We start from the raw sequence: 912874 nt of genomic DNA, 5'->3' as shown, positions 1-912874 counted from the left end.
TCCGCGACGCGGTTCTCCATCGGGGTTCCGGTGAGGAACAGCACGCGGTCGCAGGTTCCCGTCCAGGCGGCGAGCGACCTGGCGCGGCGGGTGTCGGGGTTCTTGACGTAGTGCGCCTCGTCCACGACGAGCATCCCGGGCCCGTCGCCGTCCGGCGCGGGCAGGGTGTGCAGCAGGTCGAAGGTGGTCAGGGCGACGCCGCCGCGCTCGCGCCACTCGGCGTACGCGTCCTGCCGGTCCGGGCCGTGCACGGGCACCGGCCGCAGGGTGCTGCGGGAGCGGATCTCCCGCGTCCAGTTGATCAGCACGCTCGCCGGGCACACCACCAGGAAGTGGGTGTGCCCCTCGGCCGCGAGGTGGGCGAGCGCGGCGATGGCCTGGACCGTCTTGCCCAGGCCCATCTCGTCGCCGAGGACGACGCGGCGCTGGGCGAGGGCGAAGCGGGCGCCGAAGGACTGGTAGCCGCGCAGGGAGACCCGGCGGTGGGTGTCGTCGAGCGGCTGGGCGCGGACCCGCTCGGCCACCTCCGAGGGCAGGAAGCCCTCGGCGGCCGCCTCGTCCGTACGGTGGGCGGAGACCTCGGCGAGCTGGCTGTAGTACTCCGCGGAGCGCAGCTCGAAGTCGACCCAGGCCTCGATCTCGGAGGCCGGTCCGCGCAGCAGGTCGGTCGAGGCCTGCGCCAGTTCCAGCCCGGTGCCCGCCGACTCCGCCTCGGCCGCCAGCGCGGACAGCCGGGTCGTCGCGGCGAGGGCGGCCTCCCTGCGGGACCGGCCGGCGAGTGCCAGACGGAGCCGGCCGGTGGCGGGGCGGGCGGCGGGCAGCAACTCGGCGAGTTCGCGGTCCAGTCGCCCGGCGGTGTCGACGGCCCTGCGCAGTTCCGGTCCGGCCTCGACGAGCCGGTGCAGGGCGACGACCAGGGCGGTGGTGCGGGGTTCGGGGCGGTCGACGTCGATGCGGACGGAGACGGTCTCCGCGACGGCCGCCGCGATCTGGTGGGCGGCGGCGAGGGCCTGGTCGGCGGTCTGGGCGCCGACCCCGGGGAGCCGGCGCAGTTCGTGCCGGCTCGCCTCGTGCACCGCCCGCACCGTCGTGAACCCGGCCGCCTCCACGGCCGCCAGCCGCAGCCTGCCCTCGGTGGCGTCCTTCAGCCGGGCCACCGGGATGGACTCCAGTTCGCGGGCGACCAGTTCGTCCTTCAGCGGCGCCAGGGCGGAGCGCACCGCCTCCAGAGCGCGGGCGTGATCGTCGAGTACGGCACGCGCCGCTTCGTACAGCCGCGTGCTCCGCTCGCAGACCTCCCTGGCCCGCCGCCCCACGGGCGCCGCCGGCTCCTCCCCCACGCCCACCGCGCCACCCCTCCCGCTCCGCCCGTCCCAGATGCCCACATCCTCGCACCGGTTTCCGACGACGAAGGCGGCCCGGGAGGCCAGGGGAGCCCGGGCCGTGCGATCAACTCCGGGGCGGCGCAAGGGAGGTCCTGCCGACCACGGCGACCACGGCGATCTCGACGACGCCGCCGGTGAGGACACCGTCCGCCTAGACCTCCCGGAGGCCGGGCCGCCCGGCCTCCGCCTCAAGTGCGTCGAGCGGGCGGCTCGGATCGTCCGGCCCGAGCGGTCCCTTGGCGGACACCGGGAGCTTCACCGCCATGCCAACGCCCCGGCGTCGAGGTCCGATCCGCCGCGGGCCCCGAGGCAGATCAGGCCCTCGCCGCCCCAACACCGTTATAGACAAGCCCACTTGGACAAGTCCCGCCCGGAGATCGCGGAGCACCTGCCGGTGTTGCGGGGAGCGCACGGCCTCCCCGCCGGCCAGGCGTGCGCGCCTGCGGACGGGTGAAATCTGACCCGTTGTCAGCTGTGCGGGGCATGGATGGAGGGCCGACCCCAACACGGCCGAGTCGGTGGAGACGACGCGCCGGAGGCGAGTGATGAACGAAGAAGCGGAAAAGACGGGTGCCCGCGTCCACAGGACGCCGGTCCTGATCGTCGGCGGTTCCCTGGTCGGTCTGTCGACGTCTGTGTTCCTCGGACGGCTGGGGGTGGAGCACACGCTGGTCGAGCGGCACGCCGGCACCTCGATCCACCCGCGCGGCCGCGGCAACAACGTCCGCACGATGGAGCTGTTCCGGGTGGCCGGCGTCGAGCCGGCGATCCACCGGGCGGCGGAGACCCTGGCCGGCAACCACGGCATCCTGCAGACACCGACGCTGGTCGGCGACGCGGGCGAGTGGCTGTTCCGGCAGATCGACCCGGGCGGCGGCCTGGCCCGGTTCAGCCCCAGCGGCTGGTGCCTGTGCAGCCAGAACGACCTGGAGCCGGTCCTGCTGGAGCACGCCCGGCGGCTGGGCGGCGATCTGCGGTTCGCCACCGAGATGATGTCCTTCGACGCAGGTCCGGACGGCGTGACCGCCGTGGTCAAGAGCCGCGAGACCGGCGAGCACACGACCTTCCACGCCGACTATCTCGTCGCCGCCGACGGCCCGCGCAGTCCGGTCCGCGAACAGCTCGGCATCGGCCAGAGCGGCCCGGGCGACCTGTTCCACAACGTCAGCGTCACCTTCCGCTCCCGTCGGCTGGCCGAGGTGGTGGGCGAGCGCCGCTTCATCGTCTGCTACCTGACCAGCCCGGAGGCGGACGGGGCGCTGCTGCCGGTGGACAACGTCGAGAACTGGGTCTTCCACGCGCCCTGGCACCCCGAACACGGCGAATCCCTCGAGGAGTTCACCGACGAGCGGTGCGTCGACCACATCCGGCGCGCCGTCGGCGTGGCGGACCTGGACGTGGAGATCACCGGGCGGGCGCCCTGGCACGCCGCCCAGCGCGTCGCCCGCAGCTACCGCTCGGGCCGCGTCTTCCTCGCCGGCGACTCGGCCCACGAGATGTCCCCCACCGGCGCGTTCGGCTCCAACACCGGCATCCAGGACGCGCACAACCTCGCGTGGAAGCTGGCCGCGGTGCTCGGCGGCTGGGCGGGCGAGGGGCTGCTGGAGACGTACGACGCCGAGCGGCGGCCGGTGGCGGAGGCGACCAGCGCCCGGGCCGCCGCGCGGTCGGCCGAGCACAGCCACCCCGGTTTCGCGCCGCCGCCCGGAGCGGGCGCCGGCGGCCCCCAGCGGGGCATCCTGAACGTGGCCCTCGGCTACCGCTATCCGCAGGGCGCCGTCGTCGGCACCGAGCCCGCCTCCCCGGTCGTCCCGGAGGGCCTCGTCCTGACGGGTGAACCCGGCAGCCGCGCCCCGCACATGTGGCTGCGTCACCACGACGAGCGGATCTCCACCCTCGACCTGTACGAGAAGTCCCTGGTCCTGCTGAGCGGGGCCGGCGCACCGGGCGGCTGGCACGAGGCGGCCGTACGGCTCGCCGCGCAGACGCCCGCCCCCCTCGTGTCGTACCGCGTGGGCACCGGGCCCGACGCCGAGCTGGTGCCCGAGGAGGGCACGGACTGGGCGCAGTGCCACGGCACGGAGCACGGGGGCGCCGTACTGGTCCGACCCGACGGGTTCGTGGCCTGGCGCTCGGCGGGCCCGGTGGACGACGCCGAGTCGACGCTGCGTCATGTCCTGACGGCGGTGACGGCACTGACCTGAGCTCGGGGCAGAAAGGGCCGGCCGGGCGGCGCGACACCGCCCGGCCGGCCCATGCCGTTCACCCGCGTGATCGTCTTGAGTGGTGGACGAGCGCCACCGCGCTGACGGTGGTTCACGTCGGGGCCGGGTCACCTCAGCTGACACCACGCCAGCTGCCCAAGGCCACGACGGAAGGAAATCCACCTATGCGCTCTGCTCGCATGCTCCTGGCCACCGCGGCGGCCTCGGCCGTCCTGGCGATCACCGCCCCCGGCGCCCACGCGGCCGACGGGGGCTGGAGTCCGGACAGCTCGTCGTCCTCCTCCACCGGCAAGGAGCACAACTCGTCCTCCTCCACCGGCAAGGAGCACGACTCCTCCTCCTGGAGCAAGGAACACGACAAGGACGGCAGCCACGACGGACCGCATGGTGGCATGCACACGGGTGGCGGGGCGCTGACCGCCGTGAAGGGCGACAACTGGGGCGGCGGCTCCTCCGACCCCCGGTTCGACCCGGACACCTACCGCGACCACGGCGGCGGCTCGTCGAGCGGCTCCGGCGACTCCAACGGCTGGCGCGGTGAGCACGACAAGCCGCACGGGGGCATGCACACCGGTGGCGGCGCGCTCGCCACGCCGACGGTGACCGCGGGCGGCCTGGCCGTCCTGGGTCTCGCCGGGGCCGGCCTCTTCGCGGCGCGGCGGAGGAAGACCGTCGCGACCCTGGCCTGAGCCATGCCGGACGCGATAGCGGCCCGGGCCGCCACACGCGCCCCCGTGGCGGCCCGGCCGCTCCCACCCCCGTCCCGTCCGCTCGACTGCCGTGTCCGAGTGAGGTGTTCTTCCCGATGGCAGCCCCTTCCTCTCCTCCCTCCGGCGACGACCCGGCCCCCGCCGCGAGCTCGCGCACGAGCCCCGTGATGATCTGGGCCGCGGCCGGGCTGCTCCTGGCCATCGCCCTGCTCACGGGCCACGACCCCGCGCCCGGCACCTCCCGCGCACCGCGCGCGGACCAGGCCGCCGTATCGGCCCCACCCGCCCGGGCGGCTCCCTCGGGGAGTTCGGCGGGACCGCATCTGCCCTGGTCGAGGCCGGTGCGTCTGCTCATCCCGAAGATCGGCGTGGACGCGCCCTTCACCGACCTGTCCATCGGCGCGACCGGGCAGCTCCAGCCGCCGCCGGCCGCCGACACCAACCTCGTCGGCTGGTACGCCGACGGCGCCGCGCCCGGGGAGACGGGCACGGCGGTGATCGCGGGGCACGTCGACACCAAGACGTCGGCCGCCGTCTTCGCCGACCTGAGCGAACTGCGCAAGGACGACGTCTTCTCCGTGGAGCGCGCCGACGGCCGTACCGCCACCTTCCGGGTCGACGACGCGGGGACCTTCTCCAAGGCGGACTTCCCCAGCGACCGCGTCTACGGCGACACCCCGCGGGCCGAGGCACGCCTCATCACCTGTGCGGGCGACTACGACCGAACGGTGCGTGACTACACCGACAACCTGGTCGTCTTCGCGCACCTGGTGTGAGCCACGGTCACCCGCGTAGTTCACGCGAGTCGCGCGCCGCACAGGACGGGCACAGGATCGAGAACGCCGAGAAGCAATCCCTCGAGAAGGAGATGTGCGCAGGATGACCACCACGTCCGAACGTGCCCCCCAGGCATCGCCCCGCGTGTCCCAGTCCGTGTTCGACGGCTCCCGCCTGCGGGTCGTGCTGCTCGTGGACGTCTACGACGGCGCCCAGCAGCAGTTCCTGGAGGCCTACGAGCAGCTGTGCCACCAGGTCGCCTCCGTCCCCGGACACGTCAGCGACCAGCTGTGCCAGTCCATCGAGAACCCCTCCCAGTGGCTGATCACCAGCGAGTGGGAGAGCGCCCCGCCGTTCCTCGCCTGGGTCAACAGCGAGGAGCACGTGCGGATGGTGGAGCCGCTGCACAGCTGCGTGCGGGACACGCGGTCGCTGCGCTTCCACGTCGTCCGCGAGACCGGCGGACCCGCCGCGGACGACGAGCGCCGGCTGCAGAGCATGCCCCGCATCGGCGACGGTGTGATCCGGCACGCGCTCACCTTCACCGTCAAGCCGGGCAGCGAGGCGCAGGTCAAGAAGATCCTCGCCGACTACGCCTCCCCCGAGCCCCGGGTCGACGACAACACCCGGCTGTGCCGTACGTCCCTGTTCATGCACGGCAACCGGGTGGTGCGGGCCGTCGAGGTCAAGGGCGACCTGCTCGCCGCGCTGCGTCACGTCGCCCGCCAGCCCGAGGTCCGCGCCGTGGAGGAGGCCATCAACCCCTATCTGGAGCAGGACCGGGATCTCGACGACCCCGAGTCGGCCCGGATGTTCTTCACCCGTGCGGCCCTGCCCGCCGTGCACCACGTGACGGCGGAGGCGCGGAACACGCCCGTCGAGCGGCACGCCCTGTACTACCCGGCCCGTCCGGGACACGGGATGCGGCTGGCCGAGGTGCTCGCCCGGCAGGACGCGACGGCGGCGGACGACCCGCACGGCCCGGTCGTGCGCAGCACGATCTTCCAGAGGGACGACATCGTTGTCCGGCTGATCGACGTCCGCGGCGCGCTCGACACCGCAGTCCCCGCGCCGTTCCTCGGCCTGTCCGACCCCGGGCAGGTGACCGAGCTGACCACGTTCCCGGACGGCGACCCGGCGCGTGTGCTCGAGGCCGCGCGCATGGACCTCGTCACCGACCGCCGTTCGCCCGACGCCTGACCCGTCGGCCGCGACGGCCAGTCCCCCACCCGCCCGTGCAGCGCATGATCGGAGCACTGTCGTGACCACTTCCCGTCCCAGAATCGTGGCTCTGAGCGAGATCGAGCCCAACACCCGGCGTGGCGGCGATCTGCGCGCCCTGCTCACCCCCGCCACGGTCGGCTCGACCAGCGGTTTCATGGGTGTGGCCATCGTGCAGCCCGGCGACCGCATCGGTGAGCACTACCACCCGTACTCCGAGGAGTTCGTGTACGTCCTGTGCGGGCAGCTGGAGGTGGACCTCGACGGCGAGGCCCACCCGCTGCAGCCCGAGCAGGGACTGATGATCCCCGCCCACATGCGCCACCGCTTCCGCAACGTGGGCAACGTCGAGGCCCGTCTCGTCTTCCACCTCGGCCCGCTGGCGCCGACCCCGCCGCTCGGGCACGTGGACACCGAGGAGACGGACTCCGCCCCGGTGGCCGGACGAGATCGGGTCGCGTCATGAGCCGGCGTGTCGCGGTCACCGGCATAGGCATCGTCGCACCCGGCGGCATCGGCGTACCGGCGTTCTGGAACCAGCTGGCCGAGGGGCGCACCGCGACCCGGGGCATCACGTTCTTCGACCCGTCCGGGCTGCGGTCGCGGATCGCCGCCGAGTGCGACTTCGAGCCCGGCGCGTACGGGCTGGACCCCGAGCAGGTCGCGCGCTGCGACCGCTACATCCAGTTCGCCCTGGTGGCGGGCGAGGAGGCGGTGCGGGACGCGGGTCTCGACCTCGGCCGGGAGGATCCCTGGCGGGTCGGGGTGTCGCTCGGTACCGCGGTCGGCGGCACCACCCGGCTGGAGCACGACTACGTCCTGGTCAGCCACCGCGGTCAGCGCTGGGACGTCGACCACCAGGAGGCCGGCCCGCACCTGCAGCGCGCGTTCGCGCCGAGCACTCTCGCCGCGACGGTGGCGGAACGGTTCGGCGCGGGCGGGCCGGTGCAGACGGTCTCCACGGGCTGCACCTCCGGCCTGGACGCGGTGGGCTACGCCTTCCACACCATCGAGGAGGGCCGGGCCGACATCTGCATAGCCGGCGCCTCGGACTCGCCGATCTCCCCGATCACCATGGCGTGCTTCGACGCGATCAAGGCCACCTCCCCCAACAACGACGACCCGGCCCACGCCTCCCGCCCCTTCGACGCCGAGCGCAACGGCTTCGTCATGGGCGAGGGCGGCGCCGTACTCGTCCTGGAGGAGCTGGAGCACGCGCGAGCCCGAGGGGCGCACGTGTACTGCGAGCTCAGCGGCTACGCCACCTTCGGCAACGCCTACCACATGACCGGTCTGACCACCGAGGGACTGGAGATGGCCCGCGCCATCGAGGACGCCCTCGACCACGCCCGGCTCGATCCGACGGCGATCGACTACGTCAACGCGCACGGGTCGGGCACCCAGCAGAACGACCGGCACGAGACGGCGGCGGTCAAGCGGGCGCTGGGCCCGCACGCCTACGACACCCCGATGAGCTCCATCAAGTCCATGGTGGGCCACTCCCTGGGCGCGATCGGCGCGATAGAGGTCGTCGCCTGCGTGCTGGCCCTGGCCCACCAGGTCGTACCGCCCACCGCGAACTACGAGACCCCGGACCCCGAGTGCGACCTGGACTACGTCCCGCGCACGGCCCGCGAACGCCGGCTGGACAGCGTGCTGTCCGTGGGCAGCGGGTTCGGGGGCTTCCAGTCCGCGGTGGTCCTGTCCCGGTCGAGGGAGCCAAGACGATGAGCGAACCGTATCCACGGCGTGCCGCCGTCACCGGAATCGGCGTGGTCGCGCCCAACGGCGACGGCACGGACGCCTTCTGGAAGTCCACCGAGGCGGGTCTCAGCGTCCTCGGCCGGGTCACCCGCGAGGGCTGTGAGCACCTGCCGCTGCGGGTGGCCGGTGAGATCCGGGACTTCGAGGCCACCACGGCGGTCGAGGAGCGGTATCTCGTGCAGACCGACCGCTTCACGCACTTCGCGCTGGCCGCCGCCGACCGGGCGCTGGACGACGCCGGGCTCGGCCGGGCCGACACCGACGAGGCCCCGTTCTCGGTCGGCGTGGTCACCGCGGCCGGTTCCGGCGGCGGCGAGTTCGGCCAGCGGGAACTGCAGCAACTGTGGGGCAAGGGCAGCCGGTTCGTCGGCCCGTACCAGTCGATCGCCTGGTTCTACGCCGCCAGCACAGGCCAGATCTCCATCCGCCGCGGCTTCAAGGGCCCCTGCGGTGTGGTCGCCTCCGACGAGGCGGGCGGCCTGGACGCCCTGGCGCACGCGGCACGCGCGGTGCGCCGTGGCACCGACGTGCTGGTGGCAGGCTCCACGGAAGCGCCGCTCGCCCCCTACTCGGTGGTGTGCCAGCTCGGTTATCCGGAGCTGAGCACCGAGGAGGACCCGACCCGCGCCTACCGCCCCTTCACCTCCGCGGCCTGCGGGTTCGTGCCCGCCGAGGGCGGCGCGATGCTGGTGGTGGAGGACGAAAGGGCGGCCCGCGAGCGCGGTGCCGAGGTGCGGGCCCGGATCGCCGGGCACGCGGCGACGTTCACCGGGGCCGGCCGCTGGGAGCGGTCGCGGGAGGGGCTCGCGCACGCCATCCGCGGCGCCCTGGCCGAGGCCCGCTGCGCGCCGGAGGAGATCGACGTGGTCTTCGCCGACGCCCTGGGCGTGCCCGAGGCCGACCGGGCCGAGGCCCTGGCGATCGCCGACGTGTTCGGCGCGCACGGGCGGCGGGTGCCGGTCACCGCGCCCAAGACCGGGATCGGCCGGGGTTACGGGGCCGCGCCCGTGCTGGACGTCGCGGCGGCGGTGCTGGCGATGCGCCACGGCGTCATCCCGCCCACCCCGAACGTCTTCGACGTCTGCCACGACCTCGACCTCGTGACCGGCACGGCCCGCGCCGCCGAGCCACGCACGGCGCTGGTCCTCAGCCGAGGGCTCATGGGGTCGAACTCGGCGCTCGTGCTGCGGCACGGCGCCGCCTGAGAAACCGTCACAACAGCGAAGGAGAACCACCGCATGAGTGACCGCATCACCGTGGAAGAACTGTCCGAGCTGATGAAGAAGGCAGCCGGCGTCACCGTCGCACCCGAGGAGCTGCAGCGGGGCTACGACTCCGGCTTCGACACCTTCGGCATCGACTCGCTCGGGCTGCTGGGCATCGTCGGCGAGCTGGAGAACCGCTACGGCACGCCGATGCCGCCGGACGCCGAGCGCAGCAAGACGCCCCGGCAGTTCCTCGACCAGGTCAACGGCGCCCTGCCGGCGGGGGCGTGACATGACCGGACACACCGAGAACGAGATCACCATCGCCGCGCCGCTGGACCTGGTGTGGGACATGACGAACGACGTGGCCGGCTGGCCGCGGCTGTTCAGCGAGTACGCCTCCGCCGAGATCCTCTCCCGGGAGGGGAACAAGGTCACCTTCCGGCTGACCATGCACCCCGACGACAACGGCAAGGTGTGGAGCTGGGTCTCGGAACGCGAGGCGGACCGCGACACACTCACGGTCCGGGCCCGCCGGGTCGAGACGGGGCCCTTCGACCACATGAACATCGTGTGGCGGTACGAGGAGGTCCCGCAGGGCGTGCGGATGGTCTGGACGCAGGACTTCGCGATGAAGCCCGAGGCGCCGGTCGACGACGACTGGATGACCGACAACATCAACCGCAACTCCAAGGTGCAACTGGCGCTGATCCGCGACCGCATCGAGAAGACGGCGGCCGAGCAGGGCCTCACGCCCGGCCTGACCGACTGACCCGGACGGAGAACCTCCCATGCACCAGGCGCTGATCGTCGCCCGGATGGCCCCGGGCTCGGCTCCGGACATCGCCAAGATCTTCGCGGAGTCCGACCGGGGCGAGCTGCCCCACCTCGTAGGAGTCGTCCGGCGCAGCCTGTTCCAGTTCGGCGACGTGTACATGCATCTCGTGGAGTCCGAGCGCGATCCCGGACCCGCCATCGCCAAGGTCGTCGACCACCCGGAGTTCCGGGACGTCAGCGAACGTCTCGCCTCGTACGTCAGCGCGTACGACCCCGAGACCTGGCGCTCCCCCAAGGACGCCATGGCCCAGCGCTTCTACCTCTGGGAGCGCGACCCGGCCGGCTGACCACGCACACACACCGGTCGCCGGACCCGCGGCGCTGCGGGTCCGGCGACCGGTGTGTGTGGGCCCGGTCAGCCCGGGACGTGGCAGTCGAAGGCGTGCAGGTAGGGGTTGACGGGGCTGATGTCGTCGATGACCAGCCCGGCCGCGGTGATCCGGTTCACCATGCTCTCGGTGGTGTGCTTCGCCCCACCGACGTTGAGCAGCAGCAACAGGTCCATGGCGGTGCTGAACCGCATGGAGGGCGTGTCGTCGACCAGGTTCTCGATGACCACGACCCTGGCCCCGGGCCCGCCGGCCTCGCGGACGTTGCGCAGGAGACGGGTCGTGCTCTCGTCGTCCCACTCCAGGATGTTCTTGATGATGTACGTGTCGGCCTTGACCGGCACCGACACCCGGCAGTCGCCGCCCAGGATCTGCACCCGCTCCGCGAGCGCACCGCCCTCCCGAAGCCGGGTGTCGGCGTTCTCCACCACCTGCGGCAGGTCGAGCAGGGTCCCCCGCATCGACGGGTACTTCTCCAGCAGGCTCGCCACGACGTGCCCCTGGCCGCCCCCGAGGTCGGCCACCGACGAACTCCCGGACAGATCGAGGAGTTCGGCGACCTCCTTCGCGGACTGCACGCTGGAGGTGGTCATGGCGCGGTTGAAGACGTCCGCGGACTCGGGCGCGTCCTCGTTGAGGTACTGGAAGAACTCCTTGCCGTACAGGTCCTGGACGACGTTGCGTCCGCTGCGCACGGCCTCGTCCAGCTTCGGCCATGCGTCCCAGGTCCACGGCTCGGTGCACCACAGGGCGATGGCGCGCAGGCTGTGCGGGTCGTCCTCGCGCAGCAGCCGGGAGACGTCGGTGTGCGCGAACGTCCCGTCGGGCCGCTCGGCGAAGACGCCGTAGCAGGAAAGGGCCCGCAACAGCCGCCGCAGCGGCCCGGCTTCGGTCTTCACCGCGGCGGCGAGGTCCTCGGCGGCCATCGGGTCCTCGCCGAGGGCGTCGGCGACGCCGAGCCGTGCCGCGGCGCGCAGGGCGGCGGCGCAGGCCGCCCCGAAGACGAGTTCCCGCAGCCGCATCGAGGGCGGTGGGGCGGTCCGGGCGGTCGTCATGCGCCGCCCTCCTTCCTGGAGTCGGTCGGGACGGCGGTCAGCACAGGCCCGCGGGCCGGGACGCCCGGCAGTTGTTGCCCTCGAAGGTGTTGCCCTTGCCGGGGTCGCCGTTGACGAGGTCGGCCGGGGCGTTGCCCTGGAGCACGTTGTCCTTGATGCGGTTGTTGTCGCTGGTGGCGCCCACCAGGCTCTTGAACAGCACGATGCCGCCCGACAGCGGCGAGTCGCCGGCGTTCTCGCGGATCGTGTTGTGGGTGACGAGGGTGCTCTCGGCGCCGGTCAGGACGATGCCGGAGCCCTGGAGTGCGGGCAGCCGAGCCGTCTTGGGGCACGACTTGTTGTTGCGCACGACGCGGTTGTCGCGGACGGTCAGGTCACCGGCCTTGGGCGTGTTCTCGTCGCCGACGATCATCACGCCCGCGCAGTTGCCGGTGAGGTGGTTGCCGGCGACGGAGAGGTCGCGCAGGCGGCGGACGGTGATGCCGATCCGGTTGCCCTGCAGGCGGTTGTGCTCCACACGGGTGCCGTGGGTGTCCGCGGCGCCCGCCTCCCGGGTGATGGTGTTGGCGAGGAAGAGGCCCGCGTCGCCGTTGTCCCGGGCGGTGTTGGAGCGGATCACGCTGCGCACCGAACCCTCCTGGGCGATGCCCCACACGGCGTTCTTCACCGCGGTCACGTTCCGCACGGTCAGGCGGTCGGTGGCCATGGCGAAGACGCCGCTGTGGCCGAAGCCGGTGACCGTCAGGTCGGCCACGGTGACGCCCTGGAGGTCGTGACCCTTGGCACCGATCACGCAGATGCCGTTGCCGCGGGACGCGCAGGCGCCCGTCTTGTCGGTGCCCGGTTCGACGACCGTCTCACGGCCCGTGCCGCGCAGGGTCAGGTGAGGCGTCGTCACCTTGACGCTCTCGTGGTAGGTGCCGGGGGTCACCAGCACGGTGTCCCCGGGGGCGGCGGCGTCCACCGCCTTCTGGATGGACTGGCCGGGGAAGACCAGGTGGATACTGGGTACGGAGTCCGGCGGGGCGGCGCCGAGGCCCGCTCCGAGGATCGCTGCGGTGCACGCCAGATACGCGATGCGACATTTAGTCATATTCCACACGTTATGACCGGATGGCTCGCGGGCGGGTGCGATGGGCCATCCGGAGGCGTGTCACGCGCGCCGCGACCGCGGCCGCACCGATCCGTGCGGATTCAGGTCCCGCAGGCCGGGCAGTCGGCGCGTCGCTCCGAGCCCTGCGCGATCGCCTCGCCGGGCACCATGAGGTTGAGGCCGAACCGGCAGCCGGGCTCGACCGGCGGTATCCCGCACAGCAGCATGATCGCCGCATGGGCCAGCAGACCGCCGGACAGGCTCGCGGTCACGGCGTTGACCGGGTTCCACGGCATCCGGGGCGAGGCGGTCTCCTCGTCCTGGCCGGGCGCGAGACGCAGGTCGCGGCGCTCGATCTCGGCGCTGCGCAGACACTCCCAGCAGGCGCCCCGGCCGGGCGCGAACACTCCGACGCTCACGAGCGGCCCGCGATAGCCGGCCTCGGCCCACGGGGTGCCGGAGGCGAGGCAGACCTGATTGGCCCAGCGCCGGATCACGGGCGGGCGGTCGGCGGCCAGGAGGAGCAGGTCGTAGCGCGGACCGCCGCCGGTCAGGAGGTCCTCGAGGTCCGACGGGCCGCGCACCTCTCCGCGCTCCCCCGTGACCGTCGTGTCGGAGTTCAGGGCGCGCAGTGCCGTCAGCGCCGCGTCGAGCTTGGGTGTGCCCAGGTCGGCTTCGCGGAAGAGGGTCTGGCGGTTGAGGTTGGACAGTTCGACGACGTCCGGCTCGACGCAGTGCAGCAGCCCCACTCCGGAGGCCACCAGGTCCCGGGCGGCGGCCGAACCGGTGCCGCCGAGGCCGACCAGCAGGACGCGGGAGCGGCGCAGTCTGAGCTGCGGCTCCCAGGCGCTCGTCCTGGGCGACAGGTCCATCCAGCGCAACAGGGTCATGCCCCGGCCATAGCGCTCCCGTTCCCGCTCCGACAGCTCCGCCGGCGGCGCGGCACCGGCGTCCTCCACGTATCCGGCCGTGGTCAGGTCCGTCATCGCCTGGGTGATGTCCGGTTCCGGCAGCCGCAGTTGCGGATGGCGGCGGGCGACCTCGGCGACGACGTCCGCGGCGCTGCGCGTGCCGTCCATGGCCTCGACCAGCGTCCACACCCAGCCGTCGGGATCCTTGACCTCGGCGCCGACGCCGTGGACGACGCTCCCGATCCGCACGTTGCCGTCGACGGTCCGGTAGGCCCGGTGCTCCGGCTTGATCCGGGGCCGCCGCATCGCGTGCACGGTCATCTTCACGCCAATCTCGTCAGCCCCAACTCGACTGCGGGCAACGAACATTGACAACAATCGTCCGACTGACCAACTCTGGCAAGAGCACGTCGGACCACCGCAGGCCACAGCCATCGTCAGGAGGACACGGCATGCCGAACAAGATCGAGATCCGCCCGCTGGACAAGAAGGAGACCACCGGCGAGTCCGGTGGCAACGGCGGCGCCTGAGCGGACGCGGACGATGGACCGTTCCGAGACGGTCGTGGACCGTTACCCGACGGTCGAGGAAGTCACCGATGCGGCGCGGCGGTTGGTGTCCCGGTTCCCCGGTGCCGCCGGCCGGCTGCGTCGGATCGGCACGTCCCGTGCGGGCCGCCCGATGACGATGCTGTCCCTGGGACGCGGGCCGCGTCATGTCCTGGTCGTGGCCGGGCCGCACCCGGACGAGCCGGTGGGACCCGCCACCGCCCTCGCGCTGGCGGAGTGTCTGGCACGCGGCGACCGGCCGTGCGCGGCGACCGACCTCTCCCTCGTCACCTGGGACATCGTCCTGTGCCTGGACCCGGACGGCGCCGCGCTGAGCCGGGAGGTCCAGGAGGCGACGACCGGCCCGGACCACACCCTGGCCGGCTACTACCGCGCCGCCTACCGCCCGGTCGCGGCGGAACAGCCCGAGTGGGCGCCGATCGAGGCGCGTCGGCTCCCCGAGAGCGCCGCGCTGTTCGCGGTGATCGACGAACTGCGTCCCGTGCTCCAGTGCTCCCTGCACAGCGTCGAAGCGGGCGGCAGCTGGGTGCAGTTGACCCGGGACCTGCCCGAACTCGCCACGCCCTTCCAGGCATCGGCCGCGCAGCTCGGCATCCCCGTCCAGCTCGGCACGTTCGACGCCCTGTACTGGGAGAACCCGAGCCCCGGGATCCACGTCCTGCCTCCGCCGGACAGCACCGCCCGGCTGGCGGCCGGCTCCGAGAACATCGGGCTGTCCACCTGGTGCGCGCCCCAGCGCCACGGGGGTCTCACCGCGATCGTCGAAGTACCCATGTGGGCGAGCGATCTCGCCGACGACGCCTCGCCCCACCCGGAGGCCGCCGCCGCGCTGCGCGACCTGGCCGGCCTGCTCCGGGACGGCGGCCGGCAGGTGACCGCCGTCCTCGACAAGGCACGGGCCTTCCTGCCCCCGCCCGAGGAGAGCGGGCCCCGCCGGGTGCTGGAGTGGATGGCCGGCGGCCTCTACGACCTGGTCGCCGAGTCCTGGCAGCCCCTGGCCCGGCAGGCTGCCGAGGTCACGCGGCCCGCGCTGAGCAGGGCCCAGGTCTCGGCCCTCGACATCGTGGCCCGGCGGCAGCCGCTGCGGGCGGCGGGCCTCCTGCTGCGCCTGCTGAGGACGGCGGACGACCCGGCCGCCCCCGGCCTCCACCACGACCTGGACGAACTCTTCACCACCTGGTGCGCGGACTTCGAGAAGTCCCTGTGCCTGCGCTGGGTCCCCGTCCACCACCAGGTCGCCCACCAGACCCGCACGGTACTGGCGGCAGCCGAGGCCGCCCTGGGGAAACCGGCTGGCCCGCCCCGCCGATGATCCCGCGGCCCGGCCCCCGTCGCGGTCAGACGTTGAAGCGGAACTCCACCACGTCGCCGTCCTGCATGACGTAGTCCTTGCCCTCCATGCGGGCCTTGCCCTTGGCGCGGGCCTCGGCGACCGAGCCGGTCTCCACCAGGTCGGCGAAGGAGATGACCTCCGCCTTGATGAAGCCCTTCTGGAAGTCGGTGTGGATGACTCCGGCGGCCTCGGGGGCGGTGGCGCCCTTCTTGATCGTCCAGGCGCGGGATTCCTTGGGGCCGGCCGTGAGGTAGGTCTGCAGGCCGAGGGTGTTGAAGCCGACGCGGGCGAGGGTGGCGAGGCCGGGCTCCTCGGCGCCGACGGACTCCAGCAGCTCCAGGGCGTCGGCCTCGTCGAGCTCGGCGAGGTCCGCCTCCAGCTTGGCGTTGAGGAAGATCGCCTCGGCGGGGGCGACCAGGGCGCGCTGCTCGTTCTTGAAGTCGTCGTCGACCAGTTCGTCCTCGTCGACGTTGAAGACGTACAGGAAGGGCTTCGTCGTCAGCAGGTGGAGGTCGTGCAGGGGCTCCGCGCGCTCGCTGCCCTGGACGATGCCGTGCGCGAAGAGCGTGTCTCCCTTCTCCAGGATCTCCTTGGCCTCCTCGACGGCCTTCACCTTCGGCGCGACGTCCTTCTTGATCCGCGACTCCTTCTGCAGGCGCGGCAGGACCTTCTCGATGGTCTGCAGGTCGGCGAGGATCAGCTCGGTGTTGATCGTCTCGATGTCGTCCTTCGGCGAGACCTTGCCGTCGACGTGCACGACGTTCTCGTCCTTGAAGGCGCGGATGACCTGGCAGATCGCGTCGGACTCGCGGATGTTCGCGAGGAACTTGTTGCCCAGGCCCTCGCCCTCGCTCGCGCCGCGCACGATGCCCGCGATGTCGACGAAGTCGACGGTCGCCGGGAGGATGCGCTGCGAGGAGAAGATTTCCGCCAGTTTCGTCAGCCGGGCGTCGGGGACGCCGACCACGCCCACGTTCGGTTCGATCGTGGCGAACGGGTAGTTGGCCGCGAGCACGTCGTTCTTGGTCAGGGCGTTGAACAGGGTCGACTTGCCGACATTCGGCAGACCGACGATTCCGATCGTGAGCGACACGTTGCGACTTCCCGTACGTGAGAGGAGAGGACTGGAGGGGCTGGGCCGATCCACCAGTCTACGGCGTGCCGCACCACGCCCCGGCGACGGATCGAACGCATGGCCAAGGTCTTTCCTCCGGCGTGTCCCAGGAGCGATTCGACACATAAACAGACCTAAGTTGGTCGGGTGGAGCAACACAGGACGCGACCCCCGCACGACGGAACGCGACGAGGCACGCCCCCGCTGCCCCCGCAGGCGGCCCGCCGCGGCGCCGCGGGCGGTGGTGCGCGGCCTGCGCCGCATCCCGCGCAGAAACGCCCGGCCCCCCGCCCCGCGGGCGCCAGGCAGCCCACCGCTTCGCTGGCCGAGAGGGTGCGGCGTATGCCCAACCCACGGCTGACCGGGCTGGGCGGCGGCCTGTTCTGCGGGGCCGTGATGTTCGTCCTCGGCTGCCTCGACGACCTGCTCCTCGGCGGCTCGCCGACGGTGTACGGCGTGCTGTTCCTGCCGGTGTGCGTGCTGACGGCGGCCTGGGTGCGCAAGGGCGACCTGGTGACCGCCCCCGTCGTGGTGCCGATCGCCTTCGCGGTCGGTCTGCTGCCCGTCGCCGACAGCAGCGGCGGGGTGCTGGGCCGGCTGATGGGCCTGGTGACGGCGCTCGCGACCCAGGCGGGATGGCTGTACGGGGGGACGCTGATCGCCGGAGTGATCGCGACCGTGCGCAAGGCCGCCCTGATGCGCCGTCAGACCGTCCGGCGCCGGAGCGACCCGCCCCGCTGACCGGCGCCCGCCGACCGGCGGCGGCCCTGCCAGGGTGGCTAGTGGGGCTCCGTGACCGCCCGCATCGCCGCGCCCACGATGCCCGCGTTGTTCTGCAGCTGCGCCGGGACGACCTCCGCCTTGATGCCCTCGATGAAGTGCAGGAACTTCGCGGACTTGCGGCTGACGCCGCCGCCGATGATGAACAGGTCCGGCGAGAAGAGCATCTCGACGTGGGCGAGGTACTTCTGGACCCGGCGCGCCCAGTGCTCCCAGGTCAGGTCCTCGTCGTCCTTGGCCTTGCTGGAGGCGCGCTTCTCCGCGTCGTGGCCGTGCAGCTCCAGGTGGCCCAGTTCGGTGTTGGGGACGAGGACGCCGTCGACGAACAGCGCGCTGCCGATGCCCGTGCCGAAGGTGAGCAGGATGACGGTGCCCCTGCGGTCCTTGCCGGCGCCGAAGTGCATCTCGGCGACGCCCGCCGCGTCCGCGTCGTTGACCACCGTCACCGGCAGCCCGCCCAGGCGTTCGCCGAACAACGCCCGCGCGTCCGTGTCGATCCAGCTCTTGTCGACATTGGCGGCCGTGCGGATGGTGGAGCCGTCCGTCACCACGCCCGGGAAGGTCAGACCGACCGGGCCGGTCCAGCCGAAGTGCTCGACGACCTGCTTGACCCCGTCGGCCACGCCGTCGGGCGTCGCCGGGACGGGAGTGAGCACTTTGTGGCGCGCCTCGGCCAGGTCGCCCCTGTCGAGATCCACAGGGGCGCCCTTGATCCCGGAACCGCCGATGTCCACACCGAAGATCTGCATGGCTCTACGTTACGACGAACGACTGACAGTCACTCGGCCGAGGTGCCCGTACGCTCGGCGATCAGGGCCGCGGCCTCCTCGCGCAGATCGCGGCGCAGCTCCTTGGGCAGCGAGAAGGTGATGGACTCCTCGGCGGCCTTGACGATCTCCACGTCCTCGAAGCCGCGCTGCGACAGCCACTCCAGGACCTGCTCGACGAGGACCTCGGGGACGGAGGCGCCGGAGGTGACACCGACCGTGCTCACGCCCTCCAGCCAGGCCTCGTCGATCTCGTCGGCGAAGTCCACCAGGTAGGCATCGCGCGCGCCGGCGAGCTTGGCGACCTCGACCAGGCGCTTGGAGTTGGAGGAGTTGCGGGAGCCGACCACGATCACCAGGTCCGCCTCGGCGCCCATCTGCTTCACCGCGAGCTGGCGGTTCTGGGTGGCGTAGCAGATGTCGTCGCTGGGCGGGGAGATCAGCTGTGGGAACTTCTCCTTCAGCGCGTCGACGGTCTCCATGGTCTCGTCGACGGACAGCGTGGTCTGGGAGAGCCACACGACCTTGGAGGGGTCGCGGACCTCGACCTTGGCGACGTCGCCGGGGCCGTCGACCAGGGTGATGTGGTCGGGGGCCTCGCCGGAGGTGCCGATGACCTCCTCGTGGCCCTCGTGCCCGATCAGGAGGATGTCGTAGTCCTCGCCCGCGAAGCGGACGGCTTCCTTGTGGACCTTGGTGACCAGAGGGCAGGTCGCGTCGATGGTGGCGAGCCGGCCGCGCTCGGCCTCCTCGTGGACGACGGGGGCGACGCCGTGCGCGGAGAACATCACGATGTTCCCCTCCGGGACCTCCTCGGTCCGCTCGACGAAGATCGCGCCCTTCTTCTCCAGCGTCTGCACGACGTACTTGTTGTGGACGATCTCGTGGCGGACGTAGATCGGAGCCCCGTACTGCTCGAGGGCTTTCTCGACGGCGATCACGGCGCGGTCCACACCCGCGCAGTAGCCACGGGGGGCGGCGAGCAGGACACGGCGGCCAGGCGAAGCAGTCATGCGTCCATCGTAGGGCTGGTTCGCGGTGCGCCGGGCCGGCGGTCCGGTGATCTGGTGGCGGCATGTGCTGCTCCCGGTGCTGGGGCGGCGATCACGGTCGCGGTGATCGTGGAGGCGTCGGGGGCGGCGCAGGTGGTGGGGGCGGTGTGGCCGGCGGCCGGGCTCGTGGTGCTGGTGGCGCGGCGCGGGCGCAGGACCGGGGTGGCACCGGCCGGCCGACCCTGACCTGCGTTGTCGGTGCGGGCCGTTACGCTCGCGGCATGGCTCTGCACACGTCCGCCGAAACGCCCGTGCCCGTCGGTGAGGTCTCGCGGCTCATCGGCGGGTGGATCGACCGGCTGGGGCCGGTCTGGGTCGAGGGGCAGATCACGCAGCTGTCGCGGCGGCCCGGCGCCGGGGTGGTGTTCCTGACACTGCGTGATCCGTCGTACGACATCTCGATCAGCGTGACCTGTTACCGGCAGGTGTTCGACGGCGTCGCCGACGTGGTCAGCGAGGGCGCGCGGGTCGTCGTGCAGGCCAAGCCGGAGTGGTACGCCCCGCGCGGCCAGCTCTCCCTGCGCGCCACCGAGATAAGGCCCGTCGGCGTGGGTGAACTGCTCGCGCGGCTGGAGCGGCTGAAGAAGGCGCTGGCCGCCGAGGGGCTGTTCGCGGCGGAGCGCAAGAAGCGGCTGCCCTTTCTGCCGCAGCTGATCGGCCTGGTGTGCGGGCGGGCCTCGGCGGCGGAGCGGGACGTGCTGGAGAACGCCCGGCACCGCTGGCCCGCGGTCCGTTTCGAGGTGCGCAACGTCGCCGTGCAGGGCGTGCACGCCGTGCCGCAGGTCGTGCAGGCCGTCAAGGAGCTCGACGAGCTGTCCGACGTGGACGTGATCATCGTCGCCCGAGGGGGTGGCAGCGTGGAGGACCTGCTGCCGTTCTCCGACGAGCAGTTGGTGCGGGCCGTCGCGCAGTGCCGTACGCCCGTGGTGTCGGCCATCGGGCACGAGCCCGACAACCCGCTCCTCGATTTCGTCGCCGACCTGCGTGCCTCCACCCCGACCGACGCCGCCAAGAAGGTGGTCCCGGACGTGGGCGAGGAGTACGAGCGGGTGCGGTTGCTGCGGGACCGGGCCCGGCGGTGTGCGCAGGCCCTGGTGGAGCGGGAGGAGCGCGGCCTCGCGCACGCCCTCGCCCGGCCCGCGATACAGGATCCGCACCGCATGGTCGACGAGCGGGCCGACCAGGTGGCCTCGCTGGTGGAGCGCTCGCGGCGGACGCTGGGCCATCTCCTGGACCGCGCCGACTCCGAGCTCACGCACACGCACGCGCGCGTGGTGGCCCTCTCCCCCGCCGCCACGCTCAAGCGCGGGTACGCGGTGCTGCAGAAGGCCGACGGGCATGTGGTGCGGGATCCGGGTGAGGTCGCGGCGGACGAGACGCTGCGGGCCCGGGTCAGTGAGGGCGAGTTCGTCGTCCGAGTCGACACATAGGGTGGGTGGATGACCAGCAAGGTGGCGGAAGAGGCGCTCGGGTACGAGCAGGCGCGGGACGAACTGATCGAGGTCGTACGGCGGCTGGAGGCGGGCGGCACGACGCTGGAGGAGTCGCTGGCCCTCTGGGAGCGCGGCGAGGAGCTGGCCAAGGTGTGCCGGCGCTGGCTGGACGGGGCGCGCGCCCGCCTGGACGCCGCTCTGGCCGAGGAGGAAGAGGCGGACGCGGACCAGGCCGGGGAGGACGGCGAGTAGGGACGCGAGCCCTCCTGGAGCGGGGACGCGAGCCCTTACGGAGCGGATCACGCTGTGAAGCGGATCACCACACCTTCACATTAGTTGAAACTTGAACCTCCCTGGCGTACCTTCGGTGTCGTCAGCCGATCCGGACCGCGGTCCGGTACGGATCGCACGTCGCCCCCGAGGAAGATCCCGCATGTCTCTCGTTCTCGACCCCGCCGCCCAGGACCTGCTGTTCCGTGAGGCCCGCACCGCGAACACCTTCACCGACGAGCCGGTGACCGACGAGCAGGTGCAGGCGATCTACGACCTGGTGAAGTACGGGCCGACCTCCATGAACCAGTCGCCGCTGCGGGTCACCCTGGTCCGCTCCGCCGAGGCCCGCGAGCGCCTGGTGCAGCACCTGGCCGAGGGCAACCGGAAGAAGACCGCCGCCGCCCCGCTGGTCGCGATCCTCTCCGCGGACAACGAGTTCCACGAGGAGCTGCCGCAGCTCTTCCCGCACTTCCCGCAGGCCAAGGACCTCTTCGCCGGCAGCCGCGAGGCCCGCGAGAAGAACGCCACGCTGAACGCCGCCCTGCAGGCCGCCTACTTCATCATCGGCGTCCGTGCCGCCGGTCTGGCCGCCGGCCCGATGACCGGTCTCGACTTCGAGGGCGTCCGCAAGGAGTTCCTGGACGACGACCACACCCCGCTGATGGTGGTCAACATCGGCAAGCCGGGTGAGGACGCCTGGTTCCCGCGCTCCCCTCGCCTGGACTACGAGCAGGTCGTCACCACGGTCTGAGCCCCGCATGCGAGGAGGCCCCCGGCGTCACCGCCGGGGGCCTCCTCGTCGTAGGCGCGCGTCCCGCTCAGGACATCTTCAGCGCCCGCACCATCTCGGTGAGCTGTCCCAGGGAGCCGGTGCCCGCGACCACCGTGGTCGAGCCCTTGCCGGGCAGCACGAGGGCGTCGTAGCGGCCGCCGGTGTAGCGCGTCCAGGTCCTGCCGTCGATGTCCTGGGTGGACTTGGTCGCCCTGCCGCCCTGGGTGGCCTGGCCGATGAACTCCGACGGCTTCTGAGTCGACTGCTCGATCTGCACGTACTGACCGTCGGGGGCGTGGAAGCCGAGGTGCCAGGCGTCGTTGTTCGCGCCGTCGAAGCGGACGGACGTCGCCTTCCAGCTCTTGGGCAGGCCCTCGGGCGCGGCCACCGGGTAGGCCGCGGCGCGGCGTGCCGTGAGCAGCTCGACGCGGTAGTCGACCCGCTTGATGTCGGGAGCCGAGTCGTCATGGGGGATGAAGACGTAGATGAGCGCCGCCGCGATCCCGATGAGGCCCAGGGAGAGAATCATGTCCCGGACCGTCTTCTGCCTGCCGTTCGAACCTGCCACGCCCTCTATCGTCGCAGGTGCCCGGTGCGCTCATCCGTGGGGTCCCCTGCTCATTTTGTCGGACTGACGATAGAGTCGAGGGTCGAACCCTCATCCGGCCGTCGTCGTATCAGAAAGGTGCGCTCCGATGACCGAGCATCATCACTTGCCGTCCGAGCTCGAAGTTCCCAGCGAAGCCCCCGACCGCAACCTCGCCCTGGAGCTCGTCCGGGTGACCGAAGCCGCCGCGATGGCCGCGGGCCGCTGGGTCGGGCGGGGCGACAAGAACGGCGCCGACGGCGCCGCCGTGCGCGCCATGCGGACCCTCGTCTCCACCGTGTCGATGAACGGCGTGGTCGTCATCGGCGAGGGCGAGAAGGACGAGGCGCCGATGCTCTTCAACGGCGAGCACGTCGGTGACGGGACCGGCCCCGAGTGCGACATCGCCGTCGACCCGATCGACGGGACCACGCTGACGGCCAAGGGCATGCCGAACGCGATCGCCGTGCTGGCGGCCGCGGACCGCGGGTCGATGTTCGACCCGTCCGCCGTCTTCTACATGGACAAGCTGGTCACCGGGCCCGAGGCGGCGGACTTCGTCGACATCGACGCGCCCGTGTCGGTGAACATCCGCCGGGTGGCCAAGGCCAAGCGGTCCACCCCGGAGGACGTGACCGTGGTGATCCTCGACCGGCCGCGGCACGAGGGGATCATCAAGGAGATCCGGGAGGCCGGCGCGCGGATCAAGCTGATCTCCGACGGCGACGTCGCCGGGTCGATCTACGCGCTGCGCGAGGGCACCGGCGTCGACATGCTGCTGGGCATCGGCGGCACGCCCGAGGGGATCATCTCGGCCTGCGCCGTGAAGTGCCTCGGCGGCACGATCCAGGGCAAGTTGTGGCCGAAGGACGACGAGGAGCGGGCGCGGGCGATCGACGCCGGGCACGACCTGGACCGCGTGCTGATGACCGACGACCTGGTGGCCGGGGAGAACGTGTTCTTCGTCGCCACCGGGATCACCGACGGCGAGCTGCTGCGGGGTGTGCGCTACCGCTCGGAGACCGCGACGACCGACTCGATCGTGATGCGCTCGAAGTCGGGGACGGTCCGGCGAATCGCCTCCGACCACCGGCTGAGCAAGCTGCGCGCCTACAGCGCGATCGACTTCGACCGCGCCAAGTAGCCCGGTCCGGCCGGGAACCGGCCGCCGAGCCGAGAAGTGGGCGCCCCCTGGTGCGGCAGGGGGCGCCCACTTCTCGTTCGTACGGCTTCTATCCGGCCGCGGCTATTCGGCCCTGCGCTCGCGCCGTCTTCTTCAGCTCCATCTCGCGGCGACGCCGCCTGGCGAGGACCACCCGGCGTTCGGCGGCCGTGAGGCCGCCCCAGACGCCGTAGGTCTCGGGTTGCAGCAGGGCATGCTCGCGGCACTCGACCATCACCGGACAGCGGGCGCACACGCGCTTGGCCGCCTCCTCCCGCGACAGGCGTGCCGCCGTGGGCTCCTTGGACGGGGCGAAGAACAGGCCGGCCTCGTCCCGCCGGCACACCGCCTCGGTGTGCCAAGGGGAGTCCTGGTCCCGGACTGGCACTGGCACCCGCTGGGCCGGAACGGCAGCTACCTGCAGGGACGAATGCGGCGGTTGCAGCACGGTCTACTCCTGACGACGGCTTCGCGAGCGAGCGACGATGCAGCAAGCCCTACCCGCTGTGCGCGCGCCTATGCACTGAGTTCCGGACCGCCGGATCGGGCGTGCTCCCGCGGGGTGCGCGACCGCGGCCGCCGGTGGACCGCTTCCCTCGCGGAGCGGTCGGATTCACAACCGTCAACGGTCGAGGTATCTGCGCACATTCTTGTCCACCTTGCGCTGAACGCGATCGAGAATGTCCGCGACGAACCTGCCGCGCTTCGGTCTGGCCTCGACGCTGCCCAGCACGGCCCAGCCGTCGACGTAGACCACGGGGGCGTTGTCGTCGTCCGCGTCCAGCGTGGCCACCTCGAAGCTGCCGAGCACCCCGCCGCCGGTGCCGCGCAGCGAGACGTTCTCCGGGACGTGGACCTCGACACTGCCGAAGACCGCGATCGCCTTGACCACGACCTGCTGGTACTCGAACAGCGCCTCGCTGAGGTCGATCTCCACGCTCCCGAAGACCGCGTACGCGTGGATACGGCGTCCGGCGCGCCGGCGCCCCCTGCGCACGGCGCTGCTGAGCACCGCCACCACATGGTCGTCCGGGTCGATCGGGACGCTGCCCGCCGGGGGCCGGTCGGGGGCGGCGGCGAACGGGGGAGCCGCGCGCCGGCCATGGGCGGCCGGCAGGTCCCGGACGAAGCCCTCCAGCTCCCCCACCGTCTTGGCGGCGAGCACGCCCTCCACCCGCTCGGCGTGCTCGTCGGCGCTCAGGCGGCCTTCGGCGAGGGCCTCGCGCAGGATGTCGGCGACACGGTCGCGCTCGGCGTCGGAGGCGCGCAGGCCGGCCGCCGCGGACGTCGGTTCGGTGTGCTTCTGAAGGTCCACGGTGGCAGCGTAGCGAAACGCGATAGATCGCGACTACCCCCAACTGAGGACAACCTCACAAGCCCGGTGTCCGGGGCAGGTTCTACGCTGGTGGGCGCCCGCCAGCGTCGGCGGGCAGCCGTCTGTCGAGTGAGGAATGGGCTGCGATGCCTGAGTTCGCGTACACCGATCTGCTCCCCATGGGAGAGGACACCACCCCCTACCGGCTGGTGACCTCCGAGGGTGTCTCCACCTTCGAGGCCGACGGGCGGACGTTCCTCAAGGTGGAGCCCGAGGCGCTGCGCAAGCTCGCCGAGGAGGCCGTCCACGACATCCAGCACTATCTGCGGCCCGCGCACCTCGCCCAGCTGCGGCGCATCATCGACGACCCCGAGGCGTCCGGCAACGACAAGTTCGTCGCCCTGGACCTGCTGAAGAACGCCAACATCGCCGCCGCCGGCGTGCTCCCCATGTGTCAGGACACCGGCACGGCGATCGTGATGGGCAAGCGCGGCCAGAACGTGCTCACCCAGGGCGGCGACGAGGCGGCCCTCTCGCGCGGCATCTACGACGCCTACAAGAACCTGAACCTGCGCTACTCGCAGATGGCCCCGCTGACCATGTGGGACGAGAAGAACACCGGTTCCAACCTCCCGGCCCAGATCGAGCTGTACGCCACCGACGGCGGCGCCTACAAGTTCCTGTTCATGGCCAAGGGCGGCGGCTCGGCCAACAAGTCGTTCCTGTACCAGGAGACGAAGGCCGTACTGAACGAGTCCTCCATGATGAAGTTCCTGGAGGAGAAGATCCGTTCGCTGGGCACGGCCGCCTGCCCGCCGTACCACCTGGCGATCGTCGTCGGCGGCACGAGCGCCGAGTACGCGCTGAAGACCGCCAAGTACGCCTCCGCGCACTACCTGGACGAGATCCCGGCCGAGGGCTCCGAGCTCGGGCACGGCTTCCGGGACAAGGAGCTGGAGCAGAAGGTCTTCGAGCTGACCCAGCGCATCGGGATCGGCGCGCAGTTCGGCGGCAAGTACTTCTGCCACGACGTGCGCGTGGTGCGCCTGCCGCGGCACGGCGCCTCCTGCCCCGTCGCGATCGCCGTCTCCTGCTCGGCCGACCGCCAGGCGCTCGCGAAGATCACCCCCGAGGGCGTCTTCCTGGAGCAGCTGGAGACGGACCCGGCGCGCTTCCTGCCGGAGACCACCGACGAGCACCTGGACGAGTCCGACGTCGTGCGGATCGATCTGAACCAGCCGATGGACGACATCCTCGCCGAGCTCACCAAGTACCCGGTGAAGACGCGCCTCTCCCTCACCGGCCCGCTGGTGGTGGCCCGCGACATCGCGCACGCCAAGATCAAGGAGCGGCTGGACGCGGGCGAGGAGATGCCGCAGTACCTCAAGGACCACCCGGTGTACTACGCGGGCCCGGCGAAGACCCCCGAGGGGTACGCCTCCGGTTCCTTCGGCCCGACCACGGCCGGCCGCATGGACTCCTACGTCGAGCAGTTCCAGGCGGCGGGCGGCTCCAAGGTCATGCTCGCCAAGGGCAACCGCAGCAAGCAGGTCACCGAGGCGTGCAACGCGCACGGCGGCTTCTACCTGGGCTCCATCGGCGGTCCGGCCGCCCGTCTGGCCCAGGACTGCATCAAGAAGGTCGAGGTCGTCGAGTACGAGGAGCTCGGCATGGAGGCGGTCTGGAAGATCGAGGTCGAGGACTTCCCGGCGTTCGTCGTCGTGGACGACAAGGGCAACGACTTCTTCCAGGACCCGGCCCCGGCGCCGACGTTCACGTCGATCCCGGTGCGCGGGCCCGGGCTGGCGTAGCGCCTGTGGTGCGGCGGGGGACGGTTCAGGACCGGACGCCGTACGGCGGAAGGCGGTGACGGTTCGCCTCCGCGGGGAACAGTGGTCCCGTCGGGGGCGCTGTGAGACGTGGAGGTGATCGTCGATGACCGACGAGCAGGAACAGAGCGGGACCGGATTCCGGATCGAGCACGACTCCATGGGTGAGGTGCGCGTCCCGGCGGACGCCAAGTGGCGGGCGCAGACCCAGCGGGCGGTGGAGAACTTCCCCATCTCCGGCCAGCGCATCGAGCGCGCCCACATCGAGGCGCTCGCCCGCGTCAAGGGCGCGGCGGCGAAGGTGAACGGGCGGCTCGGGGTGCTCGACAAGGACGTCGCGGAGGCGATCCAGGAGGCGGCCGAGGAGGTCGCCCGGGGCGAGTGGGACGCGCACTTCCCGATCGACGTCTTCCAGACCGGTTCCGGCACCTCCTCGAACATGAACACCAACGAGGTCATCGCCACGCTCGCGACCGAGCGGCTCGGCCGGGACGTCCACCCCAACGACCACGTCAACGCCTCGCAGTCCTCCAACGACGTCTTCCCCTCCTCCATCCACATCGCCGCCACCGCCGCCGTGACCCGCGACCTGGTCCCGGCCCTGGAGCACCTCGCCGGCTCGCTGGAGCGCAAGGCCGAGGAGTTCGCCGACGTCGTGAAGTCGGGGCGCACGCACCTGATGGACGCCACGCCCGTCACGCTCGGCCAGGAGTTCGGCGGCTACGCGGCCCAGATCCGCTATGGCGTGGAGCGGCTGCACGCCTCCCTCCCGCGCCTCGCCGAGCTGCCCCTGGGCGGCACGGCCGTCGGCACCGGCATCAACACGCCGCCCGGGTTCTCGGCGGCCGTCATCGAGGAGGTCGCCCGCGTCACCGGGCTGCCGCTGACCGAAGCCCGCGACCACTTCGAGGCGCAGGGCGCGCGCGACGGGATCGTGGAGACCAGCGGGCAGCTGCGGACCATCGCGGTCGGGCTGACGAAGATCGCCAACGACCTGCGCTGGATGTCCTCCGGCCCGCGCACCGGACTCGCCGAGATCACCCTGCCCGACCTCCAGCCCGGCTCGTCGATCATGCCGGGCAAGGTCAACCCGGTCATCCCCGAGGCGGTCCTCATGGTCGCCGCCCAGGTCATCGGCAACGACGCCACCGTCGCCACCGCCGGAGCGGCCGGCAACTTCGAGCTCAACGTCATGCTGCCGGTGATCGCCAAGAACGTCCTGGAGTCGATCCGGCTGCTCGCCAACGTCTCCCGGCTGCTCGCCGACCGCACCGTGGACGGCGTCACCGCGAACCGGGAGCGGGCCCGCGAGTACGCCGAGTCCTCGCCGTCGGTCGTCACCCCGCTCAACAAGTACATCGGGTACGAGGAGGCCGCCAAGGTCGCCAAGAAGGCGCTGGCCGAGCGCAGGACGATCCGCCAGGTCGTCCTGGAGGGCGGCTACGTGGAGCGGGGGGATCTGACCGAACAGCAGCTCGACGAGGCGCTGGATGTCCTGCGTATGACGCGCCCGTAACCGATCGCCGCACCCGGCGAGAACCGTGACGCGGACCGCAGCGTCGTATGCCCCGGGCACCTAATATCTGTGCATGGCAGAGGGCGGAGCGGTGAGAGCGGAAGCGGCAGCGGGCACGTCGGCGGATTTCTGGGCGCCCGGGAGCCAGATCCTGTGGCGGTACCGGGAGAACGCCGGCGAGCGTTTCCACATCGCGCGCCCCGTCACCGTCGTCCGCGACGACGCCGAACTGCTCGCCGTGTGGCTGGCGCCCGGCACCGAGTGCGTCAAGCCGGTCCTGGCCGACGGCACGCCCGTGCACGTCGAGCCGCTGCGGACGCGCTACACCAAGCCGCGGACCGTGCAGTACGACCGCTGGTTCGGCACCGGCGTGCTGAAGCTGGCCCGGCCGGGCGAGCCCTGGTCGGTGTGGCTGTTCTGGGAGCCGGGCTGGCGGTTCAAGAACTGGTACGTGAACCTCGAGACGCCGCGTGCCCGTTGGCACGGCGGTGTGGACTCCGAGGACCACTTCCTCGACATCTCGGTCCACCCGGACCGCAGTTGGCACTGGCGCGACGAGGACGAGTTCGCGCAGGCCCGGCGGGACGGGCTGATGGACGAGCCGGCGGCCGAGCGGGTGCGGGAGGCGGGCGAGGCCGCGGTGGAGGTGATCCGCGCCTGGGGGCCGCCGTTCAGCGAGGGCTGGCAGCACTGGCGCCCGGATCCGTCCTGGGCTGTACCTTCTTTGCCGGAGGACTGGGACCGTACCCCCGCGCACGTGTCCTCATGAGACCCTTGATGCGCCCCCGGTCCACAACCGTAGGATCGTCCTCCGCAACTTGATATCAAGGACCGGTGCACAGCACCGTCGTTGAGGGGTGGTGGCCGGGTGACGGGTGGGTGTGCACCAGCAACTCCCGGAGCATGCGCCGGGCTTGACCGAACGTCACCGAGGGGCGGCAGGACGTGAGCGAGGGGTACGAGGGCAACGCCGGCACGGACCGTCATCGGTTCGCCGGTGGCACAGGAACAGCCTCTGACCACGCGGGAATTCCGTTCCGGGGACACGTATTCCGGGTATCGGGATTCCTGCGGGACCAACTGCGCGCACGACGTGCAGCCCCGGACGGACGGATTCGACACGCGTGACGGAGTACCCCATCTCCTTCGAGCGCCCTGGCGCCGACCCCGCGGACCCCCGCGGGGCGGTTCTGCACACCCCGACGCAGGTGCCGGACGCGCCCTCGGCCGCCTTAGCCGCGCAGGCGCGCGCCGGAGAGACACCCACGACACCGAGTACGGCCACACCGTGCGGCAAGGGAAAGGAGCCGGCCTCGTCTGCCGACACCACGGGCCCGGGCCCCGAGCACTCCCAGCCTTCCGCCGCGGAGCCCGACACGCACCGTCCGCGCCCCGTGCCCGAGTCCGTCCCGGACAGCCGGCAGGACCGGCCGCAGAGCGGCGGCCCGGAGCGCCGCAAGGGCCAGGGACTGGCGCCCGGCCAGCCCACACCCATGCGCCGGGACGGCGACCGGCTGCGCTTCGTCGGGGCCGCGACGCGCCGGATCGCCCGCGGCATCGACCTCGACGAGATCGTCATGGGGCTGTGCCGGGCGACCGTACCGACGTTCTCGGACGCGATCCTGGTCTATCTGCGCGACCCGCTGCCCGTCGGGGACGAGCGGCCCACCGGCCCGCTGGTGCTGCGGCTGCGCCGCACCGACCGCATCCCGGCCGAGCGGGACACCGAGGGCGCCGGCTTCTCGCCCGCGCTCCAGCCGGAACCCGCCGAGCTCACCGAACTCGACTCGCTCGGCGCCGAGCTGTGCGAGGTGCGGCCGGGCAGCGCGCTCGCCGAGGTGCTGCGCGGGGTCCGCCCGGTCTTCACGGACGCGCCCGCGGCCCACGCCGCCCTGCCCGAACTGCTCGGAGAGGGCGGGGAGGTTTTGGTGCCCGGCGGCCAGCGCTCGATCCTCGCCCCGCTGCGCGGCCGGCGCCGGGTGATCGGCGCCGCGCTGTTCCTGCGGCGGCCGGAGCGCCTGGCCTTCGAGGCCGACGACCTGCTGGTCGCCGCCCAGCTGGCCACGCACAGCGCGCTGGGCATCGACAAGGCGGTGCTGTACGGCCGGGAGGCGTACATCGCCGACGAGCTGCAGCGCACCATGCTCCCCGAGCACCTGCCGCGGCCCACCGGCGTGCGGCTGGCCTCCCGCTACCTCCCGGCCGCCGAGACGGCACGGGTCGGCGGCGACTGGTACGACGCGATCCCGCTGCCGGGCAGCCGGGTGGCGCTGGTGGTGGGCGACGTCATGGGGCACTCCATGACCTCGGCGGCCATCATGGGCCAGCTGCGCACGACGGCCCAGACGCTCGCCGGCCTGGACCTGCCGCCGCAGGAGGTGCTGCACCACCTCGACGAGCAGGCGCAGCGGCTGGGCACGGACCGCATGGCGACCTGCCTCTACGCCGTCTACGACCCCGTCTCGCACCGCATCACCATCGCCAACGCGGGCCATCCGCCGCCGGTGCTGCTGCACCTGGGCGGGCGGGCCGAGGTACTGCGGGTGCCGCCGGGCGCGCCGATCGGCGTCGGCGGCGTCGACTTCGAGGCCGTGGAGCTGGACGCGCCCGCCGGCGCGACCCTGCTGCTGTACACCGACGGTCTGGTGGAGTCCCGGCTGCGGGACGTGTGGACCGGGATAGAGCAGCTGCGGGAGAAACTGGCCGCGACCGCGCAGCTGACGGGACCGGACCATCCGCCGCCGCTGGAGGCGCTGTGCGACGAGGTCCTGGACATGCTCGGGCCGGGCGACCGGGACGACGACATCGCGCTGCTCGCGGCCCGCTTCGACGGGATCGCGCCCAGTGACGTCGCGTACTGGTTCCTGGAGCCTGAGGACGCGGCGCCCGGGCGGGCGCGGCGGCTCGCACGCCGGGCCCTGTCCCGGTGGGGGCTTGAGGAGCTCACCGACTCCGTCGAGCTGCTGGTCAGCGAGGTCGTCACCAACGCGGTGCGCTACGCCTCGCGGCCGGTGACGCTGCGGCTGCTGCGCACCGACGTGCTGCGGTGCGAGGTGGGCGACGACGTGCCCCAGCTGCCGCGGCTCCGGCAGGCCCGGGCGACGGACGAGGGCGGACGCGGTCTGTACCTCGTCAACCGGCTGGCCCGGCGGTGGGGGGCGACCCGGCTGAGCACCGGCAAGGTCGTGTGGTTCGAGCTGAGCAAGACCGCGCAGTAGACGGCCGGAGGACCGAACGCGAAGGGGGCCCGGCGTATGCCGGGCGCCCTTTCGCTCGCGCCGCTACGGCTGGGCGTTGGGATTGAGCGGATTGTCGATGTTCCCGTTGCCGTTGGTCGGCGTCCCCGTCGGGGTCTGCGTCGGGGTCTGGGTGGGCGTCTGCGTCGGCGTCTGGGTCGGCGTCCGCGAGGGGGTCTGCGACGGCGACTGCGACGTCGGCGCCTGACTCGACGGGGTCTGCGACGGCGTCTGGGTCGGCGACTGCGAGACCGTCGGCGTGTACGTCGGCTGGACCGCCGCGCCCTGCTGGGTCTCCAGGTCGAACTTCAGGCCCGTCTGGGAGACGCCGAACATGTAGGCCGCCCAGATCTGCGCCGGGAAGCCACCGCCGTTGACGCGCGGGTAGCCGCCCGCCTTGTACATCGAGACCTGAGCCCCGTTCTTCTTGGACTCGCCGAACAGGCCCACCGAGGTGACCAGGTCGGGCGTGTATCCGGTGAACCAGGCCGAGCGGTTCTCGTCGGAGGTGCCGGTCTTGCCGGCGACCTTGCGGCCGTCGCGCTGGGCGTTGTCCCTGACCGAGATCTTGGCCGTACCGTCGTCGACCACGCCGGTCAGCACGGAGGTGACCGAGTCGGCGGCCTCGCGATCGATGACCTGGCCGCCGATCGGGTTCGGCAGTTCGACCGTGCGCTTGCTGTTCTCGACGGACTTGATGATGGACGGGGTGACCTTCTTGCCGTGGTTGTCGAGGGTCGCGTAGACGCCGGCCATCTGCAGCGGGCTGGCGCCCATCGTGCCGAGGGTCTGCGCGGGTACGGCCCTGAGGTCGGCGGTGTCCATGCCCAGCTGGCTCGCCACCTTGAGCACCTTGTCCATGCCCACGTCGACGCCCATCTGCGCGAAGACGGAGTTGACGGAGTAGTTCATCGCCGTCTGGACGGTGATGGGGCCGTAGTCCTGGTCGTCCTCGTTCTGCGGGGCGAAGCCGACCTTGACGCCGTTGTCCACGACCGGGCGCTTGCTGGTGCCGTCGTACATGGTGTTGGCGGTGATCGGCTTGCCGGTCTGGGTCTGGGCGCCCTCGTCGAAGGCGGCCGCGAGGATGACCGGCTTGAAGGTCGAGGCCGGCTGGTAGTCCACGCGGGTCGCGTTGTTGCGGTAGTGCTGGTAGTAGCTCTTGCCGCCGTACATGGCGACGACCGCGCCCGTCTTGGGGTTCACCGACACCGCGCCGGCCTGGACGTCGGCGTCCACCGAGCGCTTCTTCGGATCGAGCTTGCTGGTCAGCTGGGACTTGGCGGCCTTCTCCAGCGCGACCTGCTTCTTCTTGTCGATGTTGAGCGTGATGGTCCAGCCGCCCGCGTCCACGAGATTCAGGGCGTCGTTGACGTTGTCGGCGCTGCCCTGCGCGACCAGCTGCTTGGCGAGCTGGTTGTTGGCGGCGTTCACCAGGTAGCCGGTCTGGCCGTCCATGCCGGGCGCGGCCTTGGGCGCCTTGGGGGTCGGGAACGTCATCTTGTCCCGCTCGGCCTTGTCCAGCCAGCCCTGTCCGACCATGTTGTCGAGGACGTAGTTCCAGCGCGCCTTCACCAGGCGCCGGCCGGTGTCGGAGGCGATCGCCCAGTCGTACTGGTTCGGCGCCTGCAGCAGGGCGGCGAGATAGGCGCCCTGCCTGACCGAGAGCTTCTCGGCGTCGACGCGGTAGTAGGCCTGCGCGGCGGCCTGGATGCCGTAGGCGCCGCGGCCGTAGTAGCTGGTGTTGATGTAGCCGGCGAGGATGTAGTCCTTGGACTTCTCCCGGTCCAGCTTCAGCGAGATGACCAGTTCCTTCAGCTTGCGCGTGACGGTCTGGTTCTGGGTGAGGTAGTAGTTCTTGACGTACTGCTGGGTGATCGTCGAACCACCCTGCGCGCCCTTGCCGGACAGGGTGTTGAGCAGACCGCGGGCGGTGCCCTTGAGGTCGATGCCGTTGTCCTTGTAGAACGTCTTGTTCTCGGCGGCGACGAAGGTCTTCTGGACGCCCTTGGGCACCTTGGACAGCGGCACGATCTCGCGGTTGCGCTTGCCGTCACGGGTGAGGAGCGAACCGTCGCTGTACTTGTAGACGTTGCTCTGCAGCGTCGCGTCGGCGTTGCCCTCGGGAATGCCGATCATCATGTACAGCACGATGAAGGCGCCCATGCCGAGCAGGCAGACGCCGAGGAAGCCGCCGACGATCTTCTTCCAGGTGAAGAGCCGGCGTATGAAGCTCTTGCCGTCCTTGCCCTTGCCCGCACCGCTTCGGGCCGCCTTGCCCTGGGCGGCGCGCCGAGCCGCGGCGCGGCCGCCCTCGACCGGGCCGCCCTCGACCGTGCCCGCCGACGCCGATCCGGCCGACGCCGTGCCGGCCGGGCGGGTGGGCGCCGCCGTACCGGACGAGCGCGTAGGGGGCGCCGCGCGGCGGCCACCGCGCTGTCGCGCTCTTCTCTCTTCCGCTCGTCCCATGAGTCCGTTCCGCTCCGCTTCGTTCATGTGTGCTCATGTGTCACACAGGTTCGCCGCACAGGTCAGCTCAGAAAGCTAACACCGGGACATGTGCCAAAGGTCCGTCGTTCCCGCCTTTTACGGACGTGACAATCAGCACCCGCCCCACCGGAACCGACGGATTCGAACGGCCGAGGGTTGCCCGACCTGGGGAAGCGATACCACCTCGACACCTGGGGCCCTTGTTGCAGAACCATGACAATCGGCCGCCACCTGGGCTCTCGCACAGCGCGCCATGATCTACACACCGTGCGTATACACGAGGCGTATACACCCCGTGTACAGTCCTTGGCATGTCCATCGGTCACACCCTTTTGGGACTCCTGGAGTCCGGGCCCCGCCATGGTTACGACCTCAAGCGGGCCTTCGACGAGAAGTTCGGTCACGACCGGCCGCTGCACTACGGCCAGGTCTACTCGACGATGTCCCGGCTGCTGAAGAACGGCCTCGTCGAGGTCGACGGCATCGAGCCGGGCGGCGGCCCCGAGCGCAAGCGGTACGCCATCACCGACGCCGGGATCACCGACGTCGAGCGGTGGCTCGCGACGCCGGAGGCGCCGGAGCCGTATCTGCAGTCGACGCTCTACACCAAGGTCGTCCTCGCGCTGCTCACGCACCGCGACGCGGCCGACATCCTCGACACCCAGCGCGCCGAGCACCTGCGCCTGATGCGGATCCTCACGGACCGCAAGCGCAGAGGCGACCTCGCCGACCAGCTCATCTGCGACCACGCCCTGTTCCACCTCGAGGCCGACCTGCGGTGGCTGGAACTCACCGCCGCGCGCCTCGACAAGCTCGCCGAGGCGGTGACCAAGTGACTCCCGACGGTTCCCTGCTGGTGGCCGACAACCTGCACAAGGCGTACGGCCCGACCGTCGCCCTCGACGGCGCCGAGTTCTCCATCCACCCGGGCGAGGTCGTCGCCGTCATGGGCCCCTCCGGGTCCGGCAAGTCGACGCTGCTGCACTGCCTCGCCGGGATCGTGACGCCCGACTCGGGGTCGATCCTCTACAACGGGCGCGAGATGGCGACCATGAACGACGCCGAGCGCAGCGCGCTGCGGCGCTCGGAGTTCGGGTTCGTCTTCCAGTTCGGCCAGCTCGTGCCCGAGCTGACCTGCGTCGAGAACGTCGCGTTGCCGCTGAGGCTCAACGGCACCTCCCGCAAGGAGGCCGAGCGTGCCGCGCTCACCTGGATGGAGCGGCTGGAGGTCGACGACCTCGGCAAGAAGCGGCCCGGCGAGGTATCGGGCGGTCAGGGGCAGCGGGTCGCGGTGGCCCGGGCGCTGGTGACCGATCCCCGGGTGCTGTTCGCCGACGAGCCCACGGGCGCGCTCGACTCGCTCAACGGCGAGCGCGTGATGGAGTTGCTCACGGACGCCGCGCGGACCACGAACGCGGCCGTGGTGCTGGTCACGCACGAGGCGCGGGTGGCCGCGTACTCGGACCGCGAGATCGTCGTACGGGACGGCAAGTCCCGGGACATGGAGCGGGTCGTATGACGTTGCGGGGGTGGGCCAAGGACTTGGCCATGGGGGTGCGGTTCGCCTTCGCGGGCGGCCGCGAGGGCTGGGTACGGGCCCTGCTGACGGCCGTCGGTGTGGGGCTGGGCGTGGCCCTGCTGCTGCTGACGACCGCCATTCCCAGTGCGTTGTCCGCGCGTGACCGGCGCGGCAGCGACCGGGACGACTTCACGTACAGCGGGAAGGTGCTGTCGAAGGCCGACGACACGGTGATCGTCGCCCAGACCGACACCACCTTCCGCAGCGACGACGTCCGCGGCCGGCTGCTGCAGCCCGAGGGCGCGAAGGCGCCGCTGCCGCCCGGCGTGGGGACGTTCCCCGCGAAGGGCGACATGGTGGTCTCGCCCGCGCTGAAGAAGCTGCTGGAGTCCGGCTCGGGCAAGCTGCTGCGCGAGCGCCTGCCGTACCGGATCAGCGGCACGATCGGGCACGCCGGGCTGATCGGGCCCGCCGAGCTCGCCTACTACGCGGGCGCCACCGGGCTGGAGCACCAGCTGTCCAGCGGGTACGTCGAGCGCCTCGACTACTTCGGGCCGTCCCCGAATCACCAGCCGGACGGGCTGGACCCGGTCCTGATCCTGCTCATCATGATCATCTTCGTGGTGCTGCTGCTGCCGGTCGGTGTGTTCATCGCGGCGGCCGTGCGCTTCGGCGGCGAGCGCCGGGACCGGCGGCTCGCTGCCCTGCGGCTGGTCGGCGCGGACGGCCGGATGGCCCGCCGGATCGCGGGCGGCGAGGCCCTCGCCGGGGCGCTGCTGGGGCTCGTCCTGGGCAGCGTGTTCTTCCTGATCGGGCGGCAGTCGGCGGGTCTGCTGGTGGTGCGGGACATCAGCGTCTTCCCCAGCGACCTCAACCCCTCGCCCGCGCTCGTCGCCCTGGTCGCCGTCGCCGTACCGGCCGCGGCCGTCCTGGTGACACTGTTCGCGCTGCGCGGGGTCGTCATCGAACCGCTCGGCGTGGTCCGTACGGCGAAGCCGCCGCGCCGCCGGCTGTGGTGGCGGCTGCTGCTGCCGCTGGGCGGCCTGGCCCTGCTGTACCCGATGGTCGGCAAGGGCAACGCCAACGGGAACTTCAACGAGTGGATGGTGATCAGCGGCACCGTGCTGCTGCTGGTCGGCGTCACCGCGCTGCTGCCGTGGCTCGTCGAGGCCGTGGTGGCCCGGCTGGACCCGGGCGCCGTCTCCTGGCAACTGGCCGTGCGCCGCCTGCAGTTGAGCAGCGGCTCGGCGGCCCGCATGGTCAACGGCATCGCCGTCGCGGTGGCCGGGGCGATCGCGCTGCAGATGCTGTTCGCCGGCGTCGAGCACGACTACGTCAAGTCCACCCGGGCCGATCTGAACCGGGCCCAGATGGAGATCTCCCTGCGCGGTGACATCCCGCTGTCCGAGGCCGGCCGGCGGCTGGCCGGGACCGAGGGGGTGCGTCACGCGTCGGCGCTGGCGCTGGGCTCGGCCGAGGACGGGCCGAAGAACCCGGAGAACTCGGTGGAGGTGGCCGTCGGCTCCTGCAAGGAGCTCGGCCAGGTGGCACGGCTGTCCTCGTGCCGGGACGGCGACATGTTCCGGATCGTCGGCGCCCACTACGACGAGACGTCGCCGAAGCTGCTCCGGGCGGGCAAAACCCTGTATTTCGACCGGGACTACGGCGGGTCGGGCAGCCACCCGGTCGCCTGGAAGGTGCCCGCCGGTCTGAAGACGGCGGGGCCGCGACCGGACCCGACCGGCTACGAGCGCGGCGGTCTGCTCGTCACGCCCAAGGCACTGCCCGCGGCCGCCACGGCCGGCTTCACGCGGAAGGTGTACGTCTCGCTGGACCCGTCGGTGTCCGACGCCCGCGAGTACGCGCGCAACGCCGCCGCGGCCATGGACCCGATGGCGGATGTGTACACGCTGACCTCGGGCAAGGTGAACCTGCAGTTCCGCTCCATCCGCACGGGCCTGTTCGTCGGCGCCACCTGCGTCCTGGTGCTGATCGGGGCGAGCCTGCTCGTCTCCCAGCTGGAGCAGTTGCGGGAGCGCAAGAAGCTGCTGTCGGCGCTGGTCGCCTTCGGCACCCGGCGCCGCACGCTGAGCCTGTCGGTGCTGTGGCAGACGGCGATCCCGATCGCGCTGGGGCTGCTGCTGGCGTCGGCCGTCGGGCTGACGCTGGGCGCGGTGCTGCTGCGGATGACCGGCGAGACCGTGCGGGTGGACTGGGCGAGCGTGCTCTCCATGACGGGCATCGGCGCCGCGGTGGTCCTCGTCGTGACGGTGCTCAGCCTGCCGCCGCTGCTGCGGCTGATGCGCCCGGACGGTCTGCGCACCGAGTAGCGGGGCGCGCACCGTCGGCCCCTCCCCCGCGCCGGGGAGGGGCCCGGCCCGTTCACAGGCTGTGCTGCCCCACCACCCGTCGTACCTGAGCGAACAGCATGCCGACGTTGACGGACTTGCGGCACACGACGACCGCCACGACGTCCTGCTGCTGGCTCATCCTCACGAACAGGTGGGTGACGTTGTCACTGTTGACGAGGACCTCCTGGAAGAAGTGGCTCTCGTCGCCGCTCTGCCCCCGGCGTTCCTTCCACAGGTCCTCGATCATCAGGACGGTACGGCCCTGGAACAGGTCGAGCGTCGCGCCCGCCAGCAGGTCCAGGACCTCCGGAGGGTGATTGTCGACCGTCTCGTACGCCAGCAGCATGCCGGTGGCCATGTCGACGACACCCGACGCGACACAGTCGGGGGCCTCCGTGCGCAGGGATTTGACCAGGCTCATCACCTGGTCCGAGAAACCGGCGTTCATACGCTTCGTCGCCATCCTTTCAGACTCCTTCTGCTGTCCTGCTCATGAGGATCGAACCGATCCGGTCCAGGGCGGGCTGGGTCGCCAGATGGAGCCGGTCGACGTCCATGCCCTCGTCACCGAGGACGATCATGAGAGCCGTGTCGCCCACCGCGTAGAAGGCCGCGCAGCCGTGGCTTCCGTACGTCACGGTCTGGCGCAGGGCGCCGCGGGCGGTCGCCTGGGCGGTACGGCGGGCCAGGCCCAGGCCGGCCGCGGCGAGCGCGGCGAGACCTTCCGGGTCGATCGAGTCGGCGGTGTCGGCCGCGATGAGCAGACCGTCGGCCGCCGCGACCGCGGTGTCGGTGATGCCGGTCACCTGCTCCCGCAGACCGCGCATCTCGAGCGCCAGGGCTTCGTGATCCATGTACTCAACTCCCGTGTGTTTCCTGGGTATCTGTTCATCTCGTGGTGCCGTTGCGAAGCCGGAAGAAGCCGCCCGGCCTGCGGCGGGGCAGGTCCGCCGGGCCGGCCGGTTCGGGCGGGGGCGGTGCGGGGACCGGAGGTGTGCGGTGCCGTACGCCCTCGGGCGGGGTGCGCACCGGGATGGGAGCGGGCCGCGGGGGGCAGGTCAGCAGTCCCTCGGCGAGCATGCGGGCGAGTTCGACGGTGACGGTGTAGACACCGCGTCCGGTGCGGAAGGCGAGGTCGCGGGCGGTACGGCGGCCGTCGGCGTGGGCGATGACGTCCCGCCGCAGCTCGGTGAGCGGGCCCTCGAACCCCATGACGGGCAGCGGCCGCTCACGGTCCGGGTGGACGGGGTACGGCAGGGTGGCCAGGGCGGCGAGCTTGCGGCTCGCCTCCTCCAGCAGCCGGACGGAGGACTCGCCGACCGGCACCGGGGCGGGCGGTTCCAGACCGGCGGGGCCGCTCTCGCAGCCGTCGATCCGTCCGGCGATGACCGCGAACACCGCGTCCTGCAGCGCCATCGCGCACACCACCCGCAGCTGGGCGGCGCCCGTGTAGCCGTGCGCGATCAGCCCGGTGACCGGCCAGCGCGCGCCGCCGGCCTCGCGGACCAGCGCCGCCCACTGCTCGCCGGTCACCCGTCCGGAGCGCAGCAGCAGGGCCTCGGGTCCCGGGGCGCCGGGGGTCTCGACGGCGATGACGAGTCCGTTGCGCAGATGGAAGGTTCCGCCGGGTACCCCGGACACCCGCAGCTCTCCGGTCAGCCCCTCGCGCCCGCACGCGGCCAGGGACCGCGCCAGCAGGTCGTAGCCCGACATCACGCTCCTCGCCCGCCGCAGCCTTCTCGCACATACGCCTGACGCGTAGCGCTGAGGGGGGAAGATTTATCAGCCGGAGCGCATATTCCGGACGGAGATTTCCGACCTGTCGCTCGATGGCGGAAGTTGGGCCGAGGGGTCGCGCAATTGGCTGTGTTCGGCGCTCATTTGACCGAACGGGAAGGGGATTTCGAGCAGGTCGGCGGTCAGGCCCCGGTCTTGTCGTGAGCGTCGCCGGGGGCCGCGTCCGCGGACCCCGCTTCGGCCTCGACGGCCTCGACGGCCTCGTCACCGGGCGCCGGACGGGCCGGGGGCCCGGCGGCGTCCTCCGGTTCCGTGTCGTCGTCGGCCTCCCCCGCCGAGTAGGCCCGCAGATAGCCGACCACGGTGTTCGTGACCGCCACCAGCGGTACGGCCACCACGGCGCCGCCGATGCCCGCCACCATGCCGCCGGCCGCGACGGTGAGGACCACCGCGAGGGGGTGGACGCGCACCGCGCGGCCGAGGATGAAGGGCTGCAGGATGTGGCCCTCGATCTGCTGCACGGCGAGGACCACGGCCAGGGTCATCACCGCGGTGAAGACGCCCTGGGTGACCAGGGCGACGACCACCGCCAGCGCGCCGGAGGCCACCGCGCCGACCAGGGGGATGAAGGAGAACAGGAAGATGAAGACGGCCAGCGGGACGGCCATGGGGACATCGAGGAAGTAGATGCCGAGGCCGATGAAGACGGCGTCGATGAGGGCGACGAGGACCGTGCCGCGGACGTAGGCGGTCAGTGTGCGCCAGGCCCGGGGGCCCGCGCCGGCGACGCCTGGGCGGGCGGCGGCGGGGACCAGCTTCAGGAACCACTCCCAGATGCGGCGGCCGTCGTAGAGCAGGAAGAGCGTGGAGAAGAACGTCAGCAGGATGCCGGTGAGGGCCTCGACGACGACCTGGACGCCTTCCAGGCCCGCCGAGGTGATCTGGTCGGTGTTGGCGCCGACCGCGTCCCTGAGGTTCTTGGCGATCTGGTTGATCTGCTTCTCGGTGACGTGGAAGGGGCTCTTCAGCAGCCAGTTGCGCAGATCGTCGATGCCGTTCTGGATCTGGTCGGAGAGCGTGTCGATGTTCTCCATGACCTGCCAGGTCACGAACCAGCCCAGGAGTCCTATGACGATGAAGCCGAGGATCGCGGTGAGGGCGGTGGCGGGGCCGCGCGGGACGCCGTAGCCCTTCAGGCGGGCCACGGTGGGCTGCAGCAGCGCGGTGATGAGCAGAGCCACGACGAACGCGAAGACGACGAGCTGTACGGCGCTGATGACGCGCATCAGCACCCAGACCGTGCCCGCGAGCACCAGCAGCCGCCAGCCGGCCTCGGCGGCGACGCGCACGCCCCAGGGCACGGCCTGGGCGGGGTCGGGGCGGACCGGGACGACGACGGCGGTCTGCTGCACCTCGTCGGCCACGGGCTCCGTCGCGAGCACCGCCGGCCGCAGCGGCCGCGGGCGGTGCGGCGGCCCGATCTCGGACTCCTCCCGCTCCACCTCCGCGCGGCGTTCGTCCAACCGCTCGCCGACCTCCGTCAGCCCGGCGCCGAGCCGGCCGAGCCACCCTGGCACTCGCGACATGATCCGTCCTCTTCCCCCGCGTACCCGGGTGCTGGCCACCACTCCCCCCTGGAGTCGTTCGCGTCCGACCGTACAGGGCGAAAGCCCCTCCCCCTAGGACGGGGAGGGGCTGCGCGGGGTTGAGAGGAGAGGCGGTGAACCTCGCCGGCTCAGTACCAGTGGTTGGCGACCCAGAAGGACTGCGCCTCGCACGGGCTGCCGTAGCGGCTGTTCATGTAGTTCAGGCCCCACTTGATCTGGGTGGCCGGGTTGGTCTGCCAGTCCGAGCCCGCCGTGGAGTACTTCGAGGCGGGCAGTGCCTGGAAGAGACCGTAGGCTCCGGAGGAGGCGTTGACCGCGTGGTAGTTCCAGCTGGACTCGTGGTCCACGATGTAGCTGAAGCACTGGAACTGGTTGCCCGGGACCATCTGCCGGGCCATCGCCTGGATCTCGGCGACCGTGTACGAGCTCTGGACCGGGAAGTCGGCGCTGCTGCGGCTGGCGGCCTGCTTCGCCTCGGTGCGCTGCTTGGCCTCCTTGGCGGCCTTCTCCGCTGCCGCCTTCTTGGCGATGGCGGTGTCGGCGGCGGCCTTGCGGGCGGCGGCCTCGGCGTCCTTCTTGGCGCTCGCGTCGGCCTGGATGGCCTGCGCGTCGGCCTGCTGCGTCAGGGACGCGGTCTGCACCTGGGCCTGCTGACCCGTCGGTATGTCCGCGAGCAGCGTGGTGTCGGCGGCCGTCGGCTCGGCGTCGTTGTTCTGCGCGACGCTGCCCGAGGCAACTCCGACGACGCTTCCGACAGCGGTGACCGCGGTGGCCGAGGCCACTGCGAATCCCCGGACCGAAATCCGGCTCACACGGTTTCCTTCCAGCATCGCCCGCTTCGGTGACCCTGGCGGACGCAATCGTGCCCCTGGCGCTGGCCTCCCAACTACGGGGTCACGGGAGACACGGGCCCGGTGGGCAACTCCCGCTCGGGGAGCGCCGCTTGGTGCTCGGGCGGCATACGACGACGCTATGGAGTTGGCTGTGGTGCTTCTGTGGTGCCGTACCGCTGGGGGTACAGGTGTGTCGTATGCGGGGCCTGACAGGAATGAGACTCTGCCGTACGGGGACGCCGGGTGGCAATTCTGAGTTGCGTGTGAAAGCTCACATGCCGTTTACCCCAGGGGATTTCACGGAACGGCCCAACGCGAAGGCGCCGCCCCGCTAGGCTCTCGGCCTTTGCGGGACGGCGCCAACTGGTGCCGAATCGGTCAGATTTGAACATCCTCCAGCATTTCGGTCACCAGGGCCGCGATCTGGGACCGCTCGGACCTCGTCAGGGTCACGTGCGCGAAGAGCGGATGCCCCTTCAGCTTCTCCACGACGGCGACGACACCGTCGTAGCGCCCGACGCGCAGGTTGTCCCGCTGTGCCACGTCATGGGTGAGAACCACCCGTGAATTGGCGCCGATTCGGGACAGAACGGTCAGCAGGACGTTCCGTTCCAGCGACTGCGCCTCGTCCACGATCACGAACGCGTCGTGCAGCGAGCGTCCGCGGATGTGGGTGAGCGGCAGGACCTCCAGCATCCCGCGGGAGGTGACCTCCTCGATGACCTCGCGGCTGGTGACCGCGGACAGGGTGTCGAAGACCGCCTGCGCCCAGGGGCTCATCTTCTCGGCCTCGGAGCCCGGCAGATAGCCGAGTTCCTGCCCGCCCACCGCGTACAGCGGACGGAAGACCATCACCTTCTGGTGCTGGCGGCGCTCCAGGACCGCTTCGAGGCCCGCGCACAGCGCGAGCGCCGACTTGCCGGTGCCGGCCCGGCCGCCCATGGACACGATCCCGACGTCCGGGTCGAGGAGCAGGTCGAGCGCGATCCGCTGCTCGGCGCTGCGGCCCTTGATGCCGAACGCCTCCCGGTCGCCGCGCACCAGGCGGACGTTGCCCTCGGCCGTGACCCTGCCGAGCGCCTTGCCGCGCTCGGAGTGGATGGTCAGACCGGTGTGCACGGGCAGGTCGGACACCTCGGGGACGTAGGCGTACCCTTCCTCGAAGAGGGTGTCCACCTGCTCGGCCGGCAGGGTCAGGTCGGACATTCCGGTCCAGCCGGAGGAGTCCGTGATGGCGAGTTCGGCACGGTACTCCTCGGCGAGGAGACCGACGGAGGACGCCTTGATCCTGAGCGGCAGGTCCTTCGACACGACGGTGACGTCGAACCCCTCGGCCTGCAGGTTGCGGGCCACCGCGAGGATGCGGGAGTCGTTGTCCCCCAGGCGGTAGCCGGTCGGCAGAACGCTGGGGTCCGAGTGGTTGAGCTCGACACGGACGGTCCCGCCGAGTTCCCCGATCGGAATGGGGGCGTCGAGGCGGCCGTACTTCACCCGGTAGTCGTCGAGCAGGCGCAGGGCCTGCCGGGCGAAGTAGCCGAGTTCGGGATGGTGCCGCTTCGCCTCCAGCTCCGTGACCACCACGATGGGGAGCACGACCTCGTGCTCCTCGAAGCGGGTCAGGGCGTTCGGGTCGGCCAGCAGGACGCTGGTGTCGAGAACATAGGTGCGCCGGTCTGGCTTGTGGCGCTTTGTGCTGGTCACCACGGAAGGACGTACCCCCTCGGATGAGGTCGGGGAGCGACGGAGTGGAGCTGGACCGGTCGACGGCCGCGATGCACGGGCCGAGAACCGGCCCTCCGCCTTGTCTTCCGTGCTGGAACCGCACGGTCGGGCTGGTGCAAAGGGCCTCCCGGGCGGACGGCCCCGTGCCGTCCGCTGAGATCCGACACCCGTGGTTCGGGCATCGACCTGACTGGCTTATGCCCTCGAACACGCGCCACCATGCCGACCGTCACGACGGCGCCCCGGTGAACTCCTTGTTACTTCCGCCCCGATGTGGGTACGGCGGTCAGCCTCCGTAGCGCCGGTGTCGCGCCGCGTAGTCGCGCAGGGCCCGCAGGAAGTCGACCTTGCGGAAGGCCGGCCAGAAGACCTCGCAGAAGTAGTACTCGGAGTGCGCCGTCTGCCACAGCATGAAGCCGGACAGCCGCTGCTCGCCGCTGGTGCGGATGACGAGGTCGGGGTCGGGCTGGGCGCCGGTGTAGAGGTGGCGGCCGATCATGTCGATGTCGACGGCCTCGGCGAGGTCCTCCAGCGCGGTGCCCTTCTCATGGGCGTCGAGGAGCATCGAGCGCACGGCGTCCGCGATCTCCTGGCGGCCGCCGTAGCCGATGGCCACGTTGACGAGTATCCCGTCGACGTGCGCGGTGGTCTCCTCGGCCTCCTTGAGCGTCGTCTGCATGTTCGACGGCAGCAGGTCGGGGGTGCCCACGTGGTGCACGCGCCAGCGGCCGTCGGCGGCGAGGGTGCGCACGACGTCCTCGATGATGCCGAGCAGCGGGCCGAGTTCCTCCTGCGGGCGGTCGAAGTTGTCCGTCGACAGCAGCCACAGGGTGACGACCTCGACGTCCGTCTCGCTGCACCAGCCGAGGAACTCCTCGATCTTCTCCGCGCCGGCGCGGTGGCCGTGCACGGTGGTGGAGCCCGAGGCCTTCGCCCAGCGCCGGTTGCCGTCCATGATGACGCCGATGTGCTTGGGCACCTGAGCGTGGTCCAGGTGGCCTTCCACCCGGCGCGCATACAGCCTGACCAGCAGGCCGCGCAGCTTGTCGCGCAGGTTCACGTGATTGTCAGCCCCTCAGATGCGATCGGACGGCGCGCGGCCCGGGCGTGCGGCGGGCGCTCCCTGTCCAAATGGCGGTCCCCGGCGGCGAAAGCCTACCCCCGCCGCACCGCCACTCTCCCAAGGGTGGCGGGGGAACACAAAAAAACGGGCCGGTCCGTGGGGGGGAGACGGACCGGCCCGAGGGGGGGTTTCCACCATAACCCTTCGTAAGTGATGCTGCGTGCATCGGCGTGCCACAACTACTCTCCGGAATCGAACGGCGACGCGGCGGTGGTCGTGAAGGGCCGTTCCCGGGGGCTTCCCATGGCTGAAACACAGCCGATGTACAGGCATTTCACGGTGTGAGCGGCGAGATCCGGGAGGTTCGGCGGGCCGGTGCGGCCGTTCGGCGGAATCTCGCCGGGGTCGCCCGGGCGGGTGACGCGGGCCGCGAACCCCTGCTTGACGGCGGTGCGAGCCGCGGCCGGATGGAAAAGGGCACCGCGCAGCCCCCTCCACTGCGCGGTGCTGCCCGCGCAGCTTTGCTGACGCGAATTACCTTGGTCTGAACTTACGTGACGCCTGGGGCCGGATGCGACTCGCGGGCATAACAATGTGGAAACCGGGGCCGATGGGCCGGGCGTGTCGGGGCCGGCGAACCGCCGCCGACGGCGGACAGGAGCTGTCCGCGAAGCCTGCCGGGGGTAGCCGCGCTGTCCGGGAACCCTGCCCGGGGTAGCCGCCCGTACCGGCACTTCCCGGCCAATCCCGCCGAAGCGGGCATCCGGGGGGCAGCTAACGGTGCGGCTTGCGGATGTCGAAGAGGTGGCGGGTGCTGTGGGCGACGAAAGGGCCCTCGCTCTCGATCTCCTCGTGCAGGGACCGCAGACGGTCCTCGTACGCCTCGACCGTGAAGCCGGGGACCATCCACACCACCTTGCGCAGGAAGTGGACGACGGCCGCGATGTCGTGGAACTCGATCCGCAGCCGCTCGGCGCGCAGGTCGACGACCTCCAGTCCCGCGGCCTCGGCGCCCGCGCGTTCGCGCTCGGGGTCGCGACCCAAGCCCTGATCCGCCGGGAGCGGACCGAGGAAGCGGTCGACGAGTTCGAAGACGCTGCGGGGTCCGACGTGCTGGGCGAAGTACGTGCCGCCGGGCCGCAGGACGCGGGCGATCTCCGTCCAGTGCGGGGTCACCGGGTGCCGGCTGCTGACCAGGTCGAAGGCGCCGTCCGCGAAGGGGAGCGGCGCGTCCTCGTGCGCGGCGACGACCACGGTGCCGCGCGGGCGGAGCAGTTCGGTGGCCTTGGCGACGTTCGGCGGCCAGCCCTCGGTCGCGGCACTGAGCACCGGCGTGCCGGCGGCCCGCCCCAGCGCGAAGTCGAGCACCTCTCCTCCCCCGGTCTGGATGTCCAGCGCGGCGGTGGCGAGGGCGAGCCGGCCGGCCAGCGACACGGCGTATCCCCACGAGGGCCGCTCCTCCGTGGCCCGTCCCCGGAACCAGGAGAAGTCCCAGCCGTCGGTGGGCACGGCGGCGCCCTCGGCGACGAGGGCTTCGAAGGAACGGGGGGCGTCGTGGGGGGCCATGAGGTGATCCTGACAGGACCGCGGCGACGGGCGCGCGCGATTTTCCGGTCGGCCGCCCCTTGCCTCAGCCCGTGCCGTCCGGCGGGCCCAGATGCGGTCGCAGCAGGTCGTACGGCTGCTGCGCACTCCCTGCGTCGAGGAGGCCGTCGACGGTGGCGAGGCAGTGGCGGGCGGTGCGGGCGGCGGCGTCGTCGAGGTCCTCGGGGGTGCGCCGGACTGCCCACAGCCGCATCAGCACAGTGCCGAACGCGGCGAGGGGGCCGGCGGCGGGGCCCTCCCGGCGGGCCCAACGTGCGGCGATCAGGCCGCCGACGGAGGGGACGTCCTCGATGCCGTGCCAGAGCGGGTCGGGGGCGGCGTACACGACGTGCCGGACGTGGCTGTGCACCAGGGCGCCGCTGCACAGCAGGCACGGTTCGAGCGTGGTGTGCAGACGGTGGCCGTCCCAGCGCCGGCCGGACGGCAGTTGCGCGAGGGCGTTGATCTCGGCATGGGCGAGGGCGGTGCCCGCGAGCTGACCGGGCGGGGCCTGCGTCTCCTGGGCGCGGTTGCGGCCGGCGGCGACGACCCGGCCGTCGGCGTCGTACAGGACGGCGCCGACGGGCCTGCTGCCCGCCCTGAACGCCTCCCAGGCGAGTTCGAAGGGGAGCCGCCAGAGGGCGGGTATCGGGTCGCCGGCCCCGGTGCGGCCGCCGTTCACCGGACGAGGGGCCCGACCTCCTGTGCGGCGAACCGCACGAAACCCTCCGGGTCGGGTTCGTCGCCCGTCGGCTGGAGGATCACCCGGTCGGCTCCCGCCTCCGCGAGCCGTCGGACGGCCTTCGCGACGGTGTCGGCGTCTCCGGCGACGCCGACACCCGGGGCGGACTCCAGGCCCTCGGCGGCGAGTTCGGCGCGCAGCCGGGAGACGGCGTCGGGGCCGGTGGCGGTGAGGAGGTAGACGACGATCTCGTGGGGATCGGCGGTGCGTCCGGCCGACTCCCGGCCCTCGTCGACGAGCCGGCGTGCCGCCCGTACCCCGTCGGCGTCGGTCGACGCGGTCAGGACGGTGCCGTCGGCGGCCTCCCCGGCCAGCCGCAGCGACCGCGGGCCGGTGGCGCCGGCCAGGACGGGGGCGGGGGTGGCGGGCGGCCAGTCGAGGGCCACGTCGTCGAGCCGGACGTAGCGTCCGGCGGTGGTCAGCCGCTCTCCGCCGAGCAGGGCGCGCAGGGCGAGCAGGTGCTCGCGCAGCAGGGTGACCGGTGACTCGACCCGCGCCCCGACCTGCCCCATCCAGTCCTGCACACCGTGTCCGACGGCGACGATCGGGCGGCCGGGGAACATGCGGTGCAGCGCCGCGGTCTCCATGGCGGTGACGGCGACGTTGCGCAGCGGCACCGGCAGGAGACCGACCCCGACCTTCAGCCGCTCGGTCCAGGCGAGGGCGGCGGCTGCCGTCGAGATGCCGCCCTCCCGGAAGCAGTCCTCCCACAGCCAGAGCTCCTCGAGCCCGCTGCGGTCGGCGAGCTCGGCGACGGCGCGCAGCCGCTCGGGCGGGAGTTGGGGCCGGAACACGGCGCCGAGTCCAGTCATGCCCCTCTTCCTACCCGGCCGGGAGGAACCGGACAACTTCTTTACGCGTCGCCGGTGTTGTCGTCCCGCCTGTAGTGCAGCAGGACGACCCCGCTGCCGAAGACGTGGCTCTCGACGAGCTGGAGCGAGGCGGCGATGTCGGCCTCCGGGAAGAGCCGCCTGCCCCGGCCGACGACGGCGGGATGGATGTACACGCGGTACTCGTCGACGAGCCCCAGCCGCAGGAACTCGGCGCCGAGTTCGGCCCCGCCGACCCACAGGTCGCCCTCCGTACGCTCCTTGAGCGCCCGGACCTCCTCGGGCACGACCTCCCGGAGCAGGGTGGCGTTCCAGTCGGCCTTCTCCAGGGTCCGCGAGTACACGATCTTGGGGATGTCCCGCCAGATACCGGCGAACTCGGCGGTGGCCGGGGAGGCGTCGGGGTCGGCGTCGGCGGTGGGCCAGTGGGCGGCCATGAGCTCGTAGACGCGGCGGCCCTCGATCAGGGCGCCCAGTCCCCTGACCGTGTCGTTGAAGTGCCGGGCGAGCTCCTCGTCCGCCCGGCTCCAGCTGATGTCGTGGTCGGGGCCCTCCATGTAGCCGTCGAGGGAGACGGACATCATCAGGACGATCTTTCCCATGGTCCTCTTCTTTCCCGAGCGCGGGGCGGATACCTTCGGTTCGCGCGGTGGGCGGCACCGCCGGGAGGTCCTGAGTATGGCGCGGCGATGGCGGGACGGACGGGGCGAACTCGTCGTGCGTCCGGAGGACGGGGAGACCGCCGTGTCCGTGCCGCTGGAGATCGCCGCCTCGTACCGGGCGCGCACCAGAGGGCTGCTGGGGCGGGACGGCGTCGACGGCGCGATCCTGCTCTCTCCCGCGAACAGCGTGCACACCTTCCGCATGCGCTTTTCCATCGACGTCGCCTACCTCGACCGCGGCCTCAGGGTCGTCGCCGTGCGCACCATGCGGCCGGGCCGCCTCGGGCTGCCCCGGCCGCGCTCCCGGCACGTCCTGGAGGCCGAGGCCGGGGCGATGGCGGCGTGGGGGCTGCGGGTGGGTGAGCGGGTGGAGGTCCGTGTCTAGGGCCTGGTCCCGACGCGGGGGCCTGCGCCGAGTGCCGCGGTCAGGGACTTCCAGGACCGGTACCGCTTGAACGGGATCTCGAAGACCTTGGAGAACAGCCACGCGCCGGCCACCGAGACGGGCAGCGCCACGGCGAGCGTGAAGAGGAACGTGGGCAGGCCGGGCGCCACGAAGTGCGGGGCCACCCGGCGGATCACCGCCAGGACGATCGGCAGATGGATGAGGTAGAGGCTGTAGGAGAAGCCGCCCAGGCTCTCGACGGGCCGCGTGGTCAGCAGCCGCACCAGGACGGCGGGCCTGCCGGTGGCGACCCCGGCGAGCAGCAGCGTCATGGCGGGGGCGATGGCCAGATCCACCCAGAAGTAGTGGTTCACCGTCCACACCGAGCCCTTCACGGCGCCCAGCACCAGCACGGGCAGCGCGGCCAGGGCGGCGAGCCGGCCCCAGGGCAGGCGCCGTACCCGCTCGGAGGCGGCGACCACTCCCGCGCCCGCCATGCCGGCGACGAACACGGGGGCGAGATGGGGAGCGAGCCAGTTGTCGCCCTCGACGGGGGACGCGCCGGGCGCCAGCAGGCCGCCCGCGATCACCGGGAGCGCCACACAGGCGACCAGGACCACCACGTTCGTACGCCGCCTGACGTACAGGAAGACCAGGAAGAGCAGATACAGCTCGGCCTCCACCCCGATCGACCAGAAGGCGCCGTTCGGTGTCGGGGCGGTGAACACGTCCTGCGCGACGAGACCGTAGACCAGGACCGTCGCGGCGGTGGGCGGCCCGAAGTGCGAGGCCGGAACGACGAACCAGGAGATCGCCAGGCTCAGGACCAGCGCGGCCCAGTACGGGGGCAGGATGCGCCAGGCGCGCCGGCGCAGGAACTCGGCGGCACCGCCCGAGCGCCAGCCGTGACGCGCCGGGGAGATCGCCAGGGAGAAGCCCGACAGCACCAGGAAGAAGACGACGGCGACCCGCCCGAACATCAGCCCGTCCAGCCAGGCGGGCGCGGAACTGTCGGGGTAGCCCGGGAAGGTGTACAGCCAGCAGTGGAACAGGACGACGTACAGCGCCGCCAGGCCGCGCAGGCCGTCCAGGCCCCGCACCTGCCGGGGGGCGGGTGCCTCGCTCGTCCGTTCCGTCCGTACGACGGCGCTGCCGACCGGCGGACTCGCATCAACTGAAATCGCTCGGACCCTTCTCTGGGCGCACAGGCCTGCCACGGACCGTCGGTGACTGGTACGTGACGGCCGGCCGAGCGGTTCAACGGGCGCCCGTCAGTTCCCGCCGCGCGGGAACGACACCTCCACGCGGCGGTTCTTCCGCCGTCCCTCCTCGGTGGCGTTCGAGGCGATCGGGTAGTCCTCGGAGTAGCCGCGGACCTCGAAGGTGACGCCGGGGTCGTTCAGCTCCTGGGCGAGGACGTCCTGTACGGCGTTCGCGCGCTGCCTCGACAGGACGAGACCGTGGGCGTAGCTGCCGAGGTCGTCGGTGAAGCCGAAGACGCGGACGTGCGTCGCGTTCTGCTTCTTGATCTCGTCGGCGATCGTCGCGATACGGGACTTGGCCTCGCCGTTGAGCTTGGCGCTGTCCTTGCTGAACAGGACCTCCGCCTGCAGGGCGAACGTCACGGACGTGTTGGTGTCCGAGCGGCGTTCGTCGCCGTTCTCGTCCTCCACGACCGACTTGATGTCCAGGACCTTGGGGGCGGCGAGGGTGGCGCCCTCGGGCAGCTTCAGATCGGGGTCGTTCGGGTCGACCTCGACCGGCGCGGAGGCGGAGGGCTCGGTGCCCGGGGGCACGCTGGGACTGCCGTCGGCGTGCGCCGGCACGGCACCGACGAGGTGGGTCGCCACGATGAGGGTGGCGGCCGTGAGGAGCAGGGGGAGGCGGGGCGCGGTCACTTGGGGCCTCACCCGGAGATCTCGATGTCAGCGGGTGCGAACATCGGCAGCTGGAACGACACCTGCGTCGTGTCAGCGGGCGGTGCGGGGAACTGCATGAACACCGGCACCGTTTCGCCCGACTTGACGGAAGTGATGCCTGTCGTGGTCAGGGGGCGGCCGTCCGTGTCCCGCAGGACGTAGTAGCGCTTCTTGCCCTTGGAATCCACGAGTGTGGCTCCGCCCAGCGACCGGCCGTTCTTGATGATCTCGGTCTCGTTGCCGCTCAACTGGGCCGGAAGAGTGAGGGTCTTACCGCTGTCGTTCTTCAAGTCACCGCTGACCGTGACGAACCCACCGGAGTCCCTCTTCGCGGAGGTGACCTGAAGGAGCAGGCCGTCCGGCCCTTTGAGCTCGGCCAGCGGCGCGTCGGACTGCCCTTCCTGAGCACTCGGGTCGGATCCACGGGCCGTGGAGGCGGACGCCGACGCCTCTGGCTTCTTGTCGCCGCCACCACTGCCGCAGCCGGCCACACCGACAGCCAGTCCGGCCGCGACGGTCAACGCGACCATCCCCCTGCGGGCCTTCTTGGTGAACCGAATGCTCATGACTGCGTTTCCTTGTCTCGTCGTTCGCTTGTCACTCGGCCAGGTGGACGTCGAACAGGTCCTGGGGTTCCGGCAGATCGGTGAGGTCCTTGGGATCCAGGTCCCACTTCTTGTTGCCCTCGCAGGTGAGCTGCGGCAGCGTGTCGCCTCCGGTGTCACCGGCGGCCGGAGGGACGAACGAGCACAGCGCTTTGATGACGGCGGTCGCGGATGCCTTGGAGTGCTTGTCCGCGACACCGGGGACGATGGAGTCCCCGACGCGCTTTTTGGTCGTGACCTCGACCGTGTAGGTGAGGAGTTCCGGCCGTTGGCATTCCGCACCGCTCAGCGCCGCGTCGTTCTGCTCGGCGAGTTGCGCGGCACGCGCGCACGCCTGGTCGTCCGGCAGTTTGCCGTCGAAGAGGTCCTGCCACTTGGTCGGGTCCAGTACGTCCGTCACCCACTGGCCCGCGAGTTCGTCCCTGGTGTGCTGCGCCGCCGCGAGCGCCGCCGCGTCGGCCGCCGTCTGGGCACCGTTCCGGTTCACCGCGGGCCTGGCCGACCGCGACGTAGGCGAACGCGAGAAAGAGCAGGCCCGCCACCACAGTGATGTAAATGGGGAAGGCCTGCCCTGCGTCGTCGCGTCTACGCAGCCGCATCAGCCACCGGTGACCTCGGTGATCTTGTCGGTGATCGCATTGAAGATCGTCTGCCCGATGTCCGTACCAGTGATCGCCAGCACGATCGCCACGACCACCGCGATGATGCCCAGGTACTCCACGGCCGTCTGGCCCTTGTCGTTGCGGGCGGTGCGAGCCTGCAGGTACGCGACGGTGGTGTTGATCCAGCTGCTCATGGTGCTCCCCTCCGGGTTCGCTTCCGATCCCGGAACCGTACGACGCCGTCCCTCGCCGCCCCGAGGGTCCCAGGACCCAATTGCGGGCCCAAACACGCCTGCGTCGCCTCATGGCGCCTCACCCCGTCCCTCGCGTGCCGAGCCACGTGGCCGTGGCCTCGGAGCGGTTGGTGCTGTGGAGTTTGGCGAAGATGCGGTTGATGTGGTTCTTGACGGTCTTCTCGCTGATGAAGCAAGTGGCGGCGATCTGCTGGTTGTTCATGCCGGACGCGATGAGGTCCATGATCTCCGCCTCCCTCGTACTCAGTCGAGACCGTGACTCCGACTGTGCCATATCTGGTTGCACTTGCGAAAGTGTTTGTGAAGAAACTACGGGGGACTTGACAGTTGGAGGCGAAGGGGAGTGTGCAATCGCACTTCGCAGGACGTCGGCGGCCGTTGCCGTGAAGTGCGCACGGCCCTCCCTGACGTCCCGTATCGCCGCGACCAGCCGGTCGGCCGTGAACTCGCCGTGAACCAGGTAGCCGGCCGCCCCGCGGCGCAGGGCCTCCTGGACGATCTCCGACTCACTGCTGTACGTCAGCATCAGCACCGGCGCGATCGGCACCAGGTAGGGCAGGACCGACAGGCCGTCCATGCCGGGCATGCGGACGTCGAGGAGGACGACGTCCGGGCGGCAGCGGCGGGCCGCCTCGTAGGCCTCGCGGCCGTCGGCGGCCTCGGCGGCGACGGTGATGTCCTCGCGCCCGGAGAGCAGGGCGGTCAGGCCCGCGCGGACGACGAGGTTGTCGTCGGCGACCACGACGCTCAGGGGCGGGGGCGGCTGGGCCGCGGGCAGGGCGGGAAGGTCCGGCATCGGCGGCCTCCTCTCGTCGGCGTGGGGGGTCGGCGTGACGCTCATGCGCTCTGCGCGGTCAGGGCCGTGAGCGGCAGCTCCAGGCGGACCTCGGTGCCCCGCGCGTGGTCCCCGCGGCCGACGCTGATCCGGGCGCCCACCGACGCCGCCCGCTCCACCATGCCGACCAGGCCGAAGTGGCCCGCGCGGCGCAGTTGTTCGAGGCTGGTGCCGGGGGGCAGGCCGTCGCCGTCGTCGTACACGCTGATGCACAGCAGGCCCTCGCGCACGCCGCCGCTGACGTCGACCCGGGTGGGGGCCGCGTGGCGGTGGGCGTTCTCCATGGCCTCGTCGGCGATGGTGAGGAGCTGGCGGGCTACTGCGGGCGGGACCGGGGGCACGGTGTCGTCGCCGGTGGGGCGGCAGGCGGCGGACAGTCCGGTGCGGGTGGCGAAGTCGCGGGTGCGGGAGGCGAGTTCGGCCAGTACGTCGGTGCCGTGGCCGGGGTCGTTCACGCGCCGCAGGTCGGTGAGGAGTTCGCGGCTCTCGGCGGCGGCGCGGCGGGCGGCGCGGGCGACGAGTTCCGCCTGCTGCCGGAGCCGGGCCGGATCGGTGCCGTCCCGGCCCGCCGAGGCCGCGAGGCCGTCCGCGGCGAGGGCCACTCCGTGCAGGGTCTTGGCCACCGAGTCGTGCATCTCCCGTGCGAGGCGGGCGCGTTCGGCGCCGACCGCCTCGGTGGCGGCGAGGCGGGCCTGGACCTCGGTGAGGGCCTGGGTCGCCGTGCCGAAGCGGAGCATCAGGCCGCGCAGTGACGAGCCGACCGCGCCGGCGATGACGCACAGGCCGGGCAGGAGCAGGGACTCGGCGAGGGCGGCGTGCAGGTCGTGCCTGGTGGCGTGGACCAGCAGGAGGATGAGGGACTGCAGGGACGCGAAGCACGCCGCTCCCCGCCAGCTGTAGACGATCCCCGCCAGCAGCGGCGTGCAGACGCTGACGTACGCGAGTGTGGTGTCCGGGCCCGCCGAGATCAGCAGCAGCGAACCGAGGAGGGTGTCGACCGCCAGCAGGGAGGGGTGGCGCAGGAGCAGGGGGCCGAAGCGCTCCCAGTCCCGGTACAGGACGTAGGAGCCCATGAAGGTGACCACGACGGCGGCACCGACCAGGCGGACGGGCATGCCGGGGGCTGCGTTGACGAGGGCGGCCGGGGCGGCCAGGGCGATCATGGCCAGGCGGAAGGCGAAGACCTGGCGGCACATGGCCTGCAGGGCGTTGACCTGGAGGGAGAGGGCGGGGGGTCGCGGGGCGTCCTCGGCGGGCGCGGGCGTCGGCGATGCGATCCTCGCCGGCTGACGCGGTACCGCCGGCAGCGGTGCCGGGGTCCGGGTCAGGACCCAGCCGGAGGGCAGCGCGGGCGGCAGCGCGGGCACCGGGGCGTCGGGGGCGCCGGTGCGCGCGCGGTCCGCGACAACCGTGCCCGCCGGCTGGGCGGTGATCCTGCTCCGCGCCGTCCGCGGGCGGCGCCACGGCGGGCCGCCGCGTTCCTTCGTCATCGCCATCTCGTCGCCCTCCCCTGCCTACTTGCCCGTGAGCGTGCCGAAGTCGGTGCCGGAGCCGAGCAGCAGTCCCGCGCCGAGCAGGAGCAGAGTGGCCGGGACCATGAAGGTGGTGATCATCAGCGTGGCCCGCGGGACGGCCCGCGCGGCCTTGCGGCGGGCGTTCTGGGCGTCCGTGCGGCGCATGTCCTTGGCCAGCGAGACGAGGGTGTCCACGATCGGGGCGCCCAGCTCCTCGCCCTGCTGCAGTGCCGTCACGAACATGGCCACCTGCTCGGAGTCGTTGCGGCGCCGAAGTTCCGCGAAGGCCTGGCGGCGGCTCATGCCGAGGTCCATCTGGCGCAGGGTGATGCGCAGTTCGTCGGCCCAGGGGCCCTCGTAGCGGGTCGCCACCCGGTCCAGGGCCTGCCGGAAGCCGAGCCCGGCGCTCACCACGACGGCCAGCACGTCCAGGAAGTCGGGAAGGGTGCGCTCGATGACGTCCTTGCGGTGGCGGATCGCCACCCAGATGCCGACCTCGGTCCAGAACGCGCCGAACGCCAGCAGCAGCAGCGCGACGAGGTACTGGCCTCGCAGCAGGAACACCAGGAAGCCGACGGCGCCGAGGAAGCCGTAGACCGCGCGCCGGGCCGCGTAGCGGTCGATGGTCAGACCGCCCGGGTTGCCCGCGAGGTCGATCTTGCGGCGGTACTTGGCGACCAGGCCGGGGCCCATCAGCCGCAGGACCGCGGGGGCGTAACGCATGCCCATGCGGTCGATGAGGGAGTCGACCGCTCCGGTGCGGGTGGCGCCGACCTCCAGGGCCAGGAGCAGGTCGCCGGGGAGTTTCGCCTCCGCCCGGTACATGCGGATGCCGGCGAAGACGCCCCAGACGGCGAGGCCCATCGCGAGCGCGAGCAGCAGTGCCATGTCACCTACCCCCTTGTCTCAGACGTCGATCCGCGACATGCGCCGGATGAGCACGAACCCGACGGCGTACATGGCGAAGGCGATGATCACGCAGGCCTGGCCGACGGGCGAGCCGGTCATGCGGTCCAGGGCACCGTCCTTGACCCCGTTCATCAGGAAAAGGGAGCCCACGCCCATCACGGGGACGGCATACGCCGTCATGTTGACCTGGGAGAGCTGGGTGCGGATCTCGCGCCGGGTCTCCTTGCGCTCCTCCAGCGTCTCGGTGAGGTTGCGCAGCGCGCCGACGACCTGTCCGCCCGCCCGGTTGGACAGCACCAGCGTGGTGACGAGGACGACCAGTTCGCGGGAGGGCAGCCGGTCCGCGAGGTCCCCCAGCGCCTCGTCGAGGGACTGCCCGATCGCCAGCTGGTTGGCGACCTTCTCCAGTTCCTCTCCGGCCGGCGCCTCCAGTTCCTCGGCCGCCATGCTGATCGCGGTGCGCAGTGCCAGGCCGGCCTGTGTGGCGTTGGCCAGGATGCGGGCCAGTTCGGGGAGTTGGTTGATGAACTTCTCGATGCGTTTCTGGCGCTGCCAGGTGAGGAACTGCCAGGCCGCCCAGACGCCGAGCAGGCCGGCGATCGGGCCGAAGAAGGGGGCGAGGGATGCCTGGCCGATCAGCCACAGGGCGGCGACCGTGGCGAGCATGTAGGCGAAGAACTCGCCCGGGGTGACGTCGAGTCCGGTCGCGGCGAGCTTCAGTTCCAGTTTCCGGCCGAGCCGGGTGCGGCGCAGCCGGCGGTCCAGGGTGCGGAAGCGGCGGGGGCGGCCAATGGCAGGTATCTGCCCGGTGTGCGTCAGCCGTTCGACGAGCGCGGCCCGCTCGGCGCGTCCGGTGGCGTACGCGTGCAGGCCCATGACGGCCAGGACGCAGGTCAGCAGCGTGATGCCGGTGGTGAGGGCGACGAGGTCTTGCAGATCCATGGGGGGCGGCACCTACCTGGCTTCTCGGGTGGCTAGCTGGTCCGCGGACCGGGCGACGCCGAAGGCCTGGGGGACGGCCTGGTTCGCCATGTAGAGGCGGTCCGCGCTGCGGCGGGTGAGGGGGTAGTGCTCGAAGGCGCCGTGGATCCGGCCGTCCGGCGCCATGGGTTGGGCGTTGAAGCGGGCCACGGTGGCCAGCCGGTACGGCTCCCCGCCGTGGCTGTCGAGCAGGGCGACCTCGGTGACGCGGCGGGCGCCGTCGGCGAAGCGGGTGAGCTGGATGATGACGTCGACGGCGCTGTTGATCTGGTCGTGCAGGGCGACGAAGGGGACCTCGACGTCGGACATGGACGCCAGGGTCTGCAGGCGCATCAGGGCGTCCTCGGCGCTGTTGGCGTGAACGGTGGCGAGGGAGCCGTCGTGGCCGGTGGACATGGCCTGGAGCATGTCGAGGGACTCGCCGCCGCGGACCTCGCCGACGACGATGCGGTCGGGGCGCATCCGCAGGGAGTTGCGGACCAGGTCGCGGATGCTGATCTGGCCCTTGCCCTCGACGTTCGGCGGGCGGGACTCCAGGCGGATCACGTGCGACTGCTGGAGCTGGAGCTCGGCGGAGTCCTCGATGGTGATGATGCGCTCGCCCTCCGGGATCAGCCCGGACAGGGCGTTGAGCAGGGTCGTCTTGCCGGTGCCGGTGGCGCCGGAGACGATGACGTTGAACTTGGCCCGTACCAGGCCCGCGAGCAGGAACAGGATGTGCTCGTCGAGCGAGCCGAAGCTCACCATCTCCTGGAGCGTGAAGGAGCGCGGGAAGCGGCGGATGGTGAGGGTGGCGCCGGTCAGCGACAGCGGCGGGATGATGACGTTGACGCGCTCGCCGGAGGGGAGGCGTGCGTCGACCATGGGGTTCGACTCGTCCACGCGCCGGTTGACCGTGGAGACGATCCGCTCGATGGTCTGCATGAGCTGGTCGTGGGAGGCGAAGCGGAGCGGCAACTGCTCGACGCGGCCGCCGCGTTCGACGAAGATCGCGTCGGGGCCGTTGACCATGATCTCGGTGATCGACGCGTCCTCGAGGAGGGGTTCGAGGATGCCGAGGCCGAGTGCCTCGTCGACCACCCGGCGGATAAGCTGGGAGCGTTCGACCGTCGACAGCACCGGGCCCTCGCGGCTGATGATGTGCCCGAGGACGCGCTCCAGGCGGGCCCGGCGCTCGGCCGCGGCGAGCGAGGACATCTCCGCGAGGTCGATCTCCTCCAGGAGCTTGGCCCGGTAGGAGGCGACCAGGTGCGCGTCCTCGCCCCGGTGGCCGTTCTCCTCGGGGGAGTTGATGCGTGCCCGCAGGCTCATGGGTCGGTGCTCCTCGCTGTGCCCGGGTGTATCAGTGGTCGAGCGGCATGACGGCGGTCTTGCTGGCTTCGTAGCGGCCCAGTCCGGGGAACAGAACGGGGATCGTGACGTGCGAGGTGACCTGGACCTCGGTCCCCAGGTCCGCGGTGTCGCACGTGGCGTCCAGGCTGACGGCCTGGGCGCAGGCCGCGCCCGCCGCCTGCTGGAGGGAGGCCGCCCGAGCCCCCGCCCTGGCCGCGGTCCCCGCCTGCTGGGCGGCGTACGCGATCAGTCCCAGCTGCACCCCGGCGAGTGCGACGAGCAGCAGGACGGGCAGGAAACCCAGGTACTCGATGGCCACTTGGCCGGCGTCACGGCGTCTGCGGTGGTACGACATCTCACTCCTTCACCTCCTCCACCGCGCCGGCGTGTCCGTACACGGTGAGGGGGAAGGAGATCGACCCCGGGAAGAGGACGGGGACCCTGATCGCCACGTCCGCGGTCACGAATCCGGAGCCGCCGCACTGCTTCACCGTGGCCGCTCCCCTCCATGCCCCCGACAGATCCTTCAGCGCCGCCTGCTCACAGGTGGCGAACCGCGCGTCCCGGGGTGCGGCCGTTCCCGCCCGCACGCCCTCGTCGGCAGCATTCCCCGCGAGCGAGTAGGCGTACCCCACCAGCACGAACTGCCACACCAGCACCAGCGTCAGAATGATCAGCGGTGTCATGCCGAGGAACTCGATGGTCACCTGTCCCCGGTCGCCGCGCCGCCTCCTCATGGCCCCAGCTCCCTGCGCCGCCGGAAACTCACCGACCCCCGGTCGCCCCTAAGACGGCCACCGCCCCGGTGCGCCCCTTCCGTCGCCCTCATCAGGCCCAGCTCCCCCGCGAGACCCCAGAGGGCCTGCTTGACGGCCCCCTTGTTGTCCAGTTCGTGGATGCGGCCGGCGTCCACCGCCGCCTGCAGTTCCTTGAAGTTGGCCGGGACCACGGTCGCCGCGACCGCCGTGCCGGTGATCTTCTGGATGAGCGGCGGCTGGATCTCGGAGGCCCGCGCGTGCCGGTTGACGACGACCGTCGTCTCCTCCGCCTTGCGGATCTGAAGCCGGTCCCACATGCGCACCGTCCGCTTGGCGCCGCGCACCGCGACCACGTCGGGCGTGGTGACGAGCAGGGCCAGGTCGGCCATCTCCACGGCCGCGGCGCCGGCCCCGCTCAACTGGGCCCCGCAGTCGACGACCACGACCTCGTAGCGGGACCTGAGGGCACTGACGATCTGCCGGGCCGCGCGGTCCGTCATCTCCTCGCCGCGCTCCCCCTCCCCCGGCGCGAGCAGCAGCGACACCCCGGTGTCGTGCCGGAAGACCGCGTCCGCGAGGACGCGCGGCGAGATGTCGCTGATCGCGGCCAGGTCGACCACCGACCGCCGGAACTGCACGTCCAGGTAGGAGGCGATGTCGCCGGTCTGCAGGTCCATGTCCACCAGGACGGTGGCGCGCCCCGACGCCTGTGCGGCCAGGGCGAGCTGGATGGCGGTGAGGGTCGCACCGACGCCGCCCTTGGCCCCGCTCACCGTCACGACGGTCCCGCCGACGCCGGTGAACACGTCGCCTCCGGCGCCCAGATGGCGCCGTACGCCCACCGACCACTGGGCGACGGCCTGCACACGGCTCGCCAGCTCCTCGTAGCTGAGGGGCAGGGCGACCAGGCCGCGGGCGCCGTAGTCCATGGCGGCCTGGAAGAGGCCGGGGCTCGCGTCCGTGGTGACGAGGATGACCCCGACCGCCGGGAAGCGCAGGGCCACCTCGCGGATGAGTTCCAGGGCCGGGACCGGGCCGATGCGCTCGTGGACCACCACGACCTCGGGCAGTTCGTCGACCGACTCGGCGGCCAGCCGGGCGAGGGTGTCGACGAGCTGGGTGGAGTCGACGACCGGGGCGACCGGTTCGGCGTCCGGGAGCTGGCTGAGCAGGGTCGTGAGGGAACGGACCGCGTCCGCGTCACCGACGGCCGGGAGGATCCTGGTGGGCATGCGGGCTCACTTGTCCTTCGCGAGTTCGTACGTGCGGTCCTTGTCCGGGACCGTCGTGCCGCCGCCCGGTGCGACCAGTGCGAGCCGGACCCGCTGGGCGAACGACTCGGCGTAGGTGATGCGCTGCGCGTCGAGGGTGGAGAGGGCGAAGGTGATGGGGACGGTGTCGGTCGGCTGGTTCTTGCCGGCCTCCGCGGGGTCGAGCGCCTTGATCTGACCGACGTTGAGGACCTTCGCGTTCGTGACGATGATCTTGGACTCGGCGGGGTCGCCCTGCCGCTGGCCCGCGAAGGTGGCGTAGACGTTGACCGTCGAACCGGGCGTGATCTGGCCTGCCACCCCGGTCGCCGCGTCGATCATGATGGCGACCTCCTGCTGCCCGGGCTGCAGGGCCGGCTGGTCGACGATCATGTCGGTCTGCAGCAGGGAGCCCGGCTTCAGCGTGGTGACAGCGATCTTGCCCCGGACGTCACCGATATGGGTGACCGCGTTGTCCGACAGCCAGCGCTTGGGCATCGAGATCTTCTCGAACTGGTCCGCGCTCAGCTGGGTGTACGGCTCTATCTTGGCCTTGACCTGGTACGCCGTGACCTCGGGCCCGACCTTGGACTTCACGTCGCCGATGACCGACAGGACGCCGGCGAACGCGCCGAGGGCGCAGACGATCGACAGGACCAGCAGGAGCACGCCGCGGCGCTGACGGGAGTTCATGAACCGTACAACCTCATTGGGGGATATCGGTCGAGCGGATGGGGGGTGTGCGAGCGGTGCGCGGGACGGTGGGCGGCGGCCTCAGGAGCCTCTCCCGGCGGGGAGCTGCCGGGGGCCGTCCGGGGGTGGTGGCGGGGTGGCGGAGCAGAACACGCAGCGGTCGCCGATCACGTCGATGCCGCACCAGTGGCAGACGCCCTGCCGGACGGAGGTGACCAGCTGGTAGAGGACCGAGAGGTCGGGCAGGTAGGCGGCGAACTCGACCAGCTTGCTCGTGCCCCACCAGGCCGCGGACTCGGTCGGCGCCGAAATCTCCCGCAGACCCTGGGCGTTCCACTGCTTGGCCAGGGTGGCGGTGACCCAGTCCGACTGCAGCTGCCCCTTGGCGACCAGCATCCGGGTGCCGAACTCCGGTCCGGGCAGGGCGGCTCCGGGCCCGAGCTTGACCAGCCGCGGCTCGGGGTGGGCCAGTACGGCGAACTGACTGCCCGGCACCCAGGACTTCGCGTGCGACTTCAGGCCGACCGGGACGCGGTCCAGCCGGGCGACGGAGCCGAGCAGCGCGCCCGCGTGGATGTAGTGGGTCAGCAGGCGGCCCGCGGAGGCGAGGACGCCCGGGCTGAGGTCGCAGGAGGCGAGCTGGCGCAACTGGCGGGCCAGGACCGCGAGTCCGAGCGGGGGCAGATCGGGCCGGAACAGGGCGATCCGGTCGCTCTCCAGCAGGGAGCGGATCGTGCGCAGCCGTTGTTCGACTCCGGCGGGGGCCGCCTTGGAGCACACGACGACGAGATGGCCGTACTGGTCGATCAAAGCCTGGACGGCCGCCAGCGCCTGGTCGAGAGGCTGACGGTCCAGGTCCGGCAGGACGACTGCGGGCAGGGTCCGTTCGTCCTGCGGCGGCAGCGCCATGTCGGCACTGGTCACGGCAACGGCTGTTGGCACGCGCAGCTCCCCGTGTTGCGCCGTCGGCACACCGGGATTACTCCGGCGCACCGAAATGACTTCACTGCGTGACTACGTCAGCACTGTAACCACGGGCTTGTGACCGGAGAACAGCGTTTGTGCAGCTGATGTGGAACTGCCGCCTCACAAGGTGCGCCAAAACGGGGCACCTTGTGCATCTCGCCGATCCCGAACCGACCCCGGCCCCCGATCGCCGCATTTGGTCTGGACCTCTTGACAGACGTATTGGTCTGGACCAACTTATTGTCATGTCCCCACAGAGACGATCAGCACGGTTCTGGTCAGGAGCCGTCACCGCCGCCCTCGCCCTCACGTTCCTGGGCACGGGCCAGGCGTCCGCCGCGGACGTCAACAACGCCCAGAACGCCGGCTTCGAGTCGGGTCTGGGCGACTGGACCTGTTCCGCGAGCAGCGGGACGACGGTCTCCTCCCCCGTCCACAGCGGCTCGGCCGCCCTGAAGGCGACACCGGCCGGGCAGGACGACGCCCGGTGCGGCCAGACGGTGGCCGTCCGGCCGGGCTCCACGTACACCCTGAGCGCCTGGGTGCAGGGCGGGTACGCCTTCCTCGGCGTCACCGGCACCGGCACCACCGACGTCTCCACCTGGACCCCGGACTCGTCCTCCTGGAAGCAGCTGTCGACGAGCTTCACCACCGGGGCGTCGACGACCTCCGTGACGGTCTACACCCACGGCTGGTACGGCCAGGCCGCCTACTACGCCGACGACGTCTCGGTCTACGGCCCCGACGGCGGCGGGGGCAGCGGCGGCGGGGGCCCGACGGTCCCGGCCGCGCCGGGCGGCCTCGCGGTCTCCGGCACGACGTCCTCGTCGGTGTCGCTGGCCTGGAACACCGTGTCCGGCGCGACCGGCTACACCGTCTACCGGGACGGCACCAAGGTCACGGCCGTGACGGGGACCTCGGCGACCGTGACCGGCCTGGCCGCCGCCACCTCGTACTCCTTCCAGGTCACGGCGACGAACGCGGCCGGCGAGTCGGCGAAGTCCGGGGCGGTCACCGGGACGACGGCGACCTCCGGCGGGGGCGGCGGGGGCGGCGGCACGCTGTCCAAGCACGCCGTCACCGGGTATTGGCAGAACTTCAACAACGGGGCGACGGTCCAGAAGATCTCCGACGTCTCCTCCCAGTACGACATCATCGCCGTGGCGTTCGCGGACGCGACGACGACACCGGGCGCGGTGACCTTCACCCTCGACTCGGCGGGGCTCGGCGGCTACACCGTCGACCAGTTCAAGGCGGACATCAAGGCCAAGCAGGCCGCCGGGAAGAAGGTGATCGTCTCGGTCGGCGGCCAGAACGGCACGGTGTCGGTGAGCGACTCGGCATCCGCCGCGAACTTCGCGAACTCGGTCTACTCGCTGATGCAGACCTACGGCTTCGACGGCGTCGACATCGACCTGGAGAACGGCCTCAACGCCACCTACATGTCCCAGGCGCTGCGGGCCCTGTCGGCGAAGGCCGGCTCGTCCCTGATCATCACCATGGCCCCGCAGACCATCGACATGCAGTCGACCTCGGGCTCCTACTTCCAGACCGCGCTGAACATCAAGGACATCCTGACGGTCGTCAACATGCAGTACTACAACAGCGGTTCGATGCTGGGCTGCGACGGCAAGGTGTACGCGCAGGGCTCGGTGGACTTCCTGACCGCCCTGGCCTGCATCCAGCTGGAGGGCGGCCTCGCCCCGTCCCAGGTGGGCCTCGGCCTGCCGGCCTCCACGAGCGCGGCGGGCAGCGGGTACGTGTCGCCGACCGTGGTGAACAACGCCCTGGACTGTCTGGCCAAGGGCACCAACTGCGGTTCCTTCAAGCCCTCGAAGACCTACCCCGGCCTTCGGGGCGCGATGACCTGGTCGACGAACTGGGACGCCTCGGCCAGCGGTTCGTGGTCCGCTTCGGTGGGAGCGCATGTGCACGCGCTGCCGTAGCCGAGGAAAGATGAAACATTTCCCGGGGCCCACCGCATCAATGAAGTGAGAACGGCGCCGGCGGACAGGGGGAACGGGCATGAGACAGGCACGCGCGGACGAGTACGCGGAGTTCGCGGCGGCGCGGGCCGGGCATCTCTACCGTTCCGCCTGTCTGCTCACCGCCGGTGACACGCATCTCGCCGAGGACCTCGTGCAGGAGACCCTCGGCCGGCTGTACGTCCGCTGGGGACGCGTGTCGCGGGTCGGCAACCCCGCCGGATACGCGCAGACCGTTCTCGCGCGTACGTTCCTCGCCCATCAGCGCCGGCGCAGCGCTTCCGAGCGTGCCACCGACGTGCTGCCCGACCGGGCGCACGACGGCACCGGGGACACACCGCTGCGGCTGACCCTGCTGGAGGCGCTCTCCCGACTGCCCGCGAAGGACCGGGCGGTCGTCGTCCTGCGCTACTGGGAGGACCGCTCCATCGCGGAGACCGCCGACGCCCTGCACGTCAGCTCGGCCGCCGTGCGCACGCGTTGTGTCCGCGCGCTCGGGCGGCTGCGCGGGCTGCTGGGCGAGGAGCTCGGCGAGTACGCGCGCCCCTGACCGTCCCCTCTCACCTCACTTCGCGAAACGGTGGTTCCGTCATGCCCGACGTCGAACAGCACAGCGACCCGTTCGAGGAACAGCTCTCCGCCGACCTGCGCCGCGCCGGCGCCGGGTTCGACGCCGACCGGGCCGCGCTCGTCGCCGCGGGAGCGGTGCGCGGACGGCGCCGGCTGCTCAGGCGGCGGGCCGCCGTCGTGAGCGGGGCGGCCTCCCTGGCGCTCGCCGGCCTGGGCGGGGCCCTGCTGCTGCCGGGCGGCGACGGCAAGGCGCCGCGGGAGGAGACCTCCGTGGGCACCTCCGGCCGCTCCGCCACCGCGGCCCCTCCGGCCGTCTCCGGCGACGCGCTGATCCGCGCCCTGGAGAAGCTGCTGCCCGCGGGGAAGTTGAGCAAGACGGAGGCGCGCGGCACGGACGAGGAGCCGGGGCCGTACGTGAGCGGCGTGTACGACGACGGCAAGGGCGCGGCGGCGATCGCCGTGATCCTGGGGCGCGTCCAGCCGGGCAGCGACCGGGCGCGGCAGATCACCGAGTGCCCGGGCAAGGTGTTCGTGCACTACGACGCCTGCGGCACGACCCGGCTGCCGGACGGCTCGGTGGTGATGGTCATGCAGGGGTACGAGTATCCGGACCGCCGGGTGGACACCAAGCTGTGGAGCGCCGAGCTGGTCACGCCCGAGGGCCGGCACGTCGGCATCATGGAGTGGAACGCGGCGGCCGAGAAGGACGCGCCGGTCACCCGGCCCGAACCGCCCCTGTCACCCGCCCGGTTGAGGCAGCTCGCGGCGGCGCGCGTCTGGCGGGACGCCGTCGACGCGATGCCCGAGGACCCCGGCCGGCCCACCGGGGAGCCGACTCCCACCGCCACCCGGCCCGCCGTGGCGGTCGCCCCGACCCTCAGGAGCCTGCTGCCGAAGGGGCGGTTCACGGTGTCGGCGTCCAGCGGCGACGACACCGGCTTCGGCTATCTCGTCGTCGACGACGGCAAGGGCAAGTGCCTCGTCCAGGTCAACGTCCAGGACGGCATGTCGGACGTCGCCGGCGACCTGTTCGGCTCCGGTTCCGAGACGCTGCCGGACGGGACGAGGGTCGCCGTGCACCAGGGGCCCAGTGAGAAGGGCGGCTCGGGTGCCGTGATGTGGACCGTCGACACCCTGCGGAGCGACGGCAGGCGGGTGGTGATCAGCGAGCTCAACTCCGGCGCCCCGCACGACGCGGCGACGCGCACCACCCCCGCGCTGACGATCGCGCGGCTCCGGACGATCGCCCTGAGCCCGAAGTGGTGGCAGTAGCCCCGGCGGCCGGTGGGCAGCAGCCAAACCCGGGCAGGTGACGGCCGCCCGGGGGCAGCGCGAGCCCCCGGGCGGCCGGACCGAGCGGCACGGCCGTCGCCGACCACAGCCGTCCGCCCCGTACGTGCCGAGTTCCCACCACACGGTCCGAGACCGCCCGGCCCGGTCGGGGTGACCGGACGTGCTCTCCCGTGGAAACGGACCTCACTGTCCTCCGGGTCCGGCATCCATGCACGCGCCGCTCACCCGGCCGGGTACAACTTCGCGCGAGGGGAGGGCGGCAGGAAGGGCCGCGCGTACACTGCGCGGCCCCTGGCGGAAGAGTTCACGGCGGACGCGGTGCCCCGCGACCGTCAGTCGGCGTCCTCGGGGGCCTCGGCGTCGGTTCCCTTGTCGTCCTCGTCCTCGAAGTAGGCGTCGAGGACGGCGTCCAACCGGGCCTCCCACTCACTGAAGCGGGACCGGGACGGCGCCTCGATCTCGATGGGGTACCAGCGGCGCTCGGGAGTGTGCACCGTGATGGTGAACCGCTTGCCGAAGCGGGGGGACTCCGTCTCGACGGCGCCGATCTCGTCCCAGCGGAACTCGCACTCCTGGTCGTCGAGGGCCAGGCGTACGCCCCTGTGGTCGGCGACGATTCTGGCGCGGCGGTCGGAGGCCTCGAAGACGGGTCCCTCGGGGGCCTGTTCCTCGTCGCCGTCCGTCGCGGGCTCCTCGACGGCGTCCTTCGCCTCGGCCCCGGCGGCGGCCTCGGTCTCCGCCTCCGCGGCATCGGCCTCGGCGACTTCGGGCCCGGTGTCCTCCGGTTCTCCGGTCGCGGGCGAGGCGAGCCCGGGGATGAAGGCCGGGTCGAATCCGGCACCCGTGACGGGCTCGCCCTTCAGGGGCTGGCTGCTCGAACCTATGCGCTGCTCCACAGCGGGCAGTATGGTCGACGATCCTGTGCCGGACACAGCCGGCCCCAACTTCGTTATCAGACGCCTACATGCGGCTCACACGAACACACTGACCCCAGCGGCCACCGCGAACCCCGCCACCGACAGCACCGATTCCAGCACCGTCCAGGACTTCAGCGTGTCCCGCTCGCTGATGCCGAAGTACTTCGCCACCATCCAGAAGCCGCCGTCGTTGACGTGCGAGGCGAAGATGGAGCCCGCCGAGATGGCCATGATGACCAGGGCGACGAAGCTCTGGGAGTGGTGGCCCCCGGCGAGGAGCGGGGCGACGATGCCGGCCGTCGTGACGATGGCGACCGTGGCCGAGCCCTGGGCCACCCGCAGCACCACCGAGATCAGGTAGGACAGGACGATCACGGGCAGGCCGACGTCGTTGAAGGTGTCGGAGAGGGCCTGGGCGACCCCGCTGGCCTTGAGGACGGCGCCGAAGACGCCGCCCGCGCCGACGACCAGGAGGATGTTGCCGACCGGCTTGAGCGAGGCGGTGGAGACGGTCTCCAGGGACCGGCGGGACCAGCCGCGGCGGATGCCGAGAAGGTAGTAGGCGAGGAGCAGGGCGATCGTCAGGGCGACGAAGGGGTGCCCGAAGAACTCGATCACCGAGCGGCCGGTGGAGGGGTCGAGGGCGATCGAGGAGAAGGTCGCGGCCAGGATGAGGATCAGCGGGGTGCCGATGATGCCCAGCACCGTGCCCAGCGGGACCGGCTTCTCCGCCGGCTCGACGCCCGACGCCCGCTGCTCCTCGAGGACGGCCTGCCGGGCCTCGGCGGCCGCCTCCACCATGTCCTGCGGTACGGCGACGAAGACGCGGTTGCCGATCCACGCGGAGTACGCCCACGCGGCGAGCACGGCGGGGATGCCGCAGACGACGCCCATGAGGATGACCCACCCGAGGTCGACGTGGAGCAGACCGGCCGCGGCCACCGGGCCGGGGTGCGGAGGCAGGAAGGCGTGGGTCATCGACAGGCCGGCGAGCAGGGGCAGGCAGTAGAGCAGGATCGACTTGCCGGTGGGGGTCCCCCCGGGACGGAGCTCGTCGGAGTCTTGGGGGAGCTTGGCCGCCGCGTACACGATGGGCGCGAGGACGAAGATGCCGACGTCGAAGAAGACGGGGATGCCGAAGATCAGGCCGGTGAGGCCCATGGCGAGCGGGGCCCGCTTCTCGCCGAACAGGTTCAGCAGCCGGGAGGCGAGCGCCTCCGCGCCGCCACTGACCTCCAGGATCGCGCCCAGCATCGTGCCGAGGCCGATGATGATCGCGACGTGCCCGAGGATGCCGCCCATGCCGGACTCGATCGTGGAGACGGCGTCCGACCGCTGGACCGTGCCGAAGAGTTCGGTGACGGACAGGCCGGCGAGCAGGCCGACGGCTATGGAGACGGCCAGCAGCGCCACGAACGGCTGCAGTCTGACCTTGATGATGAGGAAGAGGAGCAGGGCGATACCGAGGGCGGCGACCGTGAGCAGACCGGCCGTGCCGTCGACGAGGAGGAGGAGACCGCCGGTGTGGGGCGGGGTCTCGGGGGCGGCCGCGGCGAGCGAAGGGGGCATTCGGGGGTCCTCTGGGGTAAGTACATACAGCTTTCGGGCAGGGGAGGTCGCGGCACGGCACCGGGTGCGGTGCCATGCCGTGTGGGCCGTGCGGGAGGTGAGGGAGCGTCAGCCGAGGACGGCGAGCGCGTCGATCTCGATGAGGAGGCCGGCGGGCAGACCGACGTAGACCGTCGTGCGCGCGGCGGGCGGCTGGGTGAGGCCCTGCTCCTCGAAGTAGGCGTTGTAGAGGTCGTTCATCTCGGCGAAGTGGTCGACGTCGGTGAGGTAGACGCGGATCATCATCACGTCGTCCCAGCTCGCGCCGCCCTCCTGAAGGATCGCCTTGACGTTGGCGAGGGTCTGGAGGGTCTGCTCGCGCAGGGTGGGGCCTGCGGGCGTGGGCGGCTTGCCCTCCTCGGCCGGCAGGAAGCCGACCTGGCCCGCGACCTGGAGGATGTTGCCCTTGTGCACGCCGTGGGAGAACTTGGCGGGCGGGGTGGTGTGGGTGCTGGGGGTGAGGGCGGTCTTGTCCGTCATGCGGGGTCCTTTGCTGTGGTTCTGCCCGAGTACTCGCCGCTGATCGCGTCGGCCGTGCGGCGCACCAGCGGGAGCAGGGTGAGGAGTTCGTCGGCGGTGACGACGACGTTCGGCGCGGACACCGACATCGCGGCGACGACCCGGCCGTCGGCGCCGCGGACGGGGGCCGCGACGCAGTTGATGGACTCCTCGTGGCCGCCGAGGTCGGTGGCCCAGCCCTGTTCGCGCACCTTCTCCAACTCCCGCAGGAAGGCGGCGGGGTTGGGGGTGGAACGGGACGTGTACATGGGGTAGTCCAGCTGGTCGGCGAGGGCCCGCCGCTCGGCCTCGGGAAGGTCGGCGAGGAGAAGCTTGGCGACGGCCGCGACGGTGATGGCGACGGGCTTGCCGATCCGCGAGTACATCCGCACCGGGTAGCGGCTCTCCACCTTGTCGATGTAGAGCACCTCGTCCTCCTCGTACACGGCGAGGTGGACGGTGTGCCCGCACTGTTCGTTGAGGCGTACGAGGTGGGGGTGGGCGATCTCGCGGATGTCGAGGTTCTCCATCGCCTCCTGGGCGAGGGCGATGAGGCGGGCGCCGAGGCGGTAGCGCTGGTCGGACTGGCGGTAGACCATGCCGTGCTCGTGCAGCGTGCGCAGGAGCCTCAGGGCCGTGGACTTGTGCACGCCGAGGCGGTCGGCGACCTGGCCGAGGTCGGCGGGGCCCTCGGCGAGCAGCGGCAGGATGCTGAGCGCGCGGTCGACGGTCTGGCTCATGGGGTGCGTACCTCCTCCGGGGCCTTGCCGGCTTGCGTCCAGCCGGGGCCGAGTCGAAGTCTCTCCCAGGTGCCGTCGTCGAGGGCGGCGAGGTGGTCGGCGTGTGCGCGGGCGGGGGGCGGCGCGAGGTCGCCGGGCACGGTGAGGGCGGCGGCGGCCCACAGGTGACCGTGCCGCAGACGGTCGCGGACGGGCAGCTCCCGGAGTGTCGCGGAGAGGAACCCGGCCGCGAAGGCGTCCCCGGCACCGGTGGTGGCCACGACGTCCACGGCGAGCGCGGGGACGAAGGTGTGGGCTTGCTGCTGCTGGGCGGGGGGCGTGATCGCCTGCCCGCGCCGGCGGGGTGCCGCCGCGCCCGCCCGTGCCGCCCCAGCGGCACGACTGCCCGCGGCTCGACTGCCCGACGACACGAAGGCGGTGGCGCCCCTCGCCCCCTGCTTCACCACCAGCACACCCGGCTCGGGCAGTACCGCCCGGATCCGGGAGGGGCCGCCCGTGACCCCCCACGCCTCCTCCGCCTCGTCCTCCCCGACGAAGACGAGGTCGGCTCCCCGTGCCAGTTCCAGCAGCACCGCGGGGCCGTCGGTGTCCGGCCACAGCCCCGCCCGGTGGTTGACGTCGAAGGAGACGAGGGGCCGGCCCGGCGCGGGCGCCGTCAGCGCGCGTACCAGTTCCAGGCAGCCGGGCGACAGCGCGGCCGTGATCCCCGACAGGTGCAGCACGCGTCCCGCCCGTACCGCCGCCGGGTCCACCGTGTCCGCGGTCATGGCCGAGGCGGCCGACCCGGCACGGTAGTAGGCGACCTCGTGCGCGTCCGTCGACCGGTCGCCCGCCGTACGGAAGTACACCCCCGTGGGGCGTGAGGGGTCCCGTCCCACCGAGGAGACGTCGACCCCGAACGCGCCGATCGTCTCCACGAGGTGGTCCCCGAACCCGTCCGCGCCGACCCGGCTGACCCAGCGCACCGCGTGGCCGGCGGCGGCCAGTCCGCATGCCACGTTCGACTCGGCCCCGCCGATCCCCCGCTCGAACGACGGAACGTCGGCGAGGCGGCCCGGGCGGGTGGGCAGGAAGGTGACCATGGACTCGCCGAGCGCGACGACGTCCACGACGTCGGGGGCGTTGCGGGGTCCGTCGGCGGTCACGATCGTCGTAGCTCCCAGGCGAGATGCGGGTGACGGCTTTTCGTTGACCCGGCGTTGGCCGAGATGTTAGACAGCAGTGAGCGACATACGCAACGAGCATTGCAGTGAATGCAACGCACCTGATCAGGGAGGCTGTATGGCCCGCGACACCGGTTCCGAAGCGCTCGCCCGCCTCGCGGAGGAACGCGTCGACCACCGTTTCAAGGGCCTCCCCCCGGACGCCGACGGCCTGACGGTCGGTGAGCTCGCCGCCCAGCGCCGCAACCTGTTCACCGGCGGCTTCACCACGCCCGTCCTCGCGCTGTCCGCCGAGCGCCTGGAGCACAACCTGGCCCTCATGGAGACGTACGCCGTCCGGCACGGCCTGGCGTTCGCCCCGCACGGCAAGACCTCCATGGCGCCCCGGCTGTTCCGGCAGCAGATCGACCGGGGGGCGTGGGGCATCACCCTCGCCGTGCCCCACCAGGTGCGGGTGGCACGGGAGTTCGGCGTCCAGCGGGTCTTCCTCGCCAACGAGCTCGTCGACCCGGCCGCGCTGCGGTGGATCTCCGCCGAGCTCGACGCCGACCCCGGCTTCCGGCTCGTCTGCTACGTCGACTCGGTGCGCGGCGTCGAGCTGATGGACGCGGCCCTCGCCGGGGCGCGGCGCCCCGTCGACGTCGTCGTCGAGCTCGCCGCCGGGGAGGGCGCCCGGACCGGCGTCCGTGACGAGGCCGAGTGCGCGGCCGTCGCGGACGCGGTCGCCGGCACCCGCACGCTCCGGCTCGTCGGCGTCGCCGGGTACGAGGGCGAGGTGCCGCGGGCCGATCCGGAGCGGGTGCACGCCTGGCTGCGGCGGCTGGTCGCGCTCGCCGTCGCCTTCGACGAGGCGGGACGGTTCGCGGGGCTGGACGAGATCGTCGTCAGCGCGGGCGGCAGCGCCTGGTTCGACGCGGTGGCCGACGTCTTCGCGCGGATCCCCGAACTGTCGGCGCCCGTACTGAAGTTGCTGCGTTCCGGCGCCTACGTCTCGCACGACGACGGCCACTACCGCAAGCTCACGCCGTTCAACCGGGTCCCGGAGGAGGGGGCCCTGGAGCCGGCGTTCCGCCTGTGGGCGCAGGTGGTCTCCCGTCCCTCGGCCGAGCAGGCCTTCGTCAACGCGGGCAAGCGGGACGCGGCCCACGACCTCGACCTGCCGTTCGCCCAGGTCGTGCGGCGGGACAGGACCGAGCGCCCGGCCACCGGCGTCTCGGTGACCGCCCTGTCCGACCAGCACGCGTGGCTGCGGACCACCGACGAGGCGGACCTGGAGGTCGGAGACTGGGTGGGGATGGGGCTGTCCCATCCGTGCACGTCCTTCGACAAGTGGCAGCTCATCCCGCTGGCCGAGGCGGACGGCACGGTCGTCGACTACATCCGTACGTTCTTCTAGAGGGAGCCTGCCATGGAAGAGCTCGTCATCCGGGACGCCGACGTCGTGGACGGCAGCGGCGATCCGTCGTACCGCGCGGACGTGGTGATCGACGGTGGCAGGATCGTCTCGATCGTGAAGGAGGCCGCGGCGGCCGGCTGCCAGCGGCCCGAGGCGCGCCGGGAGCTGGACGCCGAAGGGCTCGTGCTGTCCCCCGGCTTCATCGACATGCACGCCCACAGCGATCTCGCCCTGCTGCGCGACCCGGACCACAGCGCGAAGGCCGCGCAGGGGGTCACCTTGGAGGTCCTGGGCCAGGACGGGCTGTCGTACGCGCCGGTCGACGACCGGACCCTCGCCGAGGTCCGCCGGACGATCACCGGCTGGAACGGCTCGGGCGACGACATCGACTTCGACTGGCGGTCGGTCGGCGAGTACCTGGACCGCCTCGACCGGGGCATCGCGGTGAACGCGGCCTATCTGATCCCCCAGGGGACCGTGCGGATGCTCGCCGTCGGCTGGGAGGACCGCGAGGCCACGCCCCGGGAGCTGGACCGGATGCGGCAACTGGTCGCCGAGGGCATGGAGCAGGGCGCGGTCGGCATGTCCTCGGGCCTGACCTACACGCCCGGCATGTACGCCAAGGACGCCGAACTGACCGAGCTGTGCCGGGTGGTGGCGTCCTACGACGGCTACTACTGCCCCCACCACCGCTCGTACGGGGCGGGCGCCCTGGAGGCGTACGCGGAGATGGTGGACCTGACCCGGGAGGCCGGCTGCTCCCTCCACCTCGCCCACGCCACCATGAACTTCGGCGTGAACGAGAGCCGGGCGCCCGAGCTGCTGGCGCTGCTGGACGACGCGCTGGCGTCCGGCGCGGACATCACGCTGGACACCTACCCCTACACCCCCGGCTGCACGACCCTGGCGGCGATGCTGCCGAGCTGGGCGAACGAGGGCGGTCCGGAGGCGGTCCTCAAGCGCCTGGCGGACGACGACACCGCCGAGCGCGTCCGGCACCACATGGAGGCCGTGGGTTCGGACGGCTGCCACGGCGTGCCCATCGACTGGGACACCATCGAGATCTCCGGGGTGAGCGAGCCGGAGCTGGCCGGTTTCGTGGGCCGCAGCGTGCGGGAGTCGGCGGAGCTGCGGGGCGAGAGCCCGTGGGCGACCGCCCGGCACCTGCTGCTGCGCGACCGGCTGGGCTCGACGATCCTGCAGCACGTCGGCCACGAGGAGAACGTGCGCACGATCATGCGGCACCCGGTCCACACCGGCGGCTCGGACGGCATCCTGCAGGGCAGCAAGCCCCATCCGCGCGCCTTCGGCACCTTCCCCCGTTATCTCGGCCACTACGTCCGTGAGTTGGGCGTGCTGTCGCTGGAGGAGTGCGTCGCCCACCTCACCTCGCGTCCGGCGGCGCGGCTGCGGCTGGCGGACCGGGGCCTGGTCCGCGAGGGGTACCGCGCCGACCTGGTCCTGTTCGACCCGGAGACGGTGGCGGCGGGGGCGACGTACGAGAATCCGCGGACGCTGCCGACGGGCATTCCGTACGTCTTCGTCGACGGCCGCTTCGTGATCGAGGACGGGCGGCGGACGGACGTGCTGGCGGGGCGGGCGGTCCGTCGCAGTCCCGTACGACGGAACGCCACCCGCGGCTGAGCTACGGCTTGGGCAGGGTGCAGCCGCTCGCGCTCAGGTTCAGCTTGTTGCCCGTGGTGAAGCAGGCCGGGATCTGATAGGTCTCCTCGGCGTAGTTGATGCCCTGGCGGACGGTGACGTTGCCGCTCTCGTCGACCTCGCACGGGTTGTTCTCCGTGCAGCGCTCGCCGTCCTCGTTGCCGGTGTTGTTGACGGCGACGACCTTGCCGGTGGCGTTGTCGATCACCGGCGAGCCGGAGGTGCCGCCGATGGTCTGGCAGGCGGAGGTGTAGCGGACCGAGTCCTTCCAGGTCCAGTCGCCCTCCTTGATGCGGTAGACGAAGCCGTCGATGTTGCAGGCGTAGGTCCGCTTCCAGTAGCCGGAGACGACCGTGATCGCGGTGCCGGCCGTGGGGTGCGTGTCCTGCAGCGTCAGCGGGCTGATGCCGTACGAGCTCTTGATCGCTGAGTACGTGGTCGTCAGCCGGTAGATGGTGACGTCCGTGTCGGTCATCGTCGAGTAGACGACCTGGTTGGCCCGGAGCGTGGCGATACGGCTGCCGGAGGAGTTCAGCAGGCCGAAGGAGCGGCTGGAGGACTGGCCGGTGATGACCTCGCCGGGCGACGGGAAGCCGGTCTCCAGGCAGTGGCCGTTGGTCATGACCAGCGCCGGGTCGGTGTCCGCGGAGTTGGGGAAGCGGATGACCGAGCCGGAGCAGTTGCTGAGCGAGACGGTGCCGGCGAAGTTGACGGCCCGCAGGGTGGGTGCGGCGCTGTCCTTCACGGGCGCCGCGACCGCGGGTGCCGCGCCGGCCCCGGCGAGTACCAGGGCGGTGACGACGGCGCCGAGAGGCTTCTTCATGTGGGGGTCCCCTCTTACGACTTGGGCGACCGGAGGTCTTCCGGTCGCCCGCGTATTTGTCATGGGCATTGTGAGGGGAGAGGAGTGGCGGGGCAAGGAGTCGTTTCAGGACCGCGGCGGGGGGAGGCTTTGCGCCACCGACCGATTACCGGGGCCGCTTGCCGTGACCGGGATTGTTGCCGGAGTTGCCGGGCGCGTAGGTCGTCTGGACGGGATCGGACCCGGACGTGGTGGCGGGGGCGGAGGGCTGCGGAGAGGCCGTGGCGGCGGCCGTCGGGCTCGCGGCCGGGGTCGTGTCCCCGGGCGTCGCGGCGTCCTTCGCGGGCGTCGCGGAGGCCGGCGCGCCGGACGACGCGGGTGCGTCGCCGCTCGCGGCGGACTCCTCCTGGCCGGTGGGCGCGGGCAGGTCGGTGGCCGACGGCCCCGGGTGCGTCTCCTTCCCGCCGGTCCCGCCCGCGGAGGCCCCCGAGAAGGAGAACCCGGCGATCACGGCGGCGACCGACACGGCCCCCACCGCGCCCGCGACCGCGGCCCGCGGCGAACCCCAGCGGCTGGGCCTGCGCCGGGCACGGTGGCCGGGGGCGGTGCGCGGCCGGGGTCGGTCGGCGTCCGGCACCACGGCGGGCAGCCGGGCCGTCTCGTCGTAGGCGTTCTGCCAGCCGTGCGCGGCGGCGGGGTCGGCGTACTCCTCGTAGGAGGGCGCCGGCTGCTGTTGCGGGTGGTACACGCTCGGCGGGTCCTGCGCACCACCGTCCAGCGGGTGGCGGGTGACGCTCGTCCCCTGCGCCCCGTTCTCGTACTCGGCTGGCCTCGACATGGCCGCGCATTGTAGAGACGGGTGGGGTCGACGAGACAGCTACCGGCGATAACAGCACAAACCACGCGTCTCACGTGTCGGAAAACACGGCCCGAAAGGCGTTACCGGGCCGTAAGCTCCCTGACATGCAGGTGATCCAGTCGACGAAGCTCGCCAACGTCTGTTACGAGATCCGCGGTCCGGTGCTCGAGGAGGCGATGCGGCTGGAGGCGGCCGGGCACCGCATCCTCAAGCTGAACACCGGCAACCCGGCGGCGTTCGGCTTCGAGTGCCCGCCGGAGATCCTGGAGGACGTCCTCAGGAACGTCTCCTCCGCGCACGGCTACGGCGACGCGAAGGGCCTGCTGGCCGCGCGCCGGGCGGTCGTCATGCACAACCAGACCCTCGGCATCGAGACCGACGTCGAGCACGTCTTCATCGGCAACGGCGTCTCCGAGCTGATCGTGATGGCGATGCAGGGGCTGCTGGACGACGGCGACGAGGTCCTCGTACCGGCCCCCGACTACCCGCTGTGGACGGCCGCCGTGTCGCTGTCGGGCGGCACCGCCGTGCACTACCGCTGCGACGAGCAGTCCGACTGGATGCCCGATCTCGCCGACGTCGAGCGCAAGGTCACCGACCGCACCAAGGCGATCGTCATCATCAACCCCAACAACCCGACGGGGGCCGTCTACGACGAGGCGGTCATCAAGGGGCTCACCGACATCGCCCGCCGCAACAACCTGCTGGTCTGCTCCGACGAGATCTACGACAAGATCCTCTACGACGGCGCCACCCACACCCCGACGGCCGCGGTCGCCCCGGACCTGCTGACCCTGACCTTCAACGGCATGTCGAAGGCCTACCGGGTGGCTGGGTACCGGGTCGGCTGGATGTCGATCTCCGGGCCGCGCGCCCACGCCGACTCCTACATCGAGGGCCTGACGATCCTCGCGAACATGCGGCTGTGCGCGAACATGCCGGGTCAGCACGGCGTGGTCGCCGCGCTCAGCGGCCGGCAGTCCATCAACGACCTGGTGCTGCCGGGCGGCCGGCTGAAGGAGCAGATGGACACCGCGTACGAGCTGCTCACGCAGATCCCGGGGGTGAGCTGCGTACGGCCCAAGGGCGCCCTGTACCTGTTCCCGCGGCTCGACCCTAAGGTGTTCAAGATCAAGGACGACCGGCGGATGGTGCTGGACCTGCTGCGCAACGAGAAGATCATGGTCGTGCAGGGGACCGGCTTCAACTGGCCCGAGCACGATCACTTCCGGGTCGTGACCCTGCCGACGGTCACGGACCTGCGGGACGCCATGGGCCGCATCGGACGCTTCCTGGACGGCTACGGCCAGCCGTAAACCTCCACCGCCCCTGATCTTTGCAGTTCACTCAACTTTAGACGGAATCTAAGCTAGGATGGCTTCCTGACAGCACAGGAGGCCATCCATGTACGAACCGATCCGCACCAAGTCGGTCCACAGCACGATGGCCGGCACGACCTCCGACTTCCCTCACCGCTCCCGCGAGGAGGAGCTGGACATCCAGCTCGCCGGCCATCTCGGGGCCCTGCTGACCGTGACGGACGAGCTGCGGGCGGTGGCCCCCTCCCCCGGCCTCGACGAGGCGGCGGAGCGGCTCGCCCGGCAGGTGGCCCGGCTGCGCGGCGGGGTGACACCGACCCGTCTGACATCCGCGCCGGCCGACGCCGACGCCACGGCCCTGCACGAGCGGGCCCACGCCCTCGCCGGCCGCGCCCTGGTCGTGGCGGCCTCCCGCGCCGACACGGCGGCGGCGATCCTCGCCGCCGAGCAGATGGACGTCCACGCTGCCGCGCTGGAGCCGTGCGAGCTGGCGTCCACCTGAGCCCCCCTTCCCCGCGGGGCTCTCTCTGACGGCCCCGGTCCGCGTGCACCCGCAGCGACGCGCGGACCGGGTGCCATGCACTGCGTCGGCTTGAGGTGGGGCGCCTTGTCGCCGGGGGGCTGTCGTGCGAGGGCGGCTGAGGGTTCGTCGTGGCCTGTCGCGCAGTTCCCCGCGCCCCTTTGGGGCGCGTTGCAGGGCCGGGGCCCGTATGTCACGCCCGCGGGCCCCTACTGGCCGGTGGTGGTCGCCGGTCTGTACGGCGCCGGCGCCCTGATCGCCCCACCGGAACGCCCGCCCCAGCCGGACTTCCCGCCGCCGTCGGCCCAACTTGAGGAACTGCGGACCGACTTCGGGAAGCTGGGGGCCTACCTGGCGGAGGCCGACCTGCCCCCGGCCGCCGCGGGCCGCCTCACCGAACTGACGGACCTGCTGACCGCCCTGCTGGACCCGGGCCGGCCGTCCGAACTCCCCACCCACGACCCGGAGGGCGTGCACACCCTGTCCCGGACGGTACGGCAGGACATCCCCGAGGCGGTCGACAGCTACGTACGCACCCGCTGGTGGACCCGCCTGACCCCGGGCTCCGACCCCCCGGAACACCACCTGGAGCGACAGCTCACGCTGCTGCGGGAGGAGTTCTTTTGGGGGCGCGGGGAACTGCGCGACCAGCCACAGACGCCCGCAGACGACAACGGCGAAGGCCCGCCCCCTTCCTCCCGTCGGGGCGGACGGAAGGAGAAGGACGGGCCCGAGCCACACACGCCATTGTGCGCGGCCTCGCCGTACAACACCGCGGCCGGCCGTGACGATCACTGGTCAGGGCACATCCCAGCCGGCCGCGGAGTCTTTCCGGGAGCGGACGTCACCCGAGGCGCTGCACCAGCGCCCGGTACTCGTCCCACAGCTCCTTCGGCGTGTGGTCACCGAACGTGTTGAGGTGCTCGGGAACCAGGGAGGCCTCCTCCCGCCACACGTCCTTGTCGACGGTGAGCAGGAAGTCCAGGTCTGACTCGGACAGTTCGAGGCCCTTGGTGTCGAGGGCGCCCTTGGCGGGCAGGACGCCGATCGGCGTCTCCACACCCTCGGCCTTGCCGTCCAGCCGCTCCACGATCCACTTCAGGACGCGGCTGTTCTCGCCGAAGCCCGGCCAGACGAACTTGCCCTGGTCGTTCTTGCGGAACCAGTTGACGTAGTAGATCTTCGGCAGCTTGGACTGGTCCTTGCCCTTGGCCACGTCGATCCAGTGACCCATGTAGTCGCCCATGTTGTAGCCGCAGAAGGGCAGCATGGCGAACGGGTCGCGGCGCAGCTCGCCGACCTTGCCCTCGGCGGCCGCGGTCTTCTCGGAGGCGACGTTGGCGCCGAGGAAGACGCCGTGGTTCCAGTCGAAGGACTCCGTGACCAGCGGCACCGCGGAGGCGCGGCGGCCGCCGAAGAGGATCGCCGAGATCGGCACGCCCTTGGGGTCCTCCCACTCCGGCGCGATGATCGGGCACTGCGAGGCGGGCACGGTGAAGCGGGCGTTGGGGTGGGCGGCCGGGGTGTCGGACTCCGGCGTCCAGTCGTTGCCCTTCCAGTCCGTGAGGTGGGCCGGAGTCTCCTCCGTCATGCCCTCCCACCAGATGTCGTTGTCGTCGGTGAGGGCGACGTTGGTGAAGACCGAGTTGCCCCACAGCGTCTTCATCGCGTTGGCGTTGGTGTGCTCACCGGTGCCGGGCGCGACGCCGAAGAAGCCGGCCTCGGGGTTGATGGCGTAGAGCCGGCCGTCCTCGCCGAACCGCATCCAGGCGATGTCGTCGCCGATCGTCTCGACCGTCCAGCCGGAGACCGTGGGCTCCAGCATGGCGAGGTTGGTCTTGCCGCAGGCCGACGGGAAGGCCGCCGCCACGTACTTGGACTCGCCGGTCGGCGGGGTGAGCTTGAGGATCAGCATGTGCTCGGCCAGCCAGCCCTCGTCGCGTGCCATGACGGACGCGATGCGCAGGGCGTAGCACTTCTTGCCGAGCAGGGCGTTGCCGCCGTAGCCGGAGCCGTAGGACCAGATCTCGCGGCTCTCCGGGAAGTGCGAGATGTACTTGGTGGAGTTGCACGGCCACGGCACGTCGGCCTCGCCCTCGGCCAGCGGGGCGCCCAGGGTGTGCACGGCCTTGACGAAGAAGCCGTCGGAGCCGAGCTCGTCGAGGACCGGCTGTCCCATGCGGGTCATGGTGCGCATGGAGACCGCGACGTAGGCGGAGTCGGTGATCTCGACGCCGATCGCGGAGAGGTCGGAGCCGAGCGGGCCCATGCAGAACGGGACGACGTACATCGTCCGGCCCCTCATCGAGCCGCGGAAGATGCCCTTCTCGCCCTGGAAGATCTCCCGCATCTCCGCGGGGGCCTTCCAGTGGTTGGTCGGGCCCGCGTCCTTCTCCTGCTCGGAGCAGATGAAGGTGCGGTCCTCGACCCGGGCGACGTCGCTCGGGTCGGAGGCGGCGTAGTAGGAGTTCGGGCGCTTGATCGGGTCGAGCTTCTTGAAGGTGCCCTTCGCGACGAGCTCCTCGCACAGGCGCTCGTACTCGGCCTCGGATCCGTCGCACCAGACCACGTTGTCCGGCTGGGTCAGTTCCGCGATCTCGTTGACCCACGAGATCAGTTCCTGGTGGTTGGTGGGGATCACGGTGGGAGCCGCGATGTCGCGCGCCACGATTGCTCCTAAATGAGGGATTTGTGATTGTGGAGGCCCCGTGGGGGCTGCGACCCGGATGCTGCACGACTGGATCTTCAGCGCTCATCCGGTGCCGACCGCACTCATTTGATGATCCGAGTCGAGTGCCCATATGTCCAGAGGCCCTCACAAGTGAGCGGAGTGGGGATCGTCACGCACAAGGGTGTTTCCACGCGTGATTTTGCGTGCACGTTGAGTTCACCTGAAGCTTCTTTTGCCGGACGCCCGCGCACCCACCAGTCATGAGCCGCACACCCACCGGCGGCCATGAGAGGATGGCCACTCTTCATCGCTTCTCGGCCCGCGCTGATCCCTAACTTACGGTTCCGTAGGTACGATGCAGGGCATGACTGCGCCCGTCCCCGACGCCGCCAAGAACACGCCGGCCGCCGGCCGCCGTCCAGAGGCGAACTCGATCCCGCACCAGCTCAAGCAACACGCCCAGCAGATCACCGACCCCCTCAAGCCGAAGCTGCGCGGCTGGCTGCACCTCGGCATGTTCCCGGCCGCCCTGGTCGCCGGCCTGGTGCTCACCGCCCTCGCCGACTCACCCCGCGGCCGCATCGCCTGCGGCATCTACGCCCTGACGGCCTGCCTGCTGTTCGGCGTGAGCGCCCTGTACCACCGCGGCAACTGGAGCCCGCGCATGGACGGCATCCTGCGCAGGCTCGATCACGCCAACATCTTTTTGATCATCGCGGGCACCTACACCCCCCTGACGATGCTGCTCCTGGACGGGGCGAAGGGGCAGTGGCTGCTGTGGGGCATCTGGGGCGCGGCGCTCGCGGGCATCGCCTTCCGGGTGTTCTGGGTGGGCGCCCCGCGCTGGCTCTACACCCCCTGCTACATCGCGATGGGCTGGGCCGCCGTCTTCTTCCTGCCCGACTTCATGCGCACCGGCGGCATCGCGGTCCTGGTCCTCGTGATCGTGGGCGGCCTGCTCTACAGCGCCGGGGGCGTCATCTACGGCATCAAGCGGCCGAACCCCTCCCCGCGCTGGTTCGGCTTCCACGAGGTGTTCCACTCCCTGACGCTCGCGGCGTTCGTCGTCCACTACATCGGCATCTCGCTGGTGGCCTACACGCACACGTAGCCCCTCACGACCCCGCAGGGCCACGGCTTCCCCGCCGTGGCCCTTTTTTGCATGCCGATTCCGATTGACAGCCACCCTATTTTGAAAGCTACTCTCATTTCATGGTTACTGTCACTCCGGATCCACGGCGCTGGTGGGCCCTCGCGGCCCTGGTCGCGAGCATGCTCACGCTCGGCTTCGACATGACGATCCTCAACGTCGCGCTGCCGACCATGGCCGCCGACCTCGGCGCCACCACCGGCCAGCAGCAGTGGATGGCCGACTCCTACATCGTGGTCTTCGCCGCCCTGATGCTCCCCGCGGGCCTGCTCGGCGACCGCTTCGGCCGCCGGCGCATGCTCATCGCCGGGCTCGGGATCTTCCTGACCGGTTCGCTCGTGGGCGCCCTGGCCGCGGACGTGAACTGGGTCGTCGCCGCCCGGGCGGTCATGGGCGTCGGCGCGGCACTCGTCACCCCCCTCGCGCTGTCCGTCCTGCCCTCGCTGTTCGCCGCGGACGAGCGCACCAAGGCCGTCAGCATCATCTCGACCGCCTCCGCGCTCGGCCTGCCGCTCGGCCCGATCATCGGCGGCTGGCTGCTGAACCACTACTGGTGGGGCTCGGTCTTCCTGATCAACGTCCCGATGGCCGCGATCGGCATCGCCGCCTGCGTCTTCCTGCTGCCCGAGACCAGCGACCCCGCCTCCCCGAAGGTCGACACCGTCTCCACGGCGTGCACCGCGCTCGGCCTCGGCGCCCTCGTCTACGCCATCATCGAGGCTCCCGACCGCGGCTGGGGCGACCCCCTGGTCCTCGCCCTGTTCGCCGCGTCCGCCGCCCTGCTCACCGCGCTGGTGCTGCGCGAGCGCCGGTCCGCGCGGCCCATGCTGGACATGACGCTGCTCGGCCACCGCGGCTTCCTGCTCAACACCGTCGCCGCGACCCTGGTGATGTTCGTCCTGTCCGGCCTGCTGTTCGTGCTGCCGCAGTACCTCCAGGCCGTGCGCGGCAACGACGCCCTGGGCACCGGCGTCCGGCTGCTGCCGATGATCGGCGGTCTGACGGTCGCCGCGAAGGGGGCGCCGGCCGCCGCCCAGCGGTTCGGTGCGCGGGCCACGGTGAGCGCGGGCCTGGTCGTGCTGGCGTTCGCCGCGTTCCTCGGCAGCCGTACGACCGTCCACTCCGGCTACGGCTTCACCGCGCTGTGGCTGTCGGTCACCGGGGTCGGCTTCGGCTTCGCGCTGGTGCCTGCCATGTCCGGGGCGCTCGCCACGCTGCCCAGGGACCGGGCGGGCAGCGGCTCGGGCCTGCTGATGACCCTGCGTCAGGTCGGCGGCGCCATCGGCATCGCCCTGCTCGGCAGCCTGCTCTCCGGCGCCTTCCGCAACCGGCTGGACGTCGCCGGGCTTCCCGCCGGGACCGCGGACACCGCCCGCGACTCCGTCGTCGCGGCCCACATCGTCGCCGTCAGGGCGCACTCGCCCCGGCTCGCCGCGTCCGCGGACGGCGCCTACCTGCACGGCATGGGCATGGTGCTGCTGGTGTGCGGCTGCGCCGCCCTCGTGTCGGCCCTGCTGGCCGCCGCGTTCCTGCCGAACGCACCCGTCGCCGGGAAGGAACCGCAGGACGCCCCGCCGATGGCCGGCGCCGTGGCGGATGCCGGACAATGACGTCCATGACGGCCGCACGCTCCCCCCTCTCCCCCGCCGACCGCCCCCCGCTCGGCCTGCGCGAACGCAAGAAGATCAAGACCCGTGAGGCGATCCGTGCGGCGACCTACGCGCTGATCGGGGAGCAGGGGTACGACGCCACGACGATCGAGCAGATCGCCGAGCGCGCCGAGGTGTCGCCGTCGACCGTCTTCCGGTACTTCCCCACCAAGGAGGACATCGTCCTCACGGACGAGTACGACCCGCTGATGCTGGAGGAACTGCGCGCGCGGCCCGCGGACGAGACGTGGATGGACTCCGTGCGGTACGTGATGCACCGGGCCATGGACGTGATGACGGAGGAGGACCCCGACGTGGTGCGCACCCGGGCGCACCTGTCGGCGCAGGTCCCCGCGGTCCGGGCCCGGATGATCGAGTCCATGTCGGAGACCGGACGCCTGCTGCGCCGGGCCATCGCGGAGCGCTCCGGCCTGCCCGCCGACTCCCTGGAGGTCCGCGTCTGCGCGATGTCCCTGGTCGGCGGGCTGATGGAGGCCAACATGTGCTGGGCGGAGAACGGCTTCCGGGACGACCTGCGCGACCTCGTGGACCGCGCCCTGGACGTCCTGGAACACGGCCTCCCCACGGAAAACCGCTGAGCCCCTCGTTCCCGCCCGTGACATCCTGACCGGGTGAACGGTCCCGAGATCCACGTCGAGTTCGCCCCCGAACTGGCCCTGTTCGTCCAGCGCCGGCCGCACCGGACCCTCGTCACCGACGGCGTGTCCTCCCTGGGACACGCCGTGGAGTCGGCCGGCGTCCCGCTCACCGAGGTCGGCACGCTGCGGGTCGACGGCCGGGAGGTCCCGGCGTCCTACGTGCCCGCCGCCGGCGACCGTGTGCAGGTGGGGACCGTCGAACGCCCCCAGCGGGTGCCCGGGGCTCCCCTGCGTTTCCTCCTCGACGTCCACCTCGGCACCCTCGCCCGCCGGCTGCGCCTGCTCGGCGTGGACACGGCCTACGAGTCGACGGACATCGGCGACCCGGCGCTCGCCACCCTCTCGGCCGCCGAGAAGCGGGTCATGCTCAGCCGCGACCGGGGCCTGCTGCGCCGCCGCGAACTGTGGTCCGGCGCCTACGTCTACAGCACCAGCCCCGAGGACCAACTCCGCGACGTGCTGGAACGGTTCCGGCCCGAGCTGCGGCCCTGGACCCGCTGCACCGCGTGCAACGGACTGCTGAAGGAGGCCACCAAGGAGGAGGTCGCGGACCAGTTGCGCGGCGGCACCCAGCGCTCGTACGACGTCTTCGCCCAGTGCCGGGACTGCGGCCGCGCGTACTGGAAGGGCGCGCACCACGAGCAGCTGGTGGCCATCGTGGAGCGCGCCCTGGCGGAGTTCGCGAGCTAACCGCTGCTCAGTCGTTCAGGGCCGTGCGCAGTCGCTCCGGGTCGGTGGTCGGGGCGTCGCAGGTGAAGTTGCGGCAGACGTACGCCGTTGGCCGGCCGTCGCTCAGGGGCCGGTCGGCGAGCAGGGGGAACTCATCGCTGTCCGGGGTCCCCACGGCCACGACCGCACCGGGGGCGGTGCCCAGAAGCGCCGTACGGTGCAGGGTCCTGGTGCCGCCGTCGTCGAGGCCCGGACCGACGATCGCGACCTCCCGCGGCCCGTCGAGCAGCGCCTCGGCGACCGCGAGCCCCCAGCCGATGAACCGCGGCACCCGCGGACCCAGCGCCTTGACGACCCCCAACGCCCTTTCGGCGGCGGTGCGATGGGGCTCGGAGCCGGTGTGGGCGGCATAGCCGAGCAGGGCGCCCGCGGCGGCCGTCCAGCCGGACGGCACGGCGTTGTCGGTCGGGTCCTGCGGCCGGCGGATCAGCCGCTCGGCGTCCGCGGCGGTGTCGTAGAGCGCACCCGACTCGGCGTCGGCGAAGCGGGCCAGGACGTGGTCGAGCAGAAACCCGGCGAACTCCAGCCAGACGCCCTCGCCGGTGACGGACGCCAGCGCCAGGAAGCCCTCGGCGACGTCGGCGTAGTCCTCCAGTACGCCCGCGTTGGCGCCGGCCCGGCCGTCCTTGCTGGTGCGGGAGAGGCGGGCGTGCTCGTCGAGATGCAGCCGGACGAGGAGGTCGGCCGCCGTGACGGCCGCGTCGACGAGGTCGGGGCGGTCGAAGTAGGCGCCGGTCTCGGCGAGGGCGGCGATCGCCAGGCCGTTCCAGGCGGCGACGACCTTGTCGTCCCGGCCGGGAGCGGGCCGCTCGGCGCGCGCGGCGAGCAGGCGCTCACGGACGGAGGCGATCCTCTCGGCGTCGACCAGGCCGTCGCTCTGCGGCAGTTGCAGCACCGACTGACCGTGCTCGAAGGTGCCCTCCTCGGTCACGCCGAAGTACTGGGCGGCGAGTTCGGCGTCGTCGTCCCCGAGGACGTCGCGCAGCTGCCGGGGCGTCCACACGTAGTACGCGCCCTCGACGTGCTTCCCGGTGCCGTCGTCGCTGTCGGCGTCCAGCGCGGAGGCGAACCCGCCCTGCTCGGTGCGCAGTTCGCGCACCATGAAGTCGGCCGTCTCCAGCGCCACGCGCCGGGCGAGCTCGGAGCCCGTGGCCCGCCACAGGTGCGCGTAGACGCGGCACAGCAGCGCGTTGTCGTAGAGCATCTTCTCGAAGTGCGGCACGATCCAGTCGCGGTCGACGGAGTAGCGGGCGAAGCCGCCGCCGAGCTGGTCGTAGATCCCGCCGCGGGCCATGCGTTCGCAGGTGTCGGCGGCCATCTGCAGGGCGCCCTCGGCACCGGTGCGGGCGTGGTGGCGCAGCAGGAACTCGACCACCATGGACGGCGGGAACTTGGGGGCGCCGCCGAAGCCGGCGCGCTGCGCGTCGTACTCGCGGGTGAGCCCGAGCAGGGCCTGCGCGAGCTCCTCCTCGCCGGGGGCCTCGGGGCCGCCGTAGGAGATCTCGCGGCCTGCGAGGTCCCGCACGATCTTGCCGGCGACCTCCGCGACCTCCTCGCGCCGGTCGGCCCAGGCGCCGCGCACGCCCTCCAGGACCTGCCGGAAGGAGGGCATGCCGTGGCGGGGGGCGGGCGGGAAGTAGGTGCCGAAGTAGAACGGTTCGGCGTCCGGGGTGAGGAAGACGGTCATGGGCCAGCCGCCCTGGCCGGTGGCCGCCTGGACGGCCTCCATGTAGACGGCGTCGACGTCGGGGCGCTCCTCGCGGTCGACCTTGACGCTGACGAAGTGCTCGTTGAGGAAGTCGGCGGTGGCCCGGTCCTCGAAGGACTCGTGGGCCATCACGTGGCACCAGTGGCAGCTGGAGTAACCGACGCTCAGCAGAACGGGCTTGTTCGCCTTGCGGGCCTCCTCGAAGGCCTCGGCCGACCAGGGCCACCAGTCGACGGGGTTGTCGGCGTGCTGGAGCAGGTACGGGGACGTCTCATGGGCCAGTCGGTTCACTCCTCCACTCTCCCACGGGCTCGGTCACGGCGTAGAAACGCATGTTGACCGGGCGCGCCCCCTCGGGGGCGGTCTCGCGCGGGTGGCCGTAGCGGTCCAGCAGGGCGCGGTACTCGCGCAGGAACGCGAGGAGTTCGTCCTTGGTGAGCCAGGTGCCGTGGCGCTGCACATGGGCCCAGCCGTCCGGGCCGCGGTACTCCTCGTGGGCGCGGCGGAAGAGCTGGGTGTCGACGTCGATCTTCAGCAGGGCGAGGTGCCGGGCGGCCTCGAACTCCTCCTGCGTCATGGTCGCCGGGTCGGGCGTGGTGTGGCTGAACGGCAGCAGCCGCCACCACCGCTCCCGGCCGCCGGACTTCTCCGGGATCTCCTCGACGAGCCGCTGCTCGGCGAGTTTGCGCAGGTGGTAGCTGGTCGTCCCGGAACTCTCGCCCAGCTCGCGGGCGAGCACGGTGGAGTTCGCCTCGCCGTGCCGGCCGAGGTAGTCGAGGATGCGGCGGCGCAGGGGGTTGCCGAGGGACTTGTACAGCGCCGTGCGCTCCAGGCTGGTCATGCCGGTGCGCCCGGAATGGGTGGTCCCGGTGTGCCCGGAGCCGGTCGTCTCGGTCGTGCCGTCGCTCATGCGGTCACGGTAACCCTGAGCAACCCTGATCCGACCCTGAGGTCCGCCGATTTTCTTTGCAGAATTTTCTCTGCGTTCTAGCGTGAGGGGGTGGGAACGGAATGGGGGAAGAGCGTGAAGAAGCAGTCGTACGAGAAGCAGCTGGCGGGGTGGACCCTGCTGCTGTTGGGCATGGCGGTCGGCGTGGTGGCCGTCGCCGTGAAGCGGTGGACGCTGGTCTTCCTGAGCGCGGCCGCCGTCCTGCTGGTGCCGTGGGCGGTCGTGCTGGGCCTGACCCTGCCGGCCGACACCGAGGTACGGCACTGGTCGCCGGCCTGGATCGGCCTGGACGTGCTGATGGCCGCGGGCTGCGCGGCGACGGCCCTGCTGGGCCTGCGCCGCCACCCCGCCGCCCGGCTCACGGCCTCGGCCACGGCGGCCGTCGCCGTCCTGGACGCCTGGTTCGACATCACCACCGCGCAGGCGGGCTCCGGCCTCGCCCAGGCCCTGGCCTGCGCGGTGGGCGAGGCGGCGCTGGCCTGCGTCTGCGTGTACCTGGCGGTGACGGACCGCCGCTCCCGGGCCTGAGGGGCGGTCATCCGCGGTGATCGCGGCCCTCTGTCGCTCGCGCCCCTGGCGAAGGACACTCATAGGCACAGGAGTTGCCGCCGGAGGGGGAAGCGACATGCGGGACGCCCATCGGGCGGAGGCCGAGCGGCTGTTGGCCCGGGCCGTGGAGGAGGAGGTGCGGCGCTCCGGCGGCCGCACCGACGGGGGCGTCCTGCTGTCGCGGGCGCGCGGAGCCCTCGACGCGATGGCGGAGACGGCCGCCGAGGAGTACGCGGCCTACACCCGCGCGCTGGACGAGGCGGACGCCGGACGCCTCACCTTCGCCCAGCGGTACGCGCGCGAAGGGGCCGGAACTCCCCTGCTGGTGGCGGCCGTCGCCGCGCTCGCGGCCACCGTCGCCGACCTCGCCTTCGGCACCGGCGCCGGCACCGCGGTCGGGGCGGGCGCGACCGTCGGGGTCGTGGCCGCCGCGACGACGGTCGTCAAGGTCGCCGGTTCCCATCTGCCCGACGCACACCACCACGCCGGTGCCGCCCACCAGCCGGGCGGCGCCGAGCAGCTGCGCCTGCAATGGCTGACGGCACTGGAGGTGCGCGGCATCCGCCCCTTCCTCGACCAGCAGCGGGTGCTGGCCGCCTCGACGGGGCCGAAGCAGAGCGGCCCGCGGCTGAAGGGCGCGGACAAGAGCGCCGCGGCCCGCGGGCGGACCGTGCTGCAGCAGTCGTTCGGCCAGCTCCCCTCCCCCGAGGGCACGTTCTCCGGCCGGCGGCAGGAGATGGCCCGGATCAGGCAGTGGGTGCAGGCATCCCGCGCGAGCACGGAGACCCGCCCGACGGTCGTCGTGCTGCACGGCGCCCCCGGCAGCGGGCGCACGGCCCTCGCCGTGCGCGCCGCGCACGACCTCAAGGACTACTTCCGCGGCGCCTGCGTCGTCGACCTGCGCGGCGGCAGCCCGGAGGAGACCCCGCTGTCCACCCGGGACGCCCTGCTCCACCTCCTCAACCGCCTCGGCGCACCCCGCGAACAGCTGCTGTTCCGCGAGCGGTCCTCGCCCGACCAGCAGGTCAAGCGGCTGAGCGAGCTGTACCACCAGCACCTCAAGGGGCTTCCCGTCACGATCGTCCTGGACGACGCCTCCGACCCCGAGCAGGTCCGCGCGCTGGTCCCCGAACGCTCCGACAGCCTGGTGCTGGTCACCACCCGCAAGCCCCTCGCCCTGCCCTCCGGCCTCCAGGCGTGGGCGCACGAGCTGCCGGTCGAGGCCCTGGACGCGGCGGGCGCCGAGGAACTCCTGGACGCCGCGGCCCAGGAGAGGACCGAGCCCTACGACGCCCAGTCCGCCGAGCGGATCCGGGAGTTGTGCGGCGGCCTGCCGCTGGCCCTGCGTATCGCCGGCTCGTCGCTGGGCCCGCGCTCCCCGCGCCGGCTGGCCACGGACCTCGGCGCGTACGGCCCGGTCGAGCCGACGGAGCGCGCCCTGTGGCTGCGCTACACCGACCAGTCCGACACGGCCCGCCGGCTGCTGCGCCGCCTCGCCCTGGCCGGCCGGGCCTCGCTCGGCGCTGCGGCCGCCGCCGCCCTCCTGGCCACCGACGAGACCGAGGCGAGCCGCCAACTGGCCGCGCTGTCCCGTGCGGGCCTGATCGACCACGTCCGCGGCAGCCGCTACCGCCTGCACGACCTGGTGCGGGCCTTCGCCCAGGCCCGGCTGCTCGACGAGGAGGAACCGGCCGAGCGCACGGCGGCGCAGGAACGGCTGATCGTCAACTACGCCGAGCTCGCGGACTCCGTGCTGCGCCTGGTCGACGGCAACATGTCGACCCGCTCGGACCGCTTCGGCCCGCACGGCTTCACCTCGCTGGAGGAGGCACTGCGCTGGCTGGACGACGAGTCGAGCTTCATCACCTCCACGCTGCGGCACGCGGAGGGCGTGAACCAGGCGGCGGTCCTCAACCTGCTCGGCGCCCTGTGCGACTACTGCCTGCTGCGCGGCGACCTGTACCGCCTGGGCGAGATCAGCGAGCTGGCGCAGGCCGTCGACCAGGGCCTGCTGGTCCGCTCGGTGCAGTGGCGCACGGGCATCGCGGCCCGTCAGCTCGGCGAACTGGACAAGGCGCGCACCACCCTGTCGTCCGTCGTCGACCTCTACCTGGAGGCGCATCACGACGCGGGCGCCGCCCGCGCCCTGTGCTCCCTCGGCATCACCCTCCACCACCAGGGCCACTTGACCGAGGCGGCGGCCAAGCTCCGCGAGGCCCTGGACCTGCAGTCCGCGCCCGAACTGGCCACGGACCGCGCCTGGACGATGCACGCCCTGGCGGCGGTGGAGCGCGACCGCGGCCGGGTCGCCGAGGCCCTGGACCTGCTCACCCGCTCCCTGGTCGGGCACCGCGAGGGCGAGTCGGTGCACGGCGAGGCCTGGGCACACTTCCAGCTCGGCCAGCTGAGCCTGCGCATGGGCGACGTCCCGCGCGCGGAGTCGGAACTGCGCGCGGCCCTCGACCGCTACGGCCGCACCCGCGACGCCCGTGGCGAGGCCTGGGCCCTGACCCAGCTCGCCCGCGCCCGCCTGGTCGCCGGCGACCCCTCGCCGGCCGTGGACGGCCTGCGCCAGGCGGCCGCCCGCCACCGCGAGAACGAGGACGCGCGCGGCGAGGCCTGGACGGTCTACTACCTGGGCCAGGCGCTGGAGGAGACGGGCAACCTCGATCTGGCCGTCCGCGAACTGGAACGCTCCCGCACGATGTTCTCCCGGATGCGGGACGTCTACGGCCTGGCCTGCGCGCGCCACCACTCGGCGCGCGTCACCCGCGACCAGCGGGCCGCGCAGACCGGTTCGCTGCGCAACTCCGGCTTCGCCAGACAGCTCCTGGTCGACGCCCGTGCCGACTTCCAGCGCATCGGCGTCGCCCACGGCGAGGCCTGGACCTGCCTGGAACTGGCGGTCGTCGACGCGGGCAACGCCCGTACGCCCCAGGCACTGGCCCTGTGCGACGAGGCCATCGACCTGTTCGCGTCCTACGGCGACCTGCGCGGGGAGGACTGGGCCCGCTTCCTGCGCTGCACCCTGCTGCCCTACGGCGCTGCCGGCGGCGTCGAGATCGGCACCGCGGTCGCCCAGGAGGAGCTCGCCCAGCTCTCCCGCGCGAGCCATCCTCTGCGGGACGAGAAGCTGGGCGACTGCATCGAGGCCTACCGGCTCCTGCTGGAGCGGGGCGTCGATCTGGACACGGGCTGGCAGGCCTGGCGCCTGGGCATGGTGCCCGGCCGGCACGCGCGGGAGGTGATGGGCGTGCCGGTGGCCGTGCGGCAGGACTGACGTCCGTCAGCCCCGCCACCGTCGGCGGGTCAGGCCGCGGAGCCCTTGCCGGACGCCTTCGTGGAGGCCTTCTCCTCGGAGTCCGCGGGCTCCTCGAACTTCACCTTGCCCATGTGCTTGTTCATGGACTTCATCAGCCCCCACACCGCCAGGGCCATCACCGCGAAGACGATGAAACCGAGGACGCCGGGGGTGACCTTGTTCTCGTCCACCTCCTTGGCGAGGGGGACGAGGTGCGTCACTGCCAGGCTCACGCTTGCGCTCATGTCAGGCATTGTCGCGGATGCCCGCGAAGAGGTCGTCCTCGGGGAGGGAGGTGTCCACGAGCGACTTCGCCAGCTCGTACTCCTCCGTCGGCCAGACCTCCTTCTGGATCTCCATCGGGACCTTGAACCAGCCGCCGTCGGGGTCGATCTGCGTGGCGTGCGCGATCAGGGCCTTGTCGCGGATCTCGAAGAAGTCGGCGCACGGAACGTGCGTGGTCAGCGTGCGCTCGACCCGCTCGAACTCCTTCCAGCGCTTGAGCCAGTCCCCGTAGGGCGACTCCAGGCCGCGGTCCAGCAGCGCGTTGTGCAGCGCCTCGGTGCGCGGGCGGTTGAAGCCCTGGTTGTAGTACAGCTTCCGCGGCTGGTACGCCGGGCCGAACTCGGCCTCCGGGTACTTCTCGGTGTCCGCCGCGCCCTCGAACGCCACCATCGAGATCTTGTGGGTCATGATGTGGTCGGGGTGCGGGTAGCCGCCGTTCTCGTCGTAGGTGGTGATCACCTGCGGACGGAAGGAGCGGATCTGCTTCACCAGCTCGCCCGCCGCCTTGTCGACGTCCTCCAGGGCGAAGCAGCCCTCGGGCAGCGGCGGCAGCGGGTCGCCCTCCGGCAGGCCGGAGTCGACGAAGCCGAGCCACTCCTGCTTGACGCCGAGGATCTCGCGGGCCCTCGTCCATCTCCTTCTTGCGTACCTCGTGGATGTGCTCCTCGATGTACTTGTCGCCCTGCAGCTTCGGATTGAGGATGGAACCGCGCTCCCCACCGGTGCAGGTCACGACCAGCACGTCCACCCCCTCGGACACGTACTTCGCCATGGTGGCCGCGCCCTTGCTCGACTCGTCGTCGGGGTGGGCGTGCACGGCCATCAGTCGCAGCTGGTCAGTCAAGACTCAATCCTCGTAAGTCGGCGCCCCGGTGTCTTGGGGGCAATTCAGCAGGTGCCGTCCCGAAGGGACGTCCTTGAGGGGCGGTGGTCGGGCGGCGGGCGGCAGGCTTCTATAGTGACCGAATCGGGGGGCGAATAATTCCGGGGTCCTGCTCCGAAGGCCCCCGACCGAGAGGACGATCATGGGTACGGCGAGCACTCAGCTGCCCGAGGGCCGCTACGGCCGCTCCTCGGACGCGCGTGCCGACCACAAGCTCAAGATCGCCGGTGCCGTCCTCGGGACCCTGCTGCTCGTCCTGGTCGGCTACTTCGCCTACCACTACGTCGGCCAGAACAAGATCAGCGGCGAGGTGATCACGTTCGAGCCGCACAAGAGCGCCGTCTCGGTGCACCTGGAGGTCCGCAAGGACGCCGGCGCCTCCGGCTACTGCACGGTCCGCTCCCAGGCCGCGGACGGCTCCGAGGTGGGCCGGGCCGACTTCCGGTTCGACGGCAGCGCCACCCGGATCGACAAGGTCGTCACGCTCCGTACGACGGCTCCGGGCACCACGGCCGAGCTCCTGGGCTGTCACGCCGACTGACATCACCCGGATGCATTGCGGCTGACCTGCGTCGACGTAATTCTGATGGCTTATGTCCTCCCTCTTCGGCCACTGAATTGTTAGGCTCGTGGTTTCGCCCTTCCGTGAAGGAACATTCTTCTGGGTAGGGCGATGCTTTGTATTCCCAGTACCTACGAGGAGCACCTGTGACCCAGACCAGCGAGAACGTCACCTGGCTGACCCAGGAGGCGTACAACCAGCTCAAGGCCGAGCTGGAGTACCTGTCTGGTCCCGCGCGCACGGAGATCGCCGCCAAGATCGCGGCCGCGCGCGAGGAGGGCGACCTGCGTGAGAACGGCGGGTACCACGCGGCCAAGGAAGAGCAGGGCAAGCAGGAGCTCCGTGTGCGCCAGCTGACCCAGCTCCTGGAGAACGCCAAGGTCGGCGAGGCCCCGGAGTCGGCGGACGGCGCCGTCGCGCCCGGCATGGTCGTGACCATCGCCTTCGACGGCGACGAGGACGACACGATGACCTTCCTGCTCGCCTCGCGCGAGTACGCGAGCGCCGACGTCGAGACCTACTCGCCGCAGTCCCCGCTCGGCTCCGGCGTGATCGGCCACAAGGTCGGCGAGGACGCGGAGTACGAACTGCCGAACGGCAAGAAGGCCTCCGTGAAGATCCTCAAGGCCGCGCCCTACAACGGCTGATCCGACGGTCATCGGGCCGCTCGCGGCCCCCCTGCCCTCCACCCGCCCCCGGCGTCCTCACGGCGCCGGGGGCGTCGTCGTCTCCGCACCGCGCGGCGGTCGGTCGCCGCACGGTGCGCGCGGGCCGCTCAGGCCGTCGCCGAGCGGTACTTGCGTACCGCGAGGGTCCGGAAGACGACGATGATCAGGGCCGAGTAGATCAGCGAGGCCCACACCGGGTGCTGCATCGGCCAGGCTCCGGACTGCGACTGGCCGGGGTTGGCGAACAGCACCCGGCAGGCTTGCACGGTGGCGCTGAAGGGGTTCCACTCGGCGATGTGGCGCAGCCACGGGGTCATGTGACTGGTGTCCACGAAGGCGTTGGAGATGAACGTCACCGGGAACAGCCAGATCAGTCCGCTGGAGGTGGCGGCCTCGGGGGTGCGCACCGACATGCCGATCAGGGCACCGATCCAGGTGAACGCGTAGCCGAGCAGGAGCAGCAGGCCGAAGGCGGCGAGGACCTTGGCGGCGTTGGTGGGGCCGTTCGACCCGACCCGCCAGCCGACCAGGAGCGCGACCACGGCGAGCACGACCAGGGTCAGCGCCGTCTGGACGAGGTCGGCGAGCGTGCGCCCGGTCAGCACCGCGCCGCGTGCCATGGGCAGGGAGCGGAAGCGGTCGATGAGCCCCTTGTGCATGTCGTCGGCGATGCCGGCGCCGGAGCTGGCGGTGGCGAACGTGACGGTCTGCGCGAAGATGCCGGCCATCAGGAAGTTCTTGTAGTCGGTGGCGCTGGTGCTGCCGCCGATCTGCATGGAGCCGCCGAAGACGTAGGTGAACAGCACCACGAACATGATGGGCTGGATGAGCCCGTAGATGATCATTTCGGGGATCCGGGACATGCGGATCAGGTTCCGCTTGGCGACGACCATGGAGTCCCGGACGGACTGGCTGACGGGGTTCCCGGTCGGCGCGACCCTGAGGGCGTCGGTCACGGCGCTCACTTGGCGGCCTCCTTCTTCTGCTTGCGGTCCTTGGCGGGGGCGTCCGCCGTCGCGTCGGTCTCCTCCGGTTTCGCCTCGGCCACGTGGCCCGTCAGGGAGAGGAAGACGTCGTCGAGGGTCGGGCGGCGCAGGCCGATGTCGTCCATCTCGATGCCGCGGACGTCCAGTTCACGGATGATCTCGGCCAGCAGCTTGGCGCCGCCGGTGACGGAGACGGTGAGCTTGCGGGTGTGCTCCTCGACGGTGACGTCGCCCTTGCCGAAGCCGCCGAGGACCTCGCGGGCGGTGGGGATGTGCTCGCGCTCGTGCACCACGACCTCGACGCGCTCGCCGCCGGTGCGGGCCTTGAGCTGGTCGGAGGTGCCGCGGGCGATGACGCGGCCGTGGTCGACGACCGCGATGTCGTGGGCGAGGTGGTCGGCCTCTTCCAGGTACTGCGTGGTCAGCAGCAGGGTCGTACCGCCGGAGACGAGCTGTTTGATGACCTCCCACAGCATCTGGCGGTTGCGGGGGTCGAGGCCGGTCGTCGGTTCGTCCATGAACATCACGGGCGGGGAGACGACCAGGGCGGCGGCGAGGTCGAGCCGGCGGCGCATGCCGCCCGAGTACGTCTTGGCGGTGCGGTCGGCGGCGTCCGTGAGGTCGAATTGGGCCAGCAGCTCGTCGGCCCGGGCCTTCGCGGCCTTGGCCCTCATCTGGTAGAGCTGGCCGACCATCTGCAGGTTCTCCCGGCCGGTCAGGTACTCGTCGACGGCGGCGAACTGGCCGGACAGGCCGATCGAGCGGCGCACCTCGTTCGGGTGCTTGAGCACGTCGAGGCCCGCGACGACGGCCCTGCCGCTATCCGGTTGCAGCAGGGTGGTCAGACAGCGGACAGTGGTCGTCTTGCCCGCGCCGTTCGGCCCGAGCAGACCCAGGACGGTGCCCTCGGGGACATCGAGGTCGACGCCGTCCAGAGCCCTTACGTCACCGAAGGTCTTCACCAGGCCTTCGGCATAGATGGCGCCTGGCATATGAGTCTCCACGTCGTCGGGGATTCTTCGGAAAGCCTAGATTTGTGCGCTTCGCTCCGCCCGACGGATGCCGGACGGACGAGGGAGCAGCTACGAGACACACCATAACGCGATGTATCGCGTGTCTCAACGGATTTTCCCGAACGGGTGACGAAGAGCTCCTGAGCTGGGGTTTTTCCGGTGCGGCGGTGCGCATCCCGGCGCGTCAGTCGATGATCGTGTAGCCCGCCTCGCGCAGGGCGCGGCCGACCTCGGCGCAGTGCTCCGGCCCCTTCGTCTCCAGGTGCAGCTCGACCTCCGCCTCCGTGAGCCCGAGCCGTGGGTCGGTCCGTACGTGGCTCACATCGAGGACGTTAGCGTCGACCACTGACAACACCCCGAGAATCGTCGCGAGCGCCCCCGGCCGGTCCGTCAGCCGCAGTCGTACGGCCAGGTAGCGGCCCTGCGCGGCCATGCCGTGCCGCAGCACGCGCTGCAGCAGCACCGGGTCGACGTTGCCGCCGGACAGCACCGCCACGACCGGCCCCTCGAAGGCGCGCGGATCGCTCAGCAGCGCCGCGACCGGGCTCGCGCCGGCCGGCTCGACGACCATCTTGGCCCGCTCCAGGCACAGCAGCAGCGCGGCGGCCAGCGCGTCCTCGGTGACCGTGCGGACCTCGTCGACCAGTTCCTCGATGATCCCGAACGGCACGTCACCGGGCCGCCCGACCCTGATGCCGTCGGCCATCGTCGCCGGATGCTCGATCGACATCGGGTGCCCGGCCGCGAGCGAGGGCGGGTACGCCGCCGCGCCCTCCGCCTGCACACCGACGATTCGCACGTCCGGCCGCAGGCTCTTCACGGCGACCGCGACACCCGCCGTAAGGCCGCCGCCGCCGATGCCGACGACGATCGTCCGCACCTGCGGGCACTGCTCCAGGATCTCCAGGCCGAGCGTGCCCTGCCCCGCGATGATGTCGGGATGGTCGAAGGGGTGGATGAACACCGCGCCCGTCTCGGCCGCGTACGCCTGGGCGGCCGCCAGCGTCTCGTCCACCACCTGCCCGTGCAGGCGCACCTCGGCGCCGTACTCGCGCGTCGCGCTGATCTTCGGCAGCGGGGCGCCCTTCGGCATGAACACCGTCGCCCGCACCCCGAGCAGCGACGACGCCAGGGCCACGCCCTGCGCGTGGTTGCCGGCGCTCGCCGCGACGACCCCGGCGGCCCGCTGCTCCGGCAGCAGCCCGGCGATACGGACGTACGCGCCGCGCAGCTTGAACGAGCCCGTCCGCTGGAGGTTCTCGCACTTCAGGTGCACCGGCGCGCCGACCAGCTGGGACAGGTGCCTGCTGCCCTCCATCGCCGTCATCCGCGCTACGCCCGAGAGCATCTTCTGGGCGCCACGTACGTCGTCCAGGGTGACGGACCGCAAGGAGTCAGCCGTGCTGTAGCTCATGACTCAAGCATCGCAGTTCACAGGCGCGCGCGACCGGTGTGACCAACGTCCGAGACTGGTTTGCGCAGCGCCGGTACGGCCCGCCTCCCGGCCGCGTACTCTGTCCCCCATTCACAGACCACCTTCATGAAGCGAGCCTCCGGCCATGCCCACAACACCTGAAATGTCGATGGACATGACGACCGTCGGTGACACCGGTCTCCTCGACACGCTGCAGCACGAGGTGGCGGTCTTCGCCCGTCGTGCCGAACAGACCCGGCTCGGCGGGGTCGGGCAGGTGCGCAACTCCATGGATCGCGCCGCATACCTGCTGCTCAACCGCCTCGACAAGGAGGGCCCCATGGGCGTCAAGGCGCTCGCGGCCAGCATGGGCATCGACTCCTCGACGGTCACCCGGCAGGTGGCTCCGCTCGTCGACACCGGTCTGGTCAAGCGCACGTCGCACCCCGAGGACGGGCGCGCGGTGGTGCTCCAGCTGTCCCCGCGCGGGCAGTCACGGCTGGAGGAAGTGCGCTCGTCGAGGCGCCAGTTGATGGCCGAGCTGACACATGACTGGGCGCCGGAGGAGCGCGAGACGTTCTGCACGCTCCTCACGCGCTTCAACACCGCCCTCTCCGCCCGGATGACCGTGCAGGGGGTACCGGGTCCGGAGGCTTCGCAGCCCTCCTAGGCGCCGCGGGCGACGCAGCGGCGGGCGTGCCTCACGCACACTCCCTCGGCCCCTCCCGCACGCATGGGTGGCGCGCGGCTCTTGACCGAAAGGCCGCCCCTGGCCTCATATGAGATCGGGCCCCCGTCGCACACGGTTCCGCATGCCGTACGCGGCCGGGTCCCGGTCCCACAGGGGCGCGTCAGGGCGGGAGGCGCGGTGCGACAACGGCAGGTGTCCCAAGGTGCCCGCCGGGCCCGGGAGTTCGAGGCGTTCGTCGCGGGCGCGGCGGGGCGGCTGCTGCACGCCGCGACGCTGCTCACGGCGGAACTGCCGGAGGACAACCCGCGGGCGCGGCGGCTGCTGACACACGCCCTCGCGCACACGTACGCGTGCTGGGACCGGCTGCGCGGCGAGGACCCGTACGACCGCGCCCGCCAGTGTCTCGCCACCCGCTTCGCGCGTGCCGCGTGGCACCAGTACGGCGGCTTCGGCCGGAGCCGGCCGCACCCCGACAGCGCCCTGGCCGGGCTGGCACCGCAGGAACGCCTGATCCTGGTGCTCAGGCTGTACGAGGGGGTCGCCGAGGAGCAGACGGCGGCGCTGCTCGGTCTCCCCGTCGACCGCGTGCGCTCCATCTGCGACCGCGCGACGACGTCGCTGCTGCATCCGGCACCCGGCAGGCCCGCGCCGGTCATCGGCGCGAAGGTGGCGCCGTCATGAGGCGCGGGCGTTCGTGCGTGACGACGGCCCGTTTCAGGAGGCTGCGGGTGCGGATCCGGGAGGTGCGGCGTGAATCGGCCCGAGCGTGAGGCCACCGTGCGTCGGCTCATGGAGCGGGAACCGCCACCCGTGCCGCCCGAGCTGTACGCCGACGTCATGCGGCGCGGCGCCCGGATGCTGCGCCGCAGGAGGATCGTCCGGCGTCTGATGTGGCTGCTGCTGTGCGCCGCCACGGTGGCGTTCGTGGTGTGGGCGCTGACGGCCCGCCCGTGGGTGGAGCCGCCCTCGCAGACGACTCCCCCGTACACGGGCTGGTGAGCGGGCGGTCAGCCGAGCGCCTGCTGCAGGTCCTCCAGGAGGTCGTCGACGTTCTCGATGCCCACGGAGAGCCGCACGAGATCGGCGGGCACCTCCAGGAGCGAGCCGGCCGTGGACGCGTGCGTCATCCGCCCGGGGTGCTCGATCAGCGATTCGACGCCGCCCAGGGACTCGCCGAGCGTGAAGATCTTGGCGCGGTTGCAGACCTCGACGGCCGCCTCCTCCCCGCCCTCGACCTGGAACGACACCATGCCGCCGAAGGCCCGCATCTGCTTGGCGGCGACCTCGTGACCGGGGTGGTCCTCCAGGCCCGGGTAGAGCACACGCGTCACGCGCGCGTGCCGGGTGAGCAGCTCGGCGACCTTGGTGGCGTTCTCGCTGTGCCGGTCCATGCGCACCGACAGCGTCTTGGTGCCGCGCAGCACCAGCCAGGAGTCGAAGGGCCCGGCGACCGCGCCCATCGCGTTCTGGTGGTAGGCGAGCTCCTCGCCGAGCGTCTCGTCGGAGACGACCAGGGCGCCGCCGACCACGTCCGAGTGGCCGCCCATGTACTTGGTCAGGGAGTGCACGACGACGTCCGCGCCGAGCGACAGCGGCTGCTGCAGGTACGGCGTGGCGAAGGTGTTGTCCACGACGAGCCTCGCGCCCGCGTCCCGGGCGACCTGGGCGACGGCGGCGATGTCGGTGATGCCGAGCAGCGGGTTGGAGGGGGTCTCCACCCACACGGCCTTGGTCTTGGGGGTGATGGCCGCCCGTACGGCGGACGGGTCGCTCGTGTCGGCCACCGACCACTCCACGCCCCACCGGGAGACGACCTTGGCGAAGAGACGGAACGTGCCGCCGTACGCGTCGTTGGGGATGACCACGTGGTCACCGGGGCTGAGCAGCGTACGCAACAGGCAGTCCTCGGCCGCCAGTCCGGACGCGAACGCGAGACCGCGGCGGCCGCCCTCGAGGGCCGCGAGGTTCTCCTCCAGAGCGCTCCTGGTGGGGTTGGCGCTGCGGCTGTACTCGTAGCCGCCGCGCAGACCGCCGACGCCGTCCTGCTTGTAGGTCGAGACCTGGTAGATCGGCGGGACGACGGCGCCGGTGAGGGGATCGGCGGTGTTGCCCGCGTGGATCGCGAGGGTCTCGAAGTGCTGACTGATATGCCTGTCGCTCATGGGGACCGAGCGTAGTGCGCTCGCGGGACGGGTGCCGGACGACGAGGCTCGGGAGGCGGGACCGGCGGGTTTTCCCTCGGTGGCCGAGGCGCTTCGGCCGGACGGCCGCCGTGGCGGTCCGGAATGCCGTGGCGTCGGGTTGTCCACAGGTCGGCGGACCGGTTCGCCAATTGTCCGAGGCGTCTGGAACGCTTGAGGCATGGAGATTCTCTGGGTCCTGGTCGCGGTCGCCATGCTGGGCTTCGTGCTGCTTCCGGTCATGCGGCGCCGGCGGGGCATGATCGAGCAGGTCCCGGCCGGCCACCCGGACGCCGCGGACCCCGCGGACTACGGCTTCGTGCGCGAGGAGGAGCTGGACGTCCGCATGCCGGGCCCCGACCACGACCTGCTGGACGTGCTGGACCTGGTGCAGCGCACGCAGGACTACCGGGCGGCCTCCCAGCTGCTCGCGGGCACCGAGGCGGAGGGCGAGCTGCGCTGGCAGCGTGTGCAGGCCTTCGCGGGCGCCGCGTCGCTGGAGCTGAAAGAGCGGCCGGGCGGGGTCGGCGAGCTGCCGGGCGGCCAGTGGCTGCGGGTGTGGCGAACCGAGCAGCCGAAGGACGCCGGCGGTGCCGCCGTGCACGCCGAGTTCCTGGTGCAGCAGGCGTGGCGGACGTCGACGCCGGGCACGGACGACTTCCGGATCATCATGGAGGAGGCGTCGGCGGCCTGCGGGGACGCGGCGCTGCTCGCCCCCGGCGACCCGGTCCCGTACATCGTCGAGCTGTCGGTGGCCCGCGGACTCGGCTACTCCGAGCCGGAGTTCGATCAGCTGTGGCTGAAGATCCTGGACCGCGCCCCGTCCCACATGGGCGCGCACCTGGCGGCCCTGCACTACTGGTGCGAGAAGTGGCACGGCTCGCGCGAGCAGGCGTACGCCTTCGCCGAGGCCGCGGCCGCCCGCGCCCCGCGCGGTTCCCTCCTCGCCGCCATGCCGCTCTTCGCGGTCTTCGAGCACCTGCCCGAGGTGAACCTGGTCCGCGGCTTCTACCAGAGCGAGGTCGTGACCAAGGCGATCCACGGCGCCCTGCACGCGGTCCACTCGGCCCGCCCCGACGACCCCATGCTGGCGCACGTACGGCACCTGCTGGTCTTCTTCCTCGTGCGCGCCGAGCGCTGGGGCGAGGCGATGAACCAGCTCATACACATCGACGGACACGTCGGGGCCCTGCCCTGGACCCTGTCCGCCGACCCCGCCGCCGAGTTCGCGGTGTACCGCGCGCTGGCGGTCGCGGGCTACGAGGCGAACGGCGGCAGCCCGGCGACGCTGCCGCACTGACCGGCCGCGGCGGAATGCCGCCCCGGCACGGCATGTTGACGGCAGCGAACCCCCGGCCCCTCGCTTGGAGACCGCATGTTCCTGTACAGCCGTTCACCGCACCTCCCCACCCCCGAGCAGGCTCTCCAGGGGCGCCCGAAGCCGATCTTCACGGTCCACGACCGGCACACCGTCCTCGGCACCCCGCTCCTGGGCCCCTACCCCGAGGGCCTGGAGGTCGCCGACTTCGCCCTGGGCTGTTTCTGGGGCGCGGAGCGCACGTTCTGGCAGCTTCCGGCCGGGGTGTGGACCACCCTGGTCGGCTACCAGGGCGGCTACACGGAGCACCCCACCTACGAGGAGGTCTGCTCCGGCCTGACCGGCCACACGGAGATGGTCCGCGTGGTCTTCGACCCCGAGGTCATCTCGTACGAACGCCTCCTGAAGACCTTCTGGGAGTCCCACGACCCGACCCAGGGCTTCCGCCAGGGCAACGACGTGGGCACCCAGTACCGCTCGGCGATCCACACCCACACCCCCGAACAGGCCCGGGCCGCCGAGGCCTCCCGCGCGGCCTACCAACGCGTCCTGACCGGCGCGGGCCACGGCACGATCACGACGGAGATCCTGCCGGCGCAGGACCGCCCGTTCTATCCGGCGGAGGGGTACCACCAGCAGTACCTTTCAGGCAGCAAAAACCCGGATGGGTACTGCGGGTTGGGTGGGACGGGGGTCAAGCTGAGTGACCCGTCCGAGACGAACCGGGGAGCGTCGTGCCCGACGGGCATTGCTCCTGCTGGGGAGTAGGCGAGACACTCAACCAATCCTCTGGCAGGGCTGTTGAGGGCGGGCCGGCATGGGCGAACCGTGGAGTGCGATCGGTGCTCTGAGCGGGGCCGGCGCTTTGGCCGTCACCGTCGCAACGTGGTGGTCCCAACACCGGCGAACGCTCAAAGGCGACCGAGAGGCAATAGCGCGTGACGCCAGGGCGGCACCAGGCCAGGCAGAACCTTCTGCGGCCCCGCGAGCCGGACCTTCGCGTGCCCGCCCGGCGTGAGATCTTGCGCGGGCACTTGCCCGCCCTCACATACTGGCCGTACCGCCACCGGTGAGGCCAGGAGCCAGCTCCGGGAACCAGAAGACAGCGACGGCCAGGGCGATCGAGGCGATCCCCACGACACGGGCCACCAGACGGCCGGCCGGAGCCAGCTTCTCAGTGGTGATCACGGCGGTCAGAGCCACCATGGCCCACAGGTTCATCACGCCGAACGCCGCGAACAGCACCATCAGCGACCAACAGCAGCCCAGGCAGAAGACCCCGTGGTGGGCTCCCGCGCGCAGATCGCGTGAGGGCCCCGAGTACGAGGCGTAGCGCAGCATCAGCGCGATTGGCGATCGGCACCTCGCCAAGCAGCGGTCTTTGAGGGGCGTGAGCTGGTAGACACCGTTGACCGCGAACACCGTCGCGGCCACTGCGGTCCCTGCCGACGGGGGGAGGCTCTCCACTCGGCCCAGGCCGGCGGCCAGCCCGTACGCCGGCAGCCCGACCGCGGCCCAGACAAGCAGGTAGGCGAGCGTGAAAACGACCATGCGCGGCGCTCGGTGCACGGTGATGGTGCGTGCGTACAGCGCTCCGACGGGCGCTGTGGCGGGCAGCATCATCGCAGCCATCATCAGCGTCCACACGGTCAGGAAAGCGGGCAGGCCCAGGCCCATGGTGCCCGGCATCGCCTCCATGCCGCCCCAGCGTGTCACCACCCAGACCCAGGCGGCAGCCGCCACGACCAGCAGTAGTCCGGCAGGACCGGCCCCGTGGCGGAGGGTGACCGGCCGACCGGTCACGCGGACCACGTGAAGGGCGCCGAGTGCCCGTTGCCGCCGGAGAAGTCCCAGGACCGGCCGTATACGCCGTCACCCGTCGCCCGGGTGGACCGGGCAATGGTCAGCGTGCTGTTCGCCGGGTGGAACATGCCGGTCAAGCGCATGACCGGACCGTCCTCCCCGTACTGAGGGGCAACCTGTTCCTCGATCTCGATGTCGATGGTGTCGCCCACCCGCGCGGCGTGGCGGCGGCCGTCGTCGCGGTAGTCAATGGGAACGCGCTCCATCCCGAGGACCTCGCCGATGAGCGGGGTGAGCGCCGCCATCGGCCCGCCGGCCTGGCCGGAGAAGACCTTGCCCAACACTTCCGCCTGGCCGTCGTCAGCCGAAGCATCGAGGTACAGCGCCACCTGCCAGCCGCCGTCGGCCATCACGCGGGGCGCGTCGATGAAAACGGCGACGCTGCGGTCGGAGACATCCACGCCGTCCACGCTCCCGCTGTCCACGTGGAAGGCCAAGGTCACCTGGCAGCGCTCGTGGTCGGCCGGTGCGGTGAGGCCCGAAGTGGTGCAGGGGCACACCACGTTGCAGTTGCAGCTCTCCAGATATGTGCCGTTCAGATTCCAGGACATGGCTCTACCTCCCCTTCACAGGGTCCGCGCCATCCCGGTGCAGCTCTTCTCCAGGCTATTCCCGGCAACACCCCTCCCGCAGATCGGCCGGCAACCAGCTCACCGTCCTGACACCTGCTCGTGGGGGCGACCGTGGCGGCCCGGGCCGACTCACCGTCGCTCTCACAGTCGAGACGCCGAAGATCTCCGAACCGGCAACCAGCACGGTGCTGCGGCAACTGCTGTCGTCACAGTGAACCGCCGCCGAAAATCAGTGGCCGCCTCAACCGGCCCACCGCACGGTGTACGCCAGGGAAAAACCACAACGCAGGATCCGCGCGGCCCACTCGGAATCCACGATCACCGTGTACCAGGCGTACTCCGCGGAAATCGGCCTGCCGGCCGTCCACGACGGCCGTCTTCCCGCCGCCTGGAAGCGGACCGGATGACCTGAGTCATCAAGCCGCTTTCATAGACCTGTGCTGCCACTGCCCCATGGTGTTGCCGGCCGTTGTGGCTGGACTGCCGGTCAGGGACTCAGGTGGGCCAGGAGCTCTTCGCCGGCGGGGTATTCCTTCTCTTGGGGGAGCAGCCGGGTAGCTGAGTCCAGTTCGCCGTCTCTGACGAGTGCGTGGATCTCGTGGGCGACTGGAGTCACGTCGCTGATGGACACGATCCACTCGTCCGCGTAACGAGATGATGCCTCGCCCGAGAGCCCTAGTTGCAGCGAGCGGTGCGGCAGGGGACGCAGGTGCAGATCGCGTTCTGGATCCCACTGGACGCGGGCCGGTGCGCGCTTGAGGTCGCTCTGCCAGGCATTGCGATCAGGGTGCAGTCCGCGGACATAACTCGACAGGCAGGCATGGCGCAGCGCCCAGTCGAAGCCGTCGCGAGTGATCTCGACGGAGAGGACGGTCTCCTGACCCTCCTTCGCGCCCCAGCCGGACCGGTACATCATCCACATGAAACTGGGCTTGATCCATGTCATGCGGCCAGGCTTCCACGCAGCGGGAAAACGGCCGTCCTGGATGGCGGGTAGTCCGATCTCAGGGGAGTACGCCTGGTAGACGGTGATCGTGGACGGCGTGTGGAGCGCGCGAATCCTGCGGAGTCGTTCTTCCATGGCGTACAGCGTGGGCTCGGCCGGCTCAGGGGACCACCGATTTTCGACCCGTTGCTCGACGTGACGGAGCACGTCGGCAGCGGACGGCAGGCAGTCGCCCCTGCGGGACAAGTAGCGTCCGGCACATGGAGCGACGTCTCAGCGATGCCGTACTCGAGTGGGCTGGCCCGGTCCTGCGGGTGGAAACTCCAGCCTCACGGGGCCGGGGTAGAAGGCCGCGCTGTCCCAGCCCGCCATCTCCTCGCCGAACAGATAGCGGTACAACCACTCGGCAAAGGTCATGGGGTGACCGACCTGAAGCCGCCATCTCCCACCCTCTCAATGAGGGTCTTCCCAGGTCAGCCAGCCCGAGAGGAAGCACACCCGAAACCATTGGCGCTGACGCGACGGGGATGCGAGGCTGCCGTCCCAAGGCACCGATGAAGAAGGCCCAGATGACGCACGACGAGGCACTCAAGCAGCTCAGCCACCTTGCGCGCGAGAGGGCATTCGGGAGGCATGTCGGATCCGACCGCCTCATTCAGGCCGGGCTGGACGCCCTGATCGCCGACGTCGAGAGCCCTTCACTCGCCATGCTGGCAGGACTCCTTCGCAGCGAGGAGCCCGAAGCGCCCGAGCTCTTCGACCAGGTGCTGGAGGAACTGGGGCTCACCTTTCACCCGCCAGCCGACTCCCGGGCCGCGAAGTGGGCGATGGCCCACTGGATCGCCGGCCAGATCGCGGACGGCTCGCTCGACCCGGCCACCGGGACACACCTCATCTGGGCAGACATCGCTTACGACCTCGGATATCCAGAGAGCCTGCAATCTCTCGTTTCCTGCGCGATCAATCTGGACGACTGGGAGGAGAGCTGGGGCATCTCTCGCGAAGAGCTCAGCCGGGAAGCAGTCGAGGCTGCCAACCAGTTCCTGAGCAAAAGTCCCAGGCACGACGACCAACACTGACCCGCAGGTCACGCGGGGTCGACCGTCACTTCAAAGGATCCGCACCCCCTGTGACGGTGCCCTGCGACGTGCCCGGGGGCTGGCGTAGGTAGTGGCGGGGCAAGGCGCACGAATCCCTGTTCAGCGCGTCGACGACCACGACGCCGACGAGTTGCTTGACGGCCCCCTGCGCGTTCTTCGCCACGCCATCAGCACAGGCCAGGGCGCGGCCGACCACGTCCGCTGGTGCTGAGGGAGCAAGCAGCCTGGAGCCGGCTGGCGTCGGAACGCACTCCCGGTCAGATCTGCGTCACCTGAGCCAAATTGCTTTGTGAGCACTGTTTGATATAGATCATCAAGCAGTGCTCACAGGCCTCAACCCCGCTGCTGGTGCAGCCTGGTGGGCATGATGGACCGAGTGGCAATCGGCAGGTTTGTGAGAGAGTTTCATCGTGATCCACTATCTGCGGTTCTTCTTCGAGGCCGGCGTGGACACCCCGCTGTGGCCGGAGGACATGTGCAGCCCATACGGCTATCCCTGTGATCTGGCGCGCCTGCCGATCAGTCCGGACACGGGCCGAGCTGGCCAGGCTGAGCGAGCGGTATCAGTCGTCGATCGACTGGGCCTATCCGCCGGATCCGTCACCGCGGTCCGATGAGGAACTCCAACAGTTCAAGCAGCGGGCGCATGCCGCATTGGAGGTCCTGCGCCGCGAGTTGGGTGCTGGGTGGATCGTCCGCGACGAGAGCTTGCTGTGAGAGGCGGTACGGTCCGCGGAGAGCAGGCCTCCCCTTGTGAGAGCAATTCCCACGGCCTGCGTAGGCAAGGAGTGAGGGCATGAGCGGGGGATGGTCCGCGCTGGTGGTCGCCATCGTGGGGGTTGGTGGCACGCTCGGCGCAGCACTCCTGACCCAGAGTCGAGCCGACCGGACGAAACGGATGGAACTGGAAGCGGCGCACGCTCAGAGACGCGAGGAGCGCGAGCACGCCGAGGAGCTTCGGCAAGCAGAGCGCGCAGAGCAGAAGGCGGAGGCTCTCGTCGTGCTGCTCCGTTCCTGCTACATAGCGCTGAATACGGCCTCACGGCAGTACATGACCGCCCAGGTCAACCTCCTGCACGCGCTGCGGAGGGACACCGGTGTCCACCTATGCCTAGAGCAACTCGAAGCCAGTCGCATCGCTCAACGTGACAGCTATGCAGAGGCCGAGATGCTGGTGCCTGACGACGTGCTCGCGGCAGCCACAGATGCTGGTCACCGCCTGAACACGGGCTATGGACTGCTAAAGCGCGCAGCCACGACCACGCCGTACGATCACGAGGATCTGAGCGCCTTCGCGGCAGGAGTGGACGAGTCGTGGAGCCAACTGGCTGTCATGCAGCAGCAGATGCGACAGGCCCTCGGCATCGAGAGCGGCATGAACGGCGACGATGCCGACTAAGTCGTCCACTCGGTGAACAGAAACTTGAGCCGAGTCAATCGGTGAAGCGCGAGGCCGAACAGTGGGCTGTGAGCCGTGCGGTTCACAGCCGGCCATGGATGAAAGGATCTGTGAGCAAGGCTTGACATGGGTCATCAACCGCATTCACAAACTCCAGACCATTGCCGTAGCTACGAGCAGCCATCTGTCTCTCTGGACACGCAGGCCGCTCTGAACCCCGCTTGTCGGCACCAAGTAGCGTCGCTCGCGTGGAGTTTCAGCTCAATCATGCGCCTGAGGGGCTGACGAAGTGGGCCCGACACTTTGTCCTCGCCCACGGCATCAAGGTCGACGTACCGCGTGTGAGCCGGCACAGGGAGCAATACCTTGCGCTCGGGATCCCTTCTGCGGAGATTGACCGGGCGACTGCGTATCAGGAGCGTTGGGGTGGGCTCGTACTGCCTCCCGCTCCCCACTACGACGGTGGGCCCAAGTACCTGGACACCGATGTTCCGGAAGGCTCACAGGCTGAAGGGTGGTGGTTCGAAGCGGGGCCACAGCGGACCGCGGTTCCTTACTCTTTCATGATCGGACCTGAGGGTGAGTTCGGCATATATGGCGATCGATGGACGCCTCTGCACCAGACCGTCGAAGGGTGGGGGGAGTCCGTCGCACTGGCGCACCATGCATCGACATGGGCGAAGCAGATCACCAGAACGGGTGTCTCTTGCCCGGTCGGTGTGGCCAGAGCCGAAAGCTGACGTCAAGGGCGGCTTTCGGAACGTACGCCCGCAGAGTGCGTGAGGAGCCTGCGACACGGCCGCTCTGCGGTTTCCGCGCTGGCCGAGTTCGGCGCCCCCTTCTCGATTGGGGGTGATCGCCGCCGTGGCGAATCGACGGGCGGCGTTCCAGCGCATGGCCTACCCCGACGAGACGCTCTCCCCCGACATCGAGGTACGCCGGCTATGGCCCGTCGCGCTGCCCTGTGGGCGGCCACGGGGATATGGCTCATCGTCATAGATGGTCCGTGAGCGTGGCTTCACGTGTCCGTCAAGCCGCATTGGCAACCTCTTAGCTCTCCTCAGGTGACTCTTCCTGTACAGGTGCGCCATGACCGATGGTCATGGACCAACGCACGGCCGAGGGTGCTTCGACCGAGGCGACGCCGTTTCGATCTGCCCCTGTCAGGTCAACCTGGTTGAAGTTGGTGCTGTTCTTGTCGGCGACGCATGGCTGTGAGAAGGAGACGTGTACGGAACGCACGACAACCTTGATCTTCCCTTCGCCCTGGCAGCTCACTGCCACGATGAGGGCGTCGCCTTTCTTGCCCTTCCTGTAGGCGATGCTGGCATTCCCGCTGGTCATTCCCTGTCGGCCGGCGAGAGTCTCGTCGGCGTCCAGCTCCGGCGGCTTCAGCACGAAGGGTCGTGCGGTGTTCGGTGCGGCGGTTGCCGTTGCCGGGCTGGGCGAGGGGGATCGCGGAGGCTGCTGAGCCTGCCTGGTGTCCGAATGGTCTGATGTGCACGCGGCGACGGGGAAGGCCATCGCAGCGCACAGGAAGCTAATTCCTGCTGCACGGGTGCGGCGAGGCATATCGGTCCTTCCAGAGGCGGCATGCAAAGGGTGGGTGTGGATTGCCGCCCTTGCAGTTCTTCGGGACATGCGGGCAACTGATGCGATCATGTCAGTGCTGGGGATGGGCTATCGGCTTCCTCGCATTTCCTGAGGAAGACCTGAGGTTCACCTACATCCATGAGCATCGTCGGCGCAGGCGAGAAGTTCCGGGGTGTCCTGTCCTGTGGGCGTGGCCGGGGCGAACGGCTGATCCAGTGACCGACGCCGAGAGGCTCAGACGTCTGCTCGCCGCTCTCGGCGCCGAGGATCCGGAAGGCTGGGCCGAGTCGGAGGTCGAGGGGAACCTTCCTCAACTGGCCCGGTACCGGCTCCTGCGTGCTCTGTCCCAGGACATCGAGGGCTGGGACGCCGCCGCGGTCAACCCCCTTCGTGACGGAATGAAGGCGGAGGGAGCCCGCCTCACCGATCCCGTGGCGGAGACAACGCGGATCGCCCGCGCCGTCGCCCGGGAGACCGTGTTCAGCGTCCTGTACCGACTTGCGGACCCGAACAGCGACGACCTGCCCACAGGGCTCCGGCAGCAGATGCCCGGCTGGGTCCTCATAGAGACAACACCCGCTGGTGAGCCGACACATCGGGTGCTGGACGCCTTGTACGAGGACCTCGACACCATGGGCTCCCCGGCCGCGGCGCCCGGCGACAGGACCGTCGCGGAGGGCTGGATCCGGGAGGCCAACCTCCGCGCCTTCTGCGAGTCGCTGGCGGCAGAGGTGGCCTACGACTTCGACGACAGCGACTGGCTGGCCATCGACACCGCACTGCCCCACACCGACGACGAGCAACCACGCTCGGCCTGGTACACACACCCCCTCGTCGGGCGCACCCGCGTGGACCTCCACATCGCCCGATCCGTGGGCGGCGGCGAGGTGTCGGTGAGCGTCCAGGGAACGGTGGACAGCCGCTCCCGCATCCGCGTCGAACTGCTCGTCGACGTCATGGCGCGCTATGCGATCACACCCGGTTGAGCTTCCAGCGACACCGCACCGCTCAGCTTCCGGCGGCGGTGGCGGTGGCTGCCGCCGAAAATCAGTGGCCGCCCGAACCCGCCGCCCTCACGCGGTACGCCACGGAAGAACCGCAACACAGGATTCGCGCGGCCCACTCGGAGTCCACGATCACCGTCTACCAGGCGTACTCCCCGGAAATCGGTCTGCCGGCCGCACGCGACGGGCGGTTTCCCGCCGGGTGGAAGCGGGACAGGATGACGTGGGTCATCAAGCCGCGCCGGCGCCCTCGCGTCGCGGCTGCACGCCGGCGGGAACGGGAAGGCGGACACGCCCACCGGTGAGCGGCACGGGTGGGCGTGCTCGCATGTCACCGGCTTGCTGTGCCGAGCAGGCGTCCATCGGTCGGGCCTGCGTTGTTGCCTACGGGGTCTGCGTCTCGGCCCCAAATCCACGGCACAAGCTGGAGGACGCCGAACGCCACCTCGATGCAAAGGAACACCCACAGGAGCCGCGACACACCGTGGGCCAGTGCGTAGGCCTGCCACGTCGCGAACAGGGCGCGCGCGATGCCGTCGAACAGCCCGTGCTCCGGTAGCGGCCTGACGATGCGCAGCACGGCCCAGACGACCACCACCGAGCCCATCAGATTGGCGAACAGGATCTGCCACGGGTCGAGTTCGGGCAGAGCGCCGAGCCCGAGTGCCTTGCCGCACGACGACAGCGCGTCGTGTACCAGGGCGTAGGTCCACGGAGTTGCGAATCCGGCTGTGACGGCCAGGTCGTACCAAGCGCTCGCGCGTACGACGCGAAGGTAGGCGGGACGCGCGGGGGTGCGAAGACGGCTCACGGTGAGGCTCCTGCTGGTCTCGTGGCAGCGACGCCTCACGCTAAACAGTGGAGTACGCTCCAAGGTCAAGCCCGACATCCGACGGAGGGGCATGCGCATCGGTGAGCTTGCCGTGCAGGCAGGCATGACCAGAGACACGATCCGCTTCTACGAGAAGGTCGGGCTTGTCTCAGGTCCGCGTCTGCCCAACGGGTATCGCGACTTCCCGCCGGAGACGGTGGCCTGGCTGCAGTACATCCGCACGGCGCAGGCACTTGGATTCTCCCTGGCGGAGATCGGACGGACCGGCGAGAGACTGCGCGAAGCGCCGGACACCGCGGCGGCGCTGTCCACGCTCTTCGAGGAGAAGATTCAGGTCATCGATGCCCGTATCGCCGAACTGACCACGCTGCGGGCCGACCTGGCCGCGCGCGTCGGCACCGGATGTCCCCTGCGGGCGGCCGACCGGTCTGCCGAAGCCGAAGTCGTGAGCGATCCCGATCCCACCGGTGTGCGTCGACCGACCGAGTAGTCGACCGAACGGGTTTACCGATCGCCACGGGCATGCACGGGAGTGAACGAGAGTGCCGATACGCCCGGTGGCCTGCCAGGACGCACTCCGCGAGAAAGGTCTGTGAGGGCGGCTTGACATGGATCAAGCCGTCGTTCCTGTGGATGATGTACCGGTGTGGCGAGGGCGCGGACGTCTACGTCATCACGGCGGCCTGGTCCTGGGAGCCGGACGGAGCCGAACTCCCGCCACAGCGGCGCGAGGTGCACCCCGAAGGCGGCCGTCGGACGACGCTGGTCCACGACGACGATCCCGACCCCGAACTCCACAGCTCCACGCATCTCTACGCCGACCTCCGGCCGTGGCGTCCCGGCACGGTCGACGCCGTTCTCCGCGAGGTCGCGGACGACGTACTCAGCGGAGTGATCATCACCGACAGCGGTCTCAGCCGTCTGCACCTGCCCTACGACGGCGGCGCGGACGTCATCGCCGCAGGCCCCGAGGACCGCGACCGGCTGCGCGGCGGTCACCGTGCCTGGCTGCCCCGCAACCCGGCCGGACTGTGACCACAGCGGGGTGACGTCTCACCTCGCTCCCCCACGTCACACTGCGGGCCGTCCCAGCCCTCTTGTCGGCAGACACGTCTGCAGAAGGAGAGATCCAGTGAACATCGTCATCTTCGGGGCGAACGGACCGACCGGGCGCCTGGCCGTCGAGCAGGCGCGGGCGGAAGGGCACGCGGTCACCGCCGTCACGCGCGCCCCCGAGGCGTTTCCGGTGAGGGGCCCGCGCGTGCGCGTGGTCGGGGCCGATGTGCTTGATCCCGGCGCGGTCGACCGTGCGGTGGCCGGGCAGGACGCCGTGATCTCGGCTCTCGGAGTTCCGTACGGCCGAGGCCCCGTCACCGTGTACTCCGTCGGCGTCGGCCACATCGCCCGCGCCATGGCCGGGCACGGCGTCCGGCGCTTCGTCGGCGTGACCTCGACCGTGCTCTTCGGTACGGCGGCGCCCGGCGAGGGTTTCCTGTTCCGCAAGGTGCTGGAGCCGTCCGTCGTGCGTTTCATGGGGCGCACCGTGTACGACGACATGCGGCGCATGGAGGAGATCGTCCGCGGGACCGACCTCGACTGGACGGTCGTCCGTCCCGGCGGTCTGTTCGACAGGGACGGAGTCAGCGACTACCAAGTCGGCACGGAACGCCTTCCCGGCCGGTACACCGCCCGGGCCGATCTCGCGCACGAGTTGCTGCGGCAGGCCGTCGAGGACCGGCATGTGCGCGCCTTCGTCGACGTACGGACGACGCAGGAGACCCCGAGCTTCCTGGATCTTCTGCGCAAGGAGGCGTTCAGCGGCGAGCGCGGGAGGAAGAAGGAGCGCGTTCGTGGGTGACGGCTGCTCGGTCTGGGCACCCCCCGCAGGCGCCGCGCCCCCTGTGAGAGGGTCCGGTGTGGTCCACTACCTGCGTTTCTTCTTCGAGGCCGGCGTCGACACTCCCTTGTGGCCGGAGGACATGGCCAGTCCGTACGGCTACCCCTGTGATCTCGCGCGCCTCCCGATCAGCCCGGAGACGCGGGACGAGCTGGCCGGGTTGAGCGAGTGGTACCAGTCGTCGATCGACTGGGACTACCCGCCGAATCCGTCACCGTGGTCCGACGAGGAGTCCCGGCGGTTCGAGCAGCAGGCTCTCGCCGCGTTGGACGTGCTGCGTCGCGAGCTGGGGGAGGGCTTTGTCGTGCGCGACGAGAGCCTGCTCTGAGAACCGTGCCGATCGGGCGGTCGTCAGCTCGGGTTCTGGTTGCGGCGGCGGCGCACGAGGACGAGCGTGCCCGCGCCCGCGACCATCGCCGCGGCCGCCGCGCCCGCGATCGGCAGCGCCGGTGAACCGGTCGCTGCCAGGTTGCCGTCAGGCGGCGTCGTACCGTCGTCGGAGGGCGTCGACGACCCGCCCGTCGCTCCGGCCGAGCCACCGGTCGAGCCGCTGGTCGACCCACCGGTCGAGCCGCTGGTGGGGCCGGCCGTCGGGCTGTCGGTCGGGCCGCTCGGAGTGCCGGTCGGGTCCCCGCCCGTGACGTCGAGCGTGATGTCGGCCTTGTCGTTGGTCTTGTCGGGGTCGAACGGCCGCCGCTCGGTGCTCAGCGCCACCGATCCCTTGGCGTGCCGCACTCGCTTGTCGATCCTCAGCTGGAAGGTGTAGTTCTCGTGGCCGCCCTCGTTGTAGGCCGGCTGACGCATGCCGCAGGAGTAGACGTGCCCGTCGGCCCTGCAGAAGGAGGCGACCTTGACGACCGACGTCCCGGCGGGCGGGGTGACCACGACTTTCACGGTCGTGGACATGACCCAGGCGGGCCCGGCGTTGGTGAACTGCAGCTTCATCGGCACCGTTTCGCCGATGCTCCCCTGCAACGCGGCGCCCGTGACCTGGAAGTCGGCCGTGTTGACGGTGGTGACCGGCACGTCGACGATGCGCTTGGACCCCGCGGTGCCGGTGTGGGTCTCGGCCAGTTTCACCGCAGGTGCGGTTCCCGGGACCGGGGCCTCGCCGTTCTCGTCCGGTGACGGGGCGTTCCAGTCGACCTCCACGCGCAGCTGGTCGTCGAGCGCGCGGTCCAGTGCCTTGACGCGGAGCGGCGTCTCGGGGGTGTAGAGGACACCGGGCTGCACCGAACGGTCGTACTCGCAGACCGCGGTCCACCGCTCGGGCATCTCGTCGTACGACCTGACGTGCTGGGTCCAGCAGTTGGAGGGGACCTCCGCGAAGTCGAGGCCCCGGGTGACGCCGTAGGTGATCCACACCTTCGCGGCGGTGGCGGTGCCCTTGTTCGCGACGACGGCCGGCACGTCGAAGGTGCCTCCCGGCTTCAGCCCGGCGACCGGCTTGACACCGCTGACGACCAGGTCGGGCTCGGCGTCGTCGGCGAACGCGGCGGGAGCCGCGGCCAGCGCGATCAGGCCCGCGGCGCCGAGGGCGGCGACAGCGGCACGGGAAGCGCGCGCGGCACGGGAGGCGCGGCGGTCGGATCGGGGCATCGGCATGGAGGACCTCTGTGAGGAGTACGGGCGAACGGAGGGTGTTCTCCCGGGAAACATCGCGTCGGTCCCTAGACTCCTGCCGGCCCCGAACAGTTGCACGCCCGGGCGTCGGGGTGTGAAGAGAGTGGTACGGCACGGGTGTTGTCCCCCGTGGGAGCTACGTGCAGGTGTCCACCGTGAGGTGACGATTCCCGCGGCGCGGATCCATAGCGTCTTCAGCAGCCGCGGCGCTCCGGTCGCGGGTGCGGAAGAGGAGTCGTCATGAAACTGGTGTGGCAGGTACTGGCCGTGGTGGCGGTCGGCGCGGTCGGCGGTCAGGCGGTCACCGCGGTGCAGGACAACGCGTGGCTGTCACTGCTGCTGGGCGGTCTGACGGCCGTGCTGTCGGTGGTCGTCTACCGGTGGGTCGTGGGTCGCACCGAGGGGCGTCCGGTGACGGAGCTGGCCCGGGAGGGCGCGCGGGGGTCGCTGTTCCGGGGGACGATCGTCGGCGTCGCGATATTCGGGTGCGTCATCGCGAACATCGCGTTCCTCGGGGACTACGACGTCCACGGCTTCGGCTCGCTGACGGGAGCGATCGGACTGGTCGGCTTCATGGCCGCCGCCGCCGTGACGGAGGAGCTGATGTTCCGCGGTCTGCTCTTCCGGCTGGTGGAGCGGCGACTGGGCACGTACGCGGCACTGGCACTGTCCAGCGTGCTGTTCGGCGCGATGCATCTGTTCAACGAGCACGCCACCCTGCTGGGTGCCGTCGCCATCGCGATCGAGGCCGGCGGGATGCTCGGCGCCGCGTACGTCGCCACGCGCAGCCTGTGGCTGCCGATCGGCCTGCACTTCGGCTGGAACTTCGCGGAGTCCGGCATCTTCGGCACCGAGGTCTCCGGCAACGGCGCCACGCACGGCCTGCTGGACGCCTCGACGTCGGGCTCGACCCTGATCACGGGCGGTGAGTTCGGCCCGGAGGCCAGTCTGTACTCGATGCTGTTCGGCGTGCTGGTGACGATCGTCTTCCTGCGGCTGGCCCGCCGGCGCGGCCACCTGGTACCCCGGCGGCGGGCCGAGCGCGTCGACGCCCTGGCTACACTCGCCCGGTGATGACCCCACAGCAGGCCGGCCAGGTGTGGCGCCGGCTGGACGTCACGGTACGGGACCTCCCGCTCGGACTGCTGTTCCTCCTCGGCTCGTTCCTGCCGGCGCTGCACGGCAACGGCACGGTGATCGGTGGGGTGCCGACCCGGCCCACGGACGCCCTGGCCGTCGTGGCGATCCTGCTGGAATGCCTTCCGCTCGTCGGGCGCCGGCGTTGGCCGGCCGTCACCGTCGCCCTGGTGACGTGCGGATTCGCCGTCGACCAGCTGCGCGGCTACCACGCGTTCGCGACGACCGCGCTGCCCGTCGCGCTGCTGAGCGCGGGGTCCCATCTGGAACGGCACCGGCGGACCTGCGTACTCGTCCTCTCCGCGGCGTACGTGCCGCTGGCGGTGGCGCTCTCCCGGCTCGGCACGGGCGAGTCGCCGGAGGAGTTCGTGACGTTCTACCTGGCGCTGGCCCTGGCGTGGGGCGCCGGGGCGTGGCTGCGCTCCACCCGGGCCGCCGAGGCGGACCGCCGGCGGCGCGTCGCCGAGGACACCCGCACCGCCGAACGCACCCGTATCGCGCGGGAGTTGCACGACGTGGTGACCCACCACGTGACGGCGATGGTGGTACAGGCGGAGGCGGCGCGCTATCTGACCGCCGCGCCCGACCGGCTCGACCAGGCGCTGACCGCCGTCACGGACACCGGGCGGCGGGCCATCACCGACCTGCGGCACCTGCTCGACCTGCTCAACCCCGACCACGGCACCGGGACGACGGCGGACGCGGCCGAGCCCAGGACACCGCCGGTCGGCCGGCTGCTGACCCTCGTGGAGCAGACGCGCCGGGCCGGTCAGCCGGTGGAGTTCACCGAGGAGGGCACACCGGCCGAGTCGACCGGCAGCGCCGACCTGGTGGCCTACCGGGTGGTGCAGGAGTCCCTGACGAACGCCCTCAAGTACGCCCACGGCAGCCGGACTTCGGTCCAGGTGCGGCACGGGGAACGGGAGATCACCGTGGAGGTCAGCACGGACGGCTCCGGCTCGGGGACCGCCTCCCCCGGTGGCAGCGGGCGGGGCCTGGCGGGCCTGCGCGAGCGGGTCGGCATCCTGGGCGGCGACTTCAGCGCGGACCGGAGTGCGGGCGGCGGCTTCGTCGTACGGGCCCGGATACCTGCGGGGAGCACGGCGTGACCGTACCGATCCGGGTGCTGGTCTGCGACGACCAGATGCTGATCCGCACCGGCCTGGTGACGATCATCGACGCCCAGCCCGACCTGGAGGTCGCGGGCGAGTGCGGGGACGGGCGGGCCGCGGTCGAACTCGCCGACCGGCTGCGCCCGGACGTCGTGGTGATGGACATCCGCATGCCGGTGCTCGACGGCCTGGAGGCCACCCGTCTGCTGGCCGGCGCCGGGGTGCCGCATCCCGTGAAGGTGCTCGTGGTGACCACGTTCAACCTCGACGAGTACGTCTACGAGGCGCTGCGCGCCGGGGCGAGCGGGTTCCTGCTGAAGGACGCGCCGCCGGACCGGCTGCTGCACGGCATCCGGACCGTCGCCTCGGGCGCGGCACTGCTGGACCCCGAGGTGACGCGCCAGCTCGTGGGCCGGTACGCCGGCCGGATCCGGCCCGCCGGGGGCGGCGCGCCGCAGGACCTCCCGCTGACCCCCCGTGAGCTGGAGGTCCTGCGCCTCATCGCGGACGGGCTGTCCAACAGCGAGATCGCCGCGGCGCTCGTGATCAGCCAGGAGACCGTCAAGACGTTCGTGTCGCGCATCCTCGGCAAACTCCAGCTCCGCGACCGCGTCCAGGCCGTCGTCTACGCCTACCGCCACGGCCTGGTCACCTGAGGCACGGCGACCGTCCGGTACGGCGGCCCGGGCGCCGGAAACCTGCTTCTTTTGCCCCTTTCGGCCCACTGCCGGCCCGGCCCGGATGCCCTCCGCTCCCCGAGGCGCTTGGCTTGTCGTCGGCGGCACCGGGAAGGACGGGAGGTCGATGATGGCAGTCACGGGAATGCCGAGGGGCCACGCGCTGGCCGCGCCGGTGGACCTGAACGGGACCGGGCACTACGTGCACTGGGGCGTGATCCAGCTCTCGGTCGCGAACCTCGTGGTCATCGGTGTGATGGTGGTCGTCTTCGTCCTCGCCCTGCTGCTGCCGTTCCCCGGCGGCCGCAGATGACCGCGCCGCACGAGCCGGCCTCGCGCGGCTGGACGGGAGCGGTACGGCGGCGCGCGGTCGCGGCCCTGCCGCCGGACAAGCTGCTGCCGGACACGCAGCCCGCCTACATGGCCTCGTGGATCTACGTCTTCGGCGCCCTCACCCTGGGCTCGCTGGTCGTGGTGCTGGTCACCGGCGGGGTACTCGCGCTGAAGGGCCCGGCGTGGTGGCACGTCTCGGACACCGGGAAGTACGTGAACAGCCTCCACCTGTGGAGCGTGGAGCTGTTCATGTTCTTCATGGTCATCCACCTGTGGGGCAAGTTCTTCATGGCCGCCTGGCGCGGCCGGCGGGCCCTGACCTGGATCACGGGCGTGGTGTGCTTCCTCACCTCCATCGGCACCGCCTTCACCGGCTACCTCGTGCAGCAGAACTTCGACTCCCAGTGGATCGCCGGGCAGGCCAAGGACGGCCTCAACTCGGTCGGTATCGGCGCCTTCTTCAACGTGCTGGACTTCGGGCAGATGCTCATGTGGCACATCGTGCTGCTGCCGTTCGTCCTCGGTCTGCTCACGGCCTGGCACGTCCTGCTGGTACGGCTGCGGGGGATCGTGCCGCCGATCGGGGCGGCCGACCCGGCGCACGGTGCGCCGGCCGCGTCCGCGCCCCTGCCCGCCGAGGGGGAGGCGCCGTGACGCGCCGCCGACGGGAGAGGGCCGCGGTGCCGGACCCGGCCGCCTTCCCCACCCGGTCGTACGACCTGGTCAAGGAGTTCACGATCGCCCTGGTCGTGGTCGCGCTCCTGACCGCCGCCCTGGCCGCCGTCTTCTCCTCGCCCGACGACCGGCCGGTGACCCTGGCCTCCTGGTCGCGGGCGGACGGCGCGGACTTCACGGCGACGGCGGCCGCCGAACTCGGCGGCACCAGCGGGACGGCCGAGTACGGGCCGCCGTACAACCACACGCCCGGCGCGGCGCAGAAACTCGGGCCGCTCGGGCTGCAGAGCGCCGCCGGGGTCCGCATCCCGGTCGACACCGCCGAGGACTTCGTCCTGCGGCCGCTCGCCAACGCACCCGAGCCGCCCGGCGTCCGCGCCGCGCTCACCGTCTGGGCCGCGGCTCCGGCCGCACGGCGACAGGCGTGGACCAACGCCTACTCCGACGCGCTGGCCAAGGCCCCCGGCGGCGATCCCGCCAAGGTCGCGGGCGGCGGCTTCGGCCCGGTCCCGGTCCTCGTCGCGCGGCTTCTCGAACTGGCCAGATCGGGGGCCCTGGACGGGCAGTTGCAGGCGGAGGGGAAGTTCTACGCCACCGACTACACCCGCCCCCTGCTGTTCCTCTCCGACGGCTCCTACCTGGAGACCCTCGCCCGCGCCCAACACCTGGGCGGGGACCAGTGGGGAATGATGAACGAGACGGGCGACTACCCGGGCCAGGCCTGGCTGTGGCTCTACACGTTCTGGTACCAGATCGAGCCGTTCAAGTCGTCCGGCAACGCCGACGCCCTCATCTGGGGTCTGATGGCCCTGCTCAGCCTGGGCCTGATGCTGGTCCCCTTCATCCCCGGAGTGCGCTCGATCCCCCGCTGGACCCGCGTGCACCGTCTGATCTGGCGCTCGTACCACCGCACCGCCGATCGGCCCGACGGCCGTGACAATTCGCTTGGGTGAACCCCGGGAAGCGGGGATCATGACCGCGTGAAGAAGTGGACCGCGCGCAGGGCCCCGACCGAGAGGCCGGACCTCGAGCCGACGCTCTCCGCCTATCAGCGGGAGATGCGGGACCGGCTTCTGGCCGCCCCCGTGCTGCCGGCGCCCGAACCCTGGCGGCGCATCCCCTGCGCGGCGGTCGGCGGGCTTCTCGGCATCGGGTTCGCCTCGCACCCCGGCACCGGCCATGACCTGGTGATGGTCGTCTCGCACGACGGCCACGGTCTCTTCGACGCCGTCACCGGAGAGAGGATCGCCCGCGAGCGCGATCCCGACCCCGAGGACAGCACCCCGGACACGGCGGCCGATCTGTCCTGCCCCGGGCTGGGCCCCGTCGCCGGGACCAGGGTGCACATCGCGGGGCTCTTCGGAGGAGGACTGCACACCACCACCGCGGACGGCTGGACCCTCGAGGTCGTCGTCCCCGCCTGGCCCCACGAACGGGTCCTGCTCTCCGTCGACGGCGGACTGCCGCACAGCGGGCCGCACGGCGAGCGCTGGTGGCACCTCTTCCACTCCAGCCACTCAGAACTCAGGGCGGCGGGCTTCTCACCCTCCGGGCAGACCCTCGCCGTGGCGACGAGCAGTGACGTCTCCCTGTGGACCCGGGCCGTGCCGTCGGCTAATTCGGTTGCCCGGCGCGGGGCCATGCGGGGTAATGCCTTGCATGGCTGACATCGAGGGCTCGTACGACGACCTGTTCACCGCCGTCCCCCGGGCGCTGGCCGAGTTGCTGGACGGCGGGGACGTCGGCGGCTCGGTGGCGGTGTTCGTGGACGGGGAGCCCGTCGTGGACGTGTGGGGCGGGTTCGCGGACGCCGGCCGTACGGTGCCCTGGCAGCGGGACACGCTCGTCGGCGTCTACTCCGTGACCAAGACGATGACGGCGCTGTGCGCGCTGATCCTGGCCGACCGCGGCGAGCTCGACCTGGACGCGCCCGTGGCCCGCTACTGGCCGGAGTTCGCCGCGCTCGGCAAGGAGAAGGTGCTGGTACGGCATCTGCTGGCGCACACCGCGGGGCTGCCCGACTGGGACGGCCCGGTGGAGGAGCTGTACGACTGGGCGTCCGCCACTGCACGGCTCGCCGCGTCGGCCCCGCGGTGGGAGCCGGGCACCGCGGCCGGGTACCACTCACTCACCCAGGGGTTCCTCGTCGGCGAGGTGGTGCGGCGGATCAGCGGGCGCAGTGTGGGCGAGTTCTTCGCCGAGGAGGTGGCCGGGCCGCTGGGCGCCGACTTCCACCTGGGCCTGGGCGCCGAGCACGACGGACGCCTCGCGCTCACCGTCCCGCCGCCGGGGCGGGACGAGGACTACACGGCGAGCGCGCCGGGCAACGAGGCCGCCCCCGGGACCGCCCTGCGGGTCCGCGACGGCAACAGCGTGGCCTGGCGGCGCGCGCTGATCCCCGCGGCCGGCGGCTTCGGCAACGCCCGTTCGGTCGCCCTCGTGCAGTCGGTGACGGCCTGCGGGGGAAGCGTGGGCGGGGTGCGGCTGCTGTCGGAGGCCGGCTGCGCGCGGGCCCGGGAGGAGCAGTTCAGCGGGGACGACCTGCGGCTGGGGATGCCGGTGCGCTGGGGGCTGGGCTACGGGCTGTTCGGCAGTACGTACGGGTGGGGCGGCTGGGGCGGCTCGCTCGTCATGATCGAGCCCGAGGCGCGGATGGTGGTCGCGTACGTCACCAACCAGATGCGCGAACCGGCCGCCGACCACCGGGGGCTGGAGCTCGTCATGTCCGCGTACGACGGGCTGACGGGTCTGCGGGGTTGAGACCGGGTTCCCGTCCTCACCGCGGTGAGGACGGGAACGGGCACCGCGGTCAGATCGTCGACGCGTCGATCACGAAGCGGTAGCGGACGTCGCTGGAGAGCACCCGCTCGTACGCCTCGTTGATCTGGTCGGCGCCGATCAGCTCGATCTCGGCGCCGAAGCCGTGCTCGGCACAGAAGTCCAGCATCTCCTGGGTCTCGCGGATGCCGCCGATGCCGGAACCGGCGAGGGTCTTGCGGCCGCCGATCACCGAGAACAGGTTGAGCTTGACGGGCTCCTCGGGCGCGCCGACGTTCACGAAGGCGCCGTCCGTGCGCAGCAGCGACAGGTAGGCGTCCAGGTCCAGCGGGGCGGAGACCGTGGAGAGGATCAGGTCGAAGGTGCCCTTGAGGTCCTTGAAGGTGTTCTCGTCGCTGGTCGCGTAGTAGTGGTCGGCGCCCAGCTTGAGGCCGTCCTCCTTCTTGCGCAGGGACTGCGAGAGCACCGTGACCTCGGCGCCCAGCGCGTGCGCGATCTTGACGCCCATGTGGCCGAGGCCGCCCATGCCGAGGATCGCGACCTTCTTGCCGGGGCCGGCGTTCCAGTGGCGCAGCGGGGAGTACGTGGTGATGCCGGCGCACAGCAGCGGGGCGGCCACGTCCAGGGACAGGGCGTCGGGGATGCGGACGACGTAGTTCTCGTCGACGACGATCTTCTCGGAGTAGCCGCCGTAGGTGGGCTCGCCGTCCTTGCCGACGGCGTTGTACGTGCCGACGCCGCCGCCGGTGCAGTACTGCTCCAGGCCGGCCTTGCAGTTGTCGCACTCGCGGCAGGAGTCGACCAGGCAGCCGACGCCCACGCGGTCGCCGACGGCGAACTTGGTGACGCCGGGGCCGACCTCGGAGACGATGCCCGCGATCTCGTGGCCGGGGACCATCGGGAAGATCGCCTCGCCCCAGCCCTCGCGGGCCTGGTGGATGTCGGAGTGGCAGATGCCGGCGAACTTGATGTCGATCAGGACGTCGAACTCGCGGACGTCGCGGCGCTCGATGGTGGTGCGCTCCAGGGGAGCCTTGGCGGCGGGTGCGGCGTACGCGGCAACGGTGGTCATGCCGAAATCTCCTCGGGGGGTCCGTGCCCGGCTGCCTTCTGTCCGACGTTCCGGCTGTCGGTCCGTCCGGGCACGCAGTCCAGCGTGCCCCGAAGATCGGGCTTCACCCAGGCCACGCCTTTGCGTACGTCCGCTGTGCCTACCACTGGCGGGGTCAGGCTGGTGAGCGTACGACCATGCATCCTTGACGTATGGACGACTACCCCGACGACGCCGTACCGGAGCCCGCGGGCGTGACCGGCGGGGCCCTCGACCGGCGCGCCGAGCTCAGCGAGTTCCTGCGGACCCGGCGGGCCCGGCTGAAGCCGGAGGACGTGGGGCTGCCGGACTTCGGACGGCACCGGCGGGTGCCGGGGCTCCGGCGCGAGGAGCTGGCCCAGTTGGCGGGTGTGTCGGTGGCGTACTACACCCGGCTGGAACAGGGCAACGGGCGCAACGTCTCGGCGGAGGTCCTCGACGCCATCGCCCGGGCGCTGCGGCTGTCCGACGCCGAGCACTCCCACCTCACCCACCTCGCGAAGCCGAAGCAGCACAAGAAGAAGCCCCCCGCGCGGACGCAGGCGGTCCGCGGGTCGCTGCGGCAGCTGCTGGACACCCTGGACGGGGTGCCGGCGTACGTCTCGGGGCGCTACTCGGACATCCTCGCCTGGAACCGGATGGCCGCCGCCCTGTTCGGCGACTGGGGCGAGCTGCCGGTGCAGGAGCGCAACTGGGCGCGCCTGGTCTTCCTCAACCCGGCCTATCGCGAGCTGTTCGTGGAGTGGGAGCAGAAGGCGTCCGACATCGTCAGCTTCCTGCGCATGGAGGCGGGCTGCTTCCCGGACGACCCGCGGCTGTCGGCGCTGGTCGGCGAGCTGTCCGTGAAGAGCGAGGAGTTCCGGCGGCTGTGGGCGACGCACGACGTGAAGGAGAAGGGGCACGGCCTCAAGCACCTGCACCATCCGCTGGTGGGCGATCTGACCCTCAACTTCGAGTCGTTCCGCCCGGCCGACGACGACGGACAGGCCCTGATCACGTACCACGCCGAACCGGGCTCCCCCTCGGCGGAGGCACTGCGCCTGCTGGCCAGCTGGGGCGCCGACGCGACCCGGGCGGGCAAGGGATCGGCGGCGCCCAAGCGGTGACCGGTCCCGCCCACGCCGGACGCGGGTGACGCAGGTCATTGCCCCCGGTACGGCGGCATCACGCCCCAGCCCCACTTCGGCACCGGCTGCTGCGCCGGGGGTGTGGCGTCCGCGGCGGAGAAGTGCACCGCGAGCCGGGTGCCCCACTCGACGTAGGCCAGGAACGCCGAGCGGAACTCGGCGTCCGAGGGCAGGCCCGCGTCGTCCGCCGCGTCCTGGATCAGGTTCACCCAGCGCCGCCGCTGCGGCTCGGTGATGTGCTTGCCGACGTGCCTGGCGACCATGTGGCCGTGGCCGCCCAGATTGAGGGAGTAGGCGGGCGGGCCCCCGAAGACCTCGCCGAGCCAGAGGGCGACGTGTTCGGCGTGGTCGGGGGGCAGGTCGGCGAAGAGCGGCGCGAGGAGGTCGTCCTTGAGCACCTTGTCGTAGAAGACCGAGGTCAGGCGGGAGAAGGCGGGGGCGCCGCCCGCCCACTCGTACGGCGTCGGCAGCGACGAGCCCGTGCCCCGTACCGCCGTCGGCTTGTAGTGGCGCATCTCCTCGATGTTCTCCACGTACGGGCGGATCTCGGCGAGGAAGGGCGGGAACAGCTCCGAGTCCCGGAAGCCCTCCATGTGGTCCCGCGTCGAGGTCCACACGATGCGCAGGATGTAGTGCTCGAAGTCGTCCTCGCAGCGGGAGAGTTCGTAGTCGACGCAACTCGGGGCGGCCGCCAGTTCGGCCGCGGCCCGGGTGTAGGCGGCGAGGAACTCCGCCGAGCGGTCTTCCGGGATGCGGTAGCGGATGTACTCGACGGTCTGTGTGGTCATGCCCCCACCGAAACACGAACGCCCGCCGGAGGCGGTACCTCCGGCGGGCGTTCGCTGTCGGCTCACTGGTTGAGGGCTCGGTCACCTGCCGTAGTAGGCGTCGTAGATCGTCACCGACGACTTGTTGTTCTTCTTGTCGGTGATGTTCGCCCGGAAGGAGACGGACGCGCCCTTGGCGGGGTTCTTCACCTTGATCTTGCCGCCGGCCACGGAGACCTTCTTCCAGGTCTTGCCGGAGTCGTAGGACACGTAGACCGTCAGCGACTTGAGGTTGCGGCCCTTGGCCGCGCCCTCGACCGCCACCGGGACGGTGACCGTCTTGCCGGGCTCGACCTTGTTGTCCAGGCCGGTGACCGCCTTGAAGCGGGCGGTGGAGGCGGCCAGCGTGGCCACGTCGTCGGCGGCCGGCTTCTTGGAGCGGAAGGTGAAGCTGGCGTCGACGCGGGTGGAGGCACCCGCGACGCCGGCGGCGCGCCGGACCGACGTGGTCAGCTTGTAGTCGGCCTGCCCGGCCGGGACCGTGAAGTCCTTGTTGCCGAAGAGCGGGTCGTCGTTCGAGCCGATCTTGGTGCCGTTGCGGTACAGGGTGGTCTTCACCGAGGTGAAGTCAGAGGAACCGGCGTGGCCCGCCCCGTCGGTGAACAGCGGCACGAAGCCGTAGATGCTGTCGCCGTAGCGGAAGAGCCCGAAGTCGGCGCTCAGGTGCGGGCCGAAGACCGCGGTGTTGAAGGTCTTCGTGTACTTCTGGCCGGCCTTGAACAGCTGCGCGGGGCCGAGTGTGTAGTACGCCTCCGGGATCGGCAGGCCGTCCGCGTCGTGGCCCTTGTACTGCTCGAAGTCGAACGACCACTTGACCTTGTCGACGGTCGAGACGTACATCGTGCGGGTGCCCGGCAGCGTCTGCTCGACGGGGCCGGCGATGACCACGTCGCCGGGAAGCTCGCCCATCGGGGTGAGCGCGCCGGTCTTGCCGGGGGCGCCCGAGCCGAGGTTGTTCTTCACCGTGGCGAACTCGGAGGCCTTGAAGTGGCGGACCTTGTCACCGGTGATCTTCTTGACCTTGGCGGTGGTGGCCGCGTCGTACTCGGCGTCCGCGCCCTTGGTCCACTGACCGCTCCAGGTCTGCTGCAGGCCCGGGACCTCGCCGCCGAGGGGCGCCATGCGCACGTCGGCGAAGGACTGCAGACCGAGGCCCAGGCCGATGCCCGCGGCGTCGTAGTAGTAGTCGATCACAGCGAGCTGCTGCTTGGCTCCCGCGTCCGGGACGGTGATGTCGGCCGCCTTGGTCCTGCGGGCGTCGATCGTCACCGAGGTGTCCTTGGTGACGTTCAGGCTCGGCTGGACCAGCCAGTCGACGCCGCCCTCGAACGTCACGAAGTCCTTCGCGATCCAGGCGTCCAGCAGGTACTTGCCCTTGGGCACGCGCATCGTGGTGGTACCGGAGGCGTCGACGCTCACCTGGTAGCCGCGGCCCTCGGCGAGACCCGAGTAGCCGAACAGGACGGTGTTGTAGTCACCGGTGGGCTTTCCGTCCCGCCCGATGTGCTTGATCTTCACGTCGTACGACTCGACCTCGCGCTGTACGGCCGCGGCCGTACGGACGCTCTGGCCGCCGCCGCTCGCCGTCACGTACGCGGAGTACGCGCCGTCGAGCGTGCCGCCCAGCTTGGTGTTGACGGTGACGCCGACCGACGCCTTGCCGCCCGCGGGCACGGTGACCTTGGTCGCGCCGAGCTTGAAGAAGCCCGCGGGGGCCGCCTGGCCCTTGGGGTTCGTCGCGGTGACCGCGAGGCTCAGCGTGACGTCCTTGGTGCCGAGGTTGCGGTAGGTCAGCTCCTTGGTGACCGGCTTGTCGTCGGTGTGCGGCCACTGCTGCACACCGAAGCTGACCGACACCGGGTCGGCGATCACGGACTGGGTGATGGCCCTGTCGACCGCGATACGGCCCGAACCCTGCTGGAACGGCGTGTACTTGCCGCCCTTCGCGGAGCCGGTCAGCGCGCCCTTGAGCTCGCTGAACCTCCAGTCCGGGTGCTCCTGCTTGAGGATCGCCGCCGCGCCCGCGACGTGCGGGGTCGCCATCGACGTACCGGAGAGGGTCAGGTAGCCGGGCGGGTTCTCGCCGATCTCCTGGTCGATGACGCTGCCCTTGGCGGCTGCGGCGGTGATGTCCACGCCGGGGGCGGTGACGTCGGGCTTGAGGGCGCCGTCGACGGTCGGGCCGGTGGAGGAGAAGTCGGCCAGCTTGTCCTTGCCGTCGACCGCGCCGACGGTGAGGGCGTCCGCGGCGCTGCCGGGCGAACCGACCGACTCGGGGCCGGAGTTGCCCGCGGCGATCGCGAAGAGGATGCCCTTCTCCTCGGACAGCTTGTTGACCTCGGCCTCGAGCGGGTCGATACCGGGGGTGTCCTGGCCGCCGAGGCTGAGGTTGACGACGTCGGCGCCCTGCTCGGCCGCCCACTCCATGCCGGCGAGGATGCCGGAGTCGTCGCCGCCTCCCTCGTCGTCGAGGACCTTGCCGTTGAGGATCTTGGCGTCGGGGGCGACGCCCTTGTACTTGCCGTTCGACTTGGCGCCGGTGCCGGCCGCGATCGAGGCGACGTGCGTGCCGTGCCCGAAGTGGTCGGTGGCGTCGGCCGCGGCGGAGAAGTTCTTGGACGCGATGACCTGGGTCTTCAGGTCCGGGTGGGTGGCGTCGACACCGGTGTCCAGGACGGCGATCTTGACGCCCTTGCCGGTGTAGCCCTTCGCCCACGCCTTGGGGGCGCCGATCTGCGGCACGGACTTGTCGAGGCTGGCCCTGCGGGTGCCGTCGAGCCAGACGTGCGCGATGCCGGAGGCCGCCTTGCCGCCGTCGGTGACGGCGTCCCACAGCTCGGGCGTCTCCTTCTGCGGAGTCTGCACGGCGTCGGCGTTGAGGGACCGCAGGGTGCGCCGCAGGGTTCCCGCGTCCCGTACGTCGGCCTTGGCGGCCGTGGCCGTGCCTTGGTAGCCGACGATGACCTTCAGGCCCTTGGCCTGGGACTTGCGGGTCGCGGACTTGCCGAGTTCGGTGATGTCGAACAGCCGCTGGTCGACCTTGCCGGCCGCGACCAGCCGGACCGCGTCCGCCGGGACGACGAGCGTGTGCCCGGCCTCCTTGCGGATCTGGACGGGAATGTGCTCGCGCCCCTTGGCCCGCTCCAGGCCGACGACGCGGCCCTTGGAGTCGACCAGGACGCGGTCGCCGGTGATCAGGGTGATGCGGTGCTTGGACGTGAGCTGAGTCCGCGGGGCGGTCGAGGGCCGCTCCGTCTTCGCCGACGCCGGGCTGGTCATTCCCGCCGCCAGGGCCACCGCGGCGGCCGTGGCGACGGTGGCCGCGCATGCTCTTTTCACTTGTCTGCGCAAGTCTCCCCCTGGAGATGAGGTTCCGGGCGAATTCCCCGTTCACCCGGTCGGGGGTGGTCTCGTACGCCTGCGCGCACCCCCCGGGACACGGAGTATGCCGGGGGGTGATCTGCCACCTCAATAGGTGAGAGAAAGGTGAGAGAGAGCCGTGGCGACTGTTACGCGGCGGGCCCAACTCCGTTACTCAGTCGTCGAGTTACGCTCCTGCGTTCTCCTTGACAGTGAGCTTCCCCTTGCGGATCGTCGCCACGCGCGGGGCCTTCCGCGCGATCGCGGAGTCATGGGTGACCATGATGAAGGTCAGCCCGAACTCCTTCCACATGTGCTCCAGTACGTCCATGATCTCGTCGCGCATCGACTCGTCGAGGTTGCCGGTGGGTTCGTCGGCGAGGAGCACCTTCGGCTGCTTGACCAACGCGCGGGCGATGGCGACGCGCTGCTGCTGTCCCCCGGACATCTCGGAGGGCAGGTGCCCGAGCCGCTCGCCGAGCCCGACCGACCGCAGCGCCTCGGCGGCCCTCTCGCGCCGGTCCCTCACCTTCACCCCGAGCGGTACGAGGGCGGTCTCGACGTTCTCCTGGGCGGTGAGGGTCGGGATCAGGTTGAAGCTCTGGAAGACGAAGCCGATGTTCTCGCTGCGGACCTTGGTCAGCCGGGCCTCGGAGAGCTTGGCCAGGTCGGTGCCGTCGAGGCTGACCTCGCCCGCGGTCGGCCGGTCCAGTCCGCCGAGCATCTGCAGCAGCGTGGACTTGCCGCCGCCGGTGGGACCTTGGATGACCAGCCGGTCCCCGTCGGCGATGGAGAGGTCCACACCGTCGAGGGCGTCGACGGTGTCCTTGCCCCGGGTGTAGCGCTTGGTGACGTTTCTGAGTTCGTACATGGGGGCTCCTGAGAGGGAGGAGGGTCGGTGAGGCGCGTGTGGTGGTGCGCTACTCGACGCGGCGCAGTGCGTCCGCCGGGCGCAGCCGGGATGCGCGCCAGCCGCCGAAGGCGCCCGCGATCAGGCCGCCGGCCACCGCGAGGGCCACCGCCAGCACGATGGTCGTCACGCTCACCGGCGCGGTGAGGGCGACCTCCAGGGTCTTCGCGGCCTGCCGTCCGGGCCCGCCGAAGCCCCCGCCGGGACCCCCGCCACCGGGGCCGCCCGCGTTCCCGCCGCCCCCGCCCAGCTGGGCCTGCAGCGTGGGGCTCACGGACGTCACGACGTAGGCGCCGGCCAGTCCGAGCGCGATGCCCAGCGCACCGCCCAGCAGCCCGTTGACCATGGCCTCGCCGACCACCTGCCGGGTCACCCGGCCCGACTTCCAGCCCAGCGCCTTGAGCGTGCCGAACTCCCGCACCCGGCGCGAGACGGCCGAGGAGGTCAGCAGACCGGCGACCAGGAAGGCGGCGACCAGCACGGCGATCGACAGCCACTTGCCGACGTTCGTGGCGAGGGAGGACGCCGTGGACAGGGAGCCGGAGACGGTCTTGGCGAGGTCCGTCGACGTCGTGACGGTCGTGCCGGAGACGTTCTTCTGGATGGCCGACTTCACGGAGTCGATCCGCTGGGAGTCGGCCGCCTTGACGTAGATCGTGGTGACCTTGTCCTTCTCACCGGCCAGCGTCTGCGCCTGCTGCAGCGGGATGTACAGGTTGGCCGCCGCGTCACCGCTGTCCGCGGTCGCGATACCGATGATCTTGTACTTGACGCTCTTGACGGTGACGGTCGAACCGACCTTGTACTTCTTCTCCTTGGCGTACGCCGAGTCGGCGATCACGACCTTGGCGTCGGTCTCCGTCGTCTTGAAGGTCCGGCCGCTGGTGATCTTCGAGGAGGTCAGCGGGCCGAGGCCGGTGCGGGTGACGTCGGTGCCGTAGACCGTGTACTGGTTGAGGCTGAAGTCGGCGCCGCCGCCGCGCACTTCACCCTGCGGCTGGCCGCTCGCGCCGCCGTTGCCGCCCGGGAAGCGCTGACCGGCGCCGGAGTTCTGGTTCTGCTGGAACTGGCCGCGGGTGAACTGCCCGCTGACCTTGACCACGTTGAGGCTCAGGCCGCCCACCGCGGACGAGACGCCCCTCTGCCCGGCGACCTTGCCAACCGTCGAGGAGGCCAGGGTGGTGAAGCCCTGCACCCGGACCCGGTCGCTGCTCTGGGTGGAGTCGTCGTCGCCCCGTGCGTCGAACTGGAAGCGCGGCTGCTGCGAGCCGCTCGCGGCCGGGGTCGCCGCCTTGGTGACCGTCATGTCCGTACCGAGGCCGTAGAGCGACTGGAGGACCTTGTCCTGCGCCTTCCCCATGCCGTTGGACACGGAGTTGACCACGATGACCAGCGCGATGCCCAGCGCGAGGCCGGAGGCGACGACGAGGGCCGCCTTTCTGCGGCGGCGCAGTTCGCGCCTCAGGTAGGTGAAGAACATGCGCCGCAAGCTAGGGACGGCGCGTGATGACTGGATAAGGCAGCCATAAGAGCTGCATGAGAAGGCTGTGACAGGGCCCGGAAACACCGATGCCGCCCCTGGGGGCGGCATCGGAAGGCTGTGCGTGGCCTGTGGGTCGGACGGCCTGTGGGTCAGACGGCCGAACCGGCCTTCCAGTCCGCCCAGCTGAGGTTCCAGCCGTTGAGGCCGTTGTCCGGCTGCACCGTCTTGTCGCCGGTGTTGGAGACGACCACGACGTCACCGACGATCGAGTGGCTGTACATCCAGTAGGCCGCGGTGTTCGGGTCGTTGGCGCCCTTGGTGTCGGACAGGCCGACGCAGCCGTGGCTGGTGTTCACCGAGCCGAAGATGGACTTCGCGCCCCAGTAGTTGCCGTGCAGGAAGGTGCCGGAGTTGGTGAGCCGGATGGCGTGCGGCACGTCCTTGATGTCGTACTCACCCTTGCCGTCGTCGTCGGTGAAGCCCACGGTCGCGCCGTTCATGCGCGTCTCCTTGAACTTCTCGGACATCACCATGATGCCGTTGTAGGTCTTGTTCTGCGGCGAACCGGCCGAGATCGGGATGGTCTTGACGACCTTTCCGTCCTCGGTGACCTTCATCTGCTTCGTCTTGGCGTCGACGTAGGAGATCTGGTTGCGGCCGATGTGGAAGGTGACCGTCTTCTGCTGCACGCCGTAGACGCCCTGGGCGCCCTCGACGCCGTCGAGCGCGAGCTTCAGCGTGACGGTGGAGTTCTCCTTCCAGTAGGTCTCGGGGCGGAAGTCGAGGCGGTTGGCCCCGAACCAGTGCCCGACGACCTCTTGGCCGCTGCTGGAGCTGACCGTGATGCCCTTCTGGACGGCGGCCTTGTTGGTGATGGCCTTGTCGAAGTTGATCGACACCGGCATGCCCACGCCGACGGTCGAGCCGCCCTCCGGCGTGAAGTTGCCTATGAAGCTGTTGGACGGGGAGACCGTGGTGAAGGAGGCGTTCTCGTGCGCCTCCAGGCCCTTGGCGTCCTTCGCGGTGGCCGCCACCTTGTAGGTGGTCGAGCGCTCCAGCTGGCCGTTGGGCTTCCAGCTGGTCTTGTCGGCGGACAGGGTGCCGGGGACCGCGGTGCCGTTCGCCGTCGTCATCGCCACGTCGGTGAGCGTGCCCTTGCTGACCGTGACGGCGGCGGAGTTGTTGATGGAGGCGTTGTCCGAGCCGTCCTTCGGTGTGATCTTGATGTCGGCCTCGGAGGTCTTCTTGGCGGCGGCCTCGTCGGCCTTGGCCTGCGAGGTGTCCTTGCTCTTGCCGCCGGAGGCGTCGTCGCCGCCGCCGGAACAGGCAGAGAGCACCAGAACCCCGCCGAGCAGTGCGGACGCGACCGTCAGGCCCCTGCGCCGCTTACTGTTCGTCATCACACGCTTCTCCATCGTTGCCGATTTTCCCCAGAACCCCGAGAGTCCCCGTCGACGAGCCGCTGAATCAGAACTTCAGCCGTCAACGAACATCAACGCTACGACCGGTCGCCCCCGTTCCCCATGCCTGAGACATGTGGGGCACACCACGTCCAGCGGGGCGGGACGACGAAACCCCGGACGACACTCGGCCGACCGGGGTCCCCTGCGCCCGGGCCGTTCAGCCGACGCCGTCCTCCTCGTCGTCTTCGTCCACATCATCCTCGTCGAGGTCCCAGTCCGGCGAATCGGGGTCGTAGTCGATGGCCTCGCTGGACCAGGAGGCCTGCGCGAGCTCCACCCCGGGCACGGCGTTGACCAGGTCGAACGGATCGACGAGATACGCGAGCGCCTCCGCGGTGTCTTCCGTCACAGCGCCCTCGGCGTGCGCGCGTTCGTCGTCCGGCATCTCGCTCTCACCGGCGATCCGCTGCAACGCGGCCTTGGTGACGCCCTCGGCGTCTCCGATCTCGAGGACGAGTTCCACCCGAAGGCGGACAAAACGTGATGTCTCTTCAGTGCTCATGGCGCGAGCGTACGACTCAAACCTCCCGTGACTTTCCCGTGACCCGCGCCTTTCACTAACATCGCTCCACACGGCCAATTCGCCAGCGCCACAAGGGGATCGATATTCCGTGTCATCCGCTCGCCGTCCGTTGCTGACCGCCACCGCCGCAGGCACCCTGCTGGCGGCCCTGTGGTTCGTCCCGTCCGCCAACGCGACCCAGGCCGGCCCGGACAGAACACAGACCGAGACGGTCACGACGACGCAGGCCAGGGCCACGTCGCAGCTCGGCGAGAGCGAGGCCGTCACCGTCGCGGACGACACCCAGCTCGCCGACACCGGCAGCATCGACACCACCCCGTACGTCGTCGGCGGGACGTTCTTCCTCACGCTGGGTGCCGGCTTCGTCGTCTACTCGGTCCGCCGGGAACGCCTCGGCTTTTAACTCACTTGACTCTTCCTTGGCGTGGACTTCATAGTCCGGATCATGAAGAGATCATCGGGCGTGCGCAGGGCCGCCACGGTCACCGTGAGCGCGCTGTCGCTCGCCCTTGTCACCGGTTGCGGCGGGAGCTCCGGCTCGGCCTCCTCGGACGCCGAGGGTTCCTCGTCCACCGCCGCCGCGAAGGCGTACACCGCGACCGAGCTGCGCAAGCTCCTCGTGACCGAGGCGGACCTCGACGGATACGACGTCAAGTCCGCGAGCGCGGGCGGGAAGTTCGCCGCGTCCAAGGACGAGGTGACGGTCAACGACGCCGAGTGCGCGCCCCTGGCCTACGTCCTGACCGGTTTCGCGCCGGGCGACGACGAGAACGCCTACGTCAACCGCATGGTGACGGAGAAGAGCGAGAAGCCCTCCTCCACGAGCACCTCCGACGAGAGCCTGGAGGAACTGGAGAAGAGCCTCAAGGACATCATGGGCTCGACGATGACGATCGTCTCGCTCTCCTCCTACGACGGCGACGGGGCCGCACGGACCATGAAGTCCGTGTCGAACGCGGTCGCCGGCTGCGCGGGCGGGTTCACCATCGCCGCCAAGGGCCAGGACACGCAGAAGTTCACCAAGGTCGTCGGGGAGAAGTCCTCCGGGACCGGCGAGCGGTCGGTGGCGTTCGAGGTGACCGGCAGGGTCGAGGGCGACACGCAGACCGTGCACGGCGAGGTCGTGCGGCACGGGTCCACGATCGCCACGTACTACTCGATCAGCCTGGCCGCGCTGGCCGGCGAGAAGAGCGAGTACGCGATCCCCACCGAGGTGATCAAGGCTCAGGCGGCCAAGCTCAAGTGACGGACCGGGGCCCCGCCGAGGCGGGGCCCCCGCCGCTCACTGCAGCGGCCCGGTGACCGTCTCCACCGCGGCCACCAGCTTGCCGTCCCGTACGAAGGCGTCCGCCGCGGCCAGGTCGGGCGCGAGGAACCGGTCCGGGCCGGGACCGGCGACCCCCGCGACCCGCGCGGCGTCGATGGCGGCCCGCGAGGCGGGGGCGGGGGTCAGCCCGTCCCGGAGCTCGATGGCGCGGGTGGCGGCGTACAGCTCGATCGCGACGACGCGCGCGAGGTTGCCGACGGCGGTGCGCAGCTTGCGCGCGGCCGACCAGCCCATGGAGACGTGGTCCTCCTGCATCGCGGAGGACGGGATGGAGTCGGCGGAGGCCGGTACGGCCAGCCGCTTCATCTCGCTCACCAGGGCGGCCTGCGTGTACTGGGCGATCATGAGCCCGGAGTCGACGCCGGGGTCGTCGGCCAGGAACGGCGGCAGGCCGTGGCTGCGGTTCTTGTCCAGCAGCCGGTCGGTGCGGCGCTCGGCGATGGAGGCCAGATCCGCGGCGGCGATGGCGAGGAAGTCCAGGACGTAGGCGACCGGGGCGCCGTGGAAGTTGCCGTTGGACTCGACCCGGCCGTCGGGCAGGACGACGGGGTTGTCGACGGCGGAGGCCAGCTCCCGGTCGGCGACGAGCCGGGCGTGCGCCATGGTGTCGCGTCCGGCACCGGCGACCTGGGGGGCACAGCGCACCGAGTAGGCGTCCTGGACGCGCGGGGCGTCGTCCTGGTGATGCCCGGTCAGGCCCGAACCCTTCAGCACCGCGAGCATGTTGGCGGCGCTGGCGCCCTGCCCGGGATGCGGGCGGATGGCGTGCAGTTCGGGGGCGAGGACCTTGTCGGTGCCGAGGAGCGCCTCCAGCGAGAGGGCGGCGGTGATGTCGGCCGACTTGTAGAGCATGTCGAGGTCGGCGAGGGCCATGACCAGCATGCCGAGCATGCCGTCGGTGCCGTTGAGGAGGGCGAGGCCCTCCTTCTCGCGCAGCTCGACGGGCGCGATCCCGTGCTCGGCGAGCAGTTCGCCGGCGGGCCGGACCGCGCCGTCGGGGCCCTCGGCCTCCCCCTCACCCATCAGCGTGAGGGCGCAGTGCGACAGCGGCGCCAGGTCGCCGGAGCAGCCGAGCGAGCCGTACTCGTGGACGACGGGCGTGATGCCGGCGTTGAGCACGTCGGCCATGGTCTGCGCGACCTCCGGCCGCACGCCGGTGTGCCCCGAGCAGACGGTCTTCAGCCGCAGGAACATCAGCGCCCGTACGACCTCCCGCTCGACCCTCGGCCCCAGGCCGGCGGCGTGCGAGCGGACGATGTTGCGCTGCAACTGGGCCCGCAGCTCCCGGCTGATGTGCCGGGTCGCCAGGGCGCCGAAGCCGGTGCTGACGCCGTAGACGGGATCGGGCTTGGCCGCCAGCGCGTCCACGATCTCCCGGGCGGCGGCGAGCGCCGCGACCGCCTCCGCCGACAGCTCGATCCGGGCACCGCCGCGCGCAACGGCGAGAACGTCGGACGCGGTCACCCCGGACGTCCCCACCACCACAGTGTGCATATCCATATTCAGGAGCGTACGCAGTGAAGACGAGGATGTCACTACTGGGTGGCCGGTACGACCCTTACCGGAAGTGCGGCACCCCCGGCGCTCAGGGCCGGCGCCCCCGGAACCGGCGCCGCTCGGCGGGAAGGGCCGGCGAAGGCTCGTCCGCGAGCCGTACGACCGGGTCGTCGGGCCCCTCCCGGCCGGCCACCACCGGCTGCATCGCGCGCAGCGCCTTCGCGCGGTACTGCGCGGCGTCCGCGAGGCGGAACAGGCGGCGGGCCGAGCGGACGGGACCGATCGGGTCCTGCGTGGAGGCGACCCCGCAGGCCACCCCCTCCCCCAGCTCCAGCTCGGCGGCGCGGCGGCACAGTTCGTCGGCGGCCTTGACCACCTCGTCGGCGGACGGCCCGACCGCCAGCAGGCAGAACTCGTCACCGCCGAGCCGCGCGGCGAGCGCGCCCGGCAGCATGGCGCCACACAGGGAGAGGACGGAACCGAAGCGTTCGAGGAGGCGGTCGCCGACGGCGTGCCCCCGGGTGTCGTTGACCCGCTTGAGCCCGTTGAGATCGCAGACCACGAGACTGACCACGGTCCCGTCCGCGCGGTGCCGCTCCACGGCCTCGTCCAGCCGCCCGTCGACGGCACGGCGGTTGGCGAGGCCGGTGAGGGCGTCGGTGTAGGCGAGCCGCCGTACCTCCTCCAGCCGCTCCGCCTGGGCGATCCCGGCGGCGACGACGGCGGCCAGCACGGTGGCGAAGTCCGCGTCGGCCCGCTCGAAGACCGGCACCCCGGCGCGCCGGGCGACATACAGCTCGCCCCACGCCCGCCCGTTCAGCACGATCGGCGCGACCACGCAGCAGCCCCGCCCCCTGCGGCGCAGCGCGGCGACCCGCTGGTGGACGTACCCGGGGCGGCGTCCGGCCGCGGGGCCCTCCGCCGTCTCCACCCACGCGTTGGGCTCGCCGCCCCCGGCCCACCGCTCGTGCAGGAACTCGGTGATCTCGGGGAACTGGTGCACCGGATACGACTCGTCCTCCGGGAACTCGTCCTCCTCCGGGGCCCGCTCCCCCACGTTGACGAGGACCTTCAGCCGCCCCAGCTCCCGCTCCCACACCGACAGCGCGGCGAAGCTGCCGCCCAGCGCCCGGCACGCCCCGGTGGCCGCCGCACGCCACGCACCGCGCGCACCGTGGGCCGCGGCCATGCCCTGCGCCAACGCGACGACGGCTACGAGCCGCTTGTCCTCACCCATTAATCCAGGTTAGGGAGGTTTAGAGGGTTTCGTGCCGTGGGCGCGGCGGGAGGGTGACCGGCCCGCCGTGGACCCGCCCCGAGCCCGCCCTCACTCCCCGGGCCACTGCGGCTTCCGCTTCTCGTTGAACGCCGCCACGCCCTCCGCCCGGTCCCCGGAGAAGGCCACCGAGCGCCACGCCGCGTCCTCGACCTCCAGGCCGGCCCGCAGATCCAGGCCGTGGCCGAGGCGCAGGGCACGCTTGGCGGCACGCAGGCCGACGGGCGAGTTCGCGGCGATGCGGGTGGCCAGCGCGAGCGCCTCCTGCGTGTCCCGCCCCTCCTCCACCAGCTGGTCCACGAGCCCCAGCTCCGCCGCCTCCGCCGCCTCCAGGCGCCGCGCCGTGAAGATGAGCTCGGCGGCCCGCGCGGCACCCACCCGGCGCGGCAGCAGTTGCGTGCCGCCGCCGCCGGGGATGACTCCCACCGAGACCTCCGGCAGCCCCACCACCGCCGTACGATCGGCCACGATCAGGTCGCACGACAGGGCGAGCTCGAACCCGCCGCCGAGGGCGAAGCCGTGCACGGCGGCGATGGTCGGCACGGGCAACTCGAGTACGCCGGTGTAGGCGGCGCGCGCGACGGGCCGCTGGCGCACCAGGTCGGCGTCGGTGAAGGAGTTGCGCTCCTTCAGGTCGGCGCCGACGCAGAAGGCGCGCTCGTGCGTGGAGGTCACCACGACGACCCGCACGTCCCGGTCGGCCCCCAGCACGGCGCACGCCGCCGCGACGGAGCGGGCCATCTCGGTCGACACGGCGTTCATGGCCTTCGGCCGGTCGAGGGCGAGCTCCGCGACATGCCCCTCGCCGTGCCGCCGTACGGCGACGAACTCCCCGAACCGCTCCTCGCTCATGACACCCTCCGGTTAACGCGGGTTAACAGTGTTCGGCCCGATCATCGCAGGAGGCACGCGGCGGGGGAAAGAGCGGACGCCGGCCGCCGGGCGCTCGTTCCCGCGAACCCGTCCCGAGACCCCGTTCGAGTGACATCCCGCCCAACTCCCCTCCCACCCCGCAGGAGAGCGCATATCGTGCGTCCGCCACGGCGCACAGGGGGCGCGAGCGCATCGGGGAGGGACCGGGATGACGAAGACGACGCAGACGCCGACGAGGCCGGAGACCGCGCGAGCGGCGAACGGCGAGGCCGCACCCCACCCTCCCGACCGCACCGACGACCGTCCGGCCGCACCGCTCACCGACCCCGAACCTGCCGCCCCGTCCGACGCCGGCCGGCCCGTCGTGGCGTCCGACCGCGGCGGACCTGCCATCCCATCCGACGCCGGTCGACCAGCCGCCCCGCCCGACGGCCGTCGGCCCATCGCCCCACCCGCCAGCGGCGGACCTGTCGCCCGGTCCGACGGCGACCGACCTGGCGACCCGTCCGACACCGATCGGTCCATCGCCCCGCCCGACCGCGGCGGACCTGCCACCCCGCCCGACGCCGGCCGACCAGCCGCCCCGCCCGACGGCCGTCGGCCCGTCGTGACGTCCGTCCGGGCCGGAAACGGGGCGCCAGCGGGCACCGGAGATGCCGCCGTATCACCGGCCCCCGCCGGAAACCGGACCCGGGACGCGGGGCGCGCGGGTGCCGCCGTATCACCGGCCCCCGCAGGAGACCGGACCCGGGAGGCGGCGTGCGCGGGTGCCGCCGTATCACCCGCCCTCGCCGGAGACCAGACCCGGGACGCGGGGCGCGCGGGTGCCGCCGTATCACCGGCCCCCGCAGGAGACCGGACCCGGGACGCGGCGTGCGCGGGTGCGGCCGTATCACCGGCCCTCGCCGGAGACCAGACCCAGGGCGCCACGTCCGCAGGCGTCCGTGTCCAGGACGTGCCGCTCGTCCTCCCCCGCACCCGGCTCTTCGGTGCCCGGGTGCGTGGGCGGCATCGGCGGCGCCGTCCCCGGAAGGTGCTGTTCGCCGTCGGCGGGCTGGCTCTGGCCGCCGGAGCGCTGAGCCTGGTCCGTATGGTCCCCGGGCCCGGCAGCGGGGTGCCCGGGACCACCGAGGCGGAGCCCCGCGAGGACCCCGGCGGCGGGGTGAGCGACGGAGCGACGAACGCGGCGGCCACCGTCCCGGCCGGCCCCGGCGTCAGCCCGTCGGCGGCCTCGGTCATGGGCGGCGTGAGCGCCACCCCGACGGCGAGCCCGACCCACGCCTCCGGGCCGGCCACGCGCGCGGCGACACCGGCACCCGAAGCCTCCACGGCCCCCGGCGCCCCGGACATGACCACCATCCCCGAGGCCCCCAACACGCCCGCCCCCTCGACGGCGGTGCCTCGCCCGCCCGCGACCACGCAGCCGGCCCCGCACCCGGGCCACGGCACGTCACCGTCGTCCCCCGCCCCGCAGCCGGGCGAGCCCGGTCTGTGCGTGCCGGTGGTCGGTCTGTGCGTGGGCCCGCTCGGGCACTGACGAGGGCGCTACGGCTCCTGCGTCCGCCGGGTGAGCAGCCACGGCTCGACCACGCCGAGCCCGCGCACGGGGCGCTGCCACATCGGCTGGAGCCCGAAGCGGAAGACCGGCGGCTCCTCGCCCTCCTTCTCCGCCGCGGCCGCGGCCTCGGCCGCCTCCGCCTCGGAGGCCGGCGCCTCCGCGGTGCGGATCAGCTCCTCGGCGAAGGCGCTGTCGACCAGCACGGCGTCCCGGGGAGCTATCGAGGTCAGCCGGGAGGCCAGGTTCACCGTCGTACCGAACACATCACCCATACGGGTGGTGACGGTGCCGAAGGCGATGCCCACCCGCAGCTCCGGCATCGTCTCGTCGTTCGCCATCGTCTCGATGAGGCGCAGCGCGATCTCCGCGGCCACCCCGGCGTCGTCCGCCGAGTACAGCACCTCGTCGCCGAGCGTCTTGACCAGCCGACCGCCGTGTGCGGCCACCAGGTCGGCGGCCGTCGTCTCGAAGGCCTCGACGAGCTCGCCGAGCTCCTCCTCCTCCATCCGGCGGGTGAGTCGGGTGAAGCCGACCAGGTCGGCGAAACCGACGGCCAGGCGCCGGTCGACCATCTCCTCGTCGTCGGCCGCCTGCACCACCCGGCCCGCCGAGGCGGCGAGCTGGCGGCGCCAGACGTAGACGAGGAACTCCTCCAGCTCGGGCAGCAGCAGCTCGACGATCGGGTACGTCACCTCGGTGCGGGTCATGCCCGGCTCCGGCGGCTCGGTCAGGCCCTCCAGGAAGGAGTCGATCTGCCACTCGGCGAGGCGGGCCGTGGTCTGCCCGGTGGACCGGGCCACCTGCACCGCCATCGCCTCGCTCAGCAGGCCCGCCTCGACCAGACCGGACAGCCGGCGCAGCGCCAGGACGTCGGCCTCGGTCAGCGCCTTGGCCTGCCCGATGTCCGCGAAGCCCATGGCCCGCCAGAAGCGGGTCGCCAGCTCCACCGACACGCCGGCGCTCCGGGCAGCCTGGAAGGGGGTGTAGCGCCGCTCGGCGCCGAGGATCAGGTGCTCCAGACGCAGGGCGAGCGGGTCCTCGCCGGGGTCGGCGGCGTCCGCGCCCTCGCCAGAGCCGGTGTCGTCGACGGTCACGCCTGCTGCCCTTCCGATCTGCCGCGGTCACGTATCGACCGGCCTCAACTGTACGGCAGGTGTGCGCTAGCTCACTCCGTGGGCGCCGAGAACGGACGACCCGCGGGAAAACACGCTCACGCCGGCCGCAGGTGCACGATGTCTCCCGCGCCCACCGGTTCCTGAACGCCCTCCTCCGTGGCGATCACCAGCCTTCCGTCGCCGTCCACCGCGACCGCCTCGCCCACGATCGACCGGTCGCCCGGCAGCTCCGCCCGCACCGTCCGTCCCAGCGTCGCGCAGCCCGCCGCGTACGTCTCCTGCAGACCGCTCTCGGCCGGATCGCCGCCGGCCTCCCGCCACCGCCGGTACCACTCCTCCAGTGCCCGCAGCACCGCCCGCAGCAGGGGGTCGCGGTCGGTGCTCACCGCACCGGCGAGGGCCACGGAGCCCGCCGTGGGGACGGGGAGCTCGTTCTCGCGCAGGGTGACGTTGATGCCGACCCCGACGACCACCCCGTGGTCCCCGGCCCGCTCCGCGAGGATGCCGCCGGCCTTGCGTTCCTCGCCGCCGATGGAGACCAGCAGGTCGTTCGGCCACTTGAGTGCCGTGTCCACCCCGGCCGCACGCGCCAGCCCGGTCGCCACCGCGACCCCGGTGAGCAGCGGCAGCCACCCCCAGCGGGCCACCGGCACCTCGCTCGGCGCGAGCAGCACGGAGAAGAAGAGCCCGGAGCGCGCCGGCGCCGTCCACTGCCGGTCCAGACGACCCCGCCCGGCGGTCTGCTCCTCGGCGACCAGGACCCAGCCCTCGCCCGCCTTGCCGGCCTCGGCCCGGGCGACGAGGTCGGAGTTGGTGGAGCCGGTGCGCTGCACCACCTCCACCTCGCGCCACAGCCCGCCCTCCCGCACCAGTCCGCGCCGCAGCGCGACGGAGTTGAGGGGCGGCCGGTCCAGATCGGACCAACGGCTGTCGTCTGATGCATCTCGCGGCGTCATGCAAGCCACCCTAGGTGTGTGAAACGCCGCACTGCTGATTCGTAGGGGCACCACTACTCTACGGATGAGTAACCGTCCCCCCTTTTGAGCAGGCAGGGAGCCGCGATCCCGATGTCCGAGCCGGAAGAGATCGACATCCACACCACCGCGGGCAAACTCGCGGATCTTCAGCGCCGCATCGAGGAAGCGACGCACGCCGGCTCCGAGCGCGCCGTCGAGAAGCAGCACGCCAAGGGCAAGTTGACGGCCCGTGAGCGCATCGAGCTGCTGCTCGACGAGGGTTCCTTCGTCGAGCTCGACGAGTTCGCCCGGCACCGCTCCACCAACTTCGGCCTCGACAAGAACCGTCCGTACGGCGACGGCGTCGTCACCGGCTACGGCACGGTCGACGGCCGCCCCGTCGCGGTGTTCTCGCAGGACTTCACCGTCTTCGGCGGTGCGCTCGGCGAGGTCTACGGCCAGAAGATCGTCAAGGTCATGGACTTCGCGCTGAAGACCGGCTGCCCGGTCATCGGCATCAACGACTCCGGCGGCGCCCGCATCCAGGAGGGTGTGGCCTCGCTCGGGGCCTACGGTGAGATCTTCCGCCGCAACACCCACGCCTCCGGCGTGATCCCGCAGATCAGCCTGGTCGTCGGCCCGTGCGCGGGCGGCGCGGTCTACTCCCCGGCGATCACCGACTTCACGGTGATGGTCGACCAGACCTCGCACATGTTCATCACCGGTCCGGACGTCATCAAGACGGTCACCGGCGAAGACGTCGGCTTCGAGGAGCTCGGCGGCGCCCGCACCCACAACTCGACCTCCGGCGTGGCCCACCACATGGCCGGGGACGAGAAGGACGCCATCGAGTACATCAAGCAGCTGCTGTCGTACCTGCCGTCCAACAACCTCTCCGAGGCCCCGGTCTACCCGGAGGAGGCCGACCTCACGGTCACCGACGAGGACCGCGAGCTCGACACCCTCGTCCCGGACAGCGCCAACCAGCCGTACGACATCAAGACGGTGATCGAACACGTCCTGGACGACGCGGAGTTCTTCGAGACCCAGCCGCTGTTCGCGCCGAACATCGTCACCGGCTACGGGCGCGTGGAGGGCCACCCGGTCGGCATCGTCGCCAACCAGCCGATGCAGTTCGCCGGCTGTCTGGACATCAAGGCGTCCGAGAAGGCGGCCCGCTTCGTGCGCACCTGCGACGCCTTCAACATCCCGGTGCTGACCTTCGTCGACGTGCCCGGCTTCCTGCCGGGCGTGGACCAGGAGCACGACGGCATCATCCGCCGCGGCGCCAAGCTGATCTACGCCTACGCCGAGGCCACGGTCCCGCTGATCACGGTCATCACCCGCAAGGCCTTCGGCGGCGCCTACGACGTCATGGGCTCCAAGCACCTGGGCGCCGACCTCAACCTGGCCTGGCCCACCGCCCAGATCGCGGTCATGGGCGCCCAGGGCGCGGTCAACATCCTGCACCGGCGCACCATCGCCGAGGCGGATGACGTCGAGGCCACCCGGGCCCAGCTGATCCAGGAGTACGAGGACGCCCTCCTCAACCCCTACGTCGCGGCCGAGCGCGGCTACGTCGACGCCGTGATCATGCCGTCCGACACCCGCCACCACGTCGTCCGCGGCCTGCGCCAGCTGCGCAGCAAGCGCGAGTCGCTGCCGCCCAAGAAGCACGGCAACATCCCCCTGTAAGGAGTCGCTGTGAACATCAAGGTCGTACGGGGCAACCCGACCCCGGAGGAGCTGGCCGCCGCCCTGGCGGTGGTCAGGGCCCGCGCGGCAGCGGCGTCCGCCGTGACCCCGGATGCCGCGCAGCCCCGCGACTCCTGGTCCGACCCGTCCCGCATCGCCACCCACCGCCTCCCCCAGCCCGGGCCCACGGCCTGGACCCGCACCTACTGGCCGGGCTAGCCGGACCGCCCTTCAAGGGGCGCGGGGAACCGCGCACAGGAGGACAAGCCCAGGGCGCCAACTTGAGTACCCGTACTCAGGCGCCCACCCCACCCCCGGCCCCACGCTGGTGGCATGCTGTGGTCGGACCCTGAGAACGAACCCCCCGAGGAACTGCGCGACATGCAGGACATGTTGCGCAGACTCGGGGTTCTCATGGCCCTCGCCATGGTCCTGGCGATGATCGTGATCGGCCTGAGGTGAACGCGGGCACCCGCGTCGATACCCTGGCACCATGACCGATCAGCCCCGCCGCCGCCTCATCCTCGCCTCCCAGTCCCCCGCCCGGCTGGGCCTGCTGCGCCAGGCCGGCATGGACCCCGAGGTCATCGTGAGCGGCGTGGACGAGGATGCCGTCAGCGCGCCCACCCCCGCCGAGCTGGCCCTCGCCCTGGCCGAGGCCAAGGCCTCCGTCGTCGCCGCCCGCCCGGACGCCCACGGTGCCGTGGTGATCGGTTGCGACTCGGTCCTGGACCTGGACGGCGAGGCGCTGGGCAAGCCGGCGGACGCGGAGGAGGCCACGGCGCGCTGGAAGGCGATGCGCGGCCGAGCCGGCACGCTCCAGACCGGCCACTGCGTCTACGACACCTCGACCGGCCGCTACGCCTCCGGCACGGCCTCCACGGTGGTCCGCTTCGGCGACCCCAGCGACGAGGAGATCGCCGCGTACGTCGCCTCCGGAGAACCCCTCTACGTCGCCGGGGCGTTCACCCTGGACGGCCGCAGCGCGCCGTTCATCGACGGCATCGACGGCGACCACGGCAACGTGATCGGCCTGAGCCTGCCCCTCGTCCGCAGGCTGCTGGCGCAACTGGGCGTGGGCATCACGGAGTTGTGGGCGCCGGCGGAGGGGTGACGGGAGCGCCCGCGCCGTCGTCGCCGCCTTCGGGGCCCGGCGCCTGCGCGGGCGGGGCCGTGTCGGCGGGTTCGGCCGGACGGTCGTAGGTCATCAGCAGCAGCACGATCAGCGCCAGGACGACCACCATGAAGGTGAACGCCGGCCAGCCCACCAGCCCCCACGCGAACGCGCCCAGCAGGGCGTGCACGACGGCCGCGCTGATCAGCAGCACCCGGCCGAAGCCGGCGGGGGGACGGTTGCGTACGGCCACCAGCAGGGCCACCAGGCCGCACAGGGCGAAGTAGAGGCCGAAGAGGACGCCGCCGATCTTCGACGACAGGGACATCGTGTCCGGGTCGAGTCCGGCGAGCGACATGTCCTGGCGGTCGACGACGACCCCCAGGAACCAGTTGAGCGCCGCGACGCCGAGCGCCTCGGCGAAGAGCACGACCGCCACGACCCACGCCACCGGTCTGCGCACCACCGAGCCACCCCTCCACGTCCGTTCGATACATCGCGAACGCTACTAACGGGTAAACCGCGGGACAAGGGTTCGGCGAGCGGCAAAGAATCATTGGGCCATTCGTAGGGACTCGACAAAGAAACTGAGTGGCCCGCAGCACGCTCTCACAGAGACCTTGACCACATGGGAGGGCTAGGGTTGCGGGCAGGAGTCCTGCACACCAGGGTGCGACAAGGGATTTCGCGGGTCGAGTCAGCCTCGAATCACGCTCCGTGTGGGCAAGCTCACCATTGGGGACGGGTCGAAGTGCCTCGTCGGCTGTCCCTAAACTCGGCTTGTTTCAAGGAGGGAGCCTCAATCGTGCGCAAGGTGCTCATCGCCAACCGTGGCGAAATCGCTGTCCGCGTTGCCCGGGCCTGTCGGGACGCCGGCATCGCGAGCGTGGCCGTCTACGCCGACCCCGACCGGGACGCTCTGCATGTCCGCGCCGCGGATGAGGCGTTCGCCCTGGGCGGTGACACCCCGGCCACCAGCTACCTGGTGATCGACAAGATCCTGAACGCGGCGCGCGAGTCGGGCGCCGACGCCATCCACCCGGGCTACGGCTTCCTCTCCGAGAACGCCGACTTCGCCCAGGCCGTTCTGGACGCCGGGCTGATCTGGATCGGCCCGCCGCCGCAGGCGATCCGCGACCTCGGTGACAAGGTCGCCGCCCGGCACATCGCGCAGCGCGCCGGCGCCCCGCTGGTGGCCGGCACCCCCGACCCGGTTTCGGGCGCCGACGAGGTCGTCGCGTTCGCCGAGGAGAACGGGCTGCCCATCGCGATCAAGGCCGCCTTCGGTGGTGGCGGCCGCGGCCTGAAGGTCGCCCGCACCCTCGAAGAGGTCCCCGAGCTGTACGACTCCGCGGTGCGCGAGGCGGTCGCCGCCTTCGGCCGCGGCGAGTGCTTCGTGGAGCGCTACCTCGACCGTCCCCGGCACGTGGAGACCCAGTGCCTGGCGGACAAGCACGGCAACGTGGTCGTCGTCTCCACCCGTGACTGCTCGCTGCAGCGCCGCCACCAGAAGCTGGTCGAGGAGGCCCCGGCGCCGTTCCTGTCCGAGGAGCAGGTCGCCGAGCTGTACCGCGCCTCGAAGGCCATCCTGAAGGAGGCCCACTACGAGGGCGCCGGCACCTGCGAGTTCCTCGTCGGCCAGGACGGCACGATCTCCTTCCTGGAGGTCAACACCCGCCTCCAGGTCGAGCACCCGGTCACCGAGGAGGTCGCTGGCATCGACCTGGTCCGCGAGATGTTCCGCATCGCCGACGGCGAGGAACTCGGCTACGACGACCCGGAGCTGCGCGGCCACTCCTTCGAGTTCCGCATCAACGGCGAGGACCCGGGCCGCAACTTCCTGCCCGCCCCCGGCACCGTCACCACCTTCGCCGCCCCCACGGGCCCGGGCGTCCGCCTGGACGCGGGCGTCGAGTCCGGCAGCGTGATCGGCCCGGCCTGGGACTCCCTGCTGGCCAAGCTGATCGTCACCGGCCGCACCCGCAAGGAGGCCCTGGAGCGCGCCGCCCGCGCCCTGGAGGAGTTCCAGGTGGAGGGCATGGCCACGGCCATCCCCTTCCACCGCGCGGTCGTCACCGACCCGGCCTTCGCCCCCGAGCTGACCGGCTCCGACGAGCCGTTCACGGTCCACACCCGCTGGATCGAGACCGAGTTCGTCAACGAGATCAAGCCCTTCGCCGCCCCGGCCGACGCCGAGGCGGAGGATGACGAGAGCCGTGAGACGGTCGTCGTCGAGGTCGGCGGCAAGCGCCTGGAGGTCTCCCTGCCGGCGTCCCTGGGCATGTCCCTGGCCCGCACCGGCCTGGCCGCGGGCGCCAAGCCCAAGCGCCGCGCCGCCAAGAAGTCCGGCCCCGTCGCCTCCGGCGACACCCTGGCCTCCCCGATGCAGGGCACCATCGTCAAGGTCGCCGTGGAGGAGGGCCAGGAGGTCAAGGAGGGCGACCTGGTCGTCGTCCTGGAGGCCATGAAGATGGAACAGCCGCTCAACGCCCACAAGTCCGGCACCATCAAGGGCATGAGCCTGGAGGTCGGCGCCTCCATCAGCTCCGGCGCCGCGATCTGCGAGATCAAGGACTGACCCGCACGACACGCGGGCGAGGCGCCCGGCGGACCGCGACAGTCGGCCCGCCGGGCGTTTCGCGTTCACCCGGCCACAGAACGAAGGTGCCGCCCACGTCCGGTCGACGCAGGCCGCTCGTCCGTCCTCGATGGCATGCTGGGGGCGAACGGGAGCGCCATAGGGAGTAGGTGGGAGTGATGGCGGAAGGCGCCGGGAGCCGGGAGGCCACGGTGACGACGGCGCCGGGACGCATCCTGCGCGCCGACGCCCGCCGCAACCGCGAACGGCTCCTGACCGAGGCGCGCTCGGTCTTCGCCGCCCACGGCACGGACGCGTCCCTCGAGGACGTGGCCCGGCGCGCGGGGGTCGGCATCGGCACCCTCTACCGTCACTTCCCCAACCGGCACGCCCTGTTGAGCGCGGTCTTCGAGGACGCGGTGGGCGACCTGCTGTCCCGCTCCCGCGAACTGCTGGGCGCTCCCGAGCCCTGCGCGGCGCTGGTGACCTGGCTGCGCGAGATCATCGCCCAGGCCGGCGAGTACCGCGGGCTGGCCCGTGCCCTGATGTCGGTGACGTCCGATCACACCTCGGCCCTGGCCCGGTGCAGCGACCCGATCAGACACGCGGGCGCCGCACTGCTGACCCGGGCCCAGCAGGCGGGCCGGGTCCGCGAGGACGTGGCGGTGGGCGACCTGCTGCAGCTGACGAACGCGATCGCGCTGGCGGCGGAGGAGGCGCCGGGCGACCCGGAACTGGCGGACCGCCTGCTCCAGTTGACGCTGAGAGGCCTGAAGCCGGGCTGACCGTGCGAACCCTTCGCACGCGCCCCGGCCGGCACAAGCCCCTTGACCCGAGGGGTCTCTAACGCCGCCGCATGTCGGCGACCCGCGCCCGCTCGCTGCCCGGCGTCGGCTCACCGAGGACGGCGGCGCTGCGCAGCCCCGCTCCCGCCCCGGGTACCGCCCCGCGCCGGGGCCCCGGAAGGGCGACGTCCCGGCGAGCCTGGCGCGGGGGGACGGAATCACCGCCCACGGAGTTCCCGGACGCCCCCGCGACGGCGATCTGCACACCCTGGTCGGCCAGCGCCTGCAACTCCGTGGCCGCCCGGTCGTCGTGCGCCGGCGGCTCGTCGGTCACCAGGCGTGTGATCACGTCCGTGGGCACGGTCTGGAACATGGTGTCCGTACCGAGCTTGGTGTGGTCGGCGAGCACGACGACCTCGGCGGCGGCCTGGACGAGCGCCCGGTCCACGGAGGCCGACAGCATGTTGGAGGTGGACAGCCCCCGCTCGGCCGTGAGGCCGCTGCCGGACAGGAAGGCCCGCGAGACCCGCAGTCCCTGGAGGGACTGCTCGGCCCCGCTGCCGACGAGCGCGTAGTTGGAGCCACGCAGCGTGCCGCCGGTCATCACGACCTCGACCCGGTTGGCATGGGCCAGGGCCTGGGCCACCAGCAGCGAGTTGGTGACGACGGTCAGACCGGGCACCCGGGCGAGCCGGCGGGCCAGCTCCTGGGTGGTCGTACCGGCCCCCACCACGATGGCCTCGCCCTCTTCGACGAAGCCCGCGGCGAGGTCGGCGATGGCCGTCTTCTCGGCGGTCGCGAGATGTGATTTCTGCGGAAAGCCGGACTCCCGCGTGAATCCGCCCGGCAGTACCGCACCGCCGTGCCGGCGGTCGAGGAGTCCTTCTGCCTCCAGTGCGCGCACGTCCCGCCGTACGGTCACTTCGGAGGTCTGGACGACGCGGGCGAGCTCACGGAGCGACACGGCCCCGTTCGCTCGCACCATTTCGAGGATCAATTGGCGACGTTCTGCAGCGAACACGAAACTGACAGTAATGCCAACGACCGTCTGGTTTCAGCTGTTTGCGCCGAATAGCAGAAGTTGTTCGCACGTCAGGACGGAAAGTGGTATAGGACCTATCCACCCCACCTATGCCGCACGCATGCGCGACAACTCCCCGTGACCAGCGGGGAATCCGTTCCGGCCGTCAGACGTCCCCGCCCGTCTTGCGGGTGTGGAGCTGCCGTGCGACCTCCGCGATCGACCCCGAAAGACTCGGATAGACGGTGAACGCGTTCGCGATCTGTTCGACCGTCAGATTGTTGTCGACGGCGATCGAAATCGGATGGATCAGTTCCGAGGCGCGCGGGGCGACCACGACACCACCCACCACGATGCCGGTGCCCGGCCGGCAGAAGAGCTTCACGAAGCCGTCCCGGATGCCCTGCATCTTGGCGCGCGGGTTGCGCAGCAGCGGCAGCTTCACCACGCGGGCGTCGATCTTCCCGGCGTCCACGTCCGCCTGGGTGTACCCGACGGTGGCGATCTCGGGGTCGGTGAACACGTTCGACGACACGGTCTTCAGATTCAGCGGAGCGACCGCGTCACCCAGGAAGTGGTACATGGCGATACGTCCCTGCATGGCGGCCACCGAGGCGAGCGCGAAGACGCCCGTGACGTCACCGGCGGCGTACACACCGGGAGCCGTTGTCCTGGACACCTTGTCGGTCCAGATGTGCCCGGACTCCCGCACCCGGACCCCGGCCTCCTCCAGCCCCAGCCCGGCGCTGTTGGGGATGGCGCCGACGGCCATCAGGCAGTGCGACCCGGTGATGACCCGCCCGTCGGCCAGCGTGACCTCGACCCGGTCGCCGACCCGCTTGGCGGCGGCGGCCCGCGAGCGGGCCATGACGTTCATGCCGCGGCGCCGGAAGACGTCCTCGAGCACGGCGGCCGCGTCCGGGTCCTCGCCCGGCAGCACCCGGTCGCGCGACGAGACGAGCGTGACCTTCGACCCCAGCGCCTGATAGGCGCCGGCGAACTCGGCACCGGTCACACCCGAGCCGACCACGATGAGCTCCTCGGGCAGCTCGTCGAGGTCGTAGACCTGGGTCCAGTTCAGGATGCGCTCGCCGTCGGGCTGGGCGTCGGGCACCTCGCGCGGATGCCCACCGGTCGCGATCAGCACGGCATCCGCGGTCAGCGTCTCCTCGCTCCCGTCGGCGGTCGAGACGACGACCTTGCGCGACCCGTCGAGGGCCTGCATGCCCTCCAGCCGCCCCCGCCCGCGCATGACGCGGGCGCCCGCACGCGTCACGGACGCGGTGATGTCGTGCGACTGCGCCAGCGCGAGCCGCTTCACACGGCGGTTGACCTTGCCCAGATCGACACCCACCACCCGGGCGGCCTGCTCCAGGGGCGGAGTGTCGTCGGCGACGATGATCCCCAGCTCTTCGTACGAAGAATCGAAGGTGGTCATCACCTCGGCCGTGGCGATGAGCGTCTTCGACGGCACGCAGTCGGTCAGCACCGACGCCCCGCCCAGACCGTCGCAGTCGACGACGGTCACCTCCGCACCGAGCTGAGCGGCCACCAGGGCCGCTTCGTATCCGCCGGGTCCGCCACCGATGATCACGATCCGAGTCACGTACCCCATTGTCCCGTACTCCACGAGGTGCCACTGCCCGGGGCCGCGGCAATGGCTCGGCAAGAGACCCCTGATACGCGTGAGCCCCCTGTTCGCCCTGCCGTACCCTCTCCCCATGTCGCTCTACGCCGCGTACGCCGGCAACCTCGACGCGCGGCTGATGACCCGCCGCGCCCCGCACTCGCCGATGCGCGCCACGGGCTGGCTCAACGGCTGGCGGCTGACCTTCGGGGGCGAGCACATGGGCTGGGAGGGAGCGCTGGCGACCCTCGCGGAGGACCCCCTCTCCCAGGTGTTCGTCGCCCTCTACGACATCGCCCCGCCGGACGAGGAGTCGATGGACCGCTGGGAGGGCGTGGCCCTGGGCATCTACCGCCGCGCCCGGGTGCGGGTCCACACCCTGGAGGGCGAGGAGCAGGCCTGGCTCTACGTCCTCAACGGCTACGAGGGCGGCCTGCCCTCGGCCCGCTACCTCGGCGAGATCGCGGACGCGGCGGAATCGGCGGGCGCCCCCCACGACTACGTGATGGAACTACGCAAACGCCCCTGCTGACCGACCACCCCCACTTGGTTGGAAACGACAAGACAACGATCGCAACCCCGTCAGCTCTGTCATCTACGCGCGTAGGCCCGAACCGGCTACCCTCGACCGCGTGAACGCATCTCTTCTTCCGGACGACATCCAGGGCGACCCCCACGCCGCCGCCGACGCCGCCGCCGCGCGCCTGCGCGAACTGACCGGCGCCGAGACCCACGACGTCGCCCTCGTGATGGGCTCCGGCTGGGCACCGGCCGTGGACGCCCTCGGCGCCCCCGAGGCCGAGTTCCAGGTCACCGAGCTGCCCGGCTTCCCGCCCCCGGTGGTCGAGGGCCACGGCGGCAAGGTCCGCTCGTACAAGATCGGCGACAAGCGGGCCCTGGTCTTCCTGGGCCGCACCCACTACTACGAGGGCCGCGGCGTGGCCGCCGTAGCCCACGGCGTGCGCACCGCCGTAGCAGCCGGCAGCAAGACGGTGGTCCTCACCAACGGCTGCGGCGGCCTGCGCGAGGGCATGCGTCCCGGCCAGCCGGTCCTGATCAGCGACCACATCAACCTCACGGCCACCTCCCCCATCATCGGGGCGAACTTCGTCGACCTCACCGATCTCTACTCCCCCCGCCTGCGCGCCCTGTGCAAGGAGATCGACCCCACCCTCGAAGAGGGCGTCTACGCGCAGTTCCCCGGCCCGCACTACGAGACGCCGGCCGAGATCCGCATGGCCCGCGTCATCGGCGCCGACCTGGTGGGCATGTCCACGGTCCTGGAGGCGATCGCGGCACGCGAGGCGGGTGCCGAGGTTCTCGGCATCTCCCTGGTCACCAACCTCGCCGCCGGCATGACGGGCGAGCCCCTCAACCACGAGGAGGTCCTCCAGGCGGGCCGGGACAGCGCCACCCGCATGGGCTCGCTGCTGGCCCAGGTCCTCAACCGCCTCTAGACCGCGAACGGCGAGAAGGGGCCGGGACGGGGGGTGTCCGCCCGCAGCGACGGGCGTCAGAAAGCGGCACAGACCAAACACCGGCACCGCCCGTCCGGGGACGGACACCCCCCGTCCCGGCCCCGACCCCCCACCGCACCGCAGGCGCGACGCGCACCCCGCCTCACCCGCACAGGCGCCGCAGGCACCCGCACCACCCACAACGAGAGGCTGACCGACCGTGCACGACGACCTCATCGCCCGGGCTCAGACCTGGCTCGCCGAGGACCCCGACCCGGACACCCGCGCCGAACTCTCGAAGCTCATCGAGGCCGGCGACCTGACAGAACTCGCCGACCGCTTCAGCGGCACCCTCCAGTTCGGCACGGCGGGCCTGCGCGGTGAGCTCGGCGCCGGCCCCAACCGCATGAACCGCTCGGTCGTCATCCGCGCCGCCGCGGGCCTGGCCGCCCACCTCAAGGCGACCGGCCACACGAACGGCCTGGTGGTCATCGGCTACGACGCCCGCCACAAGTCGGCCGACTTCGCCCGCGACACCGCGGCGGTCATGACCGGCGCGGGCCTCAAGGCAGCGGTCCTACCCCGCCCCCTCCCCACCCCGGTCCTCGCGTTCGCCATACGGCATCTCGGCGCGGTCGCGGGCGTGGAGGTCACGGCCAGCCACAACCCGCCCCGCGACAACGGCTACAAGGTCTACCTCGGCGACGGCTCCCAGATCGTGCCCCCCGCGGACGCGGAGATCGCGGCGCAGATCCAGGCGATCACCTCGCTCCACGACGTCCCTCGCCCCGAAACGGGCTGGCAGACCCTGGGCGAAGGGGTCCTGGACGCCTACCTCGCCCGCACGGACGCGGTCCTGTCGCCGACCTCCCCCCGCACGGCCCGCACGGTCTACACGGCGATGCACGGCGTTGGCAAGGCCACCCTCCTCGCGGCCTTCGCCCGAGCGGGCTTCCCGGAGCCGGCCCTGGTGGCCGAGCAGGCGGACCCCGACCCGGACTTCCCCACGGTCGCCTTCCCCAACCCGGAAGAGCCCGGCGCGATGGACCTGGCCTTCGCCAAGGCCCGCGAGACCTCCCCCGACCTGATCATCGCCAACGACCCCGACGCGGACCGCTGCGCGGTCGCCGTCAAGCAGGGTGCCGACTGGCGCATGCTCCGGGGCGACGAGGTCGGCGCCCTCCTGGCCGCCCACCTGGTGGCCCGCGGGGCGCAGGGCACGTTCGCGGAGTCGATCGTCTCCTCGTCCCTCCTCGGCCGCATCGCCGAGAAGGCGAACCTCCCCTACGAGGAGACGCTCACCGGGTTCAAGTGGATCGCCCGCGTCGACGGCCTGCGCTACGGCTACGAGGAGGCCCTCGGCTACTGCGTGGACCCCGAGGGCGTCCGCGACAAGGACGGCATCACCGCGGCCCTGCTGATCACCGAGCTGGCGTCGACGCTCAAGGAGGAGAACCGCACCCTCCTGGACCTCCTCGACGACCTGGCGGTGGACCACGGTCTGCACGCCACCGACCAGCTGTCGGTCCGCGTACAGGACCTCACGATCATCGCCCGGGCGATGGAACGGCTCCGCGAGAACCCGCCCACCACGCTGGCGGGCCTGCGGGTCACCCAGGCGGAGGACCTCACCCGGGGCACCGACAAGCTGCCTCCCACCGACGGCCTGCGCTACACGCTGGAGGGCGCCCGGGTCATCGTCCGCCCGAGCGGCACGGAGCCGAAGCTGAAGTGCTACCTGGAGGTGGTGATCCCCGTGGAAACGCACAAGGACCTCCCCGAGGCGCACGCCAGGGCGAACGAGGTCCTGGCGGCCCTCAAGCAGGACCTGTCGACCGCGGCCGGCATCTGAGGGAACGGGCGCCCGAAAGGGCGCCCGCACCCGCTCACCCCGTGGCCAGCAGAATCACCAGCAACAGTGCCCCGGCGAGCGCGGGCCCGGCGACCTCGTAGGCCCAGCGCACGGACACCTCCCCCTGCGCGGCCTGCTTGGCACCCCGGTCCTCGAGCATCTCGCGCAGGTCGTCCATGACCCGGTCGGCCTGGGCACGGGTGGGCCCGCTCGGAACGGCACCGCCGAAGGAACCCAGCCCGCCCGGCCCACCGCGGCGACCGCCCCCGCTCGCCCCGGCGGCCCGGTCGGCGGCGTTGCGGGCCTCCTGCCGGGCCGCCCTCTTGCGGGCGCGCAGCGAGACGGGGACGGCCCACAGCTGGTACTTGGTGCCGGCCTTGGAGACGACCTCGTTGGAGTAACCGGACCTGAGCGCGCCGACCTCGCCCCAGGGCAGCACGATCAGCCGGAACGGATTGCGGATGCGCAGCCGTTCGTCGTTGACCTGGACGGCGGGGCGGATGGTGAAGGCGACGATCAGCGGGACGACGAGGATCATCGCGGCCAGCGCCAGCCAGGGCGTACGGCCGTGACCGGCGACGATCGCGTCGATGCCGAGCCAGGCGGTGATGGCGAGCAGCAGGACGCCTCCGGCGATGCCTGCGGAGGAACGGTGGACGCGGTCCTTGGCCGTGGCCGGCGTCGAGGGCTCGGGGGTCGTCATGAGGGCGATTGTGCCTCACGCGCTTTCACGCCACCCCGCCCACCCAAGCCCAGCCCACACAGCGAACCCCCGCCCCGCACCCACCCCGACAAAGCGAGCCCCGCAAACCACCCCCCACCCCCCCCACCTCCCCAGACCAACCTCCCGGGGTGTACAGCCGCTACGCGCGTAGATATGCTCGTCTGGTGACCATGCCCACCACTGCACCCAACGCAGCTCACGCACTCGCCGACGTCACCGCGTCCGACGGCACGCTGCGCCGCTTCCTCCACGGGCTGCCCGGCGTCGACGCGGTCGGTCTGGAGGCGCGCGCCGCCTCCCTCGGCACCCGTTCCATCAAGACGACCGCGAAGGCGTACGCCATCGACCTCGCCATCTCGATGGTCGACCTGACGACGCTGGAAGGCGCGGACACCCCGGGCAAGGTCCGGGCGCTCGGCGCCAAGGCGGTCCACCCCGACCCGACCGACCGGACGACCCCGTCGACGGCGGCCGTCTGCGTCTATCCCGACATGGTGGCCACCGCGAAGGCGGCCGTAGCCGGCTCGTCCGTGAAGGTCGCCTCGGTGGCCACCGCGTTCCCGGCGGGCCGCGCGCCGCTGACGGTGAAGCTGGCGGACGTGCGCGAGGCGGTCGCCGCGGGCGCCGACGAGATCGACATGGTCATCGACCGCGGGGCGTTCCTCGCCGGTCACTTCATGAAGGTGTACGACGAGATCGTCGCCGTACGGGAGGCCTGCGGCACGGAGGCCCGGCTCAAGGTCATCTTCGAGACGGGCGAGCTGTCGACGTACGACAACATCCGCCGGGCGAGCTGGCTCGGCATGCTGGCCGGCGCCGACTTCATCAAGACCTCCACCGGCAAGGTCGCCGTCAACGCCACCCCCGCCAACACCCTGCTGATGCTGGAGGCGGTGCGCGACTTCCGTGCGCAGACCGGCATCCAGGTCGGCGTGAAGCCGGCCGGCGGCATTCGCACCTCCAAGGACGCCATCAAGTTCCTCGTCCTGGTCAACGAGACCGCGGGCGAGGACTGGCTGGACAACCACTGGTTCCGCTTCGGCGCCTCCTCGCTCCTGAACGACCTGCTGATGCAGCGTCAGAAGCTGGCCACCGGCCGCTACTCCGGCCCCGACTACGTGACGGTGGACTGATCACCATGGCATCGGCATTCGCATACGCACCCGCACCCGAGTCCCGCACGGTCGTCGACATCGCGCCCTCCTACGGGCTGTTCATCGACGGCGAGTTCACAGAGGCGGCCGACGGCAAGGTCTTCAAGACCGTCAGCCCCGCCACCGAGGAGGTCCTCTCCGAGATCGCCCAGGCGGGCGAGGCGGATGTCGACCGCGCCGTCGCGGCCGCTCGCAAGGCCTTCGAGAAGTGGTCGGCGCTGCCGGGCTCCGAGCGCGCCAAGTACCTGTTCCGGATCGCGCGGATCATCCAGGAACGCAGCCGCGAGCTGGCGGTCCTGGAGACCCTGGACAACGGCAAGCCGATCAAGGAGACCCGCGACGCCGACCTCCCCCTGGTCGCGGCGCACTTCTTCTACTACGCGGGCTGGGCGGACAAGCTGGAGCACGCCGGCTTCGGCGCGAACCCGCGCCCGCTGGGCGTGGCGGGCCAGGTCATCCCCTGGAACTTCCCCCTCCTGATGCTGGCGTGGAAGATCGCCCCGGCGCTGGCGACGGGCAACACGGTCGTGCTGAAGCCCGCCGAGACGACCCCCCTGTCCGCGCTCTTCTTCGCGGACATCTGCCGCCAGGCGGGCCTGCCCAAGGGCGTCGTCAACATCCTTCCCGGGTACGGCGGCACGGGCGCCGCGCTCGTCGCGCACCCGGACGTGAACAAGGTCGCCTTCACCGGCTCCACGGCCGTCGGCAAGGAGATCGCGCGGACGGTCGCGGGCACCCGCAAGAAGCTCACTCTCGAACTGGGCGGCAAGGGCGCCAACATCGTCTTCGACGACGCCCCGATCGACCAGGCCGTCGAGGGCATCGTCAACGGCATCTTCTTCAACCAGGGCCAGGTCTGCTGCGCGGGCTCCCGCCTCCTGGTCCAGGAGTCGATCCACGACGAACTCCTCGACTCCCTCAAGCGCCGCCTGTCCACGCTCCGCCTCGGCGACCCGCTGGACAAGAACACCGACATCGGCGCGATCAACTCCGAGGAGCAGCTGGCCCGTATCACCCGGCTGGTCGAGCAGGGCGAGGCGGAGGGCGCCGAGCGCTGGTCGCCGGCCTGCGAGATCCCGTCCGCCGGCTACTGGTTCGCCCCGACGCTCTTCACGAACGTCACGCAGGCGCACACCGTGGCCCGCGACGAGATCTTCGGCCCGGTCCTGTCGGTCCTCACCTTCCGCACCCCGGACGAGGCGGTCGCCAAGGCGAACAACACGCCGTACGGCCTGTCGGCGGGCATCTGGACCGAGAAGGGTTCCCGGATCCTCGCGGTGGCGAACAAGCTGCGCGCGGGCGTCGTCTGGTCCAACACGTTCAACAAGTTCGACCCGACCTCGCCGTTCGGCGGTTACAAGGAGTCGGGCTTCGGCCGCGAGGGCGGCCGCCACGGCCTGGAGGCGTACCTCGATGTCTGAGCGACTTTCTGTCTTCAAGACCTACAAGCTGTACGTCGGCGGGAAGTTCCCGCGTTCCGAGAGCGGCCGGGTGTACGAGGTGACGGACTCCAAGGGCAAGTGGCTGGCGAACGCACCCCTTTCCTCCCGCAAGGACGCCCGTGACGCGGTGGTCGCCGCCCGCAAGGCGTTCGGCGGCTGGTCCGGCGCCACCGCGTACAACCGCGGCCAGGTCCTCTACCGCGTCGCCGAGATGCTGGAGGGCCGCCGGACGCAGTTCGTGCACGAGGTCGCCGACGCGGAGGGCCTGTCGAAGTCCAAGGCCGCCGAACAGGTGGACGCGACCATCGACCGCTGGGTCTGGTACGCGGGCTGGACGGACAAGATCGCTCAGGTGGTCGGGGGCGGGAACCCGGTCGCGGGCCCGTTCTTCAACCTGTCCTCGCCCGAGCCGACGGGTGTGGTGGCCGTCCTGGCCCCGCAGGAGTCGTCGTTCCTCGGCCTGGTCTCGGTGCTCGCCCCGGTGATCGCGACCGGCAACACGGCGGTCGTGGTGGCGTCCGAGAAGTCCCCGCTGCCCGCCCTGTCGCTCGCCGAGGTCCTGGCCACCTCGGACGTCCCCGGCGGCGTGGTCAACGTCCTGTCGGGCCGTACGGCGGAGATCGCCACCCCCCTGGCGTCCCACCAGGACGTCAACGCGATCGACCTCGCGGGCGCGGACGACGTGCTGGCGAAGGAGCTGGAGATCGCGGCGGCGGACAACCTCAAGCGCGTACTGCGTCCACAGCCTATGGACAACTGGTCGGACACCCCGGGCATCGACCGTATGACGGCGTTCCTGGAGACGAAGACGGTGTGGCACCCGACGGGTTCACTGGGCGCGTCGGGCTCGTCCTACTGACCGCCGGCCCTCCACAAGCCGAGAGCCGCGTCTCCCCTCCGTCCGGGGGAGGCGCGGCTCTCCGTCGCACCGGGACTCAGTGGCTCGTCAGGCCGGCGGCCTGGCCGAGCACCGGGATGCTGCCGATCGACGGGGCCTGGGCGACGGGCCCGGTCAGCGTCCGGCTGTCCAGGGCCTTGAAGTCGGCGAGCTGGGTGCCCACGCCGTTGTCGAGGGGGTCGGCGCCGGTACCGGCGAGCGGGTTGGGCTTGAGGCCGGCGACGGGGCCGGTGACGTAGCCGACGGAGCCGGTGAGGACCTGGACCCCGGACTGCGGGTCGATCTTGCCGAGGCTGGTAGGACGGGTGTGCAACACGTCCACGAGGGGCTCGGTGTCGGCGGCGGAGGCCGTCGCGGCACCCGCGCCGAGCGCCACGCCCGCCGTCGCGAGGGCGACCAGGGCGCGTTGGACGGTCGGGGTGGAGGACGACGTGTGTCGTGACATTGCTGGTGCCACCTTCTGGTGCGCGGGGTAATCGGGTCGACACGAAGGGTAGTTGAGGTGTGACGCGCGATCCAATGCCGACCCGCGGGGTCGGCAGGGCGTACGGAATGCGTCAAACTGGTGTCCCGTGAGCATCCATCTCCCCACCTCCGCCCGTGTCGTGCTGCTCTGCGGCCCCTCGGGCTCGGGCAAGTCCCTCGTCGCCGCCCGCTCGGGCCTTCCCGTGCTGCGCCTGGACGACTTCTACAAGGAGGGCGACGACCCGACGCTGCCGCTGGTGGCGGGGAGCTCCGACATCGACTGGGACCATCCGGACTCCTGGGACACGGAGGCGGCGGTGGCGGCGATAGCCGACCTGTGCCGCACGGGCCGTACGAAGATCCCCGTCTACGACCTGTCCCTGTCCGCGCGCACCGGCGAGGAGGCCGTGGAGATCGGGCGCACCCCGCTGTTCGTGGCGGAGGGCGTCTTCGCCGCCGAGATCATCGACCGGTGCCGGCGGGAGGGGCTGCTCGCGGACGCGCTGTGCCTGAGCCGGGGCCCGGTGCGCACCTTCCGCCGCCGTTTCGTGCGGGATCTCAAGGAGGGCCGCAAGTCCGTGCCGTTCCTGCTGCGCCGCGGCTGGCGCCTGATGCGCCAGGAACGCGGGATCGTCTCCCGTCAGACCACGCTGGGCGCGCATCCCTGCGACCGCGACGAGGCGCTGACCCGGCTGGCCACCGCCGCGGTGACCCGCCACCCGACGTCGACGCCGACGGCCTGAACCGGCACGTTCGCCGGACATGCGCGAAGGCGGGCGCCCCGCGGCTGCGGGCACACACGAAAGCGGGACTGGACGGACCCCCCGGCCCTCCAGTCCCGCTCCCCCCGTTCCCCCGTGTCTCCCCCGTGGGTTCTCCCCCGTGACCCCCGTAGGTCCCCCGTGACCCCCGTCGGTCCCCCCGTGTTACCGCTCCCCCGTCACTTGCTCCCCCCAGCCCTCAGGCGACCAGCTCCCCGAAGGCGTCCTCCTCGTCACGGCCGAAGCTGAGGACCTCGTCCTCGCGCAGCCGGCGGAGCGACCGCCAGATGCTCGACTTCACCGTGCCGACACTGATGTCGAGGATCTCCGCGATCTCCGGGTCGGTGCGGCCCTCGTAGTAGCGCAGGACCAGCATCGTGCGCTGGAGTTCGGGCAGCCGGGCGAGCGCCTGCCACAGGACCGCGCGCAGTTCGGTGCCGCGCATCGCGTCCGTGTCGCCGGGCGTCTCCGGCAGCTCCTCGGTCGGGTACTCGTTCAGCTTGCGGCGGCGCCACGCGCTGATGTGCAGGTTCGTCATGGTGCGGCGCAGGTAGCCCCCGACCGCGGCCTTGTCGCTGATCCGGTCCCACGCCTTGTACGTCGAGAACAGCGCGCTCTGCAGCAGGTCCTCGGCCTCGAAGCGGTCACCGGTCAGGTGGTAGGCGGTGGCGTACAGGGAGGCGCGGCGCTCCTGGACGTAGGCGGTGAACTCCGCCTCCGACAGCGAACGACGCTCCCCCGAGCCCTCCCCGTACGCGCTTCCCCCGTGCGTTTCCCCCGTGAAACCGTCAACCACCGTCATGTAGGCGGTGTGCTGACGCCCGGCGCCGCGAGCGCACCCCCGCCCGCTCACGGCGCCGGACTTCTCGGAACCCCGGCCCCCGTTCACGTCGTGCAGGCGCGTGACCACTGCGCTGGTGCTCATGCCGTGCAGCGTGTTCATCTCGCGCCCCCCGTCGTGGACTTCCGGTGTTCTGCTTGCTCAGGCGGTGCTTCCTTGCCTGTGCCGAAAAGCTTGCCCCCGCACCTTCATGGCCGTGTCCGCCGACTGTCACAGACCTGTCACAGGGGCCGGTCGCAGGGAAGACACGGCAAGGTCACAGAGAGAAGCGGTAGGCGCATGCATCGTTCCAGGTGTCGTACCGGACCCCCTCCATGGGCCAGAATGACCCCCGTGCCTTCCCTGTTGCTGATCGAGGACGACGACGCCATCCGAACGGCCCTGGAGCTCTCACTGACGCGCCAGGGTCACCGGGTGGCCACCGCTGCCACCGGTGAGGACGGCCTGAAGCTGCTGCGCGAGCAGCGGCCGGACCTGATCGTGCTGGACGTGATGCTGCCCGGCATCGACGGTTTCGAGGTGTGCCGGCGCATCCGGCGCACCGACCAGCTGCCGATCATCCTGCTGACCGCGCGCAGCGACGACATCGACGTGGTGGTCGGCCTGGAGTCCGGCGCCGACGACTATGTCGTCAAACCGGTCCAGGGCCGGGTGCTGGACGCCCGGATCCGGGCCGTGCTGCGGCGCGGCGAGCGGGAGGCGAGCGACTCGGCGACGTTCGGCAGCCTCGTGATCGACCGTGCCGCGATGACGGTCACGAAGAACGGCGAGGACCTGCAGCTGACCCCGACGGAGCTGAGGCTGCTGCTGGAGCTGAGCCGGCGGCCGGGGCAGGCGCTGTCCCGGCAGCAGTTGCTGCGCCTGGTCTGGGAGCACGACTACCTCGGTGACTCCCGGCTGGTGGACGCCTGCGTGCAGCGTCTGCGCGCCAAGGTCGAGGACGTGCCGTCGTCCCCGACGCTGATCCGTACCGTGCGCGGCGTGGGCTACCGGCTGGACTCGCCTCAGTGACCGAAGCGCAAGGGGGGGTTCGCGGCTGGGCCGCGACTCGCAAGGGACATCTGTCACGGCTGCGGTTCACCAGTCTGCGGCTGCGCCTGGTCGTCGTGTTCGGGCTGGTCGCGCTCACCGCGGCCGTCTCCGCGTCGGGAATCGCGTACTGGCTCAACCGCGAGGCCGTGCTGACGCGTACCCAGGACGCCGTGCTCGGCGACTTCAAGCAGGCGATGCAGAACCGGGCGGGCACTCTGCTCCCGCATCCCACGCAGGACGAACTGCAGCGCACGGCGGGCCAGATGGCCAACAGCAGCCAGCGCTTCAGCGTGCTGCTCGTCGCCCGGGACGCCGACGGCAAGACGGTGTACGGCAGTTCGGGCGCCCTGGACGGCTTCTCGCTGCGGGACGTGCCCGCGTCGCTGCGGGCGGCCGTGAACAAGCGGCAGAAGGTCGACTCCGGCAACAAGTACGCCTACCACCTGTACTGGCAGCGGGTCACCGACCACGGCACGCCGTATCTGGTGGCCGGCACGAAGGTGATCGACGGCGGGGTGACCGGCTACATGCTGAAGTCGCTGGAGCCGGAGGCCAAGGACCTCAACTCGCTGGCCTGGTCGCTGGGCATCGCCACCGGCCTCGCGCTGGTCGGCTCGGCGCTGCTCGCGCAGGCCGCCGCGTCGACGGTGCTCAAGCCCGTGCAGCGGCTGGGGGTCGCCGCGCGCCGGCTCGGCGAGGGCAGGCTGGACACCCGGCTCAGGGTGTCGGGCACGGACGAACTCGCGGATCTGTCACGGACGTTCAACGACGCGGCCGAGGCGCTGGAGAAACGGGTCGACGACATGGCCGCGCGGGACGAGGCGTCCCGGCGGTTCGTCGCCGACATGAGCCATGAACTGCGTACCCCGCTCACCGCGATCACCGCCGTGACGGAGATCCTGGAGGAGGAGCTGGAGGCGGAGTCGGGGTCCATAGACCCGATGATCGAGCCCGCCGTACGGCTCGTCGTCAGCGAGACCCGGCGGCTCAACGACCTCGTCGAGAACCTGATGGAGGTCACCCGCTTCGACGCGGGCACGGCGAAGCTGGTCCTGGACGACGTCGACGTCGCCGACCAGATCACCGCCTGCATCGACGCCCGCGCCTGGCTGGACGCCGTCGACCTGGACGCGGAGCGCGGCATCCACGCCCGTCTGGACCCGCGCCGCCTGGACGTGATCCTCGCCAACCTCATCGGCAACGCGCTCAAGCACGGCGGCTCGCCGGTACGGGTCTCGGTGCGTGCCTCGCACGCGAAGGACGGCGAGGGCGCCGAGGTCGTGATCGCCGTGCGCGACCACGGACCCGGCATCCCGGAGGACGTCCTGCCGCACGTCTTCGACCGCTTCTACAAGGCCAGCGCCTCCCGCCCGCGCTCCGACGGCAGTGGACTCGGCCTGTCCATCGCCATGGAGAACGCCCACATCCACGGCGGCACGATCACCGCCGCGAACTCGCCCGAGGGCGGAGCGGTCTTCACCCTGCGCCTGCCGCGCGACGTGTCGGCCCTGACGGAGGACGCCGACGGCGAGGCCGAGAAGGGGGACGCGTGAGGGACGTACGACGCCGGCCGAAGGCGTGGCTCCTGCCCGCGCTGCCCGTCCTCGCCGCGCTGCTCGCCGGCTGCGGCATCCGCTCCACCCAGGTCCCGACCGACTTCGGCGCCGCCCCCTCGCAGGTCACCTGTTCCCTGGCCCAGCCGGACGTCTCGGCGCAGGCCTCGCGGGGACTGCCCGTGCAGATGTTCCTGCTGTGCGGCTCGTCGCTGGTGGCCGTCGACCGGACGGTGCGCGTGCCGGACGGCACGGCGGACTCGCAGCGGCGCGTCCTGGTGGCGCAGGGGCTGCTCGACCAGTTGGCGGCGACGCCGTCGGCCGTCGAGAAGGAGGCCGGTTACACCACGGCCGTGCGCGGTGGCATGACGGTCGGCGGCCCGCGTGCCGGCGACCCCGACGACGCGCTGCGGCTGAGCACCGCGCCGGCCGACCTGACCTCGTACGCCCTCGCACAGGTCGTGTGCACCTTCTCCGACTCGGCGGCGGCCGAGGGCGACGGCTCGGTGATCCTCGGCGGCCCCGGGCGCGGGCCGCTGCGCCGCTACGAGTGCACGGACGAGGTCCGCTCCCGCCCGGGCAGCGAGCAACCGCCGTCGAGTCAGGTCACGGGCGGCTGAACCGCCCCTGAACCCCGGGTGTGGCACAGGCCTCACAGGGGTACGTCGGGGCGAGGCGGAACCGATCCCGCCGGACGGCGCGTCTTGGGCAGCGTGCAGCGTCAAGGCTCCATCGGCGGCAGCGCCGCGATCCGCATCCGTGTGACAGGGGGTGTCCTCCTCGTCGCGCACCTCGCGTTCGTCGCCTGGCTGACGCTGCGGCCGCTGGACGTGCCCTGGGTGACGCCGCCGAACGTGCGCCCGCTCGCCGGCATCCGGGCCGACCTGCTGCTGGGCTGGCAGGTGGCGGCCCGCCGGATCGCCGAGGGCCTGGCCCTGCTCGCCCCGCTGGGCGTGCTGCTTCCGGCGGCCCACGGCAGACTGCACTCCTCGCCGCTCGGCTCCCTGGTCCGCACGACCGCCGCCGGCGCCCTGGTCTCGCTCGGCATCCTGCTGCTGCAGACAGGGGTCCCGGGCCGCGTCCCGGACGTCGACTCCCTGCTCCTCAACACGCTCGGCGTGGCCCTGGCCCACCTCGCCGTCGTCCCGGCCGCCCGCGTGCGGCTGCGTCGCAGGTCGGAGCGGGACGACCGGGCCGCCGTCCACCAGGAGGAGGCGGCTCAGGGTCGGACCCCGACGTTTCCCAGGGTCGGGATCGCACCGTAGAGCGACGCTTCGCCCCCCTTCGTACCCGTAGCGTGGAAGGCAGATGAGGAAGCCGCCAAGGGCCTCCTCCACCGACGCTCACGAAGGAGCCGCAGATGTCCGCCCTCGTCCGCCCCACCCATGGCCGCATGATCGGCGGAGTGTGCGCCGGTCTGGCTCGGCGCTTCGGTACCTCCGCGACCACGATGCGGGTGATCTTCCTGGTGTCGTGCCTGCTGCCGGGCCCTCAGTTCCTGCTCTACATAGCCCTGTGGATCCTGTTGCCCTCGGAGGACAAGGCGGCCCGCACCGCCTGGTGACACCGTCCGCGCGTACGCCGATGGGGCGCACCCCGTGTCCAGGGGGCGCGCCCCATCGGCGCGTACGGGGGTCAGCCCAGCGGGAGGCCGTTCACCGGCAGGCCGTGCGTGGGCGCGTGCGTGGACAGGCCCTGGACCGGCAGACCGCCGAGCAGACCGGCGACGGGGCCGGTCGGACCGTGGGCGAGCATCTGCGCCGCGACCGGCTGCACGGCGGTCAGACCGGCCTCGGCCGCGTCCTTGCCGTGAGTCGCCGTGTCACCGGCACCCGGCACCGCGTGGGAGAGGTTCTCCGCCGGGAGCGTCTTGGTGACGTTGTCCAGCGCCCCGGTGGCGTTCGGGAGCCCCGGGGCCGCGGTCGCGGCACCCGCGCCCGCGGCGGCGAAGGCGGCACCCAGGGCGGCGACACCGAGGGTCTTGACGGCAGACTGCTTCATGGAATGCGTCCTCGAAATGGGGTTACGGGGATGTGAGCGGTCCCCGACCGTAAACACGCGGACGCTGCCGCCGCAAACATCGAAATGCGGACGGATTGTGAATGGCCGTCCGCATTTCGCTCCCCCGAAATCGCCAGTTCAGCCCTTCGACTCCACAGAACCGCTGGTGGATGCGGTCTGCTGGAACAGCCATTCGGACTTCAGCTCCGCATATCCGGGCTTGACGACGTCATTGATCATGGCCAGTCGTTCATCGAAAGGAATGAACGCTGATTTCATCGCATTGACGGAGAACCACTGCATGTCGTCGAGCGTGTAACCGAACGCGTCGACAAGGTGCTCGAATTCCCGGCTCATGCTGGTGCCGGACATCAGCCGGTTGTCCGTGTTCACGGTGGCCCGGAAGTGCAGCCGCCGCAGCAGCCCGATGGGGTGCTCGGCGTACGAGGAGGCGGCGCCCGTCTGCAGGTTGGAGCTGGGGCACAGCTCCAGCGGGATGCGCTTGTCCCGGACGTAGGAGGCGAGCCGTCCGAGCTCGACCGAGCCGTCGGCCCGCACCTGGATGTCGTCGATGATGCGCACCCCGTGCCCCAGCCGGTCGGCGCCGCACCACTGCAGGGCCTGCCAGATGGAGGGCAACCCGAAGGCCTCGCCGGCGTGGATGGTGAAGTGGTTGTTCTCGCGCTTGAGGTACTCGAAGGCGTCGAGGTGCCGGGTGGGCGGGTAGCCCGCCTCGGCGCCCGCGATGTCGAAGCCGACGACGCCCAGGTCCCGGAAGCGGTTGGCGAGTTCGGCGATCTCCAGGGCGCGGGCGGCGTGCCGCATGGCGGTGAGCAGGGCGCCGACGCGGATGCGGTGGCCGTTCTGCCGGGCGATCCGCTCGCCCTCCCGGAAGCCCTCGTTGACCGCCTCGACGACCTCTTCGAGGCTCAGTCCGCCCTCGAGGTGCTGCTCCGGCGCGTACCGCACCTCCGCGTAGACGACGCCGTCCTCGGCGAGGTCCTCGGCGCACTCGCGCGCGACCCGGACGAGGGCGTCGCGGGTCTGCATGACGCCGACCGTGTGGGAGAACGTCTCCAGGTACCGCTCCAGCGAACCGGAGTCGGCCGCCTCGCGGAACCAGAGGCCGAGCTTGCCGGGGTCGGTCTCGGGGAGGCGTGTGTAGCCCGTGCTGTGGGCGAGTTCGACGATCGTCCCCGGGCGGAGGCCGCCGTCGAGGTGGTCGTGCAGCAGAACCTTCGGCGCCCGGCGGATCTGGTCCGGCGTCGGGGTGTTCGACATGGTCTGGCTCGTCATTTCCGCACTCTACCTCCTACGCGCGTAGACGGCGCGGTGTACAACTTCGTCGATACGTAACGGTGACCGCACCGACGGGTCATGTACACCCTCGCTTCTGACACTGTTCTGTCATGGCACACCAAGCGACGCCGGTACGAACGGCCCGGCTGGGGAGGGCGATCGGTCCGGAGCCGACGGCGGTGAGCGCAGTGGTTCTGCTGCTCCCCGGCGGCGACGAGGAGTCCGACCGCAGACCGTCCCCCGTGCTGGCGGCCGCCTCCGTGCGGGCACTGGGCCGCAGGCTGGCCCGCGCCGGCCGGGAGGACGGGCTGGTCACGCATGTCGTCCACTACCGCTACAAGGGCTGGAACGGCAGCGAGGCCCATCTGGCACAGGACGCGTCCTGGGGCGTGGAGGAGGTCGTACGGCGCTACGGGGACGTCCCCGTCTGTCTCGTCGGCTTCGACATGGGCGGCCGGGCGGCACTGCGCGCGGGCGGGCACGAGGCCGTCAACTCCGTGGTGGCGATCGCGCCCTGGCTGCCGGAGGAGGACGTGGCGGCGTCCCCTGAACCGGTGAAGCAGCTGGTGGGCCGGCGGGTGCTGATCGTGCACGGCACGAACGACGAACGGACCGATCCGGAGCTGTCGTTCCGGCTGGCGGCCCGGGCGAAGAAGGCGAACCGGGAGGTGTGCCGGTTCGAAGTGCACGCCGACGGCCACGGGTTGCACCAGTACCGGCGTGAAGTGCACGCGCTCACCCAGGACTTCGTGATGGGGGCGCTGTTCGGGAAGACGCTGTCGAGGCCGGTCGAGGACGCGCTGGCGGCTCCGCCTCCGCTGGGCCTGCGGATGCCGCTGGCCGCCGGGTTCGGCAAGTCGCTGCGCCGCTGACCGGCGGCTCACGGCAGCAGACTTCCCCTGCGCGAGAGCAGGAACTTCTTGAAGGCGGCCACGGGGGGCGTGTCCGGGTGGCCGTCGAGCCAGGCCACGCCGATCTCCCTGGCCGCCCGGGGGGCCGTGACCGTCAGCTCGACGACGCCCGGGCGGGGGAAGGCCGGCGGCGGGAGGAGGGCCACGCCCAGACCCGCGGCCACCAGGCCCCGTAGCGTCTCCGCCTCCTCGCCCTCGAAGGCGACACGGGGCTTGAAGCCCGCCTCCTGGCACAGGTCGTCCGTGATGCGGCGCAGGCCGTAGCCGGGTTCCAGGGTGACGAAGGCCTCCTCGGCGGCCTCCGCCAGACGGACGCGCCGGCGCGCGGCCAGCCGGTGGTCGAGGGGGACGACCAGGCGGAGTTTCTGCTCGTCCAGGCGGCGGGCGACGAGGTCGGGGGCGTCGGGGACCGGGGAGGTGAGGCAGAGGTCGAGCTCCCCCGCGCGCAGTTTCTCCAGCATGGCCTCGCCGTAGTTCTGCACCAGGCTGAAGCGGACCCGGGGGTGGTCGAGGCGGAAGGCCTGGATGAGGGCGGGGACGGTCTCCGCGCCCATCGTGTGCAGGAAGCCGAAGGCGACCTTGCCGGAGGCGGGGTCGGCGTCGGCGCGGACCTCGTCGGCGGCGCGCTCGATCTCGGTGAGGGCGCGTTCGACGTGGGTGAGGAAGGTGCGGCCGGCCGGGGTGAGGGAGACCGTGCGGCCGCGGCGGGCGAACAGCTCGACGCCCAGGTCCTGCTCCAGGCGCGCCATGGCGCGGGACAGGGTGGACTGGGGCACCTGGAGTTCCTGCGCGGCTCGGGTGACGTGCTCGGTGCGGGCCACACCGGCGAAGTGGGCGAGACGCGGAGCGAGCAACATCGTCATGTCTTCTGTGTCACTGGTCGGTGACAGGCGGGGCTGTGAGCTCGGGTCATGCACCATGGGAACGATTATGGCGATTCCATGCATTGGACGGATGAGCGGGGGCGTACGTAGCTTCGAGGCATGTCTCCCGCCAGTACCGGGGCGTCCAGCGTCATGGGCGCCGTCACGGCCGTTTCCGCCTCCGAACCCGACTCCCGTATGGCCCCGGGCGGCCCGGGGTATCGCCGGATGAGCTTCGCGCTCTTCCTCGCGGGGGTCGCGACCTTCGCGCTGCTGTACTCCACGCAGGCCCTGCTGCCGCTGATCTCCGGCGAGTTCGGGGTGGCGGCGAGCGAGGCGAGCTGGACGGTCGCGGCGGCCACCGGCGGGCTGGCGCTGTTCGTGCTGCCGATGAGCGCGCTGTCGGAGCGGTTCGGCCGCCGGACGGTGATGACCGCCTCGCTGGCGGTGGCGGTGTCGGTGGGACTCCTGGTGCCGTTCGCGCCCTCGCTGGGCGTGCTGGTGGTGCTGCGGGCCCTGCAGGGCGCCGCACTGGCGGGTCTGCCCGCTTCGGCGACGGCCTATCTCGCCGAGGAGGTCCGGCCCAAGGCGCTGGTCACGGCGATCGGGCTGTTCGTGGCGGGCAACAGCGTCGGCGGGATGAGCGGCCGGGTCATCACCGGATGGGTCGCGCAGGTGTGGGGCTGGCGGGTGGCCGTCGGTGTCATCGGGGTGATCGCGGTGGCCTGCGCGGTGGCGTTCCGGCTGCTGCTGCCCGAGCCGCGGCACTTCGCGACCGGTTCGCTGCGGCCGCGGGTCCTGGCCCGGACGGTCCGTGACCACCTGGCCGACCCGCTGCTGCGCCGGCTGTACGCGATCGGCGCGCTGTTCATGACGGTGTTCGGCGGGGTGTACACGGTGATCGGCTACCGCCTGACCGAGGCGCCCTTCTCCCTCCCCCAGGGCATCGTCGGCTCGATCTTCCTCGTCTACCTGGTGGGCACGGTGTCCGCGTCCACGGCCGGCCGGCTGGTGGGCCGCCTGGGCCGGCGCGGGGCGCTGTATCTCGCGGGCGGTACGACGGCGGGCGGGCTGCTGCTGACGCTGGCCGGCTCCCTGGTGCCGGTCCTGCTGGGTCTGGTGCTGATCACGGCCGGGTTCTTCGCGGGCCACGCGGTGGCCTCGTCGGCGGTCAGCAAGACGGCCACGACCGGCCGGGCGCAGGCCTCGGCCCTGTACCAGTCGGCGTACTACATCGGCTCCAGCGCGGGCAGCACGGTCGGCGCGACGGCCTTCCACTCCGGCGGCTGGGCCGGGACGGTGGCCGTCGGGCTGCTGGCGGTGCTGGGCGTCGTGACGATCACGGTGCTCGGATCGCGCGCGGCACGGGTCGCGACGCGGCAGCCGGTCACCGCGCACTGAGCCCCGCCCGCAGCACCCTGGCGTGAAGCTGCGACACCGCGCCGACCTGCGCCTTCGGCCGCTCCGGGCGCCATTGTCAGTGCCCTGCGCTAGCTTCGGACGTGCTGGGTGCGAAGACGCGCGACGGGAATGCCACAGGGGTGGGTGGACATGAGCGACGGTACGGCGACGACGACCGCGGATCTGGACGTCAGGCTGGAGAAGCACCGCGTCGAACTGACCGGGTACTGCTACCGCATGCTCGGCTCCTCCTTCGAGGCCGAGGACGCGGTGCAGGACACGATGGTCCGCGCCTGGCGCAGCTACGAGAAGTTCGAGGGCCGCTCCAGCCTGCGCTCGTGGCTGTACCGCATCGCGACGAACGTCTGCCTGGACATGCTGACCGCCGGCAACAAGCGCGCCAGGCCGATGGACCTCAGCGAGTCCACCCCGCTCGCCCAGGCCGCCCTGTCCCCCCGCCCCGACAACACCTGGCTCGAGCCGATGCCGGACAACCGCGTGCTGCCCACGACGGACGATCCGGCGGAGGCGGCCGTCGCCAAGGAGTCCGTGCGGCTCGCCTTCATGGCCGCCCTGCAGCAGCTGCCGGCCAAGCAGCGCGCGGTGCTCATCCTGCGCGAGGTGCTGGCCTGGAGGGCGAGCGAGGTCGCCGAGCTGCTGGAGACGTCGGTGGCATCGGTCAACAGCGCGCTGCAGCGGGCCCGGGCCACGCTGGCCGAGCGCGAGAAGGCCGACAAGGCGGCCGGGGCTGCCGTGTCCGACCCGCTGGACGAGGAGCAGCAGAAGCTGCTGGAGCGCTATGTCGCCGCCTTCGAGGGGTACGACATGACGGCTCTGACGGCCCTGCTGCACGAGGACGCCGTCATGACGATGCCGCCGTTCGACCTGTGGCTGACGGGCCACGACGACATCACCGGCTTCATGACGACCCTGGGCTCCGCCTGCGAGGGCTCCCGGCTGGTGCCGGTGCAGGTCAACGGGCTGCCGGGGTTCGCCCAGTACAAGCCGGACCCGGAGGCGGGCGGCTGGGCGCCGTGGGCGGTGCAGGTGCTGGAGATCTCAGAGGGCCGGCTCACCGGGTTCCACTTCTTCCTCGACACCAAGCGGTGGTTCCCGCTCTTCGACCTGCCCCTCCACCTCGAAGCCGAGCCCGGCCAGAGCGAGCAGGGCGCGTAGGGAGGGCGCCGGGTCGCGCAGCCGGATCCGTCCCCCGGCCCGCCGGGCGGCGAGCTGCAGCCGCGCCAGCAGGTCGACGGCGCCGAGACCCGGTGGCCCGATCCCGGCGACGTCGATCACGACGACGCCGGCGTTCGTGGACGCCAGCAGCGCCCGCACGTCGTCGCACAGCCCCGCCGCCTCGTCACGGGTGACGGGGCCGGGCAGCACCAGCAGAGCAGGCTTCATGGCGTTCACGAGCGGTAGACCGGGCGGGCGGGCGGAACTCATCGCGGCGGACCGCCTACGAGGCGTGTCCGCCGTTCGGGATCACATTGACCCGCCGCCCCGCTGCCCCAGAGGGTTGGGTGTATGCCGCACCGATCAGCGCCGCCCCGGAGACCCGACGGCCCTCTTCCCGCCGAGGACCTTGTGAAGGAGCCGCCGTGCAGGGCGTGTTGACGGGCTTCGCGGTGATCGCGGTCGTCATCGGCGTCGGGTACGTCATCGGACGCGGCGGCCTCCTCGGCGAGCACGGCCGCGAGGTCCTGACGAAGCTGGCCTTCCACGTGGCGTCCCCGGCGCTGCTGTTCACCACGCTCGCCCGCGCCGACCTCTCGGTGATCTTCTCCAGCCGGCTGCTGGTGACGGCCATGAGCACGGCAGCGGCGGCGGGCGTGTTCGTCGCGGTGGGCGCCGCGCGGGACTGGGGCGTGGGCCGCACGACGATCGGCGCCCTGTGCTCCAGTTACGTCAACTCCGGCAACCTCGGCATCCCGATCGCGGTGTACGTCCTGGGCGACGCCTCACTGGTCGCGCCGGTCCTGCTCTTCCAGCTCATCGGGGTCACCCCGGTCGCCCTGACGATCCTCGACCTGTCCGGCAAGGGCGAGAAGGGCCCGCTGTGGCTGCGGCTGCTGACGCCGCTGCGCAATCCGATCGCGGTGGGCTCGCTGGCCGGGGTGGCGGTGTCGGCGCTCGGGGTGCGGGTCCCGGCCCCCGTCATGGACCCGCTGACCCTGATCGGCAACATGTCGGTCCCGGCGGTGCTGCTGGCCTTCGGCATCTCCCTGTGCGGCAGCACGATGCCGGGGCGGGGCGCCGACCGGGGGGCGGTGTTCCTGTCCGTGGCCCTCAAGTCGGTGGGCCAGCCGACGGTGGCCTGGGCGCTGGCGACCGGCGTCTTCGGCCTCCGGGGCCATCAACTCCTCGACGTGGTGGTGACGTCGGCCCTCCCGGCCGCCCAGAACCTGTACACGTACGCGAGCCGGTACCGGGTGGCGGAGGGGCTGGCGCGGGACTCGATCCTGCTGTCCACGGTGCTGTCGGTGCCGGTGCTGGTGGTGGTGGCGGCGCTGTTGGGGTGACGCTCTCACTTCAGCGGGAAGATGCCGGTGTCCAGGACCAGCTTGAACGGTGCGGGCAGCATCAGCTCCTCGCCGTATTCCACCGAAGCGAGGACTCGGTAGGTGCCGCTCTGCGGTTCTCCGTGGAACGTCGCCGTGGGACGCCCCGACTGCCAGGCGTCCGGCAGGAGGTACCGATCCCAGCATGCCGAACGGGACCGGTGGGGGTCCACCGGTCCCGTTCATCCGAAAGGCAAACTCCCCTGTTCAGGCGATGCGTTCCAGCACCACCGGCGACGCCGAGAAGTCCGTACCCGCCGCCCCGATGTCGTAGGAACCCTCCACCGCCTGCAGCGCGTACTCGAAGCGTTCGGGGGTGTCCGTGTGGAGGGTCAGCAGGGGCTGGCCCTCCGTGACCGTGTCGCCCGGCTTGGCGTGCATCTCGACGCCCGCGCCCGCCTGCACCGGGTCCTCCTTGCGGGCCCGGCCCGCGCCCAGGCGCCAGGCGGCGACGCCGATGCCGTAGGCGTCGAGGCGGGTGAGGACGCCGGTCGACGGGGCCTTGATCACGTGCTGCTCCTTGGACGTGGGCAGCGCCGCGTCCGGGTCGCCGCCCTGGGCCGCGATCATCCGGCGCCAGACGTCCATCGCGGAGCCGTCGGCCAGGGCCTTCGCCGGGTCGGCGTCGCGGACGCCGGCCGCGTCCAGCATCTCGCGGGCCAGGGCGATCGTCAGTTCCACGACGTCCGCCGGACCGCCGCCCGCCAGGACCTCGACCGACTCGCGGACCTCCAGCGCGTTGCCCGCGGTCAGGCCGAGCGGGGTGGACATGTCGGTGAGGAGGGCGACCGTCCTCACGCCGTGGTCGGTGCCGAGGCCCACCATGGTGGACGCCAGCTCGCGGGCGTCCTCGATGGTCTTCATGAACGCGCCGGTGCCGACCTTCACGTCCAGGACCAGGGAGCCGGTGCCCTCCGCGATCTTCTTCGACATGATCGAGGAGGCGATCAGCGGGATCGCCTCGACCGTGCCGGTGACGTCCCGCAGGGCGTAGAGCTTCTTGTCCGCGGGGGCCAGGCCGTCGCCCGCCGCGCAGATCACCGCGCCGGTGGTGTCGAGGACGTGCAGCATCTCCTCGTTGGACAGCAGCGCGCGCCAGCCCGGGATCGACTCCAGCTTGTCCAGGGTGCCGCCGGTGTGGCCGAGGCCCCGGCCCGACAGCTGCGGAACGGCGGCGCCGCACGCGGCGACCAGGGGGGCCAGCGGCAGCGTGATCTTGTCGCCGACGCCGCCCGTGGAGTGCTTGTCGGCCGTCGGGCGGGACAGGGACGAGAAGTCCATGCGCTCGCCGGAGGCGATCATCGCGGCCGTCCAGCGGGCGATCTCGCGGCGGTTCATGCCGTTGAGGAGGATGGCCATGGCGAGCGCGGACATCTGCTCGTCGGCGACCTCCCCGCGGGTGTACGCGTCGATGACCCAGTCGATCTGCTCGTCGCTGAGCTCACCGCGGTCCCGCTTGGTGCGGATGACGGAGATGGCGTCCATGGCCATGGCGTGGGGTCCTTCCGTGGTTCAGGAAGTGTGCGGCCCCTTCGAGAGTCGACTCGAAGGGGCCGTACGGGAGTTACTTGGTGAGATGGCCGGGGCCGAAGGCCTGGGGCAACATCTCGGAGAGCGGGAGGATTCCCGCCGGGGTCTCGAGGAGCAGGTCGGGGCCCCCGAACTCGTACAGCAGCTGGCGGCAGCGGCCGCACGGGACCAGGATCTCGCCCCGGCCGTCCACGCACGTGAAGTGCGTCAGCCGGCCGCCGCCGGTGCGCTGAAGCTGCGAGACCAGCCCGCACTCGGCGCACAGTCCCAGGCCGTAGGAGGCGTTCTCCACGTTGCAGCCGGAGACCGTGCGGCCGTCGTCGACCAGGGCGGCGACGCCGACCGAGTAACCCGAATAGGGGGCGTACGCCTGGGTCATGGCCTCGCGGGCCAGCTCGCGCAGCGCCTCCCAGTCGACCTCTGCCGGCCGGGTCACTTGCCCTGGCCCTTGCGGTAGCGCATGCCGTCGGCCTTGGGCATCCTCAGGCGCTGCGCGGACAGCGACAGCACGAGGAGGGTGACGACGTACGGGGTGGCGCCCACGAAGTCGCTCGGGACCTCGTCGGTGACCAGGTACCACAGCAGGACGAGCGCGCCCACGAAGAGGCTGATGCCGCCCTGCCAGTGGGCCTTCTTGTACATCTTCCAGCCGGCCATCGCCACGAGCAGCACGACCAGCAGGAGCAGCAGGGCGTGCACCGTCTGGCCGCCGTTGCGCAGCTGCAGCGCGTCGGAGTAGCCGAACAGGCCGGCGCCCATGGCGAGGCCGCCGGGCCGCCAGTTGCCGAAGATCATGGCGGCGAGACCGATGTAACCGCGGCCGCCGGTCTGGCCCTCCAGGTAGATGTGCGAGGTGACCAGGGCGAGGAACGCGCCGCCTAGGCCGGCCAGACCGCCGGAGACGGCGACGGCCACGTACTTGTACTTGTAGACGTTGACGCCGAGGGACTCCGCCGCGATCGGGTTCTCGCCGCAGGAGCGCAGGCGCAGGCCGAACGGGGTGCGCCACAGCAGCCACCAGCTGGCGACGAACAGCACGAAGGCCAGAATGGTGATCACCGACAGGTTGGTGACCAGGCCGCCGAGGATGCCCGCGAGGTCGGAGATCAGGAACCAGTGGTGGTTCTCGATCGAGGACAGGGCGTCGGACACGCCCGGGATGTCGAAGTTGGGCAGCGAGTCCACCGGCGGGGACTGCTTGGGGTTGCCGCCCGCGTCGGCCGCCTTGCCGTCGGAGAAGAACAGCTTGGCGAGGTACTGGGTGGTGCCGAGCGCCAGGAGGTTGATGGCGACACCGGAGACGATGTGGTCGACGCCGAAGGTGACGGTCGCGACCGCGTGGACGAGGCCGCCCAGGACGCCGAAGCCGACGCCGCACAGCAGGCCGAGCCAGGGGTTGGACTGCCAGCCGATCCAGCCGGCGCCGAAGGTGCCGAGGATCATCATGCCCTCGAGGCCGATGTTGACCACGCCGGAGCGCTCGGACCACAGGCCCGCGAGACCGGCGAGCCCGATCGGCACGGCAAGGCTGAGCGCGGCGCTGACCTGGCCGTCGGAGGTGAGCTGGTTGGCGCCGGTGATGGCGCGGACCGCGGCCACGAGGAGCAGTGCGCCCGCGACGATCATGAGGATCTGGCCGAGCGGGCGGCCCGACCGGGTGCCCGCGCTGTCGGCCTTGGGGGCCGCGGGCGGCGGCGTGTCGGTCATCGTGGCAGTCATCACGCCACCTCCTGCTTCTGGGTCGGGGCGGCGGCCTGCGCGGCGAGCTCGGCGCCGACCCGCTGCTGCTGGCGCCTGAGGCCGTAGCGCCGTACGACCTCGTAGGCGATGACGACGCACAGGACGATGACGCCCTGGATGACGCCGAGGATTTCCTTGTCGTAGCCCTGGAACTCCAGGTGGTTGGTGGTGCGCTCCAGGAAGCCCCACAGCAGGGCGCCGAGCGCGATGCCGATCGGGTTGTTGCGGCCGAGCAGGGCGATGGCGATGCCGGTGAAGCCGATGCCCGTCGGGAAGTCGTTGCTGAACTGGTGGCTGTCGTTGAGCAGGGTCGGCATGCCGATCAGGCCGGCGATGGCGCCGGAGATGAGCATGCTGGTGGCGACCATCTTCTTGACGGACACACCGCTCGCGGCGGCCGCGCTCTCGGACTGGCCGACGGTGCGCAGGTCGAAGCCGAAGCGGGTGCGGCCGAGCACGAACCAGTACGCGACGCCGACGGCCACGGCGATGAAGATGAAGCCCCACAGCTCGCCGGCCGCGCCGGTGTTGATCTGGAAGAAGTACGCGTCCTTCGCCAGCGGCTTGGTGGAGACGACCGTGCCGCCGCTCTGCAGTTCGGCGAGCTTCCCGGGCTGCAGCAGGTAGGCGATGATCGCGGTGGCGATCGCGTTGAGCATGATCGTCGAGATGACCTCGCTGACGCCGCGGGTCACCTTCAGCACGCCGGCGATGCCCGCCCAGACGGCGCCCGTGGCCATGGCGCACAGGATGATCAGGATGATCGAGAGCCAGCCGGGCGTGGTCAGCGCGCCGCCGAGGACGGCGGCGAAGAACGCGGCGATGCGGTACTGGCCGTCGACACCGATGTTGAACAGGTTCATCCGGAAGCCGATGGCCACCGCGACACCCGCCAGGTAGTACGTCGTCGCCTTGTTGAGGATGTAGACCTGGCTGTCGCTGGCGGTGCCGTAGGTCAGCATGTCGCTGAAGGCGGCGCCGGGGTTCTTGCCGGTGGCGAGGATCACCAGGGTGGTGACGACGATCGCGGCGACGATCGCCAGCAGCGGGGCCGCGATGCCGAGGAGCAGCCGCTCCTTGTCGATGCGTTGGGTCAGCTTGTTCATCGGGCGTCGTCCTCTGTGTGCTCCAGGTGGCCGGTGGCCGCACCCGTCATGGCGGAGCCCAGCTCCTCGGGGGTGATGGTGGCGGGGTCGGCGTCGGCGACCAGCCGGCCGCGGTACATCACCCGCAGGGTGTCGGACAGGCCGATGAGCTCGTCCAGGTCGGCGGAGATCAGCAGCACGGCCAGGCCCTCGCGGCGGGCCTCGCGGATGTGGTCCCAGATCGCGGCCTGCGCGCCGACGTCCACGCCCCGGGTGGGGTGGGCGGCGATCAGCAGCTTGGGCGCGTGGCTCATCTCGCGGCCGACGATCAGCTTCTGCTGGTTGCCGCCGGAGAGGGAGGCGGCGGTGACGTCGATGCCGGGGGTGCGGACGTCGTACGCCTCGATGATGCGCTCGGTGTCGCTGCGGGCGGCCTTGATGTCGAGGAGCTGGCCGCGGGAGTTGGGCCGCTCGGTGACGTGGCCGAGGATGCGGTTCTCCCACAGCGGGGCCTCGAGGAGCAGGCCGTGGCGGTGGCGGTCCTCGGGGATGTAGCCGACGCCGGCCTCGCGGCGGTGGCGGGTGGGCACGTGGGAGATGTCGGTGCCGCCGAGGGCGATGGTGCCCGCGTTCAGCGCGCGGATGCCCATGATGGCCTCGACCAGCTCGGACTGGCCGTTGCCCTCCACGCCGGCGATGCCGAGGACCTCGCCCTTGTGGATGGTGAAGGAGATGTCGTCGAGGATGATGCGCTCGACGCCGTCGAGGTCGGTCTGGGCCAGACGCAGGCCCTCGACCTTGAGTAGCTCGAGGTCGGTGACCGTGGACTCCTCGGTCTCCGGGGTGGGCAGTTCACTGCCGACCATCAGCTCGGCGAGCTGCTTCGTCGTGGTGCCTTCCGGCTGCACCGTGCCGACGGTGGTGCCGCGGCGGATGACGGTGATCTCGTCGGCCACGGACAGGACTTCACCCAGCTTGTGGGAGATGAAGATGACGGTGAGGCCCTCGGCCTTGAGCTCGCGCAGGTTGTCGAAGAGGGCTTCGACCTCCTGCGGGACCAGGACGGCGGTGGGCTCGTCGAGGATGAGGGTCTTCGCGCCGCGGTAGAGGACCTTGAGGATCTCCACGCGCTGGCGGTCGGCGACGCCGAGCTCCTCCAGCAGCACGTCCGGGCGGACGTTCAGCCCGTACGCGTCCGAGATCTCCTTGATCTTCGCGCGGGCCTTGGCGCCGATGCCGTACAGCTTCTCCGCGCCGAGGACCACGTTCTCCAGGACGGTGAGGTTGTCGGCGAGCATGAAGTGCTGGTGGACCATGCCGATGCCGCGGGCGATGGCGTCGGCGGGGTTGTGGAAGACGACCGTCTCGCCGTTCACGGTGATGGTGCCCTCGTCGGCCTGCTGCATGCCGTAGAGGATCTTCATCAGGGTGGACTTTCCGGCGCCGTTCTCACCGCACAGGGCGTGGACGGTTCCGGTGCGGACGGTGATGTCGATGTCCTTGTTGGCGACGACGCCGGGGAATCGCTTGGTGATGCCGCGCAGTTCGACGGCAGCGGGAGGGCTGGACGCGTTGATGGCGCACTCTCCTCGGGGAAAGGGGCTGCGTAGGAGGGGGCAGGCGTCGGCGACGCTAGCGCGGCAACTCCGCGCTACACGCGTAGAGTTGACACATTGTTATGGCTCGGCGAGGGGGTTGACAAGGGCCCCTTCGCCGAGCCGGGGGTCAGGCGGGAACCGTCAGGTCAGCTGGTCTTGACCTTGACGGTGCCGTCGACGATCTTCTTCTTGGCAGCGTCCAGCTGGGACTTGATGTCGTCGATGTAGCCACCGCTGGTGGCCAGGCCGACACCGCCCTTGGCGAGGGAGTAGACCTGGTTGCCCGTCAGGGGCTTGCCGTCGTGCACGGACTTGATGAAGTCGTACACGCCGACGTCGACGTTCTTGACCATGGAGGTCAGGATCGAGGTCTTGTACGCGGCCAGACCCGGGATGTTGTACTGGTCCGAGTCCACGCCGATGGCCCAGGCGCCCTTGACGCCGTGGACGGCCTCGATCGCGCCGTTGCCGGAGGAGCCGGCGGCGGTGTAGATCACGTCGGCGCCGTTGTCGAGCATGCCGGACGCGGCCCTCCTTGCCCTTGTCGGGGCTGGAGAAGCCGGACAGGTCCGAACCGTGGGTCAGGTACTGGACGTCGACCTTCGCCTTGGCGTTGGTGTCCTTGACGCCCTGGACGTAACCGGCGGCGAACTTCTTGATCAGCGGGGTGTCGACGCCGCCGATGAAGCCCACGTGGTTCTTCTTGGTCTTCAGCGCCGCGGCGACACCGGCGAGGTAGGAACCCTGCTCCTCGGTGAAGGTGATGCTGTCGACGTTCTTGGCGGTCGCGACCGAGTCGATCAGACCGAAGCTGACCTTCGGGTACTTCGCGGCGACCTTGTCCACCGACGTGGCGTAGGAGAAGCCGACGGCGACGATCGGGTTGTAGCCCGCGTCCGCCAGGTCGGTCAGCCGCTGCTCACGGTCGGCCTCGGTGTCGGAGTTCTTCGCGGTCAGCTCCTTGATGGAACCGCCGAACTCCTTCTCGGCCTTGTCGGCACCGCGCGCGGCGGAGTCGTTGAAGGAGCGGTCACCACGGCCGCCGACGTCGTACGCGAGGCCGATCTTGATGCCCTTGCCGCCGCCGCCGGAGGACGAGGACGAGCTGCTGTTGTCGGAGGAGGTGCTGCCACAGGCTGTGGCAGTCAGTGCGAGAGCTGCGGTCGCGATACACGCAGCGGAAAGCTTTGCTACCCGGCGCACGGGAAGGCTCCTTCACCTGACCTGAGCGCCTCGTCGGCGCTTGATGTGAGCACCATGCCAGTGCTCGGGCCCGGACGCCCCTGCGGCGTCGGCTTCGCGGCATCGTAACGCGCGTAGATGTCAGAAAAACACCCCTTCCTAAGCCGTTATCGATTCGAGGCAAACAGCGCCTGAACTCGGGGTCTGCGGACCTCACACGCCCCGGTTTCGATGTGCGCACGATTGGCTTACAACCGTGTTGCGCCGGAAGGCCGAACGGCCCTCCGAGGAGGGCCGTTCGGGGAAGTTCAGCTCACTGGGCCGCGTCCAGCAGGGCCGCCGCGGTGAACAGCTCGACGCCCACCGTGATCGCCGACTCGTCGACGTCGAAGTCGCCCTGGTGCAGGTCACGGACCGTGCGCTCGCCGGGCGGGCGGACGCCGAGGCGGGCCATGGCGCCGGGGACGTGCTCCAGGTACCAGGAGAAGTCCTCGCCGCCCAGGCTCTGCTCGGTGCCCTCGACGGACAGAACGCCGCGGCGGGCGGTCTGGGCGTCGCGCAGCAGCTCGGTGACGTCCGGGTCGTTGACGACGGGCGGGACGCCGCGGACGTAGTTGATCTCCGACTTGGCGCCGTGCAGGTTGGCGACCTCGTCGATGGCGGCGACGACGAGGTCCGGGGCCTGCCGCCAGGTGTCCAGGTCGAGGCAGCGCACGGTGCCGGAGAGCTCGGCGTGCTGCGGGATGACGTTCGGGGCGTGCCCGGACTCGATACGGCCCCAGGTCACGGCCAGTCCGCTGCGGCTGTCCACGCGCCGGCCGACCAGCGCGGGCACGTCGGTGGCGACGCGGGCGGCGGCGGTGACCAGGTCGGTGGTCAGGTGGGGGCGGGCGGTGTGACCGCCGGGGCCGTCGAGCGCGACCTCCAGCCGGTCGCAGGCGGAGGTGATGGCGCCCTCCCGCAGGCCGATCCGCCCGGCGTCGACCCGGGGGTCGCAGTGCACGGCGAGGATCCGGCCCACCCCGTCCAGGACGCCGTACTCGATGGCGTCGGCGGCGCCGCCGGGCAGCACCTCCTCGGCCGGCTGGAACAGCAGCCGCACCGGTCGCGGCAGCTTGCCCTGGCGGTGCAGGTCCGCCATGACGAGGCCGGCGCCGAGCACCACGGTGGTGTGCACGTCGTGCCCGCAGGCGTGCGCCCGGTCGGGCACGGTGGAGCGGTAGGCGCACTCGCTCTTGGTGTCCGGGATGGGCAGCGCGTCGATGTCGGCGCGCAGGGCGAGCATGGGCCGGCCGCCGTCCCACTCCCCGATGTCACAGACCAGCCCGGTCCCCCCGGCGAGCACCCGGGGCTTCAGGCCCGCCCGCTCCAGCCGCTCCTTGATCGCCGCGGTGGTGCGGAACTCCTGGTTGCCGAGCTCCGGGTGCATGTGCAGGTCGCGGCGGAAGGCGACGAGTTCGGCACGCAGCGCCTCGGGGAGCGTGCCGGGCAGGGCTTCGCCGGGCAGATCGTTTTCGGACTCCGGTGACATCAGTTGCTTCACCCTCTGCAGGGTAGGACGCCGAGGGGGCCGACCGCCCTCGATCTACAAAACTTCAGCCCGTCAGGCGAAGAAAATCGGCCGCTCGACGCATGGGTGGGAGTGGAGATGGGTAGACCTGTCTTTTCTCTACGGATACCACGCTCCGCCCCGCGCCGGTGGTTCTGTTTCATCTTTCGGACCGTGCGGCACGGCCGCCGCCCCACCGGCAGACTGCCCGGGGCCGCTGGTGGGGCGATGGAGTTCCAGGGGGTGTCGCCGGATCCTTCCGGCGGTTTCACCCGGCGGTCCCACGAGCCCGAGTAGGGTCCGCCCCGTGACTTCCCAGATGACGGGTACCCCGGATTTCCTGCGTGCCACGCAGACGTCGTACGACGCGATCGCCCGCCCGTACACCGAGCGGTTCGCCGACTGGCTGGGCGACAAGCCGCTGGACAGAGCGCTGGTGGCGTCCTTCGCGGAGCTGGTGCGGGCGAACGGCGCGGCGCCCGTCGCCGACGTCGGCAGCGGCCCGGGGCATGTCACCGCGCGGCTGCACGCGCTCGGCCTCGCGGTGTTCGGGGTGGACCTCTCGCCCCGGATGGTGGCGCTGGCCCGCGAGGCACATCCCGGGCTGCGCTTCCACGTGGGGTCGATGACCTCGCTGGACCTGCCGGACGCGACCCTGGGCGGGGTGCTCGCCCTCTACTCGATCATCCACGTGCCGGACGAGCACCTGCCGGCGGCCTTCGCCGAGTTCCACCGCGTCCTGGTGCCCGGCGGGCACGTCCTGCTTGGCTTCCAGAGCGGCGAGGAGGACGACCGTATGCGGCTGACGGAGCGGTTCGGGCAGGAGATATCGCTCGACTACCACTTCCGGGCGCCGGACGGCGTGGCGGAACTGCTGGTCAAGGCCGGGCTGCGGGTGGAGGCACGGGTGCTGCGCGAGCCGCTGGAGGAGGAGAAGCGACCGCGGGCGTACCTGCTGGCGCGGAAGGCCGGCTGAGCGCGGGCTCGTGGCCTGCCGGCCCGGAGGATCGGCTGAGCGCGGGCTAACGGCCTGGCGGCCCGGAGATTCGGCCGAGCGCGGGCTCGTGGCCTGCCGGCCCGGAGACTCCGCCGAGCACGGGCCCACGGCCTCCCAACCCGGAGGGTCAGCCGAGCGCGGGCCCACGGCCTGGCGGCCCGGAGATTCGGCCGAGCGCGGGCTCGTGGCCTACCGGCCCGAAGAGTCGGCCGAGCGCGGGCCCACGACCTCCCAACCCGAAGAGTCAGCCGAGCACGGGCCCACGGCCTCCCGACCCGAAGAGTCAGCCGAGCACGGGCCCACGGCCTCCCAACCCGGAGACTCGGCCGAGCACGGGCCCACGGCCTCCCGACCCGAAGAGTCAGCCGAGCACGGGCCCACGGCCTCCCAACCCGAAGAGTCAGCCGAGCACGGGCCCACGGCCTCCCTGCCCGGAGCGTCAGCGAGCGGGGGCTCGCGGCCCGCCGGCACGAAAAGTCAGCCGAGCGGCGGCCTACGGCCTCCCGGCCCGAAGAGTCGGCTGAGCACGGGCCCACGGCCTCCCGGCCCGGAGAGTCAGCCTAGCGCGGTCACGGTCTGGAGGCGGGTTACGTCGCGGGCGGTGCCGGTCACGCCTGACAGGAAGCCCTGGGCTCGGGGGGAGGCGTGCTCGGTGAGCCAGGCGGGGTCGATGTCGCAGACTGCGACGCGGACCTCGGTGCCGGCCAGGGCCAGGGGAAGAGTGTGGACGACGGTCGAGGGAAAACTGAGGATCGTACGGCCGATCGGGCCACGCCGGGCGATCAGCTCCAGCGGGAGGTCGGGCCGGACTATCTCCAGGCCCGTCTCGACCGCGAGCCGGTGCAGCTTCTCGGTGCTCTCGCGGCGGTGGGCGAAGTAGCGGGTGGCGCCGTGGGCCTTGGCCAGGGTGCGGACGGCGTCCAGGTAGCGCCCGTCGTCGACGACGCCGGTCTCCACCAGCGAGGTGCCCACCATGTCGGCGCCCTTGGTGATCCGGGGCGGGCCGAAGCGGAAGCGGGTCCAGGCGAAGTCGTGGGCGTGGACGGTGACGCCGGCCGGGGTCTCGTCCATCGGCATGGAGGAGAAGATCTCCACCTGGCGCCCGGCGGTGGGGGTGAGGCGGCGCCGGGCCCGGGCGGAGACCGGCGCGAAGACCAGGTCCCGGGCGCCGGGGCGGCCGCCCTTGCGGTGCCAGCGCACGAGCCGCTCGCCGCGGGCCAGCTGGGCGACGAACTCCATGGTCGCCGTGCCGTCGTCGACGACGACCAGATGACGGGCCCGGGTGATGGTCAGCAGGAGCTGTACGTAGCGGGAGAACGGGTCGCCCAGGACGACCCGTCGGGCGCGGCGCAGCAGGCCGGTCAGGCCGCCGACGGTCTGGAAGGGGGCCGCGGGGCCGCCCCGGGCCTCCTCCCAGCGGACGGTGTGGCCCTCCTCGCGGGCGAGTTCGGCCATGCGGCGCAGCTGGCCGCGGGTCATCGGGTCGGTCGGGGCCAGGACGACGAGGGCGAGTTCCGCGTCGGGCGCGTGGGCGTGCGCCCACTCCAGCACGTTCAGGAGCTGTACCGGACTCTCGACGAACGCGAGGGTGTGGGGGCCGGTCTTCCCGGCGCGGGGGCTCATCGACGACGACCGTCCCGTCGTAGGGCGCTGATGAGGCGCTGGACGTCAGAGGGCGCGGGCGCGGGGCGCGCGCGGACGCTGCGAGTCCGAGCGCTCCCGTTAGGGGCGCCCGGACTCGGTGTGCTCGGAACTCAGACGGCGACCGGCTCGCCCGCCGCCGCGGCGATCTCCGCCTCGGCGACCACGCCGGCGACGCGGCGCAGCTTCTTCATCGGGCCGAGCTCGGAGTCGTAGACCTTCTTGACGCCGTCGCCGAGGGAGGACTCGATGACGCGGATGTCGCGGACGAGGCGCTCCAGGCCCTGCGGCTCGACGGAGGCGGCCTGGTCGGAGCCCCACATCGCGCGGTCGAGGGTGATGTGGCGCTCGACGAAGACGGCGCCGAGGGCGACCGCGGCCAGCGTGGTCTGCAGGCCGGTCTCGTGGCCGGAGTAGCCGATCGGGACGTTCGGGAACTCCTTCTCCAGCGTGTTGATGACGCGGAGGTTGAGCTCGTCGGCCTTCGCCGGGTACGTCGAGGTGGCGTGGCACATCAGGATGTTGTCGCTGCCGAGGACCTCGACGGCGTGGCGGATCTGCTTCGGCGTCGACATGCCGGTGGAGAGGATGACGGAGCGGCCGGTGGAGCGCAGGGCGCGCAGCAGCTCGTCGTCGGTCAGGGAGGCGGAGGCCACCTTGTGGGCGGGGACGTCGAACTTCTCCAGGAAGGCGACGGCCTCGGTGTCCCACGGGGAAGCGAACCAGTCGATCCCCTTCTCCTTGCAGTACTCGTCGATCTGGCGGTACTCGTCCTCGCCGAACTCCACGCGGTGGCGGTAGTCGATGTAGGTCATCCGGCCCCAGGGGGTGTCGCGCTCGATGTCCCACTGGTCGCGCGGGGTGCAGATCTCGGGGGTGCGCTTCTGGAACTTCACGGCGTCGCAGCCGGCCGCGGCGGCGACGTCGATCAGCTTGAAGGCGTTCTCCAGCTCGCCGTTGTGGTTGATGCCGATCTCGCCGCAGATGTAGACCGGGCGGCCGGGGCCGACCTCGCGGGAACCGAACTGGCGCAGGCGGGAGTAGGTGCTCATGGCAGTGAACTTTCCTTACTTGTCGAGGGAGTCGAGAGAGGGGCCGAGGATCCAGCTGGCGATCTCTCGGATCGCGCCGTCGCCACCGGGGACGGTGGTGACCGCACGGGCGGCGCCGCGTACCACGTCGTGGGCGCTCGCGACCGCCACGGGCCAGCCCACGAGGGCGAAGCACGGGAGGTCGTTGACGTCGTTGCCGACGTAGAGCACGCGCTCGGGCGCGATGCCCTGCTCCTCGCACCACTGCTTGAGTGCGAGGTCCTTCCGGTCGATGCCGTGCAGGACCGGGATCTTGAGCTTCCGGGCCCGGGCGGCGACGACCGGGTTCTGCTCCGTGGAGAGGATCAGCATGCCCAGGCCGCTCTTGCGCAGCGCGGCGATGCCGAGCCCGTCCCCGCGGTGCACGGAGACGAACTCCCTTCCATCGGCGTCGATCAGCACCCGGTCGTCGGTCTGGGTGCCGTCGAAGTCCAGTACGACCGCGTCGATGTCGTCGGCGGTCGGCAGCGAACCGGGGCGGTCCGCGTCGAAGAGGGGGGCCAGCGCGCGGGCGCGGGCGAGGTCGTGCGGGTCGTCGATCTCCAGCACGCGGGCGGGGTCGGTGCGCACCATCTCGGTGCGGCCGAAGAAGCGGTGCTGGTGCTTGCGGAAGCCGGCCGCGTGCATGGCGTAGGCGGCGCCGGTCTCCAGCAGGTCCTGCGGGCGGTCCTGGCGGCGCGGGCGGTAGGACTTGTCGTGGTTGACGCCGAAGCCGCCGCCGGTGGCCGCGTCGGCCTCGGTGACGGTGCCGGGGGCGATCTCGTCCTCGGCGTCGCGCCAGATGAAGCCGTGGAAGGGGGCGACGGTAACGGCCGTGTCCGCGCCGTTCTCCGCGACCGCGCCGGCCACCCCGTCGATGTCCTCGCGGGCGATGAACGGGCTGGTGCACTGCACGAGCAGCACCACGTCGACGGCCGCTCCGTGCAGGGCCTCGTGGGCGTCCATGGCGTGCAGGACGGCGGCCTCGGAGGTGGCGGTGTCCCCGGCGATGGCCGCGGGGCGCAGCACGACCTCGGCGCCGGCCTCGCGGGCCGCTGCGGCGATGGCGTGGTCGTCGGTGGAGACGACGACGTCGGTCACCAGACGGGTCGCCCGGCACTCGCGCACGGCCCGCGACACCAGCGGCACACCGCCGACGGGGGCGAGGTTCTTCGCGGGCACACCCTTGGAGCCGCCGCGCGCGGGGATCACCGCGAGCACCCGGCGCACCGAAGCGCCTTGGCCCGATTGCGGATTGGACATGGGCTGAACTCCTTGAGCAGGGTTCGCTGAGATGTGGAGGGCGGCGGAGCCGCCCTGTAGGGGCGCGGGGAACTGCGCGATCAACCCCGACGGAGCCGCACCCGCAAGACGGCCGGAGTCGATGCTCACAACTCCCCCATCCGCCGGATGACCGGCGCCACCCGCTGCACCCCGTGCCGATAGGCCCCCCGCGCGGCCCGCCGCACGATCTGCCGGACCGGGCCGGGCTCCTTGTCGTGGGCGGGAGCCCCGGGCAGCGGAGCACCGTCGGGGCCGAGGTGGTGGCGGGCGAGGATCCCGGGCAGGTAACCGGGGGCGGTCGTCGGCGTGTAGTACGGGGCGAGTGGCCCCAACCCGCCCGGCTTCGCCAGGAGTTCGGCGATGCGTTCGCGCGCCGCGTCGAAGGCGGTGGCGTACGTGCCGTCCGCGGCGACGCCCTGCCGGGCCACCCACTCCTCGTCCGGCACCGGCCGGTGCCCGGCGTCGAGCTGGTCCCAGGAGGCGAGGCAGCCGGAGCCGACGAAGTGGTGGTTGCCGAGCACCTCGCGGATGCCGAGGTCGGTCAGGACGACCGTCGGGATGCGCCGGTGCAGGGACTCCAGGGCGGCCGTCGAGCTGATGGTGACCAGCAGGTCGGTGCGGTCCAGGACCTCGCCCATGTTCCCGTACACGAGGCGGAAGTTGGCCGGCGGTTCGAGCCGCTGGACCAGCTTCTGGTACGGCAACTCCTCGATGTGCGTGGTGTGTTCGCCCGGCCGGGAGCGCAGCTTGAGCAGTACCTCGCGCTCGGGGTGCAGCCGGGCGTGCCGGATCAGCCGGTCGAGGAGGTGGACGCGGTCCCTGCGGTTGTCCGGGACGGACGGCTGGACCGCGAACACCACGGTGTAAGGGTCGTGTTCGCCGGTGTAGGTCTCGCCGCCCAGGAACGGCAGTGCCACCTCGGTCACCGACGAGGCGTCGGCGCCGACCCCCTCGTACACGGCCCGGAAACGCTCCGCGTCCTGGCGGGAGTTGGCGAGGACGAGGTCCGCGCCGTGCCGCAGCAGCAGGCCGTCGGCGAGCTTCTCGTAGACTACGCCCACATACCCGGTGACGACCACGGGACGCGAAGGGCGGCCTTCCCAGGCCTGCTTGAGGCCGTGCAGCATCGCCTGCACGCCGCCGCCCACGAGGGCGAGGACGAGGACGTCGTACTCCTCCTCCGCCATGGCGCGCAGGAACTCGACGGACGTGACCTCCCGGAGGGAGTCGGCCGTGACGCCGACCTCCGCCAGCTGGCGCGCGGTCGGGGTGGCCCGCCCGCGCAGCAGGAAACCGCTCAGCTCGAAGCCGACTTGCGCGTCCTCGCGCTCGGCGGCTTCCATGGACGGGCCCGGGGCGATACGGGCCGCGGTCAACGCACCCCATTTCCAGCGGGTGTCGGAGTCCGCGAGCACGGCGATTCGCGTGGGCTTCGAGGTACTTGATGGCACGTCGAAGACGCTAGGAAGCAATTCCTAGGTATGCGCCAACCTCATCTGGCCAGAAAGTTAACAACATCCCGCCGAGAGCCGAACTGGCCCGCGGATTCGCCCGAAGTACAGGCGGTGCACCGATCCGACACATCGAGTTCACCCAGTGTAAAGACACCGGAAAGTTGACCTGTCGGGCCGACTCCTAGGCTTCCGGACGTGCCCAAGCTTTCCGTGATCGTGCCGTTCTACAACGTGCAGCAATACGCCCCCGACACCCTGAGAAGCCTGCGTTTGAACGCCCGGCCGGATTTCGAGTTCGTACTGGTCGACGACCATTCGAAGGACGAAACTCCGGCCATTCTCGAGCGGGCGGCCGAGGAGCTTTCCGAGGTCGCGCAGGTGCGTTATATCCGCCATGAGAAGAACGGTGGTCTTGCCACCGCCCGCAACACCGGACTGGACGCCGCCCAGGGCGAGTACCTCACGTTCCTGGACGGCGACGACTGGCTGGCACCCGGCTACTTCAGCCGACTGGTGTCCGCGATAGAGGAGTTGGGCTGCGACTTCGTGCGCACCGACCATGTGCAGGCGACCGCCCGCGCGCGGTCGATCAGCCGGGTCCCGATCGGACGCCGCTGGGAGGTGTTCGACCCGCGCGAGGCGATCCTGCCGGCCGACCGCTCCACGTCGGTGGACTACGCCTTCGCCTGGGCGGGCGCCTACCACCGCCGGCTGCTCGACAAGGGCCTGCTGCACTTCACGGACGGGCTGCGCACCGCCGAGGACCGGCCCTGGATCTGGAAACTGCACCGCGAGGCCGAGTCGTTCGCCGTGGTGAGCCTGCTCGGCGTGTTCTACCGGCGCGGGGTCGCCTCCTCGCTGACCCAGATCGGCGACGTCCGCCAGCTGGACTTCATCCGCGCCTTCGACCAGGTCATCGAGGAGACGCGGCAGGACCCGGACGCCGACCGGCTGCTGCCGAAGGCCGTGCGCACCTACTGCGCGATCATCGCCCACCACGTCTCGGACGAGGAGAAGTGGGAGCCGTCGGTGTACCGGCAGCTGCGGGCGAGGAGCGCGGCCGCCATCCAGCGCCTGCCGCAGGACATGCTCGGCGACGTGCTCGAGACGATGGACATGCACCGCTCCTCCAAGTTGCGGCGGCTGCGGCGCCGGATCACGACAGCGAAGGCGGCTGCCTGATGCCCCGTACCACCCGTATCTACTGCGTCTCGACGCTCTACGGCGCCGCCACCCTGGCCGCCGCGATCGACTCCGACTGCTTCGACGACGAGGACCGCAGCCTGCTGCTGGTCTTCAACAACTCGGCGACCCCGGAGACGACGCCGCCGGTCGACGAGATGCCGGGCTTCGAGCCGCTGCGCGCGCACTTCGACGAGGTGCTGTCCTGGAACGAGGCCATCAGCCCCTTCCACCCCGGCGCCTGGGTGCCCCGCGCGGACGACGTGCCGCTCTTCGAGCGCTATCTGCGCCTGCTGTGGGGCCTCGGCGACGACCGGGTGGAGCTGGTGCTGGAGTCCATCCAGGTCGCCCCGGCCCTGACGGTGGCCCAGCTGTTCACCGACGCCCCGGTGCACGTGTACGCCGACGGTCTGATGAGCTACGGCCCCACCCGCAACAAGATCGACCCGCTGGTCGGCACGCGGGTGCGCCGACTGCTCCACCTGGACCTGGTGCCGGGCCTCACCCCGCGCCTGCTGACCGAGTTCGACGTGCCCGCGGAGGTCGTGCCGACCGAGGCGTTCCTGAAGGTGCTGGGCGAACTCACCGCGTCCGTCACGGACCTGCCGGTGCCGCCCGGCGAATCGGCGCTGCTGCTGGGCCAGTACCTGTCCGCGCTGGGCATCCTCTCCCCCGAGGAGGAGGAGGACCTGCACGTGCGGATGATGCGCGGGGCGGTCGAGCGCGGGCACCGGGCGATCGTCTTCAAGCCGCACCCCACCGCGCCGGCCCGCTACAGCCGTGCCCTGGAGGCCGAGGCCGCGCAGCTGGGCGTCGACCTCACCGTCCTCGACGTGCCCGTCCTCGCCGAGGTGCTGTTCGAGAAGGCCCCGCCCGCCCTGGTCGTCGGCTGCTTCTCCACGGCGCTGTTCACGGCGTCCGCGTTCTACGGTCTGACGGTCGCCCGCGTGGGCACCGAGATGCTGCTGGACCGTCTCACGCCGTTCCAGAACAGCAACCGGGTGCCGGTCGTGCTGGCCGACGCGCTGATTCCGGACCTGGAGGGGCGCAAGGGCGAGGCGCCGGTCGACGCGGGCAGCCTGGACGGTCTGCTCGACGCGCTCAGCTACACCATGCAGTCGCAGATCCACCCGAGCCTGCGGCCGCGGGCGGAACGGTACCTCTCCCAGCACCTGACCCCGCGGACGAAGCGGTACTTCCGGCGGCGGCGGCTCACCTCGCTGGGTCTGCCGGGCGGGATTCCGGAGCGCCTCGCCTTCATCCCGCGCAACTCCACGGCGCGGCGGGTGGTGCGGCGGGCACGGGCGCTGAAGAAGGCCGTGGGGCGCTGAGCACTCCGGTGCTTCGAGGGCACGCCACGATGGCAGTCGTTCGGGTGCGGCGCCATCGTGGCCGGTCGCGCGGTTCCCCGCGCCCCTAGGGGGCGCGCCGAGCGTGCCGGCTCTCGACTCCGGCGACGATCAGGGCCAGGCCCTCCTCGAAATGGCGGTCGTAGTCCTCGAAGATCTCCGTGCCCGCCGCGGCCGACAGCGGGAAGTCGGCCAGCAGCCGGGCCCGTTCGCCGACGTCGTAGCCCTCGCGGCGCTCGCCGGGAAGCGGCCGCACGCCCTGTTCCTCGGTGACGAAGCCGATGGTGTACGCGTACGCCGTCGCGGTGGCCCGCACGGCCTCGGAGAGGCCGAACCCCGCGGCCGTGAAGAGGCGCAGGTTCTCCTCCATCTCGCGGGCGTGGTCGGTGCCGGTGAAGCGTGAGCCGCTGTACACCTTCGCCCCGTCCCGGTAGCCGAGCAGCGCGGCACGCAGGCCGCGGTTGGCCTTCAGCATGCGCTCCTGCCAGGTGTCGCCCGGATCGAGGGCGGTGTCGGCGACCATCCGGCGGTACATCAGCGTCGCCATCTCGTCGAGCAGGGCCTGCTTGTCCTTGAAGTGCCAGTACAGGGCGGGCGCCTTGACGTCGAGCTCCTTGGCGATGGCCCGCAGGGACAGGCCCTCCAGGCCGACCTCGTTCAGCAGTCGCAGGGCGGTGTCGGCGACCCGCTCGCGGTCGAGGGGCGCGCGTTTCTCCGTACTCACACTTGACAGCTTAACAGCGTTAAGGGCACGCTCGTGCCCGACGGCACTTAACAGCGTTAAGGAGATGGCTGATGCGGACGACGGACGTGGTGATCGTGGGCGCGGGCCCGACCGGGCTCGCGCTCGGTGTGGACCTCGCGCGCCGGGGCGTGGACGCGCTGGTCGTGGAGAAGGCGGACGGGCTCTTCCCGGGCTCGCGCGGCAAGGGCCTCCAGCCGCGCACGATGGAGGTCCTGGAGGACCTGGGGGTGCTGGAGGCGATCCTCGTGGCCGGCGGCCCCTACCCGGTGGGCATGATCTGGCGCGACGGCGAACGGGTCGGCGAGCACAGGATGTTCGACCCGCAGGAGGTGCAGGAGGCCACCGCGGACTCGGCGTTCACCCAGCCGTGGATGGTGCCGCAGTGGCGGACGCAGGAGATCCTGTTCGCGCGGCTGGAGGAGCTGGGCGGCCGGGTGGAGTTCGGCCGGGAGGCCGTCGGCCTCGACCAGGACGAGGACGGCTTGACCGTGCGCTTCGCCGCCGGCCCGGAGGTGCGCGCCCGGTACGCGGTCGCCGCCGACGGCGGCCGCTCGGCCGTCCGGCGGGCGCTCGGCGTGGAGATGACCGGCGAGACGGTCGACCCGAACCCGGCCCTCGTCGCGGACGTCACCGTCAGCGGTCTGGACCGCGACCACTGGCACATGTTCCCGCCGGCCGGGGACGGCGACGACGGCTTCCTGGCGATCTGCCCGCTCGCGGGCACCGAGGAGTTCCAGCTGGCCGCCCGGCTCCCGGAGGGGACGGCGGTCGACGTCTCCGTGGAAGGCGTCCGCAAGGTCGCCGCCGCCCGCTCGCACCTCGCGCCCGAGGACATCACCGAGGTGCACTGGGCCTCGGACTTCCGCCCCAGGATGGCCCTTGCGGACCGCTTCCGGCAGGGCAGGGTCTTCCTCGCCGGGGACGCGGCCCACGTCCACACCCCCGCCGGCGGCCAGGGCCTGAACACCAGCGTCCAGGACGCCTACAACCTCGGCTGGAAGCTGGGCGCGGTGCTCGCCGGGAGCGCCCCGGCCGCCCTGCTCGACACCTACGAGGAGGAACGGCGCCCGATCGCGGCGGACATGCTGGGGCTCACGGCCGGCGTCCACCGCGGCGAGGTGCGGCGCGGCGCCGCGACGGTCCAACTGGGCCTGGGCTACCGGGAGTCGAGCCTCGCGCAGGACACGCGCCCGGCCGGGACCCCGCTGCGGGCGGGCGACCGCGCGCCGGACGGGACGCTGGACGGCCTGCGGCTGCACGACGCGTTCCGCGGACCGCACTGGACGCTGGTCGCGGTGGGGGTGGCGGCGCCGGAGGTGCCGGAGGCCGTACGGGTGGCCGCGGGCGGGGAGCAGCCGTCGTACGGCAGGGGCCTGTTCCTGGTGCGGCCGGACGGGTACGTCGGCTGGGCGGGCGACACGGCGGCCGGACTGGCCGGCTACCTCGCCCGCGTCGGCCTGTGAGGCGTCACGCGCTCGCCAGCGACAGCTTCACCGCGAAACCGAGGAACAGCATCCCCGCCGCCGAGGTGGCCGTCGCCGACAGGCGCTTGCGGCGGCGGAAGGCGGCGGCGAGCCGCGTGCCGCCGAATATCAGCGCGGTGAGGTACAGGAAGCTGGCGACCTGCGCGAAGGCGCCGAGGACGACGAAGGACAGCGCCGGATAGGCGTACCCGGGGTCGACGAACTGCACGAAGAAGGCGACGAAGAACAGGATCGCCTTGGGGTTGAAGAGGCTGACGACCAGGGCGCGGCGGTAGGGCCGCTCGTCGGTGACGGCCGGCTCGTCCTCCTGCGGCACGGGCGACCTGCGCGTGCGCCACATCCCCCACGCGGCCCGCATCATGCCGACCGCGAGCCACGTCAGATAGCCGGCACCGGCGTACTTCACGATGCCGAACAGCAGGGCGTTGGCCTGCAGCAGCGAGGCCACCCCGGCGGCGGACAGGGTCATCAGCACGGTGTCCCCGCACCACACGCCCGCCGCGGCGGTGTACCCGGCGCGCACCCCGCGCCGGGCGGCGACGGACAGCACGTACAGCGAGTTGGGACCGGGCAGCAGGACGATCAGGACGAGACCGGCCAGGTAGGTGGGGAGATCGATGACACCGAACATGGGAAGGAGTGTCGCACGCGGGTCCGACCCTCAGAACGCGTCGCTGGGGACGTACGTCCCCCACACCTCGCGCAGCGCGTTGCAGACCTCGCCGACGGTGGCGCGGGCCTTCAGGGCGTCCTTCATCGGGTACAGGACGTTGTCCTCGCCCTCGGCGGCCTTCTTCAGGGCCGCGAGCGCGGTGTCCACCGCCTGCTGGTCGCGCTCGGCGCGCAGCTTCGCCAGCCGTTCGGCCTGCTGCGCCTCGATCGCCGGGTCGACGCGGAGGGGCTCGTACGGCTCCTCCGCGTCGAGCTGGAAGCGGTTGACGCCGACGACCACCCGCTCGCCGGAGTCGGTCTCCTGGGCGATGCGGTAGGCGCTGCGCTCGATCTCGGACTTCTGGAAGCCGTGCTCGATGGCGGAGACCGCGCCGCCGAGGTCCTCGACCTTCCGCATCAGCTCGACGGCCGCGGCCTCGACGTCGTCCGTCATCTTCTCGATGACGTAGGACCCGGCGAAGGGGTCGACCGTCGCGGTCACGTCCGTCTCGTACGCCAGGACCTGCTGGGTGCGCAGCGCCAGGCGGGCGGACTTGTCCGTCGGCAGGGCGATCGCCTCGTCGAAGGAGTTGGTGTGCAGCGACTGCGTACCGCCGAGCACGGCGGCCAGGCCCTGCACCGCGACGCGGACCAGGTTGACCTCCGGCTGCTGGGCCGTCAGCTGCACCCCCGCCGTCTGCGTGTGGAAGCGCAGCATCAGCGACTTGGGGTTCTTCGCGCCGAACTCCTCGCGCATGACCCGGGCCCAGATGCGCCGGGCCGCACGGAACTTGGCGACCTCCTCGAGGATGGTCGTCCGAGCGACGAAGAAGAAGGACAGACGCGGGGCGAAGTCGTCGACGTCCATCCCGGCCGCGACCGCCGTACGGACGTACTCGATGCCGTCCGCGAGCGTGAAGGCGATCTCCTGTGCGGGGGACGCGCCCGCCTCCGCCATGTGGTAGCCGGAGATCGAGATCGTGTTCCACTTGGGGATCTCGGCCTTGCAGTACTTGAAGATGTCGGCGATCAGCCGCAGCGAGGGCTTCGGCGGGAAGATGTACGTGCCGCGCGCGATGTACTCCTTGAGCACGTCGTTCTGGATCGTGCCGGTCAGCTTGTCGGCCGGCACGCCCTGCTCCTCCGCGACCAGTTGGTACAGGAGCAGCAGCAGCGACGCGGGCGCGTTGATCGTCATCGACGTCGAGACCTTGTCCAGCGGGATCCCGCCGAACAGCACCCGCATGTCGTCGACCGAGTCGATCGCCACGCCCACCTTGCCGACCTCGCCGTGCGCGATCGGCGCGTCGGAGTCGTGGCCCATCTGGGTGGGCAGGTCGAAGGCGACCGACAGACCCATCGTGCCGTTGGCGATCAGCTGCTTGTAGCGGGCGTTGGACTCCGTCGCCGTGCCGAAGCCCGCGTACTGGCGCATGGTCCAGGGGCGGCCGGTGTACATCGAGGGATACACGCCGCGCGTGAACGGGAAGCCGCCGGGCTCCCCCAGCTTCTCGGCGGGGTCCCAGCCCTCCAGGCTCTGAGGCCCGTAGACCGGCTCGATGGGCAGTCCGGACTCCGACTCGCGCGCCATGGTGTGATGCCTCCCGCTGTTACTCGCCAGTACCGGACCGACCCTCCTGCGGACTGTAGCGGGGCGCGTGCGACCGGTGGAGGGGGGTTCCCTGGGACCTTACTCACAGCCTCCGTGCGGTCCCGGTCACAACAATGCCGCGCCGTTCGCGACCCGTCACCCGCGGGCAGCATCTCAGGTGACATACGGGCTCGACAGTGAGACGGGCGGGGGTCGTGTTGCGTACTACGGGCATGGGGAGATCGGCGGCCGCGGTGGCGGCGCTCGCGGCCCTGGTGGCCGTCGGCTGCACCGTGCAGGGCAAGGACGGCAAGGTGCACTCGCCGGTGCACATCGAACTGCCCGGCAGCACCGCCCCCTCGGTGAGGACCGACGACAAGCCGACCACGGCGGCTCCGTCCCGGGCGGGGGCCGGTGTCCTGTGGTCCCGCGGCGACTCGGGGAACGGCGTCCGCGAGCTCCAGGCGCGGCTGCGACAGGCCGACTGGCTCTTCGACGGGCCGACCGGGCAGTACGACGATCTCACCGAGGCCGCGGTCAAGGGCTTCCAGGGCAAGCGCGGGCTGCCGAAGACCGGCGAGACCGACACCGTCACCTGGCAGCGGCTGAAGAAGATGACGCACGAGCCGGGCACATGGGAGCTGTACCTGATGGGCGGCCAGCCCGCCGGGCCGCCCGACCCGCGCTGCCTGACCGGGCGGGTGCTGTGCATCGACAAGACGACCCGCACCCTGCGCTGGATGATCGACGGACGCACGGTGTCGGAGATGTCGGTCCGCTTCGGCGCCGTCGGCACGCCCACCCGCGAGGGCGTCTTCCACGTGTACTGGAAGTCGCGCCACCACTTCTCGACGCTGTACGACTCCCCGATGCCCTACGCGATGTTCTTCAGCGGCGGCCAGGCGGTGCACTTCTCGTACGACTTCGCGGCCCGCGGTTACGCGGGCGGCTCGCACGGCTGTGTCAACGTCCGGGACGAGGCGGCGATCGCGAGCCTGTACGCGCAGGTGAGGGACGGCGACAAGGTCGTCGTGCACCGGTGAGCGGAAGATGTGCGGGGCGCGGGCGGGACCGGGGGAACGTGTCCCGCCCGCGCCGAGTTGCACGAGCCGTGGGTACGGGGGGAACCCCGGCTCTGTGCGACGGCCGATGACCAGTCGGCTCACTCAGTACTGCGACGAGGGGGCCGAAAACGTTACTGGCCGGCGGAAGAAAAATCTTCGACGCGCGAAACCGCAGCTCAGAGCTGGTCCGACAGGTTCAGGGCGGTGTACGTCGGCTCCGGTGAGGGCGCCTGCGTCGTGAGCGGACGTCCGGGCAGGGCGGGGCCGGCGGAGGTGTCGCCGCCCTTCCGGCCGCCGCCGTGGCCCTTGCCGCCGGGGGCTATGTGAGCGTCGTCGTCACCGCCCTGGCCGCCGCCGTTCTGGTTGCCCCGGCCGCCGCCCTGCCCCTCGCCCTTGCCTTTGCCCGAGCCGCCCTTGCCGTTGCCGTTGCCCTTGCCGTTGCCCTTGCTCTTGCCGCTGCCGTGGTCGCCGCCGTCGTCCTTGCCGCCGCCTTGGCCCTTGCCGCCGCCGGCCGCGCCCGGGGTACCGGCCAGGACGTTCCTGCAGTACTTCAGGACACGGTCGGGCGTGTAGCCGCCGGCCGCGTTCTCCAGGGCCTGCCTGCGCTCACCGCTCAGGTCCTTGCCGCGCAGCGCGTCGCGGCAGGCAGAGGGGGCCTGCCGCCGCCACCAGGCGCCGTCCCCGGCGCCGGGCGTGGCCGACGGCCGGTCGCCGGGCGTCTTCCCGGGGGTGGTCGGGCCGGTGCCGCCGGTCGAGCCGTCCGGCGAGGGCCTGCCCGGCAGACCGTGCGGTGACGGCGAGACGAGGGGGCTCTGGGACGCGGGGGCCGTGACCGAGCCGGCGGGGCGGGGGGCGCCGCCGAACGGCGTCGGCAGGGCTCCGCTTGTCACCGCGTACGCGACTCCGCCGACCATGCCGGAGGCCAGTACGGCCGTCAGGGCGAAGCGGGCGGACCGGCCCCGGCGGGCACGCCGGCCGTCCGGGGCGCGTCCGCCGATGCGGACGAGCCCGGCGTCGGAGACATGGGCGCCGGCGCGGTGGCCGGCGCCGGACCGCGCGGCGGGCGCTTCCTCGCGCGCCGCCCGGAACGCGGCCAGCGCGGCGGCCTCGCCCGGGAGTTCCGCGCTGGTCGGCGGGGGTTCGGCGGTGAGTGCCTCAAGGGTCTTCGCGAGCCGTTCGGCCTGGTCACGGGCGGCGGCGTCGACAGTTTCCGGTGACTCGCCGCGCAGCAGAGCCTCCGCTGTCGCACGGTCCAGCCACGTGTACTGCTCGTCGGCCATCACAAGTCCTTCTGCGTCCGCGCGCGCATATGCGTCACACTCGCGGACGTCACCGCGCGGCCGCGCGGTTCTCTCTGGGGTGGCATTCCGTCGAGGCCGCCGGCCGATTCCGGATCCTGTCCGAGCAGCTCGGCCAGTCGTTTCAGTCCGCGGTGCGCCGCCGTGCGCACGGCCCCCGGGCGCTTGCCGAGGGTCTCGGCCGCGGTCTTGGCGTCGAGCCCGACGACCACGCGCAGCACGACGGCCTCGGCCTGGTCCTGCGGCAGCCGGGCGATCAGGGAGAGGGTCTGGCCGGTGGACAGGGCCTCCATGGCCTCGCCCGCGGTGTCGGACTCGGCGGGCTTGCCGGTCAGTTCCGTCTCGTCGCCGCCGATGGCGGGGCGGCGGCCGCGCATGCGTATGTGGTCCAGCGCGCGGTTGCGGGCTATGCGGGCCGCCCAGCCGCGGAAGCGGTCCGCGTCCCCGGTGAACCGGTCCAGGTCACGGGCGATCTGCAGCCAGGCCTCGGAGGCGACGTCCTCCGCGTCCGGATCGCCGACGAGGGTGCGGACGTACCCGAGCAGGCGTGGGTGCACGGTTCGGTACACAGTCCGGAACGCGGTCTCGTCCCCGTCCTGTGCCGCAAGCACCGCGGCGGTCAGCTCCGCGTCGTCCCCCAGCACCCGTTTGTTCCTCAGTCGAAGGGTCGGCCGTCGGTCACGGCGTCCGGGCCGCCGCCGACGGGCGGTCGTCCGACATCCGCGTCCGGCGCGAAAGGCACGTTACGACCTGAAACCGCTGCTCGTCCATGTCCGTACAAGGTGCAACCACCTTGTGATGCGGCGGAACGCACGCGGGGTGTGACAGAAACCGCACTCATGGCGCTGTAGGGAGTACGGGCCGCGCGGCCCGACCGCGCGACGGCCGGGGCCTCTCCTGTGGGGGGTGGCGGCCCCGGCCGTTGCTTCGGTGCCGGGCCCGACGCCGATGAGCCGGGCGGGGCCCCGGACTCCGGGCCGGTGAGGCTACTTGTTCTTCGCGGCGTTGCCGTCGCCCGCCGCGTCCCCCGCGCCCCCGGAGCTGCCGGCGTTGCCCGAGCCCCCGGCGTTGCCGGAGTTCTGCGCGTTGCCCGCGGCCGTCTTCTGCGGGGTCTTCGGCGTCCTGGTCCGGTCGGCCTTGCCGGTGTCCGGCCGCAGCCGCTCGGCGCAGTACGCGCCGACGTTCCGCTCGCCGCCCGCGTCCGCGATCAGCCGCTTCCAGGCGGTCGAGGCCAGTGCCTTGCCGTTGCCGTCCGCGTTCTCGTAGGCCCGGCAGTGGGCGTCGATGTCCTTCGCCGTCTCGGGGTGGTGCGAGGCGCCGGCCGCGCCGGGCGTCGTGGAGCCGTCGGCCGGGGTGGCCGCGGGCGCGTCCGTGCCGGCGGCGGGCACGCCCTGGCGCCGGCCGTCATGGTGGGCGTGGGAGGAGCCGACGGTTCCGATCGCCGCGTAGGCGGCACCGCTGAGGGTGAGACCGCCCAGGATCAGGGCGAGGGTCGCCTTCAGGGAGCGGCGGGTGCGCCGCTGCGCGCCGGGCCGCCAGTCGTCCCGGCGCCGGGTCCGCGCCTGGTGCGCGCCGGCGTCGCGGGCGGCCCGGAACGCGGCCACGGCGCGCTGCTCCGCCTCGGTGTCGAGGGCGCCGGAGCGCATGGCGCCGACGAGCAGCGACTCCAGCCGCGGGCCGCCGGCCCACTCCTGGGAGCCCGGCACCGCCTCGCCCGGGTGCACGCGCCGACGGCCGTGCCCACTGCCGTCGCCCTGCCGTTCACCCATGTCCGTATCCATCCGTGTCCGACGCCCCGCTGCTGTCCGGCAGCCGGCGGTCGTCGTCCGTCCCGCTGCCCTCGGCGGCCGCGCCGCCCTCCGTGCCCCGGCTCGTGCCGACGCCCACGCCGTTGTTGACGTGTCCGCCTCCGCCGCCGTTCATTTCGACTCACCCAGCGTCCGGGGGTCGTCATTCGTCACACCTGTGCCGCCCAGCCGGGTGGCCAGGCGTTTGAGGCCCCGGTGCGCGGCGGTGCGCACGGCGCCCGGCCGCTTGCCGAGCACGCGGGCTGCGGCGGGCCCGTCGAGGCCGACGACGACGCGCAGCAGCACGGCCTCCGCCTGGTCCCGGGGCAGGCTGCGGACCAGTTCCAGGGCGTGCTCGGTGGAGAGCGCCTCCAGGGCCTGGTCGTGGGTGGTGTGGCGGCCGGGCAGCTCCAGTACGTCCTGTTCCAGCGCGGAGGACCGCGGCCGCACCTTCTGCCGGCGCAGGTGGTCCAGGGCCCGGTGCCGGGCGATGGTCGCCGTCCAGCCGCGGAAGCCCTGGCCGTCGCCCTGGAACCTGCCGAGGTCCCGGGCGATCTCCAGCCAGGCGTCGGAGGCCACGTCCTCGGCGTCGTCGCCGACGATCCCGCGGAGGTAGCCGAGCAGTCCGGGCTGCACGATCCGGTACGCGACCGCGAACGCGGCCTCGTCGCCTTCCTGGGCCCGCGCGACGGCCGCGCCCAGCTCCGCGTCGTACGCCTGTACGCGGCGGGGTTCCCGTCCCTGGCCCAACAACTGTCCTCGTTCGTACGAGTGCGAAGGGGGCCCTTGCGGGCCCGGCCGTGCGCCACCTCCGTCCGTGCGCACGCCTTCACGGTCCTCAGCGCCACGCGTCACGGAAGTGTCACAGCAGATCGGTCGTCCCGGGCGTGTCGGACCCGGCGCGGGCTCGTCGGTCAGGCGGCGACCCGCCGTGCACGGCCGTGCAGTCTCAGGTAGAAGAGCTGGAGCGATTCCTCGGGGGCGCCCGTCTCGAAGCGGTTGCGGACCTTGCCGAGCGGGTTCCAGACCCGCCCGTCCGGCATGCGCACCGCCACCGGCTGGCCGAAGCAGGTCCGCTGGGAGGCGTCGCAGTCCACCCAGACCGCGCCGGCGCGCCGGACGAGCACCTCGCCGGCGTAGGCGCCGAGGGCGACCAGCGTGCCCCGGGCCCGGTCCGGGTCGGCGCCGCCTTTGCGCAGGCCGTCGACCATGAAGTCGACGACCCGCAGGCTGCGCTCGGAGTAGTCCAGCGGCAGCCGGTTGCGCGCGGTGACGTGGGCGACGAAGGCGGCCGCACGGGCCCGCATCTCCTCGGCGCGCGGTTCGCCCGCGCGGTCTTCCGCCATGAGCCGGTTCCCCCTCCAGATCGACGCTCCCGGCTCATCCAGCGGCCGGCGCGTCAGGAACATCACGCGGTTCGGGGGTGTCGATCGCCACACAAAAAAATCGCGGGCGCGTACAACCTTTTCACTGGGTGACGTTTGGCCAAAGTCCCGCGCTGGGTCAGTGTCCGCCTGCGGTGACAGGCGCGACAGCCGTGAACCTTCTCTAGGGGTGGGGTAGTTGAGTCCTCGTAATGCGCGCGCCTACAGACCGCTGAGCATGCGGCGACGGGCCTGGCTGACGCTCGGGGCCGTGGTGCTGGGCGGGGCGGGCGTGGTGACGTACGCCGTCGCCAGCCCGTCCTCCGGCGACGGGATCGGACAGGCCAAGCGGCCGGTGCGGGTCTACGACCTCGCGCTGCGCAGCGGCGCGGACGGCGGGCGCGAGCTGCCGCGGACGGGCACGAAGCCGTTCTCGATGCTCGGCGTCTCCTGGCAGGGCGCGGGCGCGCGGCTGCGCGGCGCGGCCCAGGTGCGCACGCACAGCGTGGAGACCGGTGAGTGGACCGGCTGGCGGCCCCTGGAGGCGGACGTCGACCCGCTGGAGGACCCGCGGGCGCGGGCCGCCGCGCGCGGCGCCTCCGAGCCGCTGTGGGTCGGTCCGTCCGACGGCGTGCAGGTCCGGGTCGTCCGCAAGGACGGCACCGCCGGCCCGGCCCTGCCCAGGGACCTGCGGGTCAGCCTGGTCGACCCGGGTGTGGCGACGGCCGCCGAGCAGCGGGCCGAGCCGGCCGCGTACGTGGCGGAGGCGAGCCCGACCGACAGCACGTCACCGACGGACACCGCGTCGCCGACCGACAGCGCCTCACCGACCGATTCGGCGACACCCACCGATTCCGCGTCCCCGAGCGACTCCGCCTCGGCGTCGGCTTCCGCCTCGGTCTCCGCCGGTCCGTCGGCCACGACGCCCACCGCTCCCCCGTCGACCGTGCCGGAGCCGCCGATCGTCTCGCGGGCCGGCTGGGGCGCCGACGAGTCGCTGAGCCCGCAGCCGTCGGAGTACAACGCCGACGTGAAGGCCGTGTTCGTGCACCACACCGACGGCACGAACGACTACTCGTGCGCCGACTCGGCGGCCATCGTGCGCGGCATCTACGCGTATCACACGCAGACCAACGGCTGGAACGACATCGGCTACAACTTCCTGGTCGACAAGTGCGGCACGGTCTTCGAGGGCCGCAAGGGCGGCGTGGACCTGCCGGTGCTCGGCGCGCACACCTACGGCTGGAACCGCGAGGCGGCCGGTATCGCCGTCCTCGGCGACTACACGACCACCGGCGCCTCGAACGCGGCCCTGGCCTCGATCGCCCGTGTCGCGGCCTGGAAGCTCGGCCAGTACCACGCCGACCCGGCGACGACCGTGCAGCTGAAGGCGGGCGCGACCCAGACGAACTACTCCGGTGCCGGCTTCACCGCGGGCACCTCCTACACCTTCAACCGGGTCTCCGGTCACCGCGACGGATACAACACCCAGTGCCCCGGCAGCTCCCTCTACGCCCAGCTGCCGACCGTCCGCGCCTGGGCGGCGGGACCGGTGCAGGGCCTGAAGGTCACCTCGGTCTCCGGCGCGGGCCTGTCGGGCTCGACGTACTACACCAAGGGCGCGATCACCGTGAAGTGGTCGACGACCACGCCCGGTTCGCTGATCTCGCGGTTCGAGCTGCTGGTGGACGGCAAGGTCGCCGCCACCGCCTCCGGCACGGCCGGCTCGGCGGCCGCCACCCTCGCGTCCGGCACCCACACCGTCGCCGTACGGGCCGTGCACCAGTCCGGGAAGACGGTGACGACCGGCGCGCTGAACTTCGCCACCGACACCACCGCGCCGTCCTTCACCACCACGCCGAAGATCTCCCTGCGGACCGGCACGGTGAACACCACCGCGGTCCCGGTCACCCTCGGCTGGAAGGCCACCGACGGCCAGGCCCTGAAGTCGGTCAGCCTGCTCTCCCCGACGACGGCCGCCTTCGGCCCGACCACGACCAGCTCCAGCCGCACCGCCAAGTCCGGCACCGCATCGACCTGGTCGATGAAGGCGTACGACTACGCGGGCAACACCCGCACCTCCTCGCCGTCCTACACTCCGGTGATCCTCCAGGAGACCTCGGCGACCAAGTCCGGCAGCTGGACGGCCCGTTCGTCGACCAGCTACCTGGGCGGGAAGTCGTACTCCAGCGGCTCCAAGGGCGCGAGCCTGAGCTGGACGTTCACCGGCCGCTCGGCGTCCTGGGTGGTCTCCCGGGCATCGAGCTCCGGGCAGGCGTACGTGTACGTCGACGGCGTGAAGGTCACCACGGTCGACCTGAAGTCGTCGACGACTCTGTACCGCCAGGCCATCTGGACGAAGACCTGGTCGTCGAGCGCCCAGCACACCGTGAAGATCGTGGTGGTCGGTACCAGTGGCCGCCCGACGGTCACGACGGACGGCCTGGTCTACGTCAAGTAGCCGTGTCCACCGGTTCGGGCGTCCGCTCCTGCGCACTCTGCGGGGTGGGCGCCCGGTCCGCGTTCACGAGCACGGTCGCCTCCGCCTGCAGCGCCCGCCGGTTCGCCCCCGGCCCCACGTGCGCCGTGAGACAGCGGGCGGTCACGCTCGCGGCGATCGTGTTCAGCAGCGCCGTACCGATCGAACCGCCCACCTGCTGAGCGGTGTTGAAGGTCGCCGAGGCGGCGCCGGAGTCGCGCGGGGCGACGCTGCCGGTGGCCTGCGACACGGACGTCATCATGCCCATGCCCCTGCCGAGGCCGAGCATCAGCATCGCGGGCAGCACGTGCGGGGCGCATGCCGGCTCGGTGCCCACCTGTGCGGTGATCGCCGGCGCGCCGGCCGCCGGCAGCAGCCCCGGGACCATCAGCGTGCGCGGCGGGACCCGGTTCAGCAGCCGGGCCGCGACCTGGGTGCTCCGCGCCGCACCGCTTTGGGAACGCTCACGTCTCTTATTGCGGCGATTTCGCCGCCGTCGCCTCCCGGCACAGCAACCGCAGGGACCCGTCGCCGTGGAAGCAGCGGCGCGCCTCGTCGATGGGGTCCCAGAACCGGCCGTCCGGGGTCCGGATCCAGTGATCGCCGCCGCTTGCCCACCACTCGGCGCCGGCCTGCCGGACGACGACCTCGCCGGCGTAGGCCCCGAAGCCGCGCAGCGCCTTCTCCACGGCGGCGTACGGCGGGCCCTCCCGGCGTATCTCCTCGATCATCCGGTCGACGCGCCACAGGCTCTGTGCCGAGTAGTCGAGGCGCAGCCGCGCCCCCTCCCGCATCGCCGCCACGGTGTCCGCCGCCCACCGGACGGGCTTCGTCGCCGCGTTCGGCCTGGTCTCCTGGAAGGTAGTCACACAGACAGGAGCGGGCACGAGGTGTCCTGCGTCACTGCGCATCGCAGGATCCCGCGAGACTGGCGCAGGACCGCCCCACCTCCGCCGCACAACGGCCACACACCCGCCCCACCTGGGAGGTTTGTCCGGGAGTGACGTCTGGGCGGCCGTTTGCGCTCCACTGACTGATGAGCATGTACTTCCATCTGCGTGCGGTGCCGCCCCCGGCACTGCGCAACAGCGCGAACTGGATGCGACGGCTGTTCGAGGACGACTGGAACGCCGTACGCGAACGCATCGGCCGGCACCGGGAGGAGGTGCTGGACAGGAGCTACCTGGACCACGACCTCCTCTACGCCGGCGCCCCGGTGGTCCTGGGCGGCAGACCGGTGAACCACCCCGTCCCCGACAATCCCCCGTTCCTCATGCTGACGGCCGCCCAGGTGGGCCGGGTCGCCGCGTTCCTGACCTCGGCCGACTTCGAGGAGCTGTGGCAGCCGGCCCGCGAGGAGCTCCTGCCGGAGCACCTCGACGGCGACCTGGAGGACGAACTCCACACGGTCTTCGCGGCGACGCACCGCGACCTGACGGCGTTCTACAGCCGGACCGCGGCGTACGGCGACGCGGTGGTGAAGTGCCTGCTGTGCTGACCCGGCGCTACCGCTGGCGCGCCCTCCGCGACACGACCGCCCGCAGCACCCGCCGCCCCTCGACGGACACCTCCAGCGCACGCCGCAGCCCGGCCGCGCCGTGCCCGGCGAGGACCTCGAGCACGGTCACCTGCCGCCGCAGCTCCGCGGCGACCAGCGGCGACATGCCCTCGGTACGCCCCTCACGCCGGGCGTCGACGGAGTCCTGCTCGTCCTCCATCGGATCGAGCAGCCGGTGTATCTGCAGCGCGGCGACGGAACACGCGTCGGCCCACACCCGCGCCTCCGCGGCCGACGGGTCGACCGGCGCGGCGGCCAGCATCCGGCGGGCCAGCAGCGCCGCCTCGTCCTCCGGGGAGCCGGCGTACTCCTCGGCCCCCGCGAGCTTGCCGCGCACCTGTTCCAGCAGCTCACCCCAGTCGGCGGCGTCCCCGGCGTCCGAAAGGCTCGCCCACAGCGGGCGCAGCACCTCGTCGTCGCCGCCCAGCAGCGGCACGCACCGGTCCAAACAAGCCAACCCACTGGCGGCCAGTCCGCGCTCGTCGGCCTGAGCGATCAACTCCACCAGGCTCATCCACGCCTCCCTCTGCGGGCCCCCTGCAGGTCTCGCACGGCTTCACCGGGCCCCTTCCTTAACGGAGCCCGCACTTCCCCTTACTGCGTGCGACGGCTCGGGAGTGTCACAGCGGCACCACGCCCAGGCGGTCGAGCAAGCGGAAGAAGAGGTTTTCGGCCAGGGGGTCCCCCCGCTCGAGCGAAGTAGAGAACGGGGGAGGCTCGGGGTCGGCGGTGAGCACCTCGGCCAGCGCCGCGGCGTCGGCGTCGCGGTCCGCCTCCGCGGCCCAGGCGACGGCCCGCTCCGCCGCGTCACGCGGGTCCAGGAAGTAGTCCTCCAGCGTGAGCCCCTCCTGCCCGCCGAGGTATCCGGCCATGGCGGCCCGGGCCAGACACGTCGTCCACGCCCCGCTCTCGGGCGCGGCCGCCTCGACGACCACGCAGTCGCTGTTCATGACGTACCCGAACAGGGCGGGGGCGCCGGTCTGCGCGGCGAGGACGTTCATGTTCCCCACCTCGCCGCCCCCGCCCGGACACTCCCAGACCTGCCAGCCGCCGGGTGCCTCGGCCCGCAGCTCCATGCCCTCCTGGACGCCGGCCAGCGCGTCGAACTCGGCGAGCGGCCGTTCGCCGCGCCCCACGACGTAGTACCCCCAGTAGCCCATGTCCCGCCCCCACGACATCTCGGCTTCGGCTCGCGCCGAATACACCACAGTCGTACTGCCGTTCGCAGCCGTATGGGACAAAAAGGCCGCCGTGGGCCGGGGATCAGCCCAGCCGGCCGGCGAGCGCCTTGAACTGCGCCCAGGACAGCGCGGGCCGGCGCGGGTCCCACAGCTTCTGCACGGTGGCCCGCAGCGGCATCCGGATCCCGGCCGCGACCTGGCCTTGCGTCTGCGAGCCCGACAGGTCGCACCACACGGCGAAGCTGCCGCCGAGGATCTGCGCGTCGTATCGGGCCGGCACGGACACCGTGCCCCGGACGACCAGCGGCGTCCACTGCTCGTAGATCCGCTGCCCGGTCGGGTAGACGAAGTTGTTGGGCTGCCCGAGGACGTAGTAGAGGAACTCGTCGTTGTAGTTGACGAGCTTGCGCCCCGCGGCCAGATAGGCCACCGGCTGCCGCGCGCCGTACTCCTTGCCGGTCCAGTACCCGACCCGCAGGTCCTTGGCGGGCTGCACCGAGCTGGCGGCGAGGAAGCCGTCGTTCCAGGCCCGCATGGTCCTGCCGTGGGCCCGCACGGTGGCGGCGCGGTCGTTGAGCCACCCGGTCGTCAGGTCGGAGACCGTCCCGCCGGACCCGTACTTCTGCCGCGCCGCCGCGGCCAGCTGCGGATAGGAGGCCCTGCGGGTTCGCCACCACCAGCGCCTGGTACTCGTCGCCGCCCAGGTTCCACTGCCCGCCCGGGAAGAGGCCGGCGTACTCGTTCAGCAGGTCGTCGACGATCTTGGCGGCGGCCGGCTTGGAGATGTCGACGGCACCGCGCGTCGCGACCCCGCTCGCGTTGCGCAGCTGCAGGTCGGGGTGGGCGGCGATGACGGCACCCAGATGGCCGGGCGAGTCGATCTCGGGGACGACCGTGATGTGCCGGCTCTGCGCGAGCGCGACGATCCGCTTGACCTCGGCCCTGGTCAGATGCTGCTGCGAGACGACCTCGGGGTGGGTGTCGGACGCGATACGGAAGCCCTGGTCGTCGGAGAAGTGCAGCCCGAGCTCGTTGAACTTCAGGTCCCCCAGCTCCCGGACCCGGTCCTCGATCCATCCGGCGGTGAAATTCTTGCGGGCGATGTCGAGCATGAAACCGCGCACGGGCTTGGCCGGCTGGTCCTTCACGACCCCCTCGGGCGCCGTGCCCCCGTCGTGCACCTCCTGCTTCAGCGTCCGGGTGCCGTAGAAGACCCCCGCGTCCGTGGGCCCGCTGATGCTCACCGTCCCGCCGCGCACGGTCATCGTGTACGACTCCGGGTTCGCGCCCGCGCCGCCGTTCACCGCCAGCCGCAGGTCCCCGGCCTTCACGTCCTTCTTCGCACCGGCGTACGTCAGCCCCAGCTCGGAGGCGATCAGCCGGCCCTCGTCGGCCAGCCTCGCGTCGGCGATCACCACCCGCTCACCGCGCGCCGGACGCCAGCCCGGCCCGTGGGCGGCGGTGTGGGAGCGGACGGCGGGAATGGTGCGGGGCGCCTGCGAGAGCGGGTACGACCGGGTCGGGCTCGGCGTCGGGCTGGCCCCGCGCCCAGCGCTCGCCGTACCGTCCGAGGTGCCGCTGGAGGAGCTCGTCTGCTCCTGCGCCGACCCGCCGCCGTCGCCCCCGGAGGCCCACAGCCCCAGGCCCACACCGGCGCCGACCGTCACGGCCACGGCCGCACCGACCACGATCCCCGTCTTCACATTCCTCGCCGGATGCCGGCGCCTGTGCTGACTCACCACGCCAACCTAAGACCCTCGGACGGCCGTATGCGTCCACCACGCGTTCCGAACCTCTCCCCTGAGGGTGAAATTCGGGCATCCGTCGGACACATCACGAGCGTCCTCGATACCGTGACACAACATCCCTCACAGCTTCCCCTGTCGAAACACACGTGACGCCCACACACCTTCCAGGCCGACCGGCCCTACCGACACTGCCCGCTGTCCTCGACGCCTTCAACTCGGCCCCCGTCGAGGAGGTCCACAAACTCCTCCTGGACTGCCTGCGCAGCCACCGCTGGGCGGACCGCCTCTCGGTCCACCGCCCCTATCCGGACGTGGCGTCCCTGCTGGCCGCGTCGGACGAGGCCGCGTACGACCTGGCACCGGGCGATCTGGCGGAGGCGCTGGCCGCGGAGTCGCTGCCGACACTGCCGGACGGGGCGTACTCGGCCGCCCACATGGCGATGAGCGCCGCCCACGCCGCATACGAGTCCAAATTCGGACACGCGTTCGTGATCTGCCTGGACGGTGTGCCCCCGACCGAGGCCTTGGACCACGTCCTCGAAGGGATCCGGTCACGTTTGACGAACGATCCGGAGGACGAGCGGGTGGTGGCCGCGGAGGAACTCCGCGGCCTCGCGAAGGAACGGCTCCGCGACCTGCTCAGGGGCGCGGGGAGCGGCGCGACCAGCGCCCACGCGCCCGCACCCGGCAGATAACGGGACACCCCGCCCCAGAAGCCCCGGCGCTCACCCATCCGCGTGCCACTTTGATCACACCGGTAGGCCCGGCGTAAGCGCCGCAAGGAACCGTCGTTAGGATGCTGGGGGCCGGTGGACCGTACCCGGCCGGGCCCGACCGACAGGCAAAGCCGGCGCGGCCCCAATCCCCGCTCCCGGAGGGACTTCCGTGCCGGCTGGAACGCTGTACCGCGGCCGGGAAGGAATGTGGTCCTGGGTGGCTCACCGAGTCACCGGCGTCCTCATCTTCTTCTTCCTGTTCGTTCACGTGCTGGACACCGCTCTCGTCCGTGTGTCTCCCGAGGCCTACGACAAGGTCGTGGCCACGTACAAGACCCCGATCGTCGCCGCGCTGGAGTACGGCCTCGTCGCCGCCATCCTCTTCCACGCGCTCAACGGCCTGCGCGTCATCGCCGTCGACTTCTGGTCGAAGGGCCCGCGCTACCAGAAGCAGATGCTCTGGTCCGTCGTGGGCGTCTGGGTCGTGCTGATGATCGGGGCGATCTACCCCGTCCTCGGCCACGCCGCTCGTGAACTCTTCGGGAGCTGACACCCATGGCCACCACCGAATCCACCCCTTCCGGCGTCGGCCCCGTGGAGGGCGAGTCCCTCTACAACGTCGACAACCCGGCACCCCTCATCGAGGCCCCGCGCAAGCGCACCAAGAAGTCCCCGAAGTCCACCCGGGGCAACTTCGAGATGTACGGCTGGCTGTTCATGCGCCTGTCCGGCATCGTGCTGGTCGTCCTGGTCCTGGGCCACCTGCTGATCCAGCTCGTACTGGACGGCGGCGTGTCGAAGATCGGCTTCGCCTTCGTGGCCGGCCGCTGGGCCTCGCCGTTCTGGCAGGTCTGGGACCTGCTGATGCTCTGGCTCGCGATGCTGCACGGCGCGAACGGCCTGCGTACCGTCATCAACGACTACGCGGAGCGCGCGAACACCCGGCTGTGGCTGAAGGGCCTGCTCTACACCGCCACGGTGTTCACCATCCTGCTGGGCACGCTGGTGATCTTCACCTTCGACCCGAACATCCGCTAGGCACGGGGCTGCGAGAATCATGAAGATCCACAAGTACGACACCGTCATCGTCGGCGCCGGTGGCGCGGGCATGCGCGCGGCCATCGAGTCCACCAAGCGCAGCCGCACCGCCGTGCTGACCAAGCTCTACCCCACCCGCTCCCACACGGGCGCCGCGCAGGGCGGCATGGCCGCCGCGCTGGCGAACGTGGAGGAGGACAACTGGGAGTGGCACACCTTCGACACGGTCAAGGGCGGTGACTACCTGGTCGACCAGGACGCCGCCGAGATCCTGGCGAAGGAGGCCATCGACTCCGTCCTCGACCTGGAGAAGATGGGCCTGCCGTTCAACCGCACCCCGAACGGCACGATCGACCAGCGCCGCTTCGGCGGGCACTCCCGCAACCACGGCGAGGCCCCGGTCCGCCGGTCCTGCTACGCCGCGGACCGCACCGGCCACATGATCCTCCAGACGCTGTACCAGAACTGCGTCAAGGAGGGCGTGGAGTTCTTCAACGAGTTCTACGTCCTGGACCAGCTGATCACCGAGGTCGACGGCGTCCGGCGCTCGGCCGGTGTCATCGCGTACGAGCTGGCGACCGGCGAGATCCACGTCTTCCAGGCGAAGGCCGTGATCTACGCGTCCGGCGGCTGCGGCAAGTTCTTCAAGGTGACGTCCAACGCGCACACGCTGACCGGTGACGGCCAGGCCGCGGTGTACCGGCGCGGGCTGCCGCTGGAGGACATGGAGTTCTTCCAGTTCCACCCGACCGGCATCTGGCGCATGGGCATCCTGCTGACGGAGGGCGCCCGTGGTGAGGGCGGCATCCTGCGCAACAAGGACGGCGAGCGCTTCATGGAGAAGTACGCGCCGGTCATGAAGGACCTCGCCTCCCGTGACGTCGTCTCGCGCTCCATCTACACGGAGATCCGCGAGGGCCGCGGCTGCGGTCCCGAGGGCGACCACGTCTACCTCGACCTCACGCACCTCCCGCCGGAGCAGCTGGACGCCAAGCTGCCCGACATCACGGAGTTCGCGCGCACCTACCTCGGCATCGAGCCCTACACGGACCCCATCCCGATCCAGCCGACCGCGCACTATGCGATGGGCGGCATCCCGACGAACGTCGAGGGTGAGGTCCTGGCGGACAACACCACCGTCGTCCCGGGTCTGTACGCGGCCGGCGAGGTCGCCTGTGTGTCCGTGCACGGCGCCAACCGCCTGGGCACGAACTCGCTGCTGGACATCAACGTCTTCGGCCGCCGGGCCGGCATCGCCGCGGCGGAGTACAGCCAGAAGGCCGACTTCGTCGAGCTCCCCGAGAACCCGGCGCAGCTGGTGATCGACCAGGTCGAGAGGCTGCGTTCCTCGACGGGCACCGAGCGGGTGTCCGTGCTCCGCAGGGAGCTGCAGGAGACCATGGACGCCAACGTCATGGTGTTCCGCACCGAGCAGACGATCAAGACGGCCGTCGAGAAGATCGCCGAGCTGCGCGAGCGCTACAAGAACGTCGCGATCCAGGACAAGGGCCGGCGGTTCAACACCGACCTGCTGGAGGCCATCGAGCTGGGCAACCTGCTCGACCTGGCCGAGGTCATGGCCGTCTCCGCGCTGGCCCGCAAGGAGTCCCGCGGCGGTCACTACCGCGAGGACTACCCCAACCGCGACGACGTCAACTTCATGCGCCACACCATGGCGTACCGCGAGGTGGGCGACGACGGCACCGAGTCCATCCGTCTCGACTACAAGCCGGTCGTCCAGACCCGCTACCAGCCGATGGAGCGTAAGTACTGATGGCAACCCCGACCCTGGAGAAGGCGGACGCGGCAGGAGCGCCCGAGCCCGGTTTCGCCGACTCCCCGTACATCACGGTCACCTTCCGCATCCGCCGCTTCAACTCCGAGGTCTCGGCCGAGGCGGTCTGGGAAGACTTCCAGCTGGAGATCGACCCGAAGGAGCGCGTCCTCGACGGCCTCCACAAGATCAAGTGGGAGCTGGACGGCACGCTGACCTTCCGCCGCTCCTGCGCCCACGGCATCTGCGGCTCGGACGCGATGAGGATCAACGGCAAGAACCGTCTTGCCTGCAAGACCCTCATCAAGGACATCAACCCCGAGAAGCCGATCACGGTCGAGCCCATCAAGGGCCTGACGGTCCTGAAGGACCTCGTGGTCGACATGGAGCCGTTCTTCCAGGCGTACCGGGACGTCATGCCCTTCCTCATCACGAAGGACACGAACGAGCCCACGCGCGAGCGGCTGCAGACGGCCGAGGACCGCGAGCGCTTCGACGACACCACCAAGTGCATCCTGTGCGCCGCGTGCACGTCGTCCTGCCCGGTCTTCTGGAACGACGGCCAGTACTTCGGCCCGGCCGCCATCGTCAACGCGCACCGCTTCATCTTCGACTCGCGTGACGAGGCGGGCGAGCAGCGCCTGGAGATCCTCAACGACCGCGACGGCGTGTGGCGCTGCCGCACGACCTTCAACTGCACGGACGCCTGCCCGCGCGGCATCGAGGTCACGAAGGCGATCCAGGAGGTCAAGCGAGCGCTGATCACGCGCCGCTTCTGACTTCCGGTCCCCGCGTCAGGGCCCTGTTTCCACCACTTCGGAAACAGGGCCCTCGCGCGTTCTGGCTGATTGACGCTCCTCCGGAGGGGAACGCTCCGGCGACTCGGTGATCAAGTGGCGGCTGTCGTGGGCCTGCTGGCAAGATGGTGCGCCGGCCGGGCCGTCCGACAGGGCACGGCCGGGGGACGGGGGACGAGCGCATGACCGAGCCGAATCCGTATCAGGGTGGAGCGGGCGAGTGGGGACCGGGCAAGCCGCCCGCGCAGCCCCCGACGACGCCCCCGCCGGGGTACGGCTACCCCGACTCCGCACCCGGTTACGGCTATCCGCAGCAGCCCGCGACGCCGGCGTACGGCTATCCCGCGCAACCTCCCACTCCGCCCTACGGCCACCCGCAGCAGCCGGGTGCGCCGGCCCCGACGGGTGGCGCGCCGCTGGTCGCCATCGGTGACATCACGGTGATGGGCGATCAGATCATCACGCCCGCCGGCACCATGCCGCTGCGCGGCGCGGTGTGGAACGCCACCGACATGTCGCACACCGAGGAGAAGATCCCGACGGTCGCCATCGTGCTCGCGATCATCTTCTTCATCTTCTGTCTGCTCGGCCTGTTCTTCCTTCTGATGAAGGAGAAGAGGACGACCGGCTTCATCCAGGTCACCGTGACCAGCGCGGGCCGGCACCACTCGACGATGATCCCGGCCCAAGGCCCGCACACGTTCCCCGCGGTCATGGGGCAGATCAACTACGCCCGTTCGCTGAGCAGCATGTGATCCTCACAGCTGACTCAGGATCGTCGGGTCCGTGATCTTGAGGTCGTCGGCCAGCATCAGTGCCTTGCTGAGGATCACTCCCAGCATGCGGTCGCCCTCGACGTCGACGGCCAGCTCCGCCGGCTCGCCGTCGGCGGCCCGCTGCCCGACCAGGTCCTTGTACCGCTGGATCTCCCCCACCGTCATCCCCCCACCAGCGGTACCAGCTTGAGAAACGTGACCTCGGTGCCGGGCGCGAGCTCGATCTGCTCGTCCGGCTCGGTGACCTGGCGGTCGCCGACCAGCACCAGGAAGCCGTTACCGGCGAAGGCCCTCAGCGCCAGCTCGGTCTGTGCTTCGGGGTCTATGCGCCGCGGGGTGCGCAGCGCGTACCCGTTCAGCACCCGCTCGGTGTCCTTGGGCTGCACCAGCCCCTGGAACACGCCGGGCGTGCGCGTGTTGTACTCGGCGACCTCCTGGAAGACCCGGCGCCGGATCAGCTCACGCACGGTGAGCCGCTCCTCGGCGACCTCCAGCCGCCGGCCGGCTCCCCGCTCCCCCGCGGTCGTCTCGTCGACGAACGTCACGATTGCCATGCCGACGACGGTACGGGCCGCCACTGACAATCACGGATTCCGGGCGGATCGGCACCTATTGTGACGTTATGTCAGATGACGAGTCCTACGAACTGCTCGGGTTCGACAACGTCCTGCTGCCGGTCGGCGACCTCGGTGGGGCGGTCGACTTCTACGAGCGCGCGGGGTTCGCGGTGGGGTTCCGGTTCGACGAGGCCCGGATCGCCCTGCTGAAGGTCGGGGGCGAGACGCCCGGGATCCTGCTGCGCCAGGAGGAGGGGCTGGGGCACCGGCCGCCGCCGTGGGCGTCCCCGCGGCTGTGGATCGAGGTGCCGGACGCGCGGGCGGCGGCGCGCGCCCTCGCCGGGGCGGGCATCGCGCCCCTGGACGAGCCGTCCTCGGTGGCCACCGGCTGGACGGTGGAGATCGCCGATCCGTGGGGGAACGTCATCGGCTTCACGGACTACACGAAGCGGCCGGAGCTGGGCCGCAGGACCTGATCCGAAGGCCACCTCGGCATCCCTGTTGAACACGTTCAAAAAGAGGTCTACAGTCCACCCCTGTCAGCGTTTTTGAACGCGTTCAAGAAGGGGTGGGGCATGGACCGTACGGTCATCGCCTACGTCATCTACCTGCTGGTCAGCGTCGCGCTCACCATCTGGGTGGCCCGCACGCTCAGCCGCAACGGGCGGATCTTCCTCGCCGACGTACTGCACGGCAACGAGCAGCTCGCCGACGCCGTGAACCACCTCCTGGTGGTCGGCTTCTACCTCGTCAACCTCGGCTTCGTCGCCCTCTACCTCAGCAGCGACCAGACCATCGAGGACACCCGGGGGATCTTCGAGGCCCTGTCGACCAAGCTGGGCGTGGTGCTGCTGGTGCTCGGCGTGATGCACCTGGGCAACGTCTACGTCCTCAACAAGATCCGGCGGCGCGGAGTCATGGAGCGCGAGCAGATGCCGCCGGTCGGCCCGCAGGACTGGGTCGCCCCCCAGGCCGGGGCGTGAGCGGCACCTCGGCGGGCCGGGTCCCGGTCCGCCGGCTGACCGTCCTGTACGACGCCGACTGCTCGCTGTGCACGTACCTGCGGGACTGGCTGAACCGGCAGCCGCAGCTCGTGCCGCTGGAGCTCGTGCCCGCGAACTCGGACAGGGCCCGGCGGCACTTTCCCGGCCTGGACCACCGGGCCACCCTCGACGACATCACCGTCGTGGGCGACGCCGGGCAGGTCTACCGGGGCGCCGCAGCCTGGATCGTCACCCTGTGGGCGCTGCGCGAGCACCGGCCCCTCGCGCACCGGCTCAGCACCCCGGCGGGCGCGCCGTTCGCCAAGGGGGCGGCCCTGGCGGCGGCGAAGTGGCGGGGCTCGCAGCGGGGGCGGAGCCCCGAGCGGTGGGGCGGGCAGGCGTACGGGCGGACGGACGGCTGGTCCTACGACCCGGCGCACGGCTGGACCCACACCGCCCCGGGCTGCGCCGACGGCACCTGCCCCACCCCGTAGGCTCTCGTCCGTGCCTGCGAAGAACGACAGCCCCGACGAGGGCACCGCACCGACCACCAAGTCCGAGCAGACCCGCGCGCTGATCCTGGAGACGGCCATGCGGCTCTTCCAGGAGCGCGGCTACGACAAGACGACGATGCGGGCCATCGCCCAGGAGGGCCGGCGTCTCCGTGGGCAACGCGTACTACTACTTCGCCGGCAAGGAGCACCTGATCCAGGGCTTCTACGACCGCCTCGCCGCCGAGCACCGGCTGGCGATCCGGGAGGTCCTGGACCGGGAGACCGAACTGGAGGCGCGGCTCGCGGGCGTGCTGAAGCTGTGGCTGGACATCGCGACGCCGTACCACGAGTTCGCCGTCCAGTTCTTCAAGAACGCCGCCGACCCGGACAGCCCGCTCAGCCCGTTCTCCCCGGAGTCGGAGCACGCGCGCGAGGAGGCGATCTCCGTGCACCGGGAGGTGCTCGCGGGGGCGACGAAGACGAAGGTCCCCGAGGAACTGCGGGACGTCCTGCCCGAGTTGATGTGGCTGTCCCAGATGGGACTCGTCCTGTACTGGATCTTCGACCGGACCGAGGGCCGGCAGCGCAGCTACCGGCTGGCGGAACGGGGGGCCCGGCTGACGGCCCGGGGCGTGTCGTTGGCCCGCTTCCGGGTGCTGCGCCCGCTGGTGCGGGAGGTGCACGAGCTGTTCACGGACTTCCTGCCGGGGATGACCAAGGTGCTGCCCACCCCCGGCAAGTCCGGTTCCTAGCGCGGTCAGTTGACCGCGTCCACCTCGCCCTCGGCGAGCTCCACGTCGTACACCAGCGGGCCGCCCTCGACCACGACCTGCCGCGCCCGCGTGCCGTACGGTTCGGCCGTGACCGTCAGCAGGTAGGTCGCCGGGCCCGGTACGGACAGGATGTAGGAGCCGTCCGCGAGCGACCGCACGCGGTCCAGCTGGCGGCCGCCCTTCGACAGCAGTGTCACGGAGGCGCCGTCCACCGGCTCGCCGTCGGCGGTGCGGACGAAGCCGTGGACCGCCGAGGCCGGCCCGTCCGGGCCCACCGCCTCCGCCTCGTCCTTCGGCTCGACCGCCAGATGCGGCAGCCGCTTGTCCAGCCAGGCGGGCAGCCACCAGTTGGAGTTGCCCAGCAGGTGCATCGCGGCCGGCACCAGCGCCGTCCGCAGGACGAAGGCGTCGAGGGCGACCGCCGCCGCCAGGCCCACGCCCGCCATCGCCGCGCCCGAGTCACCGCTCAGGACGAAGGCGAGGAACACGCAGACCATGATCAGGGCGGCGGAGTTGATGACACGGCTGGTCTCCGCCAGGCCCACGCGCACGGCGCGCGCGTTGTCCCTGGTGTGCACCCACTCCTCGTGCATGCGGCTCACCAGGAACACCTGGTAGTCCATGGACAGGCCGAAGAGCAGGGACAGCATGATGACCGGCAGGAAGGCGTTGATCGGGCCCTCCTTGCCGAGGTTCAGCAGGTCCAGGCCCCAGCCCCACTGGAAGATCGCGACCAGGACGCCGAAGGAGGCCGCCGCGGCGATCAGGTTCATCAGGGCCGCCGTCAGCGGCACGACCAGGGAGCGGAAGGCGACCAGCAGGAGCAGGAAGCCCAGGCCGATGATGGTCGCGACGAACAGCGGCAGGCGGTCGCCGGTCACGGCCGCGAAGTCCTTCGAGACGGCCGTCACCCCACCCACGTGGGCCTGGGCCCCGGCGCGCGGGATCACCTGGTCGCGCAGGGTGTCGATGAGGTCGTCGGTCTGCTTGGACTGCGGGGACGTCGTCGGCACGACCTGGATCACGGTCACGCCCTTCGCGGGCGGCAGCGCGGCCGCCCGCGCCACGCCGGGGGTCGCCCGGATGTCCTTGACCAGTGTGGTCGCGTCGCCGCCGACGGTGACCACCTGCAGCGGCCCGTTGAAGCCGGGGCCGAAGCCCTCGGCCAGCAGGTCGTAGGCCTTCCTGGTGGTCGTCGACGCCTGGTCGTTGCCCTGGTCGGTGGCGCCCAGGCGGAGCGAGAGGACGGGGACGGCGAGGACGGCCATGACGATCAGGGCGAGCGCGGCGATCCTGCGGGGCCGCTTCTGGACGTTCGCCGACCAGCGGGCGGCGAACCCGCTCGCGTGCTCCGTCTCGGGGCCGTCGGCGGCGAGGCGGCGGCGCTGGCGGCGGCTGAGGACGCGCGGGCCGAGGAAGCCGAGCAGGGCCGGCAGGAGGGTCGTGGCGGCCAGCACGCTCAGCACGACCGTCAGCGAGGTGCCGATGACCACGCCGTCCAGGAAGCGCAGCCGGGTGACGAGCATGCCGGCGAGCGCGATGCACACCGTGCCGCCCGCGAACAGCACCGCGCGCCCCGAGGTGTTGAGGGCCGTGACGGCCGATTCCTCGGGGTCCATGCCGCGCAGGATGCCGCGCCGGTGCCGGGTGACGATGAACAACGCGTAGTCGATGCCGACGCCGAGGCCGATCAGGGAGGCCAGCAGCGGGGCGATGTCGGGGATGTCGGTGCTGTGGCTGAGCAGCTGGGTGGAGAACAGGCCCATGCCGACGCCGAAGACGGCGATGGCGATGGGCAGCAGCATCGCGAACAGCGAGCCGAAGGCCAGGAACAGCACGACGGCCGCCGCGACGATGCCAACCATCTCCGACAGGCCCTGGGGCGGCTCCTGGACGCGCTGGATGGCCTGGCCGCCCAGCTCCACGTGCAGACCGCTCGTCCGCGCCGCCTGCGCGGTGTCGAGGACGTTCTGCACGAGGTCCTTGGGCACCTCGTTCGCCCGCTTGGCGAAGGTCAGCTGCGCGTAGGCGATGGTGCCGTCGCGGCTGATCTGGGCCGCGCCCCGGGGGCCGGCGTACGGGCTGGTGACCGCGCCGACGCCGGGCATCTGCGCGATCTTGTCGAGGGCGGGCCGGACGCGGTCCTGGACCGCCTTGTCCCGCACCGAACCCCGGTCGACCTTCCACACCACGGTGTCGGTGTCGCCCGAGGTGTTCGGGAAGGCCTTCTCCATCAGGTCGTACGCGCTCTTGGAGTCCGTGTCCGGGAGGGAGAAGACGTTCGCGTAGTTCGTCCCCGCCGTCGAGGCCGAGAAGCCCAGCCCGAACAGCGCCCCCACCCACAGCAACAGGACCACCAGCCGGTGCCGGTAGCACCACCGTGCCAATGCCGCCACGATCAAAGCTCCTTCGTCGTCATCCGGTCGTCGGTCGGTCCCCCAGGTCCTGGGCAACAGGATCGGGACCTCCACGCGCGCGTGGTGGGAATCGGCCATGACTCTCAAGGAATTCCAAAGTCGGTTCAGGCCCCGGCCGTCAGTGGCCCGCCCGATACTGGGGGCATGACGACGGCTCCAGGCACCGTGCTGGTGGTGGAGGACGAACCGAGCATCGCGGACGTCCTCGCCATCGCCCTGCGCTACCACCGCTTCGAGGTGATGGTCGCGGGCACCGTCCGCGAGGCCCTCGCGCTCGCCGAGCGCACCCGGCCGGACGCGGCGCTGCTCGACGTCATGCTCCCGGACGGGGACGGGCGCGCGCTGGGCCGCGAACTGCGCGACCGGCAGCCGGACCTGGCCCTCGTCTTCCTCACCGCGCGCGACTCGCCCGCCGAGATCGTCGGCGCCCTCGGCTTCGGTGACGACTACATCACCAAGCCGTTCAACATCGACGAGGTCGTCGCCCGGATCACGGCGGTGCTGCGCCGCACCCGGCCGGCCGACGTGCTGCCGCAGCGGCCCCCGCTGCGCTACGGCGACCTGGAGCTGGACGAGACGACGTACAGCGTCCACCGCGCGGGCCGCAGCGTCGAGCTCACCCCCACCGAGTACGCGCTGCTGCGCTTCCTGGTGCGCAACGGCGGCCGGATCGTGCCCAAGGAGCAACTGCTGCGGCACGTCTGGCAGTACGAGCACACCCCGCCCGAGTCGACCGTGGTGGAGACCTACATCAGCTATCTGCGCCGCAAACTGGACGCCCTGGGGCCACCGGTGATCACCACACGGCGCGGCGTGGGATACGGGCTGGCATGAGGTGCCGCTGGCTGAACTGCGAGCGCGGCCTGCACTCGCTGCGCGCCAAGCTCACGCTGACCAACGTCGCGCTGCTCGCCCTGGGCATCGTCGCGGCGACCGCCGTCAGCCTGATGGGCATGCGGTACTACCTGCTGGACCAGGTCGACACCGAGCTGACCAAGACCCGTGACTCGCTGGGCGGTTCGCAGCTGACCCTGCGGCAGATCGACTCGCTGAGCGTGCTGGGCTTCGTCCACGACCGGCTCGCCCCGCAGCAGACCGACGAGCGCGCGGCCCCGGACACGATCTACGCCGCCGTCGACGCCGACGGCCACGTCGCCAGCCTCCTCGGCTTCAAGCCCACCGAGGCACAGCGCGGTCTGAGCCGGGCTGTCGGCGACCCGCACGCCCTGATGCGGCACACCCGGCCGCAGGACGTCAGCGTGCACGGCGCGCTGTACCGCGTCACGGCCACCCAGCTGCCCGACGGCACCTACATCCTGCTGGCCAGCTCCACCGACGCCCTGCACCGGGGCATGCTGAAGGCCCTCAAGCTCGATCTGACCATCGGCACCCTGCTGCTCGCCCTATTGGCCTGTCTGACGCTGTTCAGCGTGCGACGGCGGATGCGGCCGCTGGAGGACATGGTGGAGACGTCGTCGGCCATCGCCGAGGGCGACCTGACCCGGCGTGTGCCCTCCAGCCACCACCCCACCCAGGAGGTGGAGCAGCTGCGGCTGGCCCTGAACTCCATGTTGCACCAGGTGGAGTCGGCGTACCGCACCCGGGAGGACAGCGCGGCCCAGCTGCGCCGTTTCGTCGCCGACGCCTCGCACGAACTGCGCACCCCGCTGTCGGCGATACGCGGCTATCTGCAGCTGTACGACAAGGGGATGCTCAGCGATCCGGACGAGCGCAAGCGGGCCTGGGAGCGGGTGCTGGCCGAGACCGACCGCATGGGGCGCCTGGTGGACGAACTGCTCACGCTGGCCCGCCTGGACCAGCAACCCGAACTGCGCTTCCGCAACGTCGACGTCAGCCGTCTGGTGCGGGACGCCGCCCAGGACCTGCGCGCGCAGCAGCCGGACCGGCCGGTCGAGGTGGCCGCCGGCGGCTCGCTCCTGGTGCGCGCCGACGAGTCGGGGCTCCGGCAGGTGCTGGGCAACCTGGTGGGCAACGTCCGCACGCACACACCGGCCGAGGTGCCGGTGCGGCTGGGGGTGGAGCGGGAGGACGGCGTCGTACGGCTGTGTGTCGCGGACGAGGGGCCGGGGCTGTGCGCCGAGGACGCGGCGCGGGTCTTCGACCGGTTCTTCCGGGCCGGCGGGGGCGCGGGCAGCGGTCTGGGGCTGGCCATCGTGCAGGGGGTCGTTCAGGCCCACGGCGGTGAGGTGGCGGTGCGCACGGCGCCCGGGGAGGGCCTCGCGGTCACGGTCACGCTGCCGGCGCGTGCGGCCGCCGCGACGACGTAGCCGTCGGGTCACGTCGTACGGCGTTCAGGTCGCCGCGAGGACGAGCGCCCACACGGTCTTGCCGTGGTGGCCGCGGCTCCACACGCCCCAGGCCGCCGCGAGGTTCTCCACCAGGCGCAGTCCGCGGCCGGACTCCTCCGACTCCCCCACCAGCCGTGATCGGGGCTCCTGCCGCCCCTCGTCGGAGACCTCGATGAGGCACGAGCCGTCGGCGAGCGCGGTCACCGCGACCTCGAACTCCCGCTCCTGGAGCGGGCCGTGGCGGACGACGTTGGTCGCCAGTTCGGACACCAGCAGGACGGTGTCCGTCAGGGCCCGGTCGTCCGGCCCGTGCCCCCAGTCGGTCAGGTGGTCCCGCACCCGGCGCCGGGCGAGGCCGACGGAGGCCGGGTGCCGGGGCAGCCGGAAGGAGTTGCGTCTGGACACATCCGCTCCTCACCCCACGCACACCTCCGTCACATGGTTCCGCGTGGGGTGAGTACCCGGTGTCGGCCCCGTGGATGTCCGTGGGGCGGCATCGGGTCAGATCCAGTTCAGGCTCCACAGCCGGTAGACGCCGGTGCCGTCGTCCAGGTACTGGCTGCCGCCGACGTCCTCGCTGCTGAGGACGTACTCCTTGCCCTGCCACAGCGGGATCACCGGCACGTCGTGGGCGATGTCCTGCTGGAGCGTGCGCAGGTCGGAGGTGGCGTCGCCGCGGTCGGCGTACTGCTGGCTGGTCCGGATGAGGTGGTCGACGGCGTTGTTGCTGTAGCCGGTGTTCATGGTGGCGCCGGTGCCGACGAGCGTGGCGCCGAAGGTGTCCGCGTCGGGGTAGTCGGCGACCCATCCGACGGCGTAGGCGTCGAGCTTGCCGGTGGCCCACCGCTTCTGGAAGGCGGTCCACTCGTAGCCCTTGAGGGTCACCTTGAACAGGCCGCTCGCCTCCAGCTGCCGCTTGAGGTCCTCGGCCTCGGCAGTCGCCGAGCCACTGTTCTTCCCGTAGCCGTAGGTGAAGCGGACCGGCAGCGTCACGCCGGCCTCGGTGAGCAGGGCCCTGGCCCGCTGGGCGTTCTGCGTGGGGTAGGCGTCGAAGAACGACGTGGTGTGGCCCGTCAGGCCGGTCGGGATGAGCGAGTACAGCGGATCGACGGTCCCCTTGTAGACGGTGGCGGCGAGCTGCTCGCGGTTGATCAGCCAGGCCATCGCCCGGCGGACCCGCACATCGTGCAAGGGCGAGGCGGCGCGGGTGTTGAGGTAGAGGTTGCGGGTCTCGGAGCTGTCGGACTCCGAGAGGCGCTGATGGGGGTCGCTGGCCGACAGTCCGGACAGCACCTGGGGCGGCAGCTGACGGCTGGCCACGTCGACCTGCTTCGCCTTCCACGCGGTGTTCAGGGCGTCCGCGTCGGTGTAGTAGCGCAGTTCGACGGGGCGGCCGGTCTTGTCGACGGCGCCCTTGTAGGAGCTGTTGGGCGAGAGCACCGCCCTCTTGCCCTTCGTGTACGCCGTCAGCTCGTACGGGCCGGTTCCGTCGACACCGCCGTCGGTGCGCAGGCTCTTCGCCGGGTACTTCTCCCGGTCGACGATCGCGCCGGCTCCGGTGGCGACCTTGAACGGGAACGTGGCGTCGGGCGAGGACAGCCGGAAGGTGACGGTCGAGCCCCTCGCGTCGACCGACCTGAGGGTGCTCAGGAGGGACGCCGGGCCGACGTCCGACTTGATCGCCTTGACGCGGTCGAAGGAGTACTTGACGTCCTCGGCGGTCATCGCGCGCCCGCTGGGGAAGGTGAGTCCCCTGCGCAGCGTGCAGCGGTACGTCTTCAGGTCGCTGCCGACGAAGGCGCAGCTCCGGGCCGCGTCCGGGACGGGTGCGGCGCCGCCCGCCTCGAAGGTCAGCAGCGATTGGAAGACGTTGCTGAACAACGCCCAGGACCCGGCGTCGTAAGCGCCCGCCGGGTCGAGCGACGTGACGGAGTCCGTCGTGCCGACCGTGATCGTCTTTCCGTTGTCGTCCTGCGACGGCAGCAACTGCCAGCCGCCGATCCCCACGCCCGCCAGAACGAGCAGCGTCGCGAGTACCCGCATGCGAACCGAACGCATCGGTTGGCCCTCCCCAAGGCCCGAAGGCCCCCCAAAAAAACACATATGCCACCCCCTAGTGGCGCGGCTCACCTAATCACACGGGTTCGAGCTCGGGGAAGAGCCGTCAGGGGAGTTGGGAAAGACGTTACTGCCAGGGGTTTCGGCCGTATTTCACAGCGCCCGCACAGGGGGTTCGGCGGACGGGTGCGCTCCCGTGCCCGGCACGGGAGCGCTCGCTCACGCGCGCGTGGCGGCCAGTTCGATCACGGTGATGTCGGACGGGGCGCCCACGCGCGTGGGCGGGCCCCAGGCACCGGCGCCCCGGCTGACGTAGAGCTGGGTGTCGCCGTAGCGTGCCAGGCCCGCGACGGTGGGGTTCGCGGCCGCCGCGAGGAAGTTGCCGGGCCAGAGCTGGCCGCCGTGGGTGTGGCCGGACAGCTGGAGGTCGACGTGGTGCCTGACGGCCTCGTGGATCTGGACGGGCTGGTGGGCGAGGAGCACACAGGCGCGGGCCGTGTCCCGGTCGCCGAGCGCCCTGCCGAAGTCGGGGCCCTGTCCCTCGCTCTCGCCCGCGATGTCGTTGACACCGGCCAGGTCGAAGTACGGCAGTTCGGTGCGGGCGTTCTCCAGGGGGTGCAGCCCGAGCCGCCGCACCTCCTCGACCCACTGCTCGGCGCCCGAGAAGTACTCGTGGTTGCCGGTGACGAAGTAGGAGGGCGCCCGCAGCTGCCGCAGGGGGGCCGCGGCCGGTCCCAGGTTCTTGACGCTGCCGTCGACGAGGTCGCCGACGACCGCGACGATGTCGGGCTGGGTGGAGTTGATCGTGTCGACGACCTTCTGCGCGAAGTCCCGGCCCAGCACCGGCCCCAGGTGGATGTCGCTGACCACGGCGATGCGGTATCCGTGCGCCGCGCGCGGCAGCTTGGCCAGCGGCACGGTGACCCGCTTGACGCGCGGCCCGCGCAGCACCCCGTAGGTGCCGTAGCCGACGGTCCCCACGGCGGCCGTGGCGGCGGCGCCGGCCAGGACCCGGGAGACGAAGAGACGGCGTGAGGGACCGGGGGCGGCGGGGGCGGGGGCGTCTTCGGGCACCGCGCCGGGGTGTGCGGGCTCGGGCGCGCGATCCGACGCACGCGCCCCCTCGGCCGCCGGCGCCCGTGTCGCGGCGACTCCCGCCGGCACCGGCTCGGCGTCCGTCGGCGCGACGGCCGACGTGCGCGCCCGCCTCTCAAGGAACCGCCGCAGCAGCGGTCGTACGACCTCGCCCGCCACCACCGCCAGCAGCAGGTAGACGGACAGCGCCAGCCACAGGAAGCCCGGCCAGGCCAGGACCTGCTGCAGCCAGAACGGCGCTCCGGCGCGCTCGGCGACGAGCGCGCCGACGGCCAGCGCCCAGCCGCCCGCGATCAGCGCCGCGCCCGCCCGGCGCGCGGGGCCCGCGCTCCGCGTGGTGTCGCGGAACAGCCGGCGCCACAGGTACCAGTTGGCTCCCACCAGGACGCCGAGCGCGAGCAGCGCGAAGACGATGATCACCGTGCCGTGTACCCCGCAGTCTGTCGTGCCGGTCCTGCCGGTCCGGCGGCGTTCGTCCCGTTATGAAGTGCGGCGCAATGCGCGCAGTCCACGCAACCCGATGCCGCCGATGACCGTCCCCAATACGAAGGAGACGACGGCGAGCGTCAGATGCACCCAGAAGTAGGCCGTCGGGTGACCGTCGTCGAACGCGAGCCCGCTGCCGTCCTTGATGAGATTTTTCACGAAAGTGACCCAGATGACCCAACTCCACACTCCGAAGGCGAGCAGGAACCAGGAGACAGGGCGGCTGAGCTTCATGCGTTCAGTATCGCCGCCGCCACTCCGGCCGCGCGCCCGGGGTGGGGCGGGCGGCGGGACATCGCGCCCGGTGCCCTGTACTTTTCCGTCCGTGCCCGCACCCCCGAAGACCGCCAGGCGATTCCTGCTGGTCACCTCCGCCGCCCTGTCGTCGCTCGCGCTGACCGCGCCCGTCGCCCTCGCGGCCCCCAGCCCCTCCACGAGTCCTTCGGCCAGTCCCCCGGCCGGCATGTCGTCCGTGGGCGGCGCCCGGCTCGGCCGGCCCGGCACACAGGTCGATCTGGGCAGCGGCGCGCCCGTGCTCCCCAAGGACATCAGCGCGCGCTCGTGGATCGTCGCGGACGCCGAGTCCGGCGAGGTCCTCGCCGCCCACAACGCGCACTGGCGGCTGCCTCCGGCGTCCACGATGAAGATGCTGTTCGCGGACACGCTGCTGCCGAAGTTCCCGCGCGACGAGAAGCACAAGGTGGTGCCCGCCGACCTGGCGGGGATGGGCGCCGGCTCCAGCCTCGTCGGGATAAAGGAGGGCGAGACCTACACGGTCCACGACCTGTGGCTCGGGGTCTTCCTGCGCTCCGGCAACGACGCCGTGCACGTGCTGTCGGCGATGAACGACGGCGTCGGCAACACCGTCGAGGAGATGAACGAGCACGCCCAGGAGCTCCAGGCCCTGGACACGCACGTGGTCACGCCCGACGGCTACGACGCCCCCCGGCAGGTCTCCTCGGCGTACGACCTGACGCTGTTCGCCCGCTCCGGGCTGCAGAAGAAGGACTTCCGCGAATACTGCTCGACGGTGCGGGCGCAGTTCCCGGGCGAGACGAAGAAGAACAAGAAGGGCAAGACGGTCCGGACGCCCTTCGAGATCCAGAACACCAACCGGCTGCTGGCCGGTGACACCGACATCTCCGTCTACCAGGGCATCGCGGGCGTGAAGAACGGCAACACCACCAACGCCGGCGCGACCTTCACGGGGGTCGCCGAGCGCGACGGCAGGGTGCTGCTGGTGACGGTCATGCACCCCGAGAAGCAGGAGCACAACGAGGTCTACAAGGAGACCGCCAAGCTCTTCGACTGGGGCTTCGCGGCGGCCGGGAAGGCCCGCTCCGTGGGGGAGCTGGTGCCGCCGAGGAGCGCGGCCCGGGCGAGCGCCCAGCCGGGCGCCAACGCCTCCGCCGGGCAGGCGGGCGGCGCCGGGAGCAACGTCTCGGCCACGCCGGCGGCGAAGGCGGCCGGGCACACCGGTGGCGGCATGGGGACCGCGTTCGCGCTGGCCGGCGGGGCGCTGGCGCTGCTCGCGGCCGCCGCGTTCCTGGTCAACCGCCGCTGGCCGCTGCCGGATCTGGTACGTCGCCGCTCTCGCCCCTGACCTTGCGCACGATCCCCGCCCGCTCTTCCCGCTCCTCCTCGCGCACTTCCTGCTCCTGGCTCTGCGTCGCCGTCCAGGCGGCGCAGAACAGGACCAGCTTCGAGGTGAAGTTGATCCACAGCAGCAGGGCGACGGGGACTCCGAAGGCGCCGTACATGCTCTTGGCGGCCACGCCCTGCATGTAGCCGCTCAGCAGGGCCTTCAGCAGTTCGAAGCCGACCGCGCCGGTCAGTGCCGCGACGGTCAGGCGGCGGCGCGGCGGTTCGACGCCGGGCAGCAGCGTCAGGACGTACAGGAGCAGCAGGAAGTCGGCGAAGACGGCGACGGCGAACGCGGCGACGTACAGCAGGATGCCGCCCCAGCCGCCCTTCTCCAGCCCGATCTGCCGGGTGATCCAGCCGACCATCGCGGAGGCGACGGTGGAGGCGGCGAGGGTGACCAGGACGGCGCCGCCGAGGCCCACGAGGATGCCGAGGTCCTTGGCCTTGCGCAGGAGGAAGTTCTCCTCCTCGTCGGGCTTCTCCCACACCGCGCGCAGGCATTCACGCGTCGAGCCGGCCCAGCCGATGCCGGTGAACAGCAGGGCGGCGCCGGCGATGAGGCCGATGGCGCCGGCGTTCTGGACCAGGCCGTTGATGTCGAGCTGGTCGGAGATCCCGGGCACCTGCTCGGCGATCTTGTGCTGCAGATCCGTCTGCTGTGTCTCGCTGAGCGTGGCCGCGGCGATCACGGCGGCCACGGTGAGCAGCGGGAACAGCGCGACGAAACTCGTGAACGTCATCGCGGCGGCCAGCCGGGCCCACTTCACCCGGTCCAGACGCTCGAACGACCGCCACGCGTGTGTGGCCGTCAGGCGCGCCACCAGCGGCCCGACGACGGGGAGCTTCTTCAGCCAGTCCATGATCCGACTCTGCCCTCCCTCGGGGAGACCAATGTGCTTCTACCCCCGAAAGACGCCTTGGTAGCGATGCCGGTGGCCGCGCGGCGGTCGGCTACCAGTTCGCCACCGCCAGCCCGTACATCGCCAGCCAGACCAGGCCGATGACGGCGAGGGCGCGGTCGCGCAGCACGACGTCCTCGGGCTCCCCGGCGGCGCCGCGGTCGGCGAAGACGGCGTACCGCAGGACGGCGAGGACGAAGGCGACCATGGAGAGCTGGCGCCAGGGCAGCACGCTCGTGTGCGGGAGGCCGCCCTCCTCCAGGGCCCACATGCAGTAGCCGAGGACGGCGACGCCCGCGGCCAGCTGCCAGACGAAGCGCAGGTAGCCGGTGGTGTACTCGGTGAGCAGCGCGCGCGTGGCGCCCGCTTTCCCGGCCATCTGGACGGCTTCGGAGTAGCGCTTGGCCGCCACCATGAACAGGGCGCCGAAGCCGGTGGTGATCAGAAACCAGCGGGACAGCGGGATGCCGAGCGCGAGGCCGCCGGACACCGCCCGCATCAGGAAGCCGGTGGTGACGACCACGAGGTCCACGACGAGGACGCGCTTGAGGCTGACGCAGTACGCCAGTTGCATGCCGAGGTAGGCCGTCAGCAGTGCCGCGACGGCCGGTGAGACCAGCCAGGCCGCGGCGACCGGCGCGAGCACGCCGAGGACGGCTCCGGCGGCGTAGGCGAGCGGCACGGGGACCTGGCCGGCCGCCACCGGGCGGTGGCGCTTGGCGGGGTGGGCGCGGTCGGCGTCGGCGTCCCGGGCGTCGTTGACGAGGTAGACGGCGGCGGCGCAGGCCGTGAACAGGACGAAGACGGCCGCGAGGCGGGGGATCGCGGGGCGGGTGAAGAGCTCGCCGGCGGCCGCGGGGGCGGCGACGACCAGGAGGTTCTTGACCCACTGCTTGGGGCGTGCGGTTCTCAGCAGGCCGACGAGGACGGTGGCGGGGGTGCGCTGCGGGGGTGGTGCGGGGGTGTGCTCGGGCGTGCGCTGTTCGAGAAGCGCCGTCTCCAGGGAGCGCGCGTCGTTCGTGAGAGGCGCTGTCTCAGTCATGCGTGCCCCCTCCCACCCAGCGCGCGCCCAGGCGCGCCGTGAGCGCCCCGAGGGCCGCGCCCGCCACCACGTCCGAGGGATGGTGCACGCCGACGACCAGCCGGGACAGGCACATCGCGACGGCGAGCGGCGGTACGGCGTACGCGCCGAGAGCGCCGTAGACCAGGGCCGCGGTCGCGGCGGAGGTCGCGTGGGAGCTGGGGAAGGAGTGCGGGCCGAAGGTGGGCGCGAGATGGTCGACATGCGCCGGTCGCGGGCGTCGCACCACCCCTTTCACGCCCATGCTGACGAGGTGCGCTCCCCCGGTGAGCGCCGCGCCACGCAACCAGGCGCCGCGCCGCGCGCCGTCCACGGCGGCCCCGACGAGGCCCGTCGCGAGCCACAGCGCCCCGTGCTCGCCGGCCCGGGAGAGGGCGCGCGCGACACAGGCGACGCGCGCGTCGGCGCCGTACGCGCGGCAGGCGGAGAGGATTCGGTGGTCCAGGAGGTCCATGAGGACTCACTGTTCACGCCGACCCCGCCGGAATTACGGACATATTCAATGACATCCCATTAATCACCCATTTCGGGGAGGAGGTTGATGTTCCTTGACTCCGCGCCCATACCGGGGCGATACGGTCACCCGCATGTCTGCCAGCACCGCACCGGTCACCACCACCGTCACCGGATGGGGGCGCACCGCTCCCACCGCGGCCCGTCTGATCCGTCCCCGGACGTACGAGGAGGCCGCCGCCGCCGTCCGGGAGTGCGGGGCCCGCGGGGGCATCCCGAGAGGGCTGGGACGCGCCTACGGCGACGCGGCGCAGAACGCCGGCGGGGCGGTGTTCGACATGACGGGCCTGGACCGGATCCACGCGATCGACGCCGACGACGGCACCGTGCTGTGCGGCGCGGGCGTGTCCCTGCACCGCCTGATGGAGGTGCTGCTGCCGCTGGGCTGGTTCGTCCCGGTGACGCCCGGCACCCGGCAGGTGACGGTCGGCGGCGCGATCGGGGCGGACATCCACGGCAAGAACCACCACGTGTCCGGCAGCTTCTCCCGGCACGTCCTGTCGTTCGAACTCCTCACCGCCGACGGCGAGATCCGCACGGTGGGCCGCGGCACCCCGCTGTTCGACGCGACCGCGGGCGGCATGGGGCTGACCGGCGTGATCCTCACCGCCACCCTCGGCCTGCTGCCCGTCGAGACCTCCCTGATGTCGGTCGACACCGAGCGCGCGAGCGACCTGGACGACCTGATGGCCCGGCTGGCGGGCACCGACCACCACTACCGGTACTCGGTCGCCTGGATCGACCTGTTGGCCCGCGGCGCCGCCACCGGCCGGGCGGTCCTGACCCGCGGCGACCACGCTCCCCTGGACGCGCTGCAGGCACGCGCGCGTGCGAGGGCCCTGGAGTTCCGCACCCCCCGCTTCCCGGCCGCGCCGGCCTTCCTGCCCGAGGGCCTGCTCAGCCGTACCACCGTGGGCCTGTTCAACGAGTTCTGGTACCGCAAGGCGCCCCGCGCGCGTACCGGAGAGCTGCAACGGATCTCCTCGTTCTTCCACCCCCTGGACGGCGTCCCGCACTGGAACCGCGTCTACGGCCGCGGCGGCTTCGTGCAGTACCAGTTCGTCGTCGGGCACGGCCAGGAGGACACCCTGCGCCGGATCGTGCGCCGGATCGCCGACCGGCGCTGCCCCTCCTTCCTGGCGGTCCTCAAGCGGTTCGGCGAGGCCGACCCGGGCTGGCTCTCCTTCCCGCTGCCGGGCTGGACGCTGGCCCTCGACATCCCCGCCGGCCTGCCCGGTCTCGGCGCGTTCCTGGACGGTCTCGACGAGGAGGTCGCGGCGGCCGGGGGGCGCGTCTACCTCGCCAAGGACTCCCGTCTGCGTCCCGAACTGCTCGCCGCGATGTACCCGCGCCTCGACGACTTCCGGGCGCTGCGCGCGCGGGTCGACCCGCGCGGGGTGTTCGTGTCGGACCTGTCCCGCCGTCTCGCCCTCTAGGAGCTGCTGTCGTGAAGGACGCCTTCGGTCTGCCCCAGTCCCTGCTCGTCCTCGGCGGAACGTCCGAGATCGCGCTCGCCACCGCCCGCCGGCTGATCGCGCGCCGCACGCGCGCGGTGTGGCTCGCCGGGCGCCCCTCCCCCGCCCTGGAGACGGCGGCCGCCGAACTGCGCGCCCTGGGGCCCGAGGTGCACACCGTCGCCTTCGACGCGCTCGACCCCGACGCGCACGAGGAGGTGCTCGGCAAGGTCTTCACGGAGGGCGACGTCGACATGGTGCTGCTCGCGTTCGGCGTCCTCGGCGACCAGGCCGGCGACGAGCGCGAACCGGCCGCTGCGGTGCGGGTCGTGCAGACCAACTACACGGGCGCGGTCTCGGCGGGACTGGTCGCCGCCCGCGCGCTGCAGGCCCAGGGGCACGGCTCGCTGGTGGTGCTGTCGTCCGTGGCCGGCGAGCGGGCCCGCCGCAGCAACTTCATCTACGGCTCCAGCAAGGCCGGCCTGGACGCCTTCGCCCAGGGGCTGGGCGACGCGCTGCACGGCACCGGCGTGCACGTCATGGTCGTACGCCCCGGGTTCGTCCGGTCCAAGATGACCGCGGGACTGCCCGAGACCCCGCTCGCGACGACGCCGGAGGCCGTGGCGACGGCCGTCGAACTCGGCCTGCGGCGGCGCTCGGAGACGGTGTGGGTGCCGGGCGCGCTCCGCGTGGTGATGTCGGCCCTCCGGCACGTCCCGCGCGGTCTGTTCCGGCGGCTGGCCCTCTGACGGCCGGCGGCGGCCGTCAGCGGCTGCCGATGGTGCCGCGTTCGACGTGACCGGCCTGCGGCGGTACGACCGTGCCGCCGAAGGCGAAATCCCGCAGCTTGCGCCACACACCGTCCGCGCCCTGCTCGTACAGGGCGAAGCCGGTGCACGGCCAGTCGGCCTCGTAGTCGGCGAGTTCCTCGAAGGCGCGGTCCATCGCCTCGTCGTCGATGCCGTGGGCGACCGTGACGTGCGGGTGGTACGGGAACTGCAGTTCGCGCGGCACGGGGCCGGAGGCGTCCCGGACCTGCTTCTGCAGCCAGGTGCACGCCTCGGCGCCCTCGGCCACCCGGACGTAGACCACCGGGGACAGCGGCCGGAAGGTGCCGGTGCCCGACAGGCGCATCGGGAACGGGCGGCCGCTCGCGGCGACCTCGGCCAGATGCGCCTCCACGGCCGCCAGGTCGGCGCCGTCGATCTCCGTCGGCGGCAGCAGGGTGACATGCGTGGGGATGCCGTGAGCAGCGGCGTCGCCGAAGCCCGCGCGCAGCTGCTGGAGCTTGCTGCCGTGTGGCTCCGGGACCGCGATCGACACTCCGATCGTTACGGTCCCCACGTCGTCTCCTGTCGTCGTGACGGGTCGGTCTGTCGGCCGTCGGCTATCGACTGTACGGCCACGGCCGTGCCGCGGGCAGGCGCAACCGTAGTGATGTGCAGCGCTCTGCCCGGTGGTACGTGCGTTCGGCGGTGTACGTCAGTGCTTGGCGGGCAGGAAGCCCACCCTGTCGTACGCCTGGGCGAGGGTCTCGGCGGCGACGGCGCGCGCCTTCTCCGCGCCCTTGGCGAGGATCGAGTCCAGCGTCTCCGGGTCGTCCAGGTACTGCTGGGTGCGCTCCCGGAAGGGCGTGACGAACTCGACCATGACCTCGGCGAGGTCGGTCTTGAGCGCGCCGTACATCTTGCCCTCGTACTCGGCCTCCAGCTCGGCGATCGTCTTGCCGGTGAGGGTGGAGTAGATCGTGAGCAGGTTGCTGACGCCCGGCTTGTTCTCCGCGTCGTAGCGGATGACGGTGTCGGTGTCGGTGACGGCGCTCTTGACCTTCTTGGCGGTGGCCTTGGGGTCGTCGAGGAGGTTGATGAGGCCCTTGGGCGTGGACGCCGACTTGCTCATCTTGATCGACGGGTCCTGCAGATCGTAGATCTTCGCCGTCTCCTTGAGGATGTACGGCTTCGGGATCGTGAAGGTCTCGCCGAAGCGGCCGTTGAAGCGCGTGGCGAGGTCGCGGGTCAGCTCGACGTGCTGGCGCTGGTCCTCGCCGACCGGGACCTCGTGGGCCTGGTAGAGCAGGATGTCGGCGACCTGGAGGATCGGATACGTGAACAGGCCGACGCTGGCCCGGTCGGCGCCCTGCTTGGCGGACTTGTCCTTGAACTGCGTCATGCGGGAGGCCTCGCCGAAGCCGGCGAGGCAGTTCATGACCCAGGCCAGCTGGGCGTGCTCGGGCACGTGGCTCTGCACGAAGAGCGTGCAGCGCTCCGGGTCGAGGCCGGCCGCGAGGAGCTGGGCGGCGGCGAGCCGGGTGTTGGCCCGCAGCTCCGCCGGGTCCTGCGGGATCGTGATCGCGTGCAGGTCGACGACCATGTAGAACGCGTCGTGGCTCTCCTGCAGGGCCACCCACTGGCGGACGGCGCCGAGGTAGTTGCCGAGGTGGAACGAGCCGGCGGTGGGCTGGATTCCGGAGAGCACGCGAGGTCGGTCAGAGGCCATGTTCACCATTCTCTCAGGTTCGAGGACCCGATCCGGAACCGGCCGGAAACAGGTGGGAGCCGATCTGTGCCCGGCGGTGTAACAAGGTGGGGGACGGACGGCGGAGCAGCGAGGGGGCGGCCGATGCGACGGCTGGGGGGACGGACGGGGGCCGGGTGCGGGGCCCTCGTGTCGACGGTGGCGGTGTTCGCGGTGTGCGGCGCCCCGGCGGCTCACGCGGACGGCGAGCGGGACGTCCCGGACGTGGCGATGGTCGTCGCGGGCGGTACGGGGCGGACGACCGTGCTGCGGTCCGGCGAGGCGGCCTTCGCGTGTCTGCGGCGGCTGCTGGCGCCGACGTACACGGGCACGGAGCGGGTGCCGGAGGACTGGACCGAGGGGCGCTATCCGCCGGTGCACTTCACCGTGGTCTGGGGGCTGAGCGGCGTCGGGGGCTGGCCGCAGACCGACCGGGCGCCCGGCGGTGACGTGGCCGTGGAGCGGCAGGACCAGCTGGTCGTGGCGGCCGACGGCACGCCCTGGATCCGCAGCGATCCCGCGCCCGAGGTCCGCGACGACGACATCCGCTGGCACCGGGCGCCGCGTTCGGTGTTCGTGGAGCTGGAGCGGGAGAAGGTGCTGAGCGGGCTGGGGGACGCGGGAAGCAGCGCCGGGGGGAGCACGGGCATCGGGAGCACGGGCGCCGGGAGCACGGGCGCCAGGAGTACGGGCGCGGGGAACAGTGTCCGGTGGGCGCTCTCCGGGCTGGGTGCCGGGCTCGTGGCCGGCGTCGGCGGCACGCTGCTGATGCGCCGCGCGGCGGCCCGGCACGGGGCCGGACCGCCGCGGGACGAACCACGACAGGAACTGATCGACCTCTGACGGCCGCGGGGGCGTCAGCCGAGGTCGATCTCCGGGTACAGCGGGAAGCCGGCCACCAGGTCCGTCGCCCGCTGGGCGATCTCCTCGGACACCTTCGCGTCGAGGACGTGGGAGGCCTTGGAGGGGGCGCCCGACTTGGTGGTGCCCGGCTCGGCGGTGGTCAGGACGCGGTCGATCAGGCCCGCGACCTCGTCCATCTCGGCCGTGCCCAGACCGCGGGTGGTCAGGGCGGGGGTACCGACGCGGATGCCGGAGGTGTACCAGGCGCCGTTCGGGTCGGCGGGGATCGCGTTGCGGTTGGTGACGATGCCGGAATCGAGGAGCGCGGCCTCGGCCTGGCGGCCGGTGAGGCCGTAGGAGGTGGCGACGTCGATCAGGTTCAGGTGGTTGTCGGTGCCGCCGGTCACCAGGGTCGCGCCGCGGCGCATCAGCCCCTCGGCCAGCGCGCGGGAGTTGTCGACGATGCGCTGGGCGTAGTCCTGGAAGGCGGGCTGCCGGGCCTCGGCGAGCGCGACCGCCTTCGCGGCCATGACGTGCGGGAGCGGGCCGCCCAGCACCATCGGGCAGCCGCGGTCGACCTGGTCCTTGAGGGAGTCGTCGCACAGGACCATGCCGCCGCGCGGGCCGCGCAGCGACTTGTGGGTGGTGGTGGTGACGATCTGGGCGTGCGGGACCGGGTCGAAGTCGCCGGTGAGGACCTTGCCGGCGACGAGGCCCGCGAAGTGCGCCATGTCGACCATGAGCGTCGCGCCGACCTCGTCGGCGATCTCGCGCATGATCCGGAAGTTCACCAGGCGGGGGTAGGCCGAGTAGCCCGCGACGATGATCAGCGGCTTGAACTCGCGGGCGGACGTCCGCAGCGCCTCGTAGTCGATCAGGCCGGTGGCCGGGTCGGTGCCGTAGGAGCGCTGGTCGAACATCTTGCCGGAGATGTTCGGGCGGAAGCCGTGGGTGAGGTGGCCGCCGGCGTCCAGGGACATGCCGAGCATGCGCTGGTTGCCGAAGGCCTGGCGCAGCTCGGCCCAGTCGGCCTCGGAGAGGTCGTTGATCTGGCGGACGCCGGTCTTCTCCAGGAAGGGCGCCTCGACGCGGTCGGCGAGGACGGCCCAGAAGGCGACCAGGTTGGCGTCGATGCCGGAGTGCGGCTGGACGTAGGCGTGGCGGGCGCCGAACAGCGCCTTGGCGTGCTCGGCGGCCAGCGACTCGACCGTGTCGACGTTGCGGCAGCCGGCGTAGAAGCGGCGGCCGACGGTGCCCTCGGCGTACTTGTCGCTGAACCAGTTGCCCATCGCCAGGAGGGTCGCCGGGGAGGCGTAGTTCTCGGAGGCGATCAGCTTGAGCATCTCGCGCTGGTCGGCGACCTCCTGGCCGATGGCGTCGGCGACGCGCGGCTCGACGGCTCGGATCACGTCGAGGGCGGCGCGGAAGGCGGTGGACTCGGTGGAGAGGGAGTCGGCTGACATGAGGGACCTCCGGACGTCGGCTTTCAGCGTTCACGGTACGGCCCAGGCGCACGGCACTCGCTGACTCAGGCCGCTCCCCGATGGTCGGTCCCATCCCAGCGCGCCAGTCACGGCCCACCGATCACCCTACCGGGGATGCCGTAAGGGGCAGGGAGCCGTCCATCATGCGAGCGGTGGGGTCAGAGGATCACGTGGGGCAGGAAGCGGGCGTACTCGTCGGTGATCAGGCCGGACGACTCGCGGATGCCGAGGCCCGCCGACTCGTCCTCGACGACCCAGGCGCCGAGGACGACGTGGTGTCCGTCGAAGGCGGGCAGCGGGGCCAGCTCCTGGTAGCAGCAGGGCTCCTCGCGGGGCACCGGCTCGCTGCCGGGCTCGTGGATCGTGACTCCGGCGCCCTCGCGGCCCAGCAGCGGTTTGGCGACCCAGCCGGTCGTCGTCAGCTCGCGCGGGCCGTCGAGGTGCGCGGCGAGCAGGTTGGGGTGGTCCGGGTACAGCTCCCACAGGATCGCCAGCAGCGCCTTGTTGCTCAGCAGCATCTTCCAGGCGGGCTCGATCCACAGCGTCGAGCCCGTGCCGCCGCCGTTGTCGAGGGTGTCCAGGACGTGCCCGGCGAAGGCGTCGGTGGTCAGCCATTCCCACGGGTAGAGCTTGAAGCAGCTGCGGATGAAACGGAGCCGGTTGTCGACGAAGCGGCCGGAGAAGGAGTCCCAGCCGATCTCCTCCATCGAGATCCAGTCGGTGTCCAGGCCCGCCTGCTCGGCGGTCTCCTTGAGGTAGGCGACCGTCATCAGGTCCTCGCCGAGTTCGTCGTCCGAGGAGTGCGCGAAGTGCAGGGGGCTGCCGGGCGGCAGGAGCGGGGCCTGCCGCTTCCAGGCGGCGACGAGGCGTTCGTGCAGGGAGTTCCACTGGTCGGCGCCCGGGAAGCGCTCCTCCATCCAGAACCACTGCGGGGAGGCGGCCTCGACCAGGGAGGTGGGGGTGTCGGCGTTGTACTCCAGCAGCTTCGCCGGGCCCGTGCCGTCGTAGCGCAGGTCGAAACGGCCGTAGAGGGAGGGGAGTTCGGCGCGGCGCCGCCAGGCCTCGGTGACCGCCTCGGCCACGCGGGGGTCGGTGATGCCCAGTTCGGGCAGGCGCCCCTCGGCGACGATGTGCCCGGCCGCGGCGAGGCACATGCGGTGGAGTTCCTCGACGGTCTCCTCCAGGGCCTCGACCTCGCCGAGGGTGAAGGAGTAGTAGGCGCTCTCGTCCCAGTAGGGGCGCAGGGAGCCGTCGGGGTGGCGGGTGAGGGGGTAGATCAGGCCCTGTTCCTCGACGGTCCGCCGCCAGTCCGGGCGGGGGGTGATGGTGTGTCGGCGCATGGGTGCCCTCAGCCGCCGGAGCTTCCCTTGCCGCCGCCGAAGCCACCGCGGGAGACGCCGTGGCCGCCCGAACCGCCGGAGGACTTGCGGGGCTTGGTGAAGGAACCGCCGTCGACCCAGCCGCCCTTCTTGGTGCCCTCGTAGTACCAGGCGCCGTTGACGGAGGACTTGCCGGAGGCGCAGTTCTTGTCGGCGACGACCTTGTAGCCCTTGGCCAGTCGGTTGCTGTCGCGGTCCACGCAGCGCTTGTCCGGATCGGAGGAGCACGCGGTGAGGGCGGCGGCGAGCAGGCCCATCCCGCCGAGGACGACCGTGCCCGAGCGTAGTGTCCGGCGTGCGTCCGCCATGTTCGTCTCCCCGTTGACGTGCCCGTGTGAAGGTCCTGGTGATGTTCCTTCGGCGCACAGCCTAAAGACAGGTAAGAGCGCTCGACGAGCCCTCCCCGTTGTGGTAGCCCTCGCCTACAGTCGCTTTGTGATCTTTGGGATGGTGTGCGCCCTGGGGGCGGCGGTCTGCTTCGGTACGGCCACGGTGTTGCAGGCGGTGGCCGCGCGGGAGGCGACCGGGGGTGGCGGCGGAGAGGCGGCGCTGCTGCTGCGGGCGTTGCGGCAGTGGCGGTATCTGGCCGGCCTGGCGCTGGACGGGCTGGGCTTCCTGCTGCAGATCGCGGCCCTGCGGTCCATCCCCATCTACGCGGTCGCGGCGGCCCTCGCGTCGAGCCTGGCGGTGACGGGCGTGGTCGCGGCCAAGCTGCTGCACGTGCGGCTGAGCAGGCTGGAGTGGGGCGCGGTCGCGACGGTGTGCGCCGGGCTGGCGATGCTGGGCCTGGCCTCGGGCACGGAGGGCGACCGTCAGGGCTCCATGGCCCTGAAGTGGGCGATGCTCGGGATCGCGGTGGTGGTGCTGGCGCTCGGGCTGGTGGGCGGACGGTGGTCGGGGCGCGGGCGGGATCTGGTGCTGGGACTGGGTGCCGGATTCGGCTTCGGGGTGGTCGAGGTCTCGGTGCGGCTGATCGACTCGCTCGCACCACTGGATCTCCTCGCCAATCCGGCGACGTACGCCCTGCTGATCGGCGGGGGCGCCGCCTTCCTGCTGCTGACGTCCGCGCTGCAGCGCGGTTCGGTGACCACGACCACCGCCGGAATGGTCATCGGCGAGACGATCTGGCCGGCGGCGGTGGGCGTGGTGTGGCTCGGCGACCGCACCCGGGACGGACTGACCTGGCTGGCGGTGCTGGGATTCGCCGTGGCGGTGGCGGCGGCGCTGGCACTGGCCCGGTTCGGGGAGGCGCCGGCGGAGACGGCGTGAGCCCGTCGGCCGTCTGAACGAGGCGTGGGGCTCACCCGTACTGGAGGGCGCGCGGCAGGAATCATCGGCCTGGGCGCGGACCGAGGGAGGTGAGGGGATGAAGACCCTGCTCATCGACCGTCACGACGCATACCCCTACAACCTGTTCCAGCTGATCGCCGAGGTCAACGGCGAGGAACCGGTCGTGGTCCCGGACGACGCCGGCGAGGCGGTTCCCGATCTCGCCGTTTGTCTGGCGGAGTTCGACAACGTCGTGGTGTCGCCGGGACCCTGGCACCCGGCCGGACCGGGCGGCGCCGGGTTCGGCGCCGCCGTGCTCGCCGGGTCGGTGGTCCCCGTGCTCGGCGTCTGTCTGGAGCTTCCGGGCAGCGCGCCCGGGGAGCGGGGCGGGGTGGCGCCGGTGCCCCGGCCCCGGCCCGGGCAGCTGTCCAGGGTCAGGCACGACGGACGGGACCTGTTCCAGGGACTCCCGCAGGACTTCACCGCCGTCCGTCACCCCTCCCCTGCGGTGCGGGAGCCGCTCCCGGAGACGCTCGAGGCCACCGCGTGGTCCGAGGACGGTGAGCCGATGGGACTACGGCACCGCGGTCGGCCCCTGTGGGCGGTGCAGTTCCGCCCGGACTCGGTGCTCACCGAGTACGGCCACCGGATCCTGGTCAACTTCCGCAATCTGACGGCGGTACGGGCGCGCAGGCCGCGGACGAAGAACACCGCGGTCACCCCGGCCGCGGCGGCGATCCCCACCGCCTCGCCGACCGTGGTGCGCCCCCGCCGGGCGATGCCCGCCTTCCGGCTGCACAGCCGCCGGATCGCCGGGGCGGTGGACACGGAGGCCGCGTTCACGCGGATGTACGGGGCGTCGCGGCGGGCCTTCTGGCTGGACAGCGCGCTCGTCGAGGAGGGGCTGTCGCGGTTCTCGTTCCTCGGGGACGACAGCGGTCCGCTCGCGGAGTTCGTGCGCTACGACGTCGACACCGGCCGGTGCGAGATCGAGCGGGCCGGGCGGCCGACCCGGAAGGTCACGGCGAGCGTCTTCGACTATCTGAAACGGCAGTTGACCAGCCGCCGGGTGGACGCGGCCGGGCTGCCGTTCGACTTCACCGCGGGCTATGTCGGCTACTTCGGCCACGAGGCGAAGGCCGACTGCGGCTCGGTGAACCGGCACTCCTCGGAACTGCCGGACGCCTGCTGGCTGTTCGCCGACCGGCTGATCGCCGTGGACCACCTCAAGCGGTTCACCTACGCGGTCTGCCTCGCCGAGGACACCCCGCAGGCCGCGCGGGAGGCGGAGGACTGGCTGGAGGGCGCGCTGGCCCAGCTGAGCTTCGTCGTCACCGACACCGGACGGCCGCCGCGGCACGCGCCGGCGGCGCCCGGGCCCGACCTCGGTGCCGCGGAGCCGTGGCTGGTGCGGGACCGGGCGAGGTACCTCGCCGACGTCGAGGACTGCCGGCGCGCGGTGCGGGCCGGGACGGGTCACGGGATCCGCCTGGCCGACACGGTCCGCTTACCCGCGCCGCCCGACGCCTACGACTTCCACCGGGTGCTGCGCCGGGTCGACCCCGCCCCCTACGGCGCGTTCCTGCGCTTCGGGGACGTCGACGTGGCCGGCTCGTCGCCGGAGCGGTTCCTGCGGATCACCCGGGACGGGGTGGCCGAGGCCCGGCCCGTCGAGGGCATCGCGCCGCGCGGCGACGGGCCCGCGGAGGACGCGGCGCTGCGGGACGCGCCGGCCGCGGACGCCGCGACGCGGGCCGGGCACCTGACGACCGTGGACCTGCTCCGCAACGACCTGGGCCGGGTGTGCCGTACCGGGTCGGTGCGGGTGACCCGGTTGATGGCCACCGAGACGTACGCGTCCGTGCACCAGCTGGTCTCCACCGTGGAGGGGCGGCTGAAGGACGGCACGGACGCGGTGGACTGCGTGCGGGCCTGCTTCCCCGGCGGGTCGGCGACCGGGGCTCCGAAGCAGCGCGCGACGGAGGTCGCCGAGGCGCTGGAGACCGAGGCCCGCGGGGTCCACTCCGGGGCGCTCGGCTACCTGGGGTGCGGCGGGGGTGCCGATCTCGGCATCGCCGAGCGCACCGCCGTGTTCGCCGGCGGGCTGCTGCACCTCGGCGCCGGCAGCACGATCGTCCTCGACTCCGACCCGGTCGCCGCGTACGACGAGATGCTGCTGAAGACGGCGGCCCCGATGCGGGCCCTGCGCGAGCACACCGTGGAGCGGATACGGGAGCAGCGCGCGAAGAGCGCGGTGCGCCAGGGCCGCGCGGGCGGCGGGGAGGATGCGCGCCGGTGACCGGTCAGGGCTCCGGCAGGTCCGGGAGCGCGGAGCACAGGGCGTCCAGGGCTCCCGACCAGGCGTGGTCGGGCGGGGTCCCGTAGCCCACGACGAGGGCGTCGCGCTGTTCGACGGCCGCCGCCGGATGACGGTAGCGGCGCAGCCCGTGCAGGGCGAGGCCCTGCCAGTCCGCCGCGCGCAGCGTCGCCCGCTCGGTGCCGGGCGGCAGGCCGAGCACCAGGTGCAGGCCGGCCGCGATGCCGGTGGCGTGGACGTGCGGGGCGCGGCGGGCGACCGCCGCCACCAGGGCGTCGCGGCGGCGCCGGTAGCGCAGCCGGGCGGCGCGCACATGGCGGTCGTAGGCGCCGGAGACGAGGAACTCGGCGAGGGTCAGCTGGTCCAGGGCCCCGCAGGTGTCGATGTGCCCCTTCGCCCGCGCCGCCTCCCGTGCGAGGCCCGGCGGCAGCACCAGCCAGGCCAGTCGCAGGCCGGGGGCGAGGGACTTGCTGGCCGTGCCCGCGTAGACGACGTGGTCGGGGTCGAGGCCCTGCAGGGCCCCGACGGGCTGGCGGTCGTAGCGGAACTCGCCGTCGTAGTCGTCCTCGACGACCACGCCGCCGGTGCGGCGCGCCCAGTCGACGACGGCCGCCCTCCGGTCGCGGTGCAGGGTGCCGCCCATCGGGAACTGGTGGGCGGGGGTGAGCAGCACGGCCGACTCGTCGGTCAACTCCCCCGGATCGGTGCCCCGTCGGTCGAAGGGCAGCGGCACGGTCCGCAGGCCGGCGTCCGCGAGCAGGTCCCAGTGCGCGAGGAGGCCGTAGGACTCCACGGCGATCGTGCTCGCCCCGCGGGCCCGCAGCACCGCGCCGAGGACGCGCAGGCCGTGCGAGATGCCGGCGCAGACCAGGATGCGTTCGGGGTCGGCGCGGACGCCCCGGGCGCGGGCCAGGTAGCCGGCGAGGGCGGTGCGCAGTTCGACGCGGCCGCGGGGGTCGCCGTAGCCGAGTGCCGTGTTCGGTGCCGTGGCGAGGGCGCGGCGGGCCGCCCTGAGCCACTGCGCGCGGGGGAAGGAGCCGAGGTCGGGGGTGCCGGGGACGAGGCTGTGGGCGGGGCCGGAGCGGGGGCGGGGACCGGGTGCGGCATCGGCGGGCGGTACGACCGTCCGCTCGGCGACGCGGGTGCCCGAGCCCTGCCGCGCGGTCAGCCAGCCCTCCGCGACCAGATCGGTGTAGGCCTCGGCGACCGTGTTGCGGGCGATGCCCAGGTCGGCGGCGAGGGCGCGGGAGGAGGGCAGCCGGGTGCCGGGGGCCAGCCGGCCGGTGCGGACGGCCTCGCGCAGGGCGTCGGTCAGACCCCGGCGCACCCCTGTTCCGGTCGGTTCCAGGTGGAGGTCCACGCCCAGAGTGGCCCAAGGTTTCGGCATGGAAATGGACCACACTCCTGGGCTGCCTCGCTCCTAGGGTCGAGGGCATGACCACATACGAGGACACCGCTACCTGTGCGCCCGAACACATCCCGCGGCTGAACTGGGCCGCTCTCGCCCCGGACGTCTTCAAGGCCATGCTCCGGCTGGACGCGGCGGCCCGGCAGGGCCTGGACGCGCGGCTGCTGGAACTGGTGAAGATCCGCGCCTCGCAGATCAACCACTGCGCCCGCTGCCTCGACATGCACACCAAGGACGCGCTGGCCGCCGGGGAGAGCGTCGAGCGGATCATCCAGCTCAGCGCGTGGGAGGAGTCCGCGCACTTCTACACCGAGAAGGAACTCGCGGCGCTGGAACTGACGGAGGCGGTGACCGTCCTGACGGACGGCTTCGTGCCCGACGCGGTGTACGAGAGGGCGGCCAAGCACTTCGAGGAGGCGGAACTGGCCCAGTTGATCGCCGCGATCGCGGTGATCAACGCCTGGAACCGGTTCGGCGTCGCCTGCCGGGGCGAGGTCGGCCACTACGAACCGGGGCAGTACAAGTGACCGCCAGGACAGAGCTGTTGGACCCGGCGGTGGGCAGGGCCCTGTCGGCGCTGAGTGCCGCCGCGAAGAAGGGCCTCGGCGACCCTGCCCTGGCCGAGCTGGTCGTCGTCCGGGCCTCGCAGCTCAACCACTGCGCCTTCTGCCTGGACATGCACCTCGCCCTCGCCCGCCGGCACGGCGTGCCGGAGCGGCAGCTGGACCTGCTGGCCGCCTGGGAGGAGGCCGGGGACGAGGTCTTCGACGACCGGGAGCGGGCCGCGCTCGCGCTGACCGAGGCGGTGACCGTGCTGACTGGGGGCACCTCCCAGGCTTTCGGCTCAGGGGGAGGCTTCGTGCCCGACGAGGTCTACGACGCCGCCGCCCGGCACTTCGACCAGGCAGCGCTCGCCCATCTCGTCGCGCTGGTCGTCGCCATCAACAACTGGAACCGGGTGATGGTCGCCCGCCGGATCCCGCCGGGGGGATACACGCCGTGAGCAAGGTGGAAGCGTTCCGCGCGCTGCACAGAAGCCGTCTGCCGGGCGACCCGCTGGTCCTGCCCGGACCGTGGGACGCGGTCAGCGCGCGCGTCTTCGAGGAGGCCGGTTTCCCGGCGCTCGCCACGCCCAGCGCCGGGGTCGCCGCGTCGCTCGGGTACGCGGACGGGGCCACGCCGGCCGACGAGATGTTCGCCGCGGTGGCGCGCGTCTGCCGGGCCGTGGACGTGCCGGTGTCGGCAGACGTCGAGGGCGGGTACGGGCTGGCGCCCAAGGAGCTGGTGGAGCGGCTGCTGGAAGCGGGGGCCGTGGGCTGCAACCTGGAGGACTCCACCGGGGGCGTCCTGAAGGACCCGCACGAGCACGCGGAGTGGCTGGCCGGGGTCCGGCACGCGGCCGGCGACCGGCTGTTCGTCAACGCGCGCGTCGACGTCTTCGTCCACGGCGACGGCGATCCCGAACGGGCCATCGAGCGGGCCGCGTTGTACGTCGCCGCGGGCGCCGACTGCGTCTATCCGATCGGCGCCCCGGCGAACGTACTGCCGCTGCTGCGGTCCGGGATCCAGGGCCCGATCAACGTGTACAGCAAGCTGGAGGGCGGCCCCACGCCCACCGAGCTCGGTGAACTGGGGGCCACCCGCGTCACGTTCGGGCCGACGCTCCAGCGCTGGGCGGCACTGGCTCTGCAGGGGGTGACGGACGAGCTGAGGAAGCGGATGTGACCGGGGACGGCCGTGCTTCCCGGATCAGGACAGCCATGCCTTCCAGGTGGAGGCGTGGGCGTCCACCCACTTCTTCGCCGCCTGCTCGGGCGACAGCTTCTGGTCGGCGATCATCAGGGAGACCTCGTTCTGGTCCTCGGTCGTCCACGTGAACTTCTTCAGGAACGCCGCCGCCTTGCCACCGTCCTTCGCGAAGCCGGCGTTGAGGTACTTCTGCAGCGGGGTGTGCGGGTAGGCGCAGGCGACCTTCGCCGGGTCCGCGTCGCAGCCCTCCTTGTACGGCGGCAGCTTGACCTCGGTCATCGGCACCTTCTTGAACAGCCACTGGGGTGCGTACCAGTACGACAGGAAGGGCTTCTTCTCCTTGGCGAACTGTTTCATCTGCGTGATCTGCGCCGCCTCGGAACCGGCGAAGACCACCTGGTAGTTCAGCTTCAGGTTCTTCACCAGCGCCTTGTCGTTGGTGACGTAGGACGGGGAGCCGTCCATCAGCTGGCCCTTGCCGCCGCTCTCCGCGGTGCGGAACAGCGACGCGTACTTGTTCAGGTTCTTCCAGTTCGTGATGTCGGGGTGCTGCTTGACCAGGTAGGTCGGCACGTACCAGCCGATGTGGCCGGTCACGCCGAGGCCGCCGGCGCGGGTGATCGTCTTCTTGTCGGTGACGTACCGCTTCTCCTGGTCGGGGTGGCCCCAGTCCTCCAAAATCGCGTCGACGCGGCCCTGGCTGAGCGCGTCCCAGGCGGGCACCTCGTCGACCTGGACGGTGTCGACGCGGTAGCCCAGCTTGTGCTCCAGCAGGTACTGGGCGACGGCCACGTTGGCCTGCGCGCCGACCCAGGACTGCACGGACAGGGTCACGCTCTTGGTGCCCCCGGCGTTGGCGAAGGGGGACGCCTGCTTGGTCATGTCGGCGGCGCCGCAGCCGGTCAGCAGCGCCAGCGAGGCGACCGCGGCGGTCGCGGTGATACGGACGCGCATGTCAGGCTCCCTTCTTCGCGCGGCGTTCGGTGGGCTGGGTCACCCGGTCGAGCATCAGCCCCAGGCAGACGATCGCCGCGCCCGCCACCAGACCGGTCGCCAGGTCGCCCTGGGCGAGGCCGAAGACGACGTCGTAGCCGAGCGCGCCTCCGCCGACCAGGCCGCCGATGATGACGACGGCGAGGACGAGGACCACGCCCTGGTTGACGGCGAGCAGCAACGCGGGCCGGGCGAGCGGCAGCTGGACCTGGCGCAGCTGCTGGGCGGGGGTCGCGCCCAGCGAGCGGGCCGACTCCAGGGCCGCCGGGTCGACCTGCCGCAGCCCCTGTGTGGTGATGCGGACGACGGCGGGCAGCGCGTAGACGACGGCCGCCGCGACGGCGGGCGCGCGGCCCACGCCGAACAGGGCCACGACGGGGATGAGGTACACGAACTGCGGCATGGTCTGGAACACGTCCAGGACCGGCCTGAGCAGCCGCTCGAAGCGGTCGCTGCGGGCCGCCGCGATACCGGTGGCGAAGCCCAGCACGAGGGTGACGGCGACGGCCGCCAGCACCTGGGAGAGCGTGTCCAGGGACGGCTTCCACACGCCCAGGACGCCGATCGCGGCCATGGCTAGGACGGCGGTCAGGGCGGTGCGCCAGGTGCCGATCAGCCAGGCCAGGGCGGCCACCACGAGCAGCACCGACCACCAGGGCAGCCACTGCAGGCCGCCGCGGATCGGGTCGAGGACCCAGGTGGTGAAGTGGCCCGCCCAGTCGGCGGTGCCGCCGACGACGGGCACGCCCGAGTAGAGGTGCGCGGTCATCCAGTCGACGGCCCGGTTCACCGGCTCGGCGATGTTCAGCGTCCAGGAGGCGGGCCAGTCGAGGCGGCCCGCGAGACGTCCGGCGAGCGCCACGGCGACGGCGGCGGCCGCGTACAGCCGGCCGCGGCCGGTGTTCTGGTGCTCCTCGCCCGCGTTTTCGCCGGCCGCGCAGGTGACGCGGTCCAGGACGACGGCCAGCAGCACGATCGGGATGCCGGCGGCGAGCGCCGCGCCGACGTCTACGGAGGCCAGCGCCTGGTAGACGCGGTCACCGAGGCCGGCGGCGCCGATGACGGACGCGATGACCGCCATGGACAGGGCCATCATGATCGTCTGGTTGAGGCCGAGGAGGAGCTCCTTGCGTGCCAGCGGCAGGCGGGCGGTCAGCAGCCGCTGGCGGCCGGTGGCGCCGAGCGAGTCGACGGCCTCGAGGACCTCCTTGTCCGCGCCGCGCAGGCCGAGGGAGGTGAGGCGGGCCATCGGCGGGGCGGCGTAGACGACGGTGGCGAGCACCGCCGCGGGCACGCCGATGCCGAAGACCAGCACGACGGGCAGCAGGTAGGCGAAGGCGGGCAGGACCTGCATGGTGTCCAGGACCGGGCGCAGGGCGCGGTCGAGGCGGTCGGAGAGTCCGGCGCCCAGGCCCAGCAGCACGCCGACGAGCACCGACGCGAGGACGGCCACCACCATCAGGGCGAGCGTCTGCATCGTCGGGACCCACATGCCGAGCAGGCCACAGGCGAGGAACGCCGCCGCGGAGCCGAGGGCCAGCTTCACGCCGGCGACCCGCCAGGCCACGAGGGCGCCGATCGCGGTGACGCCGGCCCAGCCCGCGGCCAGCAGGACCAGGTAGACGGCGCGTACGGAGACGACGACCGCGTTGCTGACGTAGCCGAAGCCGTAGAGGAACAGCGGGTGGCTGTCGCGGTTGTCGATGATCCAGTCGCTGACGTGGGTCAGCGGCTTGGAGAGGTCGACGGTGAGGGCGGCCGGCCAACTGCCGCTGGCCCAGCGCGCGTCGGCGAGCGGTACGAGGACCGCCGCGGCCAGCGCCAGGAGCAGCAGTTTGTGCACGGCCCGGTGTTTGAGGACGCCCGGCACGGCAACCCGGGGCGCGGACGTGGTCAGGGTCGCCATCACGCCGCCTCCTTCTGCGGCTCCGTTCCGGCGACGACACCGAGGAGCCTTTCGTGATCGACGACACCGACGCAGCGGCCGTCGTCGACGACGCACGCCGGCTTGCCACTGCGGGCGACGACCTTGATGGCGTCGGCGACGAGCTCGCCGGGCGCCAGGGCCTCCGGGTGCTCGGCGCCGCCGCAGCCGCCGGGCCGCATGGCGGTGCGCACGGTCATGACCTGTTCGCGGGAGACGTCCCGGACGAACTCGCGGACGTAGTCGTCGGCGGGGCTGCCCACGATCTCCTCGGGGGTGCCGAGCTGCACCACGCGGCCGTCGCGCATCAGGGCGATGCGGTCGCCGAGCTTGAGGGCCTCGCTCAGGTCGTGGGTGATGAAGACCATCGTGCGGCCCTCCTCGCGGTGCAGGCGGATCACCTCCTCCTGCATGTCCCGCCGGATGAGCGGGTCGAGGGCGCTGAACGGCTCGTCGAACAGCAGGACTTCGGGATCGACGGCGAGCGCGCGGGCCAGGCCGACGCGCTGGCGCTGACCGCCGGAGAGCTGGCCGGGGCGGCGCTGCTCCATGCCCTCGAGACCGACCTTGGTGACGACCTCGGCGGCGCGCTGACGGCGCTCGGCCTTGCCGACGCCCTGGATCTCCAGGCCGTACGCCACGTTGTCGATGACCGTGCGGTGCGGCAGCAGGCCGAAGTGCTGGAAGACCATCGCGGCCCGGTGGCGGCGCAGTTCGCGCAGCCGGGACCGGTCCATGGCGCGGACGTCCTCGCCGTCGATGGCGATGGTGCCGGCCGTCGGCTCGATGAGCCGGGTCAGGCAGCGCACCAGGGTGGACTTGCCGGAGCCCGACAGGCCCATGACCACGAAGACCTCGCCCTTGCGCACGTCGAAGGAGACGTCGCGGACGGCGGCCGTGCAGCCGGTGCGGGCACGCAGCTCGGCGGGGTCGAGGGCGGTCAGTTCGGGGTCGTCCGGAATCCGGTCGGCCTTCGGGCCGAAGACCTTCCACAGCCCGTCGACGGAGAAGACGGGCTCCGACACGGTCGTGTCCGTACTCGTCGTGTCCAGGGTCGTACTCATCACGCACCACCTCCGATCAAATCGACGGCCCTCTCCCCGACCATGAGGACCCCGATCATCGGGTTCACCGCGGTCATCGTCGGGAAGACCGAGGCGTCCGCGATACGGATGCCGTCCAGGCCTCGAATCCTCAACTCCGGGTCCACCACGGCCAGTTCGTCGTCGGCCGCGCCCATCTTGCAGGTGCCCGCCGGGTGGTAGACGGTGTGCGCGACCTTGCGGGCGTACTCGCTCAGTTCCTCGTCGCCGGTGATGTGCGGGCCGGGCGCCACCTCGCGGCGGAGCCAGCCGGCCAGCGGCTCGGTGGCCGCTATCTCGCGGGCGACGCGGATGCCGTCGACGAGGGTGCGGGCGTCGTAGTCGTCCTCGTCGGTGAAGTACCGGAAGTCCAGGGCGGGCTTGACCGACGGGTCCGCGCTCGTCAGGTACAGCCGGCCGCGGCTCTTCGGCTTGGGGATGTTCGGGGTCATCGACACGCCGAACTCGGGCTTCTCGTAGCCCAGTCGCTCCGGGTTGTCGGTGAAGGGGACCTGGTAGAAGTGGAACATCAGGTCCGGGCCCGCGTGGCCGGGGTCGCGGCGCACGAACAGTCCGGCGTCGCTGTCCATCGCGGAGTTCTCCGGGATCGGGCCGTCGGTCTCCCAGACGATCACCGACTCGGGGTGGTCGAGGAGGTTCTCGCCGACGCCCGGCAGGTCGTGCACGACGGGGATGCCGAGTGCCTGGAGGTCCTCGCGGGGGCCGATGCCGGAGTGCAGGAGCAGGCGCGGGGAGTCCACGGCCCCGGCGCACAGCACGACCTCGCGGCGGGCCCGTATCAGCAGCTCCTCGCCGTCCTTGGTGCGCACGTGCACGCCCTCGGCGCGGGTGCCGTCCAGCTCCAGCCGGTGCGCCCAGGTCTCCAGGAGGATCGTCAGGTTGGGGCGCTCGTCCATCACGGGGTGCAGATACGCCACCGACGCGGACGACCGCTTGTTGTTCTCGGGGTGGTAGGCGAGGTCGAAGAAGCCGACGCCGTCGTCGAAGGGCTTGGTGTTGAAGCCCTCGATCCGGGGGACGCCGAGCGCCTTCTGCGCCGCGTCGACGAAGTCGCGGGCGATGGCGTTGCGGTCCTTCTCGTCGACCGGGACGATGTTGTTCCTCAGCCGCGCGTAGTACGCCTCCATCTGCACCGGGCCCCAGCCCTTGGCGCCGGCCTGCTCCCACTCCTCCCAGTCGGAGGGCAGCGGCTTGAAGGCGATGAGCGTGTTGTGGGACGAGCAGCCGCCGAGGACGCGGGCCCGGCTGTGCCGGATGTGCGAGTTGCCGCGCGGCTGCTCGGTGGTCGGGTAGTCGTAGTCGAGTTCGCCTCCGAGCAGGCCCATCCAGCGGCGCAGCGTCAGCACGTCCTCGCGGCCGACGTCGCTCGGGCCGCCCTCGATGACGGCGACGGTGACGTCGGGGTTCTCGGTGAGGCGGGAGGCGATGACGGAGCCCGCCGTACCGCCGCCGATGACGACGTAGTCGTAGGTGTGGTGGTTCTCGGGCATGGGGGTGACTCCAGGTGGGGGCCAGGGGTGGTTCGGGTGCGGGGGCGCGGGCCGGTGTCAGCCCGCGAACCAGCGCACCGGCTTCGGCGCCAGGTTCTGGTAGACGTGCTTGGTCTCGCGGTACTCGGCGAGGCCGGCCGGGCCGAGTTCGCGGCCCACTCCGCTCTTGCCGAAGCCGCCCCACTCCGCCTGGGGGAGGTAGGGGTGGAAGTCGTTGATCCAGACGGTGCCGTGGCGCAGCCGGCCGGCGACCCGGCGGGCGCGTCCGGCGTCGGCGGTCCAGACGGCGCCGGCGAGTCCGTACTCGGTGTCGTTGGCGAGGGCGACGGCCTCGTCCTCGGTGCGGAAGGTCTCCACGGTCAGCACCGGCCCGAAGACCTCCTCGCGCACGACCCGCATCTCGCGGTGGCACTGGTCGAGGACGGTCGGCTCGTAGAAGTAGCCGCCGGCGGGGCGGGCCGGGGTCGGCTCGGGGCGCTTGCCGCCGGTCCGCAGCACGGCGCCCTCCGCGAGCGCGGAGGCGACGTAGTCCTCGACCTTGGCGCGCTGCTGCTCGGAGACGAGCGGCCCGCACTCGACGCCGTCCTCGGTGCCGCGGCCGAGGCGGATCTTCGCGGCGCGGCGGGCGAGTTCGGCGACGAAGCGCTCGCGCAGCGACTCCTCGACGATCAGCCGGCCGCCCGCGGAGCAGACCTGGCCGCTGTGGATGAAGGCGGCGTTGAGGGCCTGGTCGACGGCGGTGTCGAAGCCCTCCTCGGTCGCGCAGGCGTCGGCGAAGACGACGTTGGGGTTCTTGCCGCCGAGTTCGAGGGCGACCTTCTTGACGGTGGGCGCGGCGGCCTGGGCGACCTTGGTGCCGCTGACCAGTCCGCCGGTGAAGGACACCAGGTCGACGTCGGGGTGCTCGGCGAGCCGGGCGCCGACCGAGTGGCCGGGGCCGGTGACGACGCCGGCGACACCGGCGGGCAGGCCGGCCTCGGCGAGCAGGTCGATGAGGGCGACCGTGGTGAGGGGGGTGATCTCGCTCGGCTTCACGACGAAGGTGTTGCCGGCCGCGAGCGCCGGGGCGATCTTCCAACTCGCCTGGAGGAGCGGGTAGTTCCAGGGCGTGATCAGCGCACAGACCCCGACGGGCTCGTGAACGACGACGCTGTGGACGTCGGCCGAGCCCGCGTCGACGACGCGGCCCGGCGCCTCGGCGGCGACCAGGTCGGCGAAGTAGCGGAAGGCGTCGGCGACACAGTCGATGTCGATGCGGCCCTCCTCCACGGTCTTGCCGGCGTCGCGGCTCTCCAGCCGGCCGAGGCGTTCGCGGTCGCGTATCAGCAGGTCGGCGACGCGGCGCAGCACGGCGGCGCGGCCGGCGGCGGAGGTGCGCGGCCACTCGCCGTCGTCGAAGGCCCGGCGGGCGGCCGCGACCGCCAGGTCCGTGTCCTTCTCGTCGCCCTCCGCGACCAGAGCGAAGGCCTGGCCGTCGGCGGGGTCGAGGATCTCGCGCGTGGCGCCGGAGACGGCTTCCCGCCACTCTCCTGCCACGTGGATGGTCGCCTGCGCGTCGAGCTCCAGGGCTTCTGCTCGGTCCGACATGATCGGTATTGCCTTCCGTTGCTGTCCAGATCCCGTGAGTCACACGGATGTCACTCACCGGGACCGTGAGCACATGCCCCCCGGCCGTCGTTGCATGCGCAATCCATGGCCGAAAGTGCGCTGTGTCACTGAAGATGCGGGCGAAGGGGACGAAACGCCCGCCGGAAGGTGATCTGAACCACGAAGGCGGCCGGTGCCACCGGCCCTCCCGGACCGCGGGAGGGCCGCGAGGGCCGGACTAGTCGATGCCGGGGTCCGCGCCGCAGGTGGTGTACGGCGGACAGAACCAGTCCAACGCCGTGGTGAGGTAGGTGAGTTCGTCGTCGCGGCCGTCGGAGTCGGGGCCGTAGGAGGCGATCGCGTAGATGTTGCCGTCGGCGGCGACGAAGCGCTCGTCGTAGACGTGCCAGGTGCCGAGGTCGGGCTCACCGGAGAGGGAGTCCGCCACGTACTCCAGGCGCGATCCGGTGAACTCGCCGTCGTCGAGGCGCTGCAGGTCGAGCTTCTCGAAGCCGGACGGCTTGCGGGTCCGGTCGGACAGGTAGAGCTGGAAGGAGGCGTCCGGGGACTCCTCCTGGACCTGGTAGACCTGCAGCCGGTGTTCCTTGTCGGCGCTGCGGTAGTTGACGACCGCGATGCCGTACTGCGACGCGACGGTGCTGCGCTTCCAGCCCTTGGGCACGGCGATCCGGAAGCCCTCGGCGTCGTCGCGCAGTTCGTACCCGTCGGGCGGCACGGAGGCGGAGGGCGAGGCCGAGGGTGACGCCGTGCCTTCGGCGTACGGCGACGCGGACTGCTCCGGCGAGGAGACCGGCGCCGACGACGACCCGGCCGCGACCGGCCGCTTCCCGTCGTCGCCGCCCTTGTCGACGACCAGCGTCAGCACCAGGCTCACGGCGACACCGACGGCGGCCGCCCCCACGACGACGGACCACACGAGCCGTCGGCTCAGCCCACCGGAGGGGGCGGGCGCGGGCACCGGGTCGACGGGGGGCCAGGCGGCCCCGCTGGACCACTCGGGGACGGACCACGGGGCGGGGGCGACGGGCGGCGCGGAGACACCGGCACCGGTCGGCTGCTGGCCGGGGCCGCCGGCCGGCTGAGCCGGGGGCCAGACCCCACCCTCCGTACCGGCCGGCTGGACCGGGGGCCAGACCCCACCCTCCGTACCGGCCGGCTGAGGCTGCGCCGCCGGGCTGCCTCCCCCGCCGTCCACGACGGTGTTGCCGGCGCCCGCCGGACCGTGCCAGACGCTCTCGCCGCCGGCGACGGGCCAGCCGCCCGGCCCCGCGGCGGGCGGAGACGGCGCGGTTCCGCCGTCCTTGCCGCCCGCGGAGGACCCGGCATCCGCCGCCCCCGCGGCCGCCCCTCCAGCCACGCCCGCGGCCACGCCGCCCTCGTCCGCGTCGGACGTCGTCTCACCGCCCGCCTCCGGGCCGGGCACCGTCGGCGCGACCGGCGGCCGTCCCGGTGGCGGCGACGTCGGCTGGGTCGTCGAGGGGCTCTCCGCGTCGCCGTCCTCCCAGCGCTGGGTGTCCTCGTTCCAGTACCTCGGTCCCCCGCTCATGACCGCCGTTCCCCTCCCCGGCCCCGCCGTCCCCCGTTCACCATGTCCGCCTCACATCCCCAGCAGCCCGGCCAGCGCGCCGGCCGAGGCGAGGAAAGTGACCAGGGCCTGCGAGTCGGACAGCAGCTCGCGCAGGCGTTCGCGGCGGGTCCGGCCCGCCTGGCCGGTGCTGGTGATCTCCGACTCCGTCTCGGCGAGGGCCTCGTCGAGGGTGGCCGTCTGGTCGGTGCCGCGCACCCGTTCGGCGAGGTCGGCCCGCAGGTCCCGGACCGCCGCGAGGAGTTGTTCCGTCGCCTCGTCGAGTTGCGGAGCGGCGCCGGCGCCGTGCTGATGGTGGCTCTCGGCACGCGCGTGGCTGCCGACCGCGAAGGTGTTGTTGCCCGAGATGTTCCCGAAGTTGACGCTCGGCTCGTTACCGGCCATTGCTGTCGGCTCCCTTCTGCTGCGGCGTCACGCCGCCCGAGACGGTGGAGGAGGCGGACGCGTGACTGCCGACCGCGAGGGTGTTGTTGCCCGAGATGTTGCCGATGTTCACGTCGCCGTTGCTGATGTTGACGACCTTCTGGACGAACTCGCCGGTCTCGTAACCGGATTCGGCGAGCGCGGCCCGTACCCCGTTCGCCACCCGGTCCTGCACGCTCCGCAGGTAGCGGACCACGTCCATCTCCTGGAAGAGCGATCCGGCCGGCGCCGAGCCCAGCTCGCGCACCGACACCGCCGGGCCGTCCGGCAGCGCGCCCGCGTAGCCGCCGGTCAGCAGCCGCCAGAGGTAGACCGCGCCCCGGCCGAGCTGGCCCAGCGAGCGGCCCGCCGACCCGGGCACCAGGACGAGCGCCCCGGCCGCCTTGCCCAGCGCGCTGTTGTGCCGGAACCGGTGCGCCGTACGGTCGGCGTCCTTGAAGTCGGCGCGCACCGGCGTCAGCACGTGCGGCGCGATCTCCAGCATGAGCATCCGGCCCTGCGTGTGGATGCGCACGAACACCGTGACGACCAGCTCCTCCTCCCAGCCGCCGACCCGGATGCGCAGGAAGTGCCGCCGCTTCTCGGCGCCCTCCTCCACGGCCCGGGCCCGGTGCTCGTCGAAGGCCTGCGGGGTGTACGGCGCCTGGTCACGGGTGAGCAGTCCCTCGACGGGCAGGAACACGCACTCGTCGATCTCCAGCCAGCGCAGCCGGTCGCGGACCCCGGGGCCCGCGTACGCGGACGGGACGCGCAGCTGCTCGAGCAGCGGGCGGATCCGCTCCAGGATCGTGCGGTTGCTCAGCGGCAGCTGCTCCTCGTGCTCCTCGTCCGCCCGCAGTTCCACGGCCAGCACCCAGGTGTCGTACGCCGCTCCGGCCCCGCAGAACGGGCGCGCCTCGTGGTACATGACCAGCGGCGCGTGCTGCTCCAGCCGGATGCGCTGCTTCAGCCGCTGGAAGCGCGGGTTGTCGGCCTGCTCGGCGGGGTCGCCGGCTGCGTCCGGGAAGCGCTGCGGGGACAGCTCGGCGGCCAGGGCGCGGCTGAACTGGTTGCGCTGGGCGTACACGCACCAGCCGATGGCCGCGAGGATCCCGAGCGTGAGCCATGCCTGCCAGGGCTTGAGCGTGTCGACGATGTGGGCCGGCGAGAAGGTGTCGGTGAAGCTCGACGAGTCGGAGTAACCGTAGTCGGAGCCGTAGTCGGAGCCGTAGGAGCCGTACGAGCCGGAGGAGGAACCGTCGTCGGAGCCGCCGAACGCGGCGAGGACGGTCAGGGCCAGCACACCGGCGAAGGCGAGACGGCCCCACCAGCGCAGCAGGAAGGCGGCGAGACGGCGGTAGCGCGAGGGCTGCTCGCTGCGGCCCCTGATCCACGGCGCGAGGGCGAGCAGCACGCTCGGCCAGAGGAAGAACACCAGCAGGCGGCCGCCGGCGGCGGTGCCGACCACCCACAGGCCGATGATCGCCCCGGCCCACAGCAGCTCGTGGCGCCGGGCGCGCAGGGCGTGGGCGAGGACGCGGGCGGCGTCGAAGCCGAGCGAGGGCGCCACGATCCGCTGCTCGTTGAGGTGCAGCTCCTCGATGACGCGGTCGCGGTAACCGGAATCCAGATAGGTGCCCGCGCACAGCAGCCGGGTCGCCTCGCTGGCGTGCGGTGGGGTGGGTGGTGCCGGCGAGGCCGCCGTGGGCGTCGTCGGCTGTGGTTGCTGCGGCACGTGCGCGGTGCTCACGCTGTTCCCCCGATGCGTGGAATGACCGTTGTCAGACGTTCAGTTGACAAACCCTCAGCATAGGGGGGCGGGTGGGGCGGCGAAACCGGAATGTCGAGGGATGGACGACGCAGAGTTCTTTGACTAAAGTCAAAGGATGAGGCCAGGACGCACGGAGCGGTTGCCGTCGGAGCGGGTGCCGTCGCGGCAGGTGCCTTCGGAGCAGGTCGCGGCTCTGCGCCGGTTCAACCGGTACTTCACCCGCCGTATCGGCGCGCTGGACGACCACTACCTCGGCCAGGACCGCCCGCTCGGCGAGGCCCGGCTGCTGTTCGAGATCGCCGGGACGCCGGGCGGCGTGTCCCTGCGGGAGCTCAGGGGCCGGCTCGGTCTGGACGCGGGGTATCTGAGCCGGATGACCAAGGCGCTCCAGACCCAGGGCATGGTCCGGATCAGCGTCGACCCGCAGGACAACCGGCTGCGCACGATCGAGCCGACGGACGCGGGGCGGCTGGAGGTCACGGAGCAGAACCGCCGGGCCGACGCCCTCGCGGCCGGACTGCTGGACACCCTCACCCCCGTCCAGCGCGACCGGCTGGTGGAGTCCATGGCCACCGCGCAGCGCCTGCTGCGCCTGGCCTCGATCACCGTCGACCTCGTCGACGGCGCCTGCCCGGACGCCCGCGCCTGCCTCGACGCCTACGCGGCCGACATCGACGCGCGCTTCCCGGAGGGCTTCGACCCCTCCGACCTGGTGCGGCCGAAGGAGGTGTCCGGGACGGCGGGCGCGTTCTTCGTGGCGTACGAGGAGGGGCGGGCGGTGGGCTGCGGGGCGCTGCGCACCCTGGAGCCGGGCGTGGGCGAGATCAAGCACGTGTGGGTGCACCCGCGGGCCCGCCGCCTCGGCCTCGCCCGCCGGATCCTCGCCGCCCTGGAGGGCGAGGCGGCGGCCCGCGGCCACAGGGTCGTACGCCTCGACACGCACGCGAGCCTCACCGAGGCGCAGGCGATGTACCGGGCGGCGGGCTACCGCGAGATCCCGGCCTACGTCGACCACGTCTACGCCAGCCACTGGTTCGAGAAGCGGCTACGACCCCGCTGACGGGCCCTGCCCCGCGCCCGGCCGGACGGCCACCGGGCCAGCACCTCCCGCAGGGTCCGCCGCAGCCACGCGTGCGCGGGCGGTCGTCACGTGCCACCGCGGACACCCGGGCCCGTCCCACACCACGGCCTCGTCCGCCGCCGCCAGGGAACCCGTCGGCTGGCTAGGCGCACTCCGTGCCCGTCGGGCAGAAGTAGCGCACCGCCATCCGCAGCGGTTCCCGCACCCGCTCGGGGTCCAGGCCCGCGGGACCGCTGGCGCGGATCGCGTACAGGGTGCCGTCGGGGGCCGCGAAACGGTGGTCGATGACCTGGCGGGCGCCCTTGTCCGCGTCGGTGTAGCGGTACGACAGCTCGGCCCAGGTGTCGCCGTGGTCGCGCTCGACGACCTGGTAGCCGGGCTGCGCGGCGAAGCCGTAGCCGGGGTCGGTCTCGGCGAGCGTGAGCGACGCGTACGGCGTGGACTCGGTGACCTGGAAGATCTGCAACTGTCGGCCGTCGGCGGGGGCGTCGTAGTAGACGATCGGCGCGAGCTTGCCCTGCTTCTCGCGGCGGGACCAGCCCTGGGGGACGTCGATCGAGTAGCCGACGGGGTCCTGCGCGCGGCGGTAGCCGGCGGAGGGGGAGTTCAGCGGCGAGGCCGGCGGAGTCGTGGCCGGGGTGGCCGGCGGGGTGCTCGGCGGACGCGAGGCGGAGGGCGTGGGGGCCGAGGAGGTGGAGCTGACGCTCACGGGACCCGCGCCGGTGTCCGTCCGGTGCTCGCGCACCAGGTACCAGGTCCCGGCGCCGGTGCCCGCGCCGACCGCGACGATCAGGGCGATGACCCCGACGATCCGGCCGGCACGGTGCCGGGGAGCCGGGGCGGGGACGGGGGGCAGGGTGTACGGCGGTGTGGGGTGCCCGGAGTACGGCGGTGCCGGGGGCGCGGGACCCACCGGGTCCGGCGGGGGCGGCACCCAGGGCGGCGGGAGCGTCCCGCCCGTCTGGGTCTCCGCCGAGGCCCACGGGGGCACGCCTCCCGCCCCGCCGTCGGCCCAGGCCGCCTGGCCTCTCTCCTCGCTCGGCTCGCGCTCCGCCCCGGAACCGGAGCTGCGTCCGTCCCATCCGTTCATGCCGACGTCCCCCGAATCACCCCATTGAGCAACGCTTTAGACGGTAGCGGCGAAAACGGCCACGGGCCCCGTTTCGGAAAGAACCGGAACGGGGCCCGTGCAGGGTCGTGACGAATCCGTGAAGCCGGGCGGCCGGTGGTCCCGGCTACCTCGGCGGTCTCAGATGAGGCCGAGGCCGCGGACCGCCTCGCGCTCCTCCTCGAGCTCCTTGACGGAGGCGTCGATGCGGGCGCGGGAGAAGTCGTTGATGTCCAGGCCCTGGACGATCTCGTACGTGCCGTCCTTGGTGGTGACCGGGAAGGAGGAGATCAGGCCCTCCGGGACGCCGTAGGAGCCGTCCGAGGGGATGCCCATGGAGGTCCAGTCGCCGTCGGCGGTGCCGTTGACCCACGTGTGGACGTGGTCGATGGCGGCGTTGGCGGCCGACGCGGCGGAGGAGGCGCCGCGGGCCTCGATGATGGCCGCGCCGCGCTTGGCGACGGTCGGAATGAACTCCTCGGCCAGCCACTTCTCGTCGCCCACGACCTCGGCGGCGTTCTTGCCGGCGACCGTGGCGTGGAAGATGTCCGGGTACTGGGTGGCGGAGTGGTTGCCCCAGATCGTCAGGCGCTTGATGTCGGCGACCGTCGAGCCCGTCTTCTTCGCGAGCTGGGTCAGCGCGCGGTTGTGGTCCAGGCGGGTCATCGCGGTGAAGCGCTCGGCCGGTACGTCCGGGGCGGCGGCCTGCGCGATGAGCGCGTTGGTGTTGGCCGGGTTGCCGACGACGAGGACCTTGATGTCGTCCGCGGCGTGGTCGTTGATGGCCTTGCCCTGGGGCTTGAAGATGCCGCCGTTGGCCTCGAGGAGGTCACCGCGCTCCATGCCCTTGGTACGGGGGCGGGCGCCGACGAGCAGGGCGACGTTGGTGCCGTCGAAGGCGACGTTCGGGTCGTCGGTGATGTCGATGCCCTGGAGGAGGGGGAAGGCGCAGTCGTCGAGCTCCATCGCCGTGCCCTCGGCGGCCTTGAGCGCGGGGGTGATCTCGAGGAGGCGGAGCTTGACCGGCACGTCCGCGCCGAGCAGCTGGCCGGAGGCGATGCGGAAGAGGAGGGCGTAACCGATCTGGCCGGCCGCGCCGGTGACGGTGACGTTCACGGGAGTGCGGGTCATGGCGTTCTCCGTAGGACAGCTGGCGGTGGTGTCGTCCGGGTGGGACGTACAGATGATCGATCTCTTGGTATCAAGAGAGATCCACCGGTCAGGCTATCGCGCATCCGGGATCCCGGACGGCCGGGTCCATGTGGCCCAGCCCACAGAGTGAACCCGCCCGAAAGAAATCCGGGACGGCACGCATGGGCGCCCCCATCCTGGGCACGCGAACCGTACCCCCACGGGAGTCCGGCACTGTCGGTACCCCCCAACGGCGGCCGCTTCCGTCTCACCTCTCCCGGACGGGCGGCCGCCCCCTTTGTGCCCGGGTACCTAGGGCGTGCACCCCTTGAGGCCGGACGACAGCGTGGCGCATGCCTTCGCCTCGCCCGCGTCCTTCACCGCGACCATCGGCGTGTACGCGATGGTGTCCCCCGCCTGCGTGATGCTGTCGCTCTCCTTGGCCTTGCCCGCGGTCACCTGGACGGCGTCGCCGGGCGCGGCGGCGGTGATACGGCCCCACGCGGCACCGCAGATCTTGCTGTAGCGGACCTCGACGGTGGTCGTGCCGACCGTCGCGGTCTTGGCGGTGGTCACGGCGGCGACGTCCTTGGTGCAGCCCATCGCCTCCGCGTCCTTGCCGGTGCAGGAGGCGCCGGCACACTCCACTCCGGCCGGGAGGTCGACGGAGCTGACCGAGGGCGACGGCGAGGCGTGCCCGCCCGCGCTCTTCTTTCCGCCGTCGTCGGTCAGGTAGAACACGGCCGCCATCACGACGAGGACGCCGACGACGCCCGCGAGGAACATCGTCAGCCGCCGCCTGCCGACGCCCACGGAGGCGCTGTCCGGGCCGCCGGGCCGCTGGCCCTGCGGGGCGTCGCCGAAGACACCCGGCGGCTGCGGCGTGGCGGCGGAGGCCGCGGGCTCGGGCGCGGAGGACGGCGCGGCCGAGGCCGGTGGGGTCGAAGCCGGTGTCGGCGGGGCCGGCTGCTGCGGGCGCCCGCCCGCCGGCGAGGGGCCCTGATAACCGGCCACCTTCCAGGAGTTGGCGCCGGACGATCCGCCCGGGGCGCCGTCCGGCTCCCGCGTCTCCGGCTCCCGGGAATCCTGCTTCCGGGTACCCGGCTCCGGCTCCCGTGTGTCCGGCGACGTCGTCGGCTGCGGGGGCACCGTCGGTGCCACGCCCGCCGGTCCCGCGATCCCCGGCGTCGCCGTCGCGCTGCCGGACCTGCGGGCCGTCTTGCCGCCCTTGACGTTCGCCGGAGGCGGCCCGAACTCACTGAGCGCGGCGCGCGCCTGGGAGATGCGGATGGCCTCCATCGTCATGTCGTGGCGCATCTCCGACTTGCTCCAGGCGCGTTCGGCGAGCTCCCACATGGTCGTCAGATGGACCGGGTTGGTGCCCGTCACCTCGGCCAGCGCCACGATGGCGCCCTTGGGCGCGAGCAGCCGGCCGTTCAGGTACCGCTCCCAGGACGTCTTGCTGTAGCCCGTACGGTCGGCCACCGACGCGATGCTCAGGCCGCTGCGGTCCACGAGCCGCCGCAGCTGGCTCGCGAACTCCCTGACCTGCGGATCGAGTTCGTCCGGCAAGGCCCTCCAACGAGGCATTGCTTCCCCCCTCTTCCCCCCGTTTGGTGCTTTCTTTCCTACCTCGCGCGTGCCAGGCACGGGCCAGGTCCCCGTCCCTGGCTACCCACCGGAGTGCGCCCCACCAGGGTCTCAGTTCCCAGGGCGGGGGCGCACGGGTGCGCCCCCGGTGGGACTCGTCACGCTAGCTCCCTCGTCGAACAACCCTGTGTCAAATCCGCGAACTCGTCGATACATCGACACCGCAGCCACACACGGACAACCTCACCCGTCACGGACTTTTCCCCCCGGTCCACCGGCGACTCACCCGAGCGCGACGGCGCCGACGACCGCCGTCAGCAGCATGAGGAGGAGCAGCACGACGGCGTACAGCAGCAGCCGCCCGCCCGGTCCGCGCCCCTGCCCGCCCTCCTCCGGCGCGTCCCACCAGGGCAGGGTCGGATCGTCCTCGTAGCCGCCGCTCTCCTCGCTCCCGGCGGGCTTCGCGGGCCGGGGCCAGGCCCGGACGGCGAGTTCCCAGCGCACCCCGAACCGCTCGGCCTCCGTGCCGTCGAGCCCGGCGATCCGGCACAGGGCAGCGACGGCCTGCCGGGGCGGCGGCTGGGTGGCGTTGAGGTAGCGGTGCCAGGAGGACTTGCTGTACGCGGTACGGGCGCCGAGCGCGACGAGGCTGAGCCCCGTCGTGTCCTTCAGGAGCCGCAACTGCTCCACGAAGTGCCGCACCTCGGGCGGCAGATCGTCCGGCAGCGGCTGCCAGCCGCCCATCGCCCACCTCCACGGCGTCCTCGTCCTGGTCGTCTGAGCAGGTGACGAAGCCGGCCCGCCGATGGTTCCCGCGTCGCGGAACGGTCACTTCCGTGCCACAGCGTGCGGACAGCCGTTGAACAGGGACTTCGCCCTCCGCAAGGGTGGTCGTGGCGACGGCCCGTCCTTGTCCCGGGGGAGGGGACGGGCCGTCGTCGTCGCGTCAAACGCGGTCAGCCGCTGCTCACCGTGAAGTGCAGGGTGTCCTTCAGGAACGGGATCTGCAGCCACGGGTGGGGCTGCACCATCATCGCCAGCAGCACGATCGCGAGACCGAGCACGCCGTAGGTGACGATGTCGGTGAAGCGGGAGCGCACGGCGAGCATGCCGACGTCGGGCAGGACCCAGCGCAGCAGGGCGCCGGCCACCAGGGCGACCCCGATCAGCAGCGTGCCGACCCGGAAGAGGTCCAGCGCGGTCAGCAGCAGGCCGACGGCGACCAGGCCGAGGACGGCGAGGATCGGCCACTGCCGGGCGGGCGCCGGGGCGTCGCCCGGGGCGGCCCGGCCGCCGCCCTCGGGGCGCGCGGTGTCCCGGGTGAACAGCGGGAAGCGGCGCGTCACCCGGCGCGGCACGCCCTGCGCGTCGGGCGCGCTGATGGCGTCCCGGACGGTCTCCTCGGCCTGCTCCTCGGGGTGCCCGACCTCGTGCCCGGGGTCCGTGCCCGGGCCCGTGCGGTCGGAACGCTCCCGGCGCCGGAGGTCCACCGCCGGGCGCTCGGCACCGGCCACGCCGGTACCGGTGTCGCCGGTCCTGGTACCGGTGTCGCCCGCGCCGCCCTCGGGGCGCCTCGCCTCAGCCGACACTGCGCTCCGCCGCCTCGACCACGTTGACGAGCAGCTGGGCGCGGGTCATCGGGCCGACGCCGCCGGGGTTCGGCGAGATCCAGCCGGCCACCTCGGCGACCCCGGGGTGGACGTCACCGACGATCTTGCCCTCGGCGCTGCGCGAGACGCCGACGTCGAGGACGGCCGCGCCCGGCTTGACGTCCTCGGGCCGGATCAGGTGGGCGGAACCGGCGGCGGCGATGATGATGTCGGCCTGCTTCAGGTGCGCCGAGAGGTCGCGGGTGCCGGTGTGGCACTGGGTGACGGTGGCGTTCTCGCTGCGCCGGGTCAGCAGCAGCGGCATCGGGCGGCCGATGGTGACACCGCGGCCGACGACCACGACCTCGGCGCCCTTGATCTCCACGCCATAGCGGCGCAGCAGGGTGAGGACGCCGTTGGGGGTGCAGGGCAGCGGCGCCGGCTCGTTGAGCACCAGCCGGCCGAGGTTCATCGGGTGCAGGCCGTCGGCGTCCTTGTCCGGGTCCATCAGTTCCAGGATGCGGTTCTCGTCGATGCCCTTGGGCAGCGGCAGCTGGACGATGTAACCGGTGCACGCCGGGTCCTCGTTGAGCTCCCGGACGACCGCCTCGATCTCCTCCTGCGTGGCCGTGGCGGGCAGTTCGCGCTGGATGGAGGCGATGCCCACCTCGGCGCAGTCGCGGTGCTTGCCCGCGACGTACTTCTGGGAGCCGGGGTCGTCCCCGACGAGGATCGTGCCGAGGCCGGGCGTGACGCCCTTCTCCTTCAGCGCCGCCACGCGGGCGGTCAGATCGGACTTGATCGCGGCTGCGGTGGCCTTGCCATCGAGAATCTGGGCGGTCATGGCCCCATCCTCGCGGATGACCGCCCCCCGGTTCCAATCCGGGTCCCGCCCGAGCACCCGTCCATGATCAGCCACATTGCACTTGCACAACACATGCGAAATGCCACTGGACAAGCCAGTCAGGGGTGAAGAACGATGAACGGCGCAGTATCGCGGTTCGTGTTCGGGGGGCAAACCGCTCACATCGTGTTATTCCTCCGCGCAATCCGCATCGTCCCCGCTTGTGCAACGGAGGAAAACCGGCCATGAGTTTCGGCTCGCCCAACAATCCCTACGGTCAGCAGCCGCAGAACCCGCAGCAGCCGCCCCAGGGCTACGGCTACCCGCAGCAGCCCCCCGCCGGCCAGCCGGGCCAGCCCGGATACGGCTACCCGCAGCAGCCCCCGCAGGGCGTCCCGCCGCAGCAGGGCTACGGCTATCCGCAGCAGCCGGGCGGCTACCCGCAGCAGCCCGGTTACCCGCAGGGCGGCGGCTACCCCGGTGGCTACCCGGGCGGCCCGATGCCCAACGTCGCCTCGATGGGCCGCCGCTTCGGCGCCCGTGTCATCGACTGGCTGATCCTCGGCGCCGTCTACTCCGTGCTCAGCTTCGCCGGCATCGCGGGCGCCATGAACTCGGTCAACGACTGCGACCCGAACTCCGCCGACTACAGCACCTGCGTCGACAACGCCGGCTCCGACTTCGCGGGCAAGTTCTTCGTGGTGTTCGGCGCCCTCGCGGTCCTCGGCCTGCTCTACGAGTGGATGATGATCGGCCTGCTCGGCGCCACGCTGGGCAAGATGGCCGTCGGCGTCCGCGTGGTGAAGGCCGACACCGGCCAGAAGCCCGGCCTGGGCTCGTCGTTCATCCGCTACATCATCATCGCCGTCGGCGGTTTCCTCTGCGGCATCGGCCAGCTCCTGGTCTTCCTGTCCCCGTTCTGGGACAAGTCGGGCCGCCAGCAGGGCTGGCACGACAAGGCGGCGAGCACGATGGTCATCCAGAACTGAGACCACCCGCCCGCGACGCGAGACGCGGCCTCCGGCCTCCTCGGGGAGGGCCGGAGGCCGCGTTCGCGTGCGGGGTCAGTGGAAGAAGTGGCGGGTCCCCGTGAAGTACATCGTCACGCCTGCCTTCTTCGCTGCCTCCACGACCAGTTCGTCGCGGACCGAGCCGCCGGGCTGGACGACGGCCTTGACGCCGGCCGCGGTGAGGATCTCCAGGCCGTCGGGGAAGGGGAAGAACGCGTCCGAGGCGGCGTAGGAGCCGCGGGCGCGGTCCTCGCCGGCCCGCTCGACGGCGAGCTTGGCGGAGTCGACGCGGTTGACCTGGCCCATGCCGACGCCGACCGAGGCGCCGTCCTTGGCGAGCAGGATGGCGTTGGACTTGACGGCGCGGCAGGCCTTCCAGGCGAAGGCGAGCTCGGCGAGCTCGTCCGCGGACAGCGCCTCGCCGGTCGCCAGCGTCCAGTTGGCCGGGTCGTCGCCGTCGGCCTGGAGGCGGTCGGTGACCTGCAGGAGCGCGCCGCCGTCGATCGGCTTGACCTCGACCGGGTACTCGGGGCGGCCCGGAGCCTTCAGGACGCGGATGTTCTTCTTCTTGGCGAGGGCCTCCAGCGCGCCGTCCTCGTAGTCGGGCGCGACGATGACCTCGGTGAAGATCTCGGCGACCTGCTCGGCCATCTCCTTCGACACCGGCCGGTTGACGGCGATGACGCCGCCGAACGCCGACAGCGGGTCACAGGCGTGCGCCTTGCGGTGCGCCTCGGCGACGTCCGAACCGACGGCGATGCCACAGGGGTTGGCGTGCTTGATGATCGCGACGCACGGCTCGTCGTGGTCGTACGCGGCACGGCGGGCGGCGTCCGTGTCCGTGTAGTTGTTGTACGACATCTCCTTGCCGTGCAACTGCTCGGCCTCGGCCAGGCCGCCCGTGCCGGAGGTGTAGAGGGCGGCCGGCTGGTGCGGGTTCTCGCCGTAGCGCAGGGTGTGGGCGCGGTCCAGGCTGGTGGCGATGAACTCGGGGAACTGCGAGCCGTCCTCGGCGGGCGCGTAGGAGGACGCGAACCAGGAGGAGACGGCGATGTCGTACTCGGCCGTGTGCCGGAAGGCCTCCGCCGCCAGACGCTTGCGGCTGGCGAGGTCGAAGCCGCCGTCGGCGACGGCACCCAGGACGTCGGCGTACCGGTCGGGGCTGGTGACGACCGCGACGGACGGGTGGTTCTTGGCGGCGGCGCGGACCATCGAGGGGCCGCCGATGTCGATCTGCTCGACGCACTCGTCCGGGGTGGCGCCGGAGGCGACGGTCTCCCGGAAGGGGTAGAGGTTGACGACGACCAGGTCGAACGGCTCCACGCCCAGCTCGGCGAGCTGCTCGCGGTGGCTCTCCAGGCGCAGGTCCGCGAGGATGCCCGCGTGCACCCGGGGGTGCAGCGTCTTGACCCGGCCGTCCAGGCACTCGGGGAACCCGGTCAGCTCCTCGACCTTGGTGACGGGGACACCGGCGGCGGCGATACGGCCGGCCGTGGACCCGGTGGAGACGAGCTCGACGCCCGCCTCGTGCAGGCCGCGCGCGAGGTCTTCGAGGCCCGTCTTGTCGTAGACGCTGACGAGCGCCCGGCGGATCGGCCGCTTACTGGTCCCGGCGGTGGCGGTCACTGGATAACTACCTTTCGTCCCTCAATGCGATGGCCGTTGCGGGCGAGGCGCCCCACGACCTCGACGAGCAGCCTTCGCTCGACTTCCTTGATGCGCTCGTGCAGAGCGCTCTCGTCGTCCTCGTCCCGGACCTCCACCACGCCCTGCGCGATGATCGGGCCGGTGTCGACGCCGTCGTCGACGAAGTGGACGGTGCAGCCGGTGACCTTGGCGCCGTACGCGAGCGCGTCCCGCACACCGTGGGCTCCGGGAAAACTGGGCAGCAGGGCGGGGTGCGTGTTGACGAACCGGCCGCCGAAACGGGCCAGGAACTCCTTGCCGACGATCTTCATGAACCCGGCGGAGACGACGAGGTCCGGCTCGTAAGCGGCCACGGCCTCGGCGAGGGCGGCGTCCCACTCGTCCCGCGTGTCGTAGTCCTTGACCCTGCGCACGAAGGTGGGCAGCCCGGCCCGCTCGGCGCGCGCGAGCCCCTCGATGCCGTCGCGGTCCGCGCCGACGGCCACGACGGCCGCCCCGTAGGCCTCGGTCCCGCCGGCCTCGATCTCGTCGAGGAGCGCCTGCAGGTTGGTGCCGGATCCGGAGACCAGCACGACGAGGCGCTTGACCACGGGCTTGGCGGCCACGGTGGGGCCCTTTCTCGGGGGAACGTTCTTCGGCGGCCGGACCGCCGTACGCGATGACGTGGCGCTTTGTACATTCGTACGAATGCTTCGCGCTCCCGGATACGGGGAAGTCTACGAAGCGGCCGACCGTCAGCAACGATACCGGCACACGGGGCGGCCCCCACGGGACGGGGGCGTGGCCGGAAGGTAGCGTCTGGGAGGAGTCGGTTCGGGAACGCGCCCGCCGTGCGGCGCGTTGACCGTGTGACGGCTCCCGCAGGACCAGCCGTACCCAGCCCGTTCGCCAGGTTCACGAACACGTTCACCAAGGGGAAGACGCTCTCTTGATGTCGGACCGCAGTCTGCGACTCCTCACGCTCCCCCCGCTCCCGGCCCCGGGAGGGGAGCGCGGCGCCGCGCTGCTGCGTGAGCGCCCGGCCTCACCGCCCGACGCACCGTCGGACCGCAAGGACGACGAGTCGGGCGGCACCCAGGACGACAACCCCTTCGCCCCGCCGCCGGAGGGCACGCCGGACCGGCCGTGGCAGCCGCGCCGCCCTGCGAGCGGCGAGGACGGCGAGGACTCCGGGGACCACTCCCCCTGGGGCAGCCAGTGGAGCGACCGCCAGCCGGGCCGCTCCTCGGGCGGTTTCGGCGAGCGCCCCGGCGGCCCGGCCCCCGGCCCCGAGGGTTCCGGTGGCGGTCCCGCGCCCGGCGGCACGGGCATGCGCTGGGACCCGACCGACCCGGTGCAGCGCCGCGCCCGCTACTCCCTCCTGTGCGGCATGTGGGCCTTCTTCTTCGCGCTCTTCAGCTGGCCGTACGTGTCCCTGCTGCTCGGCGCGCTCGCCCTGTACTGGGGCGGCAGCGCGCTGCGCGCCAAGACCCGCCCCGGCGACAACAACAACGCCCCGACCTCCGACGCCGGTTACCGCCCGCAGACGACGGCGGCGGTGAGCGGCCTGGTGACCGCCTCGCTGGCCATCGCCCTGGTGGCCGCGACGTTCACGGCCCAGCTGGTCTACCGCGACTACTACACCTGCACGAACGACGCCCTCACTAACCAGGCCAAGCAGTCCTGCAGCCACCTGCTGCCGAAGGAGCTGCGGGGACTCCTGGGCACGAACGGCTAGCCAGGCCCCGGTCCCCCGGTCCCGTCAGGGCCGACGGGGTTCCTCCGGGTCGTCCTCGTCGGGCCACCACGCCGACTGCGGCGGCTGCGACGGCTGTGGCGGCTGTGGCGACTGAGGCGGTTCGGGCGGCAGCGGCGACCGGGGCGGTTCGGGCGGCAGCAGGTCGTACGGCTCGAAGGACGTGTCGCGCTGCGCGAGCAGCGGGCGGTAGACGTCGTCGTCCTGGTCGTAGCCCTCGCCGTACGGCACGAGCGGGGTGCCGGTGGCCGCGCCGGTCCCGCCTCCCCCGGCCTCGGCCGCCCTCTGGAAACCGAGCCAGGCCCCTGCGGCGTGCCACGGCCTGGAGAACCAGCGCTCGTCTCGCGCCGCCCGCGTCGTCGGCTTGACGGGCCGCTCGATCCGCTCTCTTCTCTCCCGGCGTCCCCAGGCCCGCAGCCCCAGCGCCGTCGGCACCGACAACGCCGCGATCCACAGGAACGCCGCGCCGGCCGCCTGCCACCACACCGGCCCGAACCGGGAGAGCGTCGCGACCCCGAGCCGGCCGCCGGCGAGTGCGCCGAGCACGGCGACCCCGGCCGCGCAGAACAGCGCCGCCAGCCCGGCGACACCAGCGGTCCTGCCCCGCGACCACCCTTCCGTCCCCGCACCACCGCCCGCCGCCGGCCCGGCGACACCGGCGGTCCTGCCCCGCGACCACCCTTCCGTCCCCGCACCACCGCCCGCCGCCGGCTCCGCCCGCCCCACCAGCCATCCGGCCGTCACCCCGGCCGTCACCGGCACCACCGCCGCGGTCCAGTTCGCCCACCCCCCGGCACCCGCCTCCGGCACGGCCGCCAGCAGCGGGAACGGCGGCAGCAGCGACGCCGGCGCCGACGACAGGGGGTTCACCAGGTGACCGGCGCCGAGCGCGAATCCGGGGCCCAACGCGTACGACGCCCCCCACACCGCCGCGTTCGGCACCAGTACCGCGCACAGCAGCAGGACCGTGAACCTCCCCGACCACCCGTCCGTCAGGTGCAGGAAGGACGCGCGGGCCGCAGCGCCGTGCCACCCGAGGGACGCCCCCACCAGCAGGGCCCCGCCGCCGGCCAGCACCGCCGCCCCGGCCCCCGCGGCCCGCGCGGCCACGCCCAGCCGGACACGTCCCTCGGCCACCAGCAGCAGTCGCCGCGGGCCCGCGGGCAGCAGCACCAGCACTCCGTCCAGCGCCTCGCGCGGACGCCCGTACGCCGTCCACACCCCCAGGCCCGCCGCCCCCATGACGAGCAGCGGCGGGCAGACGGCCGTCCACACCCAGTCGGGCCGCAGCTCGCCGCCGGACGCGTACACGGCGGCGGCCGCGCCGACGCCGAGGTAGCCGAGCACGACACCCGCCCACGCCGCCGTGCCCGACGTCCCCGGCGCCTCCTCCTCGCCGCCGTCGACCGCGTCCCGCGCCGCCCGGTGCACCAGCCACACCGGGACGAGGAGCAGCAGCAGCGGCGTCACGCCCACGGGCGCGGGGGTGCCGGAGAGCGTGTCGGTGCGGACGAGTTCGGCGCCGTGCGCCAGCAGCCACAGCGCCGCCGCGACATGCAGCGCGCCGCCGGGCCCGCTGTCGGGGTAGGGCGAACTGATCCACAGCATCGTCACGAGCATGGCGAGCGATCCGAGCCCCAGCCCGGCGGCCACGGCGCCCCCCAGAAGACTGGCGGCCAGCCCGGGCGATCGGTCGCGCAGACGGACGAGCAGGGACGACAGGGGCGGTCGGCGAGCGGTCATCTGGATCACGACCGTCATGCTCCCAACGACACGCGCTTTTCCGTCGCAACAGGCGAACCACCGAAGTGTCGCTCAATATATGTTTATGTACTTTTCCGTGCGAAAGGGCCGTCCGTGACGCAGCCTCAGGAACCGGAGACGACCGCGCCGCTGACGCCCGCTCAGGCCTTCGACGCGCTGTACGCGTTCTGCGCCCCCGCCCTCGTACGGCAGACCTATCTGCTCACCGGCCGCCGCGAGCTCGCCCGCGAGTCGGTCGAGCGAGCCTTCCAACTCGCCTGGCAGCACTGGCCCGAGGTGGCCCGGGACCGGGACCCGGCGGGGTGGGTGCGCGCGGCGGCGTACGACTGCGCCCTCTCCCCCTGGCACCGCTTCCACCCCCGCTACCGCCACCCGGAGGCACCACCGGCCGACCCGTCCGACCGCATCCTGCTCTCCGCGCTCCTCGAACTCCCGCCGCCGTACCGCCGCACGCTCCTGCTGTACGACGGTGTGGGCCTGGACCTGCCCGAGACGGCGGCGGAGACGGAGGCCAGCACCCCGGCCGCGGCCGGCCGCCTGCTGCACGCCCGCGAGGTCGTCGCGGCACGCCTTCCGGACCTGGCCGATCCGCCCGAACTGCAGCGCCGCCTCGCCGCGCTGGCCGCCACGGAGCGGCTGCGCGCGACGAAGCCGCCGCGGGTGCGCACGGGCGGCGAACGGCGGACCCGGTTCTGGACGCGTGCCGCCATCGCCTTCACCGTCACCCTGATCGGGACGACCGCGTTCGCCCTGTGGACCGCTCCCACGCACTACGAGCCGCTGGTGGCCAAGGGACGTCCGGTCCAGGGGCTGCCGCCGCGGGTGTCGCTGGGCGCGCTGTCGGACGAGGAGGCGGAGCTCCGGCAGATGCTGCGCGACCAGATGGCGAACGGACCGGAGAGGCTGGTCCCCCTGGGGCGTTGACCGCGCCGCCGTGGCGTCCGTACAGGCCCGTACACGCCCGTGGGCCCGCCCCCCGAGCAGGGGGCGGGCCCACGGGCGTGCGGTGGGGTGCCTCAGCCGGCGAGGATCTCGCGCGCCAGCTTGGCGGTCTCGGTCGGGGTCTTGCCGACCTTGACGCCCGCGGCCTCGAGGGCCTCCTTCTTGGCGGCGGCCGTGCCGGAGGAGCCGGAGACGATGGCGCCCGCGTGGCCCATGGTCTTGCCCTCGGGCGCGGTGAAGCCCGCGACGTAGCCGACGACCGGCTTGGTCACGTTCTCCTTGATGAAGGCCGCAGCCCGCTCCTCGGCGTCGCCGCCGATCTCACCGATCATCACGATCAGGTCGGTGTCGGGGTCGGCCTCGAACGCGGCGAGCGCGTCGATGTGCGTGGTGCCGATGATCGGGTCGCCACCGATGCCGACGGCGGAGGAGAAGCCGATGTCCCGCAGCTCGTACATCATCTGGTACGTCAGGGTGCCGGACTTCGAGACCAGGCCGATGCGGCCCGGCTTGGTGATGTCGCCCGGGATGATGCCGGCGTTCGACTGACCGGGGGTGATCAGACCCGGGCAGTTGGGGCCGATGATCCGGGTCTTGTTGCCCTTGGACCCGGCGTACGCGTAGAACGCGGCCGAGTCGTGCACGGCGATGCCCTCGGTGATGACGACCGCGAGCGGGATCTCGGCGTCGATCGCCTCGACGACGGCGGCCTTGGCGAAGGCCGGCGGCACGAAGAGGACGGACACGTTCGCGCCCGTCTTCTCCATCGCCTCGGCGACCGTGCCGAAGACCGGGATATCGGTGCCGTCGAAGTCGACGGACGTGCCGGCCTTGCGCGGGTTCACGCCACCGACGATGTTCGTGCCGTCGGCCAGCATGAGCTTGGTGTGCTTCATGCCCGTGGCACCGGTCATGCCCTGGACGATGACCTTGGAGTCCTTGTTGAGGAAGATAGCCATGGCTGTGTTCCCTCGTCCTTACTTCGCAGCCGCGAGCTCGGCGGCCTTGTCGGCCGCGCCGTCCATGGTGTCGACGCGCTGCACCAGGGGGTGGTTGGCGTCGGTGAGGATCTTGCGACCCAGCTCGGCGTTGTTGCCGTCGAGACGGACGACGAGCGGCTTGGAGACGTCCTCGCCGCGGTCCTCCAGGAGCTTCAGGGCCTGCACGATGCCGTTGGCGACCTCGTCGCAGGCGGTGATGCCGCCGAAGACGTTGACGAAGACGGACTTGACGTCCGGGTCGCCGAGGATGATCTCGAGACCGTTGGCCATGACCTGCGCGGAGGCGCCGCCGCCGATGTCGAGGAAGTTGGCGGGCTTGACGCCGCCGTGGGCCTCACCGGCGTACGCGACGACGTCCAGGGTGCTCATGACGAGACCCGCGCCGTTGCCGATGATGCCGACCTCGCCGTCGAGCTTGACGTAGTTGAGGTTCTTCTCCTTGGCGGCGGCCTCGAGCGGGTTGGCCGCCTCCTTGTCGTGGAGGGCCTCGTGCTCCGGCTGGCGGAACTCGGCGTTCTCGTCCAGGGAGACCTTGCCGTCGAGGGCGATGACCTCGCCGGAGGCGACCTTCGCGAGCGGGTTGACCTCGACCAGGAGGGCGTCCTCCTTGATGAAGGTGTCCCACAGCTTGACGAGGACGTTGACGACCTTGTCGGCGACCTCGGCCGGGAACTTGGCGGCCGCGACGATCTCGCGGGCCTTCTCCTCGGTCACGCCCTCGTTGGCGTCGATCGGCGTCTTGGCGACGGCCTCCGGACGGGTGGCCGCCACCTCCTCGATCTCCACGCCGCCCTCGACGGAGGCGATGGAGAGGAAGGTGCGGTTGGCACGGTCGAGGAGGAAGGAGACGTAGTACTCCTCCACGATCTCGGGAGCGGTCTCGGCGATCATCACCTTGTGGACCGTGTGGCCCTTGATGTCCATGCCGAGAATGTCCGTCGCGCGGGCGACGGCCTCGTCGGGGGTGGCGGCGAGCTTCACGCCACCGGCCTTGCCGCGGCCGCCGACCTTCACCTGGGCCTTGACGACAGACTTGCCACCGAGGCGCTCGGTGGCTGCGCGGGCCGCCTCAGGCGTGTCGATGACTTCACCGGCCAGCACCGGTACATCGTGCTTGGCGAAGAGGTCCCTCGCCTGGTACTCGAACAGGTCCACGCGCTTCCGTCCCTATCAGTGATCTCGCGGTTCGTTGGATGCGTGGGCGTGCCGCGAAGGGCAACGTGACGTCCGCTTGGGTCACAGGGGAAGCGCACACGGTGTCCGAGCGCGCGGCATGTCCGTCTCGCAGGTTATCGCTGCTTGCTGGAGGCCCCTAAATCGAGGGTCACACCTGAGCGGTGATACCTGTCACATGATGCCGCACTCACTGGCACGGCGTGCCGCATGTGAGGCGACGGCGTCCTTCGGGTGCGGGGGTGACGTGCCGGATGTGAGGGGCGGCGGGCGGGCGGGGAGAGGCCGGGGAGGAGGCGGGGAGCAACCGGGGAGAGATCGCGGAAAGGGCTCTGAGCAGCCGGGAATCGGCCACAGTGGGGCCGAGGACGAGGCGGGGCCCCACCGGGCTGGGGTTGGCCCGGTGAGGCCCCTGGTACGGCCCCGAGGTCGCTCGAAAGCGCCGTGTCACGGGGCCCGGCCGGGCGGTCCCCACCCCAATGGGGACCGCCCGGCCCGTCCCGCGAGGCGTCGGGCGGACCGGCCGACGGATTTCGGCCGTCCGGGTCCCTCGTCCTCACGGAACCGGTCGTTCGCCGCGCGGTGTCCACACCCGGCCGCCACGCGCATCCGGCGGATGCGCGCACGGGGTGCCGCCGTCGCGGCGTTCGGGCGGTCGTCCTGGGACGCCGCCCGCGGAAGGGTCAGATGCTGTACGGGCGGGCCTGGGGCACGTCCGCCGCGGCGTGGAGGTGGCCCGGGGTGACCGCCTCGGCGACGTCCCGGACGCCGGTGACGGCATGCCCGGCGAGCGGGCCACCGGTGGCCTCGACCGTGCCGGTGAGGTCCTGGGCGAACGGCGCGGCCCGGCCCGTGACACCGTCGGCGAAGGAACCGGCTCCGCCGGCGACCCCGCCCACGAACGGCACGGCCTCGTCCGCGACGCCTTGCGCCAGTCCGGTCGCGCTGCCCGTGACGGGCCGGACGAGGCCGACGACGGGCTGGGCCGCCCGGGTGACGTCCTGCGCGAAGGGGCCGACCCGGCCGCTAACGCCGTACGCCAGATCGGTCGCGCTGCCCGTGACGGGCCGGACGAGGCCGACGACGGGCTGGGCCGCCCGGGTGACGTCCTGCGCGAAGGGGCCGACCCGGCCACCGACGCCGTACGCCAGATCGGTCGCGTCGCCGGTGACGCCCTGCGCGAGCGGCGGCACGTCCGCGACGACCCCGCCGGCGAAGCCGTGGACGTCCCCGGTCACGCCGTACGCCAGACCGCCCGCGTCCCCGACGGCCTGCCCCGCCACGGGCAGCACCCCGTGCACGGCGGTGCCCGCCACGGGCGGCAGCACGGAGCCGACGCCCTCGCCCGCGACCTCCGCGACGAGCCCGGAGGCGTAGGGCGGCACGTCCGCGACGACACCGCCCGCGACGGGCACCAACCCGCCGACGGCCTGCACGGCGACCGGCACGACGCCCGTCACCGCGTGTCCGGCGACCGGTACGACGCCCCTCACCGCGTGTCCGGCGACCGGCGGGACGGCGGACACGGCCGTCTCGTCGGCCACCGGAGTGATCGTGCCGGGCACGCCGGTGGCGGCACGGCCCGCGCCCGCGACGGTGTGCCGCGCCTTCGTCCGTACGACGCCGTCGACGCCGTCCGCCTGCGAACGGGACGCCGTCCGCACCCCCTGCAGCTTCGTCTGCGCCGCGGCGAGCGCCTCCTCGACCTCCGGCGCGAAGACGGAGAGCGGTCCGAAGAGGTAGTCGATGCCGTCCTGAGGGGCGTGGGCCGGGTCGGAGGCGGTGGCGCCGGCGACGGTGGCGGTGGCGGCGGCCTTGTCCGTGGTGGGCCGCGCCTTCGCCTGGGCGGCCCTGGCGCCCTGGATGGCCGCGGCGCCCTTGATCCTGCCGGGCTGGGAGGTCGGGGCCGTCGCCTTCGGTGGGGTGGAGGCGGCGCCGGTGGCGGTCTTCTCGGCGCCGGCCACGGGGCCGGCCGCGTCCTGCGTCGTGGAGGTGGCCGTGGTCGCGGTGCCGGTGACGGCCGAGACGGTGTCCTGCACGCCGGTCACGACCCCGTCGACGGTGCCCGTGACCGTGTCGGGGACGGTGCCGGTCAGGGTGCCGAGGGTGTTCTGGGTGTCCGGGGTGGTGTCGGAGACGGACAGCGAGGAGGACGGCAGCTCGTCCGCGCTGGCGACGGCGGAACCGAGCGCCCACGCGCCGGTCACACCGGCGGCTATGACGATCGAGCGACGGATGTTCTTGTTCATGCGTGCGTCAGATCCTTCGGATCCATGGAAGCGCCGAGGCATTGAGGGCTTCGGGCTTCGAAAGGCAGGGGGACATCGCCGGGGCGTCGTCCGGAACTCGGAAGGTGTCCGGACGGTCCGGCGGACCTGTTCCGCCCCGCACCGCGGAACCGCGGGCAGGCGGAAGGAACCGCCCTAGGCGGGGGAAACCGGGATGTCCCGGTGCCCGTCCCGGGTCGCGTCGCCGTGCGCACGGGCGGCGACGCCGGACAGCGTGCGCTGGGGCGCGCGATGGCCGAGGGCGACGGCCTGCGCGTCACCGTGCCTCGGCGTGCCGCTGTCGACGGCGGACCGGTTGCTGAGCACGCCGGTCGGGTCACCGCCGGGGGCCTGCGGGACCGGGGCGTAGCCGGCACCGTCGGCAGTCCGTCGGCCGTCGGCCCGCGCGCGGGCGTGAGCGGTGCCGCCGACCTCGTCGAACCGCGGGCCGTACGTCGCGCCACGCGCCGCCGAACGCCTCTCGCCGGAAGCATCACCTGCGACCGCCGCGTGCCCCGGGCCGTCCGGCTGGGTCACCGGCGCGGGCGCGGGCAGGGTCTGCCCGGGAACGGAGGGCAGACCCGGCAGACCCGGCAGGGACGGCGTGCCCGGCAACTCCGGCACCGAGGGCAGGGGCGGCAACTGCGGCAGCCCCGTGATCGGCGCGGTCGCCTCGGCCAGTCCGCCCGTCACCGTCACGACCAGGTCGCCGACCGGCCGCAGAACCGTGTCGTCCACGGACTGCACGACGTCGCCGACCACAGACCCGAGCACCGGAACGACCCCAGCGGCGCCGTGAGCGGGCGTGGTGCCGCCCGCGGGAGTACCGGAACCGGCGCGGTCGGCCTCGGCGCGGTCGGCCTCAGCGGAAGGCGCCGGCCTGGGCTTGGGCCTCGGTCGCGGCTGGGCGGAGTCGGACTGCTCGGGCCGCGCGGAGTCGCCCGGGCGATCGTGCCCGGCCGGGGCATGCGGCTGAGGCCTGCCCGGGGTACCGGCCTCGAGCCGTCCCGGGGCCGCCGTGAGGGCGTCGACGAGCGCGGTCGGGGCGGTCACGAGCCGCCCGACCACCGGCCCCGGTGCCGACGACGACGTCCCCGGCACCTCGTCCGCCGCGTGCGCCTGCTCCCCGCAGAGGAACCCGAGCGCGAACAGCCCTCCGACCAGCACCATCACCTGCAGCGCACGCCGACCGGCCGCGGAGCGCATCACGCGCAGAGCGGCGGCGGGCAGGGCTGTCGGCCAGGTCAAGAGGGAAAGCCTCTCGTGCGGCGGAACGGTGCGGACCAACTCCGCGCGGCGGGGCCGTGGAGAGCCATGAAGCGGCCCGACGCCGTGCGGACGAGCGGAGCGCATCGCACCGCTGATGAGGCGTCGATACTTGCACGGCCCTCCCGAGGTAGCGCAAGCCCCCTGTTACCGATGGGTAGTCATGTCCGTTTTGCTGGCCGAAGTCGGACGACGACTGGTCGACAAATCGTCATCGAGCCGACCTGCCTGACGGCTCCTCAGGCGGTGTCCGGTATCGGCAGCGGCCGCTTCTCGATCGCCGCCGCCATCACCTCCGGGAAGAGGTCGGGCGTGCAGGCGAACGCCGGCGCCCCCAGCGCGGCGAGCGCGGCCGCGTGTTCACGGTCGTACGCCGGAGCCCCCTCGTCGGAGAGCGCGAGCAGCGCGACGAACTGCACGCCGGACGCCTTCATCGCGGCGACCCGCTTGAGCATCTCGTCGCGGATGCCGCCCTCGTAGAGGTCACTGATCAGGACGACGACCGTGTCGGCGGGCCGGGTGATCTGCGACTGGCAGTAGGCGAGCGCCCGGTTGATGTCCGTACCGCCGCCCAGCTGGGTGCCGAAAAGGACGTCGACCGGGTCGTCGAGCTGGTCGGTGAGGTCGACGACCGCCGTGTCGAAGACGACGAGTCGCGTGGAGATCGTCCGCATCGAGGCGAGCACCGCCCCGAACACCGAGGCGTACACCACCGACGCCGCCATGGATCCCGATTGATCGATACAGAGCACGACCTCCTTCTTCGTGGACCGGGACGCCCGCCCGTATCCGATGAGCCGCTCGGGCACGACGGTCCGGTACTCGGGCAGGTAGTGCTTGAGGTTGGCCGCGATGGTGCGGTTCCAGTCGATGTCATGATGGCGCGGCCGGCTGATCCGGGCACTGCGGTCCAGGGCGCCGGTGAGCGTGGCCCGGGTGCGGGTGGCGAGCCGCTTCTCCAGGTCCTCGACGACCTTGCGCACGACCGCCCGCGCCGTCTCCTTCGTCGTCTCCGGCATCGCCTTGTTGAGCGAGAGCAGCGTGCCGACGAGGTGCACGTCGGCCTCCACCGCCTCCAGCATCTCCGGCTCCAGCAGCAGCGTGGCCAGTCCCAGCCGGTCGATGGCGTCGCGCTGCATGACCTGGACGACGGAGGAGGGGAAGTAGGTCCGGATGTCGCCGAGCCACCGCGCCACGGACGGCGCCGAGGCGCCGAGCCCCGCGGAGCGGTCCCGACCCCGCTGCCCCTGCCGGTCCGCCTTCCCGTACAGCGAGGTCAGCGCCCCGTCCATCGCGGCGTCCCGGCCGGACAGCGCGCATCCGGTGCCGTCGGCCGCGTCGCCTCCGAGGACCAGCCGCCAGCGCCGCAGCCGCTCCTGCGCCGGGTCCATCGCCGCGGGCGTCATCGTCTCGGCCGCCCTCGCCTCGGCCGTCATCGCCGCACCCCCGTACGGTCCCTTTCCCACAGCGGGACGACGGCGATGGCGCCCGTGGGACGGTGCTGCGTCCCGCCGCCGTCCCCGGTCCCCGCGGCGGCCGTCCCTGCGGCGCCCTCTCGGGTCTTCCCCGGTCGGTCGTTCGTCATCCCGTCACCCCCGCCAGATCGTTCTCGACGTTCTGTTCCGCCTCTTCCGCACGTTGCGGACCGTCCTCCGGCCCACCGAGCCCCAGCAGCAGCCGCACCACCGGGACCACGGCGTCGGCGCGGTCGCTCTCGAGCTCGGCCGCGAAGCCGGGCAGCCCGGCACCGGCCGCCGCGGCGCTCGCCCGCTGCCCCGGCCCCCGCCGCACGAGTTCGCCGAGCGTGCGCCGCACTCCGGGCTCGTAGGCCGAGAACGTCCGCCGCAGCAGCGGCAGGACGTCCGTGAACGCCTCCGTCGGCACCCCGGTCAGCCAGGCGTCGACCAACTCGAGCAGCCGCTCGTCGTGCAGCAGGAGCATCCCGCCGCCCGAACCGCCGCCGACGAAGCCCTCGATCCAGGCCGCGGCGTCGCCCGGAGGTGTTCCCGGCGACAGCACGAGCCCCATGAGCCTGGCCGCCTCGTCCTGGGCCAACTCGCCGTCGTCCAGCAGCAGTCGGACCGCCCGCCCGCGGATCACGCCGGGCACGGTGTCGCGCTCGGACAGCACGTGCAGGACCGACTGCCACCGAGCACGAAGGTCACGGTGCGTCCCGGGACCGTCGGCCGGGGACGCGGGCGCGTCGGCGAGAAGGGCCACCGCCCCCTGCACCGCGTCCACATGGCACCGCATCTCCTCGGCCGCGTCCGCGTCCAGGGCCGCGCACGCCGGGGGCAGGCCGACGAAGACCCGCTCGGCGAGCCCGGCCGCGACCTCGGCCAGCGCCCTGGTGTCGGTGCCGCGCACGTCGCCGTAGCGCAGGGAGCGGACCAGTGCCGGCAGGGCCTGGGCAAGGTGGCCGACGTCCGCGTCGAGCGCGGCCCGGTCGGCGAGGACCCGCATCACCACGGGCAGCGCCTCCGGCAGTTCGGCCAGCAGGCAACGCTCGGCGAGAGCGGTGACCTCGGCGAGGCCCTGGGCGGCGACCGCGTCCGCCTCCGCCCTGGCCGTCGCGGCGGCGAGCACCGTCGTACCCCACACCCCCGCCTCCGCCACCCGCACCGCCAGTTCGGGCTCCCAGCGCAGCCGCCAGGTCTCCCGGAACGTCCCCGTGCTCCCCCGGGAGGCCACCGGCTCGCCCCAGGCGACGCCCAGCAACCGCAGGCGGTGCAGCAGCGTGCTGCGGCCGGCGTCGGTCTCCTTGCGCAGGTCCAGCTCCAACTCCCGCTCCAGCGCCTCCGGTTTGAGCCGCAACCGGCGCTGGGTGCGGTCCAGGTCCCGCTGCAACGGCACCGCGGGCGCCGACCGTGGCACCTCGCCCAGCACGTCTCCGACGACCAGTCGGTCGTGCACCAGCGCCAGCGGCACGTCCGAGCCCTCGCACATCACCGCGCGCACGGCGTCGGTCGTCTCGCCGAGCCCCGGCAGCGGGCGGCCCCTCATCGCGGCGAGCGTCTCGGCCAGCCGCACCGCCTCGATGACGTGCGCGGAGGAGACGATCCGGTCCTCCTCGCGCAGCAGTCCGGCGACCTTGGTCATCCACCGTTCCACCGGCCGGTCCGGCGCGCCGAACAGATGCCCGTACCAGCCCGGCGAGTGGATTCCCGCGCCGTAGCCGCTGGCCCGGGACAGCCGCCGGTGCGTCCACGGCACCCACGTCATGTCCGCCTTCACCTTGGGCAGGCCCTTCAGCAGCGCCCGGTCGACGGTGACGGCAGTCCTCCGCCGCAGCGCGGGCACGTGCCAGGCACCGCACACGACGGCCACCCTGTCCCCGAACTCCCGTTGCGCCGCCCGTATCTGGAGCCGCATGTACGCCTCGCGCACGAGGTCCCGGCCATGGCCTCCGTCGCCGTACGTCTCGCGCAGCGCCCCCATCGCCTCCTCGAGCACCCTGAACGGCGCGAAGGGGTCCCCCTCGCCGCTCCCCCGGTGCTCCACGACGTCCTCCCACCACCGCTCGGGATCGTCGTACCCGGCGGCTTCGGCGAGCACCGCTAGGGGGTCGACACGGATGTCCTCGTGCGAGGAGCTCGCGCCGCCCGGGGAGTCACCGGCCTCCTCACCGTCGCCCTCGCCCGCCTCCCGCCCGCTGCCGTCGGCTTCCGGGGCCCCGCTGCCGTGGCCCCCCGCCTCCGGGGACCCGTCGCCCTCCTCCCCCACGGCTTGGTCGGTCTCGTCCCGCCCCCAGGCCAGCGTGTGCGTCGCCGGCAGGTCGATGAAACGGGCCGGTACCTCGTGCTCCAGCGCCCAGCGGATCGCGACCCACTCCGGGGAGAACTCGGCGAGCGGCCAGAAGGCCGAGCGGCCGGGCTCGTCCACGGCGTGGGCGAGCAGGGCGACCGGCGGCCGCATGTCCTCCTCGCCGGCCAGCGCGATCAGCGCGTCGGCCTCGGGCGGTCCCTCGATCAGCACGGTCTCGGGCCGGGCCGCGTCCAGCGCCGCCCGCACGGCGCGTGCCGAACCGGGCCCGTGATGCCGCACGCCGAGCAGCAGCGGCCCGCCCCCGACAGCCCCGCCCCCGTCCCTCTCAAGTCCCGCCACACCGTCCCCCTCGTCCTCGCGACCGCCGCCCGCCTACGCGGGGCACCTTCCCCGCAGCGCCCCGTCCTCGGCTCTTTCCGCCGCCCCCGCGCTCCCCCTCCCTCACGCGCTCACCTCTCGGCAGGCCCGGTAGAAGTCCGTCCAGCCGTCGCGTTCGCGGACGACCGCCTCCAGGTACTCCCGCCAGATGACGCGGTCGGCCGCGGGGTCGCGGACGACGGCGCCGAGGATGCCCGCGGCGACGTCGCCGGCCCGCAGAACGCCGTCGCCGAAGTGGGCCGCCAGGGCCAGGCCGCTGGTGACGACGGAGATCGCCTCGGCGGTCGACAGAGTGCCACTCGGGGACTTGACCTTGGTCCGGCCGTCGGAGGTGACGCCGTCGCGCAGTTCGCGGAAGACCGTCACCACGCGGCGGATCTCGTCGACGCCGTCCGGCACCGCCGGCAGGTCGAGGGAGCGGCCGATCTGGTCGACGCGCCGCGAGACGATGTCGACCTCGGCCTCGACGCTCTCCGGCAGCGGCAGCACCACCGTGTTGAAGCGGCGGCGCAGGGCGCTGGAGAGGTCGTTGACGCCGCGGTCGCGGTCGTTGGCCGTGGCGATCAGGTTGAAGCCGCGGACCGCCTGCACCTCCTGCCCCAGCTCCGGTATGGGCAGCGTCTTCTCGGACAGGATGGTGATGAGGGTGTCCTGCACGTCGGCCGGGATGCGGGTCAGCTCCTCCACCCGCGCCGTCATCCCCTCCGCCATGGCCCGCATGACCGGGCTGGGTACCAGGGCGTCCCGGCTCGGGCCGTTCGCCAGCAGCTGCGCGTAGTTCCAGCCGTAGCGGATCGCCTCCTCCGGCGTGCCCGCCGTGCCCTGCACGAGCAGCGTCGAGTCGCCGCTGACCGCGGCCGCGAGGTGTTCCGACACCCAGGTCTTGGCCGTGCCGGGCACGCCCAGCAGGAGCAGGGCGCGGTCGGTGGCGAGCGTGGTGACGGCCACCTCGACGATGCGGCGCGGGCCCACGTACTTCGGTGTGATCACCGTTCCGTCCGGCAGGGTGCCGCCGAGGAGGTACGTCGCCACCGCCCACGGCGACAGCTTCCAGCGGGCCGGGCGCGGACGGTCGTCCTGCGCGGCCAGCGCGGCGAGTTCGGCGGCGAAGGCGTCCTCGGCATGCGGCCGCAACGCCTCTGCCGGCTCCTTCACCCGTGCTTCGGCTACATCGACGGCGGTCGGTTCCACGGACACAGACATGGCTGAGGCCCCCTCCAGCTCGGCCGGTTCGGATCTGCCACCAACCGTGCACCACGCCACTGACAATCCGTTCCGACCTGCGCAAACGCTCTCGCCGGGCCGATTGTCAGTGGGGGGATCTACCGTCGAGGACATGACTCAGCAGGGGGTGCGCTGGAGCGCGGACCAGGTGCTGGCGCTGGCGCCTGACGCCGCGTCACGCAAAGCGGGGAGCAAACTCGGTGCGGCGGGGCCGTGGTCCGGGACGGGCAGCTGTGACGAGGGGACGGTGTGGGGGCTGTGCAAGGGCAGTGGCAGCAAGCCGTATCAGACGGTCGTCGACCTCGCGGACGCGGCGGGCCCGGCGTACAAGTGCAGTTGCCCGAGCCGCAAGTTCCCGTGCAAGCACGCGCTCGGGCTGTTGCTGCTGTGGGCCGAGGACGGGGCGGTGCCCGCCGGGCGGGCGCCGGACTGGGCGCTGCAGTGGATAGAGGGCAGAAGGCAGCGCGCCGAGCAGAAGCGGGAGGCGGGGGCCGACGGTTCGGCGTCGGGGGGCGCTGATCCGGAGGCGGCGCGGCGCCGGGCGGACCGCCGGGCCGAGCGGGTCACCGCGGGGGCGACCGAGCTGGAGCAGCGCCTGGCGGACCTGCTGCGCGGCGGCCTGGCAAGCGCGGAGCAGGCGGGATACGGGCTGTGGGAGGAGACCGCGGCCCGCATGGTGGACGCGCAGGCTCCCGGACTGGCCGCGCGGGTGCGGGAGTTGGGGGTGATCCCGGCGTCCGGGCCGGGCTGGCCGGTGCGCCTGCTGGAGGAGTGCGCGCTGCTGCACCTCCTGGACCAGGGCTGGCTGGGGCGGGAGCAGCTGCCGGAGGGGCTGGCGGCGACGGTCCGGTCCCGCGTCGGCCTGCCGGGCTCCGCGGACGGGCCGCCGCTGCGTGACCGCTGGCTGGTCCTCGCGCAGTACGACACGGCGGACGCCCGCCTGACCACCCGCCGGATCTGGCTCCACGGCGCCGACTCGGAGCGCACGGTCCTGCTGCTGTCGTACGGCGCCGCGGGCCGGGCGCCGGAGCTCGCGCTGCCGGTGGGGCTGGTCCTGGACGCGGAGGTGTCGGCCTATCCGGGTACCGGGCAGCTGCGGGCGGCGCTCGGCGAGCAGTTCGCGCCGCCGGCGCCGGCGGGGGCACGGCCGCGAGGAGTGACGACGTCGCAGGCCGCCGCCCGCTACGGCACGGCACTGCGGGACGACCCCTGGCTGGAGTCCGTCCCGGTGACCCTGGACCGGGTCGTCCCGACGCCGGACGGCGACTCCTGGCAGCTGGCGGACGCCGACGGGGACGCGGCTCTGCCGCTCACCCCCGCCGCCAGGTCCCGCCCGGGCCTGTGGCGCCTGGTCGCCCTCTCGGGCGGCGCCCCCGTGACGGTCTTCGGCGAGTGCGGCCACCGCGGCTTCACCCCGCTGACGGCGTGGCCCGAGACGGCGGGCGAGGCGGTATCGCTGTGCTGAACCACCCGACCGGCCGAGGGCGCCGCACCACACGAAGGCGGACGACACGCGGGTCACCCGTTCCGCGTATCAAGCCTCATCAAGGTCGACCCACCCGTCGCAGCCCCGTCACCAGCACCGGGGCCGGGCCCCGCACAGGCCCACGGCCCCCACAACCCCCGGAAGGCCATCTCGTCACCTGCGGCCCACAGTGATCAGTGACCCCTTTCTTATCGACTTTACGCATTTGTCCGGCCCGACGGGACACCCGGTTCCCGTGAGTCGTCAACGACTCCCGGGCGCCTCACGGAGAGGAAGCGCATGACGATCAGGACATCCACAGCTGTGGATACTCCCTCGCCGGGCGCCTGGGAGGAGCTCGTGACGGTGGCGCTGCTCGGCACCGAGCGGCGGACGCCGCCGGGGGGCGCGGCGGGGCGCGAGGCGCCGGTGGCGCTGCTGGACGCGGCGGCCGTGCAGACCCTGCGGCGGCGGGCCGGGCTGCGGCCCGCCCGCGCCGCCGCGCGGCCGGAGCCGGCCGCCGAGGACCCGCGCCCCCCACTCCCCGCGGCGGCGGCACGCCGACTGGCCCTGCTGCTCACGGACCGCCCCGGAACGGGCGGCGGCCGCAGAGGCACCGCTCCGGACCTGATGGAGCTGCTGCCCCAGTGGCTGGCGGCGGCGAACGCCCGCGGCTTCGCCCCACCGCCCGAGATGCTGCCCGCGCTGCTGGACGCGGCCCGGGGGCGTACGGATCTGCGCCCGGCGGCGCTGGCGTTCGCCGGGCCGCGCGCGATGTGGCTCGCCCGACTCAACCCGGACTGGCGGTTCGCCCTGCGTGCCGCGCCCGGCGGAGGCACGGCGCTGCCGCGGCTGGAGGACGAGGAGCGGACCCGGCGGCTGTGGCAGGAGGGCCTGTTCGCGGAACGCGTCGCCCTGCTGTCCGCGCTGCGCGCCCGGGAGCCCGCGGCCGCGCGGGAGTTGCTGGCGACGACCTGGCCGACGGAGCGGGCCGAGGACCGCCTGATGTTCCTCGACTCGCTGCGCACGGGCCTCGGCCCGCGGGACGAGCCCTTCCTGGAGCAGGCGCTGGCCGATCGCAGCCGCAATGTCAGGGCGACGGCCGCCGAGTTGCTCTCGGCGCTGCCCGACTCGGCCCTCGCGGCCCGGATGGCGGTACGGGCCGGGGCCTGCGTCGCCGTCGATCACACCGGGGTCGCCCCGGCGATCGTCGTCGAAGCGCCGCACGAGTGCGACGCGGGCATGGAGCGGGACGGAGTCGTGGCGAAGGCTCCGGCCGGGCGGGGTGAACGATCGTGGTGGTTGGGGCAGTTGGTCGAGGCGGCGCCGCTCGCGGTCTGGTCCGGCCGGCTCGGCGGGCGGACGCCCGCCGAGATCGTGGCCCTGCCGGTGACGGACGACTGGCAGGGCGAACTGCACGCCACGTGGTGCCGGGCCGCCGTACGGCAGCGGGATCCCGCGTGGGCGCGGGCCCTGCTCGGTGTCCCCTCGGCCCCGGAGGCGGGCGGGCCGGGGGCGGTGTCCCTCGCCGAGCGCGCCAAGCTGCTCGGCACACTGGCCGCCGGCGAACGGGCCGAGTGGGTGGCCGGGTTCATAGCGGCGCACGGACTGTCCGAGGCGTTCCAGCTGCTCGGGGTGTGCGCGGTGCCCTGGTCCGCGCCGCTCGGGCGGGCGGTGGTCGACGCCCTCAACATCGCACGTGACGCGGGGAGTTACCCATGGAGCTTCAGCGGAGTGATGGGCCTGGCCGAGCGCTGCCTCGACCCCGCCGAGGCGAGCCGCCTCGACGGCCTGCTGGCGGTCCCGGCCGAGACGGAGGACTCGTCGCCGGGCGCGGGCGGCTACTGGGCGGAGGCGTTCCAGCGCCTGGGCACGACCCTGCGCCTGCGCGCGGCGATGGCGCAGGAGCTGGGGGCGTAGGAGCCGGGGGCGCAGGGCGGCACGCCCTCAGGGCCGGCCACCCCCGGCCACCCGCAGTTCGGGACGGGGGGCTACGCCTCCGCCGGCTGCCTGACGTTGGCGCGCACCCAGTCCACGATCGACTGGGTCGTCGCCCCGGGGGTGAAGATCTCCGCGACGCCCTTCTCCTTCAGCGGGGCGATGTCCGCCTCGGGGATGATCCCGCCGCCGAAGACGAGGATGTCCTCCGCCTCCCGCTCCTTGAGCAGGTCGATCACCGCCGCGAAGAGCGTGTTGTGGGCGCCCGAGAGGATGGACAGCCCGATCGCGTCGGCGTCCTCCTGGATCGCGGTGTCGACGATCTGCTCGGGCGTCTGGTGGAGCCCGGTGTAGATGACCTCCATACCGGCGTCGCGCAGTGCCCGCGCGATCACCTTGGCCCCTCGATCGTGGCCGTCGAGCCCCGGCTTGGCCACCACCACGCGGATCGGACCGGCTGCCACACCCATCACTGCCTCCATGAAGCGACTGCATTCATCCCTACCGACGAGTACTGCCGTACCCACATCGGGCGGGGAAGTGAACGAACGTTATCGCCAGCATCCCGCAACCGGCCGTTTCACGGTGCGGACCGAGGGGGAAATCACACGGTGGGACACGTTCGCAGCGCACCGTTCCGAGTCTTTGCGGCACAAGGGCCGCAGCGGGAGCAGGCGCAACGGGAGCCGCGACGAGGTCGCCGCACCACCGTGCCGCGGGCCGCGCGCCGCGGAGGTGCGGTGCGTCGGTGCTGCCCGGAAGGCATCGCCGACACCGTCGCCGCGACATCCCACGAGGGCACACGGGGGTCGGAGCCGTCCTCCTGCGTGTCGACAGGAGGTCGGCCATGAAGGTCACCAGGGCAGTGCAGCCCTTTTTTCCGTTCTGCCAGCGGCTGCTCCCCGTCAGACTGGCGGGACTCTCCGTGGCCCTGCTGAAGGCGACCGCCCTGGAACTCGCGATCCTCGCGGGTCACCTCCTCCTCTATCCCTCGGGCATCACCCAGGAGCGCCGCGTACCGGTACCGCTCCCCTCGCCCGACGGCGCCGCGCAACTGCCGACCGAGGCCAGGCCTCCGGTCGTGCTCCTGCACGGCTTCATCGACAACCGCTCGGTCTTCGTGCTGCTGCGCCGCAGCCTCGCCCAGCACGGCAGGCAACAGGTCGAGTCGCTCAACTACTCGCCGCTGACCTGCGACATCCGTAGCGCGGCCGAGCTGCTCGGCCGGCACATAGAGGAGATATGCGAGCGCACCGGCAGCAGCCAGGTCGACGTGGTCGGGCACAGCCTCGGCGGGTTGATCGCCCGGTACTACGTGCAGCGGCTCGGCGGCGACCTCCGGGTCCGCACGCTGGTCACGCTGGGCACGCCGCACTCCGGCACCAGCGTGGTGCCGCTGGCGAACGCGCACCCGATCGTGCGGCAGATGCGCCCCGGCTCGGAGCTGATCGAGGAACTGAAGCGGCCCGCGCCGGGCTGCCGTACGCATTTCATCAGTTTCTGGAGCGATCTGGACCACCTGATGGACCCGCTGGAGACGGCCTGCATCGACCACCCCGACCTGATGGCGCAGAACGTGCAGGTGAGCGGGATCGGGCATCTCGCCCTGCCGGTGCACCCCGCCGTGGCCACCGGGATACGCCAGGCCCTCGACGCCGACCGGACGGGAGCCGAAGCAGCCGCCCGCTCTGGGGGCCTGACAGTGGCCTGAGAGCCCGCTGACGACTCACCGACATCGAACGCATATCGAACACAAGGCCAAAGCCGCGCCCGCACTCCCCCGAAAGACGGCCGAATGCCCGTTTCCCGCGCGCCCGAAACCAGTTGAAGATTGTCGCGCCCGCATACCGCCGGGTACAGTCGCCGCACTGCTCTGGCAGCCCCTGTTGTCGAGGCGAAAGAGAAGTTGGTGAACGACCGTCACCCGTCGGGGACCATGACCACCCCGGCTCCGGCTTCCGACGCCGCCTCCGCGCCCTACGCGTCGTACGGCACCCAGGAAGCCCAGTACGGCGACTTCACCACGTACAGCGGTTACGACGCGAGCGGTTTTCCCACCGGCGCGCACGCGACGACGACGTTCGCCGCGGACCCCCTCTTCGGCAACCTCCCCGGCGACACCACCGGCTCGTACGACACGGGTCACTGGCCCACCGGCGACCACCAGGCCCCGCACCACGACGCGTACCCGGCCCAGCACGCCCCCTATGGCACCGGCGCCTACGAGACGACCGCCTGGACCGGCGAGTACCAGCAACTCTCCGCCATCCCGCCGCAGAACACCGGGAACGACACCTCCGGCCACTGGGACGCGAGCGCCTGGCTCCAACCGGACCAGGCCGCCGCCGCCAACGACCAGACCCAGCACTGGGGGTGGGGCACCCAGGCCTTCGACACGGGCGCCTACGACGCCACGCAGTGGAACTCCGACGGCGAGGCACCCGCGGCAGGCGAACCGTTCGACCGGCAGGCCACGGCGGTCTTCGAGCAGGTCGAGCACGGCGGGTACGAGGACCACCCGCAGGACGGCTACGAAGAGCACCAGCAGGACGGCTACGAGGAACACCCGCACGACGGCTACGAGGAACAGCCGCACTCGGACGGCGAGTTGTTGACCGCCACGGGCGAGCTGCCCGCCGTGACGCCCCTCCTGGACGACCAGGAAGAGTCGACGCCCGCCCCGGCGTCGCGCGCCGCCGCCCGCAACGCCTCCCGCTCCCGCCGCCGTACGCCCCCCAAGCGCTCGGCGCTGCTGACCATCGCCGTCCCCTCGGCCTGCGTGATGGGGGTCGCGGGCATCGCGGCGGCCTCCGTCGGCACCTTCTCCTCCGACGACGGCTCGACGACCGCCTCGGCCGCGCAGGCGGTGAAACCGGCCGCCGCCAACAACAAACTGGACTCCCAGCTCGAGAGCCTGTCCGCGGGCGCCGACGACTTCGCGGACCGGGCGAGCCGGACGCAGGAGCGCATCGACCTCAAGGCCCAGCAGGAGGCCGAGAAGAAGAAGGCGGCGGCGGAGGCGGCCCGCAAGGAGCGGCTGCGCCCCAAGTACGCCCTGCCGGTCGCCCAGCGGGGGCTCAGCGCCTACTTCGGGCAGGCCGGCATCAACTGGATGTCCGTGCACACCGGCATCGACTTCCCCGTCTCCTACGGCACGACGGTGATGGCCGCGACCGACGGCACCGTCCGCACGCAGTGGAACAGCGCCTACGGCAACATGCTGATCCTGACCGCGAAGGACGGCACGGAGACGTGGTACTGCCACCTCTCCTCCTACCGCGTCCCCTCCGGTACGACGGTGAAGGCCGGGCAGCCGATCGCGTACTCCGGCAACTCGGGCAACTCCACCGGCCCGCACCTGCACTTCGAGGTGCACCCCGCGGGCGGTGCGGCCATAGACCCGCTGCCGTGGCTGCGCAGCCACGGCCTCGACCCGACGTAGGCGTCCCCGACCGCCGTACGAGCCCCCGCTCCCGAGGAGCAGCGGGGGCCGTTTCGTGTCAGAGCTTCTCGACCGGCGCGTACCGCAGCAGCAGCCGCTTGGGCTTGGTGTCGCCGAAGTCGATCGTCGCCTCCGCGTTCCCGCCGGTGCCCTTGACCGCGACGACGGTGCCGAGCCCGAACTGGTCGTGCGTGACGCGGTCGCCGACGGCCAGGGAGACCACCGGCTTCTCGGACGTCCGCCGCGTGGCGAAGCCGGACGCGCCCGACGCCGAGGAGCGCGAGCGGGAGGACGACAGGGAGGCGGCCACCCCGGACGCGGGCCCGGAGGAGACGGGGGACGTGGCGCCCGTGCGCTTCCAGTCGACGTGGTGGGCCGGGATCTCCTCCAGGAAGCGGGAGGGCGGGTTGTACGACGGCTGGCCCCAGGCGCTGCGCAGGGAGGAGCGGGTCAGGTACAGCCGTTCCCGCGCGCGCGTGATGCCGACGTAGGCGAGCCGCCGCTCCTCCTCCAGCTCCTTGGTCTGGCCGAGGGCGCGCATGTGCGGGAAGACGCCGTCCTCCATGCCGGTGAGGAAGACCACCGGGAACTCCAGGCCCTTGGCGGTGTGCAGGGTCATCAGCGTGATGACGCCGGAGCCGTCCTCGTCCTCGTCCGGGATCTGGTCGGAGTCGGCGACCAGGGCCACCCGCTCCAGGAAGTCGGCCAGTCCCGCGGTGGTCTCGCCCTCCGCGGTCTCCTGCTCGAACTCCAGTGCCACGGCCGCGAGTTCCTGGAGGTTCTCGATCCGGGTCTCGTCCTGCGGATCGGTCGAGGCCTGCAACTCGGCGAGATAGCCGGTCCGTTCGAGCACCGCCTCCAGGACGGTCGCGGGGCCCGCGCCGGAGTCGACGATCGTACGGAGGTCCTCCATCAGCGTGTTGAACTTCTTCACGGCGTTGGTGGACCGGGCGGCCATGCCGTACGCCTCGTCGACGCGGCGCAGGGCCTGCGGGAAGCTGATCTTCTCGCGCTGGGAGAGGGCGTCGATCATCGCCTCGGCGCGCTCGCCGATGCCCCGCTTGGGGACGTTGAGGATGCGGCGCAGCGGCACCGAGTCCTCGGGGTTGGCGAGGACCCGGAGGTAGGCCAGGACGTCCCGGACCTCCTTGCGCTCGTAGAAGCGGACGCCGCCGACGACCTTGTAGGGCAGGCCGACGCGGATGAAGACCTCTTCGAAGACACGGGACTGGGCGTTGGTGCGGTAGAAGACGGCGACGTCGCCGGCCTTCGCGTCGCCCGCGTCGGTGAGGCGGTCTATCTCGTCGGCGACGAACTGCGCCTCGTCGTGCTCGGTGTCGGCGACGTAGCCGGTGATGCGCGCGCCCGCGCCGGCGTTGGTCCACAGGTTCTTCGGGCGGCGGGACTCGTTGCGCTCGATGACCGCGTTGGCTGCGGACAGGATCGTCTGGGTGGAGCGGTAGTTCTGCTCCAGCAGGATCGTCGTCGCGTCCGGGTAGTCCTCCTCGAACTGGAGGATGTTGCGGATCGTCGCGCCGCGGAAGGCGTAGATCGACTGGTCGGCGTCACCGACGACGCACAGTTCGGCGGGCGGGAGGTCGTGTTCGTTCGGCGGGACGTCCTCGTCGTGCGCGCCGGTGCCCACGAGCTCGCGCACCAGCGCGTACTGGGCGTGGTTGGTGTCCTGGTACTCATCGACCAGGACGTGCCGGAAGCGGCGGCGGTAGTGCTCGGCGACGTCCGGGAAGGCGCGCAGCAGGTTGACCGTCGTCATGATCAGGTCGTCGAAGTCGAGGGCGTTGGCCTCGCGCAGCCGCGACTGGTACATGGCGTAGGCCTGGGCGAGGGTCTTCTCGAAGCCGTCGGTGGCCTGGGCGGCGAAGTCCTCCTCGTCGATCAGCTCGTTCTTCAGGTTGCTGATCTTGGCGCTGAAGGACTTGGGCGGATAGCGCTTGGGGTCGAGCTCCAGGTCCCGGCAGACCAGGGCCATCAGGCGCTTGGAGTCGGCGGCGTCGTAGATCGAGAACGAGGACGTGAAGCCGAGCTTCTTGCTCTCGCGGCGCAGGATGCGCACACACGCGCTGTGGAAGGTCATCACCCACATCGCGTTCGCGCGCGGCCCGACGAGCTGCTCGACGCGCTCCTTCATCTCGCCGGCGGCCTTGTTGGTGAAGGTGATCGCGAGGATCTGGCCGGGGTGCACGTTCCGCGAGCCGAGGAGGTGGGCGATGCGGTGGGTGAGCACACGGGTCTTGCCGGAGCCGGCGCCGGCCACGATGAGCAGGGGCGTGCCGGCGTGCACGACGGCCGCACGCTGGTTCTCGTTCAGCCCGTCGAGGAGCGCGGCCGGGTCGATCGCCGGGCGCGGGGCGCCGTCGCGGTAGTGGGAGTCCCGGTCCGGCGGCGCGTCGAAGTTCCCGCCGAACAGATCGTCCGGAACCGGCTCCGGCGTGTGATCGTCCTCGGGCGGCGGCGGGGGCTCCTCGTGGCCGCGGGGGGCCTGGAGGTCCGCCAGGAAGCTGTCGTCAAAGAGGCTGCTCATCGCTCTCCGAGTCTAGGGGGCCCCACTGACAGCCCGCCGCCGCCCTGAGAACATCGCCGGATCCGATCGCGCCGCGCACCCTGCGCACACTTTTGTCACCGTCCGTGAGCAGCGGCGGAAGGTTGACCGAAGGTCACGAAAATGTATCGGGCATATCGAACATCGTCCTTCACAGGGGCCACACGAGTTGGCTACCGTTCCGCGCAGGCCATACGACCCCCACCGGCGAACGTCGCCGGGCCGCGTGGCCTCCGCCGAGTCCGGGGCGCCGCCGCGCCGTCCGGAGCCGGGGACCCAACCGACCTTGGGGTGAATCGGCCCGACCCCCCTGCGGGGAGCGGACCGTAGGGCAACCCTTCCGAACCACCCGCCCGAACCCGACAGCTAACTCGGTAGGCGGAATATGGAAGGAGTCGCCTCCCTTGGCGTCGCACCGCAAGTCGCGCCCCGCGGGAACGCGCGTAGCAGGCATACGCACCCCCGCTCTCGCCACGGCCGCCCTCACCTCCGTGGCACTGCTGTCCCAGACGGCCACCGCAGCACCCTCCGCCGACGGCAAGCCCAGCCTCGAGGAGGTCGAGAAGAAGGTCGACGACCTCTACCGCCAGGCCGAGTCGGCCACCGAGAAGTACAACGCGGCCAAGGAGAAGACGACCAAGCAGCGCAAGCAGGTCGACACCCTCCTCGACGACGTCGCCCAGCGCGCCCAGAAGCTCAACCAGGAGCGCGAACAGCTCGGTTCCTTCGCCGCCGCCCAGTACCGCACCGGTGCCGCCGCACCCGACACGGCGACCTTCCTGCTCGCCGACTCCCCGCAGGACTACTTCGACCAGGCGCAGCTGATGGGCCGGCTGACCTCACGTCAGAAGAGCGCGGTCGACGACTACTTCGCCGAGCAGTCGGCGACGATGAAGAAGCGCGAGGAGGCCTCGCGGAGCCTGGAGTCGCTCACCCGGACGCAGAGCGACCTGCAGACCGCCAAGTCCACGGTGCAGCGCAAGCTCAGCTCCGCGCGCGAGCTGCTGTCGAAGCTGACGGCCGAGGAGAAGGCACGGCTCGCCGAGATCGAGAAGCAGAAGCAGGAGGAGGCCGCCCGCAAGGCCGCCGAGCTGGCCAAGCAGCAGGCGGCCGCGCAGGCCGAGGCGGCGGCCGCCACCCAGGACAGCGGCTCCACGTCCACCTCCGGCACCGGCACGGGTACCGGCACCAGCACCTCGGACTCCACGTACGCCACCAAGGCGGCGAAGGCGATCGCCTTCGCCCGCGCGCAGATCGGCAAGCCGTACGTCTGGGGCGCCACCGGCCCCGGCTCCTACGACTGCTCCGGCCTCACCCAGGCCGCCTGGAAGGCCGCCGGCGTCACGCTCCCGCGCACCACCTACGACCAGGTGAACACCGGCACCACCGTCTCCCTCACCGACGCCCAGCCCGGCGACCTGATCTTCTTCTACGACGACATCAGCCACGTCGGCATCTACATCGGCAACGGCATGATGATCCACGCCCCGAAGCCGGGCGCGTACGTCCGCGAGGAGTCGATCTACTACGGCGGCGAGTCCATCATCCACAGCGTGGTGCGGCCGGCCTGAGCCGGGCCGCTCCGACGCGGGGCCTGGGCGCGGGCGCACGGCAGCCGCCGTGCGCCCGCGTCAGGTCCACAGGACCGCGATGAAGATGTTCGTCGTGGTGAGCGCGCCCACCAGGCCGAACATGCTCTTGTCGACCGTCTCCTCGTCCCGCTTCACATAGACCAGGCCGAGGATCACGATCAGCAGGGCCAGCTTGATGCCGATCTTGATGTTGTTGACGTGATGGTCGTCGGCCTGGTTGAGGCCGACCAGGATCGCGCCGGTGACCAGCATGGTCAGCGCCCCGTGCAGCATGCCGGGGACGAAGCGGGCCGTGCCCTGCCCCATCGCCTTCATCTGGGTGAGGAAGCCGCCGAGGAGTGCGGCGATGCCGACGATGTGCAGGCCGACGAAGAGATGGATGAGTACGTCCATGAGGCCGGAGCTTAGACAGCGGTGTCCGGGGCCTTCGACACCGGCCCTCCCCCGCCGGTCGATCTCGCATATATGCGCCATAGCACCGCGGCGGCCGGAGCCACCCGAAAACCGTCACATCGGTCAGCGCACCGTGTGAACCCGACGGCGCAGGGCCAGGATCGCGGTCGGATGCGGTCACCCGTCGCCTCACTCACGGCACTTCCGCACAATGCGTTACCGGACCGACACAGCCGGGTTTAGCGTCCTTCCCCAGGTGACCGGCTCCCCACCGCCGCCCGGGCCAGGGGCGGCAGTCGGCCACCACCGCCGAGAAGGTCCGGCGGCGGCCCGCTTCCCCTGTGCGGCCCGCCGCCGGACGCGTAAGCCGCCCCGCAGGGGGTGGTCGTACGAAAGGACGTGCAGTCCAGGTGGCAGCGCATCGCAAGCCCGGTCGGAGATCAGCACTGGGCGGCAGCACCGCCCGTACGGCCTTCACCATCGCCCTGGCGGGCGCCGCGACCGCGACGGCCTTCGAGGGGACCGGACAGGCCGCACCCCAGCTGACTCCGGCGCAGGTCAAGGCGAAGGTGGACCGGCTCTACCTGGAGGCGGAGACCGCCACCCAGAAGTACGACGGCGCCAAGGAGAAGGCGCGGGCCGCCGAACACCGTCTGTCGACCCTGCGGGACGAGGCGGCGCGCAAGACGGAAAAGCTCAACTCGGCGCGGGACGCGCTGGGTTCGATCGCCGCGGCGCAGTACCGGGGCGGCGGCCTTGACCCGGCGCTGCAGCTCGTCCTCTCCAGCGATCCGAACCGGTACCTGGACGACGCCGAGTTCGTCGACCGGGTCGGCACCCGGCAGGCGGCGGCCGTCGCGGGCGTACGCCAACAGCTGCGGGACATCGAGCAGTTGCGCGGGACCGCCCGCGTCGAACTGACCTCGCTGAAGGCACGGCAGGCCGAACTGGCGCGGCAGAAGAAGACGATCACCGGGAAGCTCGACGCGGCACGTCGGCTGCTGTCCGGCCTGTCCTCCGAGGAGCGCGCCCGGCTCGGCCTGGACGGCGGCGGTACGAGCCGCGCCTCCCGGTCGGGAACGGACGGACGCGTCGGCCTCCAGGCGCCCGGCTCGGCCACGGCCCAGGCACCCGACTCCCGTGCCGCGGCGGCCGTCCAGTACGCCTACTCCAAGCTCGGCAGCCCGTACGTGTGGGGGGCCACCGGCCCCGACGCCTTCGACTGCTCGGGCCTCATCCAGTCCGCGTACCGCTCCGCGGGCGTCTCGCTGCCCCGCACGACGTACGCGCAGATCGACGCCGGCCGGCGCGTCTCGCGTTCCGAACTGCTCCCGGGCGACCTGGTGTTCTTCTACTCGGGCATCAGCCACGTCGGCATCTACATCGGCAACGGGCAGATGATCCACGCCCCGAACCCCTCGGCTCCGGTGCGGATCGCGCCGATCGACGAGATGCCTTTCGCGGGCGCGACACGGGTGGTGTGAGCCTCAGACCAGCCGCCGGGCCGTCGCCCACCGGGTCAGCTCGTGCCGGTTCGACAGCTGCAACTTCCTGAGCACCGCCGAGACATGGGACTCGACCGTCTTCACCGAGATGAACAGCTGCTTGGCGATCTCCTTGTAGGCGTACCCGCGGGCGATCAGCCGCAGCACCTCGCGCTCGCGCTGGGTGAGACGGTCCAGGTCCTCGTCGACCGGCGGGGCGTCGGTGGAGGCGAAGGCGTCCAGGACGAAGCCGGCCAGCCGCGGGGAGAACACGGCGTCCCCCTCCTGGACCCGGAAGACGGAGTTGACGAGGTCGGTGCCGGTGATCGTCTTGGTGACGTAGCCGCGGGCGCCGCCGCGGATCACGCCGATCACGTCCTCCGCCGCGTCCGACACGGACAGCGCGAGGAAGCGCACCGGCCGCTCGGCGTCGGCCATCAACGGGGCGCAGCGGCGCAGCACTTCGACGCCGCCGCCGCCCGGGAGGTGGACGTCGAGGAGGACGACCTCGGGGCGGGTCGCGGTGATGACCGTGACCGCCTGGTCGACGTCCGCGGCCTCGCCGACGACCTCCACGCCGGTCTCGTCGGTCCGGCCGATCTCGGCCTGGACGCCGGTACGGAACATGCGGTGGTCGTCGACGAGGACCACGCGCACGTGCCGCTCGCCGGCGCTCCCGCCGGTCGGTTCCACGGGCTCGTTCGCCTCGGTCGGATCGCTCATGACGTCTTCTCCGCCCTCTCCATCTCCAGCTCGACCTCCGTGCCGCCGTCGGGCACCGCGCGCAGCCGCGCCGTGCCGCCGTTGCGCTCCATGCGGCCGATGATCGATTCTCTGACGCCCATGCGGTCGGCGGGTATCGAGTCGAGGTCGAAGCCGGGACCGCGGTCCCGCACCGACACGAACACCGTCTTGCCCTCCACTTCGGCGTAGACCTGCACCGCGCCTCCCTCGCCACCGTACTTGGCGGCGTTGACCATCGCCTCGCGCGCGGCCTGCATCTGCGCCGCGATCCTCTCGTCGAGCGGGCAGTCGCCGACGACGACGACCTCGATGGGCACGCCGTGCTTGTCCTCGACCTCGGCGGCGTTGCGCCGGACCGCGTCGGCGAGATCGGCGGGCTCGTCGGCCTCGTCCTTGCCGGTGCCCTCCGGTTTGTACAGCCAGGTGCGCAGGTCGCGTTCCTGGGCGCGGGCCAGACGGCGCACTTCGCCGGCGTTCTCCGCGTTGCGCTGGATCAGGGTCAGGGTGTGCAGCACGGAGTCGTGGACATGGGCGGCGACCTCGGCGCGCTCCTGGGCGCGGATGCGCATCAGGCGTTCCTCGGACAGGTCCTGCGTCATGCGCACGAGGTAGGGCCCGGCCAGGAGCGTGATCCCGACCAGCACCGCCAGGGCGGCCTGCAGGACGGAGCCGAGGTGGGCGGCGGAGCCCTGGAGGACGAAGATGCCGGAGACACCGGCGGTGACGAGAAGGACGCCGCCCGCGGCGCGCAGCAGGGTGAGCGTGCGGCGGCGGCGGCCGACCTCGACCCAGCGGGCCCGCCGGGCGTTGTCCGCCTGGCGCCACACCAGGGCGACGCCCGCGCCGACGAGGACGGCGGGCCACAGATACGCCTTGACGCCCCCGCTCAGCTTGACGTTGCCCACGAAGACCAGGGCCAGCACGACCATGAGGAGCAGCGCGACGATCTGGCCCCGGTCCGGTTTGCGGGCCACGAGCCGCCGGCGGCCGTCGGGCGAGGTCTCGGTGCTGACGAGCGCCGGGGGCTTCTGCCCGCCGACTCCGCCGACGCCGAGCGGTACGAAGAACCAGAACGCGGCGTACAGCAGCGCGCCGAGGCCGTCCGCCATGAACAGGCCCACGAAGACCAGCCGGACCCAGATGACGGGCAGTCCGAGATGCCCGGCGAGCCCCCGCGCCACACCACCCAGCCAGCGTCCGTCGCTGCTGCGGTAGAGCTTGCGCGGCGGCCGCGGTTCGACGAGGGGCGCTGCAGCGGCTTCCGGCATGCCACCGATCCTCACACGACGGCGCGACGGGGACATCAGGGTCGGCCCCCGAGACTCCCCTGATCTTCGGCGGCGCGGCCCTTCGAGCGCTTTCCGCAGCCGGCTCAGGGGCGATATCAGGGTCGGTCCAGGGTCGTCCCGACTCCCGCCGGGGCGGCCCGCCCGTCACCATGGAGCCATGACAGATCACGAGCGCGCCGCGACGGGTCCGGGACCCGGCTCCGGCCCGCGCCCCTCCCCGGGCGCCGGGCCGCAGGATGCCGCGCCCGCCGCGCACGCCCCGACCGCCACCGGCCCGGAACCCGGCGCGGACCCCGGCGCCGTGGCGGACGCGGGGGCCCCGTTCCGGCGCGACCGGCGGTACAAGATGCTCGCCGGAGTGTGCTCCGGGCTCGGGCGGCAGTGCGACATGGACCCGGTGATCTTCCGGATCACCCTCGTCGTGCTCTCCGCGACCGGCGGCATCGGCCTGATCTTCTACGGCTTCGTCTGGCTCCTCGTCCCGTTCGAGGACGACGAGGAGAACGAGGTCCGCAAGCTGCTCACCGGCCGCGTCGACGGGCAGGCGCTGACCGCGGTGCTGTTCGCGCTGGTCGGCTGCGGGGTGTTCCTGACGATGCTGAGGAACGGCGGGGTGCTGGCCTTCGCCGTCGTCCTCTCCCTGTTGCTGGCGGGTGCCGGCTACTGGTCGCGCGGGCGCGGCGCCCCCGACCCGGACCCGCTGGCCGCGCAGGCCGTCGCCGACGCCCCGCCGGAGGCCCAGGCGCCGCCCGTCCCCGCCTCCTACCCCTCCTGGTGGCGCGACCCCATCGTCAAGGACGGCACCCATGTCGGCGGCACCGGCTACCTGTGGGGTCCGACGGATTCACGCGACCGGGACATCGCCGACATCGGCCTCGGCCCCTCCTGGACCGACCGCGGGGACCTCCGCACGCAGCGCGTCCCCACGCCGAGGCCGCGCGGCCCCCGCTGGATCGGCGGCTGGATCTTCCTGCTCGCTCTCCTCGCGGGCGGCCTTGGCACCGCCGCCACCTGGCACGACCACGCGCTCGGCACCAGCCTGCAGACCGGACTCGCCTGGGCGCTCGTCGTCTTCGGCCTCGGCATAGCGGTCAGCGCCTTCCTGGGGCGCACGGGAGCGGGATCGGTCTTCCTGGCCGTCGTCACGGCGGCGCTGCTCGCCTCGTCGGCCGCCCTGCCCAAGGACATCGGCACGCACTGGACGCGCACCACCTGGCAGCCGGCCGCCGTGGCGGACGTGCGCGAGGGTTACGAGCTCGGCAGCGGTGTCGGCACTCTGGACCTGAGCCGGCTGCGGCCGGCGAAGGGGCAGACGGTGACCACGCGGGCCGAGGTCGGGGCGGGCCGGCTGCGGGTGATCGTGCCGGAGGACGTCACCGTGAGGCTGACGATCGACGTGGGCGTGGGCGACATCCAGTTGCCGGGAGACAGAAAGCAGGACGTGGACGTGCAGCCGGGCAAGCACAAGGACGTGACCCTGACACCGGCCGAGGGCGGCGGGAACGCCGGCACCCTCGACCTCGACCTCCAGGTCGGCCTCGGGCAGGCGGAGGTGAGCCGTGCTGCGTCATGAGTTCCAGCCCGGCAGGCTGGTCGCCGGCTGCTTCCTCGCCCTCGCGGGCGTCGTCTACGCCGGGGACGCGGGCGGGGCGTGGGAGACGCCGTGGTTCGCGGTGATCCCGCTCGTCGTGGGCGGGCTGTTCCTCGCCGGCGTGGTGGGGCTGATCGGTCGGGGCGTACGCCGGCGGCGGGCGGTCCCGGCCGGCGGGGAGAGGGCGCCGGTGGGCCCGGGGGCGGAGCCGCCGCAGTAGCGCGGATCGCGCCGCCGCGCCCTAGTAGCCCGCGGTCCGCCTCCGTCGCCGGGTGCGGAGGGCTGCGTCCAGGGAGAACATGGGGGCGCCCGCGAGGACGAGCGGGAGCCAGGCCATCAGGTAGGCGAGGTCGTTGCCGTAGTAGTACGGGTCGTTGGCCCAGCTCACGGTCATCCACAGGCTGAAGGAGATCAGCGCGCCGCCGAGCGCCGCTAGGCGGGCCAGCAGGCCGATCAGGGTGCCGATGCCGACGGCCAGCTCACCGAGGGCGATGGCGTAGCCGAAGCCGACGGGGTTCTTCAGGGCCAGGTCCACCATGGCCGGGATGGCAGAGGAGTCGCGGACTGAACGCATCGTCTCGCCGATGGAACCGGCACCGGAGGACTTCATGAAGGCGCTGTTCGTGAGCTTGTCGAGCCCGGCGTAGATGAAGGTGACGCCGAGGAAGACGCGCAGAGGGAGGAGTGCGTAGCGGGCGAGGTTGTCCCGCACGCCGCGTTCGTCGTCGAGGTGGGGGGTGTACGTGTCCGTGCGCATGCCGTGAGTCATCGCTGTCGCCTCTCGCCCGTCGGGCCGGGACCCCTTGACAGACGATACGTACGCAGGACCGAGGCCGCTCAAACTGTTCGAGGAGTTTTCCGTCCAGGCCCCGACGAGTCGGCCGAAGCGGTCACTTCGGTGTCGCTCGCCTCATTGCTTTCAGTCCGTCACATCGATCGCATACCGGTTCGTCTCCACCCCGGCCGCCGTGACCACCTGCACCTCGACCCGGCCGGGTTCGACATCGGCCGGGACCGGCACCGTGAGCACGGCGTCGGTGGGGTTGCTGAAGCCGCCGGTGACCGGGACGAGGGGGACGTGCACGTTCACCGCGCCGATGCGCACGACCATCCGGGACAGCCGGTCGGCGCCCTGCGCGCCCGGCGGGACGAAGCCCGCGCCGCGGATCTCGATGTCGTCGCCGGTGCGGATCGGGCCGTCGAGGTCGCCGGCCTCCCTGGCGCGCACCACGGAGAGGATCACCGGGCGGCCGCCCTCCGCGTACTTGCCGGCCACGTAGGTCGCGGCCGACACCAGCACCACGACGGCCAGGCCCCACGGCAGGCCGGGCAGCTGGTCGGGGCGGCGGGCCAGCCGGACCGCCGAGAACAGCAGGGCGACGGCGCTGATCGCGACGTACTGGATGTCGGCGAAGGTGCCGCGTCCGGCGTCGTCGGTCAGCAGGTCGGCCGCCCGCGGCCGGTCCGCCCGTACCTTCTGCAGCCGCTGACCGAGGACCCGCAGCCCGACCACGCGCCGGACCAGGACCGCGATGGCGCACACCACGGCGAGGACGGTCACCACGCCCGCGCCGCGGGCGAGCGCGAGGCCGGAGAGGAGGGCGTCGCGCTCGGCATGGCCCGAGGCGGCGGCGAGGCGGGCCGCCAGCACGAGCACGGCGTAGGCGACGAAGAGCACCCAGGCCGCCGCCACGGTGCGCGAGGTGGACAGGCGGTTGTCCTCGCCGATGACCGGGGCCAGGGCGCCGCCGCGGGCCCGGTGGAACCATGACGCGGCCGTGAGCGCGGCCGCCACGAGCAGGGCCGCCAGGAGTCCGGCGGTGCGTGCGGAGGTCCAGCCCGCGCCGATCGCCGTCAGCGCCTGCACCAGGAGCAGCGCCGTCACCAGCGCCCATACGGTGACGGTGGTGTACCGCCACAGGCGGGCCAGCCACGCCTCGCCGTCGGCGCGGCCCCGTTCGGCGACGAGTTCCGCGGACTGGGTGAGTTCCTCCGAGACCCATTGGCGGGAGGCCTGGGCGGAGTGGGCCACGGCGGCGGGCACGCCCTGTCCGGCGGCGAACCCGTCGCGCAGGAGCAGGAACTCGGCGACCGCCCGCCGGTGCCCCTCGCGCGCCCCGTGCGGGCAGTCCCCGCAGGCGCAGCCGCCCGCGTGCGCCCCACCGGGCGCGGCCGTCTGCGCGCCCCCTCTCGCCTCCTGCACCGCCACGCCCGACGCCCGCATTCCGCACGACCCATCGCCTGTCGACCGGCGCGCCTGCCCAGCAGTCGTCCGCCGCCCCGCAACTCCCCTGTGATGACAGCGAATTGTGCCCTACCGCGGTGGGTCCGTGTCCGCCAGGTCCGGTCAGCACGGGTGAAGCGGAGGCCGTCGTGTTGACCCGGCTGCGAGAATTTCCCTATGGCCGAGATCATCCAGCGGGACGGGACCTGGGCCTTCGACGGCACCACGGTGCGGATCACGCCGGGCCTGCACCGCTCCGTGCCGCTGTTCCGGCAGACGTACGGCGAGGTCTCCGTGCCCCTCGAGGCGATCGCGGGCGTGGTCTTCGAGCCGGAACGCAAGCGGGGGCGGCTGCGGATGCGGCTGCGTGAGGGCGCCGATCCGCTGCTGCAGGCGACGGGCGGACGGCTGCCGGACCCGGCCGACCCCTACCGGCTGGTGGTGGACGCCGACCGGGCCGGGGTCGCGGAGTACGTCGCCGAGGAGATCCGCCGGGCGCTGCTGCTGGACCAGATCCCCAAGGAGCCGACCGGGACGTATCTGCTGCCGGGTCCACCGGTCCCGGTCTCGGTCCGCTCCTCCGACGGGACGGTCTCGTTCGACGGCACCCAGGTGCGCATCGACTGGGCCGACACCTCGGACCGGGTCAAGCGGGCGACGGGGCCGCGGATCATCGCCGTCGGCGACCTGGTGCAGGTCGAGTGGCTGCCCAACTCCGGTTACGAGGACGGGTTCCTGCGGTTCGTGACGCGGGAGACGGTGTTCTCCAAACTGCCGCCGGAGAAGGACCCGTACGCCCTGGACCTGTGGGGCAGCTCGCGCCGCGACCTGCTGACCGCGCTCGTCGCCACCGCGGTCACCGCCCGCCTGCCGCACCCCTCCACCCGGGATGCCGTCGACCGGGCCGACCGGCCGCGGCTCGCCGGCGCCCTGCCGCCGTCCGCCGACCACCACGACGTACTCCTGCGCAGGCTGCGGGAGTTGGGCGAACTCCACCGGGAGGGGGTGCTCACGGACGAGGAGTTCGCGATGACGAAGGCGGCGGTGCTGCGGGGGTTCTAGCGGCCCTCAGCTCAGCAGGTCGGGTTCGCTGCGGCTGATGTCCTGCCACATGGGCTGGTAGTTGATCCACGCCACCAGGTCGCCGCCGAGCTGTTCGCGGGTGGCCGACGCCAGTTTGTGGTCGATGAGCAGGGGCCGGCCGGCCGCCTTGGCGGTGAGCTGGACCTGCGCGGAGCGTTCCATGGACACGAACCACCAGGCGGCCGCGTCCACCGAGTCGCCGACCGTCAGCAGTCCGTGGTTGCGCAGCACCAGCGCCTTGCGGGAGCCGAGCGCGGCGGCGACGCGGCGGCCCTCCTCGGCGTCGACGGCGACGCCGGTGTAGGCGTCGTAGAGGGCGTGGTCCTCGTAGAACGCGCAGCTCTCCTGGGTGATGGGGTCCAGGAGGTCGCCGAGCGCGGACAGGGCGCGGCCGCCCACCGAGTGGCAGTGGGCGACGGCGACGACGTCCGGGCGGGCGGCGTGGACCTGGGCGTGCACGGTGAAGGCGGCCTGGTTGACGTGGTAGCGGCCCTCGACGACCTGGCCGTCGGAGTTGGCGAGCACCAGGTCGCTCACGGTGACGTGCTTGAAGGACATGCCGAAGGGGTTGACCCAGAAGCAGTCCGAGAACTCGGGGTCGCGGGCCGTTATGTGCCCGGAGACACCGTCCTCGAAGCCGAGCCGCCCGAAGATCCGCAGCGCGCCGGCCAGGCGTTCCTTGCGGTGCCGGCGTTCGTCGTCGACCGAGTCATGCATGGGCGGCATCGCGAACCGCAGCCGGTCGGTCGGGAGCGGCGGGGGCGGGGTGGGTCCGGCCCCGGGGGTCCCGTGCATGTTCTTCCTCCAGCACTGGGTTGCGTTACGGGGCGGAAGTTACCGTCGGTCAGCTCAGGAGAACAGAGATGTTCTGTAAAGATGACGCGCGCAACCGTTCCGGGTGCTCGTGGGTCTGAGATGCGGAACCACAGATTCAGCGTCGTTTTTCAGCCACCGGAGCCCTTCATGAGCCAAGCCGAACGTCACCTCACCAGCCTGATGCGGCAGCTGGCGAACCGGGATCACGTCGAGCTGGTCCACCCCTTCTCCGACCTGAAGAGCTTCGCCGCGCTCGTCTACGTCGCCGAGTGCTTCGGCTTCCGCTACGTCGGCGTCCGACTCGTCGGCCGCCACAAGGTGCTGCACGTGCACCTGGTCCGCTCCGGCGAGGCCTGGGCACAGCAGCGCGCAGCGGCCAACGCAGCCGCGTTCCCGCAGGTCGGCGCGGGTGGCGCGGTGCCCGGCATGCACCTGAACTCGCTCACGCCGGTGCCCGAGGCGCAGCCGGAGGTCGACCTGCTCACGAAGGTCATCCGCTACGACGCCATGACCGAGGCCGGCAACCCCGTGCAGCTGCGCACCATCGGGGTGGGCGCCGGGGTGCTGTTCCTGCTGCTGGCGGTGCTGACCGGGTTCTACGCCGTGCTGCTGCCGCTCGCGGTCCTGATGCCGGCGTTCATGTTCGGCTCCCTGCGCATGAACACGGCCCGCCGGGCGAAGCTGGCCGCGCAGCTGACGGCGGCGGGCTGCACGCCGGTGCGGGACGAGGCGGGACGTGAGCGCTTCGTCCGTCCGGTCCCCTATCCGGCGTGACCTCGCATACCCGACAGAAGGTGTCGGGTATCGGCGCCACACTCGTCGTATGACAACGAGTCGTACGACAGCGGGCTGGGCGGACTTCGCCGCCGCCGCACCCGAGCTCGCGAGGACCGTCGAGGCACGGTTCGGCGCCTTCACGCACCATGTCCTGGCGACCCTGCGCAAGGACGGCTCCCCGCGGACCACGGGCCTGGAGGTCCGCTTCCTGAACGGGGAGCTGTGGCTGGGGATGATGCCCCACTCCCTCAAGGCGCTGGACCTGCGCCGCGACCCACGGTTCGCGCTCCAGGCGAACCCCGGGGAAGGCCAGTCCATGGGAGGCGGCGACGTCCGGATCGCCGGCCGGGCTCTCGAGGTCGAGGACGCCGCGACCAAGGCCGCCTACGGCGAAGAGGTGGAACCGCCGGAGCCGTTCCACCTCTTCCGTGCCGAGCTGACGGAGGTCGTGCGGACCTCCGTCGAGGACGAGAAGTACCTCGTCGTCCAGGTCTGGAAGCCCGGCGAGCCGGTGCGCACGATCAGGCGCACCTGAGCCCCGTCAGGGGGCTCACTCCCACTCGATGGTGCCCGGCGGCTTCGAGGTGACGTCGAGGACGACCCGGTTGACGTCCTTGACCTCGTTGGTGATGCGGGTGGAGATCTTCGCGAGGACGTCGTACGGCAGACGCGACCAGTCGGCCGTCATGGCGTCCTCGGAGGAGACCGGGCGCAGCACGACGGGGTGGCCGTAGGTGCGGCCGTCGCCCTGGACGCCGACCGAGCGGACGTCCGCGAGCAGGACCACCGGGCACTGCCAGATGTCGCGGTCGAGGCCCGCCGCGGTCAGCTCCTCGCGGGCGATGGCGTCGGCCTCGCGCAGCAGGTCGAGGCGCTCCTTGGTGACCTCGCCGACGATGCGGATGCCGAGGCCGGGGCCGGGGAACGGCTGGCGCTGGACGATCTCCTCGGGCAGGCCGAGCTCCTGGCCGACCATCCGGACCTCGTCCTTGAACAGCTTGCGCAGCGGCTCGATCAGCTGGAACTCGAGGTCCTCGGGCAGGCCGCCGACGTTGTGGTGGGACTTGATGTTCGCGGTGCCGGTGCCGCCGCCGGACTCGACGACGTCCGGGTAGAGGGTGCCCTGCACGAGGAACTCCACCGCCGGGCCCTCGTCCGCGATGATCTCCGCCTGCGCCTGCTCGAAGACCCGGATGAACTCGCGGCCGATGATCTTCCGCTTCTCCTCGGGGTCCGAGACGCCCGAGAGGGCCTTCAGGAACCGCTCCTCCGCGTCCACGACCTTCAGCTGTACGCCGGTCGCCGCCACGAAGTCCTTCTCGACCTGCTCGGTCTCGCCCTTGCGCATCAGGCCGTGGTCGACGTACACGCAGGTCAGCTGGGAGCCGATGGCCTTCTGGACCAAGGCCGCCGCCACCGCGGAGTCGACACCGCCGGACAGACCGCAGATGGCGCGCTTGTCGCCGACCTGCTCGCGGATCGCGGCGACCTGCTCCTCGATCACGTTGCCGGTGGTCCAGGACGGGGTCAGGCCCGCGCCCCGGTACAGGAAGTGCTCCAGGACCTGCTGGCCGTGCGTGGAGTGCATGACCTCGGGGTGGTACTGGACGCCGTAGAGCTTCTTGTCGTCGTTCTCGAAGGCGGCGACCGGGACGACGTCGGTGGAAGCCGTCACGGAGAAGCCCTCGGGGGCGGCCGAGCAGGCGTCGCCGTGCGACATCCACACGTGCTGCTCGGCCGGGGTGCCCTCGAAGAGGGTGGAGGACGCCTTCGACACGTGCAGGTCCGTGCGGCCGTACTCGCGCGCGCCGCTGTTGTCGACGGTGCCGCCGAGGACCTGCGCCATCAGCTGGAAGCCGTAGCACATGCCGAAGACGGGGACGCCGGCCTCGAAGAGCTCGCGGTCGAGGCGGGGGGCGCCCTCCTCGTACACGGACGAGGGGCCGCCGGAGAGGATGATCGCCGCCGGGTTCTTGGCGAGCATCTCCGCGACCGGCATGGTGCTCGGCACGATCTCGCTGTAGACCCGGGCCTCGCGGACGCGACGGGCGATGAGCTGGGCGTACTGCGCGCCGAAGTCGACGACCAGAACGGTGTCGGTGGCGGCTGGGGTCGCTGATGACACGGGTTGCCTTCCGGCGGTGAGCGAGGGTGTGTGTGCGGCCGAGTCTACCGGGCCCGGCGGGGCCCTTACCTGGGCGAGCTCCCGCAGGTCCCGTCTCAGGATGCGAACCGTCTTGGACACCCCCGCGCGGCGCGGCATACTGGCCCCATGCCTCAGCACACGACCTTCCTCTTTACCTATGGCGACCGGCCCACCGGCTGCCATGGTCGTGCCGCTTGAGCAACTGACGAGCGACTTCCCAGGCGCCCCGGGCCGACAAGGTCCGGGGCGCCTGGCGTTCGCGGACCCTGCCGACCTCCGGGGCACCTACTCCGACCCTTCGAGGAGCCCCGCATGACCGCCATCGACGTGACCGGCGCCCGTACCCCCGAGGCCGCGGACGTGATCACCGGCGCCCGTGAGCGCATCGACGCGCTCGACGACCGGATCATCGGTCTGATCCAGGAACGGATGGCCGTGTCGGCCGTGATCCAGGAGGCGCGGATCACCTCCGGCGGACGGCGCGTGAACCTCTCGCGCGAGATGGACGTCCTGAACCACTACAGCGAGGCCCTCGGCAGGCCCGGCACCGCCCTCGCGATGACCCTGCTCGAACTGTGCCGCGGTCGCATCTGAGTTCGTACGCCTTCTCACCCGTACGGCGCGTGACCGCCCCGCGGACCGCTTCGTTGGTGGGGTGTCCGCGCCAGCCAGGGGCGGGCCCGAAAGAACCACGCGTGGCTTGCTGGAGCGATGAGACGTACGGGTCGTGCCGTGCGTCGTGGGACCTCGCTCCAGGGTTGTGACCGGACGGCAGGGGACAGCAGCCCGGTCACCCAAGTAACGGTCGGCTCCGGGGACGCCCGGGGCCGACCGGCGGAAAATGCAAAAATGCACAACCCTGGGTCAAACGGTTGCGGACGCCGCGTCCATCCAGCACGATGCGTAGAAAGCCCAAGTCCCCTCGCAGTCAACCGCATTGCCTGTCTCTCAGCACTGCCAGAGGTCCATACCCTCCGTGCGCCTCCCGTGCGCCGGGGAGGCGACCCAGGGCGCTCGGAGGGCACACGAGACAAGCGGCGGAACCCCCCGGCGCCGCTCCCAGGCACCGACGCTGCCCTGACGTCGGTGCTGACGAAAGAAGGGCCCCGCGGTCGCGTCCGCGGGGCCCTTCGCATGTCATCGCCTCAGACCCGCGACACCGTCCCGCAGCCCTCGCCGCGGTCCTCCCCGATGCCCTCGCTGCGATCGTAGGGGTCGGTGGTGGGACCGCTCGGCGGCGCGCCGGTCGGGCCGTCCGCACCGAACCCCGGGTGCAGGTAGCCGTCGTGGACGTCGCAGGCGGAGTTGCCGATCCGCTGGTCGTAACGGCGGACGGCGATCCTGCCCGGGGTGACCCGGTACTTGGCCGGGTCGGACATCTCGATGTCGAGGACGCGGCGCACGATGGTGCGGGTGACCTCCGTCGAACCGCCCGCCCTGACCACCGGGTAGACGAAGGTGTAGTCGGCGTGGATCGCGACGGACGCCTGCTCGCCGGCCTTGAACGTGATGCGGCCGCGGGTCTTCACGACGTCCCCGACGAGCTTGATCTCGGCGGGGTCGAAGCGGCTGAACATCGACAGCGGGTCGTGCTCGCGGTCCGGCTTCCGCAGGGACGTGTTCAGCCGGTCCAGCAGCTCCTTCTGGCGCGGTTCGATCACGCCGAGCGCGCCGGCGGGGCGTTCGCCGCGCAGGGTGGCCGCGTCGAGGTTGGCGTCGACCAGGAGCGTGCGGGTCTGCCGGAGGGCCTGCTCCACCTGGGCCGCGGACAGGGAGCCGACACGGGTCGCCTGCGGCAGCACGATCCCGGCCTCCCCGTCGGCCCAGCGCTCCGCCGGGGAACCGGCGAACGGGCGGACCAGGGTGGGGGTTTCGGGGTCCGCCGAGGAGGGCGCGGCGGTCGGGGCGGCGGTCTCGGCGGGCAGCGGTGAGGCGGCGGCCGCTTCCGGGTCCCCCGCGCCGAAGGGGTCGCCCGGCACCAGCGACGGCTTCATGGCGACGACGGCCACGGCGGCGGCCAGCAGCACGCCGAGCACCGCCCATCCCTTGCGGGGACCGGACGTGCGCCCGCTCGTGGCGGGCCCGGTGCGCCAGCCACCCGGCGACTCGCCCCGCGCCTCCTGCTGCCGGAGCCGCTCGGTGACCATGCGGGCCCGCGCGGACGGCTCCTTCGGTGCGGAGCCGTGGTCCCGGAGGAACTTCTCCCAGACCTCGTCGGGTACGGACGGTTCCCCGCCGGAACCCGGTCTCGGCTCGTCGGACGGTGTGTCGGCCACGGCGCCGGCCCTTTCTGCGTCACTCGACGTCATCGAAGCATGCGAACCGCCGCATTCATCGAACTGGAGTCGCTCGAACTGTGGGTCGCCTGTCGAGCAGCAGAGCGTACGTGATCCAGGGCACATAAAAAATCTGTGAAGGAGCGCACAACCCTTCCCACGGCTCACTGATCCAACTCTGCGAACAAGGGCCACAAACCCGCGCCCCACACGCGGAGCCCTCCACACTGGACTCCTTGAGGTTTTCGATGAAGCTTCGCCGTGCCATGGGTGTCGCGGCCGCGACCGCGGTCCTCGCTCCTCTCGCCCTGCTGTCCGCGCCGGTCGCCTTCGCGGACGACACCCCCGACACGTCCACGAGCAGCCCGGCCGCCACGGAGAGCTCGCCCGCCGCCGAGGACAGCTCCCCGGCCGCGGAAGACAGCTCGCCCGCCGCAGAGGACAGCTCCCCGGCCGCCGAGGACAGCTCACCCGCCGCCGAGCAGAGCAGTCCCGAGGCCACCGCCTCCACCTCCGCCTCCGCGAGTGCCTCGGCTTCCCCGAGTGCCTCCGCCTCGCCCTCCGACGGTCCGGTCGACGAGTGCAAGGACTCCAAGGTCGACGTCAGCATCACCGGCCTGCCGGGCAAGATCGCCGTGGGCAGCGGCTGGCACAAGTTCACGTTGAGCGTGCTCAACAACTCCGGCTCCACGCTCAAGGACCTCGACTTCTTCGCCGGCGCCTCCGCGGACAAGTCGGGCGAGGACATCTTCAAGTCCAAGCAGGTCCGCCTCCAGGGCTGGAACCCGCAGGACGAGGTCTGGGAGGACCTCGACGACTCCGGTTACGCGGTCGGATACGTGGGCTACACCGACACGCTGAAGCCCGACTTCCAGGTCGACATCCCGATGCGTCTCAACGTGTCGTCGTCCGCCCCCGTCGGTGCCGGCTTCTCGCTCGGCGCGACGATCTACGGTGACAGCGACGGCGAGTGCACCGGCTACGGCGATGTCGCCTACAAGTTCCAGATCGTCTCGGCCGGCACGGACACCTCCGGCACCGAGCCGCAGGAAGGCGGCCAGGTCCCGGTCACGGACCAGAAGCCGAGCAGCGACACGCCGAAGGTCGACGGCAGCCTCGCCGAGACCGGTTCCTCCTCCGCGCTGCCCGTGATCGGGCTCGTCGGCGGTGCCGCCGTCGCGCTCGGCAGTGGCGCGATGTTCGTGGTCCGTCGCCGCAAGACCGCCGGTTCGCACACGGCCGCCTAGGCCCGGACCACTCCACGGACGGAAGAAGGACCCGCGCTCGGAGGGGAGCGCGGGTCCTTCTTCCGTTTCACGTCACTTCTTGGGCGGCACCGCGGGCATCCCCAGGAACGGCAGCCGCAGCGCGCCGAACGCCTCCGCCGGGACCGCCGGGCTCTTCGGCTCGACGGGCGCGAGACGCCGGTACGCCTCCCCCTGCGCCGGACGCGGGTCCTCCTCGCCCTTGTTGGGCCAGTACGACATCGCGCGCTCGGCCTGCGCGGTGATGGTGAGGGACGGGTTCACCCCCAGGTTGGCGGAGACCGCGGCACCGTCGACGACCGAGATGCCGGGGTGGCCGTAGAGGCGGTGGTACGGGTCGATGACGCCGGTCTCCCGGGAGGAGCCGATGGGGCAGCCGCCCAGGAAGTGGGCGGTGAGCGGGGTGCCCATCAGTTCGCCGACGTTGGAGCCGGCGAAGCCGTTGATGTCCGCGGCGATCACGGACGCGGCCTCGGAGGCGGCCCTGATCTGCTTGGGGTTGGGGGCACCGTGGCCCTGCCGGGCAGTGAGCAGGCCCTTGCCGACGCCGTCCGGCTTCAGGTACGTCGTCAGGGAGTTGTCCAGCGACTGCATCACCAGGCCGATGATGGTCCGCTCCGACCAGCGGCGGTTGGACAGGGAGCGCAGGACGAGCAGGGGGTGGCGGGCGGCGTTGCGCAGCCAGGCCAGCGCCCTCGACGAGCCCTCGGCGTAGGGCACCTGGAGGATGGACAGGCCGCCCATCGAGTTGGAGCCCTTGCCGTAGCGGACCGGTTCGATGTGGGTGTTCTCGTCCGGGTGGATCGAGGACGTGATGGCGACCCCGCGGGTGAAGTCGACCTTCGGCTCGCCGGTGGCCTTGCGATAACGGCGGCTGTCGGTCTGCGCGCCGACCAGGGCCTCGGAGTTGGTACGGGTCAGCTCGCCCAGCCTGTCCGAGATGTGAGGCAGCCGGCCGCCGGCCTTCATGCGGTGCAGCAGGGTCTGGGTGCCGTAGGTGCCGGCCGCGACGACGACCCGGCGGGCCTTGAAGACGCGGCCTCTGGAGGACTTGCGGCGGTCGTCGGTGGGCAGGGTGGCGATCGCGTACCCGCCCAGGGAGTCGTCGGTGATCGAGACCACCGTGGTCATGGGGTGCACGACCGCGCCCGCTTTCTCGGCGAGGTGCAGGTAGTTCTCGTTGAGGGTGTTCTTCGCGCCGTGGCGGCAGCCGGTCATGCACTCGCCGCACTCGGTGCAGGCCCTGCGGGAGGGCCCGGCGCCGCCGAAGTAGGGGTCCTCGACCTGCTCGCCGGGCTTGGCCTTCGCCGTGCCGTCGGCGTCCTCGCCGTCGCCGAAGAACACGCCGACCGGCGCCATGTGGAAGGTGTCGCCGACGCCCATCCGCTCCGCCGCCGCCTTCAGGTGGACGTCGGAGGGGGTCATGGTCGGGTTGAGCCGTACGCCCAGCATGCGCCGGGCCTGGTCGTAGTACGGCTTCAGCTCCTCCTGCCAGTCGGTGATGTCACGCCACTGCGGGTCGTCGAAGAACGGCTTCGGCGGTACGTAGAGGGTGTTGGCGTAGTTGAGCGAGCCGCCGCCCACGCCCGCGCCGGCCAGCACCATCACGTTGCCCAGCAGGTGGATGCGCTGGATGCCGTACATGCCGAGCTTGGGGGCCCACAGGTAGTTCTTCAGGTCCCAGGAGTTCTTCGGCAGACTCTCGCGGGTGAAGCGTCGGCCGGCCTCCAGGACACCCACGCGGTAGCCCTTTTCCGTCAGGCGAAGGGCGGTGACGGAACCGCCGAAGCCGGAGCCGACGACGATGACGTCGTAGTCGTAGGTGTCCTGTGGCACGTGCTCTCCTCGTCGAGAACGGGTGGTCGGGAACGGGTGTGCCTACTTGAAGCGCAGGGCCTTCATCAGCCGCAGGCTCCGGCTCATGAACGCGGCGTACTTCTCGTCGTCCATCCCCAGCGAGGGGGCCATCGGGAGCAGCCGCTGCTGGGCCACCGTCTGGGCCTCGGTGTACTTGAGGATGCCCTCGGAGCCGTGCCGGCGGCCGAGGCCGGAGTCCTTCATGCCGCCCATCGGCGACTGGACGCTGCCGTAGGCGGGCGCGTAGCCCTCGTTGACGTTGACGGTGCCGGTGCGCAGGCGGGCGGCGACCGCGCGGCCGCGGGAGCCGTTCTTCGTCCAGACCGAGGAGTTCAGGCCGTACGGGGTGGCGTTGGCCTGCTCGATCGCCTCGTCCTCCGTGCCGAAGCGGTAGACGGAGACGACCGGGCCGAAGGTCTCCTCGGTGCACACCGCCATCGGCTCGGTGACGCCGTCGAGGATCGTCGGCTCGAAGAAGTACGGGCCGATGTCGGGGCGGGCGACCCCGCCGGCGACGAGCCTCGCGCCCTTGGCGACGGCCTCGTCGACGTGCCGGGTGACGGTCTCCAGCTGCCGCTCCCCCACCAGCGAGCCCATGTCGGCGCCGTAGGCCAGCGACCTGCCCAGCCGCATGGCCCTGGTGCGGGCGGCGAAGCGCTCCAGGAAGGCGTCGGCGATCGACTCGTGGACGTAGAGCCGCTCGATGGAGATGCACAGCTGGCCGGCGGAGGAGAAGCAGGCGCGGACGGCGCCGGCGGCCGCCTTCTCGATGTCGGCGTCCTCCAGGACCAGCATGGCGTTCTTGCCGCCGAGTTCCAGGGAGACGCCGACCAGGCGGGCGGCGGCGCCCTGGGCGACCTCGCGGCCGGTGCGGGTGGAGCCGGTGAAGGAGACGTAGTCGGCGTGCTTGACGATCTCGGGGCCGACGACCGGGCCGTCGCCGATGACGACCTGGAAGACGTCGGCGGGCAGCCCCGCCTCGATGAGCAGGTCGCGGGCCCACAGCGCGGTCAGGCAGGTCTCGGTGTCCGGCTTCATGACGACCGCGTTGCCGGCGGCGAAGGCGGGCAGCGCGTCGCCGACCGACAGCTCCAGCGGGTAGTTCCAGGGGGCGATCTGGCCCACTACTCCGCGCGGGTGGCGCAGCTCGGTGACCCGCGTCAGGGTGGGCATGGCGCCGGCGTGGTGCTTGGGCTTGAGGTAGGAGGGGGCCTTGCGGCCGTAGTGGCGGGCCGCGACGGCGACGGCCTGCACCTCCTCGTGGGCGTGCAGCCGGGCCTTGCCGGTCTCCAGCTGGATGAGGTCCAGGACCTCCGCCTGGCGCTCCAGGATCAGGTCGTGGAAGCGCAGCAGGACGGCGGCGCGCTGCCGTACCGGCGTCTGCTCCCACACCGCCTGGGCGCGGCGGGCCGCCTGGAAGGCCTGCTCCACGTCCGCGGGCGTGGACTCGGGCAGGTCGGCCAGCTTCTCGCCGGTGAACGGCGTGTGGTTGGCGGTGCGGCCGGAACCGACCACACCCTTGGTGAGCTGGGCGACCAGCTCGGGGGTGACCACGTCGGCGGCGGTACGGGCGCCCTCCGGTGCGGGGGCGAGGGGATTGGTGCCGGTCTTGGCCGGGGCCTGCGCGTCCGTCATGAGGCGCAGGGTATGCCGCGACGGAGCCTTTGGGTACCCGTCGGTAACGCGGCTTCACCGAGTACTCACACAGCGCCAGTGGTCACTGGCAAGGTTTGCGCTGATCAGGGCGTTGGGCGCGAGAGGCGGGCCGTGGTTCGGGTTTTTCCGATCACAAGGCGGTCACGGGCTTCCTTGAACACCGCCATGCCCTTGCGCTCGCCGGGGGTTCCCTTCGGCATGTCCACCCGCAGCTCGTACATGCGGTCGTCCTCGGTGACGAGGAAGAGCTGCACGACCCGGGTCGGGGTCTGCTTCAGCCCGTAGGTGGTGTCGGCCACGGCCGCGTCGAGGCCCTGTTGGGCGGTGCGGTACTGCGAGCCGCTGGCGTCGCGGTAGGCGCCGTTCCAGGTGTCGAAGGCCTTCTTCGCGGCGTCCAGCGGAGTGCCGGGGGCCTGGTCCCACTCGGTGAGGCGGACCTGGACGAGCCCCGTGTCGTAGACGACGAGCCGGGGCCGGCCGCCGGTGCCGCCCTCGCGGGCGGACTCCTTGTAGGCGGCGGGGAGAACGAGGACGGCGTCCATGTCGTCCGGGCGGTGGGCGACCCAGGTGCCGGTGGAGGGGGACGCGGTGGCGGCAGGGGTCGCGCGGGCCGGGGCCGACCGGTAGGTGGCGGTGTGCTCGGTGACGGACTCGCCGGCCGGCTGGGCGAACCGGGAGGCGGCGAACCAGGTGCCCCCGACGAGCGCGGCGGCGGCCACGGCGAGGACGGCACGACGACGCGGGACGGGGCGCCTCGGGGCGGGGGCGACGGTGGTGGCGGCGGTCTCCGGTTCCGGTACGGGCTCGGGGGGCGCCGCCGCCTCCGACGCCGGCACGCCGCCGCTCAGCCGCACCGTCCCCGCGTCCTCGCCGAACTCATCGAGTAACGCCGCCTCCTGAGCCTCCGTCACCTCTCCCTCCGCGAGGACCGGCACGGGCCACCCCTCGGCCACCGCCTCCAGCACGGCCTCCGTCTCCCGCGCGCCGGGCCGCTGCTCGGGGTCCTTCAGCAGCAGCCGTGCGATCAGCGGCCCGAGCGGCCCGGCCTGCTTCGGTTCGGGCGGCTCGCAGGCGATGACCGCGGCGAGGGTGGACTCCACCGTCGTACGCCGGAACGGTGAGGCCCCCTCCACGGCCGCGTACAGCAGGACCCCCAGCGACCACAGGTCGGAGGAGGGGCCGGCGCCACGGCCCGACATCCGCTCCGGGGCGACGAACTCCAGCGAGCCGACGAACTCGCCGCTCATGGTGAGGGATTCCTCGCCCTGCACATGCGCGATGCCGAAGTCGGTGAGGACGACGCGGCCGTGCGGGCCGAGCAGCACGTTGGCGGGCTTGACGTCCCGGTGGACGATGCCGACGGCGTGCGCGGCGCCCAGGGCCCCGAGGACGGCCAGGCCGATACGGGCCGCTTCCCGGGCGTCCACCGGGCCGCGCCGCAGCACCTCGTGCAGCGACTCGCCGCGGACCAACTCCATGACGATCCACGGGAGTCCGTCCTCCTCCACCACCACGTCGTGGATGGAGACGGCGGCCGGATGGTCGACGCGGGCGGCGGCGCGGGCCTCGCGGTGGAGGCGGTGGGCGGCCCGCCGCCGGTGCTCGTCCCGCGGGTCGCCGGGCAGCCGGGGCTCCTTGACGGCGACGTCCCGGTCCACGAGCTCGTCGTGGGCCTGCCACACGGTGCCCATACCGCCGGAGCCAATGCGCTCGGTCAGCCGGTAGCGTCCACCGAGCAGCCGGCCCTCGCGCGTCTGTTCACCGCCTGCACTCATGTCTCATGACTACCGTGCGCGGTACGGCCTTGTCGACGCGGGGCGCCCCTGCGGCGCGCGGCCGGCCACCTCCAACGAGCCCTTCTCGCGCCGCACTTCGACGACACCGGCGCCGCCGAAGTGCGCGGGCACCACCAGCTCACGCTCGTCGGCGGCCCGTTCCAGCACCCGCCGGCGACTGGCGGCGGCCCGGTCCGGGTCCAGGCAGAAGCAGCTGCTGCACTCGGGGTGCAGGATCTGCACCGGGCTGTGCAGCAGGTCGCCGACGAAGACGGCGCGTTCGCCGCGGGAGGCCACGCGCCGACCCGGCGGCCCCGTGGACCAATGATCGGCTGGCGGCGCACGCCGGGGTGTCGCGGGCGACGCTGGCCCGCCGCTTCACCGCCCTGGTCGGCCGGCCGCCGATGGCGTACCTGACGTGGTGGCGGCTGACGCTGGCGGCGACCCGGCTGCGCGCCACGGACGCGCCGCTCGCGGCGGTGGCCCGGGAAGCGGGATACGGGACGCCGTACGCCCTCTCGCACGCGTTCAAGCGGGAGTTCGGGATGACGCCGGGCCTGTACCGCAGCCGGCCCGCGCCCGCCTAGGTCGTGTGTCGAACGTCCCGTCGTCCGCCCGAAGGGCGGGCCCGCGGCGTCTGGTGCGTGTGATCGCAAGGCGCCGGAGCGCCCTGATGGCGGAGCTGTTCGGGCGTTTCGGCAAGGTCGCGAGCGCGTGTGCCAGGCGTCGCGGGGCAGGCGGGACTTTCGACACACGCCCTACAGCTTGTCGACGTCCCAGTTCGCCAGGACGATCCGCGCCACCTCGCGCCCTCTGTCCGTGAAGTCGCTCTTGTTCGGGTAGACGACCGTCAGCTTGTACATGTCGCCCGCCGTCGACCGGTAGTAGAAGATCTGGGCCTCGCGCGGCAGCGGGTTCTGCGAGTCGTCGGTGTTGTAAGTGACCGTGTTCCGGGCGGCCTTGCGGCCGTGGTAGGTCAGGGACGGCCGCGTGTCGGTCCGCGGGCCCTCCGGCATCTGGAGGTTGTAGTCGCCGGACTCCTTGAACGTGCCGTCGTCGTCGTACATCTGCGCGGCCGCCGAGCCCTTGATGCCGTACGCGTTGTCGTCGGTCTTCCGGGTCACCGTCAGACCGACGGTGATGGCGCCGCTCGCGTCGCTGTAGGCCACCCAGTGGGTCTTGTCGTCCTTGCCCGGCACCGACCTGCGGTAGTCGTGCGGCACGGGAAGGGTCGCCGTGACGTCCTTCTCGTGGTGCCTGGTCCAGCCGTCGGGCAGCGGGCCCGCGAACGGATTCGCGATCAGTACGTACGCCAGCGCCGCCGCGACCACCGCCGCCACGCCTCCGCCCAGCAGCGCGCCGCGGCCCAGCCGGACGCCGCGCCCGGCGCCCGCCGAACCCGGGTCCGCGTACGCGACCTGCTGCGTCGGCACCGGCGCCGGCGGGTTCGCGGCCGCCTCCAGCAGGGCACGCACCCGGGCGGCGTCGGGCCGGTGCGCGGGGTCCTTGTGCAGCAGGCCGGTGATCAGCTCCGCCAGCGGGCCCGAGGCCGAGGCTGGCGGGGCGGGCGTCGCGTTGAGCACCGACTGGAGCGTGGCCGGGGTGTTGCTGCGGCGGAACGGGGAGACACCCTCCGTGGCCGCGTACAGGACGACGCCGAGGGACCACAGGTCGGACGCCGGGCCGGGACGCTGGCCCAGCACCCGCTCCGGCGCGATGTACTCGGGGGAGCCGACGAAGCCCCCGGTGTCGGTCAGGTTCGTCTCGCCCTCGATCTGCGCGATGCCGAAGTCGGTGAGCACGATGCGCCCGTGCCGGCCGAGCAGGATGTTGTCCGGCTTGACGTCACGGTGCAGGACGCCCGCCGCGTGCGCGGCCTCCAGCGCGCCGAGCACCTCCAGGCCGATCCGGGCCGCCTCCCGCGCCCCGAGCGTGCCCTCCTGCAGGGCGTCGCCGAGCGAGCGGCCCCGCACCAGCTCCATCACGATCCACGGCCGGCCGTCGACCACGGCCACGTCGTGGACGGTGACCACCGCCGGATGGTCCAGGCGGGCCGCGGCGCGGGCCTCGCGGCGCATCCGCTCGAAGACCTTGTCCCGTTCCCGCTCGGGCAGGTGGTCCGGGACACGCGGCTCCTTGACGGCGACCTCGCGGTCCACGGTCTCGTCCTTCGCCCGCCACACGGTGCCCATGCCGCCGTGCCCGAGCTTGCCGAGCAGCCGGTACCGGCCGGCGATGAGCCGGTCCGCGCCGGGTTCCGGCCGCGCGGGCCGGGGCACGGGAGGCTGCAGGACAAAGCTCGTCGTGTCGTCGGACTCATGGCCGACGCCCCCGTTGGCGCTCATGAGGACATCCATATCGCGCCATGCGCCCGCGCATCCAGCGTTGGCCGGTTCCGGTCACAGACCCGTGACCTAGGGCCTGCCCGTGAAGGTGTCCACGGCCACGTCGAAGTACTCCTTCGCCTCCCGCACCTTGCCGACCGGCGCCGACACCCACACGTCGTACATCCGGCCGCCCTCCTCCCAGCACAGGTCGTAGGTGTGCCGGGGGCCCTCGGCCGTGCTGAAGCCGTTCCAGGTGAACTCCCACAGGGCGGCGGGGTGTCCGGCGTGCGTGGCCGGGGTGACCTTGCCGTCGTGGTAGCCGGGGTTGCTGTCCGGGCCCTCGGCGGCCGAACGCCGCATCACCGCGAGCGGGCCGCCCTTCTGCGGGTCGGCGGTCCTGATGCCGAGCCGGAAGGTTCCACCCGGGGACAGGTAGAAGATCCGCTCCCCCTGCGGCTCGCGGGTGAAGGACTCCGGTACGGCGAGGGCGAAGCCGGCCGGGTCGTCGGCGACCCGGTAACCGGAGGGCGCGGAGGGGCTTTTCGCGGTCGCGGAGGCGGTGGCGGACGGGCTCGGGGTGGCGGACGGGCGCCGGGTGCTCGGCGTCGGCGACGCGCTCACCGACGTACCCGGACCCGTGCTCGACGGCGTACCGCCCCCGTCGCCGCCGCCCCGGTGCATCAGCAGCGCCGCCGCCGACACCCCGGCCCCGGCCATCGCGGCGACCAGCACGGCGGCGATCAGCACGCCCCGGGCGGAGCGCCCGCTCTCCGCCTGCGCCGGAGCCGGGGCGGGCGCGGACGGGAGCGGGGGCCGGCGGGGCACGTCCCGCTGGGTGGGGGTGTAGTCGGACGGCGGCAGCTCCGGGGTGCGGCCGGTGTCGCGGAAGGCGCGCAGCATCCGCTCGGCCTCCTCCGCGTCCAGCCGCCGGTCCGGATCGCGCTCCAGCAGGCCGCGTACGACGGGCAGCAGCGGGGCGGCCTGCGCGGGCGGGTGGATCTCGTCGAAGACGACGGCGTGCAGGATGCCGCCCAACGAGTCGCGCCGGAAGGGGGATTCGCCGCTCAGGGCGGTGCACAGCAGCGCCCCCAGCGACCACAGGTCGGACTCCGGCCCGGTCCGGGCGCCCGACATCCGCTCCGGTGCCGTGTACTCGGGCGAGCCGACGAAGGAGCCGGTCTCGGTGAGGGTGGTGGCGCCCGCGACCTGGGCGATGCCGAAGTCGGTGAGCACGACCCGGTCGGTGCCGGCCTCCAGCAGGACGTTGGCGGGCTTGATGTCCCGGTGCAGGACACCGGCCCCGTGCGCCGTGCGCAGCGCGCTGAGCAGGCCGATACCGATGCGGGCGGCCTCCCGCGCCTCGATCGGGCCGCGTGCGGCGATGCGGTCGGCGAGCGAGCCGCCGTCGATCAACTCCATGACGATGTAGGGGCGTTCGTCGTCCTCGACGACGTCGTGGACGACGATGATGTGCGGGTGGCGCAGCTGGGCCACCGCCCGTGCCTCACGCAGGGCGCGGTCGCGCTGGCGGCGGATCTCCTCCGCGGAGGCGGTGTCGTCCAGGTCCAGGGGGATCTCCTTGACCGCCACCTGCCGGCCGAGCAGCTCGTCGGTCGCCCGCCACACCACGCCCATACCGCCGCGTCCGAGCCGCGTCCCCAGCCGATACCGGCCCGCGATGACACGGACGCCTGCCCCCTCGGTCCCCATGCGCCCCATCATGCCGCACCGGACGAACCGCCTCCGGGGCGGTGACCGGCCAACCCGCTACTGCGCCGTCTTCTCCTGCCAGCCCTGGAGGATCGCCTTGAACCACTGGGCGGACTGCGCCCAGTCGGCCGCGGGCGAGGACACGTAGATCGCGTACTCGGCGCCGTCGCGGGAGATGTACGTCTCCTCGATGGCGCGCCGCGGCCCCGGGAACCTGGTGTCCTTGGGCAGCGCGGTCCAGGTGTACTCCCACACCGAGCCGTTCCGGTCGCGGTAGAGGTTCTTCCGCAGCTGGACGCGTTGGTAGGCGACGAGTTTCTGGAGCTGCTGCTCCAGATCCTTCTGGTGCTGCGTGACGTCGGCGAAGTCCGGCGAGGTGTCGATGGCGATGCGCACGAAGTGCTTGCCGCCGTCCGGCGAGTAGTCGACCTGGTGGAGGTCGGGGTCGACGTCGCCGGTGCCGGTGACCTCCGTGCGCTTCCAGCCGGGCGGGAGATACACGGTGAAGCCGTTGGGGTCCGGGTACTTCCGCCAGTTGGCGGGAACGGTTCCTTCGGAGCCGCCGGTGGACGTGGCCGACGGCGTCGGGCTCGGGGACTGGGAGGTCCCGCCCGCGTCCGACTGGCGTCCCTGGTTCCACTTCTGCAGCGCCACGGCCGTACCGCCGGCGACGATCACCGCGAGGGCAACGGCCAGCACGAAGGTGCGCAGGCGCCGCCGCTTCGGCGGGGCGGCGGGCACGGGGCCGATGCCGGTGGGCCCGACGGCGGTGGGGCCGGTCAGCGGCGGATACGGGGGCGCGGACCCGGTCTGCGGGCCGGTACCGGTGGGGTAGGGCCCCGTACCGGTGCCGGTGCGCGTCTCGTAGGGGCCGCCCGCGTGCTGCGTGGGGACGTACGCCTGGGCCGCGTCCGACCGGCGTCCCTCGGCCGCCTCGGCGAGCATCTGCTCGGCCTCGGCCGCTCCGGGCCGCCGGGCCGGGTCCTTGGCCAGCAGCGCCGCCATGACGGGCCCGAGCGGACCGGCGTACTGCGGCTCGGCCGCGTCCTCCTCGACGACCGCCTGCATCGTGGACAGCGGCGAGGTGCGGCGGAACGGCGATCGGCCCTCCACCGCCGTGTACAGCGTGGCGCCGAGCGCCCACAGGTCGGAGGCCGGGCCGGGGTCGTGGCCGCGCACCCGCTCGGGGGCGAGGTAGTCGACCGAGCCGACGACCTCGCCGGTGCGGGTGATCGTCGTGTCGCCCTCGATCTGGGCGATGCCGAAGTCGGTCAGCAGCACCCGGCCGTCGTGCCCGAGGAGCACGTTGCCCGGCTTGACGTCACGGTGCAGCACCCCGGCGGAGTGCGCGGCGCGCAGCGCCCGCAGCACCCACAGTCCGATGCGCGCGGCCTCGGCCGGCTCCACGCGCCCGTGCTCCTTGACCGCGTCGGCGAGCGAGTAGCCCTCGACGAGCTCCATGACGATCCAGGGCCGGCCGTCGTGTTCGAGCACGTCGTGCACGGTGACGACCGCGGAGTGGTTGATCCTGGCGGCCGCCCGCGCCTCCGCCCGCGTACGCGCGAGCAATCGCTCCCGGTCGCTCTCGGAGACGTAGAGAGCGGCGGTCAACTCCTTGATGGCGACGGCTCGGTGGAGCACCTCGTCGTGCGCGCGCCACACGCGGCCCATGCCGCCGCTGCCGATCGAGTCGGCGAGCCGGTAGCGGCCCGCGACAAGCTGGCCCTGCATCTGATTCACGTTGCCCCGCAATGGTCTTGACAGGGTCAGACTAAGGAGTGGCCGGTCCGCGCGGAACCATGGGGGTGGCAAGGTGACACCACTGTGACGGTTGCGCTGCGGTGACCGACCGGACTGTCACACAGCGTGACTCAACCGGTGTACGTGTAGGTCGAGTAGGCCTGTTCGTACAGCTTCGTCACCTGGTCCCGCTGGGACTCCGGACCGCGCACCTGCACCACGTGGTAGCGCCCGTCGATGAGGATCGCGAGGTTGCGCACATACAGGTCCTGTCCGCCGCCGCCGGTCCAGGTGAACTGCCCCTCCGCCATGACCCGCGTCCCCACCGTGATGGTCCGCAGGCCGGTCGCGGTGGCCCAGCTGGAGCTGCGGTAGGGCTGCAGTTCGTGCTCCTTGTCCCGCTGGTAGGCCATCGGGTCGCTGCCGTAGGTCACCGCGCCGTCCCGTCCGGGCACCACGATGAGCTGGAAGTCGCCCTTGGAGTACACCACCTGGTTCCAGGAGTTCCTGCCCGTCCGTGACCAGCCCTTGGCCACCGCCACCCGGAAGCCCTCGGGGTCCTTGCGCAGGGTGAACCCGGCGGCGACGGCGGGGTCGGTGGTCTGCGGCTCGGTGGAGCCGGCCGACCGGGAGGGGCTCTGCTTCGGGGTGGGCGACGTCTGCTCGGGGCTGGGCCGACTGCCGCCCTGGTCCGAACGTCCGGGCGCGGGGGTCGCGTTGCCGGCCGCTCCGGTCCGCTCGCCGCCCGCCGCGCCGTCCTCGCCCGCCTTGGGCATGAACAGCACGGCGTAGGCGATGGCGCCCGCCAGCAGGAGCAGGATCAGCACCAGCAGCGTGCGGCCCAGCCTGCGGGGCGAGCCCGCCTGTTCCTTGGCGCGCTTGTGCCGCCCGTGCGTGGTCGCGGGCAGCTGGGCCCGGCGCCTGCGCACCAGCTCGCCCCGCCGCCGTATGACGGGCAGCCGGCCGGCGTCGGCGGGCGGCGCCGCGACGACGTGCGTCCCGGCGTCCGGCTCGGGCGCCGAGCGCACCAGGGAGCGCAGCCAGCCGCGCAGCTCCTCGAAGTCCAGTCGCTCGGTGGGGTCCTGACGGAGCAGGGACTCCACGACCGGCCGCAGCGGCCCGCACTCCTCGGCGAAGGCGGGCGGCTCGGCGCACACCATCTGCACCAGCTCGGCCGTCGACTCCTCGGGGTAGGGCGCATGCCCCTGTACGGCCCTGAAGAGCAGCGCGCCGAGCCCCCACAGGTCGGTCGCGGGCCCGATCGGGGCCGCGAGCTGCCAGTTCTCGTGCACGGGACCGGCCTGCTCGGGTGCCCACCGCTCGGTCACCGGCCCGACGACGGCCATCCGGGCCTGCCGCGCCCGCTCGGCGGCCACCGCGGTGGCGGGACCGCGGGGCGGGGCGGGGGTGCCGGCGACCAAGTCGCCCCAGCGGGCCGTGGGTTGCGTGCCCGGGGCGGGGAGGCCCGGCCGGGTGGCGGCCGCGTCGGCGCCACCGGCGGACGGGCCGCCGGTGCGCGGCGCGGGCACATCGCCCGCCGGTGCCGCGCCGAAGCCGGGGGCGTCGGGCAGGCCCGCCGGCGGGGCGGTACCGAGGTGGGGCGGGATGCCGGGCCCGGCTCCCCGCGGACCGGCGCCCCGGCCGCCGTTGTCCCCGGCAGGCAGGACGTGGTTCTCGGTGCCGCCGCGGGGGGTCGCGCCGTGCCAGGAGCCACCGCCCACGCCGTAGGGGTCGGCTATCTGCCCGGGCGGCACGGCACGGCCGGGCTCGCCCTCGCCGGGGGCGTACGGCTGTGCCGTGCCGTTCGGGTGGCCGTGCTCGTCCCCGCCGTGCCGGTACGGCTGTGCCGCCCCGTCGCCCGGTGCGGCCGGGTCGTCGTCGGACGCCGGGCGGGCTCCGGGCAGGGCCGCCCGACCGTTCTGTGCCTCCTGGACCCGGGCAGCGGCCCGCGCGCCCGCGCGGTACGCGGCGATCGCGCCCGCCCGTGCCGCCCTGATGTCCCCGCCCGTCTCGAGCGCCTTGGGCGCGAGCGCGCCGGTCCCGCCGCTGCCGCCCGCCGTGTCCGGCTCGGCGCCGGGCAGCCCGCCGGCCGTACGCGCCCTGATGGCGGCGCTGCGCGCGGCCACGGGATCGACTCCACCGGGGCCGCCCTGCGCGCCCATGCCTGCCTGACCGCCGGAACCGGCCTGGCCTCCGGGCAGGGCGAGTCCGCCCGCGCCACTGCCGGCCCCGTCCTCCGGCCGACGACCGCCCGGTCCGCCCTGGCCGCTCGCCGGGCCCCCTCGGCCGCCGCCGGCAACCGGTCCGCCCGGGTTCCCGAGCTCACCGGGGCCCCCGGGGCCCCCGGCCTCCGTGTCGCCCTCCGGCGCCGGCACCGGGTCGTATCCGCACAGGGCCTCCTGCGCCGCCCCGACCGCGAGGCCGGTCAGCATCACGCGTCCGTCGTCGCAGACGAGCACCGTGCGGGCGGTGATGTTGCGGTGCACCCAGCCGTGCGCGTGCAGCACCCGCAGCGCCGTGAGCACGTCGGAGGCGACCTCGGCCGCGCGGTAGGGCGTGAGCGGCTTCTCCGCGAGCAGCGCCGCGAGCGGACGCGCGGCGACGAGCTCGCTCACGATCCACAGCGAACCGCCGTCGGCGAACACGTCGAAGACCTGGTCGAGCCGCGGGTGGTCGGGGATGCGGGCGGCGGCCTGGGCGGCCTCGACCGCACGCCGTACGGCGGGGTCGGCCGGCCTGCGGGTCCCCGTGCGCGCCGTGGGCCTGCGGGCCTGGAACCCGTCGGGCAGGCCCTCGGCGTCGAGCACCTCCGCCTCGACGACCTCCGGCAACGGCACCTGCCGGACCAGGACTTCCTGCCCGCTGTAGGTGTCGAAGGCGCGGGTCTCGGTGAGTTCGTACTCGTCGGAGGGCGGCAGCGGCAGGCGGTAGCGGTCGGCGAGTACCCGGCCCGCGTAGTCGTCCACTCTGCCTCCCTCGGCCGCCCGGTCGGTCAATTCCGTTCGACTTGCGGACCGTTGTGAACGCACACCTGGATGCGTACGGTCTGCAAGTCTTCACGATACGTGCCGGAGGCAACTGGCAGAGAGGGGTTGCCAGATCTCACGGCCCAAACCCGGGGCAGGCGCTTTACGACTTCGGTTCGAACGTCTTCGCGAGCGTCTTCCAGGTGTCCTTACGGAGGTCACTGTCCCAGTTGGCGGCTTTCGCCGTGTACATCAGCGCATACCCGAGATGGTCGTTGACGACGAACCCCCGGTCGATCGTCCGGTACTTCGTCCCGCTCTCGACGTAGGTGAACTCCCAGTCGGCCGCGTTCCAGCCGCGGTAATCCACCTTCTCTATGCGGATCTTGTCGTACTGCGAGCGCGTCATGTAGCGCTCCTGGTTCTGCCAGTCCGCCACCGGGTCGCCCTTGGGCGTGGAGGTCCAGGCGATGAGGAGCTTCTGCCCGTCGGGGCCGGTGAACCGGTCGCCCGCGCTCCCGGTGGACTGGTACGACCATCCCTTGGGCAGCCCGATCGAGTAGCCCTGGCCGCCCTGGTAGGTCTTCGCCACCGCGGCCGAGCCCCCGGAGCCGCCGCCGGTCGCCGCACCGCTGCCGCCCGACGCGCTCGGGCTGTTGCTGGGCGTACCACTGCCCGAGGGGGTCCCGGAGTCCTTGGAGCTGCCGTCCGTGCCGGTCCCGCCGCCCTTGTCCTCCTTGGTGCGCGAGCTCGCGGACGCGCTCGCGGCGGACTTGCCGCCACCGCCCTTGGCACCGTTGTCGGAGGTGCCGCCGCCCAGGGTGAGGGCCAGCACGGTGCCGATGACCACGACGGCCAGGACCACCGCGATGATCACCAGCGTCCGCTTGGGCACCACGTCGGTGAGGGGCGCCCGCGGGACGGACCGGGGCGGCAGCTCCGGGAGGTCGGGCGGCGTCATCTTGGGCCAGCCGGAACTCCCGCCGCTGCCGCGCTCGTTCGCCCCGGCCGCCGGGGTCCTCGATCCCTCCGCGGACGAGGCTCCGCGCGGGGACGTGGTGGACGCCGTGGAGGGGGAGGGCGCGGTGGACGGGGAGGCCGACACCGCGGAGGACGCGGAGGAGGCCGGAGCGCGGGGAGGCGCCGGCGGAGGGACCTGCCTCGACGCGGGCGACGGTACCGACGGCGCCACCCCCGAAGCGCCGCGGGATCCGGCGCCGCTCACGCCGTTCCCCGAGTCGCCCGCCCGGGAACCCGCCGTGCCGTCCGCCGACTTGTCGCGGGAGGCGGCCGCCGAACCGGCCGCGGCCCCCGCCGCCTTGCGCACGGAACGGAACTTGCCGAGCAGCTTCTCCGCCGCTTCCTCGGCCCGCCTGCCGCCGGAGCCCCCCGAACCGGCCTTGCGGCCGGGCCCGTCGGGCTGCGCCGGAATCGGCACCACCTTGGTCGCGTCCAGCGGCTCCGGTTCGGCCGCCTTCGGCTCCGGCGCGTGGATGACGGCGTTGAGCATCGCCCGCGCGCCCGCGTCGTCGAGCCGCTTCGCCGGGTCCTTGTTGAGCAGGCCGTAGATGACGTCCTTCAGCGGCCCCGCGTTCTTCGGCTCCTCCAGCGGCTCCGTCATCACCGCGGTCAGCGTCGCGATCGCCGACCCCTTGTCGTACGGCGGCACGCCCTCGACGGCCGCGTACAGCAGCCCGCCCAGCGACCACAGGTCGGCCGCGGGGCCCGGCTTGTGGCCGCGGGCCCGCTCCGGGGAGATGTAGGAGGGCGCGCCGACGAGCATGCCCGTGGAGGTGATGGACGGGTCGCCCTCCACCTGGGCGATGCCGAAGTCGGTGAGCACGACCCGCTCGGTGTCGCCCTCCAGCAGGACGTTGGACGGCTTCACGTCCCGGTGCAGGATGCCCTCGCGGTGCGCGGAGCGCAGCACGTCGAGGATGGCCAGTCCCACCTCGGCCGCCCGCCTGGGTTCGAGCAGTCCGTCCTCACGGATGACCTCGGCGAGCGACTTGCCCTCGACGAGTTCCATCACGATCCACGGCCGGTCGTCCTCGTCGACCACGTCGAAGACCGTCACCGCGCTGTTGTTGCGGATCCGCGCGATGGCCTTGGCCTCGCGCAGCGTCCGCGTGATCAGCCGGCGCTTCTCGTCCTCGTCGATGTTCGACGGGAACCGCAGTTCCTTGACGGCGACCGTCCGACCGAGGGTCTCGTCCTCGGCCCGCCACACCGTGCCCATGCCGCCCCGGCCGAGCACCGCCCCCAGCCGGTACCGCCCGGCGAGAAGACGCTCGGTCTTGTCCTGACGAGTCTCCTGACGAGATGTCCCCGCCCGCTCCGCCTCCGACATGGATCCCCTCATACAACCCGCCCTGACAGAGCCCCCATTGTCCCTCACCCGACAAGTGCCCGACGCCCAGGGTGCCCCAGGCCCCGCACGGGCCGCCGCACACCCGGAACGTCCGGTTCCGCACCCTGGCCTCCTCCCCGCGCGCACCGGCCGCCGCCCGTCGCCCGAAACCCCCCTCGCCGTACGCGTGAACCCGGCGGCGACGGCGGTTCCCGGCCCGGAACCGACCCTGTACGCCACCGAGTTCACCGCCGAGCTCGTCCTCACACCTGGTGGAACGACCGGGCTCCGCATGCGGCTCCCGGCTTGCGACACTCGTTCGGGTGATGATGGTTCAGCACCCCCGCCGCCTCACAGGGGCACGATGTCCGGCGCCCCCAGCCGTGCCGCGTCCGCCGTCAGGTCGTCGGGCTGGCGCTGCGACTCCCGCTCGGCCTCCACCCGCTTCTCGTAGTGCTCGACCTCGCGCTCGATCTGGTCCTTGTCCCAGCCGAGCACCGGCGCCATCAGTTCGGCGGCCTCCCGGGCGCTGCGGGTGCCGCGGTCGAAGGTCTCGATGGAGATGCGGGTGCGCCGGGTCAGCGCGTCGTCGAGGTGCCGGGCGCCCTCGTGCGAGGCGGCGTACACGATCTCGGCGCGCAGATAGTCGTCGGCGGCCTGCAGCGGCTCACCGAGTGAGGCGTCGGCGGCGATGAGGTCGAGGAGTTCCTCCGCCATGCTGCCGTACCGATTCAGCAGATGTTCCACGCGGACCACGTGAAGGCCGGTCCGCGCCGCGATCCGGGCCCGCGCGTTCCACAGCGCGCGATAGCCCTCGGCGCCGATCAGCGGGACGTCCTCGGTGACGCACTCGGCGACCCGCAGGTCCAGTCCGTGCACCGCCTCGTCCACCGCGTCCTTGGCCATCACCCGGTACGTCGTGTACTTGCCGCCGGCCACGACGACCAGTCCCGGCACCGGATGGGCCACGGTGTGCTCCCGCGAGAGCTTGCTGGTGGCGTCCGACTCGCCGGCCAGCAGCGGCCGCAGGCCCGCGTACACGCCCTGCACGTCGTCGCGCGAGAGCGGCACCGCGAGCACCGAGTTGACGCGCTCCAGGATGTAGTCGATGTCCGCGCTGGAGGCCGCCGGGTGCGCCTTGTCGAGGTCCCAGTCGGTGTCGGTGGTGCCGATGATCCAGTGCCGCCCCCAGGGGATGACGAAGAGGACCGACTTCTCCGTGCGCAGGATCAGACCGGTCGAGGAGTTGACGCGGTCCTTGGGCACGACCAGGTGGATGCCCTTGGAGGCGCGGACGTGGAACTGGCCGCGCTCGCCCACCATCGCCTGGGTGTCGTCGGTCCACACCCCGGTCGCGTTCACCACCTGCTTGGCGCGGACCTCGTACTCCCCGCCCCCCTCGACGTCCTGCACACGCGCGCCGACGACCCGCTCGCCCTCGCGCAGGAAGCCCATCACACGGGCGCGGTTGGCGACCTTCGCGCCGTAGGCGGCGGCCGTGCGCACCAGGGTGGCCGTGTGCCGCGCGTCGTCCACCTGTGCGTCGTAGTACTGCAGGGCGCCGACCAGCGCGTCCTTCTTCAGGGCCGGTGCCACCCGCAGGGCGTGACGGCGGGTCAGGTGGCGGTGCACGGGCAGGCCGCGGCCGTGTCCGCGGGCCATCGACATGGCGTCGTAGAGCGCGACGCCCGAGCCGGCGTAGAACCGCTCCCAGCCCTGGTGCTGCAGCGGATACAGGAAGGGCACCGGCTTCACGAGGTGCGGGGCGAGCCGTTCGAGCAGCAGGCCGCGCTCCTTCAACGCCTCGCGCACGAGGGCGAAGTCGAGCATCTCCAGATAGCGCAGGCCGCCGTGGATCAGCTTGCTGGACCTGCTGGACGTGCCCGATGCCCAGTCACGCGCCTCGACCAGGCCGGTGGACAGTCCGCGGGTCACGGCGTCCAGGGCGGTGCCCGCACCGACCACCCCGCCGCCCACCACCAGGATGTCCAGTTCGCGCTCGGCCATGGCCGCCAGTGCCTCGGCGCGCTGCGCCGGCCCTAGTGTCGCTGTCCTCACTGCTGCCTCCCGCTATCGATAGCGCCGGCCGCACCCGTCGGGCGAAGCCCGTGTCCTACCCCCCATGCCCAAATTCTGACCGTCTTGCCCCACTTCAGCCACCACGGCCTCCCACCCTGTGGACAACTTTCCAGGGACGGCCGGAAAACACAGCCGACCAATCCCGCATAACGGTCATATTTACTCCTAGTCTGACATTGCGCTCGCCCATCCTGTCCACAGGGCTTGCGCACCTGTCCCGCTTCGGTTACTGGGAAGGACGGCCCACGCCATGCCCGCAGATCTCGCCGTCATCGGACTCGGCCCGTTCGGCCTGCCCCTGGCCCAGGCCGCCGTCGCCGCCGGCATCCCGACCGTCGGCTACCGGACCGGCCCCGAGGCCGGCTCCCTCAGCGCTGCCGACCTGCGCCGGATGCTCTCGGGGGGCTTCCGGCACGCCACCAGCCCCGCCGAGCTCGGCCGGGTCCGCACCGCCGTGATCTGCGCGCCCACCCCGCGCGGCCCCGACGGCGCGCTCGACCTCACCCAGGTGGAGACGGCCGCCCGGACCCTCGCCGCCCAGCTGCGCCCGCACACCACGGTCGTCCTGGAATCAGCCGTCCCGCCCGGCACCACGGAGGAGGTGCTGCGCCCCCTGCTCGAAGCGGGCTCCCGGCTGCGCGCGGGCCGCGACTTCCACCTCGCCTACTCCCCGAGCCGCGTCGACCCCGGCAACCGCGACGTCACCCCGGCCACCACCCCGAAGGTGATCGGCGGCCTCACGCCCGCGTGCACGGAGTCGGCCGCCGCCTTCTACTCGCGCCTCACCGACAAGGTGGTGCGCGCGCGTGGCCCGCGCGAGGCCGAGACGGTCCAGCTGCTGGAGACGAACTTCCGTCACGTCAACATCGCGCTCGTCAACGAGATGGCCGTCCTCTGCCACGACCTCGGCGTCGACCTCTGGGACGTCATCCGCTGCGCTGAGACCAAACCGTTCGGTTTCCACGCCTTCCGTCCCGGCCCCGGCGTCGGCGGCCACACCGTCCCCCAGGACCTGACCGCCCCCGCCGGCCGCACCCTGCGCATGGTCGAGCTGGCCCAGCAGGTCAACAGCCGGATGCCCCGCTACGTCGTCCAGCGCGCCGCCGCCCTCCTGAACGAGCACGGCAAGTCGGCGCGAGCCGCGCGCGTCCTCCTGCTGGGGGTGACGTACAAGCCCGACCTCGCCGACCAGCAGGGCACACCCGCGCGCGAGATCGCCGTCCGCCTGATGGAACTGGGCGCCTCGGTCAGCTACCACGACCCGCACGTCCCGTCCTGGAACGTCCTGGACCGCCCGGTCCCCCGGGCGGACTCCCTCTACGAGGCGGCAGCCGACGCCGACCTCACGATCCTCCTCCAGCACCACCGCACATACGACCTCCAGGGCCTGTCGGTGAAGGCGCAACTGCTCCTGGACACCCGAGGAGCCACGCCCACGGGGGCGGCGCACCGGTTGTGAACAGCGAAGGGGGCCGGTCACCCAGCAGGTGACCGGCCCCCTCGACGTCGGGCGTCCTAGCGGCGGTGCTGGGAGTCCGCGACCGTCACCTCGACGCGCTGGAACTCCTTGAGCTCGCTGTAGCCGGTCGTGGCCATGGCGCGGCGCAGGGCGCCGAAGAGGTTCATGGAGCCGTCGGGGGTGTGCGAGGGGCCGGTGAGGACCTCCTCGATCGTGCCGACCGTGCCGAGGTCGACCTTCTTGCCGCGCGGCAGCTCCTCGTTCACCGCCTCCATGCCCCAGTGGTTGCCGCGGCCCGGCGCGTCCGTGGCGCGCGCCAGCGGCGAGCCCATCATCACCGCGTCCGCGCCGCAGGCGATCGCCTTCGGCAGGTCGCCGGACCAGCCGACGCCGCCGTCGGCGATGACGTGCACGTACCGGCCGCCGGACTCGTCCATGTAGTCGCGGCGGGCGGCGGCCACGTCGGCGACGGCGGTCGCCATGGGCACCTGGATGCCCAGGACGTTGCGCGTGGTGTGCGCCGCACCGCCGCCGAAGCCGACCAGGACACCGGCGGCGCCCGTGCGCATCAGGTGCAGGGCCGCGGTGTAGGTCGCGCAGCCGCCGACGATCACCGGGACGTCGAGCTCGTAGATGAACTGCTTCAGGTTGAGCGGCTCGTGCGAGCCGGAGACGTGCTCCGCGGAGACCGTCGTACCGCGGATGACGAAGATGTCCACGCCCGCGTCCACGACCGCCTTGGAGAACTGCGCGGTGCGCTGCGGGGAGAGCGCGGCCGCCGTGACCACGCCGGAGTCGCGCACCTCCTTGAGGCGCTGGCCGATCAGCTCCTCCTTGATGGGAGCCGCGTAGATCTCCTGGAGGCGGCGGGTCGCCTGCTCGACCGGCAGCCCGACGATCTCGTCGAGGAGCGGCTGAGGGTCCTCGTACCGCGTCCACAGGCCTTCGAGGTTCAGCACGCCCAGGCCGCCGAGCTCGCCGATGCGGATCGCGGTGGCCGGGGAGACGACCGAGTCCATGGGGGCGGCCAGGAAGGGCAGCTCGAAGCGGTAGGCGTCGATCTGCCAGGCGATCGAGACCTCCTTCGGGTCCCGCGTACGGCGGCTGGGGACGACGGCGATGTCGTCGAAGGCGTACGCCCGGCGGCCGCGCTTGCCGCGCCCGATCTCGATCTCAGTCACGTCTGTGGCCTTTCCCTGATGCGTTGCAGCGTCTTCCAGTATCGCCGACGGGTACGGCAAGGGCGGCCCCGGATGCTCCCGGGGCCGCCCCTCGCAACGCCTGTCGCCTACTTGCTGCTGTAGTTCGGCGCCTCGACCGTCATCTGGATGTCGTGCGGGTGGCTCTCCTTCAGGCCCGCGGAGGTGATCCGCACGAAGCGGCCCTTGGACTCCATCTCCTCGATGGTCGCCGCGCCCACGTAGCCCATGGTCTGGCGCAGACCGCCGACGAGCTGGTGCAGGACGCTGGACAGCGGGCCGCGGTAGGGCACCTGACCCTCGATGCCCTCGGGCACGAGCTTGTCGTCGGCGGCGACCTCGGCCTGGAAGTAGCGGTCCTTCGAGTACGACTTGCCCTGGCCACGGGACTGCATCGCGCCGAGCGAGCCCATGCCGCGGTAGGACTTGAACTGCTTGCCGTTGATGAACTGCAGCTCGCCCGGGGACTCCTCGCAGCCCGCGAGCAGCGAGCCCAGCATCACCGTGTCGGCGCCGGCGGCGAGCGCCTTGCCGATGTCGCCGGAGTACTGCAGGCCGCCGTCGCCGATCAGCGGGATACCGGCCGGGCGGGCGGCGAGCGAGGCCTCGTAGATGGCGGTGACCTGCGGGACGCCGATGCCGGCGACCACGCGCGTGGTGCAGATGGAGCCGGGGCCCACACCGACCTTGATGCCGTCGACACCGGCGTCGATCAGCGCCTGGGCGCCGTCGCGGGTGGCGACGTTGCCGCCGATCACGTCGACGTTCACAGCCGACTTGATCTTCGACATCCAGCTCAGCGCGTTGCTGTTGTGGCCGTGCGAGGTGTCGACGACCAGGAAGTCCACGCCGGCCTCGGCGAGCGCCTGGGCGCGCTCCAGCGCCTCGGGGCTGGCGCCCACGGCGGCGCCGACGAGCAGGCGGCCCTCGGCGTCCTTGGCGGCGTTCGGGTACTTCTCGGCCTTGACGAAGTCCTTGACGGTGATCAGGCCCTTGAGGACGCCCGCGTCGTCGACCAGCGGAAGCTTCTCGATCTTGTGGCGGCGCAGTAGCTCCATGGCGTCCACACCGGAGATGCCGACCTTGCCGGTGACCAGCGGCATCGGCGTCATGACCTCGCGCACCTGGCGGCTGCGGTCGGTCTCGAACGCCATGTCACGGTTGGTGACGATGCCGAGCAGCTTGCCGGCGGGGTCGGTGACGGGGACACCGCTGATGCGGAACTTGGCGCACAGCGCGTCCGCCTCGGCGAGCGTGGCCTCGGGGTGCACCGTGATGGGGTCGGTGACCATGCCGGACTCGGACCGCTTGACCAGGTCGACCTGGTTGACCTGGTCCTCGACCGAGAGGTTGCGGTGCAGCACGCCGACGCCGCCGAGCCGGGCCATCGCGATGGCCATGCGGGACTCGGTCACCTTGTCCATCGCCGCCGACAGCAGCGGGATGTTGACCCGGACGTTGCGGGAGATGCGGGACGAGGTGTCGACCGCGTTGGGGAGGACCTCGGAGGCTCCCGGCAGCAGCAGCACGTCGTCGTAGGTCAGCCCGAGTGTCGCGAATTTACCGGGCACTCCGTCGACGTTTGCAGTCATGACACCTTCCCCAAATGGCCTTGATCGGTGCGGATGTCCATGCTAACGGGAAGCAGGGCCGTCGAATTCCACGGTTCCGCATGACCTCGGGCTTCGTATGTTCGTACGGAATCCCCGAGCGGCCTGTTCAAAGAAGGCGTCGATGCCCGGGAACTACTGCTCCGCCAGTGCCCTGAGCCGGCTCAGGGCCCGGTGCTGCGCCACCCGGACCGCGCCGGGTGACATTCCCAACATCTGGCCGGTCTCCTCCGCCGTGAGGCCCACCGCGATGCGCAGCAGCAGCAGCTCCCGCTGGTTCTCCGGCAGGTTGGCCAGCAGTTTCTTGGCCCATTCGGCGTCGCTGCTGAGCAGCGCGCGCTCCTCCGGGCCCAGCGAGTCGTCCGGCCGCTCGGGCATCTCGTCGGACGGGACCGCCGTCGAGCCCGGATGCCGCATCGCGGCCCGCTGCAGGTCGGCGACCTTGTGCGCGGCGATGGCGAAGACGAACGCCTCGAAGGGCCGTCCGGTGTCCCGGTAGCGCGGGAGCGCGAGCAGGACGGCGACGCAGACCTCCTGGGCGAGGTCCTCGACGAAGTGGCGCGCGTCACCCGGAAGGCGGGACAGACGGGTACGGCAATACCGCAGCGCCAGCGGGTGGACATGGGCGAGCAGGTCGTGCGTGGCCTGCTCGTCCCCGTCTACGGCGCGATGGACGAGTGGCCCGATCGCCCCTGCGGCTTGGACCGCCTCGTCGTCGCGCATCGGTCCATGGTGCCCTGTGGCCGTCGGCTCCGTGGCGCCACGCCCGATGTTGTGCACTGAAGCGTTATGAGCAGGTGCGCCGGCACTCATCTCCTGCGCCCTCCCCTTCCGCTCGACCGACTCGTCCCCGAGAGACTCCACATCTTCAAGGATGCGGCATCCGCGGCGAAACAGGCAGCGGCCGCCGAGGGAGCCACTTGACGGACCTCGCATCCGCGCCCCCGAGGGGGCGCGAGGAACCGCGCGACCAGCCACGACGACCCCGCGGCCGCCGGACGGCGCGAGGCGGCACCCGTTGGGCCTAGCGCACCAGGCCCCACCGGAAGCCGAGTGCCACGGCGTGCGCCCGGTCCGACGCCCCCAGCTTCTTGAACAACCGCCGCGCGTGGGTCTTCACGGTGTCCTCGGACAGGAACAGCTCGCGTCCGATCTCCGCGTTGGACCGTCCGTGGCTCATTCCTTCGAGCACCTGGATCTCACGCGCTGTGAGCGTCGGCGCCGCACCCATCTCGGCCGACCGCAGCCGGCGCGGGGCGAGCCGCCAGGTCGGGTCGGCGAGGGCCTGGGTGACGGTCGCGCGCAACTCCGCGCGCGAGGCGTCCTTGTGGAGGTAGCCGCGCGCCCCGGCGGCGACCGCGAGCGCCACGCCGTCCAGGTCCTCGGCGACGGTCAGCATGATGATGCGCGCGCCGGGGTCGGCGGACAGCAGCCGGCGCACGGTCTCGACGCCGCCCAGTCCGGGCATGCGCACATCCATCAGGATCAGGTCCGAGCGGTCCGCGCCCCAGCGGCGGAGGACTTCCTCGCCGTTGGCCGCGGTCGTCACGCGCTCGACGCCGGGCACGGTCGCGACCGCGCGGCGCAGCGCCTCTCGGGCAAGCGGGGAGTCGTCGCAGACGAGGACGGATGTCATGGCCGTCCTCCGCAGCTGATGCACGTCACCTTGAGCCTCCAGGCTGGTACGAAATCGTCACCTGTGCGGTCGACCGTCCCGGACGCCCGCCCGAGCACTTGTTGCGCCAACCGCCTCCGCACTCTCAACGACGGTCACCCGAAAGAGTTACGGGGCTGTGTGCCATCTTCGGCACTCTACGTGAGGGCGCGGACACGGTGCAGACATGACGGGTGGACCCACAACGTTTCATCACAACCGGTGCCCCATTCGGCCCCTTTTCTTCCCATCTACTGGTGTCTGAGGCTAGATTCGCAATGAGTCATATTTTCATCTCCTTAGATCGTAGTTACACGGTCGTCGGCACCGTATCCGCTCAGTACGGCTACAAGGGGTCACGTAATGGCAGATTTCTCCCGCCTTCCCGGACCGAACGCGGACCTGTGGGACTGGCAGCTCCTGGCCGCCTGTCGCGGGGTGGACAGCTCGCTCTTCTTTCATCCGGAGGGCGAGCGAGGCGCGGCCCGGAGCGCTCGCGAGAACTCGGCCAAGGAGGTCTGCATGAGGTGCCCGGTGCGCGCGCAGTGCGCGGCGCACGCGCTGGCGGTGAGAGAGCCGTACGGCGTGTGGGGCGGCCTGACCGAGGACGAGCGCGAAGAACTGATGGGACGGGCGCGGAACCGGCTGGTCTCGGCGATGGCCGGGAGCGCGGACAGCGCCTCGAACAACTGAAGGAACGTTTTTGCGATTCCGAGCGACCGAGCTCCCGGACCCCGAGCTCCCGACGAGAAGGGCACGTACGCGTGCCCTTCTTTTTCGCGGCCGCCCTCTCCTACTGCCGGGCCGCCGCGCGCCCGAGTTGCTCCAGCGTCGCCGCCACCGCCGGGACCTGGGCCAGGTCGGGCAGGGTCAGTGCCACGATCTCCCGCCGCACCGCCGGCCGCAGCGTCAGCACACGCGCGTGGCGCGGCCGTACGGACTCCAGGGCGAGCTGCGGCAGGACGGCGACGCCCAGGCCGGCGCCGACGAGACCCACGACGGCCGGATAGTCGTCGGTGGCGAAGTCGATCCGGGGGGTGAAGCCCGCGCCCTCGCACACCTCCACCAACTGCCCCCGGCAGCGCGGGCATCCGGCGATCCAGGGCTCCTCTGCCAGCTCCCCGATGCCGACGGAGTCCGCTCCCGCGAGCCGGTGCCCCTCCGGCACGAGTCCGACGAGCCGGTCGGTCAGCAGCGGCCGGACCACGAGGTCGTCCCACTCCTCGGCGCCCGCCGCGCCCTCGTAGCGGAAGGCGAGCGCCACGTCGCACTCGCCCTCGCGCAGCATCTCCACGGACGCCGGCGGTTCGGCCTCCTCCAGGAAGACGCGGGTGCCGGGGTGGGCGGCGCGCAGGGCGGCGAGCGCGGCCGGTACGAGGGTGGAGCTGCCGCTGGGGAACGACACCAGCCGGACGCGCCCGGCCCGCAGTCCCGCGATGGCGGCGACCTCCTCCTCGGCGGCGGTGAGTCCGGCCAGGATGCCGTTGGCGTGCCGCACGAGCGCCTCGCCCGCCTGGGTCAGCCGCATCTCGCGCCCGCTGCGGACCAGCAGCGGGGTGCCGACGGAGGACTCCAGGGCCTTCATCTGCTGGCTGACGGCGGGCTGGGTGCAGCCCAGTTCGCGCCCCGCCGCGGAGAAGGAGCCGGTGGTGGCGACGGCGCGCAGGACGCGCAGATGACGGGCTTCGATCACACCCGCAAGGATAAGAGATCCTTTGACCCGGCGCCGATCGGCGCGTCACCGCTTTGAGCCTCGGCCGCCGGGGCAGCGGGAGGGGACGCGGAAGTACCGGGCGGCGTACGCCTCCTGAGACGCCGTCGAGACCCGGCGGAGATCGGAATCGGCCGGTCCGGGTAACTACGCTTGGGCCATGACAACGGCTCTGATTACGGGATCGACCGCGGGCATCGGCGCCGCCTTCGCACGGCGGCTGGCGGGTGACGGACACAACCTGGTGCTCGTCGCGCGTGACACCAAACGGCTGCGGGAGCAGGCGACCGAGCTGCACGACCGGCACGGCATCGAGGCGGAGGTCCTCACCGCCGACCTGGCGACGGACGCCGGCATCGAAGCGGTCGCCGCCCGCCTCGCCGACCGCAAAAGCCCCGTCGACCTGCTGGTCAACAACGCCGGCTTCGGCAACAAGGGCCGCTACCTCGACGTCTCCATGGCCGACGAGCTGAAGATGCTCAAGGTGCACTGCGAGGCGGTCCTGCGGCTGACCTCGGCCGCGACGGAGGCGATGCGGGAGCGGGGGCGCGGCGGGGTCGTCAACGTCGCCTCCGTGGCCGCCTTCGTGCCGCGCGGCACGTACGGGGCGTCCAAGGCGTGGGTCGTGCAGTTCACCCAGGGCGCGGCGAAGGACCTCGCGGGCAGCGGGGTGCGGCTGATGGCGCTGTGCCCGGGCTTCGTGCGCACGGAGTTCCACGAGCGGGCCGGGATGGGCACGGACAACATCCCCGGCTGGATGTGGCTCGACGCGGACAAGCTGGTGGCGTCCGCGCTGAGCGATCTGGCGCGGGGCAAGACGCTGTCGATCCCCGACCCCCGGTACAAGGCGCTGATGGGGCTCGTGAAGGTCACACCACGGGCGCTGCTGGGCGGGATCACCTCACGCACCGGGCGCAAGTACGGGCCTCGGTGAACGAGGCACCGGCGCGCTCCGGTGGGAGGATGGGTTCCGTACGACCGGACCCAGGGGGGCCGGAGGCGATGGTGCCATGACCTTCGTTCAGATCATCGACTGCAGGACCAGCCACTTCGACGACATCGACCGGCTGATGGACACGTGGGTGGAGCAGACCAAGGGGAAGCGCACGGCGACGCACGCGGTGGTCGGCAAGGACCACTCCGACGCGTCGCACTTCATCGAGATCGTGGAGTTCCCGTCGTACGAGGAGGCGATGCGCAACTCCGGCCTGCCCGAGACGGACACGATCTTCCGGGAGATGGTGGCCCTCTGCGACGAGATGCCCACCTTCACCGACCTGGACGTGGTGCGCGACGACCAGCTGAACGCGCTGAACGTGCGGCGGTTCTTCGAGACGATCGCGCACAAGGGGGACCTGCCCGCGCTCGACGACCTGGTCGCCGAGAACTACCACGACCACGATCCCGGCAAGGAGCAGGACACCCTGGGCATGGACGCCCTGCGGCGGGACCTCGGGGAGTGGCGCGGCGGGTTCGACTTCGCCTTCGACATCGAGGACCAGATCGCGCAGGGAGAGCGGGTGTGCACCCGGTGGACCTGGCACGGCACCCACAGCGGTGAGTTCATGGGGTTGGCGGCCACCGGGCGGAGCGTCTCGATGACCGGGACGACCGTCTTCCGCTGCGACGAGGACGGGAAGATCGCCGAGGGCTGGTGGCAGTACGACCGGCTGGGGCTGATGGAGCAGTTGGGCGCGCTCGACGCGCTGGAGCAGTAGGGCGAACGCGAAGGCCCGGCACCCCACGGGTGCCGGGCCTCGGTGCTGACCTGGGTCAGTGGGAGTGGCCGTGGCCGTGGCCCGCGGCGGCCGGCTCCTCCTCTTCCTTCTTCTCGACGACCAGGGTCTCGGTCGTCAGAAGCAGGGAGGCGATGGAGGCGGCGTTCTCCAGGGCGGAACGGGTGACCTTGACCGGGTCGATGACGCCGGCCTTGACCAGGTCGCCGTACTCGCCGGTGGCGGCGTTGAAGCCCTGGCCCTTGTCGAGGTCGGCGACCTTGGAGGTGATGACGTAGCCCTCCAGGCCGGCGTTCTCGGCGATCCAGCGCAGCGGCTCGACGACCGCGCGGCGGACCACGGCGACACCGGTGGCCTCGTCGCCGGTGCGGCCGAGGCCGCCGTCCAGCACCTTGGCGGCGTGGACCAGAGCGGAGCCACCACCGGAGACGATGCCCTCCTCGACCGCGGCGCGGGTCGCGGAGATGGCGTCCTCCAGACGGTGCTTCTTCTCCTTCAGCTCCACCTCGGTGGCGGCGCCGACCTTGATCACGCACACGCCGCCGGCCAGCTTCGCGAGGCGCTCCTGGAGCTTCTCGCGGTCCCAGTCGGAGTCGGTGTTCTCGATCTCGGCCTTGATCTGGTTGACACGGCCGACGACGTCCTCGGAGTTGCCGGCGCCGTCGACGATGGTCGTGTCGTCCTTGGTGACGGTCACGCGGCGGGCGGAGCCCAGCACGTCCAGACCGGCCTGGTCGAGCTTGAGGCCGACCTCCTCGGAGATGACCGTGGCGCCCGTGAGGACGGCCATGTCCTGCAGCATCGCCTTGCGGCGGTCACCGAAGCCGGGGGCCTTGACCGCGACCGCGTTGAAGGTGCCGCGGATCTTGTTGACGACCAGGGTGGACAGGGCCTCGCCCTCGAGGTCCTCGGCGATGATCAGCAGCGGCTTGGAGGAGCCGGCCTGGATGACCTTCTCCAGCAGCGGCAGCAGGTCGGCGATCGAGGAGATCTTGCCCTGGTTGATCAGGATGTACGGGTCGTCGAGGACGGCCTCCATACGCTCCTGGTCGGTGACGAAGTACGGGGACAGGTAGCCCTTGTCGAAGGCCATGCCCTCGGTGAAGTCCAGCTCCAGACCGAAGGTGTTGGACTCCTCGACGGTGATGACACCGTCCTTGCCGACCTTGTCCATCGCCTCGGCGATGAGCTCGCCGACCTGCTGGTCCTGGGCGGACAGCGCGGCGACGGCGGCGATGTCGGACTTCTCGTCGATCGGGCGGGCCGAGGCGAGAAGCTCCTCGGAGACGGCGGCGACGGCCGCGTCGATGCCCTTCTTCAGCAGCGCCGGGGAGGCACCCGCGGCCACGTTCTTCAGGCCCTCGCGCACCAGCGCCTGGGCGAGCACGGTGGCGGTGGTGGTGCCGTCACCCGCGATGTCGTTGGTCTTGGTCGCCACCTCCTTCACCAGCTGCGCGCCGAGGTTCTCGTACGGGTCCTCGATCTCGACCTCGCGGGCGATGGTGACGCCGTCGTTGGTGATGGTGGGGGCGCCGAACTTCTTGTCGATGACGACGTTGCGGCCCTTGGGGCCGATCGTCACCTTGACCGTGTCGGCCAGCTTGTTGACGCCGCGCTCGAGGGCGCGACGGGCGTCCTCGTCGAACTTCAGGATCTTCGCCATGACAGCGGGAGCCCTCTCGGATTATGGGGTCTGACAAAGACACTGCGCCCCGGGCGCCCGGCTTCTCAGTGGTCGCGGGGGGCCAGGGGCGCAGTGTGGGAAAACGTGAGGCAGTACTACTTCTCGATGATCGCGAGCACGTCGCGAGCCGAGAGGACGAGGTACTCCTCGCCGTTGTACTTCACCTCGGTGCCGCCGTACTTGCTGTACAGCACGATGTCGCCGGTCTTGACGTCGAGCGGAAGACGCTCGCCGTTCTCGAAGCGGCCCGGGCCCACGGCCAGGACGACGCCCTCCTGGGGCTTCTCCTTGGCGGTGTCCGGGATGACCAGGCCAGAGGCGGTGGTCTGCTCCGCGTCGAGCGGCTGGACCACGATGCGGTCCTCAAGCGGCTTGATGGCAACCTTGGAGCTGGTGGTCGTCACGATCCGACCTCCCCCTTCGGAGATCTCACGGGGTTAACTGTCTGAGGTGGCGACCAGGTCGATCCGTCGTCGCGGGTGCCGGACCTGCCCGTCGCTAGTTGGCACTCTCCTACGGGGAGTGCCAGAGCCGAGACTATGACCGTGATTAGCACTCGGTCAAGCGGACTGCTAATCCCGGCGGCGCGTCGGCCCGCGATGCGGCCGACGGGGGTGGGTCGCGAAGGGGTGCCGGGGGCCGTGGCGGGCGCGTACCGTCGGCCCATGCCTTCCCGGTCCCTGTCGTCAGACGGCTGCGCGCTCGCGGTGCTGCTTCCGGCCGAGGTCGCCTTCGGCCTGGTGTTCGCGGCCGTCCTGGCACTGAACGGGCACGCGTGGGGCGCGGCCGTGTGGCTGGGCGGCTCGGCGACGGCGGCCCTGGCGTCCGCCGTCTTCTTCTTCCGGGACGGATTCGCCGTGACCGGCGCGGGGCAGATCCTGGCGGCCCTGTTCTTCCTCGTGACGGCGCTCGGCTACAGGTAGTCCTCCAGCCGTCCCACCGTCAGTCCCCGTCTCTCCACCGCCCGCAGCAGTCCCCTGGTGCGTTCGACGAGGGTCGGGGAGGCCGGCTCCCCCGACGGGACCGAGACGATGTCGCCCGGCCGCAGCCGCGGCTCGCCCCGCGCGAACGTCGGCTGTGCGGCCTCCATCGACGCCCGCCACAGCACGACCGCCGAGACGCCGCAGTCGGCCGCCGCGCGCAGGGTGGTGGTGTCGTAGGTGCCGTAGGGCGGGCGGAAGAAGCGGGGGCGGACGCCGAAGCGGGAGCGGAGCTTGTCCTGCTGGCCGCAGATCTCGGCGCGCTGACCCGCGTAGGGCAGTCCGCGCAGGGCGGAGTGGTCGAGGGTGTGGTTCTGGATGCGGGCGCCGACCGACCGCAGGCGCGCCAAGTGGCCGTACCCGGGTCCGGCGACCCTGTCGGTGAGGAACATGCTGACCGGCAGGCGGAGTTCACGGACCATGTCGACGAAGCGGGGGTCCTGTTCGGCGCCGTCGTCGTAGGTGAGGAAGACGACCTTGTCGCGGGTGGGGACGCGGCGGACGACGGGCAGCGGACGCGCCCGGTGAGCGGCGGGTGCGTGCGCCGGGCTCGGGGGGTGGGCCAGCGGCTTGGGCAGGCCCCAGCGGCGGTACGGCGGTGCGGCGGTGCCCGTCGGGCCGTGCGCCCGCACCCGCTGGGCCGCCTTCTCGCCGAGCCGTTCGAGGGGCGCCACGGACGGGGCGCAGCCGGTGAGGAGGGCCAGTGCGAGGACGCCTGCCGCCAGGCCCCGGCGCCTCACAGGTAGTCCTCCAGGCGGGCCACCGCGTACCCGTCGGCGGTGACCTTGTTCAGGAAGCGCCGCATGTCGTCGACCATGGTGCCCTTCCACTCGTCGCGGCCCCGGAAGTGGGTGAGCACGATGTCGCCGGGGTGCAGGGAGCGGTCGTCCTCCCGGTACTCCCAGTGGTCGACGAACACCTCCTCGTCCCAGATCGGCGCGTACTCGATGCCGCAGGACTTCGCGGCGCGCAGGGTGTCCTGGTTGTAGTTGCCGAAGGGCGGCCGGAAGACGGTCGGGGCCCTGCCGAACTGCTTTTTCATGATCTTCTGCATGCCGCAGATCTCGTGCTTCTGCTCCGCGTACGACAGCCCCGGCAGATAGGGGTGCGTGAGGGTGTGGTTGTTGAGGCTGACGCCCTCGGACTGCATCCGGCGGAAGTACGCGTAGTCGTCCTTGACCAGGAAGTTGCTGAGGAAGGCGGAGTACGGGATCTTCAGCTCGCTCATCATCCGCAGGAACGCCCGGTCCTTCTCGGCGCCGTCGTCGATGGTGAGGAAGACGACCTTCTGCCGGGTGGGAACGGTGGTGAACACCGGCGGGAGGCCGAGTTCCTCCTGGTCGTCGACCTCGAACCCCTTGCGGGCGGTGATGTGCGGCTTGTGCGGCGGCGCGGGCGGGGCCGCGAGGGGCACCTGCCTGAGCCCCCAGCGCCGGGCCGCCAGGGCCCGCGCGGCGTAGGCCGTGCGCAGCTTCGTGGCGTAGGAGTCCAGGGCGCGGGCCTCGGGCGCCTTCAGGCGGGGCTGGCCGGCGGCCGGGCGCACCTCCTGGGCGCCCCCCTGCGCGCAGCCGGAGGCGATGGCGGCGACGGCGAGCACGGCGATTCCGCCACGGACTCGCGACCCCCAAGATGACCCGTTTTTGTCATTTTGTACTACTGCTCGCATGGAGTCGGATCCTCGCAGCCCCGGCCCCGGAACCCCGTCCGACACCTCAGCCGCACGCACACCGTCCCCCGCCTGGCCCACAATGAGCCGGTGAACGACCTCGCTGACCTCCTCACCCCCGAAGGCCGCGCCCTCCTCGACGAGGTGCGCGGGACGGCGCCGGCCGACGAACTCGCCGTGGCCACCCGGCTGCGCCGCGAGCACCCGGCCGATCTGGTGTCGGCGGCGCTCGGGCAGGCCCGGCTGCGGCAGCGGGCGGCGGCCAAGTTCGGCGCGGAGGACGCGGGGCGGATGTTCTTCACGCCCAACGGCGTCGAGCAGTCGACGCGGGCGAGCGTGGCGGCGTACCGGGCCGGGCGGCTGCGGGCGCTCGGGGTCACCTCGCTGGCCGACCTGTGCTGCGGGATCGGCGGGGACGCGATCGCGCTGGCCCGCGCGGGTATCAGGGTCCTCGCCGTGGACCGGGACCCGGTGACGGCGGCCGCGGCCCGGGCGAACGCGGAGGCACTGGGACTCGCCGACCTCATCGAGGTACGGGAGGCCGATGTCACGGAGGTCGACACGGCGGGCTGGGACGCCGTGTTCGTCGACCCGGCCCGGCGCGGCGGCCGGGGCCGCATCTTCGACCCCGAGGCCTACTCGCCGCCCCTGTCCTGGGCGGTCGAGGCGGCCCGCACGGCACCGCACGCAGCTCTCAAGGTCGCGCCCGGCATCCCGCACGAGGCCGTCCCGGCCGACGCCGAGGCCGAGTGGATCTCGGACGGCGGCGACGTGAAGGAGGCGGTGCTGTGGTTCGGCACGGCGCCCGGGGCGGTGCGGGCCACCCTGCTGCCCGGGCCGCGCACCCTGCTCGGCCGCGGGCTCCCGGACCCCGAAGTCCGGTCCGTCGGGCGGTACTTGTACGAGCCCGACGGCGCCGCCATCCGCGCCCATCTGGTCGCCGAGGTGGCCGAGGAGGTGGGTGGCGGCCTGATCGACCCGACCATCGCCTACGTCACCTCGGACGAGCGGCACGAGTCGCCGTACGCCACCGCCTACGAGATCACCGACCGACTCCCCTTCAACGTGAAGAAGTTGAAGGCACTGCTGCGCGAGCGCGGGGTCGGGACGCTGACCGTGAAGAAGCGTGGGTCGGCGGTGGAGCCGGAGGAACTGCGCAAGAAGGTCAAGCCGTCCGGCCCCCACGCGGCGACGGTGTTCCTGACCCGGGTGGCGGGGGCGCCGACCATGCTGATCGGTGCCCCCGCCACGTGACCGGCTACTGGTGCTGGACGGTCCTGAGCGAGCCCAGGTGCGGGTCGGAGCCGACCGGGCCCGTGCGGGCCACGGTGTCCGGCTGGCCGCCGTTGGTGCGGGCCGCGTAGCTGCTCTGCAGGGACGTCGTCGAGATGACGCCGTTGTAGTACGGGTGGTACACGAACTGGCTCGCGCTCGCGCTGATCGCGGCGCCCGCGGTGTCCAGCGCGGCCTTGGCGACCGAGCCGGTGCCGCCGAACGCGATCACGGAGTTCGTGCTCGCCGACTCGCGCAGCAGGTAGCTCTTGACCTCGCTGGAGAGGCTGTCCTTGGCGGTCCACAGGACGGGGCCGAAGACGTTCATGGCCGCGCCCGCGGAGACGCCGCCGCGCCAGGAGCTGGTGTACGCGAGCGCCGCCGTGCTCGGCGCGGCCCACCAGAACTTGGCGATGGCGACCGAGGTGCCCTCGTTCGTCGACGCCGTGATCGGGTAGTACGAGAACGTCGACGGCCAGTTGGAGAAGTACGTGTGCGTCAGCGCGTACTTCGCCGAGGAACCCACCGTGATGATCATGGTGTTGTTCGGGTTCAGGCTGTTCAGGTACGACTTCACCGACGACGTCAGCGAGTTGCCGTTGTTGAGCACGACGCTGCCCGCGCTGCTCGTGCCGTCCGCGCCGGCCGCGGCGGAGGCCGCGAGCGCCGAGTGGTAGTCGGTGCCGGTGGCCAGGAAGACGTACTTCGGGCTGCTGGTCACCGACTTGGCGACGGCGACCGAGGTCGCGTAGCGGTCGGTGCCGGACAGCCGCTTCGGGGTGAAGCCGAGCGAGCTGACCTGCGAGGAGACCGTGCTGGTCAGGATCGACGTGCCGCCGATGAGGTAGACGTTCGAACCCGGCTTCAGGGTGCGCTTGAGCTCGTTCTTCACCGCGGTCGTCAGGCCGCTCTTGGTGGTGCCGAGGACCGGGCCGTGCTTCTTGCCGGCGAGGGCGGGCGCGGTCAGCGAGTACGCCGAGTCGTCGCGGTTGATCAGGACGGCGGCCTTGGCGTCCATCAGGCCCGGGACCTTCGTGCCGCCGTAGGTGTTCCACGTCCAGCGCGAGGAGGCGATGTTGCTGGCGTAGACGTCGGAGCCCCAGACGCGGCCGGCGGAGTTCTTGCGCAGCGGCTGCCAGCTGGGGTTGGCGCCCTTCGGCGTGCCCGGGACCTTCGTGACCGTGCCGGTGGCCACGTCGACGTACTCCGTGGTGTGCACGTTCGTGCTGTCGCCGGACGTGTCGACGTCGGCGATGATCCGGGTGCCGGTCGGCGACCAGGACGGGTTCGCGTAGCCGCGGCCGTCGGTGGTGAGCTGCTGGACGTTCGTGCCGTCGGCGTTGGCGGTGAAGAGCTGAGTGAGGCCGCCGTTCACGTTGCGGACGAAGGCGAGCTTGGTGCCGTCCGGGGAGAACGCCGGCTGCGCGGCGTCGGCGATGACGCGCTTGACCGTGTTCGCGGACGAGTCGTAGACCCACACGCCGTCGTTGTCGTAGCAGCCGTAGTTGATGCGGCGCGAGAACGCCATCAGGCCGTTCGGGCTGACGGTCGGGTCCTCGTCGCAGACGGTGGCCGGCTCCTGGGTGGCCGACAGCAGCGGCTCGGGGTTCCACGAACCGTCGGAGGGGCCGTAGACGATCTGGCCGCCGGTGGAGTAGACGAAGTAGCGGCCGCCCCACCAGAAGGTGAGGTCCTTGTACACCGCGCCGGAGCGCACGCCCGACGCCGAGGGCAGGGTGAACCGCGAGCTTCCGTCGGGGCGCATGCTGGCGACGTCGCCCCATTCGGAGAGGATTCGGCTGCCGTCCGGCGCCCAGGTCGGGTAGTCCCCCATGTGGGTGCCCACCTGGGTGGTGGCCCCGGTCGTCGGGTCGACCAGCGTCGGGCCGTCGGTGAGGATCTTGCCCTCGGTGCCCGGCCAGGGCCCGGCGTCGTCGGCGGCGGCGCCCGGAGCGCTCGCCAGGGTGCCCACCGCGGCGAGCGCCGCCGCGGTCGCGAGCGCCGCGGCACGGCGGCGCGTGAACAGTCTCAAGTTGTCGACCCCCCATGGATCACGAACACAGGCCCCGCACAGGGGCGGAGTCACTGTAGATGCCATCGAGACGCATGGGAACAGAGTTTCGGGGGAAGATTTTTACGTTTCACATTCCGCGGCCCGGCCCCGCAGCAGCTCCCGCTCCCGCTCGTTGCGGGCGAGGTCCGCGGCCCGCAGGAACTCCTCCCGCGCCTCCGCCGTACGCCCGAGCCGCGCCAGCAGGTCGCCGCGCACGCTGGGCAGCAGGTGGTAGTCCCGCAGGGCGGGTTCGGCGGCGAGGGCGTCGACGAGGACGAGCCCCTGCCGCGGCCCCTCGGCCATCGACACGGCGACCGCGCGGTTGAGTTCGACGACGGGCGAGGGGGCGCGGGCGGCGAGCAGCGCGTACAGCGCCGCGATGCTGCGCCAGTCGGTCTCCGCGTAGGTGTACGCGTGCGCGTGACAGGCGGCGATGGCCGCCTGGAGGGCGTACGGGCCCGGGGCGCCGGCGGCCGTGGCCTCGGCCCGGTGCAGGGCGGTGATGCCGCGGGCGATGAGCATGCGGTTCCAGCGGCGGCGGTTCTGGTCCTTGAGGAGGACCGGTTCGCCGCCCGGGCCGGTGCGGGCGGCGGCGCGGGACGCCTGGAACTCCAGCAGGGAGGTCAGACCGTGCACCTCGGGTTCCTTGGGCATGAGAGAGCTGAGGATCCTGGCCAGCCGCAGCGCGTCCTCGCACAGCGCGGGGCGCAGCCAGTCGTCGCCTGCGGTGGCGGCGTAGCCCTCGTTGAAGATGAGGTAGATGACGTCGAGGACGGACCCCAGCCGGGCTTCCCGCTCCGGTCCGTACGGCACCTCGAAGGCGATGTTCCTGCTCGCCAGCGTGCGCTTGGCGCGGACGATGCGCTGCGCGACGGTCGGCTCGGGGACGAGGAACGCGCGGGCGATCTCGGCGGTGGTCAGGCCGCCCAGCAACCGCAGGGTGAGCGCGATGCGGGCCTCGGCGGACAGCACGGGGTGGCAGGCCGTGAAGACCAGCCTGAGCAGGTCGTCGTCGATGTCCTCGGGGTCGGCGGGCTCCTCGGGCGGTGCCGCGGTCTCCACGCTCCGGCCGATCTCCTGCAGCTTGCGGGCGTAGTTCTCGCGGCGGCGGATCAGGTCGACGGCGCGGTGGCGGGCGGTCGCCATCAGCCAGGCGCCCGGGTTGTCGGGCACACCGTCCCGGGGCCACTGCTCCAGGGCGGCGACGAGGGCGTCCTGGGCGAGTTCCTCGGCGATGCCTATGTCACGGACGAGACGCGTGAGGGCGGCGATGATCCGGGGGGACTCGATACGGAAGACGGCCTCGATGGCGTGGCGGGGGTCGGCGGTGGGCTGCGCTGTCACAACCCACCATCGAACACCGTGCACGGCCGGGGGCCAAGGAGGTGCCGGCCGGACCTCAGCCCTCGGCGATCTCCCGCACCTCGCAGGTGACCGTCCAGTACTCCTCGTGCACCTTCAGGAACTTCTTCGTCCACTCCAGCGCCTCGGCCTTGTCCTTGCACTGCATCAGGGCGTAGCCGCCGATGACCTCTTTGGACTCGGTGAAGGGCCCGTCGGTCACGGAGATCTGCCCGCTCTCCCAGCGCACGTTGCTGCCCTGCGCGGACGGGGTGAGACCGGCGGTGTCGAGCATGACGCCGGCCTTGGTGACCTCCTCGATCAGCTCGCCCATGCGCTGCATCAGCTCGGGGCTGGGCCCTTCGGCGGGCATGGTGGACTCGTCGATGCGGACGAGGGAGAGATAGCGCGGCATGGTGACTCCTCGAATCCTGGACCGGTTCCTTTCCGGCCTCTCACCCAGGGCGTCGATCGGGGGACGGGCGGATCGACACACTCGCGGATTTTTCTTCGGAGATTTTCCCGGGCCGGCGTTTCCGCAGGTGGGACTCAGTCGGCGAACTCCTTGAGCCTCGCCGTGTCCAGGGTGAACCCGACCGGGTCCGGCAACTCGATCTCCGCGCCGAAGGCCCGGGTGGTCACCGATCGGTAAGCGCCATCCTCGGGATCCGCGTGGACGGTCACGCTGTTCTGGTCCCGGTCGACGAGGAGGTAGACGGGAATACCGGCCGCCGCATAGCCGTCCGGCTTCTCGACCCGGTCGCGCCTGTCCGCATCCCGGTCGTGCGAGGTGACCTCGACGACCATGAGGACGCCGGCGGGGTCGGACCACTCGCCCTTGCCGACGAAGTACCCCTCGGGCACCAGGACGCCGTCCGGCTTCGCCCGCCCTTTCCGGTATGCCTCGACCTTCAGCCCCTGTTCCGGATAGAGGAACAGGTCCGGTCGATGCTGCATGCACCGCTTGAGGAGCCAGGCGACGATCTCGCCGTGGTTGCCGTCCGGCATGGGCTTGACCCCGGTCTTCCCGTTCAGGAACTCCAGGCGCGCGGATTCCGGCGCGTGACGTGCGAGCTCCTCGAACTCCTCGACGAGCATCTGGGGCCGGTCGGCAGTGCTGGGGGTCATGGCGTCGCCTCCTCCCCTCCATCCTGCCCCGACCGTGGGCGGCCCGTGCTGCAAGGTCGTCATGCGTCTGTTCCTCCCTGTGTACGAGGGCGGGCGCGCAGGACAGCCCGCAGGCGCCCCGCGTGGACGTGGACCCGGTCGGCGGCGAGGCCGGACCGCCCTCCCCGGCAGCCTTCGCAGAGCCCGCCGCGCAGTGCAGCGCCCTCGGCGGCGGGCTCGGCGCAGGCGGTGCAGACGACCTCGTAGCGAGCGGGCGGCGACTGCGGCTCCGGCTCTGGTGGGAGCTTCGCCAGCAGCCGCGCCCGTACGAAGCCGTAGGCGTGCGCCACCCGTTCGGGTAGTCCGGCTGTCATCGCCTGCACCAACTGCGCCTCGCTCGCGCCCCGCGCGAACCATTGCGCCGCGCTCTCCTCCAGTGCGCCGCACTCCCCGGCCGAGAGCGTCAGCCGGGGATCGACGCGGCCGAGGCGGGCGAGCACGCCGTACGCGGCCGAGCGCACCGCTTCCGGCGACGGCTCGGTGACCGGTGCCTCCCCGGCGAGGAAGGCGTCCCACCAGGCGTCGTCGCGGGCGGTGCGGGAGAAGAAGGTGTGCCAGACCCAGCGCGGGTTGCCGTCGACGCTGACCGGGCGGCGCACACGGCGCAGATACCCGGCCGCGGACAGCTTGTTGAGGGCGGTGGCGAGGGCGCACTGGCCGTACGGGAGGTGCTTGGCCAGCGTCTTGATGGAGATGTCCGCGCCGTCGTCGAGCCGGTCGAGGTAGCCGGCGATCGATGCCTCGCGGGCGGGGAGGCGGGCGAACTCACGTCCGGTGCGGGGCTCTTGGCCGGGCACGGACTTCTTTCCGTAGCCCGGATTGGCCTTCGGGTGCGCGGACGGGCGCGGGGCAGCACTAAGCTGGGCGGTAGCCATGGATCGACGGTCCTTTTCGATCTGTGGTCAGACCCCCGCGCGGTGCTGCTAACACCACACGGGGGTCGATGCTTTCGTGGCGCACGCTACACGGTTGCAACGCTCCGCCGCGACTCGATCACGAAAAGTCATCTTGCCTGGCCTAGAGGCCAGTTGGGCTGGGCGGGCGGGACGAGCCACCCACCCATTCCTTGCAGAAGCGTCTCGGAGCCCGAGCCCCGAAGCTCAAGTCGCCGGGGCTACCCGAGTTCGCCCCCGAACGCCGCCTTCGTGTACGGGGCGCCGATCGACCTGGGGCCGAGGACCAGGGCCGCGTCCGTCACGATTCCGGTCGGGCGGCCGCGCAGGGACCAGACCGCGCCGTTGCCGCCGTCCTCGCCGACGGCCGCCGCCGCCAGGTCGGCGAAGCCGTTGCCGTTGATGTCGAGCAGGGCGACGGACGCGCCGAAGGTGTCGCTGAGTTCCGCCTTGCCCGGGACGCCGGGGGTGTTCTGGGTGAACGACTGGGCGCCCTTGCCCGTCAGGCCGGACCTGGCGCCGTAGAGGACGTCGACGGCGCCCGCGTTGTCGTCGTAGCCGAGTTCCTTGCCGGGGACGCCGACGGCGAGGTCGTCGATGTGGTCGCCGTTGACGTCTCCGGCGGAGAGGGCCTGGCCGAAGCGGAAGACGGAGTCGCCGGTGCCGGGCACGCCGGGGGTGTCCTCGGTGAACGTCTTCCAGGTGTCGCGGGGCCCGAGACCCGAGGCGGAGCCGTACGCCACCGTGACCGCCGAGTCGTACACGGCGCCGACGGCGAGGTCGTCGTAGCCGTCGCCGTTGAGATCGCCGAAGGCGAGGCCGCCGTCGGTGTCGGGGGCGGCCGCGGAGGCGAGGCCCGACGCGGAGCCGGTGTAGAACCTGACGCCGTAGCTGCCGTCGCCCTCGTAGATGCTCAGCGCCAGGTCGTCGCGGCCGTCGCCGTTCACGTCTCCCGTGGCGCCGTCCCGGACGTCGTAGTACTTCAGGTGGTCGGCGTCCAGGGGCGTCTCGGTGCCGTGTCGTCCGGAGCGGGTGAAGGGGCCCTTCCAGACGGCGGCGGTGCTGCCGTTCGGGTCGTCGCCCCCCGCCGGGCGGGTCCGGAACAGGGCGAGGTCCAGCCTGCCGTCGCCGTCGAAGTCGCCGGTCTGGGTGTTGGTGGCGGGGACCGACCGCGCGCCGGCACCGCTCAGGCCGTGCGGGCCGCCCCAGAGGATCACCGCGTCGGTCTTCCCGGCGCGGTTGCCGACGACCAGGTCGGCGTAGCCGTCGCCGTCGAGGTCGCCGCGGGAGAGCTGGGTGCCGAAGCCCTCGCCGGTGGCGGCGCCGCCCGGGACCCCGTTGGTGGAGCGGCTGATGACGGCCCGTCGGCTCGCGGACAGGCCGTGCGGGCCGCCGTACAGGACCGCCACGTAACCGGCCCCGGCGTGACCGGAGACGGTGGCTTTCACGGCCCCGACGGCGAGGTCGGCGTAACCGTCGCCGTTGAAGTCGTTCCGCACGGGCGCCGCTGTCGCCGCCTCCGCCCGGCTCAGCTCCTGCGGCGGTGCCACGCCGAGCGCGACCAGGCCCGCGACGATCGGTACCGCCCAACGACCGGACACAGAAAGGGAAAACACCGGGAGACCTCCTGGTTACGGTGACACGACGGAAGACTCACCAGGGGGCGCGGGGGTTGTAACGGCGCACTCCCACAAGGCAGTTCGCGCCCTGCCCGACCGGCCTCCCCGTCAGTACGTTCGCAGGATCTGTCATCGCCCGAGGGGAGCGCAGCGATGAGCGAACTGGGCCGGTGCGTCGAGCACTTGAGGCGTTCTCTCCGCGAGGCCCGCGATCAGCGGCACCCCGCGGACGCCGTGCCGCTCAAGGTCACCGGGGTCATCGAGGACCTCGTCCACCTCGCCAAGGCGGCCCAGGGCGAGGCGTTCCTGGCGAACCGCAGGGCCTATCGGTTCTCGTACGAGGAGTACGCGGCCGGCCTGCGAGCCCCCACAGCGGCGGACCGGCAGGCCTACCGCCGCGCACACGGCAACCTCCTCGACGAGGCCGAGGCCCTGGTCCGGGAGCTCCTGGCGCACCGCCTCCCGCCCGGGACCTTCCGTGAGGGATGCGGCGCGACGGGCGAGGAGAAGGCCGTCGCCCTCGGGTTGGAGACCGCCTCCTGCATCTCCCTGCCGGACGCGCGGCGGGCCGCACGGCACGGCGGCAAGGAGATCGAGGCGGCCATCAAGGTGGGCCAGTATCTGCTGGGTCCCGCCCCCCTCACGCTGGCGCACGGCGTCACGCAGGTCGTGGGCGACGCGGTGAGGAGCGTCGGCGAGCGGAGGCTGCGGGATCTTCTTCAGGCGCCGTCCCTCACCGCAGCGACTTCCACAGCCGCCCGGCCGCCGGTTCCCTCGCCACCACCCGGTTGGGGTCCGACGGGGCCGTGACGACCGGCATCATCACCGTTCTGACCTGGGCAGAGGACAGGCCCTTCAGGCTCTCGCCCAGGCCCACCAGTTCGCTCAGGGAGTCCAGGCCGGTGTCGGTGGTCAGGCTGCCGGTGACGGCGTCGGCGACGTCGTAGAGCTTGGCGGGGCTGGTGAACAGGCTCGTCGAGGCGATCCGGTCCAGCAGGGCTTTCACCAGCTTCTGCTGCAGGCCGATGCGGCCCAGGTCGCTGCCGTCGCCTATGCCGTGCCGGGTGCGGGCGAGCGCCAGGGCCTGCTTGCCGTTCAGGTGATGGGTGCCGGCCGCGAGGTGCAGATGGCTGTCGTCGTCGTCGATGTCCTCGTCGGTGGTGACGGTGACCCCGCCGAGCGCGTTCACCAGCTTCGCGAACCCGGAGAAGTCGATCTCGACATAGCGGTCCATGCGGATGCCGGTGATCGACTCGACCGTCTTCACCGCGCAGACCGGCCCGCCCACCGAGTACGCACTGTTGAACATCGCGTTGTACGCCACCGTCGTCGAGCCGCCCGACGTCAGCGGGCACGACGGACGCGTCACCAGGGTGTCGCGCGGGATGCTGACGACGGTCGCCTTCTTCCGGCCCGAGTCGATGTGCACCACCATCGCCGTGTCGGACCGGGCGCCGGAACTGCTGCCCCCGCCGAGCGCCTGGTTCTGCTTGCCGCTGCGCGAGTCCGACCCCAGCACAAGGATGTTCAGGGACCCGGAGGGCAGCGGGGAGGCCGAGACGGAGGCCGACGGGGGCGTCACCGCCTTCGCCGGGCGGTCGTCGCCGAGGGCCTGGTTGATGTCGACGCTCTTGATGTTGTCGTCCAGGTGCCAGTACGCCAGTCCGGCCGCCCCGACGCCGAGCACCAGCAGGCCCGCCGCCGTGAGGCAGGCGATCTTCACTACGGCCGATCGCCGGCCCTTGGATCTGCCCGCCCCGCCACTGTCCACGTGTCCCGTCACGGACAGGAACGTAAGTCCGAATTATTAGGAGATTGTTAGCAGCGATCCCCCGAGGCGGTTTTCTTCGGAGAATCTCAGGTTTCTCAGATCGGTTCTCAGGAGCCGTTGCGGGCTTACGAAAGTTTCGGTCAGGCAACCGACCGGCTTCGGAGGGGTGTCACGCGGGTGCCGCCGTGCTGCTGCGCACCACCAGGCTCGTCGCCAGCTCCACCCGCGTCGCCACCGGCGGCTGGTCCTCGCGCCCGAGGTCGAGCACCAGCTTGGCGGCCGCCTCGGCCATCTCCATCAGCGGCTGCCGTACGGTCGTCAGCGGCGGCCCGACCCAGCGCGCGACCGGCAGGTCGTCGAAGCCGACCACGCTCAGGTCCTCGGGGATGCGCAGCCCCAGCTCGCGCGCGGCCTCGTACAGGCCGAGCGCCTGGAGGTCGTTGAGGGCGAAGACGGCGGTGGGCCGGTCCGGGCGGCGCAGCAGCTCCAGTCCCTGCCGGTAGCCGGCCTCGTGGTGGAAGTCGCCGGTCACGATGAGCGCCGGGTCGACCGGCAGGCCGGCGGTCTCCAGGGCGGCGCGGTAGCCGTCGACGCGCGCGCGGCTGCACATCATGCGGGAGGGGCCGGTGATGGCGCCGATGCGGGTGTGGCCGAGCTCGATCAGGTGCCGGGTGGCGGCGAGGCCGCCCTGCCAGTTGGTCGCGCCGATGGACGGCACGTCGACGCCCGGGTCGCCGGCCGGGTCCATCACGACGAACGGGATGGAGCGACTGGTCAGCAGCGCCCGCTGGGACTCGTCGAGGCCGGAGAGCACCAGGACCACCCCGTGCGGGCGGCGGGCGGCGACCTGGTCGGCCCACGTCCGGCCGGGCGTCAGCCGCCCCGCGCTCTCGCTGAGCACCACGCTGAGCCCGGTGTCCCGGGCGACGTTCTCCACACCGCGGATGACCTCCATCGCCCAGGCGCTCTCCAGCTCGTGGAAGACCAGGTCGAGAAGGGGCGAGCGGCTGGCCTCGGCCCGTCGGCGCCGGTAGCCGTGCGCGCGCAGCAGGTCCTCCACGCGGCTGCGGGTGGCCGGGGCCACGTCCGCCCGGCCGTTGAGGACCTTCGAAACTGTCGGCGCGGAGACGCCGGCCTCGCGGGCGATCTCGGCGAGCGTCGCGGTCTGCGCCGATCGGCCGGTCGGCGCGCTTGTCGTCCGGGTTTCAAGGGGCTCCGGGGGTGTCATGGCGGCGATCGTATCCCTGCGCGACCTCTTGACGAACCCTTCTCACCCGCCTAGGTTCCCGGAACATTCGAAGTGAGCATCGAAACATTCGCGAGAGGGACATCCCCGCCTCGACCAAGAGCAGGAGTTTCATGACCACCGCCCCCTGGCGTGACCCCGCCCTGCCGGCCGCCGTCCGCGTCGACGACCTCCTCTCCCGGATGACCCTTCAGGAGAAGACCGCACAGCTCTACGGCGTGTGGGTGGGCGCCGACACGGACGGCGACGGGGTCGCCCCGCTGCAGCGCGAGATGACCGCCGAGTACGACTGGGACGAGCTGATCACCCACGGCCTGGGCCAGCTCACCCGCCCCTTCGGCACCGCCCCGGTGGACCCGGCGCTGGGCGCGCAGGCACTGGCCCGCGCCCAGCGCCGTATCGCCGCCGCGGGCCGCTTCGGCATTCCCGCGCTCGCGCACGAGGAGTGCCTGGCCGGCTTCACCACCTGGCGGGCCACCGCCTACCCGGTGCCGCTCGCCTGGGGCGCGAGCTTCGACCCCGCGCTGGTCGAGGAGATGGGGACCGCCATCGCCCGCGACCTTCGCTCGGTGGGCGTCCACCAGGGTCTCGCCCCCGTCCTGGACGTCGTACGCGATCCGCGCTGGGGCCGGGTGGAGGAGACCATCGGCGAGGACCCGTACCTGGTCGGGACGGTCGGCACCGCGTATGTGCGGGGGCTGGAGTCGGCCGGGATCGTCTCCACGCTCAAGCACTTCGCCGGGTACGCGTCCTCGGCGGGCGCCCGCAACCTCGCGCCGGTGCGGGCGGGCGTGCGGGAGTTCGCCGACGTCACGCTGCCGCCCTTCGAGATGGCGGTACGGGAGGCGGGGGCGCGCTCGGTGATGGCCGCGTACAACGACACCGACGGCGTCCCGGCCTCGGCGGACCCGGGTCTGCTGACCGAGCTGCTGCGCGAGAGGTGGGGCTTCACCGGCACGGTCGTCGCCGACTACTTCGGCGTCGGCTTCCTGCAGACCCAGCACCGGGTCGCCGGCAGCGAGGCGGAGGCGGCCCACGCGGCGCTCGCGGCGGGCCTGGACGTCGAGCTGCCGACCCTGAAGTGCTACGGCACCCCGCTCGTGGAGGCCGTGCGGGCGGGCGAGATCCCCGAGTCCCTGATCGACCGGGCGGCCCGCCGGGTCCTGCTGCAGAAGTGCGAGCTGGGCCTGCTGGACGAGGACTGGAACCCCGACCCCGCCGAGCGCATCGACCTCGACTCGGCGTCGAACCGGGCGATCGCCCGGCGGCTGGCGGAGGAGTCGGTGGTCCTGCTGGACAACCCCGACGGCATCCTGCCGCTGGCCCCCGACACCCGGATCGCGGTCGTCGGCCCACGAGCCGCCGACGCCCTCGCCATGCTGGGCTGCTACTCCTTCCCCTCGCACGTCCTCACCCACCACCCCGGGGTGCCGATGGGCATCGAGATCCCCACGGTCCTCGAAGCCCTGCGGACCGAACTGCCCGACGCCAAGGTCACGTTCGCCGAGGGATGCGGGGTCGACGACCCCGGCACCGGCGGCTTCGAGGAGGCGGTGGCGCGGACCGCCGAGGCGGACGTGTGCGTGGCGGTGCTGGGCGACCGGGCGGGGCTGTTCGGGCGGGGCACCTCTGGCGAGGGCTGCGACGTCACGGACCTGCGGCTGCCCGGCGTCCAGGCCGACCTGCTGGACTCCCTGGTGGCCACCGGCGTCCCGGTCGTCCTCGTCCTGCTGACCGGCCGGCCGTACGCGCTCGGGCGCTGGGACGGGCGGCTGGGCGCGGTCGTCCAGGCCTTCTTCCCGGGGGAGGAGGGCGGCCCGGCGGTGGCGGGAGTGCTGTCGGGCCGCGTCAACCCCTCGGGCCGGCTGCCGGTGAGCGTGCCGCGCGAGCCGGGCGGCCAGCCCTGGACGTACCTCCAGCCGCCGTTGGGTCTCGCGGGCGAGGTCAGCAACCTGGACCCGACCCCGCTGTACCCCTTCGGCCACGGCCGCTCGTACACGGCCTTCACCTGGGACTCCGACTCCACCGGCGCGGAGATCGGCACGGACGGCTCCTACGACGTCTCGGTGACGGTCCGCAACACGGGCGAGCGCGCGGGCACGGAGGTCGTCCAGCTCTACCTGCACGACCCGGTGGCGTCGGTGGTCCGCCCGGACGTCCGCCTGATCGGCTACCACCGCCTGGACCTGGACCCGGGCGAGTCCACCCGCCTCACCTTCCACTTCCACGCCGACCTGTCGTCCTTCACGGACCGTTCAGGCCGCCGCGCGGTCGAACCGGGCGCGCTGGAACTACGTCTGGCGGCATCGAGCGCAGACATCCGCCACACGACCCGCCTGACCCTCACCGGCCCGGCCCGCGAACTCGGCCCCGACCGCCGACTCCGTTGCGAGGTGAGCACGTCACGGCCGTAGGGGCGTTGTCAGTGGCGCCGCGTAGATTCCGGCCATGGATGCCACGTCACTGCCGGCCGCCCTGCCACCGGGCCGGATCGTCGAGTCGTACGGCCGCTCGGGTCGTCTCGTGTGGATGAGCGACCGCAAGCTGTGGGACGCACACGAGTGGTGGCGGCGGCTGTACGCCGACCGGGCGCACACCGGGTTGTATCCCGTGCTGCTCGAATACACAGAGGACAGGCACGAGTTCAACGTCGGCGGTGGGGTCCCGGTCGACGCCGCCGCGTACTTCCGGGACGCGTGGGAGCCGCAGTCCTGGCCGTCCTTCCCTGCGTGGCCCGGCCTGGCCGCACCGGCCGCCACCGGGGCCGAGCCCGACGCGTGCGCGGGCGAGGCGGCGGCCGCGGTCGTCCGCGAGGACCGGGCCCGCTGTCTGGCGCTGGTGCAGGCCGAGCGGGGTGCGGACGTTCCGGTCGTGCTCAACTGGACCGGCATGGGAAACCACATGGACAAGGACGAGCTGTCGGGCGTGCTGCGCTCCTGGGAGGACCGCTTCGGTGCCCGTCTCGTCGGCCTCGGTCACGCGGACGTGTACCTGTCGGCGGCCGTCCCGCCGAAGGACCTCCACCAGGCCCACGTCCTGGCCGGCGAGCACTACCTGGCCTGCCCCGACTGGTTCCACAACAAGTTCGACGACTGGGAGAGCACCTATCCGGAGGAGCTCATGACCGCTCGGCAATGGCGCTTCTGGTGGGACTGAGGGGCCGCTGGGCCTCCACGGACCGCTCACAAGCGAGGGAAGGCTGATCGGGCGGGCCGGAGCTACGGTGAGGAGGGCGCCGTGGGGACGAGGGAACGATGGTCCGGTACGTGCATCACGAGCTGTGGGCTGCGGCGCTCGTCCTCGCAGGGGTCGCCCTCGGCCGGCTGTCGACCCGCGCCACGGGGCAGGACCCGTGACCTGCCGGTGCCGACAGGAGCCCTCGGGATACAGGTCTGCTTCGCGCTCGGCTGCCTCGTGCAGCGACCGTGCTGCAGGCGTCCCGGCTGAAGTGGGTGGGCCGGGCGCGGGAGTTCGAGGCCGCCGCACGGATGCCGGGCAACGACGGGCGTCCCCGCCGCGCCGCCTTCACCCCCCGCATGCTCGGCCTGTTGCTGCTGCCGGCCCTGTGCGTGTTCGTCATCAGGGACACCGGCGTCGTCGTGGTGCTCCTGGCGCTGGGCCTGGACTGGCTCGGCAGGGCGGTGGCAGGCGCCGGCTGGGAACACGGCAACGACCGCCGCCTGTGGCCGGCCCCCGACCCCGGCCCACCACAGCGCCTCTCACACGCACCCACCGACCCGTCCCCCGCGGGCGATTGACGGGCCGCCCACCGGAGGTGCTCTCTACCAGAAGAGAATCCGGAACCGCCCGCCCCGGAAGATGTAGCGGGCATAGAAGCCGCTCGCTACGGCGACCAGCGCGCTCAACAGGAAATTCCCGACGTCCCCCTTCGCCAGCCAGGACACCGTGGCGACGGCAGCCAGCACGGCGATCACGCACCAGAAGCCACCGAACAGGGCACGGGATGCGGTCTCCCGCACACCGAGCGGGGCAGCAGGCGGCCGCGCGGGCATGGGCACCGGTGGCCCGTAGCCCGGTGGTGCCATCGGGGCGGGTCCTGCCGAGGGACGGGGTGGTGCGAGCGGCATGGGCGGCGCGCCCGTCGGTGACGGGGGGAGCGGCGGGGTCCGCGGCTCGTAGCCCAGCTTTTGGAACAGGTCGGGCCCGGGCCGGGGCGACGTACGGTGTCCGCAGCCACGGCAACCGCGGCCCAGTTCCAGCTTGTTGAACTGCCGGCAGTCTGGGCGCAGGCAGGTCGGCTGTCCGGGGCGGGCCTCGGTGGGCCCGTAGGTGATGTCGTCGGTCATGGCGGCGCCCTCCCCTACTCGCCGTGGACCAGCAAGAACGCGCCGGCGATCACCGGCCAGGCTCTGTCCTTCACGGAGAAGACTTCGTGGACACCCCAATGCATGATGAATCCCCCTCTGCCAGAACGCGTGTCGAAACGGGCGTCAGAACTGGTTCCTCGACGCCGCCGACGTCACGGAGTGCGTCAGAATCCGGACAGCCTCGACTGCCGTCTCACCCACGTGCATCGGCCCCCAGCCCTCTCCCCCGGTAGGCATGCGCCGGCCGTCGTACCACTCGAACCGTCACGGGACGGAATCGGCTAGAAGGCGCATACCGAGATTGGGGAATGTATCCATCCGAACAGAGGACGTTCAGGAGAAGTCGTCCAGCTTTACACAAGTGAGATATGTAACAGCCTGGATAGGCTTACGACATATACCGCACATGTCCGTGACGGTCGGGCGACCTCAGTCCGTGCCGACCGACTCGAACCGCCAGCGGTGTACCGGGCGGGTCACCAACTCGACCGGTGGCTCGGGGAGTTCCGGGAGGGCGGCGTCGTAGGGGGCGTCCCACCAGGTGATGACGAGGACGCGGTCCTGGGGGGCGCGGAAGGTCTCGCGGCGCAGCGGGGCCGCGCCGAGGTTCTGCCGCTGGGCCCAGGCGAGCAGGTCCCCGCCCCGTCCCTCGACGGCCCGCGCCTCCCACATCAGCGCGACCGTCACGAGTACCGGTTCTCCTTGCTGACCTCGTGCACGTGGTCGTGTCCCGGCACGTGGGTCTCGGTCACCGGCAGCGACGAGTCCGCCGACAGGTCCCAGCTCGACGCCGCACGGCCCCGGGCGACCATCTCCGCGCCGAGCGCGGCCACCATCGCGCCGTTGTCGGTGCACAGCTTCGGCCGCGGCACCCGCAGCCGGATGCCGGCCGCCTCGCACCGCTCCTGCGCCAGCGCCCGCAGCCGCGAGTTGGCGGCCACGCCACCGCCGATCATCAGGTGGTCGACGCCCTCGTCCTTGCAGGCCCGTACGGCCTTGCGGGTCAGCACGTCCACGACCGCCTCCTGGAAGGACGCCGACACGTCCCGCACCGGCACCTCCTCCCCCGCCGCCCGCTTCGCCTCGATCCAGCGGGCCACGGCCGTCTTCAGACCGGAGAAGGAGAAGTCGTACGCCGGGTCGCGCGGGCCGGTCAGGCCGCGCGGGAAGGCGATGGCCTGCGGGTCGCCCTCGCGCGCGTAGCGGTCGATGACCGGGCCGCCGGGGAAGCCGAGGTTCAGCACGCGCGCGATCTTGTCGAAGGCCTCGCCGGCCGCGTCGTCGATGGTCGCGCCGAGCGGGCGGACGTCGGAGGTGATGTCCGTCGACAGCAACAGCGAGGAGTGCCCGCCGGAGACCAGCAGCGCCATCGTCGGCTCGGGCAGCGCGCCGTGCTCCAGCTGGTCGACGCAGATGTGCGAGGCGAGGTGGTTGACGCCGTAGAGGGGCTTGCCGAGCGCGTAGGCGTACGCCTTGGCCGCCGTGACGCCGACGAGGAGGGCGCCCGCGAGGCCGGGGCCGGCGGTCACCGCGACGCCGTCGAGGTCGCGGGCGCTGACCCCCGCATCCTTCAGCGCGCGCTCGATCGTCGGGACCATCGCCTCCAGATGCGCGCGGCTCGCCACCTCCGGGACGACTCCGCCGAACCGGGCGTGCTCGTCGACGCTGGAGGCGACTGCGTCGGCCAGCAGGGTGGTGCCGCGCACGATGCCGACGCCGGTCTCGTCGCAGGAGGTCTCGATGCCGAGGACGAGAGGTTCGTCAGCCATGGATCTCGGTTCCTTGTACGGAAGTGGATGGGTCGGTCAGTCGCATCACCAGGGCGTCCACGTTGCCCGGCTGGTAGTAGCCGCGGCGGAACCCGATGGCCTCGAAGCCGAAGCGCTCGTAGAGCTTCTGGGCGCGGACGTTGTCGATCCGGCACTCCAGCATGACCTCGGCGCACTCGAACGCGGTCGCGGCCCGCAGCAGCTCGGTCAGCAGCAGCCCGCCGAGGCCGGTGCCCCAGTGGTCGCGGCGGACGGCGATGGTCTGGATGTCGGCCAGGTCCCCGGAGGAGGCGAGGCCCGCGTAGCCGACGATCCGCTCGGCGTCCTCGGCGACGACGTAGCGGCGCGTCGCCTCGGGGCCGCGCGCGTGGGCGAGCTCCGACCAGAACATGCCCCGGGACCAGGCGTCCTCGGGGAAGAGGTCCTTCTCCAGCTCCAGCACGGGATCGATGTCCCACCAGCGCATCTCACGCAGACGAGGAGTCACGGCGTCGGTCACTTGGGGGTGACCACCTTGTAGTTCTTGGGGACCTGGGCGTCGGGTCGGCGCAGGTACAGCGGCCGCGGGGCGGGCAGTTCCTCGCCCGCGGCCAGCTTCTCGGCGGCCAGCCGCGCCAGCGCCGCTGCGGACACGTGCTCCGGCTCGTGCGCGACCGGGAAGGTGTCCGGGTACAGCAGCGCGCCCGCGCCGACGGCCGGCAGCCCGGCCACCTGGTCGGCGATGTCGGCGGGCCGGTCCACGGCCGGGTCGGTCAGCCGGGTGCGGGAGTCGGCGTACCGCGCCCAGTAGACCTCTTTGCGCCGGGCGTCGGTCGCCACGACGAAGGGGCCCTCGTCGATGTCGGCCGCGAAGGCCAGCCCGTCCAGCGTGCACACGCCGTGCACGGGGACACCGAGGACGAGCCCGAAGGTGTCCGCGGTCATCAGGCCGACGCGCAGCCCGGTGTAGGGGCCGGGCCCGATGCCCACGACGACGCCGGTGACGGCGTCCAGCGTGAGCCCGGCCTCGGCGAGGACGCGGTCGACGGCCGGCAGCAGCAGCTCTCCGTGCCGGCGCGCGTCCACCTGGCTCGACGAGGCGATGACGTCGTGGCCGTCGTGCAGGGCGACGGTGACGGCTGGGGTGGCGGTATCCAGAGCGAGCAAGAGCACGCAAACAGCGTACGGCGGTTTGGGGCACGGCATTGCCGCCCGGGCGAGGCACCTTCGTGCTGCTACGGTCGCCGGGAAGCACGGCGTACGAGGCGATGGGTCAGGTGGGCGACGGTGGCGAACGGCAGCTCCGGATTCGTGTTCGGGCTCACCGCGGCGGCCCTCGCGGCCGTCGGCGCACTGGCCTACCAGGCATCGGCGACGGTCCCGGCGGACTTCGGCAAGCCGCGGGCGAGCGCCTCGGCGGCACCGGCCGCCTCGAAGGCGCCCCGCGTCGAGCGGGACCCGACGGCCCTGCCCACCGGTTCCGGCACGGGTCCGCGGGTCGTGTACTCCGTGGGCGGCGACCGGGTGTGGCTGCTCGGCAAGCGCGACAGGATCGTCCGGACGTTCAAGGTCACCGCGGGCACCGTCGACCCGGTGCCGGGCGCCTACACGGTCACGTCCCGCTCGAAGTCCGTCACCGGCACCGACGGCACCCCCATCGAGCACGTCGTCCGCTTCGCGAGCGTGGACGGCGTGGCCGTGGGCTTCAGCGCGGCGGTGCGGGAGCCGAAGTCGGCGCCGGACCCGGGCGTGCGCACGGGCGGCATCCGCGAGTCCCGCGCGGACGGCACGGCGATGTGGGAGTTCGCGACGATCGGCGTGAACGTCGTGGTGGTCCCGTAGACCGTCCGCGGTGCTCCGCCGGTTTTCAGGCGGCTCTGCGGTGTCCGGCCGTCCCGGGGTCGGGCAGGCGCGGCGGGGTGGAGATCGCGGTCGCGGCGGCGCAGGACGCGAGCAGCTCGCGCATGGGAACCGCGGGCATCACGCGCGGCGGCTTCTCGTCTCGTTCCCTGGCCGGCATGGACGCCTCCTGACGTGCGGGGGCAGGCGTAGTTAGGTAGACCTAACCGCGAGCTGGATACCATGTGACCACGAGCGCGACACCGAAAGCAACATTTTGCCGACGGCTTGTCGGAACGTTCACGGGAAAAACCGGCCGCTACGCGGCGAGCACGCTCAGGTCCACCGCGGCCCAGCGCTCCCCCACCCCGGTCACCGTCACATGGCGCACCTCGTCCGCGGTGTCCCCGACGGCGCGGTGGATGACGACGTGCAGCCGGTCCTCGGTCAGCTCCTCGACCTTGCCCTCGCCCCACTCCACGACGATCACGGACTCGGGCAGCGAGACGTCGAGGTCCAGGTCCTCCATCTCGTCCAGTCCGCCGCCCAGCCGGTAGGCGTCGACGTGGACCAGCGGCGGCCCGTCGCCCAGGGACGGGTGCACGCGGGCGATGACGAAGGTGGGCGAGGTCACGGCGCCCCGCACCCCCAGCCCCTCGCCCAGTCCCCGGGTGAGGGTGGTCTTGCCGGCGCCGAGCTCCCCGTTGAGCATCAGGAGGTCACCGGCGCGCAGCAGCTTGGCCAGGCGGCGGCCCAGGTCCTGCATCTGCTCGGGGGAGGTGACCGTCAGCCGGGTCTCAACCGGGTTGTGCGGTGCTGCTGGTGCTTCCATAGCCACCCACGGTAGCCCCTGCGGGCACGGCACCCGCACGGGTGAGCAGGTCGGCGAGCCGGTCGGTGACCACTTCCGGGTGCTCCAGCATCACCAGGTGCCCGGCGTCCGGGACCAGCACCAGCTCGGCGTCCGGCAGCAGGTCGGCGATGGCCTCGCTGTGCTCGCTGGGCGTGACCAGGTCGCCGATGCCGGCCAGCACCAGCACCGGCATGTCCGTGAAGTGGACGAGCGCCTCGGTCTTGTCGTGGTCGTTGAACGCCGGGTAGTACTCGGCGACCACGTCGATCGGCGTGGCCTCGATCATCCGCTCGGCGAACCGCACGATGGCCGGGTCGACGTCCCGGGAGGCGAACGAGTAGCGCTTGATGATCCCGGCGAACAGGTCGGCGGTGGCCCGCCGCCCCCGCTCCACCAGCGCGGCCTGCTGCCCGAGCGCCTTCAGCACGCCGGGCAGCACCCGCCGTACGGCGTTCACGCCCGCGACCGGCAGCCCGAAGTTGACCTCGCCGAGCCGCCCGGACGACGTGCCGACGAACGCGGTGGCGACGACGCGGTCCCGGATCAGCTCCGGGTACTGGTCGGCCAGGGCCATCACGGTCATCCCGCCCATGGAGTGCCCGACCAGCACGATCGGCCCGGTCGGCACGGCGGCGTCGATGACGGCCTTGAGGTCCCGCCCGAGCTGCTCGATGTCGACGGGCACCCCGTCCTGCGTCTGCCGCACGCCCCGCCCGGACCGGCCGTGGCTGCGCTGGTCCCAGTGCACCGTCCGTACGACACCTCTCAGGGCCGCGCGCTGGAAGTGCCAGGAGTCCTGGCTGAGGCAGTAGCCGTGGCTGAAGACGACGGTGACGGGAGCGGGTGCCTTCCGGCCGAACAGCCGTCTGCGGCGCGGGCCGAGCGCGGGCACGGCGTCGGGGTCGACGTCGTCGACCTCGTAGTACAGCTCGGTGCCGTCGTCGGCGTACGCCTTGCCGGGCGTGCCGCGCAGCGCGCCGTACGGACCCGCCGAGTCGAGGGCGAGCCGCGCCTTCTTGCGCATCCCGCGCCCCACGGTGAGCCGCTCGATGGCGACGCCGGCCGCGGCGCCCGCCGCGACCACGCCTATCGCCGCGCCCGCGATGCCCGTGGCACGGCGCCAGTTCCCGGCCGCCCCCGCGGCGGAGGCGACGGCCGCGACGGCCTCCGCGCTGCTCTCGCTCACGTACCGCTCCTCTGTCGCCGGAATGCTGTTCGCCGGATCGGGTGACGCCGGTGCCGCAGGACCTGCCGGTGCCGTGCTGTCGGCAGGTCCCTCAGCGGGTTACCCCGTCCTGTTCCTCATTCACATAGACGCGGGGAACACGGGTTCCGATGCGTGTGACGATCTCGTACGCGATGGTTCCCGCGGCCTGCGCCCAGTCCTCGGCGGTCGGCTCGCCGCGGTCGCCCGGCCCGAAGAGCACCGCCTCCGCGCCGACCGGCGGCTCGTCCCCGCCCAGGTCCACGACGAACTGGTCCATCGCGATCCGCCCCGCGACCGTCCGCCACTTGCCCCCGACCAGCACCGGGCCGTTCCCCGAGGCGTGCCGGGGGATGCCGTCCGCGTACCCGAGGGGCACGAGGCCGAGGGTGGTACGGCCGGGGGTGACGTAATGATGCCCGTAACTGACGCCGTGACCCCCGGGAACGTGCTTCACCAGCGCGAGGTTCGCCGAGAGCGTCATCACCGGCCGCAGTCCGAAGTCGGCCGGGGTGCCGAGCTCGGGGCTGGGCGAGATGCCGTAGAGCGCGATCCCGGTGCGCACCAGGTCGAAGTGGGAGTCGGGGACGGTGAGCGTGGCCGGGGAGTTCGCGATGTGCCGCACCTCCGGCCGGACGCCCTGTTCCTCCGCGTACCCGACCATGTCGCGGAAGAGGGCGAGCTGGGCGGCGATGGAGGGGTGCCCCGGTTCGTCGGCGCAGGCGAAGTGGGACCACAGCCCGGTGATCCGCAGCACACCCTCGGCCTCGGCCCGCAGAGCCCCGGCGACCAGTTCCTCCCAGTCCCGGCCCGGCTGACAGCCGTTGCGGCCCAGCCCGGTGTCGGCCTTGAGCTGCACGCGGGCCGGAATCCCGGCCGCCCGCGCCGCGGCCGTGACCTCGGCCAGCGCCCACATCCCGCTCACCGACACGTCGATGTCGGCCTCGACGGCCTCCCGCCAGGGCCCGCCCGGCGTCCACAGCCAGCACATGATGCGCCCCGGCAGGCCAGCCCGGCGCAGCGTGAGGGCCTCCTCGGGCGTGGCGGTCCCCAGCCACCCGGCTCCGGCCTCGACGGCAGCCCGGGCGCACCGCACGGCCCCATGGCCGTAGGCCTCGGACTTGACCACGGCCATGAGCTGCGCCCCGGGCGCGAGGGCGCGCAGGGTCCGCACATTGGCGCGCAGGGCCGCCAGATCGATCTCGGCACGGGCGCGCAGGGGCGCGGTCGGGGCAGACACAGTCTCAGTCATGGCGCCCCCAGTGTCTCAGAGGGCGCCGGGAGCACCGGGGCCCCGTCTACGCGCCGGGCCTGTGGCCCCACACGTACACCCGGTCGCCCTTCTTCAGCACGCCCCACAGCTTGCGGGCGTCGGCGAGGCGGAGGTTGACGCAGCCCCAGGAGCCGACGGTGGTGTAGATGGTGCCGTAGACCGCGTGGAAGGCCTGGCCGCCGTCGAAGAACTGGGCGTAGGGCATCGGCGAGTTGTAGAGCGTGGACCAGTGGTTCTTGTGCCGCCAGTAGATGGTGTGCCAGCCGGCCCGGGTGCGGTGCCCGGCCCGGCCGCTCCGCATCGGCACGGGCCCGAAGACGACCTTTTGGCCCTTCTGCACCCAGGTCAGCTCCCGGTTGAGATCGACGCAGGCGACCCGGTAGGCCCGCACCGGGCACCTCCCGGCGGCGTTGGGGTTCTCGCGCGCCCCGATGAGCTGCATGGTGGCCCAGGTCACAGGGCCCGCGAACCCGATCGCGGGCTTGATGCCGTGCGCGGCCTGGAAGGCGCGGATGGCCCGGCAGTCGGCGCCGGACTGCCGCCCGTCCGCCCGGAGCTTCAGCCACCGCTCCACGGCCCGCTGGTACGGCCCGGTGCGCTTGCTGCACGTGACCTTCTTGACCGCGTCCCCGAGGGGGACGTACCTGACGAGGTCGTACGTCCTCGGGGCCGCGCCCCTCGGTGCGACGGCGTCCTCCGCCGCGCTCGGCGCGTACACCTTCGGGGCGAGCACCTGGTCCGGGGTGCCGAGCCGCCAGGGCCGGGAGGGGCCCGGGGGCACGCCGGGGACCAGCTCGGCGTCTGCGGGGCCGGGCGCGGGGACCAGCGGGGCGGGGGCCGCGGGAGCGGCCGGGGCGGCAGCGGCGGGGAGGCCGGCGCCGGCGGACAGGGCGGTGGTCGCGGTGAGCAGCACCGCGACGCCTCGGTGGGCGATTCGTCGTCTGATCATCCCATCAGAGAAACGCGACGATACGGCCGATCGGGGATGCCGCGCGGCCGGGTCACCCTTATTGCGGAGCCGTGCCGCCGGGGTCGCCCTCCCGCCTCCCCGCGGCGCACCCGGTCACCTGCGTACGTCCCGCCAGGCCGCCGGGATCGCCTCCGCGACGTCGTGCGCCCCGGCCGGCGCGCCGTCCGCCGCGAACCGCCCGGCCAGGCCGTGCAGGTACGCCGCCACACTGCCCGCGTCCAGCGCCGACAGCCCCGAGGCCAGCAGCGACCCGGTGAGTCCCGACAGCACGTCCCCGCTGCCGGCGGTGGCCAGCCAGGACGTGCCGGTCGCGTTGACCCGTACGGGCGTACCCCCCGGGTCGGCGACGAGCGTGGTCGACCCCTTCAGCAGCACGGTCGCCCGGTACTTCGCCGCGAGCTCCCGCACCCACTTCAGCCGGGCCCCCTCGACCTCCTCGCGCGCGACGCCGAGCAGGGCGGCGGCCTCCCCGGCGTGCGGGGTCATGAGCGTGGGCGCACGCCGTTCCCGTACGACGTCCAGGTCGGCGAGCCGCAGCCCGTCCGCGTCGATCAGCACCGGTACGTCGGCCTCCAGCACCTCGGCGACGGTCCCGGCGTCGTCCCCGGCGCCGGGTCCGACCACCCACGCCTGCACGCGGCCGGCCTTGTGCGGCCCCTGGTCCGACACGAGCGTCTCGGGGAACCGGGAGACGACGGCGTTCCCGGCGGGCCCGACGTACCGGACGGCGCCCGCGCCGCCGCGCAGCGCACCGGAGACGGCGAGGACGGCGGCGCCCGGATACCTCGCCGAGCCGGCGGCGATCCCCACCACTCCGCGCCGGTACTTGTCGCTCTCGGCGCCGGGAGACGGCAGCAGCGCGGCCACATCGGCGTGCTGCAGGGCCTCCAGTTCGGGCCGCGCGGGCAGCACCTCGTCCAGCCCGATGTCGACGAGCCGCACGGAACCGGCGTACTCGCGCGCGGGATCGATGAGCAGGCCGGGCTTGTGCGTGCCGAAGGTGACGGTGAGGTCGGCGCGGAGGGCGGCGCCGGGCACCTCCCCGGTGTCGGCGTCGACGCCGCTGGGCAGGTCGACGGCGACGACGGGCGCCCCGGACTCGGCGACGACCCCGGCCAGCCGCTCCGCCTCCGGCCGCAGTCCGCCCGTGCCGCCGATGCCGACGATGCCGTCGAGGACGAGGTCCGCGCGCAGGATCGCCTCCTCCACCCGGTCGACGCCCGCGGCCGCGGCGGATCCGGTGCCGCTCGCGGCCCCCACGACCCGCCCGCCGGCCCGCCGCAATGCGCCGAGCCCTCCGGCGTGCACGCGCTCGGGCGTCAGCAGTACGGCCGCGACCGCCGCCCCGCGCCGGGCGAGCCGCGCACCGGCGTACAGGGTGTCGCCCCCGTTGTCCCCGCTCCCGACGAGCAGCACGACCCTGCTGCCGTAGACCCGCCCGAGCAGTTCGGCCGACGCGGAGGCGAGCCCCGCCGCGGCCCGCTGCATCAACGCGCCTTCCGCAACCCGCGCCATGAGCTCCCGCTCGGCACCCCTGACCGTCTCCACGCAGTACGCAGTACGCATACGCCCGAGTCTGCCCCGAACCCCGCGCCACCCGCACCCGCCCCACCCGGAACGGACCTAGCCCTCCGCGATCACGACCGCCGACGCGACCCCCGCGTCATGGCTCAACGACACGTGCCAGGACCGCACACCCAGCTCCGCCGCCTTCGCCGCCACGGTTCCCTTGACCCGCAGCCGGGGCCGCCCGCTGTCCTCGACGTACACCTCGGCGTCGGTCCACAGCAGGCCGGCCGGTGCGCCCAGCGCCTTGGCGAGGGCCTCCTTGGCGGCGAACCGGGCGGCCAGCGAGGCGACCCCGCGGCGCTCCCCGCTCGGCAACAGCAACTCGTCCCGCGCGAAAAGCCGTTCGGCCATCCCGGGCGTACGCTTCAGCGACGCCTCGAACCGCTCGATCTCGGCCACGTCGATACCGACCCCGATGATGCTCATGACGAGCACCTTAGGGTGCCGGTCGGCCCCCGCCGGGACCACGTACTTCGCCACCCTTACCGCGTACGCCGACGCGCTGCCGCAGAAGCAGGACGCGGCACTCGGCGGCTTCGTCGACGTCTTCGCCCGGCTGCGCGCGGCTGCGCGCGGGCCGCGTCGAGCCGGCCGAACTCGACTCCGCGCGAGGCAAGTTGCTGAGGCGCTACGACGTGCCCGACCTCGGCGCGGCCCTGCTGCCGTCGTACGCGCACAGCCTGCTGCTCGGCCACCGGCTGCTGACCCCCGAACGGCACCGGGCCGAGTCGGAGGCGGTGACCGTGGAGGACCTGCGCGAGGCCGCCCGCGAGGGCCTGTGACGGCGGGCTGCTCCAGGTGCCGACCCGCGGCGCCGAATGGGCGGGTGCGACCGCCGCGCCGCAGTACTCGCCGACCGGGGTGTCCGGCACCCTGCACCCCTCGCTGGAGGACGACGACGTCACGCTGGTCATCGGGGACACCGGCGTGACGCTGTCCCTGCCCGCCGGCCTGGTGACCGTCCGGTACGACGCCTGCGCCGCGATGACCACCCGCCCGGACGGGGCCCGGTACCTCACCGGCCTCGACGGCTTCCGCGTGGCCGTGGAACCCACCCTGTACGGTCCTGGACGCGGCCGTGCCCTGAGAGACGGTGGTCCCGCTGCCGGCCCGCAAGGAGGAGGAGATCCCGCGGCCGCGGCAGCGGAGGCCCGCTGCGCCGACCGCCGGGACCGAGGCCCCGGCGGTCAAGGGGAAGAGGGCCTGGAAGTGGTCCCTCGGGCTCCTGCTGATGCTGGGCGTGGACGTGGTGTTCGGGGCGGGTGTCCTGCTCACCGCCGTCCACCTGGCCGAGTCCTCCGCCCCGCAGTGGAACCGCCTTCTGCCCGCGGTCGTCCCGGGCATCCTGCTCGCGCGCATGACGTACCGGACGTACCTGAGCGCGAGCGGCGCCCCTGAACGCCGGCCGAAGGGCGACCTCGGGCGACGCCTACTCCACCGTCACCGACTTCGCCAGGTTGCGCGGCTGGTCCACCTCGTTGCCGCGGGCCGTCGCCAGTTCGCAGGCGAAGACCTGCAGCGGGACCGTCGCCACCAGGGGCTGCAGCAGCGTCGGTGTGACCGGGATGCGGATGAGGTGGTCGGCGTACGGCACCACCGCCTCGTCGCCCTCCTCCGCGATGACGATCGTCCGCGCGCCCCGGGCCCGGATCTCCTGGATGTTGGAGACGATCTTGTCGTGGAGGACGGAACGCCCGCGCGGTGACGGCACGACCACCACCACCGGAAGGTCCTCCTCGATGAGAGCGATCGGGCCGTGCTTCAGCTCCCCCGCCGCGAACCCCTCCGCGTGCATGTAGGCGAGCTCCTTCAGCTTCAGCGCGCCCTCCAGCGCCACCGGGTAGCCCACGTGCCGTCCCAGGAACAGCACCGTGTTCTTGTGGGCCAGGCCGCGCGCCAGCGCCCGCACCGGCTCCATGGTCTCCAGCACCCGCTCGACCTCGCCGGAGATCTGGGACAGGTCCCGGATGACGGCGGTGATCTCGTCGCCCCACTTGGTGCCGCGCACCTGCCCCAGGTACAGCGCCACCAGATAGCAGGCCACCAGCTGGGTCAGGAACGCCTTCGTCGAGGCGACCGCCACCTCCGGACCGGCGTGCGTGTACAGCACCGCGTCCGACTCCCGCGGAATCGTCGACCCGTTGGTGTTGCAGATCGCCAGCACCTTGGACCCCTGCTGCCGCGCGTGCCGCAGCGCCATCAGCGTGTCCATGGTCTCCCCGGACTGCGAGATGGCGATCACCAGCGAGCGCGCGCCCAGGATCGGGTCCCGATACCGGAACTCGCTCGCCAGCTCCACCTCGCACGGGATCCGCGTCCAGTGCTCGATGGCGTACTTGGCGATCAGCCCGGCGTGGAAGGCCGTACCGCACGCGACGATGACGACCTTGTCGACCTCGCGCAGCTCCGCGTCGGAGATCCGCACCTCGTCCAGGGTCAGCGAGCCCGCGGCGTCGATGCGCCCCAGCAGTGTGTCGGCGACCGCCTTGGGCTGCTCGGCGATCTCCTTGAGCATGAAGTAGTCGTAGCCGCCCTTCTCGGCGGCCGAGGCGTCCCAGTCGACGTGGTACGAGCGCACCTCGGCCGGACGCCCGTCGAAGCCGGTCACCGTCACCCCGTCGCGGCGCAGCTCCACGACCTGGTCCTGGCCCAGCTCGATCGCGGAACGCGTGTGCGCGATGAACGCGGCGACGTCGGAGGCCAGGAACGCCTCGCCCTCGCCGACGCCGACCACCAGCGGGGAGTTCCGGCGCGCCCCCACCACCCTGTCCGGCTCGTCGGCGTGCACCGCGACCAGCGTGAACGCCCCCTCCAGCCGCCGGCACACCAGCCGCATCGCCTCCGCCAGGTCCGCGCAGGAGGAGAACTCCTCCGCGAGCAGATGCGCGACAACCTCGGTGTCGGTCTCGGAGGCCAGCTCGTGCCCCCGCTCCTCCAGTTCGGCCCGCAGCACCGCGAAGTTCTCGATGATCCCGTTGTGGACGACGGACACTCGGCCCGCGTTGTCGAGATGGGGGTGGGCGTTGGCGTCGGTCGGTCCGCCGTGCGTGGCCCAGCGGGTGTGCCCGATGCCGGTGGAACCCGTCGGCAGCGGCCGGTCGACCAGCTCCTTCTCCAGGTTCACCAGCTTCCCGGCCTTCTTCGCGGCCGCCAGCCCGCCGTCCGCCAGCACGGCGACACCGGCCGAGTCGTAGCCCCGGTACTCCAGCCGCTTCAGTCCGGCCATCACGACATCCAGCGCCGACTGCGACCCCACGTATCCCACGATTCCGCACATGGGCGGCAGCCTACGGGCGAACCGGCGCCCGAAAGAGGCTCAGCGTGCCCGGATTCGGAAATTCCCACGGCCATACGAACCCCTGGCGAGAAAAGCGTGACGCACCCCACCCGCCATCGCGTTCAAACTCCGTTAACAATGGACTGTGATCTCTCCGGTCAACTCGATGCCCCGGAGCGCCCACCGGCGAGGGCCGGAGGCGACTCCCTACGTCGACCTCACGCGTTCCGAGTGGAGCGCGCTGCGGGACAAGACGCCGCTGCCGCTGACCGCCGAGGAGGTCGAGAAGGTACGCGGCCTCGGTGACGTCATCGACCTCGACGAGGTGCGGGACATCTACCTCCCGCTGTCCCGCCTCCTCAACCTGTACGTGGGCGCCACCGACGGCCTCAGAGGCGCCCTGAACACCTTCCTCGGCGAACAGGGCTCCCAGTCCGGCACCCCCTTCGTGATAGGGATCGCCGGCTCGGTGGCCTGCGGCAAGTCGACCGTCGCCCGGCTGCTGCAGGCCCTGCTCTCCCGGTGGCCCGAGCACCCGCGCGTCGAGCGCGTCACCACGGACGGCTTCCTGCTGCCGACCAGGGAGCTCCAGGCCCGCGGGCTGATGTCGCGGAAGGGGTTCCCCGAGTCCTACGACCGCCGGGCCCTGACCCGGTTCGTCGCCGACGTCAAGGCGGGCAAGGACGAGGTCACCGCGCCCGTCTACTCCCACCTCATCTACGACATCGTCCCGGGCGAGAAGCTCGTCGTCCGCCGGCCCGACATCCTGATCGTCGAGGGCCTGAACGTCCTCCAGCCCGCCCTGCCCGGCAAGGACGGCCGCACCCGCGTCGGCCTCGCCGACTACTTCGACTTCAGCGTGTACGTCGACGCGAGCGCCGAGGACGTCGAGAGCTGGTACCTCAACCGCTTCAAGAAGCTGCGCCAGACGGCCTTCCAGGACCCCAACTCGTACTTCCGCAAGTACACCCAGGTCTCCGAGGCGGAGGCCCTCCACTACGCCCGCACCCAGTGGCGCACCATCAACAAGCCCAACCTGGTGGAGAACATCGCCCCCACCCGCGGCCGCGCCACCCTGGTGCTGCGCAAGGGCCCGGACCACAAGGTGCAGCGGCTGCGGCTGCGCAAACTCTGACCGTTAGTCTGCGCCCATGCTGCACCTGCGCCTGATCACACCGTCCGACACGACGGACGACGTGGTCCGCCTGATCGAGAAGACGGTCGGCACCACGCACCTCGTCGTCGTCCCCGGCGCCGCCCGCAACCCCGCCGGGGACGTCGTGATGTGCGACGTGGCCCGGGAGGCGGGCGACGAACTCCTCAGCGGGCTGCAGAAGTTGGGCCTGGACCACACCGGTTCGATCGCCGTCGAGAACATCGACCTCTCGCTGTCCAGGCGGGCCGACAAGGCGGAGGCGGAGGCCCCGGGCGAGGGCGCGGACGCCGTCCTGTGGGAGCACCTGACCGACGCCACCCACGAGGAGTCGACGCTCTCCGCCACCTACCTCGCGTTCATCACGCTCGCCACGATGATCGCGGCCTGCGGTGTCGTCCTGGACAACGCGATCCTCATCGTGGGCGCGATGGCGGTCGGCCCGGAGTTCGGGCCCCTCGCCGGCATCTGCACGGCGATCGTGCAGCGCGCCCCGCGCCTGGCTCTGCGGTCACTGATAGCGCTGCTGGTGGGCTTCGCCGCGGCGATGCTGCTGACGGTCGGCTTCAGCCTGTTCATGGACGCGGTCGGCCTGTTCAGCGAGGCCCGGCTGGAGGCGGACCGGCCCAACACGGGCTTCATCTACGCGCCGGACTGGTTCTCGTTCGTGGTCGCGGTCCTCGCCGGCGCGGCGGGCACCCTCTCCCTGACCTCCGCCAAGTCGGGCGCCCTGGTCGGCGTCGCCATCTCGGTGACGACGGTCCCGGCCGCCGCCAACGCGGCGGTGGCCCTGATCTACAGCGACACCCACCAGGCCCTGCGTTCCTCGGAACAGCTCCTGCTGAACCTCCTGGGCATCGTCCTGGCAGGCACCCTGACCCTGCTCACCCAGAAGTGGCTCTGGTCCACACAACGAGGGAAGCGCAACGCCGTTTAAGGGGCGCGGGGAACTGCGCGATCAACCACGACGGCGCCGCAGCCCGCGACGCACAGAACCCCCACCCCGAACCCGCCAGAGACCAGCCCTACCCCAGCGCGGACTTCACCGCGTCGGCCAACCGCCCCGCCACAGACCGAGCCTGCTCGATGTCCGCGGCCTCCACCATCACCCGCACCAGCGGCTCGGTCCCGGACGGCCGCAGCAGTACCCGCCCGGTGGACCCGAGCTCCCGCTCGGCCTCGGCGACGGCCGACGCCAGCTCGGCCGACGTACCGACCCGGGACCTGTCCACGTCCGGCACGTTGATCAGCACCTGCGGCAGCCGCTCCATCACGGCCGCGAGTTCCTTCAGCGACCGCCCGGTCTGGGCGACCCGCGCGGCCAGCAGCAGCCCGGTCAGCGTCCCGTCGCCGGTCGTCGCGTGGTCGAGGATGATCACGTGCCCGGACTGCTCGCCGCCGAGCGCGTACCCGTGCTGCTTCATCTCCTCCAGGACGTAGCGGTCCCCCACCGCCGTCTGGACGAGCTTCAGCCCCTCCCGCTCCAGCGCCAGCTTGAAGCCGAGGTTGGACATGACGGTCGCGACCACCGTGTCGGACCGCAGCACCGAGCGTTCCCGCATGTCGAGCGCGAGCACGGCGAGGATCTGGTCGCCGTCGACCTCGGCCCCCGTGTGGTCCACGGCCAGGCACCGGTCGGCGTCGCCGTCGTGGGCGATGCCCAGCGCGGCCCCGTGCTCGACGACGGCCGCCTTCAGCTTGTCCAGGTGGGTGGAGCCGCAGCCGTCGTTGATGTTCAGCCCGTCCGGCTCGGCGCCGATCGTGACGACCTCGGCCCCGGCCCGCGAGAACGCCTCGGGCGACACCCGCGCCGCGGCGCCGTGCGCCTCGTCGAGGACGATCCTCAGCCCGTCCAGCCGGTTCGGCAGGACGGCGATGAGATGGGCGACGTACTGGTCGAACCCCTCGTCGTAGGTCCGCACCCGCCCCACGCCCGCGCCGGTCGGCCGCTCCCACGGCTCCCCGTGCCGGTGGGCGTCGTACACCGCCTCGATCCGGTCCTCCAGCTCGTCGGCGAGCTTGTGGCCGCCGCGGGCGAAGAACTTGACGCCGTTGTCGGGCATGGCGTTGTGGCTGGCGGACAGCATGACGCCCAGGTCGGCGCCGAGCGCGCCGGTCAGGTACGCGACGGCGGGCGTGGGCAGCACTCCGACCCGCAGCACGTCGACACCGGCGCTCGCGAGACCCGCGACCACCGCGGCCTCCAGGAACTCCCCGGACGCACGCGGATCGCGTCCGACGACCGCCGTCGGCCGGTGGCCCGCGAACGTACCCGCCTCGGCCAGCACGTGCGCCGCCGCCACCGACAGACCGAGTGCCATCTCGGCGGTCAGATCCGCGTTGGCGACGCCCCGCACGCCGTCCGTGCCGAAGAGTCGTCCCACTTGTCCTCCTGAGAAAGCGTCAGCTGTTGCAGGCGTACCGGCAGCCCGACATTCCGGCATCCGATCACACAAGCCTCTGAGCATCTTGTGCCGTTATACGCCCACGACGGTGATAAACGAACGCCCCGGTCGGCACTGTGGCGTGCCGCCGGGGCGTTCGGAGTACGTGCAGGCAGCTGGTGATTAGCGCTTGCTGTACTGCGGGGCCTTGCGGGCCTTCTTCAGACCGGCCTTCTTGCGCTCGACCGCACGGTCGTCGCGGCGGAGGAAGCCGGCCTTCTTGAGCGGGCCGCGGTTGTTGTCGACGTCGGCCTCGTTCAGCGCGCGGGCGACACCGAGACGGAGCGCACCGGCCTGGCCGGAGACACCGCCACCGGCGATGCGGGCGATGACGTCGTAGCGACCCTCGAGCTCGAGCACCTTGAAGGGCTCGTTGACTTCCTGCTGGTGCACCTTGTTCGGGAAGTAGTCCTCGAGGGTGCGACCGTTGATCTTCCACTTGCCGGAGCCCGGGACGATCCGGACGCGGGCGATGGCGTTCTTGCGACGGCCCAGGCCGGCGGCCGGCTGCGGGTCGCCGAAGCGGGAGGCCATGGACTCGGAGGTGTACTCGCCCTCGACGGGGACGTCCGACTCCGTGGTGTAGCTGTCGATGTCAAGCTCTTCGAGCGGCTGCTCGGCAGTGGTCTCGGCCACGATTCTCCTCAGATTCTCTTCAGGCTTAGGGGTGGCCGGACTTACTGCGCGACCTGGGTGATCTCGAACGGCTGCGGCTGCTGCGCGCCGTGCGGGTGCTGGTCACCCTTGTAGACCTTCAGCTTCGAGAGCATCTGACGGCCCAGCGTGTTCTTGGGGAGCATGCCCTTGACGGCCTTCTCGATGGCCTTCTCGGGGTTCTTGTCCAGCAGCTCGTCGTAACGGACGGAGCGCAGACCACCCGGGTAGCCGGAGTGGCGGTACGCCATCTTCTGGGTCCGCTTGTTGCCGGAGAGGTGCACCTTGTCGGCGTTGATGATGATGACGAAGTCACCGGTGTCGACGTGGGGCGCGTAGATCGGCTTGTGCTTGCCGCGGAGAAGAGACGCGGCGGTCGTGGCCAGACGGCCCAGGACGACGTCCTGAGCGTCGATGACGTGCCACTGGCGAGTCACATCGCCGGGCTTGGGGCTGTATGTACGCACTTCGCAGCCTTTTTCTTCAGTGGATGGGTGCTGACACATGGCATCACTGAAGCGATCGTGCAGCTGGGGACGACAATGGCCGGGGACGATGCCCGTATGCCGCCCACTGGTAACTGCTCCAGGGAACCTAGGTATCGGTCTCTCGCGTGAGAACGAGCGAGCCAATACACAACGAAGATGCAGGATACCGGGGCGCCCCCGTACGGGTCAAAACGAGGCCGCGCCACCCTCGTGCGGCCGAGATGTACACGCCTGTCGCAAAGGTCCCCGGGAGCCTCGCCGGAGCCACACCGGTCCCCTCCGTACCCCGTCTAAGATGCGCCCCATGAGCTTTGGGCAGCAGGGGGGTCCCCAGTCTCAATGGGATCCCTGGAAACCGAACTCCCAGCAGCCGTGGAACAGCGGCGGTGACGGCCAGACCCCGGACTGGGCGGCGCTCGCGGAGGCGTCCGAGACGCGCAACAAGCGGCGCCGGCTGCTGTTCATCGGCGGCGGGGCACTCGCCACCCTCGCGATAGGCACCGCCGTCGCGATGGCCGTGGTGTCCGCCAACGGCGACGACAAGGCGTCCGGCAACCCGTCGAACCTGCCGGCCAGCGCGTCCATCCCGGGCAGCACCGCCACCGCCCCCTCCTTCGCGCCGACCAGCGCGCCGCCGCCACTGGACCCGAAGGAGTTCATCTCCAGCAAGGCCAAGGACACGGCGCCGCTCAGCGCGGCCCTGCTCTTCCCGGGCGCCCGGCTGACCATGGGCTCGACGGTCTACCAGAAGGGCGCCACGGCCGACACCAACAACTGCGCCTCGGCCGTCCAGGGCACGTACGTGAATCTCCTCACGGCCGGCAAGTGCACCCGTCTGATGCGCGTGACGTACCAGAAGGACGGCGTCGCGGTGACGGTCGGCGTGGCCGTGTTCGACACGGAGGCCCAGGCGACCAAGGTGAAGGGCACGGCGGACAAGAAGGGCTTCGTCAAGCCGCTCGCGGGCGACGGGGTGAAGTCCTTCTGCAACGCCGCGACCTGCCGCACGACGGTCAACTCCTACGGCCGGTACGCCTACTTCACCACCGGCGGCTTCCTGAACGGCAAGGACGTCACGAACAAGGACACGAAGGTGTTCTCGACCGGCGACGACCTGCAGACGTTCACGTTCCGCCAGATCCGCAGGCGCGGCGAGGCCCAGGCGTCGGCCGCGGCGACCGAGTAGGACGCGAGGCTCCCGGCGCCGCGGTCAGCAGCAGGCCGCCCCCGGGAGCGTCCGCCTGTTGCGGGCCTCCTTGTTCCGGGCGGCCAGCAGCTCGTCGGCCGGATAGCCGACCTCCTCCAGCGTCAGCCCGTGCGGTCGTACGACATGGACGGCCGAGTCCCTGACGCCCGCGGCCAGCACCTTGCCCGGCCACTCCGGGCCCCGGTGCCCGTCGCCGACGAACAGCAGCGCCCCGATCAGCGAGCGCACCATGTTGTGGCAGAAGGCGTCGGCCCGCACGGTGGCGGTGACAATCCCGTCCTCGCCCCGCTCCAGGCTCAGTTCCTGCAACGTGCGGATGGTGGTCGCGCCCTCCCGCTTCTTGCAGTACGCGGCGAAGTCGTGCTCGCCGAGCAGCCGCAGGGCCGCCTCGTTCATGGCGTCGACGTCGAGCGGCCAGTCGTGCCACAGGACGTGGTTGCGCAGCAGCGGATCGACGCCGCCGGGGTTGTCCGTCACCCGGTACGCGTAGCGCCGCCAGACGGCCGAGAAGCGGGCGTTGAAGCCGCTGGGCGCCTCTCTGAGGGCCCAGACCCGTACGTCCCTGGGCAGCCGCCCGGCGAGCCGCTTGAGCAGCTTCTGGTGGTGTTCACGCCAGACCGGCTCCGGCAGGTCGACGTGCGCCACCTGTCCCCGGGCGTGCACCCCGGCGTCCGTCCGCCCGGCGACGGTCAGCTCGTACGTCGTCTCCCCCGACCGCGTCACGGTCCGCAGGGCGTCCTCGATCTCCCCCTGTACGGTCCGCCGTCCGCCGGCCTGCTTGGCCCAGCCGGAGAAGTCGGTGCCGTCGTAGGACAGATCGAGGCGTACACGGACGTAACCGGGCTGTACTTCGTCACTCACACGGAGATCCTCTCAGGAACACGAAAGCGGGCCCGTCCCATGAAAGGAACGGACCCGCTGAGCGCCCCCGAAGGGGCGCGGGGAACTGCGCGACAGGCCACCACGAACCCGCGGCCGCGAACGCGCAGCCCCCGCCGGAACGCTTACGCGTCCTTCGACTCCTCGGCAGCCTCGGTCTCGGCGCCCTCGGCCTCGTCGGCCTTGGTCTCCTCGGCCTTGGCCTCGTCGGACTCCTTGACCGCACGCTTCGTCGCGGCCTCGGCCTCGCCGGTCGCCTGCTGGGCCACCGTCAGCGCCTCGACCAGCTCGATGACGGCCATGGGCGCGTTGTCGCCACGGCGGTTACCGATCTTGGTGATGCGGGTGTAGCCACCGGGACGGTTCTCGTAGCGCGGGCCGATCTCGGTGAAGAGCGTGTGCACGATGCTCTTGTCCGTGATCACCTGGAGCACCTGACGGCGGTTGTGAAGGTCGCCCTTCTTCGCCTTGGTGACCAGACGCTCGGCGTACGGGCGCAGCTTGCGCGCCTTCGCCTCGGTGGTGGTGATACGGCCGTGCTCGAAGAGCGACTTCGCGAGGTTCGCGAGGAGCAGCTTCTCGTGCGCGGCACTGCCGCCCAGACGGGCACCCTTGGTGGGCTTCGGCATTGTTCTTCTCCTGTGTGTCTGCCCCGGCCGTGTCAGGTACCGGGGTCAGGAACCCGATGAGCGGATGCTCACCGGCATCGACCGGTCAAGCACTGATCAGCACTGACTCAGTACTGCTCGGTCTCCACGAAACCCGCGTCCGCGTCGTCGTCGGCGCCGAAGGCGTCGGCAGCGGCCGTGGGGTCGAATCCGGGCGGGCTGTCCTTGAGGGCCAGGCCCATGCCGGCCAGCTTCGCCTTGACCTCGTCGATGGACTTCGCACCGAAGTTGCGGATGTCCAGGAGGTCGGCCTCGGAGCGAGCGACGAGCTCACCCACGGAGTGGATGCCCTCGCGCTTGAGGCAGTTGTAGGAGCGGACCGTGAGCTCCAGCTCCTCGATCGGCAGCGCCAGGTCGGCGGCAAGGGCGGCGTCCGTGGGGGACGGGCCCATGTCGATGCCCTCGGCGTCGATGTTCAGCTCGCGGGCGAGACCGAACAGCTCGACCAGGGTCTTGCCGGCGGAGGCCATGGCGTCGCGGGGACGCATCGCCTGCTTGGTCTCGACGTCGACGATCAGCTTGTCGAAGTCGGTGCGCTGCTCGACACGGGTCGCCTCGACCTTGTACGTGACCTTCAGCACGGGGCTGTAGATGGAGTCGACCGGGATACGGCCGATCTCCTGGCCCACCTGCTTGTTCTGCACGGCGGAGACGTAACCGCGGCCACGCTCGACCGTGAGCTCCATCTCCAGCTTGCCCTTGCCGTTGAGCGTGGCGAGGACCAGGTCGGGGTTGTGCACCTCGACACCGGCCGGGGGCGCGATGTCGGCGGCGGTGACCAGACCCGGGCCCTGCTTGCGCAGGTACATCACGACCGGCTCGTCGTGCTCCGAGGAGACGACCAGCTGCTTGATGTTGAGGATCAGGTCGGTGACGTCCTCCTTGACGCCCGGCACGGTGGTGAACTCGTGCAGGACGCCGTCGATGCGGATGCTGGTGACAGCGGCACCGGGGATCGACGACAGGAGGGTGCGGCGGAGGGAGTTGCCGAGGGTGTAGCCGAAGCCCGGCTCCAGCGGCTCGATCACGAACCGGGAGCGGAACTCGTCGACGACCTCTTCGGTCAACGAGGGACGCTGAGCGATCAGCATGTGTGGATCAGATCCTTCTTTCGTGGACGCCCGCTATTTGACGCCCGACGGAAACCGCGCCAGTGAAAAGCGCGGGTACTGCAAGGGTACGGGCGATACCGCCCCTTTACGGAGCCGTACCGCCCGAATCCTGAAAGCGACCGTGCGTCAGACGCGGCGGCGCTTCGGCGGACGGCAGCCGTTGTGCGGGGTCGGGGTGACGTCCTGGATGGAGCCGACCTCGAGGCCCGTGGCCTGCAGGGAGCGGATCGCGGTCTCACGACCGGAACCCGGGCCCTTGACGAACACGTCGACCTTGCGCATGCCGTGCTCCTGGGCGCGGCGGGCAGCCGACTCGGCGGCCATCTGCGCGGCGAACGGCGTGGACTTCCGGGAGCCCTTGAAGCCGACGTGGCCGGCGGAGGCCCAGGAGATCACGTTGCCGGACGGGTCCGTGATGGAGACGATCGTGTTGTTGAACGTGCTCTTGATGTGCGCGTGGCCGTGAGCGACGTTCTTCTTTTCCTTGCGGCGCACCTTCTTGGCAGCGCCCTGACGACCCTTGGGGGGCATCTACAAACTCCTACGGGGAGGTGGTCGGTCCTACAGCGAAGACCGCTGATGAAGCGTTGTCCGCTGAGGACTACTTCTTGCCCGGCTTCTTCTTGCCGGCGATGGCGCGACGCGGGCCCTTGCGGGTGCGGGCGTTGGTGCTGGTGCGCTGACCGCGGACGGGCAGACCACGACGGTGACGGAGACCCTGGTAGCAGCCGATCTCGACCTTGCGGCGGATGTCGGCCTGGATCTCGCGACGGAGGTCACCCTCGGTCTTGATGTTGTTGTCCACGTACTCGCGGATCGCGACGAGCTGCTCTTCGCTCAGGTCACGAACTCGGGTGTTCGGGTCGATACCCGTCTCCGCAAGCGTCTGCTGCGAAAGGGTCCGGCCGATGCCGAACACGTAGGTGAGGGCGACCTCCACGCGCTTTTCGCGCGGGATGTCAACACCGGAAACGCGTGCCACTTCAATGGCTCCTGGTGATCTTCGGAGGTCTTCCGCAGAACCGGTTCCCGGCCGCCGTATCAGGTACGAACCGGGTCCCCGGCCTCCGAACCGGGGGTGTCAAGCCGTGTCGGCCTGGGTCCTGCGTATGAACAATTCAGCTCGCGTCGCGCGAATCCCTGCGATGTCGATGCAGAGGGAACGGTCGATCGTGCGTCAGCCCTGGCGCTGCTTGTGGCGCGGGTTCTCGCAGATGACCATGACCCGACCGTGACGGCGGATCACCCTGCACTTGTCGCAGATCTTCTTGACGCTCGGCTTGACCTTCATGGGATTGAGGTTCTCCGGGTCAGTGCCACCACCCCGCCGAAACGGGATGCGGGCAAGATCTACTTGTAGCGGTAGACGATCCGGCCACGCGTCAGGTCGTACGGAGACAGCTCCACCACGACCCGGTCGTCAGGGAGGATGCGGATGTAGTGCATACGCATCTTGCCGCTGATGTGTGCCAGGACCTGGTGGCCGTTCTGGAGCTCGACCTTGAACATGGCGTTCGGAAGAGACTCGACGACAGTGCCCTCGATCTCGATGGCACCTTGCTTCTTGGCCACGCTTCGCCCTTCGAATCGACTACCTTGATCGACTCTCCTGCTTTTCCCCTGAGGGCGCATGCGGACATGCGGGTGCACGAGAGCCGACGAGTCAGTCTACGTCAGCGCACTCCGAAAGACGAATCGAGGAAGGATGCCCCAAGGGGGAGATCCTTAAGCGCGCCGGGCCGTGGCGCCCCGCGAGGGACGCGGGGAACTGCGCGACAAGCTCAGGCCAGCGGGTCCGGCGCGGCCGTGATGCCGTGCTCGGCCAGCTTGGCCTTGCCCCCGTCCGGGGCCGTGAGGACCAGCGGGCCCTCCTCGGTCAGCGCGACCGAGTGCTCCCAGTGCGAGGACCAGGTGCCGTCGGTGGTGATGACCGTCCAGTCGTCGGAGAGGACCTCGGTCCTGGGCGTGCCCAGGGACACCATCGGCTCGATGGCCAGGCAGAAGCCGGGGACCAGCTTCGGCCCCTTGCCCCGCCGGCGGTCGACGTAGTTCAGCAGGTGCGGGTCCATGTGCATCTCGGTGCCGATGCCGTGGCCGCCGTAGTCCTCGATGATCCCGTACTTGCCGCCGCCCGGCTTCGGCTGGCGGCGGATGTACGTCTCGATGGCCCGCGAGACGTCGACGAGCCGGTTGCCCTGCTTCATGGCCGCGATGCCGGCCCACATCGACTCCTCGGTCACCCGGGAGAGCTCGATCAGCTCGGGGGCGTGCCCGGAGCCCACGAAGGCCGTGTACGCGGCGTCTCCGTGCCAGCCGTCGATGATGGCGCCGCAGTCGATGGAGATGATGTCGCCGTCCTTGAGGACGACGTCGTCGGAGGGGATGCCGTGGACGACGACCTCGTTGACCGAGGTGCAGATCGTCGCGGGGAAGCCGCCGTAGCCGAGGAAGTTGGGCTTGGCGTTGTGCTCGGCGAGGACCTTGCGGGCGACCTCGTCCAGGTCCTTGGTGGTGGCTCCGGGCACCGCCGCCTCACGGGTGGCCGCGTGGATGGCGGCCACGACCAGCCCCGCCTCACGCATCTTGGCGATCTGCTCGGGGGTCTTGATCTGCACCATGGGGGCCTGCGCTCTCCGTCACTCACGTCGTCCGATTACGTACACAACAGTACGGCCGTGACGCCCGAACGGGTGCCACGGCCGTACCGGACGGGCGTCTACTTGCCGTCGTCCTCGCGCTTGAGCGCCTCCAGGGCGCGCTGCGTGATCTCGTCCACCGGACCCAGGGAGGAGATCGTCACGACCAGACCCTGTGCCTTGTAGTAGTCGATGATCGGCTCGGTCTGCGTGTGGTAGACCTCGAGCCGCTTGCGCACGGTCTCCTCGGAGTCGTCGTCACGCTGGTACAGCTCGCCGCCGCAGACGTCGCAGACGCCTTCCTTCTTGGCGGGGCTGTAGGAGACGTGGAAGACGTGCGCCGAGTCGTTGCGGCAGATGCGCCGGCCGGCGATCCGCTTCACGACCTCTTCCTCGGGGACTTCGAGGTCGAGGACCGCGTCCAGCTTGATGGTCTCGGTCTTGAGCAGCTCGTCGAGCGCCTCGGCCTGCGAGACGTTGCGCGGGAAACCGTCCAGCAGGAAGCCGTTCTCGGCGTCCGGCTGTTCCATGCGGTCCTTCGCCATCGCGATGGTGACCTCGTCCGGCACCAGGTTGCCGGCGTCCATGTAGGACTTCGCGAGTTTCCCGAGCTCCGTCTGCCGGCTGATGTTGGCGCGGAACAGATCGCCCGTGGAGATGTGCGGGATCGAGAGCTTCCCGGCGAGGCGGGTGGCCTGCGTGCCCTTTCCGGCACCGGGCGGCCCGACGAGGACGATTCGCATCAGCGGAGGAACCCTTCGTAATTGCGCTGCTGGAGCTGGCTCTCGATCTGCTTCACCGTCTCGAGACCGACACCCACGATGATCAGGATGCTGGTCCCGCCGAACGGGAAGTTCTGGCTTGCCCCAAAGCCCACCAACGCCATCGTCGGCACGAGAGCGATCAGTCCCAGATACAGCGAACCCGGCCAGGTGATCCGGTTGAGCACGTAACTGAGGTACTCAGCGGTCGGTCGGCCAGCCCGGATGCCCGGGATGAAGCCACCATACTTCTTCATGTTGTCCGCGACTTCCTCGGGGTTGAAGGAGATCGCCACGTAGAAGAACGCGAAGAACACGATGAGCAAGAAGTACGAAACAATGTAAATCGGGTGGTCGCCCTTGGTCAGATTCTGCTCGACCCAGGTCTTCCAGCCCGACTTGCTGCTGGAGAACTGCGCGACCAGCGCCGGAATGTAGAGCAGCGACGACGCGAAGATGACGGGAATCACACCCGCCTGGTTCACCTTCAGCGGGATGTACGTGGACGTACCGCCGTAGGACCGGCGCCCGATCATGCGCTTCGCGTACTGCACCGGGATGCGGCGCTGGGCCTGCTCGACGAAGACGACCAGGCCGACCATGACCAGGCCGACGAGGATGACGGTGCTGAACTCGATCCAGCCGTCGGCCAGCTTGCCCTGCTTCTTGATGGCCCACAGCGCGGACGGGAAGGTCGCGGCGATCGAGATGAACATCAGGATCGACATGCCGTTGCCGATGCCGCGGTCGGTGATCAGCTCGCCGAGCCACATGACGACGGCGGTGCCGGCGGTCATGCAGATGACCATCGTGATGGTGCTGAAGATCGAGCGGTCCGGCACGATCTGACCGGCGACCTGGCAGCCGCTGAACAGCGCGCCGCTGCGCGCGGTGGCGACCAGACCGGTGCCCTGCAGGATGGCGAGCGCCACGGTCAGATAACGGGTGTACTGCGTGATCTTCGCCGTACCGGCCTGGCCCTCCTTCTTGAGGGCTTCCAGGCGCGGGATGACCACGGTCAGCAGCTGCAGGATGATGCTCGCTGTGATGTAGGGCATGATGCCGAGGGCGAAGACGGTGACCTGGAGCAGCGCGCCACCGCTGAACATGTTGATCATGCCGAAGAGACCCTGGTTGCCCGAGGCCTCCTTCACGCACTCCTGGACAGCCGTGTAGGACACGCCCGGGATCGGGATGTGGGTACCTACGCGGTAGACCACGATGATGCCCAGCGTGAAGAGCAGCTTCTTGCGCAGGTCGGGCGTCTTGAACGCCCGGGCGAACGCGGTGAGCACGGTTCCTCCTGCGACCCCCGCGCCGCGCGCGGCAGGGACTAGTCGTCTGACATGGCCCAGAGGGCCGAACGATGTTTTCTACCACCCCGACACCGAACGGCATACCTCGCGCGGGCACAGGTGGACTTACGGACTCTAACAGCGCCTGCGCAGCCAGGTGAAGTTCGTGCGGAGGACGGCAGGTCAAGGGTGAGTCAGTTACAGGCCGGTGGAGATCCGCATCATCACCCGGATGCGGTCACACCACGTTGACACCCGGGGGTACGACCGTATGTTTCCGGCCACTTTCTACGGCAGAGGCCGGGCAGCTCCCCGTGGAGAACTGCCCGGCCTCTGTACGTGTGCGACGGTGTCGCCGGAACTCAGACGAGCTCGGTGACCGTACCGCCGGCGGCGGTGATCTTCTCCTTGGCGGAGCCGGAGACGGCGTCGACCGTCACCTGCAGCGCCACGGAGATCTCACCCTGGCCGAGGACCTTGACGAGGCTGTTCTTGCGAACGGCACCCTTGGCCACCAGACCCTCGACGGTGACCTCGCCACCCTCGGGGTAGAGCGCGGCCAGCTTGTCGAGGTTCACGACCTGGAACTCGGTCTTGAACGGGTTCTTGAAGCCCTTCAGCTTCGGGAGACGCATGTGGAGGGGCATCTGGCCACCCTCGAAGCGCTCCGGAACCTGGTAGCGGGCCTTGGTGCCCTTGGTGCCACGACCGGCCGTCTTACCCTTCGACGCCTCACCACGACCGACACGGGTCTTGGCGGTCTTGGCGCCCGGGGCGGGACGGAGGTTGTGGATCTTGAGCGGGTTGTTCTCCGCCATGATCAGTCGACCTCCTCGACCGTCACGAGGTGGCGGACGGTGTGCACCATGCCGCGGAACTCGGGGCGGTCCTCCTTGACGACCTGCGTGTTGATGCCCTTGAGACCAAGGGAGCGCAGGGTGTCACGGTGGTTCTGCTTGCTGCCGATGTACGACTTCGTCTGCGTGATCTTGAGCTGAGCCATTACGCAGCACCAGCCCCGGCACGCGCACGCAGCAGAGCCGCGGGAGCGACGTCCTCGAGGGGCAGACCGCGGCGGGCCGCGATCTCCTCGGGACGCTGCAGGCCCTTCAGGGCCTCCACGGTCGCGTGCACGATGTTGATCGCGTTCGACGAGCCGAGCGACTTCGACAGCACGTCGTGGATACCGGCGCACTCCAGGACGGCACGCACGGGACCACCGGCGATAACACCGGTACCCGGCGAAGCCGGCTTGAGGAGAACGACGCCGGCAGCCTTCTCACCCGTGATCGGGTGCGGGATGGTGCCCTGGATACGGGGGACCTTGAAGAAGTGCTTCTTGGCCTCCTCAACACCCTTGGCGATGGCGGCCGGCACCTCCTTGGCCTTGCCGTAACCGACACCCACGGTGCCGTCACCGTCGCCCACCACGACCAGCGCGGTGAAGCTGAAGCGACGACCACCCTTCACAACCTTGGCGACGCGGTTGATCGCGACGACGCGCTCAACGTACGCGGTCTTCTCGGCGGCAGCAGCGCCGCCGTCACGGCCCTTCCGGTCCCGCCGCTCGCCGCCACCGGCACCGCTTCCGCGGCGCTGGGGTCCAGCCATTGGATTACCTCTCTCTTTCCGCTAGCTACAAGCGGCTCAGAACTTGAGCCCGGCCTCGCGGGCGGCGTCCGCCAGGGCGGCGATGCGCCCGGCGTACTGGTTGCCACCACGGTCGAACACGACGGCCTCGACACCGGCGGCCTTGGCACGCTCGGCGACCAGGGCGCCGACCTGCTTGGCCTGCGCGGACTTGTCGCCCTCGCCACCGCGGATCGAGCTGTCCAGCGTGGACGCCGAAGCCAGGGTGTGGCCCTTCAGGTCGTCGATCACCTGCGCCACGATGTGGCGGTTGGAGCGGGTCACGACCAGACGGGGACGCTCCGCCGTACCGGAAAGGTTCTTGCGGATCCGGATGTGACGGCGCTTGATCGCGGCGCGCTTGTAGGCGTCGCCCTTGAGGATCTTCTGCCCGTATGCCATGGCTTACTTACCCGCCTTTCCGACCTTGCGGCGGATGACTTCGCCCTCGTACTTGACGCCCTTGGCCTTGTACGGGTCGGGCTTGCGCAGCTTGCGGATGTTGGCCGCAACCTCGCCGACCTTCTGCTTGTCGATGCCCTCGACCTGGAAGCGGGTCGGGGTCTCCACCTTGAAGGTGATTCCCTCGGGCGCCTCGACGGTGATCGGGTGGCTGTAGCCGAGAGCGAACTCGAGGTTCGAACCCTTGGCGGTCACGCGGTAACCGACACCGCTGATCTCGAGCTTCTTCACGTAACCCTGGGTCACGCCGGTGATCATGTTCGCCACCAGCGTGCGGGACAGGCCGTGCAGGGCCTTGCTCTGACGCTCGTCGTTGGGGCGGGTGACGTTCAGAACGCCGTCCTCACCCTTGGCGATCTCGATCGGCGCCACGACGGTGTGGGTCAGCGTGCCCTTGGGGCCCTTGACCGAGACCGTCTGGCCGTCGATGGTGACGTCCACGCCGGCGGGAACCGTGATGGGGAGCTTGCCAATACGCGACATAGCTGTTTCCTCCGTTCCCTTCCGCTACCAGACGTAGGCGAGGACTTCCCCACCCACGCCCTTCTTGCCGGCCTGCTTGTCGGTGAGGAGCCCGTGCGACGTGGAGATGATCGCCACGCCGAGGCCGCCCAGCACCTTCGGCAGGTTGGTGGACTTCGCGTACACCCGGAGACCGGGCTTGGAGATCCGCTTGATGCCCGCGATGGAGCGCTCACGGTTCGGGCCGAACTTCAGCTCGAGGACGAGGTTCTTGCCGACCTCGGCGTCCTCGACCTTCCAGCCCGTAATGAAGCCCTCCTGCTGGAGGATCTCCGCGATGTGGGACTTGATCTTGGAGTGCGGCATCGACACCGAGTCGTGGTACGCCGAGTTCGCATTCCGCAGACGCGTAAGCATGTCTGCGATCGGATCAGTCATGGTCATGAATTGGCCTTCGGCCTCTCTCGCCGGGGTTTCCTGGTGCGCCATCCCTCTCCCCGATCCGAGACGGGACGGGTGCGGCGCGGTGGACCTACGGCGTAGTAAGTCGTACGGGCGGCGACAGACGCCCAACCCCACAAGCCTAAGGCATGCGGAGGTGGGCGTCTGACCGCCCAGTCTGCTTACCGAGAGCTTCAGGAATCCCGAACTACGGGATTACCAGGAGCTCTTGGTCACGCCCGGCAGCTCGCCACGGTGAGCCATCTCACGAAGGCACACGCGGCACAGGCCGAACTTGCGGTACACGGAGTGGGGACGGCCGCAGCGCTGGCAGCGCGTGTAGCCACGCACGCCGAACTTGGGCTTGCGAGCAGCCTTCGCGATCAGAGCCTTCTTCGCCATCTCGCTCACGCCTCCTTGAAGGGGAAGCCGAGGTGACGAAGGAGCGCGCGGCCCTCAGCGTCGTTGGTCGCCGTGGTGACCACGGTGATGTCCATACCCCGGACGCGGTCGATCTTGTCCTGGTCGATCTCGTGGAACATGACCTGCTCCGTGAGACCGAAGGTGTAGTTGCCACGGCCGTCGAACTGCTTGGGGGACAGGCCGCGGAAGTCGCGGATGCGCGGGAGCGCGAGCGACAGGGTGCGGTCCAGGAACTCCCACATGCGGTCGCCACGGAGCGTGACGTGGGCACCGATCGGCTGGCCCTCACGCAGCTTGAACTGCGCGATGGACTTGCGGGCCTTGGTGACGGCCGGCTTCTGACCGGTGATGGTGGTCAGGTCGCGGATCGCGCCCTCGATCAGCTTCGAGTCACGGGCGGCGTCGCCGACACCCATGTTGACCACGATCTTCACGAGACCGGGGATCTGCATGACGTTCTCGTACTTGAACTCGTCACGCAGCTTGCCCGCGATCTCCTCGCGGTACTTCGTCTTGAGACGCGGAGTGGTGGTGGTAGCCATCAGATGTCCTCACCCGTCCGCTTGGCAACGCGGATCTTGTTGCCCTCGTCGTCGAAGCGGTAACCGACACGCGTGACGACCTTGTTGCCGTCCTTCTCAACGACCAGCTGGACGTTGGAGACGTGGATCGGCGCCTCGGTCGTGACGATGCCGCCGGCCTGCGAACCGCTGGCGGTCGGGCCGGCCTTGGTGTGCTTCTTGACCCGGTTGACACCCTCGACCAGGACGCGCTCCTCGCGCGGGAAAGCGGCAATGACCTTGCCCTGCTTGCCCTTGTCCTTGCCGGTGATGACCTGGACCAGGTCGCCCTTCTTGATCTTCATGCTTACAGCACCTCCGGAGCCAGCGAGATGATCTTCATGAACTTCTTCTCGCGCAGCTCACGCCCGACCGGGCCGAAGATGCGGGTGCCGCGAGGGTCGCCGTCGTTCTTCAGAATGACGGCGGCGTTCTCGTCGAAGCGGATGTACGAGCCGTCCGGACGGCGGCGCTCCTTGACGGTGCGAACGATGACCGCCTTGACGACGTCACCCTTCTTCACGTTGCCACCGGGGATCGCGTCCTTGACGGTGGCGACGATGACGTCACCGATGCCCGCGTAGCGGCGACCGGAGCCACCGAGCACACGGATGCAAAGGATTTCCTTCGCACCAGTGTTGTCGGCGACACGCAGTCGCGACTCCTGCTGGATCACGTCTATCTCCTGATCGTCTGCCGGTTCCCCGGGGGCCGTTCTTCAACGGCCCCCGGAGCCTGGCGGAACTGTCCTGCGGGGTACCCCGCAGGCGTACTTGTTGGAATTCCCTTGCGGGAATTACCTACTTGGCCTTCTCGAGGATCTCGACGACGCGCCAGCGCTTCGTGGCGGACAGCGGCCGGGTCTCCGCGAGGAGGACACGGTCGCCGACACCCGCGGCGTTCTGCTCGTCGTGCGCCTTGAGCTTGTTCGTACGGCGGATGACCTTGCCGTACAGCGCGTGCTTCACACGGTCCTCGACGGCGACGACGACGGTCTTGTCCATCTTGTCGCTGACGACCAGACCCTCACGGGTCTTGCGGAAGCCGCGCGCTTCCTTGTTCTCGGTCACGTTGCTCTCGCTCATGCGTTCTCCACCGTTTCGATGCCCAGCTCACGCTCGCGCATCAGGGTGTAGATCCGCGCGATGTCCTTACGGACGGCCTTCAGCCGACCGTGGTTTTCGAGCTGACCCGTGGCCGCCTGGAAGCGGAGGTTGAACAGCTCTTCCTTGGCTTCGCGGAGCTTCCCCAGAAGCTCCTCGTCACCCAGTTCGCGCAGCTCGGACGCCTTGGTACCGGCCGACATCACGCTTCACCTGCCTCGCGCTTGACGATCCGGCACTTCATCGGCAGCTTGTGGGCCGCACGAGTCAGCGCCTCACGGGCGATCTTCTCGTTGGGGTACGACAGCTCGAACATCACGCGTCCGGGCTTGACGTTGGCGATCCACCACTCCGGAGAACCCTTACCGGAACCCATGCGGGTCTCAGCGGGCTTCTTGGTGAGGGGACGGTCCGGGTAGATGTTGATCCAGACCTTGCCACCACGCTTGATGTGACGCGTCATGGCGATACGAGCGGCCTCGATCTGACGGTTCGTCACGTACGCCGGGGTGAGCGCCTGGATGCCGTACTCGCCGAACGCAACCGTCGTGCCACCCTTGGCAGCGCCGCTGCGTCCGGGGTGGTGCTGCTTGCGGTGCTTGACCCTACGGGGGATCAGCATGTCGGTCAGGCCTCCGTTCCGGTGCTCTCAGCCGGAGCGGACGCGGGAGCCTCGGCCTTGGGGGCCTCGGCGCCGGCAGCCTGCTGCGGCTTGCGACCGCGCCGCTCGCCACCACGGCCACCACGGGCCGGGCGGTCGGCACCGCCACGGGCCGGGCGGTTACCCGCACGGGCCGCAGCGTTCTCGGCGCGGACCTCGGCGATGTTCTTGACGTCGCCCTTGTAGATCCAGACCTTCACGCCGATGCGGCCGAAGGTCGTCTTGGCCTCGAAGAAGCCGTAGTCCACGTTCGCGCGGAGCGTGTGCAGGGGCACGCGGCCCTCGCGGTAGAACTCCGAGCGGGACATCTCGGCGCCGCCGAGGCGGCCACCGCACTGGATCTTGATGCCCTTGGCGCCGGCCTTCATCGCCGACTGCATGCTCTTACGCATGGCGCGACGGAAGGAGACGCGGGAGGAGAGCTGCTCGGCGACGGCCTGCGCGACCAGCTGAGCGTCCGTCTCGGGGTTCTTGACCTCGAGGATGTTCAGCTGGACCTGCTTGCCCGTGAGCTTCTCGAGGTCGCCGCGGATGCGGTCGGCCTCGGCGCCACGGCGGCCGATGACGATGCCCGGACGAGCGGTGTGGATGTCCACACGCACGCGGTCACGGGTGCGCTCGATCTCGACCTTGGAGATGCCGGCGCGCTCCATGCCGGACGTCATCATCCGACGGATGGCGACGTCTTCCTTGACGTAGTCCTTGTACAGCTTGTCGGCGTACCACCGGGACTTGAAGTCCGTGGTGACACCGAGCCGGAACCCATGCGGGTTAACCTTCTGGCCCATTACCGGGTTCCTTCCTTGCTGCTGACGACCACGGTGATGTGGCTGGTCCGCTTGCGGATCCGGTAGGCACGGCCCTGGGCGCGCGGCCGGAACCGCTTCAGGGTCGGGCCCTCGTCGACGTACGCCTCGGAGATGAAGAGGCTGTCGGCGTCGGTGTGGTCGTAGTTGTGCGCGGCGTTGGCAATGGCGCTGTCCAGCACCTTGCCGACCGGAACCGAGGCTGCCTGCGGAGCGAATCGCAGAACAGCCTGGGCCTCCGTGGCGTCCATGCCACGGATGAGGTCCACCACACGGCGGGCCTTCATGGGCGTGACGCGGATGTACCGCGCCTGGGCCCTGGCTTCCATGGTTGTCCCTTCAGAGTTACTTACGTGTCTGAATGCGATCCGCTGTTAGCGGCGCTTCGACTTCCGGTCTTCCTTGACGTGACCCCGGAAGGTGCGCGTCGGCGAGAACTCGCCGAGCTTGTGGCCGACCATCGACTCGGTGACGAACACCGGGATGTGGGTCTTGCCGTTGTGCACCGCGATCGTGTGGCCGAGCATGGCCGGGACGATCATGGAGCGACGGGACCAGGTCTTGATGACGTTCTTGGTGCCGGCTTCGTTCTGGGCGTCCACCTTCTTGATGAGGTGTCCGTCGACGAAGGGCCCCTTCTTGAGACTGCGCGGCATCTAAACCCGCTCCTAGCGCTTCTTGTTCGTCTTGCGGCGGCGGACGATGTACTTGTTCGATGCCTTCTTGGGCGAACGAGTACGACCTTCCTTCTGACCCCAGGGGCTGACCGGGTGGCGACCACCGGAGGTCTTGCCCTCACCACCACCGTGGGGGTGGTCAACCGGGTTCATCGCCACACCGCGAACGGTCGGGCGGACGCCCAGCCAGCGCTTGCGGCCAGCCTTGCCCCAGTTGATGTTGCTCTGCTCGGCGTTGCCGACCTCGCCGACCGTGGCGCGGCAGCGCTGGTCGACCAGGCGGATCTCACCGGAGGGCATGCGGAGGTGGGCCATCGTGCCCTCCTTCGCGAGCAGCTGCACGGAGGCACCGGCGGAGCGGGCGAACTTGGCGCCGCCGCCCGGACGAAGCTCCACGGAGTGGATCGTCGTACCGACGGGGATGTTGCGCAGCGCCAGGTTGTTGCCGGGCTTGATGTCGGCGCCCGGGCCGTTCTCGATCCGGTCGCCCTGGGTCAGGCCCTTGGGCGCCAGGATGTAGCGCTTCTCGCCGTCCGCGTAGTGGAGCAGCGCGATGCGCGCAGTGCGGTTGGGGTCGTACTCGATGTGCGCGACCTTCGCCGGCACGCCGTCCTTGTCGTGACGACGGAAGTCGATCACTCGGTAGGCGCGCTTGTGTCCGCCACCCTGGTGGCGAACGGTCACACGACCGGCGTTGTTACGGCCGCCCTTGCTGTGCAGCGGGCGGACCAGCGACTTCTCCGGCGTGGACCGCGTGACCTCGACGAAGTCGGCGACGCTGGAGCCACGACGGCCCGGCGTAGTCGGCTTGTACTTGCGGATTCCCATTTCTCAGTCCTCGTCCGATATCGGACGATCCGACCCGCTTACGCGGTCGGACCGCCGAAGATGTCGATACGGTCGCCCTCGGCGAGGGTCACGATCGCGCGCTTGGTCGCCGCACGCTGGCCGAAGCCGGTGCGGGTCCGCTTGCGCTTGCCGATGCGGTTGATCGTGTTGACCCCGGTGACCTTGACCGAGAAGACCGCCTGGACGGCCTCCTTGATCTGGGTCTTGTTGGCGCGCGGGTCGACGATGAACGTGTACTTGTTCTCGTCCAGGAGCGCGTAGCTCTTCTCGGAGACGACCGGCTTCAGCAGCACGTCACGGGGGTCCGTGTACGACTTGCTGAGGGGGGTCTCGACCGTGTTCTTGCCCTCGGTGGCGTGGCGACGCGCCTTGGCGACGCGCGCGGCCTTGGCGGCCTTCGCAGCCTTGGAGGCAATGCTCGGGTGACGCGTAGCCATCAGGCCTCGCTCCCTTCGGTGTCGTTGGCCTTCGGGCCGGCGACGAAGGACTCGAGAGCGGCCTGGGTGAAGACCACGTCGTCCGAGACGATCACGTCGTACGTGTTCAGCTGGCCCGGCTCCAGGATGTGGACCTGGGGCAGGTTGCGGGCGGACAGCCACGCGGCCTCGTCGGCGCGCTCGACGACCAGGAGCAGGTTCTTGCGCTCCGAGATCTTGCCGAACAGCGTGCGAGCGGCCTTGGTGCTGGGGGTCTCGCCCTCGATCACGCCGGAGACGACGTGGATGCGGTTGTGGCGGGCCCGGTCGGTGAGGGCGTGACGCAGGGCGGCAGCCTTCATCTTCTTCGGGGTCCGCTGCGAGTAGTCGCGCGGCACGGGACCGTGCACGACGCCACCACCGGCGAACTGGGGCGCGCGGGTCGAGCCCTGACGGGCGCGGCCGGTGCCCTTCTGGCGGTACGGCTTCTTGCCGCCACCGCGAACCTCGCCACGGGTCTTGGTCTTGTGCGTGCCCTGACGGGCAGCGGCGTTCTGCGCGACGACGACCTGGTGGATCAGCGGGATGCTGACCTTCTCCACGCCGAAGATCTCCGCGGGGAGCTCGACGCTACCGGTCTTCTCGCCGGCAGGCGAAAGGATGTCAACAGTGCTCATCGGTACCTCAGGCCCCCTTGGCCGCGGTGCGGACCAGGACGAGGCCGCCGTTCGGACCGGGAACCGCGCCCTTGATGAGCAGCAGACCCTTCTCCGCGTCAACGGCGTGGACGGTCAGGTTCTGGGTGGTGACGCGCTCGTTGCCCATGCGACCCGCCATGCGGAGGCCCTTGAACACACGGCCCGGGGTGGCGCAGCCACCGATGGAACCGGGAGAGCGGTGCTTGCGCTGGGTGCCGTGTCCGGCGCCGAGGCCCTTGAAGTTGTGACGCTTCATGACACCGGCGAAGCCCTTGCCCTTGCTCTTGCCGGTCACGTCCACCTTGACGCCCGCCTCGAAGACCTCAGCGGAGATCTCCTGGCCCAGCGTGTACTCGGAGGCGTCCGCGGTGCGGATCTCGACGAGGTGGCGGCGGGGGGTGACGTCGGCCTTGGCGAAGTGGCCCTTGAGGGGCTTGTTCACCTTGCGCGGGTCGATCTCGCCGAACGCGATCTGGACGGACTCGTAGCCGTCGACGTCGTTCGTACGGACCTGGGTGACGACGTTGGGGCCGGCCTTGACGACGGTGACCGGAACAACGCGGTTGTTCTCGTCCCACACCTGCGTCATGCCGAGCTTCTCGCCCAGGATGCCCTTGATCTGCTTAGCCATTCTCAGATCACCAGCCCTCAGAGCTTGATCTCGATGTCGACACCGGCCGGGAGGTCGAGTCGCATCAGAGAGTCAACGGTCTTGGGGGTCGGGTCGAGAATGTCGATCAGGCGCTTGTGCGTGCGCATCTCGAAGTGCTCGCGCGAGTCCTTGTACTTGTGCGGCGACTTGATGACGCAGTACACGTTCTTCTCAGTGGGCAGCGGCACCGGGCCCGCGACCGACGCACCAGTACGCGTCACCGTCTCGACGATCTTCTTCGCCGAGCTGTCGATGACCTCGTGGTCGTAGGCCTTGAGCCGGATGCGGATCTTCTGTCCCGCCATGGCTACTCAGTAGTCCTGTCTCTCTACAGCTCTGGTACCTGGTGTCCCCTTGACACTTTGTCCGACCCACGCGGTCGGGCGTGTCGCGCTTCCACTGACACAGATGTCCCTTGTTCGAACATCCCTGATCTTGGGAAAGAGGTTCACCGGGTGCCTGGCCGGTGCCGCACCACACTTCCCGGAAGATTCCCGTACGTCCGCCCCAGCGCTGCCCGAAGGCAGTTAGGGCGACGAGTACTGTGGGACTCGCTTCCGGTCCCCCCGGCGGGAGGCGCGCAGCATCAACACTCGACCGAGCAACTCGGACAGTCTGCCATATGGGGCAGGGGCCTGGCCAATCGGAGCCGGAGAGAATACCCCGAGAGTGACGTAGGTCAAACACGGGTGCCCTTCGCACCCACGTGGCGGCGGACGGCAGCGGGGATTCGCGCTCTGGACCTCTTCGGCACGCGGTGCTGTCATGGCCGTATGCGGACATGGGGGGCCCGCCGGAGCGGCTGGTGGCTGCTCGTCGCCGTCGCCGTCGGGGCGTCGATCCTCTCGGCACTGGGCCGGCTGCTGCCGGGGGTGGTGGGCGGAACCCTGCTCGCCGTGGTCGGGGCGCTCGGTGCGGCCCTCTCACAGCGAGGCCAGCAGCTGATCGACCAGGACACGAAACGCGGCCAGGAGACCAGACGCGCGTTGCTGACGGACGGGCGTGGACGTCTCCACAGGGTCCGCGACATGACCGACCTTCTCCTGGCTGGCGTCCACCCGGCCGCACCGGAGGGCGATGCCGGCTCGGAAGGGGCGCGGGTTCCTCCGTTCGTGCGCCGCGATCGCAGCGGCGACATCGAGGAAGCCCTCCGTACATACCCATTCGTGCTGGTCGTCGGAGAGTCCACGTCCGGCAAGACGCGAGCGGCCTTCGAGGCGGTACGCGCTGTGCTGCCCGACGCTGCCTTCATCGCCCCCGACCCCACCCGTGCCGGAGCGCTGGCGGCGGCGGAAGCCGCGCTACGACACGAACGCGACGCGGTCGTGTGGCTGGACGACATCGAGCGCTACCTGGGCGCGGGCGGACTGACCCCCTATCTGCTGCACCTCCACACCTCTACGCGCTCCGGGCACAGGACTGTGGTGGTGGGAACGATCAGGGTGCAGGAGCGGGCTCGCTACACGGACGTCCAGGGCCTGGGCCCGGACGCGGGAGACGCCGCGGGCCGCCGCACCGCACGGGACGTGCTGGCACTGGCGCACGAGATCCGACTCGACCGACGCTGGCACGAGACCGAGCTGGCAAGGGCGCGACGGATGGACGGGGATCGACGGCTGGCCCAGGCGATCGTTCAGGCCGACCGGTTCGGAGTGGCCGAGTACCTCGCCGCCGGACCGCAACTGTTCATCGTCTGGCAGGACGCCTGGGCGCCCGAAGGGACGCACGTGCGCGGCGCCGCACTGGTCGCCGCCGCGGTGGAGGCTCGCCGCGCCGGCTGGCTGCGGCCACTGCCGATCCGCCTCCTGCGGGAACTTCACGAGGAGCAGCTCACCCGGCACGGAGGCCTCGCGCTGCGCCCCGAGAGCTGGGAGGAGGCACTCACCTGGGCTACGACCCCCTGGTACGCCACGAGCAGCCTGCTCCTTGCCCATGCCTCACAGCCGGACGGCTACCACGTCTTCGACTACTTGCCCGACACGCTGGATGAGGATGCCAGGAACGCCCCTATCGCCGCAGAGACCTGGTCCCGGCTGATCGCCGCAGGCGATCCGCAGATCTGCGAGGACATCGGATGGTCGGCCCTCCTCCACTCCAGGCGCACCGCCGCCAGGGATGCCTTCCAGAAGGCGCTGGACAGCGGAATCCTCACCGGGGCCGTCGGGCTGGCGCTGCTCCTCGGAGAAGAGCTGAGGACGGAGGAAGCCTCCCGGATCCTGCGCGCTGCCCTTCGCCAGGCACCGGTCGACGCGGACCCGGAGACCACCTTCGCGCTGCGCAGGGCCTTGTCGTGGTGGCACGGCGGCTCCGGCCACGCCGAGGAGTCCCTCGCGCTCACGACGGCTCTCCTCGCGGAGGCTCGACTCAGGTATGGCGACGATCATCAGGAGACCATCAACATCACATTGGACATCGCCCGCTGGACCGATCACACCGGCAAGCCGGCGGAAGCCCTGGCCCTGGCCCGCGCCGCGTTGGAGCGCTCCGTCCGGCTCTTCGGCCCCACGTCCCTCACGACTCTCAGCTGCCGGTTCGAGGTCGCGGGGGCAACAGCCTCCAAGGGCTCAGCCGAAACCACCCGGCTCTGGAGCCAGTTGGCGGTCGATGGGGACAGGATGCTGGGCGCGCATCACCCGCTCACCGTCGACGCCCTGTGGAACCAGGCCCACGCGGTCTTCCACGGCGGCGACACCCGGCGGGGGCTGCGACTTCTCTGCACGGTCATCGACGGACGTACCGCCCTCTACGGCAGCGATCACCCGCGAACCTTCGCCTGCCGTCTCCAGCTGACCGGCTGGACCGGGGAGTGCGGCCGGTACGACGAAGCGCTCTCGCTCCTGCTCGACCTCGTGCGGGACACCACACGAGCCCTCGGTCCTCATCACGTGCTGACTCTGGCCGCGCGGCACCAGCAGGCCATGTGGACCGCCTGCTCGGGTCGAGTAGACCAGGCGAGGACCGTGTTCGCGACGCTGCTGGACGAGTGCGAGCGGTATCTGGGGACGGCGCACGAGCTGACCGAGGACTGCCGGGCACGGCTCACCCGCCCGGACCGGCCCATCTGGCGTTACCGCGAACCGTCCTGGTGACCGCGACGCTTCGCTGTCACAGCCCTGCGGGCTCAGGCCTCGGCCCTCCGCATCCTCCCGAACGCCCCCTCCAGCCCCCGCTTCAGCACCCGCGCCGGCGGCCGCTCCACGAACCGGTGCACAGCCGGCTCAGCAGCAGGAAGCCGGCGATGACGGCGGCCACCAGCAGGCGCACGTCCATCGTGCCCTGCAGGCGGTTGATGACGGTCGGTCATACCGGCGACATAGTGCAGGAGGTAGAGCGGGTAGGTGAGGCTGCCCGCCGTCGCCAGCCACCTCCAGCGGAGCCGGTCCGTCGCGCCCAGCGCGATCGCGACCATCACCAGCAGGAACCCGGTGAAGACGGCGACACTCCCCCGCCAGCCCGACACATGCTCGAAGTCGTCGATCCGGACGCCCAGTTGCCTCTCCCCCAGCAGCCACGCCATGGCGAGGATGCCCGACAGCAGCAGGTCCTGGCCGAAGCGGTGCATCAGGTGGAGGGCGAGTCCCGCGATGAAGAACCAGGCGTCCTCGGGGTTCGCCGCCAGGTCAGCGGGCCGCAGTGCGCCACCGGCGCGAGCATCGCCGCCGCGCCCCACGCGCAACAGAAGACGACCACCTTGCGGTAGGTGAGCCCCGTGGCGACGACGGCCGGGAAGAGCAGGTAGAACCGCAGCTCGCACCAGAGCGTCCAGCACACCCCGTCGACGCTGTCCACACCCGAACCGGACTGCAGCATCGTGAAGTCGAACAGGATGTCGCGCGCCCTCAGACGGTCCCAGACGCCGGGCAGCGCCACCACCAGGGCCGTGGTGAAGACCCGCAGAGTTCGCCCGGCCTTCACAGGACGTGCGAAAGGGCCCGTACGACCGAAGTCGTACGGGCCCTCTCAGAGGCCTAGCGGCTCAGAGTCACTTGTTGATCTTGGTGACCTGGCCGGCGCCGACCGTCCGGCCACCCTCACGGATGGCGAACTTCAGGCCCTCTTCCATGGCGATGGGCTGGATGAGCTCCACCTTCATCTCGGTGTTGTCACCCGGCATGACCATCTCGGTGCCCTCGGGGAGGGTCACCACGCCGGTCACGTCCGTCGTACGGAAGTAGAACTGCGGACGGTAGTTGTTGAAGAACGGCGTGTGGCGGCCACCCTCGTCCTTGGACAGGATGTAGGCCTGCGCCTCGAACTCGGTGTGCGGGGTGACCGAGCCCGGCTTGATGATGACCTGGCCGCGCTCGACGTCCTCGCGCTTGATGCCGCGGAGCAGCAGACCGACGTTCTCACCGGCCTGGCCCTCGTCGAGCAGCTTGCGGAACATCTCGATACCGGTGACCGTGGTGGTGGTCTTCTCGGTCTTGATGCCGATGATGTCGACGGTCTCGTTGACCTTCAGGACACCACGCTCGATACGGCCGGTGACGACCGTACCGCGACCGGTGATCGTGAAGACGTCCTCGATGGGCATGAGGAACGGCTTGTCGACGTCGCGCTCGGGCTCCGGGATCGACTCGTCGACGGCCTTCATCAGGTCGAGGACGGACTGGCCCCACTCCTTGTCGCCCTCGAGGGCCTTCAGAGCGGACACCTTGACGACCGGAAGGTCGTCGCCCGGGAACTCGTACTCGGAGAGGAGCTCACGCACCTCGAGCTCGACGAGCTCCAGGATCTCCTCGTCGTCCACCATGTCGGCCTTGTTCAGGGCGACGACGATGTACGGAACGCCGACCTGGCGGGCCAGGAGCACGTGCTCCTTGGTCTGCGGCATCGGGCCGTCGGTGGCGGCGACCACGAGGATGGCGCCGTCCATCTGCGCCGCACCCGTGATCATGTTCTTGATGTAGTCCGCGTGACCGGGGCAGTCGACGTGGGCGTAGTGACGGGTCTCCGTCTGGTACTCGACGTGCGCGATGGAGATGGTGATACCGCGCTGGCGCTCTTCGGGAGCCTTGTCGATCTGGTCGAACGCCGAGGCCTCGTTCAGGTCCGGGAACGCGTCGTGCAGCACCTTGGTAATGGCGGCCGTGAGGGTCGTCTTACCGTGGTCGATGTGACCGATGGTGCCGATGTTGACGTGCGGCTTAGTCCGCTCGAACTTCGCCTTCGCCACTGGGGTCCTCCTGTGGAGTGGTTCTGAACGCCTTGCTTCATCGGCGCCAGGTGATCTTTGCTGGATGGCCCGGATCCCCGGGGCATTCCTCCGCTCTTGCGGCGGAATGCCCCGTGAGGCTCCGGAGTCAAGCCTACGGCGTGTGAACGCGGTGCGTTACTCGCCCTTGGCCTTCGCGATGATCTCCTCGGCGACGTTCCGCGGAACCTCGGCGTAGGAGTCGAACTGCATGGAGTAGCTGGCACGGCCGGACGTCTTGCTGCGCAGGTCGCCGACGTAGCCGAACATCTCCGAAAGGGGCACGAGGCCCTTCACGACGCGGGCACCGGCCCGCTCCTCCATGGCCTGGATCTGGCCACGGCGGGAGTTGATGTCGCCGATGACCTCGCCCATGTAGTCCTCGGGCGTGGTGACCTCGACGGCCATCATCGGCTCGAGCAGCACGGGGCTGGCCTTGCGCGCGGCCTCCTTGAAGGCCTGCGAGCCGGCGATCTTGAAGGCGAGCTCGGAGGAGTCGACCTCGTGGTAGCCACCGTCGTGCAGGATCACACGGACACCGGTCATCTCGTAACCGGCCAGGATGCCGAACTGCATGGCCTCCTGCGCACCCGCGTCCACCGAAGGGATGTACTCCTTGGGGATACGGCCACCGGTCACCTTGTTGATGAACTCGTACGAGGCGTCGCCGCCCTCGATCGGCTCGATGCCGATCTGGACCTTGGCGAACTGACCCGTACCACCGGTCTGCTTCTTGTGCGTGTAGTCGACGCGCTCGACGGCCTTGCGGATCGTCTCGCGGTACGCGACCTGCGGCTTGCCGACGTTGGCCTCGACCTTGAACTCACGGCGCATACGGTCGACCAGCACCTCGAGGTGCAGCTCGCCCATACCACCGATGATGGTCTGGCCGGTCTCCTCGTCCGAGTGGACCTGGAAGGACGGGTCCTCCTCGGCCAGGCGCTGGATCGCGACGCCCAGCTTCTCCTGGTCGCCCTTCGACTTGGGCTCGATGGCGACCTGGATGACCGGCGCCGGGAAGTCCATGGACTCCAGGATCACCGGCTGCTTGTCGTCGCACAGCGTCTCACCGGTCGTGGTCTGCTTCAGACCCATGACGGCGATGATGTCGCCGGCGCCCACCGAGTCGATCTCCTCACGCTTGTTCGCGTGCATGCGGTAGATCTTGCCGATGCGCTCCTTCTTGCCCTTGACGGAGTTCAGCACCGAGGTGCCGGACTCCAGGCGGCCCGAGTAGACCCGGACGAAGGTGAGCTTGCCGAGGTGCGGGTCGCTCATGATCTTGAACGCGAGGGCCGACAGCGGCTCGTCCTCGGACGGCTTGCGCTTGACCACGACCTCCGGGTCCTTCACGTCGTGGCCCTCGATGGCCTCGACGTCCAGGGGGGAGGGGAGGTAGCGCACGACCGCGTCGAGCAGGGGCTGGACGCCCTTGTTCTTGAACGCGGTGCCGCAGAACACCGGGGTGACGGTGGTGTCCTTGGACTTGCCGGACGCGATGGTGATGCGACGGATCGCGGCGTACAGCTGCTCCTCGGTGGGCTCGGTGCCCTCGAGGTACAGCTCCATGATCTCCTCGTCGTTCTCGGCCACGGCCTCCAGAAGCTTGCCGCGGTACTCCTCGGCAGCCTCGGCGTGCGTGTCCGGGATGTCGACGACGTCGTACATCTCGCCCTTGGTGGCCTCGGCGGACCAGACCAGGGCCTTCATCGTCACGAGGTCGACGACGCCCTTGAAGTCGGCCTCGGCACCGATCGGGAGCTGCATGACGATCGGCTGCGCGCCCAGGCGGTCCGAGATCATGTCCACACAGCGGTGGAACTCGGCGCCCGTACGGTCGAGCTTGTTGACGAAGCAGATACGCGGGACGCCGTAGCGGTCCGCCTGACGCCACACGGTCTCGGACTGGGGCTCGACACCGGCGACGCCGTCGAACACCGTCACGGCACCGTCGAGCACGCGCAGCGAACGCTCCACCTCGACGGTGAAGTCGACGTGGCCCGGCGTGTCGATGATGTTGATGGTGTGGTCGACGTCTTCCAGCGGCCAGTGACAGGTGGTGGCAGCAGAGGTGATCGTGATGCCACGCTCCTGCTCCTGCTCCATCCAGTCCATGGTGGCAGCGCCGTCGTGGACCTCACCGATCTTGTAAGACACACCGGTGTAGAACAGGATCCGCTCTGTGGTGGTCGTCTTGCCCGCGTCGATGTGGGCCATGATGCCGATGTTGCGCACCTTGGCCAGGTCAAGTGAAGTGGTAGCCATAAGGCTTCAGTCTTCTCTCGGTCTCGATGTGGGTAGCGACTACCAGCGGTAGTGCGCGAAGGCCTTGTTGGACTCGGCCATCTTGTGGGTGTCCTCGCGCTTCTTCACAGCGGCACCAAGGCCGTTGGACGCGTCGAGAAGCTCGTTGAGCAGACGCTCGGTCATGGTCTTCTCGCGACGGGCGCGGGAGTAACCGACCAGCCAGCGCAGCGCGAGCGTGTTGGCACGACCGGGCTTGACCTCGATCGGAACCTGGTACGTCGCACCACCGACACGGCGGGACTTGACCTCGAGGGTCGGCTTGATGTTCTCCAGTGCGCGCTTCAGCGTGATGATCGGGTCGTTGCCCGTCTTCTCACGCAGACCCTCCATGGCACCGTAGACGATGCGCTCGGCGGTGGAGCGCTTGCCGTTCAGCAGCACCTTGTTGATGAGGGAGGTCACCAGAGGAGAACCGTAGACCGGGTCGATGATGACCGGGCGCTTCGGGGCGGGGCCCTTACGAGGCATTCTTACTTCTCCTTCTTGGCGCCGTAACGGCTGCGAGCCTGCTTGCGGTTCTTGACACCCTGGGTGTCGAGCGAGCCGCGGATGATCTTGTAGCGAACACCCGGCAGGTCCTTCACACGGCCGCCGCGCACGAGCACGATGGAGTGCTCCTGCAGGTTGTGTCCCTCACCCGGAATGTAAGCGGTGACCTCGATCCCGCTGGTCAGACGCACACGCGCGACCTTACGCAGGGCCGAGTTCGGCTTCTTCGGGGTGGTCGTGAACACACGCGTGCAGACGCCACGACGCTGAGGGGAACCCTCAAGTGCGGGCGTCTTGTTCTTCTCGACCTTGTCCTGCCGGCCCTTACGGACCAGCTGCTGGATCGTAGGCACTACTTCTCCGGTTTCTGTGTGCCGAATGGTGAAGCTAACCTGGAACTTCGCCGACCCACGCGGTCGGGTGTGTCGAATCCGGCGGACTCCCGCCGCGAGGCGAAAAGAGCACAGATTACGGTGGCCGGTCTTGACTCGCTATGCGGTTGATGGACACGCACAAGAGCCAGGGCACACCCCAGGCACAAGGTCTGAGCGTACCTACCTCAAACGCTACGGTCAAAACAAATGGGCCTCACCCGCATCGCCATGCGGAGCATGTCAAGACCCTGCACCGTGGTTGATCTTCGATTCCACGCCCCGGACCTCCGAGGCGACCACGTCACCGCAGCTCAAGCGTCTTAAGCCCCGGCGATCGCCGCCGCGATGAGGATCATGATCATGAGCGCCCATCCGGCGACCGACAACCAGCCAAGCGCCAGCCCGGTCACCGCCATCCCGTCGCCGCGCTCGCCGGTGCGCTGCATCTCACTGCGGGCGGTGTGCCCGAGGATGACCGCGGGAAGCCCGGTGAGCCCGGCCGTGAAGAACGTGAGCACCCCGCAGACGAGGGAACCGACGGCCTTGGCGTTCGTGGGCGCCGGGGCCGGCAGGAAGGTGGGGGGCACGGGTCCGACGGGCGGCCCGTTGACCGGCAGGGGCCCCTGCGGCAGGTCGGACACCAGCAGCGCCAGCTCCCCCACCGTGCGCGCCTCGTAGGCCCGCGCGACCCGCCGCTCGAACTCGGCGTGCTGCAACCGCCCCTCGCCGTACCCGGCTCTGAGCACGTCGACGGCCCGCTCCCGCTCCGCGTGCGAGGCGAGCATGGAGGGAGTGGCCTGGGCCTGCCACGGCTGCGGAACGCCTTGTCCCGACTGCCACGGCTGCCATGGCGTCGGCTGTGACTGCGACACGTGCGCCTCCCCCCAAAAGCGAATCAACGCCTCCATCATCCTCTAACGCACTGTTTGCGGCACCGGTTCCCGGACGGACGCATCTCCTTCAGACCGTTGCCGGAGCCCGGCAACAAGCACCTACCCGATGTGGTACGCCTCACCCCTGACACGCACCCCGGTGGCCGCCACACGATGGTCCGAGGGAAACCGCACGGGGTGGGGGGAAGATGGCCGCAGGGGGAGCTTCGTGGGGACGGTTCCTGGGCCACGGACTGCTCAGCGGGACGGCCGTCTTCGCCCTGCTCGTCCTCGTCCTCGGCCTGCTGCCGGTCGGCGACGGCGCGGCCGCGCTCGTCCTGTACGTCGCCCTGGTGCTGCCGCCGGCCCTGGCGGCCCGCCGCTTCGCCCCCGCACCCCGCGGGAAGCGGCCCATCGCCACCACTGAGGCGGCCGACCGGGCCATCACGTCGTACGGCGAGCTGCTCCGCCTGGAGACCTACCGGCCCGGCCCCGGAGCCGACCCCGACGACCTCGCCGCGTACCGCACCGCCCTCGACGTGTACGACGAGGCCAAGCGCAGCGCCCCCGCCCGGGTGCCGGAGCTGCTGGAACGCGGCCGGGCGGCCCTGGACCGCCTGGACGCCGCCCGCCTCGCGGGCACGGACATCACCTGGATCCACGGCACCTGCGACACCCGGGTGCAGGTCCCCGCCCCGGGCGAGGGCCCGGCACTGCTGGTCTTCGAGACCGACGACCGACACGGCGGCTTTCGCGTCTACGAGGGCGGTGGCCGGGGCGTACGCCCGCGGGAACTGCTCGGCGTCGCGCACGAGGAGGGGAGCCCGGCGCCCGGGAGGGCCCGGGTGCTGGTGCCCGGCCGGCGCGGCGGGCGGCTGCTGCTGGACGTCCGCGCGCCGGGCCCGTGGCGGCTCGCCCTGCGCCCGCCCGGCGAGATCCGGCGGCTGGAGAGGGGGCTGCCGCTGAGCGGGCAGGGCATCGAGACGGTACTCAAGGACGAGGGCTGCCGCCTGGTCGAGTTCGAGCACCGCGCCAGGGGCCCGTTCACGCTCCACGCCCTCACCCGCACCCACCGCCCCGGCCCCCTGCTCGCCGAGGGCCACGACAGCGCCCGCCTGACGGTGGCGGTCCCGGAGACCCACCGGCTACTCCGCATCAACAGCCGAGGCCACTGGACCGCGCGCCTCCACGCCCCCCACTGACCTTCGCCGAGCCCCTGGAAACGCCGAAGGGCGGCCACCCCCACGGGGTGACCGCCCTTCGTGCTGACCTACGCCTTACTGGTTGTACGGACCGTAGTCGTAGTCCTCCAGCGGGACGGCCTGGCCGGAGCCGGTGCCGAACGGCGAGTAGTCGATGTCGTCGTAGCCGACGGCCGAGTACATCGCGGCCTTGGCCTCCTCGGTCGGCTCGACCCGGATGTTGCGGTAGCGGGACAGGCCCGTACCGGCCGGGATGAGCTTACCGATGATGACGTTCTCCTTGAGGCCGATGAGGCTGTCGGACTTGGCGTTGATCGCCGCGTCCGTCAGGACTCGGGTCGTCTCCTGGAAGGAGGCGGCCGACAGCCAGGATTCCGTCGCCAGCGAGGCCTTGGTGATACCCATCAGCTGCGGACGACCGGAGGCCGGGTGACCGCCCTCCTGGACCACGCGACGGTTCTCGGTCTCGAACTTCGAGCGCTCGACCAGCTCGCCGGGCAGCAGCTCGGCGTCGCCGGACTCGATGATCGTCACACGGCGCAGCATCTGCCGGATGATGATCTCGATGTGCTTGTCGTGGATCGACACACCCTGCGAGTTGTAGACCTTCTGGACCTCGCCGACCAGGTGGACCTGGACGGCACGCTGGCCCAGGATGCGCAGCACGTCGTGCGGGTTGGTGGCACCCACGGTGAGCTTCTGGCCCACCTCGACGTGCTCGCCCTCGCTGACCAGGAGTCGGGCGCGCTTCGAGATCGGGTACGCCGTCTCGTCGCTGCCGTCGTCCGGCGTGATGACGATCTTCTTGGTCTTCTCCGTCTCCTCGATGCGAACGCGGCCGCTCGCCTCGGAGATGGGAGCCACACCCTTCGGGGTACGGGCCTCGAAGAGCTCGACGACACGCGGCAGACCCTGGGTGATGTCGTCACCGGCCACACCACCGGTGTGGAAGGTACGCATCGTCAGCTGGGTACCGGGCTCACCGATGGACTGGGCGGCGATGATGCCGACCGCCTCACCGATGTCGACCAGCTTGCCGGTGGCCAGGGAGCGGCCGTAGCACATGGCGCAGGTGCCGACCTGGGACTCACAGGTCAGGATCGAGCGGGTCTTGACCTCCTCGACACCGTGGTGCACGAGCTGGTCGATGAGCACGTCGCCCAGGTCCACGTTGGCCGGCGCGATCACCTTGCCGTCGATGACGACGTCCTCGGCGAGCATGCGGGCGTAGACGCTGGTCTCGACGTCGTCCGCCTTGCGCAGGACGCCATCGGCGCCGCGCGAGGCGATCCGCAGCTTCAGACCGCGCTCGGTGCCGCAGTCCTCCTCGCGGATGATGACGTCCTGCGAGACGTCCACCAGACGACGGGTCAGGTAACCCGAGTCGGCGGTACGCAGGGCGGTGTCCGCCAGACCCTTACGGGCACCGTGCGTGGAGATGAAGTACTCCAGCACGGACAGGCCCTCACGGAAGGACGCCTTGATCGGACGCGGGATGGTCTCGTTCTTCGCGTTCGACACCAGACCACGCATACCGGCGATCTGCCGCATCTGCATCATGTTTCCTCGGGCACCCGAGTCAACCATCATGAAGATGGGGTTCGTCTTGGGGAAGTTCTCGTTCATCGCCTCGGCGACCTCGTTGGTCGCCTTGGTCCAGATCGCGATGAGCTCCTGCGTGCGCTCTTCCTTGGTGATCAGACCGCGCTCGTACTGCTTCTGGACCTTCTCGTCCTGCGCCTCGTAGCCCTTGACGATCTCCTTCTTCGCCTCGGGAACGACGACGTCGGAGATGGCCACGGTGACGCCGGAACGGGTCGCCCAGTAGAAGCCGGCCGCCTTCAGGTTGTCGAGCGTCGCCGCCACGATGACCTTGGGGTAGCGCTCGGCCAGGTCGTTGACGATCTCGGAGAGCTGCTTCTTGCCCACCGAGTAGTCGACGAACGGGTAGTCCTCGGGCAGCAGCTCGTTGAAGAGCGCGCGGCCCAGGGTGGTGCGCAGGCGGAAGGTGTCCCCCTGCTGCCACTCCGGCTCGCCCTCCTCCTGCGCCGGCGGGGTCCAGCCGCGCGGCGGGATGGTGCCCACCGGGAAGCGGATGTCCACGGCCGACTGCAGCGCGAGCTCACCGGCGTCGAACGCCATGATCGCCTCGGCCGTGGAGCCGAAGGACCGGCCCTCGCCCTTGGTGTCGCGCAGCTCGCCGTCGGTGGTGAGGAAGAACAGACCGAGGACCATGTCCTGGGTCGGCATCGTCACCGGACGGCCGTCGGCGGGCTTGAGGATGTTGTTCGAGGACAGCATCAGGATGCGGGCCTCGGCCTGCGCCTCCGCGGACAGCGGCAGGTGCACGGCCATCTGGTCACCGTCGAAGTCCGCGTTGAACGCGGTGCAGACGAGCGGGTGGATCTGGATGGCCTTGCCCTCGACCAGCTGCGGCTCGAAGGCCTGGATGCCGAGGCGGTGCAGGGTGGGAGCACGGTTCAGCAGAACCGGGTGCTCGGCGATGACCTCTTCGAGGACGTCGTACACGACCGTGCGGCCGCGCTCCACCATGCGCTTGGCGCTCTTGATGTTCTGCGCGTGGTTCAGGTCGACCAGGCGCTTCATCACGAACGGCTTGAAGAGCTCCAGGGCCATGGCCTTGGGCAGACCGCACTGGTGCAGCTTCAGCTGCGGGCCGACGACGATGACGGAACGCGCCGAGTAGTCGACTCGCTTGCCGAGCAGGTTCTGACGGAAACGGCCCTGCTTGCCCTTCAGCATGTCGCTGAGGGACTTCAGCGGACGGTTGCCGGGGCCCGTCACCGGGCGACCACGACGGCCGTTGTCGAAGAGGGCGTCGACCGCCTCCTGGAGCATGCGCTTCTCGTTGTTGACGATGATCTCGGGGGCACCGAGGTCGAGAAGGCGCTTCAGGCGGTTGTTGCGGTTGATCACACGGCGGTACAGGTCGTTCAGGTCGGAGGTCGCGAAGCGGCCACCGTCCAGCTGCACCATCGGGCGAAGGTCCGGCGGGATGACCGGCACGCAGTCCAGCACCATGCCCTTGGGGCTGTTGCTGGTCTGCAGGAACGCGGAGACGACCTTCAGGCGCTTGAGCGCACGGGTCTTCTTCTGGCCCTTGCCGGTACGGATGATCTCGCGGAGGCGCTCGGCCTCCTCGTCGAGGTCGAAGGACTCCAGGCGCTTCTGCAGCGCCGCGGCACCCATCGAGCCGTCGAAGTACGTGCCGAAGCGGTCACGCAGCTCGCGGTAGAGGAGCTCGTCGCCCTCCAGGTCCTGGACCTTGAGGTTCTTGAACCGGGTCCACACCTCGTCGAGACGGTCGATCTCGCGCTGCGAACGGTCGCGCAGCTGCTTCATCTCACGCTCGGCACCCTCGCGCACCTTGCGGCGCACGTCGGCCTTGGCACCCTCGGCCTCGAGCTCGGCCAGGTCGGACTCGAGCTTCTTGGCGCGGGCCTCCAGGTCGGCGTCCCGGCGGTTCTCGATCTGCTGCCGCTCGACCGAGACGTGCGCCTCCAGGGAGGGCAGGTCGCGGGTACGGCGCTCCTCGTCGACGTACGTGATCATGTACGCCGCGAAGTAGATGACCTTCTCCAGGTCCTTCGGGGCCAGGTCGAGCAGGTAGCCCAGACGCGACGGGACGCCCTTGAAGTACCAGATGTGCGTGACGGGGGCGGCCAGTTCGATGTGGCCCATCCGCTCACGGCGCACCTTGGCGCGAGTCACCTCGACGCCGCAGCGCTCACAGATGATGCCCTTGAACCGGACACGCTTGTACTTGCCGCAGTAGCACTCCCAGTCCCGGGTCGGACCGAAGATCTTCTCGCAGAAGAGTCCGTCCTTTTCCGGCTTGAGGGTGCGGTAGTTGATGGTCTCGGGCTTCTTGACCTCGCCGTGGCTCCACTGACGGATGTCGTCAGCCGTGGCCAGACCGATCCGGAGCTCATCGAAGAAGTTGACGTCGAGCACTATGCGTCAATCCCTCTCAGGGTTGTAAGTCTTGGGGTCTGAAACGGGGGTCCTGGGGCCGGCCGGAGGTTCCTCACCAGTTCCTCCGGCCGGACTCCCGTCAGACCTCTTCGACGCTGCTCGGCTCGCGCCGGGACAGGTCGATGCCGAGCTCCTCCGCAGCGCGGAAGACGTCCTCGTCGGTGTCACGCATCTCGATGGACATACCGTCGCTCGACAGCACCTCCACGTTCAGGCAGAGCGACTGCATCTCCTTGATGAGCACCTTGAAGGACTCGGGGATGCCGGGCTCGGGGATGTTCTCGCCCTTGACGATGGCCTCGTAGACCTTCACGCGGCCGGTGACGTCGTCGGACTTGATGGTCAGCAGTTCCTGGAGGGCGTACGCGGCGCCGTAAGCCTCCAGCGCCCACACCTCCATCTCACCGAAGCGCTGGCCACCGAACTGGGCCTTACCACCCAGCGGCTGCTGGGTGATCATCGAGTACGGGCCGGTCGAGCGCGCGTGCAGCTTGTCGTCGACCAGGTGGTGCAGCTTCAGGATGTACATGTAACCGACCGAGATCGGCTCCGGGAACGGCTCACCGCTACGGCCGTCGAACAGCCGCGCCTTGCCGGTCGGCTGCACCATGCGCTCGCCGTCGCGGTTCGGGATGGTGTGCTGCAGCAGACCCGCGAGCTCGTCCTCGCGCGCACCGTCGAAGACGGGGGTCGCGACGTTCGTGCCCGGGTCGACCTGGTCGGCGCCGATCACCTGGAGGCGCTGCGCCCACTCCTCGCCGAGGCCGGAGACGTCCCAGCCGCGGCTGGCGAGCCAGCCAAGGTGGATCTCCAGGACCTGTCCCGGGTTCATTCGGGACGGGACACCCAGCGGGTTGAGGATGATGTCGACCGGGGTGCCGTCCTCCAGGAACGGCATGTCCTCGATCGGCAGGATCTTGGAGATGACACCCTTGTTGCCGTGACGGCCGGCGAGCTTGTCACCGTCGGTGATCTTGCGCTTCTGCGCGACGTAGACGCGCACCAGCTGGTTCACACCGGGGGGAAGCTCGTCGCCCTCCTCGCGGTCGAAGACGCGGACGCCGATGACCTTGCCGGTCTCGCCGTGCGGCACCTTCAGCGAGGTGTCACGGACCTCACGGGCCTTCTCACCGAAGATCGCGCGCAGCAGGCGCTCCTCCGGCGTCAGCTCGGTCTCACCCTTCGGGGTGACCTTGCCGACGAGGATGTCACCGGCGATGACCTCGGCGCCGATGCGGATGATGCCGCGCTCGTCGAGGTCGGCGAGGACCTCCTCGGAGACGTTCGGGATGTCCCGGGTGATCTCCTCGGGGCCGAGCTTGGTGTCACGGGCGTCGACCTCGTGCTCCTCGATGTGGATCGAGGAGAGGACGTCGTCCTGCACGAGGCGCTGCGACAGGATGATCGCGTCCTCGTAGTTGTGACCCTCCCACGGCATGAACGCGACCAGCAGGTTCTTGCCGAGGGCCATCTCGCCGTTCTGCGTGGCGGGACCGTCGGCGAGGACCTGGCCGGTGATGATCCGGTCGCCCTCGTTGACGATGACCTTCTGGTTGACCGAGGTGCCCTGGTTGGAGCGCGAGAACTTGGCCAGGCGGTACGTGATGTACGTGCCGTCGTCGTTGGCGGTGGTGATGTAGTCCGCGGAGACCTCCTGGACCACACCGTCCTTCTCGGCCTTGACCACGTCACCGGCGTCGACGGCGGAGCGGTACTCCATGCCGGTGCCGACGAGCGGGGCCTCGCTCTTGATCAGCGGCACGGCCTGGCGCATCATGTTCGCGCCCATGAGGGCACGGTTGGCGTCGTCGTGCTCGAGGAAGGGGATCATGGCGGTCGCGACCGACACCATCTGGCGCGGCGAGACGTCCATGTAGTCCACGTCGTCACCGGCGACGTAGTCGACCTCGCCGCCACGGCGGCGGACCAGCACGCGGTTCTCGGCGAACCGCATGTCGTCGGAGAGCGTGGCGTTGGCCTGCGCGATGACGAAGCGGTCCTCCTCGTCGGCGGTCAGGTAGTCCACCTCGTCGGTGACCTGGCCGTCGACGACCTTGCGGTACGGGGTCTCGACGAAACCGAACGCGTTGACCCGGCCGTACGAGGCGAGCGAGCCGATCAGACCGATGTTCGGGCCTTCAGGGGTCTCGATCGGGCACATGCGGCCGTAGTGCGAGGGGTGCACGTCACGGACCTCGAAGCCGGCCCGCTCACGGGAGAGACCACCCGGGCCAAGAGCCGACAGACGGCGCTTGTGGGTGAGACCCGACAGCGGGTTGTTCTGGTCCATGAACTGCGACAGCTGGCTGGTGCCGAAGAACTCCTTGATGGAGGCGACGACCGGCCGGATGTTGATCAGGGTCTGCGGCGTGATCGCCTCGACGTCCTGCGTGGTCATGCGCTCGCGGACGACGCGCTCCATACGAGCCAGACCCGTGCGGACCTGGTTCTGGATGAGCTCGCCGACGCTGCGCAGACGACGGTTGCCGAAGTGGTCGATGTCGTCGGTCTCGACGACGATGTTCGTGCCGTTGTCCCCGGCGGTCTCGGTCTCGCCGGCGTGCAGCTTCACCAGGTACTTGATCGTCGAGATGATGTCCTCGACGGTCAGGATGCCCGCGTCCAGCGGAGCGTCCGCACCCAGCTTCTTGTTGACCTTGTAGCGGCCGACCTTGGCCAGGTCGTAGCGCTTGGGGTTGAAGTAGAGGTTCTCGAGCAGCGTCTGCGCGGCCTCACGCGTGGGCGGCTCGCCCGGACGCAGCTTGCGGTAGATGTCGAGCAGCGCGTCGTCCTGGCCCTGGGTGTGGTCCTTCTCCAGGGTGGCGCGCATCGACTCGTACTCGCCGAACTCCTCGAGGATCTGCTCGGTGGTCCAGCCGAGCGCCTTCAGAAGGACGGTGACGGACTGCTTGCGCTTGCGGTCGATACGGACACCGACCATGTCGCGCTTGTCGATCTCCATCTCCAGCCAGGCACCCCGGGAGGGGATGATCTTGGCCGAGAAGATGTCCTTGTCGGACGTCTTGTCGATGGAGGAGTCGAAGTAGACGCCGGGCGAGCGGACCAGCTGGGACACCACGACACGCTCGGTGCCGTTGATGACGAAGGTGCCCTTGTTGGTCATGAGCGGGAAGTCGCCCATGAAGACCGTCTGGGACTTGATCTCGCCGGTCTCGTTGTTGGTGAACTCCGCCGTCACGAAGAGCGGGGCGGCGTACGTGAAGTCGCGCTCCTTGCACTCGTCGATGCTGTTCTTCGGCGGCTCGAAGCGGTGGTCGCGGAACGTCAGCGACATCGACCCGGAGAAGTCCTCGATCGGGGAGATCTCCTCGAAGATCTCCTCCAGACCGGACTTGGTGGGGACGTCCTGACCGGACTCCAGAGCCTCCTCGACCCGACTCTGCCAAGCGGTGTTGCCGAGCAGCCAGTCAAAGCTCTCGGTCTGCAGCGCGAGCAGGTTGGGAACCTCGAGGGGCTCCTTGATCTTTGCAAAGGAGATGCGCAGCGGGGCGGTGCTGGCGCCGTTGTTCATATTCGCGTTCGAGGCAGTGCGCGAGGCGGCCAAGAGGGGGTCCTTCCGAGGGCTCGGACTCACTACGCGCTCCCCGGCCCCTCACCCCACACAAGCGACAGGAATCCCAGGTCAGGGCGATCCGGTCGTAAGTGCCGAGGCGAGGGCAGACCCCTGGTGACGGGCAGGGGACAGCTAACAGGCAGCGCAAAGGGTCAGTGTAGCCACTTGGCGCACTGATGTCCAGCCCCGATTTTCTGAGACCCTCGTTGTCCTCAACGCCCTCGGCATGCTTGCCCTCAACGCACGTTGATACTGCCCTCTTCGTCGCCGATCCATGCCTCGGATTCGGACCGTTCTGGCGACGCGTCCTGAGAATTGCGCGCTGCGTGCGGTTCGTCAAGGCCCCGTAGCCCGAACCGGGGCCGCCGGGAGACACGACGAAGATCACCATACCCCTCGTGCACGAGGCCGCAAGGTAACCGTGGCCGCCCCTCCAGGAACGCCGAAGAGCGACCACCCGGATGGATGATCGCTCCTCAGCGCTTGAGCGTTACAGGTCCGTCGGACCCGTGGTGTTACTTGACCTCGACGGAGGCGCCGGCGCCCTTGAGGGACTCGGCGGCCTTCTCGGCGGCGTCCTTGGCGACCTTCTCGAGGACGGGCTTCGGGGCGCCGTCCACGAGGTCCTTGGCCTCCTTCAGACCCAGGGAGGTCAGCTCACGCACGACCTTGATGACCTGGATCTTCTTGTCGCCGGCACCGGTGAGGATGACGTCGAACTCGTCCTTCTCCTCGACGGCCTCGGCGCCGGCACCGGCACCACCGGCGGGGGCGGCGACGGCGACGGCCGCGGCGGCGGCGGTGACGTCGAACTTCTCCTCGAACGCCTTCACGAACTCGGAGAGCTGGATGAGGGTCATGCCCTCGAACTCGGCGAGCAGTTCGTCCTGGGTGAGAGCCACGATGGCTTTCCTTCCACTAATTTCGGCTGGTGCCGTGATGTACATGTCTGGCGGGCGTACGTTCGGCCCGCTACGACCGTTGCCTTCGGCGGACTGCCTCAGGCGGCGGTCATGATGCGAGCCGAGTTACTCGGCACCGCCCTGCTCGTCCTGCTTGGCGCGAAGCGCGTCCACGGTGCGGACGAGCTTCGACGGGAGCGCCTGGAAGACCTGAGCAGCCTGCGTCTGCTTGCCCTTCAGGGCGCCCGCCAGCTTGGCGAGCAGAACCTCGCGGGACTCGAGGTCCGCAAGCTTCTTGATCTCGTCGGCGGACATCGCCTTGCCGTCAAGGACACCGCCCTTGATGACGAGGTTCGGGTTGTCCTTGGCGAAGTCACGAAGACCCTTCGCCGACTCCACCGGGTCACCGGTGACGAAGGCGACCGCCGTCGGACCGTTGAACAGGTCGTCGAGCGTCGTGATCCCGGCCTCGTTGGCCGCAATCTTGGTCAGCGTGTTCTTCACCACGGCGTACTGGGCGTTCTCACCGAGCGAACGGCGCAGCGTCTTGAGCTGCGCCACGGTGAGACCCCGGTACTCGGTCAGCACAGCGGCGTTCGAGCTACGGAACTGCTCCGTCAGCTCGGCTACCGCGGCAGCCTTGTCGGGCCTTGCCATAGAGCGTCGGCCTCCTTCCGGGTGATGGGACCGCTCGGAAGGGACTGGGAAAACGAAACGCCCCGGCGCAGGCGCACGGGGCGTAGCTCGACCGGAGTTTCCCTTGGACAGGGGCGCACCGGGAGCACTTCCACAGTCACCTGCGCGGGTCGTCCGCAGTTCAGCGGATCCTTCGGCCACCGGGCCCTCTCACGAGCGCACGGCGACGACCAGCGGTCTTTGGCTTCTGTAGGAGAGTACGGGACCCGGTCGCCGTCAGGCAAATCCGCCCGTACGGCTCAGCCCTGGAGGTCCTTCATCATCTCGGCGAGGTCGGCGGTGTCCTTGGCCGGCGGGGCCGCGACCTTCACCGGCTTGTTGAAGTCGAGGAAGGTGATCGTCAGGTCGAGTGGACCCTTGTCGGCGTCTCCGCGCATCCGGAACTGCTTGGTGTGGTCCTGGCCGTCGACCCACATGTCCATAGTGAGCGCGTCCACGCCCATCTTCGTGTACTGGTCGAGGGCCTTCTCGCGCTTCTCCCGGACGGTCTTGCTCTCGCCCTTGAGGGAGGCCTTGATGGCGTCGACGGTGACCGTGCCCCGGTAGTGGGTGGTCTTCACACCGTCGACGGTCTCGGTGCCGACCTTCTTCACGTCCTTGGAGCCGGTGAGGAAGGTGGAGTCGGCGGCCGGGTTCTGGTCGGCCTGGCCGGCGCCCAGCTGCTGGGTGTCCATCTTCTCGTCGGCGCCGAGCGCGGACATGTCGAACTTGATCCAGCTCTTGCCGTCCATCTCCTTGGCCATGCCGGCGCCGCCGACGTACATGGCCTTGCCGACGACGCGGATCTCGACCGGGCCGTCGGTGGCCTGGTCCTGGGCCGTCATCTTCATGCTCATGGCCGGCGGCTTCATGCTCATCGCCGCCTCGCCGGAGATCCGGCCCTCCCCCGGCACCTTGCCGGCCATCCGGTAGTGCATGGACGTGATGTCCTGGGTGTTCTTCGCGGCCTTGGCCACGGCCGCCGCGGGCGTCATCGCCGGCGACTGCTCGGAGCCGCCCTTCTGACAACCGACGGCACCTGCGCCGAGCAGCAGCGCCACCAGCCCCGCCCCCGTCGCCCCACGGCGCACTGAACCACGTACAGAAGTCTTCATCGGTCCCCCCACGGAACGCATGGCTGATACACAGACTGTCGGCGATCCTAGCCCCAAGAGACCGTAAAGCGCCCCTGAATTCCCACTGGCCTCAGAAACCACAGGGCGCTCGCGAGCACGGCTGTTCAGGAGCTGCTGCCGGAGCCCGTCGAGGTGTCGCCGCTGCCCGGGGCCAGGCCCTGGTTCTTCAGCAGGTCCTTGAAGTCCTCGGTGTCGCCGGCCGGCGGCTCGGGCGCGGAGACCTTCACCCCGTAGTCGCTGTAGTACGCGGTCTGGGCGTACTCACCGGTGGCCATGGTGCCCTTCTCCACGGACTTGACCAGCAGGTTCTTGTCGTTGAGCCAGATGTCCACGGTCTCGGTGCCGACGCCGGCCTGGGTGAGCTGCTTCTTCAGACCGGCGAGCTGGCCGGCGCTCAGGTCGGAGTTCTTGCGGGCCAGGTCGGCGACGTCGACGGTGCCCGCGTAGTGCGTGGTGTCCACCCCGCGCACCCGCTCGGTGCCGACCTTCTTGACGTCCCCCGAGGCCAGCAGGAGCTTCACCGACTGGTTCGGGGTCGTGTTCTGCATCTGGTCCTGGAGATAGGCGCCGGAGCTGCCGCCCAGCCGGGCGAGGTCCTTGTAGCCGTAGCGGATCCAGTGCTTGCCGCCCGCCCGGCGGGCGAACTGCTCGCCCATGCGCGCGTAGTAGGCGTCGGGGCGATAGCGGGCCTGCATGGACGTGGTGCCCAGTTGCCGCATGGTCGCGGCCATCGTGCCGCCGGTGTATGTGATGACGAGGTTGCCGGTCAGGCCGTCGTGCCAGCCGAGGGCGCCGTCGGCCTTCATGGACATCACGGAGCCCATGGTGGTCGTGGACTCGACCCGGGCGGAGTCGGCGCCGTCGGTGGACTTCTCGGCGCTGCGCAGGGCCGCCACGGGGCTGAGGTGCGTGGCACTCCCGCCGGAGGCCCCCGCGCCCTTGCCCGAGCCGCCGGAGCTCCCGGAGCTCGCGGAGTCACAGGCGGCCGCCCCCGACAGCACGGTCACCACCGTGATCGAACAGGCCACGCGGCGCACGGTCGTGCTCTTCATACGTCCCCCACCCCCATGCGATTGCGATTGCCGTGCCCGCACGCTAACGCAGCGCACTGACATCCGGACGGAAAGCCCGGACGGAGTGCTCCACGGAACATCCGGACACAGAAAAGACGGGCCCCACAACCCGGAGGTTGCGTGGCCCGCCCTCGTTTCTACGCGTCCCGGACGCGGCTACCGCGGTGAGCGCTCGGCTCAGACGGCGGCCGGGTCCTCCTCGACGAGGAGGTTGCGGGTGCGGTTCGGGTCGACCGGGATGCCGGGGCCCATCGTGGTGCTGATGGCGGCCTTCTTGATGTAGCGGCCCTTGGCGGCGGACGGCTTCAGACGGGTGATCTCGTCCAGCGCCGCGGCGTAGTTCTCCACCAGCTTGTCGTCCTCGAAGGACGTCTTGCCGATGATGAAGTGCAGGTTCGAGTGCTTGTCGACGCGGAACTCGATCTTGCCGCCCTTGATCTCGGTCACGGCCTTCGCCACGTCCGGGGTCACGGTGCCGGTCTTGGGGTTCGGCATGAGACCACGGGGACCGAGCACGCGGCCGAGGCGGCCGACCTTGCCCATGAGGTCCGGGGTGGCGACGACGGCGTCGAAGTCCAGGCGGCCCTTCGAGACCTCGTCGATCAGCTCGTCGGAGCCGACGATGTCGGCGCCCGCGGCCTCCGCGGCCGCAGCACGGTCACCGGTCGCGAAGACCAGGACCCGGGCAGTCTTGCCGGTGCCGTGCGGCAGGTTCACGGTGCCACGGACCATCTGGTCGGCCTTGCGCGGGTCGACACCCAGGCGGAAGGCGACCTCGACGGTGCCGTCGAACTTGGTCGTGGAGGTCTCCTTGGCGAGACGGACGGCCTCGAGCGGGGCGTACAGCTTCTCCCGGTCGATCTTCTCGTCCGCAGCGCGAAGGGCCTTGCTGCGCTTGCTCACTACTTCTCCTGAGGTTTTGAGGAGTCGTGGTACGGGCCGAGCAGGCCCTGCCACTTCTGCTTGATGTACGGGGGGTGGGGCTCAGCCCTCGACCGTGATGCCCATGGAACGGGCGGTGCCGGCGATGATCTTCGACGCGGCGTCCAGGTCGTTGGCGTTCAGGTCGGGAAGCTTGGTCTGGGCGATCTCGCGAACCTGCGCCTCGGTGATCTTGGCGACCTTGGTCTTGTGCGGCTCGCCGGAGCCCTTCTCCACGCCCGCGGCCTTGAGGATCATCTTGGCGGCCGGCGGCGTCTTGGTGATGAAGGTGAAGGAGCGGTCCTCGTAGACCGTGATCTCCACCGGGATCACCCAGCCACGCTGCGACTCGGTCGCGGCGTTGTACGCCTTGCAGAACTCCATGATGTTGACGCCGTGCTGGCCCAGCGCGGGGCCGACCGGCGGAGCCGGGTTCGCCGCACCGGCGTTGATCTGGAGCTTGATGAGCCCCGTGACCTTCTTCTTCTTGGGAGGCATAGCTCTCCGCGTCCTTTCGGTTCGGGTCCTGCCTGCACGCGGGGACCACCCGAACGCAGGCATACCGCACAACGATAACGGGTATAGATGCGCGGCCAAAAACCGAGCAGGTCAGGAAGGCTGAGAACAGCCCGCCTGACCTGCTCGGAAGCTCTTTTCCGGAAGAAGCTAGTTCTTCTGGATCTGGTCGAAGCTCAGCTCGACCGGGGTCTCGCGGCCGAAGATCTCCACCAGACCCTTGACCTTCTTGGAGTCCGGGTTGATCTCGTTGATCGTCGCCTGCAGCGTGGCGAACGGGCCGTCGGTGACGGTGACCGAGTCGCCCACCTCGAAGTCCAGCACCTGGACCTCGACCTTGCGCTGCGGAGCCGGCTTGCCCTCGGCCTCGGCGGCCTCACGGGCGGCCTTCTCCTCGGCCTCCGGGGCGAGCATCTTCACGATCTCGTCCAGCGTCAGCGGGTACGGGTCGTAGGCGTTGCCCACGAAGCCGGTGACACCCGGGGTGTTGCGGACGACGCCCCAGGACTCGTTCGTCAGGTCCATGCGGACCAGGACGTAACCCGGCAGCTTGTTCTGCTTGATCGTCTTGCGGTCGCCGTTCTTGATCTGGACGACCTCTTCCTGCGGCACCTCGGCCTGGAAGATGTAGTCCTCGACGTTCAGCGAGACGGCGCGCTGCTCCAGGTTGGTCTTCACGCGGTTCTCGTAACCGGCGTAGGTGTGGATGACGTACCACTCGCCGGGCAGGGTGCGCAGTTCCTCGCGCAGGGCGGCGACGGGGTCGACCGGCTCCGCGGGCTCCGTCTCCTCCTCCTCGGAGTCGGCGGCGGCCTCTTCCTCGGAGTCGGTGGCGTCCTCGTCCACGACGTGGACGGCGTCCTCCTCGGCGGCCTCGCCGGCCTCCGCGTCCGCAGCCTCGAACTCGTCCAGGTCGTCGTCCGCGCCCTCGACGATGTCGAGCTCGTCGTCCACGGACTCGTCCGGCTCGATGGCGTCGTCGTTCAGGTTCGTGTCAGACACGGTGGCTGCTTCTTCCTGGATACATAGGGGTGGAACATGCGAAAGGGGCGCCGGTAACCACGGCGCCCTTCGCTCTCGACTCAGCCGAAGACGTACTTGGCCGCGTGGTTGAGCCCATAGTCAATCACGGTCACCAGGGCAATCATGATGGCGACGAAGAAGATCACCACGGTGGTGTACGAGGTCAGCTGATTGCGCGTCGGCCAGACGACCTTGCGGAGCTCGGCGATGACCTGGCGGTAGAAAAGGGCAAGCCGCTTGAGCGGACCCTTCTTGGCCCGCTTGCCGCCCTTCCGGGCCTTCTTCTTGGTCTCCTGCGCCTCGTCCTGGGCATCAGGCGTGTCGATGGAGCCCACGGCGTCCGCCATTCGTCCTCACCTGTTCCCGGGTCGTGGCCGTGCCGCGCCCGGTCTGAGCCGCACGGCGGTGCGTTGCTGTACGTACATGCGCACACCTGGCGAAGGTGTGTGTAGCAGGGCCGGAGGGACTTGAACCCCCAACCGCCGGTTTTGGAGACCGGTGCTCTACCAATTGAGCTACGACCCTTTGGTGTGTCCCCCAACGTACCGCATCCGACCGGGTGCTCGGTGTGCACCGTCCGCGGTGCGGCTGCTGAAGGCCAACGAGGTGAGAGTGTACGTGCTTCGGAGCCCTCCGTCGAACAGAAAGCCCGCGTAGGGGGCTTGGCGGCGGAGGATCGTCACGAAACCCGAAGAAGATCACCCAGGCCATCGCCCGATTCCGGACGGGTGTTCAGTGACCGACCCTTCGATGTTCAGTCTGTGAAACCCGCGTGCCCGGCATGTTTCCGGTCTGGAACGATGGGCCCATGAGCGCTGCAACCCCTCCCACCGAGCGCCGGGTCTCCGCCCGAGTCGGCGCGATCTCCGAGTCCGCCACCCTCGCCGTGGACGCCAAGGCCAAGGCCCTCAAGGCCGCCGGGCGTCCGGTGATCGGCTTCGGCGCCGGTGAGCCCGACTTCCCGACCCCGGACTACATCGTCGAGGCGGCCGTCGAGGCCTGCAAGAACCCCAAGTACCACCGGTACACGCCGGCCGGCGGCCTGCCCGAGCTGAAGTCCGCGATCGCCGCGAAGACACTGCGCGACTCCGGCTGGGAGCCCGACGTCTCGCAGATCCTCGTCACCAACGGCGGCAAGCAGGCCATCTACGAGGCCTTCGCCGCGATCCTCGACCCGGGCGACGAGGTCATCGTCCCCGCGCCCTACTGGACGACGTACCCGGAGTCGATCCGTCTCGCCGGCGGCGTCCCGGTGGAGGTCGTCGCGGACGAGACCACCGGCTACCGCGTCAGCGTGGAGCAGCTGGAGGCCGCCCGCACGGAGAAGACGAAGGTCGTCCTCTTCGTCTCGCCGTCCAACCCCACCGGCGCGGTGTACTCCGAGGCCGAGACCGAGGCGATCGGCCGCTGGGCCGTCGAGCACGGCCTGTGGGTGCTGACCGACGAGATCTACGAGCACCTCGTCTACGGCGACGCGGTCTCCGTGTCCCTGCCGGCGCTGCTGCCCGAGCTGCGCGACAAGTGCATCGTCGTCAACGGCGTCGCCAAGACGTACGCCATGACCGGCTGGCGCGTGGGCTGGGTCATCGGCCCCAAGGACGTCGTCAAGGCGGCCACCAACCTGCAGTCGCACGCCACGTCGAACGTGTCCAACGTCGCGCAGGTGGCGGCGCTCGCCGCCGTCTCCGGTGACCTGGAGGCCGTCGCGACGATGCGCGAGGCCTTCGACCGGCGCCGCAAGACGATCGTGCGGATGCTCAACGAGATCGACGGCGTCGTGTGCCCGGAGCCCGAGGGTGCGTTCTACGCCTACCCGTCCGTGAAGGCCCTGCTCGGCAAGGAGATCCGCGGCAAGCGGCCGCAGGACACCGTCGAGCTCGCCGCGCTCATCCTGGAGGAGGCCGAGGTCGCGGTCGTACCCGGCGAGGCCTTCGGCACGCCCGGGTATCTGCGGTTGTCGTACGCGCTGGGCGACGAGGACCTCGTCGAGGGTGTCTCGCGGATCCAGAAGCTGCTGGCGGAGGCCCGGGACTGACGTCCACGCTGCATCGGCGACTGTTGAGCGACGGCTGAGCGGGCTCCCTCGTGCGAGGGGGTCCGCTTTTTCGTGCGAGCAAGACCACTAACGTGGATTCCGCTACCGGGACGGCGGTGACGTACGGCAGGATCCTGGGATGGAGCGTGTACGTGATGTCTCTGAGCTGCCGAAGGCCCATCTGCACCTGCACTTCACCGGGTCCATGCGGCCGGGGACCGTCCTGGAACTGGCCGACAAGTACGGCGTGCGGCTGCCCGAAGCCCTGACCGAGGCGCTGACCAGTGGGGAACCGCCGAAGCTGCGGGCCACGGACGAGCGGGGCTGGTTCCGCTTCCAGCGGCTGTACGACGCCGCCCGGTCCTGTCTGCGCGAGCCCGAGGACATCCAGCGGCTGGTGCGCGAGGCCGCCGAGGAGGACGTCCGGGACGGGTCGGGGTGGCTGGAGATCCAGGTCGACCCGACCTCCTACGCCCCTCGGCTGGGCGGATTGATCTCCGCGCTGGAGATCATCCTCGACGCGGTCGAGACCACGTCGAGGGAGACGGGGCTCGGGATGCGGGTCCTCGTCGCCGCGAACCGGATGAAGCATCCGCTGGACGCGCGCACGCTGGCCCGGCTCGCCGTGCGGTACGCGGACCGGGGTGTCGTGGGCTTCGGACTGTCGAACGACGAACGGCGGGGCATGGCGCGCGACTTCGACCGCGCCTTCCACATCGCCCGCGAGGGCGGCCTGCTGTCCGCCCCGCACGGCGGGGAGCTGACCGGGCCGTCGTCCGTGCGGGACTGCCTCGACGACCTGCATGCCGACCGGCTGGGGCACGGGGTGCGGGCCGCCGAGGACCCGCGGCTGATGAAGCGGCTCGCGGACCGGGGCGTGACCTGCGAGGTGTGCCCGGCGTCGAACGTCGCGCTGGGTGTGTACGAGAAGCCCGAGGACGTGCCGCTGCGGACCCTGTACGACGCCGGTGTGCCGATGGCCCTGGGCGCCGACGATCCGCTGCTGTTCGGGTCCCGGCTCGCCGCGCAGTACGAGATCGCTCGGCGCCACCACGGTTTCAGTGATGGGGAGTTGGCGGAACTGGCCCGGCAGTCGGTGCGGGGGTCGGCTGCGCCGGAGGACGTGAAGGCGAAGCTGCTGGCGGGGGTGGAGGACTGGCTGGCCCTGTAGTGCGGCGGGGCTTGGCTGCTACAGGAGGGCTTGGCTGCTACAGGCTGGCGCCGACCGTCACCGGTTCGTTGACCAGCGTGATGCCGAAGGTCTCGTGGACGCCTGCCACGACCTCGCGGGCCAAGGCGAGGAGGTCCTCCGTGGTGGCTTCGCCCCTGTTGGTGAGGGCGAGCGTGTGCTTGGTGGAGATGCGGGCGGGGCCGGTGCCGTAGCCCTTGGCGAAGCCCGCCTTGTCGATCAGCCAGGCCGCCGAGGTCTTGGTGTGGCCGTCGCCCGCCGGGTAGGCGGGGGGTTCCGCGTCGGGGCCGAGGTGCTGCTTCACGCGTGCGCGGAAGGCGGCGAAGTCGGTGTCCGTGAGGATCGGGTTGGTGAAGAAGGAGCCCGCCGACCAGGTGTCGTGGTCCTCGGGGTCCAGGACCATGCCCTTGCCCGAGCGGAGCTTGAGGACCGTCTCGCGGGCGGCGGACAGGGGGACGCGGTCGCCGGGCTCGACGCCGAGGGCGCGGGCCGTCTCGGCGTACTTGATGGGGCCGGAGAGGCCGTTCGCGTCCTCGAGGTCGTAGCGGACGCGGAGGACGACGTAGCGGTCGGGGTCTGCCTTGAAGCGGCTGTGGCGGTAGGAGAAGGCGCAGTCGGCGTTCGGGAGGGTGACCGTCCGGCGGGTGGTGCGGTCGTAGGCGACGACCTCGGTGATCGTCGAGGAGACTTCCTGGCCGTAGGCGCCCACGTTCTGGATGGGGGTCGCGCCGGCGGAGCCGGGGATGCCGGCGAGGCATTCGATGCCGGCGAGGCCGGCGTCGACCGTGCGGGCGACCGCGTCGGTCCACACCTCGCCCGCGGCCAGTTCCAGGCGGGTGCCGTCCAGTGCGAAACCCTTGGTGGCGACGACCAGGGCGGTGCCGGGGAAGCCCTTGTCACCGATGACCAGGTTCGAGCCGCCGCCGATCAGCAGGAGCGGGGTGCCGGTGTCGTCGGCCTCGCGGACCGCCGCGATGACCTCCGCGTCGGTGGTGGCGGTGATCAGGCGGGCGGCGGGGCCGCCCAGGCGGAAGGTGGTCAGCGGGGCGAGGGGGGCGTCGTGTCGTTCCTGCACGGGCTCAAGGGTAGGGCCTTCGGCGTCGGCCCTTGCGCGGGGTTCGGATGGGGTGCGGGGGTGTGGTGGGGGGTGTCCGTCCTCGGACGGGCGGTTCCGTCGGCCGAGAGGCACTGCCCCTTGACGCCCGCCGCTGCGGGCGGACACCCCCCACCACACCCCCTCCCCGCCGTACGCACCCGCGAGCCGGCACCAATTCACCGACAGCAGTTGTGGAGAGGGCAGCGGCCACAGCGGCTGCGGCGCCTCAGCTTGTGCCGGGCCGGGGGCGGCGGCGGTCATCCGTGGGTGCGGCTGCGCCGCTCAGCCGCGGGCACGCGTGTGTGGGTGGTCGCGGTGACCGGCGGTGATCGGCCGTCGGTGGTCGCAGCCGCTCAGCCGCGGGCAGTCGTGCCGCTTGGGCGGCACGGGTGGGCGCGGCGGTGCCTCTTGGTGCGGGCCATGTGGAGCCACCTGCTGGGGTACGGGGAAACGGCTCCGCCTGTGGGGGCGGAGCCGTTGCCCGGGGCTGGGGTCAGCCTGCGATGGGGTCCAGCGTGGGGGTCGGGTCCTCGGCCGGGGCGGCCTGCGTCGGGTGGGGTGCACGGTGCCTGGGGATCAGCAGGGCCGCGGCACCCGCGACCGCGACCACCGCCGCGCCGGTGACCAAAGCCGGCTGGAGGCCGTCGACGAAGGTCTGGGCGGAGTCGTAGCCACCCTGGGACGAGAAGATCGAGGACATGATCGCGATGCCCAGTGCGCCGCCCACCTCGCGCAGTGCGTTGTTGGCGCCGGAGGCGATGCCCTGCTCCGTGCCGCGGACGCTGGACATGACCAGGTTGGCGGCCGGAGCGAAGAACAGGCCCATGCCGATGCCGCTGATGATCAGCGCGGGGAGCTGGGCGGAGTAGGAGACGCCGGGGTCGACCACGGCGGCCATCCAGCCGAGGCCCGCCGCCTGGAAGAAGAGACCCGCGGCGACCACGGGGCGGCCCCCGATGCGGTCGGACAGGATGCCGGCCACCGGGGCGACGAGCATCGGCATGCCGGTCCAGGGGAGCATCCGCAGGCCCGCCTCGGTGGGCGAGTAGCCGAGGACGCCCTGCATGAACTGGCTGAGCAGGAAGATCGAGCCGAACATCCCGAGGAACATCAGCAGGCTCGCCGCGTTGATGCCGGAGAAGGCCCGGGAGCGGAACAGCCGCATCGGCAGCATGGGGTTCTTGGCACGCAGGCTGTAGAGGACGAAGGCGGTGATCAGCGCGGCGCCCGCGAACAGGCCGGTGAGGACGAGAGGTGCCGTCCAGCCGTCGGCGGGGCCGCGGACCAGGCCGTAGACGATCCCGAACAGGCCCGTGCTGGCCAGGAGGGTGCCGGGGATGTCCAGCGGGGCCCCGGTGCCGTACGACTCGGCCAGGCGCAGGCGGGCGAGGGGCAGTAGGGCGATGCCCAGGGGGACGTTCAGCCAGAAGATCCAGTGCCAGGAGACGTGTTCGGTCAGGCTGCCGCCGATCAGCGGGCCGGAGGCCACGGCCAGGCCGTTGACCGCGCCCCAGATGCCGTACGCCATCCCGCGCTTGGCGGCGGGGACGGCCGCGGTGAGGAGGGTGAGGGTGAGCGGCATCATGATCGCCGCGCCGACTCCCTGGACCGCCCGGGCCGCGATCAGGCCGTTGATGCCGGTCGACATGGCCGCGGCGGCGGAGGCGCCGGTGAAGATCGTGAGGCCGGTGAGGAAGAGGCGGCGCCGGCCGAAGCGGTCGCCGAGTGCCGCGCCGAACATGAGCAGGACGGCGAAGGTCAGGGTGTAGGCGCTGACCGTCCATTCCAGGTCGTCCAGGGCTCCGCCCAGATCCTTGCGGATGGAGGGCAGGGCCGTGGTGACCACGAGGTTGTCGAGGGCCGCCATGAATCCGGCGACGCTGGTGATGACGAGGGCCCAGACGGTTCCCCCGCGACGTGCGGTCTGCTCTGACATCGCTCCCCCAGAGGGTCATCGGTTGTGGGTCGACAGGTGATTAGTTATTGATGACTAACTTTTGCGGGCATGGAAATCCGCCGTGACGGGCGGGCGTTCGCCCTCCCGTTGCACCCTGTGTTTCTACTTCTCCAGCCGGCCCCTGAGGCGCGCCTCCGGGTACAGCCCTTCCCAGATCCTGTGCCCGGGCGGGAAGCCCATGGACACGAGGCAGTTGATGAGCATCCCGTACGCCATGAAGGTCGTCGTCTCGTCGGTGTCGGCGCCCAGCGACAGGTGGACCGTGTCCCACAGGCGCATCCAGCCCGCCCGCACCTGCTCGCCGAACTCCGGTTCGCCGGCCTGCTCCGCGGCGGCGACGGCCACGTACATCTGCATCTGCATCAGCAGCCGCTCGGGCTCCTCGGCGATGACCTTGGTGTAGGCGTTCGCCATGGCGCGCAGGGCCTCCTCGCCCTCCAGGCCCTCGGCGGCTTCCTGGAAGGTGCGGATCGTGTCCTCCAGGCAGCGCTGGGACGCCGCGAGGAAGATCGCCTTCTTGCCCGGGAAGAGGCGGAAGAGATACGGCTGCGAGACACCCACGCGCTTGGCGATCGCCTCGGTGGAGGTGCCGTAGTAGCCGCCGCGGGCGAACTCGGCCGTCGCCGCGCGGATGACGCTCTCGCGCCTCTCTTCTGCGCTCATCCTGACCATGCGAGTAAGTTAGTGCTCAATCACTAACTCCGTCAAGGGGGGCCGAGAGGATGAGGTGTCGAGGGGGGCGGGGAGGGTGAGTAAGGGGCGCCTCGCCAGGGAGGGCGCCCCTTACCGGTGGCCACGCGCGCGGGGCTCACGCCAGGCGGACGACCGCCCGCGACATGCCCAGGACCTTCTGGCCGGCGCTGGTCGCCGTGAGGTCCACGCGGACCGTGTTGTCGTCGAGCTTGGCGGCGACCTTGGCGGCGACCTCGATCACCGCGCCCTGGTCGTCGTTCGGGACGACGACGGGCTTGGTGAAGCGAACGCCGTACTCGACGACCGCGCCCGGGTCGCCGGTCCAGTCGGTGACCACCCGGATCGCCTCGGCCATGGTGAACATGCCGTGCGCGATGACGTCCGGGAGGCCCACCTCCTTGGCGAACTTCTCGTTCCAGTGGATGGGGTTGAAGTCCCCGGAGGCGCCCGCGTACTGAACGAGCGTGGCGCGGGTCACGGGGAAGGTCTGGGCGGGCAGTTCGGTGCCGACCTCGACGTCGTCGTATGCGATCTTCGCCGTCATGTTCTTCCTCACGCCCCCTCTGCCGCGCGGGCGACGAGCTTCGTCCAGGCGGTGACGACGTGTTCGCCCGCCTCGTCGTGGACCTCGCCGCGGATGTCCAGGATGTCGTTGCCCGCCATGGACTTGATCGCCTCGATGGTGGAGGTGACGGTCAGACGGTCACCGGCCCGCACCGGGCGGACGTAGGAGAACTTCTGGTCGCCGTGCACGACCCGGCTGTAGTCCAGGCCCAGCTGCGGGTCCTGGACGACCTGTCCCGCCGCCTTGAAGGTGATGGCGAACACAAAAGTCGGTGGGGCGACGACGTCGGGGTGACCGAGCGCCTTGGCGGCCTCCGGGTCCGTGTACGCGGGGTTGGTGTCCCCCACCGCCTCCGCGAACTCACGGATCTTCTCCCGGCCCACCTCGTAGGGGGCGGTGGGCGGGTACGTCCGCCCTACGAAGGACTGGTCGAGCGCCATGGCTCGGCACCTCCTGGTGTCGATGACTTACGTTCACTGCGCGGGCGGAAGCGCACTGCGCCGGCTCAAACGACGCGAGGCCGCCCCCTTGTGGTGGGGGCGGCCTCGTGTACGAGCCTGATTTATCGCGTTTCGCGGTGCGCGGTGTGCGCGTTGCAACGCGGGCAGTGCTTCTTCATCTCAAGACGGTCCGGGTTGTTACGCCGGTTCTTCTTGGTGATGTAGTTCCGCTCCTTGCACTCCACGCAGGCCAGCGTGATCTTCGGGCGGACGTCGGTGGCAGCCACGTGAGTGCTCCTTGACGAACGGATGGGACGGGTTCAACGCATAGAAGAGTAGCCGATCGAAGGACCGACCCCGCAATCGGCTACTGTCAGTAGCGGTGACCGGACTTGAACCGGTGACACAGCGATTATGAGCCGCTTGCTCTACCGACTGAGCTACACCGCTGTGATGCGATCCGTTCCCGCCTCGCGACGGGAACCTCTCACACCAGAGCCCCAATACGGAATCGAACCGTAGACCTTCTCCTTACCATGGAGACGCTCTGCCGACTGAGCTATTGGGGCGAGCGATGAAGACATTACACGGTCCGCCGCCGTTCACCCAAATCCGTTTCGCGGCCCCCGTCCCGGTCTCGTCGGCGGGCTCCCGACGGTCTTTCCGCGGCCTCCCCACCAGTCCCTGAGGTCGCCCCCCGCACGGATGACCACACCGGTACGACTATTGCGCTCCTCCCCGCCGGCGACGGATCACCGCCCTAGGCTCGACTCACTCTGCGTGATCTTGTGTCCCCTTGTCCCAGGAGCGCGATGCCCGACAGCCAGCCGCAGCCGCCCCACTCGTCGCCCTCCGGCTCCTCGGGCTCCTCCGGTCCGGGCGACCCCGCCGCTCTCCTGCTCTGCGGGGCGCGGCTGACCGACGGCCGGACCGTGGACGTACGGCTGGGCGGCGGGCGCATCGAGGCGGTCGGCACGGCGGGGAGCCTGGCGGTGGGCGGCACGCGCGCGTACGGGGCGCGGGTGGACCTGAGCGGCTATCTGCTCCTGCCGGCCCCGGCCGAGCCGCACGCCCACGGCGACACCGCGCTGTCGGCCGACGGCGACGGCCCCGCCTCCTACGACCCCCAGGACGTCCAGCGCCGCGCCACGGAGGCGGCACTACTGCAACTCGGGCACGGAGCGACGGCGTTGCGGGCACACGTGCGCGTGGGCGACGTGCAGGGGCTCGGCGCACTGGCCGCCGTACTGCGGGCACGGCGTTCGCTGCGCGGGCTGACCGAGCTGACGGCCGTGGCGATGCCGAGGGTGCTGACCGGGGTCGCCGGCGCGGACGGGCTCGCCGTGCTGCGCGACGCGGTCAAGATGGGCGCGTCGGTGGTGGGCGGATGCCCGGACCTGGACCCCGATCCGACCGGCTATGTGCAGGCCGTCCTGGAGATCGCCTCCGAGTACGGCTGTCCCGTCGACCTGCACACCGATGTCGACGACCCGGCCCGCCTCGCCCGCCTCGCCGCGATGGCCGGCGGGCTGCGCCCCGGCGTGACCCTCGGCCCGTGCGGGGGGCTGGGACGGATGCCCGCCGAGGCGGCCCGGCGCACCGCCGACCAGCTCGCGGCGGCCGGGGTCACGGTGGTGTGCGTGCCGCAGGGCGGCTGCTCGGGCACCGACCGGCGCGGCACGGCCCCGGTACGGCTGCTGCGCGCGGCCGGCGTGCGGGTCGCCGCGGGCAGCGGTGCGCTGCGGGACCTGTCCAACCCCGTGGGACGCGGCGACCCCTTGGAGGCGGCCTACCTGCTCGCCTCCCGCTACGGGCTGCGCCCCGAGGAGGCCTACGACGCCGTGAGCGCGTCGGCCCGCGCCGTCCTTGGGCTGCCCGAGGTGCGGGTCGAGGCGGGCTTCCCGGCCGAGTTGCTCGCGGTGCGCGGCGACCGGCTGTCGGGGGCGTTGTCGCTGGCGTACAGCCGGATCGTGGTGCACCGGGGGCGGGTGGTGGCCCGGACGAGCGCAGTACGGGAGTACTGCAACTCCGCCGCCGCGGCCGAGTTGGGGCTGCCTCGGCAGGGGCGGGGCGAGGTGTCGTAGGACGGGTGACGCGGGCGCGGGGTGCCGCAGAGGGGCCGCTGCGGGCGAGGTGTCGTAAGGACGGCAGGCGCGCTCTTGTGGCGTGGCTGAAGTCGTGCGGCGGATGCGGTCGGCCGGGCGTACGGTCGGAGGCATGCGCATTGTCATCGCTGGTGGTCATGGTCAGATCGCGCTGCGGCTGGAACGGCTGCTCGCCGGGCGCGGGGACGAGGTCGCGGGGATCATCCGCCGCGCCGAGCAGGGCGACGATCTGCGGGAGGCAGGGGCCGAACCGATCGTGCTGGATCTGGAGTCGGCCTCGGTGGAGGAGGTCGCGGCGCAGCTGCGCGGGGCGGACGCGGCCGTGTTCGCGGCGGGCGCCGGCGCGGGCAGCGGGACCGCGCGCAAGGATTCGGTGGACAAGGCGGCGGCGATCCTGTTCGCGGACGCGGCGGTGCGTGCGGGCGTACGCCGGTACGTGGTCGTTTCGTCGATGGGCGCCGACCCCGCGCACGAGGGTGACGACGTGTTCGACGTGTACCTGCGGGCGAAGGGCGAGGCCGACCGGTACATCCAGGGTCTGGACGGACTGGACTGGACGATCCTGCGCCCCGGGATGCTGACGAACGACGCCGGCACGGGTCTTGTACGGCTGGAGGCGCACACCGGCCGCGCCGCGATCCCCCGCGACGACGTGGCCGCCGTACTCGCGGAGTTGGTGGACTCCGCCGCGACCGCCGGCCTGACGCTCGAGCTGGTCGGTGGGTCGACTCCGGTGTCGGTCGCGGTGAAGTCGGTGGCAGGGAACTGAGGTTGAGCGCGCCGCGGGCCTGACCGGCGGTCAGAAAAGGGGCAGTTGGCCCGGCATGTCGGGGACGACGTAGCCGTCCAGCGCGGGTTGGGCGGCGTCGGCCTCGGCCTGGCGGCGGGAGCCGGGGCAGGAGACCAGGGCGCCGTGCTCGCGGGCGCGGGGCGGGTCGTGCCGTGCGAAGCGGCCGGCGACGACGGCGATCTCACGACGGCATTCGGGGCAGCGTCTACGGCGAGTGGACATGGGGTCAGTCTCCCCCGCGCGGTGAGGAATCCGGCCTACCGGCGCAGGTGCGCGCCGCCCGTCGGCCGTCGTCAGCCGGACCATGACGCCCCGCCCCGCGCCGTCCGGGGCGAGTGCCAGGACGGCGGGCACCAACGAGTCGCGGGTGGGGCGCCGGCGGCGTGCGGGTGGTCAGCCGATGCGCCCCACGGGCCGTGCCTCGTTCCGCGGTCAATACGGTCTGGTTTCCGGGGTATTCGGGATACGTCAGCGGCAACACCCCTTCGTTTACGAGGAGATACGCGCCGTGAGCGCCCTGAAGCGTCGGCTCGACCACAGTCTGACCGCACAGGCCGTCCTGGCCTTCCTCCTGGCCCTGGCCATCACCGCCCTGTTCTCCCGCCCGGACGAGCATCCGGTGTCCTGGCTGCTGCGCAGCGCGCTGTACACGGGTATCGGCGTCGCGTTCATGGCCGTACAGCGCCGCAGGATCGGCCGCGCGACCGGCACCGACCCGCGCAGGCTCGCCGACCTCGACCGCAAGATCCGGCACCGCGAGGTGCCCAGCGATCCCGAGGAACGGGCGATCATGCGCCGACTGGTCGCCGAGCACCTGCGGCGGATGGAGCGCGCGGGAAGGTGGCTGCCGTATTCACTGGGGCTGATGACCCTCATCGCGGTCGGAGTGCTCGTCCTAGGTGCCGCCACCGGCTCGCTCTCCCTCCCGGTGTTCTGCGCCGTTCTCCTGATCGGCATCGCCTGGTGGACCGTCTGGACGCGCCGCCACTCCATGGACCGCTGCCGCCACATGCAGTCGGCCCTGCGGGAGCAGGACGAACGGGTGCCGTAACACGAAGAGACCCCCTCCGCGCTGCGTTTCCGCAGTTCGGAGGGGGTCTTTCTCAGCGTGGCGGCGCCAGGATTCGAACCTGGGAAGGCTGAGCCGGCAGATTTACAGCGGGCTCCGTTCACCCCATGCAGCCTGCAGCTTCTCGTGAACTTGCCACTGCTGGGGGACGTGCGGGGGAAACAGTCGCTGGTAATGCTCACCGACGCCGACTTAACTCGCACCCAGGTGGCCACCAACGCTCAACGCGCTGCTGGACACACCCGAACCCGCGGTTGCACTGCTCATACGGCCACGAGGCCCCCATTGCGCTGAGCTGGCGGCAAGGCCACTCGGGGCATCGTGGGCAGGGCCGTCCCCAACCACCGCCGCCCGACGGCAGGTGCCCATCGCGGCCGCCGGCCGGACCTGACTGGTGAAGTACCGCCGCCGCATGAGCACGGATGCCTCTGGTTCCCCTTCTACCGGCGCCGGGTGCGGGGCGGCGTGCACATCGAGCACGAGCTCTTCCCCTGCCAGCTCGGCCTTGACGTCTCCGGCTCATGCAGGAGCCCGGCCGTCTTTAGGAGCTGCCGCCGACGGATCCACCGTGATGATCTCCCGCCATACCTCCCGTAGTTCCAGCAGCCCGGCAACTGGCTCCGGACGAGCAAGTAGGTCATACAGCGGCTTTGCGAACCGGTCCGACGGTCGGCGCTCTCCCATTGCCGCCCGCAGCGTGTGCACCGCCTCGTCCGCTTCACCGCAGCCGGCCAGGGCCAGCGCCCTGATCTCCGCCAATCGGAACATCGACGGCCTCGCAACGTCAGGCGGCAAGGGCTGCTCCAGAGCCGCCAGGACCGATTGTGGAGACCCACCTAAGACCTCACCCGGCGCTGTCTCCGCGCGATCAGCGATCCATCGCAGCAACTGAACCTCCGGCCTTGTCCCGCCTTGACGCAGCTCTGCTCGCGCTTCCTCCCGTGACCCCCGGAACAACAACGCCCTCCCTAGTGAGAAATGGGCCATGGCGTCGTCGGGGTTGATCTCGATCGCCCGCTGCAAGGCTGCCTCGGCCTCGGTGAACCGCCCCAACTCGAACCGTGTGGCCCCCAGCCAACGATGCGCTTTGTCGTAGGCGGGGTTGACCTCGATCGCCCGCTGCAAGGCTGCCTCGGCCTCGGTGAACCGCCCCAATTCGAACAGTGTGACCCCGAGGTTGTTGTGGGCCGTGGCGTCGTCGGGATTGATCTCGATCGCCCGCTGCAAGGCTGCCTCGGCCTCGGCGAGCCGCCCCAACTGGAACCGTGTGGCCCCCAGCCAACGATGCGCTTTGTCGTAGGCGGGGTTGACCTCGATCGCCCGCTGCAAGGCTGCCTCGGCCTCGGTGAACCGCCCCAATTCGAACAGTGTGGCCCCGAGGTTGTTGTGGGCCGTGGCGTAGGCGGGGTTGATCTCGATCGCCCGCTGCATGACTGCCTCGGCCTCGGCGAGCCGCCCCAACTCGAACAGTGTGGCCCCGAGGTTGTTGTGGGTGGTGGCGTCGTCGGGGTTGAGGTGAGCCGCTTCGCGGTAGGAGAGGATGGCTTCCTCGTGGTTGCCTTGCCCGGCCGCTATATCTCCCAGTCGTCTGCTGGCTAGGCTTTTGAGTCGAGTCGCTTCGTAATGGGCGCTTTTAGCTTCTCCATGGCGCCCCAGGCTGGTGAGTGTATCGCCGAGGTCTTGGTGGATTTGGGGATCATCGGAGCCCAGGCGGATCACGTCATGGTAGGCGGTGATGGCCGCCTCGTGTCGGCCGAGCTGACGAAAGAGATTCGCCAGCCCCTTATGCGCTTCGGCGTAGTCGGGGTTGAGGCGGATTGCTTCTTGGTAGCTGGTGATGGCCTCTTCACGATTGTGGGAGGAGGCGAGTTCGTGTGCTTGCTCGGTCAGTGCGCGGGCGTACAGGAATGCCTGCTGCTGGAGCTCACGTTGGGTGGTGCGAGTTGCGGGGTGATCGGCTCCCACTGTCTGTGTCTGGTCGGCGAGTAGCTCTTCTAGGTCGGCCAATGCTTCAGCGGTGTCACCTGCCGCGACCCGCCGTCGTGCCAATTCGCCTCGGGTCGCGAAGCTTTGAGGGTGGCGTGGCCCTAGGATCCGTAGTTCATCAGTCCGGAGATGTTCGAGGGCCGCGATCACCTCTGCGTCGCTCTCATGGAGGAGTGCCAGCATGTAGCGGTCGGTCAGGACATGTGGGTGGTCTGGTCCCAGGACTCTGATGTCATCGGCTAGCAGTTCCTCGAGCATCGCGGCCGCGGCGGCACGATCTCCCGCTTCCAGCAGCGCCTGCGCCAGCCCAAAGCGTGTGGTGAGTGTTTCGTGGTGCTGGGCGCCCATGACTCGCGTGTAGTCGGCCAGCAGGGTCCTGAACTCAGACACAGCCCTGTCTGTGTCCCCAGCATCCACCCGACAACTCGCCAGTTCATAACGAGTAAGCAAGGTTTCAAAGTGATCTGGCCCGAGTACGCGCAGCATGTCGGTCAGCAAGTCCTCGAAAGCTGCCACCGCTCCAGACTCGTCTCCCGAGTTGCCTCGCCAGTACGTCACCCTCTGCCGAAGCTGAAGAGCGCTGAGATGGTCAGGACCGAAAATCTCTTCGGTTGCGATGTGGAGCTGAGTGAATTCAGCAAGAGCGGCTGCGGGTTGCAGAGCCTCACCGAGTCTCTGCGCACTCTTGGATAGAAGGAAGTGGATTTGGTTGTTGCGTTGCCAGAGGGCGGTGCCGGTGGTTTCACGTAGGGCGGTGGTGTTGGCGCGGAGGATGGCACCGAGTTCATCGCTTTCGATGTCTGGCCATGCCTCCTGGAGTGCGTCGGCGGCAAGGTAGGCGGTGTCGAGTTGTTGATTGGGGGTGAGGGCTTCGTAGGTGGCGCGTTGGATGAGTTGGTGGACGCGGATCTCGCGATGGGTGGCATCGGCGTTATGGGTGATGAGGTTGAATCCGTGCAGCACCCGTAGCCCTCTCCGAACCTGGTCAGGAGTATCGACGGCCAAGCGGTCCAGGACAGGCGGGCTGGTGAGGACGCGATAGGGGATGCCGTTGGGGTCCAGGACCGACAGCAGTTCCAGGAGCGGCCGTGCCATCCCGACGGGGTGGGCGGTGTTGGCGCGGTCGATGGACAGCGCCCAGGTTTTGGCGACGATCTGTTCGTGGTCGTCGGGAAGGCTGCGAGGCTTCACGCCTTCGAGCGTCTGCTCGGCGAGCAGGGTTCGATAGGTGGCGATCGCTATCCCGTCGTCAATGAGGTAGGCGGCAGCCTGCGCAAGAGCCAGCGGCAGAAACCCCAGATCAGCCGCGAGGCCGTCGATCTGCTCAGTTGGCTCGGTCCGGTGGTGGGAGGTGAGTCGGTCGGTGAGGTAGGCGCGGGCTTCTGCCGGGGTGTAGGTGTCGATCGAGACGAGACGCCGGCCTTGTCCGGCTAGGGCGGCGTCTTGGCGGCGGGTGGTGGCCAGCACTTGCCCCTGCGCATCGGCGGGCGGCCACAGCTTCGACACGTCCTTGGGGTCCTGGATGTCGTCGAGGACCACCAGCCAGGAGCGTCTGGTGGTGGTGGTCCAGGTCAGGAAGTGGGAAGCGTCGGCCGATGGGTCGGTGCCAGCGCATTCGGGGAGCCCCAGAGTGGTGGCGGGCCTGGGCGTAGGCGTCGATGATTGCTTGGCGGGAGGAGGCTGTCACCCACACCACCACCGCCGCCTTTCGGCTGGCTAGGGCGCGGCGGGCGTGGGCGGCGGCCAACTGGGTTTTTCCCACCCCGCCCATTCCCGAGAGCACCCCCGACCCCCCACTGTGGTGGGTGCTGCCGGTGAGAACGGCTGTCTGCCCGGCGGCCAAAGCGGTCTCCAGCCTGCGGGAGACCTCGCGTTCCTGGAAGCAGTCCGCTGTCAGCGGCAGTACTCCCACCAACACTGGTTCATCCTGGTCTACGGCCCGGTGAACTCCGGATCCGGTCGAGCCGGCATCGGATCCGGCTACGAAGGGTGTGGCAGCACCAATCGGACAGCGGACGGATCCAACGCTGGATCATGGGCCAGGACCGGGAGACCAGCGTCCCCTGCAGAGCTGGACGAGCCGGCCATCTGGACTTTGGCCAGACGGTAGGAGGCCAGGACCGACTGCCCGTCAGTGAGCGAGGCGTAGAAGCGGGCGGCGAACGTGAGTGCGGCCGCATCACCGATGCTGTCGGTCATCCCCACCGCCAACGGGACCACCCGCACCAACTCCTGCAGGTGTGCCTGGGACTTGCACGCGTTCAACACCACCAACTGCGGCGGGACATCGACCGCCTGCATCGCCTGAGCGAACACCTCTGCTGCCAGCAGGTGGCCGCCGCCGCGCCGGTCCGCGCCGGTCTCGAACTCCAGGAACCCCTCATCGGCGTGCCCGGAGAAACTGACTACTTGTGGCACCACCCGGGTCAGCCCGTCCAGCAGATCCCCCAACGTCGCCGCCGGCAGGTGCTCAATCGTCACCGCATCACGATGCAGCGCCGCCCTCACCCCCGCGCGTACCCGCCGGACCTCCTCACCTACCCGGAGATCCCCATACGAGGACGCCGTCAGATACAGCACCCGCAAACCCGCAGAACTCACACCAGCCCCCATCCCGGACCGCCCCCCGGCCTTTCTCGACCACCGATCAAGAGCCGGAACCCGTTCTGCTTCCCCCCATACCCGCAAACGTGCCCATCGCCTCAGGTTCGTGCGTCTCCAGTGAACATCTACCCCCGCTTCCTACCCGCAGAAGACACGCGAACGTGATGAGCCGAAACCAGTCCGACCGGGTCGGCCCCGTATGCCTCGACTCATTCGTCTCAACTCCCGCCACGACAACGGGTCTAATGACCTTGCTCTTCAAGCGCTGGGACAGCAGCTCATCGGCGAAACCGCTGAAGGGCGGGCTGATGTGGCGGACGCCGCGGTGGTCGGTGCCTACGGACTCACCGGTCGCGCGGCTCGCAACCTTGCGTCTTTGTGGCGCGGTGGCAACCGCGGGGCGCGCGGATGTTACCGACCTACGCGTTCGGCGCTCCGGTCACCCTTTCGATGGCCATACGCCGTCTCGAGTGCCGACGAACCCGCTGGTCGTCGACGGCCGAGGTTCGATTGGGTTACACCATGACGTGCCCTACCTCTCAGGTTCCAGTTATGGTGGCTAACTGACAGCCCTTCACGGAAGGCTGGCAGTCATGCCTCGTCCCTATCCTCCGGAGTTCCGGGCTTTCTACGGTGAGACTGAGGCGGAGCTGGCGGGCCCGAGCGCTACGTCGTTCCTCCATGCGGGACATGATGCCCTTCAAGCCGCGCCTATCCGGGGCTGTCTACCCCTTGCCTACGCCTGCTAGGTAGGCCGCGAGGTCGGCTATCGTCCGGGCCATGAACTGGGGAGACGTACCGCATGGGCTGCTCTTGTCGTCGCTGCCACTGCGGCCGCGATCAGCGGCGTCGCGTTGAAGCACAGCAAGGAGTCGGTGCAGTCAGCGAAGGATTCTGCGGAGGCGGCACGGCGCTTGGCAACGGCGGACGAAGCCACGCTTGCCGAGATGCGGCGTGAGGCGCAGGAGCGACGGGACGCTGAGGCCGAGGCGGCGCGCCCCAAGCCTGCACTGCGCGTGGATCAGTCAAGGGAGTGCTGTACATCGTACGGAACCATGGCACCGGGCCAGCCATCAACGTGACGACCGTACGGGCTGGCGAGCCGGACCAGTGCCGAGACCTGCCTAACGGCGAGACGATCGAAGCAGGTGACGGCCACGAATTCGTTATCGTCACCGCGATGGGTTTGCCGCTCCCGACGGCGATCTACGTGACCTGGGACGGGCAGGCATCGCCAGTCGCGCTGCCAGTGCCGAGGTGAAGTGCCTGCGGATCAGCAGTGAGCACGGGGCGGCCCACTTACTGCGGGCTCCGCTCACGATCGGTGACCTGCGGCTCTCCCCATGCAGTCCGCTGCTGGGGGACGCCTGAGGGAACCAGGGGCGAATTCCTGACCTCCTCAGTAGGCTGTGGGCTGTCAACCCGCGTCCGGTACACGTACGAGATCACCGTGAGGTCCTCGTCCTCCACCACCCACGGTGAGGCGCAGTGGAGGATGCCTCCAGATGCGGCAGGTTCCTCCTGCGTGCGGTCCAAGTCGATCGAGTGCACGACGACCAACGCGTTGTCCGGGTAGTACCTGCGCTGCTTCTCGACCTCCGCGCGCGTGAGGATTACCTCTCGCCCTGCCGAAGTCGTTCCCTTGACCTCAACGTGCATCCGTTGTTCGCCCTGTGTGAGCAGAAGGTCGAAGGACTCCTTGTCGCCGACGTCCTTGACCTTCCACCCCTGTGCGACAAAGTACTCAGTAGCCATGCGGACGCTGTGGCGCTCGATGGCTCGCCGCTCGCCCGCCGTAAGCAGAAAGCCCTGCCCCGACCTACTCGGCCGTGAACCGCTGCGGGTGCGCCGGCCAGCGGTCTTCGCCGCACTCTGCTCGGCCTCCACCACCTCCGGAGTGGGATCTCCGGGGATGTAGGGAGACAACCGCTCGGCCTTGTAGAGGGCGCCGAGAAGCCCCGTCATGAAGGACAGGTCGTCCAGCAGGGCCTCCTGCGCGGGCAGTTGATCGCGCTCGTACGCGATGGCCAGCACGTTCCCCGGCTCGTAACCGCGGCCCAGAGGGGTCCTGGCATCCAAATCGATCGTCCTGTGCAGGTCCGGTCGCCCGGTGGTGGCTTCTGCCAGCAGTGGCAGCGCCCAATCGACACGAGCCCGGAGATCTGCGAGCTTGCGCGGTTTGAACACCCCGCCCGTCCAGATCGTCGTCCCCTGGTTCAGAGACAGGTAGACGTGCCGGCCGGAGGCGCTGAACAGGTAGACGACGTACCACCCGATGGTCGAGCTCGGAGACTCCTCGCGTCCGAACACACGAACCCACGGGACCTCCGACTTGAGACCCGTACCGTCACGGCCCTCGACAGCGAAGTCAGCGAGCGAAACGCCGAGCTCAGTCGACAGACGGCCTTCCTCTACTCGCAAGAGGTCGGGGATCAACTGCCGGATGATGACGCCTCGTTCCTGCATCTCTTCCGTGTTGGCGGCCGTCCAGGACGGTTGCAGCTCAAGGACCCTACCCAGGAGATCATTCACGCTCGCACGGTAGCTCCACGCACTGACAACGCCCCTAGCGTTAGCGGGTATCGGACATTTGGGTAGCACTCAGCAGTGGACTGGATATCACCAATCAGCAGTCTGGCAGGGGCCGTTGTGGGCGTCGCGGCGGCCTTGGGTGCCGAGCGTCTCCGCTGGCGCCGCGATCGGGAGCGAGAGGCTGTGCAGACGCGCAGGGCCGTGTACTCGGAGTTCCTGATGGCCCTGAGCCGCGGACACTCCGACATGCGAGACGTGGTCCTACGGCCCGACCGCCCGTCCGGCGACGCGATCTATGGCGAGCTTCACCGGGCCCTCGACGGCGCCGGCATCTGGCGCTTGAGACAGAGCCTGTCCCTCGCTGCCTCAGCTGAGATCATTCGTCTCGCTGAGGCGGCGTGTGATGCCTTGGCTGCGATGCGCGACCGGCTCATAGAGGAACCGACCATCCGGGGCGACTCCTATGTCGTCTGTCGCGCGGATCTTTGGCGGGAGAACGCGCATCTGCGAGAAGCCATGCGGCGAGACCTCGGGATGGAGGGCCCTCAGGACCCGGAAGTGGGCCAGTACCGCCTCGCTGACACCCGCAGATCCGGCGCCGACAGTTGACCGACACTTGGCTGAGCAGCCCGCCACCTTGCGCCCCGACGGCCAGCTGCACAAAGGATTTCAAGACCGATTGGGTAACGCGAGGGCCGGCATCCCTGGCCTGGGCGGCGAACCCCCAGCGCAGCTCCTAGCAGGGCTTCCGGCCCACACATGGCCCACTGGCCCCTCCGAATCACCCCTCGACCACTCTTCGACTGACCGTTGGGGGCCATGGGGGATGCTTCCTCGCCGCGGGAGACCGGAGTTACATGTGACGCCGCGTCAGGACTCGCCACCAAGTCCCCTGCTACGTCCGTCGACTGACGACCTAACGGCTCCCAGCAGTACCCGCCACTGTGGTCTACTCAGATCTTGTGATGAACGTTGGGGAACGGCGACTGTTTCACTTCACGCATATGCGCCACCTGCCCGACATCCTGTCCGAGAAGCAGTTGGTCTCGGACAAGATCATGCAGGGCAGGGGCGGTGTGCCAGTGGAGTGCGGAGACAAGGACGTCAAGGCCGAACGTCGACTGCGTCAGATCACCGTTCCGCCTTACGGATGCCCTGCTGACTACGTCCCGTTCTATTTCGCCCCGAGATCCCCCATGCTCTATGTGATCAGTCGAAGCGGCGTACCCACGTACCAGGACGGGCAGGCTCCACTCGTCTACCTGGTCACGTCCGTGGAGACTGTCAGGGCGTCCGGAAGACCGTACGTGTTCAGTGACGGCAATTGCGCGAACGAGATCACCCGCCACTTCACCGACCTGAGCATGATGCCAAGCGTCGTTGACTGGGAGATCATGGGAGCACGGTACTGGGCGAACACGGTTGATGATGGTGATCGCATGCGGCGCCGCATGGCAGAGCTGCTGGTGCACGAGCACCTTCCCCTGACTGCCCTGCACGAGGCAGCGGCCTACGACCGTGATCATGCTGAGCAGGTGCAACGTCTGTTCAGAGAGGTAGGCGCCGAGATCCCGGTGAGTGTCAGACGTGAGTGGTACTACTGACCTAGCGGTAACGAACGAACCCAGCAGGGAAGGACAACGATGATCACGCGCGGCACCGGCAACCTGCTTCTGGCAGATGTCGATGCCCTTGTTAACACGGTCAACACCGTGGGCGTCATGGGCAAGGGCATCGCCTTGCAGTTCAAGCGGGCCTATCCGGATAACTTTGAGGACTACAAAGCGTCCTGCGATCGCGGCGACGTCAACCCTGGCCGCATGCACGTACATGAGGTCAGGCAACTGGGCGGCCCAAGGTTCATCGTAAACTTCCCGACCAAGCGCCACTGGCGTGCACCATCCCGACTTGAGGATATCGCCTCGGGGCTCGTGGCCCTACGCGACGAAATCGTCGAAAGAGGAATTAAGTCCATTGCGGTACCGCCGCTTGGATGCGGCAATGGCGGACTCGCGTGGAACGATGTTGAACCATTGATCCGCCAAGCATTGGGTACTATCCCAGGAGTCGAAGTTCGAGTCTGGGAGCCCTCGGGCGCTCCGAGCGCAACTTCCATGCCGAATGCCACGAAGACGCCCGAGATGACTCGGGAGCGCGCTGCATTCCTTGCCGCACTCAATCGTTACATCCGGAGCGGGATTTCACGCGGGCTGGCTTTTGAGCCCCGCGTGTCCCTACTTGAAGCCCACAAGGTTGCGTACTTTCTGCAGAAATTGCGTCTCCCCCTGGGGCTCCACTTCGAAAAGGGAATCTACGGCCCGTACTCGCAGCGCTTGGACAGTGCAGTCTCGACCATGGAAGGTCATTTTGTTACTGGGTTCGGCGACGGCACCAGCGGCGCCCAAGCGATCCTGGAACTCAACAAAGACTCCGTGAGCGAGGCTGAACAGCTCTTGAAGCAATACCCGGAGTTCGAAAAAATCTCCGCTAAGTTCCAAGCGCTAACGGCTGGCTTCGAAGACGCTTTCGGCATGGAGCTCTTGAGTACCGTTCTATTCGCCGCTGAAGAACTAGTGCCACCTCCACCCAACCCTGAATCCGTCACTACTTGCATCAGAGGTTGGAATCAGCGCAAGCAGCGTCTCTTCACGGAGGACCATGTCCGCACGGCATGGCAGCGTCTGCGCGAGGCGGGCCTCCTGTAATCGTCAAGCCATGCCCTGGCGGGCCGTTGGCCAACCGACCGGTTGGGTTAGCTGGCTGGCTAGGCCCTCACCGAGGGCATACAAGAACGCGTTATCACTGTGATGCTGGCGTCGGCAAGTGCGGGGAGCGACCCAGGCGAGTCGGCGCCGAACTGGGGGGCATGTTTGGTGAGCAGCTTGGATGGTGGCCGCATAGCCGCTCGCGGTTTTCAGTATCAGTACTTACGCACTCTCGAAGCGCTGCTGTCGGCCCTTGATCGCGCGGAGGTCGAGCAGTGCCGAATCGAGGGGCCCCCTCCCGGCACGAGCACTGCTGCCGTTGACGTCGTTGACTTCGACCTAGTCAACCGGGACGGCGAGTGCCTGTTGGCCGCGCAGGTCAAAAGCAGCACGCCGGGCCGACGGATCAGCGCCCCGGAAGCTTTTACTATCCTGGCCACTATGGTCACCAAATGTAACGCTGTGGCCTACGAGTTGATAACAGCCGCCGTACCTGATTCCAAATGCCGATCACTATCAGCTGCCTTGAAGTCGGGGCAACAGGACCCAGTCGAACTCATGTCCTCCCTGGCGCAGTTGCTGGCTCAGGCTCCTACAGCGCGTTCACTGCTCCAGACGTTGTCTGCCGATGAAGTCGAACGTCTCGGGCGGTGCCGAATTGTCACCGACCTGCGGGACGAGACTGCCCTACGCGGCGATCTACACGATCAACTGCGCAAGCGGCGTACACGGCACCAGGCTGGCCTCGGCGAGCGCTCGGCTGGGTTGATTCTCGGCTACCTGACCTCTGAGGTTCTGCGGCGAGCCGCTACTCCACAGGAAGCGTGCTGGAGCATCACAGATTTCGAGCATGAGGTGCTCATAGGAGACGATGTCCTCATCCGTGCAGCGGGTCACAAGGACTGGGGAGTCGTGTATGGGACGATGGCTCCCATACCCGACGTTGGCCGCCCGTCTCTCCTTTCGGAAGTCACCGCCGCCCTGGGGCCAACGAGCAATGCTTCTCGAGGCGATTTGAAGTGCTGCGTCCTCACCGGGCTATCAGGGATCGGCAAGTCCAGTACAGCAGCGGCTTACATCGCCGAGAGGGCCGATCAGTACGATCTCATCTTCTGGGCCGACGCCTCAACAACGGAATCACTAACGGCTTCGTTCTTACGCCTGTGGTGGCACCTACACCGGCAGCCGGCGGACTCTCAGGACGCGCCTGATACCAGCTTCTTGCGAGAGAAGGTACACGAGCTACTCCGCGCGCTTCCAGGCCGATGGCTGCTTGTATTCGACGATGCTTTCGTCGACACGATCGATGCTTGGATCCCCCGACTTGGCCGGGGGGACGTGCTGATCACTTCCATCGATGATGCCGGGTGGATGAGGCTCGGGCGTCAAGTGTCAATGGACCGAATGTCCACTGACCAGGCATGCGAACTGATCACTCGAAGAATGGCTCTCATCGACGAGGACGTAGAACAACATCGTGACGTCCTGGTATCGCTGGCCGAGGCCCTTGAAGGATGGCCGCTTGCGATCGAGTTGGCTTGCGGCTACCTACACAGCTGCGGCATACCAACCGACCGGATCGACCGGTACCGGCATTCGCTGCTGTCACGCGCTCTGAACGACCGCTTCTCCGTGCCTCGCGGCTACCCACGCACCTTGGTTGCGGCAGTTCACTTGAGTCTGGACCGGTTGGTCCAGCTCCTGGCCGGCCAGCAATTGCTCTCTCAGCAGGTGCGCGAGGTCCTTGGATACCTCACCAATTTTGCTTCGCAACGCATTCCCATCCATCTGGCTGCCGTTAGCGCCTTCATCGACCCGGAAGACGTCCCAGCGGAGCCTCTACCCACTGGCATAGATGAGGAATACCTTCCCCTAAGGGAGATCTTCCGGGCTCTGGTCAAGGTTTCCTTCGTTCGCTTCGCGGAGCCTCTGGCACCTTTGTCCGACAGGCACCCGCCGGGCATCGACGACACCATCTCCATGAATTCGGTCCTGCAGCAGATTCTCCGCCAGCACTACGAGCACGCTCCTGGAAGCACGAAGGCACTGTCACGGTGTGCTTTTCACACGAACCGATGGCTATACATCGCCATGGAGATCGAACATGCTGATCGCAGCTGGGAAATCGCTCAGCACGCGGCCGCTGTGACAGAGCATGCTCGCCGACGGAACGTGAAAGATAATTACACAGCACTGCTGCTGGGCAATCTCGCAGGTTTCAAACAGCGCCAAGGAGACCTTGAGGAAGCTGCAGATCTCCTAAAATGTGAGCTTGCCTGGCTGGACGAGATCGAAGCACCTAACGAAGTCTTGCAGATCCAGACGCGCATCCAATTGGCGCATGTTTTCCAGCGTGGAGAGCTACCTGGAGAGGTCAACCAGATCGTACAACTACTCAACCCCGTGCTCACGTACGTTCAGCGCATCCGCGAGGAAGAGTCAAACCGAAACGCCGCAGCCGTTCTCACGGCAGAAGCCGCAGCGGTCTTGGAGGAACTACGGCTCAGGCATGGGAGTAACCCGGACGTAGTGCACCTCCATGACGCCTTTAATGCTCTGAGTAGCACCCTTCCCTCGCCTTCCAAGGTGGCGGAGATGGCGCGGGCTCGACAGGTTGGACGCCTTATTAATGCAGGCCAATTTGAGGCAGCCGAACACGCTGCACGGGAGGCCCTGGCCTCCTACGGCGAAATTTGGGCAGGCCATCACGTTGAAGTACAGCGCATTCTGATTGAGTCCCTGGCCACTCAGCGGCGCTGGCGAGAGGCGGAGGCAGAGTTCGATCGCTTCCTCTCTCATACCGGACCTCGCTCTATGCACCGTTTCTCGGAACAGCTGCTCTTGCACAACGCAGGCATGTGCTGTGCGCTTGCCTGGACGCTTACCGATGACGAGGCAGCGTCACATCTGTTGAACCGCATGGTTGGTGAGATCGATGTAGAGGCCCTCAGCAGGCAGGTGTCGCCCGTCGACCGCACGCGTTACACGCTACTTAGAGCCGTGGCCGCAGCTGGCCGAGGGGACGTGCCAGCTGCTAGTGAACTGATGAACCAAATCGGTTCACACTCACTACACAAGGAGACGGACGACGAAACACCATGGCAGGATCTGCGGCGGCATTTTGTGGAACGGTTGCTCCGCTCAGCAAGTCGCTCGGCCAGTATTGCCATGCATGATAATTATCAGACGAAGGCCGACGAGCTGCTTGGGAAATTGCCGCCTGGCTGGCAACGGGACGCTGATCTGATTCGCATTCTTGAACGATCTGACGTTCACGCGCGCCTGGGGCTGTCCACGGAGCCGCCCTTTGATGCTTTTGGTTTCGCCGCACAGCGGCTGCCAGGACCAGCCGGAGGAAGCATTGCTCTCGCCGTCGTAGAACCTAAACACATGTTGGCCGTGGGGACGCCCGCGGAAGGCCCTGCACTGGAACTTCAGATCCATCGCGTGTGCAGCTCAGGCTTTCGACTAGTGACGCCTGAGGCGTTCAGCATTCCCACGCCACCTGGCTGGCACTTGCGGCATCATCGGAACCGCTTTATACTTGTCGATTCAACCGGCACAGTCCACGCCCGTGCTCAAATCAAACTGCCGCAAAAGTGGAGGAATGCTGCACACGGAAATCGGCGTGTGCTTGTGCTGTACGGGTTTGGTTTCGAGCTTGGCAACCTGACTCGCAGCCACGAGGCCTTCGCCAGCACTCAGGCTTTCTATGAACGCTTTTGTGCCGCCGCAGACAGAGGTCTGCTTGCTGCCGCCCTAGTGCCGTGGAAGCTCTGAATCCACGACTCCTTAGCGCTGTGCAGCTGACCGCCTGGGCAAGTGAGGGTAGTACGCGAAGGACCAGGTCATTCCCCATCAGTGACAAAGACCTGGCGCATCTGCCGCTGCCCACGGCGAAAGCGGTGGAGATCGAGTCGTTCGACGGGCGGCAAGGTGCTCGACCTAATGGCCGCGCTGCAGGTGTCCGTGAGGACGACCAAGCATCGCGTGGTGAGGACGCGGACATTCGAGATGCCGAAGCCGAAGAAGAAGGCGCCGGCCAGGAAGGCCGCGGCGAAGAAGTCGGCCCACAAGCCGCGCAGCGCCTCCGGGCCGCCTGGAACGCGTGCCCCCCGCCGGCAACAGGCGCAGGCGCTCGTTCGGCAAGGGTGCCGAGCCATTTGGCTGCGCAGGGCGGCTCCTGAGGGAGACCCGGACAGAGTGTCCGGGTCTCTTCACGTTTGGCACCTCATGCTCAATCAGACCCCATCAGGGGCCGGTTCACCTGCCCGCCCGATCACTGACTCTGTACGGTGAAACGGGCCAGCCCCCACACCAGTAGGAGGCAGCACGCCATGCGTGGTCTTGGAGATCACCTCAGTGTCGGTGAGCGCATCGCGTTCTACCGCAAGCGTCGTGGTTACACCCAAGAGGTTCTGGCTGGCCTCGTCGGCCGTAGCACTGACTGGCTGGCAAAGATCGAGACCGGTCGGAGGAAACCGCCTCGCATCGACATGCTCGCTGAGCTGTCGCGAATCCTGCGAGTCCAGCTCGGAGACCTGCTCGGTCAGACCGTGCTTGTTGAGGACGAGCGACAACAGGATGACGTACCCGCCGTCCGCGACGCGCTCATGAGCCCACGCCGACTATCTCGTCTGCTCTTCGGGCCCGAGGCTGAGGTGCAGCTCCCTACACCGGCGCCCACGGCCGTGCGTGTGGAGCGAGCATGGAACGACTACCAGGGTGGACGCCTCGGCAGCGTCATAGCCGCACTACCCGCGCTCCTCCAGACTGCGCAGGAGCTGGAGGAACGAGCAGCACGGCGCGGCGAGGACCGTAGCGACTGCTGGGCAGTGTCAGCCCGTACCCACCACCTCGCAGCAACGACCCTCGCGAAGATCGGCGAATCCGACATCTCCTGGCTTGCTGCCGAGCGTGCGATGCGTGCCGCAGACGAGTCTGACGACCCGCTCGTGTTGGCGTCCGCCGCGCGGTCTGGCACGCACGCGCTGCTGGCCAACGGCCGGTACGACGACGCCTTGGAGCTGGGCAACACGGCCGCCGCATGGCTCTCGTCTCGGGTGACCGAAAACGATCCTGCGGCACTGAGTCTGCTGGGGATGATCCACCTGCGGGCCGCAGTCGCAGCAGCGCGCCACCAGGACCGGCCCACCGCAACCGGCCTGCTGGACCGAGCCGAGGAACTCGCGGATGACCTCGGCTCGGATGAGAACTACTGGCAGACCGGCTTCGGCCCAACGAACGTCCTGCTTCACCGCCTGTCGGTTGAACTGGACCTCGACAACGTGTCGTACGTGGTGGAGCACGGCCGGATCAACGTCGACCACATGCCGCAGGAACGCAGCGTGTCGCACCGCATCGACTTCGCGCGCGCCCTCTCGCTCAACGGACAGGGCGATGAGGCGTTCACGGAACTCCGCACGGCCGAACGCACATCGCCACAGCTCGTGCGCAACAATCCGAGGGTGCGCGAGACTCTGCGGGATCTGATCAAGCAATCACCAGTCACCGGCGGCTCGCGATCGTCCGAAGTGTTCGTGATGGCTCAACGGTGCAGGGCGGTGCAGTGAGTTCAGGCAAGCGTGGGGTGCTCGGAGTCGTCGGGTCGGCGGCTGGAGGCGTGGAGGCGCTGCGTACCGGTCTGGTTGGGCCCGCGATTGAGCGCGGATGGCAGGTGGCTGTCACACTGACGCCGACCGCAGGTCAGTGGCTACGGATGAGCGGCGAGGTCGAGCGGTTGGAGAAGCTGACCGGTCTGCCCGTGCGCGACGAACCGCGTCTGCCTGGCGAGGCACGACCGCACCCACCGGTTGACTGCTACGTCGTGGCCCCCGCATCGGCCAACATGGTCGCCAAGCTCGCCACGGGCCTCATGGACAATCAGGCTCTGACTCAAGTGGGCGAGGCAATTGGCACCCTCGGGTTGCCGGTCGTCGTCTTCCCTCGGGTGAATGCAGCGCACGCCCGCCACCCCGCATGGCAGCACCACATCGACACCCTGCGGGCGGGGGGCGTACGCATCATCGACGACCCCCAGGTGTGGCCGCTGTACGAGCCGCGCGAGGCGCCGGCGGGGCGTGAACTTCCCTGGGACGCAGTACTAGAGGCCGTGAACGAAGTAACCAAATGACCAATCGCCAACACTCCTGACCTGCAAGGAAACAGGACCCGGACACTCTGTCCGGGTCCTCTGCCGTTCACGGCTACATGCTCATTGGCATGTCAGGGATCAATGAGCAAAGCGGCGAGCCGGCAGGCGAAACACCTGCTGAACTCGCTCCACCCAAGGCGGGTTTGAGCAAGGCGCGTGTCGAGATCGAACGACTGCTGAGGCGTGCGGACGGACTCACGGCGAAGGTGGAGTCTCGCTTCCCACAAGTCGCTCAAGCCGATCAAGCCGCTCCCCGAACGAACGGAGAGCGTCGTGAATCGTGCTGAGTTCCGCGGCCAAGGCCGCGAAAGTAGGGCTGCTGCCCGGCTCGGTGCCGAGAGGTACCGCAGGATCACGGACGAACGTCCCGCGTCCCTGCTGGGTAAGGATCAGCCCCTCGTCGCGAAGTTGGCCATACGCGCTCTGAACTGTCATGAGCTGCACGCCAAGCTCCTTGGCCAGCGAGCGGGCAGCGGGAAGCCGGTCCCCCGGACCGTACTCAGGATCGGGGCCCGTGATCTTCTCGCGGAACCGCGCAGCAATCTCCTTGGCCATTGGCGTGGGTCTGGGCACTTCGGGGCTCTGCTCCATACCCCCGAGAGTAGCCGGACCTAGGTCAATCTCTCCTTCTTCCACCGCGCTCCCTTGACAGTCGGATTGACCTAAGTCAATCTGAACTATGTCGGATGCGAGGCCCGAAAGGGCTTCGCGGGCTGTGTCAGTGCCCGGAAGCAAGGCCCGGATTCCGCACTGCGAAGAACTCAACAGAGTGCCGGCCCAGCCACCTGAACACGGGTGGTCGATGGGTGCAGGTCACCATCCCGACCGCCCATGTCGGGCCGGGTGACCTGCCCAGATCCGCCTTTCGGGGCGGTGACTGGCTTCGCGTGATCTGACATCCGCCGAACCTTCGCGGGGCCTTCGATGCCCTGCCTGAGCACCAGTGCTCACGGTCCCCGACACCTCTGCCGTACGCGACGTGAGGTGCCGGGGAGCCGCGGTCGCTCGTGCTTCGCGAGAGGACCTGTCCCCGTACGGCGGGCGGCTCCCGGGGGGCCTCCCGGGAGCCGCTGTCCGGGCCGTACCTACTGCTAGGGAGACACGACCCATGAAGCTCATCGTTGCTGTTCAGGAGCCCGTTACCGAGGGGCTGCCGGACGTGGAACCGTCCTGGCGGGAGCTGCACGCCATCGAGTTGGAGCGTCCGCTGATCGATGCGGAGATGGACCTGCTGGACGTCCAAATCAGCCTGTTGGACCGGCCGGCGTCGGAGCTGGATCAGCGTCGTCTGCGCCGAGCCGCAAACAAGGTACTGGCCGCCCGCCGCACGGTCGCCAACCGGCTCGGAACGGGGGACGCGGCATGAACGGCACCGTCACGGCGTCGCCACGCAAGCTGACCCGCGGCCAGACGCTCGTGTTGACCGCGGCGTTCGTGCCGATGGTCGCCACCGGCGGGTTCGGTGCGATCGGCACGTTCTCCAACATCAGCCACATGTACGGCAAGGGCACCGCGGCCGGTGCGGTCGCGGCAGGTGAGGGCGCCACCGCGGTCCTCGCCTTGGTCCTGCTCGGTCTGACGATGCTGGGCCAGGCGTCCCCGTGGCCGGTGCGCGCCGGACTGTGGGCCCTGCCGGCCGCGGCGTCGGCGATGTCCGCGATGGCCGCCCCGGATGCGGGGCGCGTGGTCATCTACGCGCTGACCCCGATGGGCATGTCCGTGTCCGCCGAGGGTGCCGCGTTCCTCGCGCGTCGCATCGTCGTCCACCGCGATGGCCGCGATCCGGAGGCCGAGCGCAAGACGGCTGAGCTGGTTCAGGCTCTCGCCTATCACCGGGCCCGTGCCGCCAACCACCCGGACGCCAAGGTTCAGGCCGAGTCGGAGCGGGAGTCGTGGAAGCTGGCGGAGAAGGTCGGCGTCGGTGACGTCACGCTCGGGGCGCGGCTGGTGGATGTGCAGCGAGAGCGCGTCACCGAGGGCGCGGATGCCGCCCTGGCCGCCATGTTCGGCACGCCCGTCACGCCGACCGTCACACCCCTCGAATCCGCCCCGGCGACTGCCCCGGCCCTGCCCCCCTCGGACACTGCCCGGGAGGCGGAAGACACGCAGGTCAACGCCCTGCCTCCCGGCCCGCGCAGTGAGTGTGACGACGGGCGTGACGCCACCGTGACGCCGGACGTCGAACCGCCCGCCGAGGACAGCGAGCCGTCACGGGAGGAGGAGATTCACCTCCCGGCTGTGACGCTCGCGGACGTGGCGATGGTCGCGGGTGTGACGGTCCCCGAGCCGGGTGCCACGCTCTCAGACACTCAGCTGGTCGTGGTGCTGCGGTTCCTGCGGCACTCGCAGAACCCGCCGCTGTCGTATCGGCAGGCCGCGACGGAGTTCCGCGGGCAGGGCTTCAAGGGCGCCGAGGACCGGGTGCGTGAGGCGTGGACCACGCTCATGGCCGCCGAGAGCACGTCGTGAGCCTGCCCGTCTACCGCTGGCGCCTGGCCCCGGACGGCTACGCCACCTACCGGCAACTACGCGCCCTCGGTCTTCGGCCCGGCGGACAGGACGTCGCCGCCCAACTCGAACGCCCGCGACGCCGACGCGGCCCATTGGTCGCCTACCTGTACCGCATCGACCAGGCCAAGCCGGTGCGTCCGATGACGCTGGCCCGGTGGGCGGCCCTGGCCAAAGCCAACGCCGCCCGCCGCATCTGCCCCCAGTGCCGGCGCGACGTCGGATACGTCATCCCGCCCTCGCTGGGCATGTGCGGCTCCTGCGCCGCCCCCAAGGAACCGTGTGCCGCCTGAAATCCCCCGTCTGAACAGCGCATCCCCATACCGGCGCAGGACCCGAACGCACCTTCTCACCAGCTCGTTCGGGTCCTGCTTCTCACTCCAGAAGGAGTGCTCTCAGCATGACCGACATCAGTACGGAAGCGGTAGTGACCCCCGCCACCACCGACACCCCGCCCGCCCCGACCCCACAGGTTGTGGACAAGGCGGATGAGCAGAAGAACAGCCAGGTAGAGGATGCTCCGGGTGGTTGGCCGGTGGCGCCGCTGGCCCTGTCCGGGGCCAACGCCACGGTGTCCGCGATCGCGGGGGCGGGGCTGGTCGGCGGGCCGGTCGCCGCGGTGGTCGCCGCGACCGGCATGGTCGTGTTCGGCACCCTCGCCTCCTACCGCAGCCGCAACCCGCGCCCGAAGCAGGCCGCGCGTCGGGCCGCCGCGCGTAGCGCGGCCCGCCAGCACGCCGCCCGGCACCGTTCCGGCGGCCTCAACACCGCCGGTCGCAAAAGCAGTTCAGGTAGCGGTCGCACGGCTGGCGGGTCGGGCAAGGTCCCCGGTCAGAAGCGGCGCGGACCGGGCGCCGGGCTGGGGCGTGGCGCGGCCGGTCAAGGACGATCCGGGGCGGCCAAGCACAGTGCTCCGCTCTCCCTGAACAAACCCGCCGGGCTCAAGAGCGGCGGTCGTGGCGGTGCGGCGGGAGCCCTGTCCAAGGCGGGGCAGGTCAAGGCGCTGCGGAAGGCGCACAAGCAGGCAGAAGCGTCCCGCGCACAGAAGCGTGAGCAGACCTCCGCGGCCCGGCGCGCGGTGGCCGACGCTCGCCGCAACATCCCCAAGCCCCACAAGGCGCGGTCGCGGTCGGGTGGTCTGGCCGGTCGGATGCTCGGGGGTGCGGGCCGTAAGGCACGTGCGGTGCAGCAGGCGGCCATCGCCAAGCAGCGTGCCCGGCGGGACGCGGCCACCGCGCGGAAGGTGGCCGACGGGCGGTCCAGCGTGCGTAAGGCGCCCGCCCGGCAGGCCGCGAGGAAGGCCCTGCGCCGCTCTGCAGCCCGCTTCCACGGGCGCCGCGCCCTGGCCGCACTGCTCGCCCTGCCGATCGGTCTGCTCGAGTTCCTGGCCGGCCCGTTGGGCCGGAAGGTGGGCCTGCCCTGGCTCGTTCACCCCGGCCAGCGCCTGTACCGGCAGCTGACCGGTGCGGCCAGCACGCAGCGCGCCGAGCGCGATGCGGCGATCCGTGAGGAGCAGGCCGCCGCGGAGGACGCGGCAGAGCAAGAGGCCGCCAAGGACGACACCGACGGGCTCGGGGACCGGGTGGAGCGCCAGGCCAGCCCCGTCCCGAACCACACCGACCGCACGTCGACCAGTGAAGGAGAGCACGTGTCCGGGTTCCAGTTCGAAGAGCACGCCGCCGAGATGGAGCAGGCCGCCCAGGCCTACGACCCCGAGAGCGCCATGGAGATCCTCGCCATGGTCGAAGGGCTCCCGGCCGCGCTGACCAGCGTGGCGAACGTGATGAAAACCCTCGCCGAGCGCGCCGACAGTGAGTTCCCGCTGGAGAAGGAAGTCGCGGACGGCTTCAACGACATCTTCGGCGCCCTGATGAGCGCCGTCGCGGTCGCCGAGGACATGGGCCCGCTGTTCCGGCAGGCCCACGAACAGGACATCGCCCGTCACGAGGACCCCCGCAACGGCCCCGAGGCCGAGAAGGGCTGGAACGTCTGACATGAATGCCACCACTGCCGCGCACAAGAAGAAGCAGGCGGACAGTGGCCCGGTGCTGGACTGGAGCGCCGGTCACGGACCCGTGACCGGCGCCCTGTCCGCAACCACCGGAGCCCTGGCCATCGCCACGACCGGCGCCGCGACCGGCATGCCGCCCCTGTGGGCGCTCGCTGTCGGGGGTGCCGGCGCCCTCGGTCACACCGTCGCCGGGCTCAAGGTCCGCAACGCGGGCCGCACCCTCGCCTTCAAGGCCGCGTCCTGGCTTGTCGGCGCCGGATGGACCACCTGGGCCATGACCACCGGCCCCCTCTCGTGGGCCGCCCTCGGCTCCCTCGCCACGATCGGCGTCGGCATGGGCGCCGGCGCCCGCTCCGTCGCCCTGTACGAAGAGGCCCGCGAGGAAGAGGCCCTGGCCGCGGAGCGACGTCAGATCGCGCAGGAGATGAGTGCGGAGCGACGCCAGATCGCCGCGGAGTGGGTGGAGCGAATCCGCCGGATCTGCAACATCACCGTGCGCGTGCTGGCCGTGGAGATGTGGGAGACCGGCAACGGCTACTCCCTGGATCTCGAACCGCAGGGCGGCACCACCTACGACCGCATCGCCCAGTACGCGGCGGCCCTGTCGGCGGACGCGAAGCTGCCGCACGGCTGCACCGCCGCAGTCGGCCCCGGCGTCCACCAGGGCCGCGCCATCGTGGACGTCACCACCCGCAACGTGCTTGCCGAAGCCCGCACCTACCCCGAGGACTACACGCCGCTGTCGATCCTGACCGGCATCCCCTGGGGTTTCCGCACCAACGGTGACGACGTCCTGGCCTACCTGCGCGAGCAGTGCGCGCTGGTCGTCGGGCCGACCGGGTCGGGCAAGACGAACATGCTCCACACGATCCTGGCCGGACTCGCCCGCGCCGAGGACGTCCTCACGTGGGTGATCGACCTGAACGCCGGGTCGGCCGGCCTGCCCTGGGTGCGGCCCGCGCTCGCAGGCGAGTTGAAGCAGGCGGACGGGAGTCCGGTGCGGCCCGGCGTGGACTGGCTCGCCGGGACCTACGAGGAGGCGCTGAAGCTACTGGACGCGGCCATCGCGATCGGACTGCACCGTAAGCGCGCCTACCAAGAGCTGATGGCCAAGCACGACACAGACCTGTTGCCGGTGAGCGCGAAGATTCCCCAGATCATGCTGGTCATCGACGAGGGCGCGGAGATCCTGGTCAGCACCGACCGGCGGATGAAGGAACTCGCCAAGCGCATCTATGAGTTCATCCGCATGCACCGCTCCATGGGCGGGCGCACAATCATCACCGCACTCGGGGCGACCGGCAGCGTGCTGGGCAACCTGCTCATCCGCCGTGAGGCCAAGGTCCGCGTCGCCCTGACCGGTGGCGAGACCGAGGGCATGGACCTCTCCAAGATGTTCCCCGGCCGGCGCGGGCTGCGTGTGGATCAGGCGCCGTTCAAGGGCGCCGGTTTCATGGGCACCCCTGAGTCGCCGGGCGCGCTGTTCAAGGCGTGGCGGATCAAGCCCTCCCAGATCCGGGACATCACCGTCGCCACCAGCGACCGGCACCCGCGTCTGGACGCGGTGTCCGCGAATGCTGCGGGCGCCGACTACGCGCGGAGGTGGGATGCGGAGCGCACGGCGTGGATGCGCGACCTCACCCCGGACACCACCGGCACCGAGCAGTCGGCCCCCGGTGCCGGGGGTGGGCTGAACCTGTCCGCACTGCGCACCGACCACACCGGGACGCCGGGCGGGGACGACGAACTGTTGCGCCGGTTTCGCGAGGAGATCGACGCCCAGTTCGCCACCGCCCCCGACCCCGACACCCCGCCGCCCGCGACAGGGCTGAACCTGTCCGCACTGCGCAAGGAGCAAGAGCAGGACAGCCCCGCGCAACAGGCTGCGCTCGCCGCGCTCATCGCCGCCGGCGCGGAGGGCACCGGAGCGTCCGCGATCGCCCGCGCGCTCGCCGATGCCTACGGCACGACCCGTCAGACGGTCGTGGGCTGGCTGAAAACGTGGGCGCAGGATGGCACCGCCGTACGCGTCGGCGAGGGCACCAAAGCCCGCTACGTCCACCGCCGGCACGCCCCCGAACCCCGTGCCGGCGAGTGAGCGGAGGAGGGGGGTGGGGTCATGGATCCCAATTCCAGTCCCGAGCTGGATGCCGGGGACCTTCCTACCCACCCCCCATAGCCGCGAGTCCCTCACGATCTCCGTCCGGCTGAGCACTCCGCACAGTAGCCGGGGCCACTGACAAGGCGCCGCGGCGTGACCTCTGCCGCTTGTCGCCCACGCCGAAAGCGAGGGCCCTGAGCGGCTCTATGAGAGCCGGAAACGGCTTGTGACCTGCAAGGCGACAAGCGACAAGACAAGACAAGCGACAAGGCAGACGACAAGCCGCACGACAAGACAGGTGACAAGCACACCACCCACCGCACGGGCCCGCGCCACCAGTCGGCGCGGGCCCGCGGCACACCCCGAGGGAGCCAGAAATGAGCCAGCACACCCCGTCCGGCCAGATGGCCCCGCACATCCCCGCCGACGCCTACCACCTCGCACAGGCGACCGGACAGCCGGTCGTGTTCGTCATCCAGGACAACACCACCCCGGCCGCGTTCCCCTGGTCTCGGCTGCTGCTGCCGTTCGCCATCGCCGGCGCCGCCGCCCTCGGCACGTGGGGCGTGGTCGCCGCCCTGTGCTGGCTGATGGACGTCGCCTCCCACACCGCGACCGTCATCGCCGGCGCCGCCGGACCGGTCGGCGCCGGCGGCATCACGATCAAGCTCTTTTCGAAGAAGTAGCTACGCCAAGGGCGGCCCCTCCCTCTCGCCAAAGAAGCGGGGCCGCCCTTGCCAGCCAGTCACCATCAAGGAACTGGAGACCTCCAGCATGACCCAACCCACCGACATCCCGCGAGCACTCGCCCTGCGGGAACCCCTCTGGGTGTTGGACGGATGCTGCTGCATCGGCGGCGCCACCGAAGGCCTGCGCCGTGCGTTCGGCCCGAACGTCCACATCACCGGCGTCGACATCGAAGCCCAACCCGACTATCGGGGCGACGCGTTCCACCAGGGCGACGTGGTCGCCTTCATCCGCGACTGTGGCCGCGAGTTCGACTTCATCCACGTCTCGCCGCCCTGCCAGGGAGAGGGCGCCCCCACCAAGGGCACCAATAGGGCCCGCAATGAGGCGATCGGCCGCACCTACCCCCGGCTCATCCGGCCCGTACGGGCCGCGCTGGACGCGACGGGCCGGCCGTACGTGATGGAGAACGTGGCCGGCTCCGAGGTCCGCAAGGACATCCGCCTGTGCGGGGAACAGTTCGGCCTCGGAGTGCTGATGCACCGCTACTTCGAACTCGGCAACTGGACCACAGCGCAACCGGTCCACCCGCGCCACCGCGGGCGGGTGCGCGGTTGGCGCCACGGCGAATACCACGAGGGGCCCTACGTCGCCGCGTACGGCAAGGGCGGCGGGAAGGCCACCGTGGAGGAGATCCGGGCCGCGAAGGGCATCGACTGGTCCACCGACCACGTCCGCCTGAGGGAAGCTCTCCCACCTGCCTACATGGAGTGGATCGGCCGCGCCTTCCTCGCCTCCAGGATGCTGGAGGTGGCGGCGTGAGCAACCACCTGCGCACCGCCCTCCAGCTCGCGGCCGAGGGGCTGCCCGTCCTGCCGCTGCGCAAGGGCAAGGTGCCCTTCGCCAACTGCCCCGCATGCCTGTACACCGCGTGCGGCGGGCGCCCGCACATGAAGACCCCCGGCCCCTGCACCTGCCCGCACCCGTGCCACGGCTGGGCCGCCGCCACCACCGACACCAGCGTCATCAGCTCGCCGGCGTGGGCGACCGCATGGCAGGGCGCCGCAGCCATCGCCTACCACCCCGGTGGCGCCGGTCTGACGGTCGTGGACTGCGACAACGCCGACGCGATCGCGTGGGCCCGCGCCACCCTGCCCGCCACGCGGACCGTGCCCACCACCCGCGGCGAGCACTGGCTCTACCTCGGGACGATGCCATCAGCCAACGGCGTGCGGCCCGGGGTAGACATCAAGTCCACGATGGCCTACGCCCGCTGGCTCGGGCCCGGCACCGGCACCCTGGTCGCGCTGCCCGACGTCGTGCGCACGCTCACCGCAGCCAAGCCCACAGCCCCCGTACCCGTCAGGGTTCCCGCGCCGGTCGGGGGCGGGGAATGCCGCCACCGCACCCCCGCCTACCTCGAACGCGGGATCACCATGGCCGTCCAGCGCATCACCGAAACCTCCAGCGGCGTGCACACGGCCGTGTACCGGACGTTCCTGGCCGTGCTCTCGACGCACGGCCGGTGCGGCTGCCTCACCGAGGATCACATCGCCCGCCTGTTCACCGCCGCTCAGGCCAAGGGCGAGACGCCGCGGCACTGCACCGAGGCGTGGACCAACGCACGCACCACGTTGGGACTGTGACCATGCCCGAGGACGACGACAAGAACCCGGCGCGGAAGGTCATCGCGGACTACGCCCAAGAGCGCTTCCGCTACTTCCGCACCGCCGACGGCACCGTCTATGCCCAACGCAAAGGCCACCCCGTGGCCCGCCCGATCCGCTCCCAGGGCACCACCGGAAGCCACCGCCAAGAACTCATGGTCGGCCTGTTCAAGGACGGACTCGGCACGTTCAACGGCACCGCGATGAAGGAGGCACTCGACTTGATCGAAGCACTCGCCCTCACCGAGCAGGTCCAGCCCGTCCACATCCGCGTCGCCCCCGGCCTGGACGGGGCCACCTGGCTGGACCTGGGCCGCACCGACGGCCAATCCGTCCGCATCCACCCCACCGGCTGGGACATCGCCGTCCCCGACCCGGCAGAGGTGTGCTGGCGGCGCACCCAGCTCACCGGCGAACTGCCCCTGCCCGCCAAGGACACCAACGGCAAGGGCATCGACCTGCTCTTTCGGCTGTGCAACTTCGCGAACGCCGAGACCGAGTGTCTGGCCATGGCCTGGCTCATCGGCTGCCTGGAACCCTCCGTGCCCGTCCCCGCCCCCTTCCTCACCGGCCCCCAGGGCGCGGGCAAATCCACCGGTGGGCGGATGCTGATCCGGCTCATTGAGGGCATGACTGGGGACCTGCGCCGGGCTCCGAAGGACGAGGACAACCTGATCGCGGCCGTCGCGGCGGGATGGGTCACCGCGCTGGACAACCTCTCCCACATGACCCCGGACCTGTCCGATGCGATGTGCTGCATCGTCACCGGAGCCGAGAGTGTCAAGCGGGCGCTGTTCACCGATGGGGACGTCTTCCGCGCCCGCTACCGCCGCCCCCTGCTCCTGACCGGCATCGACGTCGGCGTCATCCGCCCCGACCTCGCCGAGCGACTGCTGCCGCTGCGGCTGGAGCGGCCGAAGGTGCGGCGCACCGAAGCGGAGCTGTGGGCGGAGTACGCCGAAGCCCTGCCCGTCATGCTCGGCTCCCTGCTGGATTTGACCGTCAAGGTCCGCGCCGCCACCGCGGAGACGCCCACCGACCTGCGGATGGCGGACTTCGCCCACCTGTGCGCACAGCTCGACGAAGCCATGGGCCTCGGGGCGCTCGCGGCCTACCGGGCCGGGCTGGACGACCTCAACGACGACGTCATCGAGGGCGACCTGCTCGCGCAGACCGTGCTGCAGTACGCGGCCGGCATGAAACCGGGGGCGCAGGAGCGGATGACATCCGCGGAGTGGCTGCACCTCCTCACCCGGCTCTACAGCGGCGAAGACTGCCGCCCGCTGCCCAAGGGATGGCCCACCACCGGCAAGGTCCTCTCCGACCGGCTCAAACGCCTTCAACCCACCCTCGCCGCCCGCGGCCTGATCGTCGACTGGGGACGCACCCGCGAAGCCCGCTACATCGAACTCACCGAACCCGCGCCGGCACCCGGGCCGCAACAATCGACCGCGTTCTGAACGCTGGGGTCACCGCACAACAGCAAGAAGAGCACCCTGGTCGACGCGGCGATAGGTGCTCCTCTTGCTCTTCGGTGCGCAGCACCGCCCCAAGGACGTGCCGCGCAGCGGCTCCTTCTTCGCGCCTGAAGCCGCGCACGACAACAGACACCACCCCCTCTCTTTTCCTAAGTAGAGGAACGCTGCGTCACCTGCGTCACACGCGACGGAAAACGGCCCCTGACCAGCCGGAAGAACGTGACGCAGAGCCGATCCGGCTGCGTCATCCTGCGTCACCTGCGTCACGCCCCCCGTGACGCAGGTGACGCGGCAGTGACGCATCCCCGCCGTGCTGTGTCACGGATTTCCGCAGGTCAGAAGCCTGAATGACGCAGGTGACGCTGTGACGCAGAAATCCGAACCTCGGACAGGTACAAGCCCCGCCATGACCAGAGCCTCGAAGGAGTCGACTGTGGCACGCCCTCAGATGCTCAAACTCCCCGAAGTCCTCGCAGAGATCAAGATGAGCCGCGCCGCCTTCTACCGCATGCGCGCCCGCGGCCAAGCGCCCCGAATCCGCAAACTCCCCAACGGCCAGGTCCGCGTCAGCCGCGCCGACCTCGACGCCTGGTGGGAGAGCTGCGAGGAAACCGCCGTCTGACGACTTTGGTCGTTCGAGCCCGCCCCACCTGGGGCGGGCTCTTTCATCCACCGGAGAGCCATGCCCCTTACGTACGACGTTCGCATCTACAGCATCGAGACTCGCCGTGATCGCCCGAAGCCCTACCGGGTTCGCTGGCTTGTCGGAACTCAGAAGCACTCCAAGAGCTACACAGTCAAAGCTCAGGCTGACGGTCGCCGTTCCGAGTTGATGACCGCCCTGCGAAAGGGCGAACAGTTTGATGTGGAGACGGGGCTCCCCGCCTCCGAACTGCGGGCCCTGAATGGCTCCGTGACGTGGTACGAGCACACCCGCGCGTACGTGGAACGCAGATGGGACCGGCTCCCCGCCAAGTCACGTCGCAATGATGCCGATGCTCTGGCGACCATCACGCCCGCCCTCGTAAAGACCACCACCGGGCAGCCGTCACCCCGTGTACTACGCAAGGCGCTGTACGGCTGGGCCTACAACAAGAGCCGTTGGGCCCAGGATCAACCCGATGACGTGGTTAGCGCGTTGCACTGGCTGGAGAAGAATTCCCTCCCTGTCTCAGACCTCGAAGATCCTGCCACGCTCCGTTTGGCGCTTGACGCTGTATCGACACTGCTCGACGGCTCCCCCGCGGCCGGGCGAACGGCTCGGCGCAAGCGGGCCTGCCTCAGCGACGTTCTGGGTCTCGCCGTCGAGCGTCGATACTTCAGTTTCCCCGTGAACCCGCTGGCGACAGTGAAGTGGTCAGCTCCGAAGTCCGCCGAAGAGGTGGATCCGGCGAGCGTCGCCAATCCCCGTCAGGTCCGTGCCCTCCTCGAAGGCGTGCGGGGCCAGGGCGACCGCGGGGCCCACCTCGAAGCCTTCTTCGGGTGCCTGTACTACGCGGCCATGCGGCCCGCTGAAGCCGTAGGCCTAACGGCAGCCCAATGCCATTTGCCCGAGAGCGGGTGGGGAAAGCTCACTCTTCGAGGCGGCATCGTCCATGCCGGCCGCGACTGGACCGACGACGGCCGAGCCCACCAGGATCGCCACCTGAAAGCACGGGCAGCGCGAGATTCACGTGTGGTGCCCGTGCCTCCGCACTTCGTTGCGATGCTCCGCCGACACATCGTCCGCTACGGCACCGCACCCGACGGTCGTCTGTTCCGTACGAGCAGGGGTGGTGTGATTCAGGACACTGGCTACGGCGAGGTCTGGGCTGGCGCGCGCATAGCAGTGCTGACCGCGGACGAGGAGGCGTCACCCCTCGCTCGCAGACCGTACGACCTCCGATGCGCCGGCGTCTCCTTCTGGCTCTTCAGCGGAGTCGACCCCATGGAGGTTGCGCGCCGAGCCGGACACTCGGTGGCCGTCCTCCTGCGCGTCTACGCGAAGGTGTTGGCGCAAGCACAGGAACGCGCGAACCGTCAGATCGAGGCTGGCCTGCGGGAATGGGACGGGGACGGCCGTCCCCCCGGGGGACACCTGGGGGACACGCGCTGATCAGGCTTGGGAATCACCTGAGACAGCGCGAGACAAACGGCCCTTTTCGGGCCTCGTGCGACCAATGCTGTTCGAATAAGCAGAGACCCCCTCCGCGCCGCGTTTCCGCAGTTCGGAGGGGGTCTCTCTCAGCGTGGCGGCGCCAGGATTCGAACCTGGGAAGGCTGAGCCGGCAGATTTACAGTCTGCTCCCTTTGGCCGCTCGGGCACACCGCCGGGGTTGCTGCCGTTCGAACCGCTTTTCGGCGGTGCTCTCTGGCAACGACGTAAACAATACCCGATGCCGAGGGGTGCTTCGCCACCCGATTGATCTGCGCTCACGGGAGCCCGGGTGGCTAGGCTTGTCCGGATGCGGCCCGTGCACCGAGCCGGGCTCGGCGGCCACCCCCACGCCCGCCGAACCGCACCCCACACGCACCCCGATACAAGGAGCCACAGGACATGGCCGACTCCAGTTTCGACATCGTCTCGAAGGTCGAGCGGCAGGAGGTCGACAACGCCCTCAACCAGGCCGCCAAGGAGATCTCGCAGCGCTACGACTTCAAGGGCGTGGGAGCCTCGATCTCGTGGTCCGGTGACAAGATCCTGATGGAGGCGAACTCCGAGGACCGCGTCAAGGCCGTCCTCGACGTCTTCCAGTCCAAGTTGATCAAGCGGGGCATCTCGCTGAAGTCCCTGGACGCGGGTGAGCCCCAGCTCTCGGGCAAGGAGTACAAGATCTTCGCGACCATCGAGGAGGGCATCTCCCAGGAGAACGCCAAGAAGGTGGCGAAGATCATCCGGGACGAGGGTCCCAAGGGGATCAAGGCTCAGGTGCAGGGCGACGAGCTGCGCGTCAGCTCCAAGAGCCGTGACGACCTGCAGACCGTGATCGCCCTGCTGAAGGGCAAGGACTTCGACTTCGCGATCCAGTTCGTGAACTACCGGTGAGCCGGACGACGGCGGTTGCCGCGACGAGCTGCTGAGGCACGGCGCACGGGAAAGGGTGGACACCTCTCGGTGCCCACCCTTTCTCGCCTGCTGGCCGCGGTCCAAGGGTGCCCAGCCGTGCCGGGCGGTGCTGCTGGGTCAGTCGCGGGAGTTGCCGAACAGGATGCGGTAGGCGATCAGGAGGACCAGCGAACCGCCGATCGCCGCTGCCCAGGTCGCGCCGTCGTAGAAGTGCTTCGTGATCGGGTGATCCAGGAAGCGGGAGGAGATCCAGCCGCCGATGAACGCGCCCGCGATGCCGATGAGCGTCGTGCCGATGAAGCCGCCCGGGTCGCGGCCCGGCAGCAGGAACTTGGCGATGGCTCCGGCCAACAGCCCCAGGATGATCCAGCTGATGATCGTCATGCCGTGAACCTGCCCTCCCGCTCTGTGCATCCACTGTCCGAACGGTGAGATTTCGGTGCGGACAGCCTGTGCGTCGTGTGCCACGCGTCCACCGCGTGTGCCGCCTGTCGGTCGGCTCGCACGTTTCGGTCTCGGCGCGCTTGTTCGTGCTGCGTTGCTGGGGAGGACGCCTGGGCGGTGCTCCCCGGTTGCAGCGATCAGTAGGGTGCGAGCCATGACACGGTCCGACTCCGCCTCCGAACTGCGCCGCACCCTGGGCGTGGGCGACGCCGTGGTCATCGGGCTCGGCTCGATGATCGGGGCGGGGATCTTCGCCGCACTGGGGCCCGCGGCGCGGGCGGCCGGCTCCGGGCTGCTGCTCGGCCTGGCGGTCGCCGCCGTGGTCGCCTACTGCAACGCCACGTCGTCGGCGCGCCTGGCCGCCCTGTATCCGGCTTCGGGCGGCACCTACGTGTACGGGCGCGAGCGGCTCGGCGCGTTCTGGGGTTATCTCGCGGGCTGGTCGTTCGTGGTCGGCAAAACGGCCTCCTGTGCGGCGATGGCGCTCACCGTGGGCGCCTACGTCTGGCCGGGGCAGGCCCATGCCGTGGCAGTCGCGGCCGTGGTGGCGCTGACCGCCGTGAACTACGGCGGCATCCAGAAGTCCGCCTGGCTGACCCGGGTGATCGTGGCGGTGGTGCTGGCCGTCCTCGCTTCCGTCGTGGTCGTGTGTCTGGGGTCGGGCGCGTCCGAGGCCGGGCGCCTGGACATCGGGGCCTCCGAGGGTGCGGGAGGCGCGCTGCAGGCGGCCGGCCTGCTCTTCTTCGCCTTCGCCGGGTACGCCCGCATCGCGACCCTGGGCGAAGAGGTACGGGACCCCGCGCGCACCATCCCCCGGGCGATCCCACTGGCGCTGGGCATCGCGCTCGCCGTGTACGTGTGCGTGGCGGTGGCCGTCCTCTCGGTGCTGGGGGCCGACGGTCTCGGGAGCGCGGCCGCTCCGCTCGCCGACGCGGTGCGGGCGGCCGGCGTGGCGTGGCTGGTACCGGTCGTGCGGGTCGGGGCCGCGGTGGCCGCGCTGGGTTCGCTGCTCGCCCTGATCCTGGGCGTCTCGCGGACGACGCTGGCCATGGCCCGTGACCGGCATCTGCCCGGCGCGCTGTCGGCCGTGCATCCGCGTTTCCAGGTGCCGCACAGGGCCGAGCTGGCCGTGGGTACGGTTGTCGCCATCCTCGCCGCCACGGTGGACGTGCGGGGCGCGATCGGCTTCTCCTCCTTCGGTGTACTCGCCTACTACGCCGTGGCCAACGCCTCGGCCTGGACGCTGAGTCCCGCCCCGGCGGCCCGGCTGCTGCCGGCTCTTGGACTGGTCGGGTGCGTGGTGCTGGCGTTCTCGCTGCCGGGGACTTCGGTGGTCGTGGGTGCGGGGGTGCTGGCGGTGGGTGTGGTGGCGTACGGCGTGCGGCGGTGGGTGGACGGGCGACGGCAGCGCGCGTAGGCCGGAATAGCGAGTGCTACAAGTGCAGAGCGCGGGCAGCGGGGCCGCGGCGGTCTCGGATGAGCTCCGCCCAGGGTGAGGTGGGCAAGGGCGCGGTGGGCTTCAGCCGAGCTATGTCGGCATCGTGCGTATGCGGAAGTCGGGCCACGGGGCCATCTGGAAGTCCTCTGCCATCTCGTCCCACCAGCCGGTGCCCTCGACCCACGAACACAGCCAGTCGGCGAGGGTGGGCGCGTCCACGAACCAGGCGTGGTCGGGGTCGCCCGGGTTGGGCTCGAAGAGCAGGACCGCCGCTTCCGGGGAACGGCAGTCCACGCAGGCGTACATGGCACAGCCCCAGTGGGATATCGGCAGGACGCCCTCCGGCCAGGGCCAGTCCGGGTCCTTGCGGCCGCTCTCGCGGTTGGCCAGGTACTGCGTGACCGCGGCCGGCTCGCCCGCGGGCGAGCTGTCCAGGAGGGGCAGCAGGCCGTACTCGGGGCCGAATCCGCCGTCCCCTATCCGCAGGTACAGGTCGGCGAGCAGGGGCGGCAGGGAGAAGCCCAGAGTGGCCTCGGCCCGGGTCAGGGTGTCCGCGGCGACGGGCGCGGGAAGGGAAGCCCAGCCGTAGGAGCGGGTGTTGCGTGCCTTGGCGGCCACCCGTGCCAGCAACTGCTCGTTCTCGGTCATGGGTTCATGATGCAAGGCGGCACTGACAACCGCGCGGGCCTGTGGACAACCGCCGGGTTGTGGACAACTCCGGGCCGGAGGAGGCCGGAGGAGACATGCCAGACTCCGGACCGGCGGATGCGCCGCGAGGCCGACTGCTTGCCTGCGGACCCGGTGGGACTGTGTGCGCGGCCGGGTCAGCGTGCCGCGAACGGCTCGTCCGTCCGCACGATTTCGCGGCCGAGCGGCAGCAGCGAGACCGGGATCAGCTTGAAGTTGGCGACACCGAACGGGATCCCGATGATCGTGAGGCACATGGCGATGCCGGTGACGATGTGCGTCAGCGCCAGCCACCAGCCGGCCAGGACCAGCCACAGGACGTTGCCGACGCACGAGGGCGCACCGGCGTCGCGGCGCTCGACCGTCGTGTACCCGAAGGGCCACAGGGCGTAGACGCCGATGCGGAACGCGGCGATGCCGAACGGGATTCCGATGATCGTGATGCACAGCAGGACTCCGGCGGCCAGGTATCCGAGGAACAGCCAGAAGCCGCTGAGGACGAGCCAGATGACGTTCAGGATGGTTTTCACTGGGGTCGACCTGCCATCTTCTCGAGCCGGGCGATGCGCTCCGCCATCGGCGGATGCGTCGAGAACATCTTTGACAGTCCCTGACCGGGACGGAAGGGGTTCGCGATCATCATGTGGCTCGCCGTCTCGATGCGCGGCTCGGGCGGCAGCGGCAGCTGCTGGGTTCCCGTCTCCAGCTTGCGCAGGGCGCCGGCCAGGGCGATCGGGTCTCCGGTCAGCTGGGCGCCGGACGCGTCGGCCTCGTACTCCCTCGAGCGGCTGATGGCCAGTTGGATGAGGGAGGCCGCGAGCGGACCCAGGATCATGATGAACAGCATGCCGATGAGGCCGGGGCCGTCATCGTCGTCGGAGCGGCCGATCGGGATGAGCCAGGCGAAGTTGACCAGGAACATGATCACCGAGGCGAGGGCGCCGGCGACCGACGAGATGAGGATGTCGCGGTTGTAGACGTGACTGAGTTCGTGACCGATGACGCCACGCAGTTCGCGCTCGTCGAGGAGGCGCAGGATGCCTTCCGTGCAGCACACCGCGGCGTTGCGCGGATTGCGGCCCGTCGCGAAGGCGTTCGGCGCCTCTGTCGGCGAGATGTACAGGCGGGGCATGGGCTGGCGGGCCTGGGTGGAGAGCTCGCGGACCATGCGGTAGAGGGCGGGGGCCTCGAACTCGCTCACCGGACGCGCGCGCATCGCGCGTAGCGCCAGTTTGTCGCTGTTCCAGTACGCGTAAGCGTTGGTCCCCAGGGCGACGAGAACCGCGACGACGAGCCCCATACGGCCGAAGAAACTGCCGATGACGATGATGAGGGCGGACAGTCCTCCGAGGAGTACTGCGGTCCTTAGCCCGTTGTGCCGGCGGTGCACGGTACGCCCTCCAAGTGATGCAGCAGGGGAACCCTTTGCTTGCGGATCTTGCTTGCTGTCTCGGTGCCGCTGGTGCCGTGGTGTCACGTCCAGTGGACCCTCCTGTCCTGGTCAACGCCAGGCGAGGGTCACTAGTTCCCTTGTGCGTACGGCGGCATGCCTGGGCCGTACGGGTGAGCGGCTCGGGGTGGGCGCTCAGAAAAGGCCGGTGTCGGCGAACCGCAGGACCAGCTGGGGAGCCCCGGAGAGGGCGATGCCGAGGACCCCGGTGAGGGCGATCGCCGCGGTGAGGGGCGCCGGGAGGCGGTGCTGGACGGGTTCGCCCTCCGGGGCCCGGAACAGCAGCGCTGTCCACTGGAGGTAGTAGAAGAGCGCGATCACGACGTTGGCTGCCATGATCACGGCCAGCCAGCCGAGTCCCGCGTCGACGGCCGCCGAGAACACGGTGACCTTGGCGAACAGGCCGATGATGCCGGGCGGCAGTCCGGCCAGGCAGAGTAGGAAGAAGGCCAGGAGCAGGGCGGCGAGCGGGTTCCTGGCGTACAGGCCGCGGTAGTCGGTGAGGCGGTTGGCGGTCTTCGTACGGCCCACCAGTGCGGCGACGGCGAAGGCGCCGAGATTCACGGCCGCGTACATGAGGGCGTAGGCGACGGTGGAGCCGACGGAGCGCTGCGGGTGGCCGGAGTAGGCGGCCGCGGCGATCGGTACGAGGATGTAGCCCGCCTGGCCGACAGAGGACCAGGCGAGGAGGCGTACCGCGCTGTACGCGCGCGTGGCCTGCTGGCGCAGGGCGCCGACGTTGCCGACGGTCATGGTGAGCGCGGCCAGGGCGGCGAGGGCGGGCCCCCAGACGTCGGCGTACGACGGGAAGGCGACGACGGTGACGAGGATGAGACCGGTGAAGCCGACCGCCTTGCCGACGACCGACAGGTAGGCGGCGATCGGCAGGGGCGCGCCTACGTAGGTGTCGGGAACCCAGAAGTGGAAGGGCACGGCCGCCGTCTTGAAGGCGAACCCGACGAGGGTGAGGACGACTCCGGTCTGGGCGAGGGTGTGGAGTTGGCCGTCGACGTGCTGGATGCGGTCGGCGACCTGGGTGAGGTAGAGGGTGCCGGTCGAGGCGTACACGAAGCTGATGCCCATGAGGCTGACGGCGGTCGCGGTGACCGACGACAGGAAGAACTTCAGCGCCGCCTCGGAGGACTTCCGGTCGCCGTGCCGGATGCCGACGAGCGCGAAGGCGGGCAGGGAGGCGACCTCCAGGGCGACGATCAGGGTCGCGAGGTCGCGGGAGGCGGGCAGGAGGGCGGCACCGGCGGCGGAGGACAGCAGCAGGAACCAGTACTCGCCTTCGGGGAGTTGCCGGTCGGCGTCCTTGAGGGTCGTCACCGACAGCAGGGCCGCGAGGAGCGCGCCGCCGAGGACCAGGAACTGGATGACGACGGTGAACTCGTCCGCGGTGTAGCTGCACGCGTGCGTGCCGTTGACGCAGAAGGTGCTGCGGTCGTCGCCGAGGAGGGGCAGCAGCATGAGCGCGGAGGCGGCGAGGCCGGCGACCGAGACCCAGCCCAGGAGCGGCTTCCTGGTCTCGCCGACGAACAGGTCGGCGACGAGGACGACGAGACCGACGACGGCCGTGAGGGTGGGTGGCGCGATGGCGAGCCAGTCCAAGGACTGGACGAGGTTCTCGGCCAGCGGCTGGGCCACGGAGCTCATCGGGTGCCTCCTGCGAGGAGCTGCTGCACGGCCGGGTCGGTCAGGCCGAGGAGTGCCTTGGGCCACAGCCCGGCGATGACGGTGAGGGCGACGAGGGGCGTCCAGGCCGCGAACTCGTACGAGCGGACGTCGGCCAGCTGCGGGGCTTCCTGCGGTACGACGCCCATGCACACGCGCCGGACGACGACGAGCATGTAGGCGGCGGTGAGGAGGGTGCCGAAGGCCGCGATGGACATGAAGGTGAGGAAGGCGGGGCGGCTGAGTTCGGCGGCGGGCTTGAACGCGCCGAACAGGGCGAGCATTTCGCCCCAGAAACCGGCCAGGCCCGGCAGGCCCAGGGAGGCGACGGCGCCGAAGGCGAGCAGACCGCCGAGGCGCGGGGCCTTGCCGTACAGCGCGGCGCCGGACTCCTCGGCGAGTGCGTCCAGGTCGGTGGTTCCCGTGCGGTCCTTGAGGGCGCCGACCAGGAAGAAGAGCAGGCCGGTGATGAGGCCGTGGGCGATGTTGGCGAACAGGGCGCCGTTGACGCCGGTCGGGGTCATGGTGGCGATGCCCAGCAGGACGAAGCCCATGTGGCCGACGGAGGAGTAGGCGATGAGCCGCTTGAGGTCGCCCTTGGCGCCCTGCTTGGCGAGGGCGAGGCAGGCGAGGGACCCGTAGATGATGCCGACGACCGCGAAGGCGGCGAGGTAGGGCGCGAAGGTGCGGAAGCCGTCGGGTGCGACGGGCAGCAGGATGCGGACGAACCCGTACGTACCCATCTTCAGCAGGACACCGGCGAGGAGCACCGAGCCGACGGTCGGGGCGGAGGTGTGGGCGTCGGGCAGCCAGCTGTGCAGCGGCCACATCGGCGTCTTGACCGCGAGCCCGATCCCGATCGCGAGAACGGCGATGACCTGCACGGATGTGGTCAGAGACCGGCCGTTGTCAGTGGCGAGTGCCACCATGTCGAAGGTGCCGGCCTTGATCCCGATCAGGAGCAGGCCGAGCAGCATGACGACCGAACCGAGCAGGGTGTAGAGGATGAACCGCCAGGCGGCCCGGGTCCGGCCCTCGCCGCCCCAGCGGGCGATGAGGAAGTACATCGGGATGAGCACCGTCTCGAAAGCGAGGAAGAACAGCAGCAGGTCGAGGACGGCGAAGGTCGCGAGGGTGCCGGACTCGAGGACGAGCAGCAGTGCGACGAAGGCCTTCGGGGTCGGGCCCGCGGGCATCTTGAAGTACGAGTAGAGCGCGCAGAGGAACGTCAGCAGCGCGGTCAGGACCAGAAGGGGGAGGGAGATGCCGTCGATGCCGAGGTGGATCCGCACGTCGAGTGCGGGGATCCAGCTGATGTCGGTCGTGGCCTGCATCCTCGACGGGTGGGCGTGGTCGAAGCCGAGCGCGAGGGCGATCGCCGCGATGAGCACCACACCGGTGACGGTCACGCCGTGGCGCAGCACCGCCTGCTCGGGGGACTTTCCCTTCAGCCCGGGCGGGGCCGGCAGGAGGGCGGCGACCGCGCCGAGGAGCGGTACGACGACGACGAACGCAAGAAGGAACTGCATCACGGACTCGCTGATATCGATCACGCCTGCTCACGCTCCCGTGGCGACGAGGAGGGCGGCGACCGCCAGGACGACGGTGCCGGCGAGCAGCGCGCTCACATAGGTCTGCACATTGCCCGTCTGGGCCCGCCGTACGGCGGCACCCAGCAGCCCGGGCAGGCCTCCCGCACCGCGCACATAGGTCTCGACGACCTCGCGGTCCAGGAAACGGACGAGGCTCGCGCCGGCCTGGACCGGGCGGACGAACAGGGCTGCGTACACGGCGTCGAGGTGGAAGCCGACGGCCGCGTGCCGGTGCAGCGGACCGAGCAGCAGCCGCCCGGGGTCGGCGGGGTCGGGCGCGGAGGCCACTCCCCCGTACGCGGGCGCGTGGCTGGCGATGGCCTCGGCCTCGACCTGTCCGGCGTCGCCCTCGGGGTGGGCCGCGACCGCGCCGAGCGGGACGCGGGCCGCGAGGGCGGTGGTGTGGCGCCAGGCCGCGTAGGTGACGATGCCGCCGATCAGGGCGACGCCCGTGCCGACGACGGAGGTGGTCAGGGCCGGAGTGAGGTCGCGGCCGTCGAACCAGTCCGGCAGTGACCGGTAGGCGAAGGCGCCGAGCGCGAGGGACGGGACGGCGAGCACCCACAGCACCACGGTCATGGTGAGGGGCTGCCTGCCGTGGTCGGGGGCTTCGGCGCCGCGGCCGTTGAAGGCCAGCAGCCACAGGCGTGTCGCGTAGGCGGCGGTGAGCAGGGCCGCGAGCAGCCCGGCGACGAGGATGATCCAGCCCGAGACACCGGGCGCGCGCTCGGTGTGACCGGTGGCGACGTGTTCGGCGGCGCCCAGGACGGACTCCTTGGAGAAGAAGCCGCTGAAGGGCGGGATCGCGGCGAGCGCGAGGAGCGCCACGGTCATCGTCCAGAAGGCGTCGGGGACGCGGTCGCGCAGCCCGTGCAGGCGGGACATGGCGGCCAGCGAGTTGGTGCCGGCGGCGTGGATGATCACGCCGGCCGCGAGGAAGAGCAGCGCCTTGAAGGCGCCGTGCGTGAGGAGGTGGAAGACGGCGGCCGAGCGGTCGCCGACGGCGAGGGCGCCGGTCATGTAGCCGAGTTGGCCGATCGTCGAGTACGCGAGGACGCGTTTGATGTCGTCCTGGGCGAGCGCGGCGAGGCCCGAGCCGACCATCGTGACGGCGGCCATGACGGCGAGGACGACCATGGCGGCCTGGGATGCCTCGAACACCGGCAGGAGGCGGGCGATGAAGTAGACACCGGCGGCGACCATCGTCGCGGCGTGGATCAGGGCGGAGACGGGCGTCGGGCCGGCCATCGCGTCGGGGAGCCAGGTGTGCAGCGGGAACTGCGCCGACTTGCCCGCGACACCGGCCAGAAGCAGAAGGGCGATCACTGTCGGGTGGTCGAGGCCCCCGTGGGCGACGGTGCCGAGGATGGTGGTGATGCGGAAGGAGCCGGCCTGCGTGGCGAGGGCGAACAGCCCGATCAGGAAGGGCACGTCGCCGAGCTTGGTGACCAGGAACGCCTTGATGGAGGCAGCGCGGGCTTCCGGGGTCTCCCAGTAGTGGCCGACCAGGAAGTAGGAGCAGATGCCCATGACCTCCCAGCCGACCAGCAGCACGATCAGGTCGCCGGAGTAGACGACGAGCAGCATCGCGGAGGTGAACAGGGAGACGAGCGCGGCGTAGGAGGGGTAGCGCGGGTCGTCGCGCAGGTAGCCCGTCGAGTAGATCTGCACGCAGGACGCGACGACGGCGACCAGGATCGCGACGAGGGCGGCGAAGCCGTCGATGTGCAGGGCGAGTTCGATGGGGACCGAGCCGGTGGGCGTCAGTTCGGTGTGCGCGTTCACGGCCTGCCCGCCGCCCTGGCGCACGGCGACCAGCACCGCCAGCACCAGGGAGGCGAGGGCCGGCAGGACGGCGAGGGGACGCACGAAGCCGGGGGCCGTGCGGCCCAGCAGCAGGCCCGCGACCGCTCCGAGGAACGGCAGGAGCGGGACGAGGACGGCGAGGGTGGTGGTCGTCACGCGGTGGCCTCGGCCTTCCCGGCCCCGTCGGCCGGCCCGGCCGTGAGGGCGTCGCTGTCGGGGCCGACCGTCTCGTGGCCCTCGGCGGTGTCGCGGAGCTTGTCGATGTCGGAGGTGCCGCGGTTGCGGTGGACGGCGAGGACGATCGCCAGGCCGATGCCGATCTCGGCGGCGGCGATGGCGATGGTGAACAGGGTCAGGGCCTGACCGGAGTGCAGGGTCTCCCGGGCGGCCTTGCTGAGCCATACGTCGAAGGCGACCAGGTTCAGGTTGACGGCGTTGAGCATCAGCTCGACCGACATCAGGACGAGGATCGCGTTGCGGCGGGCGAGGACTCCGTACAGGCCCGTGCAGAAGAGGAGGGCGGCCAGGACCGCGGGATAGGCGAGATGCATCAGCGGGCGCCTTCCTGGTCGGCCGGGTGAGTCCCCGCGACCGGCTTCGCCGCCTGGTTCCGCGCCGTTCCCCCGATCGGGTGATTCCGGGAATCCGGGACAGATGGGGAACCACCGGTCGCCGCCCGGGAGTTCACAGGGGGAAGGCTCGACTCGGCCTTCGCCTTCCGGGACAGGACGATCGCGCCGACCAGAGCGGCGAGGAGGAGGACGGAGAGGGCCTCGAAGGGGAGGACCCAGTTCTGGAAGAGGCTCGCTCCGGTGACGGCGGTGGATCCGGCGGCCGGCCCGTCCAGATCGACCCAGGTGGTTCGGAAGGCGTCGACGACGACCCAGACCAGGGCGGCCGCGGCGGCGACGGCGACGGCGAGGGCGGCCCAGCGATTGCCGGAGTCGGCGTCCGGGGAGCGCCCGATGGGGGCCCTGGTGAGCATCAGACCGAAGAGAAGGAGGACCACGACGGAACCGACGTAGATGAGGACCTGCACCCAGGCGATGAACTCGGCGGTGAGCAGGAGGTACTCGACGGCGAGGCCGCCGAGGGCGACCACCAGCCACAGGGCGGCGTGCACCAGCTGCCGGGTGGTGACGGTGACCAGCGCGGCGCCGAAGGTGGCCAGGCCGACGAGGACGAACGCGATCTCGACGCCGGTCGGGGAAAGAAAGCCGTGCTGCGCGGCGGCGAGCGTCACAGCGGCCGGGTGGGCGATGTCGGCCGGGTGGGTCACGGCTGTCCTCCCTGCGGCTCGGTCGGCTCCGTCCGCGCCGCCGCGAGCTTCTCGGCGGACTTGCGGGCGGCGGCGATCTCCTTCGGTTCCTCCGCGCCCGGGTCGAGGGCGGGCGGGGCCGGCACCGTCCACATCCATTCGCGGAGCTTGTCGCGCTCGTGGGTGAGTTCGCGGATGTCGGTCTCGGCGTACTCGAACTCCGGGGACCAGAACAGGGCGTCGAAAGGACAGACCTCAATGCAGATACCGCAGTACATGCACAGGGAGAAGTCGATGGCGAAGCGGTCGAGGACGTTGCGGCTGCGCTCACGCCCGCCGGGGGTGGCCGCCGGGACCGTCTCCTTGTGGGAGTCGATGTAGATGCACCAGTCCGGGCACTCCCGGGCGCACAGCATGCAGACCGTGCAGTTCTCCTCGAACAGGCCGATGACGCCGCGGGTGCGGGGCGGGAGGTCGGGCTGGGTGTCCGGGTACTGCTCGGTGACCGACTTCTTCGTCATCGTGCGGAGGGTGACGGCCAGGCCCTTGGCCAGGCCTGAGCCGGGGATCGGGGACATGGTTACTGGATCACCACCTTGACGATGCCGGTGAGGGCGATCTGAGCGAGGGAAAGGGGGACGAGGAGGGCCCAGGAGAGCTTCTGGAGCTGGTCCTCGCGCAGCCGGGGGTAGGTGACGCGGAGCCAGATCATGAGGAAGGCGAGGACGGCCGTCTTGAGCAGGGTCCACACCCAGCCGAGGCCGTCGGCGCCCCAGGGGCCATGCCATCCGCCCAGGAAGAGGACGGTGGTCAGGCCGCACAGGACGATGATTCCGGCGTACTCGGCGAGGAGGAACAGGGCGAAACGCAGACCGGTGTACTCGGTGTAGGCGCCGAAGATGATCTCCGAGTCGGCGACGGGCATGTCGAAGGGGGGCCGCTGGAGTTCGGCGAGGCCGGCGACGAAGAAGACGACCGCGCCGACGATCTGCCACGGCAGCCACCACCACTGGAAGGCGTCGAGGATGCCGGGCAGGGAGACGGTACCGGCGGCCATCGCGACGGAGGCGGCCGTCAGCAGCATCGGGAGTTCGTAGGCGAGGAGCTGGGCGGCGGTGCGCAGGCCGCCGAGGAGGGAGAACTTGTTGGCGGAGGCCCACCCAGCCATGAGCGAACCGAGCACGCCGACGCCCATCACCGCCAAGACGAAGAAGATGCCGGCGTCCAGGACCTGGCCGACGGCGCCCTCGTCCGGGCCGATGGGGATGGCGACGAGGACCAGGAGGTACGGGAGGAGGGCGACGGCCGGAGCGAGCTGAAAAATGCGGCGGTCCGCGCCCGCGGGCACGACGTCTTCCTTTTGCGCGAACTTCACGCCGTCGGCGACGAGTTGGGCCCAGCCGTGGAAGCCGCCGGCGTACATCGGACCGAGGCGGCCCTGCATGTGGGCCATGACCTTGTGCTCGGTCTGGCCCACGATCAGGGGGAAGGTGAGGAAGACGACGAAGACGATCAGGAGTCGCAGGGCGACGTCGACAACGTCGGTCACTGCCGGCCTCCTTCAGGGTCTTCCGGGCTGCGGGTCTCGGGGGTGCGGTCATCGGGATCCGGCGCGGACTCCGACGGCGGGTCGGAGTCCGGGCCCGGTTGCGGGGCGGAGTCCGCGTCGCGTTGCGCGGTGGGCTCGGCGCTCGGCGATTCCGTGGAGTCGGGCTCCTCGAAGGCCGGGCGAGCGTGATGCCAGGGGGCGTCCGGGCTGCGGGGGGTGGTGGCGGGCTTGGGCGGCGGCGTGGTCCGGGGCGCGGCCTTCGGCGGCGTGGTCCGGGGCACGTCGGACGCGGCGTCGGACGCATCGGCAGCGGTGCGGGCGACGTCAGCCGCGGCCTCGGAGGCGTCCGCCGCAGCAAGGGCCTCGTCAGGCGTGGCCGCCGGCCCTTCGCCTGTGGTCGCCGCCCCTTTACCCGTGGACACCGCCCCTTTACCCGTGGACACCGCCCCTTCGCCCGTGGACGTCGGACGACCGCCCGTGTCGGCCGCGTCCGCCGCCGTCTGGCTCACGGACCCCTGGGCGGCAGAGCGCGAGCGCCGGGGCCGTGCCGCGGGCGCGCCGCCGCCGGCCACCTCAGAAGCCGCACCGGTCTCCGCGACCGCGCCGGCCTCCGAGGCACCGCCTGCCTGGCTCGCCGACCCCTCAGCAGCCGACCGCATGCGCCGAGCCGGACGCTCGCCAGCCGCACGCGCCGGACGTTCCCCAGCCGAAGGTGCCGGACGTTCGCCTGCCGCGCGCGCCGGACGTTCGCCTGCCGCGCGCGCCGGGGCACGCGTGGGGCGGGCGGGGGCCGGGGGGAGCTGACCCTTCAGGGGGCCCCATTCGTTGGGGTCCGGGACTCCGGGGGGGAGCATCTGGCGGCGCTTGGGGCCGCCGTGGTCGGACTCGCCGGGTTCCTTGGCGCCGGGCCAGGCCTTGGCGACGCGGGCGGCCAGGACGAAGTCCTTGCGCAGGGGGTGGCCTTCGAAGGTCTCCGGGAGGAGGAGGTGGTCCAGGGCGGGGTGGCCCTCGAAGTCGACGCCGAACATCTCGTGGGTCTCGCGCTCGTGCCAGGCGGCGCCCGCGTACACGTCGACGGCGGAGGGCAGGACCGGGGTCTCGTGCGGGACGGTTGTGCGCACGAGCAGGCGGCGGACCGGGGAGAGGGCGACGACGTGGGCGGCGACACGGAAGCCCGTGCCCGGTTCGTCGACGGCGCTCAGCCAGTCGAAGTAGGTGCAGGTGAGGCGGTCACGGGCTGTTTCCAGCGCGGTGAGCCAGGAGGACGGGGGCACGTCGACCGTCAGGACCTCGTAGGACTCCTCGGCCGTGGCCTCCGTACCGAACAGTTCCTCGACGGGGACCGGGAGCCAGCCGACCGCGGTCATCGCCCGCCCTCCTCGCCGGTCTGTCCGGTCTCCCCGGTCTCGGTCGTGCCGACGCCGCGGACATTCCCGGCCCTGTCGCCCTCGGCATCCGCCCCGAGCGCCGGCGGCTGGACCAGTCCGCTCTGCAGGGCCGCTGCCGACGGACGTGCTCCACCGTCGCCGTACCGCTCCCCCAGGGACTCGCGGGCGATCTTCTCCTGGAGTTTGAGGATGCCTTGGAGGAGGGCCTCGGGGCGGGGCGGGCAGCCGGGGACGTAGACGTCGACCGGGATGATCTGGTCGACGCCCTTGGTGACGGAGTAGGAGTCCCAGTAGGGGCCGCCGCAGTTGGAGCAGGCGCCGAAGGAGATGACGTACTTCGGTTCCGGCATCTGCTCGTACAGGCGCTTCACCGCCGGCGCCATCTTGTCCGTCACCGTGCCGGAGACGACCATCAGGTCGGCCTGGCGCGGACCCGGGGCGAAGGGGATGACGCCGAGGCGGATGAAGTCGTGGCGGGCCATGGAGGCGGCGATGAACTCGATCGCGCAGCAGGCGAGGCCGAAGTTGAAGACCCAGAGGGAGTAGCGGCGGCCCCAGTTCAGGACCACCTTCATCGGCTCGGGAGCGAGGCGGGCCAGGGCGCCCAGCCTCTTCGGCTCCGGCAGCAGGACCGGCTGCCCGCCGGTGGTGTCGGTGTCTGGCGTCACGTCCATGCCAGAACGCCCTTCTTGTACGCGTAGAGCAGGCCGACGGTCAGGAAGCCGAGGAAGACGAACATCTCGACGAGGGTCGTCGCGCCGTAGCCGGGGGCGGCGAAGACCGTCGCCCAGGGGAACAGGAAGATCGAGTCGACGGCGAAGATGACGTAGAGGAAGGCGTAGACGTAGTAGCGGACCTGGGTGTGGGCCCAGCCCTCGCCGACGGGGTCGACTCCGCACTCGTACGTCAGGAGCTTCTCGGGGGTGGGGACCACCGGTCGCAGCAGCCGGCCCGCGCCGAAGGCCACGGCGACGAACAGCACGCCGACGACGGCGAGCAGCCCGACGACCGAGTACGACTGGAAGTAGTCCGCCGCGACCACGACGGTCGGTTCCCGCACGTCCGTCCCCTCACTCGTGTCACTCGCTGCTGTTCGACGATCTGTACGCACCGGAGTCTAGGCCCTGATAAAGGGACGGTAAGCAGCCCGTCACGCCTCGAGATCCCGCCGAGATCCGCCGGTGACGCGCGCGGGGGCGCGGGGGTGGGGTTTTCCCCAGCGGACAGGGGCGGCCGACCTCATGGCGCGGCTGCCCGCCGCGCGGCACGCTAGCCCATATGACCGAAGGATTCTCGCGCCCCGACCGGGCCCAGGAAGGCGCCGACGACCGTCTGCCGCCCGCCCGTTTCGCCTACGACCCGCACACCTGGAAGGAGATCGCGCATCTGCTGGCGAACCTTCCGCTGGCGCTGTTCGGGTTCGTGTACGTCGTGACGGTGCTGTTCACCGGGTTCTGGCTGACCGTGACGGTGATCGGTTTCCCGTTGCTGGCGGCCGGGCTGATGGGGGCGCGGCTGTGGGGGCGGCTGGAGCGGGGGCGGGCCAGGGCGCTGCTCGGGGTGCGCATCGACGAGCCGAGCCCGTTGCCCGGGCGCGAGGCGGCGGGCGGTTTCCTGCCGCGGTTGTGGATGGCGTTGAAGGATCCGGTCGCCTGGCGCACGGTGCTGTACGACGTCATCCGGCTGCCGTGGGGCATCCTCACTTTCACGGTCACGCTGACCTCGTTGTTCGTGCTGTGGCCGGTGCTGCCGTTCATCGCGCGGGGGCTGGCCAACGCCGACCGGGCGATGGTGCGCGGCCTGCTGTCGCCCTCCGACGAGCTGGAGCGGCGGATCGCGGAGCTGGAGTCGGACCGGGGGGTCGTGGTCGACACGGCGAACGCGGATCTGCGGCGCATCGAGCGCGATCTGCACGACGGTGCGCAGGCCCGTCTGGTCAATCTGGCGATGGGGCTGGGGCTGGCGAAGGAGAAGCTCCTGGAGGACCCCGACACGGCGGCGGAGATGGTGGCCGAGGCGCACGGTGAGGTGAAGCTGGCGCTGCAGGAGCTGCGGGATCTGGCCCGCGGCATCCATCCCGCCGTACTGACGGACCGGGGGCTCGACGCGGCGCTCTCGTCGGTCGCCTCGCGCTGCACGGTTCCCGTGAAGGTGACGGTCGATATCGGCGCCCGGCCGGCCGCGGCGATCGAGGGCATCGCCTACTTCACCGTCTCGGAGCTGCTGCAGAACATCAGCAAGCACAGCGGGGCGAGGACCGCGTCCGTGGAGGTGTGGCGGGCGGAGAGCCGGCTGCTCATCCAGGTCGAGGACGACGGCCGCGGCGGTGCCCGCCTGGACGGCGGCAGCGGCATGCGGGGGCTCGCCGACCGGCTGGACGCGGTGGACGGCCTGTTCGTCATCGACTCGCCGCAGGGCGGGCCGACGGTCGTGACGGCCGAGCTGCCGTGGCGGGACCGGCCGGCGGGCGAGAAGTAGCCAGGGACTCGTGCGGGGGTAGGGAAAACCCCCCTGCCAAGACGCCGACGGACTCCATGGTCCGCGGACCTGCGGCGCAGCAGTGTGGAGGTACGGCGGGACAGCCGCGGCCGAGCAGGTCGGCTGGACGAGTGGACGAGCAGAAACGGACGACGTCGATGGCCACGGACTACGAGTACGGGCAGGGCTACGGATCGGGTCACGGATCGGGGTACGGAACCGGGTTCGGGTACTCCGGGCCCACCGGTGAGCGGCGGCACCGGCTGCCGGCCGGGCTGCGTGCGCCGTTCGAGGCGCGCAGCTGGCGCGAGTTCGGATATGTGCTGCTCAGCCTGCCGATCGGGATTCTGCTCTTCGTGTACGCGATCACCATGGTGTCGCTGGGGGCGGGGCTCCTGGTCACCTTCCTGGGGATCCCGGTGCTGGCGGCGGGGCTGGCCGGGTGCCGGGGGTTCGGGGCGCTGGAGCGGGCGCGGGCGCGCGGAATGCTGGGGCTGGAGGTGGCCGACCCCGAGCCGCTGCGGATGAAGAAGTCCGGGGTGATGGCCTGGATGGGGGCGGTGCTGAAGAGCGGCACGTCGTGGCGGACGCTGCTGTACGCGGTGCTGCAGTTCCCCTGGTCGGTGTTCTCGTTCGTGGTCGCCCTGAACTTCTGGGCGTACGGGTGGGCGCTGCTGACGTATCCGCTGTGGTTCTGGGTCTTCCCCGCGTACGTCGGCCAGGGCGGCCTCCAGCTGTACGGCGACGCGCACCACTCGGTCTACCTGGACAACCCCTTCGAGATCACCGTGACGGCGCTGGTGGGGCTGTTGTTCACGCTGGCCACGCCGTGGATCGTGCGGGCGCTGACGACGGTGGACCGGCTGATGGTGCACGGGCTGCTCGGGCCGTCGCGGCTGTCGGCGCGGGTGGTGGAGCTGGAGTCCGACCGGGGCGTCGTGGTGGACACGGCGGCCGCGGACCTGCGGCGCATCGAGCGGGACCTGCACGACGGCGCCCAGGCCCGGCTGGTGGCGCTGGCGATGGATCTGGGGCTGGCGAAGGAGAAGCTGACCGAGGACCCGCAGGCGGCGGCGCGCATGGTGGACGAGGCGCACGGCGAGGTGAAGACGGCGCTGCAGGAGCTGCGGGACCTGGCGCGCGGGATCCATCCGGCGGTGCTGACGGACCGGGGGCTGGACGCGGCGCTGTCGGCGGTGGCCTCGCGGTGCACCGTGCCGGTGCAGGTGGAGGTGGATCTCGCCGAGCGGCCGGCGCCGGCCATCGAGGGCATCGCGTACTTCACGGTGTCGGAGCTGCTGCAGAACATCAGCAAGCACGCGCGGGCCACCTGGGCGGCGGTGGACGTGTGGCGGGTGGAGGACCGGCTGATGGTGCAGGTGATGGACAACGGCGTGGGGGGCGCGGACGCCTCCGGCGGGTCGGGGCTGGGAGGGCTCGCGGAGCGGCTGGACGCCGTGGACGGGATCCTCGTGGTGGACTCGCCGGCCGGCGGGCCGACGCGGGTGACCGCGGAGCTGCCGTGGCGCTCGGAGCGGGCGCTGGGCTGACCGCCGGACGGTCGTACGCACCGACGCCCGGGGGCTCGTCCCCCGGGCGTCGTCGACCCTGAAGTCGGCCCTGAAGTCGGCCCTTGAGTGCGGGGCCCTTGAGTGCGGGGCCCTTGAGTCGGCCCTGAAGATGCCTCGTCCTGTGAGCGCGGGACGGGCGGAAACCCCCCGGAACCCGTCGTACCGCGCATGCTTTCGCGTTGAATCACGTCGGCCGGGCGCACCCGGGTCCGAATGCTGGAATGCTGGACTACTGGCAGACGGAGTCGGGCTGGGGGGCCGGAGATCGTGGAGGACAGGGTGCGGGTGGTCATCGCCGAGGATTCAGTGCTGCTCAGGGAGGGGCTGACCCGGCTGCTGACCGACCGCGGGCACGAGGTCGTCGCCGGAGTGGGCGACGGGGACGCGCTGATCAAGACCATCACGGAGCTGGACGGACAGGGCGAGCTGCCGGACGTGGTGGTGGCCGACGTCCGCATGCCCCCGACGCACACCGACGAAGGGGTGCGGGCGGCCGTGGAATTGCGGAAGTCGTATCCCGGTCTCGGGGTACTCGTACTGTCGCAATACGTGGAGGAGCGGTACGCCACCGAACTGCTGGCCGGTTCCAGCCACGGCGTCGGCTATCTGCTGAAGGACCGGGTCGCCGAGGTCCGTGAGTTCGTGGACGCGGTCGTGCGGGTGGCCCAGGGCGGAACCGCGCTGGACCCGGAGGTGGTCGCTCAGCTGCTCGGCCGGAGCAGGAAGCAGGACGTCCTGGCCGGGCTGACGCCACGGGAGCGGGAGGTTCTGGGGCTGATGGCCGAGGGACGTACCAACGGGGCGATCGCGCGGCAGCTGGTGGTCAGCGACGGGGCCGTCGAGAAGCACGTCAGCAACATCTTCCTGAAGCTGGGGCTGTCCCAGAGTGACGGGGATCACCGGCGGGTTCTAGCGGTCCTCAGGTACTTGAACTCGTGACGGGCCGACACTGACATCGGTGGTCATGCGTTCGACCGTCGAGCCGGTGGTCCGTCGTCCGGCGACCGTGCGGCGTCGTGGGCCCAGAACCGAACCGTTCGTGGGGAGCGTCTTCAAGGCAAGCGCCGGGGGGCGAGAAATCATGACAAGTCAGGGCGTCACAGCGTCTCAGAACCGTGTCCATCATGCGAATGACCGAGGGAAGGCGACCCTAACGGACGTAGGGTTGATCCAGGGAAGGCCTGCGGGAAGGCCGGTCCCAGACAGCCGCCTCGAGGGAGGTCCAGTTCAGTGACCAGCCAGGTCAGCAGGACAGCGGAGCAGGCCGAAGAATCCGTACTGGGAGAGCAGCGCAAGCCGGCCGGAACGAAGGACGTACGCAGGCTGGACCGGGTGATCATCCGGTTCGCGGGAGACTCCGGTGACGGGATGCAGCTCACCGGCGACCGCTTCACCTCCGAGACCGCGTCCTTCGGAAACGATCTCTCCACCCTTCCCAACTTCCCGGCCGAGATCCGGGCGCCCGCCGGCACCCTGCCGGGCGTCTCGTCGTTCCAGCTGCACTTCGCCGACCACGACATCCTCACCCCCGGTGACGCGCCGAACGTCCTGGTGGCGATGAACCCGGCCGCCCTGAAGGCGAACATCGGCGATCTGCCGCGGGGCGCGGAGATCATCGTCAACACGGACGAGTTCACCAAACGGGCGATGCAGAAGGTCGGCTACACCGCCTCCCCGCTGGAGGACGGCTCGCTCGACGGCTACAGCCTGCACCCGGTGCCGCTGACGACGCTGACGGTGGAGGCGCTCAAGAACTTCGACCTCTCCCGCAAGGAGGCCGAGCGCAGCAAGAACATGTTCGCGCTGGGCCTGCTGTCGTGGATGTACCACCGGCCCACGGAGGGCACGGAGAAGTTCCTGCGGACCAAGTTCGCGAAGAAGCCCCAGATCGCCGAGGCCAACCTGGCGGCGTACCGGGCGGGCTGGAACTTCGGGGAGACGACGGAGGACTTCGCGGTCTCCTACGAGATCGCGCCCGCGACGACGGCCTTCCCGACCGGCACCTACCGCAACATCTCCGGGAACCTGGCCCTCGCGTACGGCCTGGTCGCGGCCTCCCGCCAGGCGGATCTGCCGCTGTTCCTGGGCTCGTACCCGATCACCCCGGCCTCGGACATCCTGCACGAGCTGTCGAAGCACAAGAACTTCGGCGTGCGCACCTTCCAGGCCGAGGACGAGATCGCCGGTATCGGCGCGGCGCTGGGCGCGGCCTTCGGCGGCTCGCTGGGGGTGACGACGACGTCCGGTCCGGGCGTGGCCCTCAAGAGCGAGACCATCGGGCTGGCGGTCTCCCTGGAGCTGCCGCTGCTGATCATCGACATCCAGCGGGGCGGCCCCTCCACGGGTCTGCCGACCAAGACCGAGCAGGCGGACCTGCTGCAGGCGATGTTCGGCCGCAACGGCGAGGCCCCGGTGCCGGTCGTGGCCCCGTGCACGCCGGCGGACTGCTTCGACGCAGCCATGGAGGCGGCCCGGATCGCGCTGACCTACCGCACCCCGGTGATGCTGCTCTCCGACGGCTACCTGGCCAACGGCTCGGAGCCGTGGCGCATCCCGGAGCTGGACGAGCTGCCCGATCTGAGCGTGCAGTTCGCTCAGGGCCCGAACCACACCCTGGACGACGGCAGCGAGGTGTTCTGGCCCTACAAGCGCGACCCCCAGACGCTCGCCCGCCCCTGGGCCGTCCCCGGCACGCCGGGTCTGGAGCACCGCATCGGCGGCATCGAGAAGCAGGACGGCTCGGGCAACATCTCCTACGACCCGGCCAACCACGACTTCATGGTCCGCACCCGCCAGGCCAAGATCGACGGCATCGCGGTCCCGGACGTCGAGGTGGACGACCCGCACGGCGCCCGCACCCTGGTGCTGGGCTGGGGCTCGACCTACGGCCCCATCACGGCGGCGGTACGGCGGCTGCGGACGGCCGGCGAATCGATCGCCCAGGCCCACCTGCGCCACCTCAACCCGTTCCCGGGGAATCTGGGCGCGGTGTTGCGGCGCTACGACAAGGTGGTGATCCCCGAGATGAACCTCGGGCAGCTCGCCACGCTGATCCGGGCGAAGTACCTGGTGGACGCCCACTCGTACAACCAGGTGAACGGCATGCCGTTCAAGGCTGAGCAGCTCGCCACGGCTCTCAAGGAGGCCATCGATGGCTGAGACGACCACGGAAGGCACGGGCACGATCGAGGCGCTCTCGCTCGTCCCCAAGGCCGAGGCCCGCCAGTCCATGAAGGACTTCAAGTCCGATCAGGAAGTGCGCTGGTGCCCCGGCTGCGGTGACTACGCGATCCTGGCGGCCGTCCAGGGCTTCATGCCGGAGCTGGGGCTGGCCAAGGAGAACATCGTCTTCGTCTCGGGCATCGGCTGCTCCTCGCGCTTCCCGTACTACATGAACACGTACGGCATGCACTCCATCCACGGCCGGGCGCCGGCGATCGCGACGGGTCTGGCGACCTCGCGCCGTGATCTGAGCGTGTGGGTGGTCACGGGTGACGGCGACGCGCTGTCCATCGGCGGCAACCACCTGATCCACGCGCTGCGCCGCAACGTCAACCTCAAGATCCTGCTGTTCAACAACCGGATCTACGGTCTGACGAAGGGCCAGTACAGCCCGACCTCCGAGGTCGGCAAGATCACCAAGTCGACGCCGATGGGCTCGCTGGACGCGCCGTTCAACCCGGTCTCGCTGGCCCTGGGCGCGGAGGCGTCCTTCGTCGCCCGGACCATCGACTCCGACCGCAAGCATCTGACCGAGGTCCTGCGGCAGGCCGCCGCCCACCCGGGCACGGCCCTGATCGAGATCTACCAGAACTGCAACATCTTCAACGACGGCGCCTTCGACGCGGTGAAGGACAAGCAGCGGGCGGAGGAGGCGGTGATCCGGCTGGAGCACGGGCAGCCGATCCGCTTCGGTGCGGACGGTTCGCGGGGGGTCGTCCGGGACGCGGCCACCGGCGACCTGAAGGTCGTCACGGTGACGCCGGAGAACGAGGCGCAGGTCCTGGTGCACGACGCCCACGCGGCGTCCCCCACCACGGCCTTCGCCCTGTCCAGGCTGGCCGACCCCGACACCCTGCACCACACCCCGATCGGCGTCCTGCGGTCCGTGGACCGCCCGGTCTACGACACCCAGATGGCCGACCAGCTGGACACGGCGATCGAACAGCACGGCAAGGGCGACCTGGCGGCGCTGCTCGCTGGCGGCGACACCTGGACCGTCGTCGGCTGACGGGCCGCCACATGTGTCAATGTGTCAGGACTTGGGGCCACCCCGCTCCGAGTTCTGACACTTGACGTCACTTACAGCCAAGTGGGGGCATTTTTCCGGCTACGCCGGAGCCGTTTTCTCGAGAAGCTGATCTTGTGCAATTCTGTGCGGACTGTCCCACCACGCCGGAGCTTTCCCGCTCCAAGGAAGGCTCCGGAGCAAGTGCGTCCCGATAACACCCCCCTCAGCGTCGTCCGCCGTATCGGAGATCACCCCAAGCTCCGAGGCAGCCAGACCGCCGAGACCTGTCCGGACGTGTTCGAGCTGAGTGACGGCAGGTTCGCCGTCATCGGCACCGAAGCCACCGAGGTCCTGGACCCCCTCCTCCCCCCCGATGCGGCGCGCGCCGACTACGAGCGGATCGTCGTGATCGACCGAGAGACCCTCATCCGGGCCAAGCGGGACATCCCCGACGTGTGATTGTGTGGGTCTCCGTGCTCGCGATGTGAGATCCGTGTTTCATCACGCGGATCAGTCCTTCATGGTGAGGGGTCCCTGGATGCCGGGCCCACGATCCACCACTCGTCCGGGTCCTCGGCCAGTTCCTCCAGCATGACGTCGACCACGGCGCCGACCCGTGCCTCCAGGGAATCCGTCGGAAGGCTCCTGCGGTGCTCGACCGTGCGGTCCCAGTATTCGGCGAACAGCGCGTTGCGGCACAGGACCCGTAGATGACCGATGAGCTCGTCCCATTCGCAGGCCCCCACCCGATGAGACAGCAGCAGGTTGCCGTACTGCCGGTTGGCGAAGATCATCTGTCGGCGCCTGCTCTCGGAGAGGCCCGGCAAAGTGCTCGCGGCCACCGCCAGAGTCGGGTCGTCGATCATCCTCTCCATCTGCTCCGCGGCGAGGCGGTACTGCTGGATCAGATTGGCCCGATGGATCTCCTCGGTCATCAGCGTCAGTTGCCGCAACAACTCGGCCAGGATCTCGTCCTGGCGTCGGCGGCGGGCCCCACGGGCGAAGAGCGCCCGCATCAGGCCGAGTCCTGCGAGTGCCGCAGAACCGATACTGCGCGCGACTCGCTTCCGTGTGGCCATGTCAAGGCATCCCCCTGGATCCGGTGACCGTGCGCCGAAAGGGTGGCACCGCCAGTGGCGCGCGGTGGACGTAGCACTCCGCATCCAGCGTGCCGGGCGACTCAAGTCGGCGTGGGAGGCGGAAAGGGGGCGCATGGAAGGATGTGTCTCACACGTCGACCAACGCCCTGACATGAATGTGCCCCCTGGCGCCGTGCGCATACCTTGCGCCACCTCGGGCGGGGCGCATCACTCCTGCTCAGGACCCGCCTTGCGCGCGTCGTACCGCTCCCGTGCCTCTTGTACCTCCCCCATCCGCCGCTGCGTCCACTCGGCCAGGGCGCGTACCTGTTCGGCGGCCTCTCGGCCCAGGTCGGTGAGGGAGTAGTCGACCCTCGGGGGGATCACCGGCCTCGCGTCGCGGTGGACCAGGCCGTCGCGTTCCAGGGTCTGCAGGGTCTGGGTGAGCATCTTCTCGCTGACCCCTTTGCCCACCCGGCCGATCGCCCGGCGCAGTTCGCTGAAGCGGTAGGGGCGGTCGAGGAGCTCGATCAGGACCAGCACGCCCCAGCGGCTGGTGACGTGTTCCAGGACGAGGCGGTGGGGGCACATCGTCTCACCGGTGTCGTTCCCGGAGACGGCGGGCGATGAGGCGCTGGTGCTTACGGACATGCCAGTACCTTACTTCAAAGTTGGTACTTTCCAATAGTTAGCGCTTCTCCTAGGGTTAGTGCATCCGCACCCCACAAGGAGTTTCACACCATGAGCATCGTCGTCACCGGAGCAACCGGACACCTCGGCCGTCACGTCGTGGAGCAGCTGCTGGAGAAGGTCCCGGCGGACCAGATCACCGCCGTCGTCCGCGACGAGGCCAAGGCGGCCGGCCTCGCCGCACGCGGCGTGCGGCTCGCGGTCGCCGACTACAACACCCCCGAGACCTTCGACCACGTCTTCTCGGCCGGTGACAAGGTCCTGCTGATCTCCGGCAGCGAGGTCGGCAACGACCGTGTGGGCCAGCACAAGGTCGTCATCAACGCCGCCAAGGCCGCAGGCGTGGCCCTGCTCGCCTACACCAGCGCCCCCGGCTCCCTGAAGGCCGCGCTCGCCGACGACCACCGCGACACCGAGGCGGCCCTGCTGGACTCCGGCCTGCCCTACGTGCTGCTGCGCAACGGCTGGTACAACGAGAACTACACCGAGCAGCTCGCCCCCGTCCTGCAGTACAACGCCGTCACCCAGGCGGCCGGCGAGGGCCGGGTCTCCTCCGCCGCCCGCGCCGACTACGCGGCCGCCGCCGTCGCCGTGCTGACCGGCGAGGGACACGAGAACAAGACGTACGAGCTGGGTGGCGACGAGGCCTGGAGCTTCGCCGAGTACGCGGCCGAGCTGAGCAGGCAGACCGGCAAGGAGATCGCCTACCACCCGGTCTCCGTCGAGGAGTACACCGGCATCCTGACCGGCGCCGGCCTGCCCGGGCCGGTGGCCGCGATCATCGCCGGCGTGGACGCCTCGGTCGAGAAGGGCGAGCTGGTCGTCGACAGCGGTGACCTCAGCCGCCTGATCGGCCGCCCGACCACGCCGATCGCCGAGTCGATCACGGCCGCGCTCAAGGGCTGACCACTCCCCCGCCGCGGGCCTCGCATCCCCCACCCCAGCCTGTCATGACCGTATGGCGATACGGGCATGACAGGCGGGGGTTTCCGGCGTTACCTTCGAGGCTGCACGCGTGTGCGACGAGGTGAGCGGGAGGTGCCCATGACCGGGAAGTCGAAGAGCGAGCAGCGGATCGGCCTGCTGAACGGCTTCGCGGCGTACGGCATGTGGGGTCTCGTCCCCCTTTTCTGGCCCCTGCTGAAGCCCGCCGGATCGGTCGAGATCCTCGCCCACCGCATGGTCTGGTCCCTGGGGTTCGTGGCCGTCACGCTCGTCGTGATGCGGCGCTGGGCCTGGGCCGGTGAGCTGGTGCGGCAGCCGCGGCGACTGGCCCTGATCACGGTGGCGGCGGCCGTGATCACGGTCAACTGGGGGGTGTACATCTGGTCCGTGAACAACGGGCACGTCGTCGAGGCATCGCTCGGGTACTTCATCAATCCGCTGGTCACCATCGCCCTGGGCGTGCTCGTCCTCAAGGAGCGGCTGCGGCCCGTGCAGTGGGCGGCGGTCGGGATCGGGTTCGCCGCGGTCGTGGTCCTGACGGTCGGGTACGGGCAGCCGCCGTGGATCTCGCTCACCCTCGCCTTCTCGTTCGCCACGTACGGCTTCGTGAAGAAGAAGGTCGGGCTCGGGGGCATCGAGTCGCTGGCCGCGGAGACCGCTATCCAGTTCCTGCCGGCACTCGCCTACCTGCTGTGGCTCGGCTCGCGCGGCGACTCGACCTTCGCGACCGAGGGCCCTGGGCACGGCGCGCTGCTCGCGGCGACCGGAGTGGTGACCGCGCTGCCGCTCGTCTGCTTCGGGGCGGCGGCCATACGGGTGCCGCTGTCGACGCTGGGGCTGCTGCAGTATCTCGCCCCGGTGTTCCAGTTCCTGCTGGGCATCCTGTACTTCCACGAGGCGATGCCCGCCGAGCGGTGGGCCGGGTTCGCGCTGGTGTGGTTGGCGCTGTGCCTGCTGACGGCCGACGCGTGGCGCGCCGCGCGCAGGGTCGCCCGGGAGCGGGGAGCGGCCGTGCCGACGATCGCGGCGGCACCGTCCGCTCCGGTGGACGCCTGACACCGACCGGCGCCTCGCGGGAACCGCAGGTCACGGCGGACTGTCGGACCCGGCCGCTATAAGTGGTCCCATGACGCAGACACCCGCCCCGCCCCCGGCCCCCATCCACTGGAAGATCGTCGTCGACGCCGGCGACCCGCACGCCCAGGCCGACTTCTGGGCCGCCGCGCTCGGTTACGAGGTCGAGGACAACAGCGTGCTCGTGCGCCGGCTGCTGGAGGCCGGGGCCCTGCCGGCCGAGGCGACCGTCGACTCCCACGGACGCCCGGCCTTCCTGGATCTGATCGCCGTACGGCACCCGGAGGACCCGTACGACGAGGACACCGGCGTCGGGCGCGGGCGGCGGCTGCTGTTCCAGCGCGTGCCGGAGGCGAAGACCGTGAAGAACCGCCTGCACCTCGATCTGCACCCCGGCGACGGGCGGCGCGAGGGCGAGGTCGAGCGGCTGGAGGCGCTGGGGGCGAATGTGCTGCGGCGGGTGAAGGAGCCGGCCGGCGAGTGGGTGGTGATGGCGGACCCGGAGGGGAACGAGTTCTGCGTGTCCTAGGCCGCGGGGGCGGTCCCGGCGGGCGTGTCCGGGGGGCGGTCTCGGCAGGCGGTCTGTGAGGGGTGGCGGCTCCGGTATGCGAACCGCATGTCCTGATAACGCTCTTGACGCGCGGTTGGTAAAAGCTTCACCATCCGGGGACCCCATTCCCTTCAAGGAATTCGGAGCCCCCCACATGAAGTTCTCCGTTTCCGGGCGTGCGGCCGCCGTCTGCGCCGCCGCCTCCGCCCTCTCGGCTGTCATGCTCCTGACCAATGGCGCGACGGCCGGCGCGGCCCCCGCCCCCACGGCGGCTGCCGCCGCTCCCGACATCAGCGTGGCGAACGTCAAGGCCCACCTCGCCCAGCTGCAGTCCATCGCCACCGCCAACGGTGGCAACCGCGCCCACGGCAGCGCCGGTTACAAGGCCTCGCTCGACTATGTGAAGGCCAAGCTGGACGCGGCCGGATTCACCACGACGGTCCAGCAGTTCACGTCCTCCGGCCGCACCGGCTACAACCTGATAGCCGACTGGCCGGGCGGCGACGCCAACCGGGTCCTGATGGCCGGCTCGCACCTGGACAGCGTCAGCGCCGGGCCGGGCATCAACGACAACGGCTCCGGCTCGGCGGCGATCCTGGAGACCGCCCTCGCCGTCTCCCGGGCGGGCTACCAGCCGGCCAAGCACCTGCGGTTCGCCTGGTGGGGCGCCGAGGAACTGGGCATGGTCGGCTCCCGCTCCTACGTCAACGGCCTCTCCAGCGCCGACCGTTCGAAGATCAGCGGCTATCTGAACTTCGACATGATCGGCTCCCCGAACCCGGGCTACTTCGTCTACGACGACGACCCCACGATCCAGAAGACGTTCCAGGACTACTTCGCCGGCCTCGGCGTCTCCACGGAACCCGAGACCGAGGGCGACGGACGCTCGGACCACGCGCCGTTCAAGAACGCCGGCGTCCCGGTCGGCGGCCTGTTCAGCGGCGCCGACTACATCAAGACCGCGGCGCAGGCGAGCAAGTGGGGCGGCACGTCGGGACGGGCCTTCGACGCCTGCTACCACTCCTCCTGCGACAAGGCCTCCAACATCAACGACACCGCGCTGGACCGCAACGGCGACGCGATCGCGTACGCGGTCTGGAAGCTGACCTCGTAACGGGCCGACTCCGCGGTCAACGGGCCGAGTTGCGGGCGCGTTCCGCGAGTCGGCCCATCCGCGTGCGGGCCGAGTCCAGCCGCTCGGTCTCCTCGGCGGCCGGGCCGCCCTCCGCGACGAGTTCGCTCCACAGGCCGATCAGGTCGCGCCCGAGGACGAGCCCCTGCTCCGGGTCGCGCACGGCGCGCCAGGCGGTCGCCGCGCTCTGGATGTTCCCGTACGCCCCTTCCGCGTTCCCCAGACGGCGGTGCAGACGGGCCAGATCGAGCGAGAGCCGGTGGGCGCGGACCGGCTCACCGGCCAAGTAGGCGATGTACGCGGCCAGTTCGCGCAGCTTGAGCACCTCCGGGTGCTCCAGCCCGAGTACCGCCGACGCCTCTCCCACCACCCGCGTGGCCAACTGGTCCGCCTCCGCTGTCCGTCCCGACCGTACGGCGTCGTTCACCTGGGCCATCGGCTCCAGGAGGAACCCGGGCGCGGTGGGCGGCTCGTCCCCGAGCACGGCTTCGGCCACGGCGTCGAAGCCTCGGGCAGGGGTGGGGGCGGACTTGGGCGCAGGCTCGGGGTCCAGACGCGGCAGGAGCGGAGTGCCGGACGAGCGGGACGGGCCGGCGGCGCGGGGGGTGCCGACGGCGTCCGCGCCGGGCGGCGTCGTCAAGGCAGGTGTGACGTCCTCGGGTGCGTCGGCGTCCGCCGGTGACGGCCAGGTGACCGTGTCCGCGCCCGGCGCCGGGCGCGGCGGGACCGCGTCCATCAGCGGGGGCGGTCCGAACACGCCCGTGGGCGGCGCGACCGTGCCGGGCGCCCTCTCGGGTACCGCGCGGATCGCGAACGTCGGTGCCGAACCGGCGGCGGACTCCGCGACGGCACGCGGCGCGAAGGCGGGCGCGTGCTGCCCGAGCGGCTGCGGTGCGGACACCGCCCGCAGCGAGAAGGCGGGCACGTTCTCCCGCGCCGGTTCCGCCTGCTGCCGCATCGGCGCTACGGGCGTGGAGTCGGGGGTGTTCGTCGGCCGACCGGCGGGAGCGTCCGGAGCGGGAGTCGTGGGCCGACCGGCGGGAGCGTCCGGAGCCGGAGTCGTGGGCCGACCCGCGGGAGCGTCCGGAGCCGGAGTCGCCCGTCGCGGTGCCGGAGTCGCGGTCGCAGACGCAGACGCAGACGGAGTCGCCCGTCGCGGTGCCGGAGACGGGGAGCCGGTGAGGCGGCTGGAGCCGTCGGGGTCGACCTGGAGGGGGACGACGAAGCCGAGGCGTTCGTCGTGGATCGTGGCCCGGGCCGGGTGGCCGGTGGCGAGGGCGATGCGGCGCAGATGGCCGAGAACGGCCTGCTGGACGTCCTCGCCGTCGGCCACCGGGAGCGGCACCCCGCCGATCGTCGCGACCGCCGCGCCCGTCGCGTCGGCGGGGATGTGCACGTCGATCGGCGCGGCCGCCAGGGCCGAGGGCGCTGCGCCCTGCTGTTCCCGCTGGGTGTCGCCGCTGGGTCGAGACATCTGTGCCCTCACTCGAACATGCCGGCGAACCGGCGGTTCAGCGCGTCACGATCGGGTCGACACGCTCAAGGTGGAGTCTCTCCGCCCACCCAAGGTTCTCATGTCACCACGACGTCACAGCATCGTTCCAGTGATCCGCCCAGGTCCCTCCGAGCATTATGATGCATGTGCATATAATGCAGGTGCTTTCAATTTGCCCGTACCTGTCTTCCGTATCGCGTCGAACTCCTGGGGGATCCATGACCGGCCGCCGTTTCCTCTTCGTCCTGGGCAGCAGCCGGGCCGACGGCAACACCGAACTGCTCGCCCGCGAGGCCGCTGAACAGCTGCCCGCGGACGTCGAGCAGCGGTGGATCAGCCTGGCCGAACACCCGCTGCCCGACTTCGTGGACCAGCGCCGCGACAGCGACCATGTGCGGCCGCCGGCGGGCAGCAGCCAGGCACTCCTCCTGGACGCCACGCTGGCGGCCACCGACCTCGTGATCGTCTCGCCCCTGTACTGGTACTCGGTGTCCGGCCACACCAAGCGCTACCTGGACCACTGGTCCGGCTGGCTGCGCACCCCCGGCACCGACTTCAAGGCCACCATGGCGGGCCGCACCCTCTGGGGCGTCACCGCCCTCGCTCACGAGGAGTCCGAGGTCGCCGCTCCGCTGATCGGCACCCTCAACAACTCGGCCGCCTACATGGGGATGCGCTTCGGCGGGGTTCTGCTCGGCAACGGCAGCGCGCGCGGCGACGTGCTGAACGACACGGACGCCCTCGCCCGCGCCAAGACCTTCTTCGCCCAGGAGGCCCCGCTCGCCCGCTTCCCCTACGAAGGCTGACGGCCGGGGCGGCTAGGCCGTGATGTCCTTCGCCGTGAACCGGGCCCAGGCCGCCGATCCGAACACGGCCGCGTACAGGGCCTGCAGGCCGAGGTTCTTCGTCAGGTCGTCCCAGTAGACCGGGTCGCGCATCAGGTCGGCGAAGGACAGCCAGTAGTGGGAGAAGAAGTACGGCTGGAGGGCGTGGAGCTGGGGGATCTGGTCGAGGATCTGGACGGTGATCAGCAGGCCGACGGTGGTCGCCATCGCCGCGATGCCGCTGTTCGTGAGCGTGGAGACGAACAGGCCCAGAGCCGCGACGCCCATGAGGGACGCGGCGACGACGAGGGCGATCAGAAAAGCCCGGCCCACGCCGTCGGCGAAGCTGATCTGAGTGCCGGAGATCGTCGTCAGATCGCCCAGGGGGAAGAGGATGGCGCCGACCGTGAGGGCCGAGACGGCGACCACGAGGGTGGCCACGAGGCAGAACACCATGACCGTCGCGTACTTGGTCAGCAGCAGGCGGGTGCGGCCGGCCGGGGCCACCAGGAGGTAGCGCAGGGTCCCGGCGTTCGCCTCGCCGGCGATGGCGTCGCCCGCGACCACGCCGATGGACATCGGCAGGAAGAACGGGAGCGTCGCGGCCAGCGCGGTGAACACCAGGAACAGGCCGTTGTTGGTGATCTGCGAGATGAAGGCCGGGCCGCCGCCCTCGCCGGGGCCGGCCGAGGAGCCGTCACCGGTCTCGATCTTGACCGCGATGCCGACGAGGATCGGCACGGCCGCGAGGACGGCGAGCAGGGCGAGGGTGCGCCAGCGGCGGAAGGTGGTGAGCAGTTCGCTGCGCAGGAGCCCGAAGGTCCACAGCGGGCTCACCCCGCGGGCCGCGCCGGCCCGCCGCACGGTCTCCTCCGGTGAGGCGGCTTCAGCCCGCGACATCGAACCCCTCCCCCGTCAGCGCCACGAACGCGTCCTCCAGGGAGGCCCGTTCGACTCCGAAGCCGCGGACGCGGACGCCCGCCTTCACCAAGGCGGCGTTCACCTCGGCAAGGTCCTTGTCCGGCGGCTCGGCCGTCACCCGGTCCTCGGCCGTCACGACGTCACCGGCCCCCTGCTCCTTCAGCACCCGTGCCGCCCCCCCCCCCCCCGGTGTCCGGGGTGGTGACGACCAGCCGGCCGCGCGCGCCCGCCGCCAGATCGGCCACCGCGCCCTGGGTGATCAGCCGGCCCCGCGCCATCACGGCCGCGTGGGTGCACACCTGCTCGATCTCGTCCAGCAGGTGGGAGGAGAGGAAGACGGTGGTGCCGTCCGACGCCAACTCCCGGATCAGGGAGCGGATTTCCCGCATGCCCTGCGGGTCGAGGCCGTTGGTGGGCTCGTCCAGCACGAGCAGTCTGCGCGGTTGCAGCAGAGCCGCGGCGAGGCCCAGCCGCTGCTTCATGCCCAGCGAGTACGCCCTGGCCTTCTTGCCGGCCGCCGCCGTCAGTCCGACCCGGTCCAGTGCCGCCGCGACGCGGGTCCGCCGGGTACGCGGGTCGGCGGTCGGGTCGGCGGCGTCGTAGCGCAGGAGGTTGTCGCGGCCGGAGAGGAAGCCGTACAGGGCAGGGCCCTCGATGAGCGCCCCGACCTGCGGGAGCACGGTGCGTGAGGCTCTGGGCATGGGGCGTCCGAGGACGCGTGCCGAGCCCGACGTCGGCTCGATCAGGCCCATCAGCATGCGGATGGTGGTGGTCTTGCCCGAGCCGTTCGGACCGAGGAAGCCGAAGACGCTGCCCGCGGGGACGGTCAGGTCGAGGCCGTCCACGGCGAGCTGTCCGCCGCGGTAGCGCTTGGTGAGCGCCTGGGTGGCGATGACGCTGTCACCCGGCGCGTCCCGCTGCGGCTCCGGGGCGGACGGTTCGTCCATCGGCTCCCTCGATTCGTGCTCGTGGACCGGCTCTTGTCGTGCTCGTGGACCGGTCTCTCCCCGATCAGCCCGCGTTCGCCGCCTTCACCAGCGCGTCCTTGTCGACCGCGCCGACGTAGACCTTGCCGTCGTCGGTGATGAGGGCGTTGATCAGGCGGGTCTTGAAGACCGTGCCCGAGCCGAACTTGCCGGTGACCTTGTCGCCGAGCGAGTCGAGGAACCCGCCGAACTGGCCGCCGGCCTCGGAGCCGGACGGCACGCCCTTGCCACCGGTGTCGAAGGTGGCGATGGAGTCCCAGCCCTCGCCGATGACGTTCATCCCGCCGGGGCCCTTGCCGAGGTCCTTGCCGGGCAGGCCCTTGCCGGGGTCCTTGCCGGGCGCGCCGTGCCGGCCGTCGCCCTTCAGAGCGCCGTTCTCATGGCCCTTGTCCTCGGTGACCTTCGCGCCCTTGGGCGTCTTGAAGTCGAAGGTCGAGGCGGCGGGCCTGGCGAAGCTGATCTGGGTGAAGCCTGCGTCGACCACGGCCGCGCCGCCGCTCGCCGGGGTCAGCGTGAACTTCAGCGGCAGACCGGTCTTCGCGTCGACGGCGACGGTGATCTGACCGACCGTCGAGCCGGCGTCCTTGGGCTTGATGACCAGCCGGTACGCGTCCCGGCCCGCGACCTGCGCGGTGCCCTGGACGCTGACGGACGTGGTGCCGTCGACCGCCTTCAGGGCCTCCTTGGCCAACTGGTCCGGGGTCGCGGGGGTCTGCTCCTGCTTCTTCCGCGCGTCGGCGCTGTCGTGCCCGGTCGAGTGGTAGACCGAGTTCGACCGGCTGTCGTAGCCCCAGACGTCCTTGCCGTTGTGGATGAGGCTGTATTCGGCCGCGTTCTCCAGCAGGGATAGCTTCTGCCGGTCCGGGCCGTCGGCCGCGACGCGCACGGTGTGCGTGCCGGTGACCAGTTCGGTGAGCTTGGCGGAGGGGTCGGCGGACGAGCCGTCACCGGACCCGCGGGTCGCACCGGAGGTCAGGCTGGACTCCAGCCCGCCGAGGTCGGGCAGGCCGAGGTCGGTGCTGATCTTCACCGTGCCGGACATCTGCTGCACGTCCGACTTGGCGATCTTCTCGATGAGTTGCTGTGCGCTGATCTTCGGCAGGTTCGGGTCGCCCGAGTCGGCGAGCGCGGGGACGAGCCCGATGGTCGCCGCGGCCACCCCCACCACCGCGACCGGGACGACGTACCGAGCGGCCTTGCGCCGCCCGGCGCGCAGGTCGTCGGTCTCGTCGGCGCTCGTGCTGTCGTCGGATTCGTACGGTGCCATCTGTGCGCTACCTCCGTCGTCGGCGGCGGCTTCCAACTCCCGTGCATCCACCCCGTAGCCGCCATTCTCACCCGAATCGGTGAGGAGTGGTGTTTTCCGTGGTCTCCAGTTGACCAAATCGGCCGGGAGGAAGCGTCAGACCGCGGAGGCAACTGTGTGTACTCCTGGGGTATGACACGAGCGGGCGGCGCCTCCCCCGACCCGTAGGGGTCGTGGCGCGGGAGGCACCGCCCGGACACGGCCGAGATCGGCCCGCGGGTCAGCTCTGCGAAGACGCGCGCGCCAGCCCTGCGGAGCCCTCGTGTCAGCCCTGCAGGAAGACGTAGTCCGCCCGGTACGGCACGCCCACGACGCTGCCCGGCTCACAGGCACCGGACGGGGCGACTCCGCCGACGGTGTTGAGCCGCAGGATCTCCGTGGTGCCGGCGAGCAGGCCGTGGTGCCGGCCGGACGAGGTGGCCTTCAGGTCCAGTTCGGGGATGTTGCCGTCCCCGTTCGGGGTCCTGGACAGCACGGCCCCGGTGACCGCGCTGCCGTCCGGCGCGACCCACTGCGGCGTTCCGGAGCCGGGCGCCACGAAGGTGTGGTGGATGCCGCCTTCGAGCAGGGCGTCGACGTCGCGTTGGGCGTAGGCGTAGCCGCCGGCGTCGGTGGCCTTGCACTCGTAGATCTGCCGGCCCCTGACCACCGAGGCACGGAAGTTGTCGAGGGCGTCCCGGAAGTCGAAGGCGGCGACGGTGACTTTGTGGAGGCTGCCGCGGACGGCTCCCCCGGGGAACGCGGCGGTGTGCAGGTTGGCGTAGAACGAACCGGGGTCGTTCCGCAGCGCGTCGAGCAGCGCCGGGTCCTCGACCTCGACCGTGCCGGTGACGCTGTGCCGCCTGCTGTTCTTCAGCAGCCCGCTGAAGTCGATCCGCACGTCGCCGTTGGTGCCCTTGGCGCCCTGGTGGAGGTGGAGCTTGGTCGGCCTGCCGGTGCCGCGCCAGGTGACGGCGACGGACACCCGGTCGCCGTCGATCTTGATGAACTCGAGGGCGGCGCCGTCCTTGTCGCCCGCCGCCGGGCCGCCCGGCACGGGCACCTCGTTGGCGCCGCGCAGACTGGTGGCGAGGAGGGTCACCCCCGCACCGGCGCCGTCGTCGCCTCCGGCGGCGGAGGCGGGAGTCGCCGCGGCGGCGACGCCGCCGAGGGCGGCCACCGTGACAGCGGTCGCGATCAGGCTCTTGCAGCGCTTCGATAACGTCGCGTGAACGCCCATGATTCCGTTTTCTCCCCGCAGACCGGCCGGCACCGCCTGCGCCGGCCTTCTGCGTATGCGTACGGCGGGACCGGAGACAGGGCTCAGCCCACCCATGTGACGTACGTCACACCGCACGATCCTGCCGACGGGGCCACCCGAGGCAGGAGGGTGAAATCAGGTCGCTCAGGGGCGAATCAGCCCGCCCGGTGAACGACGGCGTCGCACATCTCCATGAGCGCCACCTTGGCGTCGCACTCCTTCAGCGGAGCCAGCGCCGCCCGGGCGTCCTGCGCGTACCGCACGGTGTCCCGGCGCGCCTGCTCCAGCGCGGGGTGCGCCCGCAGTCCGGCCAGCGCCTCCGCGTGCCGCGCGTCGTCGCTCAGGTCGGAGTCCAGCAGCTCGCACAGCGCGACGTCCTCGGCCAGCCCGAGCCGCTGCGCCCGCTCCCGCAGCCGCAGCACGGGCAGCGTCGGGATGCCCTCCCGCAGGTCCGTGCCCGGGGTCTTGCCCGACTCGTGCGAGTCGGAGGCGATGTCCAGGACGTCGTCGGCGAGCTGGAAGGCGACGCCCAGCCGCTCTCCGTACTGGGTCAGCACGTCCACGACCGTCTCGTCGGCGCCCGACATCATCGCGCCGAACCGGCAGGAAACGGCCACCAGCGACCCCGTCTTGCCGCTGAGCACGTCCAGGTAGTGCTCGACCGGGTCCCGGCCGTCCTGCGGCCCCGCCGTCTCCAGGATCTGCCCGGTGACCAGCCGCTCGAACGCCTCGGCCTGCACCCGCACGGCCTCCGGGCCGAGGTCGGCCAGGATGTGGGAGGCACGCGCGAACAGGAAATCGCCGGTCAGGACCGCCACCGAGTTGCCCCAGCGGGTGTTCGCGCTGTCGACCCCGCGGCGCACCGCGGCCTCGTCCATGACGTCGTCGTGGTACAGCGTCGCGAGGTGGGTCAGCTCCACCACCACGGCCGACGGCACCACACCGGGCGCGTACGGGTCGCCGAACTGGGCGGCGAGCATCACCAGCAGGGGGCGGAAGCGCTTTCCACCGGCGCGCACCAGGTGCTGGGCGGCCTCCGTGATGAAGGGGACCTCACTCTTGGTGGCTTCGAGCAGGCCCTCCTCGACGGCCACCAATCCGGCCTGGACATCGGCTTCCAGAGCCTGGTCCCGCACGCTCAGCCCGAACGGCCCGACGACGGTCACGAGGGGTCTCCTGTCTGCTGGTGTCTACTGGCTGGTTACGCGGTTTGTCGATAGGTCGCTGCCCTCACTCAAGTCAGCGTATCCGGTCGCCTTTCGATCACCCATGCCGCCCGCCCGTCCAGGAGGGGCGGTATGGGATCACGCCCGTTATGTTTGTGATCACCTGATAACAGCGTGTATTTAACGACTCGCTCCGACCACCGGACTCCTCCGTCCGCCGCGCCCCGTCACCCGGTCCGTCCCGCCGACGGGAAGCCGCGTCGCGCACCCCGCACAGGAGTCGGCTTCCCGCCCGGAAGCGGCCCACCCCTGCGGGCCGCCACATCGCCCCCGCGCGCGTGCGCACCCCGCCGGGCGAGGCGGCCCGTACCCGCGCCCCCCCCGGAGCGCGCCCGACCATCCCCCTCGCGCCCTCACGCCCTCGCGCGCGACTGCCGCGCCCGTGCGCGCTCCGGGCCACCGCACCGAAGAGTCCCTTTCCTCCTCCAATGAGACGGTCTGCGTCGGCGGGCGACTGGGCGCGCTCACATCGCACTTGAGGGAAGCGGACCTCACGAGCAGTCGGTTGACTATGAGTTGGGCCCATTGCCCGATTTGGCGCGCTTGTGGACGCCCGTGACTTGGCTCACGCGAGACCAAGATCTACATTCCGGGCGATTCCGGCCGATCCGCCTTCCTCGAAGCGCCAGTTGAGGCTTGGCGACCGCAAAGGATCAAGCACCCCAAACGCCCCACACCGAGGTCAAGCGGTCCGAGGTGTGACTCCGCCACTTGTTCCGGACATGTGCTCTCGCATACGTTCCCGCCTTGCCGGGCGGACGCCTAATCCTGCCGCCGCCCGTTCTCCACCCATCGACCAACTCACACGCACGGCAGGAGCGGGGGAACCAGGTAAGCCGCCGGAGGGGCGTCCCACGACGCCCCGGACCGGCTCGGGGTGAAGTCGTGTCGCCGTACGGCGGCACGGCCGGGCAGCTCCCGCCCGAACCCGACAGCTCACCTCGCAGGCGACGGAGAGGAAAACCGCCATGCCCGCAACCGCTCGCCACCGCCAGACCAAGCGCTCCCGCCTCGTCCGCAAGCTCGCCGTCGTCGGCACCGGCGCCGCCGTGCTCGCCCTCCCGGTCATCGGCGCGACCAGCGCCTCCGCGGCGACCGACAGCGTCGTCACCGCGTCCTCGCTCGGCTACAGCAACAACCTCGACGGCTGGATCCGGGCGTCCCTGCAGGTCATGGCCCAGCACGGCATCCCCGGCACGTACGACGGCATCTACCGCAACGTCATGCGCGAGTCCTCGGGCAACCCCTACGCCATCAACAACTGGGACTCCAACGCCCTGGCCGGCACCCCCTCCAAGGGCCTGCTGCAGGTGATCGACCCGACGTTCGCCGCCTACCACGTCGCGGGCACGGCGTACGACCCCTACGACCCGGTCGCCAACATCACCGCCGCCTGCAACTACGCCTACCAGCGCTACGGTTCCATCGACAACGTCAACGGCGCCTACTAGGCCGGCAGGTCACAGACCTCCGCGAACATCCGATCGAGGACGACGGCGACGCCGTCGTCCTCGTTCGACAGGGTGACCTCGTCGGCCACCGCCTTGAGTTCGGGGTGGGCGTTGGCCATGGCGATGCCCCGGGCGGCCCAGTCGAACATCGGGATGTCGTTGGGCATGTCGCCGAAGGCGAGGGTCTGGGCCGGTCCCAGGCCGAGGTGTTCGGCGGCCAGCGCGAGACCCGTCGCCTTGGTGATGCCGCATGGCTGGAGTTCGACGGTCCCGGGTCCCGACATGGTGACGGTGGCCAGGGAACCGACCACCGAACGCGCCGTCGCCGCCAACTCGTCGTCGGACAGGTAGGGATGGCGCAGCAGCACCTTGCTGATCGGCTCGCACCACAGGTCGTCGCGCCGCCCGACGCGTACGGCGGGCAGGGTCGGGTGCGGCATCAGGTACCCGGGCTCGATGAGCGTGAGCCCGTCGACGCCGTCCTGGTCGACGGCCGCGTACACCTGCCCCACCTCGGCCTCGATCTTGCCGAGGGCCGTCTCGGCCAGCTCCCGGTCCAGCCTGACGGACCACAGCAGACGGTCCGCGCCGGCGTCGTACACCTGCGCGCCCTGCCCGCACACCGCGAGCCCCGTGCTGCCCAGGTCGTCCAGGAGGGGCCGCACTCTGGGGGCCGGGCGGCCGGTCACCACGAGGTGCCGGGCGCCGGACTCCGCCACGCGCGCGAGGGCGGCGAGGGACCGGTCGGACAACGTGTCGTCGCCTCGCAGGAGGGTGCCGTCCAGGTCGGTGGCGATGAGTGCATATGCGGTGGGTGCGGCCATGATCAGAGAATACGGACAGGACGCACCGCCGACTCATCGCGAACCGGACGACCACCCCGTTCGCCGGCGTCACTCGGTCAACTCGCGCACCGGTCCCGGCCCTTGATCACGAGCCGAGGCCGTGGGCGCAGGGGCCCGGCGCCCGCCGGGCCCCTGCGGCCGTGTCCGTCAGGGTCTCAACCGTGGGCCGCCGCGAGGTGCCTGGCGAGCCTCGGCGAGGCGAAGTCCGTGCCGCACACGAACCGCATCACCGGCCCGTACGAGGCCGCCGCCGGCAGACCGGTGAAGTACAGGCCCGGCACCGAGGAGACGTATCCGGCACCCAGCCGGGGCGCGCCGCGGCTGACGGCGAGCCGGGTGCGCAGCTCGTGGCCGAGGAAGTCCATCGCCGCGATGTCCACCCGGTAGCCGGTCGCCGCGATGACGTGGTCGGCGGCCAGCTGGTCCGTCCGGCCGTCGAGGGTGCGGACCGTCAGCGCCGGGCTGCCGCCGTCGGCCTCCGTGCGCACGATCCGCTCGACCTCGCTGACCTGCACCTTGCCCTCGAAGCGTTCGCGCAGCCACCAGGCGCCGAGCGGGCCGAGGACGCGGCGGACCAGGTAGTGGCGGGTCTGGGCCGGCAGATGACGGAAGGGCTGCGCGTAGTAGCTGAACGCCCACAGGGACCAGGCCCGGCCGAAGGGCGACTCGGGGCGCAGCCTGGGCTGCTTCCAGGGCGGCGCGCCGAAGTCGACCTTGCCGCGCCCGCGGGAGACCACCCGTACCCGCGCGCCCGCCTCGGCCGCGAGCACCGCCGTCTCCAGCGCGGACTGGCCGGCGCCGACCACGATCAGGTCCTTGCCGGAGTAGCGCGTGAGGTCGTGGTGCTGGGAGCTGTGGGAGACCGGGCCGGTGGGGGCGGGGCCGTCCGCGGCGGCCACGGCGAGTTCCGCGGGCAGGTGGGAGAGGCCGGACAGGCCGGTCGCCACGACGACAGCGCGGGCGGTGAACAACTCGCCCGAGTCCAGCTTGAGTTCGAAGCCACCCACGTCGCGCCGGTCGACCGAGACCACCCGCACCCGCTCCAGGTCGGGCACCAGCTTCTGCTGGAACCACTCGCCGTAGGCGATGAAGGTCTCCACGGGGATGATGTCCTCGTCGGTCACCAGCCGCCGGATGCCGGCGGCGTCGCAGTAGTCGGCCAGGGTGTGGCCCCGCTGCGGGGCGTGGAGGCTGGAGGCGGCCGGCGTCGACTTCAGGAGCATTCCGGCGGGCATGTGGTCGCGCCAGCTGACCATGGGCTCGCCGAACACGCGTACCGGGATGCCCCGGGCGCGCAGATGGGCGGCGGTCGACAGGCCGAAGGGCCCGGCGCCGATGACTGCAACCGGTTGAGTCACGAAGTCCCTCCCCAGGACGTTCACTTGCGTCACTTCGTGTCCGGTTCGGACAGCCGGCGTCGCTGGCTAGCTGTTCGAACGGGCGGTGCCGCCGCGGCGGTTGGTCCGCCACAGCTGATACAGGTGCTTCGCGCCCGGCCGCACGAAGCGCGCGAGCATCGTGAGGAACGGCAGCGGGTCGTCACCCGCGAGCCAGGCCAGCTCCGTCCCGCTCGCCCGTGCCGGTGCGTGCGGCGTCGTATAGCCGCTGCGGCGGTAGGCGAGCAGGGCGGGCAGGTCGATGTTCTCCACGATGTACCGGTGGCCGGCCCGCTGTTCCCCTTCCGGAACGGGGCGCTCGGTCAGATCGAGGTGCATGGCGCGTACGACGTCCACGGCCGACTCGTTCTCGAACAGCCGGAACTGGGCGCCTATGCGGGGGTTGAAGTCGAGGAGCTTGTACTGTCCGTCGCGCCGGTCGAAGCGCAGGTCGAGGTCGATGATGCCGCTGAAGCCGATCTGCTTGATGAAGCGTGCGGCGATGTCGGCGAGTTCGGGGTTGTCGACGACGTACGCGTTCGCCGTCATGCCCGCGTGCGGCGGCCAGGAGCGGACCTTCACGCCCGTGAACAGGGCGAGCGGTGTGGAGTTGCGGTCGAAGTAGGCGTGCACGATCCAGTCCTCGGCGTCCTCCCTGGGCAGGTACTCCTGAAGGATCACGCCGGGGCGCTCGCCCCAGTCGCGGGCCAGCCGCAGCAGCCCCTCGCGGGTGGCGATCCGCGTCGTGCCGTTGACCGCCGGCCGGGTGCGCCTGAGAAACGCCTCGCGGTTCTTGGCCACCACCGGGAAGCGGGCCTTCTCGGCGAAGGCGACGATGTCGTCGTAGGACTGCGGGAACGCGGCCGCCGGGCTCGCGATGCCGTGCTCCACGCACAGTTCGTGCAGGCCCTGTTTGCTGGCGAGCCGGCGCGGCAGGGCCGGGTCCACGCGCGGGAAGAGGAAGCGGCCCGCGAGCATGTCCTGGTGTTCCGCGATCAGGACGGCGGCCTCCTCGTCGGTGGGGACGAGGACGGCGGGGCGGCCGATGCGGCGCCCGATCCGCAGCAGGCCCTCGACCAGGTGGCCGGGGTCCTCCGTGCCGGTGGTCGGCCAGACGAAGCACTTCTTCAGATAGCGGGACGAGGCCGCGGGGGTGTAGGGGTCCTCGGTGATCGCGTACATGGGCACACCGAGGCGTCCCAGGCTGCGGATCGCGCCCACGCCACCGTGGTGCAGCGGGTAGTCGCCGAACTTGACGATCAGGGCCGGCACGGCACGGTCGGCCTCGAAAGGCACACTGCTCGTGCTCCTGGCCACGGGTCCCCCCACGTGTCCCCCCTACGGACCGGACCCACCCCGTCCGTGTCCCCCAAAGGACGCTAAGCCGGAATTGGGGCCTCCGACAAGGCCAATTCGGACATTGCAAACTCTTTAGACACTGTCAGGGCAGGCGACTCGGCCGTAACGTGTGGCGGGGCCGCACGCCGGTGTGCGGTTCTTGGCTCGTGACACAGGTGAGAGTGAGGCAGCACCCCATGCCCCCCTTCGACGTCCCCGAGGGCGACCCCTTCGGCCCGCACAACCTGCCCTACGGCGTCTTTTCCCTCGGGGCCGCCGGCGAGCGGACCGTCGGCGTCCGGCTCGGCGACCACGTCCTGGACGCGGGCGCCGCGGCCCGGGCGCTCGGCTCGCCGTACGCGCCCCTGCTCGCGCAACCGACCCTGAACGCGCTCCTGTCCGCCGGTCGCACCACCTGGTCGGACGTACGCCGTGCGCTGACGGCGTGGGTGACGGTGCACCGGGAGACGATCGCCGAGCACTTCCACCCGCTGTCGCAGGTGACGCTCCACCTGCCGTTCGAGGTCGCCGACTACGTCGACTTCTACTCCTCCGAGCACCACGCGCGGAACGTCGGCCAGATCTTCCGCCCGGACGCGGCGGACTCCCTGACACCGAACTGGAAGCACCTGCCGATCGGCTACCACGGACGGTCGGGGACCGTGGTCGTCTCGGGCACCGATGTCGTACGGCCCAACGGCCAGCGGAAGGCTCCGGGGGACGCGGAGCCGGTCTTCGGGCCGTCGGTGCGCCTCGACATCGAGGCGGAGGTGGGTTTCGTGGTGGGCGTGCCCTCCGCCATGGGAACGTCCGTGGGACTGGCGGAGTTCCCCGAGCACGTCTTCGGACTGTGCCTGCTCAACGACTGGTCGGCGCGGGACATCCAGGCCTGGGAGTACGTCCCCCTCGGACCGTTCCTCGGCAAGTCGTTCGCCACCTCGGTGTCGGCGTGGATCACCCCCCTGGACGCCCTCGACCACGCGCGCGTGGCACCGCCGGAGCGCACTCACACCTTGCTTCCGTACCTCGACGACACCGCCTCCTCCGGCGCGGCGGTGGAGCCGGGCGGGTACGACCTGCGGATCTCGGTCGCCGTCAACGGTCACGTCGTCTCCGAGCCGCCCTTCTCCACCATGTACTGGACGGCCGCCCAGCAGCTCGCCCAGATGACGGTCAACGGCGCCTCGCTGCGCACCGGCGACCTGTACGGCTCGGGCACGGTGAGCGGTCCGGAGCCAGGGCAGCGCGGCTCCCTGCTGGAGCTGACCTGGAACGGGCGGGACCCGCTGGAACTTCCGGAGGGCAAGCGGACGTTCCTGGAGGACGGGGACGTGGTGACCCTGTCGGCGTGGGCGCCTGGCCCGGGCGGGGTCCGGGTGGGCCTCGGCGAGGTCACGGGGCGGATCGTCGCGGGGTGAGCGGAAGTTGGGGCCGGGAGCCGGCCGGCGGTCCCGTGCCGGGTGACCGGGGACTCACGTGACGTAGTGGGTCTTCCGCGTCTCCTGACGGGCGCCCCCTTCGCCGTCATACTGGCGGCGGACGACTCGTGCGCGGGGCCCGCCGGAACGGCGGGCCCCGCGCCGGCCGCCCCGCCCTCGCCCCTTTCCTCCCGACCAGGAACCGGAGCCCGCGGCATGACCTACTGCCTGCTCCTGCTGACCGTCGTCGCCCTGACGGCCGCCGTGCCGGTGCCGCGCGCCCTGGTACGGGCGGCCTGGCCCGAGCGGGAGCCCGTCGTCGCCCTGTGGGTGTGGCAGTGCCTGGTCGCCACGGTCCTGCTGTGCTGCCTGACGGCGCTGACGCTGGGCGCGGCCGCCGTGTTCGGCACGGTGCGCGCCCAGCTGTTCGCGCCCGCGCCGCCGGCGGTGACCGCGGCGTACGACCTGTCCGCCGCGCCCGTCTGGGCCTCCGCCCTCACCCTGCTGCTGGCCTGCGGGGCCGCCTGGAGCACCGCGATGCTCACCCGCGAGGTCGTCGAGGCGCGGCGGCGGCGCGGGGTGACCCGGGCGCACTTGCGCGAGCGGGCGCCGGAGCTGCCCGCCGGTCTCGAGGCGGTGGCGCGCGGTCCGCTGCTGGTGCTGGAGGACGAGTATCCGGACGCCTGGTGGATGCCGGGCCACCCGGCGCAGCTGGTCGTCACGACGGGCGCCCTGCACCGGCTCACCGACCACCAGCTGGACGCCGTGCTGACACACGAGCAGGACCACGCGCGGGCCCACCACGACTGGCTGCTGCATCTGTCGACGGCCCTGGCCACGGGTTTTCCCCGGGTGCCGCTGTTCGCCCACTTCTGCGACCAGACGCACCGGCTGGTCGAGCTGGCCGCCGACGACACTGCGTCCCGGCGGTGCGGGCACCTGACGACCGCGCTGGCGCTGATCGAGCTGAACCAGCACCGGGGCGTGCTGTCCTGCTCCTCCAGCCACCGCCTGCTCGGCGAGCGCGTCAACCGGCTGCTGCAGCCGCCGCGCAGGCTGGGACGCCGCCACCGGGCCCTCACGGCGACCGTCGCCGCGCTGGTGCCGCTGCTGCCGCTGCTGATCGTCTTCGGCCCCGGGCTGACGGCACTGGCCTGACCCGCGGCGCCCCCGTCCGCCTCAGCGCCCTGTCCCCCTCTACATCCAGTCGTCCGGCTCCGGCTCCTCCTCCATCTCCGGCCAGTCGTCCTCGGTACTCGGACCGGTGTCCGCCGCGGGCGTCTCGCCGGGCGCCGCGCCCAGCGAGGCCAGCACCGCCAGCACCCCCTCGCCGTACGTCACCAGCTTCTTCTCGCCGACGCCGCTGACGCCGCCGAGCTGCTGCACGGAGGTCGGCCAGGCCGTGGCGATCTCCCGGAGCGTGGCGTCGTGGAAGATGACGTAGGCCGGGACGCCCTGCTCCCTGGCCTGTTCGGCCCGCCAGGCGCGCAGCGCCTCGAAGGCCGGTTGGAGCGCCTCGGGCAGCTCGGCCGCGGCGGCCTTGGCCTTGGAGCCCTTGGCGGAGGACGCCGACCGTGCGGTCACCGGCTTCTTCGGCTCCTTGCGCAGCGGCACCTCTCGCTCGCGCCGCAGCACCGAGCCGCTCGCCTCGGTGAGCACCAGCGTGCCGTAGTCGCCCTCGACCGCGAGCAGCCCCTGCGCGAGCAACTGCCGCACCACACCGCGCCATTCGCCCTCGGTGAGGTCCTCGCCGATGCCGAACACGGAGAGCTGGTCGTGGTCGAACTGGATGACCTTGGCCGTGCGCCTGCCCAGCAGGATGTCGACGATCTGCACGGCGCCGAACTTCTGTCCCCGTTCCCGCTGCAGCCGCACCACCGTGGACAGCACCTTCTGCGCGGCGACCGTGCCGTCCCAGGTCTCGGGCGGGGTGAGGCAGGTGTCGCAGTTGCCGCAGTCCGCCGCGTCCGGGTCCTGCCCGAAGTAGGCGAGGAGCTGGCCGCGCCGGCACCGGGCGCTCTCGCACAGCGCCAGCATCGCGTCCAGGTGGGCGGCGGCCCGGCGGCGGAACGCCTCGTCGCCCTCGGAGGACTGGATCATCTTGCGCTGCTGTATGACGTCGTTGAGGCCGTAGGCCATCCAGGCCGTGGAGGGCAGGCCGTCACGCCCGGCGCGGCCCGTCTCCTGGTAGTAGCCCTCGACCGACTTGGGCAGGTCGAGGTGGGCGACGAAGCGGACGTCCGGCTTGTCGATGCCCATTCCGAAGGCGATGGTCGCCACCACGACCAGGCCCTCCTCGCGCAGGAACCGGGACTGGTGCGCCGCGCGGGTGCCCGCGTCCAGGCCCGCGTGGTAGGGCACCGCCTCGATGCCGTTGCGGGTCAGGAACTCCGCCGTCGCCTCCACCGACTTGCGGGAGAGGCAGTACACGATGCCCGCGTCCCCCGCGTGCTCCTCGCGCAGGAACGCCAGCAGCTGCTTCTTGGGGTCCGCCTTCGGCACGATCCGGTACTGGATGTTGGGCCGGTCGAAGCTCGCCACGAAGTGCCGGGCGGCCGGCATGTGCAGCCGCTGGGTGAGCTCTTCGTGGGTGGCGCGGGTGGCCGTCGCCGTGAGCGCGACACGCGGCACGTCCGGCCAGCGCTCGCCGAGCAGCGACAGGGCGAGGTAGTCGGGGCGGAAGTCGTGGCCCCACTGGGAGACGCAGTGGGCCTCGTCGATCGCGAAGAGGGCGATCTTGCCGCAGGAGAGAAGGTCCAGGGTGGTCTCCAGCCGCAGCCGCTCCGGGGCGAGGTAGAGCAGATCCAGCTCGCCGGCCAGGAACTCGGCCTCGACCACCCGCCGCTCGTCGAAGTCCTGCGTGGAGTTCATGAACCCGGCGCGCACACCGAGCGCCCGCAGCGCGTCCACCTGGTCCTGCATCAGCGCGATGAGCGGGGAGACCACGATTCCGGTGCCGGGTCTGACCAGGGACGGGATCTGGTAGCACAGCGACTTGCCGCCGCCGGTCGGCATGAGGACCACGGCGTCGCCGCCCGCCACCACGTGCTCGATGACCGCTTCCTGCTCGCCGCGGAAGCTGTCGTACCCGAAGACGCGGTGGAGCGTGGCGAGTGCCTCGCTGTCGCCGTGTGCCACAGGCGTGTGTGCCTCGGTCGTCACAACCGTCCCGCCGATCCCGTGCATCGCTCGTCCCCCGTGTGTCGTCCCTCGACCACTGCCTCCACGATAGGGGTCCGGACTGACAGAGCCGGAGTTGTCCACAGGCCCGCGCCGGGCGATCGGCGCTCCACCCAATGGCTCGCGTCGCGTGGCGCGGCCGTATGGGCCGGGACATGCTGCTCGGGCGGGACGCGGGTGTCCCGCGCATCCCCGATCGCATCCCACGATTGCAAGGAGCACCGCGATGGCCCCTCGGCTCCTCAAGGCCGCCGTCACCGTGGCGGTGGCGGCTGTCTGCTCCCTGTCGGCCGCGCCCGCCCAGGCCGACCCCGACCCCTCCGTGTGGACCGAGCTCATCGACACGTACAACGCGACGGCCCGGTACGCCTACGAGGGTTTCGCCGAGGACGGTGGCTTCGTCCCCAGAGGCGGGTGCTACGCCACCGCCGCGGGAGGCGTGGGCTACCACTACGTCAACAAGGCGAACATCGGCTCACTCGATCCGGCCAGACCGGCGGCCCTCGTGTACGCGGACATGGACGGCGACGACTACGTGGACACGGACGGGATCGGCGACCACCGCAAACTGGTCGCGGTGGAGTGGATCGTCAAGAACACGGGGCAGGCCGCGCCGACGCTGTTCGGCGAGACCTTCGACGACAACCCGCCCGGTTACTTCATTCTCCACGCGTGGCTCTACCAGCCCAACGACAACGGACTCCTCGCGGCGTACAACCCCGACGTCACGTGCCCGACCACCTGATCCGACACGCGCGAAGGCCCCGGCTCCCACACGGAGAACCGGGGCCCGACGCGCACGCGTTCCCGATCAGCGCACGAAGACGCTCGCCTGGCTCGCCAGGTCCAGGAAGTACTGCGGCGCCACACCGAGCACCAGCGTGACCACCACACCGAGCCCGATCGCGGTCATCGTCAGCGGCGACGGCACGGCGACCGTCGGGCCCTCCGGCCTGGGCTCGCTGAAGAACATCAGCACGATCACGCGGATGTAGAAGAAGGCCGCCACCGCGGACGAGATCACACCGATCACGACCAGCGGGGCCGCCCCGCCCTCCGCCGCCGCCTTGAACACGGCGAACTTCCCGGCGAAGCCGGAGGTCAGCGGGATACCGGCGAAGGCCAGCAGGAACACCGCGAACACGGCCGCCACCAGCGGCGAACGGCGGCCGAGCCCCGCCCACTTGGACAGGTGCGTCGCCTCGCCGCCCGCGTCGCGCACCAGCGTGACCACGGCGAAGGCACCGATCGTCACGAAGGAGTACGCGGCCAGGTAGAAGAGGACGGACGAGACGCCGTCCTTCGACGTGGCGATGACACCGGCGAGGATGAATCCGGCGTGCGCGATCGACGAGTACGCCAGCAGCCGCTTGATGTCCGTCTGGGTGATCGCGACGATCGCGCCGCCCAGCATGGTGACGATCGCGACGGCCCACATCACCGGCCGCCAGTCCCAGCGCATGCCCGGCAGGACGACGTACAGCAGCCGCAGCAGCGCACCGAACGCCGCCACCTTCGTCGCCGCCGCCATGAACCCGGTCACCGGGGTCGGCGCGCCCTGGTAGACGTCCGGCGTCCACATGTGGAACGGCACGGCGCCGACCTTGAACAGCAGCCCCATGAGGATCATCGCGCCGCCGAGCAGCAGCAGCGCGTCGTTGCCCATGGTGCCCGCGAGCGCCGGGTCGACGTTGGTGACCGTGCCGTCGACGACCTGCGCGATGCGCCCGTACGACACCGAGCCCGCGTAGCCGTACAGCATGGCGATGCCGAACAGGGTGAACGCGGAGGCGAACGCGCCGAGCAGGAAGTACTTGACCGCGGCCTCCTGCGACATGAGCCGCTTGCGGCGGGCCAGGGCGCACATCAGGTAGAGCGGGAGGGAGAAGACCTCCAGGGCCACGAACAGGGTCAGCAGGTCGTTGGCCGAGGGGAAGACCAGCATTCCGGCGATCGCGAAGAGCAGCAGCGGGAACACCTCGGTGGTGGTGAACCCGGCCTTCACGGCCGCCTTCTCGCTGTCGCTGCCCGGCACGGACGCGGCCTGCGCGGCGAAGGAGTCGACCCGGTTGCCGTGCGCCGCCGGGTCCAGGCGCCGCTCGGCGAAGGTGAACAGGCCGACCAGTCCGGCCAGCAGGATCGTGCCCTGCAGGAACAGGGCCGGCCCGTCGACCGCGATCGCGCCCATCGCCGCGATGTGCGCCTTGGTGGTGCCGTATCCGTCCGAGGCGAGCGCGACGACCGCGGCGAAGGCGGCGACGAGCGCGACGAGGGACACGAACACCTGGGCGTAGTAACGGGACTTGCGCGGGACGAACGCCTCGACGAGTACGCCGACGATCGCCGCGCCCACGACGATCAGGGTGGGCGACAGCTGCGCGTACTCGATCTTCGGCGCGTTGATCTTCGAAATCGGGTCGGCTGCGGTCGCCGCCGTTGTCCACAGGCTGTGGACGGCTGCTGCGCTCACTTGGCCACCGCCTCCACCTCAGGCTTGGGGTCCGTCTTGTGTACGTCGGACAGGGTCGACTTCACGGCCGGGTTGACGATGTCCGTCACCGGCTTCGGGTAGACGCCCAGGAAGATCAGCAGAACGATCAGCGGGGCCACCACGAGGAGCTCGCGCACCCTGAGGTCGGGCATCGCGGAGACCTCCGGTTTCACCGGGCCCGTCATCGTCCGCTGGTAGAGGACGAGGGCGTAGAGCGCGGCGAGCACGATGCCGAAGGTGCCGATGATGCCGATCGCCGGGTAGCGCGTGAACGTGCCGACCAGGACCAGGAACTCGCTCACGAACGGCGCCAGTCCCGGCAGGGACAGCGTGGCCAGCGTGCCGATCAGGAACGTGCCGGCGAGCACCGGGGCGACCTTCTGCACGCCGCCGTAGTCGGCGATGAGCCGGGAGCCGCGCCGCGAGATGAGGAAGCCGGCCAGCAGCATCCACGCGGCCGTGGAGATGCCGTGGTTGACCATGTAGAGCGTCGCGCCGGACTGGCCCTGGCTGGTCATCGCGAAGATGCCCATGATGATGAAGCCGAAGTGCGAGATCGACGCGTACGCCACCAGGCGCTTGATGTCCCGCTGGCCGACCGCGAGCAGCGCGCCGTAGACGATGCTGACGAGCGCCAGGACGAGGATCACGGGCGTCGCCCACTTGCTGGCCTCCGGGAACAGCTGGAGGCAGAAGCGGAGCATCGCGAAGGTGCCCACCTTGTCGACGACCGCCGTGATGAGGACGGCGACCGGGGCGGTGGACTCCTGCATGGCGTTGGGCAGCCAGGTGTGCAGCGGCCACAGCGGCGCCTTCACCGCGAAGGCGAAGAAGAAGCCGAGGAACAGCCAGCGCTCGGTGCTCGTCGCCATGTGCAGCGAGCCGTTGGCGCGGGCCTGGGCGATCTCCTGGAGGCTGAAGTTCCCGGCGACCACGTACAGGCCGATCACCGCGGCCAGCATGATCAGTCCGCCGACCAGGTTGTAGAGGAGGAACTTCACGGCCGCGTACGACCGTTGCGTGGACGCCGTCTCCTCGCCGTGCTCGTGGGCACGGTCCCCGAAGCCGCCGATGAGGAAGTACATCGGGATGAGCATGGCTTCGAAGAAGATGTAGAAGAGGAAGACGTCGGTGGCCTCGAAGGAGATGATCACCATCGCCTCGACGGCCAGGATCAGGGCGAAGAAGCCCTGCGTCGGCCGCCAGCGGCGGCTTCCGGTCTCCAGCGGGTCGGCGTCGTGCCAGCCCGCGAGGATGATGAACGGGATCAGCAGGGCGGTCAGCGCGAGCAGCGCCACCGCGATGCCGTCCACTCCCAGTTCGTAGCGGACTCCGAAGTCCGCGATCCAGGCGTGGGACTCGGTCAGTTGGTAGCGGCCGCCGTTCGGGTCGAAGCGGACCAGGACGGTGATCGCAAGGGCGAGCGTGGCCAGCGAGACGAGCAGTGCCAGCCACTTCGCGGCGGTGCGCTGCGCGGCCGGCACGGCCGCCGTGGCGACCGCCCCGATCGCGGGGAGCACCGCCGTCGCTGTCAGCAGAGGAAAGGACATCGGTATCAGACCGCCCTCATCAGCAGGGTCGCGGCGACGAGGACCGCCGCACCGCCGAACATCGAGACCGCGTAGGAGCGCGCGAAGCCGTTCTGCAGCTTGCGCATCCGTCCGGACAGGCCCCCGACCGAGGCGGCCGTGCCGTTGACGACACCGTCGACCAGGGTGTGGTCGACGTACACCAGGGAGCGCGTGAGGTGTTCGCCGCCGCGGACCAGGACGACGTGGTTGAAGTCGTCCTGCAGCAGGTCGCGCCGGGCGGCCCGGGTGAGCAGCGAACCGCGCGGGGCGACGGACGGCACCGGGCGGCGGCCGTACATGGCGTACGCGATGCCGACGCCGATGACCAGGCAGACCATCGTCGCGCCGGTGACGGTCGCCGCGCTGAGCGGGGAGTCGCCCTCACTGTGCCCGGTGACCGGCTCCAGCCAGTGCAGGAAGCGGTCGCCGAGGTTGAAGAAGAAGCCGGCGAAGACCGAGCCGAAAGCCAGCACGATCATGGGGATCGTCATGACCTTCGGGGACTCGTGCGGGTGCGGCTCGGCGTGCTCGCCCCGGTGCTCGGCGGCGGGCTCCGCGCTCGGTGCCTCCGGGGAGCGGGTCGGCTGGTTCTTCCAGCGCTCCTCGCCGAAGAAGGTCATCAGCATCACGCGGGTCATGTAGAACGCGGTGATGGCCGCGCCCACCAGGGCGCACGCGCCGAGGATCCAGCCCTCGGTGCCGCCCTTGGCGAAGGCCGCCTCGATGATCTTGTCCTTGGAGAAGAAGCCGGACAGGCCCGGGAAGCCGATGATCGCGAGGTAGCCGAGGCCGAAGGTGATGAAGGTGACCGGCATGTACTTCCGCAGGCCGCCGTACTTGCGCATGTCGACCTCGTCGTTCATGCCGTGCATGACCGAGCCGGCACCGAGGAAGAGCCCGGCCTTGAAGAAGCCGTGCGTCACCAGGTGCATGATCGCGAAGACGTAGCCGATGGGGCCGAGACCGGCGGCGAGGACCATGTAGCCGATCTGCGACATGGTCGAGCCGGCCAGCGCCTTCTTGATGTCGTCCTTGGCGCAACCGACGATCGCACCGAACAGGAGCGTGACCGCGCCGACCACGGTGACCACGAGCTGGGCGTCCGGCGCTGCGTTGAAGATCGCTCCGGAGCGGACGATCAGGTAGACGCCCGCGGTCACCATCGTCGCGGCGTGGATGAGGGCCGAGACCGGGGTCGGGCCCTCCATCGCGTCCCCGAGCCAGGACTGCAGCGGCACCTGGGCGGACTTGCCGCAGGCGGCGAGCAGGAGCATCAGGGCGATGGCGGTGAGCTTGCCCTGGGAGGCGTCGGTCGCGTGGCCGAGGACCGGGCCGAAGGCGAAGGTCCCGAACGTCGCGAACATCAGCATGATCGCGATGGACAGGCCCATGTCGCCGACGCGGTTGACCAGGAAGGCCTTCTTCGCCGCCGTCGCCGCGCTGGGCTTGTGCTGCCAGAAGCCGATCAGCAGGTAGGACGCCAGACCGACGCCCTCCCAGCCGACGTACAGCAGAAGGTAGTTGTCGGCGAGGACCAGCAGCAGCATCGCCGCGAGGAACAGGTTCAGATAGCCGAAGAAGCGGCGGCGGCGCTCGTCGTGCTCCATGTACCCGACCGAGTACAGGTGGATCAGCGAGCCGACGCCGGTGATCAGCAGGACGAACGTCATCGACAGCTGGTCCAGGCGGAAGGTGACGTCCGCCTGGAAGCTCTCGACCGGGATCCACGTCCACAGGTGCTGGATCAGCGTGCGGTGTTCGGCGTTCTTGCCGAGCAGGTCGGCGAAGAGGATCACACCGAACACGAAGGAGGCGGTCGACATCAGGGTGCCGATCCAGTGGCCGACGGCATCGAGCCGCCGGCCGCCGCACAGCAGTACGGCCGCTCCGAGCAGTGGCGCCGCCACCAGCAGCGCAATCAGGTTCTCCACGATTCTTTCCGACCCCTCAGAGCTTCATCAGGCTGGCGTCGTCGACCGAGGCCGAGTGGCGGGTGCGGAACAGGGACACGATGATCGCGAGTCCGACCACGACCTCCGCGGCGGCGACGACCATCGTGAAGAACGCGATGATCTGGCCGTCGAGGTTGCCGTGCATCCGGGAGAAGGTGACGAACGCGAGGTTGCAGGCGTTCAGCATCAGCTCGATGCACATGAAGACGACGATCGCGTTGCGCCTGATCAGCACGCCGGTGGCGCCGATCGTGAACAACAGGGCCGAGAGATAGAGGTAGTTGACCGGGTTCACTTCGACGCCTCCTCCCGCTTGAAGGTGGCCGGTTCGATCTCGGTGCGCTCCAGGCGTTCCTCGGCGCGCTGTTCCAGCGCTTTGAGGTCGTTGAGCGCCTGGGCCGACACGTCGCGGATCTGGCCGCGGTCGCGCAGCGTCTTGCTGACCGTGAGCTCCGAGGGGGTGCCGTCGGGCAGCAGGCCCGCGATGTCGACCGCGTTGTGCCGGGCGTACACGCCGGGCGCCGGCAGCGGCGGCACGTGCTTGCCCTCGCGCACGCGCTGCTCGGACAGCTCGCGCTGGGTCTTGGCGCGCTCGGTGCGCTCGCGGTGGGTGAGCACCATCGCGCCGACGGCGGCCGTGATCAGCAGCGCGCCGGTGATCTCGAAGGCGAAGACGTACTTGGTGAAGATGAGGGCCGCGAGGCCCTCCACATTGCCGTTGGCGTTCGCCTGGCCGGTGCCGTTGAACTCCTTCAGGGAGGCGTTGCCGATCCCGGCGAACAGCAGGACCCCGAAGCCGATACCGCAGAGAAGGGCCAGCCAGCGCTGCCCCTTGATGGTCTCCTTCAGCGAGTCCGCGGCCGTCACGCCGACGAGCATCACCACGAAGAGGAACAGCATCATGATCGCGCCGGTGTAGACGACGATCTGCACGATGCCCAGGAAGTAGGCGCCGTTGGCGAGGTAGAAGATCGCCAGGACGATCATGGTGCCGGCGAGGGACAGCGCGCTGTGCACGGACTTCTTCATGAAGACGGTGGACAGGGCGCCGATCACCGCGACGGTGCCGAGGACCCAGAACTGGAAGGCCTCTCCGGTGGAGGTGGAGTAGGCGGCGAGTTGCGCGCTCATCGGCCGATCACCTTCTCCGACGCGGGCTCTTCCTCACCGAAGGTCGAGGCGGCCTCCTGGACGACCTCGCCCTTGGAGACGGCGGTCTGTTGGACCGTGCCGGGTGCGGCCTCGGTGACCAGGCCCCGGTAGTAGTCCTGTTCGTCCGTCCCCGGGTAGATCGCGTGCGGGGAGTCGACCATGCCCTCTTCCAGACCGGCGAGCAGCTGCTCCTTGGTGTAGATGAGGTTGGCGCGGCTGGAGTCGGCCAGCTCGAACTCGTTGGTCATCGTGAGCGCCCGCGTGGGGCACGCCTCGATGCACAGGCCGCACAGGATGCAGCGGGCGTAGTTGATCTGGTAGACGCGGCCGTACCGCTCGCCCGGCGAGTAGCGCTCCTCGTCGGTGTTGTCGGCGCCCTCCACGTAGATGGCGTCGGCGGGGCAGGCCCAGGCGCACAGCTCGCAGCCGACGCACTTCTCCAGGCCGTCCGGATGGCGGTTGAGCTGGTGCCGTCCGTGGAAACGGGGAGCGGTGGTCTTCTGCTGCTCCGGGTACTGCTCGGTCAGCCGCTTCTTGAACATGGCCTTGAAGGTCACGCCGAAGCCGGCGACGGGGTTCATGAAACCGGGCTTGGTCTCCTTGGGCTCCTCAGCCATCGGACGCCTCCTTTCCATCCGAAGATCCGTCACTGGCAGTATCCGGTCCGCCACTGACAATCAGCTCCCGCTCTCGGCGCGAGCTGCGCCTCGGCACCGGCGGGAGTTCCTGTCCGGGCAGCGGCGGTACGGGGAATCCGCCCGCCATCGGGTCGAACCCGGTCGGCTGCGCGGCCTCCTGCCCGCTCGCCTTGGCCTTCTCGCGGAACATGTCGGCGACGAAGGACAGCAGGAGCAGGGCGAGGACGGCGCCGCCGATGTAGAGGGCGATGTCGGCGAAGTCGTAGTTCTCGTTCTTCAGCGCCCGCACCGTCGCGACCAGCATCAGCCAGACCACGGAGACGGGGATGAGGACCTTCCAGCCGAGCTTCATCAGCTGGTCGTAGCGGACCCGCGGGAGCGTGCCGCGCAGCCAGATGAAGAAGAACAGCAGCAGCTGCACCTTGATCGTGAACCAGAGGAGCGGCCACCAGCCGTGGTTGGCGCCCTCCCAGAAGGTGCTGATCGGCCAGGGGGCGCGCCAGCCGCCGAGGAAGAGCGTGGTCGACACGGCCGAGACCGTCACCATGTTGACGTACTCGGCGAGCATGAACATCGCGAACTTGATCGACGAGTACTCGGTGTTGAAGCCGCCGACCAGGTCGCCCTCGGACTCCGGCATGTCGAAGGGGGCGCGGTTGGTCTCGCCCACCATGGTGACGATGTAGAGGATGAAGGAGACCGGCAGCAGCAGGATGTACCAGCGGTCGTGCTGCTGCGCGACGATCGTCGACGTCGACATCGACCCGGAGTAGAGGAACACCGAGGCGAACGCGGCGCCCATGGCGATCTCGTACGAGATCATCTGCGCGCAGGAGCGCAGACCGCCCAGGAGCGGGTAGGTCGAGCCGGAGCTCCAGCCCGCCAGCACGATGCCGTAGATGCCGACCGAGGCGACCGCGAGGATGAAGAGCATCGCGATCGGCAGGTCGGTCAGCTGCATCGCGGTCCGCGTGCCGAAGATCGAGACCTCGTCGTCGGCGGGCCCGAAGGGGATCACCGCGATCGCCATGAAGGCCGGGATGGCCGCGACGATCGGCGCGAGGACGTACACCACCTTGTCGGCGCGCTTGACGATGAGGTCTTCCTTGAGCATCAGCTTCACACCGTCGGCGAGCGACTGGAGCATGCCCCAGGGGCCGTGCCGGTTGGGTCCGATGCGCAGCTGCATCCAGGCGACGACCTTGCGCTCCCAGACGATGGAGAACAGCACGGTCACCATCAGGAAGGCGAAGCAGAAGACCGCCTTGACGACGACGAGCCACCAGGGGTCGGTGCCGAACATCGAGAGGTCTTCGGCGGCGATGTACGGGCTCATCCCTCCACCTCCTTCGGGGCCTCGCCGACGGTCGTCGCCGGGCCGATGCGGACGAGGTCGCCGGGCAGCGCCCCGGTGTCGGAGGCGACTCCCCCGCCGACGGAGTTCAGCGGGAGCCAGACCACCCGGTCGGGCATCTCGGTGGTCTGCAGCGGGAGTTCGACCGTTCCGGAGGGGCCGGTCACGGCGAGGACGTCGCCGTCCTTGACGCCCGCCTCGGCGGCCGTCGCGGCCGACAAGCGCGCGTGGGCGGCGTGCCGGGTGCCGGCGAGCGCCTCGTCGCCCTCTTGCAGGACACCCTGGTCGAGCAGGAGGCGATGTCCGGCGAGTACGGCCTCTCCGGCCGCGGGCCGGGGCAACTGGGCCCCGATCCCGAGGGGTTCGGAGGCGCGCGGTCCGTCCCAGGGGCCGAGCCGGTCGATCTCGGAGCGCACGGTGCGCAGGTCGGGCAGACCCAGGTGCACGTCCATGGCGTCGGCCAGCATCTGCAGCACGCGCGCGTCGCTCGGCGCGAGGCGGCGCGTCATCTGCTCGGGCTTGAGCGCGGCGTCGAAGGAGCGCACCCTGCCCTCCCAGTTGAGGAAGGTTCCGGCCTTCTCGGCGACCGCGGCGACCGGCAGGACGACGCTGGCGTGCTCGCTGACCTCACTGGGCCGCAGCTCCAGCGACACCACGAACCCGGCCTCGCGAAGTGCTTCACGCGCGCGTGCCGGGTCGGGCAGGTCGGCGATCTCGACGCCCGCGACCACCAGGGCCTGGAGTTCGCCGCTCGCCGCGGCCTCCACGATCTGGCCGGTGTCGCGGCCGTAGCGGTGCGGGAGTTCCGCGACCCCCCACATGGCGGCGACCTCTTCACGCGCGCGCGGGTCGGTCGCCGGACGCCCGCCCGGCAGCAGGGACGGCAGCGCGCCGGCCTCCACGGCCGCGCGTTCCCCGGCCCGCCGCGGGATCCAGACCAGCTGGGCCCCGGTGGCGGCGGAGGCCCGTACGGCGGCGGTCAGACCGCCCGCCACGGCGGCGCACCGCTCGCCGACGACGATCACGGCGCCCTCGGCGCGCAGCGCCTCGGCGGCCTTCGCGCCGTCGTCCTCCAGGCCGACCCCGCTCGCGAGCGCGTCCAGCCACTCGGTCTCGGTGCCGGGGGCGGCCGGCAGCAGCGTGCCGCCCGCCTTCTCCAGGCCGCGCGTCGCGTGCGTGGCCAGCGCGAACACCTTCTGGCCGTGCTTGCGCCAGGCCTTGCGCAGCCTCAGGAAGACGCCGGGCGCCTCCTCCTCGGCCTCGAAGCCGACCAGCAGGACGGCGGGCGCCTTCTCCAGAGAGGTGTACGTGACCCCCGTGCCGTCGAGGTCCCGTCCCCGGCCGGCGACCCGCGCCGCCAGGAAGTCGGCCTCCTCGCCGCTGTGCACGCGCGCGCGGAAGTCGACGTCGTTGGTGTCGAGCGCCACGCGCGCGAACTTGCTGTACGCGTAGGCGTCCTCGACGGTGAGCCGGCCGCCGGTCAGGACGCCGGTGCGGCCGCGCGAGGCGAGCAGGCCCTGCGCGGCGATCTGCAGCGCTTCCGGCCAGGAGGCCGGTTCGAGGTCACCCTCGGCGTTGCGCACCAGCGGGGTGGTGAGCCGGTCGCGCTGCTGTGCGTAGCGGAACGCGAAGCGGCCCTTGTCGCAGATCCACTCCTGGTTGACCTCGGGGTCGTTGGCGGCCAGGCGCCGCATGACCTTGCCGCGCCGGTGGTCGGTGCGGGTCGCGCAGCCGCCGGAGCAGTGCTCGCACACGCTCGGCGAGGAGACCAGGTCGAAGGGGCGGGAGCGGAATCGGTACGCCGCCGAGGTGAGCGCGCCCACCGGGCAGATCTGGATGGTGTTGCCGGAGAAGTACGACTCGAAGGGGTCGCCCTCGCCGGTGCCGACCTGCTGCAGCGCGCCCCGCTCCAGCAGCTCGATCATCGGGTCGCCGGCGATCTGGTTGGAGAAGCGGGTGCAGCGCGCGCACAGCACGCACCGCTCGCGGTCGAGCAGGACCTGCGTGGAGATCGGGACCGGCTTCTCGTACGTCCGCTTCTTGCCGTCGAAGCGGGAGTCGGCCTGGCCGTGCGACATGGCCTGGTTCTGCAGCGGGCACTCGCCGCCCTTGTCGCAGACCGGGCAGTCCAGCGGGTGGTTGATGAGGAGGAACTCCATCACCCCGTGCTGGGACTTCTCGGCGACCGGCGAGGTGAGCTGTGTCTTGACGACCATGCCGTCCGTGCACGTGATGGTGCAGGACGCCATCGGCTTGCGCTGGCCCTCGACCTCGACGATGCACTGCCGGCAGGCACCGACCGGGTCGAGGAGGGGGTGGTCGCAGAAGCGGGGGATCTCGATGCCGAGCTGCTCGGCGGCCCGGATGACCAGGGTGCCCTTGGGCACGCTGATCTCGGCGCCGTCGATGGTCAGCGTGACGAGGTCCTCCGGCGGGACCGCCGCCTCTCCCCCTCCCGCGGGAGCGTTGGTGGTCACGGTCATGCGTTCACCTCCGGGCGGTCGGCCCAGGCCGTCGACTTCGCCGGGTCGAAGGGGCAGCCCCGGCCGGTGATGTGCTGCTCGTACTCCTCGCGGAAGTACTTCAGCGAGGAGAAGATCGGCGAGGCGGCGCCGTCGCCGAGGGCGCAGAAAGCCTTGCCGTTGATGTTGTCGGCGATGTCGTTGAGCTTGTCGAGGTCGGCCATGGCGCCCTTGCCGGCCTCGATGTCACGCAGCAACTGCACGAGCCAGTAGGTGCCTTCGCGGCACGGTGTGCACTTGCCGCAGGACTCGTGGGCGTAGAACTCGGTCCAGCGGGTGACGGCGCGGACGACGCAGGTGGTCTCGTCGAAGCACTGCAGGGCCTTGGTGCCGAGCATGGAACCGGCGGCGCCGACGCCCTCGTAGTCGAGGGGTACGTCGAGGTGCTCGTCGGTGAACATCGGTGTCGAGGAGCCGCCCGGTGTCCAGAACTTCAGCCGGTGGCCCGGCCGCATGCCGCCGCTCATCTCCAGCAGCTGGCGCAGCGTGATGCCGAGCGGGGCCTCGTACTGGCCGGGGCTCGTGACATGGCCGCTGAGCGAGTACAGCGTGAAGCCGGGGGACTTCTCGCTGCCCATCGACCGGAACCATTCCTTGCCCCGATGCAGGATCGCGGGAACCGACGCGATGGATTCGACGTTGTTCACCACAGTCGGGCACGCGTAGAGGCCCGCCACGGCGGGGAAGGGGGGACGGAGCCGCGGTTGACCCCGGCGGCCTTCGAGCGAGTCGAGCAGCGCTGTCTCCTCACCGCAGATGTACGCGCCGGCGCCGGCGTGCACGGTGAGTTCCAGGTTCAGCCCGCTGCCCAGGATGTTCTCGCCGAGGTAGCCCGCCGCGTAGGCCTCGCGCACGGCCTCGTGCAACCGTCGCAGAACGGGGACGACTTCACCCCGCAGATAGATGAAGGCATGCGAGGACCTGATGGCGTAGCACGCGATGACGATGCCCTCGATGAGGCTGTGCGGGTTCGCGAAGAGGAGCGGGATGTCCTTGCAGGTCCCCGGCTCCGACTCATCGGCGTTGACGACTAGATAGTGCGGCTTTCCATCACCCTGGGGAATGAACTGCCATTTCATTCCCGTCGGGAATCCCGCGCCGCCTCGGCCGCGCAGACCGGATTCCTTGACGTACGCGATCAGGTCGTCCGGCGACATCGCCAGCGCCTTGCGCAGACCCTCGTACCCCTCGTGCCTCTTGTAGACGTCGAGCGACCAGGACCTGTCCTCGTCCCAGAAGGCCGACAGAACGGGTGCGAGCAGCTTCTCCGGGCCGGTGTCCTTCAGTTCGGGTGCCAAGGTCATCACTCCCCCTCCTCGGCTGCGGGCCCTGCCGGGTGGGCGGGGTCGGAGGCCGACGTGTCCTGCGGCGCGTCGTGCGAGCTGAGGTGCTCGGTCGGCGACGGCTCGTGCACTTCCCTGTTCTGCGGCTCGTCGTGCGGGCCGCCGTCCCGCGGATGGACCACGCGCGCGGGTGCGGTCTCCCCCTTGGCCAGGCGGAGGCCCACCAGCGACGCCGCTCCCGCGCTGCCGCCCGCCTCGACGGCCCCGGGGCGCTCGTCGGGGAAGCCGGCCAGGATCCGCGCGGTCTCCTTGAAGGTGCACAGGCGCGCCCCGCGCGTGGGCTCGACGTCCCGTCCCGCGCGCAGGTCGTCGACGAGGCGCTTGGCGCTGGCCGGGGTCTGGTTGTCGAAGAACTCCCAGTTGACCATCACCACCGGCGCGAAGTCGCAGGCCGCGTTGCACTCGATGTGCTCCAGGGTGACCTTGCCGTCGCCGGTGGTCTCGCCGTTGCCGACGCCGAGGTGCTCCTGGAGCTCCTCGAAGATCGCGTCGCCGCCCATCACCGCGCACAGCGTGTTGGTGCAGACGCCGACCTGGTAGTCGCCGCTCGGCTTGCGCCGGTACATCGTGTAGAAGGTCGCGACGGCGGTGACCTCGGCCGTGGTCAGCTCCAGCACGTCCGCGCAGAACTGCATCCCGGTGCGCGTGACATGGCCCTCCTCCGACTGCACGAGGTGCAGCAGTGGCAGCAGGGCCGAGCGGGAGTCGGGGTAGCGGGCGATGATCTCGCGCGCGTCCCTCTCCAGCCGTTCACGGACGTCGTCCGGGTAGGCGGGCGCGGGCAGTTGGGGCATGCCCAGGCTGACGCCCTGCTCCGAAGAACTGGTGGTCACCGGTCGACGCCTCCCATCACGGGGTCGATGGACGCGACGGCGACGATGACGTCGGCGACCTGGCCGCCCTCGCACATCGCCGCCATGGCCTGCAGGTTGGTGAAGGACGGGTCGCGGAAGTGGACCCGGTAGGGGCGGGTGCCGCCGTCGGAGACGGCGTGCACGCCGAGTTCGCCCTTGGGCGATTCGACGGCCGCGTACGCCTGGCCCGGCGGGACGCGGAAGCCCTCGGTGACCAGCTTGAAGTGGTGGATCAGGGCCTCCATGGAGGTGCCCATGATCTTCTTGATGTGGTCGAGGGAGTTGCCGAGCCCGTCCGGGCCCAGAGCGAGCTGGGCGGGCCAGGCGATCTTCTTGTCGGCGACCATGACCGGGCCGGGCTGCAGCCGGTCCAGGCACTGCTCGACGATGCCCAGCGACTGGCGCATCTCCTCCAGGCGGATCAGGAAGCGCCCGTAGGAGTCGCAGGTGTCGGCGGTCGGGATCTCGAAGTCGTAGGTCTCGTAGTCGCAGTAGGGCTGGGTCTTGCGCAGGTCGTGCGGCAGGCCGGTGGAGCGCAGGATCGGTCCCGTCGCGCCGAGGGCCATGCAGCCGGCCAGGTCCAGATAGCCGACGTCCTGCATACGGGCCTTGAAGATGGGGTTCCCGGTGGCGAGCTTGTCGTACTCCGGGAGGTTCTTCTTCATCTTCTTCACGAACTCGCGGATGTGGTCCACCGCGCCGGGCGGCAGGTCCTGGGCGAGTCCGCCGGGCCGGATGTACGCGTGGTTCATGCGCAGGCCCGTGATGAGCTCGTAGATGTCGAGAATCATTTCACGATCACGGAATCCGTAGATCATGATCGTGGTGGCGCCGAGTTCCATGCCGCCGGTGGCGATGCACACCAGGTGGGAGGAGAGGCGGTTCAGCTCCATCAGGAGCACCCGGATGATCTTGGCGCGCTCGCTGATCTGGTCCTCGATGCCGAGGAGCTTCTCGACGGCGAGGCAGTAGGCGGTCTCGTTGAAGAAGGACGTCAGGTAGTCCATGCGCGTCACGAACGTGGTGCCCTGCGTCCACGTGCGGAACTCGAGGTTCTTCTCGATGCCGGTGTGGAGGTAGCCGATGCCGCAGCGGGCCTCGGTGACCGTCTCGCCCTCGATCTCCAGGATCAGGCGCAGCACTCCGTGGGTGGAGGGGTGCTGGGGACCCATGTTGACGACGATGCGCTCGTCGTCGGCGCGGGCCGCGGACTGGACGACCTCGTCCCAGTCGCCTCCGGTGACCGTGTAGACGGTGCCTTCGGTGGTCTCGCGCGGAGAGGCTTGCGAAGTGCTCACGAGTACGACCTCCGCTGGTCCGGAGCCGGGATCTGGGCGCCCTTGTACTCGACGGGGATGCCGCCGAGGGGGTAGTCCTTGCGCTGCGGATGGCCCTGCCAGTCGTCCGGCATCATGATCCGCGTCAGGGCCGGGTGACCCTCGAAGACGATTCCGAAGAAGTCGTAGGTCTCGCGCTCGTGCCAGTCGTTGGTCGGGTACACCGGCACCAGCGACGGGATCTTCGGGTCGGTGTCCGGAGCGCTGACCTCCAGGCGGATCAGCCTGTTGTGGGTGATCGAGCGCAGGTGGTAGACCGCGTGCAGCTCGCGGCCCTTGTCGTGCGGGTAGTGCACGCCGCTGACGCCGGTGCAGAGCTCGAAGCGCAGGGCCGGGTCGTCGCGCAGGGTGCGGGCGACGCGCAGCAGGTGCTCGCGCTCGATGTGGAAGGTGAGCTCGTCGCGGTCGACGACCGTCTTCTCGATGGCGTTGTCGGGCAGCAGGCCCTGTTCCTCCAGGGCGCCCTCCAGCTCGTCGGCGACCTCGTCGAACCAGCCGCCGTAGGGGCGTGCTGCCGCCCCCGGGAGCCGGATCGAGCGGACCAGGCCGCCGTAGCCGGAGGTGTCCCCGCCGTTGTTCGCCCCGAACATGCCGCGCTGGACGCGGATCTCCTCGCCGCCCTCGCCGCGCTGGCCGGGGAGGTTGGAGGCGCCGAGGTCCTTCTCGGGGTTCACGCCGTTCGCGTCGCTCACCGCAGCAGCCCCTTCATCTCGATCGTGGGCAGGGCCTTGAGCGCCGCCTCCTCCGCCTCGCGGGCCGCCTCCTTGGCGTTCACGCCGAGCTTGGAGGTCTGGATCTTGTGGTGGAGCTTGAGAATGGCGTCCATCAGCATCTCGGGCCGTGGCGGGCAGCCCGGGAGATAGATGTCGACCGGGACGATGTGGTCGACGCCCTGCACGATCGCGTAGTTGTTGAACATGCCGCCCGAGGAGGCGCAGACCCCCATGGAGATCACCCACTTGGGGTTCGGCATCTGGTCGTAGACCTGCCTGAGCACCGGCGCCATCTTCTGGCTGACCCGGCCGGCGACGATCATCAGGTCCGCCTGGCGGGGTGAGCCGCGGAAGACCTCCATGCCGAAGCGCGCCAGGTCGTAACGGCCGGCGCCGGTGGTCATCATCTCGATGGCGCAGCAGGCCAGGCCGAAGGTCGCCGGGAAGACGGACGCCTTGCGCACCCAGCCGGCGGCCTGCTCGACGGTGGTCAGCAGGAAGCCGCTCGGCAGTTTTTCTTCGAGTCCCATGTCGTTAAAGGCCCCTCAGTCCCATTCCAGACCGCCGCGCCGCCATACGTACGCGTAGGCCACGAAGACGGTGAGCACGAAGAGCAGCATCTCCACGAGCCCGAAGATCCCCAGGGCGTCGAAGGTGACGGCCCAGGGGTAGAGGAAGACGATCTCGATGTCGAAGACGATGAAGAGCATCGCCGTCAGGTAGTACTTGATGGGGAAACGCCCGCCGCCGGCCGGCGTGGGGGTCGGCTCGATACCGCACTCGTAGGCCTCGAGCTTGGCCCGGTTGTAGCGCTTCGGACCGATCAGCGTGGCCATGACCACGGAGAAGATCGCAAAGCCTGCCCCGAGGGCTCCCAGTACGAGGATGGGCGCATACGCGTTCACCGCTCCTCGCTCCTCTCAGTCGGCACTGACTGCTGGCGATGGTGGACTCACACCGGCCTCCTACGCCCCTCTAACCTCCGTTCGTCCCAACGAAGATCGAGAACATGTGAAGCAGGTCACAAGCCCAACTGCCTCGCATCTTATGCCTGCCGCTCTGTGATCTGCGACACGGGGTATTGCTCAACCTTTGTGATCTCCACCACCTGACGAAGGATCATGAAGTCGGATGAGCGGTGATCTTCGTACGCGAAGCGCCAGAGTGATCACCAGAGGTGACATTTTCGCTCGTCGGCGCAGTTCGGAGGGGGCGTCTCCATATCAAGAGAGTTCCGCTGCATGCAAATTGGTGCTGGACCGACCGCCTTGATAGAGGGACGGATTCACACATCGGGGTGAGACCGGGGCGTGATGTGAACGCGTGCATCCGTTCACGAGCGAGTCCGCCCCGCGATCCCGGCGCAATCCCTTCGTGATCTACGCGCGTGACGCACACACTGCCGTGACCGTTGCGTGACCTCCGCCACATCCATGAGAGGCGCCTGAGAACCGGGCTTGGCCAACTGTCCCAACCGATGGTAGGCCGGGGGCAATTCGGGCGTAATGGCGAAAGAACGTGATCAAGGGCCTGATGGGTCGCGTCCGCAATGTCCGTTACGGCGTCAATAAGGAAACTGGAGCGGGGAATTTGGGGGGCCGATTGAGCAACTGTGGCGCACCACACGTTTCTTGAAGGTATGGAGGAGCCCCTGATACCGGTTGTTCTCATGTCCCACACCGCTCACATACGCAGCCACCGGAAGCCCCGCCGCAGCGCGACGACGAACCTCGCCGTGCGTGCCGGTGTTGCCGGTGGCGTTCTCAGCATGGCGGCGGCGGGTGCGGCCTCGGCGAACGCGGCCGAGACCACGCAGACCCTGCAACTGCCCACCCTGACGGCCGACCTGGCCGCTCAGGTCGCCCAGTCCGCGGACGCCACGCAGCAGGCGGCCGCGAACTACGAGCTGCAGGCCGAGCGTGACGCGGCCGCCGCGAAGGCCGCGAAGCAGGCCAAGGCGGACCTCGCCGAGGCGAAGAAGAAGGCCGAGGCCAAGAAGAAGGCCGAGGAGGCCCGTAAGGCCGCCGCGGAGCGCGCCGCGTCCCGCAGCACCGAGCGGACCACCCTGTCCGCCTCCGTGGGCTCCAGCGCCTCCACGAGCTCGTCGACGGCCACCGGTTCGGCCGCGGCGGTCATCGCCTTCGTGAAGGCGCAGATCGGCGACGCGTACGTCTCCGGCGGCACCGGGCCCAACTCGTGGGACTGCTCCGGCCTCATGCAGACCGCCTTCAAGCAGGTCGGCATCAGCCTGCCGCGCGTCTCGCAGGACCAGTCGACCGCCGGAACCCAGGTATCGCTGAGCAACCTGCAGCCGGGCGACATCCTGTACTGGGGCAGCGCGGGCAGCGCGTACCACGTGGCGCTGTACGTCGGTGACGGCATGTTCGTCGGCGCGCAGAACCCCTCGACCGGCGTGGTCGAGAAGCCGCTCTCCTACGACCCGCCGACCGGCGCGGTGCGGGTGCTCTGACACCGGGCACATCAGGACACACACGACACGGGAAAGGGCCGCTGCCGCTCGGGGGGCAGCGGCTCTTTGCCGTACCCTCGGCCGGATTCGACCCCACTGCCCGAATTGTTCCCGCGCGGCGAGGGATTGACGGCACGTCGCGCACACGTCGGCGGCCCGGCGGGACGGAGTGTCCGTCCCGCCGGGCCGCCGACGTGGGAGCCCGGGAGGCTACGCCTTCGGCGCCACCTTGCTCAGGCCGTTGATGATGCGGTCCATCGCGTCGCCGCCCGTGGGGTCGGTGAGGTTGGCGAGCATCTTCAGGGTGAACTTCATCAGCAGCGGGTGGGTGAGGCCGCGCTGCGCCGCGATCTTCATGACCTTCGGGTTGCCGATGAGCTTCACGAAGGCGCGACCCAGCGTGTAGTAGCCGCCGTAGGTGTCCTTCAGCACGCGCGGGTAGCGCTGCAGGGCGAGTTCGCGGCTCGCGGGGGTCGGGCGGGCGTGGGCCTGGACGATGACGTCGGCGGCGATCTGACCGGACTCCATGGCGTAGGCGATGCCCTCGCCGTTGAAGGGGTTCACCAGACCGCCGGCGTCGCCGACCAGCAGCAGACCGCGCGTGTAGTGGGGCTGGCGGTTGAAGGCCATGGGCAGGGCGGCGCCGCGGATGGGGCCGGTCATGTGCTCCGGCGTGTAGCCCCAGTCCTCCGGCATCGAGGCGCACCAGGCCTTCAGCACCTCGCGCCAGTCGAGCTCCTTGAAGGAGTCGGAGGTGTTGAGGACGCCGAGGCCGACGTTCGAGGTGCCGTCGCCCATGCCGAAGATCCAGCCGTAGCCGGGGAGCAGCCGGTCCTCGGCGCCCCGGCGGTCCCACAGTTCCAGCCAGGACTCCAGGTAGTCGTCCTCGTGGCGGGGGCTCTCGAAGTACGTCCGGACGGCGACGCCCATCGGGCGGTCCTCCCGGCGGTGCAGGCCCATGGCGAGGGACAGCCGGGTCGAGTTGCCGTCGGCCGCCACGACCAGCGGCGCGTGAAAGGTGACCTCGCGCTTCTCCTCGCCGAGCTTGGCGTGCACGCCGGTGATGCGCCCGGTGCGGTCGTCGACGATCGGGGCGCCGACGTTGCAGCGCTCGTACAGCCGCGCGCCCGCCTTCTGGGCCTGCCGGGCGAGTTGCTCGTCGAAGTCGTCGCGCTTGCGGACGAGGCCGTAGTCCGGGAAGGAGGCGAGATCCGGCCAGTCCAGCTGGAGGCGGACGCCGCCGCCGATGATGCGCAGGCCCTTGTTGCGCAGCCAGCCGGCCTCCTCGGAGACGTCGATGCCCATGGCCACGAGCTGTTTCACCGCGCGCGGGGTGAGGCCGTCGCCGCAGACCTTCTCGCGCGGGAACTCGGTCTTCTCCAGCAGGAGTACGTCGAGGCCGGCCTTGGCGAGGTGGTACGCGGTCGTGGAGCCGGCTGGCCCCGCGCCGACCACGATCACATCGGCGGTGTTTTCGGAGAGGGGCTCGGTCACGGCGGGATCTCCCCAAGGTTCGGAATCTGCGTGCCGACCGGCACTGGACATGGGCAGTCTATTCAGCAGCATTGATCACCCGGCTGAAGGGCTGCCCCGTGAACCGAGCTCTCCCTGTAGTAAGGCTGCGTGTCCCCACCGACGAGGACGCGATCGCCTGGCACCGGGCCTTCGACGACCCGGAGGTCATGGAGTTCCACGGCGGCGCGTCCGCGGAGCTGTCGGTCTACGAGGAGCTCACCGCACGCCAACGCCGGCACGACGCCGAGCTCGGTTTCTGCCTGTGGACCATGACCGACGAGTCCGGACGGGTCGCCGGCTTCACCGGCGCCCAGCCGTGGCCCCGGGAGTGGGGCCCGAAGGGCGAGATCGAGATCGGCTGGCGGCTCGGGCGCGCGTACTGGGGCAAGGGGTATGCGACAGCGGCCGCGCAGCTGACCCTGGACCGGCTGCGGGCGGCCGGGGTGCCGAGCGTGGTGGCACTGGTCAGGCCCGGGAACGAGCGCTCCGTCGCGGTCACCAGGCGCCTGGGCATGGCACTGGAGCGGACCTTCCCGCATCCGCGGCTCGACGAGAACGTGCTCTGCTTCCGGCTCGACCTCAAGCCGTAGTCACGCACAGTAACCGACTGCTACAGAAAGCCACGTGGAACTTCCGGACGACACCCCCGGGCGGTTACCCTGCCAGTACCGCTGGGGGTGACATCTGTGCACATAACGCCCAAGACACCCGAAGTAAGAGTTCCGAGGCTGGTCGGACTGATGGCCATGGACGCGCGCGAGGCGGCACGGTCCCGGGGCCTGTTCCTGAACTCCCCCGACCGGCCCGATCTCCATCTGGCCGTCGTCGACTACGTCGTACGCCAGTACCCGCAGCCCGGCGCCGAGGTGCCGCGTGACTCGATGGTCTACGTGTGGTTCGACTTCGGCGAGGGAGAGGGCGGCGGGGGCGTGCGCGAGCCCCGCGTCCCCCGGCCCCCCACGGGCGGACTGCAGCGCGAGCTGGACCGGCCGGGCGACCCGTACGCCGTCGTCAGCTCTGCTTGAAGCCGCGGTGCAGGGCGACGACCCCGCCCGTGAGGTTGCGCCAGGCCACCTTCGACCAGCCCGCCTTCTTCAGGTGCTCGGCGAGGGCCGGCTGGTCGGGCCAGGCGCGGATGGACTCGGCGAGGTAGACGTAGGCGTCGGGGTTGGAGGAGACGGCGCGGGCGACCGGCGGCAGGGCGCGCATCAGGTACTCGGTGTAGACCGTGCGGAAGGGCGCCCAGGTCGGATGCGAGAACTCGCAGATCACCACCCGCCCGCCGGGCCGGGTCACCCGGTACATCTCGCGCAGCGCCCCGTCGAAGTCCTGGACGTTGCGCAGCCCGAAGGAGATGGTCACGGCGTCGAAGGTGTCGTCCTTGAACGGCAGCCGTGTCGCGTCGCCCGCGGTCAGCGGCAGCCAGGGGTGCTTCTTCTTGCCGACCTGGAGCATGCCGAGCGAGAAGTCGCACGGGACGACGTACGCGCCCGTGCGCGCGAACGGCAGCGACGAGGTGGCCGTGCCGGCGGCCAGGTCCAGGATCTTCTGCGCGGGCCGGGCGTCGACCGCCCTGGCCACCTCCTTGCGCCACACCCGGTCCTGGCCGAGCGACAGCACGTCGTTGGTCAGGTCGTACCGTTCCGCCACGTCGTCGAACATCGAGGCGACTTCGTGCGGCTGCTTGTTCAGGGAAGCGCGGGTCACGCCCGCCATTCTTGCAGTACGGCGTCCCCCGGACCGCTCAGGGGAGGAGCCTCGGCCGCTTCCTCGCACGCGATGTGCCCCGGACCGCGGCTAGCGGCGCCTGTGCACGAGGCGCCCGGCGCACACCGTCGCGATGCAGGCGCCCGTCTCGTCGAAGACCGCGACGTCGGCGCGGCCCGACTCGACGAGCGCGCGCGGCCGGGCCCCGGGCAGGACGAGGACGTCGTTCCGCTCGGCCGCCGCCCGGAGCTCGGGCGAGTCGACGTACTCCTCGACGATCGCGACCGCGCCCAGTTTGAGCACCGCGTGGACGCGTTCGCGCGGCGAGGGGGCGTCCGGCAGGGGGCCGTCGTGGACGCGCCCGGGCCCGAGCACTCCGGGCCACTTGCGCACCCGCGCCCCCGGGAACCGCACCTCGAGCTGCGCCAACGGGCCCACCGCGGCGACCCGGTCGCCCTCGACCACCACGGCACCGTCTTGGACCGGCTCGGCGTCCCAGCCGGACCGGACCTCCGGAGCGATGTGAATCGTCAGCACGGGTACGTCAGTTGGAAGCCAGCAGCTTCAACTCGGGGTGGGCCGTGCCGCCCTCGATCGCCGTGGACGAGATGTGGGACATCACCCGCTCGTCGACCGGGTCGTTCGCGGGGTCGTCGTGGACGACGAGGTGCTCGTAGGTCGTCGAGCGCTGGGCCGGCACCCGCCCGGCCTTGCGGATCAGGTCGATGATCTCCATGCGGTTGGAACGGTGCTTGGCACCGGCCGAGGAGACGACGTTCTCCTCCAGCATGATCGAGCCGAGGTCGTCCGCGCCGTAGTGCAGGGAGAGCTGGCCGACCTCCTTGCCGGTCGTCAGCCAGGAGCCCTGGATGTGCTGGACGTTGTCCAGGAACAGCCGGGCGATGGCGATCATCCGCAGGTACTCGAAGAGCGTGGCCTGCGTCCGGCCCTTCAGGTGGTTGTTCTCGGGCTGGTAGGTGTACGGGATGAACGCCCGGAAGCCGCCCGTGCGGTCCTGGACGTCACGGATCATCCGCAGGTGCTCGATGCGCTCGGCGTTGGTCTCGCCCGTGCCCATCAGCATCGTCGACGTGGACTCCACGCCCAGCCGGTGCGCGATCTCCATGATCTCCAGCCAGCGCTCGCCGCTCTCCTTCAGGGGCGCGATGGCCTTGCGGGGCCGCTCCGGCAGCAGTTCGGCACCGGCACCCGCGAAGGAGTCGAGGCCGGCCGCGTGGATGCGGGTGATGGCCTCATCGACCGACACCCCGCTGATCCGGGCCATGTGCTCGACCTCGCTCGCCCCCAGACTGTGGATGACGAGCTGCGGGAACTCCTTCTTGATGGCGGCGAAGTGCTTCTCGTAGTACTCGACGCCGTAGTCCGGGTGGTGGCCGCCCTGGAACATGATCTGCGTGCCGCCGAGTTCGACCGTCTCGGCGCAGCGGCGCAGGATGTCGTCCAGGTCGCGCGTCCAGCCCTTGTCCTTGTCCTTGGGCGCGGCGTAGAAGGCGCAGAACTTGCACGCCGTGACGCAGACGTTCGTGTAGTTGATGTTGCGCTCGATGATGTACGTCGCGATGTGCTCCGTACCCGCGTACTTGCGGCGGCGCACGGCGTCGGCGGCGGCGCCGAGCGCGTGCAGCGGGGCGTCGCGGTAGAGGACGAGCGCCTCCTGTGGGGTGATCCGCCCACCGGCGGCGGCACGGTCGAGGACGGCTGTGACATCAATCGAGGTGAGGTCGGCCTTCTCGGTCACCGGGGTCCCCTTCGCAGGCTTCGGTCGAGGCTGTGGACGGACTCGGCCAGCCTACGCCAGCCCTCCGACAAGCCCGACGTCAGGCCGCGTAGGCACCCGCGAGCAGTCCCAGGAAGGCCCCGCCGATCAGGAACGGCCCGAAGGCGACGGCCGTCTTGCGCCCGGCCCGCCGCGCGAGGACGAGCGCGCCGCCGTACAGGGCGCCGAGCAGGAACGCGGCGAGCGTGCCGAGCATCACCGCGGCCCACCCGTACCACCCGAGCACGGCCCCGAGACCGAGGGCCAGCTTCACGTCACCGAAGCCCATGCCGCCGGGGTTGATCAGGAACAGCGCGAAGAACCCGGCCCCGAGGGCGACGGCGCCGTACAGCGCGTGCGGCCAGTCGCCGGCGTGCTCCGGTACGAAGGTCACGGCGCCCAGCAGCGCCAGGGCGAGGCCCGCGAGCGGCAACGTCAGGACGTCCGGGAGCCGTTGCACCCGGAAGTCGACCGCGGCGAGCAGGACGCCGACGGGTGCGAGCAGCAGCCACACGGCGAGTTCGGGCCGGGTGCCGGTGGCGGCGGCGAGGGCTGCGCAGACCAGGGCGGCGACGAGCGAGAGGGCGGGGGCACCGGGGCCGTACGGCTCGGGCCGTCCCGTCCGTACGGCGGTGCCGCCGGCGTCACCCGCCACGGCGGCGCATGCCGCGCATCGCCGGGACCCGAGCCAGCCGCCGAGCGGATGCCCGTCCGGGCACGCCTCGCGCCAGTCCTGTTCGGCGGGCACGGAGAACCGGTAGACCGCCCGCGGCAGCAGCGCGCCCGTCACCGCGCCCCACAGTGCGGCAGCGCCCACGAGCAGCGCGCCCACCAGGTCCCCCATCGGCTCTCCCTCGTCCCCCGGCCGCCTGCCGTGCCGCGCCCAGTGTCAGACACCGCCGAGCATGGACGCCAGGCCGCGGTCGAGGGCGGCGCCCACGGGTTCGCCGCCCGGTTCGGCGATCTCGTACGAGCGGAGCAGGAAGCGGCGCAGGGCGGAGGTGTCGAAGCGGACCACGGCGATGCCCGCGGGGGTGCGGAACTCGACGTAGGTGCGTGCGGGGCCGCAGGGGCGGAGGCGCACCGAGCCGACACCGGCGGGGGCGCCCAGGCCCTCGTGCAGGAGGACGCGGGCGAAGGTCCAGGTGACCTCTTCGTCGTCGAGCGAGATCCAGGCCGGGAAGACGAAATGGACGGCCAGCGCGTCGGCGCAGGTGTAGCGCAGGGTGACGGGGACGGCGAGTTCGTCGCCGTCGGGGGTGAGCAGGTGGGCGCCGGTGGGCTGTTCCAGGGTGATGGGCACGAGGGTCTCCGATGTCGGGCGGGGCTGCGGCCGGTTGGGGCGCCGTACCTCTTCGAGTGCCGGGACGCGGCGGTCATGACGCGGGTTCGGGAAGTTGCCGGAGTGATGTGTGTCACTTTGTGTGTCGCGTCCGTCCACAAGGAGCAGCAGCCGCGTCCCGACGCGTATGCCCCCTCGTTCCCATGGAACGCCTGTGCCACCGAAGACCGTGTCGGCGCGGCCGGCCCGGACGTGCCCTACCCGACCCGCGACAACCGGGCCGTGGGGTTCCCCTCCGCCTCGCTCTCGGCCGCGTACCGCAGGTCGTTTCCGACCCGGGACAGCCGGACCGTGTGGGGTGTGGGATCGCAGCCCGCGTGGTTGGAGCCGGCGCCCGCCGAGGTGAGGAGGAGTTCCTTGCTCCTGACGGACTTCAGGGTCAGGACGTCGTCGCAGACGCCCCCCAGCTGGTCGGTCTGGCGGAGCCGGCCCAGTTCCGCGCCCACCGCGGCCTGGTGCACGGTCAGCCGGAAGGTGCCGTCTGGGAGGGTGCCGCCCAGGGCGGTGGCCTGCCCCTGCCAGGTGCCGAGGTAGGCCGCGGGCACGTCGCCGGCGGTGTCGCCCGGCGTCGTGGGAGAAGGACTCGGGGCGCGGGTGGCGGTGGGCGTGCCGGAGGCGCTGGTGGCCACACTGGGTTCCGGCGAGTACGCGCCGGGGGAGCTGCCGGCGGCGGAGGAGTCGTCGTGGCCGTGGCCCGGCAGCAGGTCGAACACGAACACCGACCCGACCGTCACCGCCGCCAGGGCCCCCGCGACGGCCAGCGCGACGGTGCAGCTCAGCCGCCGCCCGCGGCCGCCGTCGCCGGGCACGGAGGTCGCCGCCAGCGAGACGGACAACTTGCCGGGCGGCTGCCCGGCGGTGTCCGGGGGCGCGTCCCGCGGCTCCGGCTCCGGTGCGCGCAGGGGCAGGCGAGCGGGGACGGAGGGCGGCCCCATCACGGGCGCCGGCCCGAACTCCCCCGCCGTGGGCTGCCCGGCCCCCTCACCGCCGACGGTCACCGCGTCCCCGACCGAGGGGCTGCTGAACCCCACCGGCCCGGACGCCGCCTCCCGCAGATCGAGGTTCAGCAGGTGTACGGCGCTGCGGCTCACCTGCTCCACCAGCGCCCCCGGCAGCCATCCGCCCGTCACCAGCCGCGCCGCCCCCTCGGGAGCGAGCCGCCGGGCGATCTCCGCGGGGGCGGGCCGGGCGGCGGGGTCCTTCGCCAGACACGCCTGCGCCACCTCGCGCAGCTCACCGTCCAGCGAGCCGAGTTCGGGCTCCTCGTGCACCACCTTGTAGAGCAGGGCCGCGGAGGAGTCCCCCGGGAACGGCGGCCGGCCGGTCGCGGCGAAGACCAGCACCGCGCCCAGCGAGAAGACGTCGGCCGCGCCGGTCGCGCCCTTGCCGACGATCTGCTCGGGGGACATGTAGCCGGGCGAGCCGATCGAGACGCCCGTGGAGGTGAGGGACGCCGTGCCGTCCGTGGCGCGCGCGATGCCGAAGTCGATCAGCAGCGGGCCGTCGAGGGTGAGCAGGACGTTGGAGGGCTTCACGTCCCGGTGCACCAGGCCCCGTTCGTGCACGGCGGTCAGCGCCTCCGCCAGCCCCGCCCCCAGCGCCCGTACCGAAGGGGCGGGCAGCGGCCCGCGGTCGGCGACCGCCGCCGCCAGCGACGGTCCGGCCGCGTACGCCGTCGCCACCCAGGGCACCGCCGCCTCCGGGTCGGCGTCGAGCACCGGGGCCGTCCAGGCGCCGCCGACCTTCCGGGCGGCCTCGACCTCGCGCCGGAACCGGGCGCGGAACTCCTCGTCGAGGGCGAAGTGCGGGTGCACGATCTTCACGGCGACGGTGCGGCCGCCCGCGCTGCGGCCCAGGTAGACGCGGCCCATCCCGCCGGAGCCCAGCCGGCCGAGCAGCCGGTAGGGACCCACGGCGGTGGGCTCGTCGGCTCCGAGCGGTTGCATGACGTCCACCCCTCCCCCGTATCCCCCGTGACGACGAGAAGAGGGTAGTGCGCCGTTCCCGTGCCGATCAGGGCTGCAGCAGGTCCACCTTCACGTCCGCCGGGAATCCGGTGGTCGGTCCGACGCGCCGCGCGAACTCCGCGACCGCCGCCAGCTGCGGGGCCCCGAACCGGAAGTCCAGCGTGGTGAAGTAGCGCTCCAGCACTCCCTCGTCGAACTCCTCCCAGCGGGCCGCCTGCTCGGCGACCTTGCCGACCTCCTCCAGGGAGAGGTTGCGGGAGGCGAGGAAGGCCTCGTGGACCTTGCGGGTGATCTCCGGCTCGCGCTCCAGGTAGTCGCGCCGGGCCGCCCACACCGCGAAGACGAACGGCAGCCCCGTCCACTCCTTCCACAGCGTGCCGAGGTCGTGCACGTCGAGGCCGAAGCGCGGGCCCTCGTGCAGGTTGGCCCGCAGCGCCGCGTCCCCGATGAGCACGGCCGCGTCGGCCTCCTGCATCATCAGGCTCAGGTCGGGCGGGCAGGTGTAGTAGTCGGGCTGCACGCCGAAGCGCTCGGCCAGCAGCAGCTGGGCGAGACGCACGGACGTGCGCGAGGTCGAGCCGAGGGCGACCCGGCGGCCGTCCAGCTGCTCCAGCGGCACCTGCGAGACGATCACGCAGGACATCACCGGGCCGTCGCAGCCCACGGCGATGTCGGGGAAGGCGACGAGGTCGTCCGCGTTCTTGAGGAACTCGACGAGGGTGATGGGCCCGATGTCGAGGTCTCCCTGCACCAGCTGCTCGCTGAGCTTCTCCGGGGTGTCCTTCGTGAGCTCGAAGTCGAGGAGCGTGCCCGTCCTCGCAAGCCCCCAGTACAGGGGCAGGCAGTTCAGGAACTGGATGTGGCCGACACGCGGCCGGGTGCGAGAATTGTCCACATCGCGAGGCTAGCCCCTTTGAGGTACGCTCCACTCTCCGGCCCCTAAGTCAACTGGGTGCTGATGTTCAAACGTCCGAGTGACGTGATCTTGGCCTCTATTGCTTTCGGCTGCCCGCGTGCTAGGCTCGCCGCAAGTTGCAGTTTGGTTTCCCTTGCAGTACAGAGCCTGCGGAGCATGTAACCGCGGGCTCTAACGTTTTCAGACGTATGCAGTGCGGCATTAGCTTTCACATGCAGGTTCTGGAGCAGGGCAACCCTTTGGGCCCAAGGAGGGCTTATGGCTACCGGAACCGTTAAGTGGTTCAACGCCGAAAAGGGCTTTGGCTTCATCGCCCAGGAGGGCGGCGGCCCCGACGTCTTCGTCCACTACTCCGCGATCAACGCGAGCGGCTTCCGTTCGCTGGAGGAGAACCAGCAGGTCTCCTTCGACGTGACCCAGGGTCCGAAGGGCCCGCAGGCGGAGAACGTCACCCCCGTCTGAGGCGAGCCTCGCCTCTGATCCGGACCTGATGCAGTACCCAAGGAGCCCCGTGCCGCAAGGCAGCGGGGCTCCTGCCTTTTGCCGCGCGTCCTACACGTGCTGCATGACCAGCACGAAGGTCGTCCCCGGCACCAGCGCCTGGTAGGAGTGCGGCACGTCGCCGCGGTAGGTCATGTAGTCCCCGGGTGCCAGCTCGACCTCTTCCCCCGCGGGCCCGGCCTTCACCCGCCCCGTACTCACGATCAGATGTTCGACCGTGCCCGGGATGTGCGGCTCCGACTCCCGTGCCGCCCCGGGCTCCGCCCGCAGGTGGTAGATGTCCCGCCGGGCACCGGGCGGACTGGCGGACAGCAGCGTCGCCACGTAATCGGCCTTCTCGGAGGCCACAGTGGGTCCCTGGCCGGCGCGGATCACCTGGACGGCGGGCGCCGGCGGCTCCACGAGCACGCTGAAGGGCACCCCGAGCGCCACCCCCAGCGCCCAGAGTGTCTCCACGCTGGGATTTCCGCTCGCCGCCTCCAGCTGCGACAGCGTGGACTTCGCGATACCGGCGCGCTTGGCCAGTTCGGACAGGGAGAGGCCGGCACGCGTGCGCTCGCGGCGCAGGGACGCCGCGATCCAGTCCAGGGGGAGGCGGGCGGGCGGAGGCGGTGCGTCGGACATTCGGTTCGCTCCATCGGTACGATCGTTCGCCTTGACGAACATGTCCACTGCTGTCCATTGTAGAGAACATGCGTACGGTACAGCGAACACACGGCGGTGCGGCCGGCCCGCGCCACCGGGACCTGGTCCGGGACGCCTCTCTGGTCTGGGTGGCCGGCGGCGTCGTCGGCGTGTCCTTCGGGGCGATCGCCGTGACCGGCGGTCTGCCGGTCTGGGCCCCGGTCGTCATGTCCCTGGTGGTCTACGCGGGCTCGGCCCAGTTCAGCGCGGTCGGCGTCCTGCTCGCCGGGGGCGGCCCGCTGGCGGCGGCGGCCACCGGCCTGCTCCTGAACACCCGGACGGCCGCCTTCGGCCTCGCCGTCGCCGACGTCCTCGGCCCGGGACGCCTGGCGCGCCTGGCGGGTGCGCACCTGGTGACCGACGAGACGGTGGCCTTCGCCCTCGCCCAGACCGACCCGGTTCGGCGGCGGGCCGCGTTCTGGGTGTCGGGGATCGGCCTGTTCGCCGTGTGGAACGTCGGGGTCCTGGCCGGCGCGCTGGCCGGGGACGCGCTGGGCGACACGGCGCGGTACGGCCTGGACGCCGCGTTCCCCGCCGTACTGGTCGCGCTGGTCCTGCCCACGCTGCGCGCCGAGGCCCGCGTGCGGCGGTGCGCGCTGCCCGGCGCGGCCCTCGCCCTCGCCCTCACCCCGGCCGTCCCGGCGGGGGTGCCGGTGCTGGCTGCGCTGGCGGGGCTGGCCCTGTACGGCCGTGGGGAGGCACGGGCGTGAACACGACGGCCGGCATGATCCTGGCCCTCGCGGTCGGGACGTACGCCCCCCGCTTGGTCGGGCCCGCACTGCACGGGCGTGTCGAACTCCCGGCCCGCGTGCGGGAGCTGCTGTCGGCGGGCGCGGTCGTGCTGCTGACGGCCCTGCTGGCGACGGGGGCGCTGACGGAGGGCGGCGGCTTCGCGGGGTGGGCTCGGCCGGCCGGGGTGCTGGTGGGCGGCGTACTGGCGTGGCGCAGGGCGCCGTTCGCGGTGGTGGTGCTGGGGGCTGCGGGCACGGCGGCGGTACTGCGGCTGACCGGGGTGGCCTGAGGGGCCGGTGACGGGATGCCGGTCCGGGGCGTTGTCAGTGGCGGCCGCTACGGTCTCGACCATGACCGACATCGAGACCGGGACCGAGACCGGCGGCGGGACCGACAGCGGGTTCGTGACCAGCACGCGGGTGTTCTACGACGCCATCGCCGAGGACTACGCGGCCATGTTCGCGGGCTACCTCGTGTCCACGCCCCTGGACCGGGCCATACTCGGCGCGTACGCCGAACTCGTGGGCGGCGAGGGCTCGGTGGCGGATCTGGGGTGCGGGCCGGGGCGCGTCACCGCCCACCTCGCCTCGCTCGGCCTGCGGGTCTTCGGTCTCGATCTGTCGGAGTCGATGCTGGCGATCGCCCGCCGGGAGAATCCGGGGCTGCGGTTCGAGCAGGGCTCGATGCTGGACCTGGACATCCCCGACGGGTCCCTCGCGGGTGCCGTCTCCTGGTACTCCACCATCCACACGCCCGTGGAGCGGCTGCCCGACGTCTTCGCCGAGTTCCACCGGGTGCTCGCGCCCGGCGGTCACCTGCTGGTCGGCTTCCAGGTCGGCGACCGGCCCCGGCACCACGACCGGCCCTTCGGACACGACGTGTCGCTGGACTTCCTGCGCCGCCGACCGGACGACATGGCCGAGCTGCTCCGGTGTGCCGGATTCGCGCTCCGCGCGCGGACGGTGCGGGAGCCCGAGGAGGCCCTCGGCGAGTCGACCCCCCAGGCCTTCCTGCTCGCCCGCAAGCCGGACCCCACCGACCGGGAGGAGTCCTAGACCGGGGATGCGGCGCGGTTCTGGTACCTCAGGAGCCGTGCCCGCCTGAGCCCAGCGTGGCCTGGCACTCCCGCCAGGCCGGGTCGCTCAGCAGGGGCCGGAAGCGGGTGAAGAGGCCGAGGAGCTCGGGGCCCCACCGGGCGCGGAAGTCCCGGTCGCGGTGGGCGAGGTCGAGTTCGTTGGCGGCGGTGAGCTCGGCGAAGTCCCGGCGAAGCAGGGTGGGCGGGTCCAGGGTGCGGCCGGTGAAGCGGTCGGCGAAGAGGGAGCCCGGGGTCGCGAGGCCGGGGTAGCCGGCCTCGCGGTCGCAGCTCGCGTAGAGGTACACGAGCCCCTCGGCCTCCGGGCCGATCACGGCGGCCAGCTCCGGCCGCCGGTCCAGGGAGAGCAGGGCGGTCGGGAAGCCGTCGGTGCCGTAGGCGGCGTGGCAGAGTCCGGCGAGCTGGAGTGCGGGGCGGGCGCCCCAGCCGGCGAGCCGCTCGCGCACTCGGTCGAGGTGGGCGAGGAGGGTGCCGCCGGGGTGCGGGAGGCGGTCGGCTCCCAGGTCTCTGAGCAGGGTGACGGCCTGGGTGTGGACAGGGGTCCGCGGCACGGTACGTCCCTTCGCGTGGGGGTCGGCACCCGCTCCGGCGCCTGGAGCGGGTTGCCGCCCGTCGGGCCCTGCGACGATCGTCGTACGGGCCGGCGGCCTCAGTCAATCCTTGGGATTTCTCCCGAACTCCAAGTGCTAGCTTGGGTGTTGTGACGTTGGACGATCTTCGGGTGTTCGTCGCCGTGTGCCGGGCCGGGAGTCTGAGCGCGGTGGCCCGGGAACTCGGGTGCACCCAGTCGGCGGTGAGCCAGCACGTGAAGCGGCTGGAGCGGGAGACGGGCGTGGCCCTGCTGGAGCGGCAGGCGCGCGGGGTCGCGGCGACGCGGGCCGGGCGGGTGCTGGAGGCCGCGGCGGCGGAGGGCCTGTCGGGCCTGGAACTGGCCCTGGGGCAGCTGCGCGACCTGGTCGACGGCGAGGCCGGGCACGTACGGGTGGCGACCGGGGCGACGACCGTACGGCACTTCATGTCGGACGCGGTGGTCGCGTTCCGCCGTCGGCATCCGAAGGTCAACCTCGAGTTCCGCACCGTCAGTTCGGGGCGCGGCAGCTTCGAGGCACTGACGGACGGCACGCTCGACCTGGTGTGGATCACCCTCGGCCCGCCGGCCCGGGGCATCGAGCAGCGGGCGGTGGTGGAGCTGCCGTGGGTGCTGGCCGTACGGGAGGACGACCCGCTCGCCGACCGAATGTCGCTGGACGCCGGGGAGTTGCACGGGCTGCGCCTGATCCGGCTGCCGCCCACCTCCGCCTCGGCCCTGCATCTGGATGCCGCCTGCGAGGAGTTGGGGGTCCGCCTCGGCTACGACACGAGCATCGCCGACTGGGACACGGCCCTGCTGCTGGCGGAGCTCGGCGTGGGCCGCGCCGTGGTGCCCGCCCTGCCCGGCCTGGCGGTGCCCGGCGACGGCCCCTTGCGCCTGATCCCCCTGCCCCGGCTGCGTCCGCTGCCGGTGGGCTGGGCCGTGCGCCGATGGGACGCCCTGAGCCCGGCGGCACGGGCGTTCGCGGACACGGTGATGGACCGGCGGCGCCGAGCGGAAGCGGGACGAGACGACAGCGTCCGCCACCCGGCGAACCGGGGACGGACGCTGCCGCATGGGGGGTCGTCGGGCTAGGACTCCTTGTGGGCCAGCAGGATGTCCACGCCGTCCTGGCTGCCGTTCACCGTGACCTGGGTGGCGACCGGCGGGTAGCCGCCGGCTATCACCGTGTACTGCTCGCCCGCGAGGTCCGTGAAGGCGTAGCCGCCGTCGACGCTCGTGGTACGGGTGCCCACGACGTTGCCGGCCGCGTCGATCAGGGTGACCCGGGCGTCGTCGAGGGCGCGGCCGTCGGGGCGGCGCACCGTGCCCCGCACGGTCGCCGCGGCGACCAGCCGGATGTCGCAGGGGGCGGCCCCGGCGCAGACGGTGGCGGGCACGGCGGCCGGCCGGTGGCCGGGCGCGCTGACGCTGAGCGTGCAGTCGCCCGGGGGCAGGTCGCCCAGGCCGTAACCGCCGTCCGCCGCCGTGGTGATGGACGCGATCACGTCACCGCGCTGGTCGGTGGCCACCACCAGCGCGCCGGGCAGTGCCTCGCCGTCCCCGCCGCGCACGGTGCCGGCCAGGCCGGCCGGGTTCGGCACGACGACGAGGTCGTGGGAGACCGGCGCGCCGTTCAGGGTCAGCGTGGCGACCTGGGGCCGGTGGCCGGGCGCCGAGCCGATGAGGACCAGGCTGCCGCGCTCGACGGTGTCCACGGCGTACGTGCCGTCCTCCCCGGAGGCGGTCCGGGCCACCTGGCGGCCCGCGTGGTCCAGCACCGTGATCGCCGTGCCGGGCACGGGGGCGCCCGCACCGTCCCGCACCCGCCCGCGGATGACGGCCGTGTCGAGAGCGGCGGGCGCCTGGGGTTCCGGAGCCGTGACTTCGGCCGGTGTTCGCGGGGTCTCGGCGGGCGCGGCCGCCCGCTTCTTCTTCGCGCGGAACAGCAGCACGGTGACGACGACGCCGACGACGAAGAAGCCGGCCGACCACCAGTTGGCGATGTCGTAACTGTGCAGCGCCGCGTTCGCCCTGACCTGAGGGTCGCTCATGTGGTGCCGGGCGTAGTCGGTGGCGGCGTTGGCGGCCAGGGTGTTCAGCAGCGCGGTGCTGATCGAACCGCCCACCTGCTGGGTGGTGTTGAGGGCCGCCGAGGCCACGCCCTGGTCGGCGGCCCGCACCCCCAGGGTGGCGTAGCTCATCGCGGCGGGCATCGCCGTGCCGAGCCCCGCGCCGAGCAGCAGCAGCGGCGGCAGCACATGCGCCGCGTAGGCGCTGCCCAGGTCGAGGCGGGTCAGCCAGACCATGCCGCCCACCGACAGCAGCATGCCCACGGGTACGACGATCTTGGGGCCGATCCTCGGCACCAGCACGTTGGTGGACAGCTGTGCCATCACCATCAGCGCGCCGACCATCGGCAGGAAGGCCACACCGTTCTTCACCGGCGAGTACCCCAGCGTCGACTGCAGGTAGTAGGTGAGGAAGAGGAAGACGCCGAACATCCCCGCGGAGGAGATGAGCACGGTCGAGAGGGCGGCGGCGCGGTCGCGGTCGGCCAGGACGCGCAGCGGCAGCAAGGGGTGCTCGGCGCGGGCCTGCCAGAGGAAGAACGCCAGCAGCAGCACGGCGCCCCCGGCCAGGAAGCCCCAGGTCATCCAGTTGCCCCAGGCGTGGGTCTCCGCGTTGGCGAAGCCGTAGACGATGCCGAAGAGGCCGCCGGAGACCAGGACGACGCCGAGGATGTCGAGCCTGGGCCGCTCGGCGGGGACGGAGCGGCCGATGAGGACGATCGCTCCGATCAGCGCGGGAACGGCGATGGCGTCGTTGACGTACAGCGTCCAGCGCCAGTCGAGGTACTCGGTGAGCAGTCCGCCGAGGACCAGGCCCACGGCGGCGCCCGAGCCGGCGATGGCGCCGAAGACGCCGAAGGCCTTGGCGCGCTCCTTGGGTTCGGTGAACGTCGTGGTCAGCAGGGACAGCGCGGCCGGTGCGAGCAGCGCGCCGAACAGGCCCTGGACGGCGCGGGCGACGACCAGCATCGTGAAGCCGTCGGCCGCGCCGCCGAGCGCCGAGGCGGCGGCGAAGCCGACGATGCCGACGATGAAGGTGGTCTTGCGGCCGAAGAGGTCGGCGAGGCGGCCGCCGAGCAGCAGCAGGCTGCCGAAGGCGAGCGAGTAGGCGGTGACGATCCACTGCCGGCCGTTGTTGTCGAATCCCAGGTCCTGCTGGGCGGACGGCAGGGCGATGTTCACGATCGTGGCGTCGAGCACGACCATGAGCTGGGCGAGGCCTATGACGGCCAGCGCCCACCATCGGTGCCGGGACGGTGTGTGCGTCTGGCCGGACGGCCCGGCCTCGGCGGTGGCGGCCGGGATGGCTTCCACGATGGTGCTCCCCCCATGGGGCTCGGGTTGCTCGGACCATCCAACAGTCCGAAACCGTTTCGTACACCTAACTTAGGTCACCCGCTGAGCGAAACACAAACGTTTCGATAGGGACGGACGGACCGGGAACGGGCCTGCGGCTCAGCGCTCGTACAGCCCTTCGATCTCGGTCGCGAAGTCCTTCATCACGGCCTCCCGCCGCAGTTTCATCGACGGCGTCAGATGGCCGTACTCCTCGGTGAAGTCCCTGGGCAGGACGGCGAAGCGGCGGATCGACTCGGGCCTCGACACCAGCTTGTTCGCCTCGTCCACCGCCCGCTGCAGGATCGCCCGCAACTCGGGGTCGTCGACCAGGAGTTCCGCGGGCACCGGATGCCTGCCGTTCATCCGGCGCCAGTGGCTGACGCCGTCCATGTCCAGGGTGACGAGGGCGGCGATGTAGGGGCGGGCGTCGCCGACTACCATCACCTGCGAGATCAGCGGGTGGGCGCGCAGCCAGTTCTCCAGCGGGGCCGGCGCCATGTTCTTGCCGCCCGCGGTGATCAGGATCTCCTTCTTGCGGCCGGTGATGGTGAGGTAGCCCTCGTCGTCCAGGCGGCCGATGTCCCCGGTGGCGAACCAGCCGTCCGTGGAGGCGGGGATCACCCCGCCGCCGTGCGGGTCCCAGTAGCCGCGGAAGACCTGGCCGCCCTGCAGCAGGATCTCCCCGTCGGCGGCGATCCGGACCTTGGTGCCGGGCATGGGCCAACCGACCGTGCCCAGACGGGGCTTGAGGGGCGGGGTGACCGTGGCCGCGCCCGTCGTCTCCGTCAGGCCGTAGCCCTCGTAGATCTCCATGCCCGCCCCGGCGTAGAACGCGGCCAGCCGGTGCCCGAGCGGGGAGCCGCCGGAGATGATGTGCCGGATGCGGCCGCCCATGGCGTTGCGGATACGGCGGTAGACCAGCGGGTCGTAGAAGGCGCGGGCCGCCTTGAGGGAGGCGCTCGGACCGGGGCCGGTGGCCGCCGCGCGGGCCTCCAGCGCCTCGCCGTAGCGGACGGCCACCTTCGCCGCGCGGTCGAAGACGCCGGCCCGGCCGCCGGCCTCCGCCTTGGCGCGGGCGTTGTTGTAGACCTTCTCCAGCATGTACGGGATGCACAGGAGGAAGGTCGGGCGGAAGGCGCCCAGGTCGTTCAGGAGGTCGTCGGCCTGGAGGCTGGGGGCGTGTCCCAGGCGGACGCGGGCCCGGACGCAGGCGATCGCCACCATGCGGCCGAAGACGTGCGACATCGGCAGGAAGAGCAGGGTGCTGGGGTCGGCCGACTTGGACTTGAAGATCGGGTCGAGGAGCTCGATCGCGTTGTCGACCTCGGACAGGAAGTTGCCGTGGGTCAGGACACAGCCCTTGGGGCGGCCGGTGGTGCCCGAGGTGTAGATGACCGTGGCGAGTGTGTCGGGCACCAGCATGCCCCGGCGTACGGCGACCTCCTGGTCGGGGACGGGCTGCCCGAGTTCCGCCACCCGCTCCAGGTGCCCCTTCTCCACGATCCACAGGTGCCGCAGGTCCGGGAGCCGGCTGAGCTCCGGGCCCAGCGCGGCGGCCTGCCCTGCCGTCTCCGTCACCAGGGCCACCGCGCCGGAGTCCTGCAGGATCCAGCGGGTCTGGTAGACGGAGGACGTGGGGTAGATGGGGACGGTGACCAGGCCGGCGGCCCACGCGGCGAAGTCCAGGAGCGTCCACTCGTAGATCGTCCGGGCCATGACGGCGATCCGGTCGCCGGGGACCAGGCCCTCCTGGATCAGGCCCTTGGCCAGCGCCATGATCTGCTGCGCGAACTCCGCCGCCGACACGTCGGTCCAGCCGCCGTCGTCCCGGCGGCGGCTGAGGACAAGAGCGTCCGGCTCCGCCTCGGCGTTGTCGAAGGGCAGGTCGGCGAGGGAGCCGTGGGTGCGCGGCGGCACGAGCGGCGGGACCGACGTCTCGCGCACCTCGCCGTCCAGCCGTCGGATCTCGGGCTCCACCAGCTGGGGGACGCCGTCGTAGTCGGACGCGGACGGGTAGGGCACGGGCACGGACATGACAGCTCTCCTGGGGCGGGCAGCTCGGTACCGCTCTGCAGTGGTACGTGCGGTGCGTACCGAGTTGTTCACCGGCGGCGTGCGGCTGGGATGTTACCGCGGGTTACCACAGAAAGGGTACGGTGCGCGCATGGCGACTTCGTGATGATTCGGGAAGGTTCCGGAGCCGGGCCTGTGCAACCTTTACGGCGACGCGCCCCCCTCTGCCCTAGGAGGCGCCCGGAGGTCCCTGCGCGTAGAGCCCCTCGATCTCGTCCGCGAAGTCCTCGGCGATCGCGTCGCGCCGCAGTTTCATGGACGGCGTCAGATGCCCCGCCTCCTCCGTGAAGTCGACGGAAAGGACGGCGAATTGGCGAATCGACTCCGGGCGGGAGACCAGCTTGTTCGCGTCGTCCACGGCCCGTTGCAGGACCGCCCGCAACTCGGGATCGTCCTGGACGAGTTCGGCCGTGACGGCGGGGTGCTTGCCGTTCATCCGGCGCCAGTGGCCGACGCCCTCCATGTCCAGGGTGATGAGCGCCGCGATGCAGGGACGGCGGTCGCCGACGGCCATGACCTGCGAGATCAGGGGGTGGGCCCGCAGCCAGTTCTCCAGCGGGGCCGGGGCCACGCTCTTGCCGCCCGCCGTGATCAGCATCTCCTTCTTGCGGCCGGTGATGGTGAGGTAGCCCTCGTCGTCCAGGCGGCCGATGTCCCCGGTGGCGAGCCAGCCGTCGGTGGTCGCCGGGACGACCCCGCCCGCGTTCGGGTCCCAGTACCCGCGCAGCACATGCCCCCCGGACAGCAGGATCTCGCCGTCGGCGGCGATCCGGACCTTGGTGCCGGGCAGGGGCCAGCCCACCGTGCCCAGACGGGGCTTCAAGGGGGGTGTGACGGTGGCGGCGCCGGTCGTCTCGGTCAGGCCGTAACCCTCGTAGATCTCGATGCCCGCACCCGCGTAGAAGGAGGCGAGCCGGCGGCCGAGGGGGGAGCCGCCGCAGATCATGTAGCGGACCCGGCCGCCCATGGCGTTGCGGATACGGCGGTAGACCAGCGGGTCGTAGAAGGTCCGGGCCGCTCTCAGCCCGGCGCCCGGGCCGGGGCCCGTGCCGGACTGGCGGGCCTCGCGCGCCTCCCCGTACCGGCGGGCCACGGCGGCCGCGCGGTCGAAGGCGGCGACCCGGCCGCCGGCCTCGGCCTTGGCGCGGGCCACGTTGAAGACCTTCTCCAGCATGTACGGGATGGCGATCAGGCAGGTCGGCCGGAAGCCGGCCAGGTCGGGAAGCAGGTGCTCCGACTTCAGACTCGGGGCGTGGCCCAGGCGCACCCGCGCGCGGACGCAGGCGACCGCCACCATGCGCCCGAAGATGTGTGACATCGGCAGGAAGTGCAGGACCGACGCCTCTTCGCTGGTCCGCGACCGGAACACCGGGTAGAGGAGTTCGACGGCGTTGTCGACCTCGGCGAGGAAGTTGCCGTGGCTGATCGCGCAGCCCTTGGGGCGGCCCGTGGTGCCGGAGGTGTAGACGACGGTGGCGAGGGTGTCGGGGGCCAGCATCCCGCGCCGCACGTGCACTTCGTGCTCGCGTACGTCCGCCCCGCGTTCCGCCAGCCGCTCCACGTGCCCCTTCTCGATGACCCACAGATGCCGCAGGTCCAGCAGCCGGCTGAGTTCGGGACCGAGGGCGGACGCCTGGGCCGCGGTCTCGGTGACGAGGGCGACGGCACCGGAGTCGTGCAGGATCCAGCGGGTCTGGAAGACGGAGGAGGTGGGGTAGATGGGGACGACGACCAGGCCGCAGGCCCAGGCGGCGAAGTCGAGCAGCGTCCACTCGTACACGGTCCGCGCCATGACGGCGATCCGGTCCCCCGGCGTCAGCCCCTCGGCGACGAGGCCCTTCGCCGTGGCCAGCACCTCCTCGGCGAACCGGGCGGCCGTCACATGCGTCCACCCGCCGGAGGCGGTGCGGCGACTGAGGACCTTGTCCTCGGGGGCCAGGCGCGCGTTGTCGAAGGGCAGGTCGGCCAGGGAGCCGTAGGTCGCGGGCGGCACGAAGGGCGGTACGGAGACCTCGCGGACCTCCCCCTCCAGTCGCCGGACGACGGGTTCCACGAGGACCGGGGTGCCGTCGTAGGCGGTGGCGTGGACCGCCGTACCGGCGGCGGGGCGCGTGCTGGACACGGGCGACTCCAGTGGTCAACGGAGTTGCCCTGCGGGGGAGTTGCCGCAGGTGGGGAGAGGCGATCGTACGGCGCGCGCGTGAGGGGCCGGTGAGGGTTCGACGGTGGTCCGGCGGCGGGGGTGCGTCGGGGATGTGCAGTGTCGTCGCTTTTCTCGCCGATCGAACGTTACCGGGGGGTATGGTGAACAATTTTCACGTCCTGACCTCGACTTACCTCGGGTAACCTGACTCTGGAGTAAGCAGACTTTCGCAGGGGAGATGGACATGGCCGACCGCTATCTGCGCTTCACGGGCACCGCCCCCGGCCGCTTCCTGACCCGCGGACTCGGGTTGCCGCAACCGGCGCCGCTGCGGCGCTGGTCGCCCGAACACCCCGCCCTGGAGGGCGGATTGGTCCACCTCCGCGCCGGCCGGTCGGACCTCGACCTGGCACCCGTCCTCGCCCGGACGGGACTCACGACCGGGGCCTCCGGCGCCCCGGCCGCCGTCGTCCTCGACGCCTCGGGTGTCCGGGACGTCGACACGCTCGCCGAGGTGCACGCGGCCCTGCACCCCGTGGTGCGGTCCGTCGCGGCGAGCGGCCGGATCGTCGTCCTGGGCGCGCCCCTCGATGCCGCCGACCACCACCAGGCGGCTGCGCAGCAGGCGTTGGAGGGGTTCGTGCGCTCGCTGGGCAAGGAGATCGGCCGCGGGCGGACGGTGAACCTGGTGCGGCTGACGGACGCCGCGGCCGCGGAGTCGACGCTGCGATTCCTGCTCTCCCCCAGGTCCGCCTACGTCAGCGGGCAGGTCGTCGCCGTCGGGGAGGGCGCGCAGCCGGACGCCGACCGGGACCGTCCCCTCGCCGGCCGCACCGCCCTGGTCACCGGTGCCGCCCGCGGCATCGGCGAGGCGGTCGCCGAGACGCTGGCCAGGGACGGCGCCCGGGTGGTCGTCCTGGACGTGCCGCAGGCCGAGGAGGACGCGGCGCGGGTCGCGGCCCGGCTCGGCGGCAGCGCGCTGACACTCGACATCACGTCCGCGGACGCGGGCGAGCGGATCGCCGCCGCCCTCCCGGACGGGCTGGACGTCCTCGTCCACAACGCGGGGATCACCCGGGACCGCCGGCTGGTCAACATGCCCGCCGAGCGCTGGAGTTCGGTCCTCGACGTCAATCTGGCGAGCGTGCTGCGCACCACGGACGCCCTGCTGAAGGAGGGCACGCTCCGGCCCGGCGGGCGGATCGTCGCCACCGCGTCGATCGCGGGCCTGGCCGGGAACGCCGGGCAGACCAACTACGGCGCGAGCAAGGCCGGGATCGTCGGGCTGGTCCGCGCGCTCGCGCCGCGCGCGCTCGCCGAGCACGGTGTGACCGTCAACGCGGTGGCGCCCGGCTTCATCGAGACGAAGATGACGGCCGGGGTCCCGCTGTTCATCCGCGAGGCCGGCCGCCGGATGAACTCCCTCGCGCAAGGAGGGCTGCCGGCCGACGTCGCCGAGACCACGGCCTGGCTCGCGCACCCGGGCTCGGGGGCGGTCAACGGCCAGGTCGTCCGGGTCTGCGGCCAGAGCCTGCTGGGGGCGTGATGTCCGTCGTCCTCGCCCGGCCGCCCTCCCTCGGCCCGCTGCTCGCCCGCGGCGCCCTGCTCTCCCCCTTCAAACGCCCCCGTCCGGACGCCGACTTCCCCCGCGACCGGCTCGTCCTGCCCGCCCTGCGCGTCGACCTGGCGCATCTGGCGGCCTACGAGCGGGTCTGCGGCTTCGCGACCGGCGAGGACGCGCTGCCGCCGACGTACCCGCACGTCCTCGGCTTCCCGCTGGCGATGCGCCTGATGAGCGCCCGGGGCTTCCCGCTGCCGCTGCTCGGCCTGGTCCACACCTCCATCGAGATCACCCGGCACCGCGCGCTGCCGGCGACCGGGGAGTACGAACTCGCCGGGTACGTCGGCGGTCTGGAGCCGCACCGGCGCGGGACCGAGGCCACGGTGGTCACCGAGATGCGGGCCGGCGGGGAGCCGGTGTGGGAGTCGCGGAGCACGTATCTGGCCCGGCACCGCACCGGGCACACCGGTGAGCCGCCCGGGCGCGAGCGCGAGGCGCTGCCCGTCGTCGCCGAGTGGCGGCTGGCCGCCGACATCGGGCGGCGCTACGGCGCCGCCTCCGGCGACCGCAACCCCATCCACCTGCACCCGCTCACCGCCCGCCTGTTCGGCTTCCCGCGCGCCATCGCCCACGGCATGTGGACGGTGGCCCGCTGCCTCGCCGCGCACGGCACGCCCGAACGCGTACGGGTGCGGGCCGAGTTCAGGGCGCCGGTGCTGCTGCCGGGCACGGTGACGTACGCGGCGCGGGACGGGCGGTTCGAACTGCTCGGGAGCGGGGGCCGGCTCCATGTGAGCGGCGTCGTGGACGACCTCACGCCCGGCGGACGCTGACGCCGCCCAGCAGACCCCACGCGTCGATACGGACGGTCGGGCCGCCCGGCTCGCTCGGCCCGTCGTCCTTCACCCCGCCGAGGCGGATGCCGTGCACCTCGACGCGGACGTCGGGGCGGACGGTGAGGCGGACCCCGCCGATCAGGCTGAGCTTGGTGATGCGCAGTTCGGCGCCGTCGGGGATGTCGACGTCGGTCAGGTCGATGTCGGCGCCGCCGATCAGGGAGGCGGTCAGGGTGCGCTCGTGGAGGGTCTCGCCCGTGAGGCGGTGACCGCCGATCAGGCTCACCTTGATGTCGGTCTTCTTCGGGTCCTCACCACTGGTCTTCGTCATGTGCACGAAGGTAGGGGCAGAGGATCGGGCTCCCCCAGTGTCCGGCGTCCGGCGTCGGGGATGACAGGTGTCATGCCGGGCGCGGACCCGCGGCCTCCGGCGGCTCCTGCGGGGGCGACCACGGCCGTCCGTCCATGAGGTTGCCGAGGCCGGCCCAGGCGAAGTTCATGAGCGTCGCCGCCGCCTGCCGCGCGGTGACGCCGGGGGTCGCGTTGGCCCAGGCGGCGAGGGACTCGGCGGCCCCGACCAGGGCCTCGGCGAGCCCGGCGACCTCGCGCTCGGGCAGGTCGGGGTTGCGGTGGGCCTCCCTGGCCGCGACCACGATCAGCTCGGTGACGAACGCGACGATCTCCTCGCGCATCGCCGTCACCTCGGCCGCGAACGGCTCGCGCGTGCGCGCCTGAAGGTGCAGCACCGCCCAGCCGTCCGGGTTCTGGCCGGTGTGCGCGAAGAACGCCCGCAGCCCTTCCCAGAGTTGGCGGTCGGCGGGCAGCCCCGGCCTCACTCCACCCCGTACCGCCTCGACGAGCGCCTTGGCCTCCCGCCGGATGCAGGCGGTGAAGAGGTCTTCCTTCGAATTCAGGTACAGGTAGACCAACGGCTTGGACACGCCCGCCAGTTCGGCGATCTCGTCCATCGACGCGGCCATGTATCCGCGCTGCCCGAAGGTCCGCACGGCGGCGTCCAGCATCTGCTGTTCCCGAACCGCCCGCGGCATCCGCTTGGTCTTCACCGCACCCATGGGGCACAGACTAAATTGCGAACGGGCGGCCGTGACCCCTCGCGGGGCCACGAGGGCGTGACGCTACGAAGCCTGCGGGGCCTGACCCTGCGCGCGGGCGGCGTCGTCGGCCTCGTCCTCCTGGGAGGCGTTCGCCTCCATGTTGGCCTTCATCCGGTCGACGCGGGCGACGACCTTCGCGGAGGCCCGGTCCCGCTCCTTGCGCAGCACGACGAAGCTGATCGGGGCCGACAGCACCAGGGCGAGCAGGACCATCCAGATGCCGTTGGAGGCGCCGAAGCCGCGCGGGACGATGCCGGTGTAGACGAGGCCCCAGACGACCACGAAGCAGCCCGCGAAGACCCCGAGGCGCATCAGCGTGTAGCGGAGCATCTCAATCCACTCTTCCGTCAACGGTACGAACATTCCCAAAGGGCACCGTCCAGTGAAGCACGCCCGGGTCCCGATCTTGGAGGCGGGGCCTCAGCCCAGCGGCAGCAGCATGATGATGTCGTCGCGGTCGTCGCCGGGCGCCACGCGGATCGCTCCGGGGACGCGGCCGACCTCCTTGTAGCCGCAGGAGCCGTAGAACCGCTCCAGGCCGAGGCCGCCGCGGCAGGTGAGCCGGATCGCCTCGATGCCGTCCAGACCGCGGGCCGCGGCCTCGGCGGCGGCGAGCAGGTCGCGGCCGTAGCCCCTGCCCTGGTGGCGGGGGTGCACCATCACCGTGTAGAGCCACAGCCAGTGGGCCATCAGCCGGTGGGTGTTGAAGGTGAGGAAGGCCGTCGCGGCGACCCGCCCGTCCTCGTCGTGCCCGACGAGCAGCCGGGTGCGGCCCTCCGTCATCGCGACCAGGTGCTTGATCAGCTCCGGCCGGATCACCTCCGCCGTCACCGGCGGCACGAACCCGACGGAGCCGCCGGCGTTGGACACGTCCGTCCACAGGTCGAGGATGCCGTCGCGCAGGTCGGGGGTGACGGCGGGATCGAGGGTGAAAGTAAGGGACACCCCGGCATCGTAGCCCTTACGCCAGGACGCGTGCCGCCACTGTCAGATCGGACAGGAACCCGCTGTAGGCCGACTCCCGGTCGTCCGCGCGCAACACGGACGACGGATGAACCGTGGGCACCAGCCGCTCCCTGCGCCCGTGAATCTCCTCCTCCAGCACCGTCCCGCGCACCTGAGTGACCCGGAACGACGAGCCGAGCAGCGCCTTGCCCGCGGTGGCGCCCAGGACCACGATCAGCTCCGGCTCGACGACGGCCAGCTCGGCCGCGAGCCACGGCCCGCACGCCGTCATCTCGCGCAGGGACGGCGCCTTGTGGATGCGCCGTCTGCGGGGCTCGGCCCGGGTGAACTTGAAGTGCTTCACGGCGTTGGTGACGTACGCCTCGGCCGGATCGATCCCGGCCTCGGCGAGCGCCCGGTCCAGAAGCTTCCCGGCGGGCCCCACGAAGGGCCTCCCCTGCCGGTCCTCCTGATCCCCGGGCTGCTCCCCCACGAGCATCACGCGCGCGGGTGCGTCGCCCTCGCCGAAGACGGTCTGGGTGGCGTCGCGGTGCAAGGGGCAGCCCCGGCACTCCGCGGCGGCACGCCTGAGGGCCGGCAGCCCACCCCGCTCAGGAACGAAGGGCTCTGCGGTGTACGCATCCTCGGGGGCCTTGTCAGCCATACGGTGCGGGTACCCCCCTCAGGGGCGCGGGGAACTGCGCGACAAGCCCCCGCTCACCCGCACCCGCCCCCGACGGAGTCAGACCCGCATCGGCTGCGGCGCTTCCCTCCGCGCCGGGTCGGGACCGTCGTACTCCCGGATGATCTCGTACCGCGTGTTCCGCTCCACCGGCCGGAAGCCGGCGTCCCGGATCAGGTCCAGCAGATCCTCACGGGTCAGCTTGTTCGGCGTGCCGTAGTTGTCCGCGTCGTGCGTGATCTTGTACTCGACGACCGAGCCGTCCATGTCGTCCGCACCGTGCTGCAGCGCCAGCTGCGCGGTCTGCACGCCGTGCATGACCCAGAAGACCTTCACGTGCGGCACGTTGTCGAACAGCAGCCGCGAGACGGCGAAGGTCTTCAGTGCCTCCGCACCCGTCGCCATCTGCGTCCGCGCCTGCAGCCGGTTGCGGATCTTGCCGTCCTGCATGTCCACGAAGTCGTGCTGGTAGCGCAGCGGGATGAAGACCTGGAAGCCGCCGGTCTCGTCCTGCAGCTCACGCAGGCGCAGCACGTGGTCCACGCGGTGGCGCGGTTCCTCGATGTGGCCGTAGAGCATGGTGCACGGGGTCTTCAGACCCTTCTCGTGCGCGAGCCGGTGGATGCGGGACCAGTCCTCCCAGTGGGTGCGGTGGTCCACGATGTGCTGCCGGACCTCCCAGTCGAAGATCTCGGCGCCGCCGCCGGTCAGGGACTCCAGGCCGGCGTCGATCAGTTCGTCGAGGATCTCGCTCGCGCTCAGCCCGGAGATCGTCTCGAAGTGGTGGATCTCCGTGGCCGTGAAGGCCTTCAGCGACACGTTCGGCAGCGCGGCCTTCAGCTCCCGCAGCGAGCGCGGGTAGTAGCGCCACGGCAGGTTGGGGTGCAGGCCGTTGACGATGTGCAGCTCGGTGAGGTTGTCGCTCTCCATGGCCTTGGCGAGCTTGACGGCCTCCTCGATGCGCATCGTGTACGCGTCCTTCTCGCCCGGCTTGCGCTGGAACGAGCAGTAGGCACACGAGGCGGTGCACACGTTGGTCATGTTGAGGTGACGGTTGACGTTGAAGTGGACGACGTCGCCGTTCTTGCGCGTGCGCACCTCGTGGGCGAGGCCGCCCAGCCACGCCAGGTCGTCCGACTCGTACAGCGCGATGCCGTCCTCGCGGGTCAGCCGCTCACCGGCCCTGACCTTCTGCTCCAGCTCGCGCTTGAGCCCGACGTCCATGGCAAACACCTTTCTCCGACAGCCCGACCAACGGTATCCCTAGACCTCTTCGGGCAGTTCTCCGACCCGGTTCTCCCACTTGGTGGAGAGCACGATCGTGGTCCGGGTCCGGGAGACGCCCTTCGTCCCCGACAGCCTCCGGATGATCTTCTCCAGTCCGTCGACGTCGGTCGCCCGCACCTTGAGCATGTAGGAGTCGTCGCCCGCGATGAACCAGCAGTCCTCGATCTCGGACAGGTCCTTCAGCCGCATGGCCACGTCCTCGTGGTCGGCCGCGTCGGAGAGCGAGATGCCGATCAGCGCGATGACGCCGAGGCCGAGCGAGGCGGCGTCGACGGTGGCGCGGTAGCCGGTGATGACCCCGGCCGCCTCCAGCCGGTTGATGCGGTCGGTGACGCTGGGCCCCGACAGACCGACGAGGCGCCCCAGCTCCGCGTAGGAGGCCCGGCCGTTCTCCCTCAGGGCCTGGATGAGCTGCCTGTCCACCGCGTCCATGCGATTCGATGCCTTCCGCTGAAGAGTTCGAAGTGATGAGAGGGGACCGGGCCTCCGCGGCCCGCCCCCTACCGGTCGGCGTTCGCGCCGCCCAGTTCGCCGTTCCAGCGCCGGTACAGCCGGTGTGCCACGCCCGCCGCGTCCAGCACCCGCCCGGCGACGAAGTCCACCAGGTCCTGGATGTGGGTGGCGCCCGCGTAGAAGCCGGGCGAGGCGGGCACCACGCTGGCGCCCGCGTCGTCGAGCGCGACGAGATGCCGCAGCGTCTGGCCGTTCAAGGGGGTCTCCCGTACGGCCACGACCAGCGGACGGCGCTCCTTGAGGGTGACGCTCGCCGCCCGCTGCAACAGGTCCTTGGACAGCCCGAGCGCGACACCGGCCACGCAGGCCGTCGAGGCGGGCACGATCAGCATGCCCTTGTTCGGGTACGACCCCGAGGACGGGCCCGCGCCCAGGTCCCCGGCGGGCCAGTACCGCACCCCGCTGACGTCCGGCGCGAAGGCGCCGGGCTTTCCGTCGGCGCCCCGGCCGAGCCATTCCCGCAGGTCCTCGCGCCAGTGCGCGTCCCTGAAGGAGATGCCCGTCTCGTCCAGCAGGGTGAGCCGCGAGGCCCGGCTGACGACCAGGTCCACGCTCTCGCCGGCGTCGATTAGTGCGCGCAGCACCGACGCGGCATAAGGCGTGCCCGAAGCGCCGGACACCCCTACGATCCAAGGTGTACGCGGCGTCTCTCCTGGCTTGGCTGGGTTCACGACACCGAGCCTAGCTGGCGTCGCGGGGTGGGAACCGGCCGAGGGGGCCGGACCGTTCATCACAGTGACGGGCGGACGAGTGGGGGATGCCATGTCGGGTTCGGAGCTGGAGTGGTCGCGCCGGGACCGGGTGACGGCCGCGGCGAAGCTGATGGTGGGCTGGGTCGCCCTGTTGTGGCTGCTGGAAGTGGTCGACGTCGTCAGCGGCCACGCGCTCGACGGACTCGGCATCGTGCCCCGCCGCGCCTCCGAGCTGGTCGACGTCGTCCCGGCCGCGTTCATCCACTTCGGCTTCGCCCATGTGGCCGCCAACAGCGTGCCGCTGCTGGTCATGGGCTTCCTCGCGGCGCTGGGCGGCCTGCGCCGGTTCGCGGCGCTGTGCCTGGTCATCATCGTGGCCGACGGTCTGGGTGTGTGGCTCGTCGCCCCGGCGCACACCAACACCGCGGGCGCCTCCGGCCTGATCTTCGGCCTCTTCGGCTTCCTCCTGGTCAGCGGCTTCGTGGAGCGGCGCCCGCTGGGCGTGGTGGTCGGCCTGCTGGTGGGCGCCGTCTGGGGCACCTCGATCCTGCTGGGGCTGTCACCGATGCAGACGGGGGTGAGCTGGCAGGCCCACCTGATCGGCCTGGCGACCGGGGTGGCGACGGCGTTCTGGTTCCGCCGCCGGTCCCCGGCTCCCGCGATACGCGCCTGAGCGCGGCCTCGGGGGCCCGGCTCAGACGGTCAGCCCGCGCACCAGCAGGTCGAGCAGCGCGCACACGAACAGGGCGATGCCGATGAAGCCGTTGACGCTGAAGAACGCCCTGTTCAGGCGGGACAGGTCATGCGGGCGCACGATGGAGTGCTCGTAGACGAAGGCGCTCGCGACGATCATCAGGCCCACCCAGAAGAAGCCGCCCGCGTCCGTCACCACGGCGTACCAGACGAGCAGGGCCATGGTCAGCGCGTGGCACACCCGCGCGCCCCGGATGGCCGCCGGGATGCCGAAGCGGGCCGGGACCGACATCACGCCGATCTCCCGGTCGGTCTCGACGTCCTGGCAGGCGTAGATCAGGTCGAAGCCGCCGATCCAGATGCCGACGGCGAGGCCGAGGATCACCGCGTGCCAGTTCCACTCGCCGCTGATCGCGAGCCAGCCGCCGATCGGGCCCATGGCCTGGGCGAGGCCCAGGATGGCCTGCGGGAAGTTCGTGAACCGCTTGCCGTAGGGGTAGACGACCATGGGCACGACCGCCACCGGCGCCAGCGCGAGGCACAGCGGGTTGAGCAGGGCCGCCGAGCCCAGGAAGACGACGACCGCGATCAGCGCGCCGGTCCAGGCGTGCTTCACCGACATCGCGCCGGTGACCAGCTCGCGCCGGGCCGTGCGCGGGTTACGGGCGTCGATCTCCCGGTCGATGATCCGGTTCACGGCCATCGCGAAGGTGCGCAGACCCACCATGCAGACGGTGACCAGGAGCAGCCGGCCCCAGTGGATGTTGCGGTCCCACTCGAACATCGCGGTCAGCGCGGCGATGTAGGCGAAGGGCAGGGCGAAGACCGAGTGCTCGATCATCACCAGCCGCAGGAACGCCTTGGTGCGTCCTGGCTGCGGGATCGCGGCGGAGGCGCTGCTCACAGGCCGTACTCCTTCCAGCGGCGGTCGACCTTGGCCGCCGTCTCGGGGTCGGACAGGACCATCTCGGGCCAGCCGCCGTCGCGGGTGTAGCCCTCCTCGGACCACTTCCGCGTCGCGTCGATGCCCGCCTTGCCGCCCCAGAACTGCTGGTAGGAGGCGTGGTCGAGGTGATCGACCGGTCCCTCGACGACGGTGAGGTCGCGGGAGTAGTCGGTGTTGCCCAGGGCCCGCCAGGCGACCTCGTGCAGGTCGTGGACGTCGCAGTCGGAGTCGACGACCACGATCAGCTTGGTCAGCGACATCATGTGGGCGCCCCAGACGGCGTGCATGACCTTCTGGGCGTGCTTCGGGTACTTCTTGTCGATCGAGACGATCGCGCAGTTGTGGAAGCCGCCGGCCTCGGGCAGGTGGTAGTCCACGATGTCCGGCACGATGATCTTCAGCAGCGGGAGGAAGAACCGCTCCGTGGCCCGGCCCAGCGGTCCGTCCTCCGTCGGGGGGCGGCCCACGACGATCGACTGCAGCAGCGGGCGCTTCCGCATCGTCACGCAGTCGATCTTCAGCGCGGGGAAGGGCTCCTGCGGGGTGTAGAAGCCGGTGTGGTCGCCGAAGGGGCCTTCGGGGAGCATCTCGCCGGGCTCCAGCCAGCCCTCCAGGACGACCTCCGCCTGCGCGGGCACCTGCAGCGGCACGGTCTTGCAGTCGACCATCTCGATCCGCTTGCCGGCGACGAACCCGGCGAACATGTACTCGTCGATGTCGCCGGGCAGCGGGGCCGTGGAGGCGTACGTGACGGCCGGCGGGCAGCCGAAGGCGATCGCGACCGGCAGCCGCTCGCCCCGCCGCGCGGCCACCTGGTAGTGGTTGCGGCTGTCCTTGTGGATCTGCCAGTGCATGCCGATGGTGCGCCGGTCGTGGCGCTGGAGGCGGTACAGGCCGAGGTTGCGGACACCGGACTCGGGGTCCTTGGTGTGCGTCAGACCGAGGTTGAAGAAGGAGCCGCCGTCCTGCGGCCAGGTGAACAGCGCCGGCAGCCGGTCGAGGTCGACGTCGTCCCCGGTCAGCACGACCTCCTGGACCGGCGCGTGGTCGGACTTGACCTTCTTCGGCGGTACGTGGGTCATCGCGCCGAGCTTGCCGAAGGCCTCGCGGACGCCGACGAAGCCGTGCGGCAGCTCCGGCCGCAGCAGTCCGCCGATCTTGTCGGAGATCTCCGCGTACGACTTCAGGCCGAGGGCCTTGAGCAGCCGCCGGTCGGTGCCGAAGACGTTCATCGCGAGGGGCATGTCGGAGCCCTTCACGTTCTCGAAGAGCAGCGCCGGCCCGCCCGACTTCTGCACCCGGTCGACGATCTCCCCGACCTCCAGATACGGGTCGACCTCGGCCTTGACGCGCTTGAGGTCGCCCTCGCGTTCCAGGGCCCTGAGCAGGGAGCGAAGATCGTCGTAAGCCATGCGTCCCAGTATCTGACACCCGCTACCCTGACCCCGTCACCGGGGCCGCACAGCGCCCGTCACCGTCTTCTGGGGGATCGCACCACCATGTTCAGGTATCTGCCGTTCCTGCTGGTCCTGGCGCTGTGGATCTACGCCTTCATCGACTGCCTGAACACCCCCGAGGAGCAGGTGCGGGGACTGCCCAAGGTGGTCTGGGTCATCATCATCCTGCTGTTCGGCGAGGTGCTGGTCGGACCGATCGCCTGGCTGGTCGCCGGCAAGCACCGGGCCGCCCCGGCCGGCGGCTCCACGCCGTCGGAGTGGCACCGCGGCACGGCGGCGCAGTGGGTGGCGCCGGACGACAACCCCGAGTTCCTGAAGTCCCTCAAGGAGGAGAACAAGAAGGACGAGGCGCTGCTGAAGGACTGGGAGGCGGACCTGCGCCGCCGCGAGGAGGAACTGCGCCGGCGGGAGCGGGGCGAGGAGCCCCGGGGGGACTGACCCCGGCCTACAGGATGTACGTCGGCGGGCTCTGCGATACGGACATCGCGCCCCTGTGCCGGGACCGGCCGGAACCGGACACTTGGCTCGCATGACGACAGTTCCCGCCGACTCCGCCGGCACCCTCGCCCCCGCGTACGGTGACAAGGTCATCGCCGTCGAGACGGCGGGCTCCGAGCCCATCCCCGACGCCGAACGCCATGGCTCCCGCTGCGGCTGCTGTGGACCTGGGCCTCCCCCGACATCGAGTTCGCCACCGTCTACATCGGCGTGATCTCGGTCCTCTTCTTCGGCCTGAGCTTCTGGGCGGCGACCGCCGCCATCGTCCTCGGCACCGCGGTCGGCGCGGTCACCCAAGGCCCGCTGTCCCTGGACGGCTCGCGTTTCGGGGTGCCGCAGACGGTGATCGGCCGGTTCTCCTTCGGCTACCTGGGCAACATCCTGCCGTCCGCGGCCAACGGCCTGATCGCGGGCGTCGGCTGGTTCGCGGGGGCCGCCCGGTCGGCGAGGTCGGCCGGCAGGGCCGCCGTGTGGTCGTCGCCCCAGGGCCGCACCACGGCACGGCCCGACAGGCCGCGCGCCACGATCGCCCGGTTGGCGGCCTCCGTGATCCGGACGAAGGGCACGACCCGGTGCAGGGCCGGCAGCGGCAGCCCCAGGCGGTGGGCCTCGTCGACGACCTCGCCCGGCATGTGCGGCAGGGCCCGGCCGACCTCCACCGCCAGCCCCGCGGCACCGCGCGCGGCCAGTTCCCGGACGTAACGGCGGCGGACCTCGTCGTCGGCGTCGGTCAGCCCGAAGCCGTTGGTCAGCAGCAGTTCGCCGCCGTCGAGGAAGTCGGCGCCCTCGTAGACCTCGCTGGAATGGACCCAGCGGACGGGACGGTCCAAGGCCGCGTGGCCGGCGAGGAGTTCGGGTTCGGCGGCCCGTACGGGGTCGAGGTCCAGCACTTCGCGGAGGGTGAGGGCGGCCACGGGCACCACCTGGGCGTGGACAGTTCGTCCGGCGGCGGGTTGCCGGGAGAGTACTTTCCGCACGTTGCCCTCGTGTTTCGGCCACAGGAGAGTGGGACGCATGGATCAGGCACAGGCACGCACCTGGCTCACCACCGCCGTCGCGGAGGCCCCGCGCCGGGCTCGCCGAGGGCGGCATCCCGATCGGCGCCGCGCTCTACGGCGCCGACGGCACGCTCCTCGGCCGCGGCCACAACCGGCGCGTCCAGGACGACGACCCCTCGACGCACGCGGAGACGGCGGCGTTCCGGGCGGCGGGACGGCAGCGGTCGTATCGCGGCACGACGATGGTGACCACCCTCTCCCCCTGCTGGTACTGCTCCGGTCTGGTCCGCCAGTTCGGCATCTCCCGGGTGATCGTCGGCGAGGCGGCGACCTTCCACGGCGGGCACGACTGGCTGGCCGAGCACGGCGTGGAGATCGTGCTGCTCGAGGACCCCGAGTGCGTCGCGATGATGCGCGCCTTCATCAAGGACAACCCGGCTCTGTGGAATGAGGACATCGGTGAGTGACGCCCCTGCCCCGCGCATCCCGACCATCGACCTGCGGCCCTGGCTGGAGGGGGACGAGGCCGCCCGCGCCGCCCTCGCCCGCACCGTCGACGAGGCCCTGCAGACCGCCGGGTTCCTGCTGGTCACCGGGCACGGGGTGGACCCGGCCCTGCGCTCGCGGATCCGGCGGGCGGCCCGGTCCTTCTTCACCCTGCCCGTCGACGTGAAGCAGCCCTACGAGGCGAAGGTCGGCGGCCGGGGCTGGCTCGGGCCGGGCGCCGAGGCCAACGGCCATGCGGAGGGCACCGAGACCCCGCCGGACCTGAAGGAGTCCCTGACCTTCGCGACCCACGAGCCCTTCGAGGACCCGGTCGTCGACGCCGAGTGGTACGCGCCCAACGTGTGGCCGGCCGAGGTGCCGGAGCTGCGGACACTGTGCGAGGAGTACCTGGAGGAGATGGCCTCCCTGGAGAAGCGGCTGCTGTCCCTCCTCGGTGAGGCGCTCGGCCTGGAACCGGACTTCTTCTCCCGGCACATGGACCACCCCACGTACGGGTTCAACATCAACTGGTACCCGGGGACGGACGTCGTCGGCGAGCCGCAGCCGGGCCAGTTCCGCATCGGCCCGCACACCGACTTCGGGACGGTGACGATCCTGGACCGGCAGGCGGGCAAGGGCGGCCTTCAGGTGTACACCGACGACGGCGGCTGGGAGGACGCGCCTTTCGACCCGGACGCCTTCACCATCAACATCGGCGACCTGATGGCCCGCTGGACCGGCGACCGGTGGCGTTCGGGCCGACACCGGGTGCTGCCGCCGCCCGCCGACGTGCCGGCCGAGGAGCTGATGTCCCTCGTCTACTTCGGCGAGTGCACCCCGGGCACGCGCGTGGAGTCCGTGCCGGCGCCGGTGGGGCGGGTGGCGTACGAGCCGGTCGACTCGCACGTGTACCTGCGGGAGAAGCTGGACTCGATCACGGTCGGCTGACCAGCTTCTCCCCTCGTCCTGCTACACGCCCGCGTAGGAGTGCTTGCCCGAGACGAAGATGTTGACGCCGTAGTAGTTGAACAGCCAGCAGCCGAAGGCGATCAGGGCCAGGTAGGCGGCCTTGCGGCCCTTCCAGCCTGCCGTGGCGCGGGCGTGCAGGTAGCAGGCGTAGGCGACCCAGGTGATGAACGCCCAGGTCTCCTTGGGGTCCCAGCCCCAGTAGCGGCCCCAGGCCGACTCGGCCCAGATGGCGCCCGCGATGATCGTGAACGTCCACAGCGGGAAGACGGCCGCGTTCAGGCGGTAGGAGAACTTGTCCAGGGACGAGGAGGCGGGCAGGCGCTCCAGGAACGAGGTGGCGAAGCGACCGGGCGTGCCGCCGTTCTCCAGCTTGGTCTCGTAGGAGTCCTTGAACAGGTAGAGCAGGGTGCCGGCCGCGCCGACGTAGAAGACCGCGCCGCACAGGATGGCCGTGGAGACGTGGATGTACAGCCAGTACGAGTGCAGGGCGGGGACCAGCTGGTCGCTGGCGGTGTACAGGACCGTGACGGCGATGCCGAGGTCGAGCAGGACCGTGGTGACCAGGAACAGGCCGAGCCAGCGCACGTTCTTCTTCAGCGCCAGCAGCGTGAGGTACACGGCGACCGCGACGGTGGAGAAGGTGATGTTGAACTCGTACATGTTGCCCCACGGCGCCCGCTCCACCGAGGCCGCGCGGGCGACCACGCCGACGAAGTGGATCAGGAAGGCGAGCACGGTGAGGGAGATCGCGATGCGCCCGTAGAGGTCGCCCTGCGCGTCCCCGCCGTGCGCCCCGGGCCCGTCGGGCACGTCCCGCGATCCGGTGGAGGACCGCACGACGACCTTGGGCCGCTCCAGTACGGCGGTCCCGCCGGCCTTCTTGACGGTGACGGCCGGGGCGCCCTTGGCCTTCTGTGTGCCGTTCGTGAGCGCGCTGGCCGTGCGGGCCACCTTGCTGCGGCTGCCGAAGAGCCATTCGGCGATGTAGGCGAAGAAGGCCAGGGTGTAGACGGCCATCGCGGAGTAGATCAGCGTGTTGCTGATGTTCGCGAGGTGTTCGTTGGTCGCGATGGCCAACTCGGTTCCGGCGGAGAGAATCACTTCTTCTCAGCCCCTTCGGCAGGTACGACGCTGGGATCGGGGGTGGTGGTGGCGTCTGGGTCGGTGGGGTCCTCGTCGGGCTCGGGCGCGCCCGGCGCCCGGTCGTAGAGGGTTTCGGCGAGGTCGGCGAGCTCCTCGGGGACCTTGGCGGACTCGCTGCGGCCGAGGCCGGCCATCTCGACGACCGTCACGCCGTCGGGACCGGCCACCGCACGCACCCAGACGCGGCGGCGCTGGATGAACAGGGAGCCGGCGAGGCCGAAGATGGCGACGAGGGACCCGGCGAGGGCCCAGCCGGTGCCGGGCTGCTGGACGATCTGGAAGTTCGCCCACTCCTTGGTGCCCTCGTAGGTGATGGAGCCGGCGCCGTCGGGCAGCTTCATGGTCTGGCCGGGCTTCAGGTTGTCCCTGAGCTGTTGGCCCTTGGCGTCCTTGTACGGCTTCACATGGGCCTTGTCGAGCTGGTACACGCTCTGCGGGATGCCGGAGTCGACCCCGAGGTCGCCGTGGTACGGGGCCAGGTTGAGCACCGGGTTGAGCAGCCCGGGGAAGGTGGAGGCCGTCTCGCTGCCCTTGGTGTACGTCGGCAGCAGGAAGGCGGAGATGCCCATCTGCTCGCCGACGCCCTTGGCGTTCTTGTAGCCGTCGAGGACCTTGACCACGCCGGTGGAGGTGACGTTGGAGTCCAGCGGGAGGAGAGGCACGGCGTCGCGGTAGACGACGTTGCCCTTGCCGTCGCGGACGGTGATGACGGGGGCGTAGCCGTGGGCGGTGAGGTAGACCTTGGCGTCGCCGATCTCCAACGGCTCGTTGACCTTGACGAGGTCCTTCCTGCCCTTGCCGTAGGCGCCCTTGCTGTAGGTGACGGCGGCCTGGAAGGTGCGCGCGGTGCCCCGGTTGGGTCCGCTGGTCTCGTAGGTGCCGGTGAACTTGTCCAGGTTGAAGCTGAACGGCACCAGGTCGTCGGCGGTGAAGAGGCTGCCGGACTTGAAGTCGTCGTACTGCGTCATCGTGTTGGAGAAGCCGTCGCCCTCGACGACCAGCTTGTTGCCCTCGGACTTGTACAACTGGCCCCAGGCGAAGGCGGTCAGCATCACGATGAGCGCGATGTGGAAGGCGAGGTTGCCGGTCTCGCGCAGATAGCCCTTCTCGGCGGCGACGGCGTCCCCGGCGATGTGCGCCCGGAAGCGGCGCTTCTTGAGCAGGGCGAGCGCGGCCTCACGGACCTGCTCCGGCTCGGCCCCGGTGCGCCAGGTGGTGTAGGCGGGCAGCCGGGTCAGCCGCTTGGGGGCGCCCGGCGGCCGGCCGCGCAGCTGGCCGACGAACTGCCAGGTGCGGGGGATGATGCAGCCGATGAGCGAGACGAACAGCAGGATGTAGATCGCGGAGAACCACACCGAGCTGTAGACGTGGAAGAGGCCGAGCTTGTCGTAGATCGGCCCGAGTGTCGTGTGCGTCTTGCGGAAGGTGTCGACCTTGGTGACGTCGGTCCCGGACTGCGGGATGAGCGAGCCGGGGATCGCGCCGAGGGAGAGCAGCAGGAGCAGCAGCAGGGCGACCCGCATCGAGGTCAGCTGCCGCCAGAACCAGCGGACCCAGCCGAGAACGCCCAGGGAGGGCAGGTTGGGCAGCTCCTCCGTGGGGGCGGTGGACAGCTGGGAGCCGGCCGCGCCGAGGTCGTCGTCGGCCCGCTCGGGGGGCGTACCGGTTTCGGTCTTGCTCATCGATCAGATCCCCACGGTGAAGCCGGCCGACCAGGACTGCATGTCCTGTACGAGGGTGTCCCAGACGCCGGTGACGAGCAGCAGACCGGTCACGATCATCATCGTGCCGCCGATCCGCATCACCCAGACATAGTGGCGCTTGACCCAGCCGAAGGCGCCGAGCGCCTTGCGGAAGGCGACCGCGGCGAGCACGAACGGCACGCCGAGGCCGAGGCAGTAGGCGACGGTCAGGACGGCGCCGCGGCCGGCGCTGGCCTGGTTCGAGGAGAGCGCCAGTACGGAGGCGAGGGTCGGGCCGATGCAGGGCGTCCAGCCGATGCCGAACAGCGCGCCGAGGAGCGGGGCGCCGACCAGTCCGGTGGTGGGCCGGTTGTGGAAGCGGAACTCCCGCTGGGTCATCCAGGGCATCAGGCCCATGAAGAAGACGCCCATGAGGATCATCAGCACGCCCAGCACCTTGGCCAGGACGCCCTTGTTGTCCTGGAGGGTGGTGCCGAAGTAGCCGAACAGGGCGCCGCTGGAGACGAAGACGGCGGTGAAGCCGAGGACGAAGAGGGAGGCGCCGGCCACCATCCGCCCCCGGCGGGCCTCCGCCAGGTCGGTGCCGGCGACCCCGGTGACGTAGGACAGGTAGCCGGGGACCAGCGGCAGGACGCACGGCGAGAAGAAGGAGACGAGGCCGCCGAGGAGCGCGACGGGCAGCGCGAGCAGCAGGGCGCCGTTGAGCACCGTCTGGTTCGGGTCCGTCGCCGCGGCGAGCGTGGTGACTGAGGTCACGTCACTTCTCCGCGAGCACGGTGTCGATCATGCCGCGCAGCTTGTCCTCGCTGAGCCCCGTCAGTGAACGGGCGGCGATCCTGCCCTGGCGGTCCAGGACGAGGGTGGAGGGAATGGCCTGCGGGTTCAGCGTGCCCTTCTTGAAGCGGAGCATCAGCTTGCCCGTCGGGTCGTACAGGTTGGGATAGGTGATGCCGTACTGCTTCTCGAAGGCGGCGGCCTTCCCGGTGTTGCTGTCCCGGGTGTTGATGCCGACGAACTGCACGCCCTTGCTCTGCAGCTCCTTGGAGATCTTCGCGAAGCCCGGTGCCTCCGCCCGGCAGGGCGGACACCAAGAGCCCCATACGTTCAGGACGACGACCTTGCCCTTGAACGTGGCCACGTCGACCTGGCCGCCGTCGACCGTCTTGCCGGAAAGGTCCGGGGCCGCGACCCGCTTTCCCGCGGCGACGGTGGAGATGCCGTTCTTGCCCATGACGAAGTTGGTGTCACCGCCGCCGCCCGAGGTGCCGCCCGAGCTGCATGCGGACAGCGCGAGGGCGGCGGCCGCGGCCGTCGCGGCGAGCAGCGTGGCACGGCTTCGGTTCGAGCGCAGAGGGGTGCGACTGGAGGCACTCATGTGAAAAGTTTCGCATGTCCGTTCCGGGGATCTTGCGCACCCCCCTCGCGGGTCCACGGGGTGCCGGAATCCGCAGGTCAGGCAGCTTTTCCGGTGGGGGTGGCGGACGCGGTGGAGGTCTCCTGCAAAAACGTCTTCCAGCCCCCGGCCGGCCGCTGTCCGACGTCGAGCGTGCGCAGCTTGGCCAGCACCTCCGGCTTCTGTACGTCCATCCAGTCGACGAACTGCCGGAAGGAGACGAGCCGTACGTCCGCGCCCTTCTCCTTCTCCCGGGCGATGTGCTTGAACGCCGCCTCGACGGCGTCCATGTAGATGCCGCCGTTCCAGTGCTCGAAGTGGTTGCCGACGAAGAAGGGTGCCCGGTTGGTCTCGTATGCCCGCTTGAAGCCCGAGATATAGGCGTTCGTGGACTGGGTGCGCCAGGCCGGGTAGTTGTAGGCGGGCGCCTGGGTGGAGTTGATCGACTGGTTGGCCAGCATGTTGTAGTCCATCGACAGGACCTCGAAGGAGCGGCCCGGGAACGGGATCTGCTGCAGCGGCAGGTCCCAGATGCCCAGCTTCTTGTCGGGCCAGACCTGGCGGCCACCGGGCGAGGAGGCGTCGTATCGCCAGCCGAGCTCCTTGGCGGTGGGCAGCAGGTTGTTCTGGCCGAGCAGACAGGGGGTGCGGCCGCCGACGAGTTCCTTCTCGTAGTCGAAGGGCAGGGAGGGCAGGTCGCTCCAGCCGGTGTTGGTCCGCCACTCCTTCACGAAGGACTTGGCCTGCTGGATCTCGCTGCGCCACTGGGCGGGCGTCCAGTTGCCGACGGTGCCGTGACCGGAGCAGAAGTGGCCGTTGAAGTGGGTGCCGATCTCGTGCCCTTCGAGCCAGGCGCGGCGGACGTTGGTCAGCGTCGCCTTGACGTGCTCGTCGGTGAGGTAGCCGATGTCGGAGGCGCCGCGCGGGTTGTTCGGCGGGTTGTACAGGCGCTTCTTCGACTCGGGCAGCAGATACAGCCCGGAGAGGAAGAAGGTCATGGAGGCGCCGTGCTCCTTGGCGAGGTCGAGGAAGCGCGGGAAGAGGCCGTTGCCGACCTCGCCGGCGCCGTCCCAGGAGAAGATGACGAACTGGGGCGGAATCTGGCCGGGCTCCAGCGGCTCGGGCTTCTTCGGCTGATGGGGCTGCTTGCCGGTGAAGGAGGTCGAGCCGTCGCCGAGGGGCCGGGCCGGGTGGGACGTGGTGCCGGGCTTGCCGCCGTCCTTGGAACCGGAGGCGTGCTTCGACCCCTCTGACGGTGTGAGGGAGCCGCAGCCCGTGAGTCCGGCGGCGGCCGCGGCGCCCGCGCCGAGACCGAGCATCCCCCTGCGAGTGAGAGCGCGCATTCCATCCCCGATTCGTCAAGTACTCCGGTGGTCACCCATTCAGAGGACATGGCGAACGAAGAGGTTCCCCTCGCCCACACCGATCTCGTCACAAATGTCACGAACCTGTCATGGGCGCGGTGAGAGGTCGTGAAGACAGCGCGGGGCGGACGGTGAACACGCCACCACCCGCCCCCCGGTTCAGCGGGTCTGGTAGTCGACCAGCTTCAGGATGTACCGCTGCGGGGCGCCGCAGGACGTCTGCGACTTCTTGCCGACGCCCACCCACGGACCGTACGAGTACACGTTCTTGCCCGTGACGCCGTCCTCGCACGTCAGCTTGACGCGCACCTGGCCGGAGCCGGCATGGCAGACGACGAACCCCGAGTTGTCGTCACCGGTGGGCCGGCCCACCTGGCACTGGCTCGGCGCCGCGCTCGCGGCGGTCGCACCCACGATCGGCACGGCGACGGCGACGCCGGTCAGCACCAGCGGCGTCATCGCGAGCGACGCCAGTTTCCTCGTCTTCATGGACGTTCCCCCTTCTGTCCGCCTGATGGTCGGTCAGGCGGCCGGGACCGGGGCCCTGGAGCAGGGCTCCGGCGATGGTCGCCGGAGACGCTACCCAAGATCGAACAAACGTGTCCATGTCTTTTGGCGGGGCCTCCCCCTAGGCCCCGAAGGCCTTGCTCTTCCCCTGGACCGGCTTCGCGCCGGCGCGCAGGTGGGCCGGGACGAGGTCGATGGCGGGCTCGCTGTAGCCCACGGACACGATCTTGTCGCCCTGGTACGTGAAGCTCGTCAGCGAGGCCAGCGTGCACTGCCGCTTGCGCGGGTCGTGCCACAGCCGCCGCCGCTCGACGTACGACCGCACCGTCCAGATCGGCAGCTGGTGGCTGACGAGGACGGCCTCGTGCCCCCGGGCCTGCTCCTTGGCGGACTCCAGCGCCTGCATCATCCGTACGACGATGTCGACGTACGGCTCGCCCCACGACGGCCGGAACGGGTTGGTCAGGTACTTCCAGTTGGCCGGCTTCCTGAGCGCGCCGTCCCCGACGCCGAAGGACTTGCCCTGGAAGACGTTGTCGGCCTCGATGAGCCGCTCGTCGGTCGCGAGGTCGAGACCGTGCGCCTTGGCGACCGGCGTCGCGGTCTCCTGCGCCCGCTCCAGCGGGGAGGCGCAGACGTAGGTGATGTCACGGGGGGCCAGGTGCTCGGCGACCCGGTCGGCCATCTGCCGCCCCAGCTCGGACAGGTGGTACCCGGCGAGCCGGCCGTAGAGGATGCCGTCCGGGTTCTCCACCTCGCCGTGCCGGACGACGTGGACGACGGTGATGTCCTTGTTGTTCGTCTGCTCGCTCATGCCGCCGTGGCCTCCGCCGCCGCTCGGGCCGCCGCCGGGAGGGCGTCGGCGATGCGCTGTACGGCCTGCTCGTCGTGGGCCGTGGACACGAACCAGGACTCGAAGGACGAGGGCGGCAGGTAGACGCCCTGCGCCAGCATCGAGTGGAAGAACGCGGTGAAGCGGAAGGACTCCTGCCGCTTGGCGTCCTCGTAGTCACGCACGTCACGGTCCGCGAAGAAGACGGAGAACATGTTGGAGGCGTTCTGCAGCCGGTGCGCGACGCCCTCCTTGCTCAGCGCCTCCGTGACCAGCCCCTGGATCGTCTCCGACACCGAGTCGACCTTGGCGTAGGCCGCGTCGTCGAGGAGGCGCAACTGGGCGAGACCGGCGGCGGTGGCGACCGGGTTCCCGGAGAGCGTGCCGGCCTGGTAGACGGGCCCGGCGGGCGCGAGGTGCTCCATGACGTCGGCGCGGCCGCCGAAGGCCGCGGCCGGGAAGCCGCCGCCCATGACCTTGCCGAAGGTCATCAGGTCGGGCCGCACCCCGTCGATCCCGAACCAGCCCGCCCGGCTGGTGCGGAACCCGGTCATGACCTCGTCGGAGATGAACAGGGCGCCGTTCTCGGAACAGGCGTCCTTCAGGCCCTGGTTGAAGCCGGGGCGGGGCGGTACGACGCCCATGTTGCCCGGCGAGGCCTCGGTGATGACGCAGGCGATCTCGCCCGGGTGCCGGTGGAAGGCCTCGTTGACGGCCTCCAGGTCGTTGTACGGCAGGACGATCGTGTCGCCGGCCTGGGCCCCGGTCACACCGGGCGTGTCGGGAAGCGCGAAGGTCGCCACCCCGCTGCCCGCCGCGGCGAGGAGCGAGTCGACGTGGCCGTGGTAGCAGCCGGCGAACTTGATCACCTTGCTGCGCCGGGTGAAACCGCGGGCGAGCCGGATGGCGCTCATGGTCGCCTCGGTGCCGCTGCTGACGAGCCGGACCTGCTCGACGGGCTCCACCCGGGCGACGATCTCCTCGGCGAGCGCGACCTCGCCCTCACCGGGAGTGCCGAAGGAGGTACCGCGCGAGACGGCGTCCTGGACGGCGGCGATCACCTCGGGGTGGGAGTGCCCGAGGATCATCGGGCCCCAGGAGCAGACGAGATCGACGTACTCCCGCCCGTCCGCGTCCGTCAGATACGGGCCCGCACCGGACACCATGAACCGGGGCGTACCGCCCACGGCGCGGAAGGCGCGCACCGGGGAGTTCACGCCGCCGGGCGTGACGGCGGACGCGCGGTCGAACAGCGCCTGCGACACGGGGGCTTCGTAGGAATATGGCAGTTCGCTCATGACCAGCGACTTCTCCGACCTTCTCGGGACTGCTCGGGACCACTCACGTCGGCTCCGGTTGCCTGTGACCTCCTCAGGGTAGGCCAGCGGGTACGGACGGCAGGGAGGGCGCTGCTGACCGGGGAAACAGTGGCGCCCCGCGTCGATCTGCGAAACTGGGTGCTGATACACACAGCTCGAACGGCCTTCTCGTACGTATGCATGTACGCAGGCGTGTTCAGAGGCTGCGAAGATCCTGCGGACAGGTGTTTCAGCGCACGTTTCGGCGGGCGGCCGTGGGGGAGGTCACTGACACGATGATCGGGTTGCGCGGCGGGGGCCACGCGTCCTAGAAAAGCAGTCGGGTGGAGATATGCATCGCGGTGGCGGACTGGGCGAGGGGACTGACGACCTGGGTCCTCGACGTGCCCGGCGGGGAAGGCACCGACGCGAGGCGGAGGAAGCTACCGAGACACGTCAGAGTCAGGGTGTACCGAGTGAGCCCGAGCAGTTCGACCGGCGCGGTGACCGCCGGCTCGAGAGCCTGCGGGCCGGGAGCAGGAATGGTGGTCGGGTGGGGGTGACGTACAAGTACTTCGGCGCGCCGGACGGCGCGACCGCGGCCCGCGTCCCGATCTCGATGCGCCCCGAGGAACTCGGCGGCGACGAGCTCGGCATGAACGGCATGTTCACCAAGATCAAGCCGGAGACCATGGCGGCGATGGTGCTGACGGGCATCGAAGGCGTGCCCCTGCACAAGGTCCCGCCGCTGGAGCTGGTCGTGCTGCACCCCGACTACGCGGTCGTCAAGCTCCCGATGACGGTGGTCGACCCCCTGCGCGGCATAGGCGAGGAGGCGGTGGGCGCGGCGGCGTTCATCTGGTCGACGGTCCCGGACCGGGGCGGCCCGCGCGATGCCTTCAACGTGTACCAGCTGCTGCACGAGTGGCAGGACTTCAGCCACCGTCTGCACGAGGCGGGGCACCAGCCGTACTGCCTGGTGTGGCCCTGATCCCTCCCCCGATCCCTTTCTGATCACTTCGTGACCACTTCGCCGGACGAGCCGCCGGCAAAGTCCGGTCAGGCGCGGCCGCCCGTCGCGGGGCCGGTGTCCGGGGGCAGCGGGGCCGTCCACTTCAGGTGGGTTCCGGTGGGGTCGCCGGGGGTGATGTCGAGGTTGCCGTTCAGTTCCTCGGCGCGGGTGCGCATGTTGGTCAGGCCGCTGCTGCGGGTGGTGTGCGGGTCGATGCCGCGTCCGTTGTCGGCGACGGTCAGGCGCAGTGTGCCCTCGCCGGCCGCGACGGTGACCTCGACCGCCGTGGCGTGGGCGTGCCGCGCGGCGTTGGACAGCGCCTCGCGCAGCACCGCCAGCAGGTGGTCCGCGTGCCGCGCGGGCACGTCGGTGTCGATCAGGCCCGTCATGCGCAGGGCCGGCGGGAAGCCGAGCGTCGTGGTGGCCTCGTCGGCCAGTGCCGCGAGCCGGGAGCGCAGGCCGGTGCGGCGGCTGGGCCGGTCGCGGTGCTGGAGGCCGAAGATGGTCGAGCGGATGACCTTGATGGTGTCGTCCAGGTCGTCCACGACCCGCTGCAGCCGCTCGGTGGCCTCCGGCCGGCCGCTGACGCGGCTGAGGACGGACTGCAGGGTGAGCGCGTCGGCGAACAATCGCTGGATGACGAGGTCGTGCAGGTCACGGGCGATGCGGTCGCGGTCGCCGAGCAGGGCGAGCTGTTCGGCGTCGCGGCGGTGCTCGGCGATCTCCAGGGCGAGGGCGGCCTGGTCGGCGAACGACTTCACCATGTCCATCACCGCCTCGTTGAACTGCCCGCCGCCGGGCCTGTTGGCGACCTGCAGCACCCCCCGCACCCGTTCCCGGCCCCCGACGGGAACGAAGAAGCCGGGCCCGAGCGGCACGACGGAGGCGCTGCCGCCGGAGGAGCGGGGATCGTCGCTGAGGCCGTCGCTGCTGATGGTCTGCCCGGTCGCGTAGACCTTGGACGCCAGTGTGGTGGCCGCCAGGGACAGGCCCAGCACGTCCTCGGCGTTGCGCCCGGCGGCCGTCTCCACCGCCAGCTCCTCGCCGTCCCCGACGGGCAGGGCCAGCGTCACCAGATCCGCCCCGGTCATCTCCCGCACCGTGTCGGCCAGCGACCGCAGGATCCGCGCCGGAGGCTCCCCGGACAGCAGGGCGCGGGTGAGGTCGGCGCCGGCCGCCAGCTGCCGCTCGCGGTGCCGGCTCTCGTCGTACAGGCGGGCGTTGTCGATGGCCACGCCCGCGGCGGCGGCCAGGCTGCGCAGCACCGCCTCGTCCTCGGCGTCGAACTGCCGCCCGTCCCGCTTGTCGGTCAGGTACAGGTTGCCGAAGATCTTGTCCCGGACCTGCACGGGAGCGCCGAGGAAGGTGCGCATCGGCGGGTGCCCCGACGGGAAGCCGACGGCATCCGGGTGGGCGCCGAGCTCCTCCAGCCGCAGCGAGTGCGGCTCGCGGATCAGCAGGCCGAGGATGCCGTGCCCCTCCGGGTAGTGCCCGATCCGCGCGATGGTCTCGTCGTCCATCCCCACGGTGATGAACTGCCGGATGCGCCCCTCCTCGCCCAGTACGCCGAGCGCGCCGTACTCGGCGTCCACCAGCTCCACGGCGGACTGCACGATCCGCCGCAGCAGGTCGCCGAGTTCCAGATCGCTGCCGATCGCCACGACGGCGTCCAGCAGGGTCTGCATCTGGTCGCGGCTGTCGCGCACCCGCTGGACGTGTTCCTGCAGCTCGTTCAGGAGCACGTCCATCCTCAGGCCCGGCGCCGGGACCTCCCGGTCCCTGTCCGATCTATCGTTCACCGCAGCCGCCCTTCACGCCCGCACCGGCATACGCCTCCAGCATGCCCGCATCGCCCCGCGGAAGCGCAATACGGTCCCGCGTCCCCCACTGCGCCGATGGCGTGAAGTGCTCGGTTTTCCGTGCCGCGCCGGGGCAACCCGAAGAAGAACCGCGCGGACGGCACCCGGCTGCCGGGTGCCGCCGTTCCGCCTGGGTGGGGAGACAGGTCATGAAGGCGCTCGCGTACGACGGCTCGGGACGGCCCGTCCGGGAGGAGCCCTTCGCCGGGCGGCCGCCCGGCACCCGCGAGGTCGCCGCCGGCGTCAGGTGACCGGCCCGTGTTCGCCCTCGCGCTCGCGATCCCGGCCGTCCTGCTGGGCATGGTGATGGGACTGTCCGCCTTCGAGGACTGGCTCTTTCCGGGTTCGCCGGACAGCACCGCGTCCGCCGCGCCCTCCGCGGCGGGGGAGGCCGCGTCCGGCCGGCGGTCACCGCGTCCCGCGGAACCCGCGCCACCCGCTCCCGGCGTTCGGCACACACCCGTCGGGAAGCCGCCGCGGGACCGGGCTCCCCGGCATCGCGCCGGAGGCCGGCGCCGGTCCCTTCGGACCCGGGCGGCCGCGTCCGGTGGTGAACACCGGCGGCTCCCGCGCCGGTCGTCCCGCCCCGAGGCGGCCGGCCGTCCCAGCCCGTCGTAGGCGCCCCGGCCGGTTCAGCTCTTGCTGAGGCGCGGCCCGCTGTCGCCCGCGCCGTGCAGTACGTCCAGGCGGTGGCGGTACCCGTCCTCGTCGATCTCGCCCCGCGCGAAACGCTCGGCGAGCAGCTGCTCGGCGGTGGACCTCCCCGGTCCGCGCGGCGGGTTGCCGGTGGACGTCGTGGAGTCGTCCCGCCGGGCCAGGGCGCGGAAGAGCAGGACGCCGAGCGCGATGAGCACGGCCCAGAAGAGGATCATGCCGACCGACATCGTCAACCAGCTCCACCCGCTGACATGGTGGTCGTACCAGAACATCACGGCACTCACCCTCTCGCGGCCGGACCGCCACGGACCGGACACCCGTGACCGCTGCCCGGCGTCTCCCCCTCACCATCCCGCCCACCGGGGGCCCGGACATGGGCCGGTGGGGACAGCGCACCGGGCCGATGGACCCTCCCGCACCAGCCCGCCCGCCGACGTCAGCCGGGCAGGGGGACGTCCTCGTCGCCGACGCACCGGCCGTGCTGCGGCACCGGTCCGACCACCCGGCTCATCGCCACCAGCACCTCGTCCGTCCCGGCGAACCGGCCGGACATCGTGATCTCGACGGCGGGATCGCGGCCGTAGGTGACGAGGACCCGGCGGGTGCTGCCCGGCCTCGCCGGGCGCCACACCCAGTCCACGCCGTCGACGCTCAGGCACGCGTCCGTCGTCGGGGCGGGTGGCTCGACGCCGCAGCGTGCCGTGATCTCACCGCCGCCCCATACGCCGACCCCGGGCAGCGAGGTGCCGTCCCGGCCCCGCCCGCCGAAGCCGTCCGGGTACGCCCGCGCGATCCGCGCGCACTGCGGTGTGCCGCCCCTGGCGGCCGCCTCGATCCCGAAGTCCGGCGCGTTCATCTCCCGCGCCACGAGCAGGCCCCCGACGACGGCCCCGGCCCCGGCCAGCACGGCCGCGAGCCGCACCCGCCGTCCGCGCGGCCCGCCCAGCACACCCCGTACGTCCCTCACAAGCCCGGTCCTCCCCCTCGGCGGTCACGTCCGCCGTCCCGGACGGGAAGTCTTCCACCGGCACCGGCCCCGCCCGCACCGGCCCCCGCCGGCACCGGCCCTCCGCGGCTCACCCGCCGTCGCGCACTCCGCCCGCCGGGATGCCGCCGACGGTGAAGCCGATCACCGCGCCGCCTCCGTCGCGCTGGAGGGCGAAGGGGGCCCCGCCGTGGGCCATCGCCACCTCGCGGACGATCGACAGCCCGAGCCCCGAACCCGGCAGGGACCGGGCGTCGGCGGCCCGGTAGAACCGGTCGAAGATGCGGATCAGGTCGGGGTCGGCGACGCCCGGGCCGCGGTCGAGGACCTCCACGCGGACCGGGCCGGGCCGGGCGGGTCCGTGCACGGCGATCTCGATGGGACCGCTGCCCTCCCGGTCGAACTTGGCCGCGTTCTCGACGAGGTTGGACAGCGCGCGGGTGAGCATGCCCGGCCGGCCGTCGGTCGTGGTGTCGCCGCTCGCGCGGACGGTGATCTCGCGTCCGGTGCGGCGCCGGGCCAGCCCGGCGACGTCCTCGGCGATGTCGGCGAGGTCCACCCGCTGCGGCGGCTCGGTGTCCGACTGACCGGCCGCCAGGTCCACCAACTCATTGACCAGGTCGGTCAGTTCGCGGGCCTCCTGGCCGAGGTCGGCGACGAGTTCCTCGCGGGTGGCGGGCGGCAGCTCGTCGATCCGGCGCAGCAGGGAGATGTTGGTGCGCAGCGAGGTCAGGGGGGTGCGCAACTCGTGGCCGGCGTCCTGGACCAGCCGGCGCTGGTCCTCCTCGGACTGGGCCAGCCGCCCCAGCATGCGGTCGAAGGCGCGGCCGAGGCGGCCCACCTCGTCGTAGCCCGCGACCGGTACCTCGATGCCGAGCTGCCGGGTGCGGGCGACGTCCTCCGCGGCCGAGGTCAGGATGATCAGGCGGCGAGTGATGCGCCGCGCGAGCCACCAGCCGAACAGACCGGCGGCGGTGACGACCGCGGCCATCAGGATCAGCGTGCGCTGCTGCAGGGCCCGCAGCAGGTCCTCGGTGTCGCTGAACTCCTGCGCGACCTGGACCGCGCCCCGCCCGTCGCCGAGCGCGACGGTCGCGATGCGGTAGACGTCGGCGTCGACGTCCACGTCCTTGTGCTCGACCATCTTCCCGGCCGTGCGGGCGACCGCGATCCTGCGGTCCTTGGCGATGACCGGCAGCCCGGGGCTCCCGGAGTCGACGATCTTCCCGTCCGGCCCCAGGACCTGCACGTCCGTGCGGGCCGGACGGACGATGTCGTGGCCCGGCGCCGAGGAGGAGAAGTCGTCCGGCGTCATCCGGTGCTGGCGGACCTCGTCCCGCAGGTCCTGCACCACCTGGTCGAACACGGACTCCTGGTCGACCCGGACCAGCCGCGCGGCGGCGTTGTACGACAGCACGCCGACCAGCACGGTGACGGCCGCGGTGACCGTCGCGAACGACACGGCGAAGGTGGTGCGCAGGGAGACCAGCCCGGGCCGCCGTCTGGCCAGCAGCCGCCGGAGCCGGCCCATTCAGTCCTCCCGCAGCACGTAACCCACGCCACGGACCGTGTGGATCAGCTGCGGGGCGCCGGGCTCGTCGAGCTTGCGGCGGAGGTAGCCGACGTAGACGGCGAGGTTCTTCGAGCCGGGGCCGAAGTCGTAGCCCCAGATCCGGTCGTAGATCGTCGAGTGGTCGAGGACTATCCCGGCGTTGCGGACGAGCAGTTCCAGCAGCTCGAACTCGGTGCGGGTCAGCTCCAGCTCGCGCTCCCCGCGCCAGGCGCGCCGCGCCTGCACGTCCATGCGCAGTCCGGCCGCCTCGATCTGCCGGTCGGTGGAGGCGGGCGGGACCTCCTTCGGTACGTCGACGACGGCGCCGTTGTCGGAGGCCGTCCGGCGCAGCAGGGCGCGCAGCCGGGCGAAGACCTCCTCGACGTCGAAGGGCTTGACGACGTAGTCGTCGGCGCCGGCGTCCAGACCGGCGATGCGGTCGGCGGTCTCGACGAGCGCGGTGAGCATCAGGATGGGGGTGCGGTCCCCCTCGGCGCGCAGCACCCGGCAGACCTGGAGGCCGTCGATGCCGGGCATCATCACGTCGAGGAGGAGCACGTCGGGCGGGGTGCGGTGGGCCTGCGCCAGCGCCTCGACGCCGTCGGCGACCGCGGTGACCTGGTAGCCCTCCAGGGTCAGGGCGCGTTCCAGGGCGTGACGGATGGCGCGGTCGTCTTCGGCGAGCAGCACAGTTTGGGGCACGGGACCAGTTTGCCAAGGGCGGGCGCGGTTCAGCCGGGTGAGCTGGGCTACGATCGGCCTTTTTTACCGCGCTCTCACCGTCGCAGAGGCAACCGCGACCGTACGCCTACCGTCTTCTCACCGTAGGTCGCGGGCCGCCTCAGGCGTGCCCGGACGTGCCGCCGGGCGACAGTGCCGCCAGCTGGTCGGCGAAGGGCACGACCTCGAAGTCGTCCCGCGCCGGCCGGGTCGCGGACAGGCCCGCCGCCAGCGCGGCCAGCTCGCCCGCCGCCCGCTCGATCCGGCCGTCCAGGCCCTCCGCGCCCCAGTCCTCCGACGCGGCGTACACACCGGTGGGCACGACCACGGCCCGCAGGTACGCGAACAGCGGGCGCAGCGCGTGCTCCAGCACCAGCGAGTGCCGGGCCGTGCCGCCGGTCGCCGCGATCAGCACCGGCTTGCCCGCCAGGGCGTCCTTGTCGAGGACGTCGAAGAAGGACTTGAACAGCCCGCTGTACGAGGCGGAGAACACCGGGGTGACGACGATCAGTCCGTCGGCGCCCGCCACGGCGTCCTGCGCGGCGGACAGGGCGCGGCCCGGGAATCCGTTGGTGAAGTGGTGCGCGATCTCCACGGCGAGGTCGCGCAGCTCGACCACCTCGACCTCGACCGGGGTGTGCCGGGCCACCGCCGCGGCCAGCCGGTCACCCAGCAGCCGGGTGGACGAGGGCACGCTCAGCCCCGCCGAGACGACGACGAGCTTCATACGGTGGTCTCCTTCCGTGCGGTGGCGAGCAGGGACGCGTGGGTGGGCGCCTCGGGCACGTCGGCCGGGCGGCCGACGGCGAACTCCTTGCGCAGCACCGGCACGACCTCCTCGCCGAGCAGGTCGATCTGTTCCAGGACGGTCTTCAGCGGCAGCCCGGCGTGGTCCAGCAGGAAGAGCTGGCGCTGGTAGTCACCGGCGTACTCCCGGAAGGCGAGCGTCTTCTCGATCACCTGCTGCGGGGAGCCGACGGTCAGCGGGGTCTGGTCGGTGAAGTCCTCCAGGGACGGCCCGTGGCCGTAGACCGGGGCGACGTCGAAGTAGGGGCGGAACTCGCGCACCGCGTCCTGGGAGTTCTTCCGCATGAACACCTGGCCGCCCAGGCCGACGATGGCCTGCTCGGGCGTGCCGTGGCCGTAGTGCGCGTACCGGGTCCGGTACAGCTCGACCATGCGCTTGGTGTGGTCGGCGGGCCAGAAGATGTTGTTGTGGAAGAAGCCGTCGCCGTAGTACGCGGCCTGTTCGGCGATCTCCGGCGAGCGGATGGAGCCGTGCCAGACGAAGGGCGGCACGCCGTCCAGCGGGCGCGGGGTGGAGGTGAAGCCCTGCAGGGGGCTGCGGAACTTGCCCTCCCAGTCGACCACGTCCTCGCGCCACAGACGGCGCAGCAGCGCGTAGTTCTCTATCGCGAGGTTGATGCCCTGGCGGATGTCCTGCCCGAACCAGGGGTAGACCGGGCCGGTGTTGCCGCGGCCCATCATCAGGTCCACCCGGCCGTCGGCCAGGTGCTGGAGCATCGCGAAGTCCTCGGCGATCTTCACCGGGTCGTTGGTGGTGATGAGGGTGGTGGAGGTGGAGAGGATCAGCTTCTCCGTCTGCGCGGCGATGTAGCCGAGCATGGTCGTCGGGGACGAGGGGACGAACGGCGGGTTGTGGTGCTCGCCGGTCGCGAAGACGTCCAGGCCGGCCTCCTCGGCCTTCAGCGCGATGGCGACCATGGCCTTGATCCGCTCGCGCTCGGTCGGCGTACGGCCCGTGGTCGGGTCCGGCGTGACGTCGCCGACGCTGAAGAGTCCGAACTGCATGGTCGCTCAACCTCCAAGTTGTTGACCGTTAAACTATACCGGCAAACGAGGGGCGGGCTCCCGGTATTCCGGGCGTTGTCAGTGCCGCGTCCTACGATCCGGACATGGCCACCCCACGCCGTGACACCCGAGGCATCGTCGGCGCCGCGGACTTCCTCGCGCGCGTGGACTTCCGCCGCCCGGACGCCGCCGGACCGCTGCGCCGGTACGTCGAGCACTACTGGCTGATCGACTGGGACCTGCCCGAGCCGTACGTCTCGCACGTGGTCCCGCACCCGGCCGTCCATGTCGTCTTCCAGCGCTTCGAGGGGCAGAGGCCCTTCGTGGAGGTCGCCGGCGTCCAGCACGGCCTGTTCGCCCAGAAGCTGGAGGGGCGGGGCCGGGTCTGCGGCGTCAAGTTCCGCCCGGGCGCCTTCCGCCCCTTCGCGCCGCAGGCGCCGGTGAGCCAGTGGACGGGCCGCCGGGTCCACTCCCCCGAGGTCTTCCCGGACGCCGACCTCGCCGCGGTCCTCGCCCCCGACGACGAGGCGGCCCGCGTCGCCGCCCTCGACGCCTTCCTCCTCTCCCTCGACCCGCGGCCCGACCCGCAGGCCGACCTCGCCACGGCCCTGGTCGAGCGCGCCCGCACCGACCGCGGCATCCGCCGCGTCACCGAACTGGCCCGCACCGAGGGCATGTCCGTACGACTCCTGCAGCGCCTGTTCGCCGGGTATGTCGGGGTGGGCCCGAAGTGGGTCATCCTGCGCTATCGCATCCACGAGGCCCTGGAGCACGCCGAGACCGCCGACCGGATCGACTGGGCGACGCTCGCCGCCGACCTCGGCTACGCCGACCAGGCCCACCTGGTACGCGACTTCACGGCGACGGTGGGCGTGCCGCCGGCGGCGTACGTGGCGCAGGGGCTGGGCTGACCGAGGCCTTCCCGACGCCCGTTCGACCGCCCCCGTCCCCCACCTGCCGGCCCCGACCGTTCCGACGCGAGGCATCCGCCGCAGCCCGACCACCCCCGCACAAAGCCCCCGCCGAACCCGACCACTCCCACACAAAGCGCCCGCCGCAGCCCGACCGCCCCCGTCCCCCGCCTGCCGACCCCGACCGTTCCCACGCGAAGCGCCCGCCGCAGCCCGACCACTCCCGCACAAGGCCCCCGCCGCCCCCGACCGCTCCCGCGCAACGCGCCCGCCGCAGCCCGGCCATTCCTGGGAACAGCACCCGTCGGCCCCGGTCGCGCTTCTGCAGTGCACACAGCGCCTCGCGGCTCCGGCGGCCACTCCCTCGCGACGCCCTGACCGCCTCACCCGCCTAATGCGCTTGACCGTCCCGGACCGCTCCTCGCTATTTTATCTGCGTGACGCAGATTCTTCGTAACGCAGCTGAAAGTCCCCCGCTGTCCTCCCGCGCCCGCTGGGCCGTCCTGGCGGTCGTGCTGGCCGCCGACGTCCTGGACCTCCTCGACGCGACCATCACCAACATCGCCGCGCCGACCATCACGCGTGACCTCAGCGGGGGCGCCGGGCTCGTGCAGTGGCTCGGCGCGTCCTACGCGCTCGCGCTCGGCGTGCTGCTCGTGCCCGGCGGGCGGCTCGGCGACCGGTACGGACGCCGCCGGCTCTTCCTGACCGGACTCGCCGGGTTCGTCGCGGCCTCCCTGGCGTGCGGGCTGGCCCCGAACCCGGCGGCACTGGTCGTCGCCCGGCTCGTCCAGGGCGCCTTCGGGGCGCTCGTCATCCCGCAGGGCTTCGGCATCCTCGGCGCGACCTGGCCCCGCGACCAGATCGGCAAGGCGTTCAGCCTCTTCGGTCCGGTCATGGGGCTGTCCGCGGTCGGCGGGCCGATCCTCGCCGGGTTCCTGGTCGACGCCGACCTCGCCGGCCTCGGCTGGCGCCCCATGTTCCTGATCAACCTGCTCCTCGGCGGTGCCGCCCTGCTCGCCGCCGCTCGTCTGCTCCCCCGGGACCGCGGTGACGCGTCCGTCGCCGTCGACGCCCCCGGCTCCGCCCTCCTCGCGGGCGCCATGCTGGGCCTGCTCGGCGGGCTGATCGACGGCTCGGACGGTGGCTGGGGCACCCGGCCCCTCTCCCTGCTCCTCGCCGGCCTCGCCCTGTTCGCCGCGTTCTGCCGGCGCCAGCGCACGGCCCCCGAACCGCTGCTCCGCCCGAGCCTGCTGCGCAACCGCGGCTTCACCTCGGGCCTGGTCCTCGGCGTCCTCGCCTTCGCCGCGGTGGCGGGCCTGCTCTACACCGTCTCCCTCTATCTCCAGCGCGGCCTCGGCCGCTCCCCCGCGGGCACCGCGCTCGGCCTGATCCCCCTGTCCGCCGGGATCGTCGTCGCGTCCATCGCCTGCTACCGGCTGATCCACCGCCACGGCCGCCGGCTCGTCGTCGCCGGACTGCTGCTGATCCTCACCGGCTGCGGCTGCCTGGCCCTGGTCGCCGAAGGGTCCGCGTGGGCCCTGGTGCCCCCGCTCCTTCTCATCGGCCTCGGCATGGGCACCTGCTTCGGCACCGTCTACGACGTCACCATCGGCGACATCGCCCCCGAGGAGGCGGGCAGCGCGAGCGGCTCGCTCAACGCGGTGCAGCAACTCGCCAACGCCGTCGGCGCCGCGGCCGTCACCACGGTCTACTTCCACACGGCCGGCGGCGGTGAGACCCACGCCCTGCGCGCGAGCCTCACCGCCGTCGCCGCGTCCCTCCTCCTGTGCCTGCCCCTCGTACGCCTGCTGCCCCGCAAGGCCCCGGCCGAGCAGCACCACTAGGGAACCAGCACCAGCCGCCCCCGGAAGCCGCCCTCCGCGAGGCGGGCGTGGGCCTTGGCCGCGTCGTCCAGCGGGTAGGTCTCGGCCACCCGGAGGGTCAGCACCCCCTGGTCCACCAGCGCCGCGAGCTCGGCCAGCCGGGCCCCGTCGGGGCGGACCGCGACGGCCGCCGTCCGCACCCCGCGCACCGGGGCCGGCTCCCCGCCGGGCCGTACGCCCACATAGGCGCCGCCGTCCCGCACCCACTCCAGGGCCGCCTCCCCGAGCACCGCGGTGTCCAGCACGGCGTCGAAGGTGCCCGCGCCGACGGGACCGGAGGTGAAGTCGTCGGCGCCGAAGGACCGTACGAGCTCCTCGTCCGCCGCCCTGGCCTGCCCGGTCACCGACACCCCCCGATGGGCGGCGAGTTGGACGGCGAAGCCGCCGACCGCGCCCGCCGCGCCGACGACCAGCAGGGACTGCCCCTCGGTCAACTCCAGCAGGTCCAGGGCCTGTACGGCGGTCAGGGCGTTCAGGGGCAGGGTCGCGGCGTGCACGGCGTCGACCGTGGCCGGCGCCTTGGCCACCGCGTCCGTGTCGACGACGACGTACTCCGCGTGCGTCCCGGCCGGCCGCACCATGCCCGGGTCGAGGGCCACCACCTGGTCGCCGACGCTCCACGCCGTGGCCACGCCCGTCGCGTCCACCGTCCCGGCGACGTCCCAGCCGAACCCGATCTGCTTGCCCGCGCCTCCGAAGAACCCCTCCCGCACCCCGGCGTCCACCGGGTTCAGCGTGGCCGCCGCCACCTTGATCCGTATCTGCCGCGCCCCGGGCTCGGGCAGTTCGGTCTGCACGACCTCGACGGCCTCGGGTCCGCCGAAGGTCCTCACCACTGCTGCTCGCATCACAACTCTCCCTGTTTCATGGGTATTTGTGCCGCTTTCTTGTGCACAGCGACAACCCTAGGAAGAGGCACTATCCTTTCGGAAGTAGTTACCTGAGAGTGCGTATGTCCCCCGGAGGGAAGCCATGGCGACCACGACCGCGGCCCAGCGGCGCGAACAGGCACGCGCCGAGTACGACGCCTTCCTCAAGGCCTGCCCCACCAACGAGCTGCTCGGCCGCCTCAGCGACAAGTGGGTCAGCCTGGTCGTCGCGGCCCTCTCCCGCGGCCCGATGCGCTACAGCGACCTCACTCGCAAGATCGCCGGCGTCAGCCCCAAGATGCTCACCCAGACCCTGCGCACCCTGGAGCGCGACGGGATCCTCTCGCGCACCGTCACCCCGTCCGTCCCGGTCCGCGTCGACTACGAACTCACCCCGTTGGGCGGCAGCCTCGCCCACCTGCTGACAGCCGTGAAGCACTGGGCGGAGACCCACATCGAGGAGGTCCACGAGGCCCGCGGGCGCTACGACACGCAGAACGTCTAGCCGGCCACCCCGAGGGGGAAGGCGCTAGACGCCACCGGCGCGCAGCAGCGCCACCTGGCGGCCGCTGAAGTCCGCCGTCCGCCTCATATGTCCCACGATCACCGCGAGCTGGGTGTCGTCCAGGTCGTCGAACAGGGCGAACCAGCCGCCGCTGAGCCGCTGCCACATCCGCCCGAACTCGGCGACCTTCTCCGGCACGGTCGCCACCAGCACCTTGCGCCGGTCGGCCGCGTCCCGCTCCCGCACGACGTACCCGGCCTTCTCCAGCCGGTCCACCAGCCGCGTCGCCGACCCGGTCGTCAGCCCCGTCAGCTCGGCGATCCGGCCCGTCGTCACCGGCGCGCCCTCCAGTGTCAGCAGGTTCAGGCACTGCAGGTCGGTCGGGTGCAACCCGATGTGGTCGGCGACGGCCTGGTTGAACAGGGCGTACGAGGCCATGTAGCGCCGCGAGACGGACGACAGCTCGTCCAGCAGCCGCTCCCGTGCCGTTTCCGTCATGCCTCGCTCCTTCGTCCTCTGCGCCGCACAGAAATCGTACGACGCAGGCACCTTCGGCGGACGGCGGCTGCCTGACCGGCGATCCCGGGCACACGCCCTAGAAGTAGTACTCGTCCCCCGTGTCCAGCACGAGCACCCGCTGCCGGTCGTTGCGCCGGTTCGGGTCGACCGTGCCGCCGCTCCACACGGTGTCCAGCACCAGCAGCACCTCCGACGGCGCCGCCCGCAGCCGTACCCGCAGGGCGATCCGCTCCCCCAGGCCGTCCGCCGGCAGCTCCCCCACCCGGCACAGCACCACCCGCGGCCCCGACCGCACGCAGCCCTCCGGCAGCTCCTGCCGGTCCGCCAGCGCGGCCGACCAGCGCAGCCGCACCGTCACGTCCGGCGCGGCCGACGGCCCGTTGTTGAGCGGCGTGAACCGCACGCCGACCGTGCCGTCCGCCATGGACACGGCACCGTGATAGGCGAGATCGGCCTCGGGCCCGCCGGTCACGACGGCACCGGCGGGCACCGCCGCCCCGCACACCGCCGCCAGCGTCGCCAACCCCACGAGAACCTTCCGCATACCCACTCCTCACTCCACGTGGTCCTGGCATGTATCCCCCGCGGGACGCGGCGCAGGCGCCGTCCATCAGGTGACAGCGGGCATGCGAGGCTGCCGTCATGCTCGTCGCCCGCTCCGCCGCCCTGTTCGTCCTCGCCGCCGTCCTCGAGATCGGCGGCGCCTGGCTGATCTGGCAGGGCCTGCGCGACAACCGCGGCTGGCTGTGGATCACCGGGGGCGTCCTCGCCCTCGGCGCCTACGGCTTCGTCGCCACCTTCCAGCCCGACGCCCACTTCGGCCGCGTCCTCGCCGCGTACGGCGGCGTCTTCGTGGCCGGATCGATCCTGTGGGGAGTGGTCGCCGACGGCTACCGGCCCGACCGGTGGGACCTCACCGGGGCGCTGATCTGCCTGGCCGGGATGGCGGTCATCATGTGGGCGCCGCGGAACGGCGGCTGACCCTCACCTACGCTGGACGGCAGCCGACCGCAGACCGACCCCAGGAGCCCCGCATGGCCACCGCACCGTCCGCCGCCTCCCGCATCGCCGTCGTGACCGGTGCGAGCAGCGGAATCGGCGCCGCCACGGCCCGGCAGCTCGCCGCGGCCGGCTACCGCGTCGTCCTCACCGCCCGCCGGGAGGACCGCATCGAGGCGCTGGCCAAGGAGATCAACGAGGCGGGCCACCAGGCCACCGCCTACCAGCTGGACGTCACCGACCGCGCGGCCGTCGACGAGTTCGCCACGGCGTTCAGGACCATCGGCGTCCTGGTCAACAACGCCGGCGGCGCCCTCGGCGCCGACCCCGTCGCCACCGGCGACCCCGCCCACTGGCGCACCATGTACGAGACGAACGTCATCGGCACCCTCAACCTCACCCAGGCCCTCCTGCCCAAGCTGGTCGCGAGCGGCGACGGCACGGTGGTCGTGGTCTCCTCGACGGCCGGCCACGGCACGTACGAGGGCGGCGCCGGCTACGTCGCCGCCAAGCACGGCGCCCACGTCCTCGCCGAGACCCTGCGCCTGGAGATCGTCGGACAGCCGGTCCGCGTGATCGAGATCGCGCCCGGCATGGTCAGGACGGACGAGTTCGCCCTCACCCGCTTCGGCGGCGACGCGCAGAAGGCGGCGAAGGTCTACGAGGGCGTGGCCGAGCCGCTGACCGCCGACGACGTCGCGGAGACCATCGCCTGGGCGGTGACCCGCCCCTCCCACGTCAACGTAGACCTCCTGGTGCTGCGCCCCCGCGCCCAGGCGTCGAACACCAAGGTCCACAGGGAGTCACAGTGACGGACGACACCGAGCAGCGGCGCCTCGCCCTGGAGAAGAAACGCGAACGCTACGTCTGGTACTACCTCGGGTACTTCCTCTTCGGCATCCACATCGTGGCCTTCGTGATGATCTACGCCGTACTGCACGCGAAGTAGGCATAGAGTCACAGCCTGTGGACCGACACCTACCTTTCGAGGCGCTGCACAACTTCCGTGACCTGGGCGGCTATTCGACCCCCGACGGCCGGCGCGTCCGCCCCGGACTCCTGTACCGCGCGGACTCCCTGGGCAAGCTCCGGCAGGGCACGCGGGACTGGTCCCGCCTCCTCTCCCTGGGCATCCGCACGGTGATCGACCTCCGCCACCCCTGGGAGGCCGAGAAGCGGGGCCGCGTCCCGGACGACCCGTCCTTCCGCTACCACAACCTCAGCATCGAGCACCGTCCGTACAACCAGCCGGCACTGGACCCCGACATCGATCCGGGCCCCTACCTGGCGGCGCGGTACTTGGAGGTGGCGGAGGACGGCACGAAGGAGATCCGCCGCGCCCTGGAACTGATCGCCGCGGCGGCGGACGCATCCGAACCCCTGGTCTTCCACTGCGCGTCCGGAAAGGACCGCACGGGCCAACTGGCCGCGCTGGTCCTGGCGTTGCTGGGCATCCCGGACGAGACGATCATCGAGGACTACAGCCTCACCGAGCTGGCGACACCGGCCATGCTGGCACTCTGGACGGCGCGGGAGGGCCGCGCGCCGACCTGGCTGGGCTTCGGCCGCGCCCCGGCCGAGGTCATGCGCACGTTCCTCGCATCCATGAAGGCCCGCTACGGCTCGATCGAGACGTACGTGACCCGGGAACTCTGCCTGGACGCGGACGCGTTGGCCGCCCGCCTGCGCACCTCGCTCCTGGAACCGCGCCCCACCACCTGGCCGTCCCCGACCTACCGCAGGGCGACCCCGGCGGACGCGGCGACCCTGGTCCGCCTGCGCGACACCGCCGCACTGTGGCAGCTGGCCCGCGGCATCGACCAGTGGAAGCCGGGCGAGAAGGACGAGGCCCACTTCCGCGCGCGCATGGAGGACGGCGAGGTCTGGCTGTCGTACGCGGGCCCCCATCTGACCGGCGCCTGCGAACTGTGGTGGCAGGACCGGGCGGCCTGGGGCCCCCGCCCCGACGACGCCGGCTACATCCACCGCCTGATGACGACCCCGCACACGGCTCCCCCGGGCACGGGCCGCGCACTGCTGGCCGAAGCGGAGTCCCGCATCACCGCCACGGGCCGCCCGTACGCCCGCCTGGACTGCCTGTCCTCCAACCCCCGCCTCCGCGCGTACTACGAGTCGGCGGGCTACCGGATGGTCGGAGAACAACCGGCCAAGACGGACGGCACAGGCAGCCCGTACGCGGTGACCCTGCTGGAGAAGCGGCTGAGCTGACTCAGCCCTTCACGCAGACGACCTGCTTCAGCTTCGCCACGACCTCCACCAGGTCCCGCTGCTGGTCGATGACCTGCTCGATCGGCTTGTAGGCGCCCGGGATCTCGTCGACGACACCGGAGTCCTTGCGGCACTCCACGCCCCGCGTCTGCTCCTCCAGGTCCTTCGTCGAGAACCGGCGCTTGGCCGCGTTGCGGCTCATGCGCCGGCCCGCGCCGTGGGACGCCGAGTTGAAGGCCTTCTCGTTGCCGAGACCCTTCACGATGTACGAACCCGTGCCCATGGAACCGGGGATGATCCCGTACTCGCCGGAGCCCGCGCGGATCGCGCCCTTGCGGGTGACGAGCAGGTCCATGCCCTCGTAGCGCTCCTCGGCCACGTAGTTGTGGTGGCAGGAGATCTCCGGCTCGAAGGCCGGCTTCGCCTTCTTGAACTCCCTGCGGACCACGTCCTTCAGGAGCGCCATCATGATCGTGCGGTTGTACTTGGCGTACTCCTGCGCCCAGAACAGGTCGTTGCGGTACGCCGCCATCTGCGGGGTGTCCGCGACGAAGACGGCGAGGTCGCGGTCGACCAGGCCCTGGTTGTGGGAGAGCTTCTGGGCCACGCCGATGTGGTGCTCGGCGAGTTCCTTGCCGATGTTGCGCGAACCGGAGTGCAGCATCAGCCACACCGAACCGGACATATCCGTACAAACTTCCACGAAGTGGTTGCCCGACCCGAGGGTGCCCATCTGCTTCCCGGCCCGCTCATGACGGAACTTCACCGCCTCCGCAACGCCGCCGCGGCGCTCCCAGAAGTCGTCCCAGCCCGCGGTGGCGAATCCGTGCATACGGGAGGGGTCGACCGGGTCGTCGTGCATGCCGCGACCCACCGGGATGGCCTGCTCGATCTTCGAGCGCAGCCGCGACAGGTCGCCTGGAAGGTCGTTCGCCGTCAGCGACGTCTTCACCGCCGACATCCCGCACCCGATGTCCACCCCCACCGCCGCGGGACACACCGCCCCCCGCATCGCGATGACGGAGCCGACCGTCGCGCCCTTTCCGAAGTGGACGTCCGGCATCACCGCCAGGCCCTTGATCCACGGCAGGGTCGCGACGTTGCGCAGCTGCTGCAGGGCCACGTCCTCGACCGACGCCGGGTCGGTCCACATCCGGATGGGGACCTTGGCGCCCGGTATCTCCACGTACGACATGACGTCCTCTTTCCCCCGAAAACATGACAGAAGTCTTGAATCGCAAAAACCGCGCCATGATCAACGAAAGGGACATCGGACCAGCGTTCGCGGTGTTGCGTGCGATACACATTGTCTGCAGGGAGCGCCCCTGTGCGGCAAGCGAATAACCAGCGGGGACACTGGTAGTGATCGCCCGGACCCCACCGTCGAAGGGAGCCCGACCGTGCAGCGGAAGGCCTACGTACCCGGCGTCGTCGCCCTCCTCGCGGCGCTGTTGGCCGGCTGCACCGGCGGCTCGAACGACACCGGAGCCACCGACGACGCGAACCCGGGCGACGCCGGCACGGCGACCGCGGTGGCCCAGCCCGGCAAGTACGACACCCTTCCCGAGCCGTGCGGCGCGGTGAGCCACGGCACGCTCGACACGCTGCTGCCGGGCATCCGGCAGATCACGGACACCACGCAGCGCGACAAGGCGTACGAGGGCGAGGCGACGCTCACGTACGACACGGACCGCAAGGCGGGCTGCCGTTGGAAGGTGGAGTCGTCGGACGCCACCGACCACCTCTTCGTCGACTTCGAGCGGGTGGTGTCGTACGACAACGCGGTGAGCGACGACGCCCAGGCGCAGGAGCTGTTCGGGAAGAAGGAGGAGGCGGCGAACCTCCCCGAGGCGTCGCCGTCCGCCGACGCCTCCGCGACCGCCGACTTCAGCACGTCGCCCAGCGCCTCGCCGAGCGCCTCGGCGTCCTCCTCGCCCTCCGCCTCCTCCTCCGCGACTCCCGCGAGCCTTCTGCCGCGCACTCTGTCGGACCTGGGGGACGAGGCGTTCCTGAACGACGTGGTGAGCGGCTCCGGTTCGACGGCCCAGCAGCGCACGGTGACTGTGGCGTTCCGCACGTCCAACGTCATCGTGACCATCGAGTACGAGGAGCAGCCGGCCACGATCGGCACGGTCCCGGACAGCAAGGAAATGCAGGACAGGGCCCGGAATCTGGCCTCTCGGCTGGCGGACACGCTGGCCGGTTAGCCGGTGTTCGCCGGTCCCTCACACCCGTGCGCAAAGCCTTCGAAACAAAACCGCACAGGTTCCTCACCGCGTACCGTGGCCCCTCGGACCTGAACGCCGACCGCAGGAATCACGAGCGTCATGAGTGAAGGAACCATGCAGCGAGCAGCAGAGCGAGATCAGCGGAGCCAGCGAGCGAAGGGGCGTGGCCGCGTCCTTGTGTGCGCGGCGGCGGTGCCGGTGGTACTGCTGGTGGCCGGATGTTCCTCGGACTCCGGTTCCGGTGACAAGAGCGCCGGCAAGGGGTCCTCGGGCGGTGACACGGCCGCGTCCGCGGGGGTGAGCGCGTCTCCGACCGTGCAGGCGGCGGCGTACGCGAAACTGCCGGACTCGTGCGGGGTGTTGTCGAAGAAGACGTTGACCTCCCTGGTGCCGAAGGGGGTCAAGTCCGGCAAGAAGGGCAGCTCCGGCGACGCGGGAACCCGGGCGAGCTGCTCCTGGAGCAGCCTGGACAACAACGGCGTGAAGGGCTCGCAGTTCCGCTGGCTGAACGTGTCGTTGCTGCGCTTCGAGTCGGACGCCGCGCGCGGCGAGGGCAACCAGCTGGCGCACGAGTACTTCACGAAGCAGGTCAAGGACGCCCAGGCGGTCGAGGGCGCGAAGAACGCCAAGTGGCAGACGGTCGCCGGGACGGGCGACGAGGCGACGCTGGTGCACTACGACCTGAAGAAGAAGGAGGGGTCCTTCAAGCAGCAGACGGTCGTGGCGCGGGTGGAGAACGTGGTCGTGACCGTCGACTACAACGGCGCGGGTCTGGCCGGTGAGAAGACCCCGGACCCGAAGGCCCTCGCGAAGCTCGCCGAGCAGGCGACGAAGGAAGCGGTGGCCGCGGTGTCGGCGGCGAACGGTGACGGCAGTGCGGGTTCGGGCACGGGTGCGGGCACGGCGAGCCCTTCGCCGTCGAAGCCCGCGTCGAAGTCGCCGTCGCCCTCCGCGTCGGCCTCGAAGGCCGCGAAGTCCGCTTCGGCTTCCCCTTCCTCCTCAGCGTCGAAGAAGAGCTGACCGTCACACCAGGACGTCAACGCGCAGCTCAGGCGCGCTGTACGGCGGAGCCCGGCCCTCCGCGGGGGCCGGGCTCCTGCCGTACCGACAACACGTGCGGCGCACACATGTGCCACCCTGTTGCGCGCAACAACACGCAATGGGAGGGGAGTACGGGTGGCAGCGCCACTGCAGCTGACGCGGATGCACCGCGTTCTCATCGGCGTGGTCGTGACCGGCGCCGTGATCATCGCCGGCATCGGCTTCGCCGGTTCGTACGCGGCCGTCCGTGAGTTGGCCCTCAAGAAGGGCTTCGGGAACTTCGCGTACGTGTTCCCGGTCGGCATCGACGCCGGTATCTGTGTCCTGCTCGCCCTGGACCTCCTTCTGACGTGGATCCGCATCCCGTTCCCGCTGCTGCGCCAGACGGCCTGGCTGCTGACGGCGGCGACGATCGCGTTCAACGGCGCGGCGGCCTGGCCGGACCCGCTGGGTGTGGGCATGCACGGGGTGATCCCGGTGCTGTTCATCGTGGCGGTGGAGGCGGCCCGGCACGCCATCGGCCGGATCGCGGACATCACGGCGGACAAGCACATGGAGGGCGTCCGGCTGACCCGCTGGCTGCTCTCCCCGGTGCCGACGTTCCTGCTGTGGCGGCGGATGAAGCTGTGGGAGCTGCGCTCCTACGAGCAGGTGATCAAGCTGGAGCAGGAGCGGCTGGTCTACCGGGCGCGTCTGCACTCGCGGTTCGGCCGGGCCTGGCGCCGCAAGGCTCCGGTGGAGTCGCTGATGCCGCTGCGGCTGGCCCGGTACGGCGTGCCGCTGGCGGAGACGGCCCCGGCGGGTCTGGCGGCGGCGGGCATCGAGCCGGTCCTGCTCCCGCCGGCGCCCCGGTTCGATGCGGCTCCGGCCGCGGACGGCCGGGCCGCCGTGGCGGCGCCGGTCCCGCAGCGCGCGGCCCCCGCGGGTGAGCAGCGCCAGGAACTGGCCGGCCCGCCCGTCGCCGAGCAGCCGCCGTTCGAGCCGGAGCCGGAGGTGAGCCCGTGGCTGCACGCGCGGCCCCCGCAGCAGATCGAGTACCACGGCGGCTACGACCCGACCTACGACCCCTCGGACCAGTACGCCCAGTGGTACGAGGAGCAGCAGCAGGCGGACCAGTACCGCGAGCAGTTCGAGGAGGAGCCTCCGCTGCCCGGTCAGGAGCCCTCTCCGGAGGAGACCGGCACCTTCCCGATCCCGGTGGGCCCGAACCGGACCCGCGAGCTGGGCGAGGGCGGTGGCCCCCCGGAGCCGGCGGCGCCGACGGAGGAGGACTTCTACCAGGTCTTCAAGAAGTCGATAGACGGCAGTTATCCGACGGCCGGCCAGCTGCGCGGTGACGTCGAGGCGACGTACGGCGTGTCGCTGCCGCAGCGTGACGCCGAGCGCATGGTCAACCGTTTCACCAACCGTCACACGGCGGAACTGCAGGAGGACCACATCGCCTAGCGCGTAGGACGCGTCGGTACGTACGAGGAGGGGGCGTCCGGTGCCAGGCACCGGACGCCCCCTCCTCGTATGACGCGGGCTACTCGCCGAGCAGGCGCCGCACCCGCTCCTGGCCGACCGCGAGAAGCAGCGTGGGCAGGCGCGGGCCGGTGTCCCGGCCGACCAGCAGGTGGTAGAGCAGGGCGAAGAAGGTCCGCTGGGCGGTCTTGATCTCCGCGGGCAGCTCCTTGGGCGTGGCGTCGGCCGGGAAGCCGGCCTGCACCTTGGGCACGCCGTAGACGAGGTGGGTGAGCCCGTCGAGCGACCAGTGCTCGGCGAGGCCGTCGAGCAGCAGCCGTACGGACTGCTGGGACGCCTCGTCGAGGGACTTCAGCAGCTCGGCGTCCGGCTCCTCGCGCACGATGGTCCGCTGGTCGGCGGGGACGTGCGTGTTGATCCAGGCCTCGGCCTTGTCGTAGCGCGGCCGGGCCTCGTCGAGGGAGCCGAGCGGGTTGGCGGGGTCCAGGTCGCTGAGGATGCGCAGCGCCTGGTCCTCGTGCCCTGCGGTGATGTCGGCGACGGAGGCCAGGGTCCGGTACGGCAGCGGGCGCGGGGTGCGCGGCAGCTCACCGGCGGCCGTGCCGACCGCCCGGGCGTGCGCGGCGACGTCGGCCGGGAGGGCCGTGCCGTCGGCGACCTTGGCGTCCAGCTTGTCCCACTCGTCGTAGAGCCGCTGGATCTCCTGGTCGAAAGCGATCTTGAAGGACTGGTTGGGGCGGCGGCGGGCATACAGCCAGCGCAGCAGCTGCGGCTCCATGATCTTCAGGGCGTCTCCGGGGGTCGGCACGCCGCCCCGCGAGGAGGACATCTTCGCCATGCCGCTGATGCCCACGAAGGCGTACATGGGGCCGATGGGCTGCTTGCCGCCGAAGATCCCGACGATCTGGCCGCCGACCTGGAAGCTGGAGCCGGGCGACGAGTGGTCGACGCCGGAGGGCTCGAAGATGACGCCCTCGTACGCCCAGCGCATCGGCCAGTCGACCTTCCACACCAGCTTGCCGCGGTTGAACTCGTTGAGCCGGACGGTCTCGGAGAAGCCGCAGACGGTGCAGGAGTAGGTCAGTTCGGTGGTGTCGTCGTCGTACGAGGTGACGGTGGTGAGGTCCTTCTCGCAGTTGCCGCAGTACGGCTTGTACGGGAAGTACCCGGCGGAGCCGCCGCTGCCGTCGTCCTCGCCGGCCGCGCCCGAGCCCTCCGCGGCCTCCAGCTCGGCCTCGTCCAGAGGCTTCTGCTGCTGCTTGGCGGGCGCCTTCTTCGTGCGGTACTGGTCGAGGATGGCGTCGATGTCGCCGCGGTGCCGCATGGCGTGCAGGACCTGGTCGCGGTACACGCCGGAGGTGTACTGCTCGGTCTGGCTGATCCCGTCGAACTCCACGCCGAGCTCGGCCAGCGACTCGGTCATCGCGGCCTTGAAGTGCTCGGCCCAGTTCGGGTACGCCGACCCCTTCGGCGCCGGGACGGAGGTCAGCGGCTTGCCGATGTGCTCGGCCCAGGCGTCCTCGTCGACCCCGGCGATGCCCTTGGGCACCTTGCGGTAGCGGTCGTAGTCGTCCCAGGAGATGAGGTGGCGCACCTGGTGTCCGCGGCGGCGGATCTCGTCGGCGACGAGGTGCGGGGTCATGACCTCGCGGAGGTTGCCGAGGTGGATGGGGCCCGACGGGGAGAGTCCGGACGCGACGACGACCGGTTTGCCCGGGGCCCGACGCTCCGACTCCTCGATGACCTCATCCGCGAAACGGGAGACCCAGTCGGTGGTCTCGGTGCTCTGAGCCACGATCGGCACGTCCTTCTTTCTGAACGGGTGAGGCTCCATTGTCACAGACGGTGGTGCGACCGGGAAAACCGCTTTACCCCCCATGGGATACTGGATGGGTCTATCCATTCCCACGAGGAGAACGGCACCCCTTCCTATGGCCTCGGTCACGTCCCTCAGCGACTCCGTCCAGCAGCAGCTCGCGTCCGCCCTCTCGGCCACCCTGCCGGAGGCCGCCGGAGCGGACCCGCTGCTGCGACGCAGTGACCGGGCCGACTTCCAGGCCAACGGCATTCTGGCGCTCGCCAAGAAGGCGAAGGCGAACCCGCGGGAGCTGGCGACGCAGGTCGTCTCCCGGGTGGCGACCGGCGACGAGCTGATCAAGGACGTCGAGGTGTCCGGCCCCGGCTTCCTGAACCTCACGATCGCCGACCGGGCCATCACCGAGAACCTCGCCGCGCGGTACGCGGACGGCGACCGGCTCGGTGTGCCGCTGAAGGAGAACGCGGGCATCACGGTCATCGACTACGCCCAGCCGAACGTGGCGAAGGAGATGCACGTCGGCCACCTGCGCTCCGCCGTCATCGGCGACGCGCTGCGCGGCATGCTCGACTTCACCGGCGAGACGACGATCGGCCGGCACCACATCGGCGACTGGGGCACCCAGTTCGGCATGCTCATCCAGTACCTGTTCGAGAACCCCGGCGAGCTGGCCCCCGCGGCCGACGTCGACGGCGAGCAGGCGATGAGCAACCTCAACCGGGTGTACAAGGCCTCGCGGGCCGTCTTCGACGCGGACGAGGAGTTCAAGGAGCGGGCCCGCAAGCGGGTCGTCGCCCTGCAGTCCGGCGACAAGGAGACGCTCGAGCTGTGGCAGCAGTTCGTGGACGAGTCGAAGGTCTACTTCTACTCCGTCTTCGAGAAGCTGGACATGGAGATCCGCGACGACGAGATCGTCGGCGAGTCGGCGTACAACGACGGCATGCCCGAGACCGCCCGCCTCCTGGAGGAGATGGGTGTCGCGGTGCGCTCGGAGGGCGCGCTCGTCGTGTTCTTCGACGAGATCCGGGGCAAGGACGACCAGCCGGTGCCGCTGATCGTGCAGAAGGCGGACGGCGGCTTCGGCTACGCGGCCTCCGACCTGACCGCGATCCGCAACCGGGTCACCGACCTGCACGCCACCTCGCTGCTGTACGTGGTGGACGTCCGTCAGTCGCTGCACTTCAAGATGGTCTTCGAGGCGGCGAGGCGTGCGGGCTGGCTGACCGACGACGTGACCGCGCACAACATGGGCTACGGCACGGTGCTCGGCGCGGACGGCAAGCCGTTCAAGACGCGTGAGGGCGAGACCGTCCGGCTGGAGGACCTGCTGGACGAGGCCGTGCAGCGGGCCGCCGAGGTCGTCCGGGAGAAGGCGAAGGACCTCACCGAGGACGAGATCCAGGAGCGGGCCACGCAGGTCGGCATCGGCGCGGTGAAGTACGCGGACCTGTCGACGTCCCCCAGCCGGGACTACAAGTTCGACCTGGACCAGATGGTCTCGCTGAACGGCGACACGTCCGTCTACCTCCAGTACGCCTACGCCCGGATCCAGTCGATCCTGCGCAAGGCGGGCGAGACGAAGCCGGCCGCGCACCCGGAGCTGGAACTCGCCTCGGCGGAGCGGGCGTTGGGCCTGCACCTGGACGCGTTCGGCGACACGGTCTTCGAGGCGGCGGCTGAGTACGCCCCGCACAAGCTGGCGGCGTACCTGTACCAGCTGGCGTCCCTCTACACGTCGTTCTACGACAAGTGCCCGGTCCTCAAGGCCGACACCCCGGCGCAGGTCGAGAACCGTCTGTTCCTGTGCGACATGACGGCCCGCACCCTGCACCAGGGCATGGCCCTCCTGGGCATCCGGACGCCCGAGCGTCTCTGACGGCAGGAGCGGGCAGCGGGTCGCAGAGGAACTCGCACCACACCGACTTGCCCAACTCCCGCTCCCGGACGCCCCACTTGTCGCTCAGCACCGCGACCAGCAGCAGTCCGCGACCGCCCTCGGCCCCGGTGTCCCCGTCGTCCACGACGCGGGGCACGCCGGGGCCGCTGTCGTGCACCTCCACGCCCAGCACCCGGCCGTCGTAGCGCAGCAGCAGCCGTGAGTGGCGGCCAGGCGGGACGCCGTGCAGCAGGGCGTTGGTGACCAGTTCGCTCACGCAGAGCAGTACGTCGTCGGCGCGGTCCGTCCCGGCGAGGTTCCAGCCGGTGAGGGTCTCGGCCGTGAACCGCCGCGCGGCCTGCACGGATCGGCGCTCCCGGCGCAGGAACCGCTCGCGCAGGCAGGGGATTTGAGTCCTGTCGTTCACAGCACGAGAGTCGCGGAGAGTGACTAGCGTTGATCACTCGGTGAACCCGTACAGATTTTTTGTACGGGCTCGCACCGGGTGACGTACGCGTGTCGAGGGGGATGGAGACCTGCATGAGCGCCAGGAGGCCGCCGCGGCCGAAGAACCTCACGTCCATGAAGATGCTGGGCAAGCAGCTCGGCGCCGCGCGTCGTGCCGCGGGTCTCACCCAGAGCGCCCTCGCCGAACTCGTCCGCGTCGACGAGGAGACGATCGCGTCGATCGAGCAGGGCAGACGGGCCCTGAAGCCGGACCTGGCCACGGTGCTGGACGACGTCCTCCAGACCAAGGGGACGCTGCCGGCGGGTGTGGCCAACCTGCCGGAGATCGACCAGTTCCCGATGTGGGCGGAGCTGTACATGGAGCATGAGCGGGAGGCGATTGCGCTGTCCTGGTACGACAACGCGGTCGTTCCCGGTCTGCTGCAGACCGAGGCCTACGTCCGTGCCGTGCTGCGCAATCGCGTGCCCGCGTACGACGAGGACGAGATCGACACGAGCACGGCCGCTCGTCTGAAGCGGCAGGAGATCCTGCACCGCAGGAATCCGCCGACGCTGAGCTTCATCGTCTGGGAGCCGGTGCTGCACCTGCGCATCGGTGAGCCGGAAGTGCGGCGGGAGCAGCGGCGCCATCTGCGGTCCGTCGCCGAACTGCCCTGCGTGGCACTGCAGTTCCTGCCGTTGAGCAGCCCCTGTCACGCGGGGATGGACGGCCCCTTCACCCTGCTCGAAACACCGGACCACCAGCACCTCGCGTACACCGAATCCCAGCGCGGCAGCCAGTGGGTTTCTGACGCGGATGAGGTGTCCAGGCTGGCGCGCAAGTATGCGATGCTGCGGACGCAGGCCCTGACCACACAGGACTCCAGGGACCTGCTCGACCGCCTGCTAGGAGAGCAATGAGCGCCGACGCACTTCAGTGGTTCAAGTCGTCTTACAGCGGCAGTGAAGGCGGCCAGTGCCTCGAAGTCGCCACCACGCCCCACACCATCCACATCCGCGACTCCAAGAACCCCGCGGACAGCGGCCCCACCCTGCGCGTCACCCCGGCCGCCTGGGCCGCGTTCACCGCGAGCAGTCGGGTGTAGGTGACGACCGTCATGGCCCTCCGCACTGCGGTGACGGCCCGCTCCCCCGAGGGCGGGCCGTCGGCGCGCGGAGGGCTCAGTAGGTGGTGGGCAGGTACTTGTAGCAGTAGTCCGAGTAGCTGTTGTCCGCCCAGAGGTGACTGCCGGTCTGCGGGCCGACGATGCCGTCGGCGGGCAGGCCCTCGTTGCTCTGGTACTTCTTGACGGCCTTCAGGGTCTTGGAACCGAAGTCGCCGTCCGTGTCCACGACCTTCTTGCCGTAGTGGGCGTTGATGCCCGCCTGGACGCACCACACGCCGTGGTGGTTCGACGAACCCACGCTGATGTTGCCGACCTTCGGCGAGGCCGTGGCGGACGGTGCGAAGGCGATACCCGTACCGATGACGGCGGTCGCCGCGACGAGTGCGACACGCTTGAGCGTCTGCATGATGCAGTTCCCTCTCTGGAGAAGCTGTGGCCTTGTGGCCGGCTTGCGACAACGAGCCTGCGGGCGCCGCCCGGTGGGCTGCCAGCGGCTGCCGGGAGATGACGTGAGGACGGGACGTCCCGGCGGCTGACCTGCGTGGACACCGTCCGGTGTGACGGCGCGCCGGGACGGCGTGCGCGGCCGGTGGCCGGTTTCCCCTCCCCTCGGGAACCGGGTCCGCACCGGCACCCGTGGTTGCTGGGGCAGAATGCGAGAGGGAACGGCGGCCCCTGACCACGGCCGCCCGACACGAACGCGAGTGGGGGACACATGTCGCGTTGGAAAGCGCTGCCTTCGGAACTCGATCCGCGGACCCGGCAGTTGGTGGTGCGCCTGCGCCGGCTCAAGGACCACTCCGGGCTGAGCGTGCGGCAGTTGGCGGCGCGGACCGGGTACAGCGCCAAGTCCTGGGAGCGCTACCTGGGCGGCCGGACGCTGCCGCCGCCGGAGGCCGTCGAGGCGATCGCTCGTATCGCCGGGGACGATCCGACTCGGCTGCTGGCGCTGCGCGAGGTGGCGGCCGACGCCTGGAAGGACGGCCGGGCGGCCCCGGAGGCGGACGTGGGCACGGCGGAGGTGCTGACGGCGGGGGCGGAAGATCTGACGGGCGGGGGGCGGTCGCTGCGCGTCGCGCTCACGGCGGGGGCGGTGGCCCTGCTCCTGGCCGTCTGCGCGGCGATCCTGGTGACCGTACGGCTGTCGGACGACCACGAGCGCACGTCGCGGGCCTCGGCCTCGCTCTCCGCGTCCACCGCACCGGCCCCGTCGTCACCGACGTACGGCTGCCAGGTGGTGCGGGTCGACGGCCGCTGGTACGGGGGCAACAGCCGCACCATGGACGCGCAGTTGGCGCAGGGCAACGCCGGGCCCGCGGTGGCCGAGGCGCAGTGCCTGCTGCGCCGGGCGGGCCTGTCGCCCGGCCCCGTCGACGGGATCTTCGGCCCGCGCACCGAGAGCGCGGTACGGCATCTGCAGCGCCGGGCGGGCCTGGTGGTGGACGGCATCATCGGCCCGCACACCTGGAAGGCCCTGCGCGCATGACGCCGTCGCCGTCGGCCTCCCCCGAACAGACCCGGCTGACGCTGGGACTGAGGGAGTTGCGCACCCGTACCGGTCTGAGCCTGGCGGCGCTCGCGGCGAAGACCGCGTTCAGCAAGTCGTCCTGGGAGCGCTACCTCAACGGCAGGGCGCTGCCGCCGCGGGAGGCGGTGGAGGAGCTGTGCCGGCTGGCCGGACGGCCGCCGGGCCGCTACCTGGCGCTGTGGGAGATCGCGGAGTCGGAGTGGCGGGGACGGGCCCGGGAGGCACCCGCCGCGCCCGCGGCCGGCACTCCTCCGAAGGCCCCCGAGCCGGGGCCCCCCGCTGCCACCGGTCACCGCGGGGTGGCCGCCGTGGCCCTGCTTGCCTCGGCGTGCGCGCTGGTCGTGGGAGGCGTCGCGGTGGCCGTCTTCCTCCTGCTGCCGCATCCGGACGGCGCCCGCCGGACGGCGTCGCTGCCGGCGACCCCCACCGGCCCGCGCTGCCGGGGCTCCGCCTGCGAGGGGGCGGACCCCATGCGCATGAACTGTGCCGGCGCACCCGACACCCTGGCCACCCACCACACGGCGTCCGGCGCCTGGCTGGAGCTGCGCGGCAGCTCGGCGTGCGGGGCGAGTTGGGGCCGTATGTGGGGCACGCGGATCGGCGACCGGATGGAGGTGACGGTGGCCGGCCGCGTCCGCCGGGCCGTGGTGCGGGACGCCGTGGACGCGGCCTCGTACGTCTACACGCCCATGGCGGTCTCGCGCCCCGGGGCGGTCGTCCACGCCTGCTTCCGGCCGGCCGGCGGCGCACGCGGCGAGTGCTTCGACGGGCGGGTGGCGGGGGCCGACGGCCGGTGAGGCCGTTGTCAGTGCCTGCCCCTACAGTCTCCGGCATGGCGACACTCCCCAACCCGCTCCCCCGGCTCGACGCCCTCGGACTCGAACTCCCTCCCGGCCGGCTGGTCGACGAGACCGTCGAGGGGCCTTGGCACGAACCCCTGCTCTGGCTCGCCGACGAGCAGGCGGCGCCCGGCGGCTGGGACGCCCTGCGGCATACCGCGCCGGCGGCCGGCCTGCTGCCCGTGCTCGTCGAGGCCGGTGGTGACCTCGGGGGGCCGTGGGACTGGGAGTTGGCGCCCGGCGAGGTCTCGTACCCCGGGGACCACGACCCGGTGGACGTGCTGGCCGAGCATTGGGAGGAGTGCGCGGCGGACGGCGAGGAGTGGCCGGGCCCGGCACCCGCCGCGGACGTCACCGCCCCGGAGGTCGCCGCCGCCACGCTCGCGGAAGCGGTTGTCGCGGGCAGCACCGGCGCGTTCAAGGAGCCCCGGCTCGCCCTCGTCCCGGCCCGCCGCAGCGCGGACATCCCCGCGGCGATCGGCTGGACGGGCCCGGCCCACCACGACGACGACGTGGCCCGGCTCTGCGCGGTGCTCCGCTCCTGGGAGGACCGCTACGGGGTGCGGGTCGTCGCCCTCGGCTTCGCCCACCTGCTGGTCTCCGTCGCCGCCCCGCCCGCCACACCCGCCGAGGCGCGGGCCCTGGCCGCGGAACACTTCGCGTTCTGCCCGGACAACGTCCTCCAGGGCCCCGGCACCCTCACCGCGTACGCCGAACAGCACCTGCTCGGCAAGTCGTCCTGGCACTTCTGGTGGGACTGACCGGCCGGCTCAGCCGAACAGGGCCGTCCCGTCGGGTACGACGATCCCGAACTCCTCCTCCAGCAGCCGCCGGGCCTCGTCCTCGTCGGTCAACTCCCGCTCGCGCACGGCGCCGTCGGCCCGTGTCTCGGTCAGCGTCCGCCCGTGCAGCAGCAGGTGCCGGTCGGCGCTCACGCTCTGCACGTACAGCCGCTGCGTGAACGGCGACCGCGGGTTGGTGCCGATGTGCCAGTTGACGACCTCGAAGTCGGCGTGCTCGAACGGCTCCAGGGTGAACGCGTACTGCGCCTGCCAGGGCCCGTCGGAGGCGACGCCGCCCTTCTCCGCGCCGTACGCCTGCAGCACCCACAGCTCCAGGGGCCCGGGATGCTCCACGGTCACCAGCCGGTGCCGCCGCCCGGCACCCTCGAACTCCGTGCGGGCGACCAGGGGCACCGGCTCCAGCAACGCCCCGATCGCCCCGAACCCCACGTCCGCGAGATACGGCCCCGGCTCCCCCGGGACCTCCACCAGCAGCGCCATGTGCGTACGCGGCCGGCTCTCGACCCGGTCCGCGCCCACGATCACCCGGGCCGCCAGCCGGGTCACCCGGAACCCCAGCGCCTCCAGCGCGGCCGCGAACAGCGTGTTGTGCTCGTAGCAGTACCCCCCACGCGGACCGTGCACCAACTTGGCCACCAGATCCGCGAGTTCCAGCGAGGGCGCCTCCCGCCGCAGGGCACCGAGATTCTCGAACGAAATCCCCCGCACATGCGCGAGATGCACGCCCCTCAACGTCTCCAGATCCGCCCGCCGCGCCCCCTCCCAGCCGACTCTCCGAAGGTACGCACCGAGCTCGAACTCCCCCGTCTCCGCCATACCCCCACCCTACGAACAGCCGCCCGGTGAAGCGAAGCAACCGGTCAGACCGCGCGCAGGCCCTCCCCCAGCCTCCTGAGGCCCTCGCCGATCTCCTCCGGGGTCTGGGTCACGAAGCACAGGCGGAGGGTCGAGGGGTCGGGGGTGCCGGCGTAGAAGGGCGCTCCGGGCACGTAGGCGACGTCGTGCCGGACCACCTGCGGCAGCAGGGCCGTCGTGTCGTACGGCTCCGGCAGCCGGGCCCACAGGAACATGCCGCCCGCGGGGCCGGACCACGTCGAGCCCGCCGGCAGCGCCTCCGGCAGGCCCGCCAGCATCGCGTCCCGCCGCTCGCGGTAGACCCCGGCGACCCGGGCGACGTGCGCGTCCAGGTCGCGGTCGGCCAAGTACCGTGCCGCGGCGAGCTGGTTGACGGTCGGGGTGTGCAGATCGGCCGCCTGCTTGGCGACCGCGCAGGCCCGGCGCAGCCCGGCGGGCGCCCGCAGCCAGCCCAGGCGGAGGCCGGGAGCCATCACCTTGGAGAAGGAACCGAGGAGCACGACCCGCTCGGCGGCCCCCTCGTAGGAGGCGATCCACGGCTCCCGCTCGCCCTCGAAGCGGAGTTCGCCGTACGGGTCGTCCTCGACGACCCACAGCCCGCACCGCTGCGCCACCTCGGCGACCGCGGCCCGGCGGGCGGCGGGCATGGTCCGGCCCGTCGGGTTCTGGAAGGTGGGGACGGTGTAGAGCAGCTTCGGGCGTTCGCGCCGGACCAGTTCCTCCAGCGCCACGGGGTCCACGCCCTGCTCGTCGCCGGGCACCGGCACGATCCGGGCACCGGCGAGGCCGAAGGCCTGCAGTGCCGCGAGATAGCAGGGGTCCTCCACCAGGACCGTGTCACCGGGCTCCAGCAGGGCCGCCGCGAGCAGGGACAGCGCCTGCTGGGAGCCCGTGGTGACGAGGACGTCGTCGGCGTCCGTGGGCAGCCCGCGCGCCGACATGCGGCCGGCCAGCGCGGCCCGCAGCGCCGGCTCGCCCTCGGTCGTGGAGTACTGCAGCGCCCGCCCGGCGTCCTCGGCGAGCACCGCCCGGAACGCCTCCGCGATCCCCTCCGCGTCGAACAGTTCCGGCGCCGGCAGCCCGCCCGCGAAGTTGATCACCTCGGGGCGGGCGGTGACGGCGAGGATGTCCCGTACCGGCGAACCGCCGACCGTCCGGGCCCGCGCGGCGAGCGGCGGAAGCGGGACGGGGACGGGGGCGGGTGGGACGACGGTCATGATGCGGCTCCTCTGCCATGGCTCGTGGGCGCAGCTTAGAAAGAAAGGTGCCCTCTACACCCGGTGTTCCGCGATCCGGACGCCCGGCCCCTCGGGGACTTCCCGCCTCAGGCCTTGCGGCCGCTCGCCCCGTACACGTTGATGTCGTCGTCCGTCACGTCGTTGATGTCGCGGTAGCGGATCTTCTCGATGTCGTCCAGGGAGTCGAAGTACGCCGCCTCCACAGCCGGCGGGGCGGGCGCCGGGCCCGGGTGCCAGCGGTGGACGGGGACGACGCCCGGCTCGTCCAGGGTGAGCCCCGGCGTCTCGCCGAAGAACCGCTCGACCTCGGTCCGGGAACGGAACACGAAGGTGAACCCGCGCTCGGTGTAGGTGCGTTGGACCGCCCGCGCCGGTTCGGGGTGCATCTCGTCGGTGAGGTGACTGAGCACCAGGTGACTGCCGGCCGGCAACGCGTCCATCAGCTCTCGCACCAGCGGATAGGCCTCCGCGTCCTCCACGAAGTGCAGGATGGCCACCAGCAGCAGCGCGACCGGCTCGCGGAAGTCGAGGATCTTGGCGGCCTGTTCGAGGATCTCCTCCGGCCGGCGCAGATCCGCGTCCACGTAGTCGGTGCGGCCTTCGGGGCTGCTGGTGAGCAGGGCGCGGGCGTGCGCCAGGACCACCGGATCGTTGTCGACGTACACGATCCGGGAGTCGGGAGCGATGTCCTGGGCGATCTGGTGGACGTTCTCCGCGGTGGGCAGGCCGGTGCCGATGTCGAGGAACTGCCGGACGCCCTGCTCGCCCGCCAGCCGGGTCACCGCGCGGCGCATGAAGTCGCGGTTGTGCCGCACGTCGAGGTAGCCGCGCGGGTTGGCGGCGAGCGCGGCGGCGGCCGCGGCGCGGTCGACCGGGTAGTTGTCCTTGCCGCCGAGGAAGACGTCGTAGACCCGGGCGGGATGCGCCCTGGTGGTGTCGATACGTCCTCTGAGCAGCGCGGGGTCCTGGCTCAACGCGTCACCGGGCACGGGCGTCTCCCTGGGCAGTAGGGGCGGTCGTCAACAAGCTAACTCCCGAGCGGAGTTGATGGTGCCCGACCTTGCGACGCACGGCAACGGGTCGCGGGACGAGCCGGGCGAAGGCCCCGGCGGCGTCCCACGACGCCCCCGCGGGACACCACGTCCCCGCAGGTCAAAGGCGGTCCCGCGGGATCGTCGTCCCGAATCCCGCGCGAGGTGTGGCGCCGCATGCAGACCACCGCCCAGGCTGGGCACCGCCGGCCCCGGCATCCCCAGCACCCCCCACGGAAAGGCCCGCACCGCCATGTCCGCCCGAGCCCCCCGCACCCGCCCTCTGCTCGCCGCCACCGTCCTCGTGCTCGTCGCGCTCACCGTGGCGGGCTGCAAGGACGGCACGGGGGTGCGGGACGAGGGCCCGGCGACGAGTCACGCGCAGCCGCTGCGGCATCCGGACCCCGGGCACGCGAAGAGGCCGCCCGGTCGGGAACACCGACCGGACGGCCTCGGGGCGCGGTGATCAGCCCGCGTACGCGACAGGCGCTTCCTTCGGGTTCGGGCCGTACTGGTTCGGGCCCGGCTGGCTGTCGAGGCAGGTGAGGACCAGCAGCCAGATGCCGCCGATGGCCGGGACGGCGCCGATGAACAGCCACCAGCCGGAGCGGCCCGTGTCGTGCATACGACGGACACCGAGGGCGAGGCTGGGCACCAGGATGGCGAGGTAGAAGATGCCGAGGAGGGCGAAGAGCGCCGGGGTCTTCGACGCGATGGCGACGACGGCCAGGATCACGTCGATGATGCCGACGAACAGCGCGAACATCCAGTATTCCTTGCGGCGCGAACGACCGCTGAACTCGGCGTACTTCTTCAGTGCCTCGATGAACCAGCTCACTTGTGTCCCCCAGGGATCGACGTGCGGACCATCCGGAACGGATCAGGCCAGGCGCAGAAGGTAGGGACACCGACGAGAACTCGTCAATTCGGTACGCGGACGCACCGGTTGAGCACTTTTCGGACAGATCCACTACGGATCGATCCGAGAATCCCCACAAAGCGGGGGGAAATGCGGGAAGGGGGACGCCAGTTCACGAATCCGAGTTGCTTCCGTTGCCGAACCGATCGCGTTCCGATGCCGGTCGGTGGCCGATTCGAGGCCTGACGTATCCCCATCCGTAGCCAGGATCAACGCAACCATTGCGCCACTTCGGTCGCCCAGTACGTGAGGATGTTCTGCGCGCCGGCCCGCTTGATGCCGGTGAGGGCCTCCAGGATGGCCCGCTCCCGGTCGATCCAGCCCTTCTCGGCGGCGGCCTCGATCATCGAGTACTCGCCCGAGATCTGGTACGCGGCCACCGGCACGTCCACGGAGTCCGCGACGCGCGCCAGGATGTCCAGGTAGGGCCCGGCGGGCTTGACCATCACCATGTCGGCGCCCTCCTGAAGGTCCAGCGCCAGCTCCCGCAGCGACTCCCGCGCGTTGGCGGGGTCCTGCTGGTACGTCTTGCGGTCGCCCCGCAGCGAGGAGCCGACGGCCTCCCGGAAGGGCCCGTAGAACGCGGAGGCGTACTTGGCGGTGTAGGCGAGGATCGCCACGTCCTCGCGCCCGATCTGGTCGAGCGCGTCGCGGACGACCCCGATCTGCCCGTCCATCATCCCGCTGGGGCCCACGACATGGGCGCCGGCGTCCGCCTGCACCTGGGCCATCTCGGCGTACCGCTCGAGCGTCGCGTCGTTGTCCACGCGCCCCTGCTCGTCCAGCACCCCGCAGTGCCCGTGGTCCGTCGTCTCGTCGAGGCACAGGTCGGACATGACGAGCAGGTCGTCACCGACCTCGGCCCGCACGTCCCGGATGGCGACCTGAAGGATGCCGTCGGGGTCGGTGCCCGGCGTGCCGACGGCGTCCTTCTTCGACTCCTCCGGCACCCCGAAGAGCATGATCCCCGAGATCCCCGCCTCGACGGCCTCGGCGGCCGCCTTCTTCAGGCTGTCCCGGGTGTGCTGCACGACCCCGGGCATCGCCGCGATCGGCACGGGCTCGCTCACACCCTCGCGCACGAACGCCGGGAGGATGAAGTCCGCCGGGTGCAGCCGCGTCTCGGCGACCATCCGGCGCATGACGGGGGTGGTGCGCAGCCGCCGGGGACGCGTACCGGGGAAGGATCCGTACTTCGTCATACCTCTACGCTACGCCCGGCCCAGGCGCCCCTTTGCCGACGGAACGTCGGCGCTGTGCAGCCCCTTCGCGCGTCCTGCGGGCAGTCGTGCCGCCTGGGGCGGCACGAGTGGGCGCAGGCGGCACCCCGTCGCGCCGGGGCGCGCACCCACCCGCACCCACCGACCTCACGTCGTCGTCCGCCGCCTCCGGGCCCCCGGCCTCCGCTCGCTCGGCCGCGTCACCGCGTCCCCGCTCTCCAGCGCCGCGGCCCGCCGCCGCAACCCGAAGTCGGCCAGCGCCTCCGCCAGCTTGTGCACGGACGGCTCGGGAGCCATCACGTCCACCCGCAGCCCGTGCTCCTCGGCGGTCTTCGCCGTGGCGGGCCCGATGCACGCGATGACGGTCACGTTGTGCGGCTTCCCGGCGATCCCGACCAGGTTCCGCACGGTCGAGGACGAGGTGAACAGCACGGCGTCGAAGCCACCGCCCTTGATCGCCTCCCGGGTCTCCGCCGGCGGCGGCGAGGCCCGCACGGTCCGGTAGGCCGTGACGTCGTCGACCTCCCAGCCCAGCTCGATGAGCCCGGCCACGAGGGTCTCCGTGGCGATGTCCGCGCGCGGCAGGAACACCCGGTCGATCGGGTCGAAGACCGGGTCGTACGGCGGCCAGTCCTCCAGGAGCCCGGCGGCGGACTGCTCGCCGCTCGGCACCAGGTCCGGCTTCACGCCGAAGGCGACCAGGGCCCTGGCGGTCTGCTCGCCCACCGCGGCGACCTTGATCCCCGCGAAGGCGCGCGCGTCGAGCCCGTACTCCTCGAACTTCTCCCGCACGGCCTTGACCGCGTTGACGGACGTGAAGGCGATCCACTCGTACCGGCCGGTGACGAGCCCCTTCACGGCCCGCTCCATCTGCTGGGGCGTGCGCGGCGGCTCGACGGCGATCGTCGGGACCTCGTGCGGCACGGCCCCGTAGGAGCGCAGCTGGTCGGAGAGCGAGGCCGCCTGCTCCTTCGTGCGCGGCACGAGGACCTTCCAGCCGAACAGCGGCTTGTTCTCGAACCACGACAGCTGGTCGCGCTGGGCGGCGGCGGAACGCTCGCCGACCACGACTATCACCGGCCGGCCGCCGTCCGGCGAGGGCAGCACCTTCGCCTGCTTCAGCGTCTGCGCGATGGTGCCGAGCGTCGCCGTCCAGGTCCGCTGCCGGGTGGTCGTACCGGCCACCGTCACCGTCATCGGGGTGTCGGGCTTGCGTCCTGCGGACACCAGTTCGCCGGCGGCCGCGCCCACGGCGTCCAGGGTCGTCGAGACGACCACCGTCCCGTCGGAGGCACCGACCTCGCTCCAGCACCGGTCGGAGGCGGTACGGGCGTCCACGAACCGCACGTCCGCGCCCTCGGCGTCGCGCAGCGGGACACCGGCGTACGCGGGCACGCCCACGGCCGCCGCGACACCCGGCACGACCTCGAAGGGCACACCGGCGCGGGCGCAGGCGAGCATCTCCTCGGCGGCGTAAGCGTCCAGGCCAGGGTCACCGGACACCGCACGGACGACCCGCCTGCCGCCCCGCGCGGCCTCCATGACAAGATGTGCGGCATCCCGTACCGCGGGGACCCCAGCGGTTGTTGACGCTGCGTCAACGACCGCCAGCTGAGGTGTGCCCGTGCCCGGAACCGGGTCCGACGAAGGACCCCCGTCCGTGTGCACCTCGGCGACGCCGTGTCTGGCGTGCTTGCGCACCACGTCGAGCACGTCGCCCTCGGCGACGAGGACGTCCGCGGTCGCGAGCGCCTCGACGGCGCGCAGAGTCAGCAGTCCCGGATCCCCGGGTCCGGCGCCCAGGAAGGTGACGTGCCCGTGATCGAGGCCGGTGGGAAGGGTGGTGGGGCTCACTGTGCTCGCTCCCCCATCAGACCGGCCGCGCCCTGGGCAAGCATCTCGGCAGCGAGTTCGCGACCGAGCGCCATTGCCTGGTCGTACGTCTCGGGCACGGGACCGGTGGTGGACAGCTGCACCGTACGCGAACCGTCGGTCGTGCCGACTATCCCGCGCAGGCGCATTTCCTTGACGACCTGCCCGTCGCCCACAAGGTCGGCCAGCGCGCCCACAGGGGCGCTGCAACCGGCCTCGAGGGCGGCGAGCAGTGACCGCTCGGCGGTGACGGCGGCCCGCGTGAACGGGTCGTCGAGCGCGCCGAGCGCGGCGATCAGGTCCGCGTTGTCCGCGGCGCACTCGATCGCCAGTGCCCCCTGGCCGGGGGCGGGCAGAACCGTGTCGACCGACAGGAAGTCGGTCACCTCGTCGCTCCGGCCGATGCGGTTGAGCCCGGCGGCGGCCAGCACGACCGCGTCCAGTTCACCGTCCCGCACGTATCCGATGCGCGTGTCGACGTTCCCCCGGATCGGGACCGTGCGTATGTCGAGCCCGTGGCTGCGGGCGTACGAGTTCAGCTGGGCCGTACGCCGCGGCGAGCCGGTCCCGATCCGCGCCCCGCGGGGCAGGTCGGTGAACTTCAGCGCGTCCCGCGCGACGATGACGTCCCTGGGGTCCTCGCGCTCCGGTACGGCGGCGAGCGTCAGGCCCTCGGGCTGCGCGGTGGGCAGGTCCTTGAGCGAATGAACCGCGAAGTCGACCTCACCCCGGAGCAGCGCGTCCCGCAGCGCGGTGACGAAGACACCCGTGCCGCCGATCTGCGCGAGGTGCTCGCGGGAGGTGTCGCCGTAGGTGGTGATCTCGACGAGTTCGACGGGCCGGCCGGTCACCTGGCTCACGGCGTCCGCGACCTGCCCGGACTGGGCCATGGCGAGTCTGCTCCGCCTGGTCCCGAGCCTCAGTGCCTTGCTACTCATGCTGGCCCTCGGTTCTTGCTGTTCTCAGAGTCGTTGTCGGCCCGGGAGACGGCGGCCACCGTCTCCTGGTCGAGGTCGAACAGGGTGCGCAGGGCATCCGCGTACCCTGCGCCGCCCGGTTCAGCGGCGAGCTGCTTGACCCGTACGGTCGGTGCGTGGAGCAGCTTGTCCACGACGCGCTTGACGGTCTGCGTGATCTCGGCGCGGTGCTTGTCGTCGAGGCCGGGCAGCCGCCCCTCCAGCCGCGCGATCTCGCCGGCCACCACGTCGGCGGCCATGGTCCGCAGCGCGACGACGGTGGGCGTGATGTGCGCGGCCCTGAGCGCCGCCCCGAAGGCGGCGACCTCGTCGGCCACGATCCGCCGCACCTGGTCGACGTCGGCGGCCATCGGCGCGTCGGCGGAGGCCTCGGCGAGGGACTCGATGTCGACCAGCCGGACCCCGGTCAGGCGGTGCGCGGCCGCGTCGACGTCCCGCGGCATGGCGAGGTCGAGCACGAAGAGCACCGGCGCGGGCCGGGGGGCCTCGGCGACGGGCTCGGGCTTACGGCGCTCGGGGATGCGGCCGACGGTGGCGGCGAGGGCGGCGAGCGCGGCGATGGCCTCGGCCTCCTCGGCGGGGTCGAGCACCGTGGCCGGGCCGGCCGCGGAAGTCTGCGGGCCCGGGGCGTTGTCCACCCAGGCGGCGTGCTGCTCCAGCTCGGCGGCGGGCATCCCGGCGACGGCGGCCTCACCGAGCACGGAGAAGCCGGGGGCGGCCTGCACGGCGGGCAGGTCGAGCGGGCAGTTCTCGTCGGCGGCGGCGCCGGTCAGCCCGCGGACGCCGGAGCCGGCCTGGGCGGCACGGGGGTGCGCGGGCCCTTCGCCGGCGCCGGGTCGCGCGTACGGCTCCCGGCCGGCGGCATCGTCCGGCGCGCCCTCGGCGATCCGCCCGCGCACCGCCGACGCCACGGCCTCGGCGGTCAGGACCAGCCCGGTGGCCCCGGTGCAGGAGACGACGACATCGGCTCGTGTCAGCTCGCCCGGCACCGCGTTCATCGGTACCGCCCGGGCCAGCACGTCCGTCTCGTCGCCGTCGGAAAGTATCTGTGCGAGCCGCTCCGCCCGCTCCCCGGTCCGGTTGGCGACGACGATCTCCGCCACGCCGGCCCGCGCGAGCGTCGCCGCGGCCAGCGAGGACATCGAACCTGCGCCGATGACCAGCGCCTTCTTGCCCCGCGCCCATTCCTGGACGTCGGCGCCGAAGGACAGCTGCTCCAGCCCGAAGGTGACCAGCGACTGCCCGGCCCGGTCGATGCCGGTCTCGGAGTGGGCCCGCTTGCCGACGCGCAGCGCCTGCTGGAAGAGGTCGTTCAGCAGCCGCCCGGCGGTGTGCAGGTCCTGCGCCTTGGCCAGCGAGTCCTTGATCTGCCCGAGGATCTGCCCCTCGCCGACGACCATGGAGTCCAGCCCGCAGGCCACGGAGAACAGGTGGTGAACCGCCCGGTCCTCGTAGTGGACGTACAGATAGGGCGTGAGCTCCTCCAGCCCCACCCCGCTGTGCTGGGCGAGCAGCGTGGACAGCTCGGCGACACCGGCGTGGAACTTGTCGACGTCGGCGTACAGCTCGATGCGGTTGCAGGTGGCGAGCACCGCGGCCTCGGTGGCCGGTTCGGCGGCGACCGTGTCCTGCAACAGCTTGACCTGGGCGTCCAGGTGCAGCGCGGCCCTCTCCAGGACACTGACCGGCGCGCTGCGGTGGCTCAGCCCGACGACGAGGAGACTCATGCCGGCATCACGGCGGGGACGTCCCCGTCGGGCCCCTGGTCGGCGGCCTCCTTGCGGGCGGCGGCGGCCGGGTGCGCGCCGTCGCCGGCCGCGCTCTCCTCGCCGGCCTTGCGCTGCTCGTGGAAGGCGAGGATCTGCAGCTCGATCGACAGGTCCACCTTGCGCACGTCGACGCCGTCTGGGACGGACAGCACGGTCGGCGCGAAGTTCAGGATGGAGGTGACACCGGCCGCGACGAGCCGGTCGCAGACCGGCTGGGCGGCGCCGGCGGGGGTGGCGATCACACCGATGCTCACGCCGTTGTCCTCGATGATCTTCTCGAGGTCGTCGCTGTGCTGCACGGGGATGCCGGCGACCGGCTTGCCCGCCATGGCCGGGTCGGCGTCGATGAGCGCGGCCACCCGGAAGCCACGGGAGGCGAACCCGCCGTAGTTGGCGAGGGCGGCGCCGAGATTGCCGATACCGACGATGACGACCGGCCAGTCCTGGGTGAGCCCGAGCTCGCGCGAGATCTGGTACACGAGGTACTCGACGTCGTAGCCCACGCCCCTGGTGCCGTACGACCCCAGGTAGGAGAAGTCCTTGCGCAGCTTGGCGGAGTTGACCCCCGCGGCGGCCGCGAGCTCCTCGGAGGAGACCGTGGGCACCGAGCGCTCCGACAGTGCGGTCAGGGCTCGGAGATACAGCGGAAGCCTGGCGACGGTGGCCTCGGGAATCCCTCGGCTACGGGTCGCCGGTCGGTGAGTTCGGCCAGTTGCCACGGTGCTCCTGCGGGTAGAGCGGGGCTGCAGGCGGTCACACGTTCCTGGACCGCCCCGTCGAATGCAGGCTATGTCTTTGTGAACGCGTGCACAAAGATGGTGTCCGATTTGCCCGGCCAACGTGACCGGGGTCACGCGCCCCCGGCGCACCGGCGCGGAACCGGCGCGCGGACACAGCCGTTCCTCTGTTCTTGGGGGCAAGACCGCACACACTCCTCTTCGGATCCCCGCCCCCGAGACCAGACGCCTTCGATCCTAAGCGAGCGCCTTGCGCAGTCGCGCCTCGTCGACGCGCCAGAAGGTGTGCTGGGCGCCGTCGATCAGGACGACCGGAATCTGCTCCCAGTACTGGTCATGGAGTTGTGGATCGAGCGCGATGTCCTTCTCCTCCCACGTCACACCGAGCTCGCCACACACCTTCTCCACCACGACTTGTGCGTCATCACACAGATGACAGCCCTGCTTCCGGACCAGAGTGACCACTCGGTCCTGAGGGCGCGGCGCCTTGCGACGAAAAACGGGACTCATACGAGCCATTGTGGCGTCGCCGGATCGCTTGTTTAACGGCCGGGCCGCTCAGAGTTCACAACCTCCAAACCTCTCGACTCCGAAGTCACCGAACAAACTGGCTATGCTCACGGGCATGGCCGCTCTCGGATGGCTCACTCCCCGTAGGCGCTCCGCCACGGCGCGGAGCGTGTTGGCAGGCGAGGCCTCGGCTGAGGCCGCCCGCAAGTCGTCGCAGGACTCGCAGACCCCCGAACTCGCCCCCGACCTCGCCGTCGAGGAACCTCAGTTCCCGGTGCTGGGCGACGACAAGGCAGCCGCCTTCTTCGACCTGGACAACACCGTCATGCAGGGTGCCGCCCTCTTCCACTTCGGCCGCGGCCTCTACAAGCGCAAGTTCTTCGAGACCCGCGACCTCGCCAAGTTCGCCTGGCAGCAGGCGTGGTTCAGGCTGGCCGGCGTCGAGGACCCGGAACACATGCAGGAGGCCCGCGACTCGGCGCTGTCGATCGTCCAGGGCCACCGCGTCGCCGAGCTGAAGTCCATCGGCGAGGAGATCTACGACGAGTACATGGCCGAGCGCATCTGGCCGGGCACCCGCGCCCTGGCGCAGGCCCACCTGGACGCGGGCCAGAAGGTGTGGCTGGTCACCGCCGCCCCGGTGGAGATCGCCCAGGTGATCGCCCGCCGCCTGGGCCTGACCGGCGCCCTGGGCACGGTCGCCGAGTCCGTCGACGGCGTCTACACGGGCAAGCTGGTCGGCGAGCCCCTGCACGGCCCGGCGAAGGCGGAGGCGGTCCGCGCGCTGGCGGCGGCGGAGGGCCTGGACCTGTCCCGCTGCGCGGCCTACAGCGACAGCCACAACGACATCCCGATGCTGTCCCTGGTCGGCCACCCCTACGCCATCAATCCCGACACCAAGCTCCGCAAGCACGCGCGGAACCTGGACTGGCGCCTGCGGGACTACCGCACGGGCCGCAAGGCCGCCAAGGTGGGCATCCCGGCCGCGGCGGGCGTGGGCGCGGTGGCCGGCGGCACCGCGGCGGCGATCGCCCTCAGCCGGCGGCGCCGCTGAGTTCACCCTCACCGGCTTCGAAAGAGGGGCGTCGCCTGTGCGACGCCCCTCTTTCGTTTTCCGGGCCGTCCGCACAAACAAGCCAATCCGCAGGTCATGCCCCCACAGGCCGCTGTCCAGTCGCATTGGCTGCACACGGCCACAACCCGCCCCGTTCCCAGCCGTAAGCCGAACCTTTTCGATCAACAAACGGTCACTCTCTGGTACTTGATCGTGCGCCAATCGGTTACGGAAACGACGTAATCGATGATTTGAGCAACTCGGTGTAGCAGCGCCTGTACGAAGCGTTATTCTCCTCAGACGCAATCCGGTACCCCTCCGTCGCTACGACGGGTGAACGGTCCCGTACTGCACGTGATGGAAGCTCTGCCTCTGGGAGTCCCGTGTACCCACACGTCGGGGTTGACGCCTCGGGCCTGGCTACGCTGCGCGCAACGGTCCTCAACCTGTTGCGCGACTTCGTCCCCACCGCGTACGCCGTCCCCGCCCTCGCGGGCGCCGCCGCCGCGCCCGTCGGTCCGTGCTACGCACTGGCTGACGGCAGTGCCGCGGTCGGCAGACGAGGCCGCGCGGCCGCCGCCGGCACCACCGCGCGCCGCCCGGCCGCGGACAGCGACAGCGCCCGGATGATGGAGCTGGTCGAGCGGGCCCAGGCCGGCGAGGCCGACGCCTTCGGGCGCCTCTACGACCAGTACAGCGACACCGTCTACCGGTACATCTACTACCGCGTGGGCGGGAAGGCCACCGCCGAGGACCTCACCAGCGAGACGTTCCTGCGCGCCCTGCGCCGCATCGGCACGTTCACCTGGCAGGGCCGCGACTTCGGCGCCTGGCTGGTCACGATCGCCCGCAACCTGGTCGCCGACCACTTCAAGTCGAGCCGCTTCCGGCTGGAGGTGACCACCGGCGAGATGCTCGACGCCAACGAGGTCGAGCGCTCCCCGGAGGACTCCGTCCTGGAGTCCCTCTCCAACGCGGCCCTGCTGGAGGCCGTCCGCCGGCTCAACCCGCAGCAGCAGGAGTGCGTGACCCTGCGCTTCCTGCAGGGCCTGTCGGTCGCCGAGACCGCCCGCGTGATGGGCAAGAACGAGGGCGCGATCAAGACCCTGCAGTACCGGGCCGTGCGCACCCTCGCCCGGCTGCTGCCGGACGACGCCCGCTGAGCCCGACACGCTCCGCGACACTCAACTCACTTTCAGTGAAAGTCCGTTGACTTCCCGATCCGATCATCCGTCGTCCGTAACCCAAGTGCCGCGCCGCTCGTTGTGCGGGATGCAGGCTCCCTGTGGTCACTCCCTGGCCGACTCCGATCACCCGATCGTGTGGTCGTGGCCGGGGCGTGCAACCCTCAGGACCCCCTGGGGAGTCGACCGTCATGACGAGAGGAGGTGCCGCCAGTGATCGCGAACGTATCGGCGCACCGGCGGGCGAACGCCTTCGCCCAGGCCCTGGACGAGCAGCCCGACCGGGACACGGCGGCTCAGCAGTCCGAAACACCCCCACCAGCGGCGGCGGAACGGACCGAGCAGGCCGAGCTGCTGGCCCTGGTGATCGACCTCGGCGAGCTGCCCAAGCCGGTGCTGGACCCCGAAGTCAAGGTCGTCCAGCGGGCCCAGCTGGTGGCCGCGTTCGAGGCCATGCTGCAGGAGGGCGCCGGAGGCGAGGCGGCCGATCCTTCGGTGCCCGAACAGCGTTCCCATCGCGCCCGGGGCACACACCGGGCGAGCGGGCTGGGCAAGTTGCGCCCCCGGTCCCGGCTGACCAAGGGGCTCGCCGCGGGCGGGCTCAGCGTCGGCGTCGCCGCGGGAGCCTTCGGCGGCGTCGCCGCGGCCAGCTCGGACGCCCTGCCCGGCGACTCGCTCTACGGCCTCAAGCGCGGCATCGAGGACTTCAAGCTCAACTACCTCACCGAGGGTGCGGACCATCAGGGCCAGGCCTATCTCGACCTCGCCTCGACCCGGCTGAACGAGGCGCGCCGGCTGATGGACCGCGGTCGCGGCGGCCACCTCGACCACGAGTCCGTGGGCGAGATCCGCCGCGCCCTGTCCGGCATGCAGCACGACGCCTCCGAGGGCCACCGGCTGCTGCACGAGGCGTACGAGCGCGACCCGCATTCCCTCGGCCCCATCCAGGCCCTCTCCGCCTTCTCCCGATCGCACCGCGAGGTCTGGGGCGTACTGCGCGACAAGCTCCCGGTCCAGCTCGGCGACGTCAGCGACGAGGTGTCCTCGGTCTTCGACGCCATAGACGAAGAGGTCGCCCCGCTGCAGTCCCTGCTCCCCGAGCCGCCTGCCCAGGGCGGCGACGGCAGACACGGCGGTTCGAGTACGGCACCCACGGGCAGCTCGGGCGCCGGTCACGGCTCGGCCTCGCCGGGCCAGGGCAACGGCTCCACGGGCGGCGGCCACTCCAGCAGCCCGAGCGGCTCGGCCACGACCGGCAGCGACGGCCTGCTCGGCGGCAGCACCGGCGGTCTGCTCGACCCGCCCAAGTCCAGCGGCACCGCGTCCCCCTCGGCGAGCGGTTCGCCCAGCACCAACCCGGACGTGACGATCCCGCCCCTCCTCCCGGGCCTCCTGCCCGGCCTGGGCATCGAGGGCGACAACTCCGGCTCCTAGCGGCTACGACGGTGGGGGCGCCCTTCTCGGGAAGGGCGCCCCCACCGTCGTACCGAAACCTCAGAAGAACACCGACCGCCGCTGCACCAGCAGCTTGTACAGCGTGTGCTGGATCTGCTCCCTGACCTGGTCGGTCAGGTTGAACATCAGCATCGGGTCTTCGGCGGCCTCCGGGGGGTAGCCGTCGGTCGGGATCGGTTCGCCGAACTGGATCGTCCACTTGGTGGGCAGGGGGATGGCGCCGAGCGGGCCGAGCCACGGGAAGGTCGGCGTCAGCGGGAAGTACGGGAAGCCCAGGAGGCGGGCCAGCGTCTTCGCGTTGCCGATCATCGGGTAGATCTCCTCCGCGCCCACGATCGAGCACGGGATGATCGGGACGCCCTGGCGCAGGGCCGTCGAGACGAACCCGCCGCGCCCGAAGCGCTGGAGCTTGTAGCGCTCGGAGAAGGGCTTGCCGATGCCCTTGAAGCCCTCCGGCATCACGCCGACCAACTCGCCCTGGGCGAGGAGGCGTTCGGCGTCCTCCGCGCAGGCCAGGGTGTGACCGAGCTTGCGGGCCAGCTCGTTGACGACGGGCAGCATGAAGACCAGGTCGGCGGCGAGCAGCCGCAGATGCCGGTCGGCGGGGTGGTTGTCGTGGACGGCGACCTGCAGCATCAGGCCGTCCATCGGCAGGGTGCCCGAGTGGTTGGCGACGATCAGCGCGCCGCCGTCCTTCGGGATGTTCTCGACGCCCTTCACCTCGACCCGGAAGTACTTCTCGTACACGGGCCGCAGCAGGGACATCAGGACCTGGTCGGTCAACTCCTCGTCGTACCCGAAGTCGTCGACCTCGTAGTCGCCGGTGAGGCGGCGGCGCAGGAAGTCCAGCCCGTGCGCGATGCGCCGCTCCAGGCCGCCCTCGTCGCGCGGCCTCCCGGGCTGCTGTTCCTCACGCGTCACGGGAACATCATCCTGCGCCGAGGCCCTGCCGGGCAGGGGCTGGACCTCTCCGACCTGCGCGGGTTCCGCGGTCTTGCGCCGGCTCCCCGCGCCCCGGCGGCGCGGCGGCCGCTGTACGGCGCTCCCGCGGGACCGGTCGTCGTCGAACGGAATGACCTTGGCGTCCGCCATCGTTGATGCGCTCCTCAGTTGGCGCTTTGCGTCGGGGGGTGGCCACTGCCCGGGAGGGGCAGTGCGGCGATCCGGTCGACGGCCCCCGCGAGGGCCTCCGGCGGCAGGAGTCCGGGTCCGTGGCTGCGGGCGAAGTCGGCGAAGGTCTCCGCCGTCGTGTACTTCGGCCGGAACCCGAGCGTCTCCCGCATCTGGTCGGTCGCCACGACCCGGCCGTGCGTCAGCAGCCGGATCTGCTCGGGCGAGAAGTCGGTCACTCCCAGGGTACGCACCAGCGAGCCGGCCCAGGTGACGGCCGGCAGCAGCAGGGGCACGGTGGGCTTGCCGAGCCGCCGCGAGCACTGCGACAGCAGCAGGACGCCGTCGCCGGCGATGTTGAAGGTGCCGCTGTTGAGCGTGCCCCGCTCCGGCTCGTGCGAGGCGATCCGCAGCACCTCCATCACGTCGTCCTCGTGCACGAACTGCAGCCGCGGGTCGTAGCCGAACACGGTCGGCAGCACCGGCAGCGCGAAGTACGAGGCGAGCGGGGTGTCGGCGGCCGAGCCGAGGATGTTGGCGAAACGCAGCACGCAGACGGCCACGTCGGGCCGCCGGCGGGCGAAGCCCCGGACGTATCCCTCGACCTCCACCGTGTCCTTCGCGAACCCGCCGGAGGGCAGGGACTTGGGCGGGGTCGTCTCGGTGAAGACGGCCGGGTCGCGGGGCGCGGAGCCGTACACGTTCGTACTGGACTTCACCACCAGCCGCTTGACCGTTGGCGACTTCTGGCAGGCACCGAGCAGCTGCATGGTGCCGATGACGTTGGTCTCCTTGACCGTGGTCCGGCTGCCGCTGCCCAGCGCCATGGCGGTCACATCCAGGTGGACGACCGTGTCGGCGCCCGTCTCGGCGAGCACCCGCGCAATGGTGGGCTGCCGAATGTCGGCCTGGATGAAGTCGGCGCCCCCGAGATGGTGCTCGGGCGGAACCGCGTCCACGGCCACGACCCGGTCCACCCGCGGGTCGCGCTGGATCCGTCGGACGAACCGACCTCCCAGCCTGCGGGCCACTCCGGTCACGAGCACGACCTTGCCCAAGATCAGCGCCTTCCTTCCAGCACATCCGGTAGTCGTAGCCTGCCGCGTTCCCCGTGTGCGGCCAACTTAGCGGGTCGATGTTGCGCTGTGATGACCGCCCAATGCATGAAGTAACCACATCCACAGCACCTACGACCGGACCCGGCCATGTGAACGTCCATGAACCGAGAACGCATGTGGCCCCCCACCGGATGCGGTGGGGGGCCACATGAACACGCTGCTGCGCCGCGTCGCCTTACTTCTTGTTGCGACGCTGAACGCGCGTGCGCTTGAGCAGCTTGCGGTGCTTCTTCTTGGCCATCCGCTTGCGCCGCTTCTTGATAACAGAGCCCACGACTACCCTCGCTCACTTCTCATCACTCGGTGTTTGGGCGCCATGGGCCCACACGACCTACGAGGGGCTAGCCTACCCGTCCGAGCGCTGAGGTCGTAATCGAGGAGTCGACGAGGGGTCCGGGGAGGTCCCTGAGTGCCCTGAGGATCTCCCTCGGACCCGTCGTCGTCAGGCGGTTTCCACCCCCACGTAGCTCTCGCGGAGGTATTCGTGAACCGCGTTCTCGGGGACGCGGAAGGACCGCCCCACCCTGATCGCGGGCAGATGACCGCTGTGCACCAAGCGGTACACGGTCATCTTCGACACTCGCATCACCGAGGCGACCTCCGCCACGGTAAGGAACTGAACCTCGCTCAGAGGCCTCTGCTCAGCAGCCATGACACACCTGAACCTTCCGCACTCGACGGCCACCGGCTTCCCCTTCCGGTGACTCTTCGTCGCTGCGTGCTCACTCCCCAATGTAGGGGCGGGTGATGCGAGTGGGGAAGAGGTGCACCCATCGGCGGCCTACTGTGACAGACACGCTCGATTGAGTACGTAGCGGGTAAGCGGCCGGTAGTAATCAGACCGCACAGCGTCATCAAGTGGAACGACGACGGACACGACCCCCTCAGCCTGCCCCACAAAGAGCGCGGGGTCATCCGTATCTGCCAGACCAATGGCCTCGAACCCCAGCTGACCTGCCCCGCAGACCCAGCCGTGGTCCCCGATGACAAGCTCGGGCAGCGGCCCGCCGGCCTCGGCGGCCGCGGCCAGCGCGAGGCGAACCGGCATCGGTGAGTGCGTGTGCGCGCCGGTCGCACAACCGGGGCGGGGCGTCCCGGGTTCGCGGACGAACGCGACGCGCCGTACGTACTCAAGGTTGTACGTGCGTAGACCGAACCGGGTCGTTATGTCGACACGGCGACCATGCGCCGGTGTGAGGACGGCACATCCCGCCGCCGACAGCGCGTCCGCCAAGGCGGCGTAGAAGCCCAGCAGGCGGTGCGGGTGTCCGGTGCCGAGGAGCACAGGCGCGCTGCGCTGGGCCGCAGCCGCCAGACGTTCAGCGAAGGCATCCAGAGCGGTCAATGTAAGCTCAGGATCGATCACATCATGACCTGAAACCTGGCGCGGATCGGCCGAAACCCCGCACTTCTGCGCCATCACCTCCATCACATCGCGCAGTTTCCATGCCCATGCCGGATCAAGTCCGATCAGCACCCGGGGGTCGCGCGCCGCGAAGAGCCGGTAGCTCCGCAGGCTCTCCTCGCGCGAGGTGGCCACCGGTCCCGCGAGGCGGGCAGCCAGCAGATGAGCGCGCAGGGCTCCGGTGCTCAACACGCTTGCGATGGTGGCGGACCGGCCCGGCCGCGGCCACACGAACAGGCAAACACCGCACAGTTGGCGTAACGCTCCCACCGGCGCCTACGCCAGCAGGCCCCGCAGCGGGAACACCGCCCGCCGGGTCGCCAGCACCGCCTGGTCGAGCCGGTCCGCGGGGTCGTACCCCGCCTCCCACTCGGCCCAGGACACCGGCCACCGCCCGTCCGTCATCCGCCCCGGCGCCAACTGCCGGGTGCGCGCGAAGACTTCCTGCCGCCAGCTCTCGGGAATCACCGTCTCCGGCGTGATCTCACGTCCCGCGGCGATCCCCACCAGATGCGTCCAGGACCGCGGCACGACCTCGACCACCGCGTATCCGCCGCCGCCCAGCGCCACCCACCTGCCGTCGGCGTACCGGTGCGCCAGGTCGTGGCAGGCGACCTGCACGGCCCGCTGCGCGTCCAGCGACACGGCGAGGTGCGCCAGCGGGTCCTCGAAGTGCGTGTCGGCCCCGTGCTGCGTCACCAGCACCTGCGGCCGGAAGTCCGCGATCAGCTCGGGCACCACGGCGTGGAAGGCCCGCAGCCACCCGGCGTCCCCGGTGCCGGCCGGCAGCGCCACGTTCACGGCCGATCCCTCCGCCGAGTCGGCCCCCGTCTCCTCGGGCCACCCGGTCTGCGGGAACAGCGTCCGGGGATGCTCGTGCAGCGAGATCGTCAGCACGCGCGGGTCCTCCCAGAACGCCGCCTGCACGCCGTCCCCGTGATGCACGTCCACATCGACGTACGCGACGCGCTCGGCGCCCAGCTCCAGCAGCCGGGCGATCGCGAGGGAGGCGTCGTTGTAGATGCAGAACCCGGAGGCGCCGCCCGGCATCGCGTGGTGCAGCCCGCCCGTGAAGTTCACGGCGTGCAGGGCCTCCCCGCGCCACACCGCCTCCGCCGCCCCCACCGACTGCCCGGCGATCGTCGCGGACACCTCGTGCATCCCGGCGAAGGCCGGATCGTCCATGGTGCCGATCCCGTACGCCCCGTCCGCGGCCCCGGGGTCGGCCGAGGCCGCCTTCACGGCGTCGATGTAGTCCTCGCGGTGGACGAGCCGCAGCGTCGACTCCCCGGCGGGCTTCGCCGCCACCACCTCGACGTCCTTGTCCAGCCCGAAGGCATCGACGAGGTGCTTGGTCAGGGCGAGCCGGACCGGATCCATCGGATGGTCCGGACCGAAGTCATAGCCCGTTACTGCCTCGTCCCACATCAGCTGTGCGCGGCCGCTCATGCTCGCCACCGTATCGGTCCGGTCGAGGTGCGAACGAGCGGGCGTACACGAGGGTCACCAGCACCAACACCATCGGTACGAGCATCGCCCCGCGGTAGCTCCACGTGTCGCCCAGCGCCCCCACCAGCGGCGAGCCGATCAGGAACCCGACGTAGTTGAAGATGTTCAGCCGCGCCACGGCCGCGTCCGAGGCCCCCGGGAACAGCCGCCCGGCCGCCGCGAAGGTCTGCGGCACCAGCACGCACAGTCCGAGCCCCAGCAGCGTGAACCCGAGCATCCCGACCCACGCCCCCGGCGCCACGGCTACCACGGCGAACCCCGCGGCCGCCACCACCGCCCCCAGCCGCACGACGGCGACGGCCCCGAACCGCCGCACCCCCGCGTCCCCCAGCGTCCGCCCGAGCAGCGTGGTCACCATGTAGACGTTGTACGGCACGGTCGACAGCTGCTCCGAGCTCCCGAGCACGTCCTTCAGGTACTTCGCGCTCCAGTTGGAGACGGTCGAGTCCCCGATGTACGCGAAGGTCATCACCAGGCACAGCGGCAGCAGCAGCTTGAAGACGACGGACTGCGTCTGACCGCCCTCCCCGTCCTCCGCGTCGGAGCCCGCGCCCGCGTCGACGTACCACCGGCTCCCGATCAGCACGGCGGGCAGCAGCACCGCGACGACCGGCAGATACGACACCCACAGCGCGAGATGCCAGTGCGCGCCCACCCAGGCCAGCGAGGCCCCGACGATCCCGCCCAGGCTGAACGCGGCGTGGAAGCTGAGCATGATGCTGCGCCCGTACGATCGCTGCAGGCTCACCCCGAGCATGTTCATCGAGGCGTCCAGCCCACCCACGGCCAGCCCGAAGGCCCCCAACGCGAGCCCCAGCTCGACCAGTCGGTCCCCCGACCCCACGCCGATCAGCGCCAGCATCACCACCGGCTGCAGACACCGCAGCAGGACGCTGGGCCGTATCCGCTTCACCAGCTGCTCGGTCGTCACGCTTCCGACGCCGGCCAGGATGGGCACGGCGGCCAGGAAGGCCGGCAGCAGGGCGTCGGAGACGCCGTACCGGTCCTGGATGGCCGGGATGCGGGTCACCAGGAGAGCGAAGGTGGCGCCCTGCACGAAGAAGCTGAACGCCAAAGAGGCCCTGCCGCGCCGCAGCACATCTGTCATGGCGGCGAGCGTAGGGCCCCTGGCTACCTGTGGGTAGATCCAGCCAAAGATGAATTTTCCTCAGCTTTATCGGTGGTGCGGTCAGGCGGCGATCGCGACCTCGTCCCGCACGGTCTCCGCGGCCGCGTTCACCTCGGCGGTGAGCATCCGCGCCATGGGCTCGGCGGCGGCCTTACGGCTGACGAGGAGGGCCAGCGTGATCGCCCCGGCGAGGATGACCGACCCGAGCCAGACCATGGTGTCGACGGGCACGGTGTACGCCCCCACGATCCGCGCCGCGCACTCGGCGAGCAGGGCCACGCCCCACACCCCGGAGAAGAGCCGCTCCAGCCGGCGGAACGCGACCGAGCCGACGGCCAGCCGCTCCCAGGCGGCCTCCCGCGCCGTGTCACCCCGCGTCAGGAAGGGCTTGAACGCCTCCGTCATCATCGGCCGGCCCATCGCCACCGACACCAGCACGGCGATCCCGATCACGCTGCTGACCCCGCTGTCCTTGACGAGCATCAACCGCGGGTCGCCCGAGAGGAAACTCAGCGCCAGCGACACGACGTTGACCACGAGGATCAGTGCGGCGAACACATTCGCCTTCCGCTCCTTCACGGCGCTCCACACCGTCCGCACGGCCGGCACCACGCTGCTCAGTGCGAGGGCCGCGAAGGTGCCGGCCCCGAAAGCCTCCTTGAAGAGGTAGTAGGAGCCGACGGGCACCGCCATGTCCACGATCAGCGGCCCGAAGGTGCTCTGCTTGCTCGCCTTGCCGGTGGTGCTCGTCTTCGTCGTCATGCGTTCAGCTTCGCGGAGGGCACCCTCACCGCAGTAGAAACGATCGTCCGGGGCTCGGCATGACATTTGTCAGCCGAGCAGCCCTGTCAACTCACCCATGTCGTCGAAGAGTCGAGTGGCCTGGGCGAGCTTGCCGGCCGGCGTCATCGCGGTGAACCCGTACACGTCCATCCCGGCCGCCACGGCCGCCTGCACGCCCAGCGGACTGTCCTCGACGACCGCACACCGCTCGGGAACGACACCCATCCGCTCGGCGGCGTACAGGAACAGGTCCGGCGCCGGCTTCCCCCGCCCCACGTCCTCGGAACTGAAGATCCGCTCCTCCCCGAACCACCGGTCCAGCCCGGTCGTCCGATGCCCCACCCGGATCCGCGCATGACTCCCTGACGAGGCCACGCAGTACGGCACCCCGTCCGCCGTCAGCTTGTCCAGCACCTCGCCGACGCCCGCCACGGGCTGCAACTCCCGCTCGAAGGCGGCGAAGACGCGTGCGTGGAACACGTCGTCGAAGTCGGCGGGCAGCGTCCGCCCCGTCCGCTCCAGGACCAGCTCATGAACCCGGTGCATGGCCGAGCCCATGTAGTCCCGTATGGAGTCCTCGTACGACGTCGGGTGCCCCAGCTCGGTCAGGTAGGCGGCCAGGAGCCGGTTGGAAATGGGCTCGCTGTCCACGAGCACGCCGTCGTTGTCGAAGATGACGAGGTCATAGCGCATGGGGCCACTGTAAACGCAGAAAACCCCGCACCAGAAAGGTGCGGGGTTTTCCCACAATTTGTTCGGCGGCGTCCTACTCTCCCACAGGGTCCCCCCTGCAGTACCATCGGCGCTGTAAGGCTTAGCTTCCGGGTTCGGAATGTAACCGGGCGTTTCCCTCACGCTATAACCACCGAAACACTATGAAGTTAGACCGGAAAAAAAACACGGTCGTTGCCTCAGAACTAACACAGTGGACGCGAGCAACTGAGGACAAGCCCTCGGCCTATTAGTACCGGTCACCTCCACACGTTACCGTGCTTCCAGATCCGGCCTATCAACCCAGTCGTCTACTGGGAGCCTTACCCCATCAAGTGGGTGGGAATACTCATCTCGAAGCAGGCTTCCCGCTTAGATGCTTTCAGCGGTTATCCCTCCCGAACGTAGCCAACCAGCCATGCCCTTGGCAGAACAACTGGCACACCAGAGGTTCGTCCGTCCCGGTCCTCTCGTACTAGGGACAGCCCTTCTCAATATTCCTGCGCGCGCAGCGGATAGGGACCGAACTGTCTCACGACGTTCTAAACCCAGCTCGCGTACCGCTTTAATGGGCGAACAGCCCAACCCTTGGGACCGACTCCAGCCCCAGGATGCGACGAGCCGACATCGAGGTGCCAAACCATCCCGTCGATATGGACTCTTGGGGAAGATCAGCCTGTTATCCCCGGGGTACCTTTTATCCGTTGAGCGACGGCGCTTCCACAAGCCACCGCCGGATCACTAGTCCCGACTTTCGTCCCTGCTCGACCCGTCGGTCTCACAGTCAAGCTCCCTTGTGCACTTACACTCAACACCTGATTGCCAACCAGGCTGAGGGAACCTTTGGGCGCCTCCGTTACTCTTTAGGAGGCAACCGCCCCAGTTAAACTACCCATCAGACACTGTCCCTGATCCGGATCACGGACCCAGGTTAGACATCCAGCACGACCAGACTGGTATTTCAACGACGACTCCACCCATACTGGCGTATGGACTTCAAAGTCTCCCAGCTATCCTACACAAGCCGAACCGAACACCAATATCAAACTGTAGTAAAGGTCCCGGGGTCTTTCCGTCCTGCTGCGCGAAACGAGCATCTTTACTCGTAGTGCAATTTCACCGGGCCCTATGGTTGAGACAGTCGAGAAGTCGTTACGCCATTCGTGCAGGTCGGAACTTACCCGACAAGGAATTTCGCTACCTTAGGATGGTTATAGTTACCACCGCCGTTTACTGGCGCTTAAGTTCTCAGCTTCGCCACACCGAAATGTGACTAACCGGTCCCCTTAACGTTCCAGCACCGGGCAGGCGTCAGTCCGTATACATCGCCTTACGGCTTCGCACGGACCTGTGTTTTTAGTAAACAGTCGCTTCTCGCTGGTCTCTGCGGCCACCCCCAGCTCGAGGAGCAAGTCCTCTCACCAAGCGTGGCCCCCCTTCTCCCGAAGTTACGGGGGCATTTTGCCGAGTTCCTTAACCATAGTTCACCCGAACGCCTCGGTATTCTCTACCTGACCACCTGAGTCGGTTTAGGGTACGGGCCGCCATGAAACTCGCTAGAGGCTTTTCTCGACAGCATAGGATCATCCACTTCACCACAATCGGCTCGGCATCAGGTCTCAGCCTTAAGTGATCCGGATTTGCCTAGATCACGGCCTACACCCTTACCCCGGGACAACCACCGCCCGGGATGGACTACCTTCCTGCGTCACCCCATCACTCACCTACTAACCGCTTGGTTCGGCGGCTCCACCACTCCCCTTTGCCCGAAGGCTCCGGGGCGGCTTCACGGCCTTAGCATCACGATGCTCGATGTTTGACGCTTCACAGCGGGTACCGGAATATCAACCGGTTATCCATCGACTACGCCTGTCGGCCTCGCCTTAGGTCCCGACTTACCCTGGGCAGATCAGCTTGACCCAGGAACCCTTAGTCAATCGGCGCACACGTTTCCCACGTGTGAATCGCTACTCATGCCTGCATTCTCACTCGTCAACCGTCCACAACTACCTTCCGGTGCTGCTTCACCCGGCAGACGACGCTCCCCTACCCATCACAGCCTCCGTTGGGAGTATTTGCTGCAATGACACGACTTCGGCGGTACGCTTGAGCCCCGCTACATTGTCGGCGCGGAATCACTAGACCAGTGAGCTATTACGCACTCTTTCAAGGGTGGCTGCTTCTAAGCCAACCTCCTGGTTGTCTGTGCGACTCCACATCCTTTCCCACTTAGCGTACGCTTAGGGGCCTTAGTCGATGCTCTGGGCTGTTTCCCTCTCGACCATGGAGCTTATCCCCCACAGTCTCACTGCCGCGCTCTCACTTACCGGCATTCGGAGTTTGGCTAAGGTCAGTAACCCGGTAGGGCCCATCGCCTATCCAGTGCTCTACCTCCGGCAAGAAACACACGACGCTGCACCTAAATGCATTTCGGGGAGAACCAGCTATCACGGAGTTTGATTGGCCTTTCACCCCTAACCACAGGTCATCCCCCAGGTTTTCAACCCTGGTGGGTTCGGTCCTCCACGAAGTCTTACCTCCGCTTCAACCTGCCCATGGCTAGATCACTCCGCTTCGGGTCTTGAGCGTGCTACTGAATCGCCCTATTCGGACTCGCTTTCGCTACGGCTTCCCCACCCGGGTTAACCTCGCAACACACCGCAAACTCGCAGGCTCATTCTTCAAAAGGCACGCAGTCACGAGACACCAGCAAGCTGATGTCCGACGCTCCCACGGCTTGTAGGCACACGGTTTCAGGTACTATTTCACTCCGCTCCCGCGGTACTTTTCACCATTCCCTCACGGTACTATCCGCTATCGGTCACCAGGGAATATTTAGGCTTAGCGGGTGGTCCCGCCAGATTCACACGGGATTTCTCGGGCCCCGTGCTACTTGGGTGTCTCTCAAACGAGCCGCTGACGTTTCGACTACGGGGGTCTTACCCTCTACGCCGGACCTTTCGCATGTCCTTCGCCTACATCAACGGTTTCTGACTCGTCCTGTCGCCGGCAGACGACAGAAGAGAGATCCCACAACCCCGCATGCGCAACCCCTGCCGGGTCTCACACGCATACGGTTTGGCCTCATCCGGTTTCGCTCGCCACTACTCCCGGAATCACGGTTGTTTTCTCTTCCTGCGGGTACTGAGATGTTTCACTTCCCCGCGTTCCCTCCACTTGCCCTATGTGTTCAGGCAAGGGTGACAGCCCATGACGACTGCCGGGTTTCCCCATTCGGACACCCCCGGATCAAAGCCTGGTTGACGACTCCCCGGGGCCTATCGTGGCCTCCCACGTCCTTCATCGGTTCCTGGTGCCAAGGCATCCACCGTGCGCCCTTAAAAACTTGGCCACAGATGCTCGCGTCCACTGTGCAGTTCTCAAACAACGACCAGCCACCCATCACCCCGAGCTTCCACTCGAGTTCACTGGGGCCGGCGACTGAGGAAAACCATTCCCTCAGACACCCAACAGCGTGCCCGACACACTCCCCGCTCCCCTCAACGTTCCACGCTCTTGCGAGCAGTACTAGAAGGAGAAGACGATCAAGTGTGCCGAGTAGTCAACGTTCCACCCATGAGCAACCAGCATCAGACATTCGCTGACGTTCTGGCCTCTGACCGAGCGAGCTCGGTAAGAAGTGCTCCTTAGAAAGGAGGTGATCCAGCCGCACCTTCCGGTACGGCTACCTTGTTACGACTTCGTCCCAATCGCCAGTCCCACCTTCGACAGCTCCCTCCCACAAGGGGTTGGGCCACCGGCTTCGGGTGTTACCGACTTTCGTGACGTGACGGGCGGTGTGTACAAGGCCCGGGAACGTATTCACCGCAGCAATGCTGATCTGCGATTACTAGCGACTCCGACTTCATGGGGTCGAGTTGCAGACCCCAATCCGAACTGAGACCGGCTTTTTGAGATTCGCTCCACCTCACGGTATCGCAGCTCATTGTACCGGCCATTGTAGCACGTGTGCAGCCCAAGACATAAGGGGCATGATGACTTGACGTCGTCCCCACCTTCCTCCGAGTTGACCCCGGCGGTCTCCTGTGAGTCCCCATCACCCCGAAGGGCATGCTGGCAACACAGAACAAGGGTTGCGCTCGTTGCGGGACTTAACCCAACATCTCACGACACGAGCTGACGACAGCCATGCACCACCTGTACACCGACCACAAGGGGGCGCCTGTCTCCAGACGTTTCCGGTGTATGTCAAGCCTTGGTAAGGTTCTTCGCGTTGCGTCGAATTAAGCCACATGCTCCGCCGCTTGTGCGGGCCCCCGTCAATTCCTTTGAGTTTTAGCCTTGCGGCCGTACTCCCCAGGCGGGGAACTTAATGCGTTAGCTGCGGCACCGACGACGTGGAATGTCGCCAACACCTAGTTCCCACCGTTTACGGCGTGGACTACCAGGGTATCTAATCCTGTTCGCTCCCCACGCTTTCGCTCCTCAGCGTCAGTAATGGCCCAGAGATCCGCCTTCGCCACCGGTGTTCCTCCTGATATCTGCGCATTTCACCGCTACACCAGGAATTCCGATCTCCCCTACCACACTCTAGCTAGCCCGTATCGACTGCAGACCCGAGGTTAAGCCTCGGGCTTTCACAATCGACGTGACAAGCCGCCTACGAGCTCTTTACGCCCAATAATTCCGGACAACGCTTGCGCCCTACGTATTACCGCGGCTGCTGGCACGTAGTTAGCCGGCGCTTCTTCTGCAGGTACCGTCACTTTCGCTTCTTCCCTGCTGAAAGAGGTTTACAACCCGAAGGCCGTCATCCCTCACGCGGCGTCGCTGCATCAGGCTTTCGCCCATTGTGCAATATTCCCCACTGCTGCCTCCCGTAGGAGTCTGGGCCGTGTCTCAGTCCCAGTGTGGCCGGTCGCCCTCTCAGGCCGGCTACCCGTCGTCGCCTTGGTGAGCCATTACCTCACCAACAAGCTGATAGGCCGCGGGCTCATCCTTCACCGCCGGAGCTTTTAACCCTCACAGATGCCTGCGAGAGTGTTATCCGGTATTAGACCCCGTTTCCAGGGCTTGTCCCAGAGTGAAGGGCAGATTGCCCACGTGTTACTCACCCGTTCGCCACTAATCCCCACCGAAGTGGTTCATCGTTCGACTTGCATGTGTTAAGCACGCCGCCAGCGTTCGTCCTGAGCCAGGATCAAACTCTCCGTGAATGTTTACCGGTAATCCGGTCGACACCACGAGAGCGGAACGGTCAGGCGGAATGAGCCCGACCGTTCACAGCGTCCTCGCTGTGTTTTCTTCAAAGGAACCTCGCCACCAGGAAATCCCGGTGTCGGGGTATCAACATATCTGGCGTTGACTTTTGGCACGCTGTTGAGTTCTCAAGGAACGGTCGCTTCCTTTGTACTCACCCTCTCGGGCTTTCCTCCGGGCTTCCCTTCGGTCTTGCGTTTCCGACTCTATCAGACCGTTTTCCGATCCGATTTCCTCGGTGCTTTCCAGGCTCCCGCTTTTGTTTTGCGGTTTCCTTTCCGGCGGATCCGACTCTATCAGATCCTTTCGGCGTCCGATTCCCCGTCAGAGGGGGTTGTCTTCCCGGCTGTTGGGCCGTTCCGACGAGTGAGACTTTAGCGGATTCCCGGCCCCCGCGCTAATCGGCGGCCTGCGTCCTTCGAACGCGGATTCCTCATTTCGCGAATACGCATGCCAATAAAACGACAGCGGCCTGATCGACAGCAGTCGAGTAGTGGTTGGTACTTGCGGAATGGCTGTCCGGGGACCGACCGGAGTCGGCTCTCACGTCGGACAACTCGAAGTACCTTACGGACCCGCCCGGGGCGTGTCAACCTGCGGACAGACGGCATCCCGGCGGCGTACGCTCTGTGCCATGACTACGCGTACGTGCACCCAGCAGTGGTGGGCCGCCTGACGGCGGCCGGACTCACGTATGCACCACGGCCGCCGCTTCGGCGGCCGTTCTCGTTTCTCCCTCCAGAGCTCCGGAGGGCCGGCCGCCGGAGCGGCGGCCCGACCGGAGAAGGAGTGGAGAGATGGCACGGGTCTTCAGCGGGATTCAACCGACCGGGCATCTGACGCTGGGCAACTACCTGGGGGCCATGCGGCGGTGGGCCGAGGTCGACCAGCACCAGGCCGACGCGCTGTTCTGCGTGGTCGATCTGCACGCGCTGACCATGGACCACGACCCGGCGCGGGTGCGCAGGCTCAGTCGGCAGGCCGCGACGCTGCTGCTCGCCTCGGGACTGGACCCCGAGCTGTGCACCCTGTTCGTACAGAGTCATGTGGACGAGCACGCGCGGCTGTCGTACCTGCTGGAGTGCGTGGCGACCGACGGCGAGATGCGGCGGATGATCCAGTACAAGGAGAAGGCCGCCAAGGAGGCCGCGCGGGGCAGAAGCGTGCGGGTGTCGCTGCTGACGTATCCGGTGCTGATGGCGGCGGACATCCTCGCGTACGGGACGGACGACGTACCGGTGGGTGAGGACCAGGCGCAGCACGTGGAGCTGGCGAGGGATCTGGCGGTGCGGTTCAACCAGCGCTACGGGCACACGTTCACGGTGCCGCGGGCGACGCTGCCCGCGGTGGCGGCGCGGGTGATGAACCTGCAGGAGCCGGCGCGGAAGATGGGGAAGTCGGACGAGTCGGGGCTCGGCGTCGTCTATCTGCTGGACGAGCCGGACGTCGTACGGAAGAAGGTCATGCGGGCCGTGACAGACAGTGGGCGGGAGGTCGTCTACGACCGGGAGGAGCGGCCCGGGCTCGCGAATCTGCTGGAGATCCTGGCCGCCTGCACCGGTGGGGACCCGGAGGCCCTGAGTGGTGCGTACGAGTCGTACGGCGCCCTGAAGAAGGACACCGCGGAGGCCGTGGTCGAAGTGCTGAGGCCGCTGCGGGACAGGCACCGTGAGCTGTGCGCCGATCCCGGTTATGTCGAGGGGGTGCTGCGGGCCGGCGCCGGAAGGGCTCGGGCGATGGCCCGGCCGACCGTGGATGCCGCCTATCGCGCGATCGGGCTGCTGCCCGCCGTCCCCGAGGAAGGGGCGGAGTCGGAGGCGGGTGTGGTGCTGAACGCGGTGCGGTAGGCGCGCGGGCTGGTGGCGAGGCGCGAGGCGAAGTGCTGGCGCATCGTGACCTCGCTGCCGAAGCCGGCGCGGCGGGCCACCTCGGGCATGGGCAGGTCGGTGCGTTCGAGGAGTTTCTGGGCGGCGGCGACGCGCTGGTCGAGGAGCCAGCGCAGCGGCGTCGTTCCGGTCTCCGCGGTGAAGTGGCGGGCGAAGCTGCGCGGTGACATGCCGGCACGGGCGGCCAGGTCGGCGACCGTGAGCGGTTCGTTCAGGTGGCGCAGGGCGTGTTCGCGTACGGCGGCGAGGGTGTCGGCGTCGCGGTCGGCGCGGGGTGTGGGGTGCTCGATGAACTGGGCCTGGGTGCCGGTGCGGAAGGGGGCGGTGACCATCGAGCGGGCGATGGTGGCCGCCGCCTCGGCGCCGTGGGAGCGGCGGACGAGGTGCAGGCAGAGGTCGATGCCGGCCGCGGTGCCGGCGGCGGTCCAGAGGTTGTCGTCCTCGATGAAGAGGGCGTCGGGGACGACGGTGACGTGGGGGTGGTGGGTGCGCAGGAGGTCGACGAGGTTCCAGTGGGTGATGGCGCGGCGGCCGTCGAGGAGGCCCGCCTGGGCGAGGGTGAAGGCTCCGCCGCACAGGGCGGCGATGGTGGTGCCGCGGGCGTGGGCGTGGCGGAGGGCGTCGAGGACCGGAGCGGGTGCGGGGGTGAGGTGGTCGTCGAGTCCGGGGACGACGATCAGGTCGGCCCGCGGCAGCCAGTCGAGGGTGCGGTCGGGCAGGAGGGCCATGCCGCCGCGCATCGGGACGGGGGTGGCTGGGTCGGTGGCGACGCGGCGCAGGTCGAAGGCGGGGGCGCCGCGGTCGGTGCGGTCGGTGCCCCAGACCTCGGTGATGACGGAGACGTCGAAGGCGCGGATGCCGGGGAAGGCGAGGAGAGCGACGCGGTGGGCGGGGGCGCCGGGAGCACTGGCCATGGATGGCAGTAAACCATCGATCGCTGTCTTTTGGCCTGCTGGGGCGTGGGGGCGGGCGGCGGCAGGATCGTGGGCATGGAGATGGCGAAGAACGCGGCCCTGGTGGTCGTAGATGTGCAGAAGGGGTTCGACGAGGCCGGTTTCTGGGGGCCTCGGAACAACCCGGGGGCCGATGACAACATCGCGGCGCTGATCGACGTATGGCAGTCGACGGGGCGGCCGGTGGTGTTCGTGCGGCACGACTCGTCGAAGCCGGAGTCGCCGTTGCGGCCCGGCTACGAGGGCAACGAGCTGAAGGAGTACGTCGAGGAGAGGAGGGGGAAGGGAGCCGGGCCCGAGCTGTTCCTGACGAAGAGCGTGAACTCGGCGTTCCTCGGGACGCCGGATCTGGGGGCCTGGCTGCGGGAGGCGGGGATCTCGCAGTTCGTGCTCGCCGGGATCCAGACGAACATGTGCGTGGAGACGACCGCACGGATGGGCGGGAATCTCGGGTACGAGGTGGCGGTCGCGTACGACGCGACGTACACCTTCGATCTGGAGGGGCCGTTCGGCTGGCGGCTGAGCGCGGACGAGGTGGCGCGGGCGTCGGCGGTGTCGCTGCACGGGGGCGGCTTCGCTCGGGTGGTGACCACGAAGGAGCTGCTGGACGCGGCGGGCGCGTGAGCGCCGCCCCCGGCGGGCGCGGGTCAGTCCTTCTTGCCGGAGGCGAGTTCGCGGCTGCGGTCGCGGGCGGCTTCGAGGGCGGCGATGAGGGCGGCGCGGACGCCGTGGTTCTCGAGTTCGCGGATGGCGTTGATGGTCGTGCCCGCGGGTGAGGTGACGTTCTCGCGGAGCTTGACCGGGTGTTCGCCGCTGTCGCGGAGCATGGTCGCGGCGCCGATCGCGGACTGGACGATCAGGTCGTGGGCCTTGTCGCGGGGCAGGCCGAGCAGGATGCCGGCGTCCGTCATGGCCTCGACCAGGTAGAAGAAGTACGCCGGGCCGGAGCCGGAGAGGGCGGTGCAGGCGTCCTGCTGGGACTCGGGGACGCGCAGGGTCTTGCCGACCGCGCCGAAGATCTCCTCGGCGTGAGACAGGTGTTCGGCGGTGGCGTGGGTGCCGCCGGAGATGACGGACATGGCCTCGTCGACGAGGGCGGGGGTGTTCGTCATGACGCGGACGACGGGGGTCCCGGCGGCCAGCCGCTCCTCGAAGAAGGAGGTGGGGATGCCGGCCGCGCCGCTGATGATCAGGCGGTCGGCGGGGACGTGCGGGGCGAGCTCGTCGAGGAGCGTGCCCATGTCCTGCGGCTTGACGGTGAGGATCAGGGTGTCGGCGGTCTTGGCGGCTTCCGGGTTGGTGACCGGGGTGACTCCGTAGCGGGTGCGGAGTTCTTCGGCCCGCTCCGGGCGGCGGGCGGTGACCAGGAGGTCGGCCGGGGCCCAGCCGCCGCGGATCATCCCGCTGAGCAGAGCTTCGCCGATCTTGCCGGTGCCGAGGACTGCGACTTTCTGGCTCATGGGGTCATCCTCGCACCGGCGGTGCGGGGCCGGGGCGGCTGTCCGGGTGGCGGAACGCCGCCGCGCGGGCCGTTATGCCGTGCGCCTCCTGAGGGTGGCGGCGCCGAGGCCGAGGACGAGGAGGGCGCATCCGGCGACGATGAGGGCGTCGCGGACGAAGGTGGTCGTCATGTCCGTGTGCCGGAGGACCTCGTTCATGCCGTCGACGGCGTAGGACATGGGCAGGACGTTCGAGATGCCCTCCAGGACGGGCTGCATCTTCTCGCGCGGGGTGAGCAGGCCGCACAGGACGAGCTGCGGAAAGATCACGGCCGGCATGAACTGGACCGCCTGGAACTCGGAGGCGGCGAAGGCCGAGACGAACAGGCCGAGGGCGGTGCCGAGAAGGGCGTCCAGGAGCGCCACCAGGAGCAGCAGCCACGGTGAGCCGACGACGTCCAGGCCGAGGAACCACAGGGCCAGGCCGGTGGCGATGGCGGACTGGACGATGGCGAGGGCGCCGAAGGCGAGGGCGTAGCCGCCGATCAGGTCGCCCTTGGCCAGGGGCATCGCCAGCAGGCGTTCGAGGGTGCCGGAGGTGCGTTCGCGCAGGGTGGCGATGGAGGTCACCAGGAACATGGTGATCAGCGGGAAGATGCCGAGCAGCGAGGCGCCGATGTTGTCGAAGACCTGTGGGCTGCCGTCGTAGACGAAACGGAGCAGGAACAGCATCAGGCAGGGCACCACGAGCAGCAGGGCGATGGTCCGCGGGTCGTGGCGCAGCTGGCGCAGGACGCGGGCGGCCGTGGCGAGGGTGCGGGAGGCGTTCATCGGACGGTCTCCTTGCGGGTGCCGGTCGCGGCCGCCTGGTCGACGAGGTGGAGGAAGGCGGCTTCGACGGTGTCGGTACGGGTGCTGGTGCGCAGGGCCTCGGGGGTGTCGTCGGCGAGGATCTCGCCGTCGCGCATCAGCAGGAGGCGGTGGCAGCGCTCGGCCTCGTCCATGACGTGGGAGGAGACGAGGAGGGTGGCGCCGCGCTCGTCGGCGATGCGGTGGAAGAGGTTCCACAGGTCGCGGCGCAGCACCGGGTCGAGGCCGACGGTGGGTTCGTCGAGGACCAGCAGTTCCGGGGTGCCGAGGAGGGCGACGGCGAGGGAGACGCGGCTGCGCTGGCCGCCGGAGAGGTTGCCGGCGAGGGCGTCGGCGTGCGAGGTGAGGTCGACGTCGGCGATGGCGCGGGCGACGTTGTCGTGGCGGCGCTCGGCGGCCGCGCGGCCGGGGTCGAGGATCGCCGCGAAGTAGTGGAGGTTCTGCCGGATCGTCAGGTCGTCGTAGACGGACGGGTCCTGGGTGACGTAGCCGATGCGGGAGCGGAGGGCGGCGTCGCCCGCGGGGCGGCCGAGGACTTCCAGGGTGCCGCTGACCTTGGCCTGGGTGCCGACGATCGAGCGCATCAGGGTGGTCTTGCCGCAGCCGGAGGGGCCGAGCAGGCCGGTGATCTGGCCGTGCGGCACGGCGAAGCGGAGGTCGCGGAGGACCTGGTGTGCGCCCCGGACGACGCTCAGCCCTTCGGCCCGGACGGCGGGTTCCTCCCGGGTCGTCTCCGGGGGGTCGGTGCGCGTGGACTCATAATTCATCATGTGCTGAATAATCCTCTCGGCCGCGTTTCCGCGTCAAGGGCCGAAGGGGTTACGAGGCCGGGTACGGCCCTTCGGGGGCAGAGGAACCGCCCAGGAGGACGTGGGCGGCACCGCCCGGGATCAGAAAGTGGCGACGATCAGCAGGACGTCGTACGTCTCCTCGACCGTGCCGCCGGGGAAGGACCGCAGCAGGTGCTCGCGCTCCTGGGCGAGGAAGGCGGCCGTCGCCTGCGCGCCCTGCACAAGGAAGATCGAGTGGCTGCCGATGTTGGCCAGATGGGTGTCGACGGAGACCGTGCGGCTCCAGCGGACCACGCGGAGGGCGTGCGCGGGGACCTCGGGGACGCCGTCGAAGGCGAGCGCCGTGCGGACGGCGGCCGCGCCCTGCTTGTTGCCGTACTCCCCGCGGAAGTGCCGCCGGATGCGGTCGCCCTGCTCGGCGATCCACGGGACGTCGAACGCGTCCTGGTTCCACCACATCGCCAGCGCGCCGCCGGGCCGCAGCACGCGCCGCGCCCCGGGCAGCGAGCGGGCCGGCCGCGTCCAGTGCCACGCCTGGGCGTAGGTGACGAAGTCGACCGAGCCGTCCGCGAGCGGGAGGGCGTCGCCGTCGCCGAGAACGAGCGGGACGCCGGGCAGGGCGCGCCGGAACTCGGCCGCCATGCCCTCGCCGGGCTCCACGGCGATCACCTCGGCGCCGCGGGCACGCAGCAGTCCGGTCGCGATACCGGTCCCGGCCCCCACGTCCGCGACCCGGGCGCCGTCCAGCGAACGACCCGCCAGGTCCTCGATCGCGTCGAAGAGTGCGGGCGGGTAGGAGGGGCGGTTGGCCGCGTACTGGGCCGCTGCGGCGTCGAAGGAGCGGGCGCGGGTGGTGCGGGAGGGAGCCGTCATACGGCCATGGTGGCGCTGGTGGGTCGCGGGGGTGGGGGGTTCGCGGTGTGCGGGGCTTGGGGTGCGCGGGGCTTGGGGTGTGCGGGGCTTGGGGTGTACGGGGCTTGGGGTGTACGGGGCTTGCGGCGCAGGGGTGCGCGGAGCTTGAGGTGCGGGACCGCTCGACCGTGAAGCTCAGGCCGTCCACGGCGGCCGGTGCCTTGCGGCGGCCGGAGGCGTCAGGAGCGGCGGCGCTTCTTGGACGGGTTGCCGGTGCGGCGGGTGCTGCGCTTGGCGTGCCGCTCGCGGGCCGCCTCGTATTCCTGCCGGTGGAGCTTCTCGCCGGGGGCCTCGGTGAGGGAGCGGAAGAAGTAGGCGAGGAGCGAGCCGACGAAGCCGATGGCCAGCAGGCCGCGCAGAGACGCCTGGCGTTCGGGGTCGGGGCGGCGGGAGAAGGAGTCCCAGGTGGTGCGGAAGGCCAGCGCGCTGCACACGGCGAACATGACGACGACCAGCACCATCACGAAGGCGCCGGTGTCGGCGATCCGCAGGCCCTGGAAGGCGAAGCGCAGGACCAGGCAGGAGGCGACGGCGGCGAGGAGGGAGCCGACGGCCACGGCGGCGCGGCGCAGCGGGTAGCCGTGGCCGTGGTCCACCCAGGTGGTGCCGAAGAAGCGCAGGGGCTCGGGCCGGGGGCCTCCGGTGGAGCCCGCCTTGTCCTGGGTGCCGGGTTCGTCGCTCACGGGACGATTATGGCGGTGGGGCGGGGGCGGGCTCCGGGCGGGCCTAGGAGCAGCGCGGTGCGACGTACCCGTCGCTGCCGGTCTTCACATACGTGTCCGAGATGTACTCGCCGCTGTCGATGTTGTCCCAGATGTCGGAGGTGCCGTAGTAACCCGAGACCGTGGTGCCGGGCCGCTGGCAGAAGATCGGGACCGAGGCGCCCTCGGGCAGGACGCGGACGATGGAGTAGCCGGTGCCCGGGCCGCTGCGGACGTTGACGCGGGTGTCCGGTGCGATCGGGTAGGTCCGCACAGTGGCCGCCGCAGGGGTGGCCAGGGCTCCCACCGTCATGAGCAGGGCCCCGGTGGCTGCCGCGAGCAGGACGGACCGACGGCTCTTGGAGATCATGGACATCCTCGTGGTCGTGGTGTTCGGTCAGCCGCCGCAGCGGGGGCGGATGTAGCCGTCGCTGCCCGTGAGGACGTAGGCGTCCGAGATGAACTCGTCGCTTCCGATGCAGTCCCAGATGCTGCTCGTGCCGTACGGGCCGGTGATGGTCGTACCGGGCGACTGGCAGAGGATGGCGACGCGCGAACCCTCGGGCAGGACGCGGACGATGGGGTAGCCGGTGCCCGGGCCGCTGCGGACGTTGAGGCGTACCCCCGGTGCGACCGCATACGTCGTGGATGCCGCCGCGGCCATCGTCGAGACGGCCTCTTCCCCGCCGCTCTCGACCTCTTCGACATGCTCAACAGACATGGAAAACCTCCCCCGTTGCTCCCCATGACATCCATGGGGCCCCATTGATTCCCCTGAATCGCGCCATGAAACACACGTACGCGACTCGCACGCGGAAGCTAGCACGCCGCCTCTGTCCCGTACGAGCCATCGACTAGGCTCCGTGCGTCGCGCGCGCGGACGAACAGCACGGGGGTGGTTCCATGGCGCCACAGCACAACGCCGGAGCGGGCGCGGAAGCGGAACTTCCCGATTACGCCGGTCATTACCGCCTCGAGTCGCGTCTCGGCTCGGGCGGCATGGGTGTCGTGCACCTGGCGCGGAGCACCTCCGGCATGAAGGTGGCGGTGAAGGTCGTCCATGCCGAGTTCGCCAAGGACCCCGAGTTCAGGGGGCGGTTCCGGCAGGAGGTGGCCGCGGCTCGGCGGGTGAGCGGGGCTTTCACCGCGCCTGTGGTCGACGCCGATCCGGAGGCCGGACGGCCCTGGATGGCCACCCTGTACATCCCCGGGTCCACGCTCTCCGATCACGTGAAGCGGAACGGGCCCATGGACGCCGCTCAGTTGCGTCGGCTGATGGCGGGGCTGGCCGAGGCACTGCGCGACATCCATCGGGTCGGTGTGGTGCACCGGGACCTGAAGCCCAGCAACGTGCTGCTCGCCGACGACGGGCCGAAGGTCATCGACTTCGGCATTTCTCGGCCAAAGGACAGCGAACTGCGGACCGAGACGGGGAAGTTGATCGGCACGCCGCCGTTCATGGCGCCCGAGCAGTTCCGGCGTCCGCGGGAAGTCGGGCCGGCGGCGGACGTGTTCGCGCTGGGGTCGGTGATGGTGCACGCGGCGACGGGGCGCGGGCCGTTCGACTCCGACAGCCCGTACATCGTCGCCTACCAGGTGGTGCACGACGAGCCCGACATGACCGGCGTACCGGCGAACCTCGCGCCGCTGGTGCTGCGGTGTCTGGCCAAGGAACCCGAGGACCGGCCCACCCCCGACGAGTTGATGCGGGAACTGCGGTCGGTGGCGGCCTCGTACGACACCCAGGCGTTCATACCGGCGCAGCGGTCGGCGGAGCCGTCCGCACCCGCGCGGGATGTCGAGGAGCGGCAGCCGGTGCCGGTGAAGCGGCGCCGCCGCAGGCGGACCGTCCTCGTGGGCCTGGCGCTGGCTCTCGTCGCCGGCGGCGGACTCGCCTGGACGCAGTTGCCGGACGGCGACAAGCCCGCCGCGCACCCGAAAGCCGCTGCCGCGCCCTCCGCCGCACCGAAGGTCAAGGCCTGGGCGACGAAACCGGCCCGGAAGGCGAGCGGCGTGCCCAAGTGCACCTTCGGCATGCGGGAACTGCTGTGTGTCCAGCACGGTGTCGTCTCCGCTCTCGGTCCGGCCGACGGAAGTGTGCTGTGGCGGCGCAGCCTGCCCTTGACCGGCGTCTCCCTCCAGGCGCCGGTCGTCTCGGGTGGGCTGGTACACGTGCTGGCCGGTGGCGGAAAGCGAGTGGAGGCGCTCGATCCGTCGTCCGGCAGGACACGGTGGAGCCTGGACGTCTCGGCCGACCGCGCCATCCGCTACGCGGGTGGCACGTTGCTGCTGAGCGGCGCCGACGGCAAGGTGACCGGCGTCGACAGCGCCTCGGGGGCGACGCGGTGGAGCCGGCGGATTCCTGGGCTGAGCGAGCCGTACTTCGTTTCGTTCCCCGGGAGCCCGCTGGCCATCGCCACGACGGTGACCGGGGACGGGACGAGGACCCGCGTCACGGCGGTCGACGCCACGACCGGGGACGTCCGCTGGGGCGCGGTGCTCGACGGCGGTCTGACCCCTGTCGGCGTCACGGGAGGCAGCGTCGTGTTCCTGTCCGTCGACCGGGTGAGCGCGGCGTCGGACACGGTCGTCCGCTACGACCCCAAGACGAAGGCGTCCCGTCGGGTGCCATTGAGGGTGCCGCTCGGGCAGGCGGAGGCCACCGTGCACAAGAACCTGGTCTACGTCCTGGGCACCGGGGGCTCCCTGACGGTCGTCGACACCGGCGCCGGCAAGCAGCTGTGGTCTCTCGAAACCGCCGTGAGCCGGGGATCGGCACCGGTCACCGACGGCCGGCAGGTCTACTTCACCGCCGCCGACGGGCGACTGCTCGCCGTGGACGCCGCCAAGGGACGGCTCCTCGGGCAGACGTCACCGCGGCTCGGCACGGACACGGCCGCCTTCACCGCCACCCTGCCCTCGCCCCAGCTCTCCGGCCCCCACCTCTACGCCTCCGCCCCCGACGGCACCGTCTTCTCCGTCGACTCCCGTACGCCCGGCGCCTGGTAGGCCCGGTCGCGGCGGCATGCGAAGGGGCCGCCCCCGCAAGGGAGGCGGCCCCATGCTCACGCGGTGCGTCAGCCCAGCTTCGACACGTCCCGGACCGCGCCCTTGTCCGCGCTGGTCGCCATCGCCGCGTAGGCGCGCAGCGCCGCCGAGACCTTGCGCTCCCGGGACTTGGGCGCGTACACGCCGCCCAGCGCCGCCTCCCGGCGCGCGAGTTCGGCGTCGTCGACGAGGAGCTCGATCGTGCGGTTGGGGATGTCGATGCGGATGCGGTCGCCGTCCTCGACGAGCGCGATCGTGCCGCCGGACGCGGCCTCCGGGGAGGCGTGGCCGATGGACAGGCCCGACGTGCCGCCGGAGAAGCGGCCGTCGGTGATCAGCGCGCAGGTCTTGCCGAGACCGCGGCCCTTCAGGAAGGAGGTGGGGTAGAGCATCTCCTGCATGCCGGGGCCGCCCTTGGGGCCCTCGTAGCGGATGACGACCACGTCACCGTCCGTGACCTGCTTGTTGAGGATCTTCTCGACCGCTTCCTCCTGCGACTCGCAGACGACGGCCGGGCCCTCGAAGGTCCAGATCGACTCGTCGACGCCGGCCGTCTTGACCACGCAGCCGTCCACCGCGAGGTTGCCCTTGAGGACGGCGAGGCCGCCGTCCTTGGAGTAGGCGTGATCGGCGGAGCGGATGCAGCCTTCCGCCGCGTCCTCGTCCAGGGCCTCCCAGCGCTCGGACTGGGAGAAGGCCTCGGCCGAGCGGACGCAGCCGGGGGCCGCGTGCCACAGTTCCACGGCGTCCGGCGACGGGGAGCCGCCGCGCACGTCCCACGTCTTCAGCCAGTCCGCGAGGGAGGGGCTGTGGACCGAGTGGACGTCCTCGTTGAGCAGGCCGGCGCGGTGCAGTTCGCCGAGGAGGGCGGGGATGCCGCCGGCGCGGTGCACGTCCTCCATGTAGTACGTGCGGTTCTTCGCGACGTTCGGGGCGACCTTGGCGAGGCAGGGCACGCGGCGCGAGACCTCGTTGATCTCCTCGAGGCCGAACGGGACGCCCGCTTCCTGCGCGGCGGCCAGCAGGTGCAGGATCGTGTTGGTCGAGCCGCCCATCGCGATGTCCAGGGCCATCGCGTTCTCGAAGGCGGAGAAGGTCGCGATCGAGCGGGGCAGGACCGTGTCGTCGTCCTGCTCGTAGTAACGGCGGGTGATGTCCATGACCGTGCGCGCGGCGGCGACGTAGAGCTGCTTGCGCGCGGTGTGGGTGGCCAGGACCGAGCCGTTGCCGGGCAGGGAGAGGCCGATGGCCTCGGTCAGGCAGTTCATCGAGTTGGCGGTGAACATGCCGGAACAGCTGCCGCAGGTCGGACAGGCGTTCTCCTCGATACGGAGGATGTCCTCGTCCGAGATCTTGTCGTTCACGGCGTCGGAGATCGCGTCGACCAGGTCGAGGGTGCGGACCGTGCCGTCGACGAGGGTCGCGCGGCCGGCCTCCATGGGGCCGCCGGAGACGAACACCGTCGGGATGTTCAGGCGCAGGGCCGCGTTCAGCATGCCCGGCGTGATCTTGTCGCAGTTGGAGATGCAGACCAGGGCGTCCGCGCAGTGCGCCTCGACCATGTACTCGACGGAGTCCGCGATCAGGTCCCGGGAGGGCAGCGAGTACAGCATGCCGCCGTGGCCCATCGCGATGCCGTCGTCGACGGCGATGGTGTTGAACTCGCGCGGGATGCCGCCCGCCTCGACGATCGCCTCGCTGACGATCCGGCCGACCGGCTGGAGGTGGGTGTGGCCCGGCACGAACTCGGTGAAGGAGTTGGCGACGGCGATGATCGGCTTGCGGCCGATGTCCGCACCGGGTACACCGGAGGCGCGCATAAGGGCGCGGGCGCCCGCCATGTTGCGGCCGTGGGTGACTGTGCGGGACCTCAGCTCGGGCATCGTCGCTCGCTCCTTCAGACAGATAGGGCTGCTACCGAGACTACGCCCGTCATCCAGGGGTCGGGACGCGGTGTCCGGAATGCGGGACGATCGTCTCGTACGGCCATACCGCCGTCGTAGGACTCAGCGGCCGGTGAGATGGCCCTGCACCACCGGCGCCACCCGCGCGATGATCTGCTCGACGTCCGCCGAGGCCAGCGGCTCGAGCTTGATCACGTACCGCATCATGGCGCACCCCACCAGCTGCGCGGCCGCCAGCTCGGCGCGCAGCTCCGCGTCCGGCGCGTCCAGCTGGGAGGCGACGCGGCGCATCAGCTGGGAGGTGACCAGGCGGCGGAAGACGGTGGCGGCGGTCTCGTTGTTGACGGCGGAGCGCAGGATCGCCAGCAGGGGCGTACGGGTGGCGGGGTTCTCCCAGACACCGAAGATGAAGCGGGTCAGCCGCTCGCCGACGCCGTCCAGCGGACCGTCGGCCACCGCCTCGGGCGCGTTCAGCGCGGGCGCGAAGGCGACCTCGATGGCCGCCGCGAAGATCTGCTCCTTGGTGCCGAAGTAGTGGTGCACCAGCGCCGAGTCGACGCCGGCCGCCTTCGCGATGCCCCGCACGGACGTCTTGTCGTACCCGCGTTCGGAGAACTCCTCGCGGGCCACGGTCAGGATCCGGTCGCGGGTGCCGGCGGATTCCGTACGGGTGCGCCGGCCCCGGCGCCGGGAGGTGACCTCGGGCCCGGTCACGGCCGGGGCACCCGCACCGCGGACGCGAGATGGAGGCGGGTGAAGGCCAGGGCCTCCGCCAGGTCGGCCTCGCGTTCGGCGCCGGACATGGCACGGCGGGTGTTGACCTCGATGACGACATGGCCGTCGAAGCCGGTCCGGGCGAGACGTTCCAGCAGTTCGGCGCAGGGCTGGGAGCCGCGGCCGGGCACGAGGTGCTCGTCCTTCGCCGAGCCCTTGCCGTCCGCCAGGTGCACATGGCCGAGGCGGTCGCCCATGCGGTCGACCATCTGCAGCGCGTCGGAGCGGGCCGTCGCGCTGTGGCTGAGGTCGATCGTGAAGTGGCGGTAGTCCTCCTTGGTCACGTCCCAGTCGGGGGCGTACGCCAGCATCTCGCGGTCGCGGTAGCGCCAGGGGTACATGTTCTCCACGGCGAACCGCACGTCGGTCTCGTTCGCCATGCGCCAGATTCCGGTGACGAAGTCACGGGCGTACTGGCGCTGCCAGCGGAAGGGCGGGTGGACGACGACCGTGCTCGCACCCAGCTTCTCCGCCGCCGCCTGGGCGCGCTGGAGCTTGACCCACGGGTCGGTGGACCAGACGCGCTGTGTGATGAGCAGACAGGGGGCGTGCACCGCCAGAATCGGGATCTGGTGGTAGTCGCTGAGTCTGCGCAGCGCCTCCATGTCCTGGCTGACCGGGTCGGTCCACACCATGACCTCGACACCGTCGTACCCGAGGCGCGCGGCGATCTCGAAGGCCGTCGCCGTGGACTCCGGGTACACGGAGGCCGTGGACAGCGCGACCTTCGCATCCGGGATGCACACTGGCTCCGCCATGCCGACAGATTACGGGGTGCGGTGGGTGGGGTGCGGGGCCCCTCTTCGCCGTTGTGGGATTCGCCACGGGCGCGTGCGGGTGTTTTGTGGCGTGTCGCGCGGTTCCCTGCGCCCCCGGCTTCCTAGTCCGACCCCATGTGGTCGAGTCGGCGCAAAATAACGCCCTCCCGAAGCGCCCACGGGCAGATCTCCAGGCTGTCCACACCGAACAGGTCCATCGCACCCTCGGCGACCAGGGCACCCGCGAGCAGCTGGCCCGCCCGGCCCTCCGAGACGCCGGGCAGTTCGGCCCGCTGGGCCGTCGTCATCTCGGCCAGTTTCGGCACCCACGCCTCCAGCGACTCCCGCTTGAGTTCACGCTGGACGTACAGGCCCTCGGTCGACCTGGCCGCACCCGCGAGCCGGGCGAGCTGCTTGAAGGTCTTCGACGTCCCCACGACGTGGTCGGGGGTGCCCAGGCGGCTGAACTCACCGACGGTACGGGCGATCTGGGCGCGCACATGGCGGCGCAGCGCCCTTATCGGCTCCGCGCCGGGCGGGTCGCCGGGCAGCCAGCCCGCGGTGAGGCGGCCGGCGCCCAGGGGGAGGGAGACGGCGGCGTCCGGCTCCTCGTCCATGCCGTAGGCGATCTCCAGGGATCCGCCGCCGATGTCGAGGACGAGCAGCTTGCCCGCGGACCAGCCGAACCAGCGGCGGGCGGCGAGGAAGGTGAGGCGGGCCTCCTCGGCGCCGGTGAGGACCTGCAGCTCGACGCCGGTCTCGGCCTTCACGCGCGCGAGGACGTCGTCGGCGTTGCCGGCCTCCCGCACGGCGGAGGTGGCGAAGGGCAGGAGGTCCTCGACGCCCTTGTCCTCGGCGGCCTGCAGGCACTCGTGGATCACGGCGACCAGCTTCTCGATGCCCTCGGGGCCGATCGCCCCGCTGTCGTCGAGAAGTTGGGCGAGGCGCAGCTCCGCCTTGTGCGAATGCGCGGGCAGCGGGCACGCGCCCGGGTGCGCATCCACCACCAGCAGATGCACCGTGTTCGAACCCACGTCGAGGACACCGAGTCTCATGTAGGGAACGCTACTGCCAGCCGGGCCGTACTCCGTCCTCGGTGGGGTCACGGGAGCCTTAGGCTGGTGCTGTGCCAAAGACGAAAAAGGCAAAGGACGACAAGTCGGCGGCGGCAGCCACAGCCGCCGAGGGTCCTTTGCGGGCGAAGTCACAGAAGCCGAAGACTCCGAAGCCGGTGAGGCCGATGTCGAAGAAGGCCCGGGAAGCCGACGAGAAGGGCCTCGACTTCGCGCGCGCGTGGGTGGAGTTCCCGGATCCGGGAGACGACGAGCAGGTCTTCCGGTGCGATCTGACATGGCTGACCTCTCGCTGGAACTGTGTCTTCGGCAGCGGCTGCCAGGGCATCCAGGCGGGCCGCGCGGACGACGGGTGCTGCACGCTGGGCGCCCACTTCTCCGACGAGGACGACGAGAAGCGCGTCGCCGAGCACGTGGCGAGGCTCACGCCGGACATCTGGCAGCACCACGCCGAGGGCACGGAGCACGGCTGGATCTCCGAGGACGAGGACGGCGACCGCCAGACGCGCCCGTACCAGGGCTCCTGCATCTTCCAGAACCGGCCCGGGTTCGCGGGCGGCGCGGGCTGCTCGCTGCACATCCTCGCCCTGCGGGAGGGCCGCGAGCCGCTGGAGACCAAGCCGGACGTCTGCTGGCAGCTTCCGGTCCGGCGCACCTACGACTGGATCGACCGCCCCGACGACACCCGGGTGCTCCAGGTGTCGATCGGCGAGTACGACCGCCGGGGCTGGGGTCCGGGCGGGCACGACCTGCACTGGTGGTGCACGTCGGCGACCTCGGCGCACGGCGCGGGCGAGCCGGTGTACGTGTCCTACCGCGCGGAGCTGACCGAGCTGATGGGCAAGGCCGGCTACGACCGCCTCGTGGAGCTGTGCGAGCAGCGCCTGTCCTCGCAACTCCCCCTCCTGGCCCCCCACCCGGCCGACCCGACAGGCTGAGACGCCCCGCGTGAGGCGGAGGGGGCGGAAAGGGCGGAGGGGGCGGACAGCGGGTGAAGGCGCGGGCGACGGCGGGGTGATCCGCCGGGCTGCGGGCGCGGGGGACGGCGGGGTGATCTGCGCGGCCGTCGGGCGTAACGGCGGGATGATCCGCTGGACGGCGGGCGACGGCGACGCCGGCATGCCCTGCGACCGGCATGTCCTGCCGGACGGCTGGCGGGGACGACCGCGAACGTCGGATGGCTCGGCGGGCGGCCACCGCGCGCGACCCCGGCACCGGCATGACCCGCCGGGCGGCCACCGCCGGCGCGCGGTGGCGGTGGGACGGTTCGTCGGGCGGGCACCGGGGTCTACGAGGTCGACGGGGTCGGGGTGCCGCTGTCGCCCGGGGGTGGTGTCGAGCCGCTCGGGTCGGAGGAGGCCGAGTCGGTGGGTGTGGGGGCCGAGGACGACGGCGGGTCGCTCGGGGTCGAGGGCGCCGAGCTCGTCGGGTCCGGGTCGGACGAGGGTGGCGGGTCGGCGGGGGCGGTGGAACCGGGGCCGGACGGGTCCGAGGGGCTGGGCGCGGTGCCGTAGCCGTCGATGGTGACGACGGCGCCGGCCGGTGCGATCGCCACGCGCGCGCTCCAGTGGCCGGAGGGCTCCCGCAGATGGTCGACGTACACCTTGATCGTGACCGTCTCGCCCGGTGCGAGGGTTCCCGACGCCTTGCTGAGGTAGAGCCAGGAGGCGCCGGTGGTCGCGGACCAGCTCACCGGCGTGGAGCCGGTCGCGGTGAGGGTGACGAGCGTGGTGTCGCCGCTGTTGCCGGCCGCCACCCGAAGCCGGCCCGCGCCCTTCGCGCCGGCCCCGGCGACGCCGATGACCTGCACGGAGACGTCCGTCCCGGCGCCCTTGCCGAAGCGGCCGCCGGGCTTGGTGCTGGCGTTCCCGGCGTTCTCGTAGCCGCCGGCCGCCTCGCCGTCGAGGGTGTCGGCGCCGTGCGCCTCACTGGCGCTGGCGGACCGGCCGTCCGCGCCCTCCTCGGTCGGGGCGGCCCGGTAGGCGGCCCACAGCGCCAGCACCGGCGCCGCCACGACGGTGGCCACGACCGTCGTCGTCACGGCACGCGCGCGCAGCCGGTCCCGGCGGGCGGCCCGGTCCTTGGGGTCCAGGGGGAAGCCGCGCCGGTCGAACCGGGGCAGCGTGGCGCCACGCGTGCGTGCGTGGTGCGCCAGCGCGACGTGCAGGGCCGCGCGGGGCGCCTCCAGCACCGGCAGCTCGGCCGGGGTGACCATCGCGCCGGGCCACCGGCCCGGGATCGCGCGCTCGGCGGCGCGCCGGCAGACGGGGCAGTCGTCGACGTGCCGGACGAGCTCCTTGCGCACCGCCGAGCTGAGCACCAGCTGGTGGTCGCCGGCGAGCCGGGCCACGGCCGGGCAGCCGCCGGTCTCCACGACCGCGAGGGCCGCGCGCGTGCGCTCGACCTCGCAGGCGGCGGAGGCGAGCAGCTCGCGGGCGGCGGCGAGGGCGAGGCCGAGGACGGCGGCGACCTCGTGGGCGGCGAGGTGGTGGCGCACGGCGAGTTCGAGGGCCTCGCGCTGCTCCGGGGTGGTGCCGGCCGCCTCCGGCCAGGCGAGCTGGGCGAGTTGGCCCCGGCGCCGCTCCTGGACCTCCTCGGAGACGGGCGGCCCCGGGGGCGCCTTCTCGCCGCCGTGTCTGCCCGCGGCGTGCGTGCCCTGACGTTTCTGCTTGGCCTCGGCGAGCTTGCGCAGGCACGCCCAGCGGGCCAGGGCGTACAGCCAGGCCCGGCGGTCGCCGGCCGCCTCCGGGCCGCGGCGCCGTTCGGCGAGCGCGAGGACGTCGCCGAGGGCCTCGGTGGCGCTGTCGTGGTCGCACAGCACGGACAGGCAGTAGGTGAACAGCCCGTCGAGGTAGTGCTCGTAGCGCGCGGGAGGTCGCTGCGCCAACGTACGCGCGGCGGCGCGGTCACGCGTCTCTCGGCGCGCCCGGTGTGCGCCGGTGGTGCGGGTCGAGGTCTCCGGACTGCTGCTCATCATCCGTGGAAGGTAGGCGCCGGAGACCAGCCCCTTCCGCCCACTTGAGCACATTTACTCCGTACGGGTGAAACGATCCCTCAATCGGGTGGAGGAACCTTTCCTTCCACGGCCGGTTCGGGGCGGAGTGGCCGATTCACGTGGGGCGCCCCCGCGGTACGGGCCGGCCGCCCGGGGACACGCCCCCACGTGTTGTCAGTGCCGCCAGCTACGGTTCTCGGCATGGCTGCCCGTACCAAGACCACCAAGGACCGTCCCTCCTACCGCTGCACCGAGTGCGGCTGGCAGACGGCCAAGTGGCTCGGTCGCTGCCCCGAGTGCCAGGGCCTGGGGGACGATCGAGGAGTACGGCGCGCCCGCGGTCCGTACGACGGCACCCGGCCGTGTCACCACCTCCGCCGTGCCCATCGGTCAGGTCGACGGCCGCCAGGCCACCGCCCGCTCGACCGGCGTGCCCGAGCTGGACCGCGTCCTCGGCGGCGGTCTGGTGCCCGGCGCGGTCGTCCTGCTCGCGGGCGAGCCCGGCGTGGGCAAGTCGACCCTCCTGCTCGACGTGGCGGCAAAGTCGGCCAGTGACGAACACCGCACCCTGTACGTCACGGGCGAGGAGTCGGCGAGCCAGGTCCGCCTGCGCGCCGACCGCATCAAGGCGATCGACGACCACCTCTACCTCGCCGCCGAGACCGATCTCGCCGCCGTCCTCGGGCACTTGGACGCGGTCAAGCCGTCGCTTCTCATCCTCGACTCGGTGCAGACGGTCGCCTCCCCGGAGATCGACGGCGCGCCCGGCGGCATGGCGCAGGTCCGCGAGGTCGCGGGCGCCCTCATCCGCGCCTCCAAGGAGCGCGGCATGTCCACCCTCCTGGTGGGCCACGTCACCAAGGACGGCGCGATCGCCGGCCCCCGTCTCCTGGAACACCTCGTGGACGTCGTCCTCTCGTTCGAGGGCGACCGCCACGCGCGCCTCCGTCTGGTCCGTGGCGTCAAGAACCGCTACGGCGCCACCGACGAGGTCGGCTGCTTCGAACTGCACGACGAGGGCATCACGGGCCTCGCCGACCCAAGCGGACTTTTCCTGACACGACGTGACGAACCGGTCCCGGGCACCTGTCTGACGGTGACCCTGGAGGGCCGCCGCCCCCTGGTGGCGGAAGTCCAGGCGCTCACGGTCGACTCGCAGATCCCCTCGCCCCGCCGCACCACCTCCGGTCTGGAGACCTCCCGCGTCTCGATGATGCTGGCCGTCCTGGAGCAGCGCGGCCGCATCAGCGCGCTCGGCAAGCGGGACATCTACTCCGCGACCGTCGGCGGTGTGAAGCTCTCCGAGCCCGCCGCCGACCTCGCCATCGCCCTCGCCCTGGCCTCCGCCGCCAGCGACACCCCGCTGCCGAAGAACCTCGTCGCGATCGGCGAAGTGGGCCTCGCGGGCGAGGTCAGACGGGTCACGGGCGTCCAGCGCCGGCTCTCCGAGGCACACCGTCTGGGCTTCACGCACGCCCTCGTCCCGGGCGACCCCGGCAAGATCCCTCCCGGCATGAAGGTCCTGGAAGTCGCCGACATAGGAGACGCTCTGCGGGTCCTTCCGCGCTCGCGTCGCCGAGAGGCCCCACGGGAGGAGGAGGACCGCCGGTAGACTTTGCCCAGGTCTCGCCCGTCCGTACGACCGAATGTGCGACACGGGGGCGCCCCAGAACCTGCGACCGGAGGAGTGCAGTGGCAGCCAACGACCGGGCGGCAGCTCCCGGAAAGTCCGGCGGGAGTTCCGGTGCCGATGGCCTGATGCGCGCCTCACTGAGCGCCGTGGCACCCGGCACGGCGATGCGCGACGGGCTGGAGCGCGTGCTCCGCGGAAACACCGGCGGACTCATCGTGCTCGGCTTCGACAAGACCGTCGAAGCCATGTGCACGGGCGGTTTCGTGCTGGACGTCGAGTTCACGGCCACGCGCCTGCGCGAGCTGTGCAAGCTGGACGGCGGCATCGTGCTCTCCTCCGACCTGTCGAAGATCCTCAGGGCGGGCGTCCAGTTCGTGCCGGACGCGATGATCCCCACGGAGGAGACGGGCACCCGCCACCGCACCGCCGACCGCATCTCCAAGCAGGTCGGCTACCCGGTGGTCTCGGTGTCCCAGTCGATGCGCCTGATCGCCCTCTACGTCGACGGCCAGCGCAGGGTCCTGGAGGACTCCGCGGCGATCCTCTCCCGCGCCAACCAGGCCCTGGCGACCCTGGAGCGCTACAAGCTCCGCCTGGACGAGGTGGCGGGCACCCTCTCGGCCCTGGAGATCGAGGACCTCGTCACCGTCCGGGACGTCTCCGCGGTGGCCCAGCGCCTGGAGATGGTCCGCCGCATCGCCACCGAAATCGCCGAGTACGTGGTGGAGCTGGGCACCGACGGCCGTCTCCTCGCCCTCCAGCTGGACGAGTTGATCGCCGGCGTCGAGCCCGAGCGGGAACTGGTGGTCCGCGACTATGTCCCCGAACCGACCGCCAAGCGCTCCCGCACCGTCGACGAGGCCCTCTACGAACTCGACGCGCTCACCCACGCCGAACTCCTCGAACTGACCACGGTCGCCAAGGCGTTGGGCTACACGGGCTCCCCGGAGGCCCTGGACTCGGCGGTCTCGCCGCGCGGCTTCCGCCTGCTGGCCAAGGTCCCCCGGCTCCCCGGCGCGATCATCGACCGGCTGGTGGAGCACTTCGGCGGCCTGCAGAAGCTGCTCGCCGCGAGCGTGGACGACCTCCAGACGGTGGACGGCGTGGGCGAGGCCCGCGCCCGCAGCGTCCGCGAGGGCCTGTCCCGCCTGGCCGAGAGCTCGATCCTGGAACGCTACGTCTGACCAGGACTCTCACCGGGTCCGACCAGGGTCCTGTCTAGTCGTTCTCCAGCACGAAGGACGTCTGTGTCTTGCCGTACCCCGGCGCGGCCAGCTCCACCAGGTAGGTCCCGGCCCCGGCCGAGCCCGCGGGGGGCGTCGCGCACTGCGGGGCGCTCGGCTTGCGGTCCCACTTCACGGTGTAGGTGACGCCGGACTTGGCGGGCGCCCGGAACAGCAGGCTGCCCGCGGTCTTCGGACAGTCCGCCGAGGACCAGTAGTCGTCGGTGCTGTCGGTCGACTTGGAGATCGTCAACACCGCGCTCTTCGGCCCGAGATCGACCTTGCAGTCGCCGCCGGAGGAGTTCTTCGCGGTCACCAGCAGCGTGACGGTGTCACCGGGACTGTAGGAGTTGCGCAGACTCCGCACACTCAACTTCACCGCGCCGGCGGTGCAGTTGGGCAGCGTGGACCCGGCCGGCACGGTGTCGCCCTGCCCGACCCCGCTGCCGGCGCCCCCGCCGCTCGTACCACCCGCGCCCGAGGAGCCACCCGCCCCGGCGCCGGAGCCGCTTCCGTCGCCACCGGAGCCCGAACTCCCCGCGGAGCCCGTGCCCCCGGCGTCCGACCCGGAGCCCCCGCCGCTGGACTCGTCGCGTCCGCCCGGGGCTTGACTGATCGCGGGCCCCGAACTCGACGGCCCCGCGGAGATGGTGGGCGCGGGAGTCTTGCCGTTCGCCCCGTCGTCCTTCTTGCCGCCCCCGCCGCCCGAGGTCACGATCCACGTGATCAGCAACGCCAACAGGGCCAGTACGGACAGCAGTACGACCCTCCGGCGCCAGTAGATGGTGGAGGGAAGCGGCCCGACAGGATTGCGCAGAGATCCCACGGCGCAAACTGTACGAGAGATCGGGGCGTTCGCTTGCCGTACCCGCCGTCCGCAGCGCAACTTTTCCGGATCATCATCCCGGAGAAGACGATCAGGCGCACCCGCGCACCCACGGGAGCGCGTCGTGACGGCGGAGCGCGGCCCGTCCCGCGCGCCCCGGGCCCACGCTCCCCTCCTCCACGGGCAGGCGCCCCCTGCGTGGCGGGCTCGCCGCACCGCCCGCCCCCGACCCACCACACGCCCCCGGCGCCACACCGGCCAAACCGACACAGGCCATGGCAGGATCGGAAGGCCATGACTGCGCTCACGAACATCCCCGCGGCCACCGCCGAGACCCCCGCCGCCGAGACCGCCCCCTCCCCCACGGCGCTCCACTCCCCGGTCATCGACTGGTTCACCGAGAACGCCCGTGACCTCCCCTGGCGCCGCCCCGAGGCCGGCCCCTGGGGAGTGATGGTCAGCGAGTTCATGCTCCAGCAGACCCCGGTCAACCGCGTGCTGCCGATCTACGAACAGTGGCTGTCCCGCTGGCCCCGCCCCGCCGACCTCGCCGAGGAGGCGCCGGGCGAGGCCGTCCGCGCCTGGGGCCGCCTCGGCTACCCGCGCCGCGCCCTGCGGCTGCACGGCGCCGCGGTCGCCATAGCGGAACGCCACGGCGGCGACGTACCGACCGACCACGCCCAGCTCCTCGCCCTGCCCGGCATCGGCGAGTACACGGCGGCGGCGGTCGCCTCCTTCGCGTACGGCCAGCGCCACCCGGTCCTCGACACCAACGTCCGCCGTGTCCTGGCCCGGGCCGTCACCGGTGTGCAGTACCCGCCGAACGCCACCACCGCCGCCGAACGCAGGCTCGCCCGCACCCTGTTGCCCGAGGACGAGCACACCGCCTCCCGCTGGGCGGCGGCCTCCATGGAACTCGGCGCGCTGGTCTGCACCGCCAAGAACGAGTCCTGCCACCGCTGCCCGATCGCCGCGCAGTGCGCCTGGCGCCTGGCGGGCAAGCCCGAGCACGACGGGCCGCCGCGCCGTGGCCAGACCTACGCCGGCACCGACCGCCAGGTCCGCGGCAAGCTCCTCGCCGTACTCCGGGAAGCCCACGCGCCCGTGCCGCAGTCGGCGCTGGACCGGGTGTGGCACGAGCCGGTGCAGCGGGCGCGCGCGCTCGACGGACTCGTCGCGGACGGCCTCGTGGAGCCCCTTCCCGGTGGTTTGTATCGGCTGCCGTTGACGTAGGCCGCCGAAACATCACAGCCTCCGCAGCACCAAATCACCCCATACTTCCACCAACTGGTGTGCTGCCTTACCCCGTTCCTACGTCCGTTACACAACCGACGTACAGCTGATTGCCAGCCGAGGGCTGCCGCGCACAGCGCCGTGACAAGGCCTCCGTAGCTTCATTGCCACGGAAGAGACCGACGGCGAGGGGCCGACGGAAACGGGGATCAGGAGGCGGTTCGACATGGCGCAGGGCGAGGTGCTCGAGTTCGAGGAGTATGTCCGCACCCGGCAGGACGCGCTGCTGCGCAGCGCGCGCCGGCTGGTTCCGGACCCGACGGACGCCCAGGACCTCCTCCAGACGGCGCTGGTGCGGACGTACGGCCGCTGGGACGGCATCGCGGACAAGCGCCTCGCGGACGCCTACCTGCGCCGCGTGATGATCAACACCCGTACCGAGTGGTGGCGGGCGCGCAAGCTGGAGGAGGTCCCGACCGAGCAGCTTCCGGACGCGAGCGTCGACGACGCCACCGAGCAGCACGCCGACCGCGCGCTCCTGATGGACATCATGAAAGTTCTGGCACCGAAGCAGCGCAGCGTCGTGGTGCTGCGACACTGGGAGCAGATGTCCACGGAGGAGACGGCCGCCGCCCTCGGCATGTCGGCCGGCACGGTCAAGAGCACGCTGCACCGGGCGCTCGCCCGGCTCCGCGAGGAGCTGGAGAGCCGCGACCTGGACGCACGCGCGCTGGAGCATGAGGAGCGGGAGCGTTGCGCGGTCTGACCCCCGCCGGGCCCGAACCGGGCCGGGGGAACCTGCGGGCGGCGTGCACGGCGGTGGCCGTGCTCGCCGCCGTCGGCCTTTTGGCCTCCGCCTGCGCCACCGGCGGCACCGGAGCCCGTGACGAGGGCCCCGCGCACGCCGATTCGGTCGCGGGCGCCGCGGCCACGCCCTCGTCCACCCCCTCCGCGTCGAAGGCCGCCAAGCGGGTGGACGCGGTCAAGCTCGTCAAGGACGACCCCAGGGTCTCGGCGGAGGTCAAGCGCGAGCTGAAGCCGTGCGTGGCCGACGAGTACCCGGTCGACGTGTCGTACGGCGACCTCACCGGAGGAACCGTCGACGACGTCGTCGTCAATGTACTGACCTGCGGGGACGCGGTGGGTGTGGGCTCGTACGTGTATCGCGAGCAGGGCGGCCGGTACGAGAATGTGTTCCAGGCCGAGGAACCCCCGGTCTACGCGGAGATCGACCGGGGCGACCTGGTGGTGACCAAGCAGGTGTACGAGAAGGGGGACCCGGTGTCGAGCCCGTCCGGCGAGGTCGTGACGACGTACAGCTGGGCCGCGGGCCGCTTCACCGAGCGGTTCCACACGCGCAACGACTACAGCAACGCGGTCGGAGGCGGCGCGTCACCCTCGTCGTAGGGTCGGCCCTGTCGCGGGGCCGAGTGAACCGATCGGCCCCCGCGGAACGATTCATCTGCAGCAGGCCGCACACTCACCACGACCGAGACAAGAACTGAGAGCACCGGGATGGCAGACCAGACCCACGTCCTGTTCGTCGAGGACGACGATGTCATCCGCGAGGCCACCCAGCTCGCCCTGGAGCGGGACGGCTTCGCGGTCACCGCGATGCCCGACGGCCTGTCGGGGCTGGAGGCGTTCCGCGCGAACCGCCCGGACATCGCGCTGCTCGACGTCATGGTGCCCGGCCTCGACGGGGTCAGCCTGTGCCGCCGTATCCGCGACGAGTCGACCGTGCCGGTGATCATGCTCTCGGCACGCGCCGACTCCATCGACGTGGTCCTCGGCCTGGAGGCGGGCGCCGACGACTACGTGACCAAGCCGTTCGACGGCGCGGTGCTGGTCGCCCGGATCCGGGCGGTGCTGCGGCGCTTCGGCCACGCCGGCGGCGGCGAGAAGTCGGACGAGGGCGCCGACGGGGTGTCTGGCGGGGTGCTGACCTTCGGCGAACTGGAGATCGACACCGAGGGCATGGAGGTGCGCCGGGCCGGGCAGCCGGTGGCGCTCACCCCGACCGAGATGCGGCTGCTGCTGGAGTTCTCCTCGGCGCCCGGCACGGTCCTCTCGCGCGACAAGCTGCTGGAGCGCGTGTGGGACTACGGCTGGGGCGGGGACACGCGCGTGGTCGACGTCCATGTGCAGCGGCTGCGTACGAAGATCGGCCAGGACCGGATCGAGACGGTCCGCGGCTTCGGCTACAAGTTGAAGGCCTGAGCGGGGACGGCACGGACATGCGGGGGACCTTCCGGGGCCAGGGGACACGCGAGGCGGGCGGTATCCGTACCGGCCTGCGCTGGAAGCTCAGCGCCGCCATCGCGCTGGTCGGCGCGCTGATCGCGATCACGCTGAGCCTGGTCGTGCACAACGCGGCGCGGGTGTCGATGCTGGACAACGCGCGCGACCTCGCCGACGAACGGCTGCAGATCGCCCAGCGCAACTACGAACTGTCCGGCCGGCTGAACTTCCCCAACCTGCAGCGGGACGACCCGGAGCTGCCGAGGGCACTGCGGGAGAAGGTCGACGAGGGCCGCCGGGCGACGTACGTCACCGAGCGGCACAACGGCGTGCCGGACATCTGGGCCGCCGTCCCCGTCAAGGACGGCCATGTGCTGTCCCTGCACACGGGGTTCACCGACCGCAGCACGGACATCCTCAAGGATCTCGACCAGGCGCTGGTCATCGGGTCCATCGCGGTCGTCCTCGGCGGCAGCGCGCTGGGCGTGCTCATCGGCGGCCAGTTCTCGCGCCGGCTGCGCAAGGCGGCCGCCGCGGCGAACCGGGTCGCCAAGGGCGAGACGGACGTGCGGGTGCGGGCCGCCATCGGCGGCGTGGTGCGGGACGAGACCGACGACCTGGCCAGCGCCGTGGACGCCATGGCGGACGCCCTGCAGCAGCGCCTGGAGGCGGAGCGGCGGGTCACGGCCGACATCGCGCACGAACTGCGCACCCCGGTGACGGGTCTGCTGACGGCGGCCGAGCTGCTGCCGCCCGGCCGCCCCACCGAGCTGGTCCTGGACCGCGCCAAGGCCATGCGCACCCTCGTCGAGGACGTCCTGGAGGTGGCCCGCCTGGACGGGGCCTCCGAGCGGGCCGAGCTGCAGGACCTCCTGCTGGGGGAGTTCGTCACCCGGCGGGTGGCCGCGAAGGACCCGGGCATCGAGGTGCGGGTGGTGCACGAGTCGATGGTCACGACCGACCCGCGCCGCCTGGAGCGCGTGCTGTTCAACCTGCTCGCCAACGCCGCCCGGCACGGCAAGCCGCCGATCCAGGTCACCGTCGAGGGCCGGGTGATCCGCGTCCGCGACCACGGTCCCGGCTTTCCCGCCGACCTGCTGGCCGACGGCCCGAGCCGCTTCCGCACCGGTAGCAGCGACCGGTCCGGCCACGGGCACGGTCTCGGCCTGACGATCGCGGCCGGCCAGGCCCGGGTCCTGGGCGCCCGCCTGACCTTCCGCAACGTCCGCCCCGCCGGCGCTCCGGACCACGTGCCGGCGGAGGGTGCGGTGGCGGTCCTGTGGCTCCCGGAACACGCCCCGACCAACACGGGCAGCTATCCGGTCCTGCCGTAGCCGAGGACACGGACGGGGCTCCCCGCGGGCGCCGCGACCGACGGACCCGGGCGACCGCGCGCCCAGGTCGCAGCCGACCGGCAGGCGACCCGCGCTCCTGTCACGGCTGACCGGCAGACGACCACCTGCCGGTGCCGCAGCCGCCCCACACGGACAGCCACCCGATGCCGCCGAGCCGACGGGTCCCAGCCGCTCCCGACGCCACCGAGCCGACGGGTCCCGGCAGCCCCCGACGCCACCGCGGGCTGCATGTCTGCGCAAGCTCGCCGAGGCCAAGCAGAAACGTCAGGGCACGCACGCCGCGGGCAGACACGGCGGCGAGAAGGCGCCCCCGGGCCCGCCCGTCCCCCCAGGAGGTCCAGGAGCGGCGCCGGGGCCAACTCGCCCAGCTCGCCTGGCCGGAGGCGGCCGGCACCACCCGATGCCCTCGAGCCGACGGGTCCCGGCAGCCAGCCGATGGCGCAGCGGCGCGTGACGTCGACGTCCATGTCGGGCCGCTCCCGCCACCCCGCCCCGGATCGGCGATCCGCAGCCCGACCTCGTCCTCGACGACATGCGGCGGCGCGTCGGCCCGCAGGTGCAGGGCCCGCCACAGGGCGACCCGCACGGCGGTGTGCTCGGGCCCCGGCTCCTCGGCGCTCACCCGAAGTCCTTGGAGAGGTCCAGCTCCTCGCTGCGCTCGGTCAGCGAGTACCAGTTGCCGTTGTCGTCACGGAAGATCGCCTCGATGCCGTACGGCCGCTCCTGCGGGGCCTGCAGGAACTCCACCCCGCGCGCCCTGAAGGTCTCGTAGTCGCCGCGACAGTCGTCGGTTACCGACAGCGGCCCGAGGCCGGGCCCCGGCCGTGGACATGACGAAGGCCCCCGGGGCGGACACCTGCCGGGGGCCTTCGGTTCACTGAGGGATCAGACGGCCTCGACGACCGGCGGCTGCACCGCCGCGTCCTCCGTTGACCCCTCGGTCTTCGGTCCGGTGCCGCGCAGCGCGACCTCCTTGACGAACACCGCGGCGATCAGGGCGCCCACGGCGACCACCGAGCCGAGCAGGAACGCCGTGTGGACACCCGCGGACACCGCGTGCTGGTACGCCTCGCGCGCCACCGCCGGCAGTTTGGCCAGGCTCTTGGCGTCCAGCGCCGCCGACTTCTCGGTGATCTTCGAGCCCAGCGCGCCGGCCCGCTCGGCCATCACGTGCTGGACGCGGTTGTTGAACAGCGCGCCCATGATCGCGACGCCGAAGGAGGAGCCGAGCGTACGGAACAGGGTGGTCGAGGAGGACGCGACGCCCATGTCCTTCATCTCGACGCTGTTCTGCGCGACCAGCATGGTGATCTGCATCAGGCAGCCCATGCCCAGGCCGACGACCGCCATGAACACGCCGGAGGTGAACCGCGTGGTGCCGGTGTCCATGGTCGACAGCAGGTACAGCCCGACGATCATCAAGACGCTGCCGACCACCGGGAACAGCTTGTACTTGCCGGTGTTCGTGGTCACCCGGCCGGCGACCATCGAGGTCACGAGCATCGCGCCCAGCATCGGCAGGAGCAGCAGACCGGAGTTCGTGGCGGAGGCGCCCTGCACGGACTGCTGGTACAGCGGCAGGTACAGCGTGGCGCCGAACATCACGAAGCCGGTGATGAAGCCGATGATCGACATCAGGGTGAAGTTGCGGCTGCGGAAGATGTGCAGCGGCACGACAGGTTCGACGGCCTTGGTCTGCCAGAACACGAACCCGATCAGCGCGGCCACGCCGATGCCGATCAGCTCCATGATCCGCGCGGAGGACCAGGCGTACTGCGAGCCGCCCCAGGTGGTGACCAGCACGATCGACGTGATGCCGACGGTCAACAGGATCACGCCGAGGTAGTCGATGCCGGCCTTGGCGCGCTTCTTCGGCAGGTGCAGCACCGCGCTGATCAGGCCCAGGGAGACCACGCCGAGCGGCAGGTTGATGTAGAACGCCCAGCGCCAGCCCCAGTTGTCGGTGATGGTGCCGCCGACCAGCGGTCCGCCGATCATCGCGATTGCCATGACGCCGGCCATCATGCCCTGGTACTTGCCCCGCTCCCGGGGCGGGATCAGGTCACCGATGATCGCCATGACGCCGACCATCAGACCGCCGGCGCCGAGGCCCTGCACGGCCCGGAAACCGATCAGCTGGCCCATGTCCTGGGCCATGCCGCTGAGCGCGGAGCCGATCAGGAAGATCACGATCGACGTCATGAACGTGGTCTTGCGGCCGAACATGTCACCGAGCTTGCCCCAGACGGGGGTGGCCGCCGCGGTGGCCAGCGTGTACGCCGTCACCACCCACGACAGGTGCTCGAGGCCGCCGAGCTCGCCCACGATCGTCGGCATCGCGGTGCCCACGATCATGTTGTCCAGCATCGCGAGCATCATGGTGATCATGAGCGCGAGCAGGACGACCCGCACGCTCTTCGGCTGTTTGTCGGGCTTGGTCTCGACCGTCTGTGTGTCCGCCATGGTTCCCACTCCCCTTGGTCCTGCGCACTTCCCACCGAGCGGGCACTTACTTGCCGCCCGGCTAGTTGACTACACTGAGGAAAGTAGACCCGTAACTAGCCGGGCGTCAAGTAAGTTTTCTAGTCGGGCGGCAAGTAAGTCAGCAGGGGGCGTGAGGAGCGCGACAATGGGCGACACGATGGACGGCACCAAGCGGCAGCGCCGCGGAAACACTCGCCAGCGCATCCAGGACGTGGCGCTCGAACTCTTCGCGGAACAGGGCTACGAGAAGACCTCGCTGCGTGAGATCGCCGAACGCCTGGACGTCACCAAGGCGGCGCTCTACTACCACTTCAAGACCAAGGAAGAGATCCTCGTCAGCATCTTCGAGGACCTCTCCCATCCGATCGAGGAACTGATCGAGTGGGGAAAGCTCCAGCCGCACACGCTGGAGACCAAGCAGGAGATCATCCGCCGCTACAACGAGGCCCTGTCCCAGGCCCTGCCGCTCTTCCGCTTCATGCAGGAGAACCAGGCGACGGTGAAGGAACTGCGCATCGGCGAGATGTTCCGCAACCGCATGATGGGCATGCGCGACATCCTCATCGATCCGGACGCGGCCCTCGTCGACCAGGTCCGCTGCATCAGCGCGGTGTTCGCGATGCACGCCGGGATGTTCGCCCTCAACGACCTGCCGGGCACCGACGAGGAGAAGCGCGAGGCGGTCCTGGAGGTGGCGACGGCCCTGGTGGTTCAGGCACACCAGGGCACGCACACCGCGGGCTGACGGGTCAGAGGCTCAGGCCCTTGGCCCGCAGGAAGGCGACCGGGTCGATCGCCGAGCCGTAGTTGGCGGTCCTGCGGATCTCGAAGTGCAGGTGCGGACCGCTGGAGTTGCCGGTGTTGCCGGACCGGGCGATGTGCTGGCCCGTCCTGACGACCTGGCCGACCCGGACGTCGATCCGCGACAGGTGGGCGTACTGCGAGTAGGTGCCGTTGCCGTGCCGGATGACGATGGCGTTGCCGTACGCCGGACCGTCGCCGGCGCCGTTCGAACCGGCCTTGACGACGGTGCCGCCGTGCGCGGCGACGACGTCGGTGCCGCTGTTCACGGCGAAGTCCTGGCCGCTGTGGGTGGACTGCCACATGCCGCCGGCCTGGGCGAACTTCGCGGAGAGCGTGTACTTCCGGACCGGGTGGACCCAGGAGGCGGCCCTCTTGGCGGCCGCCTTGGCCGCCGCCTTCTTCTTCGCGGCGGCCTTCGCGGCGGCCTTCTTGGCGGCCGCCTTCTTCGCGGCCGCCGCCTTGGCCTTCGCGGCCGCGGCCGTCTTGGCGGCCTTGGCCTGGGCAGCCGCCTGCGCCTCGACGGCGCTCGCCACGCCGGAGACCGACGCGGAGGCGGAGGCGGAGGTGCCGACGGCGGCGGTGTCGGCGGCGACCGCGACCCCGGCACCCAGTACGGCCGACACGCCGAAGCCGGCGGCCAGGACGGCCGCACGGGTGCGCAGGGCGGACGTACGGGAAGAACGGGACGTGAGACGCGGGGACATCGAGACCTCAGGGGATCGGGGGCAGAGAAAACCACCCGGCGCGCAATCGGCCGCCGGATGGGCAGATCCTTGGTACCCCGACCCCCCATTGATCCCAAAATAGGACATCTACGACGTGCGCTAGTAATTGAACGCGAAACTTGCCGTTCTACGACGAAAAAGGCCACGCCGCTCCACTAACGGCCGTAGTACGCGCCTGATCGCCTGTGCGACATGTCACCGGCCCCGAAAACTTCGATCGACCCCATGTGACGCACATCTCTGGCCACTTACCAGTCGGTAACCCTACGGTTCCCCTCGCGCCACCCGTGCCACCGAACATGCACAGGACAACGACATACGGACGCGAGAGGACCCCCCATGACAAGCCGACGCCTCTGGGCTCGCCGCACAGCCGTCATCACCGTCTCCGCCTCGGCCCTGGCGGCACTGGCCGCCCCCGCGAACGCGGCGACGAGCACCGGGAGCGTCGACTACGCCACCTGGCAGAAGGACTGCCAGAGCGTGATGGACCAGGCCCTGCCGTACATCAAGGAGCGCATCGCCGCCGCCGGGACGGGCGAGAAGCAGGCGGTCGTCCTCGACATCGACAACACGGCCCTGGAGACCGACTTCGGCTTCAGCTGGCCGCAGCCGGCCAACAAGCCCGTCCTGGACGTCGCCCGGTACGCCCAGCAGCACGGCGTCTCCCTGTTCTTCGTCACCGCCCGCCCCGGCATCATCTACCTGCCCACCGAGTACAACCTGGAGCACGACGGCTACCAGGTGTCCGGCCTCTACGTCCGCGGCCTCGTCGACCTCTTCAAGGACGTCGCCGCCTACAAGACCGCCCAGCGCGTCGCCATCGAGAACAAGGGCTACGACATCATCGCCAACATCGGCAACAGCGCGACCGACCTCTCGGGCGGCCACGCCGACAAGACCTTCAAACTGCCGGACTACGACGGTCAGCTGTCGTAGCCCCTCCTGTTTCGGGCATGCGAAAGGGGCCGGTGCCTGAAAGCACCGGCCCCTTCTGGCGTCGCCGTGAGGCTTACGCCTCCTTGCTCAGGTTCGGGCCCGCTCCGCCGGCCGCCTGCTCGATCGGCGGGACGTCCGGCAGGGCCGACTTCTCCTCACCGCGGAAGGTGAAGGTCTTGGTCTCGCCCTCGCCCTCCGTGTCGACGACCACGATGTGGCCGGGACGCAGCTCGCCGAAGAGGATCTTCTCCGAGAGGGTGTCCTCGATCTCGCGCTGGATGGTCCGGCGCAGCGGCCGGGCGCCCAGCACGGGGTCGTACCCCTTCTTGGAGAGCAGCTCCTTGGCGGACTGGGAGAGCTCGATGCCCATGTCCCGGTCCTTGAGGCGCTCGTCCACCTTGCCGACCATCAGGTCGACGATGGCGAGGATGTCCTCCTGCGTCAGCTGCGGGAAGACGACGACGTCGTCGACGCGGTTGAGGAACTCGGGACGGAAGTGCTGCTTGAGCTCGTCCGACACCTTGTTCTTCATGCGCTCGTAGTTGGACTTCGTGTCGCCCGAGGCCGCGAAGCCCAGGTTGAAGCCCTTCGAGATGTCCCGCGTGCCGAGGTTGGTCGTCATGATGATGACCGTGTTCTTGAAGTCCACGACCCGGCCCTGGGAGTCGGTCAGGCGACCGTCCTCCAGGATCTGCAGCAGCGAGTTGAAGATGTCCGGGTGGGCCTTCTCGACCTCGTCGAACAGGACCACGGAGAACGGCTTGCGGCGGACCTTCTCGGTCAGCTGGCCGCCCTCTTCGTAGCCCACGTAGCCGGGAGGCGAACCGAAGAGCCGCGAGACCGTGTGCTTCTCGCTGAACTCCGACATGTCGAGGGAGATCAGCGCGTCCTCGTCACCGAAGAGGAACTCCGCGAGCGCCTTGGACAGCTCGGTCTTACCGACACCGGACGGGCCGGCGAAGATGAACGAACCACCGGGACGCTTGGGGTCCTTCAGACCGGCACGCGTACGACGGATCGCCTTCGACAGCGCCTTGACGGCGTCCTTCTGGCCGATGACCCGCTTGTGGAGCTCGTCCTCCATGCGCAGCAGGCGGCTCGACTCCTCCTCGGTCAGCTTGAAGACCGGGATGCCGGTGGCGGTCGCGAGGACCTCGGCGATCAGCTCGCCGTCGACCTCGGCGACGACGTCCATGTCGCCGGCCTTCCACTCCTTCTCGCGCTTGGCCTTGGCGGCCAGGAGCTGCTTCTCCTTGTCGCGCAGGGAGGCGGCCTTCTCGAAGTCCTGCGAGTCGATCGCGGACTCCTTGTCGCGGCGCACGCCCGCGATCTTCTCGTCGAACTCGCGCAGGTCCGGCGGAGCCGTCATCCGGCGGATGCGCATCCGGGAGCCGGCCTCGTCGATCAGGTCGATCGCCTTGTCCGGCAGGAAGCGGTCCGAGATGTAGCGGTCGGCCAGGGTGGCCGCCTGGACCAGCGCCTCGTCCGTGATGGAGACGCGGTGGTGGGCCTCGTACCGGTCGCGCAGACCCTTGAGGATCTCGATCGTGTGCGGCAGGGACGGCTCGGCGACCTGGATGGGCTGGAAGCGGCGCTCGAGGGCCGCGTCCTTCTCCAGGTGCTTGCGGTACTCGTCCAGCGTCGTCGCACCGATGGTCTGCAGCTCACCGCGGGCCAGCATCGGCTTCAGGATCGAAGCGGCGTCGATGGCGCCCTCGGCGGCACCCGCACCGACCAGCGTGTGCAGCTCGTCGATGAACAGGATGATGTCGCCGCGGGTGCGGATCTCCTTGAGGACCTTCTTCAGGCGCTCCTCGAAGTCACCGCGGTAACGGGAGCCGGCGACCAGCGCGCCGAGGTCCAGGGTGTAGAGGTGCTTGTCCTTGAGGGTCTCGGGCACCTCGCCCTTGACGATGGCCTGGGCGAGGCCCTCGACGACGGCGGTCTTGCCGACGCCGGGCTCACCGATCAGCACCGGGTTGTTCTTGGTACGGCGGGACAGCACCTGCATGACCCGCTCGATCTCCTTCTCGCGCCCGATGACCGGGTCGAGCTTGGACTCACGAGCGGCCTGGGTGAGGTTCCGGCCGAACTGGTCGAGGACCAGGGACGTCGAGGGCGTGCCCTCGGCAGGCCCGCCGGCGGTGGCGGTCTCCTTGCCCTGGTAACCGGAGAGCAGCTGGATCACCTGCTGCCGCACCCGGTTGAGGTCTGCGCCCAGCTTGACCAGGACCTGGGCGGCGACGCCCTCGCCCTCACGGATCAGGCCGAGCAGGATGTGCTCCGTGCCGATGTAGTTGTGGCCCAGCTGAAGGGCCTCGCGGAGCGACAGCTCCAGGACCTTCTTGGCACGGGGGGTGAAGGGGATGTGCCCGGACGGGGCCTGCTGGCCCTGGCCGATGATCTCCTCCACCTGCTGGCGGACCGCCTCGAGCGAAATCCCGAGGCTCTCAAGGGCCTTGGCGGCGACACCCTCACCCTCGTGGATCAGGCCCAGGAGGATGTGCTCGGTGCCGATGTAGTTGTGGTTGAGCATCCGGGCTTCTTCCTGAGCCAGGACGACAACCCGCCGCGCGCGGTCGGTGAACCTCTCGAACATCGTTAATCGCTCCTCAGAGCGGTCAGGCAGTGGGGGGAACTTCCCCTCCCTGTCCTTCCGCAGCTTAGTCCCGCAAGCGGGGACCGCTCATTCCAACTGCCGACACCGTCGATGGCCTCCTGACCCCGAACGCCGACATCTGCTCCAACCCGATGGTGCGAGACGATGTTCCCGCAGGCCAGGCAGTTACCCCACTCGCCAGTACGCCGATGGCGAACGTGAGACCACCTTGCCTGCGTGTCGCCCCCTCCCACTAGGGATGTCTTACCCGCTGGGACTGACACTCCATGCCGCGCGCCCCCCATTGCTCCGCTATGGGCGAACAACCTTGCGCCTCCCCGCACCCCCGCACGCCCCCTTTTCCGAAACTCAGCGCATTCGCAAGAACACCCAGCGTAACTCGCGAGCACTTCTCACGGTTGCCATTGGCATGGTTGGCAGCGACCCCTCGGTCACCCCGGATCTCACGGTCCCACTTCCCCGCCGGCCTCTCGAGGCGGGCTCGCGAATCCGCGATTGGTACGAGAACGAATTGGAGTGGCCCACGGTGCCCGTGCGGCCCGGTGCTCCGGTGCGGCTTTCCGTGGGCGAGCGCTTCGACGTCCTGGACGTGCCGGCGGCGGCGGGCCGGGCGGGGCTGCGCCATCTCGGGCCGTACTCTCCGGTGGCCCTTCAGGGCGAGCGGATGCGGCTGCTGGTGGCGCCGGGCAGCGCGGAGGAGCTGCCGGGGCTGCTGGACTGGCTGGAGTGGCGCGGGCTGGTGCCCGACCTGAGCGCGATCGGCGAGGGGGGCGTCATGGACGCGCCGTCGCCGCCGGACCGCGGGGACACCCTGCAGGGGGCCGCCGTATGGCTGCGGCCCCCCGAACCCGGGCGCGCGGTCGAGGCCTCGCTGCCGACGCTGTCGGCCACGGGGGGCGTCGGTGGCGCCCCCGATCTCGTACGACTCGTGGACACGGTGGCAGCGCACTGCCACCGGTTGCGGCTGCGGCGCGCGTGCGTCCAGCCTTCGGCCGTCGATCCGGCCAGTGATCAGGCGTTGGCCTTCTCGTAGGCCTCGCGGATGGACGCGGGAACACGGCCGCGGTCGTTGACCTCGTAACCGTTCTCCTTCGCCCAGGCGCGGATCTGCGCGGTGTCCTGGCTGCCACCGGAAGCGGCACGCGTCTTTCCGCGCCCGCCCGCGGCACGGCCTCCGGTACGACGACCGCCCTTCACGTAAGGCTCGAGAAGGCCGCGGAGCTTGTCCGCATTCGCGGTCGTGAGATCGATCTCGTACGTCTTGCCGTCCAACGCGAACGTGACGGTCTCGTCCGCCTCGCCGCCGTCGAGGTCGTCGACAAGAAGGACCTGAACCTTCTGTGCCACCGGATTTCCTTTCATCCAAAACTTGAGGGCATGGGGTCTGCGGCGTCCGCCGTTTCGCCGTCCCCTGTTATATGCAGTACTGCAGTACGTCGGAAAGCAAACCGCTTTTCCGGGAAAAACACAAACCCCTCGACAGCGGGACAGCCGGTCCGGCACAGTCAGGGAACATGCGCGTTTCGGACATAGGGAACGCGGGCAGGTAGGCGCTCGAATACTTCCCGTGATCGGTGATCACAGATGCAGAAGCATCCGGCTGTTGCCCAAGGTGTTGGGTTTCACCCGTTCGAGACCGAGGAACTCCGCCACGCCCTCGTCATAGGAGCGCAGCAGCTCCGCGTAGACATCCATGTCCACGGGCGTCTCACCGATCTCGACGAAGCCGTGCTTGCCGAAGAAGTCCACTTCGAAGGTGAGGCAGAAAACACGGCGAACACCCAGCCAGCGCGCTGTGTGCAGCAACTTCTCCAGCAACTGGTGTCCGACGCCCGCGCCCTTCAGGGCCCGGCTTCACCGCGAGAGTGCGCACTTCCGCGAGATCTTCCCACATGACGTGCAGGGCACCGCAGCCGACGACCTCCGCGTTGTCGTCTCGTTCGGCGACCCAGAACTCCTGGATGTCCTCGTAAAGCGTGACCGTCGCTTTGTCGAGCAGGATGCGGTCACGCACGTACGTGTCGAGGAGACGACGCACGGCCGCGACATCGCCGGTACGTGCCCGGCGGACGGTGATGGCTTTAGCGCTGACTTCAGGACCTTCGAGACCTTCGGGGCTCTCTGCTGACATGAGCGGACGCTATCGCCCGCCGTCGCCGGGTGGTGAGCCGGGGTTCTCCTGTTCGGTCGCCTCTTCCGGTCCTTGGACGATCCGTACCGCGTCTCGCAGGGCATGTCGCTGTTCCTCGCTCATCATCCCGAAGAAGGCGACGAGAGCGGCCGCGGGGTTGTCGCTCTGGGACCACGCGTCGTTCATCAGCGCGGCTGCGTACGCGGCCCGAGTGGAGACGGCCTCATATCGATAGGCCCGGCCTTCCGCTTCGCGGCGCACCCAGCCCTTCTGATGGAGATTGTCCAAAACGGTCATCACCGTGGTGTACGCGATGGACCGTTCCTGCTGAAGGTCTTCCAGGACTTCTCGAACGGTGACCGGGCGGTTCCACTTCCACACCCGCGTCATGACCGCGTCTTCGAGTTCTCCCAATGGGCGAGGCACAGCTCGCACAATAGTGGCCGAACTCGACATTCGCGTGCCGGACGTGCGGTTTCCCTGGCAAACGGGAACAAAAAGGGCGTACGACTCGGGTGTCGAGCCGTACGCCGGGCTTGGCGCCGGGAGTGCCGGGCGCCGTCAGCCGTCGGTCTTGGCGGACTCCTGCCGCACTCCCTCGGTACGGGCGAGCACGGCGTCGACGGCCGCGTCCTCCTTGGCCTTGTTGGCCCCGCCCTGGGTCTTCACGATCACCCTGATCACGCCGATGAAGAACACGGCCATGACGACCGGGGGCACGAGCGCGGAGACGTAGTCCATGCCTCCAGAGTAGCCAGGGGGCGACGTACGGCCGGGGCGGGGGCGGGTGTCGGCCGGGCGGCCGCCTTTCGTCTCAGCCCGCGACGAGCCGCGCGGGCGGCGTCGCCGAGGTGGCGGGCGGGGTCGGCCTGCGGCGCGGGAAGACCTCGCCGGGGGTCGGGACGGGGCGGCCCGGCTTGGGAGCGGCCGGGGCGGGAGCGGGGGCGGGCCTGGGGGATGCCGGCTTCTCCGCGGGCTTCTTCTCGGGCTTTCGCGCGGGGTCCTGACCGGCTCCGTCGCCCGCGTCCGTCCCGGCGCCCTCCAGGGCGCCCGAGAGACCCCCCGGAAGCGCCGTGAGGCGCGTACGGGAGGCGGGGACGGCCGTGGCCGCCGTGCGGGCCGTGGCGCGCGCCAGGCGGGCGCGCACGTCCTGCTCCGCGAGCGTCCGGCAGCGCCCCAGCAGGGCGGCGGCGACCGGATTGCCCCGCAGCGCCCTGAGCGCGGCGAGGTCGTCGGGACCCGGCCGGTATCCGGTGGCCAGCGTCTCCTCCAGCAGGGCCAGATAGCCGGCGGCGGTTCCGGGCAGGGCGGCGCGATAGCGGGCGAGGTCGGCCACCAGGAAGGCACGCAGCCGGGCACCCTCACACATCGCCTCGTCGAGGGATTCGGCGAGGCGGAGGCAGTCCTGGACGTCCTCGGCCGAGGCGGGGCTGGGGTGAAGGGCGAGGGCGAGAGCGCGGCGGAGCACACGCAGCTCCTCCACGCCGAACGCCATGCCGCCGCGGGATCCGTATGGCGTGGGCATGCGGCGACGGTACGCGCTAATCAGACAAATTCGACATAAAGGATCGGTGTGGCGCGGGAGAGCCACCCGGTTGCCTCGCGGGCGTACCCCGTGCGGCGCAGGGAAGGCAAGGCCGGCCGCGTTCTCGTGCGGCCGGCCCCGCTTTCCTCACATGCGCGACACGTTCCGCTCGTACACCAGGCGCAGCCCGATCAGCGTCAGCCACGGCTCGTGCTCGTCGATCACGGACGACTCACCCAGCACCATGGGCGCCAGCCCGCCCGTCGCGATCACCGTGACCTCGTCCGGGTCCTCCGCGAGCTCGCGGGCCATCCGGCTCACCACTCCGTCGACCTGGCCGGCGAACCCGTAGATGATGCCGGACTGCATCGCCTCGACCGTGTTCTTGCCGATCACGCTGCGGGGCCGCGCCACCTCGATCTTGCGCAGCTGCGCGCCCCGGACGCCGAGCGCCTCGACGGAGATCTCGATGCCGGGGGCGATGACCCCGCCGATGTACTCCCCGCGCGCGGAGACCGCGTCGAAGGTCGTCGCCGTGCCGAAGTCGACGACGATCGCGGGGCCGCCGTAGAGGTCGACGGCCGCCACGGCGTTGATGATCCGGTCGGCGCCGACCTCCTTGGGGTTGTCGGTGAGGATCGGCACGCCGGTCTTCACGCCGGGCTCGACGAGGACCGCGGGCACGTCCCCGTAGTAGCGCCGGGTCACCTCGCGCAGTTCGTGCAGCACGGAGGGGACGGTCGCGCAGATGGCGATGCCGTCGATGCCGTCGCCGAGTTCGTCGCCGAGCAACGGGTGCATCCCCATCAGGCCCTGCAGCAGCACCGCCAGTTCGTCCGCCGTGCGGCGCGCGTCCGTGGAGATGCGCCAGTGCTCGACGATGTCGTCGCCGTCGAAGAGGCCCAGGACGGTGTGGGTGTTGCCCACGTCGATCGTCAGCAGCATGGCCCGTACCTACTCCGCCGCTCGCAGGTCGAGACCGATGTCCAGGATCGGGGAGGAGTGGGTGAGCGCTCCAACGGCGAGGTAGTCCACGCCGGTGTCCGCGTACGCGCGCGCGTTGTCGAGGGTGAGCCGTCCGGAGGCCTCCAGCGCGGCCCGGCCGTGCACGAGGGCGACGGCCTCCTCGCACTCGCCGGGCGTGAAGTTGTCCAGCAGGATCAGGTCGGCTCCCGCGTCGACGACCTCGCGCAGCTGGTGCAGGGTGTCGACCTCGACCTCGATCGGCAGCTCCGGGAAGGCTTCCCGGACGGCCTTGAAGGCCTGCGCGACGCCGCCCGCGGCGACCACGTGGTTGTCCTTGACCAGGGCAGCGTCGGACAGCGACATCCGGTGGTTGACGCCGCCGCCGCAGCGGACGGCGAACTTCTCCAGGGACCTGAGCCCCGGCGTCGTCTTGCGGGTGTCGCGGACCCGGGCCTTGGTGCCCTCCAGCACGTCCGCCCACGCGCGCGTGGCGGTCGCGATGCCGGACAGGCGGCACAGGAGGTTGAGCGCGCTGCGCTCGGCGGTGAGGAGGTCACGCGTGCGCGTGGTGACCGACAGCAGCTTCTGCCCGGCCTCCACCCGCTCGCCGTCCTCCACGTGCCGTTCGACCTCGAACTCGTCCGTGCACACCACGGAGAGCACCGCTTCCGCGACCCTGAGGCCGGCCGCGACGCCCGCCTCGCGCGCGGTGAAGTCGCCGGTGGCGACGGCGTCCTCGGGGATGGTCGCGACGGTGGTGACGTCCACGCCGTGGTCGAGGTCCTCCTGGATGGCGACGTTGGCGATGTCCTCGACCTCCACGGGGTCGAGTCCCGCGTCGGCCAGGAGCTGGGCGAGCGCGGGGTCGAGCCCGCACTCCAGGTATTCCGCGTCCGCGTCGGCGCCCGCGCCACAGGCGCAGCCGTCACCGCAGCCGCCGTTCGACGCGAGGGGGAGGTCGGGGGTGCTCACTTCTGTCACTGCTCCTGAGGGCGCTGCCGGGACTGCCGAGTCGGCCGGGTCGGGGGGAAGTCTGGGCTATCGGTGGTGTGTACGGCGAGTGTGCGGTCCGGATTCAGCCGTACGACGATGTGGCGGCGCCATGCGGCGTCGTCGCGCTCGGCGTGGTCCTCGCGCCAGTGGCAGCCGCGCGTCTCCTCGCGCAGGCGGGCCGCGGTGACCAGGACGCGGGCCACGCACAGGAGGTTGGTGGCCTCCCAGGTGTCGACGCCCGGCTCGGAGGTCTTGCCGTTCTCGTCGAGGGCGTCGCGGGCGTCCGCGTGCAGCCGGTCGAGCTGGTCGGCGGCCTTCTCCAGGGACTGTGCCGAGCGCAGGACCCCCGCTCCGTCGGCCATGATCCGCTGGATCGCGAAACGGTCCTCGGGGGCTAGGAGGGGGTGCGCGGGCCGGTCCGGGTGCTCGACCGGTTCGGGCACGCGCGCGTGCAGGCCGTCCGCCGCGCGCTCGGCCGCGATGTCGGCCGCGATGCGCTCGGCGTAGACGAGGCCCTCCAGCAGGGAGTTGGAGGCGAGCCGGTTCGCGCCGTGCACGCCGGTGCAGGCGACCTCGCCGCACGCGTACAGGCCCGGGACGGTGGTGCGGCCTTGGGCGTCCGTACGGACGCCTCCGGAGGCGTAGTGGGCCGCCGGGGCGATCGGTATGGGCTCGGTGACCGGGTCGATGCCGTTCGCGCGGCAGGCGGCGAGGATCGTCGGGAAGCGGTGCTCCCACATGTCGGCGCCGAAGTGCCGGGCGTCGAGGAACATGTGCTCGGCGTCCCGCTCCTGCATGCGGCGCATGATGCCCTTGGCGACGATGTCCCGCGGCGCGAGCTCGGCCAGTTCGTGCTGTCCGACCATGAACCGCACCCCGTCGGCGTCGACCAGGTGGGCGCCCTCGCCGCGTACGGCCTCGGAGACCAGCGGCTGCTGGCCCTCGGCGTCGGGGCCGAGGAACAGCACGGTCGGGTGGAACTGCACGAACTCCAGGTCGGAGACCTCCGCGCCCGCGCGCAGGGCGAGCGCCACACCGTCACCGGTGGAGACGGAGGGGTTGGTGGTGGCGGAGAAGACCTGTCCCATGCCGCCGGTCGCGAGGACCACGGCGGGGGCGTGCACGGCGCCCACGCCGTCGTGCTGGCCCTCACCCATGACGTGCAGGCTCACGCCCGCCGTACGGCCGTCGGCGTCCGTCAGCAGGTCGAGCACGAGCGCGTTCTCGATCGTGCGCAGCCCCCGCGCGCGTACCGCCTCCACGAGCGCCCGGGAGATCTCCGCGCCGGTCGCGTCACCGCCCGCGTGGGCGATACGGCGGCGGTGGTGGCCGCCCTCGCGGGTGAGCTCCAGGTCGCCCTCTTCGGACTCGTCGAAGTGCGCGCCGGTCGCGATGAGCCGGCGCACGGCGTCGGGGCCCTCGGTGACGAGGATGCGCACGGCCTCCTGGTCGCACAGGCCGGCGCCGGCCACCAGGGTGTCGTCCAGGTGCTGTTCGGGGGTGTCCCCCTCGCCGAGGGCCGCGGCGACGCCGCCCTGAGCCCAGCGGGTGGAGCCGTCGTCGAGGCGGGCCTTGGTGACCACGACCGTGTTCAGACCGGCGGCCTCGCAGCGCAGCGCGGCGGTCAGGCCGGCGACTCCGGAGCCGACGACCACGACGTCGGCGGAGATGGCCCAGCCGGGTGCGGGCGCGTGCAGTTTTATGCCTGTGCTGGTCACGAGGCGGCTCCGAAGGTGAGAGGGAGGTTGTCGATCAGCCGGGTCGTGCCGACCCGGGCGGCGACGGCGAGGACGGCCTCGCCGGTGAAGTCGTCCCCGATCTCGGTGAAGTCGGCGGGGTCGACCAGGGCGAGGTAGTCCAGCTGGAGGGGCGGCGTGAGCCGCGCTGCGTCGTCGAGGACCTGGCGGGCGGCGGCGCGTACGGCGGAGGGGGCGCCGTGGAAGGTGCGGCGCGCGGCGTCCTCGCCCGGGGCCGTGGCCGGGCGGGACTTGGCGACGGCGTGGGCGTCGGCGGCCGCGCGGGACTCGCCGAGGGCGCTGAGCGCTTCGGCTCGCGCGTGCGTGGCGGGTGCCGCCAGCGCCCGCGCGCGCAGCGCCTCCTGCGCCGCGTGCCGGTCGCGGCCGGCGAACAGCGCGCGGGAGAGGTTCAGCGCCGTGCGCCGTTCGGCGGGCGAGAGGTAGCGGTTGCGGCTGGAGAGGGCGAGGCCGTCCTCCTCGCGCACCGTGGGGACGCCGACGATCTCGACGCCGAAGTTCAGGTCGCGTGCCATGCGGCGGATCAGGGCGAGCTGCTGGGCGTCCTTCTGCCCGTACAGGGCGACGTCCGGGCGGGTGAGGTGCAGCAGCTTGGCGACGACGGTGAGCATGCCGTCGAAGTGGCCGGGGCGGGAGGCGCCCTCCAGGCGCTCCCCCATCGGGCCCGCGCTGACGCGCACCTGGGGCTCGCCGCCCGGGTAGACCTCGTCCACGGAGGGCGCGAACACCACGTCCGCGCCGGACAGTCCGGCGAGCTTCACGTCGGCGTCCAGGGTGCGCGGATAGCGGTCGAGGTCCTCGCCCGCGCCGAACTGCAGGGGGTTCACGAAGACGGTGACGACGACCTCGCCGTCCGGACCGGCGATCTCCCGGGCGGTGCGGATCAGGGTGGCGTGCCCCTCGTGCAGGGCGCCCATGGTCATCACGACGGCGCGACGGCCGGTACGCGTGCGTGCGTGGAGCTCTTCGGCGGTGCGCAGCAGGGTGGTGGTCATCGGGCGTCTCCCTCGGCGCCGTCGGTGCCGGTCGCGAGGACCCCGAGGAGGTCCTCGGCGAGTTCCGGCTTGAGCAGGCCGTGGGCGAGCGCCCGGTCGGCGGTCGCGCGGGCCATCGCCAGATAGCCGGCGACGGTCTGGGGGGCGTGCTTGCGCAGCTCCATGACGTGGGCGGCGACCGTGCCGGCGTCTCCGCGCGCGACCGGGCCGGTCAGGGCCGCGTCGCCGGAGCGCAGGGCGTTGTCGAGGGCGGCGCCGAGCAGCGGGCCGAGCATCCGGTCGGGGGCCGAGACGCCTGCCTCGCGCAGCAGCTCCATGGACTGGGCGACCAGCGTGACCAGGTGGTTGGCGCCCAGGGCGAGCGCCGCGTGGTACAGCGGGCGCCTCTCCTCGGCGATCCACTCCGGTTCGCCGCCCATCTCGATGACGAGGGCCTCGGCTGCCAGCCGCAGCTCCTGCGGCGCGGTGACCCCGAAGGAGCATCCGGCGAGCCGCTGGACGTCGACGGGGGTGCCGGTGAACGTCATCGCCGGGTGCAGGGCCAGCGGCAGCGCGCCCGCGCGCAGGGCGGGGTCCAGCACCTTCGCGCCGTAGCGCCCGGAGGTGTGCACGAGCAGCTGTCCGGGGCGGACGGCCCCGGTCTCGGCGAGGCCCTCGACCAGGCCGGGCAGGGCGTCGTCCGGCACGGTCAGCAGGACCAGGTCGGCGCGCTGCAGCACGTCGGCGGCAGGGACGACGGGCACGTCGGGCAGCATCTCGGCTGCCCGCCGGCGAGAGGCGTCGGAGACCCCGGAGACGGCGACCGGGCGGTGCCCGGCCAGCTGGAGGGACGCGGCGAGTGCCGGGCCCACACGCCCGGCGCCGACGACGCCGACGGTGAGCCGCGCGGGACGGTCCCTGGGGTCTGGCTGTTGGCTTGTACTCACGCGACGGCGGCCTTCCCGTTCCAGTCCGCTCCGGGTACCGGACGATTTCTCGTCATGTTAACGCGATCGGTTCCGGGGGCGTCCGGTTGTCCACAGGCTGTGGGTTATCGCACGTTGCCCGCACCGCTCGAAGGCCGGTGGAAATCGGGGTGCTCGCACCGAGCGGCGGCGGGCATGATCCGGGTCATGAGCGATGCGGTGAAGCAGGACGGGCAGGCAGCGGAGCCGGTGTCCGAGGACGAGCGGGGCAGGCGCCGGCGCGCACGGCGCGTCAGTGCGTTGCGGGGCGCGCGGCGCGTGCTCGGGCGCCCCGGTCATCTGGGCACGCTCCGGGAGCGCCTGGCGCTGCTGGACGGCGTGGGCGACGTCCACGACCTCGACCAGCCGTCGGACGTCTACGGCGACGGCGTCGTGGAGACCCTGGAGACGAAGGTCGCCGGGCTGCTCGGCACGGAGGCCGCCGCGTTCTTCCCGACGGGCACGATGGCCCAGCAGGTGGCCCTGCGCTGCTGGGCGGGCCGCACCGGGGACCGGACGGTCGCCCTGCACGCCCTCGCCCACCCCGAGGTGCACGAACGCGACGCGTTCAGCCGGGTCAGCGGACTGCGCCCGGTGCGCCTGACGAGCGAACCGCGGCTGCCCACCGCCGGCGAGGTGCGCGACTTCGAGGAGCCCTTCGGGGCGCTGATGCTCGAACTGCCCCTCAGGGACGCCGGTTTCGTACTGCCCACCTGGGAGGAGCTCACCGCGGTCGTGGACGCGGCGCGCGAGCGCGACGCGGTGGTGCACTTCGACGGCGCGCGCCTGTGGGAGACCACCACGCACTTCGGCCGCCCTCTGCACGAGATCGCGTCCCTCCCCGACAGCGTCTACGTGTCGTTCTACAAGTCCCTCGGCGGCTACGGCGGTGCCGCCCTCGCCGGCCCGAAGCCGCTGATCGACGAGGCGAAGGCCTGGCGGCACCGCTACGGCGGCCAGATCTTCCAGCAGTTCCCGACCGTGTTGTCGGCCCTCGCCGGACTGGAGCGCGAACTGCCCCGGCTGCCCGAGTACGTCGCCCACGCGCGCGTGGTGGCCGCCGCGCTCCGCGAGGGGTTCGCGGCGGCCGGGGTGCCCTGGGCGCGCGTGCACCCCGGCACCCCGCACACACACGAGTTCCAGGTCTGGCTGCCGTACGACGTCGACGTGCTCTCGGAGGCGGCGATCCGGCAGGGCGAGGAGACGAGGACCGTTCTCTTCGCGAACGGCTGGGCCGAGAAGGGCCCGGGTGTCGCCGCCACCGAGGTGAGCGTGCGCGCCGAGGCCCTGGAGTGGACGGCCGACGACGTACGGTCGGCGGTCGCGGAGTTCGTCTCCCGCCTCACCGAGGAGGCCGGCAAGGCGGGAGAGGCCGGTACGACCGCGGGTGTCAGCAGGTAGAGCGCTGCCGCCGATGCAGCCACCGGCCCAGTGCGAGCCGTATCGTCCCGTGGGCCGGGCGCCCGGCGACGACCGCGCGGAACTCGCGCTGGTCGCGCCACTCGCGCACGACCTGCCAGTCGTTCGCGCCCGGCGCGGGCGGGGCGGGCTCGCCGGCCTGCCGGGCGCGGTAGGCGTCGAGGAAGTACTGCTGGGTGATGCTCATGGCCGATGGCCCTCTCGGGACGTGGAGGCGAGTATTCGTGGGCTCCGCGGCTGCCCCGGGGTCCCAGGCTGCGCCGCGCCGGCCGGGAAGTCGTGCCGATTGACGGGCGCCGTCAATCGGGGTCGGCGTTGTCAGTGGCGGGGTGCACCATGAGGTCATGAGCGTGCGCATCGACATCGCGGGGCTGCGGCCGGAGAGGGTCGCCGTCGTCCCCTCCCCCCTGGCCGAGCTCTGCATGGCGCTGCACGCGCTGTCCGAGCCGGGCCACCACCCAGGGCTACAGGGCTGGGTGACCGGCGTGACCGCCCGGCTGGACTCGCACCTGGCCGACCGGTTGTGCGAGGCCGACTTCCTGTGGCGGACGACGTTCGCGGACCTCTTCCTGCCGTACGCGGGCATCCCGGGTGCTCTGCCCGGCGCGACCCTCGCCGAGGAACTGGACCTGCTGGACAAGCTGTCCGACGAGCAGTTCGTGGACGCGGCACTGGAGTTCTCCTGCGCGCTCCCCTACGGCCTGCCGGGCCCCGGACCGCTCTCCGACGCCGACCTGCGCCGCCGCGCCCTGGAACTGGCCGCCGCCCGCGGTCCGCGGCAACTGCGGTTCGGTGAACGGCTGCTGAGCGACCCGCCCCGCATCCGGGCCTGGCTCAGGCAGTTCCTGCAGGACTGCGACGAGGCGTTTTTCGCGGAGACCTGGTCCCGGCTGCGCCACCAACTCGCCGCCGACGCACGCCACAAGACGGATCTGCTGCGCCGCAGAGGGCTGACCGAGGCCTTGGCCTCGGTGTCCCCCGCCGTCACCGTGGACGAGACGGCCGGCGTGATCACGATCGACAAACTGGGCAGCGGCCGCACCGCCACGGCGGGCCGCGATCTGCTCCTGGTGCCGACGAGCCTGGGCTGGCCGCACCTGATGGTCCTGCACCGCTACGGCTGGCAGCCGGTGCTCCACTACCCGGTCGGCTCCCCCGAGCTCGCCGCCCCGCCCTCGGTGCAGCAGCTCACCCTGCGGATGACCGCGCTGTCCCACCCGGTGCGGATGAGACTGTGCCGCAGCCTCGCCCGCAGCGCGTTCACGACGAGCGAGCTGGCGCAGATCCACGGCATGACCGCCCCCGAGATATCCCGGCACCTGGGCGTCCTGAAGAAGGCGGGACTGATCACCACCCGCCGCCGCGGACGGTACGTCCAGCACCAGCTGGACGTGACGGTGGTGGCCCGCCTGGGCAGCGACTTCCTGGAAGGCGTCCTCAGGTAGCGCATGGGCCGGGCGCCTCCCGCGCGATCGGTCAGTCGAACCGGATGTGCCGGACGCCCACCCGTACCTGCCGCAGCCGGGTACGCAGCGCGCCCTCGTTGTTGGGGCGCAGCGTCAGCCCGGCGAGCACGGCGATCCGGTCCGCCGTCTTCGGGACGGTCGAGTGGTCCGTCCACAGGTGCTCGGCGAACTCCGGCTCCCGCAGCCGCTCCAGGCAGTGGTCGAGCTGCCGCACGGCCCAGCTCTCCCGCCCCGGGAGGGCGCCCTTTCCGCCGACGAACCGAAGGAAATGCCCCAGCCCGCGCTCACGCAGCCGCTTCAGGACGGTCTCGCGCTGGGCCAGCAGCGTGAAGTGACGTACGTCGTGGCCGAGTTCGCGCAGCCGGCCCACCGTCTCCTCGAAGCAGCCGGAGTCCGTGACCGTCATGGGAGCGATGACGACCCCCTCGTGCCGGGTCAGGGCGAGGTCCAGCACCTCCACCACGCCCTGCCTCCAGGCCGCCAACTCCTGGAAATCACCGCGCAGTTCGGGCGGAAGCATCCGGCGCAGACCGAAACCGGCGTGCTCGGGGTCGCAGATGACGCTGCCCCGCAGGCGCCGCTGGATCTCATGCGCGGTCTGGGTCTTGCCGCCCCCGAAAGGGCCGTTGATCCACAGGAGCATGCGCAGACCCTAGTGGCCTCCGGTCACGCGGGGATCACACTCCCGTGGATCACCCGTGCCCACCCGCGCGCACCAGCCCCGTCTCGTACGCCAGCACCACCACCTGCACCCGGTCCCTGAGCCCCAGCTTGGTCAGGATGCGGCCGACGTGGGTCTTCACCGTCGCCTCGGACAGCACGAGCCGGGCCGCGATCTCGCCGTTCGACAGACCCTGCGCGACCAGCACCATCACCTCGCGCTCGCGCTCGGTGAGCCGCTCCAGCTCCTTGTGCTGGGGCTCCTTGCCGGCGCTCGGCAGCATCGGCGCGAACCGGTCGAGCAGCCGGCGCGTGGTCGACGGCGCCACCACCGCGTCCCCGCTGTGCACGGCACGGATGGCGTGCAGGAGCTCACCGGGCGGCACGTCCTTGAGCATGAACCCGGAGGCGCCCGCCTTCAGCCCGGAGAAGGCGTACTCGTCGAGGTCGAACGTCGTCAGGATCAGCACCTTCGGCGGGTCCTCGTCCTGGCAGATGCGCCGGGTGGTCTCCACACCGTCGAGCTTGGGCATGCGGACGTCCATCAGGACGACGTCCACGTCGGTCGAACGCAGCACCTGAAGCGCCTCGACGCCGTCCCCCGCCTCCGCGACGACCTCCATGTCCGGCTGCGCGGCGAGCACCATCCGGAACCCGGTGCGCAGCAGCACCTGGTCGTCGACGAGCATCACGCGGATCGTCATCGGGGCCTCTTCCGTTCACGTCGGCTGGATCGTTCCATGGGCATTACGGGTGTCAACGGTGTACGCACGCGCGGCTCAGTGCGCGGATTTCAGGGGCAGCAGCGCACTGATGCGGAATCCGCCGCCCGGGCGCGGGCCCGCGTCCAGGGTGCCGCCGACCATACCGACCCGCTCGCGCATCCCGATCAGGCCGTGCCCCTGTCCGTCGGCGCCGCCCTCCTCGTACAGCTCGTGCGGGGCGCCCTTGCCGTCGTCCTCGACGAGCAGCCCCAGGGCCGTCGTCGAAGTACACCAGCCGCACGCTCGCGCCCGCGTTGGGCCCGCCGTGCTTGCGGGTGTTGGTCAGCGCCTCCTGGACGATGCGGTACGCGGTCAGCTCGACGCCGCTGGGCAGCGGGCGCGGGGTGCCCTCGACCTTGAAGTCGACGGGCAGGCCGGAGGTGCGGCACTGCTCGATCAGCTCGTCGATCTGCTCGACGTCGGGCTGCGGCACGTACTCGCCGACCTCCTTGTGCTCGCCGGTGCGCAGCACGCCCAGCAGGCGGCGCATCTCGGCGAGCGCCTGGCGACCGGTGGAGGAGATGGTCTCCAGGGCCTTCTTGGCCTGGTCGGGGGCGGTGTCGAGGACGTAGGCGGCGCCGTCGGCCTGCACCACCATCACCGACACGTTGTGCGCGACCACGTCGTGCAGCTCGCGCGCGATCCGGGCGCGTTCGGCCGCCACCGCGACCTTGGACTGCGCCTCGCGCTCCTTCTCCAGCCGGGCGTTGCGCTCCTCCAGCTGCGCGAAGTAGGCGCGCCGGGTGCGGATGGAGTCACCGAGCACCCAGGCCAGCGCGAACGGCACCGTCTGGAAGATCACCACCGCCACATGGCCCAGGGAGCTGGAGTTCTCCACGGGCCAGCGGATCTCCGCCGCGGTCGCGGCCGACAAGCCGACGGCCAGCGCGATGCGGGAGGCCCAGCGGGCACCCATCACGGCCACCGTGTAGACGATCACCAGCATCGCGAAGTCGGCGGGCATCGTCGCGACGTCCAGGGCGAGCTGGGCCACGCCGAGGCCGATGGTCAGCAGCAGCATCTTCTCCGGCATCCGCCGCCGCAGGGCGATCACCAGGCACAGCAGCAGCGAGATCGGAACGATCAGTGCCAGCGCCGCCGTGCCCCGGGTGTCCGGATGGCTGACCCCGCTGACCAGCGAGATCCCGAACAGGAAGACGGCCCAGAAGGTGTCGACCCCGGTCGGGTGTCTGCGGAGGAAGTCATAGAGGCGCTGCACGTAACCCAGCGTAGGGAAGCGAGATGCGTGCAGGGGTCAACCGGAGGGCCGATCCGCGCCGGGCGCGCATACTCCGCAAGGTGGAGGCCCCGTTCGCCTGTGCGCTTAGCCTGGGCCGGTGACGGAAGCGGCGGCGGGCGAGTGGCACGGCTGGCGGGCGGCGACGGAGGCGGCCCTGTACGGGCCGGAGGGCTTCTACCGCCGGCCCGAGGGACCGGCCGGGCACTTCCGTACGTCCGTCCACGCGTCGCCGCTGTTCGCCGAGGCCGTGGCGGGGCTGCTGTGCCGGGTCGACGAGGCTCTGGCCCGGCCCGCCCGGCTGGACTTCGTCGACATGGCGGCGGGACGGGGCGAACTGGCCGCCGGCGTCCTGGCCGCCCTGCCTGCCGACGTGGCCGCACGCACGCGCGTGTACGCCGTCGAGGTCGCCGGCCGCCCCGCCGGCCTGGACGACCGCGTGCAGTGGTTGTCCGGGCCGCCGCACGGCGTCACCGGCCTGCTGTTCGCCAACGAGTGGCTCGACAACGTGCCCCTCGACATCGCCGAGGTGGACTCCGAGGGCGTGCCGCGCCGGGTCCTCGTACGCCGGGACGGGACCGAACGCCTCGGCGACCCGGTCGACGGGGCCGAGGCGGAGTGGCTGGCGCGGTGGTGGCCGCTGGGCGGCGAGGGCGGGGCGTCGGGGGGCGGCGAGGAAGGGCTGCGGGCCGAGATCGGGCTGCCCCGGGACGAGGCCTGGGCGGGGGCGGTCGCCACGGTCGACCGGGGGCTCGCGGTCGCCGTGGACTACGCGCACACCGTGGCCGCGCGCCCCCTGTTCGGGACGCTCACCGGATTTCGCGCGGGGCGCGAGACGGCGCCCGTGCCGGACGGGTCGTGCGACATCACGGCGCACGTCGCGCTGGACGCGTGCGCGGCGCGCGGGGAGGCCACGGTGGGGGCGCACACAGCGCGCGAAGCGGCGCAGACAGGGGCGCGTACGGCGCGCTCCGCCGCGCCCTCCGTTCCCCGCGCGCGCCTCCTGCGCCAGCGCGACGCCCTGCGCGCTCTTGGTATCACCGGCGCACGCCCCCCGCTCACGCTGGCGTCCACGCAACCCGCGGCCTACGTACGCGCCCTCGCGAGCGCCGGGGACGCCGCCGAGCTCACGGCTCCGGGCGGCCTAGGGGACTTCGGCTGGCTGCTGCAGCCGGTGGGAATCCCGGCCGCGCCGATCGCCTGAAGACCCGCACCACGACCGACCCGCCGCGCTCCGGCCACGACCGCTTACTTGTCGATGTCCCCGACCACGAAGAACAGCGACCCCAGGATCGCCACCATGTCCGCGACCAGCGTCCCGGGCAGCAGCTCCACGAGCGCCTGGATGTTGTTGTACGACGCGGAGCGGAGCTTCAGCCGGTACGGGGTCTTCTCGCCCTTGCTCACGAGGTAGTAGCCGTTGATGCCGAGGGGGTTCTCGGTCCAGGCGTAGGTGTGGCCCTCGGGCGCCTTGAGGACCTTGGGGAGCCGCTGGTTGATCGGCCCCGGCGGGAGGTCGGCGAGCCGGTCGAGGCAGGCGTCGGCGAGGTCGAGGGCGTTGTGGGTCTGCTCCAGGAGCACTTCGAAGCGGGCGAGGCAGTCGCCCTCCTGCCGGGTGACGACCTTCAGGGTGTCCTGAAGCTCGCCGTAGGCCAGGTACGGCTCGTCGCGGCGCAGGTCGAAGTCCACGCCCGAGGCGCGCGCGATCGGCCCGCTCACGCCGTAGGCGTGCACCGCGGCGGGCGAGAGCGGCCCCACGCCGCGCGTGCGCCCACGGAAGATCTCGTTGCCGAGCACCAGGTCGTCGAAGCGGTCCATGCGCGAGCGCACGTCGGCGACGGCGGCACGGGCGCGTGCGGCCCAGCCCGCCGGCAGGTCCTCCTTCAGGCCGCCGACGCGGTTGAACATGTAGTGCATCCGGCCGCCGGAGACCTCCTCCATGACGTTCTGGAGGACCTCCCGCTCCCGGAACGCGTAGAACACCGGGGTGATGCCGCCGAGTTCCAGCGGGTAGGAGCCGAGGAACATCAGGTGATTGAGCACCCGGTTCAGCTCCGCGAGGAGCGTGCGCGTCCACACCGCGCGCGTAGGCACCTCCATGCCGAGCATGCGCTCGACGGCGAGGACGACGCCCAGCTCGTTCGAGAAGGCCGACAGCCAGTCGTGGCGGTTGGCGAGCATGATGATCTGGCGGTAGTCGCGCGCCTCGAAGAGCTTCTCCGCGCCCCGGTGCATGTAGCCGATCACGGGCTCGGCATGCGTGATCCGCTCGCCGTCCAGCACCAGCCGCAGACGCAGCACGCCGTGCGTGGAGGGGTGCTGGGGTCCGATGTTGAGCACCATGTCGGTGCTCTCCGCGGCGCCGCCGATACCGACCATGGTCTCCGTCGTGGGAGTCATGGACACAGTCTCCCCTACGTACGCTGGCCCCATGGAAACGGGGAGCCCGCAGGACACGGGCACGCGGGGGGACGGTACGACGGAGCCGATGTGGCGCGGACTGCCGCCCGGGCTGCTGCGCATGCGACGGCTGCTGCTCGTGGTGTGGCTGGGGCTGCTCGCCCTCGTCCTGGGCGTGCTGCTCGGCCTGCTCGCCGGACCGGCCTGGGCGGCCTTCGCCCTGCTGCCGCTCGCGCTGACGGCCTGGGGCTGGGTGCTGCTCGGCCGCAACTGGCGCTCCTGGCGGTACGCCGAGCGCGCCGACGACCTGCTGATCAGCCGGGGCGTGCTGTGGCGCGAGGAGACGGTCGTGCCGTACGGGCGCATGCAGCTGGTGGAGGTGACCTCCGGGCCGGTCGAGCGGCACTTCGGGCTGGCCAGCGTGCAGCTGCACACGGCGGCCGCGGCGACCGACGCCACCATCCCGGGCCTGGACCCGGCCGAGGCGGAACGCCTGCGCGACCGCCTCACCGAACTCGGCGAGGCCCGATCGGCGGGCCTGTGACCGCGCAGGGCGTCGACGACGCCGTACGGAAGAGGAATCCGGTCGCCGAGCGGCGGCTGCATCCCGTGACGCCCCTCAGGCGGGCCTGGGCGCCGGTCGCGGTGGTCATCGGGTGGGCTCTGCACGACCCCGACCAGGCGCAGCGCCAGCTGACCCGGCTGACGACCACCGCCCTGCTGATCGGGCTCGCCGTCCTCGTGCCGGTCGCCGCCCTGTACGGCTTCCTCAGCTGGTGGTTCACGCACTTCGCCGTGACGGAGAGCGAACTGCGCATCCGCACCGGGCTGTTGTTCCGGCGCACCGCGCACATCCGACTCGAACGGGTCCAGGCCATCGACGTCACCCAGCCGCTTCTCGCGCGCGTGGCGGGCGTCGCGAAGCTGAAACTCGACGTCATAGGGGCCGACAAGAAGGACGAACTCGCCTTTCTCGGGGAGCGCGAGGCGCGCGCGCTCCGCGCGGAACTCCTGGCACGCGCCGCCGGTTTCGCGCCCGAGACGGCGCACGAAGTCGGGGAGGCGCCGGCGCGCGAGCTGCTGCGCACGCCCCCCTTCCAGCTTGCGATCTCCCTTGTGCTGACGGGCTCCACCTGGGGCGCCCTCGCCGCCGCCCTCGTCGTACCGCCTGTGCTGTGGCTGGCCACCCACAGCGTGTGGACGGTCCTGGCGACCGGCGTGCCCCTGCTCGGCGCGGCGGCCACGAGCAGCGTGGGGCGCTTCGTCGGCGAGTACGACTGGACAGTGGGCGAGTCGCCGGACGGGCTGCGCATCGACCACGGGCTGCTGGACCGTACGCACGAGACGGTGCCGCCCGGGCGCGTGCAGGCCGTGCGGATCGTGGAGCCGCTGCTGTGGCGGCGGCGCGGCTGGGTCCGGGTGGAGCTGGACGTGGCCGGGTCGTCCAACTCCGTGCTCGTGCCGGTCGCTCCGCGCGAGCTCGCGGAGGCCGTCGTCGCGCGCGTGCTGCCCGGGGTGAGCGTGCCGGAGGCCGCGGCGCTGTCACGGCCTCCGCGCCGCGCCTGGTGGTGTGTGCCGGTGTGGTGGCGCGGGTACGGACTCGCCGTCACCGAGGCGGTGTTCGCCGCCCGGCACGGCCTGCTGCGACGGCGCCTGACCCTCGTGCCGCACGCGAAGGTGCAGAGCGTGCGGCTGACGCAAGGGCCCTGGAAGCGGCTGTGGCGGCTCGCCGACGTGCACGTGGACACGGGGGCCAACAAGACCGTCACGGCCCGGCTGAGGGATGCCCAGGAGGCGGCGGAGCTGCTGCGGGCGCAGGCGGAGCGGTCACGGACGGGGCGCCGCGACGCCCCGCCGGACCGGTGGATGGCCTGACCCCCTCAGGGCGGCCTCGGCCGGTCCACCCCCGCGAGGCCGACCGGCTAGGAGACCGCGCTCCGTACGCCCCGCAGCCCCTGCAGGTCGATCTGTTCCGTCTCGTCGTGCGCCGTCAGGTCGATCACCTGGCCGACACCGCGCGCCTCCTCGTCGGCGGGCTTGAAGTCCGCCTCCGCCTCGGCCTTGTGGAGAGCGAGCGCCTCTTGGCCGACCACGTCGGCGAGGTCCTCGTTCTGCACGGACTCCAGGTCGCCGGGCGAGGGCTCGTTCTTGGTGCCGAAGAAGTCGAAGCCGCCCTCGACCGACGGGCGCCGCACGGGCGCGGCCGGCACGACGGCCACCGCGGTCGGCTCGACGAAGTGCCCGGAGGGCTGCTGCACGGGCTGCGCGGACGGCACGGGCGTCCGGGCCGAAGGGGTGGCGGCCGCGCGCTCGTGCTCGTCGGCCGCCTCGGGCTGCCCCTGCGCCTCGTCCTCCCGCGCCGCGGCCTCCGTGTCGTCCTCGGCGGCCCCGGTCACCGTGGCGACCGGCTCTGCGGCGCCCTTCGCGGCGGTCTCAGGCGCAGGGCCCTCGGAACCGGCGGTCGCCCGCACCGGCCCGCCCTTCGCGGACCCGGTCCTGCCCGGACCGTCACCCTTCCCCGGACCGTCGCCCTTGCCGGGGCCGTCGCCCTTCGGGGAGCCGTCGTCCTCAGGACCGGTGCCGTCCTCGGTACCGCTCTCCACGCTCTCACCGCTCACACCGTCGTCGCCCTCCGGAGAACCGTCACCGTCCTCCTCGAAGCGCTCCTCGGCGTCGTCTGCGGCATCCTCTTCGACGTCTGCCTCGACGTCCTCGTCGAACTTCTCCAGCGCCGCCTTCGCCCGAAGGAACAGCTGCGACCCCTCGGGAGAGAAGACGGCGGAAGTCTCGCTCCTGTCGTCCTCGTCGGCCGCCGTCTCGTCGTCGGCCGGCGAGGCAGCCACAGCCTCGGCGTCCGTCGGGGGCTCCGCCTCCTGGGCCGGCACCGGCGGCAACGCGCGCGCGGGGGTGGGATCCCCCGCCTCTATCTCGAGCAGCCGGCGGCCCTCCAGGGCGCTCGCCCGCTCGGTCTCCGCCGTGGCGTACCGCCGCAGCAGGGCCGCGTGTTCGTTGCGCAGGCCCGCCAGTTCCGCCCGCTTGGCCCGCAGCCGCTGCTCCAGCTTGGTGCGCAGCTCGCGCGACTCGTCGAGGTCGGCCTCCAGCTCGGCGACCCGCTCCTCGTGCCGCCACTCGTCGCTCGCACGCGCGCGCGTGAGGTCGGCCACCTGTTTGCCGGCCTGCGCGTCCCAGCGGCGCATGACGGCCGCGCCCACGACGGCCGTGGCGGCGGCGAACGCGGCGACGACGCGGAGCGCCGCCATGGAGGAGAAGACCCAGGGGCCGAAGGCGCAGACAAGGGAGACGCCTGCTATCGCCGACGGCGGCAACAGCCTGTGCAGAGGCGGGGAATGGCGGTGACGTCCACGTGGCATGGCCAGAAACTTACCGCGCGTAGGCGACCCATGGCGCCCCGCCCCGCAAAAACACAGCCATAACGAAACGTTCACAGGGCATCAGGAAATGGCTCCCGCCAATTCGGCAAGATCATCATCTCCCGAACCCGCCGAATCCCCTGTCACCGGTCGCTCAGCCGCCCGCTGATCCACTGCAGTGTCGCCGGAATCTCGCGCCGCCACGTGTTGAAGTTGTGACCTCCGCTGTCGAGGATGATCGACGAGATCCGCGTCAACCGGGTGGCCTGCACGCGCGAAATGAACTTCAGGGTGTCCTTGTAGTTGTGTTCCCCGATCCGGCTGCTGGTGACGAGCAGTGAAGTGTCGGGGGCGCGCAGGTGCTTGAGGCACCACCACAGATCCGCCCGGTCCCGCAGATTCCTGTCACCCTGGAAGAGATCGCCCGTAGTGGGGTCGAGGGGCGCCTTGTAGTACGGCGACAGCCCCGCTGCGGCGGCGTAGGACCCGGGATGGTGCATGGCGAGTTTCAGTGCGCAGTAGCCGCCGGTGGAGTCGCCGATGATCCCCCAGCCTGCCGGTTTTCTGCCCACCCTGTAGTGCGCGATTACGGCGTCCGGCAGATCCTTGGCGAAAAACGTCTCCGTCTGCGGGCCGCCCGGGATGTCCACGCACTCGGTGTCCCGCGGCGGCGCGACCGTCGGCCGCAGCATCACCAGGATCATCGGCTGCATACGCCCGTTCTTCGCGAGCGCCTCCGCCGTGCTCGGATAGCGCAGTTTGTCCACGAGCGCCTGCGCCGTACCCGGATATCCGGTGAGAACGACGGTCGCGGGAAAGGTCCGGGTGCGGTACCGCGGCTGGAAGTACTCCGGCGGCAGATACACGTACGCGGGCGTGGCGATGTGGGTGCGGCGGCCGACGATGTCGACCTTCTGGATCTGCCCGCCGGACTGCGGCGGTGCTCCGCCGGCTCCCCGCACGTTCGACGTGTCGATCACCTCCAGCGGGCCGCCCGAGCCGCCGAGCGCCGTGTGGTTGACCACCACGCCCTGGTCCTTCTCCTGACCGAACAGGTCCGCCCAGCTGGCGTAGAAACCGAAGGACTGGTTGGCGGCGAGGCCCAGGGAGGCGAAGAGGGCCAGCTGGGTGCCGAGCAGCAGGCCCACCCGCCCGCCGACGGCCCGCCAGTGCCGCCGCGCCAGACGCGGCCACAGCCACACCGTGCCGACGAACAGCAGCACGGCGAACGCGACCGCCAGACACAGCACTTTGTTGCTCGTAAGACCCATGACCTGCTTCCTGCCTGCGGTTCTCAACCGGCTCCCCCACGTCTTCGCAAGGGCTTGCCCGGGACTTTCCTCGGCCTTTGGACCGGCTTTGGGGAGACGCTGGAACCTTGCTCCCCGAGACACCGTCCTAGAGGGCGCAATGTCGCCGGATGCCCCGATCGGCACCGGATTCAAGGTCTCTCGCAGAACTACGGGATGCGATGTCTGTCAGGACAGATGAGGAAATGTCGGGCGGGGTTCCCTCTCGATCACGCAACGCTCGGCGCGTACTGCGAGGTCCGCGCCCCGAGGCCGTCCCCGTCCTCGTCGCCCGGGCCTGCGCGCTCGTGGGCGTCCTGGACATCGCCGCGGGCGTCTTCCCACGCTTCCGGCACAGCCGTATGCACACCATCGCCGAGGTGCTGCCGGGAGCGTTCGGGCCGTTCGCGGCCGCGCTCTCGCTCAGCGCCGGCGTGCTGTTGCTGCTGCTCGCGCACGGACTCAGGCGGGGCAAGCGGCGCGCCTGGCGGGCCGCGGTGGCGCTGCTGCCGGCGGGCGCCGTCGCGCAGTTCACGTACCGCCACTCCCTGATCGGGATGGTCATCTCGCTGGCGCTGCTCGCGCCGCTGCTGCGCCACCGCGACCAGTTCCGCGCGCTGCCCGACCCGCGCAGCCGGTGGCGCGCGCTCGCCAACTTCGTCCTCATGGGCGCCGGATCCCTCGTTCTCGGGTTGATCATCGTCAGCGTCCACCCGAATCGCATGGTCGGCGACCCGAGCCTGGCCGATCGCATTACGCACGTCCTCTACGGCCTCTTCGGCTTCGAGGGCCCGGTCGACTACCAGGGCAACACCTCCTGGACCGTCGGCTTCTCCCTGGGCGCCCTGGGGCTGCTCACCGCGGTGACGACGATCTACCTGGCGTTCCGCCCCGAGCACCCGGCGGCCCGGCTGACCCCGGAGGACGAGGCGCTCCTGCGCGGGCTGCTGGAGAAGCACGGCCGGCGCGACTCCCTCGGCCACTTCGCCCTGCGGCGCGACAAGGCGGTCGTCTTCTCGCCCAGCGGCAAGGCGGCGGTGACGTACCGCGTCGTCTCCGGCGTGATGCTCGCCAGCGGCGACCCCATCGGCGACGTCGAGGCCTGGCCGGGCGCCATCGAGCGCTTCATGGACGAGGCCAAGGCCCACTCCTGGACGCCCGCCGTCATGGGCTGCTCGGAGACGGGCGGCGAGGTGTGGACCCGCGAGACCGGCCTCGACGCCCTGGAACTGGGCGACGAGGCGGTGGTGGACGTCGCGGATTTCTCCCTCGCCGGCCGCGCGATGCGCAACGTGCGCCAGATGGTCAAGCGCATCGAGCGCGCCGGTTACGAAACCCGGGTACGACGTGTACGTGACCTCGGCGACACCGAGTTGGCGCGTATCCGGCAGGCCGCCGAGGACTGGCGCGGCACCGACACCGAGCGCGGCTTCTCCATGGCCCTGGGCCGGATCGGCGACACCGCCGACGGCGACTGCCTGATCGCCACCGCCCACAAGGCCGACGACGAGCCGGGCGAGTACGGCGACCTGAAGGCGATCCTGCACTTCGTCCCCTGGGGCGAGGACGGCGCCTCGCTGGACCTGATGCGCCGCGACCGCTCGGCCGACCCCGGCATGAACGAACTCCTCATCGTCGCCGCCCTCCAGGCGGCCCCGAAGTTCGGCATCACGCGCGTGTCGCTCAACTTCGCGATGTTCCGCTCGGCCCTCGCGCGCGGCGAGAAGATCGGCGCGGGCCCGGTGCTGCGCGCCTGGCGCGGGCTGCTGGTCTTCCTCTCGCGCTGGTTCCAGATCGAGTCGCTGTACAAGTTCAACGCGAAGTTCCAGCCCCGCTGGGAACCCCGCTTCGTCGTCTACCGCGCCTCGGCGGACCTGCCCCGCATCGGCTTCGCCGCCATGCAGGCGGAGGGCTTCGTCAACCTCGCCCTGCCGCTGCCGCGCTTCCTGCGCCGCCGCAGGCCCGCGCCGCGCGTGTGCGCCCACTCCGTCGCGGAGCGCGACGTACGCGCCGCGTGAGGAACCACGAGCGCGTGGCGTGAGCCGCCGACCGGACGGGACCACCGGAGCGGCCGCACGCCGCGAAGGACAGGCCCGGACGCGGGTCCCTCCCCTCCAGCCCGAGGGGTTCGCGTCCGGGCCGTCGTGTTCCGCCGCGGACCGTGGCGTCGTACGCCCCGGTCCTGGGCCTACGCTGAACGTATGAGCAAGCAGAGCGGACGCGGGCGCGTCGCGGGCCTTCCCGAGTGGGACCGCTGCGCGGTCATGGGAGTCGTGAACGTCACCCCCGATTCCTTCTCCGACGGCGGCCGCTTCTTCGACACCACGGCCGCCGTCAAACACGGTCTCGAGCTGGTCGCCGAGGGCGCGGACCTGGTCGACGTCGGCGGCGAGTCCACCCGGCCGGGCGCCACCCGCGTCGACGAGGCCGAGGAACTCAAGCGCGTCATCCCCGTGGTGCGCGATCTCGCCTCCGAGGGCGTCACCGTCTCCGTCGACACCGTGCGCGCATCCGTCGCCGAACGCGCCCTCGCCGCCGGCGCCCGCCTCGTCAACGACGTCAGCGGCGGCCTCGCGGACCCCGCGATGATCCCCGTCGTCGCCGCCTCCGGCGCCCCCTTCGTCGTCATGCACTGGCGCGGCTTCCTGGAGGGCGGCAACGTCAAGGGCGTGTACGACGACGTCGTCACCGAGGTCGTCGACGAACTCCGCGCGCGCGTGGAGGCCGTCCTGGCCGGCGGCATCGCCCCCGACCGCGTCGTCGTCGACCCGGGCCTGGGCTTCTCCAAGGACGCCGAGCACGACCTCACGCTCCTGGCCCACCTCGACCGTCTGCTCGTCCTCGGCCACCCGCTCCTCGTAGCCGCCTCCCGCAAGCGGTTCCTCGGGCGCGTCCTCGCGGGGCCGCAGGGCGCGCCGCCGCCCGCGCGCGAGCGCGACGCCGCGACGGCCGCCGTCTCCGCGCTCGCGGCGCACGCCGGCGCGTGGGCGGTGCGCGTGCACGAGGTGCGCGCCACCGCGGACGCGGTACGGGTCGCGCGCGCCGTGGAGGAGGCGCGCACCACCGAGCACGCGCCCCGCGCGACCGCCCCCGGCGCAGAGGGAGCCCGGTGAGCGCCCCCCACACCGACGTCGAGCAGGTCGAGGCCGCCAACACCGCCTTCTACGAGGCCCTGGAGCGCGGCGATTTCGAGGAACTGTCCTCCCTCTGGCTCACCCCCGGCGACCTGGGCATCGACGAGGAGTACCACGACCCGGCGGACGCCGGCGTGGTCTCCTGCGTGCATCCCGGCTGGCCCGTGCTGACCGGCCGCGGCGAGGTCCTGCGGTCGTACGCCCTGATCATGGCGAACACCGACTACATCCAGTTCTTCCTCACCGACGTGCATGTCTCCGTCACCGGCGACACCGCCCTGGTCACCTGTACCGAGAACATCCTCAGCGGCGGCCCCGCGCCCGAGGGCGGCGAGGAGCTCGGCCCGCTCGTCGGCCAGCTGGTGGTCGCCACCAACGTGTTCCGCCGCACACCCGACGGCTGGAAGATGTGGTCGCACCACGCCTCCCCGGTGCTGTCCGAAAACGAGGAGGGCGAGGACGAGGACACCCCGTCCTGACGGGGTAGGCGAACCTCCGAGGAGACCCGCCCCCGGCCCGCCCGCACCCTCACGGGTCACGTCGGCACCCGCCGGGAGCAAGAAGTGGTTGGAATCACGGCGTGCTGGGTAGGGGCGGCTACCAACCCGTGAGCCGCCGGGTTCCCCAGGGGAAACACACGATGAAACTCCTGGTCCCGGCATCGGCCCGCGCCCCCGTGGCCGGTGCCTGTCAGTGCCCGCGGGTAGATTCGTTCGAGGCCGGTGTGCCGCCCGCACACGGCAGTGACCGGCCGTCACCGACGATTGCAGGAGTGATTCGCGTGGATCGTGTCGCGCTGCGCGGCCTGAAGGCCCGCGGGCACCACGGTGTGTTCCCCAAGGAGCGCGAGGAGGGCCAGACCTTCATCGTGGACCTCGTCCTCGGGCTGGACACCCGGCCGGCCGCGGCCGACGACGACCTGGCGAAGACCGTGCACTACGGCATCGTGGCGGAGGAGGTCGTGGCCGTCGTCGAGGGCGAGCCCGTCAACCTCATCGAGACGCTCGCCGAACGCATCGCCCAGGCCTGTCTGAAGCACGACGGGGTCCAGGAGGTCGAAGTACGCGTCCACAAGCCGGACGCGCCGATCACGGTCCCCTTCGACGACGTGACCGTCACCATCACCCGGAGCCGAGTATGACCGCGTTCTCCACCGAGGGGCACAGCGACCCGACCGTACAGCCGGTGCCCGCCTCCGTCGTGCAGCAGGTGGACGCCGCCGACACCACCCTGCACAACCCGAAACGGGCCGTGATCTCCCTCGGCTCCAACCTCGGCAACCGCCTGGAGACGCTCCAGGGCGCCATCGACGCCCTGGAGGACACCCCGGGCGTCCGGGTCAAGGCCGTGTCGACGGTGTACGAGACGGAGCCCTGGGGCGTCGAGCCGGGCAGCCAGCCCTCGTACTTCAACGCGGTGGTCCTGGTGAAGACGACCCTGCCCCCCTCCTCGCTCCTGGAGCGGGCGCACGCGGTCGAGGAGGCCTTCCATCGCGTCCGGGACGAGCGCTGGGGCGCCCGCACGCTCGACGTCGACATCGTCGCCTACGACGGTGTCCTCTCCGACGATCCGCTGCTGACCCTTCCGCACCCCCGCGCCCATGAACGCGCCTTCGTCCTCGCCCCCTGGCACGACGTCGACCCCGAGGCCCAACTGCCCGGCCGCGGCCCGGTGGCCGGCCTCCTCGGCACCGTCACCCGGCACGGCGTGGAGCCCCGCAAGGACCTGGAACTCCACCTGCCCGAGTAGTCGTTAAGGTCAAGACGACAACGCCGGGACGACCACCGTCCGAGGGCGCGGGACAACCACGGTCCACGGGTCGGGCCCGTCAACCGGGGGAGCTGAAGGGACACCGTGAGAGAGCTGCGCATCAGGGTGCTGGCCGGCGTGTTCGTCGTGGCCGGGATCCTGTCCTGGGCGGGCGCCCGCCTCTGGAACTCGATCGGGACGCTCCCCAGCGTCCCCCTGGCCGCCCCCATCGTCCTCGCCCTGATCGCCGTGGTCCTGACGGCCACGGCGCTCTCGATCCGCGGCCGTCTCAAGGCCCAGCGCGAGCGCCGTCCCGAGGCCAAGGGCGTCGACCCCCTGATGGCGGCCCGCGCGGTCGTCTTCGGTCAGGCCAGCGCGCTGGTCGCGGCCCTCGTCGCCGGGATGTACGGCGGCACCGGTGTCTTCCTGCTGGAGCTCCTCGACATCCCGGCCCGCCGCGACCAGGCCATCTACGCCGGCTTCTCGGTCGTGGCGGGTATCGCGGTGATAGCGGCGGCCATCTTCCTGGAGCGCGTCTGCAAGCTCCCGGACGACGACGAGAGCGACAACGGCGCGGCGTCCCCGGCCTGAGGGGCAGGACACCGGGGCCCCGGCGGGCCCTACTTGGCCATGATGAGGCTCATCGCCTCGTTGCGGGTGGCGGGATCGCGCAGCTGCCCGCGCACGGCCGACGTTATGGTCTTGGCGCCCGGCTTGCGGACCCCGCGCATGGACATGCACATGTGCTCGCACTCGACGACCACGATCACCCCGCGCGGCTCCAGGATCTTCATCAGCGAGTCGGCGATCTGCGTGGTGAGACGTTCCTGCACCTGGGGGCGGCGGGCGTAGACGTCCACGAGCCGGGCCAGCTTCGACAGCCCCGTGATCTTGCCGTCCGCCGACGGGATGTACCCGACGTGGGCGACGCCGACGAACGGCACGAGGTGGTGCTCGCACGAGCTGAGCACCTCGATGTCCTTCACCAGGACCATCTCGTCGTGCCCCAGGTCGAACGTCGTCGTCAGCACGTCCTCGGGCTTCTGCCACAGCCCCGCGAAGATCTCTTTGTACGCCCGCGCCACCCGCGCCGGCGTCTCCTTGAGGCCCTCCCGGTCCGGGTCCTCCCCGACCGCGATCAGCAGCTCACGGACGGCGTTCTCGGCACGCTTCTCGTCGAACTCGCCGATGCTGCCTTCGCCGTCCAGCGTCACGGGGTCGGTCATGTGGATTCTCGTTCCTGTGCGGGTCACGCGTGCGGGTCACGCGCCTCGTCTGCGGCCTGGCTGAAAACGCCGCGCCCCCCAGGCTAAAACCTGGGGGGCGCGTACAGCCATTCCGGTCCGTGCGGGCCGAAGGGCGAGGTCAGCTCTCGGGCCGGTCCTCCGGGATCGCCTCGGTCGCCGGAGCCTGCTCCGTCGCCGTCGACTTGGCGGTGGAGATCGCCGGGGTCGCGCCGTTGGCACCGTTGGTCAGTGCGAGCTCCCTGGGGGAGAGCACCGGCGGGCGGGTGGACGGCGTGCGCCGCGAGGAACCGGTCCAGGCGGGCCGCGGCGGACGCTTGACGATGGTGGCGAAGATCTCCGCGATCTCCTCCTTGTTCAGCGTCTCCTTCTCGAGCAGCTTGAGCACGAGGTTGTCGAGGACATCGCGGTTCTCGACCAGGATCTCCCAGGCCTCGTTGTGCGCGTTCTCGATGAGCTTCTTGACTTCCTCGTCCACCAGCGCGGCGACCTCTTCCGAGTAGTCACGCTGGTGAGCCATCTCACGTCCGAGGAACGGCTCGGTGTTGTCGCCGCCGAACTTGATGGCGCCCAGCCGCTCGGTCATGCCGTACTGGGTGACCATCGCTCGGGCCGTGGCCGTGGCCTTCTCGATGTCGTTGGCCGCGCCCGTGGTCGGGTCGTGGAAGACCAGTTCCTCGGCCGCCCGGCCGCCCAGCATGTAGGCGAGCTGGTCGAGCATCTCGTTGCGGGTGGTCGAGTACTTGTCCTCGTCCGGGAGCACCATCGTGTAGCCGAGCGCACGGCCGCGGCTCAGGATGGTGATCTTGTGGACCGGGTCGGAGTTCGGGGAAGCCGCCGCGACCAGGGCGTGTCCGCCCTCGTGGTACGCGGTGATCTTCTTCTCCTTGTCCGACATGATCCGGGTCCGCTTCTGCGGGCCCGCCACCACACGGTCGATGGCCTCGTCGAGCATCGAGTTGTCGATGAGCTTGCGGTCGCTGCGGGCCGTGAGCAGAGCGGCCTCGTTGAGGACGTTGCTCAGGTCCGCACCGGTGAAGCCCGGCGTACGGCGGGCGACCGCCGCGAGGTCGACGTCGGGCGCGACCGGCTTGCCCTTCTGGTGGACCTTGAGGATCTCCAGACGGCCCTGCAGGTCCGGCGGGTCGACCGCGATCTGGCGGTCGAAGCGGCCCGGGCGCAGCAGCGCCGGGTCGAGGATGTCCGGACGGTTGGTGGCCGCGATGAGGATCACGCCACCCTTGACGTCGAAGCCGTCCATCTCGACGAGCAGCTGGTTCAGCGTCTGCTCGCGCTCGTCGTGACCACCGCCGAGGCCGGCGCCGCGGTGGCGGCCGACCGCGTCGATCTCGTCGACGAAGACGATCGCCGGGGCGTTCGCCTTGGCCTGCTCGAACAGGTCACGGACCCGGGAGGCACCGACACCGACGAACATCTCGACGAAGTCGGAACCGGAGATCGAGTAGAACGGGACCCCCGCCTCACCGGCGACGGCACGCGCGAGCAGCGTCTTGCCGGTACCGGGGCGGCCGTAGAGCAGCACGCCCTTGGGGATCTTGGCGCCGACGGCCTGGAACTTCGCCGGCTCCTGCAGGAACTCCTTGATCTCGTGGAGTTCCTCGACGGCCTCGTCACAGCCCGCGACGTCGGAGAACGTCGTCTTCGGCGTGTCCTTGGTGATGAGCTTGGCCTTGGACTTCCCGAAGTTCATGACCCGGGAGCCGCCGCCCTGCATCTGGTTCATCAGGAACAGGAAGACGACCACGATCAGGACGAAGGGAAGCAGGGAGAGCAGGATGCCCAGGAAGGGGTTCTGCTTGGACGGCGACACGGTGTAGCCGTCCGGGATCTGCTTGTCCTGGTATTTGGTCTGCAGCGTGTTGGCGATGGCCACGCCCTGGTCGCCGATGTAGCTCGCCTGGATCTTGGAGCTGCCCTCGACCTTTTCGCCAGACTTGAGCTGGACCTTGACGGTCTGCTCGTCACCGGTGGTCAGCTTGGCCGACTCCACCTTGTTGTCGTTGATCGCTGCGACGACCTGGCCTGTGTCCACCGTCTTGTAGCCGCCGGACGAACCGACGACCTGCATCAACACGACCACGGCAAGGACGGCCAGCACGATCCACATGACCGGCCCACGGAAGTATCGCTTCACGTCCATCCACACGGAGCGGTGCCGCCCCGTCCCTCCTGCCATAGTGAGTTTGATAAGACAGTTCTTCTGACGGTACCCCAGCATTGTCGCCCGAAGCCGCACGGGCGGGCTGGCAACCCGTCTGCATGCTCCAACGGCGCGAAACCCGCTGGGGTTCCCGATCGTCCTACAAAGAAGGCTCTCTTGGCCCCAAGGATGCCCTCGGGGGCCGGTCAGCCGCCGTAGACGTGGGGCGCGAGCGTACCGACGAACGGGAGGTTCCGGTACTTCTCGGCGTAGTCGAGGCCGTAGCCGACGACGAATTCGTTCGGAATGTCGAAGCCGACCCACTCGACGTCGATGGCGACCTTGGCGGCGTCCGGCTTGCGCAGCAGGGTGCAGATCTTCAACGACTCAGGCTCGCGCGAGCCGAGGTTGTTGATCAGCCAGGACAGCGTCAGCCCGGAGTCGATGATGTCCTCGACGATCAGGACGTGCTTGCCCTTGATGTCGGTGTCGAGGTCCTTGAGGATCCGCACCACTCCGGAGGACTGGGTGCCCGCGCCGTACGACGACACGGCCATCCAGTCCATGGTGACGGGGGTGGACAGCGCCCGCGCGAGGTCGGCCATGACCATCACCGCACCCTTGAGGACACCGACGATGAGCAGGTCCTTGCCCGCGTATTCCGCGTCGATCTTCGCGGCCAGCTCGGCCAGCTTCGCGTCGATCTCTTCCTTGGTGATGAGCACCTGCTGAAGGTCCGCACCCATGTCTTTCGCGTCCACCCGCATCACTTTCGGTCGTCCCACCGGCTGCCCGGCCCCTGGAGGGACCCGGATCCCCCACAAAAGGGGATGAGATTCAGCCTTGCCGAATCACCAGTCTGCCACCCTGGCGCTGGGCGACGACTTTGCCGGGCAGGTTGATGGCCCCCTGGCCGCGCCAGCCGGTGATCAGCCGGTCGACTTCCTCGATGTGGCGGGCGAACAGGGAGCCCGCGGGAGCGCCGGCCTCGATGGCGGCCTGGCGCAGGACGCGGCGGCGCACGGCGGGCGGCAGGACGTAGAGCTTGGCGCACTCCAGCAGACCGGCGGCGTCCCGTACGGAGGCCTCGGCCTGGCGCGCCCAGGCGTCGAGGGCGTCGGCGTCGTCGCGGGAGAGCTGGGCGGTGCGGGCGAGAGCCTCGACGACACCCTTGCCGAGGGCCTTCTCCAGGGCGGGCAGGCCCTCGTGGCGCAGCCGGGAGCGGGTGTAGGCGGGGTCGGCGTTGTGGGGGTCGTCCCAGACGGGCAGGGACTGGACCATGCAGGCCTTGCGGGCGGTCTGCCGGTCGAGCTGAAGGAAGGGGCGGCGGTAACGGCCGCCGGCCCCCGAGACCGCGGCCATTCCGGACAGGGAGCGGATGCCGGAGCCGCGGGCGAGGCCGAGCAGGACGGTCTCGGCCTGGTCGTCGCGGGTGTGGCCGAGCAGGATCGCCTCGGCGCCGTGGCGGGCGGCGGCGGCGTCGAGGGCGGCGTAGCGGGCGTCGCGGGCGGCGGCTTCCGGGCCGCCTTCGCGGCCGACGGTCACGGCGACGGAGTCGACCGGGTCCAGGCCCAACTCGCGCAGCCGCAGGGCGACTTCCTCGGCGCGCAGGTCGGAGCCGGGCTGCAGGCCGTGGTCGACGGTGACGCCCCCGGCGCGGATGCCGAGCTTGGGGGCCTCGAAGGCGAGGGCGGAGGCGAGGGCCATGGAGTCGGCGCCGCCGGAGCAGGCCACGAGCACGAGCGGCGCGGACGCGCGCGCGTACTGGCGCTGCGCGGAGACCGCGGCCCGCCCCGAGGGGGCGAAGGACCCGGGGACGGCGGAGGACCCGGGGACGGCGGAAGGCCCGGGCACCACGGACGGCCCGGGCACCACGGACGGGCCGGAGACCACCGGTGGCCCGGAGACGGAGGACGCCCCGGTCGCCGCGGGCGGCTCGGAGCTCAAGTCGTTGAGGATGTCGTGCAGGACGCGGCGGACCGCCAGGCGTATCGCCGCGACCGCAGGATGGGGACCCATGTCCGGTTCCCTTCATGAAGTTTTCGGGGGTGAACCCGAGGCCGGTCACTCAGAGTGTGTAGATGGTGACAGAACCGGGGCTTTCCCCGAGCATCGCACGCCTACCCATCGCTCACGGTCCCTCGGACGGGTGATTGGAGGGGCGTTCGCCTGCCGTCGGCCGGATTCCTCTCACGGCCTTGCGACCGCGTTCACGACTCGCTCTTGCGGTGCACTCGCGCGACCCAGTCCGCCGGCTTGGCGATCTCCGTCTTCGTGGGGAGGGTGTTGGGGGACGTCCACACGCGGTTGAAGCCGTCCATCCCGACCTCCTCCACGACGGCCCGTACGAACCGTTCGCCGTCCCGGTACTGCCGGAGCTTGGCGTCCAGGCCCAGCAGCTTGCGCAGGGTCATGTCCAGCCGCGAGGCACCCTTGGCGCGGCGCTGCTGGAACTTCTCGCGGATCTCGGAGACGGTCGGCACGACCTGCGGGCCCACACCGTCCATCACGAAGTCGGCGTGGCCCTCCAGCAGGGACATCACGGCGGTGAGCCGGCCGAGGATCTCCCGCTGGGCGGGGGTCTGCACGAGTTCCACGAAGGACCGGCCGCCGTCGTCCTCCTCGCCCTCCGGGCGTCCCCCGGCGAGCGACTGGGCGGCCTCCCGGACGCGCTCCAGGACGGTCATCGGGTCGACGTCCGTCTCTCCCAAGAAAGACTGGATCTCGCCCTCGAGGTGGTCGCGCAGCCAGGGAACCGCGGTGAACTGCGTGCGGTGCGTCTCCTCGTGCAGGCAGACCCACAGGCGGAAGTCGTGGGGCTCGACGTCGAGTTCACGCTCCACGTGCACGATGTTGGGCGCCACCAGGAGCAGCCGGCCGCCGCCGTTCTCGCCGGCCGGCAGGTCGCGGGTGGAGGGGGCGAAGGTCTCGTACTGGCCGAGGACGCGGGAGGCCAGGAAGGACAGCAGCATGCCCAGTTCGACGCCGGTGACCTTGCCGCCGACCGCGCCGAGCATCGCTCCGCCCGGCGTGTTGCCGCGCCGCTCCTGCATCTTGTCCAGCAGCGGCTTGAGGATCTCCCGGAAGCCGGCGACGTTCGCCCGCACCCAGCCGGGGCGGTCGACGACGAGGACCGGGGTGTCGTGCGTCTCCTCCGTCCCCAGCCGGGTGAAGCCCCGGACGTGTTCCTCCGAGGCCTTGGCATGCCGGCGCAGTTCCGCGACGACCGCTCGGGCCTCGTCACGGCTCACGTCGGGGCCCGGCCGCACGAGCCGGGTCGCGGTCGCGACCGCGAGATTCCAGTCGACCATCTCGGCACCACCGATGCTCGTCATGCGTCAACCGTACGTGAGCGTTCCCTCTTGGGGCAGGGCGTGGAGGTCGGCCAGGGGGCCCGTGCTGCCGGGTTGACGTGCGGTGCGGCCGGGGCGCCCGGGTTCACGCCGTCAGCGGCAGCCGCACGCCGCCAGCGCCGTGGCGGTCCGGTCCAGTGCCGACTGCGCCGCCGCCGGGCTGGTCGTCTCCGACGCCATGAACGCGAACGCCAGCAGGCGTCCGTCCTGGTCGACCACCGTTCCCGCCAGGGTGTTCACGCCCGTCAGCGTGCCGGTCTTCGCCCGTACGACACCTGCCGCGCCGTCCGTGTAGCGGCTGGTCAGGGTGCCGGTGAACCCGGCCACCGGGAGGCCGGTGAGGATCGGGCGGAGTTCGGGGTGGGCGGGGGCGCCGGCCGTCACCAGCAGGGCCGTCAGGAGGTCCGGGGTGAGCCGGTCGTCGCGGTTCAGGCCGCTGCCGTCGCGGAACCGGGCGCCGCGCGCGGGCAGTCCGAGCTTCTTCAGCTCGGCGGCGATCGCGTCGGCGCCGCCGTCGAAGCTCGCCCGGCCGCCCGTCGACACCGCCGTCTGGCGGGCCAGGGCCTCGGCGATGTCGTTGTCGGAGTTGGTCAGCATGCGTTCGACCAGCGCCGAGAGCGGCGGTGAGGTGACGGCGGCCAGCGACTGCGCGCGCGTGGTGGCCTTGGACGGCCCGGGGGGCGTCGTCCTGATGCCCTGGTCGGCCAGGAAACCGGCGAACTTCGCCGCCGCGTCCGCCGCCGGGTCCGTCACGCGCGGCGCCGGGCCGCTCGCGGAGTCGTCCGTGCGGCCCTCGTCTGCCATGAGGGCGCTGACCGGCGCGAGGTTGTCGTTGACGCCGATGGGGTGCAGTTCGGGGCCGGCGTAGAGAGTGGTGTCGTAGGAGAGCGTCACCTTGGACAGGCCCCGCTTCTTGAGGGCCTTCGCCGTGCCGGCGGCCAGGTCGCGCAGGCTCGCCCAGCCCTGGGCGTCCTTGTGGGCCGTCAGGGTCGGGTCGCCGCCGCCGATCAGGACGAGTTCCCCGGTGTCGGGCTCCAGGACGGTGCGGGTGCTGAAGCGGTACTCCCCGCCCATCGCCGACAGGGCCGCGACGGCCGTGGCGATCTTCGTCGTGGAGGCGGGGGTGAGGGCGTCGTCGGCCGCGGTGCCGTACAGGCGCCTGCCGGTGGCGACATCGACGACGGCGCCGGCGCGGTGGCCGCCGAGCGCGGGGTCGCCGAGGAGGGGCCGCAGGACGTCGGCGAGGGCCGGTCCGGCCGGGGCCGACTTCACGGTGTTCTCGGCGCCTCCGAGACCCACCAGCACCGACGCCGCGCTCGGCGCGGGCCGGGGCGCGCCCGCCGTCGTGTCGGACGATCCGGATGTATCGGTACGACGGCCGTGATCTGCGCCACCCGTGCGTTCCAGGGCGACCGCGCGGTCGCGCTCGGCCGTACGCTGACCGTTGGCGTCCCAGGGGCCGGCGGCGGTCACCACCCCACTGGCCAGCACCAGCCCGAGGGTCGTCGCGCCGGCTGTGTACTGCCAGGTCTTGACCGACCGCGGACGCGAGGCCCGCAGCGTCGCGAGCCGTGGTCCCACGGCCCGTCGCGCTCGCGCGAGTCGCGGCTTCGTGGCCGCGGCGGCTCGTTCCAGCCGTGGCCGTGCGGCGTTCGCGGCTCGTTCGAGCTGGGGGCGTACGGTCCCGGCGGTCCGTGCCAGGAGCGGTCGTACGGCGTTCGCGGCCCGCGCCACGTGCGGTCTCGCGGCCCGCCAAGGCCTCAGTTCAGGCACGACCACCAGCCCCTTTCGCGATCACACACCTGCGTGAGGGACACTTAACCACCAGAACTATGTGTTGATCATGGAGGAGCCACCGGTGGAGTTCGACGTCACGATCGAGATTCCGAAGGGTTCGCGGAACAAGTACGAGGTGGACCACGAGACCGGTCGGATCCGCCTGGACCGTCGACTCTTCACCTCGACCGCCTACCCGACCGACTACGGCTTCGTCGAGAACACCCTCGGCGAGGACGGCGACCCGCTGGACGCGCTCGTCATCCTGGACGAGCCGACGTTCCCGGGCTGTCTGATCCGCTGCCGCGCGATCGGCATGTTCCGGATGACGGACGAGGCCGGCGGCGACGACAAGCTGCTGTGCGTGCCGTCGACGGACCCGCGCGTGGAGCACCTGCGTGACATTCACCACGTCTCGGAGTTCGACCGGCTGGAGATCCAGCACTTCTTCGAGGTCTACAAGGACCTGGAGCCCGGCAAGTCCGTCGAGGGCGCCGACTGGGTGGGCCGCACGGAGGCCGAGGCCGAGATCGAGCGTTCGTACAAGCGCTTCAAGGACCAGGGCGGCCACTGAGCCCCCAGCAGTGCTCTCGGGCCGCACGCATACGCGTGCGGCCCGTTTGTCATGCTGTGCGCATACTGGGCAGTGCCGTACGCGTCGTACAGGGAGCGTTACTCACGTGACGGAGGCGGAGGACCGCAAGCCGCAGTCGGACGAGGCCAGGGGCACGTTCGATCCCGAGATCACATCCGAGTTCGCGATTCCCGCGGGCTTCGTCGCCCCCAGAGCGGCCGTCGAGCCGGAGACGACCTCCGAGTTCGCCGTCCCGGACGGACTGGCGGTCCCGCAGCCGCCGGGGGCGGAGGCCGAGGGGTCGGCGTTCAGCATGCCGAGCACCTACAGCTCCAAGCAGGCGCCGGTCGCCTTCACCCCGGCGACCGGCGTGCCGGTCGTCAGCCTGACCAAGGACGTGCCCTGGCAGGACCGCATGCGCACGATGCTGCGCATGCCGGTGGCGGAGCGGCCCGCGCCGGAGCCGCCGCCCAGGACGGAGGACGGCGGCCCCGCCGTCCCGCGCGTGCTCGACATGACCCTGCGTATCGGCGAGTTGCTGCTCGCGGGCGGTGAGGGCGCGGAGGACGTCGAGGCCGCGATGTTCGCGGTGTGCCGCTCCTACGGGCTGGACCGCTGCGAGCCGAACGTCACCTTCACGCTGCTGTCGATCTCCTACCAGCCGTCCCTGGTCGACGACCCGGTGACCGCGTCACGGACCGTGCGGCGCCGGGCCACCGACTACACGCGGCTGGCGGCCGTCTACCGGCTGGTGGACGACCTCAGCGACACCGAGACCCACATCTCCCTGGAGGAGGCCTACCGCCGGCTCGCGGAGATCCGCCGCAACCGCCACCCGTACCCCACCTGGGTGCTGACCGGGGCGAGCGGCCTGCTCGCCGGGGCGGCCTCCGTGCTCGTCGGCGGTGACGTGGTCGTGTTCCTCGCGGCCATGCTCGGCGCGATGCTCGGCGACCGGCTGGCGTGGCTGTGCGCGGGGCGCGGGCTGCCGGAGTTCTACCAGTTCACCGTCGCCGCGATGCCGCCGGCCGCGATCGGGGTCGCGCTGACCGTCGCCCACGTGGACGTGAAGGCGTCCGCGGTCATCACCGGTGGGCTGTTCGCGCTGCTGCCGGGGCGGGCCCTGGTGGCGGGCGTGCAGGACGGGCTGACCGGGTTCTACATCACCGCGTCGGCGCGTCTGCTGGAGGTCGTCTACCTGTTCGTCGGCATCGTCACGGGCGTGCTGGTCGTCCTGTACTTCGGGGTGAACCTGGGCGCCAAGCTCAACCCGGACGCGGCCCTGCGGATCGCCGACCGGCCGCTGTGGCAGATCGGCGCCTCGATGCTGCTGTCGCTGACGTTCGCGGTGCTGCTCCAGCAGGAGCGCTCGACGGTGGCGTGGGTGACGCTGAACGGCGGTGTCGCGTGGTGCGTGTACGGCGCGCTGCGCTATCCCGGCGATCTGTCGCCGGTGGCCTCCACCGCGGTGGCGGCGGGGCTCGTCGGGCTGTTCGGGCAGCTGCTGTCGCGCTACCGGTTCGCCTCGGCCCTGCCGTACACGACGGCGGCGATCGGGCCGCTGCTGCCGGGTTCCTCGACGTACTTCGGGCTGCTGTCGATCGCGCAGAACGACGTCGACAAGGGGCTGGTGTCGCTGGCCACGGCGGCCTCGCTCGCCATGGCCATCGCCATCGGGGTCAACCTCGGTTCGGAGATCTCGCGGCTATTCCTGCGGATCGGCTCCGCGGAGAAGCGGCGGGCCGCGAAGCGGACGCGAGGTTTCTGAGCCTCTGGGAGGCCGCTCAGTAGCCCTGGTTCTGGTTGTCGTACGGGTACTGGTCGCCGTACTGCTGCGGCTGGGGGTACTGCTGCTGCGAGTGCTGCGGCTGCTGGTACTGCTGCTGCGGGTAGCGCTGGTCCGGGTACTGGGGCTGCGCGTACTGCTGGTTCGGGTCGTACGGCTGCTGGTACTGCTGCTGGTACTGCTGGGAGTGGTCCTGGTCCGCCGGCGGGATACGGCGCAGCTGGGTCGTCGAGTCGTCCATGACCACCGGGAAGGGCTGCGTCTGCTCCTGGACGGGCTCGGACGCCTCGGGCCCGGCCTTGCGGTTCTTGGAGCGCGCCCGCAGGAACTCGATGATGATCGGGACCACCGAGACGAGGACGATCAGGATCAGGATCGCCTCGATGTTCTTGTTGACGAAGTCGATCTTGCCGAGCCAGGAGCCCAGAAGGGTGACACCGGCGCCCCACAGCACACCGCCGATGACGTTGAAGGTCAGGAACGAGCGGTACTTCATGCCGCTGACGCCGGCGATGATCGGCGTGAACGTACGCACGATGGGCACGAAGCGGGCCAGGACCAGCGACTTGGGGCCGTACTTCTCGAAGAACTCGTGCGCCTTGACCACGTTCTCCTGCTTGAACAGGCGCGAGTCGGGCCGGTTGAACAGGGACGGGCCGACCTTCTTGCCGAACATGTAGCCCGCCTGGTCGCCGAGGATCGCGGCGACGCAGATCAGTGCGATGGCTCCCCACAGCGGGAAGTTCAGCTGATGGGAGGTGATCAGCAGGCCGCAGGTGAACAGCAGCGAGTCGCCGGGCAGGAAGAAACCGATGAGCAGGCCGGACTCGGCGAAGACGATGAGGAGCAGGCCCCAGATGCCGAACGTGTCGAGGAGGTAGTTCGGATCCAGCCAGCTCGGGCCGAGGGCAAGCGTCGTCACGGTTCCGGGCTCCTGAGGGGGTGGGGGAAGGAACGGCGTCCTTCTGCGGGCGCTCAAAGCTATCAACGTTATGTGTCCGCCCCAGGTTCCACCGGTGCCTCCAGGATGCACTGTGCGCCGAGTGGGAGAAAGCTGTGAGGTCATGGGAATCGATGAATACGGCGGCGGCCAGGAGCCCCGCCCGGACGTCCTGGTCGTCACGACGAACGACGTGCCCGGTCACCGGGTCGTGGAGGTGCTCGGCGAGGTCTTCGGGCTGACGGTGCGGTCCCGGCACGTGGGCAGCCAGATCGGTGCGGGACTGAAGTCGATGGTCGGCGGTGAGCTGCGCGGGCTGACCAAGACGCTCGTGGAGACCCGGAACCAGGCCATGGAGCGGCTGGTGGAGCAGGCACGCGCGCGTGGTGCGAACGCGGTGCTGATGTTCCGCTTCGACGTCAGCGAGGCGGCGGGCGTCGGCACGGAGGTGTGCGCGTACGGCACGGCCGTCGTGCTGGCCCGGGAGTGATCCCCCGGGCCGGCGCGACGGTCACGCCTCGTGGCGGGCGGCGTTCGCCGTGATCGCGTCCCTCAGGTGCGCGGCGAGGCCGGGGTGCATGGTGTCGTAGTACGCCTTGAAGCGCTCGTCGGAGACGTACATCTCGGCGAAGCACCGGTGCATGTCGTACGACACCTCGAAGAACCAGCGGCTGACGTGCCGGCGGTGCTCCTCGGCCAGGTCCATCGCCGCCTCGCCGGTCGCGGGGGCGCCGGCGGCGACCAGGGCCGCGTACCGCTCGCTCCAGTCGTCGACCTCGGCCTGCAGGCGTTTCCAGTCCTCCTTGGTGTAGGCCGCGGCCCGGCGCTGGGACTCGGCGTACGCCTCGGTGCCGCCCCAGCGCGCCTCGGCCTCCTCCGCGTACTGGTCGGGGTCCTTGTCGCCGAAGACCTCGAAGCGCTCCTCCGGGGTGAGGTTGATGCCCATCTTGCGTGCCTCCATGGCGTGCTCCACGGCCTCGGCCATCTTCTGCAGCTTCTCGATCCGGGCGGTCAGCAGTTCGTGCTGGCGGCGCAGGTGCGCGCGCGGGTCCGTGTCCGGGTCGTCGAGCAGGGCCGCGACCTCCTCGAGCGGGAAGCCCAGCTCCCGGTAGAACAGGATCTGCTGCAGCCGGTCGAGGTCGGCCTCGCTGTAGCGCCGGTGCCCGGCGTGGCTGCGCGCGCTCGGCACGAGCAGCCCGATGGCGTCGTAGTGGTGCAGCGTGCGCACCGTGACGCCGGCGAAGCCCGCGACCTCTCCGACCGCGTAGCCGTCCCGTCCTGACCAGTGGCTCACTTCGTCCGCTCCCTCCTTGGTACGCACTCCACGGTGGCTCCTCACGTCGCGTGAGGTGCAAGCCCGATTCTCCCGGGACGCCCGGTCGCAGCGGGGCCGGCGTGGGAACTCCGGTTCGCCGGCAGTCGTTCATCAGCGGACGCGAGGAGACACACCCATGGCGCTCCACAAAGGTCCCGACCAGTCCGACGAGCGTGCGCTGTCCGTCAACCCCTTCTTCGGCGAGGCGAATCCGGTCGGCGGCATGACCGAGGCCCCGCCCCGGCACCGGCTGCCCGACGCCCCCATGGCGCCGTCGTCGGCCTACCAGCTGGTGCACGACGAGCTGATGCTGGACGGCAACTCCCGGCTGAACCTGGCCACTTTCGTCACCACCTGGATGGAGCCGCAGGCCGGCGTCCTGATGGCGGAGTGCCGGGACAAGAACATGATCGACAAGGACGAGTACCCGCGCACGGCCGAGCTGGAGCGGCGCTGCGTGGCGATGCTCGCCGACCTGTGGAACGCGCCGGACCCGTCGGCCGCTGTGGGCTGTTCGACGACAGGTTCGAGCGAGGCGTGCATGCTCGCCGGCATGGCGCTCAAGCGCCGCTGGAGCCACCGCAGTCCGGCGCCGGGCGCCCGGCCCAACCTGGTCATGGGGGTCAACGTCCAGGTCTGCTGGGAGAAGTTCTGCAACTTCTGGGAGGTGGAGGCCCGCCAGGTCCCCATGGAGGGCGACCGGTTCCACCTCGACCCGCAGGCCGCGGCCGAGCTGTGCGACGAGAACACCATCGGCGTCGTCGGCATCCTCGGCTCCACCTTCGACGGCTCCTACGAGCCCGTCGCCGACCTCTGCACGGCCCTCGACGCCCTGCAGGAGCGCACGGGCCTGGACATCCCGGTGCACGTCGACGCCGCCTCCGGCGGCATGATCGCGCCGTTCCTCGACGAGGACCTGGTGTGGGACTTCCGCCTGCCGCGCGTGGCGTCCATCAACACCTCGGGGCACAAGTACGGCCTGGTCTACCCGGGCGTCGGCTGGGCGCTGTGGCGCGACAAGGAGGCGCTGCCGGAGGAGCTCGTCTTCCGGGTCAACTACCTGGGCGGCGACATGCCGACCTTCGCCCTGAACTTCTCCCGGCCCGGCGCGCAGGTGGTCGCCCAGTACTACACGTTCCTGCGGCTGGGGCGGGAGGGCTACCGCGCCGTGCAGCAGACGACACGCGACGTGGCCCGGTCCATCGCCGACCGGGTGGCGGCGCTCGGTGACTTCCGGCTGCTGACGCGGGGCGACGAGCTGCCGGTCTTCGCGTTCACCACGGCGCCGGGCGTGGAGGCGTACGACGTCTTCGACGTCTCCCGGCGGCTGCGCGAGAGCGGCTGGCTGGTGCCCGCGTACACCTTCCCGCCGCACCGCGAGGACCTCTCGGTGCTGCGGATCGTGTGCCGCAACGGCTTCTCGGCGGACCTGGCCGACCTGTTCGTGGAGGACCTGACCCGTCTGCTGCCGGAGCTGCGCCGGCAGCCGCGCCCCCTGACCAGGGACAAGGAGGCGGCCACCGGCTTCCACCACTAGCGCTCCGTGGACGAGCTCAGCGGTCCATGCGTGGAAACCGCCGTACGGCCGCGGGGAGGAACACCGCCGGCAGGCCCAACGGCCGTACGACCGCCGCCCACACGTGCCCCGGCTCGCCGCCGGGGCCAGCCAGCAGGTCGCGCCCGGCGGTCGCGGTCTGCGACATGGGGTTCCACTCGACGACCGTGCCCAGCCGGCCGGGCATCGAGTCGGGGGCGGCCAGGGCGTTGGAGAGGAACCCGATCGGCCAGACCAGGATCTGCACGGCCTGCACCGTCTCCGGGCTCCCGGCGACCATGGCCAGGTGGATGCCGATCCACAGCATGGCGAAGCGGAGCAGCAGCAACAGGCCCACCGCGCCCAGGAAGTGGGCCGAGGGCGAGTCCGACGCCGGTCAGGATCGCCGGCCCCAGCGCCGACTGAAGCATGCCGGCCGCCGAACGGCCCACCAGCACCACGCCGTCGGCCATGGGCAGGGAGGCGGTCAGCGGTCGTCCTCCGGATGTCGCTCCCCCGTCGCGTACGGGTTCTCCTGACCGTCCACGAGGACGCCGACGAAGGGCTCGCCCTCCCCGGCGAAGGTGTACGCCCCGCCCTCGATCCGGCCGATCAGCCCCTGGGTCCACTCGGCCTCGCCGTCGGCCGTGTGGACCCAGAGGTTCATGATCTCGCCGATGTGGCCCAGCTGTTCGGGGCCGTCCTCGGGGACGTAGTGCTCGGTGACGGCGGTACGCCACTCCTCGATGCGCCGGACGCGCTCCTTGAGCAGGGACACCACCTCGGCGCGCGGCAGATCGACCATGAAGCCGATGGCCGCCGACTTCACGTCCGTCTTCTGGTCGTAGGCGGTCAGCGCCTCGCGCAGCAGCCGGAGGAACTCCTCGGTGCCCCGGTCGGTGATCTCGTACTCGGTGCGCGGCGGGCCGCCGGCCGTGGACGGGGCGATCTCGTGCGCGTGCAGAAGCCCCTGCTTCGCCATCTGCTTGAGCGCGTGGTAGATCGAGCCGGGCTTGGCGTGGGACCACTCGTGCGCGCCCCAGTACTCCAGGTCGTTGCGCACCTGGTAGCCGTGGGCCCGCCCGTGCTGGCGGACCGCGCCGAGCACGAGGAGACGGATCGCTGACATGGGGCCAGCGTAGGACCCCGGAAGGTCACCCCCAGCTCTTGCCCTGCTCCAGGGCGACCAGCTCGAACGCCGTCTTGCCGTCCAGCGACTCCCGGATGATGTCGGCGTGGCCGGCGTGCCGGGCGATCTCGCGGATGAGGTTCAGACAGACCCAGCGCACGGAGACCCGGGCGTCCGGCGGGAACCACGGGTCGTTCGGGAGCGGGAAGGTGTCGTCCAGGCTCGGCACGGAGCGGACGTAGGCCTCGGTCTCGGCGGCCACCTTCTCCCAGTGGGCGAGCTGGGACTCGACGGTCTCGCCCTCCACCAGCCGGAAGGTCTCGTCCCAGTTGGACTCGTCCCGGTGGATCGCCGGCGGCTCCTGCCTGGCGCGCGCGATCCAGCTCTGCTCGACCTCGGCGACGTGCTTGAGCAGGCCGGAGAGCGAGAGGTCACTGGCGCTGGGCTTGCTCGCGGCCTGCTCCTCGGTCAGTCCGAGCAGCGCGCGCCGGATGCCGCCGCGCTGCTCCTCGATGAACGCGAGCAACGCTCCCCGCTCGTCGCCCTTCGCCTCCGCGGGAACGTGAGTGACCATGAGGGCCGCCTTTCGCCGGTGGCAGGAGGTCCGTCCCCCTGCCGACACCGACGAAGCTACGGGCCGTCGAGGACAACTTCTGTCCTCGATGGCCCGTGGCGCCGAAATCGGGTCTAAAAGGGGAACCCGCTCCTGCCGTGCTGCACCGAGATCCACTTCAGGGTGGTGAAGGAGTCGATCGTGGTCTCGCCGTTCAGACGGCCGACGCCGGATCTCTTCTCGCCGCCGAACGGCACGAGCGGCTCGTCGTGGACCGTGCCGTCGTTCACGTGGAACATGCCGGTGTCGATCTGCTTGGCGAAGTTCACGCCGCGCTCGATGTCGCCGGTGTGTACGGCGCCGCTCAGGCCGTACGGCGTGTCGTTGGCGATGCGCACCGCCTCCTCCTCGCCGTCGAAGGGGATGACGAAGGCGACGGGGCCGAAGACCTCCTGGCGCAGCAGGGCGGAGTCGGCGGGGACGCCGGTCAGGACGGACGGCTCGACCAGGTTCTCGGTGGTCGTGCCGCGCAGCAGTGCCGTCGCGCCCTCGGCGATGGCCTGCTCGACCGTGCTCGAAAGGGCCTCGGCCTGCGAGGAGTTGATGACCGGGCCGATGACGGTCTGCGGGTCGCTCGGGTCGCCGACCTTGAGCGTCTTCACCTTGGCGACGAACTTCTCGGTGAACTCGTCGGCGATCGAGCGGTCCACCAGCACGCGGTTGGCGGCCATGCAGACCTGGCCCTGGTGGACGTAGCGGCTGAAGACCGCCGCGTCGACCGCGTAGTCGAGGTCGGCGTCGTCGAGGACCACGATGGCGCTGTTGCCGCCGAGTTCGAGGACCGAGCGCTTGAAGTGCGAGGCGCAGACGGTGGCCACGTGGCGGCCGACCTTGTCGGAGCCGGTGAAGGAGATGACCTTGGGGACCGGGTGCTCGATGAAGGCGTCGCCGATCTCCGCGATGTCCGTGATGACGACGTTGAGGAGACCGCCCGGCAGCCCGGCGTCCTCGAAGATCTTCGCGACCAGGGAACCGCCGGTGATCGGGGTGTTCTGGTGCGGCTTGAGGACCACGGCGTTGCCGAGCGCCAGGGCCGGGGCGACCGACTTGATCGACAGCAGGAAGGGGAAGTTGAAGGGGCTGATCACGCCGACCACGCCGACCGGGACCCGGTAGAGGCGGTTCTCCTTGCCGTCGACCGGCGAGGGAAGGATCCGGCCCTCGGGCCGCAGCGCCCATTGGATCGACTCGCGCAGGAACTCCTTGGCGAGGTGGAGCTCGAAGCCGGCCTTCAGGTGCGTGCCGCCGAGCTCGGCGATGATCACCTCGGTGATCTCCTGCTCGCGCTCCTCGATCAGGCGCAGCGCCTTCTCGAAGACGGCACGGCGCGCGTACGGGTTGGTCGCGGCCCACTTCTTCTGCGCGCGGGCGGCCGCCCGGTAGGCCTCGTCCACCTCGTCGACCGTGGCGATGGTGATGGACGCCAGCTTCTCGCCGTCGTACGGGTTGAAGTCGATGATGTCCCAGGAGCCCGTGCCCGGGCGCCATTCACCGTCGATGTACTGCTGAGCCAGGTCGGTGAAGTACGACGACATGTGATCCCCAAGTCACTAGCAGACACACGATCAACGCCAGGTCTGATCTGACGTCATCGTACTTGTGACACAAGTGAGTTGGGGACGCTGAGCGAAGTTCTGGGGAGAACACGGGCAGAACCGGGACGGATCCCTAGGAGAGCTGGAGCAGACCCCGCAGGAGATCGCGGCTCTCGTCCGGTCCGGGGCTGTCCTGCTGGAGCTCCTTGAGCGCCCTCTCGTACTGGGTGACGTCCTCGTGCTTGTCCAGGTAGAGCGCGCTGGTGAGCTGCTCCAGGTAGACGACGTCCGTCAGGTCCGACTCCGTGAAGGACAGGATCGTGAACGCGCCGCTCTCGCCGGAGTGGCCGCCGAAGCTGAACGGCATGACCTGCAGCCGCACGTTCGGATGTTCCGAGATGTCGATGAGGTGCTGGAGCTGGCCGCGCATCACCTCGCGGTCGCCGTACGGCCGGCGCAGAGCGGCCTCGTCGAGCACGATGTGGAAGTCGGGCGCGTTCTCGGAGACGAGGTACTTCTGCCGCTCCAGGCGCACCGCGACCCGCTTCTCCACCTCGGCCTCGCTCGCCCCCTTCATGCCGCGCCGGACGACCGCACGGGCATACGCCTCGGTCTGCAGCAGGCCGTGCACGAACTGCACCTCGTAGGCGCGGATGAGGGACGCGGCGCCCTCCAGGCCCACATAGGTGGGGAACCAGCTCGGCAGGACGTCGGAGTAGCTGTGCCACCAACCCGTCACGTTGGCCTCCCGGGCGAGGGAGAGGAGCTGGGTGCGCTCCGCCTCGTCGGTGATGCCGTACAGCGTCAACAGGTCTTCCACGTCACGCGTCTTGAAGCTCACCCGGCCCAGCTCCATCCGGCTGATCTTCGACTCCGAGGCGCGGATCGAGTAACCCGCGGCCTCGCGCGTGATTCCCCGCGCCTCGCGCAGTCGCCTCAGTTGCGAGCCGAGCAGCATGCGCCGCACCACCGATCCGGGCTCTCCCACGCTCACGTTCGCCAGCCTCCCCAACCGCCTTCAGGGGCCGCAGTCTGCCACTAAAACACTCCAAGCAGTACTCGTCCGATTACAGAGAAGCAAAGAAGCCAAAGATTCTGCACAGGAAGAGGGAGGGAGTTGGCAAGTACGGGGAGAGAAGATGGCGGAAAAAATGGCCAACAAGCGGTACGGGAACGTCCAATTCGGTCACGTGCACGTGCATCTGCACCTTGCATCTGCACCACACATCCGAAACCATGGTCTCGCGCAACCGCTGCATCGTGCACGCTTGGACCGCGAATTCCCGGGAGTGCCTCGCATGGGGACGAATGGATCGACCATGCTCGAGCCGTTACGGCAGGGCCTTCCGCCGCTGGACATCGCGGCCGTGTCCAGCGCCGCCTCCTGCGCCCTCCCCGCCCGCTACGAAGCGGTGCGCGAGGCACGGGGTTTCACCCGGAGAACACTGGACCAGTGGGAGATAGGCGACCGTTTCGACGACGTCTGCCTGGTGGTCTCCGAACTCGTCACCAACGCACTGCGCCATGCCCTGCCGGCCGGCGCGGTGCGTTCCGCGGAGCCGACCCCCTGCGTACGGCTGCACCTGCTGCGCTGGACGGAGCGGCTGGTGTGCGCGGTGCGCGACCCCAGCCAGGACAGCCCGGTCGAGCGCGAGGAGGAGGACTTCTCGGCGGAGTCCGGGCGCGGTCTGTTCCTGGTCGACTCCTTCGCCGACGGCTGGGGCTGGCACCCGCTCGCGGGCACGCTCGGCGGCAAGGTCGTCTGGGCACTGTTCCAACTGCCCGTGCCTCACTCCCCGTCGGCCGAGTGAGGCACCGCGGCGTTTTCCCGCGCCGCGGTTCTACGCGCGTCGCGACGCCCGGCCCCACGACGCCGCCGACGGCCCGGGTCAGCCCACGAGGTGGTCGAACTCACCGTCCTTGACACCCAGGAGCATGGCCTCGATCTCCGCGCGGGTGTAGACGAGCGCGGGCCCGTCGGGAAAGCGGGAGTTGCGCACGGCCACGTCGCCGCCGGGCAGCCGGGCGAACTCCACGCAGGAACCCTGCGAGTTGCTGTGCCGGCTCTTCTGCCAGGCCACCCCGTTCAGCTCCGTGGCTGCCATGCCGTTGTACACGTCGCGGTCCACAGGTCGCTCCCCGATGGTGCGGTGGCCCTGGGGCCATTGATGCAATGGTCAACTGCTCGGGATCATAGCCCTGTTCACGTGCAGATGCATGAGCATATGCACGTGCACGCGGGGTGTTCCTGTGGTTACGGATGTGAAGTGCGAGTGCTCCATCCGCTCCAGCGTCTGCCCCGGCGCCCGCATCACATGCGTTCTCCAGTCCCGGCCCGTGATCGTGCGGGCCATCAGCCGGGCCGGGTCGTCGGGGTCGAATCCCTCGTGCACAAGGATCGTTCACAACGATCGTTCACAAGGAAGAGACGCGTTCCGCGGCCTTCCTGTTCCATGTCCACGTGATGGTCCGGTCCGCCGGGTCGGCGGAATCGGCGTCCGTCCAGCGGAGGGAGAGCGTCCGCTCGACGTCGTACTCGACAACCATCACGTCGATGGCACCTGAGAAGTTCATCTGGGGCCGGGGCACGGAAGTCGGGCGGTAGCGGTGGCCGGCCTCCGGCCGAAGTCCCCGTTTCCCTGCATCTGCCCTTGCACGAGCGGAGCGGGGCGTGAGCAGGCGCACGCCGGGTTCCTGCCGGGGGTGCGCGGGTCGTCCTGGCAGGTGCCGCCGTCGCTGCGTGGGAGGTCTCGTGAATCTCACAGGCGGTCCCCATGGGGCGGGAGGAGGTCCCTGGTAGCTTGCTGCGGGCGTCGTGGCCACTCGGCCGGGCGCCCGGCCACCGCCCGCTACAGCTTGGGAGCTACCAGTGACTTCGGCGACCTTCACGCGTCCCGCCCGTACGCTGTCGCGCCGACTGCTGCGGGTCGCGGCCGCTGCCGCGGGGCTGACGGGCGCGCTCGCGCTGACCGCGTGCAGCAGCGGCGGCGGCTCCGACGCCTCCTCCTCGACCTCCAGCGCCTCCGCCTCCTCGGCCACCGGTTCGGCCACGGGCGGCGGCAGCGGTGCCGCGACGAGCTCGTCCGACGCTCTGCAGGGCAGCTGGCTGGCCACGAAGAACGGCAAGGCCGTGGCCCTGGTGATCACGGGCAAGCAGGCCGGCCTCTTCTCGACCGGCGGCTCCGTGTGCAGCGGGACGGCCGGCAAGGAGGCCGGGATGGAGATGATCCATCTGACCTGTACGGACGGCAGCAAGCAGCGGGCGACCGGCATGGTCGACTCCGCTTCGAAGGAGTCGCTGCACATCACGTGGTCGGGGAGCCTGGGCAAGGAGACCTACACCAAGGCAGAAGGTGGCAAGCTGCCGTCCGGGCTGCCGACGGCCGGTCTGGGGCAGTAGGTTCGGCGGCACCACTCCCCTGAGCACCAGAGGAACCACATGCGCACCACCCCGCTCGCCGTCGCCGCCCTCGCGGCGGCCCTGCTCCTGACCGCCTGTGACAGCAACAGCGGTGACGACGGCGACAAGAACAAGGCCGACGCCGGGTGCACGCTCGGCGTGGACGTCGCCGCCGGCGCGGCCCCGGCCGCCGGGGACACCGGCAACGTCACCGTCACGGTCACCAACCGCGACGCCAAGTGCGTCCTGACCGGATTCCCGGCCGTCGACCTCGTCGCGGGCGGCGACACGAAATCCGTCCCCCACGACAAGTCCGCGCAGCCCCAGAAGCTGACCCTGGCGAAGGACGCGACGGCCTCCTTCACGATCACCTACACGCGCGGTGGCACCGGCGGGAAGCAGAGCCTGCCCGTCAAGAGCGCGAAGTTCACCCTTCCCGGCTCCACCGGCGCCCACAGCTTCCCCTGGTCGTACGGCGAGGTCGCCCTCCAGGGGGACGCGCCGAACGCCTCCGTCACGCCCTTCACCCAGGCGGGTGACTGACGCGCCGTCTCACGGCAGCCGCGGCCGGGACGCCACCTGCGCCCGGTCGGCGGCCTCCACGCCCTCCGTCCAGCCCTCGGCGTCGCTCACCCCGCGCATCCGGGTGGTGGTCGTGCGCGGGAACATGCGGTCCGTGTGAGCCGTGACGGCGACCTCGCGGGAGGCCAGGACCGGCAGCAGATCGTCGGTCACCTGGCTCTCCGCGGCGGCCGCGAGGCGTATGCCCATCCGGTGGGCGTAGGCGGCGAAGAAGGACTGCCGGAAGGTCTTGGTGCGCTTGCGGCCGCCCGCCCGCTGCCCGGCCTCCGCCTTCGTCATCGCGTGCATGGCCTGCACGAGCAGCGAGGTGTGCAGCAGCTCGACCACCTCCAGGTCCGCCTCGAAGCCGACGACCGTGGAGAAGCCCAGCGGTTCGTTCCACACGGCCCGGCAGTGGTTGGCGGTGGCCACCACATCCAGCAGGACGGCCTTGGCCTGTTCGTACGGTGCCTCCACCCCGATCCGGCAGGCGCCCGGGACGTCCGCGGCCGGCGCGCGGGCCGCCAGCAGCGCCTCGTCGATGCTGTAACGGGCGGTCAGCTCCTGCGCCTTGGCGGTCAGCGCCTCCGCCTCCTCGGGGAACCCGGTCGCCTCCGCCTTGGCGAGCAGCGCGCGGATCCGGGCGAGCATGCGGGACTCGGGTCCGCTGCGGTGGGCGGTCGCGGAGCCGTGCTCGCGGTCCGCGAGGGGTTCGAGCGTGGGCAGGCGCAGCAGCAGGCGGTACAGCTCCAGGACCGTGGTCGCGTGCGTGAACCGGTCGGTGCGGGCGGGGGCGTCCGTCGTGAGGTCGTCCAGCTGCGCCGTCCAGCGGGGGCCGCGGGGGCGGTCGTCCGGTGCCTGCTCGCGGATCAGCGCCGACACCAGGCGGACGTGTACGTCGTCCAGCTCGCGCCGCACGATGCGGACGAGGTCGGCCGGCTGCCAGCCGCGCTGCCAGGCCGACGCCACGAACTCCCGTCCGCGCCGCGCCAGTTCCGCGTCACCGGCGGGGTCGGCCGCGAGGAGGGACGCGCCGGTGTCGAGGGCGGAGTCGGAATCGGCGTACAGGGCGGCGCGGAAGGCACGGTCGACGGTGCCGGCGTGGGGCGGGGTGCTCACTCCTCGATCGTGACATGCGGCACCGACAAGCGGGGGCCCCCGGGGTGGTGGGCGAGGACCGGGAGCCGGTCGCCACACAGGGACCGCACGTCGGCGGTGACCAGATGGCCGAGCTCCTCGGCGCTCTCGACGTCGTACGCCCCCTCCGCCAGCCGTCGGCGCAGCAGCACCGCCAGCCGGTCGGCGACGTCCAAGAAGGCGTCGTGCCCGGTGAGGAGGCGGACCGTCTCGTCGACGAGCCCGCGAACGTCCGCGAGGGAGAGGGGGGCCGGGGCCGCGGCGGGGGAAGGGCCCGTCGCCGGACGCGTGGTGGACGTGGTCACGGAAGGTGAGTCAACCACCGTTCGCGCACGGACCACATGGCGTTCGCCGGACTCGTCCCGTCTCACTCCTCGAAACTCGCTCGCCCCCGGGGAGGGCGGTTTCGAGCATGGCGGCATGGTGGACATGTCTTCGTACGCTGCCTTCCTGGTCGCCGCCTTCGCCCTGTGCGTCACCCCCGGCCCCGACATGATGTTCATCGTGGCAATGGGCGGCCGGGGCGGTCCACGGACCGGCGTACTGGCCGCGGCGGGCGTGGCCTGCGCGATGTTCGTGCACACGGTGGCCGCCGCGCTCGGCCTGTCGGCGCTGTTCCTGTCGCTGCCGGCGCTGTATCACGCACTGCGCTGGGCGGGCGCGGCCTACCTGCTGCACCTCGCGGTGAAGGCGTTCCGGGACCGGGGAGCGGCGGTCGAGGAGGGCGGACCGGCGGAGCCGGGGCGGCGGCGCGCCTTCTGGCAGGGCGCCGTGACCAATCTCCTCAACCCCAAGGTGATCCTCTTCAACGTCGCCTTCCTGCCGCAGTTCGTGAACCCCGCCCTGGGTCATGTGCGCGAGCAGTTCCTGGTCCTCGGGCTGACGATCACGGTCATGGGGTTCGCGGTGGACGGCTCGGTCGGGCTGCTGTCCGGCAAGCTCTCCTCACTGCTGCGCCGGAGCCGCAGGGTGGCGCGCGGGCTGAACCTCTTCACCGGGACGGTCTTCACGGCCCTCGCCGTCCGACTGTCAACTCAGGGTTGACGCCTTCTCGGCATCGGCAAAACGGCGGTCGAGGCCGAGCTGGCCAAGGCCCTGGAGAAGTACCTGCAGGCCCCTCCGCAGTCGACCTGAGGGCCTGGAGAAGTACCTGCAGGCCCCTCCGCAGTCGGACGGACGCCCTGGATACGTATCCGCAGGCCCCCGCCGCGGTCGGCCTGAGGCCTGGAACGTATCCGCAGGCCCCCGCCCCGGTCGGCCTGAGGGGCCCTGGGGAAGTACCCGCAGGCCCCGCCGCGGTCGGCCTGCGGCCGTTGTCAGACCCTCCTGCCAGACTCGGCGGTATGACCGACCGCTGGGCGCTCGCTCCGGCCGAGGACGGTGGCGCGGAGATCGCCCCCCTCGGCCCGGACGGGCTGCTCGCCGGACCGGTCCTGTGGGAACCCGACCTCGCCACCGCCGTGCGCGCCCGGCCGGAGGTCGCCCGCTGGGTGTGGCGGTCCACGGCCGAGGTGTATCCGCGCCTGCTCGCCGCGGGGGTGCGAGTGGAGCGGTGCTACGACGTCGAGGACGCAGAGACCCTGCTGCTCGGGCACGAGGGGCGGTCCGGCGAACCCCGGTCGGCGGCCGCCGCCCTGGCCCGGCTGCGCGGCGGCCCCGTACCGCCCGACCCGCCCCAGCGGGCCGCCGTACCGGGCTCGCAGTCCTCCCTCTTCGAGCCTCGCCCCGTCCATGTGCCGCTGCCCGACCTCGTCGAGGTGTACGCCGAGCAGCAGCGCCGGCACGAGGCGACCGACCGCCCGGAGCGGATGCGCCTGCTGACCGCGGCCGAGTCGGCGGGCATGCTGGTCGCCGCCGAGATGAACCGCGCCGGACTGCCGTGGAGCGCCGAGGTGCACCGCCGCGTGCTGCACGAACTGCTCGGCGAGCGGTACGCGGGCGGCGGCGAGCCCCGGCGGCTGGCCGAGCTCGCCGACGAGGTGTCGGCCGCCTTCGGACGCCGGGTGCGGCCCGACCTGCCCGCCGACGTCGTCAAGGCGTTCGCGCAGGCCGGCATCAAGGTGCGCTCCACCCGGCGGTGGGAGATCCGGTCCATCGACCATCCGGCCGTGAAGCCGCTGCTGGAGTACAAGAAGCTGTACCGCATCTGGGTCGCCCACGGCTGGTCGTGGCTGCAGGACTGGGTGCGGGACGGGCGGTTCCGCCCGGAGTTCCATGCGGGCGGCACGGTCACGGGCCGGTGGGTCACCAACGGCGGGGGCGCGCTGCAGATCCCGAAGGTGATCCGGCGCGCGGTCGTCGCCGACCCGGGCTGGCGGCTGGTCGTCGCGGACGCCGACCAGATGGAGCCGCGGGTGCTCGCGGCCATCTCCCGCGACCCCGGGCTGATGGAGGTGGCGGGACGCGAGACGGACCTGTACCAGTCCGTCTCCGACCGGGCCTTCTCCGGCAACCGCGACCAGGCCAAGCTCGCCGTGCTGGGCGCCGTGTACGGGCAGACCTCCGGCGACGGCCTGAAGAACCTGGCCGCCCTCAGACGCCGCTTCCCCAAAGCGGTGGCCTACGTCGACGACGCCGCCCGCGCCGGCGAGGAGGGGCGGCTCGTGCGGACCTGGCTGGGGCGGACCTGCCCGCCGGCGGCACGGCCGGGCGAGGACGCGGCGGAGGAGGCGGGCATCCCGCAGGACGACCCCGCCGAGACCGGTCCCGGGTCGAGCTCGGGCTCGGGCTCCGAGTGGGTGCCGGGGTACGCCTCGACCAACGCCCGCGCCCGCGGCCGGTTCGCCCGTAACTTCGTGGTGCAGGGCAGCGCGGCCGACTGGGCCCTGCTGCTGCTCGCGGGGCTGCGGCAGGCCTGCGCGGGCATGGCCGCCGAGCTGGTCTTCTTCCAGCACGACGAGGTGATCGTGCACTGTCCCGAGGAGGAGGCGGCGACGGTCGTGGCGGCGATCCGGGAGGCGGCCGAGACGGCGGGCCGGCTGACCTTCGGGCAGACGCCGGTACGGTTCCCGTTCACCACGGCGGTGGTGGAGTGCTACGCGGACGCCAAGTGAAGCGTCACCAGGTCCGCGGTCACCGGTGCAGCAGTTCCCGCAGTTCCGCCGCCACCGTCTGCTCGTCCGTGCCGTCCAGGGCATCGAGGGCGGCGTGCCACTCGGCGCGCGCCTGCTCGGCGCGGCCCCGCTCTCGCAGCAGGAGGCCGTACTGGTGGCGGGCGAGACCGCCGGCGTAGCGGTCGGCGCGGGCGTCGGCCCGCCGCAGGAGCTCGGCGCACTCGTGCTCGGCCCGTTCGGTACGGCCCAGCAGGCGGAGCGCGCGCACCAGGCCGAGCCGGGTCTGGGACTCGCCGTGCCAGTCTCCGCGGCCGCCGAGGATGCGCAGGCTCTCCTCGAAGTGCGGCAGGGCGGCGACCGGTTCACCGAGGGTGAGATGCGCGTACCCGATGTTGCAGTGCGCGGAGTGCTGCACGATGACGGCGCCGATCTCCTCTCCGATCACCAGCGAACGCCGGTACTGCTCGATGGCGGCCCGCGGGTCGGTGTGCTCGTGGAGATTGCCGAGGTGGCTGTGGGTCACGGCCTCGCCGTAGGGGTCGTTCAGCCGGCGTGAGTACTCCAGGCTCCGGCGCAGCGCCCGCTCCGACTCCGCGTACCGGCCGAGGCCCTCCAGCAGCAGGCCCCGGTTGTTGAGGCAGCGGCGCATCCAGGAGACCCGGCCGAGTCGGCGCCAGATCCCCAGGGCCCGGTCGTTGAGGGCGAGGGCCTCGTTCTGGCGGCCCGTCAGGAAGTGCACTCCGCCCAGGTCACCCAGTGCGTACGCCTCGGCCACCTCGTCGCCGAGCCGCCAGGCCAGCCGCAGGGCGGTACGGCCGAGGACCTCCATCTCGGCGACCCGGCCGCTGCGCTGGACGTAGGGGAAGAGCAGACGGATGAGGCAGGAGATGCGGGCGACCAGACGGTTGCCGGCGTCCGCCGGCGCGTCGGCGTACCGCTCCACCAGGGTCACCACGTTCTCCAGCTCCATGTCCCCCCAGGCAAAGGCCTGTTCGCCGGACTCGAAGGGAGGCAGGGCGTCGACCTCCGTCGCGTGGTCCGGCGGCTGGGTGGCGGTCGGGCGGCGGCGGTCCTCGCGGTCGAGGCCCGGTTCGACGAGCGCGATGAGGGCGAGTTCGGCGACGGCCGCGTACCAGCGCAGGGCGATGTCGGCGGCGGCCGCGGTCGACGGGGCGCCCGATGCGCCCGCCCCCTCGGCGAGTTCGCGGGCGAAGTCGCGGACCAAGGCGTGCGGGGCGTACCGGCCGTACGCCGTCTCCTCCAGGAGCGCCACGTCGATGAGCCGGTCCAGGGCCGCCTCGGCGCGGTGCGCGTCGATGCCGGCGAGACGGGCGAGCAGGGGTGCGCCGTACGCGGGCAGGTCGAGGGCGCCGATGCCGCGCAGTACGAGGGCGGCGTCCCGGTCGGACTCCCGGTCCGACGCGGCGAGCGCCTCGTGGGCGACGGCGAGCGAACGGCGGACGCTCAGGTCGTCGTACTCCAGGTGGTGCAACCGTCCCTCGGTGGCGGCCAGTTGCCCGGCCAGCATGTCCGGGGTGAGCGCGCGGCGGGCGGCGAGGCGCGCCGCGACGATGCGCAGGGCGAGCGGGAGGCGGCCGGTGAGTTCGACGAGGGGGTGGGCCGCGCCGAGGCCGTCCCGGCCGGAGACCGCCCGCAGCAGTGCCGCGCTCTCCTCGCCGGTCAGCGGGGTGAGCGGGTGGCGGCGGGCTCCGTCGAGGACGGTGAGGGACGAGCGGCTGGTGACGATCACCGCGCAACCGGCGCCGGCCGGCAGCAGCGGCCGTACCTGCGCGGCGTTCGCGGCGTCGTCCAGCACCAGCAGGGTGCGGGTCGGGGCGAGGAGGGAGCGCAGCAACGCGGTCGCTGCGTCGGGGTGTTCGGGGATGTGGCGGGGGTCGGTGCCCAGGTCGCGGAGGAGGGCGGTGAGGGCCTGGGCGGCGCTGAGGGGCGTCATGCCGGGTGTGGCGCCGTGCAGGTTGACGTAGAGCTGACCGTCGGGGAAACGTTCCCGCAGTTCATGGGCGACGTGCAGCGCGAGGGCGCTCTTGCCGACGCCGGGCATGCCGCTGATGACGGCGACGGCGGGGGCGCCCTCGGCGCCGGCGCCGAGGGTGACGCGTAGGTCGTCGAGCACGGCGGCACGACCGGTGAAGTGGGCGGGGGGCGGCGGGAGTTGTGCGGGCGGAGGGTAGGGCTGGGCGGGGTGGGGCGCCGGGGGCGGAGCGGCCGGGATGGAGCCGTCCTCGCACGGAGCGGCGGGGGTGACTCCGCCGAGGGTACCGGCGTCGGCATCGGCCGCTGCGTCGTCGGCGGCCCGCAGCACCTCCACATGGGCCTCGCGGACCTGCTGGCCCGGTTCGACGCCGAGGTCCTCGACGAGGCGGGCGCGCAGGTCGCGGTGGACGGCGAGGGCCTCGGCGCGGCGGCCGGTGCGGTGCAGGGCGAGCATGAGCTGGCGGTGGTAGGACTCACGGAGCGGATGCTCGGCGGCGAGCGCGGCCAGCTCCGGTACGAGCCGGTCGAGTCGAGAGCCGCCGATGGCGAGCTCGGCGTCGTAGCGCCACTCCAGGAGGAGCAGCCGGGCCTGGGCGAGGCGCTGCGCGAAGGCGTATCCGCCCAGGTCGTACGGCAGACCGTCGAGCGGTGTGCCGCGCCACAGGGCGAGCGCGCAGGCGCACTCGCGCAACACCCGCTCCCAGTTGCGCGCGGCGTGGGCTCCGCGGGCCGCCGCGACGTGGCGTTCGAAGACGTGGACGTCCAACTCGCCCCGCTCGACCCGCAGGACGTACCCGGGCGGCACGGTCCGCAGCCGTTCGGGGTCGTCCAGCAGCCGCCGCAGCCGGGCCACGTGGTTGTGCAGCGAGGCGTGCGCGGAGGCGGGTGGCGCGAGGCCCCACAGCGCGTCCTTGAGCGAGTCGACGGAGACGACCCGGCCGGCCTCCAGGAGCAGCGCGGCCAGCAGGGCGCGGACCTTCGGGCTGCCGATCGCCGTGACGCCGGTGTCCTCGACGGGCCGGCTCCGGTCGGCGGCGGACGCGGACTCGGACTCGGTGGCGCCCTGGACGTCGTAGAGGACCGGTGGTCCCAGCAGCCCGAACCGCAGCTCGTGCCGACTCACGCCGCCCACCGCCCACCGCTCTCGGCGGAAATCCGCCCTCTTCCCGGCGGTTTCCCGCCACCCGTCCTATGACCGGCCCCTGTCGGAATCCGCCGCGGTTCCGCCGCCGCGGCCCTGCGGGCCGACGGCTTCACGCCAGTCGACCGGGGACGGCGCGGAGGACCGTTGGCCACATGTTAGCGATCTGTTGGCGCGACCTGATGTGATCATTTCATCGGAACCGGCCCGGGGGTGCGCGCGTCAGACGCGTTGCTCGGGGGAGTGTCGCCGTCGCGGCCGGGTCCGGGGGACGTCAGAGGGTCCTGGTCGGCGGAGGTGAACGACCGGGACCCTCGTCCCCTCCCTCTCGGTCCCTGCCGGTCGCTCTCAGATGACCGGCGGGCGACCCAGGCGCGACAGGCGCCACACCGTCCGCCAGCGCATCGGCCGCCGTTCCCCCGCCGGTTCCCGCATGCCTTCCAGGAAGCCGCCGAACCAGGCGCGCAGTCCGGCCCGCGACCGGGTGCGCAGGAGGGTGACGAGCACCCAGATGCCCAGGTGGACCGGGATGAGCGGCAGCGGCAGCCGACGGCGCACGAGCCACACCCTGTTCCGGGCGTTCACCCGGTAGTAGATGGCGTGCCGGGCCGGCGAGGTCTTCGGGTGCTGGAGCAGCAGTTCGGGTGCGTACAGGATGCGCCAGCCGGCGTCGGCCGCCCGCCAGGCGAGGTCGGTCTCCTCGTGGGCGAAGAAGAACGCCGCGGGCCAGTGCCCGATCTCGTCGAGCATGGCCGTACGGAAGGCGTGCCCGCCGCCGAGGAACCCGGTGACGAATCCGCCGCGCATCGGGTCGGAGGCGCCGACCCTCGGCACGTGCCGCTGCTGGGTCTCGCCGTGCTCGTCCGCGATACGGAAGCCGACGATGCCGAGCCGGGGGTCGGCCGCGAACAGCTCCCCCACCCGCCGCAGCACATCGGCGTCGACGAGCAGCCCGTCGTCGTCCAGTTCGACGACGACGTCCACGTCCCCCAACTCCCGCAGGCTCTCCAGGGCCGCGTTGCGCCCGCCGGGGCAGCCGAGGTTCTCGTCGAGTTCCAGGAGGGTGACCTCGCCGGGCAGCGAGAGGCGCTCGGCGAAGTCGGGCAGCGGGCAGCCGTTGCCGACGATCACGATCCGCGTCGGGGCGAGGTCCTGCTTGGCCACGGACTCCAGCAGCGCGTCGACCTCGACGGGCCGATTGCCCATGGTCACGACGGCGACGGCGATCCGCGGCACTCGCCTGTCCTCCATGCCCACACCCCGTCCGGCCGTCCCCAACATCGGCCGCGATGCTAGCCGTTCACGGTGTGGACTTCCTGAGTACGCCCTTTCGTATGCCAAGTCTTGGGACGAACCGCGCCCCTGTTCACCCGTTCATACGTCGGCCAAGGCGGGGAGCGACCCGGCTCGCGGGCCACTCACGCCTTCGTACGGCGGTTCTCCTTGCGTCGCACGAACTTCAGCCCCGACCAGTCCTCCCCCAGCGCGGCCACCTTCACGTCGACCACGCCGAGCGGGAGGAACAGCTCCCGCAGGTCGTTCTCGGCGATGTCGCTGACGTGCCCGGCGGCCTTGCGCGGCCACGCGATCCAGAGCATGGCGTCGTCGGCGAGCTCCTCGACGAGCGCCGGGGCCTCCGCGGCGAGCACGCGGTGCTCCCGGTAGAAGGCGACGGTGACGTCGGCCCCCCGCGGACCCGCCGCGACGCGTTCGACGCCGTCCGGGAGACCGGGGATGTCGAAGACGTCCGGCGCGTGGCGCAGGGCGAGGCGATGACCGGCCTTGACGCCGAGCTTCCCGGCGAGCGGAGTGCCGGAGTAGCCGCCGGCCGCAGCACCCGTTCCGCCCATGTCCGGCCTCCGATCATCCGAGCGCGACCCACTCACGCCACCCGTCAGGGAACATGAGAAACCCCAGGCCGACAACCTCTGACCTGGGGTTTGCTGGAGCCGCCTTCGGGATTCGAACCCGAGACCTACGCATTACGAGTGCGTTGCTCTGGCCATCTGAGCTAAGGCGGCGCGCCGTCCGCACTATGGTGCGATCAGCAACGTCGGTAAGTCTACACAGTTTCCGGGGGTGCTCGGACCACGCCCCGGAGGCGGGGGTTCCGGGGTGTGGAGCAGGCTTTACGAGCAGCGTTTTCCCTTGGCTGGCGGGGTGCCGCGCAGCAGGTAGGTGTCGATCGCGGAGTCGATGCATTCGCTGCCGCGGCCGTAGGCGGTGTGGCCGTCGCCCTGGTAGGTGAGGAGGCGGCCGGAGGTGAGCTGGGCGGCCAGGGACTGCGCCCAGCGGTACGGGGTCGCCGGGTCGCGGGTGGTGCCGACCACGACGATGGGCGCCGCGCCCTTGGCCTCGATGCGGTGGGGCTCGCCCGTGGCCTTCACCGGCCAGTACGCGCAGTTCAGGGAGGCCCACGCCAGCCCCTCGCCGAAGACGGGCGACGCCTTCTCGAAGGACGGCAGCGCCTTCTCCACCTGCTCGGGCGAGGAGAACGCGCCCGGCAGGTCCAGGCAGTTCACCGCGGCGTTGGCGAACATCAGGTTCGAGTAGCGGCCCTGCCCGTCACGCTCGTAGTAGCTGTCGGACAGCACCAGCAGGCCCGCTCCGTCGCCCTCCTTCATCGCCGACGTCAACGCCTCCCGCAGCTGCGACCACGAACCCTCGTCGTACATCGCCGCGATCACACCGGTGGTCGCGAGGGCCTCGCCGAGCTTGCGGCCGTCCGCGTCGCCGGTGGCGAGAGGGTGCGCGTCCAGCTTCTTGAAGAAGGCGCTGAGGTTGCGGCCCACCTGCGCGGGCGTGGTCCCCTTGTGGCCGAGCGGGCAGTCCGGCTGCCGCACGCAGTCCCTCGCGAAGGACTGGAACGCCGTCTCGAAGCCCGCCGTCTGGTCGAGGTTCAGCCGCCGCGCGGACAGCGTGGGGTCCATCGCGCCGTCCAGCACCAGCCGGCCCACCCGCTCCGGGAACAGCCCGGCGTACGTCGCCCCGAGGAACGTCCCGTACGACGCCCCCACGTAACTCAGCTTCCGGTCCCCGAGCGCCGCCCGCAGGATGTCCATGTCCCGGGCGGCCTCGACGGTCGACACATGCCGCAGCAGGCCCGCCGAGTGCGCCCCGCAGCCCTCCGCGAACTTCTTGTACGCGTCGACGAGTTCGCCGGTCTCCCGCTGGTCGTCGGGTGTCGTGTCGGTCTGTGTGAACGCGTCCATCTGGCGGCCGTTCAGGCACTCGACGGGCTCGCTGCGGGCGACGCCGCGCGGGTCGACCGCGACCATGTCGTAGCGGGCGCGCACCTCGGCCGGGTAGCCGATGCCCGCGTACTGCTGCAGGTAGCCGATCGCCGATCCGCCCGGCCCGCCGGGGTTGACCAGCAGCGACCCCAGCGGCTCGCCCTTGCCCGTGGCCTTCTTGCGGGCGACGGCCAGCTTCACGTCCCCGCCGCCCGGGTGGGCGTAGTCGAGCGGCGCCTTCATCGTGGCGCACTCGAAGCCGGGGACACCGCATGCGCGCCAGCTCAGCGTCTGCCCGTAGTACGGCGCCAGCGCGGACGGCGTCGACCGGGGCAGCGCGGCCAGCGCCGCCTCCGCCGCGCCGCCGGCGGAGCTGTCCGGACCCGAGGTGGAGCAGGCGGAGACGAGCAGGGCGGCGGTGGCGAGGAGGAGGGCGGCGTTTCGGGGCCGGCCGGGACGGATGCTGCGCCTGATGTGCATCAGGCGAGCGTAACCGTGCGCAATGGATCGAATGCGGTGCGTATGGAGCATGGCTCGTACGAGTTACCCGGTCAACATCCGTTGATCGCCGGCTCGGACTCGCAGGTCGGCGTCCTCAGCCGGCTCGGAGCGCCATCGTCATCGCCTCCACCGCGAGCAGCGGGGCCACGTTGCGGTCGAGGGCCTCGCGGCAGGCGGCGATCGCCTCGATGCGGCGCAGCGTGGACTCCGGTCTGGTGCCGCGGGCGATGCGCTCCAGGGCCTCCTCGGCGTCCGCGTTCGCGATGGCGACCCGCGAGCCGAGCTGAAGGGCGAGGACGTCCCGGTAGAACGCGGTGAGGTCGGTCAGCGCGAGGTCGAGGCTGTCGCGCTGGGTGCGGGTCCGGCGCCGCTTCTGCTTGTCCTCCAGGTCCTTCATGACACCGGCCGTCCCGCGCGGCATCCGGCCGCCCTGGACCGCGCCCATGGCCGCCTTCAGCTCCTCCGTCTCCTTGCCGTCCATCTCCTCGGCGAGCTGCTTGGCGTCCTCGGCGGCCGCGTCGACGAGCTCCTGGGCGGCCCTGAGCGCTCCGCCGACGTCCTCGACCCGCAGCGGCAGCTTCAGGACGGCGGCGCGGCGCTCACGGGCGGCCGGGTCGGTCGCCAGGCGGCGGGCCCGGTCGACGTGCCCCTGGGTGGCGCGGGCCACGGCGGCGGCGACGGCCGGTTCGATCCCCTCACGGCGTACGAGCATGTCGGCGACGGCGTCCACCGACGGCGTCAGCAGGTTCAGGTGGCGGCAGCGGGAGCGGATGGTGGGCAGGACGTCCTCGATGGAGGGCGCGCACAGCAGCCAGACCGTGCGCGGGGCGGGCTCCTCCACGGCCTTGAGGACGGCGTTGGCCGACTTCTCGTTCAGCCGCTCGGCGTCCTCGACGAGGATGACCTGCCAGCGGCCGTTCGCCGGGGACGTGAACGACTTCCGTACGGTGTCCCGCATGTCCTCGGCGAGGATCTGCGTGCCGACCGCGGCGACGGTCGTGACGTCGGCGTGCGTGCCGACCAGGGCCGTGTGACAGCCGTCGCAGAATCCGCAGCCGGGGGATCCGCCGAGCGCGCGGTCGGGCGAGACGCACTGCAGGGCGGCGGCGAAGGCCCGCGCCGCCTGGTTGCGCCCGGCGCCGGGCGGGCCGGTGAACAGCCAGGCGTGCGTCATCTTGGACGCCTCGGGAAGCGGCGCGGCGGCCGCGACGGCGGTGACGAGGGCATCGGCGTCCCGGGCGGCCGCGTCCAGCTGCGCGGCCACCTTCTCCTGGCCGACGAGGTCGTCCCAGACGGTCATGTGTCCCCCCGCCCTTTCGTCACGGTTCGTGTTGCGCGTTCCATTGTGCGGGGTGGCACTGACAACGGGGCCGACGGAGCCGGAGGGGCGGCCGCCACACGGGCCGGCCGCCCCTCCGATGCCTCAGCTCTCCGGGGGTGTTCCTCAACGTCCCCGGCCGCGCCGCCGGCCCCGGCCCGGGTCGTCGTCGTGGCCGTCCTGATGCGGCCCGAGCAGTTCGTCCGCCAGCGTGGGCAGGTCGTCCAGCGGGGTCTCCTCGGCCCAGTCGGACCGGGTCCTGCGCCGCGGCGCGCCCTCGGCGTCGAGCTGGGGCATCTCGCGGGTACGGTCCTCGGTCCCGTCCGGCCGGGCGGGTCCCGCCGGCTCGTCCCGGAAGTACCCCTGCGGCACCCGGTCCGACGGATCCTCACCGCGCACCGGAGGCAGCACGGCCGTCTCGTCCGCCGCACCCGGCACCACCGGCGGCAGCACGGCCGTCTCGTCCGCCGCACCCGGCACCACCGGCGGCAGCACGGCCGTCTCGTCCGCCGCACCCGCGGGAGCCGGCGGCTGCGGCAGCTTGGCCGTCACCTCGGACTCGGACTCGCCGGCGGCACGGTCCCCGCGCCGCGCGCCCCGCGGCTCCTCGTCGCGCACCGGCCGCAGCACGGCCGTCTCCTCGACGGGTCCGCCCGAGGCGTTCGTGGGCGTCACCACCGGCGTCGGCGCGGTCGGCGCCTCCGGCGGCACCGCGGGCGCGGCCGGCTGCTTGGGACCGGCCTCCGCGGCGGCCGCGGCCCGCTCGGCGAGCCGGCGGGCCTCCTCGGCGCGCAGCAGGGCCTCCTCGGCCTTGCGCTGCTTCTCCAGCCGCCGCGCGTCCGCCTCCGCCTGCAGCCGGGCCTCCTCCTCGGCCTGCCTGCGTCGACGCTCCTCCTCGGCCTTGCGGCGGGCCTCCTCCTCGGCGCGCGCCTTCTCCTCGGCGAGCAGCCGCTGACGCTCCTCCTCGGCACGCCGGGCGGCCTCCTCGGCCCGGCGCCGGGCCTCCTCCGCCTGCCGTTCGGCCTCGCGCCGCTGCGCCTCCTCCAGCTCGCGCCGCTTGCGCTCCTCCTCCTCGGCGCGCAGCTTGGCGAGCTGCTCCTGGCGCTCACGCTCCAGCCGCTCCTCCTCGGCCTTGCGGGCGGCCTCCTCCTCGGCCTTGCGGCGGGCCTCCTCCTCGGCCTTCCTGCGCGCCTCCTCCTGCTCCCGGATCTCCTGCTCGGACAGCGGCAGCATCTGGTCGAGCCGGTGGCGTACGACAGTGGTGACGGCCTCGGGCTCCTGGCCGGCGTCCACCACCAGGTACCGCCCGGGGTCGGCCGCGGCGAGGGTGAGGAAGCCGGAGCGCACGCGCGCGTGGAACTCGGCCGGCTCCGACTCCAGCCGGTCCGGGGCCTCGGTGAACCGCTCGCGCGCGCTCTCCGGGGAGATGTCCAGCAGCACGGTGAGGTGGGGTACGAGGCCGTTCGTCGCCCACCTGTTGATGCGGGCGATCTCCGTCGGGGACAGGTCGCGGCCCGCTCCCTGGTAGGCGACCGAGGAGTCGATGTACCGGTCGGAGATCACGACGGCGCCCCGCTCCAGGGCGGGCCGTACCACCGTGTCCACGTGCTCCGCGCGGTCCGCCGCGTACAGCAGGGCCTCGGCCCGGTGGGACAGGCCGGCGCTGGAGACGTCCAGCAGGATCGACCGCAGCCGCTTGCCGACCGGGGTCGCGCCCGGCTCGCGGGTCACCACGACCTCGTGGCCCTTGGCCCGGATCCACTCGGCGAGCGCTTCGGCCTGCGTGGACTTGCCGGCGCCGTCGCCGCCCTCCAGGGCGATGAAGAAACCGTTCCCGGCGGGCGTGGTCACCGGGTCGTCGCCGCCCAGCAGGGCGTCCCGCAGATCGTGCCGCAGCGGCACGCCGGAGCGGTCGTCGACCTTGGCCAGTACGAGCGCGGCCACCGGCAGCAGCAGCGCGCCGACCAGCATGAGGGTGAAGGCGGCGCCGCCGTGGGCGAAGACGAACTTGCCGTTCTCCAGCCGGTGCGGGCCGATCCCGGCCGCCACGACCGGGGCGATCACCGCGCCGAGCGCCACGGTGACCCGCACGACCGCGTGCAGGTGCTCGGTCGTCCGCGCGCGCCGGTGGTCCTCGGCCTCCTGGTCGAGGAGGGTGTGCCCGGTGTTGGCGGCGACGCCCGCGCCGATGCCGGCCAGCGTGACGATCAGCAGGACCGTGGTGACGTCCGGGACGAGCCCGGCGGCCAGCAGCGCGATGCCGGTGAAGGCGATGGCGAGCGCGAGCAGGCGGCGGCGCGAGAGCGACACCAGGATCTTCGGCGCCGTACGGATGCCGACGAGGACACCGCCGGTCAGTCCGAGGACCAGCAGGCCGTAGGTCACCGGGCCGCCGTGCAGGTCCTTGGCGTGCAGCACGCACACGGCGACGGCCGCGGCGATCGCGCCGGCGACGGCCGCGCCGGAGAGCACGAGCAGCGGGATGGCACCCGTGCGGCCCTTGTCGACGCCCGAGGCCGTCTTGGGCCGGCGCAGTCCCTCCAGCGGCGAACGCGCGCGCGGGGTGCGCGTGTCGGGCAGTTCCAGGAACACCACGACGGACAGGGAGGCGGCGAAGAGCCCGGCCGCCACGTACGAGGCGAGGGCGGCCTGGTGCTGGGCGAACCAGTCGAGGCCGGCGCCCAGCAGGTTGTTGAGCAGTCCGGCGAGGACGAGCGCGGCGGCCGCGAGCGGGATGGCCACGAAGGTGGTGCGCAGCGACAGACGGCGCAGGGCGTCCAGGTGGTCCGGCAGGGGCCGTACCGTCGCGCCCTCCGGCGGTGGGGCCGGCAGCAGCGCGGGCGCGGCGCTCTCGCGGCACACCGTCCAGAAGCGTTCGGCCACACCGGTCACGAAGGCGGTCACCAGCAGGATCGCCAGCGCGTTGTCCGGCGTCCAGTCGATCCACAGCGGGGCGACGATGAGCGCGAGGACCCGGACGGTGTCGGCGCCGACCATCGTCCAACGGCGGTCGAGAGGGCCGTCGTGGGAGGTGAGCGAGGTGAGGGGGCCGAGGAGTACGGCGCCGAAGAGCAGCGTCGCGAGGATGCGTACCGCGAAGACGGTCGCCACTGCGAACGCCACGCCCCGGTAGTTCCCGCCGAACGAGCCTTCACTGATGGCCGCTTGAAGGGTCAGCAGCACCAGCACCAGGAGGGCGAGGGTGTCACCGATCGACCCCACGAACTGTGCGCTCCACAACCGCCTCAGCTGCGGTCGTTGCAGCAGGGCGCGAACGGCGCGCTCGCGGGAGTCCGCGACAAGGGCGTCGTCGGGGGCCGGCTTGGGGGCCGTTGGCTGCTCGGCTCGCGTCATGCTTTCAGCCTATCGGGACCGACCGACAAGCCAGGGGGCGCTCCCGAACGTGCGCACGCCCCGACACCAAAGCGATATCGGGGCGTTCGTTTTGCGAAGTCGTCTTGGGGAAGGCCCCCGTGACTCGGTCGCCGTTCAGTCGTCCGAGGCCGTCTTCGAAGCAGTCGTCTTCTTCGCGGCGGCCGTCGTCTTCTTGGCGGCCGCCGTCTTCGCGGCCGTCGTCGTCTTCTTCGCGGCGGTCTTCTTGGCGGTCGTCGCCTTCTTGGCCGGGGCCTTCTTGGCGGGCGCCTTCTTCGCCGTCTTCTTCGCGGGGCCCTTCGCCCGCTTCTCGGCGAGGAGTTCGAAGCCGCGCTCAGGGGTGATCGTCTCGACGCTGTCGCCGGAGCGCAGCGTCGCGTTGGTCTCCCCGTCGGTCACGTACGGTCCGAAACGGCCGTCCTTGACCACGACCGGCTTCTCGCTGACCGGGTCGGTGCCCAGCTCCTTCAGCGGCGGCTTGGCGGCCGCGCGACCGCGCTGCTTGGGCTGCGCGTAGATCGCCAGCGCCTCTTCGAGCGTGATCGTGAAGAGCTGCTCCTCGGCCTGCAGCGAGCGCGAGTCCGTGCCCTTCTTCAGGTACGGGCCGTAGCGGCCGTTCTGCGCGGTGATCTCCTGGCCCTCGGCGTCGGTGCCGACGACGCGCGGCAGCGACATCAGTTTGAGGGCGTCCGCGAGGGTCACCGTGTCCAGCGACATCGACTTGAACAGCGAGGCCGTACGCGGTTTGACGGCGTTCTTGCCGGTCTTCGGGGTGCCCTCGGGGAGCACCTCGGTGACGTACGGGCCGTAGCGGCCGTCCCGGGCGATGATCTGGTGCCCCGTCTCCGGGTCGGCACCGAGCTCGAAGTCGCCGCTCGGCTTGGCGAGCAGCTCCTCTGCGAGTTCGACGTTCAGCTCGTCGGGCGCCAGGTCCTCGGGCACGTCCGCCCGCTGGTGGCCCTCGGAGTCCTTCTCGCCGCGCTCGATGTACGGGCCGTAGCGGCCGACCCGCAGCACGATGCCGTTGCCCACCGGGAACGACGACACCTCGCGCGCGTCGATCGCGCCCAGGTCGGTCACCAGCTCCTTGAGGCCGCCGAGGTGGTCGCCGTCGCCGTTGCCGGCCTCGGCCGCGCCGCCGATGCCGTTGGCCTCGCCGAAGTAGAACCGCTTCAGCCACGGCACGGCCTGCGCCTCGCCGCGGGCGATGCGGTCGAGGTCGTCCTCCATCTTGGCGGTGAAGTCGTAGTCGACGAGCCGCCCGAAGTGCTTCTCCAGGAGGTTGACCACGGCGAAGGACAGGAAGGACGGCACGAGCGCCGTGCCCTTCTTGAAGACATAGCCGCGGTCCAGGATCGTGCCGATGATCGACGCGTACGTCGACGGGCGGCCGATCTCACGCTCCTCGAGCTCCTTGACGAGGCTGGCCTCGGTGTAACGGGCCGGAGGCTTGGTCGCGTGCCCGTCGACCGTGATCTCCTCGGCGCTGAGCCGGTCGCCCTCGGCGACCTGCGGCAGCCGGCGCTCGCGGTCGTCCAGCTCGGCGTTCGGGTCGTCGGCGCCCTCGACGTAGGCCTTGAGGAAGCCGTGGAAGGTGATCGTCTTGCCGGAGGCGGTGAACTCGACGTCCCGGCCGTCGGCGGCCGTGCCACCGATCTTCACCGTGACGGAGTTGCCGGTGGCGTCCTTCATCTGGGAGGCGACCGTGCGCTTCCAGATCAGTTCGTACAGCTTGAACTGGTCGCCGGTCAGGCCGGTCTCGGCGGGCGTGCGGAAACGATCACCCGACGGGCGGATCGCCTCGTGCGCCTCCTGCGCGTTCTTGACCTTCCCGGCGTACGTCCGCGGGCTGGACGGCAGGTAGTCGGCGCCGTAGAGCTGCGTCACCTGGGCGCGGGCGGCGGCCACGGCGGTGTCGCTGAGCGTCGTGGAGTCCGTACGCATGTACGTGATGAAGCCGTTCTCGTACAGCTTCTGGGCCACCTGCATGGTCGCCTTGGCGCCGAAGCCGAGCTTGCGGCTCGCCTCCTGCTGCAGCGTGGTCGTACGGAAGGGGGCGTACGGCGAGCGGCGGTACGGCTTCGACTCGACGGAGCGGACGGCGAACTGCGTCTGCTCCAGGGCGGCGGCCAGGGCGCGGGCGTTCGCCTCGTCGAGGTGGAGGGTGTTCGCGCTCTTGAGCTGTCCCAGGGAGTCGAAGTCGCGGCCCTGCGCGACCCGCCTGCCGTCGACACTCTGAAGGCGGGCGACCAGCGAGGACGGGTCCGACGGATCCCCGGCGCGGCCGGTCGCGAAGGTGCCCGTCAGGTCCCAGTACTCGGCGGAACGAAAAGCGATGCGCTCGCGTTCCCGCTCCACGACGAGACGAGTCGCGACGGACTGGACACGGCCGGCCGACAGGCGCGGCATGACCTTCTTCCACAGGACCGGCGAGACCTCGTAGCCGTAGAGGCGGTCGAGGATACGGCGGGTCTCCTGGGCGTCGACCATGCGCTGGTTGAGGTCGCGCGGGTTGGCGACGGCCGCGCGGATCGCGTCCTTGGTGATCTCGTGGAAGACCATCCGCTTGACCGGGACCTTGGGCTTGAGCACCTCCAGGAGGTGCCACGCGATGGCCTCGCCCTCGCGGTCCTCATCGGTGGCGAGGAAGAGCTCGTCGGAGTCCTTCAGCAGGTCCTTGAGCTTCTTGACCTGGGCCCTCTTGTCGGCGTTGACCACATAGATGGGCTGGAAGTCATGGTCGACGTCCACACCGAGGCGGCGGACCTCGCCGGTGTACTTCTCCGGCACCTCCGCGGCGCCGTTGGGAAGGTCGCGGATGTGCCCGACGCTCGCCTCGACGGTGTAGCCGGGGCCGAGGTAGCCCTTGATCGTCTTCGCCTTGGCAGGCGACTCGACGATGACGAGTCGGCGGCCGCCGTGTGCGGTCTCGCTGGTCGGGGACAACTTCGCTCTTCTCTCCGGATCGATGCTGGGGCCTCCCCAGGCGTTCCTCCCGGGGCCGTGTCATGGTGACGCTGCGGAGTGTGACGGTACATCCCGCCCCCGTGTCAAACGGGAAAAGCCCGCAACGGCCACTCGAACGGTAACCCGACTCGCGCCATTCCTGCCGCCCGGAGTGCCCGGCCACCTTTTCGAGGCGAACCGGAGGATCACCTCCCGATTACCTCGTCCGCAGCTCCGGGGCCGCTTTCACACTCGGGTCAGGCACCAGGCCGCGAGGGTCAGCGCGATCACCGACGCGAGGCTCGCGAGGGCCGCCGATGCGACCGGGTTCACACCGTGCGCGACGGGCTCGCCGTGCCGCACCCGGGCCACGGTCCACACCAGCAGCGCTCCGCCGAACAGCGCGAACACCGCTCCAGCGAAGATCGCCGGTCCGCTCTCCATGGCTCCCCGTGCCCCTTTTCCACCCGTCCGCGCGTGCCCCGTCCGGGGAGACTGGCACGGCCGGGAGACGGCCGGGCGAACCCGAGGTGAACGCCGGGCCGACGCGCCTGTGGATCGTCGCCCACCGTCACACCGGCCCGGACCGGACCGGGCGCGGATACTCCTGCAGCCGTCGGTCCGGGCGCCGGTCGCCGCGCCGGGTACCCGGCACCGCGCACCCGGCGCGCGGGCCGCGCCGAATTCGTCGCGGTGATCTTTACCGGCGTCGTCCGCGCCCTTCTCCCGCTCAATTCGGCGGGGGTCCACAACGCCTATGACCTGGTGGGCACGCGCTTTCCCACGGCTTGCGGGTGGTCTTTCCCGATCTTCGCCGCCGGGTGCGCCAACCGGTCGGCGGATCCGGCGGAAGAGGGAATCGAGCGAAGCGTCGGGCAATAGGAAAATCTTGGCCTGTTTTCATATGCCGGTGGAGAATGCCGCCGCGGGCTCCCGGCGCGTCGCTCAGGCCGGCTCCAGGAAGCCCTGCTCCACCAGCAGCCTGATCTGAGCGGGCGTCCGGTCGCGCAGCAACACCGGGTCCTCCCCGACCAGTTGCGCGATGGCGTCCAGGATGCGGCCCGCGCTCAGCGAGCCGTCGCACACCCCGGCGAAGCCCGCGCCGACCGTGTCGACCTTCGTGGCCCGGCGCATGCCGCGGTGCTGACGCAGCACCACATGCTCCGGGTCCTCGGCCCCGGGCAGCCCGACCTGCTCCTGTACGACCTCGGCGACGAGCCTGAAGTGCCCTTCCAGCAAGGCCGCGTCGTCGTGTGCGCGCAGGTAGTCCAGCCGCTCGAAGTGGGCCCGCACCGCGTCGCCGAGCGGCTGCTCGACCGCGTGCGGCCACTCCTCCACGGTGATCGAGGGCTCGGCGGCCGTCGTCCGGCGCAGGGTGATCCAGCCGAAGCCGACCGCCTTCACCTTGCGCGCCTCGAACTCGTCCAGCCACGCGTCGTACCGCGCCTGGTACTCGACCGGGTCCCCACGGTGGTCACCGGCGTCCCTGAGCCACAACTCGGCGTACTGCGTGACGTCCTGGACCTCGCGCTGCACGATCCACGCATCGCATCCGCGCGGCACCCACGACCTGAGCCTGTCCTGCCAGTCCTCCCCCTCCACGTGCTGCCAGTTGGCGAGGAACTGCGCGAAACCGCCCTCCCGCAGCCGTTCCCCCGACTGCTGAACGAGCGAGCGGCACAGATCGTCCCCGCCCATTCCACCGTCGCGGTACGTCAGCCGGGCGCCCGGCGAGATGACGAAGGGCGGGTTGGAGACGATCAGGTCGTACCTCTCGTCGTCCCGCACCGGTTCGAAGAGGGAGCCCTCGCGCAGGTCGGCCGCCGGCGCGCCGGACAGGGCCAGGGTGAGCGCCGTGATGTGCAGCGCACGCGGGTTGACGTCGGTCGCCGTCACGCGCGTGGCGTGCTGGGCGGCGTGCAGTGCCTGGATGCCGGAGCCCGTGCCGAGGTCGAGGGCCGACGCGACGGGCGTACGGACGGTGATGCCGGCGAGGGTGGTCGAGGCACCGCCGACGCCGAGGACGACGCCTTCGTCCTTGCTGCCGATCCCGCCGGCGCCGCCGACCGCGCAGCCGAGGTCGGACACGATGAACCAGTCCTCGCCGTCGGACCCGCCGTACGGCCGTACGTCCACGGTCGCGGCGACCTCGTCGGCCCCGGCCGGCGCCAGCCATCCGCTCTCCAGGCAGGCGCCCAGGGGCAGAACGTCCGCCACGCGTGCGTGCGGCACCGGCTGCTGCAGCAGGAACAGCCGCACGAGCAGTTCCAGCGGCGTGTCCCCACGGGTCGCGCGGAGCGCGGGCACGATCTCGCTGCGGGCCAGCGCCGCGTACGCGGGCGCGCCGAGCAGGTCGAGCAGCCCGTCGGCGGTGAAGGACTGCGCGAGCAGCGCGTCCCGCAGCCGGGCGGCCACGTCGGGGCGGTCGGAGGCGGGCAGGGCGGGAAGGCTGGAGGTACTCACGCCCCCATTGTGGCCGTGCCGACCCCCCGCCCGCAGCTCCGCGTCAGCCCACGCCCGAGGGGGCCGAGCCCGACCCGGCCCCCACAGCGACTCTTCTCAGCTCGCAGCCGACGGGGCCGCGACCGACACCGACCCCGCAGCCCCGTCAGCCCGCCGCCGATAGGCCCGTGCCGCCCGCCGCCCCCGCGTTGCTCGTCAGCTCGCCGTAGACGAGGCCGTAAGGCAGCTTCTTCTCAGCCCGCCGCCGACAAGCCCGTGACAGACACCGACCACGCAGCTCCTCGTCAGCCCGCCACCGACGAACCCGTGCGGGCCGCCACCCCACGCTTCTTCTCAGCCCGCCGCCGACAGGGGCCGCGGCCGAGGCCGACCCGGCAACTCCTTGCCGGCCCGCCGCCGACAGGCTCGCTCGTAACAGCAGCCGCCCCCGCGTTCCTCGTCAGCTCGCCGTCGACGAGGCCGTGGCGGATGCCGACTTGCAGCTGGTCTGCTTCGCCATCGCCTGGCCGACCTCGCCCTCCTCCAGGGTCTTCAGCGCGTCGTTCCCGCTCTGGCTGAGCTTGTCCAGCGAGGTCGCGATGTTCTTGAGGCCGTCGGCGAACTTCGCCTGGTCCTTGGTGTCGAGCTTGTCGACCTGGGTCTTCAGCGAGGCGTAGGACGTGCCGATGCCGTTGAGCTCCTTGACCGCGTCCTGCTGCTTCTTCGCCCCGTTGTCCACGTTGGGCGCCCCGGCCTTCTGCACGGCGGCACCGATCGCCTTGTAGGCGTCGGACATGTCCTGGAAGGCCTGCGCGTCGGTCTTGCGCACCTCTTCCGGCGTGCTGTTGTCCGAGGTCTCCTTCTGGATCGCGGCGTTGGCGGCCTCGATCTTCTTCGCCTGCGGCTGCACGGCGTCGCAGACCTGCTTGGCCCAGGCATCCAGCTTGTCGTTGCCCTTGTCGCTGCTGCTGCAACCCGACAGCGCCACTACCAGTACCGCACCGCCGGACAGTGCGGCAGCGAGCTTCTTGTTCACCGGATTGGTCCCTTCCATGGCTCTCCGGCCCCGGAACATACACGCCGCACGGACGACACCCCCATTCCGGGCGCCCGCTTAAAGGCTCTTTAGGGCCATTTGCGCCAGGCGAGAGAAGGCTCACCGTGAGGCTGCACACATACAACGGGCACAGCCGGGCACACGGGGCGCACACATGCGAAGACGGGCGGGCGACGCGTCAACACGCGCCTCCCGCCCGCCCCTTGGAGCAGGACCTCGTAAGGCCGTCTAGGAAACCACCGCGGGATCGGTGGGGTTGGCCACCCGCTCGGACTTGCCCTCCTCGTCGCCCACGGCGATCCCGCGCCGCTTGGAGACGTAGACCGCCCCCACGATGACGAGGAGCGCCAGGATCGCGATCCCGATCCGGACGCCGAGGTTCTTGTCGCTGCCGTAGGAGAACTTGATCACCGCGGGCGCGATGAGCAGCGACACCAGGTTCATCACCTTCAGCAGCGGGTTGATCGCGGGACCCGCCGTGTCCTTGAAGGGGTCGCCGACCGTGTCGCCGATCACGGTGGCGGCGTGGGCCTCGCTGCCCTTGCCGCCGTGGTGGCCGTCCTCGACGAGCTTCTTGGCGTTGTCCCATGCGCCACCGGAGTTGGCGAGGAACACCGCCATCAGGGTGCCCGCGCCGATCGCGCCGGCCAGGTAGGAGCCGAGCGCGCCGACGCCGAGCGTGAACCCGATGAAGATGGGCGCCATCACGGCGAGCAGACCTGGCGTGGCCAGCTCCCTGAGGGCGTCCTTGGTGCAGATGTCGACGACGCGTCCGTACTCGGGCTTCTCGGTGTAGTCCATGATCCCGGGGTGCTCGCGGAACTGCCGGCGCACCTCGAAGACCACCGAGCCCGCCGACCGGGACACCGCGTTGATCGCCAGCCCCGAGAAGAGGAAGACGACCGCCGCGCCCGCGATGAGACCGACGAGGTTGTTGGGCTGGGAGATGTCCATCGAAAGGCTCAGCGGGGCGCCCTTGCCGGTCAGCTTCTCGCCCACGTCGTGGACGTTCGTGGTGATGGCGTCCCGGTACGACCCGAACAGCGCCGACGCCGCCAGGACGGCGGTGGCGATGGCGATGCCCTTGGTGATGGCCTTCGTCGTGTTGCCGACGGCGTCCAGGTTGGTGAGCACCTGGGCGCCGGCGCCCTCGACGTCGCCGGACATCTCGGCGATGCCCTGGGCGTTGTCGGAGACCGGCCCGAAGGTGTCCATGGCGACGATCACGCCGACCGTGGTGAGCAGGCCGGTGCCGGCCAGCGCCACCGCGAACAGCGCGAGCATGATCGACGTACCGCCGAGCAGGAAGGCGCCGTAGACACTGAGGCCGATCAGCAGGGCGGTGTAGACGGCCGACTCCAGACCGACCGAGATACCGGCGAGGACGACGGTGGCCGGGCCGGTCAGCGAGGTCTTGCCGATGTCGCGGACCGGGCGGCGGGTCGTCTCGGTGAAGTAGCCGGTGAGCTGCTGGATGACGGCCGCCAGCAGAATGCCGATCGCCACCGCGACGACCGCGAGGATCCGCGGGTCGCCGTCCTTGGCCCGGATGGCGGCGTCGGTGACGCCATCGAGGTCCGAGTACTTCGACGGGAGGTAGATGAAGACGGCCGCCGCCACGAGCGCCAGGGAGATCACCGCGGAGATGAAGAAGCCGCGGTTGATGGCCGACATCCCGCTGCGGTCCGCGCGGCGCGGGGCCACGGCGAAGATGCCGATCATGGCGGTGACGACGCCGATCGCGGGCACGATCAGCGGGAAGGCCAGTCCGGAGTCGCCGAAGGCCGCCTTGCCGAGGATCAGCGCGGCGACCAGGGTCACGGCGTACGACTCGAAGAGGTCGGCCGCCATGCCCGCGCAGTCGCCGACGTTGTCGCCCACGTTGTCGGCGATGGTCGCGGCATTGCGCGGGTCGTCCTCCGGAATGCCCTTCTCGACCTTGCCGACCAGGTCGGCGCCGACGTCGGCGGCCTTGGTGAAGATGCCGCCGCCGACACGCATGAACATGGCGATCAGCGCGGCTCCGAGTCCGAAGCCTTCGAGCACTTTGGGCGCGTCGGCCGCGTACACCAGCACCACGCAGGAGGCGCCCAGCAGACCGAGCCCCACTGTGAACATGCCGACTACGCCGCCCGTGCGGAAAGCGATCTTCATGGCCTTGTGCGAGACGGCGGTGAGATCCTTTTCGGGCTCACCTTCCGCCGGGGTCGCTTCCCGGGCCGCCGCGGCAACGCGCACATTGCTGCGTACCGCCAGCCACATGCCGATATAGCCGGTGGCCGCCGAGAACGCGGCGCCGATCAAGAAGAACGCCGATCGGCCTGCGCGCTGATTCCAGTCGTCCGCGGGCAGCAGCATGAGCAGGAAGAACACGACGACGGCGAATACGCCGAGCGTGCGCAGCTGACGGCCCAGATAGGCGTTGGCGCCTTCCTGGACCGCTTCCGCGATCTTCTTCATGCTGTCGGTGCCCTCGCCCGCGGCCAGCACCTGGCGTACCAGGATGCCCGCGACCACGAGCGCGGCCAGCGCGACGGCCCCGATGACCATCACGATGATCCGGTTGTCGTCGGTCAGGACTGCGGCTGCGAAGGTTGTGGAGTGGTCCAGCTGATGAGGGGTAGAAAGCCCCGCCATTCGTCCTCCTTGACGCTTGGGCTGAGCTCAAGATGTGGACGGATTCTAGGTACCCGCACCTGATCAAAACAGAGCGCGGGAAACGGAATTAGCCTTCACATGCTCTTCAGCAAATGATCGACGTCACGCCACGGAACCCGAAAGTGGTAACGCCCCAAAGCCATTGACGCCGCCATTTACTTGATCGAATTATCTCCTGATTGATCGTGAAGGAATTCACGAAATGCATCTTGCCTGACCACTGTAGGCACGATCACCGCACGCCGACATGCCGAAGGGCCCTACGGCGTAGGGCCCTTCGGTACAGAAACGGTGGCGCGGGACTCAGGGGAGCACTGCGACGGGTGGTGTGGTCGGCCAGGTCATCCGGATCGACCCGCCGTGCTCCCCGGCCCTGACTTCGACGTCGTCGACGAGGCCCGCTGATGACCGCGAGGCCCATCTCGTCCTCCTCGGTCTCCACGTCGTCGCCCGCGGCGCCGGGTGCCCGGTCTCCCGGAGTCGCCCGGGGTGCCTCGTCGCCGACCTCGATGGAGAACTGCTTCTCCTCCTCGACCAATTTCACCTGCACCGGTGAGGTGATGCCGGCGCTCTGGTGCAGCCCGACGGCCCGGCTGCAGGCCTCGCCGACGGCGAGCCTGACCTCGTCGAGGACGGCCTCGTCCACTCCGGCCCTGCGCGCCACCGCTGCCGCCACCAGTCGGGCGGTCCTGACGTGCTCGGGCAACGCGCTGAAGCGGAGTTCAACGGTGGCCATGCATCCCCCTCGCAACTACGGGCGTGCGGTCGGGGGACCGGGCTGCCGAAGGCCCGGACCCCCTGATGGATCTTCGTCCGCCTGGGAGCGGTCACTTCCCGCCCCGGGGCGGTGGTCAGTCGGTCGCCGCCACTGCTTCCTCGACCGAGGTGTGGATCGGGAACACCTTGGTGAGACCGGTGATGCGGAAGATCTTCAAAATGCGCTCCTGGTTGCAGACCAGGCGCAGCGAGCCCTCATGGGCTCGTACCCGCTTCAGGCCGCCGACCAGCACGCCGAGCCCGGTGGAGTCGAGGAAGTCGACGCCCTCCATGTCAACGACGAGGTGGAAACTCCCGTCGTTCACCAGCTCGACCAGCTGCTCGCGCAGCTTGGGCGCGGTATATACGTCGATTTCGCCACCGACCTCGACGACCGTACGATCGCCGACGGTACGGGTCGACAGGGACAGGTCCACGGATCCTCCAGCACCTTGCTATCGAGCGGTCGCCCCTCGGGACGTTCGGCTTCAGCCCCCGGACGGTTCGCCAGCCGCGATGGCATTCAATCACTTACCGGCAGGCGTGCACGACGCCTTGGTCCCATTGTCCGTCACGCCAGTGACACACTCGGTGCCGATGGCCAAGAATCACCGATCCGATCGATCCCCGACGGACACCGCCTCCGGGCTCGCCCCGGGCACGGTCCTGGCCCGGCTCGCCTCCGGACCGAGCCGGGCTTCGCGCATCACTCATACGGAGCACTTGCCCCCGCGCGAGGGTCGCCATGCCGTCTGGCCTGACCGGATTCGTTCGGAGGTCATCGCCGCCGTACAGGCCTGTGGCATCGAACACCCCTGGGCCCACCAGGCACTCGCCGCCGAGCACGCCCTCGACGGCGACTCGGTGGTCGTCGCCACGGGCACGGCGTCCGGCAAGTCCCTGGCGTACCTCGCGCCCGTCCTGTCCACCCTTCTGGACGGCTCGGAGGCCCCGAACGGCCGCGGCACCACCGCCCTCTACCTGGCCCCCACGAAAGCTCTTGCGGCCGACCAGTGCCGATCCGTGAAGGAACTTTCACAACCTCTGGGAAATGCCGTACGTCCCGCGGTCTACGACGGCGACACCCCGTTCGAGGAACGCGAGTGGGTCCGCCAGTACGCCAACTACGTCCTGACCAACCCGGACATGCTGCACCGCGGCATACTCCCGTCCCACCCCCGCTGGTCCTCCTTCCTGAAGTCGCTGCGGTACGTCGTCATCGACGAGTGCCACACCTACCGGGGCGTCTTCGGCTCCCACGTCGCACAGGTCCTGCGGCGCCTGCGCCGCCTGTGCGCCCGCTACGGCTCCTCCCCCGTCTTCCTGCTGGCCTCCGCGACCGCCGCCGAGCCGGCCGTCGCCGCCCGCCGTCTGACGGGCCTGCCGGTCGTCGAGGTGGCCGACGACGCCTCTCCCCGCGGTGAACTGGTGTTCGCCCTGTGGGAACCCCCGCTCACCGAGCTGCACGGCGAGAAGGGCGCCCCCGTCCGCCGTACCGCCACCGCCGAGACGGCCGACCTGCTGACCGACCTGGCCGTGCAGGGCGTCCGCTCGGTGGCCTTCGTCCGCTCCCGGCGTGGCGCCGAACTGATCTCCGTCATCGCCCAGGAACGCCTCGCCGAGGTCGACCGGTCACTGGCCCGGCGTGTCGCGGCCTACCGGGGTGGCTACCTCCCGGAGGAGCGCCGCGCCCTGGAGCAGGCCCTGCACTCGGGCGAGCTGCTGGGCCTGGCCGCGACGACGGCCCTGGAACTCGGCATCGACGTCTCGGGCCTGGACGCCGTCGTGATCGCCGGCTATCCGGGCACCCGCGCCTCCCTGTGGCAGCAGGCCGGGCGCGCCGGGCGTGCCGGGCAGGGGGCGCTGGCGGTGCTGGTCGCCCGTGACGACCCTCTGGACACCTTCCTGGTCCACCACCCCGAGGCCCTCTTCGACCGGCCCGTGGAGTCCACGGTCCTCGACCCCGACAACCCCTACGTCCTCGCCCCGCACCTGTGCGCTGCCGCCGCGGAGATCCCCCTGACCGACGAGGACATGGACCTCTTCGGCCCGCAGGCCGAGTCCCTGCTGCCCCAGCTGGAGGCCGCGAAGCTCCTGCGCCGCCGTACCCGGGCCTGGCACTGGACCCGCCGGGAGAGGGCCGCCGACCTCACCGACATCCGCGGCGGGGGCGGCCGGCCGGTCCAGGTCGTCGAGGCCGGCACGGGCCGCCTGCTCGGCACCGTCGACGAGGGCGCCGCCCACTCGACCGTCCACGAGGGAGCGGTCCACCTCCACCAGGGCCGCACGTACCTGGTGCGCTCCCTGGACCTGGAGGACTCGGTGGCGCTCGTCACCGAGGCGAATCCCCCGTACTCGACGGTCGCCCGGGACACGACGGCCATCTCCGTGCTGGAGACGGACACCGAGATCCCCTGGGGCGAGGGCCGCCTGTGCTACGGCTCCGTCGAGGTCACCAACCAGGTCGTCTCCTTCCTGCGCCGCCGCGTCATCACCGGCGAAGTGCTCGGCGAGACCAAACTCGACCTCCCTCCTCGTACGCTGCGCACCCGCGCGGTGTGGTGGACGGTCACCGAGGACCAACTCGACGAGGCCCGCATCAACCCCGAGATCCTCGGCGGCGCCCTGCACGCCGCCGAGCACGCCTCGATCGGCATGCTGCCCCTGTTCGCGACCTGCGACCGCTGGGACATCGGCGGCGTCTCGATCCCGCTGCACCCCGACACCCTGCTGCCGACGGTCTTCGTCTACGACGGCCACCCGGGCGGCGCGGGCTTCGCCGAGCGCGCCTTCCACACCGCCCGCGCCTGGCTCACCGCCACCCGCGAGGCCATCGCCTCCTGCGAGTGCGAGGCCGGCTGCCCGTCCTGCATCCAGTCCCCCAAGTGCGGCAACGGCAACGACCCACTGCACAAACGCGGGGCCGTACGACTCCTCACGGTGCTGTTGCGGGGGGCGCCGGAGGAGGGACCGGGGGCCCGGGAGGAACTCGGGGCGCGGGAGGAGCGGCCGTCGGGCCCCGACGAGAAGCCGCGAGGCCGGGAAGCGCGGCCTGAGGGGCGGGAAGACCGGCCGGAGGAGCGGCCGGAGGAGCGGGAAGTGGCGCCGTCGGCTCCGGCTCCGCAGGTCCCGCCCGGGCCCTGACCTCGGCCGCGAACGGTCCTCTTCCCGAGGCCGCCGTCACGTCCGAGACCTGGCCCACGACCACGCACCGCACGAGCCGCACGCCCTGCGCCCGGGCCAGTCGGTCCGCCCGCGCACAGGCCGCCCCGGTGCCGTCCGCCCACCGGTCCGCCGCCGCGAGCGCCGCCAGGTCCGCCCCACCGGCCGCCCGGTGCCGGACCACGACGGCCTGCCCGAGAGCCAGTACGACGCCGAAGACGACGCACAGCACGGCGATGGCCCCGAGGCTCCAGACGGTGGCCGAGCCGCGGTCGGAGCGCCACGCCGTCCCGTTTCTCATCGCCCGGCTCCCACCGTCTCCTCGGCCGCCGCAACGGCCTCCTCGCGTACCTCGAACGGCAGCCCCCGCAGGGCCGGCGGCTTCGCCACGACGACGACCCTCACCTGGTCCCCCTCCCGGCCGACCGTGACCCGCGCACCGCGCGGCGCCGCCTCCCGAGCCACCCGCAGAACCGCGTCGGCCGGGTCCTGCCTAGCCGCGGCCCGCGCTCCGGTCCTCGCCGCGTCCACACACTGGATCCGCGCGGCGACCACCAACAGCCCCCAGACCAGTGCCATCGCGAACATCACCAGCACTGGCAGCACGACGGCCGACTCCGCCGTCACGAACCCGCCGTCGGCCCTCCGCCTACATCCGCGCATCGAGGGCCCGCTTCACGATGCCCTGCAACTCCGCGCTGACGGTGCCGCTCGTCACCACCTTGTAGAGCATCGCCGCGAACGCCACCGCCGCCACGATGCCCACCGCGTACTCGGAAGTGACCATCCCCGCGTCCCTCCGCGCCGCACGCGCCCTGCACACCAGGGCGCGCAGCCGCGCCCGAACCACCTTGCACATCGCAACCCCCTTGAGGATCAGCTTCATCGGTCGGCGACCGCTCTCGTCGCCCCTGCTTTCGTCGCCACTGCTTCGTCGTCGCGTCGCCACTGCTTCGTCGTCACGTCGCCATCACTGCGCTCGCGTCACCTGCCACCACCTCCTCCCAGCACTCCGCCCGCGAGCCCGATCACCACGGGCAGTACGCCGATCGCGATGAACGCCGGCAGGAAGCACAGGCCCACCGGCGCGGTCACCATGACCGCCGCCCGCCGGGCCCGGCCCGTCGCGGCACGCGCCCGCTCCGCGCGGACCTCCCCGGCCAGACGACCGACCGGTCCGGCGGCCGGCAGCCCGGACACATCGGCCCGTTCCAGCAACCGGGCCAGGGCACCGGCACCCGGCAGCCCCGCGAGCCTCCGCCAGGCCTCGGAGGGTTCCCCGCCGAGCCGCACCTCCGCCGCGCCGCGCGCCAACGCGTCCCCGACCGGGCCGCCCAGGGCATCCCCCACGGCCTGCGCCGCGACCACCGGACCGGCGCCTGCCGCGATGCAGGCGGCCAACAGATCTGAGGCGAGGGGAAGTTGCCGTGCCGCCTCGGCAGGGTCGAAGGCCACGGCGGAGACGGTCCCCGCCTGTCTGCGGCGCCACCACCACAGCCCAGCCGCCGCGACCAGCCCCACCACGACCCCAGCGACGCCGCCGACCAGCACCCACCCGGCGCACACCGCCCCCGCCACCGGACCCCACCTCCGAAGGGCGGCCCGCACGTCGACACGAGGTCCGGCCGATACCGCCTCCACGGCGGCCACCAACCCGCTCAGTCGCCGCCGCACTCTCCGCTCCCTGCGTAGCGCCTCCAGCCACCGCAGAGCCCACACCCCGACCAGCACGATCCCCCCGATCACCAACAGCCTGTGGAAAACCCCTGAACCGAACACATCCCCCTCCTCGTGCCAGGTCTTCACGCCGCCTCAGCTCCCCGCACGATCCGCATCGCCCACCACATCCCCAGGCCCTCCAGCAGCCCGCCGACCAGGAGGCAGCCCAGGCCGGCGCCGGTGTGCAGCAGCACGTGCAGGGGATCGGCGCCCAGGGCGGACCCCAAGGCCAAGCCGAGAACCGGCAGTCCCGCGAGCATCAGTGCTGTGGACCGGGCGCCCGCCAACTGAGCCTGCAAATCAGCGCGTTGATCTCGCTCCGCCCGCAACGCCGCTTCGAGCCGGTCGAGTCCGGCGGCCAGGCCGGCTCCCTGGTCCACGGCGACCCGCCAGCATGCGGCGAGCCCCAGCAGTCCCTCAGCCCCCGGTTGCCGCGCCGCGACCGTCAGCGCCGCCGGTACGTCCCCGCCGAACCGCGCCGCCGCCAGCACCGTCGCCTGCGCGTCCCCGAGCCCGCCGGAGTCACGTGCGGCCTGCCGCAAGGCCTCTCCCGGCTGCCGCCCGGCCCGCACCTCTCCGGCGAGCGCCCCGCACAGCCCGATCACCGCACCCTCGCGGCGCTCGCGTGCCCGCCGGTCGCGGCGCGCCAGCCGCACCCGCCGCAACAACGGCACTCCGGCCGCCCCCGCGACGACCGGCACCACCGAAGCCCCCGCCACCGCCAGCACCAACCCGGCGGCCAGCGCCCACCACTCGACCCCCAACCGCCCTCGGAGGTTCCGCAGTTCCCCGGCCGTCACCCGCCACGACGGCGGTCCCGTTCCCGCCATCCCGCCACCGGCGAGCAACAACTGCGCCCGCCGCGCCCCGGAGTGCCATCCGCCCAGCAACAGGGCCATCACCCCGACGCACAACACAGCAGCCACCAGCGCGAACCCGCTCGTGCCCCTCACCATGCCGTCCCCCTCCCGTCCTCGGTCACGCCCGTCCGCATCACCACGTCCTCCCTCACTCGCCCTCGTCCTCGCCTGTCCGCCTCACCGCGCCCACCCACGACCTCGTCGCCCCCCATCACCACGCCCTCCCGCCCCCGTCCTCGCCCTCACCCGCTCGACCGCCCTCCCGGCCGTCCAGCAACTCCCGCAGCCGCTGCCACCCTCGCTCGCGCACGAACGCCTCCGTGCCCCACCGCAGCGCCGGCACCGTGCGCACCAGGCCCGAGCCGTCCCGTTCCAGGACGTGCACCTCCGCGATGCGCCGTCGGCCGGTCCGGTCCCGCACGAGATGCAGGACCACCGACAGCGCGGCCGCCAACTGGCTGTGCAGCGCGGCCCGGTCGAGTCCGGCCGCCGTGCCGAGGGCCTCCAACCGGGCGGGCACGTCGCCGGCGGCGTTCGCGTGGACGGTGCCGCAGCCGCCCTCGTGCCCGGTGTTCAACGCGGCCAGCAGATGCACCACTTCGGGGCCGCGCACCTCCCCCACGACCAGGCGGTCCGGGCGCATCCGCAGTGCCTGCCGCACCAGGTCCTGGAGGGTGACAAGCCCCGCGCCCTCCTGGTTGGCGGGCCTGGTCTCCAGCCGTACGACGTGCGGATGGTCCGGCCTGAGCTCGGCCGAGTCCTCGGCGAGCACGATCCGCTCACCGGGCCCGACGAGCCCCAGCAGGGCGCTCAGCAGCGTCGTCTTGCCGCTTCCGGTGCCCCCGCTGACGAGGAAGGACAGCCGCGCCTCGACCAAGGCCCGCAGCACACGCTCCCCGCCCGGCGGCACCGTGCCCGCTGCGACCAGCTCGTCCAGCGTGAACGCGCGCGGCCGGACCACCCGCAGCGACAGGCAGGCGCAGCCCACGGCCACCGGAGGTAGCACCGCGTGCAGGCGCGTCCCGTCGGGCAGGCGGGCGTCGACCCACGGCCGGGCGTCGTCGAGGCGCCGCCCGGCCACCGCGGCCAGCCGCTGCGCCAGCCGCCGTACCGCCGCGGGGTCGGCGAAGGTGATCGACGTCAGTTCCAGTCCGCCGCCCCGGTCCACCCAGACCCGGTCGGGGGCCGACACCAGGACGTCGGTCACCGACGGATCGGCGAGCAGCGGCTCCAGCGGCCCACTGCCGATGAGTTCGGAGCGCAGTCGCTCGGCCGCCCCGAGGACCTCGGCGTCCCCGAGGACCCGCCCCTGCTCCCGCAGGGCCTGCGCCACGCGGGCAGGCGTCGGCTCGGCCCCGCTCTCGACCAGCCACTGCCGTACGCCGTCCAGCAGGCCGGGTGCGGCGGTCATGCCGCACCCGCCTCGACCAGCGCCCGCTCCCAGAACTGGCGGCAGAACCGGGCGAGGGGCCCGCGCCCGCCCGCACCGGGTGGTGTCCTGCCCTCGCCGGGGCGCACCAGGCCGGCCTCGACCGGTACCTCGCCGGCCAGGGGCAGGCCGAGCAACCGGGCCACCTCGCGGTCGTCGAGTCCGGGTGCGTACGGTCCGCGGACTGCCACGCGCAGATCGCGCAGGACCATTCCGGCCGCGGAGGCCACCCGTCCGGCCGCGGCGACCGCGCGCAGTTCCGCCGGCACGACCAGGAGCCCGAGGTCGAGCTGGGAGAGTGCCTCGGCGACTCCGTCGTCGACGCGGCGCGGGAGGTCGACGACGACCGTCCCGCCGCGGCGCCGGGCCGCGGCGAGCACCGCCCGCATGGCCTGTGCCGGGATGGCCACGCAGTCGCCGCGGTCCCAGCTGAGCACCCTCAGGGAGTGCAGGCGCGGCAGCGACTCCTCCAGCGCGCCACCGCCGACGCGGCCGCGGGAGGCGGCGAAGGCGGGCCAGCGCAGGCCCTCCGCGGTCTCCCCGCCGAGGAGTACGTCGAGTCCGCCGCCGAGTGGATCGGCGTCCACGAGCAGGGTGCGCAGCCCCTGGTGCGCCGAGGTGACGGCGAGGGCGCACGCGAGCGTGGACGCTCCGGCCCCGCCGCGGCCACCCATGACGCCCACGGTGAGGGCGGGCCTGCCGACCCCCTCGGCGACGTCGGCGATGCGGTCGACGAGCCATTGCTCGCCGTCGGGCAGCATCAGCACGTGGTCGGCGCCGATCTCGACGGCCCGGCGCCAGACCCCGGAGTCGTCCTGGTCGCGGCCGACCAGCACCACCCCTCGCCGGCGGGCGGCCCCGCGCAACCGTCGGGCCGCGTCGTCGCCGACCAGGACGAGGGGTGCGGCCTCCCAGCCGCCCGCCCGTTCGGGCACGCGGTGGTGGACCTCCGGTGTGGCGCCGGCCGCGGCGCACAGCCGCAGCAGGTCGTCCAGCAGGTCGACGTCCTCCGTGACGATCAGTGGACCGGCCTGCCGCCCCGAGGCGGCGGGCGGTGGTTCGTGCGTGACGGCTCCGGCCATGGTCTCCGTCCCCCTTCGCTGCTTCTGTCGCGCAGCCCCTGCGGCCCCGCGATTCCCAAACGTGTGAAGAACCGGTTAGCGGCCTCCATATGAACGGCCGACAGAAACCGGCCGAAGCCGCGCGACAAAACGGAACCGGTCATGAACTCGGCCCGAGCGGGACGCGCTGGAATCACGGTGCAGCGATGCCGGAAATCTTGTGGATCTTGGTCGAAAACTGTGGACAACTCGGCGGTTGTGAATATCGCCGTCACCCATACCGGCGAGTCCGGTACCGGTCCCCGCACGACTTCCCCAGCGGAGCGCGACGACTACCCAGCGTGACGAATCATGGGCAGGCAAAAGAGGTGGTCGCGGCCGCCTCGGAACGGCGGTACAACCACCTCGATAGAGGAAAAACCCACCCGGACATGCGACGACCCCCGCCGGGGGGGAGAGCGGGGGTCGTCTCCACGGCCGACTCGGGGGGGAGGAGCCGGACCGGGTTAGCACGGTCGCGAACGATCCGTGACTTCCATGGTGTACCCGAGAGCCTTCTCAGGCAAACCCACGCGCCCACCTTACGCCGAATGGGCTCCCCCTATGCTCGGGGTTGTGGAAAACCAGTCGTTGCCCCGCACAGCGGCCTTCTTTGACCTGGACAAGACGGTCATTGCGAAGTCGAGCACGCTCACGTTCGGCAAGTCCTTCTACCAAGGCGGCCTGATCAACCGCCGCGCAGCCTTGCGCACCGCATATGCCCAGTTCGTGTTCCTCCTGGGCGGCGCCGACCACGACCAGATGGAGCGCATGCGGGAGTACCTCTCCGCCATGTGCCGCGGCTGGAACGTCCAGCAGGTCAGGGAGATCGTCGCCGAGACCCTGCACGACCTCATCGACCCGATCATCTACGACGAGGCGGCTTCCCTCATCGAGGAGCACCACACCGCCGGCCGCGACGTCGTCATCGTGTCGACCTCGGGCGCCGAAGTCGTCGAGCCGATCGGCGAGTTGCTCGGCGCGGACCGCGTGGTCGCGACCCGCATGATCGTGGGGGACGACGGCTGCTACACGGGCGAGGTGGATTACTACGCGTACGGCCCCACCAAGGCGGAGGCGGTCAGGGAACTGGCCCTCTCCGAGGGGTACGACCTGGAGCGCTGCTACGCCTACAGCGACTCGGCGACGGACCTGCCGATGCTGCAGTCGGTCGGCCATCCGCACGCGGTGAACCCGGACCGCACGCTGCGCCGCGAGGCCCTCGCGCGCGGGTGGCCGATTCTGGACTTCCACCGCCCGGTCCGGCTCAAGCAGCGGATCCCGTCGTTCTCCGTGCCGCCCCGTCCGGCCCTCGTCGCGGTCGCCGCCATAGGCGCGGCGGCCGCGACCGCCGGACTCGTCTGGTACGCGAGCAGACGCCGGACGACCGCCATGTAACCCTTTTGGCCCTGTTTGTGAGTAAAAGTAAAGAAGCGCAGGCAGGGGTTTCGCTTCCTCCGGTCGTGGAGTACAAAGGGGTTAACGGCCCGCGAGACCAAGGACATCCGCGAGGATCACCTTAATAACGCATTTGGCCCCACGGACCGAGCATGAACACCGGGCACCCACGCGACGTCGACCCGTCGATTACGGGCCAGCCGCACCAGGGACGGGCAAAGTTCCCGACCTGATGGGCAACATATCGAGGACGCTTGGTAACCCGGTGGACATGCCAGCGGCGGTACGAATTACTCGTACCGCCGCAACCCTTTTCCGGAAGTACCGGCGCAGTGCCGGCGCCCTTTCTACGCCGCGCCGCGCTGCAGGGCCTCGCACACGGCCGTCGACTCCCGGGCCCCCAGTCCGACCGCCTTGCCGCAGTGGGCGATCCAGGCGGCCATGCCGTCCGGGGTGCCGGAGACATAGCCGTCCAGCGCCGCCAGATAGGCCGCGCGGCCCAGTTCGGCGTGGCCGACCTCGGCGGGGCAGACGGACTTCGGGTCCAGACCGCTGCCCACCAGGACGATGCGCTCCGCCGTGCGCGCGACGAGGCCGTTGTGCGAGGCGAAGGGGCGCAGCGCGAGGAGCTCGCCGTGCACGACGGCGGCCCGTCACCAGGGCGGGCGCGGAACTGCCCGCGATGACCAGCTCGGCGAGGCCCTCCAGCCGGCCGTGCACCTCGTCGGCGCCCGGCAGCGGCAGCTCGATCAGCGGCTCGTCGACGGGCTCGCCCGCCAGTCGAGGCCGCCCGACCTCGTCGCCGTTGGTCGCCCCGGCCACCAGGTGCAGCCGGGCCAGCACCCGAAGGGGTGACTGCCGCCAGATGGACAGCAGCTGCCCCGCCTCGGCGGTGAGCCTGAGCGCCGCGCCCATCACGCGCGCGTCGTCGTCACCGCTGAAGTCGGTCCGCCGTCGCACCTCCTCCAGCGCCCAGTCCGCGCCGGACAGCGCAGCCGAGCCGCGGGCGCCGCGCAGGGCCGCCTCGGAGGTGATCTCGTTGCTGCGGCGCCGCATGACCCGGTGCCCGTAGACCCGGTCCACGGCCTTGCGCACGGACTCCACTGACTCGGCCACACCGGGCAGCGAACCCAGGGCGGCGAGCGGATCGGCGGTAGCGCCTGTCGTACTCATGAGTACGACACTAGCCACCCCGAAGGCGAACCCCACGAACGAGTGGTCTTCTTCACGCGCGCATGCCACATACAGCTATCACCCGACTACTCTTCGTGAACATGAAAATTGCTTTCGTCGGGAAGGGCGGCAGCGGCAAGACGACGCTGTCCTCCCTGTTCGTCCGCCACCTCGCGGCCGTCGGCACGCCTGTCCTCGCGGTCGACGCCGACATCAACCAGCACCTCGGCGCCGCGCTCGGCCTCGACGAGGCGGAGGCCGCCGCACTGCCCGCGATGGGCGACCGGCTCCCGCTGATCAAGGACTACCTGCGCGGCTCCAACCCGCGTATCGCCTCCGCCGAGACGATGATCAAGACCACCCCGCCCGGCGAGGGCTCACGGCTGCTGCGGGTGTGCGAGGACAACCCGGTCTACGACGCCTGCGCCCGGCCGGTGGAACTCGACGGCGGCGCCGTCCGGCTGATGGTCACCGGCCCCTTCACGGAAGCCGACCTGGGCGTCGCCTGCTACCACTCCAAGACCGGGGCGGTGGAGCTGTGCCTGAACCACCTGGTGGACGGGCGCGGCGAGTACGTCGTGGTGGACATGACGGCGGGCTCGGACTCCTTCGCCTCCGGGATGTTCACCCGCTTCGACATCACGTTCCTCGTTGCCGAGCCGACTCGGAAGGGGGTCTCCGTCTATCGCCAGTACAAGGAGTACGCCCGTGACTACGGCGTCGTCCTGAAGGTCGTCGGCAACAAGGTGCAGGGCCAGGACGACCTGGACTTCCTGCGCGCGGAGGTGGGGGACGACCTGCTGGGGACCTTCGCCCACTCCGACTGGGTGCGCGCCATGGAGAAGGGCCGTCCGCCCCGGTTCGAGCTCCTGGAGGACGCCAACCGCCGGGCGCTGCGCGTCCTTCAGGTCGCCGCGGACGCGACGTACGAGCTGCGGGACGCGGAGCGCTACACGCGCCAGATGGTGCACTTCCATCTGAAGAACGCCGACGCGTGGGGCAACGCCCGCACGGGGGCCGATCTGGCGGCGCAGGTCGACCCCGCCTTCGTGCTGGGGGTGGGCGTCGGGGCCCCCGTGTGACGAGGGCTACCGCTTGGCGCCCGGCGCCCCCGGCACGCCCTTGGGCGCGGGGGCCGGGCGGCCCGACAGGAACGAGGCCCAGCCCTGCCTCGGGGCCTGGCCGACGTCCAGGGTGCGCAGCTTCGCCAGGACGGCCGGGTCCTGGGCGTCCAGCCAGTCGGCCAGCTGGTGGAAGGACACGCAGCGCACGTCGGGCTTGTTGCACACCTGCTCGACGACCTGCTCGACGGCCCGCATGTAGGTGCCGCCGTTCCAGGACTCGAAGTGGTTGCCGATGATCAGGGGCGCTCGGTTGCCGTCGTAGGCCCGCTGGAATCCGGCGAGCAGGCCGTCGCGCATCTGGTCGCCCCAGAAGTCGAACTTGGCGGGGTCGCCCTGGGTGCGGGTGCCGGACTGGTTGACCATGAAGTTGTAGTCCATGGTGAGCTGCTCGTACCGGTGGCCGGGGAACGGCACGAGTTGCATGGACAGGTCCCACAGGCCGTAGCGCTTGTTCGGCCAGACCTGGTTGTCGACCCCGCTGGTGTCGTAGCGGAACCCCAGGTCGCTCGCGGCCTTCATGAAGTTCTGCTGGCCTTCGAGGCAGGGCGTGCGCGCTCCGATGAGCTCCTTGTCGTAGTCGAAGGGCAGCGGAGCCGCCTTCTTCATCCCGGAGTTGGTCTTCCAGGACTTCACGAACTGCTTGGCCTGGGCGATCTCGTCCTTCCACTCGTCGACCGACCACTGGCCGACGCCGCCGTTGGGCCCGCAGAAGTGCCCGTTGAAATGGGTGCCGATCTCGTTGCCCTCCAGCCACGCCAGGCGCAGCTGCTTCACGGTGTCGGCGATGCCCTTCTCGTCGTTGAAGCCGATGTCGGAGCGGCCCGGTGAGTGCTGCGGCGGCCGGTAGAGGTCCCGCTTTTCCTCCGGCAGCATGTACACGCCGCTGAGGAAGTACGTCATCGTCGCGTTGTTCGCCTTGGCCACCTTGCGGAAGTGGGAGAACAGCTTCTGGCTGTCCTCGCCCGCGCCGTCCCAGGAGAAGACGACGAACTGCGGCGGCTTCTGGCCCGGCTTGAGGCGCTCCGGTCTCGGCAGGTGCGGCTGGGCCCCGGTGTAAGCGGTGGAGCCGTCGCCGATCAGGCGGAAGGCCTGCTTGGGAGCCTGGCGTGGCTTGGCCTTCTGCGGGCCGGCGGCCCCTGCCTTCGAACCGTGGGAGCCGATCGCACAACCGGCGAGTGAGGCGGCACACGCCGCGGCGATCATGGCACCCGCGGCGATCCTCTGGGTGGCGGCCATCTTCCGCCCACCTTCTTCCTTCTCTCAGGCCAACGCCGACGAAGGCGTTCTCTGGTGGTGTGCCGGGCGGGCCCGACAGCGCCGCCAAGGTCGCACGGAGCCGAGAAGGAATTAGTACGACAAGCCGATGAAATAGCCACTTCACCCGTTCAAGTGATTGAATGCTCCATTTGCCAGAAACGTCTATGCCCGACCTTTACTCTGAATTACGATTCGTTTACCGAGCGTTGAATCATCCCGCCGCTGCACGCCGTGACCCACGGCCGCGACCCGAGCCCCGTCACCGACGGGGACCACCTGTTCCGCGACCGCTGCCCCGGAGGAGACGGGAAACATGTCAGCCTGCGCACCCACCACCCGCGCCACCGATCCCACTCGGCCCGAGCGCACCACCCAGTCCCACAGCCCACCGCCCCCGCACCGCCGCTTCCGTATCGACGGTGCCGATGTGTCCGCGTCCGTCGCGGTCTTCCTGATCGCCCTCCCCCTGTCCCTCGGCATCGCCCTCGCCACCGGCGCACCGCTCCAGGCCGGTCTGGTCGCCGCCGCGGTCGGCGGGCTCGTCGCCGGCCGCCTCGGCGGCTCCCCGCTACAGGTCAGCGGCCCCGCCGCCGGACTGACGGTGGTGACCGCCGACCTCATCCACCGCTACGGCTGGCGCACGACCTGTGCCATCACGGTCCTGGCGGGCGTCGCCCAACTGGGCCTCGGCTGCCTGCGCGTGGCACGCGGCGCCCTCGCCGTCAGCCCGGCCATCGTGCACGGCATGCTCGCCGGCATCGGCGTCACCATCGCCGTCGCCCAGCTGCACATCGTCCTCGGCGGCACCCCGCAGAGCTCCGTCCTCGCCAACCTCCGCGCCCTGCCCGCCCAGCTGGGCCACGTGCAGCCGGCCGCGGTGGTCGTCAGCCTGCTCACCCTCGCCCTGCTCCTGCTCTGGCCCCGGATCCCCGGCCGAGCGGGGCAGTTGCTGCGCCGCATCCCGGCCGCTCTGATCGCCGTCGCCGGCGCCACCACGGCCGCCTCCCTCGCCGGCCTGCGTCTGCCCCGGGTGGATCTGCCGTCCTGGAGCAGTCACGCCCTGGCCGGGCTTCCCCAGGGCCCGGCGCTCGGCCTGGCGACCGCCGTGCTCACCACCACCCTCGTCTGCAGCGTGCAGTCGCTGCTCGGCGCCGTCGCCGTCGACAAACTCGCCGCCGCCCGGCCGGGGCCGACGGTCCGGGCCGGACGTTCCGACCTGGACCGCGAGCTGCTCGGTCAGGGCGCCGCCAACATCGTCTCCGGCGCGCTCGGCGGACTGCCGGTCGCCGGTGTCGCGGTGCGCAGTTCGGCGAACGTGAACGCGGGCGCCGTGAGCCGGAACTCCACGATGCTGCACGGCGCTCTCGTAGTGATCGCCGCGCTGCTGCTGGTCCCGCTCCTGCAGCTCATCCCGCTCGCCTCACTCGCCGCCCTGGTGATGGCCGTCGGCATCCAGATGGTCTCCCTGCACCACATCCGCACGGTGACCCGCCACCGCGAAGTGCTGGTGTACGCCGTCACCACCCTCGGCGTGGTGGTGTTCGGCGTCCTCGAGGGCGTGCTGCTCGGCGTCGCGGTGGCCGTCGCCGTCTCCATGAACCGCCTCGCCCGCACCCGCATCACCCACGACGAGCGGGACGAAGTCCACCACGTACGCGTCCGCGGCCAGTTGACCTTCCTCGCGGTGCCGCGGCTCAGCCGGGCCCTGCATCTGGTGCCCCGAGGCGCCCACGCCGTCGTCGAGTTGGACGGGTCGTTCATGGACCATGCGGCGTACGAGTCCTTGCAGGACTGGCGGAACACCCACACGGCCCAGGGCGGCACGGTGGAACTGACCGGCCGCCGGACCGGTCTGAGCACCGGCGGACCGGGGCCCGGGGACGACGACCGTGTCGCCGAGCCCGGGACCACCCCCGGCACCGGCGAAGCCGCCGCCTCCGTCGACTGCCGCTGCCATCCCTGGACACCCTGGCGCAACCACCAGTGCGAGCGCCCCCGGCCCGCACCGGCCACCGCCCACCCGGTCACCGCCCACCCTGCCCCGGCGCCCGGCCACAGCCGGCACCAACTGGCGCGCGGCATCACGGCGTTCCAGCACAAGACCGCGCCGCTGGTGCGGGGCGAGCTGGCGAGGCTCGCCCGGGAAGGACAGCGCCCCTCCCAGCTCTTTCTCACCTGCGCGGACTCCCGGCTGGTCACGTCGATGATCACCGCCAGCGGTCCGGGTGACCTGTTCGTGGTGCGCAACGTCGGCAACCTCGTGCCGCCGCCGGGCGAGGAGGGCGGCGACGAGTCGGTGGCCGCCGCCATCGAGTACGCGGTGGACGTGCTGAAGGTGCGGTCCGTCACCGTGTGCGGGCACTCCGGGTGCGGGGCGATGCAGGCACTGCTCGACGCCGAGCCCGGGCGCGGCCGGACACCGCTCGAGCGATGGCTGCGCAACGGATTGCCGAGCCTGGAGCGGATGGCCGACTCCGAGCGGCCCTGGGCCCGGCTGGCGGGCCGCGCGCCCGCCGACGCGGTGGAGCAGCTGTGCCTGACCAACGTGGTGCAGCAGCTGGAGCACCTGCGCGCGCACGAGTCGGTGGCGCGAGAGCTGCGGGAGGGGAGGCTGGAGCTGCACGGTATGTACTTCCACGTGGGCGAGGCGCAGGCGTATCTGCTGACGGGGGCGCGTGAGGAGCAGGTGTTCGGCCATGTGGGGGTGGCCGATGTGACCTCGTGACCGCCGCGACGGCGACGACCGGGCCGGTGTGAAGGGCGTTACACCGCTGAACCCCGCCCGATCGGCCTCCGTGGGTACGAATGACCCCAGGCCACAGCGACCGAGCCGATCCGACCAGCCCCCATGACAGGTCTAAACCAATTTTCGGGCGACCCTTGTCATCGGCCCCTCGGGTCTGATGAGCTGTGGCCTGGGACACAACGGACACCCTGGGAAAGGCAGATGCCGTGAGCAACGAGAGCCTGGCCAACCTGCTCAAGGAAGAGCGCAGGTTCGAGCCCCCCGCCGACCTGGCAGCCAACGCCAACGTCACGGCGGAGGCGTACGAACAGGCCAAGGCTGACAGGCTCGGCTTCTGGGCCGAGCAGGCCCGCCGGCTGGCCTGGGCCAAGGAGCCGACCGAGACGCTGGACTGGTCGAACCCGCCGTTCGCCAAGTGGTTCAAGGACGGCGCGCTCAACGTCGCCTACAACTGCGTCGACCGCCATGTCGAGGCCGGCAACGGCGACCGGGTCGCGATCCACTTCGAGGGCGAGCCGGGTGACGGCCGCGCCATCACCTACGCCGAGCTCAAGGACGAGGTGAGCAAGGCCGCCAACGCCCTGCTGGAGCTGGGGGTCCAGGCCGGCGACCGGGTCGCGATCTACATGCCGATGATCCCCGAGACGGCGGTCGCGATGCTGGCGTGCGCCCGGATCGGCGCCGCGCACTCCGTGGTCTTCGGCGGCTTCTCCGCCGACGCGCTCGCCACCCGCATCCAGGACGCCGACGCGCGCGTGGTCATCACCTCCGACGGCGGCTACCGGCGCGGCAAGCCGTCGGCGCTGAAGCCGGCCGTGGACGAGGCGGTCGGCAAGGCGGGCAACGTCGAGCACGTGCTGGTGGTCCGCCGCACCGGGCAGGAGGTCGCCTGGAGCGAGGGCCGGGACGTGTGGTGGCACGAGATCGTCGACCGCCAGCCGGCCGAGCACACCCCGGAGCCCTTCGACGCCGAGCACCCGCTGTTCATCCTGTACACGTCCGGTACGACGGGCAAGCCCAAGGGCATCCTGCACACCTCCGGCGGCTACCTCACCCAGACGGCGTACACCCACCACGCCGTCTTCGACCTCAAGCCGGAGACGGACGTGTTCTGGTGCACGGCCGACGTCGGCTGGGTCACCGGCCACTCCTACATCGTCTACGGGCCGCTCGCCAACGGCGCCACCCAGGTCATGTACGAGGGCACCCCGGACACCCCGCACCAGGGCCGCTTCTGGGAGATCGTGCAGAAGTACGGCGTGACGATCCTGTACACGGCGCCGACCGCGATCCGCACGTTCATGAAGTGGGGCGACGACATCCCCGCCAAGTTCGACCTGTCCAGCCTGCGGGTCCTGGGGTCCGTCGGTGAGCCGATCAACCCCGAGGCCTGGATCTGGTACCGGAAGAACATCGGCGCGGACCGCACGCCGGTCGTGGACACCTGGTGGCAGACCGAGACCGGCGCGATGATGATCTCGCCGCTGCCGGGTGTCACCGCCGCCAAGCCCGGCTCCGCGCAGACCCCGCTGCCCGGCATCTCCGCCACCGTCGTCGACGACGAGGCGAACGAGGTGCCGAACGGCGGCGGTGGCTACCTGGTGCTGACCGAGCCGTGGCCGTCGATGCTGCGCACCATCTGGGGCGACGACCAGCGCTTCATCGACACCTACTGGTCCCGCTTCGAGGGCAAGTACTTCGCCGGCGACGGCGCGAAGAAGGACGACGACGGCGACATCTGGCTGCTGGGCCGGGTCGACGACGTGATGCTCGTGTCCGGGCACAACATCTCCACCACCGAGGTGGAGTCCGCGCTGGTGTCCCACCCGTCGGTCGCCGAGGCGGCCGTCGTCGGCGCGACCGACGAGACCACCGGCCAGGCGATCGTGGCCTTCGTCATCCTGCGCGGCACCGCCGCCGAGACCGAGGACCTGATCGCCGAGCTGCGCAACCACGTCGGCGCCACGCTCGGCCCGATCGCCAAGCCCAAGCGGATCCTGCCGGTGGCCGAGCTGCCCAAGACCCGCTCCGGCAAGATCATGCGCCGGCTGCTGCGTGACGTCGCGGAGAACCGCCAGCTCGGTGACGTCACCACGCTGACGGACTCCACCGTCATGGACCTCATCCAGTCCAAGCTGCCGGCGGCGGCGAGCGAGGACTGAGGCCCTTCGTCGGCCTGGGGGCGTCCGGCCACAGCGCGCCGGACCCCCCCATTAGGTAAACTAAACAAAGCAAACGTGATCCTCCAGGTGTGCCGGGAAGTCTGGTCGGCGAAGAGCCTTGCCCTGCCCCCAGACCGGAGGTCTCCCCGTGTCCGCCCCCCGCAGCAGCACCCCGCGCAAGGTCCTCGGACGCCTCTCCCTGCCCGAGCGGACCTACGTCGCGGACGCGCTGCGCACCGAGACCGTCGGTGGCGTACTGCTGCTCGCGGCCGCGGTCACCGCGCTGATCTGGGCGAACATCCCCGCGCTGCACGACAGTTACGAGAGCCTCAGCCACTTCCACTTCGGCCCCGCGGCCCTCGGGCTGCACCTCTCGGTCGCGCACTGGGCCGCGGACGGCCTCCTCGCGGTCTTCTTCTTCGTCGCCGGCATCGAGCTCAAGCGCGAGCTGGTCGCCGGTGACCTGCGTGACCCCAAGGCCGCCGCCCTGCCGGTCGCCGCCGCCCTGTGCGGCATGGCCGTGCCCGCGCTCGTCTACACCCTCACCAACCTCACCGGCGGCGGCTCCCTCGAAGGCTGGGCGGTGCCGACCGCCACGGACATCGCCTTCGCGCTCGCCGTGCTCGCCGTCATCGGCACCTCCCTGCCGAGCGCCCTGCGCGCCTTCCTGCTCACCCTCGCCGTCGTCGACGACCTCTTCGCGATCCTGATCATCGCGGTCTTCTTCACCGGCACCATCGACTTCGCCGCCCTCGGCGGCGCCGTCGTGGGTCTCGCGGTCTTCTGGCTGCTGCTGCGGAAGGGCGTGCGCGGCTGGTACGTGTACGTCCCCCTCGCGCTCGTCATCTGGGGGCTGATGTACAACAGCGGCATCCACGCCACCATCGCGGGCGTCGCCATGGGCCTGATGCTGCGCTGCCACCGCCACGAGGGCGAGGCGCACTCCCCCGGCGAGCAGGTCGAACACCTGGTGCGCCCTCTGTCGGCGGGCCTCGCCGTCCCCCTGTTCGCGCTGTTCAGCGCGGGTGTCGTGGTCTCGGGCGGGGCGCTGGGCGATGTGTTCACCAAGCCGGAGACGCTCGGCGTGGTGCTCGGGCTCGTGGTCGGCAAGGCGGTCGGGATCTTCGGCGGCACCTGGCTGACGGCACGTTTCACCAGGGCCTCGCTGAGCGATGACCTCGCATGGGCGGACGTGGCCGCGGTGGCCACGCTGGCCGGCATCGGCTTCACCGTGTCGCTGCTCATCGGTGAGCTGGCCTTCGACGGCGAGGCCGTACTGACCGACGAGGTCAAGGCCGCCGTACTGACCGGGTCCCTCATCGCGGCGACCCTGGCGACCGTGCTGCTGAAGGTGCGCAACGCCAAGTACCGCAGGCTGTGCGAGGCCGAGGAGCGTGACGAGGACGCCGACGGCATCCCGGACGTCTACGAGGAGGACGATCCGGCGTACCACCTGCGGATGGCGGCGATCTACGAGAGCAAGGCCGCCGAGCACCGCCGGATCGCCGAGGAGAAGGCCGCCGAGCGACGCGCGATTGCCCAAGTGCCGGGCGGGGCAGGCGATGAGGACGGCCGTCCGGCATGATCTGACGGGACGGTACAAATGTTCCGTGGAACACAGACGGTAGGCAGAAGAGGGAGATCGCGATGAGCGCACCCGACGGCAGCCCGGTCGGCGCCGAACGCAGCATCGGCCAGCTGTTCGCCTCGGCGACGACCGAAATGTCGGCGCTGGTGCACGACGAGATCGCGCTGGCCAAGGCGCAGCTCAAGCAGGACGTCAAGCGCGGCGCGACGAGCGGCGGCGCGTTCACCGGGGCCGGCGCGGTCCTCGTGTTCTCGCTGCCGATGCTCAACTTCGCGCTGGCGTACGGGATCCGCACCTGGAGCGACTGGAACCTCGCGGTCTGCTTCCTGCTGTCGTTCGCGGCGAACGTGCTGGTCGCGGGCGTGCTCGCGCTCGTCGGCGTGGTCTTCGCCAAGAAGGCGAAGAAGAGCCAAGGCCCGCAGAAGGTCGCCGCGTCCATGAAGGAGACCGCGGGCGTCCTGCAGAAGGCCAAGCCGCACCCGCGGCCGGAGCCCCCGGCGATCGAGGACCGCGCCCCCGCGGCCATCGAGGCTGTGGCACGCTCGTCCTCATGACGGATCCCGCCACACCATCGGCGCAACCCACCTCGGTCGTACGGCCGGACGCCCTCCCCGACGGGACGAAGGTGACGCATCGCGACGTCGCCGCCAACGGCGCCCGCTTCCACATCGCCGAGGCCGGAGACGGCCCGCTGGTGCTGCTGCTGCACGGCTTCCCGCAGTTCTGGTGGACCTGGCGGCACCAGCTGACCGCGCTGGCCGACGCGGGCTTCCGGGCCGTCGCCATGGACCTGCGGGGCGTCGGCGGCAGCGACCGCACCCCGCGCGGGTACGACCCGACGAACCTCGTCCTCGACATCACCGGCGTCGTCCGCTCCCTCGGGGAGCCGGACGCCGCGCTGGTCGGCCACGACCTGGGCGGATACCTGGCGTGGACGGCCGCGGTCATGCGCCCGAAGCTGGTACGACGGCTCGCCGTCACCTCCATGCCGCATCCCCGGCGCTGGCGCTCGGCGATGCTCACCGACGTCAAGCAGACGCGCGCCGGCTCCTACATCTGGGGGTTCCAGCGCCCCTGGATCCCCGAACGGCAGCTCACCGCCGACGACGGGGCACAGGTGGCCGAGCTGCTCCAGGAGTGGTCCGGCCCCCACCAGCCGGACGAGGAGACCCTGGACACCTACCGGCGCGCGATGTGCATCCCGTCCACGGCCCACTGCTCGGTGGAGCCGTACCGCTGGATGGTGCGCTCCCTGGCCCGACCGGACGGCATCCAGTTCAACCGCCGGATGAAGCGGCCGCTGCGGGTGCCGACCCTGCATCTGCACGGCTCGCTGGACCCGGTGATGCGCACGCGCAGCGCGGCCGGCTCCGGCGAGTACGTCGAGGCGCCCTACCGCTGGCGGCTGTTCGACGGGCTCGGGCACTTCCCGCACGAGGAGGATCCCGCCGCCTTCTCGACCGAGCTGATCAACTGGCTCAAGGATCCCGAGCCCGATCGGTGACCGTTCCATCGCGCCCGGTATCCGGATCTGAACACCTGTCCTACGAACAGCCAATTGCCTGGCGCATAGGCCAATTGGGGGCCGTGGGGGCGGTTATCGACCTTGGGGCGGGGGCAGACGTCCGGGTATGGGCTGGACGCACGACTACAGTGACGCAGTTCGCAATCGCCGCTCGGCCATCGGCCTGAGCACCCACCAGCGAGGAGGCACCCCGCAGATGCAGGGTACGGACCTCCGGGTGGGCATTCCGCGCATCCTGCGCCGCCGGGCCCGCTGGGTCTCGGTACGCCTGCGTCACCCGCGCGGCTGACGCCTCTTCCTCAACCGGGTTCCCGTACGACGTCTACAGCGCGCAACTGTCGCTGTCGACCTGCTGGTTCGCGCTGCGCCCCTGGGTGATGTCCGGCTGGATCTCGTCCGCGGTGAGCGCGTAGCCGGTGTCGGCGTCGTCGAGGGACTTGGCGAACACCACGCCGTACACCTCCCCCTGGGGGGTGAGCAGCGGTCCGCCGGAGTTGCCCTGGCGGACGGTCGCGTACAGCGAGTACACGTCCCGGTGCACGGTGCCGCGGTGGTAGATGTCCGGGCCGTTGGCCGGGATGCGTCCCCGCACGCGTGCGGCGCGGACGTCGTACGAGCCGTTCTCGGGGAAGCCCGCGATGATCGCGCCGTCGCCGCTCCTGGCGTCGGTGGCCGAGAACTTCAGGGCGGGCGCCTTGAGGCCGGGCACGTCCAGGACGGCGATGTCGCGGTGCCAGTCGTAGAGGACGACCGTGGCGTCGTACTTCCGGCCCTCGCCGCCTATCTGGACGGTGGGCTCGTCGACGCCGCCGACCACGTGCGCGTTGGTCATGACGCGGCGGTCGCCGAAGACGAAGCCGGAGCCCTCCAGGACCTTGCCGCAGCTCGTGGCGGTGCCCATGACCTTGACGATGGACCTCTTCGCGCGCGTGGCAACAGAGCTGTTGGCCAGGGCCGGGTCGGGGGGCCGGACGTCGGTGATCGGCTCGTTCGAGAAGGGGCTGAAGACCTGGGGGAAGCCGTTCTGCGCGAGGACCGAGGAGAAGTCGGCGAACCAGGTGTCGGCCTGCGTCGGCAGCGCCCGGGAGACCCCGAGGAGCACCTTGGAGCTGCGCACCTCCTTGCCGAGCGTCGGCAGGGTGGTGCCGGCCAGGGCGGAGCCGATCAGCCACGCCACCAGGAGCATCGCGACGACGTTGACGAGAGCGCCGCCGGTGGCGTCCAGGGCGCGGGCCGGGGACCAGGTGATGTACCGGCGCAACTTGTTGCCGAGGTGGGTGGTGAGGGCCTGGCCGACCGAGGCGCAGACGATCACGACGACGACCGCGACCACGGCGGCGGTGGTGCTCACCTCGGCGTTGTCGGTCAGCGCGTCCCAGATGACGGGCAGTGTGTAGACCGCGACGAGACCGCCGCCCAGGAAGCCGATCACCGACAGGATGCCGACGACGAAGCCCTGGCGATAGCCGACGATCGCGAACCACACGGCGGCGACCAGCAACAGGATGTCCAGCACATTCACGGTGGACACCCTGTCATGACCGCCAGTCGAGCGGGACCTGCTTCTCCCGGTCCCAGGGGCGCTCCCAGCCGGAGTAGTACAGCAGACGGTCGATGATTCCGGCCGTGAAGCCCCACACGAGGGCCGATTCGACCAGGAATGCCGGACCTCGGTGCCCGCTCGGGTGAACGGTGGTGGCACGGTTGTCCGGGTCCGTGAGATCCGCCACGGGGACGGTGAAGACCCTCGCCGTCTCGTTCGGATCGACCGCGGCGACCGGGCTCGGCTCGCGCCACCACCCCATCACCGGGGTCACCACGAAGCCGCTGACCGGGATGTAGAGCTTCGGCAGCACGCCGAAGAGCTGCACGCCGGACGGGTCGAGCCCGGTCTCCTCCTCGGCCTCGCGCAGGGCGGCCCGCAGGGGCCCGTCGGTGTGCGGGTCGCCGTCCTCGGGGTCGAGGGCGCCGCCGGGGAAGGACGGCTGTCCCGCGTGCGACCTGAGGGACCCCGCCCGCTCCATGAGCAGCAGCTCGGGGCCGCGCTCGCCCTCACCGAACAGCACGAGCACCGCCGACTGCCGGCCCGCCCCGTCCTCGGGCGGCAGGAAGCGGCTCAGCTGTAGCGGCTGCACCGTCTCCACGGCCCGCACCACCGGGCCGAGCCAGTCGGGCAGGCCCTCCTTGCTGAGTGTCACCGGCCCGCCCTGCGTGTCGCTCGCTCGTGTCATCGCCACCCCCGTCGTCCTGCCCGTTTCAACGTCCGGCAGGCCCTTGATCGTTCCTCGCGCCGGTGTGCCCGGTCCGTCATGCGGCGCCCAGCGGCGGAGCCGCCAGGCCGCCGGCGTCCAGGTAGGCCTGCGGCGGGTTGAGACGCTGGCCCGGGAAGCCGCCCTTCTCGTACTTCAGGAGCTTCTTCGCCTTCTCGGGGTCGGTCTCGCCCTCGCCGTAGGCCGGGCAGAGCGGGGCGATGGGGCAGGCGCCGCAGGCGGGCTTGCGGGCGTGGCAGATGCGGCGGCCGTGCCAGATGACGTGGTGCGAGAGGTCCGTCCAGTCGCTCTTCGGGAAGAGCGCTCCCACGGCGGCCTCGATCTTGTCCGGGTCGGTCTCCGCGGTCCACTGCCAGCGTCGCACCAGCCGCTGGAAATGCGTGTCCACGGTGATGCCGGGGCGGCCGAAGGCGTTGCCGAGCACGACGAAGGCGGTCTTGCGGCCGACGCCGGGCAGTTTGACGAGGTCTTCCAACGTGCCGGGGACCTCACCGCCGAACTGCTCCACCAGCGCCTTCGACAGCCCTATCACCGACTTGGTCTTGGCCCGGAAGAATCCGGTGGGGCGCAGGATCTCCTCGACCTCCTCGGGGTTGGCGGCGGCCAAATCCTCGGGGGTGGGGTACTTGGCGAAGAGCGCCGGGGTCGTCTGATTGACCCTCAGGTCGGTCGTCTGGGCGGACAGGACCGTGGCGACGACGAGCTGGAAGGGGTTCTCGAAGTCCAACTCCGGGTGGGCGTACGGGTAGACCTCGGCGAGCTCGCGGTTGATGCGGCGGGCGCGGCGCACGAGCGCGGTCGGGGACTCGCCCTTGGGCGGCGCCGCGACGGGCTTGGCGGCGGGGGCGCCCTTGACGGCGGCGGCGGCCTTCTTCGGGGCGACGGTGGCCTTTTTGACGGCTGCGGCTTTCCTGACGGGTGCTTTCTTCACGGCGGCTGGCTTGTCGGCGGGCTTCGTCGCGGCGGTCTTGTCGGCGGCAGTCGGCTTGGCGGCGGCGGTCTTCTTCACGGCCGTCTGGTTCCCCGTCGGCTTTTTCGCAGCCGTCTTCTTCGCGGTCACCTTCTTCGCCCCAGCCTTCCCGCCCGCCACATTCCCTGTCTCTTTTGCCGGTTTCCTTCCGCCGCCGGGGTTCTGTTCGCCCACAGCGGAATCACGACGTGCAGCCACCCGCGCAGCCCCCTTGGCCTGTGCTCTCACCGGCGGTTTGGACACCCGGCCAGCCTAGAGCCCGGCACTGACATCCGCCCCGGACCCAAAGGATCGGCCCCCAATTGGACCCCTGCCGCTTACCTGGGGACACCAGTGCGGCATCCTTGTGACAGATCACACTGTTTGGACCGTCCGGCAAGATGGGGAACACGGTCCCCTGGTACCAAGGGGGAGCAAGATCCCCTGAGCAGGTCGACAAGGAGATAACTCGTGGACGACGTTCTGCGGCGGAACCCGCTCTTCGCGGCGCTCGACGACGAGCAGGCCGCGGAGCTCCGCGCCTCCATGAGTGAGGTGACCCTCGCGCGCGGCGACTCGCTCTTCCACGAGGGCGACCCCGGTGATCGGCTCTACGTGGTCACCGAGGGCAAGGTCAAGCTGCACCGCACCTCCCCCGACGGCCGCGAGAACATGCTCGCCGTCGTCGGCCCCGGCGAACTGATCGGCGAGCTGTCGCTGTTCGACCCGGGCCCGCGCACCGCCACGGCCACCGCGCTGACGGAGGTCAAGCTGCTGGGCCTCGGCCACGGCGACCTCCAGCCCTGGCTGAACGTCCGCCCGGAGGTGGCCGGCGCCCTGCTGCGCGCCGTCGCGCGGCGTCTGCGCAAGACCAACGACCAGATGTCCGACCTGGTCTTCTCGGACGTCCCCGGCCGGGTCGCCCGCGCTCTGCTGGACCTCTCGCGTCGCTTCGGCGTGCAGTCCGAGGAGGGCATCCACGTCGTGCACGACCTCACCCAGGAGGAGCTGGCCCAGCTGGTCGGCGCGTCCCGGGAGACGGTCAACAAGGCGCTGGCCGACTTCGCGCAGCGGGGGTGGCTCCGCCTGGAGGCGCGTGCGGTGATCCTGCTGGACGTGGAGCGGCTGGCGAAGCGGTCTCGCTGACGCCGGCCCGGGCCGGGGTTGCTGGGGGCTCCGCCCTCAGGCCCCCGTTCGGCCTGAACGGCCTCGTCCTCAAACGCCGGACGGGCTGTTTTGCGCGCACGTCCGCAGATGCCGGAACGGGTGCTTCAGTGCGGCCATGTCCGCAGACGCCGGAACGGCTGTGTGTGGCCGTCGGCTAGATCAGGCCGTGCTCTTCCAGGTAGTCCATCTGCGCGCGTACCGACAGCTCGGCGGCGGGCCACAGGGAGCGGTCCACGTCGGCGTAGACGCGGGCGACGACCTGGGTGGGGGTGCGGTAGCCGTCCTCGACCGCCGTCTCGACCTGGGCGAGGCGGTGGGCGCGGTGGGCCAGGTAGAACTCCACGGCCCCTTGGGCGTCCTCCAGGACGGGCCCGTGGCCCGGCAGGACGGTGTGGACGCCGTCGTCGACCGCCAGGGAGCGCAGCCGGCGCAGCGAGTCCAGGTAGTCGCCCAGGCGGCCGTCGGGGTGCGCCACGACCGTCGTACCGCGTCCCAGGACGGTGTCGCCGGTCAGGACGGCCCGGTCGGCCGGCAGATGGAAGCACAGGGAGTCCGAGGTGTGACCCGGGGTGGGGACGACCCTGAGCTCCAGTCCGCCGACGGCGATCACGTCGCCGGCCGCGAGGCCCTCGTCGCCCAGCCGCAGCGCCGGGTCCAGCGCACGCACGCGTGTGGCGGTCAGCTCGGCGAAGCGGGAAGCGCCTTCCGCGTGGTCGGGGTGGCCGTGGGTGAGGAGGGTGAGCGCGATGCGCTTGCCGGCCGCCTCGGCCGTGTCGACGACCGTGCGCAGGTGGCCCTCGTCCAGCGGGCCGGGGTCGACGACGACCGCCAGGTCGGAGTCCGGTTCGGCAAGGATCCAGGTGTTGGTGCCGTCGAGGGTCATCGCCGAGGCGTTGGGGGCCAGGACGTTGACGGCCCGGGACGTGGCCGGGCCGCTGACGACCACGCCCCTGGGCCGGCCGGGGAGGGTGCTCGCGTCGGTCATGCTCAGGCTCCACCGGTCGGAAGGTCGGTCGGGATGCGCTTGGTGAACTCGTCGTGCCCGGGCCAGGTCAGCACGATCCGGCCGTCCTCCAGACGGGCCTGTGCCAGTACGGCGGTCATGTCCTGCCCCGGGGCGGCGGCGAGCGCGTCGGCGGCCGTGCCGTACGGGGCGAGCGCGCGCAGGGTGGCGATGGTGGGCGGCATCATCAGCAGCTCGCCCTTGTCGTAGCCCTCGGCCGCGTCCTGGGGCCGGATCCACACCGTGCGGTCGGCCTCCGTGGAGGCGTTGCGGGTGCGCTGGCCGTGCGGGAGGGCGGCGACGAAGAAGAAGGTGTCGTAGCGGCGGGCCTCGAACTCCGGGGTGATCCAGCGCGCCCAGGCGCCGAGCAGGTCCGAGCGCAGCACCAGGCCGCGGCGGTCGAGGAACTCGGCGAAGGAGAAGTCGCGGGCGACCAGCGCCGCGCGGTCCGCCTCCCAGTCCTCGCCCGTGGTGTCGCCCACCACGGAGTCGGCGGTCGGCCCGGCGAGCAGGACGCCCGCCTCCTCGTACGTCTCCCGGACGGCCGCGCACACGATGGCCTGGGCCGCCCGCTCGTCGACGCCGAGCCGCTCGGCCCACCACGCGCGCGTGGGGCCCGCCCAGCGCACGTGGTGCTCGTCGTCGCGCGGGTCGACGCCACCGCCCGGATAGGCGTACGCGCCTCCGGCGAAGGCCATGGAGGCGCGTCTGCGCAGCATGTGGACGACCGGACCGCTGCCGGTGTCCTTCAGGAGCATGACGGTGGCCGCCCGCTTGGGGACCACCGGAGTGAGCGTGCCCTCCGCGAGCGCGCGGATGCGGTCCGGCCAGTCCTGCGGAAACCACTGCCCATTCGCCATGGCCGGAGGCTATCCCGTGGTGCGCGAATGTTCGAGAGGTCCCCGAGGTCAGAGCGGTGGTTACGGGATCGGAGCGGTGGTTACGGGACCAGAGCGGTGGTTACGGAACCAGCTCGACCTGGACCTCGACCTCCACGGGCGCGTCCAGCGGGAGCACCGCCACGCCGACCGCGCTGCGCGCGTGCACGCCCTTGTCGCCGAGGACCTCGCCGAGCAGCTCGCTGGCGCCGTTGATCACGCCGGGCTGGCCGGTGAAGTCCGCCGCCGAGGCGACGAAGCCGACGACCTTCACCACGCGCGCGATGCGGTCCAGGTCGCCGGCGACCGACTTCACGGCGGCCAGGGCGTTCAGGGCGCAGGTACGGGCGAGCTCCTTGGCCTCCTCGGCCGTGACCTCGGCGCCGACCTTGCCGGTGACCGGAAGCTTGCCCTCGACCATCGGGAGCTGGCCGGAGGTGTAGACGTACGCGCCCGACTGGACGGCCGGCTGGTAGGCGGCGAGCGGCGGGACGACCTCCGGCAGCGTGAGACCGAGTTCGGCCAGCCGGGCCTCGACGGCGCCCATCACTGCTTCTCCCGCTTCAGGTAGGCCACCAGCTGCTCGGGGTTGTTCGGCCCGGGCACGACCTGGACGAGCTCCCAGCCGTCCTCGCCCCAGGTGTCCAGAATCTGCTTCGTGGCGTGGACGAGCAGGGGCACGGTTGCGTATTCCCACTTGGTCATGTGGCCGACTCTAGCCGTTGCCCGGCCACCGTCCGTCGTCGCGTTGTCCACAGGCCGCCGCGTGATCCGCACGGCGACTGGTTAGGCTCGAATACGTGAGCAGGCTCCAGGTCGTCAGCGGCAAGGGCGGGACCGGAAAGACCACGGTCGCCGCCGCTCTCGCGCTGGCCCTCGCGACCGAGGGGAAGCGGACGCTTCTCGTCGAGGTCGAGGGGCGCCAGGGCATCGCGCAGCTCTTCGAGACCGAAGCGCTGCCCTATGAGGAGCGGAAGATCGCCGTCGCTCCAGGGGGCGGGGAGGTGTATGCCCTCGCCATCGATCCAGAACTGGCCCTTTTGGACTACCTCCAGATGTTCTACAAACTCGGAGGTGCCGGAAGAGCGTTGAAGAAACTCGGCGCCATCGACTTCGCCACCACCATCGCGCCGGGCCTCAGGGACGTGCTCCTGACCGGCAAGGCCTGCGAGGCCGTGCGCCGGCGGGACAAGAGCGGCCGGTTCGTCTACGACTACATCGTCATGGACGCTCCGCCCACGGGCCGCATCACCCGTTTCCTGAACGTCAACGACGAGGTGGCGGGCCTGGCGAAGATAGGGCCGATACACAATCAGGCGCAGGCCGTGATGCGGGTGCTGAAGTCGGCGGAGACGGCCGTGCACCTGGTGACGCTGCTGGAGGAGATGCCCGTCCAGGAGACCGTGGACGGGATCGCCGAACTGCGCGCCGCGCGGCTCCCGATGGGCCGGATCATCGTCAACATGGTGCGGCCCGAGGTGTTGGACGGGACCGACCTGGAACTCGTACGGGGCGTGCCGCGTTCCACTGTCGCGAAGGCACTGTCGGCGGCGGGGCTGGGCGGCGCGCGGCGCGGCGGGAACGCCGAGAAGCTGGTGGACCCGCTGCTGCGGCAGGCCGAGGAGTACGCCGAGCGGTACACGCTGGAGCACGAGCAGCGCTCGGTGCTCGCCGAGACGGGCCTGCCGCTGCACGAACTGCCGCTGCTCGCCGAGGGCATGGACCTCGCGGGGCTGTACGAGCTGGCCGCCGAGCTGCGCGAGCAGGGCCTGTCATGAGCCGGAGCACGATGCGCGAGCCCACCGGCCGGAGCACGATGCGGAAGCAGGGGATGTCATGAGTCCGGACCTGGCAGGCGCCCAGGAGAGCCCGCGCCAGCACCGCCTCTCCGCCGCGCGCGTCCTCGACGTCGACCCGTTGCTCGACGACCCGGGGACGCGGATCGTGGTGTGCTGCGGCTCGGGCGGCGTGGGCAAGACCACGACGGCCGCCGCGCTGGGCCTCAGGGCCGCAGAGCGCGGCCGGAAGGTGGTCGTCCTGACCATCGACCCGGCCCGGCGGCTCGCCCAGTCCATGGGCATCGACTCCCTGGACAACACCCCGCGCCGGGTGAAGGGCGTGGAGGGCGACGGCGAACTGCACGCCATGATGCTGGACATGAAGCGCACCTTCGACGAGATCGTCGAGGCGCACGCGGACGGCGAGCGGGCGACCGCGATCCTGTCGAACCCCTTCTACCAATCGCTCTCCGCGGGCTTCGCCGGTACGCAGGAGTACATGGCGATGGAGAAGCTGGGCCAGTTGCGGGCGCGCGACGAGTGGGACCTGATCGTCGTCGACACCCCGCCCTCCCGTTCGGCGCTGGACTTCCTGGACGCCCCGAAGCGGCTCGGGTCCTTCCTGGACGGCAAGCTGATCCGCGTCCTGCTCGCGCCGGCCAAGGTCGGCGGCCGGGCGGGGATGAAGTTCCTGAACGTCGGGATGTCGATGATGACCGGCGCGCTGGGCAAGGTGCTCGGCGGTCAGCTGCTGAAGGACGTCCAGACGTTCGTGGCGGCCATGGACTCGATGTTCGGCGGCTTTCGCACACGCGCGGACGCCACGTACAAGCTGCTGCAGGCGCCGGGCACGGCGTTCCTGGTGGTGGCGGCCCCCGAGCGGGACGCGCTGCGCGAGGCCGCCTACTTCGTGGAACGGCTGGCGGCCGAGGACATGCCGCTCGCCGGTCTGGTACTCAACCGGGTCCATGGCAGCGGCGCCGACCGGTTGTCGGCCGAGCGCGCGCTCGCCGCCGCGGAAAATCTTGTGGAGTCCCGCATTGTGGATCAGGACGGCGGGAAAGCTGGACTTCGTAACTCTCCCGACACGTACGGCAGTTCAGAATCTCCCGCATCCGAGCCCGCCGAGTCCGAGGCGTCCGGGGCCAACTCCCCCGGTCCGGACGATGAGGACCAGGGTGTCGACCGTCTCGCCGCGGGCCTGCTAAGGCTGCACGCGGAACGTATGCAACTGCTCTCCCGCGAGCAGCGCACGCGTGACCGCTTCACGGCACTCCACCCCGAGGTCGCGGTGGCCGAAGTGGCCGCGCTGCCCGGCGATGTGCACGACCTCGTGGGCCTGCGGGACATCGGCGACCGGCTCGCGGCCAACCGGCCGGAGTTGCCCGACTCCGTCGTCGACTGAGCCGAGGGGTGCGCTCCTGACGGGCGCTTCCTCGAGGGGTGCCCTCAGCTCACCGCCGCGTAGTTCTCGTACACCTCGTCGTCGTCGAGCGGCAGGATGCCCACCCCCCGCTCGTACTCCACGCGCGCCGTCTCCAGCAGCCGGCGCCAGGAGGTCACGGTGGGCCGCCTGCGCAGAAGTGCGCGGCGCTCGCGCTCCGTCATGCCTCCCCACACGCCGAACTCGACGCGATTGTCCAGCGCGTCAGCCAGGCATTCAGTGCGTACCGGACATCCGGTGCACACCGCCTTGGCCCTGTTCTGCGCTGCTCCCTGAACGAACAGTTCATCCGGATCGGTAGTGCGACAGGCGGCCTGCGCACTCCAGTCGGTTACCCAGCCCATACCGGCGCCGTCCTCTCCCGAATCGAGGCTCCCCCACGGCGGCAGCGGCATATTCACCGCCGCCAGTTGAGGACGTTACGGAAGGTGGGCACAGCGCAACACCCCCTTCGGGCCCAATCTTGAATGGCCCGAACGGACTATGCGTAAGCGGCAGATCACCCGGGGGAGTGAGCTGGTAACATGCGTGACCTTCCCGGCAATCCGGGACAGTTCCACTGAGTCACAACGGACGCCAGGTGACACAGAAGGCGGATTCGGACACGCCCCCACCAGAAAGTCGGGGAACCTCCGGAACGATTCGGGGTCGCCGGACGTATTGATACGTGGCCCTACTGCTGTGACAGTTGAGAGCAGCTTAGGCCAAGGCATATACGCGTGTCCGGCGATTGAGAACGTAGGCTGCCCTCATGCCAAAGAAGCGCTCGGGCGGTGGCCTGTCCCCCACGCAGCAGGCCGCCAAGTTCCTCGGTGTCAGTGTGCTCGCCGGTGCCGTCATGGCCGGTATCGCACTGCCCGCCGTCGGCGCGCTCGGACTCGCGGCCAAGGGGTCGGTGGAGAGCTTCGACGAGCTCCCGGCCAACCTCAAGACCCCGCCGCTGAGCCAGCGCACCACGATCCTCGACGCCGACGGCGGCCAGATCGCCACGGTCTACTCGCGCGACCGGACGGTCGTCGCCCTCAAGGACATCTCGCCGTACATGCAGAAGGCGATCGTCGCGATCGAGGACGCGCGGTACTACCAGCACGGAGCGGTCGACCTCAAGGGCATCCTGCGCGCACTGAACAAGAACGCGCAGAGCGGCGGCGTCTCCGAGGGCGCCTCGACGCTCACCCAGCAGTACGTGAAGAACGTGTTCATCGAGGAGGCCGGCGACGACCCGACGAAGGTCGCCGAGGCCACCCAGCAGACGCTCGGCCGCAAGATCAAGGAGCTGAAGTACGCGATCCAGGTCGAGGAGGAGCTCGGCAAGAAGAAGATCCTCGAGAACTACCTGAACATCACGTTCTTCGGGGAGCAGGCCTACGGCGTCGAGGCCGCCTCCCAGCGCTACTTCTCCCGGCACGCCAAGGACCTCAGCCTCCAGCAGGCGGCGCTGCTCGCGGGCATCGTGCAGTCCCCGAGCCGCTACGACCCTGTCAATGACGAGGCGGAGGCGACCAAGCGCCGCAACACCGTGCTGCAGCGCATGGCCGACCTCGGGGACATCTCGCAGGCGGAGGCCGACAAGGCCAAGAAGACCTCGCTGGGCCTCGACCCCAGCCAGCCCAGGAACGGCTGCATCACCGCCGTGAAGGGCGCGGGCTTCTTCTGTGACTACGTCCGCGAGATCTTCCTCAACGACCCGATCTTCGGCCGGACCAAGGAGGCCCCGGGCCAAGGTCTGGAACCAGGGCGGCCTGAGGATCCGCACCACCCTCGACCCGCAGGCCCAGGAGTCGGTGCAGTCCTCGATCAAGGACCACGTCTACAAGAGCGACGACGTGGCCACCGCCGCCACTCTCGTCGAGCCCGGCACCGGCAAGATCCTCGCGATGGGCCAGTCGCGGCCGTACGGCTTCGGCAAGCACGAGACGCAGATAAACCTGTCGGTCAACCAGTCCATGGGCGGCGGCGCGGGCTACCAGCCCGGTTCGACGTTCAAGCCGATCGTGGCCGCGGCCGCCATCGAGGGCGGCACGCCGGCGACGCAGTCTTACTCCTCGCCGTACGAGATGGACTACCCGAGCCCGGTGTCGATCTGCAACGGCGGGCAGTGGCGCGACGACCCGAACAACCCGACCAAGCTGAGCAACGAGAGCGAGTCGGAGCACGGCCCCTACAGCATGAAGCAGGCGACCGCGAAGTCGGTCAACACCTACTACGTGCAGCTGATCAGCGACATCGGCATCTGCCCGGTCGTCGACATGGCCAAGAAGATGGGCGTGCAGCGCGCGGACGGCGCCAAGATGCGGCAGGCCCCCTCGATCGCGCTCGGCACCCAGGAGATGTCGCCGCTGACGATGGCGAACGCGTACGCGACCTTCGCCTCGCGCGGCATGTACTGCACGCCGATCGCCATCGAGTCCATCAGCCAGCGGATCGGCGACAAGACGAAGTCGCTGCAGGTGCCGAAGTCGACCTGCTCGCGGGCGATGTCGGAGAAGACCGCCGACACCGTGACCACGCTGCTGAAGGGCGTGGTCGAGGACGGTACCGGTCAGCAGGCCGGCCTCAGCGACCGCCCGAGCGCCGGTAAGACCGGTACGACGGACAACCGCTACGCCGCCTGGTTCGTGGGCTTCACCCCGAACATGGCGGGCGCGGTCTGGGTCGGCGACCCGACCCACAAGCGCCAGATGAAGCAGATCACCATCGGCGGCGTCTACCACGACCTCGTCTACGGCGCCGACACGCCCGGCCCGATCTGGAAGGACGCCATGACCGGCGCCCTGGAGGGCAAGCCCGTCGAGTCCTTCAACCTGATCGACATCCCCGACGGCCCCAAGGGCAAGGGGAAAGGCAACGGCAACGGCGACGGGAAGAACGGCGGCAACGGGAACGGCGGCATCTTCGGCGGCCTGACCAACGGAGGCAACACCAACGGCGGCGGCGGGACCACCTTCCCCACGCCCACCTTCTCCATCCCGGACAACCTGTTCCAGGGCACGACCAACGGGAACGGCAACGGGGGGCGGCGCGGCTGACGCCGGGACCGGTCGGTACGTATGCGCCGGGACCGGTCGTTGCGTAAGACGGCGGGACCGGTCGGCACGCAAAACGGCGGGACCGGTCGCTACGTACGATGCCGGGACCGGTCGCTGCGTAAGACGCCGGGACCGGTCGGTACGCAAAACGGCGGCCGCATTTCCACCTGCCGGTGGGAATGCGGCCGCCGTGCGTGTAGGTGCGCAGCCCTCAGCCGGCCAGCAGCTTCTTCACCACCGCCGCGACACGGCCGCCCTCGGCCAGGCCCGCGACCTTGGGGTTGACGATCTTCATGACGGCGCCCATGGCACGCGGCCCCTCGGCACCCGAGGCCTTCGCCTCCGCGACCGCCTCCGCCACGATCGTGTTCAGCTCCTCGTCGCTGAGCTGCTTGGGCAGGTACGCGGCGAGCAATTCGCCCTCCGCCTTCTCCCGCTCGGCCGACTCGGTACGACCACCCTGCGCGAAGGCGTCGGCCGCCTCACGACGCTTCTTCGCCTCCTTGGTGATCACCTTGAGGACCTCGTCGTCGGAGAGCTCGCGCTTCTCCTTGCCCGCGACCTCCTCCTTGGTGATCGCGGTGAGCGTCAGCCGGAGCGTCGAGGAGCGGAGCTCGTCGCGCTCCTTGATCGCGGCGTTGAGGTCTTCCTGCAGCTTCGACTTGAGCGTGGTGGTCATGCGTCCGATTGTCGCAGGTACGCTACGCCGGACGCCCGCCCATTTAAGGGGGAGGCGGGAACGGGCGTTGAAGGGGAGGCGGGAACGAGGGCGGCTCAAGTCACCTCGCCGGTCTGACACGATGGAGGTATGCGCGCTCGATACGGAGTACCTCTGGGGATCGCGGCGGCCGGCGCCGCCGGTGTGGCCTACGCGGCGGGCTTCGAAGCCCGCTCCTTCCGTCTGCGGAGGGTGACCGTCCCCGTGCTGCCCGCCGGAATGCGCCCCCTGCGGCTGCTGCAGGTCTCCGACATCCACATGGTCGGCGGCCAGCGCAAGAAGCAGCGCTGGCTGCGCTCCCTGGCCGGCCTGCGCCCCGACTTCGTGATCAACACGGGCGACAACCTGTCGGACCCCGAGGGCGTGCCGGAGGTCCTGGACGCGCTGGGCCCGCTGATGGAGTTCCCGGGGGCGTACGTCTTCGGCTCGAACGACTACTACGGCCCCAAGCCGCGCAACCCCGCCCGCTATCTGCTGGAGAAGGTCCAGGGCCGGCACGGCCTGAACGGCAACCCGCCGGCCTTCGGCGCGATCCACAACCCGTGGGAGGACCTGCGGGACGCCTTCGACGCGGCGGGCTGGCTGAACCTGACCAACACGCGCGGCACCCTGAAGATCGACGGGATGGCACTGGAGCTGACGGGCCTGGACGACCCGCACATCAAGCGCGACCGGTACGCCCAGGTGGCGGGCGGCCCGTCGGACGCGGCGGCCTTCTCGATGGGCGTGGTGCACGCGCCGTACCTGCGCGTGCTGGACGCCTTCACGGCCGACGCTTACCCCCTGATCCTCGCCGGCCACACGCACGGCGGCCAGCTCTGCATCCCCTTCTACGGCGCCCTCGTCACCAACTGCGACCTGGACACCGACCGGGTCAAGGGCCTGTCGCGGCATGTGTCGGAGGGCCGTACGTCGTATCTGCACGTGTCGGCGGGCTGCGGGACCAACCGCTACACGCCGGTACGGTTCGCCTGTCCGCCGGAGGCGACGCTGTTGACGCTGGTGGAGGGGGCGTAGGGGCTGGGCGCGGGGGCGGGAGGCCTCGGCAGGATCACTGCGGGTACGCGGGCGATCAACCCACAAGGCCCGCGGCCCCCTCCGGATCGAGGCGGGCGATCAACCCACACGGCCCGCTCCGGATCGAGGCAGGCGATTAACCCACACGGCCCGCCCGCATCGCCGTAAATGCCCCCTTTGCCTAGCTTGAGGGCATGACGGCCCCGATACCCAGGGACATCCCGGACCTTCCCGCGGTCCCGGGCGTACCCGCGCTGCTGGCCTCGCCGGTCCCCGCCACGGCGGTGGTGACCCCCGTACGCCACCCACTGACCGCGCTCTACCGCCTCCTGGTCGCCCTCGCGGCGGCCGGGGCGGTGACGATCGAACTGCTCCTCGGCAGCCCGGTCCGGATCCTGAGCTACTTCACAATCCAAAGCAACCTGCTGCTGGCCCTGGTCCTGGCCCTGTCGGCCCGTCGAGCATGGTCGGCACGCCGTCCACTCCCCCCAGGGCTGACCGGAGCGGCGCTCCTCTACATCACGATCACGGGCCTGGTGTACCACCTGCTGCTGGCCAGGGCATCGAGCCCGTTCGCGATGAACGGCGAAACCGCCCCGCCGACGGGCTGGCACTGGGTCACCGACCAGGTCCTCCATACGGCGACCCCCATCGCCGCGGTCCTGGACTGGCTGCTGCTGACCGCCCCCGGCCGCCTGCACCTGCGCCAGGCGGCGACCTGGCTCCTCTATCCCCTCGCCTACCTGACGCTCTCCTTCATCCGGGGCGAGCTGATCCTCCCCGGCACGCCGGGCCGCTATCTCTACCCCTTCCTCGACGTCGACCTGCACGGCTACAAGAGCGTCCTCGGCAACGCCCTCCTCCTCGGCCTCGCCTTCTACGCCCTCGCCCTCCTCCTGGTCGCCGTCGATCACGCCCGCCCGAACCCCGTCCGCCGCCGCGCCAAAACCGGATTTCGCCTACAGCCACCGGTGGGCTAAAGTAAACGACGTCGCCGCGACAAGCAGGACAGCAGCGACATCGGGGTGTAGCGCAGCTTGGCAGCGCGCTTCGTTCGGGACGAAGAGGTCGTGGGTTCAAATCCCGCCACCCCGACGCTGGTCAGAGGGCAGGTAGTAAATTTACTACCTGCCCTTTGTCGTACCCGGGGGGCCAAAAAGGGGGCCAAACGGATTTGATCAGGCTCCGGCGTCGCCCTCGGCCTCGCCGGCCGCGCCCTCCCCTTCCTGGTCTTCGGCGAAGATGTCGTCCATTGCTTCGGCCCCCTCAGTGATCACGGGCCGGAGCTGCTTCCGGTAGACCGCTTCTGTAGTGGCCTGGCTGCTATGGCCGACCAGGAGTGCGATGCGCTCCAACGGGATGCCGTGGTCGGAGAGCAGGGACACGAAGCTGTGCCGGAGCTCCCGAGGTGTCCACTCCGGCTCCAGCCCGGCTTTCTTCACGATGGCCTTGAAGTCGCGACGGACGTTGGCTGCATCGAGTGGCTCACCGGTGCGGGTCGTGAAGACGTGGCCGGTTGGGCTCCACTCCAGCCCTCTCGATGCCCGCTCCTGCTTCTGCCAGCGCAGGTGCTCTTCCAGGACGTCCACCACCTGCTTCGGTAGAGCGATCGTCCGGCGGCTCTTCCTGGTCTTGGTCTCACCATGCTTGCGCACTGAGCGCCACACCGCGACGTGGGGCGGAATGCCGTCCTCTGGGTCCAGGAAGACATGATCCCAGGTGAGGGGTCGCGCCTCTTCTGTGCGGACCCCGCTAAGGAGGGAGAGCACGAGGTAGGCGTACAGCCGAGACGGACGCGCGGCGAGGAGTACTGCTTTGGCCTGCTCTAGGTTCAGTGCCTTGCTCGGCCGCCCTGGGCGTCCCTCGGGCGCTGTGACGAGCAGGGCGACGTTCCGCGCGGCTTTGTCCCTCCGCTGAGCATGCGCGATGGAGCGACGCAGGATGGCGAGCAGGTCACGCAGGCTTCGGGTCGCAAGGAATTCGGCCCTGTCGTCCAACCAGTCGTCGACATCGTCCGCACTGAGTTCCTTCAGCTTGGCCTTGCCGATGAGCGGGATCAGGTGCTTGTTCGCCATCGAGCGGTTCTTGCCGATGGTGCCCTTCTCGTCGCGCCCCTTAAGCCCACGCTCCAACCAGTCGCTCACCGCGTCGGCCACGGTGTAGTTGGCCGGCGCCTTGACGCCGGTCTGCAATTCTTTCTTCAGGTCGCGGATCTTGTTGCGAACCTCGGTCTTCGTCTTGCCGTACACCTTCGGTCGACGGCGCTTGCCGTTCGGGGCGTACCCAAGTGAGACGGCTCCCACAAAACACTTCTTGGCAGGGTCCCAATAGATCGTGTCCGCACCGTGGCCTGCCCTTTGGGCCCGTTTCGGGGTCTCGCTCATGTTCTGTTGTCCTCCATGGGGCAGGGCCGCACCCTGATTGGCGCGGCCCTGCGGAAGTCGGGTGATGAGGATTCAGGCGGTGGTCTCTGCCTCGCGCTTGAGGAGTTCGACGTACCGCTCGATGTACTCCGGCGGGACGAGACGGCGACGGCCGATGCGGACGGTCTGAAGTCGTCCGAGGCGTATCTCCTCGTAGACCATCGAGCGTCCGATCCTGAGAGCCTTGGCCGCCTCTTCGGGTCGGTAGAGGAGCTGTTCGGCACGTTCAGCAACGGTGGCCATGCGGCGGTGCCTCCTCGGCAGGGTTCCGGGGGCGGTGGCCCCTTTCCTGTCAGGTCCGCTACTTCCGCTACCTCCGCTACCGCCCTGGTCAGGGGCCTGATCCAGGTAGCGGATAGGGGTAGCGGTAGCGGATGGAGCCGCTACCGGCCCCGGGTTCGTGGCCGCGGGGCGGGTAGCGGATGGGGTGTTGCGGTAGCGGATGCGGAGCGGCTTGCCGCTACCCCGAAACGGCCTCTGAGCTGCCAGGTAGCGGAGGTAGCGGAAGTAGCGCACTTTCCGCGGGGGGTGGGCAGTAGCGCTGCCACGCGTCGTGCAGGTCGCTCGCGTAGTAGCCCTTCATGACGCTCCCGCCAGCCTTGATGTTGCGGGCCGCAATGGGGGTGTTGTCCGCAGTCATGTACTCCCGCAGCATCCTCGACAGCCCGCGCGCATCGAGCGGCTTGCCGCTCATGTCCGCCCACGGCGCCTCTTCGAGGCTGTGCAGCCGGTCGAGGATGGCGACGGTGGGCAGGCGGTCGATGCCGTTGAACACGTAGTCGCGCAGGTCCGTGAGCAGGCGGATACCGATGCTGCCCTTGTCACTGGTCTTGGCCGCGTTCACCAGCTCGATGCACGCGGTGCGGGCCCGCTCCGGCCACGCGCCGCCCGCAGCGTCCGCGATGGCGAGCAGCGGCTCCCACACGTCCGCCGGCCGATCGCTGATGCCCTCCGGCAGTTCCGGGAACACCCCATCGACTAGATGCCGCACGGACTGTGCCCATGCGGCGAGCCGGTCACGCAGCGCGTGCCCCTCCTTCTCGTGGATGCGCTGCCGGAACGGCTCAACCCGCTCGTTCGGTGCACGGCGGCGCATGCGGACGATGACTGAGCGGGTCAGGATCGTGTCCGGCAGCGAGCCGAGACCGGCGACCGCGACCCCGCAGAACGACGGGAACTCCTGTACTTGCTGGTTGGAGCCGTCGCCTACGCAGCGCCACATGACGCCGGAGCGGCGATGACCGGCGTTCAGGAAGCCGCGGAGCTGTTCGTTCTCTCCAGCCTTGGGCCCGAAGACGGTATCGATCTCATCGAACAGGATCGTGGGTCGTCCCTCCATCCCGGACACCGCGCGAAAGAGCGCGGAGGCGGATGCGTTGACCGCGACCATCGGTTGCGGCACGAGGGTTTCCACGATCTCCAGGGCCCGGGACTTCCCCGAACCCGGCTCCGGCGACAGGAACGCGAGCCGCGGTGTGGAGTCGAAGCAGTCGAGCAGGTGCGCGTGTGCGTCCCACAGCGTCACGGCGACGTACGCGGCTTCGAGAGGGAAGATGTTGAAGCGTCGGTGGAAGGCTTCCACCTCATCGAGCAGTGCGGAGCCGTCCATGGCGGGTGCCGGCGGGTTGGCGCTCATGCCGCCTGCCTCCCTTCCTGGTTGGTGCGGAGCGGGCATGCGTCGCGGTGGGCGGTGTGGTCTTCGATCAGGGCGAGCACCTTCGCGTGCCCGACGGCGCTGCGGTCCCTGCCGCACAGGCACTTCGAGGTGGCGGTAGGCACAGCGCCGCGCGGTGCGCAGATGCACAGCCACGCGATCGGGTACCGGCCGTCGCCCCGGTACGGGTCAGGACGAAGAGCAGTTCGGACGCCCTTGTGGGCGGCACCCTTCGGCTCGCCCACGGCCGGTCCGGGCGGGGCTTGTGTGGCGGCGCCCGGACCGGCCGGGGTGCCGGGAAGGCTCTTCAGTGCATGGCGGGGCGGGGTGCTCATGCCGCCCTCCCCTGAGCGTTGCGCGCAATCGACCAGTTCAGACCGCTGCGAATGGTCGCCTCACACGACCGCGGTGACAGACCGGCCCGCTCCCCCGCCCACTGAAGAGCCTCCTCAACTTGCTCCCTGGGAAGGTCGCCCCACGCGATGAACCGCCCCAAGGCTCGCGCCGCCCGCAGCAACGTGGCGTTGCGCTCGCCCTCCGGCGCCTGCCGCACGGACGCGGTTTCCGCGTTCAAGCCCGCTACGGCATAGCTGGACGCCCGCACGGACGACGGTCCAGCCGTTAGTGCCCGCGAAGCCTGACGGACCGTCAGGCGGGCGCACAGCCATTCCGGCAGGGGTGCGGGCGGCATGTCATTTACGACCGCGTAGGCACCCGCGGGGGTGAGGCTGCCGGGGGCGACGACGTAGCCACCCCACGCGCGGGTGTCGACGCGCTTGCCGAGCCGTCCGGCCGTGTTGCCGAGCCGAACGCCGGGCGGGGTGGCGAAGTACAGGTGGACCCCGCCGCTCGCGGTCCGCACCGTGCGGGTGGTGGGCACGGCCTGCCCGGCGCGCTCGCAGAGCGCCGTGAAGGTCGTCACGCCGTTAGGCGTGTCCGTACTGCTCTTGCGCTTCGGCATGTCGAGGTCGACGACGACCAACCCGGACGGGCCGGTCGCGATGCCGACGTTGAACGGCAGATCACCCCACGCCCGGCGGATGCGGTCCGGGTCGATGGTGGCGCGCTCTTCCCACTTGCGGTGACCGCCCGCGCAGTCCCCGATGCCGGGGCACACGTCCTCACCATGCAGGGCCGGACGCTTGTCGCCCGGACGCAGCGGGAGGACAGCCCAGCCTCGCTCCGCAGCGTCCAGCGCGGCGTACAGGAGGTGACGGTTCATGCCGCCACCCCCAGCACGTTGGAGGCGACGAAGGCGTGTCCGATCCACTCCGTGTAGGCGGGCGGGATGGCTTCGGTCAGTTCCTCGCGCACGTCGGTCCACGTGATGCCCATCGCGGCCTGAAGTTCCGGGATGGACGGCTTGCCCCCGCCGTTGCCGTACGCGGCCACGTACGGGCCGTCGTAGAAGCGGCCGTGCCTGTAGCCGCGCACCCGCCCGCGGTGCGGGACGTGCGCCGGCTGCTCGATGATCCAGCCGCCCAACTCGAAGTTGCGGTGCCGGATCACCCCGAGCCCGAACATCTCGCCGCACAGCGTGAGGTCTTTGCGGATCTCGGCACGGCCGTTGGGCTGCTCGATGACGTACGGCAGACCGGTCTTGTCGAGCAGGTCTCGGGTGGGCGCCACGAGGTCTTCATGGGTTCCGCCCCACCCTTGGGACCGGTTGGTGCCCACGGTCAAGGCGCACTTGTCCTGGCACGGAGGGGAGGCGTGCACGAGCGTGTACCGCTCGATGTCCCCAGAGAGGATGAGCGCGGCGAGCCATTCGAGCGCGTCACCCCGGTGCTGTGGGAAGGGGTAGTTCGGCCGGTCGGCGATGTCGACACCGTCCACGACAAATCCGGCACGGGCGTAGCCCACGGCGGCGCCGCCGGCGCACGAGAACAGATCCAGCAGGTGCGGTCGGAGTCGACCGCGCCCCATCGGAGTGGCTTGGGCCGGACGGCCCTCGCCGAATGCACGACGTTCGGTCATGCTGGAGGTCTCCTTGTTCTGTTGGAGGGACAGGAGAACCGGGGCGGGCGCAGGCTTGTGGTGAGACGGCGGCCGCCTCGGGCGTAGCTAGCTGTGGAAGTGGTTGCGCTTGAAGACGGCCTTGCGGATGTTGACCGTGGTCCCGCTGCCGTGGCCGCTCGCGCTGAAGACCTGTACGGCGACCCAGCCGCCGAAGATGACGGCGGCGAGGGTGATGAGCTGAGTGATGAGCGCGGTCAGGGCGGTGATGAATGCGGTCAGCAGGAACAGCCCGCCGCACACCGCGGCGAACCCGATGCCCCCGAGGGCGATGTTCACCGCCGCGCGGGAGACGGGCGGCTTGGCCGCGACCGATTCGGACTTGACGGGTTCGAGGGCGTAGCCGGTGACGACGCTGCCGTCCGGCAGGACGATGGTCGTCACCGCCGCGATCGTGGCCGGCTGCATCGGTACGACGGGTGCTGACGGCAGGGGGGCGAGCGGGGTGGGCCGGTGGACTTCCACGGTCGCCTCACGGCGGCCGGGTATGAGGTTGGCGTGCTCGATCACAGGGAGCCTCCTTCAGTTGCCAGGGTGGACAGGGCGTCGGCGGACGCCTGCACGAGGTTGTGGATGGGCTCGTACGCGCCGGTCCCGGCGGCGAAGAACCCGAACAGGAACAGGACGATGGCGGCGCCGCCCCCGGCGGACCTGGTCTTGACGGCGAGGGCGGATGCGGCGCCGAACAGCAGCACGGCGGAGATGTTCAGGATCATCGGGAGCCTTCCGGTCAGGGGGTGTCGGTGCCAGCGCGGTAGATGCGGGCCCAGCGGTTGTAGAGCCAGCGGCCGACGCGTATGCGCTTGCCGGTGGCCTTGCAGCGGCGGCAGTCCTTGCCGCGCTTCATGCGGCCCTTGCGGTCTGTCTTCATGTCGAAGCCCCAGCCGTTGCACTTGCGGCAGTTGCCGAACGGCGAGACAGCACACACGGCGACGTAACACATCGTCACACCGAGAATCAGGGTGATAGCGAGCAGGACAGGGGTCACGACGGGCCCTTCCAGGCGGGTATCAGGGGTTTCCGCAGGTGGGCCGCTATCCGCTAGCGGCCTGATCAGAGCGGGTTTGGGGCGCTAGCGGAGCCGCTAACGTTAGCGGGGTGTGCCGCTAGCGCTAGCGGCCCCGGAGCCTCAGCCCGCGTCGCGCTTTCCATCACGCTCCGCAATCACTGTGACGATGTGGGAGCGGTCGATGCCGCGCCGGTTGACGACCTTGCCCTTGACGCGGCGGCCCACCTGGATCGTGGAGACGCCGTGCGGCTTCAGGGCGGCGGCGAGCCCTTCGGGGTCCCATCCGTCGTAGACCTCCTCGCGCAGCTCTGCGAGCCGGGCGACGACGGTCTCGGACCACACCTTGGGCTCATCGGCCGGCACAACCGCGAGGATGTCGCGCAGCAGGTCATACGCGCTGGTGACCGGCTCGGGTGCCTCCCCAAGCGCGTGCCCGGACAGCGTGCCCGCTTCCTCGCGCAGGCGGCGAGCGCGGGCGCCGATGGCTTCGGCGCCCCGTCCGTCGATGTAGACGGACCGCACGATCCGAGCGTCCGAGCCTTCACCGACGAAGTAGTGAATGCCCTTGTCACCCCAGGCGAACATGGTCGCCCGCACGCCACGCTTGTACGCGGACGTGCCGAGCACCATGTCGTTTTCGAGCTGACCCATGACCTTCAGGCACCACCGGGCCGACGCGTTCGCGCTGATGCCGGTGGGCAGCGCCTTGGCGTCCGGGCGCTGCGTGGCGAGCAGGAGCACGATGCCGGTGGCCGGACCGCGCTTGACCAGGTCGGTTGCGATCTCCTCGAACTCCTTGGCGTGCTCGGGGTGCTCGAACAGCACCTGGCACTCATCCACCCCGATCACGATCGGGTGCAACCCGAGGGAGCGCTTGTCGGCGAGAGCGCTGGTCACCTTCGACTCCGGGCAGACATCCCGCGGAAGCGAGCGGATCACCTTGGTACGGCGGCGCAGTTCCTCGCGCAGTGCCCGGAAGTCGTTCAGGCAGTACTCGATGGACTCGTCGTCGTCGCCCGCGGCGTGGCGGTGGGAGACGGCGTCGCCGACCGGGTCGAGGTCCCCCGTGCCCTTCATGTCGTAGGTGTGCAGCTCCGCCCGCGGGTCGAGGGCGGCGATGAGCAGCAGCAGCCTGAGCAGGAACGTCTTGCCCATGCGCGGGATGGCGCCGATGACGCCCGCGATGTACATCAGCGTCGCTTCGACCCAGCGTCCACGCTGGTCGGTGCCGTAGGCAACCGGCTTGAACAGGTCGACCGAACCCGACTTGAGCAGCGGCCACTTGGGCTGATTGGCTCGGGACATGTCCTGATCCCCCACCCACAGCACGAGGTGGCCCGTGTGCTCATCCGGTACCGCCTCGGGCCACACGCACCCAAGCGGGCGGCGCAGGCCGGAAGCGAGCCGGTCGCGACGGTCGATGACGTCGGTCACCGTGACGCCGTACGGGAGGTTGCCCTCCGCGCGCCAACCGGGCCCGTCGCGGGTGATGGGAGCGGTGAACTCGAACCCGTCGCGGCCCTTGGCCTGCGCCTGGTTGATGGCGGGGATGCCGAGCGCCCCGAGTGCCCGCAGCACGATGTCACTGGTGAGCTTGACCGCCTTGGGCAGTTCCACCGCGCGGTGGATGACCGGGGCGTCCGCCTGCCGTCCGGCGAACCCGAGAGCCATCACGACCGCGCTCACCGACACCGCCTGAAGCCAGTCGGGGGCGAGCACGTAGATGGCGAGCGCGGCTCCGAGCCCGATGAACATGGCGAGCACCGCCACGAGGGTGCGCAGTCGAACGCGTCCGTCGCGCTGCCGGGACAGCTTCAGGTACTCCGCGGCGTCCTCACGGCGAACTGCGGCGAGTCGGACCGGCTCTCCCTCACGGTCGGCCACCCACCGCATGGTGCCGCCGACGAACCGGGCGGCGCCGGTCGGGGCTTGCAGGGCGAGCCGGGCAGCGTAGACCGGGGCACGCAGCGCGTGATACCCGGCGGCGTGCGCGTAGTGGCGGGCCACCCACGCCGCGGCGGTCCGCAGCTCTGCCAGCGACCGCAGCCACTCGGGAACGACCGCACGGCGGTGCGCTCCGGCCAGCCGACCGAGGTAGCCGGGACCCGTGGCCCGCGGGGTCGGTTGGTCGACCATCACGGGTGCGGTCGGGTCGGCCGACTCTGCACCCGACCGGTCCGCGCCGGAGTCGGCCGACGGGTCGGAATCGGGTCGGGTGGTCGGGTCGGCCGACTCCGTACGGGCAGACCGCGCCTTGTCGAGGTCGACTACCTCGCCCCCGGAGTCGGTGCTCATCTCTGCTTCGAGTCGGTTGAACAGTTCGTTCTCGTCGTCGGGGTGCTTCACTGAAAGTCCCTTCCAAGGGGAGGAAGGCGGGGTCCGGCCGTCGCTGTAGGAGGTGGGCGGACGGACCCCGCCGGATCGTGATGTGCAGGTCAGGCGGCGCGCTGTTCCTTGGGGTAGGCGCAGGGCACGCACATGCCGAGCGACGTGGGGATGGCGTATCCGGCGTCCTGCCGGCAGGCGGGGCAAGTGCGGCGGGCGCGGTTCGCCTTGGCGAGCGCGGCCCACTTGCCCGGCGTCATCGGACGGACAGGCTTGGCTCGGTCGACGCGATAGAGGTAGGCAACCAGCGGGCCGCGCCGGTGGCGCGGGCGCATGATCTGCGCCGCGATGGACTGCCCACCGGGCCGCAAGCCGCGAGCCCGTAACTGCCGTTTGGTGGCGAGTCCGTCGGGGGCACAGCGCCACGGGTAGGTGGGCAGTCCGTGCCTCGCGCCGGTCGGGTCGAAGCACTTGGCGAACATCAGGCAGCCTCAGCCGTCGTGCCGTCGTCCTCCGTGTTGTCCACGGAGTGCAGCGGACGGCCGTTGGCACGCTCCGCCTTCAACTGCTCCCGCAAATTGCGGGCGTTGGCCTGCGAGACATGCAGCGTGGTGCGCAGACGGTCCGCGGTCAGCTCCGCCTCGGTCCACTCCGCGGTGACCGTGCGCGCCTCGGTCAGCGCCTCCTCGAAGGTGCGCTGTGCCTTGGCTTTGCCCTTGGCGGAGGTCCGGCGGCGCGGACGCGGCTTGGCGTCGACCGGTGCCGGCGGATTGTCCGCCGGAGGTGGCACGGGCGTCTCCTGCTCAGCAGCGGGAGCCAAGTCGCCCATGCGCAGCATCACGCGCTCGCGCCGCGGGGTCTTCGAGCGCCACTTGCGGCCGTAGCGCTCGCGCAGATCCGCGCGGGCCAACTGCCGTTCCTTCTCTCGCGTCAGCGCTTCGGAGTAGGAGGTGACCTCCCAAAGCGTCATGCGGCGCCACAGCGCGAACGTGGAGGGGAAGGCGAGCAGCCAGCGGGAGAACCGGATCTTCTCCATGCGCCGACCGGTGGCAGCGCCGATCCGCACGGCGTAGATGTGCGCGCCGATCTCGGAGAACACCACCCAAAGCAACGGCATCGTGCCGTGGGCGACCTTGGCCCACATGCCCTGTCCGGCGGCGATGTTCAGCCCGCAGGTGATGAGGGTGAGCGCCCATGGCACGAACCGCACCCACGCGAGCGCCATGTCCATGCGGATCAGCAGCAGGTTGGCGACGGTGAACACGGGGATAGCCACGTCGATCCCGACCGGCAGCATCCACGGCTCTCCGAAACCCCATCGCAGCGCGGCTGCGGACACGGCGTCGAAGGAGGAAATCAGACCGAGTGCACCGACTCCGGCCGCGGCGAGCGCACCGACTCCGGCAAGCCCCATCTCCGGCTTCGTCAGCGGCGGCACCCCGGACGCGGGCGTCTTGGTGGTGGGGGCTGTGGTGGTCATGCCGCCACCGCCTTGCGTGCCGCGCGCCGGCGCCGGGCGGGACGGGTAAGGGGCATGACGTCGAACAGGTCCGGGTTCTCCTCGATGACCTGCGCGGCGATGCGGATCAGGTCGTCGGGAAGGTCGGGGTTGTCAGCGAGGATGTCGCGCGCCGCGTCCTCGCGGGCCGCGCGCTCTTCGTCCGACTCGCCCTCGACCCCGAGCCACAGCTCAATCGGGGTGCCGAGCGCCAGCTCCGCGAAGTCCGCGGCAGAGACGGCCTGTTGGTGGCCGATGTACGTACGCATGACAGCTCCTGAAGTGGGAGGGACACGGAGCCGGAGAGCCGCAGGCGTTTGGTGAGACGGCGACTACTCCGGAAGAACCCGAGCCGCAGCGCGGCAGGGGAAAGCGCCCCGACCGGGAGTCGAACCCGGCCTGCGACCATCGGGGCGGCAGTGCATGTCTCCTTCATCGCGACCGCGCTCCCGTGTCAGGTAGAGCTGTCCGGCCTCGAAGTAGGCGTATGGAGACGTGACCTTTCGGTCTAAGCCCTCCGGTTAATGACAAGGCGCCGGGTCGCCTCCCCCCGTCCAATGCGGGGCTCCTGGTCGTGCGGTTTTGCAGGTCAAGCACTTGCAGACACAGCTGGCGAAGCCTTTTCGGGGCTATCGTGCTGATGCGTAACAGCATGTACTAGCACGTACCACGACGCAAGAGGGTCGCAGAGATTCGTGCTAGGTCGTACTAGGGGTGGGTACGCTCGATGGCGTGACGAGCGCTGAAATCTCGAAAGACGACCCGAGACCGGAGTCTGAGCAGGCGGCCGACATCCTGCGGCAAGAGATCTTGCGTGGCGACATCAAGCCGGGGGCCCATGTGGGCTCCGTGCGAGACTTGGCCACACGGTTCAAGATTTCGGGAATGACGGTGCAGCGAGCCCTTGCGATCCTGCGTGAGGATGGGCTCATCCTGACCACGTCGCGCGGCAGCTACGCCCGCGATCCGCAGCAAGCCGACGAAGCCGACGCGGGTGTCGACCTTCCCGAAGTCCTGCGTCAGCTCGAACATCTCACCTCCCAAGTCTCGGAGCTCCGCGGCAGGCTCGAAGCGCTCGAACGCCGCTCCGTGCCGGGTGGTGCGTGATCTGCAACCAGCATGCAGGGAACGGGAGTTGAGAGGTAAGTGACAGCCAGGGGACGGAAGATCGGAGTAGGGGACATGTCCGGTGACACCCGCCTGTCACCTTCCCTGTCCCCCCGGCTCGCGCGCGAGACTCGGAGCAGGCACTCGGAGGAGGGCGCATGAACGACGACAGGCCGGCATGGGCGCGGCGCATCGCTGCCGAACGAGCGGCCCGCGATTGGTCGCAGCGTGACGCCGTGAGGGCACTGCGGGGGCACGCTCCGACAGAGCTGCCCGCGGAAGAAAGCATGATTCGCCAGTGGAAGCGCTGGGAGTCAGGCCAGATGCCGAACGACTTCTACCAACCGATCATCGCGGCCGTCTTCGGCACCGTGACGCACGCGCTCTTCCCGGCGCCTGCCCGGCGAGACGGGGACACAGAGATTCTGGCCGCGTCCGGCATGGAAACGCTGGAGATCGTGAGCCGCCTCAACCGGTCCGACGTTGACAACGCCACGCTTGATGCCTTGCGGATCACAGCGGACCGGCTCGCCTCGGAGTACCCCTTCATGCCGAGCGAACAGCTTCTCATCGAGGGGCGGCAGTGGCTCCGCCGTGTCGTTGAGCTCCACACGAAGAGCCTCACGCTCGCGCAGCACCGCGAGGTTCTCGCACTGTCCGGTTGGCTCGCGCTGCTGGTCGGCTGTGTCGAGTACGACACGGGCGACCGACACGCGGCCGAGTCGACGCGACAAGCTGCTCTCTCCCTCGCGACTGAGGCAGACCATGCAGAGGTCGCCGGATGGGCCCACGAGATGCGGGCATGGTTCGCCCTCACGACCGGCGACTACCGCGGCGTCATCGCGGCGGCGCGGGCCGGAGCCGAGACGGCGGCGCACCACGGCGTGGCAGTGCAGCTCGCTGCCCAGGAAGCCAAGGCGTGGGCGCGGCTCGGAGACCGCCGGCAAGTCGAGGTCGCCTTGGACAAGGGGCGGCGAATCCTTGAAGGGATGCCCTACCCGGAGAACCTGGACAACCACTTCGTGGTGGACCCGGCCAAGTTCGACTTCTACGCGATGGACTGCTATCGCCTGGTCGGTGAGGACAAGCTCGCGCGCACGCTCGCCGAAGAGGTACTGAGGGCAGGAACGGACTTCGACGGCATCGAGCGCTCACCCATGCGCAACGCTGAAGCCCGCGTCACGCTGGGGGTCACGGCGGCGCGTGAAGGCGACTTGGAGCAGGCACTCATCATGGGGGAGCGGGCCCTCGAAGGAGACCGCAAGTCGGTGCCGTCCCTGATCATGACCAGCCGCGAACTAGCTGCTGAGATGAAGCGTCGATACGCCGCAGAACCTGCGGCACAGGACTACCTCGCACGGCTGCAAGCGCTCGGGCAGGAGAAGCCCGGGTTCCTCCCTCAGTAACGCGCGAACCACGGCGGGAAGCTATCTACATGAGGAAAAGAGGGCCTTCCGGTCCCTAGCCGTTGACGTGCTCTGCCCGCATGTATCTATAAAGGCGAAGGAAATCCTGAGCGTCTCGATCCGGAAGCCAAGGAACCTTAAGCTCATCCCCCTCACCAAGCGGCAAATGTTCCTCCAGGGTTCGCCGCTCCTTGGGGGTCAGAATAGGCACGCGAACGAGGTAGGGATCGTCGCCCGCGTAGCGCACAAAGTCCAGCTCTTTGAAACGACAATTCTCAAACCCTACGCTGCTACCCGGGCCCACGACGATGCCGCCGAAAGTCTGCATCTTCGCGCCATCCGCATAGTGTATATCGACCACCTGACGCCACTCGGCGCTGACCTGCCGATCACGGAGCCCTTTAATTATTAGATCGGTGAGTATAGTGTGCTGAGTTTGCGCAAGTCCCCAAACAGCCAATGACTCATCCGTCACATTCGCGGGAATTCGTTCTTCACCCACGAGCTCGACGAGCGTCTTTCGACGCTGATCTATTTGCGTTTCGGGACGCGCATTCAAGGTGATGAACAGAGCGCTTCCAGGCTGAAGCTTCCCGCAGAGCAGCGACACATCGTTGATTACCTCGTCGTTGAGGCGCCCCGTGTAATCGAGCCAAACGATACTCAACCTGTCCCAACTGAGATCCGGCAACACAGTACTCGACCGTCCTGGGACAATCTGAACAGTCTTGAATGGACGATTGAACATGTATCGATCAATGGAAGCCTCGTCCGCCTCTATCGAGATCATGTCACTGATGTTCAGAGCGCGATGGACGAGATGGAAGTCAACGAACTCCAGGGCACCGAATCCGACGTACTGGTAGTCCTCCAACCGGGCCCATGGCGGTTAGACGACGACACACGTCGACAATCATATGCCTCTGAACTGCTTTTGACGGGCGGAGCTGATAGTTTATTGCGGCCACTACTCGTCATCCCCTACCTGCTCGCGATAGAAGAAATCGAAGGTTCGCCGCCCGACGTCAGCAACCAGAGTGGTATTCAGGGCCTCCGCCACTGCGTCATAGCGATGCTTCTCTACCGAATATTGAATCTTTCGCATATTCGGACGAACAGTCGCCGCCTTAGGTGCCGGATAGTTGAAACGCGGCGACAGCGTGATTTCACCCAACCTTACAGGCTTCGCACGCGTAAGCGCTTGAGCAATAGGCCTGTCATCCGGAAGTTCGGAATTCTGGCGCTCCGACTTAACTCGGTTGAGCATCTGAATAACTTCAGAACCTGCTTGCTTAATCTCAGTTACGATTTTACGCCACACCCTGGAATCCTGGTCCACACCTGTTTTGGTGGTGTTCCAAGGCAGTAGCTCGTTGTAAGCCGAGTCGATGAAAACGTATCCGCGGAATCGACGGTACTGTGGGTGATAGACAGGGAGTCCGTCTCCCCAACCAGTCAAAGTGGTTCGGTCAGCCGCGATTAGAAGGCGGTTGTTGCAGAATACGTACCATCCGGCATCACGCTCCCGCGGGAACAGCTCAGCCTGATCATCATCTTCGGGGCCGCCGGCGTCGGTCACACCAGCGTAGAGCCTCACATTGACTGGCTTCTCATCGACATTCAGCGTGATCTGTTTAAAGAGTGGACGCACTGCATCGCTTTGCTGAAGCTGAGGAATGAACGGCGTAACTGCTTCCCCTTGCAGGACTATCCTCATGCCACGGTCCATCGCTTCACGATGCCGGAGGCGAAGCTGATACCTCAAATTTCCGACAGTCTGAGAGGATGCGAAGTCCTCGGCTACGGTGTCGTGCAGATTCTTTACGACGATGTGCGTGCCTCGCGGCTGATCGCCTTCAGGATTATAATCCTCGTCTACATGACTGAGGGTGAAAGTCCAATCTGGATCGATCTCCTGCGCCCACTCGTCAACATCGACTGAAAGCGTGAAGTGAGTGTTTTCTGCGCGAGAGTCGACAGTAAAAAACTTCCCCAGCTTGAAAAGGGCGCGCTTCATGCCCACGCCGAATTGGCCGACAGAACCCGGCGTTCCCTTAACGGACTGCGGACGGCCGAACCGGAAGGCGTAGTCTCGCGCTACGTCGAGCGGAATTCCGCCACAGTTGTCACTGATCTCGAAGCACTCGGCATTTATCGAAATCTTTACTTCCAGACCGTCATACAGACCGTCGCCTCTTAGGCGACGCGCGCCATCGACGCTGTTATCTACCAAATCGAGTATCGCAGGCAACAGCTCAATGTCTTTGACAAGCATCCCGATGAAGAAGCGCTTCTCAGGACTTGCCTGCACACGAGTGGACGCGTCGAACTGTTCCGTCATGCCTGCTCCCCCAGACCTCGACGTGAGCGTACGTCACATGATGACAACGCCACGCCGCCCCCACCAGTACGCCGCGAAGAAAACGCATGCTAGTAGCCCGTTCGGCTGGCGCACAAGGTGGCTTCTGTGCGATCGTCAGCCGAGGGATGACGTAGCAACTAGCGAGCGTGAGTGGGGACATGGGACTGACAAGGAGCCGACGCCGGCTGGTGGCGATCGACCTCTTCGCCGGTGTTGGGGGCCTCTCTCTGGGCTTTGAGCAGGCAGGATTCGACGTTCTAGCCGCTGTCGAGTACGACCCCGTGCATGCTGCTGCGCACCAGTTCAACTTCCCTCTGACCGAGGTGCTCTGCCGGGACGTCAGGAACATAGGGAGAGCCGAGATACTCGAAGCGGCACGCCGCGGGTGGCGCCTCCATCACAAGTCAGGGCCCGCCTGGGACGGGGTGGTCGATGTCATCGTTGGCGGCCCGTCGTGCCAAGGGTTCTCGACGATGGGACGTCGCGATCAACATGATGAACGTAACGACCTCCTCCTGGAATTTGTTCGAATCGTCGTAGAGGTACGCCCTCGATCTTTCTGTTTGGAGAACGTGCCGGGCCTACTCCAGGACAAATACTCCGAGCTTCGAGAGGCAGCATTCAGCCGTCTTCGCTCTGCCGGTTACCATATTTCCGGATTCGATCGTCCGGTAAATGCTGCGCACTTTGGAGTGCCCCAGAACCGTAAGAGAGTGGTTGTCATGGGAGCTCTAGAGGGCGAAGTATCTCCTCTCGAACCCGGCACGCACCTTGTTTCAGTCGCTGAATCGTTTTCCCTGCTACCAGATGCCACCCAAAGTGACGTTTTGACGCAGGAGGACAGCGTACCGTGCGTGAATTTGTCACCGGGAGAGTGGAATCGCAGCGACTCTCCGTATGCCAGATATATGGCAGGAGTAGCGAAGGACCCCCAGGACCTCTCGCGTCCACGAATTTGGGACCCGTCAATTCTGACGAACTCCCGCCTGTCCACACACGCGCCAGAGTCAATCAAGCGTTTCTCTTCAACGCCGCAAGGGTCAGTGGAGCCAGTTAGCCACTTCTTCCGGCTCTCGTTGGAAGGTCAAGCTCGCACCCTTCGGGCGGGAACTGGGCGCGAGCGAGGAGCATTCACCTCACCACGTCCACTGCATCCGGTCCGCGACCGTGTGATTACCGTCCGGGAGGCAGCGCGATTGCATTCGTTCCCCGACTGGTTCCGGTTTCACGTGACCAGCTGGCATGGTCATCGACAAATCGGGAATTCGGTGCCCCCATTGCTCGCTAGAGCTGCGGCACAATGCATCGCAAAGTCGCTCGGAGCCACGCCTTCGCGAGGGAAGGCTTCCGTGCATCTTGGAGATGAGGACTTGCTTCGCCTGTCCATGGCTGAAGCAGCGCTTCTCTTTGGTGCCAGGTCTGAGGAGATTCCTGCTCAGCGAACGAGAAAAGCTGCTGCGTAGGCTGCTGGCCTGAGGGTCCCCGTCGCGGGGTACTGTCGCTGTCGTGGGATCACCTGGCGACTCATGGGCTTCCAGCAGCCGTACACGCGCAAGCATGCAAGGGAACCGCAGCCGGGACACGCGGGCCTGAACTGGCACTGCGGCGGGCAGTGCACAGGCTAGGACTGCGCTACCGAGTAGCGTCGCGGCCTCTCCCCGAGGTCCGCAGGACGGCTGACCTCGTCTTTACCCGGGTACGCGTGGCCGTCTTCCTGGACGGTTGTTTCTGGCACGGCTGCCCGGTTCACCACACCATCTCTAAGAGCAACGGCGACTACTGGAGCGCGAAGGTCGCTCGGAACAAGGCCCGTGACCAAGACACAAACCGTCGTCTTCAAGAAGCTGGATGGGTCGTGCTGCGCATCTGGGAGCACGAAGATCCGCAGGCTGCCGCGCAGCAGGTGAAGGCGGCCGTGTTGGAGCGACGTAGGCGTCTAGGTAAGCCAGTCAACCGTGTGGAGCCTGCTCCAGGGGCCTCCAGCAGTTCCAAGGCGGGGGGCCAAACAGGGGGCCAAACACCGTAGCCGCGCCCGTACTGCTGCGGACTCTCGTGGACAGTCCCGGAGCCGAACGAGCAGCCCTGATGGCTTGGTTGCGACGTGACGAGGGCACCTGATCGCGTTCGGGACGAAGAGGTCGTGGGTTCAAATCCCGCCACCCCGACAGCCACGCAGTTCAGAGGGCCCTTGCCTAGTTGGTAAGGGCCCTCTGGCGTTGCTGCGTGTCGATTCAGCGGCCCGGCGTCGGCCATGACGACGGACACCACTTGTCCCGCCGGAGGGGGTGGGCCGGAGTGGCTCGACTCTGCGATGGAGCCAAGCAGCAGCAGGCCCCGCCCGTGCGCCTCGCTTGCGTCCGGGTGCCGTAGGCGCACAATTGTTCGCATACACCGATGACAGCGAACGTCATGTACGCGAAGCAGCCATTGCAGCGTGCATCCCTCTCCTCGACCGTCCCCAGGAGCGCCGTCACTGAGCGACGTTGGTCCCCTCGATACGGCAGATCCTCGGCACCAGGGAGCTGTGGCGGTACCGAGAGCGAGCCGTCGATGCTCTCGACGCGTGGGACGAGGACTCCACGGGGCTCGAAGGCCAACGCGATCCCCTCTGGTACTGCAACCCCACCCCTGTAGCGGAGCACCGCACGCGGTATCCCGGCGCCGATGCAGGTTGCAGCGAAGAACCGCCGTTCTCACTCGGTCTCACGAGCCGAACGTTGCTGATAGCCGAGCACCAACCTTTTTTGCGGGTTCAGGGCGACACGCAAGCGGGGCCCGGGCGTCGCCGGGCCCCGTGCTCATGGCGATCAGCCATGTGAGGAGAGAGATCGGGCAGGTCCACAGAAGGAGCGTGCTGTCAGGAGAGCGCGGTAGGGGGCGGTGCGGGGGTCCTGGCTTGTTCGTGGTGCTTCAGGGTCGTCCAGCGGGAGGCCTGTTCGCGGGTCAGGGTGCCCTGGAGTTCTGCCAGTTTCAGGAGGTTGGCTTCTGTGCCCGTCGTGAGGGTCTGGGCCTCGGCGCGGTAGTGGTCGGTGATGACCGCGGTGAGTTCATCGGGGTTCATCGTCGGGTGGATGCGTTGGGCGATCTTGTTGAGGTTGCGGTAGGAGCCCTGGAGTTGGAAGGGGGGTTCCGTGCGGGTGGTTGGGGACTGGGCGGCGGAAGTCATGTATGCCCCGTTCACCGTCAGGACCGTGTCGCGAGCCGTGACGAGGTGGCGTAGGACCTGGAGGATCCGGGTCAGTTCGGCCGGGGCGTAGGGGTGGGTGAGGTGGTTCGGGTGGGCCGTCGGGTCGTTGGAGGCCAGTCGGAGGAGGACGTCCAGGTCGCCGCGGGGGCGGGTCACCAGGGGGGACAGGGTGGGGTTCGACGTCAGGGCGTTCTCTATGAAGCTCAGCGCGAAGACCGCTTCCTTGCCGGTCACGACGTCTCCCAGGTTCCATACGTCGGCGCGGTTGGCCAGCATGTCGGGGACGTGGAAGCGGGTGCCGGACTCGGTGTAGGGGTTGCCGGCGAGGCAGACGGCGAAGCGTTTGCCTCGCAGGTCGTAGGTGCGGGGCTCGCCGTCCCACACTCCTTCGACGCGGCGCGTGCTGTCGCACAACGGCACGAACTTCTGCAGGAGTTCGGGGGACGTGTGCTGGATGTCGTCCACGTGGAGGAGAGTGTTGTTGCCGGATGCCAGGGCGAAGTTGATCTTTTCGACCTCCTGGCGGGCCGTTGCGTTCGGCGCCTCCGCCGGGTCGAGGGAGGTGACCCGGTGGCCGAGTGCCGGGCCGTCGACCTTCACCAGGACCAGGCCCAGGCGGTCCGCCACGTACTCCATCAGCGTCGTCTTGCCGTATCCCGGCGGGGAGACGAGCAGCAGCAGGCCTCCCGTGCCGGGCCCGGCCGTCGTGCCCAGCTGTTTGGCCAGGCTGTCGCCCAGGAGGGGGAGGTAGACCTCGTCGATGAGCCGGTTGCGGACGAAGGTCGTCATCACGCGCGGGCGGTGGTCGTCGACGCGGATGCGGGCGCGTTCCGCGGTCACCAGCGCCGTGCGCCGGCGCTGGTAGGCGCGGTGGGCCGGGACCTGCGCCGTCCTGAACTCCTCGGTGCGCGCGAGGAATTCGTCGATACGGAGGGTCAGGGTGCCTGTTGCGGTGATGCGGGGGTGGGCGCCGCGGAGGCCCTCCACCGTCGCCGTCAGCGGCGCGTCCGACTCGTAGCGCGGCAGGTCGGGGCAGAGTTCCGCCGCGATCGCCTCGGCCAGGTCGTCGGCGGCCAGGTCGGCGTAGCCGCTCGTCGTGGCGTACGCCGACAGCCACGCCTCGATCAGCTGGCGGCGGGCCGGCAGGTCGACGAGGGCGGTCAGGTCCTCGTCGTACGCCGATGTGCCCACCGTGCGGCGGAACTTGTCGAGGAACTCGCGTGCTCCGGCGCTCAGCACGAATCCCTCCGGGCCCGTCGTGAGCTCCTCGAACAGGTACCTCGCCGCCGCCGCGTCGCCGATCGCCGCCCCCAGCTCGGAGCAAAAGTCGGTGATCACCGGGGTCGGTCCGAACGTCTCCCTCGCGCGGGCGAGCGAGCGGGCGCGTCTCGTCCATGTGTCACGGGACTCGGGGGTGGTGTCGTGCGTCCAGAACAGGTGGGCCGTGGCCCGGGCGGCCGGCGGGTGGCTGAGCAGGGCCGCTGTGGCGTGCAGTCGGAGAAGGGTGGTGAGGATCGCCGTCGCGTCGTGGTCGTGGACGCCGCGTTCGTGGCCTTCGTCGTACGACTCCTCGGCCGCACGGCGGACCAGGGCGGCCAGGTCGGTCTCGGCGAGGGCGGTCGGGCCGTGTTCGGCGAGGAGGCGGGCGGCGAGGTGCTCGGCGCGGTAGACCTCAGGGGATTCCGAGGGCAGGGGGCGGTTCCAGTAGGGGCGGGTGTCGGCGAAGCCGGGGTCGGTGACCGGGGAGCGGTAGTCGGTGCCGGTGAGGGCGAAGGCCAGACCGTCGGGGCCGTGCGGGACGAGGGTGAGGTCGAGGGGTTCGGTGTTGACGGCGAACCGGTGGCGGCCCAGGCGCAGGGTGCGGCCGTCGTCGGCGTACAGGTCGGTGCGGTCGCGCAGGGTGCGGCCGGCCTCCTGGCGGGCGGCGGTCAGGCGGCCCGCGAGTTCGTCGGCGCGTGCCTGGTCGCCGAGGGCGCGCAGGTCCTCGGCGGTGCGGCGGACCTTGGTGACCATCGGGTCGGAGGCGAAGTACGCCCCGACCGCCTCGGCGTCGGCAAGGACGGTCGCGCGGCGGGCCACCGTCTCCAGCAGACGGTGGGCGGAGGCGGCCAGTTGCTCGGCGCGGCGCGCGCGTTCGTCGGCGAGGGTCTGCTTGCGGGCGGCGAACGTCTCGTGGATCTCGGTGCGTTTGCCGGCGAGTTCGGCGAGGAGGTCGTCGTGGTCGGTGAAGCGGGCTTCCAGGTTCTCCAACCGGACCAGAAGCAGTGACAGTTGGGTGTCGCAGGCCTGCGGCTCGGGGGCGGCGGCCAGGGCTCCGGTGATCGACTGGGCGAGCAGGGCGAGTTCGGCGGCGAACTCTGCGCGGCCCTCCCGGTCCCGCAGTTCGCGGCGCCGGGCGTCCAGCGCGGCGCGGGCCCGGTTGGTCCCGCCCAGCACCTCGGCCACCCGCTCGAGTACGGACGTACGGACCGTGGCGTCGGCGATGTCGAGGCCGGCCACCACCTCGGTGACCGTCCGCAGCCGCTCGGCGAGTTCGTCGAGACGGGCGGTCAGGGGTGCCGCCTCGGCGGCCGTGGCAAGCGCGTCGGCCTCGGCGACCAGGGCCTCGATGGCGTCGTGGTGACCGGCGAAGGCGTCCTCGCGGGCCAGCGCCGCCACCGCCCGCTGCCCGAACGACGCCAGGTCCGCCTCGACCTCGGCCGCGAGGGCGTCGACGCGGTCGGTGTCCGTGTACCGCTGGTCCTTGAGCGTGAGCAAGTGGCCCTGAGCTCGGCGTAGTTCGGTCAGGCCGTCGATCCAGGCGGCGGCGTCGCGCGGTGGCTCGCCGCGCAGGCGTCGTACGAGAGCGGTGGTGCGCTCGGACGCCTGCGCGAGGGCGTCGGCGGCCTGGCGGGTGAGGGTGCGGACGGTCTCGAACTCGGTCAGCACCTGCTCGGCGGCCGTGCGGAGCGCGTCCAACGGGGTGCGCAGGTCGCCGAGTTCGGGATCGCCGAGCCAGTGGTGGGTGTCGGCGGCCCGGACGCACGCGGCGGCCAGGGCCTCGTACACCTCGGTCGTGGGCGTCGTACCGGCGGCGGTCGCGGTGAGGGAGAGACAGTCGGAGATGCCCCGGACGAGGTCGGCGTTGCCGACGCGGGCGAGCGGGCCGGTGCCGGCGGGGCGGGTGGCCGCGTGGGTGTCGGAGACGAAGGGAGAGGTCCACCGCCGTACGCCGTGGACGCGGGCGGGGTCGCCGGTGTGCGGGCGCAGCACGGTCAGCGCGCCGTCCTCGAACAGCGCCCAGCCCTCGCAGGCCAGGGGGGTGGCGACCTGCTCGCGGACCATGTTGTACGGCAGCAGGAGACTGCGGCCGGTGGCGCGCGCCTGGTAGGCGAACAGGACGTCCTCGCCGTTCGGCGAGCGCACCGTCCGCTCCAGTGCGAGGCCGTCGGTGTCGACGCCGTCGAAGGTCTTGTACGCCCCCGTGGCCAGGCAGTATCCGCCCGGGAAGACGATTCCCCGGTCCTCGGGCAGCCGGTGGCAGGACCGGCCGACGGCGTCGAGGCGGACGACGGTCCTGGTGAGGGTGTTGAAGACCAGGTGGCGGTGGGTCTCCTCCTTGTAGGGCAGGACGTCCAGGAGGATCAGCGCGCCCACGCGCGCGTACGCGATCTCCGCGTCGGCGAGGGACTGCAGCGGTTCGTCGACCGGTTCGCGGTGGATGCCGTCGGCGGTCTCGGTGTCGTCGTCGGTCTTGACGGTGAGGGCGCCGCCGACGGTGGTGACGAACACCTCGCCCTCGATCGAGACATGGGGGTGGCGGCCGAGGACGTGGTCGTCGCGGGTGGTCCGCGTCCAGGTGAAGTCGTGGGCCGGCGGGAAGACGTGGTCGCGTTCGCCGCGCGCGTCGAGGAAGGAGACACGGCCGTCGGCCGCGACGCTCCAGCGCAGTACGCGGATGTCGTCGACCTGCTCGCCGGTCTGGAACACGGCGAGCAACCTGCCTTCCAGCAGGCGGAGTCGGAGGAGGCGGGCGTCGCGGTAGTAGCGGTGGAGTTCGGTGAACTCGCGGACGAAGGCGGGGTCGTCGAGGAGGCCGGGGACCGCGTCCTCAGGCAGGGGGTTCAGGTCGCGGTCGTGGAGGGTGAGGACGTCGGCGACCGTGGGCGGGCCGCCCGGGCCGGGCGCGGCGGTGGTGCCGAGGAGCAGTGCGCCGCCCACGGCGACCAGGTCCCGGGGGACCCGGTTGTGCTCGGTGCGCAGGTTTCCGGTCCCGGTGAGCTCCAGCCCGGTGGAGCTGAACTCCTCCACGCGGCGGGCGTTGAGCCGCTCCGCCCGGCGGGCGAGTTCGGCGGCCTGCGCGGTGAGGCGGTCCCGCAGCACCTCGTAGGCACCGTCACCGGCAGCGTCGTAGGCACCGTCGCCGGCGGCCTCGTAGGCACCGTCGCCGGCCGCCTCGTAGACGCCGTCACCCACAGCCTCGTACGAGCCTTCACGCACATGGTCCGGGCCGGTGGTCATGGTTGCCTCTCCACGAGCTGAGCAGATCGGTGGGTCGCGTTCGGTGGGGCGCGTTCGGTGGGTCGCGTTCCGGAGCCGCCGTCCCCTCGTGCGGCGGCTCCGGAACGGGTCAGGGGGTGACGCGGTGGGTCACCTGCGGCGCCGTCGTGGCTAGTCGCGCAGTTCCCCGCGCCCCTGCGGGGCGGTGCCGTTCACGGACGCCAGGGGCGTGTCCGCGACGCCCAGTTCGCCCGCGCGGTCGAGGAGTTGGCGCAGCGCGACCGCATCCGTGCCGCCCGTGTTCATCAGCTTCAGCAGCAGCGCCGAGACGGTGAGGTTCTGCACGTCGGCGGTGGAGACCGAGCCCAGTACGCGGCTCACGTCCTGGGTGAAGCTCGCCGTGCCGTCGAGCCAGGGCTTCGCCAGCGCCTGTGCCGTGTCCGAGTTCTGGACGAAGCCGTCGAGGCCCTTGCCCAGCGAGATCGCCGACATCAGCCGGTCGAAGAAGACGGACTCGCCGCCGACGATGTCGATGTCGGCGTTCTCCAGGCCGGTCGCCAGGACCGTGGCCTGCGCCTCGGCGACCTGCCGCTGGGTGTCGAGGCCGGCCAGACGGATCTCCTTCTCCGCCGCCAGCCGCAGCCGGTACTCCTCGTGGCCGCGGGAGGCGTCGTCCAGGGCGGCCATCGCGACCGCCTTCTGGCTCAGGCCCTCCGCCTCGGCCTTGAGCTTCTCGCCGATGCCGGTGGCCTCCGCGAGCGCCTTGGCCCGCGCGCCCTCGGCCTCGGCCCGCAGCCTTGCCTCGGCGCCCTCGGCCTCCGCGAGCGTCTTCGCCCGGGTGCCCTCGGCCTCCGCCCGCAGCCTCGCCTCCGTGGCCACTGCCTCCGCGCGGCCGGCCTTCTCGGTGACCTCGGCCTCCTTGTCGCGGACCTGTACGGCGGCCAGTCCCGCGGCGGCCTCCTCGGCCTGCACGCCCTCGGCGAGCCGCAGCTTGGCGCGGGCGTCGAGGTCGGCGGACTTCAGCCGCGCCTCGGCGAGGGTGAGCTGCTCGGCCGCCCGGTGCCTGGCCGCGGACTCGGCCGCCTCGGCGGCCTTGATGTCCTTGACCAGCTTCTCCTGCGCCTCGGCCTCGGCGGCGATGATCACCGACTGCCGCGTGCGCTCGGCCTCCTCGACGACGCGCAGCTTCTTGATCGCCTCCTCCTGCTCGGCGACCGTCCGGTCGACGGCGATCCGCTCCCGGACCACGTCCGCGACCGTCCGCCGCTCGGCCTCGACCTCCTTGTCCTTGGCGATCCCGGACAGGGCGGTCTCCCGCTCCCGCGCGATGACCTCCAGCATGCGGTCCTTCTCGATGCGCTCGTTCTCGACGGCGATGACCCGCTCGCGGTTCTTCTGCGCGACGGCGATCTCGCGGGCCTGGTTCTCGCGCTGGACGCCGAGCTGCTCCTCGGTGCGCAGGAAGGCGGTCTGGGCGCCGAGCCGTTCCTCCTCCTGCACCCGCGCGGTGACGGCCTCCTCCTTGGCGCGCAGGGTCTCCACCTCGCGCCGCTGCCTGATCTCGGCCTCCGCCTGGCGGCGCTCCAGCTCCAGGATGGTCTCCCGGGCCTCGACGTTCTGCCGGGTGATCTCCTTCTGCTCGGTGCGCTCGTACTCGTTGGTGCGCACGTGCTCGACCGTGGTCAGCTCGGTGATCTTCCGGATGCCCTGGGCGTCGAGGATGTTCGCCGCGTCCAGCTGGGTCATCGGGGTCTGCTCGAGGAAGTCGATGGCCGCGTCGTCGAGGTGGTAGCCGTTGAGGTCGGTGCCGATGACCTGGATGATCCGGTCCCGGAACTCCTCGCGCTTGGTGTAGAGGTCGACGAAGTCCAGCTGCTTGCCGACCGTCTTGAGGGCCTCGGAGAACTTGGCGGCGAAGAAGTCCTGGATGGCCGCCGGGTCGCTGGCGGTGTGCGTGCCGATGGCCTGGGCGACCTTGATGACGTCCTCGACGGTCTTGTTGACCCGGACGAAGAAGCTGATGTGGATGTCGGCGCGGATGTTGTCCCGGCAGATCAGGCCCTCGCGGCCGGTGCGGCGGATCTCGATGGTCTTCACCGAGATGTCCATGTACTCGGCCTTGTGCAGCACCGGCAGGACGACGGCCCCGGTGAAGGTGACGTCGACCTTCTTCGTCTTGGAGATGATAAGCGCCCGGCCCTGCTCCACCTTGCGGAACAGCCGGCCGACCACCAGCAGCAGGGTGAGCGCGATGAGCAGCACGACGGCGACGAGCACGCCGATGCCCACGGTGATGGCGTTCATGACATGAGTCCTCGAAGGATGAAGTGGGTGGGTGAGCCGAGGTCAGGCGGAAGGGGGACGGCTTGGGTCGAGCGCGCTGTCGTAGGGCGCGACCCAGAAGAACTCGCCGGTCTCGTCGTACGCGTACAGCAGTCCGGTGCTGCCGCTGCGCAGGGCGTCGTCGCCCGACTGGCGCACCTGGACCAGGGCGCTGGAGCCGTCGGCCGGCCGGACCTCGGCCTGTCCGAAGCCGCCGTCCACCCGGCCGGTGCGGATCGTGCAGGTCAGGCCGACGAAGTCGTGCCGGGAGGGGCCGGGGGCGTCGGGCAGGAGGTGGCGCAGGGGGCGGACGAGCAGCCGGGTCGTCCGCCAGGCGACCAGCAGCGCGACCGCCAGGACCGCGAGCCGGAACGCGGCCCGGGCGAGCCCGAACGGCACCAGCGGGTCCAGCAGCACCGTCGTACTGAGGCTGACGAACCAGGCGACCACGGTGAGCAGGGAGAACGCGACCGTCACCGGTACTCCGCCCATCCCCCACGCCTCGAAGTGCTGGTGCCCGTGGAAGCCGTGCTGGTCGGCCGCGCCGACGGCGGTCAGCAGCCAGAAGACGACGACCACGACGAGTGCCGAGCTGAACAGGATGGTGGGAAACCCCGCGGCGGCCGCGAGAAACGCCCCCATGGTCCCCGACCCCCGTTTCCTCGTCTCCCTGGGTTCCGATGCCGGAAACCGGCATCGGGACCGTCCGTGGTGCTCCCCGCGGCCCATGGTGCGCGCTCTGCGCACGCCCGCGCATTGCCGGTTTCCGGCAGTGTTCACTAGGGTTTCGATGCCGGGGGCGCGCGGGAAACCGTCACCGGCGCGTCAGGGAACGGGGGACGGGGTGGCGGAGCGTGAGACGCCCGGCCAGTATCTGGACGGGTATGCCCAATTGCTGGCGGAGGTGTCGGCGACCGGCCGGCGGCTGACCCGGGACGAGCTGGCGGCCCGGCGCGCGCTGGGCGAGCGGGCCGCCGAGGCCGGTCACGGGCTGCGCGCCCTGATCGTCGCCCATCTCACCGCCGCCCGGACCGCCTGGCCGGCCGCGCCGGGCTCCGCCGACGGCGCGCTCGCCGCCATGACCCAGGTCGTCGACGCCTTCGCCGAGGGCTACGAGCACGCCCAACTGGTCGCCGTACGCCGGGAGGAGGCAGCGCGCCGGGAGTTCATCGACGACCTGCTCCACGGCCGCAGCGACCTCGGGTACCTGGCCGAACGCGCCGAGCGCTTCGGTCTGCGCCTCTCGCACGCCCACGCCGTGGCGGTCGCGCAGGGCCCGACGGCGTACGACGAGGGCGCGCCGGTCCCCCGCCAGGTGGAGCACGCCCTCGACGCCCGCTTCGGCCGGCGCAACATCCTGCTCACCACCAAGGACGGACGGCTGCTGTGCGTCGCGCCCGGCGACCAGGACGAGGTGCTCGCCCACTTCGCCAAGCACGCGTACGCCGCCACGGACGGCTGCCGCGTGGCCATCGGCCGGCCGCAGCAGGGCCCCGGTGGGGTCGTCCAGTCCTACGAGGAGGCCCTCAACACCCTCGAACTGGCCGAGCGGCTCGGGCTGGAGGGGCCGGTGCTGCGCGCCGCCGACATGCTGGTGTACCCGGTCCTCACCCGGGACCGGCAGGCCATGGCCGACCTGGTGCAGGACGCGCTGGGTCCGCTGACCGCGGCGCGCGGTGGTGCGGAGGCGCTGCTGGAGACGCTGAACGTGTACTTCGAGTGCGGGTGCGTCGCCGCGGAGGCCGCGCGCCGGCTGGCGCTGAGCGTGCGGGCGCTGACCTACCGGCTGGCGCGGATCCACCAGCTGACCGGGGCCGATCCGTGCGACCCCGGCCACCGGTACACCCTGCAGACGGCCGTCATCGGGGCCCGCCTGCTGGACTGGCCGGCGAAGTCGCTCTGACTACAGGGCGCTCCAGTCCAGCGTCCGGCTCGTCAGCCGGGCCACGTCCGACAGCAGGGCCAGCCGGGCCGTGCGGATCCCCGGGTCGAGGTCCATGACCAGCACCTCGTTGAAGAAGGCGTCGATCGCCTCGACCAGCGGCGCGGACGCGCCCACCAGCGCGGTGAGGTCGTCCTCTCGGCCCTGGAGGACGCCGCGGACCGCCTCCGTCGCCTCGGCCAGGCGGTGTTCGGCCGGTGCCGTGAGCAACGAGCGGTCGACGTCCTTGAGTTCGTCGGCGGGCAGGATGCGCACCACTCGCTGCAGTGCCGCCACCAGCGCGCCGAACTCGTCGCTCGCCACGTGCTGTTCCAGTGCCGCCAGCACCCGGTCGCCCGTTGCCGGGCGGTCCGCCCACACCCGTACCGCCTGCACCAGACGGTGTTCGTGGCCCGCGTCGGTGAGCTGCTGTTCGTAGCGGCGGGCGATCAACTCGGCCGCCTCGGTGAGGCGTTCGGCAGGGACCTCGATGCCCTGGGCGGTGTAGCGGGCGCCCGCCGCGCGCAGACCGTCGCTCACGCTGACGGCCGCCGCCGCCGGTACCGCGCGCAGCACGTTGACCAGGCCGATGGCCGCCCGGCGCACGCCGAAGGGGTCGGAGCTGCCCGTCGGCACCGCGCCGATCACGAACATGCCGGTCACCAGGTCGAAGCGGTCGGCGAGGGAGAGCACGGCGCCTGCGTCGGAGGCGGGCAGGGCGCCGCCGGCCGAGCGCGGCAGCTCCATCTCCGCCAGCGCCCGCGCGACCTCCTCCGGCTCGCCGGCGCGGCGGGCGTACTCCTCCGCCATCACCCCGGCCAGCCCGGAGAACTCGACGACCATCTGCGAGGCCAGGTCGAACTTGGCCAGCTCGCCGGCGCGCCGGACGGTCGCCGTCGTGTCCTCGGCGAGGCCCGCACGGCTTGCCAGTTCCAGGCCCAGGGCGGCGATGCGCGTGGCGCGGTCGGCGACCGTGCCGAGGCGGTCCTCGAAGGTCAGCTGGTCCAGGCGGGCACGGAAGTCGGCGGGCGCCACCTTCAGGTCGGCCCGCCAGAAGAAGGCCGCGTCCTCGTAACGGGCCCGCAGCACCGCCTCGTTGCCCGCCCGCACCACGTCGTCGTCGCAGGCGCCGTTGGCGAAGGTGATGAAGTGCGGCATCAGGCGTTCGCCGTCGAGCACCGGCAGGTAGCGCTGGTGCTTGCGCATCACGGTGGTCAGCACGCTCGCCGGGAGGTCGAGGTAGCGCTCCTCGAAGGAGCCGCGCACCGGGTGCGGGAACTCCAGGATGTCGGTGATCTCGTCGATCAGCCCGGCCTGCCCCGCCGCGTCGATCCGGCCGCCGACCTCGGCCGCCAGCCGCTCGGCGCCGCGCACCACGGCGTCGTAGCGGACCTCGCGCTCCAGGACGATGCCGTGCATCTTCAGGAAGTGGGAGTAGCCCTCGGCGGTCGTCACCTGCACGACCGGGTCGGCGGCGGTGCGGTGGACGCGGGTGGTGGTGCCGGAGGCCAGCGCGGAGACCGTCACGGGCAGCGGGGTGCGGCCGAGCAGGGCCAGCAGCCAGCGGACCGGGCGGGAGAAGGACAGCGCGGGATCGTTCCAGCGCATGTTGCGGGAGGCGCGCAGACCGGAGACGACCTCGGACAGCAGGTCGCTGAGCACCTCGGTGGCCGGGCGGCCCGGCTCCTCGCGGGTGACGGCGACGTAGTCGGTGCCCTTGACGGTGACCGTCCGGACGGCGTCGGGCTCGACGCCCTGGCTGCGGGCGAAGCCCAGCAGGGCCTGCGTCGGGGCGCCGTCCTTGTAGGCGGCCGCGGCCTTCGGCCCGCGCACGGTCTTCTCGGTGTCCGCCTCGCGCGGCTCCACCCGCTCGACGGTGACGACGACCCGGCGTGGGGTGGCCATCACGTTGATCTGGCCGTGCCGGAGGCGGGTCGCGGCCAGCTTGGCGGTGACCGACTCGCGCACCGCGTCGGTGGTGGCGACGACGTCGGCGTACGGCAGTTCCTCCAGGCCGATCTCGAACAGCAGCGTCTCGGTGCCGGGCACGGTGGGCAGCGGGGCGCGCACGGCCGGGGCGGCCTCGGGGGCGACGCCGAGCGGGTGGCCGAGGGCGGTGCGGCGGGCGGCCCACAGCTTGGCCGACTCGTGTGTCAGGCCGCGCATCAGGGAGAACGCCTTGGCGCGCTCGGTGGTGCTGATCGCGCCGCGCGCGTCGAGGACGTTGAAGGTGTGGCTGCACTTGAGGACGTACAGGTACGCCGGGACCGGCAGCTCCAGGTCGAGCAGGCGCCGCGCCTCGGCCGCGTACGCCTCGAACAGCTTGTGGTTGGTGTCGACGTCGGCGTCGTCGAGGTAGTAGCGGCTCATCTCGTACTCGCTCTGGCCGAACACCTCGCCGTAGGTGATGCCGGGCGCGTAGGCGATGTCCTTGAAGTGGGAGACGCCCTGGAGGTTCATCAGGATGCGTTCCAGGCCGTACGTGATCTCCACCGAGACGGGGTTCAGGGAGACGCCGCCGACCTGCTGGAAGTAGGTGAACTGGGTGATCTCCATGCCGTCCAGCCACACCTCCCAGCCCAGTCCCCAGGCGCCGAGCGCGGGCGAGGCCCAGTTGTCCTCGACGAACCGGATGTCGTGGGCGGTCAGGTCGACGCCGAGCGCCGCGAGGCTGCCGAGGTAGAGCTCCTGCGGGTTGCCCGGATCGGGCTTGAGGATCACCTGGAACTGGGTGTGCGTCTGCAGCCGGTTGGGGTTCTCGCCGTAGCGGGAGTCGTCCGGGCGCACGCTGGGCTCGACGTAGGCGACGCTCCACGGCTCGGGGCCGATGACCCTGAGCGCCGTGGACGGGTTGGCCGTACCCGCGCCGACCTCCGTGTTCAACGGCTGCGTGATCATGCAGCCGTTGGCGCTCCAGTAGTTCTGGAGCGTGAGGATGGCGTCCTGCATCGTCAGCGGGGTCTGGCCGGTCGTCATGGGGCGCATGATGTCACAGGGCCGAATTCGGTGACCTGCTGTTTCTCGGTGCGGACGGCGCGGCGGACAGGCGCGTCAGGTGTTCCAGCTCTCGTCGTACGGGTCCTTCGGCGTCGCCACCGGGGCCGCGGAGGCCACCTTCACATAGGGGACGGGGCCGCCGTTCACCGGGTCCCTGGTCTGCCGGGCGGTGTAACTCCCCGTGATCTCAAGCCACTTGTCGGGTTGCAGAACCGGAGGGATCTTGCCGGTCAGGGCGATCTTCACCGGCTGGGCGTCGGCGGCGCAGCAGTTGAGGGCCATGCGGACGAGGTAGGGGGCGCCGGAGCGGTCGAGGGCGACGAAGCCGGTGACCTTGATCTCACGGCCCTTGAGGTTTCGGCCGTGGTCGTAGACGGCGCGGGTGGCGTAGTCGACGACGTTGAGGTCGAGCGGGCCGGTGGCGGGCAGCTTGCCGTAGCCGTACGGCTGCTGCAGGGCCGTACCGGTGCGCATCGCGCTGTAGGAGCCGAGGGCCGGCGGGGCGACGAGGATGAGGGCGAGGAGGGGCAGGACGAGCAGCCAGGAGATGCGGGGTTCGGGGTGGGTGTGGGCGTGGTCGTGGTCGTCGTGCGCGTCCTCGGCGTCGTGCCCGTGGTCGTCCTGCGCGTCCCCGGCGTCGTGCCCGTGGTCGTCCTGCGCGTCCCCGGCATGGTCTGTGCGGCCCCGCCACTCGTACCAGACCGTCGCCAGCGCCGCCACGATCAGCACCGCGCCGGAGGCCAGCAGCAGGGGTTGCAGTCCCGCCTTGACGTAGCGCAGGTAGAGGTCGGTGACGCCGGCGTGCAGCAGGGCCGCGCCGGTCAGGAACAGGACCGCCGCCTGTGCCTGCCGGTTCACAGCAGCACCGCCCCGGTCAGCACCGCGCCCAGGATCGCCAGGACGAAGGTGGCGGGGGCGAAGCGCAGGGCGAAGCCGCGGCCGAAGGTGCCCGCCTGCATCGCGAACAGCTTGAGGTCGATCATCGGTCCCACCACCAGGAACGCCAGCTTGGCCGTCAGGGAGAACTGCGTCAGCGACGCCGCCACGAACGCGTCCGCCTCCGAGCAGATGGACAGCAGGACCGCGAGGACGGCCAGCGCGAGGATCGCCACCAGCGGGTTCTCCGCCGCCGTGCGCAGCCAGCTCGCCGGGGCCACCGCCTTGAGCGTCGCGGCGGCCATCGCACCCAGCACCAGGAAGCCGCCCGCGTGCATCACGTCGTGCCGGACCGAGTTCCAGAAGGCGGCGCCCTTGCTCGGGCCCTCGTAGTGGGAGCGCTGCGGTGTGCGCAGCCAGTCCGTGCGGCCCAGGCGCTGCCACAGCCAGCCCATCACGCACGACACGAGCAGGCTGGCGACGAACCGGCCCACGACCATCTCCGGGTTGCGGGGGAAGGCCACCGCGGTCGCCGTCAGCACGATCGGGTTGATCGCCGGGGCGGACAGCAGGAAGGCCAGTGCCGCCGCCGGGGTCACGCCCCGGCGCACGAGTGCCCCGGCCACCGGCACGGACGCGCACTCGCAGCCCGGCAGCAGCGCGCCCGCCATGCCGGCGACCGGCACCGCGAGGGCGGGCCGGCCGGGCAGCGCCCGCGCGAAGAACGCCGGCGGCACGAACACCGCGATGGCCGCCGAGAGCAGCACGCCGAGCACGAGGAAGGGCAGCGCCTGCACGAGCACGGCGACGAACACCGTCATCCAGCTCTGCATGACGGGTGCGTCGAGGGCGCCGCGGATGGGTCCCTGCAGCAGCACCAGCGTCAGCAGGAGCATGGTGAGGATCAGCGGCGACCGGGACTCCGATGCCTTCCCGGACGCCGAGGGGGCCTCGACGGCCGGCGCGGCCGGCGCGGCCGGCGCGGCCGGCTGCGGTCCCTTGGTGTCGCGTGGCGGCTCGTGGGCGGTGTCCGGGCCCGTCGGGGCTGGTCTGGTGATGGCCACGGGCGGGGTACCTCCGGTGCTGCGCTGCGGCGTGCGCTCGTCCTGCTCCCCCTCAGTACGGCGGCAACGCCGTGGACGTTCAGTGACCGTAGGGGTTCTTCACTGGAACCACCCGTCCCGGTGGGGCAGTCTTTCCCCTCGTGGCGAGCGTTCCGAATCAAGGTCAGCCGGACGGTGGCGGATCCGCGCACATGGTGGTCTGCGGTGACGACGGGCTGGCCCACCGGCTGGCCGCCGAACTGCGCGGTGTCTACGGCGAACAGGTCACCCTCGTCGTCCCGCCCTCCGAACGCGGTGTCCGGCTGCCGGTGGTGGGCCGGGCCCGCGCGACGACGACGGCACTGCTCGACCGGGTGACCGCGGCGGTGGGCCGCGGCGGGGTGGGCAGCGCCGAACCCGTCGGCGCCCAGCAGGTCGTCGAGGCCGCCGAGGCGACCGAGACCGTGCTCGCCGAGGCCGGTGTGGAACGGGCCGCCGCGCTCGCCCTCGTCTACGACGACGACGAGACCAACATCCGCGCCGCCCTCACCGCCCGCCGTCTCAACCCCCGGCTGCGGCTCGTGCTGCGCCTGTACAACCGGCGGCTCGGCCAGCACATCGAGGAACTCCTCGACCAGGCCGCCGCGTTGGCCGCGGGCGGCGGTGACGCCGCCGGCTTCGACACCTCCACGACCGTGCTGTCCGACGCCGACACGGCCGCGCCCGCGCTGGCCGCCACCGCCGTCGCCGGCACCAGCAAGGTCGTCCAGACCGACGGGCTGCTGCTGCGCGCGGTCGAGCGCACGCCGCGCCCCGGTCAGCTCCCGGCGCCGGGGCTGGCCACGCTGGCGGTGCTCTCCAGCAACGACCCGGCCGGCGCCGGCGTCGGACTCGCCGCCGACCAGGAGCCGTTGCTGCTGCCGGACGCGGCGGCGGTACGGGGCGCGACCGGCCGCGGGACGGTGGTGCTGGAGCAGGTGTCGTACTCCGGGCCCGCGCTGCCGCCGGCCCGGGGCGCCGTGCCGTTCGCGTCGCTGTTCTCGCGGCGGCTGCGGTGGTCGCTGGCGGGCATGGTGGCGTGCGTGATCGCCCTCGCCATCGCCCTGTCGGCGGTGACCGGGATGCACCCGCTGCGCGCCTTCTACCTGACCCTGCTGGACCTCTTCGCCATCGACGACCCCGCCATCGGGCAGCCCGTCGGCCGTCAGATCCTCCAACTGCTGTCCGGACTGGTGGGGTTGCTGCTGCTGCCGGTGCTGCTGGCCGCGGTCCTGGAGGCGCTGGGCACCTTCCGTACGACCTCCGCGCTGCGCAAGCCGCCGCGCGGGCTGAGCGGGCATGTCGTCCTCCTCGGGCTGGGCAAGATCGGCACGCGGGTGCTGACCCGGCTGCGGGAACTGCAGATCCCGGTGGTGTGCGTCGAGTCCGACCCCGATGCGCGAGGCCTGGCCACGGCCCGGCGGCTGCGGGTGCCCGTCGTCCTCGGCGACGTCACCCAGGAGGGCGTCCTGGAGGCCGCCAAGATCCACCGGGCGGAGGCGCTGCTCGCGGTGACCAGCGCGGACACGACGAACCTGGAGGCCGCGCTGTACGCCCGGTCCGTGCGGCCCGATCTGCGGGTGGTGCTGCGGCTGTACGACGACGACTTCGCGACCGCCGTGTACCGGACGCTGCGGGCCGCCCATCCGCGGGCGTCCACGCGGAGCCGGAGCGTGTCCCACCTGGCCGCTCCCGCGTTCGCCGGGGCGATGATGGGGCGCCAGATCCTGGGGGCGATCCCGGTGGAGCGGCGGGTGCTGCTGTTCGCCGCGGTGGATGTGGACGGGCATCCGCAGTTGGAGGGCAAGACGGTCGGGGAGGCGTTCCGGGCGGGGGCGTGGCGGGTGCTGGCGCTGGAGCGGGGAGTGGTGGCGGCGGGGCGGGAGGAACCGGCCGCGGAGGAGGCGTACGAGGACGCGCGGGCCGGTGCGGGTGGGGGGCTGGTGTGGGATCTGGACGACGCGTATGTGCTGCGGAAGTCGGATCGGGTGGTGATGGCGGCGACGCGGGTGGGGTTGGCGGAGTTGCTGGGGCGGCGGCGGTGGGAGCCGGCGGGGGCGTGAGTGGTGCGGGGATCAGGGCGGGGCGGGTTGGCGTGCCGGCGACCGGCGTCGGGGTGGGCCGGGGGTGGGTTTCGCTCGCCCGCGCTTGCGGGGTGCCGCCGCGCCCACCCGTGCCGCCCCAGCGGCACGACTGCCCGCGGCTACGGCGGCTGGGGCGCTGCGGCTGAGGCGGCCTGGCTGGACGACTGGACGACTGGACGCGGCTGAGGCGGCCTGGCTCCCCCGGCTGGGCGGCTGGGCGGCTGGACGTGGTTATGCGCGTCCCAGGTGGTGCTGGGCGAAGTCCAGTTCCAGGCGTACCTGCTTGATGCGTTCGTCGACCACCAGGGAACCGTGGCCCGCGTCGTAGCGGTAGACCTCGTGGACCGCGTTTCTGGCCTCCAGGCGTTTGACGTAGTTCTCGATCTGGCGGATCGGGCAGCGGGGGTCGTTGACGCCGGCCGAGATGTAGACCGGGGCGGTGACCTTGTCCACGTAGGTCAGGGGCGAGGACGCCTCGAAGCGCTCGGGGACCTCCTCCGGGGTGCCTCCCAGCAGGGTGCGGTCCATGGCCTTCAGCGCTTCCATCTCGTCGTGGTAGGCCGTGACGTAGTCGGCGACCGGGACCGCGGCGATGCCCAGGGTCCAGGCGTCCGGCTGGGTGCCCAGGCCGAGGAGGGTGAGGTAGCCGCCCCAGGAACCGCCGGTGAGGACGAGCCGGTCGGGGTCGGCGAGGCCGGAGGCCACCGCCCAGTCGCGGACCGCCGCGACGTCCTCCAGCTCGATCAGGCCGACGCGGTGCTTGAGGGCGTCGGTCCAGGCGCGGCCGTAGCCCGTGGAGCCGCGGTAGTTGACGCGGATCACCGCGTAGCCGTGGTCGGCCCAGGCCGCCGGGCCCGCCGCGAACGCGTCGCTGTCGTGCCAGGTGGGTCCGCCGTGGATGTCGAACACGGTCGGCAGCGGGCCGGTGGCTCCGGCCGGCTTCTGCACCAGGGCGTGGATGCGGCCACCGGGGCCGTCCACCCAGACGTCCTCCACCGGCACCGAGCCCGGGGACTTCATGCCGGGCGGGTCGAGGACCACCTCGCCGGTCGTGGAGCGCACCGCCGGGGGCTCGGCGGCCGAGGACCACAGGTACTCCACGCTGCCGTCGGGGCGGGCCGAGGCGCCGGAGACGGTGCCGGGCGGGGTGGGGATGCGCTCCAGGGCGCGGCCGGCCAGGTCGTAGCGGAAGAGCTCGCTGCGCGCCTCGAAGCTGTGCACGACGAGCAGGCCCGAGCCGTCCGGGTACCACTCGGCGCTCACGTCGCCGGGCAGGTCCAGGGCGAGGTCGGTCTCCTCGCCGGTCGCCACGTCCCACACCAGCGGCTCCCAGCGGCCCCGGCGCTGGTGGCCGATGAGCAGGCGGGTGTCGCCGTCGACCGGGGCGAAGCCCAGCACCTCCAGGCCTAGCTCCCGCGTGCCGTCCTTGGTGTCGTCGAGCTCGGCGACCTTGGTGCCGTCGGGGCGCAGGACGCGCAGCGCCGAGTGCATGGCGTCGCCGTGCTCGGTGTGCTCGATCGCGACGAGGGAGCCGTCGTGGGAGAGGTCGCCGACGCCCGCCGACTCCCGGTGGCGGTAGATCTCCACGGGGGCCGAGCCGGCGCGCACGAGGTGGAGGGTGGTGCCGTCCTCGTCGGTGGAGCGGCCGACGACCGCGGTGTCGCCGTCGCGGCCCAGGGCCAGACCCGCCGGGTAGGAGGCGTCCAGGCCGGGGGCGGCGAGCTCGTCGGGGCCGCCGTCGAAGGACTGTCTGCGCCAGACGCCGAACTCGTCGCCGTCCTTGTCGTCGAACCACCAGATCCACGCGCCGTCCGGGGAGAGCACGCCGTCCGTCGTGCCGTTCGGCCGGTCCGTGACCTGACGCTGAGCGCCCGTGGCCCGGTCCCAGGCGTACAGCTCGTACGTGCCCGTCGCGTTCGACACGAACAAGGAGCGGTCCGGGGCGTCCTCGGCCCAGTCGGGCAGCGACACCCGCGGCGCCCTGAAGCGCTTCTCCCAGTCGGGCATGTCCTCGTTCCGCTTGGGGGCAGCGGACCCGTTGCTCTCAGTCATGGCCCCATACTGCCTGCTCGTAGGGACAATTCGCCGTCGGGGTCCCCAGGCTGTGGACAACTTCTACCGCGCCCTTACCGAACACCCGTCCAGGCGCTCGGCCGGTGGGCGCGTCCCGGCGAACCCCGCGGCCGGGTACGGTGCGGCCGCCCCGTACCGTGGAAGGCGTGTACCGGTTTCTGCTGACGCCCCGGTGGTGGGGGATCAACGTCTTCGTGCTGCTCGCCATCCCCTTCTGCATCTTCATGGGGTCGTGGCAGCTGAGCCGCTTCGAGGGCCGGGTGCAGGACCACCGCCAGGCGACCGCGCAGGCCGCCGACAGCAGGCGGGAGGCCGCCCGTCCCCTGCGGGAGCTGCTGCCCGTGGACAAGGCCACGTCCGGTCGGCAGGCCATCGCCACCGGCCACTGGGGCAAGCAGCTGCTGGTGCCGGACCGCACCCTGGACGGCAAGCAGGGGTTCTACGTCCTGACGCTCCTGCGCGTCGACGGCGGCAAGGCGCTGCCGGTCGTGCGGGGCTGGCTGCCGGGGTCGGCGGACGCGTCCCGGGCCCCCGCCGCGCCGAGCGGTGAGGTCACCGTCACCGGCGCGCTGCAGGCGTCCGAGACGCCGGGCGACAACGGCGTGAGCGCGCGGGGCGGCCTGCCGGCCGGGCAGACCGCCGCGATCAGCGCGGCGTCGCTGGTGAACCTGGTGCCGTACGACGTGTACGACGCGTGGGTCACCCTGAACAGGGCGGACTCCGGGATGAAGGCAGTGCCGGCGACGGCGCCGGCCGGCTCGGGGCTGGACCTGAAGGCCTTCCAGAACCTCGGTTACACCGGCGAGTGGTTCGTCTTCGCCGGGTTCGTGGTGTTCATGTGGTTCCGGCTGCTGCGCCGGGAGGTGGAGTTCGCCCGCGACGCGGCGATGGGGCTGGTGAGCGAGAGCGAGACCGAGGCTCAGGACCCCGCGAGCAGCCCCGTGTAGTAGACGGTTCCGGCGCACGCGTTCGGCACCGTCGCGGTGGCCGTGGGAGAACCCGCCTGCGTCGTGTGCGACACGATCACGCTGCCGTCCGCCGTGCCGTCGGTCCTGAGCATCTGGGTGGTCACGCCGCTGTCCGTGCCCGTGCCCGTGGACGTGGTTCCGGTGGTGCTGCCGGTGGTCTCGCCCGTGGGGCTCGGGTCGGCGGTGGGGCCGCCGTCCGAGGTGCCGCCGCTGTCGCCGCCGGTGGTGGGGCAGCTCTGGGAGGGCACCCAGGCGAACTTCACCTCGTAGGCCGCGCCGGGCGGCAGGATCAGTGAGGCGACCTCGGTGGACGGGTCGGGCAGTCCGGCCGCCGCGTCGCCGGCGACGTGCCGCATGGTGCTGATCTTCGCGGCGTCCGCGGCGCCCGCCGTCTGGAAGCTCACGGAGCCGAGGCTGTCGACCGTGCAGGAGGTGGTGGAGATGTTCACGACGCGGAAGGTGCCGTACACGGTGCCGGCGGCGTCGGGGGCGGCGGCGCTGCCGGTGGCCTGGCCGAGCTGGTCGGCCGTGCAGACCGGGGCCGACACGGAGGTCGCCGAGGGGTCGGTGCCGGCGGTGCCGCCGGTGGCGGCACCGGAGTTCTTGCCCTTGTCGCCGCCCTTGGTGCCGTTCTTGCCGGGGTTCCCGGACTTGCCGGAGGTGCCTCCGGCGGTGCTCTGGCTGCCGTCGGTCTTTCCCTGGTTCGCCCCTCCCTGGGCCTGTGAGGCCTGCCCGGCGACGGACGGGTTGACGTCCGAGCCGGTGGAGTTGGAGACGTGCACCAGGGCCGGGACGGCGGTGCCGAGGAAGAGGGCCGCGGCGGCCATGCCGACCATCGCCTGCCGCTTGCGGGCGCGTCGGGCGGGCACGGCCCGCCGCAGGTGGTCCAGCGTGCCGTCGCGCGGCTCGACCGTCTGCACCGCCTGGTGCAGCATCCTGCGCAGAGCCAGCTCGTCCGAGTCGAACCCTTCGGGGCTCTGGTCGTCGGGGCCGTGGTTCACAGTTCCGTTCCCAGCGTGCGATTGCGTGTGCTCTTGCTCGTGCGGTTCCGTCGGCTCGTGCCAGGCGAAGGGCTCGTGGCGGTCGCGGGAGTCGGGTCCCTGGGCGTCGCGGTTCATGCCGGCGCCTCCATCGCGACGCGCAGGGCGGCGATGCCGCGGGAGCCGTACGCCTTCACCGAGCCCAGCGATATGCCGAGGGTCTCGGCGACCTGGGCCTCCGTCATGTCCGCGAAGTAGCGCAGGACCAGGACCTCGCGCTGCCGGCGCTGCAGACCCTTCATGGCCTTGATGAGGGAGTCGCGCTCCAGCTGGTCGTACGCCCCCTCCTCCGCGCTCGCCATGTCCGGCATCGGCTTGGACAGCAGCTTCAGGCCCAGGATGCGGCGGCGCAGGGCCGAGCGGGAGAGGTTGACGACCGTCTGCCGCAGGTAGGCGAGCGTCTTCTCCGGGTCGCGGACGCGTTTGCGCGCGGAGTGGACGCGGATGAACGCCTCCTGGACGACGTCCTCGCAGGAGGCGGTGTCGTCGAGCAGGAGTGCGGCCAGGCCCAGCAGCGAGCGGTAGTGCGCGCGGTAGGTCTCGGTCAGGTGGTCGACGGTGGTTCCGGCCGCCACGGCATCCTCGACGCCGTCGCGCTGACTGGGTATGCGGGCGGGCCGCGCTGCGGGCATGGGCGCGATCACCGGCATGCCGCCGGGCGCGCCGGGCATGCGGGGTCGGCTGCGTGTCGCAGCGGTGAAGTCGAGAACCTGGGCCACGTCAGTTGGACACGCTTCCCCCCGTGAAGGTTGTACGTGCCGGGCGTCACTTTCGCGTCATGTGCCGCGACCGGCCGTCTCGCGTCAGGCAGCACAACCGACCGTGCGTCAAACGCCCTCATGCCTACCCGCTCTTCCCCTATGTCCTGAATGTTCGAGGTGTCCCCACACCTCGCACCGCGCCCCCGCCGACTCCCGGGGGGCGTTCGACCCCCTGGAGGACGTTCGGCCCCCTGAAGGGCGTTCGCAAAGACGCTCCCCGCCCTTCGCGCGGTTGCGGAAAGACGGGGAGGAAAATCTTCGGACGCCGACCGGGTCCACAGCAAGTGGTCCGGACCATGGACCGGCTCACACTTCGTTCACAGATCATACAAACCGCCCCGGACCCGTCCCCGGGGCGCCCGCGTCACACCCGCTCGGCGGCCACCAGCTCGGCGATCTGGGCGGTGTTCAGGGCCGCGCCCTTGCGCAGGTTGTCCCCGCAGACGAACAGTTCGAGCGCGGTCGGATCGTCCAGCGCGCGCCGCACCCGGCCCACCCAGGTCGGGTCGGTGCCCACCACGTCGGCGGGCGTGGGGAACTCGCCGGCGGCCGGGTCGTCGAACAGCACGACGCCGGGCGCGGTGGCCAGGATCTCGCGGGCCCCCTCCACCGTGACCTCGCCCTCGAAGCGGGCGTGGACGGTCAGGGAGTGCGTGGTGACGACCGGGACCCGTACGCAGGTGACAGCGACCGAAAGGGCGGGCAGCCCGAGGATCTTGCGGGTCTCGTCCCGCACCTTCATCTCCTCCGACGACCAGCCGTCCTCGCGCAACGACCCGGCCCACGGTACGACGTTCAGCGCGACCGGCTCCGGGAAGGGCCCGGTGTCGTCGCCGACGGCCCGCCGCAGGTCACCGGGGTGCGTCCCCAGCTCCGTGCCGGCCACCAGGGACAGCTGCCGGCGGAGCGTGTCGACACCGGCGCGGCCGGCCCCGCTCACCGCCTGGTACGAGGACACCACCAGCTCGCGCAGCCCGAACTCGGCGTGCAGCGCGCCGAGCGCCACGATCATCGACAGCGTCGTGCAGTTGGGGTTGGCGATGATCCCGCGCGGCCGGCGGCGGGCGCAGTGCGGATTGACCTCGGGGACGACCAGCGGGACCTCGGGGTCCATCCGGAAGGCGCCCGAGTTGTCCACCACGACCGCGCCCTTGGCGGCGGCGAGGGGCGCCCACCGCTCGGCGACCTCGTCCGGCACGTCGAACATGGCGACGTCGACCCCGTCGAAGGCCTCCTCGGTCAGCGCCACCACCTCGACCTGCTCGCCGCGCACGGCCAGCTTGCGGCCGGCGGAGCGCGGCGAGGCGATCAGACGGATCTCGCCCCAGATGTCCGCATGCTGGGACAGGATCTGGAGCATGACCGTGCCGACGGCCCCGGTCGCGCCCACGACCGCGAGCGTCGGCCGTCCGGTCCCAGACATCAGCGGCCGGTGCCCCCGTAGACGACGGCCTCGTCGCTGTCGGAGTCCAGCCCGAAGGCGGTGTGCACGGCGCGCACGGCGTCGTTGACGTCGTCGGCGCGGGTGACGACCGAGATGCGGATCTCGGAGGTCGAGATCAGCTCGATGTTCACGCCCGCGTCGGACAGCGCCTCGAAGAAGGCCGCGGTGACGCCCGGGTTGGTCTTCATGCCGGCGCCGACCAGGGAGATCTTGCCGATCTGGTCGTCGTAGCGCAGCGAGTCGAAGCCGATGCCGACCTTGGCCTTCTCCAGGGCGTCGATGGCCTTGCGGCCCTCGGTCTTGGGAAGCGTGAAGGAGATGTCGGTGAGTCCGGTGGACGCGGCCGACACGTTCTGCACGACCATGTCGATGTTGATCTCGGCGTCGGCGATGGCGCGGAAGATGACGGCGGCCTCGCCCGGCTTGTCCGGTACACCGACGACCGTGACCTTGGCCTCCGAGGTGTCGTGCGCGACACCGGAGATGATGGCCTGCTCCACCTTCTTGTCCCCAATCGGCTCACTGCTGACCCAGGTGCCCTGCAGCCCGCTGAAGCTGGACCGGACGTGGATCGGGATGTCGTAACGGCGGGCGTACTCCACACAGCGGTGGAGCAGCACCTTGGAGCCGGACGAGGCCAGCTCCAGCATGTCCTCGAAGGAGATCCAGTCGATCTTCTTCGCCTTCTTCACCACGCGCGGGTCGGCGGTGAACACGCCGTCGACGTCGGTGTAGATCTCGCACACCTCGGCGTCGAGGGCCGCGGCCAGCGCGACCGCCGTGGTGTCGGAGCCACCGCGCCCGAGGGTCGTGATGTCCTTCTTGTCGGCGCTGACGCCCTGGAAACCGGCGACGATGGCGATGTTGCCCTCGTCCAGGGCCGTACGGATACGGCCGGGCGTCACGTCGATGATCCGGGCTTTGTTGTGGACGGAGTCGGTGATGACGCCCGCCTGGCTGCCGGTGAAGCTCTGGGCCTCGTGGCCCAGGTTTTTGATCGCCATGGCCAGCAGTGCCATGGAGATCCGCTCTCCGGCGGTCAGCAGCATGTCGAACTCCCGCCCGGCAGGCATGGGAGAAACCTGCTCGGCGAGATCGATCAGCTCGTCCGTCGTGTCGCCCATCGCGGAAACGACGACAACCACCTGGTTGCCGTTCTTCTTCGCTTCCACGATCCGCTTGGCGACGCGCTTGATGCCTTCGGCATCGGCTACGGAGGAGCCTCCGTACTTCTGCACGACAAGGCCCACGTGCGCTCCTCGCTCAGTCCCGTATATGTCGGCTCAGTCTAACGAGCGTCCGAAAATCCCCTCCGCGATATCGCATCGTGAGACCCCGTTCCGCTCGCGTTCCGGACAGCACCTGCCCCCCGAACGTCCGCACCACTCGGAAAGTGCCCCGGGTCACAATCCGCCCGCTCGGAGGCGCCGCCGGATCGCGCCATTGATCGCGGGCACCGCCGCGGGGGAGGATTCCGAGCCGTGACCGAGGGATGGGCCGGCGACGCGCTGCTCGCGGGGATCGTGCTGCTCGGCTCGTCGGTGCAGTGGCTGACCGGCATGGGGTTCGCGCTGGTCGCCGTGCCCGCGCTGGTGCTGCTGCTGGGGCCGGTGAACGGGGTGGTCCTGGCCAACTGCGCCGCGGGCGCCATCAGCGTCGTCGGGCTCGCGGGCGGCTGGCGGCGGGTGCGGGCCGCCGCGATGGTCCCGCTGTGCCTGGCCGCGGCCTGCACGGTCCCGGCCGGGGCCTGGCTGACCCGCCGGCTGCCGCCGCCCGTCCTGCTGTCGGTCACGGGCGCCCTGGTGACCGTCGCCGTGCTGCTGGTGATGCGCGGGGCCCGGGTGACCGCCCTGCGCGGCACGAAGGGCGCCGTCGCCGCCGGTGCGGTCGGCGGGTTCATGAACTCGGCGGCGGGCGTGGGCGGCCCGCCGATCTCCCTGTACGCGCTCAACGCGGGCTGGACGGTACGGGAGTTCGTGCCGAACGCGCAGTTCTACGGCGTGGTGGTGAACGCCTTCTCGGTGGCCGCGAACGGGACGCCCCGACTGGCCGGCGGACAGTGGGCGGCGGTGGCCTGCGCGATGGCGGCCGGCGCGCTCATCGGCAGGTCCCTCGCGGAGCGCATCCCCGAAAGCAGGGCCCGCCTGCTGGTCCTGCTGCTGGCGCTGACCGGCGGGGCGACCGCCCTGGGCAAGGGGCTGTGGGGGCTGTAAAACCCCTCCGGCGTACGGCAGTTCGGATACGGTCGCCCGATGGAGATTCTGCGATACGTGGCCTTCAGCACCGACCCCGCGGGAGGCAACCCGGCGGGCGTGGTGCTGGACGCCACCGGCGTCGACGACGCGACGATGCTGGCGACCGCGGCGGACATCGGCTACTCGGAGACGGCGTTCATGGTGCCGTCGCGGGACGGCGCCCTGGACGTGCGGTACTTCAGCCCCCTCGCCGAAGTGCCCTTCTGCGGTCACGCGACGATCGCGACGGCCGTCGCGCACGCGGAGCGGCACGGCACCGGACGGCTGCGGCTGCGCACGCAGGCGGGCCTCGTCACGGTCACCACCGACCGCACCGCCGACGGCACGCTGGTCGCGACGCTGGTGAGCGTCGCCCCGCGCACGGAACCACTCGAGGAGGCCGAACTGGCCGAACTGCTGGCGAGCCTGGGCTGGGCCCCCGAGGACCTGGACCCGGCGATGCCACCGCGCGCGGCCTTCGCGGGCGCCTGGCATCCGATCCTCGCCACCGCCGACCGGAAGCGGCTGGCGGAGATGCGCTACGACATGGACGCGCTCACCGCCCTCATGGACCGCACCGGCTGGACGACCGTCGACCTGGTCTGGCGGGAGTCCCCCACCGTCTTCCACGCCCGCAACCCGTTCCCGCCCGGCGGTGTCGTCGAGGACCCCGCGACCGGTGCCGCGGCGGCCGCACTCGGCGGCTACCTCCGCGAACTGGGGCTGGTGGCGACGCCCGCGACGGTGACCGTCCACCAGGGCGCGGACATGGGCCGTCCGAGCCTGATCACCGTGACGGTACCGGCGGAGCCGGGCACGGGCATCGGCGTGGCCGGCGCGGCCGTACCGATCTGACCCGGGCCCGGGCACGGGCCCGCAGCTAGCCTCGCCTGATGCCCAGCGGGTCCGCGATCTCCTCCGCCATCACCTTGCCCGCCTCGAACTCCAGGGTCTCGTCGCCCATGCTCTGGTCCGTGTCCAGGCCGTCCAGTTCTTCCAGGGGCTGGTTGAGGCGGACGTGGATGAGGACGGACTGCAGGGCGCGCAGGGCGGCGGAGGGCCGTGGAGCCCCAGTTGGAGAAGTAGGAGAACTGCCACCACCACAGGGCCTCCGTGACACGGCCGGCGCGGTAGTGGGCCATGCCGTGGCGCAGGTCGGTGATGACGTCGGCGATGTCGTCGGAGAGCCGGGCCGGCACCGGGGCCTTGCGGGGCTCGTAGGGGTCGAAGACCTCGGAGTAGACGTCGACCGGGTCCAGCAGGCGGGCGAGGTTCTCGCGGAGCTCGTCCACGTCGGCGTCCGGGCCCGTGTCCGGCTCGTAGCGCTCGTCGGGGACGATGTCCTCGTGCGCGCCGAGGCGGCCGCCGGCCAGCAGCAGCTGGGAGACCTCCAGGAGGAGGAAGGGGACCGCCGAGCCGGGCTCGTCGCCCTTGGCCACCTCCGTGACGGCCACCAGGAAGCTCTCGACCTGGTCCGCGATCTGGACCGCGAAGTCGTCCGGGTCCTTTGTCGCGTCGTGCAGCGTGGCGTCAGACATCTAGGAGTCGTCTCCCCTCGAAGGCGCGACCGAGGGTCACCTCGTCCGCGTATTCCAGGTCGCCACCCACCGGGAGGCCGCTGGCCAGGCGGGTGACCTTGAGGCCCATGGGTTTGATCATTCGGGCGAGGTACGTCGCCGTGGCCTCGCCCTCCAGATTCGGGTCCGTGGCCAGGATCAGTTCCGTGACCGTGCCGTCGGCCAACCGCGCGAGGAGCTCCCGGATGCGCAGGTCGTCGGGGCCCACGCCCTCGATGGGGCTGATGGCCCCGCCCAGCACGTGGTAGCGGCCGCGGAACTCGCGGGTGCGCTCGATCGCGACCACGTCCTTCGGCTCCTCCACCACGCAGATGACGGAGGGGTCGCGGCGGGTGTCGCGGCAGATGTTGCACAGCTCCTCCTGCGCGACGTTGCCGCACGTCGCGCAGAAGCGGACCTTCGCCTTGACCTCCATCAGAGCCTGGGCGAGGCGCCGTACGTCCGTCGGCTCCGCCTGCAGGATGTGGAAGGCGATCCGCTGGGCGCTCTTGGGACCGACGCCGGGCAGCCGTCCCAGCTCGTCGATGAGGTCCTGGACCACGCCTTCGTACAACGGATCGCCCTTCCTGGAGTCTTTCAGTTCGTACGGTAGTTGCCCGAGGCCCCGCTTAGAAAGGCGGTGCCGGCTCCTAGAACGGCAGGCCCGGGATGCCGCTGCCGCCGCCGAGGCCCTGGGCCAGCGGGCCGAGCTTCTGCTGCTGCAGGGTCTGGGCGTTCTCGTTGGCGGCCTGGACCGCCGCGACGATCAGGTCGGCGAGGGTCTCGGTGTCCTCCGGGTCCACCGCCTTGGGGTCGATCTTCAGGGCGCGCAGCTCGCCGGAGCCGGTGACGGTGGCCTGCACCAGGCCGCCGCCCGCCTGCCCGTCGACCTCGGTCTGCGCCAGTTCCTCCTGCGCCCGCTGCAGGTCCTGCTGCATCTTCTGGGCCTGCTGGAGCAGCTGCTGCATGTTGGGCTGGCCACCACCGGGAATCACGATTCAGCTCCTGGTTTCGTCGTTTCATCCGTTGTGCTTTTCCGTTGTGCACGAGCCTACGTGGTCCGCGCAGCCATCGCCCCGCCACTCTTTCGAGTGAGATCGTCGCGACTCCCATACCTGATCAAGGCCCCCTTGCGAGCGGAAAAGAGACGAAAGGCAGGCCTTCGCCACCCATTGGGCGGTAGGAAGGGTCCCGCGCCGTCGTCCAATGTCACGCATCGTGAGCGGTCGGCGTCGGTTCGGGATCAGAGGATCAGTAGGGAGTGCCGGGTGGGTCAGCCGGAGATGCAGCCCGAGGGTCCGCCTCAGGACGGGCGGGGCGAGGGCGCGGCCGGGCTGCGGCCGGGCGATCTGGCCGGGCGGTCGCTCCCGCTCGGCGACTGGGGCGAGCCGGCCGAGCGGCTGTACGAGCTGTACCGGTGGGTGGAGCGCGGGGCGATGGAGACGGCGGCCTGGTACCTCGCCGACCGGGTGTGGAAGCGGCGCGGCGCGCGGGCGCTGCGGGCCGGGACGGCGGTGGGGGCGGTCACGGGGGCCGCGCTGCCGCTGCTCGACCTGACCGGGGTGATCGACGGGGGCGCCACCTGGGGATATCTGGCGCTGCTGCTGGCCGTGGCCTGCGTGGCCGTGGACCGGTTCTTCGGGGTGACCTCCGGGTGGATAAGGGACGTGGCCACGGCTCAGGCGGTGACGCGGCGGCTGCAGGCGCTGCAGTTCGAGTGGGCGTCGGAGAGCGTGCGCGAGGTCCTGGGGCCGACCGAGGGGACCGCCGGGGAGGCCGCCGAACGGTGCCTGGCGGTGCTGCGCAGGTTCGCGGAGGACGTGACAGAGGTGGTGCGGACCGAGACGGCCGACTGGATGGTGGAGTTCCGTACGGGGTCGACGCCGATGGGGATCCAGTCGGTGGGCGCGGGGAGCGGCCGCCAGGAGCAGGGTGGGGCGCAGGGGCGGTTGCCGCTGCCGCCCGGTGCCAACTCCCGCCCCAACATGCCGCGCCAGCGGCCGCCGGAGCCGCGGTGAGGGGTGCGGGGTGCGGGGCGGGGGTGCCTTGTCGCCGTGGGGGCGGGGGCCGGTTCGCGGGGGCGGGTGGGGGGTGGCTGGTCGCGCAGTTCCCCGCGCCCCTGAGGGCGTTGGGGTGGCCGGAATGCCTGGAGGGGCCGCGCCCCTGGGGGCGTGCAGGTGCCCGGAGTGTCGAGAGGGGCCGCGCCCCTGAGGCGTGTAGGTGGCCTCAGTCCTTGGTGTACTTCAGCTTCTCTCCGTTGGTGGTGTTCACGCGCTCCAGGGTGCCGTCGGGCAGCATGCTGATCTCGGTGGGGTCGCCCGGCTTGCAGTAGCCGGAGTCGCCGACCGTGACGACGGAGGGGCCGAGCTCCAGCGGGCCGTCGCCGCTCGGGGCCTGGGTCAGCTCGGCCTGGAACACGCAGTGGTAGCTGCCGCTGGAGGTGGGGCCGTCGGCGACGAGGGAGAGGACGTTGTCACCGACCTTGCCCTGCCGGATGGTGATCCGGCGGGTGTTCTCGCCGTCCGCGTTGGTGATCGTGGCGCTCCAGGTGCCGAGGTAGGCGGCGGGCACCGCGCCGTCGGAGGGCGCGGACGTGGTCGGGGAGGCCGAGGTGGGCTGCTGCGTGGTCGGTCCGGGGGTCGTGGGCGCGCCCGTGGAGGACCCCGGGCCGGGCTTGTCGTCGGCCTTGCCGTCGCCGCCGCCGTTCATGATCGCGTACACCGAGCCGCCGGCACCGAGTGCGACGACGAGGGCGACGGCGATGAGCACCGCCGTGGAGCGGCCGCTTCTGTGCGGCGGCTCCTGGGGGACGGTGGTCGACGGGCCGGTGTAGGGGCCGGGCCCGTACGGCGGGGTGGCGCCGAGGGCGCCGTAGGGGCCGGGCTGGTGGGGGTAGCCGTAGCCGGGAGGCTGCTGCTGCGGATAGCCGTAGGCGGGGGGCTGTTGCTGCGGGTAGCCGTAGGCCGGTTGCTGCTGCGCGGTGCCGGGGCCGGGGTGGCTCTGGGGCTGCGGGGTGGGCGGGGGTGTCGGGGTGGTCTGGCCCGCGACCTGCGTCGGCAGGTGGTTCAGGGGCGTGCCGCCGGCCGGCTGTCCGGGCGGCGGCGGCCCGGCGGGCGCGTCGTCGCCGGCGGGAGCGTGCTCGGGCGCGGCCTCGGGCGACGGCGTACCGGGGGACGGTGCCGAGGACGGGTCGACGGCCGTGGCGCCCGCGGCCCAGGCCCCCTCCCCCGTCCGCTCCGGGTCCTCCGTGTCCAGCAACCGCACCGCGTGCCGCCCGAGTTGGGCCACCAGGGCGCTCGGCAGCCACGGGTCCTTGGAGCGGCCGCCCAGCACGGTGTCCTCGGCGCCCGTGCGCTCCAGGACCTGGTCCAGCGTCGGCCGGGCGGCGGGGTCCTTCTTCAGGCAGTCCCGTACGAGGTCGGCGATGCCCTCGGGCACGCCCTCCAGGTCCGGCTCCTCCTGGGCGATGCGGAACATCAGGGCGTGCACACCGCTGTTGGCGGTGCCGAAGGGCAGGGCGCCGGTGGCGGCGTACGCCAGGACGGAGCCGAGGCAGAAGACGTCGCAGGCGGGCGTGATCCGGTCACCGCGCACCTGCTCGGGCGCCATGAAGCCGGGTGACCCGACGAGCGCGCCGGTCCGGGTGAGTCCGCCGTCGGTGACGGTCTCCAGTGCCCGGGCGATGCCGAAGTCGATGACCCGCGGGCCGTCGATGGTCACCAGCACGTTGGAGGGCTTGAGGTCCCGGTGCACGATCCCGGCGGCGTGGATGTCCTTCAGGGCGTGGGCGAGCCCCGCCGCGAGGATGCGCACCGACCGCTCGGGCAGCGCCCCGTGGTCGTGTCCGACGACCTGCTGCAGGCTCGGCCCGGCGACGTACCCGGTGGCGACCCAGGGGACGGCGGCCTCGGTGTCGGCGTCCAGCACCGGTGCTGTCCAGTACCCGCCGACCTGCCGCGCGGCCTGCACCTCCTGCCGGAACCGGGCCCGGAACTCCTCCTGCGCCGCCAGTTCCCGGCGCACCAGCTTCACGGCGACGGTACGACCGCGCTCCGACCGGGCGAGGTACACGAACCCCATCCCGCCCGCGCCCAGCCGCGCCAGCAGCCGGTATGCCCCGATCTGTCGCGGGTCGCCCGCCCCGAGCTTCTCCATCCCCGGCCCCCCGAAATCCCCCGATACCTGTGGAACGTGCCCACGATAGTGCGAGGCGGGGGGCCCGATGGCCGGAGCGGTGTCTACGGTTCCGTAACAGGGGGACCGAGCTTCTCGAGTACGTCGGCCAGCCGCTCCAGCGTCCGCACCGCCTCGGCGAGTTCGGCCTCCCCGAAGGCCTCCGCCAGCCGGTCGGCGAAGGCGGCGTGACCGGGGCCGATGCGCCCGATCGCCGCGCGCCCCTCGTCGGTCGGCGCGAGGAGCTTGGCGCGGCGGTGGGCGGGGTTGGGCCGGTACTCGGCGAGGCCGCGCCCCACCAGCAGGTCGGCGATGCGCTGCACGCTCTGCCGGGTGATGCCCATGACCCGGGCGATCCCCGCGACGGACAACGGCTCTCTCAGCACCGCGCCGAGCACCTGCCACCGGGCGGCGGTGAGCCCGGCCGGTCCGGACAGCTCCTCGGCGACGCCCAGGAACTGTCCGTTGAGCCGGAAGACGCCGAGTGCGCCCCGGCTGAGCAGTTCCTGGCGCTCTCCGCTCACCGCGCCTTCTCCAGGACGGCGTAGGCCTCGGCGTCGGAGTCGTGGAACAGCCGGTACCAGGCGTCGAGGACCTCCCCCTCGTACACCCCGAGCAGCCGGAACACCTCCCGCGCGAACGCGACGGGCTCGGTGGGGCCGGCGGTGATCAGGTTCCCGTCGGTGACGGCGTCCGCCTCGACGTACCGCCCGCCGCCCTGGTACCCGGTCGCGGCGAGGTAGAAGGAGACGGCGCCGGTGTGGTCCCGGTCGTCGAGCAGCCCCTCCCGGGCGAGCCCCGCGGTCGCCCCGCAGATCGCGGCGACGGGCGTGCCGGCGTCGAGGAACTCCCGCGCCTTGCGGGCGAAGGGCGCCAGCCGGTCGCCCGAGTCCCACAGATCGGCGCCGGGCAGGATCAGCAGCGCGCTGTCCTCGGGATGTACGTCGTCCAGGACGAGGTCGGGGTCGACGCGCAGTCCGCCGATGCTCCGGACCGGTTCCGCGGACGCGCCCACCGTCCGCACCCGGTACCCGGCCCGGGCGAGGTACGCCGTCGCGTACCCCGTCTCCCAGTCGGCGAGCGTGTCGTACACAGCCAGATGCACGGACTTGGAGTTCATGACAGCAGACTGTCACTACGACAGTATGCTGTCAACCATCGATCCGGTGCCGCTGTCGACAACCTGTCGCGGAAAGCCCCGGACCGCAGACAGGACGCCGATTCCGTCTCCGCATCGCGGACATTTACGCTCGCCCGCATGACCCCTCAGCCGAATCCCCGGGCCGGTGCCGCCGTGAAGGCGGCGGACCGTGCGCACGTCTTCCACTCCTGGTCCGCGCAGGAACTCATCGACCCGCTCGCCGTCGCCGGCGCGGAGGGGTCGTACTTCTGGGACTACGACGGCAAGCGGTACCTTGACTTCACCAGCGGGCTCGTCTACACCAACATCGGCTACCAGCACCCGAAGGTCGTCGCCGCGATCCAGGAGCAGGCCGCGACGATGACGACCTTCGCGCCCGCCTTCGCGGTCGAGGCCCGTTCGGAGGCGGCGCGGCTGATCGCCGAGCGGACCCCCGGGGACCTGGACAAGATCTTCTTCACCAACGGCGGCGCGGACGCCATCGAGCACGCCGTGCGGATGGCCCGGCTGCACACCGGGCGGGCGAAGGTGCTGTCGGCCTACCGGTCGTACCACGGCGGTACGCAGCAGGCCGTGAACATCACCGGTGACCCCCGGCGCTGGGCCTCCGACTCCGCCTCGGCCGGGGTGGTGCACTTCTGGGCGCCGTACCTGTACCGGTCGCGCTTCTACGCCGAGACCGAGGAGCAGGAGGCCGCGCGGGCGCTGGAGCACCTGGAGACGACCATCGCCTTCGAGGGGCCGGGCACCGTCGCCGCGATCGTCCTGGAGACCGTCCCCGGCACCGCCGGGATCATGCTGCCGCCGCCCGGCTACCTCGCCGGGGTGCGCGAGCTCTGCGACAAGTACGGGATCGTCTTCATCCTCGACGAGGTCATGGCCGGCTTCGGACGGACCGGAGAGTGGTTCGCGGCCGACCTGTTCGGCGTCACCCCCGACCTGATGACCTTCGCCAAGGGCGTCAACAGCGGGTACGTGCCGCTCGGCGGCGTCGCCATCTGCGGCGAGATCGCCGAGACCTTCGGCAAGCGGCCCTACCCCGGCGGTCTCACCTACTCCGGGCATCCGCTCGCCTGCGCAGCCGCGGTCGCGACGATCAACGTCATGGCGGAGGAGGGCGTCGTCGACAACGCCCGCCGGCTCGGCGAGACCGTCGTCGGCCCGGCCCTGCGGGAGCTCGCCGAGCGGCACCCCAGCGTCGGCGAGGTGCGCGGTGTCGGCATGTTCTGGGCGCTGGAGCTGGTGCGGAACCGGGAGACCCGCGAACCGCTGGTGCCCTACAACGCGGCCGGCGAGGCGAACGCCCCGATGGCCGCCTTCGCCGCCGCCGCCAAGCGGCACGGCATCTGGCCCTTCGTGAACATGAACCGCACGCACGTCGTACCGCCGTGCAACGTGAGCGAGGCGGAACTGAAGGAGGGCTTCGCGGCACTCGACGCGGCGCTGTCCGTGGCCGACGAGCACACGGAGTAGCAGCGGTCGCGACGCCGAGTACGCGGAGTGGCGGAAACAGGGCCGGCGGGCACCCGGAGTAGCGGAAACGGGGCCGGCGGGCACCCGGCACACGGATAAACGGGCGAATCCCGAACGCGTAAGGTGGCGTGCTCGTAGGTATAGACGTGCACGCCACCCGACCGCCCCGAGGAGACCGTCCGACGATGCCCGGCAGCAGCGGCACCGGCGCCGTGACCCGCAGCACCCTGCGGCAGCAGATCGCCGACGCGCTTCGCGACGAGGTGCTGGCGGGACGGCTCCAGCCGGGGCAGGAGTTCACGGTCAAGGAGATCGCCGAGCAGTACGGGGTGTCCGCGACGCCCGTCCGCGAGGCGCTCGTCGACCTGTCCGCGCAGGGCCTGCTCGACGCCGACCAGCACCGCGGCTTCCACGTCCACGAGTACTCCGCCGCCGACTACCGCGGCATCGTCGAGGCCCGCAGCCTGGTGACCGACGGCATGTTCCACGTCCTGGAGTCCGACACCGGCCGTCTGCCCGCACCGGACGACGCCCGCGCCAACGCCGCCCTCGCCGGAGTGCGCCGCCGCGGCGAGGAAGCGCAGCGGGCCTCGCTGGCCGGTGAACTCACCGTGCTGATCGGCTACGACCTGCGCTTCTGGCACGAACTGGGCAACCTGTTCGGCAACCCCTACCTGGCCGACTTCCTGCACCGGCTGCGCGTGCAGTCCTGGGTGTGCGCGGTGCAGCACCTGCGCCGGCTCACCGACCTGCGCGGCACCCTGTGGTCCGGCCACACCGAACTGGTCGAGGCGCTGTCCCGGCGCGACCTGCCGGCCGCACGGCGGGTCGTCGACGCGTACAACGCCCACGCCCTGGCCCTCATCGAGCGGCTGGCCGACGGATGAGCGCCCTGGCCGGTGAGGAACGCACCGCCGGGGAAGGGGACAACGGCAACGGCACGCGGGAGTCCGCCGCTCCCCTCGACCTCTCCGTGGTCGTCCCCGCCTTCGACGAGGAGGAGCGCCTCGGGCGCACCCTCGACGCCGTCACCCGCTACCTCTCCGACGGCGCGGGCCGCTGGGGGGCATGGGAGGTGGTCGTCGCCGACGACGGCTCCCGTGACGGGACGCGCGAGGTGGTCGCCGGTCGCGGCGACCCGCGCGTCCGGCTCGTCGTCGCGGACCGGCACCGCGGCAAGGGCAGCGCGCTGCGGCTGGGCGTCGCCGCCACCCGGGGCCGGCGCGTGCTGGTCACCGACGCCGACCTCGCCTCGCCCATCGAGGAGCTGGAGAAGCTCGACGAGGCACTCGGCGCGGGCAACTCGGCGGCGATCGGCTCCCGTTCGGTGCCCGGCGCCACGATCGGGGAGCGTCAGCATCCGGTGCGCCGGCTGCTGGGCCGCGCCGGGAACCTGCTGATACGCAGCGGCACCGTCCCCGGCGTACGGGACACCCAGTGCGGCTTCAAGCTCTTCGAGGGCGAGCGGGCCCGCGAGGCCTTCGCCGCCTCCCGGGTCGACGGCTGGGCCATCGACGTCGAGGTCCTGCACCACTTCCACCGCGCGAACTGGCAGGTCACCGAGGTCCCCGTGCGCTGGTCCCACCAGCCCGGCTCGAAGGTGCGGCCCCTCGACTATCTCCGCGCCCTCGCCGAACTGACCCTGCTGCGCGCCCGCTCGGTGCGCCCGGCCGACCTCTTCGCCCTGCTGCTGTTCCTGCTGATGTCGATGGCCCTGTACTCGGGCCGCCTCTTCGACCCCGGCCACCGCTACCTCGTGGACTCCCTGCAGGACCAGAACCAGTGGGAGTGGTTCTTCGGCGTCACCGCGCACAACCTCGCCCACCTGGACAACCCGCTCTTCTCCGACGCCCAGAACTTCCCCGCCGGCGTGAACCTCATGGCCAACACGGTCATGCTCGGCCTCTCCGTCCCGTTCGCCCCGCTCACCCTCCTCGCGGGCCCGGCGCTCTCCCTCTCCGTCGCGATGACGCTGGGCCTGGCCGTCACCGGGTTCGCCTGGTACCGGCTGATCGTCCAGCGCGTCGTACGGCACCGCCCGGCCGCCTTCGTCGGCGCCTGTCTGGCCGCCTTCGCCCCGCCGATGGTCAGCCACGCCAACGCGCACCCCAACTTCGTGGTGCTGTTCATGATCCCGCTGATCGTCGACCGCGCCCTGCGCCTGTGCGAGGGCCGCCGGGTGGTCCGCGACGGGGTCGTGCTGGGCCTGATGGCCACCTACCAGGTCTTCCTCGGCGAGGAGCCGCTGCTGCTGGCGGCGCTCGGCCTGGTGCTGTTCGCCGCCGCCTACGCCGTCGTCCGCACGGACGTGGCGAAGGCCGTGTCGCGCCCGCTGCTCAAGGGCCTGGGGATCGCGGCCGCGGTCTGCCTCCCCCTGGTCGCCTACGCCCTGATCTGGCAGTTCACCGGCCCGCAGAGCTACGCGAACATGCCGCACGGCGACAACGCGGGCAACAGCCCGCTCGCGCTGCTCTCCTTCGCCGAGCGCTCCCTGGTCGCGGGCAGCGCGGAACGCGCCAACGCGCTGTCGATGAACCCGACCGAGCAGAACGCCTTCTACGGCTGGCCCCTGGTCGCCCTCGCCTTCGCGATCACGATACGGCTGTGGGACCGGGCCCTGGTCAAGGCGCTGGCGGTGACCGCGGTCGGGGCGGCCCTGCTCTCGCTCGGGCCCGCCTTCCGCATCCCTCTGACGGAGCGGACCTACCCCGGCCCCTGGGCACTGCTGGCCCACCTGCCCCTCTTCGAGTCGGTCATCGAGGGGCGGGTCGCCATGGTCTGCGCCCCCGCGCTCGGCCTGCTGCTCGCCCTCGCGCTGGAGCGTCTGGCGGCCACCCGTGACCGGGGCACGCAGTACCTGGGCCTGCTCGGCGTCTGCCTCGCCCTGCTCCCGCTGATCCCGGCCCCGCTGAAGACGGTGCCCCGGGCCGGGACGCCGGCGTTCTTCACGGACGGCACCTGGACGTCGTACGTCCGTGCCGGCGAGTCGCTCGTCACGGTGCCGCTGCCCGACGCGGGCGACGCCACCCCCCTGCGCTGGCAGGAGCAGGCGGACTACGGCTTCAAGCTGCCCGGCGGCTATTTCAACGGGCCGTGGGGCACGGAGCGCAGGGGCATCTACGGCGCCGCCCCGCGCTACACCTCGCAGTTGTTCAGTGATGTCCGCGACACCGGTGTGGTCCCCGAGATCGGCGCGAACTGGCGGGCCCAGGCCGCGCGGGACCTCGCGTACTGGAAGGCGGGGGTGCTGGTGGTGGCGCCGCAGCCGCACGCCGACGCCCTGCGCAGGACGCTGCGGGAACTGATGGGCCGTGACGGGACGTGGGTGGACGGGGTGTGGGTATGGGACCTGCACCGGGGCACCTGACCCGAACGACCCGGTCCCACCCCGAGCCGCACCGACTACCCTTCCTTGACTGACCACCTCGCTAGGGAGCCCTCTTTGGCCTGTGACCTGTGGCTGGTACCGCTCGTCGACGTGTTGTGCCACACCCCCGACAATCCCTTCGCCGACGAACTCGCGCAGTACAACGACGTGCTGGCCGCGGCCGGTCTGCCGCCGGTGCCGGTGTACCAGTACATGCCGGGACTGTCCGGCGAGGTCGCCCCGGTGGCCGGCTTCGACTACGACGCCCTGCACTTCCTGCGCCGCGTCTATCTGCTGCAGGTCTGCGGTCTGCCGGTGACGCCCGTCGACGATCTGGGCGGCGACTACGAGCAGTTGCTGGAGATGTTCGACTCGACGGCGCAGCAGTCGCACCTGGTCTGGCACTACGACCACGCGGGCGCGTACGTCCCCGTGGACTTCCCGCAGCCCCTGTCCAACGACGAACTGCTGTCCGGCGGCGGCCCCTTGGGCTCCTCGCAGGCGCTGCTGCGGGAACTGGAGTACGTCGCCCCGGCCATCGGCATCGACCCGGCCAACCCGCCTGCCGCCCCGGAACCGCCGCGCGCTCCCACGGAGCTGGAGGAACCGGCGGTCCCGGCGCCGTACGACCCGAGCCCCTTCGCCCGCGAACGGCACGTCTGGCTGGGCCTGCACGCGGCGGCGACGCGGAGCCTGGCGCAGGGGTCGATGATCGTCTTCAGCTGAGCTGCCGTGCCCTAGCGGAGCTGCGAGAGCCCCTTCTGCAGGTCGTCGGAGTTCATCACGGGCGTCATGTCGACCTCGGCGCCCAGGTCCATGAAGAAGGGCTCGCCGATGGCCGGCATCTGGGAGCTGTCCTGGACGTCGAGGACGAGGTAGGCGGTGCGGACGCCGTGGTCGATGGTGAAGTAGGCGGCCTCGGGCTTGAGATTGCCGAGGGTCTCCTCCATGAGTTGCGGCATCTTGCCGCTGCGGATGACGTCGTTGGCCTTCTCGGTGTTCATGGACGCCTTGAGCAACACGCGCATCGCACTCACCTTCTTCAGTAGACCGATACGCGGCCCATACATCGTAAGCCCGATATGTCCGGACAGAGCGACCGGAGGCGGAACCCCCGGTCGCTCTTCGTCCGCCGCGCTCCGGTCAGAAGACCGGGGTGCCGTCCTGCGTCAGCTTCCAGTTCGTCACCGCGAAGTCCTTCGGCTCCAGCGTCCCCTTCGACGTCACGTAGTCGATCATCAGCTGGCGGATCTCGTTGGTGGAGCTGTAGGCGATGTCCGCCGAGGCGATGTGCGGGTAGCCCGAACCGCCGTTCGCCCGGTAGTTGTTGACCGCGACGACGAAGACCTGGTCGGCGGCGATCGGCGCGCCCTTGTAGGTGAGGTTCTTGATCCTCGACCCCTCCGGCTGCGCGATGTCGATCTCGTAGTCGACGCCCGCCGCGGTGTCGTACATGTAGTCCCAGAAGCTGTTGGCGTTCGTCAGGGTCGAGGTGTCGACCTTCGTGCCGGACGGGACCTGGTGGTAGTACTTCGCGGCGTACTCCAGGTAGTCCTTCAGCTGGGCGCCCGTGAGCTTCTTGCCGTAGAGGGTGTTGTCGTAGATGTAGAGGCCGGCGATGTCCTTGATGGTGACGCTGCCGGCCGGGATGTCGGCGGTACGGCTGAAGGGCGCCGCCACCGAGATCAGCGGCAGCGCGGCGTCGGAGGCCGAGAGCCCGGACTTCACCGTGTCCATCTGGACCTGGTGGATGAAGTCCATGATCGGCACGTCCTTCCAGCAGGACTCCGCCGCCGAGAGGTCCTCGGTGCAGGTGCCCACCGCCGTGTTGACGTACTTCACGACCAGCTCGTGGTCGGCCTCCAGGAGCTTCTTGATCTCCGGGTCCTCGTCCACCGTGTTGGGGTTGAGGGTCTGGGCGGTCTTCTTGGTCACCTTCCAGCGCCCGTGGTGGAGTTCGAGCTCGAAGTCGAACACGCTGAGCCGGTAGCCCCAGCAGTACGGCTCGGAGAGCAGGACGTCCTCGCCGGTCTCCGCGTTCTTCACCATGTAGGACGGCACCTCGACGTGCGTGTGGCCCACCAGGATCGCGTCGATGCCGGGGACCTGCTCGGCGACGAGGTTGGAGGCGTTCTCCACGTACGGCAGCGCGTCGCCGTAGGAGGAGGACCCGTCGAGACCGGAGTGGTCGGTCAGGAAGACGACGTCGCAGCCGAGCGCGCGCAGCCGCGGCACGTACTTCTTCGCCTGCTCCACCAGCCCCGGGAAGACCATCTTCCCGCTGACGTTGTCCTTGTCCCACAGCGCGATGCCGGGGTTGGTCAGGCCCAGGATGCCGACCTTGATGTCGGGCGCGCCGGGCACGCAGATGCGCTTGACGGTGTACGGGTGGAAGGCGGGGCGCAGGGTCTTGGCGTCCAGGGCGTTGGCGCCGAGCAGCGGGAAGCGGCACTGGCTCTCGAACTTCCTGAGCACCTCGATGCCGTAGTTGAACTCGTGGTTGCCGAGGGCGGCGGCGTCGTAGCGCATGTGGTTCATGGCCACGGCCATCGGGTGCTTGGGACCGGGCTTGCCGTCGGTGCCCGTGATCGGGGCGACGCGCGCGAAGTAGTAGGCCAGGGAGGTGCCCTGGATGATGTCGCCGGCGTCGACGAGCAGGACGTGCTCCTCGCCCTTGGCCGCACGCTGCTGCTTGATGAGCGTGGCGACGCGGGCGACGCCGACGGAGTTGCCGGCCTTGTCGCTGTAGGCGGCGTCCTTGTAGTAGTCCCAGTCGAAGACGTGGCTGTGCAGGTCGGTGGTGCCCAGGATGGAGAAGGACCAGGTCTTGGGCGCCTTCCCGGGCATCTGACCGTCGGCGGCCTGGGCGGTGCCGGCGCCGACGGCCCCCGCCGCGGCGACGGCCGCTCCGGTGACGGCCGACTTCTTCACGAACTCGCGGCGGTTCATGGGACTGACGGGCATACGGGGCTCCTGGAAGCTGGCGTGGCGCGACGCGCGTAGACAAGTCGAACGTGCGGGGCTACTCGCGTAGAGCGTGACCTCTGCCCAGGCGCCCGGAAAACCAGGAATTGGCCATGTCCAGTTCAAAGATGAGTCAGCTCGGCCCGGGTCGATCGGCGAGATCCTCGGGCAGGGTGACGGGCCCCGAGTCCCGGCAGGCGCGAAGCCGGTCCTCGTCGTCCTCGATCGCCCGCAGGACGTAATAGGCACACGCGACAATGCCAGGCGATGCGCCCGACCACAGGTCGCGGTACAGCGTCCAGAGCCCCTGCCGCGCGATCTGCCGGCACAACTCCGACGAGTGGTCGTCGTCGCTGAACACCAGCCCGCCGAGCAGATCCAGGCATACGAACCTGGCGCCGGGGGACAGGTCGCCCGCAAGCGCCGCCATGAGCACCGAGGCGACGGGCACCGCCGGCTCCTGCGGGATCGACTGAATCATGGCGTGGTTCTCGATGTGAAGCGCCCGCGCCTCCTCACTGGACTGCGCCGAGACCAGCCTCAGCAGGTCGCCGGCCAGGTGAGCGGCCGTCTTCGTACATCCACAGGTGAACGCCGACCAGTGGTACCGGCCGATCTCCACGTCGACCAGTCGCATACGCAGCCCCACTCTCCTCGTCCCCCACCGCTGACGTCTCCCGGCGTGCAACGCGCAAGGAGCCGCCCCCGTCGGGGCGGCTCCTTGCGTTTCCTGCGGGTCAGAGGAACGAGTTGATCTCGATCGTCTCGTCCCGGCCCGGGCCCACGCCGATCGCGGAGATCGGGGCGCCGGACATCTCCTCCAGCGCCTTGACGTAGTTCTGGGCGTTCTTCGGCAGGTCGGAGAAGGACTTCGCCTTGGTGATGTCCTCGGACCAGCCCGGGAGGGTCTCGTAGACGGGCTTCGCGTGGTGGAAGTCCGACTGCGAGTACGGCAGCTCCTCGACCCGCTTGCCGTCGATCTCGTAGGCGACGCAGACCGGGATCTGCTCCCAGCCGGTGAGGACGTCGAGCTTGGTGAGGAAGAAGTCCGTCAGGCCGTTGACGCGGGTGGCGTAGCGGGCGATCACCGCGTCGAACCAGCCGCAGCGGCGGTCCCGGCCGGTGGTCACGCCCCGCTCGCCGCCGATGCGGCGCAGCGCCTCGCCGTCCTCGTCGAACAGCTCCGTCGGGAAGGGGCCCGAGCCGACGCGGGTGGTGTACGCCTTGAGGATGCCGATGACCCGGCTGATCTTCGTCGGGCCGACGCCGGCACCGGTGCAGGCGCCGCCCGCGGTCGGGTTCGACGAGGTCACGAAGGGATACGTGCCGTGGTCGATGTCGAGGAGCGTGCCCTGGCCGCCCTCGAACAGCACGACCTTGTCGTCGTCCAGGGCCTGGTTGAGCACCAGGACCGTGTCGGCGACGTACGGCGCGAGCTTCTCCGCGTAGCCCAGCAGCTCCTCGACCACCTGGTCGACGGCGATCGCGCGCCGGTTGTAGAGCTTGGTGAGCATCTGGTTCTTGACGTCGAGGGCCGCCTCGACCTTCTGGGTGAGGATCGACTCGTCGTAGAGGTCCTGCACCCGGATGCCGACGCGGTTGATCTTGTCCGCGTAGGTCGGTCCGATGCCGCGCCCCGTCGTACCGATCTTCCGCTTGCCGAGGAAGCGTTCCGTGACCTTGTCGACGGTCACGTTGTACGGCGTGATGATGTGCGCGTTACCGCTGATGAGGAGTTTGGACGTGTCGACGCCGCGCTCGTTGAGTCCGTTCAGCTCGGAGAACAGGACCGACGGATCGACGACGACACCATTGCCGATGACCGGGGTGCACCCCGGCGAGAGGATTCCGGAAGGGAGCAGGTGGAGGGCGTACTTCTGATCGCCCACGACGACGGTGTGGCCGGCGTTGTTGCCGCCCTGGTACCGCACGACGTAATCCACTGAGCCACCGAGCAGGTCGGTTGCCTTTCCCTTGCCTTCGTCACCCCACTGAGCACCGAGCAGCACAAGTGCGGGCACGCGCGTACACCCCTTCCGGGCGGGGCATGTCCAAGGTCAGGGGCGCACGCGTAGGGTTCACCGCCGCATGCACCATGGCCGTCGTTGGCCGTAACCCGTCGGACCGGATGCCCCGGAATAGACGAAGCCCCTGGCGCAATAGCGCAAGGGGCTCTTGCACAAAGATGCTACCCGAGGAAGCGAGGCAGGACCGAGGTGGCGACTTCCGCGACTTCCGAGGCGAGTTCCGAACAGCTGCTGGTGGTCATCGATCCGGTGGCCCGACGGACGGACGGGGAGTCGGTACGCATCGCGAAAGACGTGCTCAGCGCGGGTGCGCAGACCAAGGTCTGCCTGCCGGACGGCCCGGAGGAATTCGCCCGGGCGCTGTCCCGGCGCGGGTCGAGAAGGCCGGTGGTCATCGGCGACGACCGGGCCCTGGTGCGAGCCGTGTCCCTTTTGCACCGGCAGCGGGAGCTGGCCGGATGCGCGCTGTCGATGGTGCCGGTGGGGGCCGCGCTGTCGGTGGCCCGTTCCCTGGGGGTGCCCACGGGCGCGGTCGCGGCGGCCCGGTCGGTGCTCGAAGGGGCCGTACGCCGGATGGATCTGCTGGTGGACGACAGCGACGGGGTGGTGCTGGGCGCGCTGCGGATTCCTCCGCTGAGTGAAGCCCACGCGCTGGAGGAGGCCGCGGGACGCCCGTGGCTGCGCACGGCCCAGTCGCTGGTGCGCACCCTGGTCCCGGCCCGTGAGGCCCCGGCCCCGGCGCCTCGGGCGGCCCGGCTGCGCATCGAGGTCGACGGCGTGACCCTGGTCGACCTGGACCAGCCGGTGGAGGCGGTGTCGGTCGTGCCGGGCGACCGCGGGGTGGCCGAGGTCGAGGTGCGGCCGCTGTCGGTGGGCGCGGAGGCCTCGCCGGTACGGGCCGAGGGACGCACGGTGAGCGTGTCGGGGGCGGACTTCCGCTATCGGGCGGACGCGGGGGTGTGCGGGCCGGTACGCAGGAGGACGTGGACGGTGTGGGAAGGGGCCTGGGGGCTCACGCTGCCGGGGCGGTGAGCCAGCTCCCCGGAGCGGGTGCCCAGGGCACCGGCCCTAGGTACCCGCGTCTCCGAAGAGCTCCTCGCGGTGGAGTCGCCAGCGTTCCATCATGGCCGCGATCTCGCCGTCGACGAACTCGAAGAAGGCGAGCGTCTCGGCCATGCGGCGGCCCGCCGGGGTGCCGGCGCCGAGGCTGGTGACGCCTTCCCGCAGGGCGCCCTCCCACCGTTTGATGACGGCCTCGCGGTTGGTCAGCGCCTCGTACCACTGGTTGCTGTGCACGCGATAGCGCTCCCGCCGCGAGCCGGGCTCGCGCTCCCGGGACACCATGTGCTGCTGGGCCAGGTACCGCACGCCGCCGGAGACCGCGGCGGGGCTGATCTGCAACTGCTCGCCCAGGTCCGCCGAGGTCATCGCCCCCTCGTCGGAGGACAGCAGCGCGGCGAAGATCCGTGCCGGCATGCGCTGCATCCCGGCCTCGACGAGCTGTGCCGCGAAGCTCTCCACGAACTTCGAGACCGCTTCCGGGTCCCGCCCCACCTCGTCAGTCATGGCCACCACCCTAACCGGGCTTCACAGGCTTCCTTATCTTCACAAATTTCTGAAAGAAGCGTACGTTCTGAACCATGACGAAGGCAATCACGGTCGCCGGGCTCCACAAGTCCTTCGGCCGCACCCACGCCCTGGACGGCCTGGACCTCGACGTGGAGAGCGGCGAGGTGCACGGCTTCCTCGGCCCGAACGGTGCCGGCAAGTCCACCACCATCCGCGTCCTGCTCGGCCTGCTGCGCGCCGACTCCGGCGCCGCCCAGGTGCTGGGCCGCGACCCGTGGAAGGACGCGGTGGAGGTGCACCGCCGGATCGCCTACGTCCCCGGGGACGTGACCCTGTGGCGCAACCTCTCGGGCGGCGAGGTGATCGACCTCTACGGACGCCTGCGCGGCGGACTCGACGCCGCGCGCCGCGCCGACCTGATCGAGCGCTTCGAGCTGGACCCCACCAAGAAGGGCCGCACCTACTCCAAGGGCAACCGTCAGAAGGTGGCCCTGGTCGCCGCGTTCGCCTCGGACGTCGACCTGCTGATCCTCGACGAGCCGACCTCGGGCCTGGACCCCCTGATGGAGGAGGTCTTCCAGCGCTGTGTGGAGGAGGAGCGGGCCAGGGGCCGGACGATCCTGCTGTCGTCGCACATCCTCAGCGAGGTCGAGCAGCTCTGCGACCGGGTGAGCATCATCCGCAAGGGCCGCACCGTGGAGAGCGGTTCGCTGGCCGACCTGCGCCATCTGACCCGGACCAGCGTCACCGCCGAACTGGCGGGCGCGCCCAACGGGTTGTCGCACCTGCCGGGCGTCCACGACCTCGACGTCCAGGGCCGGCGCGTACGGCTGCAGGTCGACACCGACAAACTCGACGCCGTACTGAAACAGTTGAGCGAGTCCGGAGTCCGCTCGCTGACCTCCACCCCGCCCACGCTGGAGGAGCTGTTCCTGCGCCACTACCAGGACGAAGAGGTGGCGGCGCGATGACGTCCCTCGTGGGCACCCGGATCCTGCTGCGCTTCAACCTGCGCCGCGACCGGCTGATGATCCCGGTGTGGGTGGCCGTCAACACCCTGATGGTCCTCTCCATGCCGAACACGCTGAAGACCCTCTACGGCACCCCCGCCGAACGCGCCGACCTCATCCACCAGGTCGCCACCAACGCCTCCTTCCGCGCCCTGATCGGTCCCGTCTTCGACGACTCCGTCGGCGCCCTGACGGCCTGGCGCGTCGGCGTCTACGCCGGGGTGCTCGCGGCGGTCACCAGCCTCCTGGTCGTCGTACGCCACACCCGCGACGAGGAGGAGAGCGGACGTCAGGAACTCATCTCCTCCGGCGCGGTGGGCCGCCGGGCCTCCCTGACCGCGGCCCTGCTCGCGGCGGCGGTGGCGAACGCCGTGCTGGCCCTGCTGGTCGTGGCCGGCCTGGCGGGCCAGGGAGCCGCGGGCGCGCTGGCCTTCGGGCTCGGACTGGCGGCCGTCGGCATGGTCTTCGCGACGGCCGCGGCGATCGTCGCCCAGCTGACGGAGAGCGCACGGCTGGCGCGCGGCCTGACCGCCGGCGTGCTCGGCGCGGCCTTCGTGCTGCGCGCGGCGGGCGACTCCGCGGCCACGGACGGCTCCTCGGTGTGGACGTGGCTGTCGCCGCTGGGCTGGCTGGAGAACCTGCGCGCGTACGCCGGCGAACGCTGGTGGGTGCTGGCGCTGTTCGCGGCGGCGATCGCGCTCCAGGCGGCCGTCGCCTACGGGCTCGCGGGCCGCCGGGACATCGGCATGAGCTTCCTGCCCACCCGGCCCGGCCCCTCGGTCGGCCGCCTGGGCACGGCCGGGGCGCTCGCCTGGCGGCTGCAGCGCGGCAGCGTCCTTGGCTGGTCGCTCGCCTTCTTCGTCGTCGGAGTCGTCTACGGCGGTCTCACGGACGGCGTGGCCGACATCGTCGGCGACAACGAGAGCGCGCGCAGGATCTTCGAGCGGATGGGCGGGCAGAGCGCGCTGACCAACGCCTTCCTCGCAGCGATGGTCGGCATGATGGGCCTGGTCGCGGCGCTGTACGTCGTCGGCAGCGTGCTGCGCCTGTACGGCGAGGAGACCTCCGGCCGGGCCGAACCGGTGCTGGCGAACCCCGTGGGCCGCCTGCGCTGGGCCGCAGGCCACCTCGTCATCGCCTTCGGCGGCTCGGTCCTGCTGATGCTCTTGACCGGCCTCGGCTTCGTCGTCGGCTACGGCAAGGAGGCCGGCCCGATCCTGGGGGCCTGCCTGGTGCAGCTCCCCGCGGTGTGGGTGATCGGCGGGCTGGCGGTGCTGCTGTACGGGGTGCTGCCCCGGGCGGCGACGGCGGCCTGGGGCGTGGCGGGCGCCGTCCTGCTCATCGGCTGGGTCGGCCCGGCGCTGGACGCACCGCAGGCGGTGCTGGACCTGTCCCCCTTCGGCCACCTGCCGAAGCTGCCGGGCGGGGGGATGGAGTGGGGGCCGGTCCTGGTACTGCTGGCCCTGGCGGTGGTGCTGGTCGCCGCGGGCCTCACCGGCCTACGACGGCGGGACCTGACGACCTGAGCGCGGCCTGGGCGGGACGGCGGCCGCTCAGTCGAGGTAGTCCTTGAGTTCCAGGGTGTCGAGTTCGATGCCGACCGGATCGGGGACAGTGACCTTGCCGCCCAGCTTCACCACGTGGATGTCCCGGTATCCGTCCTCCGGGTCCGGGTCGCTGTGGACCAGGACCGAGAGGCTGTCGCGGTCGATGAGCAAGTAGACGGGGATCCCGGCCTCGGCGGAGCCCCGGGGCTTCTCCACGCGGTCGCGAAGGTGCGTGTCCGTGTCGTACGGAGTGATCTCGACGACCATGAGCACGCCATCGGTTTCGGCCCAGTCGCCCTGTCCCGCGAAATGCCCCACCGGCGCGAGCACGCCGTCAGGCCGGACCCGCCCCCGGCGGTAGGCCTCGACCTTGAGGCCCTGGGTCGGATTGAACGGTCTCGTCCTCGCGTTCGGCGAAGGCCGCGATCCGCTCGAACACGTCCGGCGACATCGGTGACGAGGTGCGCTCTGCCATAGCCGTCATGGCGCCTCCCTCCGCAGGCAGGCACCAGCGTGACGTCACTCGCGGCTTTCGCAGGGGATCGCTCGGTGATCATCCGAACGGGTGCTCACCCCACCTGGACACCGAGTCCCTCCAGGCCGCGGATCACGAAGTTCGGCTTTCGGCGCGGCTCCTCGCTGAGGCTCAGCGTCGGGGCCTTCTCCAGCAGGGCCGTCATGGAGGCGGCCAGCTCGATGCGGGCGAGCGGGGCGCCGATGCAGTAGTGGATGCCGGCGGAGAAGGAGATGTGCGGGTTGTCCGCGCGCGTCAGATCCAGGCGCTCGGGGTCCCGGAAGACATCCGGGTCGTGGTTGGCCGACCCGAAGAGCATCGCGATCTCCGAGCCCCTGGGGATGACGGTGCCGTCGATCTCGATGTCGTCCAGCACCCAGCGTTCGAAGAGCTGCAGCGGGGTGTCGTAGCGCATGAGCTCTTCCACGGCGGTGGGGACGAGCGTGTGGTCGGCGCGCAGGGCGGCCAGTTGGTCCGGGTTGCGGAAGAGGGCGTACCAGCCGTTGACGGTGGCGTTGACGGTCGCCTCGTGCCCGGCGTTGAGCAGCAGCACGGCCGTGGAGATCATCTCCTGCTCGGTCAGCCGGTCCCCCTCGTCGTGAGCGGCGATCAGCCCGGAGATCAGGTCGTCGCCGGGCTTCTTGCGCCGCTCGGCGATGAGCTCGCGCAGGTACTCCGAGAACTCCACGGACGCCTGTACGGCCTTGCGGGCCGTGTCCTCGGACGGGTTCAGCTCGTACATCCCGCAGATGTCCGCCGACCACGGCCGCAGCGGGGCGCGGTCGGACTCCGGGATGCCCAGCATCTCGGCGATGACGGCGACGGGCAGCGGTTCGGCGACGTCCGTGAGCAGATCGCCGCCGCCACGCTCCACCAGCCCGTCCACCAGCTCCCCGGCCAGCCGGGTCACGTACGGCCTGAGCTGCTCGACGGTCCTCGGCGTGAACGCCTTCGACACCAGCCGCCGGATCCTGGTGTGGTCCGGCGGCTCCAGGTCGAGCATGCCGTGGTCGTTGAGCGTGTGGAACGGCTCGTGCTCGGGCGGAGGCGCGGTGCGTCCGAAGTCCTCGTGGCCGAACCGGTGCAGATACGTCCGCCCGAGCCGGCGCTCCCGCAGCAGCGCCGAGACGTCCGCGTGGTGCGGCACCAGCCACTGGTCGGTGGCCTCGAAGTAGTGCACGCGCCCGGCGGCACGCAGTTCGGCGTAGACGGGGTAGGGGTCGGCGAGGAACGCCGGGTCCCAGGGGTCGAAGGCTGCCATGCGGGGACGCTAACCCGGCATGCCGGGCCCTGACCAGGGGTGTTCCTTCAGGTGATCGTCGGGGCCGTGGCCTCGCCCCGGCCCGAGGTACGAGCCGGCCACGGCCCCGACGGCCTTACGGCGCTCCGCCCCAGTCGGTCGCGATCCGTCCGGCCAGTTCGAGGCATTCGCCGTTGGCCTTGACCCCGTTCTCCGCCGGGACGCGTCGCAGGACGGCTTCCGCACCGGCGTGCCTGCCGTCGAAGCGCCGTTGTTCCTCCTCCGGGAAGCACGAGTGGAGGGCGCTGAACAGCACGGCCGCCGACTCCCTCACGCTCTCGTCCTCGTCGGTGGCGAGGGCGCAGTCCAGCCAGGGCTCGATGGGGAACTGCTGCATCTCCTCGGCGTCGCCGCACCACCAGGCCTTGTCCTGGGAGAGCAGCACCTCTCCCATGGCCTGCAGTACGTACTCCTTGGCCGCGACCGGGACGTCCCCGCCCACGTTCCACTTGTCCATGAGGCGACCGGGGAACGCGTACTCGCCTTCCACGCGCGGATTGGTCAGCCCCCTGCTCGCCGCGTGCTCAAGCAGGAGGGAGGTTGCCTCGACCATGGTGGTCTCGTCCGCGAACTCGCCGTCCAGGTGGTACGGATGCTGGAGCGCGCCGTCGGCGAGTATCTCGTCGATGATCCAGGTGGCGGTGCCGTCGTCCACCTCCCCGGCCTCCCACGCGGGTTCGAGTATCCGTATGGCCACGCGCGGCTGGCCGATCAGGACCGTGGTGCTGAGGATGCCCGCCACGCGCTCGGGCTTGCCGGCGGGAAGCGCCTCCAGACCCTTCACGATGGTCTCGAAGTCGAGCCTGCGCCGTTCGCGCGCGTTGTGCTCCGTGGTGAGCAGCGCGCCGAACAGCGTCACGGCGGTGGCGAGGCCGCCTCCGATGAAGGTGGCGAAGACCGCCAGTTCCCTGTCCCCCGGCGGAGAGCCGACAGTGAACCCGAGCAGACCGGAATGCAGCGCCAGCATCACGGCCATCACCGCCATGACGAGGGCGATGACCGAGAGGAAGGCATAGCCGACGCTCTGCGCCGGATTGCTCCGCGCCCAGTTGAGCAGGCCCCGGGAAGCCCTCCGCCCGGCACTCATCAGCTCGACTTCCGCGACATCCGCGTCTGGGCCAGCGCGTGACCGTCGTCGAACCGCCCGTGCGCCCCGGCCGCCGCCTCCTCGCCCTCGATGCCCCGGTACCAGGGCTTGGCCTTCTTGGCCTCCTCCTGGCTGAGGAAGCCGATGAAGTCCTTCCGGTGGCACTTCTCGATGACCGCGACGGCCTTGTCGTACACCACCTCGTCCATCATGCGCACCGGCAGGTGGATGCGCCGGGCCTCGTGGTGGTCGATGGGGAAGAGGTGATGGGTGTAGTCGAAGACGAGGCGCGAGGCGATCTCGTCGACCCGCTTGTCGTCCACCTCGTCGGCGTGCATGCGCAGCAGCCGCCGGGCGTAGAACTCGCCGATCTTGAGGCTCCTGCCCCACCCTCCGAAGTGCAGCGCGGTGACGCTGCCCAGCATGGGCTGCACCATGCCCAACGTGTAGTCGCTGGCGGTCTTCAGCAGCGTCTCGACGGCGACCTTCCCGTCGGTCTGCTTGATGAGCTCCGGCAGGACCAGCTGCAGCGTGCGGATGCCGAAGCTGCGGACGTAGTCGACGCTCTGGTAGCAGTCGAGCGCCGACACACGACTCGCCGGGTTGCGCGGATCGGAGATCTGCGTGTCCAGCGGCCCGAGTTCACCGAAGGGCGAAAGGTAGAGCTCGTTCGCCCCGAGGGCCACGAGCGTGCTGGCGCTCTTCGCCCGGCCGGGCACGAACACCCGCACCGTCTTCGCGTACTGCGCGAGGTACAGCGCCGACGAGTACGCGCTGTCGAGGCTGCCGCCGGGGGATTCGAGCAGGACGTTGAGCTCGACGTCGTAGCCGTTGTCCTCCGAGGCGGGATACCCGTAGGCCCCGCGCAGCATGTCCCTGAGGTGCCCCTCGGTTCCCGTCTCCCGGTTGTCGGACACGAACTCGCTGTGCAGCAGCAGCCAGGTGCCCCCGGCCTCCTGCACCAGCTTGTGCCCCGCCTCCACGACTGCCTTGTACTCGGCCAGCGTCATCTTCTCGGCCTCCGCACGCAAGCCCACGTCGAGTGCGCTGGCCCGTTCTTCCGTCGCCGTCGAACCATTCCCCTGATGGCCGTTCATCGAAGCCCGCCTCCGTTGTCGGACACGCCCCCCATGGCTTCGGAGACCCCCTCCGAAAGGGGCATTTCCGGAAGTTTCAGCGTCTCGCCGCGCCGTGAGGGCGTCAGTGTGCCGAAGGTCCCAGCGGCACTGCCGATCAGCCCTGATACACGGACCCGGTCCCTCCACTAACCCGGCGTCACCAGCCGTGCCTCGTAGGCGAACACCGCTGCCTGGGTGCGGTCGCGCAGGCCCAGTTTCACCAGGATCCTGCTGACGTGGGTCTTGATCGTCGACTCGGCGACCACCAGGCGTTCGGCGATCTCCGCGTTGGACAGGCCCTGGGCGATGAGGACCAGGACCTCCGTCTCGCGTTCGGTGAGGTCGCCGTAGGCCTGGTGGGCGGCCTGCATGACGCGCGGGGCCTGGGAGAGTTTGGAGAACTCCGTGATCAGGCGTCTGGTGACGGTGGGCGCGAGGAGGGCCTCGCCGGACGCCACCACCCGCACCCCGTCGGCCAGTTGGCGGGCGGAGGCGTCCTTGAGCAGGAAGCCCGAGGCGCCGGCGCGCAGCGCCTGGTAGACGTACTCGTCGAGGTCGAAGGTGGTCAGCACCAGGACCTTCGAGGTGCTGTTGGCCGCCACGATCTCGCGGGTCGCCTCGATGCCGTTCATCTCGGGCATGCGGATGTCCATCAGGACGACGTCGGGCGTGAGTTCGCGGACGCGCTCGACCGCCTCGCGGCCGTTGACCGCTTCGCCGACGACCTCGATGTCCGGCATCGCGTTGAGGAGGACCGAGAAGCCTTCGCGCACCATCATCTGGTCGTCCGCGATCAGGACGCGGATCGTCATGCCTCTCCTTCGCTCACCGCGACGACCGGCAGGAACACCGTCACCTCGTATCCTCCCTCGTCCGTCCGGCCCGCCGTCATCTCGCCGTTGAGCATGGTGACGCGTTCGCGCATGCCCGTGACACCGTGGCCGGCACCGGGTGACGGTCTGACCGCCGACGGCTCCGGAGGCGGGTCGTTGACTATGCGCAGGCCGAGACCGCCGAGGACGTAGGAGACCTCCACCTTGGCCGCGGCTCCCGGCGCGTGCCGCAGGGTGTTGCTCAGCGCCTCCTGGACGATCCGGTACGCCGACAGCTCGACGCCCTGCGGCAGTTCGCGTATCGCCCCGGTGGTCGTCCTGTCCACGCGCAGGCCTGTCTCGCGGACGTTGGCGAGCAGTGCGTCCAGGTCGGCGAGTGTGGGCTGCGGGGCGTCCGGCGCCTCGTAGTCCTCGGCGCGGACCACGCCCAGCACGCGGCGCAGTTCGGTCAGGGCCGCCACCGCGTTCTCCCGGATCGTGGCGAACGCCTTCTCCAGCTCCGGCGGCGGGTTCTCCACCCGGTAGGGCGCCGCCTCCGCCTGGATGGCGACGACCGACATGTGGTGGGCGACCACGTCGTGCAGTTCGCGGGCGATCGTCGTGCGCTCCTCCAGCAGGGTGCGCCGGGAGCGCTCGTGCGCGGTCACGGTCTGCTGCGCGGTCACCTCCTGGCGGGCGTCGCGGCGGATGTGCCAGACGGTGACGGCGAGGAGGGCCAGGGCCGAGAAGAACACCATCGGGGCGGAGTTGGTGCCGAACGGCGAGTGTCCCCAGTTGAAGAAGTTCTCCACCACGACGCCGTACACCGTCGTCAGCACCCACATCCACGCCGCGGTGCGCGGCCTGGTGCGGACGGCCACGATCGTGAGGACGAACAGGTGGCAGGCGAAGCTCCCGGGCAGCCACGGGAACTCGGTCTCCCAGCTGCCGCCGACCACGCCGGCGAGGGGGGTCGCGGCCATCGACAGCCAGAACGCGCCGACCGGCCGCACCATGGTCAGCAGGACCGGGACCAGCGCGAGCAGGCCGAGGACGAAGTTGTTGCCCGCGCCGATCAGGGAGCTGTTGGCGCCGATCAGCATCGCGAGCAGCCCGAGGGCGACGATCACGGCGTGCCCCCGCCAGGTCGCGTACTCCCGCAGCCTGCCCCTCAGCCGCCGGGTGAGGGGGCCGTCGACGCCCATCCGGGGCAGCGGACGGTAGGCGAAGGCGTCATGGAACAGGTCCTGCCGCAGCCCTTGCAGCGCATCCATGGCGGCCCGGAACTCGGGGCTGCGCGGTGTGTACGGCTCGTACGCGGGGTCCGACGGCTCCAGCAGCCTCGTGGGCTCCTGCTGCGTCCGGGTCTTCTCGGTCACACGGAAACCGTAGGCGCAGACCCCGTACGGGGGCGTCCCCTGTGAGAACGGTCCTGCGGCATCCACCTGAAGTACTACGGGTACGGGGCGCGGGCTTCAGTAGCCGGACGGCCTGACCAGTCCCGACTCGTACGCGAACACCGCCGCCTGCGTCCGGTCCCTGAGCCCCAGCTTCACCAGGATCCGGCCCACATGGGTCTTCACGGTCTGCTCGGCGACGACCAGCCGCTCGGCGATCTCCGCGTTCGACAGGCCCTGCGCGATGAGGGCCAGGACCTCCGTCTCGCGCTCGGTCAGATCGCCGACGCGCACCTTGAGCGGGGCCCGGGGCCGGTCGCCCAGGCGGGAGAACTCGGCGATCAGCCGCCGGGTGATGCCGGGCGCGAGCAGCGCGTCGCCGGCCGCCACCACGCGGACCGCCTCGGCCAGCTTGTCCGCCGAGGCGTCCTTCAGCAGGAACCCCGACGCACCCGCCCGCAGCGCCTCGTACACGTACTCGTCGAGGTCGAACGTGGTGAGCACCAGCACCTTGATGTGCGGCAGCTCGACGGCGATGCGGCGGGTGGCCTCGATGCCGTTCAGCTCGGGCATGCGGATGTCCATCAGGACGACGTCCGGGGCGAGTTCGCCGACCTTGGCGACGGCGTCCGCGCCGTCCACCGCCTGCCCGACGACGTCGATGTCGGGCTGGGTGTTGAGCAGCACGGTGAAGCCCTGCCGGACCATCTGCTGGTCGTCGGCGATCAGTACGCGGATCGGGCTGCTCGTCATGCGGTGTGGTCCTTCACATCGGAGGTGTCGTCGGCGTCGACGGGCCCCGCGGCCTCGGGGTGCGGGGTGACCGGGAGGAACGCGGAGACCTGGAAGCCGCCGTCCGGCCGGGCGCCCGCCAGGAGGTGACCGCCCAGCATCGCGGTCCGCTCCCGCATGCCGAGCAGCCCGTGCCCGGCGCCCGGCGACGGGGGAACCGGTCTGCGCGAGGGCGAGTTGAGGACCTCCACCCGCAGACCGTAGGGCACGTAGCCGATCTCCACGCTCGCCGTCGCGCCGGGAGCGTGCCGCAGGACGTTGCTCAGCGCCTCCTGCACGATCCGGTACGCCGACAGTTCCACGCCGGACGGCAGCGGCCGCCGCTCGCCGACGATCCGCGTGCTCACGCTCAGCCCGGCCGCCCGGGTGTTCTCCACCAGCGCGTCGAGCCGGTCGAGGGTGGGCTGCGGGCTGTGCGGGTCGGTGCCGGCCCGGTCGAGTGCGTCGGTGTCGCCGTCCTCCGAACGCAGCACTCCCAGCACCCGGCGCAGCTCGGTCAGCGCCTCCAGCGCGTTGTGCCGGATGCCCTCCAGGTTCTCCCGGAGTTCGGGGGGCGGGTCCTGCACGAGGTGCGGGGCGACCTGGGCCTGGATGGAGATGACGGACATGTGATGGGCGACCACGTCGTGCAGTTCGCGCGCGATACGGCTGCGCTCCTCCAGCAGCGTGCGCCGTGCCCGCTCCTCCGCGGCGAGCGTGGCCTGCCGGCCGAGTTCCGCCCGGGCCTCGCGACGGCCGCGCAGGGCGCTGCCGAGCGCCCACACCAGCGCCGACAGGGCGACGGCGATGACCCCGGTCTCCTGATAGTGCGCGGCGCCCCACACACCCTCGAGGGCGTAGGTGACGAGGGCGGTCACGGTGAGCGCCTCGGCGGAGACACGGGTGGGGACGCGCAGGGCGAGCAGCAGCATCACGAGGGTCTGCGCGATGATCCCGGCCGTGGTCCAGGGCCAGGTGAACGGCATGGCCGGCGGCATGCTCAGCCGGCCGTGCAGCAGCACGGCGCCGACCAGCGTGGCGCCCGTGGACAGCCACCACGCCGGGATCGGCCGCCTGAGGGCGAGGACCACCGCGCCGCCCTGTGCGAGCGCGATCGGGAAGACGGTCCCGGTGCCCAGGTGCCCGTTGTCCCGGAGCTGTGCGACCCCGCCGAGCACGACGCCGAACGCGGCCAGGCACAGCACCACGTGCGGCGCCCCGCGCAGCCGCGCGGAACGCGGCAGCGGGTCGGCCCGCAGGGTCCACAGGTCCTCGCGCAGCACCCGCGGCCAGCGCGGCAGCCGCTCGCCCAGCACCCGCCGGATCCCCGTCCCCGTCACGCGGACCACCCTAGACACGGCGCGGCCCCGCCGTCCCCGCCCGATCGGCCGGTCCGCGTCCGGTCCGCACCACCCGCGAGCGGCCGCCCTCGGCCGGACGGCCGTGTTCGTACGCACGGAACGCCGTCCAGCAGACCGTGAGGGCCAGGGCGAAGACCGGCAGCCAGGTCAGCCGGTAGGCCACCCAGACGACGTCGTCGGGGCGCGTGTGCAGGCCGGGCAGGCGGCCCGCGAGGAGGCCGGTGGCGGTGGTCGCCATCATGGCCGTCTGGTGCCACAGGAAGATCGTCATGGCGGAGAGGTTCACCACGGCCACCGCCGCCCACGCCAGAGGGCGGCGCATCGCACGGCGCAGCCGGTCGCGCAGGAGCAGGGCCAGTCCGCACTGGGCCAGGCCGAAGGTGACGGCGGCCAGCGTCGGCGGGTCGAGGTTGGAGACGGACGCGCCGGGCACGCCGACCATCGAGGCCGGGTAGCCCGCCCACAGCACCAGACCGGCCGTAGCCGCGGCCCCGCCGAGGAGCAGAACCCAGCCGGCGCGGGGGCGCTCCAGCTCACCGCGGGCCCAGGCCGCGCCCAGGGTGTAGGGCACCAGCCAGCCGGCCGCCAGGTTCAGCCAGCCCAGGCTGTGCGGGGCGCCGAGGCCGAAGCGGAGAAGGTCCACATGGAGGACGACGGCCAGCGGCCACAGGGGGTTGAGCCGGGCGACCAGCGGGGTCGCCGCCGTCAGCGCCGCGAAAACGAGGAGGAACCAGAGTGGGGAGAGGGCCAGTTTGGCGAGGGTGTGGACCGTGGCGTAGTCGGTGCCGGAGCAGAGCAGGGCGACGGTGACGACCGTCCACAGGGCCAGGACGGCGGCGACCGGTGTGAACAGGCGGGACAGCCTGCTCGCCAGCCAGGTGCGGTACGGCACGCCCCGAGCCCGGGCCGCGGTGTGGCCGCGGGTCGCCACATGGCCGCCGACCAGGAAGAACACGGCGAGCGTCTGGAAGACCCAGGAGATCGGGGCCAGCCGGGGCATGTGCTGCAGCGGGCTGGCGGTGTGCAGGTTGCCGCCGTCCGCCACGAGGGCGGTGACCAGCCAGTGGCCCAGGACCACGCCGAGGATCGCGAAGGCGCGCAGGGCGTCCAGGGCGCGGTCCCGGTCAGCGGGGGTGGCGGCGTCGACGCGGTGGGCGGCACGCCGTATGCCGTCCCAGGTGCTTCGCGGGGTCGGCTCACGCATGGGAGACCTCCCGCGTCTCGCCGAGGACGATCCGGGCGAGGTTGGCCAGGGAGGCCGAGCCCGGTCGGAAGTAGTCGCTGTGGCCGCCGCCGCCCGCCGCGAAGACGCGGGCGCCGAAGGCCGGGGAGACGGGATCGGTGCCGAAGCCGACGGTGGTGCCGAAGAAGTCGGTGCGCAGGTGCGGGACGTCGGCGATCCAGTCGTCGTCCCCGCGGGCCGCCCAGACGCGGGCGCGGGTGCGCAGGTCCGCGGCCGAGTCGACACCGGTGCCGGGGCTGCCGACGAGCACGATGTCGCTCACGCCGAGGCCGGAGAGCCGGGCCGCCGAACGGCCGCAGACGACCGTGCCGTAGGAGTGGCAGAGCAGGGAGACGTGCGCGTCCGGGCGGGCCAGGCCGTGCAGTTGGGCGAGGAGGTCGCGCAGGCGCGGGGCGGCCTCCTCGGCGCGGGCCGTGGTGAGGACGGTCGTGCTGACCGTGGCCGGGGTGGTGTAGCCGAGCCAGGCCACGACGGCCGTGCCGGTGCCGTGCGGGGCCTCGCGCAGGAGGCGTTGGCGCAGGGCGACGGCGGTGGCGCGGAAGCGGCCCCAGGTGTCGAGGGAGGTGTCGGAGCCCGGGACCAGCACGGCCACGCGGGAGGCGTGCGTGAGGTCGCCGAACACCTCCGTGGCCCGGCCCTCGCCTCTTCCGTCGAAGGCGAGGAGCCGGCGGGAGGGGGAGGCCATGGCGTGGTCGGCGGCGGCGCGGGTCGTGTCGCCGTGGGCGGCGGCCATGCGGGACGCCTCCGCGGCGTCGGCGCGGTTGGCCGCGTAGGCCGCGTCGAGGGTTTCGGGCGTGAGGGGCGCCAGGGAGGCGGGGGGCGGGGCGGGGATGTCCGGCCTCGTGGCACCGGTGAGCGGCAGGACCACGGCGGCGGCGACGAGGGCGGCCAGGACGGTACGGCGCCCGCGGCGCCTGCGGCGGCGTGGAGGCCCGGTGCGCCGGGCCTCACTTGCCGACCCCGAGGGTGCACCCCCGGACCGCATCTGCGCGGTCCCGGGCGCCACGAATACCCGCAGGCCACGCCCACGCAGGCGCTCTCGCAGCCCCCGCGAACCCGACCCCTCACGCCCCGGCGACTCCGCCGGCCCCGCACCGCGCGGACCCGACCGCCCAAGCCCCCGCGGCTCCGCACCGCGCGGACCCGGTCCCCGGCAATCCCCCGCCTCCGCCGCCCGCCCCGGGCTGGGCGGGCTTCCGCTTTCTGTGGTCGTCGGCTTCCCTGCCCCCGTCCTCGGCCCCACGGCTCCTCCCCCTCCTCGTCCGCCCGGTCATCGGGCTGGTGTGGAAGGGAAGTTACGGAGACGAGAACGTCGTCCGCGTCACGCTGGAGAGCCCATGCGCGGGGTAGCTCTCAGGTACTACGGGTATGAGAGGGGAACCCCGACACCGGGGTGAAAGACCTGATCAGGGCGTGTCACCCCTAAGCAGGGCGTGTCACTGCTCAGGGCGTGTCACCCCCGAGCAGGGCGTGTCACCAGGCCAGTTGGGCGATCTCCTCCGCCACCACCGCGCAGGCGTCCGCCGCGGGGTCGATGAGGGGGAAGTGGCCGACGTCCTCCAGGAGGGTGAGGCCGACCATCTCGCCGGACTTCGCCGCCGCGTCCGCGTAGGACTCGGCGACCGCCTGCGGGACGGTGAGGTCCGTGCGGCCCTGGACGAGGGCCGTCGCGATGCCGGTGGGCAGCAGCAGCGCCGGGTCGGCGTAGGGACGGCGCTCGGCGAACTTCTCGTCCCCGCCGAGGAGTTGCCGTACCGCTCCACCGCAGACCTCCAGTTTGTCGGAGACCTCGAAGTCGGCGATCGGGGCGAGCGCGACCACTCCGCGCAGCGGCGGGGGGCCGCCGGTGCGCCAGGGCGCGTCGGCCGGCAGGACATGACGGGCCGCCGCCCAGAGGGCGAGGTGACCGCCCGCCGAGTGCCCGGTGATCACCATGCGCCGGGGGTCGGCCTGCGGAAGCGCCTCGCGGGCGAGCGCGGGCAGCGCGTCCAGCGCCGCGGCCACGTCGTCGAACGTGTCCGGCCAGCGGCCCGCGACGGGACGCCCCGCACCGCCCTCGCCGCCCTGCCCCGGAAGCACCGCGCCCCGCCGGTACTCCACGCTGGCCACGGCGAACCCGCGCCGCGCCAGGAAGTCCGCGAACGGCGAGATGTGCTTGCGGTCGTACGGCGGCCGCCAGGCACCCCCGTGCAGGACGACGACCAGCGGGACGGGCCCGGCGCCGGGGACCGTCTCGCCGCGCGGGGCGTAGAAGTCGATCACCTGGTCGGGGTGGTCGCCGTAGGCGGCGGTGGAGTCGGGGTCGACCGCCGGGTGCGAGAAGGCCGACTGCTCCTCGGCGGCGGCCCGGGCTGCTGCGGCGTCGTCCGGCATGCTCCAACCTCTCAGCGGTGTACCTGTGTTGACGGACCGGGCGGGAAAGCGTCCCCCAGGGGACCGCGGCCGTTGGCGGGGACGGTATCAGGCCGGTGACGTGCGCGGACACGCGGATGTCACGCTGGGTGAGGGGAAAACGGTTCAGCACAGGCACGGGGGCCGGACGGCGTCACGCACCACCCGGCCCACATCCCCCGAAAGCGCCGCAAGCTAACCCGCGACCGTCTCCCCCAGCACCCGGGCCGCCCGCTCGACGTCCGCGAAACCGACGTACAACGGCGTGAAGCCGAAGCGCAGGACGTCGGGGTGCCGGAAGTCGCCGACCACTCCCCGCTCGATCAGCCGCTTCATCACGTCACCCGCGATGGGGGCACCTCCCGCTCGAGCGAAGTCGAGAGTGGGGGAGCAGCGCAGCGCGACCTGGCTGCCGCGTTCCGCGTGGGCGGCCGGCGTCACGGACTCCACCCGGCCGGCCGGGGTGTAGGCCGCCACGCACTCCAGGAAGAAGTCCGTCAGGGCCAGGGACTTCGCCCGCACCGCCTCGACCGACACCCCGTCCCAGACGTCCAGCGCCGCCTCCAGGGCCAGCATGGACAGGATGTCCGGCGTGCCGACCCGGCCGCGCACCGCCCCGGACGCCGGCTCGTAGCCGGGCCGCATCCCGAAGGGCTCCGCGTGGGAGTTCCAGCCGGGCAGCGGGGAGTCGAAACGGTCCTGCAGGTCACGGCGGACGTACAGGTACGCCGGTGAACCCGGGCCGCCGTTGAGGTACTTGTAGGTGCAGCCGACGGCCAGGTCGACCCCGTGCTCGTCCAGGCCGACCGGCAGCGCGCCCGCGCTGTGGCACAGGTCCCAGACCGCGATCGCGCCCGCCGCGTGGACCGCGGCGGTGAGCGCGGGCAGGTCGTGGAGCCGCCCGGTGCGGTAGTCGACGTGGTTGAGCAGCACGGCGGCGGTCCGGCCGGACAGCGCAGGGCCCACCTCGGCCGGTGCCACCGGGCGCAGCGTGCACCCCGTCATCCGGGCCGCGGACTCGGCGATGTAGCCGTCCGTGGGGAAGGTGGTGGCGTCGACGAGGATCTCGTCGCGTCCCTCCCCCGCCATCCGCACGGCGGCGACCAGCGCCTTGAAGACGTTGACGCTCGTGGAGTCGCCCACCACGATCTGCCCGGCCGCCGCCCCGACCAGCGGGGCTATCCGGTCGCCGATCCGTTCCGGCGCCGTCCACCAGCCGCTCTCGTCCCAGGACCGGATGCGCAGCTCGCCCCACTGCCGCCGTACGACGTCCTCGACGCGGCCGGGGACGTGCGCCGGCAGGGCGCCGAGGGAGTTGCCGTCCAGGTAGACCACGTCGTCCAGCACGAACCGCTCGCGCAGCCCGGCCAGCTCGTCGGCGGCGTCCAACTCGCTTGCTCGGGAGGCCAGTTCAGACATGGGAGCGCGCCGTCCACAGCTCGGGGAACACGTTCTTGCGGGCGCGCTTCTCCAGCCAGGCCACGCCGGCGGAGCCGCCCGTGCCGGGCTTGGCGCCCATGGCCCTGCGGGTGGCGACGAGGTGGTCGTTGCGCCAGCGCCACACCAGTTCGGCGACATCGGTCAACGCCTCGCCGAGCCGGGCGAGTTCAGTGGTCTCGTCGCCCGCGTAGACGGCGGTCCAGGCGGCCTCGACGGCGTCGTTCGCCTCGTAGCGCAGGGAGACGTCGCGTCGCAGGACGGATGCCGGGATCGCGCAGCCGCGCCGCGCCATCAGCCGCAGCACCTCGTCGTAGAGGCTGGGCTCGGCGAGCGCCTTCTCCAGTTCGGCGTGGACGCGCGGCGCGCCGCGGTGCGGGACCAGCATGGACGCGGACTTGTCGCCGAGCAGGAACTCCATGCGCCGGTACATCGCCGACTGGAAGCCGGAGCCGTCGCCGAGGGCGGAGCGGTAGGAGTTGAACTGGGCCGGGGTCAGCTGCCCCAGTGGCTTCCAGGAGGCGTTCAGCGCCTCCAGTTCCCGCACCGAACGCTTCAGCGCGGCGATCGCGGTCGGCACGTCGTCGGAGCGCAGGGCGTCGGCGGCCGTCTCCCACTCGTGGACGATGCAGGTGAACCACAGCTCCATGACCTGGGTCGTGACCAAGAAGACCATCTCTCCGGGATCGTCGGAGAGGGTGTGCTGGAGATGGGTGAGCACGTCCGCCTTGACGTAGTCCTCGTACGGAGTCGTGCCGGCGAAGTCGAGATGCGGGGTCTCGGGCTCCTGGGCCTCGTGAGCCTCGTGGGACATCGCTGTCTCCTGTGATGTTCTCCGGGTAGCGGTCCGCCCCTGCCGTTACCGACACGGGGGCCCCGGTCCCCACCCGCATTCTTTGCAATGACCCCCCGCATCGCAAGGCCCGCCTCGTCACACCGGACGGGCGGGCCCGGAGGCGACGGTCAGCCCAGGGTCTGGGCGGCGGTCGGCGAGGAGTCCTTCAGGAACTGCGTGCAGCGCTCGTGCTCCTCCTGCTCGCCGATGGCTCCGGCGGCGCGGGCGAGGGCGTGCAGGGCCCGCAGGAAGCCGCGGTTCGGCTCGTGCTCCCACGGCACCGGGCCGTGGCCCTTCCAGCCGCTGCGGCGCAGGGCGTCCAGGCCCCGGTGGTAGCCCGTACGGGCGTAGGCGTACGACTCCACGACGCTGCCCCGCTCGAACGCCTCGTCGGCCAGCTGGGCCCAGGCCAGCGAGGAGGTGGGGTACTTGGCGGCGACGTCCGCGGGCGGGGTGCCGCCCGCCAGGAGCTCGCGGGGCTCGGGGTCGTCGGGCAGGTGGGTCGGGGGCGGGCCCCCGAGAAGGTTCTCGTGAATCGACATGTGCACCAGTGTCGCCCGTGCCGGAGGCGACCGCCCCCAGACCCCCGCCTCGACCACGAACGGGCGCCGCCCCGGGCCACCGGGACACCACCGGAAAGCATCCCGTTCGCCCATCGCCCCCGCGCTAGCCGATCCGCTTCGCCGCCGTCTGTCCCTCCAGCGGGGGTGCCGTGATCGCGCCGTGGTGGCGGCATTCCGGGCGACGGCAGTCCGGCGGCAGGGACCGTACCGTCGCGAAGGCGATCACCGCTCCGAGGACCAGGACGCCCGCGCACAGCGGCATCGCCCGGTGGAAGGCGTCGTCGAAGGCGGCCGGGGAGAGGTACGCGTCCGGGCCCATTCCGGCGAGCAGCGGCAGCGCGGCCACCGCGATCAGGCCGGCCGCGCGGGCCGCCGCGTTGTTGACACCGCTGGCCAGGCCCGCCCGCGCGGTGTCGACGGAGGCGAGGACGGTCGCGGTCAGCGGGGCGACCAGGGTGACCATGCCGGTGCCCAGGACGAGGAGCGCGGGCAGGACGTCGGCGGCGTAGGAGGCGCCGGGGCTGACCCGCAGCATCAGCAGCATGCCCGCCGCGCACAGCAGCGGCCCCACGGTCAGCGGGATGCGCGGTCCGATGCGGTCGGCGAGGGCGCCGGAGCGGGCCGAGAACAGCAGCATCATGGCCGTCGTCGGCAGCAGCGCCGTACCCGCGGCGAGCGCGGACCAGCCGAGGGCGACCTGCAGCTGGAGGGCGGAGAGGAAGAAGAACCCGCCGAAGGCCGCGTAGACGCACAGGGTGACCAGGTTGACGGCGGTGAACTGGCGGGAGGCGAAGATGTCCAGCGGCATCATCGGGTCGGGGCTGTACTTCTCGACGTACACGAAGGCGACGCCCGCCGCGAGGCCGGCCACCGCCGTGAGGGCGACCACCGCGGAGCCCTGACGGGCCTCGATCAGGGCGTACGTCAGCAGCCCGAGCGACAGTGCGCCGAGGGCCGCGCCGAGCACGTCGAAGCGCCCGTGGGAGCGGCCGTCCCTCGACTCCGGGACGTGCCGCAGGGCGATCGGCGCGCACAGCAGGGCGAGCGGGACGTTGAGCAGGAACACCCAGCGCCAGCCGGGGCCGTCCACGAGCCAGCCGCCCAGGAACGGGCCGACCGCCGCGCCGATCCCGCCGAAGCCGGACCACAGGCCCACCGCCCGTCCCCGGTCGTCGGGGTGGAAGGACGCCTGGATCAGGGCGAGCGAGCCGGGCGTCAGCAACGCGCCGCCCACGCCCTGCAGGGCCCGCGCCGCGACGAGCACGCCGGCCGTCGGGGCGAGCCCGCACAGCAGGGACGCGGCGGCGAACCACACCACGCCCACGACGAAGACCTTGCGGCGGCCGTAGTGATCGCCGAGCGAACCGCCGAGCAGGATCAGCCCGGCCAGCGTCAGCATGTACGCGTTGACGGTCCACTGCAGGGCGGCGAGGTTCGCGTCGAGGTCCCGGCCGATGCGCGGCAGGGCGACGTTGACGACGGTCGAGTCCAGCATGGCCATGCTGGAGCCGAGGACGGTGGTGAGCAGGATCCACTTGCCCTGCGATGAGGCCAGCCGGACGTCGGGCATGGCCTCAGGTATACAGCGGGCCCGGCGCCGTAGCACCGGGCCCGCTGGAAAACGCGCGGCGAAGGACCGCTTACTTGATCTTGTTGCCCGCCGAGCGGAGGTTCTGCGTGGCCTCGACGACACGGGCCGCCATGGACGCCTCGGCCAGCTTGCCCCAGGTGCGCGGGTCGTAGGTCTTCTTGGAGCCGACCTCGCCGTCGACCTTCAGGACGCCGTCGTAGTTGCGGAACATGTGGTCGGCGACCGGACGCGTGAAGGCGTACTGGGTGTCGGTGTCGAGGTTCATCTTCACCACGCCGTTGTCCAGCGCGGTGGCGATCTCCTGCTCGGTGGAGCCGGAACCGCCGTGGAAGACGAAGTCGAACGGCGACTGCTTGCCGAACTTGGCGGCGACGCCGTCGCTCAGCTCCTTCAGCAGCTCGGGACGCAGCACGACGTTGCCCGGCTTGTACACGCCGTGGACGTTGCCGAAGGACGCGGCCAGCAGGTAGCGGCCCTTCTCGCCCAGACCCAGGGCCTCGGCGGTGCGGATCGCGTCGTCGACCGTGGTGTACAGGGAGTCGTTGATCTCGTGCGAGACGCCGTCCTCCTCGCCACCGGTCGGGGTGATCTCGACCTCGAGGATGATCTTCGCGGCGGCGGCGCGGGCCAGCAGCTCCTGCGCGATGGAGAGGTTGTCGGCGAGGGTCTCCGCCGAGCCGTCCCACATGTGCGACTGGAAGAGCGGGTTGCGGCCCGCCTTCACGCGCTCCTCGGAGACCGCCAGCAGCGGACGGACGTACCCGTCGAGCTTGTCCTTCGGGCAGTGGTCCGTGTGCAGCGCGACGTTGACCGGGTACTTCTCGGCGACGATGTGCGCGAACTCGGCCAGCGCGACCGAGCCCGTCACCATCTCCTTGCTGTACTGACCGCCCAGGAACTCGGCACCACCGGTCGAGATCTGGACGATGCCGTCGCTCTCCGCCTCCGCGAAACCGCGCAGGGCCGCGTGCAGGGTCTGGGTCGAGGTCACGTTGATGGCCGGGTAGGCGAACTTGCCTGCTTTCGCCCGGTCCAGCATCTCGTTGTAGACCTCGGGAGTTGCGATGGGCATCTGTCCGCTCCTTGTATGTGCGGGTTGGCGTTCTGCGTGCTTCGGCCCTGACCTGGAACCTGGGAGTGACGTCGTCGTCGGGCACATCTTCGCAGACATGGCAGGGTGCTTTGCCCGCCGTGTCCAAGTTGTGGATAACCCCCTGTGGACAACTCAGTCCAGACCCAGTTCGTCCTTCGAGAAAGCGAAGAGATAGGGCACTCCGGCGCCCTCCTGGATCTTCTCGGCGGCGCCGGTCGCGCGGTCCACGATGGTCGCCACGGCGACGACCTCGGCGCCCGCCTCGCGCACCGCCTCGACGGCCGTCAGCGGCGAGCCGCCGGTGGTGGAGGTGTCCTCGACGACGAGGACGCGCCGCCCCGCGATCTCCGGGCCCTCCACCCGCCGCTGCAGGCCGTGCGCCTTGGCGGCCTTGCGCACGACGAAGGCGTCGAGCCGCTGCCCGCGGGCCGCGGCGGCATGCAGCATGGCGGCCGCGACGGGGTCGGCGCCCATGGTCAGGCCGCCCACCGCGTCGAAGTCGAGGTCCGCGGTCAGGTCCAGCAGCACCTGCCCGACCAGCGGAGCGGCCTCCCCGTCGAGGGTGATGCGGCGCAGGTCGATGTAGTAGTCGGCCTCCAGACCCGAGGAGAGGGTCACCTTGCCGTGCACCACGGCCTTGTCCTTGATCTGCTGCAGCAGCGCGCCACGTGTGCCTGGCGGCATTACTTCGTCGACGTCCGTCATGGCAGTCAGCTTAAAGGCGGCGCCAGGTCCAGGTGGTCGTCGCCTCCAGCGGCTCCAGCGGCGTGACCTGGCGGGGCAGGGTGTTGAGACCGTCGGGCGGCCCGGTCTGCGGCTCCACGCAGACGGCGGCCTCCTGCTCGTCGTACACCACGACCCACTCCTCCCGGCTGGCCACCTTCAGCTCCAGCTGTCCGGGCCAGGTGAGGGTGACGTCGACGCCGCCGGGCATGCCGAAGCAGTCGTCCCAGGGACCGGGCCTCGGTTCGATCCGGCCGCCGGTCGGCAGGTGGTCGTCGCCGCGCTCCTCCTGCCAGGCGGGCGCGAAGTCCAGCCGCACGTCCTCGCCGCCCAGGTTCCGGTTGAACCACGGGTGCCAGCCGATCTGGGCCGGGAAGGAGGAGTCGTACGTCTCCACCCCCATCGTCAGCGTCAGCGCGTCCGGCGTGAGGGCGACCTGCTGGGTGACGCGGCCGGAGTAGGGCCAGGGGTCGACGAGGTCGTACGTGAGGACGGCCTCGTCCGCGCCCACCCGCGCCACGGTCCAGGCGCCGTCGCGTGCGGTGCCGTGGATGGCGTGCGGCGGGGAGTTGAGCGGCATCTGATGGACGGTCGCCCCGTCCCGGAACCGCCCGTCTCTGATCCGCCCGCACCAGGGGACCATCGGGAAGCAGCCGAACCGCTCCCCCTGCCTGAGCAGTTGTGTGCCCCCGACGCGCAGCCCACCGACCCGGCCGCCGTTGCCGGGCTGCACGGTCACCTCCGCGTCGCCCGCGGTCAGCGTGATGTCTTCGTTACTCACGGGACGACCCTACTGGGGCGATCAAGACCGCCGTACGCGCCTCCTCAGTGGCGCTTGCGCAGGGCCCTGCCGACCACGATCGCCGAGGCCAGGGCGAGCGCCGCGGCGGGGGCCGCCCAGCGCAGCGGGGAGCCCGCGGCGACCGTCTGCGGCACGGGGACGGGGGCGTACCGGCCGCGCGGCGGGGCGTGGTCGACCTCCTCCGCGCTGCGGCCGATCATCGTGCGGCGGGCGTGGGCGGCCTCGGCCGGCGGTCCGGTGGCGTCCGCCGGCTCGGGGGCGGCCTCCCGGCCGCGGGCGCTCCCCGGCATGGGCGCGGCGGCGTCGTCGGCGTCCGGGGTCGTGTCGAAGTCGCTGGTCGCCTTGGCCTCGAAGTCCTGCGTGACCAGGGGCTCCGGCTCCTGCGGCCCCTCCTCCGCGACCGCGGCCAGCTGCTCCGCGAAACGGTTCAGCAGGCGGTGTACGGCGGAGGTGACCGCGTCGGCGGGCAGTTCGGTGAGCCGGCCGTCCGCGGAGGCCGTGCCGCCGAAGGCCAGCCGGGAGCCGCCCTCCGCCTCCTCGAGGCGCAGGGTGAGCGCGAGCTTGACCGAGCCGGTGCCGCGGGCCTCGACGGCGTCGCCCTCGGCGGCGTACGAACCGTCGTCCAGCCGGGTGATCCGCACGCTGCCCCGGTAGGTGACGGAGTGGCTGCCCACGCGCAGTTTCAGCCGCCCGGAGACGGGCTCGGCACCGGCGTCCTGCTGGAGGCCGGGGACGGCCCGGGCGACCCTGGCGGGGTCGGCGAGGGTTTCCTCGAGCCGCTGGACCGCAACCGGAACGAACACCTCATGCTCCATGACGACGGAGCCTACCCAGGACGTCGGCGCATGCACCCTTGTTGGTCGAAAGTGACCGCGCGTCGCGAGGGCCGCCGGGTCCGCCGCCGGACGGGCCGGGACGGGTCGCTCCCCATGCACCACCAGCCCCGACTCAGGCGGTCCGCGGACTCCGCATCGGCCGCGTCCCTGGTGACCGGTTCGAGCCCGTCCGGGCGTCAGTTCGCGTACCGCGGGTGCACCAGCGTCGACGGCGGCAGGCCGGTGAGGCGGGTGCGGGCCGCCGCGCGGGCGTCCGCCGCGAGGGAGGCGCGGGTCAGGGTGCGCGGGGGCGGCGCGTGCGCGTCGAGGCCGAGGGGCGGGCCGGCGCGGACGGCGGCCAGCACGAAGCCCCAGTCGGGAGGCGCGCGCAGGGCGCCCGCGATGCGCTCGGGGCCCGCGGCGGGACCGGCGTCGCGGTCGCCGACGCGGTAGGGGACGGTGTGCAGGCCGACGGCGCGCAGGGTGGCGACGACCGTCCAGAACCCGTGCGGCCGGACGGAGAGCGGACCGGCGTGCACCGCCAGCCGCCCGCCGGGGGCGAGCACCCGGCGGGCCAGGCCGTAGAACTCCTCGGAGTAGAGCTTGGTGCTCGCCGTGATGCCCGGGTCGGGCAGGTCGCAGACGACGACGTCGTACGCCCCGCCGCGTGCCGTGCGCAGCCAGTGGAAGGCGTCGGCGGTGACCACGCGCACGCGTGGGTCGTCGTAGGCGTGGCGGTTGAGCGCGGACAGGGCCGGGTCGTGACGGGCCAGCCGGACGACTCCCGGGTCGGCTTCGACGACGTCCACGCGCCGCACGCCCCGGTGGCGCAGCACCTCGCGGGCGGCCAGTCCGTCGCCGCCACCGAGGATGAGGACGCGCGCGTGCGGGCCGTTCATCGCGGGCCGGACCAGGGCCTCGTGGTAGCGGCGTTCGTCGTGGCCGCTGACCCGCAGGCGGCCGTCGAGGAACAGGTGGAGGGGGCGGCCGTGGGTGCCGCCGGTGAGGACGACCTCCTGGACGCCGCTGCGCAGCGCCACCCGTACGTCGGCGCCGTAGACCGCGTGCCGCGCGGCCCGCTCGAAGTCGTCGACCAGGGCGGCCGCGGAGGCGAGGACGCCGAGGACGGTGAGGTTGGCGATCAGCAGCGTCCAGCGGGCGCGGCGGCTGAGGTCGCGGCGGAACAGGCCGAGGACGAGGGCGCCGCCCGCGAGCGCGTTGACGGTGCCGGTGATCAGGGTGCCGGTCAACTGGCCCAGCTGCGGCAGCAGAAGGAACGGGAAGGCGAGGCCGCCGACGAGCGCGCCGACGTAGTCCGCGGCGAACAGGTCCGCCACCGCGCCGCCCGCGTCCTGGCGCCGGATGCGCTGGATCAGCTCCATCAGCAGCGGCACCTCGGCGCCGATGAGCAGGCCTATGGTCAGCGAGAAGGCGACCAGCAGCCAGCGCGGGCCGTCCGCCCACAGGCCGCCCCAGTCGCCGGTCCAGGCGAAGACGGCGTACATCGCCATCGCGCTGCAGCCGCCGACCAGGGCGAGGGTCGCCTCGATGGCGCCGAAGCCGGCCGCGGCGCGCCAGCGCAGCCGCTTCGCGGCCAGCGAGCCGATGCCCATGGCGAACACCATCACGGACAGCACGACCGAGGCCTGGGTGACCGAGTCGCCGATCAAGTACGAGGCCAGGGCGACGAGTTCGAGCTCGTACACCAGTCCGCAGGCCGCGCAGACGAAGACGCACGCGAGGACGAGGAACCGGCCGGTGGCCGCACGCACGGGAAGCCGCGCGGGGACCGCCCACGGGGGTGGGGGGCTCGGCGGGGCTGGAGCGTGCGGCTCGATCACAACTGCGACGTTACGTCACGGAGACATCACGGTTCGTCACCCACACGTGTGGATCTGACGCCCTCAAACGCCCGACATGCTGACGTCCGCGGCCGGCACCGGCACGCGGACGCCCACGCGCGTGCGTGTCGCCACCAGTTGCCCGTCCTGCGGGTAGGCGTGCCAGGTCCGCCACAGCACCTGTCCCTCGTGCCACTGCGCGAGCAGCGCCGTGAAGGCGTGCGGGCTGCCGGGGAAGACGCCCGCGAGGCCGTGGGGATGGTCGGAGACCAGGTCCAGCAACTCCTGGGCGCGGCCCGCGAAGGAGCCCGGCGAGAGGACCTCCACCCGCGCCGCGAACTCGTACTCCCAGTCGTCGACGCGCTTGGCCACGCCGAGCGGCAGCGGGGTGCTGCTGCCGGGGATGCACGCCACCGTCTCCGAGCAGATGCCCCGCTCCTCCTCCAGGATGACCTGGTGGGACGCGCCCAGGAGTCTCAACTGCAATCTGGTTCCGGTCAGTTCGAGGTCGAGCGTCGCCAGTGCGGGAAGCGGCTCACGCCCCAGGGCCCAGGCGAGGTCGGCCGCGCGCGTGTCGGTGTACGAGGTGTTCAGGGTCGTGAGCATGGATCGGCTCCGCAAGCACGCAAAGAAAGGGTGGAGTGGGGTCCGGTACACCCGGGCGACTGTGGGGGGATCGGCCCGGTCAGCCCAGTCGGAAGGTCAGGAGGTGTCCGCAGGACGTCCGAGGGGCCGTGTTGGTGATTTAGAGGGAATCATGAACAGTGGCGCCGCCACAGCGTTTTTACCCAACTTCGTGGCGTTTCCATCCCTCAGAGGGCTCCACAGCTCAACTGTTCAACCAGGGCGTACGCCAGGGCGGCCAGGGCGCGCGGCGGAGCATGCGGGCGCCCGCCGGGTGCGTGCCCCGGCGGGCGCTCCTTCGCGCGGGCGCGGATCCCCCTTCACGGAGGACCGCCGCCTGCCGTCAGTTGCCTCCCCCGCATCCGCCGCCTCCGCAGGACGAGCCGCCGCCGCAGGACGACCCACCGCCGCACGACGAATGGCCGCCCCCGCAGGAGTGGTGATGTCCACCGGAGTGGTGGCCACCCGAGGACGAGTCGTACGACGCAGCGCCGCCGCCCGCGTCACCCGCCCACCAACTGCTGCGGCTGCCGCGGCCGTACGACCGCTTGGCGTACGCGTTCCTCGGGCTCCTGCGCGCCGCCTTCACGACGACCCCCACGAACAGGAGCAGGATCGCCACCACGATGAGGCCGGTCAGCATGGCGTCACCGTCCTTCCGAGTCCCCCGAAGCGGCCCCCCGTGGGCGCCTCGCTTGCTGTGCCGGGGGGATGCCCGGGGGCGTCGGCGGCCAAAGCAGAGTTGAGGAAGTTCAGAGGGTTGTCCACGGCTGTCGTCCGGCGCGGACGGCGGGCCGTTCGGCTCTACCGGCCGTCGCCGGCCGCGGTTAGCGTCGGGGGTGACCGGAGCCGGCCGGGCCCGAGGAGGTCGCCATGTCGGTCGAGCGGCGGGCGAGGACGCCCTGGCTGCCACCACGCTGGTTCATCCGTCTGGCCTGGTCCACGCACCGAGGTCTGTACCGGGTCTTAGGAGGCCGGTTCGCGCTGTGGCGGCCGCGCGCCGACGGCTGGGGCGCGCTGCGGCTGACCACCACCGGCCGCCGCACGGGCCGGCGGCGCGGTGTCATCATCGGTTATTTCGAGGACGGTCCCGATCTCGTCTCGCTCGCGATGAACGGGTGGGGCGCGGGCGAGCCCGCCTGGTGGCTCAACCTGCGGGCGCACCCGGACGCGAGCGTCGATCTGGTGGACGGGCGGCGGCTCGTGCGCGCCCACGCCGCGGCAGGCGACGAACTGTCGCGGCTGTGGGCCCGGTGGCGCGAGATCGACAAGAACCTGGACGCCTACGCGGCACGCCGGCCGCACGAGACCGCGGTGGTGGTCCTGGCACCCCGTGCACCCCGTGCCGGCACGGAAGAACCGTAGGGTTCCCCCATGGTGACGGCGACTGTGCGCGAATGGCGCGACGAGGAAGGGTGGGGCGTCCTCGACTCCCCCGAGACACCGGGCGGTTGCTGGGGCCACTACTCCGACATCCAGATGGAAGGGTTCCGCACGCTGTCGCCCGGGCAGCCGGTGGAGCTGCGGTGGGAGGCCCCCGGCTTCCAGCAGGACGGCTACGACTACCGGGCCGTGAACATCGTGCCGCTCGCGCCCGCGCACGGTTGAGGAACCCCGCGGCTTCGGCGCAGGATGGCCCGCATGACCTCCAGCACCCGCCCCTTCCTCAATCGCCGGCTCGCCGAGTTCGGGACGACGATCTTCGCGGAGATGTCGGCCCTCGCCCTGCGGACCGGCTCGATCAACCTGGGTCAGGGTTTTCCGGACACGGACGGCCCCGAGGAGGTCCGGGAGGCCGCCGTGCGGGCCCTGCGCGACGGCCGCGGCAACCAGTACCCGCCGGGCCCCGGCGTGCCCGAGCTGCGGACCGCGATCACCGCGCACCAGCAGCGGTGGTACGGGCTGTCGTACGACCCCGACGCGGAGGTCCTGGTCACGGCCGGCGCCACGGAGGCCGTCGCCGCGTCCCTGCTGGCGCTGCTGGAGCCCGGCGACGAGGTGATCGCCCTGGAGCCGTACTACGACTCCTACGCGGCCTGCATCGCGATGGCGGGCGGCACCCGCGTGCCGGTCACCCTCCGGCCGCACGAGGGCAGCTTCCGCCTCGACCTCGACGAACTGCGCGCGGCCGTCACCGACCGCACCCGGCTGCTGCTCCTCAACACCCCGCACAATCCGACCGGCACGGTCCTCACCCGCGCCGAGCTCGCGGCGGTCGCCGAGCTGGCGGTGGAGCGGGACCTGCTCGTCGTCACGGACGAGGTCTACGAGCACCTGGTCTTCGACGACGCCGAGCACCTGCCCCTGGCCGGCTTCCCGGGCATGCGCGACCGCACGGTCACCATCGGTTCGGCCGGCAAGACCTTCTCCTTCACCGGCTGGAAGGTCGGCTGGGTGACGGCCTCGCCGCCGCTGGTCGCGGCGGTGCGCTCGGCCAAGCAGTTCCTGACCTACGTCTCCTCCGGCCCGTTCCAGTACGCGGTCGCCGAGGCCCTGGCCCTTCCGGACGCGTACTTCACCGCCTTCCGCGAGGACATGCTGGCCAAGCGCGACCTGCTGGCGGCGGGCCTGAAGGACGCCGGCTTCGACGTCTTCCGCACGGCCGGCACGTACTTCCTCACCACCGACATCCGCCCCCTCGGCGAGAGCGACGGCTTCGCCTTCTGCCGGGCCCTGCCGGAGCGCGCCGGAGTCGTCGCCATCCCGAACGCGGTCTTCTACGACCACCGGGAGGCGGGGGCGCCGTTCGTGCGGTTCGCGTTCTGCAAGCGGACCGAGGTGCTGGCGGAGGCGGTGCAGCGGCTGAAGACGCTCGCCTGAGGGGCGTCACGCCGACACGCCGGGCCCGGCGCATCCGTACCCGCCCGGACGCCTCCTGCTCGCTTTCGCCCGTTTCGCCCTGCAATGTTCCGGTGTGACCCACGTCAGCATCCTCACCCGCCCCTCACTCACCGAGCCCGCCCCCGGCACGAAGGACCGTGCGCGGCACTCCGCCCTCGTCGCGACGGTCACGGCCCTCGGGCTGTTCCTCGCCGCCCGGCTGCTCGGCACGGCCGTGCTCGCGCTCGTCGCCCGGGCGGCGGGGCACGGCGCCCTCACCCTGCTCGGGCGCTCCTGGGACTCCCGGTGGTACCTGGGGATCGCCGCGCACGGATACGGCCACATCCTGCGCCCCCGCCCGGGCGTCGCCTACAGCGACCTGGCGTTCTTCCCGCTGTATCCGGGGCTGGTGCGGGCGGTGACGAGCGTGCTCCCGCTCGGCGGCGGCGCGGCGGGGCTGGTCGTGTCGTGGACGGCCGCGGCGGTGGCCGCCTGCGGGATCCACGCCGTCGGCGCACGGCTGCACGGGCGGGCCGTCGCCACCGCGCTGGTCCTGCTGTGGGGCCTGCTGCCGCACTCGGTGGTGCTGTCGATGGCGTACACCGAGCCGGTACTGACCGCGTGCGCGGCCTGGTCGCTGTACGCGGTGCTCACCGGCCGGTGGGTGTGGGCCGGCGCGCTGGCCGCGCTGGCGGGGCTGGCCCGGCCCAACGGGTGCGCGGTGGCGGCGGCGGTGCTCGCGGCGGCGGCCTGCGAGGTGGGGCGGCGGCGCGGAAAGGTTTCCCACAGGCTGTGGACGGGCGCCGCGCTCGCGCCGCTCGGCTGGAGCGCGTACGTGCTGTGGGTGGGGCGGCGGACGGGGGGCCCGCTCGGCGGGTACTTCGAGGTGCAGCGGCAGTGGGGGTCGCGGTTCGACTTCGGGCGGGGGGCGCTGCTGTTCGTCCGGCGGCTGCTGCTGCACGGGGACCGCTTCGTCTTCCCGATGGCGCTGCTGATCGTCGCTGCCGGTGTGCTGCTGTTCGCCCTGCTGCTGGCCGACCGCGCCCCGCTCCCGCTCCTCGCGTACAGCGGGGTGCTGCTGGTGATCGCCGTCGGCGGCTCCGGCTTCTTCGAGTCCAAGCCGCGCTTCCTGCTGCCGGCCTTCCCGCTGCTGATCCCCCTCGCCCGGGCCCTGGTCCGTACGGCCAGAGCCCGGCCCTGGCACGCGACCGTGGTGGTCGGTGCCCTGGCCGGGCTCTCTTTCGGCTACGGGGCGTATCTGGTCGTGATCGCCCACACGCCTCTGTAGCGGGCGTCTCCGGGGAGACCTACTCCTCGTCGTCCCCGGACTCGCCCTCGGCCTCGTTGACCTCCTGCTCGAGGCCGAGCTGCTCGACGAGCCACTTGTCGAACTCGATGGCGGCGCGCACCCAGCTGACCGTGGAGGACACGAAGTGCTCCAGGCTGACGCCGGTGCCGATCAGCATCTGCGCCTCGCCGATCAGCCGGACGGTGCCGTCGTCGTGCGTGTGGCTGTAGACCTTGGGCCACAGCGTCCGCCGGTTCCAGTCGTCGATGGACTCCAGCAGCTGCGGCTTCTCGTCGATCTTGTGGGGGCGGTCGTAGAACGTCCGCACCGAGAAGACCTGCTGGTCCGCCTCGCCGCGGAACATGAAGTACGTACGGAACTGCTCCCACGGCGCCGCGAGGTCACCCTCGTCGTCGACGACGTACTTGAGCTCCATCTGGTCGAGGAGCTGCTTCACGAGGTCCTGATCCGGGACGACGGGGCCCGCCGGTCCTTGGGGCTGCGGCTCGGGCTGGCCCCCGAAGTTCGGAATCGAGGACGGGTCGATGGTCACCGTGAATTTCCCTTCGTACGGATGCCGCCATCCTCCCCCATGCGGGGCGGGTGGTGGCAAGCCTCGACGGTCCTGTCAGCCCACGGCTGACACGATGCGTCTGCCGGCACCGCCCGCTGCGAGTACCCCGCCGGTGCGATGATCCCTCCGTGACCGCACCCAAAGCACTGCCCAAGGCTGTACGTCTGCTGCTGTGGACCCTGTGGCTGGGGTGCCTGGTGTTCACCGTCTGGTGCGTCGTGGTCCTGTACCTCGCCATGACCGAGGTGTGACACGCGGCGGGCCCGCCACCCGGTGGGGTGACGGGCCCGTAGCGCTGCGGACGGGTTACAGCGTCTTGCCCGTGGCCGGGCCCACGATCAGGCCGTCGCCGAAGGCGTCCACCCGGACCGTGTCGCCGTCCTTGATCTCGCCGGCCAGGATCTCCTTGGCCAGCCGGTCGCCGATGGCGGTCTGGACGAGGCGGCGCAGCGGGCGGGCGCCGTAGGCCGGGTCCAGGCCCTCCGTGGCGAGCCAGGCCAGGGCCTCGTCGGTGATCTCCAGGGCGAGGCGGCGCTCCGCCAGCCGCTTGGCCAGCCGCTCGATCTGGAGCTTGGCGATGCGCTCCAGCTCGGGCTTGGTCAGCGCGGAGAAGACGACCAGGTCGTCGAGACGGTTGAGGAACTCCGGCTTGAAGGAGGTGCGGACCACCTCCAGGACCTGTTCCTTCTTCTCCTCCTCGCTGGTGAGCGGGTCGACCAGGAAGTGGCTGCCCAGGTTGGAGGTGAGCACCAGGATGGTGTTGCGGAAGTCGACCGTGCGTCCCTGACCGTCCGTCAGGCGGCCGTCGTCCAGCACCTGCAGCAGCACGTCGAAGACCTCGGGGTGGGCCTTCTCGACCTCGTCCAGCAGGACCACGCTGTACGGGCGGCGGCGCACCGCCTCCGTGAGCTGGCCGCCCTCCTCGTAGCCGACGTAGCCGGGAGGCGCGCCGACGAGCCGGGCGACGCTGTGCTTCTCGCCGTACTCGGACATGTCGATGCGGACCATGGCCCGCTCGTCGTCGAAGAGGAAGTCGGCGAGGGCCTTGGCGAGTTCGGTCTTGCCGACGCCGGTCGGGCCGAGGAAGAGGAAGGAGCCGGTGGGGCGGTCGGGGTCGGCGATGCCCGCGCGGGTGCGGCGGACGGCGTCCGAGACGGCCTGCACGGCCTCCTTCTGCCCGATCAGCCGCTTGCCCAACTCCTCCTCCATGCGCAGGAGTTTCTGGGTCTCGCCCTCCAGCAGACGGCCGGCCGGGATGCCGGTCCAGGCGGCGACGACGTCCGCGATGTCGTCGGAGCCGACCTCCTCCTTGACCATGGTGTCCTTGGCGGCCTCCTCCTCGGCCTCCGAGGCGGCCTCCAAGTCCCGCTCCAGGGACGGGATCTCGCCGTACAGCAGCTTGGAGGCGGTGTCGAAGTCGCCGTCGCGCTGGGCCCGTTCGGCCTGGCCGCGCAGCTCGTCCAGCTTCTCCTTCAGCTCACCGACACGGTTGAGGGACTGCTTCTCCTTCTCCCAGCGGGCGGTCAGGCCGCGCAGCTCCTCCTCGCGGTCGGCGAGGTCGCGGCGCAGCTTCTCCAGGCGTTCGCGGGAGGCCGGGTCGGTCTCCTTCTCCAGCGCCAGCTCCTCCATCTTCAGCCGGTCGACGGAGCGCTGGAGCTCGTCGATCTCGACGGGCGAGGAGTCGATCTCCATGCGCAGCCGGGAGGCCGCCTCGTCGACGAGGTCGATGGCCTTGTCGGGCAGGAAGCGGGAGGTGATGTAGCGGTCGGACAGGGTCGCGGCGGCGACCAGCGCGCTGTCGGCGATCTGGACCTTGTGGTGGGCCTCGTAACGGCCCTTGAGGCCGCGCAGGATCGCGATGGTGTCCTCGACCGTGGGCTCGGCCACCAGTACCTGCTGGAAGCGGCGCTCCAGGGCGGGGTCCTTCTCGATCCGCTCGCGGTACTCGTCGAGGGTCGTCGCGCCGACCATGCGCAGCTCGCCGCGGGCCAGCATCGGCTTGAGCATGTTGCCGGCGTCCATGGCCGAGTCGCCGCCGGCGCCCGCGCCGACGACGGTGTGCAGCTCGTCGATGAAGGTGATGATCTGGCCGTCGGAGTCCTTGATCTCGGCCAGGACGGTCTTCAGCCGCTCCTCGAACTCACCGCGGTACTTGGCGCCGGCGACCATCGCGCCGAGGTCGAGCGCGACCAGCCGCTTGTCCTTCAGCGACTCGGGCACGTCGCCCTTGACGATCCGCTGCGCGAGCCCCTCGACGACGGCGGTCTTGCCGACGCCGGGCTCGCCGATGAGGACGGGGTTGTTCTTCGTACGGCGGGACAGCACCTGCACCACGCGGCGGATCTCGTGGTCCCGGCCGATGACCGGGTCGAGCTTGCCCTCGCGGGGCCGCTGCGGTGAAGTCGGTGCCGAACTTCTCCAGGGCCTTGTACTGGCCCTCCGGGTCGGCGGTGGTCACCCGGCGTCCTCCCCTCGCCTTCTGAAAGGCGTCCTGCAGCTTCTTGGCGGTGGCCCCCTGGCCGGACAGTACGTCACCGGCCGCGCCGCCCTTCGCGGCGATGCCGAGCAGCAGGTGCTCGGTGGACAGGTACTCGTCGCCGAGGTCCCGGGCCCGGGCCTGCGCGTCCGCGATGACGGCGAGCAGGTCGCGGTTCGGCTGCGGAGGCGCGACCGTCGTGCCGGTCACGCTGGGCAGCGAGGCGAGCACCTTCTCCGCGCCGGCGCGCACGGCCGCCTGGTCGGCGTCCACGGCGGCGAGCAGATCGACGATGTTCTCGTTGTCCTGCCCCTGGAGCAGAGCAAGGAGCAGGTGAGCAGGGGTCAGGTCGGGGTGCCCCTCGGTCACGGCCCGGTTGCCGGCCGCGTTGATGGCGTCCCGGCTCCGGTTGGTCAGCTCGGCGTCCACGTTCGCGTTCTCCTCCTGGCGTCAGCCGTCGTCCGCACTGACTAGAGCAACGTACACAAAGTTGAGTCTATTCCACTCAAGGTGAGACGGGCTACCTTCCAGGCATGGCCACATACGCCCAGGATCCCGGTGCCCCCGACCCCTCGTATCTCACCTTCTGGCGGGAACGGCACCTGTGCACGCTGACGACCCCGCGCCCCGACGGCAGCCCGCACGTGGTGCCCGTGGGGGTCACCTACGACCCGGAGGCCCGGCTGGCGCGGGTGATCACGAACAGGACGAGCGCGAAGGTGGCGAACGTGCTCGCGGCCGGACCCGAGGGCGCACGGGTGGCGGTGTGCCAGGTGGCCGGGCGGCGCTGGGCGACGCTGGAGGGGCTGGCCGTCGTGCGGACCGAGCGGGAGCGGGTCGCGGAGGCCGAGCGGCGCTACGCCGAGCGCTACGAGCGCACACCGGCGCCGAACCCGAACCGTGTGGTCATCGAGATCCGGCTGACGGGGGCGATGGGGCGTGGCTGACGAGATGCGACTGACGGTTTTCAGCCACTGAGACGCGCCGGACGATTGCGTCGACGGCGTGACATGTCGCCCGGAAACTGCAGCGGCGTCACCGTGTTCAGGTCACGGTGACGCCGCTGCGGGGGGAAGCGCCTGAGCGATCTGTTACGACGGGGGAATCGCGTCAGGCACTGCGGGGGGTGGCTGAGATGGTCCGTACGTTGGGGGATTCGGGTTCCACCAGCCGATGGTCTCGTTGGTCCAGGTTGACGAAGATCATTCCGTACCGGACGGCACATCGCACGGGCTGCGGCGCCCCCCGAGGCCGCCGCAGACATCGATACGCCCGCACGTCCTCGTCCTCGTCCCGCGTCACGACGACCGGCTCGCCGAAGACGGTCACCATCAACGAGTCACCGGAGTGGGGGATCGCGGTGACCAGGTCGATGAAATGCCATCCCGATCGGTAGGCGGTGGCCATTTCTCTACGGAAGGAACGGTCGTCCGGTGGAGTGGTCACGTCGTCAGCTCCCGGCGCTGTCGTCTGTGCCGACCGTCGGTGCGGGTCCGTCAGCGAGCACGGTGGACGCGGCGACCGCCGGCCAGTGGGAGTCCGCTCGGGTGTTCTCCTTCGCTTCGGAAGAACCGCCCAGCACCACGAGTCCGACAACGGCGGAAAGGGCGGCCACAAGCACCGAGCGAAGCATTCTGTTGCGCATGGTCGGCTTCGTCCTCACTTGAAAGTCTCCTCTTCCCCCGTCGGATAAGACGATGGCTCATTCAGGCACGTCATGGCCACAGGATCGATGCATCATGTTCCTGCATGTTCAGGACCCTGGGGGGTGGAGATTTCGTGGCAAATCAGACTAAGGCGGCGCATCCCCATGCGGTGACCGAGCTCTGCGAGGAAGGTGGCCGACTCTATGCGAACGCCCTGCGCACGGGGCGGATCGCGCGAGCCGACGTGGAGTCCGCTCCCTGTCTGATCGAGTTCGCCCTTCTCCACCCGGATCCGGATGATGCGGACTGGCTGCGGCCGGTGTCCCCGTCGGCCGCGCTGGCCGAACGGCTCTACCCGATCGAGCGCGACATCACAGAACGCCGGCGGCTGTCCATTCAGCTCGCCGACACTTTCGAGCCGTTCATGGCGCTGAGCGCCAAGGCCGCCGCGACCGACGACTCGATCACCGTGCTGGAGGGCGGAAAGCGGATCAACGCGGCCCTCAACATGGCCACGGCCCAGTGCCGGAGCGAGATGCTGACCATCCAGCCGAGCGACGACCGCTTCTCCGAACAGTCCCTCATCCAGGGGCTGGAGAGAGACAAGCCACTAATCGAACGTGGTGTGCGCATCCGGACCCTGTACCAGCACACGGCCCGCTACAGCCCGGAAAAGCTGGCGTACGTCGCCCAGCTCGCCAACGGCAAGGTGGAATACCGGACGATCGACGAGGTGGTGGAGCGCCTCATCATCTGCGACGAGACGGTCGCCTTCATCCCCGCCAGGGACGACCAGCAGGTCGCCCTGGAACTGCGCCATCCCGGCCTGATCCGGTACCTGATGCGGCTGTTCGAGTTCATGTGGGGGCGGTCGGTGCCGCTGAACGCGGGCGCCCCGTACGAGACCGCCCGCGACGGCATCACCGACATCCAGCACTCGATAGCCAAGCTCCTGGTGGAGGGTCACGTCGACGAGGCGATCGCCCGCCGCCTGGGCATGAACGTCCGCACCTGCCGGGCCCACATAGCCAAGCTGGCCACGGTCCTGGGCAGCGGCAGCCGGGCCCAGCTCGGGTACCTGATCGCCCAGTCGGGGATCCTCGACCCCGACAGCTGACCGGGCCCCGTACGGCTCCGTACGGGCTTCCCGGAGGCTCAGCGGACGGTCCGGGATTCCTGACCCGGAAGAGTGACCGGCGCGACGTCCGCGGGGTGACGGGGGCCGTCCAGGCCCACCTGGGCGATGCGGACGCCGAGTTGGGTGCGGCTGGCCGCGCCCAGGGTCTCCGACAGCCGCGCGATGTGCGCCCGGCAGGTGCGCACGCTTATCCCCAGCCGTTCCGCGATCACCGCGTCCTGGTGGCCCTCCGCCAGGAGCGCCGCGATGGACTGCTCGCGATGGGAGATGCCCTCGATGCCGGTGTCGGGCAGGGGGGCGGTCAGCGGGATGGCCAGCCGCCACAGCCGGTCGAAGACGGTGCCCAGATAGCCGACCAGGGCCGGGTGGCGCAGCTCCAGGGCCAGGGTGCGATCGGCGTTGGCGGGGATGAAGGCGACCGTGCGGTCGAACAGGATGAGGCGGTCGATGACCTCGTCGAGGGTGCGCGCCTCGACCGCGTCGCCCATCAGCTCCAGGTAGTTGAGCAGGCCCTGGCCGTGCCGGGCCACGTGCGTGTACAGGTCGCGCATCCGCACGCCCCGGCCGCGCAGGGCGAGCGCCCGGTGCAGGCCCTCCGTCAGCTCGTGCTCCGGCCGGATGCCGCCGGGCTGGACGGTGAGGACCTCCGTGGTGCAGGGCCTCCGTCGCCTCGTCCATGGCCGCCTGGATGCGGGAGAGCCCGTCCAGGACGCGGATCGCGGAGCCCTCGGCCGGGCCCGGCTGCTGGAGCGAGGGCCCGAGACCGGCGTACCACTCGAAGGCCGCCACCGCCGAACCCACCCGCCGCTGGCTGGAGCTGACCTCGTCGTACACCCCGCGCAGCAGCCGGGTCATGACCTCCTGCGGCGAGGTCGGGACCAGCCAGTCCATGTCGTCGGGGTCGGGGTGCAGCAGGGCGAGCTCCAGCAGGCAGGGCACCGGCTCGGCGTCGCGCCGCGAGACCCGTCCGCGCCGCACCGCCCGGGAGTACACGCGGTCCCCGGCCTCGCACAGTCGGTCAGCACCGTGTGGATGAGCGTCCGCCCCGTACCCGGCCATCGTTCATCCCACCCCCCGGTTCCGCCGTCTTCCGCAGCGCAACTATGCGCGGACACACCCTGCTCCGCAACACGGCTTCGACGGCCACGGCCGAAAGAAAGCACCGGTTTGTACGGGTATCGACAACCCTCCGTACGTCGACTTGCAACAAGATGACGGTGGTACCGGGGAGTTGTGGGGGCATCGTGAAGAACCCCGCCGGAGGGGCCTCCGACGGGGTCTCATGGCGGATATCCGCCGCTGTGCGCTTCGGGGTTACTTCAGCCCGACCGACGCGCAGGCGGAGGCGAACTTCGCCGTGCAGATCTGCGAGACGGTGTAGATGCCGTCCGAGATCACCGTCTGCTTGATGTTCTTCTTCGTCAGGGCGGTCACGGTGACGAGCTGGGCGGGGATGTCCTTGTCGGTGGGGCTGTCCACGGTGTCCTGGGTGAGGGCGTCGAACTGGATGTCGTGGCCCTGGACCTTGGCGACGGCCATCTGCGCGGCGGCCTCGGCCTCCTGCGGGTAGGACTTGTAGACGCTCATGTACTGGTCGCCCTCGACGATGCGCTGCACGGCCGCCAGTTCGGCGTCCTGGCCCGTGATGGGCGGCATCTTCGTCACGCCGGCCTTCTTCAGGGCGGCGATGACACCGGCCGCCATGCCGTCGTTGGCGGAGTAGACGGCCGCGATGTTGTCCTTGCCGATCTTGGCGATCGCCTGGGTCATGTTGGCCTCGGCGTTCTCCGGCTTCCAGTCCTTGGTGTCGTAGGACGCCGCGATCGTCACCTTGCCGTTGAGCTCCGACTGCGCACCGGCCTTGAACTGCTTGGCGTTGGGGTCGGTGAGCGAGCCGTTCATCATGACGACCTTGTCGGAGGTGTCCGCGTTGCCGCCGAGGGCGTCGAGCAGGGTGCGGCCCTGGACCTCGCCGACCAGTTCGTTGTCGAAGGAGACGTAGGCGTCGATGGGGCCCTCGGCGAGGCGGTCGTAGGCGATGACCGGGATGCCGGCGTCCTTGGCCTTCTTCACCTCGCCGGCGATGGCGTGCGAGTCGACGGCGTCCAGCAGGATGATGTCGACCTTGTCGTCGATCATCTTCTGCATCTGGCTCGCCTGCTTCTTGGCGTCCTGCTCGGCGTTCTGGTAGTCGACGCTGCCCTGCTTCTTGGTGAGCAGCTCCACCTGCTGCTTGATGATGGGGTAGTCGAAGTCCTCGTAGCGGGTGTTGGCCTTCTCCGGCAGCAACAGGCCGATGGTGACGTCGTTGCCCTTCGTCGGGCTCGCCGAACTGCTGTCCCCCGACACGTCGAGCATGCCGCACCCGGCCAGCGACAGGGTCATCGTGGACGCGGCCACGGATATGGCGATACGACGCGTGGGACTGCTCACAGGCCTGCTCACTTCTGGTGCCTACGGGACTCGGGCGCCTGAAGGTGCCCGGATGTCTGAAAAGCCAACGCGCAGCCGCCCCCGGGCGTCAAGCGGAACTACTTAACGAGTGCGCAACGCCACGCTCCGCTTGGCTTGTGAAGACATGAAGGAAACGCCTCCAAACACCCTTTACGGACTCTCCATGCAACGGCAGGCAATCGCCAGGCAAAGATCAGTACAACCAAGCCGATACCTCGCGAGTCGTGATCACGACGGTTCCGAACAGCCGTCCTCGACCGATCAGAGGATCGAATGAACTCAGCCAGACGTACGACGGCTTCGACACTGGTACTCGCGACCGCCGCGGGCGCTCTGCTCGGCGCGTCCGCCTCCGCCGCCTCCGCGGCGACCACCTGCACCTCGCCCGTCTACAAGCGCCAGTTCTTCGGGAACACCGCCTTCTCCGGTACGGCGAAGAAGACGGACTGCGACAGCGCGATCGACCAGAGCTGGAGCGGCGCCCCCGTATCCGGCCTGCCGAAGGACGACTTCGGCGTCCGCTGGAGCGTCACCCGCGACTTCGGCTCCGGCGGCCCCTTCGCGCTCACCGCGAGCGGCCTCGACGGCATCCGCGTCTACCTCGACGGCACCCGCAGGATCGACCTCTGGAAGAACGTGTCGTCGACGGTGCAGAAGACCGTCAACGTCACGATCCCCTCCGGCAGGCACAGCCTCCGGATCGACTACGCGAACTTCACCGGCGCCGCGAAGGTCAAGTTCACCTACACCCCGCGCACCTCCGCCGACGTCGACAAGGTCAAGCCCCTGGTGCCCACGGGAACTTCGCCGGTGTACGACACGGCCACCGGGAAGGCGAAGCTGACCTGGGCGAAGAACAAGGAGATGGACCTCGCCGGGTACCGGGTCTACCGGCGGCTGAAGGGCACGTCGTTCGGCTCCGCGCCGCTCGCGACGACCACCTCGACGTCGTACACGGACGCCGCCCTGCCGATGACGGGCGCGACGTACTACTACGAGGTGCGCGCCTACGACCGGGCGGGCAACACCTCGGCCGGCACCGCGGACCAGGGCGTGACCACCGTCGACCGCACCGCGCCGGGACAGGTCACCGGCGTCACGGCGAAGGGCACCACCGCCGGCAACACCGTCGCCTGGCAGGCCTCCGGCGCGGCGGACATCCACCACTACGAGGTATGGGGCGCGCCCGAGGGACAGCAGGACGCCGACGGACCCGACCTGGTCACCGGCACGTCCTTCACCGACGTGCGCGCCGGGACCGACACCGCCTGGGTCTACCGGGTGCACGCGGTCGACGGCTCCGGGAACGTCTCCCCCGCCTCCGCCCCGGTGACCGCCACCCGCCCCGAGCCGAACGGAACACCGGCCCCGACCGGGCTGACCGCCACCCTCCACGACGACCGGACCGAGCTGCGCTGGGACCTGCCCGAGGACTCCGGCCAGTACAACGTCTACCGCCGCACCGACGGCGGCTTCAGCGCCATCGGCAGCGTCCGCGGCGGCGGTTGGGACGACATCGTCGCCCCGGCCGGCGAGGCGTCCTACTACGTCGTCGCCGTGGACGGCACGGGCGCCGAGTCCGCGCCCTCCGAGGTGCTCACCGTCGACCGGCTGGGTCGGGTCACCCAGACCGGACCGGCCGCGCCGAGCCTGACGCTCGTCTCGGCGGGGATCCCGGCCCGCTCCCCCGTCAAGGTCACGGCCGCACCCGGCGCGGGCGACGAGGGCCGCGTCCTGAAGGGCTACTCCTGGGAGATCGACGGCGCCTGCGGCGCCAGCGGCACCCAGCTGTCCACCACCGGCGACATCTCCTGGACGCCGCCGTACAACGGCCCGTGCACGGTCACCGTGTACGCCGTGGACCCCTACGGGCGCCCCAGCGCCCAGAGTTCGTCGCTGGAGTTCTTCGTCGGCCGCTGACCCGCGAGCCCACGCGAAGGGGCCCGGAGGTCTGCGCCTCCGGGCCCCTTCGTACAGACGTGTCGCTAGTCCTTCGCCTTCTTCGGCCGCCACACCACCAGCGCGCTGGTCTGCTGGACCTCCTGGTACGGCACCAGGTCGCGCCGGTAGGAGGCGTGCACCGCGGCCTCGCGCTGCTGCATCGCCGCCGCGGCGCCGTCGACGGCCGCCTGGAGCTCCACGACGCGCTGCTGGAGCGCGGCGACCTGGTTCTCCAGTTCGATGATGCGCTTGATGCCGGCCAGGTTGATGCCCTCGTCCTGCGACAACTGCTGCACCTGCCGGAGCAGTTCGATGTCGCGGGCCGAATAGCGCCGGCCCCGCCCGGCCGTGCGGTCGGGCGAGACCAGGCCCAGGCGGTCGTACTGGCGCAGGGTCTGCGGGTGCAGACCGGAGAGCTGGGCAGCCACCGAGATGACGTAGACCGGGGTCTCCTCGGTCAGTTCATACGGGTTGCGTCGACGGCCGTCCATCTCGATCAAGCTCCCTTCGCCGCCTGGAACAGCTCCGCCCGCGGGTCCTCGCCCGCGGTCGCCTCGCGATACGCCTCCAGCGCGTCACGAGCCTTCCCCGTCACGTCCTTCGGGACACTCACCTCGACGGTGACCAGCAGGTCCCCGCGGGTGCCGTCCTTGCGGACCGCGCCCTTGCCCCGGGCGCGCATGGTGCGGCCGTTGGGCGTACCCGGCGGCAGCTTCAGGGTGACGGGCGGGCCGCCGAGGGTGGGAACCCTGACCTCGCCGCCGAGCGCCGCCTCGGAGAACGTCACCGGCACGGTGACGGTGAGGTTGTCGCCCTTGCGGCCGAAGACCGGGTGCCCGGAGACATGGACCGTGACGTACAGGTCGCCCGCCGGGCCGCCCCGCTCACCGGGCGCGCCCTTGCCGCGCAGCCGGATGCGCTGGCCGTCGTCCACCCCTGCCGGGATACGGACCTGCATGGTCCTGGACGACTTGGCGCGCCCACTGCCGTGGCAGACCTCGCAGGGGTGCTCCGCGATCAGGCCGCGGCCCTTGCAGTCCGGGCACGGGTCGGTCAGCGAGAAGCCGCCGCCCGAACCCCGGGCCACCTGGCCGGTGCCGACGCACGTCGGGCACACCCGGGGGTTGCCGTTGGCGTCGCCGGTGCCGGAACAGGCCTTGCACGGTGCCTGCGAGGTCATGCGCAGCGGGACCGTCGCCCCCTCGATCGCCTCGGTGAAGTTGAGGCTGACCTCGGTGTCGATGTCCTGACCGCGCCGGGGCTGCACGCGCGTGGTGCCCGAGCCGCCCCGGTTGAACAGGCCCCCGAAGACGTCACCGAGCCCGCCGCCGAACCCGCCGGCCCCCTGACCGCCGCCCTGGGCGCCGCCTCCGAAGAGGTCGCCCAGGTCGAAGTTGAAGGAGCCGCCGCCCGCGCCCGGCCCCGGGCGGAAGCCGCCGTTGCCGAAGAGGGTGCGGGCCTCGTCGTACTCCTTGCGCTTCTTGGGGTCACCGAGGACGTCGTTCGCCTCGGAGATCTCCTTGAAGCGCTCCTCGGCCTTGGCGTTGCCCTTGTTGGCGTCCGGGTGGAACTCGCGGGCGAGCTTCCGGTACGCCTTCTTGATCTCGGCCTCGGTGGCGTCCTTGGGGACGCCGAGGACCTTGTAGTAGTCCTTCTCGATGAAGTCCTTGGTGCTCATCCCCGACGCGCCCCCTTTCCGGTGTTCCGCTCGGTGTCTACGTCAGCCCTCCTCAGGGCCGTTGTCCTTCTCGTCGCCGGCCGCGGGAGCGTCCTCGGCACCCTCGGCCTTGACCGTCTGCGCGCCCGGCTGCGGTTCGGCGACGGCCACCCGGGCGGGGCGGATGGTGCGTTCGCCGATGCGATACCCGGGCTGCAGGATCGCCACGCACGTCGTCTCGGTGACGTCCGGCGCGTAGCTGTGCATCAGGGCCTCGTGGATCGTCGGGTCGAAGGGCTCGCCCTCCTTGCCGAACTGCTGCAGACCCATCTTCGCCGCGACGGTCTCCAGCGACTCCGCGACGGACTTGAATCCGCCGACGAGTTCGCCGTGGTCCCGGGCGCGGCCGATGTCGTCGAGCACGGGCAGGAGTTCGGTCAGGAGGTTCGCGATGGCGATCTCCTTGACCGTGATCCGGTCCCGCTCCACGCGGCGGCGGTAGTTCTGGAACTCGGCCTGCAGCCGCTGGAGGTCCGCCGTGCGCTCCTCGAGCGCCTTGCGCACCTGGTCCAGCTGGGCCGTCAGACCGGCGATCTGAGCTGCGTCCCCGGCCGGGGCCGCCCCCTCGGAGGAGGCGGCGGCCTTCGGCTCGGCGTCGTCAGAGGTGGCGCCTGAGGGGACGTCGGGCTTCTCCTCGAAGCCCGGGGTCTCCTCCGTCACGCGGCACCGTCCTTGCGCTCGTCGTCCACGATCTCGGCGTCGACGACGTCGTCGTCGGCCTTGGGCGCCTCGGCACCGGCGTCGGCGCCGCCCGCGGCCTGCGCGGACTGGGCGTCGGCGTACATGGCCTGGCCGACCTTCTGGGAGACCGCGGCGACCTTCTCGGTGGCGGTGCGGATCTCGGAGGTGTCCTCGCCCTTGAGCGCGGTCTTCAGCTCCTCGACGGCGGCCTCGACCTCGGTCTTGACCTCGCCGGGGACCTTGTCCTCGTTGTCCTTGAGGAACTTCTCCGTCTGGTAGACGAGCTGCTCGCCCTGGTTACGGGTCTCGGCGGCCTCGCGGCGGCGGTGGTCCTCCTCCGCGTACTGCTCGGCCTCCTGGCGCATCCGGTCGACCTCGTCCTTCGGCAGCGAGGAGCCGCCGGTGACGGTCATCTTCTGCTCCTTGCCCGTGCCCAGGTCCTTGGCGGTCACGTGCATGATGCCGTTGGCGTCGATGTCGAAGGACACCTCGATCTGCGGCACGCCGCGCGGGGCCGGCGGCAGACCGGTCAGCTCGAACATCCCGAGCTTCTTGTTGTACGCCGCGATCTCGCGCTCGCCCTGGTAGACCTGGATCTGCACGGACGGCTGGTTGTCCTCGGCCGTCGTGAAGATCTCGGAGCGCTTCGTCGGGATCGTGGTGTTGCGCTCGATCAGCTTGGTCATGATGCCGCCCTTGGTCTCGATACCGAGGGACAGCGGGGTGACGTCGAGGAGCAGGACGTCCTTGACCTCGCCCTTGAGGACACCGGCCTGGAGCGAGGCGCCGATGGCGACGACCTCGTCCGGGTTCACACCCTTGTTGGCCTCCTTGCCGCCGGTCAGCTCCTTGACGAGCTCGGCGACGGCGGGCATGCGGGTGGAGCCACCGACGAGGACGACGTGGTCGATCTCGTTGATGGAGATGCCGGCGTCCTTGATGACGTTGTGGAACGGCGTCTTGCAGCGCTCCAGCAGGTCCGCGGTCAGCTGCTGGAACTGGGCGCGGGTGAGCTTCTCGTCGAGGTGCAGGGGGCCCTCGGCGGAGGCGGTGATGTAGGGCAGGTTGATCGAGGTCTCGGTGGACGAGGACAGCTCGATCTTGGCCTTCTCGGCGGCCTCGCGGAGGCGCTGGAGGGCCATCTTGTCCTTGGCGAGGTCCACGCCGTGACCGGACTTGAACTGCTGCACCAGGTAGTCGACGACGCGCTGGTCCCAGTCGTCACCACCGAGGTGGTTGTCACCGTTGGTGGCCTTCACCTCGACGACGCCGTCGCCGATCTCCAGCAGCGAGACGTCGAAGGTGCCGCCACCGAGGTCGAAGACGAGGATCGTCTGGTCGTCCTTGTCGAGGCCGTACGCGAGCGCGGCCGCGGTCGGCTCGTTGACGATGCGCAGGACGTTCAGGCCCGCGATCTCGCCGGCCTCCTTCGTCGCCTGGCGCTCGGAGTCGTTGAAGTAGGCCGGGACGGTGATGACCGCGTCCGTGACCTTCTCGCCCAGGTAGGACTCGGCGTCCCGCTTCAGCTTCTGCAGGATGAAGGCGCTCATCTGCTGCGGGTTGAACTGCTTCCCGTCGAGCTCGATCTTCCAGTCCGTGCCCATGTGGCGCTTCACGGACCGGATGGTCCGGTCCACGTTGGTGACCGCCTGACGCTTGGCCACCTCGCCGACGAGCACCTCACCGTTCTTCGCGAAGGCGACGACGGACGGCGTGGTCCTGGCGCCCTCGGCGTTGGTGATGACGGTGGGCTCGCCGCCCTCCAGAACGCTGACGACGGAGTTAGTCGTGCCCAGGTCGATGCCGACCGCACGTGCCATGGTTGATTCCTCCAGCTGACTTGAGTGGAACGGACTCAAGTGTGCATGACGGCGACGAATGGGTCAACAGACATGAGTCGTATGGGCTCAAGTCTTATCCGCTCCTTACACGCAACCTGCCCGTGACCTGCGCGGATGTCGAACCCCTAGGGGAACGATCAGGGATCCGGAGCAGTGCCAGGACGACGATCAGCGCCCCCGCCCCCACCCACCAGACCCCGGACGCGGCGATCCACCCCATGTCCACGAGCACCCCGACGAGCACCCCCGCAAACGCCCCGATGCCCAGCAGCACGGTGATTCCTTGCGGGGTCACTCCCAACCGCCGGAGCCGGTGGGCGAGATGGTCCGGTCCGCGCCGTTGCAGCGGCCGCCCGCCGAGCCGCCGGGCCAGCACCACGAGCAGCACGTCCGCACTGGCGACGGCGGTGAGCGGGAAGAGCACGCCCGCACTGGAGGCGAGCCCGTAGCCGGCGCGCGTGAACACCGCGGCGGCGGCCAGGACGAAGCCGGCGAAGAGCGAGCCGCAGGCGCCGAGCCCCACGCGCGCGGGATGCCAGTTGTGCATCAGGAACCCCGTCAGCGCGGCGGCCAGCACGCTCAGCAGCACCGCGAGCCCGTCCATCACCTCGGCGGCGGCACAGGTCCCCACCCCGAAGGCGGTCAGCACGCCGACGGTCCCGGCGAGCGCGTCGGCGTGGTCGAGGGCGCGGAAGCCGAGGGCGACGAAGGTGATCCACCCGACGGCCAGCAGCCCTCCGCCGACACCGGTCTCCCCGTACGGCACCACGCACGCCGCCGCCACCGCCGTACCGGCGACGAGCACCCACACCCGGAGCCGCCCCACGTCGCCGAGGAGGCCCAGCGCGGCGACCGCGGCGCCGGCGACGAGCAGACGCCCGACGCCGCCGCCGAGCGGCGCGACGCCCGCCCAGTCCCCGGCACCGGCGACCAGACAGCTGGCGAGCACCACCGCCACTCCCCCGAACAGCGGCAACGGCCGCTGCCGCCGCCGGTCGACGACCCCGAGGCGCAGGGCGGGGATCCGCAGGAGCGCGGAGAGGACGGCGGCGAGGAACAGGGCGGTGGTGGCGGCGGCGATCCCGTAGAGCACGGGTCTAAATTAGGGGCGAATGTATCAATTTGGCACGAATAACACGATCGGATCGTCCCGGACCTTTGAGGTGACCCTCAGCGACGCAGATCACCGCACCGCTGACTACATTGCGACGGAGAATGTGGGTAGTCTCAGACGGACTGCATAAGTTACCGCTTAGTAATGTCGAGGATTCCCTCGAGAGAACCCCTCGCAGGCCCGAGGAGCCCCCAAATGCAACTCGCCGCGATCATCGTGTCGCTGGTTCTGATCGTGGTTGGCGTGGCGCTGTTCGCCCGCGCCATCCTGCAGATCTACAACTTCATGCGGCTCGGCCAGAGCGTGCCCGCGGGTACCCGCACCGACGATCCCGGCCGGCGCACCGTCACCGTGGCCCGGGAGTTCCTCGGCCACACCCGGATGAACCGCTGGGGTGTCGTCGGCGTCGCGCACTGGTTCGTGGCGGTGGGCTTCTTCACCCTGCTGCTGACGATCGTCAACGCCATCGGCCAGCTCTTCCAGGCCGACTGGCTGCTGCCGGTTCTCGGCGACTGGGCGCCGTACAACGTCTTCGTCGAGTTCATCGGCACCATGACGGTCCTCGGCATCCTCGTCCTGATCGCCATCCGGCAGCTGAGCCACCCGCGCAGGCCGGGCCGCAAGTCCCGCTTCGCCGGCTCCAACTTCGGCCAGGCGTACTTCGTCGAGGCCGTCATCCTCATCGTCGGCGTCTGCATCTTCATGCTGCACGCGCTCGAGGGCGCCCAGCACCACGTGGACTCCTACGAGGCGTCCTTCTTCATCTCCTACCCCGTGGTCCACTGGCTCGCGGGCATGGACGTCTCCACGCTGCAGAACCTCACCTACTTCTTCGCCGGCCTGAAGATCGCGACCTCCTTCATCTGGATGATCACGGTCGCCCTGAAGACCGACATGGGTGTGGCCTGGCACCGCTTCCTGGCGTTCCCGAACATCTGGTTCAAGCGCAACGCCGGCGGCGAGACCTCCCTGGGCGCCCTGCTGCCGATGACGAGCGGCGGCAAGCCGATCGACTTCGCCGACCCCGGCGACGACGACATCTTCGGTGTCTCCCAGGTCGAGCAGTTCTCCTGGAAGGGTCTGCTGGACTTCTCCACCTGCACCGAGTGCGGCCGCTGCCAGTCGCAGTGCCCCGCGTGGAACACCGGCAAGCCGCTCTCCCCGAAGCTGCTGATCATGTCGCTGCGCGACCACGCGCACGCCAAGGCCCCCTACCTGCTCGCAGGTGGCGGCAAGTCCATGGAGGGCGAGGAGAAGGCGAGCGAGGAGCAGCTGGCCGGCGTGCCCGCCGCGGCCCTCGCGGAGGCCGAGCGGCCCCTCGTGGGCTCCCTGGAGGACAACGGCGTCATCGACCCGGACGTCCTGTGGTCCTGCACCACCTGCGGCGCCTGCGTCGAGCAGTGCCCGGTGGACATCGAGCACATCGACCACATCGTCGACATGCGCCGCTACCAGGTGATGATCGAGTCCGCGTTCCCGTCCGAGGCGGGCACGATGCTCAAGAACCTGGAGAAGAAGGGCAACCCCTGGGGCCTGGCCAAGAAGCAGCGCCTGGAGTGGCTCAAGGAGGTCGAGTTCGAGGTCCCGGTCGTCGGCCAGGACATCGAGGACCTCACCGAGGTCGAGTACCTGTACTGGGTCGGCTGCGCCGGCTCCCTGGAGGACCGCGCCAAGAAGACCACCAAGGCCTTCGCCGAGCTGCTGCACATCGCGGGCGTCAAGTTCGCGATCATGGGCGGCGACGAGAAGTGCACCGGTGACTCCGCCCGCCGCCTGGGCAACGAGCCCCTGTTCCAGGAGCTCGGCATGGAGAACGTCATGGCGCTGAACATGGCGTTCGGCGAGGAGCTGGACGACGACGGCAAGGTGGTCCCGGAGTCCGCAAAGCCCAAGTCGGCCAAGAAGATCGTCGCGACCTGCCCGCACTGCCTGAACACGATCGGCAACGAGTACCCGCAGCTCGGCGGCGACTACGAGGTCATCCACCACACCCAGCTGCTGCAGCACCTCGTCGACGAGGGCAAGCTGGTCCCGGTCACCCCGGTCGAGGGCATCATCACCTACCACGACCCCTGCTACCTGGGCCGCCACAACAAGATCTACACGCCCCCGCGCGAGATCATCGCGGGCGTCCCGGGCCTGCGCAACGAGGAGATGCACCGCCACAAGGAGCGCGGCTTCTGCTGCGGCGCCGGTGGTGCGCGCATGTGGATGGAAGAGCGCATCGGCAAGCGCATCAACAACGAGCGCGTCGACGAGGCCCTGTCCCTGAACCCGGACATCGTCTCCACGGCCTGCCCGTTCTGCCTGGTCATGCTGACCGACTCGGTCAACGGCAAGAAGAACGACGGCAAGGCGAAGGAGTCGATCCAGGTCGTCGACGTCGCCCAGCTGCTCCTCGAATCCGTCAGGACGCCGGTCGACCCGGCGGGCGAGGAGGAGACGGAGAGCGCACCGGAACCGGAGCCGGTGAAGTAACCCGACCCCGCACCACCACGGCGGCGCCCCCACCTCACACGAGGCGGGGGCGCCGCCGTATGCGTCACGACGAGGTCGCCGCCGTATGCGTCACGCGCCCTTCGGCCCGGACTGCTGCACCACCTCGAAGGACCACAGCGTCGAACCACTGGCCGCCGGCCTCGGGCGTTCGCCGCCCTCCTGGCCGCCCTGGTGCGCGGACCTCATCGGGCCCTCCATCCACGCCTGGAAGGACTCCTCGTCCCGCCAGCGGGTGTACACGAGGTACTGGTCGGTGCCCTCGACCGGGCGGAGCAGCTCGAACCACTCGAAGCCGTCGGAGCCGTCCACGGTGTGGGCCCGGGAGGCGAACCGCTTCTCCAGGACCTCGCGCTGCTCGGCCGGCACGGTCAGTACGTTGATCTTGACTACGCTCATGGGCCCATCCTCCACCCGACGGCCCGGGCCTCAGAACACCGGCTGCCCGATCGCCAGCAGGTTCCCCTCGCTGTCCCGGAACCACGCGCCGCGCTCCCCGCGGGCACCCTTGCTCGGGTAATTGCCCTCGACCTCCGCGATCGAGTCCACGGTTTTCAGTCCCGGCGCGTCCACCTCCTCGAAGACCACCCCGCGCCGCCGCAGCTCGGCCACGACGGCCGGCAGATCCCCGACATCCTCGAACGCCATCTGCGTGAACGTCCCCGGCGAGGTTCCCGTGGACCGGAAGAGCACGAAGTCCACTCCCCCGCACCGGTACAGCAGCCCGCCCGGCCGCTCGTCCACGGGCTCCAGCCCGAGCATCTCGGCGTAGAAGCGGCGTGCCCGGTCGAGATCCTGGGCGGGCAGCCGGGTCGCCACCCGCGCCCCCGCCAGAACATTCCCTCCGTCTGCACTCATCCCTCCACTGTGCCCAGGCCCGGGCGAGCTGTCGCGGTGTCCCGGACGCGTGCATGATGGGGCCGGCGTAGTCGGCGGGGCGGGCGGGGTGGGCGGTGCGCGTGCGAAGCGGCGGGACGACGGTCACGGCGGCGATGTGCGGCTGCCTCCTGCTGCTCGCCGCCTGCGGCCCCGGCACGGACACGCCCGCCGCCGGACACGCCCCCACACGGCTCTCGGACGCCCCCGCCAGGCTGCCCGTCCCGCGCGGCACGGGCAGCAAGGCCGCCGACGACTTCAACGGCGACGGCCACCGCGACCTCGTCCTCGACGACCTGGTCAAGGCCCACCGCCACGCCGACGACGCCGGCATCGGCATCGTCTACGGCAGCGCGCGCGGACTCGTCCCGGGCGCACGGCAGTTGCTCACCCCCGCCGGCTACGCGGCCCGCACGGGGGGCCGTCTCCCGGCCGTCCTCGACGCGGAGGCGAGCTGCGACCTGGACCGGGACGGCTTCACCGACCTCGTCGTCTCCACCGACCCGCCCTACGACGGCCGGGGCCGGCCGCCGGTCCCGCTGCAGATCCTCTTCGGCTCCCCGGCGGGCCTGACCCGCGCGGTCCACCTCGCCGTCCCCGCCCGCGCCCGCGCCGGCACCGACTGGCCCGATCAGCCGGTGTGCGGCGACTTCGACGGCGACGGCGCGCAGGACCTGGTGCTGCACGCCTCCGGCGGCCGACTCACTTGTCTGCGCGGCCCGTTCGGCCGCAAGGGCACCCCGCACGCGGCCGCCGCCCCGGTCCCCTCCACGGGTGAGGTCCCGACCGGCCCCGCGGCCGACATCGACCGCGACGGTTACGACGACCTGGTCGTCCGTACGACGGGGGGCTCCGGCACCTCGACGATCGTCCTCGGCGGTCCGGACGGCCCCACCCGCACCGGCGCCGCCCTTCCCGAGGGCCTCGCCGTCGCCCTCGGCCGTCTCGGCCGGGGCACGGCCCTGGACGCGGCGGTCGGCACCACCGCCGAAACGTCCCTGCGCTACGACCTCCCCGGCTCCGCCCGCGCCACCCTCGCCGTCCCCGGCCGCCGCCTGGCCACGGCCGACCTCGACGGGGACGGCCTGAGCGAACTCATCGCCGAGGGAGGCGAGTTGAAGGTGTTCCACGGCCGCGAGGGCGGCCTCTCGGCAGCGGACACGGTGACCGTGCAACCGCCGGCCCCCGGCACGACGACGCTCCTCACGGCGGCGGACTTCGACGGCGACGGCCGCGCCGACCTGGTGCTGCGGACGCACCGCGGAGAGACCGAGGACACCGTCACCGTCCTTCCCGGCACCCGGAAAGGGCTGGTGGCGGCGCGGCCGGCGGTCCGCTTCTCGACATCGGAGTTCCTGGCCGACCGCTGACCCGCCTGAGAATATTTACCGTTCTCACGTACAACCCTTACCTGACGGCAAAGGTCTCCCCAGGGCACGCCACCGACTGTCGATGCCCCCGGGCATCCCCGCATGCCGCAGGAGACCCCGCATGCACAAGACCCTGCGACTCGCCCTCGCGTCGGCCACCGCGGCCGCGCTGACGGGCGGGCTGCTCACCCTCACCGCCGCCCCGGCGACCGCCGCGCCCTCCGGCCTGGCCGCCGACTTCAACGGCGACGGCTACCGCGACACCGCCGTCGCCGCCCCCTGCGCCACCGTCGGCACGGTCTCGTGCGCCGGCGCGGTCGTGGTGCTGTACGGCTCGTCCTCCGGTGTCTCGGCCACCAGGAAGACCGTGATCACGCAGAACTCCACCGGCGTCCCGGGCACCGCCGAGGAACTGGACCGCTTCGGCGACGGCCTCGCCACCGGCGACCTGGACGGCGACGGCTACGCCGACCTGATCGTCGGCACCCCGAACGAGGGCATCGGCGACCGCGCCGGCGTCGGCAGCGCGACCGTGATCTGGGGCTCCAAGTCGGGCCTGTCCGGCGGCGCCTCGCTGCCCTCCCCCTCCGGCCTGAGCGAGTGGGGCGGCTACGCCGGCTCCGTCGCCACCGGCGACTTCAACGGCGACGGCAAGACGGACGTCACCGCCACCGGCCAGAGCCGCACCGGCCTGCACCGGGGCCCCTTCACCCGTACCGGCAAGCCCCTGAGCCTGACCCCCGTGGAGGAGGTGGGCACCACGTACGAGGTCTTCGCCGGGGACATCGACGGCGACCGGGCGGCCGAGCGGGTGTACCCGTACCTCCTGGAGAGCGACGAGGCCGGCGTCATCGAGTACGTCCACTACGACCCCGCCGGCTGGGACGACCACCCCGAGTCCGACTACGCGCGGACCGCGCTGCCCGCCGCCGACGGCCACCAGGGCGCGATCGGCGACATCAACGGCGACGGCTACGGCGACCTCGTCCTCGGCGACCACGAGGACCCGCGCGCCGCCAAGCCGGGCGGCCACAAGGGCGGCCAGATCAGCGTCTGGTACGGCGGCCCGAACGGCCCCGACCCCGCGCAGACGCCGACGGTCGTCCACCAGGACACGGCGGGCGTGCCGGGCTCCGGCGAGACCGACGACCTCTTCGGCTCGGCGCTCGCCGTCGGCGACATCAACGGCGACAAGTACGCCGACGTCGCCGTGGGCGCCTACGGCGAGGACAACGGCACCGCCAGGGACTCGGGTTCGGTGACGATCCTGTTCGGCTCGGCCACGGGACTGAAGACCTCGAACGCGACGTCGTACACCCAGAACACCACGGGCGTGCCCGGCAGCAGCGAGACCGGCGACGCCTTCGGCATGACGGTCCGTCTGACCGACCTCGACAAGAACGGCAAGGCCGACCTCGTCATCGGCACCGGCTACGAGAACGGGTACGGGGCCGTCACCGTCCTGAAGGGCACCGCCTCCGGCCTCACCACCACCGGCGCCGAGTCGCTCACCGCCCGCGACCTCTCCCTCAAGGGCGGCGCCGACTTCGGCTGGGAGATCGCCCTGTGAGGCAGGGGGACTTACGGGTTTCGGGGGCTCCCTAAGGGGCCGCCTGGCCGTCCCCTTAGGGGATGTCACAGGTCGGCCGCAAAGCCGGACCCGAACCGCCGGGTCCGGCACGTCACTCTCCGGGACCAGGTACGTTCGAAGGCGTGGCTGGATTCAGGATCGGACGCGGCGGCCGGAACAACGGCGCTCCGCAAACGCGACCGCAAAACCCCCCGCACGGACAGCAGACGCCGCAGGGACCGTCGTACGGCTATCCGCCGGCGCCGCATCCCCACCCGGGTCGGCAGCACGGCAACGGCGGCGGCCAGTGGCCGCAGTCGGGCGGTGCCGGCGGCTACGGCGAGCCGGAGTACTTCGGCGACGGCGGCGGCTACGCGCCGCACGGCGGCCCGGACCCGTACGCGGCCAACAACCCGGGTCACACCCAGGCGTTCTCCGTCGGCGAGGACCCCTACAGCCAGGGCGAGACCTACCGCGCCGGTTCGGCCCAGTCGCCGTCCGGCCCGATCGGCCCCCGGCTGCACTGGAAGGACCTGCTCCGCGGGATCGTCCTCTCCCCCGCCCAGACGTTCCTGCAGATGCGGGACTACGCCATGTGGGGGCCGGCCCTCGTCGTCACCTTCCTCTACGGCCTGCTGGCCGTCTTCGGCTTCGACGGCGCCCGCTCGGACGCGATCAACGCCACCCTGTCGAACGCGGTGCCGATCGTCCTGACGACCGCGGTCGCCATGGTCGTCTCGTCCTTCGTCCTGGGCGTGGTCACCCACACGCTGGCCCGCCAGCTCGGCGGCGACGGGGCCTGGCAGCCCACGGTCGGCCTGTCCATGCTGATCACGTCCCTCACGGACGCCCCCCGCCTGGTCTTCGCCATGTTCTTCGGCGGCGACGCGACATTCGTGCAGATGCTCGGCTGGGCCACCTGGGTGGCGGCCGGTGCCCTGCTGACCATGATGGTCAGCCGCTCCCACGACCTGCCCTGGCCGAAGGCCCTGGGCGCGTCGGCGATCCAGCTGATCGCCCTGCTGTCGATCGTGAAGCTGGGCACGTTCTAGGAGCCGGCCGTCATCGGACCGACGAGAGGGGCTCCCGGGGTGTCACCGGGAGCCCTGGCACGGTCTGGCCCGGTCGGGAAGGAAGCCGTGGCCGGTTTTTTTCCGGCCGTTTCTCTCCTCCCACCTGGAAACCCCAGGTCAGCGGCGGTCAGCGGTGGCCGTCATCCTGATCTGTGCCGCCGGCCACAGCGAGCGGGGCACAACTGGGCGCATACTGAGCCATGACAAAGCCTGCGGCATCGAAGCGCCATCTGCCCACCAGCCCGTTCAAGGCGCCGGTCGCACCGGCCCCGAAACACTTCGCGACGGGCGACCAGGTCACCCACGACATGTACGGCCTCGGCCGGGTGATCGGCATCGAGGAAGGCATCGCGGCCCTCGTGGATTTCGGCACGGCCCAGATGCGCATCCTGAGCCCGTACACGAAGATGACCAAGTTGTAGAACCGCTGTGCCCGGTCACGGCACACCGGGCCCCTTCAGGAGCCCGTAACGAAAGGCAGACCTCTCATCGACCAGACTTCGCTGTTCTCCGCCCCCCTGGAAGGGCAGCCCCGCCGCCCCGCCGCCGTCTCGCCGCCTCCGGCGACGGCGCCGTTCCAGGCCCCGGACTTCGGCCGGGACGAGTTCTTCGAGGACGACGAGTCCTTCTCGTCCGAGGCGCAGGAGCCCGAGCCCACCCGGCGCCCGGCGCGCCAAAGGGCCACTCGCCGGTAGTCGACGGCGGTGCGGGCCCCGACGCCGCAGCAGCGAGAGAGCCCCCCGGCGTTCCGCCGAGGGGCTCTCCTGCCGCCCGCACCGTCTCCGCGCACCCCGCGGCTCAGACGGCTTGCCGGTTCTCCTCGGGCGCCTCTCCCGACCTGTGCACCGGAGCCAGAACACTCCAGGCCGACTTGACCCTTTGAGGGTGGTGACGGGAAGGCCTCCGTCCCAGGCAAGCACTCAGGTGGCGTGGAGCGGACACCGCTCATCGGCCGCCAGGTGAATATCGCCCTCCCAGACGTAGAAGCCGCCGTCCAGCCAACCCGTGCCTCCGCAGGCGCGGTCGGCAGGATCCAGCGACAGCCGAAGGCTCACGGCGACTCCTTCGAATCGGATGTGGCCGCGCCCGGGGTCGACGGGTGCGGCCCACCCTTCACTGCTCCGCGCTCTTGCCCCAACGGGCCACGGTCGCACGGGAGATCCCGGTTGGCGTCAACTACCGCTCGGGCCAGCTTGTGGATTCTGACGTGAGCGCGCTTCGAGCGCGATGGCAGCTTTCCGTGACGATGGTCGTTGCGTACGGCTCCGTCTCGTCAGCGTCCTGGTCCACGGGGGCGGATGCGGCTTGGAGGCCATCTGCCATCGCCGAGGTGGCCGCTTCCACAGGGTTGGGATGACTCCGCCGAGCGAAGTGCGCGACCGCGACGTCCCTGAAATGACCTTCGCAGAGTTTGCGCTCTGTTTCGGTGGGCCACTGCTCTTCTCCTGCGCAGCGGCAACACGGTTCACCGCGCATGAACATGACCTCGATCATGATCATTCCGTTCCGCTGGACCGTACGGACCGGCAAAAATCACCAACGGTCACTGGCGAAATTCACCACGCCGCTCGGCTACCCCTGAGCCTGGCCCTGAAACAGGGGGATCGGCTTGCCCACCGGCGACGAGCCCCTCGATGAGGCGGGCGGCATTGCATCCGTTCAGCCATACCCGTGCCCCAGCCGTGCCCGATCGAGCGGGAAGCCACGGGGAGCACGGCTGCCGGACATGAGAATGGCCCCTCACCAGATATCCAGGTCAGGGGCCGTTTCCACTTGCTCTCAGCGCGGAGGCGGTGGGATGTGAACCCACGGTGACATCGCTGCCACGACGGTTTTCGAGATCAATAACCGTACCGGGGTCTCGACCACGCCGGCACGGCATGAGGCCTCGCACAGATGCCAGAAGGGCTCTCACGACTGCACGGAGCAATGCCAGGTCACAGGGCTTCCTTCGACGGAGTGATCGGCTCCCCCGACTTACGTACTACGGGCAAGACGCTCCAGGGGAAGTTGATCCACTCGTCGGTGCGCTTCCACACGTACTCGCACTTCACAAGCGACTGCGACTTCTCGTAGATGACGGCGGAGCGCACCTCGGCGACGTGGTCGAGGCAGAAGTCCCGTACCAGTTTCAGCGTCTTGCCGGTGTCGGCGACGTCGTCGGTGATGAGGACCTTCTTGTCGGAGAAGTCGATGACGTCGGGGACGGGCGCGAGCATGACCGGCATTTCCAGGGTGGTGCCCACCCCGGTGTAGAACTCCACGTTCACCAGGTGGATGTTCTTGCAGTCCAGGGCGTAGGCGAGCCCGCCGGCGACGAACACCCCGCCGCGCGCGATGCTCAGGACCACGTCCGGCTCGTACCCGTCGTCGGCGATGGTCTGCGCCAACTCGCGCACAGCCGTCCCGAACGCCTCGTAGGTCAGGTTCTCCCGAACGCCGCTCACGTCCGTCACACCTGCGTCCTGTGGAAGTTGAGGTAGGAGCGCGAGGCGGTGGGCCCGCGCTGGCCCTGGTACCGGGAGCCGTACCGCTCGCTGCCGTACGGGAACTCGGCGGGCGAGGAGAGCCGGAACAGGCACAGCTGCCCGATCTTCATGCCGGGCCACAGCTTGATGGGCAGGGTGGCGAGGTTGGAGAGCTCCAGGGTCACGTGACCGGAGAACCCGGGGTCGATGAACCCGGCGGTGGAGTGCGTGACGAGCCCGAGCCGGCCGAGGGAGCTCTTGCCCTCCAGGCGGGAGGCGAGGTCGTCGGGAAGCGTGATGACCTCGTACGTCGACGCGAGCACGAACTCCCCGGGGTGCAGGATGAACGGCTCGTCGCCCTCCGGCTCCACCAGCCGCGTGAGGTCGGGCTGCTCGACGGAGGGGTCGATGTGCGGGTACCGGTGGTTCTCGAACACCCGGAAGTACCGGTCCAGCCGGACGTCGACGCTCGACGGCTGCACCATGGAGTCTTCGAAGGGATCGATCCGTACCCGCCCGGCGTCGATCTCGGCCCGGATGTCCTTGTCTGAGAGAAGCACGCCCCGAGGATACGCAAGGCGCGCGAGCCGACCACAATCGTGGCAGCTCGCGCGCCTGCGCTTTCGTGCTGTCAGCCGGCCGCTCGGGCCGCTACCGCTTCTCGAGGGTCACCGGTACGACGCTGCGAAGCCGCGCACAGCGGGGACATCGGAGCAACCGACCGGGGCCGAGCCGCTCGGCCTGCTGCATCGGGAACGAAGCGGTGCTGAACACGTGCCCATCGGCACAACGGACGACGGTGCGCTCCATCAAGTTCTGGAGTCCCTTCCCCAAAGAGCCTCGCCGGGCTGCTGCTCACCGGACGACAAATGCCACATTACGGGATCGAAGGAACGACTCTCCAGGCGGCACTCCGGCCTCACCCGGACCCTCTCCCTCCCCTCCACCGTACGCCCCAACTCCTGCCCCTCGCAGCCCCATCCATCCCCTGAAACGCGCTCAGACCCCGCGGCTCCAGCGCCGGGGGTCTGCCATGAGGTAAGGTGACGTTGCGTTCCGACACCGACTCGTTCGGCGTCTTACGCGGGTGTAGTTTAATGGTAGAACATCAGCTTCCCAAGCTGAGAGCGCGAGTTCGATTCTCGTCACCCGCTCCACGAAGGCCCAGGTCACAGACCCGGGCCTTTTTGCTGCCCGCTGTGATCAGTGGTCGCGTGCCAGATTAGTGCCGGAAGGCCGATCGTCCGCCGTACCCGGTGGACCATCCGGCACACCAGCAGCTTCCTGGCGCGGCCTACGTGCGGTCGCGTCGAGACCGGCTGCAACTTCCTGCTGTCGACCGTCGTGGGAGTGCTGATAGATCAGCGCGGCCTTCTCGGACGTGGCGCAAGCGCTGACGACGCGCCCGCTCGCCGAGAAGAGCCACTTCGTCTTCGGTCAGGCGCAGGCTTCCGGCGGCGATGTTCTCCGCGAGGTGCGCCGGGTTCGTGGTACCAGGAATGGCCAGCAGGTGTGGACCGCAGTGGAGGGTCCAGGCGAGCCGTACCTGGGCCGGCGTGGCGTTGTGGGCGCGAGCGACCGAGTGGACCCGCGCGCTGTGCTCCTGGCCTGCGGCGGCCTCGCGCCGCAGGCCGGAGACTGCGAAGAACGGGACGAAGGCGATGCCCCGCTCCCGGCAGTGGAAGCAGGTACTTGACTGCGGTCGCGCCCGCGTCAGAGCGGGAGGTCGTCGGGAAGTACACGGAACGCCTTGTGACGGCCCAGCGGGCGTACCGCCCGGAAGTCTCGTCGGTCCAGGGTGAGGATCGCGTCCGTGTCGTAGTCGGCGGCAAGCGCCACGTTCACCGCGTCGGCGAGGTCGAGGTCCAGCGCGCGGTAACGGACGCGGACGGACTGGGCGGCGCCCAGGTGGTCCTGCGTGATCTCCGGCAAGACGACACGCCCCCGACTCATCCAGCGTCGCAGGTCGTCGACCGCGCTGAGGGCAGCCTCCCTGCCGAGCTCACGCGTCGCCACGTGATCCAGTTCGGCCAGCAGGAGCGGGGACATGACCAGCAGGCCCGCTGCCATGATCGCCTCGTTTGCCGCCCCGTGCTCCGGGTGGGCCGAGTCGAGCGCCGCCAGCAGGCCGGACGTATCGGCGATGACGATGATCACGCTGCGGATCCGGAGCCCGAGCCGGTCTCACGCAGGACGGCATCGGCGACCGCGTCGCGGACCTCCGACGTGGGCAGCGTGCGCCCCGGCCCTTCGAAGGTGCGTGAAAACAGTGGCTCGTCCCAAACCCGGTTCGCCATGGCTGCAAGGTGGATGCCGTGGCGGATGATCTCGGCCTCGCTGATGCCCCGGCGCTTGGCGGCCTCCTTGATGATCGCCAGGTCCTCGGGGTCCGCGTAGACGTTCGTGCGCTTCATGGACATGTACCAAAGGTAGTCCATGTACCGGATTGATGTATCCCCGCACACCTCCCCATGTCGCGTTGCCGAGGACCAGCCGAGCCGACCTCAGGCGCCCCTTTCGGGTGCCAGACTGATCCTGGGGAGAGAGGTACGTCATGGGGGTTCGTTTTCCGTGTCGGTGCGCCTGGGATGAGTGTGCGAGTCTCGACTCGTGGAGTGCGCACCTCGGTCGCGCCACGTGCGGCGAGGCTCAGCGTGGGCACCGGCGGGGCCAGGATGTCGACCGGGCTCGGCCCCTTCTACGCGTCGAGTTCCCTCGGGGGTGACCTTCATGAACGTTTTCGGCAGCGCTGAGGACGGGCCCTACCGCTGCCCGTGCTGCGGCTTCATCACGCTGGCCGAACGCGGGGCATTCGAGATCTGCGACGTCTGCTACTGGGAGGACGATGGCCAGGACGAGCACGACGCACACGTGGTGCGCGGCGGCCCCAACCACGACCTCAGCCTGCGTCAGGCACGACGGAACTTCGAGGCGCTCGGTGCGTGCAACGCGTACTGCACTCAGTTCGTCCGCGCTCCACGACCCGAGGAACGCCCGGACAGCGGTACGCCTTACGGAACGGGCCGCCTCCACGGGCCGCCCGGTGCGCCGACTCCGTTCAGCGCGAAGGCGTGAAGTCGGCGGACCGGTCGAGGTGGAACGCGGACCGAGAACAGGTGGCCCCTGTGCACCTCGTGAGGCGGGGGCAGGGTCGGCGGCTCCCGTTCGTCCAGGGCGTCAGGGGCGGCCTTCGGAGGGCTGTGCGGAGGCCGCGTATGCCTCGGGGCCCTGTTGCGCTGCTGCGGGGTCCATCCACATGATCTGCCAGCCGTGGCCGTCGAGGTCGAAGAAGCTGCGGGCGTACATGAAGCCGTGGTCCTCGGCGCCGTCCGCCTCGGTCGCACCCGCCGCGAGTGCCGCGGCGCCGACCTTGTCGACCTCTTCGCGGGAGGACACGCTGAAGCAGTACAGCGCCAGCGCGTGCGTGGTCGGGTCGGCCAGCGGCAGCTTCGAGAACTGGGCGAACTTGTCCCGGGTGAGCAGCATCACGAAGGCGTCCTCACCGACGAGCATGCAGGCGGAGGTCTCGTCGGAGAACGCCGGGTTGAAGCTGAACCCGAGTTCGGCGAAGAACCCCTTGCTGCGCGCCAGGTCGGTGACGGGGAGGCTCACGAACAGCATGCGGCCGGGGTGTGCGGGCTGGGTCATGTCGGGTCTCCAGTCGGTGGTTCGATGACGTACGAGCTGGTAGACCGGGGCGGTCGGCGGAACTCATCGGTGGGCCCGGACGAGCCGCACGCGTCCCTTGCGGCCATGCCGCGAGGTGATCGGAGGGGGTGGGCGATGGCGTCGCTCGTTCAGGGAGTCGTGGGGCTGCTCCTGCTGCTCGGGGCCGGCGCCTGCGGGACGGTGGCGGGCGGCTGCCGCGGTGCGGACGTGTGGGTCTGGGACTGGGCGGAAGCGATGCGCCGACCGTACGGACGGGCCTGGCGCAGCCTGACCACCCTGCGCATCACGTTCGGGGTCCTGAGCGTCTTCCTGCTGGCGGGAGCGCTGCACTACCTGATCCGCTGACAGGTCATACGGCCCATGAAGCGGGGCCTTTCGGCATCTGCGCGGAGCGCCGGTCCCCGTCGGACGGTCGATGAGTGGCACGAGTACGGCCACGCGGTACGGCTGTGGGTGGTGAGGGCATGCGCCGGATGCTTCTGCCCGTCGTGGCGTTGACCATGGGCATCGCCACCGCCTGCGGCACGACGGGCAGCGGTGGGACGGCGGCCACCCCGTCGGCGTCCGCGACCACGACGGGCTCCGCTCCCGCTCCGACGGTCACGAGGACCGTCGTCGTCACCCCCACCACGCGGCCGGCACGTGGGCCCCGTGCCGTGGTCGAGGCCTACTACGCCGCCATCAACTCCCACGACTACAGGACCGCCTGGCGACTCGGGGGAAGCAACTTCAGCCCGGACTACGACAGTTTCGTGGCGGCCTTCTCCGGAACGGCACACGACCGCCTGCGCGTACTGCAGGTGTCCGGTTCGGCCGTGACGGTCAGCCTGGAGGCGACGCAGACCTCCGGTGTCGTCAAGCTCTACAGCGGCACCTACTACGTCTCCGGCGGAGTGATCACCGGTGCCCGCATGAGCCAGACCGGCACCTCTTCCTCGCCGGCCCCGGGCGGCTTCGTCCATCCCGGCGCGTGGTGCTCCCCCGAGGGCGCGACCGGCCGGACGGATCGTGGAACGGCGATGGTGTGCTCCAGCAAGCCCGGTGATGAGCAGCCCCGTTGGCGGCGTCGCTAGCCGCAGGGCGGGGCGTCGGCGCTGTGCGGGCAGGGGCGGCGGCCGGGCTTCGTCCTCGCGCGGGCCGGAGCGGCGGGAAGTCCGCGGATGGTGATGATCACGCACAGCGCCGCGAGGGGGAGTTCCACGCCGACCGCCATGGCCAGGGCCGATATGAGGTCGGTGCCCGATGTCGCCGTGGTCGTGTCGAACCAGGCGTCGGCGAGCAGGAGCGCGGCGGTCGCCGAGGCGCCGAGGGTGCGCCGGGGGTCGCGCCGCAGGACCAGCAGGCCCGTGGTCACGAGGCCGACGGCCTCCAGGCTGTCCAGTCCGACCCAGGTCAGGGACTCGCGGGCGCTGTCGACGAGGACGCCCGTCGCGAGGACGGCGAGCCAGGGCAGCAGGGCCAGACCGCACACGACGAGGCCGTAGCCGATACGGCCGCGGTTGCGCTCGTCCATGACCGGGTCCCGGACGGACGATCTCGGCACGCCGGAGCGGGGCGGAAGGTCGAGGACGGTCATACGGCGGTCTCCTGGGTCGCGGGCAGCGGTGGCTCGGCGGTGACGGCCTCCTTTACGTCTGTGTTCGAGTCGCCCGCGATCAGTCGTACGAAACGTCCGAAGCGGGCGACGACGCCATCGTCCCTCTGTGATCTGAGAGGCATCTGTGCGGCTGATGAGAAAAGTGCCGGGGGGAAAGTCTGTCGCGGCGGGGCCAGATCTCCGGGCCGGGCGGCGTTAAGGTTGTCCGGCAGGTGGGCCGCGCCGGACCTCCGGCCGCGTCCGCCCGGTCCCTCCCCGTGTTCCCGAAGACAAGGTGCTATGCCCGCTGACCACGCCCCTGCCACCGGGAACCTCGACGACGACGACTACCCCGCCTACACCATGGGGCGGGCCGCCGACGTGCTCGGGACCACTCCCGCCTTCCTCCGGGCCATCGGCGAGGCCGACCTGATCACCCCGCTGCGTTCGGAAGGCGGTCACCGGCGGTACTCCCGACGGCAGTTGCGGATCGCCGCCCGCGCCCGCGAGCTCGTCGACCAGGGCACGCCCATCGAGGCCGCCTGCCGCATCGTCTCCCTCGAGGACCAGCTCGACGACACCCGCCGCCTGAACCGGGAAATGCGCCGCGGGCTCGACGAGCCCACCACGGATACCTAGTCCGGCCGCTGCAGAAATACGCGGCACGACGGGGTGAGGCTTCCGGAGTGATCGGGAAATCGACGGGAGTTCCCACCCGACCTGTGTTAGCGTGATAGCAGTTGCAGTTTTGGTTGCCAGAGAATTTTTTCTTTGCAGAGCTTTCCGGATCTTTCCGGAGGGGTGATCATCGCGGCGACTCGGACTCCGTAAAGTGCGGACTCCGGCACTGCCCCCCAAGGGAGATTCAATATGGCATCTGGCACCGTGAAGTGGTTCAACGCGGAAAAGGGCTTCGGCTTCATCGAGCAGGACGGCGGCGGCGCTGACGTGTTCGCCCACTACTCGAACATCGCCACCAGCGGCTTCCGCGAGCTTCAGGAAGGCCAGAAGGTTACCTTCGACGTCACGCAGGGCCAGAAGGGCCCGCAGGCCGAGAACATCGTTCCCGCCTGACGCTGACGCGACCGCGTGACCGGGGCCCGCACCTAGGGGTGCGGGCCCCCGGTCATGCTTTCCGCATTTCCCGGGCCTTTTCTCGGCCCCATTTTCTTCGGCTCATTCTTGCGAATCCTCGTGCGGCTCCCGCTGCGAGTGGAATTCCTCGATGCGCCGCATCGAGGAGGGTTCCTCCATGGACCGCACCCGCCGTAACGGCCGCGCCTCCGGTCGCTTCCGAGCGCAGGAGAAGGGCCGCCAGAGTCATCGTCCGGACACCGGGCGGACCAGTGGCCGACGGGCACACGCCACGCCACGCCCGCAGGAGTTCACTCTTCCGGCGACACTCACCGAGCCGTTGCCGCCCGTCGCGGCCTTCGCCGAACTCGACATGCCCGCCCGCCTGCTGAGCGCGCTCGAGGCGGAGGGCGTGACCGTGCCCTTCCCGATCCAGGCGGCCACCCTGCCGAACGCCCTGGCCGGACGCGACGTGCTGGGCCGCGGACGTACGGGCTCCGGCAAGACGCTCGCCTTCGGCCTGCCCGTGCTGGCCCGGCTCGAAGGGCAGCGGGCCCTGCCCCGGCAGCCGCTCGCTCTCGTCCTCGTCCCCACCCGGGAACTGGCGGGTCAGGTCACCGACGCGCTCACCCCCTACGCCCGCGCCCTGCGGCTGCGGCTCGCCACCGTCGTGGGAGGCGTGTCGATCGGCCGCCAGGCGAGTGTGCTGGGCGGCGGCGCCGAGGTCGTCGTGGCGACGCCCGGCCGGCTGAAGGACCTCATCGAGCGCGGCGACTGCCGGCTGGACCAGGTCGGCGTCACCGTCCTGGACGAGGCCGACCAGATGGCCGACATGGGCTTCCTGCCGCAGGTGACCGCGCTGCTCGACCAGGTCGGTCCCGGGGGCCAGCGGTTGCTGTTCTCCGCCACCCTGGACCGCAACATCGACCTCCTGGTGCGGCGCTACCTCCACGACCCCGTCGTGCACTCCGTCGACCCGTCCGCGGGCGCCGTCGTCACGATGGACCACCACCTGCTGCACGTCCACGACGACGACAAGCGCACCACCGCGACCGAGATCGCCGCCCGCGAGGGCCGGGTGATCATGTTCCTGGACACCAAGCACGCCGCCGACCGGCTGGCCAAGCACCTGCTGTCCGTGGGCGTGCGCGCCTCGGCCCTGCACGGCGGCAAGTCGCAGCCGCAGCGCAACCGGACGCTCGCCCAGTTCAAGGAGGGCCACGTCACGGTCCTGGTGGCGACGAACGTCGCCGCGCGCGGCATCCACGTCGACGACCTCGACCTCGTCGTGAACGTCGACCCCCCGGGCGACCACAAGGACTATCTGCATCGGGGCGGCCGTACGGCCCGGGCCGGCGAGTCCGGCACGGTCGTCACCCTCGTCCTGCCGCACCAGCGGCGCGCGATGGACCGTCTGATGGCCGACGCCGGCATCACCCCGAGCACCACCCGGGTCCGGCCGGGCGAGGACGAGCTGCGGCGCATCACCGGCGCCCGGACGCCCTCCGGGGTGCCCGTCACCGTCGCCGCACCGCCGCCGCCCGCCCGGAGCGCGGGTACCGGCACCGGTTCCGGCAATCGCCGCCGCAGGGGACGGCCCGGCGGCCGGGGCGGGGCCGCACGGTCCGCCGCCGCCCGCGGCCGTGGCGCCGCGCCGCGCGGCAACTCCTAGCCCGGTCCGCTCCCCCCGTAGTCCCCGGGACCGGCGTCCCTGCCCGACTTCATGGAGGCATCCATGCGTTGTGTGATCGCCCGCTTCCCCTTCGACCTCACCAAGAGCGAGGTCGAGCGGTCGATGAGCGGTGTCGAGCCCGAACCCCTCACCGGGGTGACGGTCACCATCGGCAGCCGCGTCTACCCCGTGATGCAGGTCGGGGAAGTGATCACGCGGCAGAACCGCCGCGATTTCACCTCGGGCGAGATGCGCCGGGCGCTGACCCGCCTCGGCTTCACCTGCCAGGACGCCGCGCCGAGCACTCCGGCGCAGGACCCGCCTCCCGGCGGGGACGTCCTGGGCTGGTGACCCCGCCGGCGCGTGACACGCGCCGTGCCGTGTCGACGCTCCGGCACGTTACGCGCCTCGTGCCGTGTGAACGCCGCGGGATGTGGCACCCGTCGAACGGGCGGGCCGTACAGCGGAACCGGGTCCCGCCGGGGCGGTTCGGCCAGGAGCCGCGGACCGCGCGGGACCGTACGGCCCGTGCCGTACGGCCGCCCGGCCCGGCGGCGCTGGCGAGGCCTCAGGGCCGGTAGACCATGCCCGGCCGGGGCTCGGCGGGCGCGAGCAGCTGCGAGACCGTGACGATGGTGTAGCCGCGCCGCTCGAGCGCCTTGAGGATGCCGGGGACGGCGGGCACCGTGCCCTTGTGCAGGTCGTGCAGCAGGATGATGCCGTCGCGATGGGTCTGTTCGAGCACCCGCTGGGTGATCAGGGCCGAGTCGGTGGTCTCGTAGTCCTTGGCGGTGACGCTCCACAGCACCTGCGCCAGGCCCAGCTCTCGGCAGATCTTGGCCACGTCGCGGTCGGTGCGGCCCTGCGGCGGGCGCATCAGGACGGGCTTGGTGCCCGTGATCCTCTCGATGGCGTCCTGGGTGCTGCTCAGCTCGTGCCGGGCGTCGGCCGCGTCGATCTGCGTCAACACCTTGTGGTTCCAGGTGTGGTTGCCGATCTCGTCGCCCTCGTCCTTGATACGGCGGACGATCTGCGGGTACGTGTCGATGTGCCCCTTGCCCTGCAGGAAGAACGTCGCGTGCAGGTGATGGCGCTTCAGGATGTCCAGCAGGCCCGGGGTGGTCGGGCTCGGGCCGCCGTCGAAGGTGAGGGCCACGCACTTGGCCTTGCGGCAGTCGACCGGCCCCGCCACCGATCCCGACGCCTTGCTCCGGGCGGCGCGCGGTGAGGTGTGGTCGTAGGTGGTGACCGTCAGGGCCACGATCACGACGACGGTCAGGGCGACGGTCGCGGCCGTGGCGAGGGCGATGAAGAGGCGCGACGGTCTTATTCGAGCGTATTTCGACACAGCAGAGATCCCCCATGAAAAGACATGTCCGGCGTTGACTGTCGTTGACCGTCACCGTTCGTTATGGATGGCTATTCGACTCATGGGGTTCATCCGCGCGCGGAACATGGCCGGGAGACGACCCCCCCGCGCAGGCGCCGGGGCGGTGGCAACTCCGGTGCCGCCGCGCGCCGGCACAGGTTGTCCGGCTAGGCTCCCGAGGCATGAAGCACCCTGACGACCTGCTCCGCGCGATCGCCGCGATGGTGGAGGCGCAGCACAGCAGTCAGATGTCCCTGACCGTGGTGACTCCGGGAGGCGTCATCACCGGACGGCTCGCCCCGGAGGCCCTGTGGAAGGAGCGCGTGGCCGAAGTCCTGCGCGACTCCGACCACCTGGGGCGGTTCGCCGCCGCGTTTGCCCCGTCCAAGGACGACGGCGACCCCCCGCCGGACGACGGCGCCGGCGAGGGCCCCACCCACCTCCACTTCCATGTCGCCCGGATCCTCCAGGGCAGTTACGGCATCCCCGACACCGGCGGCATGTACCGGGTCGCGCTGGAGGACGTGAGCGCGTGGACGATCGGGGACATCGGCTACTCCGACCGCTGAGGCGGCGGCGCGCCTCGGTGCCGGCCCGTCACCAGGCCAGGGCGTCGTCCAGGGTGGACTGCCAGTACGAGACGCGGAGCGAGTCGTCGACGTGGACGCCCTTGGCGGGCAGCGACGGACGGGCCGCGGTCGTGCCGTTGTTGAAGTACACCTCCAGCGACTTGGCCGTGTAGCCGTTCGAACCGCTGCCGTCCGCGGAGGAGAGCAGGACGCTCGCGTAGCCCGACTCCCCGGGGGCCAGCGTGACCACCGCCTGCGGCTTGGAGGCCTCGAAGACCGGCGGGACGGCCTGGGCCTCGCCGAAGCGGGGCGCCGGGTAGCCGATCAGGTCGCAGTTCTTCGAGCCGGTGTTGGTGACGGTGAGGAGAAGGTGGTTCAGCGGGCGGGAGACCACCGTGGCCGTCGTACGGGTGGCGGAGGTGGAGCAACGGGTGCGGGCGGAACCCGAGCCCGCGCCGCCCGCCGCGCCCTTGGCGCCGGTGGAACCGGAGGAGTTCGCGGCGGCCGAGGAGTGCACGGAGGTCGACGCGTTCTTGCCGGCGGCGGAGTTCCCGGAGGACGAGGAGCCCTCGGAACCCGCCGTGGACGCGGACGTGGGCGTGGCCGACGCGGACACGGACGCCGCGGACGCCCCCTCGTCGTGGACGCCCTCTCCGTCCTGGCACGCCGTCAGCGTCAGTGCGGCGACCGCGAGTGCGGCGGCGGTGAGGATGCGGGCGCGGCCGGTGCGGTGCGTACGTGCGGACATGTGATCCCCCATGTGATGTACGGGTGTTGGCGCGGACCGCTCGACCGGGTGCCGGGAGCGGCGTGCTTGGATGGCCCAAGGGTGTGGGGCGATCCGTCCCGGCCGCCAGGACCGCCGGGACATCCGGGACACTGGAACGCCCGCAACGGCCCTGACCTGGGGGAACGACCAGCCCCTGGAACGCGGGTCCGGAACGTGGGGAGAGGGAGGAACGGTGGCGGGGGACGAGTTCTCGGAGCTGCTGGGGCGGTTGAAGGAGCGGTCCGGGCTCAGTTACGGCGTGCTCGGCAAGCGACTGCACACGAGCGGCTCCACGCTCCACCGGTACGTCAACGGGGACGCCGTACCGACCGACTACGCACCCGTGGAACGGTTCGCGCGGGCGTGCAGGGCGACGCCCGAGGAACTGGTGGAGCTGCACCGGCAGTGGATCCTCGCGGACGCCCGGCGCCGGGAACAGCGGACGGCAACGACCGAGGCGACGGAAACCGACGCGGTCGGCGAATCCGGCACGAACGTCGAATCGGAGCAGACCGGCGAGCAGACGCCCGCCGACCGACAGGCGCCCACCGACGAACAGGCTCCCGCCGCCGGGGAGTCCGTCGCGCGGCGGCGCCGTACCGTCGTGTTCGCCGGGGCCGCCGTGGTGGCAGCCGTGGTGTCGGCGGCGCTCGTGGTGGGTCTCGTGCCCGGCAAGGGAGACGACGACCGGGGTGACCGGCGCACCGTGGGGGCGGCCGCCTCCGCGTCCGTCGGCAGAAGTCCCGGCGCCACCCCGTCGGCCGAGGGCGGGTCCGCCTCGCCGTCGGCCTCGCGCGGCGGCACCCCTACGGCTTCCGTCTCCGCGCCCCGAAGCGGCGGAGCGGGGGCGGCTCCGCAAGCGGGATCGCGGGACGGGGCCACCGCGCCCACCGTCGCCGTCGACCCGTACAAGTGGGAGGACCAGTGCAGCCAGCACTACCTGGTGGATCGGCAGCCCGAGCAGGTGCCTCCGCCGCCCGGCGAGCAGGACGCGCGCGGATGGGTCGGCGCGCTCGGCGGGGTGCCCGGTGGGGAGCAGATGCTCGCGCTGACCGTGCAGGGCACCGGCAAGGCCACCGTCGTCCTGGAAGCGCTGCATGTGCGGGTGGTGGACAAGAGCGCGCCCCTCGCGTGGAACGACTTCACGATGGGCGTCGGATGCGGCGGCGGGGTGCGGACGGCGGCCTTCGGGGTGGACCTGGACGCCGGGCGGCCCGCGCTCTCCCCGAAGAACGGCGAGCGGGACTTCCCGTACAAGGTGAGCGAGTCCGACCCCGAGGTGTTCTACGTCTTCGCGGACGCGCGGGCGCACGACGTCAGCTGGTACCTGGAGCTGGACTGGTCCAGCGGTGACCGGCAGGGCACGGTACGCGTCGACGACCGCGGCAAGCCGTTCCGCACGAGCGGGAACGTGGGCCGGCCCGCGTACACCTATCCGCTCGGTTCCTCGGAGTGGGGGCGCGACGAGGTGAACCCGAGCGTTCCCGGCTGATTCCTCGGCTTCCCAGGAGCGTGCTGCGCACCCTGGCCGCCCTGCCGGAGCGGCCCGCCGTGATCGTCGTCGCCAACGGCTCGGACGACGCCACGCGCGCCGCGCTGGGCCGCAACCTCGCGGTGCGGCACACGGACACGCCCTACGTCGCCTTCAGCGACGACGACTCCTGGTGGAGCCCGGGCGCCCTGCGCCGGGCGGCCGACCTGCTCGACGCCCACCCCCGCCTCGGACTGCTGGCCGCCCGCACCCTGGTCGGCGCCGACGCCACCGAGGACCCGATCAACGCCGTCCTCGCGGACTCGCCGCTGCCCGCCGAACCCGACCTGCCGGGCCGGCCCGTGCTCGGCTCCTGGGCTGCGCCTGTGTGGTGCGCCGTGAGGCGTTCCTCGCGGCGGGCGGCTTCCACCCGCTGCTCTTCTTCGGCGCGGAGGAGACCCTCCTCGCCTACGACCTGGCCGCCGACGGCTGGGGAGTGACGTACGAACCCGCCCTGACGGCCCGCCACCACCCCGATCCGGCGGGCCGCGAGGGCCGCGGCCATCTGGAGCTGCGCAACGAGGTGCTGACCCTGTGGCTGCGCCGGCCGCTGACCGTCGCGCTGCGGGCCGGCCTGCGCCTGGCGGCCGCCGCGGTCACCGGCGATCACGCCGCCCGCCAGGCCCTGCGCGGCGTGCCGGCCCGGCTGCCCGCCGCGCTCGCCCGCCGCAGGCGGCTCCCGGCGCACGTGGAACACGCGGCGCGCCTGGTGGAGGAGGCGTCACGGGCGGGGCGGCACCCTTGATGGGCACACCGTGGACACGGCCCGGGGTCCGGAGCCGACGCGTCCCCCTCGCGCCGGTGTCGAACGGGGCTCAGCCCGTCCGCGGCTCCAGGACGGCGGCCGGCTCCAGGGTGCGGCTGACCAGGGCGTGGGCCGTCTCGGTGAGGCGGAGGTGCCGCCGGGTCACGTAGCCGTCGAGCAGACGGGCGGCCTCACCGACGGTGGATCCCGCGTACTCCGCGATCATGCCCCTGGCGATGTCCAGCGTCGCCTTCGCGGCGATGACGCTCTGGACGCGGGTGACGACGTCGTCGGCGCGGGCCGGCTCGGCGGACCAGTGCATCAGGCCCAGCGACGCGGAGTCCGCGAGGGCCTGCGCGAGATCGACGTCGTCCGCCGCCAGCTGCCCGGCCCGCCGGCGCAGCAGGGTGAGGCCTCCCAGGGAGCGCTCGTGCAGCCGCATCGGGATCGCCTGCAGGGACCGGTAGCCGGTCGTGGTCATGGCGGTGACGAGTCCGGGCCAGTGTTCGTGCTCGGCGCCGATGTCGGGGACGCTCGTCGGTGTGCCACTGCGGTAGCAGTCCATGCAGGGCCCCTGGCCGGTCTGCACCTGCAGGAGCTCCATGAACTCGGCGTCCTCGTCGGTCGCCGCCATCGTGCGCAGACCGCCCCGGGCGTCCGCGATCATCACGGCCACGGCGTCCACGTCGAACAGGTCCCGGCAGGTGTGGACCAGCCGGTGGAAGAGGCTCAGCGGGTCGAACTCCGCCGCGTAGGTGTCGGACAGGGCGACGAACGCCCGCGCCAGCTCTCGCTCGCGGTTCATGCTCGCCTCCCCGGCTTCGTGGTCGCGCGCTGTGGCATGCGCCTGGTGTTGTCAGTCATCGCCGAGATCCATGGTCCGGTCGACGATGGCACGGGCGACTTCGGTCGCGGTGCGCCCCTGGGCGAAGGCCCGGGCGCGCAGCCGCAGCAGGGCCTCCTCGGCGCTCACTCCCAGCCGCACCATGATCATTCCTGTGGCGTGGTGCACCTCCTCGCGGTCCGTCTCCGCACCCGCCAGCCACGTTACGACTCCTTCGGGGGCCGGGGAGCCGTGATCGAGCGCCATGACGGCGTGCGTCACCGCGTCGGCCACCAGCAGGGCGGTGCGCAGGTGGGGTCCGGTCAGGGAGCCCGAGTCCTCGCGGTAGAGGTCGAGGGTGCCCAGCGAGTGCCCGGCTCCGGCCAGCGGCAGCGAGAAGACCGACTGCGCGCCCGACCTGACCGCCTGGACGGAGAACAGCGGCCAGCGGCTGGTGTCGGGAGGGCGCGTCAGGTCCGGCGCGAACACGGGGGCCCGCAGCCGGACGGCCTCCGGGCTGGGGCCCTCGCCGAGGGTGTACTGGATGTCGGCCAGCCGGGTGGCGACGTCGTCGCTGGCGCACAGCACCACACCCGTGCCGTCGTTGTTCCCCGCCACCGACACCGACAGACCGGTCGCCAGCGGGAGCAGCCGGGAACAGGCACGGCACAGCGCGTCCGGCATGTCGGGCGGCCGCAGACCGTCCACCGCCGCGATGAGTTCGCGGGCGATGCGGGTTCGTTCGAGCTCCGTCTCCCGGTCCGCGTCACCACCGCCCAGCACGTCACCGCCCGCCATGCGCCTCACCTCCCCCGCGGCCGTGCCCCGCACCCGTCCCGCCCGATCTTGGCACACACGGGCATGGACCAGGCGTGTACGGCGATGTCCGTCAGGGACCCGACCGGCCGCTCTCCCACTCCTCGCTCCTCTCCTCGTCGGACGCCTCTTCGTCGCCCTCCGCCTGCGAAGGGGTCGTACGGGGCGGCTCCTGCGGGTCGGTCCCCGACGGTCGCCGGCCGGTACCGGGGTCGTCCTCGTCCCGCTCGCCCTCGGCCTGTGACGGGGTGGATTCGCTCATGTCGGCCTCCTGGACCTCGGATGGCCGCCGGGTACCCGGCCCGCGCGTTCTCAGCGGTGCCGGTGCAGGTATTCGAGCGCGTCCAGGACCACGGTGCGCCCGTACCAGGAGCGCCAGGCCGCGAGGTCGACCGCGAGCGCGGTGAGCTCCTCGCGCTGCCGGCCCGTCAGCCACGCCCCGGGCAGGCTGCGGTGCAGGGTCAGGGTTCCGGTGCAGTGCGCGTCGGGCGTGGTCAGCGGCTGGCTGTGGACGGCGTGGCTGCCGGCCTTGAGCAGGGCACGGCCCGCGGGGTGGACGGACAGGGCCGGGTCGGCGGCGACATCCGCGACGGTGACGGCCGCACGCCGCAGCTGGGCCCGGGCGCACACCTGGGGTGGGTGGGCGACGAGCGCGACCTGGGCCGGCGTCTGCGACGTCCCGGCGCGGACCATCACCGAGGCCGCCGAGATCGTCGGCGGCGCCGAGCGGCTGCTGTCCACCGTCCTCCAGGGCGTCTACCAGTCCCACCAGGCCACCGCGGCCGCCTGCCAGGTCAACAACCTCCAGCTGATCCGCGGCATGCTCGGCCGGCCGGGCTGCGGGGTGCTGCAGATGAACGGCCAGCCCAGCGCCGAGAACACCCGCGAGTGCGGCGCGAACGGCGTGCCACCCGCAGACACTGCGCCAGATGCGCTGGACCAACACCCTGTTCAAGACCCACTCCCCGCAGCTGCTGGCGTCGGCCCCCTGAGCTGGGGAGCCTGGGCTCGCAGGGACGAACGGCCCCTTCCGTCGGTGCGCGCCGGCGCGCAGGCTGGGATGCTGGCAGGCGGGGCACCTCAGCGCGCCGGGAGGCGGTCGTGAGCACGAACGGGCAGGCCGCCGGCGCCGTCGAGGAGACACGGGTGCTGGTCGTCGAGGACGACCGCGGCATCGCCGACTCCCTGGTGCGCGGCCTGCGGCAGGCCGGCTACGTGGTGGAGGGCGTCCGGACCGGGCGGGCGGCCCTGGCGGCCTCGTCCCCCGACGTCGTCCTGCTCGACCTGGGGCTGCCCGACATCGACGGTGTCGAGGTGTGCCGGCGGCTGCGGGCCCGTTCGGACGCCGCGATCATCGCGGTCACCGCGCGCGGTGAGGAGGCGGATCGGGTGGTGGCCCTCGACGAGGGGGCCGACGACTACCTGGTCAAGCCGTTCGGGCTGGCCGAGTTGATGGCCCGGATGCGGGCCGTGCTGCGCCGCCGGCGCCCGAGCGGACCGGAGGTCCTGCGGCACGGCCCGCTCACCGTCGACCTGCGCACCCGGCAGGTGTCGGTGGAGGGCCGGCCGGTCGCGTTGACGCCGAAGGAGTTCGGGATCCTGGAGTGCCTCAGCGCCGATCCGGGGCGGACGGTGAGCCGGCAAGAGATCCTGGAGCGGGCCTGGGACGCCCACTGGTACGGCCCCACCAAGGTGCTGGACGTGCACGTCGCCGCCCTGCGGCGCAAGCTCGGCATGCCCGGGCTGATCGAGACGGTGTACGGGCACGGCTTCCGGCTCGGGGCCGTCGCGGACGCCGAAGGGGCGGGGGAGCCGTCGTGAGCCGGCGCATCGCCCTGACCTTCCTCGTCCTGACCACCGCGCTGCTGGTGCTGGCGGTGGTGCCGCTCGGGGTGCTGATGACGGCCCGGGAACGGGTGTCCTTCCGTGACGACCAGCAGGCGGCGACCCGGGCGGTCGCCGCGGCGGCCGAGGAGCACCTCTCCGACCACCGGTCGGCCGCGGTCATGGGCAGAGAGCTCAACGCGGCGGCCGAGGCGGGCGACTGCGCCGCCGTCTACGACGGCTCGGGGCGCCTGGTGGCCAGTACGCCCTGCAAGGCCGCGCAGGGCGAGGAGGCCGACGAGCTGGTGGGCCGGGTGCTCGCCGGGCACGAGCCGGAACCGCCGCAGAACGAGGGACGGCTGCTGGCCGCCGAACCGGCCGGCGATGTGCGCCGGCCCGCCGGGGCCGTCGTCCTGGCCCGTTCCGCCGCGCCGCTCGACGCCCGTATCGCCGCGATCTGGGGCTGGTCCGCCGGGATCGGGACGCTGGCCCTCGCCGCGTGCGTGCTGCTGTCCGTGCGGCTCGCCCGCTGGGTGAGCCGTCCGCTGTCCACGCTGGACGCGGCCGCCCGCAGGCTGGGCGAGGGGGACCTGGAGGAGCGGGCCGTCGTGGACGGCGGGCCGCCGGAGGTACGGCGGCTGGCCACCACCTTCAACACGATGGCGGGGCGCACCGAGGCACTGGTGCACGGGCACCGGGCCGTGATCGCCGACGTCTCGCACCAGCTGCGCACCCCGCTCGCCGCGCTGCGGCTGCGGCTGGACGTGCTGGCCGCCGGGGCGGAGGGCGAGACCGCGGCGGAGCTGGCGGCCGCGCAGGTGGAGATCGCCCGGCTGTCCCGGCTGGTCGACGGCCTGCTGGCGGTGGCGCGCGCCGAGCAGACCACGCCCCGGCCCGTCGCCGTCCCCGTCGCCGAGGTGGTGGAGGAACGGGTGGCCGCCTGGGCGCCGGTCGCGGAGGAGCGGGGGGTGCGGCTGACGGCCGCGGCCGGGCCCGCTCCGGCCGCGGCGCTGGGCGGCGGGCATCTGGAGCAGGTCCTCGACAACCTGATCGCGAACGCCCTGGACGCCGTGGACGACGGGGGCCGGGTGACCGTCGCGCGGCGCGTGGTGGCGGGGCGCTCGGCCGAGGTGCGGGTGGTCGACGACGGGCCGGGGATGGAGGCGGAGGCCAAGGAGGTGGCGTTCCACCGGTTCGGCAATCCCGAGGCCCGGGGCAGCGGGCTGGGCCTCGCCATCGTGCACCGGCTGGTCACGGTGAACGGGGGGACGGTACGGCTGGAGGACACCCCCGGCGGCGGGCTGACCGTCGTCCTGGAACTGCCCCTGTGGACGAGGGAGACGACGGGGGCGAGATCTTTACCGGTTCTGAAGGAGAGGTGAGCGGATTCCGAGGGGGCGTCGGCGGAGCCTGGAGATGTACGCAGCCGAACGTGGGCCGCCGATCCTCCAGGAGCCGCTGCCATGTCGTACCCGCCCTCTCCCGACCATGACCCGTCCGCCGGTGCGGCGCGTGCACGTGATCGCGGACTGACGCGGATCCGCGGTCTGACCGGCTGGATCGCCGCCGCGGCCGTCGCCGGCGCCGCCGCTCTGGGCGCCGTGTACACCCACGTCCTGCCCGGCGGCACGGCCTCCCCGGCCCCCGCCGGCCCGGCCGCGCACAACCCGGCGGCCCCCTCCTCCTCCGCGACCACCCACCGCGCGGGCGGGGACGACGAGGGCGGCGACGGCGAGGAGGGCGACGACGGCGGAGCCGGCCAGCCGGCCCTTCAGTCCCCCGCCCAGCCCCCGGCCCCCACCCAGCAGCAGCCCCAGACCACGACGGGCGCGTCATGACACCCCCGCCCGCATCCCAGCAGACGGGTGAGCCCGCCGAAGTGGTGTTCCCCGCTCTCGGTACCACCGCCGTGCTGCTCGTCGCCGATCCGCGGGTGGTGGGCGTGGCCGAGGGTGTGCTGCGGGACGAGTTGGCGGCGATCGACGTGGCGTGCAGCCGGTTTCGGGCCGATTCCGAGATCAGCCGGGTGAACCTGGCCGCGGGCTCCCCGGTGCGGGTGGGTCCGCGGTTCGCCGAGGCGGTCGAGGCCGGGCTCAGGGCGGCCGAACTCACCGGCGGGGCGGTCGACCCGACCGTCGGACGGGCGGTGATCGCGCTCGGCTACGACCGTACGTTCGCCTCCGTACGCCCCGAGGACGCCCGCCCCCTGCCGGTGTTCCGGCCCGCCCCCGGCTGGCGACGGATCTCCTGGGACCCGCGCACCGCGGTCCTGCGCCTGCCCCCGCACACCTCCCTCGACCTGGGCGCGACCGCCAAGGCGCTGGCCGCCGACCGGGCCGCCCGACGGGCCGCGGCTGCCGCCGGCTGTGGAGTGGTGGTCAACCTGGGCGGCGATCTCGCGGTGGCCGGCGCGGCACCCGAGGGCGGCTGGCGGATCGCGCTCGCCGACGACCATTCCCGCCCGCGGCCCGGCCGGGACCCCGTGGTCACCGTGACGGCCGGCGCCCTGGCGACCTCCGGCGTCCGGGTGCGCACCTGGCGCCGCGGCGGCCGCACCGTGCACCACATCGTCGACCCCGCCACCGGCGGACCCGCCGCCCCCGTCTGGCGCACCGTCACCGTCGCCGCCGCGACCTGCGTGGACGCCAACGCCGCGAGCACGGCGGCGATCGTACGGGGCCACGCGGCCGCCGACTGGCTGCGCGGCACCGGACTGCCGGCCCGGCTGGTCGCGGCGGACGGACAGGTCCTGCGACTGGGCGGCTGGCCGCCCGACGACTTCGACTCCCCCGACGGAGGCCCCCGATGACCACTCTCGCCCTGGTCGGCAGCCCGCTCTGGTACGCCAGCCGCGCCGGCGGCACCCTGGCGCTGCTGCTGCTCACCGCCACCGTGGTGCTCGGCATCGCCTCCGGCGGACGTGCCGCGCCGCGGGCGATCGGCCGCTTCGAGATCGGCCGGCTGCACCGGAACCTGTCCGTCCTGACCCTGGTGTTCCTCGTGCTGCACGTGGTCACCGCGGTCCTCGACCCGTTCGTGCACCTGGGCTGGGCGGTGACGGTGCTGCCGTTCGCCGCCTCCTACCGGCCGCTGTGGCTCGGGCTCGGTACGGTCGCGTTCGACCTGCTGCTGGCGGTGCTGGTGACCAGCGCGCTGCGGCTGCGGATCGGGGCGCGGCGCTGGAAGGCGGTGCACTGGCTGGCGTACGCGGCCTGGCCGTTCGCGCTCTTCCACGGCGCCGGCACGGGCACGGACACCCGGCTGTCCCTCCAGCTGTGGCTGTACGCCGGGTGCCTGTTCACGGTGGTCGGCGCCGTGTGGTGGCGGCTGGCGAAGGCCGGTCCGGGACGGGCCGCCGGGCGGCTGGCCGCCGCGGTCGGCGCGGGCGCGGTGCCCGTCGTGCTCACCGCGTTCCTGGCCGCCGGGCCGCTGCAGCCCGGCTGGGCCCAGCGTGCCGCCGTGACGACCGCCCTGCACCTCGGAGGCGGCCGGTGAACGCCCCCGCCGAGCAGGCCACTTGGGCCGCGACGGAGACGCGGCTGCTGTCCGCCTGGTACGCCACCGGACGCCCGGCCGACCTGACCGACCATCTGCGCCGGCACGGCTCGCCGCCGGTCACCGCGGCCCGCGGCAACCACCGGTCCGCGCCGCTGATCCGGGCCCTGGAGGCGGCGGGGCTCACCGGGCGGGGCGGCGCCGGGTTCCCGACGGCGGAGAAGCTGCGCGCGGTCGCGGCGGGACGCGGACGCCCCGTGGTCGTAGTCAACGCCATGGAGAGCGAACCGGCCAGCCACAAGGACCAGTTCCTGCTCGCCGTCGCCCCGCACCTCGTCCTCGACGGTGCCGTCCTGGCCGCCGAGGCGGTCGGCGCCGACACCGTGCACCTGTGTGTGCCGCGCGGCCGTTCGGCGCAGTACTGGCAGCTGCGCCGGGCCGTCGACGAGCGCCGCGCCGCCTGCCTCGACGAGGTCGACCTGCGCCCGCACGCCCTGCCGCACGCCTACGTCTCCAGCGAGTCGACGTCGCTGGTGCGCTGGCTCAACGGCGGCGAGGCCCGCCCGCTGAGCGCCCCGCCGCGCAGTCACGAGCGCGGCGTCGGACGCCGGCCGACCCTCGTCCACAACGCCGAGACCCTCGCCCACCTGGCCCTCGTCGCCCGCCACGGCCCCGGCTGGTTCCGGCAGGCCGGCACGCCGGACGAGCCCGGCACCATGCTCGTCACCGTCTCCGGCGCGGTCGCCTCACCGGGTGTCCTGGAGGTGGCGCTCGGCACGCCGCTGGCCACGGTGCTGGACCGCGCCGGCGGAGCCGTCGAGCCGCTGCGGGCGGTCCTGCTGGGCGGTTTCGCCGGCACCTGGCTCCCGGCCGAGCACCTGGGCACGCCGCTCACCCGGTCCGACCTGGCCCGGCTGGGTGCCGCGCCCGGCGCCGGCGTGCTCGTCGCCCTGCCCCGCGCGGCGTGCGGGCTCACCGAGACGGCCCGTGTCCTGGCCTACCTGGCCGCGCACAGCGCCGGGCAGTGCGGGCCCTGCCGCTTCGGACTGCCCGCGGTCGCCGACGACTTCGCCGCCCTGGCCGCCGGGCAGGCCGACGCGTTCCTGCTGTCGCGGCTGCGGCGGCGCACCGGTCTGCTGCCCGACCGCGGGGCCTGCCGCCACCCCGACGGCGCGGCCCGCCTCGCCGCCTCCGCCCTGGAGTGCTTCGCGGACGACGTCGAACACCACCTCACCCACGGGACCTGCGCCGCCGCCCGCCGTCCGCCGCGGCTGTCCGTGCCCGCGGCCACACCCCCGGAGACCTGGCGATGACCCGTACCCGCACCCTCCGTGTCGACCGCGCCGCCTGCACCGGCCAGGGGCTGTGCGCCGAACTCCTGCCGGAGATGGTGGACTTGGACGAGTGGGGCTACCCGATCCTGAAGGGGACGGCGATCCCCTCCCACCTGCGGGCCCACGCCCGCCGTGCCGTCGCCGCGTGCCCGGTCCTGGCGCTGCACGCGGACCGGGAGGCCGGGTGAACGGCCCTGAGGTGGCCGCTCCGGCCATCGCCCGGTAAAGGGTTCGGCATCGTCCGTTCAACGGCCTTGAACTGTGCATGACCCATTCGATGGGATGCGCGAAGACCATTCGCGATCACCTCATATGACCGCGATCACTTTTCGTGCACTTCAGAATCGCAGGGGGATTCATGCACATAGCCCGCACCGGGCTGGGCGTCGCGGCGACCACGGCCGTCGCCGCCCTCGCGGTCTCCGCCCCGGGGACCGCCGCGCCCGCCGCCGTACCGCACACCCTGGCGGTACCGGCCGTCGCCGGACACACCCTGGTCCATGGCGTGAGCAGCCCGCTGACCAGCGAGCAGTGCCAGACCAAGTGGCACATCAACTGCTACACCCCGCTGCAGTACCGCACCGCGTACGACCTCAACGCCCTGTACCGGAAGGGCGTCACGGGCAAGGGCCGCACGATCGTCATCGTCGACTCCTACGGCTCTCCGACCGTCCAGCACGACCTGGACGTCTACAGCAAGCAGTTCGGGCTGCCGAGCACCAAGGTGAAGGTGGTCAAGTGGGGCCACGTGCCCGCCTTCGACCCCAAGAACTCCGACATGACGGGCTGGGCCGGCGAGACCACCCTGGACGTGGAGATGGCGCACGCGGTGGCGCCCGCCGCCAAGATCGTGGTCGTCGAGACGGCCGTCTCCGAGACCGAGGGCACCACCGGTCTGCCGGAGATGATGGACGCCGAGAAGTACCTGATCGACCACAACGTCGGCGACGTCATCAGCCAGAGCTTCGGCGCCACGGAGAACACCTTCCCCGGCTTCGGCAAGGGCGACTTCTCCAGCATCAAGAAGCTGCGGTACGCCTTCCAGGACGCGAACCGCAAGCACGTGACCGTGCTGGCGGCCTCCGGTGACGGCGGCGCGACCGACATGAAGCTGGACGGCAAGACGTACTACAACAAGCGCGTCAACTCCTGGCCGTCCTCGGACCCGTTGGTCACCTCCATCGGCGGCACGCAGCTGCACCTGAACGACAAGGGCGAGCGCGTCAAGCCGGACAGCGTCTACAACGACTACGGTGCCGGCGGCGGCGGCCAGTCGCACGTGTTCACCCGCCCGTCGTTCCAGAACGGCGTCAAGAGCAAGGTCGGCTCCCGCCGCGGCACCCCGGACATCTCGATGTCCGCCGCGGTCAACGGCGGTGCCTGGATCTACTCCAGCTACGACCCGACCGCCGTGGGCTGGGACGTCAGCGGCGGCACCAGCGAGGCCACCCCGCTGTTCTCGGGCATCGTCGCGCTCGCCGACCAGGCGGCCGGCCACCGGGTGGGCAACATCCAGCAGGCGCTGTACGGCCTGTACGCCCACCAGGCCAAGGCCAACGGCATCGTCGACGTCAACGACGGCACGAACAACAGCTACCAGGGCGTGACCGGCTACAAGGCCGTCAACGGCTACGACCTCGCCACCGGCGTCGGCACCGTGGACGCCCTGAAGTTCGTCCCGGCCCTCGCCAAGGCGAGCCGCCACGGCTGACCCCTCGAACACGGCACCACGAACGGCCCGGGCCCCCACCCGGGCCGTTCCCGTGCCGCCGCACCCTGGGCCGGCGCCGTCAGAGGCGGTCGGCGTCGACGACCGCCCGGGCGAAGGCGGTGGGTGCCTCCTGCGGGACGTTGTGGCCGACGCCGGTCAGGGTCCGGTGCTCGTAGGCGCCCGTGAACCTGTCCCGGTAGGCGGCGCCGCCGCCCGGCGCGGTGAAGGGGTCGCGGTCGGGGTCGAGGGTGAGGGTGGGCACGCCGATCGTCGGCCGCCCGGCGAGGCGCCGCTCGAGTCCGTCGTAGCGGCGCTCACCGTCGGCGAGGCCGAGGCGCCAGCGGTAGTTGTGGACCACGATCGCCGCGTGGTCGGGGTTGTCGAAGGCCGCCGCGGTGCGCTCGAAGGTGGCGTCGTCGAAGTCCCAGGTCGGGGAGACGGTGTCCCATACGAACCGGGTCAGGTCGTGGCGCAGGTCCGGGTCCTCCATGGCCCTGCGGCCCCGCTCGGTGGCGAAGTAGTACTGGTACCACCAGTTGTGCTCGGCCTGCGGCGCGATCGGTGACCGCTGGGCCTCTCGGTCGGTGACGAGGTACCCGCTCACCGACACCAGGGCCGTGCAGCGCTCGGGCCACAGCGCGGCGACGATGTCGGCGGTGCGCGAGCCCCAGTCGAAGCCGGCCAGCACGGCCCGTTCGATCTTCAGCGCGTCCATCAGGGCGACGACGTCGAGGGCGATCGCCGACTGCTGGGCGTTGCGGAAGGTCCGCGCGGACAGGAAGCGGGTCGTGCCGTGGCCGCGCAGATAGGGGACGATCACGCGGTAGCCCTGCTCGGCCAGGAGCGGGGCGACGTCGACGTAGCTGTGGATGTCGTAGGGCCATCCGTGCAGGCAGATGACCGCGGGGCCGTGGGCCGGGCCCAGTTCGGCGTAGCCGACGTCCAGCAGGCCGGCCCTGATCCGCTTCAGCCGCGGGAAGCCGGTGTGCCCGCCCGCCCGCGGCCTCGTCGCGCGGGGCGGCGGCCGCGGGCTGTGCGCCGGGCAGCCCCGGCAGGCCGGTCAGCGAGACGGTGGCCACTCCGGTCGTGAGCCCCAGGACCTTGCCGAAACCTCGCCTGTCGATCATGCGAAACCCTCCGGACGGCCGTGTGCCGATCTGCTGGACGACCGACTGTGGCACGCAGCGCGTCACCGGTCAAGGCGGTGACGCGGCCGAGGCGTCGCGGAACGGCCCGGAACGGCCCGGAGCCGCCGTAGCCTGTGGCGACAGGCTTCGTTCCGGAAGGATGCTCCCCATGATCATTTTTGGCACCAAGGGGTACCTCTACCAGCTCGCCATCCTCACCCTCATATGCGGCCAGTGCGGCAACCCCTCCGCTCACACGCTGCGCAAGCGGGTCACGAAGTTCACGCTGTTCTTCGTTCCGCTGTTCCCGATCTCGACCCGGTACGCCACGCAGTGCACCTTCTGCGGCGCCGAGCAGAAGGTCACCAAGGAGCAGGCGGAACAGCTGCAGGCGCAGGCCGCCACCGCCGGGCAGGGCGGGCCGGCGTACGGGCAGCCGCAGCAGCAGCCGAACCCCTACCAGCAGTGAAGGACGGTGTCAGCGACGATGAGCACTCCGTACGGCGGTGACGGCGCCGGCGGCACCCAGCCGTTCGTGATCGACACGAGCAGGCCCCACCCGGCCCGGATGTACGACTACTTCCTCGGCGGGAAGGACAACTACGAGGTCGACCAGGAGGCCGCCGAGCGGTTCATCCAGGCCGCCCCCGAGGTACGGGCGGCCGTCCGGGCCAACCGGCGGTTCATGGAGCGCGCCGTCCGGTACGTCGTCGCCGAGGGCGGCGTCCGGCAGATCCTGGACATCGGCACGGGCCTGCCGACCGAGCCGAACGTGCACCAGATCGCGCGCGCCGTCGCCCCCGGGACGCGGGTCGCCTACGTCGACAACGACCCGATCGTCAGCGCCCATTCACGGACGCTGCTGGACGACGACGACACCGGCACCTCCGTCGTCCTGGCCGATCTGCGCGACCCCCGCGCCGTCCTCGACCACCCGGACGTGCGCAGGGTCATCGACTTCGACCGGCCGGTGGCGCTGCTGCTGCTGGCCGTGCTGCACTTCCTCACCGAGGACGACGACCCGGACGCCGTCGTCGCCACCCTCCTCGACGCCCTGCCGGCCGGCTCCCACCTCGTGCTGTCCCACGCGACCGTCGACATCCACGAGGACGGCCGCGCGGACGCGGTGAAGGTGTACAAGGGCGCCACCGCCACCATGAACCCGCGCCGCCACGCCCGGGTCCTGGACTTCTTCGGCGGCCTCACCCTGGTCGAGCCGGGCCTGGTGCTGGTCCCCGACTGGCGCCCGCAGGAACCGCCGGAGGCCGGCGCCCCGCCGATCGGCATCTACGGCGGAGTGGCCCGCAAGGACACGTGAGCGGACGGACCCACGGCGGCCGCGGACGGCCTGCTCCAGCCCTGGGAGCAGGCCTACTTCAGCCCGATGGCCGCGCAGTCCGCCGCGTACTTCGGCGTGCAGATGTCCTTCACCGTGTAGACGCCGTCCTTGATCACCGTGTCCTTGATGTTGTCCCGGGTGAGGGCGACCACCGGCACGAGCATCGCCGGGATGCCCTTCTTCGTCGGGCTGTCCACCGAGTCCTGGGTCAGCGCGTCGAAGGCGATGCGGCGGTCCTGCACCTTGGCCACCGCCATCTCCGCCGCGTTCGTCGCCTCCAGCAGGAAGGACTTGTAGACGGTCATGCTCTGCTCGCCGGCGACGATCCGCTGCACCGCGTCCAGGTTGGCGTCCTGCCCGGTGACCGGCGGCAGCTTGGTGGCCCCGGCCTCCTTCAGGGCGTCGATGGCGGCCCCCGCCATGCCGTCGTTGGCCACATAGACGGCGGCGATGCCGTTCAGCCCGACCGACTGGACGGCCTTGCGCATGTCGGCCTTGGCCGTGGCGGGCAGCCACTCGTCGACGTCGTACGACTTGGCTATGACCACCCGCCCCTTCAGCTCGCTCAGCGCCCCGGCCTTGAACAGGGCGGAGTTGGGGTCGGCGGGCGATCCGTTGATCATCACGATCTTGCCGGTGCCAGCCTTGTCGCCCAGGGACTCCATGATCGACCGCCCCTGCACCTCGCCGACGAGTTCGTTGTCGTGCGAGATGTAGGCGTCGATCGGCCCCCGCGCGAGGCGGTCGTAGGCGATCACCGGGATACCGGCGTCCTTGGCCTTGCGCACACCCGCTGCGATGGACGTGGAGTCGACCGCGTCCACCACGATCACGTCCACCTTGCGGTCGACCAGGTCCGCGAACTGCCTGCCCTGCTTGGCCGCGCTCGCCTCGGCGTTCTCGTAGACGACCTGGCCCTTGCCGCCGGTCAGGGAGGCCACGCGCTGCTTGAACAGCGGGTAGTCGAACTTCTCGAACCGCGCGGTCTCCTTGTCCGGCAGCAGCAGCCCCACCTTGATGTCCTTGCGCCGGTTCGGAGCGGACGAACTGTCACCGCCGTCCACGGCTTCGATCGCACCGCACGCGGTGAGCGAGAGGGCCGAGGTGGCGGCGACGAGCGGCAGTGCGAGCCGAACGGCGGTGGATCTGCGGGGGGTTGGAGCGTTCACGTACGGGTGCCTTCCGGGCGAGCGGGCGAGGTGCAAAAGGGCCATCGGGTAGCTGAGTAGCCAAACGGCGCCCGCGAGTCACGTCAAGACATCCGGTTGTCTTTTCGGCAGTTCCACGGAATCTCCCCAACCCGTCGGTAATTTCGGGTGGTTGTGGCGGAGGGGTGGCCGACCCTACCTCGGCGGCGCCTGACAGGTGACATCCCGCTCCGGCAGCCGCCCGGTGGCGAGGTAGCGGTCGACCGCCGCGTCGGCACAGGCGCTGCCGTAGACACCGAACACCGCGTGCTGGTCGGCGCCGCGCAGGGTGACCAGGCGCGAGGAGGGCCACTTGCGGCGTACCTCCCGGGCGCTGTCGTAGGTGGTGCGCGGGTCCCCGGTGGCGTTGACCAGCAGCGCCGGGAGATCGGCCCGCACGGCCGTGGGCCTCTTGCGGGGCGCGTCCCAGTAGGCGCAGGCGTTGATGTCGGCGGCGACGGGACCGAACAACGGGTCCTTCGCGCGGGCGCGCTGGACGTCGCGCCAGTAGACCTCCGGGTCGCGCGGGGCGGCCACGTCACCGCACAGGATCGACGTCTGGGCGCTGCCGTACGCCGACTCGGCCCCGGTCAGCGTGAACACCAGCGCGTCGGCCAGCCACGGCGACGGGGTGGGGACCCGCCCGCCGTCCGCGGCGCGCACCAGGTCCCGTACGCCCTGGGCGAGGTCGCCGTACGCGGAGGCGTTGTCCTGCGAGAGGCCGTTGAGGACGAGGGCGGGCACCACGTGCTCGTCGACCCGGTGGGCGCCGACGCGCAGCGGGGTGCGGGCGGCGGCCGCCCGCACGCGGTCCACCGCGGCCAGCACCCGGCCCCGGCGAGTGATCAAGGCCACAGGCCCGTATCGCGTCCCCGGCCGCCAGCGCTGACCAGGCCGTTCACCCACCGGGTGGGGAGTGTGAAGAGAACCCGCGCAGGAGCACCACACAGGGCCCACACAGTCTTTCGAAACCGTCGTTACCGTTGCTGGCCGCTCGATCCCCCATGCGAAAAGTCGAACAGCGACACGCCGAACCGTCAGGATGACAGCGGATGGACTACTGCTCCTCGTGCCGCCGGCACCTCAACGGCGCCCTGGTGTGCCCCGGTTGTGGCGCCTACGCCCCGGACATCGCGCCGCTGACCGACGGCGGCCGTGCCGTCGCCGCTCCCGCCGCCACGGCGGGGTGGCCGGAACCGGTGCGGGAGCACGCGGCTCCCGCCGCCTCGTACGACGAGCCGGAGCCCTTCGGCGCCGACGCCGACGTCGAGGACCCGGCGCCCACCCAGGAGGGCAGGGCCGCGCGGCGCCGGCAGCGGGAGCGGTGGAAGAAGAACCAGCGGCGGGCCGTCGTGGCGACCGCCGTCGCGCTCGTCGGTGGCGGGCTGACCGTGTCCGCGATGAACCGCGGCGGCTCCGGGCAGCAGACCCAGGCCGCGCAGACGCCGGACGTCACGAGCATGGGCGTGGCGGAGACCGCCGACCAGGGGACCGTCGTCCTGCCGCCGGCCGGCACGGGCAAGCACCGCAAGACCGGCACCCCGGCCTCCGGGGCGGCCACGAACGGCGGTGCCGCGCAGGAGCGTTCGGCCACCACGGCCCACACCGACTCGGCGCGTACGCAGCCCTGGACGGGGTCCGGCACGACCTCGGCGAAGACCACGGCCGGCTCCCCGCAGCAGACCTCCACGGCGGCCGGCGGCGGCTCCGGCACGACGTCGGGCGGGTCGTCGACGTCCTCGACGACCGGCGGGGGCACGGCGTCGGACCCGGCCTCGTCATCGGACTCGACGTCGTCCTCGTCGACCTCCTCGTCCTCGACGTCCGCCTCGGGAAGCTCGGACACCTCCGGGACCTCCCCGTCCACGAGCACCTCCGGCTCGGACACGTCGACGGCGTCGACGTCCCCGTCCGGGATCTGCCTGCTCGGCCTGGTGTGCGTGAGCTGAGCGGGTAGCCGACCCGCCCCGTCGGCTCCGGCCGGCTACGCGCCGTACCGCAACCCGCCGTCCACGTACCGCAGTTGTACGGCGGTGACGGCGCGGACGACGAGGATGCCGGCCACCGCCGCACCGACGACGGCGGCGTCGGCCGCCAGCAGCATCCACACGTCCGTGTAGGCACGGCCGATGACCTCGTCCGTGTCGTCGGCGTACATCAGGCCCACGCCGCCGAACATGCCGAGCAGCCACAGCGCCCACCACACGTTCACCGAGCGCGGCAGACGCTCGCCGGGGGCGCTGTCCTGGTGGACGTCGGCGACGATACGGCGCGGGATCCACAGGTTGGCGAGGGGGATCAACCAGCCCGCGTAGAGCCAGAATCCGGAGTAGCGCGGCGGTGTGCCGGACAGTTCGCGCGCGTTGTCCCGCACGTTGTCCAGCCAGACGACGAAGAGGATCGCGCAGATCAACGCGGTGATCCCGCCCGCGCTGCTGATCAGGTGGTAGCCGTTCTCCAGCGAGGTCAGCGGACGGTGTTCGCCGCCGCCCTGGTCCGGCGGGCCCGAGGCGGGCTCCCCCGTCACGGCCAGCCGGATCTCCCAGACGGCCCGCAGCGCCCAGGCCGCACCGGCCAGGCCGAGCGCGACGGCGGTCAGCCGGGCCAGGGTGCGGACCGGGCGCAGCGCGGGAGGGGAGGTGGGGGGTGGTGTCGCTATGTGGTCGTTCACCAGGGCATTCTCCCGGACCCCGGCTCACGACCACCAGGGGGACACTCCGCGTGACTAGTTGGAGAAGTAGAGGTACTTCCACCCCGTGTACGTCGAGCTGTTGACGGTGTCGCCCGACGAGCCGTTGATGTACGCCGCCCGCACACGGGCCTTGATACCGGACTGGCCCGCGGCGCCCAGGCTCACGGCCGACTTGCCGTTCGAGCCGAGCGCGAAGTACTGGGGGCTGCCGTCGACCGGGTACCACTGGCCGGCGTAGTAGACCTCCAGCTCCAGGCGCTGCTGCCGGCCCGGGTAGTAGGTCATGCTCGTGGTGACGACCGGCGACGTGTTCTTGTGGAACCAGTAGTACGTGCGCGAACCGATCCTGGCCTTCTTGTAGTGCTTGGTGACCGCCGTGGAGACGTTCACCTTCGCGTAGGCCGTGACCTTGACGGTCCTGGGCTTGTAGCGGGCGTCGCCCTTGAAGACGGCCGTGACGTCGGTGTCCCGGGTCATGTCGACCGTGCCGGAGAAGTTGCCGTGCGAGTCGACCCGGCCGGACCTGACGAGCTTGTTGGGCTTGTCGCCACCGAAAGGGTTGGCCCAGATCTCGACCGTGCGGTTCTTGTACGTCGTGCCGAGGTGCGCGGTGAACTTCACGTCCTTGCCGTACGCGTACAGCTTGCCGTTGTTGTTCAGCGTCAGCGCGGGCGTGGCGCGCGAGACCTCGACCGCGTCGGAGCCGGAGGCGGCCGTGTGGGTCGCGTCGCCCGCGAAGGACACCTTGTAGGTGACCTTGCCGCCGGCCGGCGGGGTGTCGGTGAAGGAGAAGCTGCCGTCGGCCTTCGTCGCGACGGCGGCCAGCGCCTTGCCGCTCGGCGAGTCCAGGTCGGTGCGGGTGACCTTCAGGCTCGTGCCCGCCGGGAGGGCCGTCATCGACGTCAGCCTGCCGGTGACGGTGAGCTTCTTGGCCCGGTCCGCCTTGGCGGGGGCCGACACCTTCAGGGTGGGCAGCTCCTTGGTGGGGTCGGTCAGCGCCCGCAGGGTGAACACCCCGCCGTCGTTCTCGGAGACGGCGAAGAGCCTGCTGCTGTCCGGCGCCCAGGCCAGGGCCGCGTCCACCAGGGTGTCGGAGCCGCTGCTGTTGCCGGTGTTGGGGAAGTCGTACTCGCGCACCGGCTTGGTGCCACCGGGGCGGAAGACGTGCACGTCGGGGTCGTACCAGGAGAAGGAGCCGCCGGCGACCGAGCCGTCGGGGGCGACGCTCACCGCGTTCGGGTAGGCGTTGCCCGGGTAGTCCGTCACCTTGCTCAGATCGGTGGTCGAGTACGCCGGGAAGCCGTAGCCGCTGCCCCACGAGGTCAGGACCTGCTTGCCGTCGGGCGTGATGTCGACCTGCTTGCCGCCGGAGTCGAGGCCGCCCTTGACCCGCAGCTTGGCGCCGTCCGCCGAGACGTCGTACACGGCCAGCGTGCTGCCGTCGCCGGCCGCCAGGACGCCCGGTGCCGACGGGTCGGCGCCCAGGTGCACCTGGCCCGACAGATCGCCCGGCGCCTGGTCGAGGTGGACCGCCGACTCGCCGCCGGCGGGGTCGACGAAGCCGAGGTCGGAGTCGTAGGAGAACCAGATCCGGCCGTCCACGACCTCCAGGTCGCGCGGCGCGGCCGTGCCCAGCGGGAAGCTCAGGGCCGGGGTCACCGTCTGCGTGTCCACGGTGACGATCCGGTTCTCGCCCTTGACCGCCGCGTACAGCGTGCCGGAGTCGGCCGACAGCGCGAGGCCGGTCACCCCGGGCTCGCTGCCCAGGGTCGCCCGGACCGTGCCGGAGTAGTCGGCGACCAGGATCTTCCCGCCGACCGGGTCGGAGATGTACACCACCTTGTGGACGCCGTCGACGACCATGTCGCCGACCGACTTCACCGGAAGGATCTTTGCGGAGTCGGCCGCGGCCGGTCCCGCCGCTCCGACGGCGAGCGCCGCCGAGCCGAAGAGGACCGCGAGCGCCGTCGCGGTCGAGATGCTGCGCCTGCGCACAGTACTGATACCCCCACGAGAGAACCCGGTGTGGCACCGGGTGGTCGAAAGCGCCGCGCGGCGCCCGGGCACGACCGCTCGACGGCGGTGGCGCACGGGGCGCGGCTGCTGTCAGCAGCGTATGTCATGCCTGTGACAGTCGTGGAGGGAGTTTCGGGTAATGGGGAGATTGCGTGCGGGTGGCGCTCAGCCCTCGCCGCCTTCGTCGCGCTGCAGGACCGTCACCCGGCGGAAGTTGCACACCGCCCCCGGCAGGGGGTCCGTGCCCGGCGCCCCGCCCTGCCGGTCGTGCGCCTTGAGGGCGACGCTGACGAGGCCGAGCAGCAGGTCCACGTCGGCGTCGCAGTCGAGGTGCACGGTGACCCAGCGCGACCCCGGCACCAGCCGGATCGCGGACGACTCCGCGAAGTCGTGGTGCAGCCGCTGGATCGCCTGGGCCGTCAGGTGCAGGTCCACGTCCCGCCCGGAGTGGAAGTGCACGATCTCGTCCCGCGCCGAACGCAACGCCCGGCCCGTTCCGCAGCCGGCCTCGCACGGGGTGAGGTCGGGCCATGCCGCGAGCCGGTCCATGGCCTTCTGAGCCCGTGTCATGTGCCCATGGTGCGGTGCTCACCGCGGCGACACCAGGGATTGCGGCAACCGTAACCCTCAAGAGACGTCGCCCGGTTCGCCCTCCGGCGCCGCGGACCGCCTCCGTCTCGCCAAACAGGCTGTTTGGGTGATAATCGGTACATGAGTACCGCGACGTTCGAAATGGCGGCCTCGTCGGGTGACGTACTCAACGTGATCGCCGCCTTCGTCGGTGGCCTGGTCATCGCCGGTGCCCTGATCTGGGCCTTCTGGTTCGGCATGCGGGTGCGCGACCGCGAGCTCCCGCGGCCCCTGCCGGGCGAGCAGCCGCACCTTCCCGACGGCGGAGCCGTCCACGAGATGAGCGAGGTACGCGAACCGGACGAGGTCCCGCACGCGGAGGACGGCGAGCGCCTGATGCCGTACGAGCTCCATCACGCGGGGACGCGGACCGGCAAGGATCAGCACCGCCGGCGCTGGATGCCCGGCTCCAGCGGTTCCTTCGGCAGCGGCGGCCCTGGGGCAGAGGTAGCGCCGGCCGCTCAGGCCATCCAGAAGAAGACCGCCGTCATCCGCTTCTCCTCCAGCGTCCTGCCGGTGTAACCGGTCGCGCTGTGCACGAGGTTGGCGCTGTAGAGGAGCAGCCGGTTGTAGCGGTGCGGGACGCGTACGTCCTCCTCGAAGTGGTCGGCGGGCACGTACCGGGTGCCGAGGGCCTCGACGAGGTTGTTGTGCGGCGCCTGCACGATGTTGCCGCCGAGCCGGCCGCCGGGCAGGGACTGCCGGTAGAAGGCGGTGCCGCAGTCCTTGCCGACGCCCGGGTTGAGGTAGAGCACCGCCGCGTACCGGCACAGCGCCCGCGAGTCGGTGTGCGGACGCGGCTCGCTCTCGCCCTCGCCGACGACCTGGACGCAATTGTGGTTGAGGGTCCCGCCGCCCGGCGCCTGCTGCACCCACAGCTCCTTCGCCCCGGTCGCCTGCCGCACCAGGCGCTCGACCCGGGCGAGCTCCGCGGGTTCGAGCCCCGGCATCGTCCGCAGCCCGGGCCAGGTCTCCGTGGTGTAGGGATAGCCCCGGACCCAGTCGTCCTTCGCCAGACAGCGCGCGCGTACGGCGTCCACGTCGGGCAGCACGTCGTCGATGACCCAGTAGTCGCGGCCCTTGGTGGGCTTGCGGTACGGCAGGACGGGAAGGGCCGCGGGGACCCGGGGCGCGGGCTGTGGGGGCATGGGCCGAATCTAGGTCGGGGGCGCGTCTCGACTCTCCCGTGAAGTGGTCAACGTTCCGTCAACGCATGTCATGAACACCACCGCATGACCCGCCTCACACCCGTGGGATTTTACCAAATCAAAAGGTTCCGATGCCCTGCGCCGTCCGTACTCCCCTGCGTCCGACCCCGCTGCACGACGGCGGGAAAACCGATGAGGCAGGAGGCACGGTGCGCTTTTCGCGGAACGCGATGGGGACTCTCTTCGTGGGCGGTGCCCTCAGTCTGACCCTTGTCGCACTGGCCTATCCCTCGATGCTCGGGGTGAACACCGTGTCCAGTTCGGGCACGAACGTCATCGCGCAGACCCAGTGGGGGCCGCTGACCGAGGCGGACCGGGACTTCGTGGTCAAGGTGCGCGCGGCGGGCCTGTGGGAGTACCCCGTCGGGCAGCTGGGCCTGCAGAAGGGGCAGAGCGCGGCGGTCAAGACCGCCAGCAAGCACCTCATCGACGGTCACGCGGCGCTGGACGCCAGCTGCCGCAAGATCAGCAGGATGCTCAACATCACCATCCCCAACGTGGCCAGCCCGCAGCAGGTGGGGTTCGTCAACACGCTCAAGGCCGACAGCGGCAAGCAGTTCGACACGGACTTCGCCAACATCCTGCGCGTGACGCACGGTTCGATCTTCAACACCATCGCGAAGATCCGCTCCACCACCACGAACTCGGTGGTGCGGACCCTGGCCGACCAGGCCAACGCGACGGTGCTGGACCACATCACGGTCATGGAGAACACCGGTCTGGTCAACTTCGACCAGGTGCTCTTCCAGCAGACCACCCCGCCGAAGCTGCCCGCCAAGGACCTGACCCCGCCGCCCCCGGCCGCCGGCCAGCCCGAGATCGTGCTCACCCCGCCGGTGGACAGCACCACCCAACCCCCGGTCCTGCCGGGCGAGTCCAGCCCGAACGCCAGCCCCACCCCGACCGTGGGCTGAGCAGCGGACACCGGAAGGGCCGCCTTCCGCTTGTGTCGGAATTGTGATGCAAGATTGAACTACCGCTGCGTCACCGCAGGTTGACAGCGTTCGATCACGGCATCCACGATGTGAGCGCACCGAGGCTCATGTGACCAGTGAGCCAGTTGTTACTCCGACCACCACCCGGCAGGGCCGGCCGCCGCATGCCCTCACGCTGCCCGCGGCCCCCGCCGGGTACTGCACATGCCGAAGTGGGGATCATCCGCCATGTCCATAGCGAGACGTGTCACCGCGCGCCGACTGCTCGGAACGGGCGCCGCGTCGCTCGCCCTGTGCGCCGCCACCGTCGCCGCCGCCTCCGGTGCCTGGGCGCACGGCGGCGCCCCCGGCGGGGACGGCTGGAAGTCCGGCGGCTCCTACAAGCCCGGGACCGGCGCCGGCACCAAGACGGAGACCGACCGCTGCCAGTTCTCCCTCGACGGCACCGGCTTCTACGACTCCGTCAAGGTCGACGACCACACCCTCAGGCCCACCGACGACGGCAAGGTCCACATCAAGGTCCGTACCGCCGGCGACGCCTCCACCTGCACCGCATCGCTCGCCTCCTACCTCGCCCACGGTGCCACCTTCGCCACCTCGGGCGAGCAGGTCTTCGTCGACTTCGACACCGTGACGGTCAAGCCGGGCCAGACCGACTCCCTCGACATCTCGGTGCCGGACGCGGGCTGCTTCGCCCAGATCGACCTCTACCGCGGTGCCACCAAGTTCGACGGCAAGCAGGGCGCGAACGACGGCTTCGAGCACGGCGACCTGCCGGCCGGCCCGGACCACGCGGTCATCAAGGACAAGCTGATCGCGTCCTGGAACGGCGGCACGAAGGACTGCACGACCACCGAGTCGCAGCCCCCCGCCACGCCCTCCACGACCCCCTCGACCCCGGCCGAGGAGAGCCCCACCCCGCCGCCGAGCGCCTCGATGCCGGCGTCGGACACCCCGGTGGCGTCCGCGTCCACCAGCGTGCCGGCGGCCACGCCGAACGGCGGCGGAGGCGACCTCGCCGAGACCGGCGGCGGCAGCGGCTCCGGCCTGATCGCCGGCGGCGCGGCGGTCCTCCTGGCCGGCGGCGCGGCGATCGTCGTCGCGAGCCGACGCCGGCGCGGCGCCCGCTCCTGAACCACTCCCGAACGACGGACGCCCCGGGGATCCCCCGCTCCGGGGCGTCCGTCATGTCCGCACGCCGTCAGGTGACGTCGGCGGCACAGTGCTTGAGCAGCAGCCGTACGTCCTCGTCGACGATCCGGTAGCGCACGACCCGCCCCTCCTTCTCCCCGGCGACCACACCGGCGGCGCGCAGCAGCCGCAGCGCCTGGGAGACGGCCGGGTCGTTCATGCCCGTCGCGATCGCCAGATCGGACACGGCCAGCGGCCCGGTGCGGTGCAACGCGATCAGCAGGGCCAGCCGCTTGGCGTCGGCGAGCAGGGAGAAGCGGTCGGCCCAGGCACGGACATGGGCCTCGTCACCGATGGCGGCGATGGCGTCGCACACCCGGTGGCCGTCGATGGTGCGGCGGTCTGCGCGATCGGCCGGGACGAGATGCATGAGGCCATTTTCGCAGCCCCTGTGTGATCTTGCATACCTGCCCAGCTGTGCAGCTATGCAGGAGTGCGGGTGGCCCCCTACGGTGGGCGGGCCGTGGTGCTCGGGAAGTCGGTGCGATGCCGACGCGGCCCTCGCCACTGTGAATCGGGGAGTTGCCGGTCCACGTCCCGCTGGGGACAGCCACTGGCCGTCGTACGACGGCCGGGAAGGCGGATCCGGGAACGCACGACCCGTAAGCCAGGAGACCGGCCACGGCAGCTCACGAAAGATCCACGAGGTGCTGGAGCTGATCGCATGACCCTGCCCGAGAGCAAGGACGTCTCCTTCCGCTGGCGGCGCGAGGACACCGTCAAGACCGCAGGACTGGTGGCGGTGATCGCCGCCCTTCACATCGTCGCCTTCGGAATCCTCTTCCTCCTGGTGGTTCCCGGCCACTACGAGGTCGGTTCCAAGGCCTTCGGCATCGGCCTGGGCATCACCGCCTACACCCTGGGCGTGCGGCACGCCTTCGACGCCGACCACATCGCCGCGATCGACAACACCACCCGCAAGCTGATGGCCGACGGCAAGCGGCCCGTGTCCGTCGGGTTCTGGTTCGCGCTGGGGCACTCCAGCGTGGTGATCGTGCTGGCCGTGATGATCGCGGCGGGCACGCAGCTCGCTGACAAGGTGACCAACCAGAACTCCGGCACCCATCAGGTCCTCGGCTTCCTCGGGACGACCGTCGCGGGCGCCTTCCTCTACCTCATCGCGGCGCTCAACCTGGTGGCCCTGGTCGGCATCGTGCGCGTCTTCCGGGCGATGCGGGCGGGCACGTACGACGAGAACGAGCTCCAACGCCACCTGGACTCGCGCGGTTTCATGAACCGCTTCCTCGGCCGTCTCACCCGGTCCATCAGCCGCCCCGGCCAGATGTACCCGGTCGGCTTCCTCTTCGGACTCGGCTTCGAGACGGCCACCGAGGTCACCCTCATGGTCATGGCCGGCTCCGGAGCGGCGGCGGGCCTGCCCTGGTACGCGATCCTCTGCCTGCCCCTGCTCTTCACCGCGGGCATGTGCCTGTTCGACACCCTCGACGGCACGTTCATGAACTTCGCCTACCAGTGGGCGTTCTCCCACCCGGTCCGCAAGGTCTTCTACAACCTGACCATCACCGGCCTGTCCATCGTGGTCGCCTTCTTCATCGGCACGATGGAACTCGTGGGCCTCGACGTCGGCAACATCGGCTACGTCATCGTGGGCCTGTTCGTCGTCGTCTGGGCGGCCGCACTGGCGTACTGGCGCCTGGCGAAGGTGGAACAGCGCTGGACGGCCCGCACGGCCGAAGCGGACTAGCCCCGCTCGACAGCGTCCAGATAAAGCTTCACGAACCGCTCCGCGTCCACGTCCAACGCCACATCGACCAGGGCCTGTTCACGGGCGCCCTCATGGTGCTCGGCCTCGCCGGGCCGAGGGCGCCGGTCCACCACGGTCTGCCCTCGCGTCGGCCCCGGCGCGAGGGAGACCTCGACCGGCAGCAGTTGCGTGCCGATCCCCGCGGGGTCGACGACGGCGCACACGGCACCGGCGTCCCCGAGCCCACCGGCCTCCTCGGCCTCGGGCGCCTCACCGGGATGGGCGGGCCGATGGGCGAGCAACTCACCGGCGAGCCGGGTCCCGGGCTCCTCACTCGCCCGCAGCCGATGCACATCGGCACTGGGCACGACGACCTGGGTGAAGACGTCCAGCCCGTACATGGTGATCGGCACCCCGGCGGTCAGCAGCACGGCGGCCGCCTCGGGATCGTGCCAGACGTTGAACTCGGCGACGGGCGTGGCGTTGCCGGTCGCCACCGCGCCGCCCATGAACACGATCCGCTCGATGTTGCGGGTGACCTCGGGATGGGTCCGCAGCAGCAGCGCGATGTTGGTCAGGGGCGCGGTGGGAATCAGCGTCACCGGACGCGGCGAAGCAAGGATCTCCCTGTGCAGCAGCGTCACGGCATCGACGTCGACCGGCCGCCGCCCGGGCGCGGGCAACCCGAGATCGCCCATCCCGTCGGCCCCGTGCACCGGAGCGGACCGCGCGGGCTCGATCAACGGCCGCTCAGCACCCCGGGCGACCGGAATATCGGGCGCCCCGGCCTGCTCCAGCACAATCAACGTATTACGGACCACACCGTCCACGTCCGTGTTCCCGGCGACACAGGTCACCGCCCGCAGATCGAGCCCGGGATGCCGCACGGCGAACAGCAGCGCCAGGGCGTCGTCGACACCGGTGTCACAGTCGATGATCACCGGAATGCCCACCACGACGACTCCTCTCGTCACCTACCAGCGACTCTACGACGCCCGCCCCGAGAAGGCAGCAGCCGCGGACGGCGAGAAGGGGCCGCGGCGGGGGGTGCCCGCCCGCAGTGTCGGGCGTCAGGACACAGCACGGATCAACCCACAGCACCGCCCGAACGAGGGCGGACACCCCCCGCCGCGGCCCCGCCCCACCCACCGACGCTAAGCGCCGCCCTCCCACAACAAGCCACCCCGCGCCACAACCCGCTCCCCGATCCGCAGCAGCAGCTCCTCGCCGGGCATCACACCCACCCGCCGCCCGTCCCGCAGCCGCACCCCCACCTGCCCGCCGCCGGCCTCGCGGGCACCGATCACGGCCTGGTACGGCACCAACCGAGCGCCCCGGATCCGGGCCCCCAGACTCCCCACCTCCGGCCCCACCGACTCCACCCGCACCCCCAGCGCCAGCGCCCGCCGCACCAGCGCCTCCGCCTGCTCCCGCTGCTCCTCCGCGACCGGCAGCACCACGAGCTGCACGGGCGCCAGCCACACCGGGAACGCGCCGCCGTGTTCCTCGACGAGCTGCGCGACCGCCCGCTCCACACTGCCGATGACGCTGCGGTGCACCATCACGGGCCGGTGCTTGGCCCCGTCGGCGCCGACGTACTGCAGGCCGAATCGTTCGGGCTGGTGAAAGTCGATCTGCACGGTGGACAGAGTGGCCTCACGCCCCGCGG

The 912874-nt window shown here is 71.2% G+C and carries 843 protein-coding genes, 7 tRNA genes, 3 rRNA genes, 37 pseudogenes and 4 riboswitches (2 of these 894 running past the window's edge); of the genes and pseudogenes, 337 read left to right on the top strand and 553 right to left on the bottom strand.

Annotation, left to right across the window (positions count from 1 at the left end; translation table 11 throughout):
• Positions 1-1340 carry the 5' portion of a DEAD/DEAH box helicase gene (locus LN251_RS19190; protein ID WP_458245480.1) on the bottom strand. The gene continues 832 nt to the left of window position 1, outside the view, so 1340 of the gene's 2172 nt are visible here — the first part of the coding sequence; it begins with the start codon at positions 1338-1340; its stop codon lies beyond the left edge, outside the window.
• Positions 1341-1930: 590 nt separating this feature from the next.
• Here LN251_RS19190 and LN251_RS19185 point away from each other — a divergent pair.
• The 10 genes from LN251_RS19185 (at position 1931) to LN251_RS19140 (ending at position 10411) form a co-directional block, all read left to right on the top strand.
• Positions 1931-3589: an FAD-dependent oxidoreductase gene (locus tag LN251_RS19185; RefSeq protein ID WP_458245479.1), complete on the top strand. Its 1659-nt coding sequence runs from the start codon at positions 1931-1933 to the stop codon at positions 3587-3589.
• Positions 3590-3774: 185 nt separating this feature from the next.
• Positions 3775-4299: a hypothetical protein gene (locus LN251_RS19180; protein WP_458245478.1), complete on the top strand. Its 525-nt coding sequence runs from the start codon at positions 3775-3777 to the stop codon at positions 4297-4299.
• 116 nt (positions 4300-4415) lie between these two features.
• Positions 4416-5096, top strand: a complete 681-nt coding sequence (locus LN251_RS19175; protein ID WP_458245477.1) for a class F sortase — start codon at positions 4416-4418, stop codon at positions 5094-5096.
• A 103-nt stretch (positions 5097-5199) separates the two neighbouring features.
• A complete protein-coding gene (locus LN251_RS19170; protein ID WP_458245476.1) occupies positions 5200-6297 on the top strand; it encodes a SchA/CurD-like domain-containing protein in 1098 nt (365 codons plus the stop codon).
• A 61-nt stretch (positions 6298-6358) separates the two neighbouring features.
• Positions 6359-6784, top strand: a complete 426-nt coding sequence (locus LN251_RS19165; RefSeq protein WP_458245475.1) for a cupin domain-containing protein — start codon at positions 6359-6361, stop codon at positions 6782-6784.
• The gene (locus tag LN251_RS19160; protein ID WP_458245474.1) at positions 6781-8049 is read left to right on the top strand and encodes a beta-ketoacyl-[acyl-carrier-protein] synthase family protein; all 1269 of its coding nucleotides are present in this window, start codon (positions 6781-6783) and stop codon (positions 8047-8049) included. The genes LN251_RS19165 and LN251_RS19160 overlap by 4 nt, the downstream gene beginning before the upstream one ends.
• The gene (locus tag LN251_RS19155) at positions 8046-9287 is read left to right on the top strand and encodes a ketosynthase chain-length factor (RefSeq protein WP_458245473.1); all 1242 of its coding nucleotides are present in this window, start codon (positions 8046-8048) and stop codon (positions 9285-9287) included. The genes LN251_RS19160 and LN251_RS19155 overlap by 4 nt, the downstream gene beginning before the upstream one ends.
• A 33-nt stretch (positions 9288-9320) precedes the next feature.
• Entirely contained in the window at positions 9321-9578 is a 258-nt protein-coding gene (locus LN251_RS19150; RefSeq protein ID WP_351566307.1) for an acyl carrier protein, read from the top strand.
• A 1-nt stretch (position 9579) separates the two neighbouring features.
• Positions 9580-10059: an SRPBCC family protein gene (locus LN251_RS19145; RefSeq protein ID WP_058923459.1), complete on the top strand. Its 480-nt coding sequence runs from the start codon at positions 9580-9582 to the stop codon at positions 10057-10059.
• 19 nt (positions 10060-10078) lie between these two features.
• A complete protein-coding gene (locus LN251_RS19140; RefSeq protein WP_249834565.1) occupies positions 10079-10411 on the top strand; it encodes a TcmI family type II polyketide cyclase in 333 nt (110 codons plus the stop codon).
• A 68-nt stretch (positions 10412-10479) separates the two neighbouring features.
• Here the strand turns inward: LN251_RS19140 and LN251_RS19135 are convergent, their stop codons facing one another.
• The 3 genes from LN251_RS19135 to LN251_RS19125 form a co-directional block, all read right to left on the bottom strand.
• A complete protein-coding gene (locus LN251_RS19135) occupies positions 10480-11508 on the bottom strand; it encodes a methyltransferase (RefSeq protein WP_458245472.1) in 1029 nt (342 codons plus the stop codon).
• 37 nt (positions 11509-11545) lie between these two features.
• Complete coding sequence (locus LN251_RS19130; RefSeq protein ID WP_458245471.1) at positions 11546-12601, bottom strand: right-handed parallel beta-helix repeat-containing protein; 1056 nt, start codon at positions 12599-12601, stop codon at positions 11546-11548.
• Positions 12602-12702: 101 nt separating this feature from the next.
• Positions 12703-13833 carry a HesA/MoeB/ThiF family protein gene (locus LN251_RS19125; protein WP_458246753.1) on the bottom strand — a complete coding sequence of 377 codons (1131 nt, stop codon included), beginning with the start codon at positions 13831-13833 and terminating at the stop codon, positions 12703-12705.
• A gap of 243 nt (positions 13834-14076) precedes the next feature.
• On the opposite strand from LN251_RS19125, the gene LN251_RS19120 reads away from it, so the two are divergent.
• On the top strand, positions 14077-15393 hold the full coding sequence (locus LN251_RS19120; protein ID WP_458246752.1) for a M14 family zinc carboxypeptidase: 1317 nt from the start codon (positions 14077-14079) through the stop codon (positions 15391-15393).
• A 25-nt stretch (positions 15394-15418) separates the two neighbouring features.
• Here the strand turns inward: LN251_RS19120 and ychF are convergent, their stop codons facing one another.
• Positions 15419-16507 carry a redox-regulated ATPase YchF gene (ychF, locus tag LN251_RS19115; RefSeq protein ID WP_058923466.1) on the bottom strand — a complete coding sequence of 363 codons (1089 nt, stop codon included), beginning with the start codon at positions 16505-16507 and terminating at the stop codon, positions 15419-15421.
• A gap of 363 nt (positions 16508-16870) precedes the next feature.
• Between ychF and LN251_RS19110 the strand changes: the two genes are divergently transcribed.
• Positions 16871-17269, top strand: coding sequence for a DUF6542 domain-containing protein (locus LN251_RS19110; RefSeq protein WP_458245470.1), 399 nt, complete (start codon positions 16871-16873; stop codon positions 17267-17269).
• 38 nt (positions 17270-17307) lie between these two features.
• On the opposite strand, the gene ppgK is transcribed toward LN251_RS19110, so the two are convergent.
• Positions 17308-18057: a polyphosphate--glucose phosphotransferase gene (gene ppgK / locus LN251_RS19105; RefSeq protein WP_458245469.1), complete on the bottom strand. Its 750-nt coding sequence runs from the start codon at positions 18055-18057 to the stop codon at positions 17308-17310.
• A 29-nt stretch (positions 18058-18086) separates the two neighbouring features.
• Positions 18087-19088, bottom strand: coding sequence for a 4-hydroxy-3-methylbut-2-enyl diphosphate reductase (locus LN251_RS19100; RefSeq protein WP_458245468.1), 1002 nt, complete (start codon positions 19086-19088; stop codon positions 18087-18089).
• Positions 19089-19101: 13 nt separating this feature from the next.
• Between LN251_RS19100 and LN251_RS19095 the strand changes: the two are divergent.
• The 4 genes and pseudogenes from LN251_RS19095 to LN251_RS19080 all read left to right on the top strand — a co-directional run.
• Positions 19102-19313, top strand: a pseudogene (locus LN251_RS19095) (amino acid permease); the annotation flags it as partial.
• A 35-nt stretch (positions 19314-19348) separates the two neighbouring features.
• A complete protein-coding gene (gene xseA, locus LN251_RS19090) occupies positions 19349-20557 on the top strand; it encodes an exodeoxyribonuclease VII large subunit (protein ID WP_458245467.1) in 1209 nt (402 codons plus the stop codon).
• 9 nt (positions 20558-20566) lie between these two features.
• The gene (locus LN251_RS19085) at positions 20567-20812 is read left to right on the top strand and encodes an exodeoxyribonuclease VII small subunit (RefSeq protein WP_362985112.1); all 246 of its coding nucleotides are present in this window, start codon (positions 20567-20569) and stop codon (positions 20810-20812) included.
• 181 nt (positions 20813-20993) lie between these two features.
• Positions 20994-21584, top strand: coding sequence for a malonic semialdehyde reductase (locus LN251_RS19080; RefSeq protein ID WP_458245466.1), 591 nt, complete (start codon positions 20994-20996; stop codon positions 21582-21584).
• A 67-nt stretch (positions 21585-21651) separates the two neighbouring features.
• Here the strand turns inward: LN251_RS19080 and LN251_RS19075 are convergent, their stop codons facing one another.
• The gene (locus LN251_RS19075) at positions 21652-22173 is read right to left on the bottom strand and encodes a DUF4245 domain-containing protein (RefSeq protein WP_458245465.1); all 522 of its coding nucleotides are present in this window, start codon (positions 22171-22173) and stop codon (positions 21652-21654) included.
• 127 nt (positions 22174-22300) lie between these two features.
• Here LN251_RS19075 and glpX point away from each other — a divergent pair, with 127 nt between their 5' ends.
• On the top strand, positions 22301-23335 hold the full coding sequence (gene glpX, locus LN251_RS19070) for a class II fructose-bisphosphatase (RefSeq protein WP_458245464.1): 1035 nt from the start codon (positions 22301-22303) through the stop codon (positions 23333-23335).
• Between the two features lie 88 nt (positions 23336-23423).
• Here glpX and LN251_RS19065 read toward each other — a convergent pair whose 3' ends face one another.
• Positions 23424-23801 (bottom strand): WhiB family transcriptional regulator, encoded by a 378-nt coding sequence (locus LN251_RS19065; protein ID WP_458245463.1) that lies wholly within the window; start codon positions 23799-23801, stop codon positions 23424-23426.
• A 174-nt stretch (positions 23802-23975) separates the two neighbouring features.
• Positions 23976-24668 carry a DUF1707 SHOCT-like domain-containing protein gene (locus LN251_RS19060; protein WP_458245462.1) on the bottom strand — a complete coding sequence of 231 codons (693 nt, stop codon included), beginning with the start codon at positions 24666-24668 and terminating at the stop codon, positions 23976-23978.
• A gap of 146 nt (positions 24669-24814) precedes the next feature.
• Between LN251_RS19060 and LN251_RS19055 the strand changes: the two genes are divergently transcribed.
• The 4 genes from LN251_RS19055 (at position 24815) to LN251_RS19040 (ending at position 31231) form a co-directional block, all read left to right on the top strand.
• Positions 24815-26479 (top strand): fumarate hydratase, encoded by a 1665-nt coding sequence (locus LN251_RS19055; RefSeq protein ID WP_458245461.1) that lies wholly within the window; start codon positions 24815-24817, stop codon positions 26477-26479.
• A gap of 124 nt (positions 26480-26603) precedes the next feature.
• Positions 26604-28013 carry a class II fumarate hydratase gene (locus LN251_RS19050; protein ID WP_458245460.1) on the top strand — a complete coding sequence of 470 codons (1410 nt, stop codon included), beginning with the start codon at positions 26604-26606 and terminating at the stop codon, positions 28011-28013.
• A gap of 73 nt (positions 28014-28086) precedes the next feature.
• Positions 28087-28782, top strand: coding sequence for a cytidylyl-2-hydroxypropylphosphonate hydrolase (gene fomD, locus LN251_RS19045; protein ID WP_458245459.1), 696 nt, complete (start codon positions 28087-28089; stop codon positions 28780-28782).
• A 355-nt stretch (positions 28783-29137) separates the two neighbouring features.
• Positions 29138-31231, top strand: coding sequence for a SpoIIE family protein phosphatase (locus LN251_RS19040; protein ID WP_458245458.1), 2094 nt, complete (start codon positions 29138-29140; stop codon positions 31229-31231).
• A gap of 63 nt (positions 31232-31294) precedes the next feature.
• On the opposite strand, the gene LN251_RS19035 is transcribed toward LN251_RS19040, so the two are convergent.
• Positions 31295-33718, bottom strand: a complete 2424-nt coding sequence (locus LN251_RS19035; RefSeq protein ID WP_458245457.1) for a transglycosylase domain-containing protein — start codon at positions 33716-33718, stop codon at positions 31295-31297.
• 332 nt (positions 33719-34050) lie between these two features.
• On the opposite strand from LN251_RS19035, the gene LN251_RS19030 reads away from it, so the two are divergent.
• The 3 genes from LN251_RS19030 to LN251_RS19020 are packed head-to-tail and all read left to right on the top strand — an operon-like array spanning position 34051 to position 37588.
• Positions 34051-34575: a PadR family transcriptional regulator gene (locus tag LN251_RS19030; protein WP_058923483.1), complete on the top strand. Its 525-nt coding sequence runs from the start codon at positions 34051-34053 to the stop codon at positions 34573-34575.
• Entirely contained in the window at positions 34572-35258 is a 687-nt protein-coding gene (locus LN251_RS19025; protein WP_458245456.1) for an ABC transporter ATP-binding protein, read from the top strand. Before LN251_RS19030 ends, LN251_RS19025 begins: the two co-directional genes overlap by 4 nt.
• On the top strand, positions 35255-37588 hold the full coding sequence (locus LN251_RS19020) for an ABC transporter permease (protein WP_458245455.1): 2334 nt from the start codon (positions 35255-35257) through the stop codon (positions 37586-37588). The genes LN251_RS19025 and LN251_RS19020 overlap by 4 nt, the downstream gene beginning before the upstream one ends.
• A gap of 52 nt (positions 37589-37640) precedes the next feature.
• Here LN251_RS19020 and LN251_RS19015 read toward each other — a convergent pair whose 3' ends face one another.
• From LN251_RS19015 to LN251_RS18965, 11 genes are all read right to left on the bottom strand, one after another.
• Entirely contained in the window at positions 37641-38072 is a 432-nt protein-coding gene (locus tag LN251_RS19015) for a hypothetical protein (protein ID WP_058923486.1), read from the bottom strand.
• 4 nt (positions 38073-38076) lie between these two features.
• Positions 38077-38463 carry a roadblock/LC7 domain-containing protein gene (locus LN251_RS19010; RefSeq protein ID WP_058923487.1) on the bottom strand — a complete coding sequence of 129 codons (387 nt, stop codon included), beginning with the start codon at positions 38461-38463 and terminating at the stop codon, positions 38077-38079.
• Between the two features lie 34 nt (positions 38464-38497).
• Positions 38498-39322 carry a MarR family transcriptional regulator gene (locus LN251_RS19005; RefSeq protein ID WP_458245454.1) on the bottom strand — a complete coding sequence of 275 codons (825 nt, stop codon included), beginning with the start codon at positions 39320-39322 and terminating at the stop codon, positions 38498-38500.
• Between the two features lie 206 nt (positions 39323-39528).
• Positions 39529-40932 (bottom strand): AI-2E family transporter, encoded by a 1404-nt coding sequence (locus LN251_RS19000; protein ID WP_458245453.1) that lies wholly within the window; start codon positions 40930-40932, stop codon positions 39529-39531.
• Positions 40933-41081: 149 nt separating this feature from the next.
• Positions 41082-41765: an aggregation-promoting factor C-terminal-like domain-containing protein gene (locus LN251_RS18995; protein ID WP_458245452.1), complete on the bottom strand. Its 684-nt coding sequence runs from the start codon at positions 41763-41765 to the stop codon at positions 41082-41084.
• A gap of 399 nt (positions 41766-42164) precedes the next feature.
• Entirely contained in the window at positions 42165-43490 is a 1326-nt protein-coding gene (locus tag LN251_RS18990; protein ID WP_458245451.1) for a PhoH family protein, read from the bottom strand.
• A 304-nt stretch (positions 43491-43794) separates the two neighbouring features.
• Positions 43795-44568 (bottom strand): isoprenyl transferase, encoded by a 774-nt coding sequence (locus LN251_RS18985; protein ID WP_383671370.1) that lies wholly within the window; start codon positions 44566-44568, stop codon positions 43795-43797.
• A 777-nt stretch (positions 44569-45345) separates the two neighbouring features.
• Positions 45346-46137, bottom strand: coding sequence for a methyltransferase domain-containing protein (locus LN251_RS18980; RefSeq protein WP_458245450.1), 792 nt, complete (start codon positions 46135-46137; stop codon positions 45346-45348).
• Between the two features lie 64 nt (positions 46138-46201).
• Positions 46202-46837: a nucleoside deaminase gene (locus LN251_RS18975; RefSeq protein ID WP_458245449.1), complete on the bottom strand. Its 636-nt coding sequence runs from the start codon at positions 46835-46837 to the stop codon at positions 46202-46204.
• The gene (locus tag LN251_RS18970) at positions 46834-47709 is read right to left on the bottom strand and encodes an LLM class flavin-dependent oxidoreductase (RefSeq protein ID WP_458245448.1); all 876 of its coding nucleotides are present in this window, start codon (positions 47707-47709) and stop codon (positions 46834-46836) included. The genes LN251_RS18975 and LN251_RS18970 overlap by 4 nt, the downstream gene beginning before the upstream one ends.
• Positions 47710-47750: 41 nt before the next feature.
• The gene (locus tag LN251_RS18965) at positions 47751-48329 is read right to left on the bottom strand and encodes a dihydrofolate reductase family protein (RefSeq protein ID WP_458245447.1); all 579 of its coding nucleotides are present in this window, start codon (positions 48327-48329) and stop codon (positions 47751-47753) included.
• Between the two features lie 76 nt (positions 48330-48405).
• Between LN251_RS18965 and LN251_RS18960 the strand changes: the two genes are divergently transcribed.
• Positions 48406-48774 (top strand): DUF192 domain-containing protein, encoded by a 369-nt coding sequence (locus tag LN251_RS18960; RefSeq protein WP_458245446.1) that lies wholly within the window; start codon positions 48406-48408, stop codon positions 48772-48774.
• On the opposite strand, the gene LN251_RS18955 is transcribed toward LN251_RS18960, so the two are convergent.
• From LN251_RS18955 to LN251_RS18885, 15 genes and pseudogenes are all read right to left on the bottom strand, one after another.
• Positions 48771-49874 (bottom strand): acyltransferase family protein, encoded by a 1104-nt coding sequence (locus LN251_RS18955; RefSeq protein WP_458245445.1) that lies wholly within the window; start codon positions 49872-49874, stop codon positions 48771-48773. The genes LN251_RS18960 and LN251_RS18955 overlap by 4 nt on opposite strands.
• A gap of 171 nt (positions 49875-50045) precedes the next feature.
• Entirely contained in the window at positions 50046-50672 is a 627-nt protein-coding gene (locus LN251_RS18950; protein WP_458245444.1) for an OmpA family protein, read from the bottom strand.
• An 8-nt stretch (positions 50673-50680) separates the two neighbouring features.
• Positions 50681-51259 (bottom strand): hypothetical protein, encoded by a 579-nt coding sequence (locus LN251_RS18945; RefSeq protein ID WP_458245443.1) that lies wholly within the window; start codon positions 51257-51259, stop codon positions 50681-50683.
• 31 nt (positions 51260-51290) lie between these two features.
• Positions 51291-51897: pseudogene (locus LN251_RS18940) on the bottom strand (pilus assembly protein TadG-related protein).
• Entirely contained in the window at positions 51897-52094 is a 198-nt protein-coding gene (locus LN251_RS18935) for a Flp family type IVb pilin (protein WP_058923499.1), read from the bottom strand. Before LN251_RS18935 ends, LN251_RS18940 begins: the two are co-directional and overlap by 1 nt.
• Positions 52095-52212: 118 nt before the next feature.
• A complete protein-coding gene (locus LN251_RS18930; protein WP_458245442.1) occupies positions 52213-52950 on the bottom strand; it encodes a response regulator in 738 nt (245 codons plus the stop codon).
• Positions 52951-52991: 41 nt separating this feature from the next.
• Positions 52992-54485 (bottom strand): sensor histidine kinase, encoded by a 1494-nt coding sequence (locus LN251_RS18925; protein ID WP_458245441.1) that lies wholly within the window; start codon positions 54483-54485, stop codon positions 52992-52994.
• 18 nt (positions 54486-54503) lie between these two features.
• Complete coding sequence (locus tag LN251_RS18920) at positions 54504-55391, bottom strand: DUF5936 domain-containing protein (RefSeq protein WP_362985069.1); 888 nt, start codon at positions 55389-55391, stop codon at positions 54504-54506.
• Positions 55392-55409: 18 nt separating this feature from the next.
• Positions 55410-56354, bottom strand: coding sequence for a type II secretion system F family protein (locus LN251_RS18915; RefSeq protein ID WP_458245440.1), 945 nt, complete (start codon positions 56352-56354; stop codon positions 55410-55412).
• 12 nt (positions 56355-56366) lie between these two features.
• A complete protein-coding gene (locus tag LN251_RS18910) occupies positions 56367-57704 on the bottom strand; it encodes a CpaF family protein (protein WP_458245439.1) in 1338 nt (445 codons plus the stop codon).
• A gap of 31 nt (positions 57705-57735) precedes the next feature.
• Complete coding sequence (locus tag LN251_RS18905) at positions 57736-58080, bottom strand: TadE/TadG family type IV pilus assembly protein (RefSeq protein ID WP_249834530.1); 345 nt, start codon at positions 58078-58080, stop codon at positions 57736-57738.
• Position 58081: 1 nt separating this feature from the next.
• On the bottom strand, positions 58082-58462 hold the full coding sequence (locus LN251_RS18900) for a TadE/TadG family type IV pilus assembly protein (protein WP_458245438.1): 381 nt from the start codon (positions 58460-58462) through the stop codon (positions 58082-58084).
• The gene (locus LN251_RS18895; RefSeq protein WP_458245437.1) at positions 58459-59715 is read right to left on the bottom strand and encodes an AAA family ATPase; all 1257 of its coding nucleotides are present in this window, start codon (positions 59713-59715) and stop codon (positions 58459-58461) included. The genes LN251_RS18900 and LN251_RS18895 overlap by 4 nt, the downstream gene beginning before the upstream one ends.
• A gap of 6 nt (positions 59716-59721) precedes the next feature.
• Positions 59722-60426 carry a Flp pilus assembly protein CpaB gene (gene cpaB, locus LN251_RS18890; protein WP_458245436.1) on the bottom strand — a complete coding sequence of 235 codons (705 nt, stop codon included), beginning with the start codon at positions 60424-60426 and terminating at the stop codon, positions 59722-59724.
• An 81-nt stretch (positions 60427-60507) separates the two neighbouring features.
• Positions 60508-61335, bottom strand: coding sequence for a hypothetical protein (locus LN251_RS18885; RefSeq protein ID WP_458246751.1), 828 nt, complete (start codon positions 61333-61335; stop codon positions 60508-60510).
• A gap of 302 nt (positions 61336-61637) precedes the next feature.
• On the opposite strand from LN251_RS18885, the gene LN251_RS18880 reads away from it, so the two are divergent.
• The 3 genes from LN251_RS18880 (at position 61638) to LN251_RS18870 (ending at position 65219) form a co-directional block, all read left to right on the top strand.
• Positions 61638-63338, top strand: coding sequence for a chitinase (locus LN251_RS18880; protein WP_458245435.1), 1701 nt, complete (start codon positions 61638-61640; stop codon positions 63336-63338).
• Positions 63339-63417: 79 nt separating this feature from the next.
• Positions 63418-63927: a SigE family RNA polymerase sigma factor gene (locus tag LN251_RS18875; RefSeq protein ID WP_458245434.1), complete on the top strand. Its 510-nt coding sequence runs from the start codon at positions 63418-63420 to the stop codon at positions 63925-63927.
• A 41-nt stretch (positions 63928-63968) separates the two neighbouring features.
• The gene (locus LN251_RS18870) at positions 63969-65219 is read left to right on the top strand and encodes a hypothetical protein (RefSeq protein WP_458245433.1); all 1251 of its coding nucleotides are present in this window, start codon (positions 63969-63971) and stop codon (positions 65217-65219) included.
• 353 nt (positions 65220-65572) lie between these two features.
• On the opposite strand, the gene LN251_RS18865 is transcribed toward LN251_RS18870, so the two are convergent.
• The 5 genes from LN251_RS18865 to LN251_RS18845 form a co-directional block, all read right to left on the bottom strand.
• The gene (locus LN251_RS18865; protein WP_458245432.1) at positions 65573-66136 is read right to left on the bottom strand and encodes a hypothetical protein; all 564 of its coding nucleotides are present in this window, start codon (positions 66134-66136) and stop codon (positions 65573-65575) included.
• A gap of 75 nt (positions 66137-66211) precedes the next feature.
• Entirely contained in the window at positions 66212-67726 is a 1515-nt protein-coding gene (locus LN251_RS18860; protein WP_458245431.1) for a GntP family permease, read from the bottom strand.
• 108 nt (positions 67727-67834) lie between these two features.
• A complete protein-coding gene (locus LN251_RS18855) occupies positions 67835-68245 on the bottom strand; it encodes a RidA family protein (protein ID WP_458245430.1) in 411 nt (136 codons plus the stop codon).
• Positions 68242-69003 carry an IclR family transcriptional regulator gene (locus tag LN251_RS18850; protein WP_383671307.1) on the bottom strand — a complete coding sequence of 254 codons (762 nt, stop codon included), beginning with the start codon at positions 69001-69003 and terminating at the stop codon, positions 68242-68244. Before LN251_RS18850 ends, LN251_RS18855 begins: the two co-directional genes overlap by 4 nt.
• The gene (locus LN251_RS18845) at positions 69000-70148 is read right to left on the bottom strand and encodes a sugar kinase (RefSeq protein ID WP_458245429.1); all 1149 of its coding nucleotides are present in this window, start codon (positions 70146-70148) and stop codon (positions 69000-69002) included. The genes LN251_RS18850 and LN251_RS18845 overlap by 4 nt, the downstream gene beginning before the upstream one ends.
• Before the next feature lie 136 nt (positions 70149-70284).
• Between LN251_RS18845 and LN251_RS18840 the strand changes: the two genes are divergently transcribed.
• Complete coding sequence (locus LN251_RS18840; protein ID WP_458245428.1) at positions 70285-71562, top strand: amino acid deaminase; 1278 nt, start codon at positions 70285-70287, stop codon at positions 71560-71562.
• 12 nt (positions 71563-71574) lie between these two features.
• The gene (locus tag LN251_RS18835) at positions 71575-73206 is read left to right on the top strand and encodes an N-acyl-D-amino-acid deacylase family protein (RefSeq protein ID WP_458245427.1); all 1632 of its coding nucleotides are present in this window, start codon (positions 71575-71577) and stop codon (positions 73204-73206) included.
• Between the two features lies 1 nt (position 73207).
• Here LN251_RS18835 and LN251_RS18830 read toward each other — a convergent pair whose 3' ends face one another.
• Together LN251_RS18830 and LN251_RS18825 are read right to left on the bottom strand one after the other, a co-directional pair.
• Positions 73208-74047, bottom strand: coding sequence for a S1 family peptidase (locus LN251_RS18830; protein WP_458245426.1), 840 nt, complete (start codon positions 74045-74047; stop codon positions 73208-73210).
• A gap of 145 nt (positions 74048-74192) precedes the next feature.
• Positions 74193-74864, bottom strand: a complete 672-nt coding sequence (locus LN251_RS18825; RefSeq protein WP_458245425.1) for a hypothetical protein — start codon at positions 74862-74864, stop codon at positions 74193-74195.
• A gap of 125 nt (positions 74865-74989) precedes the next feature.
• Between LN251_RS18825 and LN251_RS18820 the strand changes: the two genes are divergently transcribed.
• From LN251_RS18820 to LN251_RS18810, 3 genes and pseudogenes are all read left to right on the top strand, one after another.
• Entirely contained in the window at positions 74990-76201 is a 1212-nt protein-coding gene (locus LN251_RS18820; RefSeq protein ID WP_058923519.1) for a pyridoxal phosphate-dependent aminotransferase, read from the top strand.
• 88 nt (positions 76202-76289) lie between these two features.
• Positions 76290-76706, top strand: a complete 417-nt coding sequence (locus tag LN251_RS18815; RefSeq protein WP_458245424.1) for an SCO4983 family protein — start codon at positions 76290-76292, stop codon at positions 76704-76706.
• 75 nt (positions 76707-76781) lie between these two features.
• Positions 76782-77372: pseudogene (locus LN251_RS18810) on the top strand (hypothetical protein); the annotation flags it as partial.
• A 196-nt stretch (positions 77373-77568) separates the two neighbouring features.
• On the opposite strand, the gene LN251_RS18805 reads toward LN251_RS18810, so the two are convergent.
• Positions 77569-79392, bottom strand: a complete 1824-nt coding sequence (locus tag LN251_RS18805; protein ID WP_458245423.1) for a phosphoenolpyruvate carboxykinase (GTP) — start codon at positions 79390-79392, stop codon at positions 77569-77571.
• 367 nt (positions 79393-79759) lie between these two features.
• Between LN251_RS18805 and trhA the strand changes: the two genes are divergently transcribed.
• From trhA to LN251_RS18785, 4 genes are all read left to right on the top strand, one after another.
• A complete protein-coding gene (gene trhA / locus LN251_RS18800) occupies positions 79760-80506 on the top strand; it encodes a PAQR family membrane homeostasis protein TrhA (RefSeq protein ID WP_458245422.1) in 747 nt (248 codons plus the stop codon).
• Between the two features lie 101 nt (positions 80507-80607).
• The gene (locus LN251_RS18795) at positions 80608-82155 is read left to right on the top strand and encodes an MFS transporter (RefSeq protein ID WP_458245421.1); all 1548 of its coding nucleotides are present in this window, start codon (positions 80608-80610) and stop codon (positions 82153-82155) included.
• 5 nt (positions 82156-82160) lie between these two features.
• The gene (locus LN251_RS18790; RefSeq protein ID WP_458245420.1) at positions 82161-82793 is read left to right on the top strand and encodes a TetR/AcrR family transcriptional regulator; all 633 of its coding nucleotides are present in this window, start codon (positions 82161-82163) and stop codon (positions 82791-82793) included.
• Between the two features lie 33 nt (positions 82794-82826).
• Complete coding sequence (locus LN251_RS18785) at positions 82827-83543, top strand: Mut7-C RNAse domain-containing protein (protein ID WP_458245419.1); 717 nt, start codon at positions 82827-82829, stop codon at positions 83541-83543.
• A 7-nt stretch (positions 83544-83550) separates the two neighbouring features.
• On the opposite strand, the gene LN251_RS18780 is transcribed toward LN251_RS18785, so the two are convergent.
• Positions 83551-85581: a thioredoxin domain-containing protein gene (locus tag LN251_RS18780; RefSeq protein WP_458245418.1), complete on the bottom strand. Its 2031-nt coding sequence runs from the start codon at positions 85579-85581 to the stop codon at positions 83551-83553.
• On the bottom strand, positions 85562-86200 hold the full coding sequence (locus LN251_RS18775; RefSeq protein WP_458245417.1) for an ArsR/SmtB family transcription factor: 639 nt from the start codon (positions 86198-86200) through the stop codon (positions 85562-85564). The genes LN251_RS18780 and LN251_RS18775 overlap by 20 nt, the downstream gene beginning before the upstream one ends.
• Positions 86201-86290: 90 nt before the next feature.
• Between LN251_RS18775 and LN251_RS18770 the strand changes: the two genes are divergently transcribed.
• A complete protein-coding gene (locus tag LN251_RS18770) occupies positions 86291-86767 on the top strand; it encodes a hypothetical protein (RefSeq protein WP_458245416.1) in 477 nt (158 codons plus the stop codon).
• A gap of 97 nt (positions 86768-86864) precedes the next feature.
• Positions 86865-90068, top strand: a complete 3204-nt coding sequence (locus tag LN251_RS18765) for a tetratricopeptide repeat protein (RefSeq protein WP_458245415.1) — start codon at positions 86865-86867, stop codon at positions 90066-90068.
• A 29-nt stretch (positions 90069-90097) separates the two neighbouring features.
• On the opposite strand, the gene LN251_RS18760 is transcribed toward LN251_RS18765, so the two are convergent.
• Both LN251_RS18760 and mca read right to left on the bottom strand, forming a co-directional pair.
• Positions 90098-90343: a hypothetical protein gene (locus tag LN251_RS18760; RefSeq protein ID WP_383672527.1), complete on the bottom strand. Its 246-nt coding sequence runs from the start codon at positions 90341-90343 to the stop codon at positions 90098-90100.
• Positions 90336-91218: pseudogene (mca, locus tag LN251_RS18755) on the bottom strand (mycothiol conjugate amidase Mca). The gene LN251_RS18760 and the pseudogene mca overlap by 8 nt, the downstream one beginning before the upstream one ends.
• 181 nt (positions 91219-91399) lie before the next feature.
• Between mca and LN251_RS18750 the strand changes: the two are divergent.
• Complete coding sequence (locus LN251_RS18750; RefSeq protein WP_458245414.1) at positions 91400-91798, top strand: DUF4307 domain-containing protein; 399 nt, start codon at positions 91400-91402, stop codon at positions 91796-91798.
• Between the two features lie 167 nt (positions 91799-91965).
• Positions 91966-92466: a transcription elongation factor GreA gene (gene greA, locus LN251_RS18745; RefSeq protein WP_458245413.1), complete on the top strand. Its 501-nt coding sequence runs from the start codon at positions 91966-91968 to the stop codon at positions 92464-92466.
• A 128-nt stretch (positions 92467-92594) separates the two neighbouring features.
• Here greA and LN251_RS18740 read toward each other — a convergent pair whose 3' ends face one another.
• The 3 genes from LN251_RS18740 to ilvA all read right to left on the bottom strand — a co-directional run bounded on the left by LN251_RS18740 (position 92595) and on the right by ilvA (position 95900).
• Positions 92595-93452 carry an ABC transporter permease gene (locus tag LN251_RS18740; protein WP_058923537.1) on the bottom strand — a complete coding sequence of 286 codons (858 nt, stop codon included), beginning with the start codon at positions 93450-93452 and terminating at the stop codon, positions 92595-92597.
• Positions 93449-94465 (bottom strand): ATP-binding cassette domain-containing protein, encoded by a 1017-nt coding sequence (locus LN251_RS18735; RefSeq protein ID WP_458245412.1) that lies wholly within the window; start codon positions 94463-94465, stop codon positions 93449-93451. Before LN251_RS18735 ends, LN251_RS18740 begins: the two co-directional genes overlap by 4 nt.
• 205 nt (positions 94466-94670) lie before the next feature.
• On the bottom strand, positions 94671-95900 hold the full coding sequence (gene ilvA, locus LN251_RS18730; protein WP_458245411.1) for a threonine ammonia-lyase: 1230 nt from the start codon (positions 95898-95900) through the stop codon (positions 94671-94673).
• A gap of 163 nt (positions 95901-96063) precedes the next feature.
• On the opposite strand from ilvA, the gene LN251_RS18725 reads away from it, so the two are divergent.
• The 3 genes from LN251_RS18725 to LN251_RS18715 all read left to right on the top strand — a co-directional run bounded on the left by LN251_RS18725 (position 96064) and on the right by LN251_RS18715 (position 97590).
• On the top strand, positions 96064-96570 hold the full coding sequence (locus tag LN251_RS18725) for a MarR family winged helix-turn-helix transcriptional regulator (RefSeq protein ID WP_458246750.1): 507 nt from the start codon (positions 96064-96066) through the stop codon (positions 96568-96570).
• Between the two features lie 198 nt (positions 96571-96768).
• On the top strand, positions 96769-97272 hold the full coding sequence (locus tag LN251_RS18720; protein WP_458245410.1) for a sigma factor-like helix-turn-helix DNA-binding protein: 504 nt from the start codon (positions 96769-96771) through the stop codon (positions 97270-97272).
• Positions 97273-97341: 69 nt separating this feature from the next.
• Complete coding sequence (locus LN251_RS18715; RefSeq protein WP_058923541.1) at positions 97342-97590, top strand: hypothetical protein; 249 nt, start codon at positions 97342-97344, stop codon at positions 97588-97590.
• A gap of 8 nt (positions 97591-97598) precedes the next feature.
• Here the strand turns inward: LN251_RS18715 and LN251_RS18710 are convergent, their stop codons facing one another.
• Positions 97599-98753 (bottom strand): cystathionine gamma-synthase, encoded by a 1155-nt coding sequence (locus tag LN251_RS18710; RefSeq protein ID WP_458245409.1) that lies wholly within the window; start codon positions 98751-98753, stop codon positions 97599-97601.
• Positions 98754-98952: 199 nt separating this feature from the next.
• Here LN251_RS18710 and LN251_RS18705 point away from each other — a divergent pair, with 199 nt between their 5' ends.
• Both LN251_RS18705 and msrA read left to right on the top strand, forming a co-directional pair.
• A complete protein-coding gene (locus LN251_RS18705) occupies positions 98953-100071 on the top strand; it encodes a hypothetical protein (protein WP_458245408.1) in 1119 nt (372 codons plus the stop codon).
• A gap of 75 nt (positions 100072-100146) precedes the next feature.
• Positions 100147-100857, top strand: coding sequence for a peptide-methionine (S)-S-oxide reductase MsrA (msrA, locus tag LN251_RS18700; protein WP_458245407.1), 711 nt, complete (start codon positions 100147-100149; stop codon positions 100855-100857).
• A gap of 276 nt (positions 100858-101133) precedes the next feature.
• On the opposite strand, the gene LN251_RS18695 is transcribed toward msrA, so the two are convergent.
• A complete protein-coding gene (locus LN251_RS18695) occupies positions 101134-101832 on the bottom strand; it encodes a DUF2182 domain-containing protein (protein WP_458245406.1) in 699 nt (232 codons plus the stop codon).
• A 56-nt stretch (positions 101833-101888) separates the two neighbouring features.
• Positions 101889-102503: a DUF1326 domain-containing protein gene (locus LN251_RS18690; RefSeq protein ID WP_458245405.1), complete on the bottom strand. Its 615-nt coding sequence runs from the start codon at positions 102501-102503 to the stop codon at positions 101889-101891.
• Between the two features lie 281 nt (positions 102504-102784).
• Here LN251_RS18690 and LN251_RS18685 point away from each other — a divergent pair.
• Positions 102785-102922: pseudogene (locus LN251_RS18685) on the top strand (DUF4291 family protein); the annotation flags it as partial.
• 89 nt (positions 102923-103011) lie between these two features.
• On the opposite strand, the gene LN251_RS18680 reads toward LN251_RS18685, so the two are convergent.
• Positions 103012-103605, bottom strand: a complete 594-nt coding sequence (locus LN251_RS18680) for a DUF4291 domain-containing protein (protein WP_458245404.1) — start codon at positions 103603-103605, stop codon at positions 103012-103014.
• 434 nt (positions 103606-104039) lie between these two features.
• On the opposite strand from LN251_RS18680, the gene LN251_RS18675 reads away from it, so the two are divergent.
• The 3 genes from LN251_RS18675 to LN251_RS18665 all read left to right on the top strand — a co-directional run bounded on the left by LN251_RS18675 (position 104040) and on the right by LN251_RS18665 (position 105969).
• Entirely contained in the window at positions 104040-104549 is a 510-nt protein-coding gene (locus tag LN251_RS18675) for a hypothetical protein (RefSeq protein WP_458245403.1), read from the top strand.
• 519 nt (positions 104550-105068) lie between these two features.
• Positions 105069-105287: a hypothetical protein gene (locus LN251_RS18670; RefSeq protein WP_458245402.1), complete on the top strand. Its 219-nt coding sequence runs from the start codon at positions 105069-105071 to the stop codon at positions 105285-105287.
• A gap of 79 nt (positions 105288-105366) precedes the next feature.
• The gene (locus LN251_RS18665) at positions 105367-105969 is read left to right on the top strand and encodes a hypothetical protein (protein ID WP_458245401.1); all 603 of its coding nucleotides are present in this window, start codon (positions 105367-105369) and stop codon (positions 105967-105969) included.
• A gap of 1050 nt (positions 105970-107019) precedes the next feature.
• Here LN251_RS18665 and LN251_RS18660 read toward each other — a convergent pair.
• Positions 107020-107367 (bottom strand): hypothetical protein, encoded by a 348-nt coding sequence (locus tag LN251_RS18660; RefSeq protein ID WP_458245400.1) that lies wholly within the window; start codon positions 107365-107367, stop codon positions 107020-107022.
• Between the two features lie 410 nt (positions 107368-107777).
• On the opposite strand from LN251_RS18660, the gene LN251_RS18655 reads away from it, so the two are divergent.
• Both LN251_RS18655 and LN251_RS18650 read left to right on the top strand, forming a co-directional pair.
• Positions 107778-108548 (top strand): hypothetical protein, encoded by a 771-nt coding sequence (locus LN251_RS18655; protein WP_458245399.1) that lies wholly within the window; start codon positions 107778-107780, stop codon positions 108546-108548.
• Between the two features lie 122 nt (positions 108549-108670).
• A pseudogene (locus LN251_RS18650) lies at positions 108671-108805 on the top strand (DUF4291 family protein); the annotation flags it as partial.
• Between the two features lie 92 nt (positions 108806-108897).
• On the opposite strand, the gene LN251_RS18645 reads toward LN251_RS18650, so the two are convergent.
• Positions 108898-109377, bottom strand: a complete 480-nt coding sequence (locus LN251_RS18645) for a hypothetical protein (RefSeq protein WP_458245398.1) — start codon at positions 109375-109377, stop codon at positions 108898-108900.
• A gap of 91 nt (positions 109378-109468) precedes the next feature.
• Here LN251_RS18645 and LN251_RS18640 point away from each other — a divergent pair, with 91 nt between their 5' ends.
• The 4 genes from LN251_RS18640 (at position 109469) to LN251_RS18625 (ending at position 111623) form a co-directional block, all read left to right on the top strand.
• Positions 109469-109888, top strand: a complete 420-nt coding sequence (locus LN251_RS18640) for a MerR family transcriptional regulator (RefSeq protein ID WP_458245397.1) — start codon at positions 109469-109471, stop codon at positions 109886-109888.
• Positions 109889-110001: 113 nt separating this feature from the next.
• Positions 110002-110433, top strand: a complete 432-nt coding sequence (locus LN251_RS18635; protein ID WP_458245396.1) for a DUF3885 domain-containing protein — start codon at positions 110002-110004, stop codon at positions 110431-110433.
• 97 nt (positions 110434-110530) lie between these two features.
• Complete coding sequence (locus LN251_RS18630) at positions 110531-111256, top strand: NAD(P)-dependent oxidoreductase (RefSeq protein ID WP_458245395.1); 726 nt, start codon at positions 110531-110533, stop codon at positions 111254-111256.
• Between the two features lie 58 nt (positions 111257-111314).
• Complete coding sequence (locus LN251_RS18625; protein ID WP_458245394.1) at positions 111315-111623, top strand: hypothetical protein; 309 nt, start codon at positions 111315-111317, stop codon at positions 111621-111623.
• A gap of 23 nt (positions 111624-111646) precedes the next feature.
• On the opposite strand, the gene LN251_RS18620 is transcribed toward LN251_RS18625, so the two are convergent.
• On the bottom strand, positions 111647-112894 hold the full coding sequence (locus LN251_RS18620; RefSeq protein WP_458245393.1) for a hypothetical protein: 1248 nt from the start codon (positions 112892-112894) through the stop codon (positions 111647-111649).
• Positions 112895-113158: 264 nt separating this feature from the next.
• Between LN251_RS18620 and LN251_RS18615 the strand changes: the two genes are divergently transcribed.
• The 8 genes from LN251_RS18615 (at position 113159) to LN251_RS18580 (ending at position 119612) form a co-directional block, all read left to right on the top strand.
• Positions 113159-113992, top strand: coding sequence for a CPBP family intramembrane glutamic endopeptidase (locus LN251_RS18615; protein ID WP_458245392.1), 834 nt, complete (start codon positions 113159-113161; stop codon positions 113990-113992).
• On the top strand, positions 113992-115164 hold the full coding sequence (locus LN251_RS18610; protein WP_458245391.1) for a sensor histidine kinase: 1173 nt from the start codon (positions 113992-113994) through the stop codon (positions 115162-115164). Before LN251_RS18615 ends, LN251_RS18610 begins: the two co-directional genes overlap by 1 nt.
• A complete protein-coding gene (locus LN251_RS18605; protein WP_458245390.1) occupies positions 115161-115823 on the top strand; it encodes a response regulator in 663 nt (220 codons plus the stop codon). The genes LN251_RS18610 and LN251_RS18605 overlap by 4 nt, the downstream gene beginning before the upstream one ends.
• A gap of 148 nt (positions 115824-115971) precedes the next feature.
• Complete coding sequence (locus LN251_RS18600; RefSeq protein WP_159104183.1) at positions 115972-116157, top strand: hypothetical protein; 186 nt, start codon at positions 115972-115974, stop codon at positions 116155-116157.
• Positions 116154-116831, top strand: a complete 678-nt coding sequence (locus LN251_RS18595; protein ID WP_458245389.1) for a cytochrome b N-terminal domain-containing protein — start codon at positions 116154-116156, stop codon at positions 116829-116831. Before LN251_RS18600 ends, LN251_RS18595 begins: the two co-directional genes overlap by 4 nt.
• On the top strand, positions 116828-117805 hold the full coding sequence (locus LN251_RS18590) for a hypothetical protein (RefSeq protein ID WP_458245388.1): 978 nt from the start codon (positions 116828-116830) through the stop codon (positions 117803-117805). The genes LN251_RS18595 and LN251_RS18590 overlap by 4 nt, the downstream gene beginning before the upstream one ends.
• 27 nt (positions 117806-117832) lie before the next feature.
• Positions 117833-118519: a hypothetical protein gene (locus tag LN251_RS18585; RefSeq protein WP_458245387.1), complete on the top strand. Its 687-nt coding sequence runs from the start codon at positions 117833-117835 to the stop codon at positions 118517-118519.
• Entirely contained in the window at positions 118512-119612 is a 1101-nt protein-coding gene (locus tag LN251_RS18580; RefSeq protein WP_458245386.1) for a serine hydrolase domain-containing protein, read from the top strand. The genes LN251_RS18585 and LN251_RS18580 overlap by 8 nt, the downstream gene beginning before the upstream one ends.
• A 49-nt stretch (positions 119613-119661) precedes the next feature.
• Here LN251_RS18580 and LN251_RS18575 read toward each other — a convergent pair whose 3' ends face one another.
• Entirely contained in the window at positions 119662-120702 is a 1041-nt protein-coding gene (locus LN251_RS18575; protein ID WP_458245385.1) for an NAD(P)-dependent alcohol dehydrogenase, read from the bottom strand.
• A gap of 191 nt (positions 120703-120893) precedes the next feature.
• Here LN251_RS18575 and LN251_RS18570 point away from each other — a divergent pair, with 191 nt between their 5' ends.
• The gene (locus LN251_RS18570; protein ID WP_458245384.1) at positions 120894-121826 is read left to right on the top strand and encodes a helix-turn-helix domain-containing protein; all 933 of its coding nucleotides are present in this window, start codon (positions 120894-120896) and stop codon (positions 121824-121826) included.
• Between the two features lie 35 nt (positions 121827-121861).
• On the opposite strand, the gene LN251_RS18565 is transcribed toward LN251_RS18570, so the two are convergent.
• From LN251_RS18565 to LN251_RS18540, 6 genes are all read right to left on the bottom strand, one after another.
• Positions 121862-122635, bottom strand: coding sequence for a globin domain-containing protein (locus LN251_RS18565; RefSeq protein ID WP_458245383.1), 774 nt, complete (start codon positions 122633-122635; stop codon positions 121862-121864).
• Between the two features lie 81 nt (positions 122636-122716).
• Positions 122717-126013, bottom strand: a complete 3297-nt coding sequence (locus LN251_RS18560; protein WP_458245382.1) for a S8 family peptidase — start codon at positions 126011-126013, stop codon at positions 122717-122719.
• 208 nt (positions 126014-126221) lie between these two features.
• Positions 126222-126905 (bottom strand): ABC transporter ATP-binding protein, encoded by a 684-nt coding sequence (locus LN251_RS18555; RefSeq protein WP_458245381.1) that lies wholly within the window; start codon positions 126903-126905, stop codon positions 126222-126224.
• A gap of 49 nt (positions 126906-126954) precedes the next feature.
• Complete coding sequence (locus tag LN251_RS18550; RefSeq protein ID WP_458245380.1) at positions 126955-128424, bottom strand: ABC transporter permease; 1470 nt, start codon at positions 128422-128424, stop codon at positions 126955-126957.
• 152 nt (positions 128425-128576) lie between these two features.
• A complete protein-coding gene (locus LN251_RS18545) occupies positions 128577-129842 on the bottom strand; it encodes a L,D-transpeptidase (protein ID WP_458245379.1) in 1266 nt (421 codons plus the stop codon).
• 205 nt (positions 129843-130047) lie between these two features.
• Positions 130048-130392, bottom strand: a complete 345-nt coding sequence (locus LN251_RS18540; protein WP_058923565.1) for a hypothetical protein — start codon at positions 130390-130392, stop codon at positions 130048-130050.
• A 109-nt stretch (positions 130393-130501) separates the two neighbouring features.
• On the opposite strand from LN251_RS18540, the gene LN251_RS18535 reads away from it, so the two are divergent.
• Together LN251_RS18535 and LN251_RS18530 are read left to right on the top strand one after the other, a co-directional pair.
• Positions 130502-130816, top strand: a complete 315-nt coding sequence (locus tag LN251_RS18535) for a hypothetical protein (protein ID WP_458245378.1) — start codon at positions 130502-130504, stop codon at positions 130814-130816.
• Positions 130817-130858: 42 nt separating this feature from the next.
• Positions 130859-131659, top strand: a complete 801-nt coding sequence (locus LN251_RS18530; protein WP_458245377.1) for a hypothetical protein — start codon at positions 130859-130861, stop codon at positions 131657-131659.
• A gap of 36 nt (positions 131660-131695) precedes the next feature.
• Here the strand turns inward: LN251_RS18530 and hutH are convergent, their stop codons facing one another.
• From hutH to LN251_RS18515, 3 genes are all read right to left on the bottom strand, one after another.
• Positions 131696-133234: a histidine ammonia-lyase gene (hutH, locus tag LN251_RS18525; RefSeq protein WP_458246749.1), complete on the bottom strand. Its 1539-nt coding sequence runs from the start codon at positions 133232-133234 to the stop codon at positions 131696-131698.
• Between the two features lie 91 nt (positions 133235-133325).
• On the bottom strand, positions 133326-134474 hold the full coding sequence (locus tag LN251_RS18520; RefSeq protein ID WP_458245376.1) for a diguanylate cyclase domain-containing protein: 1149 nt from the start codon (positions 134472-134474) through the stop codon (positions 133326-133328).
• Positions 134475-134564: 90 nt separating this feature from the next.
• Positions 134565-135365, bottom strand: a complete 801-nt coding sequence (locus tag LN251_RS18515) for an enoyl-CoA hydratase/isomerase family protein (RefSeq protein ID WP_458245375.1) — start codon at positions 135363-135365, stop codon at positions 134565-134567.
• 1054 nt (positions 135366-136419) lie between these two features.
• Here LN251_RS18515 and LN251_RS18510 point away from each other — a divergent pair.
• Positions 136420-136923, top strand: a complete 504-nt coding sequence (locus LN251_RS18510) for a hypothetical protein (RefSeq protein ID WP_458245374.1) — start codon at positions 136420-136422, stop codon at positions 136921-136923.
• A gap of 8 nt (positions 136924-136931) precedes the next feature.
• Here LN251_RS18510 and LN251_RS18505 read toward each other — a convergent pair whose 3' ends face one another.
• Positions 136932-138038 carry an adenylate/guanylate cyclase domain-containing protein gene (locus LN251_RS18505; protein ID WP_249834466.1) on the bottom strand — a complete coding sequence of 369 codons (1107 nt, stop codon included), beginning with the start codon at positions 138036-138038 and terminating at the stop codon, positions 136932-136934.
• A 116-nt stretch (positions 138039-138154) separates the two neighbouring features.
• Positions 138155-139015 (bottom strand): biotin--[acetyl-CoA-carboxylase] ligase, encoded by an 861-nt coding sequence (locus LN251_RS18500; RefSeq protein ID WP_458245373.1) that lies wholly within the window; start codon positions 139013-139015, stop codon positions 138155-138157.
• A gap of 111 nt (positions 139016-139126) precedes the next feature.
• On the opposite strand from LN251_RS18500, the gene LN251_RS18495 reads away from it, so the two are divergent.
• The 4 genes from LN251_RS18495 to LN251_RS18480 all read left to right on the top strand — a co-directional run bounded on the left by LN251_RS18495 (position 139127) and on the right by LN251_RS18480 (position 141824).
• Complete coding sequence (locus tag LN251_RS18495; RefSeq protein WP_458245372.1) at positions 139127-140710, top strand: acyl-CoA carboxylase subunit beta; 1584 nt, start codon at positions 139127-139129, stop codon at positions 140708-140710.
• A gap of 9 nt (positions 140711-140719) precedes the next feature.
• Positions 140720-140929, top strand: a complete 210-nt coding sequence (locus LN251_RS18490) for an acyl-CoA carboxylase epsilon subunit (protein ID WP_458245371.1) — start codon at positions 140720-140722, stop codon at positions 140927-140929.
• A 114-nt stretch (positions 140930-141043) separates the two neighbouring features.
• Positions 141044-141172, top strand: coding sequence for a morphogenic membrane protein MmpB (gene mmpB / locus LN251_RS18485; protein ID WP_260844687.1), 129 nt, complete (start codon positions 141044-141046; stop codon positions 141170-141172).
• Between the two features lie 31 nt (positions 141173-141203).
• Entirely contained in the window at positions 141204-141824 is a 621-nt protein-coding gene (locus LN251_RS18480; RefSeq protein ID WP_458245370.1) for a Maf family protein, read from the top strand.
• Here the strand turns inward: LN251_RS18480 and LN251_RS18475 are convergent.
• Positions 141793-142290: a hypothetical protein gene (locus LN251_RS18475; protein ID WP_458245369.1), complete on the bottom strand. Its 498-nt coding sequence runs from the start codon at positions 142288-142290 to the stop codon at positions 141793-141795. The two genes, LN251_RS18480 and LN251_RS18475, sit on opposite strands and share 32 nt — an antisense overlap.
• 339 nt (positions 142291-142629) lie before the next feature.
• On the opposite strand from LN251_RS18475, the gene LN251_RS18470 reads away from it, so the two are divergent.
• Both LN251_RS18470 and LN251_RS18465 read left to right on the top strand, forming a co-directional pair.
• Positions 142630-144402, top strand: coding sequence for an acetyl/propionyl/methylcrotonyl-CoA carboxylase subunit alpha (locus LN251_RS18470; protein ID WP_458245368.1), 1773 nt, complete (start codon positions 142630-142632; stop codon positions 144400-144402).
• Between the two features lie 236 nt (positions 144403-144638).
• Positions 144639-145187: a TetR/AcrR family transcriptional regulator gene (locus LN251_RS18465; RefSeq protein ID WP_458246748.1), complete on the top strand. Its 549-nt coding sequence runs from the start codon at positions 144639-144641 to the stop codon at positions 145185-145187.
• Positions 145188-145245: 58 nt separating this feature from the next.
• On the opposite strand, the gene LN251_RS18460 is transcribed toward LN251_RS18465, so the two are convergent.
• Entirely contained in the window at positions 145246-146208 is a 963-nt protein-coding gene (locus tag LN251_RS18460; protein WP_458245367.1) for a DeoR/GlpR family DNA-binding transcription regulator, read from the bottom strand.
• 166 nt (positions 146209-146374) lie between these two features.
• Positions 146375-147823 (bottom strand): NAD(P)H-quinone dehydrogenase, encoded by a 1449-nt coding sequence (locus tag LN251_RS18455; protein WP_383672633.1) that lies wholly within the window; start codon positions 147821-147823, stop codon positions 146375-146377.
• 106 nt (positions 147824-147929) lie between these two features.
• On the opposite strand from LN251_RS18455, the gene LN251_RS18450 reads away from it, so the two are divergent.
• From LN251_RS18450 to LN251_RS18440, 3 genes are all read left to right on the top strand, one after another.
• A complete protein-coding gene (locus LN251_RS18450) occupies positions 147930-148367 on the top strand; it encodes a gamma-glutamylcyclotransferase (RefSeq protein WP_458245366.1) in 438 nt (145 codons plus the stop codon).
• Between the two features lie 100 nt (positions 148368-148467).
• Positions 148468-149292 carry a purine-nucleoside phosphorylase gene (locus tag LN251_RS18445; protein WP_458245365.1) on the top strand — a complete coding sequence of 275 codons (825 nt, stop codon included), beginning with the start codon at positions 148468-148470 and terminating at the stop codon, positions 149290-149292.
• A 220-nt stretch (positions 149293-149512) separates the two neighbouring features.
• The gene (locus LN251_RS18440) at positions 149513-151144 is read left to right on the top strand and encodes a phospho-sugar mutase (protein ID WP_458245364.1); all 1632 of its coding nucleotides are present in this window, start codon (positions 149513-149515) and stop codon (positions 151142-151144) included.
• 34 nt (positions 151145-151178) lie between these two features.
• On the opposite strand, the gene LN251_RS18435 is transcribed toward LN251_RS18440, so the two are convergent.
• The gene (locus LN251_RS18435) at positions 151179-151847 is read right to left on the bottom strand and encodes a PH domain-containing protein (RefSeq protein ID WP_458245363.1); all 669 of its coding nucleotides are present in this window, start codon (positions 151845-151847) and stop codon (positions 151179-151181) included.
• A gap of 191 nt (positions 151848-152038) precedes the next feature.
• On the opposite strand from LN251_RS18435, the gene deoC reads away from it, so the two are divergent.
• From deoC to LN251_RS18420, 3 genes are read left to right on the top strand one after another with little or no spacing between them, the layout of a single operon-like run.
• Entirely contained in the window at positions 152039-153001 is a 963-nt protein-coding gene (gene deoC / locus LN251_RS18430; RefSeq protein ID WP_362985215.1) for a deoxyribose-phosphate aldolase, read from the top strand.
• A gap of 5 nt (positions 153002-153006) precedes the next feature.
• On the top strand, positions 153007-154443 hold the full coding sequence (locus LN251_RS18425; protein ID WP_458245362.1) for an aldehyde dehydrogenase family protein: 1437 nt from the start codon (positions 153007-153009) through the stop codon (positions 154441-154443).
• Entirely contained in the window at positions 154436-155323 is an 888-nt protein-coding gene (locus LN251_RS18420) for an aldehyde dehydrogenase family protein (protein WP_458245361.1), read from the top strand. The genes LN251_RS18425 and LN251_RS18420 overlap by 8 nt, the downstream gene beginning before the upstream one ends.
• 76 nt (positions 155324-155399) lie before the next feature.
• Here the strand turns inward: LN251_RS18420 and LN251_RS18415 are convergent, their stop codons facing one another.
• Positions 155400-155807, bottom strand: a complete 408-nt coding sequence (locus LN251_RS18415) for a hypothetical protein (RefSeq protein ID WP_458245360.1) — start codon at positions 155805-155807, stop codon at positions 155400-155402.
• Between the two features lie 127 nt (positions 155808-155934).
• Here LN251_RS18415 and LN251_RS18410 point away from each other — a divergent pair, with 127 nt between their 5' ends.
• Positions 155935-156570: a uridine kinase family protein gene (locus tag LN251_RS18410; protein ID WP_458245359.1), complete on the top strand. Its 636-nt coding sequence runs from the start codon at positions 155935-155937 to the stop codon at positions 156568-156570.
• Positions 156571-156787: 217 nt separating this feature from the next.
• On the opposite strand, the gene LN251_RS18405 is transcribed toward LN251_RS18410, so the two are convergent.
• Positions 156788-157531, bottom strand: a complete 744-nt coding sequence (locus LN251_RS18405) for a SigE family RNA polymerase sigma factor (RefSeq protein WP_249834452.1) — start codon at positions 157529-157531, stop codon at positions 156788-156790.
• A gap of 231 nt (positions 157532-157762) precedes the next feature.
• Here LN251_RS18405 and afsQ1 point away from each other — a divergent pair, with 231 nt between their 5' ends.
• From afsQ1 to LN251_RS18380, 5 genes are all read left to right on the top strand, one after another.
• Positions 157763-158440 (top strand): two-component system response regulator AfsQ1, encoded by a 678-nt coding sequence (gene afsQ1, locus LN251_RS18400; protein WP_058923589.1) that lies wholly within the window; start codon positions 157763-157765, stop codon positions 158438-158440.
• Positions 158437-160014, top strand: a complete 1578-nt coding sequence (locus LN251_RS18395) for an ATP-binding protein (protein ID WP_458245358.1) — start codon at positions 158437-158439, stop codon at positions 160012-160014. The genes afsQ1 and LN251_RS18395 overlap by 4 nt, the downstream gene beginning before the upstream one ends.
• Positions 160011-160634, top strand: a complete 624-nt coding sequence (locus LN251_RS18390) for a hypothetical protein (protein WP_458245357.1) — start codon at positions 160011-160013, stop codon at positions 160632-160634. Before LN251_RS18395 ends, LN251_RS18390 begins: the two co-directional genes overlap by 4 nt.
• A gap of 93 nt (positions 160635-160727) precedes the next feature.
• The gene (locus tag LN251_RS18385) at positions 160728-161279 is read left to right on the top strand and encodes a VanZ family protein (protein WP_458245356.1); all 552 of its coding nucleotides are present in this window, start codon (positions 160728-160730) and stop codon (positions 161277-161279) included.
• Positions 161280-161374: 95 nt separating this feature from the next.
• The gene (locus LN251_RS18380; RefSeq protein WP_058923592.1) at positions 161375-161578 is read left to right on the top strand and encodes a PspC domain-containing protein; all 204 of its coding nucleotides are present in this window, start codon (positions 161375-161377) and stop codon (positions 161576-161578) included.
• Positions 161579-161649: 71 nt separating this feature from the next.
• Here LN251_RS18380 and LN251_RS18375 read toward each other — a convergent pair whose 3' ends face one another.
• Positions 161650-162015, bottom strand: coding sequence for an ATP-binding protein (locus tag LN251_RS18375; RefSeq protein ID WP_458245355.1), 366 nt, complete (start codon positions 162013-162015; stop codon positions 161650-161652).
• Between the two features lie 138 nt (positions 162016-162153).
• Entirely contained in the window at positions 162154-163311 is a 1158-nt protein-coding gene (locus LN251_RS18370; protein WP_458245354.1) for an adenosine deaminase, read from the bottom strand.
• Between the two features lie 113 nt (positions 163312-163424).
• Between LN251_RS18370 and LN251_RS18365 the strand changes: the two genes are divergently transcribed.
• Positions 163425-164186: a prolyl oligopeptidase family serine peptidase gene (locus tag LN251_RS18365; RefSeq protein ID WP_458245353.1), complete on the top strand. Its 762-nt coding sequence runs from the start codon at positions 163425-163427 to the stop codon at positions 164184-164186.
• A gap of 8 nt (positions 164187-164194) precedes the next feature.
• Here LN251_RS18365 and LN251_RS18360 read toward each other — a convergent pair whose 3' ends face one another.
• Positions 164195-165145: a LysR substrate-binding domain-containing protein gene (locus tag LN251_RS18360; RefSeq protein ID WP_458245352.1), complete on the bottom strand. Its 951-nt coding sequence runs from the start codon at positions 165143-165145 to the stop codon at positions 164195-164197.
• 63 nt (positions 165146-165208) lie between these two features.
• Here LN251_RS18360 and LN251_RS18355 point away from each other — a divergent pair, with 63 nt between their 5' ends.
• Together LN251_RS18355 and LN251_RS18350 are read left to right on the top strand one after the other, a co-directional pair.
• Positions 165209-166489 (top strand): MFS transporter, encoded by a 1281-nt coding sequence (locus LN251_RS18355; protein WP_458245351.1) that lies wholly within the window; start codon positions 165209-165211, stop codon positions 166487-166489.
• Positions 166490-166639: 150 nt separating this feature from the next.
• A complete protein-coding gene (locus LN251_RS18350; RefSeq protein ID WP_458245350.1) occupies positions 166640-167665 on the top strand; it encodes a sigma-70 family RNA polymerase sigma factor in 1026 nt (341 codons plus the stop codon).
• Here LN251_RS18350 and LN251_RS18345 read toward each other — a convergent pair.
• Positions 167549-167935, bottom strand: coding sequence for an STAS domain-containing protein (locus LN251_RS18345; protein WP_458245349.1), 387 nt, complete (start codon positions 167933-167935; stop codon positions 167549-167551). The two genes, LN251_RS18350 and LN251_RS18345, sit on opposite strands and share 117 nt — an antisense overlap.
• A 155-nt stretch (positions 167936-168090) precedes the next feature.
• On the opposite strand from LN251_RS18345, the gene LN251_RS18340 reads away from it, so the two are divergent.
• Positions 168091-169011: an AEC family transporter gene (locus LN251_RS18340; protein ID WP_458245348.1), complete on the top strand. Its 921-nt coding sequence runs from the start codon at positions 168091-168093 to the stop codon at positions 169009-169011.
• A 5-nt stretch (positions 169012-169016) separates the two neighbouring features.
• On the opposite strand, the gene LN251_RS18335 is transcribed toward LN251_RS18340, so the two are convergent.
• From LN251_RS18335 to LN251_RS18300, 8 genes and pseudogenes are all read right to left on the bottom strand, one after another.
• Positions 169017-169223 carry a hypothetical protein gene (locus LN251_RS18335; RefSeq protein ID WP_458245347.1) on the bottom strand — a complete coding sequence of 69 codons (207 nt, stop codon included), beginning with the start codon at positions 169221-169223 and terminating at the stop codon, positions 169017-169019.
• A gap of 34 nt (positions 169224-169257) precedes the next feature.
• Positions 169258-170535, bottom strand: a complete 1278-nt coding sequence (locus tag LN251_RS18330) for a thymidine phosphorylase (RefSeq protein WP_458246747.1) — start codon at positions 170533-170535, stop codon at positions 169258-169260.
• A 79-nt stretch (positions 170536-170614) separates the two neighbouring features.
• Positions 170615-171016 carry a cytidine deaminase gene (locus LN251_RS18325; RefSeq protein WP_458245346.1) on the bottom strand — a complete coding sequence of 134 codons (402 nt, stop codon included), beginning with the start codon at positions 171014-171016 and terminating at the stop codon, positions 170615-170617.
• On the bottom strand, positions 171013-172299 hold the full coding sequence (locus tag LN251_RS18320; protein ID WP_458245345.1) for an ABC transporter permease: 1287 nt from the start codon (positions 172297-172299) through the stop codon (positions 171013-171015). The genes LN251_RS18325 and LN251_RS18320 overlap by 4 nt, the downstream gene beginning before the upstream one ends.
• Positions 172299-173426, bottom strand: a complete 1128-nt coding sequence (locus LN251_RS18315) for an ABC transporter permease (protein ID WP_458245344.1) — start codon at positions 173424-173426, stop codon at positions 172299-172301. Before LN251_RS18315 ends, LN251_RS18320 begins: the two co-directional genes overlap by 1 nt.
• Positions 173423-174982 (bottom strand): ABC transporter ATP-binding protein, encoded by a 1560-nt coding sequence (locus LN251_RS18310; RefSeq protein WP_458246746.1) that lies wholly within the window; start codon positions 174980-174982, stop codon positions 173423-173425. The genes LN251_RS18315 and LN251_RS18310 overlap by 4 nt, the downstream gene beginning before the upstream one ends.
• Before the next feature lie 167 nt (positions 174983-175149).
• Positions 175150-176206: pseudogene (locus tag LN251_RS18305) on the bottom strand (BMP family lipoprotein).
• A 292-nt stretch (positions 176207-176498) separates the two neighbouring features.
• Entirely contained in the window at positions 176499-177716 is a 1218-nt protein-coding gene (locus tag LN251_RS18300) for a M20 family metallopeptidase (RefSeq protein WP_458246745.1), read from the bottom strand.
• 337 nt (positions 177717-178053) lie between these two features.
• On the opposite strand from LN251_RS18300, the gene LN251_RS18295 reads away from it, so the two are divergent.
• The gene (locus LN251_RS18295) at positions 178054-178710 is read left to right on the top strand and encodes a class I SAM-dependent DNA methyltransferase (RefSeq protein WP_458246744.1); all 657 of its coding nucleotides are present in this window, start codon (positions 178054-178056) and stop codon (positions 178708-178710) included.
• A gap of 576 nt (positions 178711-179286) precedes the next feature.
• Here the strand turns inward: LN251_RS18295 and LN251_RS18290 are convergent.
• The 4 genes from LN251_RS18290 to LN251_RS18275 form a co-directional block, all read right to left on the bottom strand.
• Positions 179287-180354, bottom strand: coding sequence for a hypothetical protein (locus tag LN251_RS18290; RefSeq protein ID WP_458245343.1), 1068 nt, complete (start codon positions 180352-180354; stop codon positions 179287-179289).
• Between the two features lie 131 nt (positions 180355-180485).
• Entirely contained in the window at positions 180486-181424 is a 939-nt protein-coding gene (locus LN251_RS18285; RefSeq protein WP_458245342.1) for an N-acetylneuraminate synthase family protein, read from the bottom strand.
• Between the two features lie 15 nt (positions 181425-181439).
• Positions 181440-182705: a cytidylyltransferase domain-containing protein gene (locus LN251_RS18280; RefSeq protein WP_458245341.1), complete on the bottom strand. Its 1266-nt coding sequence runs from the start codon at positions 182703-182705 to the stop codon at positions 181440-181442.
• Between the two features lie 125 nt (positions 182706-182830).
• Complete coding sequence (locus tag LN251_RS18275) at positions 182831-184177, bottom strand: DUF6716 putative glycosyltransferase (RefSeq protein ID WP_458245340.1); 1347 nt, start codon at positions 184175-184177, stop codon at positions 182831-182833.
• Between the two features lie 198 nt (positions 184178-184375).
• On the opposite strand from LN251_RS18275, the gene LN251_RS18270 reads away from it, so the two are divergent.
• Both LN251_RS18270 and LN251_RS18265 read left to right on the top strand, forming a co-directional pair.
• Positions 184376-185362 carry a glycosyltransferase family 2 protein gene (locus LN251_RS18270; RefSeq protein ID WP_458245339.1) on the top strand — a complete coding sequence of 329 codons (987 nt, stop codon included), beginning with the start codon at positions 184376-184378 and terminating at the stop codon, positions 185360-185362.
• A complete protein-coding gene (locus tag LN251_RS18265) occupies positions 185362-186693 on the top strand; it encodes an alpha-2,8-polysialyltransferase family protein (protein ID WP_458245338.1) in 1332 nt (443 codons plus the stop codon). Before LN251_RS18270 ends, LN251_RS18265 begins: the two co-directional genes overlap by 1 nt.
• 85 nt (positions 186694-186778) lie before the next feature.
• Here LN251_RS18265 and LN251_RS18260 read toward each other — a convergent pair whose 3' ends face one another.
• Positions 186779-187435 carry a TetR/AcrR family transcriptional regulator gene (locus LN251_RS18260; RefSeq protein WP_458245337.1) on the bottom strand — a complete coding sequence of 219 codons (657 nt, stop codon included), beginning with the start codon at positions 187433-187435 and terminating at the stop codon, positions 186779-186781.
• A 71-nt stretch (positions 187436-187506) separates the two neighbouring features.
• Here LN251_RS18260 and LN251_RS18255 point away from each other — a divergent pair, with 71 nt between their 5' ends.
• Positions 187507-188919, top strand: coding sequence for an FAD-dependent oxidoreductase (locus LN251_RS18255; protein WP_458245336.1), 1413 nt, complete (start codon positions 187507-187509; stop codon positions 188917-188919).
• A gap of 4 nt (positions 188920-188923) precedes the next feature.
• Here the strand turns inward: LN251_RS18255 and leuE are convergent, their stop codons facing one another.
• Both leuE and LN251_RS18245 read right to left on the bottom strand, forming a co-directional pair.
• Entirely contained in the window at positions 188924-189571 is a 648-nt protein-coding gene (gene leuE, locus LN251_RS18250; protein WP_458245335.1) for a leucine efflux protein LeuE, read from the bottom strand.
• 30 nt (positions 189572-189601) lie between these two features.
• A complete protein-coding gene (locus tag LN251_RS18245) occupies positions 189602-191182 on the bottom strand; it encodes an acyl-CoA mutase large subunit family protein (RefSeq protein ID WP_458245334.1) in 1581 nt (526 codons plus the stop codon).
• 233 nt (positions 191183-191415) lie between these two features.
• On the opposite strand from LN251_RS18245, the gene LN251_RS18240 reads away from it, so the two are divergent.
• The gene (locus tag LN251_RS18240; RefSeq protein ID WP_458245333.1) at positions 191416-192225 is read left to right on the top strand and encodes a L,D-transpeptidase family protein; all 810 of its coding nucleotides are present in this window, start codon (positions 191416-191418) and stop codon (positions 192223-192225) included.
• A 197-nt stretch (positions 192226-192422) separates the two neighbouring features.
• Here LN251_RS18240 and LN251_RS18235 read toward each other — a convergent pair whose 3' ends face one another.
• The 6 genes from LN251_RS18235 to LN251_RS18210 form a co-directional block, all read right to left on the bottom strand.
• Positions 192423-193526 carry a hypothetical protein gene (locus LN251_RS18235; RefSeq protein WP_458245332.1) on the bottom strand — a complete coding sequence of 368 codons (1104 nt, stop codon included), beginning with the start codon at positions 193524-193526 and terminating at the stop codon, positions 192423-192425.
• Positions 193526-194188 carry an RNA polymerase sigma factor gene (locus LN251_RS18230; protein WP_458245331.1) on the bottom strand — a complete coding sequence of 221 codons (663 nt, stop codon included), beginning with the start codon at positions 194186-194188 and terminating at the stop codon, positions 193526-193528. Before LN251_RS18230 ends, LN251_RS18235 begins: the two co-directional genes overlap by 1 nt.
• Positions 194189-194530: 342 nt before the next feature.
• Positions 194531-195313 (bottom strand): hypothetical protein, encoded by a 783-nt coding sequence (locus LN251_RS18225; protein ID WP_458245330.1) that lies wholly within the window; start codon positions 195311-195313, stop codon positions 194531-194533.
• The gene (locus tag LN251_RS18220) at positions 195306-195467 is read right to left on the bottom strand and encodes a hypothetical protein (protein ID WP_458245329.1); all 162 of its coding nucleotides are present in this window, start codon (positions 195465-195467) and stop codon (positions 195306-195308) included. The genes LN251_RS18225 and LN251_RS18220 overlap by 8 nt, the downstream gene beginning before the upstream one ends.
• A complete protein-coding gene (locus LN251_RS18215) occupies positions 195464-196081 on the bottom strand; it encodes an RNA polymerase sigma factor (protein ID WP_249834428.1) in 618 nt (205 codons plus the stop codon). Before LN251_RS18215 ends, LN251_RS18220 begins: the two co-directional genes overlap by 4 nt.
• Positions 196082-196245: 164 nt before the next feature.
• A complete protein-coding gene (locus LN251_RS18210; protein ID WP_362984874.1) occupies positions 196246-196677 on the bottom strand; it encodes a hypothetical protein in 432 nt (143 codons plus the stop codon).
• Positions 196678-196933: 256 nt separating this feature from the next.
• Between LN251_RS18210 and LN251_RS18205 the strand changes: the two genes are divergently transcribed.
• On the top strand, positions 196934-199156 hold the full coding sequence (locus tag LN251_RS18205; protein ID WP_458245328.1) for an N-acetylmuramoyl-L-alanine amidase: 2223 nt from the start codon (positions 196934-196936) through the stop codon (positions 199154-199156).
• Here the strand turns inward: LN251_RS18205 and LN251_RS18200 are convergent.
• Both LN251_RS18200 and LN251_RS18195 read right to left on the bottom strand, forming a co-directional pair.
• Positions 199149-199562: a hypothetical protein gene (locus LN251_RS18200; protein ID WP_458245327.1), complete on the bottom strand. Its 414-nt coding sequence runs from the start codon at positions 199560-199562 to the stop codon at positions 199149-199151. The two genes, LN251_RS18205 and LN251_RS18200, sit on opposite strands and share 8 nt — an antisense overlap.
• 85 nt (positions 199563-199647) lie before the next feature.
• The gene (locus LN251_RS18195; protein ID WP_458245326.1) at positions 199648-200043 is read right to left on the bottom strand and encodes a hypothetical protein; all 396 of its coding nucleotides are present in this window, start codon (positions 200041-200043) and stop codon (positions 199648-199650) included.
• A gap of 167 nt (positions 200044-200210) precedes the next feature.
• Between LN251_RS18195 and LN251_RS18190 the strand changes: the two genes are divergently transcribed.
• Positions 200211-200672: a DUF1877 family protein gene (locus tag LN251_RS18190; protein WP_458245325.1), complete on the top strand. Its 462-nt coding sequence runs from the start codon at positions 200211-200213 to the stop codon at positions 200670-200672.
• A 7-nt stretch (positions 200673-200679) separates the two neighbouring features.
• On the opposite strand, the gene LN251_RS18185 is transcribed toward LN251_RS18190, so the two are convergent.
• The 3 genes and pseudogenes from LN251_RS18185 to LN251_RS18175 all read right to left on the bottom strand — a co-directional run bounded on the left by LN251_RS18185 (position 200680) and on the right by LN251_RS18175 (position 203652).
• A complete protein-coding gene (locus tag LN251_RS18185; RefSeq protein ID WP_458245324.1) occupies positions 200680-201246 on the bottom strand; it encodes a hypothetical protein in 567 nt (188 codons plus the stop codon).
• Between the two features lie 106 nt (positions 201247-201352).
• Complete coding sequence (locus tag LN251_RS18180) at positions 201353-201892, bottom strand: hypothetical protein (protein WP_458245323.1); 540 nt, start codon at positions 201890-201892, stop codon at positions 201353-201355.
• A gap of 103 nt (positions 201893-201995) precedes the next feature.
• Positions 201996-203652: pseudogene (locus LN251_RS18175) on the bottom strand (beta-N-acetylhexosaminidase).
• 155 nt (positions 203653-203807) lie between these two features.
• On the opposite strand from LN251_RS18175, the gene LN251_RS18170 reads away from it, so the two are divergent.
• From LN251_RS18170 to LN251_RS18145, 6 genes are all read left to right on the top strand, one after another.
• Entirely contained in the window at positions 203808-204356 is a 549-nt protein-coding gene (locus LN251_RS18170; RefSeq protein WP_458245322.1) for a 2-oxo-4-hydroxy-4-carboxy-5-ureidoimidazoline decarboxylase, read from the top strand.
• A 190-nt stretch (positions 204357-204546) separates the two neighbouring features.
• The gene (sdhC, locus tag LN251_RS18165; RefSeq protein WP_079078007.1) at positions 204547-204927 is read left to right on the top strand and encodes a succinate dehydrogenase, cytochrome b556 subunit; all 381 of its coding nucleotides are present in this window, start codon (positions 204547-204549) and stop codon (positions 204925-204927) included.
• 5 nt (positions 204928-204932) lie between these two features.
• Positions 204933-205415, top strand: coding sequence for a succinate dehydrogenase hydrophobic membrane anchor subunit (locus LN251_RS18160; RefSeq protein ID WP_200701761.1), 483 nt, complete (start codon positions 204933-204935; stop codon positions 205413-205415).
• A gap of 19 nt (positions 205416-205434) precedes the next feature.
• Positions 205435-207189: a succinate dehydrogenase flavoprotein subunit gene (gene sdhA / locus LN251_RS18155; protein WP_458245321.1), complete on the top strand. Its 1755-nt coding sequence runs from the start codon at positions 205435-205437 to the stop codon at positions 207187-207189.
• Positions 207189-207968 (top strand): succinate dehydrogenase iron-sulfur subunit, encoded by a 780-nt coding sequence (locus LN251_RS18150; protein WP_058923628.1) that lies wholly within the window; start codon positions 207189-207191, stop codon positions 207966-207968. Before sdhA ends, LN251_RS18150 begins: the two co-directional genes overlap by 1 nt.
• Positions 207969-208168: 200 nt before the next feature.
• Entirely contained in the window at positions 208169-208741 is a 573-nt protein-coding gene (locus LN251_RS18145; protein ID WP_458245320.1) for a hypothetical protein, read from the top strand.
• Between the two features lie 3 nt (positions 208742-208744).
• Here the strand turns inward: LN251_RS18145 and LN251_RS18140 are convergent, their stop codons facing one another.
• Positions 208745-208927: a DUF7737 domain-containing protein gene (locus LN251_RS18140; protein WP_458245319.1), complete on the bottom strand. Its 183-nt coding sequence runs from the start codon at positions 208925-208927 to the stop codon at positions 208745-208747.
• Entirely contained in the window at positions 208924-209316 is a 393-nt protein-coding gene (locus tag LN251_RS18135; protein ID WP_458245318.1) for a hypothetical protein, read from the bottom strand. The genes LN251_RS18140 and LN251_RS18135 overlap by 4 nt, the downstream gene beginning before the upstream one ends.
• Before the next feature lie 68 nt (positions 209317-209384).
• Here LN251_RS18135 and LN251_RS18130 point away from each other — a divergent pair, with 68 nt between their 5' ends.
• The 4 genes and pseudogenes from LN251_RS18130 (at position 209385) to LN251_RS18115 (ending at position 211548) form a co-directional block, all read left to right on the top strand.
• Complete coding sequence (locus LN251_RS18130; RefSeq protein WP_458245317.1) at positions 209385-209795, top strand: VOC family protein; 411 nt, start codon at positions 209385-209387, stop codon at positions 209793-209795.
• A gap of 99 nt (positions 209796-209894) precedes the next feature.
• A complete protein-coding gene (locus LN251_RS18125) occupies positions 209895-210302 on the top strand; it encodes a hypothetical protein (protein ID WP_058928225.1) in 408 nt (135 codons plus the stop codon).
• Positions 210299-210796: a thiol-disulfide oxidoreductase DCC family protein gene (locus LN251_RS18120; protein ID WP_458245316.1), complete on the top strand. Its 498-nt coding sequence runs from the start codon at positions 210299-210301 to the stop codon at positions 210794-210796. Before LN251_RS18125 ends, LN251_RS18120 begins: the two co-directional genes overlap by 4 nt.
• Positions 210797-210806: 10 nt before the next feature.
• Positions 210807-211548, top strand: a pseudogene (locus LN251_RS18115) (TetR family transcriptional regulator).
• Between the two features lie 5 nt (positions 211549-211553).
• On the opposite strand, the gene LN251_RS18110 reads toward LN251_RS18115, so the two are convergent.
• Positions 211554-213956: an MMPL family transporter gene (locus LN251_RS18110; protein WP_458246743.1), complete on the bottom strand. Its 2403-nt coding sequence runs from the start codon at positions 213954-213956 to the stop codon at positions 211554-211556.
• A gap of 174 nt (positions 213957-214130) precedes the next feature.
• Here LN251_RS18110 and LN251_RS18105 point away from each other — a divergent pair, with 174 nt between their 5' ends.
• Together LN251_RS18105 and LN251_RS18100 are read left to right on the top strand one after the other, a co-directional pair.
• The gene (locus tag LN251_RS18105; protein ID WP_249834412.1) at positions 214131-214820 is read left to right on the top strand and encodes a response regulator transcription factor; all 690 of its coding nucleotides are present in this window, start codon (positions 214131-214133) and stop codon (positions 214818-214820) included.
• Positions 214817-216274, top strand: a complete 1458-nt coding sequence (locus LN251_RS18100) for an ATP-binding protein (protein ID WP_458245315.1) — start codon at positions 214817-214819, stop codon at positions 216272-216274. The genes LN251_RS18105 and LN251_RS18100 overlap by 4 nt, the downstream gene beginning before the upstream one ends.
• A gap of 24 nt (positions 216275-216298) precedes the next feature.
• Here the strand turns inward: LN251_RS18100 and LN251_RS18095 are convergent, their stop codons facing one another.
• From LN251_RS18095 to LN251_RS18080, 4 genes are all read right to left on the bottom strand, one after another.
• Positions 216299-216700 (bottom strand): ATP-binding protein, encoded by a 402-nt coding sequence (locus tag LN251_RS18095; RefSeq protein ID WP_458245314.1) that lies wholly within the window; start codon positions 216698-216700, stop codon positions 216299-216301.
• 96 nt (positions 216701-216796) lie between these two features.
• A complete protein-coding gene (locus LN251_RS18090; RefSeq protein ID WP_458245313.1) occupies positions 216797-218353 on the bottom strand; it encodes an ABC transporter substrate-binding protein in 1557 nt (518 codons plus the stop codon).
• A 219-nt stretch (positions 218354-218572) separates the two neighbouring features.
• Entirely contained in the window at positions 218573-219868 is a 1296-nt protein-coding gene (locus tag LN251_RS18085) for a metallophosphoesterase (protein ID WP_458245312.1), read from the bottom strand.
• Positions 219869-219928: 60 nt separating this feature from the next.
• Positions 219929-220168, bottom strand: coding sequence for an SCO4848 family membrane protein (locus LN251_RS18080; RefSeq protein WP_058923639.1), 240 nt, complete (start codon positions 220166-220168; stop codon positions 219929-219931).
• Positions 220169-220259: 91 nt separating this feature from the next.
• Between LN251_RS18080 and LN251_RS18075 the strand changes: the two genes are divergently transcribed.
• Positions 220260-221537, top strand: a complete 1278-nt coding sequence (locus tag LN251_RS18075) for a D-alanyl-D-alanine carboxypeptidase family protein (RefSeq protein WP_458245311.1) — start codon at positions 220260-220262, stop codon at positions 221535-221537.
• Here the strand turns inward: LN251_RS18075 and LN251_RS18070 are convergent.
• The 3 genes from LN251_RS18070 to LN251_RS18060 all read right to left on the bottom strand — a co-directional run bounded on the left by LN251_RS18070 (position 221485) and on the right by LN251_RS18060 (position 224012).
• A complete protein-coding gene (locus tag LN251_RS18070; protein WP_458245310.1) occupies positions 221485-222438 on the bottom strand; it encodes a YihY/virulence factor BrkB family protein in 954 nt (317 codons plus the stop codon). The two genes, LN251_RS18075 and LN251_RS18070, sit on opposite strands and share 53 nt — an antisense overlap.
• A gap of 91 nt (positions 222439-222529) precedes the next feature.
• The gene (locus tag LN251_RS18065) at positions 222530-223519 is read right to left on the bottom strand and encodes a decaprenyl-phosphate phosphoribosyltransferase (protein ID WP_458245309.1); all 990 of its coding nucleotides are present in this window, start codon (positions 223517-223519) and stop codon (positions 222530-222532) included.
• Positions 223512-224012 (bottom strand): phosphatase PAP2 family protein, encoded by a 501-nt coding sequence (locus LN251_RS18060; protein ID WP_458245308.1) that lies wholly within the window; start codon positions 224010-224012, stop codon positions 223512-223514. Before LN251_RS18060 ends, LN251_RS18065 begins: the two co-directional genes overlap by 8 nt.
• A gap of 133 nt (positions 224013-224145) precedes the next feature.
• On the opposite strand from LN251_RS18060, the gene LN251_RS18055 reads away from it, so the two are divergent.
• Entirely contained in the window at positions 224146-225507 is a 1362-nt protein-coding gene (locus tag LN251_RS18055; protein ID WP_458245307.1) for an FAD-binding protein, read from the top strand.
• Between the two features lie 11 nt (positions 225508-225518).
• Positions 225519-226274, top strand: coding sequence for a decaprenylphospho-beta-D-erythro-pentofuranosid-2-ulose 2-reductase (locus tag LN251_RS18050; protein ID WP_458245306.1), 756 nt, complete (start codon positions 225519-225521; stop codon positions 226272-226274).
• A gap of 16 nt (positions 226275-226290) precedes the next feature.
• Here LN251_RS18050 and LN251_RS18045 read toward each other — a convergent pair whose 3' ends face one another.
• Both LN251_RS18045 and trpS (LN251_RS18040) read right to left on the bottom strand, forming a co-directional pair.
• Entirely contained in the window at positions 226291-226869 is a 579-nt protein-coding gene (locus tag LN251_RS18045; RefSeq protein WP_458245305.1) for a 2'-5' RNA ligase family protein, read from the bottom strand.
• A 138-nt stretch (positions 226870-227007) separates the two neighbouring features.
• Positions 227008-228021 (bottom strand): tryptophan--tRNA ligase, encoded by a 1014-nt coding sequence (gene trpS / locus LN251_RS18040; protein WP_458245304.1) that lies wholly within the window; start codon positions 228019-228021, stop codon positions 227008-227010.
• Positions 228022-228144: 123 nt separating this feature from the next.
• On the opposite strand from trpS (LN251_RS18040), the gene LN251_RS18035 reads away from it, so the two are divergent.
• Entirely contained in the window at positions 228145-228882 is a 738-nt protein-coding gene (locus LN251_RS18035) for a hypothetical protein (protein WP_458245303.1), read from the top strand.
• 14 nt (positions 228883-228896) lie between these two features.
• Here LN251_RS18035 and LN251_RS18030 read toward each other — a convergent pair whose 3' ends face one another.
• From LN251_RS18030 to LN251_RS18020, 3 genes are all read right to left on the bottom strand, one after another.
• A complete protein-coding gene (locus LN251_RS18030; RefSeq protein ID WP_458245302.1) occupies positions 228897-230345 on the bottom strand; it encodes a glycine hydroxymethyltransferase in 1449 nt (482 codons plus the stop codon).
• 33 nt (positions 230346-230378) lie between these two features.
• Positions 230379-230466: riboswitch (ZMP/ZTP riboswitch) on the bottom strand.
• A 58-nt stretch (positions 230467-230524) separates the two neighbouring features.
• Complete coding sequence (locus LN251_RS18025; RefSeq protein ID WP_458245301.1) at positions 230525-231706, bottom strand: glutathionylspermidine synthase family protein; 1182 nt, start codon at positions 231704-231706, stop codon at positions 230525-230527.
• Positions 231707-231714: 8 nt separating this feature from the next.
• On the bottom strand, positions 231715-232053 hold the full coding sequence (locus LN251_RS18020; protein WP_458245300.1) for a hypothetical protein: 339 nt from the start codon (positions 232051-232053) through the stop codon (positions 231715-231717).
• Between the two features lie 139 nt (positions 232054-232192).
• Here LN251_RS18020 and LN251_RS18015 point away from each other — a divergent pair, with 139 nt between their 5' ends.
• Both LN251_RS18015 and LN251_RS18010 read left to right on the top strand, forming a co-directional pair.
• Complete coding sequence (locus tag LN251_RS18015) at positions 232193-233014, top strand: DMT family transporter (protein ID WP_458246742.1); 822 nt, start codon at positions 232193-232195, stop codon at positions 233012-233014.
• Positions 233015-233111: 97 nt separating this feature from the next.
• Complete coding sequence (locus LN251_RS18010) at positions 233112-235313, top strand: chorismate-binding protein (RefSeq protein ID WP_458245299.1); 2202 nt, start codon at positions 233112-233114, stop codon at positions 235311-235313.
• Positions 235314-235317: 4 nt separating this feature from the next.
• On the opposite strand, the gene pdxR is transcribed toward LN251_RS18010, so the two are convergent.
• Positions 235318-236718, bottom strand: coding sequence for a MocR-like pyridoxine biosynthesis transcription factor PdxR (gene pdxR / locus LN251_RS18005; protein WP_458245298.1), 1401 nt, complete (start codon positions 236716-236718; stop codon positions 235318-235320).
• Positions 236719-236765: 47 nt separating this feature from the next.
• Between pdxR and LN251_RS18000 the strand changes: the two genes are divergently transcribed.
• Genes LN251_RS18000 through LN251_RS17990 form a run of 3 tightly spaced genes read left to right on the top strand, consistent with a single transcriptional unit; the run spans position 236766 to position 238464 of the window.
• A complete protein-coding gene (locus LN251_RS18000) occupies positions 236766-237266 on the top strand; it encodes a carboxymuconolactone decarboxylase family protein (protein ID WP_458245297.1) in 501 nt (166 codons plus the stop codon).
• Positions 237263-237742: a carboxymuconolactone decarboxylase family protein gene (locus tag LN251_RS17995; protein WP_458245296.1), complete on the top strand. Its 480-nt coding sequence runs from the start codon at positions 237263-237265 to the stop codon at positions 237740-237742. The genes LN251_RS18000 and LN251_RS17995 overlap by 4 nt, the downstream gene beginning before the upstream one ends.
• Positions 237739-238464: an isocitrate lyase/PEP mutase family protein gene (locus LN251_RS17990; RefSeq protein ID WP_458245295.1), complete on the top strand. Its 726-nt coding sequence runs from the start codon at positions 237739-237741 to the stop codon at positions 238462-238464. Before LN251_RS17995 ends, LN251_RS17990 begins: the two co-directional genes overlap by 4 nt.
• 24 nt (positions 238465-238488) lie before the next feature.
• Here the strand turns inward: LN251_RS17990 and LN251_RS17985 are convergent, their stop codons facing one another.
• From LN251_RS17985 to LN251_RS17950, 8 genes are all read right to left on the bottom strand, one after another.
• A complete protein-coding gene (locus LN251_RS17985) occupies positions 238489-239442 on the bottom strand; it encodes an ABC transporter substrate-binding protein (protein ID WP_458245294.1) in 954 nt (317 codons plus the stop codon).
• Between the two features lies 1 nt (position 239443).
• Positions 239444-241387, bottom strand: coding sequence for an ABC transporter permease (locus tag LN251_RS17980; RefSeq protein ID WP_458245293.1), 1944 nt, complete (start codon positions 241385-241387; stop codon positions 239444-239446).
• A complete protein-coding gene (locus LN251_RS17975; protein ID WP_458245292.1) occupies positions 241387-242469 on the bottom strand; it encodes a quaternary amine ABC transporter ATP-binding protein in 1083 nt (360 codons plus the stop codon). The genes LN251_RS17980 and LN251_RS17975 overlap by 1 nt, the downstream gene beginning before the upstream one ends.
• Positions 242469-243998 (bottom strand): GMC family oxidoreductase, encoded by a 1530-nt coding sequence (locus LN251_RS17970; RefSeq protein WP_458245291.1) that lies wholly within the window; start codon positions 243996-243998, stop codon positions 242469-242471. The genes LN251_RS17975 and LN251_RS17970 overlap by 1 nt, the downstream gene beginning before the upstream one ends.
• A gap of 57 nt (positions 243999-244055) precedes the next feature.
• Entirely contained in the window at positions 244056-245585 is a 1530-nt protein-coding gene (locus tag LN251_RS17965) for an aldehyde dehydrogenase family protein (RefSeq protein ID WP_458245290.1), read from the bottom strand.
• Positions 245586-245823: 238 nt separating this feature from the next.
• Complete coding sequence (locus tag LN251_RS17960; protein ID WP_458245289.1) at positions 245824-247152, bottom strand: hypothetical protein; 1329 nt, start codon at positions 247150-247152, stop codon at positions 245824-245826.
• A gap of 51 nt (positions 247153-247203) precedes the next feature.
• Positions 247204-247575, bottom strand: coding sequence for a hypothetical protein (locus LN251_RS17955; protein ID WP_458245288.1), 372 nt, complete (start codon positions 247573-247575; stop codon positions 247204-247206).
• Positions 247565-249343, bottom strand: a complete 1779-nt coding sequence (locus LN251_RS17950) for a hypothetical protein (protein ID WP_458245287.1) — start codon at positions 249341-249343, stop codon at positions 247565-247567. The genes LN251_RS17955 and LN251_RS17950 overlap by 11 nt, the downstream gene beginning before the upstream one ends.
• 136 nt (positions 249344-249479) lie before the next feature.
• On the opposite strand from LN251_RS17950, the gene LN251_RS17945 reads away from it, so the two are divergent.
• Entirely contained in the window at positions 249480-250424 is a 945-nt protein-coding gene (locus tag LN251_RS17945) for a GNAT family N-acetyltransferase (RefSeq protein ID WP_458245286.1), read from the top strand.
• Between the two features lie 163 nt (positions 250425-250587).
• On the opposite strand, the gene LN251_RS17940 is transcribed toward LN251_RS17945, so the two are convergent.
• The 6 genes from LN251_RS17940 to LN251_RS17915 form a co-directional block, all read right to left on the bottom strand.
• Positions 250588-251535 carry a hypothetical protein gene (locus LN251_RS17940; protein WP_458245285.1) on the bottom strand — a complete coding sequence of 316 codons (948 nt, stop codon included), beginning with the start codon at positions 251533-251535 and terminating at the stop codon, positions 250588-250590.
• Positions 251536-251694: 159 nt separating this feature from the next.
• The gene (locus LN251_RS17935; protein WP_458245284.1) at positions 251695-252684 is read right to left on the bottom strand and encodes a malate dehydrogenase; all 990 of its coding nucleotides are present in this window, start codon (positions 252682-252684) and stop codon (positions 251695-251697) included.
• A 312-nt stretch (positions 252685-252996) separates the two neighbouring features.
• Positions 252997-254274 carry a DUF2690 domain-containing protein gene (locus tag LN251_RS17930; RefSeq protein ID WP_458245283.1) on the bottom strand — a complete coding sequence of 426 codons (1278 nt, stop codon included), beginning with the start codon at positions 254272-254274 and terminating at the stop codon, positions 252997-252999.
• A 282-nt stretch (positions 254275-254556) separates the two neighbouring features.
• Positions 254557-255018 (bottom strand): helix-turn-helix domain-containing protein, encoded by a 462-nt coding sequence (locus LN251_RS17925; RefSeq protein WP_458245282.1) that lies wholly within the window; start codon positions 255016-255018, stop codon positions 254557-254559.
• 212 nt (positions 255019-255230) lie between these two features.
• Positions 255231-255656: a DUF3017 domain-containing protein gene (locus tag LN251_RS17920; protein WP_458246741.1), complete on the bottom strand. Its 426-nt coding sequence runs from the start codon at positions 255654-255656 to the stop codon at positions 255231-255233.
• Between the two features lie 196 nt (positions 255657-255852).
• Positions 255853-256707 (bottom strand): bifunctional methylenetetrahydrofolate dehydrogenase/methenyltetrahydrofolate cyclohydrolase, encoded by an 855-nt coding sequence (locus LN251_RS17915; RefSeq protein WP_200705143.1) that lies wholly within the window; start codon positions 256705-256707, stop codon positions 255853-255855.
• A 245-nt stretch (positions 256708-256952) separates the two neighbouring features.
• Between LN251_RS17915 and LN251_RS17910 the strand changes: the two genes are divergently transcribed.
• Positions 256953-257696 carry an RDD family protein gene (locus LN251_RS17910; protein ID WP_249840584.1) on the top strand — a complete coding sequence of 248 codons (744 nt, stop codon included), beginning with the start codon at positions 256953-256955 and terminating at the stop codon, positions 257694-257696.
• A 75-nt stretch (positions 257697-257771) separates the two neighbouring features.
• On the opposite strand, the gene purH is transcribed toward LN251_RS17910, so the two are convergent.
• Positions 257772-259343, bottom strand: a complete 1572-nt coding sequence (gene purH, locus LN251_RS17905; RefSeq protein ID WP_458245281.1) for a bifunctional phosphoribosylaminoimidazolecarboxamide formyltransferase/IMP cyclohydrolase — start codon at positions 259341-259343, stop codon at positions 257772-257774.
• Complete coding sequence (purN, locus tag LN251_RS17900) at positions 259340-259969, bottom strand: phosphoribosylglycinamide formyltransferase (RefSeq protein WP_458245280.1); 630 nt, start codon at positions 259967-259969, stop codon at positions 259340-259342. Before purN ends, purH begins: the two co-directional genes overlap by 4 nt.
• A 326-nt stretch (positions 259970-260295) precedes the next feature.
• On the opposite strand from purN, the gene LN251_RS17895 reads away from it, so the two are divergent.
• Positions 260296-261081 carry a hypothetical protein gene (locus tag LN251_RS17895; RefSeq protein ID WP_458245279.1) on the top strand — a complete coding sequence of 262 codons (786 nt, stop codon included), beginning with the start codon at positions 260296-260298 and terminating at the stop codon, positions 261079-261081.
• Positions 261082-261105: 24 nt separating this feature from the next.
• Here the strand turns inward: LN251_RS17895 and LN251_RS17890 are convergent, their stop codons facing one another.
• The gene (locus tag LN251_RS17890; RefSeq protein WP_458245278.1) at positions 261106-262860 is read right to left on the bottom strand and encodes a cell division protein PerM; all 1755 of its coding nucleotides are present in this window, start codon (positions 262858-262860) and stop codon (positions 261106-261108) included.
• A 96-nt stretch (positions 262861-262956) separates the two neighbouring features.
• Between LN251_RS17890 and LN251_RS17885 the strand changes: the two genes are divergently transcribed.
• On the top strand, positions 262957-263787 hold the full coding sequence (locus tag LN251_RS17885) for an RNA polymerase sigma factor (protein ID WP_458245277.1): 831 nt from the start codon (positions 262957-262959) through the stop codon (positions 263785-263787).
• A gap of 92 nt (positions 263788-263879) precedes the next feature.
• On the opposite strand, the gene sucD is transcribed toward LN251_RS17885, so the two are convergent.
• From sucD to LN251_RS17850, 7 genes are all read right to left on the bottom strand, one after another.
• On the bottom strand, positions 263880-264764 hold the full coding sequence (gene sucD / locus LN251_RS17880) for a succinate--CoA ligase subunit alpha (RefSeq protein ID WP_458245276.1): 885 nt from the start codon (positions 264762-264764) through the stop codon (positions 263880-263882).
• Positions 264765-264782: 18 nt separating this feature from the next.
• On the bottom strand, positions 264783-265961 hold the full coding sequence (sucC, locus tag LN251_RS17875; protein ID WP_458245275.1) for an ADP-forming succinate--CoA ligase subunit beta: 1179 nt from the start codon (positions 265959-265961) through the stop codon (positions 264783-264785).
• A gap of 701 nt (positions 265962-266662) precedes the next feature.
• Complete coding sequence (locus LN251_RS17870) at positions 266663-268228, bottom strand: hypothetical protein (protein WP_458245274.1); 1566 nt, start codon at positions 268226-268228, stop codon at positions 266663-266665.
• 174 nt (positions 268229-268402) lie between these two features.
• Positions 268403-269494, bottom strand: a complete 1092-nt coding sequence (locus tag LN251_RS17865) for a hypothetical protein (protein WP_458245273.1) — start codon at positions 269492-269494, stop codon at positions 268403-268405.
• 257 nt (positions 269495-269751) lie between these two features.
• Complete coding sequence (locus LN251_RS17860) at positions 269752-270918, bottom strand: VWA domain-containing protein (RefSeq protein ID WP_458246740.1); 1167 nt, start codon at positions 270916-270918, stop codon at positions 269752-269754.
• A gap of 175 nt (positions 270919-271093) precedes the next feature.
• A complete protein-coding gene (locus LN251_RS17855) occupies positions 271094-273616 on the bottom strand; it encodes a DUF5682 family protein (RefSeq protein ID WP_458245272.1) in 2523 nt (840 codons plus the stop codon).
• Positions 273617-273718: 102 nt separating this feature from the next.
• Positions 273719-274858 carry an ATP-binding protein gene (locus tag LN251_RS17850; RefSeq protein WP_458245271.1) on the bottom strand — a complete coding sequence of 380 codons (1140 nt, stop codon included), beginning with the start codon at positions 274856-274858 and terminating at the stop codon, positions 273719-273721.
• Positions 274859-274991: 133 nt separating this feature from the next.
• Between LN251_RS17850 and LN251_RS17845 the strand changes: the two genes are divergently transcribed.
• Positions 274992-276344 (top strand): SWIM zinc finger family protein, encoded by a 1353-nt coding sequence (locus LN251_RS17845; RefSeq protein ID WP_458245270.1) that lies wholly within the window; start codon positions 274992-274994, stop codon positions 276342-276344.
• A 300-nt stretch (positions 276345-276644) separates the two neighbouring features.
• Positions 276645-278264 carry a DUF5691 domain-containing protein gene (locus LN251_RS17840; RefSeq protein WP_458245269.1) on the top strand — a complete coding sequence of 540 codons (1620 nt, stop codon included), beginning with the start codon at positions 276645-276647 and terminating at the stop codon, positions 278262-278264.
• A 71-nt stretch (positions 278265-278335) separates the two neighbouring features.
• Here the strand turns inward: LN251_RS17840 and LN251_RS17835 are convergent, their stop codons facing one another.
• Positions 278336-278752, bottom strand: coding sequence for a cobalamin B12-binding domain-containing protein (locus LN251_RS17835; RefSeq protein ID WP_351562592.1), 417 nt, complete (start codon positions 278750-278752; stop codon positions 278336-278338).
• A gap of 377 nt (positions 278753-279129) precedes the next feature.
• Between LN251_RS17835 and LN251_RS17830 the strand changes: the two genes are divergently transcribed.
• Complete coding sequence (locus LN251_RS17830; RefSeq protein ID WP_458245268.1) at positions 279130-279993, top strand: lipase family alpha/beta hydrolase; 864 nt, start codon at positions 279130-279132, stop codon at positions 279991-279993.
• 225 nt (positions 279994-280218) lie between these two features.
• Positions 280219-281724, top strand: a complete 1506-nt coding sequence (locus tag LN251_RS17825) for a M23 family metallopeptidase (protein ID WP_458246739.1) — start codon at positions 280219-280221, stop codon at positions 281722-281724.
• A gap of 58 nt (positions 281725-281782) precedes the next feature.
• On the opposite strand, the gene pcrA is transcribed toward LN251_RS17825, so the two are convergent.
• The gene (pcrA, locus tag LN251_RS17820) at positions 281783-284266 is read right to left on the bottom strand and encodes a DNA helicase PcrA (RefSeq protein WP_458245267.1); all 2484 of its coding nucleotides are present in this window, start codon (positions 284264-284266) and stop codon (positions 281783-281785) included.
• A 242-nt stretch (positions 284267-284508) separates the two neighbouring features.
• Positions 284509-284680, top strand: a riboswitch (cyclic di-AMP (ydaO/yuaA leader).
• Between the two features lie 8 nt (positions 284681-284688).
• On the opposite strand from pcrA, the gene LN251_RS17815 reads away from it, so the two are divergent.
• The gene (locus tag LN251_RS17815) at positions 284689-285855 is read left to right on the top strand and encodes an NlpC/P60 family protein (RefSeq protein ID WP_458245266.1); all 1167 of its coding nucleotides are present in this window, start codon (positions 284689-284691) and stop codon (positions 285853-285855) included.
• Positions 285856-285915: 60 nt separating this feature from the next.
• On the opposite strand, the gene LN251_RS17810 is transcribed toward LN251_RS17815, so the two are convergent.
• Positions 285916-286269, bottom strand: coding sequence for a hypothetical protein (locus LN251_RS17810; RefSeq protein WP_458245265.1), 354 nt, complete (start codon positions 286267-286269; stop codon positions 285916-285918).
• 410 nt (positions 286270-286679) lie between these two features.
• Between LN251_RS17810 and LN251_RS17805 the strand changes: the two genes are divergently transcribed.
• Positions 286680-287753 (top strand): NlpC/P60 family protein, encoded by a 1074-nt coding sequence (locus LN251_RS17805; protein WP_458245264.1) that lies wholly within the window; start codon positions 286680-286682, stop codon positions 287751-287753.
• A 3-nt stretch (positions 287754-287756) separates the two neighbouring features.
• On the opposite strand, the gene LN251_RS17800 is transcribed toward LN251_RS17805, so the two are convergent.
• Both LN251_RS17800 and LN251_RS17795 read right to left on the bottom strand, forming a co-directional pair.
• The gene (locus LN251_RS17800; protein ID WP_058923691.1) at positions 287757-288476 is read right to left on the bottom strand and encodes a LuxR C-terminal-related transcriptional regulator; all 720 of its coding nucleotides are present in this window, start codon (positions 288474-288476) and stop codon (positions 287757-287759) included.
• Entirely contained in the window at positions 288473-289765 is a 1293-nt protein-coding gene (locus LN251_RS17795; protein ID WP_458245263.1) for an ATP-binding protein, read from the bottom strand. Before LN251_RS17795 ends, LN251_RS17800 begins: the two co-directional genes overlap by 4 nt.
• A gap of 178 nt (positions 289766-289943) precedes the next feature.
• On the opposite strand from LN251_RS17795, the gene LN251_RS17790 reads away from it, so the two are divergent.
• Both LN251_RS17790 and LN251_RS17785 read left to right on the top strand, forming a co-directional pair.
• Complete coding sequence (locus LN251_RS17790) at positions 289944-291359, top strand: PspC domain-containing protein (protein ID WP_458245262.1); 1416 nt, start codon at positions 289944-289946, stop codon at positions 291357-291359.
• Positions 291346-291597, top strand: a complete 252-nt coding sequence (locus LN251_RS17785; protein ID WP_458245261.1) for a hypothetical protein — start codon at positions 291346-291348, stop codon at positions 291595-291597. Before LN251_RS17790 ends, LN251_RS17785 begins: the two co-directional genes overlap by 14 nt.
• A 21-nt stretch (positions 291598-291618) precedes the next feature.
• Here LN251_RS17785 and LN251_RS17780 read toward each other — a convergent pair whose 3' ends face one another.
• Positions 291619-292146, bottom strand: a complete 528-nt coding sequence (locus LN251_RS17780; protein WP_458245260.1) for a DoxX family protein — start codon at positions 292144-292146, stop codon at positions 291619-291621.
• Between the two features lie 150 nt (positions 292147-292296).
• Complete coding sequence (locus LN251_RS17775; RefSeq protein ID WP_458245259.1) at positions 292297-293586, bottom strand: hypothetical protein; 1290 nt, start codon at positions 293584-293586, stop codon at positions 292297-292299.
• Between the two features lie 192 nt (positions 293587-293778).
• Between LN251_RS17775 and LN251_RS17770 the strand changes: the two genes are divergently transcribed.
• Positions 293779-294663, top strand: coding sequence for a DUF4429 domain-containing protein (locus LN251_RS17770; protein ID WP_458245258.1), 885 nt, complete (start codon positions 293779-293781; stop codon positions 294661-294663).
• A gap of 6 nt (positions 294664-294669) precedes the next feature.
• On the opposite strand, the gene LN251_RS17765 is transcribed toward LN251_RS17770, so the two are convergent.
• Positions 294670-295479 carry a class II aldolase/adducin family protein gene (locus tag LN251_RS17765; RefSeq protein WP_058923698.1) on the bottom strand — a complete coding sequence of 270 codons (810 nt, stop codon included), beginning with the start codon at positions 295477-295479 and terminating at the stop codon, positions 294670-294672.
• Positions 295480-295647: 168 nt separating this feature from the next.
• On the opposite strand from LN251_RS17765, the gene LN251_RS17760 reads away from it, so the two are divergent.
• Both LN251_RS17760 and LN251_RS17755 read left to right on the top strand, forming a co-directional pair.
• Positions 295648-296274 (top strand): hypothetical protein, encoded by a 627-nt coding sequence (locus tag LN251_RS17760; protein WP_458245257.1) that lies wholly within the window; start codon positions 295648-295650, stop codon positions 296272-296274.
• Between the two features lie 49 nt (positions 296275-296323).
• On the top strand, positions 296324-296812 hold the full coding sequence (locus LN251_RS17755; protein WP_458245256.1) for a pyridoxamine 5'-phosphate oxidase family protein: 489 nt from the start codon (positions 296324-296326) through the stop codon (positions 296810-296812).
• Positions 296813-296827: 15 nt separating this feature from the next.
• On the opposite strand, the gene guaA is transcribed toward LN251_RS17755, so the two are convergent.
• On the bottom strand, positions 296828-298402 hold the full coding sequence (gene guaA / locus LN251_RS17750) for a glutamine-hydrolyzing GMP synthase (RefSeq protein ID WP_458245255.1): 1575 nt from the start codon (positions 298400-298402) through the stop codon (positions 296828-296830).
• A 333-nt stretch (positions 298403-298735) separates the two neighbouring features.
• On the opposite strand from guaA, the gene LN251_RS17745 reads away from it, so the two are divergent.
• Positions 298736-299017, top strand: a complete 282-nt coding sequence (locus LN251_RS17745; RefSeq protein ID WP_058923702.1) for a chorismate mutase — start codon at positions 298736-298738, stop codon at positions 299015-299017.
• A 551-nt stretch (positions 299018-299568) separates the two neighbouring features.
• Here LN251_RS17745 and LN251_RS17740 read toward each other — a convergent pair.
• Positions 299569-300699 carry a hypothetical protein gene (locus LN251_RS17740; RefSeq protein ID WP_458245254.1) on the bottom strand — a complete coding sequence of 377 codons (1131 nt, stop codon included), beginning with the start codon at positions 300697-300699 and terminating at the stop codon, positions 299569-299571.
• Positions 300700-300947: 248 nt separating this feature from the next.
• On the opposite strand from LN251_RS17740, the gene LN251_RS17735 reads away from it, so the two are divergent.
• Entirely contained in the window at positions 300948-301946 is a 999-nt protein-coding gene (locus LN251_RS17735; protein ID WP_458245253.1) for an LPXTG cell wall anchor domain-containing protein, read from the top strand.
• 72 nt (positions 301947-302018) lie between these two features.
• Here LN251_RS17735 and LN251_RS17730 read toward each other — a convergent pair whose 3' ends face one another.
• The 4 genes and pseudogenes from LN251_RS17730 to LN251_RS17715 all read right to left on the bottom strand — a co-directional run.
• The gene (locus tag LN251_RS17730) at positions 302019-303800 is read right to left on the bottom strand and encodes a GMC family oxidoreductase N-terminal domain-containing protein (RefSeq protein WP_458245252.1); all 1782 of its coding nucleotides are present in this window, start codon (positions 303798-303800) and stop codon (positions 302019-302021) included.
• 42 nt (positions 303801-303842) lie between these two features.
• Positions 303843-305456 (bottom strand): succinic semialdehyde dehydrogenase, encoded by a 1614-nt coding sequence (locus LN251_RS17725; RefSeq protein WP_458245251.1) that lies wholly within the window; start codon positions 305454-305456, stop codon positions 303843-303845.
• Between the two features lie 104 nt (positions 305457-305560).
• Positions 305561-307252 carry a serine/threonine-protein kinase gene (locus tag LN251_RS17720; protein ID WP_458245250.1) on the bottom strand — a complete coding sequence of 564 codons (1692 nt, stop codon included), beginning with the start codon at positions 307250-307252 and terminating at the stop codon, positions 305561-305563.
• Positions 307253-307261: 9 nt separating this feature from the next.
• Positions 307262-307552, bottom strand: a pseudogene (locus LN251_RS17715) (MBL fold metallo-hydrolase); the annotation flags it as partial.
• Between LN251_RS17715 and LN251_RS17710 the strand changes: the two are divergent.
• A pseudogene (locus LN251_RS17710) lies at positions 307552-307839 on the top strand (helix-turn-helix transcriptional regulator); the annotation flags it as partial. The pseudogenes LN251_RS17715 and LN251_RS17710 overlap by 1 nt on opposite strands.
• 171 nt (positions 307840-308010) lie before the next feature.
• Here LN251_RS17710 and LN251_RS17705 read toward each other — a convergent pair.
• The 6 genes from LN251_RS17705 to LN251_RS17680 all read right to left on the bottom strand — a co-directional run bounded on the left by LN251_RS17705 (position 308011) and on the right by LN251_RS17680 (position 320403).
• Positions 308011-309597, bottom strand: a complete 1587-nt coding sequence (locus LN251_RS17705; RefSeq protein WP_458245249.1) for a serine/threonine-protein kinase — start codon at positions 309595-309597, stop codon at positions 308011-308013.
• Between the two features lie 69 nt (positions 309598-309666).
• On the bottom strand, positions 309667-311289 hold the full coding sequence (locus LN251_RS17700; protein WP_458245248.1) for a protein kinase domain-containing protein: 1623 nt from the start codon (positions 311287-311289) through the stop codon (positions 309667-309669).
• Between the two features lie 57 nt (positions 311290-311346).
• Positions 311347-313020 (bottom strand): protein kinase domain-containing protein, encoded by a 1674-nt coding sequence (locus tag LN251_RS17695; RefSeq protein ID WP_458245247.1) that lies wholly within the window; start codon positions 313018-313020, stop codon positions 311347-311349.
• 140 nt (positions 313021-313160) lie between these two features.
• Positions 313161-315995, bottom strand: coding sequence for a protein kinase (locus LN251_RS17690; protein ID WP_458245246.1), 2835 nt, complete (start codon positions 315993-315995; stop codon positions 313161-313163).
• Positions 315996-316158: 163 nt separating this feature from the next.
• Positions 316159-318345, bottom strand: a complete 2187-nt coding sequence (locus LN251_RS17685; RefSeq protein WP_458245245.1) for a serine/threonine-protein kinase — start codon at positions 318343-318345, stop codon at positions 316159-316161.
• Positions 318346-318696: 351 nt separating this feature from the next.
• Complete coding sequence (locus LN251_RS17680) at positions 318697-320403, bottom strand: glycerol-3-phosphate dehydrogenase/oxidase (RefSeq protein WP_458245244.1); 1707 nt, start codon at positions 320401-320403, stop codon at positions 318697-318699.
• Between the two features lie 271 nt (positions 320404-320674).
• Between LN251_RS17680 and LN251_RS17675 the strand changes: the two genes are divergently transcribed.
• The gene (locus tag LN251_RS17675; protein ID WP_458245243.1) at positions 320675-321883 is read left to right on the top strand and encodes a nucleotide sugar dehydrogenase; all 1209 of its coding nucleotides are present in this window, start codon (positions 320675-320677) and stop codon (positions 321881-321883) included.
• Between the two features lie 56 nt (positions 321884-321939).
• On the opposite strand, the gene LN251_RS17670 is transcribed toward LN251_RS17675, so the two are convergent.
• From LN251_RS17670 to LN251_RS17655, 4 genes are all read right to left on the bottom strand, one after another.
• Positions 321940-323064: a GuaB3 family IMP dehydrogenase-related protein gene (locus LN251_RS17670; RefSeq protein WP_058923714.1), complete on the bottom strand. Its 1125-nt coding sequence runs from the start codon at positions 323062-323064 to the stop codon at positions 321940-321942.
• A 107-nt stretch (positions 323065-323171) separates the two neighbouring features.
• On the bottom strand, positions 323172-324674 hold the full coding sequence (gene guaB, locus LN251_RS17665; protein WP_458245242.1) for an IMP dehydrogenase: 1503 nt from the start codon (positions 324672-324674) through the stop codon (positions 323172-323174).
• Positions 324675-324827: 153 nt separating this feature from the next.
• Entirely contained in the window at positions 324828-325415 is a 588-nt protein-coding gene (locus LN251_RS17660) for a sigma-70 family RNA polymerase sigma factor (protein ID WP_142141982.1), read from the bottom strand.
• A 301-nt stretch (positions 325416-325716) separates the two neighbouring features.
• A complete protein-coding gene (locus tag LN251_RS17655) occupies positions 325717-326328 on the bottom strand; it encodes a response regulator transcription factor (protein ID WP_003948568.1) in 612 nt (203 codons plus the stop codon).
• 381 nt (positions 326329-326709) lie between these two features.
• Here LN251_RS17655 and LN251_RS17650 point away from each other — a divergent pair, with 381 nt between their 5' ends.
• Positions 326710-327039, top strand: coding sequence for a WhiB family transcriptional regulator (locus LN251_RS17650; RefSeq protein ID WP_058923717.1), 330 nt, complete (start codon positions 326710-326712; stop codon positions 327037-327039).
• 100 nt (positions 327040-327139) lie between these two features.
• On the opposite strand, the gene LN251_RS17645 is transcribed toward LN251_RS17650, so the two are convergent.
• On the bottom strand, positions 327140-328039 hold the full coding sequence (locus tag LN251_RS17645; protein ID WP_458245241.1) for a LysR family transcriptional regulator: 900 nt from the start codon (positions 328037-328039) through the stop codon (positions 327140-327142).
• Positions 328040-328217: 178 nt separating this feature from the next.
• Between LN251_RS17645 and LN251_RS17640 the strand changes: the two genes are divergently transcribed.
• Positions 328218-328991 (top strand): SDR family NAD(P)-dependent oxidoreductase, encoded by a 774-nt coding sequence (locus tag LN251_RS17640; protein WP_458245240.1) that lies wholly within the window; start codon positions 328218-328220, stop codon positions 328989-328991.
• A gap of 76 nt (positions 328992-329067) precedes the next feature.
• Complete coding sequence (locus tag LN251_RS17635) at positions 329068-329775, top strand: ester cyclase (RefSeq protein ID WP_458245239.1); 708 nt, start codon at positions 329068-329070, stop codon at positions 329773-329775.
• 55 nt (positions 329776-329830) lie between these two features.
• Here the strand turns inward: LN251_RS17635 and groL are convergent, their stop codons facing one another.
• Together groL and groES are read right to left on the bottom strand one after the other, a co-directional pair.
• A complete protein-coding gene (gene groL / locus LN251_RS17630) occupies positions 329831-331456 on the bottom strand; it encodes a chaperonin GroEL (RefSeq protein ID WP_458245238.1) in 1626 nt (541 codons plus the stop codon).
• 116 nt (positions 331457-331572) lie between these two features.
• Positions 331573-331881 carry a co-chaperone GroES gene (groES, locus tag LN251_RS17625; protein ID WP_003998759.1) on the bottom strand — a complete coding sequence of 103 codons (309 nt, stop codon included), beginning with the start codon at positions 331879-331881 and terminating at the stop codon, positions 331573-331575.
• A 261-nt stretch (positions 331882-332142) separates the two neighbouring features.
• Between groES and LN251_RS17620 the strand changes: the two genes are divergently transcribed.
• Entirely contained in the window at positions 332143-332400 is a 258-nt protein-coding gene (locus tag LN251_RS17620; protein ID WP_458245237.1) for a hypothetical protein, read from the top strand.
• Here the strand turns inward: LN251_RS17620 and LN251_RS17615 are convergent.
• Together LN251_RS17615 and LN251_RS17610 are read right to left on the bottom strand one after the other, a co-directional pair.
• Positions 332391-333197: a polysaccharide deacetylase family protein gene (locus tag LN251_RS17615; RefSeq protein WP_458245236.1), complete on the bottom strand. Its 807-nt coding sequence runs from the start codon at positions 333195-333197 to the stop codon at positions 332391-332393. The two genes, LN251_RS17620 and LN251_RS17615, sit on opposite strands and share 10 nt — an antisense overlap.
• A complete protein-coding gene (locus LN251_RS17610) occupies positions 333194-334123 on the bottom strand; it encodes a polysaccharide deacetylase family protein (RefSeq protein ID WP_458245235.1) in 930 nt (309 codons plus the stop codon). The genes LN251_RS17615 and LN251_RS17610 overlap by 4 nt, the downstream gene beginning before the upstream one ends.
• Before the next feature lie 90 nt (positions 334124-334213).
• Between LN251_RS17610 and LN251_RS17605 the strand changes: the two genes are divergently transcribed.
• Positions 334214-335377 (top strand): class I SAM-dependent methyltransferase, encoded by a 1164-nt coding sequence (locus tag LN251_RS17605; protein ID WP_458245234.1) that lies wholly within the window; start codon positions 334214-334216, stop codon positions 335375-335377.
• Positions 335378-335381: 4 nt separating this feature from the next.
• Here the strand turns inward: LN251_RS17605 and LN251_RS17600 are convergent, their stop codons facing one another.
• The 6 genes from LN251_RS17600 to LN251_RS17575 form a co-directional block, all read right to left on the bottom strand.
• The gene (locus tag LN251_RS17600; RefSeq protein ID WP_458245233.1) at positions 335382-337427 is read right to left on the bottom strand and encodes a cell wall-binding repeat-containing protein; all 2046 of its coding nucleotides are present in this window, start codon (positions 337425-337427) and stop codon (positions 335382-335384) included.
• Positions 337428-337529: 102 nt separating this feature from the next.
• Complete coding sequence (locus tag LN251_RS17595; protein WP_458245232.1) at positions 337530-338792, bottom strand: RNA polymerase sigma factor; 1263 nt, start codon at positions 338790-338792, stop codon at positions 337530-337532.
• A 55-nt stretch (positions 338793-338847) separates the two neighbouring features.
• Positions 338848-339204: a YciI family protein gene (locus tag LN251_RS17590; protein ID WP_458245231.1), complete on the bottom strand. Its 357-nt coding sequence runs from the start codon at positions 339202-339204 to the stop codon at positions 338848-338850.
• Between the two features lie 134 nt (positions 339205-339338).
• A complete protein-coding gene (locus tag LN251_RS17585) occupies positions 339339-339917 on the bottom strand; it encodes a Uma2 family endonuclease (protein ID WP_458245230.1) in 579 nt (192 codons plus the stop codon).
• Positions 339918-339976: 59 nt separating this feature from the next.
• Positions 339977-340831, bottom strand: coding sequence for a hypothetical protein (locus tag LN251_RS17580; protein ID WP_458245229.1), 855 nt, complete (start codon positions 340829-340831; stop codon positions 339977-339979).
• A 239-nt stretch (positions 340832-341070) separates the two neighbouring features.
• Positions 341071-342465 carry an FG-GAP and VCBS repeat-containing protein gene (locus tag LN251_RS17575; protein ID WP_458245228.1) on the bottom strand — a complete coding sequence of 465 codons (1395 nt, stop codon included), beginning with the start codon at positions 342463-342465 and terminating at the stop codon, positions 341071-341073.
• Positions 342466-342621: 156 nt separating this feature from the next.
• Between LN251_RS17575 and LN251_RS17570 the strand changes: the two genes are divergently transcribed.
• The gene (locus LN251_RS17570) at positions 342622-343278 is read left to right on the top strand and encodes a hypothetical protein (protein ID WP_458245227.1); all 657 of its coding nucleotides are present in this window, start codon (positions 342622-342624) and stop codon (positions 343276-343278) included.
• Here the strand turns inward: LN251_RS17570 and LN251_RS17565 are convergent.
• Together LN251_RS17565 and LN251_RS17560 are read right to left on the bottom strand one after the other, a co-directional pair.
• A complete protein-coding gene (locus LN251_RS17565) occupies positions 343202-344251 on the bottom strand; it encodes an LCP family protein (protein ID WP_458245226.1) in 1050 nt (349 codons plus the stop codon). The two genes, LN251_RS17570 and LN251_RS17565, sit on opposite strands and share 77 nt — an antisense overlap.
• Before the next feature lie 157 nt (positions 344252-344408).
• Complete coding sequence (locus LN251_RS17560) at positions 344409-345467, bottom strand: LacI family DNA-binding transcriptional regulator (RefSeq protein WP_458245225.1); 1059 nt, start codon at positions 345465-345467, stop codon at positions 344409-344411.
• A gap of 131 nt (positions 345468-345598) precedes the next feature.
• On the opposite strand from LN251_RS17560, the gene LN251_RS17555 reads away from it, so the two are divergent.
• The 3 genes from LN251_RS17555 to LN251_RS17545 all read left to right on the top strand — a co-directional run bounded on the left by LN251_RS17555 (position 345599) and on the right by LN251_RS17545 (position 349243).
• Positions 345599-347899, top strand: a complete 2301-nt coding sequence (locus LN251_RS17555; RefSeq protein ID WP_458245224.1) for a beta-xylosidase/alpha-l-arabinosidase — start codon at positions 345599-345601, stop codon at positions 347897-347899.
• 34 nt (positions 347900-347933) lie between these two features.
• Positions 347934-348641, top strand: coding sequence for a DUF4253 domain-containing protein (locus LN251_RS17550; protein ID WP_458245223.1), 708 nt, complete (start codon positions 347934-347936; stop codon positions 348639-348641).
• A gap of 269 nt (positions 348642-348910) precedes the next feature.
• On the top strand, positions 348911-349243 hold the full coding sequence (locus tag LN251_RS17545) for a hypothetical protein (RefSeq protein WP_458245222.1): 333 nt from the start codon (positions 348911-348913) through the stop codon (positions 349241-349243).
• 24 nt (positions 349244-349267) lie between these two features.
• Here the strand turns inward: LN251_RS17545 and LN251_RS17540 are convergent, their stop codons facing one another.
• The 5 genes from LN251_RS17540 to tsaB form a co-directional block, all read right to left on the bottom strand.
• Positions 349268-349792: a hypothetical protein gene (locus LN251_RS17540; RefSeq protein ID WP_458245221.1), complete on the bottom strand. Its 525-nt coding sequence runs from the start codon at positions 349790-349792 to the stop codon at positions 349268-349270.
• Positions 349793-350242: 450 nt separating this feature from the next.
• A complete protein-coding gene (locus LN251_RS17535) occupies positions 350243-350500 on the bottom strand; it encodes a hypothetical protein (RefSeq protein ID WP_458245220.1) in 258 nt (85 codons plus the stop codon).
• Positions 350497-351582 carry a tRNA (adenosine(37)-N6)-threonylcarbamoyltransferase complex transferase subunit TsaD gene (tsaD, locus tag LN251_RS17530; RefSeq protein WP_458245219.1) on the bottom strand — a complete coding sequence of 362 codons (1086 nt, stop codon included), beginning with the start codon at positions 351580-351582 and terminating at the stop codon, positions 350497-350499. Before tsaD ends, LN251_RS17535 begins: the two co-directional genes overlap by 4 nt.
• A complete protein-coding gene (gene rimI / locus LN251_RS17525) occupies positions 351575-352081 on the bottom strand; it encodes a ribosomal protein S18-alanine N-acetyltransferase (RefSeq protein ID WP_058923738.1) in 507 nt (168 codons plus the stop codon). Before rimI ends, tsaD begins: the two co-directional genes overlap by 8 nt.
• Positions 352078-352734 carry a tRNA (adenosine(37)-N6)-threonylcarbamoyltransferase complex dimerization subunit type 1 TsaB gene (tsaB, locus tag LN251_RS17520; RefSeq protein ID WP_404154121.1) on the bottom strand — a complete coding sequence of 219 codons (657 nt, stop codon included), beginning with the start codon at positions 352732-352734 and terminating at the stop codon, positions 352078-352080. The genes rimI and tsaB overlap by 4 nt, the downstream gene beginning before the upstream one ends.
• A 114-nt stretch (positions 352735-352848) precedes the next feature.
• On the opposite strand from tsaB, the gene LN251_RS17515 reads away from it, so the two are divergent.
• Positions 352849-353403, top strand: a complete 555-nt coding sequence (locus tag LN251_RS17515; protein ID WP_458245218.1) for a hypothetical protein — start codon at positions 352849-352851, stop codon at positions 353401-353403.
• A 25-nt stretch (positions 353404-353428) separates the two neighbouring features.
• Here LN251_RS17515 and LN251_RS17510 read toward each other — a convergent pair whose 3' ends face one another.
• The 7 genes from LN251_RS17510 to LN251_RS17480 all read right to left on the bottom strand — a co-directional run bounded on the left by LN251_RS17510 (position 353429) and on the right by LN251_RS17480 (position 359695).
• Positions 353429-353581 carry a hypothetical protein gene (locus LN251_RS17510; protein WP_203237691.1) on the bottom strand — a complete coding sequence of 51 codons (153 nt, stop codon included), beginning with the start codon at positions 353579-353581 and terminating at the stop codon, positions 353429-353431.
• Positions 353582-353719: 138 nt separating this feature from the next.
• Positions 353720-354232: a tRNA (adenosine(37)-N6)-threonylcarbamoyltransferase complex ATPase subunit type 1 TsaE gene (gene tsaE, locus LN251_RS17505; protein WP_458245217.1), complete on the bottom strand. Its 513-nt coding sequence runs from the start codon at positions 354230-354232 to the stop codon at positions 353720-353722.
• Positions 354198-355439: an alpha/beta fold hydrolase gene (locus LN251_RS17500; RefSeq protein WP_458245216.1), complete on the bottom strand. Its 1242-nt coding sequence runs from the start codon at positions 355437-355439 to the stop codon at positions 354198-354200. The genes tsaE and LN251_RS17500 overlap by 35 nt, the downstream gene beginning before the upstream one ends.
• 91 nt (positions 355440-355530) lie before the next feature.
• Positions 355531-356709, bottom strand: coding sequence for an alanine racemase (alr, locus tag LN251_RS17495; protein ID WP_458245215.1), 1179 nt, complete (start codon positions 356707-356709; stop codon positions 355531-355533).
• A gap of 46 nt (positions 356710-356755) precedes the next feature.
• Positions 356756-357679 carry a L,D-transpeptidase family protein gene (locus LN251_RS17490; protein WP_458245214.1) on the bottom strand — a complete coding sequence of 308 codons (924 nt, stop codon included), beginning with the start codon at positions 357677-357679 and terminating at the stop codon, positions 356756-356758.
• Between the two features lie 114 nt (positions 357680-357793).
• Positions 357794-359266 (bottom strand): NAD(P)H-hydrate dehydratase, encoded by a 1473-nt coding sequence (locus LN251_RS17485; RefSeq protein ID WP_458245213.1) that lies wholly within the window; start codon positions 359264-359266, stop codon positions 357794-357796.
• Between the two features lie 57 nt (positions 359267-359323).
• A complete protein-coding gene (locus LN251_RS17480; RefSeq protein ID WP_458245212.1) occupies positions 359324-359695 on the bottom strand; it encodes a holo-ACP synthase in 372 nt (123 codons plus the stop codon).
• 209 nt (positions 359696-359904) lie between these two features.
• Here LN251_RS17480 and LN251_RS17475 point away from each other — a divergent pair, with 209 nt between their 5' ends.
• On the top strand, positions 359905-360051 hold the full coding sequence (locus LN251_RS17475; protein ID WP_458245211.1) for a hypothetical protein: 147 nt from the start codon (positions 359905-359907) through the stop codon (positions 360049-360051).
• 647 nt (positions 360052-360698) lie between these two features.
• Here LN251_RS17475 and glmS read toward each other — a convergent pair.
• Positions 360699-362546: a glutamine--fructose-6-phosphate transaminase (isomerizing) gene (glmS, locus tag LN251_RS17470; RefSeq protein WP_058923748.1), complete on the bottom strand. Its 1848-nt coding sequence runs from the start codon at positions 362544-362546 to the stop codon at positions 360699-360701.
• Positions 362547-362712: 166 nt separating this feature from the next.
• Here glmS and coaA point away from each other — a divergent pair, with 166 nt between their 5' ends.
• Together coaA and LN251_RS17460 are read left to right on the top strand one after the other, a co-directional pair.
• Complete coding sequence (gene coaA / locus LN251_RS17465) at positions 362713-363681, top strand: type I pantothenate kinase (protein ID WP_458245210.1); 969 nt, start codon at positions 362713-362715, stop codon at positions 363679-363681.
• A gap of 16 nt (positions 363682-363697) precedes the next feature.
• Positions 363698-364636, top strand: a complete 939-nt coding sequence (locus LN251_RS17460) for a DUF389 domain-containing protein (protein ID WP_458245209.1) — start codon at positions 363698-363700, stop codon at positions 364634-364636.
• An 88-nt stretch (positions 364637-364724) separates the two neighbouring features.
• Here the strand turns inward: LN251_RS17460 and glmM are convergent, their stop codons facing one another.
• The 3 genes from glmM to rplM form a co-directional block, all read right to left on the bottom strand.
• Positions 364725-366083 carry a phosphoglucosamine mutase gene (gene glmM, locus LN251_RS17455; protein ID WP_458245208.1) on the bottom strand — a complete coding sequence of 453 codons (1359 nt, stop codon included), beginning with the start codon at positions 366081-366083 and terminating at the stop codon, positions 364725-364727.
• 183 nt (positions 366084-366266) lie between these two features.
• Positions 366267-366779: a 30S ribosomal protein S9 gene (gene rpsI, locus LN251_RS17450; RefSeq protein ID WP_058923751.1), complete on the bottom strand. Its 513-nt coding sequence runs from the start codon at positions 366777-366779 to the stop codon at positions 366267-366269.
• Positions 366780-366820: 41 nt separating this feature from the next.
• Positions 366821-367264, bottom strand: coding sequence for a 50S ribosomal protein L13 (gene rplM / locus LN251_RS17445; RefSeq protein ID WP_058923752.1), 444 nt, complete (start codon positions 367262-367264; stop codon positions 366821-366823).
• Between the two features lie 325 nt (positions 367265-367589).
• Here rplM and LN251_RS17440 point away from each other — a divergent pair, with 325 nt between their 5' ends.
• Positions 367590-368471, top strand: a complete 882-nt coding sequence (locus LN251_RS17440; RefSeq protein ID WP_458245207.1) for a hypothetical protein — start codon at positions 367590-367592, stop codon at positions 368469-368471.
• 24 nt (positions 368472-368495) lie between these two features.
• On the opposite strand, the gene truA is transcribed toward LN251_RS17440, so the two are convergent.
• The 31 genes from truA to rpsJ all read right to left on the bottom strand — a co-directional run bounded on the left by truA (position 368496) and on the right by rpsJ (position 385987).
• Entirely contained in the window at positions 368496-369353 is an 858-nt protein-coding gene (gene truA, locus LN251_RS17435; RefSeq protein WP_458245206.1) for a tRNA pseudouridine(38-40) synthase TruA, read from the bottom strand.
• A gap of 143 nt (positions 369354-369496) precedes the next feature.
• Positions 369497-370000, bottom strand: a complete 504-nt coding sequence (rplQ, locus tag LN251_RS17430) for a 50S ribosomal protein L17 (protein ID WP_458245205.1) — start codon at positions 369998-370000, stop codon at positions 369497-369499.
• A 107-nt stretch (positions 370001-370107) separates the two neighbouring features.
• The gene (locus LN251_RS17425) at positions 370108-371130 is read right to left on the bottom strand and encodes a DNA-directed RNA polymerase subunit alpha (RefSeq protein ID WP_003966937.1); all 1023 of its coding nucleotides are present in this window, start codon (positions 371128-371130) and stop codon (positions 370108-370110) included.
• Positions 371131-371277: 147 nt separating this feature from the next.
• The gene (rpsK, locus tag LN251_RS17420) at positions 371278-371682 is read right to left on the bottom strand and encodes a 30S ribosomal protein S11 (RefSeq protein ID WP_003956432.1); all 405 of its coding nucleotides are present in this window, start codon (positions 371680-371682) and stop codon (positions 371278-371280) included.
• 70 nt (positions 371683-371752) lie between these two features.
• Entirely contained in the window at positions 371753-372133 is a 381-nt protein-coding gene (gene rpsM, locus LN251_RS17415) for a 30S ribosomal protein S13 (protein WP_020135802.1), read from the bottom strand.
• A gap of 195 nt (positions 372134-372328) precedes the next feature.
• Positions 372329-372442, bottom strand: a complete 114-nt coding sequence (gene rpmJ / locus LN251_RS17410) for a 50S ribosomal protein L36 (RefSeq protein ID WP_003998809.1) — start codon at positions 372440-372442, stop codon at positions 372329-372331.
• A 59-nt stretch (positions 372443-372501) separates the two neighbouring features.
• The gene (infA, locus tag LN251_RS17405; protein WP_003948620.1) at positions 372502-372723 is read right to left on the bottom strand and encodes a translation initiation factor IF-1; all 222 of its coding nucleotides are present in this window, start codon (positions 372721-372723) and stop codon (positions 372502-372504) included.
• 209 nt (positions 372724-372932) lie between these two features.
• Positions 372933-373769 (bottom strand): type I methionyl aminopeptidase, encoded by an 837-nt coding sequence (map, locus tag LN251_RS17400; RefSeq protein ID WP_458245204.1) that lies wholly within the window; start codon positions 373767-373769, stop codon positions 372933-372935.
• A 98-nt stretch (positions 373770-373867) separates the two neighbouring features.
• Positions 373868-374530, bottom strand: coding sequence for an adenylate kinase (locus tag LN251_RS17395; protein WP_249835125.1), 663 nt, complete (start codon positions 374528-374530; stop codon positions 373868-373870).
• Positions 374530-375843: a preprotein translocase subunit SecY gene (gene secY / locus LN251_RS17390; protein WP_249835126.1), complete on the bottom strand. Its 1314-nt coding sequence runs from the start codon at positions 375841-375843 to the stop codon at positions 374530-374532. The genes LN251_RS17395 and secY overlap by 1 nt, the downstream gene beginning before the upstream one ends.
• A gap of 362 nt (positions 375844-376205) precedes the next feature.
• Complete coding sequence (rplO, locus tag LN251_RS17385) at positions 376206-376661, bottom strand: 50S ribosomal protein L15 (RefSeq protein WP_003974249.1); 456 nt, start codon at positions 376659-376661, stop codon at positions 376206-376208.
• Between the two features lie 2 nt (positions 376662-376663).
• Positions 376664-376846: a 50S ribosomal protein L30 gene (gene rpmD / locus LN251_RS17380; protein WP_005481207.1), complete on the bottom strand. Its 183-nt coding sequence runs from the start codon at positions 376844-376846 to the stop codon at positions 376664-376666.
• Positions 376846-377454, bottom strand: a complete 609-nt coding sequence (rpsE, locus tag LN251_RS17375; RefSeq protein ID WP_108954805.1) for a 30S ribosomal protein S5 — start codon at positions 377452-377454, stop codon at positions 376846-376848. The genes rpmD and rpsE overlap by 1 nt, the downstream gene beginning before the upstream one ends.
• Positions 377455-377490: 36 nt before the next feature.
• Positions 377491-377874: a 50S ribosomal protein L18 gene (gene rplR, locus LN251_RS17370; RefSeq protein WP_030745253.1), complete on the bottom strand. Its 384-nt coding sequence runs from the start codon at positions 377872-377874 to the stop codon at positions 377491-377493.
• 3 nt (positions 377875-377877) lie between these two features.
• Complete coding sequence (rplF, locus tag LN251_RS17365; RefSeq protein ID WP_058923759.1) at positions 377878-378417, bottom strand: 50S ribosomal protein L6; 540 nt, start codon at positions 378415-378417, stop codon at positions 377878-377880.
• A gap of 24 nt (positions 378418-378441) precedes the next feature.
• Positions 378442-378840 carry a 30S ribosomal protein S8 gene (rpsH, locus tag LN251_RS17360; RefSeq protein WP_014674378.1) on the bottom strand — a complete coding sequence of 133 codons (399 nt, stop codon included), beginning with the start codon at positions 378838-378840 and terminating at the stop codon, positions 378442-378444.
• A 213-nt stretch (positions 378841-379053) separates the two neighbouring features.
• A complete protein-coding gene (locus LN251_RS17355) occupies positions 379054-379239 on the bottom strand; it encodes a type Z 30S ribosomal protein S14 (RefSeq protein WP_003948630.1) in 186 nt (61 codons plus the stop codon).
• A 5-nt stretch (positions 379240-379244) separates the two neighbouring features.
• Positions 379245-379802, bottom strand: coding sequence for a 50S ribosomal protein L5 (rplE, locus tag LN251_RS17350; RefSeq protein WP_007494758.1), 558 nt, complete (start codon positions 379800-379802; stop codon positions 379245-379247).
• The gene (gene rplX / locus LN251_RS17345; RefSeq protein ID WP_058923760.1) at positions 379802-380125 is read right to left on the bottom strand and encodes a 50S ribosomal protein L24; all 324 of its coding nucleotides are present in this window, start codon (positions 380123-380125) and stop codon (positions 379802-379804) included. The genes rplE and rplX overlap by 1 nt, the downstream gene beginning before the upstream one ends.
• Before the next feature lie 2 nt (positions 380126-380127).
• Positions 380128-380496 carry a 50S ribosomal protein L14 gene (gene rplN / locus LN251_RS17340; RefSeq protein WP_003998823.1) on the bottom strand — a complete coding sequence of 123 codons (369 nt, stop codon included), beginning with the start codon at positions 380494-380496 and terminating at the stop codon, positions 380128-380130.
• 124 nt (positions 380497-380620) lie between these two features.
• Complete coding sequence (gene rpsQ / locus LN251_RS17335; protein ID WP_383666595.1) at positions 380621-380905, bottom strand: 30S ribosomal protein S17; 285 nt, start codon at positions 380903-380905, stop codon at positions 380621-380623.
• Positions 380902-381126 carry a 50S ribosomal protein L29 gene (rpmC, locus tag LN251_RS17330; RefSeq protein WP_030221001.1) on the bottom strand — a complete coding sequence of 75 codons (225 nt, stop codon included), beginning with the start codon at positions 381124-381126 and terminating at the stop codon, positions 380902-380904. The genes rpsQ and rpmC overlap by 4 nt, the downstream gene beginning before the upstream one ends.
• Positions 381126-381545 carry a 50S ribosomal protein L16 gene (rplP, locus tag LN251_RS17325; RefSeq protein ID WP_007494765.1) on the bottom strand — a complete coding sequence of 140 codons (420 nt, stop codon included), beginning with the start codon at positions 381543-381545 and terminating at the stop codon, positions 381126-381128. The genes rpmC and rplP overlap by 1 nt, the downstream gene beginning before the upstream one ends.
• Positions 381546-381550: 5 nt before the next feature.
• Entirely contained in the window at positions 381551-382372 is an 822-nt protein-coding gene (gene rpsC / locus LN251_RS17320) for a 30S ribosomal protein S3 (protein WP_003998826.1), read from the bottom strand.
• Positions 382372-382719 (bottom strand): 50S ribosomal protein L22, encoded by a 348-nt coding sequence (gene rplV / locus LN251_RS17315; RefSeq protein ID WP_003974262.1) that lies wholly within the window; start codon positions 382717-382719, stop codon positions 382372-382374. Before rplV ends, rpsC begins: the two co-directional genes overlap by 1 nt.
• A gap of 45 nt (positions 382720-382764) precedes the next feature.
• Positions 382765-383046, bottom strand: a complete 282-nt coding sequence (gene rpsS, locus LN251_RS17310; RefSeq protein ID WP_058923762.1) for a 30S ribosomal protein S19 — start codon at positions 383044-383046, stop codon at positions 382765-382767.
• Positions 383047-383058: 12 nt separating this feature from the next.
• Positions 383059-383895, bottom strand: coding sequence for a 50S ribosomal protein L2 (gene rplB / locus LN251_RS17305; protein WP_058923763.1), 837 nt, complete (start codon positions 383893-383895; stop codon positions 383059-383061).
• A gap of 38 nt (positions 383896-383933) precedes the next feature.
• Entirely contained in the window at positions 383934-384353 is a 420-nt protein-coding gene (gene rplW / locus LN251_RS17300; RefSeq protein WP_058923764.1) for a 50S ribosomal protein L23, read from the bottom strand.
• Positions 384353-385009 carry a 50S ribosomal protein L4 gene (gene rplD / locus LN251_RS17295; protein ID WP_142141938.1) on the bottom strand — a complete coding sequence of 219 codons (657 nt, stop codon included), beginning with the start codon at positions 385007-385009 and terminating at the stop codon, positions 384353-384355. The genes rplW and rplD overlap by 1 nt, the downstream gene beginning before the upstream one ends.
• Positions 385010-385016: 7 nt before the next feature.
• Positions 385017-385661, bottom strand: coding sequence for a 50S ribosomal protein L3 (rplC, locus tag LN251_RS17290; RefSeq protein WP_005481233.1), 645 nt, complete (start codon positions 385659-385661; stop codon positions 385017-385019).
• A 17-nt stretch (positions 385662-385678) separates the two neighbouring features.
• Positions 385679-385987, bottom strand: a complete 309-nt coding sequence (gene rpsJ, locus LN251_RS17285) for a 30S ribosomal protein S10 (RefSeq protein WP_003948644.1) — start codon at positions 385985-385987, stop codon at positions 385679-385681.
• 468 nt (positions 385988-386455) lie between these two features.
• Between rpsJ and LN251_RS17280 the strand changes: the two genes are divergently transcribed.
• On the top strand, positions 386456-388771 hold the full coding sequence (locus LN251_RS17280) for a tetratricopeptide repeat protein (protein ID WP_458245203.1): 2316 nt from the start codon (positions 386456-386458) through the stop codon (positions 388769-388771).
• A 32-nt stretch (positions 388772-388803) separates the two neighbouring features.
• On the opposite strand, the gene LN251_RS17275 is transcribed toward LN251_RS17280, so the two are convergent.
• The 7 genes from LN251_RS17275 to LN251_RS17245 all read right to left on the bottom strand — a co-directional run bounded on the left by LN251_RS17275 (position 388804) and on the right by LN251_RS17245 (position 394954).
• On the bottom strand, positions 388804-389244 hold the full coding sequence (locus LN251_RS17275; RefSeq protein WP_458245202.1) for a hypothetical protein: 441 nt from the start codon (positions 389242-389244) through the stop codon (positions 388804-388806).
• Entirely contained in the window at positions 389244-389597 is a 354-nt protein-coding gene (locus LN251_RS17270; protein ID WP_458245201.1) for a hypothetical protein, read from the bottom strand. Before LN251_RS17270 ends, LN251_RS17275 begins: the two co-directional genes overlap by 1 nt.
• A 67-nt stretch (positions 389598-389664) precedes the next feature.
• Positions 389665-390858, bottom strand: coding sequence for an elongation factor Tu (gene tuf / locus LN251_RS17265; RefSeq protein WP_067019009.1), 1194 nt, complete (start codon positions 390856-390858; stop codon positions 389665-389667).
• 156 nt (positions 390859-391014) lie between these two features.
• Positions 391015-393141 carry an elongation factor G gene (fusA, locus tag LN251_RS17260; protein WP_249835129.1) on the bottom strand — a complete coding sequence of 709 codons (2127 nt, stop codon included), beginning with the start codon at positions 393139-393141 and terminating at the stop codon, positions 391015-391017.
• A 39-nt stretch (positions 393142-393180) separates the two neighbouring features.
• Positions 393181-393651: a 30S ribosomal protein S7 gene (gene rpsG / locus LN251_RS17255; protein WP_003992340.1), complete on the bottom strand. Its 471-nt coding sequence runs from the start codon at positions 393649-393651 to the stop codon at positions 393181-393183.
• A gap of 2 nt (positions 393652-393653) precedes the next feature.
• The gene (rpsL, locus tag LN251_RS17250) at positions 393654-394025 is read right to left on the bottom strand and encodes a 30S ribosomal protein S12 (protein WP_003948652.1); all 372 of its coding nucleotides are present in this window, start codon (positions 394023-394025) and stop codon (positions 393654-393656) included.
• Positions 394026-394366: 341 nt separating this feature from the next.
• Positions 394367-394954 (bottom strand): DUF1707 and DUF4190 domain-containing protein, encoded by a 588-nt coding sequence (locus tag LN251_RS17245; protein ID WP_458246738.1) that lies wholly within the window; start codon positions 394952-394954, stop codon positions 394367-394369.
• Positions 394955-395127: 173 nt separating this feature from the next.
• Between LN251_RS17245 and LN251_RS17240 the strand changes: the two genes are divergently transcribed.
• Entirely contained in the window at positions 395128-396120 is a 993-nt protein-coding gene (locus LN251_RS17240) for a hypothetical protein (RefSeq protein ID WP_458245200.1), read from the top strand.
• A 75-nt stretch (positions 396121-396195) separates the two neighbouring features.
• On the opposite strand, the gene LN251_RS17235 is transcribed toward LN251_RS17240, so the two are convergent.
• The 11 genes from LN251_RS17235 to LN251_RS17185 all read right to left on the bottom strand — a co-directional run bounded on the left by LN251_RS17235 (position 396196) and on the right by LN251_RS17185 (position 410461).
• Positions 396196-400095 carry a DNA-directed RNA polymerase subunit beta' gene (locus tag LN251_RS17235; RefSeq protein ID WP_458245199.1) on the bottom strand — a complete coding sequence of 1300 codons (3900 nt, stop codon included), beginning with the start codon at positions 400093-400095 and terminating at the stop codon, positions 396196-396198.
• A 100-nt stretch (positions 400096-400195) separates the two neighbouring features.
• Complete coding sequence (gene rpoB / locus LN251_RS17230; RefSeq protein ID WP_458245198.1) at positions 400196-403681, bottom strand: DNA-directed RNA polymerase subunit beta; 3486 nt, start codon at positions 403679-403681, stop codon at positions 400196-400198.
• 524 nt (positions 403682-404205) lie between these two features.
• Positions 404206-404595 (bottom strand): 50S ribosomal protein L7/L12, encoded by a 390-nt coding sequence (rplL, locus tag LN251_RS17225; RefSeq protein ID WP_458246737.1) that lies wholly within the window; start codon positions 404593-404595, stop codon positions 404206-404208.
• A 123-nt stretch (positions 404596-404718) separates the two neighbouring features.
• On the bottom strand, positions 404719-405249 hold the full coding sequence (gene rplJ / locus LN251_RS17220; RefSeq protein ID WP_058923775.1) for a 50S ribosomal protein L10: 531 nt from the start codon (positions 405247-405249) through the stop codon (positions 404719-404721).
• A gap of 278 nt (positions 405250-405527) precedes the next feature.
• Positions 405528-406382: a DUF1396 domain-containing protein gene (locus LN251_RS17215; protein ID WP_458245197.1), complete on the bottom strand. Its 855-nt coding sequence runs from the start codon at positions 406380-406382 to the stop codon at positions 405528-405530.
• A 125-nt stretch (positions 406383-406507) separates the two neighbouring features.
• Positions 406508-407455, bottom strand: coding sequence for a hypothetical protein (locus LN251_RS17210; protein ID WP_458245196.1), 948 nt, complete (start codon positions 407453-407455; stop codon positions 406508-406510).
• 198 nt (positions 407456-407653) lie between these two features.
• Positions 407654-408379 carry a 50S ribosomal protein L1 gene (gene rplA / locus LN251_RS17205; RefSeq protein WP_362984618.1) on the bottom strand — a complete coding sequence of 242 codons (726 nt, stop codon included), beginning with the start codon at positions 408377-408379 and terminating at the stop codon, positions 407654-407656.
• A gap of 81 nt (positions 408380-408460) precedes the next feature.
• Positions 408461-408895 (bottom strand): 50S ribosomal protein L11, encoded by a 435-nt coding sequence (rplK, locus tag LN251_RS17200; protein ID WP_055515278.1) that lies wholly within the window; start codon positions 408893-408895, stop codon positions 408461-408463.
• Positions 408896-409063: 168 nt separating this feature from the next.
• Entirely contained in the window at positions 409064-409915 is an 852-nt protein-coding gene (gene nusG, locus LN251_RS17195; RefSeq protein ID WP_458245195.1) for a transcription termination/antitermination protein NusG, read from the bottom strand.
• A gap of 80 nt (positions 409916-409995) precedes the next feature.
• Positions 409996-410283, bottom strand: coding sequence for a preprotein translocase subunit SecE (gene secE / locus LN251_RS17190; protein ID WP_058923780.1), 288 nt, complete (start codon positions 410281-410283; stop codon positions 409996-409998).
• Positions 410284-410388: 105 nt separating this feature from the next.
• Positions 410389-410461, bottom strand: a tRNA-Trp gene (locus LN251_RS17185).
• Between the two features lie 283 nt (positions 410462-410744).
• On the opposite strand from LN251_RS17185, the gene LN251_RS17180 reads away from it, so the two are divergent.
• The gene (locus LN251_RS17180; RefSeq protein ID WP_383666623.1) at positions 410745-411971 is read left to right on the top strand and encodes a pyridoxal phosphate-dependent aminotransferase; all 1227 of its coding nucleotides are present in this window, start codon (positions 410745-410747) and stop codon (positions 411969-411971) included.
• A gap of 139 nt (positions 411972-412110) precedes the next feature.
• Positions 412111-413142 carry an adenosine deaminase gene (locus LN251_RS17175; protein WP_458245194.1) on the top strand — a complete coding sequence of 344 codons (1032 nt, stop codon included), beginning with the start codon at positions 412111-412113 and terminating at the stop codon, positions 413140-413142.
• Positions 413143-413179: 37 nt separating this feature from the next.
• Here LN251_RS17175 and LN251_RS17170 read toward each other — a convergent pair whose 3' ends face one another.
• From LN251_RS17170 to LN251_RS17135, 8 genes are all read right to left on the bottom strand, one after another.
• Entirely contained in the window at positions 413180-414235 is a 1056-nt protein-coding gene (locus tag LN251_RS17170; protein WP_458245193.1) for a UDP-N-acetylmuramate dehydrogenase, read from the bottom strand.
• 514 nt (positions 414236-414749) lie between these two features.
• On the bottom strand, positions 414750-416192 hold the full coding sequence (locus LN251_RS17165) for a DHA2 family efflux MFS transporter permease subunit (RefSeq protein ID WP_458245192.1): 1443 nt from the start codon (positions 416190-416192) through the stop codon (positions 414750-414752).
• 123 nt (positions 416193-416315) lie between these two features.
• On the bottom strand, positions 416316-416885 hold the full coding sequence (locus LN251_RS17160; RefSeq protein WP_203237693.1) for a TetR/AcrR family transcriptional regulator: 570 nt from the start codon (positions 416883-416885) through the stop codon (positions 416316-416318).
• 136 nt (positions 416886-417021) lie between these two features.
• Positions 417022-417450, bottom strand: a complete 429-nt coding sequence (locus tag LN251_RS17155; RefSeq protein WP_249835140.1) for a MaoC family dehydratase — start codon at positions 417448-417450, stop codon at positions 417022-417024.
• 8 nt (positions 417451-417458) lie between these two features.
• A complete protein-coding gene (locus tag LN251_RS17150) occupies positions 417459-417911 on the bottom strand; it encodes an FAS1-like dehydratase domain-containing protein (protein ID WP_458245191.1) in 453 nt (150 codons plus the stop codon).
• 122 nt (positions 417912-418033) lie between these two features.
• Positions 418034-418198, bottom strand: coding sequence for a 50S ribosomal protein L33 (gene rpmG / locus LN251_RS17145; RefSeq protein ID WP_003948671.1), 165 nt, complete (start codon positions 418196-418198; stop codon positions 418034-418036).
• 90 nt (positions 418199-418288) lie between these two features.
• Positions 418289-418361 (bottom strand) — tRNA-Met (locus LN251_RS17140).
• Positions 418362-418407: 46 nt separating this feature from the next.
• A tRNA-Thr gene (locus LN251_RS17135) sits at positions 418408-418480 on the bottom strand.
• A 243-nt stretch (positions 418481-418723) separates the two neighbouring features.
• Between LN251_RS17135 and LN251_RS17130 the strand changes: the two genes are divergently transcribed.
• On the top strand, positions 418724-419995 hold the full coding sequence (locus LN251_RS17130; RefSeq protein WP_458245190.1) for an amidohydrolase family protein: 1272 nt from the start codon (positions 418724-418726) through the stop codon (positions 419993-419995).
• 133 nt (positions 419996-420128) lie between these two features.
• Positions 420129-420785 (top strand): NAD(P)H-binding protein, encoded by a 657-nt coding sequence (locus LN251_RS17125; protein ID WP_458245189.1) that lies wholly within the window; start codon positions 420129-420131, stop codon positions 420783-420785.
• A gap of 30 nt (positions 420786-420815) precedes the next feature.
• Here the strand turns inward: LN251_RS17125 and LN251_RS17120 are convergent, their stop codons facing one another.
• Positions 420816-421028, bottom strand: coding sequence for a hypothetical protein (locus LN251_RS17120; protein WP_458245188.1), 213 nt, complete (start codon positions 421026-421028; stop codon positions 420816-420818).
• 286 nt (positions 421029-421314) lie between these two features.
• On the opposite strand from LN251_RS17120, the gene LN251_RS17115 reads away from it, so the two are divergent.
• The gene (locus LN251_RS17115) at positions 421315-421857 is read left to right on the top strand and encodes a hypothetical protein (protein WP_458245187.1); all 543 of its coding nucleotides are present in this window, start codon (positions 421315-421317) and stop codon (positions 421855-421857) included.
• 537 nt (positions 421858-422394) lie between these two features.
• Here LN251_RS17115 and LN251_RS17110 read toward each other — a convergent pair.
• On the bottom strand, positions 422395-425400 hold the full coding sequence (locus LN251_RS17110) for a tetratricopeptide repeat protein (protein ID WP_458245186.1): 3006 nt from the start codon (positions 425398-425400) through the stop codon (positions 422395-422397).
• A gap of 441 nt (positions 425401-425841) precedes the next feature.
• The gene (locus tag LN251_RS17105) at positions 425842-426474 is read right to left on the bottom strand and encodes a CHAT domain-containing protein (protein ID WP_458245185.1); all 633 of its coding nucleotides are present in this window, start codon (positions 426472-426474) and stop codon (positions 425842-425844) included.
• 1024 nt (positions 426475-427498) lie between these two features.
• Between LN251_RS17105 and LN251_RS17100 the strand changes: the two genes are divergently transcribed.
• Positions 427499-427726 carry a hypothetical protein gene (locus LN251_RS17100; RefSeq protein ID WP_458245184.1) on the top strand — a complete coding sequence of 76 codons (228 nt, stop codon included), beginning with the start codon at positions 427499-427501 and terminating at the stop codon, positions 427724-427726.
• A 38-nt stretch (positions 427727-427764) separates the two neighbouring features.
• On the opposite strand, the gene LN251_RS17095 is transcribed toward LN251_RS17100, so the two are convergent.
• Positions 427765-428997: an MrcB family domain-containing protein gene (locus LN251_RS17095; RefSeq protein ID WP_458245183.1), complete on the bottom strand. Its 1233-nt coding sequence runs from the start codon at positions 428995-428997 to the stop codon at positions 427765-427767.
• Between the two features lie 201 nt (positions 428998-429198).
• On the opposite strand from LN251_RS17095, the gene LN251_RS17090 reads away from it, so the two are divergent.
• From LN251_RS17090 to LN251_RS17075, 4 genes are all read left to right on the top strand, one after another.
• The gene (locus tag LN251_RS17090) at positions 429199-429606 is read left to right on the top strand and encodes a hypothetical protein (RefSeq protein ID WP_458245182.1); all 408 of its coding nucleotides are present in this window, start codon (positions 429199-429201) and stop codon (positions 429604-429606) included.
• Positions 429607-429962: 356 nt separating this feature from the next.
• Positions 429963-430601 (top strand): type II toxin-antitoxin system toxin DNA ADP-ribosyl transferase DarT, encoded by a 639-nt coding sequence (gene darT / locus LN251_RS17085; RefSeq protein ID WP_458245181.1) that lies wholly within the window; start codon positions 429963-429965, stop codon positions 430599-430601.
• A gap of 39 nt (positions 430602-430640) precedes the next feature.
• A complete protein-coding gene (gene darG / locus LN251_RS17080) occupies positions 430641-431702 on the top strand; it encodes a type II toxin-antitoxin system antitoxin DNA ADP-ribosyl glycohydrolase DarG (protein ID WP_458245180.1) in 1062 nt (353 codons plus the stop codon).
• Between the two features lie 168 nt (positions 431703-431870).
• The gene (locus tag LN251_RS17075; RefSeq protein WP_458245179.1) at positions 431871-435482 is read left to right on the top strand and encodes a hypothetical protein; all 3612 of its coding nucleotides are present in this window, start codon (positions 431871-431873) and stop codon (positions 435480-435482) included.
• A 68-nt stretch (positions 435483-435550) separates the two neighbouring features.
• Here LN251_RS17075 and LN251_RS17070 read toward each other — a convergent pair whose 3' ends face one another.
• On the bottom strand, positions 435551-435778 hold the full coding sequence (locus LN251_RS17070) for a hypothetical protein (RefSeq protein ID WP_458245178.1): 228 nt from the start codon (positions 435776-435778) through the stop codon (positions 435551-435553).
• A gap of 261 nt (positions 435779-436039) precedes the next feature.
• Here LN251_RS17070 and LN251_RS17065 point away from each other — a divergent pair, with 261 nt between their 5' ends.
• Complete coding sequence (locus LN251_RS17065) at positions 436040-437275, top strand: helix-turn-helix domain-containing protein (RefSeq protein ID WP_458245177.1); 1236 nt, start codon at positions 436040-436042, stop codon at positions 437273-437275.
• Positions 437257-437835 carry a flavoprotein gene (locus LN251_RS17060; protein WP_458245176.1) on the top strand — a complete coding sequence of 193 codons (579 nt, stop codon included), beginning with the start codon at positions 437257-437259 and terminating at the stop codon, positions 437833-437835. Before LN251_RS17065 ends, LN251_RS17060 begins: the two co-directional genes overlap by 19 nt.
• Before the next feature lie 216 nt (positions 437836-438051).
• Here LN251_RS17060 and LN251_RS17055 read toward each other — a convergent pair whose 3' ends face one another.
• Positions 438052-438447, bottom strand: a complete 396-nt coding sequence (locus LN251_RS17055) for a GntR family transcriptional regulator (protein ID WP_458245175.1) — start codon at positions 438445-438447, stop codon at positions 438052-438054.
• A 517-nt stretch (positions 438448-438964) separates the two neighbouring features.
• On the opposite strand from LN251_RS17055, the gene LN251_RS17050 reads away from it, so the two are divergent.
• From LN251_RS17050 to LN251_RS17000, 11 genes are all read left to right on the top strand, one after another.
• Entirely contained in the window at positions 438965-439222 is a 258-nt protein-coding gene (locus tag LN251_RS17050; protein ID WP_458245174.1) for a DUF6284 family protein, read from the top strand.
• Positions 439219-440325 (top strand): hypothetical protein, encoded by a 1107-nt coding sequence (locus LN251_RS17045; RefSeq protein WP_458245173.1) that lies wholly within the window; start codon positions 439219-439221, stop codon positions 440323-440325. Before LN251_RS17050 ends, LN251_RS17045 begins: the two co-directional genes overlap by 4 nt.
• Positions 440322-440657 (top strand): RRQRL motif-containing zinc-binding protein, encoded by a 336-nt coding sequence (locus LN251_RS17040; protein ID WP_458245172.1) that lies wholly within the window; start codon positions 440322-440324, stop codon positions 440655-440657. The genes LN251_RS17045 and LN251_RS17040 overlap by 4 nt, the downstream gene beginning before the upstream one ends.
• A 107-nt stretch (positions 440658-440764) precedes the next feature.
• Positions 440765-442357 carry a hypothetical protein gene (locus LN251_RS17035; RefSeq protein WP_458245171.1) on the top strand — a complete coding sequence of 531 codons (1593 nt, stop codon included), beginning with the start codon at positions 440765-440767 and terminating at the stop codon, positions 442355-442357.
• Between the two features lies 1 nt (position 442358).
• Complete coding sequence (locus LN251_RS17030) at positions 442359-444473, top strand: FtsK/SpoIIIE domain-containing protein (RefSeq protein ID WP_458245170.1); 2115 nt, start codon at positions 442359-442361, stop codon at positions 444471-444473.
• Between the two features lie 380 nt (positions 444474-444853).
• The gene (locus LN251_RS17025; protein WP_458245169.1) at positions 444854-445162 is read left to right on the top strand and encodes a hypothetical protein; all 309 of its coding nucleotides are present in this window, start codon (positions 444854-444856) and stop codon (positions 445160-445162) included.
• An 88-nt stretch (positions 445163-445250) separates the two neighbouring features.
• Positions 445251-445985: a DNA methylase gene (locus LN251_RS17020; RefSeq protein WP_458245168.1), complete on the top strand. Its 735-nt coding sequence runs from the start codon at positions 445251-445253 to the stop codon at positions 445983-445985.
• Positions 445982-446809 (top strand): bifunctional DNA primase/polymerase, encoded by an 828-nt coding sequence (locus tag LN251_RS17015; RefSeq protein ID WP_458245167.1) that lies wholly within the window; start codon positions 445982-445984, stop codon positions 446807-446809. Before LN251_RS17020 ends, LN251_RS17015 begins: the two co-directional genes overlap by 4 nt.
• A 2-nt stretch (positions 446810-446811) precedes the next feature.
• Entirely contained in the window at positions 446812-448290 is a 1479-nt protein-coding gene (locus LN251_RS17010) for an ATP-binding protein (protein ID WP_458246736.1), read from the top strand.
• Positions 448291-448741: 451 nt separating this feature from the next.
• A complete protein-coding gene (locus LN251_RS17005; protein WP_458245166.1) occupies positions 448742-448930 on the top strand; it encodes a helix-turn-helix transcriptional regulator in 189 nt (62 codons plus the stop codon).
• 60 nt (positions 448931-448990) lie between these two features.
• Entirely contained in the window at positions 448991-450403 is a 1413-nt protein-coding gene (locus tag LN251_RS17000) for a tyrosine-type recombinase/integrase (RefSeq protein WP_458245165.1), read from the top strand.
• 134 nt (positions 450404-450537) lie between these two features.
• On the opposite strand, the gene LN251_RS16995 is transcribed toward LN251_RS17000, so the two are convergent.
• Positions 450538-450619, bottom strand: a tRNA-Tyr gene (locus tag LN251_RS16995).
• 225 nt (positions 450620-450844) lie between these two features.
• Between LN251_RS16995 and LN251_RS16990 the strand changes: the two genes are divergently transcribed.
• Positions 450845-451333, top strand: coding sequence for a YajQ family cyclic di-GMP-binding protein (locus LN251_RS16990; protein ID WP_458245164.1), 489 nt, complete (start codon positions 450845-450847; stop codon positions 451331-451333).
• 138 nt (positions 451334-451471) lie between these two features.
• Here the strand turns inward: LN251_RS16990 and LN251_RS16985 are convergent, their stop codons facing one another.
• Complete coding sequence (locus tag LN251_RS16985; RefSeq protein ID WP_058923828.1) at positions 451472-451738, bottom strand: GlsB/YeaQ/YmgE family stress response membrane protein; 267 nt, start codon at positions 451736-451738, stop codon at positions 451472-451474.
• 214 nt (positions 451739-451952) lie between these two features.
• Between LN251_RS16985 and LN251_RS16980 the strand changes: the two genes are divergently transcribed.
• Entirely contained in the window at positions 451953-453215 is a 1263-nt protein-coding gene (locus tag LN251_RS16980; protein WP_458245163.1) for an APC family permease, read from the top strand.
• 111 nt (positions 453216-453326) lie between these two features.
• On the opposite strand, the gene LN251_RS16975 is transcribed toward LN251_RS16980, so the two are convergent.
• The 13 genes from LN251_RS16975 to LN251_RS16915 all read right to left on the bottom strand — a co-directional run bounded on the left by LN251_RS16975 (position 453327) and on the right by LN251_RS16915 (position 465700).
• A complete protein-coding gene (locus tag LN251_RS16975) occupies positions 453327-453884 on the bottom strand; it encodes an SMI1/KNR4 family protein (RefSeq protein ID WP_458245162.1) in 558 nt (185 codons plus the stop codon).
• Positions 453885-454060: 176 nt separating this feature from the next.
• Positions 454061-454453: a YccF domain-containing protein gene (locus tag LN251_RS16970; protein ID WP_458245161.1), complete on the bottom strand. Its 393-nt coding sequence runs from the start codon at positions 454451-454453 to the stop codon at positions 454061-454063.
• On the bottom strand, positions 454450-455313 hold the full coding sequence (gene htpX / locus LN251_RS16965; protein ID WP_458245160.1) for a zinc metalloprotease HtpX: 864 nt from the start codon (positions 455311-455313) through the stop codon (positions 454450-454452). Before htpX ends, LN251_RS16970 begins: the two co-directional genes overlap by 4 nt.
• Positions 455314-455508: 195 nt before the next feature.
• Entirely contained in the window at positions 455509-457029 is a 1521-nt protein-coding gene (locus tag LN251_RS16960) for an NADH-quinone oxidoreductase subunit N (RefSeq protein ID WP_458245159.1), read from the bottom strand.
• Positions 457026-458600, bottom strand: a complete 1575-nt coding sequence (locus LN251_RS16955) for an NADH-quinone oxidoreductase subunit M (RefSeq protein WP_458245158.1) — start codon at positions 458598-458600, stop codon at positions 457026-457028. Before LN251_RS16955 ends, LN251_RS16960 begins: the two co-directional genes overlap by 4 nt.
• Positions 458601-458606: 6 nt before the next feature.
• Complete coding sequence (locus LN251_RS16950) at positions 458607-460601, bottom strand: NADH-quinone oxidoreductase subunit 5 family protein (protein ID WP_458245157.1); 1995 nt, start codon at positions 460599-460601, stop codon at positions 458607-458609.
• Positions 460598-460996: an NADH-quinone oxidoreductase subunit NuoK gene (nuoK, locus tag LN251_RS16945; RefSeq protein ID WP_272175244.1), complete on the bottom strand. Its 399-nt coding sequence runs from the start codon at positions 460994-460996 to the stop codon at positions 460598-460600. The genes LN251_RS16950 and nuoK (LN251_RS16945) overlap by 4 nt, the downstream gene beginning before the upstream one ends.
• Positions 460996-461688: an NADH-quinone oxidoreductase subunit J family protein gene (locus LN251_RS16940; protein ID WP_458246735.1), complete on the bottom strand. Its 693-nt coding sequence runs from the start codon at positions 461686-461688 to the stop codon at positions 460996-460998. The genes nuoK (LN251_RS16945) and LN251_RS16940 overlap by 1 nt, the downstream gene beginning before the upstream one ends.
• 32 nt (positions 461689-461720) lie before the next feature.
• The gene (locus LN251_RS16935; protein ID WP_058923837.1) at positions 461721-462281 is read right to left on the bottom strand and encodes a NuoI/complex I 23 kDa subunit family protein; all 561 of its coding nucleotides are present in this window, start codon (positions 462279-462281) and stop codon (positions 461721-461723) included.
• 2 nt (positions 462282-462283) lie between these two features.
• Positions 462284-463252: a complex I subunit 1/NuoH family protein gene (locus LN251_RS16930; protein ID WP_458245156.1), complete on the bottom strand. Its 969-nt coding sequence runs from the start codon at positions 463250-463252 to the stop codon at positions 462284-462286.
• Positions 463249-464619, bottom strand: coding sequence for an NADH-quinone oxidoreductase subunit C (locus tag LN251_RS16925; protein WP_458245155.1), 1371 nt, complete (start codon positions 464617-464619; stop codon positions 463249-463251). The genes LN251_RS16930 and LN251_RS16925 overlap by 4 nt, the downstream gene beginning before the upstream one ends.
• A complete protein-coding gene (locus tag LN251_RS16920; protein WP_458245154.1) occupies positions 464616-465314 on the bottom strand; it encodes an NADH-quinone oxidoreductase subunit B in 699 nt (232 codons plus the stop codon). The genes LN251_RS16925 and LN251_RS16920 overlap by 4 nt, the downstream gene beginning before the upstream one ends.
• Positions 465305-465700, bottom strand: a complete 396-nt coding sequence (locus LN251_RS16915) for an NADH-quinone oxidoreductase subunit A (protein ID WP_058923840.1) — start codon at positions 465698-465700, stop codon at positions 465305-465307. Before LN251_RS16915 ends, LN251_RS16920 begins: the two co-directional genes overlap by 10 nt.
• Positions 465701-465918: 218 nt before the next feature.
• On the opposite strand from LN251_RS16915, the gene LN251_RS16910 reads away from it, so the two are divergent.
• From LN251_RS16910 to LN251_RS16885, 6 genes are all read left to right on the top strand, one after another.
• A complete protein-coding gene (locus LN251_RS16910) occupies positions 465919-467118 on the top strand; it encodes a sensor histidine kinase (protein ID WP_458245153.1) in 1200 nt (399 codons plus the stop codon).
• A 158-nt stretch (positions 467119-467276) separates the two neighbouring features.
• A complete protein-coding gene (locus LN251_RS16905) occupies positions 467277-468668 on the top strand; it encodes a sensor histidine kinase (protein WP_458246734.1) in 1392 nt (463 codons plus the stop codon).
• Between the two features lie 300 nt (positions 468669-468968).
• Positions 468969-469628: a LuxR C-terminal-related transcriptional regulator gene (locus tag LN251_RS16900; RefSeq protein WP_404162496.1), complete on the top strand. Its 660-nt coding sequence runs from the start codon at positions 468969-468971 to the stop codon at positions 469626-469628.
• Positions 469629-469919: 291 nt separating this feature from the next.
• A complete protein-coding gene (locus LN251_RS16895; RefSeq protein WP_458245152.1) occupies positions 469920-471848 on the top strand; it encodes a 2-oxoacid:acceptor oxidoreductase subunit alpha in 1929 nt (642 codons plus the stop codon).
• Positions 471841-472920: a 2-oxoacid:ferredoxin oxidoreductase subunit beta gene (locus tag LN251_RS16890; RefSeq protein WP_458245151.1), complete on the top strand. Its 1080-nt coding sequence runs from the start codon at positions 471841-471843 to the stop codon at positions 472918-472920. The genes LN251_RS16895 and LN251_RS16890 overlap by 8 nt, the downstream gene beginning before the upstream one ends.
• Positions 472921-473121: 201 nt before the next feature.
• Positions 473122-473379 (top strand): hypothetical protein, encoded by a 258-nt coding sequence (locus LN251_RS16885; RefSeq protein ID WP_458245150.1) that lies wholly within the window; start codon positions 473122-473124, stop codon positions 473377-473379.
• Positions 473380-473438: 59 nt separating this feature from the next.
• Here LN251_RS16885 and LN251_RS16880 read toward each other — a convergent pair whose 3' ends face one another.
• Both LN251_RS16880 and LN251_RS16875 read right to left on the bottom strand, forming a co-directional pair.
• A complete protein-coding gene (locus tag LN251_RS16880; protein ID WP_458245149.1) occupies positions 473439-473999 on the bottom strand; it encodes a DUF6082 family protein in 561 nt (186 codons plus the stop codon).
• A 228-nt stretch (positions 474000-474227) separates the two neighbouring features.
• Positions 474228-474650: a winged helix-turn-helix transcriptional regulator gene (locus LN251_RS16875; RefSeq protein WP_458245148.1), complete on the bottom strand. Its 423-nt coding sequence runs from the start codon at positions 474648-474650 to the stop codon at positions 474228-474230.
• A gap of 90 nt (positions 474651-474740) precedes the next feature.
• On the opposite strand from LN251_RS16875, the gene LN251_RS16870 reads away from it, so the two are divergent.
• The 4 genes from LN251_RS16870 (at position 474741) to LN251_RS16855 (ending at position 478372) form a co-directional block, all read left to right on the top strand.
• Positions 474741-475595 carry an SDR family oxidoreductase gene (locus tag LN251_RS16870; protein ID WP_458245147.1) on the top strand — a complete coding sequence of 285 codons (855 nt, stop codon included), beginning with the start codon at positions 474741-474743 and terminating at the stop codon, positions 475593-475595.
• Between the two features lie 138 nt (positions 475596-475733).
• The gene (rarD, locus tag LN251_RS16865) at positions 475734-476690 is read left to right on the top strand and encodes an EamA family transporter RarD (RefSeq protein WP_458245146.1); all 957 of its coding nucleotides are present in this window, start codon (positions 475734-475736) and stop codon (positions 476688-476690) included.
• A gap of 70 nt (positions 476691-476760) precedes the next feature.
• The gene (locus LN251_RS16860; RefSeq protein WP_458245145.1) at positions 476761-477237 is read left to right on the top strand and encodes a VOC family protein; all 477 of its coding nucleotides are present in this window, start codon (positions 476761-476763) and stop codon (positions 477235-477237) included.
• Between the two features lie 175 nt (positions 477238-477412).
• Complete coding sequence (locus tag LN251_RS16855) at positions 477413-478372, top strand: M28 family metallopeptidase (RefSeq protein ID WP_458245144.1); 960 nt, start codon at positions 477413-477415, stop codon at positions 478370-478372.
• Positions 478373-478388: 16 nt separating this feature from the next.
• On the opposite strand, the gene LN251_RS16850 is transcribed toward LN251_RS16855, so the two are convergent.
• Positions 478389-479864 (bottom strand): tetratricopeptide repeat protein, encoded by a 1476-nt coding sequence (locus tag LN251_RS16850; protein ID WP_458245143.1) that lies wholly within the window; start codon positions 479862-479864, stop codon positions 478389-478391.
• Between the two features lie 239 nt (positions 479865-480103).
• On the opposite strand from LN251_RS16850, the gene LN251_RS16845 reads away from it, so the two are divergent.
• The gene (locus LN251_RS16845; protein WP_458245142.1) at positions 480104-480691 is read left to right on the top strand and encodes a flavodoxin family protein; all 588 of its coding nucleotides are present in this window, start codon (positions 480104-480106) and stop codon (positions 480689-480691) included.
• Between the two features lie 12 nt (positions 480692-480703).
• Here LN251_RS16845 and LN251_RS16840 read toward each other — a convergent pair whose 3' ends face one another.
• From LN251_RS16840 to LN251_RS16820, 5 genes and pseudogenes are all read right to left on the bottom strand, one after another.
• Entirely contained in the window at positions 480704-481609 is a 906-nt protein-coding gene (locus LN251_RS16840) for an ABC transporter permease (RefSeq protein WP_458245141.1), read from the bottom strand.
• Positions 481596-482577: pseudogene (locus LN251_RS16835) on the bottom strand (ABC transporter ATP-binding protein). Before LN251_RS16835 ends, LN251_RS16840 begins: the two are co-directional and overlap by 14 nt.
• Positions 482578-482641: 64 nt before the next feature.
• The gene (locus tag LN251_RS16830) at positions 482642-483883 is read right to left on the bottom strand and encodes a LolA family protein (RefSeq protein WP_458245140.1); all 1242 of its coding nucleotides are present in this window, start codon (positions 483881-483883) and stop codon (positions 482642-482644) included.
• 304 nt (positions 483884-484187) lie between these two features.
• Positions 484188-485141, bottom strand: a complete 954-nt coding sequence (locus LN251_RS16825) for a CHRD domain-containing protein (RefSeq protein ID WP_458245139.1) — start codon at positions 485139-485141, stop codon at positions 484188-484190.
• 176 nt (positions 485142-485317) lie between these two features.
• Positions 485318-486328, bottom strand: coding sequence for a polyprenyl synthetase family protein (locus LN251_RS16820; protein WP_058923856.1), 1011 nt, complete (start codon positions 486326-486328; stop codon positions 485318-485320).
• A gap of 844 nt (positions 486329-487172) precedes the next feature.
• Positions 487173-487351: riboswitch (cyclic di-AMP (ydaO/yuaA leader) on the top strand.
• 5 nt (positions 487352-487356) lie between these two features.
• Here LN251_RS16820 and LN251_RS16815 point away from each other — a divergent pair.
• A complete protein-coding gene (locus LN251_RS16815; protein WP_458245138.1) occupies positions 487357-487839 on the top strand; it encodes a transglycosylase SLT domain-containing protein in 483 nt (160 codons plus the stop codon).
• Here LN251_RS16815 and LN251_RS16810 read toward each other — a convergent pair.
• From LN251_RS16810 to LN251_RS16800, 3 genes are all read right to left on the bottom strand, one after another.
• Positions 487836-488663, bottom strand: a complete 828-nt coding sequence (locus LN251_RS16810; RefSeq protein ID WP_458245137.1) for an HAD family hydrolase — start codon at positions 488661-488663, stop codon at positions 487836-487838. The two genes, LN251_RS16815 and LN251_RS16810, sit on opposite strands and share 4 nt — an antisense overlap.
• A 176-nt stretch (positions 488664-488839) precedes the next feature.
• Positions 488840-490042: an FAD-dependent oxidoreductase gene (locus tag LN251_RS16805; RefSeq protein ID WP_458245136.1), complete on the bottom strand. Its 1203-nt coding sequence runs from the start codon at positions 490040-490042 to the stop codon at positions 488840-488842.
• Between the two features lie 66 nt (positions 490043-490108).
• Entirely contained in the window at positions 490109-491356 is a 1248-nt protein-coding gene (locus tag LN251_RS16800) for a carboxylate--amine ligase (RefSeq protein WP_458245135.1), read from the bottom strand.
• 239 nt (positions 491357-491595) lie between these two features.
• Between LN251_RS16800 and fahA the strand changes: the two genes are divergently transcribed.
• Together fahA and LN251_RS16790 are read left to right on the top strand one after the other, a co-directional pair.
• Entirely contained in the window at positions 491596-492816 is a 1221-nt protein-coding gene (gene fahA / locus LN251_RS16795) for a fumarylacetoacetase (protein WP_458245134.1), read from the top strand.
• Between the two features lie 216 nt (positions 492817-493032).
• Complete coding sequence (locus LN251_RS16790; RefSeq protein ID WP_458245133.1) at positions 493033-493974, top strand: M56 family metallopeptidase; 942 nt, start codon at positions 493033-493035, stop codon at positions 493972-493974.
• Between the two features lie 39 nt (positions 493975-494013).
• Here the strand turns inward: LN251_RS16790 and recQ are convergent, their stop codons facing one another.
• Entirely contained in the window at positions 494014-496002 is a 1989-nt protein-coding gene (gene recQ, locus LN251_RS16785; RefSeq protein ID WP_458245132.1) for a DNA helicase RecQ, read from the bottom strand.
• Between the two features lie 220 nt (positions 496003-496222).
• On the opposite strand from recQ, the gene LN251_RS16780 reads away from it, so the two are divergent.
• On the top strand, positions 496223-496741 hold the full coding sequence (locus LN251_RS16780) for a hypothetical protein (RefSeq protein ID WP_458245131.1): 519 nt from the start codon (positions 496223-496225) through the stop codon (positions 496739-496741).
• Between the two features lie 66 nt (positions 496742-496807).
• On the opposite strand, the gene nuoN is transcribed toward LN251_RS16780, so the two are convergent.
• Genes nuoN through LN251_RS16710 form a run of 14 tightly spaced genes read right to left on the bottom strand, consistent with a single transcriptional unit; the run spans position 496808 to position 512828 of the window.
• Positions 496808-498466, bottom strand: coding sequence for an NADH-quinone oxidoreductase subunit NuoN (gene nuoN / locus LN251_RS16775; RefSeq protein ID WP_458245130.1), 1659 nt, complete (start codon positions 498464-498466; stop codon positions 496808-496810).
• Positions 498463-500037, bottom strand: a complete 1575-nt coding sequence (locus tag LN251_RS16770; RefSeq protein ID WP_458245129.1) for an NADH-quinone oxidoreductase subunit M — start codon at positions 500035-500037, stop codon at positions 498463-498465. Before LN251_RS16770 ends, nuoN begins: the two co-directional genes overlap by 4 nt.
• A 5-nt stretch (positions 500038-500042) precedes the next feature.
• Positions 500043-501989, bottom strand: a complete 1947-nt coding sequence (gene nuoL / locus LN251_RS16765; protein WP_458245128.1) for an NADH-quinone oxidoreductase subunit L — start codon at positions 501987-501989, stop codon at positions 500043-500045.
• A 16-nt stretch (positions 501990-502005) separates the two neighbouring features.
• A complete protein-coding gene (gene nuoK, locus LN251_RS16760; protein WP_071384283.1) occupies positions 502006-502305 on the bottom strand; it encodes an NADH-quinone oxidoreductase subunit NuoK in 300 nt (99 codons plus the stop codon).
• Entirely contained in the window at positions 502302-503141 is an 840-nt protein-coding gene (locus tag LN251_RS16755) for an NADH-quinone oxidoreductase subunit J (protein WP_458245127.1), read from the bottom strand. The genes nuoK (LN251_RS16760) and LN251_RS16755 overlap by 4 nt, the downstream gene beginning before the upstream one ends.
• Positions 503138-503779 (bottom strand): NADH-quinone oxidoreductase subunit NuoI, encoded by a 642-nt coding sequence (nuoI, locus tag LN251_RS16750; RefSeq protein ID WP_142154528.1) that lies wholly within the window; start codon positions 503777-503779, stop codon positions 503138-503140. The genes LN251_RS16755 and nuoI overlap by 4 nt, the downstream gene beginning before the upstream one ends.
• The gene (gene nuoH / locus LN251_RS16745; protein ID WP_458245126.1) at positions 503772-505136 is read right to left on the bottom strand and encodes an NADH-quinone oxidoreductase subunit NuoH; all 1365 of its coding nucleotides are present in this window, start codon (positions 505134-505136) and stop codon (positions 503772-503774) included. The genes nuoI and nuoH overlap by 8 nt, the downstream gene beginning before the upstream one ends.
• Positions 505133-507637, bottom strand: coding sequence for an NADH-quinone oxidoreductase subunit G (locus LN251_RS16740; protein ID WP_458245125.1), 2505 nt, complete (start codon positions 507635-507637; stop codon positions 505133-505135). The genes nuoH and LN251_RS16740 overlap by 4 nt, the downstream gene beginning before the upstream one ends.
• Positions 507634-508980, bottom strand: a complete 1347-nt coding sequence (gene nuoF, locus LN251_RS16735; protein ID WP_458245124.1) for an NADH-quinone oxidoreductase subunit NuoF — start codon at positions 508978-508980, stop codon at positions 507634-507636. The genes LN251_RS16740 and nuoF overlap by 4 nt, the downstream gene beginning before the upstream one ends.
• On the bottom strand, positions 508980-509852 hold the full coding sequence (gene nuoE, locus LN251_RS16730) for an NADH-quinone oxidoreductase subunit NuoE (protein ID WP_458245123.1): 873 nt from the start codon (positions 509850-509852) through the stop codon (positions 508980-508982). The genes nuoF and nuoE overlap by 1 nt, the downstream gene beginning before the upstream one ends.
• The gene (locus LN251_RS16725) at positions 509849-511171 is read right to left on the bottom strand and encodes an NADH-quinone oxidoreductase subunit D (protein WP_458245122.1); all 1323 of its coding nucleotides are present in this window, start codon (positions 511169-511171) and stop codon (positions 509849-509851) included. Before LN251_RS16725 ends, nuoE begins: the two co-directional genes overlap by 4 nt.
• A complete protein-coding gene (locus LN251_RS16720; protein ID WP_458245121.1) occupies positions 511168-511902 on the bottom strand; it encodes an NADH-quinone oxidoreductase subunit C in 735 nt (244 codons plus the stop codon). The genes LN251_RS16725 and LN251_RS16720 overlap by 4 nt, the downstream gene beginning before the upstream one ends.
• Positions 511899-512453 carry a NuoB/complex I 20 kDa subunit family protein gene (locus LN251_RS16715; RefSeq protein ID WP_058923874.1) on the bottom strand — a complete coding sequence of 185 codons (555 nt, stop codon included), beginning with the start codon at positions 512451-512453 and terminating at the stop codon, positions 511899-511901. Before LN251_RS16715 ends, LN251_RS16720 begins: the two co-directional genes overlap by 4 nt.
• 15 nt (positions 512454-512468) lie before the next feature.
• Positions 512469-512828: an NADH-quinone oxidoreductase subunit A gene (locus LN251_RS16710; protein WP_003992243.1), complete on the bottom strand. Its 360-nt coding sequence runs from the start codon at positions 512826-512828 to the stop codon at positions 512469-512471.
• A gap of 764 nt (positions 512829-513592) precedes the next feature.
• On the opposite strand from LN251_RS16710, the gene LN251_RS16705 reads away from it, so the two are divergent.
• Positions 513593-514393 (top strand): C40 family peptidase, encoded by an 801-nt coding sequence (locus tag LN251_RS16705; protein WP_058923875.1) that lies wholly within the window; start codon positions 513593-513595, stop codon positions 514391-514393.
• Positions 514394-514603: 210 nt separating this feature from the next.
• Here the strand turns inward: LN251_RS16705 and LN251_RS16700 are convergent, their stop codons facing one another.
• Positions 514604-515938 (bottom strand): geranylgeranyl reductase family protein, encoded by a 1335-nt coding sequence (locus LN251_RS16700; RefSeq protein WP_458245120.1) that lies wholly within the window; start codon positions 515936-515938, stop codon positions 514604-514606.
• A 47-nt stretch (positions 515939-515985) separates the two neighbouring features.
• Between LN251_RS16700 and LN251_RS16695 the strand changes: the two genes are divergently transcribed.
• Both LN251_RS16695 and LN251_RS16690 read left to right on the top strand, forming a co-directional pair.
• Entirely contained in the window at positions 515986-516498 is a 513-nt protein-coding gene (locus LN251_RS16695) for a GNAT family N-acetyltransferase (protein WP_458245119.1), read from the top strand.
• Between the two features lie 96 nt (positions 516499-516594).
• The gene (locus tag LN251_RS16690; protein ID WP_458245118.1) at positions 516595-516933 is read left to right on the top strand and encodes a PASTA domain-containing protein; all 339 of its coding nucleotides are present in this window, start codon (positions 516595-516597) and stop codon (positions 516931-516933) included.
• Here the strand turns inward: LN251_RS16690 and LN251_RS16685 are convergent.
• The 7 genes from LN251_RS16685 to LN251_RS16655 form a co-directional block, all read right to left on the bottom strand.
• Positions 516920-517615 carry a demethylmenaquinone methyltransferase gene (locus LN251_RS16685; protein ID WP_058928248.1) on the bottom strand — a complete coding sequence of 232 codons (696 nt, stop codon included), beginning with the start codon at positions 517613-517615 and terminating at the stop codon, positions 516920-516922. The two genes, LN251_RS16690 and LN251_RS16685, sit on opposite strands and share 14 nt — an antisense overlap.
• Before the next feature lie 90 nt (positions 517616-517705).
• Positions 517706-518152: an imidazolonepropionase-like domain-containing protein gene (locus tag LN251_RS16680; RefSeq protein WP_458245117.1), complete on the bottom strand. Its 447-nt coding sequence runs from the start codon at positions 518150-518152 to the stop codon at positions 517706-517708.
• Positions 518153-518159: 7 nt separating this feature from the next.
• Complete coding sequence (mqnC, locus tag LN251_RS16675) at positions 518160-519374, bottom strand: cyclic dehypoxanthinyl futalosine synthase (RefSeq protein WP_458245116.1); 1215 nt, start codon at positions 519372-519374, stop codon at positions 518160-518162.
• Between the two features lie 79 nt (positions 519375-519453).
• Positions 519454-520236, bottom strand: coding sequence for a prepilin peptidase (locus LN251_RS16670; protein ID WP_458245115.1), 783 nt, complete (start codon positions 520234-520236; stop codon positions 519454-519456).
• Positions 520237-520281: 45 nt separating this feature from the next.
• Positions 520282-520695 (bottom strand): SsgA family sporulation/cell division regulator, encoded by a 414-nt coding sequence (locus tag LN251_RS16665; RefSeq protein ID WP_458245114.1) that lies wholly within the window; start codon positions 520693-520695, stop codon positions 520282-520284.
• 236 nt (positions 520696-520931) lie between these two features.
• Positions 520932-522680 (bottom strand): protein kinase domain-containing protein, encoded by a 1749-nt coding sequence (locus LN251_RS16660; protein WP_458245113.1) that lies wholly within the window; start codon positions 522678-522680, stop codon positions 520932-520934.
• A 67-nt stretch (positions 522681-522747) separates the two neighbouring features.
• Entirely contained in the window at positions 522748-523596 is an 849-nt protein-coding gene (locus LN251_RS16655) for a menaquinone biosynthetic enzyme MqnA/MqnD family protein (protein ID WP_458245112.1), read from the bottom strand.
• A 279-nt stretch (positions 523597-523875) separates the two neighbouring features.
• On the opposite strand from LN251_RS16655, the gene LN251_RS16650 reads away from it, so the two are divergent.
• Positions 523876-524079, top strand: a complete 204-nt coding sequence (locus LN251_RS16650) for a cold-shock protein (protein ID WP_003992177.1) — start codon at positions 523876-523878, stop codon at positions 524077-524079.
• 90 nt (positions 524080-524169) lie between these two features.
• Here LN251_RS16650 and LN251_RS16645 read toward each other — a convergent pair whose 3' ends face one another.
• On the bottom strand, positions 524170-524742 hold the full coding sequence (locus tag LN251_RS16645; protein WP_458245111.1) for a helix-turn-helix domain-containing protein: 573 nt from the start codon (positions 524740-524742) through the stop codon (positions 524170-524172).
• Positions 524743-524810: 68 nt separating this feature from the next.
• Here LN251_RS16645 and LN251_RS16640 point away from each other — a divergent pair, with 68 nt between their 5' ends.
• From LN251_RS16640 to LN251_RS16630, 3 genes are all read left to right on the top strand, one after another.
• Positions 524811-525512 carry an AzlC family ABC transporter permease gene (locus LN251_RS16640; protein ID WP_458245110.1) on the top strand — a complete coding sequence of 234 codons (702 nt, stop codon included), beginning with the start codon at positions 524811-524813 and terminating at the stop codon, positions 525510-525512.
• Entirely contained in the window at positions 525509-525823 is a 315-nt protein-coding gene (locus LN251_RS16635) for an AzlD domain-containing protein (protein WP_458245109.1), read from the top strand. Before LN251_RS16640 ends, LN251_RS16635 begins: the two co-directional genes overlap by 4 nt.
• Before the next feature lie 61 nt (positions 525824-525884).
• Positions 525885-526589 carry a class I SAM-dependent methyltransferase gene (locus LN251_RS16630; protein ID WP_458245108.1) on the top strand — a complete coding sequence of 235 codons (705 nt, stop codon included), beginning with the start codon at positions 525885-525887 and terminating at the stop codon, positions 526587-526589.
• A gap of 28 nt (positions 526590-526617) precedes the next feature.
• On the opposite strand, the gene LN251_RS16625 is transcribed toward LN251_RS16630, so the two are convergent.
• Positions 526618-527178, bottom strand: a complete 561-nt coding sequence (locus tag LN251_RS16625; RefSeq protein WP_458245107.1) for a DUF6817 domain-containing protein — start codon at positions 527176-527178, stop codon at positions 526618-526620.
• 149 nt (positions 527179-527327) lie between these two features.
• On the opposite strand from LN251_RS16625, the gene LN251_RS16620 reads away from it, so the two are divergent.
• Complete coding sequence (locus tag LN251_RS16620; protein ID WP_458245106.1) at positions 527328-528293, top strand: LysR family transcriptional regulator; 966 nt, start codon at positions 527328-527330, stop codon at positions 528291-528293.
• On the opposite strand, the gene LN251_RS16615 is transcribed toward LN251_RS16620, so the two are convergent.
• The 3 genes from LN251_RS16615 to LN251_RS16605 all read right to left on the bottom strand — a co-directional run bounded on the left by LN251_RS16615 (position 528290) and on the right by LN251_RS16605 (position 534803).
• Positions 528290-530584 (bottom strand): MFS transporter, encoded by a 2295-nt coding sequence (locus LN251_RS16615; RefSeq protein WP_458245105.1) that lies wholly within the window; start codon positions 530582-530584, stop codon positions 528290-528292. The two genes, LN251_RS16620 and LN251_RS16615, sit on opposite strands and share 4 nt — an antisense overlap.
• Positions 530585-530725: 141 nt before the next feature.
• Positions 530726-532642, bottom strand: coding sequence for an AMP-dependent synthetase/ligase (locus LN251_RS16610; protein WP_458245104.1), 1917 nt, complete (start codon positions 532640-532642; stop codon positions 530726-530728).
• A gap of 208 nt (positions 532643-532850) precedes the next feature.
• Positions 532851-534803 (bottom strand): AMP-dependent synthetase/ligase, encoded by a 1953-nt coding sequence (locus LN251_RS16605; protein WP_458245103.1) that lies wholly within the window; start codon positions 534801-534803, stop codon positions 532851-532853.
• 265 nt (positions 534804-535068) lie between these two features.
• Between LN251_RS16605 and LN251_RS16600 the strand changes: the two genes are divergently transcribed.
• Positions 535069-536370, top strand: a complete 1302-nt coding sequence (locus LN251_RS16600) for a 3-oxoacyl-ACP reductase (RefSeq protein WP_458245102.1) — start codon at positions 535069-535071, stop codon at positions 536368-536370.
• Positions 536370-537218, top strand: a complete 849-nt coding sequence (locus LN251_RS16595) for a MaoC family dehydratase (RefSeq protein WP_458245101.1) — start codon at positions 536370-536372, stop codon at positions 537216-537218. The genes LN251_RS16600 and LN251_RS16595 overlap by 1 nt, the downstream gene beginning before the upstream one ends.
• Here LN251_RS16595 and LN251_RS16590 read toward each other — a convergent pair.
• The 8 genes from LN251_RS16590 to LN251_RS16555 form a co-directional block, all read right to left on the bottom strand.
• Positions 537199-537552, bottom strand: coding sequence for a hypothetical protein (locus tag LN251_RS16590; protein WP_362998496.1), 354 nt, complete (start codon positions 537550-537552; stop codon positions 537199-537201). The two genes, LN251_RS16595 and LN251_RS16590, sit on opposite strands and share 20 nt — an antisense overlap.
• A 70-nt stretch (positions 537553-537622) precedes the next feature.
• Complete coding sequence (locus tag LN251_RS16585) at positions 537623-538294, bottom strand: TetR/AcrR family transcriptional regulator (protein WP_362998494.1); 672 nt, start codon at positions 538292-538294, stop codon at positions 537623-537625.
• A 63-nt stretch (positions 538295-538357) separates the two neighbouring features.
• Positions 538358-538666: a DUF4229 domain-containing protein gene (locus LN251_RS16580; RefSeq protein ID WP_458245100.1), complete on the bottom strand. Its 309-nt coding sequence runs from the start codon at positions 538664-538666 to the stop codon at positions 538358-538360.
• 90 nt (positions 538667-538756) lie between these two features.
• Positions 538757-539281, bottom strand: coding sequence for an N-acetyltransferase family protein (locus LN251_RS16575; RefSeq protein ID WP_458245099.1), 525 nt, complete (start codon positions 539279-539281; stop codon positions 538757-538759).
• A 16-nt stretch (positions 539282-539297) separates the two neighbouring features.
• Entirely contained in the window at positions 539298-539945 is a 648-nt protein-coding gene (locus LN251_RS16570; protein WP_458245098.1) for a UdgX family uracil-DNA binding protein, read from the bottom strand.
• Positions 539946-540023: 78 nt separating this feature from the next.
• Complete coding sequence (mqnE, locus tag LN251_RS16565) at positions 540024-541187, bottom strand: aminofutalosine synthase MqnE (protein WP_458245097.1); 1164 nt, start codon at positions 541185-541187, stop codon at positions 540024-540026.
• Between the two features lie 39 nt (positions 541188-541226).
• Complete coding sequence (locus LN251_RS16560) at positions 541227-541682, bottom strand: Lrp/AsnC family transcriptional regulator (protein ID WP_399895079.1); 456 nt, start codon at positions 541680-541682, stop codon at positions 541227-541229.
• Positions 541683-541750: 68 nt separating this feature from the next.
• Positions 541751-542434, bottom strand: coding sequence for a UbiX family flavin prenyltransferase (locus tag LN251_RS16555; protein WP_458245096.1), 684 nt, complete (start codon positions 542432-542434; stop codon positions 541751-541753).
• Positions 542435-542525: 91 nt separating this feature from the next.
• Here LN251_RS16555 and LN251_RS16550 point away from each other — a divergent pair, with 91 nt between their 5' ends.
• A complete protein-coding gene (locus LN251_RS16550) occupies positions 542526-543128 on the top strand; it encodes a rhomboid family intramembrane serine protease (protein ID WP_458245095.1) in 603 nt (200 codons plus the stop codon).
• A 21-nt stretch (positions 543129-543149) separates the two neighbouring features.
• Here LN251_RS16550 and mqnP read toward each other — a convergent pair whose 3' ends face one another.
• Both mqnP and LN251_RS16540 read right to left on the bottom strand, forming a co-directional pair.
• Positions 543150-544052, bottom strand: a complete 903-nt coding sequence (gene mqnP / locus LN251_RS16545; protein ID WP_458245094.1) for a menaquinone biosynthesis prenyltransferase MqnP — start codon at positions 544050-544052, stop codon at positions 543150-543152.
• The gene (locus LN251_RS16540) at positions 544049-545506 is read right to left on the bottom strand and encodes a menaquinone biosynthesis decarboxylase (RefSeq protein WP_458245093.1); all 1458 of its coding nucleotides are present in this window, start codon (positions 545504-545506) and stop codon (positions 544049-544051) included. Before LN251_RS16540 ends, mqnP begins: the two co-directional genes overlap by 4 nt.
• Before the next feature lie 87 nt (positions 545507-545593).
• On the opposite strand from LN251_RS16540, the gene LN251_RS16535 reads away from it, so the two are divergent.
• Positions 545594-545989, top strand: a complete 396-nt coding sequence (locus LN251_RS16535; RefSeq protein ID WP_458245092.1) for a PLD nuclease N-terminal domain-containing protein — start codon at positions 545594-545596, stop codon at positions 545987-545989.
• 91 nt (positions 545990-546080) lie between these two features.
• Positions 546081-546505 (top strand): annotated as a pseudogene (locus LN251_RS16530) (cytosine permease); the annotation flags it as partial.
• Here the strand turns inward: LN251_RS16530 and LN251_RS16525 are convergent.
• Positions 546415-547065: a PucR family transcriptional regulator ligand-binding domain-containing protein gene (locus LN251_RS16525; protein ID WP_458245091.1), complete on the bottom strand. Its 651-nt coding sequence runs from the start codon at positions 547063-547065 to the stop codon at positions 546415-546417. The pseudogene LN251_RS16530 and the gene LN251_RS16525 sit on opposite strands and share 91 nt — an antisense overlap.
• Here LN251_RS16525 and LN251_RS16520 point away from each other — a divergent pair.
• Both LN251_RS16520 and LN251_RS16515 read left to right on the top strand, forming a co-directional pair.
• A pseudogene (locus LN251_RS16520) lies at positions 547064-547514 on the top strand (nucleoside deaminase). The gene LN251_RS16525 and the pseudogene LN251_RS16520 overlap by 2 nt on opposite strands.
• Complete coding sequence (locus LN251_RS16515; RefSeq protein ID WP_458245090.1) at positions 547507-548481, top strand: isopenicillin N synthase family dioxygenase; 975 nt, start codon at positions 547507-547509, stop codon at positions 548479-548481. The pseudogene LN251_RS16520 and the gene LN251_RS16515 overlap by 8 nt, the downstream one beginning before the upstream one ends.
• A gap of 21 nt (positions 548482-548502) precedes the next feature.
• Here LN251_RS16515 and ccsB read toward each other — a convergent pair whose 3' ends face one another.
• From ccsB to hemL, 8 genes are all read right to left on the bottom strand, one after another.
• On the bottom strand, positions 548503-549603 hold the full coding sequence (gene ccsB, locus LN251_RS16510) for a c-type cytochrome biogenesis protein CcsB (protein ID WP_458245089.1): 1101 nt from the start codon (positions 549601-549603) through the stop codon (positions 548503-548505).
• The gene (gene resB, locus LN251_RS16505) at positions 549600-551327 is read right to left on the bottom strand and encodes a cytochrome c biogenesis protein ResB (protein ID WP_458245088.1); all 1728 of its coding nucleotides are present in this window, start codon (positions 551325-551327) and stop codon (positions 549600-549602) included. The genes ccsB and resB overlap by 4 nt, the downstream gene beginning before the upstream one ends.
• 3 nt (positions 551328-551330) lie before the next feature.
• Positions 551331-552104, bottom strand: a complete 774-nt coding sequence (locus LN251_RS16500) for a cytochrome c biogenesis CcdA family protein (protein WP_058923910.1) — start codon at positions 552102-552104, stop codon at positions 551331-551333.
• Between the two features lies 1 nt (position 552105).
• Positions 552106-552723 carry a TlpA family protein disulfide reductase gene (locus tag LN251_RS16495; protein ID WP_458245087.1) on the bottom strand — a complete coding sequence of 206 codons (618 nt, stop codon included), beginning with the start codon at positions 552721-552723 and terminating at the stop codon, positions 552106-552108.
• Between the two features lie 77 nt (positions 552724-552800).
• Positions 552801-554084: a hypothetical protein gene (locus LN251_RS16490; RefSeq protein ID WP_458245086.1), complete on the bottom strand. Its 1284-nt coding sequence runs from the start codon at positions 554082-554084 to the stop codon at positions 552801-552803.
• Positions 554085-554264: 180 nt separating this feature from the next.
• Positions 554265-554594: a hypothetical protein gene (locus LN251_RS16485; RefSeq protein WP_458245085.1), complete on the bottom strand. Its 330-nt coding sequence runs from the start codon at positions 554592-554594 to the stop codon at positions 554265-554267.
• Positions 554595-554733: 139 nt separating this feature from the next.
• Positions 554734-555426 (bottom strand): histidine phosphatase family protein, encoded by a 693-nt coding sequence (locus tag LN251_RS16480; RefSeq protein WP_458245084.1) that lies wholly within the window; start codon positions 555424-555426, stop codon positions 554734-554736.
• A complete protein-coding gene (hemL, locus tag LN251_RS16475; RefSeq protein ID WP_458245083.1) occupies positions 555423-556742 on the bottom strand; it encodes a glutamate-1-semialdehyde 2,1-aminomutase in 1320 nt (439 codons plus the stop codon). Before hemL ends, LN251_RS16480 begins: the two co-directional genes overlap by 4 nt.
• Before the next feature lie 352 nt (positions 556743-557094).
• On the opposite strand from hemL, the gene LN251_RS16470 reads away from it, so the two are divergent.
• Positions 557095-557733 carry a hypothetical protein gene (locus LN251_RS16470; RefSeq protein WP_458245082.1) on the top strand — a complete coding sequence of 213 codons (639 nt, stop codon included), beginning with the start codon at positions 557095-557097 and terminating at the stop codon, positions 557731-557733.
• A 68-nt stretch (positions 557734-557801) separates the two neighbouring features.
• On the opposite strand, the gene LN251_RS16465 is transcribed toward LN251_RS16470, so the two are convergent.
• From LN251_RS16465 to LN251_RS16435, 7 genes are all read right to left on the bottom strand, one after another.
• A complete protein-coding gene (locus tag LN251_RS16465) occupies positions 557802-559502 on the bottom strand; it encodes a sensor histidine kinase (RefSeq protein WP_458246733.1) in 1701 nt (566 codons plus the stop codon).
• 743 nt (positions 559503-560245) lie between these two features.
• Entirely contained in the window at positions 560246-560542 is a 297-nt protein-coding gene (locus tag LN251_RS16460) for an SHOCT domain-containing protein (RefSeq protein WP_458245081.1), read from the bottom strand.
• A gap of 164 nt (positions 560543-560706) precedes the next feature.
• Positions 560707-561237, bottom strand: coding sequence for a DUF3515 family protein (locus tag LN251_RS16455; RefSeq protein ID WP_458245080.1), 531 nt, complete (start codon positions 561235-561237; stop codon positions 560707-560709).
• Between the two features lie 109 nt (positions 561238-561346).
• Positions 561347-562786, bottom strand: coding sequence for an ATP-binding protein (locus LN251_RS16450; protein WP_458245079.1), 1440 nt, complete (start codon positions 562784-562786; stop codon positions 561347-561349).
• Positions 562787-563497, bottom strand: a complete 711-nt coding sequence (locus LN251_RS16445; protein WP_383673380.1) for a response regulator transcription factor — start codon at positions 563495-563497, stop codon at positions 562787-562789.
• 151 nt (positions 563498-563648) lie between these two features.
• Positions 563649-564254, bottom strand: coding sequence for an FMN reductase (locus LN251_RS16440; RefSeq protein ID WP_458245078.1), 606 nt, complete (start codon positions 564252-564254; stop codon positions 563649-563651).
• Entirely contained in the window at positions 564251-565339 is a 1089-nt protein-coding gene (locus LN251_RS16435) for an LLM class flavin-dependent oxidoreductase (protein ID WP_403958721.1), read from the bottom strand. Before LN251_RS16435 ends, LN251_RS16440 begins: the two co-directional genes overlap by 4 nt.
• Positions 565340-565443: 104 nt before the next feature.
• Between LN251_RS16435 and LN251_RS16430 the strand changes: the two genes are divergently transcribed.
• Together LN251_RS16430 and LN251_RS16425 are read left to right on the top strand one after the other, a co-directional pair.
• The gene (locus tag LN251_RS16430; RefSeq protein ID WP_458245077.1) at positions 565444-566250 is read left to right on the top strand and encodes a helix-turn-helix domain-containing protein; all 807 of its coding nucleotides are present in this window, start codon (positions 565444-565446) and stop codon (positions 566248-566250) included.
• 437 nt (positions 566251-566687) lie between these two features.
• Positions 566688-568097, top strand: a complete 1410-nt coding sequence (locus tag LN251_RS16425) for an MFS transporter (RefSeq protein ID WP_458245076.1) — start codon at positions 566688-566690, stop codon at positions 568095-568097.
• Here LN251_RS16425 and LN251_RS16420 read toward each other — a convergent pair.
• A complete protein-coding gene (locus LN251_RS16420) occupies positions 568094-568984 on the bottom strand; it encodes an NADP-dependent oxidoreductase (protein ID WP_458245075.1) in 891 nt (296 codons plus the stop codon). The two genes, LN251_RS16425 and LN251_RS16420, sit on opposite strands and share 4 nt — an antisense overlap.
• Positions 568985-569108: 124 nt before the next feature.
• Between LN251_RS16420 and LN251_RS16415 the strand changes: the two genes are divergently transcribed.
• Positions 569109-569510, top strand: a complete 402-nt coding sequence (locus tag LN251_RS16415) for a winged helix-turn-helix transcriptional regulator (protein ID WP_458245074.1) — start codon at positions 569109-569111, stop codon at positions 569508-569510.
• Positions 569511-569534: 24 nt separating this feature from the next.
• Here LN251_RS16415 and LN251_RS16410 read toward each other — a convergent pair whose 3' ends face one another.
• Together LN251_RS16410 and LN251_RS16405 are read right to left on the bottom strand one after the other, a co-directional pair.
• Positions 569535-570008 carry a MarR family winged helix-turn-helix transcriptional regulator gene (locus tag LN251_RS16410; protein ID WP_362996166.1) on the bottom strand — a complete coding sequence of 158 codons (474 nt, stop codon included), beginning with the start codon at positions 570006-570008 and terminating at the stop codon, positions 569535-569537.
• Positions 570009-570105: 97 nt separating this feature from the next.
• Positions 570106-570573 carry a hypothetical protein gene (locus tag LN251_RS16405; RefSeq protein WP_458245073.1) on the bottom strand — a complete coding sequence of 156 codons (468 nt, stop codon included), beginning with the start codon at positions 570571-570573 and terminating at the stop codon, positions 570106-570108.
• Positions 570574-570671: 98 nt separating this feature from the next.
• On the opposite strand from LN251_RS16405, the gene LN251_RS16400 reads away from it, so the two are divergent.
• Genes LN251_RS16400 through LN251_RS16385 form a run of 4 tightly spaced genes read left to right on the top strand, consistent with a single transcriptional unit; the run spans position 570672 to position 573257 of the window.
• Positions 570672-571010: a YnfA family protein gene (locus tag LN251_RS16400; protein WP_458245072.1), complete on the top strand. Its 339-nt coding sequence runs from the start codon at positions 570672-570674 to the stop codon at positions 571008-571010.
• A 53-nt stretch (positions 571011-571063) separates the two neighbouring features.
• Positions 571064-571840 carry an SDR family NAD(P)-dependent oxidoreductase gene (locus tag LN251_RS16395; RefSeq protein WP_458245071.1) on the top strand — a complete coding sequence of 259 codons (777 nt, stop codon included), beginning with the start codon at positions 571064-571066 and terminating at the stop codon, positions 571838-571840.
• On the top strand, positions 571837-571977 hold the full coding sequence (locus LN251_RS16390) for a hypothetical protein (protein ID WP_458245070.1): 141 nt from the start codon (positions 571837-571839) through the stop codon (positions 571975-571977). The genes LN251_RS16395 and LN251_RS16390 overlap by 4 nt, the downstream gene beginning before the upstream one ends.
• Before the next feature lie 17 nt (positions 571978-571994).
• Positions 571995-573257: a tyrosine-protein phosphatase gene (locus LN251_RS16385; RefSeq protein WP_458245069.1), complete on the top strand. Its 1263-nt coding sequence runs from the start codon at positions 571995-571997 to the stop codon at positions 573255-573257.
• A 1-nt stretch (position 573258) separates the two neighbouring features.
• On the opposite strand, the gene LN251_RS16380 is transcribed toward LN251_RS16385, so the two are convergent.
• Entirely contained in the window at positions 573259-574452 is a 1194-nt protein-coding gene (locus LN251_RS16380; protein WP_458245068.1) for an RtcB family protein, read from the bottom strand.
• A 205-nt stretch (positions 574453-574657) separates the two neighbouring features.
• On the opposite strand from LN251_RS16380, the gene LN251_RS16375 reads away from it, so the two are divergent.
• The 3 genes from LN251_RS16375 (at position 574658) to LN251_RS16365 (ending at position 577972) form a co-directional block, all read left to right on the top strand.
• A complete protein-coding gene (locus LN251_RS16375; protein ID WP_458245067.1) occupies positions 574658-575464 on the top strand; it encodes a DUF3558 domain-containing protein in 807 nt (268 codons plus the stop codon).
• A gap of 135 nt (positions 575465-575599) precedes the next feature.
• Positions 575600-576505, top strand: a complete 906-nt coding sequence (locus LN251_RS16370) for a DUF3558 family protein (protein ID WP_458245066.1) — start codon at positions 575600-575602, stop codon at positions 576503-576505.
• 156 nt (positions 576506-576661) lie between these two features.
• Complete coding sequence (locus LN251_RS16365; RefSeq protein ID WP_458245065.1) at positions 576662-577972, top strand: DUF2637 domain-containing protein; 1311 nt, start codon at positions 576662-576664, stop codon at positions 577970-577972.
• A gap of 79 nt (positions 577973-578051) precedes the next feature.
• Here LN251_RS16365 and lysS read toward each other — a convergent pair whose 3' ends face one another.
• Positions 578052-579794: a lysine--tRNA ligase gene (lysS, locus tag LN251_RS16360; protein ID WP_458245064.1), complete on the bottom strand. Its 1743-nt coding sequence runs from the start codon at positions 579792-579794 to the stop codon at positions 578052-578054.
• Positions 579795-579921: 127 nt separating this feature from the next.
• On the opposite strand from lysS, the gene argS reads away from it, so the two are divergent.
• The gene (gene argS, locus LN251_RS16355) at positions 579922-581682 is read left to right on the top strand and encodes an arginine--tRNA ligase (protein WP_458245063.1); all 1761 of its coding nucleotides are present in this window, start codon (positions 579922-579924) and stop codon (positions 581680-581682) included.
• Positions 581683-581710: 28 nt separating this feature from the next.
• On the opposite strand, the pseudogene LN251_RS16350 reads toward argS, so the two are convergent.
• Positions 581711-582109: pseudogene (locus LN251_RS16350) on the bottom strand (ATP-binding protein); the annotation flags it as partial.
• 113 nt (positions 582110-582222) lie between these two features.
• Between LN251_RS16350 and LN251_RS16345 the strand changes: the two are divergent.
• Positions 582223-583050, top strand: a complete 828-nt coding sequence (locus LN251_RS16345) for a helix-turn-helix domain-containing protein (protein ID WP_458245062.1) — start codon at positions 582223-582225, stop codon at positions 583048-583050.
• A complete protein-coding gene (locus LN251_RS16340; protein ID WP_458245061.1) occupies positions 583047-583235 on the top strand; it encodes a DUF397 domain-containing protein in 189 nt (62 codons plus the stop codon). The genes LN251_RS16345 and LN251_RS16340 overlap by 4 nt, the downstream gene beginning before the upstream one ends.
• Before the next feature lie 76 nt (positions 583236-583311).
• Here LN251_RS16340 and LN251_RS16335 read toward each other — a convergent pair whose 3' ends face one another.
• A complete protein-coding gene (locus LN251_RS16335) occupies positions 583312-583662 on the bottom strand; it encodes a peptidoglycan-binding domain-containing protein (protein ID WP_458245060.1) in 351 nt (116 codons plus the stop codon).
• A gap of 309 nt (positions 583663-583971) precedes the next feature.
• Between LN251_RS16335 and LN251_RS16330 the strand changes: the two genes are divergently transcribed.
• Genes LN251_RS16330 through LN251_RS16320 form a run of 3 tightly spaced genes read left to right on the top strand, consistent with a single transcriptional unit; the run spans position 583972 to position 586384 of the window.
• Positions 583972-584742: a peptidoglycan-binding protein gene (locus tag LN251_RS16330; protein WP_458245059.1), complete on the top strand. Its 771-nt coding sequence runs from the start codon at positions 583972-583974 to the stop codon at positions 584740-584742.
• Complete coding sequence (locus tag LN251_RS16325) at positions 584739-585581, top strand: helix-turn-helix domain-containing protein (RefSeq protein ID WP_458245058.1); 843 nt, start codon at positions 584739-584741, stop codon at positions 585579-585581. The genes LN251_RS16330 and LN251_RS16325 overlap by 4 nt, the downstream gene beginning before the upstream one ends.
• A 35-nt stretch (positions 585582-585616) precedes the next feature.
• Entirely contained in the window at positions 585617-586384 is a 768-nt protein-coding gene (locus tag LN251_RS16320) for a DUF4253 domain-containing protein (RefSeq protein WP_458245057.1), read from the top strand.
• A 9-nt stretch (positions 586385-586393) separates the two neighbouring features.
• On the opposite strand, the gene LN251_RS16315 is transcribed toward LN251_RS16320, so the two are convergent.
• From LN251_RS16315 to LN251_RS16305, 3 genes are all read right to left on the bottom strand, one after another.
• Positions 586394-587242 carry an arylamine N-acetyltransferase family protein gene (locus LN251_RS16315; protein ID WP_458245056.1) on the bottom strand — a complete coding sequence of 283 codons (849 nt, stop codon included), beginning with the start codon at positions 587240-587242 and terminating at the stop codon, positions 586394-586396.
• Positions 587243-587286: 44 nt separating this feature from the next.
• Positions 587287-588498, bottom strand: coding sequence for an aminotransferase-like domain-containing protein (locus LN251_RS16310; RefSeq protein WP_458245055.1), 1212 nt, complete (start codon positions 588496-588498; stop codon positions 587287-587289).
• A gap of 107 nt (positions 588499-588605) precedes the next feature.
• Entirely contained in the window at positions 588606-589508 is a 903-nt protein-coding gene (locus tag LN251_RS16305) for an SAM-dependent methyltransferase (RefSeq protein ID WP_458245054.1), read from the bottom strand.
• Positions 589509-589803: 295 nt separating this feature from the next.
• On the opposite strand from LN251_RS16305, the gene LN251_RS16300 reads away from it, so the two are divergent.
• Positions 589804-590016 (top strand): hypothetical protein, encoded by a 213-nt coding sequence (locus LN251_RS16300; protein WP_458245053.1) that lies wholly within the window; start codon positions 589804-589806, stop codon positions 590014-590016.
• Here the strand turns inward: LN251_RS16300 and LN251_RS16295 are convergent, their stop codons facing one another.
• The 7 genes from LN251_RS16295 to LN251_RS16265 form a co-directional block, all read right to left on the bottom strand.
• The gene (locus LN251_RS16295) at positions 590017-590388 is read right to left on the bottom strand and encodes a DUF805 domain-containing protein (RefSeq protein ID WP_458245052.1); all 372 of its coding nucleotides are present in this window, start codon (positions 590386-590388) and stop codon (positions 590017-590019) included.
• 290 nt (positions 590389-590678) lie between these two features.
• A complete protein-coding gene (hemB, locus tag LN251_RS16290) occupies positions 590679-591671 on the bottom strand; it encodes a porphobilinogen synthase (protein ID WP_458245051.1) in 993 nt (330 codons plus the stop codon).
• 165 nt (positions 591672-591836) lie between these two features.
• Entirely contained in the window at positions 591837-593543 is a 1707-nt protein-coding gene (locus tag LN251_RS16285; protein WP_458245050.1) for a uroporphyrinogen-III synthase, read from the bottom strand.
• Positions 593540-594499: a hydroxymethylbilane synthase gene (hemC, locus tag LN251_RS16280; RefSeq protein WP_058923954.1), complete on the bottom strand. Its 960-nt coding sequence runs from the start codon at positions 594497-594499 to the stop codon at positions 593540-593542. The genes LN251_RS16285 and hemC overlap by 4 nt, the downstream gene beginning before the upstream one ends.
• Positions 594496-596265, bottom strand: coding sequence for a glutamyl-tRNA reductase (locus LN251_RS16275; RefSeq protein ID WP_458245049.1), 1770 nt, complete (start codon positions 596263-596265; stop codon positions 594496-594498). Before LN251_RS16275 ends, hemC begins: the two co-directional genes overlap by 4 nt.
• Positions 596262-597026 (bottom strand): redox-sensing transcriptional repressor Rex, encoded by a 765-nt coding sequence (locus LN251_RS16270; protein WP_058923956.1) that lies wholly within the window; start codon positions 597024-597026, stop codon positions 596262-596264. Before LN251_RS16270 ends, LN251_RS16275 begins: the two co-directional genes overlap by 4 nt.
• A 255-nt stretch (positions 597027-597281) precedes the next feature.
• Complete coding sequence (locus LN251_RS16265) at positions 597282-597563, bottom strand: glutaredoxin family protein (RefSeq protein ID WP_458245048.1); 282 nt, start codon at positions 597561-597563, stop codon at positions 597282-597284.
• A 106-nt stretch (positions 597564-597669) separates the two neighbouring features.
• On the opposite strand from LN251_RS16265, the gene LN251_RS16260 reads away from it, so the two are divergent.
• From LN251_RS16260 to LN251_RS16250, 3 genes are all read left to right on the top strand, one after another.
• Positions 597670-598608: an HAD family hydrolase gene (locus LN251_RS16260; protein WP_458245047.1), complete on the top strand. Its 939-nt coding sequence runs from the start codon at positions 597670-597672 to the stop codon at positions 598606-598608.
• 383 nt (positions 598609-598991) lie between these two features.
• A complete protein-coding gene (locus LN251_RS16255; RefSeq protein WP_458245046.1) occupies positions 598992-599771 on the top strand; it encodes an ECF subfamily RNA polymerase sigma factor, BldN family in 780 nt (259 codons plus the stop codon).
• A gap of 234 nt (positions 599772-600005) precedes the next feature.
• Positions 600006-601226, top strand: a complete 1221-nt coding sequence (locus LN251_RS16250; protein WP_458245045.1) for a DUF5667 domain-containing protein — start codon at positions 600006-600008, stop codon at positions 601224-601226.
• 60 nt (positions 601227-601286) lie between these two features.
• Here the strand turns inward: LN251_RS16250 and LN251_RS16245 are convergent, their stop codons facing one another.
• The 12 genes from LN251_RS16245 to LN251_RS16190 form a co-directional block, all read right to left on the bottom strand.
• Positions 601287-602339, bottom strand: a complete 1053-nt coding sequence (locus LN251_RS16245; RefSeq protein WP_458245044.1) for a lysophospholipid acyltransferase family protein — start codon at positions 602337-602339, stop codon at positions 601287-601289.
• A gap of 14 nt (positions 602340-602353) precedes the next feature.
• Positions 602354-603415 carry an NAD-dependent epimerase/dehydratase family protein gene (locus tag LN251_RS16240; protein ID WP_458245043.1) on the bottom strand — a complete coding sequence of 354 codons (1062 nt, stop codon included), beginning with the start codon at positions 603413-603415 and terminating at the stop codon, positions 602354-602356.
• Between the two features lie 235 nt (positions 603416-603650).
• Complete coding sequence (locus tag LN251_RS16235; RefSeq protein WP_003948845.1) at positions 603651-603749, bottom strand: 30S ribosomal protein bS22; 99 nt, start codon at positions 603747-603749, stop codon at positions 603651-603653.
• 168 nt (positions 603750-603917) lie between these two features.
• Positions 603918-604127, bottom strand: a complete 210-nt coding sequence (locus tag LN251_RS16230; RefSeq protein ID WP_016437488.1) for a helix-turn-helix domain-containing protein — start codon at positions 604125-604127, stop codon at positions 603918-603920.
• Between the two features lie 129 nt (positions 604128-604256).
• On the bottom strand, positions 604257-605072 hold the full coding sequence (locus LN251_RS16225) for a phosphatase (RefSeq protein WP_458245042.1): 816 nt from the start codon (positions 605070-605072) through the stop codon (positions 604257-604259).
• A gap of 84 nt (positions 605073-605156) precedes the next feature.
• Entirely contained in the window at positions 605157-606329 is a 1173-nt protein-coding gene (locus LN251_RS16220; RefSeq protein WP_458245041.1) for an acetoin utilization protein AcuC, read from the bottom strand.
• Positions 606280-607497, bottom strand: coding sequence for an MFS transporter (locus LN251_RS16215; RefSeq protein ID WP_458245040.1), 1218 nt, complete (start codon positions 607495-607497; stop codon positions 606280-606282). Before LN251_RS16215 ends, LN251_RS16220 begins: the two co-directional genes overlap by 50 nt.
• Positions 607498-607578: 81 nt before the next feature.
• Positions 607579-608280 carry a VC0807 family protein gene (locus tag LN251_RS16210; protein WP_458245039.1) on the bottom strand — a complete coding sequence of 234 codons (702 nt, stop codon included), beginning with the start codon at positions 608278-608280 and terminating at the stop codon, positions 607579-607581.
• Positions 608281-608349: 69 nt separating this feature from the next.
• Complete coding sequence (locus tag LN251_RS16205; protein ID WP_458245038.1) at positions 608350-608994, bottom strand: HAD family hydrolase; 645 nt, start codon at positions 608992-608994, stop codon at positions 608350-608352.
• Positions 608995-609054: 60 nt separating this feature from the next.
• Positions 609055-609171: ribosomal RNA gene (gene rrf / locus LN251_RS16200) — 5S ribosomal RNA — on the bottom strand.
• 71 nt (positions 609172-609242) lie between these two features.
• Positions 609243-612364 (bottom strand): 23S ribosomal RNA (locus LN251_RS16195).
• Between the two features lie 299 nt (positions 612365-612663).
• A 16S ribosomal RNA gene (locus tag LN251_RS16190) occupies positions 612664-614189 on the bottom strand.
• Together the 16S, 23S and 5S rRNA genes form the textbook arrangement of a ribosomal RNA operon.
• Before the next feature lie 840 nt (positions 614190-615029).
• Here LN251_RS16190 and trpS (LN251_RS16185) point away from each other — a divergent pair.
• Positions 615030-616079, top strand: a complete 1050-nt coding sequence (gene trpS / locus LN251_RS16185) for a tryptophan--tRNA ligase (protein WP_458245037.1) — start codon at positions 615030-615032, stop codon at positions 616077-616079.
• Here the strand turns inward: trpS (LN251_RS16185) and LN251_RS16180 are convergent.
• Positions 615995-617032: a GlxA family transcriptional regulator gene (locus tag LN251_RS16180; protein ID WP_458245036.1), complete on the bottom strand. Its 1038-nt coding sequence runs from the start codon at positions 617030-617032 to the stop codon at positions 615995-615997. The two genes, trpS (LN251_RS16185) and LN251_RS16180, sit on opposite strands and share 85 nt — an antisense overlap.
• A gap of 75 nt (positions 617033-617107) precedes the next feature.
• Here LN251_RS16180 and LN251_RS16175 point away from each other — a divergent pair, with 75 nt between their 5' ends.
• Complete coding sequence (locus LN251_RS16175) at positions 617108-617695, top strand: cysteine hydrolase family protein (RefSeq protein WP_458245035.1); 588 nt, start codon at positions 617108-617110, stop codon at positions 617693-617695.
• Between the two features lie 23 nt (positions 617696-617718).
• Here the strand turns inward: LN251_RS16175 and proC are convergent, their stop codons facing one another.
• The 7 genes from proC to LN251_RS16140 all read right to left on the bottom strand — a co-directional run bounded on the left by proC (position 617719) and on the right by LN251_RS16140 (position 622505).
• On the bottom strand, positions 617719-618531 hold the full coding sequence (proC, locus tag LN251_RS16170; RefSeq protein ID WP_458245034.1) for a pyrroline-5-carboxylate reductase: 813 nt from the start codon (positions 618529-618531) through the stop codon (positions 617719-617721).
• Positions 618532-618603: 72 nt separating this feature from the next.
• Complete coding sequence (locus LN251_RS16165) at positions 618604-619341, bottom strand: ABC transporter permease (protein WP_458245033.1); 738 nt, start codon at positions 619339-619341, stop codon at positions 618604-618606.
• Entirely contained in the window at positions 619338-620150 is an 813-nt protein-coding gene (locus LN251_RS16160; protein ID WP_458245032.1) for an ABC transporter ATP-binding protein, read from the bottom strand. Before LN251_RS16160 ends, LN251_RS16165 begins: the two co-directional genes overlap by 4 nt.
• A 120-nt stretch (positions 620151-620270) precedes the next feature.
• Complete coding sequence (locus LN251_RS16155) at positions 620271-621044, bottom strand: class I SAM-dependent methyltransferase (protein ID WP_458245031.1); 774 nt, start codon at positions 621042-621044, stop codon at positions 620271-620273.
• 218 nt (positions 621045-621262) lie between these two features.
• Positions 621263-621766 (bottom strand): EamA/RhaT family transporter, encoded by a 504-nt coding sequence (locus LN251_RS16150; RefSeq protein WP_458245030.1) that lies wholly within the window; start codon positions 621764-621766, stop codon positions 621263-621265.
• A gap of 43 nt (positions 621767-621809) precedes the next feature.
• Positions 621810-622097 carry an SH3 domain-containing protein gene (locus LN251_RS16145; RefSeq protein WP_458246732.1) on the bottom strand — a complete coding sequence of 96 codons (288 nt, stop codon included), beginning with the start codon at positions 622095-622097 and terminating at the stop codon, positions 621810-621812.
• Between the two features lie 84 nt (positions 622098-622181).
• A complete protein-coding gene (locus tag LN251_RS16140) occupies positions 622182-622505 on the bottom strand; it encodes an SH3 domain-containing protein (RefSeq protein ID WP_458245029.1) in 324 nt (107 codons plus the stop codon).
• A gap of 182 nt (positions 622506-622687) precedes the next feature.
• Between LN251_RS16140 and LN251_RS16135 the strand changes: the two genes are divergently transcribed.
• A complete protein-coding gene (locus tag LN251_RS16135) occupies positions 622688-624793 on the top strand; it encodes a serine/threonine-protein kinase (protein WP_458245028.1) in 2106 nt (701 codons plus the stop codon).
• Between the two features lie 68 nt (positions 624794-624861).
• On the opposite strand, the gene ilvD is transcribed toward LN251_RS16135, so the two are convergent.
• The 4 genes from ilvD to LN251_RS16115 all read right to left on the bottom strand — a co-directional run bounded on the left by ilvD (position 624862) and on the right by LN251_RS16115 (position 629323).
• Complete coding sequence (gene ilvD, locus LN251_RS16130; RefSeq protein WP_458245027.1) at positions 624862-626715, bottom strand: dihydroxy-acid dehydratase; 1854 nt, start codon at positions 626713-626715, stop codon at positions 624862-624864.
• A 123-nt stretch (positions 626716-626838) separates the two neighbouring features.
• Positions 626839-627450: a TetR/AcrR family transcriptional regulator gene (locus LN251_RS16125; protein ID WP_450442410.1), complete on the bottom strand. Its 612-nt coding sequence runs from the start codon at positions 627448-627450 to the stop codon at positions 626839-626841.
• The gene (locus tag LN251_RS16120) at positions 627447-628268 is read right to left on the bottom strand and encodes a sugar phosphate isomerase/epimerase family protein (protein ID WP_142154288.1); all 822 of its coding nucleotides are present in this window, start codon (positions 628266-628268) and stop codon (positions 627447-627449) included. Before LN251_RS16120 ends, LN251_RS16125 begins: the two co-directional genes overlap by 4 nt.
• A gap of 122 nt (positions 628269-628390) precedes the next feature.
• Positions 628391-629323 carry a Ppx/GppA phosphatase family protein gene (locus LN251_RS16115; RefSeq protein WP_458245026.1) on the bottom strand — a complete coding sequence of 311 codons (933 nt, stop codon included), beginning with the start codon at positions 629321-629323 and terminating at the stop codon, positions 628391-628393.
• A gap of 185 nt (positions 629324-629508) precedes the next feature.
• Here LN251_RS16115 and LN251_RS16110 point away from each other — a divergent pair, with 185 nt between their 5' ends.
• A complete protein-coding gene (locus LN251_RS16110) occupies positions 629509-630279 on the top strand; it encodes a hypothetical protein (RefSeq protein WP_458245025.1) in 771 nt (256 codons plus the stop codon).
• A 350-nt stretch (positions 630280-630629) separates the two neighbouring features.
• Here LN251_RS16110 and LN251_RS16105 read toward each other — a convergent pair whose 3' ends face one another.
• Positions 630630-632318, bottom strand: coding sequence for a BACON domain-containing protein (locus LN251_RS16105; protein ID WP_458245024.1), 1689 nt, complete (start codon positions 632316-632318; stop codon positions 630630-630632).
• A gap of 219 nt (positions 632319-632537) precedes the next feature.
• Between LN251_RS16105 and radA the strand changes: the two are divergent.
• Together radA and disA are read left to right on the top strand one after the other, a co-directional pair.
• A pseudogene (gene radA, locus LN251_RS16100) lies at positions 632538-633948 on the top strand (DNA repair protein RadA).
• Between the two features lie 80 nt (positions 633949-634028).
• On the top strand, positions 634029-635153 hold the full coding sequence (disA, locus tag LN251_RS16095; RefSeq protein ID WP_362997471.1) for a DNA integrity scanning diadenylate cyclase DisA: 1125 nt from the start codon (positions 634029-634031) through the stop codon (positions 635151-635153).
• Positions 635154-635187: 34 nt separating this feature from the next.
• Here disA and LN251_RS16090 read toward each other — a convergent pair whose 3' ends face one another.
• Entirely contained in the window at positions 635188-636018 is an 831-nt protein-coding gene (locus LN251_RS16090) for a hypothetical protein (protein ID WP_458245023.1), read from the bottom strand.
• A gap of 294 nt (positions 636019-636312) precedes the next feature.
• Between LN251_RS16090 and LN251_RS16085 the strand changes: the two genes are divergently transcribed.
• The 5 genes from LN251_RS16085 (at position 636313) to cseC (ending at position 640826) form a co-directional block, all read left to right on the top strand.
• Entirely contained in the window at positions 636313-637251 is a 939-nt protein-coding gene (locus tag LN251_RS16085) for an A/G-specific adenine glycosylase (RefSeq protein ID WP_458245022.1), read from the top strand.
• Positions 637252-637477: 226 nt separating this feature from the next.
• Complete coding sequence (locus tag LN251_RS16080) at positions 637478-638017, top strand: SigE family RNA polymerase sigma factor (protein WP_058923986.1); 540 nt, start codon at positions 637478-637480, stop codon at positions 638015-638017.
• Entirely contained in the window at positions 638005-638658 is a 654-nt protein-coding gene (locus LN251_RS16075; RefSeq protein WP_458245021.1) for a hypothetical protein, read from the top strand. Before LN251_RS16080 ends, LN251_RS16075 begins: the two co-directional genes overlap by 13 nt.
• 108 nt (positions 638659-638766) lie before the next feature.
• Positions 638767-639471 carry a two-component system response regulator CseB gene (gene cseB, locus LN251_RS16070; RefSeq protein WP_058923988.1) on the top strand — a complete coding sequence of 235 codons (705 nt, stop codon included), beginning with the start codon at positions 638767-638769 and terminating at the stop codon, positions 639469-639471.
• Positions 639472-639488: 17 nt separating this feature from the next.
• Positions 639489-640826 carry a two-component system sensor histidine kinase CseC gene (gene cseC / locus LN251_RS16065; protein WP_458245020.1) on the top strand — a complete coding sequence of 446 codons (1338 nt, stop codon included), beginning with the start codon at positions 639489-639491 and terminating at the stop codon, positions 640824-640826.
• Between the two features lie 464 nt (positions 640827-641290).
• On the opposite strand, the pseudogene LN251_RS16060 reads toward cseC, so the two are convergent.
• The 3 genes and pseudogenes from LN251_RS16060 to LN251_RS16050 all read right to left on the bottom strand — a co-directional run.
• Positions 641291-641469 (bottom strand): annotated as a pseudogene (locus LN251_RS16060) (SAM-dependent methyltransferase); the annotation flags it as partial.
• A pseudogene (locus tag LN251_RS16055) lies at positions 641466-641666 on the bottom strand (VOC family protein); the annotation flags it as partial. The pseudogenes LN251_RS16060 and LN251_RS16055, both read right to left, overlap by 4 nt.
• Positions 641667-641732: 66 nt before the next feature.
• Positions 641733-643310 (bottom strand): MDR family MFS transporter, encoded by a 1578-nt coding sequence (locus tag LN251_RS16050; RefSeq protein WP_458245019.1) that lies wholly within the window; start codon positions 643308-643310, stop codon positions 641733-641735.
• Positions 643311-643476: 166 nt separating this feature from the next.
• On the opposite strand from LN251_RS16050, the gene LN251_RS16045 reads away from it, so the two are divergent.
• Positions 643477-644076, top strand: coding sequence for a TetR/AcrR family transcriptional regulator (locus tag LN251_RS16045; RefSeq protein WP_458245018.1), 600 nt, complete (start codon positions 643477-643479; stop codon positions 644074-644076).
• 4 nt (positions 644077-644080) lie between these two features.
• On the opposite strand, the gene LN251_RS16040 is transcribed toward LN251_RS16045, so the two are convergent.
• Positions 644081-644839, bottom strand: a complete 759-nt coding sequence (locus tag LN251_RS16040) for a M23 family metallopeptidase (RefSeq protein ID WP_458245017.1) — start codon at positions 644837-644839, stop codon at positions 644081-644083.
• Between the two features lie 360 nt (positions 644840-645199).
• On the opposite strand from LN251_RS16040, the gene LN251_RS16035 reads away from it, so the two are divergent.
• Positions 645200-645799, top strand: a complete 600-nt coding sequence (locus tag LN251_RS16035) for an HAD family acid phosphatase (protein WP_458245016.1) — start codon at positions 645200-645202, stop codon at positions 645797-645799.
• Positions 645800-645872: 73 nt separating this feature from the next.
• Here the strand turns inward: LN251_RS16035 and LN251_RS16030 are convergent, their stop codons facing one another.
• The gene (locus LN251_RS16030; protein ID WP_458245015.1) at positions 645873-648398 is read right to left on the bottom strand and encodes an ATP-dependent Clp protease ATP-binding subunit; all 2526 of its coding nucleotides are present in this window, start codon (positions 648396-648398) and stop codon (positions 645873-645875) included.
• A 430-nt stretch (positions 648399-648828) separates the two neighbouring features.
• On the opposite strand from LN251_RS16030, the gene LN251_RS16025 reads away from it, so the two are divergent.
• Complete coding sequence (locus LN251_RS16025) at positions 648829-649452, top strand: SCO3374 family protein (RefSeq protein WP_458245014.1); 624 nt, start codon at positions 648829-648831, stop codon at positions 649450-649452.
• Here the strand turns inward: LN251_RS16025 and LN251_RS16020 are convergent.
• Both LN251_RS16020 and LN251_RS16015 read right to left on the bottom strand, forming a co-directional pair.
• Positions 649431-649766, bottom strand: a complete 336-nt coding sequence (locus tag LN251_RS16020) for a histone-like nucleoid-structuring protein Lsr2 (protein ID WP_458245013.1) — start codon at positions 649764-649766, stop codon at positions 649431-649433. The genes LN251_RS16025 and LN251_RS16020 overlap by 22 nt on opposite strands.
• Positions 649767-649997: 231 nt before the next feature.
• Positions 649998-650418, bottom strand: a pseudogene (locus tag LN251_RS16015) (amino-acid N-acetyltransferase).
• Between LN251_RS16015 and LN251_RS16010 the strand changes: the two are divergent.
• Positions 650317-650547 (top strand): hypothetical protein, encoded by a 231-nt coding sequence (locus tag LN251_RS16010; RefSeq protein WP_458246814.1) that lies wholly within the window; start codon positions 650317-650319, stop codon positions 650545-650547. The pseudogene LN251_RS16015 and the gene LN251_RS16010 overlap by 102 nt on opposite strands.
• A 12-nt stretch (positions 650548-650559) precedes the next feature.
• On the opposite strand, the gene LN251_RS16005 is transcribed toward LN251_RS16010, so the two are convergent.
• From LN251_RS16005 to LN251_RS15970, 8 genes are all read right to left on the bottom strand, one after another.
• Entirely contained in the window at positions 650560-650964 is a 405-nt protein-coding gene (locus tag LN251_RS16005) for a BlaI/MecI/CopY family transcriptional regulator (RefSeq protein WP_458245012.1), read from the bottom strand.
• 147 nt (positions 650965-651111) lie between these two features.
• Positions 651112-651291, bottom strand: a complete 180-nt coding sequence (locus tag LN251_RS16000) for a hypothetical protein (RefSeq protein ID WP_458245011.1) — start codon at positions 651289-651291, stop codon at positions 651112-651114.
• A 73-nt stretch (positions 651292-651364) separates the two neighbouring features.
• The gene (locus tag LN251_RS15995; protein ID WP_458246731.1) at positions 651365-652045 is read right to left on the bottom strand and encodes a hypothetical protein; all 681 of its coding nucleotides are present in this window, start codon (positions 652043-652045) and stop codon (positions 651365-651367) included.
• A 177-nt stretch (positions 652046-652222) separates the two neighbouring features.
• Positions 652223-653020: a type III pantothenate kinase gene (locus tag LN251_RS15990; RefSeq protein ID WP_458245010.1), complete on the bottom strand. Its 798-nt coding sequence runs from the start codon at positions 653018-653020 to the stop codon at positions 652223-652225.
• Positions 653021-653029: 9 nt separating this feature from the next.
• On the bottom strand, positions 653030-654013 hold the full coding sequence (gene nadC, locus LN251_RS15985; RefSeq protein ID WP_450711789.1) for a carboxylating nicotinate-nucleotide diphosphorylase: 984 nt from the start codon (positions 654011-654013) through the stop codon (positions 653030-653032).
• 5 nt (positions 654014-654018) lie between these two features.
• Positions 654019-655752 (bottom strand): L-aspartate oxidase, encoded by a 1734-nt coding sequence (locus tag LN251_RS15980; protein WP_458245009.1) that lies wholly within the window; start codon positions 655750-655752, stop codon positions 654019-654021.
• Positions 655749-656783 (bottom strand): pantoate--beta-alanine ligase, encoded by a 1035-nt coding sequence (gene panC / locus LN251_RS15975; RefSeq protein WP_362994665.1) that lies wholly within the window; start codon positions 656781-656783, stop codon positions 655749-655751. Before panC ends, LN251_RS15980 begins: the two co-directional genes overlap by 4 nt.
• On the bottom strand, positions 656780-657709 hold the full coding sequence (locus LN251_RS15970) for a Rossmann-like and DUF2520 domain-containing protein (protein ID WP_458245008.1): 930 nt from the start codon (positions 657707-657709) through the stop codon (positions 656780-656782). Before LN251_RS15970 ends, panC begins: the two co-directional genes overlap by 4 nt.
• Positions 657710-657895: 186 nt before the next feature.
• Here LN251_RS15970 and LN251_RS15965 point away from each other — a divergent pair, with 186 nt between their 5' ends.
• Positions 657896-659128 (top strand): threonine aldolase family protein, encoded by a 1233-nt coding sequence (locus tag LN251_RS15965; RefSeq protein ID WP_458245007.1) that lies wholly within the window; start codon positions 657896-657898, stop codon positions 659126-659128.
• Here LN251_RS15965 and LN251_RS15960 read toward each other — a convergent pair.
• On the bottom strand, positions 659118-659333 hold the full coding sequence (locus LN251_RS15960; protein ID WP_458245006.1) for a hypothetical protein: 216 nt from the start codon (positions 659331-659333) through the stop codon (positions 659118-659120). The genes LN251_RS15965 and LN251_RS15960 overlap by 11 nt on opposite strands.
• A 157-nt stretch (positions 659334-659490) precedes the next feature.
• Between LN251_RS15960 and LN251_RS15955 the strand changes: the two genes are divergently transcribed.
• Positions 659491-660591 (top strand): DUF5937 family protein, encoded by a 1101-nt coding sequence (locus LN251_RS15955; RefSeq protein WP_458245005.1) that lies wholly within the window; start codon positions 659491-659493, stop codon positions 660589-660591.
• A gap of 31 nt (positions 660592-660622) precedes the next feature.
• Here the strand turns inward: LN251_RS15955 and LN251_RS15950 are convergent, their stop codons facing one another.
• From LN251_RS15950 to LN251_RS15940, 3 genes and pseudogenes are all read right to left on the bottom strand, one after another.
• A complete protein-coding gene (locus LN251_RS15950) occupies positions 660623-661255 on the bottom strand; it encodes an AAA family ATPase (RefSeq protein WP_458245004.1) in 633 nt (210 codons plus the stop codon).
• Between the two features lie 49 nt (positions 661256-661304).
• Positions 661305-661976 (bottom strand): response regulator, encoded by a 672-nt coding sequence (locus LN251_RS15945; RefSeq protein ID WP_058924012.1) that lies wholly within the window; start codon positions 661974-661976, stop codon positions 661305-661307.
• A gap of 75 nt (positions 661977-662051) precedes the next feature.
• Positions 662052-663255: pseudogene (locus LN251_RS15940) on the bottom strand (sensor histidine kinase).
• A 118-nt stretch (positions 663256-663373) separates the two neighbouring features.
• On the opposite strand from LN251_RS15940, the pseudogene LN251_RS15935 reads away from it, so the two are divergent.
• Positions 663374-664554 (top strand): annotated as a pseudogene (locus LN251_RS15935) (SAM-dependent methyltransferase); the annotation flags it as partial.
• Here the strand turns inward: LN251_RS15935 and LN251_RS15930 are convergent.
• Entirely contained in the window at positions 664522-665673 is a 1152-nt protein-coding gene (locus tag LN251_RS15930) for an NADH-quinone oxidoreductase subunit D (protein ID WP_458245003.1), read from the bottom strand. The pseudogene LN251_RS15935 and the gene LN251_RS15930 overlap by 33 nt on opposite strands.
• A 31-nt stretch (positions 665674-665704) precedes the next feature.
• Between LN251_RS15930 and LN251_RS15925 the strand changes: the two genes are divergently transcribed.
• Together LN251_RS15925 and LN251_RS15920 are read left to right on the top strand one after the other, a co-directional pair.
• Positions 665705-666217: a PH domain-containing protein gene (locus LN251_RS15925; RefSeq protein WP_458245002.1), complete on the top strand. Its 513-nt coding sequence runs from the start codon at positions 665705-665707 to the stop codon at positions 666215-666217.
• Positions 666214-667548, top strand: a complete 1335-nt coding sequence (locus LN251_RS15920; RefSeq protein WP_458246730.1) for a PH domain-containing protein — start codon at positions 666214-666216, stop codon at positions 667546-667548. Before LN251_RS15925 ends, LN251_RS15920 begins: the two co-directional genes overlap by 4 nt.
• Before the next feature lie 47 nt (positions 667549-667595).
• On the opposite strand, the gene LN251_RS15915 is transcribed toward LN251_RS15920, so the two are convergent.
• Positions 667596-669044 carry a hypothetical protein gene (locus LN251_RS15915; protein ID WP_458245001.1) on the bottom strand — a complete coding sequence of 483 codons (1449 nt, stop codon included), beginning with the start codon at positions 669042-669044 and terminating at the stop codon, positions 667596-667598.
• A gap of 143 nt (positions 669045-669187) precedes the next feature.
• Entirely contained in the window at positions 669188-670315 is a 1128-nt protein-coding gene (locus tag LN251_RS15910; RefSeq protein WP_458245000.1) for an alpha/beta hydrolase, read from the bottom strand.
• Positions 670316-670539: 224 nt separating this feature from the next.
• Here LN251_RS15910 and LN251_RS15905 point away from each other — a divergent pair, with 224 nt between their 5' ends.
• The 6 genes from LN251_RS15905 to LN251_RS15880 all read left to right on the top strand — a co-directional run bounded on the left by LN251_RS15905 (position 670540) and on the right by LN251_RS15880 (position 675807).
• Positions 670540-672351, top strand: coding sequence for a phosphatidylglycerol lysyltransferase domain-containing protein (locus tag LN251_RS15905; protein ID WP_458244999.1), 1812 nt, complete (start codon positions 670540-670542; stop codon positions 672349-672351).
• 183 nt (positions 672352-672534) lie between these two features.
• Positions 672535-673446, top strand: coding sequence for a dihydropteroate synthase (gene folP, locus LN251_RS15900; protein WP_458244998.1), 912 nt, complete (start codon positions 672535-672537; stop codon positions 673444-673446).
• Positions 673443-673946 carry a nuclear transport factor 2 family protein gene (locus LN251_RS15895; protein WP_458244997.1) on the top strand — a complete coding sequence of 168 codons (504 nt, stop codon included), beginning with the start codon at positions 673443-673445 and terminating at the stop codon, positions 673944-673946. The genes folP and LN251_RS15895 overlap by 4 nt, the downstream gene beginning before the upstream one ends.
• A gap of 302 nt (positions 673947-674248) precedes the next feature.
• Complete coding sequence (folB, locus tag LN251_RS15890; RefSeq protein WP_058924022.1) at positions 674249-674608, top strand: dihydroneopterin aldolase; 360 nt, start codon at positions 674249-674251, stop codon at positions 674606-674608.
• A complete protein-coding gene (folK, locus tag LN251_RS15885; protein WP_458244996.1) occupies positions 674605-675216 on the top strand; it encodes a 2-amino-4-hydroxy-6-hydroxymethyldihydropteridine diphosphokinase in 612 nt (203 codons plus the stop codon). Before folB ends, folK begins: the two co-directional genes overlap by 4 nt.
• 105 nt (positions 675217-675321) lie before the next feature.
• Positions 675322-675807, top strand: a complete 486-nt coding sequence (locus LN251_RS15880) for a DUF3180 domain-containing protein (RefSeq protein ID WP_458244995.1) — start codon at positions 675322-675324, stop codon at positions 675805-675807.
• A gap of 29 nt (positions 675808-675836) precedes the next feature.
• On the opposite strand, the gene folE is transcribed toward LN251_RS15880, so the two are convergent.
• From folE to dacB, 6 genes are all read right to left on the bottom strand, one after another.
• Positions 675837-676442: a GTP cyclohydrolase I FolE gene (gene folE, locus LN251_RS15875; RefSeq protein ID WP_058924025.1), complete on the bottom strand. Its 606-nt coding sequence runs from the start codon at positions 676440-676442 to the stop codon at positions 675837-675839.
• Positions 676443-676581: 139 nt separating this feature from the next.
• Positions 676582-678621, bottom strand: a complete 2040-nt coding sequence (gene ftsH, locus LN251_RS15870) for an ATP-dependent zinc metalloprotease FtsH (RefSeq protein ID WP_458244994.1) — start codon at positions 678619-678621, stop codon at positions 676582-676584.
• A gap of 206 nt (positions 678622-678827) precedes the next feature.
• Positions 678828-679388 carry a hypoxanthine phosphoribosyltransferase gene (hpt, locus tag LN251_RS15865; RefSeq protein WP_058924027.1) on the bottom strand — a complete coding sequence of 187 codons (561 nt, stop codon included), beginning with the start codon at positions 679386-679388 and terminating at the stop codon, positions 678828-678830.
• 70 nt (positions 679389-679458) lie between these two features.
• Complete coding sequence (gene tilS, locus LN251_RS15860; protein ID WP_458246729.1) at positions 679459-680478, bottom strand: tRNA lysidine(34) synthetase TilS; 1020 nt, start codon at positions 680476-680478, stop codon at positions 679459-679461.
• Between the two features lie 353 nt (positions 680479-680831).
• On the bottom strand, positions 680832-681956 hold the full coding sequence (locus LN251_RS15855; RefSeq protein ID WP_458244993.1) for a zinc-dependent metalloprotease: 1125 nt from the start codon (positions 681954-681956) through the stop codon (positions 680832-680834).
• A gap of 111 nt (positions 681957-682067) precedes the next feature.
• Entirely contained in the window at positions 682068-683753 is a 1686-nt protein-coding gene (gene dacB / locus LN251_RS15850) for a D-alanyl-D-alanine carboxypeptidase/D-alanyl-D-alanine endopeptidase (RefSeq protein ID WP_458244992.1), read from the bottom strand.
• Positions 683754-683832: 79 nt separating this feature from the next.
• Between dacB and LN251_RS15845 the strand changes: the two genes are divergently transcribed.
• Positions 683833-684324: an inorganic diphosphatase gene (locus LN251_RS15845; RefSeq protein WP_003975424.1), complete on the top strand. Its 492-nt coding sequence runs from the start codon at positions 683833-683835 to the stop codon at positions 684322-684324.
• A gap of 106 nt (positions 684325-684430) precedes the next feature.
• Complete coding sequence (locus tag LN251_RS15840; RefSeq protein WP_458244991.1) at positions 684431-686092, top strand: threonine/serine ThrE exporter family protein; 1662 nt, start codon at positions 684431-684433, stop codon at positions 686090-686092.
• A 16-nt stretch (positions 686093-686108) separates the two neighbouring features.
• Here the strand turns inward: LN251_RS15840 and LN251_RS15835 are convergent, their stop codons facing one another.
• On the bottom strand, positions 686109-687032 hold the full coding sequence (locus tag LN251_RS15835; RefSeq protein WP_458244990.1) for a DedA family protein: 924 nt from the start codon (positions 687030-687032) through the stop codon (positions 686109-686111).
• Between the two features lie 142 nt (positions 687033-687174).
• On the opposite strand from LN251_RS15835, the gene LN251_RS15830 reads away from it, so the two are divergent.
• Positions 687175-687540 (top strand): YbjQ family protein, encoded by a 366-nt coding sequence (locus LN251_RS15830; protein ID WP_058924032.1) that lies wholly within the window; start codon positions 687175-687177, stop codon positions 687538-687540.
• 21 nt (positions 687541-687561) lie between these two features.
• On the opposite strand, the gene LN251_RS15825 is transcribed toward LN251_RS15830, so the two are convergent.
• Positions 687562-688371, bottom strand: a complete 810-nt coding sequence (locus tag LN251_RS15825) for a MerR family transcriptional regulator (protein ID WP_458244989.1) — start codon at positions 688369-688371, stop codon at positions 687562-687564.
• A gap of 130 nt (positions 688372-688501) precedes the next feature.
• On the opposite strand from LN251_RS15825, the gene LN251_RS15820 reads away from it, so the two are divergent.
• Positions 688502-689902 carry a glutamate decarboxylase gene (locus LN251_RS15820; protein ID WP_458244988.1) on the top strand — a complete coding sequence of 467 codons (1401 nt, stop codon included), beginning with the start codon at positions 688502-688504 and terminating at the stop codon, positions 689900-689902.
• A gap of 16 nt (positions 689903-689918) precedes the next feature.
• On the opposite strand, the pseudogene LN251_RS15815 reads toward LN251_RS15820, so the two are convergent.
• From LN251_RS15815 to LN251_RS15795, 5 genes and pseudogenes are all read right to left on the bottom strand, one after another.
• Positions 689919-690381: pseudogene (locus tag LN251_RS15815) on the bottom strand (ABC transporter permease); the annotation flags it as partial.
• Positions 690382-690386: 5 nt separating this feature from the next.
• Positions 690387-691028: a PadR family transcriptional regulator gene (locus LN251_RS15810; RefSeq protein ID WP_458244987.1), complete on the bottom strand. Its 642-nt coding sequence runs from the start codon at positions 691026-691028 to the stop codon at positions 690387-690389.
• Between the two features lie 25 nt (positions 691029-691053).
• Complete coding sequence (locus LN251_RS15805; RefSeq protein WP_458244986.1) at positions 691054-691602, bottom strand: DinB family protein; 549 nt, start codon at positions 691600-691602, stop codon at positions 691054-691056.
• Positions 691603-691715: 113 nt separating this feature from the next.
• Entirely contained in the window at positions 691716-693176 is a 1461-nt protein-coding gene (locus tag LN251_RS15800; protein WP_458244985.1) for an aldehyde dehydrogenase family protein, read from the bottom strand.
• Between the two features lie 133 nt (positions 693177-693309).
• Positions 693310-694134, bottom strand: a complete 825-nt coding sequence (locus LN251_RS15795) for a helix-turn-helix domain-containing protein (RefSeq protein ID WP_458246728.1) — start codon at positions 694132-694134, stop codon at positions 693310-693312.
• Positions 694135-694495: 361 nt separating this feature from the next.
• Here LN251_RS15795 and LN251_RS15790 point away from each other — a divergent pair, with 361 nt between their 5' ends.
• A complete protein-coding gene (locus LN251_RS15790) occupies positions 694496-694987 on the top strand; it encodes an ATP-binding protein (protein ID WP_058924036.1) in 492 nt (163 codons plus the stop codon).
• A gap of 78 nt (positions 694988-695065) precedes the next feature.
• On the opposite strand, the gene LN251_RS15785 is transcribed toward LN251_RS15790, so the two are convergent.
• Together LN251_RS15785 and LN251_RS15780 are read right to left on the bottom strand one after the other, a co-directional pair.
• Positions 695066-695281 (bottom strand): DUF397 domain-containing protein, encoded by a 216-nt coding sequence (locus LN251_RS15785; protein WP_058928262.1) that lies wholly within the window; start codon positions 695279-695281, stop codon positions 695066-695068.
• Between the two features lie 310 nt (positions 695282-695591).
• Positions 695592-695750 (bottom strand): hypothetical protein, encoded by a 159-nt coding sequence (locus LN251_RS15780; RefSeq protein WP_458244984.1) that lies wholly within the window; start codon positions 695748-695750, stop codon positions 695592-695594.
• Positions 695751-696045: 295 nt separating this feature from the next.
• Between LN251_RS15780 and LN251_RS15775 the strand changes: the two genes are divergently transcribed.
• Positions 696046-696576: a hypothetical protein gene (locus LN251_RS15775; protein ID WP_458244983.1), complete on the top strand. Its 531-nt coding sequence runs from the start codon at positions 696046-696048 to the stop codon at positions 696574-696576.
• A gap of 39 nt (positions 696577-696615) precedes the next feature.
• On the top strand, positions 696616-697119 hold the full coding sequence (locus LN251_RS15770; protein WP_458244982.1) for a DUF4232 domain-containing protein: 504 nt from the start codon (positions 696616-696618) through the stop codon (positions 697117-697119).
• A gap of 9 nt (positions 697120-697128) precedes the next feature.
• On the opposite strand, the gene LN251_RS15765 is transcribed toward LN251_RS15770, so the two are convergent.
• A complete protein-coding gene (locus tag LN251_RS15765) occupies positions 697129-698256 on the bottom strand; it encodes a DUF2786 domain-containing protein (protein WP_458244981.1) in 1128 nt (375 codons plus the stop codon).
• Positions 698253-698579, bottom strand: a complete 327-nt coding sequence (locus LN251_RS15760; RefSeq protein ID WP_458244980.1) for a hypothetical protein — start codon at positions 698577-698579, stop codon at positions 698253-698255. Before LN251_RS15760 ends, LN251_RS15765 begins: the two co-directional genes overlap by 4 nt.
• Positions 698580-698694: 115 nt before the next feature.
• Between LN251_RS15760 and LN251_RS15755 the strand changes: the two genes are divergently transcribed.
• A complete protein-coding gene (locus tag LN251_RS15755) occupies positions 698695-699318 on the top strand; it encodes a LysE family translocator (RefSeq protein ID WP_458244979.1) in 624 nt (207 codons plus the stop codon).
• Between the two features lie 299 nt (positions 699319-699617).
• Positions 699618-701327: a bifunctional 3'-5' exonuclease/DNA polymerase gene (locus LN251_RS15750; RefSeq protein ID WP_458244978.1), complete on the top strand. Its 1710-nt coding sequence runs from the start codon at positions 699618-699620 to the stop codon at positions 701325-701327.
• Between the two features lie 19 nt (positions 701328-701346).
• On the opposite strand, the gene LN251_RS15745 is transcribed toward LN251_RS15750, so the two are convergent.
• From LN251_RS15745 to bldG, 14 genes and pseudogenes are all read right to left on the bottom strand, one after another.
• Positions 701347-704454, bottom strand: coding sequence for a BTAD domain-containing putative transcriptional regulator (locus LN251_RS15745; RefSeq protein ID WP_458244977.1), 3108 nt, complete (start codon positions 704452-704454; stop codon positions 701347-701349).
• A 357-nt stretch (positions 704455-704811) separates the two neighbouring features.
• Entirely contained in the window at positions 704812-705714 is a 903-nt protein-coding gene (locus tag LN251_RS15740; RefSeq protein ID WP_458244976.1) for a glycosyltransferase family 2 protein, read from the bottom strand.
• Between the two features lie 167 nt (positions 705715-705881).
• A complete protein-coding gene (locus LN251_RS15735; protein ID WP_458244975.1) occupies positions 705882-706313 on the bottom strand; it encodes a DUF3052 domain-containing protein in 432 nt (143 codons plus the stop codon).
• Between the two features lie 94 nt (positions 706314-706407).
• Positions 706408-706484 (bottom strand) — tRNA-Thr (locus tag LN251_RS15730).
• Positions 706485-706592: 108 nt separating this feature from the next.
• On the bottom strand, positions 706593-708176 hold the full coding sequence (locus LN251_RS15725; protein ID WP_458244974.1) for an alpha/beta hydrolase: 1584 nt from the start codon (positions 708174-708176) through the stop codon (positions 706593-706595).
• 115 nt (positions 708177-708291) lie between these two features.
• Positions 708292-709497, bottom strand: coding sequence for a DNA polymerase III subunit delta' (locus tag LN251_RS15720; RefSeq protein WP_458244973.1), 1206 nt, complete (start codon positions 709495-709497; stop codon positions 708292-708294).
• Between the two features lie 144 nt (positions 709498-709641).
• Positions 709642-712869: a dTMP kinase gene (tmk, locus tag LN251_RS15715; RefSeq protein ID WP_458244972.1), complete on the bottom strand. Its 3228-nt coding sequence runs from the start codon at positions 712867-712869 to the stop codon at positions 709642-709644.
• 135 nt (positions 712870-713004) lie between these two features.
• Positions 713005-715833 carry a type I DNA topoisomerase gene (gene topA, locus LN251_RS15710; RefSeq protein WP_458244971.1) on the bottom strand — a complete coding sequence of 943 codons (2829 nt, stop codon included), beginning with the start codon at positions 715831-715833 and terminating at the stop codon, positions 713005-713007.
• A 246-nt stretch (positions 715834-716079) separates the two neighbouring features.
• Complete coding sequence (locus LN251_RS15705; protein WP_458244970.1) at positions 716080-716277, bottom strand: hypothetical protein; 198 nt, start codon at positions 716275-716277, stop codon at positions 716080-716082.
• 501 nt (positions 716278-716778) lie between these two features.
• Positions 716779-718296: a DUF7059 domain-containing protein gene (locus LN251_RS15700; RefSeq protein WP_458244969.1), complete on the bottom strand. Its 1518-nt coding sequence runs from the start codon at positions 718294-718296 to the stop codon at positions 716779-716781.
• A 439-nt stretch (positions 718297-718735) separates the two neighbouring features.
• Positions 718736-719329: a small secreted protein gene (locus LN251_RS15695; protein WP_458244968.1), complete on the bottom strand. Its 594-nt coding sequence runs from the start codon at positions 719327-719329 to the stop codon at positions 718736-718738.
• A 231-nt stretch (positions 719330-719560) separates the two neighbouring features.
• The gene (locus LN251_RS15690) at positions 719561-721969 is read right to left on the bottom strand and encodes a sodium-translocating pyrophosphatase (RefSeq protein ID WP_458244967.1); all 2409 of its coding nucleotides are present in this window, start codon (positions 721967-721969) and stop codon (positions 719561-719563) included.
• 324 nt (positions 721970-722293) lie between these two features.
• A pseudogene (locus tag LN251_RS15685) lies at positions 722294-722726 on the bottom strand (ATP-binding protein).
• Positions 722727-722841: 115 nt separating this feature from the next.
• Entirely contained in the window at positions 722842-723183 is a 342-nt protein-coding gene (gene bldG, locus LN251_RS15680; protein ID WP_003975386.1) for an anti-sigma factor antagonist BldG, read from the bottom strand.
• A 79-nt stretch (positions 723184-723262) separates the two neighbouring features.
• Here bldG and LN251_RS15675 point away from each other — a divergent pair, with 79 nt between their 5' ends.
• A complete protein-coding gene (locus LN251_RS15675; RefSeq protein ID WP_458244966.1) occupies positions 723263-725890 on the top strand; it encodes a DEAD/DEAH box helicase in 2628 nt (875 codons plus the stop codon).
• A 40-nt stretch (positions 725891-725930) separates the two neighbouring features.
• Here the strand turns inward: LN251_RS15675 and LN251_RS15670 are convergent.
• The 7 genes and pseudogenes from LN251_RS15670 to ssd form a co-directional block, all read right to left on the bottom strand.
• Positions 725931-726209, bottom strand: a pseudogene (locus tag LN251_RS15670) (Rv3654c family TadE-like protein); the annotation flags it as partial.
• Positions 726206-726571 carry a TadE family type IV pilus minor pilin gene (locus tag LN251_RS15665; RefSeq protein WP_458244965.1) on the bottom strand — a complete coding sequence of 122 codons (366 nt, stop codon included), beginning with the start codon at positions 726569-726571 and terminating at the stop codon, positions 726206-726208. The pseudogene LN251_RS15670 and the gene LN251_RS15665, both read right to left, overlap by 4 nt.
• Entirely contained in the window at positions 726558-726767 is a 210-nt protein-coding gene (locus LN251_RS15660) for a DUF4244 domain-containing protein (protein WP_058924082.1), read from the bottom strand. Before LN251_RS15660 ends, LN251_RS15665 begins: the two co-directional genes overlap by 14 nt.
• Before the next feature lie 125 nt (positions 726768-726892).
• Positions 726893-727654, bottom strand: a complete 762-nt coding sequence (locus tag LN251_RS15655; protein WP_458244964.1) for a type II secretion system F family protein — start codon at positions 727652-727654, stop codon at positions 726893-726895.
• 56 nt (positions 727655-727710) lie between these two features.
• Positions 727711-728583 carry a type II secretion system F family protein gene (locus LN251_RS15650; RefSeq protein ID WP_458244963.1) on the bottom strand — a complete coding sequence of 291 codons (873 nt, stop codon included), beginning with the start codon at positions 728581-728583 and terminating at the stop codon, positions 727711-727713.
• Positions 728584-728698: 115 nt separating this feature from the next.
• On the bottom strand, positions 728699-729898 hold the full coding sequence (locus LN251_RS15645) for a TadA family conjugal transfer-associated ATPase (RefSeq protein WP_458244962.1): 1200 nt from the start codon (positions 729896-729898) through the stop codon (positions 728699-728701).
• Positions 729895-730998: a septum site-determining protein Ssd gene (gene ssd / locus LN251_RS15640; protein WP_458244961.1), complete on the bottom strand. Its 1104-nt coding sequence runs from the start codon at positions 730996-730998 to the stop codon at positions 729895-729897. The genes LN251_RS15645 and ssd overlap by 4 nt, the downstream gene beginning before the upstream one ends.
• A gap of 582 nt (positions 730999-731580) precedes the next feature.
• On the opposite strand from ssd, the gene LN251_RS15635 reads away from it, so the two are divergent.
• On the top strand, positions 731581-732414 hold the full coding sequence (locus LN251_RS15635; protein ID WP_458244960.1) for an HAD family hydrolase: 834 nt from the start codon (positions 731581-731583) through the stop codon (positions 732412-732414).
• Positions 732415-732761: 347 nt separating this feature from the next.
• On the opposite strand, the pseudogene LN251_RS15630 reads toward LN251_RS15635, so the two are convergent.
• Positions 732762-733587: pseudogene (locus tag LN251_RS15630) on the bottom strand (oxidoreductase).
• A gap of 101 nt (positions 733588-733688) precedes the next feature.
• On the opposite strand from LN251_RS15630, the gene LN251_RS15625 reads away from it, so the two are divergent.
• The gene (locus LN251_RS15625) at positions 733689-734669 is read left to right on the top strand and encodes an ATP-binding protein (protein ID WP_458244959.1); all 981 of its coding nucleotides are present in this window, start codon (positions 733689-733691) and stop codon (positions 734667-734669) included.
• A 6-nt stretch (positions 734670-734675) separates the two neighbouring features.
• Here the strand turns inward: LN251_RS15625 and LN251_RS15620 are convergent, their stop codons facing one another.
• A complete protein-coding gene (locus tag LN251_RS15620) occupies positions 734676-735947 on the bottom strand; it encodes a hypothetical protein (protein ID WP_458244958.1) in 1272 nt (423 codons plus the stop codon).
• A gap of 334 nt (positions 735948-736281) precedes the next feature.
• On the opposite strand from LN251_RS15620, the gene LN251_RS15615 reads away from it, so the two are divergent.
• From LN251_RS15615 to LN251_RS15590, 6 genes are all read left to right on the top strand, one after another.
• Positions 736282-738693 (top strand): bifunctional SulP family inorganic anion transporter/carbonic anhydrase, encoded by a 2412-nt coding sequence (locus LN251_RS15615; RefSeq protein WP_458244957.1) that lies wholly within the window; start codon positions 736282-736284, stop codon positions 738691-738693.
• 227 nt (positions 738694-738920) lie between these two features.
• Positions 738921-740876: an acetate--CoA ligase gene (acs, locus tag LN251_RS15610; protein WP_458244956.1), complete on the top strand. Its 1956-nt coding sequence runs from the start codon at positions 738921-738923 to the stop codon at positions 740874-740876.
• Positions 740877-741024: 148 nt separating this feature from the next.
• Positions 741025-742461 carry a Na+/H+ antiporter NhaA gene (gene nhaA / locus LN251_RS15605; protein WP_458244955.1) on the top strand — a complete coding sequence of 479 codons (1437 nt, stop codon included), beginning with the start codon at positions 741025-741027 and terminating at the stop codon, positions 742459-742461.
• Positions 742462-742523: 62 nt separating this feature from the next.
• Positions 742524-743018 (top strand): phage holin family protein, encoded by a 495-nt coding sequence (locus LN251_RS15600; RefSeq protein ID WP_458244954.1) that lies wholly within the window; start codon positions 742524-742526, stop codon positions 743016-743018.
• On the top strand, positions 743015-743968 hold the full coding sequence (locus tag LN251_RS15595) for an alpha/beta fold hydrolase (protein WP_458244953.1): 954 nt from the start codon (positions 743015-743017) through the stop codon (positions 743966-743968). The genes LN251_RS15600 and LN251_RS15595 overlap by 4 nt, the downstream gene beginning before the upstream one ends.
• A gap of 127 nt (positions 743969-744095) precedes the next feature.
• On the top strand, positions 744096-744278 hold the full coding sequence (locus LN251_RS15590) for a hypothetical protein (protein ID WP_249840236.1): 183 nt from the start codon (positions 744096-744098) through the stop codon (positions 744276-744278).
• 33 nt (positions 744279-744311) lie between these two features.
• Here LN251_RS15590 and LN251_RS15585 read toward each other — a convergent pair whose 3' ends face one another.
• The 3 genes from LN251_RS15585 to nth all read right to left on the bottom strand — a co-directional run bounded on the left by LN251_RS15585 (position 744312) and on the right by nth (position 747268).
• The gene (locus LN251_RS15585) at positions 744312-745511 is read right to left on the bottom strand and encodes a MarP family serine protease (protein WP_458244952.1); all 1200 of its coding nucleotides are present in this window, start codon (positions 745509-745511) and stop codon (positions 744312-744314) included.
• A 13-nt stretch (positions 745512-745524) separates the two neighbouring features.
• Complete coding sequence (locus LN251_RS15580) at positions 745525-746220, bottom strand: NUDIX hydrolase (protein WP_458244951.1); 696 nt, start codon at positions 746218-746220, stop codon at positions 745525-745527.
• A 76-nt stretch (positions 746221-746296) separates the two neighbouring features.
• On the bottom strand, positions 746297-747268 hold the full coding sequence (gene nth, locus LN251_RS15575; RefSeq protein ID WP_458244950.1) for an endonuclease III: 972 nt from the start codon (positions 747266-747268) through the stop codon (positions 746297-746299).
• Positions 747269-747679: 411 nt separating this feature from the next.
• Between nth and LN251_RS15570 the strand changes: the two genes are divergently transcribed.
• The gene (locus tag LN251_RS15570) at positions 747680-748354 is read left to right on the top strand and encodes a Crp/Fnr family transcriptional regulator (protein WP_058924095.1); all 675 of its coding nucleotides are present in this window, start codon (positions 747680-747682) and stop codon (positions 748352-748354) included.
• Positions 748355-748529: 175 nt separating this feature from the next.
• Here the strand turns inward: LN251_RS15570 and LN251_RS15565 are convergent, their stop codons facing one another.
• From LN251_RS15565 to LN251_RS15550, 4 genes are all read right to left on the bottom strand, one after another.
• Positions 748530-749360, bottom strand: coding sequence for an MBL fold metallo-hydrolase (locus LN251_RS15565; protein WP_458244949.1), 831 nt, complete (start codon positions 749358-749360; stop codon positions 748530-748532).
• 2 nt (positions 749361-749362) lie between these two features.
• Positions 749363-750238, bottom strand: a complete 876-nt coding sequence (locus tag LN251_RS15560; protein ID WP_249840239.1) for an NUDIX hydrolase — start codon at positions 750236-750238, stop codon at positions 749363-749365.
• Between the two features lie 100 nt (positions 750239-750338).
• The gene (locus LN251_RS15555; RefSeq protein ID WP_458244948.1) at positions 750339-750803 is read right to left on the bottom strand and encodes a RidA family protein; all 465 of its coding nucleotides are present in this window, start codon (positions 750801-750803) and stop codon (positions 750339-750341) included.
• A complete protein-coding gene (locus tag LN251_RS15550; protein WP_003991873.1) occupies positions 750803-750961 on the bottom strand; it encodes a DUF4177 domain-containing protein in 159 nt (52 codons plus the stop codon). The genes LN251_RS15555 and LN251_RS15550 overlap by 1 nt, the downstream gene beginning before the upstream one ends.
• A 95-nt stretch (positions 750962-751056) precedes the next feature.
• Here LN251_RS15550 and LN251_RS15545 point away from each other — a divergent pair, with 95 nt between their 5' ends.
• Positions 751057-752034, top strand: a complete 978-nt coding sequence (locus LN251_RS15545) for an ArsA family ATPase (protein ID WP_458244947.1) — start codon at positions 751057-751059, stop codon at positions 752032-752034.
• A 58-nt stretch (positions 752035-752092) separates the two neighbouring features.
• Positions 752093-753439, top strand: coding sequence for an ArsA family ATPase (locus tag LN251_RS15540; protein WP_458244946.1), 1347 nt, complete (start codon positions 752093-752095; stop codon positions 753437-753439).
• 44 nt (positions 753440-753483) lie between these two features.
• Here the strand turns inward: LN251_RS15540 and wblA are convergent, their stop codons facing one another.
• Positions 753484-753822 carry a transcriptional regulator WblA gene (wblA, locus tag LN251_RS15535; RefSeq protein WP_058924101.1) on the bottom strand — a complete coding sequence of 113 codons (339 nt, stop codon included), beginning with the start codon at positions 753820-753822 and terminating at the stop codon, positions 753484-753486.
• A 407-nt stretch (positions 753823-754229) separates the two neighbouring features.
• Here wblA and LN251_RS15530 point away from each other — a divergent pair.
• A pseudogene (locus LN251_RS15530) lies at positions 754230-756507 on the top strand (transglycosylase domain-containing protein).
• A gap of 211 nt (positions 756508-756718) precedes the next feature.
• Here the strand turns inward: LN251_RS15530 and LN251_RS15525 are convergent.
• A complete protein-coding gene (locus LN251_RS15525; protein WP_058924103.1) occupies positions 756719-757186 on the bottom strand; it encodes a GatB/YqeY domain-containing protein in 468 nt (155 codons plus the stop codon).
• 129 nt (positions 757187-757315) lie between these two features.
• On the opposite strand from LN251_RS15525, the gene LN251_RS15520 reads away from it, so the two are divergent.
• The 3 genes from LN251_RS15520 to LN251_RS15510 all read left to right on the top strand — a co-directional run bounded on the left by LN251_RS15520 (position 757316) and on the right by LN251_RS15510 (position 759337).
• The gene (locus LN251_RS15520) at positions 757316-758242 is read left to right on the top strand and encodes a metallophosphoesterase (RefSeq protein WP_458244945.1); all 927 of its coding nucleotides are present in this window, start codon (positions 757316-757318) and stop codon (positions 758240-758242) included.
• Between the two features lie 194 nt (positions 758243-758436).
• On the top strand, positions 758437-759222 hold the full coding sequence (locus tag LN251_RS15515) for a Pr6Pr family membrane protein (RefSeq protein WP_458244944.1): 786 nt from the start codon (positions 758437-758439) through the stop codon (positions 759220-759222).
• 41 nt (positions 759223-759263) lie between these two features.
• Positions 759264-759337, top strand: a tRNA-Pro gene (locus LN251_RS15510).
• Between the two features lie 83 nt (positions 759338-759420).
• On the opposite strand, the gene LN251_RS15505 is transcribed toward LN251_RS15510, so the two are convergent.
• The 13 genes from LN251_RS15505 to LN251_RS15445 form a co-directional block, all read right to left on the bottom strand.
• Positions 759421-760626 (bottom strand): site-specific integrase, encoded by a 1206-nt coding sequence (locus LN251_RS15505; protein WP_458244943.1) that lies wholly within the window; start codon positions 760624-760626, stop codon positions 759421-759423.
• 72 nt (positions 760627-760698) lie between these two features.
• Positions 760699-760908 (bottom strand): helix-turn-helix domain-containing protein, encoded by a 210-nt coding sequence (locus tag LN251_RS15500; RefSeq protein WP_458244942.1) that lies wholly within the window; start codon positions 760906-760908, stop codon positions 760699-760701.
• Positions 760909-761125: 217 nt separating this feature from the next.
• Complete coding sequence (locus LN251_RS15495) at positions 761126-762301, bottom strand: DUF3631 domain-containing protein (protein WP_385955376.1); 1176 nt, start codon at positions 762299-762301, stop codon at positions 761126-761128.
• The gene (locus LN251_RS15490) at positions 762298-762654 is read right to left on the bottom strand and encodes a hypothetical protein (RefSeq protein ID WP_458244941.1); all 357 of its coding nucleotides are present in this window, start codon (positions 762652-762654) and stop codon (positions 762298-762300) included. Before LN251_RS15490 ends, LN251_RS15495 begins: the two co-directional genes overlap by 4 nt.
• Positions 762651-763541 (bottom strand): bifunctional DNA primase/polymerase, encoded by an 891-nt coding sequence (locus LN251_RS15485; RefSeq protein ID WP_458244940.1) that lies wholly within the window; start codon positions 763539-763541, stop codon positions 762651-762653. The genes LN251_RS15490 and LN251_RS15485 overlap by 4 nt, the downstream gene beginning before the upstream one ends.
• Positions 763538-764245 (bottom strand): DNA methylase, encoded by a 708-nt coding sequence (locus LN251_RS15480; protein WP_458246727.1) that lies wholly within the window; start codon positions 764243-764245, stop codon positions 763538-763540. Before LN251_RS15480 ends, LN251_RS15485 begins: the two co-directional genes overlap by 4 nt.
• A gap of 138 nt (positions 764246-764383) precedes the next feature.
• Positions 764384-764845 (bottom strand): hypothetical protein, encoded by a 462-nt coding sequence (locus tag LN251_RS15475; RefSeq protein ID WP_458244939.1) that lies wholly within the window; start codon positions 764843-764845, stop codon positions 764384-764386.
• Positions 764842-765051 carry a hypothetical protein gene (locus tag LN251_RS15470; protein WP_458244938.1) on the bottom strand — a complete coding sequence of 70 codons (210 nt, stop codon included), beginning with the start codon at positions 765049-765051 and terminating at the stop codon, positions 764842-764844. The genes LN251_RS15475 and LN251_RS15470 overlap by 4 nt, the downstream gene beginning before the upstream one ends.
• 14 nt (positions 765052-765065) lie before the next feature.
• Positions 765066-765323 carry a hypothetical protein gene (locus tag LN251_RS15465; RefSeq protein WP_458244937.1) on the bottom strand — a complete coding sequence of 86 codons (258 nt, stop codon included), beginning with the start codon at positions 765321-765323 and terminating at the stop codon, positions 765066-765068.
• Positions 765324-765464: 141 nt separating this feature from the next.
• Complete coding sequence (locus LN251_RS15460) at positions 765465-767690, bottom strand: cell division protein FtsK (RefSeq protein ID WP_458244936.1); 2226 nt, start codon at positions 767688-767690, stop codon at positions 765465-765467.
• 89 nt (positions 767691-767779) lie between these two features.
• The gene (locus LN251_RS15455) at positions 767780-768151 is read right to left on the bottom strand and encodes an RRQRL motif-containing zinc-binding protein (RefSeq protein ID WP_458244935.1); all 372 of its coding nucleotides are present in this window, start codon (positions 768149-768151) and stop codon (positions 767780-767782) included.
• Positions 768151-769149 (bottom strand): DUF2637 domain-containing protein, encoded by a 999-nt coding sequence (locus LN251_RS15450; RefSeq protein WP_458244934.1) that lies wholly within the window; start codon positions 769147-769149, stop codon positions 768151-768153. The genes LN251_RS15455 and LN251_RS15450 overlap by 1 nt, the downstream gene beginning before the upstream one ends.
• Positions 769146-769436: a hypothetical protein gene (locus LN251_RS15445; RefSeq protein WP_458244933.1), complete on the bottom strand. Its 291-nt coding sequence runs from the start codon at positions 769434-769436 to the stop codon at positions 769146-769148. The genes LN251_RS15450 and LN251_RS15445 overlap by 4 nt, the downstream gene beginning before the upstream one ends.
• A 463-nt stretch (positions 769437-769899) precedes the next feature.
• Here LN251_RS15445 and LN251_RS15440 point away from each other — a divergent pair, with 463 nt between their 5' ends.
• Together LN251_RS15440 and LN251_RS15435 are read left to right on the top strand one after the other, a co-directional pair.
• Entirely contained in the window at positions 769900-770274 is a 375-nt protein-coding gene (locus tag LN251_RS15440) for a GntR family transcriptional regulator (protein WP_458244932.1), read from the top strand.
• A gap of 158 nt (positions 770275-770432) precedes the next feature.
• Positions 770433-771680 (top strand): XRE family transcriptional regulator, encoded by a 1248-nt coding sequence (locus tag LN251_RS15435; protein ID WP_458244931.1) that lies wholly within the window; start codon positions 770433-770435, stop codon positions 771678-771680.
• 55 nt (positions 771681-771735) lie between these two features.
• Here the strand turns inward: LN251_RS15435 and LN251_RS15430 are convergent, their stop codons facing one another.
• Genes LN251_RS15430 through LN251_RS15420 form a run of 3 tightly spaced genes read right to left on the bottom strand, consistent with a single transcriptional unit; the run spans position 771736 to position 774021 of the window.
• Entirely contained in the window at positions 771736-772554 is an 819-nt protein-coding gene (locus tag LN251_RS15430; RefSeq protein ID WP_458244930.1) for an O-methyltransferase, read from the bottom strand.
• A complete protein-coding gene (locus tag LN251_RS15425; RefSeq protein WP_458244929.1) occupies positions 772508-772648 on the bottom strand; it encodes an O-methyltransferase in 141 nt (46 codons plus the stop codon). The genes LN251_RS15430 and LN251_RS15425 overlap by 47 nt, the downstream gene beginning before the upstream one ends.
• Entirely contained in the window at positions 772648-774021 is a 1374-nt protein-coding gene (locus tag LN251_RS15420) for an ATP-binding protein (RefSeq protein WP_458244928.1), read from the bottom strand. Before LN251_RS15420 ends, LN251_RS15425 begins: the two co-directional genes overlap by 1 nt.
• A gap of 179 nt (positions 774022-774200) precedes the next feature.
• On the opposite strand from LN251_RS15420, the gene LN251_RS15415 reads away from it, so the two are divergent.
• Positions 774201-775505 (top strand): DNA cytosine methyltransferase, encoded by a 1305-nt coding sequence (locus tag LN251_RS15415; RefSeq protein WP_458244927.1) that lies wholly within the window; start codon positions 774201-774203, stop codon positions 775503-775505.
• Between the two features lie 94 nt (positions 775506-775599).
• Positions 775600-776068, top strand: a pseudogene (locus LN251_RS15410) (very short patch repair endonuclease).
• Positions 776069-776899: 831 nt separating this feature from the next.
• Here the strand turns inward: LN251_RS15410 and LN251_RS15405 are convergent.
• The 3 genes from LN251_RS15405 to LN251_RS15395 form a co-directional block, all read right to left on the bottom strand.
• Positions 776900-781729: a DNA repair ATPase gene (locus LN251_RS15405; RefSeq protein WP_458244926.1), complete on the bottom strand. Its 4830-nt coding sequence runs from the start codon at positions 781727-781729 to the stop codon at positions 776900-776902.
• Positions 781730-781879: 150 nt separating this feature from the next.
• Positions 781880-784012: a flotillin family protein gene (locus LN251_RS15400; protein WP_458244925.1), complete on the bottom strand. Its 2133-nt coding sequence runs from the start codon at positions 784010-784012 to the stop codon at positions 781880-781882.
• A gap of 42 nt (positions 784013-784054) precedes the next feature.
• Positions 784055-784672 (bottom strand): hypothetical protein, encoded by a 618-nt coding sequence (locus tag LN251_RS15395; RefSeq protein ID WP_458244924.1) that lies wholly within the window; start codon positions 784670-784672, stop codon positions 784055-784057.
• Between the two features lie 202 nt (positions 784673-784874).
• On the opposite strand from LN251_RS15395, the gene LN251_RS15390 reads away from it, so the two are divergent.
• Complete coding sequence (locus tag LN251_RS15390; protein WP_458244923.1) at positions 784875-785933, top strand: PucR family transcriptional regulator; 1059 nt, start codon at positions 784875-784877, stop codon at positions 785931-785933.
• Here the strand turns inward: LN251_RS15390 and LN251_RS15385 are convergent, their stop codons facing one another.
• The 3 genes from LN251_RS15385 to LN251_RS15375 form a co-directional block, all read right to left on the bottom strand.
• Positions 785934-788927 (bottom strand): glycine--tRNA ligase, encoded by a 2994-nt coding sequence (locus tag LN251_RS15385; protein WP_458244922.1) that lies wholly within the window; start codon positions 788925-788927, stop codon positions 785934-785936. It lies immediately after the preceding gene.
• Positions 788928-789002: 75 nt separating this feature from the next.
• On the bottom strand, positions 789003-789806 hold the full coding sequence (locus LN251_RS15380; protein WP_458244921.1) for a TIGR03943 family putative permease subunit: 804 nt from the start codon (positions 789804-789806) through the stop codon (positions 789003-789005).
• The gene (locus LN251_RS15375) at positions 789803-790888 is read right to left on the bottom strand and encodes a permease (protein WP_458244920.1); all 1086 of its coding nucleotides are present in this window, start codon (positions 790886-790888) and stop codon (positions 789803-789805) included. The genes LN251_RS15380 and LN251_RS15375 overlap by 4 nt, the downstream gene beginning before the upstream one ends.
• A 191-nt stretch (positions 790889-791079) precedes the next feature.
• On the opposite strand from LN251_RS15375, the gene LN251_RS15370 reads away from it, so the two are divergent.
• Positions 791080-792969 carry an NAD-binding protein gene (locus tag LN251_RS15370; RefSeq protein ID WP_458244919.1) on the top strand — a complete coding sequence of 630 codons (1890 nt, stop codon included), beginning with the start codon at positions 791080-791082 and terminating at the stop codon, positions 792967-792969.
• A gap of 252 nt (positions 792970-793221) precedes the next feature.
• Here LN251_RS15370 and LN251_RS15365 read toward each other — a convergent pair whose 3' ends face one another.
• Positions 793222-795042: a S9 family peptidase gene (locus tag LN251_RS15365; protein WP_458244918.1), complete on the bottom strand. Its 1821-nt coding sequence runs from the start codon at positions 795040-795042 to the stop codon at positions 793222-793224.
• Between the two features lie 167 nt (positions 795043-795209).
• Here LN251_RS15365 and LN251_RS15360 point away from each other — a divergent pair, with 167 nt between their 5' ends.
• A complete protein-coding gene (locus LN251_RS15360) occupies positions 795210-796010 on the top strand; it encodes an SURF1 family protein (RefSeq protein ID WP_458244917.1) in 801 nt (266 codons plus the stop codon).
• Here LN251_RS15360 and LN251_RS15355 read toward each other — a convergent pair.
• The 4 genes from LN251_RS15355 to LN251_RS15340 all read right to left on the bottom strand — a co-directional run bounded on the left by LN251_RS15355 (position 795983) and on the right by LN251_RS15340 (position 800526).
• Positions 795983-797149: a hypothetical protein gene (locus LN251_RS15355; RefSeq protein ID WP_458244916.1), complete on the bottom strand. Its 1167-nt coding sequence runs from the start codon at positions 797147-797149 to the stop codon at positions 795983-795985. The two genes, LN251_RS15360 and LN251_RS15355, sit on opposite strands and share 28 nt — an antisense overlap.
• The gene (locus LN251_RS15350; protein ID WP_200701695.1) at positions 797146-797721 is read right to left on the bottom strand and encodes a SigE family RNA polymerase sigma factor; all 576 of its coding nucleotides are present in this window, start codon (positions 797719-797721) and stop codon (positions 797146-797148) included. The genes LN251_RS15355 and LN251_RS15350 overlap by 4 nt, the downstream gene beginning before the upstream one ends.
• 475 nt (positions 797722-798196) lie before the next feature.
• Positions 798197-799255 carry an aspartate-semialdehyde dehydrogenase gene (locus tag LN251_RS15345; RefSeq protein ID WP_458244915.1) on the bottom strand — a complete coding sequence of 353 codons (1059 nt, stop codon included), beginning with the start codon at positions 799253-799255 and terminating at the stop codon, positions 798197-798199.
• Positions 799255-800526 carry an aspartate kinase gene (locus LN251_RS15340; RefSeq protein WP_058924115.1) on the bottom strand — a complete coding sequence of 424 codons (1272 nt, stop codon included), beginning with the start codon at positions 800524-800526 and terminating at the stop codon, positions 799255-799257. The genes LN251_RS15345 and LN251_RS15340 overlap by 1 nt, the downstream gene beginning before the upstream one ends.
• Positions 800527-800757: 231 nt before the next feature.
• Between LN251_RS15340 and LN251_RS15335 the strand changes: the two genes are divergently transcribed.
• Together LN251_RS15335 and LN251_RS15330 are read left to right on the top strand one after the other, a co-directional pair.
• Positions 800758-801489 carry a TSUP family transporter gene (locus tag LN251_RS15335; protein WP_458244914.1) on the top strand — a complete coding sequence of 244 codons (732 nt, stop codon included), beginning with the start codon at positions 800758-800760 and terminating at the stop codon, positions 801487-801489.
• Between the two features lie 39 nt (positions 801490-801528).
• Positions 801529-802365 (top strand): PhzF family phenazine biosynthesis protein, encoded by an 837-nt coding sequence (locus LN251_RS15330; protein ID WP_458244913.1) that lies wholly within the window; start codon positions 801529-801531, stop codon positions 802363-802365.
• A gap of 25 nt (positions 802366-802390) precedes the next feature.
• Here LN251_RS15330 and LN251_RS15325 read toward each other — a convergent pair.
• The 3 genes and pseudogenes from LN251_RS15325 to LN251_RS15315 all read right to left on the bottom strand — a co-directional run bounded on the left by LN251_RS15325 (position 802391) and on the right by LN251_RS15315 (position 804061).
• A pseudogene (locus LN251_RS15325) lies at positions 802391-803048 on the bottom strand (DUF5063 domain-containing protein).
• The gene (gene recR / locus LN251_RS15320; RefSeq protein WP_055536881.1) at positions 803041-803640 is read right to left on the bottom strand and encodes a recombination mediator RecR; all 600 of its coding nucleotides are present in this window, start codon (positions 803638-803640) and stop codon (positions 803041-803043) included. Before recR ends, LN251_RS15325 begins: the two are co-directional and overlap by 8 nt.
• 76 nt (positions 803641-803716) lie before the next feature.
• Positions 803717-804061, bottom strand: coding sequence for a YbaB/EbfC family nucleoid-associated protein (locus LN251_RS15315; protein ID WP_058924118.1), 345 nt, complete (start codon positions 804059-804061; stop codon positions 803717-803719).
• A 273-nt stretch (positions 804062-804334) separates the two neighbouring features.
• On the opposite strand from LN251_RS15315, the gene LN251_RS15310 reads away from it, so the two are divergent.
• Positions 804335-805084: an SLATT domain-containing protein gene (locus LN251_RS15310; protein WP_458244912.1), complete on the top strand. Its 750-nt coding sequence runs from the start codon at positions 804335-804337 to the stop codon at positions 805082-805084.
• A 208-nt stretch (positions 805085-805292) separates the two neighbouring features.
• On the opposite strand, the gene LN251_RS15305 is transcribed toward LN251_RS15310, so the two are convergent.
• The 3 genes from LN251_RS15305 to LN251_RS15295 all read right to left on the bottom strand — a co-directional run bounded on the left by LN251_RS15305 (position 805293) and on the right by LN251_RS15295 (position 808359).
• A complete protein-coding gene (locus tag LN251_RS15305) occupies positions 805293-807221 on the bottom strand; it encodes a protein kinase domain-containing protein (RefSeq protein WP_458244911.1) in 1929 nt (642 codons plus the stop codon).
• An 83-nt stretch (positions 807222-807304) separates the two neighbouring features.
• Entirely contained in the window at positions 807305-807763 is a 459-nt protein-coding gene (locus LN251_RS15300) for a MarR family winged helix-turn-helix transcriptional regulator (protein ID WP_458244910.1), read from the bottom strand.
• Entirely contained in the window at positions 807760-808359 is a 600-nt protein-coding gene (locus LN251_RS15295; RefSeq protein ID WP_458244909.1) for a type 1 glutamine amidotransferase family protein, read from the bottom strand. The genes LN251_RS15300 and LN251_RS15295 overlap by 4 nt, the downstream gene beginning before the upstream one ends.
• 138 nt (positions 808360-808497) lie before the next feature.
• Here LN251_RS15295 and LN251_RS15290 point away from each other — a divergent pair, with 138 nt between their 5' ends.
• From LN251_RS15290 to LN251_RS15275, 4 genes are all read left to right on the top strand, one after another.
• Positions 808498-809853 carry an aminotransferase class III-fold pyridoxal phosphate-dependent enzyme gene (locus LN251_RS15290; RefSeq protein WP_458244908.1) on the top strand — a complete coding sequence of 452 codons (1356 nt, stop codon included), beginning with the start codon at positions 808498-808500 and terminating at the stop codon, positions 809851-809853.
• Positions 809854-810038: 185 nt separating this feature from the next.
• The gene (locus LN251_RS15285; protein ID WP_458244907.1) at positions 810039-810740 is read left to right on the top strand and encodes a GntR family transcriptional regulator; all 702 of its coding nucleotides are present in this window, start codon (positions 810039-810041) and stop codon (positions 810738-810740) included.
• Positions 810737-813220: a dolichyl-phosphate beta-glucosyltransferase gene (locus LN251_RS15280; RefSeq protein WP_458244906.1), complete on the top strand. Its 2484-nt coding sequence runs from the start codon at positions 810737-810739 to the stop codon at positions 813218-813220. Before LN251_RS15285 ends, LN251_RS15280 begins: the two co-directional genes overlap by 4 nt.
• Before the next feature lie 75 nt (positions 813221-813295).
• Positions 813296-813946, top strand: a complete 651-nt coding sequence (locus tag LN251_RS15275; protein ID WP_142154000.1) for a hypothetical protein — start codon at positions 813296-813298, stop codon at positions 813944-813946.
• A gap of 11 nt (positions 813947-813957) precedes the next feature.
• Here LN251_RS15275 and LN251_RS15270 read toward each other — a convergent pair whose 3' ends face one another.
• The 4 genes from LN251_RS15270 to LN251_RS15255 all read right to left on the bottom strand — a co-directional run bounded on the left by LN251_RS15270 (position 813958) and on the right by LN251_RS15255 (position 818205).
• Positions 813958-814248 carry a hypothetical protein gene (locus LN251_RS15270; protein ID WP_058924126.1) on the bottom strand — a complete coding sequence of 97 codons (291 nt, stop codon included), beginning with the start codon at positions 814246-814248 and terminating at the stop codon, positions 813958-813960.
• Between the two features lie 115 nt (positions 814249-814363).
• Positions 814364-816184: a bifunctional metallophosphatase/5'-nucleotidase gene (locus LN251_RS15265; RefSeq protein ID WP_458244905.1), complete on the bottom strand. Its 1821-nt coding sequence runs from the start codon at positions 816182-816184 to the stop codon at positions 814364-814366.
• Between the two features lie 133 nt (positions 816185-816317).
• Entirely contained in the window at positions 816318-816821 is a 504-nt protein-coding gene (locus tag LN251_RS15260; RefSeq protein WP_458244904.1) for a hypothetical protein, read from the bottom strand.
• A 100-nt stretch (positions 816822-816921) separates the two neighbouring features.
• The gene (locus tag LN251_RS15255) at positions 816922-818205 is read right to left on the bottom strand and encodes an adenylosuccinate synthase (protein ID WP_142153988.1); all 1284 of its coding nucleotides are present in this window, start codon (positions 818203-818205) and stop codon (positions 816922-816924) included.
• A 195-nt stretch (positions 818206-818400) separates the two neighbouring features.
• Here LN251_RS15255 and LN251_RS15250 point away from each other — a divergent pair, with 195 nt between their 5' ends.
• Positions 818401-819243, top strand: coding sequence for a diacylglycerol kinase family protein (locus LN251_RS15250; protein ID WP_458244903.1), 843 nt, complete (start codon positions 818401-818403; stop codon positions 819241-819243).
• 36 nt (positions 819244-819279) lie between these two features.
• Here the strand turns inward: LN251_RS15250 and LN251_RS15245 are convergent, their stop codons facing one another.
• Positions 819280-819777, bottom strand: a complete 498-nt coding sequence (locus LN251_RS15245; protein WP_458244902.1) for a GbsR/MarR family transcriptional regulator — start codon at positions 819775-819777, stop codon at positions 819280-819282.
• A 74-nt stretch (positions 819778-819851) separates the two neighbouring features.
• On the opposite strand from LN251_RS15245, the gene LN251_RS15240 reads away from it, so the two are divergent.
• Positions 819852-820751 carry an ABC transporter ATP-binding protein gene (locus LN251_RS15240; RefSeq protein WP_458244901.1) on the top strand — a complete coding sequence of 300 codons (900 nt, stop codon included), beginning with the start codon at positions 819852-819854 and terminating at the stop codon, positions 820749-820751.
• Positions 820748-822316: an ABC transporter permease gene (locus LN251_RS15235; RefSeq protein ID WP_458244900.1), complete on the top strand. Its 1569-nt coding sequence runs from the start codon at positions 820748-820750 to the stop codon at positions 822314-822316. The genes LN251_RS15240 and LN251_RS15235 overlap by 4 nt, the downstream gene beginning before the upstream one ends.
• 27 nt (positions 822317-822343) lie before the next feature.
• Here LN251_RS15235 and LN251_RS15230 read toward each other — a convergent pair.
• From LN251_RS15230 to LN251_RS15125, 22 genes and pseudogenes are all read right to left on the bottom strand, one after another.
• Positions 822344-822821 (bottom strand): annotated as a pseudogene (locus LN251_RS15230) (Uma2 family endonuclease).
• A gap of 85 nt (positions 822822-822906) precedes the next feature.
• Positions 822907-824112: a cytochrome P450 gene (locus LN251_RS15225; protein WP_458244899.1), complete on the bottom strand. Its 1206-nt coding sequence runs from the start codon at positions 824110-824112 to the stop codon at positions 822907-822909.
• A gap of 115 nt (positions 824113-824227) precedes the next feature.
• Entirely contained in the window at positions 824228-825238 is a 1011-nt protein-coding gene (locus LN251_RS15220) for a hypothetical protein (protein WP_458244898.1), read from the bottom strand.
• Positions 825238-826335: a hypothetical protein gene (locus LN251_RS15215; RefSeq protein ID WP_458244897.1), complete on the bottom strand. Its 1098-nt coding sequence runs from the start codon at positions 826333-826335 to the stop codon at positions 825238-825240. The genes LN251_RS15220 and LN251_RS15215 overlap by 1 nt, the downstream gene beginning before the upstream one ends.
• Before the next feature lie 167 nt (positions 826336-826502).
• The gene (locus LN251_RS15210; protein ID WP_058924132.1) at positions 826503-827168 is read right to left on the bottom strand and encodes a response regulator; all 666 of its coding nucleotides are present in this window, start codon (positions 827166-827168) and stop codon (positions 826503-826505) included.
• Positions 827165-828547 (bottom strand): sensor histidine kinase, encoded by a 1383-nt coding sequence (locus tag LN251_RS15205; RefSeq protein ID WP_458244896.1) that lies wholly within the window; start codon positions 828545-828547, stop codon positions 827165-827167. The genes LN251_RS15210 and LN251_RS15205 overlap by 4 nt, the downstream gene beginning before the upstream one ends.
• Positions 828548-828643: 96 nt before the next feature.
• Positions 828644-829318, bottom strand: a complete 675-nt coding sequence (locus LN251_RS15200; protein ID WP_142153968.1) for a response regulator — start codon at positions 829316-829318, stop codon at positions 828644-828646.
• Entirely contained in the window at positions 829315-830676 is a 1362-nt protein-coding gene (locus LN251_RS15195; protein WP_458244895.1) for a histidine kinase, read from the bottom strand. The genes LN251_RS15200 and LN251_RS15195 overlap by 4 nt, the downstream gene beginning before the upstream one ends.
• Before the next feature lie 10 nt (positions 830677-830686).
• Complete coding sequence (locus LN251_RS15190; RefSeq protein WP_458244894.1) at positions 830687-831901, bottom strand: acyltransferase family protein; 1215 nt, start codon at positions 831899-831901, stop codon at positions 830687-830689.
• Positions 831894-832925 carry an alpha/beta hydrolase gene (locus LN251_RS15185; RefSeq protein WP_458244893.1) on the bottom strand — a complete coding sequence of 344 codons (1032 nt, stop codon included), beginning with the start codon at positions 832923-832925 and terminating at the stop codon, positions 831894-831896. Before LN251_RS15185 ends, LN251_RS15190 begins: the two co-directional genes overlap by 8 nt.
• Before the next feature lie 488 nt (positions 832926-833413).
• Positions 833414-834313: an alpha/beta hydrolase gene (locus LN251_RS15180; protein ID WP_458244892.1), complete on the bottom strand. Its 900-nt coding sequence runs from the start codon at positions 834311-834313 to the stop codon at positions 833414-833416.
• A 213-nt stretch (positions 834314-834526) separates the two neighbouring features.
• Positions 834527-835750, bottom strand: a complete 1224-nt coding sequence (gene kynU, locus LN251_RS15175) for a kynureninase (RefSeq protein WP_458244891.1) — start codon at positions 835748-835750, stop codon at positions 834527-834529.
• A complete protein-coding gene (locus tag LN251_RS15170) occupies positions 835743-836582 on the bottom strand; it encodes a tryptophan 2,3-dioxygenase family protein (RefSeq protein ID WP_383672343.1) in 840 nt (279 codons plus the stop codon). Before LN251_RS15170 ends, kynU begins: the two co-directional genes overlap by 8 nt.
• A gap of 149 nt (positions 836583-836731) precedes the next feature.
• Entirely contained in the window at positions 836732-837145 is a 414-nt protein-coding gene (locus LN251_RS15165) for a DUF3151 domain-containing protein (RefSeq protein ID WP_058924140.1), read from the bottom strand.
• Positions 837146-837269: 124 nt separating this feature from the next.
• Entirely contained in the window at positions 837270-838736 is a 1467-nt protein-coding gene (locus LN251_RS15160) for an MFS transporter (protein ID WP_458244890.1), read from the bottom strand.
• 70 nt (positions 838737-838806) lie between these two features.
• Positions 838807-839829 (bottom strand): class II fructose-bisphosphate aldolase, encoded by a 1023-nt coding sequence (fbaA, locus tag LN251_RS15155; RefSeq protein WP_362984292.1) that lies wholly within the window; start codon positions 839827-839829, stop codon positions 838807-838809.
• 153 nt (positions 839830-839982) lie between these two features.
• Positions 839983-840555 carry an orotate phosphoribosyltransferase gene (gene pyrE / locus LN251_RS15150; protein WP_362984290.1) on the bottom strand — a complete coding sequence of 191 codons (573 nt, stop codon included), beginning with the start codon at positions 840553-840555 and terminating at the stop codon, positions 839983-839985.
• Positions 840556-840565: 10 nt separating this feature from the next.
• A complete protein-coding gene (locus tag LN251_RS15145; RefSeq protein ID WP_458244889.1) occupies positions 840566-841354 on the bottom strand; it encodes an aldose epimerase family protein in 789 nt (262 codons plus the stop codon).
• A gap of 44 nt (positions 841355-841398) precedes the next feature.
• Entirely contained in the window at positions 841399-842190 is a 792-nt protein-coding gene (locus LN251_RS15140) for an SRPBCC domain-containing protein (RefSeq protein WP_458244888.1), read from the bottom strand.
• Between the two features lie 197 nt (positions 842191-842387).
• Complete coding sequence (locus LN251_RS15135; protein WP_458244887.1) at positions 842388-844031, bottom strand: polyamine aminopropyltransferase; 1644 nt, start codon at positions 844029-844031, stop codon at positions 842388-842390.
• Between the two features lie 63 nt (positions 844032-844094).
• Complete coding sequence (locus tag LN251_RS15130; protein ID WP_458244886.1) at positions 844095-844637, bottom strand: DUF2617 family protein; 543 nt, start codon at positions 844635-844637, stop codon at positions 844095-844097.
• Between the two features lie 361 nt (positions 844638-844998).
• Entirely contained in the window at positions 844999-845298 is a 300-nt protein-coding gene (locus LN251_RS15125; RefSeq protein WP_458244885.1) for a hypothetical protein, read from the bottom strand.
• Positions 845299-845528: 230 nt separating this feature from the next.
• On the opposite strand from LN251_RS15125, the gene LN251_RS15120 reads away from it, so the two are divergent.
• From LN251_RS15120 to LN251_RS15105, 4 genes are all read left to right on the top strand, one after another.
• On the top strand, positions 845529-846020 hold the full coding sequence (locus LN251_RS15120; protein WP_458244884.1) for a nitroreductase/quinone reductase family protein: 492 nt from the start codon (positions 845529-845531) through the stop codon (positions 846018-846020).
• 9 nt (positions 846021-846029) lie between these two features.
• On the top strand, positions 846030-846263 hold the full coding sequence (locus LN251_RS15115) for a cold-shock protein (protein WP_458244883.1): 234 nt from the start codon (positions 846030-846032) through the stop codon (positions 846261-846263).
• A gap of 24 nt (positions 846264-846287) precedes the next feature.
• Positions 846288-847475, top strand: a complete 1188-nt coding sequence (locus LN251_RS15110) for a pyridoxal phosphate-dependent aminotransferase (RefSeq protein ID WP_458244882.1) — start codon at positions 846288-846290, stop codon at positions 847473-847475.
• Between the two features lie 94 nt (positions 847476-847569).
• Entirely contained in the window at positions 847570-848763 is a 1194-nt protein-coding gene (locus LN251_RS15105; RefSeq protein WP_458244881.1) for a hypothetical protein, read from the top strand.
• A gap of 19 nt (positions 848764-848782) precedes the next feature.
• Here the strand turns inward: LN251_RS15105 and LN251_RS15100 are convergent, their stop codons facing one another.
• The gene (locus LN251_RS15100; protein ID WP_058924150.1) at positions 848783-849316 is read right to left on the bottom strand and encodes a YbjN domain-containing protein; all 534 of its coding nucleotides are present in this window, start codon (positions 849314-849316) and stop codon (positions 848783-848785) included.
• A 149-nt stretch (positions 849317-849465) separates the two neighbouring features.
• On the opposite strand from LN251_RS15100, the gene LN251_RS15095 reads away from it, so the two are divergent.
• Positions 849466-849588, top strand: a complete 123-nt coding sequence (locus tag LN251_RS15095) for a hypothetical protein (RefSeq protein ID WP_362984272.1) — start codon at positions 849466-849468, stop codon at positions 849586-849588.
• A 55-nt stretch (positions 849589-849643) separates the two neighbouring features.
• Here the strand turns inward: LN251_RS15095 and clpB are convergent.
• Positions 849644-852242 (bottom strand): annotated as a pseudogene (gene clpB / locus LN251_RS15090) (ATP-dependent chaperone ClpB).
• 104 nt (positions 852243-852346) lie between these two features.
• On the opposite strand from clpB, the gene LN251_RS15085 reads away from it, so the two are divergent.
• On the top strand, positions 852347-852760 hold the full coding sequence (locus LN251_RS15085; RefSeq protein ID WP_058924152.1) for a pyridoxamine 5'-phosphate oxidase family protein: 414 nt from the start codon (positions 852347-852349) through the stop codon (positions 852758-852760).
• Positions 852761-852923: 163 nt separating this feature from the next.
• Here LN251_RS15085 and LN251_RS15080 read toward each other — a convergent pair whose 3' ends face one another.
• Positions 852924-853220 (bottom strand): Rieske (2Fe-2S) protein, encoded by a 297-nt coding sequence (locus LN251_RS15080; protein ID WP_058924153.1) that lies wholly within the window; start codon positions 853218-853220, stop codon positions 852924-852926.
• A gap of 342 nt (positions 853221-853562) precedes the next feature.
• On the opposite strand from LN251_RS15080, the gene LN251_RS15075 reads away from it, so the two are divergent.
• Positions 853563-854576, top strand: a complete 1014-nt coding sequence (locus LN251_RS15075; protein ID WP_362984267.1) for a helix-turn-helix transcriptional regulator — start codon at positions 853563-853565, stop codon at positions 854574-854576.
• Between the two features lie 38 nt (positions 854577-854614).
• Here the strand turns inward: LN251_RS15075 and LN251_RS15070 are convergent.
• Both LN251_RS15070 and LN251_RS15065 read right to left on the bottom strand, forming a co-directional pair.
• Positions 854615-855656 (bottom strand): annotated as a pseudogene (locus LN251_RS15070) (LuxR C-terminal-related transcriptional regulator).
• Positions 855657-855911: 255 nt separating this feature from the next.
• Positions 855912-857030 carry a sugar ABC transporter substrate-binding protein gene (locus LN251_RS15065; protein WP_458244880.1) on the bottom strand — a complete coding sequence of 373 codons (1119 nt, stop codon included), beginning with the start codon at positions 857028-857030 and terminating at the stop codon, positions 855912-855914.
• Positions 857031-857324: 294 nt separating this feature from the next.
• Here LN251_RS15065 and LN251_RS15060 point away from each other — a divergent pair, with 294 nt between their 5' ends.
• Entirely contained in the window at positions 857325-858971 is a 1647-nt protein-coding gene (locus LN251_RS15060; RefSeq protein WP_458244879.1) for a fibronectin type III domain-containing protein, read from the top strand.
• A 65-nt stretch (positions 858972-859036) separates the two neighbouring features.
• Here the strand turns inward: LN251_RS15060 and LN251_RS15055 are convergent, their stop codons facing one another.
• The 5 genes from LN251_RS15055 to LN251_RS15035 form a co-directional block, all read right to left on the bottom strand.
• Entirely contained in the window at positions 859037-859483 is a 447-nt protein-coding gene (locus LN251_RS15055; protein ID WP_142153912.1) for a heat shock protein transcriptional repressor HspR, read from the bottom strand.
• A gap of 5 nt (positions 859484-859488) precedes the next feature.
• Positions 859489-860670 (bottom strand): molecular chaperone DnaJ, encoded by a 1182-nt coding sequence (gene dnaJ / locus LN251_RS15050; protein WP_383676568.1) that lies wholly within the window; start codon positions 860668-860670, stop codon positions 859489-859491.
• Between the two features lie 42 nt (positions 860671-860712).
• Positions 860713-861369: a nucleotide exchange factor GrpE gene (grpE, locus tag LN251_RS15045; protein WP_458244878.1), complete on the bottom strand. Its 657-nt coding sequence runs from the start codon at positions 861367-861369 to the stop codon at positions 860713-860715.
• On the bottom strand, positions 861366-863210 hold the full coding sequence (gene dnaK, locus LN251_RS15040) for a molecular chaperone DnaK (protein WP_458244877.1): 1845 nt from the start codon (positions 863208-863210) through the stop codon (positions 861366-861368). The genes grpE and dnaK overlap by 4 nt, the downstream gene beginning before the upstream one ends.
• A gap of 94 nt (positions 863211-863304) precedes the next feature.
• A complete protein-coding gene (locus LN251_RS15035) occupies positions 863305-864324 on the bottom strand; it encodes an MraY family glycosyltransferase (protein ID WP_458244876.1) in 1020 nt (339 codons plus the stop codon).
• 216 nt (positions 864325-864540) lie between these two features.
• Here LN251_RS15035 and LN251_RS15030 point away from each other — a divergent pair, with 216 nt between their 5' ends.
• Complete coding sequence (locus LN251_RS15030) at positions 864541-866823, top strand: heterodisulfide reductase-related iron-sulfur binding cluster (RefSeq protein WP_458244875.1); 2283 nt, start codon at positions 864541-864543, stop codon at positions 866821-866823.
• A gap of 90 nt (positions 866824-866913) precedes the next feature.
• On the opposite strand, the gene LN251_RS15025 is transcribed toward LN251_RS15030, so the two are convergent.
• Complete coding sequence (locus LN251_RS15025) at positions 866914-867240, bottom strand: antibiotic biosynthesis monooxygenase family protein (protein WP_058924162.1); 327 nt, start codon at positions 867238-867240, stop codon at positions 866914-866916.
• Positions 867241-867270: 30 nt separating this feature from the next.
• Positions 867271-867699, bottom strand: coding sequence for a VOC family protein (locus tag LN251_RS15020; protein ID WP_458244874.1), 429 nt, complete (start codon positions 867697-867699; stop codon positions 867271-867273).
• A 95-nt stretch (positions 867700-867794) separates the two neighbouring features.
• Here LN251_RS15020 and LN251_RS15015 point away from each other — a divergent pair, with 95 nt between their 5' ends.
• The 4 genes from LN251_RS15015 (at position 867795) to LN251_RS15000 (ending at position 872152) form a co-directional block, all read left to right on the top strand.
• Positions 867795-869087 (top strand): FG-GAP repeat domain-containing protein, encoded by a 1293-nt coding sequence (locus LN251_RS15015; RefSeq protein ID WP_458244873.1) that lies wholly within the window; start codon positions 867795-867797, stop codon positions 869085-869087.
• A 121-nt stretch (positions 869088-869208) separates the two neighbouring features.
• On the top strand, positions 869209-870657 hold the full coding sequence (locus tag LN251_RS15010; RefSeq protein ID WP_458244872.1) for an FG-GAP and VCBS repeat-containing protein: 1449 nt from the start codon (positions 869209-869211) through the stop codon (positions 870655-870657).
• A 62-nt stretch (positions 870658-870719) separates the two neighbouring features.
• Complete coding sequence (locus LN251_RS15005; RefSeq protein ID WP_458244871.1) at positions 870720-871709, top strand: YIP1 family protein; 990 nt, start codon at positions 870720-870722, stop codon at positions 871707-871709.
• 221 nt (positions 871710-871930) lie between these two features.
• Complete coding sequence (locus tag LN251_RS15000) at positions 871931-872152, top strand: hypothetical protein (RefSeq protein ID WP_249836085.1); 222 nt, start codon at positions 871931-871933, stop codon at positions 872150-872152.
• 498 nt (positions 872153-872650) lie between these two features.
• Here LN251_RS15000 and LN251_RS14995 read toward each other — a convergent pair whose 3' ends face one another.
• The 3 genes from LN251_RS14995 to dcd all read right to left on the bottom strand — a co-directional run bounded on the left by LN251_RS14995 (position 872651) and on the right by dcd (position 874758).
• Positions 872651-872785, bottom strand: coding sequence for a hypothetical protein (locus tag LN251_RS14995; RefSeq protein ID WP_458244870.1), 135 nt, complete (start codon positions 872783-872785; stop codon positions 872651-872653).
• Positions 872786-873667: 882 nt separating this feature from the next.
• Positions 873668-874177 (bottom strand): phosphoribosyltransferase, encoded by a 510-nt coding sequence (locus LN251_RS14990; RefSeq protein WP_458244869.1) that lies wholly within the window; start codon positions 874175-874177, stop codon positions 873668-873670.
• 5 nt (positions 874178-874182) lie between these two features.
• Positions 874183-874758: a dCTP deaminase gene (gene dcd / locus LN251_RS14985; protein ID WP_058924167.1), complete on the bottom strand. Its 576-nt coding sequence runs from the start codon at positions 874756-874758 to the stop codon at positions 874183-874185.
• Between the two features lie 523 nt (positions 874759-875281).
• On the opposite strand from dcd, the gene LN251_RS14980 reads away from it, so the two are divergent.
• A tRNA-Gly gene (locus LN251_RS14980) sits at positions 875282-875355 on the top strand.
• Positions 875356-875609: 254 nt separating this feature from the next.
• Here the strand turns inward: LN251_RS14980 and LN251_RS14975 are convergent.
• The 3 genes and pseudogenes from LN251_RS14975 to LN251_RS14965 all read right to left on the bottom strand — a co-directional run.
• Positions 875610-875915, bottom strand: a pseudogene (locus LN251_RS14975) (aldo/keto reductase); the annotation flags it as partial.
• Positions 875912-876355, bottom strand: coding sequence for a PIN domain-containing protein (locus LN251_RS14970; protein WP_458244868.1), 444 nt, complete (start codon positions 876353-876355; stop codon positions 875912-875914). The pseudogene LN251_RS14975 and the gene LN251_RS14970, both read right to left, overlap by 4 nt.
• Positions 876352-876618 (bottom strand): ribbon-helix-helix domain-containing protein, encoded by a 267-nt coding sequence (locus tag LN251_RS14965; RefSeq protein ID WP_458244867.1) that lies wholly within the window; start codon positions 876616-876618, stop codon positions 876352-876354. The genes LN251_RS14970 and LN251_RS14965 overlap by 4 nt, the downstream gene beginning before the upstream one ends.
• 310 nt (positions 876619-876928) lie before the next feature.
• On the opposite strand from LN251_RS14965, the gene LN251_RS14960 reads away from it, so the two are divergent.
• Positions 876929-877273: a CPCC family cysteine-rich protein gene (locus tag LN251_RS14960; protein WP_458244866.1), complete on the top strand. Its 345-nt coding sequence runs from the start codon at positions 876929-876931 to the stop codon at positions 877271-877273.
• Between the two features lie 102 nt (positions 877274-877375).
• On the opposite strand, the gene LN251_RS14955 is transcribed toward LN251_RS14960, so the two are convergent.
• Positions 877376-877846 (bottom strand): VOC family protein, encoded by a 471-nt coding sequence (locus LN251_RS14955; protein WP_458244865.1) that lies wholly within the window; start codon positions 877844-877846, stop codon positions 877376-877378.
• 135 nt (positions 877847-877981) lie between these two features.
• Between LN251_RS14955 and LN251_RS14950 the strand changes: the two genes are divergently transcribed.
• Together LN251_RS14950 and LN251_RS14945 are read left to right on the top strand one after the other, a co-directional pair.
• Positions 877982-878212: a hypothetical protein gene (locus LN251_RS14950; RefSeq protein WP_458244864.1), complete on the top strand. Its 231-nt coding sequence runs from the start codon at positions 877982-877984 to the stop codon at positions 878210-878212.
• 119 nt (positions 878213-878331) lie between these two features.
• On the top strand, positions 878332-878940 hold the full coding sequence (locus tag LN251_RS14945) for a hypothetical protein (RefSeq protein ID WP_458244863.1): 609 nt from the start codon (positions 878332-878334) through the stop codon (positions 878938-878940).
• On the opposite strand, the gene LN251_RS14940 is transcribed toward LN251_RS14945, so the two are convergent.
• Positions 878937-879443 (bottom strand): hypothetical protein, encoded by a 507-nt coding sequence (locus tag LN251_RS14940; RefSeq protein WP_458244862.1) that lies wholly within the window; start codon positions 879441-879443, stop codon positions 878937-878939. The genes LN251_RS14945 and LN251_RS14940 overlap by 4 nt on opposite strands.
• A gap of 300 nt (positions 879444-879743) precedes the next feature.
• On the opposite strand from LN251_RS14940, the gene LN251_RS14935 reads away from it, so the two are divergent.
• The 4 genes from LN251_RS14935 to LN251_RS14920 all read left to right on the top strand — a co-directional run bounded on the left by LN251_RS14935 (position 879744) and on the right by LN251_RS14920 (position 882540).
• On the top strand, positions 879744-880082 hold the full coding sequence (locus tag LN251_RS14935) for a MerR family transcriptional regulator (protein WP_458244861.1): 339 nt from the start codon (positions 879744-879746) through the stop codon (positions 880080-880082).
• Between the two features lie 231 nt (positions 880083-880313).
• Positions 880314-880517: a cold-shock protein gene (locus LN251_RS14930; protein ID WP_007383480.1), complete on the top strand. Its 204-nt coding sequence runs from the start codon at positions 880314-880316 to the stop codon at positions 880515-880517.
• Positions 880518-880695: 178 nt separating this feature from the next.
• Positions 880696-882189, top strand: coding sequence for a DEAD/DEAH box helicase (locus tag LN251_RS14925; protein ID WP_458246726.1), 1494 nt, complete (start codon positions 880696-880698; stop codon positions 882187-882189).
• 63 nt (positions 882190-882252) lie between these two features.
• On the top strand, positions 882253-882540 hold the full coding sequence (locus LN251_RS14920) for an SCO5918 family protein (protein WP_058924172.1): 288 nt from the start codon (positions 882253-882255) through the stop codon (positions 882538-882540).
• A 217-nt stretch (positions 882541-882757) separates the two neighbouring features.
• Here LN251_RS14920 and LN251_RS14915 read toward each other — a convergent pair whose 3' ends face one another.
• A complete protein-coding gene (locus tag LN251_RS14915) occupies positions 882758-883537 on the bottom strand; it encodes a polysaccharide deacetylase family protein (RefSeq protein WP_458244860.1) in 780 nt (259 codons plus the stop codon).
• 203 nt (positions 883538-883740) lie between these two features.
• Between LN251_RS14915 and LN251_RS14910 the strand changes: the two genes are divergently transcribed.
• Entirely contained in the window at positions 883741-884127 is a 387-nt protein-coding gene (locus tag LN251_RS14910) for a hypothetical protein (protein WP_458244859.1), read from the top strand.
• A 28-nt stretch (positions 884128-884155) separates the two neighbouring features.
• On the opposite strand, the gene LN251_RS14905 is transcribed toward LN251_RS14910, so the two are convergent.
• Positions 884156-884875, bottom strand: coding sequence for a DUF4232 domain-containing protein (locus LN251_RS14905; RefSeq protein ID WP_458244858.1), 720 nt, complete (start codon positions 884873-884875; stop codon positions 884156-884158).
• A gap of 214 nt (positions 884876-885089) precedes the next feature.
• Between LN251_RS14905 and LN251_RS14900 the strand changes: the two genes are divergently transcribed.
• Together LN251_RS14900 and LN251_RS14895 are read left to right on the top strand one after the other, a co-directional pair.
• Positions 885090-886388 (top strand): helix-turn-helix domain-containing protein, encoded by a 1299-nt coding sequence (locus tag LN251_RS14900; protein WP_458244857.1) that lies wholly within the window; start codon positions 885090-885092, stop codon positions 886386-886388.
• Positions 886385-887172: pseudogene (locus LN251_RS14895) on the top strand (glycosyltransferase). The gene LN251_RS14900 and the pseudogene LN251_RS14895 overlap by 4 nt, the downstream one beginning before the upstream one ends.
• A gap of 70 nt (positions 887173-887242) precedes the next feature.
• Here the strand turns inward: LN251_RS14895 and LN251_RS14890 are convergent.
• From LN251_RS14890 to LN251_RS14875, 4 genes are all read right to left on the bottom strand, one after another.
• Complete coding sequence (locus tag LN251_RS14890; RefSeq protein WP_458244856.1) at positions 887243-887977, bottom strand: GAF domain-containing protein; 735 nt, start codon at positions 887975-887977, stop codon at positions 887243-887245.
• A gap of 51 nt (positions 887978-888028) precedes the next feature.
• Positions 888029-888793 (bottom strand): GAF and ANTAR domain-containing protein, encoded by a 765-nt coding sequence (locus LN251_RS14885; protein WP_458244855.1) that lies wholly within the window; start codon positions 888791-888793, stop codon positions 888029-888031.
• Positions 888794-888884: 91 nt separating this feature from the next.
• Positions 888885-889073: a hypothetical protein gene (locus LN251_RS14880; protein WP_458244854.1), complete on the bottom strand. Its 189-nt coding sequence runs from the start codon at positions 889071-889073 to the stop codon at positions 888885-888887.
• A gap of 50 nt (positions 889074-889123) precedes the next feature.
• Positions 889124-889552 carry a hypothetical protein gene (locus LN251_RS14875; RefSeq protein ID WP_458246813.1) on the bottom strand — a complete coding sequence of 143 codons (429 nt, stop codon included), beginning with the start codon at positions 889550-889552 and terminating at the stop codon, positions 889124-889126.
• On the opposite strand from LN251_RS14875, the pseudogene LN251_RS14870 reads away from it, so the two are divergent.
• From LN251_RS14870 to LN251_RS14830, 9 genes and pseudogenes are all read left to right on the top strand, one after another.
• Positions 889470-889724, top strand: a pseudogene (locus LN251_RS14870) (nitrate reductase); the annotation flags it as partial. The gene LN251_RS14875 and the pseudogene LN251_RS14870 sit on opposite strands and share 83 nt — an antisense overlap.
• Before the next feature lie 188 nt (positions 889725-889912).
• Positions 889913-890632 carry a response regulator transcription factor gene (locus LN251_RS14865; protein ID WP_458244853.1) on the top strand — a complete coding sequence of 240 codons (720 nt, stop codon included), beginning with the start codon at positions 889913-889915 and terminating at the stop codon, positions 890630-890632.
• Positions 890629-892017 (top strand): sensor histidine kinase, encoded by a 1389-nt coding sequence (locus LN251_RS14860; RefSeq protein ID WP_458244852.1) that lies wholly within the window; start codon positions 890629-890631, stop codon positions 892015-892017. Before LN251_RS14865 ends, LN251_RS14860 begins: the two co-directional genes overlap by 4 nt.
• A gap of 81 nt (positions 892018-892098) precedes the next feature.
• The gene (locus tag LN251_RS14855; protein ID WP_458244851.1) at positions 892099-892473 is read left to right on the top strand and encodes a hypothetical protein; all 375 of its coding nucleotides are present in this window, start codon (positions 892099-892101) and stop codon (positions 892471-892473) included.
• Complete coding sequence (locus LN251_RS14850; RefSeq protein WP_458244850.1) at positions 892470-893444, top strand: FAD:protein FMN transferase; 975 nt, start codon at positions 892470-892472, stop codon at positions 893442-893444. The genes LN251_RS14855 and LN251_RS14850 overlap by 4 nt, the downstream gene beginning before the upstream one ends.
• Positions 893441-894130: a ferric reductase-like transmembrane domain-containing protein gene (locus LN251_RS14845; protein ID WP_458244849.1), complete on the top strand. Its 690-nt coding sequence runs from the start codon at positions 893441-893443 to the stop codon at positions 894128-894130. The genes LN251_RS14850 and LN251_RS14845 overlap by 4 nt, the downstream gene beginning before the upstream one ends.
• On the top strand, positions 894127-895443 hold the full coding sequence (locus LN251_RS14840) for an NADH-ubiquinone oxidoreductase-F iron-sulfur binding region domain-containing protein (RefSeq protein WP_458244848.1): 1317 nt from the start codon (positions 894127-894129) through the stop codon (positions 895441-895443). The genes LN251_RS14845 and LN251_RS14840 overlap by 4 nt, the downstream gene beginning before the upstream one ends.
• The gene (locus tag LN251_RS14835) at positions 895440-895652 is read left to right on the top strand and encodes a ferredoxin (protein WP_458244847.1); all 213 of its coding nucleotides are present in this window, start codon (positions 895440-895442) and stop codon (positions 895650-895652) included. Before LN251_RS14840 ends, LN251_RS14835 begins: the two co-directional genes overlap by 4 nt.
• Before the next feature lie 170 nt (positions 895653-895822).
• Positions 895823-897175 carry a S53 family peptidase gene (locus tag LN251_RS14830; RefSeq protein WP_458244846.1) on the top strand — a complete coding sequence of 451 codons (1353 nt, stop codon included), beginning with the start codon at positions 895823-895825 and terminating at the stop codon, positions 897173-897175.
• A 79-nt stretch (positions 897176-897254) separates the two neighbouring features.
• On the opposite strand, the pseudogene LN251_RS14825 reads toward LN251_RS14830, so the two are convergent.
• A pseudogene (locus LN251_RS14825) lies at positions 897255-898302 on the bottom strand (alpha/beta fold hydrolase).
• Between the two features lie 169 nt (positions 898303-898471).
• On the opposite strand from LN251_RS14825, the gene LN251_RS14820 reads away from it, so the two are divergent.
• Positions 898472-898771: a zinc-ribbon domain-containing protein gene (locus tag LN251_RS14820; RefSeq protein ID WP_458244845.1), complete on the top strand. Its 300-nt coding sequence runs from the start codon at positions 898472-898474 to the stop codon at positions 898769-898771.
• A gap of 18 nt (positions 898772-898789) precedes the next feature.
• On the top strand, positions 898790-899620 hold the full coding sequence (locus LN251_RS14815; RefSeq protein ID WP_458244844.1) for an SAM-dependent methyltransferase: 831 nt from the start codon (positions 898790-898792) through the stop codon (positions 899618-899620).
• Between the two features lie 53 nt (positions 899621-899673).
• Here the strand turns inward: LN251_RS14815 and LN251_RS14810 are convergent, their stop codons facing one another.
• Positions 899674-900810 (bottom strand): sugar ABC transporter substrate-binding protein, encoded by a 1137-nt coding sequence (locus tag LN251_RS14810; protein ID WP_458244843.1) that lies wholly within the window; start codon positions 900808-900810, stop codon positions 899674-899676.
• Between the two features lie 174 nt (positions 900811-900984).
• Positions 900985-901665, bottom strand: a pseudogene (locus tag LN251_RS14805) (alpha/beta hydrolase); the annotation flags it as partial.
• 215 nt (positions 901666-901880) lie between these two features.
• On the opposite strand from LN251_RS14805, the gene LN251_RS14800 reads away from it, so the two are divergent.
• Positions 901881-902777 carry an SCO2400 family protein gene (locus tag LN251_RS14800; RefSeq protein WP_458244842.1) on the top strand — a complete coding sequence of 299 codons (897 nt, stop codon included), beginning with the start codon at positions 901881-901883 and terminating at the stop codon, positions 902775-902777.
• Positions 902778-902812: 35 nt separating this feature from the next.
• Here the strand turns inward: LN251_RS14800 and LN251_RS14795 are convergent, their stop codons facing one another.
• The 3 genes from LN251_RS14795 to LN251_RS14785 all read right to left on the bottom strand — a co-directional run bounded on the left by LN251_RS14795 (position 902813) and on the right by LN251_RS14785 (position 906106).
• On the bottom strand, positions 902813-903499 hold the full coding sequence (locus tag LN251_RS14795) for a DUF4328 domain-containing protein (RefSeq protein ID WP_458244841.1): 687 nt from the start codon (positions 903497-903499) through the stop codon (positions 902813-902815).
• Between the two features lie 54 nt (positions 903500-903553).
• Positions 903554-905515, bottom strand: a complete 1962-nt coding sequence (locus LN251_RS14790) for a YncE family protein (protein ID WP_458244840.1) — start codon at positions 905513-905515, stop codon at positions 903554-903556.
• Positions 905516-905701: 186 nt separating this feature from the next.
• Positions 905702-906106: a luciferase domain-containing protein gene (locus tag LN251_RS14785; RefSeq protein WP_458244839.1), complete on the bottom strand. Its 405-nt coding sequence runs from the start codon at positions 906104-906106 to the stop codon at positions 905702-905704.
• Between the two features lie 141 nt (positions 906107-906247).
• Between LN251_RS14785 and LN251_RS14780 the strand changes: the two are divergent.
• Positions 906248-906607 (top strand): annotated as a pseudogene (locus LN251_RS14780) (DUF6479 family protein); the annotation flags it as partial.
• A gap of 20 nt (positions 906608-906627) precedes the next feature.
• Here the strand turns inward: LN251_RS14780 and LN251_RS14775 are convergent.
• Complete coding sequence (locus tag LN251_RS14775; RefSeq protein ID WP_458244838.1) at positions 906628-907314, bottom strand: DUF6445 family protein; 687 nt, start codon at positions 907312-907314, stop codon at positions 906628-906630.
• Between the two features lie 230 nt (positions 907315-907544).
• Between LN251_RS14775 and LN251_RS14770 the strand changes: the two genes are divergently transcribed.
• Entirely contained in the window at positions 907545-908288 is a 744-nt protein-coding gene (locus LN251_RS14770) for a DUF4142 domain-containing protein (RefSeq protein WP_458244837.1), read from the top strand.
• A gap of 249 nt (positions 908289-908537) precedes the next feature.
• Complete coding sequence (locus tag LN251_RS14765; RefSeq protein WP_458244836.1) at positions 908538-909443, top strand: LAETG motif-containing sortase-dependent surface protein; 906 nt, start codon at positions 908538-908540, stop codon at positions 909441-909443.
• Positions 909444-909510: 67 nt separating this feature from the next.
• On the opposite strand, the gene LN251_RS14760 is transcribed toward LN251_RS14765, so the two are convergent.
• Positions 909511-909870 carry an ArsR/SmtB family transcription factor gene (locus LN251_RS14760; RefSeq protein ID WP_458244835.1) on the bottom strand — a complete coding sequence of 120 codons (360 nt, stop codon included), beginning with the start codon at positions 909868-909870 and terminating at the stop codon, positions 909511-909513.
• A 77-nt stretch (positions 909871-909947) separates the two neighbouring features.
• Positions 909948-910138: riboswitch (cobalamin riboswitch) on the top strand.
• 26 nt (positions 910139-910164) lie between these two features.
• On the opposite strand from LN251_RS14760, the gene nicT reads away from it, so the two are divergent.
• The gene (nicT, locus tag LN251_RS14755) at positions 910165-911205 is read left to right on the top strand and encodes a Nickel transporter NicT (protein WP_458244834.1); all 1041 of its coding nucleotides are present in this window, start codon (positions 910165-910167) and stop codon (positions 911203-911205) included.
• Here the strand turns inward: nicT and LN251_RS14750 are convergent.
• Together LN251_RS14750 and thrS are read right to left on the bottom strand one after the other, a co-directional pair.
• Positions 911202-912161, bottom strand: coding sequence for a nucleoside hydrolase (locus LN251_RS14750; RefSeq protein ID WP_458244833.1), 960 nt, complete (start codon positions 912159-912161; stop codon positions 911202-911204). The genes nicT and LN251_RS14750 overlap by 4 nt on opposite strands.
• Before the next feature lie 198 nt (positions 912162-912359).
• Positions 912360-912874 carry the end of a threonine--tRNA ligase gene (gene thrS / locus LN251_RS14745; RefSeq protein ID WP_458244832.1) on the bottom strand. It continues 724 nt past the right edge of the window, so 515 of the gene's 1239 nt are visible here — the last part of the coding sequence; its start codon lies beyond the right edge, outside the window; it ends in the stop codon at positions 912360-912362.

The organism is Streptomyces sp. MAI_2237 (assembly GCF_054189285.1).
This window is presented reverse-complemented; position numbering and strand designations above follow the sequence as displayed.

Excerpts from the sequence above, each read along its gene's own strand:
- LN251_RS19185 (WP_458245479.1), top strand. The coding sequence starts at position 1,931 with ATGAACGAAGAAGCGGAAAAGACGGGTGCCCGCGTCCACAGGACGCCG.
- LN251_RS19180 (WP_458245478.1), top strand. The coding sequence starts at position 3,775 with ATGCGCTCTGCTCGCATGCTCCTGGCCACCGCGGCGGCCTCGGCCGTC.
- LN251_RS19175 (WP_458245477.1), top strand. The coding sequence starts at position 4,416 with ATGGCAGCCCCTTCCTCTCCTCCCTCCGGCGACGACCCGGCCCCCGCC.
- LN251_RS19170 (WP_458245476.1), top strand. The coding sequence starts at position 5,200 with ATGACCACCACGTCCGAACGTGCCCCCCAGGCATCGCCCCGCGTGTCC.
- LN251_RS19160 (WP_458245474.1), top strand. The coding sequence starts at position 6,781 with ATGAGCCGGCGTGTCGCGGTCACCGGCATAGGCATCGTCGCACCCGGC.
- LN251_RS19155 (WP_458245473.1), top strand. The coding sequence starts at position 8,046 with ATGAGCGAACCGTATCCACGGCGTGCCGCCGTCACCGGAATCGGCGTG.
- LN251_RS19150 (WP_351566307.1), top strand. The coding sequence starts at position 9,321 with ATGAGTGACCGCATCACCGTGGAAGAACTGTCCGAGCTGATGAAGAAG.
- LN251_RS19145 (WP_058923459.1), top strand. The coding sequence starts at position 9,580 with ATGACCGGACACACCGAGAACGAGATCACCATCGCCGCGCCGCTGGAC.
- LN251_RS19140 (WP_249834565.1), top strand. The coding sequence starts at position 10,079 with ATGCACCAGGCGCTGATCGTCGCCCGGATGGCCCCGGGCTCGGCTCCG.
- LN251_RS19135 (WP_458245472.1), bottom strand. The coding sequence starts at position 11,508 with ATGACGACCGCCCGGACCGCCCCACCGCCCTCGATGCGGCTGCGGGAA.
- LN251_RS19130 (WP_458245471.1), bottom strand. The coding sequence starts at position 12,601 with ATGACTAAATGTCGCATCGCGTATCTGGCGTGCACCGCAGCGATCCTC.
- LN251_RS19125 (WP_458246753.1), bottom strand. The coding sequence starts at position 13,833 with ATGACCGTGCACGCGATGCGGCGGCCCCGGATCAAGCCGGAGCACCGG.
- LN251_RS19110 (WP_458245470.1), top strand. The coding sequence starts at position 16,871 with ATGCCCAACCCACGGCTGACCGGGCTGGGCGGCGGCCTGTTCTGCGGG.
- ppgK (WP_458245469.1), bottom strand. The coding sequence starts at position 18,057 with ATGCAGATCTTCGGTGTGGACATCGGCGGTTCCGGGATCAAGGGCGCC.
- LN251_RS19100 (WP_458245468.1), bottom strand. The coding sequence starts at position 19,088 with ATGACTGCTTCGCCTGGCCGCCGTGTCCTGCTCGCCGCCCCCCGTGGC.
- xseA (WP_458245467.1), top strand. The coding sequence starts at position 19,349 with ATGGCTCTGCACACGTCCGCCGAAACGCCCGTGCCCGTCGGTGAGGTC.
- LN251_RS19085 (WP_362985112.1), top strand. The coding sequence starts at position 20,567 with ATGACCAGCAAGGTGGCGGAAGAGGCGCTCGGGTACGAGCAGGCGCGG.
- LN251_RS19080 (WP_458245466.1), top strand. The coding sequence starts at position 20,994 with ATGTCTCTCGTTCTCGACCCCGCCGCCCAGGACCTGCTGTTCCGTGAG.
- glpX (WP_458245464.1), top strand. The coding sequence starts at position 22,301 with ATGACCGAGCATCATCACTTGCCGTCCGAGCTCGAAGTTCCCAGCGAA.
- LN251_RS19055 (WP_458245461.1), top strand. The coding sequence starts at position 24,815 with ATGCCTGAGTTCGCGTACACCGATCTGCTCCCCATGGGAGAGGACACC.
- LN251_RS19050 (WP_458245460.1), top strand. The coding sequence starts at position 26,604 with ATGACCGACGAGCAGGAACAGAGCGGGACCGGATTCCGGATCGAGCAC.
- fomD (WP_458245459.1), top strand. The coding sequence starts at position 28,087 with ATGGCAGAGGGCGGAGCGGTGAGAGCGGAAGCGGCAGCGGGCACGTCG.
- LN251_RS19035 (WP_458245457.1), bottom strand. The coding sequence starts at position 33,718 with ATGGGACGAGCGGAAGAGAGAAGAGCGCGACAGCGCGGTGGCCGCCGC.
- LN251_RS19030 (WP_058923483.1), top strand. The coding sequence starts at position 34,051 with ATGTCCATCGGTCACACCCTTTTGGGACTCCTGGAGTCCGGGCCCCGC.
- LN251_RS19020 (WP_458245455.1), top strand. The coding sequence starts at position 35,255 with ATGACGTTGCGGGGGTGGGCCAAGGACTTGGCCATGGGGGTGCGGTTC.
- LN251_RS19015 (WP_058923486.1), bottom strand. The coding sequence starts at position 38,072 with ATGGCGACGAAGCGTATGAACGCCGGTTTCTCGGACCAGGTGATGAGC.
- LN251_RS19010 (WP_058923487.1), bottom strand. The coding sequence starts at position 38,463 with ATGGATCACGAAGCCCTGGCGCTCGAGATGCGCGGTCTGCGGGAGCAG.
- LN251_RS19005 (WP_458245454.1), bottom strand. The coding sequence starts at position 39,322 with ATGTCGGGCTACGACCTGCTGGCGCGGTCCCTGGCCGCGTGCGGGCGC.
- LN251_RS19000 (WP_458245453.1), bottom strand. The coding sequence starts at position 40,932 with ATGTCGCGAGTGCCAGGGTGGCTCGGCCGGCTCGGCGCCGGGCTGACG.
- LN251_RS18980 (WP_458245450.1), bottom strand. The coding sequence starts at position 46,137 with ATGGCCCCCCACGACGCCCCCCGTTCCTTCGAAGCCCTCGTCGCCGAG.
- LN251_RS18970 (WP_458245448.1), bottom strand. The coding sequence starts at position 47,709 with ATGACTGGACTCGGCGCCGTGTTCCGGCCCCAACTCCCGCCCGAGCGG.
- LN251_RS18965 (WP_458245447.1), bottom strand. The coding sequence starts at position 48,329 with ATGGGAAAGATCGTCCTGATGATGTCCGTCTCCCTCGACGGCTACATG.
- LN251_RS18960 (WP_458245446.1), top strand. The coding sequence starts at position 48,406 with ATGGCGCGGCGATGGCGGGACGGACGGGGCGAACTCGTCGTGCGTCCG.
- LN251_RS18945 (WP_458245443.1), bottom strand. The coding sequence starts at position 51,259 with ATGAGCATTCGGTTCACCAAGAAGGCCCGCAGGGGGATGGTCGCGTTG.
- LN251_RS18935 (WP_058923499.1), bottom strand. The coding sequence starts at position 52,094 with ATGAGCAGCTGGATCAACACCACCGTCGCGTACCTGCAGGCTCGCACC.
- LN251_RS18930 (WP_458245442.1), bottom strand. The coding sequence starts at position 52,950 with ATGCCGGACCTTCCCGCCCTGCCCGCGGCCCAGCCGCCCCCGCCCCTG.
- LN251_RS18925 (WP_458245441.1), bottom strand. The coding sequence starts at position 54,485 with ATGGCGATGACGAAGGAACGCGGCGGCCCGCCGTGGCGCCGCCCGCGG.
- LN251_RS18920 (WP_362985069.1), bottom strand. The coding sequence starts at position 55,391 with ATGGCACTGCTGCTCGCGCTCGCGATGGGCCTCGCCGTCTGGGGCGTC.
- LN251_RS18915 (WP_458245440.1), bottom strand. The coding sequence starts at position 56,354 with ATGGATCTGCAAGACCTCGTCGCCCTCACCACCGGCATCACGCTGCTG.
- LN251_RS18910 (WP_458245439.1), bottom strand. The coding sequence starts at position 57,704 with ATGAGCCTGCGGGCACGCATCAACTCCCCCGAGGAGAACGGCCACCGG.
- LN251_RS18905 (WP_249834530.1), bottom strand. The coding sequence starts at position 58,080 with ATGTCGTACCACCGCAGACGCCGTGACGCCGGCCAAGTGGCCATCGAG.
- LN251_RS18900 (WP_458245438.1), bottom strand. The coding sequence starts at position 58,462 with ATGAGGAGGCGGCGCGGCGACCGGGGACAGGTGACCATCGAGTTCCTC.
- LN251_RS18895 (WP_458245437.1), bottom strand. The coding sequence starts at position 59,715 with ATGCCCACCAGGATCCTCCCGGCCGTCGGTGACGCGGACGCGGTCCGT.
- cpaB (WP_458245436.1), bottom strand. The coding sequence starts at position 60,426 with ATGAACTCCCGTCAGCGCCGCGGCGTGCTCCTGCTGGTCCTGTCGATC.
- LN251_RS18885 (WP_458246751.1), bottom strand. The coding sequence starts at position 61,335 with ATGGCGCTGCCGCCGCAGGACGAACGGACCCTGCCCGCAGTCGTCCTG.
- LN251_RS18880 (WP_458245435.1), top strand. The coding sequence starts at position 61,638 with ATGTCCCCACAGAGACGATCAGCACGGTTCTGGTCAGGAGCCGTCACC.
- LN251_RS18875 (WP_458245434.1), top strand. The coding sequence starts at position 63,418 with ATGAGACAGGCACGCGCGGACGAGTACGCGGAGTTCGCGGCGGCGCGG.
- LN251_RS18870 (WP_458245433.1), top strand. The coding sequence starts at position 63,969 with ATGCCCGACGTCGAACAGCACAGCGACCCGTTCGAGGAACAGCTCTCC.
- LN251_RS18860 (WP_458245431.1), bottom strand. The coding sequence starts at position 67,726 with ATGCCCCCTTCGCTCGCCGCGGCCGCCCCCGAGACCCCGCCCCACACC.
- LN251_RS18855 (WP_458245430.1), bottom strand. The coding sequence starts at position 68,245 with ATGACGGACAAGACCGCCCTCACCCCCAGCACCCACACCACCCCGCCC.
- LN251_RS18850 (WP_383671307.1), bottom strand. The coding sequence starts at position 69,003 with ATGAGCCAGACCGTCGACCGCGCGCTCAGCATCCTGCCGCTGCTCGCC.
- LN251_RS18840 (WP_458245428.1), top strand. The coding sequence starts at position 70,285 with ATGGCCCGCGACACCGGTTCCGAAGCGCTCGCCCGCCTCGCGGAGGAA.
- LN251_RS18835 (WP_458245427.1), top strand. The coding sequence starts at position 71,575 with ATGGAAGAGCTCGTCATCCGGGACGCCGACGTCGTGGACGGCAGCGGC.
- LN251_RS18830 (WP_458245426.1), bottom strand. The coding sequence starts at position 74,047 with ATGAAGAAGCCTCTCGGCGCCGTCGTCACCGCCCTGGTACTCGCCGGG.
- LN251_RS18825 (WP_458245425.1), bottom strand. The coding sequence starts at position 74,864 with ATGTCGAGGCCAGCCGAGTACGAGAACGGGGCGCAGGGGACGAGCGTC.
- LN251_RS18820 (WP_058923519.1), top strand. The coding sequence starts at position 74,990 with ATGCAGGTGATCCAGTCGACGAAGCTCGCCAACGTCTGTTACGAGATC.
- LN251_RS18815 (WP_458245424.1), top strand. The coding sequence starts at position 76,290 with ATGTACGAACCGATCCGCACCAAGTCGGTCCACAGCACGATGGCCGGC.
- trhA (WP_458245422.1), top strand. The coding sequence starts at position 79,760 with ATGACTGCGCCCGTCCCCGACGCCGCCAAGAACACGCCGGCCGCCGGC.
- LN251_RS18795 (WP_458245421.1), top strand. The coding sequence starts at position 80,608 with ATGGTTACTGTCACTCCGGATCCACGGCGCTGGTGGGCCCTCGCGGCC.
- LN251_RS18790 (WP_458245420.1), top strand. The coding sequence starts at position 82,161 with ATGACGGCCGCACGCTCCCCCCTCTCCCCCGCCGACCGCCCCCCGCTC.
- LN251_RS18775 (WP_458245417.1), bottom strand. The coding sequence starts at position 86,200 with ATGAGCGACGGCACGACCGAGACGACCGGCTCCGGGCACACCGGGACC.
- LN251_RS18765 (WP_458245415.1), top strand. The coding sequence starts at position 86,865 with ATGCGGGACGCCCATCGGGCGGAGGCCGAGCGGCTGTTGGCCCGGGCC.
- LN251_RS18760 (WP_383672527.1), bottom strand. The coding sequence starts at position 90,343 with ATGCCTGACATGAGCGCAAGCGTGAGCCTGGCAGTGACGCACCTCGTC.
- LN251_RS18750 (WP_458245414.1), top strand. The coding sequence starts at position 91,400 with ATGGGTACGGCGAGCACTCAGCTGCCCGAGGGCCGCTACGGCCGCTCC.
- LN251_RS18735 (WP_458245412.1), bottom strand. The coding sequence starts at position 94,465 with ATGCCAGGCGCCATCTATGCCGAAGGCCTGGTGAAGACCTTCGGTGAC.
- ilvA (WP_458245411.1), bottom strand. The coding sequence starts at position 95,900 with ATGAGCTACAGCACGGCTGACTCCTTGCGGTCCGTCACCCTGGACGAC.
- LN251_RS18725 (WP_458246750.1), top strand. The coding sequence starts at position 96,064 with ATGTCGATGGACATGACGACCGTCGGTGACACCGGTCTCCTCGACACG.
- LN251_RS18710 (WP_458245409.1), bottom strand. The coding sequence starts at position 98,753 with ATGAGCGACAGGCATATCAGTCAGCACTTCGAGACCCTCGCGATCCAC.
- LN251_RS18705 (WP_458245408.1), top strand. The coding sequence starts at position 98,953 with ATGGAGATTCTCTGGGTCCTGGTCGCGGTCGCCATGCTGGGCTTCGTG.
- msrA (WP_458245407.1), top strand. The coding sequence starts at position 100,147 with ATGTTCCTGTACAGCCGTTCACCGCACCTCCCCACCCCCGAGCAGGCT.
- LN251_RS18690 (WP_458245405.1), bottom strand. The coding sequence starts at position 102,503 with ATGTCCTGGAATCTGAACGGCACATATCTGGAGAGCTGCAACTGCAAC.
- LN251_RS18680 (WP_458245404.1), bottom strand. The coding sequence starts at position 103,605 with ATGGAAGAACGACTCCGCAGGATTCGCGCGCTCCACACGCCGTCCACG.
- LN251_RS18675 (WP_458245403.1), top strand. The coding sequence starts at position 104,040 with ATGACGCACGACGAGGCACTCAAGCAGCTCAGCCACCTTGCGCGCGAG.
- LN251_RS18665 (WP_458245401.1), top strand. The coding sequence starts at position 105,367 with ATGAGCGGGGGATGGTCCGCGCTGGTGGTCGCCATCGTGGGGGTTGGT.
- LN251_RS18640 (WP_458245397.1), top strand. The coding sequence starts at position 109,469 with ATGCGCATCGGTGAGCTTGCCGTGCAGGCAGGCATGACCAGAGACACG.
- LN251_RS18620 (WP_458245393.1), bottom strand. The coding sequence starts at position 112,894 with ATGCCCCGATCCGACCGCCGCGCCTCCCGTGCCGCGCGCGCTTCCCGT.
- LN251_RS18615 (WP_458245392.1), top strand. The coding sequence starts at position 113,159 with ATGAAACTGGTGTGGCAGGTACTGGCCGTGGTGGCGGTCGGCGCGGTC.
- LN251_RS18610 (WP_458245391.1), top strand. The coding sequence starts at position 113,992 with ATGACCCCACAGCAGGCCGGCCAGGTGTGGCGCCGGCTGGACGTCACG.
- LN251_RS18600 (WP_159104183.1), top strand. The coding sequence starts at position 115,972 with ATGATGGCAGTCACGGGAATGCCGAGGGGCCACGCGCTGGCCGCGCCG.
- LN251_RS18595 (WP_458245389.1), top strand. The coding sequence starts at position 116,154 with ATGACCGCGCCGCACGAGCCGGCCTCGCGCGGCTGGACGGGAGCGGTA.
- LN251_RS18580 (WP_458245386.1), top strand. The coding sequence starts at position 118,512 with ATGGCTGACATCGAGGGCTCGTACGACGACCTGTTCACCGCCGTCCCC.
- LN251_RS18575 (WP_458245385.1), bottom strand. The coding sequence starts at position 120,702 with ATGACCACCGTTGCCGCGTACGCCGCACCCGCCGCCAAGGCTCCCCTG.
- LN251_RS18570 (WP_458245384.1), top strand. The coding sequence starts at position 120,894 with ATGGACGACTACCCCGACGACGCCGTACCGGAGCCCGCGGGCGTGACC.
- LN251_RS18565 (WP_458245383.1), bottom strand. The coding sequence starts at position 122,635 with ATGACCACACAGACCGTCGAGTACATCCGCTACCGCATCCCGGAAGAC.
- LN251_RS18555 (WP_458245381.1), bottom strand. The coding sequence starts at position 126,905 with ATGTACGAACTCAGAAACGTCACCAAGCGCTACACCCGGGGCAAGGAC.
- LN251_RS18550 (WP_458245380.1), bottom strand. The coding sequence starts at position 128,424 with ATGTTCTTCACCTACCTGAGGCGCGAACTGCGCCGCCGCAGAAAGGCG.
- LN251_RS18545 (WP_458245379.1), bottom strand. The coding sequence starts at position 129,842 with ATGGAGAAGCGTGTGATGACGAACAGTAAGCGGCGCAGGGGCCTGACG.
- LN251_RS18540 (WP_058923565.1), bottom strand. The coding sequence starts at position 130,392 with ATGAGCACTGAAGAGACATCACGTTTTGTCCGCCTTCGGGTGGAACTC.
- LN251_RS18530 (WP_458245377.1), top strand. The coding sequence starts at position 130,859 with ATGAAGAGATCATCGGGCGTGCGCAGGGCCGCCACGGTCACCGTGAGC.
- hutH (WP_458246749.1), bottom strand. The coding sequence starts at position 133,234 with ATGCACACTGTGGTGGTGGGGACGTCCGGGGTGACCGCGTCCGACGTT.
- LN251_RS18520 (WP_458245376.1), bottom strand. The coding sequence starts at position 134,474 with ATGGGTGAGGACAAGCGGCTCGTAGCCGTCGTCGCGTTGGCGCAGGGC.
- LN251_RS18515 (WP_458245375.1), bottom strand. The coding sequence starts at position 135,365 with ATGAGCGAGGAGCGGTTCGGGGAGTTCGTCGCCGTACGGCGGCACGGC.
- LN251_RS18500 (WP_458245373.1), bottom strand. The coding sequence starts at position 139,015 with ATGACGCCGCGAGATGCATCAGACGACAGCCGTTGGTCCGATCTGGAC.
- LN251_RS18495 (WP_458245372.1), top strand. The coding sequence starts at position 139,127 with ATGTCCGAGCCGGAAGAGATCGACATCCACACCACCGCGGGCAAACTC.
- mmpB (WP_260844687.1), top strand. The coding sequence starts at position 141,044 with ATGCTGTGGTCGGACCCTGAGAACGAACCCCCCGAGGAACTGCGCGAC.
- LN251_RS18480 (WP_458245370.1), top strand. The coding sequence starts at position 141,204 with ATGACCGATCAGCCCCGCCGCCGCCTCATCCTCGCCTCCCAGTCCCCC.
- LN251_RS18455 (WP_383672633.1), bottom strand. The coding sequence starts at position 147,823 with ATGGGGTACGTGACTCGGATCGTGATCATCGGTGGCGGACCCGGCGGA.
- LN251_RS18450 (WP_458245366.1), top strand. The coding sequence starts at position 147,930 with ATGTCGCTCTACGCCGCGTACGCCGGCAACCTCGACGCGCGGCTGATG.
- LN251_RS18435 (WP_458245363.1), bottom strand. The coding sequence starts at position 151,847 with ATGACGACCCCCGAGCCCTCGACGCCGGCCACGGCCAAGGACCGCGTC.
- deoC (WP_362985215.1), top strand. The coding sequence starts at position 152,039 with ATGCCCACCACTGCACCCAACGCAGCTCACGCACTCGCCGACGTCACC.
- LN251_RS18425 (WP_458245362.1), top strand. The coding sequence starts at position 153,007 with ATGGCATCGGCATTCGCATACGCACCCGCACCCGAGTCCCGCACGGTC.
- LN251_RS18420 (WP_458245361.1), top strand. The coding sequence starts at position 154,436 with ATGTCTGAGCGACTTTCTGTCTTCAAGACCTACAAGCTGTACGTCGGC.
- LN251_RS18415 (WP_458245360.1), bottom strand. The coding sequence starts at position 155,807 with ATGTCACGACACACGTCGTCCTCCACCCCGACCGTCCAACGCGCCCTG.
- LN251_RS18405 (WP_249834452.1), bottom strand. The coding sequence starts at position 157,531 with ATGAACACGCTGCACGGCATGAGCACCAGCGCAGTGGTCACGCGCCTG.
- LN251_RS18380 (WP_058923592.1), top strand. The coding sequence starts at position 161,375 with ATGTCCGCCCTCGTCCGCCCCACCCATGGCCGCATGATCGGCGGAGTG.
- LN251_RS18375 (WP_458245355.1), bottom strand. The coding sequence starts at position 162,015 with ATGAAGCAGTCTGCCGTCAAGACCCTCGGTGTCGCCGCCCTGGGTGCC.
- LN251_RS18370 (WP_458245354.1), bottom strand. The coding sequence starts at position 163,311 with ATGACGAGCCAGACCATGTCGAACACCCCGACGCCGGACCAGATCCGC.
- LN251_RS18365 (WP_458245353.1), top strand. The coding sequence starts at position 163,425 with ATGGCACACCAAGCGACGCCGGTACGAACGGCCCGGCTGGGGAGGGCG.
- LN251_RS18360 (WP_458245352.1), bottom strand. The coding sequence starts at position 165,145 with ATGGTGCATGACCCGAGCTCACAGCCCCGCCTGTCACCGACCAGTGAC.
- LN251_RS18355 (WP_458245351.1), top strand. The coding sequence starts at position 165,209 with ATGTCTCCCGCCAGTACCGGGGCGTCCAGCGTCATGGGCGCCGTCACG.
- LN251_RS18350 (WP_458245350.1), top strand. The coding sequence starts at position 166,640 with ATGAGCGACGGTACGGCGACGACGACCGCGGATCTGGACGTCAGGCTG.
- LN251_RS18345 (WP_458245349.1), bottom strand. The coding sequence starts at position 167,935 with ATGAGTTCCGCCCGCCCGCCCGGTCTACCGCTCGTGAACGCCATGAAG.
- LN251_RS18330 (WP_458246747.1), bottom strand. The coding sequence starts at position 170,535 with ATGGACGCCATCTCCGTCATCCGCACCAAGCGGGACCGCGGTGAGCTC.
- LN251_RS18320 (WP_458245345.1), bottom strand. The coding sequence starts at position 172,299 with ATGACTGCCACGATGACCGACACGCCGCCGCCCGCGGCCCCCAAGGCC.
- LN251_RS18315 (WP_458245344.1), bottom strand. The coding sequence starts at position 173,426 with ATGAACAAGCTGACCCAACGCATCGACAAGGAGCGGCTGCTCCTCGGC.
- LN251_RS18300 (WP_458246745.1), bottom strand. The coding sequence starts at position 177,716 with ATGTCACCGGAGTCCGAAAACGATCTGCCCGGCGAAGCCCTGCCCGGC.
- LN251_RS18295 (WP_458246744.1), top strand. The coding sequence starts at position 178,054 with ATGACGGGTACCCCGGATTTCCTGCGTGCCACGCAGACGTCGTACGAC.
- LN251_RS18290 (WP_458245343.1), bottom strand. The coding sequence starts at position 180,354 with ATGAGCCCCCGCGCCGGGAAGACCGGCCCCCACACCCTCGCGTTCGTC.
- LN251_RS18285 (WP_458245342.1), bottom strand. The coding sequence starts at position 181,424 with ATGAGCACCTACTCCCGCCTGCGCCAGTTCGGTTCCCGCGAGGTCGGC.
- LN251_RS18280 (WP_458245341.1), bottom strand. The coding sequence starts at position 182,705 with ATGTCCAATCCGCAATCGGGCCAAGGCGCTTCGGTGCGCCGGGTGCTC.
- LN251_RS18265 (WP_458245338.1), top strand. The coding sequence starts at position 185,362 with ATGCCCCGTACCACCCGTATCTACTGCGTCTCGACGCTCTACGGCGCC.
- LN251_RS18255 (WP_458245336.1), top strand. The coding sequence starts at position 187,507 with ATGCGGACGACGGACGTGGTGATCGTGGGCGCGGGCCCGACCGGGCTC.
- leuE (WP_458245335.1), bottom strand. The coding sequence starts at position 189,571 with ATGTTCGGTGTCATCGATCTCCCCACCTACCTGGCCGGTCTCGTCCTG.
- LN251_RS18245 (WP_458245334.1), bottom strand. The coding sequence starts at position 191,182 with ATGGCGCGCGAGTCGGAGTCCGGACTGCCCATCGAGCCGGTCTACGGG.
- LN251_RS18240 (WP_458245333.1), top strand. The coding sequence starts at position 191,416 with ATGGGGAGATCGGCGGCCGCGGTGGCGGCGCTCGCGGCCCTGGTGGCC.
- LN251_RS18235 (WP_458245332.1), bottom strand. The coding sequence starts at position 193,526 with ATGGCCGACGAGCAGTACACGTGGCTGGACCGTGCGACAGCGGAGGCT.
- LN251_RS18225 (WP_458245330.1), bottom strand. The coding sequence starts at position 195,313 with ATGGGTGAACGGCAGGGCGACGGCAGTGGGCACGGCCGTCGGCGCGTG.
- LN251_RS18220 (WP_458245329.1), bottom strand. The coding sequence starts at position 195,467 with ATGAACGGCGGCGGAGGCGGACACGTCAACAACGGCGTGGGCGTCGGC.
- LN251_RS18210 (WP_362984874.1), bottom strand. The coding sequence starts at position 196,677 with ATGGCGGAAGACCGCGCGGGCGAACCGCGCGCCGAGGAGATGCGGGCC.
- LN251_RS18205 (WP_458245328.1), top strand. The coding sequence starts at position 196,934 with ATGCGGCGACGGGCCTGGCTGACGCTCGGGGCCGTGGTGCTGGGCGGG.
- LN251_RS18200 (WP_458245327.1), bottom strand. The coding sequence starts at position 199,562 with ATGGTCCCGGGGCTGCTGCCGGCGGCCGGCGCGCCGGCGATCACCGCA.
- LN251_RS18190 (WP_458245325.1), top strand. The coding sequence starts at position 200,211 with ATGAGCATGTACTTCCATCTGCGTGCGGTGCCGCCCCCGGCACTGCGC.
- LN251_RS18185 (WP_458245324.1), bottom strand. The coding sequence starts at position 201,246 with ATGAGCCTGGTGGAGTTGATCGCTCAGGCCGACGAGCGCGGACTGGCC.
- LN251_RS18180 (WP_458245323.1), bottom strand. The coding sequence starts at position 201,892 with ATGGGCTACTGGGGGTACTACGTCGTGGGGCGCGGCGAACGGCCGCTC.
- LN251_RS18160 (WP_200701761.1), top strand. The coding sequence starts at position 204,933 with ATGGCCACCACCGAATCCACCCCTTCCGGCGTCGGCCCCGTGGAGGGC.
- sdhA (WP_458245321.1), top strand. The coding sequence starts at position 205,435 with ATGAAGATCCACAAGTACGACACCGTCATCGTCGGCGCCGGTGGCGCG.
- LN251_RS18150 (WP_058923628.1), top strand. The coding sequence starts at position 207,189 with ATGGCAACCCCGACCCTGGAGAAGGCGGACGCGGCAGGAGCGCCCGAG.
- LN251_RS18145 (WP_458245320.1), top strand. The coding sequence starts at position 208,169 with ATGACCGAGCCGAATCCGTATCAGGGTGGAGCGGGCGAGTGGGGACCG.
- LN251_RS18140 (WP_458245319.1), bottom strand. The coding sequence starts at position 208,927 with ATGACGGTGGGGGAGATCCAGCGGTACAAGGACCTGGTCGGGCAGCGG.
- LN251_RS18135 (WP_458245318.1), bottom strand. The coding sequence starts at position 209,316 with ATGGCAATCGTGACGTTCGTCGACGAGACGACCGCGGGGGAGCGGGGA.
- LN251_RS18130 (WP_458245317.1), top strand. The coding sequence starts at position 209,385 with ATGTCAGATGACGAGTCCTACGAACTGCTCGGGTTCGACAACGTCCTG.
- LN251_RS18125 (WP_058928225.1), top strand. The coding sequence starts at position 209,895 with ATGGACCGTACGGTCATCGCCTACGTCATCTACCTGCTGGTCAGCGTC.
- LN251_RS18105 (WP_249834412.1), top strand. The coding sequence starts at position 214,131 with ATGACGACGGCTCCAGGCACCGTGCTGGTGGTGGAGGACGAACCGAGC.
- LN251_RS18100 (WP_458245315.1), top strand. The coding sequence starts at position 214,817 with ATGAGGTGCCGCTGGCTGAACTGCGAGCGCGGCCTGCACTCGCTGCGC.
- LN251_RS18090 (WP_458245313.1), bottom strand. The coding sequence starts at position 218,353 with ATGCGTTCGGTTCGCATGCGGGTACTCGCGACGCTGCTCGTTCTGGCG.
- LN251_RS18080 (WP_058923639.1), bottom strand. The coding sequence starts at position 220,168 with ATGAAGCTCAGCCGCCCTGTCTCCTGGTTCCTGCTCGCCTTCGGAGTG.
- LN251_RS18070 (WP_458245310.1), bottom strand. The coding sequence starts at position 222,438 with ATGGACTGGCTGAAGAAGCTCCCCGTCGTCGGGCCGCTGGTGGCGCGC.
- LN251_RS18065 (WP_458245309.1), bottom strand. The coding sequence starts at position 223,519 with ATGACTGAGACAGCGCCTCTCACGAACGACGCGCGCTCCCTGGAGACG.
- LN251_RS18060 (WP_458245308.1), bottom strand. The coding sequence starts at position 224,012 with ATGGACCTCCTGGACCACCGAATCCTCTCCGCCTGCCGCGCGTACGGC.
- LN251_RS18055 (WP_458245307.1), top strand. The coding sequence starts at position 224,146 with ATGTCTGCCAGCACCGCACCGGTCACCACCACCGTCACCGGATGGGGG.
- trpS (WP_458245304.1), bottom strand. The coding sequence starts at position 228,021 with ATGGCCTCTGACCGACCTCGCGTGCTCTCCGGAATCCAGCCCACCGCC.
- LN251_RS18035 (WP_458245303.1), top strand. The coding sequence starts at position 228,145 with ATGCGACGGCTGGGGGGACGGACGGGGGCCGGGTGCGGGGCCCTCGTG.
- LN251_RS18030 (WP_458245302.1), bottom strand. The coding sequence starts at position 230,345 with ATGTCAGCCGACTCCCTCTCCACCGAGTCCACCGCCTTCCGCGCCGCC.
- LN251_RS18025 (WP_458245301.1), bottom strand. The coding sequence starts at position 231,706 with ATGCGCCGACACACCATCACCCCCCGCCCGGACTGGCGGCGGACCGTC.
- LN251_RS18020 (WP_458245300.1), bottom strand. The coding sequence starts at position 232,053 with ATGGCGGACGCACGCCGGACACTACGCTCGGGCACGGTCGTCCTCGGC.
- LN251_RS18015 (WP_458246742.1), top strand. The coding sequence starts at position 232,193 with ATGGTGTGCGCCCTGGGGGCGGCGGTCTGCTTCGGTACGGCCACGGTG.
- LN251_RS18010 (WP_458245299.1), top strand. The coding sequence starts at position 233,112 with ATGAAGACCCTGCTCATCGACCGTCACGACGCATACCCCTACAACCTG.
- pdxR (WP_458245298.1), bottom strand. The coding sequence starts at position 236,718 with ATGCCGAAACCTTGGGCCACTCTGGGCGTGGACCTCCACCTGGAACCG.
- LN251_RS18000 (WP_458245297.1), top strand. The coding sequence starts at position 236,766 with ATGACCACATACGAGGACACCGCTACCTGTGCGCCCGAACACATCCCG.
- LN251_RS17985 (WP_458245294.1), bottom strand. The coding sequence starts at position 239,442 with ATGCGCGTCCGTATCACCGCGACCGCCGCGGTCGCCTCGCTGGCGCTG.
- LN251_RS17980 (WP_458245293.1), bottom strand. The coding sequence starts at position 241,387 with ATGGCGACCCTGACCACGTCCGCGCCCCGGGTTGCCGTGCCGGGCGTC.
- LN251_RS17975 (WP_458245292.1), bottom strand. The coding sequence starts at position 242,469 with ATGAGTACGACCCTGGACACGACGAGTACGGACACGACCGTGTCGGAG.
- LN251_RS17970 (WP_458245291.1), bottom strand. The coding sequence starts at position 243,998 with ATGCCCGAGAACCACCACACCTACGACTACGTCGTCATCGGCGGCGGT.
- LN251_RS17965 (WP_458245290.1), bottom strand. The coding sequence starts at position 245,585 with ATGTCGGACCGAGCAGAAGCCCTGGAGCTCGACGCGCAGGCGACCATC.
- LN251_RS17960 (WP_458245289.1), bottom strand. The coding sequence starts at position 247,152 with ATGAGCGGGGGACCGAGGTACTGGAACGAGGACACCCAGCGCTGGGAG.
- LN251_RS17955 (WP_458245288.1), bottom strand. The coding sequence starts at position 247,575 with ATGGCCGGTAACGAGCCGAGCGTCAACTTCGGGAACATCTCGGGCAAC.
- LN251_RS17945 (WP_458245286.1), top strand. The coding sequence starts at position 249,480 with ATGAGGCCAGGACGCACGGAGCGGTTGCCGTCGGAGCGGGTGCCGTCG.
- LN251_RS17940 (WP_458245285.1), bottom strand. The coding sequence starts at position 251,535 with ATGAACGGATGGGACGGACGCAGCTCCGGTTCCGGGGCGGAGCGCGAG.
- LN251_RS17935 (WP_458245284.1), bottom strand. The coding sequence starts at position 252,684 with ATGACCCGCACTCCCGTGAACGTCACCGTCACCGGCGCGGCCGGCCAG.
- LN251_RS17930 (WP_458245283.1), bottom strand. The coding sequence starts at position 254,274 with ATGCCTCGTTGGAGGGCCTTGCCGGACGAACTCGATCCGCAGGTCAGG.
- LN251_RS17925 (WP_458245282.1), bottom strand. The coding sequence starts at position 255,018 with ATGGGCGGCTGGCAGCCGCTGCCGGACGATCTGCCGCCCGAGGTGCGG.
- LN251_RS17915 (WP_200705143.1), bottom strand. The coding sequence starts at position 256,707 with ATGACCGCCCAGATTCTCGATGGCAAGGCCACCGCAGCCGCGATCAAG.
- LN251_RS17910 (WP_249840584.1), top strand. The coding sequence starts at position 256,953 with ATGAGTTTCGGCTCGCCCAACAATCCCTACGGTCAGCAGCCGCAGAAC.
- LN251_RS17895 (WP_458245279.1), top strand. The coding sequence starts at position 260,296 with ATGTCGGACCGCAGTCTGCGACTCCTCACGCTCCCCCCGCTCCCGGCC.
- LN251_RS17890 (WP_458245278.1), bottom strand. The coding sequence starts at position 262,860 with ATGACGGTCGTGATCCAGATGACCGCTCGCCGACCGCCCCTGTCGTCC.
- sucD (WP_458245276.1), bottom strand. The coding sequence starts at position 264,764 with ATGGCTATCTTCCTCAACAAGGACTCCAAGGTCATCGTCCAGGGCATG.
- LN251_RS17870 (WP_458245274.1), bottom strand. The coding sequence starts at position 268,228 with ATGAACAAGAACATCCGTCGCTCGATCGTCATAGCCGCCGGTGTGACC.
- LN251_RS17860 (WP_458246740.1), bottom strand. The coding sequence starts at position 270,918 with ATGACGCCCGCGGCGATGGACCCGGCGCAGGAGCGGCTGCGGCGCTGG.
- LN251_RS17850 (WP_458245271.1), bottom strand. The coding sequence starts at position 274,858 with ATGTCTGTGTCCGTGGAACCGACCGCCGTCGATGTAGCCGAAGCACGG.
- LN251_RS17845 (WP_458245270.1), top strand. The coding sequence starts at position 274,992 with ATGACTCAGCAGGGGGTGCGCTGGAGCGCGGACCAGGTGCTGGCGCTG.
- LN251_RS17840 (WP_458245269.1), top strand. The coding sequence starts at position 276,645 with ATGACGATCAGGACATCCACAGCTGTGGATACTCCCTCGCCGGGCGCC.
- LN251_RS17835 (WP_351562592.1), bottom strand. The coding sequence starts at position 278,752 with ATGGGTGTGGCAGCCGGTCCGATCCGCGTGGTGGTGGCCAAGCCGGGG.
- LN251_RS17830 (WP_458245268.1), top strand. The coding sequence starts at position 279,130 with ATGAAGGTCACCAGGGCAGTGCAGCCCTTTTTTCCGTTCTGCCAGCGG.
- LN251_RS17825 (WP_458246739.1), top strand. The coding sequence starts at position 280,219 with ATGACCACCCCGGCTCCGGCTTCCGACGCCGCCTCCGCGCCCTACGCG.
- pcrA (WP_458245267.1), bottom strand. The coding sequence starts at position 284,266 with ATGAGCAGCCTCTTTGACGACAGCTTCCTGGCGGACCTCCAGGCCCCC.
- LN251_RS17810 (WP_458245265.1), bottom strand. The coding sequence starts at position 286,269 with ATGGACGTACTCATCCATCTCTTCGTCGGCCTGCACATCGTCGGCATC.
- LN251_RS17800 (WP_058923691.1), bottom strand. The coding sequence starts at position 288,476 with ATGAGCGATCCGACCGAGGCGAACGAGCCCGTGGAACCGACCGGCGGG.
- LN251_RS17795 (WP_458245263.1), bottom strand. The coding sequence starts at position 289,765 with ATGCCGGAAGCCGCTGCAGCGCCCCTCGTCGAACCGCGGCCGCCGCGC.
- LN251_RS17790 (WP_458245262.1), top strand. The coding sequence starts at position 289,944 with ATGACAGATCACGAGCGCGCCGCGACGGGTCCGGGACCCGGCTCCGGC.
- LN251_RS17780 (WP_458245260.1), bottom strand. The coding sequence starts at position 292,146 with ATGACTCACGGCATGCGCACGGACACGTACACCCCCCACCTCGACGAC.
- LN251_RS17770 (WP_458245258.1), top strand. The coding sequence starts at position 293,779 with ATGGCCGAGATCATCCAGCGGGACGGGACCTGGGCCTTCGACGGCACC.
- LN251_RS17765 (WP_058923698.1), bottom strand. The coding sequence starts at position 295,479 with ATGCACGGGACCCCCGGGGCCGGACCCACCCCGCCCCCGCCGCTCCCG.
- LN251_RS17760 (WP_458245257.1), top strand. The coding sequence starts at position 295,648 with ATGAGCCAAGCCGAACGTCACCTCACCAGCCTGATGCGGCAGCTGGCG.
- LN251_RS17755 (WP_458245256.1), top strand. The coding sequence starts at position 296,324 with ATGACAACGAGTCGTACGACAGCGGGCTGGGCGGACTTCGCCGCCGCC.
- LN251_RS17745 (WP_058923702.1), top strand. The coding sequence starts at position 298,736 with ATGACCGCCATCGACGTGACCGGCGCCCGTACCCCCGAGGCCGCGGAC.
- LN251_RS17735 (WP_458245253.1), top strand. The coding sequence starts at position 300,948 with ATGAAGCTTCGCCGTGCCATGGGTGTCGCGGCCGCGACCGCGGTCCTC.
- LN251_RS17725 (WP_458245251.1), bottom strand. The coding sequence starts at position 305,456 with ATGACGGACGCGCAGGCCCCGGCCAAGACCGGCACCAATCCCCTCGCC.
- LN251_RS17720 (WP_458245250.1), bottom strand. The coding sequence starts at position 307,252 with ATGAGTGCAGGCGGTGAACAGACGCGCGAGGGCCGGCTGCTCGGTGGA.
- LN251_RS17705 (WP_458245249.1), bottom strand. The coding sequence starts at position 309,597 with ATGAGCGCCAACGGGGGCGTCGGCCATGAGTCCGACGACACGACGAGC.
- LN251_RS17700 (WP_458245248.1), bottom strand. The coding sequence starts at position 311,289 with ATGGGGACCGAGGGGGCAGGCGTCCGTGTCATCGCGGGCCGGTATCGG.
- LN251_RS17695 (WP_458245247.1), bottom strand. The coding sequence starts at position 313,020 with ATGCAGGGCCAGCTTGTCGCGGGCCGCTACCGGCTCGCCGACTCGATC.
- LN251_RS17685 (WP_458245245.1), bottom strand. The coding sequence starts at position 318,345 with ATGTCGGAGGCGGAGCGGGCGGGGACATCTCGTCAGGAGACTCGTCAG.
- LN251_RS17675 (WP_458245243.1), top strand. The coding sequence starts at position 320,675 with ATGCCCGCAGATCTCGCCGTCATCGGACTCGGCCCGTTCGGCCTGCCC.
- guaB (WP_458245242.1), bottom strand. The coding sequence starts at position 324,674 with ATGACTGCAAACGTCGACGGAGTGCCCGGTAAATTCGCGACACTCGGG.
- LN251_RS17660 (WP_142141982.1), bottom strand. The coding sequence starts at position 325,415 with ATGCGCGACGACGAGGCGGTCCAAGCCGCAGGGGCGATCGGGCCACTC.
- LN251_RS17655 (WP_003948568.1), bottom strand. The coding sequence starts at position 326,328 with ATGACATCCGTCCTCGTCTGCGACGACTCCCCGCTTGCCCGAGAGGCG.
- LN251_RS17650 (WP_058923717.1), top strand. The coding sequence starts at position 326,710 with ATGGCAGATTTCTCCCGCCTTCCCGGACCGAACGCGGACCTGTGGGAC.
- LN251_RS17640 (WP_458245240.1), top strand. The coding sequence starts at position 328,218 with ATGACAACGGCTCTGATTACGGGATCGACCGCGGGCATCGGCGCCGCC.
- LN251_RS17635 (WP_458245239.1), top strand. The coding sequence starts at position 329,068 with ATGACCTTCGTTCAGATCATCGACTGCAGGACCAGCCACTTCGACGAC.
- groL (WP_458245238.1), bottom strand. The coding sequence starts at position 331,456 with ATGGCGAAGATCCTGAAGTTCGACGAGGACGCCCGTCGCGCCCTCGAG.
- LN251_RS17620 (WP_458245237.1), top strand. The coding sequence starts at position 332,143 with ATGCCTTCCCGGTCCCTGTCGTCAGACGGCTGCGCGCTCGCGGTGCTG.
- LN251_RS17610 (WP_458245235.1), bottom strand. The coding sequence starts at position 334,123 with ATGCGAGCAGTAGTACAAAATGACAAAAACGGGTCATCTTGGGGGTCG.
- LN251_RS17590 (WP_458245231.1), bottom strand. The coding sequence starts at position 339,204 with ATGCCGCGCTATCTCTCCCTCGTCCGCATCGACGAGTCCACCATGCCC.
- LN251_RS17585 (WP_458245230.1), bottom strand. The coding sequence starts at position 339,917 with ATGACCCCCAGCACTGCCGACCGGCCCCAGATGCTCGTCGAGGAGTTC.
- LN251_RS17580 (WP_458245229.1), bottom strand. The coding sequence starts at position 340,831 with ATGGCTACCGCCCAGCTTAGTGCTGCCCCGCGCCCGTCCGCGCACCCG.
- LN251_RS17570 (WP_458245227.1), top strand. The coding sequence starts at position 342,622 with ATGAGCGAACTGGGCCGGTGCGTCGAGCACTTGAGGCGTTCTCTCCGC.
- LN251_RS17560 (WP_458245225.1), bottom strand. The coding sequence starts at position 345,467 with ATGACACCCCCGGAGCCCCTTGAAACCCGGACGACAAGCGCGCCGACC.
- LN251_RS17555 (WP_458245224.1), top strand. The coding sequence starts at position 345,599 with ATGACCACCGCCCCCTGGCGTGACCCCGCCCTGCCGGCCGCCGTCCGC.
- LN251_RS17550 (WP_458245223.1), top strand. The coding sequence starts at position 347,934 with ATGGATGCCACGTCACTGCCGGCCGCCCTGCCACCGGGCCGGATCGTC.
- LN251_RS17540 (WP_458245221.1), bottom strand. The coding sequence starts at position 349,792 with ATGACCGACGACATCACCTACGGGCCCACCGAGGCCCGCCCCGGACAG.
- tsaD (WP_458245219.1), bottom strand. The coding sequence starts at position 351,582 with ATGGCTGACGAACCTCTCGTCCTCGGCATCGAGACCTCCTGCGACGAG.
- LN251_RS17510 (WP_203237691.1), bottom strand. The coding sequence starts at position 353,581 with ATGCCGGCCAGGGAACGAGACGAGAAGCCGCCGCGCGTGATGCCCGCG.
- tsaE (WP_458245217.1), bottom strand. The coding sequence starts at position 354,232 with ATGGAAGCACCAGCAGCACCGCACAACCCGGTTGAGACCCGGCTGACG.
- alr (WP_458245215.1), bottom strand. The coding sequence starts at position 356,709 with ATGACTGAGACTGTGTCTGCCCCGACCGCGCCCCTGCGCGCCCGTGCC.
- LN251_RS17490 (WP_458245214.1), bottom strand. The coding sequence starts at position 357,679 with ATGATCAGACGACGAATCGCCCACCGAGGCGTCGCGGTGCTGCTCACC.
- LN251_RS17485 (WP_458245213.1), bottom strand. The coding sequence starts at position 359,266 with ATGCGTACTGCGTACTGCGTGGAGACGGTCAGGGGTGCCGAGCGGGAG.
- LN251_RS17480 (WP_458245212.1), bottom strand. The coding sequence starts at position 359,695 with ATGAGCATCATCGGGGTCGGTATCGACGTGGCCGAGATCGAGCGGTTC.
- glmS (WP_058923748.1), bottom strand. The coding sequence starts at position 362,546 with ATGTGCGGAATCGTGGGATACGTGGGGTCGCAGTCGGCGCTGGATGTC.
- coaA (WP_458245210.1), top strand. The coding sequence starts at position 362,713 with ATGCCCCGGAGCGCCCACCGGCGAGGGCCGGAGGCGACTCCCTACGTC.
- LN251_RS17460 (WP_458245209.1), top strand. The coding sequence starts at position 363,698 with ATGCTGCACCTGCGCCTGATCACACCGTCCGACACGACGGACGACGTG.
- LN251_RS17440 (WP_458245207.1), top strand. The coding sequence starts at position 367,590 with ATGAGCTTTGGGCAGCAGGGGGGTCCCCAGTCTCAATGGGATCCCTGG.
- rplQ (WP_458245205.1), bottom strand. The coding sequence starts at position 370,000 with ATGCCGAAGCCCACCAAGGGTGCCCGTCTGGGCGGCAGTGCCGCGCAC.
- LN251_RS17425 (WP_003966937.1), bottom strand. The coding sequence starts at position 371,130 with ATGCTGATCGCTCAGCGTCCCTCGTTGACCGAAGAGGTCGTCGACGAG.
- rpsK (WP_003956432.1), bottom strand. The coding sequence starts at position 371,682 with ATGCCCCCCAAGGGTCGTCAGGGCGCTGCCAAGAAGGTGCGCCGCAAG.
- rpmJ (WP_003998809.1), bottom strand. The coding sequence starts at position 372,442 with ATGAAGGTCAAGCCGAGCGTCAAGAAGATCTGCGACAAGTGCAGGGTG.
- map (WP_458245204.1), bottom strand. The coding sequence starts at position 373,769 with ATGGTGCAGATCAAGACCCCCGAGCAGATCGCCAAGATGCGTGAGGCG.
- LN251_RS17395 (WP_249835125.1), bottom strand. The coding sequence starts at position 374,530 with ATGCGAATCGTCCTCGTCGGGCCGCCCGGTGCCGGAAAGGGCACGCAG.
- rplO (WP_003974249.1), bottom strand. The coding sequence starts at position 376,661 with ATGGCGGAGAACAACCCGCTCAAGATCCACAACCTCCGTCCCGCCCCG.
- rpmD (WP_005481207.1), bottom strand. The coding sequence starts at position 376,846 with ATGGCTCAGCTCAAGATCACGCAGACGAAGTCGTACATCGGCAGCAAG.
- rpsE (WP_108954805.1), bottom strand. The coding sequence starts at position 377,454 with ATGGCTGGACCCCAGCGCCGCGGAAGCGGTGCCGGTGGCGGCGAGCGG.
- rplR (WP_030745253.1), bottom strand. The coding sequence starts at position 377,874 with ATGGCATACGGGCAGAAGATCCTCAAGGGCGACGCCTACAAGCGCGCC.
- rplF (WP_058923759.1), bottom strand. The coding sequence starts at position 378,417 with ATGTCGCGTATTGGCAAGCTCCCCATCACGGTTCCCGCCGGCGTGGAC.
- rpsH (WP_014674378.1), bottom strand. The coding sequence starts at position 378,840 with ATGACCATGACTGATCCGATCGCAGACATGCTTACGCGTCTGCGGAAT.
- LN251_RS17355 (WP_003948630.1), bottom strand. The coding sequence starts at position 379,239 with ATGGCGAAGAAGGCTCTGATCGCGAAGGCTGCTCGCAAGCCCAAGTTC.
- rplE (WP_007494758.1), bottom strand. The coding sequence starts at position 379,802 with ATGGCTACCACCACCACTCCGCGTCTCAAGACGAAGTACCGCGAGGAG.
- rplX (WP_058923760.1), bottom strand. The coding sequence starts at position 380,125 with ATGAAGATCAAGAAGGGCGACCTGGTCCAGGTCATCACCGGCAAGGAC.
- rpsQ (WP_383666595.1), bottom strand. The coding sequence starts at position 380,905 with ATGAGCGAGAGCAACGTGACCGAGAACAAGGAAGCGCGCGGCTTCCGC.
- rpmC (WP_030221001.1), bottom strand. The coding sequence starts at position 381,126 with ATGTCGGCCGGTACCAAGGCGTCCGAGCTGCGCGAACTGGGTGACGAG.
- rplP (WP_007494765.1), bottom strand. The coding sequence starts at position 381,545 with ATGCTGATCCCCCGTAGGGTCAAGCACCGCAAGCAGCACCACCCCGGA.
- rpsC (WP_003998826.1), bottom strand. The coding sequence starts at position 382,372 with ATGGGCCAGAAGGTTAACCCGCATGGGTTCCGGCTCGGTGTCACCACG.
- rplV (WP_003974262.1), bottom strand. The coding sequence starts at position 382,719 with ATGGAAGCCAGGGCCCAGGCGCGGTACATCCGCGTCACGCCCATGAAG.
- rpsS (WP_058923762.1), bottom strand. The coding sequence starts at position 383,046 with ATGCCGCGCAGTCTCAAGAAGGGGCCCTTCGTCGACGGACACCTCATC.
- rplB (WP_058923763.1), bottom strand. The coding sequence starts at position 383,895 with ATGGGAATCCGCAAGTACAAGCCGACTACGCCGGGCCGTCGTGGCTCC.
- rplW (WP_058923764.1), bottom strand. The coding sequence starts at position 384,353 with ATGGCTACGCGTCACCCGAGCATTGCCTCCAAGGCTGCGAAGGCCGCC.
- rplD (WP_142141938.1), bottom strand. The coding sequence starts at position 385,009 with ATGAGCACTGTTGACATCCTTTCGCCTGCCGGCGAGAAGACCGGTAGC.
- rplC (WP_005481233.1), bottom strand. The coding sequence starts at position 385,661 with ATGGCTAAGCAGATCAAGGGCATCCTGGGCGAGAAGCTCGGCATGACG.
- rpsJ (WP_003948644.1), bottom strand. The coding sequence starts at position 385,987 with ATGGCGGGACAGAAGATCCGCATCCGGCTCAAGGCCTACGACCACGAG.
- LN251_RS17280 (WP_458245203.1), top strand. The coding sequence starts at position 386,456 with ATGCGGACATGGGGGGCCCGCCGGAGCGGCTGGTGGCTGCTCGTCGCC.
- LN251_RS17275 (WP_458245202.1), bottom strand. The coding sequence starts at position 389,244 with ATGCACCGCTTCGGCCAGGACCTGCTGCTGTCGGGCATCCTCGCCATG.
- fusA (WP_249835129.1), bottom strand. The coding sequence starts at position 393,141 with ATGGCTACCACTTCACTTGACCTGGCCAAGGTGCGCAACATCGGCATC.
- rpsG (WP_003992340.1), bottom strand. The coding sequence starts at position 393,651 with ATGCCTCGTAAGGGCCCCGCCCCGAAGCGCCCGGTCATCATCGACCCG.
- LN251_RS17245 (WP_458246738.1), bottom strand. The coding sequence starts at position 394,954 with ATGGAGGCGTTGATTCGCTTTTGGGGGGAGGCGCACGTGTCGCAGTCA.
- LN251_RS17240 (WP_458245200.1), top strand. The coding sequence starts at position 395,128 with ATGGCCGCAGGGGGAGCTTCGTGGGGACGGTTCCTGGGCCACGGACTG.
- rplJ (WP_058923775.1), bottom strand. The coding sequence starts at position 405,249 with ATGGCAAGGCCCGACAAGGCTGCCGCGGTAGCCGAGCTGACGGAGCAG.
- LN251_RS17215 (WP_458245197.1), bottom strand. The coding sequence starts at position 406,382 with ATGAAGACTTCTGTACGTGGTTCAGTGCGCCGTGGGGCGACGGGGGCG.
- LN251_RS17210 (WP_458245196.1), bottom strand. The coding sequence starts at position 407,455 with ATGAAGAGCACGACCGTGCGCCGCGTGGCCTGTTCGATCACGGTGGTG.
- rplK (WP_055515278.1), bottom strand. The coding sequence starts at position 408,895 with ATGCCTCCCAAGAAGAAGAAGGTCACGGGGCTCATCAAGCTCCAGATC.
- secE (WP_058923780.1), bottom strand. The coding sequence starts at position 410,283 with ATGGCGGACGCCGTGGGCTCCATCGACACGCCTGATGCCCAGGACGAG.
- LN251_RS17180 (WP_383666623.1), top strand. The coding sequence starts at position 410,745 with ATGAGCGCTGCAACCCCTCCCACCGAGCGCCGGGTCTCCGCCCGAGTC.
- LN251_RS17175 (WP_458245194.1), top strand. The coding sequence starts at position 412,111 with ATGGAGCGTGTACGTGATGTCTCTGAGCTGCCGAAGGCCCATCTGCAC.
- LN251_RS17165 (WP_458245192.1), bottom strand. The coding sequence starts at position 416,192 with ATGTCAGAGCAGACCGCACGTCGCGGGGGAACCGTCTGGGCCCTCGTC.
- LN251_RS17160 (WP_203237693.1), bottom strand. The coding sequence starts at position 416,885 with ATGGTCAGGATGAGCGCAGAAGAGAGGCGCGAGAGCGTCATCCGCGCG.
- LN251_RS17155 (WP_249835140.1), bottom strand. The coding sequence starts at position 417,450 with ATGACGGCGAAGATCGCATACGACGACGTCGAGGTCGGCACCGAACTG.
- LN251_RS17150 (WP_458245191.1), bottom strand. The coding sequence starts at position 417,911 with ATGGCGCTCGACCAGTCCTTCGTAGGGCGGACGTACCCGCCCACCGCC.
- LN251_RS17130 (WP_458245190.1), top strand. The coding sequence starts at position 418,724 with ATGCCCGACAGCCAGCCGCAGCCGCCCCACTCGTCGCCCTCCGGCTCC.
- LN251_RS17125 (WP_458245189.1), top strand. The coding sequence starts at position 420,129 with ATGCGCATTGTCATCGCTGGTGGTCATGGTCAGATCGCGCTGCGGCTG.
- LN251_RS17120 (WP_458245188.1), bottom strand. The coding sequence starts at position 421,028 with ATGTCCACTCGCCGTAGACGCTGCCCCGAATGCCGTCGTGAGATCGCC.
- LN251_RS17105 (WP_458245185.1), bottom strand. The coding sequence starts at position 426,474 with ATGGGGGCTGGTGTGAGTTCTGCGGGTTTGCGGGTGCTGTATCTGACG.
- darT (WP_458245181.1), top strand. The coding sequence starts at position 429,963 with ATGAACGTTGGGGAACGGCGACTGTTTCACTTCACGCATATGCGCCAC.
- darG (WP_458245180.1), top strand. The coding sequence starts at position 430,641 with ATGATCACGCGCGGCACCGGCAACCTGCTTCTGGCAGATGTCGATGCC.
- LN251_RS17065 (WP_458245177.1), top strand. The coding sequence starts at position 436,040 with ATGCGTGGTCTTGGAGATCACCTCAGTGTCGGTGAGCGCATCGCGTTC.
- LN251_RS17055 (WP_458245175.1), bottom strand. The coding sequence starts at position 438,447 with ATGGAGCAGAGCCCCGAAGTGCCCAGACCCACGCCAATGGCCAAGGAG.
- LN251_RS17050 (WP_458245174.1), top strand. The coding sequence starts at position 438,965 with ATGAAGCTCATCGTTGCTGTTCAGGAGCCCGTTACCGAGGGGCTGCCG.
- LN251_RS17045 (WP_458245173.1), top strand. The coding sequence starts at position 439,219 with ATGAACGGCACCGTCACGGCGTCGCCACGCAAGCTGACCCGCGGCCAG.
- LN251_RS17035 (WP_458245171.1), top strand. The coding sequence starts at position 440,765 with ATGACCGACATCAGTACGGAAGCGGTAGTGACCCCCGCCACCACCGAC.
- LN251_RS17030 (WP_458245170.1), top strand. The coding sequence starts at position 442,359 with ATGAATGCCACCACTGCCGCGCACAAGAAGAAGCAGGCGGACAGTGGC.
- LN251_RS17025 (WP_458245169.1), top strand. The coding sequence starts at position 444,854 with ATGAGCCAGCACACCCCGTCCGGCCAGATGGCCCCGCACATCCCCGCC.
- LN251_RS17020 (WP_458245168.1), top strand. The coding sequence starts at position 445,251 with ATGACCCAACCCACCGACATCCCGCGAGCACTCGCCCTGCGGGAACCC.
- LN251_RS17010 (WP_458246736.1), top strand. The coding sequence starts at position 446,812 with ATGCCCGAGGACGACGACAAGAACCCGGCGCGGAAGGTCATCGCGGAC.
- LN251_RS17000 (WP_458245165.1), top strand. The coding sequence starts at position 448,991 with ATGCCCCTTACGTACGACGTTCGCATCTACAGCATCGAGACTCGCCGT.
- LN251_RS16990 (WP_458245164.1), top strand. The coding sequence starts at position 450,845 with ATGGCCGACTCCAGTTTCGACATCGTCTCGAAGGTCGAGCGGCAGGAG.
- LN251_RS16985 (WP_058923828.1), bottom strand. The coding sequence starts at position 451,738 with ATGACGATCATCAGCTGGATCATCCTGGGGCTGTTGGCCGGAGCCATC.
- LN251_RS16980 (WP_458245163.1), top strand. The coding sequence starts at position 451,953 with ATGACACGGTCCGACTCCGCCTCCGAACTGCGCCGCACCCTGGGCGTG.
- LN251_RS16975 (WP_458245162.1), bottom strand. The coding sequence starts at position 453,884 with ATGACCGAGAACGAGCAGTTGCTGGCACGGGTGGCCGCCAAGGCACGC.
- LN251_RS16960 (WP_458245159.1), bottom strand. The coding sequence starts at position 457,029 with ATGAGCTCCGTGGCCCAGCCGCTGGCCGAGAACCTCGTCCAGTCCTTG.
- nuoK (WP_272175244.1), bottom strand. The coding sequence starts at position 460,996 with ATGCATCTCGCCTATCCCGCGGTCCTGGCCGCCCTCCTCTTCTGCACG.
- LN251_RS16935 (WP_058923837.1), bottom strand. The coding sequence starts at position 462,281 with ATGTCCCCGATCCCCGGCTCAGGCCTGGCCAAGGGCCTGGCCGTCACC.
- LN251_RS16925 (WP_458245155.1), bottom strand. The coding sequence starts at position 464,619 with ATGACCGCGGTCGGCTGGCTCCCGGTCCCCGTCGAGGAACTGTTCGGT.
- LN251_RS16920 (WP_458245154.1), bottom strand. The coding sequence starts at position 465,314 with ATGGACGTGACGCCAGACACCGACACCACCGGCGGGCAGCCGGTCCTG.
- LN251_RS16910 (WP_458245153.1), top strand. The coding sequence starts at position 465,919 with ATGACCGAAGGATTCTCGCGCCCCGACCGGGCCCAGGAAGGCGCCGAC.
- LN251_RS16905 (WP_458246734.1), top strand. The coding sequence starts at position 467,277 with ATGGCCACGGACTACGAGTACGGGCAGGGCTACGGATCGGGTCACGGA.
- LN251_RS16890 (WP_458245151.1), top strand. The coding sequence starts at position 471,841 with ATGGCTGAGACGACCACGGAAGGCACGGGCACGATCGAGGCGCTCTCG.
- LN251_RS16880 (WP_458245149.1), bottom strand. The coding sequence starts at position 473,999 with ATGGCCACACGGAAGCGAGTCGCGCGCAGTATCGGTTCTGCGGCACTC.
- LN251_RS16875 (WP_458245148.1), bottom strand. The coding sequence starts at position 474,650 with ATGTCCGTAAGCACCAGCGCCTCATCGCCCGCCGTCTCCGGGAACGAC.
- LN251_RS16870 (WP_458245147.1), top strand. The coding sequence starts at position 474,741 with ATGAGCATCGTCGTCACCGGAGCAACCGGACACCTCGGCCGTCACGTC.
- rarD (WP_458245146.1), top strand. The coding sequence starts at position 475,734 with ATGACCGGGAAGTCGAAGAGCGAGCAGCGGATCGGCCTGCTGAACGGC.
- LN251_RS16860 (WP_458245145.1), top strand. The coding sequence starts at position 476,761 with ATGACGCAGACACCCGCCCCGCCCCCGGCCCCCATCCACTGGAAGATC.
- LN251_RS16855 (WP_458245144.1), top strand. The coding sequence starts at position 477,413 with ATGAAGTTCTCCGTTTCCGGGCGTGCGGCCGCCGTCTGCGCCGCCGCC.
- LN251_RS16850 (WP_458245143.1), bottom strand. The coding sequence starts at position 479,864 with ATGTCTCGACCCAGCGGCGACACCCAGCGGGAACAGCAGGGCGCAGCG.
- LN251_RS16845 (WP_458245142.1), top strand. The coding sequence starts at position 480,104 with ATGACCGGCCGCCGTTTCCTCTTCGTCCTGGGCAGCAGCCGGGCCGAC.
- LN251_RS16840 (WP_458245141.1), bottom strand. The coding sequence starts at position 481,609 with ATGTCGCGGGCTGAAGCCGCCTCACCGGAGGAGACCGTGCGGCGGGCC.
- LN251_RS16830 (WP_458245140.1), bottom strand. The coding sequence starts at position 483,883 with ATGGCACCGTACGAATCCGACGACAGCACGAGCGCCGACGAGACCGAC.
- LN251_RS16825 (WP_458245139.1), bottom strand. The coding sequence starts at position 485,141 with ATGGGCGTTCACGCGACGTTATCGAAGCGCTGCAAGAGCCTGATCGCG.
- LN251_RS16815 (WP_458245138.1), top strand. The coding sequence starts at position 487,357 with ATGCCCGCAACCGCTCGCCACCGCCAGACCAAGCGCTCCCGCCTCGTC.
- LN251_RS16810 (WP_458245137.1), bottom strand. The coding sequence starts at position 488,663 with ATGGCCGCACCCACCGCATATGCACTCATCGCCACCGACCTGGACGGC.
- fahA (WP_458245134.1), top strand. The coding sequence starts at position 491,596 with ATGCCCCCCTTCGACGTCCCCGAGGGCGACCCCTTCGGCCCGCACAAC.
- LN251_RS16790 (WP_458245133.1), top strand. The coding sequence starts at position 493,033 with ATGACCTACTGCCTGCTCCTGCTGACCGTCGTCGCCCTGACGGCCGCC.
- recQ (WP_458245132.1), bottom strand. The coding sequence starts at position 496,002 with ATGCACGGGATCGGCGGGACGGTTGTGACGACCGAGGCACACACGCCT.
- LN251_RS16780 (WP_458245131.1), top strand. The coding sequence starts at position 496,223 with ATGGCCCCTCGGCTCCTCAAGGCCGCCGTCACCGTGGCGGTGGCGGCT.
- LN251_RS16770 (WP_458245129.1), bottom strand. The coding sequence starts at position 500,037 with ATGTCCTTTCCTCTGCTGACAGCGACGGCGGTGCTCCCCGCGATCGGG.
- LN251_RS16755 (WP_458245127.1), bottom strand. The coding sequence starts at position 503,141 with ATGAGCGCGCAACTCGCCGCCTACTCCACCTCCACCGGAGAGGCCTTC.
- nuoI (WP_142154528.1), bottom strand. The coding sequence starts at position 503,779 with ATGGCTGAGGAGCCCAAGGAGACCAAGCCCGGTTTCATGAACCCCGTC.
- nuoH (WP_458245126.1), bottom strand. The coding sequence starts at position 505,136 with ATGAGCCCGTACATCGCCGCCGAAGACCTCTCGATGTTCGGCACCGAC.
- LN251_RS16740 (WP_458245125.1), bottom strand. The coding sequence starts at position 507,637 with ATGACCGTGACCACCAACGCTCCCGCGGGAGGGGGAGAGGCGGCGGTC.
- nuoF (WP_458245124.1), bottom strand. The coding sequence starts at position 508,980 with ATGACCTTGGCACCCGAACTGAAGGACACCGGCCCGGAGAAGCTGCTC.
- LN251_RS16715 (WP_058923874.1), bottom strand. The coding sequence starts at position 512,453 with ATGGGACTCGAAGAAAAACTGCCGAGCGGCTTCCTGCTGACCACCGTC.
- LN251_RS16705 (WP_058923875.1), top strand. The coding sequence starts at position 513,593 with ATGTCCCACACCGCTCACATACGCAGCCACCGGAAGCCCCGCCGCAGC.
- LN251_RS16700 (WP_458245120.1), bottom strand. The coding sequence starts at position 515,938 with ATGTCCAGTGCCGGTCGGCACGCAGATTCCGAACCTTGGGGAGATCCC.
- LN251_RS16670 (WP_458245115.1), bottom strand. The coding sequence starts at position 520,236 with ATGGGGGACCTGGTGGGCGCGCTGCTCGTGGGCGCTGCCGCACTGTGG.
- LN251_RS16660 (WP_458245113.1), bottom strand. The coding sequence starts at position 522,680 with ATGCAACCGCTCGGAGCCGACGAGCCCACCGCCGTGGGTCCCTACCGG.
- LN251_RS16650 (WP_003992177.1), top strand. The coding sequence starts at position 523,876 with ATGGCTACCGGAACCGTTAAGTGGTTCAACGCCGAAAAGGGCTTTGGC.
- LN251_RS16645 (WP_458245111.1), bottom strand. The coding sequence starts at position 524,742 with ATGTCCGACGCACCGCCTCCGCCCGCCCGCCTCCCCCTGGACTGGATC.
- LN251_RS16640 (WP_458245110.1), top strand. The coding sequence starts at position 524,811 with ATGCGTACGGTACAGCGAACACACGGCGGTGCGGCCGGCCCGCGCCAC.
- LN251_RS16630 (WP_458245108.1), top strand. The coding sequence starts at position 525,885 with ATGACCGACATCGAGACCGGGACCGAGACCGGCGGCGGGACCGACAGC.
- LN251_RS16610 (WP_458245104.1), bottom strand. The coding sequence starts at position 532,642 with ATGTCCGTGCCCGTGCCCTACCCGTCCGCGTCCGACTACGACGGCGTC.
- LN251_RS16600 (WP_458245102.1), top strand. The coding sequence starts at position 535,069 with ATGGCCGACCGCTATCTGCGCTTCACGGGCACCGCCCCCGGCCGCTTC.
- LN251_RS16595 (WP_458245101.1), top strand. The coding sequence starts at position 536,370 with ATGTCCGTCGTCCTCGCCCGGCCGCCCTCCCTCGGCCCGCTGCTCGCC.
- LN251_RS16590 (WP_362998496.1), bottom strand. The coding sequence starts at position 537,552 with ATGACGAAGACCAGTGGTGAGGACCCGAAGAAGACCGACATCAAGGTG.
- LN251_RS16585 (WP_362998494.1), bottom strand. The coding sequence starts at position 538,294 with ATGGGTGCGGTGAAGACCAAGCGGATGCCGCGGGCGGTTCGGGAACAG.
- LN251_RS16580 (WP_458245100.1), bottom strand. The coding sequence starts at position 538,666 with ATGCTCCGCTACACGCTGATGCGCCTCGGGGTCTTCGCGGGCTGCTTC.
- LN251_RS16570 (WP_458245098.1), bottom strand. The coding sequence starts at position 539,945 with ATGGCTGACAAGGCCCCCGAGGATGCGTACACCGCAGAGCCCTTCGTT.
- mqnE (WP_458245097.1), bottom strand. The coding sequence starts at position 541,187 with ATGGACGTCGGGCTCAAGCGCGAGCTGGAGCAGAAGGTCAGGGCCGGT.
- LN251_RS16560 (WP_399895079.1), bottom strand. The coding sequence starts at position 541,682 with ATGGACGCGGTGGACAGGCAGCTCATCCAGGCCCTGAGGGAGAACGGC.
- LN251_RS16550 (WP_458245095.1), top strand. The coding sequence starts at position 542,526 with ATGTCGGGTTCGGAGCTGGAGTGGTCGCGCCGGGACCGGGTGACGGCC.
- LN251_RS16540 (WP_458245093.1), bottom strand. The coding sequence starts at position 545,506 with ATGGCTTACGACGATCTTCGCTCCCTGCTCAGGGCCCTGGAACGCGAG.
- LN251_RS16535 (WP_458245092.1), top strand. The coding sequence starts at position 545,594 with ATGTTCAGGTATCTGCCGTTCCTGCTGGTCCTGGCGCTGTGGATCTAC.
- LN251_RS16525 (WP_458245091.1), bottom strand. The coding sequence starts at position 547,065 with ATGCGTCCCACTCTCCTGTGGCCGAAACACGAGGGCAACGTGCGGAAA.
- resB (WP_458245088.1), bottom strand. The coding sequence starts at position 551,327 with ATGAGCAAGACCGAAACCGGTACGCCCCCCGAGCGGGCCGACGACGAC.
- LN251_RS16495 (WP_458245087.1), bottom strand. The coding sequence starts at position 552,723 with ATGAGTGCCTCCAGTCGCACCCCTCTGCGCTCGAACCGAAGCCGTGCC.
- LN251_RS16490 (WP_458245086.1), bottom strand. The coding sequence starts at position 554,084 with ATGCGCGCTCTCACTCGCAGGGGGATGCTCGGTCTCGGCGCGGGCGCC.
- LN251_RS16485 (WP_458245085.1), bottom strand. The coding sequence starts at position 554,594 with ATGAAGACGAGGAAACTGGCGTCGCTCGCGATGACGCCGCTGGTGCTG.
- LN251_RS16480 (WP_458245084.1), bottom strand. The coding sequence starts at position 555,426 with ATGAGCGAGCAGACGAACAACAAGGACATCACCGTCGTCCACGTCGTC.
- hemL (WP_458245083.1), bottom strand. The coding sequence starts at position 556,742 with ATGAGCGAACTGCCATATTCCTACGAAGCCCCCGTGTCGCAGGCGCTG.
- LN251_RS16470 (WP_458245082.1), top strand. The coding sequence starts at position 557,095 with ATGCATCGCGGTGGCGGACTGGGCGAGGGGACTGACGACCTGGGTCCT.
- LN251_RS16465 (WP_458246733.1), bottom strand. The coding sequence starts at position 559,502 with ATGGACGTGCTCCTGAACGAGCTGCAGGAACACGTCCAGCGGGTGCGC.
- LN251_RS16460 (WP_458245081.1), bottom strand. The coding sequence starts at position 560,542 with ATGTTCTGGTACGACCACCATGTCAGCGGGTGGAGCTGGTTGACGATG.
- LN251_RS16450 (WP_458245079.1), bottom strand. The coding sequence starts at position 562,786 with ATGGGCCGGCTCCGGCGGCTGCTGGCCAGACGGCGGCCCGGGCTGGTC.
- LN251_RS16440 (WP_458245078.1), bottom strand. The coding sequence starts at position 564,254 with ATGAAGCTCGTCGTCGTCTCGGCGGGGCTGAGCGTGCCCTCGTCCACC.
- LN251_RS16435 (WP_403958721.1), bottom strand. The coding sequence starts at position 565,339 with ATGCAGTTCGGACTCTTCAGCGTCGGCGACGTCACGCCGGACCCGACC.
- LN251_RS16430 (WP_458245077.1), top strand. The coding sequence starts at position 565,444 with ATGGCCACCCCACGCCGTGACACCCGAGGCATCGTCGGCGCCGCGGAC.
- LN251_RS16420 (WP_458245075.1), bottom strand. The coding sequence starts at position 568,984 with ATGCGAGCAGCAGTGGTGAGGACCTTCGGCGGACCCGAGGCCGTCGAG.
- LN251_RS16415 (WP_458245074.1), top strand. The coding sequence starts at position 569,109 with ATGGCGACCACGACCGCGGCCCAGCGGCGCGAACAGGCACGCGCCGAG.
- LN251_RS16410 (WP_362996166.1), bottom strand. The coding sequence starts at position 570,008 with ATGACGGAAACGGCACGGGAGCGGCTGCTGGACGAGCTGTCGTCCGTC.
- LN251_RS16405 (WP_458245073.1), bottom strand. The coding sequence starts at position 570,573 with ATGCGGAAGGTTCTCGTGGGGTTGGCGACGCTGGCGGCGGTGTGCGGG.
- LN251_RS16400 (WP_458245072.1), top strand. The coding sequence starts at position 570,672 with ATGCTCGTCGCCCGCTCCGCCGCCCTGTTCGTCCTCGCCGCCGTCCTC.
- LN251_RS16395 (WP_458245071.1), top strand. The coding sequence starts at position 571,064 with ATGGCCACCGCACCGTCCGCCGCCTCCCGCATCGCCGTCGTGACCGGT.
- LN251_RS16380 (WP_458245068.1), bottom strand. The coding sequence starts at position 574,452 with ATGTCGTACGTGGAGATACCGGGCGCCAAGGTCCCCATCCGGATGTGG.
- LN251_RS16370 (WP_458245066.1), top strand. The coding sequence starts at position 575,600 with ATGCAGCGAGCAGCAGAGCGAGATCAGCGGAGCCAGCGAGCGAAGGGG.
- argS (WP_458245063.1), top strand. The coding sequence starts at position 579,922 with ATGGCCTCGGTCACGTCCCTCAGCGACTCCGTCCAGCAGCAGCTCGCG.
- LN251_RS16345 (WP_458245062.1), top strand. The coding sequence starts at position 582,223 with ATGAGCGCCAGGAGGCCGCCGCGGCCGAAGAACCTCACGTCCATGAAG.
- LN251_RS16340 (WP_458245061.1), top strand. The coding sequence starts at position 583,047 with ATGAGCGCCGACGCACTTCAGTGGTTCAAGTCGTCTTACAGCGGCAGT.
- LN251_RS16335 (WP_458245060.1), bottom strand. The coding sequence starts at position 583,662 with ATGCAGACGCTCAAGCGTGTCGCACTCGTCGCGGCGACCGCCGTCATC.
- LN251_RS16330 (WP_458245059.1), top strand. The coding sequence starts at position 583,972 with ATGTCGCGTTGGAAAGCGCTGCCTTCGGAACTCGATCCGCGGACCCGG.
- LN251_RS16325 (WP_458245058.1), top strand. The coding sequence starts at position 584,739 with ATGACGCCGTCGCCGTCGGCCTCCCCCGAACAGACCCGGCTGACGCTG.
- LN251_RS16320 (WP_458245057.1), top strand. The coding sequence starts at position 585,617 with ATGGCGACACTCCCCAACCCGCTCCCCCGGCTCGACGCCCTCGGACTC.
- LN251_RS16315 (WP_458245056.1), bottom strand. The coding sequence starts at position 587,242 with ATGGCGGAGACGGGGGAGTTCGAGCTCGGTGCGTACCTTCGGAGAGTC.
- LN251_RS16310 (WP_458245055.1), bottom strand. The coding sequence starts at position 588,498 with ATGACCGTCGTCCCACCCGCCCCCGTCCCCGTCCCGCTTCCGCCGCTC.
- LN251_RS16300 (WP_458245053.1), top strand. The coding sequence starts at position 589,804 with ATGTCCGCCCGAGCCCCCCGCACCCGCCCTCTGCTCGCCGCCACCGTC.
- hemB (WP_458245051.1), bottom strand. The coding sequence starts at position 591,671 with ATGACGAAGTACGGATCCTTCCCCGGTACGCGTCCCCGGCGGCTGCGC.
- hemC (WP_058923954.1), bottom strand. The coding sequence starts at position 594,499 with ATGAGTAGCAAGGCACTGAGGCTCGGGACCAGGCGGAGCAGACTCGCC.
- LN251_RS16275 (WP_458245049.1), bottom strand. The coding sequence starts at position 596,265 with ATGAGTCTCCTCGTCGTCGGGCTGAGCCACCGCAGCGCGCCGGTCAGT.
- LN251_RS16265 (WP_458245048.1), bottom strand. The coding sequence starts at position 597,563 with ATGGCTCGTATGAGTCCCGTTTTTCGTCGCAAGGCGCCGCGCCCTCAG.
- LN251_RS16260 (WP_458245047.1), top strand. The coding sequence starts at position 597,670 with ATGGCCGCTCTCGGATGGCTCACTCCCCGTAGGCGCTCCGCCACGGCG.
- LN251_RS16245 (WP_458245044.1), bottom strand. The coding sequence starts at position 602,339 with ATGGCGGACGCCAAGGTCATTCCGTTCGACGACGACCGGTCCCGCGGG.
- LN251_RS16230 (WP_016437488.1), bottom strand. The coding sequence starts at position 604,127 with ATGGCTGCTGAGCAGAGGCCTCTGAGCGAGGTTCAGTTCCTTACCGTG.
- LN251_RS16220 (WP_458245041.1), bottom strand. The coding sequence starts at position 606,329 with ATGAGCGGCCGCGCACAGCTGATGTGGGACGAGGCAGTAACGGGCTAT.
- LN251_RS16215 (WP_458245040.1), bottom strand. The coding sequence starts at position 607,497 with ATGACAGATGTGCTGCGGCGCGGCAGGGCCTCTTTGGCGTTCAGCTTC.
- LN251_RS16210 (WP_458245039.1), bottom strand. The coding sequence starts at position 608,280 with ATGACGACGAAGACGAGCACCACCGGCAAGGCGAGCAAGCAGAGCACC.
- LN251_RS16205 (WP_458245038.1), bottom strand. The coding sequence starts at position 608,994 with ATGCGCTATGACCTCGTCATCTTCGACAACGACGGCGTGCTCGTGGAC.
- trpS (WP_458245037.1), top strand. The coding sequence starts at position 615,030 with ATGGCACGGGTCTTCAGCGGGATTCAACCGACCGGGCATCTGACGCTG.
- LN251_RS16180 (WP_458245036.1), bottom strand. The coding sequence starts at position 617,032 with ATGGCCAGTGCTCCCGGCGCCCCCGCCCACCGCGTCGCTCTCCTCGCC.
- LN251_RS16175 (WP_458245035.1), top strand. The coding sequence starts at position 617,108 with ATGGAGATGGCGAAGAACGCGGCCCTGGTGGTCGTAGATGTGCAGAAG.
- proC (WP_458245034.1), bottom strand. The coding sequence starts at position 618,531 with ATGAGCCAGAAAGTCGCAGTCCTCGGCACCGGCAAGATCGGCGAAGCT.
- LN251_RS16165 (WP_458245033.1), bottom strand. The coding sequence starts at position 619,341 with ATGAACGCCTCCCGCACCCTCGCCACGGCCGCCCGCGTCCTGCGCCAG.
- LN251_RS16160 (WP_458245032.1), bottom strand. The coding sequence starts at position 620,150 with ATGATGAATTATGAGTCCACGCGCACCGACCCCCCGGAGACGACCCGG.
- LN251_RS16155 (WP_458245031.1), bottom strand. The coding sequence starts at position 621,044 with ATGACGGCTCCCTCCCGCACCACCCGCGCCCGCTCCTTCGACGCCGCA.
- LN251_RS16145 (WP_458246732.1), bottom strand. The coding sequence starts at position 622,097 with ATGACGGTGGGAGCCCTGGCCACCCCTGCGGCGGCCACTGTGCGGACC.
- LN251_RS16140 (WP_458245029.1), bottom strand. The coding sequence starts at position 622,505 with ATGTCTGTTGAGCATGTCGAAGAGGTCGAGAGCGGCGGGGAAGAGGCC.
- LN251_RS16135 (WP_458245028.1), top strand. The coding sequence starts at position 622,688 with ATGGCGCCACAGCACAACGCCGGAGCGGGCGCGGAAGCGGAACTTCCC.
- ilvD (WP_458245027.1), bottom strand. The coding sequence starts at position 626,715 with ATGCCCGAGCTGAGGTCCCGCACAGTCACCCACGGCCGCAACATGGCG.
- LN251_RS16120 (WP_142154288.1), bottom strand. The coding sequence starts at position 628,268 with ATGGCGGAGCCAGTGTGCATCCCGGATGCGAAGGTCGCGCTGTCCACG.
- LN251_RS16115 (WP_458245026.1), bottom strand. The coding sequence starts at position 629,323 with ATGAGACTCGGTGTCCTCGACGTGGGTTCGAACACGGTGCATCTGCTG.
- LN251_RS16110 (WP_458245025.1), top strand. The coding sequence starts at position 629,509 with ATGTCGAAGAAGGCCCGGGAAGCCGACGAGAAGGGCCTCGACTTCGCG.
- LN251_RS16105 (WP_458245024.1), bottom strand. The coding sequence starts at position 632,318 with ATGATGAGCAGCAGTCCGGAGACCTCGACCCGCACCACCGGCGCACAC.
- LN251_RS16085 (WP_458245022.1), top strand. The coding sequence starts at position 636,313 with ATGACTGCGCTCACGAACATCCCCGCGGCCACCGCCGAGACCCCCGCC.
- LN251_RS16080 (WP_058923986.1), top strand. The coding sequence starts at position 637,478 with ATGGCGCAGGGCGAGGTGCTCGAGTTCGAGGAGTATGTCCGCACCCGG.
- cseB (WP_058923988.1), top strand. The coding sequence starts at position 638,767 with ATGGCAGACCAGACCCACGTCCTGTTCGTCGAGGACGACGATGTCATC.
- cseC (WP_458245020.1), top strand. The coding sequence starts at position 639,489 with ATGCGGGGGACCTTCCGGGGCCAGGGGACACGCGAGGCGGGCGGTATC.
- LN251_RS16050 (WP_458245019.1), bottom strand. The coding sequence starts at position 643,310 with ATGGCGGACACACAGACGGTCGAGACCAAGCCCGACAAACAGCCGAAG.
- LN251_RS16045 (WP_458245018.1), top strand. The coding sequence starts at position 643,477 with ATGGGCGACACGATGGACGGCACCAAGCGGCAGCGCCGCGGAAACACT.
- LN251_RS16040 (WP_458245017.1), bottom strand. The coding sequence starts at position 644,839 with ATGTCCCCGCGTCTCACGTCCCGTTCTTCCCGTACGTCCGCCCTGCGC.
- LN251_RS16035 (WP_458245016.1), top strand. The coding sequence starts at position 645,200 with ATGACAAGCCGACGCCTCTGGGCTCGCCGCACAGCCGTCATCACCGTC.
- LN251_RS16030 (WP_458245015.1), bottom strand. The coding sequence starts at position 648,398 with ATGTTCGAGAGGTTCACCGACCGCGCGCGGCGGGTTGTCGTCCTGGCT.
- LN251_RS16025 (WP_458245014.1), top strand. The coding sequence starts at position 648,829 with ATGGTTGGCAGCGACCCCTCGGTCACCCCGGATCTCACGGTCCCACTT.
- LN251_RS16000 (WP_458245011.1), bottom strand. The coding sequence starts at position 651,291 with ATGGACTACGTCTCCGCGCTCGTGCCCCCGGTCGTCATGGCCGTGTTC.
- LN251_RS15995 (WP_458246731.1), bottom strand. The coding sequence starts at position 652,045 with ATGGCGTTCGGCGTGGAGGAGCTGCGTGTGCTCCGCCGCGCTCTCGCC.
- LN251_RS15990 (WP_458245010.1), bottom strand. The coding sequence starts at position 653,020 with ATGCTGCTGACGATCGACGTGGGCAACACCCACACCGTCCTGGGCCTC.
- panC (WP_362994665.1), bottom strand. The coding sequence starts at position 656,783 with ATGACCACCACCCTGCTGCGCACCGCCGAAGAGCTCCACGCACGCACG.
- LN251_RS15965 (WP_458245007.1), top strand. The coding sequence starts at position 657,896 with ATGAGCGATGCGGTGAAGCAGGACGGGCAGGCAGCGGAGCCGGTGTCC.
- LN251_RS15960 (WP_458245006.1), bottom strand. The coding sequence starts at position 659,333 with ATGAGCATCACCCAGCAGTACTTCCTCGACGCCTACCGCGCCCGGCAG.
- LN251_RS15955 (WP_458245005.1), top strand. The coding sequence starts at position 659,491 with ATGAGCGTGCGCATCGACATCGCGGGGCTGCGGCCGGAGAGGGTCGCC.
- LN251_RS15950 (WP_458245004.1), bottom strand. The coding sequence starts at position 661,255 with ATGCTCCTGTGGATCAACGGCCCTTTCGGGGGCGGCAAGACCCAGACC.
- LN251_RS15945 (WP_058924012.1), bottom strand. The coding sequence starts at position 661,976 with ATGACGATCCGCGTGATGCTCGTCGACGACCAGGTGCTGCTGCGCACC.
- LN251_RS15930 (WP_458245003.1), bottom strand. The coding sequence starts at position 665,673 with ATGACTCCCACGACGGAGACCATGGTCGGTATCGGCGGCGCCGCGGAG.
- LN251_RS15925 (WP_458245002.1), top strand. The coding sequence starts at position 665,705 with ATGGAAACGGGGAGCCCGCAGGACACGGGCACGCGGGGGGACGGTACG.
- LN251_RS15915 (WP_458245001.1), bottom strand. The coding sequence starts at position 669,044 with ATGCCACGTGGACGTCACCGCCATTCCCCGCCTCTGCACAGGCTGTTG.
- LN251_RS15910 (WP_458245000.1), bottom strand. The coding sequence starts at position 670,315 with ATGGGTCTTACGAGCAACAAAGTGCTGTGTCTGGCGGTCGCGTTCGCC.
- LN251_RS15905 (WP_458244999.1), top strand. The coding sequence starts at position 670,540 with ATGTCGGGCGGGGTTCCCTCTCGATCACGCAACGCTCGGCGCGTACTG.
- folP (WP_458244998.1), top strand. The coding sequence starts at position 672,535 with ATGAGCAAGCAGAGCGGACGCGGGCGCGTCGCGGGCCTTCCCGAGTGG.
- folK (WP_458244996.1), top strand. The coding sequence starts at position 674,605 with ATGACCGCGTTCTCCACCGAGGGGCACAGCGACCCGACCGTACAGCCG.
- folE (WP_058924025.1), bottom strand. The coding sequence starts at position 676,442 with ATGACCGACCCCGTGACGCTGGACGGCGAAGGCAGCATCGGCGAGTTC.
- ftsH (WP_458244994.1), bottom strand. The coding sequence starts at position 678,621 with ATGGACGTGAAGCGATACTTCCGTGGGCCGGTCATGTGGATCGTGCTG.
- hpt (WP_058924027.1), bottom strand. The coding sequence starts at position 679,388 with ATGCGGGTGGACGCGAAAGACATGGGTGCGGACCTTCAGCAGGTGCTC.
- LN251_RS15855 (WP_458244993.1), bottom strand. The coding sequence starts at position 681,956 with ATGACGAGCATCGGTGGTGCCGAGATGGTCGACTGGAATCTCGCGGTC.
- LN251_RS15830 (WP_058924032.1), top strand. The coding sequence starts at position 687,175 with ATGGGAATCGATGAATACGGCGGCGGCCAGGAGCCCCGCCCGGACGTC.
- LN251_RS15820 (WP_458244988.1), top strand. The coding sequence starts at position 688,502 with ATGGCGCTCCACAAAGGTCCCGACCAGTCCGACGAGCGTGCGCTGTCC.
- LN251_RS15810 (WP_458244987.1), bottom strand. The coding sequence starts at position 691,028 with ATGTCAGCGATCCGTCTCCTCGTGCTCGGCGCGGTCCGCCAGCACGGG.
- LN251_RS15805 (WP_458244986.1), bottom strand. The coding sequence starts at position 691,602 with ATGGTCACTCACGTTCCCGCGGAGGCGAAGGGCGACGAGCGGGGAGCG.
- LN251_RS15800 (WP_458244985.1), bottom strand. The coding sequence starts at position 693,176 with ATGTCGTCGTACTTCACCGACCTGGCTCAGCAGTACATCGACGGTGAA.
- LN251_RS15795 (WP_458246728.1), bottom strand. The coding sequence starts at position 694,134 with ATGCTGCTCGGCTCGCAACTGAGGCGACTGCGCGAGGCGCGGGGAATC.
- LN251_RS15790 (WP_058924036.1), top strand. The coding sequence starts at position 694,496 with ATGCTCGAGCCGTTACGGCAGGGCCTTCCGCCGCTGGACATCGCGGCC.
- LN251_RS15785 (WP_058928262.1), bottom strand. The coding sequence starts at position 695,281 with ATGGCAGCCACGGAGCTGAACGGGGTGGCCTGGCAGAAGAGCCGGCAC.
- LN251_RS15780 (WP_458244984.1), bottom strand. The coding sequence starts at position 695,750 with ATGAACTTCTCAGGTGCCATCGACGTGATGGTTGTCGAGTACGACGTC.
- LN251_RS15770 (WP_458244982.1), top strand. The coding sequence starts at position 696,616 with ATGCGCACCACCCCGCTCGCCGTCGCCGCCCTCGCGGCGGCCCTGCTC.
- LN251_RS15755 (WP_458244979.1), top strand. The coding sequence starts at position 698,695 with ATGGTGGACATGTCTTCGTACGCTGCCTTCCTGGTCGCCGCCTTCGCC.
- LN251_RS15750 (WP_458244978.1), top strand. The coding sequence starts at position 699,618 with ATGACCGACCGCTGGGCGCTCGCTCCGGCCGAGGACGGTGGCGCGGAG.
- LN251_RS15740 (WP_458244976.1), bottom strand. The coding sequence starts at position 705,714 with ATGGAGGACAGGCGAGTGCCGCGGATCGCCGTCGCCGTCGTGACCATG.
- LN251_RS15735 (WP_458244975.1), bottom strand. The coding sequence starts at position 706,313 with ATGGGCGGAACGGGTGCTGCGGCCGGCGGCTACTCCGGCACTCCGCTC.
- LN251_RS15725 (WP_458244974.1), bottom strand. The coding sequence starts at position 708,176 with ATGCACATCAGGCGCAGCATCCGTCCCGGCCGGCCCCGAAACGCCGCC.
- LN251_RS15720 (WP_458244973.1), bottom strand. The coding sequence starts at position 709,497 with ATGACCGTCTGGGACGACCTCGTCGGCCAGGAGAAGGTGGCCGCGCAG.
- tmk (WP_458244972.1), bottom strand. The coding sequence starts at position 712,869 with ATGACGCGAGCCGAGCAGCCAACGGCCCCCAAGCCGGCCCCCGACGAC.
- LN251_RS15705 (WP_458244970.1), bottom strand. The coding sequence starts at position 716,277 with ATGGAGAGCGGACCGGCGATCTTCGCTGGAGCGGTGTTCGCGCTGTTC.
- LN251_RS15695 (WP_458244968.1), bottom strand. The coding sequence starts at position 719,329 with ATGGAAGGGACCAATCCGGTGAACAAGAAGCTCGCTGCCGCACTGTCC.
- LN251_RS15690 (WP_458244967.1), bottom strand. The coding sequence starts at position 721,969 with ATGGCGGGGCTTTCTACCCCTCATCAGCTGGACCACTCCACAACCTTC.
- LN251_RS15675 (WP_458244966.1), top strand. The coding sequence starts at position 723,263 with ATGGCATTCAATCACTTACCGGCAGGCGTGCACGACGCCTTGGTCCCA.
- LN251_RS15665 (WP_458244965.1), bottom strand. The coding sequence starts at position 726,571 with ATGCGCGGATGTAGGCGGAGGGCCGACGGCGGGTTCGTGACGGCGGAG.
- LN251_RS15660 (WP_058924082.1), bottom strand. The coding sequence starts at position 726,767 with ATGTGCAAGGTGGTTCGGGCGCGGCTGCGCGCCCTGGTGTGCAGGGCG.
- LN251_RS15650 (WP_458244963.1), bottom strand. The coding sequence starts at position 728,583 with ATGGTGAGGGGCACGAGCGGGTTCGCGCTGGTGGCTGCTGTGTTGTGC.
- LN251_RS15645 (WP_458244962.1), bottom strand. The coding sequence starts at position 729,898 with ATGACCGCCGCACCCGGCCTGCTGGACGGCGTACGGCAGTGGCTGGTC.
- ssd (WP_458244961.1), bottom strand. The coding sequence starts at position 730,998 with ATGGCCGGAGCCGTCACGCACGAACCACCGCCCGCCGCCTCGGGGCGG.
- LN251_RS15635 (WP_458244960.1), top strand. The coding sequence starts at position 731,581 with ATGCTCGGGGTTGTGGAAAACCAGTCGTTGCCCCGCACAGCGGCCTTC.
- LN251_RS15625 (WP_458244959.1), top strand. The coding sequence starts at position 733,689 with ATGAAAATTGCTTTCGTCGGGAAGGGCGGCAGCGGCAAGACGACGCTG.
- LN251_RS15620 (WP_458244958.1), bottom strand. The coding sequence starts at position 735,947 with ATGGCCGCCACCCAGAGGATCGCCGCGGGTGCCATGATCGCCGCGGCG.
- LN251_RS15615 (WP_458244957.1), top strand. The coding sequence starts at position 736,282 with ATGTCAGCCTGCGCACCCACCACCCGCGCCACCGATCCCACTCGGCCC.
- LN251_RS15600 (WP_458244954.1), top strand. The coding sequence starts at position 742,524 with ATGAGCGCACCCGACGGCAGCCCGGTCGGCGCCGAACGCAGCATCGGC.
- LN251_RS15595 (WP_458244953.1), top strand. The coding sequence starts at position 743,015 with ATGACGGATCCCGCCACACCATCGGCGCAACCCACCTCGGTCGTACGG.
- LN251_RS15590 (WP_249840236.1), top strand. The coding sequence starts at position 744,096 with ATGGGCTGGACGCACGACTACAGTGACGCAGTTCGCAATCGCCGCTCG.
- LN251_RS15580 (WP_458244951.1), bottom strand. The coding sequence starts at position 746,220 with ATGACACGAGCGAGCGACACGCAGGGCGGGCCGGTGACACTCAGCAAG.
- LN251_RS15565 (WP_458244949.1), bottom strand. The coding sequence starts at position 749,360 with ATGACCGACGCGAGCACCCTCCCCGGCCGGCCCAGGGGCGTGGTCGTC.
- LN251_RS15560 (WP_249840239.1), bottom strand. The coding sequence starts at position 750,238 with ATGGCGAATGGGCAGTGGTTTCCGCAGGACTGGCCGGACCGCATCCGC.
- LN251_RS15555 (WP_458244948.1), bottom strand. The coding sequence starts at position 750,803 with ATGGGCGCCGTCGAGGCCCGGCTGGCCGAACTCGGTCTCACGCTGCCG.
- LN251_RS15550 (WP_003991873.1), bottom strand. The coding sequence starts at position 750,961 with ATGACCAAGTGGGAATACGCAACCGTGCCCCTGCTCGTCCACGCCACG.
- LN251_RS15540 (WP_458244946.1), top strand. The coding sequence starts at position 752,093 with ATGAGTCCGGACCTGGCAGGCGCCCAGGAGAGCCCGCGCCAGCACCGC.
- wblA (WP_058924101.1), bottom strand. The coding sequence starts at position 753,822 with ATGGGCTGGGTAACCGACTGGAGTGCGCAGGCCGCCTGTCGCACTACC.
- LN251_RS15525 (WP_058924103.1), bottom strand. The coding sequence starts at position 757,186 with ATGACCACCACGCTCAAGTCGAAGCTGCAGGAAGACCTCAACGCCGCG.
- LN251_RS15520 (WP_458244945.1), top strand. The coding sequence starts at position 757,316 with ATGCGCGCTCGATACGGAGTACCTCTGGGGATCGCGGCGGCCGGCGCC.
- LN251_RS15515 (WP_458244944.1), top strand. The coding sequence starts at position 758,437 with ATGACGGCCCCGATACCCAGGGACATCCCGGACCTTCCCGCGGTCCCG.
- LN251_RS15505 (WP_458244943.1), bottom strand. The coding sequence starts at position 760,626 with ATGAGCGAGACCCCGAAACGGGCCCAAAGGGCAGGCCACGGTGCGGAC.
- LN251_RS15500 (WP_458244942.1), bottom strand. The coding sequence starts at position 760,908 with ATGGCCACCGTTGCTGAACGTGCCGAACAGCTCCTCTACCGACCCGAA.
- LN251_RS15495 (WP_385955376.1), bottom strand. The coding sequence starts at position 762,301 with ATGAGCGCCAACCCGCCGGCACCCGCCATGGACGGCTCCGCACTGCTC.
- LN251_RS15490 (WP_458244941.1), bottom strand. The coding sequence starts at position 762,654 with ATGAGCACCCCGCCCCGCCATGCACTGAAGAGCCTTCCCGGCACCCCG.
- LN251_RS15485 (WP_458244940.1), bottom strand. The coding sequence starts at position 763,541 with ATGAACCGTCACCTCCTGTACGCCGCGCTGGACGCTGCGGAGCGAGGC.
- LN251_RS15480 (WP_458246727.1), bottom strand. The coding sequence starts at position 764,245 with ATGGGGCGCGGTCGACTCCGACCGCACCTGCTGGATCTGTTCTCGTGC.
- LN251_RS15470 (WP_458244938.1), bottom strand. The coding sequence starts at position 765,051 with ATGATCCTGAACATCTCCGCCGTGCTGCTGTTCGGCGCCGCATCCGCC.
- LN251_RS15455 (WP_458244935.1), bottom strand. The coding sequence starts at position 768,151 with ATGTTCGCCAAGTGCTTCGACCCGACCGGCGCGAGGCACGGACTGCCC.
- LN251_RS15450 (WP_458244934.1), bottom strand. The coding sequence starts at position 769,149 with ATGACCACCACAGCCCCCACCACCAAGACGCCCGCGTCCGGGGTGCCG.
- LN251_RS15445 (WP_458244933.1), bottom strand. The coding sequence starts at position 769,436 with ATGCGTACGTACATCGGCCACCAACAGGCCGTCTCTGCCGCGGACTTC.
- LN251_RS15435 (WP_458244931.1), top strand. The coding sequence starts at position 770,433 with ATGAACGACGACAGGCCGGCATGGGCGCGGCGCATCGCTGCCGAACGA.
- LN251_RS15420 (WP_458244928.1), bottom strand. The coding sequence starts at position 774,021 with ATGACGGAACAGTTCGACGCGTCCACTCGTGTGCAGGCAAGTCCTGAG.
- LN251_RS15415 (WP_458244927.1), top strand. The coding sequence starts at position 774,201 with ATGGGACTGACAAGGAGCCGACGCCGGCTGGTGGCGATCGACCTCTTC.
- LN251_RS15405 (WP_458244926.1), bottom strand. The coding sequence starts at position 781,729 with ATGACCACCGGCCCGGACCATGTGCGTGAAGGCTCGTACGAGGCTGTG.
- LN251_RS15400 (WP_458244925.1), bottom strand. The coding sequence starts at position 784,012 with ATGAACGCCATCACCGTGGGCATCGGCGTGCTCGTCGCCGTCGTGCTG.
- LN251_RS15395 (WP_458244924.1), bottom strand. The coding sequence starts at position 784,672 with ATGGGGGCGTTTCTCGCGGCCGCCGCGGGGTTTCCCACCATCCTGTTC.
- LN251_RS15385 (WP_458244922.1), bottom strand. The coding sequence starts at position 788,927 with ATGACGACCGGCCAGACCCCGCTGACGATGCAGGACGCCATCCTCACG.
- LN251_RS15370 (WP_458244919.1), top strand. The coding sequence starts at position 791,080 with ATGGTGGTCTGCGGTGACGACGGGCTGGCCCACCGGCTGGCCGCCGAA.
- LN251_RS15365 (WP_458244918.1), bottom strand. The coding sequence starts at position 795,042 with ATGACTGAGAGCAACGGGTCCGCTGCCCCCAAGCGGAACGAGGACATG.
- LN251_RS15355 (WP_458244916.1), bottom strand. The coding sequence starts at position 797,149 with ATGAACCGCGACGCCCAGGGACCCGACTCCCGCGACCGCCACGAGCCC.
- LN251_RS15350 (WP_200701695.1), bottom strand. The coding sequence starts at position 797,721 with ATGCCGGTGATCGCGCCCATGCCCGCAGCGCGGCCCGCCCGCATACCC.
- LN251_RS15345 (WP_458244915.1), bottom strand. The coding sequence starts at position 799,255 with ATGTCTGGGACCGGACGGCCGACGCTCGCGGTCGTGGGCGCGACCGGG.
- LN251_RS15330 (WP_458244913.1), top strand. The coding sequence starts at position 801,529 with ATGGAGATTCTGCGATACGTGGCCTTCAGCACCGACCCCGCGGGAGGC.
- LN251_RS15305 (WP_458244911.1), bottom strand. The coding sequence starts at position 807,221 with ATGGAGAAGCTCGGGGCGGGCGACCCGCGACAGATCGGGGCATACCGG.
- LN251_RS15295 (WP_458244909.1), bottom strand. The coding sequence starts at position 808,359 with ATGAACTCCAAGTCCGTGCATCTGGCTGTGTACGACACGCTCGCCGAC.
- LN251_RS15290 (WP_458244908.1), top strand. The coding sequence starts at position 808,498 with ATGACCCCTCAGCCGAATCCCCGGGCCGGTGCCGCCGTGAAGGCGGCG.
- LN251_RS15285 (WP_458244907.1), top strand. The coding sequence starts at position 810,039 with ATGCCCGGCAGCAGCGGCACCGGCGCCGTGACCCGCAGCACCCTGCGG.
- LN251_RS15280 (WP_458244906.1), top strand. The coding sequence starts at position 810,737 with ATGAGCGCCCTGGCCGGTGAGGAACGCACCGCCGGGGAAGGGGACAAC.
- LN251_RS15270 (WP_058924126.1), bottom strand. The coding sequence starts at position 814,248 with ATGCGCGTGTTGCTCAAGGCGTCCATGAACACCGAGAAGGCCAACGAC.
- LN251_RS15265 (WP_458244905.1), bottom strand. The coding sequence starts at position 816,184 with ATGCCCGTCAGTCCCATGAACCGCCGCGAGTTCGTGAAGAAGTCGGCC.
- LN251_RS15260 (WP_458244904.1), bottom strand. The coding sequence starts at position 816,821 with ATGCGACTGGTCGACGTGGAGATCGGCCGGTACCACTGGTCGGCGTTC.
- LN251_RS15245 (WP_458244902.1), bottom strand. The coding sequence starts at position 819,777 with ATGACTGACGAGGTGGGGCGGGACCCGGAAGCGGTCTCGAAGTTCGTG.
- LN251_RS15240 (WP_458244901.1), top strand. The coding sequence starts at position 819,852 with ATGACGAAGGCAATCACGGTCGCCGGGCTCCACAAGTCCTTCGGCCGC.
- LN251_RS15235 (WP_458244900.1), top strand. The coding sequence starts at position 820,748 with ATGACGTCCCTCGTGGGCACCCGGATCCTGCTGCGCTTCAACCTGCGC.
- LN251_RS15225 (WP_458244899.1), bottom strand. The coding sequence starts at position 824,112 with ATGGCAGCCTTCGACCCCTGGGACCCGGCGTTCCTCGCCGACCCCTAC.
- LN251_RS15220 (WP_458244898.1), bottom strand. The coding sequence starts at position 825,238 with ATGAGTGCCGGGCGGAGGGCTTCCCGGGGCCTGCTCAACTGGGCGCGG.
- LN251_RS15215 (WP_458244897.1), bottom strand. The coding sequence starts at position 826,335 with ATGAACGGCCATCAGGGGAATGGTTCGACGGCGACGGAAGAACGGGCC.
- LN251_RS15210 (WP_058924132.1), bottom strand. The coding sequence starts at position 827,168 with ATGACGATCCGCGTCCTGATCGCGGACGACCAGATGATGGTGCGCGAA.
- LN251_RS15200 (WP_142153968.1), bottom strand. The coding sequence starts at position 829,318 with ATGACGAGCAGCCCGATCCGCGTACTGATCGCCGACGACCAGCAGATG.
- LN251_RS15190 (WP_458244894.1), bottom strand. The coding sequence starts at position 831,901 with ATGCGTGAGCCGACCCCGCGAAGCACCTGGGACGGCATACGGCGTGCC.
- LN251_RS15185 (WP_458244893.1), bottom strand. The coding sequence starts at position 832,925 with ATGCGGTCCGGGGGTGCACCCTCGGGGTCGGCAAGTGAGGCCCGGCGC.
- LN251_RS15180 (WP_458244892.1), bottom strand. The coding sequence starts at position 834,313 with ATGCCGGACGACGCCGCAGCAGCCCGGGCCGCCGCCGAGGAGCAGTCG.
- kynU (WP_458244891.1), bottom strand. The coding sequence starts at position 835,750 with ATGTCTGAACTGGCCTCCCGAGCAAGCGAGTTGGACGCCGCCGACGAG.
- LN251_RS15170 (WP_383672343.1), bottom strand. The coding sequence starts at position 836,582 with ATGTCCCACGAGGCTCACGAGGCCCAGGAGCCCGAGACCCCGCATCTC.
- LN251_RS15165 (WP_058924140.1), bottom strand. The coding sequence starts at position 837,145 with ATGTCGATTCACGAGAACCTTCTCGGGGGCCCGCCCCCGACCCACCTG.
- LN251_RS15160 (WP_458244890.1), bottom strand. The coding sequence starts at position 838,736 with ATGCCCGACGTCCGGCTGGCCTCATCGCAGGGCAAGTGGATCCTGCTC.
- fbaA (WP_362984292.1), bottom strand. The coding sequence starts at position 839,829 with ATGCCCATCGCAACTCCCGAGGTCTACAACGAGATGCTGGACCGGGCG.
- pyrE (WP_362984290.1), bottom strand. The coding sequence starts at position 840,555 with ATGACGGACGTCGACGAAGTAATGCCGCCAGGCACACGTGGCGCGCTG.
- LN251_RS15140 (WP_458244888.1), bottom strand. The coding sequence starts at position 842,190 with ATGGAGCATGAGGTGTTCGTTCCGGTTGCGGTCCAGCGGCTCGAGGAA.
- LN251_RS15130 (WP_458244886.1), bottom strand. The coding sequence starts at position 844,637 with ATGCTCACGACCCTGAACACCTCGTACACCGACACGCGCGCGGCCGAC.
- LN251_RS15125 (WP_458244885.1), bottom strand. The coding sequence starts at position 845,298 with ATGCTGACCGGCCTCATCGTGGTGGCGATCCTGCTCCTGTTCGTGGGG.
- LN251_RS15120 (WP_458244884.1), top strand. The coding sequence starts at position 845,529 with ATGTCGGTCGAGCGGCGGGCGAGGACGCCCTGGCTGCCACCACGCTGG.
- LN251_RS15115 (WP_458244883.1), top strand. The coding sequence starts at position 846,030 with ATGGTGACGGCGACTGTGCGCGAATGGCGCGACGAGGAAGGGTGGGGC.
- LN251_RS15110 (WP_458244882.1), top strand. The coding sequence starts at position 846,288 with ATGGCCCGCATGACCTCCAGCACCCGCCCCTTCCTCAATCGCCGGCTC.
- LN251_RS15085 (WP_058924152.1), top strand. The coding sequence starts at position 852,347 with ATGGCCACATACGCCCAGGATCCCGGTGCCCCCGACCCCTCGTATCTC.
- LN251_RS15080 (WP_058924153.1), bottom strand. The coding sequence starts at position 853,220 with ATGGCCACCGCCTACCGATCGGGATGGCATTTCATCGACCTGGTCACC.
- LN251_RS15075 (WP_362984267.1), top strand. The coding sequence starts at position 853,563 with ATGTTCAGGACCCTGGGGGGTGGAGATTTCGTGGCAAATCAGACTAAG.
- LN251_RS15060 (WP_458244879.1), top strand. The coding sequence starts at position 857,325 with ATGAACTCAGCCAGACGTACGACGGCTTCGACACTGGTACTCGCGACC.
- LN251_RS15055 (WP_142153912.1), bottom strand. The coding sequence starts at position 859,483 with ATGGACGGCCGTCGACGCAACCCGTATGAACTGACCGAGGAGACCCCG.
- dnaJ (WP_383676568.1), bottom strand. The coding sequence starts at position 860,670 with ATGAGCACCAAGGACTTCATCGAGAAGGACTACTACAAGGTCCTCGGC.
- dnaK (WP_458244877.1), bottom strand. The coding sequence starts at position 863,210 with ATGGCACGTGCGGTCGGCATCGACCTGGGCACGACTAACTCCGTCGTC.
- LN251_RS15030 (WP_458244875.1), top strand. The coding sequence starts at position 864,541 with ATGCAACTCGCCGCGATCATCGTGTCGCTGGTTCTGATCGTGGTTGGC.
- LN251_RS15025 (WP_058924162.1), bottom strand. The coding sequence starts at position 867,240 with ATGAGCGTAGTCAAGATCAACGTACTGACCGTGCCGGCCGAGCAGCGC.
- LN251_RS15020 (WP_458244874.1), bottom strand. The coding sequence starts at position 867,699 with ATGAGTGCAGACGGAGGGAATGTTCTGGCGGGGGCGCGGGTGGCGACC.
- LN251_RS15010 (WP_458244872.1), top strand. The coding sequence starts at position 869,209 with ATGCACAAGACCCTGCGACTCGCCCTCGCGTCGGCCACCGCGGCCGCG.
- LN251_RS15005 (WP_458244871.1), top strand. The coding sequence starts at position 870,720 with ATGTCACAGGTCGGCCGCAAAGCCGGACCCGAACCGCCGGGTCCGGCA.
- LN251_RS15000 (WP_249836085.1), top strand. The coding sequence starts at position 871,931 with ATGACAAAGCCTGCGGCATCGAAGCGCCATCTGCCCACCAGCCCGTTC.
- LN251_RS14965 (WP_458244867.1), bottom strand. The coding sequence starts at position 876,618 with ATGTCCATGAAGCGCACGAACGTCTACGCGGACCCCGAGGACCTGGCG.
- LN251_RS14960 (WP_458244866.1), top strand. The coding sequence starts at position 876,929 with ATGAACGTTTTCGGCAGCGCTGAGGACGGGCCCTACCGCTGCCCGTGC.
- LN251_RS14955 (WP_458244865.1), bottom strand. The coding sequence starts at position 877,846 with ATGACCCAGCCCGCACACCCCGGCCGCATGCTGTTCGTGAGCCTCCCC.
- LN251_RS14950 (WP_458244864.1), top strand. The coding sequence starts at position 877,982 with ATGGCGTCGCTCGTTCAGGGAGTCGTGGGGCTGCTCCTGCTGCTCGGG.
- LN251_RS14945 (WP_458244863.1), top strand. The coding sequence starts at position 878,332 with ATGCGCCGGATGCTTCTGCCCGTCGTGGCGTTGACCATGGGCATCGCC.
- LN251_RS14940 (WP_458244862.1), bottom strand. The coding sequence starts at position 879,443 with ATGACCGTCCTCGACCTTCCGCCCCGCTCCGGCGTGCCGAGATCGTCC.
- LN251_RS14935 (WP_458244861.1), top strand. The coding sequence starts at position 879,744 with ATGCCCGCTGACCACGCCCCTGCCACCGGGAACCTCGACGACGACGAC.
- LN251_RS14930 (WP_007383480.1), top strand. The coding sequence starts at position 880,314 with ATGGCATCTGGCACCGTGAAGTGGTTCAACGCGGAAAAGGGCTTCGGC.
- LN251_RS14925 (WP_458246726.1), top strand. The coding sequence starts at position 880,696 with ATGGACCGCACCCGCCGTAACGGCCGCGCCTCCGGTCGCTTCCGAGCG.
- LN251_RS14920 (WP_058924172.1), top strand. The coding sequence starts at position 882,253 with ATGCGTTGTGTGATCGCCCGCTTCCCCTTCGACCTCACCAAGAGCGAG.
- LN251_RS14910 (WP_458244859.1), top strand. The coding sequence starts at position 883,741 with ATGAAGCACCCTGACGACCTGCTCCGCGCGATCGCCGCGATGGTGGAG.
- LN251_RS14905 (WP_458244858.1), bottom strand. The coding sequence starts at position 884,875 with ATGTCCGCACGTACGCACCGCACCGGCCGCGCCCGCATCCTCACCGCC.
- LN251_RS14890 (WP_458244856.1), bottom strand. The coding sequence starts at position 887,977 with ATGAACCGCGAGCGAGAGCTGGCGCGGGCGTTCGTCGCCCTGTCCGAC.
- LN251_RS14885 (WP_458244855.1), bottom strand. The coding sequence starts at position 888,793 with ATGGCGGGCGGTGACGTGCTGGGCGGTGGTGACGCGGACCGGGAGACG.
- LN251_RS14880 (WP_458244854.1), bottom strand. The coding sequence starts at position 889,073 with ATGAGCGAATCCACCCCGTCACAGGCCGAGGGCGAGCGGGACGAGGAC.
- LN251_RS14855 (WP_458244851.1), top strand. The coding sequence starts at position 892,099 with ATGTCGTACCCGCCCTCTCCCGACCATGACCCGTCCGCCGGTGCGGCG.
- LN251_RS14850 (WP_458244850.1), top strand. The coding sequence starts at position 892,470 with ATGACACCCCCGCCCGCATCCCAGCAGACGGGTGAGCCCGCCGAAGTG.
- LN251_RS14845 (WP_458244849.1), top strand. The coding sequence starts at position 893,441 with ATGACCACTCTCGCCCTGGTCGGCAGCCCGCTCTGGTACGCCAGCCGC.
- LN251_RS14835 (WP_458244847.1), top strand. The coding sequence starts at position 895,440 with ATGACCCGTACCCGCACCCTCCGTGTCGACCGCGCCGCCTGCACCGGC.
- LN251_RS14830 (WP_458244846.1), top strand. The coding sequence starts at position 895,823 with ATGCACATAGCCCGCACCGGGCTGGGCGTCGCGGCGACCACGGCCGTC.
- LN251_RS14820 (WP_458244845.1), top strand. The coding sequence starts at position 898,472 with ATGATCATTTTTGGCACCAAGGGGTACCTCTACCAGCTCGCCATCCTC.
- LN251_RS14815 (WP_458244844.1), top strand. The coding sequence starts at position 898,790 with ATGAGCACTCCGTACGGCGGTGACGGCGCCGGCGGCACCCAGCCGTTC.
- LN251_RS14800 (WP_458244842.1), top strand. The coding sequence starts at position 901,881 with ATGGACTACTGCTCCTCGTGCCGCCGGCACCTCAACGGCGCCCTGGTG.
- LN251_RS14785 (WP_458244839.1), bottom strand. The coding sequence starts at position 906,106 with ATGACACGGGCTCAGAAGGCCATGGACCGGCTCGCGGCATGGCCCGAC.
- LN251_RS14775 (WP_458244838.1), bottom strand. The coding sequence starts at position 907,314 with ATGCCCCCACAGCCCGCGCCCCGGGTCCCCGCGGCCCTTCCCGTCCTG.
- LN251_RS14770 (WP_458244837.1), top strand. The coding sequence starts at position 907,545 with ATGGGGACTCTCTTCGTGGGCGGTGCCCTCAGTCTGACCCTTGTCGCA.
- LN251_RS14765 (WP_458244836.1), top strand. The coding sequence starts at position 908,538 with ATGTCCATAGCGAGACGTGTCACCGCGCGCCGACTGCTCGGAACGGGC.
- LN251_RS14760 (WP_458244835.1), bottom strand. The coding sequence starts at position 909,870 with ATGCATCTCGTCCCGGCCGATCGCGCAGACCGCCGCACCATCGACGGC.
- nicT (WP_458244834.1), top strand. The coding sequence starts at position 910,165 with ATGACCCTGCCCGAGAGCAAGGACGTCTCCTTCCGCTGGCGGCGCGAG.